Here is a 922,746-nt window from a genome sequence, read left to right on the forward strand (position 1 = left end):
GATAAATATCAGCACCAACCTATTTTCTTCGACATTTCCACTTCATGGCTGATGCCACATTTGGAAGATTTAAAGGAGTGACAGTCTGTGGACAGCCATACTTCCGAATTATGGCAGCAAATTTTATCGATTATTCAAACCAAATTAAGCAAGCCGAGCTTTGATACCTGGTTTAAGGCTACTAAAGCGATAACCTTCAACTCCCAGGTTCTCATTATCTCGGCACCTACAACGTTTGCTGTAGAATGGCTGGAAAGTCGTTACACCAAACTGGTAGGAGCAACCGTCTACGAAGTCACAGGGAAACAAGTGGATGTAAAATTCGTGATTGAAGAAAGCAAGCCGCCTGAGCTTGTGGTTCAGCAATCCGCTCCGACTCCCGTAGTATCAAGAGAAGAAGCACAAACGCATCTGCTTAATCCAAAGTACACTTTTGACACCTTTGTAATCGGCTCTGGGAACCGCTTTGCGCATGCAGCCTCACTGGCAGTGGCCGAAGCACCAGCCAAAGCATACAATCCCTTGTTTTTATACGGTGGTGTAGGTCTGGGCAAAACCCATTTGATGCACGCAATTGGGCACTATGTCCTGGAACATAACCCAAATAACAAGGTAATTTACATCTCGTCTGAGAAATTCACGAATGAATTTATCAATTCGATCCGTGATAACCGCGGTGAAAGCTTCCGTAACAAGTATCGTAATGTTGACATTTTGCTTATCGACGACATTCAATTCCTCGCTGGAAAAGAGTCTACACAGGAGGAGTTTTTCCATACTTTCAATGCGCTCCACGAAGAACGCAAGCAAATTATCATCTCCAGCGACCGACCACCAAAGGAAATTCCCACACTGGAAGAACGGCTGCGTTCCCGGTTCGAATGGGGCTTGATTACGGATATTCAACCACCAGATCTGGAGACCCGGATTGCGATTTTACGCAAAAAGGCTAAGGCAGAGAACCTTGATATCCCTAATGAGGCCATGATGTATATTGCCAACCAGATTGACACCAATATTCGTGAGCTTGAGGGTGCATTAATCCGGGTAGTTGCTTATTCTTCGCTTACCAACCAGGATGTTACCACTCATTTGGCAGCTGAAGCGCTCAAGGATATTATTCCTTCCAGTCGTCCCAAGATGATCACCATCGCTGATATTCAGCAAAAAGTCGGAGAATACTACAATTTGCGCCTTGAAGACTTCAAAGCACGCAAAAGAACCAAAGCCGTAGCGTTTCCACGTCAAATCGCAATGTATCTATCCCGTGAACTAACGGATTATTCACTGCCTAAGATTGGTGAGGCTTTCGGAGGACGTGACCATACGACCGTCATTCATGCGCACGATAAAATTACACAGGCATTAAAGGTCGATCAGGAGTTGTACAAAGTGGTAAATAATCTTGCGGAGAAAATTAAAAATCCTTCCTAAGAGGAACAAAGAGCCTATACACAATCTATACACATGTGGGTAGGCTTAATTTTATGCTGTTTGGTGGGGTTATCCACATATTCGTCGCCCCTACTACTAATACTATTAAATAACTATAATAATTCATCATGTAAAGACGCGTAATTAACAGACTCAAATCCATCGAAATTCCCAATTTTTCAGCTAGGAGTGAAATCATGAAAATAAGCATTCTTAAAAATGAGCTCAACGAATCCATTCAACACGTATCCAAAGCTATATCCAGCAGAACAACAATCCCTATTTTGACCGGTATTAAACTGGAAGTTAGCCATCAAGGCGTCACATTAACTGCAAGTGATACCGATATTTCTATTCAATCGTTTATTCCAGCAGAGAATGACAGCCACACCATCGTGAAGATAGATCAGCCAGGAAGTGTTGTTCTTCCCGCTAAATTTTTCGTCGAGATTATTAAGAAGCTGCCCTCCAAAGAAATCCACATGGAAGTAAAAGAAGGATTCCAAACGTACATTTCTTCCGGATCCACTGAGATTCAGATGGTAGGTTTAGACCCTGAAGAATTCCCAGTGTTGCCGAGCATTGAAGAGAATGACACGATCTCTCTACCAGGTGATTTGCTGAAAAATATGATTAAACAAACAGCCTTTTCTATTTCTACCCAAGAGACAACTCCGATATTAACGGGTATACTATGGAATCTGAGCGACAATGAGTTTAAGTTTACAGCGACTGACCGTCACCGCTTGGCAACAAGAGCTGCTAAACTTGAAGGCACGGAAAATGTCAATTTCGGAAATATTGTTATTGCCGGTAAAACCCTTAATGAGCTCAGCAAAATTATCCCTGACCAAAATATGCTGGTTGATATTGTCGTTGCGGATAATCAAGTTCTCTTCAAAATCGACAAAGTACTGTTTTATTCACGGATCCTTGATGGGATTTATCCTGATACTTCTAGAATTATTCCAACAACCTACAAAACAGAACTAACTTTAGATACAAAAAAATTAAGCGAATCGATTGATCGTGCTTATTTGCTGTCCCGGGAAGAGAAAACAAATATTGTTCGTATGCAGACGCTTGATCAAGGCGGTATTGAAATTTCTTCAAGCTCATCAGAGCTGGGTAAAGTTCGTGAGGAACTTGAAGTCATTGATTTCAAAGGTGAACCTCTCAAAATATCTTTCAACTCGAAATATATGCTTGATGTATTAAAGGTCATAGAGAGTGAGCAGCTCGTTATTGCATTTACAGGGATGATGAGTCCGATCATTTTGAAACCACTTGACCAAACCAATAGCTTGTATATTATTTTGCCTTACCGTACAACAAATTAATGCCAACATTCATGAACATGTGGATAAGTGGCTGAAAGGATAAAAACCATGAAAAAAATACTTATCCACAGTGGATACATTAAGCTGGACCAATTTCTGAAACTCGCAGATTGTGTATCCACAGGTGGAATGGCCAAAGCGTTATTGCAGGAAGGTCACGTTCTGGTCAACGGAGAGGTAGAGGAACGGCGCGGCAGAAAACTTTATCCGGGTGACAAAATCGAAGTGCAGGATAACGGGACCTTTGAGGTTGAAGGCGGAGGAGTAAAAGAGTAGTACGCTAGGGGAGGAACCATTTCGTGTTTGTTAAAAATATCGGTCTGCAGCATTATCGGAATTACGGGCTGCTGCGTCTGGAGAGCCTGGGCGATGTGAATCTGATTCTGGGTCAGAACGCCCAAGGCAAAACAAACCTCATGGAGGCATTGTTCGTCCTGGCGATGACCAAAAGCCACCGTACCTCTAAGGACCGCGAACTTATCTCCTTCGATGCCCCCGGAGATGCAGCTCAGATCGTTGCCGAGGTAGAACGAAAGTATGGCGATCTCAAGCTGGAGCTCACCCTATCTGCCAAAGGTAAAAAAGCCAAGATCAATGGCTTGGAGCAGCGGCGCCTTAGTGAGTTTGTTGGATCTCTGAATGTGGTCATGTTTGCACCGGAAGATTTAGAGATTGTAAAAGGGACCCCTGGTATCAGACGGCGTTTTCTTGATATGGAGATCGGCCAAGTCCAGCCTAGTTATCTATTTCACCTACAGCAGTATCAAAAAATTCTCTTGCAAAGAGGTAATCTCTTAAAGCAATTATGGGGAAAAGAGGCTGCAGGGAAAGAGCTTTTGGAAATCTGGGATGCTCAACTTGTAGAGCATGGTGTTAAAATCGTCAAAAAAAGGAAACAATTCATAAAGAAGCTGCAAATATGGGCTGAAAGCATTCACCGGGGGATTACGAACGGCGGAGAAGAACTGAAATTGCTCTATGTCCCCTCTTTCGGCGATCGGGATGAGGAAGATGAAGCTGTCTTATTAGACAATTTTATGTTAAAGTTATCACAAACGAGAGAACAAGAAATCAGGCGCGGCATGACGCTGACGGGTCCCCATCGGGATGACCTGTCCTTTTTTATCAACGGAAGGGAAGCTCAGGTCTACGGTTCTCAAGGACAGCAGCGTACCACGGCTTTATCGCTTAAGCTGGCGGAAATCGAGCTGATCCATGAAGAAATCGGAGAATATCCTGTGCTGCTTCTTGATGATGTTTTATCCGAGCTTGATCCTTACCGCCAGACCCAGCTTATTGAAACCTTTCAAAGCAAGGTACAGACATTCATTACCGCTACCGGAATTGAGGGTCTGAATGCCGATAAATTAAAGGGCGCCAGCCTATTTCATGTTCATGATGGAAAAGTTGAGTTATAAAAGAGCGGAGGACGATCATGTATATTCATTTGGGCGGGGAGAAGATCATTAGGTCTTCGGAGTTAATTGCTATATTTGATATTTCGATTGAGAAATCTTCCAAGGTATCTAAGCAATTCGTTATTCACTCTGAGCAGGATAAGAAGCTTGAGCGGATTGGCGAAGAGGAAGCAAAATCTATTGTCGTAACTAAAAATATCGTGTATTACTCCCCAATTTCCTCCTCCACTCTTAAAAAAAGAGCCAAAATTTTGCTCGAAATATAACTTGCATTTGGTAACAAAGAGATAATCAGAAAGAAGTAGGTGAAGGCATGTCAATGAATCAACCGACATATGATGAGAGCCAGATTCAGGTACTGGAAGGGCTGGAAGCGGTTCGGAAACGTCCGGGCATGTATATTGGTTCGACTAGTTCTAAAGGTCTCCATCACTTGGTATGGGAGGTCGTCGATAATAGTATCGATGAGGCACTCGCAGGTTATTGTGACCGGATTCAAGTGATTATACATGAGGATAACGCGATCACTGTTATCGATAATGGACGTGGCATACCTGTAGGTGAGAATGTAAAGCTTAAGAAGTCGACGCTTGAAGTCGTAATGACCGTGCTGCATGCAGGCGGTAAATTCGGCGGTGGCGGATATAAAGTTTCCGGTGGTTTGCATGGTGTGGGTATCTCTGTAGTAAATGCCTTGTCTGAAAAGGTCCTTGTTAAGGTCAAACGTGACGGTCATATCTACCAACAGGAATATAGACGCGGTGCACCGCAGTATGATATCAAAATTGTTGGCGATTCAGATGAGACAGGAACGACTACAACCTTTCATCCGGATCCTGAAATATTTACGGAAACCACAGTTTTTGAATATTCGACACTGCTTACTCGTATTCGGGAGCTAGCTTTTCTTAACAAAGGAATCGAGCTTTCGCTTCATGATGAGCGGACGGATGTCACCAACGTGTTCAAATACGAGGGTGGTATCGTTGAATATGTGAAATATTTGAATGAGAAAAAAGAAGCACTACATGAGGATCCGATCTACGTGGAAGGCTCACGCGATATGATCCAAGTTGAAGTGGCTCTCCAATATAACGATTCGTATACTGAGAACATCTACTCTTTTGCGAATAATATTAATACGCATGAGGGCGGAACGCATGAATCCGGCTTTAAAAGTGCGCTGACCCGTATCATCAACGATTATGCTCGTAAAGCGGGAGTACTGAAGGATAGCAATTCGAATCTGACTGGTGATGACGTGCGTGAAGGATTGACAGCCATTATTTCTGTCAAAATTCCAGATCCACAATTCGAAGGTCAAACGAAAACTAAGCTCGGAAATAGTGAAGTGCGGGGTATCGTAGAATCACTGTTCGGAGAGAAATTACAAGAGTTCCTGGAAGAAAATCCAGCAGTATCACGTCGCGTTCTTGAGAAATCACTTTCCGCTTCACGCGCACGAGAAGCTGCCCGTAAGGCACGTGAGTTAACCCGTCGGAAGAGTGCGCTTGAAGTCAGTGCTCTGCCTGGTAAACTCGCCGACTGTTCATCCAAGGATGCCTCGATCAGCGAACTATACATCGTCGAAGGTGACTCAGCGGGTGGATCGGCTAAGCAAGGCCGGGATCGCCATTTCCAAGCGATTCTACCGTTGCGTGGTAAGATCCTAAACGTTGAAAAAGCTCGGCTTGACCGTATTTTATCTAACGCCGAGATTCGCGCCATCATTACGGCTTTGGGCACAGGGATCAGCGATGACTTTGACTTATCGAAGGCTCGCTACCATAAAGTCGTTATTATGACCGATGCCGACGTCGATGGAGCCCATATTAGAACGCTATTACTAACGTTCTTCTATCGTTACATGCGGAAGCTAGTAGACGCGGGTTATATCTATATTGCACAGCCTCCTCTCTTTAAGATTGAGCGCAATAAGGTTATCCGCTACGCAGGCAGCGAGAAGGAACGTGATGATATTATCGCTTCTTTTGGAGAAAATGCGAAGGTTAACGTCCAACGTTACAAAGGTTTGGGAGAGATGAATGCAACCCAACTTTGGGACACAACGATGGACCCAGAGACCCGTATGATGCTCCAGGTTACGATTGAAGATGCGATGCTGGCAGATAGTATTTTTGATACACTTATGGGTGACAATGTTGAACCAAGACGTGACTTTATCCATGAGCATGCCAAGAACGTTAGATACCTTGATGTGTAAGAAAAATATTTAATACAACCTCCGGCTTCTATTCCTAACGGAATGAGAACGCTGGAGGTTCTTTGATTTCAAGCTTCTTTTTAGGCTCTTGTAGATTGTTTATTGCGGGTCGAATAAGGGGATTTTCTTGCTTTTACACGTCCATAGGCTACGGCATAGCGATGTATTTTACGATAGATTGATTTATCAGGAAATAATTTGAATACAGCAATGGACGGAAGAGTGTTGACTTCCAGCAGCCACATATCCAGATGTTGATCCATGGCAATATCCAGACCAATCTCTTTGATTCCTGGATAGGCAGATTGAAGCTGTGTCGCAATTTGTATACCCAAAGCTTTTAAGTGATTGATCGTAACTAGGACTTGGGAGGGCGGCATATAGTTTTTTAGTAGAGTACTTACGGAAAGGATACTGCCTCCACTGTGATAATTGGTGACGATTTTTTGAGGGGCAGCTACTCTTCCAAGCATTCCTGTTGTTTCCCATACTCCTGATGGAGTCTTTTGGGTAAGAACCCGAAGATCAAAAGGGCGGTCTTGATGACGCAGAAGGTCAATCCCTTTTTGAATCAAATAGGTTCGATTCTGAATTCGTTTCTGTAAGTTCTCATACAGCTCTTCTGGTGAGAAAAACACTTCCGCAGTCTTCCCATATCTTAAAATATACAAGATCTGTTCTTCGGGCTCTTCTTTATTAACGTTATCGAGGTCGGTACCGTGTTCAGCTTTCTGTTTGCTAGTGCTAAGAGTTACAGTACGCTGCTCAGCTCTCATTACACCGATACCATAACTTCCCCGATCAGGCTTAATATAGACCATTGTATATAACGCAAGCATTTCCTTAAGAGCATTGACATCGAATTTACGGGTATCAGGCACATATTGCAATAGAGAGTGATTTTGAAGGATGACTTTCGTTTTAGCCCATTTGCTTGGGACGCGTTGAATCTTCATTATCTTCCTCCTTATGAGTTTTGTGCAGGAATAGGTCCTTTGGGTTCCTTGTTGTAAAAAATGCAGTGGCAGCATAATCTTTGACAGCTGAAAATCAGGACAAGCTACCTAAACAATGGTATAATATAAGGATATGGGGTTATGCCTTATCGAACGATATTAGGATAATAAAACCGTGTTTCTTGTCTTTACAGTCTATGTAGTAAAGATATTTGCGGAAAGGGCAAATACCCTGATAAGCGCAAAAAGAAATCAATATTAGAAGATAAAAGGCTATCATGTTTAATTGTGCTACTTTTGTGAAAGTAATATAATTAAGGGTAGCGGTTTTTTAACTGAAGGAGGTCCAGCAACTCATGGCTGAACAAAATAACCCACAAGTCAAAGATCGGGACATTGGCGTGGAAATGCGTGAATCCTTTATGGATTATGCAATGAGCATCATTGTTAGCCGGGCTTTGCCAGATGTGCGGGACGGACTCAAGCCGGTTCACCGACGCATTTTGTTTGCGATGTCGGAGCTTGGAATGTCTGCGGATAAGCCTCATAAGAAATCTGCAAGAATCGTTGGTGAGGTTATCGGTAAGTACCACCCTCACGGTGACTCAGCTGTCTATGAAACAATGGTACGGATGGCTCAGGATTTCTCGATGCGCTATATGCTTGTAGACGGTCACGGGAACTTTGGTTCGATTGATGGTGATATGGCCGCGGCGATGCGGTACACAGAAGCCCGTCTTTCCAAGATTGCAGGCGAAATGCTTCGTGATTTGAACAAAGAGACAGTTGACTTCGCACCCAACTATGATGGTGAAGAGAATGAGCCGGTTGTATTGCCAGCCCGTTATCCGAATCTGCTCGTAAATGGGGTATCTGGTATTGCTGTAGGTATGGCTACTAATATTCCACCGCATAACCTTGGTGAAGTTATCGATGGTGTGCAGGCGATGATTAAGAATCCTGATATCACGCCAATGGAATTGATGGAGTTTATCCAAGGTCCGGATTTCCCTACGGCTGGATATATTTTGGGTCGTGAGGGCATTCGTCAGGCTTATCGTACGGGTCGTGGTTCAGTAACCATGCGTGCGAAGGCAACGATCGAAGAGAACAACGGCAAGGCTCGCATCATTGTGCATGAGCTTCCATACCAGGTTAACAAAGCAAGATTGGTTGAAAAAATCGCAGAATTAGTACGTGAGAAACGGATCGAAGGTATAACGGATCTTCGAGATGAGTCCGACCGTAATGGTATGCGTGTAGTTGTTGAGATGAGACGCGATGTTAATCCAAATGTAGTATTAAACAATCTATATAAACATACTTCTATGCAATCCACATTTGGGATCAACATGCTTGCCATCGTAAATAACGAGCCGAAAATTCTTAATCTGCGTGATGTACTTTATCATTATTTGCAGCACCAGATTGAAGTTATTCGTCGTCGTACTATATTTGATCTTAAAAAAGCTGAAGCACGCGCTCATATCTTAGAAGGTCTGCGCATTGCGCTTGATCATCTGGATGAAGTGATTGCGTTAATCCGTGCTTCGCGGACAACTGATATAGCCCGCGAAGGATTAATGAGCACCTTTAGCCTCAGTTTAGAGCAGGCTCAGGCTATCCTCGATATGCGGATGCAACGTCTGACCGGTCTGGAACGGGAAAAGATCGAGAACGAATATAACGAATTGATCGTTAAAATTGCAGAGTACCGTGAAATTCTGGCTAACGAGCATCTTGTACTGGAAATCATCAGCAACGAGCTGCAGGATATCCGTGATAGATATTCTGATGAACGCCGGACAGAGATTACGGTTGGTGAAGAAAGTATCCTGGATGAAGACCTTATTCCACGTGAAGAGGTTGTTATCACTATTACACATACAGGATATATCAAACGTCTACCTGTCAGCACCTACCGCAGTCAGAAGCGTGGTGGTCGCGGAGTCATGGGGATGGACACCAAGGACCAGGATTTTGTGGAGCATCTCTTCGTGAGTAACTCTCATAACTATCTGATGTTCTTTACCGATAAGGGTAAAGTATACCGGATTAAAGCTTATGAGATCCCAGAATTGGGCCGTACAGCCCGGGGGACACCAATCATCAACCTGATTCAAATCGAACAAGGTGAGAAGATTAGTGCGGTAATCCAAGTGGAAGATGGCGATAGCGACAAATATTTGTTCTTTGCTACCCGCGAGGGTATCGTGAAGAAGACGCCTCTTGGGGATTATAACAACATCCGTAAAGGCGGTCTTATTGCTATTAATCTTCGTGAAGAAGATTCCCTGATCGAGGTTAAGCTGACTGATGGACAGCAAAATCTCATTATCGGTACAGCTCGCGGAATGTCGATTACGTTCTCAGAGAATGATGTGCGTTCTATGGGACGTAGCGCGACTGGCGTTAAGGGCATTACGCTTGACGGTAATGACCATGTCATTGGTATGGACTGTGTCGATAAAGAGCTTGAGGTTCTGATTGTTACTACCAAGGGTTATGGTAAACGGACACCAGCCGGTGATTATCGTTCCCAGACTCGTGGTGGTAAAGGGATCAAGACCATTAATCTCACAGATAAGAATGGTCCTGTAGTGGGTCTTAAGGTCGTTAAGAAGGATGAAGACTTAATGATCATTACGACTAGCGGTACCCTGATTCGTACCAGCATGGATGGAATCTCTACTATGGGCCGTTATGCTCAAGGGGTTAAGCTGATTAACATCCGTGAGGATGACGCAGTAGCTACCCTGTGTAGAGCTGACAAGAATGAAGAGGATGAATCTGAGGAAGTGGAAGGTCTGGAAGGCTTGGAAGGGCAAGAAGGCCTGGATGGGCAAGATACAGTCGAGGAATCTGGCGATATTGATCAGCCTGAGATCCTGACTGAGGACGAAGACACTGACTTAGAATAGGTTGAATTCAAAAAAGAGCAAGGGCTTCTATTCCAGAAGTTCTTGCTCTTTTTGCTGCTTTTTGAATGACCGATGCTTCATAAAATAAAATAAATATTTTGAAAGAATAGTTTTCACTGCACTAGTGTCTTCCATTTTTCCGTACTATAATTAGCCAATAGAATCCTATAAAGTACTAATTTCTCAGAAATTATCTGTCTTATCAATGTGAGGTAATGCTGGGTGTACGGCTTATAGAAATTAAGGGGCTGAGTATATGCCAAATATATTGGTTGGAGAAGTTAAAGCAGGCTCAAAGATAATAAAGGATGTAATTACACCTTTAGGGGGGACTTTATTCACTAAGGGAAAAATATTGCTCCCTCGTGATCTAGATATTTTACAGGCTTTTTTGATTGGGCAAGTGGAAATCGAAGGTGACCAAGGTGAGGCGAGTTCGGATGGAGCCAAAACAACAGCTAAGCAAGCTTCCCCTAAAGCTGGAGCCATTATCAACGAATCGATGTTGGCCAAGACTAATTCTCCTCTACATGATGAATACGATAAACTGCTCACTCTTATTAAGAACAGCTATCGATCGGTAACGGCAGCTTCACTTCCTATTTTTGAGCTGCGCAGTCAGTTAGAGACACTAATAGGTTATTTGAAGGATTATCATGTCTTGAAGTTTACACCGCGCACTTTAAAATATGAGGATTACAACTATCACAATGCTGTGTTGTCCGCGTTGACCTCCTATAAAATCGCTCAGTGGTGTGGGTACCCACAAAAGGATTGGATGCAGATTGCTTTTGCAGGATTATTACATGATATCGGCAATGCAAAAGTAGACAGCTCACTTTTACAGAAACCGGAGTCGCTTAACAATAGTGAAATAGAAGAGGTTCGCCGACACACTACATATGGTTATCAATTATTACGCAATGTTACAGCGATTAATGAAGGGGTAAGACTTGCCGCCTTGCAGCATCATGAGAAGGTTGATGGCTCTGGTTATCCATTGAAGCTGGATGGCAGTCAGATTCATTTCTACGCTAAAGTAGTCGCAGTAGCAGATATATTCCATGCTATGACCTTAGAAAGAGCCTACAGAAGAGCACAGTCTCCTTATTTGGTACTAGAGCAGATTCTGACAGAAAGCTTCGGTAAGCTTGACCCAGTGATTGTGCAGACGTTTATACAGAAGAGCACTGATCTCTTTAATGGCACTAGAATCAAATTAAGTGATGGCCGTCATGGGGAGATTATCTTCACTGATCGCGCAAACCCTACACGTCCGATGGTTAAAATTGAAGATACGATAGTTAACTTGATGTTGGAACGTGAATTGTATATTCAAGAGATCATTGCTTAGGGTGTAGTTACAAGGGAATAAGGCTGTGCTAGCCATTATATATCGCAGTATTGAGGCTTATGGCAGCACAGTCTCTCATTTATCTATTATATTTCAAAAAAAGACTTGCAATGAATCTCTATACATGATATATTCTAAGTCCGGCCAAGAAATACACATGCCGAGTTCGAAAAAGAAGTTGAAAAAAGAGCTTGACATTAAATAGCCGAACATGATATAGTATAAGAGTTGCTGCTGAGACATTAAACAGCGCCAACGAGAACTTGATCTTTGAAAACTGAACAACGAGTGAGTGGGAAATCACGTAAGTGATATCCAAAATTAGAGAATTAATTTTCTCGTCAGATGTTTCAAAATGAGCATATCGCTCTTTTCAATACTAATTGGAGAGTTTGATCCTGGCTCAGGACGAACGCTGGCGGCGTGCCTAATACATGCAAGTCGAGCGGAGTCATTTTGAAAGCTTGCTTTCGAAATGACTTAGCGGCGGACGGGTGAGTAACACGTAGGCAACCTGCCCTTCAGACTGGGATAACTACCGGAAACGGTAGCTAATACCGGATAATTTCTTTTTTCTCCTGAGAGAAGAATGAAAGACGGAGCAATCTGTCACTGAGGGATGGGCCTGCGGCGCATTAGCTAGTTGGTGGGGTAACGGCCCACCAAGGCGACGATGCGTAGCCGACCTGAGAGGGTGAACGGCCACACTGGGACTGAGACACGGCCCAGACTCCTACGGGAGGCAGCAGTAGGGAATCTTCCGCAATGGGCGAAAGCCTGACGGAGCAACGCCGCGTGAGTGATGAAGGTTTTCGGATCGTAAAGCTCTGTTGCCAGGGAAGAACGTCCGGTAGAGTAACTGCTATCGGAGTGACGGTACCTGAGAAGAAAGCCCCGGCTAACTACGTGCCAGCAGCCGCGGTAATACGTAGGGGGCAAGCGTTGTCCGGAATTATTGGGCGTAAAGCGCGCGCAGGCGGCTATTTAAGTCTGGTGTTTAAACCTTGGGCTCAACCTGAGGTCGCACTGGAAACTGGGTGGCTTGAGTACAGAAGAGGAAAGTGGAATTCCACGTGTAGCGGTGAAATGCGTAGATATGTGGAGGAACACCAGTGGCGAAGGCGACTTTCTGGGCTGTAACTGACGCTGAGGCGCGAAAGCGTGGGGAGCAAACAGGATTAGATACCCTGGTAGTCCACGCCGTAAACGATGAGTGCTAGGTGTTAGGGGTTTCGATACCCTTGGTGCCGAAGTTAACACAGTAAGCACTCCGCCTGGGGAGTACGGTCGCAAGACTGAAACTCAAAGGAATTGACGGGGACCCGCACAAGCAGTGGAGTATGTGGTTTAATTCGAAGCAACGCGAAGAACCTTACCAGGTCTTGACATCCCTCTGAATCTGCTAGAGATAGCAGCGGCCTTCGGGACAGAGGAGACAGGTGGTGCATGGTTGTCGTCAGCTCGTGTCGTGAGATGTTGGGTTAAGTCCCGCAACGAGCGCAACCCTTAACTTTAGTTGCCAGCAGGTAATGCTGGGCACTCTAGAGTGACTGCCGGTGACAAACCGGAGGAAGGTGGGGATGACGTCAAATCATCATGCCCCTTATGACCTGGGCTACACACGTACTACAATGGCCGGTACAACGGGAAGCGAAGCCGCGAGGTGGAGCCAATCCCATCAAAGCCGGTCTCAGTTCGGATTGCAGGCTGCAACTCGCCTGCATGAAGTCGGAATTGCTAGTAATCGCGGATCAGCATGCCGCGGTGAATACGTTCCCGGGTCTTGTACACACCGCCCGTCACACCACGAGAGTTTACAACACCCGAAGTCGGTGGGGTAACCCGCAAGGGAGCCAGCCGCCGAAGGTGGGGTAGATGATTGGGGTGAAGTCGTAACAAGGTAGCCGTATCGGAAGGTGCGGCTGGATCACCTCCTTTCTATGGAGAATCGTTCTCTGCAATGAGGACATTCAAATCGGAAGCTCAGCTTCCAAAACTCAGGTTTAGGCCTGTTACTCACTCGTTGCTCAGTTTTGAGAGTTTAAGCTCTCAAGTAAGACTTGATCCTTGAAAACTGGATACCGAAACGAATTTGCGTTTTAGAACATCTTTTAGCAACTTGTGCAAACAAGTAAATGTTATTAGTGAGATGATTCCAAAGAGAATATCATCGTATGATATTTTCCTACGGAAGAATCAAGGTTAAGCTAATAAGAGCACACGGAGGATGCCTAGGCGCCAGGAGCCGACGAAGGACGTGGCGAACAACGAAACTGCCTCGGGGAGCTGTAAGCAAGCTTTGATCCGGGGGTGTCCGAATGGGGAAACCCAGCTGTGGTAATTCGCAGTTACTCATTTCTGAATACATAGGAAATGTAGAGGCAGACCAGGGGAACTGAAACATCTAAGTACCCTGAGGAAGAGAAAACAATAGTGATTCCGTCAGTAGCGGCGAGCGAACGCGGAACAGCCTAAACCTAAGAGCTTGCTCTTAGGGGTTGTGGGACGTCTCACATGGAGTTACAAAGGAATATGGTAGGTGAAGAGGTCTGGAAAGGCCCGCGATAGAGGTAAAAGCCCTGTAACCTAAACTGTGTTCTCTCCGAGACGGATCCCGAGTAGTGCGGGGCACGTGAAACCCCGTATGAATCCAGCAGGACCATCTGCTAAGGCTAAATACTACCTGGCGACCGATAGTGAAACAGTACCGTGAGGGAAAGGTGAAAAGCACCCCGGAAGGGGAGTGAAATAGAACCTGAAACCGTGTGCTTACAAAAAGTCAGAGCCCGATCTATGGGTGATGGCGTGCCTTTTGTAGAATGAACCGGCGAGTTACGTTTAACATGCAAGGTTAAGCCGAGAAGGTGGAGCCGCAGCGAAAGCGAGTCTGAATAGGGCGAATGAGTATGTGGACGTAGACCCGAAACCGTGTGATCTACCCCTGTCCAGGGTGAAGGTGCGGTAACACGCACTGGAGGCCCGAACCCACGTACGTTGAAAAGTGCGGGGATGAGGTGGGGGTAGCGGAGAAATTCCAATCGAACTCGGAGATAGCTGGTTCTCCCCGAAATAGCTTTAGGGCTAGCCTCGGTATAAGAGTAGTGGAGGTAGAGCACTGATTGGGTGCGGGGTCCGCAAGGATTACCAAGCTCAGTCAAACTCCGAATGCCATATACTTATTGCCGGGAGTCAGACAGTGAGTGCTAAGATCCATTGTCAAAAGGGAAACAGCCCAGACCATCAGCTAAGGTCCCCAAGTGTGTGTTAAGTGGGAAAGGATGTGGAGTTGCACAGACAACCAGGATGTTGGCTTAGAAGCAGCCACCATTGAAAGAGTGCGTAATAGCTCACTGGTCGAGTGACTCTGCGCCGAAAATGTAACGGGGCTAAACACACCACCGAAGCTATGGCTAGATACGTATGTATCTGGGGTAGGGGAGCGTTGTGTAGGGGTTGAAGGTGTACTGAAAAGAGCGCTGGACACTACACAAGTGAGAATGCCGGTATGAGTAACGAAAAGATCAGTGAGAATCTGATCCGCCGAAAGCCCAAGGTTTCCTGAGGAAGGCTCGTCCGCTCAGGGTAAGTCGGGACCTAAGGCGAGGCCGAAAGGCGTAGTCGAAGGACAACAGTTTGAAATTACTGTACCACCGTAATCCGCTATGAGCGATGGGGTGACGCAGGAGGGTAGTGACGCGGACTGATGGATGTCCGTCTAAGCAGTGAGGCTGATGTGTAGGCAAATCCGCACATCGATAAGGCTGGGCTGTGATGGGGAGCGAAAATTATAGTAGCGAAGGTCATGATCTCACACTGCCAAGAAAAGCCTCTAGCCAGGAGAAGGTGCCCGTACCGCAAACCGACACAGGTAGGCGAGAAGAGAATTCTAAGGCGCGCGGAAGAACTCTCGTTAAGGAACTCGGCAAAATGACCCCGTAACTTCGGGAGAAGGGGTGCCCCGGTAGTGTGAATAGCACGAGGGGGCCGCAGTGAAAAGGCCCAAGCGACTGTTTAGCAAAAACACAGGTCTGTGCGAAGCCGCAAGGCGAAGTATACGGGCTGACGCCTGCCCGGTGCTGGAAGGTTAAGGGGAGTGGTTAGGGGTAACCCGAAGCTATGAACCGAAGCCCCAGTAAACGGCGGCCGTAACTATAACGGTCCTAAGGTAGCGAAATTCCTTGTCAGGTAAATTCTGACCCGCACGAATGGCGTAACGACTTGGGCGCTGTCTCAACGAGAGATCCGGTGAAATTTTAATACCTGTGAAGATGCAGGTTACCCGCGACAAGACGGAAAGACCCCATGGAGCTTTACTGCAGCTTGATATTGAATTTGGGTACGATCTGTACAGGATAGGTGGGAGCCGTAGAAATCGGAGCGCAAGCTTCGGTGGAGGCGCCGTTGGGATACCACCCTGATCGTATCTAGGTTCTAACCTAGTACCCTTACCGGGTACGGGGACCGTGTCAGGCGGGCAGTTTGACTGGGGCGGTCGCCTCCTAAAGAGTAACGGAGGCGTTCCAAGGTTCCCTCAGAATGGTTGGAAATCATTCGCAGAGTGCAAAGGCATAAGGGAGCTTGACTGCGAGACCTACAAGTCGAGCAGGGACGAAAGTCGGACTTAGTGATCCGGTGGTACCGCATGGAAGGGCCATCGCTCAACGGATAAAAGCTACCCTGGGGATAACAGGCTTATCTCCCCCAAGAGTCCACATCGACGGGGAGGTTTGGCACCTCGATGTCGGCTCATCGCATCCTGGGGCTGAAGTAGGTCCCAAGGGTTGGGCTGTTCGCCCATTAAAGCGGTACGCGAGCTGGGTTCAGAACGTCGTGAGACAGTTCGGTCCCTATCTGTCGTGGGCGCAGGAAATTTGAGAGGAGCTGTCCTTAGTACGAGAGGACCGGGATGGACGTACCGCTGGTGCACCAGTTGTTCCGCCAGGAGCATGGCTGGGTAGCTACGTACGGACGGGATAAGCGCTGAAAGCATCTAAGCGTGAAGCCCCCCTCAAGATGAGATTTCCCAATTAGTAAGACCCCTTGAAGACGACGAGGTAGATAGGTTGGAGGTGGAAGTGCAGCAATGCATGGAGCTGACCAATACTAATCGGTCGAGGGCTTATCCTATACTTAGAATGCAGATTCGTTTCGGATTCAGTTTTCAGGCATCAAGCCTGTAACACGCTTAGAAATTCATTGTCACTTCTGGTGATGAACCGAATTTCACGCGGCAGCGTCTGTTTCACAGACGCATGTTTGGTGGCGATAGCGGAGGGGTTCCACGCGTACCCATCCCGAACACGACCGTTAAGCCCTCCAGCGCCGATGGTACTTGGACCGAAGGGTCCTGGGAGAGTAGGACGTTGCCAAGCACACAAGACCACTGTTGAGTAATCGACAGTGGTCTTTTTGTTATGTATATTTACTTAAGGATTGTTGCAAATTAAATTATGTTTGACAGACTACAGTGTTTAACCCATAATACAATTCATACTAAACATATAAGAATTATAGGGGGAGCGAATTATGTCATACTTTAGTGTATCTATTAAGAAACCGATTCTGTTGGGGGCAATAGCAGTTTTGCTATTGATGTTAATTGCAGGGTGCTCGGGGTCTAATAATAAGGCTGATTCAAATAAAGAGGCACAGGAAAGTGCGAGTCCGGCAACTCAAAGTCCTCAAACTGCAGAACCTGCAACGGGAGGGACTTTCGTCTATGGACGACCTGCTTCTGTAACTTCGCTGGATTTGCATAATCAGATTACGTCCAACAATGCTTTTGCAATCGACAAAGTCTTTGAATCATTAGTCGCTTTTGACAGCGAAGGTGAAATTGTAGATTGGCTTGCTAAGTCACATAATATCAGTGAAGATGGTCTGACGTATACATTCGAGCTTCGTGATGGTTTGAAGTTTTCAAATGGTACGGATGTGACTGCAGAAGATGCTGTTTTCTCTCTTGAGCGGCACTTGAAGGTAGGCGGCCCGCTGGCAATATCTGCAAAGGTGGACACAATCAAAGCGCAAGATAACAAAACGCTTGTTATTACACTTAAAGAGCCTTATACACCATTTATCTCGGAGCTATCTAATTTCTCAAATGGTATCCTTCCTAACAATTTCGGTGGAGTATCCGAAGAAGAATTCTTCAAGAAACCAATCGGTACGGGACCTTTTGTTGTTGAAACATGGGACACTGCAGGTGATCTGACCTTCACTAAGAATACATTCTACTGGCAAGAAGGTAAACCCTATATTGATAAGCTTGTTTATAAGCTGATTGAAGATGACAGCCAAGCGATTAACCAGCTGAAGGCTGGAGAAGTTAATGCTATTGAATCTTTGGCTCTGCAAAATGCCAATGAGATTAAAGATGGGGCTGACACTAAAGTAGTTACTAACGGTAGTTGGGTGACAGAGCAATTGTTCTTTAATACGTTGGATGAACATTTTTCTGATGTGCATGTCCGTCGCGCTCTGGCGCTGGCGCTTGATCGTGAGGGCTTGACCAAGGCGCTAACCTTTGGTTATGCACAAACAGCAAACTCATTGCTGCCAACAACGATTCCTTATAACGCAAATGATACAATCAAAGCACTGAACTTTAATATCGAAGCAGCCAAGGAGGAGCTTGCAAAATCTGCCTTCCCTAATGGCTTCACTACCAAATTACTTGTAGCATCCGGTAATAGCACAAGAGCTCAAGAGGCACAAATTATTCAGGCAGCGGGTCAAACGATCGGGATTAAGATTGAGATTGAATCGATTGAACTTGCCACTTTCCGTGAACGTTTCTTCGCATATGATTTTGCGGCAATGCTGAACAGCGGTCAGGCGGATTCCCCTGAAGCGAACTCAATTATTGCTTTCCAAACTGATCCGGAAGGCTTCAGCAAATCATATTGGACGCATTATACAAATAATGAAGTTACGAAGCTTCTATATGAGGGACAAAAAACTGCGGATGGCGATGAACGTGCACAAATCTATACTAAGCTGCTGCAGACCCTTGCTGATGAAGTTCCGTATATTCCGCTTTACTATCCAGATGTTTTAAAAGGTATTCGTTCTTCAGTTGACGGTCTCGTTGTTCTACCGAACGGCAGTGCCCGTTTCGAAGATGTCCGCATCAGCCAATGATGAATCTTAAGCAGGCGTTAAATCAACCGAAAGGAAGCAAGGGTTCTTATAACTGGCTTGTGATATCTCTTATAAAAGCATTGGCAGTGATCTTCTGTGTAATGATAGCAGTCTTTTTCATCATTCGAATCGTGCCGGGAGATCCAGCAAAAATGATTTTGGGAGAATACAGCACCCCTGAGGCGCTCAAGAGTATGCATCATACTCTTGGGCTGGACCTCCCTTTATGGGAGCAATTCATCCGATTTGTGAAGACGCTGTTTACTCGAGGAGATACTGGAAACTCCATTATTATGGGGACATCAACAAGAGAGTTGATTACACAACGGGCCCCTGTTACTTTGCTGCTCATCGTGATGGCTTGTGTGTTGGCGATTTTTGTATCTCTTCTGCTCGCTACGGTAGCCGCTACGCATAAGGATAAACTGCTGGACCATTTGATACGTATTTTTCCTACAATTACTCTAGGTATGCCAATCTTCTGGGTTGGCTTACTTTTAATTTTGCTCTTTAGTGTCCGGCTTGGCTGGTTCCCTGTTGGGGGAGTAAGTGAAGGGTGGGTCGGAACCTTGCATAGTCTTGCACTTCCAGCAATCACTGTTGCTTTTTCACAGGTTCCTACGCTTGTTCGTTCATTAAGAGCGCAGATGCTTGAAGTGTTAGAATCGGATTTTGTAGTCACCCTTAAGGCTGCGGGCATACCAAACAGGGTTATTTTATTTAAACATGTGCTGCGCAACTCTGCTCTTCCTACGCTAATGCTGCTGGGTGTGAATATTTCTTATTTAATCGGAGGCACCTTGGTCGTTGAGCAGGTATTTGGAATTAAGGGAATTGGCAGCTTATTGTTCACTTCAATTTCGAAACGGGACTTTCCGGTTATTCAAGGAATAGCACTTTACTGTGCGCTATCTGTTGTGATCATCAGTCTCTTGATTGAAATCATTTCCTGGTGGCTTGATCCCAGAACGAAAGGAAAACAATGAAAACTATAAGACTAGACTCGCGATTGTATGAAGACGGTAAGATAACAAGCGGCTTAAAGCGAATATGGAATACCCCTTCACTTCTAGTGGGAATTATTATGTTTGCAGCTCTTATTCTCTTGACTGTGTTTATACCTTATATAAGTCCTTATGACCCTTCTGAGCAAAATTTGAGTGCCTTTTTACAGCCTCCGTCAGGCGAACATTGGTTGGGAACTGATCAATTAGGGCGTGATCTGTTTACCAGACTGATTTATGCAGCGAGGACTGATTTGAAAATCATGGTCTTGGCAGAAATCATTCCCTTTTGCACAGGTGTATTTCTAGGAATGCTGGCAGGATATTACGGCAAATGGATCGATACAGTTATTACGCTGTTGTCAGATACATTCATCGCCTTTCCTTTTTATCTGATCGTTATTATCGTTGCTTTTGCTAGTGGAGCAGGAGAACGGGGCATTTATATTACTTTTATCTTTGTAGGATGGATTGTCTTTGCCCGTGTCGTCAGAGGTCTTAGTGCTTCTTTTCGCAATCAGGAATGGGTGGCATCCGCTCAAACCTTAGGGCTACCTGGAGTGAAAATTATTTTACGTCATCTCCTGCCTAATGTACTACCGCAAGCCGTGGTCGTCCTTATGACAGATATGATTGGATTGCTTGTTGCCATTGTTACGCTCGGGTATCTTGGTATCGGCATTACACCGCCAACTCCTGACTGGGGGACAATGATTTCAGATGGGCAGCCCTTCATCACTACAGCTTGGTGGCTCTCGGCCGTGCCGGGATTTGCAGTGGTGTATACGGGGATAGCTTTGTCGCTCCTAGGTGATGGTTTGGCAGACATATGGAGGAAAAAATAATGTCTATACAACCCATTTTAGAAATAGAGGCGCTATCGCTGGCAGCTAAGTCAAATGACAGATTGGTCAATAATGTTAGTTTTTCGCTGGGTAAAGGGGAGAGTCTGGGATTAGTAGGTGAATCGGGATCAGGAAAATCGCTTACGCTGCGTGCAATTTTAGGCTTGCTTCCAAATGGTGTTGAACAGACTGGTGGCACCATTAAAAGTGACGTAAGCAGTGCGATGGTCTTTCAAGATCCAAGAGGAGCGCTTGATCCGCTCTGTACGGTTGTCAAACAACTGGCTGAAGTTGTGTATTACAGACAGAGAGTAAGCCGTAAGACCTCGCGGGTAATTGCACTGGAACTGCTCGAAAGGCTTGGTCTCCCCGATTCATTGAAGAAAAAGGACCGGTATCCGAGTCAGCTGTCAGGCGGTCAGTGTCAACGGGTAGTCATCGCTCTGGCACTGGCGTGCAAGCCAGGCATACTTCTCTGTGATGAACCGACAACGGCGCTGGACGTCACGGTTCAACGGCAAATTATTGAGACGATCACGAGCCTCCAGCATGAGCTCAGTTTTGCCATGGTATTTGTTACGCATAACCTAGCGATTGCAGCAAACTTGTGTTCACGGCTATGTGTAATGAAACAGGGACAGATTGTTGAGCAGGGCAATACCCTTGATATTTTGCAAAATCCAAAAGACCCTTACACACAGATGCTGATTGATTCGGTGCTTCCTTTACCAGAGCTTGAAGGGAGTAGAGACTCATGGAATTAGCCTTGCAAATAAAAGATTTAACTGTTCATTATGGCGGCTTTACTGCACTGGATCGTATCAATCTGAATCTTGAGCAACACACCACCCTTGGGCTTGTTGGAGAATCGGGATCAGGGAAATCTACGCTGGCGCGAGTAATTGCTGGACTGATTGCCCCAAATGAGGGGCAGATTCTGTTAGGTATCCAAGAATTAAAAAAGAAAAGAAGCCGTGAGCAGCACAAAACAATCCAGATGATATTCCAAAATCCAGATGCTTCGCTAAATCCTAAACATTCGATTAGGCAAATTCTTTCCGAGCCCTTATTGTTTCATAAAATAGTGGGGCGTACAGGTGTTGAACAAAGATGCAAAGAGCTTTTGAATCAAGTTCATTTAGAACAGAAGGCCTTAGACAAATTCCCACATGAATTTTCCGGCGGCCAGCGTCAACGGATAGCGATCGCTCGTGCATTAAGTGTTGAGCCAAGCATCCTGATCGCGGATGAACCTACAAGTGCGTTGGATGTATCTGTGCAGCTTAGTGTGCTCGAACTGTTTAATACGCTGAAGGCTGAGCTTAATCTCACCATGCTTTTTATTTCTCATGATCTAGGTGTAATCAATGCAATTAGTGATACGGTAGCAGTTATGCGGCAAGGAAAGCTCGTGGAGCAGAGTCCGCGGGACCAATTCTTCATCCGTCCTAAACATGAATACAGTTATGAGCTGTTGTCAGCGGTTCCGAAAATGCCAAAATAAAGTACATCAGGAGGTTTTCTTATGAACCGAGAACATAAAGGATACGTGCCACTTTCACTGGCTGAGTACAATAAGCTAACACATTTAATTTCCAAAGTTTTGTTTACTGAGCACCCTCCAGTTATCATCCCGGCTGAGGCAATCCTTGGAATCGAGGCGGTAGCCGCCGGAATAGCTGCACCTGGTCGAACCATTGTAAATATAGTAACAGGTCCCTATGGAAGTTTATTTGGAAAATGGCTTGAGCGGGGTGGAGCAACGGTTGTTGAAGTGAAGGTTCCTTTTGATGAAGTGGTCACTAGCGACCAAGTTGCTTCCGCGATTAAGGAGTTTAAACCCTGTGCCCTTTCTTTTGTTCAAGCTGAAGTGGTTACTGGAGGCTCTAATCCTGCTAAAGAAATATTTAAAATTGCAAAAGAGTTCAATCTTATTACTGTGTCGGACTCCGTATCTGCGGTTGGGGGAGAGGCCCTGCTGGTGGATGAATGGTCCGTTGATTTTGCAGTTATAGGTGCGCAAAAAGCCTTAGCTGGACCCAACGGTGTTAGTGCCGTAAGTATTTCTCCACGTGGCTGGGAATTTCTTGAGTCGAATGAAAATGCTCCACGCAATTCTATTTTATCCTTGCTGGATCTGAAACCATCACTGGGAGACGCCGCGCCACTGCGGGTTGCCCCAAACATTCCTACGCTGGAGGCTAGAGCCTTGATTCAAGCTTTGACACGAATTGAAGAAGAAGGATTGGATCAAGTAATCAAACGCCATGAGCGAGCCGCAGCAGCTGCTGTAGCTGGTATTAAATCCTTGGGGCTTGAGCCTTGGCAAAAGGACAGCAGACATTATTCTACGCTGACTACAACGGTGCGGATTTCTGGAAAGCAAGAGTTGCGGATTGAGCAGCCTATAGGCATTGTGGCTCCCGGAGACGGAGAATTATTTGGCCATCTTCTACGGATCAACCATTTTGGAACGAATGCTGAGCGGCAAAGTGTGGAGAAGGCTATATCCACGCTTGCCGAACTGTTGAAACAAGACCCTGTTCAGGCATTAGCAGCTGTTCGGCTGGCATGGGGGGAATGAAGATGATCCTTAAGCATCCAGAGCTGCAAACGTTCAATGATATTTTTATAGCAGGTATCGAAGGCAGACGTTTTGATGTCGTGATAAAGGATGGTCGTTTTTCATCCATTACTGAAGCGGAGCCGCATCAAGTGGAGTCAAATCTTGCAGGAACAGATCTGTGGCTAAGTCCGGGTATTATTGATCTTCATACGCATTTAGCTTGGACAGATTTTGACCACTCTGATCAATTGAAGCGCGATGCCAACCAAATCGAAATTATGCAGGCACAAGCTTTTGAAGCTACTCTTAGGACGGGTGTAACGACTGCCCGTGATGCAGGTGGGATTCTGCCGAGCACTGTGCAGCATCTTGTTCAGCAATATCAGCATCCATTAAGAGTGCAGACCAGTAGCGATATGATTGGAGCAGCAGATGCCCGTGGTCTCAAGCATTTAGAACAACGCATGGCGGAAATCTTTGCTACAGGAGCGGGTTGGATAAAAATCATGGCCACAGGCGGGCTTGGAGCACCTACCGAGAAAGTCGTTGACCCGATCTTTTCCGAAGAAGAGTTCGCGTTCATTGTTCGTAATGCACATGTCCATGATAAGAAGGTACTGGTTCATACCTGGGGTGGAGTGACGATAGACTGGTCCATCCAGGCCGGCGTGGAATCAATAGAGCATGGGATGTTTTTAACTGAGGATCAGGCAGGAAGACTTGCTAACTCGGGGGTAGCGTTTGTGCCCACCACATCAATTTATCGTATTGCTGCAGACCCAAAAGGCGTTCTAGCGTTAAACCCGATCATTTGCGACCGAGCTGCCCGCGCTGCCGAATGTCATTCCAAGGCCATTCATTATGCAAAAAGAGAAGGCGTTCGTATTGGATTCGGTACAGATTATGCCACACCTGCACTACATGGCTATAACCTTCAAGAACTGGATACATTGATTGATTATGGCTTAACTCGGAGAGAAGCGTGGCAGGCTGCGACTAAAAGTGCTGCTGATATTCTGGGGAGCGGTAACGAGCTGGGGCAAATTGCAGAAGGCTTTATTGCAGATGCTGTTGTTTTCAAAGTGGATCCATACGAAGCGCACGATGCAGATGCCCTTCGAAACAATATCGTTGCCGTAATTACTGAAGCGAAGGAAGCGGAATTAATCTAGAATCGTCTAAGCTTCTTCTAAAAAAACAACTGTTATCTTCTGCAGTTGTTTTTTACTTTCTAGATAATTAGATGATAAGTGGAGGTAGTTATTATAATACGATAATACATAGATGATGCTTTATGCTTTTGATTTTATATAAAAAAACTCTTGCAATGAATCTCTATACATGATATATTCTAAGTCCGGCCAAGAAATACACATGCCGAGCTCGAAAAAGAAGTTAAAAAAAGAGCTTGACATTAAATAGCCGAACATGATATAGTATAAGAGTTGCTGCTGAGACATTAAACGGCGCCAACGAGAACTTGATCTTTGAAAACTGAACAACGAGTGAGTAGGAAATCACGCAAGTGAAATCCAAAATTAGAGAATTAATTTTCTCGTCAGATGTTTCAAAATGAGCATATCGCTCTTTTCAATACTAATTGGAGAGTTTGATCCTGGCTCAGGACGAACGCTGGCGGCGTGCCTAATACATGCAAGTCGAGCGGAGTCATTTTGAAAGCTTGCTTTCAAAATGACTTAGCGGCGGACGGGTGAGTAACACGTAGGCAACCTGCCCTTCAGACTGGGATAACTACCGGAAACGGTAGCTAATACCGGATAATTTCTTTTTTCTCCTGAGAGAAGAATGAAAGACGGAGCAATCTGTCACTGAGGGATGGGCCTGCGGCGCATTAGCTAGTTGGTGGGGTAACGGCCCACCAAGGCGACGATGCGTAGCCGACCTGAGAGGGTGAACGGCCACACTGGGACTGAGACACGGCCCAGACTCCTACGGGAGGCAGCAGTAGGGAATCTTCCGCAATGGGCGAAAGCCTGACGGAGCAACGCCGCGTGAGTGATGAAGGTTTTCGGATCGTAAAGCTCTGTTGCCAGGGAAGAACGTCCGGTAGAGTAACTGCTATCGGAGTGACGGTACCTGAGAAGAAAGCCCCGGCTAACTACGTGCCAGCAGCCGCGGTAATACGTAGGGGGCAAGCGTTGTCCGGAATTATTGGGCGTAAAGCGCGCGCAGGCGGCTATTTAAGTCTGGTGTTTAAACCTTGGGCTCAACCTGAGGTCGCACTGGAAACTGGGTGGCTTGAGTACAGAAGAGGAAAGTGGAATTCCACGTGTAGCGGTGAAATGCGTAGATATGTGGAGGAACACCAGTGGCGAAGGCGACTTTCTGGGCTGTAACTGACGCTGAGGCGCGAAAGCGTGGGGAGCAAACAGGATTAGATACCCTGGTAGTCCACGCCGTAAACGATGAGTGCTAGGTGTTAGGGGTTTCGATACCCTTGGTGCCGAAGTTAACACAGTAAGCACTCCGCCTGGGGAGTACGGTCGCAAGACTGAAACTCAAAGGAATTGACGGGGACCCGCACAAGCAGTGGAGTATGTGGTTTAATTCGAAGCAACGCGAAGAACCTTACCAGGTCTTGACATCCCTCTGAATCTGCTAGAGATAGCAGCGGCCTTCGGGACAGAGGAGACAGGTGGTGCATGGTTGTCGTCAGCTCGTGTCGTGAGATGTTGGGTTAAGTCCCGCAACGAGCGCAACCCTTAACTTTAGTTGCCAGCAGGTAATGCTGGGCACTCTAGAGTGACTGCCGGTGACAAACCGGAGGAAGGTGGGGATGACGTCAAATCATCATGCCCCTTATGACCTGGGCTACACACGTACTACAATGGCCGGTACAACGGGAAGCGAAGCCGCGAGGTGGAGCCAATCCCATCAAAGCCGGTCTCAGTTCGGATTGCAGGCTGCAACTCGCCTGCATGAAGTCGGAATTGCTAGTAATCGCGGATCAGCATGCCGCGGTGAATACGTTCCCGGGTCTTGTACACACCGCCCGTCACACCACGAGAGTTTACAACACCCGAAGTCGGTGGGGTAACCCGCAAGGGAGCCAGCCGCCGAAGGTGGGGTAGATGATTGGGGTGAAGTCGTAACAAGGTAGCCGTATCGGAAGGTGCGGCTGGATCACCTCCTTTCTATGGAGAATCGTTCTCTGCAATGAGAACATTCAAATCGGAAGCTTAGCTTCCAAAACTCAGGTTTAGGCCTGTTACTCACTCGTTGCTCAGTTTTGAGAGTTTAAGCTCTCAAGTAAGACTTGATCCTTGAAAACTGGATACCGAAACGAATTTGCGTTTTAGAACATCTTTTAGCAACTTGTGCAAACAAGTAAATGTTATTAGTGAGATTTTTCTTCGGAAGAATCAAGGTTAAGCTAATAAGAGCACACGGAGGATGCCTAGGCGCCAGGAGCCGACGAAGGACGTGGCGAACAACGAAACTGCCTCGGGGAGCTGTAAGCAAGCTTTGATCCGGGGGTGTCCGAATGGGGAAACCCAGCTGTGGTAATTCGCAGTTACTCATTTCTGAATACATAGGAAATGTAGAGGCAGACCAGGGGAACTGAAACATCTAAGTACCCTGAGGAAGAGAAAACAATAGTGATTCCGTCAGTAGCGGCGAGCGAACGCGGAACAGCCTAAACCAAGGGGCTTGCCTCTTGGGGTTGTGGGACGTCTCACATGGAGTTACAAAGGAATATGGTAGGTGAAGAGGTCTGGAAAGGCCCGCGATAGAGGTAAAAGCCCTGTAACCTAAACTGTGTTCTCTCCGAGACGGATCCCGAGTAGTGCGGGGCACGTGAAACCCCGTATGAATCCAGCAGGACCATCTGCTAAGGCTAAATACTACCTGGCGACCGATAGTGAAACAGTACCGTGAGGGAAAGGTGAAAAGCACCCCGGAAGGGGAGTGAAATAGAACCTGAAACCGTGTGCTTACAAAAAGTCAGAGCCCTATTAATGGGTGATGGCGTGCCTTTTGTAGAATGAACCGGCGAGTTACGTTTAACATGCAAGGTTAAGCCGAGAAGGTGGAGCCGCAGCGAAAGCGAGTCTGAATAGGGCGAATGAGTATGTGGACGTAGACCCGAAACCGTGTGATCTACCCCTGTCCAGGGTGAAGGTGCGGTAACACGCACTGGAGGCCCGAACCCACGTACGTTGAAAAGTGCGGGGATGAGGTGGGGGTAGCGGAGAAATTCCAATCGAACTCGGAGATAGCTGGTTCTCCCCGAAATAGCTTTAGGGCTAGCCTCGGTATAAGAGTAGTGGAGGTAGAGCACTGATTGGGTGCGGGGTCCGCAAGGATTACCAAGCTCAGTCAAACTCCGAATGCCATATACTTATTGCCGGGAGTCAGACAGTGAGTGCTAAGATCCATTGTCAAAAGGGAAACAGCCCAGACCATCAGCTAAGGTCCCCAAGTGTGTGTTAAGTGGGAAAGGATGTGGAGTTGCACAGACAACCAGGATGTTGGCTTAGAAGCAGCCACCATTGAAAGAGTGCGTAATAGCTCACTGGTCGAGTGACTCTGCGCCGAAAATGTAACGGGGCTAAACACACCACCGAAGCTATGGCTAGATACGTATGTATCTGGGGTAGGGGAGCGTTGTGTAGGGGTTGAAGGTGTACTGAAAAGAGCGCTGGACACTACACAAGTGAGAATGCCGGTATGAGTAACGAAAAGATCAGTGAGAATCTGATCCGCCGAAAGCCCAAGGTTTCCTGAGGAAGGCTCGTCCGCTCAGGGTAAGTCGGGACCTAAGGCGAGGCCGAAAGGCGTAGTCGAAGGACAACAGTTTGAAATTACTGTACCACCGTAATCCGCTATGAGCGATGGGGTGACGCAGGAGGGTAGTGACGCGGACTGATGGATGTCCGTCTAAGCAGTGAGGCTGATGTGTAGGCAAATCCGCACATCGATAAGGCTGGGCTGTGATGGGGAGCGAAAATTATAGTAGCGAAGGTCATGATCTCACACTGCCAAGAAAAGCCTCTAGCCAGGAGAAGGTGCCCGTACCGCAAACCGACACAGGTAGGCGAGAAGAGAATTCTAAGGCGCGCGGAAGAACTCTCGTTAAGGAACTCGGCAAAATGACCCCGTAACTTCGGGAGAAGGGGTGCCCCGGTAGTGTGAATAGCACGAGGGGGCCGCAGTGAAAAGGCCCAAGCGACTGTTTAGCAAAAACACAGGTCTGTGCGAAGCCGCAAGGCGAAGTATACGGGCTGACGCCTGCCCGGTGCTGGAAGGTTAAGGGGAGTGGTTAGGGGTAACCCGAAGCTATGAACCGAAGCCCCAGTAAACGGCGGCCGTAACTATAACGGTCCTAAGGTAGCGAAATTCCTTGTCAGGTAAATTCTGACCCGCACGAATGGCGTAACGACTTGGGCGCTGTCTCAACGAGAGATCCGGTGAAATTTTAATACCTGTGAAGATGCAGGTTACCCGCGACAAGACGGAAAGACCCCATGGAGCTTTACTGCAGCTTGATATTGAATTTGGGTACGATCTGTACAGGATAGGTGGGAGCCGTAGAAATCGGAGCGCAAGCTTCGGTGGAGGCGCCGTTGGGATACCACCCTGATCGTATCTAGGTTCTAACCTAGTACCCTTACCGGGTACGGGGACCGTGTCAGGCGGGCAGTTTGACTGGGGCGGTCGCCTCCTAAAGAGTAACGGAGGCGTTCCAAGGTTCCCTCAGAATGGTTGGAAATCATTCGCAGAGTGCAAAGGCATAAGGGAGCTTGACTGCGAGACCTACAAGTCGAGCAGGGACGAAAGTCGGACTTAGTGATCCGGTGGTACCGCATGGAAGGGCCATCGCTCAACGGATAAAAGCTACCCTGGGGATAACAGGCTTATCTCCCCCAAGAGTCCACATCGACGGGGAGGTTTGGCACCTCGATGTCGGCTCATCGCATCCTGGGGCTGAAGTAGGTCCCAAGGGTTGGGCTGTTCGCCCATTAAAGCGGTACGCGAGCTGGGTTCAGAACGTCGTGAGACAGTTCGGTCCCTATCTGTCGTGGGCGCAGGAAATTTGAGAGGAGCTGTCCTTAGTACGAGAGGACCGGGATGGACGTACCGCTGGTGCACCAGTTGTTCCGCCAGGAGCATGGCTGGGTAGCTACGTACGGACGGGATAAGCGCTGAAAGCATCTAAGCGTGAAGCCCCCCTCAAGATGAGATTTCCCAATTAGTAAGACCCCTTGAAGACGACGAGGTAGATAGGTTGGAGGTGGAAGTGCAGCAATGCATGGAGCTGACCAATACTAATCGGTCGAGGGCTTATCCTATACGTAGAATGCAAATTCGTTTCGGATTCAGTTTTCAGGCGATTAAGCCTGTAACACGCTTAGAAATTCATTGTCACTTCTGGTGATGAACCGAATTTCACGCGGCAGCGTCTGTTTCACAGACGCATGTTTGGTGGCGATAGCGGAGGGGTTCCACGCGTACCCATCCCGAACACGACCGTTAAGCCCTCCAGCGCCGATGGTACTTGGACCGAAGGGTCCTGGGAGAGTAGGACGTTGCCAAGCACACAAAGCCATTGTTGATTTATCAGCAGTGGCTTTTTTGTTTTTTTTGGACAAGAGTGATATTTGAAGGGGAGTACAACATCTGAAGGGGCTGTAATTGAGTGACATTTTTGTTACCGACGCTGAGGTCGATACAAGTATAATAGATAAGTGCAAATAATAAGCAACATCTCTAATACGAAGGAACTACTCATAAATTCTAACTTTGAATTTTCTTGTGTCTTTAGATGCATTGTGGAGGTAAGGAGGATTTAAGGCATGAAACAAACAAGAATTATTAAGATATTAATTTTTTTGTGTATAGTAGCTTTAATACTGGCAGGCTGCGGTACGAAAGCGCCCAGCTGGGATGCTTTTGAGGGTGCGCTAAATGAGAAGAATTTCCCTGTACCCCAAGAGGCATACTCACCAGACCAGACTACGACAAACGTTGCTATGGATTATGTGCGTTATTCTTTACCTGGATTAAAGGAGAAGAATGGTATCCCAGAGGAGTATATGGATACTATTAAGGCCTGGGGATGGGTTGAACAGGAAGAGGAGAATACCGATTCATCTGGTGTTTTTCAGAAGGATGGAGTAACGGTTCATTTAACAGTACATGATGATTATTTTATAGTTATGATTCCTAAAGAAAAGAAGGCCTTAATTAAAGGTCTTAAGACAAAATAAATAATCGCCGTCCTTTATGGATGGCGATTTATTTATATGCGAATACAGGTTAACCGTACTCTATTGAGAGTAATAGGAGGCATCGGTTGGATTAAACTTCAGCATGCCTTCCTTGTTGCGTTGATTTATTTTGAACAGTGTATAGAGACGGGGTAGTAAAAGCCACAAGTGGCAAATAATCAGGGATACTGTAAATGCCGGTGGTGACCAAAAAATAAAGAGAGCTGCAATACAAAGACCAATATAAAAATTATGTAACTGTACTTTACGGAAAATGCGGTAACTAATGTGTTGATCTGGCATGAAGCCAAGCCACGGGATTTTAAATGAGATGGACCATCTTTTTGAAATAGGATGCCCGGAGATTAGAAGTACTGAGCGTGAAATAACATATTGAACCCAGAACATAACCGGAGCAGCTATAATTAAGTAGAGAATACTCCACCAAGAAAGAAAGACTGTCTCGAGCACAAGGACCAAAAAAGGGAGCAAAATATAAACACGCAGCAGAGGTGCCGTTAGATTAATTTTTTTGATTAATTTATATTGATAGAATGTAGCAGCGCCTTTGGTGTTGGATTCCATATAAAATAGACTAACCTCCTCACAGATTCATATGTTCTTAATATCGGCGAATGAAAGCATTTTATTAAACTATGGGCGAATATTCACCGATATGGGGGCAGCGGAATATATATAATACACGAAACGAAGGATATGAAAAAACTATGAAAAGGTTTAAAATGATAGAAGGTGTATCATACTGTTCTTAAAAGAGTCAAGGTGGGATGGTTATGGAACAGCAAACCGGGCAAGCTTGTATCATTTGTGGACAGGAAAAAGAAGAAGGTATTGTGATTGTCTCGCATTTTATTTGTGAGGATTGTGAGGCAGAAATGATCCGTACCGAGGCAGAAGATGCTAAGTACCGTTTTTTTATTGGCCAGATGAAGAAGATCGGATTGCAAAAGAACGCTTAAGTAAGTAGAGTAACTCTGTTAATTGATGCGGATAAGAGAACGGTCTGGATGAAAGATATAAGGACTGCATTAGAGATATTCATATACGGCTTCCTCGTTGTTTAAGCGGGGGGAGCCGTTTTGCTGTTCAGTCAGATGCTTTTATGAGGAAACATAGGAGTTTTTGAATATTTACGTTAAAATAGAAGGAACCCTATGGGAAGGAATTTAATATGAATAAATTACAACGATGTAGGGCGCCTGTATACGAAATGCTGGAGCAATATAGAATTGTGGGTAATATATCTTATCATGTGCCGGGACATAAAAATGGAGCGGCATATGACGGCGTAGAAGGCGCTGGGTATCTAGATGAGGTTATGAAGTACGATGTTACGGAGATTACCGGCACGGATGATCTTCATCATCCTGAGGGAGTCATTAAGGAAGCACAGGAGTTGGCTGCTGATTGCTTTGGAGCAGAGGAGAGCTTTTTTCTAGTTGGCGGAAGTACGGCGGGCAACCTGGCGCTGATTCTAACGGCTTGCCCCGAGCCTGGAATGATTCTGATCCTTCAACGAAATGTGCATAAATCAGTGATTCATGGTCTTATGTTAGCTGGAGTGCGGGCTGTTTTCGTCGAGCCGCTGATTGATCCACTCAGCGGCTTGGCAGTAGCGCCGGCGGCAGAAGCTGTTGAGGCTGCACTTGCAGCCTATCCTGAAGCCGCCGCTGTATTTGTCACCATGCCCAATTACTACGGCATGGGCAGTGACCTCGCGCCCCTCGCGCGTATCTGCCACGACAGCGGAGTACCGCTGCTTGTCGATGAAGCGCATGGGGCGCATTACGGGCAGCACCCGGCACTGCCTGCCGGGGCGCTTGCTTGTGGCGCGGATGGCGTAGTGCAGTCCACGCACAAGATGCTCACAGCAATGACCATGGGCGCTATGCTGCATGTTCAAGGGCAGCGGCTCGACCGCGCCCTGCTCTCGCAGCGGCTCGCCATGGTGCAGAGCTCCAGCCCATCATATCCTATGATGGCGTCGCTTGATCTTGCCCGGCGGCTGCTGCACAGCCGGGGCAGCGATGCTTTCACGGCGGGGCTGGCCGCCGTGGATGTCCTGCGGCGCGGCCTTGCCGAGCTGCCGCGCTATGGATTGGTGCAGCCGGCAGAGCAGCTGCACGACGGTACGCCGCTGCATAAGGCGGCGTACGAGATGCAGGACCCCTTCAAAGTCGTCATTTATGACGCCACCGGGGTCCTAGGCGGTTTCGAGCTGCAGCGCAGGCTCGAAGCTAAGGGCTGTGTGCCGGAGATGAGTGACGACCGGCACGTAGTGCTGCTGTTCAGCCTCGGTTCGAAGGCTGAAGATGCAGCAAGGTTATTGCAGGCGCTGCGGGAAATAGAGTCGGAGGATACATCCGAATCACCGCACACCGCTGCCATTTCAGAATCTCGAAATATTTCCACGTGGAACAATTTGAATGTTTTACAAATCTCAGCACCCGTTCCCTTCTCTTTGAAGCCGGTGACAGCCAATGAGGTAGAAAGTATTAATCTTGAACACAGCGTGGGGAGAGTAGCTGCAGAGATGGTAATTCCCTATCCACCAGGCATTCCATTATTATATCCGGGTGAGGTCATCACAGATCAGATACAGCAAAGACTGACTGGTTTAGCTTATGGAGGCGCGAAGTTCCAGGCTTGTGCTGATCCGGTCTTGCAGCGTATTAAGGTATACAACAATCAGAAGGGCGGAGAAGTATAAGTGGGCAAAGAAGGTTTCTTCATAACATTAGAAGGGGGCGAAGGCTCCGGAAAAACAACGGTACTGGGCAGAGTAGCAGCATATTTGCAGAATCGGTCCATGCCCTATCGAATTACACGTGAACCTGGAGGCATTGAAATCGCCGAAAAAATTCGCTCTATTATTCTGGATCCTGCCCATACTGCAATGGATGCACGTACAGAGGCATTGCTGTACGCTGCATCAAGAAGCCAACATCTCGCTGAAGTAGTAGAGCCAGCTCTTAGAGAAGGGCTTACAGTCCTCTGTGACCGCTTTGTAGACAGTAGTCTCGTTTATCAAGGACATGCAAGAGGATTAGGTATGGAAGAGGTGTGGAGTATTAACCGCTTTGCTATTGGAAATCGCATGCCGGATCTAACCTTTTATCTGGATGTAGACCCTGAGATTGGATTATCACGGATTGCGGCCAATCAAGATCGCGAAGTCAATCGTCTGGATATGGAGAGTCTTGCCTTTCATCAGAAGGTTCGTGAAGGTTATCATTTATTAATTAAGGCGAATCCGGAGAGAATAGTAGTTCTTGATGCAAACCGCCCTATTCATCTGGTAGAACAAGATATCGTGAGAACTCTTGAAGAGAGAGTATTAAAGGGTTTTTAGGGTGTTTTGTCTAATATAATAAGAGAAGTGGCATATAACTAAGCGTTTGCTTATGAAGTGAGGTTACTACTAAGAACACATTAAGTAGTAATACTCCATAAAACTTTTTTGGGAGGGAATGTCGAAGATGAAGTTGATCATTGCAATTATCCAGGATAAAGACAGTAACCGGTTATCCAGTGAGCTAGTAAAAGCCAATTTCCGTGCTACCAAACTCGCAAGTACAGGTGGATTTCTGCGGGCGGGAAATACGACATTTATGATTGGGGTAGAAGACAGTCAGATCGAAGCTGTATTGAACGTTATCCGTAACAGCTGTAAAGTGCGTGAACAACTAGTCACTCCAGTAACTCCGATGAGTGGCACGACGGATTCCTATTTACCGCTCCCTGTTGAAGTACAGGTCGGTGGCGCTACTGTATTCGTGCTTCCTGTAGATCGTTTCGAACATTATTAAGTATAATATAAATGAGCAAGTCATTTACAAAAAAAGGGGCGGTAGATAACCTTTGAAGATCAATCCGGGATATAGGCCCTTAAAGAGTGAGCTTCCAAATGCAGAAGGGGCTAATAAGCCTGTTCAGCAGAAATCGTTCTCTGACGTTTTTCAGCAGCAAGGTGAACAGAAAACCAAAGATGAACTAAACCGCCAGATCAAAGAAATACAGTCACAAGGCGACCGTTTATCTAAGTCTATGACCATTCGTGAACTCACCATTTACCGGATGATGATCAAAAGGTTTCTGGAAGAAACCGCTCGTAGAGGCGTTATACTGAAAGAGACACGTGGATGGGATAGACGTGGGCGGGGCAAGCGTTACAAGCTGCTTGAGGAAATTGATGCGGCTTTGCTATCTATGGCAGACGATCTGCTGAATAGTGAGCAGGGCCGAATAGATCTGTTGGGACGTGTTGGAGAAATTCGCGGGTTGTTAATCAACCTTTCTTTTTAAAGTTTTGGGAGGAAATTATGCCTTTTCATGATATAGTAGGCCAGGAGCATGCTAAACGGCTACTCCAAAATGCCTTGCGCAAGGACGCTGTGAGCCATGCTTATTTATTTACAGGACCAGCAGGCAGTGGACAAATGAAGACGGCGCTGATGTTTGCCCAAGCAATTTTTTGCACTGAAAGCAAGGATGACGCCTGTGGCGAATGTCTAGAGTGCCGAAAGGTTGAGCATGGAAACCATCCTGATTTGTCATTGCTGCAGCCCGACGGTGCAAGCATAAAAATAGATCAGATCCGTGAGCTGCAGCGTGTCTTTTCCTATCGATCTGAGGGTGTGAATCCAAAGATTTATATTATAGATGGGGCAGACAAAATGACGGTACAAGCTGCCAATAGTTTGTTGAAGTTTCTGGAAGAACCGCCAGCTCCGGCAGTAGGAATCCTAATATCTGATAATAGTCGTTCTTTATTGCCGACGATTCAGTCACGGACTCAGCGGATTCCATTTAGTCCGTTAAATCCGGATATTATGCTTCAAGCGCTAGCAAGTGAGGGTGTGCCGATCCCCTTAGCTCGATGTGCAGTATCACTCAGTTCGGGACTTGATGGTTGCAGGGAACTTTTGGAACAGAATTGGTTTGCAGAAATGAGAAATCTAGTGTTACAATTAGCTAAGGAGTCCTTAAGCAAGGGCAGCTCCACGGTAGCAACTGCCGGGCAGAAGCTGTTCAAGACTGGGCTCGCTGAACATTTGGATATCCTTTTCAGCATGTTCCATCTATGGTTTAAAGATATGCTCTACTTCCTGTACCGCAAGCATGAAAGTATCGTTTTTATAGATCAGTTAGACTTTATTTCCAGGCATGCCCGTGGGCGCAGTGCGGAACAATGGGTGGCTTATATGGGATATGCAGCAGAAAGTACTAAGAAGCTGCGTTCCAATGCCAATGCCCAGTTGTGTCTGGAGCAGTTCTTAATCCGACTGGAAAGTTAAAGGATTAGCAATGATATATCCTCCGGATGTCGCTTTACCTGGAAGTATCGTTTTAACAGACGAGGAAGGACAAGCATGGATCATCAGGGAGCGGACATGCCCATAGGTTCCTTTTACCGGCAAACAAGGGGGTTAATTTTTGTACAGCGTAGTAGGTGTCCGTTTTAAAAAAGCGGGTAAAATATATTATTTTGATCCACTTGATTTTCCGATTGAACGAGATCAATGTGTTATTGTTGAGACAGCACGTGGGGTGGAATACGGTAAGGTTGTCGTAGGCAAAAAAGAGGTGGAGGAGTCCGATGTTGTACTACCCCTCAAAAAAGTGATGCGTATTGCCGGAGAAACCGACGCACGCGTAGTTGAGGAGAACAAAAGCGCCGCTAAGGAGGCTTTTACCACCTGTTTAAATAAAATACGCGACCACGGTCTCAAAATGAAGCTCGTAGATGTAGAGTTTACTTTTGACCGTAATAAGATTATATTTTACTTTACGGCCGAAGGACGCGTTGATTTTAGAGAATTGGTTAAGGATCTGGCAAGTATTTTTCGGACCCGCATTGAGCTTCGGCAAATTGGGGTACGTGATGAAGCAAAGATGCTAGGTGGACTTGGACCTTGTGGACGAGTGCTTTGTTGCTCCTCTTGGTTAGGGGATTTTGAACCCGTATCCATAAAAATGGCCAAGGATCAGAACCTTTCACTTAATCCGACCAAGATTTCCGGACTTTGTGGACGTCTGATGTGTTGTTTGAAATTTGAGCATGACAATTATGAGAGTGTAAAGGAAGAAATGCCAGCGGTCGGCAAGATTGTCGTGACCTCATTGGGGGATGGCAAAGTAGTAGGAATCAATGCCGGAAACCGTACGGTTCATGTACAGTTGTTTGAAGTGGGCAAAGTTAAGGAACTTCCAATGGATGATGTTGTCGTCAAGTAAACCATATAAGGTTACTTTCGGGGTGGAAACTTGGAGAAGAAAAATATATTTGCACACATGCAGGATATGGAAGCGCAGATGGAAACGATGCGCGCCAATCTTGGAGAATGGAAACAGACGGTAAAAGAACTGATGGAAGCTAACCAGAGGTTAACTCTGGAGAATGAACAGCTTCGCAAAATTTTAAAGCGGGATGCACCTTTGGATCCTACCGTAGATTCTGCGGAGGCGGAAGCTCTTTTAGCTACCGGAGAGGGAACAGAAGAGGTTGTCGGGGAAGGTTATGACAACTTGGCTCGACTTTACCACGAAGGCTTTCACATCTGTAATGTTTATTTTGGACATTTACGCACGGAAGGTGACTGTCTGTTCTGTCTTTCTTTTCTTAATAAATGAGGATATCCAGCCGTAGGAGATTAATCCTACGGTTTTTTTTGAATTTTGGCCAATAGACATATGCATTTGAAGCAAGTTTTTTTCAACAAAACCTTTAGGAGATTATTACATGACGAATTCTTTTAATGATATATCTGTCCCCTTGTTACCGACGGAGCGGGTGGATGATTTACTAACGCATGACCTGCGCATTATTCAAAGTGATGAAGTATTTAGCTTTTCTATGGATGCTGTATTGCTTGCTCGTTTCGCCAGTGTTCCGCCACGTGGAAGAGTTCTAGATCTTTGTACGGGAAATGGTGTAATACCGATTTTAATGACTACCCGGACAAAAGCTTCTATAGAAGGTATTGAAATACAACCTCGTTTAGCTGATATGGCTCGTCGTAGTGTGGCTCTCAATGGCCTTCAGGATCAGGTTGTAATTCATGAAGGTGATTTACGCGAGTTATATACTACCGCAGGACATGGTGTGTATGATGCAATAACGGTGAACCCTCCTTATATGCCGCTTAATGGCAGTGATCTGAAGCTGAACAACCATCAGGCTATGGCTCGTCATGAGATAGGCTGTACTCTGGAGGAGGTTATTCAGGCTTGTGTGCGATTGGTTCGGACGGGCGGAAAGGTAAGTATGGTTCATAAACCACAACGGTTGGTTGATATTATCAGTCTTATGAGACAATATAGACTCGAGCCAAAGATTATTCGGTTTGTACATCCACGTGCCCATCTAGAGGCTAATATGGTATTAATCGAAGCTGCACGTGATGGAAAGCCTGAGGTTCGTTTACAACCACCGCTCATCGTATATAATGAGGACAATCAATACTGTCCAGAGATTATGGACATCTACTATGGTGCTAAAGAGGGTAAATCATGACGATATCATGCCAAAGCAGTTTTCAAAATAAGACTAATACCAGTACTCAGGAGACAACAGGGTCGCTTTTTCTGGTGGCTACACCTATCGGTAATCTGGAGGATATGACCTATCGTGCAGTCCGCACTTTACAGGAATGTGATATTATTGCCGCGGAAGATACGAGACAGACCCGGAAATTACTCAGCCACTTTGAGATTTCACCTTCGATGTTGTTTAGTTATCATGAGCATAATAAGGCCGCCAGTGGACCTGAGCTTGTACGCTATATAATAGAAGGAAAAAATTTGGCACTCGTCAGCGATGCCGGTTTACCAGCGATTTCTGACCCTGGAGCGGATCTTGTAGCCCTTGCTATAAGTCATGGAATTCCGGTGATTCCTATCCCTGGAGCTAACGCAGCGTTGTCAGCTTTGATCGCTTCTGGTCTATCTACGAATACGTTCACTTTTATCGGCTTTCTTCCCCGAGAGCGTAAGGACATCCGAGCAGTATTAAGTCCACTTCGTTCGGCTCAAGGAACTTTGTTGTTCTACGAATCTCCCCATCGCGTAGTTAAGACACTTGCTCATCTTCAAGAAGCATTCGGCAATCGCCAGATTGTGTTGGCACGTGAATTAACGAAAAGATATGAGGAATTTCTACGCGGTTCGATTGAGGAATGTACACTTTGGCTTGCTGAACATCCTCCGCTAGGCGAATATGTTATTGTCGTAGAAGGGGAGAGCAAGGAAGATGCAGAAATCGCAGAATCGGCGTGGTGGCGTCAGTTAAGCATTGAAGAACATGTAGCTCATTACGAAGCACAGGATGTGCCACGTAAAGAGGCTATGAAAAAAGCGGCATCAGACCGGGGTGTAGCCAAACGGGATATTTATAATGCGTTGCTTGATAGAGCAGAAGAGTAAGTGTTGTAGACGAACTCTTAGAATAACTAAGGATTCTTGGAAACGGCCCGAGCTTGAATGATTTATCTGTGGGTTAAATGTACTTTGTACAGTTATTTTTGAATTTTTTTATGTATTTGTTCGTTTAGTTGTACTTCATACAGTTATAAAGGTGGAAAGGATTGATTTCTCGGAGATATAGGAAATATAAGTGTACAAAATACAATTAATTCGTTTAATGGTAAAAAGCATTTAAAATAACTGTAAGAAATACAACTAAGTATTACTAGTTCCCTCTTGAAGCACATTGCCCTTAGGGAGGGGATAACCGGGAGGGCAAACCCAGACATAAAAAATACCTCCCGCGGTCACGGGAGGTCAAGGAGATATGAAAAGGTTAGAATTAACAATTTGATTAGTTCTATTATATACTATTTAATTTAGTTTGTCACAGGGGTAGGGATGGAAGAAATGCATTCATGACAAACTATTTTTCCTTTAAAGTAAGTTACGTTCTCAGCGTTGCCACAGAAAATGCAGGCAGGCTCATACTTTTTAAGCATAATCCGTTCGCCATCAACGTAAATTTCCAGTGCGTCCTTTTCGCCAATGCCAAGTGTACGGCGTAATTCAATAGGAATAACAACCCGTCCAAGTTCGTCTACTTTTCTTACAATTCCTGTTGATTTCATCATAACAATCGTTACTCCTCTCAATGTTCCAAAAACGTCATTATTCGACATTGTTCACTGTTTTATGATACTTATAATACCAACGATTCCCAAATCAGTCAACCTTTTTTCATAGGCTGAATAAGAAAATTTCCATAAGAACTTTGAATGTCCCTATAAAAATTAAGAATTGCCCTGAAAGCATTTTGTCGATTTACCAAGACCAAAAATGATACTTTTCGACAAAGTACGACATAATTACTTATTATATACTGATATTAGTTAAAATCATATTAAATTATTAGAAGGAGTTGATCTCATGAAGCAGCCGCTCACGGAAGAAAAGGTTTTCAAGGATCCCGTTCATAATTATATTCATGTACAGGACACGATTATTTGGCGACTAATTAATACAAAAGAATTTCAGCGTTTACGCCGGATTCGCCAGTTAGGTACCTCATATCTCACTTTTCATGGTGCAGAGCATAGTCGATTTTCTCATTCTTTAGGAGTATATGAAATTACACGAAGAATCATTTCGCAATTTGAGCGCAGCGGATATAAGGATTGGATTCCTGAAGAAAGTTTGCTTACTTTGTGTGCGGCTTTGCTGCATGATTTAGGGCATGGCCCATTTTCCCATTCTATAGAAGAAGCTTTTGAAATGAACCATGAGGATTGGACCTGCCGGATTATTTTGGAGGACACGGAGATTACCGAAATATTGCGTGATGTGGAGGAGGATTTTCCTCGTAAAGTAGCTTCAGTTATCTCTAAGACTTATGAGCATGAAATTGTTGTCAATTTGGTTTCCAGTCCGCTGGATGCTGATCGTATGGATTATTTGCTGCGTGATGCGTACTATACAGGTGTAAACTATGGAACCATCGACATTGATCGGATTTTGAGAATGCTTCGTCCTTATAATGGGCGGATTGTAGTAAAAGAATCAGGTATGCATGCCATTGAAGATTATTTAATGTCACGTTATCAAATGTACTGGCAGGTATATTTTCATCCGGTGACGCGCAGCTCTGAAATTATTTTGCGTCAAATCTTCCGTAGAGCTAAAGAATTGTTTCAAGAGGGGTACAAATTTCGCTTTATGATCGCTCCGCTGGAAGATCTCTTTCGAGGAGAAGTAACAGTGAAGCAATATTTAATGCTTGATGAGGCACTGGTACAGACTGCTTTTATGCAATGGACACTTGAAGAAGATGAGTTATTAAGCGACTTGTGTACCCGTTTTATTCATCGTAAACTGTATAAATATGTAGAGATTGAGAATTTGGATACAGATATGATTACGGAAATCCGCAGCAGTTTTGCGGGAGTGGGACTTAACCCAGAATATGACCTAGAGATTGATTATCCGACAGATTTGCCTTATGATGTGTTCCGTCCAGGAGCAGCCTTCGACAATAATCAAATTTTACTGCTTGATCGGAATGAGCAATTGCGGGAAATTTCAGAGGTATCGGATATTGTGCGCTCAATAAGCGGAATTCATCGTGGCAGATATCATCTATATTTCCCACAGGATAAGCTGAAAAAAGCCCTTACACGCTTGCCCTCTTCTGTAGCAGAGATTTTTGCAAAATAATACAAATATTTATGGAACTATTGATAAAAACAACAAGGAGTGAGCTTTAAAATGTATCTGTTCGACACACATACACATCTAGATGCGCCTCAATTCGACGAGGATCGCGAGGAAGTTATTGCTCGTGCAGTAGAGGCCGGAGTTAGCAAGATGATCAATATTGGATTTAATCGGGAAACGATCCCTTCAACGATGAAGCTGGCTGAATCTTATGATTATATTTATGCAGCGGTGGGCTGGCATCCACAGGATGCGATTGATATGAAAGAGGGAGACCTCGATTGGATCGCCTCTCTTTGCAGCCATGAAAAAGTGGTGGCCATCGGAGAGATTGGATTGGATTATTATTGGGATACCTCTCCCAAGGATGTGCAGCAGGAGGTCTTCCGCAAACAAATCGGACTAGCCCGTGAACTAAAAATGCCAATCTGTATACATGACCGTGATGCTCATGAAGATGTTGTACGGATTTTACGGGAGGAAAAAGCAAATGAAATTGGTGGCGTGATGCATTCGTTCTCAGGCAGCTGGGAAACAGCAAAAATGTGTCTAGACCTTGGATTTCATTTGTCATTTGGAGGACCGATAACGTTCAAAAATGCCAGAGTGCCTAAAGAGGTGCTTGCACAGACGCCATTGGACCGATTATTGATCGAAACAGACGCTCCATATTTGACTCCACACCCCTTCCGTGGCAAGCGAAATGAGAGTGCTCATGTGAAGTTAGTAGCAGAGGCTGCGGCTGAAATTAAAGGGTTAACATGGGAAGAATTGGCTAAAATTACGTATGCGAACGCACTGGAACGATTTGGGATTGTCTGAAAACAGGAGTAAAACGGGTGAAAAATAGAGAATAGCCGATATATTAAACTTTTTTAATATAAAAACGGCTGATTATTACAATATTTTAACCATATATTTGCTTAAACGTGGTTGAATCGTCCTTTACAACATGCATCAAAACAGGATATCATCTTTTCAGTGATGTGAGCTGTTGTTATTGTGACAGCCATTGATTCATGGATCGTCTCGCTGAGTCTCCGTATGGAGAACGGGGGAACCAATATTGAACTGCCGCATGCCTGTATCTTGAATACGACTAGGAATTGCCGCAGAACAATATTTGATTTCTTCACGTGGTCTTTGGGGTGAATTTAAGGGCAACCGCCGTGAGCGGGTGACCTGAAATAGGGCGTCTCTCTTTCGTCCGAACCCGACAGCTAACCCCGTAAGCGCAAGTAAGAGAGGCAACCTCGTGCACAAACATTCCCGCGTATTCTGACATCGGAGAAGCCACGAAAGAGTCCTCAAGAGAACTCTTTTTAGGCTTCTTTATTTTTGAATAAACTGAATGTTGCCCGCATACTGTTATATAACAGGTGTGGGAGTAGCTGTGCCGAGCAGGCGATCCATGAGCAGGAGACGCTAAGTTAATACGTGCGTATCCTGTGACAATCTCAAATAGTTTCGTCAAAGAAATTCAGTCCTCATGATATACAAATTGACGACGAGGCTATGTAAGGAGGATGGAGAGAATGGGCTTATTCCAACCAGAGGTATCCCATGATTCGCAGTCATCCAGCAGGTCTTTCGCATTACGGTGGGAGCAAGTAAATACTCGCGTACTTTTACTTGCAGGTGTGATTTCAATCGCAATCGCGCTGTTAATTCTGCTGTACGTACACGGTCAAAGTAACAAACAATTTGTTTTAGTAATAGACGGGCAAACACAGACACTTGAAACGCGAGAAGCACTTCTTGGTGATGTGTTGGAGAAAGAGCAAATTTCGCTGCAGCCGCATGATGAATTATCTTTAGGTCTGAGTGATGAAATAAAAGACGGTGACCGTGTCGTTATCAATCGTGCGCAGAAATTTAGCCTTACTGCGGACGGAGCAACAAAAACGTTATATACGACCGAAGACACCATCGGTCAGGCGATTGACAAACTGGGTATCAACCTAGAAGGCTATGATAAGATTTTTCCTTCGTTAGACACCACCATCTCTGCTGACATGGAGATTAAGATCGTTCGTATCAACAAGCAAACGGTACAGCGAACAACTAACTTACCTTTCCGTGTTATTAAGACAGCAGATCCCTCCCTTACTGTGGGAACAGTTAGAGTGGCACAGGCAGGCAAACCAGGCGTCATGGTTCAGCATATTGAAAAGATCTATCAAGACGGAGAACTGGCCTCTATGCGCATGATCGGCAAGGAAGTACAAACGGTAACAAAAGATAAGATCATTGCCGTTGGTACTAAAGCACTTCCTAAGCCTACTGTAGTTGCTAAAGCTACAACAACTTCCAAATCAAGCACTACCTCCAAAACGACTAAAGTTAGCGCTAAGACTAAGAACGTCACAAGCAAGGCTGGCGTAGACTTTGAGTACAAGAAGATGATTAAGAACGTCTCCATGACAGCTTATTCGTCAGAAGAGCCAGGAATAGGTACTAAAACTGCCTCCGGAACACGCGTAACGGAAGGTCGTACAATTGCAGTAGATCCGAATGTAATTCCTATTGGCTGGTGGGTTTATATCGATGGGCTTGGATTCCGCCGTGCAGAGGATACTGGCGGTGCCATTAAAGGCAATAAAGTGGATGTCTATTATGATTCCCTGAGCCATGCTCGTAATTTCGGCCGTAAATCACGTACCGTATATGTGATTGGACCTGTGAAACCAGAGCTTAACTAGAACTGAAGCTTTTGCAAAAAATCCTTTGATAAGCTATAGTGATGATAACCGTTAAGGAACGCTGGATGATCATTTCGTTGATCGCAGAGCAACCGCTCATCACTTATACATTCTTTAACCAAAAGAAGAGGAGCGAATCCTCTTCTTTTTGCTTTTTTTGGAAGGAGTCAAGAAATATGATTAAGGAATTAATCGTCGTTGAAGGCAAAAGCGATACCGTAGCCATTAAGCGTGCTGTGGAAGCAGATACGATTGAGACAGGCGGCTCTGCTGTAAACCGGACTGTAATTGCGAAGATTGCGCTAGCTATGGAACGCAGAGGGGTTATTATTCTTACGGACCCGGACCATGCTGGGGAGCGAATTCGTAAAATCGTTTCAGCGAAGGTGCCGGGCTGCAAGCATGCTTTTATTCCGGAGAAGGACGCAACTCGAAAAGGGGATATCGGTGTAGAGAATGCATCGCCAGAGGCGATTCGTCATGCGCTGCGTAATGTACATACCTCTTTTGAAGGAGCACCTGCTTTGATTGGTATTGATGACCTTATGGCCGCTGGAATGCTTGTACACCCTCGGGCTGCTGAAAGACGTATGGCGCTTGGTAATTTGCTTGGAATCGGATATTGTAACGGCAAACAGCTGTACAAGCGGCTGGCGATGTTTGGGATTACGCGGGAGGAATTTGCCGGGGCTCTCGCCCAAATTGATCAGGGAGGCATTACTTCATGAGTGGTAGAGAGGAAATTTCGACTCCAAAACGGACCAAAGAGATTATTCAACGTTATGGATTCAAGTTTAAGAAAAGCCTGGGACAGAATTTTTTGATTGATCAAAATATTTTGGACAAGATTGTAGACGCTGCTGGACTAGATAGCGATTCTGGGGCGCTGGAGATCGGGCCGGGAATTGGAGCGCTGACGGAACGTCTGGCACTAACAGCCGGTGCTGTAACTGCCGTAGAGATTGACCGTAGACTGATTCCAATATTAAAAGACGTACTTTCCCCTTATCCCCATGTTAAGGTTCGTAACGATGATGTCCTCAATGTGAACTTGCAGGAAATGTTCAAGGAAGATTTCACCACTGTGAACAAGGTCAGTGTGGTTGCTAACCTGCCTTATTATGTGACTACTCCGATTCTGATGAAGCTGCTTGAAGAGAAGCTTCCCCTTGATAACATCGTTGTAATGATTCAGAAGGAGGTTGCGGAGCGTATGGCTGCATCTCCAGGTGGAAAGGAATACGGAAGTCTTAGCATTGCCGTGCAGTACTACAGCGAGCCTGAGCTCGTCTGTATCGTGCCGCGTACGGTATTCATCCCTCAACCTAATGTGGAGTCTGCTGTTATCCGTCTGAAGGTTAGAGAGCATCCTCCGGTAAAGGTGGAGAGTGAGAAGCATTTCTTTGAAGTGGTTCACGCTTCTTTCACACAGCGCCGCAAGACGATTGCTAACAATCTGAAGGCTCGTTACTTCCCTGAACAAGGACGTGAGCAGCTGGAGGCTTTACTCGCAGAAGCGGGTATTGAACCGACCCGTCGCGGAGAAACACTCAGTCTTGAAGAATACGCCCGCTTAAGCGGTGTTTTGCTAGCCGCTGGAATTGAATAAGCAATAAGAAACGGTTGTTGTCTTAAAGGACGACAACCGTTTCTCGTAGAAATATAAGGATGTTATTCTGGTGGAGCATTATACATTCTTATATTTTAAAAATATGGCGAGTTATGAACCAACTGAGGCCTTTGCCCATACGATGGGGTAGAGGTGGTGGTTGTAATGAATTTAGGAGACTTGGTCGTTCGCAAATCTTATGGCGGTGATTTAACATTTCGTGTAGATAATATTGTGCAGGATAGAGCCGTCATTAAAGGCACAGATTTCCGCCTGTTGGCGGATTCTCCTCTGGATGACCTGGTTCAAGTGCCTCCTACCCGAATAACGGAACGGGGACAGCAAGCACAGATCAAAGCGAAGGAATCACTGACACAGCTGCGGAAGGACCGTCAGGAGCAAAGTCAGCGGAGCGGGGGAACCCTAACAGAGGGGACATGGGCTCCACCGTCCAAGGAAGCTCCTTATTTTGAAGTGCCGGGTAAAGTACTGCATCTGGATGGCGATCCGGCATATTTGAATAAGAGCCTTAGCTTATACGAGCAGCTGCGGATTCCCGCTGAAGGGCATCATGTTCATGAATCTGCAATGGCTGATACGTTATACCGGCTGTTGCCCCGTGTACGCCCAGACATTGTAGTGATCACTGGTCATGATGGGGTATTGAAGCAACAGCATACTTACGATCTGTATAGTCTGAATAGCTATAAAAATTCGCAAAACTTTATAGCTGCTATTAGGGTAGCTAGGGAGTATGAGCGGAATTTTGATGCGTTGACTATTGTTGCCGGTGCTTGCCAATCTCATTTCGAGGCATTACTTGGAGCTGGGGCTAATTTTGCCAGTTCACCTGGTCGAATTTTGATCCATGCTCTGGATCCCGTTTATGTAGCAGCAAAATCATCCTTTACTTCCATCAGGGATACTGTAAATCTTAGTGATGTTCTGAATAATACCATCAGCGGTAATCAGGGTATTGGTGGTGTTGAGACCCGTGGCAGCTTCCGTATCGGAATGCCGCGGCTGCAGAATCTGTCGGCGCTAAAAGTGACACCATCAGCCATTTAAGCGGCAGAGATAGGTCTATGGTTTCAGGAATATAGGTAATTTGAATGGGCTGAATAGAATATCCGAAAGAAAGGGTGAGCGCTGAGCTTAACCCTTTCTTTTTTTCTTTGTGATGCCTATATTACAGATAACAAGGATATTAGTCCGGCGCTGATTTCCCGCAAAAAAATTCCGTTGACAACGAAATATGCATCAACTATAATTAATTATTTATTTGCTTTGACATTGTCCTGAAAAAGTTGTATAATGGACAAGAAAAGAGGTGGTCGTCAGGTAATGGCTAATAACGCGCTGTTGGAAATCAAACGCAGTCTTGAAGCTCACGTCGGTCATAAGATCACATTGCGTGCAAACGGAGGTCGTCGTAAAACCGTTGAACGCACAGGTGTCCTGGAAGAAACGTACCCTTCTGTATTTATTGTCAAACTGGATCAGGAGCAGCAAACTTTTAAGCGAGTCTCCTATAGCTATGCCGATATACTTACTGAATCTGTGGAAATCACAGTTTGTGAAGACGATGGGCAGATGCGGATTATGTATATTAAAGCTTAATGTTTCACGAACAGTCTCCTTTGGAGGCTGTTTTTTGTTTGCGTTTTTTGGGACAAATATTTGGTGCATGATCCGTGTTCTAAGCAAGCATACTAATTGGGCAACGGGTTAATCATTTATTTTCATAAGGGAGGAATTCCGTAATGAGCCGCAGAAAACGAGGCATGATGTCGGAGGAACTGAAGACAGAGTTAGCCAAGGAGCTGGGTTTTTATGAAACCGTAGAACGTGAGGGCTGGGGTGGAATTACAACTCAAGACGCTGGCAACATGGTGAAAAAAGCGATACAGCTTGCTGAACAGGCCGCGCGGAAATCTTAAATTTTAGGCTATAAAGTGAATATTACTGAAAAAGGGTGCGTCTAAAAGGCGACACCCTTTTAATATTGGACTTCATTAGAAGTTTCTCATATAATATGTTAAGTTGTTTTTACGGGAAAAGCTGAAGGTGGGTGAACGCCTTGAAAATGTATGAAAAGGCACCAGCTAAAATTAATTTGATGCTGGATGTGCTGCACAAACGTGCTGACGGTTTTCATGAGGTGGAAATGATTATGACCATGGTAGATTTAGCAGACCGCTTAGAGCTGTCTGAGCTGCCAAGGGATACTATTATAATATCAAGTCAGGCTGGTTATATTCCCCTGGACGAGAAAAATTTAGCTTTCCAGGCGGCAAGGCTTATTAAAGACCGTTATAACGTGAAGAGTGGGGTACATATCCATCTGGATAAAAGAATTCCGGTTGCGGCTGGCCTAGCTGGCGGCAGCAGTGATGCCGCAGCTACGCTACGCGGTCTAAACCGTCTGTGGCGTCTCGGTATTCCTGCGCAGGAGCTACAGGAGCTTGGCGCTGAGCTGGGTTCAGATGTGCCTTTCTGCGTCACAGGCGGCACAGCCTTAGCTACAGGACGAGGCGAAAAGCTTACGCCAATCAACAACCCGCCACAATGTTGGGTTGTGTTGGCGAAACCACCGATCAATGTATCGACTGCAGAAGTGTATGGACGCGTTCGGAGCAATAATATAGCTGTGCATCCTTCTGCTCGAAAGATGCAGCAAGCGATTGAAGCAGGAGACTTTGGGGGCGTATGCAACCATCTAGGCAACGTGCTTGAAGATGTTACCCTAAGGCTGCATCCAGAGGTTCAGCAGCTCAAGGAAGCGATGATAAAGCTCGGAGCAGATGGGGTGTTGATGTCAGGCAGCGGACCTACCGTATTCGGTTTAGTGTCCAAGCAGTCTAAAGTAGCAAGGATTTACAACGGACTGCGAGGGTTCTGCAAGGAAGTCTACGCAGTGAGATCACTGAATTAGTCTGCTTCTCTTGTATAAACCCGTACAAAAGTGATATATTTTTCTAAAATATTCGGTTTTGGCGAGGAGCATTCCGTGAAGAAATTAAAAAGAAGCCAACGTTTGGTAGACATGACTCAGTTTTTACTTGAGCGGCCGCATGAACTACTGCCGCTGTCTATATTTGCCGATCGCTATGGAGCGGCTAAGTCCTCCATCAGTGAAGATTTGGCAATCATAAAAGAAGTATTTGAAGGTGAAGGCATCGGAGAGCTGCAGACTTTAGCTGGTGCAGCGGGTGGAGTTCGTTATATCCCAGTTATGCCTAAAGATATGGCGCTAACCTTTGTGCAGCGCTTATGTGTGCAGCTAGAGCAGACTGACCGGATATTGCCTGGCGGTTATTTGTATATGTCGGATCTACTTGGGTTGCCGTCTTTGATGGAACAGGCGGGTAAGATCATCGCAACGGCCTTTTACGGATCGGAAATCGATGTGGTGATGACCGTTGAAACGAAAGGCATTCCACTAGCCTATGCAACAGCAGCACAGCTAGGCTTGCCGGTAGTGCTTGTGCGACGTGACCATCAGGTTACAGAGGGATCAGCAGTAAGTATTAACTACGTATCAGGATCTCATAAAAGCATACACACAATGTCTCTCTCCAGACGGGCACTCAAGGAGAAATCGCGAGTACTTATCGTAGATGACTTCATGAAGGCGGGAGGGACTGTACGTGGTATGGTCGATCTGCTCGGTGAATTTAATGCCGAGGTTGCTGGGGTAGGCGTTTTAGTGGAATCAGGCGCTGTAGAGACGGAAGAGCGTCTGTTGCACGATTACGTGTCCTTGGTAAAACTAAGTGAAGTAGACTCAAAAGAGCGGAGAATTTCGGCGCATCCGGGCAACTACTTTTCCTCTTGATTAGCCATTCTCTTACATTTTCAAAAAGCGTGGAAATTGTCGAAAACGTAAGGAATATTAAGAAAACTACTCGATGTATGTCGAAAACAACATATCCCAAAAAATATATTTCTTTTTTAGGTATTTTATGGAATGAAAAAGAAGGAATTCGCTTTGCTGTGTGGAATTATACACCAAGTCTCTGATGGAAAAAGGTGGTGAACACACACATGCAAATTACGGATGTCAGACTCCGCCGCGTTAACTCTGAGGGGAGAATGAAAGCAATCGCATCCATTACCATCGATAACGAGTTTGTTGTTCATGACATTCGCGTCATCGATGGCAATAATGGGATGTTTGTTGCAATGCCCAGCAAGCGTACACCGGACGGCGAATTCCGCGATATCGCGCACCCGATCTCTTCGGGAACACGCGAGAAGATTCAATCCGCGGTTCTGGCCGAGTACGATCGCGCCGCTACGGAAGAAGAAGAAGTTATTGAAGAGGGAGCTTAGGCTTCCTCGGAAGACTGCTACCTTTTGGGTGGCGTAGGATCCGCCGTTTTTGATAAGATCACACCGACATACACTTCATGAATTAGCAGCCTGATCTTGCAAGAAAAGCTATTGCTGGTGAAGGATTTGACGACATCTTCGAAAGGCAGCGATAAATGCTTTTCTAACTTGGGGTTTATAGAAAAGAGAACCATGACTTCATGGTTCTCTTTTCTTTTTGCCCGGAATGAGATATATTCAGTAGTGAGTTCAAGAGTAGGAGGTTGGCATTCTTGAAAAGAATGGCTGTAGTACTTGCCGCAGGTCAAGGCAAGCGAATGAAATCTAAATTATATAAGGTGCTGCACCCCGTTTGCGGTAAGCCGATGGTAGGGCACGTGCTTGATACAGTAAAAGCGACCGGATGCCAGCGCACCGTTGTTGTTGTTGGGCATGGCGCAGAGAAAGTTAAGGCCTATGTAGGTGATGGAGCGGAATACGTTCTGCAGGAAACTCAGCTCGGCACTGGCCATGCTGTCAAACAAGCAAAGGATTTACTTGCTGGCGAAGAAGGAACAACTATAGTTATTTGTGGAGACACACCACTCGTAACCACGGAGACCCTGGAAGGACTCATGGCGCTTCATGAACAGCGTAATGCGGCTGCAACCGTATTGACAGCAGTTATGGAAAAGCCTACAGGCTACGGAAGAATTATTCGTGGTGAAGATGGCGGCGTTCTGAAGATTGTAGAGCAGAAGGATTGCACTACGGAAGAAGATGCGGTTCAGGAAATCAATACAGGCACTTATTGTTTTGATAATGCTAAATTATTTGCTGCACTCGAAAAGGTAACGAACAGTAATAACCAGCAGGAGTATTATTTGACTGATGTGATTGGGATTCTTCGTTCACAAGGGGATACCGTACTAGGATATCAGACCCATGACGCAGCTGAGTCTATCGGCGTTAATGATCGTTTAGCTTTGTCTGAAGCGGAAGCCTTTATGCGTCAACGTATTAATCGTAAACACATGCTGGGCGGTGTGACCATCATTGATCCGGCCTCCACTTATATCGGAGCAGATGTAGTTATCGGATCAGATACAACGCTTTATCCAGGAACCATCCTGAAAGGGAAGACTGTAATCGGCGACAATTGTGTGATCGGACCGGCTAGTGAAATCGAAGACTGTCAGATCATGGATGAAGCAACGATTAAGCAGTCCGTATTGAATCAAGCTCAAGTCGGCGCACGGACAACCGTTGGGCCTTTTGCCTATTTGCGTCCAGGCTCTGTGCTTGGAGAAGAAGTTAAGGTTGGAGATTTCGTCGAGATCAAGAATGCTACTATTGGTGACGGTTCAAAGGTGTCACATCTTAGTTATGTCGGCGACGCATCTGTAGGTAAGAATGTAAACGTCGGGTGCGGTGCGATTACCGTTAACTACGACGGGTATAATAAATTCAAGACAACAATCGCAGACGATGCCTTTATTGGCAGTAATGTTAATCTTATTGCTCCAGTCACTGTGGGCAAAGGGGCTTTTGTTGTAGCAGGTTCGACAATTACACGTTCCGTTTCCGAGAACGATCTGGCTGTAGCTAGAGTAAGACAAGAGAACAAACCGGGATATGCAGAGAAGATCCGTTCCCGTGCTAAAGCGAAGAAAGACCACTCGAGTCCATCGTAAAGCGTTGCTAAGAAGCGCCGGACGGACTTATATTTCCGCGCCGGCGCCTTTGGAAAGCTAAATTCCGTCACGGAGGGTTTATATTTTATGACTTATTGTGATTCCAAGTTAAAGATTTTCACCTGTAACTCCAATCCTAAGCTAGCTAGTCAAATTGCTGATTACATCGGGATTCCGATGGGTGAATCACACACCACAAGTTTCAGCGATGGAGAAATTCAGGTCAAGCTGTCAGAAAGCGTTCGGGGATGTCATGTTTATATTGTTCAATCCACTTGTGGCCCTGTAAATGATAACCTGATGGAGCTTTTGGTTATGGTAGATGCGCTTAAACGTGCCTCTGCAAAAAGCATCAACGTGGTTATCCCTTACTACGGATATGCCCGTCAAGATCGTAAAGCCCGTTCCCGTGACCCCATTACCGCTAAGCTGGTAGCCAATCTAATTGAAAAGGCTGGCGCTCACCGTGTAATTACGATGGATCTTCATGCCATGCAGATTCAAGGATTCTTCGATATTCCAGTGGATCATTTGCTTGGTGTACCGATTCTGGCTCAGTATTTCCGTTCCAAACAAATCGAGAACCCAGTTGTCGTATCGCCGGATCATGGCGGTGTAGTACGTGCAAGAAAGCTTGCTGATTTCCTGAACGCTCCGCTGGCTATTATAGACAAGCGTCGTCCAGAACCTAACGTCAGCGAAGTTATGAACATCATCGGTAATATCGAAGGCAAAACAGCCATCCTGATTGATGATATCATCGATACCGCTGGAACTATCGTACTTGGTGCTAATGCTTTGATGGAAGGCGGCGTGAAGGAAGTATACGCATGCTGTACACACCCAGTATTGTCTGGTCCTGCACACGAGCGTCTGGAGAATTCTCCAATCAAAGAAATTATCGTGACGGATACCATTCCAATTCGCAGCGCGAATCCAACCTCTAAGCTCAAGGTGTTGTCCGTGGCTCCACTTATGGGTGAGGCAATTATCCGCGTTCATGAAGAGTTGTCGATTAGTAAATTGTTCGAGATTGAATAAATATAACGAATGAATAGTACAAAAGGGTTACACCTCCGTTCTCGGAGATGTAACCCTTATCGGCGTGCTACAGGTAGAACTACTGGATTCAATATCCGGGGCGGGAGACAAAGGTGAATAAACTGCGGTTATAGAGTGTCCCTTGTAGCTCCACGAAAGCTTCGTCTACCGCTGTTAATACACCGATATCAATATGCACGTCGCCCTTATATATTTCCACGGGCACAGCATATTGGATGTGGTACTGAAAATGGCGTTGATGTGTCAATAATTCGCCTTTGTGCGGCATGGGTTATCACCTGTCTTCGGAGTATAATTTCGCTCTGGTTGCACAGAGATATGTAGATTAGATCTATTGTACCAAAAACGGACTCCTCTTGCCGGAGAGCCCGAATGGAAAGGAAAGGTTCGATAATGAAATGGATTGTCGGATTGGGAAATCCCGGAACACAGTACGCGAAAACAAGGCATAATGTTGGCTTTATGGCTTTGGATGAGCTTGCCGCCCAGAACGGAATTGCCTTCAACCAGAGCAAATGTAAATCCGTCATCGGTGAAGGGGTCATTGGTGGCGTCAAAACCGTATTGATTAAGCCCATGACCTTTATGAACTTGTCCGGTGAGGCCGTTCGCGCTTATATGGATTATTACAAAGTTCAACTAGAAGATATGATCGTCGTTTATGATGATTTGGATACAGAAATCGGAAAAATCCGTTTGCGTTATCAAGGAAGCGCTGGTGGACATAATGGAATTAAATCCATCATCCAGCATGTAGGAACACAGAATTTCAATCGGGTACGAATGGGTATTTCTCGTCCTGAGCCAGGTTTTGCTATTGTCGATTATGTACTTTCTACTTTTCCAAAGAAGGAAAGCGATCCGCTTAAGCAAATGATCCTTAATACTTGTGATGCACTGGAATACAGCTTACAGCATTCATTCGAGCAGACGATGGCTAAGTTCAATGGTTAATCTGTAAACCCTGTTGTTTGTTTTTAAGGCTAAAGATGAAGCTGCCCGGACATACTGAAGGTATATAGTACCTTCAGGAGGCATATAGATGGCAATAAACTATGTTTGTAGGCACTGTAAGACATCTCTAGGCAGTATTAATAGAAGTGATGTTACAGAAATGCAGTTGGGCCTTCATTCCTTGACCCCTGCGGAGCGCAGAGATATAATAGCGTATAATTCAGAAGGTGAAATCACGGTAAAGGTTACTTGCGACTATTGCAAGGAGGCTTTAGAGAACAATCCGGAGCTTAGCCTGCTGACAAGTCCGCTTCAGTAAGGTGGAAGCGCCTGTCTCTATCGTCATCCGCAAGCCTTGGCGTTACAGCTGAGGCTTCTTTTCGATTCCAATCATAATAGGTGACGGTGGCTACGCCACCGTTAGCCTGTTTAGTAAGAGAGGTGCGCCTGTTGTTACAAGGTCTTATAGAAGCTTTTTCCAAGGATCCCGATTTCCAGTCTATCACCCATGGTGTTGCTGCAGGTATGAAAGAGCAGCTCATTTCGGGGCTTACAGGTTCTGCTAGACAGATTATGCTTGCAGCATTACATGAAGAGACAACTCGTCCCTTACTTGTAGTGACTCATAATATGTTTTCGGCCCAGAAGATGGCCGATGATTTGCAGGAAGCGCTTTCTCCTGACCGGGTTCTGCTCTATCCCGCCAATGAACTAGTGGCTGCAGAAGCGGCTGTATCAAGCCCAGAGACACTGGCTCAGCGTATAGATGTGCTGACCAAATGTGCTCAGGGCTTCCGTGGTATTGTTGTAGTTCCTTACTCAGGAGTGCGTAGATTGCTGCCAGCCCCAGAGGTTATGGCAGAGGCACAAGTCACCGTTTCCCAAGATGGAACGCTTGCTCTGGATGAATTTTTGATGTCCATGATCGAAATGGGCTATGAAAGAGTAGAGCGGGTTGAAAATCGTGGTGAACTGAGCGTACGGGGTGGAATAATTGATTTTTATCCAATGACATCTCCTTTGGCTTATCGGGTTGAGTTATTTGATGATGAGGTTGACTCCATAAGAACCTTTGATCCAGTGGATCAGCGTTCTATTGATAAGGTACGTAGTGTGAAGATTACACCGGCTAAAGAGATTATAGCTAGTAGATTACGCCAGGAATCTGCTTCTGCTGAAGCCTCAGCTATGATGGAGCGACAGTTGGAGAAGATGGCGGATCGCCAGGCGAAGCTCAGACTGCGGGAAGAGATTGGCCGTGAGCTGGAAATGCTGCGGGAAGGTACTTATTTCCCGGAGATCTATAAATATATCAGTCTTTTATATCCTGAACGCTCTCATTTATTTGATTACATGGCCCAGGATACCATTCTTATTCTAGATGAGCCGACAAGACTGCTCGAAACGGCGAGACAGCTTGAAAGAGATGAATCGGAATGGAACCTGCATTTGCTGCAAAACGGCAAATCTTTACCGGATCTAGATCTCTCTGTCGATACGGATGTTGTTATGTATCAGCGCCCGTTCCAAAGTCTGTTTATGTCAATCTTTTTACGTCAGGTTCCGCATATTCAGCCTCAGAACATTCTTGGATTTATCAGTCGTGGAATGCAGGATTTCCATGGCCAGATGAATGTGCTGAAATCGGAGATGGAGCGTTGGCAGAAGTCCGGTGTTAAGGTAATGATGCTTGCGAGCAGTGAGGAACGGATTGAACGAGTGCGCAGAGTTCTTTATGATTACGGCATTAACGAGCCGATGATTGTACAAGGAAATCTGGGTTCTGGTTTTGAGCTGCCCTCTATTCATCTAGCAGTTATAACTGAGGGGGAAATGTTCTCTCAGAAGCAGCGGAAGGCACGGAAGATTTCCAAAGGAATAGATAATGCTGAACGGATCAAGAGTTACACAGAGCTGAAAATCGGTGATTATGTCGTCCACCAGAACCATGGTATCGGAAAATATATGGGAATCGGCACGCTTGAGGTCAGCGGTATTCACCGTGATTACATGCATATTCTGTATGCTGGCGGCGATAAGCTCTCGGTTCCGATTGAGCAGATTGACCTGATTCAGAAATATGTCGGTTCCGAAGATAAAGAGCCGAAAGTATATAAGCTAGGCGGCAATGAATGGACACGAGTGACCAATAAGGTTCGTTCCTCCGTTCAGAATATTGCTGATGATTTGATAAAGCTATATGCTGAGCGCCAAAGTGCCGCAGGATATGGTTTTGAAAAGGATACACAGGAACAGCATGAATTTGAAGAAATGTTCCCTTACGAAGAGACCCGCGATCAGCTTCGGGCTATCGAAGAGATTAAGAAGGATATGGAACAAAACCGGCCAATGGACCGATTGCTTTGCGGTGATGTTGGATATGGTAAGACTGAAGTGGCTATTCGGGCGGCTTTTAAATCAGCGATTGAAGGTAAACAGGTGGCGGTGCTAGTCCCGACAACGATTTTGGCTCAACAGCATTATGAGACCTTCCGCGAACGTTTCGCTAATTACCCGCTTAATATTCAGGTCTTAAGTCGTTTCCGCAGCCGTAAAGAGCAGAACGAGACGATTAAAGGCGTTAGGGCAGGAACTGTCGACGTAGTTATCGGTACACATCGTCTGTTATCTCAGGACCTTGTATTCAAGGATCTGGGGCTATTAATTGTGGATGAAGAACAGCGTTTCGGCGTAACTCATAAAGAAAAGCTGAAAAAACTGAAAACGAATGTAGACGTTCTTACGCTGACTGCAACTCCAATTCCTCGTACGCTACATATGTCGATGCTCGGAGTGCGGGATTTGTCTGTCATTGAGACCCCGCCAGAGAACAGATTCCCTGTACAGACGTATGTAGTGGAGCATAGCCAGACCCTTACGCGGGAAGCTGTAGAGCGGGAATTAGCCCGCGGTGGTCAAGTCTATTATCTCTATAATCGTGTGCAGGGCATTCAAGAAATGGCTGCTCAAATCTCTATGCTTGTTCCTGAGGCTAGAGTTGGCATCGGACATGGTCAAATGTCGGAATCTGAGCTGGAGAAGACCATTCTCGATTTCCTTGACGGAGAATACGATGTGCTCGTCAGCACAAGTATTATTGAGACGGGCGTAGATATTCCGAACGTTAATACACTTATTGTGCATGATGCGGATAAAATGGGCTTGTCTCAGCTCTATCAGCTGCGTGGACGTGTAGGCCGGTCCAATCGGATCGCTTACGCTTATTTCACGTATCAACGGGACAAGGTTCTGACAGAGGTTGCAGAGAAACGTCTGCAGTCTATTAAGGAATTTACGGAGCTGGGCTCTGGTTTCAAAATAGCGATGCGAGATCTGTCTATTCGCGGTGCAGGCAACTTGCTGGGTGCAGAGCAGCATGGCTTTATCGCATCCGTGGGGTTTGATCTGTACTCACAAATGCTGGCGGAGGAAATTCGTAAGCGTAAGGTTACTGTGCTTGGGGAGGAAGATACATCCCTGAAAGAAGGCAATACAGTCATTGATTTGTCGATTGACGCGTATCTGCCGTCAGAGTATATTTACGACAGTATCCAAAAAATTGAAATTTATAAAAAAGTTGCGGCAGTAACCTCCTTCGATGATGCTTCCGAGCTTGAAGATGAGCTCTTGGATCGGTTCGGTGAGTTACCTGAAGCCGTGGTGAATCTACTATCGGTTGCTCGTTTGAAAGTGTATGGAAAAATGTATGGCATTGATTCCATGATTAGACGCGGAGATGATGTTACCTTGAATTTCTATGAGGGAAGTCTCGGCGCTTTAGACACAGCGAAACTCGCCAAAGTTGGAAATAGCTTCGAAAGACGTGTACAATTTGATAGGGATGCGAAAGCCAGTATCCGGGTCAAATCGAAAGATTTAAGTGATAAACAGCTGCTTGACTTGCTTGAACAGTTTCTTAAGGAAGCTAAACAGTCTTTTAAATCGAAGGGAGAACTACACAATGTCGTTAAATAAAACAAAATCATGGAAAGTGCTGCTCGTTTCATTGGCAGCGGCAGTTTCCTTTTCTATGCTAGCAGCATGTGGAAATAGTGCTGATGATAATCAAGCTGTAGCCACTTATAAAGGTGGAACGATTACACAAAAGGAATTTGCAATGGATCAAAAAATCATGAAATTCCTATCTCCACAACAAGCGCAATATTTAGAGATTGATGCGTTTAAGGAGTCCATTCTGAAGCAAGAAGTGGGCTTTGAATATTTGGCTTCCCAAGCAACGGATGAAGCGAAAAAGCAAGCGGAGAAAGAAGCCGATACTCAAATTGCAAGCATTAAGGAACAATTGGGCGATACCTATAAGAAGACACTGAAAGATGCTGACGTTACAGAGAAAGATATTCGTACTTATATGGAGCGTGTGCTGTCAGTTTATCAGGATATGCTGCTTAAAGTGACTGATGATCAAGTTGTCAAAGAATTCGAAGCGACTAAAGGCGACTTTACGGTTGCCACACTGCGTCATGTGCTAATTGGTCTGACAGATGCAGACAACAAAGAGCGTACCAGCGAAGAAGCGCTTAAAATAGCGAAAGAAGTTAAGGCGAAGCTGGATGGCGGTGCTGATTTCGCAGCCATCGCTAAGGAATATTCTGACGATACTGGCTCTAAAGAGGCAGGCGGAGAATATAAAGATAAAGCTGTAGGCACTTATGTGGATGAATTTAAGAAGGCTGCACAGACCTTGCCTCTAAATACCATCAGTGATCCTGTAGAAACTTCTTACGGTTACCATATCATCAAGGTGGAGTCCCGTACAGACAAGACTTTCGACCAGTTAACGGATGAGCAAAAAGAAGGCATTAAGAGCTCAATTGTATCCAAGAACCTAGAAACGTTCATGGAAAAGGATCTGGAAGGCATTATTGAGAACATCAATCTGCCAAAAAGCTCTGCTTCCGCAGATGAAACCGGAACAAATAGTGGAACAGAAGCCACTACAGCTCCAAGCGCATCCCCAAGTGCTACAGATGCCGCTGAATAAACATCGGTAAATATGGACAAGCTTACCTTAGAAAAGCCATCTTCACTTAAAGTGAAGATGGCTTTTTATTTCGCAGAAACGGTTGTAGAACTACCTTTATCTTGATGCAGATATTAATACATGTCAGCTTATGTATAAGGATCTGGGAAGAGATGAATACTATGGTCAGATATTACGATAAATCACTGGGATTATCCTTTCCCATAATGGACAGTAGTAAGACCATACTTCTTAAGAAAGCGGGGCACATGTGAAATGAAAGCTACTGGAATTGTTCGCCGTATTGATGACCTCGGACGCGTGGTTATTCCCAAAGAAATTAGACGTACTCTTCGTATTAGAGAAGGAGACCCACTGGAAATATTCGTCGATCGGGACGGTGAAGTCATTCTCAAGAAATATTCTCCGATTGGTGAGTTGGGTGACTTTGCAAAAGAGTACGCGGAGTCATTGTTCGAAGGTACTGGGCACATTACGATGATTGCTGATCGTGACACCTTCATTGCCCTTGCAGGCGGCTCCAAAAAAGATTATTTGGAGAAACAGGTGGGAGTGCTGTTGGAGAAAGTCATGGACAGCCGTAAGACTGTGTTAGAAACCAATGAAGGCAGTTATGAAATCGCTAAAGATCATCCGGATTTGGTGTCCTCATATGTAGCCTCACCGATCATTTCCGGTGGAGATCCTATTGGTTGTGTAGTGATGGTGAGCAAGGATGATTCGGCGAAGATGGCGCAAATGGAAATAAAAATGGCCGAAACGGCTGCCGCTTTCCTGGGCAAACAAATGGAGCAGTAATCTTAATTTAGACCCCGGTTTCCTTTTGGTAAGATATACAAAGGGCAAACGGGGTTTTGTTGTTTACACAAACCGTTTCTACTTGTGGGCATACATAAGTTATAATATAGAAATTCATCCCATCAAAGTTGTAGAAGCAGGTATTATATGAAATCCAATACACAAACATCACGATTGCTGCAAGGCGCATTTATTCTTAGTGCCGCGGCCATTATCTCAAAGCTTATTGGCACACTCCAAAAAATTCCGCTGCAAAATCTAGGCGGAGATGCTGTATTTGGTATATACAACACAGTGTATCCCTTGTATACAATGCTGTTAACGGTAGCTATGCTAGGTCTGCCTGCGGCGATCTCCAAATTTGTCGCCGAAGCTTCGGCTGGGAGACGCGATGAAGAAGGCCGGCGGATTCTACTATTATCCGCGCTAATTACAGGCATCAGCGGCTTGATTATCGGCGCCATCACCTATGCAGGTGCACCCATCATTGCCGAATGGGTAGGTAACTCACATGTAATGCCTGCCTTGCGGACAAGCGCCTGGGGTTTGGCAGTTGTCCCTGTCATGTCGGCCATACGCGGGTATTTTCAGGGGCTGCATAATATGGTTCCTACTGCCGTGTCACAGATTGTAGAGCAGTCTGTACGGGTTACAGTGATGATTGTTCTTCTTTTATATCTCACTTCGCAGGGAGCAGGAGCTGAGAGCATCGCTGCTGGCGCGCTGCTTGGTTCTGCCGGAGGGGGAGCCGCAGGGCTTGTAATTATGCTGCTGTACTTGAGACGTCACCGCCGGAGGGTAAAACAGGAAGCTGCTGCTGAAGTAGCTGCTGCTGTCGAAAGTCAGCGTGTAAGAGCGCTGGATGCAGGACATGGACTAGGTTCCAAGCAAGGGTTCATGGGCATTAAAGCAGGTACACTGCTGGCTTATGGAATTCCCGTAATGCTAGGTGCACTGGCTATGCCTCTTATCGGTCTTGTAGATGTATTCACTGTGCCTCGACTGCTGTCGTCTGACGGAAGTGAAGTAGCTGCGATGGCCCAGTTTGGTGTGTACAATCGGGGTTTGCCACTTGTGCAGATTATAACGATGATTGCCACCTCACTGTCGGTTGTGTTCATTCCAGCTTTGGCAGAGGCGAAGTACAAGGGAGATATGAAGCTGATTGAGACCCGCTGCAGCTTGTCGCTGCGTTGGTTCTGGCTGTTAGGTCTAGCGGCCTCAGCGGGCCTTGCAGTGCTTGCTGAGCCGATTAATATGGCTCTTTACGGCGATACCGCTGGCAGCAGCACAATGACTTGGCTGGCTTTTACCGCTGTGGGCGGTACAGTCAGCATCATCTCTGCTGCGCTCCTGCAGGGCCTCGGCTACGTGCGCGCCCCAGCCCTGCACCTTTTGGCCGCCGCGCTGCTCAAGGCGGCCCTGAACCTGCTGCTGGTTCCGCAGCAGGGCATTACCGGCGCGGCCATCGCTGGCGTGGCCGCGCATTCGTTGGCAGCAGCGCTTAACGTGCTGCTGCTGTACCGCCAGGGCCATCTGCGGCTTCGCCTCGCAGATGCCCTGGCACGGCCCGCGCTGCTCACAGCGGGCCTGGCTCTTGCCGCCGCAGCTGCCAGCTGGGGCACTGGCGCCGCGGCTACGGCCGCTGGCATCGGCGGCGGACGCACCGCCAGCTTGGCGCAGAGCCTGCTCGGGGTACTCGCAGGCTGCGTTGTCTTTGCCGTAGGCGCGGTGGTGCTGCGGCTGCTCAGCGAAAGCGAGCTTCGCCAGCTTCCGGGCATCGGCCCGTCTCTGGCGGACAAGTTCAAAAAGCTGCGGTTATTTCCATAATTAACTCGCTTAAAAGGAGGAACAGATATGAGTGCAACATTAACAGTTGTTGGTCTCGGGTCAGGTAATCCCGATCGCCTGACACTAGGAATTATAAAAAAACTGAAGGCAGCATCCGTTGTCTACGTTCGTACCCAAGAGCATCCAGTCATGGCTGCTCTCACCGAGCTTGAAATCGCCACGCAATCCTTTGATGGACTGTATGAAACATTATCTTCGTTTCCTGAGGTCTATACGGCAATTACTTCAAAATTGATTGAAGAGGCTCGCTCTGCCGCAGACGGTACAGATATTGTCTATGCGGTTCCGGGGCATCCCATGGTTGCAGAGTCAGCTGTTTCACAGCTGCGTCAGCGTTGCCCGGAAGAAGGAATAGAACTGCAAATATTAGGCGGGGAGAGTTTTCTGGACGAGGCGTTTGTACGACTGGGATTTGACCCTATTGAAGGGTTCCAGTTATTAGATGCTTCAGGCATTCGCAGCGCTCAGCTTCAACCTGAATTGCATACTCTGATTGGCCAGGTTTATGACAGCTTTACAGCTTCGGAGACAAAGTTATGTCTGATGGAGCTGTATCCGCCGGAATATGAAGTGGTGGTGGGTCATGCCCTTGGCGTGGAGAACGAAGAAAGCATTGTGACTGTTCCTCTATACGAATTGGACCGGCTTGAGGGTTATGGCAATTTGTCTCTGGTCTATGTACCTGCGAATCGTGATGAGAAGCTAAGAAGTCGTACTTTCGCTCGCTTGCATGAGATTGTCGATATTTTGCGCAGTCCGGACGGTTGTCCGTGGGATCGGGAGCAGACTCATGAATCTTTACGTAAAAATCTAATCGAAGAAACCTATGAAGTGCTTGAGACGATTGATGAGGATGACCCAGACCATATGAAAGAGGAGCTGGGCGACCTTTTGCTGCAGATCATGCTGCACTCCCAAATGGAAGAGGAGCTAGGCACGTTTAACGTATTTGACGTCATAGAAGGACTGAATGATAAGCTTATCTTCCGCCATCCTCATGTATTTGGTGACAAGAATGCGAATGACGCTGAAGAAGCTCTGATCAATTGGGAGGGCATGAAGGCAGAGGAGAAGCGGCGGAAAGGCGTAAAGCCCGAGGAACTATCCGTACTCAGTGGAGTTCCGCGTGATTTGCCTGCTCTTATGAAGGCGTACAAGCTTCAGAAAAAAGCATCCAAGGTGGGCTTTGATTGGGACAACGCTACGGATTGCTTAGCTAAGGTTCGTGAAGAAATAGAAGAGCTGCAAGAAGCCATCGATACTGACGCAGCCGCGGAGGATCAAATCCTGGAGCTGGGCGATCTATTATTTGCTGTTACCAATGTTGCCCGATTTATTGGTGCAGATCCGGAAGAAGCTTTAACCCGGACCAACCGCAAATTTGTGCGTCGGTTTCAGTATATCGAGCAAAGTTTGCGAGCCAAGGGTGTGAGTGTAGAGGATAGCAGCTTGGAAGAGATGGAAGAGTTGTGGCAGGAGGCAAAGACTGAGGAACGAAAAGTATAGTGATTTTCTCAGACTATGTACGGTATACGGACCTTAAGATGAGGCAATGCTGTGAAAGTAGCATTCATCTCTGATTTAGATTATGGCGAGTAGTTTAATAGTGCTATAGAATAGATTCTGCGACGATTTCTGAGAAATAACTGTTTCTTTTTTTAAAAAACGACGATTCGTGGCAGGATTTTAAGATGACATCAAGAATATCATAAAGACGAAATGACGACTTGCCCCATAATATGGCGGTGAATCTCGTTTCATTTATTTTTTCGTATCCTAGGAGGAACTTTAAATTATGAACAAGACAGATTTGGTAAACAACATTTCCGAGAAAAACGGATTGGCAAAAAAAGATGTAGAAGCAGTATTGAACGGATTCTTGGGTGAGATCACAGAAGCTTTGGCAAAAGGCGATAAAGTCCAACTGATCGGTTTCGGTACATTCGAAACTCGCAAACGTGCAGGACGTACTGGTCGCAACCCGCAAACGGGCACAACGATTGAAATTCCAGAATCAACTGTACCGGCATTCAAAGCTGGTAACAAGCTTAAAGAAGCCGTTAACTAATGCGTCTTGACAAATTCCTGAAAGTGTCCCGATTAATCAAGCGCCGGACAGTGGCCAAGGATGTGTCCGAACAAGGCCGGGTGCTGATTAACGGGCGGGAATCTAAACCAAGTAGCGCAGTTAAGATCGGTGACGAGATTACTGTGCAATTTGGACAAAAGCTTGTAACGGTCAAAGTCGAAAAGCTAGTCGAAACGACGCGCAAGGACGAAGCCGCTGGTATGTATACTCTACTTCGGGAAGAGCCTGTTGCCAAAAGCAGCGGATTGGACTGGTAGGAGTAACATAATGAATAGTAAATAAGAAGGTGCAACTTTACATATTGTAGAGTTGCACCTTCTTTTTTTCTTTTTGTCTCTCTTATTTTAGTGGATTGGAATGTTCTATAACTTCTTCTACTGCCATAGATTAGAGGTAAGAAGGAGGGGTACATGCTATGATCGAGCCAGGAAAGGTAAATAAACAGCATGATCTGCACATGCGCAGTCGTAAACAGCTAGAGTTGACGGGCGTGCAAAATGTGGAGAGCTTTGATAGCGAGGAATTTTTGCTTCGTACAGAACTCGGCCATCTCACCATTCGCGGGAATCATTTACATATCAAAAATTTAAGTCTGGAGAATGGACTGTTGTCCTTGGAGGGCAATGTACATTCCCTGATTTATCTAGATCCCGGATCGCAGGGCAAAAATAAAGGTCTACTCGGTAAGCTATTTAAATGAATCCTGCAGTTCAGTGGCTGACGCTGTTCTACATGATATTGGCCGGGGTGACAATGGGACTGGCCTATGACAGCTACCGGGTGCTGTCGCTCAAGTTCAATTTTCCCAAATGGCTGAATGCCATGCTTGACCTGCTGTATTGGCTTTGTGCTGCTTTGTTTGTTTTTAGAATGCTCTATGCCGGAAATCAGGGGCAATTGCGATTTTATGTCTTTTTAGGTTTATTTCTAGGAATATGGATCTATTTTTTGATCTTCAGTGTTACGGTGCGGCGTTTTGTGTTAATGTTAATTCAATCGGTTCAGTATATGTGCAGATTGCTATGGAGACTTATGGAGATTATGATAGGTAAACCTCTTCGCTGGCTTTGGCGCCTTATTATAGGGTTGCTAGTGCTGCTAGGTCGTATTCTATTATTCATCCTTAAGCTTCTGCTGCGTCTAACGAAGCCAATTTGGGTATTACCTGTAAGGTGGATTTCTCCATGGTTATCACGGCTTAAGCATAGCGCCTGGATCGTGAAGATCACTGGATGGATTACCAAATGGCGGAAACGCTGACCTTTGAATTAGGGGGTACGCTGCATGAACAGATTCACTGCGGAAGAGAAAAGTAATCCTAGCAAAAATTCGGCCGCAGGCGCGAAGAGAAGAAGATTCATGTGGATTCTCTTTGTGGCAGTATTTTTTGGCTGGGCGGGTTATACTTACTTCAATCAAAGTGCAGTTATTGCGGACAAGGGCGAGCAACTCGCCAAGAAACAAAAGACTAGCGAGAGTGTCACGTCATCTTTGAATCAACTGAAATATGAAGTGTCCAGACTTAATGATGATGAGTATATTGGCCAATTAGCGCGTAAATGGTACAATATCTATCCTCAAGGGGAAACTCCTATTCGAACAGAGCAATCAGAGCAATAATACTGGCTAAAAGAGGCTTTTACTCTGTTGCCTTGCTTTGCTCTTTACTGTATAATCAAATCACCGCAGACAGGATGACCTTAATATTCGTCTGTATATTTTTAAGGGAGGATCATTTTATTCTATGGCAATTGAAGTGGGCACCAAGTTAGAAGGCAAAGTGACAGGCATCACGCATTTCGGAGCATTTGTGGATCTGTCAGGAGGTGTCACAGGTCTCGTTCACATCTCGGAAATCGCCGATAATTACGTCAAGGATGTTAACGATCATCTGAAGATTAGTGATGTAGTAACCGTCAAGGTGATCAACGTCGATAAGGACGGCAAGATCGGACTTTCCATTAAGCAGGCTGTTGACAAGCCAGCATCGGAAGTACGTCCGCCTAGAGCTCCAAGACCAGAACGTCCTAGCGGCGGAGACCGTTTCGGCGGCGGTGGCGGCAGTGGTGGAGGCGGCGGTGGATTCAATCGTGAACGGGGTGGGCGTCCATTTAAGCCTGCAGCCGGTAAACCTTCATTCGAGGATAAAATGTCGCGATTCCTGAAAGACAGCGAAGAACGGATATCTTCGATTAAGAAGAACACAGAAGGAAAGCGCGGAGGCCGTGGAGCCAAACGCGTATAATCCAATACCTGTACATCATAAATAACCGCAAGGGCATTTCGCCCTTGCGGTTTTTTTGTCGTGTCATATAAACTTGCCGACAGCATCCATGTCATTTTCACATAACTCTAGGGCAATCGCTGGCGAATGACCGCCAGGCTTGCGCCTAAAACTGCACTGGAATCAAGCTTGAGGAGAAGCAAACTACTGCGCCGCAAGGGATCGCTCTATTTTTTTAGGAATAATGAACAAAGGCTTTTTTGTCGGAAATTTCTTATGACTGTCCCTCCATTTCTGACAAACTTTCTCAAATGACCCGCTATATAATGAGAACCATAAATTCTTAAACGGGTGGTGTAGGGTAATGAGTAAAAGCAATGTGGTGAATTTGCCAGAGTGGACAAGAGTGGGAAGCGAAGATAAGAAGCAGAGACAAGCCTTAGGCACGCGTATTATAGCTTGGGGTCAGAAGCAGCGTTATATTCAGCTTATAACAGCGAAGAAGTGGATGCTTCTGTTAAGTTTTATGGGGTTTCTGCTAGGTAGAGCTATGATCCTGGACGAGCTGTCCCCTTTTGCTGTCGCATATTTTGCCGTCATTGTGTTTATGCGTCGAGACTCTATTTTACCTGTAGCGGGTGCTATTATAGCTGGAAGTCTCTTCACTCCGTTTCCGGGTGCCTTGGTTACTACGGCTGAACTGATTATCTTCTTTCTTGTTTATAGAGGGCTTGAAAGTTTCGAACGAATAGATTTGTCCTATGCACCCCTTATGGTATTCGTATCCTCGTTTATGGTTGGCCTGTTCAAGATTGTTCTCGGACCTTCTCTTTCCTGGTACCCCTTTATGATGACAACTCTGGATGCTTTACTTGGGTTTGTACTTACTCTTGTGTTCATTCAGGCACTTCCTCTACTAACTTACAAACAAAAGAGCAGATCGCTGAGGAACGAGGAGGTTTTATGCCTTATTATTCTGTTAGCCTCCGTAATGACAGGCCTTGTGGGATGGACCCTTAATGGTTTGTCATTAGAGCATATATTGTCTCGTTATTTAATTCTGCTCTTTGCCATGGCAGGGGGCGCTCCCCTCGGTGCAGCTGTTGGGGTGGTGACGGGGTTGATCCTTAGTCTGGCCGATATCAGTGCTATCTATCAGATGAGTCTGCTTGCTTTTTCCGGAATGCTAGCGGGAATGATGCAAGGTGGGCGAAAGGGTGCGGTATCTATTGGTATGCTGCTAGGATCAACGATCCTTTCCGTCTATTTTACGGGTCCGGGTGATATGATGGCCTCAACATGGGAGACCTGCGCAGCAGTAGTGCTGTTTCTAATAACACCTAAGGCGATGATATCAGCGATTGCAAAATATGTACCGGGCACGTCAGATCATAGCCGATCTCAACATGAATATGCCCGCAGGGTCAGGGATCTGACTGCAGAACGGGTCACTCAATTCTCACAGGTATTCCAACAGCTCTCCAGTAGCTTTGGTCAGATTCCACGTGCCGGAGAAGTGGGCAAATCGGATCGTGAAATGGAAGATTTTATGAATACGGTCACAGAAGGAGCCTGCGCTGGCTGCATTCGCCGTACTCACTGCTGGGATGCAAAATTCTATCAGACATATAGATACATGACAGATATGATGACAACTGTTGAGGAAAGCCCTGATATTACGGCTGCTCAGCTGCCACCGGAATGGAGCCGTATTTGTGGCAAAACCGGTGAAGTGCTTGAGGTCATGAAGGGACAATATGATCTCTACCAACATGATATGCGGTGGAAAAGACAAATATACGATAGTCGGCAATTTGTTGCCGAGCAGCTGTCCGGCGTGTCACAGGTTATGGAAGACTTGGCCAAGGAAATTAAGCGTGAGGGGCAGGCCATGTATCGGCAGGAAGCGCAAATCCGCGAGGCTCTTGAGAAATTGGGACTGTCTATTCATGGCATTGAAATTTTAAGTCTGGACCCCGGACGCGTAGAAATAGAAGTAGTGCACGCTTATAATCGCGGTTTTGATGAATGCCGTAAAATGATTGCCCCACTCCTCTCCGACATTCTGGATGAGAATATTGCTGTCATGAGTGAGACGGCGGTTCATCCCCGGGAAGGACTCTCGATGGTTACCTTTGGTTCAGCCAAAGCCTTTGAGGTAAATACGGGTGTGGCAGTTGTTTCTAAAGGTGGAGATATGCTATCTGGCGATAGCTTCAGCACCGTAGAGCTTGGAAATGGCACCTTTGCAGTTTCCATCAGTGATGGAATGGGGAATGGTGAACGGGCAAGGATGGAGAGCAGTGCCGCACTCGGCATGTTAGAAAAGCTGCTGCAATCCGGAATGGATGAGAAGCTGGCTGTAAAGTCGGTCAACTCAATTCTTTTATTACGCTCCCCTGATGAATTCTATGCTACTGTCGACATGGCTTTAATCGATCAATATTCTGCGCAGACAACGTTTATGAAGATTGCTTCTGCACCAAGCTTTATCCGGAGGGGGAGTGAGGTCATTCCAATAACCTCTAGTAATCTGCCGATAGGAATCATTAAAGATATTGATGTGGATTTAATCAGTATGCAGCTTCGCCCCGGCGATATTTTAATTATGATGACCGATGGTATTTATGATGCGCCTGGATATGCCGTTAATAAGGAGATATGGATGAAACGGATGATCCAAGAGCTTGAGGGTGATGATCCTCAGGATTTAGCGGACAGCCTGTTGGAGAAAGTGATCCGTTACCAGGGCAATGAGATCCTTGATGACATGACTATTGTCGTCAGCCGTCTTGATCATTTCCATCCGGAATGGTCCAGCCTGCATATGCCGGGCATCGGCCGTATGGAGCGCCCGCGTACGGTAAGTTAGTTATTTTAGGTTTAGGTTTAGTAGGTTTTAATGTTGGGTGCGCGCGAAGCGTCGTACTGCTTGTATAGTTTAAGGCACGCGTAAGATATCGTGCTGCTTGGGGCACGCGCGAAGCGTCGTGTTGCTTGTAAGCTTGTAGCACGCGTAAGGTGTCGTGCTGAATATAGGTTTAAGCACGCGCGAAGCCGTCGTGCTGATGGAGGTATTCGAGGCGAGTCCGTGACATGTAACTCGCCGGCTTCTACTATTCTCGTTTCAATGGTCGGCTGACTTGGGACGGAATCTGTAGATCTAAACTGTTTACTAGTGAAGGTATGGAACGGAGAGAAAGTTTGGAGCTGTAGAAGCGGAGCGTTCGCCTTTGTCCTCGGATTCCAACCGCGAGAGGCGGTTCTAATCAAGGAATCTGAGGACAACAGCGATCGAAAGCCCAAACATTTCTCGTAGTTCCCCTATTCACTAACCCCCTCTGTTTTGATCTAGACTCCTCACTTAACATCGACCGTTTGAAATCTCTCATTTCTGGATATGCTAGAAACAGAGGTTCAAACAAAGGGGGAGTTGAGGGTTATGAAGCAAATTATGCTCATTACTGACGGTTGTTCGAATGTAGGAGAAAGTCCGGTGTTGGCAGCGGCGCATGCCCTGCAGGAGGGAATCACCGTAAATGTGGTCGGTGTAGTTGATTATGGTACGATCGGTGAAATCGGCAGCCGGGAGATTGCCGACATTGCCAAGGCCGGGGGAGGCCTTAGCCGAATAGTCGGAACACCACAACTGGCGCAGACGATTCAGATGATGACACGCAAGACCGTGGTTCAGACGATCCAGCAGGCGGTTAATAAAGAGGTAAAAAAGATACTAGGCGACGGCTCACTGGATCAGCTGCCTCCTGTTCAACGTTCACAGGTTGTTACAGTTGTAGATGAACTGACAGAAACAACGCCGCTGCGCATTGCACTCCTTATCGATGCCAGTGCCAGTATGAAGCCTAAACTGGGTGCTGTGGAAGATGCAATCCGCGATTTGGCACTCAGTTTAGAAGCACGGGAAGGCAAGAGTGAGATCGCTGTGTTTCATTTTCCCGGAAATAACAGCAGTGAAGATGCCAAGCTTGATCTAGATTGGACGCATGACATGTCAGGTATTCGTACGCTATTCTCTAAATTACACATGAGAGGCGCAACGCCGACTGGCCCAGCTATTTTCAAGGTGCTTGAACATTATCGTTATGATACACTGGATGAACATCGTGGACGCCGACTAAGCGATGACCACGACGAAAGAGAAGGGATGATTGGTGGGTATGTCGTCTAATCCGTCCTATCCTACTGGTACCTTAATTAACGGCAAATGGCGGGGTAACCGTTATGTCGTTGAGCGGATGCTGGGAAGGGGCGCGAACGGAACCGTATATCTTGTGCAAAGAGAAGGCAGACGGGAAAGGTACGCGCTAAAAATCGGATACGATACACTTGAACTTCAATCGGAGATCAATGTGCTGACCTCGCTGCAATCGCGACGAAAGCGGAATGAACATCGGGCTCGTCGTGAGAATCCATTGTCTTCTTATTTTTTGGAAGCGGATGATTTTGCGAATGGGGATAATATCCCCTTCTATGTGATGAGGTATGTTGAAGGCAAACCGCTGCATCATTTTTTATCGAAAAACGGTCCCGATTGGTTAGGCCTGGTAGGTCTTGGTCTGCTTGAAAAGCTGCGCACACTGCATGAATGTGGATTTGTGTTCGGTGATTTGAAGCCCGAGAACGTCATGGTATCGAAATACGGTGAAGTGGAACTGATCGACTTTGGGGGCACAAGCCCTATTGGTCGTAGTGTGAAGCAGTTTACCGAATGGCATGATCGTGGTTTCTGGAATGCGGGCAGTCGAATCAGCGATGAGGGTTACGATCTTTTCGCATTTGCTGTGCTGTGTCTTCGTTTGCTCAATGAAGAAGGGCTCAAAAAGGCAGCCTTACAGCTGCCGCAGACGAGAAGTGTGGACGAATTATTTAAGCTGGCTAGAAATTTACCCAATAAGAAACTATCCTCCTGGATTTGTATGGCGTTAAAAGGGGGGTTCTCAGGCTCTGCGGATGCTACTGAGGTCTGGCGAAACCATATTTATAACTCGCGCAGAAAGCGCCCGGATAGTATGGACACCCCCCGGTGGTTAAAAAATGCATTCGCATTGTCTTTGTTTTTGCTCGCCTTTACGATTTATTGGGTATTCCGTTTTTGAACTCATACATATAGTTGGAGAGAGAGGGGGGCGCATATGGAGCAAATGAATGGACTGGTGGAGTCTGTATTGGAGTCAGCAGCCGAGCATGAGCTGTGGGCGCCCCATGACACCATTGTAGTCGCAGTTTCCGGCGGCCCGGATTCTGTGGCTCTTTTGCATGTTTTACATGAAATATCTTTAAAATTTATACCGCTTACCTTAATATGTGCTCATGTGAATCATGGATTTAGGCCGGAGTCGAAGGAAGAGGCAGAGCTCGTACGTGGTATGGCTGAAGAACTGGGACTGCCCTTTGAGTTTGCGGAATTCGATATTCCCTCCTTGGCTAAAGAGAGTGGACTTGGTCCTGAGGGTACTGCACGTGAGAAGCGGTACGAATTTCTGATTGATACGGCACACCGATATGGGGCGCGTTCTGTTGCTCTGGCTCATCATGCTGATGATCAGGCAGAAACTGTAATTATGCGTCTATTACGCGGAAGTGGCTTATCTGGACTGTCGGGTATCAAGTGGAAAAGAACAGAAAAAAAGGTGGAACTCATTCGCCCATTCCTACGTATTAACAAAACAGCACTTTTAGGGTTATGCCAAAATGAAGGTTTCACTTATGCTGAGGATGCCACCAATCTGCTGACGAAATACAAGCGGAATGCCATTCGTTTGGAAGTTCTTCCTTTTCTGGAAAAGTATAATGGCAGAGTGAAGCAATCCCTCGTACAGCTTGCGGAAATTGCGGGAGCTGAAGATGAGTATATGGAGACGTCTGCGGCAAAATGCTTTGAAGAGCTAGTTTCGGAAGGGGATGGGAAATACACCTTTAACAGAGCTTCATTTGCTGCCATACCCTCCGCTTTACAACGGCGTTTGATTAAACTAATATTAAATTATCTGTCGGCGGATTTATCTGCCCTTGATTTCCCCAAGATCGAAACTGTACGTCGGGGAACGCTGCAGAGCTATCCCACCACCTGGAGCTTGGATTTGGGTGGAGGCCTGACTTGTGTGCGGCAATATGATAGTATCTTGTTCTCGTCCAAGCCCACGACGCCACAGGCAAGCTATACATATCGTCTGTTTTTACCGGACTCTAAGCTTAAATTGGAGGAAATAGGTAAGGTGATGTCGATGGCGGTACTGGAGAGAGAAAACTTTTTTGTACAGGGGGAGGATTATGGGAAGATGTCGGCTTGGTTTGACCGTGATGAACTGGTCTTTCCACTGACGATACGATCCCGATTGCCTGGAGATACCATAAGGATCATGGGATTAAACGGAAGCAAAAAGGTAAAAGATATTTATATTGATGATAAAATACCTGCTTCCGAACGGTCATTGATTCCCCTCGTTTGTGATGGTTTGGGCAATATCGTCTGGATTCCGGGCGTAAGACGCTCGATGCATGCCGCAGTAGGGCGGCACACGACCTCCGTACTTCTATTGTCTCTGGCAGAGCTGGATGACCGCGAAGAAACGTAATGGTCGAAGTAAGTCTTTCATAGTATAACTTAGGAGGTTTCGCAAGTTGCAAAACGATATTCAAGAAGTATTGATCACCGAAGAGGAACTTCAGCAGAAAATTAAGGAGCTCGGTCGAACACTGAGCGAAGAATACGCAGGTCGTACCCCTTTAGTCATTTGTGTACTAAAAGGTGCGTTTATATTTATGGCAGATTTGGTTAAAGCCATTACAGTACCTGTTGAGATGGATTTCATGGCAGTGTCCAGCTATGGAGCATCCACCAAGTCCTCTGGAGTAGTCAAAATTATTAAGGATTTGGATGTATCGGTAGAAGGCCGCGATATCTTGATCGTTGAAGATATTATTGACAGTGGTCTTACACTCAGCTATTTAATTGAGTTGCTCCGCAACCGGAATGCTGCTACTATCTCTGTGGTTACCTTGTTTGATAAACCATCAGGCCGCACTGTTAATCTTGAAGCCAGCTACACAGGCTTCGTGTTACCTGACGAATTTGTAGTAGGCTACGGATTGGATTATGCCGAGCGGTATCGGAACCTCCCATATGTTGGAGTACTGAAACCTGAGATTTATTCCAATTGAACTAAGGACTGCCTCGATCATACGGATCGGATACCCACAACTTCCTTTATTTGAGGTGTCCCAAGAGGCTATGGTACAATAACTTGAGTGTTGTGAGAGGAGGTAGGGGATGAATCGGTTCATCCGGAATTCTGGTTTTTATTTGATTTTATTTTTAGTCGTGGTGGGTATTGTCCAGTTTGTGAGCAATGGAAATGAAGCCGCCGATTTCCCTAGATACGACGAGTTACGGCAGGAGATCAAGAACAACAATGTGAAGGATTTGACGGTTCAGTTTGAGGGTAATGCCTTTCTGGTCACAGGCGAGTATAGAGAGCTGCCTGCCGATACTAAATCGAAAAGCTTCTCCACATATATTCCTCCTACAGATGCCGCTATCAATGAACTGATTCAAGCCAGTGATGTTAATGGGATTGAATTAACTCAGAAGAAAATGGAAGGTACCAGCATTTGGCTGACATTCCTTTCTTCAATTATCCCACTGGTAATTATGTTCATCTTGTTCTTCTTCCTGTTTAATCAGGCGCAAGGTGGCGGCGGTAAAGTCATGAATTTCGGCAAGAGCAAGGCTCGGTTATATAATGAAGAGAAGAAGAAAATCAGCTTTGAGGATGTTGCAGGGGCGGACGAAGAGAAGCAAGAGCTTGTCGAAGTCGTTGAGTTCCTGAAAGATCCACGCAAATTTGCAGCTGTCGGCGCACGTATTCCTAAGGGCGTATTGCTTGTAGGTCCTCCGGGAACAGGTAAAACATTGCTTGCCCGTGCGGTAGCAGGTGAAGCTGGCGTTCCTTTCTTTAGTATTTCCGGTTCTGACTTTGTGGAAATGTTCGTGGGTGTCGGTGCTTCTCGGGTACGTGATTTGTTCGAGAATGCTAAGAAGAATGCTCCATGTATTATCTTCATTGATGAAATTGATGCTGTGGGTCGTCAGCGTGGTGCCGGTCTTGGTGGCGGACATGACGAGCGTGAGCAGACGCTTAACCAATTGCTGGTTGAGATGGATGGATTCGGTGGTAACGAAGGCATTATTATTGTAGCGGCGACTAACCGCGCTGATATACTTGATCCGGCATTGCTTCGTCCAGGACGTTTTGACCGTCAAATTACGGTTGACCGTCCTGATGTGAAAGGCCGTGAAGCTGTACTTAAGGTGCACGCTCGTAACAAACCGCTTACGAAAGATGTAAGACTGGATGTTGTTGCTAAACGCACAACCGGATTCACAGGTGCTGATTTGGAGAATCTGCTGAATGAGGCAGCTTTGCTAGCTGCACGCCGTAACCGTAAAGATATTTCCATGATTGAAGTGGATGAAGCTATTGACCGTGTTATCGTAGGAACTGAGAAACGCAGCCGTGTGATCAGTGACCGCGAGAAACGTATTGTAGCTTATCATGAAGCAGGCCATACTATTGCTGGTTACTTCCTTGAGCACGCCGATATGGTGCATAAAGTTACTATTATCCCACGCGGACGTGCAGGCGGATACGTTATTATGCTTCCGAAGGAAGATCGGATGATCGTTACCAAGCAGGAGCTTTTAGATAAGGTTACTGGATTACTTGGTGGACGTGTTGCCGAAGAATTGTTTATTGGTGAGATCGGTACGGGTGCATACAGTGACTTCCAACAGGCTACGCGCATCGTGCGTGCCATGATTATGGAGTACGGTATGAGCGATAAGCTTGGACCTATGCAGTTCGGATCTTCTCAAGGTCAAGTATTCTTAGGTCGTGATATTGGGCATGAACAGAATTACAGTGACTCCATTGCTTATGAGATTGATCAGGAAATGCAGAACTTTATTACTTCGAGTTACGAACGTTGTAAAGATCTGTTGATCAAACACTCCAAAGAAATGCACTTGATTGCCAATACATTACTTGAGAAAGAAACACTTGAGCTTGATCAGATCACACAACTGATTGAACAAGGATTCCTTTCCGAGGATGGTAAACCAGAGGGTGGCGAAGGTGTTGCCCATGAAGTTGGCGAGCCTGTCATCGACAATATCGGTGATGTGCGAGTTCGCATTCAAGGCAAGCCTGAGGACGAACAGTCCACACTTCCTGACTTATCAAAGGATATCCCGAATAACCCTGATTCTGAGGGTAATGACGGTTCCGATGATGACAACAAAGGTGGGGGCACTAGCCTTACCTAATTGGGTCCACCATTCATATGATGTAAATTTATCCGGAGAACGTAACTGTTCTCCGGATTTTTTATTTTAATTTTTAAGGGATTCTATGCCTTAAAGCCTGTCCAGTTACATTGACAGGGGCTGGAACGTTGTGTACATTAGTGATTAATATTACTTACTATTTATATCAGCATGTTCATTTTTTCACCATGATGGCGCATGCCATTTGATAACATCATGTCGGCGAAAAGCCGCGAGGATTTAAGGGGGAGAACAATCGGTGGAAGCTCTGGCGCTTGAGCGCAAGCAGGAACAGAATCGAGAACTTCGTATACGTCTTGAACAGCTTAAAAAGGAACGAAACGCAATCATTTTAGCTCATTATTATCAGCGTGATGAAATTCAGGAGGTTGCCGATTTCCGGGGCGACTCTTTTTTACTCGCTCAGAAGGCTGCAGAGACAGATGCGGAAGTTATTGTATTCTGCGGTGTTCATTTCATGGGGGAAAGTGCAAAAATTTTAGCCCCGAACAAAACCGTCCTAATTCCTGATGAACGTGCAGGCTGTCCAATGGCAGATATGGTCAATGTAGACGGTTTACGTAAGCTAAAAGCTCAACATCCAAATGCTAAAGTAGTCACTTATATCAACTCGTCCGCCGAGATTAAAGCAGAAACCGATATTTGTTGTACCTCTGCTAATGCTGTGAAAGTAATCGAATCCCTTGACGCCGAAGAGATTATTTGGGTCCCAGATAAGAATCTTGGTCAATATGTACAAGATCAGACGGGCAAGAAGCTGATTATCTGGGAAGGTTATTGCAACACTCACGACATGTTGACCGTCAAAGATGTAGTAGAGATGAGAGCAAAATATCCAGATGCGGAATTTGTAGTTCATCCAGAGTGTCGTCCTGAAGTAGTGGCCATGGGTGACTATGTAGGCAGCACTACATCAATTCTGGAGTATTGCCGGAAATCGGATCGTAAGCAATTTATCGTTGGAACGGAAGATGGTACCGGATATCAGCTTCGTAAGGATAGTCCAGATAAAGAATTCCATTTTGCTACCAAATTTCTTGTTTGTCCTAATATGAAAGTTAATAATCTAAAAAAACTGGTGAAATGCCTGGAGACGATGAAGCCACAAATCTATGTACCGCCTGCTGTCGCCGACAAAGCCAGAACATCCCTAGAGCGCATGCTACAAGTCCGGTAGCATGCGCTACTCTTTCGTTGAAACAGGTGAAAAGCGGTCATGATTCCACAATATTTGGTTGATTTTGATCTTCGGGATATTCCTACGGTAAAGACAGATTGTATTGTTATTGGTTCAGGGATTGCCGGATTATTCACGGCTATTAAAGCCAGTGAAGATCGGCGTGTCATAATGATCACAAAGAAATCAGTAATGGAAAGTAATACTCGCTATGCACAGGGGGGGATCGCAGCTGTTATAGCTGAGGATGATTCCCCTGCATACCACCGGCAGGATACCTTAATGGCCGGTGCAGGTCTTTGCTCCTCAACAGCTGTCGATGCACTTGTTAATGAAGGGCCGGAAGGCGTTCATGAGTTAATTCGCTTAGGAACCCTGTTTGATAAGGAAGATGGGGTACTGGCTTTGACTCAGGAAGGAGCGCACAGCCACCGCCGTATTTTGCATGCAAATGGGGATGCTACTGGTTATGAGATTGTTCGTGCATTGGCGGAACAGGTAGCGGAACATGAGAATATTGAGGTCTGGGATGATCATTATGTTATCGATCTCATCACTGAAGGTGGCGAATGTGTAGGCGCATTATTGCAGCGGCCCGGTGGTGGACGGTTGTTCCTGCAAGGGGATGCGACCATTTTGTGCTCTGGTGGAGCAGGACAATTATATCGATACACTACCAACCCTGAGGTAGCTACAGGAGATGGTGTAGCGATCGCCTATCGCGCTGGTGCTCATATACGAGATATGGAATTTATTCAATTTCATCCTACAGCACTTAGTTACCCAGGAGCTCCTAGATTTTTAATCTCCGAAGCTGTGCGTGGGGAAGGAGCAGTCTTGCGCAATATTAATGGAGAGCGGTTCATGGAGCGTTATCATAACCTGCTTGAACTAGCCCCGCGGGATATTGTAGCGCGAGCTATTGTAAGTGAAATGGAACTTACTAAATCAACGTTCGTTTATTTGGATATTACACATGAATCTCCAGAGATGGTGAAGCATCGGTTTCCCACAATATATGAGACATGTATGGGCTATGGACTGGATATTACAAGTGATTGGATTCCAGTGGCTCCTGCTGCGCATTATATGATGGGGGGGATTAAGACCGATCTGAATGGAGAGAGTACCGTCCCGCGTCTGTTTGCTTGCGGAGAGGTTTCCTCCACAGGCCTGCATGGCGCTAACCGTTTAGCTAGTAATTCTTTATCTGAGGCCATTGTATTTGGACAGCGTATTATTGATCGGATTCATGAGCTTTCCCCGCTGGACCGTGATATTTTATCGGTTATCAGTAACGAGGGCCGTGTAGATTCGCCAACTCAAGCTATTGTGGAACGTCGTTTGAAGCTACAGAAGGTAATGGTTCGATATGCCGGACTACGTCGTAACGAAGAGATGTTACTTAAAGGATTAGATGAATTAAAACGACAGCTGCCAATCTTTGGATCAGCTTTGTCCAAACGTGAGGAATATGAATTTGCTAATATGCTGACCTGCTGTTTGCTTGTGACAGAGTCTGCTCTGGCACGGGAAGAGAGCCGTGGGGCGCATTACCGTGAGGATTATCCGCAGCGGGATGATGATCAGTGGCGTAAGCACCTGCTTCAAATTCGCGAACTGGGAATAGTGGAGGAATTAAGCGATGATGTTTAATGGTTACAATGAAGAACTAGTACAATCTATCAAGGCTTGGTTGCGGGAAGATGTTGGTTCCGGAGATGTAACCACGCAGATGACGATTCCAGTGGGCCATGAGTCCAAAGGGATTATTCATGCCAAGGAAGATGGGATAATTTGTGGCATCCCAATTGCAGAGCTGGTCTTTGAAATTGTGGATCCGGCGCTTAGTTTTACAGCCCTTGTCGAAGAAGGTCAAGCTGTAACCAAAGGGACTGTAATTATTGAGGTTGAGGGCAGCACACATGCGATTCTAACAGGTGAGCGGCTTGCGCTTAACTTGATGCAGCGTCTTTCGGGTGTGGCATCACGTACAGCTTCTTTCGTGCAGGTGCTGGAGGGATTACCGACTCGCTTAGTGGATACACGTAAGACAACACCAGGTCACCGGATGCTGGAGAAATATGCTGTTCGTATTGGTGGAGGCTTTAATCACCGTTTTGGCTTATATGATGCAGTTATGATCAAGGATAATCATATCAAAGGCGCGGGTGGTATTCGGCAGGCTGTAGGTCGTGCTCGGAAGAACATCCCGCATACGATGAGCATCGAAGTGGAGACCGAAAATTTAGAGCAAGTCGAAGAGGCGCTGGCAGCAGGTGCCGACATTATAATGCTCGATAACATGTCTAACGATATGATGAAGCAAGCCGTGGCTAGGATTAAATCCCAAGCTCCGCATGTTAAGACAGAGGCTTCTGGAAATGTATCGTTAGAAACCGTACGCGGGATTGCTGAAACGGGTGTGGATGTGATTTCTGTCGGGCGCCTTACGTACTCCTTCTCCAGTCTGGATATCAGTCTAGACCTTAATGCTAAGAAGGAAGGGCCTTTGTCATGATGCTTGCTGTCGATATCGGTAATACCAATATTGTTCTCGGTGTATATAGAAAACGCGAATTGCTGCATCATTTTCGGCTAAGCACTGCGCGCCAATCGACCGTGGATGAATATGGAGTAATGATACACAATCTTTTTCACATGTCAGGTATATCTGTCAAAGACGTTGAAGGTGTAATTATATCTTCGGTTGTTCCACCACTGGTTAAGACTATTGAGGATATGTGTATTAAATATATAGGGAAAGACCCATTGATTGTTGGACCAGGGATTAAGACGGGGCTTAACTTACGTTATGAGAATCCGCGTGAAATTGGCGCAGACCGGATTGTTAATGCAGTTGCTGCGATTGAACAATACAAATGTCCACTTGTGGTTGTTGATTTTGGTACGGCTACGACTTTTGATTGCATTGATGCAGGTGCTAATTATCTTGGTGGCGCGATAGTTCCTGGTCTAGGCATTTCAACAGAGGCATTATACCAGCGGGCATCTAAGCTGCCGCGAATTGAATTGGAGAAGCCTAAAAAGGTCATCGGGCGTAATACGGTGCATGCGATGCAGGCCGGAATTATTTTTGGCTATGCGGGTCAGGTTGAGGGCATCGTTAAACGAATTAAAGTCGAGATGAACGCTCCCGAACTGAAGGTTATTTCGACCGGAGGCCTCGCCTCGCTAATTGCGGGTGAAACGGACTGTATTGATGAAGTAAATCCTATGTTAACGCTAGAAGGATTAAGAATTATTTACGATCGTAACCAATAAAGATAAAGAAGCCTAAAAGGCGAAGAGATAGGAGGGCTATGCACCCAATGGAAAAAAAGAAGGATCGACTAATCCGTGGCACGGCTCTTAATGGTAAAGTGAGAGCGTTTGCTGTCCGCACAACTGAATTGGTTGAAGAACTGAGACGCAGACACGATACGTATCCAACGGCTACAGCCGCAATGGGACGTACAGTTACCGCTGCAGCCATGATGGGCGCTATGCTCAAGGGTAGTGAGAAGCTGAGTATTATGGTTAAAGGGAATGGACCGATCGGACAAATCGTTGCAGAATCCAATGCATTGGGAGAAGTGCGTGGTTATGTGCATAATCCGCACATTCATTTACCGAGCAATAGCATGGGGAAACTGGATGTAGCTGGAGCGGTGGGAACTGAAGGGTTCATTGATGTTATAAAAGATTTAGGCATGAAAGAGCCATACCGAGGTAGTATACCTATTATCTCCGGGGAGCTTGGCGATGATTTTACTTATTATTTTGCGGTTTCTGAGCAAACTCCAGCTGCGGTTGGCCTAGGTGTACTGGTAGATACCGATGAGTCGGTAATTGTGGCTGGAGGGTTTATTGTTCAGCTTCTTCCTGGTCTGACTGATGCGGAGATCACAGAGATTGAAAAAGCTGTAGGGGCGATGCCTTCTGTAACAGCGCTTCTCGATCAGGGGCTGGAGCCAGAAGAAATGCTGCGCTACCTGTTGCCGGATGCAGTGGTTATGGATGAACTGGATATTAACTTTGCTTGTCAGTGTTCGCGTGAGCGGGTAGAGCAGACATTGGTTAGCTTAGGGCGGGATGAACTGGAGAGATTAATTGCAGAAGATGAACAGGCTGAAGTCGTATGCCATTTTTGCAATGAGGCTTATGTTTTCAATAAGGACGATTTACAGGTCATTTTAGAACAAGCGAATTCGTAGGGCATTGGGATGATGACGAGACAGGAACGCGCACTTCGCAATACGGTTATTATTCTAGCTGTTGCAACTTTAATGCTCGGGGGTCTATTATTCTGGAGTTTACGCGCCATGGCTCTTCTTAAAGGAGATACAACAGACAATGAATCACCGGATGTAGCGACTGCAGGCGGACAACCGATAACGGATCAGCAGTGGATGGATGAGCTCAAAAAAAAGCATGGAGAAGAAGTGTTAATCAGTATGCTTAACCATATTGTCGTGGACATGGAAGCTAAGGCTTTAGGAATTACCGTGACAGACGATGAGGTTAAGCAGGAACTGGCACGCACTATAGTTGGATACGAATCAGAAGCGCAATATTATGCTCAAATGCAATCTCAGCTGGGATTATCTCGTCAGGAAGTGTTCACAGAGACAGCTTATCGTCTGTCCTTACAAGCGATAGCCACGGTGGGCATTACAATCAGTGATGCCGATATAGATGCTTATTTAGAGCAAAATGCCGAGCGCTTCGTTCCAAAAAAGGAAATGCAGCTTTCTATGATCAAGGTTTCATCCTATGAGGAAGGTCAGCAGGTAATGGATCGCTTGGAACAGGGTGAGGATTTCGCTGATTTGGCTAGGGAAGTGTCTATTGATGAAGAGAGTCGGCAGCATGGAGGCAGTTTAGGCAAAGTAGAGGAAGACGACCCTTTTTGGCCAGAGGGAATGTTAAAGACTGCGGCTGGATTGGATGTGGGTGATATAGCCGGTCCGATCGAGACAGGGGAAGACTTCGCCATTATTCGCTTGGAGAGTATTCACTCTCCAGAAATGCCAGATCAGAAAGAAATTCGGGCGCTTGTACGTCAAGAGCTGGCTTTGGAGCAAGCCCCTCCCTTGCAGCAGGTGGAAAGCAATTTACGCAATAAATATGAGGTGTCAATAAATATTGACAACAGCCTGCAAGATTGATAATATGATATTAACGTAAACCCTACCGTTTTAGTCGGAAATAACTGACGGTGGTCAACAATTTAAACTCCACACACAGAAGCATAAAGTCACAATTTACGTTCTTATATCGCATTTATCATTCTAAGGAGGTTTTTGCTCATGGCTAAAGTCGTTAACAACGTAACAGAATTGATCGGAGGTACTCCGCTCGTTCGTTTGAATCGTCTGGCACAGGAAGGCTCCGCAGATATTTATTTGAAATTGGAATATCAGAACCCGGGATCAAGCGTAAAAGACCGGATTGCAATCAGCATCGTGGAAGAAGCTGAGCGTGAAGGTCTACTGAAACCAGGAGGTACGATTGTAGAAGCTACTAGTGGTAACACTGGTATCGGCCTGGCACTTGTAGCTGCTGCTAAAGGTTATAAGGCAGTTATCGTAATGCCGGAAACAATGAGCTTGGAGCGCCGTAATCTCCTTCGCGCATATGGAGCGGAATTGGTGCTGACCCCAGGATCGGAAGGTATGAATGGTGCGGTTAAGAAAGCAGACGAAATTCTGAAGGAGAACCCAAGCTATTTCCCATCCGAGCAATTCAAGAATAAAGCGAACGTGAAGATTCACCGTGAGACTACTGGACCTGAAATCATTGACGCTATTGAATCCATCGGCGGTCCTTTGGATGCTTTTATTGCAGGTATCGGAACAGGCGGAACGATCACTGGTGCGGGTGAAGTGCTGAAAAGCCAATATCCTGATATTAAGATTTATGCTGTGGAGCCTGCTGCTTCCCCAATCTTGGCTGGAGGCAAACCAGGCCCTCACAAAATCCAGGGTATCGGAGCTAACTTCATCCCTGAGATTCTGAACCAAGATATCTATGATGAAATCATCCACGTTGAGAATGATGAAGCTTTCGAAACTGCACGTCGTGTAGCTAAAGAAGAAGGCGTCTTGTCTGGTATTTCTTCAGGTGCTGCTGTATTTGCCGCACTTAAAGTAGCTAAAGATTTAGGCCCTGGCAAAAAAGTAGTAGTCATTATCCCAAGTAACGGCGAACGTTACCTGAGCACACCACTTTACAATTTCGAAGCGTAATTGTTTGCAATAACGTAAATCTATAAGAGTCTTCATACCACTTTTTTGGTGGTGATGGAGACTCTTTTCGTTGATTTAAAAGGAATTAGGTACTGTGCATATATGCCGGGGTAGACGTGGTGATTTTATTATTGTTGAAAAAAGCTCTGGTTTTTGCAGAAAACGCAAAAATCATAATAATTTCCTATCGCTGAGGGCTTTTCAATAATGCCTTAAGTACAGTATACTGACAGGCAATATACTACTGATGAATGGACAAAACTAAGCAAATGCTTACGAAGCAAGTTTTATTGCGAAGTGATGTCTACGAAGTAATGGCTTCATAAAACTAAGCATATGCTTACGAAGCGAGTTTTGTCTCGAAGATTAAACTGTAAGATGATGCTAGACAAAACTTTTAGGAGGATGGCTTTGGAAATCATAACAACCTGGAACGAGTGGGAACAATGGGCTGCTGAAGACTGGAGCATGTTTCCCTTGATTATAAAATCTCCCCGGTGCACAAACGAATTACCCGCGTCCTGGGAGAAAGCCTGGGAGTTAGCTTCCCAGTATTCTGTAGTTTTAGAAAGTGGTAAGGGTGGCCGTTATACGTACTTGGGCTTGAACCCTGTTTCGATATTGAAGGGCAAGGAGGATAATGCGGAAGTATTTAGCTTCCCTACTGAATCTTTGGAATTAGCATCAGTGGACGAGGAGAGGATACCTGAGGCAACAACACTACATGGACAACCGCTGGAGCTACTGCAGCAATGGATGTCGGATTTTACGTCACCTAAGCTAAAGGATGAAGATGTTCCTCCTTTTTCTGGTGGATGTATTGGTTTCCTTGGTTATGATGTGGTTCGTTCTTTGGAACGATTGCCGTCTCTTGCCCAAGATGATCCTGGTTTTCCTGATTATCTTTTTATGAGGTTTGACGAGATATGGATTTATGATCACGAAGAGCATGTGCTGTATTGTGCTGTTCACGTTCCAGTTCCAGCAGACTGTGGGATGGAAGAGCTGCAAAATCTTTATCTTGGCAGTATAGAACAGGCTGGACAAATGGTAGAGCAGTGGCAGCTGATATCTTCAGCTGCAGGATTGGATGATGAGGCTGTGGGCAGCATTGAGGCCCTTACAGTTTCATCAGGAGAGTGGCCGGGCATGGCTTCCGCTTTTTCGCCTGAGAAGTTTCAGCAGGCAGTGCTGGACGTTCAGGAATACATCCGCCAAGGTGATGTCTTCCAAGTGAACCTCTCGCTGCGCCAGGAGGCGCAGCTGAAGTCCCCGCCGGAGGATGTTTACGAGTGGCTGCGCAAGCTCAACCCGTCCCCGTACATGGGGCTCTTGCGGTCGCCCGGCTTCGCGCTGTCCAGCGCTTCACCGGAGCTGCTCGTCAAGCTGCACGGGGACAAAGTGAGCGCCCGGCCAATCGCTGGCACCCGGCGCCGGGGACTCACTCCCGCGGAGGATGCCGCCATGGAGGCGGAGCTTCGCGGGAGCGAAAAAGAGATCGCCGAGCATATCATGCTTGTCGATCTGGAACGCAACGACATCGGGCGTGTCGCTGCATACGGTTCCGTCAGCGTGCCGGAGCTGATGACGGTGGAGCGCTACTCTCATGTGATGCATCTCGTTTCGCAGGTAGAGGGCCAGATTGCGCCGGATAAAGACGCGTATGCGGTTATTGCAGCTTTATTCCCCGGGGGGACTATTACAGGGGCTCCCAAGGTAAGGACAATGGAGATTATTGAAGAATTGGAGCCGGTTCGACGTGGACCCTATACAGGATCGATGGGTTTTATTGACTATAACGGCAATATGGAATTAAATATTATTATAAGAACGCTGGCTGTAAAAGACGGGGTCGGATATATTCAGACAGGTGCCGGCATAGTGATCGATTCCGATCCCTACCGTGAATACCGTGAATGCCATAATAAAGCCAAAGCGGTAGTGAAGGCAGTACTCTGTAGTGAACTGCAGCAGGAATTGCCAGCTACCAGCGGAGCCGAAGGGGGAGTAGCACTGTGATCTTGGTCATCGATAATTATGATTCCTTTACGTATAACCTCGTACAGTATTTAGGTGAGCTTGGGGAAGAGGTTAAAGTGCACCGCAATGATGAAATTACCATCGAAGAGATTGAAAAGCTGGCACCTGACCATATTCTAATTTCACCAGGCCCATGTACGCCAAATGAAGCGGGAATTAGTCTGGAATTGTTGCATCATTTCAAGGGGATCATTCCGATCTTCGGCGTATGCCTTGGACATCAAGCGATTGGACAAGCATTTGGTGGCAATGTCATCCGTGCTGAGCGTTTGATGCATGGGAAGACATCGCCTATTTACCATAACGGGACCTCAGTTTTTGAAGGTCTGGAGTCTCCATTTACAGCTACCCGATATCATTCACTGATTGTAGAGCGGGAGAGTCTCCCAGATTGCTTGGAGATTACGGCTGAGACTGAAGAAGGGGAGATTATGGCATTGCGCCATAAAGAATACCCTATTGAAGGTGTGCAGTTCCACCCGGAATCTATTATTACGGATCATGGTCATACGATGCTGCGTAATTTCTTGAAACGGAGAGCCGGAGAAACGGCATGAAATATATAGGATTTAACAATGGTGTCATTGACGCCCGAGAAACCGTGGTTTCTACCTTGGATCACGGCTTTTTGTACGGCATTGGCTTGTTCGAAACCTTTAGGACCTATGGGGGAGTTCCCTTTTTGCTGGAGCGTCATTTGAAGCGTATGGCAGAGGGTTGCAAGGCACTGGGCATTCCATTTGAAGCAGAAGCGGCACATCTACTTGACTGGATTAAGCGCGTTATGGACAAAAATGAATTAAAAGAAGCTTATATACGCTATACCGTAACAGCCGGTGAGGATATTCTCGGATTACCTGCTGGTGATTATCAAAAGCCTAATCATTTGTTGTACATCAAAGCGCTGCCGAAAGTACCAGATAAACTCTATAGTGAAGGCAAAGAGCTGCAGCTGTTGTCCTTGCGGCGTAATACTCCTGAGGGAACAGTGCGATTCAAGTCGCTGCATTATATGAATAACATTCTGGCTAAGCGAGAGCTTAGAGGGTATACTTCTGCGGCAAATGGTGCTGAAGGACTAATGCTGACGGCAGAAGAATTTATTGCCGAGGGCATTGTCAGCAACATCTTTTTTGTAAAAAACAACAGGCTCTATACCCCAGATCTTACAACAGGGATACTTCCGGGAATTACCCGGGAAATGGTAATGGAGCTGGCTCTTAGTGCAGGCCTTAGTGTTGAAGAAGGAACATATCACTGGGAGCAGTTAAAAGCTGCTGATGAAGTGTTTCTTACCAATTCCGTACAAGAAATCGTTCCTGTTACTGGGGTGTGGCACGGAGATGCAAGATTTACTATAGGTACTGGCCAGTGTGGAACAATTACTGCTGGCTTGATTTCATTATATAGAGATAGGACGGCGATTTCGAAATGAGACCAGTCCTCTTTAAGCGGACATACCGTTGTGGAAATACAGACTTGGAGTTAGGAAATCGAACATTGATTATGGGCATCCTTAATGTGACCCCGGATTCTTTTTCGGATGGAGGACTTTGGGATCATCCGGACAAAGCAGTTGAGCATGCGCTGCGTATGGCTGCAGAGGGTGCTGATATTATTGATATCGGCGGTGAATCTACTCGTCCTGGTCATCAACCGGTGGGACTTGAAGAGGAGTTAGCCCGTGTATTGCCTGTGATTGAGAGTATTCATAAGGCGGCACCTCACCTTCCGTTATCTATCGATACCTATAAAGCTGAAGTAGCCCACCAAGCTATAGCTGCGGGTGCCCATATCATTAATGACATATGGGGTTGTAAGGCCGATCCGGAAATGGCGGCAGTGGCCGCTGCTGCTGACTGTCCTATTATTTTGATGCATAACCGGCAGGACCGTAATTATACGAATCTGAGTGCGGATATGTCGGCTGACCTTAAGGAAAGTATTGATCTTGCGGTAGCCGCAGGCGTTAAGCCGGCCAATATCATATTGGATCCAGGTATCGGCTTTGCTAAGGATTATAATGAAAACCTGCAGGCAATGACGCTTTTAGACGGGTTGACTGAGTTAGGTTATCCGTTGTTACTGGCGACTTCCCGCAAAAAATTCATCCGCACGGTACTTGATTTGCCGTCTGATGATGTTGTGGAAGGCACCGCAGCTACAGTAGCTTTTGGGATAGCTCAGGGTTGCCAGATCGTACGTGTACATGATGTATCTCTGATTAAACGAACGGTTAAGATGTGTGATGCGATGTTGTATGCTGCACCTCCATTGGTGCGTGAATAGCTATATTTTACGAAAAAGGGCGGATTAATCATGGATAAAATGACAATGCATCGCATGGAATATTACGGATACCACGGTGTATTTGAGGAAGAACGTAAGCTGGGACAACGTTTTTACATTGATTTAGAGCTGGAGCTTGATTTGCAGGGTGCGGGCTTAAATGATGATTTGAGTCAAACCGTGAATTATGCTGAAGTTCATGAATTAGTCAAAAACATTGTCGAAATAAAGTCTTTTAAGTTGATCGAAGCTTTGGCAGAATATATTGCATCCTCCGTACTGGACACTTATACTGTTATCAATGCAGTAACGGTTAAGGTAACTAAACCCCATCCGCCTTTCGACATTCATTTTCAGGGAGTGACTGTAGAGCTGCGCAGAACTAGAAAGTGAGAACAAGGTCCATGAATATACATTCCACCTCTGAAGAATCAGAGGCTTATATTGCTTTAGGGGCTAATTTGGGTGACCGCGAGGGTACACTGTCAGAGGCTTTGAACAGACTGGACGCTCATGATGAAATATCTGTGGTCCGCTGCTCCAAAGTTTACGAGACAGAGCCAGTAGGTTATTTAGATCAGCCGCAGTTTCTCAATATGGCAGCAGCTTTGCGAACGACACTTGCGCCCGAGTCCTTGCTGGAAGTGATGTTGGGGATTGAAACGCAGTTGGGTCGTATCCGGGATATCCGCTATGGACCGAGAACGGTAGATTTGGATTTGTTGTGGGTTGAGGGTCAGGTGCTCGATACACCACATTTAACGTTACCGCATCCACGCATGTTAGAGCGTGCTTTTGTATTGTTTCCGCTCAGTGACATCGTTCCACAGAATGAACAATCTTCCGGACTTCGCAAGCTGATTACAGCAGCGCTTCAAGACATAGACGGGAAGGAAGGAATTCGGTTGTGGACAACAAGCGTTTGGGACGGAGGGTCAGGGCATTCCGTAAGCTAAAAGGGTATACTCAACAGGATCTTGCGGATCTTGCCGGAATTTCCTTGGCTGTGCTTGGTGCAGTCGAGAGGGGTAACAGACGATTAGAAGATCAAATTTTAGATAAAATTGCGAATGTCCTAGGGGTTACAACAGAAGAGCTTGTGGATCCCAACTCATAATTTTTAAGAATTAAAAGGCAGGAAGTGATACGAATGCTGAAGATTGGCGATATCGAGATGAAAAATCAGGTTGTTCTGGCACCTATGGCTGGCGTGTGCAATCCGGCTTTTCGTCTGATCGCTAAGGAATTTGGTACAGGTCTGGTCTGTGCGGAAATGGTAAGCGATAAGGCCATTATTCACGGAAATACACGTACTCGCGAAATGTTGTTTGTAGATGAACGGGAGAAACCGCTTAGTTTGCAGATTTTTGGCGGGGATAGAGAATCACTGGTGCAAGCAGCAAAAGTGGTTGATAAAGAAACCAATGCTGATATTATCGATATCAATATGGGATGCCCAGTGCCTAAAGTAACTAAATGTGATGCGGGAGCCCGCTGGCTTTTGAATCCCGACAAAATCTATGAAATGGTCTCTGCGGTTGTCGATGTTGTCGATAAACCCGTAACCGTGAAAATGCGGATTGGCTGGGATAGCGAGCATATTTTTGTCGAAGATAATGCGCGTGCGGTTGAACGTGCCGGGGGTAAGGCTGTCAGCGTACACGGTCGTACCCGGGAGCAGCTTTACACAGGCCATGCGGACTGGAACTATATCAAGATGGCAAAAGAAGCAGTTTCTATTCCTGTTATTGGCAACGGGGATGTTAATACACCTGAAGATGCTCGGGCTATGTTGGATCAGACTGGCTGCGATGGCGTAATGATCGGGCGTGGAGCACTCGGCAATCCTTGGATGTTGTATCGTACGATTCAATATTTGAGCACCGGCGAGCTTATGCCTGAACCTGGCTTGGATGAGAAGATTAAGGTTGCTATTCTTCATATGGATCGACTGGTAGCTCTTAAGGGAGAAGCTGTAGCTGTCCGTGAGATGCGTAAGCATATGGCCTGGTACTTAAAAGGCTTGAAGGCTGCCGCTAGAGTGAAGGATGTTCTCATGACAGAAACAAAACGCGATGGAATGGTGAGGATATTGAATGATTTTGTCGTTCAATTAAAGCATGAAGAAGAGAGCAAGGGCATTGAAATGTCTTCTTCTGCTGTATAATCACCTTTTTTCTGCTGATATTTGAACACATCTGACTTTATATGTGGTGTCATTGACATTTTGTAGCGGTTCCAATATAATTTCACAGTATAAAATCGCCGTTACAGTAAGAGCAATGCAGCAGGGAGGGTTCTTATCCTTCTAGATTAGCATATAGTATGGTGTTTTCAATAATTGTATACGACAGGAGAATCGGTTGAGATGAGCGATAAAGAAGTCATCCTTACGCCGGACGGGCTAAAACGTCTGGAAGATGAGCTGGAGACCCTCAAATCCGTAAAACGCCGTGAGGTTGCTGAACGGATTAAGGTAGCGATTGGCTACGGAGATATCAGTGAGAACTCGGAGTATGAAGACGCGAAGAATGAGCAAGCTTTTATCGAAGGACGCGTTCTAACTTTGGAGAAGATGCTTCGCAACGCGCGTATCATCAATAGCGACGAGATCGTTACTGACGTAGTAAGTATTGGTGTTACTGTAAGTGTCGAGGATTTGGAATATGGGGACACTATGGAGTATACGATCGTAGGTACAGCAGAGTCTGATCCACTGAATAACAAGATTTCCAATGAAAGTCCGGTAGGCAAAGCTATTATCGGGAAAAAAATAGGTACGGTTGTTGATGTTTCTACACCTGCAGGAGTTATTCAATATAAAATTCTCGATATCAGAATGAAGTAATATACAGACCTTAATGTCTGTAAATAGATGTGCTGCCGTATGTATTAGTCATTTCACTGTACATAGGTAGATAAGGGAACATGTTTGGGAAAGCTTCCTTAGGGAAGCTTTTTTCAAATCATCCAGAAACGATAGGTAAAACAAACTGCTTATATTTTGAGCTGGAACGGGACTGTCCTCTAACTATGGAGACGGAGCCGTTTCTTCTTGTGTATATGATATTACTGAGTTATAAGGGGATGAATCGCATGACCGAGGAAATGAACAATGTGGACAATGCAGAGAACGAACTTAGTGAGCTTTTGCAGATCCGCCGTGCCAAACTGGACGAGCTAAGAGGACTTGGTATTGATCCTTTTGGCAAAAAATACGAGCGCACAGCTAACGCTGGCGATATCGTAGCTAAGTATGATGGACTTTCCAAAGAGGAATTGGACGAGCTTTCTGTTGAAGTGAGCATTGCTGGACGTATTATGGCAAAACGCGTTATGGGTAAAGCCAGCTTTGCGCATATCCAGGACCTTAGTGGAAGAATTCAGCTTTATGTTCGTCAAGACAGCATTCCTGAAACTCAATACGCGGCGTTTAATGTTCTCGATCTGGGAGATATTATTGGCGTTCGTGGAACAGTATTCAAAACCAAAACAGGCGAGACCTCCATCAAAGTGCATAATCTCGAAGTCTTGTCCAAATCCCTGCTGCCACTTCCTGAGAAATATCATGGTCTTAAAGATGTAGAACTGCGTTATCGCCAGCGCTATGTTGATTTGATTATTAATCCGGAAGTTCAACAGACCTTTATTGCGCGTTCAAGAATTATTCAATCGATGCGTCGCTATTTGGATTCACTTGGTTATCTTGAAGTTGAAACACCTACACTTCATACGATCGCCGGCGGAGCAGCTGCGCGTCCGTTTATTACTTACCACAACACACTTGAAATGCAGCTGTATATGCGGATTGCTATCGAGCTTCACTTGAAACGCCTTATTGTTGGCGGTTTGGAAAAAGTGTACGAAATCGGCCGTGTATACCGTAACGAGGGAATGTCGACTCGTCATAATCCAGAGTTTACTATGATTGAGTTGTACGAAGCATATGCTGACTACAAGGACATCATGAATCTCACGGAGAATATGATTGCACATATTGCCCAAGAGGTATTAGGTACACAACTGCTGGATTACCAAGGCAAAGAGGTAAATCTGTCTCCAGGATGGCGTCGTGTAACTATGGTTGATGCTGTTAAAGAAGTAACCGGTGTTGATTTCAGTGTTCACATGACAGATGACGAAGCACAAGCTTTGGCAAAAGAACATCGTGTGCCTGTTGAGAAACATATGACGTTCGGTCATATCCTTAACGCTTTCTTCGAGCAATTTGTAGAGGAAACTCTAATTCAGCCAACCTTTGTAATGGGACACCCTGTTGAAATTTCACCACTTGCGAAGAAAAACGATGAGGATCCACGCTTTACCGATCGTTTTGAGCTGTTTATTGTGGGTCGTGAGCACGCTAATGCATTTAGTGAATTGAATGATCCGATTGACCAACGTCAACGCTTTGAGGCACAGATCCAGGAGAAAGAGCAAGGTAATGACGAAGCTCATGAGATGGACGATGATTTCATCCGCGCCCTGGAATATGGTATGCCACCTACTGGCGGACTGGGAATCGGCGTAGACCGTCTGATCATGCTGCTTACCAATTCTGCATCGATTCGCGATGTATTGCTGTTTCCACATATGCGTAACCGTACTGAATAGTATCTATACAACACAGGGCTTAAGGGAGCTGTCTAAGGACAGTTCTCTTGGCTACTGTTGATTAGAAGCGGTGCTTTCACTTCATTGCTCCTATAGAATGTAGAGATTTAATATTAGTTTCAAAAAAACTCTTGCAATGAATCTCTATACATGATATATTCTAAGTCCGGCCAAGAAATACACATGCCGAGCTCGAAAATGAGGTTAAAAAAAGAGCTTGACATTAAATAGCCGAACATGATATAGTATAAGAGTTGCTGCTGAGACATTAAGCGGCGCCAACGAGAACTTGATCTTTGAAAACTGAACAACGAGTGAGTAGGAAATCACGTAAGTGAAATCCAAAATTAGAGAATTAATTTTCTCGTCAGATGTTTCAAAATGAGCATATCGCTCTTTTCAATACTAATTGGAGAGTTTGATCCTGGCTCAGGACGAACGCTGGCGGCGTGCCTAATACATGCAAGTCGAGCGGAGTTATTTTGAAAGCTTGCTTTCAAAATAACTTAGCGGCGGACGGGTGAGTAACACGTAGGCAACCTGCCCTTCAGGCTGGGATAACTACCGGAAACGGTAGCTAATACCGGATAATTTCTTTTTTCTCCTGAGAGAAGAATGAAAGACGGAGCAATCTGTCACTGAGGGATGGGCCTGCGGCGCATTAGCTAGTTGGTGGGGTAACGGCCCACCAAGGCGACGATGCGTAGCCGACCTGAGAGGGTGAACGGCCACACTGGGACTGAGACACGGCCCAGACTCCTACGGGAGGCAGCAGTAGGGAATCTTCCGCAATGGGCGAAAGCCTGACGGAGCAACGCCGCGTGAGTGATGAAGGTTTTCGGATCGTAAAGCTCTGTTGCCAGGGAAGAACGTCCGGTAGAGTAACTGCTATCGGAGTGACGGTACCTGAGAAGAAAGCCCCGGCTAACTACGTGCCAGCAGCCGCGGTAATACGTAGGGGGCAAGCGTTGTCCGGAATTATTGGGCGTAAAGCGCGCGCAGGCGGCTATTTAAGTCTGGTGTTTAAACCTTGGGCTCAACCTGAGGTCGCACTGGAAACTGGGTGGCTTGAGTACAGAAGAGGAAAGTGGAATTCCACGTGTAGCGGTGAAATGCGTAGATATGTGGAGGAACACCAGTGGCGAAGGCGACTTTCTGGGCTGTAACTGACGCTGAGGCGCGAAAGCGTGGGGAGCAAACAGGATTAGATACCCTGGTAGTCCACGCCGTAAACGATGAGTGCTAGGTGTTAGGGGTTTCGATACCCTTGGTGCCGAAGTTAACACAGTAAGCACTCCGCCTGGGGAGTACGGTCGCAAGACTGAAACTCAAAGGAATTGACGGGGACCCGCACAAGCAGTGGAGTATGTGGTTTAATTCGAAGCAACGCGAAGAACCTTACCAGGTCTTGACATCCCTCTGAATCTGCTAGAGATAGCAGCGGCCTTCGGGACAGAGGAGACAGGTGGTGCATGGTTGTCGTCAGCTCGTGTCGTGAGATGTTGGGTTAAGTCCCGCAACGAGCGCAACCCTTAACTTTAGTTGCCAGCAGGTAATGCTGGGCACTCTAGAGTGACTGCCGGTGACAAACCGGAGGAAGGTGGGGATGACGTCAAATCATCATGCCCCTTATGACCTGGGCTACACACGTACTACAATGGCCGGTACAACGGGAAGCGAAGCCGCGAGGTGGAGCCAATCCCATCAAAGCCGGTCTCAGTTCGGATTGCAGGCTGCAACTCGCCTGCATGAAGTCGGAATTGCTAGTAATCGCGGATCAGCATGCCGCGGTGAATACGTTCCCGGGTCTTGTACACACCGCCCGTCACACCACGAGAGTTTACAACACCCGAAGTCGGTGGGGTAACCCGCAAGGGAGCCAGCCGCCGAAGGTGGGGTAGATGATTGGGGTGAAGTCGTAACAAGGTAGCCGTATCGGAAGGTGCGGCTGGATCACCTCCTTTCTATGGAGAATCGTTCTCTGCAATGAGGACATTCAAATCGGAAGCTAAGCTTCCGAAACTCAGGTTTAGGCCTGTTACTCACTCGTTGCTCAGTTTTGAGAGTTTAAGCTCTCAAGTAAGACTTGATCCTTGAAAACTGGATACCGAAACGAATTTGCGTTTTAGAACATCTTTTAGCAACTTGTGTAAACAAGTAAATGTTATTAGTGAGATTTTTCTTCGGAAAAATCAAGGTTAAGCTAATAAGAGCACACGGAGGATGCCTAGGCGCCAGGAGCCGACGAAGGACGTGGCGAACAACGAAACTGCCTCGGGGAGCTGTAAGCAAGCTTTGATCCGGGGGTGTCCGAATGGGGAAACCCAGCTGTGGTAATTCGCAGTTACTCATACCTGAATACATAGGGTGTGTAGAGGCAGACCAGGGGAACTGAAACATCTAAGTACCCTGAGGAAGAGAAAACAATAGTGATTCCGTCAGTAGCGGCGAGCGAACGCGGAACAGCCTAAACCAAGGGGCTTGCCTCTTGGGGTTGTGGGACGTCTCACATGGAGTTACAAAGGAATGTGGTAGGTGAAGAGGTCTGGAAAGGCCCGCGATAGAGGTAAAAGCCCTGTAACCTAAACTGTGTTCTCTCCGAGACGGATCCCGAGTAGTGCGGGGCACGTGAAACCCCGTATGAATCCAGCAGGACCATCTGCTAAGGCTAAATACTACCTGGCGACCGATAGTGAAACAGTACCGTGAGGGAAAGGTGAAAAGCACCCCGGAAGGGGAGTGAAATAGAACCTGAAACCGTGTGCTTACAAAAAGTCAGAGCCCGATCTATGGGTGATGGCGTGCCTTTTGTAGAATGAACCGGCGAGTTACGTTTAACATGCAAGGTTAAGCCGAGAAGGTGGAGCCGCAGCGAAAGCGAGTCTGAATAGGGCGATTGAGTATGTGGACGTAGACCCGAAACCGTGTGATCTACCCCTGTCCAGGGTGAAGGTGCGGTAACACGCACTGGAGGCCCGAACCCACGTACGTTGAAAAGTGCGGGGATGAGGTGGGGGTAGCGGAGAAATTCCAATCGAACTCGGAGATAGCTGGTTCTCCCCGAAATAGCTTTAGGGCTAGCCTCGGTATAAGAGTAGTGGAGGTAGAGCACTGATTGGGTGCGGGGTCCGCAAGGATTACCAAGCTCAGTCAAACTCCGAATGCCATATACTTATTGCCGGGAGTCAGACAGTGAGTGCTAAGATCCATTGTCAAAAGGGAAACAGCCCAGACCATCAGCTAAGGTCCCCAAGTGTGTGTTAAGTGGGAAAGGATGTGGAGTTGCACAGACAACCAGGATGTTGGCTTAGAAGCAGCCACCATTGAAAGAGTGCGTAATAGCTCACTGGTCGAGTGACTCTGCGCCGAAAATGTAACGGGGCTAAACACACCACCGAAGCTATGGCTAGATGCTTTGCATCTGGGGTAGGGGAGCGTTGTGTAGGGGTTGAAGGTGTACTGAAAAGAGCGCTGGACACTACACAAGTGAGAATGCCGGTATGAGTAACGAAAAGATCAGTGAGAATCTGATCCGCCGAAAGCCCAAGGTTTCCTGAGGAAGGCTCGTCCGCTCAGGGTAAGTCGGGACCTAAGGCGAGGCCGAAAGGCGTAGTCGAAGGACAACAGTTTGAAATTACTGTACCACCGTAATCCGCTATGAGCGATGGGGTGACGCAGGAGGGTAGTGACGCGGACTGATGGATGTCCGTCTAAGCAGTGAGGCTGATGTGTAGGCAAATCCGCACATCGTTAAGGCTAGGCTGTGATGGGGAGCGAAAATTATAGTAGCGAAGGTCATGATCTCACACTGCCAAGAAAAGCCTCTAGCCAGGAGAAGGTGCCCGTACCGCAAACCGACACAGGTAGGCGAGAAGAGAATTCTAAGGCGCGCGGAAGAACTCTCGTTAAGGAACTCGGCAAAATGACCCCGTAACTTCGGGAGAAGGGGTGCCCCGGTAGTGTGAATAGCACGAGGGGGCCGCAGTGAAAAGGCCCAAGCGACTGTTTAGCAAAAACACAGGTCTGTGCGAAGCCGCAAGGCGAAGTATACGGGCTGACGCCTGCCCGGTGCTGGAAGGTTAAGGGGAGTGGTTAGGGGTAACCCGAAGCTATGAACCGAAGCCCCAGTAAACGGCGGCCGTAACTATAACGGTCCTAAGGTAGCGAAATTCCTTGTCAGGTAAATTCTGACCCGCACGAATGGCGTAACGACTTGGGCGCTGTCTCAACGAGAGATCCGGTGAAATTTTAATACCTGTGAAGATGCAGGTTACCCGCGACAAGACGGAAAGACCCCATGGAGCTTTACTGCAGCTTGATATTGAATTTGGGTACGATCTGTACAGGATAGGTGGGAGCCGTAGAAATCGGAGCGCAAGCTTCGGTGGAGGCGCCGTTGGGATACCACCCTGATCGTATCTAGGTTCTAACCTAGTACCCTAATCGGGTACGGGGACCGTGTCAGGCGGGCAGTTTGACTGGGGCGGTCGCCTCCTAAAGAGTAACGGAGGCGTTCCAAGGTTCCCTCAGAATGGTTGGAAATCATTCGCAGAGTGCAAAGGCATAAGGGAGCTTGACTGCGAGACCTACAAGTCGAGCAGGGACGAAAGTCGGACTTAGTGATCCGGTGGTACCGCATGGAAGGGCCATCGCTCAACGGATAAAAGCTACCCTGGGGATAACAGGCTTATCTCCCCCAAGAGTCCACATCGACGGGGAGGTTTGGCACCTCGATGTCGGCTCATCGCATCCTGGGGCTGAAGTAGGTCCCAAGGGTTGGGCTGTTCGCCCATTAAAGCGGTACGCGAGCTGGGTTCAGAACGTCGTGAGACAGTTCGGTCCCTATCTGTCGTGGGCGCAGGAAATTTGAGAGGAGCTGTCCTTAGTACGAGAGGACCGGGATGGACGTACCGCTGGTGCACCAGTTGTTCCGCCAGGAGCATGGCTGGGTAGCTACGTACGGACGGGATAAGCGCTGAAAGCATCTAAGCGTGAAGCCCCCCTCAAGATGAGATTTCCCAATTAGTAAGACCCCTTGAAGACGACGAGGTAGATAGGTTGGAGGTGGAAGTGCAGCAATGCATGGAGCTGACCAATACTAATCGGTCGAGGGCTTATCCTATACTTAGAATGCAGATTCGTTTCGGATTCAGTTTTCAGGCATCAAGCCTGTAACACGCTTAGAAATTCATTGTCACTTCTGGTGATGAACCGAATTTCACGCGGCAGCGTCTGTTTCACAGACGCATGTTTGGTGGCGATAGCGGAGGGGTTCCACGCGTACCCATCCCGAACACGACCGTTAAGCCCTCCAGCGCCGATGGTACTTGGACCGAAGGGTCCTGGGAGAGTAGGACGTTGCCAAGCACACAAGACCACTGTTGAGTAATCGACAGTGGTCTTTTTGTTATGTAAATAGAGAATTCATTAGGCTATATTTTGAAATACTATGATGGAGATAAGCGTGGGTAATAAGATGAGCAGAAATGCATTGTGGATTTTTTATACACTATATGTCCACTGAGCACGGACTAACGTCCAATAATTCGCTTACTCGGGGGCCGTTTTTTGAATACCTACTCTGATGATGTAATGTTCTTGACAGTCCAAATGCCCTTTGCTAAGATGGCAATAATATATTTTTGGATAAGCATCTCAAACCTTAATTGAAGATCTACACTTGTTCAGCCCCCAGATGTACAGAATTGTCTGTCGTGAATGGACTGGAGTCAAAGGTTCTTCTTTCATAAAGTTTGTAGGCGGGTATAATTTAAAACAACCGAGGAGGAATGACCCAGGTGTGGAAAGATAAGTTTGGTAAAGAAGGTCTAACTTTTGATGATGTGCTGCTGGTTCCGCGTAAATCTGAGGTACTGCCTAAAGAAGTGGATTTGACCACAGTTCTAAGTAAGAATGTGAAGTTGAATATTCCACTTATGAGTGCAGGGATGGACACAGTCACAGAAGCAGCCATGGCCATTGCAATTGCTCGTGAGGGTGGCATCGGGATTATACACAAGAATATGCCTGTAGAGCAGCAAGCGGAAGAAGTAGATCGTGTGAAGCGTTCCGAGAGCGGAGTTATTACGAATCCATTCTCACTTACGGCAGAACACATGGTATCTGATGCAGAGCTTTTAATGGGTAAATATCGCATTTCCGGAGTGCCGATTGTAGACAGTGACAATAAACTTGTCGGTATTCTAACTAATAGAGACTTACGCTTTATTCATGATTTCAATATTCAGATTAAAGAAGTTATGACACATGAGAATCTTGTAACAGCTGCTGTGGGTACAACCCTTCAGGAAGCAGAAGGTATCCTGCAACGTCATAAGATCGAGAAGCTTCCCCTTGTGGACGAGAATAATATTCTTAAGGGTCTCATCACCATTAAGGATATTGAAAAAGCTATTCAATTCCCTAACGGAGCCAAAGATGCACATGGCCGTCTACTTGTTGGAGCAGCTGTTGGTATCTCTAAAGACACGTTCGAACGTACTGCAGCATTAGTAAAAGCTGGTGTGGATCTGATCGTCGTCGATTCTGCACATGGTCACCACATTAATATTATTGAAGCGGTTCGCCAAATTCGTGAGTTGTATCCTGATCTTACGATTGTTGCTGGTAACGTAGCTACAGGCGAAGCAACCCGTGAACTTATTGAAGCTGGTGCATCTGTAGTTAAAGTAGGTATTGGACCAGGATCGATCTGTACAACACGCGTTATCGCTGGTATCGGCGTACCTCAGGTTACAGCCATTTATGATTGTGCGACAGTTGCTCGTGAGTATGGAATTCCTATTATCGCTGATGGCGGTATTAAGTATTCTGGGGAGATCACAAAGGCTATCGCAGCTGGTGCTCATGCTGTAATGATGGGAAGTATGTTTGCGGGTACAGAAGAAAGCCCAGGGGAATCTGAGCTCTATCAAGGCCGTAAATTTAAAGTATATCGTGGTATGGGCAGCATGAGTGCCATGAAACAAGGCAGTAAAGACCGTTATTTCCAAGATGATGATAAAAAGCTCGTTCCTGAAGGAATTGAGGGACGTATTGCTTTTAAAGGGCCTCTTTCTGACACTGTTCATCAATTGATCGGCGGATTGCGCTCAGGTATGGGCTATTGCGGTACGAAGTCATTGGAAGAACTGCGTAACGATACTTCTTTCATTCGCATCACAAGTGCTGGACTTCGTGAGAGCCACCCGCATGATGTGCAAATTACAAAAGAAGCACCAAACTATTCCGTATAATGGACTAACCGTATTATTTTTTGGACAGACAGGACTATTTCGTCCTGTCTGTCTTTTTTTGCGGGTACCCCTGTGTTAGAATAGAACAAGCTATTGATATGAGATTTAAAGGAGAGTCGTAATCATTGAAGCACAAACGAAAATTTAATGGTAAGCAAATTGTAATTAAGACAGCGACTGTAGGTCTGCTTTTAAATATGTTAATGAACCCAGTAATTCCAGCATTGGCTGAAGCGGGCAAAACTCCGGTTACAACCGAAGGTGCCGCAACTACTACTGAAACTGCACCCAAGACCAACGCAGTTAAGATCCCTTCTGTGGAATCTCTTAACTTGGAATTGAGTTCTGCTATTCTAATAGAACCAACTACAGGCCAAGTACTTATGGCTCTAAATCCAGATACACCACTCCCACCTGCGAGTATGACCAAGATGATGACTGAATATCTTGTATCTGATGCCGTGAAAAAAGGAGACATCTCTTGGGATCAGAAAGTTATCATTCAAGAGAATGCTTCCAAACAGGTCGGATCACGAATTTTTTTGGCAGCTGGAGATGAACATACGGTTAAAGAGCTATACATAGCGATGGCCGTAGGATCGGCGAATGATGCCACAGTTGCTTTGGCAGAATTGGTATCGGGTTCAGAAGAACAATTCGTAGAACTAATGAATCAGACTGCACAGAAGATGGGCATGAAAAATACCTATTTTATTAACTCAACTGGACTTGATCGGGCAGACATGCCGAAGAAATTCCGTCCTGATCTTGATAAAGAGACTGTAATGTCAGCTAGAGATGCAGCTACTCTTGCTAAATTTATAGTTACTGACCACCCGGACTTCACTGAATTTACAACGATTCAGTCTTATAAATTCCGTGATCGGGATACAGCGCCGATCATTAACTACAACTGGATGCTGGAAGCTAACAAAAGTATTCCCAACTTTAAGGCATATGCTTATCCAGGTCTAGATGGACTGAAGACTGGGCATACCACAAATGCAGGTAACTGCTTTACCGGTACTGCTGTGCGTGATGGAATGCGTCTAATCAGTGTTGTTATGGGTGCTAATTCAGAGGCACATCGATTCACAGAAACTAAAAAAGTGCTCGACTACGGGTTTAACAACTTTGAAATCAAACAGGTTGTAGCTCCGAAGGCTGTTATTGCTGGCACGGAAACAGTTCCGGTACTGAAAGGCAAGAATAAAGATGTTTCTATAGTTACTGATGAAGGAGTTTCTTTCATTGTTCCTAAGGGAACTGTTTCTCCTGAAGTTACTACAACTGTTGTAACAAATGACCCTGCAACTTTGGTTGCTCCTATAGCCCAATCCTCTAAAGTAGGTAAAGTTACCTATTCCTACAAGGCTGAAGGCATGCAAGCAGCACAGGAGAAAACAGTTAATCTGATCACTGTAGAGGAAGCTGAGAAAGCTGGCTGGTTCAAGTTGTTCCTTAGAGCGATTGGCGATTTCTTCGGTGATTTATTTTCAGGGATCAAGAACTTGTTCTAATGCAGTTCGGTGTCGAAATCAGCAGTAAATCCGAGTAAATGGGTTGTAGATTTCCCTTCATTGGGGTAAAATTACAAGTTAGATTAAGATAGATCATTCGGGGGGTTAGGACATGGAAACAGGTACATCGCGAGTTAAAAGAGGCATGGCAGAAATGCAAAAAGGCGGCGTCATTATGGACGTCATGAATGCAGAGCAAGCAAAAATTGCTGAGGCTGCTGGTGCAGTTGCTGTTATGGCTCTGGAACGCGTACCTTCTGACATTCGTGCAGCTGGCGGTGTAGCACGGATGGCCGATCCTACAATTGTAGAAGAGGTTCTCAAAGTGGTAAGTATCCCTGTTATGGCTAAGGCTCGTATCGGCCATTATGTAGAAGCGAAAGTTCTAGAATCTTTGGGTGTTGATTACTTGGATGAGAGTGAAGTTCTTACTCCTGCTGATGAAGTATTCCATATTGATAAACATGAGTTCACCGTTCCTTTTGTATGTGGAGCGAAGGATCTGGGAGAAGCACTGAGACGTATTAACGAAGGTGCCTCCATGATCCGTACAAAAGGTGAACCAGGAACAGGCAACATTGTTGAGGCCGTGCGTCACATGCGCTTTATCAACAGTCAAATCCGTAAAGTAACGAATTTGTCCAAGGACGAGCTATATAATGAAGCAAAGAACCTGGGAGTTTCCTACGAGCTGTTGCTCGAAGTGCATGAGCTTGGCAAACTGCCGGTTGTTAACTTTGCCGCTGGGGGTGTAGCTACACCTGCCGATGCTGCTCTTATGATGCATTTGGGTGCTGATGGTGTATTCGTAGGCTCGGGTATTTTTAAATCGGACAATCCTGAGAAATTTGCGCGTGCGATTGTTGAAGCCACTACACACTATACTGATTACAAACTGATTGCTGAAGTATCCAAGAACCTTGGTGCACCAATGAAGGGGATTGATATTGCAACTCTCACCCCGGCTGAACGTATGTCGGAGCGTGGCCGTTAATAGAGAGAAGGTTGTAGGATGAAGATAGGAGTATTGGCGCTTCAAGGCGCTGTTACGGAGCATATTGTTAGTATAGAGAAGACCGGTGCAGAAGGCGTGCCTATCAAGCGTGTGGAGCAGCTAGAAGAAGTTGAAGGCCTGATTATCCCCGGCGGAGAAAGTACAACGATTGGAAAGCTAATGCGGAAATATGGTTTCATAGAAGCCATCCGTGATTTTTCTGATCAGGGCAAGCCTATTTTTGGCACATGTGCGGGTATGATCGTGCTGGCCAAAAAAATTGCCGGTGGTGAACCGGGGCATTTGGAGCTGATGGATATTACCGTAGCCCGGAATGCATTCGGCCGCCAACGGGAAAGCTTTGAATGTGATCTGGAGGTTAAAGGCATTGATGAGCCGGTTCGTGCTGTATTTATACGTGCACCGCTTATCAACGAGGTAGGACCGGGAGTTGATGTGCTTACAGTCTATAATGATGAGATTGTAACCGCGCGCGAAGGGAACTTGCTGGTGTCTTCTTTTCATCCAGAACTGACCGATGATTTCAGACTGCACCAATATTTTGCCGATATGGTAGAGGTGAATAGGGAAGTCCAACAACAAAATCGCATATAAAGAACATCCTGACTCTTTCAAAGCTGTAATCAGCATTTTGAAAGAGTTTAGGCTGTTTTCAGGAGGGAAACTTTGTGTTAGATGTAAAAATACTACGTAGTGATTACGCAAGAGTGGAAGAGGCTTTAGAAAAACGGGGCAAATCACTGGATTTAATTGCTGATTTTCCACAACTTGATTTGCGTCGACGTGAATTACTGCAAGAAACCGAAGGGCTTAAGAACCGTCGTAATACAGTTTCGGGTGAAGTAGCGAAAAAGAAAAAGAACGGCGAGCCAGCGGATGACCTAATTACAGAAATGCGTACGGTATCTGACCGTATTAAAGAGCTTGATGATGAAGTACGTGAACTGGAAGCTCAGATTGCTGATCTTACTATGAATATCCCTAATATTCCTCATGATTCAGTTCCAGTAGGGAAGTCTGAGGATGATAACGTTGAATTACGCCGCTGGTCGGAGCCCAAAGAGTTCGGATTCACTCCGAAATCACATTGGGAGCTTGCGCAGCAGCTTGATATTATTGATTTCGAAGCTGCAGCAAAGGTTACAGGATCCCGGTTTGTTTTCTATAAAGGACTTGGAGCACGTCTAGAACGGGCGCTGATTAACTTTATGATGGATCTTCACAGTGGTGAGCATAACTATGAGGAAATGCTGCCGCCTTACATTGTGAACAAAGATAGCTTGTATGGTACAGGACAACTGCCTAAATTCGAAGAGGATCTGTTCAAGCTGCGGGATACCGAATACTATTTGATTCCTACAGCTGAAGTACCGGTAACGAACTACTATCGCGAAGAGATTTTGACGGCAGCTGACCTGCCTAAATACCATGTAGCTTACAGCTCTTGTTTCCGTTCTGAGGCGGGCTCGGCGGGCCGTGATACTCGCGGTTTGATTCGCCAGCATCAATTCAACAAGGTAGAGTTGGTGAAGCTCACCACCCCTGAATCCTCTTATGAGGAATTAGAAAAAATGACAGCAGACGCTGAAAGTGTGCTGCAGCTGTTAGGACTGCCTTATCGTGTACTTGGGTTATGTACGGCTGATATGGGCTTTACATCGGCTAAGACGTACGATCTGGAAGTGTGGTTGCCTGAGAGTGGGATGTACCGTGAGATCTCCTCTTGCTCAAATACAGAAGATTTCCAAGCGCGCCGGGCAAATATTCGTTTCCGTAAGGATCCAAAATCGAAGCCTGAATTTGTTCATACGCTGAACGGCTCTGCTTTGGCGGTTGGACGTACAGTTGCTGCAATTCTTGAGAATTATCAGCAAGAGGATGGCAGTGTTCTGATTCCAGAATGCCTACAACCTTATATGCGCAATGTAAAATCGATACAACCAAAAACTATTTAAAGATATAGTTGCTTTTTCTTTGCATTGTATGGTACAATCCTAATGCATGTGAAATTTAAATGCATTTGGAGAGGTACCGAAGCGGTCATAACGGGGCGGTCTTGAAAACCGTTAGGGTGCAAGCCCACATGGGTTCGAATCCCATCCTCTCCGCCATTCCTTTATGAACTTAAAGAATAATTAGATAGAAACCGTTCCCTCTGGGGGACGGTTTTTTGTTTTGTTTGGTAGACCGAGTTCTATTGAGAATAAAAAGCTTCATTTCTCCGCAATGTATTAGAGAAGGAGGATGATCATAATCATGGATAGATCATTAGAAGTTGATCAGCATAAGCTTGTTTCAGCCTGGCAGGAGCGTTTGCCGGCGTTGATGGATGATGGGGATAGTTTCAGTGTGCTGGCGGATAATGGGGATCCGAATAGCTTGCTGATTCATTTTAATGCGGCAGGTCATCAAGGCTATTCGCTGGATTTTCGCTGCAAGTATGTAGATAGCAGAGAAGTGGCAGTGGATCTGCTGGATGTGGAACAGAGCGGTCTCCATATTGATGAGCGTAGTGATGCCGTACAGCAGCTGGCACAGCAATACTCACGGCAAATTCACGAATGTGCTCAGGCTCTTCAGAACTTGACCAATCCTTAGGAGGAATGAAAATGTCGAAACCAAAAAGTATCCCTGTTCCTGGGGCAGAGCCAACAAGTGGTGAGCGGAGAAAAGACCATGCTCCTTCAGGTCCAGAACCGCTTTCAGGTTCTAAAAAGGTGAAACAAGCGAACCATGTTGACCACCATAATCCACAAGGTTAACAAATAAAAACGTTAAGAATTTTAAAGAAGTGTTTCTTGATTTTTACAAATGGTTTATCATAGGAGGGGGAGAGATTTCTTTTACAATGGGAGAGGAGAACAATAATGAACAAAAAGTGGGGTTTGTCGGCCGCTGCATTGCTGCTTACAGCAGCAGTAATTCTGCCGGGATGTGCAAGTAAACAGGAGGCGCCAAAAGAGGCCTTAAAATCAGCCGCTACTAAAGCGACTACAATGTCATCTTATGAGATGAAGAGTAAATTCACGATCAACGATCTTACGATCGAGACTTCTGACGCTGAATCTGCTGCAATGACTACACAGGTACTTAGTATGCTTAAGAATGCTGATATTACCATTGATGGGGTATATCAAGCAGAGCCAATGCAGACAGAACTAACTATGGTTCTGAATCTGAAAGGCGATATGAGCATGAGCTTTAATGTTCCTATGGTAATGACTGCCGAGAAGTTGTATGTTAAGATTCCATCTATTCCTTTCGTACCGATTCCTGAGACGATCCTCAATAAGTTTGTAGAGGTTGATCTGAAGGCGTTGGCAGAGCAGGAGGGTGCAGAATTTAACCCAAGTACGATGGATACTCAAAAAATGCAGAAGCTGTCTAATGAAGTGGTGGACACTGTCCTAGCTGAATATGACGAAGAAAAATATTTTAACGAGATTGATCCCAAAGATGCTAATTTACCAGAAGGTGTGGAAGCTAAACAAGTTGTTCAGTTCCAAGTGACTAACGATAATGTTAAAGAAGCAATCACTATCTTGGTGAATAATGCCCTGCCTAAAATTATTGATATCGTAAGCAAGGAAGAATACAAGGATATGCTGCAGATTAAAGATGCAGATCTAGCTAAGGCTAAAGAAGAACTGACATCAGGTGAAGCTAGAACTGAATTGGATAAGGGCTTAGCTGATCTTGATAAGTACCTTACCATCAACCAGTTCCACTATAATACTGCGATCGATAAAGATGGATACGCTGTGTATCAGGATTTATTGATGGATGTTAAAGTAAATGATCCGGAAGATGGCACAAAAGTGGCCTTCTCAGTAAATGGAACGGGCCAATACAGTAAGATCAACGAGAAGCCGGTATTCAAGATTGGTATCCCTCAAGGTGATGATGTAATTACAATGGATCAACTTGGAGAAGAATTCGGTGGTATGGGAACTTATTAATCCCAGCTCGCAAGATTAAGACCCGCATGATGCGTATATTATACGCCCATGCGGGTCTTTTTTTAGGAAAAAAAGTAGCACTCATTCCTGCGACAATGCAGAATCTTATTTCCGTTCCTCAGTCAGCACATCTTCGGTTAAGATTGCGTAGGTTTGGTGATCCTGCCACTGTCCATTTATTTTAAGATACTGACGGGCGATCCCTTCAGGTTTGAACCCACTCTTCTCCAGGACTCTTCGGGAAGCTTCATTATGCAATAAAATAGCTGCTTGAACTCTATGTAGACCTAAGGCCCGGAACGCATAGCCGAGGACTAATCCGACTGCTGCTGTCATATAACCTTGTCCTTGCATCCGATGATCCATTAAATATCCTAAATCAGCATATTGTGCTATACCTCGTGAGACGTTGGACAATGTGATCTGACCGATTATCTGTCCATCCAGCAGATAAATGCCGAACATATAAGCTCTGTCCTGTAGGGCGTCCTCAATACGCTGATTGATGATCTGTTGTTGACTCTCCAGGGTAAAGAAGTGCTCATCACGTTTTGGCTCAAACGGTTCATGGGTTACCCGGTTATTTAAACGAAGCTCCAGCAGGCTCTGTGCATCCTTAAGCTCAAGTGGAGAAATATAGATGCCTTGAGAGGTATGATATAGAGTAAGGGTCATTTAGGAGTCCTCCTTTTGTTTTATTGGCTTTTTACGTAAACGGCGAAAGAAGGAGGTGAGTAGATCTGCACATTCTTCTTGTAAAACACCCTGTATTACCTCAGTTCTATGATTAAATCGCGGCTCTTCAAGCAAGTTCATGAGGGTCCCGGCACATCCAGCTTTAGGGTCAGGCGTTCCATATACCGTGAGAGGCACTCTGGACTGCACTATTGCTCCTGCACACATCGGACAAGGTTCTAGGGTGACGTACAGCCGGCAATCCAGCAGACGCCAAGAATTCATGACATTGCTGGCCTCACGAATGGCTACCATCTCTGCATGGGCTGTCGAATCCATTGTCGTTTCTCGTAAATTGTATCCACGTCCTATAATTTCACCATGTCGAACAATGACAGCGCCAATAGGAACCTCACCTAATGCCTCAGCTTTACGTGCTTCTGCGATCGCCTGCCTCATCCAATATTCATGAACCGCTTGTATATCTTCTGGCGATTCACTGGCTTTAATATTCAAGATCATCTTCCCTTCTTCTATAACCATTGTACAACGAACAAATATTCGTTCTTAACAAAATGTGCATAACTCTGTGGATAACAGCCTACTTATACACATTTTTGTACACACCGGACTTTAATAATTTGTTTATATGTGCATAAGATGTGGATGGTTTCTTATATATTGTAGAGAAACACCTTTTGAATTTCAATATTTGGTGAATTAATAGGCTTGTTTTAAATGTCCTTTTCAAATGAGGGGGCAAAAGGTATGATGTTTATTATAGGCTCCGCAAGGATTTACCAGTGGATAAGAGGTGAATAACAGTTTGTCCATAAAGACAAAACTATCTGCTATTATTTTTGGAGCGGTACTGCTAATTTTAGCATTGAATCTGACATTTAACCTTTATGCCGCTCAGAATAATCTAAGAAATGAAAACGTAAATAATATGCAGATCACCGCTATGCAAATGGCTGTTTCTGTAGAACAAAGTAACTATAGCTCTAACTATGTAGAATATCAAATTGCGCATAACTTAAGAATGGCTGCCATCTTTGCCTCTAAGGAATTGGGTCCGGATTATAAGAATATAACCAATGCTCAACTTAAGGCCCTAACTTCCAAGTTGGGCGTGTCTAATATTTCAATTCTGGTAAAGACTGATAATGATATCGTGGTGACAAAGGCATCTAATCCTATTGATATAGGAATGTCCACTCAAGGTTGGGGTTACTGGTACCTTGCCCTTTTGGAGTTATTTGATAATCAGGAAGTCACTGTGGGACAAGGTCAGGCATTGGATCATTTTTGGTCAGGCCCATTTGAATATTCAACCTACAATCCCGATTTCATTGAGAAGTGGGGTTATTATCATGATGAAGCAAGTAACTACATCATTAATCCTGTTATTCTCAATACTGCGGCTAGTGAATATGTCAAAATCACCAATCCCGATCAAATTGTAGAGCGAACCAAAGAAGTTAATCCAGGGATTTTAGAGCTTACAGGATTTAATCCAACAACATTTGGTTTAGCGAGTATGGCGGGTGATGGAAGCGATGCATTTAAAAAGAAACTTGGCAACCGCCCAATTAAGTTCGGTACCTATACTTATGGTAATGTGGAGCAAGATAAAGCGGCCATTCTATTAGCTCAGCAGAAGCAGAAGCCAGTTACACTGGAGACGAGGGTACATGGGAAAAGAGTGCTTAAAAGCTTCATCCCTATTCAGAATCCTAAAATGGAGCCCTACGTAATCGGTGTAGTTTTGGATTATTCTGTGATTTCATCCGTAGTTCATGAACAATTAGCCAATTATTTGACTACGTCTCTGTTGTTGCTGGCATTATTTTTGCTATGTAGTTACATACTTTCAGGTTTTGTTACTCGTCCAATTCAGGCTATACTTGCCAAAGTCAATGATGTAGCGCGAGGTAAGTTCGAACCTCCATTAAAGGTAACCTCTCGTGATGAGTTAGGTCAATTAGCCTTGCGGATTAACGCTATGACTTCTCATCTTATGCAACGCACCAATCGTCTTAAGCAGACGCTGGAAGAGAACCGGGCGGTTAAGGAGCATTTGGAATCCGTAATTAACGGGACGTCTGATGCGATTCATACGTTGGATATGGAGGGACGAATCACTAGCACTAACAGGGCCTTTGAGGAGCTGTATGGATGGAGTGCAACAGAAGTGATCGGCAATATGCCATATCTTGTACCCGCGACAGCGCTTAAGCAAGAGGAAGAGCGGCTGGACGCGTTAAGAAATGGTGCAGTTCTGCCGCCGATTGAGACAGTGAGACTTAAACGGGACGGATCATTAGTTGAGGTTAGCGTTAGTACCTCGATAATTCGAGATGAAGAGGGTTATCCCCATTCCTTTATTCACGTTTCTCGTGATATGACGGAACGCAATCGAATGGAGGAGCTGCTTAGACGCTCTGAGAAACTAACTACAGTCGGCCAATTGGCCGCAGGAGTAGCTCATGAGATTCGTAACCCTCTTACCACATTAAAAGGATTTTTACAGCTTCAACAGGAGAAGGAGCTCTTGGTTCCGCTTCATGTAGAGCTGATGTTATCCGAGCTGGAGCGGATTAATCTTATCGTCAGTGAATTCTTAATCCTGGCTAAGCCGCAAGCCGTTCATTTTCAGGAAAAAGATCTTCGCTACATATTAGGTGATGTAGTTTCTCTATTGGATAGTCTCGCTCATCTACATGATATTCAATTTAGTACGAAATTCTCTGAACAACCTGCTACTGTACATTGTGAAGAGAACCAGCTGAAGCAGGTATTCATTAATATTGTTAAAAATGCAATTGAGGCTATGCCTGAGGGTGGCGTCATTTCAATGGAACTGTGGAACTCTGTGGATTGCGTCTTTATAGTAATCAAAGATCAGGGTGAAGGGATTCCAGAGGACGTGCTGCCTAAGCTGGGTGAACCGTTCTTCACGAATAAGGAATCGGGGACTGGTCTTGGGTTAATGATTAGCCAGCGTATTATTCAGGCTCATAAGGGTCATTTGGAAATACAAAGTGAAGTTGGCCGGGGGACAACCGTTATGATTAAGCTGCCTGCAGCTGGAGGGGGTACACCTTGGCTTAACATTAAGGATGAACGGAGTGAAGAACAACGTGAGAATTAATAAATTCATCAGTGAGACAGGGTACTGTTCACGCCGAGAAGCAGACAAGCTTGTGGATGCCGGCAGAGTTACGATCAACGGAGAGCCTGCTGTGCTGGGCAGTCAGGCTGTTCCGGGCGATGATGTGCGAATAGATGGTATAGCGCTTGAAACCTCAAGCCAGACGGTCTACATTGCTCTAAACAAGCCGGTAGGGATTACATCAACCACAGAACAGCATATCAAGGGGAATATTGTCGATTTTGTAGGTCATCATGAACGTATATTCCCGATTGGTCGTCTCGATAAGGATTCGGAAGGATTAATCTTGCTTACTAATGATGGCGACATCGTTAATAAAATTTTGCGGGCGGAAGGCCGGCATGAAAAAGAATATGTGGTTACCGTGGACAGACCCATTACGCCTTCGTTTATTACCGGCATGTCCAGCGGTGTGAAAATATTAGGTGAGAAGACGCTGCCCTGTGAGGTCACGCGTATTACGGAGCGTGTCTTCCGTATTATTTTGACAGAGGGCAAAAATCGCCAGATTCGTCGTATGTGTAGCGCTTTTGGCTATGAGGTTCGAAAGCTGCAACGCATTCGGATTATGAATATTCGCCTGGGGGCATTGCAAACGGGAGAATGGCGGGAACTGTCTGCTGATGAGAAGAAAGAGCTTGGAGCTACGCTGAACTACGAGTTACTGTAGGAGTGTCATTACAATAATACAGTTCCATATAGAATGTAGTACTGCAACAAAAAAAGAGCTGTCCGGGGTCTAAGACCTTTGGACAGCTCTTTTTATTACCTTACGAAATCACTTATTCAGCAGAGGGAACAATCCCTGTAAACTCTTTGGTTTCTTGATATTTTCGAATAATGGAAACCTCTACCCGGCGATTCTTGCTTCGACCGGTAGCTGTGTCATTATCGGAAATAGGATGATACTCGCCGTATCCAATCGCACTAAATTTGCGTGGATTTAGATTTGTGTTCTGCAGCAAAATCTTCATGAACTGAAGTGCCCGATCCGCACTCAGATCCCAGTTGGATGAATAGTTGCTATTAGAAATCGGAATATCGTCGGTGTGCCCTTGCACTACTACATCATAATCCGGGAATTGCTGCAGCATCGTTGAGATGGATTTAGCTAATTGCCGCGAATCATCCTTAACAATGGCTTGGCCAGAAGCGAACAATGCGTTATCACTGATCGTAATCATTAGCTGAGATTGATTAAGCTTCGTACTGAGCAGATCCGTTAGACCGTTGCTCTTAATATATTGATCGAATTGTTTCTTAAGCTTCTCTAAATCCTCTTGTTCCTTTTGTCGTAGCTTTGCCATTTCTGCTTCTTCAGCTTTCTTGGAAGTAGAGCTACCCATCTTATCATTTTTCCCTAGATCTTCTTGAGTCTTACTAGGCATTGCTGCCCGCTCTTCAAGAATACCTGTACCGCCATTAAGTGCGGAACTGAAGGCCTGACTCATCTCTTCAAATTTCTTGGCATCCGTTGCACTCATAGAATACATAACGATGAACAGAGCCACCAGAAGAGTCATGAGGTCGGAGTAAGGTAACAGCCACGATTCATCGGCATGTTCTTCATGCTCTTCGTGTCTAGTCTTTTTGCTCACCTGATCCACCGTCCTTCTCATTTAACTTAACGCGTTGCGAAGGTGTTAGGAATACAGCAAGCTTCTGATTGATGGCAATAGTAGATACACCGGACTGTATGGACAAAAGACCTTCGACCATCATCATTCGAACTTCGATTTCTTGTTTGGAGAGACGTTTCAGCTTATTAGCAATAGGATGCCATAATACGTAACCTGTAAAGATACCAAGCAATGTGGCGATGAAGGCAGCCCCGATTGCCGCAGCCAGTTTGTTCATATCACTCATATCAGCCAGAGCGGCGATGAGACCGATAACCGCCCCGAGCACCCCGAGGGTAGGAGCATACATACCTGCCTGTGAGAAAATGAGGGCTCCTGCTTTATGTCTATCCTCTGTGGCGTGGATATCCTCCATGAGGACATCGCGGACAAAATCCTGATCATTTCCATCAATAATCATCCGCATGCCGTTTCTGAGGAAGTTATCTTCTATTTCATCGACCTTTGATTCTAGAGCCAACAGACCTTCACGCCGTGTGATAGAAGCCCATTCCATGAACATAGTGATTAATTCGGGTTTACTGATTAATTTCTTTTTGATAAAAATCATTTTGAACAGACTTGGAATCTTTTTGACCTCGTTGAAAGGAAAGGCCATGAAAATAGAAGCTGCCGTACCCACCAAGATAATAACGTAAGCAGCGGGTGTGGCCAAAGCATGAAGTGGAGCGTGCTTGAGGATCATGCCCCAGATTACAGCAACCAAACCAAAAATTAAACCAATTATTGTTGAAATTTCCATTTTGCACCTCGTCCGTGAGATTTAAGATGTGTTCCGACAATGCCGCGTATATCATCCTTGAAACAGCGGCAGGGCACTCTGTGCGAAACCGAATTAACGTATATTCTTATTTATCGACATCATTCGGTTTTTTGTGAAGTCATTTTTTCGGCTATAATGGATAAGGTAAGTAATTATTCATCTGTGAAGAAAACGGAGTGATATACGTGGGTGTAAAGCATGGTAGAGATTACGGTGAAATTCTAACCGATTTGACCGAAGCCGTCGGACGAATTTCCGATGGATATTTATTTTTTGAGATGGATCCGGACGAGTGGCAGGAACTACCCCAAGAATCAAAGCTGGAGGTATGGGAAGCATTGGCTGAGGATCTTTTCTTCGCGCTGGGTAATGAACCTATGATTGAAGTGGGGAGCGGCGTAATTATTTACGATAAGGACACTCACCGCATTAATATTCTAGTTGGCGAAGAGGATTTGGCTTCAGTAGTTTTGATTTAGGCAGAGGAGACGTCTGGACGTAATTTGCCCGTAGTTAGTAGCCCGTGTTAAAATTGATAAAGCCGAGTTATAATCGCTGGGATTTGTGAATACATTTAATCGAAAATATCGCCTTTATCCTGGCACATCCCTTGGACCTCAGAAGCTAAGGGATGTTTTGTTTAACGCCTAAGACAAGTAAAGGGAACTACGCACTTTACTGCAATTTTTTGTAAGGGAGGAAACGAATTGTTATTTACGGAAGAGGAACTGCGTGAGGAGATCACCAAGCTGGAGGGCTGGAAACTGGAAGATAATGTTATGGTGCGAAAATATATGTTCAGCCAATATATGAAGGGCATTGCGTTCGTTGATGAAGTAGCCACGATTTCAGAAGCCTTCGATCACCATCCACATATTACGATTGATTATAAAACAGTTACCCTGCGCCTGAAATCTAATGAAGAAGATGGGATTACAGCACTAGATCTTCGAGAGGCGCATGAATTTAATGAAGCCTTTGAAAAAAATCATTAGTTTAGCCAAAATCATAAAATAAACGCCCGTGCACAGATAGTCACCTATCTCATACACGGGCGTTTTTGGTTGCTTGGCTGGTTACTTTTTCTCTGAGAGCCAGAGTGCGACGTTGGCGATCTCTTCAGGAGCTAGCTTCTCCTTAAAGGAAGGCATTTGGCCACGTCCTTTGGTGACGATGCTGTAGATTTCCTCAGCGTCATGCTGACCGCCTTCATTCTGAAGACTTGGTCCAACTCCACCTTGAAGCTGATCGCCGTGACAGGTGATACAGCTGGCTTTCACGGTTGCTTCTGCCTTTGCCGCGTCCAGTTGAACTACCGGCATCGTGGGCTTATTTTCTTCTGCTACCTCTTCTTTACCCGGAAGTGTAAACATGAGTACTACCGCAAAGGCACAGGCGGCAAAAAACAAACCGCTCATGATCCATTTCTGCATCCCAATTCGTCCCTTCTATGTAAGCTGCTCCCTACATTATAGCTTATGGTGAAGCGTTATCATAGGGTTTGTGACAAAAAAATGAACGAGAATACAATCATTCTTATGAAATATCTGGTATTTAATATCATTTGTCATAGACCATGCAATAAAAAGGTTTGTCTCCTGTAGGTGTGCGGCGTTCATACGTATCTGTAATCGTAAATCCACATTTTTGATAAGTTCGAATGGCGCGTTGGTTCCAGGTCAGGACTTCCAGATCTATCTCACGATCAGGATAACGATTCAAGGCTGTCTGGACGATGGCATCTACGAATAGTTTGCCTAAACCATGGCCGCATAGATCGGGGCGCATCCCAACTCCTAAACGGACGACTCCTTCCATCGGGAACAACTGTGCGAATCCGCACAAAACCTCATTTTCATTTAATATGGAGATATATTGTTCCTCCCGGAGCTGCGGATCACCAAACTCGATGCCAAGAGCCTGCATCTGCTCCCACGGCATCCAGCCATAAATATTATATGGGGGCGTATAGCTCCACTTACAAATAGCTTCTCCGTGAATTGCCTCCATAGGAACAACATGAAAAGTTACCGAGGGATTTATCATAAGGTCAACGATCTCCTTTCACGAGGACATTGCTATATTATTAATTATATACAAAATGGGGGAGGTTCGACTCAGAAACTTTATATGAGGGGAATGTTTTACAAATTATGAGAGGGGTAAATAAGTAATAAGACAAAAAAACAAGCTCTCCTCCAAGAGTACCTTGGAAAAGAGCCTATGTACGTTATTTATTGCACATCATCATTGTCTTCCGATTCAGCAGCAACCGATTGGTAAGCGTCTGTGCTCATAATGCGCTTGGCACCAACGTAGCGTTTCACGTAGTAGCTATCACTCAGAGAGCTAATCGTAACACCGCGTGAGGTAGAAGCGTGTGCGAACTTACCTTCACCGACATAAATGCCGACATGGGAGACACCTTTGCCACTTGTATTGAAGAATACAAGATCTCCGGCTCTTATATCATCACGGGAGATTGCTGTGCCCATTTGATATTGGGAACCTGATTGGTGTGGAAGGTTAATGCCAATCTTATCAAACACATACATTGTAAATCCGGAGCAATCAAATCCGTTAGTGGATATACCGCCGGATACGTATTTAGTACCGATGGCCTTGTCAATCACTTTATCCATTTTGGAATCTGCGAAAGCGCTTCCTGCTCCGATGGTGAGGATGATGGAAAAGCTTAGTACTGCTGCTGCTAACTTCTTCTTCAAAAGTGTATACCCCTTCCAAATGCCTACGAGGTTAGCTTAAGGGTTCGGTTGAAGGTCCCCTATGACCTCTCTATATAATGGAGGTCAATTCACCCAAAGTTGGTTCCCCCGTTTTCCTAATAGTTAGGAAACTCGGCTCATACTGTTGATTAGGATTAGCTTGTAATCAATACATGACAAAACCTTTGTAAATAACAACTTAATGATTACAAAAATGTTACTAAAATCTCACTGCGCTAATTGTAACAAACAGAAAGCCGCTTGGCAATCGTTTTTAACATATTAATGCAGAAAAATTGGCATTTTTACGGTAGAAAGGCATATGTAAGCGTTAATAATGACCTAATTTTTAATATAATTGCAATTTTTATCAAATAAACGTGTTTCAATTGGGCTCTAATAGTGTAAAAATATATTATGGAATAAAGAAAAACCCGAATTTGATTACGGGCATAATCAGATTCAGGTTCATATAGTTGTAATTGTGAGGTTATAGTTGTGAGGAAGGTTTCAATCGAAGGCTACAGCTTGATAAGCTGAAGTACTCATTACTCTTTTAGCGCCAACATAACGATTGGCCCAGTAGGCCTGACTGAGTGAAGTGATGGTCACTCCACGCGAAGAGGACGATTGTGCGAATTTTCCGTTTCCAACATAAATGCCGACATGGGATACTCCATTGCCAAGTGTGTTAAAGAACACTAGATCACCAGAACGCAGATTGCTTTTGGATACAGCAGTTCCAACGCTATATTGAGCTTTTGATGTACGAGGTAAAGTAAGACCCACATTCTTGAATACATACTTTGTAAATCCAGAGCAATCAAATCCGGCAGTGCTTGTACCTCCGGTTTTATAGGCAACTCCAATAGTCTTTGAGATTACAGAGTCCATTTTAGAGTCGGCAAAGGCGCTTCCTCCACCAATAGATAATGCCATTACAAGTCCTAGCGCCGCAGCGACGCATTTTTTTCTTAAATTATGTCTTTTCAAAAGATGTACTCCTTCCAAGGCCTGCGAGGTTAGCTTAAGGGTTCGGTAGAAGATTCCCTATGATCCCTGTAAAGCGAGATCAATTCACCCAAAATATGGTTCCCCCACTTCCCGGTGCAAAGGAATTAGGCGTGTTAAGCACCAGAGAATGACGTTTCGACAGTTACACTTACGATAAATACATTTAGTTATGTAGGAATCGTTTCAATTGATTACAAAATTGTTACTAATAGCACAGGACTTATTGTAACAGAGCTTTTACGATTTTGCAAATACTCTTAAGTTATCCGTATTGAGAAAAAGTCCCAGCTCCTAAATACAGGAATTGGGACCTTTTTATTATGTCAAATAAGGTTGATTTATTGTGGAAATGCTTTGCTACGCCATAGATGATATTGTGCAGAGATTCCCCACATTTTTAAGAGCGTAGAAGGTAGTGGTGAGATTTGCCGTATTATAAGTGCCGGTAGGCCGGGACAGAACAGACCCGTCAGTCCGCACACTAGCAGTAAGAGCAAGCCTCCCGCACCAAGTACAATGGAAACACCTATAGCAGGAATCAGTGACCGCAAGCAGATGAACAGTGAGGAGAACATTCCTGTACCGCCGGTGTAACCAAACTGCATATATAGAAGAAACAGGCGCACGATAAAAATATATATAAGCCATGCCAATACGTATGGTACTAAATGAAGTAACAAAGCGTAGTTAAACAAAGAGGATAAGAACAGCCCGTACATTTTTGGAGCAAGCCAGTAAAGCGGCAGCAGGGTCAGCACCCATTCGATTAGGCTAAAGACTAAGACAGGTAGTCCATAGATCTTCATGCCAGGGAAAAAGAACAGTCCACGCTCGCCCTTTCGCTCCTGGTGGAGCTCATGCAGCAATCCTGCCCTTATGAAAGGGGAAAGCAGAAGTCGCAAGACAACAAGCGCCAGAAGCATCCATAACCAAGTGCGTATCGCAGGGTCCGTATTCAAGCTGAACTGTCCCTCGATATAATATAACAGTCTGCCCATACCGCTGCCTCCGGCGTCTTTATCCGGATAGCGCAGTAGAATCGGAATAATAGCAGATCGGATGAAACCATACATAAAGTAGCCCCAGAGCAGTCGGTAGATGAAGAGCAGAATTAAAATATAAAATTGCTCCTTCATGCTTTGCCAGCCGCGGGTTATCGATGTTCTCACAATCATTCACCTCACCAGACAAGAGTTCCGAGCACGGTTTCAAGTAGTTTAGTTACACTTAATGTCCAGCGAGAGAGCGTCTTGGGCTCTATTTCCGCCAGCCTAAAGTTGTTTAGATGTTTGCTCTCCAATAAGATGGAATGTTCAGGGTCAATCTCAGCAGAGAGAAGAGGCTTATCGCTTAACAATTGCAACGTAGTCTCTGCTCCTTCACCGTTCCAGACCCGCTGCACCGAAGAGCTGTCGGCGAATGTGAATTTCACGGGAACATCAACGTAATGGCTCCCTTTGTTTGAAATCTTCACTAATGATTCGTAGCTTGGAGCATCGCCGCTGTTATTTTTTTTAAAAGTAATCGTATCTACTGAGAAGTCAGGCGCTCCATCACCATAAATGTAATCATCGAAATAGGTCTGCCATGATTTTTTGGTTACCTTCTCAACGACTTTCTGAAAATCTGACGTAGCAGGATGCTCGAAACGGAACTTACGAGCGTAGGAGGACATGATGTTGTTCATTGCTTTGGTACCTACCTGGCGTTCGATATCTTTAAGTACAAGCTTGCCGCGGATATAAACATTTCGGCTATAGGAATCCGCCCCTGCATATTTCCACGTTTCCAGATTTAACGGCTCAGGTATAGTTACCAGGCTGGCCTGTAAAGGCAAATTAGACTTGATACCGTATTCTTGCTCCATAAGTCTGTCTTCGGCATAGGAAGTGAAGCTTTCATCCAGCCAGGCCTCCTCGAATTCATTACTGGCTACCATACCGTAGAAGTATTGATGGCCGATTTCATGAATGACGGTTCTTTCAAGTGAGGTATCTGGAGAAGAATCCGCGGCCCCAAAGGCTGTAATAAGGGTAGGGTATTCCATTCCTCCAGCACCGTTGCCCTCCTTAGGTGGGACGACAATAGACAGCGTAGAGTAGGGATAAGGACCATACCATTTGCTGAAGTAGGTCAGGGCAGCCTTGGCAGCCTGAAGGTAACGCTCTTTTAAATCTTTGTGTAGTGGGTCGAGATACACCTTAATTCGTACTCCAGGCACCTCCGGCGTAGAGAAGGCTTCCTCAGCTACTGTAAAATCAGGGGAAGCGGCCCAAGCGAAATCGTGGACATCATCGGCGTAGAACTGATATATTTTCTGATCTTGTTTGAGCTTGGCATTTTTTACAGGAAATCCGGTCGCAGCCACCGTATAGTTGGAAGGGACGGCAATCGTTACATTAAAGATGCCAAAATCACTGTAAAACTCAGAGGTTCCGTGATACTGATGCAGGTCCCAGCCTTCTTCCTTAACTCCGCGTGTGCCCCTCGGCTCGTATACACTAAGCTTAGGGAACCATTGCCCAGCCATAACGAAGTTACCTGAAGCACCCATGCGAGCAAAGATTTTGGGCAGCTGGACTTCATACTGAAGCTTAAGTGTTACGCTTTCCCCACCATTAACAGGCTGAGGAAGATGTACCTTTAGGAGCGTCTTATCGTTGATATTGCCGTCATCAGGTTGGACATATTGCACTCTTTGCATTAGCGAAGTTCCTTCTGTCGTGCGCAGATCGGTCAGCGTCATATTTCCGAAGCCGTTCTCAGGCATGCTGTCGCCTCTGAGCGTCCCCCCGGATTCCTTCATAAAGGTGGTATCTGATGAGGCAAATGCATTTGGATACATGTGAAAATATAAATCACTTACTGGCTTTACTCCGGGGTGTGTCCAGGTTACTGTCTCAGAAGCTTTTAAGGTTTCTGTGTCAGGAACAAGCTGGACATCAATGTGATACTCGACTACCCGCTGGCTTAAAGCCTCCTCTGCCGGGACGGGCGCGCTCTCAGGCAATACCTGCTGTGGTACGGCTGCAGGCGCTGTGCCGCTGGAGGACTTGGCCTCTTTTGAAGCGAAGCTAGTAACAGAAGCCGTAGAGCTATCCCCTGAAAAGGCCCATATTCCTCCTCCCAGCAGCGCGAGGATGGCCAGGGTCGCAAAGATGATGTACTTTAATGACAGTGACTTCATAGTGTGATTCCTCCCGTGACAAGCATCTACGGGATGTATATGTTTGCAATCGCCGCATTATTAGCTAAAATTAAATTATTCGTAAGAGGAAGGGTGTGCACTCGTGGACAACATACAACCGGAGGGCAAGAAACAGATTGCCTTAAATATTGTGAACGCTAAAAGTAAACATAAAGGCTTTGGAGCAGGCTCTATAGATCTCAACAACGTTTCACCTGTCATTATTGATGGTGATGTGGCGGTTATTGATATCGGTGCCATGCATGCCAAGAGTAAGGTGGAAAAAGGAATTAAATTTTCCATGAATCGTGAAGACGTACCGAATGGAAGACAGGTTTGGGTGGTATGGGTAGCGGTAGACCGTACATTGGAAGCTCAATTTTATGGTGGAATCACAGCCTGTGAAATGTGGATTGATACAGAAGCGCGCCGCGGATGGAAAATTCTTGCTGAGCATGTCAATAAGCTGGATGCAGCTCTCAAACGCAAGATCGATGTGGCAGGGCTTGGAGCCGTTGAGAAATCGGCCCTCAAATCCCTTTTGATCTCTCATAATGAAACATGGTGGAATGCATCCTCAGATGAGCTTAAAGCTGCACTGACTGAATAGTATAGGAGCCTCCAGAAGGGTTATCCGATATAGAAAAAGCTTCGACCTCCGGAAATAGGAGCGTCGAAGCTTTTTTAATTTATGATTTGCTTGTGCTGCTAAGCTTGCGTTTGAGCTGACTCACTCTGGCTTGGCTAATCCCGAGGATTTCTGCAAGTTCTTTTTGGTTGGCATAGGGATGATCTTCAATAGCTTGTTCCAGACGTTGGCACATTTCCTCTGTCTTCGACTTTCGGATGCTGGTGTTGTGCTCTGGTGCCTCAACAACAAAATCCTCACGTGACTCTGGCAATTGAGACATGCGTTCAGGATCGACAATTTCTTTTAGACAGCTGCTACAAATAAACTGCTCTTTATAGTAGGTGACATGGTCGTGGCTTCTGCAAAATGTACACTCTGTCGAGGTGTACTTCCTAAGGACGATGATTTTTTCGTCTAAAACAAAAAATTCGATAGGATCACCAATGTCGATATTACGCGTCATACGGATTTCTGCGGGAACCACAATTCTCCCAAGACTGTCTAAACTCCGGATCATGCCTGTATCCTTCATCCCATGTCCCTCATTTACATCATTATATTTTGGTTTCTAATAACTATTATAGCAGTAATTGTGAGTTAAGAGAATGGGGTAAGCATAATAAATAAAACGGTTACATCCCTTATGCGATAAGTGATATTTGAATTTAGAAATCCTGTTGTTACTACAATATATAAATTATAAAAAAAAGAAAAACCCCTTCAATATAAATGAAGAGGCTAATTCAACCACCAGCGTTTAATGTTCTTCCATAGGGAACGATTCTCTTCAGCAGGATTTACCTTGCTTTGTGTGTCATCGACAGCAGGAGCGGCGCCAGTTCCATGCAATTCGCAGTATTCGGTGGGCTCAGTTCCACTAATAAAGGTTTCCAGTTCTTTGTCGGGACATGCTGCTGTAGCAAGTTTACCGGATTGCGGATTGACGTATACGCTGACCACTCCATCTGGAATGGGAAAAATTTTTGGGGGAACATTTTCCAGCGCCTTTTCAGTAAATTGGGCGAAAATGGGAGCTGCACGCCGTCCGTCGGTAGTTGCGATGTCGCGCCCCTTGTCGTATCCAACCCAGACTGCCGTTGATAGCTCCGGGGTGAATCCTACCATCCAGCCATCTGTATCCGTAGTGCCGGTCTTGCCGGCTACCGGACGTTTGATTATGGAAGCCACCCGATTGCCCGTCCCCCCAGTCTCGAATACCCCTTCCATTAAACGAGTCAGTACATAGGCAGCTGCAGGTTCTACGACGGTTACTCCTTTGGGTTGAGGTGCTTCATACAGGACCATGCCATTTGAATCGGTTATTTTTAGAATGGCTGTGGTCGGCATTTTCTGACCGCTGTTTCCAATTACAGCGAAAGCTGCAGCCATTTCAAGCGGACTGATCGGTGAAGTGCCCAGTGCCAGTGAAGGTACGCTTTGAAGTGGACTGTCAATGCCCATCTTCGCAGCCATTTCGCTTACTTTATCCGCGCCGATCTTCATAATTGTATTAACAGCATAGATATTGTCGGATGCTGCGATAGCTTGCCGCATATTAATTTCACCCAGATACTTATCCCCAAAGTTTCGGGGCTGATACGTTTTGCGGTTGTTATCATAATGAAACATCGTTGGCTGACTATTAAAGACCGAAAGTCCTGTCATCTCTTTGGATGAGAGTGCGGCCAAATACATAATCGGCTTAAAGGAAGAACCCGGCTGGCGTGTGGTGGCCAAAGCATGATTGTACTGGTTGGTACGATAATTTTTTCCGCCGACCATTGCTTTGATGTAACCGGTGCGAGGATCGATGGATACAAGTGCAGTCTCCAGATCACTAGTTTGATCCATCTCTTTGTCAACGGCATTTTCTGCGGCATGCTGCATGTCAGGGTCAAGGGTGGTATAGACATTTAATCCGCCTTGCTCCAGCTCATCATTACTGATGTGGAGAGACTCTATGGCCAAATTGCGGATATAATCCCGGAAATAAGGCGCAGCTACAAGCGTATCCTTTTGTCCTTGCGGCTTGAAGTTTAAGTTCTCCTGGACGGCTTGTCCCGCTTCTTCCTGAGTGATATTGCCTAAATTGGCCATGACGGTCAGGATGATTCTCTGGCGCTTTTTAGCATTGTCCATGTGGTTGTAAGGTGAATAATAGGTAGGTCCCTTTGGAATTCCAGCCAGCATGGTACTCTCTGCCAGGTCTAAATCCGCTGCAGATTTACCAAAATACATCCGTGAGGCTGCTTCAATGCCGTAAGCACCGTGGCCATAGTAGATATTATTTAAATACATGTTCAGGATTTCATCTTTGCTGTATTTCATCTCCAGCTGCATCGTATAGACAGCTTCTTTAGCCTTGCGCGTCCATGTTTTTTCATGGGATAGGTAGAGGTTACGTGCGAGCTGCTGAGTTAGCGTACTAGCACCCTGCGACCGGTTTCCCTCTTCCAGATTGACTAGAACAGCTCGCGCCATCCCCTTCAGATCAAATCCGGAATGTTCATAAAATTTACGATCCTCGACTGCTAGTGTAGCTTCAATGAGCAGGGGAGAAATTTGACTTAATTTGACGGGTTCGCGGCTGCGGCCGTCTGAGGTAAAGGTGGCAAGAATATTGCCCCGGGAGTCAAACAGCTTGGAGCGCACATCATCGCTAATCGGTGGAAGATCTTTTTGATATAGATAACCGAGCAGAGCTCCGGTGGTTAATACAAATAATATGATCAAGGCTGCCAGCAGCCGAAATAAACGCCGGAAGCGGCTTTTTCGTTTCGGTGGATTCGTTGATTCGCGTGTCATGGCACCAGACTCCTTTCTCTCATATTATGGGGAAGGATCTGGAAGGATATTCATTAGGGATATGGAGGGTAACAAATTGTTTCTATTTTGTGATTGTTTAAGGTAGATAGGCCATCATCTCTGGAGGTATAACAGAGTAGGGATTGTAAGTAAGGGTATATACATATTAGGAGGTGTCATCATGAAATGGACGAAAAAGATTCATAAGACGACAATAACCGCCCTCTCGGCGACGCTTATTATGGTATCAGGCTGGAGTGCACCAGTAAGTTCTGTACATGCTGCGGCTGCACCAGCACCAGCGACTTGCGGCACAGGAGATCACGGCTTGCTACAGGCCCTGCAAAACAAGCACTCAGGTGATATATCCACACCGCTTAGCTTTTCTGATGTTCAGTTTTTGAAAGGGAATACCGGACGGGCAGCAGGTAATGGATTTATGATTGGTACCTCTGACGGAGGCTGCCATTTTCAAGAGATCTATCAAGGCCAATGGAGCTTCAAACAATTCGATTTTCCCGATAATGTACATGGCTTTGCTCTTGCTTCTGTAGAGGAGGGGCAGGCTCAATATTTAATCGGTACCTCTAACGGTGGCTCGGAGTGGAAGAGACTTTCGAACAAAGCCGTCAGCTTTGAAAGAATAAATTTTATCGATAGTAAGAAAGGTTTTGCTTATGAGAGAGCCGCAACGTATCACACCAAAGACGGGGGGCTGAGCTGGAGTAAGATTTCCACCCCACCCAATACAAGAGGTGCTTATTTTAGTGACCGGAATACCGGCTGGGCGGTTGTAATCGTGCCGGGAAGCGGGTATCGGGTAATGAAGACCACAGATGGAGGGGCAACTTGGAGCCTTTCACTTAAGGCGGCTTTTGCCGAGCCCGAGTTTGGACAAATCTCCGCTAAGGGAGATCAGGTCGCTGTAGTGCTCTATGGCGGTACGGGGATGAGTCAGACCTCCTACTCGCTGTATGAAAGTGCGAACAGGGGGAAAAGTTGGAATCGTGTGATCGCTCAGGAAACTGCGGGCGGCGGACCTGCGCCAGGAAGTGGCAAGGCTGAATTCAATAAAGGGCCAGCTGCTGGCAAACCTGGGAACCTGCAGCTTGTGGGAAACAGCACCTCCTTTTTAGTGGGGTTTTCCCCAGCAGCAGAGAAAGTGGCGGTTGGACGCTCTTATAACGGCGGTAAGCAATGGACTAATCTTCCGGCGCTCGCTGGTTATGAGGGGGTAATCTCCTTCACTAGTAATAAAGAGGGCTGGCTCGCCATCCGTGAGCTTGATTACTCTTCCTTGTATGTGACCAAAGACGGCGGAGCTTCATGGGAACGCAGGTTTTCTTTGAAAGTGATGACCCAATAATTCTTTACAGTGCAAGAATATAAGTTCCGATGTATTGTGAAAATCGCAAATAGACAGCAGAGCAGCGATTCTCCGGATACTTGGAGAATCGCTGCTCTGTATTTTTGTCGTTGGTATCTTTGCTTGCTTCAATAGTACCCTTATCAGTGCCCTAATCAGATCCCTCATCCTCGGAGGGTTACGGACCCAGATGACGTTATTTGCAAATTTTCGGCCTTTGGGATAGAGTTTCGGACTCCAGTAACACTATTCTCTAGAAAGAGGTTCACATGGGTTGTTTTTTAGGCTAATAGCGACTATGAAGTCCGTTATCGCACCAAATATGGAATCATACTGCTTATAGGGTCATTTATGTCCGATAGGTGCTTGGTAAGTGCAAATATTATCTAAGTAAATGATATACATAGAGAATGGACGTTCAAAGTGTGCTTTTAATCATCAATATGGTAATATTTTATGTGCTTATGAAGATATGCTTGATTCTGTATTGAAATGCTTCTTTGAACTGGATTATAGTGTACAATGGGAAAGCGAAATAGGCCTTTGATTAATATAAAAATGTTTAAGCTTTGCCATTAGACGTTTTTCTTATGCAGAATGCAGAGGCTTGCAGAATGGAGGAACGTGTGATGCCTGAAATACAGTCTGACAAATATGATGTCTCTATTACGCTCGTGAGCCTTCAAGATGGTCAGCGAAATGTTATGGAAGCGAATGGAGAAGTAACATCCAAAGGACCGCATCTATATATTCAATATGAAGAATTAGAGCAGGGTCCTCGCGGGGAGGAAGTTTCTGTTCGTACAACGATAAAGATTGCAGGTAATCAACTGAAGCTAATCCGCCATGGCGGGATTCAGTCAGAGCAGAGCTTTGAAGCTGGACGGCGTCTGCCAGGATTCTACCGCTCGCCATATACGCAGTTCAATCTTTCTACGGAAACGAACAAGCTGGAAGTTGTGCGCGAAGGGCGCTCTTTAACGGTTGCCTGGGAATATGATTTGTACGTTTACGAGGAATTGACAGGAAAGTTCGCTATTAGTTTGCATATACAGGAGGAACCGAAATTATGACACATAGTAAGAATCCGTTAGAGCTTGTAAATGAACGGGTAAAAGAAGCCATCGCCGATGCGATTGTGAATGCTGGGCTGGTTGCACCGGAAGAGGTTCCGGATATTGTACTAGAAGTACCAAGAGATAAGGCGCACGGTGATTTGGCTACGAACGCTGCTATGCAGCTGACCAAAATTGCTAAACGTAATCCACGCCAGATTGCTGAAGCTATTATTGAGCATTTGGATACGAGCAGAGCTTCTATTGAGAAAGCGGAAATTGCAGGACCAGGCTTTATTAACTTTACCCTGTCTAAGAACTACTTGTACCCAATCATCAGCCTTGTTGCTGAGCAGGGGGATGACTATGGCCGTATTAATCTGGGTCAAGGTCAGAAGGTTGAAATGGAGTTCGTCAGTGCCAATCCAACAGGTAGCCTACATTTAGGGCATGCCCGTGGTGCTGCTGTCGGTGATGCGCTGTGTAATGTGCTTGATTATGCAGGTTATGAGGTGACCCGGGAATATTATATTAATGATGCCGGTAACCAAGTGGCTAATCTTTGTAAATCCATTGAAACCAGATACCTGCAGGAGCTGGGTCAAGAGGCAGAAATGCCGGAAGATGGTTACCATGGTGAGGATATTAAGGGTTTTGCGAAGGAGCTTGTGGCAGAAAAGGGCGATACCTTGCTCGAGATGAGCCCTAGTGAGCGCGCTGCTTTTTTCCGGACCTATGGACTTAATAAAGAGTTGGATAAAATCAAACGTGATCTAGGTCTTTTCCGTGTAAACTTCGATATCTGGTTCAGTGAAACCTCGCTGTATGAGAACGGAGAAGTACTGCGCTCGCTGGACGAGCTCCGTGATCGTGGAGAAGTGTACGAGCAAGATGGGGCAACCTGGCTGCAAACGACAAAATACGGCGATGATAAAGACCGAGTCTTGATCAAAAATGATGGCACATATACCTACCTTACCCCGGATATTGCTTATCACAGCGATAAGTATGGCCGCGGTTACGATAAAATGATTAACATTTGGGGCGCTGATCACCATGGTTATATTCCGCGGATGAAGGCGGCAATGTCAGCCCTTGGCAATGATCCTGAGAAGCTAGTGGTTCTGATTGCTCAGATGGTCAGCCTGTTCCAGAATGGTGAAAAGGTCAAAATGTCCAAACGTACCGGCAAAGCGGTTACGATGGAAGATTTGATGGAGGAAGTAGGAATCGATGCGATTCGTTATTTCTTCACCATGCGCAGCATGGATTCTCATCTTGATTTCGATATGGATTTGGCGATCTCTACTTCTAATGAAAATCCTGTATTCTATGTTCAATATGCGCATGCCCGTATTTGCAGTATTTTCCGTCAGGCAGAGGAGCAAGGGATTTCTATCCCTGATTACGCTGAAATTGACTTCTCCAAGCTGACAGCAGTGCATGAATATGACCTGCTGCGCAAAATTGGTGAGCTCCCGGCAGAAATCGCTGTTGCGGCTGAAGGTTATGCTCCACATCGCCTCATCCGTTATGTATATGATCTGGCTGCGATGTTCCACAGTTATTACAAAGCTGAACGTGTAATTACTGAGGATGCTGCTCAAACCGTGGCGCGTCTTACATTGCTTGGCGCAACGCGTACTACTATTGCCAATGTACTGCGTCTTGTCGGAGTTTCTGCACCGGATCGCATGTAAATCAACAGCAAACGACAAAAAATCCGCCTTCCGGTTTCCTGGGGGCGGATTTTTCTTGGCTGCCGTTCTTCGCACCGGCATCAGCTGCGCTCACGTCAGAGTGACCCACCCGGTGCCCGGGCGGGGTCTACACGTTCGCGGAGACCGAACGCTTCGCCCTTACTCCTGCTCTCAGCAGTCGCAGGGCATCGGCAGAGCCGCCGCCTAGGGATGCGCGGCGTTGCCCCTTGCGTAGCCGCACCGGGGACGCGGTGCGGCGCAAGAGCAGCTTCAGCTCCCTTGGCGTGAGGCCCGGTCGCAGTGCGAGCAGCAATGCGGCGGCTCCCGTGACATGCGAGGTCGCCATGGAGGTGCCGCTCATTTCTTTGTAGCCCTCCTTCAGCCAGCAGGAGGGCACGCCTTCGCCGGGCGCGTATACATCGATATATGAACCGCGATTGCTGAAGCCGGCAACCCGGTGTCTTTTATCGATGGCGCCCACGGCTATCGTCTCGGGATAACGTGCGGGATAGTCCCCGCCACGTTTGCCGTCATTCCCAGAGGAGGCAATGACGGCGATTCCGGCCCGATATGCTTTTATAACCACATTGTGGAGCGCCTTGCTTCTAGTCTTCATTCCAAAGCTCATATTAATGACGTCGATTCGGTTCTGCACACACCAATCAATACCTAGCACAATATCGGACACATAGGCTGATCCACTATGATCAAAGGCCTTGACTGGATATAGCAGCGCTCGCGGCGCCACTCCCATCATTCCGCGATTTCCCCCTGCTGCCGCTAAGGTTCCGGCGATATGAGTTCCGTGCCCGTTATCATCCAGCGGCAGCATCCCGCGGTGTAGTAGGTTGACTCCAGAGGCTAATGAATGCTTCAGATCGGGATGACGGTAATCCGCGCCGGTGTCAATGACGCCGATTTTGACGTGAACTCCGGTTGATTTAGACCATGCCTGAGGAGCATGAATCGCTTTCACCCCCCAAGGGAGCGCGGCGATTCCGCTTTTTTCGTTAGCTATGGAATGAATTTGAATTTGCAGATCGTCTTCGACGTTTAGAAGGTCTGCAAATCGGTTCATCAGCTTTCCGGCGGCAGCGGGCACGAAGAAGGCCCGAATCAGCGGAGATACCTGTACTTGACGCAGCTCGGGCTGCTTTGCTTTTAGAGCCTTCCATTGGGAGAAAGCTCCGGCATACTGGCGGGGATCGTTGAAGGTAAGAATACGCCGCTCACCATTTTTTGGGGCAACCGATATTTCTTCAAGAAGCATGTTCCAAAATTTGTAATAGTCCATAGGTTTCGCTGTCCCCCCTCGGTGCCCTGCTGCCATATTGTATGAGCGGAGGGAGGGGTCCGAATGGGAACTTGCCCTTTTTTAAGGAAATGGGCTGCCCAGCGTGTCAAAAGACGGCGCTTTACATAAAATAAACAGAAGAGATTAAAACTCTCTTTGTAACATCCCGTAAGGAGCCGATCCTTGGCGTGGATACAGTCATGCGCGGAGGTCTTCCTCCGCCTTTTTAAATCCCATTTCTGAAAACTTTGGGTGCGGCGACCCTTGCTACAATTACATATCAACTCTTCTTGATGAAGACAGGTTTCCTGTATGGATAATAAGCAGGAGGCTTTTTCTGTTGGGAGGTTCTTGCATTTGACTTGCATTTTGTTGTTAAATAGGTTTTACTTAGTTTTGTTAATGGATATTATTGAAATAAACCGTAATGTGAACAATGCGTGAGAGGAAGTGTCCTTTAGTGAGTACGCCACTCAATTTAAAGCTAGACCCTGAGAAAGTTAAAGAAATGCCAATGGTGGATCTTGCCTTTCTGGTGCTTAAAGCAGCCAATACACCGTATTATTACCGTGATCTGATGGTCGAGGTAGCCAAGTTACGCGGTATGACCGATCAAGAAAGCCAAGATACTATTGCCCAGTTATATACCGAGATTAACATTGACGGGCGTTTTGCCTGTGTCGGAACCAACCTTTGGGGACTGAAACGCTGGTATCCTCTAGAGCGCTCCGATGATCCGGTTGGTAACACTAAACGAGTGCGCATCATCAACGATGAAGACGATGATTTGGAAGATGACGATTTTGCTGATGAAGAAGAAAACTACACAGCTGAAGAAGAGGATTTCGACGCTATCGATGAAGATCGCGACGACCTCTATTCTGACGACGACAGCGAAGAAGAAGTCGACGAAGATGTCGTGATCGATGAAGATGACATAGACGAAGACGATACGGACGAAGACGATGCAGAAGATAGCGACGATGAAGATTCCGAGGATGACAAGTAAGATCAATAATCAGAAGAGTCTTGTCTGTGGCATAATTCCTCCCTTGACAGTGGGGGATCGTCAGAGTAAACTATTGCATGGGCTTATCATGTAAGTTAATAAACGTGTTTTCTAAAATAAAAAGTGCCCCGGTTCTACGGGTGTCACTTTTTTGTTTTTTTAGATGCAAAGTAGCTGTAGATTAATGGAATTTGCGGGATGACGTTTTATGTTTTCCCCGGTGAATTAAACTTTTGATTTCCCCTGTTTTGATGATAGTAAAACGGGTTACGATAAACACCATGTGCCGCTTTTATGTTTGGACTTTATTTAGGAGGGTTTTACAGTGACAAAGTATATTTTTGTAACGGGTGGCGTTGTGTCTTCCCTGGGTAAAGGCATTACCGCCGCTTCGCTGGGCAGGCTGCTCAAGAACAGAGGTCTAAAGGTAACGATTCAGAAATTTGATCCGTATCTTAACGTAGACCCTGGAACAATGAGCCCTTACCAGCACGGAGAAGTCTTCGTAACGGATGACGGTGCAGAGACTGACCTTGACCTTGGGCACTATGAACGGTTTATTGATATCAATCTGTCGAAGAACAGCAATGTGACGACAGGTAAGATCTATTCATCCGTAATCAGCAAGGAACGTCGTGGAGAGTACTTGGGTGGAACTGTACAAGTTATCCCGCATATTACGAATGAGATCAAAGAACGCGTGTTCCGCGCGGGCCGCGAGACTAACTCTGATGTTGTTATCACAGAGATCGGCGGTACTGTAGGGGATATTGAAAGTCTTCCGTTCCTGGAAGCGATTCGTCAAATCAAGAGTGATATTGGCCGGGAAAATGTGATGTATATCCACGTAACCTTGATTCCTTATATCAAGGCTGCTGGAGAAGTGAAGACGAAGCCGACACAGCATAGCGTTAAAGAGCTGCGCAGTATCGGTATTCAACCGAATGTCATCGTGTGCCGTACGGAATATGAGCTTTCCGCAGATATGAAAGCCAAAATCGCACTCTTTTGCGATATTGATGCTAATGCTGTTGTGGAATGCCGCGATGCTTCGACGTTATATGAAGTTCCATTGAACCTTCGTGATGAAGGATTGGACGAGATTGTTGTTAATCATTTGAAGCTTACAACACCTGCGCCAGATATGCGCGAATGGGAAAGTATGCTTAGCCGGATTCAGAAATTAGAGAAGACAGTAGAAATAGCAATTGTAGGTAAGTACGTAGCACTGCATGATGCTTATTTGAGCGTTGTTGAATCACTTTCACACGCAGGTTTTGCTGCGAATGCAGAGGTTAAGATCCGCTGGGTGAACGCAGAGGAAATTACAGATGAGAACGTGGACGAAATGCTGCGTGGCATTGGCGGTATTCTTGTTCCTGGTGGTTTCGGTGATCGGGGAATCGAAGGTAAAATCTCCGCTATTCGTTATGCCCGTGAGCAATTGATACCTTTCTTTGGGATTTGCCTTGGAATGCAGGTTTCTGTAATTGAATATGGCCGTTCTGTTCTTGGACTACAAGGTGCAAACAGCTCCGAAATCGATCCAAATACACAATATCCATTGATTGATTTGCTTCCTGAGCAAAAAGATATTGAAGATATGGGTGGCACTATGCGTCTTGGGTTGTATCCTTGTAAGATTATTCCGGACTCTCTGGCAATGTCTTGCTATGATGATGAACTGGTATATGAGCGTCATCGTCACCGGTATGAGTTCAACAATACTTACCGTGATGAAATTGAAAAAGCGGGACTGGTTATCTCCGGAACTTCTCCGGATGGCCGTTTAGTTGAGATCGTAGAGCTTCCAGAGCATCCGTGGTTCCTCTCGGTTCAATTCCACCCGGAATTCACTTCACGTCCGAACCGTCCGCAACCGCTATTCCGTGAATTTGTCAAAGCCTCTTTGACGCATTCCGAGCAGCAGTAATTTATACACAGACAGAAAGAACCCATCGGTTCTTAAATAGTCTAAGAGAGCCTTCATCCGAAGGCTCTCTTTTTGTATTACCCTTTAATAGAAATATTGTAACTGACATTTATTTCATTTTAGACTCTTTATTTACCCATTTTATCCAATTAGCAGGATTTGGACAGTAAAGCACGAATAATAGGTTTCGTATGGAGTAGTTTCTAAAGGGGCCGGTCGCTGTGGAGAGCGCGGTATAGTCAATCTGCCTTAATTTCTGGGAGGGTATCGTATGGAAAAGAAGAAAGTATTAATTGTCGATGATCAGAACGGGATCCGGATTCTTCTTATGGAAGTGTTCAATAGTGAGGGATATACAACATTTCAAGCGGCTAACGGAAAATTGGCATTAGACATTGTTCGCAGCGAGTCACCCGATTTGGTCTTACTCGATATGAAAATACCGGGAATGGATGGACTCGAGATCCTGAAGCATCTAAAGGAGATCAATCCGTCCATTAAGGTCATTATGATGACGGCATATGGTGAACTGGACATGATTAAGGAGGCGACCAAGCTAGGGGCGTTAATGCATTTTACAAAGCCGTTCGACATAGACGAAATGCGCGTAGCGGTAAACATGCATCTTCATAACAAGTCTGTGGATCAATGCAGTTAGAACGGTGATTTCTGTATCGGTCCTATTTCGCGTGGTGACTCCGAAGAGGATGAGTCTAATTGCTATATGGGCTGGATAAAAATCGTCCCACCGGGACATTTTTTTGTTTACCCTATTTAGTATTTGACACAGGATGTGCTATAATAAGCCTGTATGTGATGTCGGTTTAAAAACATAGCCAACCAACATTCTTAGGAGGATGAAACCATGCCATTAGTATCTATGACAGACATGTTGAACAAAGCACTTGAAGGAAAATATGCAGTAGGTCAGTACAACATTAACAACTTGGAGTGGACTCAAGCTATTCTTGGTGCCGCTGAACAAGAAAAATCACCAGTAATCCTTGGTGTATCTGAAGGCGCAGCACGCCACATGGGCGGCTTCACTACTGTTGTTAAAATGGTTGAAGGTCTAATTATTGACATGAATATCACTGTTCCTGTAGCTATCCACCTTGACCATGGATCTAGCTTTGATAAATGTAAAGCAGCAATTGATGCTGGATTTACATCCGTAATGATCGACGGTTCCCATCACCCAATCGATGAGAACATCGATATGACTAAAAAAGTCGTTGAATATGCTCACGCTAAAGGCGTTTCTGTAGAAGCTGAAGTAGGTACTGTTGGTGGACAAGAAGACGACGTTATCGGCGGCATCATGTATGCTAAGCTTGATGAGTGCGTACGTATTGTGAAAGAAACAGGTATCGACACCCTGGCTCCTGCACTTGGTTCCGTTCATGGACCTTACCATGGCGAGCCTAACCTCGGATTCAAAGAAATGGAAGAAATCCGTGACGCTACTAACATCCCAATGGTTCTTCATGGTGGTACAGGTATTCCTGAACATGACATCAAGAAAGCCATCTCCCTGGGTACTTCCAAAATCAACGTGAACACTGAGAACCAAATCGTGTTCGCAAAAGTGGTTCGCGAAGTTCTAGCTGCTAAACCTGATGCTTACGATCCACGTACATTCATCGCACCAGGTCGCGATGCAATCAAAGAAACCGTTATTGGTAAAATTCGCGAATTTGGATCCAACAACAAAGCCTAATCATTGTAGCTTCCGCCTCAGGTGGACAAGCAATTTGTTAAAGGATAGGGCTATTACTCTGTCCAGTTGAATAGTTTGATGAGGAAAGCACACCGCTTAGCCGGTGTCTTTCCATTTTCATCACTAAAAGTCCACAGCACGTATTGCCCACCCAGCTGCAATACACGTAGGGGGAAATTGATAAATCTATGGAAAAATTAATGATTGGCGGTGGACGTCCGCTAGAGGGCGTTGTAACCATCAGTGGAGCAAAGAATAGTGCCATTGCGCTTATTCCTGCGGCAATTTTGGCCGAATCTGAAGTTGTTCTGGATAATTTACCGTCCCTTAGTGATGTAGCCGTTTACTCCGAAATCTTGCAAGAGCTTGGCGCTAATGTATCCTGGTCAGGCAATCAGATGAGAATTGACCCTTCACGTATTGTATCTATTCCAATGCCCAATGGGCCGGTTAAGAAACTTAGAGCTTCGTATTATATGATGGGAGCTCTGCTTGGAAGATTCAAAGAAGCGACAATAGGTCTTCCTGGTGGCTGTAATTTTGAACCTCGTCCAATTGATCAACATATCAAGGGTTTCGAGGCTTTAGGAGCAACAGTTACCAACGAACATGGTTCTATCCATTTATATGCAAAAGAGCTACGCGGTGCGAAGATTTATCTGGACGTATCAAGCGTAGGTGCCACTATAAACATCATGCTGGCGGCTTCACGAGCCAAAGGCTCTACAATTATTGAAAATGCGGCTAAAGAGCCTGAGATTATAGATGTAGCTACCCTATTGAACTCTATGGGCGCTGTTATTAAAGGCGCTGGTACAGAAACCATCCGGATCGAAGGGGTCTCGGAAATGCACGGTTGCCGTCATTCCATTATTCCCGATCGGATTCAAGCAGGAACTTATATGATTGCCGCTGCGGCTACGCGTGGTAATGTGTTGATAGATAATGTTATTCCTAAGCACTTGGAAGCCTTAACAGCCAAGCTTTTAGAGATGGGCGTGGATATTGAAGAGCTTGATGAAAGTATCCGAGTTATAGGTAGAGCTAATTATGAACATGCAGATGTTAAAGCACTGACCTATCCTGGATTTCCTACAGATTTACAATCTCCTATGACAAGTATGCTGACACAGGCAGAAGGGGTTAGTGTGCTTAGCGATTTCGTTTACAGCAACCGCTTCAAGCATGTGCCAGAGTTGGTAAGAATGGGCGCAAAGATTCGTGTTGAGGGCCGATCTGCAATTATTGAGGGCAGTAAACTTAATGCTGCAAAAGTAAAGGCAGCTGATCTGCGTGCGGGTGCAGCCCTTGTCATTGCCGGGTTAACAGTAGAGGATGGTATTACTGAAGTGACCGGCGTAGAGTATATTGATCGTGGTTATGATAATTTAGTGAGCAACCTTCGGCAACTTGGTGCTCATGTTTGGCGTGAGAATGAATAATATTAGGATATCCCGCTTGGAAGGAGTATTAATTTGCGGCCAAACCGCATATTTCCTTCCATTTGGGGTAATACTAACCTAATGAGCATTTTAATAGAATCATATTTTTGCCTAGTAGATAGACTAGGAAGAACTCATTTAAAAATTGAATAGGTGGTTATTACATGGATCTTCAAATTTCCGATCTGGAAGAAATGAAGCTGACCGAGTTATATAAGCTGGCCAAGAAATACCAGATCCCTTATTACGGACAGCTGAAGAAACGGGAACTGATCTTTGCGATCCTTCGGGCACAGGCAGAGCAGAGCGGTCTCATGTTTATGGAAGGCGTGCTAGAAATTTTGCCTGAGGGCTATGGATTTCTTAGGCCAATTAACTATTTGCCCAGTGCTGAAGATATTTACATCTCAGCTTCACAAATTCGTAAGTTTGATCTCAGAAGCGGAGATCTTGTGTCTGGTAAATGTCGGACACCAAAAGAAAATGAACGATATTTTGGCCTGCTTCAAGTCAATGCCGTTAATGGCGAGAACCCTGCTAGTGCAGCGGAGCGTCTTCATTTTCCAGCATTAACACCACTTTATCCGCAAGACAAGCTACCGCTTGAAACATCCCCTACTCATTTGTCTACCCGAATAATGGATTTGCTCGCTCCTGTAGGTTTGGGGCAGCGGGGTTTGATTGTAGCACCTCCAAAAGCAGGAAAAACGCTCCTCTTAAAAGAAATTGCCAATAGTATTTCCACTAATAATCCTGAGATTGAGCTCTTTGTATTGCTGATTGATGAACGTCCTGAAGAAGTAACCGATATGCAGCGTTCTGTAAAAGGCGAAGTGGTTGCATCGACGTTTGATGAGCTTCCAGAGAATCATATTAAAGTGGCTGAGCTTGTGTTGCAAAGGGCACTTCGTTTAGTTGAGCACAAGAAGGATGTAGTTATTCTTTTGGATAGCATTACGCGTCTGGCGCGTGCTTATAATCTGGTGGTTCCACCATCTGGACGTACACTAAGCGGGGGGGATTGACCCGGCGGCTTTTCACCGGCCGAAGCGGTTTTTTGGTTCTGCACGGAATGTGGAAGAAGGCGGCTCATTAACTATTTTGGCAACAGCATTAATAGATACTGGCTCGCGTATGGATGATATTATATATGAAGAATTTAAGGGTACCGGTAATATGGAGCTTCATTTGGACCGCAAATTGGCGGAACGCCGGATATTCCCAGCTATCGATATTCGTCGTTCAGGTACACGTCGCGAAGAAGTGCTCTTGAGCAAAGAAGAACTGGATACGATTTGGGCGATTCGCAAAAATATGAACGAATCCTACGATTTTGTGGAGGGATTCATCAAAAAGCTGCGTGATACGAAGACTAATGCTGAGTTCTTGGCATCCTTTGACGTTGCCGGGGCAAAAACAACACCAAACGGGACTGCAAGTAACGGGGGCACCTCCAACAGTGGTACAGCTGCTCGTCGTACCACGCGGGCGAAGACACCTTCAGTACCTACAACTTGAGAATTGATAATAAGAGGAGACTAACATGTATTTGGTATATGCCGACGGGCAAGGAAACGTATATGATCATCCCGAACTGTACGGGCTAGCTCGTAGCGGGGATATGATTGTTGAAATGCTGGAGGAAGAATTAATTCCATTACCAGAAGGTGCTACGCTCGTGGGCTTGCCTAGTACACGTGCTGTGGGTATGAATCCTGAGACGGGTGAAATGATGTCTTTGCCGGAAGGCTCGCAGGCTGTCGGAGCGCTGCTGCCGCAAGGCTATACTCGTCTATGTCTTCCTGGTTATGTGAAGACAGATAAGTCTTATAAGCTTCCTCTGTTTGGGTATTCGGCTGTAGTGTGGAAGGATGGCGGGTTCTATGTTGCGGCAGACCCTACCGATAATCCAGAGAAATGGAATCCACTTAATTGTGACAAAGAAGATCTTGAAGTCAGCGTTGGTGAGATGACAGCCAAATATCCTGATAACCGTCTCTATGAGCATCTTTCTAACTGTGCGCTTGGCTATGAATGCCTGACTTCCTCCAATACCTTTTTAGGGCGTTGGGAGGGCGGTGTACCCGTCTCTTATTCATGTAATGCTGGATGTTTTGGCTGTATTTCTGAGCAACCTGATGATAGCGGCTTTGTATCTCCGCAGACTCGGATGAATTTCCGGCCTACGGTCAACGAAATTTCACAAGTTATGTTGGAGCATTTAAAGACGCCTGAATCGATTATCAGCTTTGGACAAGGCTGTGAAGGGGAACCTTCCACGCAAGCAAAACTTATTATAGAAGCTATTCGTGAAGTGCGCTCGATTACTGATATGGGCTATATCAATATCAACACCAATGCGGGATTAAGCGATCATATGCGAGGAATCGTTGATGCTGGGCTCGATTTGATGCGTGTCAGCACAATCAGTGCCCTTGATGACCATTATAATGCTTATTACAAACCACGCGGTTATACATTGGCCAATGTAGAGAAATCTTTGAAATACGCTGCTTCGCAGGGCGTTTACACATCGATCAATTATCTGATCTTCCCTGGAGTGACTGATCGCGAAGAAGAGATTGAAGCGATGCTGGAGTTTGTAAGACGTACTGATCTGAAGCTTATTCAGATGCGTAATCTAAACATTGACCCGGAGAGCTATTTAGAGTTGATTCCTCCTGCCCAGGGTGAAATCCTTGGGATGAAGACGATGCTTGATATTTTCCGCGATGAACTTCCGGATGTAGTTATAGGCTCTTATACACATGTGCCACCAGCAGATATGGCGCGGGCTAAGCGGCGGGGAATCAATATTTAAGCAGCTAAAATGTAAAAATGAAACATATTGCCCAATTCGATATTTCGTGCTAAAATACCACAGTGTAATCATATAACTCTGGGTCCGCATGAGGCTTAGGGCATGAGAGGTGAAATTCAAAATGCAAGAAGCAATTCAACCAAAGTATAATGTAACTAAGGTAACCTGCGCATGTGGCAACACTTTCGAAGCTGGCTCTGTTAAACAAGAGCTTCGTGTCGAAATTTGCTCCAACTGCCATCCGTTCTTCACTGGCAAGCAGAAGTTCCTGGATGCCGGCGGTCGCGTAGATAAATTTAAGAAGAAATATGGTATCTAATTTGAACAGTCGCTTTGCGGCTTAACGGTTAGATTGAGCCCCCAGCTGTATAGCTGAGGGGCTCATTTTATGTCTTGGAGTTGATTTTTGTCCGAGCGTGAGCTATACTTATCTTCGCCGTGCTAGACGGGGAGGTAGCGGTGCCCTGTAACTCGCAATCCGCTGTAGCGAGGTTGAATTCCTGTTAGAGGTGCTATCGATGTGAGGCCTTGGTTCCTATGGGCTGTGTTGACAGTTGGGTCCTCCGCAATGAGTGCTTATGAACCTGGTCAGGTCCGGAAGGAAGCAGCCATAAGTAAGATTACTCTTGTGCCGGAGGGTGGCCTAACTCGAGCAGTCATGTAGGGTTGCCGCTTGGATCGTAGCCATCAATAACAGGTGCACGGTTTATAATTCTGTTTATCATAGCATCTTTGCCACAAGCAAAGATGCTTTTTGTTTTTGGTCAATAGCCGATGAATATAGTATAATAAATTTGCGACAAATGCCGGGAAAGCGGCAGCTTAAGAGAGGGTAATGCATAGTGGAACATATCGCGCTGTACCGTGCTTGGCGGCCGCAGTCGTTTCAAGACATGGTTGGACAACAGCACATTATCCAAACGCTGCAGAACGCAATTCGTGAACAGCGGGTTTCGCATGCCTATCTGTTCAGCGGTCCGCGGGGAACTGGTAAGACAAGTGCTGCTAAAGTCTTAGCTAAAGCGGTTAACTGTGAACGTGGGCCAGGTCCGGAACCTTGTAACGAATGTCCATCCTGCCTGCGAATCGCTGCGGGTAATGTAATGGATGTGCAGGAAATAGATGCGGCATCAAACCGGGGCGTAGAGGAGATCCGTGATCTGCGTGAAAAGGTGAAGTATGCACCTACCGAGGTACGCCGTAAAGTGTATATCATTGATGAAGTGCATATGCTGACTACAGAAGCTTTTAATGCTCTATTAAAGACGTTGGAGGAACCTCCGTCACATGCGATGTTTATTCTTGCGACAACGGAACCTCACAAATTGCCAGCGACAATAATTTCCCGTTGTCAGCGTTTTGACTTCCGTAGAGTGGCGTTAGAAGAACAGACCGCCCATCTGACTGCTATTTGTGAGAAGGAAGGGATTACAGCGGATAACAACGCATTGCAGTATATTGCCCGTCTATCTGATGGCGGTATGCGTGATGCATTGAGCTTGCTGGATCAGATTTCATCCTTTACAGATGGTAATGTTACGTACGAACAAGTGTTAGGAATGACAGGAGGAATTCCCTCCGAGCAATTTGCACGTCTTGCCACTGCCATATTGGAAGGTGATATGGGTCTTCTTCTGGAGCTCGTTGAGCAGCTTATGCATGAAGGTAAAAGTGCAGATAAATGCCTAGAGAATCTCATGTATTATTTCCGAGATTTATTGATGATTAAGATGGTACCCGAGGCCGATCAATTAACAGAGCGGGTGCTGAATCCTGCTGAATTTAAAGATATGGCCACCGCATTTTCTCGGGAGCGTCTATTTCAGATTGTAGATACAATCAATAAATACCTAGGTGAAATGAAATACGCAACACATCCTCAGACACTGTTTGAAGTGGCGCTGATGAAGCTTTGCAGCTTGCAGCAAGAGGTAAGTCAGAGCGCCGCATTTGCTCCGTTAGGTGAAACAAATGCCGGAGTAGGCGCGAATAATTCGAGCGTTGACTCTGGTGAACTGGATCTTCTCAAAAGACAGATCGCAGCACTGGAGAAGAAGCTGGAACAGGCTATGCAATCCGGTGGTATTTCCGGAGGAGGGCGTGATGGTGCTCCTGCACCGAAATCGCATGCGGTTCCAACACCGCGGGTTTCTTCAGCCTCAAAAATGCCTCCTAACGTAGATAAGTTTATTGCTGGTAAAGATAGTCCCGATTTTGCAGCAATCTATAAACAGTGGAGCCTTGTCCTGCAGGGAGTAAAAGAGGAAAAGGTAACGGTTCATGCATGGTTTGTAGACGGTGAGCCAGTATCGATTATGGAGGATGCGGTGCTTGTTGCATTCAAGAACACGATTCACCGCGATACTACTGAGAAGCCGGCAAACAGACAGGTTATTGAGAGTGTGCTTGCAGCGCGTCTAGGCAAACCTTATAGACTTGTAACCATGATGCTTCGTGACTGGAATGAAGCTGCCCAGAAGTCTGTGGGACAGACTGGCAAAGAAGAACTGCAGCTGGAGCATGAACACGATACTGCAGAAGCTAAACCTGAACCTTGGATTGATGAGGCTATCCAGCTTTTTGGAGAAGACCTTGTTGTCATAAAAGAGTAATATAAACATACTAGCGCTAATTGCGCATTCCAAAGGAGAGACGAAGTATGAATAATATGAACCAAATGATGAAGCAAGTTAAGAAAATGCAGGAGCAAATGCTCAAAGCTCAAGAGGAACTCGGAGGCAAGGTTATTGAGGGTTCATCAGGTGGCGGCGTAGTTACTGTCCAAGTAAACGGCCACAAAAAATTGCTGTCTATTCAAATTAAACCGGAAGCCGTTGATCCGGAAGATGTTGAAATGCTGCAAGATCTTGTAATCACTGCTGTAAATGATGCATTGACTCAAGCTGAAGAGCTTGCTAACAATGACATGGGTAAATTCACTGGTGGAATGAAGATCCCAGGCTTGTTCTAATAGCCCACTCCACTTCAGTCTAAAGGAGAATTATTAATTTGTATTATCCCGAACCGCTAGCTAAGCTGATCGATGCTTTTACGCGTTTGCCCGGGATTGGACCGAAGACAGCCGCCCGGTTAGCTTTTCATGTGCTTAACATGAAAGAGGATGAAGTCATTGATTTTGCAAAAGCGCTAGTAAGCGTCAAACGCAATCTTCACTATTGCTCGGTCTGCTGTAATATTACGGATACGGACCCTTGTAAGATATGTCAGGACAAAACTAGAGATCCTTCAGTGATATGTGTGATACAAGACTCTAAGGATTTGGTGGCTATAGAACGAACCAAGGAGTTTAATGGATATTACCATGTTCTTCAGGGCGCAATTTCACCTATGGAAGGTATCGGCCCTGATGATATTCGCTTGAAAGAATTATTGACCCGTCTGAGTGATGAGAGAGTAAGCGAGCTTATTATGGCGACCAACCCCAACATCGAGGGAGAAGCAACGGCGATGTACATTTCTCGTCTTGTTCGGCCGTTTGAGATTAAAATCACCAGGATAGCTCATGGCTTGCCTGTAGGTGGCGATCTTGAATACGCTGATGAAGTTACCTTGTCCAAAGCGTTGGAAGGTCGTCGCGAGCTATTCTAGCAGCTCTATAGTGGTATTTTTCAAAAAGGAAGCCCTCGGGTTTCCTTTTTTTTGTTCTAAGTTTGTCCCTATCCCGATATGAATGAGAATAACGAGATGTGTATTTTGCATCAAAATTATTCTGAGGAGGAATTGAAATGGGATGGTGGAGAGAGCTGTGGCGGGGAGTGGATAAGGAACAAGGCAAAAAGGAAAGTGAGGGATGGGAAACCCTCTTAGAGGTCCGTAAGGCGCATTCAGAGTGGGAGAGGGCGTATCTGATGTTCGACGAGGCATTGGGACAGGATCAGATAGATTACGCGATATATATTCTGGAGGCTGCAGAACGTAAATATCAGATACATCTCAAACATGCAAAAAGCTTGGGGTTGAACAGTAGTCAAATATAAGGGCTTATAAATAAATGTATAAGGGGGATCTACATGCTTAGAATGATAGCTATGGGCGTATTGATATTATCTGTTATCTTATTAGGTTTAGTTGTATTTAGAAAAAAGCTGGGTTTTGGGTGGCTAAGTTTATTTGGGGTTCATTTGGTATTGGCTGCACTCGGGATATATGTAGTGAACTTCTCAGGTTTGCTCACGCAGGTGTATATCCCTTTGAACCCTGCAACTATAGGCGCAGTAACGGTTCTTGGGCTTCCTGGCGTGGTTATGTTGCTCGGATTAAGAATAATTTTATTTTAATGCTTGACGTGGCTTTGAAAAATATGATACATTAAGTCTCGCCCGTTTGGACAAGCTGTTGATTAACAACTTGCTGAAACGGTCAAGCAAAAAAAGAAATTAAAAAAATGCTTGACGAAAACAAAGGCGCTGTGATATATTATAAAGGTCGCTGCTGACAAGCAACGACGACGAAAGATGAGACATTGATCTTTGAAAACTGAACAACGAGTGAGTGGGAAATCACGCAAGTGAAATCCAAATTAGAGAATTAATTTTCTCGTCAGATGTTTCAAAATGAGCATATCGCTCTTTTCAATACTAATTGGAGAGTTTGATCCTGGCTCAGGACGAACGCTGGCGGCGTGCCTAATACATGCAAGTCGAGCGGAGTTACTTTGAAAGCTTGCTTTCAAAGTAACTTAGCGGCGGACGGGTGAGTAACACGTAGGCAACCTGCCCTTCAGACTGGGATAACTACCGGAAACGGTAGCTAATACCGGATAATTTCTTTTTTCTCCTGAGAGAAGAATGAAAGACGGAGCAATCTGTCACTGAGGGATGGGCCTGCGGCGCATTAGCTAGTTGGTGGGGTAACGGCCCACCAAGGCGACGATGCGTAGCCGACCTGAGAGGGTGAACGGCCACACTGGGACTGAGACACGGCCCAGACTCCTACGGGAGGCAGCAGTAGGGAATCTTCCGCAATGGGCGAAAGCCTGACGGAGCAACGCCGCGTGAGTGATGAAGGTTTTCGGATCGTAAAGCTCTGTTGCCAGGGAAGAACGTCCGGTAGAGTAACTGCTACCGGAGTGACGGTACCTGAGAAGAAAGCCCCGGCTAACTACGTGCCAGCAGCCGCGGTAATACGTAGGGGGCAAGCGTTGTCCGGAATTATTGGGCGTAAAGCGCGCGCAGGCGGCTATTTAAGTCTGGTGTTTAAACCTTGGGCTCAACCTGAGGTCGCACTGGAAACTGGGTGGCTTGAGTACAGAAGAGGAAAGTGGAATTCCACGTGTAGCGGTGAAATGCGTAGATATGTGGAGGAACACCAGTGGCGAAGGCGACTTTCTGGGCTGTAACTGACGCTGAGGCGCGAAAGCGTGGGGAGCAAACAGGATTAGATACCCTGGTAGTCCACGCCGTAAACGATGAGTGCTAGGTGTTAGGGGTTTCGATACCCTTGGTGCCGAAGTTAACACAGTAAGCACTCCGCCTGGGGAGTACGGTCGCAAGACTGAAACTCAAAGGAATTGACGGGGACCCGCACAAGCAGTGGAGTATGTGGTTTAATTCGAAGCAACGCGAAGAACCTTACCAGGTCTTGACATCCCTCTGAATCTGCTAGAGATAGCAGCGGCCTTCGGGACAGAGGAGACAGGTGGTGCATGGTTGTCGTCAGCTCGTGTCGTGAGATGTTGGGTTAAGTCCCGCAACGAGCGCAACCCTTAACTTTAGTTGCCAGCAGGTAATGCTGGGCACTCTAGAGTGACTGCCGGTGACAAACCGGAGGAAGGTGGGGATGACGTCAAATCATCATGCCCCTTATGACCTGGGCTACACACGTACTACAATGGCCGGTACAACGGGAAGCGAAGCCGCGAGGTGGAGCCAATCCCATCAAAGCCGGTCTCAGTTCGGATTGCAGGCTGCAACTCGCCTGCATGAAGTCGGAATTGCTAGTAATCGCGGATCAGCATGCCGCGGTGAATACGTTCCCGGGTCTTGTACACACCGCCCGTCACACCACGAGAGTTTACAACACCCGAAGTCGGTGGGGTAACCCGCAAGGGAGCCAGCCGCCGAAGGTGGGGTAGATGATTGGGGTGAAGTCGTAACAAGGTAGCCGTATCGGAAGGTGCGGCTGGATCACCTCCTTTCTATGGAGAATCGTTCTCTGCAATGAGGACATTCAAATCGGAAGTTTAACTTCCATAATAGAACCTTCGGGTTCGAACACTCACTCGTGTTCAGTTTTGAAAGAGCAAGTCTCTTTCACATGCGTTTGGTGGCGATAGCGGAGGGGTTCCACACGTACCCATCCCGAACACGACCGTTAAGCCCTCCAGCGCCGATGGTACTTGGACCGAAGGGTCCTGGGAGAGTAGGACGTTGCCAAGCGGACAACCAATTCATTGGTTGATTCACAATGTTATATATGTTATATGGGCTTTTAGCTCAGTTGGTTAGAGCGCACCTCTGATAAGGGTGAGGTCGGTGGTTCGAGTCCACCAAGGCCCACCATATAACATTATAGAGTAATTTTATGGGGCCATAGCTCAGCTGGGAGAGCGCCTGCCTTGCAAGCAGGAGGTCAGCGGTTCGATCCCGCTTGGCTCCACCATAAATTTTTAAATGAATAACTTTTTTAACTTGATCCTTGAAAACTGGATACCGAAACGAATTTGCGTTTTAGAACATCTTTTAGCAACTTGTGCAAACAAGTAAATGTTATTAGTGAGATTTTTCAAAGAAGATATCGTTCGATATTTTCCTACGGAAAAATCAAGGTTAAGCTAATAAGAGCACACGGAGGATGCCTAGGCGCCAGGAGCCGACGAAGGACGTGGCGAACAACGAAACTGCCTCGGGGAGCTGTAAGCAAGCTTTGATCCGGGGGTGTCCGAATGGGGAAACCCAGCTGTGGTAATTCGCAGTTACTCATACCTGAATACATAGGGTGTGTAGAGGCAGACCAGGGGAACTGAAACATCTAAGTACCCTGAGGAAGAGAAAACAATAGTGATTCCGTCAGTAGCGGCGAGCGAACGCGGAACAGCCTAAACCAAGGGGCTTGCCTCTTGGGGTTGTGGGACGTCTCACATGGAGTTACAAAGGAATGTGGTAGGTGAAGAGGTCTGGAAAGGCCCGCGATAGAGGTAAAAGCCCTGTAACCTAAACTGTATTCTCTCCGAGACGGATCCCGAGTAGTGCGGGGCACGTGAAACCCCGTATGAATCCAGCAGGACCATCTGCTAAGGCTAAATACTACCTGGCGACCGATAGTGAAACAGTACCGTGAGGGAAAGGTGAAAAGCACCCCGGAAGGGGAGTGAAATAGAACCTGAAACCGTGTGCTTACAAAAAGTCAGAGCCCGATCTATGGGTGATGGCGTGCCTTTTGTAGAATGAACCGGCGAGTTACGTTTAACATGCAAGGTTAAGCCGAGAAGGTGGAGCCGCAGCGAAAGCGAGTCTGAATAGGGCGATTTAGTATGTGGACGTAGACCCGAAACCGTGTGATCTACCCCTGTCCAGGGTGAAGGTGCGGTAACACGCACTGGAGGCCCGAACCCACGTACGTTGAAAAGTGCGGGGATGAGGTGGGGGTAGCGGAGAAATTCCAATCGAACTCGGAGATAGCTGGTTCTCCCCGAAATAGCTTTAGGGCTAGCCTCGGTATAAGAGTAGTGGAGGTAGAGCACTGATTGGGTGCGGGGTCCGCAAGGATTACCAAGCTCAGTCAAACTCCGAATGCCATATACTTATTGCCGGGAGTCAGACAGTGAGTGCTAAGATCCATTGTCAAAAGGGAAACAGCCCAGACCATCAGCTAAGGTCCCCAAGTGTGTGTTAAGTGGGAAAGGATGTGGAGTTGCACAGACAACCAGGATGTTGGCTTAGAAGCAGCCATCATTGAAAGAGTGCGTAATAGCTCACTGGTCGAGTGACTCTGCGCCGAAAATGTAACGGGGCTAAACACACCACCGAAGCTATGGCTAGATACGTATGTATCTGGGGTAGGGGAGCGTTGTGTAGGGGTTGAAGGTGTACTGAAAAGAGCGCTGGACACTACACAAGTGAGAATGCCGGTATGAGTAACGAAAAGATCAGTGAGAATCTGATCCGCCGAAAGCCCAAGGTTTCCTGAGGAAGGCTCGTCCGCTCAGGGTAAGTCGGGACCTAAGGCGAGGCCGAAAGGCGTAGTCGAAGGACAACAGTTTGAAATTACTGTACCACCGTAATCCGCTATGAGCGATGGGGTGACGCAGGAGGGTAGTGACGCGGACTGATGGATGTCCGTCTAAGCAGTGAGGCTGATGTGTAGGCAAATCCGCACATCGTTAAGGCTGGGCTGTGATGGGGAGCGAAAATTATAGTAGCGAAGGTCATGATCTCACACTGCCAAGAAAAGCCTCTAGCCAGGAGAAGGTGCCCGTACCGCAAACCGACACAGGTAGGCGAGAAGAGAATTCTAAGGCGCGCGGAAGAACTCTCGTTAAGGAACTCGGCAAAATGACCCCGTAACTTCGGGAGAAGGGGTGCCCCGGTAGTGTGAATAGCACGAGGGGGCCGCAGTGAAAAGGCCCAAGCGACTGTTTAGCAAAAACACAGGTCTGTGCGAAGCCGCAAGGCGAAGTATACGGGCTGACGCCTGCCCGGTGCTGGAAGGTTAAGGGGAGTGGTTAGGGGTAACCCGAAGCTATGAACCGAAGCCCCAGTAAACGGCGGCCGTAACTATAACGGTCCTAAGGTAGCGAAATTCCTTGTCAGGTAAATTCTGACCCGCACGAATGGCGTAACGACTTGGGCGCTGTCTCAACGAGAGATCCGGTGAAATTTTAATACCTGTGAAGATGCAGGTTACCCGCGACAAGACGGAAAGACCCCATGGAGCTTTACTGCAGCTTGATATTGAATTTGGGTACGATCTGTACAGGATAGGTGGGAGCCGTAGAAATCGGAGCGCAAGCTTCGGTGGAGGCGCCGTTGGGATACCACCCTGATCGTATCTAGGTTCTAACCTAGTACCCTAATCGGGTACGGGGACCGTGTCAGGCGGGCAGTTTGACTGGGGCGGTCGCCTCCTAAAGAGTAACGGAGGCGTTCCAAGGTTCCCTCAGAATGGTTGGAAATCATTCGCAGAGTGCAAAGGCATAAGGGAGCTTGACTGCGAGACCTACAAGTCGAGCAGGGACGAAAGTCGGACTTAGTGATCCGGTGGTACCGCATGGAAGGGCCATCGCTCAACGGATAAAAGCTACCCTGGGGATAACAGGCTTATCTCCCCCAAGAGTCCACATCGACGGGGAGGTTTGGCACCTCGATGTCGGCTCATCGCATCCTGGGGCTGAAGTAGGTCCCAAGGGTTGGGCTGTTCGCCCATTAAAGCGGTACGCGAGCTGGGTTCAGAACGTCGTGAGACAGTTCGGTCCCTATCTGTCGTGGGCGCAGGAAATTTGAGAGGAGCTGTCCTTAGTACGAGAGGACCGGGATGGACGTACCGCTGGTGCACCAGTTGTTCCGCCAGGAGCATGGCTGGGTAGCTACGTACGGACGGGATAAGCGCTGAAAGCATCTAAGCGTGAAGCCCCCCTCAAGATGAGATTTCCCAATTAGTAAGACCCCTTGAAGACGACGAGGTAGATAGGTTGGAGGTGGAAGTGCAGCAATGCATGGAGCTGACCAATACTAATCGGTCGAGGGCTTATCCTATACTTAGAATGCAGATTCGTTTCGGATTCAGTTTTCAGGGAGTCAAATTCCTGTTTGGATTGCTGTGGTACTGATATCGTTTGGAGAGATACCCAAGTGGCTATAAGGGGACCCTCTGCTAAGGGGTTAGACTGCGTAAGCGGTGCGTGGGTTCGAATCCCACTCTCTCCGCCATTTTCAATCCATAGCAATACTAATTATTGTGGCGGTGTAGCTCAGCTGGCTAGAGCGTACGGTTCATACCCGTGAGGTCGGGGGTTCGATCCCCTTCGCCGCTACCATAATACCTGGAGGCTTAGCTCAGCTGGGAGAGCATCTGCCTTACAAGCAGAGGGTCGGGGGTTCGATCCCCTCAGCCTCCACCATTTTCATCTTTTTAGAATTGCTTTTACACCGTGCCGGTGTAGCTCAACTGGTAGAGCAACTGACTTGTAATCAGTAGGTTGGGGGTTCAAGTCCTCTCGCCGGCACCATTTTTAATTAATGCGGAACCGTGGTGTAGTTGGCCTAACATGCCTGCCTGTCACGCAGGAGACCGCGGGTTCGAATCCCGTCGGTTCCGCCATTTTTTCCACAAAATGAGTGGGAAGTGTAAGACTTTTCCGCTTAATTGTCATGTAATCTTATGGCTCGGTAGCTCAGTCGGTAGAGCAGAGGACTGAAAATCCTCGTGTCGGCGGTTCGATTCCGTCCCGAGCCACCTTTTTTGGGGGATTAGCGAAGTGGCCAAACGCATCAGACTGTAAATCTGCTCACGTACGTGTTCGGTGGTTCGAATCCATCATCCCCCACCATTTATGAGCCATTAGCTCAGTTGGTAGAGCACCTGACTTTTAATCAGGGTGTCGAAGGTTCGAGTCCTTCATGGCTCATCCCAAACAGAAAGTCATCACCTTAGGGTGGTGGCTTTTTTTGTGTTTTTATGTCGTATTATAGTAGTGCGCTGCTGTAGTGATTAACATAATATTAGAGAATATGCTAAAATAGGCGAAAAGAGCAAAAGTGGTGGAGTATGGTGACTATGGATAGCGAAACATTGCGGAAAAAGTTAGAGCAGCTCACCGGAAAGAAAACCGGAATCAAGCAGTTAGGTAGGCAACATTCAGCTTCTCTTTTTAGCATGGGATTGGAAGCACAGGAACAGCCGGTAATCCATGAGGGTCATCTTTGGGCACCATTATATGAGACTGATGGACGTGTAACCGCTGTCTGGGTGGAATTGGATGGACTTAACTCTTTGGAAATTCAATTAGTGAATTATGCGGTTCGAAACTTTGCAATTGCACTAAAAGCTACTGGGGTTAGAGAAGAAGGGGAAGCGGAGGCTCGGCAGCTGGGTACCTGGTTGAACACCGAACTGGAGCAAGAGAAAAATGACTCTGAGATACCCGATGAGATGGCTCTAAAGGGACGTTTATTCGGAGATATGGTTCCATTCCTACTTAGCAGTGAGAATGCACATAGCCCGCAGATCACTTATCGTTCCTTAATGAAGCTGTTGCGCAGCTATTTTGAGAATGAAATTCTGCTTATACCTCTTCAAGAAAAAGAATGGTTAATATTGGCCCGGAAGGAACTACTCACGGGCGGAGATGATAAGGATGAGGAAGAAGAGAGTGTAGATGAAATTCTGGCTCAGACCAGCATGGGCTTACACGAACTGATAGCCAGCGAATGGGTAGGTGTATTCCATTTGGCTGTAGCTCCGGCTATTGTTCCTGTTAAGGGATTGACGGGATCCGTGGCCTTGCTGAGGGAGACTATTGTACTCGGACGTATTTTCCAAGTGGGTGAATATATTCATTTACCTTGGGAGCTGCATCTGGAACGTTTGGTTAACAGCATTCCTGATGCACGGCGTAAACAGTTACTTGGACAGATTGGCGACTATTCCTCCGTATTATCGGATAAAGAGATGCTGATGACCCTGGAGACGTTTTTTGAGATGGATTGTAATGTAAGTGAAACAGCCAAGAAGCTATATATTCATCGCAACACGCTTTTATACCGTCTGGACAAGATCAAACAGGAGACTGGCGCGGATGTGCGTAGCTTTGGGGACGCTGCTATTGTGAAGCTTACTATGCTTTTGTATAAAGTGACGAAAAGGAAATAGGTTTTTTGTGAACGTTACAAATAGCCACCGTGTCCCGTCTAGGGTAATATAAATGTACAAGGAAAAAAGAATTTTTCAATTAATCAATAATTAACTCGAGGGGGAAATACAATGGCAGGCGTACGTTTAGAGCATATTTTCAAAAAATACCCGGGTTCAGATAAAGCAACAGTAATGGATATCAATCTTGATATTAAAGATAAGGAATTTCTAGTATTGGTTGGACCATCCGGTTGCGGTAAATCCACAACTTTGCGTATGATCGCTGGTCTGGAAGAAATCTCCGAAGGTAAAATGTACATTGGCGATCGTGTAGTCAACGACGTTGCACCTAAAGACCGCGATATCGCGATGGTATTCCAATCCTACGCCCTGTATCCGCATATGAGCGTATACCAAAACATGGCTTTCGGTTTGAAACTTCGTAAAGTGAAGAAAGATGAAATCGACAAGAAAGTACGTGAAGCTGCTAGAATTCTCGATATCGAGCATTTGCTAGATCGTAAACCAAAAGCACTTTCCGGTGGTCAACGCCAACGTGTAGCTTTGGGACGCGCTATCGTACGTGATCCACAAGTCTTCTTGATGGATGAGCCTCTTTCCAACTTGGATGCTAAACTTCGTGGTCAAATGCGCGCTGAAATCACTAAACTGGTTAAACGCCTTGAAACCACTTGTATCTACGTAACGCATGACCAAACAGAAGCTATGACAATGGGTGACCGTATCGTAGTTATGTATGATGGTATCATTCAACAAGCAGCTTCCCCTGAAGAGTTGTACAATGAACCAACTAACCTGTTCGTAGCTGGATTTATCGGATCCCCTACAATGAACTTTATCAATGGTACTTTGTCCGAAGCAAACGGTTCTGTCCGTTTCCGTGCTGAGAACCTTGATGTTGAAGTACCAGGCGGAAAAGCTCAAATCATCCGCAGCAAAGGCTACATTGGCAAAGAAGTAATTATGGGCGTTCGTCCAGAAGATATCCATGAAGAGCCAGTATTCTTGGAAGCTTCCCCGAACACAATCTTTACTTCATTGGTTGATGTAACTGAAAACCTTGGTCACGAAATGCTCCTTTACTTGAGCGGCCTTGGTAAATCTACTGTAATCGCTCGTGTAGATGGACGTTCCACTACTCGCGAAGGCAGCAAGCCAAAATTGGCTATCGATATGAACAAAGTTCACTTCTTCGATAAAGAATCCGAAGTTAACATTCTGTTGGGATAAGATCGCAGGATCTTTTCTCTCTTGATAAAGCCACCCGAAAGGGTGGCTTTATTGTTTAATTAGGGTCGTAATGGATAGGCGTTAAGATTGCATTCACAAGCGTTATCAATTAAGATAGCAGGAGAATTACCTCCGGAATTGTAATGAGATCGCTGTCAACCGGACGCAGTAAGCGGACATATACCGCAGGTGACGAAAGGACGAATTTACATGGCTAAGAAAGTAAAAGTATCTGAATTGGTACAACATTTTCAATTAGAGGTTATTTCCGGCCAGGAAGGTCTAAAGCGACCTATTACGGTAGATGACCTGAATCGCCCTGGACTAGAGATTGCTGGTTATTTCGAATATTATCCGGAAGAACGTGTTCAACTATTAGGTAAGACAGAACTCGCATTCTTCTCCATGCTGCCTGAAGCTGAACGTAAAAGTAGGCTTCGTGGAATCTGTAATGACAATACCCCTTGTATCGTAATTACCCGTAGTTTGGATGTACCACAGGAGTTAATTGATATAAGTAATGAAAAGGGACTTCCTGTGCTTCGTAGCTCGATGGCTACGACTATTTTCTCCAGCCGTTTGACGAGCTTCTTAGAAGGGAGATTAGCCCCTACAGCAACGATTCATGGTGTACTCTGTGATGTATATGGTGTAGGTATGCTGATTACTGGTAGTAGTGGTATTGGTAAGAGTGAGACAGCCCTTGAACTTGTAAAACGTGGACATAGACTGATCGCTGATGATGCCGTGGAAATCCGCCAGACTTCAGATAACCAGCTGCATGGTACAGCCCCTGAGTTGATCCGTCACTTGTTGGAAATTCGCGGAGTAGGTATCATTAACGTAATGACACTTTTTGGTGCGGGTGCTATCCGTAATCATAAACGGATTACACTTGTCGTTAGATTAGAGGCTTGGCAGCAAGACAAGCAGTATGACCGGCTTGGACTTGATGAGGAAACGACGCGGATTATTGATACCGATGTTCCACTTGTAACCATTCCTGTACGTCCAGGACGTAACCTTGCCGTTATTATTGAGGTTGCTGCGATGAACTATCGCCTGAAGCAAATGGGCTTTAATGCAGCCCTGCAGTTTACGAATAAGTTAACTGCGACCATATCTGAGGATATGGACGATCTCGATTAGGAGTGTGAGACAATGTTCCCATTAGCAATAGATCCTATTGTATTCTCAATTGGATCACTGCCTGTACACTGGTACGGGTTAATACTAGGGGTCGGTGCACTCGCGGGATTATTTCTTGCGATCCGCGAGGGCAAACGGTTCGGAATCCCGCAAGAATTCTTTATGGATATGCTGCTACTGGGTGTACCCTCGGCAATTATAGGGGCACGGATTTATTTTGTAGCTTTTAAATGGGACGATTATAAGCATAATCTGATAGACGTCTTTAAGATCTGGAATGGCGGCATCGCCATTTACGGCGCATTAATAGGAGCGATTATTTGCGGAATTATTTATTTCCGTTATAAGGGTTACCCTTTCTGGCGTATTGTTGATATTTGCGCACCTGGACTACTGGCGGGTCAAATGATTGGCCGCTGGGGAAACTTTGTCAACCAAGAGGCATACGGCAGCGTAGTTGAGGAATCTTTTTTACGGGATAAACTGCATTTACCTGACTTCATCGTTAATCAAATGTACATAGGGGATGCTTTTCATCATCCGACTTTCCTGTATGAATCTCTTTGGAGCTTACTAGGGATTGCGTTATTGATGGTTCTCCGTCGTCAGAAGTTTGTACGTGCTGGAGAAATCTTCATGTCTTACTTTATATGGTATTCCATCGGTCGGTTCTTCATCGAGGCTGTGCGTACTGACAGTTTAGCTTTTAACGGAAGTGCAGGACTGGCTTCGTTTATAAATGGCTTATGGAGTCCGATGGAATGGTTAGGTTTTGAACAAGGATATCTGGATCCTGCCTATGGTAATATTCGTATTTCTCAGCTGCTTTCTCTACTGATTATTGTGGCAGCTATATTATTAATCGTTATTCGCAGAGTAACCGGAGAGCCTAAAGCACATTATTCTGACCCTATCGTATGTACTAAACTGATCCAAGCAGATACTGTAGTGCCAGAAAGCGCAGTAAATACACCGCAGAAAACTCGTCAAGGAACACAACCTGAGCAAGGACAGCCAGCGGATGGAGATAAGAAGGAGCAGTAAAACTTATGATAGAATGCGTTCTTTTTGATCTGGATGGAACGATTGTCGATACGAATGAGCTAATCATTAGTTCATTTATGTACGCGCTGAAGGACAATGGTCTGGCTCCACTGACCAGAGAAGAGATAATTCCGCATATGGGAACAACCCTTCAGCAACAGATGAGAGTATTCTCTGGACTAGAGGATGTAAATGGTACGTTAGAAAAGTCCTATCGTTCTTATAATAATGAGCATCATGATGAGTTAGTGCGGTCCTTCCCGCTTGTAAAGGAGACCATTGAGGAGCTCTCGAGTCGTGGGATCAAACTTGGGATTGTAACTACTAAGATCCGTCCAACAACGATCAAGACTCTGGAAAGGTTCGATTTGCTTAAGTACATGGATACGATTGTGACTGTGAACGATGTTACTGAACCAAAGCCACATCCGGAGCCCGTTCTGACAGCGGTCAAAAACCTTGGCGTTGATCCTCGTAAAACCTTAATGATAGGTGACAGTGCGGTTGATATTCAATCAGCCAAAGCTGCCGGTGTATACGCTGTTGGAGTATCTTGGTCTTTGAAGGGCGAGGATACGCTCCGCAAGTATGATCCGGACTTTATCATCCATAACATGAAGGATATTATAGAAATTATGGAGCGAGGAACGAATGAATCGTGAGAAACGTAACCCGTTATCCAGTAGAAGGTCATAACTCACTTTGGTATATTTACCGTACGGTCAGCCCTTGGAAGGGTGTCCGCAACTTTATTTTTATTCAGATTGCCCGCTATTGTCCGATTCTACCGTTAAAGAATTGGATCTATCGACGGATGCTGGGGATGAAAGTTGGTAAACACACGGCTTTTGGTCTTATGGCAATGGTGGATGTGTTTTTTCCGGAGAAAATAACGGTAGGTGAGAATTCTATTATTGGTTATAACACGACGATTCTAGCGCATGAGTATCTGATCAAGGAATATCGCCTGGGCGAAGTGGTGATCGGTGAAAATGTATTGATCGGCGCGAATACAACGATTCTTCCCGGTGTAACCATTGGAGATTGGGCAGTTATAGCTGCTGGCTCCGTGGTGCACAAAAATGTGGCAGCTGGCTCTTTTGTCGGGGGCAATCCACTGCGAGAGCTGCGCCCCTCTTCAACGGAAGAACATGCGGAACAAGTGTAAACGATGCTTTTTTAACCCTGCAGTTACATATTGCGTTTTTTTAGCGCAGGTTCTGCAGGGTTTCTTGCGTCTTAGAGAAGATTATTAAGGAAACTTTAAGTTCTTCTTAAGTTTTTAGAACAGATACATTCGATATAATTAGCGTTAGTGATAAGGCGAATCCCACGCTAGGCATTCAGCTTCAAATATCAGAATGTAAAATCAGCAGGTGCAGGCTTCCTGGTATTTTCAGTTTCCACATTCCGCTTAGCGTCTCTATGAACAACCATCATAGTAGAGAAGAGGAATATAATATGAACACTGCGAGACAGGAAAGGCTGCCCCAGCTGGATATCTTCAGAGCATTAGCGATCTTAGGCGTATTGCATGTGCATTCCTCATCTTTTGCCGCTGGAGAGCAGGCACTGCATTCACCTTATTATTACTGGCTGAACTGGATCAACATTTTCTTTAAATTCGGTACGCCCTCATTTATTTTTCTGAGCAGCTTTGTATTGTTTTATAATTATTATGGGCGCCCTGTGACACGCAGCTTGATTATTAATTTCTACCGTCGTCGATTAAAGTATATTTTATTGCCTTATCTGCTAGCCTCTATGGGCTATTACGCACTAACCTTATATGTGAACGGACGATTGACCCAGAACCTCGGTGGCAACCTGTACAGCTTTATTAGAGCGTTATTCTCAGGTTCCGCATATGCGCATTTGTATTTTGTATTTATCAGCATTCAGTTTTATTTGCTTTTTCCAGTACTGCTTAAGCTACTCCAGAGTTCCCGCTTTTTAATAAAATGGGCGATTCCACTCGGATTGGCACTTCAGTGGGGGTTTATTTTCTGGAATAAATACGAACTGCACATTGTTGAAAAAGGGAGCTTGGCGATCTCTTATCTGGCTTATTATATGATGGGCGCTTATATCGCGATTCACTTTGAGAAGGTGAAGACGTGGCTGATGAAGCCATGGAGGCAGCTAACTGCCAAGCAAAAAGGATGGACTGCCCTGTTAGTGAGCGGGTGGTTAATTGCAGCCTTTATCCATGTGCAGCTATGGTATGTGGCCCGCCATTTTGGGGTGTGGACGGATTCGTTGTGGTACGAGCTATTATGGAATGTCCATACGATGTTATCAGCATTGGTTCTGTTGTATGCTACATTTCTGATCTATCGTAAGGCTCCTCGCGGGATTGTTGCTTTTTTTACTCGTTTGGGTGAACTCTCCTTTGCGATATATTTGATTCATCCGCTATTGCTGGCGGTATATCGCAGGTTCAGATATCATATTCCCCTAGAGTCGCTAACATATGTTTTGTTCATCTACGGAGGGCTTGTGGTCGCACTGGGAGGGAGCTGGCTTATTGTGCAGTTTGCTTTCCGGCGAGTTCCGGGTTCATGGATTATTTTTGGAAGCGTGCCTCGCTCTTTGGAGTCCAGTCCGCAGGAAAAGTCAGGTTATATCCCTGAGGAACGGGCAAAGGGGTTCGTGCAGCAGGAGAAATAACGTTAAAAGAAGGTCTCATACACGCACACGCTTAAACGTGGGGAGGTAGCCTTCATAATACTTGGTTAAAAAGGCATCACTTCGATGCGGAGCTTAACAGGAGGAAAGATTATGAGACAAAAAGAAAGAATTCCGCAGCTGGATATTTTTCGGGCGATTGCTATTTTTGCAGTGCTGGCTATTCATGCTACTTCACGAACGTTGGCGGAGACACTAGGCACAAACATGTTTCATCCGTTCTTATTTATTAATAAATTCAGCCAGTTCGCCGTACCTTCATTCATATTTTTGAGTGGGTTCGTGCTCTTCTATAACTATATTGACCGTCCGCTGGGTGGCAAAACGCTAGGAAAGTTCTACTCTAGAAGGCTGCTTTATATTATTGTGCCTTATGTAGTGTTTTCGCTGCTGTATTTTGCGTTAAAAATGAATGCCGGAAATACTTGGGGCTTACCTCCGGGGGAGATGGCTTCTAAGCTATGGAAGTATTTATGGACAGGAACGGCATATACGCATCTGTATTATATTATTATCATTATTCAGTTTTACGTGTTATTTCCGCTTATTTTGTGGTGCTTGCAAAAGGTTCGTCATCTGGCGGCTTGGGCGCCGCTGATCGGGTTATTACTACAGTGGGGTTTTGTGCTGCTGAATAAATACATGACCAATCACGGGTATTGGCAGTTATCCAAGGGGAGTCTGGCGATTACTTATTTCTCGTATTTCCTGCTGGGTGCTGGGATTGCGGTGTATTATTCTTCTTTGAAAAAATGGCTAGTGCCTTCACGTGAAGGCTGGCGCGCCGGTAAAGGTCCGGTTTGGATTACGTTGTGGTTGTTATGGATTGTATCAGGGGTTGTTCATGTTGAGCTATGGTTTAACAACTACACGAAAAAAACTGTCATCAACAGCTTATGGTATGAGGGTTTCTCTAATCTACATGCGCTACTCTCTTGTGTGGTGCTGTTGCAAATCTCCTTCTTGCTCTATGGAGCGGGTCGAAGCTTGCTGACAAGACTCTTGGTATCCGTGGGAGCATGCTCCTTCGGGATTTATCTATTACACCCTATGTTGCTGTATTTCTATAGAAAATTACCGTTTCACGGGGGTTCTCTTGCGTACATCGCAGCGATTGCAGGAGGATGGCTTGTTGCGCTGCTGGTCTCATGGCTGGCAGTGGCTCTCGTCTTCCGGTATGTGCCTGCGTCTTGGATTATTTTCGGATCAGGCGCACCAAAGAAAGCTAAAACAGGTTCCCAAAGCGCATAGTTTACTGCTAGGTAATATAAAAGCGTCGGTCTCCCGTATGTGCGGGTTGACCGGCGCTTTTTATTTTTTGCTCTATTCTCCAGCTTGTTCCCGCTGAAACTCCGCAATAGCTTGATACTGGCTTTCCAGACTACGGTAGACGGAAATATAAATCGGCAGCAGCTGCTTGTACACTTTGGTATGTTCATCAATCGGATCATGCTGGTAAGTTGAGCCGATCATGTCGAATACAACATCGAAGGAGTCCACGCGGCCCGTTGCGTAAAGTCCAAGCACTACTGCTCCGAGGCAGGAGCTTTCGATACTCTCCGGAATGATGACCTCTTGATCAAAAATATCAGACATCATCTGCCGCCATACTGAGGAGCGGGCAAAGCCCCCTGTAGCCAGAATTTTGCTAGGACGCCCGATTTGCTCTTCCATAGCTAGCAGAACCATATACATATTGAAAATTACGCCTTCTAGTACCGAGCGAATCATATGCTCCTTATGGTGATTCATCGAAAGGCCGAAGAAGGAGCCACGAGCATCAGGATTCCACAGCGGTGCCCGTTCACCAGTTAAGTAAGGATGGAACAAAAGACCACCGCTACCTGCCGGAACTTGTTCCGCGATGCGCGTTAGAACCTCGTAAGGGTCAATGCCAAGACGTTTGGCGGTTTCGACTTCAGAAGCAGCGAACTCATCCCGTACCCAGCGGAACAACATACCGCCGTTATTAACGGGTCCTCCGATCACCCAATGTTTTGGGGTTAAGTTATAACAGAAGGTCCGTCCTTTAGGGTCGGTAAGCGGGTGATCGACTACGGTACGAATCGCTCCGCTTGTTCCAATCGTAGCGGCCACTACACCGGGCTTAATCGCGCCTACGCCAAGGTTGGACAAGACGCCATCACTGGCTCCTACGACAAAAGGTGTGGCCGGGAGCAGTAACAGCTCCTCTGCTAGACCGGGAAGCAGGCCTTGCATGATCTCTGTGGTGGGAACAAGCCGTGAGAGTTGATCTGGTGAAATATGGGCTATCTCCAGGGCCTCTTTATCCCACTCCAAAAGTTTAAGGTTGAGCATGCCTGTAGAAGAGGCAATGGAATGATCGATGATGTATTCGCCGAACAGCCGAGCGAATATGTATTCTTTTATAGAAATGAATTTATAGGCTTGTTGGAACAACTCAGGCTGCTCATCCCGAAGCCACATTAGCTTGGTAATCGGTGACATAGGATGAATAGGTGTTCCTGTGCGCAAATACAACTCATGTCCGTTAAACTCGTTCTTCAGGCGAAGTGCAGACCCGGCACTACGGTTGTCAGCCCAAGTGATGCAGGCAGTAAGTGGTTTACCTAGCTGATCAATTGCAATGACACTGTGCATGGCTGAACTGAAAGAGACGAATAGGATCTTATCTGGAGTTACGGCGCTTTGCCGCATGACATTAGAGATGGTATGAAAGACTGCACCTAGGATTTGCTCTGGGTCCTGCTCCGCTATAGAAGGGGAGGGTTGATGCAAGGGATAACCCATATTCGCTTGTGCAACTATGGCTCCATTCTCCTCGAAGAGAACTGCCTTTGTACTTGTAGTACCAATATCAACGCCAATCATATAGGATTTAGTCAAGCGTTAGCCCTTCTTTCTAGGTGAAAGTATATTTTTAGAACACCAATTACAAAATTATGAAGTACAATCGTATTAGCTCATTATAGTATTCGATAAGCGGGGAGGCAAAAATAAAGAAAATGCCAAACGCTCGACTAAGGGTTTGATTGACGAAAAAGCAGTGAACATGATACGATATTGAAAATACTTTAATTTGCTACCACTTTACCATAGTAAAGTAAACATAAACAGTATCTAATGATAACTGACGAGGTGAACAATGAAGATGTCCAAACCAAAGGGATTTGAGAAGCCGTCTGGCGTTCGGGACTATCTGCCCCGGGCCGTAACGAAATTGCGCAAAATTGAGAACGATGTACTGCATTGCATGAGTCGCTGGGGATATCAGCAAATGATGACTCCAACGTTGGAATATTACGATACAGTTGGCGTGGCTAGCTCTACGTCCGACCAGAAGCTCTATAAATTACTTAACAATCGTGGTCAGGCTTTGGTGCTTCGATCAGAAATGACTGCCCCGGTTGCCCGTGTTGTTGCCTCTCTATTGAAGGATGAGCCACTGCCATTGCGTCTGTCATATCACGCGAATGTATTCCGTGCTATTGAGGAAGAAGCGGGGCGGGAAGCGGAGTTCTTCCAGACAGGTGTAGAGCTGGTAGGTGATGATTCACCAGAGGCCGATGCGGAGGTAGTGGCGCTTGCTATTTCTTCGCTGCAAGCCGCGGGTGTGAAGTCTTTTAAGATCGCTATGGGGCATGTAGGCTTTCTGAATGGGTTATTTCAAGAGGCACTTCCTGAATTACCCGAGGCTCAAGAGGAGCTGAAAAGTCATTTGCTGGGCCGTGACTATGTTTCTTTCCGGGAGACTTTACGGCGGCTGGATCTTACAGAAGCGCAGAAGAACGAACTGGATGGGCTGCTGCGTCTGCGCGGAGGCAAGGAGATTTGTGGACAGGCGCTAGAGCTGAGCAATCATCCGCTCGCCCGTCATTCGATTGATCATTTGTGCAAGGTGTGGGAGGTGCTGGTCTCTTACGGCGTATCACAGCATGTACTGATTGATCTGACGATGATCGGGGACTTTTCCTATTATACAGGCATGACTTTTGAAGGTTATGCAGCGGAATTAGGATTTCCGGTATGCAGCGGTGGTAGATACGACAATCTGCTGCAACAGTTTGGGCGTCCGATCCCATCCACAGGATTTTCCTTAAAAACGAATCGCATCCTGGATGGTGTAACTGGAGTGGTCGAAGAGGAAGAGCTGCCTATTTTGATCCAATATGATGCGATTCGCAGAAAAGAAGGCTTGGAAGAGGCAACACGCCTGCGGTCAGAGGGTCATGCAGTCGTTACTAGACTTGCTGCAGGTCCAGAAGAGCTTGAAACGGTGAAGCGTTTGGATACGGACACGGTTGAAGCAGAGGGTGTACGGTACGGTGAAATCTATACATTCGTATCTTTTGTAAGTGAGCATGGCTGAGGATATCGCTAGTACAAAAAGCGATTAACATAAATTTTGCATGGAGATGGAAAAGGAGGCAACTTAACAATGGCACAGATATTGAAGGTGGCTATGCCAAAAGGCCGGATTTACGAAAAGGCTGCTGAGCTGTTCCGCCAGGCAGGTCTTCCGATTCCACCGGACGGTGAGGCATCACGCAAGCTTGTTATTCCGCTGCCTGAGGCAGGGATGGAGTTTATATTGGCGAAACCAGTAGATGTACCTACATATGTAGAATATGGCGTGGCGGATATTGGGATCGTGGGCAAGGATGTTTTGCTGGAGGAAGATCGTGATGTATACGAGCTGCTTGATCTTGGCATTGCCCGCTGCCGGATGTCTATCATCGGATTGCCGAACTGGCAGCCGGGGATTCAGCAGCGTGTAGCGACGAAATATCCGAATGTAGCTTCAAGGTATTTTAGGGAGCAGGGCCAACAGGTCGAGGTCGTGAAGCTGAATGGATCCATCGAGCTTGCACCACTGATTGGTCTGGCCGATCGTATCGTGGATATGGTAGAGACCGGGCAAACGCTGCGGGACAACGGATTAATCGAAATGAAGAGTATATTCGAAATTACAAGCCGCCTGGTGGCGAATCGTGTGAGCTATCGGATGAAAAATGAAGAGATACAGCAACTGTGTGACCGACTACAGGCAGTTATAGGGCAACCTAATTTGCGGTAGGCGGCAACAGATGTTAGGGGTAAAGGGAGGAACCAGCGATGAAGGTTGTGTCGAGCAAGGACTTTAAGCTAGAGCGGGAAGTGGAGTATGGTACGCCAGAGCAAAATCAGGCGGTAAAGGAAATTGTGGCCGCCATTAAAAAAGAAGGAGACACGGCGCTTCTTCGCTATACGGAGCAATTTGACCGGGTCGTACTTACGCCGAATCAGCTGCGGGTAACCCCGGAAGAGCTTCAGGCAGCATATGGCCGAGTAGAGCAATCTTTCGTATCCGCTATTCAAGCGGCTGCAGCCAATATCCGGGCGTTCCATGCCAGACAGAAACGGAATTCATGGATGGACTTGCAGCCGGATGGCACGATCTTGGGGCAGATTATTCGTCCGCTGAAGCGGGTAGGGGTATATGTACCTGGTGGCAAAGCAGCTTATCCCTCCTCGGTGCTGATGAACGTGATCCCAGCACAGATCGCGGGTGTGCCGGAGATCGTCATGGTGACTCCGCCATCCACCGGCGGCAAAGAAGGGATTGACCCTTATATCCTGGTTGCTGCCGCAGAAGCAGGTGTGAATGAAATCTACCGTGTGGGCGGAGCACAGGCGGTAGCTGCTTTGGCTTTTGGTACGGAGAGCATAGCGCCGGTAGATAAAATATGTGGACCCGGCAACATATACGTTGCGCTGGCTAAACGCGAGGTATATGGCGCCGTGGATATCGACAGTATCGCGGGTCCAAGCGAAATTGTCGTGCTGGCAGATGAGACCGCTGAGCCGGCCTATGTCGCAGCGGATCTGCTCTCGCAGGCCGAGCATGACGAGATGGCCTCGGCGATTCTGGTCACGCCATCGCAGAGCCTGGCGGATAGCGTGGCGGCCGAAGTGGAGCGTCAGCTGCAAGAACTGCCGCGTCAGGCGATCGCCCGTTCTTCCGTAGAGAATTACGGCGCGATCATTGTTGTGGAATCTATGGAGGAAGGGATCTCCGTAGTGAATAGACTGGCACCAGAACATCTGGAGATTGTTGTCGAAGATCCTATGGGCCTCGTAGGCAGCATTGAGAATGCTGGAGCCATCTTCCTGGGAGCGTATAGCTCTGAGCCCGTGGGTGATTATTTTGCCGGGCCAAATCATATTATCCCAACCAATGGGACCGCACGTTTCTCGTCACCAGTGGATGTGGATGATTTTATTAAAAAATCAAGTCTGATCTATTACAGTAAGGAAGCACTCTTGCGTGATGGGAAGACCATTATAGAGCTGGCACGCCGCGAAGGGTTAGAAGGCCACGCACGAGCCATTGAGATTCGACTCAAGAACGAAGGAAAAGGTGGAGACGGATATGGAGAACAATAACGAACAGGCCTTGCGCCAAGCTGGATTAAGCCGCAAAACAAACGAGACGGATATAAAGTTGTCTCTTAATGTAGATGGAAGTGGAGTTTCAGAGCTGGAGACGGATGTTCCTTTTCTGAATCATATGTTGGATCTGTTCACGAAGCACGGACAATTTGACCTGTCTGTACAGGCGCGTGGAGACATCGAGATTGATGACCACCACACGGTTGAAGACATTGGGATCTGCCTAGGGCAGGCGCTGCACGAAGCACTGGGTGATAAAAAAGGAATCAAACGTTATGCGAGTGTTTTTGTACCGATGGATGAAGCTTTGGCGCAGGTTGTGATCGATATCAGCAATCGCCCGCACTTTGAATATCGTGCAACCTATCCTTCACAGCAGGTAGGCAGCTTTTCGACGGAGCTTGTTCAGGAGTTCCTGTGGAAGTTCGCGCTCGAAGCACGGATTACGTTGCATGTTATCGTACACTACGGTTCTAACACTCATCACATGATTGAGGCTGTATTCAAAGCGCTTGGACGGGCGCTGGATGAGGCAACTTTGATTGATCCACGTGTGAAGGGTGTGCCTTCTACGAAGGGAGTGCTGTAGGATGACTGTTGCAATCGTCGATTATGGCATGGGCAACCTGCACAGTGTGAGCAAGGCGGTAGAACGTCTCGGTTATGAGTGTGTAGTGACGGGTGATGCCGAGCAAATTCTCGCTGCTGATAGTGTCATTCTGCCAGGTGTCGGTGCATTTGGCGATGCGATGGGGCATCTGCGGGAGAATGGTTTGGATCTTGTCGTCAAACAGGTAGCCGCTGGAGAGCAGCCTCTGCTTGGGATCTGTCTTGGCATGCAGCTGTTGTTTAGCACCGGTGAAGAGCATGGCAGCCATGAGGGGCTAGATATTCTCTCGGGTTCAGTGGTGCGGTTCGCTCCTAGAGATGGCTATAAGGTGCCGCATATGGGGTGGAACAAGCTCAGCTTTAGACAGCCGGAGAATCCGCTTTTTGTTGGCCTTGAGGAGGGGCATGTGTATTTTGTCCACTCTTATCACGCGCTTGTAGCAAAAGAGAGTGATCTGCTGGCTGTCACAGATTATGGTTACCCAGTCACGGCTATTGTCGGGCAAGATAATGTGTTCGGTATGCAGTTCCATCCGGAAAAAAGCGGAGAGCTGGGAATCAAGCTGTTGGGTAATTTTTTGAAATATAAGAAAGTATAAGTTTCACAATACACTTTATCCTTATATTTCTCGCTTAAACGCTTACGGTCCTTATAAGGACGACGAAGGCGTTTATACTTGAAGATTAAGAGAGAGCGGGCGTAAGCCACGCTATAAATATAATGTAACGAAAGTGGGGAGCGCCAAATGTCTTCTTTTATTGTATATCCGGCGATTGATATCCGGGATGGAAAATGCGTCAGGCTGCAGCAGGGGGATTACAATCAGGAAACGATATACAATGATAGTCCACTAAAGGTGGCAAAATCATGGGAAGAGCAAGGTGGAAAGTTCATTCATTTGGTGGACTTAGATGGTGCGAAAGCAGGTCATCCTGTGAACGATGCGATCATCGGGGCTATTGCTGCTAATGCTAACGTTCCTGTGCAGGTGGGCGGCGGTCTTCGCAATCTTGCGGACGTAGAGAAATTGCTCGGACTTGGCGTTAGCCGCGTCATTATCGGTACTGCTGCGATTAACGATCATGCTTTTACCGAAGAGGTATTGGCAAAATACGGCGATAAAGTAGCGATTGGCATTGATGCGCGCAACGGTTATGTTGCTACACACGGCTGGCTGAACACTTCCGAAGTTCGTGCTGAAGCTCTTGCCAAAGAATTGGCGGCAAAAGGAGCCGAGACGTTCATTTACACCGACATCTCCCGTGACGGGATGATGCAGGGGCCGAACGTGGACGGTATCCTGTCCATGGCGCAAGCCAGCGGTAAAACAGTGATCGCCTCCGGCGGAGTCACCAGTCTTGATGATCTGTTGCGTCTGAACGTGCACAACGGCAGCGGTGTGGGTGGAGCTATTGTTGGCAAGGCGTTATACACGGGCAATATTGATCTTTCTGAAGCTTTGCGAGCGCTTAGGCAGAAGTAGCGTTGGGCGAACGCGCTAATTGATGAGCGGATGAACAAAAAGACGACATGGGTTAGCCAAGGAATAGTGGATCAATGAAACAGACAGAACCAACAGTGGGTTAAAGAAATAGACTTAACAGTAACGTAGTGAACACATATCACCAAATCACCAAACTAAATTAATAGACGAGCGAATGAACAAAAAGACAACAGTTGAGCAATCCAATGAGCAGTGGATAAAAGAAATAGACGTAACAGTAAATGAGTAACTAATAATAATTAAATGAACGCCCAGAGAAGCAAACTAGCAAAAGTTAAACGAACAAACTAGTAAACCAGCAAAAGGGCTAAACAACAAAGCAACAAAAGAGCTAAAACAAACCAGCTGACCAATAAAGCAACAAACCCAACTAGCTAATGTGTTTCACTTTGTACAATCAAAACTGGTTAAAAATCTCCTTTTCGTGGATTCTACAGGAAACTATTGCACGAAATGCAACACACTGCTCAACTAGAGGGTATGAGTTCGATTCTATTGCACTGAGTGCAATAGAATGTTGAACTAAGCTGATTATCGGCTAAAACCCGCTGCACAATCTGCTACAATAGGCGTAATTAGGCGGCGGGAAGGGTATTTTTCCTCGGATGATGATTTAAGTGTACTTTATACAGCTATTTTTCACATTTAGAGCTGATTAGCTAATTTAGTTGTATTTCGTGCAGCTATAACTCAGAGATGAGTTGATTTATAAGCTCATCCTCAGATTTAGTTGTACGAAATGCAGTTAAAAGAGTGGCTTGCAAAAAGGCTGATAAAATAACTGCACGTTGTGCAACTAAATACTCGTGGGCTTGCAGGTGGCGCGAGCCCTTCCGACCACATAAGGGCCAAAACCGCGGAACATGAAGGTGTTATGGATCTAGGAAGCGGCCCCGAAGGGGTTAGCGATCATAGCACATGTTCAGTAGTGTGGGCTATGGTTCAGCCGGGTGGGCTATGATCCGCCATGCCAACAATCAAGGTTTCCAAAGGGCAGGGGCCCTTGGGCTCCCCTTGGGCTAAGAGGGCTTTAGGGGGACCGACACACTTTAGGCGCTTGAAACGCTTTTTAAAGAAAGGGGGATTTCATAATGTTAGCAAAACGTATCATCCCCTGTCTTGACGTTAAGGATGGACGGGTAGTCAAAGGCGTTAACTTTGTGAATCTGCGTGATGCTGGAGATCCGGTAGAGCTAGCGGCGCTGTATGACCGCGAGGGCGCAGATGAGCTTGTGTTTCTCGATATATCGGCTTCCGTGGAAGGTAGAGCAACGATGATCGAGGTTGTGCGGCAGACCGCCGGTGAGATTGCCATTCCTTTTACAGTGGGTGGAGGGATCTCTACAACTGATGATATGAAAAGGATTCTTCGTGCAGGCGCAGATAAAATCGGCATTAATACGGCAGCCATCACTAATCCTCAGTTAATTTTGGACGGCGCTCGCCGATTTGGCTCCCAGTGTATTGTAGTAGCGATAGATGCTAAATATAATGAGGCTTTTGGTGAATGGGAAGTGTACACTCATGGCGGGCGTAAGCCCACGGGCATCCGTGCTCTGGCTTGGGCTAAAGAAGCTGAGAAGCTGGGCGCAGGCGAGATTTTGCTCACTAGTATGGATGCAGATGGCACAAAAGACGGCTTCGATCTGAAGCTAACCTCGGCAGTATGCGATTTGCTCAGCATTCCTGTGATTGCTTCTGGCGGCGCTGGGAAGAAGGAGCATTTTTACGATGTATTTACGGAAGGGAAAGCCGATGCGGGACTTGCGGCGACCATTTTTCACTATAAAGAGATTGCAATTAATGATTTAAAGGCAGATTTGAAGCAAAAAGGGGTAGAAATCCGATGAGCGAAACACAAAAGAATACAACAATAAGCCAAAAAGAAGCTCTGGCAGGCATTCGCTGGAATGAAGCCGGTCTGGTGCCTACGGTTGTTCAGGATGCTAGCAGTTTAGAGGTACTGATGGTTGCTTATATGAACTCCGAATCGTTACAGCTATCACTGGAGAGTGGTCAGACTTGGTTTTGGAGCCGCTCACGCAGCGAACTTTGGCATAAAGGCGGAACCTCAGGCAACACACAAGCTATTACCTCCATATCCTATGATTGTGATAGCGACACACTACTCGTGAAGGTTGTGCCTGAAGGACCAGCTTGCCATACTGGAGCTACGTCATGCTTTTTCCGTGAGATTCCTTTGAATAACCCAACAACAGATGCTTCGAAACCAGTGTCTAGTTTGACAGATGGTGAGCGTTTTGCTGTTCTTGGTGAGCTGGAGCGTGTGATTGCTGAGCGGGAAGTGGAACGCCCGGAAGGCGCGTATACCACTTATTTGTTTGATAAAGGCGTGGATAAGATCCTCAAAAAGGTAGGCGAGGAAGCTTCCGAGACCATTATTGCCGCCAAAAATAAAGATAACGCCGAGCTGCGCCTTGAAGTCAGCGATCTGATCTATCATCTGTTGGTATTGCTGCAAGAACGTAAGCTTCCACTGGATGAGATTATGGAAGAGTTGAGTACCCGTCACGAACGCCCACGCCGGGATCAGTACTAAGGGGGACTGAGTGATGCATATTGATTACCACACGCATCATGAACGCTGTGGCCATGCCGTGGGTAAGCTTGAGGAGTACGTGCAGCGCGGGATAGAGCTTGGACTTCAGCAGCTGGGGTTATCTGACCACTTGCCGCTTATCCACGTAGATCCCGCCAGCTATTATCCTGAAATGGCTATGCCAATGGCTGAGCTGCCTCGTTACGTGGAGGAATGTCTAACCCTAAAGGAGCGTTACCGTGGAGTCATAGATCTGCGGGTGGGGCTGGAAGCCGATTATATCGAAGGCTACGAAGAGCAAATCCGCGAGGTTTTGTCACCGTATCCATGGGATTATCTTATAGGTTCTGTGCATTTTCTTGGGGAGTGGGATATAACGGATCATCGCCAGGTTCATGGTTGGGAAGGCAAAGATGCGCTAGAGGTATATCGTCTTTATTACGATGCGGTAAAGAAGTCGGCGTTATCGGGATTATATGATATTATAGGACATATGGATGTTATTAAACGGTTCGGTTATGGTCCACAAACACCGGAGGGCAAGGCTGAGGTGAAGGCGCTGGAGCTAGAGACCTTAAAGGTTATAGCGGATAGTGGAATCGCCATGGAGCTGAATGCTTCCGGACTTACGAAGCCTTGCGCTGAGATGTTCCCGGCAGAGCATCTGCTACAGGAGGCCCTAAGGCTCGGCATACCGCTGACATTAGGCTCCGATGCACATGATCCTGCCAAGCTGGGGGACGGGCTGCAAGAGGCGCGTAGCATGCTTTGGCACACTGGTTTTCGTGAGCTGGCTGTATTTGAGGGACGCCGCCGTACCACTGTTCAGTTCAAACTATAATAATTTATAATCCGCAGGAGGGTATTATGCATCATCAACAATTACGTATTTTTTCCGGTTCGTCGAATCCAAAGTTAGCGGCTGATATTGCGGAGCGACTTGGTGTTGAATTGGGGCAGATAAAGCTGACCCGCTTCATGAGCGGCGAGATTTACGTTCATTACGAAGAAAGCATCCGGAACTGCGACGTATTTTTGGTGCAATCCCTTTCGCATCCCATTAATGAGATGTTCGTGGAACTGCTGGTGATGATAGATGCTGCCAAACGGGCTTCAGCTCGCACAGTGAACATTATTGTGCCGTATTATGGATATGCTCGGCAGGAGCGGAAGTCCGCACCTCGTGAGCCGATCTCGGCTAAGATGGTGGCTGATGTGCTGACGACCGCTGGAGCAACCCGCGTGATCACTATCGATTTACACGCAGCGGCGATTCAAGGCTTTTTCAACATTCCGGTCGATCATCTGACTGCACTCGATTTGATCAGCAGCCATTTGAAAGCCAAGGCAATGTCTGATCTGGTCATTGTTTCCCCGGATGCAGGGCGTGCGTCTATGGCTGAGAAGCTGGCGAATAAGCTGGATTCACCTTTTGCCATTATGATCAAGAAGCGTCCAGCCCATAATGAATCGGTAATCACTCATGTGATTGGTGATGTCGAGGGACGGACACCAATCATTATTGAGGATCTGATCGATACTGGGACGACCATTGTGAATGTGGTAGAAGGTCTGAAGGAGAGAGGTGCGAAGGACAGTATTGTCTGCGCGACGCACGGATTATTCTCAGGGCCCGCGCTACAGCGGCTTGACCATCCTTCTATTCAGGAAGTGGTTACGACAGATTCTATTGCACTGCCTGATGACCATTCAAGTCGGTTTACGGTATTATCTGTTGCACCGATGCTTGCCCAGGCTACGCACATCATCCTTGAGGGTGGTTCAATCGATAAGCTATTTAGAGACGCGGGAATTTAATTCCCCGTCTTTTTTATTTTTTGTCAAAAAAGATGTTGTAAGCAGAGTGGTAGAGTCTTTCTCAACTTGAGATTCTCGCTGTCACATGTGGTATACTGTGTGGAGATACCCGCGCCCAATAAGGGAACGGAATAGCGATTAAGGATGGAGCTCCGGCATACCCCATAGGGCGCCGCCCTCCTATTTTTCGTTAGTATAAGGAAGCTTCTTATAAGGGAGGTGCCTTGCTTCCATGATTGAGAGAACTTCAGAGTATGAACTGGGGAATGATAATGTGATTCCTGTAACTCTGAATGCCAATTTTTTCTTTGAAAGAGCCGTTCGGTCCTTGGATCGCTTTCAATATGATAAGGCATTAAAGAATTTTCGCAAAGCTGTAGAGTACGAGCCGGAGAATCCGGTCAATCATTGCAACGTGGCTGGCGTATTATCAGAAATGGGTAATTATGAAGCATCCAACGACATTTTAACCCATGTACTGGAGAATATTGATCCGGCAATGACGGAATGTTATTTCTATATGGCTAACAACTTCGCCAATATGGAAAGCTATGAGGAGGCAGAACGCTCACTCGTCACTTATCTCGAAGAAGATGTGAACGGTGAATTTCTGGCCGAATCGGAAGAATTGATGGAGCTGCTGCAATATGAGCTGGACCGTCCTGCTCCACTTATCCGGATTAGAAGCCGGGAAGGTGTAATAGAGCATGAGCGAGCCCGAGCACTGTTGGAGGAGGGCAAGTTTACACAAGCCGTCACTTTGCTTGAAGAGATTGTGAGCAATACGCCTGACTTCCTGGCGGCACATAACAACCTAGCCCTAGCGTATTTTTACATGGGTCGTTTTACCAAAGCTAAGGAATGTATTATGCGGGTGCTGGAGCAGGACTCCGGGAATCTGCATGCACTCTGTAACTTAGCGATCTTCCTTCAGTATGAAGGTGACCGCGGACAACTGGATGGATTGTTACGCCTTCTGGAGACCACTATTCCGTTTCATCAGGAGCATCTGTTCAAAATGGCCACCACCATGGGGATTCTGGGACGCCATAGAACCGCCTATGGCCATTTTAGACGTCTGTTGAAGGATGAAGAGGTCGGTGGCGACGCCAGTCTCTATCATTATTGTGCGGCTGCTGCCAGCAATAGTGGCCTGTATACAGAAGCCCAGCGCTGCTGGCAGAAGGCGGCTAAGCTCGATCCGGAATCGGCTGTGCCGAGATTTTTTCTAGCTCAGCTGCAGCAGGCGCAGGGGGAAGGCAAAACGCTGTCGCTGGTCAGCTACAACTATCAGCTTCCTTTTCAGGAGCAGCTGAAGCTGTGGAAGGACAACAAGGGCAGCTTTACCGAAGAGGTACGGAACAATCCGCTGCTTCGCTCTTCCTTCTTCTGGGCGCTCCGCTACGGGGATGCCAATACGAAGCTTCAGGTTACAGAAGCTCTGCGGTGGATTGAAGATGAAGAGATGTCCGAAATTCTGCAAGGACTTCTGAAGCAGCAGCCCTTGCAGGAAGAAAAGCTGCAAGAAGCGGCACTTCTTAGTCTGCAGCGGCTGATTGGAAGTGTTCCTGAAGAGAATGTGCTTCAGGAAGTCAAAGAAACCTCTTCCCCGCGTCTGAAGGGACTGCCGGAATGGAGAGAGGATTGGCAGAAAGTTATCGATCAGACCCTTAGTATGATGGATCGAAGATATGATGCAATCCACAAAAAAGATGCTGAATTACTTTGGAAGCAATTTCTGAGCAGCCTTTATCCGGATATTCCGTTTATCCGTCATGCGAATGGCTGGTGTGCTGCCTTAGAATATCTAATTGCTAAAACGCATAACCTGCCGGTCACCTATCGTGAAGTAGCTCAGCGTTACAATGTTTCTGTATCTATGGTCAGTCGTTATGCTCGGCGCATAGATGAGGAATGTAGTTTCGAGGGAAGTGTGAGCGACAGTCTTCCGCCATTTACCGAGAATATCTAAATCGATCATGTAGTATTTCGTAGAAACGGAGCCCTTTTTATATGTCTTGCGTAAACGCTAATGTTCCTTATAGGGGCACCGAAGGCGGCTATGCATGCCAAAAAAGGGCCCGTTTCTTCTAAATAAACCCTATTGTGAGGAGGCCACTGTTATGTACAAAACGATTGTAATCGGAACAGGCCCAGCCGGGCTTACTGCTGCAATTTATTTGGCACGTGCCAACCTAAACCCACTTGTGATTGAAGGTATGCAACCAGGTGGACAACTGACAACGACAACAGAAGTCGAGAACTTCCCAGGCTTTCCTGAAGGAATTCTAGGCCCGGATTTAATGGACAACATGCGCAAGCAGGCTGAACGTTTTGGAGCTGAATTTAAGAATGGCTGGGTGGATTCAGTTGATTTTTCACAGCGTCCATTTAAAGTGACTGTAGATGGATTGGGAGTATTAGAAGCGGAGTCAGTGATCATCTCAACCGGCGCATCTGCCAGATATTTAGGAATCCCCGGGGAGCAGGAGAATGTGGGCCGTGGGGTCAGCACTTGTGCTACTTGTGACGGATTCTTTTTCCGTGGCAAAAAGATTATTGTCGTCGGTGGTGGAGATTCAGCGATGGAGGAAGCCAGCTTTTTAACCCGATTCGCTTCCAATGTAACATTGGTTCACCGTCGTGATGAGCTTAGAGCTTCGAAGATTATGCAGGCTCGCGCACGGGATAACAGTAAGGTATCGTGGGCTCTTAACCGTACACCGCTTGAGGTTACAACCGACGAGTCTGGCGTTAAAGGGCTGACGGTTCGCAACAATGAGACGGGAATTGATGAACTCATCGAAGCGGACGGAGTGTTTGTCGCGATCGGGCACACGCCGAACACCGGATTTTTAGGGGGACAAATTACGACCGATACCAACGGCTACATTGTGGTCAACCCTGGAACGACAGAAACGAACATCCCGGGCGTATTCGCTTGTGGCGACGTGCAGGATACCCGTTATCGTCAGGCAATTTCTGCAGCCGGATCTGGCTGTATGGCAGCAATGGATGCCGAGAAGTACCTAGAGGGCACGATGGTGCATGACTGGAGCGAAACACTGGATAGTTAATTTTGCGAGAAATCGTAGTCCGATGACATATAAGCAGGTTATCCTTTTTCTAAAAGGTTGCCTGCTTTTTTTATAATGGTGGGGCCGTGTCCGGAAATTAAATATGTTGTTTATTTATTACCGCTCAGAAGTTAAAATAACTGTAACAATGTCCTTATAAAAAGACTTGCGCATTTTAAAAATACGTTTACAATGAAGATATAATGTTAACGTGAACAATTTATATTAATACCTATTACAAGCAATGATTTTAAGTTTAAAATATTTATTGGGAAATCAACTGATTAAATTAATGTTCACGTTAAACTTTGTGTAACTCCCATTCGAACTTAAAGGAGAGCAGCAAACCTCATGAGTAAAAAATTCATGGATGAGAACTTTCTATTGTCGAGCGAGACCGCAATTAAGCTATTTCATAATCATGCGAAAGACATGCCCATTATCGATTATCATTGCCACCTCAGTCCAAAAGAAATTTATGAGAACAAAACGTTCAACAATATTACCGAAGCTTGGCTGTATGGCGACCATTATAAATGGAGAGTGATGCGCGCTAACGGTATAGAAGAGAAATTCATTACTGGCGATGCCAGTGATTATGATAAATTTATGGCCTGGGCTAGAACGGTTCCGATGATTATCGGGAATCCGCTATACCATTGGACGCATCTGGAGCTGCAACGTTTCTTCGGTGTATATGAGTTGCTGAATGAAGCTAACGCACCAAAAATTTGGGATGAAGTGAATAGACAGCTACAAAGTGAAGGATTCGGAGCAAGAGATTTGATCATTAAATCGAAGGTGACTACGGTTTGTACTACCGATGATCCTGTAGATAATCTAGAATATCATGAGAAAATCAGTAATGTGAGTGGGTTCAATGCTAGCGTTGTGCCGGGATTCCGGCCAGATAAAGCGCTTGAAATCAACCGTCCTACCTTCCAGCCGTGGGTAGCCCAGCTAAGCGAAGTTTCGGGAATGGCTGTTGAGAATTACGGACAGTTTCTTGCAGCATTGGAGAGCAGAGTTAGATTCTTCCATGCCAGAAGCGGCCGTGTATCTGACCATGCTTTGGATGCGGTAATGTTTGAGCCTACTACCTTGGAGGAAGCTACAGCTATATTTGCTAAAGCACTTCATGAAGGCACTGTAAGTGAGAGTGAAGAAAAGAAATATAAAGGATTCACGCTAGTATTCCTCGGCAAATTGTATAACGAGCTGGGTTGGGCGATGCAATTCCATATTCATGCGCTTCGGAATAACAACAGCGTAATGTTCGGACGTCTCGGACCTGACACGGGTTATGATTCCATCAATGACGGCGTGATTGCTAAGCCTTTGGCGGGTCTGCTCGATGCGCTGGATCGTGAGAATGCATTGCCTAAGACCATTTTGTACTCACTGAACCCTAATGATAATCATGTTATTGCCAGTTTAATGGGCAGCTTCCAGGGCGGTGGTATTCCAGGCAAGATTCAATTCGGAACCGCATGGTGGTACAACGACAATAAAGACGGCATGCTGGAACAGATGAAGACACTTGCTAATCTAGGCGTACTTAGCCAATTTGTTGGGATGCTAACAGACTCCAGAAGCTTTTTATCGTATACCAGACATGAGTACTTTAGAAGAATCTTGTGTGATCTGGTAGGCTCTTGGGTAGAGGCTGGAGAAGCCCCGGATGATATGGAGTTACTGGGCAGTATGATTGAGAACATCTGTTACAATAACGCTGATCATTATTTTAATTTCTCGAAACAGGCATTGGTGACTAGGTAATCGTTATGATATCCTTACATGGAAGAGCCAAACCCGTTTGATAAGGAAGGTTGACCCATGGCACCTACAATCAAGGATATCGCCAAATTGGCGAATGTATCGCATACAACTGTATCGAGAGCACTTAACAATAGTCCACTAATTAAAGAGGTCACACGTAAAAAAATTGCCGAGATCGCTGCGCAAGTGGGCTACGTCCCTAATTACAATGCCAAAAGCCTTGTGATGCAGCGATCCTATACCATTGGTCTGTTCTTCACGAGTATTGCCAACGGCACAACTTCGGGTTTCTTCTCTGACACGATTCGTGGTGTAAATAGTGTCATAGATGTAGAGTACAATCTGTTCATCCGTGGGATCGACGATTATGCGGAATATTCCTCTATTCATCGCAAACGTTTTGATGGAATTATTCTAATGAGCCAGAGTGAAGCAGATAATAAATTCATTTACCATGTTGTCCAGCAAGGCATTCCAATCGTTGTGCTGAACCGGGAAATTGATGACCGCTCCATTATCAACATCATCTCGAACGACCGGGAAGGTGCTTATAATGCAGGCAAATACCTGATCGAAAACGGGCATCAAGACATTGCAATTATTGAAGGTGTCGAGGGCTTTAAATCCACACAGGAACGCAGAGATGGCTTTATAAAAGCTTTGATTGACCATAATATCCCTGTTCGTAATGACTACATGATAAGTGGTAATTATGATATGCAAAGTGGATATGAGGCGATGGGCAAGCTACTGGATCTCGAGAAACCACCAACTGCTGTATTTTGCTCCAATGATGATATGGCGATTGGGGCTATGAAAGGTGTGTTTGAGCGAGGGCTGCAGGTGCCAAATGATATCTCTGTTGTTGGTTTTGACGACATTGGGTTTTCACTTTTTGCCAATCCTTCACTCACCACGGTCAAACGTCCTATTGAGAAGATTAGTGAGCAAGGCGCTCGCCAGCTGTTAAGCTTGGTCAAGGAGCCCTCAGAAAAAGACGGGCGGATCTCGATCGAGACAGAGCTTATTGCCAGAGAATCAGTCAGGAAGTTGCAGAAGTAGAGGCTGCGTATAGCAGCCTAATCCTTTACTATCGTAAAGGGTTGCTATCTAAAATTTTCACGTGTGCATATATTTAATTAATTATCAATATAAATATGATTTTATATAGTTTGTTTAATTAGTTTATCGTGTGCATTTACTATTAGGAGGCGTTTATATGAAAAGATTAAATAGCGATAATTGGACAGCTTACAAGCAGTATCCTGAGAAGGTCCTACAATTTGGCGAAGGCAATTTCATGCGCGCTTTTGTAGATTGGCAGATTCATACCATGAATCAAAAAACGGATTTCAATGGTGGAGTGGTTGTTGTACAGCCGCTGGCTAACGGACTGGCGGAAATGCTAAATGATCAGAATGGGCTGTATACCCTTTATCTGCAAGGCATTAAAGACGGAGCGGCTGTAAAAGAGCACGAGGTAATTAATTGTATTACGCGGACGCTTAATCCCTATTCACAGCATGAGGAGTATATGAAGCTGGCTGAGAACCCTGAGCTGCGCTTTATCGTGTCTAATACTACTGAAGCGGGAATTGCTTTTGAAGCCGGCGACAAGTTAACCGATACGCCGCAGAGTAGTTTCCCGGGCAAGCTGACGGCCTTATTGTACAAACGTTATCAAATTTTTAATGGGGATGCTTCTAAAGGTTTTATCATCATTCCATGTGAGCTGATTGACCGGAATGGTGATGAGCTCAAAAAGGTTATTTTGAAATATGCTGAGCTGTGGAATCTTGGAGAAGGTTTTGTGAACTGGTTGAATGAAGCTAATACCTTCTGCTGCAGTCTGGTGGACCGCATTGTTCCCGGTTATCCAAGAGACAGCATTGCCGAGATTACAGAAGAGTTGGGTTATGAGGATAAGCTGGTCGTTGTCGGCGAGCAATTCCATCTTTGGGTAATTGAAGGACCACAGTGGATTAAAAAGGAGTTCCCGGCTGAACTAGCAGGTCTTAATGTGTTGGTGGTGGATGATATGGCCCCTTATCGGACTCGTAAAGTGAGGATTTTAAACGGAGCTCATACAGCTATGACACCAGTAGCGTATTTGTACGGTATTGATACGGTTGCTGAGGCCATTGAGCACGAAGAGGTTGGGGCGTACGTGAAGTCCTTAATCTACGATGAGATTATACCAACGCTGGATCTGCCGGCAGAGGAATTGAATTCTTTTGCAGACGCGGTATTAGAAAGATTCCTGAACCCTTATGTGCAGCATTACTTGATGAGCATTTCCCTCAATTCTATATCGAAGTTTAAGACAAGAGATCTGCCTTCTTTACTGCGATATGTAGAGGCCAAAGGACAATTGCCTGAAAAGCTTGTCTTCTCATTGAGCGCATTAATTGCCTTCTATAGAGGACGCAGAGGGGAAGAAGACATTCAACTGGCTGATGATGCGGATATTTTGGAATGGTTCGCCTCCTTATGGGGAGGGTGGGATGGCACAGACACCGGGCTGCGCGCACTGGCCGTCGAAGTACTTGCCGCAACCAATCGCTGGGGCTGTGATCTGAATGAAGTGGCTGGACTTACTGACAAGGTGACAGAAGGACTGATTGCGATTGAGAAAAATGGCATGAAGCAAGCGTTAAAAGCGTACGTGAAGAGACCGGCACACAACTAATACCCTGGAGGTGACAATGATATGATCAAGACGATGAAAGAAGTATTGCAGATTAATGAGGCTGATAATGTCGCTGTTGCACTTAAAGACTATAAAGCAGGCGACACCATTGTGATTGGTTCAAAAGAGATTAAAATTACTGAAGATATCGCTAGAGGCCATAAAATTGCACTATCCAGCATTAGCGAAGGTGAAAACGTATTGAAATATGGTTACCCCATTGGTCATGCTATAGCGTCTATCGCGCCGGGGCAGTGGGTGCATACCCATAACACTAAGACAAACCTAACAGGGGTAGAGGAATATACCTTTGAGCAGAAGCTGACGCCGAATCCTTTTACAGCGGAGAATTTGACCTTTAAGGGGTATCGCCGCTTTGATGGATCCGTAGGTATCCGCAATGAGCTGTGGATCGTCCCTACTGTTGGTTGTGTGAATGGAGTGGCGGAGCAGATCATCAATATTTTCAAAGCAGAGGTTGGGGATATCGCACCTTTCGATAACGTGCTCGTGCTTAAGCATAATTACGGTTGCTCCCAGCTGGGCGATGATCATGACAATACGCGAACGATTCTGGCTAACGCGGTTAAACACCCGAATGCGGGCGGCGTGCTTGTGCTCGGATTGGGCTGTGAGAATAACAATTTGCATATTTTTAAAGATATGCTTGGCAGCTATGATGAGGATCGTGTGCGTTTCCTTGTCTCCCAAGAGGTTGGGAATGAGATTGAAGAAGGCGTGAAGCTGCTGAAGGAAATCTACAATAATGTACAAGGCGATCAACGGGAAGAAGTATCACTCTCCGAGCTGAAGATCGGTCTGAAATGTGGAGGCTCCGACGGGTTATCCGGTATTACTGCGAATCCGCTCCTTGGACGTCTGTCTGATTATATGGCTGCTCAAGGCGGGACCACTGTACTGACTGAAGTGCCTGAAATGTTTGGTGCCGAAAAAATTCTAATGGAACGTGCTGCGGACGAAACTATTTTCCACAAAATTGTCGATCTCATTAATGACTTTAAGCAGTATTTTATGGACTATAAACAGCCGGTATATGAAAATCCTTCTCCAGGGAATAAAGCCGGAGGGATTACTACGCTTGAGGATAAATCATTGGGTTGTACTCAAAAATCCGGGAACGCTACAGTGATGGATGTACTCAAGTATGGAGAGCTTATCACTAACAAAGGCTTAAATCTCCTTAACGCACCTGGCAATGATCTAGTGGCTTCCTCTGCACTGGCTGCTGCTGGCTGCCAATTGGTGATCTTTACGACCGGGCGGGGAACACCATTTGGTACATTCGTGCCAACGATGAAGGTATCTACCAATACCCCATTGTATGAAGGCAAACGTCACTGGATCGATTTTAATGCAGGTGTATTGGTGGAAGATGGTTCTCCAGATGAGGTCCTGCGCAGCTTCATAAACTATATTATTTCGGTGGCCAGCGGTGAATGGGTTAATAATGAAAAGAATAATTTCCGTGAGATCTCCATATTCAAAACAGGAGTAACGCTATAATAAATAATTAATTAATGACAGATCAGGCTGTCTCTTATGCTTTTTAAGCGTAGGGGACAGTTTTTTGTAGGTTCAAAGCATACATAATTCGTCTTTAAAAGAACGATAATTGCATTCTTGGAAATTAGTGATTGCAATCACAATGGTCCTGTACGGCCTGTGCTAATCTTTTATTGAGAATAGTTCTCACATAAAGGAGAAGAGTCAAATGGAAAAAGTGCTGAGTTTGGATGAATCTATATTCGAGATGGTATCACGGCATCCGGAGGTCATCGAGATTATGGTAGAGCTGGGCTTTAAGGATATTGCCAAGCCTGGCATGCTGCAGACCGCTGGCCGTTTCATGACCTTATCCAAAGGAATTAAGCTGAAGAAAATGGATCTCGAGCACGTGAAGCTAACTTTTGAACGTCATGGTTTCGAGATTATTTAATAAAGGAGTGTTAATATGAGCGAACTAATTAACAACCGTGAAGTTGATGTGCCGGAACAGACTCGTCGCCAGGCTATGCTTAAGGAAATTATTAAAGAGCTGCATGCAGGCAAAAGTGTAGAAGAGGTTAAGGCGCGGTTCGCCGAAGCTGTGGGTGATGTTACCGTAGCGGAGATTTCCGCGATGGAGCATTCATTAATGACCGAAGAAGGAATTCCGGTATCCGAGGTCCAACGTCTTTGTTCGGTGCATACAGCCATCTTTAAAGGCTCTATTGAGCAGATTCACCGCTCGTCTAAGCCCGAGGAGCAGCCAGGCCATCCAGTACACACCTTCAAATTGGAGAATCGTGAGATCGAAAGACTTGTTAACTTCCGCATGGATCTGCACGCAACAAAGTTTCAAAAGAACGATAGTGAGGAATTGATCTTCAAGTTGTTGGAGGATCTTAGCTTGCTGCTGGATCTTGATAAGCACTATAGCCGAAAAGAAAATCTGCTGTTCCCATACCTCGAAAAATACGGCATTTATGGCCCAACCAAGGTAATGTGGGGAGTGGATGATAATATCCGCCGTATGATTAAAGAGGCAAAAGCAGCGCTCAGCACTTATAGCGGAAATGCAGCAGAAATAGGCGTTCAGCTTGAGGAGATCATCAAGGAAGTTAATGAAATGATCTTTAAGGAAGAAAATATTCTACTGCCCATGGCCCTGGACAAACTGACGGAAGATGAATGGGTCAAAATCGCCCGGGAGAGCGATGAGATCGGGTTCTGCCTAACCGCACCGGAGCAGGAGTGGATCCCTGAGCGGGCTGCAGAGCCGGAAGGCGCAGTGCCGGAAGAAACAGAAGGAGCGACGCCGCAAGGCGGGTTCATCCGTTTTGAGACAGGGTTGTTGTCACTGCATCAGCTCGAGACCGTACTCAACCATCTGCCTGTAGATCTAACCTTCATTGACGAGAATGATGTCGTTCGATATTTTTCACACGGGAAGGAACGTATCTTTGCTCGAGCTAAAGCGGTTATCGGCCGTACAGTACAGAACTGTCATCCCCCGCAAAGTGTTCATGTGGTAGAGAAGCTTTTGGAAGACTTTAAGGCAGGTCGTAAGGATGCTGAAGACTTCTGGATCAACATCAAGGATAAGTTTATCTACATCCGTTACTTCGCTGTACGAGACGAGTCAGGCCAATATATGGGCACGCTAGAGTTCACACAGAATATCGCTCCTATCCGAGCACTAGAGGGACAAAAGCGCATTTTATCAGAATAAATCGGTACGTTGGGTTATTTTCCAGATAATAATATAGGTACAAGACTCTCTTACTTAGGCGTAAGGGGGTCTTTTTAGAATATAATAGAGTATACTCTTAAAATAAGGAATTCCCGGGTGTGTTGTCTTTCCTTGACCACAGAGAGGGCTTCTATTATAGTTGGTACTTAGGATTAACTATTTTAGTATAAAAAAAGGTGGCTTGTTACATGTCTGAGAATATCTACGTTGGCGTGGATTTGGGTGGAACTGCAATTAAGGTTGGAATCTGTAATGCTGAAGGTACCCTGCTACATACTTATGAGGGACCTACAGGAACTGCAGAGGGTGTCGATACTGTTATCGATAATATCGAGAAGTATGTACGCCAAATTGTGGAGGATTCCCCGTACTCTTGGGATCAGCTTGCAGGTGTAGGAGCGGGTGTAGCCGGGTTCACAAATATTCGTGAAGGAATCATCATCCTTGCGCCTAACATAGGATTTAGAGATGTGCCGATCCGTTCCATTTTGGAAGATCGTTGGAACAAGCCTGTCAAAATAGACAATGATGCGAATGTGGCTGCACTGGGGGAAGCTTGGAGTGGTGCGGGACGTGGCGTTGATAACTGTGTCTGCTATACGCTTGGAACAGGTGTCGGTGGCGGAATCATTATTAATGGAAAGATTTATCAAGGTTTTGCGGGATTAGCTGGTGAGCTTGGACATATCACAGTAGTGCCGGATCTGGAAGCTATTCAATGCGGCTGTGGCAACATGGGCTGTCTGGAAACCGTTTCCTCCGCTACAGGTATTATCCGCATGGCTAATGATGCAGTAGCTCGTGGCGATCGTACTTCCCTCTCTATGGTAGAGAAGATTGCTGCGAAAGAAGTCTTTGATGCGGCTAAGGCTGGCGATGAAGTAGCTATCCGTATAGTAAATCGTGCAGCGTACTATCTGGGTAAATCCATGGCTTCTGTTGCGGCTGTGCTTAACCCTGAAGTATTTATCGTTGGCGGCGGCGTGTCTAAGGCTGGAGATATTCTATTTGATGAGGTTCGTCGTGTGTTTGCGAAATTGACACCGGCTCCGCTTCAAACTGGTGTTTCGATTATTCCAGCTGAGCTTGGCAATGACGCAGGTATTGTTGGGGCTGCCGGCCTTTTGCTGCGTTCTTAAAAGACGGGAAGTATTCATATACTAAATCTAGGGAGGGGACGCTTTTATGACCGAATTGGACAATACCCCAACGGCTGGAGCCACCCTGATTATTATTACGGGAATGTCAGGTGCGGGGAAGACAATTGCTGTACAGAGTCTGGAAGACCTAGGGTTCTTCTGTGTCGATAATTTACCACCGGTGCTGATTCCCAAGTTCGCAGAGCTAATTGAACAGTCGAAGGGTAAGATTGCCAAGGTAGCCCTTGTAATTGACCTGCGTGGTCGAGAATTCTTCACTGCTTTGTCTGAGTCTCTTGCCTATATCAAGGATGAGTCAACCATTGGCTGTGAGATCTTGTTTTTGGATGCTACAGATTCAGTACTTGTTCAGCGTTACAAGGAAAGTCGACGTCATCATCCATTAGCACCTAAGGGGCTGCCGCTTGATGGTATCAAGCTAGAACGTAAGATGCTTGAAGAATTGAAAAATTCAGCTACGTTATGTTTAGATACCAGCAGTATGAAGCCTGTGCAGCTTAAGGAGAAGATCATTTCACGGTTTTCGCATCTAGGAAAAAGTACGCTTTCCGTCAATATTACATCCTTCGGATTTAAGTACGGTATCCCTATTGATGCAGATCTTGTCTTCGATGTCCGCTTCTTGCCTAACCCACATTATGTGGACCATCTGCGGCCTAAAACCGGCCAGGATAGTGAAGTCTACGATTATGTAATGAAGTGGCCTGAAACACAGGTGTTCCTGACCAAACTGCTCGATATGCTTCATTTTCTAATTCCGCAATATCGTAAGGAAGGTAAGTCCCAGATTATCATTGGCATTGGCTGTACGGGAGGTAAACACCGTTCTGTAGCCATATCCGAGTATTTGGGTAAAATGCTGGGCGTTAGCGAGACGGAATCCGTAACCGTTAGTCATCGGGATTCCGAGCGTGATCGGCACTAGAGAGAAGGGGTCATAGTGGCTGAAGAACAAAGACAGCGTCCGCGTATCGTCGTTATGGGCGGTGGCACGGGGTTATCTGTCATGCTTCGTGGTTTAAAAGAGAAGCCATTAGATATTACTGCTATTGTTACCGTTGCCGATGATGGGGGAAGCTCTGGTATTTTACGCAGTGAACTGCAAATGCCTCCTCCTGGGGACATCCGCAACGTATTGACAGCTATGGCTGATGTTGAGCCGCTCATGGCAGAGATTATGAGATACCGTTTCAACACGGGTGAGGGACTAGCTGGTCATAGTCTCGGCAACTTGATTCTTGCTGCGCTCACGGATATATCCGGCGATTTCGTTACGGCTGTTCGGGAGCTTAGTCGATTATTCGCTGTTCGCGGGCGGGTATTGCCTGCGGCCGGTGAGGCTGTAATCCTGCATGCAGAAATGTCGGACGGCACGATTATCACAGGGGAGTCCAAAATCCCTGAAGCTGGCGGGATCATCAGACGAGTGTCCTTGGAGCCGCCAGATGTAGAACCGTTGCCCGAAGCGCTTGAGGCGATTCGGAATGCAGATGCGATCCTGCTGGGTCCTGGCAGTCTGTATACGAGCATTCTTCCCAACCTGCTTGTTCCGAAACTGGCAGAAGCGGTTGTATCTTCGAATGCTATCAAAATTTTCGTCTGCAACGTAATGACTCAGCCGGGTGAAACGGATAACTATACCGTCAGCGATCATCTTCAAGCTGTATATGATCATATCGGGATTGATTTATTCGATTATGTTATTGTTAATGACGGTGAGATTCCGGAACAGGTCCAGACGAAGTACGCCGAGAAGGGCGCGCGCCCGGTGCAGCTTGATAAAGAAGCGCTGGATGGCAATGGATACAAGGTTATAGCCGATAAACTGGTTTTATTCCGAACTTATTTGAGACATGATACCGATAAGCTTAGCCATCACATTTATCAGCTTGTGCAGGATTGGATAAACAGAAACCCTAGGGTATAACTTATAGATGAGAATGAAGTACTTATCAAGAAAGAGGTGAGACCCTTGTCTTTTGCGGCCCTTACCAAAAAAGAGCTGACGATGGTGGAGAGTGAACCCTGCTGCGAGAAGGCGGAAATGTCAGCGCTTATCCGTATGAATGGATCTGTGCAGCTTTCAAGCAAAAAGGTTATTCTCGACATTTCGACGGAGAACGCCGCGATTGCAAGGCGGGTATATTCTTTACTTAAGAAATATTACCAGGTCCATATTGAGCTACTCGTGCGTAAAAAAATGCGTTTGAAGAAAAATAACGTCTATATCGTCAGAATTCCAAACCGTGTACAAGAGATCCTAAAGGATCTTAGAATTGTGTCGGAAGGATTTATTTTTACCGATGGTATTGATGATGAGATTGTTGGGAATAACTGCTGCAAGCGTGCTTATTTGCGTGGTGCCTTTCTGGCTGGCGGATCGGTTAATAATCCGGAAGGCTCCTCCTACCATTTGGAGATTTCCTCGATGTATGAGGAACATTGTAAAGCATTAGTGGATCTGGCTGGGGAATTCCACTTAAATGCACGCTGCATTGAACGTAAAAAAGGATTCATTCTTTACATTAAAGAAGGCGAGAAGATCATTGAATTCTTAAGTTTGATTGGAGCGCATCAGGCGTTGTTCAAATTTGAGGATGTAAGAATTATGCGCGATATGCGTAATTCCGTGAATCGGATCGTGAACTGCGAGACCGCAAATCTCAACAAAACAATAAGTGCTGCGGTGCGGCAGATTGAGAATATCAAGCTGTTGCAGCGAGAAATGGGACTGGAGAATTTGCCGGATAAACTGCGTGAAGTAGCAGAAATTCGAATGGCGCATCCAGATATCAACCTCAAGGAGGTTGGTGAAATGCTCAAAGGTACAGTCAGTAAGTCGGGAGTAAATCATCGGCTTCGTAAGATTGATGAGCTGGCGGACAAGGTTCGAGGCGGCTAATTACTTTTTTTCTAGTGTGGTTTACGTTATAATGATATAATAATATAAAATTAATGTGAAACTTTTGGGGAGAACTCAATTAGGGGGTAAGCGTTTCATGACAAAGCACCCGGTAGTTGTTCGGTTGAAGACAGGGCTTCATGCCCGACCGGCAGCATTGTTTGTGCAAGAAGCTAACAAGTTTTCGTCGGAGATTTTCGTGGAAAAAGATGATAAAAAAGTAAATGCTAAAAGTATTATGGGGATTATGAGCCTCGCTATCAGTTCCGGCACGGAGATTTACATTAGCGCGGACGGTGCGGATGCCGATCAAGCTGTAAACGCTTTGACAAGTCTGGTCAGCAAAGAAGAGCTTGAGAACCAATAATAGGAAGACAACGTCGTTTCTGCTAGGAAGACTTTATTTATCGCATGACCAAAAGCCCTTCGGGGCTTTTTTTAATACCAAAAAATAGATTGAGACGTGCAACATTTACCAAAATGACTCGTCTAGAGGATAATAACAAATCACAAGAAATGAAAGGGGCTGGCAAATATGAAAGGTTTATTGAAGAAAATTGGTTCAGTGATGATCGTAGGGAGCTTGTTAATTGGAGGGATCAGCATGAGTGGTGTTTTCCAAGGTCCTGCAAAGGCTTACGCAGATGAAGTGCAGAAAAATGTCGTTAGTGTAGTAGGTAAAGGCGAATTGTCCCTCAAGCCGGATATCGTATACTTGACCATCGGTGTGGATACTACGGCCACAACTGCGCAAGAAGCGCAGAAGACCAATGCCGCTAAAATTCAGAAGATTATGACTTTACTGAAGAATACTTGGAAAATTGCAGATAAAGATATTCAAAGCACGCAGTTTTATGTGCAACCCAATTATAGTTACAGCGAAAAAGAAGGACAGCAAGTGAAGGGGTACAACGCCAATCATACGCTGTTAGTGTCTTATAGAGATCTGACTAAGGTTGGTGAATTGCTGGACGCTGCATCTGCGGCAGGGGCGAATAATATCGGAAATGCACGTTTTTCTGTGGAAGATACTTCTGCATTTGAAGCTCAGGTGATTGAAAAGGCGATGGCGAACGCAGATGTTAAAGCAGGGGCTATAGCTAAGGCAGCTAAACGCAGCTTGGGTCAAGTGATCACGGTCAGCCAAAATGATGGCGATGTCACTCCGGTTTATTTTGAACAGAATCTAAAAATGAATATGGCTGCAGCAGATGCTGGTGCAAGCACATCCGTGCAACCCGGAGTAGTTAAAGTTACAACTCAGCTAAGCGTAATGTATGAATTGAAATAGTATCAGAACAAGGTGAATGCAGAGAGGAGAGGTGATCTTCCACTAGTAATAGTGGGGGCGCCTCTTTTTTTGTGTAAGTTCTCTACGATTCTGTTTAATAAATTGGAAAGGAGAGGAAAAATAAGATGATGAATATTATTTCAAAAGAATCAGTACGCAAATGGGGCATAGGTCTGATGTCGGCAGGTTTATTGTTTGGTGGAGGTCTGCTGCCCAGCGAAACGGGTTATGCAGCAGCTAGTAAAACGGAGAATAAAGCTATTGATTCGCGTATCGTTTTAAAGGCAAACGGGATAAATTCGTTACAGGAAGGTATTTTGAAGGAAGGACAGGCCTGGATTCCCATAACTTTTATGCGAGATGTGTTGAGATTACCGCTTGCGTATGATAAGAAGGAAAATGCGTACATGATTGGAAAAGGATCGGCCACGGCGAAGTTGATGTTATCTAGTTACGGTACTTCTGTGTGGGTGAATAACTATTTCATTCGAGAGTATGAAGGGAAGTTAATTAATAATCGCCTCTACGTTCCATCAGGATTGTTAAATGATTATATGGGTTATAAGGTAGATTGGAGTCGGGCCGCCAGTAAGCTGAATGTGGTGAACAGACCGCAGAACGCGCTGACGGTAACCACGGAAACTTATGCTAAAGATCGGACAGAAGCTTTTATTCAGCTTGATTATCCGAAGATCAGTGGATTGGGCAATTCCAGTGCGCAACAAGCTATTAATAATACTTTGAAGGAAAGTGTTATGAAATTCGCGGCGGGTGCAGAACAGGATATCTCCGATCGAGATGGAGCAGAGCCCAAATACACCTATGATTCAGGTTATGTAGTGACCTACAATCAGAATGGTGTGATCAGCATAGTGATGCATCAGTATAGTGATACGGGCGGCGCTCATGGAATGACTAACCGTGAGGCATTCACCTTCTCGCTTAAAGATGGTAAACGTCTATTGTTGGGCGACCTGTTTGGAGCTAATCCAAACTACAAAAAACAGCTGAATGCTAAGCTGAGCAAGCTGCTGAAGGCAGAGGATAGTTATTTGGGAGGATTCAACGGATTGAATACGGAGAAATATTTCTATCTGAAGGATGACAAGGTTGTTCTGTTCTTCCAATTATATGAGTACACAGCGTATGCTGCAGGCTTCCCTGAGTATACCTTTAGTTTCAAAGAGCTTTTGCCGGATGACAGCAGCCCGTTTGCTGGCATGAAATAAATGGAGATACCTCGTCTCCGCTAATGTCAGCACAAGGCATCTCCCCCTTACCGGAGTTGTCTCTAGTTCATATGCTAAAGGGAGTAACTAGTTTATGAACGGGGGAGAGCTATGGGCTACCAATATACTGCAATTGGCGATTCCTTGACGACTGGATTTGGTGCTCTGCCAGGTAACGGTTTTGTTCCGGTGTACCGTAGAATGGCAGAAGGGAGACTGCGGACTACTGTAGCCTCTACGAATTTAGGCGTGAACGGAATGACTACTTCAGAGCTGGAGCAGCGGCTGCGCGGAAATTCCATGATGCGTGAGGCCGTTCGAGAAGCCGATATCATCACTGTGTCTATCGGTGGTAATGATTTGATTCACGCGGCCAAATCAGCAGCAAGACAGCAAGGGAACTTATCCGCAGAACTGCGCAGATCGCTTCAGGAATGCAAACAAAATTTCTCTGCAATTATGAATATCCTTATACAATTGAAGGCGAGGACGCGTAGACCTTTTATCATTAGAATTGTGGGATTATATAATCCCTATCCTCAGGTGGTTGGTGCGACAGAGTGGGTCAGACAGTTTAATCAATACGCAGCACAGTACAGCAGCCGAGTCTGTGGATTTGCTTCGATTTACAGTGAGTTCGCAGGAAATGAGAGAGGGCTGTTATCCATTGATCATTTGCATCCGAATGGCCGGGGTTATCGCGTAATTGCCGAGAAGCTGGATGCACTAGGTTATGGCGGGCTGAATTGATTGGATTTAGGTCTTCTATAAAATATAAAGAGGCTGTGCCCTATCCTTTATGGTTAGAGCACAGCCTCTTTATATTTTTACTTTATAGCTTACACACCGCTAGGCAATGTCTTCTCGATTACTTTATCTACGATACCGTATTCAGCCGCGTCTGCAGCAGTCATGAAGTAGTCGCGATCTGTATCCTTCTCAATACGTTCTAGAGGTTGACCCGTACGTTCTGCTAGAATACGGTTCAGCTTATCGCGCAATTTGAGGATGCGGCGGGCACGGATTTCAATGTCCGTAGCTTGACCTTGAGCACCACCCAGAGGCTGGTGGATCATGATCTCGCTGTTAGGCAGTGCGAAGCGTTTGCCTTTGGCGCCAGCGTTTAGCAGGAAAGCTCCCATGGAAGCTGCCATACCCACACAGATGGTGGAAACGTCTGGTTTAATGTACTGCATTGTATCAAAAATAGCCATACCTGCAGTAATGGAACCGCCTGGGCTATTCACGTAAAGGTGAATGTCCTTGTCAGGATCTTCGGCAGCCAAGAACAGCATTTGTGCGATGATAGAATTGGCTACCACGTCATTAACCTCCGTTCCAAGGAAAATGATGCGGTCCTTCAGCAGGCGGGAATAGATGTCATAAGCGCGCTCGCCGCGGTTGCTCTGTTCTACTACCATAGGAATATAACTCACGTGGAAAACCTCCTTGATATTGGTTCTTCAAATGTATTCATTTTTACTCTTGCCGTATTACCCACATGATAAACAAATTCAAACAAAAAGTCAAAGAAAGTCAAACTTATATTCAAAAAAAAGAGCCGACAAGCGGCTCTTTGGTTAAGTAGTAGTATAGGCACTACTAAATTATGTACAAAAATCAAATTAATGGCGCGCCCGCCAAGAATCGAACTTGGATCTCAGGCTTCGGAGGCCTACGTCATATCCATTGGACCACGGGCGCAACAAAAATGATTATAATACAATTTTTACACAATTGCAATGTAATATTAATACTGGACAAGCGCTCTAGGGGCAGGCATCGGGCGCTATATCTTTTTCTGACCTTATTAATGTATAAGAAGACAAGCGCTTGAGAATTCTACTCTCGGAAGACTTGCGCTTCGAGCAATATTTGGTTAGAATATGGGTGGGACTTAAAAAGTTTACCCGGGACGTTTTGAGACCATGAACAAGGGAATAGAGGAAGACGAAGTTGCAGGAGTGAAAGTATGCGTAATTTATTAGATATCCAAAAGCAGCTTCTGCCTGATCTCATGGAAACCCTTAAGAGACGGTACACGATTCTTCATCAGATCATGCTGTCCGATATTATTGGGCGCAGAACGCTAGCCGCTTCGCTAGATATGACTGAGCGGGTACTGCGTGCCGAGACGGATCTTCTGAAATCGCAAGGGCTTATTGAGATCGAGAGTGTTGGCATGCGCATTAGCGCTGCTGGACGTAGACTGCTTGATTTGCTAGAGCCGGTTGTTAAGAGCCTATTTGGTCTGGATGAGCTGGAAGAGAAAATTCGAGCAACGTATGGTCTGGATAAAGTTATTGTAGTACCGGGTGATTGTGAGTCATCGCCGTTCACCAAACGAGAGCTTGGCCGGGCGGGTGCGAAAGCACTGCTGAGTATACTTCGCGCAGATGATACAGTTGCCGTCACAGGTGGATCGACGCTTGCCGATATGGCTGATCAACTGACACCGCCGTTGTCCCTTTCCTATAAGAACGCTTGGTTTGTTCCGGCGCGTGGAGGATTAGGAGAGAGTATGGAGATTCAAGCCAACACGATTGCCTCAACAATGGCAAAGCGGGTTGGAGCCAACTACCGGTTGTTGCATGTCCCTGATTTGCTTAGTGGGGATGCATACCAATCGCTGGCACTTGACTCTAATATTGGAGAGATTGTACAAACCATCCGCAGTTCGCGTATTATTGTACATGGGATTGGGGATGCCATTGAAATGACCCGCCGCCGCAAACTGGACGAGGCTACAGTCTCGGAAATCCAGGGTGAAGGGGCAGTGGCCGAATCTTTTGGCTATTATTTCAATGAAGAGGGTCAGGTTGTCCATACCATGCTTACGATGGGTCTACGTCTAGAAGATATTATTCGGACAGAGAAAGTCATCGGTATTGCAGGAGGCAAACCCAAGGCCAAAGCCATTCATGCCATGCTGCGTTTCGGGCAGGAGAATATTCTCGTCACGGACGAGGCTGCCGCAGTAGAAATAGGCAAGGAAATTGACAATCAACTACAGCTATCTTCGTAGTTTTTAGATTGCAGGCAATACAACATACTTCTTGCATCATACTTAACATTGTTGTCATGACAGACCTCACCGTCTGTTTTGAATAAATAAAACGAATTCTAGGAGGAACTATTCAATGAGTGTAAAAGTTGGAATTAACGGTTTTGGACGTATTGGACGCCTTGCTTTCCGCCGTATTCAAAATGTAGAAGGTATCGAAGTGGTAGCAATCAACGACTTGACTGACGCTAAGATGCTTGCTCATTTGCTTAAATATGATACAACTCAAGGTAAATTCCAAGGTGATGTTGAAGTGCATGATGGCTTCTTCAAAGTCAATGGTAAAGAAGTTAAGGTTCTTGCTAACCGCAACCCTGAAGAATTGCCATGGGGCGACCTAGGCGTTGATATCGTACTTGAGTGCACAGGTTTCTTCACAACTAAAGAAGCAGCTGAAAAACACTTGAAAGGTGGAGCTAAGAAAGTAGTTATCTCCGCTCCAGCTACTGGCGACATGAAAACTGTCGTTTACAACGTTAACGATGACATTCTTGATGGTACTGAGACTGTTATTTCCGGCGCATCTTGCACAACTAACTGCCTAGCTCCAATGGCAAAAGTACTGAACGACAAGTTCGGTATCGTTGAAGGCTTGATGACTACAATTCATGCTTACACTGGCGACCAAAACACTTTGGATGCTCCACATGCTAAAGGTGACTTCAGACGCGCTCGTGCAGCAGCTGAGAACATCATTCCTAACACTACTGGTGCTGCTAAAGCAATCGGTCTGGTTATTCCAGAACTTAAAGGTAAATTGGATGGTGCAGCTCAACGTGTTCCAGTTGCAACTGGTTCCCTGACTGAGCTTGTAACTGTTCTTGATAAGAGCGTTACTGTTGAAGAAATCAACGCAGCAATGAAAGCAGCTTCCGATCCAGACACTTATGGTTACACTGAAGATGAAATCGTATCTTCTGACATCAAAGGTATGACTTTCGGATCCCTGTTCGATGCTACACAAACTAAAGTATTGACTGTTGGCGACAAACAACTGGTTAAAACTGTTGCTTGGTATGACAATGAAATGTCCTACACTGCACAATTGGTTCGTACTTTGGAGAAATTCGCTAAAATCGCTAAGTAATTGACTTGATATAAGCAACATCTATAGAGCGGAAACAGAAATTCCTTGTTTCCGCTCTTTCTAAATGTATTTCTTGTTTCCTGCTAGAAACAATTTTGGGTGTGGAGGAATTAATCATGAACAAAAAAAGCGTCCGTGATGTAGAAGTAAAGGGTAAGCGCGTATTTGTACGCGTGGATTTCAACGTACCTGTAGAAGACGGTAAAATTACTGATGATACTCGTATTCGCGAAACACTTCCAACCATTAAATATTTGATCGAGAACGGTGCAAAGATCATTCTTGCGAGTCATATGGGTCGTCCTAAAGGCGAATTCGTAGATTCCATGCGTTTGACTACTGCTGCTGAACGTCTGTCCGAGCTTCTTGGCAAACCAGTAGCTAAAGCTGACGAAGCAATTGGCGAAGCTGTAAAAGCAAAAATCGCTGAGCTAGGCGAAGGCGACGTACTTGTACTTGAGAATGTTCGCTTCTACCCAGGTGAAGAGAAAAACGATCCTGAACTGGCTAAACAATTCGCTGAACTGGCTGATTTGTTTGTTAATGATGCGTTTGGCGCGGCTCACCGTGCACATGCATCGACAGAAGGTATCGCTCATTTCCTACCGGCTGTATCCGGTCTTTTGATGGAGAAAGAATTGTCCGTTCTTGGTAAAGCTCTTTCTAACCCAGAACGTCCTTTCACTGCGATCATCGGTGGTTCGAAAGTTAAAGACAAGATTGATGTTATTGATAACTTGTTGTCTTTGGCTGATAACGTCCTGATCGGCGGTGGATTGTCTTATACATTCACTAAAGCACAAGGCTTTGAAATCGGTAAATCACTAGTAGACAACGACAAACTTGACGTTGCTCTTGGATTCATCGAAAAAGCAAAAGCACTTGGTAAAAACTTCATGCTTCCTGTTGATGTTGTTGTTGCTGATAAATTTGGTGCTGACGCTAACACTAAGATCGTTGATTACAATGAAATCCCAGAAGGTTGGGAAGGACTTGATATCGGACCTAAGACTCGTGAACTTTATGCCGATATTATCAAGAACTCCAAGCTGGTTGTCTGGAATGGACCTATGGGCGTATTCGAAATCGATAAATTCGCTGAAGGTACACTTGCAGTAGCAAAAGCTTGTGCAACTACTGAAGGTTACACTGTTATTGGTGGCGGAGATTCCGCAGCAGCAGCAGAGAAATTCCACCTGGCTGATCAAATGGATCATATCTCCACTGGTGGCGGTGCATCCCTTGAGTTCATGGAAGGCAAGGCGCTTCCTGGCGTAGAAGCACTGAACGATAAGTAAGACCTAAGAAGGAGGCAACATAAGTCATGAGAACACCTATTATTGCAGGTAACTGGAAAATGTTCAAAACAGTTCCTGAAGCAGAAAGCTTTATTGCTGAAATTAAAGGCAAAGCAGAAGTAGAAGGCGTTGAGACTGTAATCTGCGCTCCATTTACTAACCTGCCTGCACTTGTAGCAGCTGCAAAAGGTACTAACATCAAGATTGGTGCACAAAACCTACACTTTGAAGATAACGGTGCTTACACAGGCGAGATCAGTGGTGTAATGCTAAGTGATCTTGGTGTGGACTATGTTATCATTGGCCACTCTGAGCGTCGTGCTTATTTTGGCGAAACGGATGAAATCGTGAATAAGAAAATGCATGCTGCATTCCGTCACGGAATTACTCCTATCGTATGTGTTGGCGAAAAGCTCGAAGAGCGTGAAGCTGATCAAACTAAAGCAGTATGTAAAGTACAAACTGAAGCTGCATTCCAAGGTCTTAGTGCCGAGCAAGCAGCAAAAGTTGTTATTGCATACGAACCTATCTGGGCTATTGGCACAGGTAAATCTTCCACTTCCCAAGATGCTAACGAAGTTATTGCTTACATCCGCAGCCTTGTAAAAGATCTGTATGATGCAGCAACAGCTGAAGCTGTTCGTATTCAATACGGCGGCAGCGTGAAGCCTGAGAATGTAACTGAGTACATGGGCCAAAGCGACATCGATGGTGCGCTTGTTGGCGGTGCCAGCTTACAACCGGATTCCTTCGTTCAATTGGTTGAGGGGGCGAAGTAAGATGTCAGCTCCAAAACCCGTAGCTTTGATCATCATGGATGGTTTTGGTTTGCGTGGAACGACAGAAGGTAATGCCGTTGCTCAAGCCAACAAACCTAACTATGACCGTTACCTGAAACAATATCCTAACACTACACTCACTGCTTGCGGTGAAGCTGTAGGCCTTCCGGAAGGGCAAATGGGCAACTCCGAAGTAGGGCATTTGAATATTGGTGCAGGCCGGATCGTTTATCAGGATTTGACTCGTATCGATAAATCGATCCGCGAGGGCGAGTTCTTCGATAACGAAACTCTGGTTAGCGCAGTTAGAAATGCTAAGAACACTGGCAAAAAGCTTCACCTTTATGCGCTTGTATCCGACGGAGGGGTACATAGCCATATTAACCACCTGTTTGCTATGCTTGACCTAGCTAAAAAAGAAGATATGCATGAAGTGTATATCCATGCTTTTATGGACGGTCGTGACGTAGCTCCTGATAGTGGGAAGAAGTTTGTCCAAGATCTAGTAGCTAAAATCGAAGAGGTTGGCGTGGGTACGATTGCAACGGTGTCCGGACGTTATTACGCAATGGATCGTGATAAACGTTGGGAACGTGTAGAGAAAGCCTATCGTGCTATGGTTTATGGTGAAGGCCCTAAATACACGGATGCTGTGCAAGCCATCACTTCATCTTATGAAAACTCGGTATTTGATGAATTCGTTGAACCTAGTGTAATTGTAGACAGTGAAGGCAAACCTGTAACGGCAGTAGAGAGCGGCGATTCCGTCGTGTTCCTCAACTTCCGTCCTGACCGTGCTATTCAATTGTCACAAGTGTTCACGAATCAAGATTTCCGCGGTTTCGACCGTGGTCCTTTGTTCCCGCAAAACCTGCACTTCGTATGCCTAACTACTTTCAGCGAAACGGTACAAGGTTATGTAGCCTACTCACCGAAGAACCTGGATAACACATTGGGTGAAGTGCTTGTTCAACAAAACAAGAAGCAACTGCGCATCGCGGAAACTGAAAAATATCCGCATGTAACCTTCTTCTTCAGCGGTGGACGTGACGAGGAGCTTCCTGGTGAAACCCGGATCTTAATCAACTCTCCTAAAGTGGCAACCTATGATCTTCAACCTGAGATGAGCGCATACGAAGTGGCTGCAGCCTGCGTAGCGGAAATCGAAGCGGAAAGACAGGATGCTATCATTCTTAACTTTGCCAATCCTGATATGGTTGGACATTCCGGCATGCTGGAACCAACAATCAAGGCTGTAGAAGTGACGGATGAGTGTGTGGGTAAAGTAGTGGATGCGGTTGTTGCCAAAGGTGGCGTTGCCATTATTATCGCTGACCATGGTAATGCAGATATGGTATTTGACGAGAACGGTCGCCCGTTCACAGCTCATACAACCAATCCTGTTCCGTTCATCGTGACTACTGAGAATGTTGTATTGCGTGTATCCGGTATTCTTGCAGACGTAGCACCAACAATCCTAGATTTGATGGGACTTCCGCAACCTGCGGAAATGACCGGACAATCCATGATTGCTAGCCGTAAGTAAGGTAAGGTATAACGCCTTTGATTTTAAGCTATACAAGTAAGACCAAAACAATGTTAAAAGGAGATTAACTTACATGACTATTATTTCTGATGTATATGCTCGCGAAGTCCTTGACTCCCGTGGTAACCCTACAGTAGAGGTTGACGTTTATCTGGAATCCGGTGCTAAAGGCCGCGCTATCGTTCCTTCCGGCGCTTCCACTGGTGCTCACGAAGCTGTAGAACTTCGTGATGGCGACAAATCCCGTTACATGGGTAAAGGCGTTCTGAAAGCTGTTGAGAACGTAAATGAAATCATCGCTCCAGAAGTTATCGGTATGGACGCTCTTGACCAAGTGGGCATCGACAAATTGATGATTACTTTGGACGGAACTCCTAACAAAGGTAAATTGGGCGCTAACGCAATCCTAGCTGTATCCATGGCAGTAGCTCGTGCAGCTGCAGCAGCTTTGGATATTCCTTTGTACGTATACCTGGGCGGATTCAACGCTAAAACTCTTCCAGTACCAATGATGAACATCATCAATGGTGGTGAGCATGCGGATAACAACATCGACGTTCAAGAGTTCATGGTTCTTCCTGTAGGAGCTCCAAGCTTCAAAGAAGCTCTTCGCACAGGTGCTGAAATCTTCCACAACTTGAAATCCGTACTTCAATCCAAAGGCCTGAACACAGCTGTTGGTGACGAAGGTGGTTTCGCACCGAACCTTGGTTCGAATGAAGAAGCAATCACTACAATCATCGAAGCTATTGAAAAAGCTGGTTACAAACCAGGTGTTGACGTATTCTTGGGTATGGACGTTGCTTCCACTGAGTTCTACAAAGACGGTAAATACACCCTTGCTGGCGAAGGTAAATCTTACACTTCCGCTGAGTATGTTGACCTTCTTGCTTCATGGGTTGAAAAATATCCTATCATCACAATCGAAGACGGTATGTCCGAAGACGACTGGGATGGCTGGAAATTGCTTACTGAAAAATTGGGCGACAAAGTCCAATTGGTTGGTGACGACTTGTTCGTAACTAACACTGAGCGTCTTGCAACAGGTATCGAAAAAGGTATCGGTAACTCCATCTTGGTTAAGGTTAACCAAATTGGTACATTGACTGAAACTTTTGATGCTATCGAAATGGCTAAACGTGCTGGTTACACAGCAGTTATCTCCCACCGTTCCGGTGAATCCGAAGATAGCACAATCGCTGACATCGCTGTTGCGACTAATGCTGGTCAAATCAAAACAGGTGCTCCTTCCCGTACAGACCGTGTTGCTAAATACAACCAATTGCTTCGCATCGAAGATGAGTTGGGTGAATTGGCTCAATACAACGGCCTGAAATCCTTCTACAACCTCAAAAGATAATCTGCTTTTATAGCAGACTTCTAAGACCCGCCGTTATGGCGGGTCTTTTTTATGATTTGAAGAAGATAGACTTCAATAGGTTTATCCTTATCTTGCAAGAAAAGCTACGACTTAACAGTCTAAGCTGTTGTATTACCGACAGCGCTATGATAAAATAAGAATACTGTTTATGTATCGTGATAACCTAAATTACCATAGATAGTGATGCTTAGGCGTAGGAGGTGGAAGTGAATGGATATCTTTTTGAAAGTTGTGCTCCTGATTTTTTCCGTCGGTCTTATTGCGGTCGTTCTTCTGCAAAAGGGGAAAAGCGCGGGTCTTTCCGGTGCCATCTCTGGCGGTGCTGAGCATCTCTTTGGTAAAACAAAAGCTCGTGGTATGGAGCTCGTACTACAACGTGTAACTGTTGGACTTGCTGCTGGTTTCTTTATCATGGCGATTCTAGCTGCAGTTCTAATCGACTAAAAGATCTACCGTAAGCCCTCGCTCTGTTCTAAATGGAATAGAGCGGAGGCTTTTTTGTTATATTAAAAGGAGTTAAAAAGCACCTAAGGGTGCTTTTCTTTTCATATTCGCAAAGAAAAAGGCTGGATCGATAGGAAGTAAACCTGAAGGCGGCATGGATGTATTTCAGCATTTAAAGGAAATTTTGTACTGTGTTAACCTTTGGATGACAGTAACAGGGATGCGCAGGATTGATTTCGTGTATACTAGGGTATGAAGTAGTAAAGGTAAAATTTACTTGGCATTACTGCAGGGCAGGACAAGATATACATATTTGCCAGCGGCTTGAAGCCGCGGAGGGCTGGGGTGACGAACATGATAACACAAGAAATATTACTCGATTTCATGCGGGAAACTGCATATAAACCAATGACTTATGAAGAGCTGGTGAGTCATTTTGCTCTAGAGGATAGCGAGGGGTTTAAAAAGTTCGAGGAACTGCTGATTGAATTAGAGCAGGATGGAAGAATTGTATTAACCCGTACTGCACGTTATGGCGTGCCAGAACGGATGGATTTGCTGCGTGGACGTTTACAAGCACATGCGAAGGGTTTTGCTTTTCTAATCCCGGATGATCGTGATCATCCTGACGTATATATCCATGCAAATGATCTTAAGGGAGCTATGAATGGCGATATCGTTCTGATTCGTATTACCTCTAAAAGTCCGTCCGGCGGACGTATGGAAGGCGAAGTAGTACGTATTGTAAAACGTGGCGTGTTGCAGACGGTAGGTGTATTTCAGAACCTGGAGACCTATGGTTTTGTGCTGCCTGATGATAAGCGGATTAATCGTGATATTTTTATTCCGAAACAATCCTTTAAAGGTGCTGTTGATGGTCAAAAGGTCGTTGTGCGAATTGTGAGTTATCCGGAAGGCCGAGCAGCGGCAGAAGGTGAAATTATTGAGATTCTCGGACATAAGGATGATCCGGGTGTTGATATTCTTTCCATTATCCGCAAACATCAATTGCCTGAGGCATTTCCAGCTGAAGTGATGGATGAAGCCGATAGCGCTCCTGATTCAATTACAGAAGAGGAGATTGCGGAGCAAGGAAGACGCGACCTGCGCGGACTGAACATTGTTACGATTGATGGCGAAGATGCTAAGGATTTGGATGATGCGGTAAACGTACAGCGCTTGGAGAATGGACATTACAAGCTGGGCGTCCATATAGCAGACGTAGGTTATTATGTGCGTGAAGGCTCTGAGCTGGATAAAGAAGCCTATGACCGCGGTTGTAGTGTGTATTTAGTAGACCGGGTTATTCCGATGCTGCCGCACCGTCTATCGAACGGAATTTGCAGCTTGAATCCACAGGTAGACCGGTTAACAATGTCCTGTGAAATGGAGTTTAACGAGCAAATGAAGGTTGTGAAGCACGATGTCTTTACGAGCGTGATTCGCACCAAAGAGAGAATGACTTACTCCAATGTTCGTAAAATTCTCGAAGACGAAGATCCAGAGCTGCTGGAACGTTATAGTCCACTAATTGACGATTTCCGCCTCATGAAAGAATTGGCGATGAAGCTACGCGATGCGCGGATGCGCCGGGGTGCGGTTGATTTTGATTTTGAAGAGAGCAAAATCATCGTGGATGAGAACGGCAAGGCTGTAGATATCGTGAAGCGTGAACGTTCTGTAGCTGAACAGATTATCGAGGAGTTCATGCTGGCGGCAAATGAAACAGTAGCTGAACATTTCCACTGGTTGAAGGTTCCGTTCCTTTACCGGATTCACGAAGATCCAGACCCAGAGAAGCTGCAAAATTTCATGGCTTTTGCGGCCAATTTCGGATATCACGTCAAGGGTCGTGGCAATTCGGTTCATCCACGTGCTTTGCAGGATTTGTTGGAGCAAATCCAAGGCACAAAGGAGCAGACGGTCATCAGTACGATGATGCTGCGTTCTATGAAGCAGGCAAAGTATGATGCGGAGAGCACGGGCCATTTCGGACTGGCTGCGGAATACTATTCTCACTTCACTTCTCCGATTCGCCGGTACCCCGATTTGGTCATTCACCGCGTAATGCGTGAAGTGATTGAGAATGGAGGGGCATTGACCCAGAAACGGCATGATTATTTGTCTAGCCGGATGCCTGACATTGCTCAGCAGTCTTCGGAACGCGAGCGTGTGGCGGTAGAAGCTGAACGCGATACGGAGCAACTGAAGAAAGCAGAATACATGCAGGATAAAGTAGGCGAGGAATTCGAGGCTATGGTCAGCAGTGTGACCAGCTTCGGAATGTTCATCGAGCTGGATAATACCGTCGAAGGTCTTATTCGTCTCAGTGCAATGAGCGACGATTATTATCATTTCGACGAAGGTCATATGGCGCTCATTGGCGAGCGCACATCGCGTGTGTTCCGTATTGGTGACGAGGTGAAGATCCGAGTCGCCAAAGTAAATATGGATGACCACACGATCGATTTCGAGTTGGTCGACATGAAGCCACGCGCGCCAGGCGAGCACCGCGGTGGTGGCTTTGCGGGCGGCCGCGGAGGCAAGGGCGGCCGCTCGGGCGGCGGCTTCATTAAGCCGGCCGGGGGCAAAGGCGCCGCGGGCAAGGGACGCGGCGGTAAAGGCAAGCCCGGCGGCGCTGCTGCAGGCGTGGGCAAGGGCAAGCCGGGCGCAGGTGTGCGCGCCGGTGATGGGCCGCGCGAAGCGGCCGGTGTTGGCGCAGCGGGCGGACGCGGTAAGCGGAAGCGCGGGCGCGAGGCCGGCGAGGATGCGAGCCGGGTAGTTGCTGCGCCGGGCGCAGAGCGCGGAGGCGAAGCCGGCGGCAACGCAGGCGCGCCGCGTGAGCGCAGCAGCGGGCGAGGCCGCGGCGGAGACACCGGCGGTGCCGGTGGTGGACGCGGCATCAGCTTCGGCTTTGGCTCCGGCAAAGGCGGATACGGCGCTCCTGCGTCCGACTCCTCCGGCGGCGAAGCGCGGGGCGTGGACGGCAGCACGAAGTTCCGCAGCCGCGAGGATCGCGGGGGTAACTTTGGCGGTGGAGAAGGCCGTAACGGCGCTCCTACAGGCAAAGGCCGCCGCAAAAAGAAAACCAAGGGCGGGGTGTTCATCGGCCAGTCCGTGACACCAGGCAACGTAGAGACATCTGAGCAAGTCACTTCTAAACGAAGTGACAATAATGGCGGCGCTCCAGAAGGAGCACCACGTAAGCGTAAAAAGAAATAAATGACGGTTATGCGCTGCATAACTCTATAACGATACTAAGCACCGTCCCTCCTGTGGCGGTGCTTTTTAACTAATAATCAACTTGGTTAATTGCATTATGTGCAGTTAAATTTGGGTTATGTAGTAAAAGTGGTGGCTAATTGCATTTTGTACATCTAAATCTGATCAGTTACCCATAATTGGTCTGATTTCGCTTTTTTAGCTGCAGAAAGTGCAACTAATTAGTTTTTTGGCGGTGATAAGGCTTAAATAGTTGCACGAAATACATTTATATAGAAAAACGTAGGTGATAGCAAGTGAATAGTTAGAGGATAGGATAGGTACAGTATAGGATTGCACAGTATAGGTAAAAGCAGCGCTATTTGAATAGGCGTCGAATAGATGTATATCCAAGAAGAGGGAAGCGGATAATTGAGAACAAATAGGTAATAAGTAAATAGGGTAGATGGATATAGATATGTGGAGATTAGTGGAAAAACTCCAGATCAACTCAGCTTAATGCTTTTTTGTAACAAATGCTAGATATTGGGTAATGTTACTGACAACTCTATGACAAATTAGGTGAAGTATATTTGGTTGAAGGTTCCTTGCGCTCACTTGATTCCATTTGTTACAATATAGATCAGACGTTCGATGGCTGTGTCGTTTAAGATTAGACAGACATGGTTACTTTAACTTATGAATATGATTCAAGGAGTGATTCTCATGGGTAAAAAAGCAGACGGGAAAGTACTTGCCCAGAACAAGAAAGCTTCCCATGATTATTTTATCGAGGATACTTATGAAGCTGGCTTGGTGCTGACGGGTACAGAGATCAAGTCGCTGCGTAATGGCCGCGCTAATATTGGAGATGCTTTTGCTACGATCCGTAATGGCGAGATTCAGATTCACAACATGCATATCAGCCCTTTTGAACAAGGTAACCGTGCCAATCCTACCGATCCCACACGCACACGTAAATTGTTAATGCATAAGGAGCAAATTCATAAACTGCTGGGCTTGTCCAAGCGAGATGGGTTTACGATTGTGCCACTTAAGATTTATGTGCGGAATGGCTATGCAAAGCTGCTGATTGGTCTTGGTAAAGGTAAAAAAGAGTATGACAAACGTGACTCGGCTGCCAAGCGAGATGCTCAACGTGATATCCAGCGTGTACTGCGTGATAAGCAAAAGATCGCCAGATAATCTGGGAGAACTAGACGATTCAAATGAGTTCCAGTTTCAACCTTCAATTCCTTTAACCCACGTGTTAAAGTGTTGATAAATGTGCTATACTGAGTAAGTAAGTTAGTTATTGCTTCGTTACAGTTTTCTTGAATAAGAAGCTGTAGATTGGATCTCTCTTGCTTGGAAGATCCGCTTGATCCGAAGCGCCCTTTTTAATGAGGGGCCGTTCTTGGATTCGACGGGGGTAGTTCGAGCATGAGTAGCGAGTAGTGGGGACGCGTCCGCTTCATCAACGCTAAAGCCTATTAAACGGCAAACAACAAAACAACTACGCTTTCGCAGCCTAAGAAACTGTGTGCGTGCTTCTACTCTGCATCGCCCATGTGACAGGGATAGGGGCTAACAAATAGTGGGATACGCTGTCTCATCTCCGCCTGCGGTGAGCTGAAGAAGACAATCAGGCTGACCCAACGTATAGCCGGTTACGGGGCGATACTCGGGTGACATCAAAACTGTGACTACACTCGTAGAAGCTTATGTGCCGTTATCTTCGGACAGGGGTTCGACTCCCCTCGGCTCCATATGGAGTTTTAGAAAAAGCGACCTTTAGGGGTCGCTTTTTTGTATCCTCATAATTAAAGTTAGGCAATGCCTTTTAATGATTTCAGCCAATTCCTCAAATGTGTACTTGTGGTTTATCATGTCTACTATGTGGTCTCGGAATGTTTGGTATGCATATTTTTAAACTGCAAAAGATTTCTCTACCACCACGAATACCATCCGCATGAGGATGGTTCCCATACTATGGTTAACGGTACCCTTTTGCAAAGTTTCTTTGTTATAATTATTATAATAAATCTCTTCATTGGCTGGTGATTATGAATGAGTGAGAAATTTTGGTTAGTAGTACAGTATCCTCTAAAAAGTGAAAAAGGAAGCCAACGTGATAACTGGTTAAGAGATAAAGTCATGGAATACCTGGACATATCTCTAGTAGATACTAACTTAGGTTGTGTTGATGGCTTTGATATGGGTAAATGCATTTCCGACCCGAAAAAATATGCTCTTAATATATTTTGTATCATTACGGAAGAAGAACGGAGTATAGCCTTGATAAAGAGAGTGTTAAGAGATAGCAGGCTTGATTATACTCGTATAAAAATTGCTACAATGCCCTATGGAAAAGAAGAAACATATAGTCTTAAATTTTCCTATAAAAAGGGTGTTACCGATTTTTCGCTATAGCACAGTTTTGAGTTTAGAATTACAACTACACCGTAAACAATTTTCTGGCGGGAGTCATGAATTTTGTGACATCAAAACTGTAACTACATTCGTAGAAGCTTATGTGCTGTTATCTTCGGACAGGGGTTCGGCTTCCCTTGCTCCATAAACAAAAACCCGCTGAGATAGCGGTTTTTTGCTGTTTAGAACTCGAATTGTAGATCAAATGCAGACAAGGAATTATGGGAACTAATATATTGATTTTTGTAGACATGTTGTCTACATCTAAAATTAGATCATTCACTTTGAAGTTAATAATTAGTGGCATATTTTCCGAAACTACATCTATAAGAGCTCGAACTGATATAAGATTAAATTATGGCATTATGCATCCAAAAGCAAAAATATTCGGAGGAATTACTATTATGAGTTTTACTATTGATTATGTTAAAAACAAAAACAGAATTATTGTAACATCGGACGGTATGGAAGTTGAGGATGCCTTTGCGTACGCAGAACAATTTCCGAAGGTACTGAAGAAAACTAAGCGAGGGTTTACAGGTATGACTGTAATCACTGGTGGCCTGGTATTTAAGCAAGAAGTGATGGCGATTCTTGCTCCAACTGGTGAAGATGCTGTGAAAGCTGGAATCTCTACAAAACACAAATGGGTGTATGTTGCGCCTACAGCTTTCTACAAAACGCAAATGAATCGTATGTTTAAAGATATTGCAAACTTGTACGAATCGATAGAAGAAGCTGAAGCGTATCTTGATTCTGCAGGGAATTAGCAACTATAAAAAAACTTTAGTAAACCTTCTGGTAGTATACATAAGGTTCATCGTTCTTCATTCAACGTCGTGGTTGGTGGTCATAATTGTTGCTTGGATCCAGCCATCATCTGTAGCGCCAAGGGTACTTTCTGAATATTGAAGAAACGCTGTTAAAAAACGATATATTCAGGATTAACTTATATAATTGCATCACTATACTAAGGAGTTATCTTTGATCAGTCTCCTTAATCAGAATGACTTATCAAATATTGGTTAGAATGCTTCTAGGGGAATTCAAAACTGTAACTACACTCGTAGAAGCTTATGTGCCGTTATCTTCGGAGAGGGGTTCGACTCTCCTAGGCTCTATTCGAAAGACCCGCTGATAAAGCGGTTTTTTTCTTGTTTATGGACTAAATTGCAGTCAAGGGATAAAAGGCTAACCTAAGATGTGAAGAGTACATAAGGAGATAAATGAAAACCAGTACACTTATGCTATAATTTAATAAAGTGCTTCTGTGCTTTTAGAAAAATTGGAATAAAGGATGCATTGATCAACCATGTATGAGAATCAGACTTCTATGCACCACAAGCTGTTTATTATCGGCGCAGGTGCTGCCGGACTAATGGCCGCTGTTACTGCGTGTGATATGGGTATCGATACTGCCATTCTGGAGAGTAACGACCGGATTGGAAAGAAAATATTAATGACAGGTGATGGGCGCTGCAACATTACGAATGAATCCACTGCGACAGGTACGGATGAAGCAGTCGCTTTATCGCGTAAGTATCACAGTAATCAGCCCGGATTTCCACTTAAGGTAGTACAGCAATTTGGCATCCGTCAGACCATTGATTTTTTCTCCTTTCTCGGGCTTCCGCTTACAAGATTGAAGGATGGCTTGATGTACCCGATGTCGCTGCAGGCAGCAGCGGTGCTGGATATTTTCCAGCTTGCGCTGGAGGATCGGAATGTTCCGGTGTACCTCAATAACAAAGTGTTGGATGTTACTGTTTCGAAGAATCATCCGCGCTTCAAGATAAAATGCCAAACGGAGACAGAGGAGGAGGTTGTTTATACTAGCGACTATCTACTTCTATCTGCAGGTGGCCTTGCCGGTCCAAATGCGGGAAAAGAACCTCCTGGGTATACACTTGCTGAACGTCTGGGACACACCCTGATTGAGCCTTTACCGGCCATTGTGCAACTGAAGCTGCAATATCCGAATATGAGAGCACTGTCCACTATCAAATCTCAGGGACAAGCTCATATTATTGTAAACGGTAAAGTCATCGGCAGTGAACAGGGCGAAATTGCCTTTACGGACTATGGTATTACTGGTCCGCCAATTCTCCAGCTAAGCAGGAAGGCTGCGTATCATCTTGCAAGAGGAGAACAGGTGAAATTATCGGTGGATCTGATGCCTGACCGCACGGAGGAAGAGTTAGTTGAGTTTTTAGAAAGGCTCTGGGAGACTTTTGGACACCGGACGGTTGCAGATTCTCTCGTTGGCATCTTTAACAAGAAGCTTGTTACGGTCCTACTCAAGGAGACCGGCTTAGATCAGCAGCCACAGCTGCTTTGCCAGGCTCTGTCGTTGAAAACTAAGGAGAAATTTTATCGAATCTTGAAGCGCTGGGAATTTAAGGTGACGGATACTAATGGCTTTACGAATGCACAAGTGACAGCTGGCGGCATCGATACGTCGGAAATAATCGAAGGAACGCTGGAATCCAAGCTAGTACCTGGGCTTTATTTGGCTGGCGAAGTGATGGATGTGGACGGAGACTTCGGCGGCTATAACCTACAATGGGCTTGGAGTTCCGGATATGTGGCCGCCATGGCGCTAGCTAAGTCAATTCAATAAATTTATTAGGAAAAGGGATGCATCAATTAACATGTATAAGGATCAGACTTCTAAGCACCACGAGCTGTTCATTATCGGTGGGGGTGCTGCAGGTCTAATGGCTGCAGTTACAGCGAGGGATCAAGGTATTGATACAGCAATTATTGAAAGCAATGACCGGCTGGGGAAGAAAATAATAACGACGGGTAACGGGCGTTGCAACATTACGAACCAATCCACCGCCACCGGTACGGATGAAGCGGCCGCTTTATCACGCAAGTATCACAGTAATCAGGAAGGATTCCCAATACATGTATTGCGGCAATTCGGTGTCCGCCAAACGATCGAATTTTTCTCCTCGCTCGGGCTTCCTTTTGTAAGCTTGGAGAATGGCCGGATGTATCCGATGTCGCTGCAGGCGGCTTCGGTGCCGGGTGTATTTAAGCTGGCGCTGGAGGATCGGAATGTTCCCGTATATTATAAACATAAAGTGTTGGATGTTACCGTTTCGGCGGGACATCCGCGGTTCGCGATAACCTGCCAGGCGGAGACAGAGGAACAGGTTGTGTATACCAGCGACTATCTTTTTCTATGTGCAGGCGGCCTTACCGCTCCCAAAACGGGAACGGACGGCTCCGGTTATACGCTTGTCCAACGTCTGGGGCACACCTTGATCAACCCGGTGCCAGGCATTGTACAATTGAAGCTGGATTATCCGTATTTGAAGGAACTATCGGGCATCAAATTTGAGGGAGAGGCCCATGTTATCGTAAACAATGAAGTCATCCGCACTGAGTCTGGTGAGATTCTTTTTACGGACTATGGTATCTCGGGCCCGCCCATACTTCAGCTCAGCAGAAAGGCTGCGTATAATCTCGGAATAGGAGAATCGGTGACATTGTCGGTTGATTTAATGCCGGAGCGCACGGAGGAAGAGTTAATTGATTTTCTGGAGATCCACTGGGGGATCTTCGGACACCGGACGGTTGCCGATTCCCTTATAGGTATCGTCAGCAAGAAACTGATTCCAGTTCTGCTGAAGGAGGCTGGAATTGATCAACAGTTGCACCTGCTTTGTCAGGATCTTTCGTGGAAAACAAAAAAAATATTTTATAAAATCTTGAAGCGTTGGGAATTTAAAGTGACCGATACCAATAGCTTTACTAATGCACAAACAACAGCTGGTGGCATCGATACGACGGAGCTAACCGAAGGAACGTTGGAATCTAAGTTAGTCCCTGGACTGTATTTGGCAGGTGAGGTGATGGATGTCGATGGAGATTGCGGCGGCTATAACCTGCAATGGGCCTGGAGCTCCGGCTATGCCGCCGCGATGGCGCTTGCTGATCGACGTGCTAGCACCACGTAAGGGGGGCAGATGGTTGCTGACTCTTAAACGATCACCTATCACTAGGCAGAGGTTTGCTGTAACAAGTCTGGTTTTAGTAATGTGAAAGCGATGAGGGTTGTTTCTCATCGCTTTTTTGTGATTTTTTAAAGTTTGGTGCTCATTTAAAAATGATTGTTGGGGTTTAGCGAAATATCAATATTCGTTGCTTAACTCTGATGTCTTCATTTTACCTCAACTTTATTGTCGTCCCTTTATTAATCCTTAAGTTTATCAAGTAGAGCTAGTATTCGTCTATTTTTTGTATCTTCCTTTTTAGCAAGCTCAATATAATTAATCTGCTCTCGTTTAATGTAATCAGGCTGGTTTAGAAATGTATTCAGCATGTGGTACTCTTCAAGGTTTGTAGTAATGTAATCTGGCACAATCAGTTTACGATTTTCCTCGCATTTCTTAAGTATTATATGTAATGTATCACCGAGCTCTTTTTGTAATGCTCTTCGAATAAATTCGTTATAAACAAAATAATGCCCATTCTTTGACGGCAATAAAGTATGGTCAAATTCGTACCCGTCAACAGAGATTTGAATAGGTACTTTACCATTAGTATTGAATATCTCCCTTACTGAATAGGGGAAATAGACTACTTTCCATTTCATTTTACCTTCCAGCAGCTTTATCTCACTATCAAATTCATAAACCATATTAAATAACACTCCTCGTGGTAAAGAAGCTGATTTCGGTCACTCATTTTATCATAGCCACTTTGCTGTTTCTAGGTGATTCGAATTCAATATGCTGTTGCAATAACCTATATGATGTTGAACATGCCTTATCTGCATGAGGATAACATCAGTTTTAGTTATTTCTTCGTATAGTACACATGGTTCCAATAATCTGCAGTCAGTAAGTTCATCAAAAAAATTACGAGCCACACTCAATATCTCCTCTAGGTACGTCGTCATTTCCTCCTTAGTAGGGTAGTCAGAGCACTCCTTATCTAAGTCTTCTGTTATATCTTTACCGAAGTCAGGTATTTTGAATTCTTCATCCTTCTGCTGCCTAAACCAAAATTTCATGCTGGTTGTAGCGTGGAATATATGCTTCCAGTATTTATGCTTGGCATTCTTCCAAAAATGATCAGGACATACTTCGATAAGATTCTTCAACATTTCTACGGTTGGATCAAACTGTCTTCTTAAAACAGCCACCATCTTATCACTCATGTTCATCAACTCACTTCTTGAATTTTAGAATCTTAACTTTATTCTTGTTCTCAGCAACCAAAACCTTCCATTTTACGATGGTGCATTTGGAAAATTTGTGTCACATAATAATTTAATGAAGCTGTCGCTATTTATCTTGAATTAAAAGTATTGCAATATAGGATAGGTTCGCGATTCAATCATAAAAAAATTATTACTTATACTGGAGGAACCTCTAGAAGATGAACCCACAACTGTTACAGGATTTTCCGTTCTTTGAACATCTTGATGATGAATATTTAGCTGAAATTACTAAGGTATGTGGCGAGCGTACTTATATAAAAGGAGAGTCCATCTTTTTGAGGGTGAAGAGGGAGAGGAGCTCTATCTGGTTCTATCTGGAGTTGTTCAAATCTATCAAGATAACCACTCTAGGGATGTAGTACTCTCTATTTTTAGAGTAGGTGATTTCTTTGGAGAGATGGCTTTGTTGCAAAATGAAAGAGCGCGCTCTGCTTCTGCAAGGACCATTGAGAAGTCTACCTTATGTATTTTGAAAAAACGCGATTCATTACTTTACTAAAAAGTAATCCGGAAATACTAATCGGCATTTTGGAAACAGCATTAGATCGTCTGCGTGATGCCAATAAATTAATAACAAACTTAACCGTTATCGACGTGCGTACGCGTATTGCTCGCGTGTTGTTGCGTCTAACAGAACAGCACGGAGTGCCCTCTGATGAAGGTGTTCTAATCGATTTGAAATTAACGCATCAACACCTGGCGGATATGACAGGAACGGCGCGTGAGACCGTGAAAAAATCATTGCTTGGATTACAGGATGAGCAGTTGATACGTATTGATTAAAGGAAATACATTATGATGCGGCTCCATAGGTAGTAAAAGAAAAGACACCTTGAAGGGTGTCTTTTTACGTTATTGCAGCTTAAAAAGAAGATTCCAACAGTATTCCCGACTTTAATGAAAGTTCCCGGTTTCATTTTCCGTGAATTTGCCGTCGCTGTCATGCTGAGATTGCTTGCGGCGATCATTACGGGCTTGTTGCTGCTGTTGGGCTTCCAGGCTGTTTACGGGCGTGGCTTCCAAATCTTTTACAGTGTTGATCAGATTCTTGTCTGGTTTATTTGCGCTCAATTGAAAATTCCTCCTTGTTTACCTAATGGTTGTGAATTTTATTATGTGCTGGCTACTGTGTGGCTATTCGTGTTGTATGATCACAATCCATTCGCTGTCCTATAATCATTAGCTCAGAACACGGTTAGATATGGGAGATATGAGTAAATGATTGTTTCGGAACCTTTTTTAGTTTTGATATGTTGAACGTGTTCTGGTTCCAGAATTTGTATTATTTTCGAAGGGATACAGGGGCTAGATGCAGGATCTCTTTCTAAATATTTAGGAGGTGAAAAGAGAAACTTCATTTTTTGCAAGCGGTTACAATAATATCTGCAACAAATTAAATCGGGAGGAAATAAAATGAAAAAAAGAGTTGCAAAGGTAACCAGTATTGTTGTGTTGTTTTCTCTTGCTCTTTCTTTAATAGTAGGTGGATGGACAAATACGGTGGTGCATGCTGCTGGTCTTGCGGTAACAGGCAGTGGAGGCTGGAATGAAACGGCATATGTGGAATGGTCACCTGTAAGCAATGCGACAGGGTATAACGTTTATGTTAAATTGGCAAGTGCAGCGGATTCTGGGTATCAACAAATTAATAATGAGTTAATCCGCAAATATTCTTCCTACTGGAGAGCAGATGCTGTTGGGCTTGCAGCCGGTAATTATGTGATGAAAGTTGAAGCTACCTTGTCAGGGGGTGGGACGGTAAGTGCGGTTTCAAATCCACTATCCGTAACGTCATATGACCGCTCAGGATTTGCTTTTTCGACTAGTTCGCAATATGGTACAGGATCAGGGGCTTATAATGAGAATGGAACCCTCAAGAATGGTGCTCAAGTGCTGTATATAACATCTCAGAATGCGCAAACCGTAACCCTTGGTGTGAAAATCAACAGCTCCGGCGCTGTACAAACAGGGGTTGGTCTGGGTGGTATTCTGACACTGAGACAAAAAGGTTATGATACAACTCCACTTGCGATCCGAATTATCGGAAAAGTTACAGCTGCTGATCTGAGTGGACAGCTTAACAGCAGTGGGTATCTTGAAGTCAAAGGTAAAAACAATTATTCGGAAATGAATATTACTATTGAAGGTATCGGGAATGATGCTTACGCGTACGGTTGGGGAATGCTTCTAAGATATGTAGGTAATGTGGAAGTAAGAAACCTGGGTGTAATGTTATTCCCTGACGATGGCATTTCAATGGATTCCGGCAATATGAATGTCTGGGTGCATAATAATGATATTTTTTATGGAGCTGCTGGAGGCGATGCAGACCAAGCCAAGGGCGACGGTTCCACAGACCTTAAAAATGGATCCAACTATATTACAATCTCTTACAACCATTACTGGGATTCCGGAAAATCCTCGCTAGTTGGTTTGAGTGAGCCGGCTGAATTTTTTGTTACCTTCCACCACAACTGGTTTGACCATTCGGACTCCCGTCATCCGCGGATTAGAGTGGCTTCCGTCCATATCTATAACAACTTTTTCGATGGTATCTCCAAATACGGTGTGGGTGTAACTACAGGTGCTTCAGCTTTTGTAGAATCTAATTATTTTAGACATGCTAAATTTCCAATGATGATCTCCTTACAAGGTACAGATGCTTTAGGGGAGGGTACGTTCTCAGGCGAAAATGGAGGTGTGATTAAAGCCTATAACAATCTTATTGTAGAGGCTTCAAGTCTCATCTATGCGAATTCAAACACAGGGACAGCTCCTGCTAATGCTACCTCATTTGATGCTTACTTAGCTTCGTCAAGAAATGAAACCGTCCCAAGCTCATACAAAGCACTAAAAGGCGGAACAGCCTATAATAACTTCGACACGAGCGTAAATACAGGAGTGAACGTATCTAATATTGATAACGTAAGCAATGTTGAACAGATTGTTATGGCAAAAGCCGGACGTCTGAATGGCGGAGACTTCACATGGGAATTTAATGATTCAGTGGATGACGTTTCGTATGCGCTGAATACAGCGCTGATGTCTGCAATCAGAGGCTACACAACGGGACTTGTCTCTGTAGGGGGGAATTCAAACCCAACGAACCCGACTCCGACTCCATCAGTAACACCTACGCCAACAGTAACTCCTGTGCCAACAGCGACCCCAGCTCCAACAGCAACTCCTGTACCAACGGCGACTCCAGCACCGACGACAACGCCAGTGCCGACAGCGGGAGCAACCGTTCACAACTTTACTACGGATGGAACAACAAGCAGCTTCTTCAATATCCAAGGCAATCTCTCAACAAGTAAGGGAACTGTGGCATATCAGGGTTTAACCCTATCCCAATGTCTAAAAATCGAGAGTGCAACCAGCATTCAATTCACTTCTGCTAAAGCTTCAACGCTAACCCTAGTGTTCAACACAGAGGGAACGAAAATCAAAGTGGATGGAACAAGTTACCCTATAACCAATGGCATTGCCACTGTCTCTCTGGCCGCAGGTGCGCATACCATTACAAAAGATAGTACGGCGAATCTGTATTATATGAAGCTGGAATAGGGAACTGACCGCCTCTACTTTAATATGGAGTATCAGAAAAGCGACCTGTAGGGGTCGCTTTTCTTTGCTTTTTCTTATGGTCTTATTACTTGAGTTATTGTCGATTGAAAAACTATCAATTTTGTGTTTATTTGATTAATCTTTATCATCAACCAAATCAATAATCTCACGAATATCCTCAATATTTAAAGCTTCTGCAATTTTGCTTATATGACTAAAGTTAATATTCTCCCTTTTTCCATTAGCTAACTCACTTAATGCAGCATGTCGGACATCGGATATTCTGGACAATTCTCGTAGGGAAATCTTATGTTTTTTGGTCAATTCTGATATTTTTACTATAACTCTCTTTCCCACTTCTAATCCCCTCACTAACTCTGAGTTTTCATCTTGACTATACGCATAAGACGGATTTTCTTTTCATGAGAATAAACCTCTCAGTTTTTAAGAAAGCTGCTGTAAGTAAAGTAAAAGACATCTTAACCGTGTCTTTTACTTTACTATATAAGCACGTTTCAGCGCTTCAGGATAGTTGACCAGCCTATACTAATTCTCGGTTATTCCCCATACCGGTCAATCGCCATAGCTGCGGATTTCAGCATGCGCCGCTTAAGATGCTCACCCTCGACGATTTTTACGCGCAGGCCAAGAAAACGGATTTTGGACAATAGGAATTCGCTGCCGTCTCTCATGTAGATGACTTTGATTCGATAGATGCCCGAATTTTCATCAAAGGACACGGATTTATCAAAACAGGAAAAGGCGTACAGAATTCGGGACAGCTCAGCATTAAAGGTGGGAATGACTTGAATACATGCACATTCTTTCTGATCCTCTAATAATCGCGTTATTCTTGCTTTTAAGTCATCAATCCGTTTGGCAGGGAAGGGAGCTACTTCAACAGAAACAATGTTTTTTAGTTTAGTGGACATAAGAGAACGTTGCCGGGTGCTGTACCATTGCAAATACCACTCCCGCTTATACATGTTGTATTCCAGCTTATGAGGGAACCCGGCTTGGTCAGTTCGTTGGCCTCCATGCTTAATATGGAAAGTAATAAGGATCGCTTGATTCTGCATGATTATACGGCGGAGTGTACGAAGCATTGGGTGATAGACCTGCCGCTCTTTGCTTTTAGCTTTCTCCATAATAATTCCCTGCACTTCTGTGGACGCTTCTGCCTCCAATATGGAGTTCAATTCACTTAAGGTATCCAGTGTAAAAGCTGCTTCTGAGGCCGGGTGCATTAACATGGTTTTCAGCCAGGAACGTTCCTGGGAGGTCAGCGCTAATGAACCCACTTCGTCGAGGCGTGAAATGATTTGGAAGTTAAATATTTTCTCAAATGGATTCATAATAGCTGTGAATCTCCTTCCACTCCGCGATAAATTGCTTACGCAGCCAAGGGGGTTCTAATACCTCGCAGCTCGAACCAAAGCTTCGTAACCACGGCTTAATTTCATAAATACCATTCACTGTGATCTCATAAAGGAATGTAGAATCGGACTCTTCCGTAATTACTCCCCACTGTCCCTGCGCTTCAACCCGCTCCCGAATAAAATTAACACCAGAGCGATTGGGGTTATAAAATCTCGCAGCCACTTTAATTGCACTGGTGGTATCTATAACCCAGCTGTTTGTCATCTGCTCTTCCAGATTGCTGAGTTTCTGAGCAAACTCTGATTCTTCCACAGTGTCGCCCTCCTCAATTTGAGTAAGGCCCTCCATTCGGAATTTCATGATGCCCATACGTGAATTATGTCCGATTAAATACCAGCGCCCATATTGATGGTCATAGATGACGCGGAGCGGAAGAACGGTTTCTGTGACGCCCCTTGTTTCCCGCTCAAAGAGAGGATTGGTATTCTGAGAGGCGTAGTTTTTGCCCTTTTTAGGGGATAGATATAGAAACTTAATTTTTTTTCGCTGCTGAATCGCTGCAAAAATTGTGTATAGGTGTGCCTCGTCAAGAATACGTGAATGATAATTATATTTGTATCTATGGGTTTCCGTAGCTTCGGGGTTATAACCCCGCTTCCGCAGGACCTTTTTTAAGGTGTCGCGCAGCAGGTAACCTTGCACCGACGGAGTCTGCGTGTTGGCGATGACATCAACATAGTCGTAAAGATCCAAGAGCTGATCGCCCGATAATTGATCAATCAGATCGTTAGCAGCCTTGTATCGATAAGGACGGCCCTCATTTACACGAAGAATAACGCCAACTTCCTCAAGATATTTCAGATCTCCACGGATGGTCTTCTCATCGGGCATTGGACAATCGGTTGGCATTTGCTCACTGCAGACATCCTGTAGATCTTTAGCCGTTAGCTCCTGAGTCTGAAGCGCAGTTAATAGTAGAGTAAGCCGGATGCTCTCCGTTTCCTTAAGCGACTTCGCCCGGAACAAGAACAGGAGCAGCGGGTCGGCAGATTCATAATAGTTATAGCGGAGCCACTCAGAGAGTTCCGTTCCTTGTTCTGTAGGCAGGTCTTGTTGTAAGACGGTTACCATGCCCTTCAGGTTGCGCAGCGTTTTGTCATAGGTATGTACAGAAATGCCGAGACGATCGGCGAATTGTTGTCTGCTGTAAGCTCCCCCCGCTAAAGAGAGCATGCGAAGAAATTGAATCTCCTTGTCAAAACTTTCCCGGGCCATTTGTATCCCTCCAGCCTGTAGCGAATCCATTAGAAATAGTAGTACTTATTATATTAAGCACCAGAGTTGAATAAAATGGAAGTATTTTTGGCCGCCGCCATACTTCCGCCCTGTTCGTTACAGGGAAGATGAGCGAAGATAGATCCATGAAGCCGAAGCAATTCTGAAGAGGCGTTCGAATAGTATCAATGGTAGAGAATAGGGAAGTAACCGATCTGGAGGGATGAAGATGGATCCTATAAACAAGCTTATCTGTGAGCAGCTGGAACAGATTGAATATGAGGAGCAAGTTACAATATTGTATGCCTGCGAATCAGGCAGCCGGGCCTGGGGATTCCCATCGCAGGATAGTGATTATGATGTGAGATTTATTTATCTGCATAAACCGGAATGGTATCTATCTATTTTTGATAAGCGGGATGTGATCGAGCGTCCTATTAACAATATGCTTGATATCAATGGCTGGGATTTGCGTAAAGCACTGAATTTATTCCGGAAGTCAAATCCACCGCTGCTGGAGTGGCTGCAATCACCCATTCAATATGCCGAAAAGTACAGTATAGCAGAGAAGCTTAGAAGCATCTCCCCGTACACATTTTCGCCGAAGTCTTGTATGTACCATTATTTAAACATGGCAAGAGGGAACTACCGTGATTATCTGCAAGGCGAACAGGTCAAGATCAAAAAGTACTTTTATGTGCTTCGTCCCGTTCTAGCTTGTGAGTGGACTCACCGATATGGAGAGATGCCGCCGATGGGGTTCGATGTACTGGTAGAGCGGCTTATTCCGAAGGATGAAGAGCTGTGGCAGGTGATTCAGCAATTGCTGGCACGAAAAAAATCCGGTGAAGAACTAGACTACGGACCGCAGCTAACCGTGATTAACGATTATTTAGAAGAACAGTTCCAAGTGTTGGATAAGGTGGCGGCGTCCTTGAATGCTAAGGAGAACAACAGAGATCATCAGCTGGATGCTCTATTTCGAGAAGCTTTACAGGAAGTATGGGGACGGGCTCTATAGAAAGATTGATAGGAGGAAGAGGTAGTGGCTATTGTACAACTGAAATCTACGAATCCAAAATTCACTTTTTTAATTAAAAAAAATCCAGTGACAGGTATGCAGCTTCGTCCGGTTCGTCAGGGAGTGGCTTATGGATGGTATTCTGATGAGGCAACTTATAACGTTTATTTTAAGGATGCAGATAACGATATATCCTACAAGCAGAACGGAAGCGAGAGCTTTGAGTATTTAAATGTCTCCCGGTTTAATACACCTCTATTTCCGCTTAATGCGGTCAATGAGTTTTTCTCTACACCCTTCAAAGCCCAGGATGAACGGGATGCGGAAGGATATGAGCATTCTTTTTTCATTAATATGGTTCAGGTTGAGCGGATACACTATATTGAATTTTTCCAAAAGCATTTAAAGGGATATACCTTCTCCTTGCAGCATCAGGCACATAAGAGCTATTCACTGACGATTACCACACATAAAAGCTTGTATCACCTCTTGCATGTTGTTGGTGTGCTGTCCTTGTTCTTATCCATATTTGGGGATGAGTACATAGATATTTCGGATGCTATTTTGGATAAATATATCCGCAGCCTTAACGTCATTGATGCACCCTTTTATATAAGAAGTCTATTTGCAAGGAATTTCCTTACCTCAAAGGAACGGTTCAAGCGATATAAAGCCTCCATCGAACAAACGGACCAGTATTCTATTGGGCTGGAGTATGGCGGTACTGCGATGCAGCGGCGTACTTTTATTTCGAGTGTGCTTCCATTCAATAAGCCGATTCTGGACATCGGTTGCGGAGAAGGTTTCTATGCAATTCCGTTTGCCGGGAAAATAGAGAGTACCTATTATGCGGTAGATATAGCTGAGGAGCTGCTGGAGGTTGTGAATCGGAAAGCGAAAGCTAAGGACATTGATAACATTGCAACCTTTGGCTCACTGGACCATTTTCTGGAGTCGTACAACGGGGAGCAGGTTGATGTGATTCTAACAGAAGTTGTAGAGCACATGAGTGAGGGTGAGGCAGCAGAGCTTATTCAGCAAATAATCGGTAATGTGAATTTTCAACAGCTTATTGTGACCACACCGAATGCTGATTTCAATCGTTATTATGAGCTGGAAGGATTCCGGCATGAGGATCACAAGTGGGAAATGGGACAGCAAGCGTTCGGGCAATGGGTTTTGGATACGATTCAAGGTTTAGCAGTCGAGGTCGAATATTTGATGGTTGGTGACCGGGTTGGCGAGATCCGTACGACGCAATGCGCTATTGTGCGAAGAAAGGAGGAATAGACAGTGGAAATTCAAACACGTGTACATACCATATTTCTGCTTGTAGGAGCAACGGAATGTGGGAAATCGACCTTTGCTAAAGAAGTTCTGATCCCGCAGTTAAAACTAGAGGATGCTTCTAAAGGGTTACGTACGAATGTGCAGTACTTATCCTCGGATAGTATCCGTCAGGAGATATTGGGCTATGACTATGATAAGTATGATCAGGTTATGCTGGAGGCGAGTTCGCATACCTTTCAATTATTGTTTGAGAGATTGAAGTTAGTCACTTCTTTTCCGATTAATGCGGAGTTTGTGGTGATGGATACCATTGGGCTATCCGAAGATTATCGTAGTAAAGTCCGTGAGATCGCCGGGCAAAATAATTACAATCTGGAGGTTATTCTGTTTGATTACCGCAAACGGGAGGATTACTACGCCTCAGAGCGCTCGAAGAAGCTGATCTCCAATCATTTAAACCGGCTCAGAAAAGAAGTCTTGCCTGTTCTGTCACGGGAAGGTTACAACAAGATTCATAAAGTGCGTGCTAAAGATTTTATTCTCGAGGGTGAAGGGATACCTAATCCGGACTACCGGGTGATTATACAGGATTGGGATACTTACGCATCTACGGTACTTCTACAAGCACAAGAGTATATTGTGGTTGGGGATGTTCATGAGTGCGTCGAAGAGCTTCAGGGACTATTACGTAATTACGGCTACCGGGAGCACGAAGGTAAGTTAAGTGCAACAGATAAGCTCAGTAACACACGAGTCATTCTTGCTGGTGACTGGATTGATAAGGGTAAAAAGACGCGGGAGACGATTGAGTTCTTATTTGATAACCGCGAGCATTTCCTATTTGTTATGGGCAATCACGAGAACTTTGTATACAAGTACGTAAAGGGGGAGATTCAAGGAACCGATCCGGAACTGCTAAGAACGTACTTTGATTCCACCCAAGTGCTTAAGGAGGATACCGCGCTTTTTAGTAAATTTTCGGATTTAGTGGAGCAATCCCAGCCCTTTTACCGCTATATCGGTATGCAAGGTCCTTCTTTTTATGTTACCCATGCTCCTTGCCGTAATAAGTACATTGGTAAGCTGGATACGAATTCACTACGCCATCAGCGTAACTTTCGGCTGGATCGTGAGGTTTCCTTTGAGGAACAGCTTGATTTCCTAAAGCAAGAGGCTGTGAGTAATCACCCCTTTCATCTCTTCGGACATATTGCAGCCAAGCAGACTTTTCGGATCAAAAACAAACTCCACCTTGACACAGGGAGTGCGCAGGGTAATGAACTAACTTCTGTTCGCATGTCGTTTAAACCTTTCTATAAAAGTCAAAAATCGCATGTGACTACGGTGCACGAAGAGCTACCTATCCTGTTCCGGGAAAAGCAAACCGTATCCTTGCTGGAGCTTGATTACGAGTCTGTGCGCAGACTGCAGTATTCCTCGCAGAACCGGGTCAACTTCATCTCCGGGACGATGTCACCTGCGGATAAGGATGTGGCTGCCGGTGAGCTTGAGTCTCTGCGAAAAGGGTTGGATTATTTTGCCGAACGTCGTATTTCAGAAGTCGTTCTGCAGCCTAAATATATGGGATCACGCTGTAGTTTGTACCTTTATCGGAACTTAGAGCAGTGTTATGCAATTAGCCGGAACGGCTATAAGGTTCAGGCGGTCGATCTGACGCCTATCTACGAACAGCTGCTTCATAAATTCGGAACCTATATGGCTGAGCAGGGGATCCGTGTGCTTTTACTGGATGGCGAGTTGCTGCCTTGGAAAGCGCTTGGGGATGGGTTAATTGAGCGTCAGTTCCGGCCAATTGGCAAAGCGCTGGAGACAGAGCTGGATTTCTTAAGACAATATGGATTTGAGGAGTCACTGGGTAAACTGATACAGGATTTTGAAGTAAGCGGGTTTGAACAAGACCAGCACCATATGTCGAAAGAGACGCTTAACAATAACTATGGGTCTCATGTTTACCAGACTTTTAAGCATGTCCGTGACATAAGAGAATCGTATGTAGATCTTGACCAGCGTGACGAAGCCTACCGAGTATACAAGCAGCAACTGGAGCTGTATGCGGGTGATGCGGAATTAGCATACAAACCTTTTGCAATCCTGAAGGAAGTGCTGGAGAATGGCGCTGAACGGTTACCTGACGGCAAAACCTCCGAACTATACAGTTTTTTAAATGATGATGAATTTCTGGTTCTGGACTTGAAAGAGCCTGATGCTTACATCAGAGCAGAGGAGTATTTCGCAAAGATAACGGTAGAGAAACATATGGAGGGAATTGTAATCAAACCGGAGCAAGAACAGCAGGGGGTAGTCCCATACATGAAGGTCCGCAATCCGGGCTACCTGTCGATCATCTACGGGTACGACTACAAGTTTCCACATAAGTATGCCAAGCTGATGAAGCAGAAGAATATCGCTCCTAAGCTTCGTACGTCCTTAATCGAACACCGACTGGGCAGACAAATGCTAGAAGTGAAGCTGGATGAGATCTCGTCTGACAACGAGGACTACAAGCAAATTGCAGCAAACTTGTTATTCGAGGTAACGAAAGAGAAAGAGATCGACCCGAGGTTGTAGAGGATTGTTACAGGCGAAGAAACTTGGTTTGCCAATTATGAGAATGAGTTCAGGCTGTCGGGAAGGTCACGGCAGTCTTTTTTTCGTTCGGGGAGGAAGCGGAAACAGCTATCTTGCAACAAACAGACAAATTAATGCAAGAAAACGTAAGATAGTGGTCATAGGCCTTTTTTGATAATAATATGAAACCTGAGAGGAGGCAGCACAACTTGGAAATCATTTTTGAAGAGGACATAGAAATGGACCGGGGTACTACGAAAGTAACAACCCACCCGGCTGAAAAGGAACATTGGGCAAATATCGAAGTAGCCATTCAAACATCGGAGAAACGGATCATGGTCATCAACGCCAAAAATGATCGCAATGTCTCGATTGTATCCAGCTCAATCGCGGTCATAGAGCCGGAAGGCCGTATGTGCAGTGTACGTGTAATTACGGGAGAAATGTTTCTTCTTAATACACGATTGAAATTTGTTGAAGAAGTTCTGAATTCACCTCAGTTTATAAAAATTAATAATCAGACCATAATCAACACCAGCTACATAAAAGAGTTCTCAGCAACGGATAATGCGAGAATAAAAGTGATTCTGACGAATGGTTCTTGTTATTTTGTCAGCCGCTATTATATTAAAAATTTCAGGAGGAACTATCATGGTTAATCAATTAAAAAATTCATTTTTTCAGGTGTTTACTTTAACTTCTTTATGGATAACGCTACTGTTAACTGTGTTTTTCAAGGATCAATCTATTGATATGTTATATCTATGGCGTATTGCAGGTATCGCCATTATTTCCGCGGGGATATTCGGAGTGATGTACAATGTGTTGTGGAACTATTTCACGTTAAGACCGCTTTGGAATATTCTGATTTCTTCGACCTTCAGTATATTTGGCGGAATGGGAATGGTGTGGTTATTCTCAAAAGAAATGTTCAACTTCATAAGCCCCTGGTTGCCTGGAATGTTGTTGTTATCGGTTATACTGCACACTATAGCTTTCTATTTCTACGCCAGAATTAATAGCAGGAAACAAGCTGAGGAGTTAAATAAAATTTTGAAATAACCTCGTTCTAATTGTAAAAACAGGAGGACGCACCTTATCGGTCCGTCCTCCTATCTATTCCTCATAAATACGCTTTAACCCATAATAACGAGCACGTTGTTTTCTGGCGCCATTTTGGCGACGGGGATCAGGTTGCCTTGAATTTCTTCACCGTTAATAACGATATGGGTAACCCCTTTTTGTACACCTTTCTTGTTCTCCACCTGGATGTTCAGCTTCTTCCCACGGAATTCCCGGACCATGGAAAAGTCTGTCCAGTCGGAAGGAACACACGGGTTGAGGCGAAGGCCATCAAATTGCGGTTGAACCCCCATAATACCTTCCACCAAGGAGACCATTACGGTTGAAGCGGTGCCGGTCAGCCAGTGGACATGGGCCCGGCCTTGATATGGGCTGTCCTTGGACTCGACAAACTGGCCATGTACATAAGGCTCGAGTTTGCGGATTTCGGCCTTATCGTTCATGCTGGCCGGACTGCAATTCAGGAAGTATTCGAACGCGCGCCCACCGTTGCCAATCATGGTTTCCGCCAGAATGAGCCATCCCTGCGGCTGGCTGAAGATGCCGCCGTTTTCCTTAGTTGAGGCGTTGAAAAGAGCCATCAACGCTACTGGCAAACCGTATTCACGGAACGGTGGGTAGAATAACATAGTGCCGTAATCGGTCCGCAGATTCTCATACACTTTGTCCATGGAGAGCTTCGCCTGATCCGGGCGGGCTGCACCGCTTAATACGGCCCAGCTTTGCGGATTAAGCCAAATTTTGGCCTCATCATTCTCCCAGGAGCCGATGGTATAGTTGTCTTCTGTAAATCCGCGGACGAATTGATCGTTCTCCCAAGCGTGCTTTTGAATGTTATCGTCCAGCTCATCAAGCAGGCCCTGCGCCCATTGAATGTCTTCAGGCTTGTTCTTATTTTGTGCAATTTCCATGAACACCTTGAATGCCATATACAGCTGGAATGCGACGAACAACGACTCGCCCTTCGCTCCAAGCCGTAGACAATCGTTCCAGTCGGCATGAAGCCCAACCGGCATGCCGTGTGCGCCCATACGATCCAGACTGAACTGAAGCGCCTGGCGCAAATGCTCGTACACAGTGCCCTCACCTTTATCCGAATAAGGGATTATTTCATCTGTAAAATCCCAGTTGCCACTTTCATTCAAGTATTTAATGACGGTTGGGAACAGCCATAAAGCGTCATCGGCCCGATAATGGGGATGACCAGTTTCCCGTACATATTCCGGATCATCCGGTGTGCCCTCATGCCCAGGATTGTGGTCAAATTTCACCAACGGAAGTCCACCGCCGTTGGAAACCTGGGCGGATATCATCAGTCTAAGACGTTCAAGGGCCATCTCATGATCCAGATGAATGATGCCTTGAATATCCTGCACCGTATCCCGATAGCCCAGTCCATTACGAAGACCGGAGTATTGGAAAGAGGCTGCTCGTGACCAGATGAAAGTGATAAAGCATTGATATGCATTCCAAGTGTTGATCATGTTGTTCAGGTTATCGCTTGGTGTCTGGACCTGGAAGCGGTTAAGCTTGCTGTGCCAGAATGCTTTTAACTCTTCGAGTTCTTTATCTACCACGGACAAGTCTTTATAATGGCTGAGAATCTCGGAAGCGCCTTTCTCATCATACTGTCCCAGTAGAAATGCGATTTCTTTCTCTTCTCCCGGCTGCAAATCTACGTTAATCTGCAGGGCACCGCAGGAGTTAGTATTGTAGTTTAATGAATTGGAGCATTGGCCGTTCTCCACAGAGGCTGGATTGCCATAACTGCGGTAATCGCCTAGGAACGTATCCCGGTCACCGTCATAAGCGGTAACTTCTGCACCTGCAGCGCCGAAGAATCTCCAGGTCTGTTCTTCGGGGGTGTTTTCATTGATGACTTGAAGGATCATATTATTTTTATAGTAGGTCCGTGAAATAAACAAAGTGTACTGAAGGTTGACGGTATCCTGCTCGTAGTTGTTATTGTTGGTTAATTCAACAAATCCGAAGAGAGCCAGCTTGCGTGCTTTGGAGTCATCATTGCGCACCTTCATGCGCCACACCTCGTAGGTTTTGTTCAGTGGCACATAATATAATGATTCTGTATGGATGTTATCGTAATCCGAGACGAGGTTCGTGTATCCGGTTCCATGATGGCATACGGACTTATATTGCTCCAGATCTTTACCCACAGGCTGCCAGGAGCCGGACCAATAATCCCCGTTCTCCAAATCTCTCACGTAAATATAGCGTCCGGGCTCGTCCTTAGAGTTGAAGTGGTAACGGATATGCCGCCCATTTGCGCCAGATTTTACAAAGCTATAACCGCCTGCGTTACCTGAGATGATCGCGCCATATTCCGGCGAGCCGAGGTAATTCGCCCAAGGGGCAGGCGTATTCGGCTTGGTAATGAGGTATTCCTTGTTTTTTTCATCAAAACAACCATATTGCATAACCATTCCTCCTATTAAGTGGTTAATGGGTCAATCTATAAACGCGCGTTCACAAAGGGGTGAAATATCCATGTGTAATTTTATTATAAGATACTTTTAGTAAATCGATAACCCTATATTTTAGCGAAAAAACGAACAAAAATGCTAACTTTTTTGGTAGGTGTAAAGCGAAAGACACCTTGAAAGGTGTCTTTTTTTATTTTTGCGGCATGTCTACTCCACTAAAACACCATTAACAAACGTCATAGTTTTATCTTTGAATTCAAGAATAAACTTGTTTGGAAAATCCAGATCGGTATGAATCTCCGTCCCCAACATAACTTTTTTTCCTACATCATCAAAGGGATTATGAAGTAAACCTCTAGGCGTATACCTAGTTTCAGAACCGATTACATTATTATTCTCATCGCGGATAAATTTAGTTTTTCCTGAGAACACGAGGTCCTTGCCATTTTCCAAAGTTAGATGAACCTCCAAACGATCCTTTGTCTTCTGATAATCTATGACTACATCTTTAGAGGATACAGGGAAACCGATAACAAAAAAACCAATAAGGGCCGTAGCCAGTATAAGTACCGATAAGACGGAAAAAATGAGAGTTTTTATATTCTTTTTTTTCACTTTTTTAAAATAATTGAGTTTGTTAACTTCCTCTTTATCAATAATAGGCACACTTAGATTTGCTGTGGCGGTCATTTCATTATAGGATTGAAGGCAGCTTTCACAGGATTTCAGGTGTTTTTCGATTTCTTCGTTACTATGTACAGAGGTTAGCTTTTCAATATAGGAAGGTAATAAATCCTGAATAATCTCGCATTTCATGAAGATCTTCCTTTCATCAATTTTTGTTTTCCACGGTAAAAGGTAACTCTTGCCCAGGTTTCATCTCTTCCAAGAATTTCGCCAATTTCCCGAAAACTGAATTCTCCGGTTAAACGCAGATATAATACTTCTTTGGTATTTGGATCAAGTAAATGAAGTTGTTTAAATAAATCCATTTTGTCCTGAGCAAAAATGAACTGGGATTCTGTTGAATTTGCGTTAGCCAAAGAAGCGTCTTCTAATTCCTCAGACTTCCGCTTGCGCTGCTTGTCCAGCTCCTGATACCACACATGTTTAGCAATTTGACAGAGCCATACGTATACTTTGCAGGTCCCATCGTATTTGTCTATCGATTTTATAGCTCTATAAAAAGTTTCTTGGGTAATTTCTTCTGCCAGCAAGTGATTATGACAAAGGCTAAATACGAATTTATATACTTGGGTTGAATATTCCCTGTATAATTGCTCGTTGTCCTGCATCCATTCACCTCCTCAAGTTATATATCCGTAAAAAGCTATAAACGTTACAAGTTTTTTTTAAAAAATTTGATTTATACAATTATCGCTTTCATCCCCGGTATGTGAGGGAATTAAGGAGGTTCAGCGTTAAGGCTGGTTTCACAGTAGGGTTACCCTTTATAATTACATGAGATCTTATTGTACAAGTTACAAGGGGGTTCATATATGATAACAAAGGTAAACCGGCAGTTAAATGAGGGTCCTAAAATTCAAAAAGAACAAGAGCTTGTTACCAAAATGATTCGTATATATTGTAAGAAAAAACATCATCATAAGGGGTTTTGTGAGGAATGTCAGGAATTAAATGAGTATGCGCTGAAGAGGCTAGCCTATTGTAAATTTGGTGAAGAGAAAACAGCTTGTGCCAAATGTCCTGTTCATTGTTACAAACCGGATTATCGCCAAAGAATTAAAGGGGTTATGCGTTTTTCTGGTCCGTGGATGCTGCTCTATCATCCCATTGAGTCGATTAGGCATATTCCGCTACCCAATAAATTGAGAAAATAAGTGAAAACCGGACATCATTTGATGCCCGGCTTAATGTGTTTTTAGATATCATTCTCCCAGTTTTTCAGCCTTCACCAAAATCTCTCGCAAAACCCGGGCAACCCGGCTTTTTCTTCTCTTTACTTTTACACTTATCCGTCTTAACGACTCTTGGTATACGGCGGTATCCTTGGGTTCATAGAGCTGTTTGGCGGCAATCCGTAACGTTCTTCTCATTAATATTGCTGATGAACGGGTTAACTTCGTTCGGTATCCTCTGCGCAAGACCCGTAAAGTATGTTTATACTTCTCTAAGTCTTCGTTTGGGGGAACAAGGGCGAACAGATTTAGGGAGGAGTCATTGAACCCGTAGCTTTTGAACATGATTTTTAGATTCTCAATATTTATGAGGTTTCCTCTGAAGTGGGTTGGATGTTCTTGGTGAACGCCGACAACTTCTTTGATGCTGTGAAAAGGGATTTTTAATCGATGCAGTCGATACCCAAGGTCCCAATCTTCGAGTCCATAGAGGATAAACTGTTCATTAAAACCTCCAGCACGAGTTAATTGGCTGCGTCTTATGGACACACAACGTGTGACGAGTAACATCCAAGGGGCTACATCTGTGCTGGCAAATTGTTTTTTAGTATTTGGAGGAACTCTTGAGGGAAAGGTGACTTTTGATAACGTCTCCGTCTGCTGAAGGATATCATTGGGTGTGATTAATGGGATGATTTCAGTCGCTGATTCGAAGTCGGGATTCCATAAGTTAGAAGGCGAAAGTGTATTGCGGCAATGCTCTTTTTCTTCAGGAGAAAAGTCTGGGTAGTAGTGGGTATAAGCGTCATCCCATGAGTGTGGAATACCTGAAATTATGGACTTAGGATATTTACGGTGATACTGGTTTACGATCCTAATGAAGTCAGGGAATACTAGAAAATCCGCATCGCAGAAGATGACGTATTTCCCTTTTGCCTGACTCAGCCCCAGATTTCTCACGGCAGAACGGCCGCGTTGTTCCTGCTGAGCGACATAAATAAGCGGATAAGAAGTTTGAAAGCTTTCGACCATTTCCTTGGTACCATCTGTAGAACCGTCATCTGCGACGATCACCTCGAATCGATCCTTGGGATAGGTCTGTGTCTCGAATGAAGTGAGTGTAAGTAGCAGCTGCTGAAGTCGGTTATAGGTTGGAATTATGATGCTGTAACGGATAGCCAGAATGATCACCCCCACCATTTAATAAAAGCCCTTGAATAGGATAAATAATAACAATATATTCAGGGACTTTAGCCTGGTCTAGTCAAACGCCTTTAAGGATCGAAATAGGCAGTGGACAGGGGCCAATATGGGATGATCTTTAAAAAAGACAGCCCCTAAAGGAGATCTATCGATTCCTTTAGGGGCTGCTCCTTTTTATTTTCTATTTTCCACTAGGTAATAATTTATTCAATAAGATCGCTGCCAATGAAGCAGCTAGGATAGGTGAGCCTAATAAATACTGCACGAATGTAGGTAAAGAGTTCAAGTAGTCACCAGGAATGAGTACCAACGCCAAGGTGATGATCATAGGTAAGGCAATAATGTACATTTCTTTTTCGCCGATAGTTACATTCTTCATTACTTGCACACCATTAATTGCGATGATGCCGCAGATGATGGCGAAGACGCCGCCGATTACAGCGGATGGAATGGAAGAGATCAAAGCGGCGAGTTTACCAGAACAACCAAAGAGGACAAACCATCCTCCTACAGCGAGAAAGACCCGGCGGCTGGCAACACCTGTAATGGAGATGATCCCTGCATTAGTTGAATAACCTGTAACAGGAGTCGAACCGAGCACAGAGGCAATAAGACAGCCAATTCCTTCTCCAATTACGCCGCGGTTAATATTTTTGTCTGTCAAAGGTTTATTGATTACATTGCTGACCGCAAACCAGGTGCCTGTTGTTTCAGCCAGCAGCACGATATAAATAATAACCATGGTGATAATAGCTGAAAAGTTGAAGGAAAAGCCGAAATCAACAAAAGCGATCCGCGGCATGCTAAACCATTTAGCGTTGCTTATCGCTGAGAAATCTAAAACGCCCATAATATTAGCGGAAATACATCCGACTACTAACGCCATCATTACGGAAAGAATTCGGAAGATAGATCCTTTATTACGGAACAAAGTACCGAGAATCACAAAAATAAGCAGTGTAGCGCCTGAAATAAGGGCTAATAATACGTTTTGATTAATTGAAGCGCCGGAGGCTCCGTAGATATTATCTCTGATCGCAACAGGCAATAAAGATAGACCTACAATGAAAATGATTGTGCCTCCTACGATAGGTGGGATAAAGTTTTTGACGATTTTATTAAAAATTCCAGCATAGCCCAAAATAATAACCAGGATGGCCCCGATTAAGCTGGCACCTAACACGGAGCTCCAACCGAGCTCCCCGCCACCACTAGCCGCATAAATACTGACGATCGCACCAAGCGGAACATAAGAAGGACCTTGAGCGATAGGCAGCTTCATACAGAAATAGGTTTGCACAATCGTTGCAAGTCCTGCGGCAATAAAGGTGGATTGGATTAACGCGCTGGACTGATTGGGTTGTAAGCCGATTAACATCGCAATAAGGAATGGCACTACATAGACATCCATAGCCAATACATGTTGAAAACCGAGAATGACGGATTTACTAAATGAAACTTTTTCATCGGGTAGGACAGTTAATAGCTGTGATTCCAAATGTGCTTGCTCTTGTACGTTTGCTTGTGTTTTCACTCCGATGCCCACCTTAAGTTTTTTAGTTTAATTAATCTTTAACGCGAATGAACTTTTTCACCCTGTACCCAGACTTCACGGATATTTTCAGGCCGGGCCAGATACATTATCTTTTGAAAAATATCTTGCAAATCCTCATTCTCATCAAAGATGGGCAATTTCGCCGACGGTAATTTCGTATCAATAATTTGAACATCCCAGGTATAACCTTCTAGTAACCGGCCGATAGGTAAGCTTAAGCTTTCCCCGCCGCCAGCGGTAGCAAGATAAAAGGATTCATGGATCGTAATCCGTGATCCGGGTACTCCGCGATTTGGTGCAGACAGGGAAGGATTCACACCATCCTCCAGCATTCTTGAAGACATTACGGCTTGTCTAATGTTATCGAAGAGACTAGGTGAAAAACCTCCGGAAATATCAGAGCCTAAACCAATCTCCACGCCTTTGGCATGGAAGTCAGCGATCGGAATAACACTATTGGCAAAATACGCGTTGGATATCGGACAATGAGCAATAGCTGTTCCTGTCTCTGCAAACAAATTCACATCATCTTCATCTAAAAAATTACAATGTGCCATTACAGATTTATCACTGAGCAGACCAAAATCATGCAAGGCAAAAGCATCGTTTTTCTGGAACCGTTCTTGCACATAACCGTGCGCCCAATCACTTTCACTACAGTGCGATTGAACATACGTATCATATTTAGCGGCTAGTTCTCCCAAGCCTTGTAAAGCCTCATTAGTGCAGCTTGGAATGAACCTTGGTGTCACTACTGGATATACGCCTTGTTTAGTAGATTTAGCGAGTTCTTGTACAGCTAGTATAAATTCTTCCGTATCCACTAGTGCGGTATGGGTGTCGGAGTCGCGGTAATTCTCAGGATTTCCCTGCGGATCGTCCATAACCACTTTTCCAACGAGTCCACGTTGCCCTTTTTCCGCACATATTTTAGCCAATAATAAACTGGCCTCTTTATGCACCGTTGCAAAATAAAGTGCTGTAGTTGTTCCGTTTGCGAGCAAAGTGCCAACCACGTCATCGTAGACTTTTTTTGCAAAAGCCAGGTCCGAGAATTTAGACTCCAGTGGGAAGGTATAAGTATTTAGCCAATCATAGAGTGGAATATCTAATGCAGTTCCAGATTGAGCCCATTGTGGCGCGTGAACATGCAGGTCGATAAAGCCGGGCAAAAAATACTGGCCTTCAGCTAATACATGAAAATTGTCCTGACCTTGATAAGCATCAAGCAAGGGTTGATAGTCGGGGTGCTTCGGTGCAACAATCATTTCTATCATCCCATCCGTGTTGATACAGAAGAGATGGTCCTTTAAAATTTGAATTTCTTTTGGGGATAGGCTAGAAAATGAAGTGCCTAGGAATATTTGCATATATTTTCTCATGATTTCCGCCTTAATGTTCGTCTTTTGGTGTGCATTCGTTATTATAATCCGTGAAAAAGGATAAGTCCAGACCAAAAGTCGAATAAAGGCGTAATTGACGGATAGGAGGAGCGGAGGAATTGAAACCGAATATGACGCATAGACGTCATGTTCGCTATGCTAGAATACAGAAAAAGATAGGGGGAAGCAAAATGCCAAAACATGAATATAGAAAGCATGAAAAGGAGTTATATCAACCCAAAGCTAAGCCGCAATTATTAGAAGTTGGGAAACAGAAATTCATCTGTATAAAAGGTAAAGGTAATCCTAATCATGAGGATTTTTTAGAAAGAGTCGGGGTTCTATACTCTCTGTCCTATGCGGTGAAAATGATGCCTAAAAATGGATTTACTCCGGAGGGTTATTTTGATTATACGGTATATCCACTCGAAGGATTATGGGATTTGACAGAGGAAGGTAGAAATCACAAGGATTTAATAAAAGATGAATTACTATATACAATAATGATAAGACAACCGGATTTTGTAACAAGAGAGACGGTAGAAAGAGCTTTTGAGATAGTAAATAAAAAGAAACCTCACCCCCTATTGAAAGAGGCATATTTTGATGAATTAGAAGATGGCTTATCGGTGCAAATCTTGCATATTGGTTCATATGATAGTGAACCTGAATCATTCCAACAATTAAAAATGTTTATAGATGAAAACAATTATGTGCTAAAAACGCTTGTTCATAGAGAAATTTATCTGTCGGATGCTAGAAAAGTAGAACACGATAAGTTGAAAACCATTTTAAGATATAGAATTAATAAAAAATAGCAGGTCGGCTTCGATTCCTTTACGGTTATAGGAAATGAATGCGGTTACCATCTTGTGATATAATAGATGAAATCGATCGATAGTTTGAGAAAATTGGATTAGGAGTGTTGCCTGGATGAGAAGATACAACATTTGGCGCCCGTTGATGTTAATTATTGTTGCTGTACTTACAAAAAGCTTGGTCACTAACCTGTGTATTTTGTTTGGTATGCAGGCTGAATCAGCAAGTAGTATGGGGACGCTGGGCATGGTCATTGCCGGTTTAGTGATGTACAATCGCATGACAAATCGCCGACGTAAATAAGCTGGCCGGATAGATTATAAACGTCTGGTTATTATGTTATAGTAAAGATTGAAATAAAACTTGTATCGACCTGAAAAGGAGTACTTCATGACACAGTTTGTCTACAAACAAATTATTGATGACTTAAAAATGAAAATTTTTGCTGGGCAGTTTCCCGACATGAAATTACCGGATGAACGAACGCTTAGTGAAACTTATCAAGTGAGTCGTAGTTCTATTAAAAGTGCTCTGACTAAAATGGCAAATGCCGGCATTATTTTTAAAAAGCGTGGCTCAGGGACATTTATAAATCCTTTATACATAAAAAATGAATCTATTTTTAACTACGAAGGCTCTAATTTAGGTGTCACCGACAATTTTCAAATGAATGGGAAGAAGCCAAAGATTAAAGTTCTGAAATTCGAGGTCATTCCACCAACGGAAGAACTGCAACGGGATCTGTTTTTAGGACCACATGATTTTGTATACAAAATCGTTCGCTTGCGTCTTTTTGATGATGAACCCTTTATGATTGAAACGGGTTATATCCCAATCAAAATCGTGCAGAACTTAAATCAGACTATTATTGAAGGATCTATCTTTAATTATTTGGAGGATTCACGGAACCTGGCGGTAACCAAATCCTTTTTATCGATATCCGCAGAACCCTCTGAGGCTACGGATCAAGAGCTGCTGCATTTGCAGGCGAATGAACCAGTAAGCATTATGGAAGGGATTTTCTTTTTAGATAATGGCACACCCTTTGAATTCTCCCATATGCGCTTCCACTATAAATACTTAAAATTTAATACCTTTGTGTCCGTTCATTAAAAGTAAGACTGGGGAATTTTTCTCGGTCTTATTTTTTTTATTTTGCGCAAAATAGATGAAGGACGAGTAGCAAATATCCCCGCAAACTACAGCCCATATTTTTACATATATATTAATATTGACGTATTTTTACAGACAATTGACACCGTTTTTCATACTATGTTCATATTTTCACAAAATTGGACCGTATCATTTGTTGAAAAGGTTGAATTAATTTTTGGCGGCGGTATGATGTACTTGTGGAAGAAATTACGGCAATGTAGACACAGAAAAAATTTTGGGGAGTGGAAGAAATGGTATTATCCATGGATGTTGATTACTCATCAAAAACTTATTTAGAGAAGCTTGATGCATACTGGCGCGCAACTAACTACATCTCTGTAGGTCAACTGTATTTGAAAGATAATCCGTTGTTAAGAGAACCGCTGAAAGAAGCAGACGTAAAGATTAAGCCAATTGGACACTGGGGAACTATTCCCGGCCAGAACTTTATTTATGCCCATTTGAATCGGGTCATTACTAAATATGATTTGAATATGTTCTATATCGAGGGTCCTGGTCATGGCGGTCAGGTCATGGTTTCGAACTCCTATCTCGATGGTAGCTATACTGAAATTTATCCGGAAATTACACAAGATATCTCAGGTCTGAAGAAATTGTTCAAACAATTCTCTTTCCCAGGTGGAGTTGCTTCCCATGCTGCCCCTGAAACACCTGGATCGATCCACGAAGGTGGCGAATTAGGTTATTCTCTATCCCACGGTGTAGGTGCAATTCTGGATAATCCAGATTTAATCTCCGCTGTTGTTATTGGCGATGGAGAGGCTGAAACTGGCCCATTAGCGGCTTCATGGTTCTCCAACCGGTTCATCAATCCAGTTACTGATGGTGCAGTTCTGCCGATCTTGCACTTAAATGGTTTCAAAATCAGTAACCCGACGATTCTGTCTCGTCAATCCAAAGAAGAAATTACTGCATACTTTAAAGGTATGGGTTGGGAACCGTTCTTCGTTGAAGGCGAAAATCCTGATCTAATGCATCCAGAAATGGCTAAGGTGCTTGATACCATCGTAGAAAGAATTGAAGCGATTCAAAAGAATGCACGTGACAACAATGACCTTACGCGTCCGGTTTGGCCAATGTTGGTCTTCCGTTCTCCTAAGGGCTGGACGGGTCCAAAGCAATGGGATGGTGTTCCGAATGAGAACTCGTTCCGTGCCCATCAGGTGCCGATTCCAGTGGATCAAAAGAATATGAAACATGCTCCAGCGTTATTGGAGTGGATGAACAGCTATAGACCAGAAGAATTATTTGATGACAATGGTCGTCTGAACGCTGAACTTGCTGAGATTCTGCCAACTGGCGACAGACGTATGGGAATGAACCCAGTTACTAATGCTGGCAACCAGATTAAAGATCTAAACTTACCCAATTTCCGTAAGTTCGCACTTGATAATTCCAAACCAGGTGAAGTAATAGCACAAGATATGGCCGTTCTGGGTAAATACATGAAAGATGTTATCTCTCTGAACGAAGAGAACCGCAATTTCAGAATTTTCGGACCGGATGAAACAATGTCCAACCGTCTGGGACCTGTCTTTGAAGTGACGAAACGTCAATGGTTGGATCAAGTGATTGAGCCGAATGATGAATTCCTAGCTTCTTATGGCCGTGTTATCGATTCCCAATTGTCTGAACATCAGGCAGAAGGTTTGCTTGAAGGTTACGTATTGACAGGTCGCCATGGTTTCTTTGCAAGCTATGAAGCTTTCTTGCGTGTCGTGGATTCGATGATTACTCAGCATTTCAAATGGCTGCGTAAAGCAACAGATCAAAGCTGGCGTGCGGATATTCCATCATTGAATGTGGTAGCAACTTCAACTGTATTCCAACAAGACCACAATGGTTACACTCACCAAGATCCAGGTTTGCTAGGTCACTTGGCTGATAAAAAACCAGAATTTATCCGTGAGTATTTGCCGGCTGATGCGAACTCCTTGCTGGCTGTCTTTGACACCGTCTTAAATGACCGTCAAAAAATTAACTTGATCGTTTCTTCCAAACATCCTCGTCCACAATGGTTCAGTGCGGATGAAGCACAAGAGCTGGTGGATAAAGGACTGAAGATTATTGACTGGGCAAGCACCGATCAAGGTGGAGAGCCTGATGTTGTCTTTGCTTCTGCAGGTACAGAACCAACTATCGAAAGCTTGGCTGCAATCTCTATCCTGCATGAAAAACTGCCGAACCTTAAGATTAGATATATCAACGTGGTAGACTTGTTGAAACTGAGAAGTCAAAAATTAGATCCGCGTGGCTTATCTGACGAAGAGTTTGATCAATTTTTCACAAAAGATAAACCAGTTATCTTCGCTTTCCACGGATATGAAGGTCTGATTAAAGACTTGTTCTTTGATCGCCATAACCATAACCTGCACGTACACGGATACCGCGAGAATGGCGATATCACAACACCATTCGATATGCGCGTATTGAATCAAATGGACCGCTTTGACTTGGCGAAGGAAGCTGTTCTGAGCTTGCCTAATGCTAACGACTATAAAGCGATCGCAGATGAAATGGATGCTATCGTTAAGAAACATCACCAATTCATTCGTGAAGAGGGTATTGATTTGCCAGAAGTAGAGAACTGGGTATGGAAAGCTTTGAAATAAACGTATAGCCAGTACCATAGGAAGTAATACAAAAAGACACCTTTAGAGGTGTCTTTTTATTTGTTTAAATAACCATACAAAACAATTATAATCATTTTTTCATCTTTACCACTGTAAATATATGTGAGTAAATAGGTGGGTAAAGAAAGGGGAGAAATGTATGACATCTATTGATAAACTTCCCAAGTCTATAGAAATACAGCTTGCAGAACAACCTTTATTTCACTCTGTATCTGATTTAATGAAAGATGGGCAATTCGGTGAGCAGTGGCTTGTATTGACTGAGAAGGAGGTTTCCGTTTGGGGGACGGACGGGAAACTGGTCTCAAAGCTTCTAGTCTCGAATATTACCGATGCCCGGGTAGTAGGCGGGGTAGGCGGCGGTTCGTTGCTTGTGGATACCCAAGCGGGGCCGATTATACTTATACGTTATACAGCATCACTTACCTCTATATTTGGTTTTGCTGCTAAATTAATTGGCGCTGTAGCTAAAGGCGAGGAACGGCCAACCGCTTCTGAAAAAGAGTTTCCAAGAAATTGTCCAAAATGCCGCAATCCGCTGCCGGAAGATTCACAAGCTTGTCCGGTGTGCAAGAGTAACGGCAAGGTTCTATTTCGGATGTTGAGTTACGCTAAGCCTTATAAGATCCAAATGATCGCTGCGGCGATTATGTTGATTTTTACTACATTGGTAGAGCTTGTTCCACCATTTTTGACGAAGATGATCGTTGATAATGTGTTGACAGAAAAGGATATGGGCTCGACGCTTCTATGGATTGTGATCGGGCTAGCAGCCACGTCCTTAGTAATAACTTTAATGCAGACTGTACGTGGACTTATAGGGGTATGGATTGGTTCCAAAATCATGGGTGATCTTCGTCATGATGTGTATCATTCCTTGATGAAATTATCTTTATCTTTTTTCGACCGAAGACAATCTTCGCAATTTATTGGACGGGTGAATAATGATTCAGAGGCGATGCGGCAATTTATGACTGACGGTGTAATCTGGGTCTCGGGTGAATCGCTGCGGGTAATCGCTATTTTCACTATTATGTTCAGTATGGATTGGAAGCTAACGCTGCTTGCTATGCTGCCTATGCCGCTTATGGTGGTGCTGTCGACCGTGTTATGGCCGATGATTGGCAGACGTTGGTACCAGCAGTGGAGATCTATTTTTAGATTAAACGCTTTGGTTGGCGATTCTTTGCAGGGGATTCGTGTAGTCAAAGCATTCGGCCAGGAAACAACAGAGATGTCACGTTATACGGTCGCCAATAAGGAGTTGGTGCGGCATAATATTCGGATCGAAGGCTTATGGCAGGGGATGTTTCCTGCTTTTGCGTTGGTTGCTGGTGTGGGTACGTTATTAATTTGGTTTTATGGCGGAAAAACGGTGCTGGAGGGTCAATTATCCATCGGTACGCTAATTGCTTTGGTGACCTACCTTGGGATGCTTCTCGGACCTTTGCAGTGGGTGAGCCAAATGATCAACTGGGCCAGCCATGCGATTTCAGCAGCAGATCGGGTCTTTGAGATTATGGATACTCCGTCAGATGTGCCTGATACAGTAAATCCAGCAGCCATCGGCCGCGTAAATGGTGAGGTTGAGTTTAAGCGGGTTACTTATGGATACGAAAAACATCATCCTGTGCTCAAGAACGTGGATTTAAAAGTGGGTGCGGGCGAGATGATTGGTCTGGTCGGACATTCAGGTGCCGGTAAGTCGACGTTCATTAATATGATCTGTCGCTTCTATGACACAGATGAGGGAACCATTACCATCGATGGTGTGGACATCCGAAATATCAGCCAGTCAGATCTGCGTAGTCAGATCGGTGTAGTGCTGCAGGAGACGTTTCTATTCGACGGAACGATTGCTGAGAATATTGCCTATTCTAAACCGGACGCTACGGAATTAGAAATCATGCGCGCTGCAAAAATCGCCAACGCCCATGATTTTATTGTTCAATTGCCGGATGGCTATGATACAAGAGTTGGGGAACGTGGACATAAATTGTCTGGTGGAGAGAAGCAGCGAGTGTCTATTGCCCGAGCAATAATTCACGATCCACGAATTCTAATCCTAGATGAAGCAACAGCTTCTGTAGATACAGTGACCGAGCGGCAAATTCAAGAAGCGATCTCGCGACTGGTAAAAGGCAGAACGACATTCGCGATTGCCCATCGATTATCCACGCTAAGAAATGCGAACCGGCTTGTAGTGCTTGAACGCGGGAAGATCATTGAAGTGGGTACACATGAGGAATTGCTTGCTGCAGAAGGTGCTTACTTCAAGCTAGTTGAGGCACAGAAGGAAATGTCGCAGATTAAGGGGGTTGAGATGCATGAGTGATCCGAATCTTGCTAACGGGGAATTGAATCCTAAAGATCCCTATGAGATTAACATTCTTGAACCGGGTGCAATCTCTTTTAGCCGCAGTCAAGGTGGCGTGTTTCAAGGAGTAGTGGAGGGTCAGGTCTATGAGGAATTAATTCTTTTTCGTATATTTCCATTCCAATATACCACGGAGTATATTTCAGTTCGTAACTCCAAGAGTGAGGAGATCGGGGTCATACGTGACATTGATCAGCTCGATGAAGAAAGTCGGGTGGAAGTGGATACAGAGCTCCGGCTGCGGTATTTTCTCCCGGTTGTAACCCGCATTGATTCTATTAAGCAAAAAGCGGATATGTGGATTTGGGAGCTGCAAACGAATCTGGGCCAGACCCGGATCGTTATGCGGAACCTGCACGAGCATATGCAGTATCCAAGTCATAAGCGAATCATTCTTACAGATATCAATGGGAAAAGATGCGAAATCCGTGATTATCTAGCCCTGGATGTTCAGAGCCGGAGCAAGCTGAAGGATGTTTTATAGTCTAGTTGTGAAAAAGCTCCGCAGCCATTTGTTGATGGTCTGCGGAGCCTCTTTTTTTTTATCCGTAGATTCTACGAAGGAAAAAATTGATGGCGTTCTCTCATTGGTATGGTAATATATTACAACCGGATCTTTTCCATATGGGAGGTATGTGAGTGAAGCGTAAATGGATCAATTCGCCGTACACCTTTGCTTTAGGGATGTTTGCGATGATGGTTCCAAGTCAGGCATTTAGTTCATTTTACAGTTACTTTTATGTAGAAAAATTAGGATTGGGCATTGGACTTGCTACATTAGCCAGAACAATCTTTCTGATCTGGGATGCGGTAAACAATCCGTTATTTGGTTATTGGTCAGATCGCACAGATACTCGTTTAGGTCGACGCAGACCATGGGTATTTGGCTCAATTCCGTTATTTATGCTGGCATTTGTACTGGTTTTCTCCCCTCCCGGCGGATTATCTGAGAATGGATTGTTCACTTGGTTTTTAGTCACACTTATTTTCTATGAGGCAGTCGCTACTGTGTTGTGGGTGAACTATGGAGCGTTACTCCCGGAGCTCTTCCGAGGAGACCGTATTCGGGCAAAAGCTTCCGCGATTCAGCAAGGCTATCAGGTCGTTGCTTTGTTAATCGGTACTGCCTTAACGCCAATTATTTTTGCAGCTATTAATTTCTCTAATATGGCTATAGTGTATGCCTGTCTCTTTGGAGTGTTTATGTTTTTATGTATGATGAATGTCCAAGAAAAGAAGGAGCCCACCGAGCAGGAACCCTTGAAGTTGATTCCGGCCTTTCGGGAGACCATTCGGAATAAAAAGTTTTGGGTGTTTAATATTTCGAACTCTTTTGCTCAAACGGTGAATGGACTTGTAAGCTCGATGATCCCTTTTTATGCAAAATATGTACTTCATATCTCAGAGGCTCAGGTATCGATTTTACTCGCAGCTGTGTTTGTTTCGGTCATTCCATTAGTATTCGTGTGGTACTGGATGATTCGTAAGATGGACGGGGTCAAGGCGTGGCGGTTATCGCTGATTTTATATGCATTATCGGTAATTCCGTTATGGTTTGGTTATGACCTCTTAAGTGGCGTGGCTGCTGGCGTAGTTGTCGGTTTCGGATTAGCCGGATTTCTAGTGACCCCAGCAATAGTAGGTGGCAAGATTATTGATGAGGATGCGGAAAAAACAGGTCTGAGAAGAGAAGGAATCTATACGGCTGTAAGCGGATTCATCACTCGTTCAAGCGGGTTAATCTCAGCGTTGGCTTTTTTCATTGTAGGTATGATTTTTGGCTATCAAGGCGGCGATGACCCAGGGTCCAATCCTGAAGCGACATTTAGGTATTTAATAAGTGTGGTGCCATTATGTCTGTTGGCCATAGCTGTTGTCATATCCTTCACAATGAAATTTACATTTATGGACTCTTTGAGAGGTGAAGCTGACTATGAACAAAAAATTAATCATCAACTGTGATGATTTTGGGCAAAGTCCCCCCATGAATCAGGCGATTAAACATCTGCTGGAAGAGGAAAAAGTATCCTCCGCAACGATTATGGCGGTGGCCCCTGGGTTTGAGGAGGCAGCTGCATGGTGTAGTCGCAGGCAACAACGAAATGTGGGACTGCACTTGACGATGACTAGTGAATTTGAGGCTTTGCGCTGGGGAAGCCTGACGGGAGAGGTTTCTCTTCACGACGAGAGCGGACATCAATATAGGACGGTAAAAGAGTTCGAACTGGGGGCGCAGACGAAAGCTGTACTAAAGGAGATAGATGCGCAGTACGAGCGAGTAAAACAGTCGGGAATAGTGATTAGCCATGTAGACAACCACATGGGTAGTTTATACGGAATGGAAACAGGACGCAGCTTGCTTCCGCAGACGCTGTGGAAAATTTCGCGCTGGGGATTGCCCTCACGATTCTTCAGATACATCCATGCTGAGGATCCGCTTTTGGCATCGCTGAAAAATATTGAACGACCAGTTGCCCTTGGAGCAGGGCTGGCGGATACGTTTGGGGTGCCGATTCCCGACTATTTGCTGTCGCATCCTTTTGGTGTAGAGGAAGGCGAGACGTATGAAAGTTTTAAAAGATCTATTATTGCTAAGCTGTATTCGTTGCCGGATGGCGTTAGTGAGACCTATATTCATCCCGGGATAGACGATCCATGGATGCAAGCAAATATTCCGCACTGGAGTAAGCGCGTTTGGGAGTATAAGTTACCCTTTGATGATGATTTTACCTATGCCCTCTGTGATGCTAAGGTTGAAATGACGAATTATCGTTATGTACAGGAGCAACTAAAGCGTCCACGGTTAAGATCTGCAGGCAGATTGTTAAAGAAACTGATAAGCTCATGAGCAAAAATAAAAGACACCTTGAGGGGTGTCTTTTGATTATCCCATTAATCCTTTTAGCCCATTAAGGAAGGGGGAAATAGATTTAATCATATTGTAGCCCATCTTCATAACCGGCATAGTTTTTTGTACCATTCCAATAAAGTTGCCGATTCCTCCGAACCCCCCGAATCCGCCAAATCCACCGCCTCCGGAACTGGCAGCCCCTGCTCCTGCGGAGCCTAGAGCGCCTCCACCCATTCCGAAAAGTGAGCCGAATAAGGGCATTAATCCTGATACGTTTGCTTTCCGAGAGCGGGAAGAAGAGTGTTTTTTTGATTTTTTGTGTTTATTTTTACGCGGTTTGGAAAGGGTCAGTCCATTCTTATCGAGGCCGGTTATCCATCCTACATACGTACGTCCATCATGTAGCGTAATGCATACGGGTCTACCTTTCAGCTGTTCAGCACGTTTGCGAATCTTCGTTGTATTTGCCATTTGCGGATCACCTCATTGGTCTATTTACTTCTATATTACTCAGATATTTTTGTGTTGCTTGTGCTGGTTCATCATAAAAAAATATTTGGGAGCAGTGATTCTTTATGTACTGCTGTCTCTGGGACTGCCTTATGGGGAATTTGCAATGGGAGGAAGGCATAGAATTATGCCTCCACAAATGAGAGTCGCGTGTGGAGTTTCAGTAGTGATACAGCTAATTGCCATCCTGTACTTATTGCAGGCAGGTAATGTGATCTCTATTGGATTACCTTTTGATAGAAGGGTATGTTATTTTTTTGCCGTCTATTTAATTCTTAATACTATAATGAACTTATTGTCGAGGAGCATGAAAGAAAAACTTGTGATGACACCCTTATCTCTAATAACTGCAATCTGTTTTGGGATTACTGCTATGAATGGGTAAAAAGTAGTGCCGGATATAGATTCGACTTTTCTAGACTTTATATAGGATTGTTTTTAGGACACATCTGGTGAAGATGTGTTCTTTTTGCATCTATTGACTCTTGACCTATAAAAACGGATTCATAAGTCTAGGTCTTTCTTCTTATGTTATTATATTTAACATAGTTTTATATTATTTTTACAATTATATGATAATTGGTTATGTTTGTGTGATATAATATCACAGAAATTATGTGAAAATGATAGGGAGGACTAATATTATTATGGGATGGAAGACACGATGGAATAAGCCGATTGCTTCTGTATTAGCAACTGCAGTGCTTTCTTTGCAGGTGTTTGGAGGTATTGGTTTGGGTGCAGCTTGGGGTACAGATAAAGCTGAAGCAGCATCCGCAGCCACAGCCAAACTCCGGCTGATGAGCACGACGGACGTGCACACCAATGTCTACGGCTGGGACTATTTTAAGAATGCAGCTTCAGTAACTGTCGGTCTTGACCGCACAGCAAGCTTGGTGAAACAAGCCAAAAGTGAAGAACCCAACACCCTCCTACTCGACAATGGGGACTTGATTCAAGGAACTCCGCTAGGTACTTATGTGGCGAAGGAATCGGATCTGAAGGACCCTACTAATGTTACTGATATCCATCCGATGATTGCAGCCATGAACGCTATGGGATATGATGCTGCGACTTTTGGTAATCATGAATTCAATTATGGATTACAATTTTTAGATCGTACGATAAACGGTAGCACTGGTAATGAGATGACTACTGGAGCCAATTTTGATTATGTGAATGCGAATATATATAAAATGGATGGCGTTACAAATGCTTATCAGCCTTATGTTATTCTTCCTAAGAAAGTTACGGATAGTAACGGCGATGAGCAGACGATTCAAGTTGGTCTAATCGGCCTAGTTACTCCTCAAATCATGGAGTGGGACAAGGTTAATCTGGAAGGCAAAGTTGTCGTTGAAGATATTGCTAAAACGGCAGAAAAATTTGTTCCTGAAATGAAAGCTAAGGGAGCAGATGTTATTGTTGCTATGGCCCATACGGGGTTTGATGTTAACGCCGTTACAGGAGACGGTTCTGAGAATGATATTAACGCTTTGAGTAAGGTTCCTGATATTGATGCGATTACGTTCTCTCATACGCATAAGGTATTCCCAACAGGGAATAACGATACGTTGGACGCGTCGTTCAAAGATCCTGTTACTAAACAACCGTATGCAAACGAAAAGGCTGTGATCGATAATGTGAATGGTCACATTAACGGTACGCCTGCTGTACAAGCTGGTTACGGCGGAGCTTATTTGGGTCTAATCGATCTGAACATTGTATACGATGGTAATGACTGGACGGTAGACAAGCAAAGTTCAAAAGCTTCTGCTCGTTCTATTTATAAGACAGAGAATAAAGTGAATATACCACTGGTTGAGCCTGATGCGGCTGTAGATGCAGCTGTTGCAGCAGCACATGAGGCTACTATTGCTTATACTGGACAAAAGCTGGGTGTTACAACAGCTCCGATGAACAGCTATTTCGCAATGGTTCAGGATGATCCTACGGTTCAACTTGTTACGTATGCACAAAAGTGGTACGTTCAGAATTATATTGATATCAATGTTCCTCAATATAAGGACCTTGCCATTCTTAGTGTTGGTGCTCCTTTTAAAGCAGGACGCAACGGACCTGATGAGTACACCAGTATTGATAAGGGTGACTTGACTATTCGTAGCGCAAGTGACCTGTATTTATATGATAATACCCTTAAAGCAATCAAAGTTAAGGGTTCTGTTGTGAAAGAATGGTTGGAAATGAGTGCGGGCGCATTTAACCGCATCAAACCAGGGATCTCGACTCCGCAGTCTCTGTTGAATACGAAATTTTCGGTTTTTAACTTCGATGTAATCGATGGGGTTCAATATAAAATTGATGTGACGAAAAACGCGAAGTACAATCCGGATGGTACGATTAATGATGCTTCTTCGAGTCGTGTAACGGATGTCACTTACAATGATCAACCTTTAGATCTAGATCAGGATTTCATTGTTGTTACTAACAATTACCGCGCAAGTGGTGGCGGGAACTTCCCGGGTGTTAAAGGTGCAGAGCTGGTTGTAGACTCTCAAGATGAGAATCGTCAGGTTCTGATGGACTACATCAGTGAAGCTGGTACGATTGATCCAACTGCTGATGGTAACTGGTCCTTGGCACCTATCAAAGGCAATGTTGATGTTACATTTACAACAACACCTAAAGCGGCAAATGTACTCCCAGCGAACATTTCCGATACTGGACAGCAAGATAATAAGGGCTTTGGAATTTTCAAGCTAGATCTAAGTGTGAAGACACCTGCACCGACGGAAGATGTGGAGGTTCACCTTCTTGGAATTAATGACTTCCACGGTCAACTCGACACTGTTTCTACAGTGAACAATAAGTCTGTAGGCACAGCAGCCTATCTCGCGACTTATTTGAAAGCAACTCGTGCAAAGTATGAGAACTCATTACTCTTCCATAATGGTGACTCCGTTGGAGCATCCGCTCCAGTATCATCCCTTGAGCGCGATGAGCCGACTCATGCTTGGATGAACATGATGAAATTTGATGTGGGTTCTCTTGGTAATCACGAATTTGACCAAGGTGTTGATGCACTGATGACACAGCTTTATGGTGGTATCGACCCTAAGGATAATAAAGTTAACCATGCTGGATCTGATTTTGATTATGTTAATGCGAATGCAGTGGATGCCAAAACTGGCGAGCCAATTATTAATCCTTATGTAATCAAAGAAGTAGGCGGTGTGAAAATTGGCTTTATTGGTCTTGTAACAAAATCCACACCAAGCAAGGTAGCGCCTTCCGGTACGGCCGGCGTGCATTTCCTCACGCCTGAGGAGGAAGTGGCGGCTGTGGAGAAATACGCTAAGGAGCTTCAATCTAAAGGTGTTGAGACGATTATCGTGCTTGCACATGATCCTGCAACGACCAAAGATGGTGTGACTACAGGTGAAGCGGCTGATCTGGCCAATGCGCTTCCTGCGGAATCCCCTGTTGATGTTATCGTTGCTGGTGATAACCATGCACTTGCAAATGGAACAGTAAACGGCAAGCTGATTGTACAAGCTTATTCTTACGGTACAGCATTTGAGGATATCAAGTTGATCATTGATCCTAAAACAGGTGATGTGAAGGATAAGTCTGCTGTGGTAACTTCCACCTTCCATGAGGGTGTAACACCAGATCCGGAAAGTGTGGCACTGGTTAATGCTTACCTTGAGAAGCATCCTGAGCTTACCCAACCAGTAGGTACAACGGACGGAACTATCACTCGTACCGATGCTTACAATAATGAGGCTGCACTTGGGAATCTGATTGCTGACTCTATGCGTAATGCTGACTTCGGCGATGGTGCAAAAGCTGCCGATTTCGCCTTTATGAATCCAGGCGGTATCCGTGCGGACCTTCCGAAAGGTCCTGTAACCTTCGGCGATCTGGCTAAAATTCAGCCATTCGGCAACACGCTTGTGAAGCTGACACTAACCGGAGCGCAAATCAAAACATTGCTGCAACAGCAATGGAATGTAAAAGCTGATGGAACACCAGATATCAAAACGCTGCAAATTTCCGGACTGAAATATACAGCGAATATGTATCTGCCAGTAGCTGATCGTATTGCGAGCCTCACACTAACTGATGGAACACCAATTAATCCTACGCAGAAATATACAGCAGTAGTAAATAACTTTATGGCTGCGGGTGGAGATAACTACAAGGTTCTGACTCAAGCTAGTGATTCATTGGCTGGACCTATTGATTTGGACGTATTCTACGACTACATTGTAAAAACGTTTAATGGCAAAGAGATTAAAGCGGCCATTGAAGGACGTATTATTAATAAATTAAAGGCTGATTCGGGATCGGGCAATGGCAGTGGAGGCGGTTCTACCGGTGTAACTCCAACGCCTACTCCAACCGCGAAACCAACAGCAACAGCAACACCAGCACCATCAACAGCACCAACGGTAACACCTGCACCAACTACTGCGCCAGCAGCAAACTTCAAGGATCTGGGTAAGGTAGCTTGGGCGCAAGAAGCTATTGAAGCATTGGCTGCTAAGGGCATTCTGAAAGGTCTGGATGCAAATACTTTTGCGCCAACCAAAACAGTGACTAGAGCAGAGTTCGTTACGATGCTGGTACGCGCACTGAATCTTACGGGTTCAGCAACAACCAGTTCGTTCAACGATGTTAAACAAGGAGTTTGGTACACGGATTCTATCGCCCTTGCGGTGAAGGCTGGACTTGTACAAGGCTCTGGAAATGGCAAATTTGAACCGGGTCGTGAAGTGACTCGTGAAGAAATGGCCATTATGGTTGCTAACGCACTGAAAGACAAACTACAGCCGATTGATAAAAATGCAGCATTGGGTAAGTTTGCAGACAAATCCAGTATTGCTCCTTATGCACAAGAGGCTATCGCACAGCTAACTCAATTGGGAATCGTCAACGGTGTTGATGGTGGGAAATTTGCACCTAAGGGTATAGCTAATCGCGCTCAAGCAGCGGTTATCATCTATCGCATGCTTGGACAAGTATCATAATTCTATTGTTCTAACTAAAAGTGTATCGATGATCCTCGTGAGGGCATCGATACACTTTTTTTAAATATAAGAAAGTATAAGTGGCACCAATACTCTTATGGTCTTCCCTTAAACGCTTACTGTCCTTACAAGGACGCCGATGGCGCTTTTACTTGTTAAATTTGTTGTTGCTCTTTCTGTGAAATCATGTTAACTTATATTCTGCACTGTATTTTTTAATATTTTGTGCGGTCGTGGCGGAATTGGCAGACGCGCACGGTTCAGGTCCGTGTGGGCTAACCCCCGTGGAGGTTCGAGTCCTCTCGACCGCATACCTAAGTGCATATAAACAGGCAATACTTTTGAATCGCTCTTCAACCTGAAGAGCCTTTTTCTATTTATACGCATAATTCAATTTGACAAACTCTATGTAAAAGAAGTGAAGCAAAGATGGAGCCTAATGTAGGTGTAAATACGAAGCAAAGTGTGCGGTTTCTGGAAAAGTATTTCTCTGGTGAATCGATAGATTATCGTCAGATGATTGCTTTATTCATCCCTATCCTAGTGGATCAGGCCTTTGTGGTGGGTCTTAATCTAGTGAATACAGCTATGATAAGCTCGTCTGGTGTGGCAGCTATCAGTGCGGTCAATATGATAGATTCTCTTAATATTTTTCTCATTAGTGTGTTTATTGCCGTCTCAACAGGTGGGACGGTTGTTGTTGCGCAGTATAAAGGGAGCGGCAATGACCTCATGGTGTCAAAAGCTACGGCAGGTGCTACGTCATCTGTTTCGCTGATGGCATTTGCTATTGGGATGTTCGGAATTCTTTTTCACAATCCGCTGTTAAATTTACTATTTGGAGCGGCCTCACCAGAGGTTATGGAGAACGCCCGAATATATTTGATTGGGAGCTGTATCTCTTATCTTGGTATAGCTGTTGTGGAGGCGGTATGTGGTGCTCTTCGTGGAATTGGTAGAACGAGGGCCTCGCTTGTGCTTTCGCTAATTATGAATTTAACTTATGTCTTATTGAATCTCGTCTTTATTAACCTGTTGCATATGGGTGTTCTGGGGATGACCATTTCTATAAATATAGCTAGATACCTGGGGGCGTTCTGCGCACTTTATTATCTATTCCGATTGGACAACGATCTGCATATCCGTATTCGCGATCTTGTAGTGGTTAAGCTGTCTATGCTGAAAAAAATAATGTTCATCGGGATGCCGTTTGCGGCGGAGCAGATGTTCTTTAATGGTGGTAAAATTCTGACTCAGATCTTTATCGTTAGTCTGGGTACGTATGCACTTGCGACTAATGCGATTGCCTCCTCCTTTGCAGGGATTATGCAAATCCCCGGGAATGCGTTGTCCTTAACGATTATTACAGTGGTGGGACAATGTATGGGAAGCAATAATGTTAAGGATGCTCGAAAATTTATTAAATCATTCCTTGTCACCTCTTCTCTTTCCCTGGTGGTAATGGGGTTGCTGATTATGCCTTTTTTCAATCCATTAGTGTCGATGTTCCATCCTCCTGCTGAGATTGTGGGAGATATCTTCCTGATTGTGCTCATCAATACGATTGCGCAAATTCCGCTATGGTCCATTAGCTTTATTACGCCTTCGGCGCTTAGAGCGGCAGGGGATTCCAAGTTTACCTCCATGGTTTCGATGCTTACGATGTGGCTGTTCCGTGTAGTGCTCGGATACATCTTAGGTATTGTTCTGAACTTTGGTATACTCGGCGTTTGGCTGGCGATGAATTGTGAGTGGGGGATCAGAGGTCTGATTTTCCTGCGGCGATTTATGGGCAAAAAATGGGTTCAGCATCGTGTTATATAATAGATATAAAAAAATCAAAGGACACCCTGAGGGGTGTCTTTTTTGCATGCTCTGATGAGTGCCTTTGGAGAATACAACTTGAGTATTTCTTGGGTAGCGGGGTAATAATATGTAGGAATTGCGTCTTTATGCTTACTAAAACACACAACAAGGAGTCTTGCACAATGTCACATTTCGTTAGATCCGTTACTTCACCAAAGAAATTTATCTCCGGCCATAACTTACTTTCAGATCTGAATGAGTATATTAAGGCGTTTGGCGATCATGCCTATGTGATCTGTGATGAGTTCATTTTGGAACGTGCTAAGAAAGAGGCGGGAAGTTCCATCGAAGGTGCGGGCAATAAGGCTACTTTTGAAAAATTCAATTATGAATGTACTCAGGAAGAGATTAATCGTAATCGGGAACTTGCCCGTAAAGCTGGGGCGAATATCATCGTCGGTATCGGCGGAGGTAAAACACTGGACACCGCCAAAGCTACTGCTTATTATGAGAAGCTGCCTGTAGTTATTTTTCCGACGATCGCTTCTACTGATGCACCATGTACAGCGCTGGCTGTCATTTATAATAAAGATGGTTCATTTGATCAATACTTATTCCTCCCAAGTAATCCGGATGTAGTCTTGGCTGATACAGCGATTTTAGCTTCAGCGCCTTCCCGCTTTTTCGCAGCTGGAATTGGCGATGCACTGGCTACTTATTTTGAAGCCCGTGCTTGTTATGCCTCTAATGGCGACAATCTCGTAGTCATGAAACCTTCTACAACGGGTCTAGGTATATCAAGACTTTGTTATGAAGCTCTACTTAAGAATGCGGTAAAAGCAAAACGTGCGGTTGATCAGAAGCTCTATACACGCGCGGTGGAGGAAACTATTGAAGCGACAATTTATCTAAGTGGTGTGGGTGCTGAATCTGGTGGTCTGGCTGCCGCGCATGCTATCCATAATGGGATGACAGCCGTTCCTTCACTACACAAAGCTCAGCATGGTGAAAAGGTTACGTTTGGTCTTTTAGCCCAGCTAGTACTGGAAAATGCCTCAAATGAGGAGCTGGAAACTGTCATTAAGCTTATCAAGGATGTAGATCTTCCGCTAACCCTCGCCGATCTGGGGTGTACGGAATTTATCGAATCCGAATGGCGCCAAGTTGCTGAAGCTGCTTGTGCAGAAGGAGACACAATGGGCAATATGCCGTTCCCGGTTACTTCGGAAGATGTGTACAATGCGATAGTGGTAGCGAACTCGCTGGCAGAGTCTTATAAATAACTAGCACAACTAATATGCAGTGATAATGAAGGCACCCTTGGGGGTGCCTTTTGTTTTTATATAGGGTAAGCTTTTGAAATACTGTAGTGGTAAAATTTTTCATATAGCTATTGGCTTTGGCACTTAATCGCGGGATAGGGTGCCTACAGAAACGAGATTATTGCTAATCGCCCCGCTGCTGTGCCAATTGTACTCTATGTAATAAGGAGGAAGGAAAGATGAGAAAAAACCAATTGGGTTATCTAATCCTTATTATCATAATTATTGGAGCGGTAATAATAGCAGTAATTCACGGAAGCTCGGAGCGTCAGAACAAGCGGGCAGCAGGAAGTCTTGGAATGGATTATGTGCGTAAAGAGTACACGGAAAGTGCATCGCTGAGAGTTGCAACGATTTGCAAACCCTTATTTGGAGGGTCAGGTTATCAGGTAGTGCTCGAGGATTCAAGTGGGCAATCGTATTATGTCATTATCGTTCTCGGAACTACACATAATCTTGTCACTATGGACGATCTGACGAAAGAGGTGCGGGAAGGAACATCTGTGTTTCCGTGCCACCAATAAAACATGATAAATGAATTGGATCTCATCTATATGATTATTGGGAGGCACTCCTGCGGGGTGTCTATTTTTGTTATATTGTATTGAATTTTGTTATTTATTTACGGAATAGCTAACATATATGCTAACGTAAAATATAAAATAATTATAACAAGAGGCAATATTTTGATTGTTTTATGCCAATGTAACCGCTATAATCTTGCATATACCGGAATATGTAACGAAATAAGAAGTTTTTGTTAGCGTTTGTTATCAATAACAAAGTTGGAGATGTGGAGGTGAATAGTTAGCGAGTAGGTCTGTAATTGTCTTCTATAAGGACAGATAGTTATTGGGTTCATAACAGCTGGTTGGCTATTCTTATTATCAAATCCATTTATTTTCGAAGGAGAATTAGGAATGAAAAAAGCGAAAAAGTGGCTGGGGAGTATACTTGCCTGTGCAATGATAATGTCTCCTATCCCTTCTGTAATTTCTGCAGCAGCACCATCCACTGTTGGATTCGGTGATACACAGGGTCACTGGGCACAACAAAATATTGCGAAGTGGGTAGAAAATGGCGTTTTAAACGGGTATCAGGATGGTTCTTTTCATCCCAATGAAGGAATTACAAGAGCTGAGTTTGCTACGATCTTGAATAAGGTATTTGGTTTCTATATGAAGTCAGATCAATCTTTTTCCGATGTAAAAGCGACCGATTGGTATGCAGATCAGCTTTCGTTGGCACGATATGCTGGGTATTATGAAGGATACTCAGAGAATAAAGCACAAGCTACTGATTATATAACGCGTCAGGATGCGGTGACGATGTTGGCTCGGATATTTACTCTTCAAGCTACTGAAAGCGCTTCATCATTGAGTGGATTTAATGATTCCTCTCAGATTCAAGCTTATGCTAAGGATGCAGTTGATGCGCTCTCAGGATTGATCACAGGTTATGAGGATGGAACCTTTAAGCCGCTTGGAAGGATCACCCGTGCCGAAGTTATAACGTTAATTAATAAAATAGTGAAGAGTTATTACTCGCAATCTGGAAGTTTTGAAGGAGGAATAGTTTCTGGAAATGTAGTCGTTAATCAGGATGGTGTTGTGTTAAAAAATGCAACGATAAACGGAAACCTGTATCTAACCGCTGGGATCGGTAACGGCGAAGTGACCCTTGAGGGCATTAAGGTTACGGGCACCACATTTATTGCAGGTGGCGGGGTAAACTCCATTCTTATTAAGAATAGCTCATTAGGCAAAGTAAATATAAATCGTAAAGAGGGTGAGGTTCGTGTCCTCACGAGTGGTACAACCCAAATCTCTCAGCTAACGGTAGATAGTCTAGCAAGGCTGGAGTTTGGAATTGGGACGATGATCACCACGGGAATTCTAAATAGAACTGTGGGACTGATCCTAGGTGAAGGCGCATCGATTGCAAATCTAAACGTTGCTGATAAAGCGACTGGAACCACCATTTCCGGTCAGGGCGACATTGCAAAAGCGGACGTTAAGGCAACAGGAGTAACGTTGAACGGTAAGCCCATTGCTCCTGGCACAATTGTCATTATCAAAGGCAATCAAGGTCCTGTAGCAACGGCTACCCCAGCGCCTACCTCGGCATCAGGCTCATCAATAACGCCGGCAGGTCCGACTAATCCAACCGCGGCACCTACAGCGACAGCAACACCAACAGCAACGGAAATACCGACACCAACGGCAACACCAACAGCAACAGCAACACCGACACCGACCGACCCGACGGGTCCTGTGGGACGTATCGAGAATTTAGCGGATGTTGATGCAAGTAGTGAGACTAAATCACTATTCGCCTACTTACAGGATATCCGCGGCAGTGAGATCTTGTTTGGACATCAGCATGCTACTACAGAAGGACTTTCTATTACTGAAAAGGACGGAACGCAGTCTGAGGTCGAGAATGCAGTAGGCGACCTTCCGGGGCTGTTCGGCTGGGATACACTTAGTCTTGAAGGTTTTGAGAAACCGGGAGATTTAGGCGCAACCAAGCTGGAGAATCGTGATAAATTAATCGGCGTGATGAAGTCTGCTTATGAAAAAGGCGGCGTGCTTACATTAAGCTCGCATATGCCGAACTTCGTCACAGGAAAGGACTTTTATGACACCAAAGGAAATGTGCTTACGCATATATTACCCGGCGGTGACAAGCATGCAGAATTTAATGCATTCCTGGATATGATTGCGGACTTTGCGAATAACTTAAAAGATGATGATGGTAAAGTTATTCCAGTCATTTTCCGTCCATTCCACGAGCAAAATGGTGGCTGGTTCTGGTGGGGTGCGCCTTACCGTACGAAGGAGCAGTATGCTGAAATCTATCGTTATACCGTTGAATACTTAAGGGACAAAAAAGATGTGCATAACTTCTTATATGCATTCTCACCGGGAAGTCCATTTAACGGCACAGATGCGACCTTCCTTGAGACGTATCCGGGAGATGACTATGTTGATATCCTTGGCTTCGATAATTATTATGACGGAACCACTGAGGGTTGGTTTGATTCAGTTGTGAAGGATGCTAAGCTGATTTCGAAGCTGGCGGATGATAAGGGAAAAATTGCAGCATTTACTGAGTTCGGTTATTCGGGTGTGAAGCCAACTGGAACGAAGGACCTGAAATTCTTTACCAAGCTAATCGCTGCGCTGCAGTCTGATCCGGATGCTAAACGGATGGCGTACATGCAGACTTGGGCGAATTTCAATACAGATTCTATCTTTGTCCCTTATAGAAATGCTCCAAACGGACTAGGAGATCATGAACTGCTCCCTGATTTCGTAGACTATTATAAGGATCCGTATACAAGCTTCAGCTATGAAGTGGCTGTTGCGGATGCGTATTCGAAACAGGTAACTACAGAAACCGAGCAACCTTTTTTACACATTGCCTCACCAACCGCAAACCAAACAGTGCCCACGACAAAAGCATCGACCCTTCGTGTTCGTGTGTTGAATCAGGACGTGGATAAAGTAACCTATCTGATTGGGGATGACACAACAGAGTACAGTATGGCAGCTGACACAGAAGGTTTCTATTACTTGGCAGATTGGACACCAGGTGTAGCCTTCGACGAATCAGGCGTGATGCTTACTGTTAAGTCCTATGCAAAGGATGGTTCTGTACTTTCACAAACGATCCAAATCTTTGTAAGTGACGTGCAGGGCATTGGGGACCCATTGATTGTAGATACTTTTGAGAATTACAAAGGCAATGATGAATTACTTCGTGCGGCATTAAGTCCTGCGGGTGATCTAAATAAGATCTCACTTGATGCGGACCATAAAAATGATGGCAAGTATGGCCTTAGATTCGATTATAATGTGGACGGCCAGGGTTATACAGGTCGTACCAAAAACATGAATAATGCCGACTGGTCGGACGCCAACAAATTGAAGCTCTGGATTGCACCTGATGGCAGCGACCACAAACTTGTTATTCAGGTCAATGCAAGCGGCATCTCTTTTGAAGCTTATCCTTCACTGGCAGGTACGACACCTGGCATGGTGGAAATTCCATTCAGCCAGTTCGCTCCAGCGCCATGGGATACAGGAAATGCCGGTAAAGTAATCACTAAAGAGAACCTTAAGGACATTCGGGCAGTGTCTATCTACGTAAATAAAAAGGACACAGTAGCAAGTACGTCTGGTACGCTGTACTTTGACGATATTACAGCGTTTAATGATGGAACGGGTGGCGTCCCTAACGGGGGCGAAGGTCCTGGCAGCACGCCAGAACAGGCGAAGCTGTTGTATGGCTTCGAAAAAGATACTCAGGACTGGACAGTAGAGCAGAATAATGCCAGTGCAACCGCGGCAGTGATCTCGACTGATGAGGCTGCTGAAGGAACTCATTCGTTAAGCTCCTTGTTCTCACTCGATTCAGGTGGAGCTTTTGAGCTCAGCAAAAATGGCAGTTTGGATCTGAGCGCGGTAGATAAATTAAGCGCACAAATTAAACTGTCGAACGGAACAGCGGATGCACGTTTGTATATTAAGACGGGATCGACCTGGTCTTGGGCTGACAGTGGAGCTGTGAAAGTAGATTCGAGCGGATTTACTACGGTTTCGCTCAACTTGGCAGGTATTGCTGATCTTAATAGTGTAAAAGCCATAGGTATCAAGCTCGAGGGATTCAGTGGCACGGGAACTTCTACGCTGTATCTGGATGATGTTCGGACCCTGAAGAATGGTACCGCACCTGAAGCTGTCGTCTATGGCTTCGAGGACAATACACTGCAAGGCTTCAGCATCAATGTGGATGAAAATAATAAATATAATACAGCACTGGCCCAGAATCTATCGGTGAGCAATGCTGTGTATGCTGAGGGAACTCATTCGATGCAAGCGGACTTAACATTAAATGGAGGGCAGTTCCAGCTGCGTCGTATGGTGGTTACCAATTTAGCGAATGCATCAACAATTACGCTTAAAATCAAGGTTGTACCTATTGATGCAAGCGATGTTAGCGGTGTAATGGCTCAGCTGTTCACCCAAAGTGGCTCAAGCTGGGGAACATGGACTGCTTCTACGGCTGCACCAGTAGATACCAATGGATTTACTACAATAACATTGGATATCAGCAAGGTAGCGGATCGTAATTTGACCCAAGCGATTGGCGTTCAAGTCATGACCACAGCAACCGATCCGGTGGGTAGTGCTACCGTATATGTGGACGAAATCACGATTAAATAGAAAGTAGTAAAGCCGGAAGCGAACATTTTACGATGTTCACTTCCGGCTTATTTATTTAGCATCAAATTTATTCATTTTAAGGTCTACGAGAATCTGCTTGAAATTAACGAAGCTTAATAGATCCGCCATCTACCATGATAGTCTGGCCCGTAATATAATCGGAATCTTCACTCGCTAGGAATACCGCAACACGCCCGATATCACTTTCCAGTTCACCCAATCTTCTCAAAGGAATTTTTGAAATCATGTTTTGGTAATACTCAGGGTTTGCTTCTGCCCATTCAATCATACCAGGGGAATTAGCAATTGGAGCAATGATGTTTACGTTGATTCCAAATGGACCAAATTCATTAGCGGCTACCCGGGTAATTCCACGGATGGCTTCTTTTGCAGCAGCATATGTTCCTTGATTGGTGTCACCGTTGAGACCGGCGCCCGATGCAAAGTTAATAATTTTACCTTGAGTTTCTTTTAAATAGGGTAGTGCTGCTTGCATGAAATAGAAGGTTGGATAGAAGCCTGTATCAAAAGATAAATCGAAATCAGCCTGTGTAGTTTCTTCGATAGATTTCATTCTGGATGCGTGGGCATTGTTTACTAAAATATCTATTTTTCCGAATTTATCAGCTACTTGTTTAACAAGGTGAGCTATTTTATCGTGTTCCTTGAGGTTCGCTTGAATAAAGATAGATTCAGGTTGATATTCTTGTAATTCTTTAATTGTTTCTTTGCCGGTTTCTTCATTGAGGTCAATAATAGCTACCTTAGCGCCTTCTTTAACAAAAGCCAGGGCCATCCCTTTACCAATGCCGCCTGCTCCACCAGTAATAATAGCTACTTTTCCTGCAAGTCTGCTCATGTTGTGATCTCCTTTTTGTGAAAAAATGTAGTATCTAACTCTTATTCGAGGTAAGGTGTAATTGTTACTTCGACTATATATTACCCAAAATAGTAGCTATATTTACCATGAAGTAGAAACGGCATCATTTCCCAAGATGAATATAGAGGGGGATGATGAATGTTTCAGCAGCTGATGAGGCCTATTCCGGCTCTTATGTAGATGTTGAGCGATTGAATTAAGCGGCGCACCAAGTGATGAGCAATTGATGATTCATGTGTCGCACCAAGTGATGCTGCAAGTGATGCAATAAGTGAAATATTTATAGAGTAATTAGGGAATTTCTCCCTGAAATTCAGAGATTTCTGTTCATCAGACTTATAATTAGGGAAAACTTACCTGATTTTCGGCCGATTTAGTAACTAATTAAGAAATCCCCCTAATTATTAGGGAGGAATTCCCTGATTTCGTTCATTTAGAGCGAATACCGGCTATTTTCAGGGAGTTTTTCCCTAATTAGTTTAAACCCTACCGCAAGCCGTACGAAAATCACACCTAGCAAGTCGCCCACCGGCCACTGCCTACGCCCACCGGCCACTGCCTACGCCCACCGGCCACTGCCTACGCCCACCGGCCACTGCCTACGCCCACCGCCTACACCCACCGCCTACACCCACGCCTACGCCCACCGCCTACGCTCACCGCCGCTCACCGCCCCACCGCCTATCGCCCACCGCCCAACCGCCCAACCCAATATCATAGAACACTACGCGTGGTGTCATATGGCACAGTAAAATCCATTACTTTTCTTTTCAATTCCATTCCATAAAAAAGAAGCTGCCCCCAAGTAGAGTTCACTACTTTTGAGACAGCCTCTTACGAATAATTATAAAGGAAACCCCATCGAGATTACCGCACCGCCATTTCTTCGGTTGCCTGCGCTGATCTGACCTCCACAACGCTCGATGATTGCGCGGGAAATAGCCAGTCCAAGTCCGGATTCTCCGTCTTTTCCTTTTACAAACCGATGGAAGAGATAGGGGAGCAGATCGTCCGAAATTCCAGGACCATCGTCACTTACGGATAACAGGGACCGGCCCTCCTTGACCGAAACATGGATATAGATATGTTGGTTAGCGTAACGTGTGGCATTCGATACTACATTAAGAAGCGCCTGTAGCAGCTTATCCCTATCCGCGCGGATCGTAAGAGAATCTTGATGATCGTGGGAGATATGGAGGGTTAATTCTTTTTTCATCAATAGAGGGTTCATTCTTTCGATGGTTTCTGTCAGTAGATCTTTTAAACAAATTTCCGTAGGCTTGAATATATCTTCCTCGCTGTCCAGCTTCGCAAGTAAAGTCATTTCGGACACGAGCTTCTTCAAGCGGCTGCTTTCGCTCATGATAATGTCTAGCCCTTTTACTACATTCTCACCTTCAAAAACACCATCCTTAATCCCTTCAGCGTAGCCGGAAATGGACATTAAGGGGGTTTTTAATTCATGAGACGCATTCTGGAAAAATTGTTTCTGCACATGGTTGAAACGATTTAATTCATCTGCCATGTCATATACCGATTGAGCGACGGATCCAAGCTCTCCACCAGCTTTAATTAATTTAACATCTGAGAAGCGGCGTTCTTTGACTTTGCGGAGTTCTTGTTGCAGCCTCATTAGAGGTTGAATCAGCTTCTTGGTGATAAATAGGCCAAATAGGAACATAAATGCTCCCGCTGCACTGAAAACGATCAGCAGTCTTCTGAGCAAAGCTTGTTCAATAGCAGTGACTGTGCTCATAGGGGTTAGTAGAGTTAGCGTGCCTATAGGTGTAGCCTTCACTTCAGTAATATACCGTGTATCTGTTCCATTCCAAATGTTCTGGAGCTCAGTGGCTTGGCCTGTGACACTCTTGGCATCGTAGTTTATTGCAATTGAACTCATCTCTGATGATGTGGACAAGACTTTTCCTGTCTCATCGCTAAGAATGGCTTCGACGCCTGGAGTGCTTAGAGAAGGTATGGTCACGGGCAGAGCTTCCAGCTGAGTGCCAATCTCCCCGATGTATTTACTTTCTTCAGTCAATGTAGCTGACATCGCCGCACCAATGGTTCTTAAATCCTCTTTTTGTGTTCCGACAAAATGGTTGAGCAGTACAAAATGGATCACGACAGCAGTAATAGATAGTAGCAATACCAATGCAATACTAAAGGCTAAATTAATCTGATGTGCTAGTTTCATTCGTATGCTCACCCCCATCTGTTCTCATGCGGTATCCGTGCCCCCATACTGCCTCAATGGGCAAATGCTCCAGTTTTTTGCGCATCCGTTTAATTAGATGATCCACGGCGCGATCACTTCCAAAATAATCGTCTCCCCACACATAGCTCAGCAGCTCATCTCTTGTAAATGCCCGGTTAGGGGCATCCGCGAATACTTTTAGCATGGTGAATTCCTTGCTGGTCAAGTCCACCTCTTCACCACACCAGAATACACGTCTTTCTTCCGGCAATAGTAGAAGCTGGTCGATTTCAAGACGGGTGGAAGTGGCCTGACTGTGCAACTTTTCGGCCTGATTACTCAGTTTGTACCAGCGTTGAAGCTGCCGTTTGATCCGGGCGACTAACTCACGAGGACTGAACGGCTTGACTAGATAATCGTCACTGCCAAGCTCCAATCCTAATATTTTATCCACTTCATTATCTCTTGCGGAGATCATAATAATCGGTACTTCGGCTTCGTTACGAATCCTTTTACAGAACTCATAACCATCCATGCCGGGGAGCATAACATCAAGTACCCACATATCCGGGGGGCTTGTCTGCCACAAGGTCCATGCTTCCTCAGCGCTGCCAAGGCCGATGGTGTGGTAATTTTCTTTTTGTAAATAAGCTTCAACAAGATTGCGTATATGTTCATCATCGTCGACTACGGCAATGAGGTATGGATTATTCATTTCGGGTTACCTCCAAATTATTCTCCTACAAGTATATCAATCCAGAGGTGGGTAGGGGCGGCTGCCATCGTTTTTCCACAAATTAACCAATGTTCTGCCACACCCATTTTGTAAGCTTGGTCTTGTAAGATCATTCGAATCGACGAGGAGTGTTGTATTTATGAATCAACAGATGTTATTTAAAAAGTTAGCGCTGTCCACCCTGCTAGTGTCCGCCGTTGCTGCACCGTCTGCAACGAACGCAGCAAGTGGAGCACAAGACGGAAACACGAAAACAACGGCCGCAGCCGTGGTTACTGCTGCCTCTAAAGGAACAATTGCCACTAAAGTAACCACTATTGATTGGGTAGATCCCCTGGAGTTGGCTAAGACCTACGCACCTAATACCCAAGAAGACTGGAAGAACACCTTGGATCAGTATTATAAGGTTGCTGGATTTAGTGTAACCGCACTTGCCGAGCTTGTGCCTGCGGAACTGGTGGAGGGAGTTCAATTATCAAAAGAAATACTATCCACCGAAGCTCTACCTGCGGGATATATTGAAGCTGGTCGTAACCTTGAAGTAGTACCTGTAGTCGATGATATGCAGGTAGATAGCAATATCACTACTTCAATTAAAGCTGTAGATGCGACTTCAATTGCTATTTCCATTCCAGATCTTAGCGACGCGGATAAAGCTTTTTTCAAAGCTCAAGATGATCTGAATAGTGCCGTTAAATCCAAAGATGCGACTGTGATCAAGGAAGCTTTAGCTAATCTGTTGGACCAATATAAAGAGAAGATCAAGGAGCTTGAAACAGCCAAATAACGGTGATTAGCGAGGCTTGATACAGAATAGAGATACTGAAAAGGGTAAAGATAAAAGACACCTCGCGGGGTGTCTTTTTTGTATGCATATCAATCTTCACGCTTTGCCTTTGGCCCTTACTTGCTTCCGCCAGTTCACACCGATCACCCCGGCGATGATCATCACTGTACCAGTCCAATGGTACCATTCCAGTTGCTCATTCAGCAGAAGTACACCACCGAGAATAGAGACAACTGTTGAAAGACTGCCGAAAATGCTCACGCGTGAAGCCTCCATCCGTGATAAAGCATAGTTGGAGAGGAAGGAGGTCACGAGGGAGGAGAGTACGCCGAGATAGAGCATGGAGAATATAAATTTGGGCTCTTGAAAAGGTGTGAAATACTGATCCAAGGTTCCTGCCGAACCATGCTTAATGATCGCCAGTCCATTAAAAAATATAAATCCGAACAAAGTAATCATATAGGTAAGTTCTTTGGGACTCCAGGTACGTGTCAGCTTCCGAGCCGCAACATTATAACCGGCAAGGGATAAAGCTGAGATTAGGATGAGCAAGACGCCCCAAAGACTAGAAGAAGAGATACTCAAACCTGGAATGGCAAAGATAAGAATAATGCCTGCAACTGAGATTAATGTAGAGATCTTTTGGAAGCTGCTCGTGTTTTCCTTCAAGAACATCGCCGCCAAAAGGATGGTGAAGATGGGCATTGTTGCCTGAATAATACCCGCTACAGCGGAGGTTGTATACAGAAGTCCATACGCTTGAAGGGTGAAATACAACGCTGGATACATTAAAGCCAGTGGGATGATCACTGCGGCCTTGGATATTCCAAACTTCACCCGCCCCCACCCTGGAAAAGTAAATAAAGAAGCGGCAAGGAAAGATAACGTGAAGCGATGAGCTAGCGTATCAAAAGGATCCGAGACGGTTAGGGCCATTTTTACAAATATAAAGGAAAACCCGACAATAATAGCATTCAAGACAGCTGCTGCTATCGCTTTTTGAGTAGAAGATGTATTCATTAGTAAAGACCTCCAAAGTGTTGCGCGCATTTAGGTACCGGTCCTGTTCTGCTCTTTATTCTAAGGCTAGAGTAGCTGTGCTACAATGTAATTATTATTCATCTGTACCGGTACAGAATAAGCTTGGAGGAAGGTGAAAGGGATGTATAAGTATTCGGAGTTAATCAACGCGCTGGAATTGCAAATTGCCGAGGATACGTATCGTGAGGGAGATAAATTACCGTCTATCCGGGAGTTGTCCTTACGTTATGGATGTAGTAAAAGTACGGTTATTCGCGCGTTGCAGGATCTTCAGGACAAACATTTAATCTATGCCGCCTCAAAAAGTGGTTATTATGTCATGAAACGAAGCGGACAGCGAAAAGACGAAGGTGCACATTGGATCGATTTTACGGTGTCTGCACCCGACCCGGATATTTTTCCGTATCTGGATTTCCAACATTGTATTAATAAAGCGATTGATATGTACCGCAATGACTTGTTCATCTATGGAACGCCGCAGGGGCTTCCTTCTCTTATTCGTGAAATGCAGCGCCATCTGGCTTCTTATCAGGTATTTGCCAATCCGGATCAGATTTTTATTACCTCAGGTGTGCAGCAGGCGCTTGGCGTATTGACCCGAATTCCTTTTCCGAATGGCAGGCAGCGAGTGCTGATTGAGCAGCCGGGTTACCCGTTGTTTATGGAATATCTGAAGACGTATGGCATTGAGACAGAGGGGATAAAGCGTTCGGATGCTGGGGTGGACTTGAATGAATTAGAGCGGTTATTTAAGACAGGCCAGTTCAAGTTCTTTTATACCGTCCCGCGATTTCATAATCCGCTTGGCGTCTCCTATACCCGTCCCCAGAAGAAGGCGATTGCTCAGCTAGCAGCTAAATACGATGTATACATCGTTGAGGATGACTACATGGCGGACTTGGAGCAGGATGCAAAAGAGGATCCGATCTACGCTTATGACGATGCTTCCCATGTGATCTATTTGAAAAGCTTTTCCAAAATTATATTTCCGGGCCTGCGTGTCGGTGTCGCTGTACTGCCAGAGGTCCTGTGTGACTCTTTTAACCGATTCAAAAGACTGATGGATATAGATAGCTCTATGCTGTCTCAGGCTGCCCTGGAGTTGTATCTGAAAAGCGGAATGTTCGAGCGCCACCGAAAAAAGATGCGTTCCTGCTACGAAAAAAGATCCGCGCTGCTCCATGAATCGATTATGAGAGAGTTAGATACAGCGACAGCACAGCATTATTCCTACCATCCAACCGGCCAGCTTGGTGTGCATACGTATCTGAAGCTTAGTGACAGCGTAAAGACAGAACAGATGATCAAACGTCTGCAAAAAAAGTTCATTCGCATCGAAATGGCGGACAGCGGGTATCTGCCCTCTTTTAATAAAGAGAAGATTCTAAAGCTCAATGTATCCAGTGTAAAAGAGCCGGATATTCGCTCTGGCATTGAACAGGTAATGCAAGAAATACGCTGAGAGCGCAGCAATAAATGAGTGGATAATAATGGTCGAAATGCTGGGAGTCCATTGGAGTAGAAATAAAAAAGCGTTCCTCCAGTAACAGGGATCGTTTTTTGGCGTTGTGGGTCGTTGGCAAATCTGGCAGCAGTGAACTGATGGACAGCAGATCTCATTATCGGTACAACTCGCAGTAATCTCTGGTTCTTCTATAAATATCCGAACACATTTTCTGTGCAATCTTCGGCCGAGTCATGCGGACCCAGATGACGTTATTTGCTATTTTTTAGCCTTTGGAGCAGAGTTTCGGACCCCAGCGCCGCTATTCAAGTAGAAAGTGGTCATATTGAGTGGTGTTCACGCTAACAACGGCTATGGGGTCCGATAGCACTCTAAAAGTGGGAAAAAGCCGCTTTTAAGGTCAGCTGTGTCCGATATCGAATTGGCTAAGTGCAAATTACCAAGATGCTTTATCCATCTTTGCTTGGGTAGCGAGTATCAGCAACAAGCAAATTGAAAGCTGTCGTTCCTTTCGGTACAATCCATTCCAACATCGTATGATTCCATCAAAAAGGGTGATCACTTGCGTAAAGATACCAAAACCATCGGCGAGGTGGCTAAGCTGCTGGGCACAACTATTAAAACCGTTCGTTATTATGACGATATCGATCTATTGAAACCATCCAGCCACAGCGAAGGCGGACACCGTTTATATACTCCTGAAGATATTTCCCGCCTGCGGCTGATCACAACGTTACGTTATTTGGATTTCGGCATTGACGAGATTCGCCAAGTTATCGCTGGAGAAATCCAGCTCACTACAGCACTCAACTGGCAGATTGAAGCTTTGGAGACCCAGGTCAGTACGCTGACCAATATGATTTCGATTCTGCGCCAAGCCCAAGAGCATGTCTCAACAGGTGATTCCATGGATTACATGAATGAGCTGGTGGACTCTTTGTCCATGAATGCTGATAAGCGAACCCGGTTCATCTCCAGTAAAATAGAAGAAATACAGCCGCTCGGTCAATTGCCGTCCGAATGGCGGGATACCTTTTTATATTTGTTCAATAAATATATTATGAATGAAGTCAAAGTGACAGCCGGACAAACCGTAGCTTGGAACGAACTGCAAGCACTTATGAACGATACACAGTACATGGAGGAGCTTGTCCGATTTGAGCTGCCTTTTTTCAATATGGTTAGACATCCCCGCGTTCCCGCTGCGGTTTGGATTCGAACGCTGGAGAATATCCGAATTCGGGTGGAAGCAGCCTTGCAACAAAAACTATCAGCAGACAGCGCTGTTGTACAGGCAATTGTTGAAGATTTTGTGATGATGTATGCAGGTCCAGAGCAGTTCCGCGATAAAGCCGCCTTTTTCCGCCAATATGCTCATTTGATGCAAACTGCTCCTACCGAACGGATAGAACGCTTTAATAAACTATGCTTGCTCCTCAATCCCAAATGGGATGTTATTGTGAGAGGCAACGCCTTGCTGATGGAAGGGCTAGAATGGAAGCTTGCGCAGGAGAATTCTCATTCCGCACCTTGTTGAAGTGTATACTTCGGATGGTCTCCCAGGTTGTTATTCAAATATTGCAAGGGCTGTCCTTTTAAATAATGGTCAAAAAAATCCAGCGTATACTCATTAATCAGCTCATGTGTTCCGCGCACATCTACATCTTCCATCCATTCAAACAAGGGGGTAAGCAGATATAGATCTGAGAAGCTCATGTGCTTGCTGTGTTTGAAGGTCAGCCAATAGTTCCCGCCTGCAGTTACTGGCTCATACCGGGCGAATAGCTCATTATAGTAGGCTGTAATCTCTTTCCTATCCGTCCGTAGTGCGGCGATTTCAGCATCGCTGGTTTGGTCTACTCCTTTTAAGGTGTCATCGGCACTCATGAGCAGAAAAGGTTTCTTCAAGCCGTCTGCAGGAATCCGCTTTTCACCGTAAAGCACCCCATCCATATCAATGCCTGCTTGAATTCTTTGATCCTCTATCAGCATCTGCACCGTTGTGGCTCCCCCAAAGGAATGACCGAACATGCCCATATGTTCAAGATCAATCCGGCCTGTAAACAGACCACTAGGATCGTCCGCAGATAAGGCCTCCATTTGATCCAGCACATACTTAGCATCTTCTACCCAGACTTCATTACGCCGATCCATAAAAGAATACTTCATTTGCTCATAGCCTGTTTTTCCTTCTGAATCAAACTTCACCACAGACTTGTCTGGAAATACCGAAGCTACGCTGCTATAAGCATGTTCAATCCCTACGACAATATAGCCGTGGCTTACCAATTGCTCGACTTGAAAGGTGTTCTGATTCTTGTAGCCCATAAATCCATGCGAGAAAAGAAGCACCGGATATTTAGTTTCCGTATCTGCCAAACCGGCATTCGCAATAGCGTGGGTGTTGGCCAGTTTTAATCCTGAGAATAAAAACTCCGGCAATTGTAAAAATTCATGCAGCCCTTCTATATACGGAGTAGGATCAGATAAATATGGCGCCGGGCTCCCTGTAGCCTCTGAACTTGCTGGATACCAGATTTGCACCATTAATTCGCGGGAGTCACCAGATGTTTCCGTGAACTTTTCTTCCCGTGCAGAATCGGTCCAATGGTAGGTGACGGTTCCTATCTTGTAAGGACCTGTGGGCTCCGCAAAAGAAAATACAGGGAACAGGAGGGGCAGAGCAATGGAAACGGTAGCATAAACCGCCCCAACTCCAGTCAGCACTAGTGTTTTCCAACGCCGTTGCGGTTTTCTTGCTGCCTTTGCTGCGGATCGGAAGAAAAGTCTTGTTCCGCCCACGATTGCCCACAGTGTGATCAGATACACTGGAATCATCGGCCACCGCAACCCTTCCACGAATGCATGGATAAGCAGTAAAGCAGTAGAAATCCCGCCGCCGATCAGCCACCCGCGCTGTGTTTTGGGCCGTCCTAAGGTTAGCCAACCCAACAACAATACATTAAATAAGACAAGTGTGATTTCAAGTAATCTCATAATCTATAATCCTCCTTGGTTTTCTTTTCTGGCTGCTGTACTGAATCCAAGTATAAAACCTCCTGTTAGGGGAGAATCAATGCTCGCTGTGACTTCACTATATTTAGAGGATTATTTAAGATTTATAACAAGAAAAAAAAGAGACCGGGTTCGGTCTCTTTTAGTTATTTCTCGATAGGAGGTATGAATTAATTCGCAAAAAAGTTCGGCAGGAACTCTTTATTAGCTTCCAGCATTTCGTCCAGCATCCGAATCGCTACGTCCACGGACGGAACAAGCGGGTGATGTGCGAGCGCCTGAAGGGCAAGGGCGCGGTCTCCGGTTACAGCGGCGTCAATCGCCAGCTGTTCATAGGTTTTGACAGCATGAATGAGTCCTTTAGCCATGGTTGGAATTTTGGTCAGTGGCAGAGGTAACGGGCCGTTTTTGGTGACCACGCAGTTCACCTCAATGCTGGCGTCATCTGGCAGGAAGTCCAATATGCCACGGTTAGCGACATTTAGGGTCTGAATGTCGTTTGATCCGTTATGAAGCGATCTCATGAGATTAACAGCTGCTTCTGAGTAAAAAGCACCGCCGCGCTGTTCCAACTGCTTCGGCTTCTCGCTTAGCTCTAGATTGCCATAAAGCTCGAAGAGCTCTTCTTCTACACGTTTAACGACTTCAGCACGGTTAATGCCTTGTTTATGGGATTCTATCTGCTCTTCGAGCATGGCATCGGTCATATAGAAATATTTTAAATAGTATGAGGGCAGTGCATGAAGGGATTGCAGGAATTCCGGGTTCCATTCTCTTGCTGGTACGTTCTTAGCGCTGTAGCTGGTTGTATCTGCAAGCATATCGTCCAGCTTGTCTTCACCTTCAACATCGATACGAGTAATCCAGTGCAAGTGGTTGAGGCCCACAAATTCGGCATATACACGGTCTGCTGCTACATTATATTTGGCAGAGACTTGCTTGATCAGGCCGATAGGTGCGTTGCACAGGCCAATACTTTTTACCTTAGAATATTTCAGAACGGCTTCGGTGACCATCCCAGCAGGGTTAGTGAAATTGAGCAGCCATGCGTTGGGAGCCAGTTCCTCGATATCACGGCATACATCCAGAATAACAGGGATGGTGCGCAGTGCTTTCATCATTCCCCCAGGACCTGTTGTTTCTTGGCCAATAACGCCATATTTGAGCGGAATCGACTCATCACGAGCACGGGCATCAAGCATGCCGACACGCATCTGAGTGCTGACGAAGTCGGCGCCTTCGATCGCTTTACGGCGGTCTGTTGTCAGATGAACCTCAATCGGAAGGCCGGATTTCTCCACCATACGTTTTGCCAAGTTACCTACAATATTCAGCTTGCGAAGACCAGGCTCAATATCTACAAGCCATAATTCGCGCACGGGAAGTTCTTTATAGTGAAGAATGAATCCCTCTACTAATTCTGGGGTATACGAAGAACCTCCACCGATAACTGCAATCTTTAATCCTTGGTTAGCTGCCAAGATTAATCACTCCTGTCTTGTAGTTTGTTTGATCGATTCATAATCCTGAAATTTCCGCATTTTCTCATATACTTCACTACTAATGGTCAACCCATCTTGATCCATAGCTGACCATACTGCACCGACTACAGGCTCTGTGGCAAGGGTAACCACGGTTGCCTGAGGGGCTGCAGCGTGTACAGCTTTCTCGATAGGCTGGCGAATCCAACCGCGATCCCCTCGGGTTAGCAGACTTCCTGCCAGCACCACATCGAAGGTCTCCTGCTCCATGCCTAGCTTGTGAATGATAGCTGCCGCAGACTTACCTAGTTCAACCCCTTGCCGATGTAAAATCTCCAATGCTACGGCATCTCCTTCAGCTGCTGCTTCAAAGAGCAGGCGGGCAACATTTACAGGTACTTTTTTCCAATGATCGAGGAAATCGTGAAACATATGCCCAACTTCCTCATAACCTAGCATTTTTAGCAGTAAGCCTGTTAATAGGGTGGGCTGTTCCCGGCCGTCCCAAGCTCGGATAACGGAACGAAACACCTCAATATTGAGTGCGCCACCCCCGCCAAAATCACCGTACATATAGTCAAAGCCGCCGCATTGATAATGCTCTCCCTGCAGGTTTCTGCCTGCTGAATTGGTGCCGGTGCCGCAGATGAGCGCGACACCATAAGGGCGATTCGTTCCGGCGCGTAGACCGATCATAGTGTCACAGTTAATGGTGTATTTGGTGAATCCTATCTGGCGTATCATCGGATGGAGAATAGCATAGTCGGCCTCGCGATCAGCACCGGCAAGTCCGAGATAGGTATGCTGGATGTCTTCCAACCGGAGTCCGGCTTCAGCCAGCGCCCCGAATGTGGCCTCTTGAATACTGTTGGCGGCCTCAAGGGCGCCTGTCTGGTGGTTGCCGTTACCACTCTTGCCTTTGCCAAGAACATTGCCATGTTCATCGCTTAGCAGAGCATAGGTTTTCGTGCCTCCCCCATCGATCCCCAAGTAGTAAGTCAATGGTCGTCACTCCTAGTGTATAAATTTAATCTACTCAGCTCCGGTAGATTCACGTACGATAAGTTCAGGATCAATCCGCATCCCGGCCCCACGTTTCATCTTTCCAGAGATGCGTTTGAGCAGCATATCCGCGGCTGCCAGCCCGATTTTGTCCGCAGGCTGACGTATTGTTGTCAGATGTGGATGAAGCTGTGAAGCAATATAATGATCGTCATAGCCGACCACTGCCACCTCTTCGGGTACCTGAATGCCCGCTTCCATCAGGGCATTGATGACTCCAAGCGCGATATTGTCATCCCCGGCGAAGACGGCGGTGGGCAGCTTTCCTTCCTTCAGCCAACGTTTGCAGGTATCGTATCCCATCCCAATATCGAAATCACCAGGCACGATCTCAAAGGGGGCCAGCCCTTGTTCCTGAAGCGCCTGTAGAAATCCACTGCGCCGCTCCCGCGTACTCCGGAACATTTCCTGACCGCAGAGATGAGCGATTGAAGTGTGTCCCAGCTCCAGTAGATGACGCGTAGCTGCGTATCCCCCCTTGAAGTTGTCGATCGTGATGGAGTAGGTATCATTTTCGGGCTTCTGATTATCTATCAGCACATAAGGGATACCCCGCCGTTTTAACTCCACAATATAATTGTCCTCTTCCATCGGAGAGAGCAAAATTAAACCGTCTACACGATCCTCCTGAATTAAATAATGGCTATCATCCGATTCGATGCCTGTTGAGATGGATATGGCTAAAAAATAACCATGCATCGCTAATATTTCATTCAGCTCTTTGACCACTGCGTCAAAAAAGGAATCTTGCAGGGTAGTGACAATAATGCCGATAATTCCCGTCTTACCGCTTGCCAGACTGCGTGCCGCAGCATTAGGGCGGTAATCCAGCTCTTTAATTGCCTCCAGCACCTTTTGGCGATTATTCTCGCGTACCGATTCGGCCCCATTTAACACCCGGGATACGGTTACAACGGATAATCCGGATTTTTTGGCTACATCAAAAATACTAACTTTCATCTTTAATTCTCCTCACGGCAGATTTTCCGATCCTGTTTTCTACTTTCAGTATACAGGGTTGGCAGACTGTCCGCTAAACGTATGATTTCACGCAGGTATACCGTCCCTAAAGGGGGCGGTATACCTGCCAAACAGTTATCGCTGAATGATCTCTGTAACCTTCTTCTGAATCGTCGCCATCACCTCTTCAACCGTCTTATGTCCAGTTTCTACTGGCTGCAATTCATTAATGAACATGTCATTAATTTGCGAGTAGTTGGTGATTAAGTGGTTATAGGATTCGAAGCCGTAGTTAACAGCACCCTCGTAGACATTTTTGATATCCTGTGGATCGATACCTTCAAAATGTTTATAGTAAGCTTCTGCAGCTTCGGTGTTGACTGGTGGGTTACCGCCACTAAGCTCAATGGATTTCTCTTGCACTTCGCTTGTGATCAGGTATTTGATCCATTCAAAAGCTTCCTTCGGATGTTTGGAGTCCTTCAAGATCAGCAGCGGATCGACATAAAGGGTGCTGCGTACCTTTTCGTTTCCTCCCCATGGTACAGCGGCTACGCCAATTTTGAAGGGGAAGTCATTTGCACCTGCAAGGTTCCATGAGCCTCCGATAGACATGCCGATTTTACCAGCAACAAAGGGATCGCCGTTCTGTCCAGCTACACTTTTGCTCCATTCGGAAGAAGGAGAGACTTTATCCTTAAAGACAAGATCAAAAAGCTTGTTGTAGGCAGCGATCACTTCAGGGGAGTCAAAATAAGTCTCGGAAGGCACGCCGCCATTAGTCCATGTATCTTCTGAGTAAGGCTCCGCTCCAAAATATAACGGCCGCATATCGCGTTCGGACCAAGTGAAGTCTACGCCATATTGAGTTTTGGCGATATCATCGGATACAAGCGTCATTTGTTTAGCTTCGTCGACCATTTTTTCAAACGTCCAGCTCTTATCTTCATAATCGCTTGTTGGATAAGTCAGTTTGGCAGCATCAAACATGTCTTTGTTATAGAGCATTAAGGTGACATACATATTGACCGGGATGCCGTAAGTGTGATCTTTAACCTTGTAGATACCCATTAGATTCTCTGGGATACTATAATCCTCTGCCTTGAAACCATCCTCTTTCATAAGGTCGGTCATATCGAACAACATACCCTTATTGTAGTATTCTGCGAAACCTCCATACCCCCAGTGACTTGTCACGTCGGGCGATTTGCCGCCGGCAATTAGCGTTTGCAGCTTGCTGTCGAACTGCTCATAAGGCGCTTTTTCCACTTTCACTTTAATATTCGGATGCAGCTTCTCGAAATCAGGGATTAATTTTTCGACAAATGTGCGGTCTTCTGAATCTATTGTGTAATGGGTAATTGTTACCGTTTCTGCTTTGCCTCCAGAATTAGTAGAGTCACCGTTTCCTCCAGATAGGGCGTTACCCGCCGATTTGCCGCCGCTACAGCCTGATAAGGCTAGAACAACGAGCATGGTAGCTGCAAGTAAAAGCGCAATACTTTTCCTGTTCTTGTTCATTAGCTAAACCCTCCATGATTTCAAGTATATTTGGCCGCCGGATGGCGGATTATTACTTAATCCCTGTAAGTACAATCCCTTCGACGAACTGTTTCTGGGCTACAGCAAACAGCGTAACGATTGGGACCATAGCTAGAACCGAAGCAACCATTAGCAGATGCCAAGGTGGAATGCGGAACCTCGATGAGGTAAGAGAAGCCATCCCGACGGGTAGCGTGAACTTATCTGATGAGCTTAAGTAAAGCACTGGCGTAAGCAGATCATTCCAGTTGTAGATAAAAGCAAAGATAGCTACGGTCGCAAGTGCAGGTTTGGAGAGTGGGATTGCTATGGTAGCCCACATCCGTATTTCACCACAGCCATCAATGCGTCCGGCATCAAACAGCTCTTCAGGCAATGTGGAGAAGAATTGGCGCAGCAGAAAAATATTATAGGCTGAGCCGAAGAAAGCAGGCACGATCAGGGGTAAAAAGGTATCTATCCAGTTCATTTGCGAAAAGAGTACAAATTGCGGAATCATAATGGCCGGATAGGGTAACATCATGGTGCTCAGCAGCAGGATGAACCACACCTGATTACCTGTACCTCTGAATCTGGCGAATCCATAGGCAACCAGCGCCGAAGAAATCAAGGTTCCCACAACACTAAAGCCGGCGATAATCAGACTGTTTTTATAAAGAGTACCGAACTGCAGGGTATCAAATATTTCTGTGTAATTGCTCCACTGCCAGCTCTCCGGAAGAAAGGTGGGTGGGAACTTCAGCATCTCGCGTTTGGACTTAAGTGAAGTGGAGACCATGAAGAACAAAGGAAGCAGCATCAGAAATGTTGTAACTACTAGAGTAATAAAGCTGAAAATCTTAACAGGCTCCGCTTTCCGGCGGCGTTTTGTTCCTTTAGTCCGGGGGCTTAGCGCTCTGACTGTACTCATTTGCGTCCGCCTCCTTCATAGTGAACATAACGGTTAGACAATTTCATAATTAGTGCGGTGCAGAGCATAACTACGATAAGGAGCACCCATGCCAAGGCTGAGGAATAACCGGCACGATATTCTTTGAAAGCGCTGGTGTAGAGATTATAGACATAGAACCAGGTAGAGTAATTCGGCCCCCCTTGAGTCATGACAAAAGCTTGGGTAAAGACTTGGAAGGAATCAATCAGTCCCATAATCAGTTGGAAGAGCAGCACGGGAGAGATCATCGGTAAGGTAATGTTCAGGAAGATTCTGAAGCGCCCGGCACCGTCAAGGTTAGCGGCTTCGATCAAGCTAGCCGGTACGCCTTGCAGACCTGCGAGGAATAAAATCATTCCTGAGCCTGCTGTCCAGAAAGTCATGATGATCAAGGCATATAGTGCAGTGTCTGGGTTCATCAGCCAAGCCGGTCCATGAATGCCGAACCAGGAAAGGATGTAATTGAAGAGCCCGATCTGCGGGTTAAAGATCCAGTACCACAGCAGGGACATGGCCACGCCGGATACCATGCTTGGAAAATACATTGCTGTTCTGAAAAAGCCGCGCAAAGGAATGGTCTGGTGGAGCAATAGCGCAAAGCCAAGACCGAGTGCAAGCTGGATAGGTACACCGATGAAGGTATATCTCAGCGTGACAACCACTGATTTCCAGAACAGGTCATTGTGAAACATCTCTGTGTAGTTAGCGAGCCCGATAAATTTAGGTGGGTGTATGATGTCATAATCAGTAAAGCTGAAGTAAAGCGATGATAAGATAGGATAAAGGGCGAATACTAGGAAGCCGATAATCCAAGGGGAAATGAACAGATACATGTAGAACGTCTGCCGCCTGTTCTCGCGATTGATCATGACACACCAACCTCTCGTTTTAAAAGTATAAGCGCTTTAACTTTTAATCAAACTAACACTATTAATTAGCAATAATACTAGGCGCCTAGAGATTAAAGTTTAACCGCTTTAACTTTTTGATTCGCTTTAATAAGCTTATCATAGAGGATGATCACTAAATAATCAACACTTATTTTATCTATAAAAGCGCTATCAGTCATTAAACGTAACATATATTCTGCGATTTTTGTGAAAAACGGACCTAAAACAAGATTCAAGGGATGAATGTGTTAACTATTATAACGTAATGTTATTATTTTTTATTGATATTTCTCATGCTATGATTAGGTTTGGTCATATTTTGTTAGAAATGAGGAAACTGAATGACGACTAGACCTTACTTAAAAATGATCCAGCATTCTGTTACAGCCTCAGGGATTAGCTTTGAGGAAATTACACCAAATTTCGTATATAGAGCGACAGATGGAGTGAAATCATTTGTGATGGTAGACGCTGAGATCGGACTAAACAACAGTGCTTCTACGATTATTGCCATGAGTAAATCTCTAACTTATGATGTTTTGCATAAGGCGAATATCCCAGCCGTAGAACATATTTATTTGCCGCATCCTGACTCCAAATTTAGCAATTTGAATCCTTATCCATTGGCTGAGCGTTATTTCCAAGCGTGCAATGGGGAGGTAGTTATGAAGCAGGATAACGGGGCGCAGGGAAAGCATGTGTACAAAATCAATGAGATAGCCGATCTGCACGAAAAGCTCGATTTATTATTTTCTTTACAGCTTAATGGGGCAATAGGTCCTTATTATGAAGCGGAGATTGAGTATAGAATTGTAACCTTTAATCATCAGGCGCGTGTATTCCTTGGCAAAAAAAGAGTTCTTTCGTGGAAGCATAATTTGATTAACGGGGCTGTTACGATTGAGGTGAAAGATCAGGCCAAACAAGAGGCGCTGGCGGAGCTTGCCTCCCGGACCTCTAAAGCGCTGGGCCTTGATTTCTGCTCAGTAGATATCTTAGAGACAAATCAAGGCTTGATGGTGATTGAGGTTAACCATAAGGTGATGTTAGATGAATATTGCAAGCAAAATCCAAGTGAAGTACCTGGCCTCTCAGACCTTTACAGGGAAGTTATTCTTCAGCGTATGAATCAGTTATAAGCCGATATTCAGCAGCGATTGCCCGAATAATCTTTTGGCATTTCCGATTAGAGTTTGCGTACCCACGATTACAATAATCTCCGAAGGTGATTGTTCTTTAAGATACGTAAGAGCATCCTCTAAACAAGGGAATTCGGAACTTTTTTTGAGAAAACTTTTGGCGATTAGCAGGGCATCCGTAGGGAAAATTAGATGGCTTATATCGGGTTTGGTTACGATTAGTTGATCCGAGACTGTGCTCATGACTTCAAGGACCCCTGTGTAATCTTTATCCTTAGGGACACCGATGATGGATGTGACGGTACGGCTGCGCTCAGGATTCACTAATTGAATAAGTTCAGCCAGATAGCTTGCAGAATCTCTATGAATAGCTCCGTCAATAATCGTCAGTGGATCATGATAGATAACTTCACAACGCCCCGGCCATTGTAATTGTTCAAAACAGTGATGTACGATCTCCTGATCAAGGGGTCCCCCTGTAATCTCTTCACAAAGTGACACTGCACTGGCAGCATTGACCGCTTGAAACTGTCCCAATAGCGGGAGGGTCAAGGATGGATAAATGGCTTGCTTCGTCCGGACATCAAAAGTAGTCCCGATAGAAGTGGTTGTGATAGATTCAGCTAAAAACTGTTCTTCATAATATTGCACAGGGTTGGAGGAGAGGTTGTCCTTCATGATCGCAAGAACTCCCGATTTCTGTTTGCTAACATAGACATTTGTTGTGTTGTTTTTGACAATCCCCAGCTTATGCAGTGTAATGCTGTTCAGATCAGGTCCCAAATGGGCTACATGCTCTTCCATAATTGGGGTAATGACAGCCCAGTCATTGCTCAGGACATTGGTGTCATCAAACCTTCCCCCTCTACCGCATTCAATCACATTGATATCTGTACCCTTCTCCTTAAAGTACAAAGCCGCAATAGCCAAAGCAACCCCAACCGGACCTTGATATTCGTCAGCAGCAAGCTGCTCCTCAATCTGGTGGAAGCCCCCGCGAATTACATTACCTAATCGTACAAAGTCTTCGGTGGCTATTGCCTGCCCATTGACCCGGATTCTTTCGTTGAAATCCACCAGGTGAGGGGAGGTGAATAACCCCACTTTATATCCCAAGTGACTTAACAGAGAGGAGATAAATCTAGAGGTGGAGCCTTTACCTTTACTGCCTGTGACCAGTATGTATTTTTGATTACGATCCGGACTTCCAACTGCATCCAGTAATACTCTGGTTAACTCCGGTTTTCTAACTTCTTCATCCAAAGTTTGTGTAATGTTGTTAATGGCTCTTAGATAAGAGCTGTAGATCATATCTTCAACTTGGGATTGTGAAGTGAATTCCACGGAAATCCCTCCATTTAATTAATTTTGGCGCGTTCCTCAGATAGTGTTGTGTAGATGATAATCGGAAGTAACACAAGAGAAATGATGACGGTCAGAGCGATGCTCCAGTTCAAATCTTTATATAGCTGTACTATGGTGAACAACAAAGCGATAACAGGTAAGACCAGTTTGTTTAAGTGCTTTAGGAATAAGGAGTACATACTTCTTTTTACGGTAACTGATGTGCCGATGCTTGGAATTTCTAACTCGTTACGCGATAAGGCGGTGATTCCGATAAATAAGTGGCTGTCGATAAATTTAAGCTGCTCATTATCCGCATGAAGCTTGACCGACTGGGCAATATGCTCCGTATCGATGTCTAAGATGGGGATGGTGATTTGTTTTGAATTATAGGAGATCACGATCTGATCTGTTTCTTCCATGCCTAGCAGTTTTCTAACATTCGGATGAATTCTGCATAAATTCTGGTGCTCATCAAAAGGGTAAGGATGGCCCACTCTGAGGGTGAGCTCTCTTTTGCCAATAAAAAAGTTCCCTAATGCACTTAAGGGCCGTCGGATCAGTTGATTGATAAGTTTATGTATACCTGGCTTGGGTTGGGAACGCGTCCTAGCGCGAGTAATGATTAATGGGTCATGCCCCTCGGAATGGGTTTCAAGCAATAACATGATGTATCTGTTGAAGTAAAGGGTATTTGGTTTGGCTGTGCTATCTTCTCGTAAAGTTAGGTTTACCCGGAAGCCGTTTGTGGGATTGATTAGTTCCACTTGATTCGTATATTTACGGACGAGTGCTGGACAGGCTTTTACATAGGGTTTGGCAATCTCGTCCACTTTAGGAATTCCCCGAAGAACTGTGTCGTATTCTGGCTTCGTTATAGTTAATCCTGTAGTGAGGCAGTCCCCAAGCTTGTCCTTTGCCCGCTTGGATAATTGGATTGAACCTCTTGGCACCTCATCTGCCGATAAAATTAAACAGCTGACTTTCACACCATTCTCTGCTGTAAGATCAACGAAGATATGCTGGACTAAACCTAATTCCTTTAACTCTTCAGAGTTCATTGTGATTTCTTCACGAGGTTGAAGGCTTTGTTTGTCTAGAATAGTAAAGGTTTGCTCGATAATAATGTCAGACACCGCCCAATAGTTTAATGATTTGTTCAAGGGAATGAATGGTTTTTTGGAATAAATCAAACGCATTCGGGTTACGATAATTTCGATTAATTTCAATTTGAATACTTTGAACTAACAATTCTTTAGCGCAATATGAAGTAATCGTTCCAGGATGGGATGCGGAAAATGTATGATTTTGTCGAACTTTGGTAATACCATTATTGTTAAAGATGCCTACGACGTCATTTAAATTATTTTCTCGTATAGAGGTTCCGTACAGAGTCCCTAGATCAATATCAAACTCCCGAAGTTTGGAAGCCCCGTGCAGATCGATCACAAACTGAATGCGATGTTCTTTGACAAGCGCTCGTAGCGCAGCCTTATATTCTCCGCCTAAGATGTAATTTGGGTCTTCTTTGGAGAAGCTCTTTGAATAAATACAGTAGCAATTAGTGAGCTTTTGTAACAAGAGGGCAAGGGAGCCTGTATACATGTCAGCTGGTTTTACAGCATGTTCTCGAAAATGGTTAATGGCATGTGGAGCTGAGACAAGTACAGGAAGGGAGCCTTCTACAATCGAGTAGGAGGGATCTACCCCGATATCGCCAAAATAATTATTATTGGAGAATTGTAGCTCATACTGTTCGATCAGAGATAAAATATGCAATCACCTATTCATAGTTATTTAATGGGTCGTTAACCATTAGTATGTCCTAAGCATTCACCATTCATGAATAAGGATGAATCTATTATAACGCTTGCAAGGTTTGCCGTGGGCAGTTTTTCCATAAAATGATTCTAAAAGATTAGCTATTGAAAAGTTCAAAATGGTGTGCTAATATTTCAATTGAAAACGTTACCGATAAGGATACCGATAAGGATACCAAAAAGTAGGCTGGGGATTACTTAAGCAAATGAAAACGCTGACATAATTTTCACTGAGAGCATCGGAACGTCTTCATGCGAAGTAATCTAATAAAAAGTACGAGGGGGAAGAAGAATGAAGAATATCAAAAAATATTTAGGGCTCATGTTAGTAATGTCTATGGTTGTTGTCTTAGCGGCAGGATGTGGGAATAAAGAAAATAATTCTGCATCCAATGATGGAAACGCTACATCTGGTAAAAAAGGGTCAGTTTATTTCTTGAACTTCAAACCTGAGATTGCAGAAATATATGAAAAGATCGCTAAGGATTACGAAGCAGAAACAGGAGTTAAGGTAAAAGTCGTAACGGCTGCTGCGGGTACTTACGAAACTAAATTGAAATCCGAAATCTCCAAGTCTGAAGCGCCAACTATTTTCCAAATTAACGGACCTGTTGGTTTTCAATCCTGGAAAGATTACACCTTGGATTTGAAAGATACTAAGCTTTACAGCTATCTGTCCGACAAAAGCTTGGCTGTAACTGAAGGTGAAGGCGTGTATGGTATCCCTTACGTAGTTGAAGGATACGGCATCATCTACAACGACGCAATTATGAAGAAATACTTCGCTTTGGCTGATAAAGCGGTATCGATCTCCACCACAACTGAGATCAATAACTTCGATACTTTGAAGGCAGTAGTAGAAGATATGACGGCTAAAAAAGACCAACTGGGCATTAAAGGTGTATTCGCCTCCACTTCCCTCGCTGCTGGCGAGCAATGGAGATGGCAGACTCACCTTGCAAACTTGCCGCTGTACTATGAATTCAAAGACAATACTGAGTTTGACAACACCGTTCTTGCGGGTCTAGCTTCTAAAGAAGTTGAATTCAAATACAACGATAAATTTAAAAATATTTTCGATCTGTACATCAAGAACTCTGTAACTAAAGAATCCTTGCTGGGTAGTAAATCCGTAGCTGACTCCATGGCTGAATTTGCACTAGGTAACGCAGCAATGGTTCAAAACGGTAACTGGGCTTGGTCACAAATCAACGATGTTGACGGTAACGTAGTTAAAGCTGAAGAAATCAAATTCTTGCCTGTTTACACCGGTATGGAAGGCGAAGAAAAACAAGGTCTGGCTGTAGGTACAGAAAACTATTTCGCAATCAACAGCAAAGTATCTGCTGAGAACCAACAAGCTTCTATCGCTTTCTTGGAATGGTTGTTCTCCAGTGAAAAAGGTAAAGCTTATGTAACTAACGATCTAGGTTTCATCGCTCCATTCAATACCTTTGAAGACAGCGAAAAACCAGCAGATCCACTTGCTAAAGAAGTATCTGCTTGGATGGAAAAAGATCTTACTTCTGTAGCTTGGACATTCGCAGCATTCCCAAGTGAAGAATTCAAAAACGTCTTTGGTGATGCCCTCTTGCAATACGCTCAAGGAAACAAAACTTGGGATGAAGTTGTAACCATCTTCAAGGACACTTGGAAGGCTGAAAAAGCAAAATAATAAATGCATGGAAAGATGCTTGAATAACTCTCAGTTGTCATACAGATAAAAGCTTAGTGCCACTGGGCTCCCTCGGGATTCAGTGGCACTAAGCAACAATTTGAGTGGATCTTGCTACGTTTCATCATTTTCCATACTGAGATAGGAGAAGACTCCATGGAAAAATCGATAAAAAAATATTTTGCTCTTTTTGCATTACCGACCATAATAGCCTTTGGAATTGCATTTGTGATCCCTTTTCTTTTGGGTATATATTTGTCTTTTACAGAGTTTACTACAGTCAATGATGCAACATGGATAGGGTTTGGCAATTACGCTAAAGCTTTTTCGAATCAAGAGTTTCTAAATGCATTAGGTTTTACCGTTAAATTCACAGTTTTATCTGTTCTTACTATTAATGTGTTCGCCTTCATCTTGGCGATGTTGTTAACTAGAAAGCTAAAAGGTACCAACGTATTTAGAACGATCTTCTTTATGCCTAACTTGATAGGCGGTATCGTATTAGGATACATCTGGCAGTTGATTTTTAATGGGATTTTGTACAAATTTGGTGTCACTTTGACCTCTGATGCAACGTACGGATTTTGGGGACTAATCGTTCTTATGAATTGGCAATTGATAGGGTACATGATGATTATCTATGTTGCAGGTATTCAGAATGTTCCTAAAGATATAGTAGAAGCCGCAAGAATTGATGGAGCTTCACGTTCTAAGATTTTGCGTAATGTGACTATTCCACTCGTAATGCCGTCCATTACTATTTGTTTATTCTTAACCTTATCCAATTCATTTAAATTGTTTGACCAGAACTTAGCATTAACCGCTGGTGCTCCGTCTAAGCAGACCTCCATGTTAGCACTGGACATCTACAATACATTCTACGGAAAATCAGGATGGGAAGGTGTCGGTCAAGCGAAAGCCGTCGTATTCTTTGCTTTAGTAGCCTTAATCGCCTTAATACAACTTGTCATTACTAGAAGAAAGGAGGTTGAGAACTAATGCAAAAGACTAGAGCAAAAGATTATTCCATATTCACCATTTTGTTGGTCTTGGCCATTGCGTTCTTATCTCCTATTTTTATTGTTCTGATGAACTCCTTCAAGGGTAAGTTCTACATTAGTGATACGCCGTTCTTATTCCCTAATGAGACTACATTTGTTGGTTTAAAGAACTATACTAGTGGTGTAGCAAAGATTGATTTTTTCAGTGCCTTCGGAATGTCCTTGTTTATCACGGTATGCTCGGTGGCTGTGATCGTGTTATTTACTTCCATGACTGCATGGTACATTACCCGGGTGAAGTCCAAATTCACAGGTATGATGTATTATGCGTTTGTATTCTCGATGATCGTGCCTTTCCAAATGGTTATGTTCACAATGACTAAGACTGCAAACGTGCTGCATCTCGACAATCCGATTGGGATTATCTTAATCTATTTAGGGTTTGGATCAGGGCTGTCTGTGTTTATGTTTAGCGGATTTGTGAAGTCTATCCCGCTTGAAGTTGAAGAAGCGGTAATGATTGATGGCTGTAATCCACCTCAGGCCTTCTTTAAAGTGGTATTGCCCATCCTGAAACCTATTGCTGTAACTGTAGCTATCCTTAATGTAATGTGGGTATGGAACGACTTCCTATTGCCAGACCTGCTGATTGGTACAGAATATAAAACGATTCCTATTGCGATCCAGTACCTAAAAGGTGGATACGGATCGATTGACATGGGAGCTATGATGGCGATGCTGGTCTTAGCTATTGTGCCAATCATCATTTTCTACCTGACTTGTCAAAAGTACATCATCGAAGGTGTCGTTGCAGGTGCGGTTAAGGGTTAAGCTTGATCTACCTCGTTAAATAAATTAATATTCATGTAAGAAGCGAGTAGGGTGTTTTTCTTGATGGGTGACCATCAGGAATCCCCTGCTTTCTTATTTTGACTATGAAGTTGAATAAGGATTAAGGAGTTTGATAGATACTAACAAGTAAAGGATAGATAGAAATGGAGAGACTGACTATTATAGACATCGCCAAATTATGCGGTGTTGGCGTGACTACTGTATCAAGGGCTATTAACAATCATCCGGATATTAATGAAGAAACAAAAGCGATGGTTATGAGGGTTATCAAAGAAAATCATTATGTTCCGAACAACAGTGCAAGAAATTTAAAACGTTCTGATTCGAAAACGATTGCAGTATTGATTAAAGGGATATCCAATCCATTTTTTAGCCCGATGATCAAAGTGTTCGAAAAAGAGATTCAACGCAAGAAATACTCCTTCATCCTACAACGAGTTGATGAGAATCAAGATGAGATCGAAGTGGCGATTGAGCTGGAGAAAGAAAAACGGTTGAAGGGAATTGTCTTCTTAGGGGGGTTATTCTCACACTCTCAAGAGAAATTACAGCAATTAACGGTTCCATTTGTCCTTAGTACGATTGGGATGACGGAAGAGTTTGATTTGAGCGACTATTCCTCTGTATCTGTAGATGACTTTAATGAGAGTTATAAAATTGTCGACTATCTATGTAATCTAGGGCATGAGAAAATCGCGGTCATTACTGCACCAGAAGAAGATGTAAGTATCGGTAAGTTGAGATATGAAGGGTATAAAAAGGCTTTAGCTGATCATGGAATCGCTTATAATGAACGGCTAGTGCGGCGGATGAAAGAAGATATCGACAGTTACAGTATGGAAAATGGGTATGCGGTTACAAAAGAATTGCTAGAGTTAGGAGAAGAGTTCACCGCTATTTTCACCTTATCAGATAGTATGGCTATCGGCGCCTGTAAGGCGATATTTGAAGCGGGCAAGCGAGTCCCGGAAGATTACTCGGTTGCTGGTTATGACGGATTGGATATTTCCTTCTATTATAATCCTTCTATTACTACCATCAAACAGCCGGTAGTAGAGATTGCGGAAGCGACGATTAAGATTCTCTTTGATCTCATCAATAAGAAGGTTAATCATGCGCATCAGATTTTCCCGGCAGAATTAATAGTTAGAGAATCTACGAGGTCTTTATTGTAGTTTCAACAAGTGAGTATGTTTAAGTTTATTTACGAATCGGGGTGGGGAGATAGAACCGCAAGAGATTAAACCTAACGATATCAACAGCATCACACGGTTTCTCACCGCATTTGGTGATCCTACTCGGATTCGGATTGTTACGTTATTAGGGAATAAAGGTCGGCTGAATGTTGGGGAAATTGCAGGTGAATTCGAAATAAGCAGGCCAGCGATTTCACATCATCTCAAAATCCTACGGGATGCCCGCATTGTTGACCATAAAAAGAGAGGCCAGGAAGTTTATTACTGGCTGGCGCGTGAACGGCTAGCAACAAACTTTAGGGCGCTTGCTGATTTGGCAACGTCGTTTAATCATGGGGACTAAGCCATCTCAAGGGAATGGTTCAGTCCCATTTTAGGATAACCAGGCATTTACCATATCCGAGACGGGTTTATAGATAAATATCATCCATCCCAGTGGGTTAGAGAACGAAATATGTAACGCATTAATAAGACTGAAGAAAGTTCCCAGCAACAGAAGAAATGAGAAAATCCACATCTCCTTGATTAATTTTTTCCTCCACATCAGGGGAACTTCAATGGCTGCTATAATGGCTACAACTATGAGAATCACTACTATACCCAATATTCACAACCTCCCAAACCATCTAGTTTCGTGATATTAAGTCTTTGCTCAGTGCTCTTCTGAACATTACTGCGCTTAACAAAACCAAGTGTAGTAATAGGTTAACACTCGATACTCAAAGATTCCACCTACAGATATGCGCCTTGCGATGTTATACATGGTTTTGTTCACTCCAATTTATCACTTCATAGGTCAAGGTTTCAGGGGCTATTCCTCTGTGAGATCTCCCGGTTTTTCCGGTGGTGTGCTCTTTTCCCGAACGATATTTTTTTTATTGATTAGCTTAGGGCGGGTAAAAATAGCCCAATGCGGCATTCGGAAAAAGGTGTCCTTTTGATCGGCGAGATTATAGGGAGCAAACGGGCTCAAATAAGGAACGCCAAAGGAACGTAAGCTGCACATGTGAAGAACTATCGCAATAACCCCGATGATGATTCCGAACAAACCAAAAGATGCAGCAAGGAACATCATCGGGAAACGGAGCATTCTGATGGTCAGGGCAAGATCGAAGGATGGCAGCACAAAGCTGGAGATAGCAGTAATAGCGACGACAATAAGCATGGCAGCAGAAACAATGCCGGCATCAACTGCCGCAGTCCCAATCACCAGGGTGCCTACAATGGATACAGATTGGGCTATGGTTTGAGGCATTCGTACACTCGCTTCCCTTATAATCTCGAAGGCAAGCTCCATTAAGAGTGCTTCAATAAATGCTGGAAGCGGTACGCCCTCCCGTTGTGCAGCTAGACTGATCAGCAGGGTTGTGGGCAGCATCTCCTGATGAAAGGTAGTAATAGCTACATACAAAGATGGGGCTAGTAGTGAAATGAAAATACTGAAGTATCTAAGCATCCGTACTAAGGTGCTGACATCGGCACGTTGATAATAATCTTCCGCTGTCTGCATGAAGGAAACGAATAAGGTAGGCACCGTCATTACTATAGGAGTCCCATCTACTAATATGGCTACTTTTCCTTCCATAAGAGCAGCAGCTATAACGTCAGGACGTTCCGTATGATGGATGGTTGGAAATGGGGTATAGGTTTCATCCTCGATTAATTCTTCGATATAGCCACTTTCCAGGATACCGTCAATGTCGATCCGATCTAAACGTGAGTGTACTTCTTGCAGAATCTCATCACTAACAATGCCATTGATGTACATGAGGGCTACGTCTGTCTGTGTTACACGTCCAATTTGCTGTGTTTCTAACCAAAGATTGGGGTCTTTTATTTTCCGCCGGATTAATGCGGTATTCGTGCGTAAGCTTTCTGTGAAGGCTTCCTTTGGTCCACGAATCACCGTTTCAGTGGCACTTTCCGTTACGCCACGGTCTTTCCAGTCACGCATGCCTATGGTGAACCCTTTGGTATATCCATTGAGTAAGAGGATCACATCTCCGGATAATAGAGAGGTGAATAAAGAATTGAACTCCGTCGCATCTTTAATATCCCCTACAGTGAGCATGTGATCTTTTAATAATTGATAGTTGGCTGTTTGTGTATCAAGACTTGGATCTGGAAGTTCTAAGATTAGTGATTCCAGAATGAAATCCTGAATAGCTTTACTATCCGCCAATCCATCTGTATAGAAAATAGCTGCTTTAATCTGGTGTTTGGAACCAATAAAGAATTCTCTAATCACAAGATCTGTACTATTGCCGAGTGTTGTTTTTATATATTGAATATTATCTTGAAGTTTTTCTTTAATAGGTTCCTTAGGTAATTCTTTAGTGGGGTTGGGGTGCCCTAATGAAGGGTTCTTAAAAACTTTTGTTATTGTTCTGTTCAGAAATCCCATAGTTGTTATCCCTCTTCCGCTGGTGCTGTAAATATAGCTATTACCATAATGAGGTGGGATTATTCTGAACCATAGATGGGTTCATACACACCAAAAAAGCCGCAGAGAGATTCTCTGCAGCTAGCTAGAAGCGCTTAATTAAGACTTTAAGACGTCCAATCGTTATATAAATGCTTCTCCGTTAGGATGGACAACAACTGAATACCAACCTCATTATGGCCACCTTCAGGGATGATCAGGTCAGCGTATTTTTTGGATGGTTCGATAAACGCTTCATGCATAGGTTTAACTGTACTCAAATATTGATGATGGATCGACTGGATGCTCCGTCCACGTTCTTCAATATCTCTAAGGACCCGGCGGAGAATACGCACATCAGGATCGGCATCCACGAATACCTTGATGTCGAGCATTTCACGGAGATTCTCGTCAGAAAGGACGTGGAGTCCCTCAATGATTACAATATTGTTTGGCTTCAGTTCTACCGTCTCTGTAGTGGAGCGGGCATGGACTGTAAAGTCATACACGGGAGCGAATGCGGTCTGTTCTTCACGCAGAGATTTAAGATGCTCAATGAGCAGCTCGTTATCGAAAGCGAAAGGATGATCGTAATTAATGGATTCACGTTCAGCAAAGCTGAGATGTGAGTGATCCTTATAGTAGTTATCTTGAGATATGAAAGTTACCTTTCCCGTTCCAAGACGGTCAATGACGGAGCGGGCTACGGTTGTTTTTCCCGAGCCGGTGCCGCCGGCGATACCAATAATGAGCATGTGATTCAATAACCCTCCCTAAGATTGCCGTTGCAATTCCAATATTGTAGCACAGCGCTCATGTTTTTTCACCTTAGATCGGGTAAAATTAAGATGGGATTTTTGGAAATTCGTCTATATTAGGGACAAGGCAAATCCGGAAGGGGTTATTCAACGAATGAACGGAAAAAAATCAGTACAAGAGGCTTTTAATGAAACGGCCTATCGAATCGCAGGGAATGGGAATAGAGATGTGCAAGTGTTGAAGGAAGCCTTGGCAGCCGTAGAGAACAGTATGGCATCTGATATCTATGGAACGGGCGAAGTGATTGAAGATTTCCAGACGAAAATGGCGAATATCCTGGGCAAAGAAACCGCAGTTTTCTTTCCGAGCGGAACGATGGCGCAGCAAATCGCTTTAAGAATCTGGTGCGATGAAAAAGAGGTGAAAAAAGTAGCCTATCATCCCTTATGCCACTTGGAGATTCATGAGCAGGATGGCATGAAGGAATTACATCATATTGAGCCTATCTTGCTTGCGGATAAGGACCGATTAATCACTTTGGAGGATGTGGCGAATCTAAAGGACGATATCGCTTGTCTGTTGCTGGAATTACCCCAGCGCGAGATTGGTGGTCAGCTGCCAGAGTACACGGAGCTTGAAGCTATTTCTGCTCATTGCCGTGCACGCGGCATTAAATTGCATTTGGATGGGGCGAGATTATTTGAGATTCTTCCGTATTACGGGAAGTCAGCAGCTGAAATCTCTGCACTCTTTGATAGTGTGTATATATCCTTTTATAAAGGAATTGGAGGAATCGCCGGGGCAATTCTTGCAGGCAGCGAAGACTTTACGAAGCAATCAAAGATATGGAAACGGCGGCATGGTGGAGACTTAATCAGCTTATATCCGTACATCATTTCTTCTGATTATTATTTCCGGCAAAGAGAGGGCAGGATGCAGCAGTATTATGAAGGCGCGAAGGAGCTTGCTGCTTGGGTTAATCAATGTCACGACGTAACCACTCTGCCCGCTCAACCTGTCTCCAATATGTTTCACATGCATTTTCACATGTCTAAGGAACAAATTGAACCGATTCTGTCAGCGGTGTATGAGGCGACAGGAATCGGTTTAAGCGCGGGAATAAGAGCTACCGGGGAACATACTTCTTATTGTGAGATCAGCATTGGAGACAAGTATGCCGACATCCCAAAAGAAAAGCTTAGAGAGTTTTTTCTGCTGCTCGATAAGCTAATGAGCGAATCATCTGCCGAGTAACGTACGGAGTAAGGAGATTCGTAATAATTGTTTTTTAATAAGCTTCATGCGAAACTCATTTTTTAATTGATTGTAGATCAGCGGGCAATGGTTAAGCGCCCAATGGTACATGAATTTAAAGTCTGTAGCATCTTTTGCAGAATTTAATAAATAGTATGAGATCGTATCGTAAGCATTATGGTTGAACCATTCCGTCATTTCCTGTGCGTTATATCCATATTTCTGCACGGCCATATTCTTAATGAGTTTCTTTTCTTCCAGATTCTCAATTAAGAATCCCTGGCTCAGATTAAAGGTGATATTATTCCCGTGTATTCTGTACACGCCGGCAATCACATCAATGAAGCCCGCATCACCTACCAGCAGGGAACGCAAATAGATGGAAGCATCGTTGACCATATTCATATCTAGGATATCCATAGCCATTAAGGCCTCTCGTTTAAAGACAGTAGTTAAAGTAGAGGCGGGTTTTGGATATCCTTTTTTCTCAAAATTCATGAAATAATCGCGTTTCTTAATAATGCTGCTAAGCTGCAGATTGGAGATTTTTAGTTGTTTGGCTTTGGAATACTCCAGGAACACATTCGCAGCTACAAATGAAATTTCGGGATGAAGGAGATGGAAGCGGACCGCTTTACTGAAATAATTCATGTCGATCAGATAATCATCATCATCGAGAAAAAGAACATATTCCCCATCACCATGTGCAGCGAAAGCTTTTCGGCGATTATTTCCAGGTCCGCTATTGGTAGCATTGCGCATGTAAATGACCCGTGGCTCCGCCCCAAAGTGTTGCTGCATTAACTCTTCCGTGCCATCTGTAGAACAATCATCAATCACTGTAATCTCTTTATTGGGATAGTCCTGCATTAAGATACTTTGGATCGCTTGGTATAGGAATGCTTTTCTATTATAGGTAGTGATAATGACACTGATCTTGGGGGAATCGGCTAAGGACTGGACCGTTGGATAGGAAATTTCCGTATCCGAAATGCGGCTTTCCATTTTAACCAACCCCTGAATTAAACCTGCGATATCGCTGGCAACAATGCTGAATTGTTCAGATAAATAGAATTTCAAGGTATCCTCTGAAGCCCTCCCCGTGAGATAAGCATGAATAACCTCAGATAAGGTTTCCAGATAAGGTTTGATTTGTACATTTTGTTCTTGATCTATGATCTGGCGGCATCTTTGCAATAGTTCTGTATCATCTATTTGGATGGTGGGTGAATGGTTTATTTCATCATTTAGGTCATTTAAAAAGACGTAACAGGCTTGCTGCAAAACCTCGCTATGATCCATTTCCAGTCCTCCTGTTGTGTTATTTGGATAAACCACTTACCTCAGGCTGAGCGTTAATTTTATTTTTGAGTTTATATCGATACTTTTTGAGATGTTCCCATGTATAGAGGAAGACTTCCCGTTCCATTAAAGAGCCGATTACGAAATATACAGGCAAGATCACAAATCCTAGAAGTACACCCCAGATCATAAGCCCCAGATAGGAATGGATCGGGATGTCGATGGCGGTGGTGATTAGAATAATGCCTACAAAAACTACTGCATTCGTGAGCCATCTTCTAAAAGTGACCCAAGGACTGCGGTCCAGTAAATGTTTGCTGGCATAGATTACAATATCTATGGAGCGGTATAAGAGGGCAGCTATCGTTCCCATTAGTACACCGTAAATTCCCATGAAGATTACGAAGACAATAGAAGCCACCAGATTAATGGCGGATTCCAGAATGGAACGGTTTTGTGTTTTTTTGAAATGTCCAGCGATGGTAATCACATTATTGGAAGACGTTCTGGCATTGGTTAATAATTTGATGACTACGAACAGGATCGGCAGCCACATATCAATGTAATTCACGTCGTTTACCCCAGCCGTATACAATTTCATAAAGGGTAAAATCAAAATGTAAGCCACCGTTAGAATCGAGAAGATAAGCCCCATGAAATACACTTCGTAAGCATCATAAAATTTAATAAATGCTTCTTTGCTCTCATGGTAGCTTTGCCCGAGGGCAGCCTTCACACTTCCGTTTATGGTCTGGACGATATTATCCACGATCGTAAAAATCATATTGTACATAACATAGATACTGACGATTTTTAGATTCGTAAAGATGGTTAATATGAGTACGTCCGTATTTCTAAACACCAAGTAGGAGATTTCATGGACTAATACGGAATTCTTTTGACCAATGGCTTCATAGTCTGGTTTGAGATTCAGGTTGATCCACTTGTAATTCTTATTCATATAAATATAGAAAGCGATAATTTGAAGTAAGGTTAAGATAAAATAGGAAGCTTGAACGGCAATAATGTCCACACCTTGCAGTAATAACAGAATCCGGATCAGGCTGTTCATAATATTAGCCACAGTGACAATAGAAGTCTCTACATAGCTTTTTCCCTCCGCAGCGAGCAGGACCTTGAATTTTCCCTGAAAATAATAATTGATCGCTCCGCCCATCCCTGTAAGCAAAATAATGACCATAATCGATAATTTATCGATCTCAGAAGAGATCACCAGCGGGTACACGATGGCGAGTAGCAGTACGGCGAAGAAATAGTAAATGCCTGTTTTTTTATAATAGCTGGAGGTGGCAGCCAGAATAGAGTTAATATTGTTTTTATTATTCGAAGCTACCGGCTTATAAAGCGCTTGGATCGAGGCCGCTCCAACACCTGCTTCCAGCAGCGCCAAATAACTAATAATCTGCACAATCGAAGCGATCAACCCATTGGCCTCAGAGCCATAGTTGACCATTATCAGTCTGGGTATAAAAAAACCGAGGATGATCGTGATGAGTTGACTTCCCAGTCCAAAGGATAAGTTAAGAATGCTCCGTTTGGCTTTCATAACGAATCCCCCTTTCGTAAAGCGATAAATACGTATCTAGGTGCTCGAAATGCCTTTCGGCTTGTTTTGCTTGCAGTGTGACATCCATAGAGCAGGTGATCATACTTTCAAAAATCTGTGCAGGCTGGACCTGTTCCAGCGTATTGAAATCGGCATACAGACCTGTGAACCCAACATCTTTCATTACATTGATCATTTTTTTGCTGTAGGCTACGGGGAATACCGGTTTATTAAATACCCAGCCCAGAATCATTGCATGGAATCTTGAAGCCACAATAGATCTGGCATTAGCTAACACGGACAATACTTCTTCCATGTTCGTTTTATATAAATGCACTTGCATAGCATCCTTGTAGGAGGGACCGATAAGGCGCTGAATCTCTTCAATTGCCAGTTGATCGCCTTCGTGTTCGCAAAATGACATGAAATGAACCGCGTAACCTTTTTCAATGAAATAAATTGCGAGTTCTTTCATTTTTTCATAATAGAGGTTGTCAAAACCGTTCAGACCTTTCGCAGAAGGTTTAATAACGGATAAGACGATGTAATCCTCCGGTTCGTTTGGAATATCTGGCGGGTCTAGCTGAAAAATAATATCTGGGGCTAAGCGGACATTATCCAGATCCTTAAATAAATCATAAGAGTACTGTTCTCTGAAACATATATCTGTATAATCCTTGAAAATCCGCTTGTGCTCATCATAGTATTCTTGATTTGTAAAAGGGCCAAAATTAGATCCTAACAGATAGTAAGGCTTATTTTGATTACGAATGACTTCTGCATTCTTGAAATGCTCTGCCCAGTGGTCTGCCTCCATGAAAATCGAGCCGCCGATATGAACGACGCCATCTGAGTGATCTGCCAGATATTTGTGAGCCACATTATGTATCTTTAGCTTCCTGCAAATATAGCCAATGCCTCTTAGAAGAAGGGAATCGGAAGGATACACTTTGAGGTTAGGGAGCTCTTTGAAACATTGTTTATAGAGGCGTGGTGCGCAAATTCTGAATCTGGTATCCGGATATCTTTCGCATAGCACCTTAATGAATAGATCATCACCCAGATTAAATTCGGTATAGGCGTATATCAGCATCTTTTTCATATTCTAGATTCCTTTCGGGTTCCGTTCCCTTTAAGTAGGTTGCGCTTGAACCTGGATAAGCTTCTCTCCACAGAGATGAATCTGTGATATAGAAGCGGGGAGATTAAAAATGTTCTGATATAAAGGGTTAATCTGCGATTATCTCCTCTATAACGTCTTATGAGTTCATCCATTTCTTGATTGAGCTTGGGATAGGTATGGTTGATGTCACGAAGTAATTCCTGAATGCTTACCCCTTCCGTACCATTTAGACAGGTTTTGAGGTTGAAAAAGTAGTTCTCAATCAGCTCCCGGTTCATTAACAATGGGGAGATCGTATCTAGTTCAGCAAAGGGATAGGTTTTGAAATATTCATCCACCCTTTTAAAAGCATCCACTACATCAAATTTATTCACGTTATAGCTGTTGGAGATGGAGGAGTTTCTCTGTAAATAAAATGATAGTATATCCGGGATTGAGATGACTCTGGCCGCTCTGGACAAGGCTTTGTAGATGAACTCTTGATCCTCTCCATTCACACAGCGTTCTGTATAACCTAGCTCGTGGAGAAGTAGGAATTCTCGCTTATAAGCGATACTCCCTGTCCATATTCGCAAGCTCTTGTTCACGAAAATCCGCGCCAGTGCTTCACTTCCCGTCACGTCGCTGAAATCAGAGGTACAGCTCAATAGAGTTTCTCTGCCTTCGGAGACATGATTATAACCCCAGCAAATAATCTCGGGTTGTTCATCTTGGGTATAAGACTGAAGGGTTGAGACCAAGTCTGCGGAGACATAATCGTCTCCATCTACAAAAAGAACATAATTACCTGTGGCTTCAGCTAAACCCCTATTTCTAGCCGCGCTTACTCCATGATTCTCCGTTCGAATGACTTTACAGAAAAGGCCGGGATTACGCGAAAGAATCTTTTCTATAACGTTGTAAGTGTTATCCGTAGAACCATCATCTACGATGATGACCTCGAAATGCGGATCGCTTTGGTCAAGGAGTGAATTGAACATAGGGGTTATATACTGCTCTATATTGTATACCGGGATCACAAGGCTTAGATTCATGGGCTCGCTCCTTTCCTGTGTAAAACGGGATGATAAGCTATCTTAAGCTTACCCCTCGTATGAAAAGATTGTATATACTACTTTAGTTTACTTATTGCTGGCTCTACTCGTTGTAGCATCATGTGAATAATAATTATTACAATATGTAAAATGAAAATATTATGGTTTGGTTTAACATAGATAGAAAGCCAACAAAACGTTCGAAGCGGAGGGATCTGGGATGCAGCTGCAAAAAATATTCGTGAACGGTGAGAGACTGAAGAATACAATCGAGGCATTTGCCGATTATGGGCGTACAGATAAAAATGGCGTGACCCGATTATCGCTGACCGAAGAGGATATTAAAGTTCGGGAGTATTTTCGTGCCTGTTGTGAAGAGCTCGGAATGTCTGTGAAGATGGATGATATGGGGACGATGTATGCCACATTGGCAGGCGAAACTTCCGGGCCTCCGATTGTGATTGGCTCGCATATGGATACTGTGAAAAAAGGGGGCAGATTCGATGGCGTCCTAGGGGTTATCGCGGGTCTAGAGGTTGTGCGGACGCTTGTAGATCACGGGATTAAGCCGAAGGTTCCGGTGACGATTATGAATTTTACGAATGAAGAGGGGGCACGTTTTGAGCCATCGATGATGGCCTCTGGTGTGCTATCCGGAAAGTTTGATAAAAGTGTTATGTTGAACAAAAAGGATCCAGCGGGCATTAGCTTTGGTGAAGCGCTGGAGAAGAGTGGATATAAGGGAGAAATGAGCAATCGTATCACCGAAGCCACCGCTTATTTGGAGCTTCATATCGAGCAAGGACCTGTTCTTGAAAAAGAGGAGCTGGCGATTGGGCTGGTTAACTGTGTAGTTGGTATGGCCTGTTACGAGATTGAGGTGACGGGAGAATCTGATCATGCGGGCACAACCCCCATGGCGATGCGCAAAGATGCTTTGTTTGCTGCCACAGACCTGATTATTGAGCTGCGGAGCAAGCTGGGGGCGCTCGATTCCGAGCTTGTGTATACCATGGGCAGAATGAATGTGCTTCCTAATATCCATACCGTCATTCCCAATAAAGTGATTTTCACCATTGAAGCCAGACATAAAGATATGGAGATTGTGCGTGAAGTGGAAGCCATTATTAACGGTTTGCCAGAGCAACTGCTGGATTGTGAAGTAAGCAAAACTAAGCTTTGGGGCCGAGATACGGTGTGGTTTGATCAGAATGTGTGTGATTTGGTGGAGCAAGCGGCTCAAACCTTAGGTTATTCCAGTCGAAAGATCGCAAGTGGTGCAGGGCATGATGCACAGTTCGTAGCCAGCTTTCTGCCATCCGCAATGGTGTTCGTGCCTAGCGTGAATGGTAAAAGCCATTGTGAAGAGGAACTAACCTCTTATGAAGACTGCGAAAAAGGGGTAAATGTAGTGTTAGAAACAGTGATGTTGTTATTATCAAGATAGTCCATGTAACTTAATATAACATTATGCGATATGGTAGTCGCTTTAATTTCATACAAAATCGTCAAAAAGGCACTCTATAGGGTGTCTTTTTTTATGAGATAATAAAGATGGTTGTGTTGAGTACCAAAGTGGTTAAAGATTAATGGGCAGTTAAGTCAGATCCTTTGTGTAAAAACACAATCATGGTAGATAATATTTTAATTTTTTAACAAAATGGGAATGCTAATCATATGTTATCATTCTTTACATAAGGGATCTACATTAGATGGGAGAGATGAATGATGATTATCGGAGTACCTAAAGAAATTAAAAACAATGAAAATCGTGTTGCCATAACCCCTGCGGGTGTAGTTAGTTTAATTACTGAAGGTCATCAAGTGCTCGTAGAAGCTGGAGCCGGTGTTGGCAGCGGATTTCCTAACGAAGAGTATGTCTCTGCCGGAGCACAACTGATTGAGGATGCAGCAAAAGTCTGGAGCTCCGCTGAAATGGTGATGAAGGTAAAAGAACCATTGGCAACGGAGTACCCCTATTTCCGTCCAGGCCTTATTCTATTTACGTATCTTCATCTTGCTCCAGAGCCTGCCTTGGCTGCTGCGCTTAAAGACAAAGGTGTCTTTGCGATCGGATATGAGACGGTTGTTCATGGACGCACCTTGCCGCTGTTAACACCGATGAGCGAAGTAGCTGGCCGGATGTCCGTCCAATTGGGAGCGCAGTTCCTGCAAAAGAACTACGGCGGACAAGGTATTCTTCTTTCCGGTGTTCCTGGCGTTAGCCGAGGTAAAGTGAGTATTATTGGCGGCGGTGTAGTAGGTACTAATGCAGCTAAAATGGCTATTGGCTTAGGTGCAGATGTTACGATAGTTGACCTCAGTGCGGAGAGACTACGTCAATTAGATGACATTTTTGGAGCACAGATCAATACGTTGATCTCTAACCCTTATAATATTGCCAAAGCAGTGGCTGAAGCGGATCTGCTGGTAGGTGCCGTGTTAATTCCGGGTGCCAAAGCACCGAAGCTGGTTACTGAAGAAATGGTTAAGACTATGAAGCCGGGATCAGTGATCGTTGACGTGGCCATTGACCAAGGTGGCATTGTAGAAACCATCGACAGAGTGACGACACATGATAATCCCGTGTTTGTGAAACACGGCGTGCTGCATTATTCCGTGGCTAATATGCCGGGCGCTGTTCCTAAGACCTCAACTATTGCCTTAACAAATGTTACAGTTCCATATGCCCTGCAAATTGCCAATAAAGGTGTGATCAAGGCGATTCAGGATAATGACGGCCTAAGAAGCGGCGTGAATGTAGCCAATGGCAGAATCACCTGCCAAGCTGTTGCCGAAGCGTTGGGTGAGACACCTTATTCGGTTGAGCAAGCCATGGAGCAGACATTCACATTGATCTAAAATAAACACGTTCCATAATGGAATGAGCCAAACAGCAAGCTCTCTGCGGGGAGCTTGCTGTTTGGCGTTTCTTGCGGAGGAGATCGGGTGGAAGTTTGTCAGTACGGTGTTAAAGTAAATAGATTGCGTTTCAGTGTGATTAGATACATTAGATATTTGCTCGTGTGGTGTGATGGTGGATAGATTACGTAGTGAAGTTGGCTAGATCAAGCTAATTTTGATTAGCTTTTTGCTTCTGCGACGGTGAAAGCTTTGATGAAAGATGTTTTAGGGAAATTCTCCCTAAAAAAACGAAAAAATAGCTTTAAAATGCTGTTATTAGGGAATTCCTCCCTAAAAAACGAGGAATACGCCTGTTTATACGCAAAACGGAAGAAAATCAGGGAGGATTTCCCCAATTATGATCGTGTGATGCTTAAAGTGCAGAATATTAGGGAGGATTTCCCTAATTATGATCGTGTGATGATTAAAACACAGAATTTCCGGGCGCTGTTCCCTAAAAACCATCTATAACATTCGGTAAACACCAACAACTATTAAACCTTCCCAAACACCCCGACAATACTCCCCACCAAACATCCCACACCACCCCCAACAAAACCCCCACCAAACATCCCCGTCCCAAACACCTTCCTCAACTAGCCGATCTCGTCCCTCACCTAAACCAGCTATTTATCTTATAGTCAGTTAGGGGGATGCATACTATAATGAAATCACTCTAGAGTACAGGATTTGGTTATTCTTCAGGTGGGAGTGAAGCTAGTGAAAGATAAAGATCCATTATTTGATCGTTTTTTCGACAGTATGGAATCATTGGCAGATGCGATAAGTGAATCGCTACAGTCTCAAGTTACCATCGAGGACAGCAATCATCATGTGATTGGCTACAGCTCGCATGAATTTGAGAGTGACTCCGCGCGGATTTCAACGATTATCGGGAAGCGTGTACCTAACGCTGTGATTATTGGCTTGCGCAAAAAAGGGATTATGCAGCAGCTGGAGAGCGCGGCACATCCCATTCGAATTCCTGCGGTGCTGGAGGTGGGACTTGGCCCCCGGCTGGCCATTTGTATTAAACATCAGAAGGAAATTCTCGGGTACATATGGGTAGTAGATACAGGCAACCTGGTAGAAGGGCATGCCGAAAATATCGTTGAGAAAGCGGCAGGTATCGTAGGTCGTTATTTACTTAAGCAGCGAGGCTGGAAAACGAAGCAGGACAAAACGCATGAGGATTTTTTCTGGAAGCTGATTACCTCCCACTACGACAACGAAGCAAATATTAAAAAGGATGCGGAATTTTGGTCCATTCTTTTGCCGGAAAAATATTATATTAGCGTGTTTGAGAGTGACAAGGTAATCGATGATCATTTAATACTCCGGTTTCGGCAGGTTATGGCTTCTTATTCTGGCCTGCAATTATTATTTCTGACGGCTGAGCACAATCGGCTGATTATTTTGTTTTCCTTCAGCTTTGTGATCGAGGGGGCGGGTGGATTATCTTCATTCCTGCATAAAACAATGGAGGATATGTATAAGAGTGAAGGCTGCACACTGGCTGCTGGCTGTAGTCTCGATTACACTGAATATATGTCCGCGGCTATTGCCTATTGGGAAGCGGTATCCATTGTGGAGATCAAAAAGCTGCTGCCTTTTCATGGGCGGGAGCTGCTATTGTACGAGGAGATTGGATTTTGGGCATATATACCGGCTATTATGGAGCAAAAGCGCAGTCGAATTCGTAAAAGCCCGTTGCTATATCCGCTAAAAGAACATGATCGCGAGCATAAAAGTGATTTTCTCAAAACCATCGCTGTCTATTTATCATTAAGCGGCAATTTAAAGGAATCCGCGGCTTTTTTACATATACACACTAATACATTGCTTTATAGATTAAACCGAATCGCAGAGATTACGGGCAAAAGCTTGAAGGATACGGGTTATCGGACTTCTATTTTCCTCGATATTTTGACGGAAGAAACACGGCAGCTTAACCAATGGTTTGTCGATGCCTGGGAATCATGAGAATTAAGCACCAACCCGGTGACGAACACGTACAATAACCTATATTTAGAACCTATAACATTGGAGGGACTAAGCATGGTGAAGGAAGTTCGTTCACCCGATGCCCTTGACTTTGAGCGCAAAATGAGAGAAAGCATCGTGGAATCGGCTGAAGCTTTAAATGAAAGTGGAGTGGATTTTGCAACATTTGATGATTCCCGCTGTAATCCGCTGTTTTGGACACGTACAGAGATTGGTGGACTTCAGCTGAACGCTGGCGTGGAACCCACAGTGGGGATTAAAGATATTTTTCGGAATGGACATTTATATGCCTTCGAATGTGCGACAGCCATGGTTATTGTTTTGTATAGGGCGACAATTGAAGCTATAGGTGAAGGAGCCTTTAATAAGTATTTTAAGGACTTGTTCTTATGGGACTGGAATTATGACGAGAATTTACGCTTAATCACAAACTACAACAAGGACCACACGCAGCTGGGAGACGTTGTATATTTCAAGAATCCCGATCATGCTCCGAGCAAGCCAGAATGGCAGGGCGAGAATGCAATTAAGCTTGAAAATGATCTGTTCTACGGCCATGGCATAGGGATTACTACTGGAGAGATCATCATAGACTCTCTGAATCAGGAAAGAGTATATGGGAGTGATATCTCGGCCTATTTAACGGATGAATCGGTGCATCCAGACTTTAATTACTTACAGCGGTTATCTGCAGGAACGGTTTTACCGGCAGCCAACAATAGAAGCTTCCGATACACTGTATGTTCAAGAATAGGGTCTAGAAACTATATTTATAAGATCTAGCGTCTGCCTATTGTATACTTACTGAGCAATGCAAAGAGAGGGCACTTTTGTATTGTTCATTTTTTTATTCACAAAAGAAAGGGATAGAGCTTCAGATAACTCTGAAAACTCTATCCCTCTTTTTTAATTAAGGACTACCACGTCGTTTCTAATTTGTTATAGCTCAATAAAATCGTTGCGGAATTTCTCGAAATCAGATTTTCTGCATTCCAGCTCAAGGCGTGTGCCTGTTTCTTCATAGCTAGTAGATTGAACATGGGCATGTTCGTTGAAATATGAGACTACATTACCCCGATCAAATGGAACCAGAATCTCACACTGGACATAGTCCGTAAAAACATGGCTGCGGATCAGAGCGGTAAGTTCAGCCATTCCACTATTTTGCTTGGCGGAAAGGTAGACATTGTCACCTTCAATTTGCGGGTAAGGCAAATCAGTCAGATCAGCCTTATTATAGGCATAGATCGTTGGAATCTGGTCAGCGCCGAGTGCTTTAAGCGTCTCATCCGTAACCGCCATATGCTGTTGATGCTGCGGATCGGAAATATCGACTACGTGAATCAATAAGTCCGCTTCGGTAACCTCTTCAAGAGTGGAGCGGAACGCTTTGACCAGATGATGGGGAAGCTGGCTGACGAATCCGACAGTATCTGTTAATAAAAAGGTTTTGTGATCAGGCAGCTCAATGCTGCGAACCGATGTCTCTAGTGTAGCGAACAGCATATCCTTGGCGAATACTTGTTTATTGGAACCTGGATGGTAAGTCTCTACCATGACATTCATTAAGCTGGACTTTCCGGTGTTCGTATAGCCTACAAGGCAGACGACGGGAACTTCATTTTTATGCCGTTGTTTCCGCTGGATTTGACGTCTTGCTACTTGTTGCTGCAGTTCAACCTGTAAAGCAGTGATCCGCTCTTCAATTCTTCTGCGGTCCAGCTCTAGCTTGGTTTCACCCGCACCTCTGTTTTTAAGTCCAGCTCCGCCACCTTGTCTGCCCAGCGACTCACGAAGACCTGTGAGGCGCGGCAGCATATATTGCAGCTTGGCTACTTCAACTTGCAACTGTGCTTCCTTGGTCTTCGCTCTTTCCGCAAAAATATTCAAGATCAGAATGGTCCGGTCAATGACCTGACGGTCCAGTGCGGACTCCAAATTGCGGATCTGTGAAGGTGACAGTTCGTCGTTAAAAATAACAATAGGAGCATCGTGTGCTTCTAAAAGTGCCGATAATTCCTCGATTTTACCTGTCCCGATATAATGGGAGGGGTTAATTCGACTTGCCTTTTGACTAAGCTCTCCTACGACTTCAAGGTCACAGGCAGCTGCCAGATTGCTCAGCTCTTCCATCGAATAGGCGAAATTCGTTTCGTTCTGAAGCTGGACACCGACTATAATTGCTTTTTCTCGTATTTGTTCCATATATTTATTCATCCTCCAATAGTAAATAATAAACGCAAAAAAACACAGGCAATCTGCCTGTGCTTACGGTTCGTTAGAGGACGTCAGAGTTAGGGCCTTCCATAGGTAGAATGAATTAAACAACAGTCCAGTCGCAGGGAAGAGGCACTTTGATCCCTTGCGAGCAGCAGTTGGCTAATCGGCTTCTATGGATGTTCAATTCTTAAAGGAATGGAGGTGAAGAGAATCCTCCCTACACGCTGTTGTTAAATTATCGGGTTACCTTTAAAAATGGGTAGACCAATCCTGAGTCCTCTGCACATGGGCAGAGCTTTAGCGCTATTCAATTAGCCGCGCAAAGTTCTAACTCGGATAAAGTCTATCACACGTAACCCTCCGTTCATAAAAAGTTAAGTCGAGTTTACCACATTCGTTATTTAGTGGCAAATCTCTATTTAGGCTCTGGAACATCTCTTGTATTTTAATTACATCCAATAATTCTAAACAATGTTTACATATCATATATGAATTGATATATAGGAGGTGTGATGACATTGCCTGTTCTGTCCACAAACACCATTATTAATTTACCTGTCGACGGTACTCGGCCAATAGATCAAGTAGTGATCAAAGTTGTTAACAATGGATCGGCTGGCGCGTTTTGTTATATTACGGGCTTATCCAATAGTGTCAGTCCCCAGGCCATTTTTGTTGAAGAGTTATTTGAGCTGCAATATCAGGAGACCTTAAGCAAGACCTATGTCATGGTAGAGGATTTATTCCAATTTAATTTTGTATATTCGCAGGAGCAGATGAAGATTCAGGTTTTTCTTGTTGATGTGGACGGTGTATGGACCGCCGTTGATCTTGAAGTGTTTCAAGTGAGCCGGATAACTTCGGAAATACGTGATAACGTGTCCGTTACATCGACTGACTTCGCAGCAATCAGCTTTATGAGGCGTCCCGGCTTTGCTATTCCACAAGGTCTTGCGGCTGAGATTCGACCGGCGGCTTTAGATGTTATGTCCAAAAGACCAGTGCGCTATATGATCCTTGCAGGCGGGACACTTGATGGGACCTTCGAGAATTATCCTACACCGACTACGAATATTCCTGCCACGGACACGGCACTGCTAGTGAACTATACCTGCACTACGGTCACGGGTGGAAAAGTTATTATGCAAGGTACAGGATCAGGGATTTCTGGTGCGTATGCGAATCTGGCGGTCAATTTGCTTAATGAGCGACTCTCATACGAGTTCCATGATGAACCTGTCACATTGGTGGTAAACTCCCTCTCGGGCGGGGATGATCTCGCAGTCACCTTTAAAATGTCCGAGCAATGGTAATTATTCTTGTGAAAAAGGAACATTCGCATCTACGCGAATGTTCCTTTTGCTAGTCATTTAAGTCTCTACGCAAGGTAAAGAGATCTTTCAGAGCCTCAGTGGACAGCTCGGTAATCCAGCCTTCTGAGCTGGAGATCACATTGTCGCTGAGCTGCTGCTTATTCTCCAGCATTTCATCAATCCGTTCTTCGAGTGTACCCAGGGCGATGAACTTATGCACCTGGACATCACGAGTCTGGCCCATGCGGTAAGCGCGGTCAGTTGCCTGATTCTCCACCGCTGGATTCCACCAGCGGTCGAAGTGGAATACGTGATTAGCTGCAGTTAAGTTAAGGCCAACACCCCCAGCTTTGAGTGAAAGGATGAATACATTCGGCTGATCAGACGGCGGTGCGTCTGGGCGTGTAGACCCATCTTCCGCAGCAGGGGCTGGTGTCTGAAACCGCTCGATCATACGGTCGCGCGCCTGTTTGGAGGTGCTTCCGTTCAAATAAAGGACAGGTTCGCTCAGCTCCTGCTGGAGAACCGCCTGAAGCATTTTTCCCATACCCACATATTGAGTAAAAATCAGGCAGCGCTCGTCTTCCGCGCGCAGCTCCTTGACCATATCCAGCAGTCTTTCGAGTTTGGAGGAACGGTTAATAAGAAAGCTGGTATCCAGCTTGTTGTCCGTATCCAGTTCAGGGATAGCCTCTTTTGTTACAAGCATCGGGTGATCGCATAGCTGCTTAAGCCCGGTCAGAGCTCCAAGAATTGCCCCTTTGCGCTCAATGCCTTCCAGCTTCTTCATCCGTTCCAAGAGTCCGTTTACGGTCTGATCGTAAAGCGCTGCTTGCTCGGCAGTCAGATGAACATAGGTTTTCATTTCGTTTTTATCAGGTAGATCGAGCTGTATATTAGGGTCTTTTTTCTTGCGGCGCAGCATGAAAGGTTTCACTAGATTTTGTAGGTCCGCTGTACGTTTCGCGTCGTGTTCCTTCTCAATAGCATTCGTGAATCGGTCATTAAAAGACTTGGCGCTGCCCAGATAACCTGGGGTTATAAAATCATAAATGGACCACAGCTCGGATAATCTGTTCTCTATAGGCGTCCCTGTTAAGGCAACCCGGTGTAGTGCTGGAAAACTACGTACAGCAGCGGATTGTTTGGTTTGGGCATTTTTAATATTTTGAGCTTCATCCAGGCAGATCGTCGCCCAAGTGAATTCCTTCAACAGCTCCTGGTCAAGCGCGGCAGTCGCATAAGAGGTGAGTACCACATCGGCTTGCGAAGCTGCGCCATAGAAGAATCCTGCGTCCAGACGGCGGCTTCCGTAATGAAGCATAACATTCAACGAAGGCGCGAAGCGTTGCAGCTCCTTCTGCCAATTGCCTAACACGGAGGTCGGGCAGATGATCAATGAAGGCCAACCTGGTGGGTCGGTCTGCCGCCGGGCTGAGCTTGCATCCGTGTTCTCTTGGATGTGTAGCAGATAGGCGATGAGCTGTACTGTTTTGCCTAGTCCCATATCATCGGCTAGGCAGGCCCCCAGCCCAAAGCGGCGCAGAAAGGTCAGCCAAGCGAATCCTTCATGCTGATAGGTGCGCAGCTCCGCCTTAAGGCTTGCAGGTACGGGCGGCTTAGGCCATTCTGAGCGCTGGCCCAGCTGACCGATAAGGCTGTTCAAATGCTCGTTCAGCTCTACCTCCAGACGCAGACGCGCGGCATCCTCTTGCAGCTGCTCTTCCGTAGCTTCAGCGTCTGCCTCTTCACCTGCTCCTAGCAAATGGAGCTGAAGCACGTCTTGGAAGGACAAGCCTTGCGACTTGTCCATTCCCGCCATGGCTCTTTGGATCTGCGCCAGCAGAGCCGGATCGAGTGAGACCCATTTGCCCTTGAAGCGGACGAGCCGCTCCCCTCTTGCGACCAGCTCGGCAAATTCGGCTTCAGTGAGATCCGCGTCGCCGATGGAGATGCGCCAATCGAAATCGATGATCGAATCGAGACCGAACAGCGACTCACCGCCGCTGCGTTTGTCTTCGCCGGAGCTGATCTTTGCGCGCAGGCGCGGCTTTTTCCGGCTGGCGGCTTCCCACCACGCTGGCAGCAGCACTTGCCAGCCTGCTTCCAGCAGCCGCTGGCTCTCGGCCGTCAAGAACCGCCAAGCGATGGCATCGCTGAGCGGTTCGGCCAGCACATCGCCGCCCGCCGCGAAGCGCTCGGGCGGCAGACTGCCGCGGAGGCGCTCCAGCCATCCCGCGGCCCGTTCATGCACGTGAGCCGACCACGCGGCCGGCCACAAGCCGTACGGCTCGCCGTTATCGGCGAGCCTGATGGGAACAAGCGCGGATTCATCGCGCTTGTCCTGAAGGATCAGCTGCAGCCGCCAATAGGATTCATCCTCATCGGGCTCCAGCAGCTGTAGAGCGGGCCGGAAAGGCGCGGTGTCCGCCTTCCAGCCAATGGCGATAAGCCACGCGGCGGTATCCATGCCCGCTGCAAGTGCTCCGCTTCTATCGAAGAGAAGCGGGAATTCGCTGCGGAGGTCGCCAGCCGCGGCCTCCGTGCTGTAATAGCGCTGCGATACGGCGGCAGAGAACGCCGCACGTAATCCGCGGCTAAATTCGCTGCCGCCATTTAGCGCCTCAAGGGCTCCCTTAGCAGTGTCACTGTCCACTGCCACCTGCGCAAGAGCCCCTTCGTCCCAAGTCCATTGCAGCCTCCCGGCGCGGTAGGCTGAGATGTCGGGAATATACTGTTTGTGCTCCAGACATATTGCCAAAAGTGGCGCCAGTTCTGTGAGCTGGGCGGCATCGCCCTCCCAGCTCCATTCGATATGCGCAAGAAGCTTCTGCTCGGCAAAGAAGGGGATGACCTGCTCAGCAGGAAGAATCACTAGCTCCACGCCTTCGCCAGCTGGCTGCACGGTTAACTCCGTACCATAAAAAGACGCTTCATGCCAGGCGAAAAGCCGCTGCTTAAGCTGCAAGCCCGGCACGAGATCTTCGCGCTCATTCATTCCAAATATTAAAGCATCGCCATACTGGCTTAATGCAAGCCGGATGGTCAGCGTGCGTAAATGCATGTTCATGGTATTAGCTTTCCTTTCCGAAGCTCCTCTTGCAGCGCACGGAGCCTGCTATGCCTAATGGCGAAGGCAGTGAGGAACTCTTCCCAGCGTTCTTCTTGTTTCAGCTTTTTATACAGCTTGGATAATCGTTTCAATAATTTCACAGCCGCTTTGTAGCTATGTCTGTTCTTATCCAGCACAAATCTTTCGGCGGCCTGATGGTAAAAGGGCAGCAGAACCTCAGGCGCATTCTTTTCCACCGGTTGGAGGTCTTTGACACGAAATTCGGAGGGCTGTTTACCGATGGACAGCTGATAATCCATCCAGGTCTGCCATTTCTCATAGGTGATTAGCTTCTCTTCATAGACTTCGCCAGAGATAGGTAACATGGTGGCTAGTGTATCCCACATTTGCGGCTCAGCTTCAGGCAGGTGACGAACAGCTTCTTCCCAACTGGTTGAATAGCTATTGAGATTATAGAGTCTGCTGCTCAGCAGTGGACCGATTTGAGCAAGCCAACCCACCAAACGGGACCAGTCCCCTGCATCCAGCAGCGGAGAGGTGAAGCTTATGAGCTCATCGGGATGGAGACCCGGGCGCTCGGCCGCTTTATTCAATAAGTCCCAAGCCTTCTGGTCATCCATCAGATAGTAATACATACGGCTCTGAGCTAACAGCCACGCATGTTGTGAAAGGGAAGCACCTAATTCACCCTCTGCTTGCTGCAGCTGTTCGATTTCATTCAGGTAAAGCTTAGTTCCACCTATATTCGGATAAATCCAGTTTCTCCACAGCAGATCATAGCTAAGAGAAAAAGAGGGTTGATCCCGTGAGCGATCCCGCGACTCCGTCAACATCTCGCGCCGCAGATAAGATAAAGTATCGATGACATACGGCCATAGATCCTGCTCTTGCTCGGGAGATAGCGGGAGTGTCTTTTTTAATAGACCTGTGATTACTTCCTGTAGCTCTGAGACCGCTACCTGTGTGTAATAACCAAGAGAAGGGGCGTAAGCGGCCTGACCGACGGATTGCGCAGAAGGCTTAGCAAGCTTTTCCAAAAGGAAAAGATGAGCATGCAGAGTGAACAGCTTCTCCGTTTCCGGAAGCATTTTCGGTTTGAATTTATTGATTGCAGACAAGGCCCGACTCACATATTCAGGATTTCGGGTGGTATGGGCTAAAGGGGAGACACAGAATTCAAAATACTCCCGCCACTCCGTGATTTTTCCGCCAGCAATGCGGTTGGCCATCTCTTTCATTTGCTGCTGACGAGTTGCATCGGCTCCAATAGAGGCATTTGTTGCTGTGCTTGATATTTTGGGCAAAAAGGATGCAGCTTTAGCGTTGGCCAGAACCTGTACAGATCTATTCTGTTGTTCGGCATAATTCAGCAGCACAGCAGCCATATGTTTGCAATGACCTGATACTGGACAATTACAATGACAATTGGTGAAGCCGTCGAGATCAATGGTGACGCGGTAATCCTCTCTACCTTCAACTAGAGCGTTAATCTTACGAGGCTCCGTCATGGTAAACGGCTGCACTCGATTTTGTTTATAATATTGGAACCCTCGCTTGAGGGTAAGATCATCGAAATAATAGGCGACATTTTGGATGAGCTTACTCCACTGCGTATCATCCATAGCATAGGTTGGTTGCATACAATTGGTCTCCTGTAACGAAAATGGTCTTTATTTGTCTTTCATTATATCACTTCTGCAGGCTTCATCTTTAAATCGTTAAATTTTGATAGCTCGTAAGGAAACTCCGTTTAAAAGCTGGCGTGGAGATGATTAGAAGCTAATGGCTTGTATTGAACGGAAGGTCTGAACATATAATAATCGTACTGCAAGTTGGGTCATGATTATATAGGTGTCATTTACGAAAGATCAAACAAAGGTCAAAATTGGTCAAATAAATAAAAAGAACTAATTTTCTCGTGTGAAATCAGTTAATTCGCCTGAATTTGAGCGATAATCGGCTTAAATCGGTTTTGTTATTCCTCAGTTAGGGGACTATAATAAGGTCATAGGTCAAATAAAGTCAAAGTCAATGAGAGGAGAATGGATAATGTTTGATATGGTTCCTTTTGGTAAACGTAGAGATGATGCTTTTGGTATGCTGGCTAAGTCTTTGAATGATGTTTTTAATGATGATTTTTTTGCACCGATTAAGAGTTCCACGATGTCCTTCAGAACAGATATTCATGAGAGTGAGCAGGCTTACCTGATTGAAGCTGAACTTCCTGGTTTGAAAAAAGAAGAAATCGACATTGATTATGCCAGTCCTTATTTGACGATAAAAGCGGTACGTAAGGAAGAAAATGCCGAGGAGAACAATGAACATCAGATTTTACGCAGAGAACGCCGATATGGTGAATATGTGCGCAGATTCTATGTTCAAGATATTGCAGAGGAAGAAATTCGCGCGTCTTTGAAAGATGGAGTGCTGAAGCTGGAAGTTCCCAAACGGCAAAAAATGCAAGGTAAACGCATCGAGATTCAAGACGGAGATTCTAATTCTACCGGTTCGCAGTCTGAATAAGCATAAATTAAGCGGAATGGACTTCCGCTCAGCCTTTTAGAGATGGCAGCGAGCTTTTAACATAGTGTTATGAATAGAAGGCGCATTGTAGTGGAGGATTCCGGCTATGGTGCGTCTTTTCTCGGAGTGCAATGGTGGTCGGTATGAGATTAGGGATGGAAAGGAGGAAGCGCGAGTGGCTAGTAAAAGCTATTATGATGCTTTGGGCGTGAGCAAAAAAGCTACTAAACAAGAAATTAAAAAGGCTTATCAGAAGCTTGCCAAGAAGTGGCATCCCGATGTTAACAAAGCCCCTGAGGCTGAGGCGAAATTCAAAGAAGCAGCTGAAGCTTATGAAGTACTTGGTAATGAGGATAAACGGAAACTCTATGATGAAGAGCTGCTTTATGGAGCTCAACGTGGCAGAGCTAGTGGAGGGGCGGCGAGTGGAGCCTCTTCTTGGGATTCAAGATTTGGTGGAAGTGGAAGCTGGAACGGTGGGACTTATTCAACGGGAGGTTCTGGTATTTCGGAGGAAGATTTATTCGGGATGTTTTTTGGAAATCGGGGCTCGGCGGATCGGGCTGGCTTTGATTTTTTCTCGGGAAGTGGAACGGGGCGTGCGAATGGCAATCCGTGGGGCGAGGCCCGCAGTACTATGCAGGCGCAGCTGGATATTACCTTGGAGCAGGCTTATAAGGGCGCCACTGTAAGAGTACAGGTCAGCGACAAAACGGTGGATGTGAACATTCCGCCCAGATCCCATGAGGGTACAATTATTAAAATCGCGGGAAACACTCCGGGTGGCGATGTGCTGCTGGCACTTCATATTCTTCCTCATGATATTTATGAGATTCGCGATGGTGACTTATATGGCATGGTTGAAATTGCTCCTTGGCAAGCGGTATTGGGCGGAGAAGTGAAGGTTCCATTACCGGGTGGCGGCGCCGTCAAATTGAAGATTCCAGCAGGAATTCAGAGCGGTAAAACGCTACGCATCCCCGGCAAGGGCTTAAAACGTGAGAATGGTGCGAACGGCGATATTTTATTTGGTATTGAGATTGTTATCCCTGAACCCACCAGCGAAGCGGAGAAAAATCTGTACCGAAAGCTGGCAGACTCCAGCCCTTTCGAAGCCAGAGCTAAACGTCAAAACACTGGCACCCAGCGGCAAAAGGCGAAAGTGGGTAATTAATAGATAGGTAGAAGAGGTAGAGGTGAGGTGATTTCACCCGTTTGTGATCAACTCTGGTTGGTGAATAAGGTGATTTGAATGCTAGTTGCAGAACAGTAACTTATTTAGCCACTAACTATAAAAGAACTTTTCGCTCAAACGGTGAAAGTCGGCACTATGGTGGGAAAAGAGAGTCAAAAGTGTACTAGAAAGCGCTAGATGAGGCTCGTTGGTCGAAAAGAAAGGCAAAAGTGCCTTAGAAAGTGCCGAATGGGGCTCGATGTGCGAAAAGAGAAGCAAAAGTGCCTTAGAAAGCGCTGAATTAGGCTCGTTGTTCGAAAAGAAAGTCAAAAGTGCCTTTAGAATGTGACGAATGGGGCTCGTTGGGCGAAAAGAGAGGCAAAAGTGCCTTAGAGTACGTCGAATGGGGCTCGATGTGCGAAAAGAACGGTAAAGATCCCGTAGAATGAGAGCAAACCAGCCAGTTACTCGAAAAGAACGGTAAAAATCCCGTAGAATGAGAGCAAAACTGCTAGTTACTCGAAAAGAACGGTAAAAGTCCCGTAGAACGAGCGTAAACCAGCTAGTTACTCGAAAAGAACGGTAAAAATCCCGTAGAATGAGCACAAACCAGCCAGTTACTCGAAAAGAACGGTAAAAGTCCCGTAGAATGAGCGCAAATCGGCTAGTTACTCGAAAAGAACGGTAAAAATCCCGTAGAATGAGAGCAAACCAGCCAGTTACTCGAAAAGAGCGGTATAAATCCCGTAGAATGAGCACAAAACGGTCAGTTACTCGAAAAGAGCGGTAAAAATCCCGCAGAATGAGAGCAAACCAGCTAGTTACTCGAAAAGAGCGGCAAAAATCCCGTAGATTGAGCACAAAACGGCTAGTTACTCGAAAAGAGCGGTAAAAATCCCGTAGATTGAGCACAAAACGGCTAGTTACTCGAAAAGAGCGGTAAAAATCCCGCAGAATGAGAGCAAATCAGCTAGTTACTCGAAAAGAGCGGTAAAAATCCCGCTGATTGAGCGTAAACCAGCCAGTTACTCGAAAAGAGCGGCAAAAATCCCCCAGATTGAGCACAAACCAGCCAGTTACTCGAAAAGAGCGGTAAAAATCTCGCAGAATGAGAGCAAACCAGCTAGTTACTCGAAAAGAACGGTATAAATCCCGTAGAACGAGCGTAAACCAGCTAGTTACTCGAAAAGAGCGGTAAAAATCCCGCTGATTGAGCGTAAACCAGCCAGTTACTCGAAAGGAACGGTAAAAGTCCCGTAGAACGAGCGTAAACCAGCTAGTTACTCGAAAAGAGCGGTAAAAATCCCGCTGATTGAGCGTAAACCAGCCAGTTACTCGAAATAAGCGGGATAAATCCCGCTAAATTAACCTATCCCCGGCCAAAAAGGCCGATTTAATATAATCACTCTTAAATAGAAAGGTGAGAGAGCTATGGATTTCAATAAATTAACTCAAAAGCTGCAGGAAGCAGTGGCTGCGGCGCAGTCGCTGGCATCAGACAGCGGTCATCAGGAGATCGATAATCTCCATCTGTTAAAAGCGTTGCTTCAGCAGCAAGAAGGATTGCTGCCAAGATTGCTGCAAAAGATGAATATCCCTGTGGCTGAGCTGATGCGCAGCACGGATGAATTGCTTCAACGCAAGCCGAGCATCAGCGGGTCAGGAGCAAGCACGGTACGGCGTTACGCCTCGCAATCGCTGATTCATCTGCTGGAGCAGGCGGAGAAGGAAGCGGCGAAGATGCAGGATGAGTTTGTTTCTGTGGAGCATGCTGTGCTGGCCATGGTGTCAGATTCGAGCGGGGAGAATCGTGAGCTAAGGGATCTTTTTGTCCGCCGTGGGCTGACCCGTGAGAAGCTGATGTCGGTGCTTGCTGAGATTCGTGGACATCAGCGGGTAACCAGCCGGGAGCCAGAAGCTACTTATGAGGTGCTGGAGAAATACGGCCGTGATCTTGTAGCTGAGGTTCGCGCGGGCAAGATTGATCCAGTCATTGGTCGTGATGGCGAGATCCGCCGAGTAATCCGGATTTTGTCCCGTAAAACGAAAAATAACCCTGTGCTGATCGGTGAACCAGGTGTAGGGAAAACAGCCATTGTGGAAGGCTTGGCACACCGGATTGTACGCAAAGACGTACCGGAGGGTCTGAAGGATAAGACGATTTTTTCACTGGATATGAGTTCACTTGTGGCAGGCGCGAAGTTTCGTGGTGAATTCGAAGAACGCCTGCAGGCGGTATTGAGAGAGGTTCGCGAAAGCAACGGCCGCATTATTCTTTTTATTGATGAGCTGCATACGATTGTGGGCGCAGGTAAAACCGAAGGCTCGATGGATGCGGGCAATATGCTGAAGCCGATGTTGGCCCGGGGTGAGCTGCATTGTATCGGTGCCACAACGCTCGATGAATATCGCAAATATATAGAGAAGGACCCTGCGCTGGAACGCCGTTTCCAACAGGTGCTCGTGAGCGAACCCGATGTAGAGGATACGATCTCCATTTTGCGTGGTCTGAAGGAGCGGTTTGAAGTCCACCACGGGGTCAAAATCCATGACAGCGCCCTGGTAGCCGCAGGGGTATTGTCCAATCGTTATATTACGGATCGATTTTTACCGGATAAGGCGATTGACCTAGTGGACGAGGCTTGCGCCATGATCCGCACAGAGATAGACTCCATGCCGGGTGAGATGGATGAAGTGACCCGCCGCCTGATGCAGATGGAGATTGAAGAAGCGGCGCTTAAAAAAGAAACTGATGACGCCAGCAAACGCCGACTCGAAATATTGCAGCGCGAGCTCGCTGACCTGAAGGAGAAGCAGCTAGGGATGACGGCGCGCTGGGAGAAAGAGAAGTCGGCCATCCAAGGGATTCGCGACCTCAAAAAACGGCTGGAGCAAGTACGTAAGGATCTGGTCGATGCACAGGAGGAATATGATCTTAATAAGTCAGCCGAACTGAGCTACGGCATTATTCCTGATCTGGAGCGTCAGTTGAAAGCAGCGGAAGAAGCGGCACAGCAGGATCAGGATACAAGATTGCTACGTGAGGCTGTTACTGAAGAGGAAATCGCAGATATTGTCTCCCGCTGGACCGGCGTTCCGGTTAGCCGACTGGTAGAAGGCGAACGGGATAAGCTGCTGCGTCTGGAGGATACGCTGCATGAACGGGTAGTGGGCCAAGACGAAGCCGTCAGCTTGGTGGCCGATGCGGTGCTTCGGGCAAGAGCAGGAATCAAAGATCCGAATCGCCCGATTGGTTCATTCCTGTTCCTTGGCCCGACGGGTGTAGGGAAGACTGAGCTGGCTAAGTCGCTTGCGGTATCTCTTTTTGACCGCGAAGATGGCATGATCCGTATAGATATGTCGGAGTATATGGAAAAGCATAGTGTCTCCCGTCTCGTCGGCGCACCTCCAGGATATGTTGGATATGAGGAAGGCGGGCAGCTCACGGAAGCTGTGCGGCGTCAGCCTTATACTGTAGTGCTGCTCGATGAAGTGGAGAAGGCGCATCCCGATGTGTTTAACATTCTGCTGCAGCTGCTTGATGATGGACGGCTGACTGATTCACAAGGCCGAATGGTTGACTTCAAGAATACAATCATCATTATGACTTCCAATATCGGTTCACCTCATCTGATTCAAGGCACCGATGAAAAAGGTCAGCTCACGGAAGCTGCCAAGGATAGAGTGATGAAGGAACTGAGTGGTCATTTCCGTCCAGAGTTCCTGAACCGGGTGGATGACATTGTAATGTTCAAGCCGCTGACACTGGGTGAGATCGAGAAAATTGTGGACAAACTGGTGGATGGATTGCGTCTACGTCTGGCAGAACGGGAGATCGGGCTGGTATTAACTGAATCGGCGGTGCGTTTTATCGCTAAGGAAGGTTTTGATCCTGTGTATGGGGCAAGACCGTTGAAAAGATTCATCCAGCGCAGCTTGGAGACACGTGTGGCACGTGCGATTATTGCTGGTGAAGCCGCAGAGGGATCAGTTATTCAGGTGGATGAATCCGGCAACGAGCTGACGGTAAGCATTCTGAAGCCAGAAGTCGATGGGCCACAGAGTTCTGAATAAAAAAAGCGTCCACAAAACCGTAACGGCTTTGTGGACGTCCTTTTTATGGTAAGCCTCACTCCACCCAAGGGATTAGATGAGGCTGTTCATCCAAGATGGACATATATTGCTCTTTCCAGCCGTATTTGCCGTCGGGGTCGAGGAGCATATAACGCAGATATTTTTCGAGCCGGAACTCGGCTTTGGACCAACCGAGATGCTTGAGCCGCAGGTTGCTTAGCTGATGAGACAGCTCGAAGATATTTTCCGGGAATCGCCCACAGTGCTGTGGGGATTCATTCCATACATAGTTGAAGTCTTCTTTATAGCGAAGCAAAAAAGGGCGGTAGTTCAGATGAGAGCGCCAGTAGGTATCCTCCCTGTAATGGTTCGCGTTCCATAAATCGTAAAGGCGGAAGCAGAACAGATCGACCCCATCTGCATACAGCAAGGTATCTATATTTTCCGCAAAGCTGGCTTCAAAGATCTCATCCGCGTCCAGACTCAGAATCCACTCGGGATTTGTCTTTAGGACTTCCTCCCACTGCTGTTTTCGCAGCTCAATTTCATTGCTGAACTTGGATTCGGTATTATGCACGAGATGAACGGGAATGCCGTCAAGTGCTTCCAGACAGACAGCTGCTGTATTGTCGGTGCTGCCGTCATCAATAATGACAGCCTCATCGATATATTTGCGGTGTTCCTCCAGAACCTGTTGCAGGAAGCGCCCGCTTTCATTTTTTACAACCATGGTAAGGGTTAGCTTGGGGCGCTTTTTGGTTATAGGAGCAGCTGCAGCCTCATTGGAATTTTCCTCGATGGGTGTGGGTGCCGATTCAGCTTTTACCCCTGTTGTTTCTCTGATGAAATCTTCAACCTTGTTCAAATCACTATCTCTGTACAAATGAAGGGCAGGATAATGGGTGTCAACAAATAGCGGAATGCCAAGGGCCGCGGCACGAATGCAGAAATGGCGATCCTCGCCCCAGTATGAAATGTTCCGGATCTGATTGTAGCTTACCCCGGCTTTTAACGCATGCTGGCTAATCAATGTACAAGCGCCGAGACCCCCCACTTCATAGATTCCAGGATTGCGGAGTTTGGCTATGAATTCATGAAATCTGCGGTTGATCTCCTCGGGTTGCAGTTTTTCGCCGGGAAGTATCTCCCACTGATTGTATTCGTCATGCATCCAGACCTGCGGCTGAAACATGGTATCTGGCTGCCACTGTGTCCAAAATACTTCTGAAATAATATCTTTGTTCGTCCCTATTAAATGTCTTAGCGTATCTGGGTGGAGGATGAGGTCAGAGTCGATCAGGAAGAGGTAGTCATAGTTCAGGGTTTGCGCTCGGTTAATCATGAGGTTTTTGAAGTTGGCGACTTTCCAGACTAAATCAGAATTCCAAAAGTGGGTCGTATCATTGCGAATGTACGCATCGTGAAAGCCGGAGCTTTGAATAAAAATATGCTCACCCTTGCTTTTGAATTCCTGGAGCAACCGGCTGGACGCTTCATCATCATTGTCATCAATCAGATGGAAATCCAGTTCGATTTGCTCGATATTCAGGCGCAGCAGGGAATTCAGAAATTCTCGCAACACATTGGGCTTTTGATGGATCGGGCTGCCGATTAATACGCGTGTCTTATTCATTGCGGCCTCCTTGGGGGACTCTCCCTTTCTTCCGAGAGGTATAGGTATGTTCTCAATATATTTACAGTTAGATAGTAATAATCCTTATTTCGCAAAGTTCTTATAGTAAATGAGAAATGAGAGTTGGATAAATTGAACTTTTTAGATATATTAATTTTTATGGATCTGCTGTACAATTACCGGATAATTAGATAAGAATGCCAGCCAGATGAGCACAGGAATGAGACTATGGATAAATCACCACAAAAAGCTCAGTAGTTAATCGATCTGTTACTGGCCATGAATCCTCGTGCGGATGTGTTCTGGTATGATGCAAAGGTAAATACCGACCTCTGCTGGATGGGGATGTTGAGGAAATATACGTACCGGAAGAGACAGCGAAGACTGAAGCTCATATTGGTGGCTGAACAGAGTTTAGGAGAGTAGTCACGATGAAGCTGGTCCATCAAGGTTTTTATAACGGTCTGACTTTCCAACGTGTGGTTCGTGGATTTATTGTCCAAGGGGGTATTGCGACCCTTGGCATACTGTATTCGGAAGAGTCATTTCAGGTATGGACCATGTGGATACTTTAAAGCGTGGGGATGAGTCATGAAAAAGGTCGGAATTTTCAGTTCCCTCAATATTACATTAATGTGAAATGCTATCCATTGTAATTCCTAGTATCCCGATATACAATATAAAAAACAAACAAAGACAATATAGACACGGGGGAGAAACTTATGCGTAAAGGATTATCTGGAGTTATTACTTTGGTTTTGTTAACATTTTTGATTAGCGCGTGCTCCGGGGGAAATAACGCCGCTTCCACAAATACAAATCAGACGCCTACGGCTACTGAAGGATCGACAGCAAGCACTGAACCAAAAGATGGTGGCAACTTAATTATTGGGGTCGCTGCAGATCCTGTCATTCTAAATCCGAACTATGCTGGTGATCGTGTCAGTCTGACGATTGACCAAGCGCTCTACGCGCCATTGTTCCAAGTGAATAACGGAGAGAAGACCTTCTACTTGGCAGACAGCCTGACACTTTCCGAAGATAACCTGACTTATACATTGAAACTGAAAAGTGGACTAACTTGGCATGACGGAGAAAAGCTTACAGCTGACGATGTCGTGTTCACGATTGATAGCATCCTCGATGAGAAGCAAAACAGCATGTTGAGAGCGAACTTATTCATCGGTGATAAACCCGTTAAGGCGGTTAAGGTGGATGATCTGACTGTAGAGTTCAAGCTTCCGCAGGTCAGCCCAGCTTTTGAAGCTACACTAGTGCAAGTATTTCCGATTCCAAAGCATATTTTTGAGAATGAGACGGATCTAGAGAAAAGCACCAAGAATGCTGCTCCGGTTGGATCTGGCCCATTTAAATTTAAAGAATACAAAGCAGGCGAATATGTTACGCTCGAGAGATTTGATAACTACTTTGGCGGCAAACCACATCTTGATTCTATAACGTACCGGATTGCTAAAGATACGAATGCTGCGAATCTCGCACTTCAGAATGGTGAGATCAACATTAAGTATCTAGATCCACAGGATGTTGGAACGATTGAGGCTTCGAACAATTTCGAAATCCTGCCTTATAGTGAAGGCCGATTGTCCTACCTGTTGTTCAATGCAAACAGTGATAGAGGTGCTCTTGCTAAAAAAGAAGTTCGTCAAGCCTTGTCTCTAGCCCTAAATCGTGATGAAATCATTCAGGCTGCTTATACCTCTAACGAGTATGCAGACCCGGCGAAGTCCTTTTTGACTCCGGATGCATTGTTCTATACTAATGACGTACCTTCTTTTGATAATGATGTAGAAAAAGCCAAAGAGCTTCTGCAATCGGCAGGGGTTAGCGATCTGAAATTGAGATTGATTGTATCGAGCGGTAATAAAGCTCAGGAAGCCATTTCACTATACGTGCAGCAAAAGCTAAAGGCCATTGGCGCTGAAGTTGAACTGCAAAATATGGATGCCTCGGCATATGGTCAGAAATTCAGTGATATGAATTCAACAGATTTTGAACTTGCGATTGCAGGCTATATTATGGGTTACGATCCTGATGCTTACAGAATTTTGTATACATCTACTGCAGACTCTAACTACTCGCATTATAATAATGCTGAAGTCGATAAGTTGTTCAATGATGGTGCAGGAGAAGCAGATGTGACTAAACGTGGTGAGATCTATAAGAAGATCCAAGAGATCATTGCTGACGATGCACCGATTTATCCAATTGCTAATACTAAGACTATTGTAGCTGTCTCCAAGAACTACGGCGGTCTAGAAGAAGCAGTCTTGAAGCCTGTCGTTATTTTTGAAGATTTATCGAAAATCTACCTTAAATAAGAACGGGAAAAAATAAGCTGGTCAATCCAGCTTATTTTTTTACCGATATAGAACTGGGAGAATATACGTATGAGACAACTTATCGTCCGAAGATTACTGCAAACCCTGCCGATGCTGTTTTTTGTCTCGGTTGTGTGCTTTGCGATGATTAAGCTGGCTCCGGGGGATCCGGTACTATCCTTCGTTACGCCGAATATGCACGCGGATGATATTGAGCGCATCCGGCATAACCTTGGGCTGGATAAGCCAGCCTACATTCAATATTTTATATGGATCAAAGAAGTACTGCAGGGCAATTTCGGTTATTCCCTTGTGAATCATCAGCCTGTATTGGAGCAAATTCTAGAACGTTTACCTGCAACAGCAGGTTTGATGGGCAGTGCAATCGGCTTAGCCGTTCTGTTGGCGATCCCGATGGGGCTGCTTGCTGGAGCTAACCGGAACCGCTGGGTGGATAAACTAATTAACTTTTTATCCTATATCGGAATTTCAGTACCTTTATTTTGGCTGGCCATATTACTTATGTACTTATTTGCAATTAAGCTGCACCTGCTGCCTATTATGGGGATGCGAACCATTGGTGTGGAATCAGCGGTTGATGTATTGAAGCATGGTATTCTGCCTTGCGCCGTATTGGCTTTTGGATTTCTGGCCGGTTACGTACGATACATCCGCTCTAGTACGATTGGACAGCTAAAAGAAGAGTATGTGCAGATTCAATATGCTTTTGGATCCAGCAAGACAACGATTCTGTTCCGTCACGTGCTTAAGCATGTACTGTTGCCAGTAATTACATTGCTCGGGATGTCGATGGGTGATCTGGTGGCGGGTGCAATTGTAACGGAGACGGTATTTTCATGGCCGGGTATTGGCTCTTTAGGAATGACTGCGGTTAAAGGGATGGATTATCCCGTAATTATGGGAATAACTTTGTTCTCTTCTTTAATGCTGATTATCGGCAATCTGGTCGCGGATATTCTATATAGCTTCGTGGACCCACGAATTAAATTAACGAGGTGACCTCATGAATCGCAGTAAATGGAAAAGTGTTGGAGATGAGCTATTTACGAATAAATTGGGTGTCGCAGCCCTCATTACTTTAATCGTCTTCACACTAGGCTCTATATTTGCTTTTTTGTCCGGACATGATCCGAATGCAATGGATGTTTTGGCACGTTTGAAAGCGCCCGGAGCGGATCATTGGTTTGGTACGGATGATTACGGCCGGGACTATTTTGCCCGAGCTTTGTATGGTGGCCGGGTATCTTTGCTAGTTGGTTTTGCTTCAATGATCATTGCCACGGGTATAGGTGTGACGGTGGGCGTAATCAGTGGATATTTTGGCGGATGGATTGATAATCTATTGATGCGGATGCTTGATGTAGTGATGTCCATTCCATCTTTCCTTGTGCTGCTGCTGCTCAGCGTATTTCTGAAGCCGAGTGTAGGAAACATCATTTTAATTATTGCTCTATTAATGTGGATGAACATTGCCCGTGTGATTCGTGCGGAGACGATGACGATTAAAGAACGGGAATATGTACTATATGCAAAAGCTTCCGGCCAGAGCAACTTCGGAATTATCTGGCGTCATATTCTTCCGGGGCTAGTACCTGTTGTGATTGTAGGTGCGACGAATAATATCGCTTCCGCGATTATGATGGAGTCGTCCCTAAGCTTCCTTGGGTTCGGGGTACAACCTCCGAATGCCACTTGGGGCAGTATGCTTAACAATGCACAGGGATATATCGCTCAGGCACCTTATTTGGCATTGTTCCCGGGGTTATTGATACTATTAACGGTTCTGAGCTTTAATGTTCTGGGCGATATTTTGCGGGTTGGCTTTGAACCGAAGCTGATCCGAAGATAGGAGTGTGAAGACATCATGACGGAACGGCTATTGTCTGTTGAGAATTTGAAGGTTTCCTTCCAAACTCGAGATGGGGAGAATCAGGCAGTTCGTGGCGTTAGCTTTCATATAGATGCTGGAGAAACGGTAGGGATTGTTGGTGAATCCGGAAGCGGGAAAAGTGTAACTGCGAAGGCGATTATGTCGTTGATTACACCTCCGGGTAAAATTATCGCTGGAAATATTAATTTTCGTGGTGAGAATTTATCTAACCTTTCGGAAAAAGAGTGGAGAAAACTACGCGGCAACCGCATAGCGATGGTGTTTCAGGATCCCATGACTTCTCTTAATCCTGTGAAAAAAATCGGCCAGCAGCTTACGGAGGTCATCCGGCGGCATCGCGGCTTAAATAAGGAAGAAGCGCTCAAAGAAGCAGCAAGTATCCTGCGGCAGGTGGGTATAAATAATCCTGAGCAGCGGCTGCAGCAGTATCCGCATGAATTCAGCGGCGGGATGCGGCAGCGGGTCATGATCGCCATGGCTCTTTCCTGCCAGCCAGAGCTATTGATTGCGGATGAGCCGACAACTGCGCTTGATGTAACGATACAGGCCCAAATTCTTGATCTTTTTAAAGAGCTAAAAAATAATACCAGTACAGCTATAGCACTGATCACCCATGATTTGGGTGTGGTGGCTCAGGTATGTACACGGGTTATCGTAATGTATGGTGGACTAGTGATGGAGGAAGGTACGGTGGAGGATATTTTTTACCGCCCACAGCATCCTTACACGAAAGGTCTGCTTCGCTCGATCCCGAAACGTGACGGCAAATCGCGTGAACGTCTAATTCCAATCGAAGGCACACCTCCGGATTTGTTGAATCCTCCTTCTGGCTGTCCCTTTATGGAGCGTTGCCCTAATGCTTTTGCCCGTTGCAGCGAACGTCCTCCGGTAATCGAATTATCGCCCGGTCACCGTTCGATGTGCTGGTTAGCAGATGGTGTGCAGGAGACTTCAGCCGTAGCTGGCGTTGAAGGGAGCGGTTCGGTTGAGTGACAATAAGATTCTAGTGGACGTAAATAATCTCAAAAAACATTTCTCCAAAGGCAAGGATATGTGGGGACGCGATACATCGGTGCTTAAGGCAGTAGATGGCGTAAGCTTTCAGATTCGTCAGGGAGAGACCTTTGGGCTGGTTGGAGAGTCAGGAAGCGGCAAGTCCACGGTTGGACGCTGCTTGCTGCGCTTATATGATTACACAGACGGTGAAGTGTCTTTTGACGGGCAGCCGCTGAGCAAGCTTGGAGAGAAGCAGTTAAAACCTTTTCGCAGACGCATTCAGTCGATCTTCCAAGATCCCTATTCTTCACTTAATCCAAGCTTAAATGTGCTTGATCTGATCAGTGAGCCTATGAAAATCCACGGCATCCACGAAGGTGAAGAACGCAAAGAAGCTGTTGCGGCATTGCTGGAAAAGGTAGGTTTAAAAAGAGAACATCTCTACCGCTTCCCGCATGAATTCAGCGGTGGACAACGCCAGCGGATTTCGATTGCCAGAGCATTGTCCGTAAGACCTGAGTTTGTCGTGTGTGATGAGCCGATCTCAGCGCTGGACGTGTCTGTCCAGGCCCAGGTAGTGAACATGCTGGAGGATTTGCAGTCCGAATTTGGCTTGACCTATCTCTTTGTCGCACATGATCTGTCGATGGTACGGCATATTTCTGACCGGATCGGCGTGATGTATGGCGGTCGACTAGTAGAGGTAGCCGAAAGTGATGAGCTGTACGATAATCCTATTCATCCTTATACAAAGGCGCTGCTGTCTTCCATCTTGGAGACGGATCCCCGGCGGGCCAATCAGAGAATTATTTTAGACGGATACTCGCAAGAGTACGGCAGAGCTGAGACTTCTACACTACAGGAAGTAAGCCCGGGCCATTATGTTGCTTATGATTTTACGGTATGATTAGACTCTATATATAGATTGGGAGGGATCAGAATGTCAGAGAACTTAAACCGGGTAAAGTTATCCCAGTGGGATGCGTTATTGGTGGAATCACTCCGCTCCTTGGGGTGGTCTGATGAGGATATTCTTCGTAAAGTGGCAGAGGGCGATTTGCCCGTTGACGAGAGCGAATACCAATTTGATTATAAGCAGCTGACCGCGTTGCAGTCAGAGCAGCCGGAGTTGTTCGGGCAAGCGGTGAAGACAGGCTATCAGATCAAATACAATACGATTCGTGGGATTCGCAGCTGGATATGGGTAGCTCTGGGCAAAGAAGCGGCTCTGGAGCTTGAGGAAGGTAAGGAAGCCGCTGAGGTGGCTTTAACCTTGGCTGAGAAGGAACGTTTGGCCTCTGTGTTGTCCTTCGGTTGGCAGATCGAGAGCGATACGAAGGCAGCGGATGGAGATACAGCTGTCTACCGGATTGCGCCCATTGGACGATAAGCTGAATAGCTACAGTAAAAAACGATTGTTGCGGGGAAGGACTCCCTGTGCACAATCGTTTTTTTTGTTATATTTCTCGCTTAAATGCTTATCATTAATATACGCTTACCGCTGGGTAAGCTACCTCATATTGTGCAGCCTCAATCCAGCTTCCTGTCTTAAAATCTCTGCCCCGGATAAGCACTTTATCGCTATACACTTCCACATAGAAGCCTTGGCTGCCCGTCTTATGTTTATCTTCATTAGTCCAAAGATAGGCGACAGAAGCAGCATTAAACATCGTTGCGATCTCTCCATGGCCAGGGAACATAGTGTTGTTTACCTCCAGCTCCCAATGGGTATGTCCAGTGAATAACAAGGTCTGGGGATATCTCGACAGAATTTCTTTTAATTCCTTATCTTGTGTGACACCATACCAATCTTGCGATTCCAGTGATCCGGCTACGGTGTCTTTAAGCGGTTGATGCAGGAAGAGAAAGATAGGCTGCTCTGGTGAAGCTTGCTCTCCAAGCTTATGCTCCAGCCAATCAAGCTGCTCAGAGGAGAGATCACAGAACTTGGGCAATCCTTGCTCCGTCCCTAGCAAAATAAAATGATAACCATTGATCCAGTGATCATGATAGGGTCCGGACATTCCGGTCTGTGACGTATACATTCCTAAACGTGATTCCCAATTTCCGAGCCCCACATCATGATTGCCTAAGGTAAAGGTAATCTCGGGCAGGTCGTTTTTATATTGTTTGAGGATACGAAGCATTTCTTCGTATTCAGCAGGGAAGCCGTGGTCTGTGACATCACCGATATGCATAATCCCGCTGCTGCCTTCCCCATGCGCTGCTATATCACGGAGTGCCAGCTCGAAGTTAAGATTGTACTCATGATTGCGGTCAGCAGTGACATGGGTATCCGTAATGATCTGAAAGGTGATAACTGGTTTATCTTCAGGTGATGTGTTCGTACTCATGTTTGGGCATCCTCCTTCATCTATGAACCTATCCAATACTGTTGCTGTTCGCTAATGCGTCTTGCCGCTAATGTTCAGTCCTATGATCCCGACAATGATGACGGCTATCCATAGTAGTGAGGATAGGGTTAGCTTTTCTTCAAAAAACAGGGTTCCTATGAAGGAAATCAGAATGATTCCCGCTCCTGACCATATCGCATAAGCTACGCCTACCTTAATCGAGGTGAGAGCATAATTCAGGGAGGTGAAGCTGGCTCCATAGAACAGGAACATAAGCACGGAAGGCCAGAGCTGGGTGAACCCCTGAGATATTTTCATTGAGATGGTCCCTGAGAGTTCGAACACAATAGCCAGCGTCAGAAACATCCATGCCCACATTCCTTCTATTCTCACAGGGAAGTAACCTCAATTCTGAGCTCAGCATAAGATTGTACAATGAGATCTGCATCCGGGAGAATATGTGTTGAAGCACTAGTACCTTCGCTTTCTGCTAGGCCGATAGCTACCTGTACACCCGCTGCTTTAGCCATTCGCATATCCCCGTTAGTATCGCCGATAACCGCTGTGTACGCGGGTTCCACGGCTAACCTTTTGCAGGCCAGCTGCACCATGTCGGGGAAAGGTTTACCCTGATCCACAAGATCTGTTCCAATTACTTCGGAGAAATAATGCCGTATGCCCAGCCATTGGAGATGTTTGTCTGCGGCCTCTGTTTCATCTGCGGTCACCACGGCGAGAGGGATGCCTGCACTCACGCACTCATCAAGAAAACGATGAAGTCCCGGAAGGGAGTGAACAGGGCGTTTCTCTTCTAACATAACATCCGCTTCGAGACGGCATTGATGGACAAGCTCCATGGACTCCGCCCAAGATAAACCTTGCAGATAACCCTGCCATGACAGAATGGCATAAAGATCACTCATAGTCCCCATAGCCAGCGGTCCGTTGCGATCATAATCGGTAATGCTCCCCTGGGCATTGTGTATAGTTCCCATTAATGCAGGGAGCTGCTCTTCTGCAATCTGTAGTCCTTTTTCCTTCATATACTTCGTGAATCTCTCTAAAAAACATTCGCCCCAGCTGCCCCAGAGGGATACGAACTGGAGCAGCGTACCATCCTTATCGAATAGAATAGCTGCTACAGTGTATCTGCCTTGCGGAGTGATGAGCTCAGACATGAAGTCCACCGCCCTTTATTTTAATTTATCAAGCGCTGCTTGTGCCGTTTCTTGTGCTTCCTTAAGTGCTTGTGCTGCTGGGATATTCTCAATTTGCACCTTATCTGCGGCGATTGTCAACGCATCGTTAATTTTGCCGCCAGTTGGGTCTTGGAAAGGTGCAGAACCATGAGAAGCTTGCATCAATGGGACCTTAATCTGTGGATTGCTTTCGCTGAATGACACAAATGCCGGGTCTTGCAATGCGGATTGGCGCACCGAAATATATCCCGTATTAATGGACCAGGACGCAGTATTCTCAGCATTTGTGAAGTAGGTTAGCCATTTCATAGCTGCTTCCTTTTCACTGTCGTTAGCTTTGGATAGAATGCCGGCCATAAGTGCTTGGGCTACGGGTTTGCCCTCACCGATCCCTGCCCAGCCTGGCTGCTCCATAGCCGAAACAATGCTGAAGTCCAAGTCTCCCTGATCGCCGCTGGAGCCGGTGTAGCCTGCGGATTGACCCTTTATTACATCGTCAATCGTCTTGTACCAATACTCCCAGCCTTGACCGCCGGAATGAATTCGCATGATCTTATCCTCGTGAATCCACTTGCGGAACAAATCCCAGGTTTCAATCCACTCTTTAGAGTCGACCATAACTTGTTTTCCATCCTCACTAAGGATAGTGCCTCCTTTGCTGAGTACAGCATCAATCATGTTCCCTGAACCCCACATAGGCTCCCAACCATAAAGGGTGGTTTTGCCGCCGTCCTTCACTGTCATTTTCGCAGCTGCGGCAGCTAGATCTTCCCAAGTCTTTAGTGTGCTCGCATCAATCCCATTCTTCTCAAAAACATCTTTGCGATAGTACATGACCTGCGTTGTTCCATACATCGGCAGGAAGTATTGCTTACCATCAACCTGGCCCTGATTTAGAAAGGTTTGGACAAAATCCTCTTTATTAAAATCTGGCTGCAGTGCCATAAACTCGTCTATCGGAGCGAAATATCCTTTACGGGCCCAATCTACATTGGAGGAGAGAGCAGCCGCAGGCACTTTTCCTGTAGCGATAGCTGCTTGCAGCTTCTGTTCGGTTTCAGTGTAGTCTGCCTGCGCGATACCTTTGACGATGACCTCTTGCTGAGAGGTATTAAATTTCTGAATCAGTGCCTCCATATTCTCACCAAGCTTGCCGCCGAGACCATACCAGAATTCAATCGTTACCGGCGCATTTTGTGTGGGTGCAGCCTCTGTGGAGGGGGAGGAAGAAGCTCCATTTGCCGCTGTAACATTGCCTGTATTCGCATTTCCTCCGCAAGCTGTTAACATTGTAAATCCGGCAACCAAAGACAGGGTGGACAGTCTCTTCAATACGTTCATCATCATTCTCCTCTTATTAAAATAGAATTGTTAGCTTATCCTTTGCTGGAACCAGCGGTCATGTTGACACTTTGCATGATCGTTTTCTGAGCTAGTAGAAATACTAGCAGCAACGGGGCGATGGTGAATGCGCTAGCGGCCATGATCAGCGGCCATTTTAATCCGTAAGCACCTCCTTGAGTAAAGAAACTACGCAGACCCGCCGAGACTAGCTGGAGATTAGGGTCTTTGGTGATCAGCATCGGCCAGAAATAGTTATTGTACTGATCAATGAAGGTGATCAGGGCTAGCACAGCAAAGGAAGAACGTGTAATGGGGACAAGAATGGTCCACAGAATCCGCATGTGTGAGGAACCGTCGACTTCTCCAGCCTCCACCAGCTCATGGGGAACCTGAAGGAAGGCCTGGCGAATTAGAAAAATGGAGAAGACACTTACACAGTTGGATAGAATTAATCCGGCATATGAATCCAGTAGATGGAGCTGGGACAATACCAAATATCCGGGAAGATAAACAGCGGTGGCTGGAACCATGTAGCCGAAAAGAATAACGCCTGAGAACAGCCCTCTGAAGCGGAATTTCATATGCGTAAGCGCATAGGCCATCATCCCGGAATTTATTACCTGCAAAATAACAATCGACACAGCGACAAATATGCTATTGCCCATATATCTGAAGAAAGGGGCTTCGTGCCAGGCGGCTGAAAAATTACTCCACAGCGGATCCTTAGGCCAGATTGTGGGCGGAGACTGCCAGATTTCATCATTGGTTTTTAAGGCGCTGGTGACCATCCAATAGAAGGGGAAGGCCATGATCAGTGCAATAGCTGTAAAAAATAGATGGCGGGTCAGCTTGCCCACGCGTACGATCGTTGCATTCATCAGTCGTTCTCCTTTACAGCAGTTGTTATTGATAATGGGTTGTCCGTTTACTAACCTCTAGCGAGACTACGGATAGCAGCATACATATAAATACCAGAACCATTGCGACACTAGAGGCTTCTCCAATCTGGAAGGCTTCAAAAGCAGACTGATAATACATATAGAGCAAGGTGCGTGTTGATCCTGAGGGTCCACCTTGTGTAAGTACGTTAATCTGGTCGTAAGCCTGTAACGCCCCGATGATCTGTACGATGAACAGAAACAGTGTCGTTGGTGAGATAAGCGGTAAGGTAATGCGGATGAACTTTTGAACAGCATTTGCTCCATCCAGTTGAGCAGCTTCCAGCAGATCCGTAGGGACATTGCGTAGTGCTACCAAGTAAAAAATCATCGCCCAGCCTACCGATTTCCATATCGTCACGAGCAGAACGCCGAGCAGCGCCCATTTAGGATCTTGAAGCCAGCCGATTTTTTCTAGACCTAATAGATCAAGTACAGTATTGGCAAGGCCGATTTCGGGTTCATAGATCCAGGACCACACAATGGATACAGCCACGGTCGGCGTGACCCAAGGGGAGAACAGCAATACCTGATAGAGGGTGGAGCCTTTCAGCTTCCCGTTCATCAGGAGTGCTAGTCCAAGTCCGATCAGAATAACTGGCAGCACACTTCCGGCACAGAATAACAGAGTCACTCTAAGTGCTTTATAGAAGGCAGGATTGCTGAACAGATCCAGATAGTTGGTTAGTCCGACAAAGGTTTTCTCGGGGCTCATGAAGTCCCATTCGGTAAAGCTGAGATAAAATACATAAAGTAATGGCGCTAGCCAAAATACAACGAATGGAATCATTGCCGGCAAGGTGAAGAGCACCGGTTTCAACTCCCCTATAAATCTCGAACGTTTCATTATTCTGTCGATACCCCATTCCATCTTCTGTTTTTTGCGGTATAATTCTGAGGAAAGCTCTTCCGTTCAAAAAAAATTGTACACTCATCGAGCAGCTGCGTGGTCAAGTGGACGTAAAGATCGATGCGAGATTATGTAAAAATTTAAGAGATTAGCGCAGGTAGTTGCTATTTTGTGTAAAATAGAAGGGTAGATTATAAGTGGAATGAAGGTGCAGCTATGAAACAGGTAGCCTTTGGTGAAGAGAATAAAGACTTATCTCCACGCGAGCAGCTGCTGCGTCCAATGATCGATGCGATTGCTCAGACGATGGACCTATATGGTGCGAATTATTCATTCGGGCAGCTGTATGGAATTATGTTCTTTGAAGACCGTCCGATGACGCTTGAAGAGATGAAGAATGTGATGAATATGAGCAAGAGTAATATGAGCTATGGGGTCCGTTCTTTGATGGCTTCCAAGATGGTCACTAAGCTGGAGGAGAAGCGGGACCGAAAGGATCTGTATGCAGTGGAGACAGATTTCTTTCAGACCTTTAAGAACTTTTTTGGGATGAAGCTGCAGCGGGAGATTGATGTCATGAAGCAAGCCTTGGACGTTGTCATTCCTGAGCTGGAGGGACTGGTTCAAGCCGTAGATACATCTGAGGAGGAGCGGCAATTCTGCCTGAAGGATCTGGAGAAGCTGGAGCATGCCGTCCAATATTATCATTGGCTGCAGCAGTTCGTGGACGAGCTTGGTGAAGAGAATTACTTCGCAGATAAGAGAAGGTCCTAGACCGTCTACAATCACATATAGATGTACATAATTGTATATAGATCTCCATTTTTGCGGGGTGTTCCTTAAGCCGGTTCAGGCTTGAGGTTCGCCCTCTTTTTTATGATAAAGAAACAAAAATAAGAAGAAAATGTAACCAATAGCAGGTGGAACTTCCATAAAATATATAGTTACATAGGGACAAGAAATGTTGTTAAGGAGATTCTGAGATTGAAAACGAAAAAAAATATGCTGCTTGTTATCATAGTTCTACTGTTAAGCCTTGCTGCTATTTTGAATACACAACGTGAACCTTCAACAATTACTATTAACGTAAATGGTCAAATGATAAAGACGATAGCTGCCAACCCAGCCTCGTCTGATGATCTTATGATCCCGAAGGCAGTAGCTGAACAGGCACTAAATACACAAATCGGCTGGCAGAAATCCGGACCGCTTCCGAAAGGCATTTACTACAGAGATCAGGTGGCTGTGCTGATGTATCATCATCTTTCCGAGAAGCCCATGCCACAGTTTCCTTGGGTGTTATCGGTTGATCGGTTTGACGATCAAATGAATCTGCTGAAGCAGGAAGGTTTTCATGTGATCACCATGGCGGAATACCGCGAATTTATGCTGAATAACGGCGCAGTTCCGGACAATGCAGTGCTGCTGACCTTTGATGATGGATATGAAAGTTTTTATGAATTGGCGTTCCCCGTTTTGCAAAAATACGGATATACAGCCGTCAATTTTGTTATCGTATCTACAATTGATCACCCAGATCCGAATAGCGTGCCGAAGCTCACTTGGGAGCAAATGCGGGAAATGAAGCATGCTGGGATGGGATTTTATAGTCATACCTATGATTTGCATCATTATGGGATTGTGGATGCCGAGGGCGGGCAGCGGCCAGCTGCAAGTGCCCTGTTATATGTTGATGATGAGAACAGGAATGAGATGAATGTTGAATACTACAGCAGAGTTACACGTGATCTGGCCAAGGCGGAGCAAAGGCTGAAGGAAGAATTGGGCAATACGGATTCGGCAATTGCTTTTCCTTACGGCTCCTACAATGACAGATTGCTGGCTGTTTGTGATTCGCTGGGGATTTCACTGACCTTCAAAATTGAGGATGGGATTAACACCAGAGCGGATCGGAATGCCGCACGAATTAACGGGGGAAGTGAGACACTTACCGCTGCATTAACACTTGACCAGATGAAGCATATCGATTTGCCAATGGAATTGACCTTGAACAACCAAAAGGTGAATATGGTAAGGAATTCTCCTGAAATGAGGAAGGGAACCTTGATGGTTCCGTTTCATCAATTATGCAAAGATCTGCATATAAATATGAAATATGATCCGAAACGCCGAATCGTTGAATTGACTCATATGGATGCAGGAGCATGAAAAGTGTCACTTTTATCGATGATGAGATTACAAAAAGTGAGTAATTTCGTCATTTTAGGCGAATCACTAGTTGCTATAAGTGAATTCCTTACTGTAGACTATAAACAGAGTACTAATTGGTAGGCGAATGGAGAGAACTGATGGAATTGTTTAAGCGTTATTACGCAAATTTAACGGTCCGGCGTTTTTTGATTTTAGGATTGGTTGCTCTACTGCTATTCAGTATTAGAGATATGCTTAATTTGGTACTGTTGACGTTTTTGATTGCGTATGTAATGAATAGCTTTCAAGTGCTGCTCACGAAGCGCATTAACAAATATGTAGCAGTTAACAGCAAAGTGATTATTGTTATTCTATACCTTGCCTTAATCGCTGTAATTGTCATAACCCTCGTTAATTATCTGCCTAAGGTTTTCATACAGATTAAACAGTTAACGAATTTTTTGACCAATTTGACCCCTGAGAACATCCCGCAGAATGATATTGTGCAGTATATATTCGCCCAGCTTAAGGATTTGAACTATCAGTCGTACATGAAAGACGGTATTGAATATGTCTTGAAAATAAGCAATTGGGGCACCAGCTTTGTTTTATCAACCATTTTGAGCTTTGTATTTATACTTGAGAAAAACAGGATCGTTAGCTTCACTTCCCGCCTTAAAGAGAGCAAAATCTCTTGGTTCTATGTAGAGCTTGAGTATTTTGGCAGAAAATTTATCTCCTCTTTCGGAAAAGTGATCGAAGCACAAATTCTGATCGCGTTGTTTAATACATGCTTTACGGTGATCGGACTCTGGATTTTAGGTTTTCCTTACCTTTTCGCATTATCCATTATGATCTTCTTGCTTAGTTTAATTCCGGTTGTAGGTTTTGTTATCTCGCTAATCCCACTTTGTATTATTGGTTACAATATTGGTGGCCTAGTCATGACGATATACGTACTGGCAATGATTGCCGTACTGCATTTTGTAGAAGGCTACTTCCTAAATCCTAAACTGATGTCATCCAAAATGAATTTGCCTATGTTCTATACGTTTATCGTGTTGTTATTCTCTGAGCATTATCTCGGGGTATGGGGTCTGATTCTGGGGATTCCGATCTTTGTATTCTTCCTTGATATTCTGGAAATTAACAGAGAGAACAAGATAGGAACTTAGGGATTCTGTTATAAAATAAGTATTAAACATACAAAACCCGGCTAAATGGAAGGTCCATCTAGCCGGGTTTTTTGTGTATGTTACAGCGTCGCTGTATGTATTCCCTTAACCGAAGGAAGTATGGACACTATCTGAAACGATGTCCCTCAGCTCCGCTTTATATGCCGCATACTGCTCGGTTGTTATGCTTCCAGCGGCTAACCGTGAATCCAGTTGATCCGTTAGCTGGGCAACTTGTAGATCGATTACAGCTTCAATATCTTGGCCTTGTTCTGATGCAATATCTTGAAGTGACTTACCGTCATATATGGCCTCGTATAGATCCTCGTCCGTTGGCTGGTTAAGTACCTCCAATAATTCGTCTTGATCCGCGACCTCTGCGGTGGACCATTTTACAGGCGAACTTGCATTAGCGGTAAGACTAGTCCAAGCATTTCCGAAAGACATCACTACAACTACCGTTCCGACTATGATCACTCTTTTTATATCCATTAGAGTCCTCTTTTCTTGTTCTGCAATAACTTATCTTGCTTAAGCATCCGTCTAAAGTATCGTTTAAAATGGGTTCTAACTAGTTATATTGTAACCCGTGAAGCTGAACTGAAGCTTAAGCAATATTAAAAATAACCTAAAGATTTAACACGGCTATGATATAGCGATAATACACTACAGGTATACTTTCCAGATGAGATTCAATGCATATTTATGCATTGAATCACAATCAAACAAATGGGGAGTGTTCGGAGTTTTGAGAATAACAGCAAAAGCTAAACGTTTTCTATCCAGCGTAATTGCCAGCAGTCTGATGTTTGGAATCATGGTTCCAGCAGGATATGCCGAGGAGCAGCAGCTGGAGATGGAGCAGACATCTTCCGAATTAGAGGCGCATTTTGATGAACAGGTTGAGCTCGACACGCTTTTAAGTCAACCGACTGTAATGGCAGATGTGTACGCGGTACCTAACCATCCAGGAGCATTACTGATTACAGAAGTTGTTCCGGATACTAAAAATGTAAAAGGGACAGATGGAACCTCTGTAGATGGTTACGAGTTCGTTGAGGTCTACAATAATACGGACAAGCCGGTTAATTTTAAGGATTATTATTTCTTTTATAATGACAAAGATACATGGGCACCTAATGGTGATGCTGTAATACCGGCGCATGGAAATATTGTTTTCTGGATTATGAACGGCAATAATCTGAATGTTCCTACGGAGGATTTCATCAAAAACTTTAGTCCTACTGCAGCTTTGCAGGAAGGAGTGAATCTGTTCCGGATCAACGGTGGCGGGGGGATGGCTAATACTTCTGCGCGTAATTTACAAATTAAAAGCAATGCAGGAGATACGCTAATTGTTTCTGCTTCCTATGGAAAAGAACAGGTGAAGGAGAATAACGGGATCTTCTATCAATATTTGCAGGCAGATAGCTCCGTTATGAACCTCATGGCGAATTCGGGAACGGTTGTGGCTACGCCTGGAACCGTAGAGGCAGAACAAGTGCCTGAGCTAGTTCCTGGGGACAAGCAGCCAGTGATTGAACATATCGCACAGAGTAGTGTTGATCCAGCCGATCTTCCTATCAGTGCGAAGATTACTAATCTGGAAAGCGGGGCAGATGGATCACTACCCGTAGTGAAGCTACAGTATGGCTCTCCTTCTCAGGTGAAAGATACGGTAATCACCATGACCTCAAAAGGTGGGGACGATTATGCGGCAATGATTCCTGCAGCTGCGCTGGAAGAGCCGGAGCTGCATTACAGCATCCGCGTTAACAATGTGACAGAGAGTTATTCTGTTCATGTGAATCTGCCGGCGTTCGATCCGAACAATGTGCCACCATTGTTAATCACAGAGCTGCTGCCAAACTCGACGAATGTAAAAGGAACGAGCAGCGACGCTTTTGAATTCATTGAGGTCTATAACAATACCGATGCACCAGTTAATTTCAAGGAATACAAGGTCTATTATCGTTATCCCGATAAAGGTAACGCTTCTGATGTGAAGTGGCCTTCGACACCAGAGAACTTTCTGATTCCTGCACAGCAGTCCGTGGTGTTTTGGGTTATTAATAGTGCAAATAGCACTTACACTGCTAATGATTTCAATACAGAATTCAACACAAACTTAATTGAAGGCACCAATCTCTTTTTGATCAAAAGCGATGGTATGGCGAACTCAGGCCGCCGGGCAGTCGTAATCAAAAGTAACACGGAGAAAGAAATTTCCTCCGCGTATTATGATGCAGACCTCACCTACGATGGTGGAGCTAAAGGTGACGATACTAAAGAAAATAAAGCCCTTCTATACAAGTATCCTGTCAATGGACTAAGCAAAATGCTCAAGATCAGTACGGGCTCAGCCGTTCCGTCACCAGGCCATACGGATGTAACACAACTTCCAAACACGCCGATCCATGTGGAGCCGGATACAGAGAAACCATCAGTAGAAGATCTGACGGGCGTAACGGAGATTGACCAGTCGATGGGTCTCGATTTGAAGGCTTTTGCTGATGACAATAAAGCTGTTACTTCTGTGGAGGTTAGAGTATCTTCGGACAAGCAGCCGGAGGCTGTTAGCCACAATCTATCCCAAGACTTCAACGACAGCTTGTATCACTTTAAATTGACCTCTGCTGATTTGATTGGCAGAAATGAAATTCAATATTACTTTGTCGTTTCTGATGGAACGAATGAAACACAATCTCCAGTAATAAAAGTAAAAGTTACAGGAGGACAGGATCAATCCCCACTTCGTTTGAACGTGAAGGAGGGGCAATTGATCAATGGTTCTGTGACCGTAAAAGGAACCTCTGCCACCGCTAAGGCTGATGATTTAGGCTTGAGCATCGACAGTAAGCTACTGGGCAATAACGAGGCATATACTGCACTTGAGAATGATGCCTACTTTGTATTTGAAGCCAAAAATGTGGATTATTATTTTAAAAATGCCATCACGATGGGACCGGAAGAACTAGGAGATGCCAGTATTCTGTATACCTTTCTGGACCCGATTACTACGTATACTACATTGACTTTTCCTATTTCTTCTGCCGCTTTACAAGTGGGTGCGGATAATGTGATTTACATTCGGGCGGGCTCTAAATCTTCCCCCTTTGATCCTCGTCCTGAGGAGAATAAGGATGATTTTGAAGTGAAAAATGTTCGTCTCCTGCTGGCAGATGGTACCGAAATTTGGGATCCGGCTTATGCAGAACGTGATAAGGAAATCAAGATGGGGGACAGCGCAGGTAAGCACGAATCCCTCGGCTTCCAGTTCGATCTGAAAGCGGATTTGTTCCGTTCAACGGCGTATAACTGGAATACTAAAGAAGTACCTGACGGAGAACATAAAGTAACGCTTACCGAAGGTGGAACGAAAGTATCATCAAACGTGATTGTCGATAACACGCCACCATCCATTAAAGCATCGATAGAAGAAGGACAAACTTACCGTGGCAATTTTGAAATTGCTGCTGAAGTTAAGGATACTTATGCGGGCGTAGTTAAGGTCAGTGTGAAGCTGGACGGTAATGTTATTGAACTGCCCTATGCTACTTCATCCGGGAAGTTATCTGCTGGGGATCATACGCTTTCTATCACAGCCTTGGATAAGATCGGCAATCAGGCAGAAAAGGTAATTGCATTCCATGTGCCGAATGAGAATCCATTTGCACCTCTGCTTATTTCTCCTACGAACTGGGAGACTGCTGTAGGTACTAATCCGACTTTAAAGGTTAAGGTTGAAGATCCTAATCAGGATAAGATAAACGTTACCTTCTTTAGAGGATTCAAGTACGATGCTAACCATCCAGAGCACGGCTTTGCTGGGTTTATAAACGCATCCGATACAGAGCCGCCGAAACAATCCGAACCTGCGGGCGAACAAGCGCTTAGCGGTGACGACTACAGTAAAATAAGTGCGGTGGACGGACAATATTTAATTAATGATGCTGTTGATCAATTCCCTTATCAGCGTTATGAAATTAAGCTGGATGAGTCGGTTAAGGCGTCAGATCGTGTAGATATTAAATGGAAAGGGAATTCGTTGCCGGGACGTAAAGTAAGTCTCTACGCTTGGAGCCCTGCTCAACAAAAATGGGTACAGCTGGATCATTTAATCGCTGGAACAGAGGATTTTGAGCTGAAATCCACGGTTACAGCTGGAGCATATGCTAATGGAAATAGCATTGCCGTAATGGTTCAGGACGAAATTGCTTCTGTGGCTAAGACAGCACCTACAGTAACACAAGATACGTATGATTTCTCTTTTGTATGGATGTCTGATACACAATATTATTCACAGAGCTACCCTTACATTTACCGTAAAAATGTAGAATGGATAGCTGACAACAAAGAGAGCTTGAACCTGAAATATGTAATCCATACAGGAGATGTCGTGGATAAATCCTATCAGGAGTATGAGTGGAAGGAAGCTGACCGGAACATGAAGGTTCTGGAGGAAGCTAACATTCCTTATGGTGTTCTTGCGGGTAATCATGACGTAGGCCATCAAACCGGGGATTACACGAAGTTCTGGGAGTATTTTGGGGAGTGGAGATTCAAGAATATGCCGACCTTCGGTGGCTCTTATGACAACAACAGGGGCCATTACGATTTAGTGTCTGCGAACGGAAATGATTTTGTTATTGTATACATGGGCTGGGGATTGGCTGAGGAAGAAATCGAATGGATGAATGAGATCGTTGCCCGTTATCCAGAGCGTAAAGCGATTCTTTGTCTCCATGAATATTTGCTGGTTTCTAATAACCGTGCACCTATTGCGGATAAAATTTTTGAGATGGTTGTGAAACCTAACAAAAATGTAATCGCAGCACTGTCCGGCCATTATCATGATGCTGAGCTTAAGGTGGACGAGCTGGATGATAACGGTGACGGTATTCCAGACCGCAGTGTCTATCAAATGCTGGCAGATTATCAAGGTGCTGAAGAAGGAGGCCTTGGCTATATCCGTCTGCTTCAGTTCGATGTTGCTAATAACAAACTTCGCGTGAAGACTTATTCGCCTTATTTGGATGATTATAACTACTATGATGAAGACGAATATCCAGGCAAAGATGAGTTCGTTCTGGATCTGGATCTACAGCCTGTGACTAAACGTGTGGCTACCGACTATATCGGAGTCAAGGTTTACAGCGATCAGGAAATTTCGGCCAATCAACAAGTAGAGAGTGGCGCGGAGACTCAGGTCATTTGGAGTAAGCTAAATCCGGATAGCTACTACCAATGGTACACAAAGGTCGAGGATGATCACTCCGGCAGTGTGCTTTCAGATATCTGGGGCTTTTACACTGGAAAAGAGGAGGTAACGCCGACACCAGAGGTGACACCGACGCCGACGCCGTCGCCGTCGCCAGAGGTAACGCCGACACCTGAGGTATCGCCATCGCCAGAAGTGACGCCGACACCAACACCAGAGGCGACAACGGCACCTCCAGTAGTTTCACCAGTGCCAATAGTGACTCCAACGCCTACAGCCACACCTGGAGCGGGAAAAGGAAACATTGAACTGACATTAGGAAGTAATGGAACGTATACAGCTGATCCGTCAGCCTTGAAGAAGCGGATAGAGGAAGCTGCTACAGGGGGAAGCCTAAAGATTAGCGTAGGCGGAGCCGCCTCGGCTCAAGATCAGATTAGAATTGCTCTTGATGCAGCGAGTATACAACAGGCTATCGATAAGAAGCTGAACCTGAATATTGTGTCTTCTAACGTTACATTGAGCGTACCGACAAGCTCCTTACCAGCCATCCCGGCAGGCAGTGATATGCTGCTACTAAGCATTGATATGAGTATGATTTCTGTACAGGCCAATGTCGCTGGAATGGGTCCAGCTAGAGCTACCGTTACGATGAACCTCAGTACATCAGCAGGCGGCAAAGAAACAGCTATCCATCAGCTTAAAGGTGCTGTTACGGTTACCTTGACGCTGACTATGGAACAGCTTGCTAAGCTCGATACGGATTTTGCGGGTGTCTATTATGTAAATGGCAGCACGTTGGAATATTTGGGTGGAGTGTTTAAGGATAATACCGTTACCTTCACAACAAATCACTTTTCCTCCTTTGCGGTGCTGGAATACCATAAGCAATTTAGGGATACTGCTGGCCACTGGGCAGAGTCGTATATTTCCAAGCTGACGGCTAAGCATGTGATTAAAGGGATTGACGATACGCATTATGGACCACAGGCGAATGTAACCCGCGCAGACTTTGTTACACTGGCCATTCGTTCTCTCGGATTGGATGAGGCAAGTGGAGCTATCGCCCAGAGTGCTTTCGCAGATGTATCTAAAGATGCTTATTATGCACAGTCGATAGACAAAGCTGTCCAGCTTGGATTGATCCAAGGCAGTGATGGCAAGTTCCGCCCTAAAGATGCAATTACCCGTGAGGAAGCGGCAGTTGTCTTGCAGAAACTGATGCAGTATAAAGCTGGATCGCAAGCTTCCGTTGCTGCTACTGCAAGCTTCAAGGATATGAATAGCGTATCTGAGTGGGCGAAGCAAGCAGTCATTGATTTACAGGCTAAGGGAATCCTTGACGGCAAGGGCAACAATAACTTTGACCCTCGTGGTAAAGTAACCCGCGCTGAAATCGCAAAACTGTTATATGGAATAATTAATTTATAAGATTGGATGGCAAAGGCAGGCAGAGGTGACTCTGGCCTGCTTTTTGTCATTTTTGGCGTGTAGTCTTCATGTTCTTCTATGAAAAAAGGAAATTCTCACTACTCATATGATTTTTCATATATAATATTTTGGATTAATTTTTAAAATTAAATATCTCCAATCTGCCACTTCAGGAATCGGGTGAAATATATTTACCGGTTAGAGCGTTATTTACCGGTCGTATCATCTTTTATGCAGGTTTATGATGAAGACAGTCATGCGCTTGTACTGGAAAGTGGTCAATAAGCTTACAAGTTGGAGGGCACCTTTGTGAGTGCTCTTTTTTTGAATTCTTAAAAATACGCACTTGACAGGTAGGAATAAAGGGGTATATGATATCACCAATACTTAAACAGTAATTAAATGAACAGTGAAATAATTCAACCGAGCTGATTGGACCACCAAAGGCTCCCGTACTTTTCCCTTGTCAGGGGTAGGTGCTGGGAGTCTTTTTTTATGGGCTGATTGGGAGAAAGCAGAGGTAAGCATGAGCGAACAGTATTGGAGACAGCTGGAGGAGACAGATTGGGCATTTCGCAAGGCGGTTCGCAGATTCGTGAAAGAGCGGGATAAGGTCGCCGTAGCAGGCATCTCCTTACCAGGCATGCTGATTCTGCACAAAATCATTCGCGATGGTGAGCAAAGGCTAGGAGACTTAGCGGATGAACTAGACTTCACCTCAGGTGCGATTACCGCATTGAGCGATAAGCTTGAGGCGGGTGGATATACCGTACGCAGACGTAAAGAAGGTGACCGTAGAACGGTAATGCTGGATATTACGGATAAAGGCCGCAAGCTGGCGGAGCAGAACAGCAACATCGGAGAACGATGTATTTCGCTTTTGTTTGAGGGGTTTACGGAGGAGGAATTGGCGCAGCAAAATGACTTTTATCAGCGGATCATTAGCAATTTAGAAGGATTCTCGGATATCCTGCTGAAGCTCGCCAAGGAGAATGCAGAGACCTCTCCAACCCTTGAACAGAAGCCACGAACAACCACCAAAAAAAGTAATTATCTTAGCTACTAAAAATTGAAAATAGGAGAGATGAACGATGGGACATTCAACCATTTATCCAACTGGAGCAACCGTATATAACTCTGACAAAGCCTGGAGTGGCTATACTGTATTTCAAGCTGGTGAAGAAGGTGTTGTACTGATAGATATGAACGGTAAAGAGGTGCATTTGTGGAAGGGGCTGCTTGGATTTCCGGCTAAAATCTTCCCGGGTGGTTATGTGCTGGGCAGCACAGGAAGAAGAGATCCCAAATTCGGCATACAGGATAATGTAGATCTGGTACAGGTGGACTGGGATGGGAACATCGTGTGGAAATATAACAGCTATGAACATATAGAAGATCCGGGTTATGAACCCCTCTGGTATGCCCGCCAGCATCATGACTATCAGCGCGAAGGCAATCCGGTCGGATATTTTGCACCAGGGCTTGAACCCAAGGTAGACAGTGGCAAAACGCTAATTCTTGCTCACAAAAATATCTACAATCCTCAGATCTCCGACAAACAATTGCTTGATGACACGATCCTTGAGGTGGACTGGGAGGGGAATATCGTCTGGGAGTGGGCTCCAAATGAACATTTTGATGAGCTAGGCTTTGATGAAGCTGCCAAAAATGTACTATTCCGTGATCCTAACTCACGCTCTTTCGGAAATCTAGGTGGCGGTGTTGGGGACTGGCTGCATATCAATTCGGCTTCTTATGTAGGACCCAATAAGTTTTACGATGCAGGTGACGAGCGTTTCCATCCGGATAACGTGATCTGGGATGCGCGGGAAGCAAATATTATTGCGATAACGGATAAGCGTACCGGAGCCATCGTTTGGAGAATCGGTCCGGATTACTCGCTGCCAGAAGTGAAGCATATCGACTGGATCATTGGCCAGCATCATGCGCACATCATTCCGAAAGGTTTGCCGGGAGAAGGTAACTTACTTGTATTCGATAACGGGGGCTGGGGCGGTTATGGTCTTCCAAATCCATCTTCTCCTTTTGGGCAAAAAAATGCACTCCGCGACCACTCGCGAATTCTGGAGATTAATCCCGTGACCCTTGAGATTGAGTGGCAATATACAGCGGCAGAAGCTGGTTTCTCTGTCCCAACCGATTCTTATAAATTCTACAGTCCATATATCAGCTCAGCTCAACGGCTTCCGAATGGCAACACCTTAATTACAGAAGGTTCTAACGGCAGACTCTTTGAGGTTACGCCAGAACATGAACTGGTATGGGAATATATCTCGCCATTTACGGACTCCAGAAATACCAACATGGTCTATCGTTCCTACCGTGTGCCTTATGCCTGGGTACCACAGCTGGAAACGCCAGTTGAACAAGCGATTGAGCCAATAGACGTAACGCAGTTCAGAGTCCCGGGGTCTGCACCTAAAGGATCGGATTCTGTGGTAAGTGTGGCGACAACCCTGCCCTTTGTTGAAGGAGCTGCTTGTGTGGCGACGACGGATGAAGGCAGCAGCCGCAAGGTAAATTAACAAATTTGAGGAGATGTGTCGGTTGAAAAAATCATGGATCAGCTCAAGCTTTCTGCTCTTATCTTTATCAGTGGTTATCCTTTTATCGGGCTGCAGCTCCAAGGGCGATGCGGCTGCCTCTAATGCCTCTAAAGAGGGAGCGGCGAACAGCAAAGATGAGATATTAAAGATAAAAATTGCTGACATCAATACGAATCCCACTTTTCGGGTGGCATTAGATAAAGGCATCTTTGCCAAACACGGGATTGACGCTGAACTAGTCAACTTTGGTTCCCCTGCGGAAGGTGTAAATGCCCTTTTTATTAAACAGGTGGATGTGGCTTTCGGGGCAGACTTCCCCTTGCTGAACGCAGTGGCGAAGGGCGATTATGCTATTATCGCCTCGGCGGGATTAGCGACTGATGAAGCGTCCACTGAATGGAAATTGTTCGTACAGGACGATATTCAGAAGGCTGAAGACTTGAAGGGAAAGAAGCTGAGTTTCATACGCGGCACCTTCATTCCGTATCTTTGGGATGAATATTTGAAAGAGCATAATGCCGCTCTCAGTGATGTGGAGTTAATAGGACAGGGTGCCTTTGATGAAGCTTATATCGCTTTGAAGCAAGGTGCTGTGGATGGAGCATGGTTTTATGGTTCGGTTCTGAATGATAAGCTCTATGCGCTTAAAGGTGTTCATGAACTGACGGATATGTCTAAAACCACGGTTCGATTGGGGATGGGGATTGTAACGGGAAATGATTTTGCGGCTAAGAATCCGCAAGGTATAGCGAATTTCCTAGCAGCGGTGGATGAAGCTGGAGCCTATGCTCAGGCTCACCCAGATGAGGTTGCTGATCTGATGTATAAGGAAGTGAAGCAGCCTAAGGAATCTACGATAAAAGACCTGCCGAATAATCCGTGGGCACTAGGATTTACTCAAGCAGCGTATGACAGTTTGACCAAGCAGAAGAAATATATGGTCGACAACGGAATCATCGAGAAGGATTTCGATCTGGATAGCAAGCTGAATCTTGAGCCGCTGGCGAAGGCATTGCCAGAAGAGGTTACGTACAAGAAATAGGGGGAGTTCAGAATGTCATTACCTGCTAAGCAGCATACCATTCATATTGAGCAGCTCCGTAAAAGCTACAGCGAACCAACTGCTGGGGACATTCACTACATTATAAAAGATGTAGATCTCGTAATTAAAGGTGGGGAATTCTTCGTTCTGCTTGGGCCGAGTGGTTGCGGGAAATCAACACTGCTGAATATGATCGCCGGGTTTGTCTCCAAATCCGGTGGGCATCTACGGGTGGATAATGTAGAGGTGAATAAGCCCGGCAGAGATCGGGCGGTTGTGTTCCAGCAGGCGGATTCCTCCTTATTCCCTTGGTTAACCGTCCGGCAGAATGTGGAGTTCGGATTGCGGATGAAGAAAATCGCAAAGGCGGAACGGCACACAATATCGGATAGGTTCATCGGGCTTGTTGGGCTGAACGGGCATGAGGAGAAGTTCCCGAAGGAGCTGTCTGGGGGTATGAAGCAGCGTGTTCAGCTGGCTCGGGTGCTGGCGAATGATCCAGCGATTCTGCTAATGGATGAGCCATTTGGTGCGCTGGATGCGATGACGCGCCGAACGATGCAGAAGGAATTGGTCAACATTTGGCGCCAGACACATAAGACGGTGATTTTTGTAACTCATGATATTCAGGAGGCGTTATTGCTGGGAGAACGAATTGGCATTATGTCAGTAGGACCGTCCTCTAATATTACAGATATTTATGACAATACACTGCCGTATCCGCGGGACGTAACCTCACCGGAATTCTACTCGTTATACAATCAAATTCAAGGTCATTTCGAAGAATAGGATAGGGTGAGACAGATGAGGAAATGGGTGGAGAAGAAGTGGGTTTCCGTAACCCTTCTATGGATTACCGCGCTCTGCGTCTGGCAGCTTGGAGCTGTAATCTATGGCCCCGATGTGATCCCCGGACCATGGAGTACACTTAAGGGCGGACGGGAGCTGCTGGAAGACGGAACCTTGCTGCAATATATAGGGATTAGCTTTTATCGGGTGCTCATTGGTTGGGTACTCGGCAGTTTACTGGCGATTCCAGTAGGACTAATCATTGGGAAGGTGAACTTGATCCGTATTTTTGCGGAGCCTTTCCTGAACTTTATCCGTTTTATCCCGCCGATTGCATTCATTACTTTGTTCCTAGTATGGTTTGGTATTGGGGAGCAGTCGAAGATTGCGTTAATTATGTACGCTACCTTTTTTATCGTGGTGCTGAATACTTTAACCGGTGTGATGTCCGTGGAAGAGGACAAAATCCGCTCAGCCCGCAGTATGGGCGCCAGTGAGTGGCAAATTCTGATTCATGTGGTCGTTCCGGCGACGATTCCTTATATTTTTACGGGTATCCGCTTAGCGATGGGCACCTCATATATGGCGATTATCGGCGCGGAAATGATTGCTTCGAACGAAGGCGTAGGTTATCTGATCTGGAATTCCCGGTTGTTTTTCCGTACGGATTGGATCTTTGTCGGGTTGTTCTGCCTTGGCTTTATGGGCTTCTTTACGGATCGGCTTTTTGGCTGGTTCGGTAAGAAGGTGCTTTACAGATACGGTGTTGTCAGTGTGGCAGCGCGTAGACGGTAGTTATATTCATACATGTAAAACTGCCTGGAAATGTCGGGCAGTTTTTTACTTGGACTGAAGTTTATACGAATATTTCTTGTCATTGTAAGTAAATTGGATGGAATCCAGTGATGAGGGATTAAGAGAATAATCATTTATTTTTTCTTTGTTGCCAGTCAGAAGATTATAAATATAAACTTCGTAACTATAGCTACCATCTGCGTTTCCAGGAAGTATGGAAACCGATAGATAAAGTTTTTCTTTTTCATCAACTGCATAACTATAAAATTTACCTCCAGATGAATGGAATTGAGCAATTTCTTTATTAGATGTTGGATCGTCTACTTTCATCACCCAAGCTTGTTCTCGTATCGGCTGAGCTCCATCAGTGAAAATGGAAAAGGTATGATAGAGGATATAATCATCTAATCCAAAAACGCCGCTAACCACCAGAACAGCATCGCCATCATTTAAAGGTAACGTCAATAGCTTCTTGGACTTTTCTACAGCTAGTGATTTTTCATTAGGAGAACTTAAATAGAAAGTGAATGGCTCTGTTGGAAAATAAAATGGATTTGCTTCTGTTCCAGGGGCAATGCTCATTTTTGGAGCTGGCAACCATGCGATACCGGCAGAGGTTTTGACAGCGTAGTTGTATTGTTCTGTATTCTGATCACGTAATGGGAGGGTGTAAAGATCACTGTTTATTTGAATGATTTTATTACTTGTATCTGGCGTGTTATTTTTAGGAGGAGTAGCTGCATTGTTGCAAGCTGAGATAAGCAAAGTACATAGAAATAAACCTGTTACCATCTGAATTTTTGTAAACGGCATTTTTCAAGCTCCTCTGAGGGTCATTTCTTATTATGAATAAATACTACTATACATCAGTAAAGTTCTATTTTAGTGTAATTAATGTAATTATTTTCATAAAAATATTTCTAAGGGAAACGGCGGTCATCTAAAAAAGACGACAGGTCGTTTCTTTTTATTTACAAATATTCCTATTCTCCTTAATGCCGCGAAAATAGTACACGCCTATACTGCAATTGGGTGCCTAACAGTTGGAGCATAAAGAAGCCCGCAAATAAGAAATAGGAGTGAAGGGGAAATCATGAAAAAAGGGATCAAAAATCAATTATCAATGGGTCTAATGTTATCCTTGCTCGTCCTGTTGCTTGCTGCTTGTGGAAATTCAGCCAAGGCTGAAGAAACAACGAATGGAAAGGCTGGCACCAAAGAATTAAGTCTGACTGAGATCGAGAGTAAAGCTAAAGAAGAGGGCAGTATCGTCAGTGTAGGAATGCCGGATTCTTGGGCGAACTGGAAAGATACATGGAGTGATATGGACAGTAAGTATGGTCTTACACATTCGGATACCGATATGTCGAGCGCGGAGGAAATTGCCAAGTTTGATGCGGAAAAAGACAAACCAACGGCCGACATCGGAGATGTGGGGATTGCGTTTGGATCGGTTGCCGTGGAGAAAGGGGTAACACAGCCTTATAAAACATCCTACTGGGATGAAATCCCTGATTGGGCTAAGGACAAGGACGGAAATTGGATCGTAGGCTATCAAGGCACCATCTCTTTTCTGACTAACACTAAGCTCGTGGCGAATCCGCCGAAGAGCTGGGAAGATCTGAAGAACGGCAATTACAAAATCATCGTTGGTGATGTAACCAAAGCTGCTCAAGCACAGATGGCTGTATTGGCCGCAGCGATTGCCTTTGGTGGCGACGAGTCGAACATTGAACCAGGGATTGCTTTTTTCGAGGATTTAGCTAAAAAAGGACGTCTCTCCAATGCAGAGGCTTCCCTTGCCAACATTGAAAAAGGTGAAGTGGAAGTTACCCTGCTGTGGGATTTCAACGCTTTGAACTATAGAGACCAGATCAACAAAGATGGCTTCGCTGTAGCCATTCCACAAGAAGGTAGTGTCGTGAGCGGGTATGCCACGATCATCAACAAATATGCGCCGCATCCTAACGCGGCGAAGCTTACACGCCAATACATCCTTAGTGATGAAGGACAGATTAATCTTGCCAAAGGTTACGCTCGTCCGATCCGTGACAGTGTAACGTTGCCGGATGATGTTGCAGCTAAGCTGCTACCAAAAGAAGAATATGTCAACGCTAAGCCTGTTGGTGATTACAAGGTATGGGAAGAGACGGCAAAAACCATTCCTCAATTGTGGCAGGAACGTGTGCTTGTACATTTGAATTAGTATTCATTTCTCCCCAAAAAAGAAGCAGGGCGCCTTCGTCATGATGCCGTAAGGCGCCTTTGTTCTATTCCCGCGACAAGGAGCGAGTAAGATGAAACAAAGAAGCCGCGGTGTGATCCTGGCACTTATTCCATTTGCACTAATGGTGTTAGCCTTTCAACTGGTACCTATAATATCCATGCTGACGGGAAGCTTACGCACAGCGGACGGAACGGGATTTACGTTAGGCAATTATCTGCATGCGTTGCAAAGTGCCTATTACATGCAGGCGATTAAGAACAGTCTGCTAATCTCCATAACCTCAAGTCTGATAGGGATCATTATCGGACTTTTTTGTGCTTATTGCATTACCCGGTTTACCCCGAGAGTACGCGATAGACTTCTAATGCTGTCGAATATGACCTCTAATTTCGCAGGTGTTCCGCTGGCGTTTGCTTATATCATTTTGCTCGGAAATAATGGGGTGTTTACACTCTTATTTAAACAGTGGGGCTGGAGTGTTTTTGCCGATTTTGATCTATATAGCTGGTCAGGTCTAATACTGGTGTATGTATACTTTCAGGTTCCGTTAGCCTTATTGCTTTTGTACCCGTCCTTTTACGGAATCCGTGAGCAGTGGAGAGAGGCAGCGTCTTTACTGGGGGCTGGGCCTTGGCAGTTCTGGAAGACGATTGGCCTGCCTATTCTAACTCCAGCGATCTTTGGCACACTTGGAATTCTTTTTGCTAATGCAATGGGTGCTTATGCCACGGCTTACGCATTGGTTGGCGGAAATTACAATCTGTTGGCGGTACGTATCGGTTCACTGGTTGCCGGAGATGTGGTTACACAGCCACAAATGGGGAGTACGCTTGCTGTTCTTCTTGGTCTGACTACGATTTTGGCGGTTTATCTGAACCATTTAATGGTGCGGCGCGCGGAGAGGTTCGGAACGAAAGCGCTCAGTAAACCGGATGTGAAAACCACAGCTCCCCGGCGTTTATGGACAGCTCGTGAGGAGGTAGGGCAATGAATATACGCAAAGCAGGCTTCGCTCCACGCACCTTCATGCTGCTGCTCATGGTGTATTTGCTGCTTCCTCTTTTGGCGACGGGTATTTATGCTTTTGCACAAGACTGGCAGAATACCCTGCTGCCCCGAGCTTGGACCTTGAATTGGTTTGGGGAAATGTTTGAGGATATTCGCTTTCTGGAGGCGCTTTGGACCTCGCTTTATTTATGCCTGATCAGCGTGGTGCTGAGTCTGGCCGTGATGCTGCCAGCTGTTTTTGTCATCACCCTCTATTTTCCGCGCTGGGAGAGCTTTATGAAAGGTATTGTTGTTTTGCCTTATGCGGTGCCTGGTGTTGTGGCTGCGGTAGGTCTTATTCGTACCTATTCCTCTGGTCCTTTTGATATCGCTGGAACAGCGTATTTATTGGTGGGCGCATATTTTGTGGTCATCCTTCCCTATATGTATCAGGGCATTCGCAATAGTCTGTTAACGGTTAATGCCGTAGAACTGCTGCATGCTGCGGAGCTGCTTGGTGCCCGCCGAAGAACGGCCTTCTTGAATGTGATTTTGCCTAATATATGGCCTGGGGTTATCGTCTCTACACTGTTATCATTTTCAGTTCTATTCGGCGAATTTGTTCTTACGAACATGTTAGTTGGCGGACATATTCAGACGATTCAGGTATATCTATATCAAAGGGTTGGTGAAAGTGGACATTTGGCCAGTGCGATTGCGATCTCTTATTTTCTGTTTATTCTAATTCTTTCGATGGTACTAATGAAGCTCGGTAAAAAGATGGGGGGAGGTATTAAGGGATGAATGATTATCTAAAGCTGCAGGGTGTACGCAAAATGTTTGGGAATACCTGTGTGTTAGACAATGTTGATTTGGAGATCCGTGAAGGTGAGCTTGTGACACTGCTAGGCCCCTCCGGTTGTGGAAAAAGCACATTGCTACGCTGCATAGCCGGTCTTTCAGAGCTGGATGGCGGCAGAATTCTTTTGGAAAATAAAGATCTGGGAAGTTTGCCGCCCCGTAAGCGCGAGGTAGGAATGGTGTTTCAGTCTTATGCCTTGTTCCCCAATCTGACGGTGAGCCAAAATATCGAGTATGGAATGAAAATGCGGGGACTATCGAAATCAGCCCGCCATCATCGCTGCGCGGAATTGCTGGCATTGGTCGATCTGGAGGATAAACGGGATGTATATCCGCAGTCCCTCTCTGGTGGACAGCAGCAGCGGGTAGCGCTGGCTCGTTCTCTAGCGGTGCAGCCCAAAGTATTGCTGCTGGATGAACCCTTAAGCGCACTAGATGCTAAGATACGCAAGAATTTACGTGCTGAAATCCGTGATATTCAAAAAAGGTTTAACATGACGACACTATTCGTGACGCATGATCAGGAGGAAGCACTGATTCTTTCTGACCGCATCTGTATTATGAATGGTGGCCGGATTGTGCAGGATGGCACACCTGAGGGGTTGTACTCCGCACCACGAACAGAGTTCGTTGCCCGGTTTATGGGCAGTTACAATGTATTGACCCGATCAGAAGTGATGACGTTGTTCCGGGGGATAGATAGCACGAAGGACCGATTTGCTATTCGGCCTGAGGCGGTTACGCTGCTGCATGAGGGCGCGGGACTTCACGAGGTTGCTGCCGGACTGCAACTGGTGGATGGCATCATTAAATCTGTCTCCGTATTGGGCAATATTGTTAGGTGTACGGTAGAGGTGGAAGACATTTCTTTAACGGTTGATCTTTTAAATGACGGACGCTGGCTGAGGCTGGTGGAAGGGGCTAACGTCACCTTGGCTCTGAACCCTTCTGAGCTGCTGCATCTGGAACGAGAGGGAGCGTAATAAGATGACTGAAATGAACAATAAACTTATTGTGGTAGTGTTGGACGGACTTAGATATGAGGCCGCACGTGAATATATGGGGTATATGGAGCATCTGGTGGAGCAGGGGAAAATATCATGTCACCGAGTGAAATCGGAATTACCCAGTCTGTCACGCCCGCTTTATGAAGTGCTCTTGACGGGTACACCCGTGTCCAAAAATGGAATTACGGCTAACCATATTGTGAGACCAAGCCATGAAGAGAGCGTATTCCATCTGGCAGTGGGCGCTAATTTGCGCACAGCTGCTGTCGCCTATCATTGGGTCAGTGAGCTTTATAATTCGGCCCCTTTTGATCCGCTTGCTGATCGCCATCAGCACAATGTGATGAAGCCCATTCAGCATGGCAGTTTTTATTTCGAGGATCACTATCCCGACAGTCATGTGTTTGCCGACGCTGTGTATTTACGGAGTGCCTATGATCCGCATTTCCTATACATTCACTCCATGAATATAGATGACGCCGGGCATCGTTATGGCGGAGAGAGCAAGGAATATGAGTTTTCAGTGCGTAATGCTGACGGTCTGTTGGCCACTGTTTTGCCCATTTGGATGGAACAGGGCTATAAGATTATGATTACGGCAGATCATGGAATGAACGCAAATGGGTACCACGGCGGGATAACCCCTTCCGAGCGAGATGTGCCATTATATACGTTTGGGGTAGATGTATTATCTTCGGAAAAAGAGGAAGAAGTACTGCCACAGCTGCGACTGGCTCCTTTAATGTGCCACTGTTTGGGGCTGGCCCCTTCGGCAGCAATGAGTAAGGAGGGCTTGCCTCCACTTGTGCAGAAGCAATCCCATGACAAAGTGGAAGAACCTTTGCCGTTGGTATGAAATAAAATAATTAGCACGAGAAAAATCATATATTTCAACCAATTAGGAGGTTGTCTATTGAGCGCTTCTAAAGCTATGAAATGGATTACGGGTTCCTGTGAAATTATTTTGGCAATTCCAATCCTGGGTGCTGCTATTGTTATTGGCACGGGGTATTCCGTTCTGGGGTTGATGTTTATTCTACATGTGATTACATTGATTTTATCTTCAAGAGACCGTGAGTCTATCTACGGTTCAGTGCTAGGAATTATAACTTCTTTATTGGCATGGATTCCTTTTGTGGGCTGGTTCTTGCACTTAATTACTGGGATTCTGTTGATGGTGAGTGGAGGACAGAAGTCCCGTTATCCTTCGAACCATATCTATCCACAGTGATGTAAAATGACTTCAATACAGCCCAATTCGGACGTTTGTCCGGTTGGGCTGTATTCATGTTATAATGAGGGCACATTTTAGCAGTAAGCACAGAGAGGAGGCGCATCCATATGGAAATAACCGCACAAGAAGTAGCAGAATGGATGGTGAAGGAGATTCGTTTTACGGGTACCTTGCATCAGACGGCGGCGATTGAATATGTGAAAGAGAATTTTGGAGAACAATTTGTATTTGTGAATGAGAACGGCAATGCCTCACTCTCCAAAGAAGTGAAGAAAGCTTTCCGGAAACTCCATGGCGGGAGAATTGCTTGGGATCGAGACGGGTTCTTGTGGGCTTGGACCTAAGTTTGGCGCTTACAAAACATGTACAAACTGTTCAACTTATATAATTAGTTAAAAAACGGACCATGCATGTACTGCAATGGCCCGTCTTTTTGCATTCTTTTTAGTTAGATATATTCTGTCATTCCCTGTTCCTTTAGAAGCTCCACGATATCTTTGACTGACTGCGCTTTATCCTTGGGACAGATTAACAGTGCATCCCCAGTATCCGCAATGATGAACCCGTCTACACCAATGGTCGTGATAAGTCTGCCATTTCCATAAATGATTGAGTTATGGGTATCTATTCCCACATGATTTGCTTTTATAATGTTGCCTGCATCATCCGGAGGGAAGATTGAACCCAGTGCATCCCAGCTACCGATATCATTCCAGCCAAATTGTCCGGAAAGCACGACAACTTCATCAGAGCGTTCTAAAATGCCGTAATCAATCGAAATATTCTGAAGCGTTGGGTAGATGGCATTAATAACTTCCTCTTCCTGATCTGTACCCAAACAATCACTGATGGGCAGCATGGTTTTGTAGAGTCGAGGTAGATAACGTTTGAAATTATCAATAATGACAGAGGTCTGCCAAATAAAAATCCCACTATTCCATAGATAATTACCGGATGCCAGATAACTCTGTGCATTCTGAAAGTTTGGTTTCTCTACAAATTCATCTACATCATATACAGCCACTGGGCTTGTCGCAATCGGCGTCTTATCAAAGGCAATATAGCCGTAGCCAGTAGATGGGAAAGTAGGCTTGATTCCGATGGTTACTATTTTGTCTGACTCCATGGCAACAGTACAGGCTTCGTCTAGTGTAAGACGGAATTGTTCCTCATCCGTTATATAGTGATCGGAAGGAAGGACGACCATTAAAGAATTGCCATGAGACTTCTCTATAGATAATGCTGCAAAAAGAATGCTAGCGGCTGTATTTCGCGCCACAGGTTCAATTAGAATATTAGCTTTGAGAACGCTGCTGTGCATAATACTCTCCAACAATACTGCTTGGGTACGATTAGTAACGATAACTGTATTCTCCTGAGGAATAATCCCTTTGAAGCGTTCAATCGTATCGTTTAACATAATGTCGTTGCCACTAATGTTCAGCAGCTGCTTTGGGATTTCTTGTCTGGACAGGGGCCAAAACCGTGTTCCGCCCCCGCCGGCTAGGATCGTAGCATATTTATTCATGATGCATCACCAACCGGGCAATTGTGAAGGATATAATGCTCTCCGAGCCTTGGTTCAGGTTGAGCCCCGCGGCATGGATGCCGTCATAACAAGCACCAGTCTGCGGATCGATCAGAGGGATTCCCAAGGAATTATGCCCTAGATACCAGTTGTAGCATAATTCTGCTTGCGTAAGATAGGCGGGGTCCTCAAGAACAACAGCTGCTTCCCGGCAGGCCAGCAGCATCTCGCAGGCTTCAATGGGCTGTTCATCATAGGGTGCAGCCAGCCCATCACGCAGCAGCCAGCCATGGCTGCCGATCGGTTTATAGTAGCCTTTGCTGGAGAAGGTGGTTGAAGCTAGGAAATCCAGGCTTTCCTTGGCGGTCTCCCGCAGGTTTTTATTCCCGGAGATTAGGTAGGCCCGAAGCAGAGCCCAGGGCAGCATGGAATTGCCATAAGTGATGCTGTCCTCGAACCAATTCCAGCCGTGCCCCTTATAGCGGGTATATTGATTATGCAGCCGAACCGCAATATTTTCGATCAGACTCTCAATGGTTGCCCTTGGCAGAAAGGCGGCTTCTTCGGTCGTGTTTTCAGTATGCGGGTATGGAAAAGCATAACCTAATGGGCCGGGTGCTTCGGTAAGATAACTTAAGCCGATGATGGCATAGGCTCCGGCCCGAGGTGAGCCCAAGGCTTCCAGATGCGGCAGTGCCTGATTGATCAAATACCGGCAGGTATTCATCAGGTTGTCAGGCAGGGAAGCTGCATGCGACAAGGCGAACCCTAGTGCCCACAAGGTACGTCCCTGGCAATCTTCAGAACCTTTATCCTCTATAAAGGAGCGGTTATAATCCATGAAATTGCGAAAATTGCCGTCCGCTGTCTGGGAATGATAGATAAAAGAGATATACGTATGAATGAGATCGAGTGCCACGGCATCCCGGGAATTCTCGTACATTAAGACCGCAGCAATCAGGGCGCGGGCATTATCATCGGTAGTGTAGCCCTTTGAACGGTCCGGAACCCCAAACTTGGTATGCTGAAAGATTCCTGTATCGTCCGTGATTCTGCGCATATAGCCTGGTTTAGACTGTACTGTGGTGGAGGTTTCCATTAAATCACGCTCCGATCAGCTGACGCCGAGCTCTGGATATGGCTGTGGAACAAGGCGGCATAGATTTTGGCGATTTCGTTCCAGCGCATAGTGAGCCCGAGCTTCAACGTGCGGTCTTCCATCGTTTGCACCAGAGCAGGGCTGTTCAGCAAGCGCAAAATGCAGGCTTCCAAGGAAGCAGAATCATGAAAATCAGCCAGTAGACCGCGGCCTTCTGCCAGCATTTCCTGGGCGTAGCGGTAAGGGGTCGACACGATGACCCGGCCATAACCGACTCCGTAGGCCAGGGTGCCGCTGACGGCCTGATCCTTACCCAGATAAGGAGTCACATAGATATCTGACATGACCAAGGACTCTATTACTTCTTCTTGGGTCAGCAACTTATCGACGAATTGGACATTGTCCTGCAAGTCAAACATTTCTACGAGGTCCGTCAGTTTCTGGCGGTAAACTTCCCCGGATTCCAGCTTGACGACCGGATGGGTCTTGCCCCAGACAATGTAAAGTGCTTCGGGATGGCGCTTGACCACGCCGCGCATGGCTTCGATGCTGTATTCAATCCCTTTGCCGGGACTGAGGAAGCCGAAGGTGGAGAGGATCTTGCGGTCTGGATAACCGTATTGTGCTTTAAGGCTGGTGCGTGAGGCTGTGCTAACTTGAGGGACACCGTGATGGATGAATGTGATTTTGGAAACTGGGATCTCATAAATAGTAGATAAATCGGTAAGGGTTGATTCTGCCATCGTCACGACCTGCACGCTACGCTCGGCCAGACATCGGATGATCTGATGCTGCTTAGGGGAGGGCTTGGTCAACACTGTGTGAAAAACAACAACATACGGAATGTTCAAACGTTCGACAAAGGGGAGCAGGTATTCACCGCTTTCTCCGCCGTAGATGCCAAATTCATGTTGGATGACCAACAAATCGGTATCAGAATTGTTGAGGAAATCGGCCGTATCTATATAATCTGCGTAATTATGCTGGTCGATCTGCCGTATTACCTGCTGATCGTAAGCGTAGGTTTCATTGTTGTTTATGGCAATAATCCGGGGCGGGTTAAAGCCGGGAAGGTGGATAAGTTCATCTAGCAGATCCTGTGTGAACGTGGCGATACCGCACTCTCGCGGCAGACTGGTTCCCAGGAACACGATGTTGTGATTACGGACTGTATTTTTCATTCAAAGAGCCTCCCTAATGGTCTTGCGATTGGTCTGGATACAAAAAAAGAAAATAAAGAAGACTCTATTTTCTGAATAGGGAAAGGTATTTGGTTTTCTAAAATTAGAAATGTTGCAAATTATTTCCTAATCCAACTGTAACATGACCGTTTTATCTTGTCAATTCGATTGACGCCTTGGGGTTAGTACGGATATATTATTGGAGGAGGTGTATGAATGCCAGTCATACGCAGTAAACTGAGTGAGGTCATGGAGAGGCATGATCCGAAATTATCGATCCGCAAGCTTGCTAAAGAGATCAATTACCATTTTGATTCGGTACGCCGAATGTATAAGAATGAGATGGTGCAGTATCCAAGGGATCTGTTGCTAAAATTATGTGTATACTTTAATGTCCAGCCCGGCGAGCTGATTGCCATGGATGCGGAAGACAACGATTGGGTGATCGATCGTTCAAATGATTATGAGGAGGACGGCGATGACAAGGAACCCGGCACAGACAGCCACCTGTAAGCAGCTTCTGGATACATATCATGCCGGACGCGGTACAACCACTGTAAATAAATTGACGTTCACCGGTGTTGGGCACCGGGATGTCTATAATATAACCGCCCCGTTTATGTATAACGGGGAAGAGGTACTAATGGGAAGAGTTGAGGAACGGGACAGTGAGTTCTCTCAAGTCTTCTTTTTTACATGCCATGATGGGGTTTGGAGACCTCGTGCGCATACGCATACGTACAATTTACAGGACCCGTGCTGGACCCGGATCAGGGGGGAACTTATTGTGGGCGGGGTGGAAGTGATTACGGCAGCGGATGATCCGCATCGGATTATCTCCTGGGTGACCCAGTTCTACCGGGGTTATCACATCGATTCTTTGACCCACTTTTCTTCAGGCCCCGGCACGATGAAGGATATCCGGCTTATCGAGCTTGATAATGGCAGTGTAGGCGTATTTACCCGGCCGCAGGGCGAACGGGGTGGGCGAGGGCAGATTGGGTTCACAGTGATTCCTTCGCTGGACGAACTGAATGAGCAGACCTTCATTGATGCCGAGGTGCTACAGGATCAATTCGTGCCCGAAGAGTGGGGTGGAGCCAATGAAGCTCATCTGCTGCGGGGTGGGAAGGTGGGCGTGTTGGGCCACATTGCTTGCTTCGATAGCGCCGGAAACAAACACTATTATGCCATGGCTTTTTCGCTGAATCCTGAGACTTATAAGGCAACTCCGGTCAAAATAATAGCAGTCCGCAGTGATTTTCCGGCGGGCCCGGGCAAGCGCAAAGAACTGGAGGATGTCATCTTCAGCGGTGGCTTGAAACGTCTTGGAGGAGGCCGGGCGGTATTGTCTGTAGGGGTGAGTGACGCAGAAGCGTATCAGATTGAGATCGCGGACCCGTTTGACGAATATGAATCCTAGCGTTCTTTCAGTTGGTTTGACTAGATTATATGGTCATGTTACACTTAGTGTGACAAGAATTTATGGTCAAAGAGAGCGGGAAACCCAATGAATAAGTTTATTCAATTCAACACACGTAAGACTGACACCAAGTCCAACATCAATCAGGCGCGTAAGCAAGGACGTATTCCGGCTGTATTATATGGTATTGGTAAAGAGACTCTGACGTTGGAAGTGAATGAAAAAGAACTTCTGGACATTCTCAAAAAGAATCCGCGCGCAATTCTGCAAGGTAAGGTATCGGAAGATCTAGAGGTTCCGGTCGTGGTTCAGAACATTCAGAAGGATACCCTGTCCGGCAAAATTCTGCATATTGATTTTCAACATGTAAATATGAAAAAGAGCATGGACAGCAAGGTGACTATTCATTTTGCAGGTGAAGCCGTAGGTATTAAAGCAGGCGGTACGCTTCAGGTTGAAATTTATGAAGTGGAAGTTCGCTGTATGCCTGAAGATCTTCCTACCTCCATGGAAGTGGATATTAGCGGATTGGATATTGGCGACCAATTGCTTGTCTCTGACCTGATCTTTAAGGACGGGATTGAAGTGTTGACCGAACCGTCAACCGTAATGATCCAGATCAAGACCGTGCATGAAGAAGAGGAAGAAGAAGCGGTAGTAACTCCAGCCTAAACCTATATTTTTATTAAAAAAGCAAGTTTCCAGGGAAGAGGAAACTTGCTTTTTTTGCGTTGAATCATACAGGAACTTCTCGTTGGTCCTTTGCCATAGGGGAACTACATAACGGGCAGGGCTTTGAGGTTAAATGATCCTCAGCTCCGCCCGCTTTCATGCGTGTCCAGCCAGGACAGGTATTGCTGGTACAATTCCATACCGGAACGACATGAGTTCTTGTCGCAGTTGTGCGACTGGTAGGTAAGGGTCTTGTTGTCACTGTTCTGCTCACCGTAGTCGTTGCTGTGGAGGAAACGGCAGAGCGGAAGGCTGATAACATGAAGCGGGAGACCTCTGCTTTTTTGCCTCGATGCCTCGCAGGTGAACTGATAAATAGCTCTTCCCGGGCTCTAGTAACAGCTACGTAAGCCAGTCTTCGCTCCTCTTCCAGTGCAGCCAAGCTTGAACTACCACTATTTGCAGCGGCCAGCTTGCGGTCCTTGAGCCGGTCGCCCTCCAGTGCGGAGCTATGCGGAAGAATTCCTTCAGAGGCTCCAATCAAAAAGACCACAGGAAACTCTAAGCCCTTGGATTTGTGAATGGTCATAAGCGCGATCCGATTCCCTTGTTCTTTGGTGCTTGGCTGACGATTATGTTCATTACGTTCCGTAACATTATCTATGAAATCTAGAAAGGCAGGGATACTATCAAATCGCTCTGCAGACGATTCTAGTTCATCTAGCATTTCTTTTAACGTTTCGCGATGCAAGGTTGCTTGATGCCGCTCATTCGCTTCGATGAAATAATCATAGAATTGCGTGCGGATCTGGCGGATCGCTTGGACTGGGGTTAACTCGCGCATATTGCGAATTAGATCCAGCCGCTCTCTAAGCTTAGTGCCCTTGAAATCCTCCATGCCGGGCATGGACAACAGATGGATTAGTGGGCCTTGCTTTGGTTGTCTAGCTTCCATTTGCCGGATGTGATTCATACCTTTTTCACGGTTCATATATAGAGTAGGCAGGATGTTCTCCATAGCCGCAAAATTCCGCCGATTCACGGAGAGACGCATATGATCCACGACCGGGGAAATTAGCCAGTGTTCGTACAGTAATTGGCCTTCTCCATAATCAATATAGGGAATATCGCGTAAAAGAAGTAATTCCAGAACGGCCCGGTTGCTGCTGGACGCTCTATATAACATGGCGAAGTCGCTATATTCTCTTTTGCCGCTCGAAACCTCGTTTAAAATATGCTCAACCATCTGCTCAGCTTCCTCGTCTGCTGTCTGCGGACGCATATACCGGGGCTGACTCCCGCTGCCTTTGGCAGCTTGCAGGGTTTTGGAACGCCGGCGCGTATTGTGCCGGATAATACCGTTGCCGAGTCCGACTATAGCTGGACCAGAGCGGTAATTAATATCAAGTGTAATAACCCTTGCTCCCGGGTACAGCTTCTCGAATTCCAGAATGAATTCACTGCGTGCCCCGTTGAAGGAATAAATCGTCTGGTCATCGTCGCCAACTACCATCAGATTATGCTGCGGGTGAGCAATCATTTTGACTAACTCGTACTGCAAGGCATTTGTATCCTGGAACTCATCCACCATCACGTATAGATATCTCATCTGCAATTCCTGCAAAAGCGTTGGACGCTCCTTCAGCATCCGATAGGCGATTAAGAGGACATCATCGAAGTCGATTTTGAAATTGTCTAGTTTCCATTGTTCGTAGATTTCCAGAATGGATTTCATTTCTTTTTCAGCGGTGGTTCCTTCAGGCAAGCCTTCTACGGTACCCATGTTCATCTTGCAGGAAGAGAGCAGGGAGAGTAGCGTTTCCGGTGGATAGGCATCTTTAGGTAGCCCTAGCTCACGCATGATCTGTTTCAACAGGATGTGCTGGCGCCGCGTCTCACTGAAAATTTCTTGCTGCAATCCTTGTCTGCGCAAGAAAAATAAGAAAAAGGAATGAAAAGTACGGGCTTGCAGCCGCGCGACGTCCGCTGGGCCTACTCCCGGTAATAGGGCGATCCGCTCGCGCATTTCCGCCGCAGCTTTACTCGAAAAAGTCAGCAATAGCAGCTGACTTGGCGAGACGCCGCGCACGGACAACAAATAACCGGTTCTGCAGATCAGAACCGAGGTTTTGCCGGAGCCTGCGCCGGCCAGTGTTAGAAGCGGCCCTTTATGATGCCGTACCGCAGAAATCTGCGGACGGTTGAGCAGGATGCCGCCTTCTTCCAGCCTGCGGAAATAAGCGGAGTCCTCATCCTCTCGCTTCACCAGTTCTTGGCTTGTCTGCGCTGAGGCCACAGCCGCTTGCGGGATCCGCTCACCAGTAGCTCCCAGCGGGATAGTATGAAATAAAAGCTTATTCAATAGATTCACCTTCATTATTTCTGTATAGAGTAGTGATCTCAACAAACCTAGTTCTATGATGTTTGAGTTCATCTTAAAATGTGCCGAAAATTTAGCCAATCTACAATATACCATCCCAAGCTTTTTGCTGCACAGGAAAAGTGTTGGATATTGAGCCAGTAAAAATCTGGGGATTGTTGTGGGAGTGGGACACAACGGTGGTATAAATACCGTAGATAGGTAGGGTTGTAGCTGCGCGGGCGAAATGTACAGTATAAATCCCGTAGATTGGGTGGAATGTGGCTGCGCGGGTGAAATGTACGGTATAAATCCCGTAGATAGGCTGGAAAGTGGCTGCGTGGGCGGAATGTACGGTATAAATCCCGTAGATTGGGTGGAATGTGGCTGCGCGGGTGAAATGTACGGTATAAATCCCGCAGATTAGCTGGAATGTGGCTGCGTAGACGGAATGTGCGGTATAAATCCCGTAGATTAGTTGGAATGTGGCTGCGTGGGCGGAATGTACGGTATAAATCCCGCAGATTAGCTGGATCGTAGCTGCGCGGGCGAAATGTACAGTATAAATCCCGTAGATTAGCTGGATCGTGGCTGCGCGGGTGAAATGTACGGTATAAATCCTGCAGATTAGCTGGATCGTGGCTGTGCGGGCGGAATGTACGGTATAAATCCCGTAGATAGGCTGGAATGTGGCTGCGTGGACGGAATGTGCGGTATAAATCCCGTAGATAGGTAGGATTGTGGCTGCGTGGGCGGAATGTACGGTATAAATCCCGCAGATTAGCTGGAATGTGGCTGCGTGGGTGAAATGTACGGTAAAAATCCCGCAGATTAGCTGGATCGTGGCTGCGTGGGTGAAATGTACGGTAAAAATCCCGTAGATTAGCTGGAATGTGGCTGCGCGGGCGAAATGTACGGTAAAAATCCCGCAGATTAGCTGGATCGTGGCTGCGCGGACGGAATGTGCGGTATAAATCCCGTAGATAGGTAGGATTGTGGCTGCGTGGGCGGAATGTACGGTATAAATCCCTTAGATAGGCTGAATTGTGGCTGCGTGGGCGAAATGTACAGTAAAAATCCCGTAGATTGGGTGGAAAGTGGCAGTGTCGGCGGAATGTGAGGCATAAATCCCGCAGATTAGCTGGATCGTGGCTGCGCGGGTGAAATGTACGGTATAAATCCCGTAGATAGGCAAGAATGTGGCTGCGTGGGCGGAATGTGCGGTATAAATCCCGCAGATTAGCTGGAATGTGGCTGCGTGGGCGGAATGTACGGTAAAAATCCCGCAGATAGGCAGGAATGTGGCTACGTGGGCGGAATGTGCGGTATAAATCCCGCAGATTAGCTGGAATGTGGCTGCGTGGGCGGAATGTGCGGTATAAATCCCGTAGATTGGCTGGAATGTGGCAGTGTCGGCGAAATGAGAGGCATATTCGCCCTACTAAAGGGCGCTGGGTGCAGGTCTGTTTCTATTTTTATAATATAAAAATTTCCGCCCCGCGCATCGCAGAATTGTCCAGCGCACGTTTGCCACTCCCCTGAACAATTCTGTGATGCCCATTCCCTTTTCCTATCATGCTCATATCCTAAAGCAAAAACATGATATGGAGATGACCCTATGCCCTCGCCCAGTAAGGTCCGCATCAGACATGCCGTTACTATAGACGTACTGATTCCCGCGATTGAAAAAGATTTACAGACCCTTCCCCATGTGATTGACGCTGTTAGAAAGCATGTTAAGCATCCCATCGGCCGGATATTAATTGTTGCTCCCAAAAAGAAACGGATGATTGAGTTCTGTCGCACAAAAGGCTGTACCTTTATTGATGAGAATACGGTGCTGCCGATTACGAAAAAAGACATTCATTACCGCTCACGCACCTGGGAACGTTCCGGCTGGCTATTCCAACAGCTGCTGAAGCTGAATGGCGACAAGCTCTGCACGGCGGATTATTTTCTGGTTATTGATGCCGATACCGTTCTGATCACCCCCCACCGTTTTCGGGCGGACGGCAAGACACTCTTTTACAGCCGGAACTGGAGCCAACCACAGTATTTTGTAACCTATAGGAAACTCATGGGCCGCAAGGTGACCGCAAAATCGTCATTTGTGACCCATTATATGCTGTTTGAACGCAGTCAATTGACTCAAATGAAAAGAGAGATAGAAGCAAAACACCAAATGCCTTGGTATCGAGCTATTTTACACAGTATGAACCGTTCCAAGCAATTTGCCTTTTCTGAATTCGAAACCTATGCCAATTACCTGTATTCGAAGAATCGCGAGGGAATGAAGATTCAAAAAGCGCGTAATAAAGGTCTCCATATGAATGCAGGACAGCTATCCAAGCAGAGAGTGAATCAGCTGGCTGAGAAGTATAGATCATTGTCTTTTCATAAACGAAAGGGGTATGTGAGAACACCGGGGGCTAAATCCAGCGCAGGGGGGCGATAGGGTTGCAGATCGTACTCCTTTCAGGGGGATCGGGGAAGCGGTTATGGCCGCTATCAAATGAGATCAGGTCTAAAGCTTTTTTAAGGCTGCTTCCAACAGAAGCTGGCGGTGTGGAGTCGATGATCGAGCGGGTATGCAGAGGGCTGGAAGAAGTAGGCTTGTTGGATTCAAGCTGCATTGTGACTCATCGCAGTCAGGTGGAGATTACTCGCAAATCCGTTGGTGCTCAAGTCCCTTTATTAGCGGAGCCGCAGAAACGGGGGACTTTTACTGCAGTAGCTCTGGCGGCAAGTTATCTGCATTCTGTGAAGGGTATGGACTCAAAAGAGATCGTAGTGGTCATTCCGGTGGATTCGTATGTGGAGACTTCTTTTTTTAAGCAGCTTCATCAATTTCCTAGTGTACTTGCCGAATCACAAGCAGATATTGCTTTGATTGGTGTTTTACCTGAATTTCCTTCTACACAGTTCGGTTATATTCTGCCTGGTGAAGGGTCAGGGGTAGGAGGGACGTCTTTTTTAAATGTTGAGCAGTTTGCAGAGAAACCGAACGAATCGACAGCGGCTGAGTTCATTTCTCAGGGAGGACTGTGGAATTGCGGCGTGTTTTCCTGCTCATTAGGATATTTGCTATCAAGTATGAAGGAACGGAATCTTCCAGTAGATTACATGGAGTTTTTGGGGCATTATGATCAATTGCCAGAACGAAGCTTTGACTATGAGGTGCTGGAACACACACGGTGTGCGGTAGTGATCCCCTATATTGGGGTATGGGCGGATATTGGCAGCTGGGATGCGCTTGTTCCCCATTTGCAAGGAACGGTGATTGGCGAGGGGAGTATCTCAGAGGATTCAAAAGGTACCCATTTGATCAACGAACTCTCTTGTCCTGTGCATATCATCGGCGCTCCTGGTTTAATCGTGGCGGCAGGGCCAGATGGTATATTGGTAGCTGGGATAGAGCAGGCAAAACGAATTAAGCAGAAGCTGGAGGGCCATGCGGCGAAGCCGATGATTGAAGAAAAACGCTGGGGCACCTCACGCATTTTGGACTTCTCTCGCACGGCAGCAGGTATTGAGGTTACGACCTCCAAAATAACCATTTTGGCAGGTGAGCACACCAGTTACCATTTTCATCAACATACTAAAGAAGTTTGGTCTTTTCTTTCTGGAAATGGAGAATACCGGATGAATGGTCATCTTCATACGGTTGCCGCCGGGGACACGGTCACGGTTCCTGCTGGTACGAAGCATGGGCTGCGGGCAATTACAGCGCTCGAATTGATTATCATTGAACTGTTGGAATTTCCTGAGGTGGATGACTATGTACGAGTGTCTGCCGAATGGGAGGGGGAGGACAGCTTCCTTGATGATTTAGGATGAATGGAAAGGTAGTTCGCTTTAACCCGGAGGCTGTTATAGATATGGATAGATTGCGCGGCTGAAATGAAATAGATGTATCCAGTGCAACTATTTCGTGGAGTAGCGAATGCCTTGCGATATAGATGTAGTTTGTACAGTTAAAAATAGCGAATTTTTGCGTTTTGAATAAATTTGCTGAATATAAATGTACAGAGTGCAATTAAATCCGAATTAGCTCTTAAAAGAGAGCATTTAACTGTACGAAGTACAACAAATTCTTGAGAGGGACGGGGGATGCAATAGGCAAGCCACAGTAAGCTGCAGGAAAGCGATAAGTAAGCTATAGGTAAGCCACAAGTAAGCTATAGGCACTCCACGAGCTAAACCTAAAGTGTAAATGAGAGACCCCTGCCTAACAAAAATAAACCCACAAATAGCACCGTGAGCAGAACTGCCCACGATGCTATTTGTGCATTCACTGCTTTATACAGAAATTATTCTTTAGAATTTCTATTCAAAAGATGCTCAATTCCTGCCGCGACTCCGTTTTCCTCATTGCTGGTGGTAATGAATTCCGCCATTTCCTTAAGGATTGGCGCAGCGTTAGCCATAGCAATCCGGTAGCCGGCCTTCTCGAACATCGGCTGATCGTTATAACTGTCGCCCATGACAGCTACATCCGCTAGCGAGATACCATAATGGTCAGCAAGCATGGTTACACCGGAGCCTTTGTTGGCCTCTTCATGGTTAATCTCGATATTATTCACATGGGAGGCGGTGATAATTAAGCCCGGAATAGCCGCGAAGCGGGTGGAGGCTTCCTTGAGCAGCTCTCGGTTTAGAGAAAAAGCCAATGTTTTATAAATAACATTTTCCTCCTTGCTCCACACCTCTTCCATACTCTCCACATAGGTTACCGCTGCTTGTTGAAACTGTTGATCGATCATTGCTTTCAGCAGCCAGCTGACTTCTTCAGGAACTTCTTCATCGCTTAGTGCAGATAATTTCTCTAACCGTACACGTTTGTTCAGCTCTACATAAACGTTATCCTCAGTGTAAACCTCGTAATACAAGTCCGGAATTTCGTTCATCCAGCGCAGAGCGGGAATGATGTCCGCTTTATTCAGCGGCGTGCTTGCCGCGAGGGTGCGATCAGATAATGTGACGACTGCGCCATTTAGACTGACTACAGGACATTCCAGATCCGCTAGCCGAAGCTGACGTTCTGCATCCATAAAAGAGCGCCCTGTAGCAATGATAACAATGTGACCTAGTTTCTGAGCTTTTATAATAGCTTCGCGGTTTTTTGGACTGATGTTTCCTTCTTCGTTCAGTAATGTTCCATCCATATCTAAAGCAATCAGCATATTGTATGAGCTCCTTTTCCAGGTAAAGTGGTACTTTTTAAGGGGTATTGAAACGTTACTTGTATCTTATCATTAATATTCTGAAAACCAAAAACCATTTTCATGCAACTGTACAATAATGAACGTCCAACAGGAGATAAAAGGTTTTTACAGTATATTTTTAGAAAATAGTTCAGTCGTGGTACAATAGTTGTCAAACTAACCGACTAGCCGAATCTATCGTCAGCTTATGTTCGAGGAACGTGACCGACGGTATTTTTCCTGCGTAAGGACATCGGCAGCTGCTTATGTAAAGGGGACTATTTATGAGATCCAAAAACTTAGCCACCATGTCACTCGCCTTTATGGCATGTGGGTTTCTGATTACACTGTTTCTACCTGAAAACCTTGCCGTGATTCTACTGAGAGGTGGTTTCGAGGCCGGTTTGGTGGGGGGGATTGCCGACTGGTTCGCGGTAACGGCGTTGTTCCGCCATCCGATGGGATTACGTATTCCACATACCTCACTACTGCTCAAGAATCGCGATAAGATCATCCAATCACTAATCACCGCGATGGAGACTGAGCTTCTTAACAAGGAAAGCATTGAGAACAAGCTGCGTAAGTTTGGCTTTATATCAATGGGCTCCAAGCTGCTGACAAAGTTTTTTAGTAAAAAGAAGGCAAGAGTACAAATATTGGAGCAGCTTGGCGAATTCGTGTCTCGTCTTCCGGTAGAGAAGGCAGTACCGTTTCTGCAAAAGGCAGCCTCCGAATATGTTCGTGAAGCTGAGCTTGGCGCTGCGGCTGATAAAATAGTTACTAAGTTAATGAATGACGGTAAAGATGTAGCTGCTCTGGACTATGCGCTGGAAGGGGTATCTAATTGGAGCGGACGTCCTGAAACGAAAGCTATGCTGGGCAAGATCGCCAGCGAGAAATTGGCTGAAGTGAAGCTTGGCGGACTTAAAGGCATGGCCTTTCAGGCTTTTGTCGGGTTTATGGATGCAGATATGCTTGGTGAAATGCTGCAAGGTATGTTGCAGTCCGGTATCCGCGATTTTCGGGAAGAGGATAGCCCATACCGTGAAGAGATTATCCGTGAGATTCGAGTGGCCCTGTTCCAGATTGTTAATGATGAGGCTAGACTGGCTTCATTAAAAGAATGGGCACTGAATGAGCTTGAAGGCGAAGCAGCAACCGCATTTCTGCATACGCAATTGGAGAACATTCGCAGCAAAGCAATTTCCCTACTGGAAGAAGATCGGGCGGCTGGCGGACGCAAGCTGTTCACGTTATATACCCTGCTTGTACGTCGTATTGGTAAGGAACAAGAATGGATCAGTAGCTGGGAAGAGCGGATTCGCGCTTCATTAATTGCTTTTGTAGAGGCTAACCACTACAGAATAGGTCTTTTGGTAAAAGAGAATCTGGACAGCATGGATGACGCTAGTCTAGTGAATATGTTGGAAGATAAAGTGGGTAAAGATCTGCAATGGATTCGTGTGAACGGAGCCTTATGCGGGTTTGTCGTAGGGCTTGTGCTTACAGTTATTCAATTGATTTGAATTGAAGGAAATTACCTATTTAATGTAAAATTCACAAAAAAAGCAGAGCAGCGATTCTCCCGTGTTGGAGGATCGCTGCTTTTTGTTGTTGCTTATGGCCTGTCTGCATCGTGGAGTAATAATCCTTCTCTGAGGCTTACGGACCCATATGACGTTATTTGTTAGTTTTTGGCCTTTGGAACATGTTTGCGGACTCCACCGACGTTATTCCTATGGATGCGTTCATATTGGGCATTTTTCATGCCAATAGTGGTTATAGGGTCCTTTAGCATTGCAAATGTGGGATAAAGCTGCGTTTGGGGTCAGCTGTGTCCGATAGCTACCTTTTATACGCATATATGACCTAATTCAATCGGAGATTGGTGTTTGTTTAGCTCAAGCAAACACCAAAAAGAAGGGAACCCAGCAGCCAGTTGATGGCTTATGGGCCCCCCTACTTTTCTTGAGTCTACAATTGCATTCCGCCTGCAAGAGTTCTGTACCCCTGCTGTGGTGATGTAGAAGCTTGGTACAGCTGTTCTAAATGGTTCGCTGTACGCAACCAATTGAAGGCTTCAAGCGCATCTGTTCTCCCTTGTGATCCGATGGTAACTGCCAATTGTGGATTGCGGGCTATCCGCAGCAAATGTCGGGCAAAGGGTAAAGCCTCGCGATATCGTTCTACCAGATAACCGTTATGGCCAGAGGCGACAATCTCTCGGATTCCCCCATTATTAGAAGCGATAACAGGTAGACCGGAGGCCATAGCTTCTACATTAACAAGCCCGAAGGATTCATGATTCTGGGAAGGGCATACAAAGCAGTCTGCTGCCTGATAAAGGGTGTGAATATTCTCATGAGCTACATTTCCTAGAAAAGTAACTGACACTCTCAGCCGCCGTGCAAGTAGCTTTAACTGCCGTATGTACGACGGTTTGCCCTTGCCTGCGATGACGAGATGAGCGGGGAGGTGTTTGTTTAAATGCGACATAGCACGTATTAATATAGGCACTCCTTTGCGGGGTATAACCCGACCAACGAACAAAACGGTAAAGGTCTGCGGAAGTCTGTAAAAACTACGAAGCTGTTGTTTTTCAGATGTCTGCACAGGGGTAAACCGATCAAGATCGGCTCCCAATAAGACAATGTGAATCCCTGTGGTCAGTTGAGGGAAGCGGCGATCCAATCTTCGCTGTAAGGAGTGGCTGTTGGCAATGATCAGATCTGCTTTTGCCAAGGCATTTGCCACTTTATCTGTACCCGGTGTGAAGGTAAGAGAGTGCAGGAACAGAAATACCGGGATATGAGGAAGCTGTTTCTTTACAGCAGACATAAGATGGGGGCGATTATCAACCTGAATGATATCAAAGGATTCTTTCTGAATGTATTCTAATACCGAAGTAAGATAATGGGCTGGGGTGCTTGCGGGCAACCGGATAATTCTGACCTGCTCCAATATAGTGGCAGCAGGTAGTCCAGGTAACTTCCGACTTACAATGGTTACCTTATGTCTCTCCGCGAGCCTTCTGGCAATGGCCCAAATGCAGATTTCTACTGAACCGTCTCCCGGAACTGGGAACTGCTCCGGTGCAATGATACAAATGTGCATGGTTCACGCCTCCTTTTATCCGCTAATGGATATCCTCTTCCACCATATGCAACACAGTAAACAGTAGATACATCCGAAAGCGGAGAGGGCGTTTCACTCATGCCATTTGTACAGTTGCAGCATAAAATACTAAGGCTTACTAAGGCCGTGATTATTTTCTGAGGGACAGGGGAGAGGACAGTTGGGAAAGAAGTTAAAGTCTGCATTGACCAGCAAATGGATTAAAACCAAGGTGCTCATGCGAAGCACTGAAATTTCACCGTTGATTCCCGAAACAGTAAAATTCAGTAAAGTCAATCTGAAAGCTATGCTGCTGAAATATGGAATGGTTTATGTCAAACCAGAATACGGTACCTATGGCAATGGTGTGATGAAGGTTGAACAGAGTAGAGAGACTTATGGAACAGAATACAAGTACCAAAGTGGAACAAGACTTAAGACTTTTAGAACCTTCGACGCCTTCCATTTATCCTTAAAGAAAGCGACGCGTGGACGTAGTTACCTGATCCAGAGAGGAATAGTATTGCTAAAGCACGGGAAACACCGCTTTGATATCCGTGTGATGGTCCAGCTCAGCCCGCAGGGCAAATGGGAAACTACCGGTCTGATTGGTCGGGTAGCTGAGAAAGGTAAGATTGTTACCAACTATCATAGCGGCGGCAAACTAACTGCTATGGAAAAGCTGCTGTCTCCTTATCTGAACGAAGCTCAGCAAGCGCAAATGCTTAGGATACTGAGAAAGCTAGGAGAAGATACCGGACGTTTCTACCATAAGAAATATCCTGGGTTTAGACAGATTGGTGTCGATGTAGGATTGGATAGATCCATGACGCCTTGGATTATTGAAGTGAATACTAGTCCGGACCCATATATTTTTAAACATCTTTCTGATAAAAGCATGTACCGCAAAGTAATGGCTTACCGCAGAGCGAATGAGAAGAAAAAAAATACTAAATGATCTGTTTCCTCGTATTAGCAATGACAACAGAAATCTTTTGTTCTAATTCTATGATTTTTTGCTTGTGCGTTGCGATTTGGCGGTAACCCGAGACGAGTGAGGACAGAGACTGAGTGGTTAATGTAAGGTTTTGCTTGCGAATTGCTGCTTTGAAGTCACTCCAATCTGCGGAAATCCGTTTATTCAATGAGGTGACTACGCTTTTGTTAGATTTAATTGAGACTTGTGGGCTATCAATGCCAGACAAGGTTTTGCGGGCATAGGTTATCTTTCGGGTACGTGTCTGTTTGGCTGCATTCAACTGATTCTGTTTGTCGCTAATCTCTTTGCGAGCCAACTGAACCAGGACCTTCATAGCATCGCCTTGGGCTTGTAGTACGGTATTCAAAGTCTTATTTTTAAGACCCTTGGCGATCTTGATACGTTTATGAAGCGCATTGTATTGGTCGAATAAGGGCTGATAGTGCTGTTTACAGCTCTTAACGGTGACCTCCAGCTGAGCTACGGCTTCTAAATCAATCTCTTTAATTTGCTTACGTACCGCAATCAGTGTTTGCTCATTGTTATAGTGAAGGGTTCGGATCTGCTCCTCACGGTTATTGTATTGCATCTTTAAAGTAGATAATTCATTGTACAGATTAGTCATCTTCATCCTTGCAGGAGCCTCGGCAGTGGCAGCTGTTAGATCAAAAGCCGCTTGAATAGAAGGTGTTAATTCAGTCGTTGCTGCAGCAAAAGCTCCTGTTGATGTGCTTAACGATAGCAGGATCACCAGTAGTAGTAAGGGGAATGACTTTAGTGCGTTCATTGATTCGCTCCTCCTTTTGTCCGTATTCCTGAAGACAACAAAAAAGCACCCGTAGCAAAGGCAAAAGCCTTTATTACGGGTGCTTCCATCGTAATAGGTCACGAACGATATATTTATTGTTAAATATAAGTTGTTTATTTGCTTGCGTCAATAATTTAAATTTAAATATTTCCAATTTAAAATAATGCGCTAGACATTTCTTTCCCCAGTTCTCTTATCGTATACTGACATAAGAAGGTATGAGAGCTTTAGCGCTAGCAACAAAGGAGGTCTGGCTTAAATGGGCAGCTCGGTAGAATTTAACGCAATTCTGGATCATGCATTTATGAGGTCTCCAGAAGGAATGGCCGTACTGTTTTCGAATAACGGCAATTTCAACTGGATAAAAGTCAATCCGGCTTTTTGCAATCTACTTGGCTTTACGGAAGCCGAGTTTCTTGCCGGGGCTCTTTTTACAGAATCGGAAAATAGAGAGGCACATTCAAAAGAGCTCTCCTATAGAGTGGTAATGGATGAGCTTCAGAAATCGCCAGCGGGCAGCTGGAAGAAGGAGCATTGTTTTTTAAACAAAGAAGGTCAACCCGTCTGCCTGTCTCTCATGTTCTCTGGGTTAGGAGCAGAAGAAGGACAAGCGCCTTCGTATATTATAGTATATGCCGAGGATATTACGGAACTAAAGATCGCAGCTCAGGAAACGGTGGATCATCTGGATCAGCAGCAGCAAATGGAAGAACAAATTCGTCAAAGTGAACGCAATTATAGATTAATGTCCGAGAATTCACTGGATTTAATCTCGCGTCATGCGGTCAAAGACAGTATTTTCTTATATTGTTCTTCGGCTAGTCGTACCCTGCTTGGTTATGAACCTGAAGAGATGGTTGGGACAAGCGCCTATAATTATCTCCATCCGGATGATCTAGTTATGATGCAAGGTTTAATGGAGCAGAGCCGCAGCTCTGGCGTTATTCCGGCTGTAGCTTACCGCTACCGCCATAAGAATGGCACCTATGTCTGGTTCGAGTCGAGCAGTCGTTATACCTATGATGATGAGGGGAATGTCATGGAGATTATAGCGATTGGACGTGAAATTACGGAGCGCAAGCAGTTCGAGTTCAAGCTTAAGGAGAGCGAGCAACGGTATAAATCTTTGTTCGAATATAATCCATCTGCCGTGTACTCTATGAATTTGCATGGAGATTATTTGACCGCCAATGCGAATTTGGAGAAGTTGACCGGGTATTCGCTGGATGAACTGATCGGAATGTACTTTGGCCCCATTGTCCATGAGAAGGACATAGAGAAGACGTTGTATCATTTTAACTTAGCCGCCCAGGGTTATCCTCAAAGCTATGATCTAACGCTTATTCATAAAGACGGACACTTTGTAGAGATTAATACTACCAATATTCCGATTATTGTAGATGATCAAGTAGTAGGTGTGTATGGGATTTCCCGTGATATTACAGAGCGCATCCGTTATACAGAACAAATTGAGAAGCTTAGCAATGAGTACACTCTTATTTTAAATGCAGTTTCGGAAGGCATCTTTGGACTCGACATGGAGGAGAAGGTGACGTTCATTAACCCTGCAGGTTTGCAAATGCTGGACTATGAACATGATGAAATTATGGGCCATCCTTATTTGGATCAAATTCAGCAGATAGCACTCGATGGGAGCCATTATCGGCCGCAGGAATCTCCACTAATGAAGGCTATTAAGTCAGGTGTATCTTATCAGAGTAATGATGCGGTCTTGTGGCGTAAGGACGGTTCTAGCTTTCTTGCGGAATATCAGGTAACCCCTCTGTTTGATAAGGGGGAGCCGAAGGGTGTTGTTGTAGTGTTCCGGGACATCACGGATGAGAAGGAAATCATTCGGGCGAAGGAATCTGCGGAAAAAGCAGACCAGGCTAAGTCTGAGTTCTTAGCTATTATGAGCCATGAAATCCGTACTCCGATGAACGGAATTGTAGGGATGACGGATCTCCTGGCGGAGACGGAGCTTGATGAAGAACAGCTTGGATATACTGACATTATTAAGGAGAGCAGCAGCTCGCTCCTATCTATTTTGAATGAAATACTGGATTACAGCAAAATTGAAGCCGGAAAAATGATGATTGTAAATGAGCCCGTGCAGCTTCAAGCCGTATTGGACAGCGTAATCGATCTATTTACAGCGAAGGCTTTGGAGAAAAATATTCAGTTATCATGCAGCATGGCACCTGGAGTGCCGCCACTGATTATGGGCGATGCCGGGCGGTTGCGTCAGGTATTGGTCAATCTGGTCAGCAATGCAATCAAGTTTACAGATCGGGGCAGTATCAGTATTTACGTAGAGCAGAAGCTGTCCGCAGATCAAAAGAAATTAACTTTGAAATTTAATGTTAGGGATACGGGAATCGGCATTCCTCTAGAGAAGCAGCATCGGCTGTTTCAGTCTTTTTATCAGCTGCATTCCTCGTTTAACCGCAAATATGGCGGGACCGGATTGGGGCTGGCGATTTGTAAAAAGCTCGTTGAGCTGATGGGCGGAGCCATCGCTGTAGAGAGCAGTGAAGGAGAGGGCTCTAATTTCTATTTCACGCTGCAGATCAATCCTGATAGTAAAGCTGAGATAGATGTGGAAGATACAGTGCAGACAGAAGAACGGGAGACAACAATGGAAGGGGCAACAGCTGTAGAAGGAGAATTGGATGCCGGTACAAATGTGATTTTACTTCCGGAGGCGACTCCACATATTACTCCTAAGTCTAGCCCTTTAAGAGGGGATCTATCTGAATGAAGCATAGACAGCCTCGGATTAGCAACAAACTGCCTGCGGAGCCATATACACAGTGGGAGGTTGGGGTCGAATCCCCGTCCTCTGCGTGTGGCCCAGCTACGATGGCAGCGTTAACGGAGTATTGGAACACCCATTTCGGAGCGGACTTTATTCGGGGGAAAGGTCATTTTCCTTCCAAAGCCGCTCATATTAATTACATATACAGCCATCACGGCGGAAGACCTTGGGGGATGAGTGTGCGCTGTTTTACCAAAGAACTGAAGAACTATATCCATTCATCGACTTTACCTAAGGATCAGCAAAAGTTACTCATTACTACGTTTAATGATTTTGAAGTATATAAAACAGAAATTGATGCCGGCCGGCCTGTGGCTGTTAAATTTGATAAGTGGTTTCGTCTGCGGTGGAGAGGCAAGTTTACTTACGATTACCATTGGGTACTAGGTATAGGATATGAGGTATTTGATGACGGAGAGCGTCCTACCCTGATTGTTCACGATAATGGTGTGCGGTACAAGGATGGTAGAGTTACTCTAGGTAAAGAACGGCGTATTCCGTATTTTGCAAATAAAGACATTATTACGATGGTCGGGTTAGATATTGCAGATGCATCGAGGTAGAGGGGTTGTCCTGACAAAATAGCTTGAAAAATTTGAGTCCAAACGTTTGCACTACTTAGACGATCATACTATAATCCAGTTAATAACTGGAAAAGGGGATAGGTGCTTTGTCCGTACAAAGGGAAATGAAGGAACCCATTTATTATGGGGACCCTGCGGCTACTAGAGGGATTTCCGTGTTTGCTCAGGAGTTTGATCAGTTATTCAGCTATGATGGGGACGATCTTGGCCTAACGTACTCACCGGGTAGTTCAGCTTTTTGTTTGTGGGCGCCCACCGCTCAAGAAGCGGAGCTGGTACTTTATAATTCATGGCAGGGAGCAGCCGAGTGTAAGTATTCTATGATCCGTGATATCCGGGGCACGTGGAGAATTACAGTTGACGGTGATTTAGATGGCAAGTTCTATACCTACCGAGTACGTCTTGGAGAACAGTGGAATGAGGCGGCTGATCCTTATGCACGTGCTGTAGGAGTGAACGGTGATAGGGGAGCTATTTTAGATTTACGCAAAACAGATCCTGAGCGGTGGACGGAAGATAAACCACTCCTGGATGATCCTGTAGATGCCATCATTTATGAGCTTCATTTGCGTGACTTATCTATCCATCCAGCAAGTGGTATGACCCATAAAGGACAATATCTTGCTTTGGCGGAAGAAGGGACCCGCGGACCGGAGGGTATTCTCACTGGACTCGATCATATCGCGAACCTCGGTGTAACCCATGTGCAGCTATTGCCTGTTTATGATTATTCTACAGAGAGTGTAGATGAGACGAGGTTGGATGAACCGCATTATAACTGGGGTTATGATCCGAAGAATTATAATGTGCCAGAAGGTTCCTATGCTACAGATCCTTATGTGCCTGGAGTGCGTATCCGTGAACTAAAAACAATGATTCAAGCACTTCATGATCGGGGCCTCCGCGTCATTATGGATGTGGTTTACAACCATGTGTACGATGGCTACCGCGTGAATTTTACCAAGCTGGTTCCCGGCTATTATTTGCGTTACAAGCAAGACGGAAGCCTGTCGGATGGCTCTGGCTGCGGGAATGACGTGGCTTCGGAACGATTGATGATGTCCAGCTTCATTGTGGAATCCGTAGTTTATTGGGCCAAAGAATACCATATCGATGGTTTTCGTTTTGATCTGATGGGCTTGATTGATCTCGACACGATGGAGGAAATCCGGCGTCGTCTGGATGGGATTGACCCGTCCATCATGACGATTGGTGAAGGTTGGATGATGGGGACAGAGTTGCCGATGGAGCGGCTTGCCCATCAGAAGAATGCGGCGCTTTTGCCGGGAATCGGACATTTTAATGATGATTTCCGGGATGCAATTAAAGGGAATATCTTTCTGCATGATCAACCGGGCTTCATCAGCGGAATGATGGGTCTGGAGCTTGCGATAAAGGCCGGGGTCGCGGGAGGCATTGCTTTTGCCCCAGGCATTGGACAATTTGCCGTGGAGCCTCAGCAAACCGTCAATTATGTGGAATGTCATGATAATCATACGTTATGGGATAAAATATTACTGTCCACACAAGGGGAGACGGACAAACAGCGCCAATCTATGCATAGATTAGCTTCTGCGATAGTGTTCATGAGTCAGGGAATCCCCTTTGTCCATGCGGGTCAGGAATTTATGCGCACGAAAAACGGGGTGGAGAACAGCTATAAATCCTCGGTGAAGATCAACCAATTGGATTGGGAACTGTGCGCTGCTCATCAAGACGATGTGGTTTATCTGAAGCAGCTAATTGCCTTGCGAAAAGCGCATCCGGCTTTCCGTATGCGAACGGCAGATGACATTCGGAATCATCTAGTATTTGAAAAAGCACCGGTAAGCTCGGTAGCTTATACGCTGCGTGGCCATGCTGGAGGAGATGCGGCGAAGCATATCTATGTGCTTTTTAATGCTAATGTTGAACAGACGACTTTGGTTCTGCCACAGCTCGGGGCATGGAAAACGGTTTTTGGAGCCGATCTTGTGCAGAATCTGACGGGTAATAAGCTAAATGTAAGTGGGATTGGAATGGTAGTGCTGACGGTGAACTAGATGGTTTGTTATAGATAATTCGTCAAAAGCATACGGAGTATTGTGCTCAATGAGTACAGTGCGCTGTGTGCTTTTTTGCGCGGAACTTTCTTTTGAAAGGATGCTTTTATTTTACATAAAAAGGTGACATTACTCATTTTCGTTAAAGATCTAGGATGCTAATATTAAGGCATTTACTTTGGCGCTTTAGAGTGGCATAACAGCAGAAAGTGACAGAGAGTACTTTTCTTTGGTAGAGAGGATGAAAGAGATGGGGAAAGCAACCGGATTTTTAGAGTTTGAACGACAGACACCCTCCGAGTGTGAGGCATTGGAGCGAATTAAGAATTGGAATGAATTTTCGATTCCTATGGATGAAGAAAAGCTGCGCGAGCAAGGGGCACGTTGTATGGATTGCGGTACGCCATTCTGTCATGTAGGACGTCTGTTGTCTGGTATGGCTTCCGGCTGCCCTTTGCACAACTTGATTCCTGAATGGAACGATATGGTCTATCGTGGAAATTGGGAGATAGCGCTAAAACGTCTGCATAAGACAAACAACTTCCCTGAATTTACAGGCCGTGTCTGTCCTGCTCCTTGTGAAGGCTCTTGTACGGTAGGGATGAACGGCAAACCTGTCACCATTAAATCTATTGAGAAGTCAATTGTAGATAGAGGTTTTGCAGAAGGCTGGATTGTGCCTGAGCCGCCACTTCATCGCACGGGTAAGAAGGTTGCTGTAGTGGGTTCAGGTCCGGCAGGCCTTGCCTGTGCGGCACAGCTTAATAAGGCTGGACATACGGTGACTGTGTATGAACGGGCGGACCGGATTGGCGGTCTGCTTACCTATGGTATTCCCAACATGAAGCTGGATAAAAAGACTGTGCAGCGCCGGGTGGATCTGCTTGCGGCTGAGGGTATTACCTTCGTAACTCGAACAGAGATCGGCCGAGATCTCCCAGCTTCACAGCTCAAGGCAGAGCATGATGCTGTGGTACTGTGCGGTGGATCTACACAGGCACGTGATCTTCCGATAGAAGGACGTGATCTGCGTGGGATTCATCAAGCTATGGAGTTTTTAACGCTGAATACAAAGAGCCTACTGGATTCAGGGCTTGCAGATGGCGAGTATTTATCTGCAGCAGGTAAGGATGTAGTTGTAATCGGCGGTGGGGATACTGGAACAGACTGTGTGGCCACCTCAATCCGCCACGGCTGCCGCAGTGTAACTCAGCTCGAGATTATGCCACAGGCGCCGCTGACTCGTCAGCCTAACAATCCTTGGCCGGAATGGCCAAAGGTGCTTAAAGTGGACTATGGTCAGCATGAGGCCGCTTCACTGTATAAAGAAGATCCACGCCGTTATCTGGTTTCGACGAAACGGTTTGTCGGCGATGAGGGCGGGCAAGTGCAGGTGCTGCGTACAGTGCGCATTGAATGGAGAAGTAATGAACAGGGACGAATGGTACCGGTCGAAGTGCCGGGCAGTGAGGAGACCCTGCAAGCGCAGCTGGTATTGCTGGCTTTGGGATTCACAGGGCCTGAAGAAACTGTACTGGGCGAGCTTGGGGTGGAACGCGATGAGCGGGGGAACGCCAAAGCAGAGTTCGGAGCACAAGCAACCAATGTAGAAGGTGTGTTCACAGCAGGTGATATGCGGCGCGGGCAAAGCCTTGTAGTATGGGCTATTGACGAAGGGCGTCAGACTGCGCGCGAAGTAGACCGCTTTTTGATGGGATCCTCGAATTTGCCGTGAGTGTTAAGATATAGCGAGCAGGGCGTTCCTTTGGGAACGTCTGCTTTGCGTTGTGGTATGTTCAAGGTTAAGATTATTGTCTAAGCGCATATTTACTTAAGTTAAGTTGAAAAGGAGAATACATGATGAAGTTAATGTTTATTTCCGACATTCACGGATCTTTATTTTGGCTGGAACGGGCTTTGGAAAAGGTAGAAGAAGAGCAGCCGGACAGTCTTATTATTCTAGGAGACTTCCTATATCATGGTCCAAGAAATCCGCTGCCGAAGGACTATAACCCACAAGAGGTTGCTAATAAGCTTAACGTATATAACAAAAACAAGCCGATAACCGCAGTGCGTGGAAACTGTGACGCCGAGGTAGATCAAATGCTGCTGGAATTCCCGATGATGGGCGATTATGTAATGCTTTTGCACGAAGGCAAACGGATTTACGCTACACATGGTCATGGCTTTAGCATTGAGCATTTGCCGGCGCTTTCCGAGAAGGATATTTTTATTCAGGGACATACCCATATACCAGTTGCCGATGTAAAGGAGGGAGTGTACGTGCTGAACCCCGGCTCCATATCGCTGCCTAAAGAGAATAATCCTAATTCCTATGCTGTTCTAGAGGGCGGGGAATTTATCGTTAAGGATTTTGAAGGCAATGTGGTAAAAAAGATTACCGTATAGTGAGAGGGATCGTTTAAAGGAACTCCTGAAGATTGAGAGATTGAATAAGGGCGACAATGCCGAAAGACAACATTACCAATCCGGATAGTTTGTTGAACAAGAGCTGTTTCGAACGTCCTGACATTATGTTGTTTCTGAACAAAGCGGTGCTCCCTGTCAAACCCATCCACCATAATGCGGAACCCAGAAAGACGCCGCTAACTAGAAACGGCATATTGGAGCTGCTATGAGACAGAAGGACGCCAGATGCGCTGAATACGCCAAGGAAAAAATAATTGTCATGGGATTGGACAACGTCAGCAACAGCGTTACCGTGTATGAATTCAGTGAGCTTTTTGGGGAATTGGGTTCTGTTAGCTTCGTTGTAACGGATGAAACTTAAACTTTTTAACTGTAAAATGGGGGCTGCGAACAAAAAAATTCCTTCCAACATTATTAATGTCCCAGGGAATTGAGCACTAGAACATATTATTGTATGATGAGGAAGGAGTTTTAAGGGCAGGAATGGCTCCAAATATATTAGTAAAGGTAGTTAACACATGAATCCTAAAGATTTGAACTATACAATGCCACCGGAATGGGGCAAGCATGAACGTACTTTTATCTCCTGGCCGGTGCAGGAATCTATGTGTTTCCCGGACAACCACGAGTCAGTGTGTCAAGGTTATGCTGACATTATCACAGCCATCGCCGAGTTTGAACCGATCACGGTCATTGTGAACCCGGAGGACGTGGAGCGGGTAGAACATCTGGTCGGCGGACCGAATGTAACGCTGCTGCCTATTGCGCATAGCGATGCTTGGCTGCGTGATAACGGACCTACCTTTATTGTTAATAAAGAAGGACAAATGGCAGGTGTGAACTGGAAGTTTAATGCTTGGGGCGGTAAATATTCACCTTGGGATCTGGATGACGAAGTGGCTCCGCAGATTCTGGAGCATGCACAGATCACCCGTTTTGATGCACCGCTTGTGATGGAGGGTGGCTCGATTCATACGGATGGAGAAGGCACTTTGCTTACTACAGAAGAGTGTCTGCTTAACCTAAACCGCAACCCGGAGCTGAAGCGCGAAGAGATCGAAGAGTACGTGCGGAACTATACAGGTACAGAAGCTATTATCTGGCTGAGACGTGGCCTTAGCGGCGATGAAACCGATGGTCACGTTGATAATATTGCTTGTTTTGCTGCACCAGGCAAAGTTATTATCCAGGTCTGTGAGGACCCGCAGGATGAGAACTATGAGATTACGCAAGAAAATCTGCGTATTCTGGAGAACGCTACAGATGCCAAAGGGCGTAAGCTGGAGATTATCAAGATTCAGCAGCCACCACGGGTCGATCATGACGGCAGTCGTCTGACGCTCAGTTATTTGAACTTTTATTTCGTGAACGGCGGAATTATCTTGCCTGTGTTTGGCGGCACCGCAACAGAAACGGATACACTTGCTGAGAAAGTGCTCGCTGGTTTGTTCCCGGATCGCAAGATTCGTACAGTTAACGGAATGGCCGTTATCACCGAAGGCGGGAATGTACATTGCACTACGCAGCAAATGCCTGCACAGCAATAATTTGAAGGAAACTAAACGTCCAAAGGGACATTTATATACAAGGAGGACAGATTCTTGAGAAATGTAAAAGTAGCTGCGACACAAATGAGTTGTTCCAGCAATATTGATGAGAATATCAGCAAAGCCGAGACATTGGTCAGAGAAGCGGCAGCACAGGGTGCGCAAATAATTTTGCTGCAGGAGCTGTTTGAGACTCCGTATTTCTGTCAAAAAGAGAAAGCTGATTATTACGCATACGCAACAGAGCTTGAGCATAACAAGGCGATTAATCATTTCAAAGCAGTAGCCAAGGAGCTGCAAGTGGTGCTGCCAATTAGTTTTTATGAGAAAAAGAATTACGCGCGTTACAATTCACTTGCTGTAATCGATGCTGATGGAACGGTGCTTGGTAAATACCGCAAGAGTCATATTCCAGATGGCCCAGGTTATGAAGAGAAGTTCTACTTTAATCCGGGAGATACTGGCTTTAAGGTATGGAACACTCGTTATGCCAAGATTGGCGTAGGTATCTGCTGGGATCAATGGTATCCAGAAGCGGCTAGAGTAATGAGCCTGATGGGAGCAGAAATTCTGTTCTATCCAACGGCTATTGGTTCTGAACCGCAGGATGGATCGATCGATTCCAAGGATCATTGGCAGACCTGTATGCTTGGACATGCAGCTGCTAATCTTATTCCAGTCGTGGCTTCCAACCGTATTGGTGAAGAAATTGATGAGGATTCGAGCATTAATTTCTACGGTTCATCATTCATTGCAGGTCCTCAGGGCAATAAAATCGTTGAGGCTGGACGTGATGAGCAAACCGTGCTGGTAAGCGAATTCGATCTGGATGCTTTGGAAGTTGGACGGATCGAGTGGGGAATCTTCCGTGACCGCCGGCCGGATTTGTATAAATTGATCGGTTCTTATGATGGAGATATCACACTTTAATAGGTTTAAGGTTAAATCTAAAGGCATTGCTAGGGAGAATACAATCTCTGGCAGTGCCTTTTTGTGTTTGATGGTAATTTTTTGAGAGTGATGTACGTATAAAACTTATAAAATAATAATATTATGTTATATAACCTTACATAAAATAGAAAAGTTAATTGTCATGAATCCTTTAATCTGTTAAAATCTCTTTAAGTTATTTCCAAAAATAGGGGGTATGGAGATATGACAATAAAAAGTCGCGCTTTAATGTCAGTTTTTATCGCATTGGTGGTGGTTGGATTGGTAGGTTGTGGAGCAAATAACAGTAAAGCTGGTAACGAATCCCCGGCAGAGAAAATTAAGTTTGCCAGTGATGCCAGCTACGCTCCTATGGAGTACATGGACACGGATAAAATCAAAGGATTCGACATCGATTTTATTAAGGCAGTTATGGAAGAAGCGGGAATAGACTATGACGTAACGAACACAGGCTGGGAAACGATGCTTCAAAGTGTGAAGCAGGGAACGGAGTATCAAGCAGGGCTGTCTTCAGTATCCATTACGGATGAACGTAAAGAAACCTATGACTACTCCATCCCTTATTTCGAATCTACCAATATGATCATGGTTAAAGAAGGCAGCGACATCAAAAATGCACTTGATCTTAAAGATAAAGTAGTTGCAATACAAGGGGCCACAACTGCAGACGACCTGATGAGCGGAATAATGGGCGTCGACAACCCTAACTTGAAACGTTTTGACAGCAATGCGGTGGCATTGATGGAACTGAATGGCGGCGGAGCCGATGCGGTCGTAGCGGATATTGCCATTGTACGTGAATACATGAAAAACAATCCTAAGCAGAAGCTGGTGGGGATTGTAGATACGGAGAACTTCGGAGCGGAATATTACGGCATTCTTTACCCTAAGGGCAGTGAGTTAAAAGCGAAACTGGATCCGGCTATTAAGAAGGTATTGGAAAACGGAAAGTACACGGAAATCTACAAAACTTGGTTCGGCGAAGAACCTAACCTGGATAGCTTATTGAACGCAAAATAAGGAAAGAACCTAATAAGCATGCGTAATGATAGCTATTGCGCATGCTTATTTTTTTAAAGAGAGATGACATAAAGAAGAGAAGGGGAGAGTCCTATGGATTTTAGAATGGACATTATTATTCATTATTTGCCCGTCCTTTTAAAAGGGACATTGCTGACTATCGGTATTTCTGTAGTTTCTATTTTATTTGGTTCTATTTTGGGACTGGGGATCGGATTTGGCAAAATGGCTCCTAAATGGTATTTGCGCTGGCCTTTTCATTCATATATCAACTTTTTTCGGGGAACACCACTGTATGTGCAGATTCTGATTGTTCACTTTGGAGTGATTCCCCCGCTTTACGGCAAAACCAACGCCCTAATCACTGCGTTTGTCGCTCTGTCGCTTAATTCGGCTGCTTATTCGGCTGAGATTTTTCGGGCGGGCATTCAGTCGGTTGATCGTGGGCAACGGGAAGCCGCTATTTCACTGGGGATGACTAATCGGCAAGCGATGAGATTTATTATTTTACCGCAAGCGATCAAACGGATGGTTCCGGCTTTTGGTAACGAGTTTATTGTGCTTGTGAAAGACTCCTCTCTTCTGGCTTTGGTGGCTGCACCGGAAATAATGTATTGGACCAACACGATGAAAGGGCAATATTTGCGGATATGGGAGCCTTATTTGACAGCGGCACTTATTTATTTCATTCTTACCTATTCTCTTAGCAAGCTGCTGAATTACGTTGAACGGAGGCTGAAATAGGATGGAGCCTATGATTTCAGTACGGAACTTACATAAATCATTTGGAACAAATACGGTGCTGGCCGACATAAGTATCGATATTTTCAGTCAGGAGGTAGTGGTGGTTATTGGGCCGTCCGGATCGGGTAAATCCACCTTTTTGCGTTGCCTTAATTTACTGGAGCAGCCGCAGGGGGGCGAGATTGTAATTGAAGGCACTTCTTTGATGGCGGCGAGTACGAAGATTAACGATATCCGTACAGAGCTTGGGATGGTGTTTCAGCAGTTTAATTTATTTCCTCATATGAAGGTTATAGAGAACGTTATGCTGGCACCGGTTCAGGTGCGTAAATGGTCTCCGGATAAAGCGCGGCAAAAAGCGCTGGAGCTGCTGCAAAAAGTAGGTCTAAGTGAAAAAGCAGAGATGTATCCAGCCTCATTGTCTGGGGGGCAGGCTCAGCGGGTAGCAATTGCAAGGGCGCTGGCTATGGAGCCCCAAATTATGCTCTTTGACGAACCAACCTCAGCGCTTGACCCGGAGATGGTGGGGGAAGTGCTGGCGGTGATGAAGGAGCTGGCCCGTGAGGGGATGACGATGGTCGTGGTGACGCATGAAATGGGCTTTGCACGTGAGGTGGGAGATCGTGTGCTGTTTATGGAACAAGGTGAGATTGTGGAGGAAGGAAGTCCGGAGCAGCTGTTCGGAAATCCTGTGCAAGAACGGACACGCTCCTTTCTATCAAAGGTGCTGTAATTTTGTGGAAAGTAGAATCTTGTTATTTTATCAGGTATATTAGAAGAGTAACGGTTATTTCAGGGATTTATATGCAAAATCTGTCGGAACGTGGAGAGGAGGCTCTGGGGATATCTTTTGTTATCATAATCTTGCAGTGATAGAGGGAGAATACGATGAGCACATTTAAAAACTGGTTAAACACAACCAAAAGCGGACTAACAGATCAAGTGAAAAAATTCAAAAATAAAGATTTTATGAATGCTGTAGTTGCGGGCTGCGCTTTGGTGGCTGCGGCTGACGGTAAAATAGAAGAAGCAGAGAAAAATAAAATGGCCGGCTATATGAATATGAGTAATGAATTGAAGGTATTTGACATGAGAGATGTCATTGCTCAATTTAACTATTATGTAAGCAACTTCGAATTCTCACCGGAAATAGGGAAACAAGAGGCTTTGAAGGCCATCGCAAAGTTTAGCGGCAAACCAGATGCAGGACGTTTAATCGTGGGCGTATGCTCGGCAATTGGATCGGCCGATGGCGATTTTGATGACTATGAAAAAGCAGTTGTGCGGAATATTTGTAGCGTCTTGGGATTAAACCCTAGCGAATTCAGTTTATAAATTAGGTGGAGTCATAGATGAAAGTTCGTTGAAACGTAATTTAATCTTTATCGTATCACTGATATAACACCTAAAAGCTAGACTAACAGATAATGATTTTTATCGGAAACGGAGGTACGTTGATTTGGCTGGAATTAATCTGGTAAAAGGTCAAAAGATTGATTTGACTAAAGGTAATGCGGGCTTGTCCAATGTAATTGTGGGCTTAGGCTGGGATCCGATTGAAGCCTCGCGGGGATTCTTTGGAGTCAAGAAACAGGCGAATGTCGACTGTGATGCCTCAGCACTGCTATTAAATGAGGAAGGTAAGCTAACTAAGAAGGGTAACCTGATCTGCTTCCACAACAAGCAAAGTCCTTGCAACTCGGTTATTCATTCCGGAGATAATCTGACGGGTGAAGGCGACGGAGATGACGAGCAAATCATGGTTAATTTGAAAGCCATTCCTGCCGATGTTCACAAGGTTCTGGTTGTCGTTAACATTTACGATGCAGTGAATCGCAAACAGGATTTTGGAATGATCAAATCAGCGTATATTCGGGTAATGAATGCTGCCGGGAATAATGAGTTGATTAAATTTAACTTATCAGACAACTACACAGGTTTTACGGCACTTATTTGTGGAGAGCTTTACCGCCAAGGTGGGGAATGGAAATTCGCTGCAATTGGTGAAGGCAGCCACGCCGCTCATATCAATCAACTTGCAGAACGCTACGTATAATCCAAATATAAGAAAAGAGGTATGTAATCATGGCAATTAATCTATCCAAAGGTCAAAAGATCGATTTAACGAAAACAAACCCAGGTCTATCCAAAATCACAGTAGGTCTTGGTTGGGACACTAATAAATATGACGGCGGAAAAGATTTCGATTTGGACGTATCCGTCTTTTTGACCAATGCTAGTGGTAAAGTTGATAAAGAAACAAACTTTATTTTTTTCAATAACAAGCAAAATGAAAATGCTTCTGTTGTTCATACCGGCGATAACCGTACAGGTGAAGGCGATGGTGATGATGAGCAGGTTCAAGTGGATCTTCAGAACATCCCTGCTGATGTAGACAAAGTAGCTTTTACTATTACAATTTATGATGCTGAAGCAAGAAGTCAAAACTTCGGACAAGTTTCCCGTTCTTATGTACGTATCGTAAACGATCTGAACAATGAAGAGCTGATTCGTTTCGACCTCGGTGAGGATTTCTCTATTGAAACTGGTGTTGTTGTAGGCGAACTGTATCGTAATGGTGCAGAGTGGAAGTTCAATGCCATCGGCAGCGGCTATAAAGACGGCTTGAGCGGTTTGACTCGCGACTACGGCCTGCAATAAATTTCGTTGTATATGCCAAAGATGAACCAAATGAATAATGAAGGAAGGTTTTGTCAGTGACGATCAGTCTCTCTAAAGGACAACGGATTGATCTTACCAAGACTAATCCGGGTTTGACTAAGGTAGTAGTAGGATTGGGCTGGGATACTAATAAGTATAGCGGCGGCCAAGATTTTGACCTTGATGCTTCAGCCTTTCTACTGCATGAAGATGGTAAAGCCAAGGGCTCCGATGATTTTGTATTCTACAATAATCCCTCGGGTGGCGCAGGTTCTTTGACTCATACGGGGGATAACCGTACGGGTGAGGGGGACGGAGATGATGAGCAGATTGTTGTTGACTTCAGCAAAATCCCTGCTCATATTCAGCGCATCGGAATAACGGTAACGATCTATGATTACGAAACTCGGGCACAAAACTTTGGACAAGTCTCCAATGCCTTTGTACGTGTGGTAGATGCTTCTAATGATCGTGAAGTGCTTCGCTTTGATCTGGGTGAAGACTTCTCAACTGAAACAGCTGTTGTATTCTGTGAGTTCTACCGCAATGGTGCGGATTGGAAGTTCCAGGCGATTGGAAGTGGCTTTGCCGGCGGTCTAAGCGCTTTATGCAGAAACTATGGACTGGACGCGCAATAGCATCCAAGTGGGCGGGGTCATTACCGATCCTGCCCTTTTTCTAAATATTTAGAGCAGTACAGACTCCACTTTGTGGGGTTCTTTTTTACAAAATTATGGGTTGGTTTACTCCATTTATAAAGGTGGCGTAAGAATGAGTGTTAACGTAGTCAAAGGGCAAAAAGCTGATCTGACCAAAGGCAATGCTGGACTTCATTCTATAATCGTAGAAATCGGCTGGAATGCTCCGGCTGCTCTGGAGATTGATAGCTCTGCTTTCCTGCTTGGATCAGAGGGTAAGGTAAGTAAAGACGAGGATTTAATATTTTATAATAATCCAGCCACTTCTTATATTAGGTATAAGGATGTGCCAGGATTCAATGACCGCAAGCAATTCGAAGTTCAATTGGATAAGATTCCTTCCGATGTGATGAAGATTGCCTTTACACTTACCATCTATGATGGGGAGAAAAGGGGTCAAAGTTTTGGGCAAGTAAGTCAGGCCTATTTTCGGATTCTGAATCAAGTAACAGGTGCGGAACTGCTCCGATGTGATCTCGACAATCTTTTCTCCGTGGAAACGGCCATTGTGGTAGGGGAATTATATAGATATAACAGTGAATGGAAGTTCAGTGCCATTGCAGCGGGGTTTGCCGGAGGTTTGAAAGAGATATGCAGCAACTTTGGTATTGAAGCGAATGAGGAGCCTGCTCCTGCTGCTCCACAGCCGGAGGTTAAGCCGCAGATTCCACCACAAATCTTCGCAACGCCGCCTGCGCAGCCAGTGAAACGTGAAGAGAGCCCTCCACCCACACCTCCGCCTTCGCCAATAAATCTCAACTTGAAGAAAATCGAGCTGAAGAAAAAAGGCGATTCCATCAATTTGAAAAAATCAGCCAGTGGTGATTTAGGGGAAGTGTTGATTAATCTCAACTGGAACCAGAAACAGGGCGGACTCTTTAGTCGTAAAAATGGCGTAGATCTAGATCTTGCTTGTCTGTATGAACTGAAGAATGGCAGTAAAGGAGTGGTACAAGCGTTAGGCAATGCCTTTGGCTCCTTAAATCAACCTCCTTATGTCATGCTTGATGGGGATGATCGTACAGGCTCCGTAACTACTGGTGAGAATTTGCGTATAAATGGTATCAAAATTTCCGAGATTGAACGCATTCTAGTGTTTTCCTTTATTTATAAAGGGGTAACCAACTGGTCGGAGGCCGATGGGGTTGTCACCATCAAACAAGGCGGAGGACCTGATATCATTGTAAATTTGGACGAGCATAACAACCGAAAAGGGATGTGTGCCATTGCGTTATTCCGGAATGTAAGCAATGAAACATTTAGTGTTGAACGGCTGGTGCAATATTACAGTGGTCATCGTGAGATGGATGAAGCCTATGGATGGGGGCTGCGCTGGGTTGCGGGCAGCAAATAATCGATTTTACCGGAGGCGCAAAGTGTAATGGATTGGTTCGCAGATTTTTTTAGAAATATTAGTGAGAATTACGGGCATTTTTTCTCATGGAGTGATGTAGTAGGCACGCTCTCTGATCCTGTGAGCTGGGGGATTATCGGAAGCTTAATTCTACTAGAAGGTTTGCTCTCTGCAGATAATGCGCTTGTGCTTGCCGTTATGGTTAAGCATCTACCTAAGGAGCAGCAGAAAAAGGCACTTTTCTACGGTATCTTAGGGGCTTATTTGTTCAGATTCCTGGCCATTGGACTAGGGACATTTCTTATTAAGTTTACTTTGGTTAAGGTTCTTGGTGCACTGTATCTCTTTTATATCGCATATAAAGGTTTATTTAAGGGCAGTGGCGAAGAGCATACGGAGAATAAAGGCACTTCTTTTTGGAAGACGGTTCTCCTTGTTGAATTAATGGATATTGCTTTCAGTATTGACAGTGTCATTGCTGCATTTGGACTTAGCGATCAGGTTTGGGTTCTCTTTATGGGTGGTATATTAGGAGTTCTGATGATGCGCGGAGTGGCGCAGGTATTCTTGAAGCTTATTGATAAATTCCCTGAATTGGAACAGGCAGCGTTCCTGCTTATCGCCATTATTGCGGGTAAGATGCTAGCGGGTGCTTTTGGCTTTGAATTGCCGCATGTCGTATTCTTTACAATCCTTATAGCGGTATTCGTGGGTACGATCCTCTACAGTGCTAGACGTAAGAAAAAAGATGCCCACAAAAGTGCATGATTAAAAAAGTAATTGCACCATAGAGAAGTCGGAGCCGATCATGCAAGAATAGAAACGCCTGCTTCTTTCAGGTAATCGTATATGTTATAGCGTAGGCCTTCACTTATATTTGAGAGAGCCAAGATGCCATCCCAAGGGACAGTATTGCCGGTTCTGACACTCTCTATGAGGAGAGGTCTACGCTTGTTTTGCTTGGCTTCGCAAAACTATAAGGGGGAACCGATTTGAGATACTTCGATTACCTGACGAAAGAACAAGAAAACTCTTTGTTTTACACTCCGCCTATCTCATTTGATCATACCACGAACAAGGAACTGCTAGCCTACGCTGTCGGCGCTGCCCTCTATATGCCGGCTACCCGTGCAAGTGTTGCAGAAGACATCATTAAGCTCAAGAATGCAGGTCTGGTGACGGTTATTATAGATCTGGAGGACGCAATCGGAGATGACCAGGTTGACAATGCAGAGGAGTCTATTATCCAGCATCTTATTTATCTAGCTGCTTACGCAGAAAATGAGCTGGATTCGGCAAACAGCCTCCCGCTTCTTTTTATACGAGTACGTAACCCGGACCAACTCCGGCAAATGATTTTCCGCTTGGGATCCTTGGTAACGATGTTAACAGGGTTTGTTTTTCCTAAGTTCTCTGTGGACAATGGAATTCAATATTTTGAAACGTTAGCTGAGTACAACAATACGCGTGGTTATAATGATCCTGTGCTTTACGGGATGCCAATCTTGGAAACTGCACCTATTATTTATCGGGAAAGTCGAGTGGACAGTCTGCTATCTATCCGTGATTTACTCCGTAATTACCGTGAACTTGTCCTAAACGTTAGAATTGGGGCAACGGATTTCTCCAGTCTGTTCGGACTGCGTCGCAGTCCTGATGTTAGTATTTATGATCTTACTCCTATTCGTGACTGTATCTCGGACATTATCAATGTGTTTGGGCGGGTTGAAGAGGGATATGTGATCTCAGGACCCGTCTGGGAGTATTTTGCGAATAAAGGCCATCGAGTTCTCCGGCCGCAGCTACGGCAGACGCCATTTGAGGATACTTACGGCAAAAACGGCCGTGATATGCGGAATAGCTATATTTCGAGCAGTGTAGACGGGCTAATTCGTGAGGTTATTTTAGATAAAGAGAATGGAATTGTAGGCAAGACGATTATCCATCCTTCTCACCTCAGACCTGTTCAGGCGATGTATACGGTTATGCATGAGGAATACGTTGATGCTTTAAGCATTGTAGAAAGTAATGATGGCAGTTTGGGCGTGTTTAAGAGTCAATATTTTAATAAAATGAATGAAATTAAGCCCCATCTCAATTGGGCAAGACGAACTTTACTACGATCTCAAATATACGGGGTGTTACATGAACAACAGCATTTTGTCGGATTATTACCCGAAAACGAATTTACGCACGTATAACATAGTCGAGAACCTGCAAGTGAATGTAACCGAAACCTTTAACCCCTTTCATATGCCTCTGGATTCTTTATTCTCTATGGCGGCGCGAATTAATAAAAAGCGGACTTTTCTGTTTGTCAGTAAGGTGCTTGGCAAGCATATCCCCGTCGATCCGTATACTTCACTTCTAAGCGGAGCAGCGTTGGCGCTGCTGTTATATCAGGAGATGAACGGTGATTCCGTGGACAGTGATCGTATGACAGAGTTATTGGATATGGCGGTTCATGGGCTGATTCATCCTGAATTTGCTAAGGAAGCCTATCAACATTTGCTAGCGGCCCAGCTGGTTTTGCCCAAGCCTGTGGTTTTTATTGGATTCGCAGAAACGGCAACTGCACTGGGTCACAGTGTGTACAACATCTTTGCTGAGCAGGCATCATATATTCATACTACGCGTGAGCATATTCCTGATTTGGAGTCTGTTGTAAGTTTTGTAGAAGAACATTCTCATGCGGTTGATCATCTATGTTATGCCTTGGATACCGAACTATTATCTGGGACAGAGCCTATTATATTGGTAGATGACGAGATTACGACTGGGAAAACCGCGATCAATACGATTCGGGATATTCAGTCAAAGTTCCCGCGAGAGGAATATGTGGTAGTCTCCCTTTTGGACTGGAGAAGCGGCAGCAATCTTCAACACTATAGTGATCTTGAGCAGGAGCTGGGGATTCGCATTAAGTCGTTATGTCTGCTGCAAGGGAATATTGAAGTGATAGGTTCACCAGTATTTAATAAGGATACAGAGCAGCTGGATAGAGAGGCTGCTTTAGAGTGTGAGGTTGTAACCACTTATGCTCCAGATGGAATGGAACGACTGGAGGTATCCTCTATCGATTCATATGGTGAGATTAACACAGCGCCGTATATGAAATATAGTGGACGTTTCGGAATTGTGTCGCAGGATAATCCGGGGCTTGATCAGGGTGTGAAGCGAATAGCTGAACAGCTGCGGCAATTGCGTAGAGGACCGAAAGCCTTGGTAATGGGCGTAGGGGAATTTATGTATCTTCCGATGAGAGTGGCGGCGGAAATGGGGGAAGGGATTGCTTATCAGTCTTCCACTAGAAGTCCAATCCACCCTGAGCGTCGACCGGATTATGGGGTGCATAGTGCTGCTGCCTATCCTTCAGCCGGCGACCCGGAGATCACAAACTTTATCTATAATGTAGCTCCTGATCAATACGATGATATATTTGTGCTGATTGAGCGTGATGTACCGCATGAACGTATGAAACCTATGCTTGATATACTGAAGAAACTGGCCCGCCATAAAGTGCATCTTATTGTACTGACCTCGGAAAGAAGAAGTGGAGGCCCTACCAATGAAGGGAACAGTAACTGAAGAAATTCTAAACAGAAGTATAGCCGAACCGGTTCCGCTAGGCAGCTATTCTCCATCAGATGTTATATTTTTGCTTAAGGATCTGAGTGATGTTTCACTGGAGCGGGCGACTGACGAAAGAGAGGCCGCCATTCAATCAGGTGTACATTACTCTGAGATGCTGCCCGTGGAATATCAGCCTACTGAGCAGTATATTGAGTTATTTCACGAGACGCTGGAGCAATCTGCGGAGAAGGTCGCTCTAGCAGTAGCGGTAGTCTCTGAGATGATTGTCGCTCAACGGGGACTTGATACGGTGTTAGTCTCTTTGGCAAGAGCGGGAACACCAATTGGTGTACTGATTAAGCGTTATATCCAAGAGCGATATGATGCTGATTTGCCGCATTATAGTATCTCTATCATTCGGGGCAAGGGGATTGATGAGAACGCAATCCTCTATATTCTGCAAAAGCACGGGCTTGACGCTGATTTGCAGTTTGTCGATGGATGGACGGGGAAAGGAGCTATTCGCCAGGTATTGATTGAAGCGTGCAACAGCCTGTATGAGAAATATGGCATTCGGCTAAATGATGACCTGGCCGTATTGGCTGATCCCGGGAATTGTTCAGGCACGTTCGGTACTAGAGAGGATTATCTTATTCCTAGTGCATGCCTCAATTCTACGGTGTCAGGGCTGATGAGCCGGACAGTGCTGCGCGATGATTTAATCGGTCCGGAAGAATTCCATGGGGCTAAATTCTACAAGGAATGGCTCGATACGGATGTATCTAATGTATTCATTGCGGCGATCTGCCCGTATTTCTCCTCCGTTGCGGAAGAAGCACAAGGGATTGCTGAACAGATGCAGCAATCCCCGCCAGAAATTACATGGCAGGGGCTGCGTGATATTCAGAGTATTCAAGAAGTGTTCGGCATAGATAACATCAATTTGGTCAAGCCCGGAGTCGGAGAAACAACCCGAGTGCTGCTGCGCAGAGTACCGTGGAAGATTCTTGTCGATACTATGGATAATCCAAATCTCCGTCATATTATTCTCTTAGCAGAGGATAGGGGGGTTCCAGTAGAAGTATTCCCTGGACTCACCTATTCCTGTTGCGGGATTATTAAACCGCTGAGAGGTGAGACGGAATGATCTATGCCAGTGATTTGGACCGAACGTTAATCTATTCCCTAAATGCAATCGGTGTCCCGGAGAATACTCCGGGCCTGGTTCCTGCGGAGGTTGTGGATGGCAAGACGGTTTCATACATTTCCCAAAAAGCATTGGCTGATCTGATGGAGCTTACTTCCCGTATTATCTTTATGCCCGTTACAACACGTACAATCGCGCAGTATAAGCGTATTAATCTGTTTCAAGACACGATTATTCCAGACTACGCGATTACTAGTAATGGCGGGAATATTCTGATTGGTGGCGAAGTGGATAAGAGCTGGAGAGCTTCTGTGGGCAGGCTTGTTCAAAATGAATCGGCTGCGGCAGAAGAAGTTAGAATGCACGTTAGGTCTGTAGTGCACGAGGAATGGATCATTAGTGAGCGGTATTGTGATGATTTATTCTATACCTTTGTGGTAGTGCGTGATTTATTACCTATGGATGAGATTACGAATCTGGCAGAGCGATTATACGATTTGGGCTGGCGGGTATCCTTACAAGGGCGCAAGCTATATGTCGTTCCTGCCGCTGTAAATAAAAGTGATGCGATTGTTTATGTACGCCGGACGGTTCGGTCAGAACCGATGGTAGCATCGGGAGATTCCTTGTTGGATAAGAGTTTACTAGAAAGTGCGGACTATGCGATTGCTCCTTGTCATGGAGAAATATTTGCAGAGCAGCAGAGTGGTCTTGTAAAATCAAGGTATCCCTTTACGAAGCAAGCGGGTGTTTTTGCTGGTGATGAAATTCTACAGTATGTAAACATGATCTATAATAACTTAACCGTATTGGGAGTTGGGCCACTATGAAAAAGGTAAACATTTATTTCAATCGCTGGTTTTCCGTCGCTTACCATTATATGAATCTCATCCGCAATAATGAGGATGGCGTTCCTGTACAAATCTTCGCCACGCACCCAGATATTCACCATATGTCACTTCAAGGGGCTGATGTTGCTGGGACTGAACCGGCACTGACTGGAATAGAATATGTTCAATTTTGTGTGGATTTCTGTCGCCGCAATGAGATCGATATCTTTATTCCACGGTTACATATGCTGGATATAGCTTTGCATGCTGCTATGTTTGATGCGATTGGTACCAAGGTTCTGGTCTGTAGAGATTTGGACTTGTTGGAGACCATCATGGATAAGGGTAAGTTCTACGAAAGTGTTAAGGAAACCGGGATTATGACAATTCCTGATTATCATGTGGTCAGTACAGCAGAGCAGTTCAAAGAGGCTTATCATGATCTTGTAGCCAAAGGGCATCGCGTATGCTTTAAACCTACGGAGACAGAGGGGGGCCTCGGCTTCCGTATCATTGATAACACACGTAGTCCTCTGCAGGAGCTGTTTGGTCATGTAACACCGCTGATATCCTTCGAAGAGGCTTATCGTATTCTGGGAAGTGAAGCTACATTCCCTGAACTTATGGTGATGGAATTGCTGGAAGGTTATGAATACAGTATAGATTGCTTGTCAGATGAGAACGGCAGACTGTTAGCGGCTGTGCCCCGTCGTAAAGCTGGCGGCCGTCTGCGGCTGATGGAGCATATTCCGGAGCTGGAGGAGATCGCTTCTCGGGTAGCAGAGGTATATAAAATACCTTTCAATTTCAATATTCAAATGAAGTATAGTGGTGGAATTCCTAAACTGCTGGAGATTAACCCCCGGATGTCTGGAGGTCTTCATATTTCTTGTCTGTCTGGAATTAACTTTCCATACCTGGCTGTCAAAAGTGCACTCGGCGGAGAGGTACAGCCTGCGGAGTTCGGCGATAATGTGCTTGCCAGCCATGTAGAGCAGCCGCTAATTATGAAAATAAACGGCGAATCCGTAATTTCGGATCCCGTGAATTGAGCGTTCGCAATCTCGCTCACAAGAGGTGAGAAAAATTAAATTTAAATCGAAAATATTGCTGTATGCCGGTATTGGCTATGTTGTCGCTGTATTAACGAGCTCTTTTCTGCCTGAGTTACTCTCCTTGCTGTTGCCTGTAGCAGGTGCTGCTGTAGGGGTTCTTGCAACGAGAAGTCCGAGAACCAACCTTCCGGCTGAGGTGCTGCCAGCAGGTCCAGAGACGGTACCTATTGCTCCAGCTCCCTCTGCAAATGCTCCGCAATTAAATAGTGCGGCAAATAATGCTGCACCATTTAATCCGGGCAATAGTGGTAGAACTGAGGCCGAACCGACGAAGATTGGACCGGAATTTGCTCCGGTAGTTGAGTATCTTAGCATTCTGGAAGATATGATTATCTCCGAAGGGCAGAAGGATACACTGGACAATGAAATTGTCGAGAAATCACTGGCGCTTTTTGCGAGACTTCAACGTGTAATTCCGCTGCTGCAGGAGCTCAATAATGGCGATATTAATCACACGGTCCGCAGATTGATTCTGAAGGATTTGAATGGTGTGATTAACCCATTTTTGCGCCTAAGTGGTGAAGCAAAGACGAAGAATCGGAGAACGCTGCTGAACGGTCTAAGAGATGTTGATTCCAAAATATCGGATATTGCTTCGACGATCGAACATAAAGACCTGATGGAACTTCAGACGAAGGCGGAACTGATTCATCAGCGGTATAGCAGTTCCGAATTATAGGAGGGAAACCCATGTCCACGCAGTTGATCCAATTAAAAAAAGAAGATGAACAAAAGGTAGTCGAAGAAGCGGCACAATTGATCGAGAAGGTATCCCAAACAGATACAGTCACGTTGGATTCTTTAATGGATGATATCGGGAAGCTTGGGGTGAAGACGCAGGAGAAAGCAGGCCAAACCCTCAAACTTCTGGATCGTCCGGTAAATGACCTGATGTCCGGTAAGCGTGTTGAAGTGCCTAACATGATTATGAAGCTGCGGAATGAGTGTGAAAATCTGCAACAGAGTAAGAATGTTAGCTTTTTCGGCAAAATGCTGCGGAAGAGTCCGATGAAGAACTATGTGTACAAATATCAGTCTGTCCGCACGAATATTGATGCGATTGTTACCGGTCTACGCGACGGCAGGGATACCCTCGAAGAGAGTATTGTAAATATGCGCCAGCTGAAACGTACCTCTATGGAGGAGATCTATAACCTGCAGACCAAAATTGCCTTCGGCAATAAGCTAAAAGAGCTGTTCGAGGTGGAGATTGCGAAGCCTGAGAATGAGTTCCGTAAAGCTTATCTGGAGCGTGGTCTACGTAAAGTGATGGTTCGTATTCAGTCCATGACAGAGATGATTCTATTGTACAATCAAGCGATCGCTGCTACAGATATCATCAATGACAATAATGATAAACTGATCGATTCCGTGAATAATGCGATTGATAAGACCTCTAATCTGATCACAGTGTCGGCAATGATTGCGATGTCGCTGGCCGATCAGGAGAATGTTATCAATGCTGTAGAAGCAACAAATAAGACGATTGAAGATCAGTTTAAAGAAAATGCACGCTTGCTGCGTACGACTACAGAAAAAACGACCGAGCTTCTATCCAAACCTTCCATGTCTATGGAAGCCGTGAATCAAGCGATCGGCGATCTGCTTAGCGCATTAGACACTTCGGAACAGTCAAACCGTCGTATTATCGAGAGCTGCCAGGATTATACATCCAAAATGACGACGATCAATACCCAATTGGGCAATCGTCTAGGTCTCAATGAAGCGGACAAGCCTGAGGCGCTGAAACAAGGTGTAGCAGAGAGCCAACTGAGCAGTTTCTTGAACTAATTAGTTAAAAAAAGACCGTAAAAATATAGCAGAGCAGTGAGCCTTCGTTTCTGGGGGCTCGCTGCTCTGCTTTTTTTGGTCTAATCAAATGAAGTTTGCTGTAGCCAAACATAAAGCCCTATCCACATACATAAGTTGTCACAAGACTACATGTGGAGGAAGTGGGGATAGGCTATGGTTTTAGGCTGTTTGATACTCGTGCTTATCATCGTCGCCAGCAGTGAAAAAGCAGAAGCCATTGCTAAAATGAATGAAGACAATTAGCAAGAGGTAGCTTCGCTTCCCCGTAAGTATTCAGGGATTTTTTGGCGTGAATTGGTTCAAGTAATTTCCAGCGGGTTATTGGGTATAATAACGCAAGGCTGTACGATTAGCCCATAATCAGCTGGAAATACCAAAATCCCTAAGGAGGTCACATGGAGAACGAGGCGCTGCTTCAGGTTGAACATTTAGCACTTAAGAAACAGAAGATATTCCGGCAAAGCGTAATGCGCTATATTGCCAGAGCCATGCTGGCCAGTATGTTTATCGGATTCGGTGTAATTGTAGCCTTTAAGACAGGCAACTATTTCTTTATGGAGCAATCCCCCTTTGCATATCCAATGGCTGCGATAACTTTCGGAGCGGCTATTATTCTAATTTCTTTTGGTGGTGGGGATTTATTCACCGGAGATACTTTTTATTACACATACACGGCACTAAGACGGAAAATGAAATGGTCTGAGGTTGTCCGCATGTGGATCATGAGTTATATCGGTAATATTCTTGGAGCTGCCGTTTTTGCCTTGCTGATTTTTTTGACAGGACTGTTCTATAGCTCAGATGTAAACGGATTTTTGTTATATGTAGTGGAGCATAAGATGGAAGCCCCGGCAGGTCAGCTTTTCTTTCGGGCCATTCTTTGTAACTGGCTCGTTTGTATGGCTTTTTTTATACCCATGAATATGAAAGGCGATGGGGCCAAAATGTTCGCAATGGTCTTATTCGTATTCTGTTTTTTCATCTCCGGCTATGAGCATAGTATTGCCAATATGTGTACCTTTGCGATTGCGCTTGTACTTGATCATCCCGGAACGGTATCGTGGTATGGAGTGTTCCATAACCTTGTCCCCGTTACGATCGGTAATTTAATTGGCGGTGGCGTACTGATGGGGGTAATGTATTATTATGTGAATAAACCTTTTTTGGATGACACTAAGCATTAACAGAAAAACAGAAAATAATAATCCTCCAAAACTTCGCTCTTTTACAGGGGTGGAGTTTTTTTGTGCAGAAAGTTATTTTTTAACATTGGGATTATTTGATTTTTAAGGATTGAAAAGGATTAGAGGGAGAGAGGTAGAATACATAATTATGCAATGCAAAATTGAAGATTCATACAGAATGGGGTAAGGGCTTTGGATGAGACAACAGGGATACTGACGGATGAGACCATTATTAAGGCTTCCAATCAGCATTGTATAGACCAAGGAATTGATCCTGAGCAACCGCCTGTCTTTGCAAAGGGATATTCTGCTGATGAATTGGGAGCGCAGCTTAGCGTATATAGTGAAGTGATTGAGGTTATCGAATTTTTTGTCAAAAAATTTCTGTCCTCAGTAAAGGGGAACCCGATCCTAATTACGATTTCGGATGATGCAGGTTATCTATTGGCGTTCCAGGGAGATGCGACGATTATTGATCTCGTAGGACAGGTAGGCATCAAAGAAGGCGTGCAGATGAACAAAGAGGTGGGTACCAATTCAATCGCTTTAGCCCTTGAATATCAGAGGCCATTCCAGCTGACAGGACGAGACCATTTCCATCATATTTTGCATCATTTAGTATGCTGTACGGCTCCATTTTATAAAGAAAATGGGCAGGAAATCTTAGGTACAATTTCATTTATGGCAGATATAGATGTAGCCCATCCCCATTTGCTGCCTCTGCTCTGTACGATGGCTGACTCGATTGAACGTGAGATTTTGTTGCGGAGAGGAAATTCTCAGCTGCAATTATTAAATCGGATTTTGCTAGAGACCAATTACTTAGGGGTAATCATAACAGATCAATTCGGAACAGTCGTGAATATAAATGAGAACGGTTTAGCCATGCTTCATTTGGGTGGTGAGCATCAAGAGTCTGTTGTTGGAACTAGTGTCTTTGAAATTAGGAATGTGGGCGCATACTTTCAACATGTCATCATACATCATGTCGCATGTGCCGGGTTAGAAGTGATTCAGGAGAAAAACGGGTTGTTCGAGCATTATATGTTAGATGTACTACCCGTTTACGATGCGAATGGTTACTTAGCGCGTGTGATTGGAAGTTTGCGCAACATCACGGAGATGAAAAGAACGGAAGAAGTGCTGCGCAATACAGAAAAGCTAGTGGTCGCAGGACAACTGGCCATGAGCATTGCACATGAGATCCGCAATCCCCTGACTACGGTGAAAGGGATGCTTCAACTGGCTAATAAAGATTCACGTCTGCTGCATTATGATCTCATTATGTCAGAAGTGGAAAGAATGAATCTCATTGTGAGCGAGTTTCTTATTCTGGGTAAGCCGCAGGCTGCGCATTATATGACTGAACAATGTAGTACGATCCTTCTGGAAGTATTGAATATCTTCGCGATTCAGGTGGAGATGAATAATATAGCGTTGAATACAAAGATCCATTATGATGCTGAGATCGAATGTGACCGCAATCAGATTAAGCAGATTTTCCTGAATATCCTAAGAAATTCAATGGAAGCTTTGCCTTTTGGCGGGAGCATTACAGTAACTCTTGATGTGAAGGATGAATTCCAGGTGATTACCTTTACCGATAATGGAGAGGGTATGAACAAGGAAGTTCTGGAGAAATTAGGGGAGCCCTTTCACACGACCAGAGGCGATGGGAATGGACTTGGCTTCATGATTGTCAAAAAAATCGTGACTGCCCACAGAGGATATGTGGCAATAGCTAGTGAAAAGGGAGTGGGCACAGCCGTTACAATTTATCTTCCAATGGCACATTCATACCACAAATGAAACAGCAATAATTCATAATTAAAAAGACTCTTCCGCCCGGTATAGGCGAAAGAGTCTTTTTGTATATCCATTTGCATCTAATGGTGAGGAATCACCACTTTGAGCCACCCGATGAATTTCCACCGGATTTGCCGCCGCCACCGCCCCAAGAAGAACCGCCGGAGGATTTGCCGCCACTGCCGCCTCCGCCCCAGGAAGAGCCGCCGGAGGAACGTCCCCCACCGAATCCGCCTGAAGAAGGAGGACCAGAGGACATTCGTTTACGGGCTTGTGCACGCCGCTGTTGCTCTCTCATCATGGCTAGCTGGGCCAGCCGTTCTTCCTCTTCCTTTTGGCGAATGATTCGGTTCGCTTCATTCACAAAGGAAGTGATCTGAGCGTCATAAGCGCGGCCAATCGATTCCAGTTCCTCTAGGTTGTAAGGTCGGGATGACAGCCGTTGCTCCAACTGGCTATATTCCGGCAATAAGGACAACTCAAAGCGGATTCTGGAAGACAAGCCTCTGCTGTGCAGCATTCGCTGGGTCGTCTCTACCCGGCTTTGTCCTTCGGAGAAGAGACGTTGTACTTTATCAAGTCTTTCATTTAATGCATTTAGACTTTCAGAGACACCGTCATATTGCCGGCCAGCTTCATCCTGCAATGACAGCAAGCGCTCCAGCGCATCGTGGGCCTTGTCATATTCGCCCCGTTCATCACTGGTCCAGTTCTCAATTTGCGCCACTTCACCTGCGCCTTCCCGAAGACGTGTGCTACACTCCGTCAGAATATTCTCTATAGTAACTACATGCTGTTCTTCGAAATGTACACGTGCTTCTGTAATTCGTGCCTGCAGCTCGTCTCGCCGCTGTTTCAAATGGCTCCATGTGGTGCGGAATGTCTCTAGATCTCTACGGTTATTCTGCCGCAGCAGTGCTTGTTGCTCTGTCATAGCAATAGCTTCATCCAGAAGAAGGTCTAGACTGGCGCCGATTCTGCGCACCTCATCCATATCTCCTATACGCAGTGGCGCTTCAAGAGTCAACGATTCTGCGCGGGCCTGCTCCAGGTGATCATATGGCTTAACCTTCATGTTGTGCAGTGAATTCTGTTCAATGATCCCGGTGATTTTGGCACGTGCCGCAGCTAATACCGTAGGAAATTTATTTAGCTTATCATCGTAGAGATCAACATCCTTCAGATCCTGTTCGATTTTTTCCTGACGTTCCTGTGCATCCTCGGTAACCTCTTGTGCAGCAATGGGATCAAAAAGCTCTAATTGGTCTGCCTTAGCTGTCTCCTCCGCAAGCTCCTTAAGTTCTTCTACAATTTCTTGAAGTTCATATCCGGTTTCTTTAACTGCACCTTGCAGTTGCTCTTCAAGCTCCGGCGTATCCTCTTTCAGCTCTGTAATACGCTGTTTGACATTGCGGTCAGCTTCGCTGATGACAGCAATGTGTTTCTCTTCCTCTTCAAGCGCTGCGCGGAAGGAAGCTTCGGTCTGCTGTAATTGTTTCACAGCTGTCTTGAGGGCAGCCAAGCGATAAAATGCCGGCTGAACGCCTTGACCTTCGCTTTGTAGTGCAGAGATTTCAACGAGCTTGGCAGACAGCCGCTTAGAAATACCCTCGACTAGCTCTCCCGTCTTGCCTTGAACGATCCCTTGAAAAGGATTTAGCGATTCCAGTGCCCGATTTGCCTGGACCATTAAATTAGATAACTGTTTCTGTTGCTCGCTAAGCTGCTTGCGGCGACGCAGGCCCGTAACCACTACAAAGAGTAGAAGGAGGATTAGAAGGGCTCCGATAAGAATCGCTGCAATCATAAACATGGAGCTGCTGGAGCGGTTTACACCATTCCCGGCGCCGACTGCGCTCCCGCTTCCTGCGGTTCCTCCAGTATTGCCGGCACGATCTCCAATAGAATGGATGGCATTAATCAAAGTCTTTGTCCCGCCAGCGAAGTCCCCTTTTTTGGCATAAGGAATGAAATAAGTGTCGAGCAGTTTTTGGATGGCTGAACTTCCCGAGGACCCTCCCTGATTCTTAGACCAAGTATTTAACGAGCTTTGAAAGTCTGGATTTAAGAAATTTAGCTCAATGGACTGGTCACCAGCGGAGATCAGCAGTAGAAGATCCCGCGTGGACAGTTTCCACGAGTCGTAAACCTTGTCTGCATACTTATCAGCTGGAGTACCGTCTGTGGAATCTACAGTGAGTACGTGGATGGTCAGGAGTTCTCCAGTAGCGGTAGCAGAAATAGACGCGGCTTCTGCGGAACTGAACATTTCAGCGTTATCGGTAACGAATCCCTGCTGTGCAGGAATTCCAGCGGCATATGCACCGGGTATCCATAACAGGCTGAGCATTAAGAATAAAGCTATATACTTTTTCAAGCTGACACGCTCCGATCTGAAGGGCTTTTTATTCTATATATTATGCTGATAATTATACTATATCATTAACCATCAGGTGACCTGGAGATACTCCTATTATTATATAGTATGTCGGCATACCAACAAAAAAAGCCATGCTCCCAATAAGGGAACACGGCGTATATTCAGAAGCATTATCTTGTCGGCAGACAGAGAATGTATTGCAGTCTGGATTTAATTTCTTTTTGCCATTTCAAATCTCCAACTTTAACGGCAAGATTGAGCAGATCCAGATAATCGTCAACCTGTAATGTTGTTCGGGTAGAGGTAACGTTCATGGGTGATCAGTCTCCTTTTAACTTAAATATAGTAAATTGAAATTATTAACGCTTATAATAATGATAATCATTATCATCGTTTTGTCGTTATTGCTATTATCCACATTTTCTATGTAAAAAGCAATATAAAAATCAAGACTTCGTAACTTTTATCATTTACAAATAAAAGAGTCCATCGAAAGATGGGGATTTGCGTATAATGTGTGGTTTTAGGAAAGAATTAGCAGGAATCTTACCATATTTTGTCGAATACTTTTTAGAATAATGCTTTAAATTCTAAATTTTTGCAAAAAGGGGAATTGGGCAATGAAGCGGTGCACAATGTTGCTTCTGATTATTTTTCTGCTTTTGCTCGTACCTCCTACAGCCGCTCACGCCGAAAGAGAGGATATAAGGTACCAAGTAGAACTGGAATATCCACCGTATAAATATGTAGAAAATGGGTATTTGACCGGGTTTGATATTAATTTGAGCACGATGATTTTTGAGAAGCAGGATTATCTTATTCACTACAGTACTGGGCAATGGGATGAAGTTTACAGTCGGCTGATTCAAGGAGATATTGAGATAGCAGGTCTTATGGCAATTACGGAGTCGCGTAACCAAGAGGTGTTATTTTCAGATCCGGTTATTAAAAACTATATTTCCATCTATGCAAGGCGAGAGCTTGAGGATGAGATCGATTTAAAGACGTTGGGAAGTTATAAGATTGGGTTAGGGAATGGACAGTATTCTGCAACCGTGCTGAACAGCAAGGTGGGGATTACAAATTACATAGAGTATGCAACGACTCCTGAAGCTTTAAAGGCTCTTGAAAAAGGGGAAATCGACCTTCTATTTGAGAATCAGGAAGTGATCGATTATCTGATTGCTGAACAGAAATTGAAGGGGAGTATTATCAAAAAAATGAGCAATCTCTACCCTAGGGATGTTGCTTTTGCAATAAGTAAATCCGCTCCGGAGCTAGTAACTTATGTTAACGAGAGATTGGATCGCCTGCATCGTTCCGGTGCTTTTGAAGAGCTGTATCAGCACTATTTCTACGTTCATTCAGATTATTATAAAGTTATGATGCGCAATAGATTTATTGTGGGAGCCATTATTCTGCTTGGTCTTCTAATCATTAGTGCGGTTTTGCTAAAAATGTATATTAATCACTTACGGCGTGCGGTTTATTCGGAACAGCAATTTTTTGAGGATGTAATAGAGCATAGCGGTATGGTGGTTTGGGCTGTGCAGGCGGATAAAAAGGTAGTTCGGTTTAACAATTACGCTGAGCGAATGACGGGCCTATGCGAGAATGAAGTAGTGGGCAAAAACATTGCGGATATGGAGGGTCTGACAGGCAGTACGGCGGCTATTCGGAATCTGCTGGAAAGAGCCGTACAGCTTGACTATGTTGATAATATCGAGCATAAACTTCCGGACAATTCGCCAGCAGCGCGGTATTTTTCATTTCGGACCACCTTGTTAAAAGGATTGGATAAGCAGGCAGCTGATATTTTTGTGCTTGTAGGAGTGGATATCGATGAGCGCAAACAAAATGAGCTAAGGCTTCAGCAAAGTTATGAGGAACTGGAAGCTACTTACGAAGAGCTGTCAGCGACAGAGGTCGAGCTACAGGAGCAATTTGCTAAGCTGCAGGTAGGTGAACGACGGTTCAGTCTCGCGACAGAGGGTTCTGGTGCTTACATGTGGGAGCTTGATTGGGAGACAGGACTGTATAATCTATCGGATCGCTGGTACAAGCTCATGGGCTATACGGAGGATGAAATCAATTCATTCGAAAATGGGGTGCTTAGTATTATTCATCCCGATGACCAGCCATCATCCCAAAAGGCAAGACATGATCATCTGGCAGGTTTAACACCTATCTACGAGACGGAATACCGCATGCGGACCAAAGATAATCAATTCGTCTGGTTTGAGGTAAGTGGTAAAGCTATCGTTGATCCAAAGGATGAAGTTGTGTTATTTATCGGTTCACTGATTGATATTAGTAAGCGGAAGCAGGTAGAGCTAAAGCTGAGCAACAGTTATCAGGAGCTTGAGGCAACCTATGAACAGCTAACAGCCACACAGCAGGAGCTTGTAGAGCAATACGATATGCTGGTGGAGAATCAAAAACACATGCATCGTTTAGCTTATGTGGATGAGCTTAGTAATTTACCCAACCGTGTATGTCTACTGGAATCTATGGAGAAATATCTGCAATGTTCAGGAGGCAAGGCGGCGCTGTTGTTCGTAGATACCGATAATTTTAAATACATCAATGATACCTTAGGGCATAAATCCGGTGATGTTCTCATTCAGAAGGCTAGCAAAAGGCTGCAGTCGTTGGTGCGTGAAGGGGATATGCTCTCTCGGCTCGGTGGGGATGAATTCGTGATTTTTATTAAGGATATAGAAAACCACGAGGATGTGTTAGACCTGGCGGAGCGTATCATGAGAGCATTCAGGCAGTCCTTTTTAATCGGAGAGAGTTATTTGTACGTTTCCGTAAGCATCGGAATTTCCTTTTATCCGGAAGATGGGGAGACCACCGAGCAAATCTTAAAAAATGCGGATGTCGCTATGTACCGGGCGAAAGAGGATGGCAAGGGGACTTATGTGGTATATGACAAATCCATGCATACTGCGTTTAATGAACGGATGAATATAGAGAAGCATTTGCGCAGTGCCATGAATAATAATGAGTTTGAGCTATATTATCAACCGCAGGTGGATATCCAGTCTGGATTAATCTCTGGTTTTGAGGCTTTAATTCGCTGGAATAGTCCAACGCTGGGCTTTGTATCTCCACTTTCCTTTATCAAAATCGCCGAGGATTCCAGGCTGATTATTTATATTGGAGAATGGGTGCTTAGGGAATCGTGCATCTTTATGAAGGGCATTCAAGATCGTATGGGCATTCCTTACAAGATATCAGTTAATATTTCCATTATTCAACTATTGCAGGATGATTTCGTCGAGATGGTGCAGGAAAGTCTGGCTGAAAGCGGGCTAAAGCCTAGTTGTCTTGAACTGGAAATCACCGAGTCTATTTTTATGGAATCGTTTGAGAGTATCGTGAATAAGCTTCAATTCCTCAAATCCCAAGGCATTCGTATTGCGCTGGATGATTTCGGAACGGGGTACTCATCTCTTAGTTATTTGCAGCAATTGCCGATTTCTACGCTTAAAATGGATAAAACCTTTATCGATTCGCTTTCGGAAAAAGCTTACAGCCAGTCTTTTGTGCAGACCATTATACAGCTGGGACACAATATGGGGCTGGAGGTCGTTGCGGAGGGAGTGGAAGAGATCAGCCAGATGGATTTCCTCAGAAAATCGGGCTGCGATAAGGTACAGGGGTATCTGGTTAGCAGACCTGTTCCGAAGCAGGAAGTGGTGGAGCTTTTGGAACCGCAGAAGCGTTACGGAATATAGCAGTTGATACACAGCCCTCATCTACAAGGTGGGGGTTTTTGGTGTGTAATGCTTCTGAGATTAAGTCTTTGCAAAAAAACAAGCTCCGACAGATAAACAGTGTCTGTGGAGCTTGTCACTAGCTGATGACAATTTTATTCTTCCCGGTGTTTTTAGCTTCGTAAAGTGCATCATCAGCCTGCTGAAAAGTGGAATTTTTGGAGTCTGCGCCTGTGTAATCATGCATCCCGATACTGACGGTTATGCTTTTACCTTCCATTTCGGCAAAAGGGGTATCGGCTACTTTGGCTAGAATTTGTTGCATGATTTCATAGGATCGCTCAAAGGTTTTGGTAGTCAAAATGACAATGAATTCCTCGCCACCGTACCGCGCGGCGAAATCATCAGGACCGATATACTCGAGCAGAATCGCTGCGACTTTTTGTAATACGATATCTCCAACGGAGTGTCCATAGCAATCATTTACTTTTTTGAAATTATCGATATCCATAACGGCAAGCTGCATGGAGAATGGATTACTCTGCTGATGCTCAATTAGCCAACCTAAATATTCGTGAAAAGTCTTGTGATTATACAGATCAGTCAGGGGGTCTATCTTAGATAGACGATCCATAATTATATTCTGAATGCGTAATTCCTGTTCTGACTTAACGGAGTTCTGCAGGGATTGCATCAAATCACGTCCACGAACGATTACTGCAAAACCTGCCAAAGCAGTGCCTGCAAAAATAAGAGCGATAATGATAGTTTGGGTGATCGGTAAGTACTCGTGAATGGGTGTCCTGATGAATAAAATGATCGTGTACAGTAGAGAAATAGCAGAAGTGGCTATCATATAACTGCTCTTCAGATAGATCATCGAGACTAGTAGCGGGAACAGCATAATTAATGATTTAACATGCAACTCATCGCTGAGATTGACGATAATCAAAACCGCAAATAGATGGCTTGCAACCGTAATGGCGAGTTGGGCCCACAGAGGCCTCCATCTATAGATTACTTCTAGAATAATGATCAAACTCACTATGATGGAATCAGAAATCAACGAGTGCTCAATATAATCGTTCCTGGTTGGGGTTTCCGGACGCTGGCTCCATAAGGATAGAGAAACAATGAACTGAATACTTAAATACACAATCAGGATGATCCAGAATGAATTGAGAAGCACACGATTCCAATAGGTCTGACGAGGAGTTTGAGGTGTGGCGCGCATAATGTGATCCTCTTTTCCAGTGGCAATATGCTTATATATTCGACAATAAGCTCAGGTTTCCTCTTGATGGCTTTCTTGGAAGCGGGAGTTCAACAAGCATCTTTATAAGGGGAGATTGCCTGGCCCGGGGAATGATTGAACGAAAAGGAATACTATAGAAAGTATTTCCTTTAATTAACTCTGCTGATATAATGTTAGAATACATAACATCAATCGAGTGGAGTGGAATTGAAGATGCAGATCCGTCCAAACCAGATTTTTGTAGTCGTCCTGTTGCTTCTTGTCAGTGTGTACAGCTTATTGATTGACATGCTCTGGATTCATAAGCTGGTGATTATTCTGTTTATGGGTTCTCTAGGATGGTTCTCGCTGAATACATCCCGCTACGGTTATCGCAAAGAAGCGCTGCTGAAGGAGTCACAGAACAAAGTGGAGCTTCTTGGCAATGAGATTGTAGTTACCTCGGATCGGCTGCATGGTGCACTTGAAGAAATCAGCCGCCATACAGAGCAGCTGCAGCAGACAGCGGATTATTCACACGCGTATGAAACGGATTTAAGGATTCGCAGCAACGAAGCTAAAGCCAATATTGAAGGGGCCTATCAGACGATGGGCGGTGTAGCTTCAGTTACAGCACATATCGAAGAATTGACGGAAAAACTAGGCTCGAATATGCAATATGCCCGGCAAGGAATGACAGCAATGGTAGATTCCCTGAGCATTGCAGATGGGGTGATGAAGGATCTGCAAACACAGAGTGGGGACATGTTAGCTAAGTTTACTACCCTGAGTAATCATATTGCGATGGTAGAGGAGATCAATACATTGATTAACTCCATTGTGAATGAGACCTCATTGCTCGCGCTGAATGCTTCTATTGAAGCGGCCCGGGCCGGTGAACAGGGCCGCGGATTTGCAGTAGTGGCCAGCCGGATTCGGCAGCTGGCTGATCAAAGCAAGAGCTCGGTAGAACGCTCCTCAGGCATCTTGCTTGACATTAATAATGGAGTACAGCAGGTGCTGGAATCCGTTACGAAAGAGCAAGTCTCAGTGGAGCGTGGGGTGAACGAGGTCGGCACGGTGAAGCTTCGACTCGATGATATCGCGTCGAGAGTAGATGAAGTAGGCAGCGCCGTGACGGAAACAATCGATGCTGCCGCGAAGCAGGGCAAGCTGATTGTAGAAGTGACAACGGAGCTGAGCGGTGCGGTGGCGATCGTGAATGAGACGATTGCCAATGTAGACCTTACGCTGGAGCAGGTGACACGGCAGCGGGATCAAATTGGGCAGCTGAACGAAGTCAGCGCCAATCTGTTAGCGGAGTCGCAATCCTTGCAGCAATCGGTTACTAGCATTGCGGGCAGAGCGGAAATTGAGATGAGCCAATATGCAGCCCGGCTTCAGGAAATGCAGAGTCTCTTGGAGACGATTTCCGCCAAGGAAGAACTTTACGCTCCAGATACTGAAGTTCATCAAGGTGTTTTGAACGCTTACATTAAGAAAATTCCAGATGTACAAGCCATTTGGTCTAATCGGACGGATGGAACCTTTATCTACTCCGAGCCAGCGGCTGGCTTGTTGAATGCTAAGCGGCGTGATTGGTGGAATGGGGCCATGAATGAAGGTGAATATGTCTCTAAACCTTACGTATCTGCGATTACGAAACGTTCTTGTATTACATTATCTAGAGCAATCCGGAATCGTCAGGGAGATGTAGTAGGCGTGGTGGGTATTGATTTAGCGGTGTAATAAAGCAACAGCAGCAAGCCCTTCTGTAGCAGAGGCTTGCTGTTTTTTTTATTCCGATGCTAACACAACTTAGCTTTAGGTAGCGCTGACCTGCAATTGCTTCCACGTTGCCTGCCAGTTTTTTTGTGCAATTCGTTTTTCATAAATAGGGAGTAAGCTTGGATTATTGTTGAAATGAGGGGTAGCCCGCAACACTACATTAATAACATCCGCAATCCCATGCGGAGCGGTTAGGATAACCTTACCGTATTCATCTAAGGAAAGCCCAAGCGCTGTAGCTGTTTCCGGAAACTTGGAGATGGCATCTACAGATGACGTATAGGGTGCAAGGTTGTTAATGGTATGCATTCTTGCTTCATTCTTAACGGACCATGGCACATGGGGATTTAAATCTCTTAGTTTTGCCTCCCATTGCTTTTCCACTTCCTCATGAAGATTGCTGCCGTCATAATAAATAACATCAATATCTGGCAAAGGGGTCCGTTCTTCAAATCCATGTAAGGTATCCCAGATTTTTGAACGTACAAACCCCGCACAAACCCACCAGTCAGGTAACTGTAGCGATCTGGCATTTTCTAAAATATCCATCATCCAGGGATCATTATGTACAAGCTGAATGATATCTGCCTCGTGTTCTATCTTGCGCAAACTGCCACCTCCTAATATTCATGCTTCCAATCTGTTAATATCATACAACAAGAGTTTCAATAGAGGTATAAAGGGACAGGCTGAATGGACAGAGGCATGAACTATCTTTATAATGAATCGACATCGAGACCTTTGGAGGCGGTGACCGTGCAATATACGTTTACTATATTACTGCAATTGTTGGAAAGAGCTGCGTTATTGCTGATGTGTCTATTTGTATTGACTCGTCTGCCGCGGTTTAAAGAGGTTTTTCAAAAAGGGAGTTACGCTCCGCAAGAGCTTGCTATTGCAACGATGATCTTCAGCTTATTTGCCATTTTCGGCACTTATAGCGGAATTAATGTGGAAGGTTCGCTTGTGAATGTACGAATTATCGCCATCGTATCTGGCGGGATTTTGTTCGGGCCATGGGTTGGACTTATAACAGGCATCATCTCAGGGGTTCACCGTTTTCTGATTGATATCGGAGGGGTAACCTCTCTTCCTTGTCTGATTACGAGTATCACCGCGGGCATAGTGTCTGGGATAATCTATCGCCGCACCTCTGGTGAGCGTCGCTGGATAGCAGGCATCTTGGCGGGAATGGCCTGTGAGGCACTGACGATGCTGCTCATTCTAGCGATGGCTCAGCCGATGTCGCTGGGTGTGGATATCGTGTCCAAGATCGCTTTTCCGATGATTATGAGCCAGATTAGTGTCGGCCTGATTGTCGTGTTAGTGCAGAGCGTGGAAGGTGAGAAGGAACGGATTGCGGCTAAGCAGTCCAAGCTGGCGCTTGATATTGCCAATAAGACCTTGCCGTATTTTCGCAATATTAACCAGGAGTCGCTGCACACCATCTGCCAGATCATCAAAGAGGATATCGGTGCAGACGCTGTAGCGATTACTGATACTCGGTTTATTCGTGCCTATGTTGGTGTGGGTGAGGAGGATTATGAGACAACTAACGATATTATCAGTGAGGAAACTAAAGTAACGTTGTCCAGTGGTGAAATTACCATCCGTAATGATGATAGTGATTACGTGAATCCGCAGATCAAGTCGCTGATCATTATTCCTTTAAAGGAAAAGGGTGAGGTGACGGGAGCGCTCAAAATCTATTACACCAAAGCCCACAAGATTACCTACTCACTTCAAGCTATGGCCGTGGGTCTGTCGCAAATGATCTCTACCTTGATGGAAGTGTCGCGGGTGGAAGGCATTAAGGAAATGGCGAACAAAGCGGAGCTGAAGGCACTGCAGACCAGCATTAACCCGCATTTTTTATTCAATGCACTGAATGCGATTGCGTCCTCGATTCGAATTAATCCGGATAAGGCGCGTGAGCTGATTGTGAATCTGTCCGGTTATATGAGATACAATCTGGAGCTTACCGATGAATTCATTGATATCAAACGAGAGCTACAGCAGGTCCAGCAATACGTAGAGATCGAAAAGGCGCGTTTTGGAAGCCGGCTTAACGTGCTTTATGATATTGATGAGGTTCAGGTTCGGATTCCGAGTCTGATCATTCAGCCGCTTGTAGAAAATGCGATTATACATGGCATACTGAAGGTAAGAGGGACAGGAACAGTAACGATTTCTGTAAAAGACCACGGGGATACCGTACGGGTGGGCATTCGCGATACCGGAGCTGGCATCAGCGAGGAAACGATAGAGAAAGTCTATACTGGCGATATGCCGGAGAATAAAATCGGGCTGTTTAATGTACACCAACGGGTAAAGCTGATCTATGGGACTGGACTTACCATTCAGAGATTGGATAAAGGGACGAACATCTTTTTTGATGTTAAAAAGGAGGACCAATGAGAGCGATCATCGTAGAGGATGAAGAGCTGGCAAGACAGGAGCTGGCTTATTTAATAGAGACGCACAGCGGGATCGATATAACGGCACAGTTTGAAGATGGGCTGGACGCACTTAAATTTTTGCAGAGTGATACGGTAGATGTGATTTTTCTGGATATTAATATTCCCTCTATCGATGGGGTGCTGTTGGCACAGAATATCAGTAGATTCTCGGTAAAACCCTACATAGTGTTCATCACTGCGTATAAGGAGCATGCCGCTGAGGCGTTTGAGATTGAAGCTTTTGACTATATTCTTAAGCCGTATAGCGAGGTTCGCATTAAAGCCATGCTGCACAAGCTGGAAAATGCGGTTGCCAGCCGTGGACGACAGGGGGAAGAGGAGCGTAATCCGGTGAGTGACAAGGTCAATCTGTGGAAAAATGAAAAGATTATCGTAGTGAATGCCGACGATATTTATTACGCCTCCGCGCAGGAAAAAAGTACAAGTGTGATGACTAAAGGTGAGGAATACAGCATGGCACTTAGTATTAGCGATTTCTTTCAGCGGCTGCCGCAGGATCGTTTTTTTCGCTGCCATCGTTCCTATATTGTTAACCTGTCCAAGATCAAGGAAATCATCCCGTGGTTCAACAATACGTATTTGCTGCGCCTGCATGATTTAGATTTTGAAGTGCCGGTAAGTCGTAGTAAGGTAAAAGAATTCAGGCAGATTATGCGCTTATAAATGCAATTCATTCTTCATTTCCGTCATCTCATGCCGGATTTCTCTCAACATCGGCTGGTTTAGCTACAATAAAGAGGCGATAGAAGCTCTTGTAGCAGACAACGAGAGAGAAAGAAGGAAAAGACCATGACTACGACAATGGACAGCAAAAGCACCAAACGGTGGCTAATCGTATTAGGTACAGTAATTATGCAAATGGGTCTAGGTACCATCTATACATGGAGTTTATTTAATGCGCATCTGGTAACAAAATTTGGCTGGGAGCTTAACTCCGTTTCGATTACTTTTTCTATAACGAGCTTTGCACTCGCTTTCGCGACCTTGTTCGCAGGGAAGCTGCAGGATCGTTTCGGGCTTCGCCGTTTGACTGCTACTGCTGGGATTGTGCTCGGACTAGGATTGATCCTTAGCTCGCAGGCCAATTCACTCTTCATGTTCTATTTATTGGTTGGGGTGATCGTTGGTTTTGCGGATGGGACAGCTTATATCACTTCATTATCTAATTTAATTAAATGGTTTCCGAATAATAAAGGTTTAATCTCCGGCGTATCCGTTGGTGCTTATGGAACAGGGAGTTTGATCTTTAAATATATTAACGGCGGGTTGATTGACTCAGTGGGTGTGTCTAATACATTTATGTATTGGGGTTTGATTGTTATGGGCATGATTGTAATCGGTTCCTTGCTCGTAAGAGAAGCCCCGGTTCAAGCGGCCCCAGCACCAGCGGGTTCAACGACAGCTGCAGTAATGAGTTCACCGAAAGACTATACGGTCAAAGAAATGCTGCGGACAAAAGAAGCGTATCTGCTATTTATCATCTTTTTCACCGCCTGTATGTGTGGTCTGTATTTGATCGGTATTGTAAAAGATATCGGCGTGCAGCTGGCTGGACTTGATGTACAGACTGCAGCTAGTGCGGTGGCTATGATTGCGATCTTTAATACAGCGGGACGTTTAATTCTGGGTGCTTTATCTGACAAAATGAGTCGCTTGAAGCTGGTAGGCGCATCACTTGCTGTAACTGCGGCGGCTATGCTGACCCTCAGCTACGCGACCCTGAATTTCGGACTTTTCTTCACTTGTGTAGCAGCCATTGCGTTCTGCTTTGGCGGGAATATCACGGTGTTCCCGGCCATTGTCAGCGACTTCTTCGGACTGAAAAATCACAGTAAGAACTACGGAATCGTCTACCAAGGTTTTGGTATTGGTGCCCTTTCCGGTTCGTTTATCGCCGTCTTCCTAGGCGGGTTCAAACCAACCTTTGTTATCTTTGGCCTCTTGTGCCTGCTGGCCTGCATCATCGCGATTTCTCTGAAACCGCCAGTGGCGAAGTCGAAAGAGAAAAAAGCGCTGCGTCTCAAAGCAACGGAACGTACAGCTTAAGGTGTAATTGAAGTTAGAGCCAGGCAGCGATTCTCCGGTTAGTGGAGAATCGCTGCCTGTTTTTTTGATTTGCGGTGGCTTGCTGAGCTGAGACTTGTTTGGGCGGATTATCTTCAATTGGGAGAAGGAGTTTTGCTGGGATCTGAGAAGTAACTGCATTCTGTGCAACTATTCCGTATGAAATAGTGAATCTTCGGATTTTAGCTGTATTCTGTACAACTAAAACCTCGAGATGTTGCTTAGAGGCGAAAAAACCAAGGAAATAGTTGCACCAAATACAGCTATATCTAATGGTGGCGTGATGCGTGAAAAAATAGTTGTATGAAATACAGTTAAACGTGACTACCCTTGCACCAGCACCAGCACCAGCACCAGCACCAGCACCAGCACCAGCACCAGCACCAGCACCAGCACCAGCACCAGCACCAGCACCAGCACCAGCACCAGCACCAGCACCAGCACCAGCACCAGCACCAGCACCAGCACCAGCACCAGCACCAGCACCAGCACCAGCACCAGCACCAGCACCAGCACCAGCACCAGCACCAGCTACATCACTAGGAGCACCTAGCACCTATATCACTACAGGCACCTACACCAGCACCTACATCAGTACCAGCATCTGTACCAACGTCTGTGGGCCTGCACCATCACTTTTGCCATTCCTTTCCCTTCGTCTCTCTTTTGCGTCTAAACATTGCCTCCGTTACTGCTCAATATGTTTATTTAGAGGGTGGATAGATTTGTCGGACGCACAGCGGATTTTTTGTAACTAGGTAAGCAAGTACATCAATAGGACAGTGTGGTCGAAGCAGTGTTGGATGTGATCTGATTCTTGCGGAACTCGGATGGGGAGACCCCGCTAAGTTTATTGAATATGCGGTTGAACTGGGAGAAACTGTTGAATCCGCATTGCCCGGCGATCTCGGAAATCTTCAGGCGGGTGTAAATCAGCAATTGCTGGGCATTACGGACCCGGGTCATCTGAATATATTCTGTCAGCGTGGAGCCGGTAATTAACTTAAATTGGTGTGATAAATAATAGGAGCTGATAAAGAACTCTTTAGCGAGGAAATCAAGGGATAACTCGCTGTTGTAATGGCTATGGATGTATGCGGTGATCGAGTAGATTTTTTGCATAATGGCATTTCCGATCTCCTCTGGGACATAGCTGTTCTGATCCCTGCGCTGGTATAAAGCACATAGAAACTGTTGGAAAAGGCTGTGAATCAGTACTGGATTTAATGGTGAAGTGCTGTGTGATAAGGTGAAGATAGCGTTAAGAGGATCAAACACGGCTTTGCGCAACTCTTTTGGCAAACGGTAGATCGGTATTTCTTCCCAAAATGAGAGAAACATACTTTTGTAAGCGTTCTCTAAACCGGGTATATCCTTGGGCATGGCGAAGTTTATGATCAGCCGCTTAAACGGCGGCCCTTCCGGATATTGTGTCTTATGCATCCGATAAGGACGCAGGAGCACGATGTCATACTGCTGGAGGGCGCAGACATTCCCATCGATAATATGAGTGGCTCGGGAATCCATTAAGATATGAATCTCGTAAAAATCATGAAAATGCTGAAACTCCATATTGATATCGTGAGAACGCTGGTCATAATCAAAATAGTAAAAAAGGGGATCAACGGGCGTGTTGATACGTACGCTATATCCTTGTTCGTACAGTAAGTCGCTTTCAAGCAAATGCTCTCACCGCCTTATTCTGTAATATGCACTTATTATATGTTCAGAAAAGCAAGATTTGCAATATATGAGGGTTATTACAGCAAATATAAAGTAGTTTTTGTATGGAATGGTTTGATATATTACGGGTGAATGGAACTAGCCAACATGAGGGAAGACCCAAAATGGCAGGCGAAGGGGCGGAAAACAGATGAACAACAGCCGGATTAGTAAAGTTGAGATCATTGAAAAGCTGAACCGCGTGACGGATAAGCTGCTGAAGCTGGAGCGGCCGGAAAACGAAGCCGAACTGCAAAATTTAGGGGAGGATGCGGGACGACGGGGGTATTTTGCTCGTGATTTTGGCATGGAGGAATGGGATTGGCCGCAGGGAGTGGGGCTTTACGGACTTCAAAAACTTGAGCAGCATTTCAAGGATGAGCGTTATCAAGAATATGCCAAGCTTTGGATGAGCAAGCAGCTGGGCAAGGGGCTGCCGAGCCGGAATATCAATACAACAGCGCCGTTGCTGTCATTGATGGAACTGAAGGAATCGGAGGAATTAAGCCTGGAATGGGTACAGTGGTTGATGCATGGCCTGCCGCGGACGAAGGAGTCTGGTTATCAGCATGTCACAACAGGAGCGAGCAAGGATGAAGTTACGCTCAACGATAATGAAATCTGGATTGATACGTTATTTATGGCTATTTTGTTCACGGCAAAAATGGGTGTGAAATACGATAATTCCGCATGGCGGCAAGCGTCGCTTTACCAACTGCTGCTGCATATCAAATACCTGTATGATAAAAAGACAGGGCTGTTTTTTCATGGCTGGCATTTTGGCGGCCGGCATAATTTCAGCGAAGCCTTCTGGTGCCGGGGTAATAGCTGGTTTACACTCGGCCTGCCTGAATACCTGGATTTGATGGGGCCGTATCTGGACAGTGGAGTGTTTGAATATCTTCAACAGATCCTGAACGCACAGGCAACAGCTTTATTAGCCTGCCAGAGCGGAGATGGATTGTGGCATACGCTGCTGGACGACTCTAGCAGTTATACTGAAACGTCAGGCTCAGCAGCTATCGCAGCGGGTATTTTGCATAGCGTACGCAGGGGGTTGTTGCCGGAATCGTATGCAGGTCATGCCCTGAAAGCGATCCGGGCGGTGCTGGACAGAATTGACGATGAAGGCACGGTGCTTGGTGTATCCGGCGGTACTCCGATTGGTGCTGCAAAAGAAGATTATAAGCAAATCATTATTGCCCCTATGGCCTACGGGCAGGCCATGGTTTTAGTCGCACTAGGTGAAGCGTTACATTACTGTTGAGGTTGAGTAAATAGCTAAGGCGAGAGTCAAAAAAGCTGGAGAAATATTTGCTTGTAACTTCGCTGGTGCTTGGAGTATACTATTTTCGGGATGGTTAAGCGCTTACCTCGAAGGAGGATAAGCAAACATGGTAAATCCGATCGTAGTTGGCATTATTGGGGCAGGCAGAATTGGCCGGCTTCATGCAGATAATCTGCGTGTGATGCCGTCGTTTAAGTTGAAATCCATTGCGGAGGCTGTGGTAAGTGAGGAATTGCTGGTCTGGGCAGAGAGCCGGAATCTTGGCTCTGCATTTGTGAATGGGCAAGACCTTCTGAATGACCCTGAGATCGAGGCTGTGTTTATCTGCACACCTACGGATACCCACGCCTCATGGATTGAGCTAGCAGCCCGGGCTGGGAAACATATTTTCTGTGAAAAGCCGATCAGCCTGTCGTCAGAGTTTACCCACCAGGCACTGAAGATAGTGGAGGATGAGGGTGTATTGCTACAGGTCGGCTTCAACCGGCGAATGGACCCTAGCTTCCGCAAACTTAAGCAACTGGTTCAGTCAGGAGAGCTAGGCAGTCCACATGTTGTGAAGATCACATCACGTGATCCGCAGCCTCCGGGTGAGGCTTATGTGCGGTCTTCCGGCGGGATGTTTATGGATATGACGATTCACGATTTTGATATGGCCCGTTATCTGATGGGTGAGGAAGTAACAGAAGTTTATACCCGAGGTGCCAATCTCGTTGATCCGATGTTTGGGCGCTGCGATGATGTGGATACAGCTGTCATCACGCTGACCTTTGCCAGTGGCGCAATCTGCGTCATTGATAACAGCCGTAAGGCTGTATATGGTTATGATCAACGTGTGGAGGTGTTCGGTTCCTGCGGCTCAGCCACCGCCGACAACTGCCGTCCAACAACTGTAGAGGTTTCAACCGCTGCTTCGGTCACACGCGATCAGCCGCTTCATTTCTTTCTCGAGCGGTATAACCAGGCTTTCGTGGAAGAGGTTGCCGCATTTGCCCGGGCAATCCGCTTGCAGGAGCCTATCATTTGCAGCGGGCTTGATGGGCAACAGGCGGAACGGATTGCCGAAGCCGCTAAAGAATCCTATCTTACCGGGCTTCCGGTCAAGTTGTCTTCTTGTGCCGGAGAGGGAATATCGGCGACACATGCTTTGTAAGCGGATGCAGATGCTGAAGATGGGGGAGGTCTGTGAAGATGTCCAATCTAATCATAAAAGCCGGAGCACCCGGCAAAGATGGACTTGTAGCGGCAGTTAGCAAGGAGAGCGCTGGATGGGAGTATGTAGGTTTTGAAGTGTACCAGCTGCAGGTTGGGGATACGCTGAGCCGCAGCGCGGAAGGGAATGAAATCTGTCTGGTGCTGCTGGCGGGCAAGGCGGATGTGAGAGCAGGCGCCCAGTTGTTCGCCGGGATCGGTGAACGTATGTCTGTATTTGAGGATTTGCCGCCGTATGCGGTGTATATTCCGGCGGGAGGGCATTATGAAGTTACGGCCTTGACGGAGCTGGAACTTGCGGTTTGCCTTGCACCAGGAACGGGCAAATATGCGCCACGTTTGATCACTCCGTGCGATACTGTAGCCGAAGCCCGCGGTTCTGGCAGCATGTCACGGCGAGTGGTCAACATTTTGCCTGAGCAGAGTGAAGCCGAGAGCCTGCTGGTCGTGGAAGTGCGTACGGGTGGCGGCAATTGGTCCAGCTATCCTCCGCACAAGCATGACTGTGACAATCTACCTGCTGAGTCTTATCTGGAAGAGACATACTACCACCGGGTTAACCCGGCTCATGGTTTTGTAGTGCAGCGGGTGTATAATGATGACCGCAGCCTCGATGAGACGATGGCGGTGTCTGACCGCAGTATTGTATTGGTTCCGGAGGGCTATCATCCTGTATCGGCACCGCCGGGTTATGATTCTTATTATCTCAATGTGATGGCAGGTCCGGTCCGCACATGGGTTTTTCATAATGATCCGGAACATGAATGGCTGTTCGAGATGCAGCAACACCAGAAGGATAAGAAGGAATAGTGTAGCAGCACGCACGAAAAGGGGGCTTCCGCAAGGCGGAGGCTCCTTCTTTGTGTCGATGTATTGACCAAATGTTCGCCACAGTAACAGAGTCCCTTGCACCGCTTAATAGACACTGTCAGAAGAGTTCCTTATAATCTAGGTATAGGATTGATTGTACGAACGTAAAGGCGGGCTCACTAACGATGAAACCTACGATATATGATGTGGCACGGGAAGCGGGAGTCTCCATCGCTACGGTGTCCAAGGTGTTGAACAAGAACGGGAGAATTAGCGATAAGACACGGGAGAAGGTTCATCGGATCATGGAGGAGCTGAATTACCAGCCGAGTCTGGTGGCCTCTGCGCTGACGAGTCGCCGAACGGGAACAATCGGGCTGATGATTCCCGATATTTCTAACCCCTTTTTTGCTGAGGCGGCCCGAGGTATTGAGGATTATGCTCAGGAGCAGGGAAGCGACTTAATTGTATGCAGTACAGACCGGGATGATGAGAAGGCGGCCCGGTATATCTCACTGCTCCTGCGCAAACGGGTGGACGGTATAATCATTGCTTCTCATACAGGGAATCCGGATATGGTCCGCCGCCTGCTGGCTGATCACGTGCCGCTTGTGTTATTTTCGGCTGATATCCGGACGATGGAGAGTAACAGCGTCACGGTGGATGACTATAAGGGAGGCTATCAGGCGACAGAATATCTGTTGTCCTTGGGCCATCGCAGGCTCGGCGTTATCTCTGACAATTTACCGGGGAGTAAGCTGCGCGTGGAAGGCTTTATGGATGCGCTCAAGGCAGCAGGTGTTGGCTTTGACAATCCGGCTAATCTCACGCATACCTCAGCCACGCTGGAGAACGGCCGCAAAGCGGCTGCCGCGATGCTGGCTCAGGCGCAGGAAGACCGGCCGACCGCGATATTCGCTTGCAACGATCTGCTCGCGATTGGGATATTGAAGGAGGCGCGCAGCGCAGGCTTGTCAATTCCCCGTGATCTGTCCGTAGTGGGTTTTGACAATACAATGCTGGCTGAAATTTGCCATCCTACCTTGACCAGCATTGCTCAGCCTCTGCGTGAGATGACGGAACAGGCGATGATTCTGCTGAACGAATCTATCGACAATCCCGATAGTCCTAAGCGCAAGATCATGCTGATGCCGGAACTGATAGTCCGCCATTCCACTGGACCGGCACCGCATTAGGAAGACACAAACTCTACAAACGGAGTAAGAACGCCGACTCCTATCTGAAGACCTGTACTTCGCTTAGCGGCGAGGAACAGGTCTTTTCTTTGTTTTTTTCTGGTACATGAGTTCAGATCCCAACTTCGTTTAAGTTCAGGATTGCCAAACTCCAATTTCTAAACTATACTAATGGAAATTAGGTTAAGCGCTTAACCCACCCCCGATGATTGTTGTATCTCATTAATCCATTTCACTGAAGTTTTCTCAAGGAGGCGTCATAATGAACGGTTTACAGTTCGATCCTGCACGACCGCTGGATTTAATCGCTGTCGGTCGGCTCTGTATTGACTTGAACGCTAATGAAACCGGAAGACCAATGGAAGAGACACTGACCTTTACCAAATATGTTGGCGGCTCTCCTGCCAATATCATAATTGGAGCAGCACGGCTAGGGATGCGCACTGGCTTTATCGGTAAGATATCCGATGATCAGATGGGCCGTTTTATCCGAACTTATCTGCAAAGGAATGGCATTGACGATAGCCAGGTGAGTGTTGACCAGACTGGTGCAGTGACTGGGCTTGCTTTTACTGAAATAAAGAGCCCTCAGGAGTGCAGCATTCTGATGTACCGGGATCATGTGGCTGATTTGCTGCTGAGTACGGAGGAGATCTCGGAAGAGTATATTCGGAAGTCCAAGGCACTGCTGATCTCAGGTACTGCACTGGCACAAAGTCCGTCCCGTGAGGCTGTGTTTGTCGCTTTGGAGTTCGCCCGCAAGCACAATGTCACTGTATTTTTTGATCTCGATTACCGCCCCTATACGTGGAAGTCAGCCGCAGAAACAGCGGTTTATTATAATCTGGCAGCTGAGAAATGCGATTGTATCATCGGTACCCGTGAGGAATTTAATATGATGGAGAGCCTGTACAATGTAACAGATGCAGATGACGAAGCAACAGTTAACCGCTGGTTCTCGCACCAAGCAAAGCTGGTCGTTATCAAGCATGGCGGGAGTGGTTCAATCTCCTACACGGCGGATGGGCAGAAGCATCGGAGTGGTATTTTTCCCGCTAAAGTATTGAAGACATTTGGAGCCGGAGATTCTTACGCCTCAGCCTTTATTCACAGTCTAATGCGGGGGGAAAGCGTGGGTGAGGCCATGCGCCGCGGCAGCGCGTCGGCATCCATTGTCATCTCCCGCCACAGCTGTTCGGATGCCATGCCAACCTTGGATGAATTGGAAGCGTTTTTATTGTCTAACGAGGAAATCACTTCAGGTGCAGAGTAAGTAGGCGGAGGTTGGAGAGGACACAACTCAAACAACCCCAGATCGAATAGCTATGCAAGATTAGATTACATTCGCGGGATCGCATTAATAGAGATGAAGGAGTGAGTAGAATGGCACAGCAAACCGTGCAAGTGCTGAACAACTATATTGACGGGCAGTGGGTAGAGGCGGCTGCGGAGCAGACAGAAACGGTATACAATCCAGCGTCTGGTGAGGAGATGGCAAGTGTTCCGCTGTCCAGCAGAGTCGATGTTGATCGGGCAGTGGCGGCGGCAAAGGCGGCTTTTGCAGGCTGGTCCAAGACACCGGTGCCGCGCAGAGCGCGGATCTTGTTCAAATATCAGCAGCTGCTGATGGACCATTGGGATGAACTGGCGAAGACGATCACGCTGGAGAATGGAAAAAGCTTCAAAGAGGCCTACGGAGAGGTGCAGCGCGGCATTGAGTGTGTGGAATTTGCGGCAGGTGCGCCGACGCTGATGATGGGTCGGCAGCTGCCCGACATCGCGACAGGCATCGAGTCTGGGATGTATCGCTATCCCATCGGTGTAGTCGGCGGGATCACACCGTTTAATTTTCCGATGATGGTGCCTTGCTGGATGTTCCCGTTGGCCATCGCCTGTGGAAATACCTTTGTGCTGAAGCCCTCCGAACGCACACCGCTGCTGGCAGCGCGTTTGGTCGAATTGCTAGAGGAAGCCGGGCTTCCGAAAGGCGTGCTCAATCTGGTTAACGGTGCGCATGAGGTGGTAAACGGCCTGCTGGAGCATCCTGATGTGAAGGCGATTTCCTTCGTTGGCTCACAGCCAGTGGCCGAATATGTCTACAAGAAGGGTACGGCGTGTTTGAAGCGGGTTCAGGCGTTGGCAGGGGCGAAAAATCACTCTATCGTGTTGGCAGACGCGAATCTTGAGGCTTCGGCAACACAGATTGTCAACGCAGCCTTCGGCTCGGCGGGAGAGCGCTGTATGGCTTGCTCCGTGGTAACGGTGCAGGAAGAGGTTGCTGATGAGCTGATCTCCATCCTCCTGAGGGAATGTGAGCAGATGAACATCGGCAATGGTTTAGACGACGACACGTTTCTTGGGCCGGTTATCCGCCAAAGTCACAAAGACAAAACGGTCGCTTATATTGAACAAGGCGTGGCTGAGGGTGCTAAGTTGCTAAGGGACGGCCGGGCGGATGCCGCGGTGCAGGGACAGGGTTATTTTATCGGCCCAACCTTGTTTGATGGAGTGACCCGGGAAATGAAAATCTGGCAGGAGGAAATCTTCGCGCCTGTCCTGGCAGTGATCCGTGTCAAGGATGTAGAAGAGGCGATTGAAATTGCCAATACCTCTCGTTTTGCCAACGGGGCATGTATTTTTACGAATGACGGCGGGAAAGTGCGCTATTTCCGGGAAAATATCGAGTCAGGCATGTTGGGTGTCAATGTCGGAGTGCCAGCACCGATGGCCTTTTTCCCTTTCTCCGGCTGGAAGGATTCCTTCTATGGCGATCTGCATGCGAATGGAAGCGACGGGGTTGAATTTTATACACGCAAAAAAGTCGTCACTGCCCGCTGGCAGTAACAAAAACGGCGAAAGGGAGGCTTCATGTGGATACGATTAGATTAACGACGGCGCAGGCGCTGGTGAAATTTCTGAACCAGCAATATGTGGACTTTGGCAATGGACCGGAGCGTTTTGTACACGGTATATTCACCGTTTTCGGCCACGGCAATGTACTTGGTTTGGGGCAGGCACTTCAGGAGGCGCCGGGTGAGTTGACGGTCTATCAGGGGAGAAATGAGCAAGGAATGGTTCATACGGCGACTGCCTTCGCGAAGCAGAGCCGCAGACGGCGAATCATGGCCTGCACCGCTTCGGTAGGGCCGGGTTCAGCCAATATGCTGACAGCCGCTGCCACTGCGACGGCGAATCAGATTCCCGTGCTGCTGCTCCCCGGCGATACCTTTGCCACCCGTCAACCGGACCCGGTACTTCAGCAAATGGAGCACACCTACAATCTGTCGATAACGGTCAACGATGCCTTCAAAGCGGTGAGCAAATATTGGGACCGGATTTATCGGCCAGAGCAACTGATGACAGCATTGCTGAACGCGATGCGTGTGCTGACTGATCAGGCAGATACCGGGGCAGTCACGATTGCGCTGCCGCAGGATGTGCAAGGGGAGGCCTGGGACTATCCACTTGAGTTCTTCCGCAAGCGCATCCATCGGATCGTTTCCCGTACTCCGCATCCGGATGAGCTTGCTGCGGCAGCTGATCTTATTGCCAGCAAACAGCGACCTCTGCTGGTCTGTGGGGGTGGAGTCCGGTATGCAGATGCAGGGATGGAATTACGTGCATTTGCAGAGAAATTCGCCATCCCATTCGGTGAGACGCAAGCCGGAAAAAGTGCCGTGGCAAGCGACTGTGCCTACAATCTCGGTGGCATAGGAGTTACCGGGAATGGCTGTGCTAATACGTTGGCCGCAGAAGCGGATCTGGTGATCGGTGTGGGTACCCGGTTTACGGACTTCACGACAGGTTCGAAGAGTTTGTTCGCCCATCCCGAGGTGGAGTTCCTGACAATTAACGCTTCCCTTTACCATGCCTCCAAGCTGGATGCGCTGGCTGTGGTCTGTGATGCTGCCGAAGGTCTTAGAGCGCTGTCTGCCACGTTAGAGGAGCGCGGTTACCGCACCGCTTATACAGATGAAATTGTAGTGGCAAAAAGGGCATGGGAAGTGGAAAGAAAGCGTCTATCTGACGTGGAGTATACGGTGAATCAGAAGGCAGATCGTTCAGATCGTCCAGATCGTTCTTCAGTTTCCTTCGTGCCGGAAGTTGCCGGACATCTTGACGAGAAGCTATCTGAATATGCGGCGAAGTTGAACACTTCGCTGGCGCAAACACAGGTACTCGGGATTCTCAATGAATATCTTCCGAAAGACGCCATTGTGATAGGAGCCGCAGGCAGCTTACCGGGCGACATGCAGCGGATGTGGAATTCCACTGTGCCGGATACTTACCATATGGAATATGGCTTTTCGTGTATGGGGTATGAAATCTCCGGTGCACTCGGTGTGAAATTGGCGGAGCCGGACCGGGAGGTATATGCATTGGTGGGCGATGGCAGCTATCAAATGCTGCATTCAGAACTAGTGACGAGCCTTCAGGAGAACAAGAAGATCAACGTCATTCTGCTAGATAACATGGGGTTTGGCTGCATTAACAACCTGCAGATGGAGCAAGGACTGGATAGCATGGCGACTGAATTCCGCTACCGGGGCCCGGAAGGTCAGCTGAGCGGCGAACTGATAGGCATAGATTATGCAGCAAGTGCCGCGGGATATGGAGTGAAGACCTTCCGTGCGTCAACGGCTGAGCAGCTGCGTGACGCTTTGAGGGAGGCTCAGCTGCAGGATCGTTCCACCCTAATCGACATTAAGGTGCTGCCCAAGACAATGACACATGGTTACGGAGCCTGGTGGAATGTTGGTGTTCCAGAAGTGTCCGGCAGTGAGGCCGTTCGGGCTGCCCACGAGCAGAAGCTTGAACAGCTTGGAAAGGCCCGCAGTTATTAGTATTAGTAATACTGTGAAACGGAAGGGGTAGAATCGATGATGTTCAAAGAACATGCGGTCAAGCTGGCGATTGCTCCTATCGCTTGGACTAATGATGATATGCCTGAACTGGGAAAAGACAATACCTTTGAACAGTGCATTAGCGAAATGGCGCTTGCCGGGTTTCAGGGAAGCGAGGTGGGCAACAAGTATCCACGCTCTCCGGAACGGCTGCGCCGGGCACTGGAGCTTCGTGGACTTGAGATTGCCAGCGCTTGGTTCAGCGCGTATCTGACTGTGCGGCCATATGAGGAGACAGCGGAGGCTTTTTGCGCGCATCGTGATTTTTTATATGAGATGGGTGCGAAGGTGATTGTCGTCTCAGAGCAAGGGCGGAGTATTCAGGGACAAATGGATACGCCGCTATTTGCTAATAAACCTGTATTCACAGAAGCGGAGTGGGCCGCACTTGCCGATGGACTGGGTGGGCTTGGCCGGCTGGCTGCTGAAAAAGGTATGGCGCTTGTATACCATCATCATATGGGGACAGGGGTGCAGACTGGGGGCGAAATTGCTAAGCTAATGGAGCTCACGGAACCGGAAGAGGTGTCCCTGCTGTTCGATACCGGTCATCTAGCTTTTGCCGGTGAGAATCCCTTAGAGGTGCTGCGCATCCATCTACCTCGGATTAAACATGTCCATTTGAAGGATATACGTCCGGAGGTTGTTCAGCGTGTGCTGCGGGATCAGCTCAGTTTTCTCCAGGCTGTAAAAGCGGGCGCATTCACCGTACCTGGCGATGGATGTATATCCTTTGCGGAGATTTTCACCGAATTGGCAAGTTACTCTTATACGGGATGGTTTGTAGTGGAAGCGGAGCAGGATCCGGCACTTGCCGATCCACTGGAATATGCGATCAAGGCGCGCCGTTATATCAGAGATCTGAGTGGTTTATAGGCCGAGGAGGGCTACCACTTGGTGCTTGGCGGCTGCTCGGACAGATTTATATGCGGGGGTTCACGGCTATGGCTGTGCGCACCTCGCCTTTTTAATGAGCGGGTGTAAAATACGAATGGCTTCGTTGGTCGGGTTCATGTTGTATGTGTTATAATGGCAGCAAATTAGGCGGAAGAGTTTCCATTTCCATGATGGTGCAGCCAAATATCTATGAACTACTCGTGCATTAACGGCTAAACCGTGGCCGGGTATCCTAACGGTTGTACAGAGGGGGTTATCTATTGTTCCGTTCCTGGTATCGCCGATTACTGCTGTCCTACTTTCCTATTTTTTTGCTTACTGTGACGATACTGATTTTTGCCTCTTTTGTATTTATTAATGATATTTCACGAATGGAAACCAAAAAAGCGGACCGTATCACCGCCAGCTATCTTATGGATAATGTGGACCGAACGATCAAGGAAGCTGAATTGTCAGTGCTGGAGGCTGCTGAACGCAGCGATGCTTATAAACGTTATTTTAACAATCAAGGCCAGATTGATATGGCGACCGTCTACGCTGTTGCCCAGAATCTACGCAGCTTGACGCGTGAATCGCCCTATATTCAGTCCATCTATCTTTATGACAAGAGAAATGAAAGCGTTTTAACAGAAACTGGATTAAAGGACCTTTCAGGATTTGTAGACGAGGATTGGATTGGCCGCATCACCTCCGGCTCTTTATCGGAAGGCTGGCAGCCTGTTAGGGAATACAAAGATGAATTTCAGCGTACGTCTATACGTGTGCTTACCATAAATAAAGGAATGCCGCTGCCCTTCGGCTCGGAGGGAGTGCTCGTAATCAATCTCAAGATGAGCGGAATGGAACAGATCGTCGACGGTATGGTCAACGAACAGTTGTCCTTTCTGACCATCTTTGGCGCAGATGGACAGGTGGTCTATCAGGCCCATTCGGACAGTGAAGGTGCCAAGAATGGGAAGCAGTTGAACACTTTATATATGGAAAGGCTTGGCTGGACGTTTTCCAGCGGGATCAAAACGGGCAGTCTATTCAGCTGGGTGTCGGTGATTTCTTACCTTTGGGTAGCTATTGCCTTAGGTACGGTTGTGTGCGCGATTTTTTACCTGATCTATGTTACGCGGCGGAACTATAAACCAATTCAGGTGATTATGAACCGGATTGAAGGCCATCAAATTCGCAAGCTGGACCAATCCAACGACAGACCGGACGAAATGATGCTCATTGACGGGGTGCTGGAAGATCTAATCAACCATATGACGGATTATGATAAGAAAAGCAGAGAGAATCTGCTGTTACAGCGCAGCAAGCTTTTCAACGATCTCTTGCAAAGCGAACGGTTGGACAATGTCGTCCAGCGGATGGAAGAGCTGTCGCCGCTCTCCGGAGCTCATTCCACATCCCGCTTTATGGTTGTGCTAAGCGAAATCAACCGCTACGACAAGGTTTTTCAAGATCGGTATACAAGGGGCGATCAGAACACGCTTAAATTTGCCCTGATGAATGTCTTTCAAGAATTGGCGCGGAGTGCGGAATTGCAGGCTTGGGCGGAGTGGATTGGGACTGACCGGGCGGCAATTCTCTTCCTGACCACAGGAAGTGATGAAGAGATGGCAGAGAAAATCCGTGTATTCGCTGAGGACTGCCGCACCTGGGTGGAGCAGAATTTGCGCCTCTCCCTAAGCTTCGCTATCGGGCCAGTGGCGGCTGGGCCAGGGGAGATTCGCGATTCCTATGCGGCAGCGGAGAATGTGATGCAGCACAAGCTTTTAATGTACGAAGACATCGCTTTAACGGAATTTGGAGAAACGCGCCAGCCGCTTCTTGAGACATTCAAGTATCTACAAATGATTGCTGAGTTTGTTAAGCAGTTCCGGATGTCGAGCGGCCAATGGCGGGAACTGCTGGAAGGTGTTTTTGATGGTTTTAAACAGGATTATTTACAAGATGATGATATTCGCTCTCTAATTCAGGCCATGCTACAGATGCTGAGCCGGGAAGTGGCTGTCATGTCTGAGCAGCTGCAGGATGAGCTGTCAGCGGAAAATGCGGAGAAGCAGCTGAAGCGGCTGGAAGAGGCAGAATCCATAGATGAAATGAAGGGGATTTTGTTTGAGTATTTGACTGATTTATTCCGCACTTATGTTTCTGTCAGTGAGACTAAAAGCTACCGGGCGATGGTAACCGAGATGAAGAACTATATAGAAGAGAATTTTACAAATCCCGATCTCTCCTTAAAGCATTTGAGCGACCGGTTTCAGGTATCCGGCAAATATGCCAGCTATCTATTTAAAACAGAATTTAAAATGAAATTTGTTGATTTTCTAACAGAGCTACGCATGAAGGAAGCCGAAAAGCTTTTAGTGGAAACGGAATGTTCGCTGCAGGATATTGCACTCCAGGTGGGGTATGCGAATGCAATTACATTCGGCAGGGTATTCAAACGAGTATTAGGAATCACGCCGGGTGACTACCGTTCTTTAAAGCGCGGGCGCGGGACCTCCAGACTATAGGCTGCCGACTTTATTAATCCAATAGCAAGTGAACAATAGTTTTTTATAACCGCATCTGTGCACGCCAACCTCTATGATGGGGGCGCGAACACCGATGCGGTCTTTATTTTCACACTTTTGAAAGCGGTTTATTCTACGAAAATGGTTTGTATAGATAAACCGGAAGTCCGATTTTGCTGGGATATGAGCATCCGAAAGAGGTTTATTGTCAGACTGCCGAAATTCGTGAAATACTGTGGGCATCCAGAACAACAAGCGACCCAGTAGCACGGCAGTAAAAAGCATCACGAGCTATGGATTCCGCTGGGGATGGATAGAGTTAAGGCTAGGGGATCATAAATACACCATTAAAGCCTGCAAGGGCGAAGGGGATGGAAAAATGACAGTGAACGTACATCAAGGAGTTCTGAAGAAAGCAATCGGGATCGGATTAACCGCAATAATGGGCGTTTCTCTGCTAGCAGGCTGTTCCAATGATTCTAAAAACAACACAGCATCCGAGGGTGCCGCAGCCGGCGAAAGTGCCAAGCGCGTTACATTAAAGGTGGAAGTGTTTGATCGCGGCAACAGCCCAGCCCCTCATACCATTACCAATAACTACTTAACTAAACTAGTGCAGGAAAAGTTCGGAGATCCGAATAACATTGATGTGGAATTTGTACCTATCCAACGTTCTGAGGAAGTTACCAAGCTGAATGTTTTGATGGCGAGCAATACGGATGTGCCCGATATCGTATTTACGTATGATTCCAGTGTGTTTTATCGGTATGCCCAGCAAGGTGGCTTGACTGATGTCGGAGAAATTCTCGATGAATATGGCCCGAATCTGAAAAAGTTTATTGGCGAGGATACGCTGGCGTTCGGCCAGCTTGAAGGCCAACAGTATGCGATCCCTGGTAAACGGGCGATCACAGGCCGTTATAGCTCCTACATCCGTCAGGATTGGTTAGATAAATTAGGATTGCCTGTGCCAACGACGACCGATGAGCTGTACACCACTTTGAAAGCGTTTAAAGAAAAGGATCCGGGCAATCTCGGCAGCAAAAACATCCCGATGGGCATGGCACTGGCACCAGCCCAATTCGAGACGTTGATTTTCTCTTTCATGAAGCCGATCAGCGGCGATCTGACCTACAGCCAACGTTATGAGCTGCCGCTGCATGAGGGCTTTAAGGATGCCCTGCAATTTCTTAATAAGCTCTACAATGAAGGGATGATCAGTAAGGACTTCAGTCTGGACGAGGATAAAACACAGTTGGCCAAGGATATCCAGAACGGCAATGTAGGCTACTGGTCGGAGGATGTGGATGTCTTGTTCTATGCCGATGGTACCCTAGATAATCTCTACAAAAATGTAGAGGGAAGCAAGGTGCTGCCGGTAGACGTCTTAACCAACGCCAACGTTGATAACAAGCACATTAAATCCCGGTATGCCTCCAACGGCATGTACATCATGATTCCGAAGAGTAGTAAACGCGCCGTGGAAGCCGTTAAGTATCTCGATTGGATGGCTTCGGATAATAATCTGATTGATATCCAAAATGGCGTTGAAGGTGAAAACTACGATCTGGTAGACGGTATTCCAGTGGCTAAAACAGATGTTTCCCAGGAGTTCGCCGATCGTCTGTTTAACGCGGGTGACATGGCCATTATCTCCAACGGCAAAAACATTGGTGATCAGGCCACTAATGAAAAAGCATGGGCGCTGGGCTTCCCGGAACGTAACCGGGAGATGCTGACTCAATCAATCGCTATCGCCAACGCTGACACGGTGGGTCCGCTCGTCTTCGGCAAGCCGATAGAAGCGGAATCCCAATATGGCACAACGCTTAAAGATAAGCTCAACGTAATTATTGTAAAGACAGCAATGGCCAAACCGGAGCAATTTGAAGCGGTTTACGAGCAGGAAATGAAAGATTATATGACTTTGGGCGGAACCAAGCTGAAAGAGGAACTGGAGAAGTCGTTTAAGGAACTTTCAGCTCAATAAACAAATATATAGTGAAAACCGGGGGGAGATGGTGCTGCGCTCCACCCGGTTTTTCTCCTTAGGAGGAAAACGACTTGAGCAAAGCGACATACTTTAGACGGTATTGGCAATTGTACGCGCTGCTTTCGCTGCCTATTATTTATTTCCTGATCTTCCGCTATGGTCCGATGTATGGTGTGCAGATTGCTTTTAAGGATTTCAATTTGTTTCAAGGGATTGGAGGCAGCGAGTGGATCGGCTTTGATGCGTTCCGCGAGGTTTTTGGAATGAGAGAGTTCTATACCACCTTGCGCAATACCTTTATGCTGAATTTTCTGGATTTGCTGGTCTCTTTTCCGGCTCCGATTATCCTGGCGATTATGCTGTTCGAAATTCGTTCGGTGTGGTTCAAGAAAATATCGCAGACGATTTTGTATATCCCCCACTTTATTTCCTGGGTGATCATCGGGGGGATTGTGTATCAATTATTCGGCAACCAGTCCGGTATGGTGAACGGTGTGCTGGAGAGCTTAGGCCTTACTCCCATTCCGTTTCTGACTGAAAAAAATCCCTGGCTGATCACTTACTTATTCACAGGCGTCTGGCAAAGTGCTGGTTGGGGGACTATCCTTTATCTGGCGGCGTTAACCGGTGTCAACCGAGAGCTGTTTGAAGCTGCTGAAGTGGATGGAGCGACAAGGCTGAAGAAAATCCGTTACATTACGCTTCCCAGTATAAAACCAACTATCGTGACGCTGCTTATCCTCAATCTGGGGAAGATGGTCAGCATCGGTTTTGACCGTCCTTACATTATCGGTAACACTGCTGTGCGTGAGTATTCTGATGTGCTTAGTACCTTTGTGTACCGGGTGGGTCTAGAATCCGGACAATATACGTTGGCTACCGTAGTCGGATTGTTCCAGGCTGTGGTGGGACTGGTGTTTATTTTTGGCTCCAACTATATTTCGAAAAAAGTGACCGGAGACGGTATTTTATGATAAAGAAAGAAGGAGGCGGAGTGCTATGAGTGAACGTACCTCAAACCGGATATTCGATATCGTCAATATAACGTTTGTTGCCTTGTTCGTGTTGTTCTGCTTGGCTCCGTTTTTGCATGTGATTGCCGTGTCGCTTAGTTCCAACCGGGCAATTACTTCTGGAGAAGTAACGATTTTCCCCATTGAATTGAACTGGAATGCATACATTAATGTTTTTTCCAATAATGCGATGATCCGCTCTCTTGTCTTTACGGTTATTCTGACGTTTGCCACAACGGTGCTATGTATGCTTTTCACTGTCGCAGCAGCTTATCCGCTGACCAAAAGAAAATTGAAGGGCCGCAAATTTTTTATGTATCTGATCGTTATCACCATGTTTTTCAGCGGTGGTATTATTCCTGAATATTTGTTGATCCGTGATTTACATTTGATTAATTCGGTCTGGTCGCTTATTCTGCCAGGTCTGGTCAGCCCCTTTAACCTGATTATCCTGATCTCCTTTTTCAATAACATTCCTGCCAGCCTGGAGGAATCCGCCGAGATCGATGGCAGTTCCCATCTTCGTACACTGATGAGTATTATATTGCCGCTATCCATGCCGGTTATGGCCACGTTGGCTCTTTTCTACGCAGTGGGAAGGTGGAACGGCTTTCAGGATTCTCTGATGTATATCAATAATCCTGATTTGTATCCGCTCCAGCTTAAGCTGTTCCAGATGGTGCAGAACAACATGGTATCCGAACTGACACAAATGGAAGGTGCTAACCGGACCCCACTGACACCAGAGAGCCTAAAAGCGGCCACTGTTATCTTTGCAACAGTACCGATCCTTGCCGTATATCCATGGCTGCAGAAATATTTTGTCAGCGGGGTAATGCTTGGTGCCGTAAAAGGTTGAACCGTAAGCTGTAACAAGGGAGGAAAACATAATTATGGAGAACAAAGGCATATTTTCGTTCTCAACTTGCTGGAACATTAAACGCCACACTGCCGGTGACGCCATGCTGCGGGAAATCCGCGATCTCGGCTTTCAGCGGGTGGAGCTGAACTATAATGTGACTAAGGAAATGCTGGAAACGATCGAGCCGATGCTTGAGCGGGGGGAGATGGGGATCTCCAGTGTCCACAACACCTTCCCGCATGTGCATGACTCCGATTATGGCACAGATTCCGTGCTGCTAGGTTTTGAGGATGAGGAGAAGCGGCAGCGGGCGATTGAGCTGCTGATTGGCTCGGCTAAGTACGCTCAGCGTTACGGAGGAGAAGCCGTTGTTGTGCATCCCGGTGAGGTACCCTTTCCAAATGATATCAGCAAAGAGCTGGAGCAAATTTATAACGGAGAGGGTAGAGATTCTAACGCTTATCGCAGCAAATGGGCGGAACTGATGGAGCGGCGGGAAGCTTACAGCGCCGGCTATGTGCAGAAAATTATTGAAAGCCTAGATGAAGTATGTAACCGGGCAGTTTCTGAGGGGCTAAACGTCCGCTTTGGTATCGAAACACGTTCCAAACCGCAGCAGATTCCGACGCTTGCGGAAGCCAAAACGATTATTAAGGCGCTAAAGGGAGCGCCTGTGGGCATATGGTATGACACCGGGCATGCCATTATGATGGACCGTTTGGGTTTGTACGACAGTGTGGGGGAAATGGAAGGTCTGATGGATGATATTGTAGGTGTTCACATTCATGAGACCATCGGTCTGTCTGACCACTGGTGCCCTTATGTAAACAGCGGGAATATGGAATTCTATGATGCGTATCTGCCGATGATTGAACGGGCGCAGGTCAAAGTGTATGAGCTGAAGGCAGCTTGCCAGCCGGAAGAAATTGATGAAAGTCATCGGCTGCTTATGGCCAAATTGGCGCGTAGAGGGCAGGTCTGATGTTGAACGATGAAGACCGTAGGTTAGCTATGAAGTATGCTCCGCGCTTATTTTTCGATCAGAACGAGCCGTTTTTTCCGGTACGTCTCGGTATAACGGTGATGCGGCAGGAGGAGGAGTCTCCTTCCTTCCGGCGCCGTCTAGCTGTGAAGCATCCGGATGTGCAGTTCGTTGTGGAATACGCGATTTATTACGATTATGATATTCAGCATTTATATGATCTGGAGCATGTGTGGGTTTACATCGGTAGAAACGGGGAAGTGGTGGATGCCGAAGCGAGCTTTCACGGGAAATTTCTTAAAGCGCTGCTGCGCGGGGGCAGCAATCTAAGCGGAACACGGGTGGACCTCTATGTCCAACCCGGCAAGCATGCCCTCGCCCCGTTCCCTGAAGTCTTTGAGCTGTTACCAGGATTCGCATCCAGTACACAGGATGGGGCAGGTGCGGAGGGTCTGATTTATGGTGACTTTTTCCGCGATATACTGGCATCGGATGAAGAAACTGACCGTCTTGTCCACCGTTATCTGCAAACCTGCCGGTTCACGCCTTCCCTGTCCTATTCGATCTGGGAATATGCGGACCGGGAGGAATTGTTCGTTTCTTGGATTCAACTGTTCACGGAAATTCCTGAACGTATCCGACAAGAGCTGGTGCGGCTTCAGCTCCTGTTACCACCCAGACATTGAGCAGATTGTTAACATGGAGGGAAGTATAATGTACAAGCAACTGGTAGCCAGTAATGATAGAGCGTCAGTGGAGGGATTATCCCGGCAGGTACTTGATCCGACGAGCCGCTATTACGGAGGGACAATAGATCCGGGTACTGGCGTTGCCTGGGTTAATCATACGACCGGCACACCAACCGATATGTGTTATTGGGGAGCGGCTCTGGTTAACCCGGGTTCCGCATTCTACCGTGATGAGCTGCTTCTGGCCCGCCTGCTGCTGGCGACGGAGTTCGTGCTGCGTGCACAACATGAGGATGGCTCGATCTCTCCGGGCTGGACGAACTATCATTCTCCCCCGGACACAGCCTTTGTCATCGTCGGCTACGCTCAGCTATACCAACTGTTGGCGTCGCAGGATTGGGCACCACTGCAACAGGTGCTTGATAATATGCTTCTGTTTCTTAAGCGAACTATTCCCGTCATGCTTACAGGGGGCTGTCACACGCCGAATCACCGTTGGGTATTGTGTGCAGCACTGGGATTTCTGCATGAACTGTTCGGACTGGAGGAGGCTGTCCAGCGGGCGGATCAGTGGTTGGCGGAAGGGATGGATATTACACCTGATGGAGAATGGACGGAACGCAGCAACGGTATTTATAGTGCGGTCAGCGACATCATGCTGATTCATGCCGCTCGTCTGCTGGATCGGCCCCAGTTGCTGGAGCCAGTTCGTCTGAATTTACACATGATGGTCTATTTGGTGCATCCTAAGGGCGAAGTTGTGACCGATTATTCTGGGCGCCAGGATCTGGGGAGCTTTCACGACCTGTCTCCATATTATTTACCGTACGCTATTCTGGCCCGTTTCGATAAGGAGCCATTGTTTGCGGGGATGGCCGAATGGGCAGGCAGTGCACTGGAAAATCCGGGGGTCTGCTCTGTCAACGTACTTGTACGGATGCTGCTGGAGCCGGAGCTTCAGCAACCTTTTGAAGATTCGGCAGCTCTGCCTGTAAAATATGAGAAAATACTGAACGGCGATTTTCCGCGACACGGCTATCTGCAGGGTATGGAGAAGTCCGGCCATCAAGGGCGAATTTACCACAGCCGGCTGCATACTGATTTCGGAGCACCGGTTGCGCGCTACAGGGACGGGAACACTAGCGTGACCTTAATTACGGAGACGCCGTCTTTTTTTGCACTCCGTCACGGTGCCGTCAGGCTGCTTGCAGTGCAGCTGGCTTCTTACTTTTCTCCGGGATATGTACCGATGCAAAAAATGATCAAATTGCCGGAAGGATACCACCTGTCAGGAGAACAAAAGAAGGGGTATTACGGTCCTGTCGAAGGCGAACTGCTCCCGCAAACATCTGCGGAGCCGGTAAGCCCTTGGTATCTGCTCCCGCACCAGAGCCGCGCACTTACGCATGAACAGACATTCCGTGTGGAGACGGAGGTTCAGCGTACGGACAGAGGGTGGACCCTCCGGTTGCATGCTGAGGAGCCTAGAGAGGTTATGACACAGTTGTCTTTCGTTTTTGGACGGGAAGGATGTTTCACTTCGGGCGAATTGCAGGCTGTCGGAGAGGACCATTATCTCTGGAACGGCGGTAACCTCCGCTATAGTTGTGAAGAGGACTGGATTGAACTGACAGGGGGCGAGCTTGGCCATCTGGCGGCTACGGTGCGTGAGGCGAAGCTGCAGGATAACTGCAAGGCGGTGTTGGTCAATTTTATGACCCCGTTCGATAAGACGATTACGATCACTCTATCTCCTTCCATGATAAGAGAGTAGCCTTTGTACAATTTACAATCTAGTAGGCTTTGAAGTTACACCTCAGTCTTAGAATAATGAAGCCTTATTAAAAAACCTTCCATTAGAAGCAAACCTGGAGTTATCAGGTCTAATGGGAGGTTTTGTTATGCATCTGCTAAGCATAGACTCACCAGATTTTAACCGTGCATAATGGTATAAGTAAGAAATCCGGGCACACCAGCCGTCAGAAATTCAAATATTCTCCGAAGCTGTGATTATCACCTTTTATAAAATTTCCTTTAGTTTGGTTTACATAGGCACTTTTTTCGGCAGTCAAGTGTTATAGAGATATAAAGGTTAAGGAGGTGCTTACATCGCCACAGGATTCGCTAGACTCGACAGAGTTGGAAGAGCTAATCGTTAGGATTCAGGAGGGGGATTCCGAGCAGTATGCTTTAATTGTCAGAGCATTCCAAAAGCCGATCTATCGCTATTGCTATCGTTTGTTAGAAAACAAGCAGGATGCGGAGGACGCGGTTCAGGATATTTTGGTAAAGGGTTATCAATCTATCCAGCAATACAAATCGCAAATGCATTTCTCGGCTTGGCTCTATCGTATCGCATATCATCATTGCTTAAATCTGCTGCGCAGGCGTCGTCTGCACAAGCAAGTCATGCGTATTTTTCGTCCGGAAGTACTGTCTGCAAGCCCTGAACAGGAGCTGGATGCTCGGTTGTATAGTCCTTCATTGTCTGCAGCTTTAGCGCGATTGTCGCTTGAGGAGAGAAACATGCTTATTCTGCGGGTGTTTGAGGAACAAACTTATGCAGAGATAAGTGAGATTCTAGGGGTCAGTCCCAATGCGCTAACTAAAAGAATGAATCGGATCAAGCTAAAGGTTCAGGAAGCTATGAAGTCGGAGGAGGAGATCACATGGAAAGAAACAAAATCAGCAATGAATACCAAGATATAATTTATGCCTCGGCTGGCAATGAACTTTTGGATGAGGTAGATGTAGAAGATAAGGTCATGGGGCGTATTACTGGCATAACAGGTCGAAAGCGATCGTTCTCGCTGCGGGTGATGAATAAAACAACGGCAGTGGCTAGCATGTTAACGCTGTTTCTGCTGATCTCTGTGACTGCGTATGCTGCATCTGAATATATCCAAATCCGCAATAGTGAAGGAGTAGTGAAGGTTCAACATGTTGCGCCGACCGAATCTGCAGAGAGGTCTTCTTATGATAAATATGCGCAGCAAGCAGAACAGTTCGCTAAACCGGGTGAATTGATCGGCTATCTTGTGAAAAATAAAGCAGGTGCAGCAGGCTTGGCGACAGAATTGCAGTTTAAGTATAAAGAGCAGCGGATAGATGCGTATTCTGACTTTATAAAAGAAATCAAAAGAACAGGGGCGCCAATGCTTCCCGAAGCGGCAGCGGGGTACGCTTTTAAATATGGTGTAATCCATCCTAATTCTCCGACTACGGATACAGCTAAGCTAGGTTCTCTGTATAAGGAAACATTAAATGATCTTACCGCTCAGGCAAATAAGGACAAGGGGACGCGCAATTTGTTTATGAAGGCTATACCGTGGTCCGAGCCAGGGGGGCTAAGTGTAACTTATTCGAAGAACAATGCTTTTATAGGGATCTCAGCAACGCTCATGCATGGCGGCAAGGTTTTCGTGGAACAAACATCTGAGAATCAAGCTAATAAGCTCACAGTCGCAGGCACAGAAGTTATCTATAACAAGGTAGTAAGGGAAGAAGTCAGCTATGATTATCTGAATTGGTATAACGAGAAGCAGGACGCGTATTATACACTCACCAGCTATGGAGATGAGATTTTGACCATGGAGCAATTTTTACAGCTGGCTGAGGAGCTATTGAAGTAGAGTTTTGAAGTTTGAAGTTTGAAGTTTGAAGTTTGAAGTTTGAAGTTTGAAGTTTGAAGTTTGAAGTTTGAGGTTTGAGGTTTGAGGTTTGAAGTTAGTAGTTAGTAGTTAGTAGTTAGTAGTTAGTAGTTAGTAGATGCATGCGCTAAGTTAGTTGTATTATGTGCAATTAAAGTTCACCAATAGCTGTATATAGGTCGTTTAGTTGTATTTGATACAGTTATTACTGGTTAGATTAGTGGAAATAGACGTTTTTACGGATTTTAGTTGTAGAGAATGCAATTAGAGAAGAGGATATGAGCGGATCAGAAAGATATAAGTGTATAAAATACAGTTAAATCGTATGCAGGGAAGGCAGCAAGTCGATCCAGATATAAAAGAAGGTATCCCCAAAGCGAGAGCTGTAGGGATACCTTCTTTATATTCTTATGTCGTCGAAAAGTCGAAGAGCGTTAGCCTTCTAACAACAGTGCTTCTGGATCTTCCAGCAATTCCTTCACTTTGACGAGGAAGCTTACCGCTTCAGAGCCGTCAACGATCCGGTGATCATAGGAAAGGGCGATGTACATCATTGGACGGTTTACGGTTCTTTCTTCGTCCAGCGCGATCGGACGCAGTTGGATCTTATGCATCCCTAGAATACCCACCTGTGGTGTATTCAGAATCGGTGTGGATAACAAGGAGCCGAATACGCCACCGTTGGTGATGGTGAATGTTCCGCCTTGCAGCTCGGAGAGGCTGAGCGTATTGGCGCGTGCTTTGGAAGCGAGCTCGCCAATTTGGCGCTCGATTTCCGGGAAGCTGAGCCGATCCGCATCACGGACTACTGGAACTACAAGTCCTTCTTTCGCTGCAACAGCAATACCGATGTCGTAGAATTTCTTAACGACCAGATCTTCACCGTCGATCTCGGCGTTCAGCAGTGGATAGGTTTTAAGCGCACCGATCACGGCTTTGGTGAAGAAGGACATGAAGCCTAGTCCAACTTCATGTTTCTCTTTAAATGCATCCTTGCGACGCTTGCGGATGTCGAGGATCGCTGTCATGTCCACCTCGTTGAAGGTGGTAAGCATGGCCGCGGTCTGCTGCGCTTCGACCAAGCGGCTGGCAATCGTGAGCCGTCTGCGCGACATGCGCTTGCGCTCCACGTTTTTGCCCTCGTCCGGCGTGGCTTTGCTCGCTGCCGGCTTCGCTGGCTCCGGCTTGCCTTGCGGCGCCGGAGCTACCGGTGCAGCGGCCTGCGGCGCTGCTGCACCATGACCGGACACATCGGCCTGACCAATCCGGCCGATAGGATCACGGGCGCTAACCTCGCCGAGGTCGATGCCGCGCTCCCGTGCCAGCTTGCGTGCGCCCGGCGATGCCAATGCAGCGTGGCTGTCGCCACCTGCTGCAGGCACTTCGGGCGCGGCTACAGGCGCGGCGGCTGCTACTGCGTTGCCGCCTGCCGGAGCCGCTTTAGGCGCTTCGGCTTCGCTTTCAGCGGCCTGCGGCGTACTGCCGCTTGCGGCTCCAATGATGCCGATGGCTTCGCCAACGGCTACGTTCTCGCCCGCTTGACGCAGGATGGTGGAGATGACACCCTCCACCTCTGCACTAATTTCCAGATTGACTTTATCCGTTTCCAGCTCAGCGAGCACATCGCCTTGACCTACCGTGTCGCCTTCTTTAACCAGCCATTTGTAGATGGTTCCTTCGGATATGGATTCTCCCAGATCGGGTACTAAGATTTCTGACACAGGCCGTTTCCTCCCCAAACATAATGGTTTACGCTATTGTGATACCGTCCTCTTAAGAGGACGGTACAGCCGCTTGTACGTTCGAATTTGATTTTAGGGCTTCTGTTACAATTCTACGTTGTTCGAAGCTATGCACATCTGCATAACCACTGGCCGGGCTGGAACGTTCCGGACGGCCGATATATCTTACGCCGGCATTCTTTGGTGCGATGGCGCGTAACCGAGGCTCACTATAGCTCCAGCCGCCCATATTTTTCGGCTCTTCTTGCACCCAGACAATTTCCTGAAGGGAGCTGAAGGAGTTTAAATGTTCGCTTAACTCTTGTTCCGGGAACGGATAAAGCTGCTCTAGGCGAAGAACATGCAGCCATGACCAATCCTTATCCTGTGCTGCTTCCAGTTCTGTTTGGATGTCGATAGCGACTTTACCGCTGCAGACTACGAGCCGTTTAACTTCACTTGGTTTCTGGCCAAGCAAAGATTCAGCTAATACAGGCTTGAATTGTCCTGAAGCCAGCTCGGTTCCGGCAGAAGTGCTGCGCGTATTCCGAATGAGACTTTTCGGCGTCATAATGACTAGCGGTCTAGCATCTTCCTGCCCGCATAACGCTGCTTGGCGCCGCAGCAGATGGAAATATTGCGAAGCGGTAGTCAGATTAGCGACTGTCCAGTTCTCCTCAGCGGATAGCTGCAAGAACCGTTCCAGCCTACCGCTGGAGTGCTCAGGTCCCTGTCCTTCGTAGCCATGCGGCAGCATGATGACGAGATTGCTGCGCTGTGTCCATTTGGCGCGTCCAGCCGCAATGAACTGGTCAAAAATAACCTGACCCGCATTGGCGAAATCACCATACTGTGCTTCCCAGATTACGAAGGTTTCCGGTGCGAACACATTATAACCATATTCAAAGCCTAATACTGATGCCTCTGACAATGGACTGTTGTATACGCCAAAGGAGGCACGGGAATCGCTTAGCTGATGTAGCGGAGAGAATAAATCTCCTGTTTTACTGTCGTGCAGCACCAGATGGCGATGTGCGAAGGTTCCGCGTTGGGCATCTTGACCGCTCAGTCGGATGGGCGTCCCATTTTTCAAAATGGTAGCGAAGGCTAACGTTTCAGCCAGTGCCCAGTCGACCTTTTCACCCTCATTCAGTGCATCTTTACGACGTTGTAAAATGCGCTCCAGCTTCGGATAAACCTGGAATCCAGCTGGAACCGTCAACAGTTCACGATTGATCTCCTGCAGGCTGGAGATGGATACCGCTGTAGTGTTTGCCGCTGCGCGGTCCGTTTGTAGAGGAATGAAGGCTTTGGGTTCTTTTTTCTTATGATTGCCTTCCTTCATATTATCGTACGCACGCTGCAATACGCTTTCTGCTTCAGCATTCATCTTTTGCACGTCTTCGGCGGTAAGAACCTTTTCGTTTTTCAGTCTCTCTGCATAAACCTTGTAGACGGTCGGATGATTGCGAACCTTGCCGTAGACAATAGGTTGTGTGGTTTCAGGATCATCCATTTCGTTGTGACCATGACGGCGGTAGCCGATGAGATCAATTACGAAATCTTTTTTGAATTGATGGCGGTATGCGCTAGCTAAACGTACGGCTGCTACGCAGGCCTCTGGGTCATCAGCGTTGACATGGACTATCGGGATTTCATACCCTTTGGCGATGTCACTCGCATAATGCGTAGAACGGGAATCTTCACTTTCAGTCGTAAAACCAATTCGGTTATTAACAATGATATGGATCGTCCCACCATTTTGATAACCTTGAAGTTTGCCGATATTAAGCGTTTCTGCAACAATTCCTTCACCTGGAAAAGCAGCATCACCATGCATCAGCACCGCCATAGCTTTACTGGTATCAATCTTCGGCAGTCCTGCAGTGCTCCGATCTTCTTGTGCGGCACGAGTGAAACCTTCCACGACAGGATTGACGAATTCCAAGTGACTTGGGTTATTCGCTAGTGTTATTCTTGTGCGTACGGTTTCTCCTTCACGGACAGCACGGTCTGCACCGAGATGGTATTTCACATCACCTGTCCAGCCATAGTTAATGCCTGTGGAGCCTTCGGAAGGGAAAAGCTCCTTGTTCGGAGAATGATGAAACTCTGAAAATATGATATCATAAGGTTTGCCCAAAATATGTGCAAGAACGTTGAGGCGACCGCGATGCGCCATGCCCATCAAAATATGCTCTGCACCGTCATGTGCAGCAGCGCGTACGATTTCGTCTAACATCGGCACAAGAGCATCATTGCCTTCAAGACTGAAACGCTTCTGACCTACAAAAGTCTTGTGGAGGAAGGTTTCAAATTGCTCTACCTGAATCAGGCGGTTCAGGAGCTCTTTGCGTTCTGTATTATTCAGGGGTGCTGGTGAGCTGGTGGATTCTGCCTGTCTATTTAGCCATTGCAGTTCTTTTTCTTCATGCACATGCCCGAATTCATAGGCGATAGTCTTGGTGTATGCCTGACGCATACGTTGCACGGCATCCCACCCGGTATGCACATCATTCGGCGCATTTTCCCATATAAGCGTGGCAGGCAGTGCAATCAGGTCTTCGCGGGTCAGCCCATAGGTTTCAGGCTCAAGATATTTTGCCATGGGATTCTGATCGCGTACCAGCGGATCAATTTCAGCGGCCATATGGCCATATATACGAATATTGGCGATTAGCTTGGAAGCTCTTACTGCTTTTCTAAGCCATTCGGTGTCTCCCGAGATGCGCGGCTGAGGAGCCGGTTCGCTATCCGGAGTTAGGGGAGGGGGTCCCGAATTTGTAAAAAGCTCGCGATAATTATTTTCTACGGTGGAGGGATCTTTCACAAACTGTTCATATCTTTCTTGAATGTAGCCTAAATTGGGTCCGTAATACTTACTCCAAATGGATTCGTTATAGGGCTCTTTGGCTGCCATGAATACATCCTCCTTAACGGATGAACTCCATACGTGACATTTTGTGTCAACGCTTACTGGAGCTGTGATGATTGCGGTTTCATTTCTCATCTTATTGTGCTACTTTCAGCCACTGTAATCAATTCATTCTTTCGTCCAATACGTTCGCAAAATGGTATAGGTTAGCTTGTTCTAATGAAAAGAAGGGTGTTTCTTCTCATTACCCATTCTAAAGGCCTATTAAAATGATTCTATTATCCTTATTTTTAACTATTAGGTCAGTAAATATTTATTTTGCTAGTACAATTTATTTTATGTAACGGACGAGTATCGTGATAATCGGACAAGATCTTTGAAAAAAAATCTTTTATTTTTCGTTTTTAAAATAGAAAGTAACCAGGAATCGACACACTTTTCCGCTTTCTTTTTGTATAATGTTATTGCAGATAGTAATTTTATAGTTTTTTAAGCAGATCCTTTCGTGAAAAGGGTCCAGTAAAAGGTAAACTTGCCGAAAGGCAGGGGCACAAAGTCGCGGGTCTAAGGTAGAGATACTATGACAGCCGGATTGCCTGGGGACGTAAAATCTTAGGGGGAGATTTTTTGGAAAAGTCCAACCAGGGTAGCAACAGAGAACAGCAGTTTATTGATCTGGATCAAGAGTGGGTACATTTATTATTAGCAGCTAAGAAGGCTGGCATTAAGGCAGATGAAATCCGCCAGTTCTTTCATGAGAAAACTGTGCAGATCGTGCAGTAATACATTAGAGGGGTTACATATCGAAAAAGGGCACAGCGGTTCTTCGCTGTGTCCTTTTTCGATATGATTTAGTAGAAGAGAGGATCGTACCAGATTAGTAGGAAGTATTAATCCTTTTGATCGAGCTTCCATTTCTGATAGTCCAGAAATTCTTTGAATTCGCGTTTGCTAATGCCTGAGTCCATAGCTTCCTGCACCAATCGGAACCATTCCGAATCTAAATGTGATTCCTCTGCATCATTTGGTTCTCCATAGAGTAGGGCATGAATGGATACCTGAAGCGCGTCAGCGATCTTTTCGATAAACTGGATGGATGGATTGGATTGGATGTTTCTCTCCACGTTGCTAAGATACGACTTAGCCACATCTGCTCTGTCCGCAAGCTCAGATAGGGAGAAACCCTTGTCTAGGCGGAGCTGCTGGATACGTTGGCCCATATTCTGTGGCACTATGCTGACGCCCCTCCGTAATTTTTGTTATTAGTATAGCAAATATCAATAAATCGGACAAAGTTTATTGTAAAGAGAAGAGCAGCAATCTGCTTATCCGTGGCCGGATTCAGGATCTGCTGCTCTTCGAGTATTTTATTAAATTACTTTATTGATCTTAGTAGTCTTTTTTCGCACCTTGTTTAGCTACGAAATCCCAAGTCAGTGTTAAGCTATCGCCTTGGAAAATATTTTGATCTTGGTTATTTTCCACAAATTCGAATTGGACGGAGAAGCTGTCATTGGTACCGGCTTTAATACCGGATGCTTCGGTAAAGAGTTGATCCCAACCTGTATTTTTTACGAGATCCGGATGCTGACTTTTTAAAGCAGCAAGTGTAGTCTCATAAACTACATTTTCAGGAGAGACGATAGGTACCCCTTTATCATTATTTCTAAGGAATTTAACTTTAATGAACTCGGCTAAATCCAAGTAGTTATCTCCTTTAGCATCCGTGATTTGAGTCGATGTATTCAGAATGATAGATCCGATATCGAGCGAACCATCGTTTTTCAATTTGAAGGATTTAGTTACAGTATCACCTGGTTTCAGGTTAGGAATATTAACGATGACAGAAGGGTCGGAGTTCAGATCGAGTGTACCCGCTGCGAATGTAGCTGTGCTTTGCGCAGTGTCGCTAAAGTATGCGAAGGTTCCTCCGCCGATTAATGATAAACCCAGTGCTGCAGATGCTACGCCAAGACCCAATGTTTTCTTGATACCCATAATAAAATTCCTCCTCAAATTTGTGTTTGAATTTTTTATAAAATTTATATATTGTATCTTCCGGTTCGTAAGCGGAAGTGGACAATCAACTTAGGGCTGTGTTTCTGTTGGGGACGGTGAGGCTGGCAGTAGGGCAGTATTTTTCTTTTCTAATGCAGCTACAGCCTTCCAAGAGGTATACAGAGCATAGAGCAGAAGCATCAAGCCAGGCACGATCATGAGGACTACACTTCCAGCTTTGGAAACCGCGAAATTCATAGCGTAACCGACATAGGGTACAGTGACCCCGGTATACTGAGCTACAACATTCGCAGAACTGGTTGGGTTCATGTCGGGTGCGTCGTTGTTATCGCCTTTAGTGCGATAAACAGCTTCACCAGTAGCGTTATTGACGGTCGCTTCTACAATCCGGTGAGTAATGAGCAGATTATCTTCGTTCCTAAAGGTGATGACATCGCCTGGTTTGAAACGATTCATATCCCCTCCGGGTTTTAATGCGACAATTGAGCCTGTCTGAATTCCTGGTTCCATCGATCCTGAGAGTACGGTTTTGATCTCATATCCGAAGAAAGCAGGTTCACCACCGGAGGCCTTGGATAACACTACGGCTGCCACCAGCAGAATAAAGATCACAAGCATTAAGCTCGATAAGGTATTATTGATAATTTTTTTAATTCGCATCTTATTCTCCACCTTTCTCAGGTTGAGGGTCCGAAGGAGCTTGGGTTGCTACCGGCGGGGTAGTCGTACTGTCTTCCGCCTTTGGCGTCTCTTGTGGAGCCTCTTGCTGAGGAACATCTTTTGGAATTGTGAGCTCTTCACCAATTTCCGGCTTAACCGGGTCAGTGGCTGGGGCTTCAGGTTGTTCTTTATTTGGGGCTTCCGGAGCAGCTTCACCTGACGTTGGAGGGGTTGCCTCAGCTTTCGCTTTATCCTCGGCTTCTTGTTGCTTTTTCTCCTCAGCCAAACGTTCTTCTTCCTTCTTCGCTTCTTCTTCTTTCTTTGCTTGCTCTTCTTCTAGCCGAGCTTTTTCAAGCTCTTCTAGTTTTTGCTCGCGAGTCTGACTGATCATTTGGAGTTTATCTTGAAGGGTAGTGATACCTGAGGTTGCCGATTCTTTAAGGTTAGTCAATTCGGTATTTAGAGCTTCATAAGTGGAGGTGAGGTCGCTAGAGATCACGCCATCTGGTTGAGTGAAGGTAATCAGGAATGGCAGCGGCTGTGGGAACTCTCCTTCGCGTAATTCAAGTTGTCCATAAACATCACTGGTAACTACCGAAGCGAATGGAAGACCGACATCGTGTATGGAGGTTAGGTAACTAATAACTCCATTTAAGGAAGCATTCAAGGATTCCGAGATCACACCGCTTTGATTCAGGCTGCTTTGTAAATCTCTGAAAAATTGCTCATCCTTGATTTCTAGACAGTTTGAATCTAGAGAAGTCATATATCCTCCTATCTGGAAGAGTAAGGCTGCTGCTGCACTTAGCTCATTGTGGATTTGATTCCAAATTTGGCTGTTAGCCGCCAGTTGCTCGTTAACGCTATCTATTTGGGATTGAAGCGCCGCTATTTGCGAAGAAATCTCTTGTGCAGCGACATCAAGCTCTTCCAGCGACATCCCTTCTATTCCCGAAACGTCCGAGTAGTTAGCTGATGAGGAAAAGGGTTGTAGTGATTCTTTTAAAGTGAGCGCTCGATTAACATGCTCTTTGAACTCTGTAAGCAGTGCCTTGATCGAATTCGGAAATACTTCGCAAAAGCTAATCGTGCTAGTGGTTTGCGCAGCAGCTCCAAAGCCTCCATAGGTACCACCAACTTGCTGCGAGGTATATAGAAATAAGACGGAGACAGCCATTCCTGATTGCAGTATACGTAAACCAATTTTCCTGTTTCTTCTAGGTCTTCTCCTTGCTGATCTGGGTCTCAGAGGAATACCTCCCCTCAATGTCTGTTTCTTTGGTTCGTTATTATCGTTCTTTATTAAGAACAACTTCTGTAATGAATCATACATGGAATAAAACAAAAAGAAAACTGCCAATAACGCGCATTTGTACTCTATAAAGAACAAAAATGATAATTTATCTCTGAATAACTCTATTTATCGCTCGATTACTAAATATATTCGCAATAAAGAACGATCTTTTAGGGTGATTCGCAAAAAAATACCCGGCTCGCAGTAAAAACGCGAGCCGGGTATAAGTGGAGTAATGAAGTTGAGAATATAAATGTATATGTTACGGAAGTTTTGAACCACGTGAACTAACATACAGGTCGTACCATTCCTTACGGCTAAGCTCCAGCTTGTCCGCATCGGCACAGGCAGTAATACGCTTCGGATTCACAGTTCCAATAACAGGCTGAATGGCAGCTGGATGTGTCATTAGCCAAGCCAATACAATGGCTTCGGGTGTTGTTCCTTTTTCATCTGCAAGCTGTTGGACCATAGCTGCTGTTTGGACGATATTCTCCGGTTGATCCTCTAATGAACGCCCGCTAAATAGACCTTGGGCGAGTGGCCCCCAGGCTTGAAGCTGAATGTTCTCCATTCGACAATGTTCAAGGGTTCCCTCAGGAAAGATGATATCCTTCCAGGGTTCACGATTTACACTGATTCCAGCATCCACCCAGCTGATCTTAGCCAAGCTCATATGCAGCTGGTTTACGATAAAAGGTTCATCGCAATAAGTCTGCAGCAGCTTGATCTGAGCGGCGCTCATATTGGAAACCCCGAAATGGCGAACCTTACCAGCGGCCTTCAGTTGATGTAATGCGGAGGCTACTTCCTCAGGATCCATTAAGGGATCGGGTCTATGCAATAGAAGAATATCAATGTATTCGGTCCCAAGTCGTGACAATATTCCATCCACGCTGTTCAGAATATGTTGGCCAGAGAAATCAAACGTATTAGTGCTGTCCCCAGGCTCCATTAGCTTAATTCCACATTTAGATTGAATTATAATTTCTTCACGTAGTCCTGGACGATCCTTAAAAATCTGACCGAATACCTTCTCCGCCTTGCCACGAGTGTAAATATCTGCATGATCAAACATGTTGATGCCGATGGAAAGTGCGGCATCGACCGCTTCATGCCCTTGTTTAACATTCTCCGCAGTAATCGGCTCATGGTCCCAGTCACCGCCTAGTCCCATGCAGCCTAAAGCAATGCGGCTTGCGGGAATCCCGCGCTTGTTTAAAGGTAACGCTTTCAACAATGTGATTCCTCCTTGGAAAATATGATTGCGTACTTGTAGTTATTGTACACTCTCAGAAGCCCGTATGGTATTTTTTGTCGCTGGAAGAGCGGTGTTTGGTCTCCTCTTTATTCTTTTCCTCTTGCTTTTCCAGTGTCAAATCTTCCATCGGAATCGGGTCTACATTCTGCTCACTTTCATGAAGATCAAATAGACTTTCTTTCTCTGTTGGATATTGTTCCGGGTGATCCCGTTTGCCACTATTCAGCTGATGTTTTTCTTGGGTCATTTTTACCGCCTCGTCTTCCTTTGAGATTTAATGGATATTGTGCTCGTTAATAAACGTATTTTGACTCCCTTAAACAGAAAAAGAGGCCATTAGGCCTCTAAATTCAACGGTGTCCCTATGTCTTTTAGCTTGCGTGCTACAACATCATCGTATAGGCGCTGCAGCCATTTTAGCTCAGTCAGGGTGTGCTCATATGTACCGTACATTAGATGCAGGGCAGAACGAGGCACGATGGAGATGTGTTCCTCGTATACCTGATAAGCCAGATTAACCTGATGTTCTGTTTCCCGTAGGCGTTCCTCGAGCAGCTTCTCAACCTTGCTCTGATCGATATGACGGGACATAGCAAGCGCCATATACATCGGATGATAGAAGGGTTCGTTTTTCTTAATTTGTTGCAGGATAAGCTGTTCGAATAAAGCTTTACCTTGCTCTGTTATGGCATAGATCGTTTTGTCCGGCCGATCACTGCTGCGGATGACCTCTAAAGCTTCTATATAACCATCTTGTGCAAGCTTATCCACAGCATAATAGAGTGATCCCATCTGCAGCTTGGTGATCCGGTCCATGGAACGTTCCTTCATCACTAATGTGATTTCATAGGGATGCATGTTCCGCTCCAGCAGTAAACCTAAAATGGCTAATTTCATGGACATAATGGTTACCTTTTGCCCTCTGACGCCTGAACAGCTTTAGCAGGAATGGTAAGACGGTCTTTTGGCATGAGCAGTACAAAGACTAGACCGAGCACTGCAGGAATCAAAGCCCACATAAAGGTTTGTGCAATAGAGGTGGATAACGCACTTGATATTTTCTCTAATATTTCAGCAGGGATCTTCGCTCTTGCTTCAGGTGTTAACGCAGCGCGTGGATCTCCGAAGGCTGCTGACTGTTCACTACCGCCAAAAGCATCGCTTAGACTGTTAGTAAAGCTATTCCGCTGAATAATCCCGAAGATCGTAATTCCCAGCGTCATTCCAAGGGAGCGCATGAAGGTACTGGTTGATGTTGCCGACCCCCGTTGGCGCATATCGAAATTATGGATAGCTGCCATGCTCAGCACGGAGAAGGAAAAGCCTACGCCGAACCCAGTCAGAGCCATAAATACATTAAGCATGAGGCGGGAGGTATCTGGTGATAAAGTGCTTAGGCTGTAGACCCCTGCGACAAAGCAGACTGCGGATAGGATCATAATGTTGCGGAAGCTGGTTTTTGTTGTAAGCAGCCCCCCGGTCTGACTGCCAACGACCGTACCGATCATCATCGGCATAAGGATCAGCCCTGAGTTCGTAGCTGAGCCGCCAAATACACCCTGCACAAAGATAGGGATATAAATAGTAGCTACAATAAAAGCAGAACCATAAAATAAGCTGGTCACGCTGCTTGTTGCAAACAACCGTTTGCGGAACATAGCGAACGAGATCACAGGTTCAGCAGCTACTCTCTCAATAAGGATAAACGCCAGCAAGAGAACAGCAAAACCTACGAATAAGCCAAGGATGGCACTGGAATCCCAAGCATATTGATTACCACCAAGTTCCAGAGCGAACATTAGGCAGATAATCGCGCCAACCAGAGTGAAGGCTCCGCCCCAGTCAATGCGCTGTTTAGCGTGGGAGATCGACTCCTTATAAGAAGTTGCAATCAGGAACAGTGCAATAATTCCTAGCGGCAGGTTAATGTAGAATACCCACTGCCAACCAACATAGTCGGTAATATAGGCACCGAGTAAAGGTCCAAGTACACTGGAAATTCCGAAGACGGCTCCAAAGAGACCGGTCAATTTCCCTCTTTTTTCAGGCGGGTAAATGTCGAAAACGATGGTGAAGGCGATTGGCATTAGTGCACCGCCGCCGATCCCTTGAATGGCACGGTAAATGCTGAGCTGTGTGATACTGGTGGCAGTACCGCACAGAGCCGAGCCAATCAGGAATACAATCAATCCGAAAATGAAAAAACGTTTACGTCCGTACATATCAGAGAGCTTGCCGAAGATAGGGGTTCCGGCCATTACCATTACCATGTAAGCCGAGGTGACCCATACGATTTTATCCAGACCGCCGAGATCTGAGACTATCGTTCCCATAGCTGAAGCTACAATGGTATTGTCCATTGCGGACATAAGAATACCAAGCAGCAGGCCAACTACTACGAGTTTAAGATTACTTTCTTTAGTATGCATGCTTCGCAGCTCCTTCTTCTAAATAGTGATAGTTCTGTTCGAAAAATGTTCATAATTGGAAGCAAAATTTATTATATTCAAATTTGAATAGGGAGGCAATAGTTTTTTTGGAAAATAGAGATGTATAGCCAACCATAGAAGAATACGGCGGTAATAAAGGGACAAACTACCGGTGGAGATCATCTGTGGATGAATTAGGAATGCCTCTTGACATACCCTACGGGGGTATATTATATTATAACCAAGGAGGCTGATTCTTATGTCTACTGCCAAGAAAGAGCAAGCTGCAGAATCCTGCGACATAAATTGTCATTCTTCATCATCAGGAGAACGAAAAAGTCATCATTCGGCAGAATTCAAGAATAACTTGAATACGCGCCTCAACCGGATTGAAGGCCAGATCCGCGGGGTAAAGGGTATGATTGAGCGGGATACCTATTGTGATGATGTGCTCAACCAGCTCGCAGCGGTACAGGCGGCGTTAAATGGTGTCGGTAAGTTGCTGCTAGAAGGGCATATGAAAAGTTGCATTGTTGAGCGAATCGAAGCTGGCGAACATGAGGTTATCGACGAGCTCCTAATTACGGTTAACAAATTAATGAAATAATAAGCTAATGCTTCTAGAGCATAGCTTCACAACATTTATTGGAGGTTATATTAATGTCAAACGCTACATTAAACGTTGAAGGAATGTCTTGTGGTCACTGTGTTAACTCCGTAGAGAAAGCCGTAGGCAATCTTGGAGCAACAGCTAAAGTTGATCTTGCTGCTAAGAAAGTTTCCGTCGAGTATGATGAGAACAAAGTAAGCCTTGGCGCGATTAAAGAAGCGATTGAAGATCAAGGGTATGACGTAGTTTAGTTTGAAGCACAGTAATAAGGCTTGGAGTGATATGGGGAAGCAACCCGAAGCTCCAATGCCTTTTCTTTTAGAAATTATCATACCCTATAGGGGTATGTGGAGGCGTGGAAATCATGGATAAAACCAAAACAACAGCTTCACCAAACGAACAGCAGGCAACTGTACAGATTACAGGGATGACTTGTTCCGCTTGTGCAACCCGGATTGAGAAAGGTTTGTCCCGAATGGACGGCGTATCTCGTGCGAATGTGAATCTAGCCTTGGAACAGGCTACTGTTGGATTTGATCCGACAGTATCAGGGTTGCCACAAATTGAAGATAAAATCCGTTCTCTTGGTTATGACACTATTAAAGAATCTGCGGATTTTGATATATCGGGGATGACCTGTGCTGCTTGTTCCTCACGGATTGAAAAAGTGTTGAGCCGTACACCGGGCATAGCAGCAGTTAATGTGAATTTGGCGCTGGAAACAGCACATGTAGAATATACACCCGGTAATATCAGTCCAAGGGAGATCATGGAGAAGGTAAGCAGTATCGGCTATAAAGCTTCTCTTAAAGAAGACCGCAAGGATCATGTGGATCGTCGTGGAAAAGAAATTCAGCATAAAAAGTGGAAATGGATCATTTCTGCAATTCTTTCGTTCCCATTGTTATGGGCGATGGCGGGTCATTTCTCCTTCACCGGCTGGATTCCAACACCGGATATATTTATGAATCCTTGGTTCCAGCTTGTTCTGGCTACCCCTGTGCAATTTATCATCGGTTGGCAGTTCTACGTCGGTGCTTATAAAGCCCTTCGTAACCGGAGTGCCAATATGGATGTGTTGGTCGTATTAGGGACGTCGGCAGCTTATTTCTACAGTCTTTATCTGACCATTGATTCCTTAAGCATGAAGGGAATGAATCATACTGTAGAAATGTATTATGAGACGAGTGCTGTACTCATTACCCTTATCCTCGTCGGTAAATGGTTTGAGGCGCTGGCGAAAGGCCGTTCCTCTGACGCAATCAAAAGCTTAATGGGGCTTCAGGCAAAAACCGCCCTCGTAATTCGGGATGGGCAAGAAATGAATATCCCGACAGATGAAGTCATTCCTGGCGATATTGTATTGGTGAAGCCCGGTACTAAGGTGCCTGTGGATGGAGAAGTTGTCGAGGGATCTTCTTCTGTGGATGAGTCGATGTTGACCGGAGAAAGTATTCCTGTGGAGAAAAAACCAGGGGATACCGTGATCGGTGCCACTATGAATAAGAATGGTATCTTGAGAATCAAAGCAAATAAAGTGGGTCGCGACACTGCGCTGGCTCAAATTATCCGAGTAGTGGAGGAAGCTCAAGGCTCCAAAGCTCCGATTCAACGGATTGCCGATGTAATCTCAGGGATTTTTGTGCCGATTGTTGTGGGTATTGCTGTGATAACGTTTCTGATCTGGTATTTCTGGGCAGCCCCTGGCCAGTTCGCTGATGCCCTCGAAAAAGCTATTGCAGTGCTCGTAATTGCTTGTCCATGTGCGCTAGGTCTGGCAACGCCAACCTCCATTATGGCAGGATCGGGCCGGGCAGCAGAGCTTGGAATCCTCTTCAAGGGTGGGGAGCATTTAGAAGGAGCGCAAGGGATCCAGACCGTTGTGCTAGATAAAACAGGTACAGTGACGAATGGTAAACCCGTGCTTACCGATGTTGTGACTACTACTGGAATTGCAGCTTATGGAAAAGAAAACGCGGAAAACCGTTTGTTAGCTTTAACTGCAGCCGCCGAAAAGCTATCAGAGCATCCACTTGCGGAGGCTATTGTTGCTGGCGCCGCTGATAGAGGCTTGGCTTTGCCTACTGCTGAGCAGTTTGATAATGTGCCCGGACGTGGAATTATGGCGGTTATCTCTGATCAGCAGGTTATGGTAGGCACACGGCGAATGATGGAAGATCATCAGCTCGATATCACAGAATGGACTCCAATTATGAAGAAGCTGGAGGAGTCGGGAAAGACAGCTATGCTAGTAGCGGTAGAGGGAGAAATCGCTGGAATTGTGGCCGTTGCTGATACGATTAAACCGACCTCAAAAGCGGCTGTAGCCGCGCTTCATGATATGGGTATTGAAGTCGTTATGATCACTGGTGACAATAAAATTACAGCTGAGGCTATTGCGAAGCAGGCAGGGATCGAAAAAGTGTTAGCGGAGGTTCTGCCAGAGGGCAAAGCTGAAGAGGTTCGCAAGCTCCAGCAAAATGGGACTAAGGTTGCCATGGTTGGGGATGGGATCAACGATGCTCCGGCACTGGCTACTGCCGATACGGGTATGGCGATTGGGACAGGAACGGATGTAGCTATGGAAGCAGCAGATATTACGCTGATGCGCGGGGATTTGAAGAGTATTCCTGATGCGATTATGATGAGCCGCAAAACGATGAGAAATATTAAACAAAATTTGTTCTGGGCGCTTGCTTACAATACAATAGGAATACCGATTGCTGCACTTGGGTTTCTAGCCCCATGGCTGGCAGGAGCTGCGATGGCATTTAGCTCCGTGTCTGTTGTCTTGAATGCACTTCGGCTACAGCGGGTAAAGCTGTAATATCACCATCACTATTTAGGGAGTGGCCACAGTGCAAGTAAATAACGATACAATTTCTCTGTTAATGAAACATGCATCTGTCCGCAAGTTTCGGGATAAGCCAGTAAGTGAAGATCAGCTTAGCGCTATTATTGGAGCAGCTCAGATGGCTTCAACCTCAAGCAATGTTCAGGCCTATAGTGTTATTGCAGTTACTGACCCGGCACTAAAGACGGAGCTTGCGGGATTAGCGGGCAATCAGGCTTATATAGAACAATGCCCAGTGTTTTTGGTCTGGTGCGCTGATCTGTATCGGCTGCGCGAGGTGACGAAACCTCATTTGCAGGGAGAGACTTCTTATGAAGATTCTGCTGAGAACCTGATTGTAGCTACCGTTGATGTTGCGCTTGCTGCACAGAATGCTGCAGTGGCTGCGGAATCATTAGGACTTGGAATTGTATATATCGGTGGAATCCGTAACCGGATCGCTGAGGTATCGGAATTGCTGGGACTGCCTGAATTGGTCTACCCGATATTTGGGATGTGTGTGGGTTATCCTGACGGAGCTTCGGGCCTGCGTCCGCGGCTTCCACTAGAGGCTGTTCTGCATCGTAATCGCTACAATGCGGAAACCACTGTGGAGCAGGTCAAAACTTACGATAAAGTCTCCTCAGACTATATGCGTGAGCGGACCCACGGCGCCAAAGACACCCCTTGGTCGGCCATTATGGCAGAGCGATTGGCACAGCCAGCACGGCTGCATATGAAGGAGTTCCTGCTGGAAAAAGGATTCCTTCGAAGATAACTAAACTTTCTTCACCTAAAGAGGCTGCCTTATTAGTAGTTCATTCTACTGATAGGGCAGCCTCTCTTTTTTATTCGGAGCCAGGAAGGTGACAGTTGTCATCTTAAAGAAATGACAGTCCATACTAATGTCATTTCTTCTTTTTCCATATGATTGAAATAGATCAAACGCATTCGGAAGCGGAGGGATTACGTTATGGATAATATTATAGAAATGCACGGGGTCAGCAAAATATATAAGGATAAAAAGGCCGTAGATAATATCACCTTTAACATTGCTAAAGGTTCGATTACAGCTATTCTAGGACCGAACGGAGCGGGTAAAACAACGGCATTAGGCATGCTGCTGGGGCTAATAGAGCCTACCGAGGGTACAGTGGAGTTGTTCGGGCGTCATCCGAAGGATAAAGCAGTACGTGAAAAGACTGGAGCGATGCTGCAGGAAGTAAGTGTAATGGATCGGCTAAAGGTGCGGGAGATCATTGATCTGATCCGCAGCTATTATCCAAAGTCTATGGATATGGAGTTTCTAATTAAGGCTACTGGACTTGCGCCAGCCGATTTGAATAGATACGCCGAGAAGCTCTCGGGCGGTCAAAAGCGTAGTTTGGGTTTTGCGCTAGCCCTCGCGGGTAATCCGGAGCTGATCTTTTTCGATGAACCTACAGTCGGACTTGATATTACTTCCCGGCGGCGGTTCTGGGAAACGGTTCGTGGACTTGCGGAGCAAGGAAAAACGATTGTGTTCACGACCCATTATTTGCAGGAAGCAGAAGATATCGCGGATCGTATTCTGTTATTCAGTAAAGGCCACTTAGTTGCGGACGGAAGTCCAGATGAGATTAAATCGCGGATTGTGAAGCGTTCCGTGTCCTTCCTGCCTGTGGGTGATCGCTCGCAATTGCGCAGAAACCTGCTAGAACTAGCTGCTATAGAGGATTGTTATGAAAAAGATGGCCGCATTCATGTGACCACAGAGGATACAGATGAAGCGCTTAAAGCGATTTTTGTGGCTGGACTTCCCGTGAAGGATGTTCGAATTGATCAGGGACGTTTGGATGAGGCTTTTGAACAATTGACCATGAACCAAGAGGAGGCTGTCTAACCATGAGACTAATTACTGTACAGTGTAAAGCAGAAATGCTGCGGATCATCCGTAATCCCTATTATGTGTTCTGGTCTTTGCTCATGCCCATCATGTTCTATTTCATCTTCACCCGGGTGGTCAATACAGGCAGCGATGACCTAACGTGGCGTGCTCATTATTTAATGTCTATGGCGACCTTCAGTGTAATGGGCTCAGCCATTATGACGCTTGGCATCCGGTTGGTGCAAGAGCGAACACAAGGCTGGACCACCTTTATTCGGATTACACCGCTGCCGGGTTCGATCTATTTTTTCGGAAAAATGTTCGGACAGACGATGATGCATCTGTTTTCGGTCATTTGTATTTTTATCGCAGGCTATTTAATCAATGGCGTCTCTTTATCCGCGGGTCAATGGGTGCTTAGCGGGCTGTGGATCCTGATCGGTTCTCTACCATTTTTAGCGATTGGTACGCTTGTAGGTGCTATGAAACGGGTGGATACAGCCAGTGGAGTCAGCAACGTGATTTATATGGCTCTTGCTGTAGCAGGGGGCATGTGGATGCCGATTGAGATTCTTCCACGATTAATGCAGCGGATTGGTCATTGGTTGCCTTCCTATAACTATGGGAATGGAGCCTGGGAGATCGTTCGTGGATCAGCTCCGACGTGGAGTAATGTCTTGATTTTGCTCGGATATTTGGTAGTTTTTATGTTACTATCGGTCTATATTCGAAAAAAACAGGAAGCGGTGTGAATGAATGGCTGAGCGTGCGAAGTTCCGGTTATTTCCACAAAAACAGGGTTTTTTCCCTTTTGTATGGGCTGTTTATCTGGTTTTGCCCATCCTGAATTTGCGCGGGGAGACTGGAATGAAGCTCATTCTGGGCGGGATTATGATAGCGGTATTTGCCCTCAGCTATCGCCAGCTGTATTGGGTGCGGGGTGGAGTGTTTAATGTTTGGTTAATTATTCAAATGTTGATCATCGTGGTGCTTAGTGTGTTCTATACCCCCTATAATCTGTACATGGGCTTTTTCACCGCAAATTTTATCGCATATTATACGGAGAATAAAGGTTTCAAAATTGCATTTACTTCTTTTGTGATCATGATCCTTTCGGTGCTGGTCTTAGTGGGTCGTGGGATGGAGTGGGGAAGTGTGATATTTTTAGCTCCGTTTATTGTTATTATGTTGATTAGTCCGTTCGGAGTGAGGTCCATGAATCGGAATCAGAAGCTGGAGAAAGAGCTGGATCAAGCGAATGAGGTAATTAAAGAGCTGGTGAAGCGTGAGGAACGAATGCGAATCGCCCGTGACCTGCATGATACCCTTGGCCATACCTTGTCCTTGATTACGTTAAAGAGCCAACTCGTAGAGAAGCTGGTGACGAAAAATACGGAGCGAGCCCAAGAGGAAGCGCGGGAAATCCAGCGCACTTCACGGGCTGCGCTCCGTCAAGTGCGTGAGCTAGTGTCGGAAATGCGTGCGGTCTCAGTAGCAGAGGAACTGGCTGAAGCTGGAGAGATGCTGCGGACGGCAGAGATCGCCTTAGAAGTGGAAGGGGATATCTCTCTGGAGGGGGTATCCGACCTGACGCAAAATATCCTCAGCCTCTGTATCAAAGAAGCGGTGACTAATATCGTGAAGCATAGCAGAGCGGATAAATGCTTCATAGGAGTGGCAAAGCTGGCTGGAGAAGTGCGAATTACCGTTAAAGATAACGGCATTGGCCTACAGCACGGGGAGAAAGGGAACGGCGGGCTTAGCGATGGAAATGGCATGAAGGGGATGGCGGAGCGCCTATCCCTGATTGATGGCTCCCTGTCGCTAAGCTCAGCTGAGGGTCAGGGAGCTAAGCTGATCGTTGCCATCCCGCTAATCGTAAAAGATGCACAAGGGGGTGAGACTGCATGATAAGCATTGTTATAGCGGAGGATCAACGTCTGCTTCGGGGAGCGATGGCTTCTTTGCTGGATCTTGAAGACGATATCGAAGTAGTCGGAGAAGCTTGTGATGGGGCGGAGGCGTTAGCTTTAATCGACAAGCTTCAGCCGGATGTCTGTCTCATGGACATTGAAATGCCGTTCAAGAGCGGGCTGGAGGTTGCAGAAATATTGCGGAGTAAGGGTTGTCCGACCCGTATTATTATTTTGACTACCTTTGCCCGTCCGGGATATTTTGAGCGTGGAGTAAAGGCTGGTATTCAAGGGTATTTGTTGAAGGACGAGCCTGTAGATAAGCTAGCTGAATCTATTCGTCGTGTCATGGCTGGACATCGGGAGGTATCTCCGGAGTTAGTCTTTGGCAGTTTGCGGGAGGAGAATCCATTAACAGCACGGGAGCGAGAGATTTTAAAACTGGCTGGAGAAGGGCAAACCGCGAGCGAGATAGCCTTTTCGCTGCATCTGTCTTACGGCACTGTCCGCAATTACATCTCTGAAATACTCAACAAGCTGGAAGTGAAAAGCCGGATTGAGGCGGTACGGCTGGCGGAAGAAAAAGGCTGGATTTGAGGGGAGAAGGGTATTGTTATGCAAATATTTCTGATTCGTCATGGTGATCCGGACTATTCCATAGATAATCTAACGGAATTCGGGCATCAGGAAGCAGCAGCGGCATTGGGAAAACGCATGGCATCTATCGGTCTGGTTGAATTATATGCTTCACCATTGGGGTATGAACTATCGCCCAAGGGGATTAATGGGTAATCATGTTTAAGGTGACTGATTAAGAGCGAGCTAGGATATTGTCTATGAAGTGAAAGGCCATCCCGCAGAGGATGGCCTTTTTTTTAAATACAACAAGAACGTATAAGTTCGGCACGATACATTACCTTCTATTTCTCGCATAAGCGCTTACCGTTCTTTAGGGACATCGAAGGCATTTTTGCTTGCATATAAGAATCGTGCCCCTTGCCCAGTTCCTGATTTCCACTTGCTATTGTACTAACGGACTTAGATGCAGCTATTTGTACATTTTAAGCCTTTTGGAGGAAGTTGTGGACTCGAGAGATCTTATTTTCCATAAATGGAGGGAATATCGTGCTATTTTAGTGATATAAAGTCTCTGAAGTCCGTTAGCATCCCAGAACAGCGAAATAGTTACGAATAAGGGCTGTGGTGTCCGAACGCAATTCTGAATTCTGCTCGCAATAAAGCTACATTGGCAGATAGCAGCAGCTTTTCATGAAATGGTCGACTCATTTTAGTTTTGAGCCTACTCTATCTGAAATTCCACTCTTCACCGTGGATTTAATTTCACCTGTGAACCTTTGCCGCCTGTCTGTATGCCCGTTTCCTTCGTTCCAACGTCCTTCAAGTCAGTCACTAGTCGCTCCAATACGGCCTTGGAGGCAGCCGCTTCTTTGGCGCCGGATGCCTTCACGACTAATTGCACCGGCTTGCCGGAGCGGAGATGCTTATCAGCCTGACGGAGCTTAGTATCGTAGTCGTGCTCTTCAATATGAGCAGTAAAGCGGAGTTCTTTGACCTTCTCCTTGCTGCCGCCCTTTGCAGCTGAACCCCCACTGGCCTTGCGTGCTGAGGCTGCTTCTTTCTGCGCGGCCGCTTTTGCTTTGCCTTTTGCAGTTAGGCTGCAGGGCGGTGGGCTGCTCATTAGCGAGGTGCATACCAGATCAGCACCTGCTGATCTGGCCATGGCCAGCGCCTCTTCCCGGGAGACGATACCCAGCTTCTCACCCCTAAGTCCTGTAAGGACTACTTCGGATGCTCTGATTTGTTCATTGATTAATACTGCCACTTCTATGAATCCTCCCCTGATAACGATGATAAAGCTATCATATATGGAACTAGCTTGAGGTTCAAATGTGGAGCGTAGGATTAGCGTTACTAATCCTCTCAATTTCTTCTTTTATGATTTTTAGGATTAGTTTTTTAGATGATGTTGCTAGATATTCTCGGTTGCGCCGCTGCAATATACCTACTTGTATGAACGGTTCGCTTAGTGCAACATCTATTTTTACGATATCTGTCATTAAAGCTGTCGAATCAAGCACTACCCCTACCCCAGGGTTCTTTCTTACAAAATGAGGAATAGCAGAAATTTGGCTTATGGTGGATAAAGTGGGCTTTGATTCGAATCTCGAAAATTGCTTAGCTAACCGAAGGTAATATAAGCAAGTGCGCCCTCCAGCTATAATTGGATATTCAAGAATTTCTCGAAATGAAATATCGTCTCGTCCGCTTAAAGGATGATTTTCATCTACTATAAAAGCGATTTTCTCGTGATAGAGCGGTTCGAAATAAAAGAAAGACAGGTCGGACGGCTCACCGCAGATGGCGAAATCCAGCTCACTTTGGAGGACAAGCTGTGAGAGGGAATCAGTGTTACCCTGAATGAAGTTACATGCCATCTTTGGTTTTTGCTCCTGAAACTTTCGCAAGGCGTTCGGTAGGACGGATTCCATCATGGATTCAATGCCTCCGATATGAAGTGTGCCAATTTCGTCATGCTGTAAAGCCTTGGTGAGTTCTGATACATAGTTCCAATGTTGAATAAGGTTATCGATTTCCCCTGCAAAAACTTGCCCAGCACTTGTCAGTTCTACTTCCCAGCCTCTGTGAAAGAGTTGTATGCCCAGTTCTTTTTCAAGTCGTTGAATTTGGTTGGTAATGGTAGACTGCGCATAATTCAACTTCTCGGCAGCGCGTGAGAAAGTGCCTTCTTGAAGAATGGTCTTAAAAGCCATCAGTTCTTTTAGATCCATCGATTGTCACCTCTATCGGTATAATTGATTAAGATTATTATCTTATTCAATTATATAAATCAAAATACTGAGAGTACAATAAAAGAATTCCAAAGAAGGAGTGAATTAAAATGCCTTTCATTAGAGTCAGTTATCTGGAGCAACAATACGACATTCATCAGCTAGAAGGAATATGCAGAGCGATTATGAGCGCGTTAATTCAGCATTTCCATGTACCGGAGGATGATATGTTTCAGGTTTTTCATGCGCATAAAGCGGGGGAATATTTTTATAGTAAAGATTATTTAAATATTGAACGAAGCGACGGACTGATATATATCCAAGTTACGCTAAAATCCGGAAGATCAACGGAACAGAAGAAAAGCTTTTACGCGAGGCTAGCCGAGGAATTATCGATGACGCTAAACATCAGAAAAGAAGATATATTCATTGTGCTCGTCGATACGGAATTCGAAGATTGGTCGTTTGGTAACGGTGTTGCTCAAATGCTACAACCTCCGGTTAGGGAGGCGTAATATGGCGCATCAGAAAATCGCCACAAATGTACGGGAATCGTTAGGCGAGTTCGCTCCGGCATTCGTCGAATACTCGGAAAATGTGTTGTTTGGGGACTTATGGAGACGTGAGCAATTATCACTTCGGGATCGTAGCATGATTACGATTTCTGCCTTGGTGATGGGGGGCATGACGGAACAACTCCCCTATCATCTGCGCTTGGCTTTAGAGAACGGCTTACAACTTGAAGAAATCGTGGAGGCTATCACCCACCTTTCTTTTTATGTAGGTTGGCCGCGAGCCTCTTCAGCTCTAGAGGTTGCAAAGGATGTAATAGGAAAAAATAAATAACGTCTAACTTTTCAATCCCATCCGTAACCTTTAGGAACTTCATTGGCACTTGTATATAATACGGAAGAAGGGAGCGGGGGAGAAAATGCTTCAGTATATCGAAGAGGCTAAACAAGGAGACCGACAAGCTTTTGAACAGATTGTTAGGCACTTTACACCGATGGCCAATGCAGTTGCGTTCGAAAAGCTGCGTGACTATCAATTAGCGGAAGATGCTGTGCAGGAAGCTTTCACAGAAGCCTTTTTGCATTTGAATAAATTACGAGCAGTAGAGGCATTCCCGGGCTGGTTTAAAGCTATTGTGGTGCGGCAATGTTATCGCATCTTGCGAAGAAAGCAGCATCCTGCATTACCCTACGATGAAGCTGCGCAAGCGACAGAATCTTCATTTTCTATAGCAGATATTATTGAGAAAAAGGAAACCCAGCGGCTGGTTCACGAGTCTATAGCTGCATTAACGTCCAATATGCGAATTGCTGTTCAATTATATTATTTTCAAGGCTACTCACTACAAGAGATTGCTGACTTTCTGGGGACTTCGGTTTCGATATTGAAGAAGCGACTTTTTGATGCCCGCCGCAAACTGAAAGGTGCATTGCCTGTGGCAGATGTTCTTTCCGTATTCAACCATTTGTACGAAGGGGGAAAAGATGTGCTTCACATTGTAAATGGAGTTGTAGTGGGAGAGAAGTTGCGGCAAGGAATCGTTAAAGGTGATGTACTGGTGTGGAGAGAGGTATATTCGCATGGGCCCGTATTTTTGGATCCTGCCGATGGAGATAACCGTGCAGTTCGAGCGCAATATTTGGAACAAACGATGGGAATTCCGCAGAGGGAATTTATTGAAAATAGTGAGAGGCAAGAGAAGATTTTAGCTGATTTTCATAAATATGAAGAAGTGGTGTTATGGTTCGAGCATGATCTTTTCGATCAGACGATGCTCAGTTATTTACTCCATTGGTTCTCGAAGCAGAAAATGTTAACCACCAAGCTAAGCTTACTATGCATTGGAGAGTATCCGGGAATAAAGTTATTTCGAGGACTTGGACAACTTTCTATAGAGCAGATGGAAACATTATCAGGCACATGGAAGCTAATCGGAGCCAAAGAACTAGAAGCAGGTCAAGCACTCTGGGAAGCCTATGTATCACCGAATCCAGAATTGCTGTCACAACGATTAACTACAGATACGTCGGCTTTACCCTTTGCACATGACGCCTTCCGGGCGCATTTATCACGCTTTCCTTCTACTACAAACGGACTTGGCATCGTAGAACAAATCACGCTGGAGATGATCCATGAGGGAATAAAATCACCCTATGAGCTGTTCAAAAATGTGGGTGATCAGCTTCATATCTTAGGAATGGGCGACTTGCAATATTGGCATATCCTAAGAAAGCTGGTACAAGGCCCGTACCCTTTGCTACAAACCCATGGATGCAATGAGTTCCCTGTTTATAACGATTCAGTAATACAATTTAAAGTCTGTGAGCTTGTATTAACAGAGCTAGGTAAGAGTGTAATAGCTGGAAACGAAGACTGGGTGCAGAAGAATGACAGCGATGAGTGGTTTGGAGGTGTACATCTGCAAGGATTGACTCCGCGCTGGCGGTGGAATCCGTTGGTCGGTGCGCTTCAGGATAGAAGTGCCGAGGCGTAATTTATTAATCTAAATGTTTGCTACACAAGGCATATTGAGCATAAAAAGACTTCCACTAACTTGGAGATACTCAAGCGCTCCAGAGGGGGAAGTCTTTTTGTGTTGTATCCATATATTATATGAATAGTAAATATAGTATATATCATCTATTTAAAGGGTGATTGATCTTTGTTGGAGAATATTATCTATAGAATAAATAGTGAAAGTATTCACTTGTTGATGTAAAGGGAGGAATATTCGTTACACGATAGGAGGATGATGTATCAATGTCCATACAGAATAAAACAGTAATGATAAGAATTGCAAAAGCGAATTTAAAAGCGGAAAAAACCAAAAATTATTTTGTAGGGAGTGTAATGGCTTTAGCTGCATTTTTATTAACTGTTGTAATGACCTTTGGTTATAATTCTTTTACTAACCTACAAAATGAGTCGAATTTCCAAGCTTTATTCTATAACCTCAATAACAATGAAATCTCACGATTGAAAGAAATAGAGGAAATTAATAAAATCGGACTCTATAAGGAAATAGGCAGAGAGAAAAAAGAAGAACGTTTATTGTCCATTCTCTACACGGATCCAGCCATGATGGATTTATCAAATGCCAATATCGTTCTGGGGAAATTTCCTACAAAAGAAAATGAAATTGCAATAGAAAAAGACTTTCAGTTATCCGATGATCGAAGCCTGGGGCTTGGCGATTCTATTTCTTTGCAATTTAGAAACAATGCCAGCAAAGAATTTCAAACCAGCCAATTTGTGATTACTGGAATTCTGCAAACAACCGCATCAGGTAACGAGAATCGAATCGGTTACAATGCTCTGGTATCAAGCGCGTTCGTTGAGGCGGATCCGTTTCTTTCCAAAGAAGATTACTCCGCGGCAATTAGCATCAACAATAGCAGCAGTTATTCCAACGAGGAACTGAAGTCAAAAATCAAAGAAATAGGGCAGCGAATGGGTATCCCTGAGAGAAATATTCAGATCAATAATGTGAATGTGGATAGTAATAATCTGTCAGGAAGCACTGTGATAACCATCCTGTCTATCATGCTGATTATCGTACTGGCTTGTTGGCTTGTCATCTACAATATCTTTTATATTTCAATTACTAAGCGAATTAAACAATACGGACAACTTAGAGCAATCGGTGCAACAAAAAAGCAGATAAAACAGCTTGTTCTATATGAAGGGAAAAATCTTTCAAGAAAATATATCCCTATTGGAGTTATCTTTGGATGTTTAATGAGCTGGATTTTAAGTGGCTTTCACTGGAATGCAGCTCCAAGTTTTTCACTTGCTTTTTTAGCAGGTTTGCTCACCAAAGTAACAGTTAGAGCTTCATTAAACGCACCATCTAAATTCGCATCAAGAATCTCCCCTATAACAGCGATTAGACATGTAGATGCCGATGTTAATACAAAAAAGGAGAAAAGAAACTCTAAAAGACTAACACCATTTTCTTTAGCTGCATTGAACTTATCAAGAAGCAGGAAAAAGACGGTGTTAACTTTGCTGTCTCTTTTTTTAAGCGGAACGCTATTTGTTTCCTTGGGGACATTGTTAAACTCGGTCGACCCAATCTCAAAAGCAGAGAAATATTTTCCAAATCATGGTCAGTTTGATATTCAAATTAATAATGATTTGTATTCTGAAACAACCTCATTAAGTGATCTTCAGACGGAAGGGCAACTATCTACTTCTTTAAAAAATAAAATCCTAGCTATAAATGAAGTTGAGGACGTAATCGAACATCAGTATATTGAAGCTGCTATCGAAGGAATAAAAACGGATGACGGGGCCGCGATAGTCAGTATTGAGAATATCCCTACGTTAAACAACGAAAGATGGAGTAGTCATTTGGCTGAGGGGAAGATCCCGGATGTTGATTCATCGGATGCATCCTACATTCTCTTGAACAGCGCCAGTAGTGACTTAGATTATTACGGGGCTCATTACGCTGTCGGTGATCATATTTCATTCATAATTGCTAATGATCAGGAGAAGGCCAAACATGATTTTGAGATCATTGGAGATATTCCGGATAAGAATTCAGGAACTTCATTTTATCTTCCACCCAAAGTAATGCAAACTACAGCCCCTTTTAATAGCAATAAGAGCTACGAAGTTATTACTATGGATAAAGCGAATGAAGAGTTAATAAAGAGTGAGTTAGAGGGTATGATTCTCAATGAGGATACACTCAAATTATTGTCTTTTTCCGAAGTTGTGGAATCCAATAGAATTGCTTTTAGAACTATCACTATTTCAGTGTATAGTTTTATGGTTTTTATAGCAGTATTCAGTATGATCAATCTCTTGAACACCATAATCACCACTATTTCTGCAAGAAAAGGGGAGCTAGGCCTTATGCAAGCCATAGGAATGGGCCGAAAACAATTAATGGCTATGTTAACCTATGAAACAGGATTTTTAGTTGTCGGAAGCTTTACGATGGCTCTTGTTACGGGCAATCTAATGGGATACATGATAAGTAAGAGTGCGGGGAATATGGGGGGGCTTTCCTACATTCAATACCAATTCCCTTGGAGTGCTATTTTCCTGTATTTCTTGGTTATTTTACTTGTCCAGACTGGTATGGTTCAGTTTGTTAGACGAACAATATCGAAGCAGAGCATTATAGAGCAATTAAATTAACGATGCGGAAAGTTTAGCTATATTTAATAAATCCCTCGCCTTTATACGGGCCAAACGTGAAAATAAATAGTGAGTAGCAATTAACGTTGAAGGGTGATTTATATGCTGAAACTACCGGTGTATCATTCCGTTATTTCTTCCCATGCCTTAGTACCCGTAATTAATGATCTTTATGAAATCGGGGATGTTTTGGAGTGTAGTTTTTATGAGAACGGACTTAATGATACCTATTTACTAAAGACCTCTATTGATAAATACATTCTTAGGATCTATAAAGCTCATTGGCGAAATAAACATGAGATTGATTTTGAAGTGGAGGTATTGAATCACTTAAATAAGAAGAATATCCCTGTATCGGCTCCGGTAATCAGCAGGGATGGTGGTTACCTAATTGAGCTGGAGGCTCCTGAAGGAACACGTTACGCAGTACTGTTTACTTTTGCAAAAGGCAATTATTCCGATGAAAAAACTAGCTGTGAATTATACGGTGAACAAGTGGCTAAGATGCATCTGGCTATGGATGATTTCGAATGTGGGCAGCAAAGATTTACGCTTAATCTGGATCATCTGCTTAAAGAACCGCTTCAATCGATTCGCAAGCCTTTATCCCACAGGCAAGAGGATATCGATTATCTAGAATCTTTGTCGGAAGTATTGGCAAATAGCATAGCTGAAATCTCATCAGAGCTGGATTGGGGGGCATGTCATGGTGATCTTCATGGAGCGAACGTACATTTCTACGAGGATACCCTGACTCATTTCGACTTTGATTGCGGAGGTTTTGGCTGGAGGGCCTATGATGTTTCCGTGTTTTTGTGGTCAAGGGTTAGAGGGAAAGAACGAGAGCATTTTGACAATGAACAATGGACTGTTTTCCTGGAGTCATACCAAAAGCATAAAGTATTATCTGAGAACGATCTAAAGGCAATCCCTATATTTGTTGCTATCCGGGAGATATGGTTGATGGGTCTGCACACAGGGAACGCACAGGTTTGGAGTTGTGGGTGGCAAAACGATCATTACTTCAATACTAATCTGCAATTCCTACGTAATTGGTGTGAAGTTCATTCTATCCAATAGACAATACCCAAACAAGAAGCCACTCCATATTTAGGGGTGGCTTTACTTCAGTCATTATTCATAAACGTCTTATGATAAGCGTTACGATATTGGGTGGGCGTCATGTTTTCGTATTTTCGGAAGAGGCGCATGAAATATTTATCGTCGGTGAACCCCGTCTCTGTCGCGATTTCCCTCACGCTTAATGCGGTTCTGGTTAGTAGCTCCTTCGCTTTAGTCACACGTGCTGAATGGATATATTCCAATGGCCCCATGGAGGTATGCTGTTTAAATAGCCGAGCTAAATAGTCCTTGTTGTAATTGAATTTATCCGCGATGATGGCCACGGTAAGCGGTTCGCTTGCATGTATCCTTGTCCACTCAGCTATTTTGACGAAGGTGACATCTTGCTGTGCGCGGATCAGCTTACTGGCGAACGGCTGAAGTGCATGCTCAGATAGCTCAATTAAAAGCGAGGTCAGCAAATAATTAACGCTGGAATAGGTTAAATACCCCGAATTGGCCACATGAAGGATTTGATTCGCCAGAATATGAATCCGGTCACTATGTTCGATTTTTATGATTTGGGGCAGATATAGATCATGTACGGACCATAAGCGCTGTGTGCGCGAAAAGATTTCTTCTGCCTCAGGCTTCATTTCCTCCTCACTCAGCAATAGCCCCTCGTTTGTCAGTTCGAAATGAAACCAATAAAACTTAACCCCGGGTCGTGACTCTCTATAGCCGACATGTGTGCGATTAGGCATGAGCAGAAGAGCTTCGTCAGGGCCTACTTCAAATTGTTTGTTTTCCTCACTCAAATATACTGTTTCGTTCACGCCAATGATTAGTTCGTAGTTCCCCATAACACGCTCCACATGCTTCCATGGTGTTTCTGAGATAAATTCACCTGCCGCTGTAAAATGAACAGGTACATCTGCATTTATTTTTAAATAGCTCATGCGGTCCTCCTAGCAATCAATAAGTCGGGTTTGTCCACTATTTGTACGACTGATCTACCGACAAATCAACGTTCCGGTGTTATCTTATGGATACAAATATACACTTGTCATCTAACCCTGACAAGATTGCGAGGGAGCGATTTCATTGAAGACGCAAGCTTTTGATCTACAGAACGTACGAATTGATTCAGGTCCACTTCTCCATGCGATGGAGTTAAATACTGATTATTTACTCAAGCTTGAGGCAGATCGGCTTCTGTCGCGTTTTCGCGAATATGCTGGCTTAGAGCCTAAGGCTGCTCACTACGAGGGCTGGGAATCTCAGGGCATTAGCGGCCATACGTTAGGCCATTATATTTCTGGATGTGCGTTAATGTATGCCTCTACGGGAAATGAAGAGCTGCTACAACGCGTGAATTATGTAGTAGATGAATTAGAGCAATGTCAGGATGCGCATGGCAATGGCTTTATTTCCGGCATTCCTCGTGGCAAGGAGTTATTTGAGGAAGTGAAGGCAGGCGACATTCGCTCACAGGGCTTTGACCTCAACGGAGGTTGGGTGCCACTTTACACGATGCATAAGCTGTTTGCAGGTCTTCGCGATGCTTATCGACTGGCCGGCAATCAGAAGGCGCTCGTTATTGAAACGAAGCTGGGCCTGTGGCTTGAGGATATTTTTGCAGGGCTGAGTAAAGATCAGATCCAAGAGGTGCTGCGTTGTGAGTTTGGCGGCATGAATGAAGCGCTGACGGATTTGGCAGAGGATTCCGGGGAAGAGCGTTTCCTCGCGTTAGCGGAAAGCTTTTATCATGGGGAAGTGCTTAATGATCTTGCTATAGAAAAAGATACCCTAGCTGGAAGACATGCTAATACACAGATTCCAAAAATCATCGGAGCTGCTAGACAATATGAGGTAACAGGGCAGGAGCATTATGCAGGTATTTCCCGCTTCTTCTGGGATCGGGTCGTGAATCATCATTCTTATGTGATCGGCGGCAACAGCTATAATGAGCATTTTGGTGAACCGGATAAGTTAAATGACCGATTGGGCGAAGGCTCCTGTGAGACATGCAACACGTACAACATGCTGAAGCTGACCAAGCATATGTTCCAATGGGATGCGTATGCAGCGTATGCGGATTACTACGAACGTGCGATGTATAACCACATCTTAGCCTCTCAGGAGCCGGTAGATGGCCGGGTATGTTACTTTGTATCTCTCGAGATGGGTGGACATAAATCATTTAATTCGCAGTTCGAAAGCTTTACGTGTTGTGTAGGCTCGGGAATGGAAAGCCATTCTATGTATGGCTCGGCGATATACTTCCATAGTGCAGATGAGCTTTATGTCAATCAGTACGTACCTTCTACAGTGGCTTGGAAAGAGCAAGGCATTAGCTTGCAGCAAGAGACCAAGTTCCCGGCAGAGGGACAAGGTGTACTGCGGATCAGTGCAGCACAGCCAACGAAATTCACATTAAAGCTAAGACATCCTTACTGGGCTGAGCAAGGGATGAGTGTTAGCGTAAATGGTGAAGATGTTCAAGTAAATGTAGGCAAATCTAACTACTTTACTTTGGATAGAGAGTGGCAGGATGGAGACGTTGTCGAATACGATATTCCGATGTCGGTGAGAATCGAGACGATGCCGGATAATCCCAACCGAGTTGCCTTCCTTTACGGGCCACTTGTGCTCGCAGGTGATTTTGGGCCTATAAATGCAGAGGCCAATAGCGATCGCGCCCTTGCTTCCGTATTAATCGGAGATCGGGACACACTGACGGACAACCTCATCCAATCTAATGTGAGCAAAAATGTGTTCCGGATGAAAGGTTTAGGGTATACAGGGGATCATGAGCTTCGTCCGTTCTACCCTATGCATGATCATCGTTATTCCGTGTATTGGGATTTGTTCACACCGGAAGAGTGGAAGCTGGCAGAGGCTGAATATCGCGAAGCCGTGGAGAATAACTTGCTGCTTGAGCAGTTAACTGTCGATTCGGTACAACCTGCTGAAATGCAGCCTGAACGCGATCATAATTTCACAGGTGAATTTGTAGGCTTAGGCAAAATCCACAATCGCAAGTATCGGGACAGCTGGATCAATGGCTGGTTCTCCTTCACGATGGAAGTTTTGCCGGATGAGCAAGTGGATCTGGTGGTCACGTATCTGAAGTCGAACGATACTTCGCTAGCATTCGATATTTTGGCGGATGGGGAGCAACTTGGTGTAGGCACTCTTGAGTCTGAGGAGATGAATAAGCTGGAGACGATTCGCTATGAACTCCCGCAACCGATCACGAGCGGCAAATCAGCGGTTAGGATCAAGTTTGCTTCTCATGAAGGACATAAGGTTGGCCAAGTGGCCGGACTACGTATCGTTAAACGTAATTCTTGAATAAAAAGGCTTACAGAATTATAATAGGAACAATTCTTTTAATTGAGGTGAAATGGATGTCTTTCCGTACCGTTACAAGGAACTAGTTATCGGGCTGGGTGAAACGCGTACCAGCTATCAAGGGGGGAGTCTACCCTTTTGATTACAACTAACTAGAGCTTTGTACGGTGCCATAGGCAGCTGTTTTTGTAGAGCCAGGCACTTAACCTATTTAACTTAGAGAACCGTTTATTTGTGGATGGTTTTTTACAGTGAGATAGGGGTGCCTGGCTTTTTTGCATTCAATTAAAAGAGGGGATAAACGATATGTTAAAAAAGAGTCTAGCTCACCTAAAGTGTTGGGTAGGTGGTTATATTTTATTGGGTTTTGCCATTCAGCTGTTAAGTAGTTTAGGTGTTGTTGTCTTTCAAAAAATATTAGATAAGGCCACGGTAATCAACAGTTTTGATGAAATAGCAACATTAATTATGGTGTATGGGGCTCTGCTGGCTGGGGTGGCGATCCTGAATTATATAGACGAATACCCGAGTGTGTTTTTATCGAACAGCATCACGGAGAGGTTAAAGATCATTGCACTGTCCAAAATATCAAAAATGGATTATCAAGCGTATCAGGATATGGGGACAGGGCAAATGATTAAGGTGATCGAGAACGGGGCAGCGGCTGGAAACAGTATTATTTTTTCTTTTTTTCTCAAAACACTACATGAGCTATTACCTACTCTTCTATTCAGTCTAGTCTTTATCAGCTTCTACGATCTAAGGATCATGTTAGTGATTGCAGCTGGCTACGTGGTCGTCTTTCTGATAACAAATCTGCTGTTGAAATTTCTGTATGCCATGAAGGCAACCATTCTCCAAGAGCAAGAAAAGATGTCCAGATTCTCTATCCGCGGGTTTATGGAATTGGTCGTCTTTAGAACCAACAAGAGATATGAGAAAGAGATCGAGAAATTAAGCCAGACCGCACGCACTATCATTCATAAAAATGCTCAGCTAAAAATGATCCATGAAGCTTTTTTTACTATATTCGAGTTATTTGTCACGATCATTAAAGTTGTTGTCCTGATTTATGGTGTGAAAAGCATTGTCGCAGGCGAGACCTCACTTGGTATTGTGGTCGCATTGTTTATGTTCATCGATAAAATTTATACCCCAATTGCCATCTTCAATGTTTTATTTGTAGATTACAGACTGAATAAAGTGACTTACAGAAGATTCGAGGAATTTATTGCTGCCCCAGAAGATAAGAACTTGGAATCCGGAGAAGCCATCACTGAGCTCCAAGGTAATATTGACTTTAGGGAGGTGTCCTTTACTTATGGGAATGTGCAGATTCTGAATAACCTGTCATTTTCGCTTGCGCGAGGAACTTCCGTTGCTATTGTCGGATTAAGTGGAGGCGGGAAATCTACGCTGATTAAATTGATTGTGGGGTTATTAAAAAAGGGCGAAGGTGAACTCTTACTGGACGGTAAGGATATCGATGAGATTCGTTTGAATAGCTACTATGATCATATTTCCTATCTATCCCAAGACACGCCGATTTTCGATGCTACGATAAGAGATAATATTGTATTCGATGAGGATACTCTGTCCGATGAAGAGCTATATGAGATTTTGGAAAAAGTTCATTTGCAGGAAAAAGTAAGCCATTTGCCGGATCGCTTAGATACTTTGGTGGGCGAAAAAGGTCTAAAAATATCAGGAGGCGAAAGACAGCGATTAGCCTTTGCCAGAATCATTGCCCAAAAAAGAAATATTCTAATTCTGGATGAGCCTGTGTCAGCGCTTGATAATATCACTGAGCAGAGTCTTATGGAGACGATTTTGAATGAATTTAAGGACAAAACTATCATCATTGTGGCCCACAGGCTTAATTTTATAAAAGACGTTGATAAGATATTGGTAGTGGATCAAGGGTCAATTGTTGGGGAAGGGAAGTTTGATGATTTAATAGAACAGTGCGAAGCTTTTAAAGCGTTATGGAATAGAAAAATATCGTTTACAGATTATCGATAAATTGCTAGACTCTTCTAAAAAAAGAGGTGCTATCTATGGCTTGGCCAACACATATTGTAGCGGTGGGTGGAATTGCAATAAATGAAGAGGGAGATATTCTTTTAGTAAAAACACATCATGGTGGGTGGGTATTTCCTGGAGGACAAGTGGAAGTTGGAGAAAACCTAATAGATGCACTAATTCGCGAGATTAAAGAGGAAAGTGGAATCGATGTCGTTGTTTCTCAATTGATTGGCGTGTATTCGAATACAGGTATGCATAAATGGTATGACGGTGAGACGGATGTTCCTACCAAGGTGATGTTAGACTTTATCTGCAAGCCTGTGGGTGGAGAATTAAGTACTTCGGAGGAAACATCTGAAGTGATGTGGGTAGCCAAGGAGAAGGTGCTGGATCTGATTTCTGCAGCGGCTATTCGTACCCGCTATCAAGCTTATTTGGATTTCGATGGAAATACTAGGTACATGGATTATGTAACTGGAGGTGCGTTTGAAGTTAAATTGGATCGGACGGTGTAAAAAAGAAACTTTGAGGCTTTCCCGAAAGGGAAGGCCTCTTTTGTTGGGTATGAGCGATCATTCCGCTATATCGTATAAGGATTGTGACGAATCATCTCAATTAAATTCACTGCGGCTGCTGATAAGGGCTCATTTTTACGTGTACAGATCGCAATGGTATTCTTCAGATGGATTCCTTCTACATATACTCGGCACAATTCTCCACGCTCTACATATTTGCGTACGACTAATGAAGAAACGAAGTTTGCGCCATATCCGGCGATAACGGCTTTGATGGCTTCATGTAGTCCATTAAATTGCAAAGAGATGATAGGAGCGGGTGTGTTGTATGTGCGGCATAAAGATAATAATCGCTCCCGCGTTGAACTTCCTTCTTCACGCATAACAAAGGGTTCCTTCATCATTTCGGATAGAGAAACTTGCTGATTGGCATAACGATGATCGGGTGCGACTACAAACCATAACTCGTCCTGAAATAACTCTTCTGTCTGGATTGTATCTGGATAAGCCTCGGCGATTCCTCCATAAATAGCTATATCCACGTCTACATTTAACAGCTGCTTGAGGGCATCACTTGAGTTGGTAGTGGTGATCATCATCTCCACTTGTTCATATTGTTGCTTAAACTTTGCAATCCAGGTAGGAATGAGAAAGTGAGCAGGCAAATACGTTGCGGCTAGACGGATACTTCCGTTAGTGCCGTTAACATAATCTTGAGTGAATTGCTCAATTTGTTGTTCTACGGCGAACAGTCGCTTGGCGAGTAGAGTAAGCTCTTCCCCAGCATCCGTTAAAGCGATTCCTCTGCCTTGAGGTTTAAATAGGGTAAAGGACAGTTCTTTTTCGAACTTCTTAATCTGCGCAGTGATGGCAGGCTGACTTATATTTAAAATTTCTGAAGCGCGTGTCACACTGCCTGTCGATGCGATTACATGGAATAAGCGTAAGGCATGTAGGTTCATGGTTAAACTCCCATTCTTCGATTCATATACTAAATGTATAAATTATACTTAAAGATATATTATATTTATGATTATAACTGATTTACAATACAGATATAAAGATGAACTTGGAAAAATGAGATTAGGGAAAGGAGTAATGGAGAGGAGGTTTGGAACTGTAGGAGCGTAGCGATCGCCTTTGTCTCCGGATTTCAACCATGAACAAATACTAAAGGAGAAGTGATAAATATGAATCAAACGACTACTTGGGATAAAGTCGATCAGTATATTACAGAGCGCCTGATTCCACAGGACTCTGTGTTGGAAGAAGTGTTGGTCACCAATCAACAGGCAGGGCTGCCGCCCTTTGATGTTTCGCCTAGTCAGGGGAAATTCCTGAATCTACTGGTGCAAATGAAAGGTGCACGCCGGATTTTGGAGATTGGCACCTTGGGCGGGTACAGTACGATTTGGATGGCAAGAGCCCTGCCGTCTGACGGACAGATAGTTACTTTGGAGCTGGATCCCATTCATGCGCAGGTAGCTAAAGCTAATCTTTCGCTTGCCGAGGTGGATCATCTGGTAGAGCTTCGTGTAGGGGATGCATTAGAGCAACTGTCTCAGATGAAACAAGAGGGCGTTGAACCCTTCGACTTTATTTTTATAGATGCCGATAAACCGAATAATCCTAACTATTTAAAGTGGGCGCTGCAATTCTCCCAGCCCGGATCGGTGATCCTTGGAGATAATGTGATTCGTGAAGGTGAGGTCATTAATGAGAATAGCGAAGACGCTCGTGTAGTAGGCGTACGGGAATTCTATGATCTGTTGGCTGAAGAGTCTAGAATTTCGGCTACTGCCATTCAGACGGTGGGAAGCAAAGGTTATGATGGATTTGTGTTGGGGGTTGTGAATAGCTGAGGGATTTCACAGGTCCTCTGAGCGTTACGGACCCCAGTGACGCTATTGCTTAGAAAGAGGTTCATCTGTGTCCGATAGATGCCGGTGCCTCCTACCTGTAAATGATATCAAATCAAACAAAGGTGTCCCTAAGCCATGATGGCTTTAGGAACACCTTCGTTATTTTAAAGCGCCTCTTTAATCACCTTTTTGTAATAGAAGACGGACAATATTGCAAAGATCGAATACAAAGCAGTGTATAACAGCATCACCAGAATCATCGGTGTCCAAAGCTCTGTACCGAATAAGAACCAGCCGGATTTAACGGCGAAGTAGCTGTGAAGCAGACCTATGACTAATGGAATACCGAAGTTGAACAATTGTTTCATCTGTATACCTCTGAGCAGATCACCTTGCGTGAATCCAAGCTTTCTCAGAATGGTGTAGTTAGGTTTTTCATTTTCACTTTCATCCATTTGTTTAAAGTATAGAATACATCCGGAGGTAATCAAGAAGGTTAACCCCAGAAAAGCAACGATAAACATAATGAGTCCCATATTTTGTTTTTGACCTTTTATCGACTCTAATTGAGAGTCTTGTTTGTTATTCTCATCAAATTTTAAGGTCTTGAAAAGTTCATTTGCCTGTTCAACGCTGGCCCGGACTTTCATATCAATCCCGATATTAAGGGAGGATCCTCTTTGAAGGGCAGGATCTAAATCCTTCTTTAAGCGCTTAAAGATCGATTCGTCTACAACCGCAACCGGTAAGCCACCACCTGTGTAATACCCTGAAATGGGACTTTCGATATCTAATCTTTTATAATCCTGCGGAAAAACCTCATGTAACCCTTTGAGTTCAATCGCACCTTTATCTTTCATAGTAACAAAATTATCCAATGTACTGCTTGATTTCGTGAAATAAGCTTTATCTGGAGTTAGATCAACGTCTTCAAGTGCATTTTCACTTATGACCGCCAGGGTCATAATATTTGAAAACATATTGTCTCCGTCCGGTTTTTTAACAAGAATCTCTTCAACATCTACATCGACCTGAAGGACTTGGGTCCTTCTTTCTGTAAATACTAAATCATTTGCCGTTAGGATCTTTGTAAATTGTTCAGCCTCTTGGGCATTCGTGAATACAAAATCCGTTGGGACATATTGCTTGGAAGTTTTCTCGGCAGAGTAAAAGGAAATGTAGCTAAGGGATAATAAACCCAGGGCTAGTGCCGATACCGTTGTAATGATGGTTAATAATACTGCATTGGATTTCATGCGAAACATAATGGAGGAAAGAGATAGAACCTCTCTAATGTTCAGATAGCCGTTTTTCCGCTTACGAATGATATGAAAAATAAAACTTACCGAGCCTTTATAAAATAGATAGGTCCCAATAATGACGGATCCCAAAATAGTAATCATGGATATAGCCAATTGATTCATTGAGGTTACGTCTTCGGTAAGTAATTTAGAGGAGAGCACATAGCCCAGTAGGATTAGGCCAATTCCGACAATCCCTATGATCATTTCAAAGAAGGATAACTTTTTCACTGTACCTTCTGTTGTTGAGGTCACCCGGAACAAGGATAAAATACTTTGTCTTTTAATAAATCCATAATTCATCAGCATGATCAAAAGATAAATCACACAGAATACGATTAACGTCTGAATCAAAGCTTCGATAGAGAAATGAAGGGAGGCTATAGCATCGACCCCCATTATCTTAAATAAGATCATGAGGATTAATTTTGAGATAGAAAAGCCAACCAATATCCCCAGGACCAAGGAACCGAAATACAGAATAAAGTTCTCTGCCGAAAGAATGCGGAAGATTTTATTTTTGGTCATTCCAATTAACTGAAATAAGCCAATTTCTTTACCGCGTCGTTTGATGAAGATCGTATTAGCATATAACAGGAAAATAGAGACAATTACGACTAGTAAAATCGAGGCAGCCATGATTGCTGCGCCCCCTTTGATAGAGCTTTCCAGCTCATCCATCGAGGGATCATATTGCAAGGTGACAAAGGCGAAATATAAGGCCACACTAAAAACTAGCGCAAACACGTATAGGTAGTAATTTCGAATGTTTTTTCGCAGATTTCGAATCATTAATACATTAATGCTCATTCTGCACACCGCCTAATACACCCTGTGTTTTTATAATGTCGTTGAAGAAAACTTGTCTTGATTGTTCTCCTTTATTTAGCTGCGTATAGATTTTTCCATCTTTTATAAAAATAACTCTACTGCAATAACTGGCAGCCACTGGATCATGTGTAACCATAACGATGGTTGCTTTTCGTTTTTGATTGAGTTCACTTAGCTTATTTAATAAATCAGAAGCGGATTTAGAATCCAGCGCCCCGGTAGGCTCATCAGCAAAAATAATACTTGGATCATGAATGAAGGCACGAGCTGCTGAGGTACGTTGTTTTTGACCGCCAGAGATTTCATTGGGGTACTTATTTTTTAATTCCAAAATCCCCAATTCCTTTGCGAGACTTTCGAATTTCTGATTGGCGGCTTTCTTGGGTGTATTGGTAATGGATAGTGGCAGCAGGATATTCTCCTTTACCGTCAGTGTGTCCAAGAGATTATATTCTTGAAAAATAAAACCTAAATGATTTTTGCGAAATTCCGCGAGCTGCTTCTCTTTCATATTGGAGATTTCATTGCCCTCAATGGTAATAGATCCGTTGCTGATTTTGTCGATCGACGAGAGTACGTTGAGTAGGGTTGTTTTACCTGAACCGGAAGGCCCCATGATGCCAACGAATTCGCCTTCTTCTATACGAATATCGAGTCCGCTTAACACGGATTGTTTGTTTAATTTATTGCCATAGCTTTTATGAATTTTAGTAGCTTCTAGAATTGCCATAATGATTCACTCCTTCGTTTCTTCTTGTATAGCCTTATTATAAAAAAGTTTATTGTTCTTATCCTGCGATTGCCCGAACAAAATATAAAAGCATGTGACATTGTTGTCACATGCTTGAGATTTTAACGAATTCATTTTTGAGTGGGAAGGTTAGAGTAAATGTTGATCCCGCTCCAAGCTTGGATTGAACTCCGATGCTGATGAGTAAGGATTGAGCTGCTTTCTGAGCTAAATATAAGCCCATGCCTGTGGCTGCATTGTCGCGATGTACAGTAGTGGAAGTAAACCCTCTATCGAAGATGCGCGGCAGGTCCTTCGGATCTATCCCGCGCCCGGAATCCTTCACCTCAAGAACGATATGTTCAGCTTGCTGGTAGCTATTCACTGTAATATCAGAAGCTTCACTATATTTTACGGCGTTGGTTAGTAGTTGTCTGAGGATAAAAGCCAGCCATTTAGCATCACTAAGCACTTCAGCAGCTTCTAAGTGCAACTCAAAGCCGATTCCCTTCTGAATACACCAAGACTGTAACGTCTTAATCTCACTAAAAATAAGCGTTTCTATATCGATTTGCTCCATATACAGATCGTTTTCAATAAAGGGTATCCGTCTTTGGTGGAGCTGCTGATCCAGCAGCAGATGAATACGCAGCCACTCATAGGTCAAGTGCCTCTTCATAACATCATCTTCTATACGTTCAATCATTAGATGCATTGCGGTCAGTGGAGTCTTTACTTCATGAATCCAGGATAACAGCTCATCCTTCTCTTGCTCCAAGTTCATTAGATTGTCTGAAGCAGTCCTCTTTAACAGTTTCACTTGGTTGGTGATGCTCTCTTCGATGATTTTCTCAAAAGGACTTTCGGCAAGAGCGATACTTGTCAGATCGAGATCATCGTCCCGCTCATTTAAGCTTTTATAAAATCTGGTTTCCTTAGGATAGCGAATGACTAGAAAAATTACGAAAAAAATCATTGATAAAGAGACCAGATAGAGCACTGAAGACAGGGGGATGGTCGGGTCCATAAAGGTGATAAAGAGCATAAATAGATGTACAAAGAGAAAGAGCAGAATCCAACCGAGTCTTTCGAGCAGGTACTTTTTTATCATACACAATCCTCTTCAATGGCTACGTACCCTTGTCCAACCTTCGTCTCAATAAACGCCCCTAATTCAAGCTCGTCCAGCTTTTTGCGCAGCCGATTTACGTTGACGGTGAGGGTGTTATCACTAATAAAGCGCTTATCGTCCCATAAGCTATTAATTAATTCCTCGCGGGTGACAATTTTATTCTTTTTCTCAATGAGTAATTTCAATATGAAAATCTCATTTTTGGTAAGCTCAATCGATCCCGTGTCGTTGGTCACTGAATTCCGCTCATAATCGACGGTAGCTCCGCACCACGTTTTGAGTTCAATGTTATCCGAATTGTAATTGTACACACGTCGGAGAATGGCTTGCACCTTGGCAATGAGTACATCGAAATGGAAGGGCTTTTGGATATAATCATCGGCTCCCAGCTGCATGGACATCACCATATCTGTCGGATGATCCCGGGAGGATAAGAAGATAATCGGCAGGTTAGAGTGAGAGCGAATCATTCTGCACCAATGAAATCCATCGAATTTGGGTAATTGGATATCAATTATCACTAAATCAGGTTTGATTTCCGTGAATTCCTGTGTAACATTGTTGAAATCTTGAATGCCATATACATCATAAGACCACTGCGTAAGCCGCTCTTTGATCTCATTAAACAGCGTTGTATCATCTTCGATTAATAAAAGCTTGAACAAATCGGTCACCACACTTTTAGTTTCGTACCTTGCGTTTAGAATACGCTTAAACGATTGAAGCCATACTTTGATTGTGCTTAGAGCATTGCAGATAACACTGTCTGATAATGCGCAAATTCCTTCGTTTCATTAAATTGAGGGCACATTTTCAAGGAGAGCAGGGCGCTTTCGATTAAGAACTCTCTTGGTTCCTTGTTGTTCATGATCTCTTCTTGGATAAAATATAACAGCTTTAGTGCATTGGACAGGTTAGGATCATCAGCGGCGAATGATTTATCTATGATTTTTTTTAAGCTCACGGTCGCAAACGATAAATCATTATTAAAAAAATCAGTGTATTCAGCAACAGGCAATAGTTTCCCTACATGATCGGGGGAGATAAGTTGGATTCCCTTTTCGCTTACATCCTCAACAATCGTCTGGATAAGAGTAGTGCAATAATTAATGATTTGTTGAGAGGTAATGACTTCATTCATGGCACTGTTAATTTGCAGCATATGTTGCAAGATGCCTGTGAAAATGATGGCTCCATCCAGTAGATAGGGCTTCTTATCTTCAGAAAATATATGCAGGAAACGTTCATGCACCCAGGTTAATAAGGTGAATTTAGTTTTTTTGATGAACGTAATTAAGTCCGGATCATTGGAGACCAGGGCATCTTCAACCAGCTGCAACAATTTATTTTTCTTATTGATTTTCATAACCAGTTGAACTTGTTTAGCGAATATATCAATGTCAGAGGGGTCCTGGCCAATGAGCAGGCCATTTCTGCCTTCTTCCAGCTGGTCATGAATAGAGGTGAATACAGCTTTAAAGAGATCCCCTTTGGAAGGGAAATAATTATAAAAAGATCCTTTGGAGATCCGGCTGTGATTCAGAATGTCCTGTATGGATGTGGCGTGGTAGCCTTTTTCAATAAATAATTCATGTGCTTTTTGAATCACTTGCTCTTTCCGTTTATTTATCATCTTAGGTGCCCCTTTAAGCTGGACTCTTTTGTGCAAAAAAAACACTTCACGTAGAATAGACTAGCTTATATTTCCACTTAATACAATTTAGTTTTTAAATGAATTCTGACTTGCCAAGCAGTAAATATAAGAGTAATATATTCTACATTGTAACATAAGTTCAAATTTGAACCGACGGTATGATTATAGAATGGAGGATTCCAAAATGAAAACGAAAGAAAGTAAAGCGTCCTATGGGATTTTGGCAATCCTTATGATTGGTGCATTTGTTGCTTTACTAAGTAATACACTACTCAATATAGCTTTACCATCGATTATGAAGGATTTTGATGTCAGTGCCTCAACGGTACAGTGGCTATCGACGGGTTATATGCTAGTGAACGGGATCATGATTCCTTCAACGGCCTTTTTAATTCAAAAGTATACAGCGAGACGATTATTCTTAATCGCCATTGGATTATTTGCAATAGGGACCTTTATTGGAGGCTTTGCTCCAAGTTTCCCTGTATTATTGATTGCGAGAATGGTCCAAGCCTCAGGGGCCGCAATTATGATGCCATTATTAATGAATGTATTGTTTACCACATTTCCACCTGAAAAACGCGGCTCGGCCATGGGGATGTTTGGTTTGGTTATGATTTTTGCACCAGCCATTGGTCCTACACTGTCAGGATGGATTATTCAGCATTATGAATGGCCTGTGCTGTTCTTTATGATTGCACCTATCGCCGTATTGGTGTTCATTCTTGCCTTCTTCAAACTGCATGATCCTAAAAAAGATGTGGCTATTAAAATCGATATTCTATCTGTAGTTCTATCAGCGATTGGGTTCGGGGGTCTTCTATACGGCTTCAGTTCCGCTGGGAATAAAGGATGGGATGATCCAATGGTCTACTCCACCCTTTCTATCGGGGTAATTGGTTTAGTGATATTCATAATGCGCCAGATGAGAATGAAGGAGCCTATGCTTAACTTCAGAGTGTACAAATATCCGATGTTCGCTTTATCCTCAGCGATTTCGATTACACTGAATATGGCGATGTTCTCAGCGATGATGTTAATGCCGATTTACCTGCAAAATATTAGAGGCATTTCACCTCTGGATTCGGGACTCCTAATGTTGCCTGGTGCGTTGATTATGGGGGTTATGTCTCCAATCACAGGTAAATTGTTCGATAAATTCGGCGGCAAAGTCTTGGCGTTAATGGGTCTGGCTATCGTAGTGATCAGTACGTATTTCTTTAGTGATCTAACTGAAACAACGAAATATTCGACACTTATGATTTTGTATTCTGTGAGAATGTTCGGGATTTCAATGGTTATGATGCCTGTGATGACCAATGGTCTGAACTCCATCCCGGCTAAATATATACCGCATGGTACAGCCATGAACAGTACGATTCAGCAAGTCTCCGGAGCGATTGGCGGGGCGCTGCTTGTAACGATTATGTCTAACAGTACCACTTCACATGTCAAAGATATGGTAGCAGAAGCTGTGAGTAAATTAACGGCTAAACCTTCTGCAGAGCAATTGCTTGGTATTCAAAACCAAGTCATCGCAAAAGCAACGATCGAAGGAATTAACGATGCGTTCTTAGTGTCAGTAGGCGTAGCCATCATTGCCTTTATCCTAGCTTTCTTCATAAAAAGAGGGATACAGCCTAAGGATACAGAAACAGTCGAAGAAAAAGTGGCTGTTAAACAAGTTTCATCCGCTAGATCGATGTAATTTGCTATGCAGAAAGACGCTCACCTGTGGTGGGCGTCTTTTTTGTCTTAATTAAAAATAGAGCTCTGAGTGAGTCTTGGTCCATCCTGAATGACCGTTATGGAGTCGTTTCCACCTACATAAATTCTATTTGTGAGCGGGTTTAGCACAGTACTGCCTGATACAGAGGGGAATCTTGCGAGCCGTTTAAACGTGGTGGCGTTATAAACGGACATATGATTTTTATCGAAATTACCAACAAATAAATGATTTGTATTCGGATTAATGGTTATGTTGGAGGAAGTAGGAAGAACCTTTGTTGTAATGATTTTGTTGTTATTTCCATTGATGACGAATAGCTTTCCTTTACCTTCAACTTGTGCACTTGAAACAAAAATACGGTTCGTCAGGGGATTTATAACGACCTCGCTTTGCAGACGTCCCAGCTGTACATTACGCAACAATTTGTTGGTTCGGCCATTGATCACAGAAAGAAACCGGCTTAAGTTATTAGCGACATAAATACGATTGGTAATTTTATTAAGTGCTGGCGCTATCACGGGGTTACTTCCGACTTTTATTGTCGCAATGATAGCCTGTGTAGTTCCGTTAATGACGGTGACGCTATCATTTGCTGTATTGGTCACATAGACACGGTTTGTAAGCTCATTGATAACGATTCTGGAAGGGCGTCCACCGATTTCAATCTTTTTGCGGACCTGATTTGTTTTCCCGTCTATGACGAATAGGGTTCCGAATGCGCTAGTTACATAAATCAGATTGGTTAGAACATTCACTCCGATATTGTCTGGGAATCGGCCTACTTTGACAGTTTTGATTACCTGGTTTGTCCGCCCGTTTATGACAGAGACATTTTCGTCACGGAAGTTAGGTACATAAATCCGGTTGGTTTGGGGGTTGATTCCGAGCTGAGACGGCAGTCTTCCTACAGGGATCCGAGCGATAATGCGATTAGTTCTGCCCTCCAATACCCCGATAGTTCCAGCCTCGGTGTCTGGGTTTACAAAGTATACTCGATTCGTGACGACATTTACTTTTATATCTCCGATCGGTCCGGCAGAGCGGACTGTAGCAATCACTTTTGGCTGCGCCATGCTTTTACCCCTTTCCAAGTAAATAGATACTTCATTATATTTAGGCTTAGGCAAAAGGGTACTTCATTTATCCTTGCAAGATATATATTAGGAGTGTAGAATGGTACTCCATTATCCAAATATTAGGTTAGGTGTAAGCGTTTTATTTTTTGAAAAATTGAGATTGATTGGAGGTTGGGGTTGAGATGGTGAAATCAGTGTTGTCGGATATTTTATTAACACCTGATAAGACGCAGCTTCATAGTGAATTGTTAGAGGAAATTGGGCAGTATATCACGCAAGAAATTCTAAATCATCCGTTAATGAAAGAGGAGAGTCAGCGGGTAAGTATTCTCCTTGATGGATCGACCGCACTTGGTGTGGTGGATGAGCAGTCGGATGTGGATGTAATCATTATTTGTCAGGACGAGTATTATAGCAGCATTAATCATCGGTTCGAGCAAGCGGGGTTGATCCCGGAGCAAAGTAGTTTTTTTATGGATTTACGACTTCCCAGCGGCAAGTCCGGACATTACACACTGCATAAAATATCAGAAATCAAAGCGGCGTTAATGAGCGGAAGTATGGAATGGCTGTGGAATGCTTCTGTTTCTTATATCTACTATGACCGATTGGATGTAAAGTCACTTTTTGATGCCTATGTGCCCCTCCAACCTGAAGTTCTAATGAGATTTCGTAAGAATTCATACATACAGTTAAGAAGTTATGCCAAAAGCTTAGATAATCCTGTAGTGCGTGGCGATGCCTTTCCTATTTTATTTTTAGCGGTTTCTCTTTATAAAGAAGCATTACGCTGTGCCATTACTATTGAAGGTTATCCCTACCCCTACGACAAATGGCTGGTACCTGTAGCCAAACAAACGACTGTCGGACGAAAGATTACGGAGTGTGCGGGCGATTTTTGGAGTTTTATTAGAGATGATGAATCCTTTGCCCCTATGTACCAAGAGGATAATAACTTTGTCAAAATGGAAAAACGTTTCCGGAAGATACTTGTAAAGGAATTCCGCATGCGGGGGATCGATGAACCTTGGTTAGTAGAGTGGTGGAAGTTTATGGAGGAGTGAATGGAGCTATAGGGTGAGTTAGTGGTTGAGTGTAGTGGTTAGTGGCTGGGGTGGTTGGAGAGGTGGCGGAGGGAGTGAAGTGGTTATTGTGAGGTGAAGTGGCTATGGTGGATTGTAGTGGCTGCAGTAGCGTAGTAGCTGTGGTGGCTGGAGAGGTGGCGGAGGGAGTGAAATGGTTATTATGAGGTGAAGCTATGGTGGACTATAGTGGCTGTAGTAGCGTAGTGGCTGTAGTAGCGTAGTAGCTGTGGTGGCTAGGGTGGTGGAATGGTCGGGTGGTTGAAGTGGCTATAGTGTTTGGGTGAGTGGCTGTAGTGATTAAGTAACTTAAATGCCCCCCCTTCCTCCTCTTGATTATGGTAAGGTATATTGAAGTGAAATTTTAGTGAGAGGTGATTATATGGACGGGACAGTTTCAATATTAGGAGTTCCCTTTTCAAAACTAACACTACATGAGACAACACTTCATCTAACAAAACATATTCAATCCGGAGAACCGAAACTTTTCCATTTGATCACGGCTAACCCGGAAATTACGATAACAAGTCAATCGGACGAGTTGCTACGAACCATACTTCAAGAAGCGGATTTAATCACTCCTGACGGGATTGGCATTGTGATGGCTTCAAAAAGAAAAGGCGATCCTATTGCTGAGAGGGTAACTGGATATGAGCTGCTTCTTGAGCTTTTGGAGCAAGGAAATAGCTTGGGATGGAGTTTTTATTTCTTGGGAACAGATGAGCTTACCAGTTGTAAAGCGGTCGAAAAGATCACGGAGTTATATTCGAATGTGAAGATTGCAGGAAGACATAATGGTTTTCTTACCAAGGAAGAGGAGCCTGCCATTGTAGCAGAGATTCAGCGTGCACAGCCGGATTTTCTGATCGTTGCGATGGGGGCGCCATACTCTGACAAATGGGTATATAAGCACAAACAGGAGCTTACGCAGGTAAAAGTTGTTTTTGGCGTGGGGGGCAGCTTGGATGTAATAGCGGGAAAAGTTACTCCTGCACCAGCGCTATGGAAAAAACTCAATCTGGAGTGGTTGCATCGACTTTTGTTCGCTCCAGTTGCGAAGGGACAAAAGTCGCGATGGCGCAGACAGGCAGTTCTGCCCAAATTCGTGTTCCGAGCTATGATTAAGAAATGAAGAAAAGGCCTCGTTTATGGGGGCCTTTTTTGGTTCGGTTGGTGTGAGAGGAAGAGGAGGCAGGTGTGAGAGTAGGAAGTAAGGAGTAAGGGGAAGAGTAATAGTGGTTAGTGGGAGTGAGGTGAGGAGTAGGGGGAAGAGTAATAGTGGTTAGTGGGAGTGAGGTAAGGAGTAGGGGCAAGAGTAAGTAGTGGGATTGAGGTAAGGAGTAGGGGCAAGAGTAAGTAGTGGGATTGAGGTAAGGAGTAGGAGTAAAAGTGAGTAGTAGGATTGAGGTAAGGAGTAGGGGCAAGAGTAAGTAGTGGGATTGAGGTAAGGAGTAGGAGTAAAAGTGAGTAGTAGGATTGAGGTAAGGAGTAGGAGTAAAAGTGAGTAGTGGGATTGAGGTAGGGAGTAGGAGTAAAAGTGAGTAGTGGGATTGAGGTAAGGAGTAGGAGTAAAAGTGAGTAGTGGGAGTAAGTGTAAGAGTAGCGAGTAGAATGTAAGTGCGACTATAGTTGTGACCTTTAAACAAATTAATAATAATAAACAACACCGATTCTGGTTGATGCCATAGCCTCGTATTTAATTCAAGCTAAAAGCTAAAGGGGTACAATAAGGGGATAAATTCCCTTGAGTCACTGGAATTCCGCCCGAAGAGGCAAAAGAAAGGCAAAAATGCCTTAGAATTACTGGGATCCAGCCCGACGCAGCAAATCAACGGTATAAATCCCGTAGAATGAGCCGAATCCGGTCCGACGAAACAAATCAACGGTATAAATCCCGCAGAATGAGCCGAATCCGGCCCGAAGCAGCAAATCAACGGTATAAATCCCGTAGAATGAGCCGAATCTGGCCCGAAGCAGCAAATCAACGGTATAAATCCCGTAGAATGAGTCGAATCCGGCCCGACGCAGCAAATCAACGGTATAAATCCCGTAGAATGAGCTGAGTCCGGCCCGAAGCAGCAAATCAACGGTATAAATCCCGTAGAATTTGCTAAGTCCGGCCCGACGAAGCAAATCAGCGGTAAAAAACCCGTAGAATGAGCCGAATCCGGCCCGACGCAGCAAATCAACGGTATAAATCCCGTAGAATGAGCCGAGTCCGGCCCGACGAAGCAAATCAACGGTATAAATCCCGCAGAATGAGCCGTATCCGGCCCGAAGCAGCAAATCAACGGTATAAATCCCGTAGAATGAGCCGAATCTGGCCCGACGAAACAAATCAACGGTATAAATCCCGCAGAATGAGCCGAGTCCGGCCCGACGAAACAAATCAACGGTATAAATCCCGTAGAATGAGCCGAGTCCGGCCCGACGCAGCAAATTAACGGTAAAAATCCCGTAGAATGAGCCGAATCTGGCCCAAAGCAGCAAATCAACGGTATATATCCCGTAGAATGAGCCGTATCCGGTCCGACGAAGCAAATCAACGGTATAAATCCCGTAGAATGAGCCGAACCTGGCCCGAAGCAGCAAATCAACGGTATAAATCCCGCAGAATGAGCCGAATCCGGTCCGACGAAGCAAATCAACGGTATAAATCCCGTAGAATGAGCCGAATCCGGCCCAACGAAACAAATCAACGGTATAAATCCCGTAAATGTCCCCAGCCCAACCCGGTTACTATCCATTACCAACACGGAGGCCGTTTTCGCCACACATTTAATGTGATCCCTACTATGATGAGTGAAATTTGTTAAATGAGCAGATACATCCGCACCAATTGTAAATATGTTAGGGAATTTATCGCTGCAAATAAATAACTGACACCGCTATACCAGCGATATCAGTTTACAGTGCTTAGCGATTAAGCTAGCGGCTGCCTATTTTTAGCTTGTTCCTCTCGCATCCACTGTGACAACTGGCGTTTGAGCTTAAGGAACTCGGGAGAGTCCGTAATCTCATCACGGCGTGGCCGCGGAAACGGCACATCGACTGTATGCAGGATGGAGCCGGGGCGGCCGGAAAATACATAGATACGATTAGAGAGCAGCAACGCTTCTTCGATGTTGTGAGTAATGAACAGCACAGAGCGGCGATTCTCTTCCCACAGCTCAAGCAGCCAGCGCTGCATTTCACTGCGAGTTAGTGCATCGAGTGCGCTGAAAGGTTCATCCAGCAACATTAGCTCCTGCGGAGCGAGTAATGCTCTGAGAAAAGCTGCACGCTGCTGCATCCCGCCAGACAGCATATGCGGATAAGCATGTTCGAACCCGCTTAACCCAACCTTGGCAAGCCACTGGCGTGCTTCCTCGCGGGCTCCATCCCGCAGTGCGCCCTTGATCTCCCCAGCAAGCAGCACATTATCCTCAATCGTACGCCAAGGAAAAAGAGCAGGCTGCTGCGGCATATAACTAATTTCACCGCGTTGACCTGTAACGACCTTACCGTTCATGCGGATCGTGCCTGCATCGGGTTTCACAAGGCCGCCAATCATATGGAATAAGGTGCTTTTTCCGCAGCCGGAAGGACCAACGATCGAAACGAATTCTTGTTGCTCTACCTTGAGAGAGACATTATTCAGAACTTTTGTCTCACGGCGACGATGGAAAAAAGATTTGGAGATGCCGCTCACTTCAAGGGCGGGTGCCGCGGTATGAGCTTCAGGAGAGCTGGTGACTTCTGTTGTTCTGTGTTGCATTTGCATCGCTTGAGACATACAGGCATCTTCCTTTCTATGAGTTACGGCGCGGCTTCCAGCGAACCAGCCATTTTTCCAGCAATGCAATAATAGCAAAGAGTACAAGACTTAAAAGTACAATAATAACAATAGCGACAAACATCCGATCCGTACGATAAGCGGATTTCTGCAGAAGCATATAATAGCCAATACCCTTATCCGCGCCAATCCATTCAGCGACCACGGCGCCCATAACCGCATAAGTAGCAGATATTTTTACACCGGAAAATAGTGCCGGGATAGAAGAGGGCAGCTCCAGCTTGGTAAAGATTTGCCACTTGCTTGCGCCAGCCATTTTCATATAATTCATCATGACCTGATCACTTTGGGCCAGGCCGCCCATCGCAGCGACAGCTACAGGGAAGAAACATACTAGTGTAATCAGCACGATTTTGGGCAAAAGACCAAAGCCGAACCAGATAATGAGCAGGGGGCCGAGCGCGATGGAGGGAACATTTTGACTCAGAATAATGAGTGGATAAAAAGCCCGTCTAGCCCAAGGCAAAAGATGCAAAAGCAAAGCGACGATCAGACCTACCCCCGTACCGATGGGAAAACCAATTAAAGTGAGCCGCAGCGTAGCCATCGTATGAGCCCAAAGACCAGAAGCGTTACTGGTGGATTCACGGGCAATATCAGCAGGACTCGGCAGAATCCAGGATTCAATATGAAATACAGATACAGATAGCTGCCATACGGTTAAAAAGAAGACGACCGCCACAAGGGGCGGCCATATTAGCTTCCAGGTCGATCTCACGGCCGATATTTCTCCGTCAATTTATCCATGCTGATTCCGTTAGGATTATGAGCGATTTTGATCTGCGAAATTACGCTTGGACTGCCTGCTTCGATCAACGCCTCTTGCATCTGACGCACAACCTCCAGCAGCTCGCTAAGCTCACCTTCCATTGTGGTTTCCAGCGGATTCACCTGATGTTTAACACCGGATTTTTGAATGACCTCAATCGCTTTATCTACGTATGGGATGGAATCCTCATTGTTCGGAGTTTTTGGAATTACTTGAATGCTTAGTAGGGTGTTAGCCACAATAATCAATCCTCTCATTTTATATGGTAAGTTCAAAAAGCCAACTTTGATAACGAAGTAATTCAGGAAGCAAACTCGACATCGAATCTTGAACGAACTTGGGAAGTCCGGTACTCACGTAGCACATCACTACGCTCCGTTCCTCCTTCCTCAAGTAACGTCCAACCTTCTTGGTTCTGAAAGCTGACTTTTTGAACTCTTAAATTATAAGGTAAGTTCAAAAAGCCAACTTTGATAACGAAGTAATTCAGGAAGCAAACTCGACGTCGAATCTTGAACGAACTTGGGAAGTCCGGTACTCACGTAGCACATCACTACGCTCCGTTCCTCCTTCCTCAAGTAACGTCCAACCTTCTTGGTTCTGAAAGCCGTCTTTTTGAACTCTTAAATTATAAGGTAAGTTCAAAAAGCCAACTTTGATAACGAAGTAACTCAGGAAGCAAACTCGACATCGAATCTTGAACGAACTTGGGAAGTCCGGTACTCACGTAGCACATCACTACGCTCCGTTCCTCCTTCCTCAAGTAACGTCCAACCTTCTTGGTTCTGAAAGCCGTCTTTTTGAACTCTTAAATTATAAGGTAAGTTCAAAAAGCCAACTTTGATAACGAAGTAATTCAGGAAGCAAACTCGACGTCGAATCTTGAACGAACTTGGGAAGTCCGGTACTCACGTAGCACATCACTACGCTCCGTTCCTCCTTCCTCAAGTAACGTCCAACCTTCTTGGTTCTGAAGTCCGCTCTCTACTCCGCCGGTAAAAAATCATTACTGAATGCACTAGCAGCATCCAGCGGTTTATCCAGCAACTTCAGATCGTACATCCAGTCGCCATAATTCTGCCAGACCTCGGTTTTTTGCTCGCCCCAGCGGGCAGCATCGTCCTTGTATTTTGGGCTAAGCCATTTTTGACTAGCTAGGACAAGGTCGGCGTCCAGGTCAGGAACGGCCTTTGATAACATACCGGCAGCCTCTTCCGGATGATCAATGGCATATTGATAACCTTTTGATGTGGCTTTCATGAAGGCCTTCACCAGATCAGGATGATCTGCAATTTGCTTCTCACTCGTCGTCAGCACAGGCGTGTAATAATCGAGCTGCGGCGCATAATCCTTTAAGTACAGCATATCCAATGGCTCGCCACGCAACTCAGCCTCAACACCAGTCCAAGCGTAGAAAATCCAGGCGAAATCAATGTCACGTTTGACGGCGGTAAAATAATCAGCTTCACCGATACTGATCAGCTTCACCTTTTTCACATCGCCACCTTCAGGATCCATGATAGCTTTCATGGCTGCTTCTTCCGCCGGTGAGCCCCAGCCTCCGTAGGTTTTACCTTCGAAATCCTTTGGTGATTTAATATTGCGATCTACTGGAGCAGCGAATCCCGACGTATTATGCTGAATAATAGCTGCTATCGAGACAAGGGGTACGCCTTGTAGACGGGCTAGTGTTAATCCTTCTTGGGCGCTGATGCCAAATGCGGCTTCGCCAGAAGTAACCATAGTATCAGAACCCGCTGCGCCTGGCTGAACGATCTCGACGTCCAGACCTTCTTCAGCGTAGTAACCAAGATCCTTAGCTACGTATAGACCGGTATGATTTGTGTTCGGTGTCCAGTCGAGTGCGACTTTAACTTTGGTGAGCTCTTTTGGAGCATCCGTCCCAGCCGCAGCAGTTGGATCAGTAGCATTTGCTTTGTTTCCGGCTGTATTCCCAGTGTTGCTGCCGCATCCGGCAATGGCAAGAATGAGTACACAGGTGAGGCACAACGTATGTGCTTTTTTAAGGTGCATGTCTTCTTCTCTCCTTTAAGGTTACAAGAATCCCGTCTTCACAACATGAACCGTAAAGTGTAGTATGTACGTTTTTCTACATCTTTTAGTGATCTTACAAAAAAAGCGCCCCGAGTGATCGGGACGCTGGCTTGGCGCAAGGTTAGTTAAGGTCACAGGGACCAGAACCAATTGGCGATTCCTACGCTGGCATTATCCAGATCAGGTATAAGGGTCAGTATCTTGTGGGATACAATCTCAGCCGGCCAATTCCAGCACCCCTGGTTCTATGAAGTTAACGGGTATTTCTATGTGCAATATAAGTAAGCATAAGTTTTGTACCCATACTTTATATCTTATATTTCTCGCATACGGTGTATTATAGACGGCTGTACTCGGAATGTCTAGTAGTGCACTCCTGAATTTTTCCAATCCAGTAGTTTCTTTTTTGCTAGTCTAGATCTTTATATTTCTTGCGGTGACGCCGTTTAAGCTCACTAACCAGCGCCCCTAGCGTGAGGACAACGCTGATCAGAATCCCGCTCATGATCACGAAGAGGGCAAGAAATTCAAAGGGAGAATAACCAATCATTTTACTCCATTGAATCTTTCCATCCAGATCGTCAATGACCTGATTCATGCCGTAAATCCCGCTTACTACCGTAAATACAGTGAGAATCATCAGCAGATTATCCCGTCGCTTGGACTGAAACTTATCCTGATACTGAAACAGGTCATTTAAGGTTTCTTTCACTTCCTCGAACAAAGCATCGTTTCCGTATACTTTACGCAGCTGAAGAAATATCTCCCGGCCCTGCGACTGGGAAATCAACTCCAAGAAGTAGAACTTTGCCGAGAACTTATTGATGGAGTAGATTAGATTGTCTATTTCCTCATAATCATGATTAATCCGAAGTCGGGAGTGCATATTGGCGAGCTTTAGCAGAACGATTTTATGGAAAATATTGAGTAAAAATCCGTAATAATATTGCCCGTACATCTGGTTGGCTAGACTAACAGCAATCTCCTGTTCAGCGCGGGTCATGCAGCAAAAGGTCTGCTCATTCATCATATAATACGTGTCTGGACCCCAGCGATTATAGGAGTGTTCATGACAATAGTTCGCAATATACGCTGGATCGCTGGCACTGGCATAGGGCTTTCCGTTGAGATCAATTCCATCAAGCTGTGAGGCGCGATAGCGCAGATTTACACTAATCTCATCAGAGCTTTCTTCATTCTGAAAGCCATAAAAAGCTTGCACCTGCATTCTTTCATCTACGAAAAAAGGAAGGGTCTCGAAATAAGCCCCATTGATATCCGATTGATCCAGATATGGCTCCAGTCCATCCACCAAATTTCGGAAGACAAAATCCTCTACCATCTCATAGGTCTGTTCCCCGCAATGAATATAAGTGTAATCATCCTGTATGAAGGTATTCTCTAGCGCACGGAAACGATCCGCGAATTCTAGGGCAATACTAAAGGGAATTGAATCCCCCTCCAGCTGGACACGTATCGTCACGAATCCAAGCTGAAAAGGACATATGAATATATCCGTCGAGAGAATTTTGAAAAATATAGATTGCTGCGGAATCTCCAGAATGCAGTCGAGATTATTTACTCTGGAAAAACGGCGAAACGAGTCGGCATCCTTCCTGCGTGGAAAAAGGACATGTGCAGCAAACGGTAAATAGGTGCGCTCCATACGTTCATGGGAAACACAGTAGCCATCTCCGTAATAGGCAGCTTCAAGCTCTTTATTATCCAGAAAAAAACGTGTGAAGCCGTCGTCCTGTAATTGCTGGATAAGCTGCTTAGAATCGCCCTTTTTTATAGAAAAGGGAAATATAAACTGCATGAGCGCAGTATGTAACAAAGGCTCAGTTGAAGACTCATTCATTCATCGTCCATCCTTGTGCTCAGAATATGCTTATAGATCACATTACCCTAAAAGGATAACGTTGATACTGTTCTAAATACGGGAACTCTTTCCTTTCAACGCTTGCATGGACTGGAACCTCCATGCGGCAATGCTTAGCAGAAACAAGAAGGCGGCAAAAGCGGCCAGTAATCCGGCTGTTTGTGCCACTTCTAAATGGTCCATAGACCAGCCCATAAACAGAGGTAGCAAAGCACCGCCAACACCTCCGGAAGCAATCATAATGCTGGGTGTTGACTCTTCGGTGCAAGGCAGCATTTTGCTGGAGTAGACTAAAGCAATGGAGAAAATACCGGACATAAACAGCCCCAGCAGCAGAATTACAATGAAAGCAGCCATTCGATTGTCAGTGAACGGAAAGAGTGCCAGCAGTAACAAGGTTAGTAAACAGCTGCTGAGAATGTACACGCGATAAGATATTTTTTCGGCAATTACACCCGCAAACAATCTTCCTGTAGACATCGCCAGCCAAAAGAAAGTGACTGTCAGTGCTGCGGCAGACTCCGTCATCCCTAGCTTGGCAATAAAGATAGCCGGCATAAAGTTGACTAAACTCATCTCTGTGCCTACATAAAGAAAAAAGAAAACGATGAAGATCCCTAACAGAATCCATTGCTTACCTTTATACGGAAATTTTTTGTTAGAACGTGAGCTTGAGGATTGCGAATTGTCTGCTCCTTGGACAGAGGCGCGTTCATCCAGCATTCGTTGTAGATTACCGAAATGCCCTCTTGTCCAGAGGATAAGAGAAATTAAGGAGAAGGCAGCGACGATTAGAAAGGCCAATCTCCACGCTCCGGCAGCAATGAGCGGACTGGCGATAAGCGGCATCACGAGTGCGCCTATCCCGAATAGCACTTCAAGCCGGCTCATTGCAATAGCAGTTCCTTCGGTTACAGCACCAATAATAATGGTGCCGATAACCGCTTCGATCATCCCGAAACCAAAACCTGCGGCAACAGCGATAACATACATCCAGCCCCAAGGCGGTAGAAAGGCGTAGGCAATTTCTGCAACTAGTAGAAGACTGGTGGCAATGAGGATGCCTCCACGTTTTCCGAAGCGGCGATTAAGCAGGGGAGAGACCAACACACCTGCTAAAAAACCAGCGAATTGACTAAAGATTAATTCACCGCCAGCACTATAATTTTGATCATAATGTTGCAGTAGAACGGGCAGAATAGATCCCAGCACAACATGTGCCAGACCGATAACGAAGTAGGAAAGACAGCCGATCCAAATCAGTTTTTTCACGAAGTAAGCTCCTTATCTTGAAGTAGTTTATGAGGTAAGGTCGGATTCAATGTGAACCTGAAGGGTACATTATAATAAGCACCATTGTTATGATAAATCCAAACGGTGAGCTTGGATATATAAACTTTTGTTTACATGCTTGAAGGGAGAGATTTACGTAATGGATAACAAACAACTGGAGCAACTCATTATTAAGGCATTGGATGACAACAAGTTCGGTTCCTTTGGTACGATCGAAGAAGGAAATAAGCCGAAAGTACGTTATATGGCCATTTTCCATGAGGGTTTGAGAATTTATTTGGCTACAAATCGCAAAACTCATAAAGTGGAGGAGTTATCCGATAATCCGAATGCTTTTGTACTGCTTGGCTATGAGGCAGGCGGAAGCAAAGATGTGCTGGAGATTGAAGCAACTGCTACCGTCTCTAAGGATGAAGGCTTGCGCTCCAAGGTATGGAATAAAGAGCTGGAGCCATGGTTTACAGGACCTGATGATCCTAATTATGTAATTTTGGAGCTTACTCCAACACGTATTGAGTATGTAGGCAGCAATAAAGAGCATGGAGTATGGCAGCCGTAAGCTATAGCTTTGAATTGATCAAACAGCCCTCCTATCCCATATGGGGTAGGAGGGCTGTTTGATGTGTTATAATGACTTCAACTTTTTAGGTATTCATATCGGGGAGGAGCTAAAGCTACATGAGCGTTACTCTGTTATATATTGAAGATGATCGTGAAATTGGCAGTGTAGTGTCTGCTGATTTAAGCGAAAGAGGATATAGTGTCCGCTGGTTACGGAGCGGCGAAGGAGCAATGGAAGAAGCCGGCGCCTGCCAACTGGCTATTCTCGATGTTATGCTACCAGGTCTGGACGGGTTTACGATCGGGCAACGTTTGAAACGTTCTTACCCTAAGCTGCCCATTTTGATGCTTTCCGCCCGGACCTCTATTGATGATAAGCTGCAAGGTTTGGAGTTCGCAGATGATTATTTGACCAAGCCTTTTCATCCGGATGAATTGGCCGCTCGAATTGAGGTGCTGCTCCGAAGGAATGGGGCATCTGTTCAGGATTCGCTCACACTTAAACATCTAGTCGTATATGAAGGGGATAACCGCGTAATGAATGCTCAGACTCAGGAAGAAATCATGCTTACAGGTAAGCAATTTCAGATTTTTTCCTATTTGCTGCGTCATCTTAACCAAATTATGACGAAGGAGCAGATCTACGAGGCCGTGTGGGGTGAGGCTTATATCGAAGGGGATAAAACTCTGATGGTACATATTCGTTATTTGCGCGAAAAGCTGGAGCTTGATCCGGGTAATCCGGAAATTATCGAAACTGTCCGTGGGATCGGCTACCGGGTAAGAGCATGAGAGGATTAGAGCGCATTCGCAAGAAACGTAATTCCTCCTTGTTATCAGGGTATTTGCTAATTATCGTATCTGCACTGCTATTTATCCCTGTGGTCCTTCCGTTGTCTTTTGTTGGCTACAATATTCTTAACGAAGTGACCAAAGGTGCCCCGCCTGTAGATACATCCCTGTATTCGAATATTGCACCGCTGGAGACTATGTGGCATAAAGAGGCACTTCACTTAGAAAATGCTTCTTCGGAAGCCATAAATCAGCGGCTGATTGAATTGAGTCGAAAATACACCGAGGCTACTATGTTTTGGGTAGACGCGCAGGGAAAAACCCAGTTGATTCTCACGCCTGAAGAAGGGGATAAGGATAAGATTTACCCTGAAGTTCCTGATCAGTGGACTGCGGCTGAGGCTATTTCATTTATGAAAGAAAGTACGAATCGTGATCCTTTAGCCATCGTTGCTTTCGTGGGGGACAAAGTGGAGGCAGACAAGGGATTTATGGTGATGCAAATTCCAAGCAAGCTGCTGAACAAAGGGGCTTATGGGGGATTAGGGGCTTGGGCTTGGTATAACTTTGTGTTATTTACCCTTTTTGGAGGGTTCGCTCTGGTTTCGTGGATGTTCTTTAGAAAAATTCGCAAACGGCTGCTGCAACTGCAAACCGCGATGACGATTACAGGCCCGGATAGAATGCCTAAGTCTATAGTGACAGGCAAACTGGACGAGATCGGTCGCCTGGAGGAAGCTTTTAATACGATGGTAACCAAACTGGATGAAAGCCGACGCAGGGAAATAGAAGAGGAAGAGTTGCGTAAGCGTCTAGTCTCGAATTTATCTCACGATTTACGCACACCTCTAACCGTCATTCGCAGCCATATCCATGTTATGACCAAAGAGGATCTGACCTCAAAAGGTAAGCAGTCCTTACAGCTTATGGATGAGCGTATTGCGGATCTTAGCGTCCTGATCGAGAATCTTTTATCTTACAATCTGCTCAATAGTGGACGGGTAACCTTAAAGCTGGAACGTAAAGATGTTCTACGCTTGTTACGGGAGAGTGCGGCTGCTTGGTACCCCGTATGGGAAAAAGAGGGCTTCGACATTGATATTAACCTGGAAGCCGAACCGCTATTCTGGAGGGTGGATGAGGTCTGGTTCCGCCGTATTCTCGATAATTTGTATCAAAACATTGTACGACATGCCAGCAGCGGGCATTATGTCGGGATCTCAACGGAGCAACGTAATGAACAACGTGCCATAATTATTGCGGATCATGGTCGAGGCATTCAGAGTCCATCCGATTACAAGGGGGCAGGTTTGGGATTGTCTATCGTCGATCTTTTGATGAAGCATATGGAGCTGGAATGGGTTGTGGAGAGCACAGGCAAAGGCACTTCTATTGTAATCTTTGATCCGCATCGTGAAATTTAAACAAAACTTAAACTTGGCACTTCCTTGTTCTTAACCTTGGGACGTTATGCTGTATACCGAGGTGAAGAACATGGAAGAAACAGTGATTAAAACTAAGGATTTATTGAAAAAATATCGTGGCCGGGCTGCGGTAGAAAATTTGAATTTAAATATCCGTAAGGGAGAGATTTATGGTTTTCTGGGTCCCAACGGAGCTGGGAAAACTACAACAATCCGTATGCTGCTTGGCCTAATTACACCGACATCTGGAAAAATTGAAGTGTTCGGCCAGGATCTTCGGAAGAATAAGCTGCAAATTTTACGGAAGGTAGGGTCGCTTGTCGAATCCCCCTCGTATTATGGGCATCTGAGTGCTGTGGACAATCTCGAAGCGATCCGCCGCATTCTGGATGTTCCGAAGTCACGAATCGCTGAGGTGCTAGATATTGTTTCTCTAACCGGGGAAGAGAGACGTCCGGTCAAAGGGTTCTCCCTCGGGATGAAGCAGAGACTTGGTATCGCAGCTGCCTTGCTAGGGAATCCAGAGCTGCTTATTCTGGACGAGCCAACGAACGGACTCGACCCGTCAGGGATTCAGGAAATTCGTGGGCTTATCAAACGTTTGCCACAGGAGCAAGGAATTACGGTTGTAGTATCCAGTCACCTGCTTAGTGAAATTGAACAAATGGCAGATACCGTGGGTATTATTCGCCAAGGGCAAATGGTATACCAAGATACAATAGCTAATCTGCAACAACAGGCTGCTGGCGAGATACGCCTTGCGGTTTCGGAACCAGAGTCTGCGTTACGTCTCGCTGGAGGCCGGGGGTATGAAGGGACACTACAAGAGCAAAAACTGATTTTTTCAAGAATGAACGATGCAAGAGTAGCGCTGCTAGTCAAGGCTTTGGTAGAGAATGGGCACGCTGTCTATCGTGTAGAGGAGCGGAGACAATCGCTTGAGGACTTCTTCCTACAGGTTGTGGGAGGCGGGGAATCATGATGTGGCGGGCGTTGTCAGCGGATTGGCTTAAAATCCGCGGCAAAGGAATTTGGTTTCTAGTGTTTCTAGGACCGATTGGTCTAGTATCCATGCAGGGCCTTAACTTTGGCCTTCGTTATGATTATCTGCGTCAGCAGTATAGCGCGGATTTATGGGGAGGACTTCTGGATAATGTGTCCGGGTTTGTGCCCACAGCTCTTTTTCTGGGCGGCACTTTAGTATGCTCGCTGATTGCAAATGTCGAACATCAGATGAGTTCATGGAAGCAGCTCTTGGCACTGCCTATCTCTCGTACCTCAGTGTTTATGGCTAAGTTAATGCTCTGTCTGCTGCTAGTGGCAGTTTCCTGCTTGTTGCTCTCAGTGGGGATAGTTGTTTTAGGGCTTATTTTGGGCTTCAAAGCTGATCTTATTCCTTATGTGGATGTACTCAGAATTGGCTTTATGTCCTATATTGCGGCTCTGCCGGTCATCGCGCTACAGCTGTGGCTTTCCCTGGCTAATCGTAATCAGACACTGCCGGTTGCCCTGGGGATCACATTATCCTTGACGTCATTTTTCTCCATGTTCCTTTCGGAGTGGGTGCCTTTAACATGGCCATATTTGGCGTGGGACTCCTCTAATCGCCTCTTGTTCAGCGGTGCGGGTCTGCTGCTGGGAATGCTGGTGTTTTTGCCGGGTGCAGTGCATTTCGCTCGAAAGGATGTGGATTAAGATGAAGTCATTTTGGAGAGTATTATCCTCAGAGCGATTAAAAATGTCTAAATCATATGTTTGGCTTTTAGTCATAGGAAGTCCGGTTTTATCACTGGTTCCCGGATTGTTATCGGATAATCAAGGCGAGAAGATAACTTGGGAGCTGCTGTTAAGTGTGATGTCAATGATGCATGCTTTGCTGTTTCTGCCTGTGCTTTCAGGCATTTTTGCGGCCCTGATCTGTCGTTATGAGCATCATGACGGTGGCTGGAAGCTATTGTTGTCTCTGCCTGTAACCCGGTTGTCGGTGTATCTCTCAAAATATGTGATGATCATCGGATTGCTGGCTGCTGTGCAAATAACGTTCCTCGTTATGGTGCTGGGAATGGGCTTGTTCCGTGGGGCTCCAGATCCAATCCCTTGGGCGCTGCTGCTAAAATCAGTATTTGGCGGCTTTGTAGCCTGCCTACCACTCGCCGCATTGCAGCTGGCGATCTCGCAAAGCTGGAGCAGCTTCGGCGCACCGCTGGCGCTGAATGTGAGTCTGACTATTCCCAATATACTGATCGCTAATTCTTCAACCTACGGCCCCTACTATCCTTGGGTACAGCCGATGTTGGCCATGAGTCCTTATGGTGATGACGGATTTGGTGCCTTTAATCTGCCTTTAGAGACACTGATGATGATAGTGGGAGGGAGCTTGATTGTCTTTTTTGCCGCAGGACTAATCTCCTTTTATCGTAAAGCAGTCTGATTCACAATCAGAGGTTATAAACTCCTCCTCAATGGACATCCCGTGCTGTTTTTCTTATAATTAAAGAATATAATTAGCTAAGATGGAGGAGGGCGAGAGCATGGAGCCAACGGCATTAGAGGACTGCGACAATACATGCAAGGGTTCAGAGCTTGAACCGGAATCCATTGCATTGATCCTGCCAGACCGTGGGATTACTGATAAAATGGCAGAAATGTTCAAAGCGTTGGGTGATCCAACACGAGTGCGGCTCATTTACGCTTTGTCACAGCAAGAATTATGTGTACATGATTTGTCCGTGATCCTTGATATGGGCCAATCTGCGATATCCCATCAGCTCCGTTATTTACGGAATCTACGGATCGTGAAGCGTCGTAAAGAGGGGAAAACGGTATTCTATTCGCTGAACGATGCGCATGTGGAGCAGATCTTTTTGCAGACCCACGAGCATGTCCGACACGAATAGCTAGTTGCAAAAAAAGAGGGACTCCCAGCAGCCATTGGATGGTTTGTTGGGAGTCCCTCTTTTTATTATGCCGACGAGTCTAACCATCCACTACGGCTTACGGACCCAGCTGACGTTATTTGCACAATAATCGCTTTTTGAGCAGAGTTGCGGACCTCAGTGCAGTTATTCTTTAGAAAGAGGTCTTATTTTGCTCTTTTTCATGCCAATAGCGCCTATGGGGTCCGATAATATGCTAAACCGGGGATAATACTGCTTTTAGTGTCAACTGGGTCCGTTAGCTGTGTGGGTTGCGACAAATATTGCTCTAATGAAACCAAGTTGAATCCACTGAAGCCTTGTATTTCGAAGTAAGGATTTAGCTTATTAGCTGGCTTGATTTAGGTTCTTCGTTAGGTTTGGTTTTCTAAAGGACAACACTAGCCAGACACATTGCACAGCAAGCACTAGCAGGATAAACAGATCGATTCCCATGTATTCACTCGTATTATCGTTGCCCACAAACTGAATTAAATTATGTATAAAGTGAAAGGATATCAGCGGAAGAATATTATTATTTTTTAGCATTAGCAAGGCTAGCGCAAAACCGATCAGAAGCGCATATACGAGTTGTAGAAGAATTTGTGTGACATCTGTGCCGGATAATGCATTAAGTAAGTGGGTAATAGAGAAGAGAATACTTGAAGTGATCACTGCTGTTTTAGCCCCTTTAGGAAGCAAGGTCTTAAAAATCAAACCGCGATAGATGCTTTCCTCCACAAAAGCGACCAGCAGGGTGAAGAAAATAAAGAACAGTACCTCGGATGCGCTGATCTCACGAAAACCCTTAAAGGATATGGTAATCAGGACCACTACTAGTGGGGCATAATAGATCCAGTTGCCCGAGGATATGGTGTTTAGAGGTCGGAAGCCGAGCGTGCTCCATTTGCGCTTAACTGTAAAGTAGATGATGAGTACAAGCGCGATTGGGATGAAGGAGATAAGTACAGGGGCGTTGTACGCAAGTTCCTTAATGGTTGCGTAAGCCCCGGCGGCAGTTACGGCTACAAGTAATAACACCTCGATAATAACTACGCTCCAAATGGGGTGTTTCTGTGAAAAAGAAGACGTTTTGGCTAGCTTTGACATGTTCTAAATTCATCCCTTCTGTGTAAATCATTTGCCCATCGAGCTTCATTGATAATGGGGTCATTCGTATGTAAGAAACTTACTTTCGGTCATACATGATTTTACATATTTTCACGTAAAGGTCAATTGATTTAATTTTTAAGATAATGTAGAAAAATGGTGTATATCGCGTATTGACCTTGAAATATAAAGGGAATATAATAGGGCTAAGATAACATATGAACAAGTGCTCATATATGGTTTTTATTTGAGGAGATGTGCCGTATGGATACAATGCAAGGAAAATTAAAACGTCAGTGGGAATTAGAAGGTTTGGATTGCGCCAATTGCGCGATGAAAATTGAAGATAAGGTGAAGAAGATTGAAGGTGTATCGTCTTGTTCCGTTAACTTTGTAACAAAAACAATGACGTTGGAAACCGCCGCAGGGTATGAGGAATCAGCGATTGTAGAAGCGAAGAAAACGGTGAAGGCACTCGAGCCCCACGTAAATGTGAAAGAGAAGGTTGGGGGAAATCACAAGGCGCGCAATAGCGGTGCTCATGAACATACGCATGCTCACGAGCATGGTCATGAGCACGGCCATCAAGCTGATGGACATCATCATGATCATGAGGATGCTGAAGGTCATGGTCATACACATGAGCATGGGGAAGGCGACACACGCAAAATATTGCTGCGGTTAGGCGCTGGTGGAATTCTTGCTCTAGCTGGGATATTCCTGCCCGTGGATGGAGTAGTTGAATTGCTGATCTTTTTGGCAGCCTATCTTATCGTGGGTGGTGAAGTTGTCTGGCAGGCGGTTAAGAACATCATCCGTGGCCAGGTGTTTGATGAGAATTTCCTGATGGCTCTGGCAACTATCGGTGCATTTGCGATTGGTGAGTATCCAGAGGGCGTGGCAGTAATGCTGTTTTACCAGATTGGAGAGCTGTTCCAAGGTCTGGCTGTGAATCGTTCACGCCGATCTATTACGGCACTTATGGATATTCGCCCCGAGTTTGCCTATCTCAAGCTTGGAAATGATCTGAAGAAGGTCTCACCTGAGGAAGTAGCCATCGGAGATTTGATTGTTGTTAAACCCGGTGAGAAAGTACCCCTTGACGGAACTATATTTGAAGGTAACGCCATGATGGACACATCTGCACTTACTGGAGAGTCGGTGCCACGATCAGCTGGTCCAGGAAGTGCGGTGTTAAGTGGTTTTATTAACCGGAACGGCGTAATTACTGTGCAAGTTACTCAGACCTTTGGAGAATCGGCCGTATCCAAAATACTGGAGCTAGTGCAGAATGCATCAAGCAACAAAGCTAAAACCGAGAACTTTATTACTAAATTTGCACGTGCCTACACGCCTGTAGTAGTGATCACAGCAGTCCTGCTGGCCGTCGTTCCTCCACTGCTGATCAGTGGTGCGACTTTTTCGGATTGGATTTACCGAGCACTTGTATTCCTCGTAATCTCTTGTCCTTGTGCGCTTGTGGTCTCGATTCCACTGGGATTCTTCGGAGGGATTGGTGCAGCTTCACGCAGCGGTATTCTGATTAAGGGAAGCAACTACCTGGAAGCCCTAAATGATGTGAAGGTAGTTGTCTTTGATAAAACGGGAACGTTGACCAAGGGACAGTTTAAGGTGACGGGGATTTATCCGTCGGGTGGCAAATCTAAGGATGAATTACTGCGGACAGCCGCTTATGCGGAGAGCCATTCCAATCACCCGATCGCTGAGTCGATTCGGACGGCTTATGGTGAACAGATTTCTAAGGAAGCTATCACGAATTACAATGAAATCTCTGGTCATGGTATCGAAGTAACTATCGAAGGCAAGACCGTATTTGCAGGTAACGCACGTCTGATGGAGCGTGAGGGAATTGCTTATGAGGTCCCAGAGCAGAGCGGTACCGTTGTTCACATTGCGGTAGATCATCAATACGAGGGTTATCTGGTGATCGCCGATGAAGTGAAGGAGGACTCACTGCAGGCCATTCAGCGCCTCAAAAAGCTTGGTATACGCAAGACGGTGATGCTGACAGGTGATGCTTCCGCCGTAGCTGAAGATGTAGGGAAGCAGTTAGGGGTAGATGAGGTACACGCAGAGCTTTTACCACAGCATAAGGTAGAGGCCATCGAGAAGCTGGATCGTGAAAAGTCTCCACGCGAGAAGATTATTTTTGTCGGAGACGGAATTAATGATACTCCTGTACTGGCTAGAGCCGATGTCGGGATCGCTATGGGGGGACTCGGTTCCGACGCTGCCATTGAAGCAGCGGATATTGTAATTATGACCGATGAACCTTCGAAGATTGCTGTAGCTATCGGAATTGCCAAGCGTACTCGGACCATCGTATGGCAAAATATTATTTTTGCTTTAGGTGTAAAAGCTATATTCCTTCTGCTCGGTGCATTCGGGATTGCCACGATGTGGGAGGCTGTATTCTCAGATGTAGGGGTAACCGTACTAGCCGTACTGAACAGTATTCGAGCTTTAAAAGTGCAAGACGAGGGTTAAGTATCTTTGGTGTTTAAATAAATGATTTCAACAAAAGTAAGCTTTAGGATTCCAGTTTTAGGGGTCTTAGGGCTTATTTTTTTTATTTGCCAGCAAAGAATTTGTCTTTTTTTGCCGATATAGAAGATATATCCACATCAGGAGACATTATAACAAATGGAGTCAGGAGGCTATTTCATCGTGAATGAAAATGAAATGAAAGGAAACAAGATGAAAAAAATGAGAAAAAATGTAACGAAGAGAAAAGCGACGTCAATTCAACTTAAGTGGTCATCTGTTATATTAGCTATTGCAATCGTGCCGCTCATGGTAGCGACCATATTTTTACTTGATTATTTCGGCAATGTCACACGCACAGACAGTGAGCAAATGGCGCAGGACACCATTAATACGAACACATTCCGGATGGATGAGTGGCTATCCAACAAAACCTCGTCCGTAAAGGATCTGGTGTCCCAGCATCCTGAGTTCGATTTTACGAATCCAGCGAGTATCTTCCCTGTGATAGAAGTGCTGGAGGAAAGTGACAGTGAGACAGAAGGTTACAGTGTCATCAGTAAAGACGGCCAGTTAACTAATATGATGAACATGACCGCAAGTGTAGCAGATGCGAGCTATTTCTTGAAAGCGAAAGAAACACATGCGCCTGTGTTGGGGGAAATGTCCTATCTGGAGCAGCTTGATAAATATATCATTCCGATCGTAGTTCCTGTCATGGATAAGGATAAGCAATTTATGGGAGGTATTGTCTTCTCGATTACTCCTGAAGTTCTTGCCGAAATGAGTAATGAAATTACTATGGCGGATACCGGATTTGGATACGTGATCTCAAATGATGGCATGTATTATACTTATCCAGACGTCAGTCGTATGGGCAAAAAAATTACCGATTACGCTAAAGAACCGGCTCTTCAGAAGGTCGTTGACAAGATTTTGAGCAACAAAGAGGGGTCCGAAACTTATAAGGGCGAAGATGGTAAGAAAGTCATTACATACTTTAAGACCATTCCAGATACTGACCTGAAGCTTCTTGTAACAGTACCGGAGAAAGAGGTTTTTGCCAAAGTGACCTCTGCACAAAGAACAGCAATGTTCATCTTATTGGCAGTTATACTCGTCATAATTTTTGTTTCTCTCTACCTTACTCGCCTTATCGTTAGACCCATTAAAGCTATTTCCTCCACTATGAAAAAGGTGGCAGAGGGTCATCTGAATGAGAGGGTTAAAGTGCAATCCGGAGATGAAATCGGCGAGATGAGTCAAAATATCAATGATATGATTGAGACACTCTCCGGTATTGTCAACAAGATTGATACAACGGTAGTGGAGGTTTCTTATTCCTCAGAAGGAATGCTGAAATCGGCTCAACGGTCGTCTTATACTTCAGCAGAGGTAGCAACAGTTATCCAAGAAGTGGCTCAAGGAATGGAAGAGCAATTCAGAGGCTCGGAGCAATCGGCAAGAGCAACGGAAGAGATGGCCGTAGGTTTGCAACGTATTGCTGAGTCCTCTGCAGCGGTATCAGATCAGGCTGAGACGGTCAACTCAGAAGTAGAGAGTGGCTATTTGGAAATCCAATCTACACTGCAACAGATGGCTGTTATCAGTTCCACAGCTAATCAGACAGCCGAGATGATTGGTAAATTAAGTGAGCAATCGGAACAGATCGGACAAATTGTGGATGTAATTTCTGAGATATCCAATCAGACAAGCTTATTATCTTTAAATGCTTCTATTGAGGCTGCCAGAGCTGGGGAACATGGCCGTGGCTTCGGTGTAGTTGCGAATGAGGTGAAGAAGTTAGCGGAGCGGACGAACAGTTCCATCATTAGTATAGTGGAGCTGATCGGCGGCATTCAGTCTTCGACAACAAGTGCAGCGGATTCCATGAAGAAGAGTATTGAGGAAATTGGCGATGGAATGGGAAAAATGCAAAACGTCGGTGTTTCCTTTGATCATATCCGTTCTTCGATCCGTGAAGTATCGTCGCAAATACAGGATGTGTCAGCAATTAATGAAGAGATGTCAGCTGGCACAGAAGAAATAACGGCTTCTATATCCGATATGCTCGGAATAGCTAAAGAATCTGCTGAGAATGCTCAGGCGGTCTCATTAGCTTCAGCGGAGCAGACGGAGATTATGAAGGATGTCGTGTCCTCGGCGGAATCACTTAATGAAGTGATGTCTGTGCTGAAAGAAGAAATCGAGAAGTTTAAAAAGTAGGAGATAAACTGAGATTCATCTCCTTATAATACAAAAAATCGCTCTTTGGGAGCTGGTGGGCTTATTTCACCAATTCCCAAAGTAGCGATTTTTTTTGTTCTTTATGAGATTAAATGCTTTCTTCCAGCTGTAGACTCTCGATGCCTGCACGTACAATATTGCAGGAGTTGTTCAATTTCTGGGTTTCCTCTGTATTTAAATTAAGCTCCAGCAGCTCTTGAATCCCAGTGTTGCCTATAATGGCGGGCACACCCGTGCATACACCACTATGTCCGTATTCTCCATCCAGAATGGCGGATACGGCGATAATTTTGTGCTCATCATTCAGGATCGAACGGGTAATGTAGGCAAGTGCGCTGCCAATCCCGAAATGTGTGGAGCCTTTACGGGTGAAAATTTCCCAGCCGGCATCTTTTGTCTTGCGGGAGATATCCTCCAGATCCAGATGCGGGAACCGCTCGCGATGCTGATCCAAAATTTGTAGAATAGGCTTGCCGCCAATTGTCACATGGGACCAAGCTACAAATTGAGATTCGCCATGTTCACCTAACGCGTAGCCATTAACACTACGCGGGTCAATGGAGAACACATCGGAGAGCAGTGTTTTTAGGCGCGACGAGTCAATGGAGGTTCCGGTACCGATAATTCTGTGGCGAGGCAGACCTGATATTTTCCAGACCATATAAGTGACAATATCGACCGGATTAGCGGCGACTACGAATATTCCATCAAATCCCCCAGCCATGATGTTGGTAATGATTTCTCTAGTAATAACCGCAGAGGCTTCCAATACGTCAAGTCGGGTCTGCCCGGCTGTTGGATTAGCACCAGCGGTTAAGATAACTACATCCATCTTTGCACAATCGCTATAGGTTCCGGCATATACCTTTGTGCGTGTGCTTGTGAAATCCATACAGTGCGAGAGATCAAGTGCTTGTGCCATAGCCCGATCATAGGTGCGGTCGATCATCATTATCTCGTCACAAATAGCCTGATTAACCATGGAGTAAGCACAGCTTGAACCCACCATTCCGGCCCCGACGATGGCTACTTTTCTCGATTTACTTTTCAATTGCCTTGTCCTCACTCTCTAAAAGTTATACGCAGTATAGGTTTCCAAATGATATTTATTTCAGCATTAAGGTCTTTTGGAAGCTTATCGTTAGGTATGCTTATAGTTTAACGTATCCCTTCGCAGGTTACCTGACATCGGACTTACAAAGATTATATTTTTTCTTTTTAATGCTGAATAGGTGACATAACGAGTTAGATATTTTAGGTGATCTATCCCTATAGTGTATGTAAAGTACTAAAAGAGGATGTAATAAGAGGATGGCTAATTGATGTCAGAAAAGGGTGAAAAGTAGAAAAAAGCAGAGGATATAACATAAGCTTGAGTTACAAGAGGTAAGAAGTCATCTCAAGGATATCGGGTAAGCACCCTGAGATGGCTTCTTAGGATCATTGTTGACAATCATGGCTGGGGCAGCAGACTCCCCGAGGAAGTCATAGCCTTATAACGCTTGAACATAAAAAATCTCCAATGAACAATCATGCCGAAGGCTAAAATAAAGAACAAACCACCGGACTGTGGGATAGACACATAACGGTTAATAAATTCATGGAGTAAAGTGCGGACTAGAAGAAGTCCGAGCAGGATAAACGCAAAGCTCTTGGAGCGTTGAGCATAAATTTGTCCATCACGTTGTTCAAAATGGGTGCTGCGTATAAGAGGATACGCGAAGATGAACCAGCCAATCAGAAAGGCGACTGCCGCCCACCATAATGGGAACCTGACCGCAGGTGCCACAAACATGGCAAAACCCGTCGACATACCGAGAGGTGGAATCCATATTTTTCGAATGGTAACCGGACGTGCGCTTGCTTTTAGACGAATGAAAATAACCATCAGCGCCATGAACAAAGCCCCTAATGTAGAGCCAATATGTAGAAGCGAGGGGTTTATGTTACCCATGATACACGACCTCTCTATGATTTCAGTCACTTGTATCTTCATTATAACAGAAAAACGATGGCAAAACATTGAAGTGTATTGGCTCCATACCCGCTACAATTCCAGCTTAGGAATTATTTCTTAAAGGAGCGATACATACAAAAATCCCCGCCAGAGCATACTCTGACGAGGATTTATTGATGTGAATATTATTATCTCAGCCCAGACTTACGAACGGCTGCGTCCACTTGTCGAGCGAAGAATAAGGCTCACGATAAAGATCAGCACAACCGCACCGATCAAAGAAGGGAAGAAGTAGAAATCACTTACTTTAGGTCCCCAGCTTCCCAGAAGCACGCCACCGAGCCATGAACCGATAATACCAGCGATGATATTACCGATAACACCACCAGGAATATCTCTGCCCATAATCAGACCAGCCAACCAACCAATAACCCCACCAACGATTAACATCCATAGAAAACTCATGTTACTTCAACTCCTTCGTTTTGTTGTTTGCGATGTCTACTATTAACCTTTGTGACCATCTTTAAACCACATGGAAAAACTTACTTCTTCCGGAATAGTTAGGGAGTAGGCTCTAAATGCAGTTTCGATAATGTATTACAACTATAAACATGCTATAGTGAAAAAATATTATAAAATTATGAGTAAACCCCTATTAGTAAAGGGTAAGTAAGAAGTAATACAATACATAAAGATAAAGGAGCCACTATTATGGAACGGGCTAATGAGGCATTGTTTTATGTAGGAACGTATAACTCTGAGAATGAGAAGGCGATTCAGTTATGTGCGCTTAGTCTTTTATCGGGGGAAATGAGAATTCTTGAGGGTACCGAGGGAATTGAGAACCCATCGTTTTTAGCTGTGAATAGTGCAGGCAGCGTGTTGTATGCAGTTAGTGAGAAAGATCAAGGTGAGGTTTACGCATATGCAATTGATCCCGCAACTAAAGCGTTGCAATCACTTGGAAGTCGTTCTACGGAAGGCGGCGCTCCTTGTTATGTCTCCATTAGTCCTAAGGAAGATTACATATTCGTCTCCAATTACTCGGGAGGCAATGTTAATGCTTTTCCTGTAAATGAAGATGGTTCGCTTCAAGAAATGTCCGACCAAGTAAAACATGTGGGTTCAGGCATTCGTGAAGACCGTCAGGAGGCTCCGCATCCGCACTCTGTCATTCCGGACGCAAGTGGTAGACATGTGCTGGTGTGCGATTTGGGACTGGATCAAATTGTGATCTATCGCCCTGAAGAGGGCAAACTGGTAAAACATCGTGAGCTTAATCTGCCACCTGGTTCAGGTCCGCGTCATCTGGCGGTGCATCCCTCTGGACAATGGATCTACCTGGCGAATGAACTGAATTGTACAGTAACGGCATTTGCTAATGATGAACAGGATGCAAATCTAAATATTTTACAGCATCTTAGCACGCTTCCTGATAATTATACTGCTGGTAGTGACGATACAGCTTCCGATATTCATGTCTCCCCTTGTGGCAGATTCCTGTATGTCTCCAATCGCGGACAAGACAGTATCGCCCTGTTCCATATCGATGAATTAACGGGTCTGCTTGAAGCGGTGGATTGGCAGGTTACCGGCGGGCGTACTCCGCGTAACTTTGCAATTATTGGGGATAAGCTGCTTGCTGCTAATCAGAATAGTGATAATATTACCTCGTTCTCCATCGATAGTGAGAGTGGCAGATTAATCCCTACAGGAAATGAATTGGAAATGAAGTCACCTGTTTGTGTGCAAGCGTTGTAGGCTGAGACTAGGTTATTGTATGTCGTAAAAATAAGGGCTATTCCCGTAATCCATTCATTTTTTCGTGAGTGGAGGTTGGGAATAGCCCTATTTTGCAAATGAAGACCTAAGGATAATAGCAAGTGATTGTTAAAATGTATTTCTGATACCTAAATCGTAAAAACCGATGTCATCAAGCATGATCCGGTCGCCTTCTTCTTCAAGATAGAAGGTGATTTCCGTCAGGTTGTCAGGATCCAGCTCTGGTTCTTCCTCCTGAAATTGTTCGAACGGCATCTCGTAGGTTTGAAATACAGCTTCGGAAAGGTCGCCGTATTTGCCATCGTTTATCCGCTCTTCAAGCCATGGGAATAACGTGAACTGAGTTTGTGGAAGTGGCAGTATGTCCATTACTTCATCCAGCGTCAAGCGTGCTGAGGTATCGTTATGGTCAGTTAACTCCACCTCAACCTTTGGAGGTTGTGGAACATCCATTTCTTCATTCATGTCGTCATTCAGATTTGCCATGGAGAACGTAAGGCCATCTGCCCCTAAAAGAGCAGTTTCAGTACGGACACTGTCGTTAAGCTTAATGTTGTAATAAGCTTCTTCGTTTTTGCTGGCTGTGCGTTCAAGGACAACACCATAGGTGGCTTTGCTTTTCGACTCCCGGTCTTTAGCTAACTCTTCTGACCAAGAAATACCCGATGCTGCTGCTGTTCCCAGTTCTACAGTGTTTTTGTTACGGTCATCGTCAAATGTGGCTACAGGACGATATCCCCCGCTTTGGAATCTATTGTAGTAGGCGGTATCTGGTAACCACTTCAGCCCGCTGCGATAATCCCGGAACAAGCTTTGGTATTCCTCTTTTTTATGCAAGGTGGTCTCTAAGAAAGCTGATACATAGACCTTGGCGATTTGCCGTTGTTTGTCTGCATCCATGATTTGTGTCCGATTTAAAAAGAGTCCAGCTGGCAAGGTCTGATCATACCCGCCCCAATCGCTGTTGAATTGACTGTGATTGGCATCCGCAATATACAGCGAGCTTTTGAAAGCAGATGATCCTTGGGAATAGGAAGTGCGTATATACTGCCGATCACCATAGAAATCATGTACATCTCCATCGCGGGCTCCCTGCAAGGTCAAATAATTGATGTCTTTGAGACGGGCTTGCTGGTCATCTATTGTTTTGTCCGTCGGTGCAAGCGCGATTACAGAGGTTATATTAAAGCGATTAACTGCCGCCATCACCGGATCATCCTTAAACCAACGAGTGGCATCCGCGGCCATAGCTACGGCTTGTCCTCCGCGGCTATGGCCGAGCAGGGCGGTTTTTGTGAAATCTATTTTCTGATAAAAAGGACTGCCCGGATCATCTGAAAAATCTGCTAGCTGCTCTAAATGTTTCAGTAGGATCCAAGTACGTACTTTAAAATCATTGTCCGGAATGCCGGACCAAGCAGAATAATTCAGGAAATTCTCATCGAGCGAGATCGCGATAAATCCCCGGCTTGCCAATAGTTCGCCGAGATAAGCGTACCCGCCATCAGAGTAATCTTCCATCATATGATTGCCGTGCACCATCAGCACTACTGGATATGGACCTTCACCTTCTGGCATCCATACGCGACCATTCAGGGGAAGTGCCTTATAATCGAAACCCCAGAATAAAGTGCGCAGCTTTGACCAATCCTTAATATAAGCAGAAGCATCGGCCGTAGAGGATATCAAGCTTGTATCCTTGCCGTATTCGGCACGATGAAGATCGGTACCACTGGCATAGGTGAAGGTCTGATAAGCTAGATTGCCTGGTATTCCCGGATCGGAGGCTGTCAGTGGAACGACTTCCGTATCGTTGATATCGACCGACTCTGAAATAGGAAGTTCTTGTACTCCGCTTGCCAGCGCAAGTGGGGAAAAAGTCACCGCCACTGTTAGCAGAAGCCCTAGTGTTATTCTTTTGCTGCGGAGCAGGCCGATGGCTAGTCCGCCTAATGCCCCTAGCAGTGCAAGCACGACCGCGATGACAACCGCGGCTTCAATCTCAAAATCTGCGTAATATAAGATTAGTAGAATAGCTCCAAAATCACTCAATACACAGCCTGCAAATAATCTTGGGATACGCAGTCCGGTCAACGCTAGCAGAACAGCTAAGATATTGCCGGAAATCGCCAGCAGGACAGTGCCTGCACCTGCAGCAAGAGCGATATCGGTAGGTTTACCTAATCCAGTAGGAATGCCTAACACGGCTGTACTAAAGGCTAAAAAGCATACTATCCAAAGACCGGCTATAGCTGTTCTCCAAACTGCTGTATCGTAACGGTAGGTTCCCCTAATTCTTCGTCCAATTTCTTGAGCCATACGTCTGTGGAGCCGTGGTTTCAACGGCGCAGGGACGTACTCTAACTCCATACCCATGACTCTCTCCCCTGACATAAAGCGGTATTTTCTCTTAACCCATAAGCTGTAGCAATAATATTACTTTATAGCATCAATAACAAGTGGATCTTACAGGAACCGACCCCATAGCTTGTACGGTGTGATGTGTGGGAGTTTTCTTTGACATAGGCTGGAAAAAAAGGTTTGACACAGTTAAAGGGTTTCAGTATTATATCCATATAAACCAACTAAGTAGATAGGAATAATTGAAGAAAGTTCTTACCGTACGAACGGAGGAACGCCTGCATTAGGCTCGCAGACACGGTCTTAGGACCGGTTTGACCTGCCATACGTAGGCTTTCCTCCGTTCTTTTTGTGTTACCCAAGGGTTTGTCTGGTACGAAAAAACATGGGGGAGTGGAAGAGATGAAGAAAAAGATGAATAAAGGGCTTCTTGTAGGGTTTAGCTTGTTGCTGACGGCAGGGCTTACTGCTGCTTGCGGCAGCAATAACAATAACGGCAATAGTGCTAGTCCGGCAACAGACGCACCAGCAACAACCAATTCAGCGGAGGCCACAAATGCGGCTGAAGCAACAAAAACTCCATCTAAAGATCCAGTAGAACTACTGAACGTCTCATATGACCCTACTCGCGAATTGTACGAGAATTATAATAAAGCTTTTGCTGCCTATTGGGAGAAAGAAACAGGACAGAAGGTCACCATTAAACAATCCCACGGTGGATCAGGGAAACAAAGCCGTGCTGTGCTTGATGGTCTGGAAGCGGATGTTGTGACATTAGCACTTGGTTATGATATTGATGCCTTGCAGGAAAAGGGACTGATCAATGAGGGCTGGCAAAGTAAATTCGATCATAATAGCTCGCCTTACACCTCGACTATCGTGTTCCTTGTACGCAAAGGGAATCCGAAAGGAATCAAGGATTGGCCAGATCTGCTCAAAGAGGGCGTAGAGGTTATTACACCAAACCCGAAAACATCAGGTGGAGCACGCTGGAACTACTTGGCAGCTTGGGGCTACGCACTAGACCAGAACAATAACGATGAGGCTAAGGCTGAGGAATTTGTAAAAGAACTGTTCAAGCATGTGCCAGTGCTGGATACCGGCGCGCGTGGATCTACGACAACGTTTGTGGAGCGTGGAATTGGTGATGTGCTGATCGCATGGGAGAATGAAGCCTATTTATCTGTGGAAGAGCTGGGACCGGACAAATTTGATATCGTGAATCCTTCGGAGAGTATTTTGGCTGAACCGCCAGTAGCTATAGTAGATAAGGTTGTGGATAAAAGAGACACGCGTGAGGTATCCGAGGCGTACTTGAAGTACCTCTATAGTGAAGAGGGACAAAAAATCGCGGCTGAAAACTACTACCGTCCTACATTAGATAGCGTGAAAGAAGAATACAAAGATAAGTTCCCGGAAATCAAGCTGTTCACATTGGCTGACAAATTCGGAACCTGGAAAGAAACGCAAGAGAAGCATTTTAATGATGGCGGGATCTTTGACAAGATTTATGTGCCAGGTGCCAAATAACAGATGAATGAAACGCAGGATGTAATCATTGAGATTTGTCCCGGTAGGGGCTGATCGGCTAAAAGGCCGAAGGCGAGAAAGGATGAATAGGGGATGAATGTCACCACTACGGCTGCACCAGCAGCAACACGGCGCAAAATACTGCCCGGCTTCGGGCTGACGATGGGCTACAGTGTACTATACCTGAGTCTAGTGGTTCTACTGCCACTTTCGGCGCTGCTGTTCAATTCTACAGGTCTGAGCTGGGCGAAATTCTGGGATGTAGCTACGGACCCGCGGGTATTAGCCTCGTATCGTGTGAGCCTGTCGACAGCTGCTGCGGCCGCTTTTGTAGATGCAATTCTAGGACTTTTGCTGGCGTGGGTACTGGTACGTTATGAATTTCCGGGCAAAAGAATATTTGATGCGCTGATCGATCTCCCGTTTGCCTTGCCGACAGCTGTAGCCGGTGTCTCTTTGACGGCGCTCTATGCAGGCAATGGCTGGATTGGGTCTTGGCTTGAGCCGCTGGGATTAAAGGTGGCATTCACTCCGCTCGGGATTACCTTGGCTTTGATGTTCATCGGCATACCGTTCGTTGTCCGGACGGTGCAGCCGGTGCTGGAGGATTTGGACAGAGATATGGAGGAAGCTTCGGCAACCCTTGGCGCAGGCCGCTGGAGAACCTTTCGCTCAGTAGTACTGCCTGAGCTGTTCCCGCCACTGCTAACAGGTTTTGCTCTAGCTTTTGCCCGGGGCATCGGTGAATTCGGCTCCGTCGTATTCATCTCCGGTAACATGCCGATGAGGACGGAGATTGCTCCGCTGCTTATCATGTCTAAACTGGAGCAATATGATTATGCCGGAGCTACCGCCGTAGCCCTGCTATTGCTCTTCATTTCCTTCCTTATGCTGCTTGTTATTAACACACTTCAGCGCTGGGTTCGTAAGACTTCTCGTTGAGGGTAATCTCCGTGACAGCTGACATCCGATCATGTTCAAACTTACTCGGAGACAATTCGTATCTGTTGTCGATACTGCATACTCGAGGTATCTTGTCTTCGTAAAACCCTTAAAGGAGGAATAATTTTGGCCGGTACCGTCCCCCTCTACACCCCCCGGCTACAAAAGAATGCGTCCTCGTCCGCGACAACAGAAACCCCAATTGTAAAATGGGTGTTGATCGGAGCGGCTGGGCTAGTCCTTTTTTGGCTGATTGCTCTGCCATTAGTTGTTGTGTTAACCGAGGCGCTGAAGAAGGGCTGGGATGTATATATAGCTGCCCTGACTGATCCGGATGCCCGCTCAGCGCTGCGATTGACGCTGCTTGTTGCAGCGGTAACGGTGCCTCTGAATACCTTTTTTGGTGTAACAGCGGCGTGGGCTGTAACCAAGTTTCGTTTCCGCGGCAAAGGGTTTCTAATTACCTTGATTGATCTCCCTTTTGCAGTTTCGCCTGTCATCGGCGGTCTAATCTTTGTGCTCGTCTTCGGTGCTAACGGATGGTTTGGTCCTTGGCTAAGCGCACATGATATCAAGATTGTATTTGCGCTTCCGGGTATCGTGCTAGCCACGTTGTTTGTGACGTTTCCTTTTGTAGCGCGTGAGTTAATCCCGCTGATGGAGGATCAGGGTACACAGGAGGAAGAAGCCGCAATTACACTCGGAGCACATGGGTGGCAAATCTTTTTCAGAGTCACACTGCCTAATATTAAATGGGGATTACTATACGGCATTATTTTGTGTAATGCGCGGGCCATGGGTGAGTTTGGTGCGGTTTCTGTGGTGTCCGGGCACATACGTGGGGAGACGAATACGCTGCCGCTGCATGTTGAGATTTTGTATAACGAATATCAATTTTCAGCATCTTTTGCAGTAGCTTCTTTGCTCCTGTTATTGGCTTTGGTAACGATGATTATTAAAAGCTGGTTGTCGCGAAAAAATGCCCATTGACATGACTTTTAGTTCCATGCTAAGTTAATTCATAGTATACTGGTTGGTAATAACGGAATTGAAGAAATAAGGAATTTAGGCGGATACAATCCTTTGGTGAGAAAGGGAGGCTAGAGAATGGCTAAACCGCTGAAAGTGGACGATTTATGGCTTACGCGGATTGCAGGACTTCTGGATGATATGGAATTTGGCTCATTGCATATTGTGGTGCATGAAGGTCAGATTGTTCAGATGGAGCGTACGGAACGCAAACGGTTTGAGAATAGCAGTGGCAACGCAAATGGACGTTATATTGGTGAAAACGGCGGGCGGCGGGCCGATTCTCAATCCGCGGGACGTTGATTCAATCTCTGGGCAATCATAAAGATATATCTCATCTTTTTGGATAAAAGATTATGGAGTTGTCACATAAGCCACGTAATGGCTGCTGGGGCAACTCCTTTTCTTTGTATGCTTGGATATTCTGGCACGTATGACGCATCCCATCGGACTCAGTTGACGCTAAACGCAGTATTATGCCACATTTGCCACGCTAACGGACCGCATAGCTGCTATTGGCATAAAAAACACCACATATGGACCTGATTCTAAGCAATAACGTCCCTGGAGTCCGAAACCACGCTCCAAAAGCTGAAAAGGCGCAAATAACGTCATCTGGGTCCGTAGGTCGCAAGGAATGATGAGTGTTGAAGCAGACCGCTCATGAGTAAGAACAAAGCAATATGTCATCTGGGTCCGTAGGTCGCAAGGAATGATGAGTGTTGAAGCAGACCGCTCATGAGTAAGAACAAAGCAATATGTCATCTGGGTCCGTAGGTCGCAGGAATGATGAGTGTTGAAGCAGACCGCTCATGAGTAAGAACACAGTAATATGTCATCTGGGTCCGTAGGTCGCCGGGAATGATCTGTCTTTTTACGACTTTTACAAATGATTCGGCCCGTGGGACAGTTACATATTTTGATGACGCAGTAAGTTTGTTAATAACGAGGGGCTTGGCGTGAGGCGGATACGCCCTCCATTAACAGGATGAACGCAGTGATGGCGTGCATAATCCAACCAACGATCGGAATAAAAGCTAAAATCGAGGTGATAATGCCCAGAACGTTACCCATGAATGGTTTATGCTCTCTCTGCAGCACAACAATGGCTACAGCGTGGAGCAAAAAGGCAATGGCCAAAGGGACCCAACCATTTGCAATGATAAAGAGTCCGCCGATCAACGGCAGAGCCAGAAAAGCTTCATAAAGGCATGTTCCCCATTTGAACAGCTTGGCTACAGGAGACATAATGCTTCACCCACCCTTTTATAAATATTGTTACAGATACTATTCCACACAGTCAGTAAAGGAATTCAAGAATATAAAACTTATCCCTCAGTTTCAAAAACATCCCTAGCAGTGAGCCTTGCCTGTGAACCATGCAGTCGTATATAGTGGGAACAGCAATGCTGAACGGAGGAGTGCGGGTGGAAACAACAAGTAAGCTTGATATACGCCATGAACAGCCTTCAGTGGAACAGTATTTGGCGCTGAGAAAAGAAGCTGGGCTGAGTGAAATGAGTGTGGAAGGTGCAGCGATCGGTTTGCCTCGTTCTATTTTTGCTGTAACCTTGTATGAGGAGAATAACCTAATCGGGATGGGGCGGGTGATTGGCGATGGGGGATGTTTTTTTCAGGTCACGGATATCGCGGTCAAGCCTTCACATCAAGGACAAGGTTTGGGAAAGCTGATCATGCGGGAAATCAGAGAATTCCTTAATACTGTACCAGACAAGGCGTATGTAAGTCTGATTGCAGATGGAGAAGCCTCGAAGCTCTACGCACAATATGGTTTTGAATCGGTTATGCCACGTTCTCAGGGAATGTTTTTGCGTCGCTAAGCTAAGGCGAATACATGCTGCTTTTTTTAGTAGAGAGTGCCCCTTGTATTGGTTAAGGGGTTTTTGGTCTGAAAGCGGGTTAGTAGGTGCGATCTGGTTTCGATTGGATCTCAGGGGATAAATAATGTTTAAAGGCTGTAAGGGAAAAGCTATTCAGATGAGCATCAAAAAAATAATTGAGCAGAAGGCTGCACGATAATGGCTTTGCTCGTAGAATGTGAGGAACAACAAGATGGATGTTGTAATATTGGGCGCTTCAGGAACGATTGGAAAGGCAATTGTACAGGAGGCATTAAAAAGAAAACACGAAGTAACAGCTGCGGTACGCAATCCAGAGTCAATAACTCTCGAACACGAGCGTTTACATGTAACAACGGTGGATATTCTTGATCCGGCTTCAGTAACAGCTGCAGTCCGTGGCCATGAAGAGGTAATCAGTGCTTATGGACCAGGAGCGGGGCAAGAGCAGGATCTGATTACGGCGGCAAAAGCGTTGGTGGAGGGTATGCAGACGGCAGGGTTAAATCGGCTTTTGGTTGTTGGAGGTGCAGGTAGCTTAAAGACTGAAACTGGAGAGCTGCTGATGAATACACCGGATTTTCCGGAAGAGTTTAAACCAGTTGCAGAGGCGCATGCGCAGGCTTATGAGATTTACAAAAATACAGAATTGGATTATACGTATCTCAGTCCTGCTGCGGTAGTTCATCCAGGTCGTCGTACAGGTCATTTCCGCATCGGATTGGACCGTCTTATTCTAGATGATAATGGTGAAAGCAAGATTAGTGTGGAGGATTTCGCTGTAGCTATGGTGGACGAGCTGGAGGAAGGGAATTTTAGTCGGGCCAGATTTACTGTCGCTTACTGATATCAGACTTGCGCCGGACTTGCGCTCGGACTTGTACTTGGAATTGCGTGTGAAGCTTTGGAACGGTAGATAGCGGAAAGGGGCTAAATCATGTATCTGGTAACTGCTGAGCAAATGAGGCAGCTGGACAGCGAAACGATCCAGCAGCTGGGGATTCCAGCGATTGCGCTGATGGAGAATGCGGGAAGAGTTATCGCCGAGGAGATCATCACGCTTTGCCGGGAGAGAGGCGGGGCAGGCTGCAGGAATGCAGCCGAAAGGAACGATACCGGGCTAAGGGAGGCCGCGCTGGGTGGCACAGGCAAGGCATTTAAGGTCAGCGCAGATCATGCGCTGACGCTTGCCTCTGCCGCAGCCGAGCGATGGTTCATCCTCGTCGGCAAAGGCAACAACGGCGGCGATGGCCTCGCCGCCGCACGGTACCTTCGCGAGACCGGCATCGCCGTCACGCTCGTCTATGCGGTGCCGCCGGAGTCGCTCTCCGGCGAGGCCGCCCTGCAGCGCGATGCGGCTGCAGCCATGGGCCTGCCTGCCGTAGTATACGGCAGGGATCGGCTGGACCTTGCCGAGTGCAGCGGCATCTTGGATGCGCTGCTCGGCACCGGCGGCGCGGGAGCCCCGCGCGGCGCCTATGCGGAGCTGATTGCCGCAGCGAACAGCAGCGGCAAGGTCATTGTGTCCGCGGACATCCCCAGTGGTCTGAACGCGGACACAGGAGAGACGCATGAGCCTTGCATTCATGCGTCAGTGACGGTATGCCTCGCGTTTCTCAAGCGAGGCCTCCTGCAATACCCCGGTGCAGGCGCGGCGGGGCATGTCAAGGTACGGGCCATCGGCATTCCGACTGCTCTGGCTCTTAACAGCGGTGTGCAGGCACACCTGCTGACACCGGAAGTGCTGCATGCCCATCTGGGTGTCGATCTGGCCCGGCGGCGGTCGCCTGAAGGCCATAAGGGTACTTATGGGCATGTACTCCTTGCCGCCGGCACCCTACGGATGAGCGGTGCTGGACTACTCGCAGCCCGTGCTGCGCTACGCACGGGCTGCGGACTGGTGACCTGGGCGCTTCCTAAGAAGCTGTTACCTTCCGTCATCGGTGTTGTTCCTGAATTGATGCTGGCTGATGTAGGTGGCAGTGAAGAAGGAAACTGGGTGGCTGGGACCGTGTCAGAGCTACTGAAGTTAAGCGAAGAGCGAGATGTAATAGCTGTGGGCCCTGGTCTTGGACGGTTCCCGGGAGATACAGATTGGCTTCGCAGTCTTTGGGAAGGCAGTGATTGCCCGCTGGTTATCGATGCGGATGCCTTAAATATTCTGGCTGACTCCGATTATAAGAGTTGGGTGCGGCGTCATTCTGTAATTCTGACCCCTCACCCAGGTGAGATGGCTCGTCTAGCCAACCTAACTACGGCTGAGGTCCAGCGTGACCGGATCGGTCTGGCTATGGACTATGCCAAGGAGCATGGGGTTACACTTGCGTTAAAAGGAGCGCATACCGTGATAGCAACTCCTGAAGGGCAAGCTTATGTAAATACCACAGGCCATCCCGGCATGGGCACTGGTGGAGCCGGTGATGTGCTAACGGGCATGATTTCCAGTCTGCTGGCTCAGGGACTTCATGCTACGCAGGCAGCAGCTTTTGGGGTATACCTGCACGGATTAGCAGGAGAGAGAGCAGCCCGTCAGCGGAATAATCCGGCGGCTATCATTGCCGGAGATATCATTGAAGCGCTTTGAATACACCTAATAAGGCTTATGACAACAGTAAACAGAGCAGTGGCAGAAACAGCGCGAATACTGGCAGCAACAGAGGGAATCTTTCCACACCAAGCTGGGTCACTCGAAGAATGAGCAGTCCCAGAATTCCACCCAGACCCCATAGCAGATACTCTGCACCTTGTTCCGCTGCCAGCCATAAACCTGCGCCGAAACCCGTGACGACGTATACAGCCAGAGGCAGGATTTGCGATTTCGAACGCAGAATATGCAGCAGTATATCCGCTACTAACGCCGCAGGCAATCCATAAGCATAAATGGCATAAGGAATCGATAGTGGCCAGCCTTCAGGGATTCCGTCGGATTGTGGAAATCCAAGCATAAGTAAGGTAACAAGGACGTAGGTTAACCCTGCACAGGCTAATTTGGTTAATGCGTACATGCCACTGCTCAGGCGGACAGAAGAGATATCATAATCGTTTATCTTATTCATTTGATATACATTCCTCTCGTGGTGTAATGCATCAGCTGGTGACCATGTCTCCACCATTGACATGAATACATGTCCCGGTAACATACGAAGAATCCGGTCCCGCTAAATAAAGATAGGCTCCTGCTAACTCATATGGCTGTGCGGCACGTTTAAAGGGTGTATCCGTCCCAAATACACTAACCTCATCTGCGGAGTAGCTGGAGGGAATTAGTGGTGTCCATACGGGTCCGGGAGCTACACTATTGACACGAATGCCAGAGTCTACGAGTGATAAGGCTAAAGAGCGGGTAAAGGATACGATCGCACCTTTAGTTGAGGAATAATCTATAAGCTCCTTATTTCCTTGATAGGCAGTAATGGACGCAGTATTGATGATGGCTGCGCCTTTTTTTAGATGTGGAAGTGCGGCTTGCGTCAGGTAAAAGAATGGAAATATATTCGTCTGAAACGTTTGGTAGAGCTGTGCTTCCGTGATATCCAAAATACTTTTTTGTGGATACTGGACGCCATGATTGTTGACGAGGATGTCCAGCTTGCCAAAAGTGCGAAGGGTATGCTCCACAGCCTTGAAGCAGTTTTCCTTATGGCGTAAATCAACTTCGATCCGCAAACAACGTTGCCCTAATTCTTCAATTCGCCGCTGAGTGACCTCTGCATCTGAAGCTTCGTATAAATAAGCTATAGCGACATCTGCGCCTTCCTTTGCAAAAGCAATGGCCGCCGCTTTACCAATCCCGCTGTCGCCTCCGGTGATGAGTGCAATTTTTCCTTTCAGCTTTCCACTGCCGGCAATCTCCGGATCTTCACTGATGGGGCGAGGATTCATTAGACTCTCTAGACCTGGCTGACGGTCTTGGTGCTGCGGGGGAAAAGCAATAGGCTGTTCCTTACATATCGTTTGTTCCCCATAGTAGGGGTAGGTGGGATTCATTTTTACATACACTCCTCCTTGCCTTCTATCTTCCGTATATTTCTATGCATGCGCCTAGAAAAGCGTGCGCTGTTATCCAGTTATACCTGTGTTTATATCCTAGTCGGAGGGGCGTTTGTCCGAGATGAATGATTGGCGAAATATAGATTATTTGAATCACGGAACTCCAGTGCAAAAAGAGGTCTATGCCCTGTTAAGAAAATTAAATATTATGAGTTTGCTGGCCGACTATAACCCGGTGCTGGTTGGCACAGTGCCGCTTGGAATTCAGGTGAAGGGCAGCGACCTGGATATTATTTGTGAGGTTCATGATTCCGTAATGTTTACGGACATTGTTAGTCGATATTTCGGAACCATGGATGATTTTACTAGTGTATCGCGTGTGGTTGATGGGGTCCCTCGAACGAAAATTAACTTTATGGCCGGGGGCTGGCCTATAGAACTGTTTGGGCAGCCGCGACCCACAGCTCTGCAGAATGGTTACTTACATATGATCATTGAAGCGGAAATTCTAGCTCAGCTGGATAATGATTTTCGCCAGCAGATCATTACAATGAAAACAAACGGGTGGAAGACCGAACCTGCCTTCGCGCAAGTGCTGGGTTTGGAAGGTGACCCTTATGAAGCGCTGCTGATGCTGGAAAAGCTTCCGCGGAGTGCTCTTTATGCTTTTTGTCATTCTATACAAGCGAGGGGATAGACATGAATTATTGAGAGATGATTTCGGATGATTATGAAGCTGCCTACCAGCTATGGGAAAATACAGAGGGAATGGGACTCAGCGAAGCAGATTCGAGGCTGGAGGTTGCGCGTTATCTGGAGCGTAATGCTGGCTTCAGCCAGATCTGCGAGAATGAAGACGGCCGGATTGTAGGAACTGCATTGTGTGGACATGATGGGCGAAGAGGTTATATGTATCATGTGGCGGTTAGTAATGACTGCCGAGGCATGGGCATCGGGCGTGAGCTTGTAAAGCGTTGTCTCGGTAATTTACATGCAGCTGGTATTGCAAAATGCCATCTGATGGTTATAGGAACCAATGAACAAGGAAGAGGATTCTGGGAAGGGATAGACTGGCAGTATAGAGGTGGAATTATGTTATACTCCCAGGATATCTTGTGATACATAAGATGCGAAATGAAGATACTATCTAAGTAAAATATCATTAGATTAGAAGTGGATATATCACAGCAAATGTAACGGTGAACTCCGACTGCCAGTGCAGTATACTATATATGAGTTTGATAATTGCCTATTTGCAGGCAGGAGGTCTTTTATGCGTTTTAAAGATGTGTTTTCAATTATTGGTCCCGCCATGGTCGGGCCTTCAAGCTCGCATACAGCCGGTGCAGCACGGATCGGAAGGGCTGCAAGGCAGGTGCTGGGTGAAGTGCCGCGTGTGGCAGAAGTGACGTTTTTTGGTTCTTTTGCAGCTACTTATCAGGGACATGGTACAGACCGGGCTATTGTCGGAGGACTTATGGATTACGCTACCGATGATCATCGGTTACCCGACTCTCTGGAGTTGGCGGCTGAAGCTGGGATGGAAGTATCTTTTGAGCAAGGAACGGGATTGTTTCCTCATCCTAACACGGTTAAACTGCATCTTATCGGACAAGAGACAGGAAGTGAGCTGACTTTAACGGGGACATCCATCGGTGGTGGAAACATTGAGATCGTCGATGTGGATGGTTTTGGAGTAAAGCTTACGGGAATGTATCCGACGGTATTGATTCATCATATGGATTATTTAGGTGTTCTGGCGAGTGTTACAGAAGTGATGCGTAACGGACAATTTAATATAGGGCATATGTCTCTTGATCGGAAGAATCGCAGCGGTGCAGCCTTAACGGTACTGGAGCTGGATGAAGCTGCTACTCCTGAGCTTATTGAAGCGCTTAAAGCGCTCACTGCGGTGAAATCGGTGAAATTGGTTAATTTAAACGAAGGTAAGCAAGATGAGAAGGGGAAGGAAAGCTTAACATGAATTTTCAAACACTTAGCCAACTGGCTGTATTATGTGAGGAACGTGGCCTCACCATTGGAGCTCTTATGCTCGAAGAGCAAAGCGCGGAATCTGGACGTTCCAGTGAACAGGAATTTGCCACTATGCGTGAGTATTATGGGGTCATGAAAGAAGCTGTTCATCGTGGGATGCATGAAGATACCACTTCGCGCAGCGGCCTTACGGGAATGGATGCCCAGCGTGTAGGAGCCTATAACGCAGCAGATGAACCATGCCTAGGTGGACCCGCTGGTCAAGCAATGGCCTATGCTTTGGCTGTATCCGAGGTTAATGCCTCAATGGGCCGAATAATTGCTACACCTACCGCAGGTTCATGCGGAATTATTCCGGGTGTATTTCTCAGCTGCCAGGAACGGTTTGGCTGGGATGATGATTATATGGTTTCCGGTTTGTTCGCTGCGGGAGCAATCGGTTATGTCATTGCCAACAATTCGTTTGTATCTGGCGCAGAGGGTGGCTGTCAGGCCGAGGTCGGATCGGCCATCGGGATGGCGGCAGGAGCTTTAACCGAACTGCGTGGAGGGACGCCTGCACAAGCAGTGCATGCTGTTGGACTGGCGCTTAAGAACACATTAGGACTGATTTGCGATCCGGTGGGAGGACTTGTAGAGATTCCTTGTATCGTTAGAAACGGATTCGGTGCAGTGACCGCGCTCGCCGCCGCCGATATGGCACTGGCTGGTGTACGTAGCGTGATCCCTTCAGATGAAGTAATCAAGGTCATGCTTGAGGTAGGCTCAGCTATGCCAGAAAAACACCGCGAGACCGCAGGTGGCGGATTAGCACAGACACCTACCGGCCGCAAGATCATGCAGGATTTACGTAAAAAGAAATAATTTTAGAGCATTTTGAAACGTTCCAACTGTTCCCATAAGCCTTCCTTCCGAAGGATTTCTGCTTGTTTGGGTCCCATAAGGTCAAAGTGGGGGAATGGGGAACGATTATGAATATATTTAGCCGGCAGTCCATTTTCCTCACACCAATAGGTTAATCTGGTTAGGTCACTACAGCCTACCTTGGTGACAGTAGTCATGCCGGGAAAACGCGGGTCTAGCCAGTAATGGGTTAAGAAGGCGATTTCTCCTGCGGAGACTGCTTTTTTCCAGCGGGTTAATTCTTCTCTGTTGATGCCGAAGGCCATTACGTCTCCTCCTTATCTAGTATAGTTGACAACATTATAACCCATTGAAAGGGGATTACATCATGAACGGACAGGTAAGAGCCGATATTCGTCCTGGGCTTGAAGTGGATATTGTGCTTAAGCAGGATCAGCCGACGGGTAAGCTAACACATGGAACGGTGAAGGATATTCTCACCAACTCACCTCGACATCCGCATGGCATCAAGGTGCGTTTAACCAGTGGACAGGTAGGACGAGTTAAAAATATTGTTGCTAACTAATAATAAAATTCACCTTTAATTTAAAAAGCGCCCCTAATCAACTGAGATTGGGGCGTTTTTCTATTTTATCTGCTCATAAAATCCTCAACGGACTGATCGGCCTTGGTCTGATTACATAACGTACAAGCGCAAACGCAATTATCCGGAGTAGTATGACCACCTTTAGCACGGGGGAGTAAATGATCTATAGTGTCTCCATAGGAGCCACAGAAGTAGCAGGTATAGTTGTCTCTGGTCAATATATAAGCACGGAAATCCTTATTGCTGTATATCCTGCGGATGGTTCGGCGATTCACTACGATAGCGGCATGTTCTCTGACTAGAGTAACCGCAAGCTCGTAGTCAATTTCCTGATGCCAGCGCCGTCCTTTATCACTGTGGCCACGCATTAGAATTTTCCCTTTGGCAGAGGGAATCAATTGCGTTGGATCTTCGGGACTCAGTTTCGCGCCTTGAGAATGAGAATGTTTCCTTCGTTGTTCCAAGCCCCGTATGCGCTGATTTGGGTTGGATTGCGGTGAAGAAGCAACCGTGGAAGAAGGCTTTCCTTGTTTGGAGCGTTCCTTGACAGCCGAAGAAGGGGTTTCAATAGTAACAGGTTGTACTGGAATGGGGCCTGCTGCAAGGGTCAGATCTATGTTTTGTCGTTGTTTGCGGCACTCCCGACAAGCACCACGGCGAGACTGGCCTTTGGAACGTTTGCCGGTACGTTTACGAAATTCAGAGAGCGGCTTCTGTTGCTGGCAATAGGTACATTGTTTGGTGGATAAAAGATGGGTATCGTTCATAGATATGTTAGGTTCAGCGCGTCTTTGCGCCCGTCCTGTCTCCTTGTTTTTTAGGATCCAATGTATTTTATTTATTAGATTCAGTCGGCAGGGTTAACATTTCGTTCTAATCTTAGTATAGCGTAAAATACAATCGTTCACATCGCACTCAAAAAAAGCTTAAATACGGCTTTTTGTGTGATATCTATCTTGGTGACGTTCAGGAAAAACATGTAAAATTGAAAAGAGCAGTAAGGAATGCTCTACTTTTTTAACATGGGAAGGGGTATTGAAATGGAACCAACCAAAAGAAGGCCGTTTACGGTAACATTGCTTTATATTCTTCATATATTTTTGGGGGTTGGAGCGTTAGCAGGAGGCGGGTCAATGGTCATAGATCCTAGTGGTGATCTGATACACATGCCCACATCTATGCTGGAAAGATCGCCATTTTCAGATTTTTTAATTCCGGGTATTTTGCTATTCATCGTATTTGGTATCCTGCCCTTGTTTGTGTTTTATGGGTTGATCAAGAGACCAGAATTGCGCTGGGTGAATACTTTGAATCCCTTTAAGAAATTATATAGCTTCTGGGCATTGTCCCTATATATCGGATTTGGGTTAATTATTTGGATTATGGTGCAGACGTATATGTTGAACAGTGTGGCAATCATACATCTGATCTATATGAGTCTAGGGCTTTTGATCCAAGTCTTTACGCTGCTTCCTTCCGTACAAAGTTACTTTTTGCTGGACGGCGGTACCGAAAGACGTTAAAATTGCAGTGAACAGAAGGTATCAGAAGGTATTTCATTAGTCTGGGCAAGGAGTGAACCGGATTGACAACTATATATGATATTGCCAAAAGAACCGGTTACTCTCCTACAACGGTATCCAAGGCGTTTAATAATTATTCCGATGTACGGGAGAAGACTCGCCAGGAAATATTCCGGGTTGCCCAAGAAATGGGATATTTGCCGAATTCCCATGCCCGTACACTGACTACTAAGAAATCATGGACCATCGGTGTATTGTTTGTAGAGAATACGGGATTTGGTATTCGCCATCCCTTTTTTAGCGCTGTGATTGAGAGCTTTAAGAAGGTTGCTGTGGATAAGGGGTATGCCCTCATGTTTATTTCCAAGGATGTTGGAGGTAAACAAAGTGGTTATTTGGAGAATTGCCGAATTCGTGGTGTAGATGGTGTTGTCGTATTCTTGTCTGATTACGAGGACCCTTATTTCCGTGAGCTGCTAGAGAGTGATATTCCTACTGTGATTCTGGATTTTGAGACTACGCAGTCGCATACGGTATGTTCGGATAATACGGCTGGAGCTCAGCTTGCGATAGAGTATTTAGTTTCTTTGGGTCATCGCAAGATTGCTCATATTTCCGGAGGTATGAACACTTTCCCTGGTAAAACCCGGGAGTTAGGATATAAGAACGCTATGAAGCAGCAGGGGCTTGAAGTGCCGGAGTCCTATGTTGTGAATGGAGCTTTTTATTCTCGTGAAAGTGGTTATCAAGCGATGCTGGAGCTTCTTAAGCTGCCTGATCGGCCAACCGCTGTTTTTGCTTCGGGTGACATGTTAGCTTTAGGGGCTATTATGGCGGTAAAAGATAGTGGACTTTCCGTACCGCTGGACATTTCAGTTGTGGGGTACGATGATATTGATCTAGCTGAGTATGTTACACCTGCATTGACAACCATTCGTCAGGATACGGAACTTTTAGGAAGCCGAGCAGCGGACATTCTTTTAGCATCGATTGAAGGGAAACAGTTGGATAAGGAAGCGGTTCTAGTTCCGGTAGAAGTGATCGAACGGGAATCCTGTGCGCCTCCGAGTGGAAATTAGGGCTGTATCAAATTCCATAAGTACAAAGAGTAGGCTGCTGCCCACAGGATAAATCTTGACGAAAAGAAAAGAGTCCTGATAAAGTAGAGGACATCATAGCTCGAATTCTTCCTATGTGGTATTTGCTACAGCTTATTCAGAGGAATGGGGCTATAATGGGCATATTGTTATGCCGCTTTTTTTTCCTGCTCTTCGTTAGATCATTTTTTTTCGCAACAATCGAAACCGGTTTCGTTTTTAGGTTTCGAATGAGCTGAAATCAAAGTTTACCGAAGGCTTCCTTGAATTTTCTCAAACGTTTCAGTGGCCCATCGCTCCGAACCCTAACATCGGATGGTGATCCAGTAAAGACAGTGCTTGTTGTTAGTAACAAAACAATTAGAGGAGATGGATGAAATGGCAAAAGTTCAAACTGTAGTAACTGCAAAAGATACAGGGGAACGCTTAACTCCGAAAGAGGCAATTGTTTTTAGCACAAGAGTAGATTCTGGATCTGCCGATGTAGAGCTTAAGCCAGAGCAGGAGTTCCAAAAGATGATAGGATTTGGCGGCGCTTTCACAGAAGCTGCGGCATATACGTTGTCACGGCTCAGTCCTGAGAAACGGGCAGAGGTTATTCATCGCTACTTTCATCCGGTAGAGGGATTAGGCTATAACATGGGTCGTGTTCATATTCATAGCTGTGATTTTGCGCTTGGAAATTATACTTATGTCGCTGATCATGATACGGAGCTGGCTACCTTTGATATCTCCCATGATCATAAGTGGGTGCTTCCGCTGATTAAGGATGCAATGCAGGTAAAAGGTGGACCGTTCACGATGTTGGCCTCTCCTTGGAGCCCTCCGGCATGGATGAAAACAAATGGTGAAATGAATAATGGAGGATCGCTCAAGCCAGAATACGCTGAAGTTTGGGCACGCTACTATACCAAATTTATTGAAGCTTATGGGAAGGAAGGCGTACCTATTTGGGCGGTTTCCGTGCAGAATGAGCCGGCTGCTGTTCAAGTCTGGGATTCTTGCATTTATAGTGCGGAAGAGGAACGCGATTTTGTTAAAAATCATCTCGGTCCAGTGATGCAGCAGGCAGGCCATTCCGATGTGAACATTGTTATCTGGGATCATAACCGCGATATTATGGTCGAACGTGCTTCGGTCGTGTTGTCTGATCCTGAAGCTGCACAATATGTGTGGGGTACAGGCATCCACTGGTATGGTGGTGAGGAGTTCGACAAGGTAGAGAAGGTACATGATCTATTTCCTGACAAACATCTATTGTTCACTGAGGGCTGTCAAGAGGGCGGCGTCAAGCTTGGCGAATGGTTTACAGGTGAACGTTACGGCAGAAATATGATTGGGGATCTCAATGCATGGACAGAAGGGTATCTGGACTGGAACCTGGTACTGGATGAGACCGGCGGGCCCAATCATGTAGGGAATCTCTGTGATGCTCCAATTATTGCAGATACAACAACAGACGAATTGCACTATAACAGCTCTTATTATTATATCGGGCATTTCAGTAAATTTATCGCGCCAGGTGCGGTACGGATTGGCTTTACTTCTGAAGCGGAAGGAATCCTATCCACAGCATTCCGTAATCCGGACGGCAGCCTTGCTGTCATATTGATGAATGAGAGCGAAGAAGCTCGCACGGTAACCTTGGGGCTTGGCGAAGAGATTGCCAACTGCGAGCTATCCTCTCATTCTATCGTAACGCATCTGATTTCATAAATAAGTAACAGTTTAGGAGGACATTAACGTGAGTAATTATTATTTCGAATCAGGTAATTTTGTAATGGAGCAGTTTGATACAGGAAAGCCTTTCTCTAGTTTCCTGCCAGGTCTTGCAGGTCTTAAGGGAATTCCAATGTGGACTTTTTATGTGAACCGGGGGCAAGCGATTTGCAGCTTTGGAGTACGCGACAAGAACTCGCCAATCATGGAATTTTCTCCAGCAAATATCTCTTATAAAGACGTAGGAACCACCGGCTTCCGAACCTTTATTAAAATAAAAGGCGAGCAAGAGATTTATGAGCCATTTCAATCGGCACGTCCAGATCCTGCCGCCAAGCGGATCATGACCATTTTGCCTAACGGACTGACCCTTGAAGAAAGCCATGCCGGGCATGGGCTGAAGACGACCGTACACTATTTCAATCTGCCTAATGACGATTATGCTGCGTTGGTACGTCGGGTGGAGATTGAGAATATCGGGGGCAAAGAGATTGAACTGGAGCTGATGGATGGTCTGCCTGAGATCTTGCCTTACGGAGTAGAAAACAGCGGCTACAAGGAGATTGGTAACCTGCTGCGCAGCTGGATGGACGTATACAATCTGGAGAACGGTATTCCGTTCTATAAGCTGCGTTCCAGCACCAACGATAGCGCGCAGGTTAGCGAAATCACAAATGGGCATTTCTATCTGTCGTTTACTGGAGAAGGAGAAAAAGTCGCGCCAATCGTTGATTTCGAGCTTATTTTCGGCGGCAATACCTCTCTTACTTACCCAGACCGCTTTGCGGGATTAACGCTTTCGGAGCTGAGTGAGCTTCCACAATATCCAGTCAATAAGGTTCCTTGCGGCTTCAGTGGTGTGGCTAGACGTTTGGCACCCGGCAGCAGCTTGACCCTGAATACTTTGGTTGGGCATGTAAATGACATCGATAAAATCAATAAAAAGGCAGAGCATTTATGCCGAGATGAATATATTCTGTCCAAATCCCAAGAAGCCGCAGGTCTGACAGAGGAATTAACAGAAGACATTGCCACGCAAACTTCATCGGCTGTGTTTGATGCTTATTGCCGTCAGTCCTATCTCGATAACTTCCTGCGTGGAGGCTATCCTTTTATTTTTGACAATGGCGGAGATGGCTTTGTGGTTCATTTATATTCCCGTAAACATGGCGATTTGGAGCGCGACTATAACTTCTTCTCGCTTGCCCCAGAATACTATTCACAGGGGAACGGAAACTTCCGCGATATGAATCAGAACCGCCGGAATGATGTGTTTTTTAATCCGAAGGTGGGCAGCTTCAACATCAAAATGTTCTATAGCTTAATTCAAGCAGATGGCTACAACCCACTTAGTGTTCAAGGAACAACCTTTGAAGTGAAGTCAGACAGCAGAGCGAAGGCTGCGGAATGGATCGGAGAAGCGGCTGCGGATCATCAAGCTGAGCTTGTTAAGCTATGCAACAGTCGGTTCACCCCAGGCAGCCTGATCAATTACATTGCGGATCATAACGTTACGTTGAAGGTTAGTGAGCAGGAGTTTCTGTCGGGTCTGCTAGCCCTGTCACAGCAAAACATTGAGGCTGCTTTTGGCGAAGGCTTCTGGTCTGATCACTGGACGTATAATTTGGATCTCGTAGTAGGTTATTTGGACATCTTCCCTGACAAGAAGCAGGAGCTTTTATTTGGGGATAACACTTATGCGTTCTATGACAGCCCAGCATATGTGCTGCCACGTAGTGAGAAGTATGTAATTAGTGACGGAAAAGCCCGGCAATATGGCGCCCTCCTGGAGGATGAGGAGAAGCTGCATAAGCTGAAATGGAAAGCAGGAGATACCCATTGGCTGCGTGCCGAAGGTGGGCAAGGTGCTATTTACCACACCAATCTGTTCGTGAAGATGTTGTCTCTTGCTTTGAATAAATTTGCTACGCTTGACCCTTACGGTATGGGTGTGGAGATGGAAGGCAACAAGCCGGGCTGGAACGATGCCATGAACGGTCTGCCAGGATTGTTTGGCTCCGGAATGAGTGAGACTTTTGAGCTGAAGCGTACTGTAGTCTTTTTGCTGGATGTGCTGAACGGTGCTGAGAATGTACAGGGAGCTGTAAAGCTGCCAGAAGAAATCGCGGAGCTGCTTGAAGCGGTATATCACGCGGTAACTGCTGTCCTAGCAGGAGAAGTGGAACAATTCAACTATTGGGATACAGTAGCTTCAGCCCGTGAAGCTTATAGAGCAAGTATCCGGTTTGGCATTACTGGTGTTGAGTCCGCAGTAACGCTGGAGCACATCCGCGAAGCCCTTTCCAAGTTCCTAGTTAAAATTGATGAGGGGATCAACAAGGCGGTAGAAATGGGCAATGGACTTACCCCCACCTATTTCCGTTTTGAAGCGGAGAAATTCCATCAGGTAACAGATGCTGAGGGTCAGCCAGTAATTAGCGGATACGGACTGCCAAAAGCTGTGGTTGAGGAGTTTAAGGCTTATGCCTTGCCTTATTTCCTGGAAGGACCTACCCGCTGGTTGAAGACGATGAAGAACCCGGTGCAGGCAAAAGAAATCTATAACCTGATTAAGCAAACAGAGCTGTATGATCGGGCAACATCTATGTATCAGACCTCTGTTAGTCTAGAAGGTGAATCGCATGAAATCGGACGAATGAGAGCCTTTACACCAGGCTGGCTAGAACGGGAGTCTAACTTCCTGCACATGTCCTATAAGTATCTGCTTGAGCTGCTGAAGGGCGGGCTGTACGAGGAATTCTACGGTGAGCTGAAGACGTCGCTGGTGCCATTCCTTGATCCTGCTGTTTATGGACGCAGTACACTGGAGAATTCATCTTTTATCGCAACTGGAGGCAATCCTGATCCAAATAACCACGGTAGAGGGTTCGTAGCGAGACTTAGTGGATCGACCGCGGAATTCTTAAGCATGTGGAGAACAATGATGGCTGGAAGCCATGTTTTCAGAATGGAGGATGGAGCGCTTACGCTGTCTCTTGATCCGGTATTGCCAGGATGGCTATTTGATGAAGAGGGCAATCTGTCCTTCACTTTCCTTGGGAATACGGAGGTAATCTATTCTAACCCAAAACGTGAAAATACCTTTGGCGAGAAGAAGGTTAGTATTCAATCTTTGATGCTTGTATACCGTAATGGAACTATGACTAAAATATCTGGAGCGTTCGTGCGCGGTGAAGAGGCAGAGGCTCTGCGGCGTGGAGAAATCGCGCAAATTCAAGCAGTATTAGCATAAAAATAGAGGGGCGAGCTGCGGCTCGCCCTTAAATTTTCAATGAATCCGAAAAATGGAACCTATAATCCGAAATTCAAAGCCTTACGGAGACAGGCAAAAGCAAATACAATGGATACATAAACATTGTAAGCGCTTTAGATTAAATACAGATATAGAGCCTGGAGGTCCAAAGGATGGAGAACAAAAAAAGCATGGAAGTAAGATCAGCGATGAAGCCGTTAATTCCTGGCAATTTCGAAACCGGTAAAGTAAATCGCAGTCCGCTTTGGAAGAGGTTCATTGCCCAGCGTCATTTGCAGACAATGGCTCTACTCGGCATTGCGTGGATGATAATCTTTAACTACATTCCCATGTATGGAATTATCATTGCTTTTAAAGATTACAACATCGTTAAAACGATTGCAGAAGCCCCATGGGTGGGACTTACACATTTCAAAGAGTTCATGGATGATGACAATCTCTCGAATGTAATTAAAAATACACTCGGCATTAGCTTGTTTAAGCTAATTATCGGATTTCCCTTGCCGATAATCTTCGCTCTATTTCTGAACGAAGTTCGTTCAATGAAATTCAAGAAGACCATACAGACGATTTCGTATTTGCCCCACTTTCTCTCATGGGTGGTACTCGGAGGGATTTTGGCTACATGGCTTGCTGATGTAGGAATTATCAATAACATTTTGCTAGCGCTTCATCTTATTGATCAGCCAATTACATACTTGGCTGAGCCGGGTTACTTCTGGACAATTATTATCTCCTCTGATATCTGGAAAGAACTTGGATGGTCAGCGATTATCTATTTAGCAGCAATTTCCGGTGTATCTCCTGAAATGTACGAGGCGGCGACAATCGACGGCGCGGGCAGATTTCAGAAGATGTGGTATGTTACCTTGCCGGCGATTAAATCGACAATCAGCATTCTCTTCATTCTCGCGGTCAGCGGAGTGCTGAACTCCAACTTTGATCAGATTCTGGTCCTGCGCAACTCACTGAATGATAGTGCAAGTAATGTAATTGATTACTATGTGTACTATACAGGGATTCTCTCAGGCCGCTTCTCTTACTCAACTGCAGTTGGATTGTTAAAATCGGTTATCGCTCTAATCTTGCTGCTGATTGCCAACCAAGTATCTAAAAAAATCAACGATACATCGTTGTTCTAGGATAAGGAGGACCATATATGTTTGCACTTAAGCGTAAAACGAAGGGCGAGGCCCTGTTCGATATCATCAATAACCTCATCATGTTATGTATCTGCTTCATAACGCTTTACCCGATCTGGTACGTATTGGTTAACGCCTTCAATAACGGTAATGACGCCATGCGGGGAGGAATCTACTGGTGGCCGCGGATGTTCAGCTTTGAGAATTTCGAGGCCGTGTTTGCCAGCCCCGGCATCATGCAGGCGATGTGGGTTACTGTCGCCAAAACACTTTTGGGTACTGTACTGCATGTATTTTTCACAGCGATGGTAGCTTATGCATTCTCCAGAAAAAATCTCATTGGCGGTAAGTTCTACATGCTTATGGGTACAGTGACTCTCTTTTTTGGCGGGGGACTCATTCCTACCTTCCTGCTGATGAAGGACCTTCACCTATTGGAGAATTTCCTAGTCTATATTATTCCGGTTATGTTTAGCTTCTTTGATCTTATTATCTTCATGACCTTTTTCCGGGAGATTCCCGATGGGCTGGAAGAAGCGGCACGGATTGACGGTGCTAATGATTGGTCCATCTTTTTAAGAATCGTACTTCCAGTATCCATGCCTGTAATTGCTACCATTGCGCTGTTCCATGGCGTGTATCAGTGGAATGATTACTTCACGGGTATGATCTATATCAATAATACTGATCTGCAGCCGATTCAGACGTATTTGTTCCGGGTCGTCGCACAATCGAGCTCTAGTCAAATGATGGTCGCTGTACAAGGCAGCAGCGTTACGAGAAGCGTAACGTCACAGTCCATTAAGCTGGCGACGATGGTAGTGACCACATTGCCGATAGTATTCGTGTATCCGTTCCTGCAGCGTTATTTCGTTAAAGGGATGATGATCGGCTCCATTAAGGGCTGATGTCTAGCAGTGATAACTCCTCTGGTTGCCTACAGCTGTAGGCACTAGGGTTGAGCTTATAATTAACATTCATAGAAAAGGGGTAAACAAGCATGGGCATGAAACGTAAGCCAAAAGCAATGGGAGTTCTGCTTCTCGCAATAATGATGTCATTGTCAGCGGCAGGCTGCTCCAGCGGGAATAATGCTGGCAAGAATGCCGAAGGTAATGCTAACAGCGCTAAAGCTACTAATACGGAGGCAAGTGCTGAACCGACTGCTGCTGCATTATCAGCAGATGAACCGGGATGGAAGATTGATACTTCACCCATTACATTTGACTGGTACCTGAACTTCTCATGGTTCCCTAATAAATGGGGCGTGGACCCAACCTCCCAATATGTAACTAAGAAGACCGGAGTTGATATTAATTTTATCGTTCCGGCTGGTAACGAGAATGAGAAGCTTAATACGCTGATTGCATCCGGTAAATTGCCTGATTTCATCACTTTGGGTTTCTGGGAAGATGCGATTAAGAAAATGGTCGAAGGTGAACTTGTTCTTCCATTGAACAAACTTGCTGATGAATATGATCCGTACTTCTTTAAAGTATCCGATGCTGATAAGCTGGGCTGGTATACACAAGAAGACGGCAATGTGTATGGCTATCCTAACTCTTCTTCCTCTCCTGCCGACTATGAGAAGTATGGAGAAAATTACGTATCCAACCAAGTATTCGCTGTCCGCAAGGATATGTATGAAGCTATTGGAAGTCCAGATATGCGCACACCAGAAGGTTTCTTGAATGCGCTTAAATTAGCGAAAGAGAAATTCCCTGACGTAAATGGACAGCCGCTTATTCCACTTGGTTTGCATGAATTTACCGAGAACGGTAACGATTCTTTGGAAGGTTACCTGCAGAACTTCTTGGCAATCCCAAGAGAAAAAGATGGCAAGGTATATGCTCGTGAAACCGATCCTGAATATATCCGCTGGATGAAGGCACTTCGTCAAGCGAATCAAGACGGTCTGCTGGCTAAAGATATCTTTATCGACAAACGCCCACAAATGGAAGAAAAAATTGCCCAAGGCCGTTATTTCGCAATGCTGTATCAACGTACAGACTTTGCAGCACAGCTAGGAACGATTTACCAACAGGATCCAACCAAAACGTATATTGCTGTTGACGGACCTTCCAATACGAACTTGGATAAACCAACTCTTGATGGCCCTGGTATCTCCGGTTGGACGGTAACGCTGATCTCCAAAGATGTTAAGGATAAAGCACGTGCTATCCGCTTCCTCAGCTACTTGAACAGTGAAGAAGGCAACAAAGACTTGTTCTTAGGCGAAAAAGGTGTCAGCTACGATACGATTGATGGAAAAGATCAATTTAAACCAGAAGTGTTTGATTTGATGAATAAAGACCGTTCGACGTTTGATAAGCAAATTGGATCTTCCTTTACATTCTGGATGCTGCAAAATACGAACATCACAGACCAATGGGCTCCTAAATCGGTAGAACCATTTAAGCAATTGGAAGATTGGACTAGAGGTAAATCCATAGGCTCCTCTGAGTTCCAACAAATCGAACCAACAGGAAACTCTCCTGAAGGCATCATCGCTTCGAAGCTGAAACAGTTGCGCGGTAAAACTATGCCGAAATTGCTCATGGCTTCTTCCGATGCGGAATTCGATAAGATTTGGAATGAGTATTTAGAGAAGAGAAAGAAGGAAGGCGAAGATGTATTTGATGCCTACCAACAAAAGAAATATGAAGAGAATAAAGTGAAGCTGTCCATAAAATAAAAAGCATGACCCAAAATGCCCGCTAACTGCGGGCTTTTGGGTTATTTTCGAATTATAATAAGGAATAGTTATTAAGTATTTGAATATTCACTATTTTAGCGAGGTGGACAGGACAGAAGTGTATAAAGTGAATAGGCGAGATCGAATCAGAGCATTATGGCATTCTTTTAGTTATTGGTGGGGGCGGAGATCTCTTCAGAGCCGTTTAATTGCAGCTTATGTTTTTATTGTTTTAGGCCCGTGTATGCTGGTTTCTGTCTATTCCTATAAAGCCATTAATAATACCTATCTCCGCGATGCCGTCGAGAAAAATGATTATTTGTCGCAAATGGAGAAGCTGCACATTCATAATCAGATTGAGGCGATGGAACGGGCGGCACAAATGGCTTATTCTGATGCTGAAGTAGAAAAATTCTTAGCGAATGAAACCGAGCCGCAGCTAGTAGATTTGGTTGATTTTAATACAAATGCCTATGTGAATATGACTCGTATTCAATTTAATAATCCGAATATTGAGCATTTACGGCTGTATTCGAGAAGCAATAAGGTGCATGAAATTTGGCCGATTATCTTTCGCGAAGAGCGAGTTTCTTCCACCCCATGGTTTCAGAAAGCGCTTCAATTGAAAGGGCAGGAATACTGGTCTTTTCAGAAAAGTGATCCGGATTTGATGCAGAGATACTTGGGAGCACCGACGGAGAGTCTGCCAAAGGTTTCTTTGCTGCGTGAGAAGAGTCGGCCAGCAGACAATCATATCGGCATGGTGCAGGTGGATATGCTGCTGAGTCGGTTTACACCCAAGACGTATACAGATGTACGGGATAATCAGACCCAGATGTTCCTTGTGGATAGTGAGCTGCAGCTTTTCACCAGGCCGGACAACTCTTTTTTGCAGGATAATCTAGAGATGGCTGATATGATTGCAGAACGGTATAAGCAGTTCCGGGAAACTGGCGAATGGGACAGTAATTACTCGGAGAATGGTAAATCGTTTTTGTTAATTAACACTCCGCTAGAACGAATTGATGCTTATTTGCTAAATGTAGTGTCAATGGAGGGAGTGATGAAGGATATCTCCCGCACGCGCAACTTAATCATTGGAGCCAATGTTGGTTTTATTACTTTACTAACGCTGATCGCTTATGTGACAAATGCCTTTATTCTAAAAAATCTACGTAGATTGACCGAAACGATGAAAAAAGTGCGCAGAGGTGAAGCGTACACTGGAATAATGATTCGTGGTGGAGGGGAAGTCGGGGAGCTTGCCCATCATTTCTCCAAGCTGATGAATACCATCAATACGTTGGTGGCTCAGGCAGTGAGCAAGCAGGCGTTGTCTAAAGAGGCTGAGCTGCGTACGCTGCATAACCAGATTGACGCACATTTTTTGTATAATACGCTGGAAAATATAAAAATGCTGGCTGAAATTGAGAACCAGCGAACGATCTCGGACGCACTGACCTCGCTGGGTGGGATGATGCGCTATAATTTTAAATGGTCCGGAGAGTATGTGAAGCTGCGGGATGAAGTCCGCCACATTGAAAATTACATTGAAGTGATGAATATTCGTTTTGAATATCCGGTTAAGTTAGTGCTTCATATTGAACCTCGATATTTGGAGCTGGAGGTGCTGAAAATGTCACTGCAGCCTATTGTAGAGAACAGTGTTAAGCATGCTTGGTGCGACGAGAAAGAGAATTTACAGGACCCGAACATTCATATTCATATTTCGGAAACGGAAGGTGATATTTGCATAGAGCTTCGTGATAATGGCATCGGCTTAACTCCAGAGCGTTTGGTTGCTTTGAACGAGGCGATTTATGCGAAAGATGAGCGCTGTGAGAGTGCCTCAGAACAGAGAGATGTTGACCGCCGAACAGGTGGTATTGGACTGAGAAATGTACATCAGCGACTGCAAATCTTTTATGGTGATGAATATGGGCTTGTAGTACAGAGTGAAGCAGGGAGTTGGACGATGGTACGTCTGACCTTGCCGAAAGTTCTTTTGACAGGAGAAAAACAACTATGAAGAAGCTACTGATCATTGATGATGAAAAGAATATCCGTTACGGTCTCAAGACTATGATAGAAAGAGAATTTCCGTCCGTGTATACCATCACAATGGCGAGTAATGGCGCAGAGGGTTTCGAGATATTTAAGACCGAAGGTGCAGATATTATTATTACAGATATACGTATGCCAGTGATGGATGGAATTACGCTGTTGGAGCAGATATCTAAGGTAACAAGTGGTGAGAAAAGCCCAGCAGTGCTGATCTTAAGCGGGTATGATGATTTCGAATATGCCAAAAGCGCGATTCGTTATCGCGTAAAGGATTACTTGCTGAAGCCGATTCGCCGAGATGAGTTGTTCGAAATTTTGAAGAATATCGATAAGGAACAGGAAGAACAGGATCTCAGCGCAAGGCAGCTGGAACAGGAAACGGAACACTTCCGCAGGGAACTGCGGTCCAGTCGTTTACGGGGACTGCTAATGCAGCAGGAGGTTCCGCTGGAGCGTGAGCAGCAAGAGTGGCTAAGTGATCTGCAAGCACCTTTTACAGTTGGTGTGTTGAATTACTATTACAATGACGGAACAAGAATGAAGTCGGGGGATGTTCAGGGACTGGCGGAACGATTGATCGGACCGCTTGAAAAGTTTTTCTCGGAAATCACAACGGATTGGGATGGCAAATTAGTCTTGATCGGGAGTAGAAAACAGGATTTTATGGAGCTGTCCAGACAAGCTGAAGCTAAGGAAATAAAGGGATTATCGATTGGGATTAGCAGCGAAGGAGGAAGTCTTGAGGACCTCCGTTCCTGTTATAAGGAAGCATGCCGGGCACTGCAATATACTTTTTTATATCCGCAAGTGAGTTTATTGGATTATGGGGATGTTGGCCAGGGACGGTCTAACTTTCCGTTACCTAAGGAGGAGCTTCGCAAGCTGCTCAATATGCTGGGAACAGAACGCGAGAAGGAGATGAAGCATCTTCTATCTGTGATTTTTCAAACTGAGCATTTGAAGGAACTGGACCTAGCTTATCTGGAGTCCGTGGGACAGAATGTAAACGAGCTGGTGTTGGATGAAGTGTTTCGGGTGCATGGCGAAGCCTCGGTAGAGGTATTGAAGCTGTATCGTACGGTAGGCAATATGTACAACTATCGTCATTTCCACGAATATTATCGTGCGCTGGAGAACTTACTCTTGAGTGTGAATGAATACATTGTAGGCGTAAGGTCCGCGCATACCGAGCATGCGGATATGGAAGAGGCACTGAGCTATATTGAAGCCAACTACGCCCGTCCACTGAATATGGCTATGGTCAGCAATCATGTATCCTTGAATTATTCTTATTTTAGCGAAGCCTTTAAGGCATATACCGGTGAGAATTTTGTTATCTATTTAAAAAAGGTCCGCATCCGTCATGCTAAAGAGCTATTGGCAAAAGGCTGCGGTAAGCTCGCAACAGTCTCAGAAGAGGTAGGCTTCGAGAACAGTAAACAATTTGCCCGTGTTTTTAAAGAGCTGGAGGGGATTTCCCCAGGTGATTATAGAGCGAAAATAGTATCCGAAGAGTGTTGAGGCTTTTGAAGATGCATTTAGAAGCGGCCCTCCTATATAATGGATTTGAGAAGATTCATTGGAGGAATGAAGGGTGGAAGAAATACAAGGCAATTTGATTACGGTTCAGACATTAGCAGCGGATTTTCGTCGACTGGGCGTTAAGGCGGGCATGACGATTTTATTGCATTCTTCTTTTAAATCGTTAGGCCAATGGGTAGCCGGGGGCCCGGTCGCTGTTATTTTGGCATTGGAGGAGGTCCTCGGAGAATCTGGCACGCTGGTAATGCCTACTCATTCAAGTGACCTAACTGATCCCGCAGGCTGGAGCAACCCACCGGTGCCGGAGGCGTGGTGGCAGAGTATCCGCGAGCAGATGCCGCCTTATGATCCAGACCTGACCCAGCTTAGAGGAATGGGGGTTATTCCGGACTGCTTCCGTAAACAAAACGGAGTAAAACGCAGTGACCATCCGATACATTCGTTTGCCGCTTGGGGCAAGCATAGAGATGAAATTATGTATGGTCATGCGCTTGAAATGGGCCTGGGGGAAGATTCTCCGCTGGCTCGTATTTACGATCTGGGCGGACATGTACTGTTGCTGGGTGTAGGCAATCTTAATAATACTTCCCTGCATCTTGCCGAATGCCGCGCATCTTATGCTGGCAAGAAGGAAACCCTTGGCGGGGCGCCCATCATGGTGGATGGAGTTAGACAGTGGGTTGAATTTAAGGAACTGGATTGGGATTCTGACGATTTCGTTCAGCTGGCAGATCAGTTTGGACAAGAGACGGGACTTATTACATATGGACAGGTTGCTTCCGCAACCGCTCAATTGATTCCGCAACGGGAAATCGTAGATTATGCAGTGAACTGGATGGAACAGAACAGGAAGTAAAACTCATTGGATAGGGGAAACGGAAGGAGAAGCTGGCATGAGTACAACAACGATATTTTTAACCCGGCATGGTCAAACGGAATGGAACGTGCAGCATCGGATGCAGGGACATATGGATTCTGAACTGACGGCTCTTGGTGTGCAACAGGCAGAATGGCTGAGCCGGGGAATGCGCACTGAACAGCTGGATGTCATCTATGCAAGCCCCAGCCCAAGGGCGCTGCGCACAGCTGAGATTATTCGTGGAGAGCGGAGTACTCCGCTTAAGACCTCTGAGGCGTTCAAAGAGATTGGCATGGGTGTGTGGGAAGGCCGTGATTCTACTGAGCTGGAGAGCGAGTATTCGGAGCAGCATCGCAATTTCTGGCAAGACCCTGAGCAGTTTAAAGTGGAGGGCAGTGAGACCTTCGCAGAGGTGCAGGGACGGGCGCTGGGTAAGCTTCAGGAAATTCTCGTTAACCATCAAGGTGAGACCATTCTTATTGTCACACATACAGTAGTGATTAAGCTGTTAATGGCCTATTTTGAGGGCAGAGCGCTGCCTAAGCTCTGGGATCTGCCTTACATTTATCCGACCTGCTTATGCAGGGTTGATTTTACGGATGGTGTGCCGGAAATCCTGCTGCACGGGGATACGAGCCATTACGAAGAGAGTGAAGCTGGGATGGAATCATAACACTTCCTACAGATCAGGTTGGTTTATTAAAAAAGGCGGTTCCTCGGGTGCATTACGCACTCGGGAAACCGCCTTTTTGTCTTCAGAGCTGGAGATCAGCTTTTGCTAGTTGATAAATTGGAGAGATTTCAATGTCTTCTCCAGCATCGTAACCGCTTCGGCACGAGTTGCCAGCTTCTGTGGAGCAAAGGAACCGTCTGTTGCTCCTTGGATAATTCCCTCAGCAGCGATTTCTGCTACTGCTGCTTGAGACCAAGCAGGAATGCTTGCTGCGTCACTGAATTTAGCCAGTGCCGCAGGATCGGCATTTAAGGTTTTACCTGTGTACTTGATGGCTTTCGCTAATACCGAGGCCATTTCCTGACGAGTGATTGGGCTACCCGGCTTAAAGCTGCCATCGGTATAACCGGAAATCAAACCGGCTTCTGCTGCGGTGCGTATAGCATCAGCATACCAAGCACTTGAGTTTACATCTTTAAATGTGGTCTCACCATTACCTGTCGCAAGTCCCAGAGAACGCGTAATTAATGCGGCGAACTCAGCACGTGTGATCGACTGTGAAGGAGAGAACGTATCGTTGCTTGTTCCGCTGACAATTAGTTTGGTAGCTAATAGATCAATGGATGATTTAGCCCAGTGTCCGTTAATATCTGCGAACGTTTTGGAAGACTTAACAACGGTGTAGTAGCTGTTGCTGTTCCGTTTAATCGTAACGTCCGTTGTTCCATCTGTTTTAGGAACAAAGATAGCAGGCACGAAGGAGATCTTACCTGAAGCAGGATCGAAGACCACTGCCGTTGCGTTATTTGAATTTAAGGAAGTAGGTACATTGATCGTCCGATTAACATAAGTACTGCCGAAATTGTTCAGCGGCACACTCTTACTTCCGGCTTGCGCTGAAACGCTGAATTCGATTACTGGAGCAGCTAAAGTAGCATTACCTAGCTGTGATGCGATAGCTTGGTTTGTGCTGCTTAGTGTTCCCGAATTCGCTAGTAGAATAGATACCGTAATTGTAAAGTCGCTGGTGCCTAATTGAGCGGCAAGCGCTGCGCTGTTTACAACACGGAGTGGCAAGGAATAAGAAGCGCCATCAGTAGTAAAGGTAAGAACTGTGTTAGGCTGTGCTGCTGCTTGTTTTACAAGCACACTGCCTGGAAGCACTACTTGAGCGCCACCTGTAGTAGCTTTAACCGGAATAACCAGCTCTTGGCTACCCGCTGGCAGTTCAGCAAGTTGTTTGGTTAGATCAGCAGCATTAATTGTTGTTACTTGTGCTGAAGCAATTGGTGCCGCAGTTGGAGCAACAGTTGGTGATGGTGTAGCTGTAGCGGTTGGTACTGTTGGAGCCGATGTTGGTACTGATGTAGGCACTGAAGTTGGATCTGGTGTTGGTACTGGTGTTGGGTCTGGTGTCGGAGTTGGATTTGTCTCCGGCAGTGGTGCACCTTTTAGATCAACAATCCGGCCCTCAACGGCGGAAGTGTTCGCAGTGACCGTTCCAACCTTCTGCAGATACTTCGTAAATACATCAAAGTCCGGTAGGTACAGCAGATTCACGCGACCTTCTTTATAGGCCTTTTCAAGTGAAGTATAGAAATCTCCACCCTTAGCTGTGAAAGCATTCGTAGCTACTTCGTAGGATGCGTTCAGATCCAGAGGGACGTATTTATCCCCGTTTTTCACTTCAATACGCAGTACACGTTCGTTCACAGGTTTCGTAGAGTCGTAATAGAATTTCAACCCTGCAACGTGTGGGAAACGTCCGTCTGCTGCCGGCGTTTTGGAAACCCCGTTCTCCATGGCATCCTTAATTTCTTGTCCAGTCAAAGTGATCGTAACCAGATCGTTGTTGAATGGAAGTACGCCGAGTACTTCGCCTTGTGTGATCGGTCCTTCGTTGATGGATTCGCGAATACCGCCGCCGTTTTGCAGGGCGATTACGGCATTAGTGCCCGCTTTTTGAGCTGCATAAAGCATGCCATCGGCAATCAGGTTACCAAGATTAGTTTCCTTTGTGCGCACATTATCGCGAACGCCGTTTAGAACAACCTCTGAATTTCCTACTACCTCATTGGTTAGTTCTTGAATACCCGGCTTATACTCCGTATCCAGGATCTTTTTGGCTTCTGGGTCCTCGGCGATAACGTAGTTAGTGCCGTTTTTAGCATCGATGGAGATTAATTGATCTTTCCAATCGGTCAGTACGCCATCTTGGTTAAATTTAACTTCAAGTTGTCCAAGGAAAAGACCTTTTTCACCGGTCTGTACAATAAGCTTCGGTGCGTTAGGATCGCTGTTATCAACAACGGCTTGATTCAGTTGCGTGTGGCTGTGCCCCCCAACGATAATATCAATGCCGTTAACAGCTTTGGCTAACTTGAGATCTTCTTCGTAGCCAAGGTGTGAGAGAACAATGATCTTGTTAACATTCTCTTTTTCAAGCATAGCGACCGTTGCTTCCGCTTTAGCGAAGGCATTCTCAAAGGTCACTTTACCTGGTGAAGCAATGTTCGCCGTGTCTTCTGTCGTCAGACCCATGATGCCGACCTGTTGGCCGTCTACTTCTTTGATCAGCGCAGGGTAGATGGTTCCAGCATTACCTGACCGGCCGATTTCATTGGTGAACATTTTGCTAAGAATATCATCCGCTGAGAAGTTCACGTTGGAGGAGACGAATGGGAACTTAGCGTTGCCGATGAATTTGGACAGTACATCTGAATCTTTATCAAACTCATGATTACCGAAAGTCATAGCATCATATTTGACCAGATTCATAAAGGCCAGATCTGCTTGACCCAGATACTTATTGAAGTAAAGCGTTCCGGAGAACACATCACCTGCGTCTACAAGAATAGGATTCTCTGTAGTCGCCTTGGCATCTTGGATTGCTGTTACACGGCGTAAGATGTTGTTTGGCGAGCTGACAGTATCTAATCCTGCATGTGTATCATTGGTGTGCAGAATGGTTAGTGGGAAGTCTTCAGCAGTATTAAAATCAATCTGTGCCAAAACCGCATCATGATCGGATACCCGGCCATTCGATGGTGAGAAGTCGGCATTTAGATGAACGACATCTACTTTAGAAGAAGCCGTTAGATTTTTACTGACAAGAATATGATCTAGCACTTGAGAGTTTCCGTCATAGGTGTACGTATACTGCTCATTTAAAGGCAATGTATCGATCAAATTGTCTAGTTCTGTACCTTTTAAGAGGGTTGCAGTTTTAGTGAATTGGAAGTCATTCAAATCACCAAGAGCTACGATGTTGGCTTTAGGATTTGCAGTCAGAACCTCTTTGACAAATCCGTTTACGACCGCCGCGATTTTATGGCGCTGTGTTTCACTGGACAATACAGGGGGCTGAACGTTTCCGAAAGGACCGGTATCGCCGCCTTTTGAATTGAAATGGTTAGCGATCACAATTACTGTTTCGCCACCGAATACGAACTGTGCAGCAAGGGGTTTACGTGAACTTGCAAAGGCAGAGTTTGTTGGATCAATTCGGCCCGGATTGTAGGTCAATTGATCTGCCGCTGCATTATATCCAACGGGTTGTGTAGCTGTACCTTTTTGTCCGCTCACACTGTCTGCAAGCTGTACTCTTGCTGGATTGTACAGGAATCCTACGCGAATGTTTCCGCCTGGGGCACCGCCATCCATATTGTTCTCCGGAGCGATGTCTGTGTATTTATATACAGGACCGCCAGCGGTTTCAATGGCTTTAATCAGTTCGGCTGCACTTGCTTCAGTGATTCCATTATTGGTTTCACCATTGCTGTCCTGCATTTCGACAACGCCGATAATGTCAGGTTTTTTCATATTGTTTGTGATGGAGTCGGCTAGTTTCTGGATTTTTGTTGCTCCGACACCGGGGTAGAAGTTTTCAATGTTATACGATGCAATCAACAACTTACTATCATTGACTTCAAGAGTAGTTGTTTCTTGCTTAAAGGTACTTGGAGTGATGGCTGGAAGCTTACCGTTTTCCGGAATCACTTTGAAGTTACCGTTGTTGTATCCGATGACACCAGTAACATCTCCAGCGAACTTATCTCCGGTGATGACTTCTTGCCCCGGATTTCCGTAAGCGATGATGAGGCGCTGAGGATTGTATTGGTTGTATTCTTTGAGAACTAATCCACCAGCTGGTGTGATGACATCAGGTGTATCATTTTCTACTCTTGTAGGGATGTTATAGAGCATAGAATTTCCGCTACCACTTGTCCAATAAGGACTGATAATCGTAGGGGTAGGGAGCTTGACTAGCATACCTTCTAACGATTCGTAGAAATCAATTGCATCTTCATTAGGCTCAAAATTAGCCATGCCGTCATTGTCAATTATGGTAGACGGAATTGCTCTCCCGCCTTTACCAAGTACAACAGGCACCGGCACAGTATAACTTGAAGAGGAGTCCACTTTTATTGAAGTCATAGTAATTTGAGTAGAGGTTAAATTACTTGCGTTACCTTCGTTGTATTCGGAAATAGCTCCACTAACTTGGACTAACTCTCCAATTTGAGGTTTAAGGGATGAATTAGTGCTGTATACAAAAATACCTTCCGAAGTGTTTACATTATCGTCTGGTTGAGGATCTTGCATAAAGAAACCTCTATAAGCGCCAGTTGCAAAGGTGTACCCGTATTGGGTAACGATGCCTTCTACATCAGAAACGTTCTGACCTGTATACTCAGAAGCATGAGATTCTCCTTGAATATCATGTATACGAGGGAGTTCAGACGCTTTATAAGCAAAGGTATAAACCTTACTTGTCTTGCCATCTGCTACGACAATTGCATTGACGGTAAGATCTTGATTAACTGTAATCGGATCTGAATAAAGTTTACTTGCTGTTGTTGGTTCAGTTCCGTTGGTCGTGTAGTAAATCTGTGCTCCAAGAGTAGGGCTGGAAAGGGTCACAGAACTTCCTTTGATGATGCGACCTGCGCCAGGGCTGGCCATAACGGAAAAATTTTCTTCCACCAAAGCATTTTCGTTAAGTGGAATGAATTGATAAATCGTATTATATTGCTCGATAACCCCAGTGATATTGTCAAAGGTTTTACCCTTAACTAGTTTAGGCAGGGTTGAAAAAATTGTGAATTGTTGTCCACCTTGGCTAGCAGTCACCGTGCTGCCATTTACATTGTCTATGGTCACATTATTCATAGTTACCAGCTGAGCTTCGTGGCTTTCGCCGTTCGCGGCAGACAAGTCGGTTGCGGTGATCAATTTTGGTGCAGGCACCCCAACATTTTGTGCAGCTACATTGTATTGAAGTCCACTTTGGAATTTGATTTCTTGCAGATTGCTGTAGATATCCATTGTGCCGATTACTTCAACACGATCTCCAACGTTTGCGAACTCTGGAAATCCATAAAGTACGATCCCGCCAGATTCATCCTGAATATACATTTTTGCTGCATTAATGTGAGTTACGATACCTTCTGTTAAAATATTCTGACCTTTACTAGCAAGGCGTGCTGTTGCAACATCTGTTTTGGCCAGAATCGTGTAATCAAAAGTCGATACAGGGCTGTCTGGCATATTTGGTTCTGAAGCATACGCTTTAATCGTAGTGTCCTCAGTTAAGGTAATAGGTCCTGTGTAAGGTTGAAAATTAGTTGAACCACCTGATCCATAAACAGCTGCGTAGACGGATGCTCCAACCGTTGGAGAATTTAAAGATATTTCTGTGCCTACCGGCCAGGCATTAGAGGCTGGTGAAGCTAATACGGAACTAGCAGTCTCCGGTAATTCAGGTAATGTACCGTAGCTGCTGTTTCGTGGACTTGGTGCTTGGACAACAAAATCCGTAGAGTTGTTATCCATATCTAGACCGCGGCTGTCTGCCGGTGCATTAGCCGCAGCTTTACGGATAGCGGCTGTCGTATTGGAGAGAGCAGCGGTCGCACTTCCCTCGACATTTGTGGCTGTTCCGTAGCCAACTAAATCAATCGTTGTACCTGATTTATCAACGAGGTCGACTTTGCCGTTTGTTCCACTCATAGCAAGGATTCCCTTGCTAACATCAGGAGTAGGCAAGTCGGTAGTTCCTCCAGCTCCAGCGGCCTCCTCAATAAGGAAGTATCCATTTGCCGGGATAGTTCCATTTAAGTCTGTTCCACTACTAAAGGTTCCGGCCGCTGAGGTATACCGAACTTTCCATCCAGTCAAATCTACTGGATGATTCGTAGGATTGTATAATTCAATAAAATCATTTTTAAACTCCGCTCCGCCGTTTCCACCACCACCATAGACCTGCGAGATAACAATGTTGCTATTATCCGGTGCTGCCTCGGCAGTCTGGACAGCTGGTAACACACTGCCGGCAACCATTAACATTGCCAGTCCAGTAGCGAACCATTTTCTTACTCTTGAAGAAATAATCATTTGGATAAGTCATTCTCCCCTCGAATCTTTTATTTACAACCTATTAAATCTTAGCATTCAAATGTAAAATGAAAGGTTGTCTTACATGAATATAAATTAAAGTTTGCATCAATTAAATCTAAAAATTGAAATGTTGTGATTTTAGTATAAAAACAGTGCATAAATACAATATTAATAATAAATCTAGTATTTTTATGGTTAATAGAGCACCAACATGTTAATTGCATGTTATGTATATTGTTGAATTCAGTATGGATTACGACAAATTTATTCTAGAGTTTTGTTAATTTTTACATAGGGAAAACAATAGAGATTAAAATTATATTGAATGTATCGGAACAAAAATAATGCCCCTCCAGCTTCTTATCGAGAAGTGGAAGGGCATTATTAATTTAAAATCTATTTGGACAACACAGTATTACTGGTGCGGAAGCTCAAGCCGTTCAATTCCATCCATATATTTATGCAGTGCCTGCGGAATGTAAATGGATCCATCCTCCAGTTGATGATTCTCCAGCAGCGGAATTAGGATCCTTGGTGTAGCCACTGCGGTGTTATTTAAGGTGTGGCAGTATTGCAGCTTACCGTCTGTATCCCGGTAACGAATGCCCGAGCGACGAGCCTGGAAATCGAGCAGGTTGGAAGCCGAGTGTGTCTCTCCGTAGGCATCTCTGCTTGGCATCCAAGTCTCGATGTCATACTGCTTATGTGTCTTCAGGGACATATCTCCTGTGCAGACAGCCATGATCCGATAGGGGAGTTCCAAGAGCTGTAGAATATGCTCTGCATTCGCAAGAATTTCCTGCAGCATGCCCTCCGATACGCCCTCATCATTCCGACATACGATAACTTGTTCAATTTTTGAGAATTGATGAACACGGTACAGGCCACGCACGTCCCGTCCCGCCGATCCTACCTCACGGCGGAAGCAGGCCGACATTCCGGCGAGCCGCATTGGCGAATCCAGTTCGACAATCTCATCGCTATACAGCGAAACAAGCGACACCTCCGATGTGCCTACCAGCCAGCGATTGTCTCCATTTAGCTCATAGGTCTGATCCATCCCGCCGGGGAAGAAGCCCGTACGTTCCAGCGCTTCCGGACGGACAATCACGGGAACATCCATCACCGTGAAGCCGCGGGCCGTAAGTACATCAATGGCCAGCCGCTGTACAGCGAGATGTAACAACAAGCCTGCACCCTTCAGCACATAGCTGCGTGGGCCGCCTGCTTTGACACCACGGGGGATATCGATGATATCGTGGAGCTCGCCTAGCTCCACATGATCACGCGGTGTAAAGCCGAATTCCGGCAACGTTCCAGTCCGTCGCAGCTCTACATTATCTTTATCATCATGGCCGATCGGTGTATCCTGCGATACAGGGTTTGGTGCGAGCAGCATGAGTTCTCCACAGCGCCGGTCTGCTTCAGTTAGATCTGCCTCATAGAGATTCAGGCGGTTGTTCAGTTCTCTTACTTGTTCTTTAACTGCTTCTCCTGCCACGCTGTCACCCTGTCGTAAAAGTCGTTCAACCTCTTTGGTCAGGCCGTTACGCTGGGCTCTCAACTGTTCCGTATCTTGGCGCAATTCGCGCCGTTTCTCATCCCATTCCAGCAGTTCATCCAGTGGGAAGTCGACTCTTTTCCAAGCCGTAATGTTTCTTACAAGTTCCTGATTGTCTTTGATCCAGTTCATATCCAGCATACCGTTTCGCTCCTTTTTGGTTAAAAAAACGCAAAAAACGCCCTCATCCATGGGACGAGGAGCGTCAGCTCGCGGTGCCACCCAGGTTGATCGAATCTCCTTAACTGCAGGAACAATCCGACCCTCTTTGGTCTTCGCGGTAACGGGCGAAACCCGGTGAACTTAGGGAGTTGTTGTAGACTCCGGTCGCAGACGCCTCACGGTTGGATGCCGATCATTGGCCTGATTGTTGGATTTAATATTGTTGCTTAGTATAACTTAAGAGCGGGAGGAGCGCAAGTGGTTATGGTTTGACAAAAATATCAATTCTACGTTAGGATTAGTATTAATTTAAAGTAATTTTGTCGGGATAATAAATAAAGCAGTGCGAGCTGCTTAAGTGGGATGGAAGAGGTGGAAAAGTGGCTAAAATTGTTGTGATTAACGGAACGCCTTCCCTGGTATCGCGTATCAATGCAGCTATAGAATATGCGGAGGCCAGCTTAACCAATCAGGGCTTCGAGGTTGAGCGTATTAACGTAGCAGAACTACCCGCGGAGGATTTGATTCACACTAAGTTTGAAAGTGAGTCTATCGTCAAAGCCAATGGCCTTGTAGCGGAAGCTGATGCGGTAATCGTGGTTAGCCCGGTTTATAAAGCTTCTTATACAGGCGTGCTGAAGACCTTTTTAGATCTGGTTCCACAAAAGGGATTGGCCGGAAAAGTTGTACTCCCGCTGTTCATGGGCGGCAGTCTTGCACATCTGCTCACAATTGATTACGCATTGAAACCTGTGTTGTCCGTACTGGGCGCACGTTACATTCTTGGCGGCGTTTATGCCGTGGATTCTCAAGTGGTTCGTAATGATCACGGAGTGGTAGAGCTTGCTGAGGAGCTGAAGCTACGCCTGAACGATGCATTAGATGAGCTTGCAGAAGAAACTACACATCGTGTGGAACGCAAGGCATAAGACTAAGTAGCAAGCCTTCTGTGCTTAGTGCTAATAACAAATGTATAAGCGTCTCTTTCATACCTGATACCAGGGGAGAGGGGCGCTTTTTGCATTATATAAGCTATAGCAAAAAGGCCATCTCACTAAGAAAGTAGAGAATGGCCTCTTTTTTATATAGGGATTGTATATATCCGGTCTTACAAATCGTCGAATCCGTTATCGTCGCCAACCTTACCATAGTTGCGGGACTTGGCTTCGAAGAAGTCAGTTTTGGTAGCATTAAGCGCATCATCGGAGAAAGGTTTGATCCAAGGCATACAGTTAACGTCAACACCTTGATAAGCTTTTTCCATACCCATCAAAGTCAGACGTTTGTTCGCTGTATATTTGATGTAGTCGCTAAGCTCGTTAAGATCAATGCCACGCACGTTAGTAAGTGTGTAGTAAGCCCAGTTGGTTTCGAGCTCTACCGCGCGGTCGATGGTACGGTATACGTAATCCATGTTTTCTTTGGTGTTCAGCTCAGGGAAGTCTACGAGCAGCTGCTTAAATACTTCTGCGAAGAAGTAGCAGTGCTGATTCTCGTCACGTTGAATATAAGAGATCATTTGGCTGGTCGCCATCATCTTCTGGTCACGGGCCAGATTGTAGAAGAAGGCGAAAGTGCTGTAGAAGAAAATCCCTTCCAAGATGAGATCTGCTACCAGCGCATGGAAAAAGGTCTGTCTCGTAGGGTTATCACGGAACTCTTGATAAATATCAGAGATAAACTGATTGCGTTCCAGCAGGACAGGGTCTTTTTTCCAATATTCAAAAATTTCCTTCTGCTCACTCTCCGACACGATAGAGGATAGAACATAGGAATAGGATTGGTTATGCACCACTTCTTGCTGCCCGATAATAGCGGAGATAGCTTCCAAAGAGGAATCGGTGAAATAACGCTTCACGTCGCTCACGAACATCGTCTGCATCGAATCCAGCACAGCGAGTAGGGAGATATTAATCTTAAATACGCGTTGTTCCTCGGCATCCAGCATCGGGAATTGTTGCGCATCCTTGGACATTGGAATTTCATCCGCGATCCAGTGATTAAGCAGCAGCACCTTATACAGCTTGTACATATGAGGCATGCGAATATCGTTCCAGTTCAGAATACCTGAGCATTCACCGTCGATAATGCGTGTGGATTGATTAGGTGCTTCAGTATTAAAAATCTTTTGTAATTGCATTTCTTATCCCTCCATTTTTTGCGCGGGTAATCTTTCTTTGGTGTCTTGTTCATAGAAAGACGGTGATGGAGTAACGGAGAGGAAGTTTGGAGCTGTAGGAGCGTCAGCGACCGCCCGAAAGCTTTCCGTAGGAAAGCTCGCATCGAAAGCATATGCTGTCATCGGATGTCATCCGCTAATAGCGGTAAAGATCAAGACATCTGATGACAATAGCGGCCGGAAGCCCAAACATTCCTCGCAGTTACGAAATTCATCATCGTTTTTCTATTCAGGGCACTAAGATAATTAGCTAGCGCAAGATTCACACTCTTCTATAGTCAAAGCACGGCTACGCACATAATAAGTTGATTTCAAGCCGCCCTTCCAGGCATTCAGATGCAGTTCCAGGAACTCGGTAGCCTTGATGTCAGGACGAACATACAGGTTAAAGCTTTGGCCTTGATCGACGTGACGCTGGCGAGCAGAAGCCATGCGGATCGACCAGTTTTGGTCAATTGTAAATGCTGTCTTATAGTACCAGATCGTTTTGTCGGACAGATCCGGTGCTGGGTTAGCGATCTTATAAGTTGTTTTCTCTTCATAGGATAGCAGTTCATACAGCGGATCAATGCTGGCGGTGGAGCCGGCAATAATCGATGTAGATCCATTTGGCGCAATGGCGAACATCCAAGCGTTACGCACGCCGTCCTTAGCTACTTCTTCTTGCAGCTCGCGCCATTGCTCAGTCGTTACATATTTACCTTCTTGCTCACCGCTAACATACCCGCGGGAAGTGAAGTATGCGCCAGTCTCCCAATCGGAGCCAGCAAATTTCGGATAACGGCCTTTTTCACGGGCAAGCTCCATGCTCGAACGAACCAACAGGTAGTTGATATGTTCATATAAATGATTGTTATATTCTACGGCTTCATCGGATTCCCAACGAATGCCCTTGAGTGCCAATAGATGATGCAGGCCGAATGTGCCAAGACCTACTGCGCGGTACTGGCTGTTCGTGTATTGTGCCTGCAGAACTTCAATATTATTAATGTCGATTACGTTATCAAGCATACGGACTTGGATCGGAACAAGTCTTTCTAATACGCCAGCTGGAATCGCCCGTGCCAAGTGAATTGAATTCAGGTTGCAGACTACGAAGTCGCCAGGGATTTTGGAAATAACGATCCGGGTCTGGCCATCTTTAGTTACTAATTCTTCTTGTTCAATTACTGTTGCAGACTGATTCTGCATAATTTCTGTGCACAGGTTGGAGGAGAAAACCATACCTTGATGACGGTTTGGGTTGGTCCGGTTCACGGTATCACGGTAGAACATGTACGGTGTACCCGTCTCTAGCTGTGATTTCATAATCCGTTTCATGATGTCGATCGCAGGAACAGTGATCCGGGATAATTCCAGGTTCGCTGTAGCTTCAGCATATTTTTCACGGAAAGTACCTTTGCCAAGCTCTTCATCGTAGAAATCTTCCAATCCTAGTGGACGGCCATTTTTATCAGTCCAGCCCATGACCTTTTTCACTTCATGAGGGCAGAAGAGGTTCCAGTGGCTGCGCGATTCTACAGCTTCCATGAACAGGTCAGGCAGGGAGACCCCGTGGAACACGTCATGTGCACGCATACGCTCGTCACCGTTGTTCAGCTTAAGATCAAGGAAAGCGAGAATATCTTTATGGAATACATCAAGATAAACAGCTACAGCACCCTTACGTGTGCCCAGCTGGTCTACGCTGACTGCTGTATTGTTCAACTGGCGAATCCAAGGGATTACGCCGGAGCTTGTGTTCTTGTGGCCACGGATATCCGAACCACGTGCCCGTACTTTTCCAAGGTAAACGCCGATGCCGCCACCCATTTTGCTTAGACGTGCTACGTCTGTATTGGAGTCAAAGATACCCTCTAGGGAATCGTCTACAGTATCAATAAAGCAGCTGGATAGCTGTCCAGCGACCTTTTTGCCGGCATTAGACATTGTAGGTGTAGCAGCAGTCATGTAGATGTTGCTCATAGCCCAATAAGCTTCTTTTACAAGCTCAAGACGTTTCTCAGCTGGCTCACGGTGCATCAGGTACATGGCAATAATCATATAACGTTCTTGTGGAAGCTCCATCACACGGCCGTCAAAATCATGCGCCAAATAACGGTCGGATAGCGTAAGCAGACCGATATAGTCAAACAAAAGGTCGCGTGTATAATCGATACACCCACCTAGTTCGATAATTTGTTCTTTGGTGTAATGACTTAGAAGTTCTTCGCGATAGATTCCTTTTTTCACGAGATCCGTAATTAGTGGATACAATTCACCGTAAGGCTCTTCTGGATAAGCTTTGTAGCGGCGATGAACAGCAGCTTTTTTATAAAGGGTTGTCAGAAGGGCGCGGGCAGCTGCGAACTTCCAGGTAGGCTCTTCTTTTGTTACAAGCTCTAGAGCGCTCATGGTGAAGGCGTTGCTGATTTCTTCTCCGCTTACCGAGTCACGACGCAGTTTGGAATTCACTCCACGCAGCAAAGTTTCTTTATTTAGTTGATCGAGACCTTCCAGAATACGGTCAGCGTAGACGGAAAGACGGTTCTCATCAAAAGCCAGTTGGCGATTATCCGGTTTTACTACGAATTGCGGCATGGTTAGTTCATCCCTTCTTATTTCAAATTAATTTTCAATATCAAAAATTGATATATTATAGCGCAGCAGGCTGCCACAGAAAGACCTCCGAGCCGTTCATGCTGGCCGGAATGTCGATAATGCGTTGGTTGGAGCTTCCCCGGTAGAGAAGCGTAGTATCTTTCAGTTCTTCTACAAATCTTCCATCTATTAACACCTGACACTGCTTAAGTAGATCCCATTCCGGCGTACCGGGAAGGGCTGTAAGTTCTTCGTACGTATAACCACTGTAAATCCAGATTGAGAAGCCTGGCAGTACAGCGCGAAGCTCATGAATGAACCCCAGCAACTCTTCTGCTGAGAAAAAAGGATCGCCGCCTGCCAGTGTCAGACCATCCAGCAAAGGGTTAGCGGCGATTTCTGCAATAATTTCATGTTGTCGTTCTAAGGTGAAGACTTCTCCATATTTAAAGTTCCATGTCTCGGGATTAAAACATCCCGGGCAACGATGGCGGCAGCCGCTGAGAAAGAGGACGGCCCGCATGCCCTCTCCCTCGTTAATCGACTCCGGATAGTAACCGCAAATATTCATAGATGCTTAACGCGATCCCGTACTTCAGCTTGTTTGGCGGCATTAAAGCGGGTCTGATAGTCGCCGGTTAAATAACCTGTAACTCTGCGCAAACGGCGGATGTGCACGTCATTCTCATGTGCGTTGCAGGAAGGACAGTTTGTCCCAATTACGCCTTCGTATCCACAGCTGGAGCAGCGGTCAATCGGATGGTTAATGCTGAAATAGCTGACCTGTTGTTCGAGCGCATATTTAATGATTTTGATAAAAGCCGATGGGTTGTTGCGGGCATTGCCGTTTAATTCGACATAAGAAATAGCCCCGGCATTGCAATATTCATGGAAAGGAGCTTCCAAGCTGATCTTCTGAGCAGCACCCAGATCGAAGTATACAGGGATGTGAAAAGAGTTCGTATAATATTCACGGTCGGTTACGCCCGGAATGGAACCCAGTACCTTGCGATCAACTTTTGTGAATTTACCGGACAAACCTTCTGCTGGAGTTGCGAACAGAGTGATGTTGAGATCCAGTTCCTCACTTTTCCGATCGCAATAGTCCCGCATATGACGCACAATAGCCAGCGCCTTGGCATGAACTTCCATATCCTCGCCATGGTGTTTGCCGTACATAGCTTTCATACATTCCGCCATACCGATGAAGCCAAGAGACAGACTGCCATGCTTTAGCAGATCGCCTACAGTGTCATCAGGTGCAAGATGCTCGCCGCCTTCCCAGACGCCTTCTCGCATCATGAAATCGGAAGCTTTAGCTTTTTGTGCGGTTTGAATGTGGAACCGATGAAGAAGTCCTTCCAGCGCAATATCCATATAATGATTTAGATCTTCATAGAAGCCAGCTTCGTCTGCGATGGTACGTCTGCCTGTTACTGTGCCGTGTGCCAGACCTAGCCGAACCAGATTCAGTGTATTAAAGGAAAGGTTGCCCTTTCCAGAGCAATGATTACGACCAAAACGGTCACCGAGCACTCGGGTTCGGCAGCCCATTGTAGCGAACTCCGTATCAGGATCACTTGGATCATAATACTGCAAGTTGAGCGGAGCGTCCAGATTAGCGAAGTTTGGATATAGTCTGCGCGCAGAACATTCAGCCGCTTTTAGGAACAGTTCATAGTTAGGATCGCCTTGTTGTTGATTGATTCCTTGCTTGCATTTGAAGATTTGAATCGGGAACACTGGTGTTTCTCCGCTGCCAAGTCCGTTCATAGTTGCTGTTAGCAGAGAACTGATCACAAGCTGACCTTCTGGTGAAGTACAAGTACCGTAGTTGATGCTGGTAAACGGTATTTGTCCACCGGATCGGCTGGACATGGTATTCAGATTATGTACCATACTTTCAGCCGCTTGCAGGGTTTCGATTTCGGTTTCCTTTAGTGCAAAACGGAACGCTCTTGGATATAACTCCGCCAGATCGGTCCGGCTCATCGTAATCTCGCCCAAAGATTCATCAGCTTGTCCTTCTTCAAAATAATCCAGACCCTTGCGGAACAGCTTGGCGAAGGATTTGGTTACATAAGGTGCCAGATCATAGTCGAGTTTATTGGCGGATACACCACCATATTGAGCATTTTGCTGGGATTGGAAAATAATCGCTACCAGAGACATAGCAGTCATTATTGAGTTCGGAGGACGAACGCTGCCGTTGCCGGTATTGAAACCTTCACGGAGAAGTTTATCAAACGGGATAAAAATACAGTTCGTCGTTCCAATCGCGTATTGATCCAGATCATGCACATAGACGACATTGTCATCAATAGCCTGCACTAGCTGCGGCGGCATCGTAAAATTGCGGGCGTACCATTTTGAATATTCACTGCCGAACTTGCTCATTTTACCGGAGAAACTCTCTCCATTCAAATTGGCATTCTCGCGCAATAGGTCCATATCCCGACTGTCGATAATATCCCGGCCTAAATCAATGAGCTCTTCTAAAAGAACTTCCCGTGCATTTTCTACTCCATTAAATTGTCTCTCCAACAACGTCATTGTACAGCTCTCCTCTCAGTATAAAAGAAAAACATCTATCATCAAATCCATATATCCATAGGAAGTTGGACTGCCATAAGCAGTCGTATATTTGTTCTGATTACATAAAAAAAGCATCCCCTACCCGAGGATGGCAGAAAATGCCCGATGCGTTATGTAAATATCCACACGGATATTTGCAGAGGTCTCTACGTAGATGACCGCATGCGGACACCATCCCTGTTCCTCGCAGGCATCAATAGTTGGTGTCGTCGAAACAGGTAGGTCTCCTGGCTTCCGTGGGATCTCTCGGCGCCTTCCCAAGGGTGTTCCTAACCCTCAGTGGCATCTGCCGGGAGATGTGGATTCTCAAGCTTCCCAGAAGCTTAAGAAGGCCATCCGGTTACAGTGGCGGGACCGCAGCGGATTCTCACCGCGCTTCCCTATTAAGCTCTAAATCCGGTTAAGGATCAAAGCGCCTGTCTCCACTATATTTTGTTGTCGTTAGATAAAAATAACCCAAGATGTTGTGTTTGTAAACAGTTTTTTAGAAAACCCGCGCGGGGAGCGGGTTCTTTAAAAGTACTCCACAAATGATCCACAGGCTGTCCATAAGTAATCCACAATTGATCCACAGGGAGATGCGAAATGATTCATAAATTGTCCGAAAAGATGCCACAAAGAGTCCATAAATATAGTGCAGATGACCCTAGAATTTGCGCATGAGAAAATACTCTTAGCCCAAAGTCATATTTTGGAGTAATCAGAAGAAATAGAAGAGATAAGGGAGGATAATCTTGCTTAGTTTGTGACAGAGCGGTGGAATTGTTACAATGGAAGAAGATAGGTTCTATAAAATTTCGAGGAGGTATTCTCATGCCTATTGCTGAAGTTACAGTTATTCCAATTGGAACAGGCAGTACCAGTCTTAGCAGCTATGTTGCGGATATGCAGCGGGTGCTGAAGACAGTAGAAGGGATTACATATGAACTTACGTCCATGGGGACGATCATCGAAGGGCCTCTGCAACGCATTTTTGCGGCGGTAGAAGCTTTGCATGAGTCTCCTTTTGCCGCAGGTGCAGAACGTGTCTCTACCTCACTTAAAATAGACGACCGCCGCGATAAACCCTCCACTAGCCGTGGAAAGTTAGAGTCTGTGGAGCGTAAGCTACAGGTGGATTAGCAGTTTAGGAGGGCGGAAAACAGGGAGAAATAGGCTTGCGTTTCTGGCTGAAAGTTGTATAATATTTTTTGTTTGACAGAAAAATCAGCTTTAAGCTGGTGTAGCTCAGGGGTAGAGCAACGCACTCGTAATGCGTAGGCCGGGGGTTCAATTCCCTTCACCAGCATCCTCAAGTATTCGACAACGGCGCGGTTTCCCGGGATTTCGGGATCGTGCCGTTTTTCGTTAAATCCCCCTGACTTCTACCATTCTTCTAAAAGATAAGACATGGCGAAATCGCTAATGAAAACGGTATGACTAGTGGTCACTGTCGAGCAGATGGAAGGTGTGTCGCAAGCTGACAGCAGTCAGAATGAAGGATGGTGGAGGAGGAGCAGCATAAGCTGCTTTTCTCTTGCGGGGGCAGATTGGTTAGATGGTAATTACTATAAAAATAAAAAAGACACCACAAGGTGTCTTAGTACAGATACTTTTCGCTCGAATTTCACGAGCTCGTCAGTGAACTGAGTTCATAAGCAAGACTGGCTACGGCTAACAGATGAAGAGATAAAGTAATATCAATGTTAAAATGTGCGGTAATATTAATTTTCATAGATAACCACGCTCCTAAAGTATAAATACACATAAAGAAAACTTTATAAAGCGCTTGGCCTGCCATCATCAGTGCCAGGTAGCCATCCTGTACAGACGCCTTAGCGTTTCGACAGTAACATTATACTTAATATTTTGTGTTTTGCAAACCAAAGCCCCCTTAAGACTGAAATAATGAGCAATGTGACAATTATGTCATTCTGAATTGAATATTGTTAGGTTAATCGATGGGGAAGTTTACGTTTCTCCCTTATACTGGAAATTAAATGATTTTATTTCCGAAAGGGGACAATCCACTGATGACTGACGTAATTAAAGCAATAATACTTGGCATAATAGAGGGCTTAACTGAATTTTTACCAGTATCATCTACTGGACACCTTATTTTAGCAGGCGATTTGCTTAGCTTTGAGGGAGATGCTGCAATAACTTTTAAAATTGTTATTCAGTTGGGTGCAGTGATGGCAGTTCTAATTCTTTATTGGAAAAGGTATTTGGAAATTGGGGTTAATATGATTAGAATGGATTTTTCCAAAAGCAAAGGATTAAATGTCATTCATATGATTTTGGCTATGTTACCAGCATTAATCCTATATCTTCTCTTCAAGGACACAATAAAAAGCCAATTATTTGGCCCAACCCCTGTTTTGATCGGTCTAGTTGTTGGTGGGGTGTTGATGATCATTGCAGCGCGGAATAGGCGGACTGAAACCGCTGATACTATCGATGGGATTAATTATAAACAGGCTTTCGGAATTGGTCTGTTCCAATGCTTGGCGTTATGGCCGGGATTTTCGAGATCAGGTTCGACAATTTCAGGTGGCCTGTTGCTTGGCACTAGCCAAAAAGCCGCCGCAGATTTTACATTCCTTATTTCCGTGCCAGTTATGTTTGGTGCAAGCTTGTTGGATTTGTACGATAGTCGTGATTTGCTGAGTTCTGACGATTTACTTCTAATGTTAATTGGCTTTGCGACATCCTTTCTTGTGGCAATGATTGCAGTAGTGACGTTCATCAAACTGATTAAGCGACTTCGATTGGAGTGGTTTGCTCTATACCGGTTTGTTTTAGCAGCTCTCTTCTATTTAATTGTCATACAGTAATTGGATTAATCAATATGAACATCATGGGAAAGAAGCTTTTAAAAAGGGCTATACATCATATCCTGTACAGATTAAACTAGAGGTTCAAAACAAGGGGAAATCACCAAACAAGACAAAGCTCAAGTAGTCTATGAACTAAGGAATGAATTTTCGGTGAAAGCACTTCTACAGCTAGCCATTATCCCTCGTTTGTTTCTTCTACCATTAATATCACAAAGTGATTTTACAAGTGTTTGGGAATATGAAAAACCCCACCAGTTTAAGGTGGGGCTTTTGCTTACCAAGTATTATAGTTCGATTGATACTTAACTTGTTTATTCTCATAGCTCTCATTGGGGTAATCACGTCTGACAGACTGCAAGTAGCCTGAAATTGCAAATGCTGCAATAAGCCCTCCTATAATTCCTGTGATTAAGCTGAATGTTGAAAATCCGAATGTGGCAACTACTCCAATGGAAGACAATGCTACAAGCAATAGACTCAATATTTTCATCTTTATACACACCTCCATTTTGTATATGTAGTAATTTGAAAATTAAGATTGATACGTTACTATATTTGATCGGTTTCGATAAAAATAATAATATTTCAGCAAATCTTTAGACGGGCTTCATACTTATTTAAGCTAAGAGGATTATAGTAATCACATAACCCCCTTATAAAATAGATCTAGACCCTGCCGAAAGTGGTGGGGTCACTTTTTTGCACAGAGTGCATTTATAAATATGGATTTCTCCTTAAATCTACACAAAGAAGCGCCGCCCCTTTTGGAGACGTCGCTTCTTTATAGTAGATTCTATTCTTTTTGCTCAATTCTTGATTTTGGTGATTTTTTTGGCGGTAACTTGTGCAGGGAATGAATCATCACTTACTTCAAAAAATACTTTAATCTCATCGCCTTTTTTATATTTAGAAGGTGCAACTTTATTTACCCAAATGGCTTGAGAGTACTCATTAGATTCGAGCACCTCCTTGTATTCCTTGTTCAAGTCTTCTTCTTTTAATTCGGAAATTACTAAAATTCTTTTATTTTCTACATCTATTGTATGTACAATTCCTTTCAAAACTTCATCATTCTTACTACAGGCGGTGACTAATAACAAAAAAAAAATAAGAGTCCATTTAATAGTAGTACGTGGTTTTTGAATCATGGACCTTCCCCTCTAGTGGTTACGACATTAGTTTAAAATCGGTTGCACAGGCATAGCGTTTAGTACATTACCAATATAAGAATAAACAGCAGCATATCCATTATGACGACCTTTATTGATTCCCCTCGCACGCGGCAGGAACAATGTATCCTGAAATGCTTCCTGATGGTTTAGCCAAAAAACCACCATGATTAAACTAATTCGTACTTATAGTCATGTGCAAATTCTTTGAATGTAATGGGTCTTTTACCAAGTAATATTTGTAAATCGGGCGTGATTTTTTTGGCTAATCCAATTTTTGCAGTGAAGTAAATTCCAATCATAACAGTCACAAATTCTTTTTGAATTCCTTTTGTTAACATTTTATCTCTAAACTGAAGAACTGATGGATTAACATATTTGATTGTTTCTCCTAGCTCTTCAGATAAAATTTCAGCTACTTCATAGTAATCTAGCGCTTCAGTTCCCGTTAACGAGTAACCTTTATTTTCATGACCATTCTCAGTTAGGATTCTAGCTGTTACAGTACCGATATCACGAACATCGATAAAGCTAGTCTTGCCTTTTCCTGCGGGTACATAGATCTCCTTTTCTTTACGTAGCTCTTCCCCATGTTGAGAAATTAAGTTTTGCATGAAGAAACTTGGGCGTAAAAAAGTATATGGAATTCCTGATTTTTTAATGATTTTTTCAATTTTATGGTGTGGAACAATTGGGTTTTTCTCTACGCCCAATAGAGATAGAAACACAATGTGTTCAACTCCGACTTCCTTTGCGATATCTATGAGGGGTTGGAAATATTTTTTTGCGTCAGCTATATGAGGAGGGCGCAGTAAAAATAATTTTTTCACTCCTGTTAACACTGGACGAAAAGAATCAGCATTTTCAAAATCAAAATAAACATACTCACTGTCTTTTCGATGGGAGGCAATTTTAAAAGGTGTTTCACTTTTCCTTAGTTCGTTAACCACTTCACGTCCTACATTACCGGTTGCCCCTGTGATTAGAATCATAAGTCTCACTTCCCTAACTAATATTTAAATAGATCGTTTTAAGCACGTTCATAAACGTGGACATTTCTTGTTCAGAAATATTTTTAAGTGCGTTATCCATGATTTCGTCACTAAGAACTTCTATTTGACTCTTAATTATCATTCCCGAATCTGTAATGAATACAAGATTTGATCGTTTATCATTTGGATTATCTCTAATGTCCAGAAGTCCTTTTGCTTTAAGTCGCTCGAGTATACCCGTTATTGTAGGGCGATCCGAGTAAGTTCGCTCTGCAATCATAGCTGGAGTTGTTCCTTCTAAATGAATAGATATATCTTTTAATACTGCCCATTGAGGAGCTGTTACATTATAAAGTAAAAGTTTTTTTGTTAAGCTTTTTTTCATTTCAAGACTTACTCTTATTAATAACTGTCCTGGGTTGTCCATAAATTAATTCCCCTCTTTAAATAGTTTGCACACTAACTACTTGATTAGTATACAAACTATATTCTCCTTTATCAATTTTAATTATTTTATTTGTTTAAATTGTGGGGAGTTACAGGTGAATGTCAATAATATTGATATTTAGAACTTTTGTTTGTATATAATAAAAATGAATGTTCTTATTTTTAGAGGCGATCAATCATGGAAATGAGTATCGACCAAACGGTTGGGATTATTTATCAAGTCAAGGAGAGCAAGATTACACAACGCGAGATCGAGATCCGTGGCATCCGTGACAAACGTCCAACATAAACAAAGGGGATAAATATCATGCGGTGTATAACAATACGGCAGCCTTGGGCGACCTTAATTGCTCTTGGTGAAAAAGAGTTTGAAACTCGTTCATGGAGAACAGCCTACCGCGGCGAGTTAGGCATCCATGCCGGAATGAGGATTGACAAAAAGATTTGTGAACAGGAACCGTACAAAGCAGTATTGGCGAAACATGGCTATACAGCGAATAATTTGCCTACAGGAGCTATTATTGCTACAGGTCAGCTCGCGGGATGTTATGTGGTTACTCCAGAGGTGGATTTAAGGGAATGGATCAATGGGAACGAATATGATTTTGGCGACTATAGCGAAGGACGTTTTGCCTGGAAGCTTGAAGAGGTTCACTCACTGCGCCATCCAATTCCAGCCAAAGGTCGGCTAAGCTTGTGGGAGCATTCGGATCACTTCTGAACGGCGAATGATATTTTTAATGTAATTTTTATGTGCCTATCAGCTTTTTTTCAGGTTCGAGGTATATATTGAAGACACCAAACACCCCCCAGTGTTTTGTGGTATATCTCTCTCAGGTCTTGCCAACTCCCATGGTAAGGCCTATTTTTTTGTTCACTAATTGATTGGGGGGAGAGTAGAGCGGCTTCTATACAGCTTTATTTAATCTGATACTGTTCTTCGTAACTCTTAAAAGAGGAAATATCCAGCCCTAGGTATCTGCGCATATGGATGGCAGCCTGAGCCGCAACAATGTCATTCAACAGCAGCATTCGTTCGTGATAGCCACGACATATATACTTGGCTTCAATTCCCGTATTAAGTCTGTTTTGCTCATACACCTTGATTCCCCGTCTTCTCATTTCTGCACGAACATCCCTTAGATCTGTTGTAGCTACTGCAGCAGCTGTTCCAAGCACCTCCAGATAAGGGGCGGGTGTTCGTAAGTGTGTAGATAAAATGGCGGAGTCCCGTTCGAAAGCTGATAAAATCATCGGAAGCAATAAATAAGATTTCACCAGCATGTTGTCCCTGCTTTCTGCTCTATGCATGAATCTCATCACCTCTAATAGGAACGTATATTCGTATTCTACCCCGATATTCCAAAAATAATCAATGGTATTTCTAAACAGCTTATCCAATGTGATTAAATTCACAACTAAATAACGAAGAATAAATTATATTAAAATTGTAATAATAAAAATTAATGTATCGGACGTACATAAAGGAGAATTTATGATGGAAAAAGAGGGCAGCCTCCAGCGTGGATTGTTTTTTGGTTTAATTCTGAGTGTTCCCTTATGGATATCCATATTGGGCTATATACAGTTACTTTAAAATTTAATGAAAAACCTTATGCGAAGCGCCTTTAGGCGCTTTTTTTTGTATGGTAATAATGAGCGGAATCATCGAAAGGAATTGATTGACAATTGTGGGTGTCGGGCGCTAAACTGTTATTAATTCAAAAAGTATTAAAAGTCATAGACGGTTATTGGAGAGAATGCTTCGGCTACCAGTTCTGGACTTGCAGTGTAATACATATATATAGTCATGATAATAGCAAACCGTCTGAAAGGGCGGGACGCAAAGTCCAGGAGTCTAAAGTGTCTTAAAGGCACAATGACCGTCCGACTGCCATGAGAAGGGAATTCCACTTCTTTTTGGCGGTCTTTTTTGTTGTTAGGTCCTTTAGAGTTTCTGGTAATTATTCTGATTAATATAAATCATAGTTTTAGGAGGTGTGCCATTTGAAAAGAAGAATAAGACCGTTACTCTCGCTTGTATTAGCTGGGATTTTGACGGTAGGTAGTGGGCTTTCCTCATTAGGAGCTGGAGTTGCTGGAGCTAGTAGTTCTTCTACATTGGGAATTGCAGGGGTCTACAACGTGTTTATTCTAGGGGATATAACAACGGTTTCGGATACGGAAGGAAGGTTTGCTGCTGGAGGTAACGTTAACTTAACCAACTATAGTGTTGGAGATAGGTTGACCGCTGCTGAGGTTTCCTTGACTGACACACTTGTTGTTGGAGGGAATCTTACTTTCAACGGAGGTACTGTTTATGGGAATATCGTGCACGGGGGAGATTTTTCAGGGAATGTAACGCTCCTCAAGGGAGGTACAAAAAGACAGGGGAGTACGATTGACTTTTCAGCCGTAGGTCAGTCTTTGAAGGACAAATCAGCAGAACTTGCAGCATTGCCGGCGAATGGAACAACAGTGTACCAATATGGCAGTCTTACCCTGACAGGTACAGATCCTGCGGTCAATGTTTTTAATGTTCCAGGAGATAACGTCTCTAATACCTATGGAATTACAATAAATGTTCCTTCAGGATCTACAGCAATTATTAATATTGATGGTTCTAACGTAAAAATGAAAAACTTCGGATTTCTACCTAATAACGTGTTGAACAGCAAGAAAATTTTGCTTAACTTTAGCCAAGCTGCGTATCTGGATATGGCAGGCATAGGTGTAATGGGAAGCATACTTGCCCCCTATGCTCATGTTGATTTTATTAATGGTCAGATTAACGGTACTTTAGTGGCGGCTTCACTCAAAGGGACTGGTGGTGGTGAATTTCACCACTATCCATACGATGGTGATGAACCTGGACCAACGCCGACACCAACGCCAACAGTGACACCAACGCCAACGCCAACAGTGACACCAACGCCAACGCCAACAGTGACACCAACGCCAACGCCGACAGTGACACCAACGCCAACGCCGACAGTGACACCAACGCCAACGCCAACAGTGACACCAACGCCAACGCCGACAGTGACGCCAACACCAACACCATGTCCGACACCAACGCCGACAGTGACGCCAACACCGACGCCAACGCCTACGTCAACACCAACAGTGACGCCGACACCGACGCCAACACCAACACCGACACCGACGCCGACAGTGACACCGACGCCGACACCAACACCGACGCCAATACCAACGCCGACGCCAACAGTGACACCGACGCCGACAGTGACACCAACACCGACGCCGACAGTGACACCAACGCCGACGCCAACACCAACACCAACGCCGACGCCAACAGTGACGCCGACGCCGACACCGACACCGACACCGACACCAACACCGACGCCAATACCAACGCCGACGCCAACAGTGACACCGACGCCGACAGTGACACCAACACCGACGCCGACAGTGACACCAACGCCGACGCCAACACCAACACCAACGCCGACGCCAACAGTGACGCCGACGCCGACACCGACACCGACACCAACACCGACGCCAACAGTGACACCGACGCCGACAGTGACACCAACGCCGACGCCAACACCGACGCCAACGCCGACAGTGACGCCAACGCCGACACCAACGCCAACACCAGAAGCAACACCGACACCGACGGTAACGCCAGAGGTAACACCAACTCCAGAGGTAACACCAACGTCGACACCAGAGACTTCGGTGTTCCCGACACCAACGCCATCATCCGTAATTGGCACTATAGTTCTTGCAGAAGATCCTGTGCCGCTTGGGCCTGTAGCTTCGCCGACACCAGCGCCAGTACCAACACCGTCGAATAGCACAGAAGTACTTGTTGATGATGATGAGATCCCATTAGGTCCGGTACCGGCAGTGACACCAACGCCAACACCAACACCTGATGAAATCATCGTAGTGGACGATACGATCCCATTAGGTAAGCCGCCTGTGAAGGAATTGCCAAAAACGGGTGAATCAAGTCCTGCACCTTACTATGTAGCAGGTTTAGGTTTTGCACTTATCGGATTATTAATGAGAACCAAGTTCTCCAAAAAGAATAAATAATAAACGGTAGAGCAACATAGAGTCGCTTTCGGGGGGTGTCCTGATGGCGGCTCTATTTGTATGTCATGATTGCGATAGTTTGGTGCATTCTAAGTAGATGGTATACTCTTGTTGCAAAAGAAATGAAGAGGGGATGGCGAAGGTGAATTGATATGGTTCATTATTAGCGCTGTAATCATCATAGGGATTCTAATCTATGTGGGATTTTTCTTCTATGGTATTGCTATTAAACGAGCGCCAAAGGTATTTCTAAGTAATAATCCTAATCTGAAGGCTGATCCTCCGGTTGCCGGAGCTTCTTGGGGGGAGGGGAAGGATTGGGTCTCTCGCCAGAGCTTCGAGAATATTGAGATCGTATCTGCAGATGGACTTAAACTAAGAGGTTTCTTACTCCAATCTAATCGTGCTGCGGGACGCACAGCCATTCTAGCCCACGGTTATTCAGGTAAAGCAAAGGATATGGGGGCGTACGCCAAAATCTACTACGAGAACTTAGGCTTTAACATCCTAATTCCCGATGCAAGGGGGCATGGAGATAGCGCAGGGGATTACATTGGTTTTGGTTGGCCGGAACGAAAAGATTATTTGCAATGGATTGAATACATGATTAAAAAGACTGGGTCTAGTGCTCAAATTGTGCTTCACGGTGTTTCTATGGGCGGTGCTACAGTGCTAATGACCTCAGGGGAAGATCTTCCGCCGCAGGTAAAAGCTATTGTTGCGGACTGCGCTTATACCTCAGTAAAAGCACAATTATCTTACCAACTACGGCGCATGTATCGTTTGCCAAGTTTCCCTTTCGTTCAAAGTGCAAGTCTAATCACCCGCTTGAAGGCGGGGTATGGTTTTGGTGAAGCCTCTGCATTAAAACAAGTGCGGAAAGCGAAGGTTCCGATTCTTTTTATTCACGGGGATGCGGATAACTTTGTACCTTTTGCTATGATGAATGAATTGTATGAGGCATGCCAGAGTCCAAAGGAGAGGCTCATAGTGCCGCAAGCGGGGCATGGATTGTCTTATGATACGGATAAGGCGGGGTATATAGATGTAGTAACAGCTTTTGTAAGCCGATATGTAAAATAAGTCCTGAACGTAGACAGCGCCCGATATCCGCTAGGTAGCGGTTATCGGGCGCCTATATTTTTCCACACATGACGTAGTCCTTGAATAAGGATCGTACCGTCATGCTTTCTCGTTATATTCATCCCCCGCCGTTCGTGAGTAACGGGTGTCTTGATTCCTTGTTATTTCCAGCAGCCGTGTGGCGAGAATAATCCTTCCAATACGACAAAAGCCCTACCTCTCTTTTGCCCTTGCGGCTCCATTGACCGCGCCAGTGTGAATCGGAATGCTATATTTCGAATTTAATCTCATAAAAAGGAAGAGTACTGCAAGAAAACATAAAGCCTCTTTGTCCAAAATGCCGATGTGTATAATAGTCGGCCTGACATCTTCTTGGTGGGGATATTCAATATATCGAAAAACAAATACCATATAAATATAACACACTATTGTTTAAAAGGCAAATATAATAATGAATTCCAAGATAAGGTTTATTTGATTCTAGAGAGGAACAAACCTCGATAAGGAGCGCTTAGATTTTGAAAGTAACTTAAATTGGGTTAATTGTGAATTATTCCGGAAAAGCTAGTAAACCAGAGGAGATGGGCGATCTCGGTGCAAATGGGCTAAAATGTAAGTTGGATATTTTTGCAAACGCTACAAACTACAACTGAAAATGCCAGAGACGAAGGGCTTGTGTCTGCTGGGGTTATTTTGCGTGCCTATTTTGTGAACAGCTCTCTAAAACTGACAATAAACTCCAACATTGATTGAAGGATTGAGGGTAGACCGTTATAATTAATAAGTCTGGATTTTAATTAAAAAATAAGGGAGATTTTTATGAAACGCGCAGATGTGTGGCTGATTTCCATCGTATTGATTGCTGCGCTCGCTTTTCTCGTACCGAGATGGTTTTCGGACAATGATGACAAAGGTGGGGCCGGTAAAAATCTCATAGCCAATGTAACGGTGGACGGTGAGTTATTTAAAACGGTAAAGCTTACAAAAGAAGAACAAACCATTGAGGTCCGCACGGAACGCGGCTATAACATTTTGAAGGTGCATGATTACGGGATTGAAATGTACGATGCCGATTGCGCTGATAAAGTTTGCCTAGGTTTTGGTTTTATTACCCTGCCCAAACAGACGATTGTCTGTCTACCGCATAGAGTATTAGTCGAAATCACCAGTGCGTCGGGGGAGGATGATATAGATGCCTATGTCCAGTAGTGAATCTGCAACAGCTTTAAAAAGAACAGTGATTATTGCGATTTTCGCCGCAGTGGCAGTAGTGTTAAGTTTAATAGAGGCACAGATTCCGTTATCCGGGATGGGACTGGTGCCGGGTGCTAAGCTCGGACTGGCCAACATTATGATTTTGACTTGTATTTACTTTTTACGTGGACGGGATGCTTTCCTGCTTGTCATCCTCAAAACACTGCTTACTGCATTTCTGCTAGGTACCTTCTCAAGCTTGCTGTTTAGTTTATTTGGTTCACTTTTTAGCTTTGTTGTTATGTTTGTGCTGATGCTGATTAGTGGCAAAGGTAAGAGTATAAGCTTGATCGGAATTAGTATAGCTGGTGGGATTGCACATAATATCGGTCAGCTGCTGGCAGCTTCTATGGTATTTGCATCACTTAGTATTTTTTATTATCTTCCCATGCTGCTGATCACTGGGGTAGTAACAGGAATTGCCGTGGGCTATGCAGTCCGTTATTTGGTGGCGTCATTGTCAAAAATATCGCTGTTTGAAGAATTTTTGGACTGATTAGTCACATCAGCGGAAGGATGACTAACATGAATGAATCATACGAAGGTCAAGACTTAGAGGGAGAAGGACAAGCGGTCATCTCTCTGGATGGGGTATCGTTTGGCTATGATCCCGAGCATCCGATTCTTCAAAATATAACGTTATCTATCTCACAAGGACAATGGGTCAGCTTGGTTGGTCCTAATGGCTGCGGGAAGTCTACGTTGGTCAAGCTGCTTAATGCTCTGCTGCCTAAGGGGGCTGGTGAGATTGAGGTTAGTGGCATGCTGCTTAGTGAGGAAACGATCGGAAGCATTCGGCAATGTATCGGAATGGTGTTCCAAAATCCAGATAATCAGTTTATTGGAGCCACTGTAGAGGAAGATATCCTATTCGGCCTGGAAGGGCTTTGTTTGCCGTACGAAGAGATGGCTGAACGTTTGCACTCCTATACGACAAGACTAGGAATAAATCATCTGTTGTCCAAGCATCCGGGTGAGCTGTCGGGAGGCCAAAAGCAGCGTGTTGCTATCGCTTCCATTCTTGCTATGGAACCAGGCATCGTCATTTTTGACGAGGCCTCTTCTATGTTGGATGAAGGAAGCAGAAATGACCTTCTCGGCATTCTGCAGGATATGCGGGCAGAAGGGAAGTACACGATCCTCATGATTACGCATGATGCAGATGAGATTTTGGCATCGGATCGGGTGCTTGCGCTGCATGGAGGTAGTTTGGCTGCAGATGTTACACCGGCGGAGTTGTTCCGGAACGAGGAGCTTCTGGAAAAATGCCATCTGCGTGAACCTTATCCTTGGCGCCTTGCACGCGAGCTGCAGAACCAGGGTATTCATGTGGATGTTCCGATCAGTGAAAAGGAGCTTATAGACACGTTATGGCCATAGAATTACAGCAAGTAAGTTACACCTACGCTGACCGAAGCCTCTGGAAGCTGACGGCGCTCCGGGACATTAACCTCAGTGTACCCATTGGCTCGATGGTTGGTATTGCGGGGGCGACGGGCTCAGGTAAATCGACGCTGCTGCAAATGTTTAACGGGATACTGAAACCAACCGAGGGTACGGTAAAAGTGCTTGATGTAACCATTCAGGCTGGTGAGAAGTCACCTAAGCTAATGCCACTGCGCCGCCGAGTCGGATTGGTATTTCAATTTCCGGAGCAGCAGATGTTCGAAGATACGGTCGAAAAGGATCTCATTTTCGGTCCCCTTAATTTCGGTATGAGTCTCGAAGAGGCAAAGTCACGTGCACGTCAGGCCATGTCAGATATGGGGCTGGATCTCGCGTTGCTGGAGCGGAATCCTTTTCAATTGAGCGGTGGACAAATGCGTAAGGCGGCTATCGCTTCCGTGCTAGCTATGGACCCGGAGGTCATCGTTCTGGATGAGCCCACGGCAACGCTTGATCCCATTAGCCGTGCAGAGCTAATCAGCTTGCTGGAGCGATTATGCCGTGAGCAGGGCAGAACGATCATTATCGTTACGCATCGGATGGATGAGTTATTGCCCTATGCGGACAGCTGGGTTGTACTTAAAGAGGGCAGCACGGCGTTTCAGGGCAGTGTAAAGGCACTTGCAGATGATCCTTCGATTCTGGAACAGTGTGGTTTGACGGTTCCGCAGTCCCTTCGTTACTGGCGTGCAGTTGCTGATCATTTAGGTCTTGTGGATGAAGTCCCCCGCTTGACGGCTGAGAGTCTGGCAGAGCTTATAGCTTCGCTGCCAGCGGAATCAATAAGCACTGGTAAGCCCGATGGAAAGAGGGATGACCATGAATGAGAAACTGATCTTAGGTCGGAGTATTGAGACCGGTTCGTGGGTGCACAAGCTGGATGCTCGTGCCAAAATCACTGGCATGCTATTATACGTAGCTGTTATCTTGCTCTCACGTTCGTGGATGGCCATGGCTGTGTTGGCTATTTTTTCGATAGCCGTTATGGCTTCCACGCGGATTCCGCTTAAATACTTCCTGAAAGCAGCTAAGCCTTTACGTTATTTAATGTTATTTATCTTTATTGTGCAGGTGGTGTCTGTGAAGACAGGGGAGGTAGTGCTGACTCTTGGTTCCTGGTCTATCTATGAGGGAGGGCTAAGATTAGGGGCATTTTCGGTCATCCGCATGTTCTTTCTTATCACCTTTACAGCGCTTCTGACCTTCACAACAACGCCGGGGAAGCTGAATCAAGGGTTGGAGGGGATCTTGACACCCTTCAAAAAGCTTGGCTTATCCCCTGACCGTATCACGCTGATGATCAGCATTTCACTTCGTTTCATTCCTACGATTCTAGATGAATCGCAGATCATAATGAAAGCGCAGGCCTCAAGGGGAGCCGATCTAAAAGAGCTGCCTTTGAAGGAAAAGGGACGGATGTTAGTCTCCCTGCTGGTCCCGATTATCGCCAGTGCTTTTAGGCGTGCTCAGGATCTGGTGTATTCCATGGAAGCCCGCGGTTTTCGCATGGATGCTCCCCGCAGTCGGTATCACCGCCTAAGGTGGGGCAAATTCGATACTGTTTTTATTGGGATGTTTGTGGTCATGGGAATTGCAGTAGCTTTGTTATAATACTCATTCCCTATTAGTAGTATCAACTTGGGAGGGAACTTGAATGGCACGTTATTTTAACGGTAGAGAAGTTGAATTACTCGCACCCGCAGGAACGTTTGAGATTTTCAAGGAAGTGATCCAATCACGGTGTGATGCAGTTTATTTTGGTGGACCTGTATTGAATATGAGAATGATGCGTAAAGGTTATAATCTTACTCATGAAGAGATTGTAGAGGCACTTGATATCGCTCACCGTCTAGACAAAAAAGTGTATATCACTGTGAATAATCTTTTTAGTGAGGAAGATGTGGAAGAAGCTAGAGAATACCTGCGTTTTCTTGATAGTGCTCGGCCGGATGCCTTGATTGTTCAGGATATGGCAGTGTTGGAGCTTATTCGGGAGATGGAGCTTAACCTTCCTATTCACTCTTCAGTAATGATGAATGTTCACAACCTGGAGATGATCTATGCGCTGCGTGATCTGGGTGTAACTCGTGTAGTTACCTCGCGGGAAATGGACCTGCAGACAGCTAAGCTGCTTGGTCAGCGGAGTGGCATGGAGCTGGAATATTTTATTCATGGAGATATGTGCTCTGTGCATGGTGCAAATTGTTACTTTAGTTCCCATGTTTTTGGTATGAGCAGCAACCGGGGGAAATGTATGAAGCCTTGCCGCTGGGATTATCGGGTTAAAAAAGACGGATATGTATATCCTGCTGAATATCCACTGGCTGTCAAAGATATGTTTATGTATGAGCATCTTCCGGAATTGATTGAATCAGGCATTACTTCTTTTAAAATTGAGGGCCGTATGCGTGATAAGGAATTTATGGTGATGCTGGCGAATAGCTACGGCGAAGCCATTGACCGATATATCGATGATCCGATTGGTTTTGATCGTACGGTTGATACCAAAGAACTGTACAACAACCGCAAGCGCGACTTTTCGACAGCCTATGCTTTTGGTAAACCAGGGTTAGCTAATATCAACCGTCGTTATGAAGGTACGGGCAAATTCTATAGCACTGGAAAAGTATTTAGCACACCAACCGCAGAACGTGAGCTATCTGAAAAACGTGTAGAGGAATTGCGGGAACGTTTGGCGCAAGAAAAGAAGCCTAAGACAACAAAAGCGAAGCTGGCTGTACGTGTGAATAATATGGAACAGGCGCGCGTAGTATTGGAACTGGGTGTGGATAGTCTGTATTTGCCGGGCGATGTATTTGAACCGGATAGACCTTTTACAAAACGTGATATTAAGGAACTTGGTGAACTAAAAGGCGATAGCAAAATATATTTAGGGTTGCCACGCATGATGACCGAGCTGCATTTCGATCAATATGATCAATTGCTTGGTGGAGAACGCTTGCCGATCGACGGTATAATCGTTACTAATTTGGGAGCGATTCGCAGATACAGCTCTACAGGTTATCCGTTAATTGGAGATGGTAGTTTAAATGTCTACAATCATCTTTCCGCCCAATTATATGCAAAATTAGGTTTGACTCAGCTTTCGGTTTCACCGGAAATGACGCTGGAGCACTTTGCTACCTTTGCCTCACGTTGTGACACGCCTTTGGAAGTTGTTGTACATGGTACACCTGCACTAATGTATATGGAACATGATCTTTATGAGAATACTGAAGTAATGGAACCTATCGCTGAAGAGGATAATCAATATGTGCACAATAATGTATTGGTTCTAAAAACAGACAAAGGTGAAAATCCGGTATATCGTGATCAGCACGGCCGTTGCCATCTTTTGTTCGCAAAAGAGCTCTGCTATTTACCGTTACTTGGTGAGATGATTGATCTAGGCATATCTAGCTTCCGTATTGAAGGAGCGACGTATAGTGCTCAGCAGTTGCGTGAAATTATAATTTCTTATCAACAAGCTATGAATCGTACTGAAGTGAAAGATGACATGCTAGGTGGTCTTGAGCCCATTTATGCGGGTTATACTCTAGGTTCGCTGCAATTTAACTAATTCTATTTTTTGGGACAAAATATCGTCTGCTAGTAAGAAGAATGCACAGTACTCTATCAATAAGTTACTATTTTCACAAGAAGAGAGGGAATCAATCATGGAACAGCAAGAATTCATCGGAAGAGAAGCCGTAGCGGCGAAGCGTAAGCAATATTTCTATCCGTGTACACAGCATTTTTACCGCGATGCGCCTCAGCTTGTGCGAGGTTCGATGCAGTTTGTGTATGATGAAAATGGCAAACAATATACAGATTTCTTCGCAGGTGTATCTGTAGTCGCTTGTGGGCACTGCAATCCAGCCATAACTGGACGTACGATTGAGCAATTGCAGCAGCTGCAGCATACGTCTACGATCTATTTAACTCAGCCAAATGTGGATTTGGCTGAACGTCTGGAAGAGGTTATGCCAGGCGGTCTACGCCGAACCTTCTTCGTGAACAGCGGCTCAGAGGCTAATGAAGGTGCATTGCTGCTCGCCCGGATGTATACAGGACGTAAGGGGTTCATTGCATTGGAGAGTGGTCTACACGGCCGTACCAATCTAACTATGAGTGTGACAGGACTGCCGATGTGGCGTACCGATAAATACTTGGATCATGACGTTGAGTTTATTCCTCGCCCATATCATCCAGAACTATCTCTGGAGGAAGCCGCTGCACTCTCCCTGGAATCTCTGGAGCGAGTGCTTGAGGAGAAGGGGAATACTATCGCCGCAATGATCGTAGAGCCAATCCAAGGCAATGGTGGTATGATTATGCCAACGCCAACCTACTTCAGTGAGGTCAAAATGTTGCTGGAGAGATACGGCGTACTTCTGATCGCTGATGAAATTCAAACTGGATTTGGTCGTACAGGCAAAATATTCGCTATGGAGCATTTTGACGTAGTGCCCGATATTATAAGTATGGCTAAGGCGCTGGGGAATGGAATTCCGGTTGCGGCTTTTGCGACAACGGATGAGATTGCACTTGCGCTGAACCGTCCGTCGGCTTCAACCTTTGGAGGCAATCCGGTATCTGCTGCAACGGCGCTGGCTGTGCTTGATTATATTCGCGATGAACGGCTTCCTGAACGCTCAGTGCTGCTCGGAGAACAATTGAAAGCAGGGCTAAAGACCCTTCAAGAGCGTTATCCTTCGCTTATTGTGGATGTCCGTGGAATTGGGCTTATGTTGGGAGCGGAGCTTGCCGGTGAGAATACTGAAGGCTCTGCGGCGCTTACAGATCAAGTACTGGAAGAGATGAAAGACAGAGGATACCTGATCGGCAAAAATGGCATAGGACGCAACGTACTAGCCTTTCAACCGCCGATGATTATTACGGAAGAGGATATCGACGGGCTGCTTAACAACCTGAATGAAGTCCTTGCGGAGCTTAATGTCTAATACAATGAATTTCAAGTAGCGAAGAAAGAGGAAAACGAATGGCTATTCTAAACATTTTTAAAACTGCAGGCCTAAAGCTGAAAATGTTCAGTGAACTGGTGATGTTCTCTCATACACTTTTTTCGCTGCCGTTTGCCATTATCTCTATGGTGTGGGCCGCTGGGGGCTGGCCATCAGGGCATGTAATGATCTGGGGTCTGATTGCATTGATCGGTGCCCGTAATGGCGCTAATGCATTCAATCGGCTGGCAGACCGTACGTTTGATGAACAGAATCCTCGTACGGCACATCGGCATTTGCCACAACGGTTACTGGCAGAAAAAGAAGTGGTTGTCTTTGTTATTGTCAATTATGCCATCTTTATTGTGGCTTCAGGCATGCTGAACTTGCTCTGCCTGCTCTTATCGCCGGTAGCAATCGTATTGATATCGACTTATTCTTATACAAAACGTTTTACCTTTCTCAGCCATTTATATTTAGGTTTTGTCATTGCTTCCGCGCCGATTGGTGCATGGTTTGCCGTAACTGGAAATATCGCATTTACACCGTTTGTGATCGGGACGGTAGTTATGCTCTGGATTGCCGGATTTGATATTATCTACGGCACTCAGGACATTGAATTTGACCGGCGGCATGGGTTATGGTCTATTCCGAGCTTCTTTGGATTAGAGAATGCGCTGCGTATCGCCAAAGGTCTACATTTCATTATGATTATGCTGTTATTATTTCTATACGTATGGCAGGATCTCGGATGGATGTATCTGGTTGGGATTGGCATCGCTACATTGCTCCTGATGACCGAGCATAAGATTATAAAACCTTCGAATCGTAAGCTGATGAAGGTGGCTTCTTATAATCTAAATCAGGTAATCAGCATAGTGATATTATTGTGTACGCTGATTGATTTTTTCTATGTTAGTTAGAGAGCTGGCTTTGGTGAGCCGGCTGGCTGAGCATTGGCGCATTGCCCGCAAACTAACAATAAAAGACAATAGCCTACCCAAAAGGGGTAGGCAAAGGAATCGGAAAGCTGGCTACGCTAGCTTTCCTTTTTTGTGTTGACTCGCTCCCCGCTCTGTAAGGGGGAAGCTAAATGCAAAGATTAGGGAAAACCTCCCTAATCTTATTGCGTTTATTATCTTTAAACTCTGTTTTAGGGAATTTCTCCCTGAAATATAGCTGGTTACTCTTAAAAGCATGCTAAAGTGGACTTTATTAGGGAGGTTTTCCCTAATATCGTAGTTTTCGAGCGATTAGTAGCTAATTTTAGGGAGGTTTTCCCTAATTATATCCGATGGAGTAGAATGACTAAATTAGCTCATGTGCGCTACGCTGCGTTTGCGTGTTTAGCTTGTCTTGTTGAAGCGGAAAAATATCGGTTTGAATTTGCGACAAGATCAATGAAATGATGTGTTTAAATCAAAAAAACGGATACCCCCAAGTGAATGGGAGGTATCCGTTTTTATTAGTATTAGAACGTACGCTTTAGCGATCACGGTCCGCAAAATATTGCAGCAACGTTTCCAGATCAGCATGTGCCGGGTAGGAGGAGAGCTGCTGCACAATAGCTGCAGCTTTATCCAGATAGTTCTGGCTGACCCGTTCAGCGCGAGCGAGGGCATCGCTATTGTTAATTAGGGTGAGCACATGCGCTACTTCAGCGTCGGAAGAATCCGGGCCGATTGCACGGATCACAGGCGAGAGCTTAGGGTCCTGCAAGGCGTACAGCACTGGCAGGGTGACCTGACCATGTCGCAGGTCGCTACCGGCAGGTTTGCCTAGGACATCGGCGGACTGTGTGAAATCTAGCAAGTCATCTTGTATCTGAAAGGACATCCCTAAGGCTTCTCCAAAATTATAAAGGAGATTGGCAACTTCTTCGGTGCTTTCAGTGGACAAAGCACCAACCCGTAAGCAGGTTGCCATAAGAAGAGCGGTTTTGTTTAAGGATTTCTCCAAATACTGATCCATTGTAATTTCATAATCAAAAGCATGTTCCATTTGCTGATATTCACCCAGACACAGCTGAGCGGTGGCTACAGAGGATAAGTCATGAACGTATCTGTTTTTATCTCCTGTATATTTGCTCAGCAGCTCGATGACCCGAGCGGACATGTAATTACCAACATGTACTGCTGACAATGTCCCCGTCTTAATATGTAAGGCGGGTACGCCCCGCCGTAACTCTGAACGGTCAATGATATCATCATGAATTAATGAGGCGGCATGAATAAATTCAGCAGCAGCAGCTAATTGAAGCGCTCTGCGGCCGGTATCCTTACGGCCAAACCGACTGCCAACAATGACCATGAGGGGACGAAGGCGTTTACCACCGGAATTTATAAGCTCTAGAACACTTTGCGCGAGCTGAGATTTCTTAGGTACATCTTTATCACGCGCCACAAGGTTTACGATTTCGCGGTTGATTTCATTTATGTCTATATTTAAGGCCTCATGCAGCTTCATTTATGGATCCCACCTGTCAAATGGCTTTGCTTGTGCGATTACGCTGTCTGCACTCTTGGATCAAGAACTCTTCGATTCCAGTAGCTGGATCATGTTCCGCGAAGTCTCCATTTGACCGTCTAATCTGCATTTTTTTGATCGAAGGAGCTAGATAAGCAACTAAGTCGAGCTCACGGCATTTCACCGCAAACTGCAGGTAAAAGCTATACAAATAATCTCCATCCAAAATGTTGCGTGTAAGGTCGGGATGATGTGGGATACATTCCATATGGCGCTCTGCTGCCAAAGTGAGAATAGTGTAAATACCCAGCAAATTGACTTTGCGGCTGTATTCCAGATCATGGCGTTCCAGTACCGAGATTAACTGTTCACATGCAGCCGGAGAGGGCTGAAGCTCAATTCCAGCAATAGGTGACATTTCAGTATGCAACAACCGGAGGGTATCTTCTATGAGTTGTTTGTTCACAAGATTCTCTCCTTCTTGTCGGTTTTGCCGGAAGAAACCATACCCCGATCATCCCTACAAAACCATTCATTCAAGAAAAAACCACCATTTCCTAGGATTAGGAAGGTTATTTTCTTCTTGTAAATAAGGAGAGTAATGTGTCCTAGGGACACATTACTCTGAAGTATATCCATATTTAACCCTAATAAAATACAATTTGCACATATGTTCTATATGATAAATTACACTAATTCAGGGTTTTATTATCAGTCGGTGTATAGATACCATCGTCTGACGAGCGGAATTCTCTTCCACTGTTTCTTAAGCCAAGGAAGTACATAATAGTCTAGACCAAGTGTGCTTCCTGATCCGCCGATGCAGGCAATACCAGCAGCAACGTACCATAACATTTCTGTCGATGCCATTTTGGTTGACCAAATCATGACCGACATGGCGACAGTCGCTATAGAAGCGAGTGCAGTGAAGAGACCAACGATGAGCATAATACCGAAGACGATTTCTGCACATACCATACCGATTTGGAACCATTTCGCGAGGAAAGTGTAACTTCCGTCGTTGTTGTAGAACATCAAATCCATGAACCAGTTTGTAATGTTGTATACGAAGTTAGGTACAGGCAACGCTTCAACAGCTTCTTTTGCAGTGGATACTGCTGAAGCTGCAGATTGTGCATCTACGGTGTCTTTAACTGCATCTACTGCAACACTGGCTGCTGATGAAGCATCCGTTGCAAAAGGAGCAGCTGGAATCAAGAAAATCTTATCTGGATCTTTCCAAATCTTTTGGATCTTCTCAATACCTTCGTATAACCACATACCACCAAGTAGAACACGAAGTGGTACGAGCCAGAAATTAGGTGAACGTTTGGAGAAGTGACCACCCAAGAAGCTCTTGCGGTTCTCAACATGGAAGAACTCATGCATCATATATGTCCATACTTTATTGAATCCGACAACCTGAGACAGGTAGAACATATTAATAAAGTGTTTGGATAGCATTGCCATGAATCCAGTAAGCATAAAGAACTTACCTGGCAGACCAACATTTGCTACACCGTAGCGGCTACCAATGGAGACCATTGTACCGTGGAAACCTGGTTTGTAAGCTTTTTTAGCAGTGTTCTGAATGTCAGCGGCAATGTTGCCAGCAACAATCGGAGCTGCTTGTTCAGCGTTCTCAACCATTTGTGGTACAGGACGAGTTTCACCTTCAGGAATGTAGAAAATGTTGTCCCCTACTACGTAAACGTTCTTATGATCTACACTTTCCAGGTTCTCATTCGTAACAATCCGTTTGCGGCCTTGTTGTTGTACTTCAAGTCCACCAACGATTTCGGAGCCTTCAACACCAGCAGTCCAAACAATTGTTTGGGAATCGACAACGTTTTTCTCACCAAGTGCAACACTACCATTGCCTACTTCGGTGATTTTAGCGCCAGTCACGATTTCTACGTTCAGCTTACGAAGGCGAGCTTCAGCTTTTTGAATCAGCTTATCTGGAAGGATAGGCAGAATCTTCGGAGCCATATCAGCCACAATCAGTCTTACTTCGGATGGGTCGATAAAGAACTCCTTGCATAATTCCTCGCGTTGTTCAGCCATTTCACCAACTAGCTCGACACCAGTAAAGCCGGCACCGATAATAACGAAGGTTAGCATAGCACGACGTACAGCTGGATTTTTCTCCATAGCCGCTTTGGTATACATATCGCGGATTTGACGTTTCAATGCTACCGCATCATCGTAAGACCAGAAGGAGAAGGTGTTTTCTTCTGCGCCTGGAATGCCGAAGAAGGTTGGTTTGCTACCTGTGCCGATTACAAGGTAATCGTAAGCGTAGGTAGCTTTATCGGATTTAAGTTTTCTGCTTTTGAAATCGATATTGCTGATCTCATCAAGAACAACATCTACTTTAAGGCCCGCAAAAATCTTCTTAAGATCGATCTTGATTGAATCCTCTGGAGCACGGTTCGCGGCAACCTCATGCAGCTCAGTCAATAGAGTGTGATATGGATTCCGGTCGATCAGTGTAATTTCAACATCTTTGTTTTTCTTAAATTTCTTTGCCAGTTTTTTAGCCGTGAGTACGCCGCCGTAGCCGCCGCCCAAAATGACTATCTTCTTCAAGAGAAATTCACCTCATTCGTCTGATTAGCTGCAGAAGGTCCTGCGAAATTATTTCGCGCCTTCGAGTGCTTTTTCTGCAAGTGTAAAATATTCACCAACATGAATACTCACGCCGGAAATTGCATCAGTTTTGCCTTCAGCATCAAGCGTTGGAGCAACACCTTTGTTTTCAAGGAAGTATTTTTCAGCCAAAGCGATTTCTTCATGCCATTCAGCAGAAGCGCCGCCAGCTTTCATACCATATTTACCATCAACGGAGAATTGCTTCTTGTCATCGCCAGCAGCATTCAAACCACTGAATTTAACAGCTACAACATTACCGTTAGCAACAGTCAGGTCAACAGTGGATTTCCAACCGGATTCAGCGTCCATTTCGCCTTCAGCATGGTAGCCTCCGTCTTTATATTGACCAGCTTCTACTGGACCAGCAGCAAGAGCAGCTTGAGCAGCTTTTACAAAGTCAGATACGTGTACGGATACACCAGAGATGGCATCAGTTTTCCCTTCAGCATCAAAAGTTATAGCTGCTGGATCTTGTTTTTCGATCAGGAATTCTTCAGCTTTAGCTGCTTGCTCGTGCCATTCAGAAGAAGCACCGCCAGCTTTCATGCCATATTTACCATCTTCGGAAACTTTTTTCTTCAGGTCGCCTGCAGTGTTAACGTTAAAGGCATCCCAGTCAGCTTTAGTGATCTTTCCACCTTCTACAGTTAAGAGTGCGAAATATTGCCAGCCAGTTTTAGCATCAACGTCAGCAGTACCGTAGTAAACTCCGTCTTTGTACTGTCCAGCTTCAGTTCCAGCGTTACCGGAATTTGTTGCAGGAGCAGTTGTTTCAGCTGGTGCGTTAGTAGGGGCTGCGGCGTTGTCTGTGTTGTTACCACAACCTGCGAGCAATCCAAGGATAAGTGCGCTCGACAAGATAACAGAAGCTTTTTTCATTTCAAATGACCTCCAAAAATATAGTTTAAAATATATATATTAAAATGTAAAACATTTTAATAGTCGAGCGAAGTGATAAAAATCACTTTATAAATGATATTTGTCACTTTAATCTCATGCGTTATTACCCATTTGTAACAGTATCTTGACTTATATCGGCATACATTAGGAAAAAATTTAATGATGTTGTTTTATCTCCGATGGCATTCTAGCACATGGACTAGGAAAACCATTGTGAAATAAATCACTTAAAAAATTAAATATTTAATTTATATCTGGATTATATCAAATTTTAAAAGATTTGAATACATATATTTAAAAATATATGTGACAGAATACGACTTAATTTGCGAATGTCTTGAAATGTGGAAAGATTCATAGCGAATGGGGAAGGGTAAGTAAAGGTAACACGGGATAACAATCCTACCCTAATTAATTCAGCTAAGGAGATGAGCTTATAATGGACAACAATGTATTTAAAGGAAAATGGAAACAGCTCAAAGGCGAGGCCAAGAAGCAATGGGGCAAGCTTACAGATGATGATCTTGACGTAATTGACGGTGAAAAGGATAAATTAGTAGGTAAACTACAAGAACGTTATGGACATACGAAAGAAGACGCGGAGAAAGAGTACCAAACCTGGGGACGTTCCTACCGCGATTAATTCATTACTAATGACGTTAATATAAAATTCCAGAAGAAGAGCGCAAATCGCATCTGATTTGCGCTCTTCTTCTGCGTCCATGGGCGTTAGTTATCGAATGGGGCTTTAGTATGGTAGTATTATGAGATGAAAGTTGTATTTTATTTTGCCGAGGTGGGAGTGAATCTATGGGTTATCTTAAAATATTTTTTGGAAACACCGCAATGCTAATAGCTGTAGCCTATTTGGCTAATCTTATATATAAAAACACCATTTCAAATGCAAGTGTAGGAATAAAAAAGGTAAGCTGGGTATTACTGGCCATTTTTGCCGGGTGGATTAGTACTCTTTTTGGATATAGGCTGGGTGAGCATGTGATTTTTGATTTACGTTTTGTGCCACTTATTATATCAACGCTGGCTTATCCGCATCCTTTCATTCTTGTTTTGATCGGTATAGGAACAGGTCTTACACGGTTAACTTTTGGAGTAAATGAGGCGGCGATGGCCGGAACCATTAATCTGTCCATTCTAGGATTTGTTTGTGCTGCGCTTAGCTACTGGGTCAGACGATCTAACTTATGTATGGTGAACAAAGGTTTGATCGTGATTCTAGTCATAAATGTAATGAACGCAATCAACATTATGGTGTTTGGTGTGATCCCCGCCCCAGAGTACATAAAAGAGATTATGCCGATTACTTTCCCTGCCGGATTGATTCTAAGTGTTCTATTCTCCTTAATTATCCGTGACTTTCAATTGGGTCTCTTGCGGAATGGACAGATTGAGCGTGCTAATGAACAGCTGTCTGCCCAGACGGAGGAGCTGCATAAGAATAAGATCGAGCTTGAAGAGCGTGCCGATCAGTTAATGATGGCTTCGCAATTTAAATCGGAATTTCTGGCAAATATGTCTCATGAGCTTAGAACGCCACTGAATAGCATTATTAATTTATCGCAATTAATTGAAGACAATGATAATTCTCTTACGGAAGCAGAAATGAGGGAGTATGCAGCTATTATCCGCCGTTCTGGTGAAGAATTATTGATGATTATTGGCGATATATTAGATCTGTCCAAAGTGGAAGCAGGTCGATTAGATATTATTAATGAAGATTTAAGTGTTAGTGAGATTCCAGAGATTCTGGCTATGCAGTTCGCTGTGACAGCGAAACAAAAAGAACTGGAATTTAATATTGATATGGAAAAAAATGTTCCACAAATGATTCATTCCGACCCGCAGCGGATTCAGCAAATCCTGCGCAATTTGCTTTCTAATGCTTTTAAATTTACAAAGTCTGGCCATGTCGCACTCCGTATTCGTCAAGAGGAACGTGGGGAAAGAGCTATTGTGAAGCATTGGATTGTATTTGAGGTAGAAGATAGCGGTATTGGTATTGCACCAGAGAAGCATGCCATGATCTTTGAAGCCTTCCAACAGGCGGATCGAACAATTAGTCGAAAATATGGCGGAACAGGATTAGGGCTTTCTATTAGTAATGATTTGGCCAGACTGCTCGGAGGTTTCATTACTTTAGAAAGTGAGGAAGGTAAAGGGAGCCGTTTTTCGCTTTATTTACCCCTCGAAATCATAGAAGAGTAAGCTCCAATATTATTTGTTAATTTGGCGTATTGACAGTAGATTGATGCGGAGTAGAATGAAGCAAATGCCGCATCAAAGGAGTGTTACCCCTCTCTATGAACAACATGGAAACTAAGCACACAGTTACTAGTTCAAAGCGTGTCCGTAAAACCTCAGTACATCGCAGAAATTTGCGCATTGCTACCTGGGAAGGTGTGCCATCGACCATTTTCCAGGTACTGCTGCAAGGGCAGTTTCTAACAGGATTCCTACTATATTTAGGAGCCACTTCAAGTCAAATTGGATTTGTGCTAGCGCTTACCACCTTGGTTAATGTGATGCAGATCGGGGTAGCTTTTTTGATTCAGAAGCTGCCAAGCCGCAAATGGGCTATGGTTACTTTTATCGGCCTGCATAGGATACTTTGGAGTTCTACGGGGCTAATTCCGTTTATTTTTCCTAAAGAGTATTGGGTCATGGCTTTTATAGCCTTATATACTACTGCATTTATTGCCAATACGGCGGGTGGTGTGCTGTGGAGCTCTGTGATCAGCGATCTTGTTCCAGCACGTGTGCGCGGACGTTATTTTGGGATTCGTAATACGTTCCTGAATGCACTCGGTAGTCTGGTAATGTATGGTGGGGGTATCGTTTTGGATCGTTATCCCGGGAGCCATGGCTTTCTGATTCTTTATATTGTTGTGTGGATCTTCGCGATCTCTAACGTCGTTGTATTCTTTTTTTATCCCGACGTGCCTTTCGAGAAATCGGAAGAACATAAATTTTTGCCGATGTTTAAGAAACCGCTTAAAGATACTTTATTTATGAAGTCTACTTTGTTTCTGGCCGCCTGGTTGCTGCTGCAGAATCTAACTGTTCCGCTATATTCGTATGTCATGTTGCAGTTACTTCATATAAATTATGAAACGTTATCACTGCTTAATGTGTCCCAGACTCTTTTTATGATGGCCAGTTTCTACGTTTGGGGCAATCTAAATGCAAAATATAGCAATAAACGTCTGTTGTTCTTTACGTTGCCGATTATTGCCTTGTCCTCTTTAATGTGGGGACTCTTGTCTGTGCTGCCGATGCTGTTGGTGTTGTTTGCCGCTCATATTGTTTTTGGTGTAGGTGTAGGCGGTTTCAACCAGCTGGCCTTTAATTTTATTATTGGGGACACGCCGAAAAAAGAACGGCCTATGTATATGGCGACCTATGCGGCGCTTACGGGTTTATCATCCTTTTTTGGCCCGCTTATCGGGGGACAGTTGTATGAAAAAATTGCCCACTGGCCGCAATGGACCCAAGTATACGGTATGCAGTTGGTAGTGGGAACGCTTATGATTGCTCTTGCCTTCCTGCTGGGCCGTCGTATTCTAAAGGACGAATAGAAGTAAAGGGGACTATTCCATGTTAAGGATTGCGTTGGTATTAGGGGCTACTGGGTTAGTAGGGAAAGCGGTTACGGAGGAATTGCTGAATCGTGAAGGTTGGGGTGAGGTGAGAGTGCTTGTACGGACTCCATTAGCTTTAGAACATCCCAAGCTTAAGCAAATCGTTGTGGATTGGGAGAACCTGGCGGAGTATAGCGATTCGTTCGAAGGCGTTCATTCCATCTTCTGTTGCCTCGGGACTACGATCAAGAAGGCAGGTTCACAAGAGAAGTTCGAACGTGTTGATCTGGATTATCCGCTTGCAGCTGCTACTATTGCGAGAGATCACGGTGTTAAACAGTTTTTGGTTGTTTCATCCATGGGGGCAGATGCCAAATCGCGCAATTTCTACAGTCGGACTAAGGGTAGAGCAGAGGAAGCGTTAAGCAAAATCGGTTTTCAAGGGCTGCATTTGTTTCGGCCATCCTTGCTGCTGGGTCATCGTGAGGAATTCAGACTGGGAGAACGCGTCGCGGCTAGATTGATGAAAGCGCTGGAGTTTGTAATGGTTGGCAAAGCAGCTAAATATCGTGCCATTCCTGGTGTAACTGTGGCGAGAGCTATGGTTAACATTGCCTCTGCTGACACGCATGGTTTGCATATCTACACGAATGAAGTAATACATGTGATTGGAAAACGATAAGTTTTTCGGGCTGCTAATAAATTTGCATTACGGTGAGAACAGGACTTACAATGGACAATAAATGATCAGCGTTTAATGGAGAGGGGTAACAAGATGAGTAAAAAACAAGTAGCTACTACAAAAGCACCTGGAGCCATTGGTCCTTATAGTCAAGCCATTACCACCGGTAGTTGGGTATACACTTCAGGACAGCTGGGCCTTAATCCAGAGACAGGGAATTTGGCTGAAGGCGTTCAGGAACAAGCTCGTCAAGCACTTAGCAATGTACAAGCTATTCTTGAGGAGGCTGGTGCATCACTGGATCATGTAGTGAAGACCACTGTATTCCTAAAGGATATGAATGATTTTGCAGCAGTTAATGAGGTTTACAGCACCTTCTTTAAAGAACCTTATCCTGCCCGCAGTGCCATTGAGGTTGCCCGTCTGCCAAAAGATGGCCTTGTTGAGATCGAAGCGGTAGCGCGTAAAAAATAAATATGATTTCGCACTTCTAAATTAATCTACAAAAAAGGCAGGCTCAGAAGGATCACCTTCTGAGCCTGCCTTTTTATAATATCAAAAGGACAATCAGTATCTGCTGTATCTTCTGCGGGGTGTGAGCAATAGCCAAATGCTGTAGAGCAGCAGAAGACCTGCCGTTATTGTGCCCGTCACAAAGACTGCATTAGCCTCTCTATGTTCCAGGGCAATCGCGATGAAAGCCCATACGAAGACCAGAGGATAGATGCTGTCTCGGTTAGGATAGCTGACTAACACCGCAAGCAGTGTCCCCACGCAGAGCATGATCACAGCCCAGGTTATCCCGCTAAGTCCAAATCCATCCCAATGATTTTTCTCTAGAACAACGCTAACATTCACGATAGTAGCCACAGAGATCCAGCCAAGGTATATAATAAAGGGTAGCTTGATCAACCATTTCTCACCTGAAGTAGGATTTGCGATCTGGCGCGATTTGCGATAGATAACAATGATTGAAATTAACATTAACACCATGGCAATCAATGAAAGCTCGATGTATAGATACTGCCAGAGGAAAAGCCAGCTCATATTAAAAACACAGCTCAGGATAAACCAGAACGAAATAACTCGTACAGAATCCCTAGAGCTTGTATAGGAGCGGAATTGATAAATAACGAAACCGGCTAACAATAAATAAATCAGCGACCAAATGGAGAAGGCATAGCCAGCAGGAGTCATGTAAGTCTTATATTTGTCAGAGATCTCTCCTGTACTGTTTCCGCCCAAAGGCAAGGTTACCGCCAGCACATTTACGATAATTACACCCACAAAGAATACGAGGTTCCACCATTTATAAGGATTATAACGTCTCAAATTATTCACTCCCTAGCTTTTTTAATAGGGTGTTGCTTATTTAGAATATACCCCTTTTTGGCACAATTAAGACTATAAAAAGAAAAGAAGTGACTAGTGAGTCATAACATTCTTGGATAGCAGGGCAGTAGTGCGGGGTATTTTAAATGAATCAAATTACTGGGTGTTTCTATATCCTTCAACTTTATTTCATAAAAATCTACAGAAAATATGCAGAAATGTTTTTAAATCAGCGCTTTTTCGTATAAGATGAAGAGATGAAGATTCAAGAAAATATAAGTTTTGTCCTAGTTCTTTATCCTTATATTTACCGCAGGAGTGCATCCCCTCTCTAAAAGAGGAAGAGGCGGCTTCTACTTGTATAGCTTCAAAATTTATTTCTCGCGGAAAAGGTTGCAGTTACCCTTCCTGATGGTGGGGGGCTGGTTCTTTTTTTGCTTGCTTAAAAGACAGGAGATCACCGATGACTAAGCATCTGTATGCAATATGGTTAGGGGACGTTTTATTTTGCTTCTCTGGCGAAACTTCGGAGCCGAAGGTTGACGCTTGGACTCGCGTAGTGAAGCGGATGGAGCTACAGGGAGGAGTGCGTCCTTTTGCAACTGCTGCTCTGCGTCTGGCAGAAGTGAAATATCCGGCTCCCCCTGTAGAGGGGAAGCCAGCCCGGCGCGGATTGCCCGGACGAACGTTCGAAGGGCTCGCCTTGGTTCCTAGCGATGCATTTCAACTGCTTCTGGCATGGGATGAGACGTTATGCCGAGATCAGGGAGTGGAGCCAGGCGGCGAACTGCGTTACTGGGCAGCAGCGGCACGTTTTGCGCTGGAGCTGATGGGTACAGGCGGGATTACGCCGGGAGCCTTGCCACCACGCCCCGTGGGCTCACGTCGCCGCGGCGGAGAACAGGCGGCGACAGTCTGCTGGTCGCCAGCTTTCCGAAAGCAGGAGGACAAAGAGATCTTTTTGCAGCTGGCAGCATCCATGCCTGTTCTTGCACTAGGAACGCATATCGCAGAGGCAGGGGATCTATCCTCTCGCGATGAGGCTGGAGCTTATGTGCTTTACTCCTTTATGCAGGCTGTAATGACTGCTGAGATAAAAAAGGTAATTGCGGGCATTGAAAGTGAGTTAACCCCTTATAAAGCAAATTATCGCCGGGGTTATTCTCCTTTAACTGAACTGTGGTGGAATAGCCTTCTCACTGGAAGCCGAGATATACCCGTGCAAGGAACTCCAGCAGAGGTGACGGACCTTTTGGTCACTGTGAACGAGACCGCTGGCAGCGATGTGCCACATTCAGAGCCAGAGGAAGCGCGGAGCGGGCAGCTGGGTCTTGGGCTACGGCTGGAGCCGCCAGAAGACAATAATGAAGTCTGGCGGTTAACCTTCTGGGCGGAGAATAAGGAAGAAGGGGAATTCTGGTTTCCCGCCAAATCGATCTGGAGCAGTAAGGAACGAGAGTTTACGTTATGGGGGAAACGCTATCGCAATATCCAGCAGCAGCTGCTTATAGCGCTGGGCCGGGCTGCGAAGATATCGCCGGATATCCAGCGCGCTCTTGCTAAGCCTGCGCCTACGGGGGCAGATTTGGAACCAGAACGTCTTTATTTCTTTTTGAAGGAGACGGTGCAGCAGCTGCGCGATCGGGGAATAACGGTGCAGATGCCTTCGCGCTGGAGCCGTGAAGGACGCCGCCGCATTGGCATGAAGATGAAAATGCAGCCAGGCGTGAACGGGGGCGATAGTCCTGCGCCCGCGGCTCTGGGTATGGAAGAGCTGATCTCGTTCCGTATTGAGGCCTCGCTTGGAGAAAGTGCGATTAGTGAGGAAGAACTAAACGCATTAGTAGAGGCTGGCGTACCTTTTGTACGTTTCCGCGGGGAATGGATCGAGATAGATCCTAAAGAAATCCGCCAGGTTCTTAGATATATGAAACGCCATGAAAACGGAGAAATGACTGCCGCGGATTGGATGCGCCTAGAAGCCGAGGATGGTGAAGATCGGCTCTGGAAAGGAATGTCCGTCACTGGGATGGAGACATCCGGGCTGTTGGCATCGCTTATGCGCGGAGATGTATTACGTAATCTTCCGGTGCGTCCCGTACCTGAAGGTCTGCATGGAACTTTAAGACCTTATCAAGAGCGGGGTTATCAGTGGCTGGCCGAGCTCAGTGGTCTGGGTTTTGGGGTATGTCTCGCCGATGATATGGGTCTAGGTAAAACGGTGCAGGTTATCACCTGCCTGCTGGACCGGGCGTTAAGTGCTCCCCCTGAAGAGAAGCAGGAGCCTGTGCTGATTCTCTGCCCAACTTCGCTTCTTGGCAACTGGCAGCGGGAGCTGCAGCGCTTTGCTCCTTCGCTTAATGTACACATACATCATGGTGGACGCCGTGTTCGGGGAGATAGCTTCTTAGAACTGGCAACCAGTCATGATATCGTACTGACGACCTATCACTTGGCAGGGCGTGACAGCGAGGATTTAGCTAATGTTCAGTGGTCAACAGTGGTGCTGGATGAAGCTCAATATATTAAAAATCACCGTACGAAGCAGGCGCAGAGTGTGATGAAGTTATCAGCGCCGCATCGCATAGCTATGACGGGTACTCCGGTAGAGAACAGACTTGGCGAGTTATGGTCTATTTTCCACTTTTTAAACCCGGGCTATTTAGGAACCTATCATTCCTTCCGGCAGCGTTATGTGTCTGGGGAGGGTGGGGAGCGTCTGCGGGAGCTGCATCGCTTGGTATCACCCTTCCTGTTGCGGCGTCTGAAGAGTGATCCGGATATTTCTAAGGATTTACCGGAGAAGCTGGAGTTGAAGTCTTATTGCCCGCTGACCGAGACCCAAGCTGCCCTGTATCAGGGTGTTGTGGATGAAATGCTCGGCGTGATCGGGGAGAGCAGTGGTATGGCTCGCCGTGGACTGGTGTTATCCTCTCTGACGAAGCTGAAGCAGATTTGCGATCATCCTCAGCTATTCCGGAAAGAAGAAGGTCGCAGTCCGCGTAATGAACATTCCGGTAAAATGGAGGTTATGTTCGAGGTGTTGGACAGTATTGCTGAAGTTGGCGAATCTGTGTTGATCTTTACGCAATACGTAGCGATGGGTGAGCTGCTGGTGAGCAAGCTTACTAAGCGTTATGGTACATCGCCATTGTTCCTTCACGGAGGGATTCCAAAACGAGAGCGTGACGAGATGGTGCATGATTTTCAAGAGGGCAAGGGTCCATCCTTCTTCGTGTTATCTCTTAAAGCGGGCGGAGTAGGTTTGAACTTAACCCGGGCCAATCATGTTATTCATTACGATCGCTGGTGGAATCCGGCAGTGGAGAATCAGGCGACAGACCGGGCTTTCCGAATTGGACAGGATAAGAATGTTCAAGTTCATAAGCTGATTTGCCAAGGAACACTGGAGGAACGTATTGACGAATTAATTGAGCGGAAGAAAAGCCTTTCGGAGCAGGTTGTTGGTTCTGGTGAAACATGGTTGACCGAGATGTCTAATCATGAACTGAAGGAGCTTATTGAACTGCAGGATCAGGATTGGATGTAAGGAAAGACATGAGCAATACGGAGGGATCAAACAATGAGTGAACTGTTAGAGATGCGGCTGGAAGTTGTGCCTGGATTAGTAAAAGCAGCATGGACGACTTCGCCCGGGAGAGTGACGGGAGGGTCGCGGGCAAAGGGTGAATGGAATGTCGGTACTTCTGCTGTTCCTCAGGGACAAAGACCGGAGCGACCTCTCTCTCTGAAGGTTCCAGTATGGCATGCTGCCCGTAGAAAAGAAATATTGCGGCGTCTGGCGCTAAGTCCGGATGAGGTATTTGCATTGTTGCAGGGGAGATTAACGGGTGGGCTGGCGGAACTGGATCTTCTGCCTACAGATACAGAGCTGGAGCAGGCCCTCTTTGAGGGTGAAGGGTTAGAGGATCAGGCGGAGATTCTGCAGCTTATAAAAGAACGACTTGCTGAAGAACCGCTGCTGGCGCTTTCTCTGAGAGGATTTACTAAGGGAGAACTCCTGGATGGAATATTTGCCCTTTGGGCTGAAAGTGATATAGCTGCCGATGATTCTGAGACAGAGGCAGCCCCAGTTAGTGAGCTTGCAACGGAATTAGCACGGCTAGAGCGCAAGGGCCCCGCAATTTCCTCTGGAGAATGGCTTGCAGAAGCGGCTGCTGAAGGTTCGCTTCACCAGCCGGGACCGCAGTTCCATGAGATTACGGCTAGGCCATTTCCTTCATCGCCGGTAGTAGCAGCGGTAACGGAAGACTGGGGAGCTTTGCTGCCTCAGACACCTAAGGCGCTAGAAGGCCTAACTTTGATTATGAATCGAGTAGCAGAAGCTGCTGCCCGTCGAGCAAGTAAGGCGTAATTAAACAGCAGTGGAGTTTAGAGAAGCCGCATCCTATCTGAGGAGGCGGCTTCTTTGTGTAAAGCTTCTGTAACCTTTTACTATTAAACTCTGTCTATGATTATAGAATAGAAGGAAATGGAAAAAGGAGGATTTCATTTGAGACTATATGCCGTTTTTGCCCCGATAATCATTGCTGGGTTATTTCTGCAATCCTGCATGGTAAACGATAAGCTTGGTTTAGATTCGAGTATTGGGACAAATACCGCTGAGCTGAAGACGGATATGAATTCTTTGCAGGGGTATCCTGCTAAATTTAGCATGAATGACATAAAGCATGGGTGGGGAATAGACGAGACTGGATTATGGACTACGAACGATGGAGGGAGTAGTTGGTACCATCCGGACAGCAATATCGTTCCTATTCCACAAGAAACAGGCATCTTTGCCGCAGCAAGCTTTTTCCTGAATGCCACAAATGGCTGGATTATAAGTAGTCATGGTATGGGTCAACCTGTCCTGATCTATCATACCTCTGATCAGGGCCAGACCTGGAAGGAGACAAAACTTCCCGTCACGGAGGATTGGGAGCAAGGATACAGTGGCGGATTTATTCATTTTATCGATGTGAATAACGGGTATGTGCTGCTGGATTCAGAACCTGGTCTCGGGATGATGGAGAAATCCTTGTATCGCACGACAGATGGCGGGAACAGCTGGAAGCGAATCGGAAATCTAACGGGGAGTATTAAAGCCTATCCAACAGGGATGACCTTTCAGGATTCCCGGAATGGCTGGATCACCTCCAGCAACCATGGGCAAGAATACATTTTAACGTTCAGAACTTCGGATGGCGGGAAGAGCTGGAAGCCGGAACAATTAAAGAAGCCGGCTGCTATGGCAGCATTTACTTACAGTAATAGTTATCCACCTAAATTCTCAGGCAAAGACAATATGAAAGGCATCCTGCCGCTGGAGATTGTTGACGATGGGATTCGAAGTATGGTGTTTTACACAAGTGATAACGGAGGTAGGACATGGAAGCCGGGCCCTCAATTGCTCGGTACTGAGGCGGTGAGAACAACATGGCTGAACGCTCGGGAAGGTTGGGCCTTGCAGGAGGGTGGTAAACTGGTGGCGACTGTCAACGGGGGTGTAAGCTGGAGGATAATTGCTACTTCGCAGCTATTCACAAAGGCAGAGAATATTCAGTTTGTTACGCCGAAAAACGGTTGGCTGGCGGGTCCTGAATTTCTACAGACCACTACAGATGGTGGCGTTACATGGAAGCCTTTGGTTGGCAAGCCTTGAGGCTGAATACAGCGGAATGCCGGATGTAATGATTAGCCGTTGAGGCTTAGGGACCCAGGGGGCGTTATTTACACATTTACCGCCTATCCAGCATGTTTTCGGACTCCAGTGCAGCTATTTCATATAAAAGGGCACAAATCTGGTGTTTTTTATGTCCATAGCGACTTTGGGGTCCGTTATTATGCAAAATGGAGGATTATTCTGTGAATAAGATCGGCTGTGTCCGATAACACCTTGCTTCGGCGGCGAAGGGTATCGATCAAACGGCCTAATCGATTAAAAAGAAGGGGGTGTCCCAGCAGCCATTGTCATGGCTTATGAGACATCCCCTTAATTTTTGAGAAATGTAGAAATATGAAAGCTTAAACCTGCCCGCCGGCAGGGGATTCCCCTTCTGCAAGTTCCAGAATCTCACGGCGCAGGCGCAACATTTTTTGATCCAGTTCATCGGCGGCGCGTGCGGCATCCTTCAATTCCTCAGCAACATGCGAAGGGAGCTGTTTATCGAATTTATAATACAGAATATGTTCCATACTTGCCCAGAAGTCCATGGCTAGGGTTCGCAGCTGTATTTCTGCTTTGACCCAGCGTGTTCCTTCCAGCAGGACGAGCGGAATAGCGACGATAAGATGCAGGCTTTGATACCCATTCGGCTTGGGATGGGCTATATAATCTTTGATCTCCAATACGCGTATGTCTTCGCGTGTGCTGAGGTGATCAACCAGACGGTAAATATCTTTAACAAAAGCACATACAATCCGCATACCTGCAATATCGTGAATGTGCTGCTCCATATTTTCCAAGTTGAACTCGAAACCTTTGCGCTCCATCTTTTGCAGGATGCTCTTGGGTTCTTTAATTCGGCATTTAACATGTTCGATGGGACTGAAGCCGTCACGGACCTGCCATTCCGTTTTGATCACATCGATTTTATTCTCAAGATCATTTAGTGCATGGCGATAGAGTGCTGGCAGAGACTTAAACTCATTGATAAGATTTGTGAAATCCTCGTTATCCTGCCAATGTTGCAGATCCTTAACGTGTACCTGCATCTGTTTTAGCGTAAGCTGTGTGCTGTCATGTTCTTCCACTGAAACTCTCCCAATTTCGTTATTTGTGATTAATTCTATTTTAACCGATGTAGAACCCCTGACGCAAAATAACGTCTGAAATCAGTGAAAATAAGAATTTATAGGAACATTCTCCGCTAAATCGCGTATTAAAGCACATTAATGAATCTGTTCGATACATTTGGTATGATAGAATCACGTATCGCTGGAGAGGGAGGAACTGTAATGAGTTTTATGAAACGAATCAAAGATAGTGCGAGCCGGGTTACTGAAAAAGCACAAAGCTCTGTTGAGATTGGCAAGCTGAACGGGCTTATTTCCGATATTGAACGTGAGATGGAAGTGGAATTCACGAAAATGGGCAGGCTTTTTTATGAAGGGTATCGCACTAAGGATATGTCGGTAGCTGAAGGCAAAATGGTAGAACTGGCACGGACCTGTTCCAAACTTCAGGAAAAAATCGAAGTCCAACGCGCAAGGATTGCTGAACTGAAAAATGAACGGTTATGTTCTTGCGGCAATGTTGTGGCGCTCGATGCAAACTTTTGTCCAAAGTGTGGAAGTAAGCTGGAGGAGCTAACCACTTCAAGAAAGATTCCTTCACCGCCCGTATTCGTCAAAACTGTGGATGAGGACGAAGAGGATGAGGATCAATACTATGGTGCAGATGAGCTAACGGATGAAGAGAAGGAGATTGCAATGAAGCTCCATCCGCAAAGTATGGTGTATTCTGAGATTCTGCCTTCAGAGGATGATGAGCTGCCATTGGAGGAATATGCGGCGAACGAACATGACATTGAACGGGATCGCAGACATGCTGATCAGCTGGAACGGGAAAGACAAAGACAGCTTGAGCTGGATCGTCGCATCCGCGATTGGAATGCGAATGAACATCAGGAGGAGTCCGCAGTCACCCAGGACAGTGGTGTACGTGATATGATTAAGTGTCAAATCTGTCGGAATGAATTGCCAAAGGGCTCCTTATGGTGCCCGCGTTGTGGATCGGAGCAAATATAGTACAGATATCAGTCAGCTTAGGGCTTAGGGGGACAACAAGATGGAACAGCTGCTGCTGCATCTGCGCAATCTGGGCTTCACGGAGATGGAGTCCAAAATCATGGTCGAGCTTGCGACTAAAGGTCAGGCTTCTGGCTATGAGGTTGCCAAACAGCTCGGAGTTTCAAGATCAAATGTGTATGCGGCGCTTCAGCGCCTAACACAGCAGGGATATGTACGATGTGGTGAAGGAGAGCCTGCGCGGTATAGTGTTCTCAATCCGGAGGAGCTGGCGACGATGATCTCGGGAAGAGTTCAAGCTTCGCTGGCTTATATGGAAAGTGAGATGCCTCGCGGGGGGCCTGTTAGTCCTTCTTTTTATAATGTAGAGGGCGACCGCAATGTAATGGGGGCGCTGATTCGCCAGCTTAACATGGCAGAGCAGGAGATTGTAGTGGATATGTGGCGCGAGGAAGCGTCGCTTCTGCGGAGCGAACTTGAACAGGCCGAACTGCGTGGCGTTAGGCTTTTATGGGCTTTTGACGGTGGCAATGCTGCTGCTGCCTCTTACCCGGTATGGCCGTCATTCGGAAAAGATTCGCAGCGGGCGGATGGACGGAAGTTCTCATTTGTGATCGACCGGAGCTGGTGTATGCTGGGGATGCGTTATGATGATGGATCCGCACAAGCAGTGGTAACAGAGCACCCGGTGTTAGTGGAGCTGTTGTTGAATCATTTTACACAGGAAATGGTCTTATTCGAGCTGGAGCAGGATATGGGCGCAGAATTAGTAGAGCGTTATGGAGAACGTTACAGCAAAATTCATAGCAAATATGTTATGTATGATCAAGGCGATGATGGGGAAGAACAGGCGCAGTAGTTATTATCATAGGGAGGTGAGAAGCATGGAATGTATCGTTCATTTTGAAGTGGTGCACAATGATGGTCCTAAGAAATTGCGTGGACTATTGTTTCTGGATAAGGGAGCATCTCCTGGAGAAGCAGAACTGGTCGAAATGTTTAAGGATATGAATTTTAACGTGAGACTGGAAGACCGCGAGAAATTGATTTTTAAACCGGTAAATCCGGGAGATTTCTTGGAGATTCGAATTACGGGTTATGATAACGGTCAGGAAAAGAGCAAGGATGATCATAATTTAAAATCGATCGTTGGAAATTTATTGCCTCAGAAGCCGACAGGCCTGTAATGTGGGGAGAATGGATTCAATGATGGGAGAAGGAGGAGCACTATGGAGCTGTTGAGACAAAAGGTATTGAAAGAAGGTATTGTACTCGGGCAAGGAGTGCTCAAGGTGGATTCTTTTCTGAATCATCAGATGGACCCCTTCCTGATGCGCGAGGTTGGCCGTGAGTTTATCCGCCGGTTCGCTGGCGAAGAAATTACGAAGGTGCTGACTATAGAATCCTCGGGAATCGCTCCGGGGATTATGACAGCATTAGAGCTGGAGGTTCCGTTGATTTTTGCCCGTAAGCAGAAATCGCTGACGCTGATAGAAGACATTTACGTGGAGAAGGTATACTCCTTCACGAAGAAAGAAACGAATGAAATTACCGTTTCGAAGAAATTCATTGCTCCCGGAGAACGGGTGCTGATTGTTGATGATTTCTTGGCGAATGGTGAAGCCGCCTTCGGACTTGCCCGTATTGTTGAGCAGGCGGGCGGAAGTGTGGTTGGAATTGGCATTGTGATCGAAAAAGCGTTCCAGCCAGGGAATCGGCTGCTGCAGGAAGCGGGATATCGCGTAGAATCACTTGTGCGTATTGCTTCACTGGAGGACGGAAGAGTCACTTTCGTGGAAGACGAGGAAGAGCCTCTTGTTTGAGGCTTTAGGAATGAATGCTCAAACAAAAGCTATAGGATATACAAAACAGCAAGCGAACTGGTAATGAACCAGTCGCTTGCTGTTTTTTGTGTGTATGGTATGCACGGGTCAGGTTACCCGTTGCTGCCGCATGCCGCTGCAGTGTCGACGGGCAGCTGTACGCTGTCCGCCGCCAGCGGCGATAGCACCCGCAGCGCCCCCGGCTCGCAGCGAACGGCCAGCGGCCCTTTGCCCAGACTCTCGCCGTCGCCGATCGCAGGCCGGGCCTCGGCAAAGCCTACGGCTACGCTACGTCCGCGCAGCATAGACACGAAGGGCAACGCCACATGCTTGCCCTTCAGTACCGTAGGGAACAGCCGCAGCAGCTGCCCGCGGCTGCACCCGTGCACGACGCAGACGTCGAGCTGGCCGTCATCGGCCTTTGCCTGCGGGCAGATCAAAAGCCCGCCGCCGTAGCTGGGCAGGTTGCAGATCGAGACCAGCCATGCCTTCTCGAAGGCATGCTCCGTGCCGTCGCAGACTACGCTTACCCGGCAGGGCTTGAACGTCATCAGCGTATGCAATATGCCGATGATATACGCCAGCTGGCCTGCTCCAATGGCATTGCACAGCCGTTTGTAACGGCTGGCATTCACATTCTCAGCCACCTGAGCATCAAAGCCGTTGGCAACGGCTGTTACGGTCAGTCCGTTTGCTCCTGAAAGCAGGTCTGCTTCGATATACCGCTCACTAAGGGCGGCCTCCAGCGCGGCTTCTATCGAAAGCGGGATGCCGAACCCCCGGGCGGTGTCGTTGCCGGAGCCGGCAGGAATCACGCCCATGGGGATATCTTTACCGCAAAGTGCACCCAAAATGCTATGGAGCGTGCCGTCACCACCGATTACAATCACAGCTTTCCAATCCTCGCGATGCTTTAGTGTATTTAAAACAAGGGCTTCTGCACCCTCTACGCTGTGCGTAAACAAGGACATGAAAGGCAGCGAACGCTCCTTCATGAGCGCCTCTACAGTATGCCAGGTCCGGCCGCCTGCTCCCCCGCCGGAACGTGGGTTTATGATAAATAGATACATATAATTTCCTCCAGCCTGTAGAATTCCATTGATGCCCTTTCTACATTGTAAGGAGTGGATGGGCAAAAGGGAATACTTTTCAGCGATCAGAGGGACTGCTTTTTGGGGGGGGATTACAGATGGCGAATCTGACTTTCTGCGATATCACCTGCCCAAGGGAGTTTGTACCACCTGCCACTTAAGGCATGGTAGATCATTAGCAGCCACACTCCAAAGCTGCAGAGAGAGACGAGTGCACTCATCAAGGGACCGAGGAAAGGGACCAATCCGGTTAGAACGTGGAGGATCATCAGCACTCCGAAGGTAATCAGTGATTGCAGCGAATGGAACAGCACAAAGCGGCTGCGTTTCTCCAATGCGAGAAAGACGACGCCGCCGAGAAAAGGGAAAAAGTAACACAACGCGCCCGCTATATTATCGGGCAATCCGGTAGATGATTTAAAAGGGGACAATAGGCTCACTCTCCTTCTGCTTGGAGAAGAAGGGGCTTGATTGTTCGAATCCTTCTTCCTTACAAGCCTATGACTTGTCAGGAAAAAGTATGTTTAGCTCATTGAAGGGAGAACATACTTTTCAAGCAGCTTGCGTGGGTTCTTCCAGTTGTTTGTCTTGCTCTCTGCTGTAAAGACCACGACAGTATCCAGATTGGGGAAGAGCAGAATCTGCTGCCCGCCATGCCCGTGGGCGAGTTTGTAGGGCTGCCCGCTCATCGTACCGATCCAAAACTGATATCCGTAATCACCAAACGCTGGATATCCCTTAGTTTGAGCGGTAAGTGCATCCTGCAACCAATGCTCTGGGATGATTTGCTGCTCTGCAAACACTCCATTATTCAGCAGGCAGATTCCGAATTTAGCCATATCCCGAGAGGTTAAGTGCAAGCCGATATGGCCCATGCTATGTCCTTCGGGACTAGGTAACCAAGCGGTATTAGCCATTCGGAGTGGAGTAAATAAATGCTGTGCTGCATAGGAAAATGCATCAAGACCTGTAGATTCACTAATCATCATCGAGATTAGATGTGAGTCGATGCTTCGATATTGGAACTGGCCGATATGTTCTGGAATAATGTTCAAGCTAAGGCCAAAGGAACCCCAGCGGCGGCTGCGATGGAGGTTCCGGACGAGAGGTTCACCGAGCTTCTTCCCTGTGATCCAGCTAAAGCCGGAAGTCATGGTAAGAAGATGACGGAGTGTGATTTTTGAGAGATGTGGGGAGTGAAGGTATGGAATATGCTTGTGAAGTACCTCAGATACAGAAATATGGAGATCAGGCATCTCGCCACGGTCGATAGCGATTCCCGTAAGGACACTGACAAAACTTTTGGTAGCAGAACGGAGATCATTTAATGCTCCAGCATGATGGTCGTTATAATAACGTTCGAAGATAAGGTTGCCATGGCGCACAATAAGTATGCTATGCATCTTGGGATATTCTTTTAGGATAGCTTGATGGGCTTGTTCAAGACCCTCCCGGCGTGTAGCTGTGTCCTCTGGCGTTGCGGTAGTCATTACGGGAATTACAGGCTGGACCATAACGATCTCCTTCTCATTTGTTGATAAATGCAGTTTCACTTGCTGTATTGGTTATTATATTTTAACCAGTTTGGAGACATATGACTTACGAAGAGAGTTGTAAAAAAATAATATTTTCCAAATAGTACATTTTACAAGGAAAGGTGGAAGTTAATCCGGAATATGATACAATATAACGATAAGGCCCGAAAGGAGTGATTCAGTAAGTGGCTCTTCGGGTAATAAAAGTGTCAAGGAGCTATCGTTCATCAGGCGTCCTTACTCTCAGCCCAAATCACGACGAACCTGCTTCACCGGCAAGGCGGTGTTTCAAAGGCTAGACATAGCTTTAGATTCCACGTTTTGACGGATAGTGCAAGCCACGTATGTGTAATGGATACTTCACTTGCATTCGAGGTTACGGCGTACTTTTCATCATGCATTCTCTACAACGGAGCATTCATTTTCAATGTTTTGGGAGGGAACTGATCATGGCAAGTAAAGGTCATAACGAAGTCAAGGAAAGTCTACGGGAAATGACACGCATTTTCCGGCCCAAAGATCCCAAGAAATTCGTAAAGGAGTACGTCCGAAAGTATCGGATTACAGGAGGCTATGAAGAGGAACTGACCATGGTCGTGGAACACGAGTTGGTACGGATGAATTCATCCGTCTCCTAGCTAACAGATACGTTTGTCACTTGCTTAACTTTAGACATCATTTTGAGTAATAACATCCACGAGGATTCTTATAAACCGTGCCCGAGCAACTTTTGTTGCTGGAATCGGTTTTTTTTGTATGCCCATTTACGAATAAGGAAAAGTCTTCCTCATAGAATAGTCAAATGAATTAATAGACACATTTTAAAGTGTATGCGCTTTCTTTATTATTTTTTATTTGTTTGCGTTTTCATAAAATGCCATCAAATCCAGATGGGACAAGGGTTTATTGTGTCGAAAATTACAATGTGAACTAGTTGTGAACGATTGACAAAACTTTCCCTTAAACTTATATTAATAGTGATTGTTATAATTGACAGAAAAAAACAGGAATCTACGAAATCGGGAAAAGCGGGGTAGATCAATGATGAAAACGTGGCAGGCTGTAAAGCGACTCCTTCCCATGACCGCTATGTTTGGACTCTTTCTTGCCGGGTGCGGTCGTGAGGACTTGTCAGTACTCAGACCACAGGGACCTGCAGCAGACAGATCTTACGGATTAATGGAGCTGTCGATCAGCATTATGATCGTGGTGCTGCTGATTGTCTTTACGATTGCAGCTTATGTACTGATCCGCTTCCGCAGAAGACCGGGTCAGAATGAAATCCCTGAGCAGGTTGAGGGCAGCATTAAACTTGAGATTCTCTGGACAGTTATTCCGCTTATCCTTGTTGTAGTACTGGCCGTGCCAACGGTGAAAGCAGTGTTTGCCGCTGGAGATGATCATTCCAATGACAAGAATGCGATCAAGGTTAAAGTAACCGGCCACCAATACTGGTGGGAGTTTGAGTATACCGATTATAAGGTAACTACAGCACAGGATCTGATTATTCCGGTGGGCAAAGATATCGCCTTTGAACTGGAAACTAAAGATGTGCTGCACTCCTTCTGGGTCCCTTCTCTTTCCGGTAAAATCGATACCAACCCAGCTGGAACGATTAACCGCTTTAGCTTTAGTGCGCCTAATGAAGGCGTTTACCGTGGGAAATGTGCGGAGCTATGTGGGCCTTCTCATGGATTGATGGAATTTAAGGTGAAATCAGTTAGTGAACAGGAATTTCAGAAGTGGATTGATTCGATGAAAACGCCTGTCGCTGTGCTGCCGGAGGATCCTGCTTTAGCTGAGAAGTTCAAAGCGGCATGTCTGACTTGCCACGCTGTAGGCGATCAAGGGATTAATAATGCGCCGAACTTGACCGGAATTGGTTCTCGGGAGTCGATTGCTGGAATTCTGCTCAACGACGACACGAGGGAAGATGGTGCGCCGATTGAAGAGAATCTCAAAACCTGGCTGCACGACCCGCAATCCGTAAAACCAGGCAATCTGATGCCTAACCCCAAAGATCTGGGCCTGAGTGATGCTGAGATTGATGGCATTGCAGAGTATCTGGCCAACTATAAGCTGGACTAATGCCTTAGCCTAAAGGCGGGCGGAACTTTCGAAAAGGGGGGACGAACTTTGGCTCAAGCAGCGCATACCTTGAATTCATCCAAGCCTCTGGGGCACGGCCACAGTGTGAAGCGCCATACAGGACTTATGGATTGGCTTACTACCGTCGATCACAAAAAAATCGCGATTTTGTACCTATGGGCCGGAGGATTGTTTTTTGGCATCGGGGGAATTGAAGCGCTTCTGATTCGCTGGCAGCTCATCAAGCCGATGAATAACTTTTTGGATGCACAAACGTTTAATGAACTCATAACCATGCATGGTACGACGATGATCTTCCTCGGCGTCATGCCAGTCATCTTCGCACTCATGAATGCCGTCATTCCGCTACAGATCGGTGCACGTGACGTAGCCTTTCCTTTTCTAAATGCACTTGGTTTCTGGACCTTCCTGTTCGGCGGGATTCTACTGAATCTTAGCTGGGTTATGGGTGGCGCTCCTGACGCCGGGTGGACCGCCTACACCCCACTATCTACGAGTACATACAGCACTACACACGGTGTAGACTTCTATACGATCGGCTTACAAATTGCCGGATTAGGGACCCTCATCGGGGGGATTAACTTTCTAGCCACGATCATTACGATGCGTGCACCGGGAATGACCTATATGCGGATGCCGATGTTCGCCTGGACCACATTTATCACTTCCGCCATTATTTTGTTTGCTTTTCCAGCAATAACAGTAGGTTTAGTACTGTTGACATTCGACCGGATTCTCGGAGCCAATTTCTTCGAAGTTGGAGCCGGAGGAAGTCCAGTGCTATGGCAGCATATCTTCTGGATATTTGGTCATCCGGAAGTTTACATTCTCATTCTGCCTGCCTTCGGGATTATTTCCGAGGTCATCCCAACCTTTTCGCGTAAAAGACTGTTCGGATATAGCTCCATGGTGTTTGCAACCATCTTGATCGCCTTTTTAGGCTTCATGGTCTGGGCTCACCACATGTTCACAACTGGACTTGGACCTGTAGCTAACGCGTTGTTCTCCGTATCAACGATGTTAATTGCGGTTCCTACCGGGATTAAAATTTTTAACTGGTTGTTCACGATGTGGGGCGGGCAAGTACGTTTCACAACCCCTAACCTGTTCGCTGTTGGATTTATTCCTACCTTCACTATGGGGGGAGTAACTGGAGTGATGCTGGCGTCCGCACCTGCTGACTTTCAGTTCCATGATACGTATTTTGTCGTAGCGCATTTCCACTATGTTATTGTTGGTGGCTTGGTGCTTGGCCTGTTCGCAGGTCTGCACTACTGGTGGCCGAAGATGTTCGGACGGATGCTGAGTGAGAAGCTGGGCAAGTGGACTTTCTGGACGTTTATCATCGGATTCCATCTGACCTTCTTTGTACAGCATTTCCTTGGGCTTATGGGGATGCAGCGCCGCGTATTTACTTATTTACCTAATCAGCAATTTGATTTCCTGAATCTAGTCAGTACCATCGGTGCAGGACTTATGGGTGTCGGTATGATTATTTTCTTGGTGAACATCCTCCTGACTTCCAGAAAACCAGCGGATGCAAGCAATGATCCGTGGGAGGATGGACGTACATTGGAATGGACCATTCCTTCACCGCCGCCAGAATATAACTTCAAGCAAACACCTCTTATTCGGGGGATTGATGCCTTCTGGAAAGAAAAAGTAGCAGGGAATAAAGGCATGACACCAGCAGAGCCGGTGGGCTCAATTCATATGCCGTCAGCAACGATTTTACCGTTTACGATGTCTATCGGAATTTTTATTGCTGGGCTTGGCTTTATGTTTAGCCGTGATGAATTCGGCAATGCTTTTATGAGCTTCCTGTTTAATAATTATATCGTTACAGCCATCGGTCTTATTATTACATTTGGATCCATGCTGATGCGTTCACTGTATGATGATCACGGATGGCATATTGAACCTGAAGAGCTGGAAGGAAGTGAGCGGACATGACAACGGCACATGCAGAAGCTTCTAAGGATACCTTTCCGCACGAGCCGGAAAAAGCTACGCTCGAAGGACGCAACAAGGTACTTGCCTTTTGGTTGTTTCTAGGCGGCGAAGCGGTATTGTTCGGCACGTTGTTCGCTACTTTCCTCGCACTGCGTAATCAGACGAATGAGGGGCCTTCGGCGAATGAACTGTTTCACCTGCCGCTTGTAGCCGCTGCAACATTCATCCTGCTGGTAAGCAGTCTGACGAGTGTATTCGCTATTCAAGCAATGCACAGAAATCGGCCGGCACTGCTACGGAATTGGCTTTTAGTTACTGTAGGTTTAGGTTTAGGTTTCCTGGTTTTGGAGATCTATGAGTTTACTCAATATGTAAGACACGAAGAATTCGGAATGACCACAAGTGCATTCAGCTCGGCATTCTACACACTGGTAGGATTTCATGGTGCGCACGTAGCCTTCGGGATCGCTTGGATCTCCATCTTGATCGGGCAGCTCGCCCGCAAGGGGTTAACGGTTGTTACTGCACCAAAAGTGTATGTGTCAGCCATGTACTGGCATTTTATCGATGTAGTATGGGTCTTCATCTTTACGGTTGTATACCTACTCGGAAAGGTGGGCTAGGCACTATGACGACGGATCAGCATATGCCAGATAGCGGCGGGTATAAGCAACGTCATCGGCATGAAGGACCACAGAAACATATTGTTGTCTTTATTTTCTCCATTGTCTTAACATTGATTGCTTTCGCTGCTGTTGCGGCTGGGGGCGTAAATGCAACCTTTGCGATTATTTTGCTGCTGGTAATGGCTGTTCTTCAGGTGATTGTACAGATGGGCTTCTGGATGCACCTAAAAGATAAAGGGCATCTTCTGCCGATTCTCTTCATGCTGGGCGGCTTCTTTATCGCTGGGACCTGTATTGTTATGTCGCTGTATTGGGTTTGGTGGAACTAACGGACAATAATGAAAGAGGTGGGCTGCGATGCCCCCTCTTTTTGATGTTTAGATATAAGAATTCCTGCGCTAGGAGGTTGGGATTATGCTGGGATTAGAATACTTTAGCTTTGCTGAACTATGGAGTCCGCTTTTTCTAGCGGTAATGCTGCTGCTGACAGCAGGTTATTTTGTGTGGATTGGTCCGATTGCTGGGCGTTATGCCGATTCAGTTACGGTGCCATTTTGGCGTAGAGCGTTATTTGTCTGTGGGATGCTTGCCCTTTATCTGGCACAAGGAGGACCCATTAGCCTCTTAGGGCATATGATGTTTTCCTTCCACATGGTCAGTATGGCCTTGTCTTATCTGGTAGCGGTGCCGCTGATTATGCTTGGAATTCCAGATTTTATCTGGCGCAGGATACTAAAGGTGAATCCGCTTCGGCGGTTATCTTTTTTAGCTCATCCGGTAGTAGCTGCTCTATTGTTTAACGGACTTTTTTCCTTGTACCATATTCCTGTTATTCATGATTATGTGATGCTGCATTTTACTGTTCATCGTATTTATTACATTGTTTTGTTCCTGACCTCTGCTTTAATGTGGTGGACACTGATTAATCCGCTGCCGGAACATCGTATGGCGAGTGGGCTTGGGAAGATTGGGTTTATTTTTCTGAACATGGTATTGCTGACGCCAGCTTGCGGGCTGATTATATTTGCCGATCATCCGCTCTACGCCACTTACAGTGATCCAGAGACTTGGGCGCGTGCTATGGGCTATTGTATCTCGGGTGACCCCACTGTTTTACTTCAGAATTTTGGAGGTCCTGCATTCTTTGAAGTGATGTCGCCGAAGGTGGATCAACAGGTGGGAGGCATCGCGATGAAGTTCATTCAGGAATTTATTTTTGCCTCTATGCTTGCTTATGTGTTCTATCATTGGTATAAAAAAGAGAACGGACAAGACGACGATGAATTGTCGACGCCATCCTCAACACTTCAGGAGAGCAACTTGAACCGTGCATAACTGGTAGACTGCCGAGGGGGAGAATCATGGATATTTTCACAGTGTTCCCGACCATTAGTACGTCATTCATCGTGCTCAGCGCGGTGCTGGTGGCTATAGGTTGGTGGCTCATTATCAAGGGCAAACGCGAGGCGCATAAGAAAACGATGATTGCTGCCGCTATCGCTGCGCTGCTGTTTTTTATTGTTTACGTATCGAGAACGTTGTTTGTGGGGAATACCTCATGGGGCGGTCCGGATGAACTGAAGACGATTTATCAAGTGTTTCTGATCTTCCATATCGTCCTGGCAACCGTAGCTGCGGTATTCGGACTTACTACGTTAACTCTTGGTTTCAAGGCGAAGTATTCCAAGCACCGTAAGTGGGGCAGAGTGACATCGATAATTTGGTTTATCACAGCGATTACAGGCGTTATGGTGTACGTGCTGTTGTATGTTTTGTATCCAGGTGGACACACCAAGCCGGTGTGGGAAGTTATTTTGGGTGCGTAAAATAAGTGCTTGAATAGAGCACAGAGTTTAGTGCGTTGAGCGAATGAACAGCACTAGAGTAGCAGAGTCGTAAATAGTTATGAAATAAGCCTATATATCTGCATGTTCCTGAGTAGGGATTGCGGGTGATGGGCTTATTTTGGTTTGTAGAGCTTCGGGATCTGTCCTGAAATTGAACGAAGCTAGCTCGAAAAAGACGTAATCAGGGAAAACCTCCCTGAAAATGAACGAAATTAGCTAAAAAAGGCCATAATTAGGGAAATCCTCCCTAAAATTGAATGGAATTAACCCAATAACAGAGTAATAGCTGAATTTTTAGGGAGGAATTCCCTAAAAGCTCGTAATCTAAGCTCTATTTGGCTGATTTTAGGGAGTTTTTCCCTAATGTTTCTATTCCGTCCGGCAGTCGCCCATATCCCACACCTGAAACTGCACTAGCAGCCGAAACGGTATCCCGCACCCAAACCGCACCATCCGCCATACCCGCATCACACAATCGGAACTGCACCATTCGCCGCGCACGCATCATACCCCCGAACTAGCATCCCACATCCGAAACCCCCGCCCTCACTCGAACCCGAACCTGAACCACTATCCGCCCCGATACTCACCACCCGCCTCCTTCAACGCACATCACACCAACACGTTGCATAGAAGCAGAGAGTGAGCTCTTACTAATTCATTCCACTGAATGAATTATCTAATAAACTCAATTATCCCAGTTACATTCGCCCCGTAGCATTCTGCCTCAATTCCCCCTCATTGTAGTTAATCTCAATAAATAAGCGGTACCTAACGTCTGAGAGTATCTCCATAAACTTGAAGTATGAGGTTGCCCAAACCTCCTATTTCTTTTGAATAATTTCCAGTTACAGGATTGACAATGTAAAATTAAGGTCATATACTGTGTATATAGATATATACAGTAAGCACAGGGATATGAACACCTGCTTCTGCTAGACGCTGAAGACATTGTAAAGCGAGGTTAGCATTGATGAAAACATTAAAAGATTCATGGTTTATGTTGCGCTCTGATTTTCGCGGAGACAAATTAAAAATATTAGGGACCCTCGTAATAACAGTTGTTTTTATGAGTTATCTTGGTGGACTGACTAGCCTGATAGCAAATGATGTACTAGGTGAGCAGGATCGGACGATGCTAGCGGATTTCTTATTTCTCTCCTTTATCCCCTTATTGGGATTAACATTCTCTCGCCGCTCCATGAAATATTGGAGTGAAGACTCTTACACAAAAATGTTGGTTTACTTACGGACTTTACCGATTCCAGCTGCAGTAATATTATCGCGGAGGAAACTTCAGGGTGTGGGCTCCTTTACACTAAATGGTACGTTATTCTTCGGTATTATTTACTTGTTAGGAGAGAATTTCCGGACAGAACTGGCGGTTCCTTCGTATATAGCTTTTGCGATTACTTGGCTCGGCTTCGGATTCATGGTCTCGGGTCTATATATTTTTATTGAATATCTTTTTAGCGGCAAAGCTTATCTATGGCTAACATTGCTTATCGTAGTTTTATCGTGGGCAACATCGTTCTTAGTTACACTGGGCGGAGGCAGTTTGTTCTTATACAGTATCTCCTATTCAAAGGAGTGGGGGTTGTTATCTCCGATCATGTGGGGGTCACTTCTGCTGGGGACAATATCTGTGCAATTATTCTCTAAATGGACTATACATCGGCTGAAAAGTCGCAATCTCGTATAAAAAATCGGAAATGGCAAGGACTGCGCTCTAGCACGCTAGAGTGGAAGGCGAGGTGTAAATAATGTGGATACCGGTACAAATCAACGAAAATAGTGCAGAGCCCCTCTATCATCAAATAGAGACTCAGCTTAGATCATTAATCATTAGCGGAGTCATTACAGAAGGTACGCTGCTGCCCTCAATTCGTGAGTTCGCAGGAGATCTGAAATGCAGTGTAATTACCGTGCGGCGGGTATATCAGGATCTGGAGAACGAAGGTTTGCTGCGAACGCGACAAGGAACAGGTACCTTTGTATCCCATGTAGGTGACGGAGCAATGGAAGAATATAAACGGGAAACGGTTGGCAAAGCACTTGAAAGTGCAGTGGATATCGGCCGATCGGTACATTGCAGCAAGGATGAACTTGAACAGATTTTTATGGAGATTGTAGAACGCAAGTATAGAGAAAAGGATTGAGAGGGGGGCGCTTACTCATATGGTACAGATGGCTATAGAATTGCGGAATGTACTTAAACGGCGGCGAAACAAGACGATAGGGCCGCTGACCCTGAATATGCCTAAAGGATATATTACAGCTTTGGTAGGTCAGAATGGTTCCGGCAAAAGCACACTGCTGAATCTGCTGATACAGCTGACTAATCCAGAGGAAGGCGAGATATATTGGTTTGAGAACAGGTATGATAGCGGGTTGTCTCTGGAGCTTCGCCAGACCATTGCCTATGTTCCTGAAACGTCAATTACTGAGGAGAACCACTGGAATGCAGAGGAGGCAGCTCGATTTCGGAAGTATTGGTATCCAAATTGGGACGATCAATATTTTCAGGAGCTGATGGATCGCTTGGAGGTTCCGTATCATATGAGACTTTCGAAGATGTCTAAAGGGGAGCGCCGGAAATTCGAAATTGCTGCAGCACTTGCGGCGCGGCCAAGTCTGCTGCTATTGGATGAACCTTCATCAGGTCTTGATCCTTTTGCTTGGAAGATTATGATCGAGACACTTCGTAAATATATGGATGAGAACAACGCAACGATCATCATCTCCACACACATTGTGGATGAGGTGCGGCGGCTGGCGGATTATATCGTCCTTATGCATCGGGGAGAACTGCTGGGCATGGCTGAAAAAGACAGTCTGTTCGGTGCTTGGACCGAGGTTTGGGTGAATGCTGCGGATGAAGAGGAGCTTGCGGAGTTATCGGCTGAGTTGCCAGGAGGCTTGCACTTTACAATGGATACACCGGGTGTAGCTTCTTTTATCATAGAACAATTTTCTGAAAACGAGAAACGCATTCATAACTTGGGCGTAAAGGTTATCAAGAGCCGCAGTTTGGAACTGGACGAAATATTAAGTTTATGGACACAGGGTCATCGTCCTATTCTAATTGACCACAAGAGAGGGGACTAGAGAAATGGAAGCCTTAAAGCTGGAAAGTGTAGTTAAGCAATATGGAGAAAAAACCGCAGTAAACGGAATTAACCTAACTGTAGGTAAAGGGGAAATTTACGGATTACTGGGGGCGAACGGCGCGGGAAAAACAACCACGATGCGTATGGTACTCGGCCTAATCTACCCTGATGAGGGCAAAATTTTGTATAACGGGAAGCCTTTCAACAGTGAACTGCAGCAACTTATGGGTTATCTGCCCGAAGAACGCGGACTATATCCTAAGGTGAAGATCAGCGATCAAATCGTTTACTTAGCCCGCCTGCGTGGGATGTCAGCTAGTGATGCAGATAAGAGCTTGCGCTATTGGCTGGATCGATTTGAGGTTCCGGATTATTACAATAAAAAGATAGAAGAGCTTTCCAAAGGAAATCAGCAAAAAATGGGCTTTATCGCCGCTGTCGTTCATAAACCGCAGATTCTGATTCTAGATGAAGCTTTCAGCGGGCTGGACCCAGTAAACGTGGAGCTGCTGAAAGATACGGTCAAAGAATTGCGTGATTCGGGAACAAGTATCCTTTTCTCTACGCACCGGATGGAGCATGTAGAAGAGCTGTGCCGTAACATTACGATTCTCGATCGTTCCAATACGGTCGTTCAAGGGGATATCCGCACGATTAAGAATGGCTACCCGCGGGAAGAAGTATTGCTGCGTACAGCTAATGAGGTAAAAGGTCTGGAGTCCATCGCAGGCGTTACAGCAGTGAAACGGCTGGAGCGTGGGTATCTGTTATCGATCAGTGAGATCGGTGCAGCACAGCGTATTTTACAGCAGGCGATAGCACAGGGTGAAGTGGAGCATTTTGAAATCAAGGAACCTACGTTAAACCAAATCTTTATCAGAGCGGTGGGTGAATCTAATGAATAAGATGGGGACAATTATCGGCTTTACCTTTAAAAATAAAGTTAGAACGAAATCATTTATGATTACTACTTTGATTCTAGTATTATTGCTCAGCATAGGGATGAATCTTCCCTATATCATCGATCAGTTTAAGGGTGATTCGGCCAAAAGTGAAGTTACTCAAATTGCTGTGATTGCTGAAGAGGGAAATCAGGTTGCAGAATTGTTGAAGGCTTATACTGCGCCAGAGGGCATGCCACAGGCTAAGATAGTACAATATGCTTCTGCGGATGATGCCGAGTTAAAGAAAGCATTAGATGAAGAGACAGTAGAAGGTTATGTTACTTTTGCAGAACCTACTGGTGAAGGGCTTCCACCCGTTACTTATCACAGTAATGATGGAGAACTAAACGGAGATGTTCAAGTTTATCTTCAAAATGCACTTCAGCAAGCAAACACACAATTCATCGTTGGCGACAAGCTGACCTCTGAACAGATTGCTGCAATGTCAACACCAGTGCAGATTACTACACAACAGCTTAACGCAGGCGGTGGCAGTGAAAGCTCTCAGGAGGACACTCCGGCCATTAACTACATTATCGTATATGCCATGCTTATGTTGTTCTTTATGTCCATTATGATGACAGGCAACATGATTGCCGCTGAGATAACCTCTGAGAAAAGCTCGCGGATTATGGAGATTCTCATTACAAGTGCCTCACCTTTAGCGCAAATGTTCGGTAAAGTTATCGGTGTTTTCCTAGTAGGAATATTGCAAATTTGGATCTTTGTCGCAGCGATCGTCGTCAATTTGACGCTCCCGCATAACGCAACCGTATTGGCTGATTTTGATCTCGATTTAGGCCAGCTCAATATTAACTTGCTGCTCTATGGATTTGTCTTGTACGTATTAGGTTACTTCCTCTATGCCTTGATGTATGCGGCTGTAGGTTCGATTGTCAGCCGTACGGAGGATCTCGGTCAGGCGGTAATGCCAATCATGATGTTAGGCTTCGTAGCGTTCTATGTTCCACTGTTCAGTATCTCCAATGCCGATACTCTAGTGGTTAAGATAGCGAGTTATGTACCTTTCACTTCACCATTGACGATGCTGCTCCGAATTGGTGTCGGTGAGGTGGCGATCTGGCAAGTCATTGTATCGCTGCTGATCCTGCTTGTGACTACCTTCATCTTCGGATGGCTGGCAGCCAAGATCTATCGTACCGGCGTACTGATGTACGGCAAACGCCCAAGTATTAAAGAAATCAGAAAAGCAATGAAAGCATACAAGATCTAAGAAGGCCTCATATAACTTTTAAGGAGTGCTAATGATGTCTACAAGCGAACAATATACCATTATGCTTTTAATGAGTTCGGTATCACTGGCTTCGGTTAGTAGAATGCTTCCGGATGGCTCCACTTTTATGGATTTCGTTCAAGGCGTATTGACCGGTGTTGCTATAGTGGGGATGTTGGCAGGATTGTGGATGTACAGTAAGGCGCGTAAGAGTAAGGCACAATAGTAGGTACTGAATTTTCGGGGGGATCCTAACAGCCATTTATGGTTGCTGGGATATCCCCGTTTTTGAGTTGGCAATCTCTTTGTATACGAGCTGATATAGCTAACGGACCCAGCAACACTTAAATGCAACAATCATCGAGATTTGGCAAGATATCGGACACAATAGTCGCTATTGGCATGAAAAACAGTGAATTAGTAGCTCTTTTAACCAAATAGTTGCACTGGAGTCCGATACTATGCTCAAAAGGCGATAAACGTGCAAATAACGATATCTGGGTCCGTAAGCCTTGCCTTGGTGGAAGATGATTAGGGCCTGCTTGAAGACGATCCGAGACGCTCATCGCTCGGGATTTCTACTGGAGTCCGAACGCCGGCCAAATTTGAGGAAAAGCTTCAATTAAAGGCTCCTGAGTCCGTTAGATGCTTCATGCGCTTAAAGATCGTCTGAATTCTAGTCAGTGACTAAATTATAGAAAGATTTGCGCTCGTTCGTATATCCGCTTGGTCGGTCATCTGCTCCCGTACAGCTCTAAGCTGTGCTTTCAGTGCAGGAACACTTTTTTGCAGAATAATGCTTATTTGAGAAAGAGGCAGCTTTAAGCCGTACCACAATACCTTCACAAGCTGTTCCTCCCAAGGTAATCCCTTAGCCGATAGAAGAGAGCGCCGGGCAAAAGAATCAGCACACTGGCGAATACAAGTGCGGTAAGCGTGGATAGAGAATAACTGAGGGTCGAAGTTATCCTGACGATATATTTTATGAAGCTCTGTGAAGGTGCGGATAGTAACCTTGTCTGCCTCATTAGATTGTTCTAATAACATGGAACTGAGTACGTAGACTTCATTAGTATACTTTTGAACACACTCTGCAAATTTAGCACTGTAGGTGGACACGGGAGGTAAGGGGTCAGGCATGGTGAACACGATCCTTTCAGAATGAGAGATTTGCTTGAATCTATAATATAGAAAAGTAAGAGATGGATTTATTGATAAGATCGGCGGTGTCTGGTTCCGGGCAACTGTGTTTCTGCTGGGAGGCAGTGGAAAAAGCTTTGGAAGGTTTGTAGTAGAGCCGTTCACTTCTGGAATTGCTCCCCCCAGCTGCAACACTGTACAGACGCCCTTGCTGAATATGCCCTGCCAAGGATTTACCCTGGAGCTTGGCCTTTAAATCCTGCAAAGCACCCTGAACTAGCTCAAGCTTAACCTGCTCCCAATCTGAACCTTCGCGGCGGACCTTATCCAGCGCTTCCTCAAGACGGCAATGACAGATAGCCCGTAAAAAAGAACTCCATTTAATGAGATCGAAATTTTTGGTGTTGGCAGAGATTAGACAAGCCCCCCAACTGCAACCTCCCTTACAGGTGAGCTTCAGAATACCATAACGGCAGCCTTCAGCCCCTTCCATTCCATAGTGAATAGGCTCGGGTTCATCCAATACAAATACTTCAATGCGGGATAGTCTGCGCTGGTCCATAGTAGGGTTCCTCCTTAGATTTCCAAAAGCTTTAAGTCTACATGATGAGTGACACTAGCCTTTTCTACACAAGCGAGCATTTCCATTTTATTCTCACAGACTGCGGTATGCTCTAGCCATAGTCGGAACTTCTCTTTCCGTATAACAGATAGATGTAAGGGAAAGGTGCTGCGGGATCTCAAGACATACCAACCGGCGCTTACATCTTTCCAAGGCTCCTTGAAGGCTGTAAACCACGGGAGTTTTTGATGCGATGACCAATCCTGCTGCTGTTGTTGTTCTCGAATTTTTTTATATATTTCATATACAATCTTAGAGTCTAAACAGTCTTTACAAGAAGAAGGTGTACTGAATTGGCGAAGGGCTTGGATCTGGTTCTGGCCAAATGCATAACCTACAATGTATCTGTGATTATTTTCTTCGAACCACAAGGCCCCGAAACAAACGTAATTTAGACTTATCGGCTCAAGCAGCCCTTGATGTATCCCTAAATAATAGTGCTTCAAAACATTCACCCCATCCAGCGTGCTATCACCTAACAGGCTCAGGTAACGCAAAAACCGCAGCAAGAGGAGGACCTCTGCTGCGGTTTTGGATTACAGGCAGATATACCTGGGCCAAAGCGTGGCGGATCAAGGGTCTCTCTCTTTACGCTTACGAGGTTAGCTGTCGGATTCGGACGGTGAGAGTCGCCCTACCTATTGAGACTTACGCAGTCTCCTTTGGATTCACCCCAAGTAGGCCAGGTGGCCTGATGGTTCCCCCGTTCCCTGCGAATGCAGGAACTCAGCGTTGATTGTTTTTCATGAATTAGATTCAACCCGAATCATACTCTTTTCAAGATTTTCTGTAAAAAACGGAAAATGTTCTTTTAGAGCGATTTTAACCATATCCTGCCGACTACGACTGAAAAACGAGGTAAATAGGTATTTATGGCGTGTTATCGCGCCTCTTTCTCGCTCAACCTCAGCTTCTTGCGTTTCAACCTATAAAGGGAATTTGCAGTATTTTCACCCTAAAAAGGTGAATAAAATCACATGGGTTATAGATAGCGATTAAACGCTTGAAACTCGAGTAAACAAGAGATATAGAGAGATTAGATATCAAGTAAGCGCTATCTAATGGGAAAATAGTTTTTAATTTGCATTATTTTGGCATCATTCAGGTTTTACAAGTCTTCGTGCATAAGAGTATGATTACTCCTGTTTCAACGACAATCGAATATTTGATCCGCTTAATTTCCGATAAGGAAAGCGGGGGAACCAACAATCGGCAGCCGATGTGAGAGTCGGAAGCTGATTATGGGGTGAATCCTGTAGAGGGTGCGAGTGAGCTCGCATCTATACAGGTAGGGCGACTCTCACCGCCCGAATCCGACAGCTAACCTCGTAAGCGTATGGAGAGAGGATGAGTGCAATGTGACCGCTAGCGAGCCACAGAGGAGATCCTTTGTGGCTTTTTGCTGTGCTCTTAGAAGCAAAGCATTTATGGAGGCCTCCCCCAAGAGGTCGCTAAATTCATCATTAGCGGTATTTGTAAGGCAGCGTCTAATGACGTGACACAACCGAGCTTTAGGTTGTGCCCGAAAATGACGATAGGTCAACATCCTTTCGGAGATTTTCGTTGCCTCCTTGTTGTAAATGAGCAGGAGGAGAAAAAAGAGATGACGGATCAGAATGAATATGTGCTTGTATGTGCGCCTACAAAGGCGGGAGAACATTTCATTAAACTTCTGAAGTTCAGGGGTATTAAGATGGCGGGATTAACCAACAATCTGGCTGAGAAAGCTTTACTAGAGGAGCTCGGAATCGAGCAGGTTATTCTAGTGGATACCCGCCATCAGAGCACTTGGTTTCGCCCATCGTTCCCGGTAGGCAGGGTATATCTGTTTGAGAGCAGCTTTCCGCTTTGCTGCCGCTATATTCAGATGTGCCGTACCTGGACGACACAGCCAATTTTTGTGATTACAAGTTCTATAAATCCTAGATTGGTCTATAAAAGACTTGGTGCGAGCTATGTAATCTATTCCCATAGTGGTGATGCTGATTTTCTAATCGATAGATCACCTCATCAAGGATAATGGAAGGAGTGCGGAAGATATGATGGATCTGTATATGGTGGCTTCGTTAGCTGTAATTTACGGGTTATTTTATGGCTTTATGCGCTGGTGCGCAGGTGTAGTTGAGGATACGGGGAGGGATAAGCTGTGATTCTAGTAATCGCTGTTACCCTACTGTTGTTTATATATCTGGTTTACGCGTTGATTCATCCTGAGAAATTTTAAGGAGGGGCATTCATGGGCATTTTGCAAATAGTCGTCGTAATTGTAATTCTCATCTTGTTGGTCAAGCCGATGGGGACGTATTTATATCATGTATTTTCTAACGAACCAAATCGTACGGATCGCTGGTTTGCAGGCACAGAGAAAGGTATTTATAAGCTGATCGGCCTGAAAAAACGGGACGGAATGTCCTGGAAGAAGTATGCACTCAGCTTTGTTTTAACTAATATCGTACTGGTTGCTTTCAGTTATATTTTTCTAAGATTACAGCGGGGATTGCCGCTGAACCCGAATGGAATTGCCGATATGGAACAGACGCTTTCATTTAATACGGTGATCAGCTTTATGACCAATACGAACCTGCAGCATTATAGCGGGGAGACGGGACTATCGTATTTTTCACAAATGGCAGTCATCACGATGATGATGTTCACGTCTGCAGCGAGCGGATTTTCTGTTGCGGTTGCTTTTGTCAGAGGGATTACAGGACAGAAATCAGTCGGGAATTTTTTTGAGGACTTCGTAAAAGCACATATTCGTGTATTCATCCCATTAGCTCTGCTAGTTTCATTGGTGCTGGTAGGGTTGCATGTGCCACAAACGCTCAAGCCATCGCTTGAGGTCACTACACTCGAAGGGCAGACGCAACAAATCGCTATCGGTCCAGTCGCTTCTTTGGAGTCAATTAAACACTTAGGTACGAATGGTGGCGGCTTCTTCGGAGCCAATTCAGCGCATCCTTTTGAGAACCCTAATCCACTTACGAACGTTCTGGAGATTCTCTCTATGTGGATGTTGCCAGCCTCTTTGCCATATATGTACGGATTGTTCGCTAAGAACAAACGTCAGGGCTGGGTGATTTTCACAGCAATGATGACCTTGTTCGTTCTGCTGCTGGGGCTGAATTATTATGCGGAAACTAAAGGGAATCCCGCTATTAATGCGCTGGGGATCGAGTCTTCGCAAGGCAGCATGGAAGGTAAAGAGGTGCGTTTTGGTATCCCGCAATCTTCGCTGTTCACTTCGGTAACAACGGCAGCTACGACAGGTAGTGTTAACAATATGCATGATACGCTGACACCGCTGGGTGGCATTACCCCTCTGGCCCTAATGATGCTCAATAACGTCTTCGGGGGAAAAGGTGTAGGACTAATCAATATGCTGATGTATGCCATCATGGGCGTCTTCTTATGTGGACTAATGGTTGGCAGAACACCAGAGTTTCTCGGGCGAAAGATAGAAGCCAAGGAGATGAAGCTGATTGCGATTGCTATCCTTGTGCATCCGTTCATTATCCTTGTACCAACAGCAGGTGCGTTCTTAACGGACTTGGGCAACGGTTCCATCACGAATCCCGGATTCCATGGACTTAGCCAAGTGTTATATGAATATGTCTCTTCTGCCGCGAACAATGGTTCAGGATTTGAAGGGCTTGCGGACAATACCACCTTTTGGAATGTTACAACCGGGATCGTAATGCTGCTTGGCCGTTATGTCTCTATAATCGTAATGCTGGCAGTTGCAGGTTCACTGATCCAGAAGAAGCCGGTTCCTGAGACGATTGGCACATTCCGCACAGACAATGGTCTGTTCACCGGAATTCTGATTGGTACGGTAGTGATTATCGGTGCGCTGACGTTTCTGCCGGTCATTGTGCTCGGCCCGATTGCAGAATATTTGACCTTACGGTAGGAAGAGGGAGAACAAGATGAGTACTGTAAAAAGAAAAAAGCTGCTGACGGGACCCATACTCCTAAGCGCTGTAAAGGATAGCTTTATTAAGCTTAACCCGGTGACGTTAATCAAAAATCCGGTCATGTTCGTAGTCGAAATCGGCACGATTATTGTATTGCTTATGGTACTGGCCCCCGGATATTTTAATGCAGAGAAATCGGTAGGCTTCAATATCACGGTGTTGTTCATTCTGTTATTCACAGTGCTGTTTGCCAACTTCGCTGAAGCGCTGGCTGAAGGCCGCGGGAAGGCCCAGGCGGATTCGCTTAAGAAAACGAAACAGGATATCACAGCTAATAAGCTCGTTGGAGGGTCTGTGAAGACCGTTTCTTCCTCCGAGCTGCGGAAAGGAGATATCGTGATCGTCAGTCAGGGAGAACTTATCCCTGGCGATGGTGAAGTGATTGAAGGGCTGGCCTCCGTAGATGAATCGGCAATTACAGGTGAATCTGCACCTGTTATTAAGGAAGCCGGCGGAGATTTCGGCTCAGTCACAGGCGGCACCCGGGTAGTTAGTGATGAGATTAAAGTCAAAATTACCAGTGAACCCGGTGAGTCATTCTTGGATCGGATGATCTCCCTCGTTGAAGGGGCGAAACGTCAGAAGACACCCAATGAAATTGCACTAAATACACTCTTGATCAGTCTGACGTTGATTTTCCTGATTGTAGTAGTGACCTTGCGGCCAATTGCGACTTATCTGGGCGTTGATCTAGATATTCCTGTTATGATCGCCTTGCTGGTCTGTCTGATCCCGACCACAATCGGGGGACTGCTCTCCGCTATCGGGATAGCAGGGATGGACCGCGTCACACAGTTTAATGTCCTTGCTATGTCAGGGAAGGCCGTTGAAGCTGCCGGCGACATTAATACAATGATTCTAGATAAGACCGGTACGATTACTTTCGGAAACCGGATGGCGAGTGATTTTGTGCCAGTTGGAGATGAAACGGAAGCTGAGCTTACGGCTTGGGCAGCTATTAGTTCGCTAAAGGATGAGACTCCGGAAGGACGTTCTGTTATTGAGCTGGCTAAGAAGCTGGAACGCAGCTATGACAGCAAACTTGCTGAAGGCGGAGAGCTCGTAGAGTTTAAGGCTGAGACCCGGATGAGTGGTATAGATCTGCGGGATGGACGATCTGTTCGTAAAGGGGCAGTCGATTCCGTGAAGAAATGGGTACAGTCGAAGGGCGGAGTCATTCCCGCGAACCTCGACAGTAATTCCGATGCTATCGCTCGGATGGGGGGGACCCCGCTTGCTGTTGCGGTAGACAACCGGATTTATGGACTTATTTACTTAAAGGATACAGTTAAGCCAGGCATGAAAGAGCGGTTCGATGAGCTGCGAAAAATGGGAATCAAGACTATCATGTGTACAGGGGACAATCCGCTGACCGCAGCTACTATTGCCCGTGAAGCAGGGGTAGATGATTTTATTGCAGAGAGTACACCTGAGGATAAAATAGCGGTTATCCGCCGCGAGCAGAACGAAGGCAAGCTGGTGGCAATGACTGGTGATGGAACGAATGACGCACCTGCCCTTGCCCAAGCTGATGTGGGCTTAGCGATGAACAGTGGGACTACAGCCGCTAAGGAAGCAGCAAACATGGTTGATCTGGACTCCGATCCCTCGAAGATCATTGAGGTTGTAGCTATTGGTAAACAACTACTGATGACGCGGGGCGCGTTGACAACGTTCAGTATTGCGAATGATATCGCTAAATACTTCGCGATTATTCCGGCAATGTTCATGCTAGCTATTCCTGAAATGGAAGCCCTGAATGTCATGGGATTGGGTTCACCTAGCTCGGCAATTATATCTGCATTAATATTTAATGCAATTATTATTCCGCTGCTGATCCCATTGGCGATGAAAGGTGTCTCATATAAAGCGATGAGTTCTACGAAGCTGCTGGGACGTAATATTTTTATCTATGGTTTAGGTGGAGTAGTCGTTCCTTTTGCGGGCATCAAACTTATTGATTTGCTCGTAAGTGTATGGATATAACAACGGATTAACTAATCATTGAAAGGGTGAGAGCATCGTGAATAACAGAAAATCGATTGCGGACGCTGAAGAACACTTGTCACCATCGAAGGGTGCTAATTTCTTTATCATATTACGGCTATGTCTAGTGTTTGTTGTTCTCTGCGGAGTGATTTATCCTCTGACTACTACAGCGATTGCTCAAGTTCTGATGCCATCGCAAGCGAACGGCAGTCAGCTGAAGAATGACGCTGGAGTAGTAGTGGGTTCAGAACTCATCGGGCAGAGCTTTACGGACCCGGCATTATTCCATGGACGTGTATCCAGCATTGATTATAAAGCGGAAGCTTCAGGCTCCAACAACTATGGCCCATCCAACCCCGATATGCTGCAGCGGACGAAGGATTCCATCACACAGTGGCAGCTGGATAATCCGGATGTGCCTGTAAACAAGCTGCCGGTTGATTTAGTAACCAACTCAGGTTCAGGTCTTGATCCGCATATCACTCCTGCATCGGCAATTGTGCAGATTCCCCGGATCAGTAATTTGACCGGGATTCCAGCCACGCAGCTGGAAGAGCTAGTGAATAAGCAGACCGAAGGTCGTGATCTAGGGCTGTTTGGTGAAGAACGGGTAAATGTTCTGAAGCTGAATATGGAGCTCCAGAAATTAACGAACAAATAAATATAGCTAATATCCCTGCCCGATTGTTCAAACTGGGTCAGGGATATCTTGCTTTTGGCATAGAAGAGTGAATGGATGAACGGGTTATTAAGGAGTGGTCTTGATGGGAACATATCGGAGGAAGACGCCGGAGGAACTGCTGCTCTCTATCTATGAGCTGCATCGTGGACGCCTGAAGATCTATATAGGTCCGGTCAGTGGATCAGGCAAGACCTATCAGATGCTGCGTGAGGGGCAGGCGCTGAAAGCACAGGGCATCGATGTTGTAATCTGTGCGGTTTCAACCAACCAGAGTCCAGAAACAAGGGATCAGCTGGGTGACTTGGAACGGATTCCAAGTATTCATTGGTTTCAGAAGGAGATCGAGAAGAAGGATCTGGACGTGGAGGCCATTGTGGCGCGTAATCCAGAGGTTGTACTGACCGATGGATTGGCTCATCATAATCGCGAGGGTGCGGAGAGATCAACTAGGCTGGAGGATATCAAATATTTATTGGGTTGTGGAATTAGTGTCATCACAACTGTAAACGTATACGAGCTGGAGGGCGCAGCAGATCTAGCGCGAAAGTGGACGGGGATTGAGGTGGAGTATTCCTTGCCTGCGGAAGTGCTCACCCTTGCAGATGATATCGTTCTAATTGATGTGACTCCGGAAAAGATACTTCAACGTTTGTCCGAAGGACATTTGGGCAAGAAGCAGCGGACATCGCTTTTTAACAAAGGGAATCTAAGCAAGCTGCGGGAGCTGGCGCTGAGAATGGTAGCGGAGGATGTTAATGGTTCGCTGGAGAAGCATCGGGAGGAGCAAGGGTTGCTGGGAGCTTCGGGGATTGCCGAAAAAGTGTTGGTGTCCGCACAGTATTATTGGAATGGCTCGATTCATATCCGCCGTGGACAGCAAATCGCTAAACGGTTAAACGGAGATCTGGCGGTGGTATCCTTCTGGAAGCAGGGCCTGACGCCCTCTAAGGAAGCAGCAACCTTCAAGCGATCCCTATGGAAGCTGACTGAGAAGATTGGGGCCTCGATGGAGGAGATTTCTTTTCGCTCGAAGAGGGAGATTCCAGGACTACTAGTGAAATACGCCATCCAGCATAATATTACCCGTATCGTTATGGGACACTCCAAGCAAACGGCGTGGCAGGAGCTGTGGAAGGGTTCGATTGCTAACTCATTGTTAAAGCAAATCCGCGGAGTAGATGTGTTTTTCGTGGCTGATCGTGCTGAGCGTGAGGGAGAACGCGTTCTTCCTACCCGGCAGAGCCGAAATGAGCGGAAAGCCGATGCCTATCACAGATTAAGCAGTCAGGAAGTAAAGGATAAAATCGATGCCATTCGTGGGGGCACATTTAAAGTGTACATTGGTGCTGCTCCCGGAGTGGGCAAGACTTATAAGATGCTGCGAGAAGGAAATGATCTCTTAAAGAGAGGGATCGATGTTGTTATTGGATTACTAGAAACGCATGGACGTAAAGAAACCCTTGAACAGATCGGTGAGCTGGAGATCCTTCCGCGACTGAGTATTGACTATCGGGGGACTGTCCTTGAGGAAATGGATACGGCAGCTATCATTAAGCGTAATCCGGAGGTCGTACTGGTAGATGAACTGGCACATACCAATATGCCGGGCAGCAAACATAAGAAGCGGTATATGGATGTTATGGAGTTATTGGATGCAGGGATCTCTGTAATCTCCACAGTGAATGTTCAGCACTTAGAAAGCTTGAATGATGCTGTAGAACAAATTACCGGAGTTAGAGTTAGAGAGACTTTCCCAGACAGCATTCTGCAACGGGCCGACGAGGTTGAACTTATCGATGTATCTCCTAAAACACTGCAAGAGCGGATGAAGGATGGGAAAATATATGCGATGACCAAAGTGGATCAGGCGCTGGGGGCTTTTTTCAAAATCGGCAATCTAATCGCCCTCCGTGAACTGGCGCTGCGGGAAATTGCTGATGATGTGGATGAACGTCTGGAGGCCTGGGAACGTGTCGGGTCGCTGCGGGGACCTTGGCGGCGGCAGGAAGTGATCTATGTGTGCATCACCTTAGGAGATCATGCGGAACGTCTGATTCGGCGAGGTTTTCGGATTGCCTATCGTCTAAAAGCTTGCTGGTATGTTACGTACGTACAGGAATATAAGCAGAGCGGGCCTTCTTACGATAAACGAATTAATGATTTGAAAGAATTGACGGAACGACTGGGTGGAACGTTTAAGATGATTCCTAACGTGCTCCCGGCACGAGTGTCTTCCTTGCTGCTTGAAAGGTCTCAAGCCTTACAGAGCACACAGATTATTATCGGTCAATCTCAACGCTCCTGGGTACGTAAATGGCTGCGTGGGGATGTCACTAAGCAGATTCTGCGTTCGGCCAGAAATGTAGATGTACTGGTCGTGGCAAATCTTATGCGTGAGGAACCTTAAGCTTTAGAACAATGAAAAAAGGGGATTCCTAGCCAAGTGGCTGTTGGAATACCCTTTTTTGGTATGCATATATCAAGTGCTAAATAATTAACCGGATGAATTACTGGGCCGCTTCGATGAGTGCTTTCAGCTCGGGAAGATTGAATCCTTTGGTGGCATGATCCCCTGCTACAGTAACAGGAACACCCATGAAACCAAGCTTTTCGACTTCCTCTTGATAGACTGTGCTAGTCATAACATCTCTTACTTCAAAAGGGATACCTTGCTCCGTAAGATATTGTTTGACCAGATTACAATCGCTGCAGCCTGCTGTTGAATAAACAATCACTTGCTGGCTCATTGGTTCACAGCCTCTTTGATAGCATCTCTTGTGATCTTCCAGTGGGAAGTGTTCCAGCGAACCTCATTATCCTCAAGCAGGAAGAGCTGTGGAGATTCATGCTTAATCCCGAAATCCTCGGCAATTTGATTGGAAACTGGACGATCCTCGATGACTAGAACTACTGCTGCTGCAGTATCCGCATCCTTTAGATAAGCCTGGAATTCTTCATTAGCTTTGGCGCTAATCGGGCAGGTAGTGCTGTGTTTGAACAGCAGTTTTTTGCCAGGTTTAGCCACATACTGCTTAAGATCTTCCAATGTATGAAGTTGTTGAATAGACATAGATATCACCCTCCTGGGATCGTTATTTTACTAACCATTGTGTTGTTAACAACCTGTAATCATGATTGTAACATATATTAAATTTAAAACAAAAAGGATTCTGGAGCAGCTAATCCAAGGATGACCAAACCCTCATTTTAGCGCGTTGAAAAAAAGGGGACGGCATGCTAAGGTGAAAGCAAGACAACTTGCTTCAATAATCCTTACTAGGTAGGAGTGTTGATAAGAATGAACAGAGTCGCATGTGTGACTGGAGCTGATCGGGGTCTTGGATTGTCTCTTGTACACTCTCTTTTAGAGAAACAGTTCTCAGTATTTGCTGGACAATACATGAGAGACGCAGATGAATTGAAAGCGCTTCAAGAAGAGTATCCGGAACAGCTGGAACTTATTCCACTCGATATTGGTAGTAAGGATAGTGTAAAGCAGGCAGCAAGGGCTATCGCCAGCAGAACTGGGCATGTTGATATTCTTATTAATAATGCCGGAATTATTCATTCCGCAGATGATGCTACGATGCTGGTGGATATGGATGATGAGGGCATGGCAGAGATTTATAATGTGAATACGCTAGGCGCGTTGAGAGTCAGCAATGCACTTATGGGCCTATTATTGCAAAGTAAGGATAAATTAATTGTTAATATTTCTTCGGAAGCGGGCAGCATTGGCAGAAATAAGCGTATTAATATGTACGGCTACTGCATGTCTAAAGCGGCACTGAATATGCAGTCCTCCCTGATGCACAATCATCTAAAGACGCTTGGGGGTCAAGTGATGGTGTTTCACCCCGGCTGGATGAAGACTTATATGCATGGCGAAAAAAATGAGCAAGCGGATATTTCACCTGATGTGTCCGCAGATCAGATTATAAGTCAGGTTATGGAGTATAAAAAATATCTAGGGGATGAGCCGGCCTATCTTGATGTGGATGGCAATACATGGCCTTGGTAGAGGGGTTTCCCGTAATCAAAAAAAGTACACGAAGAAAGGCGATGATAGGATGTCTACACTAAAAGCACTGGCACTCGGAAGTTATTCGGAGGTTAAATATCACCCATTTGCGGGAGTAGACCGGGAGATTGAGCAGATATTTGCCAATGATCTACAGGTAATCTCCTCGGAAGATTACGGGCTGCTTAATAAAGAAACATTATCTGACTACAAGCTGGTAATCTCCTATACCGAATTCTCCGATGATAAAATACCGGCGGAACAAAGCAGCGCATTGCTCTCCTATGTGGCTAATGGTGGCGGATTACTAGTGGTACATAACGGAATCTCCTTACAGCGTAATCAGGAGCTAGGCGCCATGCTGGGAGCTCATTTCACTCATCATCCAGAATTCACTTCGCTCCAGATGTCCATACCGGCAGGGGAGCATCCCATTATGCAGGGAATCGAAGAATTTGTGATCGATGATGAGCCTTATTATTTTGAGCAGCATCCCTATTTCGAAACAACTGTGCTTATGGAATATCCTCATGATGGGGCAATGAGGCAGGCGGCTTGGTGCCATGAATTTGGTCTAGGCCGGGTTGTTTATTTAATGCCTGGTCATCATTTGCCGTCATTTTCCGTAGAGCCTTTTCGCCAGATGATTCGTAGAGGTGGACTTTGGGCGGCGGGATTATTGTAGGATATAAGCGGATATACCTGTTGTAACATAAAACACGAGTCCAACTGCGGGTTAACTGCGGTTGGATTTTTTTGTTGACTCTAACATTGGTGTCAGGGTTTATACTGGTGTAGAACAATTCTCATGAACCCCGGGGAGAATGCTATGAAAATAGGTGAGCTTGCTAAACTGACGGGCGTAAGCGTCCGTTCACTTCGTTACTATGAGAGTCAGGGATTAATCTCGCCGATCCGTCAGGCCAATGGATATCGGGAGTACTCTTTACTTGCTGTAGAGACGGTAGAAACGATTAAACTATATTTGAACCTGGGTCTGTCGACAGAGCAGATCGCGGGCTTTCTACATTGTGTGTTGAAGAACAAAGAAGCCTTCTGCGCAGAAGTGATGCCACTATACCGCAGTAAACTGGAGGATATTGAACGTCAGCTTGTAGAGCTAAATCAGATCAAGAGGAATTTGGAAGAACGAATGGCATCTATCTTGCAGGAGCAGGATGAGAGCAAGTTGGGCGCGTGTACACTGGAGAACTTGGAATAGGTACTGCTGGTGCTGGAAAATATGAGGAGGAATGGCAAATGTCAATTATAAATGCCGATAGCGCGGATTGGGTGCGGGAAGAAATACGTGGTGGAGGAACCGTGCTGGTGGATTATGGTGCGCCATGGTGCCCCCCTTGTAAGGTGCTGTTGCCTCTTCTGGAAGATCTTCACCAGGAATATGGAGACGATGTTTCTATTGTAAAGGTGAATTGTGATGAACTTCCGGATCTTGCTGGGGAAGCTGGTGTTATGGGGATGCCTACTGTCATTGTATATAAAGAGGGACAGCCTATAGAAAAGCTGGTCGGTCTGCGTCCGAAAGCAGCCTACCAAGGCATACTGAACAAGGTTCTCCAAGCATAAGGCAATAAATATAAAGATGAAATTAGGGAGACTCCATATTGTGGGGTCTTCTTTTTGTGCATGAATTAACCATCTTCGGTAAAAAATACGAACACAGCTATAAAGGAGGTGATGAGGGTGTGGGGTAGTATTTTAGAGCTAATTCCTAAATGGAGCGTAATTTTCCAAGGTTTTATGATCTTTTTCGTTCCGTTTATTCTAATTCGTACGACGAGTTGGGCTAGGGCAAAGGAAGATACGATAAGTACTAGAGCAAAAAAAGCTGCCGGCAGCATAGGCGGGGGTGTTCCTTACGGAGAAACATCTATAGGGACTAACGGCACGAAAAAGGTTGCTAAGCCAGATGGATCGGCTGATCTAAGTGAAGGTCCTACAGGAGCAAGCTATAGCGGTCAATTTCGGGAGGATTTGCAACGATTTAAAGAGATGAGCACAGATATGCATGATGTGAGTTTTCGGGAGTTGCGTATCGGAGGTATAAAGCTGCAAGCGGCCCTTATATTTGTAGATGGATTGACGGATAAAGATAAAATGGATCGGAATATTCTGAAGCCTTTAATGGATGCTTATCAGGTCTTTAAGGATCCCCATACGATACCGGAAGCAAAGGATCTAAAAGATATTCTCATTCATGAAATTGTGCTTATTTCGGAAGTTGAGTTTACGGATAATGTGAAGCTCTCGCTTCAAAAGGTGTTGTTCGGCTCTGTAGTGCTGCTAGTGGAAGGGATACCGGAGGCTATTGTGCTCAGCACCCCGAAGGGGAACACAAGAGGGATAGAGGAGCCTGAATCAGAGGCAGTCTTGCGGGGATCACGAAGCGGATTTAATGAGACGTTAAGTGACAACACAGCATTACTGCGCAGGCACGGGCAAAGCACAGAGCTAGCGATGATTTCGTTTACTGTAGGAAAGAGAATGAAGAAGGATTTGGTTCTAACTTATATCAAAGATATCGCGAATGATGAACTTGTCGAAGAAGTCAAACGAAGAATTAGGACGATTGATATAGATGATGTGCAAGAATCTGGTTATGTGGAGCAATTAATCGAAGATAATAGCTTCACGCCATTCCAGCAGATTCAGAATACGGAAAGACCTGACCGCGTAATGGCAGCGCTACTGGAAGGGAGAGTAGCTATTTTACTGGATGGCACTCCCTTTGCTCTGATTATGCCAGTTTCCTTCGGGATGCTGCTGCAATCACCTGAGGATTATTACGATCGGTGGATGGTGGGTTCGTTGGTGCGCTTACTGCGTTTTCTCGCGGCATTGATATCAATGTTTGCACCGGCACTATATATTTCCTTCCTCTCCTTTCAGCCAGGATTGATTCCGACAAAGTTGGCTATTTCAATCATCAGCTCCCGCCAAGGTGTACCTTTTTCGGTATTAATCGAAGCATTGATTATGGAGACCTCAATCGAAATATTACGGGAGGCTGGACTCCGGCTGCCTAAACCTATCGGTCCTGCAATGGGGATTGTTGGCGGTCTAATCATCGGTCAAGCCGCGGTAGAAGCCGGAATTGTGAGTCCAATTCTAGTCATCGTTGTTTCAGTTACAGCAATTTCTTCCTTCACCATCCCTATGTATAGTGCTGGAATGACACTTCGCACGCTCCGTTTTGTAGCTATGTTTTCTGCAGCAGTCTTTGGATTATATGGAGTTGTGTTATTTTTCCTTTTCCTGAGTGCCCATTTAATCAAGCTAAGAAGCTTTGGCATGCCTTATCTTGGCATGTTCATACCGTATAAGATTAAGGATTGGAAAGATTTTATATTCCGTATGCCACTGCAATTTCTAACAGGCCGCCCTACGCTGTTGAAGCCGAAGGACCCCCGACGCAAAGGGTGAGGGGTCTAGGTAAAGGAGGAAGAAATTATGAGTACCGAGGTTAAGGACCGAATTACTGCTGTTCAAGCAACGATCATATTAGCCAATTATACTATTGCGGCAGGGATACTTACACTTCCTCGGACGATTGTAGAGGCTAGTGAGACTCCAGACGTATGGATCTCCGTTTTTTTAGGGGGAGTGATTACCCTTTTTACAGGTTTAATTATAGTGAAGCTTAGTCAACGGTTTCCAGGTCAAACCATCTTTCAATTTAGCGGGAAAATCATTGGCAAGCCACTTGGAGTGATTCTCTCTATATTAGTGATTGTTTATTTTCTGTGCATAGCCAGTTTTGAAGCACGTTCCGTGCAGGAAGTGACCTCTTTTTTTCTGCTGGAGGGAACCCCTCCTTGGGCTATTGTTGCCGTGTTTATTTGGATAGCCTTCTATTTGTGCAGAGGAGGGCTTAATGCCATAACTAGCATGTGTAGGTTGATTGTTCCGATTGCATGGACAGTTTTTGTTGGGGTATGTTTGCTTAGTGTTGAAGTTTTTGATATCGATAATCTGCGGCCTTTTCTTGGAGATGGGTTAGGACCGGTATGGAAGGGCATCAGGCCAACCATTCTGACTTTTACTGCTGGTGAAGCGATGCTGTTCATTGTTGCTTTTATGGATAAGCCACAAAAAGCAGTAAAGGTAATTATTGCTGGATCATGTATATCAACGTTCTTTTATCTTTTAGCCGTTGTAATGACTATTGGTGCGTTTTCTATAGATGGAGTGGTCACAAGAACTTGGCCATTTCTTGATCTAGTGAGAAGCTTTGAGGTGAATTATCTTATTTTTGAGAGGTTTGAATCGCTGCTGCTGGTAATCTGGATTATGCAAATTTTCTGCACCTTCTGCATCACTATTTATGCTGCTGCTTTGGGAGTTTCTCAAATATTTCATAAACGATTTAATAGCTGCTTATTGGCTATACTTCCAGTAGCCTATGTAGTTTCCAGAACGCCTCCAAATGTGAATGCTCTGTTTGCATTAGGGACAGTTGTGGGGAATTGGATGATCGTTTTATTTGGATTAATTCCATTGCCGCTGTTAATCATCGCACATTTCCGGAGGGCGGCTTCATGAAAAAGTGGAGAGTGTCGATTACATTTCTTATATTATGTATTCTGTTGACCGGTTGCTGGAGCAGCACACCTGTTGAGGAGTTGAGTATGGAGATTGGTGTTGCCCTGGACAGTGCGGAGGAGACAGGGGATGAGGAGGCAACTCAGCAAGGAGGTGGGGGGAATCCCATGCCTGCCCAAATAATGAGTACCTATCAGTTTACGATTCCTCAAGGCTCAGGAGGGTCAGGTATGAAGTCTGGGGCTTCCCCATCCTCAACCAGAAATTACTATAACATGAGTGAAGTAAGTGATTCGATGTTTGAAGCATTACGGGCACTTTCACTGCGTACTAGACGTACTCCGATCGGACATCACCTTAAGGTCATTGTGATCGGTGAGAAGCTTGCACGCTCTACTAAGTTTTCTGAGTTAATTGATTTCTTTAGCAGGGATAACGATATTCGTCCCAGTGTTCTACTATATGTCAGCAAGGGAAAAGCCAGAGATGTATTGGAAAATGCGCTGCCGGGCCAAACCCCTTCATTTGTATTAGAGGGGATTTTTGTGAATAGAAGTCGGAGCACGAGGATATGGGAGCCAGTTTCAATAGCTAAAGTAGCGGGTCCTTTGCATGGTAAAAGAAGTTTCATGTTGCAGAATGTAATATCTTTAGAAAAAGAGAAGGAGACAAAGCTGGATGGAGCAGGCGTAATTAAAGGGAAAACGGGAAAACTCGTTGGTTTTTTTGATGCATCGGAGCTGGAAGGAATGGTCTGGCTGACTGGAAAGGGAGAGGGGGGTGCTCTCAAAGCATACGACCCGTCTAACAATAAGCTCATTACCTATGAAATCAAATCCCTGGGTAGCAAGTATAAGGCTATTGTGAAGGATGGGAAGATCTCCTTTCATGTGAAAATAGAATCTACGGGGAGATATGGTGAGGCTTTTGCTAAGAGTGCGAAGAAGTTACATGACGGCATTGTAAAGGAGGATAAAGCAGTGCTAGAGAAGCATGTCGTAGACATGCTTCAGGTCACTGTGAAAAAAATGCAGAAGGAGCTGCATACAGAGGTTGCAGGTTTCGGCAACGCTTTGCGTATTCAACATCCAGCCGTATGGCGGAGCGTAGAGGATAACTGGGATGAAACCTTTAGCGAGATTCCGATTACCTATGAAGTGAAACTGAATATTGAAGAGTATGGTGCATCAGATACATCGGCTGAATAGAAAGGGCTATTTGCAATGTTGCATGGAGCTACTTCGTTTGTGTCTGGATAGGAATGACATCATTCTGATGCAGTGCATCGAGCACTTCATCCTTTAATTGAGATGTGAAGGCATTCCATGTTTTTTTACCGATGTCCAGTTCTTCACGTCCAATAGCATTCAGTGTTTCTAGCCACAGACGTTTGTCGTTAATCAGCCCAAGTTGATCTTGAATCTCCTTATAGATCTCCTCATGCGCATGAAATTTCTGATTTAACGCAAAATCGGCTGCACTCGCGGTATAGCGCAGTTCCTTAGCGGCAATTCTTAGCTGGTGCAAAGCGTCGAAGGCTTCTTTAGATTCGGCATTGTCTTCATGAAAAATAGCTTTACAGGTTTTTTTCTTCTGCTCATAAGCGATCTCAAGCTCACGCATAACAACGTTAACATTCTTTTTTGCGACTAGGGCTTCAAGCTGCTCGCTTAGGAAGGTCTTCCACTTTTCCTCGAGGCCTTCATTGATTAGTTCAGGCAGCTCATTAGTGAGCTTCTTGCGGTAAGTTTTGCGCTTGTCCTTTTGGTAAGCAATCACTGCCTTTAACAGGTCTGCAGTTTTAGAATCTCCGTTCTCCTTCGCTTGCTTGCGCTTGTTCTTAAAAGATTCTATTAGAACATCTGCATCTCTCACTTTACCTAATCTCTTTTGCGCTTTTTTGAAAATAGGGTACAGGCCTGAAGTGTGCCGCGGATCAAGAATGGATAATAGACTTAGCAGCTTACGGCAGTTCACTCTTGCCTGGTGGATATCTTCATCAGCGAATTTATTTAATGCGTCATGGCTGTAATCCCAAAAGTTGATATAAAGGTGGTTAAGGGCTTGTTCCCATTGCTTTGTTTTGGTTAGCTGTCGTTCTTTGGTCAGCTTGTCTCCTGTCATGCAGCATCACTCCTTAACGTTTGGGATAGCATGAATTTAGGGCTTCCCCTATTATGCTCTGGGGCAAGTCCATTTACTATAAGAATAGCGTTATCATAACCTCATTTCAATTCTCTACTCACAGCATAGAGACAGATCGGTTACAATATTACTATCATTATTTATACGGATAGGCTTGGATCTTTAGCTGGTAGAGAATAGCAGGTCTCGTGGCTCATATTCGGGAAAGAGGGGCTTTGGTGGATACTCGTGAGTATGATTCAATAATTAGTAAACTTCCTTCAGAAATGGGGCTCTTTCAACATCTGAGTGCAAAGGATGAGAGCAAAGATACAGAAGCAGGGAGCCTAGAAGATATGTTGGTTCCATTCGCTTTTGAGGAAACCTTATGCAGGGATGTTGGAGCGGGCATTATACCTCCTAGCTTACATCTGTGGAGTCATTCTGGTGGTGTGGCGCTTGGACTTCGGGACAGTAAGCTACCGTGTGCAGCTCAGGCGATGCTTATGCTTGAGGAGCAAGGGATTAGAACGGCGGTTAGGCATTCAGGCGGGGCTGCGGTGCCTCTGGATTCAGGGATCGTTAATTTTTCTCTAGTTCTGCCCAAAGGACGTGGAAAGCTGGACTTTCATGATGACTTTAAGCTCTTGGCTGCTTTGATCACGGAAGCGGTTGCTATAAGTCATCCACAGGCTGCGGCGCAAATTGAGGCTGGTGAGATTGTTGGTTCTTACTGCCCGGGTGATTTCGATCTGGCCATTAATGGTCGGAAGTTTTGTGGGATCGCTCAGCGTAGGCAGAATAATGCTTATTTTGTACATGCATTTGTTGTAGTTTCTGGCTCGGGACAAGAACGCGGTGAACAAATCCGCGATTTCTATGCGCAAGCCTCCGGAGGAGACTCCTCATTAGCTTATCCACGGGTTCGTCCAGAGACGATTGCTGGACTTGGTGAACTCGGTGGACCTGAAGTGGCGACAGTGTTTGTGGAGGGAATTATTCAGGCTTTAATTCACCGGGGAGTGTCTCTTAGACCATCCGGGATTTTGCAGCAAGAGACAGGATACAGCTTGGACTATGATGATCCACGTGTGCTCGATGCAACGCGGGTGCTTCGCGAGCGGTATTCCTGAGGGCTAAGCATGGGTTGGAGTCTGTTAAAAAAGGACGTAATGGAAAGCTGGCTAGAGCCAGCCTACGAAACGTCTTTTTTTAATATTCAATCACGCTCTTTTAATTATACAACTCAGGACGTCTGTCCGAAAAAATAGGAATTTGTTTCCTAATCTCACGCACCTGATGTAAATCGATATCTCCAGTTAGAATTTCTTCCTCTTCAGAAGCTTCACACACAATATCTCCCCAAGGATCAATAATCATAGAATGCCCAGCAAAGATATTGGCTGGATCGCTGCCTGCACGGTTGCAGGCTACAACATAACATTGATTCTCGATGGCCCGGCTGATCAACAGCGCCCGCCAGTGGGACAACCTGGGCAGTGGCCATTCAGCGCAGACGAACAGGATTTCCGCCCCTTGTGCGGTATGGGCGCGAACCCACTCCGGAAAACGGATATCGTAACAGATTAGCCCTGCACATAAGATGCCGTCCAATGTGAAGAGTCCTTTAGTTTCTCCCGGTTGGAGATACAAATGCTCCTCCATCAGCTGGAACAAATGCAGCTTGCTGTATTGTCCAACAAGCTCACCTGATCGATTAAATACATACATACGATTGGTGACCCCAGCATCATTACGGCTAGCCACTGAACCGGCGATGATATTGATGCTGTATTGTTTAGCCAAGCTGGAGATGAATTCCTTGGTAATTTCTCCTTCTAGATCGCCAATATCTTCTAAGCGAGTCAGATCATAGCCAGTGGTCCATAGCTCAGGGAGAATCAGACAATCAGGGGCTGCGGAAGCAGCTTCATTTATTTTCTGGGCAACAGCAGCATAATTCATAGCGGGATTGCCAAATGCTATATCCAGCTGAATCAGGGATATTCTCATAGGTATCCTCCTCTTTTGTTCAAGCGTATAGCACCGGATAAGGATAAGCAATGTTGATTTTTTAAAAATGATTTGATATATTAGTTGACGGGTCAATGATTATGCGTTAGTATAATTTTGTACAAAACAATTGCATGCAATTAAATTTAGAAAGGAGGCATATTTTGACGGAGCACTGTCCTGAGGAAGAGCATATATTTGAACTGCTGCAGGCTTTAAACAAAGGAATCTCTCCAAAATTCGAACGTTGTGCCGGGATTAGTCCCACACGGCTTCGCCTCCTGCACGAACTGTTTCGGGTAGACGAAGTCAGCCAAATCAGTCTGCAAAAGGAAATGGAGATTGATGGGGCAGCCGTCACACGTCATCTGAAGGGATTGGAAGAGAGTGGCATGATCGCCCGCCGCAATAACCCAGCCGATAACAGGGTCACATTGGTCTCATTAACCGATCAAGGTCGGGAAAGAATGGTTAAATATAGCGAAGAGAAAAGGCGGTTTATCGCTACTTTGCTAACAGGTTTTAACGATCAGGAGCGAGCAGTGCTCATTGATATGCTTAATCGTCTGCAATCTAATATCATTCTGTTGTAACTTACAAATCACACACTCAAAGGAGAATTACACATATGAACGCTACAAAAACAAATGACTTTCAAGAAATTATTACAGGACGCCGCTCTATCCGCAAATATGATCCATCCGTTAAAATCAGCAAAGAAGAAATGACACAGATCCTTACCGAAGCTACACTTGCTCCATCTTCAGTGAACATGCAGCCTTGGCGTTTTCTGGTCATTGAAAGTGACGAAGCTAAAGCTACTTTAGCGCCTCTCGCTCGTTTTAATAACGTACAAGTAGAGACTTCTGCAGCTATGATTGCCATCTTTGGTGATCTGAACAACTTCGATTATGCTGAAGAAATTTACGGTACTGCTGTTGAACGTGGACTTATGCCTGCTGAAGTAAAAGAAAATCAATTAACCAGATTATCCGCTCATTTCGCTAACCTGCCACGGGAAATTAACAGAGACACCGTGCTTATCGATGGCGCACTTGTTGCTATGCAGCTGATGCTGGTTGCTCGTGCACATGGTTACGATACAAACCCAATTGGTGGATTTGAAAAAGACCAAATCGCTGCAGCGTTTGGTATGGAAAAAGATCGTTATGTTCCTGTAATGCTACTCTCCATTGGTAAAGCTGTTGATGCAGGTTACCCATCTGTTCGTCTGCCTATCGATAAAGTTGCTGAGTGGAAATAATTATAAAGTTAGTAAGCCAACGCGCTACCATAAACACTAATCTTAGGAGGAATATACAATGATCATTATTCATGCTGTACTTAAAGTTAATCCAGAGCGTCGTGAACAGTTTTTGACGGAGTCTAAAGCATTACTGGCTGCTACTCATGCTGAAGAGGGTAACCTTTCTTATGAGCTATATGAGAATGCTGGAGAAGCCAACTCATTTATTATGATTGAGCAATGGCATGATGCTGAAGCAGTATCCAGCCACAATACGAGCGCTCATTTCACTGCTTTCTCAGCTAAAGCTGGCGAATTCTTGGCTGCTCCTCTAGATGTTAAAGTATTTAGCGCAGAACAGGTAAAATAAGCTGTCTCCATTCTTAGCGAATTCTGTTTAAACCTAAACAGGGATGATCCATAGCCATAAAGGCTGTGGGGCATCCCTGTTTTGCATTTCACCCCGTTTATAAAAAGGAGATCTAGGGTATCTATCCTTACCTTGATTCAAAGGCATGCAATATAAACGATGGGGGACTTTACATATGAAGACACAGAGAAATATGATTGATTTCTTGAATTATTATCTATCCGGCGGATCGCTTGCCCGTATTATGGGTGTAGCAGGAGAAGAGGTGGAGCGTAAGCTTGAGGGGATAGACCTAGAGGCTGCCAGAGCCTATCGTCAGACGCTTGGCGGGGTCATTACGACAAGTCAGCAGCTATTCCAACTTCCTGGATTTAGTCCAAGCTTACTGGAACAACTTACTGAAGTATTGGGCAGACTAGACTCAGGTAAGCTAAAGGTTCTGGCTCCGCAGACTACGTGGAATAATCAAGTAACACCTTACGTGAATGGTCCAGAGTGTCTAGGAATGATATTAGAGGAGATCAGAAAAGCGCAGCATTATATCCACCTGTCTGTCATGCTTTTTTTTAATGATCGTTCGGGGAATCTGGTTGCAGATGAACTGTTTTATGCTCTTAAGCGTGGCGTTAAGGTAAGGGTTATGGTCAATTACACATTGACGGCTTTGGGGTACGGAAATAATCTGGAGTACGGCCAGTTCTCCAAGATTGCTGATCAGCTTGAGAATGCAGGCGCCAAGCTGCTGAATACCTTCAATTCGTATTATACAGCCATTGAATGGCGGGTGAAACGAAAGGCGCTGGAGCAAGAGGGAGTGCCGGAAAGTATCCTGTTTCTGCAGGATAAAGTGCAAGAGGATGTTGAGGTTACAGGACTGAATGTCATCGATCATCGGAAGTTTATGGTCATAGATGGGGTAACCTCGATTATAGGCAGTGTAAACATTGGTGACCAATATACGTATGAGACCCCAGTTCAGGCGTCCTCTGCAATGAGTATAGACGGACATCCACAGGGGATTCCTAGTAAAGAGGCTGAGTGGCATGATGGCTGCTTCCGGATTCGCGGCGCTGCAGCGCAGCCTTTGAATGCGATGTTCTATTCTCGCTGGCTGCTACTAGGCGGAGATCATTTTGATGTGAATGATGTCTTTTATTATCCTGATGTAGATTATCATTTTGGTGAGGAAGAATGTACGCTGTTAGCAAGCTTTCCAGGTAACCCGGTTAACCTGATTCAACAATATTATCTGGATTTAATTACTTACGCGGCTGAGGAGACGATTATCGTGAATCCTTATTTGATTGATCAGGATTTTTGGGATCGGCTTGGGCTGCTTGGTCCGGAATGCTCGTGTAATTTGAACATTTGCAACCCGCTGGAGGTCAATGATCATCCTACAAATCGCGCGGCGGTAAGAGGCAATATGTATATGCCGTTTATTAACGGTGTTTCCTTCTATGACTACAGTGCCACCGGTCGATTTTCCCATTGGAAAATTACCTATGATCATAGATCACAAGCCGTTTTTCATGGTTCATATAATATCAACGAAAGAAGTGCCTGCCACGATTTTGAGCTGGGAATGCTGGTAAAAGGGGAGGCCTTTGCAGAGCAGATAAAGTCTATGATCGATTATGACCTGAGTGTCTCGCGGAAGATTACCAGTAAAAGTGAGTTCTTTAAGCATCCTTGGCTACACCCTAGTACTTATCTGAATAAGGCAACCCAGAATTATACTTGATAAATGGGGCTAATTCTCATGATATAATGATCGTTATAAATCATTAGGGTGGAGTATTGGCTATGCAAATCAAAATTACAAAAAGTGGTTTGAAAAAGGACGAGGTATTCTTTCTCACAGAATTTGGGGAGGGGCGGGGAATCTGGTGTGGTGCTCCTGTGAATCCAGGGGTAGAAATGGATGTGGAATTCGAGCTTTCGGAGCTGCTTATGAGGTGGGTGGATATCCATCCTGTACCTGCAGGTGAGTTCAACATCAGGCTCGAACAGGATAGGGTTATTTTTACGGGCGTGTTGGAGAATATTGAAGAAGATGGCACAGGATTTTTACGAATAGGTGAAGGGTTAGTGATGTTCGAGTGTCTCGGTGAACCTATGGCACTGGGTGTGTTCGTAGAATTGCAGGTCCGTGATGTGCGAATCTATCCCTTCAGTATTTGACGCTTCTTAGGGACTAAGATAACATACAAAGATAACATTAGATTCAGAAAGTTAAGCATGAGGAGTAGAAAGCTATGAACACCGAAATTCAGCAATTTAAGACCGAATTCTTCAAGGCGCTGGCTCATCCGATGCGTATTCGTATTCTGGAGCTGCTCAGCGAAGGTGAGAAGAATGTGAATGAACTGCAGGCTATTCTCGGCTCGGAAGGTTCTGCTGTATCCCAGCAGCTAGCTGTTTTACGCGCCAAAAATGTAGTAACCAGTGTGAAAGAAGGCACCACAGTCATTTATGCCTTACGTGATCCTCTGATCAAGGACCTTCTGGTTGTGGCCAAACAAATATTTGATAACCATCTCGTGAATACCATTTCATTGCTGGAAGGCATGCGCGGCGAGTGAAAATGGAATAGATTAACGTTATTTTGGCGTTGACAACAGTCGCGTCCTAGAGTAATGTTCTTCTTATATTCAAATAATCAGATATTTAAAGAAAAGAAGGTTTGAACATGACAGGGCGGGGTCGTTATAAAGGCTACAACATGAACGCTTTTCGCAAGGATTTGATATCGGGGACAATCGTCGGAGTTATTGCCATTCCTTTAGGGATGGCATTTGCTATTGCTTCTGGTGTAAAGCCGGAATATGGCATTTATACGACAATCGTTGCCGGCATATGTATTTCATTGTTCGGGGGATCAAAATTTCAGATTGGTGGACCGACAGGTGCATTTATTCCTATCTTGTTCGCCATTGGGATGCAGTATGGTTATGAGAACCTGCTGTTAGCAGGGATGATGGCGGGGGTTATTTTAGTCCTCATGGGATTGTTAAGGCTGGGTGTACTGATTAAATTTATTCCGAAGCCGGTCACGATTGGTTTCACAGCAGGAATAGCGGTTATTATCTTTACCGGACAGATAGCCAACTTCCTTGGGTTAAGCAATATTGAACGGCACGAGAGCTTTGTAGATAACATGAAAGAAATTGGACTTCATCTATCGACGATCAATGGATATAGTATCCTGACCGCTGCGATTTGTCTGGCCGTTGTTATCCTAGCGATTCGCTTCGCTCCGAAGGTGCCGGGCTCATTGGTCGGTCTTCTTTGTGCGACTGTCATAGCAGCGTTATTTTTTAGCGGTAAGGTGACTACGATTGGTTTGGCCTATGGGAATATCCCTAACACACTGCCAAGCTTCCGTTTTCCGACCATTACCTGGGAGCGGATTACACTGCTGATTCGTCCGGCCTTTATCATCGCGATGTTGGGTGCTATTGAATCCTTATTGTCAGCTGTCGTAGCTGATGGGATGACGGGCAGCCGCCATAACAGCAACCGTGAACTGATTGGTCAGGGAATCGCCAATATTGCAGCTCCATTGTTTGGAGGAATTCCAGCTACAGGTGCCATTGCCAGAACCGCCACAAATATCAAAAGCGGTGCAGTTTCTCCGATCTCAGGGATCGTTCACGGGGTAGTGGTATTCCTAATTCTTTTGTTGTTTGCACCCTATGCTTCTAGTATTCCGTTGGCAGCGATGGCTCCTATCTTGATGGTAGTAGCTTGGAATATGAGTGAACGCAAACAATTTCTTCATTTGCTTAAAATCAAAACAGGCGATTCTTTGGTATTATTCATCACCTTCTTGTTGACGATATTTGCAGATTTAACGCTGGCCGTAGAGGTGGGATTGATTCTTGCGGTGATTTTGTTTGTGAAACGGATGGGAGAGGTTCATCTGGTATCCAAAGTATTGCCTGATCCTAATTCCGTCAAGGTAGGGGCACATATGGTAACGGAGAGTCATGATTGTCCGCAGATTGGGATTTATACCGTGGAAGGGCCGCTGTTTTTTGGCGCTGCGTATAGATTTGATGACACCATGCCCGGTTATGGCTCCGACCAGCCGAAAATTATATTAATGCGGATGGGAAAAGTGCCATTCATGGATACTACGGGCGAATCCAATCTGGCGGAGCTGGTGCGGCATTTACATGCTGTTGGAGGGAAACTGATGATCTCCGGTGTTCAGCCGCAGCCGCTTGAGCTACTTAAGAGAACCGGGCTATATGATAAAATAGGAAAAGCACAGTTTTATCACCATACCGGTGAAGCGATCAATGAAGCTCTTAGCAGTATTAATCACAACAAATGTATCGGATGCAGTCATGCGGCGTTTAGGGAGTGTACGGCATTATCCTGTCAGGAGGATGCAGGTGGACTACGGGGTCTGACAGGACGCAAGAAGCCAGCATTGCCTCTGAACTAATCAGCGGTACTTGAGCTTAATAAATAAAGTCGGCCTGGGCGCTATTCTTGCGTCTGGGCTTTTGTATTAAAATTGGACTTCGGAATTCTGAATTTGTACAATTGGGTATAAGTTTAATGTAATCAATATCGATAAGGAGAATATAAGCTCATGAAGGAATTGAATTATCCGAAGGTGTTTATGCTCTTGGCGGGATTGTCTGTCGCTACATTGGCGGTATATCGTGTAGTGTCACTTCAGACGGATTCGTTTTACGGTTTTTTAATTTGGAATTTGTTCTTAGCTTGGATTCCGTTTTTATTCTCCATGGCTGCTTATGAGCTAGACAAAAGGAAGATAGGCGGTTTATTACTTCTTCCTTTGGGTGTCGCGTGGCTGCTGTTCTTTCCAAACGCGCCTTATCTCATGACTGACCTGGTGCATTTAACGGTAAGAAAAAGTAGATATATCGTGGAGGGAGCCATTCAGAATCGCTACTGGTATGACTTGGTCACTCTTTTATTGTTCACCTGGAGTGGATGGTTGACCGGGTTCTTCTCATTGTATCAGTTCCAGACGGTCATTTATCGTAAAAGCAACCTGCTGTGGTCATGGGTATTCGTGCTTGCGGCATGTATGCTCGGGGGATATGGTGTACTGCTTGGCCGAGTCTACAGACTCAATAGCTGGGACGTCCTGACGGACAGGCATCAGTTGTATCAACTTGTTCTGGATAGCCTGAATCTCCAGTCCGTATTTTTCAGCTTGTTCATTGCCTTTGTCCTGCTGGTCATTTACGCGACGATGTATTGTCTACTCAATGCTCTTGGCACCGGAGAAAGACGAAGAGTTACCAGAGGGTACTAATCGGTACACTCCGGCTCAAACTGGAATTGCTTCAGATCTACCACACCTTTTTCATTAAAACTAACTCCCTCTCCCTGTAGATAGAGCCTCTGGAGGGAGTTAGACTCATCCTCAGTTAGTGCGATCATTCCTTTAGCATTAATGACCCGATGCCAGGGCAGCTTATATTTTTTGCTCATGGAGTGAAGGATGCGAACGACCTGCCTCGCTCCTCTTGGGCTACCTGCCGCGCGGGCAACTCCTCCGTAAGTCATCACTTTACCTTCTGGTATAGACTGTATGATATGAATAACTCTCTCAGTAAATGGTGTCATAGCAAGCTCAAGCTCCTATATCTTATTTTTATCCATTGCTCCTCAACAGATAAATCAATTCTAAACGAAACGGGGGACGAACAGGAGGATTTTTTGAGGATAGCAAAAAAAGGGTTGCAAAGCAATAAATACGCGTGGTATATTCTAACTGTAAAAATAATCTAAACGTTTAACAACGTGATTGAAAGAGTTCCATAATAAGATAGGAGAAGGTGTAATGAGGAAAACCAGCATTAAAGACATAGCCGCAAAGGCTAATGTTTCGATTGCTACAGTCTCCTATGTGCTTAATGGTACCCGCAATGTACGTTCTGATACAAGGGAACGAGTTGTTGCCGCCATTGAGGAGTTGAATTATAAGCCGAATGCTATTGCGAAGAGTCTCAAACTCAACCGTACGAATACAATAGGTGTTATTGCAGAAGATGTGACGGTATTTAACACGCCCGATATTATCGATGGAATTAATGATTTTGGAGATCGAAACGATTTGCATATTTTACTGGTGAATCTTCGTTTAGACAAGCGTATCGGCCGTAACTTCTCGAATACGGAAGACTACCGAAAGTATGCCGCTAATGCGGTTGCCGAACTGCTCAGCAATCAAGTGGATGGGATTATTTATATCGGTGTTCATCCCCGTGATTTAACGGGTCTAATCGATACGGAGGGTAAGCCGATTGTGTATACCTACTCTTACACACAGGACGATATCTCTATCCAGTATAACGATGAGCAAGCTGCTTACCAAGCAATGTCCTACTTGGTTAACCAAGGACATAGCAGAATTGCAGTAATCAGTGGTTTGATGGATTCTATCCCTTCCAGATTAAGACTGAACGGTTATTACAAGGCAGTTACTGAATATCAATTACCGTTCGATCCACTGCTAATCAAGATGGGAGACTGGGAGAGGGAATCGGGGTATCGCCTTACCTCAGAGTTGCTCTCTTTGCCGGAGCCCCCAACCGCGATTCTTTCTATGAATGATGTAATGGTTGTAGGTATTTTGCAGGCAGCAGAGGAAAAAGGGGTTAAAATACCGGATGATCTGTCGGTTGTCGGTTTTGATAATCGTGAATTCAGTGATTACTTACGCCCGCGTATAACAACAATGGGACTTCCGCTACATGAGATGGGCTATCAAGCTATTGAGGTTTTGTTCAATTTAATCAAGGGGACGAAGATGGATTCACTGACCATGCCGGAGTGCCGGTTGATCGAACGTGATTCCGTGGCTACGTTAAAAAATGCTGTGAAACAAAAATAAGTTTCACAGCTCCTTTTTCCTCATAAATCTAAACGTTTAACTTAAAATATCGAAGAGGTGCTAGGCAATGACGATTCTAGGCAATGAAAACTTCACGATGGAGCTAAGCGACCGCGGAGCACTTCAGTCTCTGATATTACAGGGCGACCCTAGTGAAATGAATTGGGTAGTTGATCCGTCTTATTTGAAAGAGGCAGGTTATGCGGATACAGATAAGCTATTCGGAGAATGGACAATAGAGCTGGACGGGAATATCATAAAAAGCACTGATCTGTTGCCCAAAATTACGCCAGAAGGAAAACACCGTGTAATTGTGGATTTTGAAGGCGCACCGATTGCAATCAGACTTACATATTCTCTGGAAGATGAGCGACTAAGATGGACTATTGAAGCTACAAACCGCTCACCACAATCTGTAAGAATTAATGGACTTCATGTGTGGCTTTCGCTCGCGTATATCATGTACAGAGATGAAAATGTGCAGCGCAATATGAGCCAGTCCTGTGCAGTGTTCCCCCATCTTGGTGGGGATTTCGCTAAAATCGCTGCTATTCGACGGAGCAACAAAGCACCACATCTGGGTGTTTATGGGGTTCAGGGCAGAACAGTAAGCGTAGGTACTTATTGTAGTTATAAGAATCGTTTTCTTGAGCAGGTCTCCCCTTCTTTGGATGGTCTGCTGTATCATCGGCTATCGTTGGTGGAGGACGGATCATCTATGACCGAATCTGCAGCTGCCGACTGGATATATGGTGGCGCTTACAGTTCGCTGGATCTTGGCGCTGGGGAGACCTACAGCTGGGAATACATATTCCATCCCTGTCAGAATCGAGATGATTTCTATAGGCAGGGCATGGCCTATGGACATCCGCGCTGGAGCTATACGCCTGTATTAACCCGAGGAGGAAGGTTCGAAGCTGTTGTTGATCTGCCGCAGGGCCAGGTTCTACGTGAGCTGCGTTTGTATAGCACTTTACCGGGGACGGAGCTGATCCGCCAGGAGAATATTACGAACGAAGCTGTACGGTTGGAGTCAGGCAGTAGCTATGCTATATCTTTACAGCGTTTGGAGCCGGGAGAACATAAGCTGGAGCTGGTGCTAGAAGATGGACGGAGCGATATCCTGGTCTGGAATGTACTGGAGTCGATTGACTGGATTCTGGAAAAGAGAGCCGAGTGGTTGGTAAATAATAACTTTGGAGGGACAGGGGAGGTCGAAAGGCCATATGCCTTCCGTCCGCTATCGAATCAGGGAGAATCGCTGGGTAAGGTTGCTTTTCTACTGATGAAGAATAGCATGGCCAAGGCTGTCCCAGAACAAGTAGCTAAGGCCGAGATTGCCGCAGTATTGGATGTGAAGGAGCATTGGTTTGAAGGCGGGGATTTTAATCATCCGCGTCCCTTGTACGGAGAATTCTACCGCATTTATGATCTGGATTATATTGGGCATGTCTTTTATCTATTGTCACGAATGGATGGTTCATTACTTAAAATTCATTCTCCTAGAGAATATCTACAATGGGCTGCCGAAATCATGTGTCTTCGCCTAGACCCTGATCGGCACAGTGGCCAGCGTGAGAAGGATGAGAGCCGTCTAAATGGGATATTTGTGCTCTATATTCTTGATTTATTAGAAGCACTGAAGCAGTGCGGTCTTTCAGAAGAGTATAAACGTCTACTTACCTTATGGGAGCGCTTTGGTAGAAATCTGGAGACAGGAATACAGCAGTATGAGGGAGCTATAACGGAGCATTTTTACGATAATGCAGGATTTGGCCCTACCTGTGAAACGTTGTGTCACCTTGGAAATAAAGAGGAGGCCCAGCGTTATGGACAACTAATTCTGGCAAATATCGGATTCAGCAATGATTACAGAGTGCAGAATCCGGATCGCTGGTGGGAAGCTTTGTCTTATATGATTCATTCCCTTTGGGGTGGATTGGTAGCAGGAGCATCCCGGGTTGCCTATGAATTCCTTGGAGACCCTGAATATTTGGAAGCCGCTTACCGTTCTACGATGGCAGTATTCAATTGTTACGATTGGAATGTACGCTCTACTCCACGCCGTTTGTTGCCTGGAGAGGCAGCTTCTACATATAGTGTGGCAGCTCCTAACCTGAATATGCCAGAATTGTCGCGAAACCGTTTTGGGCAATCCGTATTTGTGGGGGCAAGTGATTCCCTGTTTGCTTCGCTGTTCTCGGGTGTGACAGGAGATGATTGGGATATGGGGGAGGAGCTAGTGGCCTATCTAATGGGCTTCGGGACAACCACATATTTGTACAGGGATCCACGCGGAAAGATGCGCTGTATTAACGGTTATATTGAAGAAGACTCGGAGGGCTGGATCGTAACAAGTTACGCTGCATATCCGTCAAGATATGTGCTGCTTGAGGACAAGCTCGAATATCGCACAACTGAGGGGATGCTAGAGCCTCACGTAAGACTGGCAGGCGGAATGTTCAGCCCTTGTCTGTAATCGCTAAGAATGACAAACCATGATGATTTTAGGCTAAAGCTTTAAATGCTTGGCTTGAAATAAATAGATATGAAAAAAGGGAGGCAACAAACATGAAGTTTGGAAAACGTACTCTAGTTCTATCTTTAGCATCAATGATGGTTTTTTCCGCACTGGCAGGCTGTTCGGGCAATTCCAACAATGCGGCTCCAAAGGCATCTGAAGGGTCTGGAGCAGCCAACAAAGAAACTATGCCTGATAAAGATGTAACCTTGGAATTATTGTATTGGGGTGATGATGTACAGAAAAAGCTGGTAGAAGCGGCAGCAGAAAAATATACAGCCGACACCGGAGTAAAAATCAATGCACAAGTGCTTCCAGCGGATGGCTCCTTTGATACATTTATTCAGACCCGGCTCGAATCCGGCGAACTTCCAGATATCAGTTATATGGGCGAAGGCGATATCCAAAAGTACAATGAAATGGGAATTATCGAAGATATCAGCGATTTATTAGCGGACGGAAGTATTCCTGAAAAACTATCAGCGATAACAATCCATTCACCTGAGCAAAAAGTGATCGGAGTCGGTCTATCCAACCAGCTGGAGCTGCTTTACTATAGCAAGTCCAAATTTGATGCAGCAGGTCTTGAATATCCACCCTCCAAAGTTGAAAATGCGTGGGATTGGGATACATTCGTAACAAACGCGAAAAAGCTAACGACAGATACTAAAGGAAAAACAGCGGCAGATGAAGGCTTTGATGCTGCTCTGACCGAGAACTACGGGCTTGGTATTACAGCGGGACGGGAGTTCCACCATTTCTGGGCAGCTTATGCCAACGGTGGCGGAATTGTTTCCCCGGATGGAAAGGAGTTTCAATGGGATTCTCCCAAAACGGTTGATGCCATCCAGAAGCTAGCTGATCTCGTTAACAAAGATAAGGTTGCATCCGCTTTCAATTACACTTGGAATTCCGGAATTGGTTCTGCGGTAGACGCTTTGAGTGGTGGTTATGCCATGGCGATCAGCGGCTCTTGGGATCTAGCTAATATCAAAGGAAATGAAGATATCGGCGTTGGGGTTCTGCCTAAGATGGAAAAGGCAGTAACGATGAACTGTGGTGCTCCACTTGTTGTGTACAATACATCGAAGCACATTGAGGAAGCCAAGAAATTCTATGCCTACATGGTCAACCCTGAGAACAGTCTGGAGCTGCTGAAGAGTGGTGCGTGGTTGCCGAACCAGGCAGATTGGTATACCGATCCTACCTTGGTTGAAAAGTGGACCTCCGATCTTCCTGAAAGCGCAAAAGAAACTATCCTTAGTTATTCGACAACGAAAGATTCTATCGCACAATGGCCTGCATATTACGTTCCTGCCTACCTCAAGATGAATACTGAATATGAGAAATCTATTGACCAGGCATTGGCAGGTAAGAAAAGTGTTAAAGAAGTCTATGACGCGATCATGCCAGCGATCAAGCAGTTGTTCGAGAGCGGCAAGGTTTCCTAATTAGAGCTTATATTTGAAAAGAGGGCTATTGCTTATGAACCCAGAGAGCAAAACCGAAACGGCTGCGGTCTATGTTAAAAAGCATGCCAGAGGTGTCACCAAAGAGGCGGTGGCTGGATATTTGTTTGCAGCACCGGCCATTATTGGATTTTTGGTATTGACGCTTTATCCGATGCTGGCCAGTTTGTTTTACAGCTTTCATAAAATAACGATTATGAGCGGAAGCCAAGTAATGGAGTGGATTGGGCTGGATAATTTCCGGTACATATTCACCAATACCAGCTCCGAATTCAAGAAATCCATAACGGTAACCTTGATTTATGCCTTCATTAACGTGGCGCTTGTAATCACCTTTTGTCTGATTGTTGCACTCTTATTAAACCGTAAATTTATCGGCAGAAACTTAATGCGGGCTATATTCTTTCTGCCGTCTGTAGTTCCGATGCTGGCGACAACGATTGTGTGGCAGATGCTTCTACAGAACCAAGCCAAGGGTGGACTGCTTAACTGGATTTTATTGCAGATAGGAATAGCCCCTGTTGATTTCCTGACTGATCCCATCCGTATTTTTGAGACAATGTTTATCATGAGCTTGTGGACCTGTGGTGGGACGATTGTTGTGTTCATCGCTACGCTGCAGGATGTTCCGGGAGAATTGCTGGAAGCCATCGAGATGGACGGGGGAAATGCTTGGCACAAGTTCCTCAAAGTAACCTATCCGACGATCAAACCTGTCCTCTTTTTCCAATTGATTATGTGCATGATGACCTCTATCCAGATTTATACGCAAAGTGTGGTGTTGTCCAGAAATGGTGCACCCGATCGGATGACTTATTTTATCAACGTTATGATCTATGACCATTCATTTGTTCAGGTAGGGATGCGCGGTTTGGCGTCTGCTGAGGCATGGGTCGTCTTCCTAATCACTATGGCCATTACTGGTGTGCTGTTCTACTTCCAGGGCGCATTTAAAAGGGACGATTCGATGGGCAAAAGAAAGAAGGTGAGATAATGGCGGCAACCGCAATTATGAATTATACAAGTATCCAGAAAAAAAAGAAAAGAGCTAAAGCCATCAATACCGGGCTGATTCTGCTCTCCTGTCTGCTAGCAGTGGTGTTTGCTTTTCCGCTTTATTGGCTGCTGCGAGGTGCCTTCGTGAGCCATACAGAAATACTGGCGCGGCCGCCTGTGTTTTTCCCTGAGTCACTAAATGTCGATAATTTTCGGCTTGGGTTGGAACGTATTCAGTTCCTGCGGCAGCTCTGGAATTCAGTTTCGATTGTAGTTCCTTATGTGATCGGGACGGTGCTGACGACAAGCTTTGCGGGGTATGCCTTTGCTAAGCTGAACTTTCCGCTGCGCGGGATGTGGTTCGTGCTGGTCATCAGTACGATGATGCTGCCTAGTGCCGTAACCCTGCTGCCACAATATTCTCTGTACACTTCTTTGGGACTGGCTGGCAAACCTGCTCTTATTATTCCGGCATTTTTCTGTGCAGGCGGCAACGCGTATTTTGTCTTTTTGCTCCGGCAATTTTTTATGACGATTCCGATAGAACTCAGTGAAGCTGCCAAGATTGACGGCGCGGGTTACTTCCGTATCTACTCCCGCATCATGCTGCCGCTTATACGTCCCGCAATGATTGTTGTGGCGTTGTTCAGCTTTATTAACTGTTGGAATGAATTTTTCTATACCATGATTTATTTGAAGACTGAAGCAGATTATACGCTGCCTATGGGCTTGTATATTGTGAACGGGATGCGCATTCCGAACTATGAACAGGTCATGGCACTGGCGCTCGTCGTTACAGCTCCTTGTCTAGTATTTTTCTTGATCGGCAACAAATATTTTGTTGAGGGCATTACATTAACGGGAATCAAGGGATAAAAAGGAGGAATTCATCCAAATGACAAGTCATAAATGGCCCAGAAGAGCTTCTGTAGCGGCATTATGTGCGGCTGTTGTATTAAATGCAGGGATTGTTCCCGTATCGGCTAACTACACGACTGATTTCTATCATGAAGGCGTAGGCACCGATTACGGGCAGGCGAAGTGGAAGGATAATTCTATTGTTAAGGAAGGCGTTAATTTCAGCGATGTCACCGTCGGAGAAATGATGCAGGCGATTGAAGCTTTTGATTTTGAGGCTTTTGCAAAAGATAATTCCGATTTGCCTTGGCTTGATGCCTTGCTTGTTAACGAAGGTGTCATTCCGGATGATGTCAACGATGAAGTTAGCGCCAATACTCTGTTCAGCCGGGGAAGCGCTTTGTACATGAAGACTCAGGATAATACCAAGCTGGGTTTTGTGGGAACGGTGCATTACGCGGATACTTTGAACAAGGACACGATGTATAACATCACCCTTTCTACAGGAGACTTGGCGGAACAGAAAAATGTGCGGAAGAACTACCCGAGTCATGAGAATCAGACCTACACAAGCGGAGGCCTGGAGATTAACCAGCGGAAATTTATTTCCAGCTATAACAGTGCTGTAACGCTGCTTCAATTGAAGAATCCTACGGCCAGTGATATAACGTTGACGATGAAGGTTAAATCACCTTTCGTCTCAGCGGCTGAGGGTGATGAGCTGGTGGGTTACAGAGTGGCTGCTCCGCTAATGATAGGCAAAGCCGGGCAAAAGGTAGTTGAAGCGATGTCCTACGTGGATGTTCATCTGAGCGGAAACGGCATGAGTCCTTCCGGAAATGAACTGGTTAGAGAGATTACAGTGCCCGCTGGTGGCTCCGTTGACCAAAAGGTAGTCATGGGTTGGCTCGCGGATGAAATACCGGGCTCAAAGCTGCATTATGAGAGCTTTAAGGCTGCTGACAGCAATGACACAGCCTTCTCTGCACAGGTGCGGGAGTACAACGAGTGGTGGGCAGAGAACATTCCATATATCGATGTTCCCGATGAGAATGTGAAGAAGGTACTTTATTATCGTTGGTGGTGTAACCGCTTTAATTTGCTGGATGCCAACATTCCGGGCAATGACTGGCAGTTCCCAATGAACATGGAGGGCGTTCTCGGCTACAACAACGGGATTACGGTCAGTGTACCTTGGGCGATGCAGGATCTGAAATGGCTGCGTGATCCTTCCTACTTGTATGGAACCTGGCTGGCTCAAGGGGAATATTCCGAGAATAAGAATTATAAAAATAATCCCGGACGTCCTAACATCTGGACCTGGGATATGATGCAGAACACGTCGCAAGTAGGCTGGGACGCTTACAAGATTTACGGTGGTGGTCAGGAAATATTGAAGAAGTTTGCTGATTTTTCTGCGACTGATGTTACCGGCACACTTGAACATTTTAAAGGCACTAATCCAAATCTTGTTTATTATAACCATGGTCCGATTACAGGTAATGACGGAGATACCGTATCCATGCACTGGAATGGCAGTGGTAACTATGCCCGCCTGGATGGTTCTTCTACTACCTACGCCAATGCAGTGGCAACAGCGAAGATGTACGAGCAGCTTGGAGATACTGCGGGTGCAGCTAAAATGAACACTGTGGCGCAGAATATTAAGAATTCAATTCTGAATGAGATGTGGTACGACAAGGCTGACTTTGATGGTGACGGTGTGGCGGATACGAATGGTACCGGCAGCTTTTTGCACAAAAAAGTTGTGGGCGGTACCGATGTATTCAACCCTTGGCGGGATAATAACATGTTTGTCTTTAACTTTGGTGTAGTACCAACTGAAGGTGAAGAAGGATATGAGGCGAAATATTTATCTCAGTTGTCTGATTACGCAGATCCGAATTATTATCCGATCTTTCCTTTCTTTACAGCGGATCAGAACAGCATTATGAAGCGGGTAGAAGATTTCAAGAATGGCAAGACGGATGCCTTCGGTACAGACCAGTTCGCATGGTGTAACTTCGGCAACTATATTAATACCGTTCGTGCCTCTCTGCGCTATTATCCTATAGATAACATCAATAGTGACGTTTACAAAACACTGTTTGATTGGGGCGCTTGGTTGCATACAGTGGAACCGGGCAATACGGACCACCTGGACTCTAATGAATTTTTCTGGCTGGAGGATTACTTCTTCGGCACACCATGGACAAAAGACAATCCTCCTAACCCTAGCGGAGATATGGTACGGGCATGGATTCACCACGATACGCTTGGCATGATGAATTACACTGTAGTTGAAGATATGGCGGGTATTCAGCCACGGACAGATGACAAGATCGAGCTATGGCCGATTAATGTCGATTATGACTATTTTGCTGTAGATAACGTGCGTTACCATGATGCTAACTTATCTATCGTATGGCAGGATCCTGCTAAGTATAGTGACAATCCTCATTATCAAGGTATTCCAGTAGGTTATTCGCTCTTCATTAATGACGAACTCGTAATGACAACTAACGAAATGTCCCATCTGATTTATGATACAGCTACTGGCAAGGTGGAAAAACCTTCAGGGGATGTAACTGGGGCCGTTGGCGACAACTCGAAGACACAGGTGTTATATGAAAAAGGCAGTGCTACGACGCTTGCTGCGGCAGATCAAACATCCTTAGCCAGCAATGAGAAGACTGTCGACATGTTTAATAAAGCAGGCGTTGATATTGTTAATAACGGTACGAATCTGGCTGTTGCTTCAGGCACTACTGTTGAATCGACTTATATCAAGAGCGGTTCGAATATCCGCAACCTGGCGGACAATTCGACAATCGCATCAATTAATCATACGTCAAACACAGCTTTATTCGGCGGTTCTCCGAATTCTGTCGATACGGTTACGTTCAAATTTGATGGAGTCCAGGCTGTGGACAATGTAAAAGTCTATTTCTATAATGACCGGCTTCTGAACGGTTATGGTACACCACAGACATTTGGTGTCGAATATCAGGATGCTGATGGAAGCTGGAAACCAGTGGAGGGACAATTCCGCTATCCGGAATATATTGCTTCCAACTATAACAATGTGGAGTTCCAAAAGGTTAACACTGCAGCGATTCGCATTCATGTGACGCATCCGCTGGAACTTGCGACCGCCATCAAGGAGATTCAGATCTACAATAATAATCTGGAGGTTAAGGCGGCTGCCAATCAGGCACCAAAGGTTTATCTAGAAACACCATTGAAGGTTGAGCAAAATGTTCCTCTGACGATTATGCCGCAGATCGTTGATGATGGGTTGCCAAGTGGCAAGCTGACTTATACCTGGGAGAAGATTTCAGGTGAAGGAGAAGTAGAGGAGACAGGGCTTGATAAAGCCATGCTGCAAGCCACCTTTAAGACGACTGGTGAATACGAATACCGCCTGACTGTCAGCGATGGAGAACTGGAAACTGTCGTGAAGGTTCCAGTCACCGTATTTGTAGCTACTGCGGAACTGACAGAGATGATCGCGAAGTTTGCGGATCGGGATTCCGGCAGACTTGTCCGGAACAAGGATGATTTTACTGCGGCAACATGGCAAGAGCTGCAAGCTGCGCTGACTGCTGCCAAGGCATTGCTGGCTCAGGGAGAATATACGCTGGAAGAGATCAAGGTGGCAACGGATCAAATGCGGATGGCGGTGGATAACCTTAGATACAGAAATGCTGCCCTTTTGGCTGCCCCTAGTGCCTCATACACTTCGGCATGGGAGTCTGTGTATGGCATTAATGATGGTTATATCCCTTATACTTCAGCAAGTATTTACAATAGCGAAGCAGAAACTCAGTATGGGAACTGGGGCGGTCCCGGTGAAAGCCACTGGCTGCAACTGACCTGGAAAGAGCCCGTGACTTTGTCAGGCAGCTCCGTGTACTTCTATGATGATGAAGGCGGTGTGCAGGTACCGGGAGATTACAACTTCGAATATTGGGATAAGGATGCTGGAAAATATGTACCGGTAACGGGCTTGAGCGAGAAAGGCAAAGCAAGAAATGCATTTAACGAGATAACCTTTGACGAGGTGAAGACGGATAAACTCCGTTTGATTCTTAATAAGCAGTCCACCAGTATTTGGACAGGCGTTAAGGAATGGCGGGCTATTTCGTCTAAGCCAGAAGGAGAAGTTCCTGCTCCCGGCGACCATGGTGCGATTGTGAGCATTGAACAGATTGCGGTGAGTACGACAGTTAACGTCGTGCCTACGCTTCCAGCTAAGGTTACAGTAACTTACGCCGATAAAACGACAGGCTTGGCAAGTGTGGTATGGGAGGAAATTCCCCTTAACAAACTCACCATTGCTACAGACTTCACTATATTTGGTAAAGTGGCGGGCACCGATATTGCTGCCAGCTGCCGCATCAGTGTGAGGTACGATAAATCTAAACTTAAAGCAGCCATTGATACAGCGGAAGATCCTTCGGTAAATGAAGAGAATTATACCGGAACGCTTGAGCAATGGGAGGCACTACGCATTGCACTAGAGGCTGCTAAAGCCACTTATGCAAATGACGGTGCTACCGATGGTGATATTAATGTGGCATATTCCAATTTGAAAAATGCCTTTGAAGCCTTACAGCCTGTCGAAGCTCATGATGCAACGATCAGCGGAATCACAATTCCGGGCGGATCTATTGATCAGGTAGCCAAAGAAATTATTTTACCGGATACGACTACGCTTGATGAGCTGAAGGAAGGACTTACTGTTCCGGTAGGGGTTACCTTCGCTGTGTACGAACCCGATAGCATTACTATTGCGGGAGAAATCCAAACGGGTTACAAGGTCATTGTGACAGCACTGGATAAAACAACGACCAGAACGTATACCTTAACATTGGTTTCTGTAAATCCGCCTCTCATAACGGCACCTTTGGAAGAGAAGCTTAGAGCAATAGAAGCTTTGGATAAGAGCCTTTATGTAGAGGAGAGCTGGAATACTCTTGAGAAAGAAGTAGCACGAGCAGTGATATTGCTGGAGAGTGGGACTGCCACTCAGGCAGACATTGATGAGGCATTAAGTCAGCTTAATGCGGCGGTTGCGGGCCTGAAGTTGCTTTCAGAAGCTACGCCAACACCTACGCCAACATCAACACCTGTACCGACAGCGACACCAACGCCAACGTCAACACCAAAACCAACAGAGGCACCGGGTACTTATGTGCCGGTAGCTACGGCCAAACCGTCTCCTAGCGCGTCTGCGATAGCCCCTGCTGTAAGCAGTGGTAAAATCGTGGTCCAGACGGTCATCGGAGCAGATGGAAAAGCATTGGCTGAACTCACTGCCGCAGATGTTGAAAAGGCAGCTAAAGATGCAAAGGATGGTATTCTGTCCATTGTCGTGAATCCTGCCGGAAACGCGAAACAAATTGTAATTGAGCTGCCACTGCAGTCACTGGCAGCAGCGGGAAATGTTAAATCCCTCAAGATTGATACAGGAACAGCAAGCATAATGCTGCCGGAAAGTTTCTTGAAGACTTACACAGATGCTAAGAACGGCAAACTTAAGCTTATTGTGGGCACTGGAGATGTATCCGGATTGCCACTGTCTGTAAGCAGTCAGTTGAATGCTGGTACAATTAAAGACATCAGTCTTAGCGTAGACGGTGTGGTTATTCCGAGTGATGTTCTGAAGACATCGGGGGTCAAGCTGGCACTTCCTTATACGCTGAAGTCTGGTGAGAAAGCTCATAAAGTAGTGGTTTATTACTTGAACAGTAATCAGCAACTAGAGATCGTTAAGAACGGAAGATTTAATACAGGAACACAGATGCTTGAGTTAACTTTGCCGCAGCTTGGCAGTTATGTAGTGGTTCACTCGAATGTTTCATTCAAAGATATCGCTACAGCTAATTGGGCGTTAAACAGCATTGAAGCACTCGCAGCACGAGGTGCAATCGAAGGGATGGATGCTGAACACTTTAATCCAAATGGAAATGTAACCCGTGCAGAATTCATCAAAATATTGATGAACGCTTTTGATTTACTAGATGAGACGGCTGTAAGCACATTTACAGACGTTAAGGATGGGGCATGGTATGCCAGTCCGATTGCGAGCGCTCAAAAGCTCGGCATTGTTAAAGGCAAAGCGGATGACAACTTTGGTGCAAGCGAGGAGATTACTCGTCAGGAAATGGCAGTCATGATTTATCGTTTGGCTCAGACGATTAATATCCCATTGACTGCCGGAACAAAGGCTTCTGGTGAAGCATTCTCTGATGTGAATCAGTTGTCTGCGGATGCAGCCAAAGCTGTAGAAGCGATGCGTATTAGTGGAATTATTAACGGTATGACATCCAACCAATTTGGGCCAAACGGTAAGGCTACAAGAGCGCAAGCAGCGACAGTGATCTTCCGCCTGTTTGAGCAGCTTCAATAATCGTGCAGCAATAAAAAACACAGGTGTCCTAGTCATGCCAATGACTGGTGGGGTACCTGTGTTTTTTTGCTGCTGACCGTATGTCCCGAACGCCAGCTTTATTAGTTCAAAGCTGCTAGCTCAAAGGTGCCAGCCCCAAACGCCTAACTCAAAGTTGCTGGCTCAGAGATGCCAGTGCCAAACGCATAGAACAAGCTGGCAACCCCTAAGGCCTAACTCAAAGTTGCTAGCATAGAGATACCAGCCTCAAACGTCTAGATCGAAGTTGCTATCTCAGAGCTGACAACTCAAAAACACCTAATCACATGCTCGTATCCCCCATGCTCTTAAAACAAACTTTGCTTCATGGTATGTCATTTGCACGCAAGAGATCGCTAACGGACCCAGTAGCCGCTAAACACAGCATTTATCGACTTTTGGCTTGCTATCGGACTCCATAGTAGCTATTGGCATGAAAAACGCCCAATATGAGCCTCTTTTGATAAAATAGCTGCACTGGAGTCCGAAAATGTGCCAAAAAGGAGATAAATGAGCAAATAACGCCTCCTGAGTCCGTAAGTGCCTGAGGATGCAAGTGGTGTTATCGCGGCTAAGTCCGTAAGTGTCTGAGGATGTGTTCGGTGTTATTGTGCTAGGTCCGTAAGCTCCCCGGGGAGAGGGTGTTTTGGCGCTAACGGACCCAGTAGCCCCTAAACGTAGCATTTATCGACTTTTGGCGTACTATCGGACCCCATAGTCACTATTGGCATGAAAAACGCCCGGTTTGAGCCACTTTTGATGAGATAGCTGCACTGGAGTCCGAAACTGTTCGCAAAAGGCAATAAATGAGCAAATAACGCCTCCTGAGTCCTTAAGTGCCTGTGGATGTATTCGGTGTTATCGTCCTAGATCCGTAAGCGCCTGAGGATGTATTTGGTGTTATTGTGCGAGGTCCGTAAACCCCAAGGGATGAGTGTGATTCGGCGGTAACGGACCCAGTAGCCCCTAAACGTTGCATTTATGGACTTTTGGCGTGCTATCGGTCCTCAGAGTCGCTATTGGCATGAAAAACGCCCGGTTTGAGCCACTTTTGATGAGATAGCTGCACTGGAGTCCGAAACTATGCCAAAAAGGCGATAAATGAGCAAATAACGCCTCCTGAGTCCGTAAGCGCCTGAGGATGTATTTGGTGTTATCGTGCCTGAGTCCATAAGCGTCTGAGGATGTATGCGGTGTTACGTGCCTGAGCCGAAAGCGTCTGAGGATATATGCGGTGTTATCGTGCCTGAGTCCATAAGCGTCTGAGGATGTACTCGGTGTTACGTGCCTGAGCCGAAGCGCCTGAAGATGTACCCGGTGAGTCACTATTGGCATGACCCCAAGGGCTGATTGGGTTACTTACCTGCCGAACCCGGCGTATGGAGTAGTCTCGTTTCTTTCTTGTTGATCCCTTTTCAGTATAATTTTGGCGGATAGGATTTGGAGAGACGGGGGATAATTTCTAGGAAACCTAATTCTGACAGGAGTGACTACTGTGGAGGAACGGCCAGCAGGTGGAAACAGCAATACGTCTCAAAAAAACACAAAATCTGAGCAGACTCTGAGTACGTCACTGGATGAAATGATGACTTTGTTTCGAAACATATTCAAGGACGATGAAACGCTTAGAATCAGAGTGTTTAGCAACATGTTTACTGATAGTCTTCGCTTTGGGTTAGTCTATGTTGACGGAATGGTTGACAAGCATTTGATCCAGGAAGGGATTATTAAGCCTGTTATGGCTTTTGATTTTACCAAAAAGAATTGTGACAATAAAGCCGAGCTGATGGAGAACATCCGGACGCAGGTCATTAGCATTAGTGATGTGGTCGCCTCTGAAGATTTTGATGAAATGATTTATTCGATTATAGCTGGCAAGACCTTACTGCTGATAGACGGCTTTGCGGGTGTTCTGAACATTGGGGCACAGGGTTGGGAGACGAAAGCTCTTGCGGAACCGGTGACCGAAAAAAGTGTCAAAGGTCCAAGGGAAGGATTTACGGAATCACTGTTAGTGAATCTCACTCTTATTCGTCGCAGGGTGCAAGACTCCGAGTTAAAGTTTGTTTTTAGTTCACTGGGAACACGTTCCAAAACACCGATATGTATCTGTTATATGGAGAGCTTGGCATCACCGGCTATTCTCAAAGAATTACAGAATCGAATTGAACAGATTGACATAGATCTTATTCTGGACACGGCATCTCTGGCGGAATTAATTAGAGACGAACCCTATTCGCCCTTTGAGATGACAGGAAGTACAGAGCGCCCGGATGCCGTAGTCAGTAACATGATGGAGGGCAGAGTTGCCGTGCTTATAGAAGGCAGCCCGTTTGCAATGACCGTTCCCTATCTATTTGTAGAGAATTTTCAAGCCAGCTCGGATTATTACATTAACTTTTATTTTGGTTCGTTCAATCGAATGTTAAGAGTTTTTGGAGCTTTTTTGTCGATCAGTATTCCTGCTCTTTACGTAGCTTTAGTTACCTATAGCCAGGAAATGATCCCCACCATGTTGTTGCTCAGTATTTCTACAGCAAGAGTAGCAGTCCCTTTTCCTACAATAGTAGAGGCGCTATTCATGTTAACTATTTTTGAAATATTAAGAGAGGCGGGCGAGCGGATACCTACCTATATAGGGCAGGCTATCAGTATCGTAGGCGCTCTCGTGTTAGGACAAGCGGCAGTGGAGGCCAGAATAGTGAGTGCTCCAATGATTATTGTAGTCGGTTTAACAGGGATCATGACGCTACTTAATCCTAGGTTGACCGGTCCTTTAATTATCGTAAGAACATTGCTGCTGGGTGCGAGTTTTTTCCTGGGGATATACGGATATTTTCTTGGAATGCTTGGTTTAGTAGTACATTTGATGAGTTTGCGCAGCTTTGGGGTTCCATACATGCTTGAAGTAGGCTCTATCCGTCCTCAGGACATTAAAGATACAGCGATCAGGGCACCGTGGTGGCATATGTATCTGCGTCCGGCGTTGATTGGGGCACGAAATATGAGGAGAAAAGGCTCCAATAAAGTAAGGAGAAGACCATGAGCAAGCTGAAAAGGATACTTCTGATTGTTATATCCATGATGCTTCTGATCTGCAATACAGGCTGCTGGAACTACTTTGAAATTGACGATATGTCGATTGTTGCTGGGGTCGCAATTGATAAGGGAAAAAAAGACGGTCAGTTATTGGTAACGACAGAAATTGTAGATACGAAGGAAGGGTTGAAATCAAGTCAGGCTGGTTTCAAAATGATTACGCTCGCGGGCGAGACCATGTTTGATATTGTGCGGGGGATGATCTCGATTACTGGAAAAAAGTTATTTTGGAGCCATTCTAAGGCGATTATCCTCAGTGAGGAGATTGCAAGGGAGGGAGTCACCAAAGTAATTGATTGGTACAACAGGGATACGGAAACCCGATCAGATGTGTATATCTTTGTCGCTAAAGACAAACCGGCTCAAGAAATCATAAGCCTAAGTAGTTCAACTGAGAGTATTATGTCTTACGCACTTGCACAGCAGATGAGAACTGAGAAGAATGTCAGCACAGCGCCTGTTGTGGAAATCTGGGACTTCATTGACAAGCTTGAGGCTTCTGGAGAATATGCTATCGCTCCGTTAATTTATGTCCATGAACAAAATAAGATGAAGAATGCACGAGTTAGCGGAACAGCTATATTCAAAATGGATAAAATGATCGGTATGATCAGTGGCGAAGAAACGAAATACATGCTGTTTGCCAACAATCAAATCCAGGGAGGTGTGTTAATCGTAAAGGATGAAAGTGGAGAGCCTAACTTTTCGCTCGAGATTTTATCCAATCGCACAAAAATAAAACCTGTATGGGTAAATGGTAAGCTCCAAATAAAACTTAATACACTGACACATGCCGGATTGGACGAGGTCAAATCTTCGGGCGAATTCAATAGTCTGGACAGCAAGAAGACGATAGAAAGGTGGGCTGAAAAAGAACTAGAAGAGCAGATTTTCTCAGTTATTCATAAGGTTCAGAAGGATTACCATGCAGATATTTTTGGGTTTGGAGAGCTCCTTCATGAGAAAATGCCGCGGACCTGGGAGAAAATCGAGAAAAACTGGGTGAAAGAATTTTCCAACGTAGAAGTAGTAGTGAATTCCAAGGTGATTATTGAGAACAGTGCACAAACGACAAGGTCTATCAAGATTCATCAAAAATAGGTGATAATATTGGTTGTGGTGGTCATGTTTATCTATGTAGTAATTGTTTTAATTGATCCTTATGGTCTGTGGAAGCAGGGGATGAAGCGGGATTTTTATGTTTCTTCTGCATTATGTCTAATTTCATTCTGTATTGCCTTTGCATTGGCAATGAGATGGTCGATTCCTAGTCCGTCACCATTCCTTGTGTATTGGATCAAGAAGCTATTCTAGGTATTAGCCTAAAGGGAGAATAGAGTATGAATAAAGAGATCATATCAACAGGGCATGCTATTAGTATTGCTGTCTTATTTATTATGGGGACTTCAATATTTATGGGCGTACCGGGACAATCCGGTAACAGTAACTGGATCGCCGTATTGTTAGCTATGGTGCTGGTTGCCCCACTTTTGCTGATATATGCCAGACTCCACGTCCTATTACCGGGTAAGGATCTATTTGATATGTTGATTACCGTGTTTGGCGGAATCCTGGGTCGAATCATCTCCACTCTCTATATATGGTATTCCTTTCATTTGGGGGCACTAATTATTAGAAACTTTGGAGAATTCAGTCGCACAATTACCTTAACGGATACCCCTATGTTAGCACCTATGATATGTCTGGGACTATTGTGTGTTTGGGTGGTTAAGGCGGGGATTGAAGTGATGGGGAGAAGCGCTAAGCTCCTGTTGCTGTTTGCTGTATTTGTTAATTTAGTACTGATAACACTCGCCTTTTCCAGACTGGAATATCATCATTTACTTCCTCTGTTGGACAAAGGCTGGCAGCCTTTATTAAGCGACACTCTGGGTACTTTTTCTTTTCCATTTGCGGAGATTGTAATATTTCTGGGAGCATTCAGTAATTTATCGGACAAGAGCTCAATACGGAAGATATTATTTGGTAGTCTAGTAATTTCAGGGGTGATTATCATTATGGCTACTTTGCGTAACCTGTTGATGCTGGGTCCTGAAGTTCTATCCAGTTTATATTTTCCCGCTTATGTGTCTGCTGGCCGTATTAATGTAGGTGATTTTCTGACCCGAATTGAAGGTTCATCGGCAGTTGCTTTTGTAATCACTACTTTTATCAAGACAAGTTTATGTCTGTATGTAGCGAGTAGTGGGATAGCAAAAGTACTCAAGCTCAAGAGTTACCGCTCTGTTGTGCTTCAGATGGGACTACTCATGATCTATTTTGCGGATTTTGTGTACAAGGATATTATGGAAATGTACTATTTTTCTTACCATATTTATAAAATATACGCCTTTCCTTTTCAGGTGATTATTCCACTGATGTTATGGATTTGCGCTGAAATTGTTGTGAGCCGGCGTAAAAATAAACAGCTAGCGCCGCAGTTGCAGCAATAGCTCTAATAGGAGGATACAGGTGTCTCGTAAGCCTTAAAGTGGCTGGTTGCCCGTGTCTTTTTTTATTTCGTTTTATTTGATCACATTTACGCTTTTAAAGCCGCGGGAAATGTGCAAATAGCGTCCTCTGAGTCCGTAAGTTTCAGGAGAAGGCGATGATGCTATAATGATAGATACATAGATAGAGTTTACTTTTTTATTGAGAACAGGGGAGCTGATCTATCATTGAATACATATATTCTTATATATGATAGCTTTGTGCAGTTTGAGGTTACATTGGCAGCTTATTTTATGAAAACAAAGGGCGAGGTCTATACCTTAAGCTTGGAAGATAAGGCGTTAATCTCCTGCGAGGGTTTTTCTGTGAATCCATCAGTATTGGTTGAAAATGTGGACGTTAGCACCATAGATTTATTGATTATCCCTGGTGGGGAAACAGATAATTTAATAGGGCAGGAGGCTCTATTAGATTTAATCAGAAGCCTGAATCGAGCAGGAAAAGTCATCGCGGGCATTTGCGGTGGGGTATCCATTCTTAAGGCTGCCGGAGTACTGGATGGTAAGGTTTATGTGGACAATGAATCTGGGGTATCTAACGTCTTTGTCGATGGAACAATCATTACCGCTAAACCGAATGGATATGTAGACTTTGCGCTTGAAATTGGGCGAATAATGAGTATCTATAAAGATGAGGCAGATTTGCAAGAAACGATAGATTTCTTTAAACATTTTAAATCCGTCTAAGGAGTAGAAGAGGGGAAACATGTATGAACGTTAGCAATATCATTATGTCCTCTTATTGGGGTAGAGAGGTTAAACATAAATATATCACCCAAGGGTCCAAAGCGCTGGCTGTTATTTTTCCGGGTAAAAATTATTCAGCTGATCGCTCTCTGCTAGATTATGCGGCTAAAGCTGCCCGGGAGCATAATTGTGATGTTCTGCTTTTAGAATATGGTTACCAGAGTGCAAGGGTGGATTTCAAACGTGAAGAAATGAGTATTATCATTGAGGAATGTAAAGCTGTGATCGCTTCTCTTCCGGATTATAAGAGATTTCTTTTTATAAGTAAAAGCATGGGCGCTGTTATTGCAGGTAGAATAGCTGAAGAGCTAGAAATACAGAAGAAGACGTCTCATCTATATATCACCCCGTTGCCTGAGGCGGTGCCGCTGATTCAGCGGAGTCGTGGTACTGTAATCTATGGCGGCAGTGACCCCTTATTTGGTCAAGAACATTCCGGTGAAATTAGTGGGCTGAATCATTTGAAGGTGTATAGAATCGATGATGCTAATCATTCGCTGGAGGTAGGCAGTGTCAATGAGTCACTAGCTATACTGTTGGTCATCATTAATTTCTATCATGAGTTTTTCCGGGATGCTTTAAATACATAACTTTAGGAGATGATGATTGTGATTTTGGAAGCTGCGATGCTGCAAGTAAAGCCTGGTTTGACTACTGAATTTGAGCAAAGCTTCAAGGAGGCGTCAAGTTTAATCTCCTCGATAGAGGGTTATATGGGCCATGAATTACAACATTGCTTGGAGGATGATCATAAGTATCTGTTGCTGGTGAAGTGGAGAACGCTTGAAGACCACACTGTTGGTTTTAGAGAATCCAGCCAATATCAGGAATGGAAAGCACTCCTTCACCATTACTACGACCCATTTCCGGTAGTTGAGCATTTTACCCGCATTAATCTGGACTAAATGGAGGATACCGAATGAAGGCGAAGCTTGTTGGGGAAGGCAGAACAGCGGAGATCTGGCAACATGACGATCAGAGGATTCTTAAATTGTACCGGGAGGATATAGCAGAGCAACACGTCAGCCGGGAATATAAAATCAGCCGGTTTGTACATGCGCGGGGTGTTCGGACCCCTCAGCCTTTTGAGCTTATTACTGAACAGAATCGACAAGGTATCGTTTTTCAACAAATTCAGGGTCCCTCTTTACTAAAGGTGATGGGTGAGAAGCCTTGGAAAGTTACCCAATATGCCAGGCTGATGGCGGGGCTTCATTGTGATTTGCATAAGCTTGAAACTACAGAGGAAATCGGCCAGCAAAAGGATATGCTGAAAAGTCAGATCATGGTTGCCCCTATGCTGAGCGAAGAGGAAAAATCCGTCATTTTGAAGTATCTGGAGAAGCTGCCGGAAGGCACTCGTTTATGTCATGGGGATTTTCATCCCGACAATGTGCTTATGGATGAACAGCTCTGGGTGATCGACTGGATGACGGGTGTAGTGGGAGAACCTGCTGGAGATGCTGCGCGTTCCGTAGTGATGTTCAGTTTGGGAGCTATGCCTCCGGGAGCTTCTGCCTTCTCCAAATTAATGTTAGGTTTTATAAGAAAAAGATTAACTAAGGGATACATTCAAGAGTATCTCAGATTATCAGGACACACTTATGAGGACGTAGACCGCTGGATTTTGCCGATCGCGGCCGCGCGTCTGGTGGAGGGGCTTTCGCCTCCAGAGAAGGAGCTGCTGGTAAAAGAAGTTCGTAAACGTCTACACACCTTAGCCGCAGAGGTAAGCTGATCATGGCACAAAACGGAGGCGTATTCTATGACTACCTATATAGCGCTGCTGCGTGGAATTAACGTCGGCGGGAACAAAATTATTAAAATGCTGGACCTGAAGGCGATGTTTCAAGCTCTTGGATTTGCAAATGTACGAACGTATATTCAGAGCGGAAATGTCGTATTTGAGAGTGATGAAGGTTCGGTGAGCCTGCTTAGCGGAGTCATTGAACGTCAGATTCATGAGGTTTTTGGATTCGAGGTCTCTGTTATTATCCGTACTTTAGCGGAGATGGAGAACGTGATCGCTAACGATCCCTTTCAGCTCTCCGAGCCAGAGGAATTCAAAAGATGGTATGTTACTTTTTTACCAGCCGAGCCTTCAGCGGAAGCATTGGATAAACTGCGCACTTATGAGAATGGACCGGATAAGGTGCGTTTTGTCGGCAGAGAGATGTATATATTATATGAGGTCAGTGTGAGCCAATCGCCGCTTTTTAAAGTCCCTTTTGACAAAATACTCGGGATGCCCATTACCGCACGCAACTGGAACACGGTGAATAAGCTTGTTGCCATAGGCAAGATGGAATAACATAGTTTGGATTGAAAAGAGTACCGAAAGGCTCCACATTGTGGGGTCTTTTTTGCGTTCTGGCAGCCTCATTTATTCAGCAAACATTCAGCTTGCACTCATTGAGAGTTAAGGTATGGATGAAATAATACACCTACGGAAAGCTTGGGCCGGAGTTACAGAACTGCCGGCATATAGAATGATCAAGGGATAGGAGTGAAATGGAGATGAGTTTTGCTAGAAAAATAAGCTCGGATCTTATACTGTGGCTCATTTTAATACTCGCTGCTTTTTTGTACGGTTATGGAGTTTGGAATGACCACTATGTGAATACATACTACACCACTGCCGTGGGAAGTATGCTGCAAAACTTTCATAATTTCTTCTTCGCTTCACTCGACTCTGCGGGTTCAGTCACGGTGGATAAACCACCGGTCACCTTTTGGATTCAGACTCTTAGCGCGCTCATCTTCGGGCTTCATGGCTGGAGTGTAATTTTGCCTCAGGCGCTTGGGGGCGTGGGCTCCGTGTTGCTCGTATACCTTCTGGTTAAACCTACCTTTGGTAAAGCGGCAGCACGTTTAGCAGCGCTGGCCATGGCAACAACTCCAGTAGCGGCGGCTGTTAGCCGGACGAATAACATTGATGCTTTGTTAGTATTCACGTTACTGTTGGCGGTTTGGTTTTTATTTAAAGGAACGAAGAGTAATAAGCTGGGCAGTCTCCTTGCCGCATTCGCTTTAATCGGTGTTGGGTTTAATGAGAAGATGCTGCAGGCTTATATGGTTTTGCCGGCTTTTTATCTCTTTTATGTCTTGGCTGCGAAAGTGAACTGGAAGCGAAAAACTGGAGTATTAGCGGCCTCGACAGCTATATTACTCGTGGTCTCGTTATCCTGGGCAGTGATAGTGGATTCGATTCCCGCTAGTAAACGACCTTATATCGGCAGCAGCGGTACTAACTCCGTGCTCAATCTTGCCTTTGGTTATAATGGTGTCGCGCGATTGACGGGTGATCGGGGGACAGGTGGCGGAGGTGGAATGCCTTCAATGAATGGTGGTGAGATGCCGAACATGAATGGCGAGATGCCAGCTATGAACGGTGAAAGACCCGCTATGAACGGGGCAGATGCTGAAAATGGTACGGATAGCGGACGTGGAGCATTTTCGGGTCGGCAAGGCATAAATTCAACCTCAGACGGTCAAAATGGCGCCGATGATGGAGGTTCACCAGGGCAACCACCCGGCGGTGGAACAGATAATCAAAACCGGCAATTTGGTGGTGAAGGTGGGGGCCAAGGACAACGCAGCGGCATGAATGGCGGCGGAGGTGGAATGTTCAATACTGGAACCGCAGGTCCACTGCGCCTGTTCCAATCAGAGCTGTCAGGTCAGGCAAGCTGGATGCTGCCTTTTGTATTGTTTGGTTGTATTGGATTATTCGCTAATCTGCGGAGAAGGAACTTTACGCAAGGGCATAAAGAAGCTCTATTCTGGTTAGCATGGCTGGTGCCGGTGATGGGATTCTTCAGTATTGCGGGATTCTTCCATCAATATTATCTGGTGATGATGGCTCCGCCGATAGCCGCGCTGGTCGGTGCAGGCTGGTCAAAGCTCTGGAGTCTGTATCGCGAGCACTCTGGTTGGCTGTCATGGCTATTGCCAGTTGCGACGCTGGTTACAGCAGTTTTTCAATGGTACATTATTCATCCTTATGACGATACGATTGGCAGGGGCTGGTCGATTGGCATTCTGGCTGCCGGTATAGTTGTTTCTTTGGTGCTGGTCGTTCTTAAAGGCAAGCAGAAGCCATTTGTTTTCTCGGCAAGTATTGTCGCTGTACTAGTATTGTTAATTGGCCCGCTCTACTGGGCAGCTACCCCAATTACTTATGGCCTGAATAGCCAAACCCCTGAAGCAGGACCAGGGAGCAGTGAGGGCAGAGGAGGAATGGGCGGCAATTCTAGCAACTTTGGGCGTAATAGCGCCACAAGTGCGAATGAGAGTCTGCTGTCCTATCTGGAGGAAAATAATACTGGGGAGCCTTATCTGTTTGCCGTATTGGATTATGGCACAGCAGCTCCTTATATCATCGATAAGGGGGCATCGGTTGTTATTCTGAACGGATTTTCCAACTCAGACACAGTGTATACCACAGATACCCTAAAGGCGTTAGTAGAGAGTGGCAAGGTGAAATACTTCCTGCTGAGCAGCGGCGGTATGGGTGGTGGACGTGGAGGGAATTCTACGCTATCTACTTGGATTACCGACAATGGCACAGAGGTTCCAGCAGCGGATTGGGCAGGAAACGACGCTGGCAACAGCGGAACGTTATACAAAGTTACAGTTAACTAGTTCAGTGTTTTAGGATACGAAGCGTGCTAATACATTTGCAGGCACGCTTCAGCATTCAAATTAAAGGAGGAGCTGCTCATGAGTATCAACGTGCGCTATTCCATTATTATACCGATGTTTAATGAAGAGGCAGTCATTCAGGAAACGTATCGTCGTATTAAAAAAGTGATGGCAATGACGGAGGAAGTATATGAGCTGATCTTCGTGAATGACGGCAGCACAGACAACTGTGCCCAGATGATCGAGGAATATAGCTATTGGGATGAGAGTGTGAAGCTGATCGATTTGTCACGTAACTTTGGACATCAGATCGCTATTACTGCCGGAATGGACTATGCCCTTGGGGATGCAGTTGTCATTATTGATGCTGATTTGCAAGACCCGCCTGAATTGATCTTGGACATGATTGCAGAATGGAAGAAGGGGTATGAAGTTGTATATGCTAAACGGGTGAAGCGAAACGGTGAATCCTTATTCAAAAAGTGGACGGCCAGCCTGTTTTATAGAATTCTGCGTTATTCAACCGATATTTCTATCCCTGTGGATACAGGTGATTTTCGGCTCATAGATCGTAGGGTTTGCGAAGAGCTCAAACGTCTACCGGAGAAAAACCGTTTCGTACGCGGACTGGTCAGCTGGGTTGGTTTCCGTCAGAAGGCGATTGAATATGAACGGGATGAACGTCTGGCGGGGGAAACAAAATATCCACTAAAACGTATGATCAAGCTCTCTTTGGACGGAATCACCTCCTTTTCTTATAAGCCGCTGAAGCTGGCAGGATATTTGGGCGCACTGCTGTCGGCTTCTGGTTTTCTGTACCTTATGTATGTATTGTACCTGGTAATTTTTACAGACTCAGTCGTTAAGGGCTGGGCTTCGATGATTGGAATTACGCTGACCTTTAATGGCTTCGTACTCATTATGCTAGGAATACTAGGTGAGTATATCGGCCGGATTTATGATGAAACTAAGGGACGTCCGCTTTATATTGTCCAAGAGTTCTATGAAGGTAAGGGGCAGCAAAAGAATGTTCGTGAGCACCCTGTGACCCATCTCCGTAAATAAACTGCAAGGGAGGGATTCCTGATGAAGATTAGAAAAGCTGTCATTCCCGCCGCGGGCTTAGGCACTCGTTTCCTGCCTGCAACTAAGGCTCAGCCAAAAGAAATGCTGCCCATTGTGGATAAACCAGCGATTCAATATATCGTAGAGGAAGCCGTTCGGTCTGGTATTGAAAGTATTATCATCGTGACCGGCCGTAATAAGAAGTCGATTGAAGATCATTTTGATAAATCGGTGGAGCTGGAGCAGACGCTTTTGGAAAAAGGGAAAGAGGATCTACTTCGTGAAGTCCAGCTAATCAGTGAGCTAGCGAGCATCCATTACATTAGGCAAAAAGAGCCGCTGGGACTGGGCCATGCCATCCTTTGTGCGGAACAATTTATCGGTGATGAACCTTTTGCTGTTCTGCTTGGTGACGATATCATGGTCTCGGAGGACCCGGCGCTGCTGCAGATGATGAGATTGTATGAGCAAGAGGAGCAGACCATCGTCGGTGTGCAGCATGTGCCACGGCAGGAGGTTAACAAATATGGGATTATCTCCTCCAGCGGCCCACTAAATGGAGTTCATGAAGTAAAAGGATTGGTAGAGAAGCCCTCGCCTGAAACAGCTCCTTCAGAGTATGCCATTATGGGGCGATATATTTTGGAGCCTTCGATATTCACAGTGCTGGCTAACCTCGAACGTGGAGCGGGCGGTGAATATCAACTGACGGATGCTTTGCACGAGGTATGCCGGCATGAAGGATTGCTGGCGCTCGATTTAATCGGCAAGCGTTATGATATTGGTGATAAATTCGGTTACATTAAGGCCACGCTGGAGGTAGGTTTGATGCGGGAGGATTTGCGCCCATTATTGGTTCCGTATTTGCAGGAGCTGGCTGCTAGTCTTAAGGGAAGAGAAGAAGAAGTGGACTCCTTGCATCGGAGTATACACAGTTGAGGGAGAGGAACTGTTTCAAATGATCATAACATCGGCTTCGGCGGTGGCATGAGGTTTTGAAGCAGTTTTTTTGCGTGTGGTGTTCAACGGGCAGGTGAGGGACGAGCAAATAGGTGTACTTTATACAATTAAAAGTATGGGGGGACAGCTGCAAATCGATTTAGTTGCACTTGATACATCTATATCTTCACATCTTAGCTATAATGCTCATTTAGCCTGTTTTTAGTTGCATAAAATACACTTAAAACAGCCGTGTGGGTGTTATTGTTTGAAATAGCTGCATCAAGTGCAGTTATTTTTAAATCTCGTAACTTGGTTCTCCTTGGTGACGAAAAAATCCGGAAGACCGATTCCTAAGAATCATCCTCCGGATTATGATTTGAGTACTGAAGATTAAGCTTTCAACACATCATGATCAACGTAACGAGCGCCATTTAACTCGCTAATTACATTAATAGCTACCTTCGCACCATCGCCTGCGGTAATAATGGCATGTACACTTACTCCAGCAACAGTACCAGCAGCCCAAATACCTGCGATATTCGTTTTGCCTTCAGCATCAACGGCTACTACAGTTTTGATTCTTGGCTCTGTACCATCCTTAGTCTCTACGCCAGCTTTGGCAGCTAGATCTGTAAGGGCGCCTGTGGCAAGAATAACATGTTTTGCTTCATAGATAATTCCATCTTCAGTTTCAATGACAAAACCATTGCCGCTGGAGGTGAGGTTGATAGCCTGTTCGGAAACCAGCTCAGCGCCAAATTTAACGGCTTGTTTATGCCCAGTTTCGACCAGCTCAGGACCACCTACTTCGGAAATTCCATAAAAGTTCTCAAACCAACCTCTGCGGGTCATGCCCTTATCGTTGTCGATCAGCAGCGTTTTTTTGCCCGCCTTGGCGGCGAACAGGGCTGCGCTTGCACCGGCAGGACCGGCGCCAATTACGGCGATTTCGTACATGTATTTACCTCCTAAAAGTTTTGTGGAGCGATGCTCCTTAGAATGGACTACATAGCAAAACTGGCAACGAAAGCATACGCTTGGTTTTGTGGAGCAAAACTGGCAACGTAAGCATACGCTTGGTTTTGTGGAGCGATGCTCCAGTTCCTTTTAATTATAACGGTTGTTACTCTTCCTTGGCTAATCCTTCCTCGCAAGGCAGGCTAACCGTAAACGTTGTGCCCTCGCCAACGGTGCTATTTACACTAATCTTGCCGTGATGTGCCTCGACAATAGATTTTGTAATGGAGAGACCCAAACCTGATCCGCCGTATTTACGTGTGCGAGAGGAGTCACTGCGGTAGAATCGATCAAAGATATGTGGGATATGCTCTGTGGGAATTCCGCAGCCATTATCCCGCACGCTTAAGAGAGCCTGATTTCCTGCGGCTTGTAAAGAGAGATGAATGCTGCCTGCCGCGGCATCGGTATGCTGAACTGCATTGTGGAACAGATTCAGAATCACCTGCTTGAGCTTATAGGGATCATATTTACCACGGATGCCATAGGAGATATCAAAAGTAACTTTACGTTGATCTGCGAGCAAAAGCAGATGCGGCTTCATTTCGTGAATTACCTCGCTGAGAATCAGGTCAGTCATCTGCAGCTGTGGAGCTCCATCCATTCGAGCGAGCAGTAGCAGATCCTCGACCAGCTTATTGATCCGTTTCGATTCACCATGCATGCTTCGCAACGAGTTATATAACTGTTCTTTATTATCGGCGGCGCCCCGCAGCAAGACCTCAAGAAAACCGTGTATTGAGGTAAGCGGAGTTCTAAGCTCGTGAGAAGCATCGGCAGCGAACCTGCGCATCTGCTCCTTGGCCTCCCGTTCATTATGAAAGGATATTTCGAGACGTTCGAGCATACCATTGAATGAATGAGCAAGCTTGTCGATCTCGGCCTGTCCTTGGTCAACTGGAAACCGAATGTCCAAATTACCGGCATTAATGATCTCAGCCGATTCTCCCATATTAGAAAGAGGAACTAACGTCTTTCGCAGGGCCGGCAAGTATAGGAATAATCCAGTCAATAAAGCAATCACTGACAAACCTGCGTAGATCAGCAGCTGCTGCATAATCACATCCGTTAATGGCCCCGTGCTCACACTCATTTGCAGCAGCAATCTAGTATTTCCAGGCCTATAAAGATTCATGAATATGGCTAGATGTTCAGTGCCGTCTTCAGCCTGGATGAGCTTGTAATTTCCTGTTGCCCTATCTGTGGTGTGAATCAGCAGCGCATCGTATTGCTCATTGGTCAACCTGGGTGCTGCTATATCTGAGAGGGTCAATTGCTGTAAATCCCTGAAGGTGCCATCCGAGCTGTACATGGCGAGAGTTGTATGGGCATCAAGCAGAAGCGGACGCCGGTTCTCGCCAGTTCGCAGCCCACTTGGCATTTTATTCATGTCTTCTCTTTCCATCGGGAAATTGCTGTTAAACTCGTTGTTCGTGTCATTTATACCTGTGGTGTCCTCGTCATAGGAATTAAAAAAGTTGAAAAACATCTCACGGGGGACAGAACGTATTTGCGCTTCCATAGACTCCGCTCTATTGCTGTATATAAAATCTCGCATAAGGATATATTGTAAGACTCCAATTAGCAGCAGCAATCCTGATAGAATGAGCAGCGATGTGGCAAGCAGCTGTTTACGCAGGGAACGTGGTGCAGGTAGTCTGCGAAGCCATCTGAAGATGGGAGTGCTCATAGATCCACCCGGTAGCCTGCGCCCCGCAGGGTACGGATAATACGGTGCTCCTTATCTCCGAGCTTCTCACGAAGCGAACGGATATAGACCTCAACAATATTTTCCTCACCGCCAAAATCATAGCCCCACACTTTATCAAGAATCATAGGCTTGCTGAGTACAAGGCCGTGATTGATAACGAGATACTGTAATAACTCGTATTCCGTAGGGGATAGTTCAAGTACTTCCTCCCTGAAGCGAATTTCCTTTCGCCGGCTGTCAATTCGGAAAGGACCGCAGCGGACCTCGCCTAGCAGCCCCGGAAACTGATTCCGCAGCCGCGCTTGGATCCGCGCTAGTAATTCATCAAAGCTGAAGGGCTTGACCATATAGTCGTCAGCACCAATAGAAAGTCCCTTTACGCGATCATCCACTTCGTCTTTAGCAGTAAGCATGATGACAGCTACCTCTGTCTCTTCCGAGCGCAGATAGTGACATACCTCGAATCCATCCATACCCGGCATCATAACATCCAGGATAGCTACATGGGGCTTGAATTCAGCTGCAATTGAAATGGCGCTTAGCCCGTCCGACGCGGTTCGTACTTCAAAACCTTCGTTAAGGAGACCCAGCTCCAGGAACTGTAATATATGAGGCTCATCATCTACGAGCAGAAGTCGAACTCCTTGTACTGCTTTCATCATAGGTTCCTCCAAATCGGTGATAGATAGCTTCATTATGCCATATCCGGTTGAATGTTTGCTGAAGACCGGAGGATTCTTTTTCTAGAATAAATGAGTGGATTTCTTTCACATGGCTTTAAATTGGTTAATCTAGTTATAAGGAATATTAACGTGTTTAATGACAAACAGGGTTAAAAATTCCGGATTTTCGGAATTGCGATAAAGGGTTTTGACGAAGAATATAGAACACTTTACAATAAGGATAATCTCCTGATTCAGGCTCCTGATTTTGGAGAATGCTCTCCCTATTTTAGGTTAGATCATCCGAACGTGTAAAATTTCCTTCCTCGTTTTTTCAACTTTGTCATCTTCCTATCAAGGCTCATTTCTTTCTGGTGTATTTCTTTTCTAATTCACTTCTTTCTGGAATTCTGTTCATTCATCCTAGGTTTGCTGAACTTTATATTACCCATAAGTCAAGGGAGGCTTTTCCATGAAGAAAAAAGAAATGGTAGCCATGCTATTGGCTGGAGGCCAAGGCAAAAGATTGAAAGGTTTAACCAAATCGCTTGCCAAGCCCGCTGTCTATTTTGGGGGCACTTATCGGATTATCGACTTTCCTTTAAGTAACTGCTCCAATTCGGGTATTGATACTGTCGGTGTATTGACACAGTATGAGCCACTTATACTACATTCTTACATCGGAGTAGGCAGTGATTGGGATTTGAACCGTAAGAATGGTGGAGTATTCGTATTGCCACCGCATGAACGTGAGAATGGAAGCAGCTGGTATCGGGGAACAGCCGATGCGATTTATCGAAATCTTAAATTTGTAGATCAGTTCGACCCCGAGCATGTCCTTATTCTATCCGGTGATCACATTTATAAAATGGATTATCATGCTATGCTGCAATACCACAAGGAGAGAAACGCAGATTGCACGATTTCTGTGATTGACGTTCCGCTGGAGGAAGCAAGTCGATTTGGAATCTTAAATACGGAGGACGATCTGAAAATTTACGAATTTGAGGAAAAGCCTGCACAGCCAAAAAGCACGCTAGCTTCTATGGGTGTGTACATCTTTAAATGGGAAATTCTCCGCAAGCATTTACTGGAGGACGGAGAGAATATAGGATCATCTCACGATTTTGGTAAAGATATCATTCCTTTGATGCTGGAAGACGGGAACTCTTTATTTGCGTACCCTTTTGAAGGGTATTGGAGAGACGTTGGTACGGTAGCAAGCCTGTGGGAAGCGAATATGGATTTACTGAGCGATAATCCACCGCTTAATCTAAATGATCCCAGCTGGCGCATATTTACACGCAATCCGAATCAACCTGCCCAATATGTCGCACCTGGGGCGAAAGTGTCAGGATGCATTATTAATGAAGGCTGCATTGTGCATGGTGAAGTGAAGCACTCGGTTCTTTTTTATGGCGTAGAAGTAGGTGAAGGCAGTGTGATTACGGACTCCGTAATTATGCCTAAGGTTAAGATTGGTAAGAACGTACGCATTCATAAAGCGATTATTAGTGAGAATACGGTAATCGACGATTATATGGAAATAGGCATCGAGCGGGAGAACGAGAACGAAATTCTGCTGATCGACAATAAAAGCAAGAAACGTAAATCAGCTGTGGCCAAAACCATATAATCAAGCTAAAACGCCTTTGGCGTCCTTCTAGGGACGGTAAGCGTTTATGCGAGATTTATAAGGATAAAGTATATAGTGAAACTTATACTTTCTTATAAATTATAAGAGGACGGTGGATTCCGATGAAGCAACTCATGGGTGTAATTAATCTGGATCATGAACTCGATAAACTAAATGAACTCACTTATTTCCGCTGTGGTGCAGCCGTACCTTTTGCCAGTCGTTATCGGTTGATAGATTTCGTGCTTTCCAATATGATGCGTGCGGATCTGGAGAGCGTGGGCCTGTTTGTTCGCCGTAAATACCGTTCTTTAATGGACCATTTGGGTGACGGCAAATCTTGGGATATGAATCGCAAGCATGGGGGACTATTTATTTTGCCTCCGGACTGGAATGATCCCACCGATACTTCTCTTGGCGACCTTCAGCATTATCATAATAATCTGGATCTTTTTAAACGGGGATCTGCTAAATATATTGTGTTTTCCGGCAGCCAGCATATTAATACTATCGATCTCCAAGACTTGTACAGCTATCATTTGGAGAAGGGTGCCGACGTTACAGTAGTATACAAAAAAATAGAGCAATTGCAGCCAGAACATGAGTTATGCCAGCGTATTGAAGTGGACGAAGAGAATAATGTGACCAATATCCATCATGAGAAGGATCATCCCAATTTATATCTCGATATCTTCATTATGGAGAAAAAACTGTTCCTGGAGCAGGTGGAACATTGCATTGCACATGGTGAGAGTTATTTTTTCCGTGATGTGATTCAGAAAAACCGCCATAAATTCAAAATCGCTGCTTATGAATATCATGGCTATCATGCCGTAATTAATTCATTGGAAAGCTATTATAAGAATAGTCTGGAGCTGCTTCAGCAGGAGAATTACTTTAGTCTGTTCAAAGAAAGTCCCGTGCAGACGAAGATTAAATATGAGGCTCCTACCCGATATTTAGAGAGTGCAAATGTCAGCAATTCACTGGTGGCTAACGGCTGCATTATAGCTGGAACGGTGGAGAACAGCGTGATCTTTCGTGGGGTTCAGGTACGTAAAGGAGCGAAGATCATCAACTCTGTTATTATGCAGAAGTGCATTATAGAGGAAGATGCTGTTATTGAGAATGTGATCATGGATAAAGACGTACATTTAAGTAAGAATCGAATTCTCGTCGGGGATAGTAAACGTCCGTTCGTCATCGCCAAGAGCAGCAAAATATAAACCAACTGGATTAGATGAAACGAAACAGTATAACCTATCTGATCTACAGGCATAGTCTAATGCATCCCTAAAAAAAGCTTTTGTCAGGAGGAACCTGCTGTTGTTTAACGATAAAGAAACTTTCAAACAGGTGTTTCGCGAGACGCTCATCAGTAAATTGGGCAAACCTTTGGAGGAAGCCTCGAATGCTGATGTCTATAAAATATTAGGCAACATGATTCGCGAGAATGCCGGGAAAAATTGGGCGGATACCAATCAAAAGTACAAGACGGATAAGGATAAGCAGGTATACTATTTTTCTATGGAGTTTCTGATCGGAAGACTTCTGGGGAACAATCTGCTGAATATGGGCGTGCTGGAGGTCGTGCGTGAGGGATTGGCCGATCTTGGTTTCTCGCTGCAGGATATTGAGGAGGTAGAAGCCGACGCTGGGCTTGGCAATGGAGGACTTGGACGTCTAGCTGCTTGTTTCTTGGATTCACTGGCCTCCCTGCAATATGCGGGGCATGGTTGCGGTATACGTTATAAATACGGCTTGTTCGAGCAGAAAATCGTTGACGGGTATCAGGTGGAACTGCCCGATTACTGGCTGCAAAATGATAATGTATGGGAAGTGCGTCGTGAAGACAAGCAGGTAGAAGTAAGGTTCTGGGGCGTGATTGAGACTCGCGAGGAGAACGGGCGGCTTATCTTTGAGCATAGTCAATATGAGGCCGTTCGTGCAGTTCCGTATGATGTGCCTATCATTGGTGCAGATCGGCGGCATGTGAATACACTGCGCAACTGGAGTGCGGAGTCCATCACTCAGCCAGCGAGAACATTTGGCTCTTTTGCGGGTTCAGACTATCATAAATTCCTGGAATATAAGCGTTCCGTAGAATCCATCTCGGAGTTTCTGTATCCGGATGATTCACAATACGAAGGCAAGCTGTTGCGGTTGAAGCAGCAATACTTCCTCTGCAGTGCTGGCCTGCAAAGTATTCTGCGAACCTTTGGAAAGCTTGGACTCCCTATACAATCGTTGCCCGACAAGGTTGCACTTCATATCAATGATACACATCCGACGCTTGTAATCCCTGAATTGCTGCGGATTCTGATGGATGTACATGGATTAGGATGGGATGAGGCGTGGAGTATTACAACTCGTATGGTGTCCTATACTAATCATACGATCTTGAGCGAAGCGCTGGAGAAATGGCCTATTCAAATGGTCAGGGACTTGCTTCCACGTATTTTTCTTATTATTGAAGAGATCAATGCCCGCTTCTGCGGCGAGCTGATGAGCCGTTATCCCGGTGATCAGGACCGGATTTCACAGATGGCGATTATTCATGACGATCAGGTTCGCATGGCCCATCTGGCGATTGTGGCGAGCCATAGTGTCAATGGGGTAGCGGCGCTGCATACAGAAATATTGATGAAACGCGAAATGCGGCTCTTTAATGAAATGTACCCGCACCGCTTCAATAATAAGACGAATGGGATTACTCACCGGCGCTGGCTGATGCATGCCAATCCGGATCTGGCTAACCTAATCAATCAATCGATAGGAACCCGCTGGATGAGCCATCCGCAAGAGATGATTGGCTTGATTAAATATTGTGAGGATGCTTCCTTCCAAGAACAAGTGGCCAGCATTAAACGGCGGAATAAGCTCAAGTTGGCTGAATACATCTACAGCAAGCATTCGGTACATGTAGACCCCGACTCTATTTTTGATGTTCAGGTGAAGCGCCTGCATGCTTATAAGCGGCAGCTGCTTAATATTTTGCATATTCTGCATATGTACAACCAAATCAAAGATAATCCTTCGATGGATATGGTACCGCGCACGTTTATATTCGGAGCAAAGGCGGCACCAAGCTATCATTTGGCGAAGCGAATTATCAAGCTGATCAATACTGTGGCAGAGGCTGTCAACAAAGATCCGGATGTTAGAGGCAAGATTCGTATCTTTTTCCTTGAGAATTATTCGGTATCTTTGGCCGAGAAGATCATTCCTGCTGCGGATATTAGTGAACAGATCTCTACAGCGAGTAAAGAGGCCTCCGGTACGGGGAATATGAAGTTTATGATGAACGGTGCATTGACCGTAGGTACGATGGACGGCGCTAACGTGGAAATGCATGAGATGGTAGGGGACAACAATATGTTCCTGTTCGGTCTTCGCGCTGAGCAGGTAATGGATTATTATCAGCATGGCGGCTATCACGCACGTGATATCTACAATGGGGATAGTCGTGTGAAGGAAGTATTGGATCAGTTGGTTAATCCGGGACCTATATGCTGTCATGGTGCGGAGTTTGAGACCATTTTCCATTCTCTTTTGGATAATAACGATGAATTCTTTGTACTTAAGGATTTCGCAAGTTATGTCGAGACTCATGTCGAGATTGACCGGGCATACCGCAACCGTCAGGAATGGCTGAAGAAGTCTATTATAAATATTGGTCATTCCGGTAAATTCTCTAGCGATAATACGATTAGCCGCTACGCCGCGGAGATTTGGAATATCAGTCCGGTACGGCTATAGGCTCAACAAGATTAGGCTGTCTTATAAGTAGGAGATTCCTACAAATGAGACAGCCTATTTCTTATGCTTTATAAGGCAGAGCTGCTTTAGATAACTTCCGATACCAGGGCAGCGAACCGCTCCAGGAACCGGCGTTCCTCATCATCAAAACGATCTTTCAGCGGACTGTCGATATCGAGTACGCCAAGCAAACGATCATCCTTGATCAGCGGGACAACAATTTCGCTGTTTGAAGCTGCGTCACAGGCGATATGTCCCGGGAATGCATGGACATCTCCAACTACTAACGTGCGTCGTTCCGCAGCAGCCGTTCCGCAGACTCCACGAGACAACGGGATGCGGATGCAGGCAGGAAGACCTTGGAAAGGTCCGAGCACAAGCTCCTTGCCATCAAATAAATAAAAACCGGCCCAATTCGTATCCGGCATAGCGTGTTTAAGCAGTGCCGAAGCATTGGCCAGGTTGGCCGTAGCACTTGGTTCGTCCTTTACTAATGCTTCTAGTTGGATTAGAACCGCTTCAAACTGCTCGTTGCGTGTTCCATCGTAAGGCATAGCTTGAAACATGAAGCATCACCTTCCTGTACTTTAAATTCAAATATGAACTCATAACTGTAATTATCAACATAGTACAGCTAGACATGATACGTCAAGCGACAATACCAATCTGTAACAATATGGAATGTTCCTTGAAGTCCATGAAATGCGCAACAGCCACAATAATGTTTCCGAGGATCGGTCAGAGGGTAATGCTAGTATAAATACCGAAGGCTATATAGCCGGAAGAGGTGGAATATGCGCGCTGATGTACAGAACTTGTTCATAGGAATTCATATGCTTTATTGTGCACGGGATAAAGATGTGACGATCTCAGAGATGCTGCTCGGACTTGAAGATCTGGGGTATCGTGTAGGAGAACGCGAAGTGAAACAGGAATTGGAAAAGCTGACACTGGACAACTTTCTGACTGCCCATACCGAAGGGTACAGTATTACGGGGACTGGAATTGAAGAGTTCAAGGATATTCGAGCCAAACTTCAGGTGTTATGCAGTGAAGTTATTCATGAAGCGGAATGAAATCATTGTAGTTAAGTTGAATAAAAAGCGTCTGTATTTAGGGAGTGTATGCCCCCTGATGCAGACGTCTTTTTATGTTAACGCGTAGAATTTGTTCTTTTCAATGTTAAAGAATTTAGAACTTTTATCTTAAGGATATACTCTTGAATGATGTATAATTGATAAGTTGAAGGGGGGCAGAGATTTGTATATCTGCAATGGAGTGATACCCACACTGGTCGGCAGTAGATTGAAGCTGTGCGCTATGACTACTGAGCATGCTTCAGCATTATATCAGATCTGGTCTCATCCAGAGGTCACCCGCTGGCTGGGGGCTCCAGCATTATCCTCTATAGAAGAGACTAAGCAACTGATTGCTTTTTTATTACAGATGGCTCAGGAAGAGGAGAGCTTGCGCTGGAGTATTGTAGGACCCGAAGGTGAAGTTATAGGGAGCTGCGGTTATAACTATTGGCAGTTTCAGGGAGCTTACCGCGGGGAAATTGGCTGCGATCTGGCGCCTGCCTTTTGGGGACTTGGATATATGAAAGAAGCGCTTGGTTTAGTGCTCGACTTCGGCTTTAATAGGATGGGGCTGAATCGGATAGAAGCGCTGTGTCATCCTGATAATAATCGTGCGGAGAGGCTGGTTCAAACGCTCGGCTTTCAGAAGGAAGGTATACTGCGTCAATATCGCCAGACACCTTCCGGCTTTCAGGATGTGACCCTACATGCGCTTCTACGTGGGGAATGGGAATGATTTTATTACATAAAGAGAGGGATTGGAACATTGAAGTCAACAGGGGATTTAGAACGTAAATTAATACTGATAGGGGTGCTGCTAGCTACCTTTCTAGCTGCGATTGAAGGAACGGTAACAGGACCAGCGGGTCCAGCTATCGTAGGTGAATTTCAGGGAATGCAGTGGCTTAGCTGGATATTCACTTCTTATTTGCTGGCAATGGCTATTACTACTCCTATTTTCGGCAAAATCAGTGATCTCTTTGGACGCAAGCCGGTGTTCATGTGGGGGGCAGCTGTTTTTTTATTAGGCTCGTTATTATGCGGTATTTCGCAAAGTATGGAGCAGCTGATCCTGTTCCGTGCAATACAGGGGATTGGCGCGGGTGCGCTCATTCCAATGACCTTTACCATCATCGGGGATATTTACAGTATCGAGGAGAGAGCGAAGACACAAGGATTACTTAGCTCTGTATGGGGGATTTCCTCTTTGGTAGGTCCTCTTCTTGGGGGATATGTAGTAGATTACCTAAGCTGGCGCTGGGTATTTGTTTTTAATCTGCCATTCGGTTTATTAGCAATGGTATTTATTGCCCGTTATCTGAAGGAAGAGAAGGTACGTCGGAAAGCACAAATTGATGTGGCAGGGGTGCTGCTGTTCGCTGCTGGTATGGGCGCATTGCTCTTCGGTCTCTCCACAGGAGGACAGAATCTGGAGTGGACATCCCCACTGCTAATCGCAACTCTAAGTGTGGCTGTTATCCTGCTAGTCTTATTTTTCTTTGTGGAGCGTCGTGCTCCTGAACCTATGTTGCCGCTGGGTCTATTCTCGAACCGCAACATAGCGGTATCTACTGGCGCTAACCTGCTGGTAAGCACATTAATTATTGGGCTTTCTACGTATGTGCCATTATGGGTGCAGGGTGTATCCGGAAAAAGCGCCGCCATCTCAGGTTTGCTACTGGCGCCGATGTCGGTAGGCTGGATGTTTGGTTCGATCGCCGGAGGGCGGATGATTCTAAAAGCGGGTTCGCGTCGAACCGCAATGCTTGGGTTGATTATGATCGCTGCCGGGGCTATTGGCCTGGCTTTCTTAACAGGTGAGTCTTCACAGCTGCTGCTTTTATGCTTGATGCTGGTCTGTGGAGTTGGCTTCGGGTATTCTTCTACAGTCTTTACGATTATTGCGCAGTCCTCTGTTGCGTATGAGCAACGGGGAGCATCTACAGCGCTTAATGCGTTCACGCGTTCTTTAGGACAGACTGTTGGGGTGGCTATTTTTGGTTCTTGGCTGAACTTGAATATTGATAAGCTGTTAAGAAAACAACCGGATTCGAACATCTCAGGGGATGATATTAATAAGCTGCTTGGATCGCATGCAGGAACTAACCTGTCTGGGGAAGTATCAAATAGTCTGCGTGATGCCCTTGAAGGTGGTCTTCATTCATTATTTATCGTAATGGCAGTTTTCGCTGTTTTGTCGCTGATAATATCCTGGGGTTTGCGCAAGGGTGTGCCTTCAGTAGAGGATGCTACATCGTCCTTGAAAAAGGCATAACTTATTAGGTAGATAGCGTGTTAAAGTGGTTGAACCATACGAATTGACTCTTGGAGTGGCGCATGGAATGACGCACGGAATAGCGCATGGAGTGATACATGGACTAACGGACGGAGTAGCACATGGAATCACGCACGGAATAACGGACGGTGGCACGCCAGATTGATGTAACCTCTAGAGTAGAGCGTCGATGGAAGCAGTGGATAGACGCGTTTAGTTGTATTTCGTACAACTATAATCCTGCCGGTAACTTTTTCAATGGATATAGCTGTATTTAGTACACCTATTTTCTTGATTTACTCGCCTAGGGGTGGTTTGTCTGGTTTTTAATTGTACAGAATACACTTAAAGTTAGAATGAGCCGATTTGCATACGAAATAGCTGTATAGAATGCAGTTATTCCCTAAGTTACTGCTCAGGTTCATCAAGATCCGGCGCTGAAAATATAGCGGGTTACATCAAAAGTGAATTTTACCGAGAGCGATAGTAACGGTCAGCTGAAAGGGACGCCCAATCGGAAGCGTGCTCGCCAAGTCCAATCGGAAGCATGCTTGCAAGTCCTGCCGAATAAGGATGACTATGATCCGAGGTTTGCCAAAAGCGGACCTCAAAGTCCGTCTTCGGCATCGACTTACCGATCATCTGCTCAAGTAAGCCGGCGCAGAACAAAAAAACCAATAGGCGATTCTCAAATAAATCGGAGAATCGCCTATTGGTTTTCTTTTTACCATTAACAGAAATCAAGAATAGCTTGTCTGTAACACATAAATAAGCGACTCTTACTTACGAGGAAGAGGGGACAGCTTCTCAGCTTGTAGACCCATCTTTTTGAGCAGAACAATCATTTGTTCCTTCTCATCATCATTCAGACCGCTGAAAGCAAGATGCAGGCGTTCTGAATATTTCGGATACATCTCATTCATGAGACGTTCACCTTCCGTAGTCAGCTCCGCAAAAATCACACGGCGGTCGCTCGGACAAGGCTTACGCTGCAAATAGCCGCGTTCCTCAAGCTTATCGATTACGTAAGTAACGTTGCCGCTTTGCAGCAGCAGCTTGGCGCCAATTTGTTGAATGGGTTGTGGTCCCTTATAGTACAACACTTCCATAACGGCAAAGGCAGTCGGATTAAAACCTTCAATTTTGCTGCCGGTAACAGCATGTTCATTAATGCTCTTAAAAGACTTGGCAAATACCCGGTACAAATGTAGTGTTAATTGCGTATCACGTTCGTAAGATTGTATCATGCTTCTCCACCCTCTATCGTTAATCATGTGTGAACTCATCGCACAGTTTGCAATCAATAGTCATTAGTGCACGGGTTACCTGTGCAACGAACCTTGAGATAACCTTAGAATACGTGAAAGAGCGAATGAAGAACATGTGATTTGTCACAATGAGCACACTTTTAATTATTAAAAATCAAACAATTTTTTAAATACGATAAAAACGAAGGTTTTTTTGATTTCAGTCTTTGAAAGGATAAGAATTTCAGCCTTAGGTTCAAGCGCTATTTACGCCTCCAGACGGATGATTGATGTTCTCCAATATTTTACTATTACTTCATCGAGAAATAGTAACGGGGAGTGAAGTAAGATGGAGGAACAGCTGGCTCATGATTCAAAAGAAGGAAAGCTGACGGCGAATAAGCCCTTTATGCTGCTTATTGCCGCACAGCTTGTATCGAATGTGGGAGACTGGTTGCATATACTAGCGCTACTGACAATGGTAGGTTTTAAATGGAATGCTACACCGTGGGAAATTACGGCTATATCTTTATGTATGGCTGTGCCGTTGCTCTTGGGAGGGCCGTTTGCAGGTTATTTAAGTGATCGTTTTAACCGCAAGGCGCTGATGATTGGTTCCGATCTAGCTCGTGCCGGAATCGTTGTTTGTTTGGTATTTGCAGGTTCTCTCTGGCAGGTATATGTCCTGTTGGTAGCTAAAGGGATCATGGATGTACTCTTTTCACCAGCCAAAAGCGGAAAGCTCAAGGAGCTTGTCCCTGCGGCCCAGATGGATAAAGCCATGGCGCTTAGCTCATCTATTGAACAAATAACCAAAATTGTAGGTCCTGCTCTAGGTGGACTGCTGGTTGCCGCATTTGGTATTGCCGCTTGTTATGTGATTGACTCGGCTACCTTCATTTTATCGGCGGTCATCTTAATAGGACTGCCGCGTGCGGCTGCACTGAAGAAAGATGCAGCAGAGGATAGCACAGGGGAGAATGGTGCTCGGAAGTCTTTTCGCCAAGAAATGTCGGCGGGTCTGCAGGTGATCGTGGGAATGCCTGTAGTGCTTTGCGGGATTGCTATGCTGGTGCTAGTGCTGCTAATGCTGCAAATTGGTGATTCGCAGATTGTAACGTTATTCCGGGAAATTCCGGGTGTGAACGGAGATCTGCTGGGTTGGTGTGTGGCAGCCAGTGGTCTTGGCACCTTACTGTCTGCCCTGCTTGTAAGCCGTATAGGCAGTGGTAAACATACGCTCGTCTTCATGGGATTGGGAGCTGTAATTATGGGGGTTGTTTTCTCAAGTGCAGGAATTGTAACTGCCCACGGTCAGGCTGGACTCTGGATGAACATCGCTTTGTTTGGTTCTTTTATGTTTGCTGGTGTGGGAGCAGGCCTTGCGTTTATTCCCTTCAATTCTATGCTGCAACAGCGGACCCCTGCGGAATACACGGGCCGTGTATTTGGAACTATAGGCAGTCTAACAAGTGCGGCTGTTATCTTAGGACCTGTAGCCGGTGGGGCTTTAGTTACAGCGTCAGGACCTGTCCCGGCGTTCATTCTCTCTGGTACGCTTACAGCCCTGCTTGGAGTGTTGCTGTTAATGCTGCGTGGTAAAATCGAGCGGAGAGATGAAGCGGCAATTAAACGTGAGGAAGGAATTTCAGCAACAAATAACCTAGAGCTTCTCGGACAGACCTCTCTTTAATGGGAGGTTTCTTTTTAAATATAAGAGTAGTTCTCTTAGCTGTGAAAAAATCAGTATGCTTCCTTGGAGAAAGTATATATAGTACGATTAGAGAAGCTATCTTTCTGGATTGGAATTTCGATAATAATATTTATAAGAAATATTTAGGAGTTGGCGAATATGGAGAATGTAGAAATAACAGGGGATACCGAGAGCGACGAAGAGATTGTACTCGATGTTGAGATCGATGAAGCAGGCTATGAAGCAGGTGCCCCATGCATATTCGATATTTCATTTCAGGTGCGGCGTGGACAGCTGCTCGGACTGATCGGACCAAATGGTGCGGGAAAAAGTACTACAATCAAAACATTGCTCGGTTTGCTTAAGAATACCAAAGCTAAGGTCTCCTTTAATGGAGTTAATAAGTCCTATGCTTATGTACCGGAGCAGCCAGTGTTTTATGAGGATCTGACCTTATGGGAGCACTTAGATTTGGCTGCTGCTGCTTATGGACTAAAATATGAGCAGTTTCAAGAAACGGCGGAGAGATTACTGAAGCAGTTCGGTATGAATCATGTCCGTGATGATCTTCCAGCTGGCTTCTCTAAGGGTATGAAACAGAAAATGATGCTGATGCTGGGCTTTTTGGTACAGCCGGATGTTTATATTGTGGACGAGCCTTTTATCGGCTTGGATCCTCGGGCCACTAAAGATTTCCTGCGACTGCTGGAAGCGGAGCGGCAGCGCGGAGCTGGTGTATTAATGTCTACGCATGTATTGGATACTGCTGAGAAAATTTGCGATGATTTTGTGCTGATCTCGGGTGGCAGGGTTGCCGCTGCAGGAACGCTTGAAGATATACGTGATTATGCTGGGCTGCCGGAGGCGTCGTTGTTTGATTGCTTCGACGAACTGACATGAGTAAGCAGAAGCAGCGAGGGTTTGCTTTTCCTACCTCCAAAAAGCTATTCTGGCGGCGATTATTTTCTCATTGGCGTGAGCAATCTGCTATTATTCGTACGGCAGCAGATTGGACTGTGCTGTTATATATACTGATTCCCGGAGGATTTCTGGGAGGACGGTTATATTACGGGTTCTGGAATGAGGCACTGCCAGCTTGGAGTGCAGATTTGCCGTTTATGTTGATTCCTTCATTATTAGTGCTCCTGCTCTGTAGAGGTGGACTGGTGCTATTATTGCAGGAAGGGGATCTATTATTTCTAAGACAACGGCAGCGATGGATAAATACGATCATGTTTCGCGGGTTGCTGTACAGCCTGATCGTAACATCGTTGAAGTTCTGTGTAGCTTTTGTGCTGTTATTACCTTTCCTGGTTCGGGGATATGGAATGCTGTCATCCGAGGTATGGGCGCTGTTCGCTCTAACTCTGGCATGTAGCTGGTGCGTTAAATTACTTGGGCATATTGTAAAAGTACAAAAGCAAGGCTGGCGGCGCTGGCTGTGGCTGATTCTGGCCATCTCCGTTCCCTGTGGGATTTATTTCCGTGCAGCTGCGTTTTGGAACAACCGTCCAGTTTTTATGCTGCTGATTGCAGCACTCTTTGCAGTCGTAGCGGTAATCGCTCTTCAGCGGCGTATAGTGATGCGTGGGACATTCATGAACGATGTGCGTGAAGATTATAAGCAGCGGATGAAAATAGCGGCCCTATTGCTCCGCGGCGTACTGGATAAGCCACGTCCGACCCGCCATAAGCCGTGGATTTTCCGGAAATCACAGCCTTTGCTAAAATCAAAAACTGCCGAGAGCCGTTTCTCTGCGGCAGCGATTAAGGCACTTGTACGGAATCCTGCCCATTTAAAGCTCTACTTATCGTTTACTGCTGTGTCCCTTCTAGCGATATTTATCATTCCATCAGGGTTCAAATGGCTGGGTTTTATAGTTTTAATTTCCCTCATGACCAATTGGCTGTTGTCGTTCTGGTCGTTATTCGTGGGAGATGATTACATCGGAATTCTGCCGTTTACGAAAGAACAAAAAGCCGAAGCGGGGCTGCGTGCGGTCCCTATCTTACTGCTTCCTTTTTCAATCATTTGTTCTGCGCTGATCTGTATTTCCTTATATGGATGGTTTGGGATTATCCTGTTCATCCCGCTAGGTTATATCGTTGCACTGTTTAGCTCTAGAATATTTGGAACATTTCGCTTAGCGAAATAAAGATATAAATAGAACGGAAGAGTGCCCCATAAGCCGTAAAAAGGCTGCTGGGGCACTCTTCTTTTTTTGTCTTGATTCGATCTATTGCACGCACGTACGTATGAGGTACCTAGCTAGCCTATCGGACACAGCTGCTCCTAAACATACTATTTTTCCACTTTTGGGATGCTAACGGACTCCATAGTTGCTATTGCCATGAAAAACACCATATATGAGCCTCATTATAAGGAATAGCGTCGTTGGAGTCCGAAACCCTGCCAATAAGGTGAAAAATACGTAAATAACGTCATCTGGGTCCGAAGCCGCAGTAGCTGATTAGGCAGACGCTCCACATAGCTAACGAACCCAAAACAGAGGAGCGATTCTCTAATTAATGAGAGAATCGCACGGTCCGCCATTTTCAAAGCAGTAAGCTGCTTGGAGGATATTCACGTTGCACTAGAGATTATCCCAGTCGAATGTCAGCGGCGTGTTTGCCTGCTGTATATCCTGTTGAGAAGGCCGCTGTTATATTGTAGCCTCCTGTATAGCCATGGATATCGAGTACCTCGCCGCAGAAGAATAACCCCGGCATAAGCTTCGATTCCATTCTTTTGGGATCGATCTCCTTCAGATTTACCCCACCGCCGGTAACAAAGGCCTCGGATAGGGACCGGGTGCCATGCACATAAACCGGCATGCGTTTCAAAATCCCAGCCAATAGAAGCAATCCATTCTTGGAGACGTGATGACCGGTTGTATCCCCATCTAATTCAGCTTTAGTCAGCAAGAGGGGGATGAGACGTTCTGGCAACAGTCCTTTCAGCGAATTGCGGATCGCTTTCTTTGGTTCCTGATCCAGCTTATCCTGCAACATAGATTCTACTTCCTGTGCGTTCAGATCAGGGAAGAGATCGATGGACATCTCCACCGTATCTGTGCCGGATTTACGTTGGACTTGTCTCAGAAATTGGCTGCACCGCAGTGCAATGGGTCCTGATAATCCAAAATGGGTGAATATCATATCCCCTCGATGAGAGATGACCTTCTTTCCTTTCGGATTCCACACAGTGAGGGCTACATCACGTAGCGACAGACCTTGCAGCTCGCCGGACTTAATCCATTCTTCCCGTGAAAGAATCGGCACCTCTGTCGGGAACAGCTCGGTGATCGTGTGCCCTGCGGCTTCTGCCCAAGGGTAACCATCTCCCGTGGAGCCGGTCTGTGGTACGGACTTGCCTCCGGTAGCGATGATAACAGCAGTGCAGGCGATCGTCTTGCCCGAGCTCAGTTGGACTCCCTTAACAGCCCCTTCGTTATAGATTATTCTTGAGACGGGACTGTCGGTCATAATCTGTACGCCTAGACTCCGTACTTTGCTAATTAAGGCAGAGACGACACTAGAGGCCTTATCGGAAACGGGAAACATCCGCCCGTTATCTTCTTCTTTTAATGCAATGCCTAAACCTTCAAAAAAGGCGATGATATCCTGATTATTAAAATGGTCGAAGGCACTATACAAAAAACGCCCGTTTCCTGGAATATGGGCGATTAGCTCGTCTCTTTCCTTGACGTTGGTAACATTGCAGCGTCCGCCACCAGATATTCCGAGCTTTCGGCCTAGTTTTGCTCCCTTGTCGATTAGCAGAACGGATGCCCCGTGTTCTGCAGCGGCCACGCTTGCCATTAGACCCGAAGGGCCGCCCCCAATGACGATCACATCGTAATTGCTCATGAAATTTAACTCCTTTACATGTTAAGACACGGAAGCCTATTCCGCGGGTATTCCTAACGGAATCATACCATTCTGATTCACATGTAACCAGTCTTGTCCAATCATTAGGTGATTATCGTTGTCAGGAGAGTAATCCTGTGCTTTAATCTAAGCATGTAGGGTAATTTGTCCATTTTGGGGTGTGATTGTAATTATTGGTGCGGTTAAGGATATCTTATTGCAAATATCGGCAGCATGCTCCTTTCTTTTTCTTTTTCAATGGTGGGTGGACCGTAGATTTGTGACACGGAAAAAGGGGAAGCTTCCAAATGATCAGACCTTTTTGATTTTTGCGTGTACGTTTAGTCTTATCCTGTGCTCTCTTCTTTCGACAACTTTGTTTGGTGTAGCCTATTTAAATTTAGGATTAGTCCCTGCGTATATTGGTATTTTATATGGAACTACCCGTTCGGGCATTTTGCTGTCCATTTTTTTGCTTATCTGCAATGTAATCATCGCGGAGCCTACAGGAATCAGTAATGTGATATTGAATTCAGGGATTTTATTATATCCGCTACTGTTTGGACTGGCCAAACCTTTTAAGAAAGGTACAGTAGTTGAGAAGATCGGTATGTTATGGATGATTCTTTGTCCAAGCATGCTATTTATTGCGTTAGTCCCTATTATAGGCGGGGAAAATATATATGAATCTAATTCCGTGCAAGCATTTCTGATTACGGTATATCTGTTTTTCACCATCGCTTTAGGTGGTATTTTTGTATATTATGTTGAGATGGTTAGAAGTAGATTGCAGGATAAAGTACAGATGGAGAATATCAGTGAAAGTTTCCAGTGGGAGTCCGAGAAGCTGCAGCAGATTACCAATGTAGTCCCTCTGAGTATTATGTCTCTGGATGAACACGGAGTTGTAACTGACCTTAACGATTGCATGTTAGGAATGATGCGGGCTCATTATCCCAATTTGCGAAAAGAGGATATTATTGACGAACCGGTAAAAAAGTTTTTTCACAGCTCAGTGGATACACAGGCATATATGCGGGTAAGTGATAATATCCGCTCTAAACGGCGTTCCAGTGAAAAAATGATTCATGAGTCGCGCATCTATCAGATTTATTCAGCGCCGTTAATGCATAAGAGCTCAGGGGTAACAAGTGGTGCTGTAATTATTGTGCAGGATATGACCAATGAGGAAAAACTACGTGTAGAGCTCGATCATGTGGAACGTTTGAGCTTGGTCGGGCAGATGGCTGCTGGAATTACCCATGAGATTCGTAATCCTATGGCGGTAGTTCGGGGTTTTTTGCAGCTGATGAGAGAAAAGAGTGCTCAAGAATTGGATTCTTATTATCAGATTGTGATGGAAGAGCTGGACCGCGCTAATAGTATTATTAATGATTTTTTATCCTTGGCACAGAGCCGGGTTTCTGATAAAGAGAAGGTGCTGCTGCACCATATTATAGAAGAAGTTAGTCCATTGCTGTGGGCTGATGCTAATCTTCGCGGTCAAAGTGTTGAACTGAAGCTGAGCCCATCACTGCATGAATTAGAGCTGAATGTCCGGGAAATCAAGCAGCTCATACTCAATTTAGGACGCAACGGCATGGAGGCTATGGGACCTAAGGGGGTGCTGACGCTGGAAACACGCAGTACTCATGATAAAGTGGAGTTGATTGTCACCGATAGCGGCGTTGGTATGTCAGAAAGTCAACGTGAGAAGCTGTTTCTTCCCTTTTTTACGACGAAAATCCAGGGAACAGGTCTAGGCTTATCCTTGTGCCTAAGTATTGTGGAGCGGCATAACGGTAAAATAAATGTAGAGTCTGTAGAAGGAGAGGGGACGGTATTTACGATCTCCTTCCCATTGGATAAGGAGGAACCCAGCGGGGTTCGCTCTTAGATTGAATCACCCTCTACAGCATCTCTTGCTTTCACAGAGTATGAATGTATAATAAAGTTAGTAAGTACTGCTGTAATATTATCTGACAAACAGTTGAAAAGTGAAGGAGAGTGCAGAGAAATGTCCATGTCTTTTAATCAATATATGAGAGATTCAATTCAGCCTATGCGTGATGACCTGACAAGTATCGGGTTTCAGGAGCTTATGACTCCAGAAGAGGTGGAAGCTACTCTTCCAACCGCAAAAGGAACATCGCTTGTAGTCGTAAATTCGGTCTGTGGTTGTGCTGCTGGACAATGTCGTCCAGGTGTAGCTCAGGCTTTGCAAAATGAAATCACTCCGGATCACTTGTTCACAGTGTTTGCAGGTCAAGAGAAAGAAGCTACTGCTAAAGCACGTGAATATTTTGCTCCTTATCCGCCATCCTCACCTTCCATCGCACTGATGAAGGATGGAGAACTCGTTCACTTTATTGAACGTCATGGCGTAGAAGATCGTTCGGCTGCTGAAATTGCTGCTGAATTGAAAGAGGTCTTCAATCGTTTGTGCCAGTAAAAACAGTTATTCCATATAATCTCGCATCAGCCGGCAAATTGGCTGCATGCGGGATTTTTCAAAATATAAGAGCAATAATGGGATAGAATATGCTTAGAAGCATGAGCTTCGTTTGGGTGGATATTTTGATGGATATGGAACCATTTCTGATGGAACGAGGTGTGTTTGGTGAGTTTACAGAAGGAAATTATTGCGGATCTTGGCGTGAAGCCAACGATTGATGTAGAGGTTGAGGCACGCAAACGGGTTGATTTCTTAAAGTCGTACGTGCTGAACGCAGGGGCTAAAGGATTATTGATCGCCATTAGTGGTGGAGTGGACAGTGCGGTAGCCGCGGGTCTTTGTAAACAGGCTACGGACGAGCTGTCGGCAGAAAAAGGCACAGAGTATATGACGCTTGGAGTATTCCAGCCTTATGGGGTTCAGGAAGATATCGAGCACAGCTATGATGTTGCCAAAGCTTTTAATCTGACTCATACTGTGGAGACCAACATTGAGGAAGCTGTAAATGAAATTGCCCTTGAAGTTGAGCATGGTCTGAAATCAATAGGCCAACACCGCCATATGACGCATCAAGGCAAAGGAAATGTTAAAGCCAGAACACGTATGGTTATGCAATATGCACTCGCTTTTGAGAACAATCTGATTGTAGTAGGAACGGATCATGCTTCTGAAGCAATTACCGGCTTCTACACGAAGTGGGGCGATGGCGCTGTAGATATTACACCACTATCCACACTTAATAAACGTCAGGTACGTCAGCTGGCTGCACATATTGGTGTGCCTGCGGATATTGTCACAAAAGCACCTACGGCGGGCTTATGGCCGGGTCAGACGGATGAAACCGAGCTGGGCATTACTTATGACGATAACAGTGACTATCTGGAAGGTAAACAGGTTAATCCTGAGGTAGCTGAGAAGCTTGAGAATTATTACCGGAGAACGGCACATAAGCGTAATGTTATTCCGGGGATTTAGAATAGGTTGAACTAGAAATCGCCACGGGTCTGCGTAGCAGCAGAGCTCGTGGCGGTTTTTGTGAGTTGGATAGCTGGATAGACTAAGAAGAATAATTATTCGGTAAGCGTAAGTGTCTGATCGATAAAATTAGTTGTCGCAGCAATCGCGAGCTCTAATTGCGGAGTCGTGCCAGCAAAAGGATGCACAGTGTTGAACGTATGATTACCCTCAGGAACCTGCACCCAGCTAATATCTGGCCGAAGTTTGATGAGATGCTCAGACCCTTGGCGGAGATGTACTCCATCTTGACTGCCTTGAATAAGAACAACTGGGAAGGACGCTTTCTGTATGCGTTCAAGGATGTTATAACGTTCTTTGTTGTTCTCCATATCTTCTAAAATTACAGCATCCAGCGGCATTTGTTGGCCAGTACGTCCATTAAGGACATAGGTTCTTCCTGTTTCCTTCATCTGCTGCTTTTGTTCTTCCGTCAGCAAATCGAGTTTCGTAACCCCGTTCCAGGAGATTACTCCGCTGATCTCATTGGGATGATCAAGCGTGTAGACCAAACAAATTCCCCCTCCGAGACTGTGGCCGAGAAGGAATAAGGGCAAGCTGCCGAATTTCGGGTGTTGGCTAAGATAAGACAACAGGATTTCCATGTCCTTTAAGCTACGGCGATAGGTGTTGCGGGCGAACTTCTCAAGCTCAGTGAAATGCAGCAGATCTTCTCCGATGCCAGCATGAGAGAAGTTAAAAGTGATCACTTCATGCTCCTGGCTGAGAGTTGTGGCTATGTAAGGAAACATTCCCCAATCTTTAAAACCTTTGTAGCCATGGGCTATAACTATAACGCTTTTGGCTTTGCCTTGGGCTGGGAAGTGTGAGCAGCGGAGAACAGCTCCGTCTCCGGCAGGTATTTCAAAATTACGATGATTCATAGGGTAATCCCCTCTCCATATATAAAAATGAAGTAAATCAGCAAGTTTATCGTGAAGTCGCTGGATAGACTTAGAGCGCATTTTCTTTTAAGATAGCAGAAAGAATCTTGCAGGACTATTACTTTTAATAATACTTCATATGATTGATCATACCATTATTGAAGCAAAATGGGATACACGTCCATAAGGAGCGTGAAGTGTTGATTTACGGAATTGGACATGATGTGTTAGAAATTGAACGAATCTCAGAGGTAATAAATAGAGGACTGGGCAAGAAATTTAACCAGCGCGTCTTAACAGAGCAGGAATATCAACTTGCTGAAGAGCGAAGCGGGAGGTTGGCTGAGTTCGTAGCCGGGCGTTTTGCTGCCAAGGAAGCAGTTGTGAAGGCTTTAGGCTGTGGCATCGGCAATGTAGTTGGTTTTCAGGATATTGAGATATTGCCTGATGCTAAAGGAAAGCCAGAGGTGACTTTATCGTGCGAAGCCTGGAGCAGACTAAATCTTCCAGATGGACAGAAGTACAACATTCATCTTACGATAACACATGGTCGTGATTTGGCTTCGGCTTTTGCCGTCGTGGAAGGGCTAGGTTCATAAATTGAACCCTGATTATAGAAGGGCAAGGAGCGTTATAATGACACAACAAGATATACAAGTTCAAGAGGAACAGGAGCTGCAGGAGGCTAAGCAATATTTCAGCTATCATTTGCTGGAGTGGTATCAAGGGCAGAAACGGGATTTGCCTTGGCGTCGGCACCGCAATCCTTATTATATTTGGATTTCCGAAATAATGCTGCAGCAGACAAGGGTGGATACGGTAATCCCGTATTTCAATCGGTTTATCGAAAGGTTTCCTACCGTGGAGTCGCTCGCCGATGCACCAGAAGAGGACGTGCTTAAGTGCTGGGAAGGCTTAGGTTATTATTCTCGTGCTCGCAATATACAGCATGCGGCCAAGCAAGTCAAAGAGCTGTATGGCGGGCAGGTGCCGAATGATCGCGAGGCTGTGTTCAGTTTAAAGGGAGTGGGACCTTATACGGCAGGAGCTATCCTTAGCATTGCGTTCAATCGGCCGGAGCCAGCGGTCGACGGCAATGTGATGCGGGTGTTGTCCCGATACTTCCTGATAGAGGATGATATCGCCAAGGGACCCACCCGCGTAAAAATGGAGCACCTGGCAGCTGAACTGATCCCGGAGGGAGAAGCGGCATCCTTTAATCAGGCCCTGATGGAGCTCGGGGCGCTCGTATGCACTCCTAAGTCACCGCGCTGTTTAACCTGCCCGGTGATGGAGCATTGCGCCGCGCGCCTGGCGGGCTGCGAGACCTCGCTGCCCGTCAAGACCAAGGCCAAGCCGCCGCGCCCTGAGGAGCGGCTGGCGGCCTTAATTGAGGGCCGCGGTGCCCACGCGGGCCAAGTGCTCATCCGGCAGCGGCCACAAAGCGGGCTGTTAGCCCGCATGTGGGAGCTGCCGCACTGGCCAGCGCCGCCTGTGGAAGGCGGCGCCAAAGGCGCGCGGCTGCCGGAAGCAGCGGCGCTGGACCGGCTGCGCCGGTCACTGCGGGAGGCCGGGATCTCTGCCCGGCCTGAAAAGCACTGGATGGCTGCTGAGCATATCTTCAGCCATATCGTGTGGACGCTGCAGGTGTACCGCTGCAGCGTAGAGGACGCCCTTCCGCTGCCGATAGCGGCAGAAGGACGGGGGGTGTACAACGCGGAAGCGGACTTGTTCTCAGGGATCGACAGCAGCATGCCTATCGAGAGATTTGAGGACGGGAACGCTAGTCCAGAGGACGGCGGAGCAGTGCGCTGGATCAGCCGCGAAGACATGGCTAACTATGCGTTCCCTAACGTTTTTCTGAAGCTACTGAACCTTTATTTTGATGAGCAGGAAGAGCGGGCGAAGCTAGAGAAGTAGGGGATTCGCCATGTTCTGTTGCTAAACTACTAAATGTACAAAACCTGAGTTTGATGTATGCACCTAAGCATGGTCGTATGCACCTAAGTAGGGTCGTATGCACCTAAGTAGGGTCTTATGCACCTAAGCATGGTCGTATGCACCTAAGTATGGTTGTATGCACCTAAGTATGGTTGTATGCTCTTAAGTATGGTTGTATGCACCTAAGTATGGTCGTATGCACCTAAGTAGGGTCGTATGCACCTAAGTAGGGTCTTATGCACCTAAGCATGGTCGTATGCACCTAAGTATGGTTGTATGCACCTAAGTATGGTTGTATGCTCTTAAGTATGGTTGTATGCACCTAAGCATGGTCGTATGCACCTAAGTATGGTTGTATGCACCTAAGTATGGTTGTATGCTCTTAAGTATGGTTGTATGCACCTAAGCATGGTCGTATGCACCTAAGCATGGTCGTATGCACCTAAGTACGGTCGTATGCTTCAGTCTCTTCGTAGCAAATCTTTGTTTATTTGGCTCAGACTAGTTCAGTCTTGTTCCAACTAAATTCTTCTGGTGTTCCTATGGCTACGAGAGTGAGTGAAATTTAATTAGGGAATTCTTCCCTAAAAAAAGGTCGATTTGGCTTGTAATTGATCACTTTAGGGAAAACCTCCCTAATAATTTGGCGAATATCGGTTTTATGCCCATAACGGATGATTTTTAGGGAGTATTTCCCTAATTACATGTGTTTATGGAGCCTATCGCAGATTTTCAGGGAGTTATTCCCTAATCTATTGCTCAGCGACTCCAAAAGCAGATTTTCGTAAGCCGAGTATAGATTTATTGCGATTTATTCCGATCCAGTGTATCCATTTAAGCGACGCAAGCGGCGTGAAATGCGGTGTCTGGGAGGATATCAAACAATCAATCAATCAATCAATCTCTGTCTCTGTCTCAATCTCTATCTCTATCTCTATCTCTATCTCTATCTCTATCTGTATCTCTATCTGTATCTCTATCTGTATCTCTCTATATCTCCAACCTAAACAAAAAAGGTATCCCATAGCCAATTCGGCTCTGAGATACCTTCTTTTTTAGTTCAATGGCTTAAGCCAAATGTAATTTCTTATTTTGCGCTTTCGTAACGTTTGCCAACTTCTTCCCAGTTTACTACGTTCCAGAACGCTTTGATGTAATCAGGGCGTTTGTTTTGGTAGTTCAGGTAGTAAGCGTGCTCCCATACATCAAGTCCGAGGATTGGAGTAGCGCCTTCGCTGATTGGGTTGTCTTGGTTAGGTGTGCTTGTTACTGCCAGTTTGCCATCTTTAACAACTAGCCAAGCCCAGCCGCTGCCGAAACGAGTAGTTGCTGCTGCTGCGAAATCTTCTTTGAATTTTTCGAATCCGCCCAGTTCTTTATCGATAGCTTCAGCCAATGCACCAGTTGGTGCGCCGCCGCCGTTTGGTCCGATAACTTCCCAGAACAGGGTGTGGTTAGCGTGTCCGCCACCATTGTTGCGAACAGCAGTACGGATAGCTTCAGGTACAGCGTTCAGATCTGTAAGAAGCTCTTCAATGCTTTTGCTTTGCAATTCAGGTGCTTTTTCCAAAGCTGCATTCAGATTAGTTACATATGTGTTATGGTGTCTGTCATGGTGAATTTCCATCGTCAATGCGTCGATGTGTGGTTCGAGTGCGTTGTTCGGATAAGGAAGTGCCGGTAATTGAAATGCCATGGAAAAATCCCTCCTGAGTTATATTAGAATTTTGTTATAGATAAAGAATTCTGGCGAACTAACGTCAAAATCCTTTATTGTAAATATGTACTATAGGGTATTCGCCCGATAGGATATCTTAATTAAACCGTATCTAGACCAATAATGCAACACTAAACAAACATAAATGTTTATAAAGTATAATTGGAGAGGGAAAGGGTTTTACAATTGTATTTGGAATGTTAAAATAAATAGTCCCCAATCCTATAGACATATATCCTTATAAATACCCTTTTAATGAAGAAATGAACCCAATCTAAAATGTAAACGCTTGATATTAAGCGCTTTCAAAAGAAAAATGATGATATCACGAGAAAAGTGTGCTTTAATAGATTTAAAAGCAGGTATTCCTCGGTATTTGATGCTTTTTTTTATTTTCTCTATGTTAAGGGAACCCCTTCTTTTTGTTAAATTCATAAGCCATAGACAAGGGAGATTTTAAAGAATGCACGTTCGTTCCTTTCAATTAAGCGACGTTAGCCCTGTGACTGATTTGCTGCAAACCGCATTATCGGAAGAGTGTTTCGAGAACACTATCGAGCCTTTCTCCAGGCAGCTTTCATGGGATTCAGATCTCATTGTAGTTGCGGAAGATGAAGAAGAAATTGTTGGAGCACTGATTGGTACGATTGAGAAAAACCACGGTTGTTATTTCCGGATTGCTGTACATCCTGATTATCGCCGCAGAGGAGTCGGCAGAAGTCTGGTATCGGCTATGGAATCCAGGTTTCAAGCTCGTAAAGTCAGTGGTATCTATGTAGCCGTCGATGAGCATAATTCTTTTGCTTTGCCATTGTATGAAGCTATGGGATATAGCGAGAATCAAATCTTCAAATCTGTCCGGAAGCTGAGCATTGTTGGGTAATTTTGATCGCTCAGCTGCGAAAGCGGAAACATTTTCTAGAAAAAAGAACTATAGCTGACGATATAGTCTGTTTCATTCATACTCGAGCGTATTTCCCAGAAGTCCATTGCTAATGGCTGGGAGATATGCTTTTTTATTGTTATAATATCTGCAAGTATAATCTTCAATTATTGAGAACAAGAGGTGACATATTGAATCAGGAGCCCCAAGTAGATTACACGAGAAATAGGAAACAAAGACATAGATCCTCCAGATCCAAGACTTCCCTGGGCGGTCGTTTGGTCTCGGAAATGAAGGATTGGCTGCTTACAGCTGTGATTGTTTTTGCTGTGATGTCTGTTCTTAATGTTTTTGTGTTCAATATATCAACAGTTAAAGGTCAGTCTATGCAGCCAACACTCTGGGAAGGAGAAAGGCTCTTCATTAATAAAATTTCATTGCTGTTCGTAAATCCAAAACATGGTGATGTTGTCATTCTTCATGATCCAAGTACCGGACCTAGTCATAAGGAGTATTTAGTGAAGCGGGTGATTGGCATACCTGGAGATATCATAGAGGTACGGAATCATCAGTTATACGTAAATGGAAAAATAGTGAATGAGCCCTATATTGATACTGAGATTGAAGATCCGGATTTTGCAGCGTTAACCGTGGAAAGTGGCAATTATTTTGTAATGGGCGATAACCGTCATGCTTCAGCCAGCAAGGACAGCCGTTACTTCGGCTCTATTTCACAGGATATGATTGTCGGCAGGGCTGATTATATATGGTGGCCTCTGTCAAAACTGAATAGATTATAAGAAAGTCAGCGAAGATATGAAAGGAGAAGGCGGAAATGACCAATACATTTCAGTCATCGTATGCTCCCCCGCCTTCCAAGTGGGCACAGCTTAAAGCAGAGATTCAGGAGGCTGCGATATCACTCGGTATTGATGATATCGGGTTTACAACAGCAGAACCTTTTTTATATTTAAAAAATATACTGCAAGACCATCGGGACAAAGGATATGAATCTGGCTTCGAGGAACCCGATCTGGATAAAAGGACAGTTCCAGCATTGTCTTCTGGAGACAAGCCGTTATCTATTATTTCGATTGCAGTAGCTTATCCATCTAAAATGGAGAACCCTCCTAAATCTGAGCCGGGTGCACGTAGGGGCATCCTCGCCCGGGCATCTTGGGGCAGGGATTATCACCATGTGCTGAGGGAAGCCTTAAGTAAGCTAGAGGAATTTATTCACGAGCGTGTACCGGAGGCTGTGCTGGAAAGTATGGTGGACACCGGTGTTCTAGTAGATAGAGCGGTCGCGGAAAGAGCGGGAATAGGCTTTAGCGGCAAAAACTGTTCCATCATCTCACCCAAATGGGGATCATGGATTTATCTTGGGGAAATGGTTACGAACATTCCTTTTGCTCCGGATGAACCTGTTGAAGAAGGCTGCGGGGAGTGTACCAAGTGTATTGATGCTTGTCCGACCGGAGCGCTGGTGGGTCCGGGGCAGCTTAACGCACAGGCTTGTATTTCTTTTTTGACGCAGACTAAAGGGTTCCTCAGCGAGGAGTATATGACCAAGATCGGCAACCGTCTATACGGCTGTGATACTTGCCAGATTGTATGTCCCAAGAATAGAGGTAAGAACTGGAATCATCGCCCTCAGATGCAACCTGATCCTGAAATCGTGAAGCCGCTGCTGCTGCCGATTCTGGATCTTAGCAATCGTGAGTTCAAAGAGAGATTCGGCAATAGCTCAGCAGCCTGGAGAGGCAAAAAGCCGATGCAGCGAAATGCGATCATTGCCCTAGGCAATTTCAAGGAAGCCGGGGCTGTGCCAAAGCTATCAGAAATTGTTCTGAAAGAACCGCGGCCAGAGATGCGGGGCACTGCTGCTTGGGCGCTTGGACGTATTGGCGGTGATGAGGCTCTAGCGGCTGTAGAAGCGGGTTTAGAGCGCGAGGAGGATGGCACGGTGAGGGAAATGCTAAGCCGGGCGCAGGATGTGCTCCTTACTGGGAAGAAGGCACGGGAGGACAGCGATATTAATGGAGGAAAAAGTTCATAGACAGGTTGCATATTGCCAATTGCTGTCCAGTTCCTGAAATGCTATGATAGATTCGCGTGCCATATGGCGATGCAGACAATAGAGTGTAGAGGTGGGCTTTAGATGAGTATCGCATTACCTATTATTACATTGGTCGTAGGTCTCATCGGTGGTTTTTTCATCGGTGTATATTATCTGCGCAAACAAATGACAAACATGCAGAATGATCCTGAAATGCTGCAAAAGGTTGCAAAGCAAATGGGTTATAACCTGAACGGGAAGCAAATGCAGCGTGCCCAGCAAATGATGAAGACTCAGGGACAGCCAGGTGCGCGCCCTGGAGCAGCTAAAGGGAATAAACGTAGAAGTAAGTAACCGGGTCCGGATAACATGTATACGGGTGCGGAAGGGGGAGACATCATGGGGAACATCAAGGAATATGTGAACGGTAAAGTTGCAGAGAACCGTGAGCAAATCGAGTATCACGTTGAGAAAATATTAGAATTAATCGGTGAAGATACCGGCCGCGAGGGACTGCTGGAAACACCGGCACGTGTTACGCGGATGTACGAGGAGATATTCGGCGGTTATTCGATAGATCCCCGCGAGGCGCTCGGCGTTACTTTTGATGAGTCTCATGAAGAGCTAGTGATCGTTAAGGATATCGTCTATTACAGCCAATGTGAACACCACATGGCTCCTTTCTTTGGTAAAGTGCATATAGGATACATTCCGAGCGGACGTATTGCTGGGCTCAGCAAATTAGCTCGGCTTGTTGAAGCAGTAAGCCGGCGTCTACAGGTTCAAGAGCGCATTACGGCGCAAATTGCTGATATTATGACGGAGGTGTTAGGCCCCCACGGTGTTATGGTTGTTGTGGAGGGAGAGCATCTGTGTATGTGTGCACGCGGAGTGAAGAAGCCAGGCAGCAAAACGGTAACTATGGCTACTAGAGGGGTCTTCCGTGAGGATGCCGCCGCTCGTGCGGAGTTTCTAAGCTTGATTAAGGAATAAATATCGGGGTGCATACCTCGAAATTGGAAGGACCCATCGTTCACGTAATGTGAATGATGGGTCCTTTTTGGTCAGGCTGTGGGAATAAGAGTGATGTTCACTGTGAATTGAAATAATATCAAAAGGGCTTCCAGGCCAGTTTACTGGCAGCAGCATAACGTTCTGAGACGTAAGGCCAGTTAACGACCTTCCACCAATCCTCAATATAATCGGCCCGATTATTCTGATGTTTAAGGTAATAGGCATGCTCCCATACATCCAGAGCCAGTAACGGAACAACGTCCCATTGTGACAGGTTCTGATGTTTCTCCGCAGTCAAAATCTCCAGTCTATGACTGCGTGGACTCCAGACGAGAATAGCCCAGCCGCCACCTTCAACCTTATTCGCAGCTTCTGTGAACTGTTTCTTGAAGTTGTCATAGCTGCCGAAGCTTTGTTCAATGGCTTCCAGTAAGGCTCCAGTTGGACGCCCGCCACCTTGAGGTGACATTACGTTCCAGAAGATTGTATGGAGATAGTGGCCAGCCCCATTAAAGGCTAGCTCCCGTTCCCAATGCTTAACAAGATCGAAATCTCCTTTCTTGCGAGCCTCGGCTAGCTTGTTCTCCGCTTTGTTTAGTCCATCTACATAACTTTGATGGTGTTTATCATGATGAATCCGCATGGTTTTCTCATCGATGTATGGTTCCAGCGCATTATAAGCATAAGGCAATGGAGGCAGTGTATGCCCGCCAATTGGCACAGCACTCATTTCACGAATATCAAGGATAGTATCTGTAGAAGGAATAAGTCCCTCATTCCGCGTGCCATTGTCCTCTTCTGTTCTTACGACATTGTCGGCTGCTGTATAATCTCTCATAATTTGCGTGAGCTGTCCGGGCGAGCTCAGAGTGTGCAGTACGGCAAGGAAATACTCTGATTCGCGAATAATATGCAGGATCACAGTGGTTGCAAGGGGGACGGCTTTGACGGCTGCGCTGCTTTCCATGATGGCAAAAAGCTGCCGAACAAATTCTTGGGATTGGGTACAGGAGATGTGCAGCAGCTTTTCTGTTTCCGCAGTGAGTTCAGCCTGACTTGGTGGAGAAGCAGAGAGGGCAGAATTCAATAACTGTTGAGCGGCCATCTCTGTGGCACCGAAGACCACCGCCCATTCATCCAGCAGTTTAACATAGGGTTCCTCCAGGTTAGGTACGATTGCTTTGATAACCTCGGTATGCTCTTTCTCTTGTGTTTTCCAGAATACGATTTCTTCTAAAATACGTACTGGCAGCATCGGCCCGTATACATATAACATTCCAAGAAAACCTCCCGTGATATGTCTTCATCAGTCCATTATATGTGTGCTCATGATAGCTTATGAAGAGCATAAGAACGCGATAATAATATCGTTGACAACCGTTTGATATGGTGAAATTATACAGGAAAATAAAGGCAATGATACCGAAAGGTACAACCTCGCGAAAAGGAGGGTGTACCTTTTTTTGTCGTGTGGACCGATTAATGAAATCCTTTGGGGTAGTAGAAAAACTTTGAGAAATGAGATGAGGGTATGAACAAGCTTGAGAAGAAACAATTTTATAATCAGCTGTTAAAATTAGCGGTACCGATATCCCTCCAAAGTCTAGTCATGGCGGTGCTGTATTTAGTAGATCAATTGATGGTAGGGCAGCTTGGGGGTGTAGCGATCGCATCGGTTGGTATGGCTAGTAAAATCTATAGCGTGATTTCGGTGGTGCTGGCGGGTCTTGCTACGGGTCTTGCCATATACGCGGCTCAATATTGGGGGAGTAAAGATCGAAAGAGCATCACACCACTACTGGGATTAAGTCTTGGAATTGGCCTGATATTGTCGGGTTCATTTACGATAGTTGTTTTTTTCAACCCTCGGCTATGCCTGTCTATTTTTACAACGGATAAAGAAGTGTTGGAGAAGGGGTACATTTTTCTAAAAATCGTTACCCTCAGTTATATTCCAACGATGTTGACGATGCTCTATTCGGCGGTTCTACGAAGTTCAGGACATGTAAAGTATCCAATGGGTGTGAGCATAGCTGCTGTAGGACTGAATATTATTTTAAACTATGCGCTTATTTTTGGGCATTGGGGGTTTCCAGAGCTTGGACTTGCAGGTGCGGCATATGCAACGTTAATCTCACGTATAGTCGAAAGTACCTTGATCATCGGAGCTGTGTATCGCGGGAAACTGCCGGGTGCCGGAGGAATTAAGGAGCTGAGTTCGTTTTCGAAAGCGCTGTGTATACCTTTTTTAAGAACGATAGCGCCTATTGTTTTAACGGAATTGGTTTGGGTTTTAGGTGAAGCTTGTTATTCCGTAATATATAGCCGTATGGGCACAGCAGAGATGACCGCTATGACAGTGACCTTTCCGCTGCAGGGGTTGACGATTGGACTTCTGGCTGGGCTTTCTGGTGCAGCTGGGATTATGGTCGGACATAAGCTGGGAGAGAATAATAATGCAGGTGCTTTTCAGTATGCTCGTTTTTTTGTTCGAATAGGAGTAGGGATTTCATTGCTGCTTGGTGTTCTTATTGCTGTTCTAGCCCCGCTCTACGTCTCAGCCTTTAACTTAACAGTGGAAGAACGCCGAATGGCCACTTCTGTTATCTGCTTTTTTGCTCTTTTTTTATGGATAAAGGTGGGCAATATGATGATTGCGGGAGGGATTCTGCAGAGTGGTGGCGATAGTAAGTTCGTCTTTATTATGGAAGCCTCCACAACTTGGTTGCTTGGGGTGCCTCTAGGGCTACTGTTGTCATGGGGATGGAAACAGCCTCTTCCCTGGGTATACTTCTTTCTGTCCCTAGAAGAGGCTGTTCGATTGGTTATAGGTTACGTGCGTTTTCGCCGTGGTAAATGGTTGAAGCAACTGACCCATCAGGGGACAGAGGCGGATTGTAGTGCTTAACTAGTTACTTGCCATCGCCGGCTGGTTGCCATTGTAGGTTTTGGCTAGTTGAACATTTCCTAAGAAAGCAGAGACTCGCCGCAAATACTCACGCGGGTGCTCACGGAACAGCAACTCATGATGGCTGCCCTCTACGACCCAGGAATCTGAGAACGGATTGCTTTGGTTCGCGGCCAGCTTTTCTGCAATAGGATAAGGAGCTTTATCATCTTCGGTTCCATGCATGAGTAGAATAGGGAAAGGATAATCTTCGGATTTGACCTTCGCATAAGGAATTTGATTCAGCCCGGTACCGTTCAGAACTGGGAACAGCATTTCCATAATCGCCAGGGAAGGCTGGCGGGGCAGATCAATATTTTGCTTAATATTATGATACAGCGTATCTGGCTCTAACAAAAAGGTGCTGTCCAGAATCATCGCGTCAATGTCCTCTGATACTAATCCTGTTTGCAGTGCTGTGCCTGCTCCCATGGAGAAGCCCCATACAACTAACTCCTCAGCTCCACGTTCCTTAGCAAAATCAATAGCGCCTAGAAGCTGCTGGGATTCTTTTTTACCCCCGGTTGCAATATCCTTGTTGCCTTGGGCAGCAAAGCCGTAATCAAACATCACGACATTGAAATTCAGACTGTGTGCATAGTGAGCGAGATCGTACATAGGTACCCAAGATTCTTCACGGTTGGCGCCATAGCCATGGCTGAACACGATCGTTTTGGTAGCCCCTTCGGAGGGAATATACCAGCCGCTCATCATTCGACTGCCGTCTTTAGCTGGAAACGTCACATCCTCGTATGCGAGACCTTTGGCCTGCATGGGATTGGAATACAGAGGTGCGACCGTTGGATTAGATAATACCCAGGCGATATAGCCATGAAGTGAGACAAAGCAGAAGGCTAAAAAGAAAAAAATAGATAATAGCAGTGCAACGATAATATGCTTCACACGAATCATCCGCAGCGATAGCCGGGACGAACTGCCTTGTTTAGGTAGTTTAGGTCGACGGGAGACGGTTGTGCCGGTTTGGCGAGTTGCCAGATCCATATGGTCCCCTCCTAAGAATGAAGTGAGTACTAGTGCCTAGAAGAATTTGTAAAAATGATTCTAAAGCATCAGTAGATAATTTAATATGTTAATCGTATGAAAAAGCCCTTACAAAGTCAATGAATTAGACGCTTTTGTAATGTAACTGTAAAGTGCAGCCCAACCTTTTCCGGCACATTTTTGGCACAACTCCGGAGGAGTGAATATACTGGACTTTCCATAGAGTTTTGCACTAAGATAGAGTTAGTTATAATGTAACCGAGTTTCATTTGATGAAACACGAGGGGGAGATTGTCATGGAGGACCGAAAGCTTACAGTGCGTGCGGTAGAACGTGCGCTTGATATATTGCTTTGTTTTACGCAGGACAGAGATTTAGGGTTGACGGAGATCGCTTCAAAGATTGATTTACATAAAAGTACCGTCCATCGGCTGCTGGCAACCTTGGAGGAAAAGGGCTTCCTCATTCGTAATCCGGCCACTGAGAAATACAGCCTGGGTATACGAATTTGGGAATTGTCTACGCATTTGCCTGCTTTTGATGAGTCGGCTGCGGTATTGTTGCCGTCAATGGAACGGCTGCGGGATCGGCTAGGGGAGACCGTTAGTTTATACTTACGCGACGGCATAGAACGTGTGCGGATTCAGGCGGTTCAGAGTCAGCAGGCCATACGGCGAGTGGCGCAGATCGGTGCGAGATTGCCTTTATCTGTGGGCGCATCAAGTAAAGTGCTGGCAGCCTATGCTCCTCCAGAGGTGCTGAAAGAATTGCTGGAGAGTTCGGGATGGCCGGACTACGTTGAGAAGGATGTCTATCAAGAGCAGCTTAATGACATTATCCGGCTCGGATATGCCACCAGTTTCGAGGAACGCGAGCCCGGCGCGGCCGCGGTGGCGGTGCCTGTTACGGGGCGCAGTGGAAATGTGATCGCGGCGTTATCACTGTCAGGTCCAGTAAGTCGCCTATCAAGGGATACGTTAGTGGAATATGCCGCGGTACTGAAGGAAGCGGCTAGTGAAATGGGCATGATGATTCCTTAATTCGCTGGCTGACACATATAAGAAACTAAGCAGCGATCTCTCCGTTACTGGAGGATCGCTGTTTTGATGTTTTGGGGAGGGATGCTTAGTCGATTGTGGGTAAAGTGGCAGGAAACGATGGCTTGATGGCTAACTGACGGGTAATTGATGGGATGATAGATGCGTAACTGACGGCTAATCAACAGCTAACTGATGACTAACTAACGGCTAACGGCTCCCCCACCTTGCGTTTGTATGGTGAGCTTCAGTGAATATACGTACCTTTGGGAGCCTCAGTAACTCGTAATGCTGAGGCACGAGCGTTTGAACCCAGGGCCTAGATAGGCAGAGGGACGGAGGGGAGGGAGGGTAGAGAAACCACCACGAACCCACGAGCCAACGAACCCACGAGCCAACGAACCCACGAGCCAATGAACCTACGAGCCAACGAGCCAACGAACTCACGAGCCAACGAACCCACGAACCCACGAACCCACGAACCCACGAACTCACGAACCCACGAGCCAATGAACCCACGAACTCACGAACCCACGAACCCACGAACCCAAGAGCCTATGAACTCACGAACCCACGAACCCACGAGCCCACGAGCCTATGAACTCACGAACCCACGAGTCAATGAACCCACGAACCAATGAACTCATGAACTCATGAACTCACGAACCCACGAACTCACGAACTCACGAACCCACGAACCCACGAACCCACGAGCCAACGAACTCACGAACCCACGAGCCAATGAACTCACGAACCCACGAGCCAATGAACTCACGAACCCACGAGTCAATGAACCCACGAACCAATGAACTCATGAACTCATGAACTCACGAACTCACGAACCCACGAGTCAACGAACCCACGAGCCAATGAACCAACGAACCCACGAACCCACGAACCCACGAACCCACGAACCCACGAACCCACGTATCTCATAACTCGTACACAAGTAATCTCGGGTTGTTATTTAGATCTTCCCTGAGGCTTCCGGACTCAGAAGACGCTATTTGCCCATTTAAAGCCTTTTGTGCATAGTTTCGGACCCCAGTGCAGCTATTCGACCCAAACGGGAACCTTTAGTGTGTTTTTCATGCCAATAGCGACTATGGAGTCCGATCGCACGCCAAAAGTCGGATAATCGAGCGTATAGGGTCATCTGGGTCCGATAGCGCGGAATCCTAGGCGTCTCCTGAGGCGTGCGGACTCAGGGGACGCTATTTGCGAATTTACAGCCAGTTTGGCAGAGTTTCGGACCCCAGTGCAGCTATTCGACCAAAACGGGAACCTTTAATGTGTTTTTCATGCCAATAGCGACTATGGAGTCCGATCACACGCCAAAAGTCGGATAATCGAGCGTATAGAGTCATCTGGGTCCGATAGCGCGGAATTCTAAGCGTCCCCTGAGACGTGCGGACTCAGGGGACGCTATTTGCGAATTTACAGCCAGTTTGGCATAGTTTCGGACCCCAGTGCAGCTATTCGACCAAAACGGAAACCTTTAGTATGTTTTTCATGCCAATAGCGACTATGGAGTCCGATCACACGCCAAAAGTCGGATAATCGAGCGTATAGAGTCATCTAAGTCCGACAGCACGCCAAATATCGGATAATCCAGCGTATAAGGTCAGCTAGGTCCGATAGCGCCGAATCCTACTGATGCCCGAGGCTTACAGGTCCCGAAGTCGGATATAGCTACGTTAAAGCCGGCTGATTCCGTAAGTTGTCCGTGAATTGCTTCGAGCTGCTCCTATGCGCGAATATCATCGAATCAAACGACGCTTGGAGTTTGGAACCAGCAACGCAGCAATGGTGAAGATCCAAAAGACAAGGGCACCCCACCCGCCACAAATTGGCTGCTGGAACCACCCCATAAAAAAGGGACTGCTCACAGCCACTCATGGCCGTGAAACAGTCCCTTTTTAAGTTACTTTAAATCTATTCTACTGACACCGCGGAAGAGTCTGTAGCATCTGCCAGCATCTGGCGAAGAACAGTCTGCAGGATACCACCGTTGCGATAGTAATCAATATCGACTGTGCTGTCGAGTCTTGCAATGACAGGGAAATCAAATTGTGTGCCGTCTTCACGGGTAGCCGTGACAGTTAGCTCTTGACTTGGTGCCACGTTGTTATCGAGACCAGTAATGTTGAAGGTCTCGCGTCCGGTCAGTCCCAAGCTGCTCCAGCCGTGGCCTTCTTGGAATTGAAGTGGGAGTACACCCATACCGACCAGATTGCTGCGGTGAATCCGCTCAAAGCTTTCAGCGATAACTGCTTTAACGCCAAGCAGAAGCGTACCCTTAGCTGCCCAGTCACGTGAGCTTCCTGTACCGTACTCCTTACCAGCGATGACGATCAGATTTTGTCCAGCATCCTGATAGAGCATGGAAGCATCATAGATGGACATAACCTCGTCGCTTGGCAAGAAGGTAGTAACGCCGCCTTCCGTACCAGGAGCTACTGCGTTACGAATCCGAATGTTAGCGAACGTACCGCGCATCATGACTTCGTGGTTTCCGCGGCGGGAGCCGTAGGAGTTGAAGTCTGCACGTTCTACACCATGATCGCGCAAATATTCGCCAGCAGGACCAGAGGTAGAGATATTACCCGCTGGTGAGATATGGTCGGTTGTCACGGAATCAGCAAGCAGCGCTAGAACGCGTGCATCTTTGATATCCTTGATGTCTCCCAGACCGTCTGCCAGATGTTCGAAGAATGGCGGATTCTGGATGTACGTGGAATTATCATCCCACTCATACAGCTCGCCTTGCGGAACAGGAATCGAATTCCAACGTTCGTTAGCGGTGAATACATTTTCGTATTTGCTACGGAACATCTCCGGACTAAGGGAGAGACCAATGGCTTCACGAATTTCAGCAGTGGTTGGCCAGATATCTTTCAGGAATACTGGCTCACCTTGTGGATCAAATCCAAGTGGCTCAGTCTGCAAATCGATATTTACTGTACCAGCCAGTGCGTAAGCAACTACGAGCGGCGGTGAAGCCAAGTAGTTTGCTTTTACCTGAGCATGTACGCGGCCTTCAAAGTTCCGGTTACCGGAGATGACTGCGGCTACGGTCATGTCATTGTCAGTAATGGCTTGACTAACTTCTTCAGGCAATGGACCGGAGTTACCGATACAAGTGGCACAGCCATAACCAGCCAAGTAGAATCCTAATGCTTCGAGTGGCTTCAGCAAGTCTGCTTTTTGCAGGTATTCAGTAACCACCAAGGATCCTGGAGTCAAGCTGCTCTTAACGTAAGCTGGTTTTGTCAGACCACGTTCCACAGCTTTTTTCGCCAAAAGACCTGCTCCAAGCATAACGCTAGGGTTAGAAGTATTCGTACAGCTAGTAATAGCTGCGATTACGACTGCACCTGTGCTGAGCTTGCTAGTGGTATCGTTTTTGTGCTGTACTTCTACGACTTGAGCGATTTTCTCATCGCTGAGACCATAACCGCCTTTGTCTACAGGTGTACGGATAATGCCTTCGAAATTTTCCTTCATATGCGTAAGTTCGATCCGGTCTTGCGGACGTTTTGGTCCAGCCAAGCTAGGAACGACAGAAGCTAAGTCAAGCTCAATCACATCGCTGAACTCAGGGTCTGGCGTATCCGAGGTACGGAACATCCCTTGTGCTTTGTAATAAGATTCAACCAACGCCACCAGATCATCCGGACGTCCAGTGCTGCGAAGATAAGCGAGTGTCTCGTCATCTACAGGGAAGAAACCGATAGTTGCTCCGTATTCTGGCGCCATGTTGGCAACAGTTGCCCGGTCAGCCAGACTGATGTTAGCAAGGCCGGGTCCGTAGAATTCGACGAATTTGCCGACTACGCCTTTTTTACGCAACATTTCAGTTACTGTCAGTGCCAAATCCGTTGCTGTAGCCCCTTCGATAAGGCTGCCTGTAAGCTTGAAGCCCACTACATCAGGTGTAACAAAATAGAGCGGTTGTCCAAGCATTCCTGCTTCAGCCTCAATACCGCCTACACCCCAGCCCACAACACCAAGACCATTGATCATCGTGGTATGGGAGTCCGTTCCTACAAGGGAATCTGGATAAACGACAGTTTCACCATCGATAGTTTTGGTAGTGGCAACGGAAGCTAAATACTCTAGATTTACTTGGTGCACGATACCTGTTGCTGGTGGAACTGCACGGAAGTTGTTAAAAGCTGTCTGTGCCCAACGAAGGAAACGGTAACGCTCCTCGTTGCGTTCGAACTCAACGTTCATATTGTATTCCAAGGCGTCTGCTGTACCGAAAGCATCAACCATGACAGAGTGGTCAATTACAAGGTCAACCGGGACAAGCGGATTGATCTGTTTAGGATCTCCTCCGGCTTTTTTTACAGTATCACGCATAGCTGCGAGATCCACGACTACCGGAACTCCGGTGAAATCCTGAAGCACGATACGAGCAGGGATAAATGGAATTTCTTTATTACGGTCAATGTCACCTGACCAATCGGCCAGTTGTTTCACATGTTCTTCAGTAATTGCCCGTCCGTCAAACTGACGAACAGCAGCCTCTAGTAGGACTTTGATCGAAAAAGGCAGGGAAGAAATAGAGCCCAATCCTTGTTCCTCAAGGGACTTCAGATCATAATAGCGATAAGATTTGCCGCCTGATTCCAGGGTCCGAGCCAATGAAAAATGATCCTTGCTTGGCATATATGCGCCTCCTTGTTTCGTCTAATGAAACCCAATTTCAAATTGCTTCTAGCTTAATTATAACGGTTACAAAGTGGGGAGTAAAGTTTTTTTTCCTACATCTAAAGCCCGAATTATGCCTGAGAAAATGCCAAGCTACCCTTCCATTGTTATATTGTATCGTTTCGGGATATTCTTTTTACCTCAAAAAGAGCCATTAAAAGGAGATAATACGAAGGAATTCACCGGAATCCTTGGTTTTACTTATTTATTAGGGGAAATGCAGGCAGAATTTCTCTTCCTCAGTTATTAGGTGATATGTTCCTCGTTGTCGATGTTTGATTGAGATGTCGTACTTGGGGTTAGAGTTTTTACTTGAAACATCCTTAACTATTCAACCGATCTGTATAGCGGCCTGTTTCCTTTCATATACATAGAACAGCAGTTAAAAGGGAAAGAAGGGGCGCGAGTATAATGGAACAACAGTGGAAGCAAAGTCTTTATGTATATGTTGATCAAGTGAATAAGGCCAGGGTGGAGCCTAAGTCATCATCGCATACCGTTTCCGTGTCCGTTAAGGATCCGCGTTTTCTGGTAGAACAAGGGGAGCGTTCAAGACGTCTTGCTGAGTGGTATAAAGAACGTGGGATAACTCCTTTGCGCGGAGAGACAGGGGTTAAGACTTTGCGGACCGTCCGGCAGACTCCGACCGAGGTAGTAGCAGAGGTTACACTGCATAGTGCGCTTTATTATGAAAAAGGCGGCGTTAACCACCGCGAGGATATTATCGAGCTGGAGCGGCTGACCTTTGTACGGGACGGTGGGGGCTGGGAGATTGCTGGTGTGGAACGAAGTGTCCCTGAAAGAAATACGGTTCATCGGGCAGAGGTAGAGCTATCGGGCAGACTATCCAAATGGGGAGAGGCTTTGCCGGCACCGCTGCCATCACAGCCCCTGCTTAACCGGAATGTTCTCGGAGAAATTGCCGGTTCAAGAGAGGTTCGTTATAACCGTGAAGAAGCTGTGGCGTATGCCGACCGCTGGTGGAAAGACGGCAATCCGGAGTTCGAAACCTTCGAGGTGGACTGTACAAATTATGTCTCCCAATGTCTCTTTGCAGGGGGAGCACCTATCAACTATACTGGTAAAAGAGAAACGGGCTGGTGGTACAAAGGTTACCAAGGCAAACAAGAATGGTGGAGCTATAGCTGGGCTGTATCAGACAGTCTGCAACGCTATTTGAGCGGAAGTCGGAGCAGTGGCTTGCGTGCGGAAGTCATGGAGCGGCCGGAGCAATTGATGCTGGGCGATATCATTCAATATGACTGGGATGGCAACGGGCAGTATCAGCACAGCACAATCGTCACAGCTTTTGATGCAGGAGGCATGCCGCTTGTGAATGCACGTACCGTTAGCAGCCGTCATCGCTATTGGGACTATCGTGATTCCTACGCATGGACTGATCAAACGAAATACCGTTTTTTTCATATTAACGACTACTTATAGTACAGAAAGAGGTTAAGGGAATGGGGAACGCAAAACTAACCGTAGGGCTGGTGTACGGGGGCAAATCAGGAGAACATGAGGTATCGCTACAGACGGCTTTTGCCGTGATGAACTCATTTGATTATGATAAATATGAGATTATACCTTTTTACATTTCAAAACAGGGATTGTGGAAGGTTGGAGAGAAGTTATCAGCGCCTTACAGCCAAGTGGAGCAGCTCAAGCTTGCAGAAGCGACCGAAGATATGGGCACAGCCCTGAACGTGGTATTTAGTGGGTTATCCGGTGCGGACAAAACAGTGGACGTAATGTTCCCGCTGCTGCACGGCACGTATGGTGAGGACGGAACGATTCAAGGGTTGTTCGAAATGGCGAATATTCCTTACATCGGTGCTGGTGTTCTTGCCTCTTCGGCAGGTATGGATAAGGTTGTCATGAAGAAGCTGTTCGCTGATGCCGGCCTGGATCAATGCGAGTATTGTTATTTCAACATCAGCGCTTGGAAAAGAAAACGTCATGAGTTGATTGTTGGTGTAGAGGATAAACTGGGATATCCGGTATTCGTGAAGCCTGCCAATCTAGGCTCAAGTGTAGGTATTTCTAAGGCTGCTGATAAGGATAGTCTTGTAAAAGCAATTGATTTTGCTTTCCGTTATGACACCAAAGTTATTATTGAGGAGTTTGTGGATGCGCGTGAGGTAGAGGTTGGCGTGCTTGGAAATGATGAACCAGAAGCCTCTGTTCCGGGTGAAATCGTTTCTTCTGGTGAATATTATGATTACGCAGCCAAATATACGGACGGCAAATCGCAAATGATGATTCCTGCACCAGTGGATTCTGAAGTGGCCGATCGTTTGCGGGAGTCCGCGATAGTTGCTTTTCGAGCGATTGAGGGCAGTGGAATTACCCGGGCAGACTTCTTCTTGCGAAAATCGGATGGTAAAATTCTAATTAACGAACTGAACACGATGCCTGGTTTCACTCCTTACAGCATGTATCCGCTATTGTGGCGTGAGACGGGTGTATCTTATAGAGCTCTGTTAGACCGAATGATTGAGTTAGCCTTGGAGCGCTATAATTTTAAACAAGGTCTTAAGTACGACAACGAGTAATAGAAGCTATAGCGGGAATATCCCGACTGGAAGGAGAGAAGAACATGGGTTTTCAAACAGAATTCAACTCCGTCTGCAAATTCAAGAGTGAACAAGAGCTGTACGAGCTGCTGGAATATGGGCGCACCAAAATGGTGAAACAAGGCTTTCGTGTGTATCCAACAGGTCAGAAGGTTATTGCTTACACCCCTGAGAACGTAGCTGTAGCCATTGTCAAAATTTCAGCCTCGATTGCAGAGATTAATTTTCAAGGACATGAGGTTACCGCGGTAGAGATGGAGCTTATGCGTAAGCTGAATGAAGAAGAGTCCAGAGTGCAGACGGCTTTGGCTGAGGAAATGTTTTTTGGAGCACAGGGATGATTGTCCGCTTCGGATATGTAGCGATGTCCACCGTTATCAAAGACTGCTCCCCATCTAAGACAATGACGATGGCCTCTTTTAAGAAGCTGGATGACCGTGAAGCGGCACTTCGGCGTTTGGAGAACATCGCTAGAATGAATCTGCATAATACGCTGCGGTTGATGAAGCATAATGTGGCTTCGGACATCATGGTGTACCGCCTCACTTCCAAAATCATTCCTCTGGCGACGCATCCGGATTTGCAGGACTGGAATCCGTTTGCGGCGCTCGCCGAGGAATTTGCGGAAGTGGGCCAATATGTGAAAAAGCACGGGCTGCGTGTTTCTTTTCATCCAGATCACTTTACAGTACTTAGTACACCCCGTCCGGAGGTGCTGATAAACTCCGTACGGGATTTGCAGTACCATGTGGACATGCTGGTTGCTATGGGGCTTCCTGCCATGGCGAAGAACAATATCCATATTGGCGGAGCTTATGGGGACAAGCCTGTAGCGGCGAAGCGATTCGAGGAGCATTTCCGCGCGCTGCCGGCAGCGCTGCAGGAGCGTATAACGCTGGAGAATGACGATAAGACATTTACAGCTCCGGAGACACTGGCAGTCAGTCAGAGCGTAGGATTACCGATGGTGCTGGATATTCACCACCAATGGGTGAATAATGAAGGAGAGCTCCCTTGGGAGCTGTGGCCTGACATTTTGCAGACATGGCGAAGCGAGCTAGCACAGAAGGACGTTCCTTCTGGAGAGCTTTTGCCGCCTAAGATTCATGTATCCAGTCCGCGCAGCCCGTCTGATCCGCGCAGCCATGCGGATGGCGTGGAACCTGCGCCTTTGCTGGCTTTTCTGAAACGTATTGCCGCAGATACGCCTGCTGTCGATGTTATGATTGAGGCGAAACTAAAAGATGGCGCGTTATTTGGATTGATGGAGGCTATGAAGGAGCTGGCTGAGGCTGGTAACGGAATTTCCTTATTAAATGGGGCAAGCGTGAATATTGAACCTTAAACAATGAAAATAAGGAGATAGGTCCCGAATACGGGTCCTATCATGACTTGATATGTAACTTGAAATAGGGTACGTTGAATGAAACTTTAATCGCTTATCGTCTTTATATGGACCTAGGGCATTTATGCTCGCAGGTGAGAATTGGGTCCTCTTTTGGCGGAACTTTGGGAACTTGGGGAACGTTTTGACGTATTGCACGGTATTGTGAATAGGATTGCTTTAGAATTAAAGCCATTGGCGATTATGTTCAAGAAAGTGGAGTGAAGATATGAGTCCTTTAAATCCAGAGGGTAAGAATGAACGTGAACCCTATGTAGTAACAAGCAAGGGACATACGGCGGTGGCCATTAATGCGGCTGCCAAAGCAGGAGAATGGATAAAGAGCAGACAGGGTCTCGTGAAGGAGCTGAATACAAAGACTTCAGCACAAGATCTGGTTACGGAAGTTGATAAAGGCGTTGAGCAAATGATTCGCAGGCTGATCCTGACACATTTTCCCGACCATGCCATTCTCGGGGAAGAAGGGGTTTCCCCGGGAGCAGCAGCGGCTACCGCTGCATTGGAAGAAGCTCGTGAGCATGAATATTTGTGGATTGTAGATCCTGTAGATGGTACGACTAATTTCGTACACGGATTTCCTTTTTACTGTGTCTCCATAGCATTGGTGATTCGCGGTGAACTAACAGTAGGCGTTATTTATGATCCGACTCGTGATGAAATGTTCGTCGCTGAAAAAGGAAAGGGAGCTTACATGCACGGTGTTCCTACCTCGGTCTCTACGGAGACTGATTTTGGGGACAGCCTGATCGCTATGGGCTTTCCGCCGGATCGTGAGTTTGCACAACCTGTGAATATGGCCGGACTGCAAAGTATTCTTCCGCAGATTCGTGGTATTCGTGCCGGAGGCGCGGCTGCTCTACATCTAGCTTATGTGGCGGCAGGCCGGGTAGATGGCTATTGGGAAGTGGGCTTAAGCCCTTGGGACTGTGCAGCAGGAGTACTGCTTGTACTTGAATCAGGAGGCAAGATTACGGATACCCTAGGACGTTCATATGATATTGGTACACGCCATGTAGTAGCAAGTAATGGCCACATTCACGAATATTTGGTTTCGTCACTGAAGAATGCTGAAGCAACAGGATATAAGCTTTAGGGAGGACGATACAGCATGAGTGAGAAGGATGATTTGGAACGCAAGCTGAGCGAAATGTTGGTAGATGGGGAGATGGAACAAGGCGATCGTACGGCTAAGGAAATCCGGGAAATCTCACCTAAATATGAAATTCGTATTCAGACTACGCTCGATCCTATTGTGGAAGAAACATTGCGTTATCGTAAGATTGGATATGAGCTGGATGACCGTTATGATAAATATCTGGAGCGTGCAGGGCAGAAGTTAGAGTCAGATGAAGATTCAGACAAATAATAGCCAGTGATTTGCGAGGGGCGGTTTCCTGAATATAGGAGGCCGCTCTTTTGCGTTGCTACCCTGGGATGGTAGAATGGAATTAGAACAATTTGGGAGGGATACGATGCTAGGCAATTGGAAAAAAATTTGGGCAGCTGGCATAAGCAGCCTGCTTTTGTTATCTGCGCTGATTAGCGTAGGAGCAGGCACGGCAAATGCGGCTGACACGACTGCAATACAAGACTCTGGGCAGGATGTCTTTCGCATCGTAGCTCTAGGTGATTCCATTACTGCTGGCTACGAGCCAGGAATGACGGACGTGAATACCAAGCCATACGGCTATGCGGAGAGATTGCTTGAGCAGGGCTGGTATCATGGCAGAAGTGCACTTACTAATTATGGTATCCTAGGGCTGACTACGGCCGGATTACGTAATTACACAGGAGCAATCAAGGATGGTTCAGTGATTACTGCTGACGGAGTTCAGGCAGGTCTCCCAGATCCACGAATAGAGCAGTTCGTGAAGCTAACTCCGCAGATCGCAGCAGAGCTTAAGGAAGCTGATCTGATTACCATTACGATTGGTGGGAATGATGTAAGCAGTCTGTTCTTGCAGTTCAAGGAGCTGACGGATGCGGATTTCCAAACACAGCTGGACCAGCGGTTAGCGGATTATCAAACAAATGTGAAGGCAGTGCTGGAGAATATTCGTGCGGTAAGTCCGCAAGCGACGATTATACTGGCCGATCAATATCAACCTGCCCCTAAGGTCGCGCTTGGTCAAATGTACAACAGACTAATGACGGCAGCGGGCAAATTTACGGAAGCGGCGGATAGTGTAGCTGCAAGCGTAAATCAAGAGGGAGCGAAGGTGCTTGTAGCTCATGTTGCGGCAAAGTTTGCCGGGGTAGAAGGCTCGCTGACACATATTATTGGAGCAGGGCAAACTGATTTTCACCCAACGCAGCTTGGATATGAGACTATTGCTAAGGTTTTCGCGGAGTTACAATGGGGAGAGTATCGTGTTCCTACTGTAGCTACAATGGCTACTGCATCGGTACCGATGTCGATTGTAGTGAAGGGCGTGGAGTTGAATACACCCAATAAGCCTATCCTTAAAAATGGGCAGAACTTTTTGGCGCTGAAAGATATTCTAAATGCCGTGGGCGCAAGCGGGAAGTGGGATAACAAAACCTCCAGCGCTACCATCGTGTATGGCGGAAGAACCGTTGTGATCACCATTGGCTCGAAATTTATTAAGGTGAATGGAGAGAACGTGGCTATTGATACTCCAGCTTTTCTGCAAAAGGTAGGCAAGGAGGACAAAACCTACTTACCCCTTGCCGCTTTGGCGACAGGACTTGGATTCGATGTTAATTACAGCAGCAAACTGCGAACTGCTTTCATAAATCCATAAAGCTGCATATTATACATCATAAGAAATTAAATTAAGCCCGTAAGGAAAAGGTGGATGGAATATTGTCTAGTTCAAAATATAATGCTGAATATATCATCACCATGGATGATATAGTGCGGGAGGGTCATCCCGTACTTCGTACCGTAGCACAACCAGTGGAGCTTCCATTACAGGCGGAAGATCGTGAGGCTTTGCAATGTATGCTTCAATTTCTGAAGAACAGTCAGGACCCGGAGATTTCCGAAGAATATAAGCTGCGCTCTGGCGTAGGTCTGTCGGCGAATCAAATCGGACTGGAGAAGCGTATGTTCGCGATGTATCTTACAGACGAGAGAGGGCGGGCTGTAGAGCATGCTTGGGTTAATCCTAAGATCATAAGCCACTCCTTGTCTATGGTGTACTTACCAGAAAGCGAGGGCTGTCTGTCCGTTGATCGCCCCGTGCATGGCTTTGTACCTCGGTATGAAACCGTGAAGGTGAAGGGTTATGATCTGGAAGGTAAGGAGGTTGTCCTTAAATTTAAGGGCTACCAAGCTATCATCATCCAGCATGAAATAGACCATCTCGATGGGATTATGTTCTATGACCGAATTAACAAGGAGAATCCGTTTAAGCTGCCTCAGGGTGTGGAGATCCGGAACTTATATGAGTAGGAGAGTAACTCCAAATTAAAAAGCGGGCGACCTTACAGCGTAAAGCTGATGGTCGCTTTTTTTTACCTATCGGCAAGATTATGATATTTCAAATATTTTACAAATCAATCGAAAGGATGTACCCTTACAATTAATGGATTTAAATTAGTAATAAGAGGAGGGCGTTAAATGAACTGGAGCAGAATGCCAATTAGAGGATTCGCCAACGAATATAATGATGAGGTTAAAAAGATTGATGAGCAGATTTTGAGTCTGATTCAGGAACGTAAAGCTATAACAGGCAAGAAACGATTATCCCCTGATAGTAAGCTACTTGAGGAATGGGTAACTAGATTCGAGATGAACACTACTCAGATTGTGCAGCATTTGCACCTTATGAATGAAACTGTACCCAGAAGACAATATTGGGAAGAGCCTGGTTTATTGCTGGGAGTGCTTCCGATTGTAAAGCGGACGGTCGTTGAAGAATGTGAATATATACTTACGCATGCTATGCAGTATGAAGCCTTCAGCATAGTTACTGTGGAAATCAAATATTTAAAAGAAGCTGTAGGACATATTCATCTTCGAACGGCTTTAACGCTTGAAGTGGCGGGTGAGAATGAATATGAAGTGCAGCCGCATGGTGGTCATGGAGGTGGAGCGCATACACAAATGCAATTCTTGGTCGCCCCAACGCTGCCGGAGCATCTGGAGGGTGTAGAGTTTTCACTGGTACCTGGGAGCGAGCAAATGTTAAGACCATTAATGACTGAGATTACGTTGGACAAGCAGGTGGATTTTACATGAGAGCAGTAGAATATTTGGACTTCCGAACGCTGTTAGCGGATGAAATCCGTAGATAAAGTGTATTTGAGCTTTTTGCGGTGTGAGCTACAGAGTTATTAGGAAAAACTCCCTGAAAATAACCTATATTCTCTGAAAATGAACAGAATTAGGAATTTTCTCCCTAAAAACCGGGGTAAGTTTTTTATTTTCCACTAAATTAGCTAAATTATAGGGAGGATTTCCCCAATTATTAGTTTAATGACCAGAAATCCCTGAATTTAAGGTGCAATTTCCCTAATTATCTATCGAAGCTCCCTAACCCTTGTACTTAACACAGAGAAGGTCCGGCGATACCTGTTACGTAGCATAGAGAAATTGACGCTTGAGATCGGCTGGCTTAAGCTTGCCACAAGCTACAGATGCAGACCGTGGATGAGTAAAAATGCAGAGCAGCGATCCTCCAATACAGGAGAAACGCTGCTCTTTTAACATTTGCGGTTTATGGGACTGGGACAGCCCGTTAATCTATTCAGCTTTTTTTTAGCTTATAGAGCACTGCGTTTCAAAACAATCTTATTTCTCAGCCACCATAGCGCGGAAGGATTCTTCAGCTGCGATAAGTGTAGCATCGATATCTGCATCAGTATGTGCTGTGGTCAGGAACCAAGCTTCGTATTTCGAAGGGGCAAGGTTAATGCCACGGTTCAGCATATGACGGAAGAAGCTGGCGAACAATTCGCCGTCTGTATCCTGAGCCTCGTCATAATTCGTAACCGGATGGTTACAGAAATGAGTGGAAAACGAACCACGGATGCGGTTGATTGTCAGTGGAATGCCATGACGGTCGGCAGATGCTTGAAGTCCATCGGCGAGGCGGATTGCAAGCCGATCCATTTCTTCGTATACACCCTCTGCACTCAGAACCTCTAAACAAGCAATCCCTGCAGAGATAGACGCAGGATTACCTGCCATTGTGCCAGCTTGATATGCCGGTCCAAGTGGAGCTACCTGTTCCATAACATGCTTGCGGCCGCCGTAAGCGCCGATAGGCAGGCCGCCACCGATGATTTTGCCAAGTGCAGTAAGGTCAGGAGTGATGTCCTCATGGTTATCCAGCCCTGCATAGGTTTGTGTAGAACCATAGTGGAAGCGGAAGGCAGTAATGACTTCGTCATAAATAACAAGGGAGCCATTATCGTGAGCCAGCTTGCAAAGTCCTTCGAGAAAACCAGGCTTAGGCATCACCATGCCGAAATTTCCTACAATCGGTTCAACCATAACAGCTGCGACATCTTCGCCCCATTTCTCCAGCGCCTCTTTCAGGCTGTCCAGATCATTAAAAGGAACGGTGATTACTTCCTGGGCGATACTGCTTGGAACACCGGCACTGTCTGGAATGCCAAGTGTAGAAGGTCCGGATCCTGCTGCTACGAGCACCAGATCGGAGTGGCCGTGGTAACAGCCGGCGAATTTTACGATTTTGCTGCGTTTTGTATAGGCACGGGCTACACGAATCGTTGTCATAACCGCTTCGGTTCCGGAATTGACGAAACGTACTTTATCCATAGATGGAATGGCTTCTTTTAGCATTTTAGCAAGTTTGATTTCGAGCTGGGTTGGGGTTCCGTAAAGAACACCATTTTCTGCTGCTGTAGTAATTGCTTTGGTAATATGAGGGTGGGCATGGCCGGTAATGATCGGTCCATAGGCTTGGAGATAATCGATATATTCATTGCCGTCTTCATCCCAGAAGTGAGATCCACTGGCGCGTTTCATAAATACGGGTGCTCCGCCGCCAACGGCTTTGAAGGAGCGGGAAGGGCTATTTACACCTCCAACGATATGCTGGAGGGCTTCGTGATAAAGTTGTTCAGATGTGGAACGATTCATAATGTGATCATCCTTTCGATTGTTGGTGCTCAAGGGAACGGGCGAACAACGGTGTTTTCCGTTGTCCGCCCGTATTATACCAAGTCACTGCTTTGTGTACATGTGAACTTTGCTTGTCAGACCCTTAATTGGTCCCGCCAGAACTGCTATTGGAGGTGTTCTCCGATGTAGGGGTTGGTGTTGGCTCAGGACCATTTATGGTATCCTGTATAAATTCTTTTAGCTTCTTTTCGCTACGAATTCCAATAACCTGTGATCCGTCACTTGTAGTTTCCTCGGTGAGCAGATCCATTGGCGGAATTTGCTCGCTGCCACCCATACTGCTATTATACCCTACGCTTGCCAGCTTCCACATATCATTAACTGACATATTGGTTTCAATATAAGGCGTAACCTGCGACAGGATATTTGGCAGTTTGACGATGGAGGTGGTGCTGATCAGCTTATCAGCCACAGCCTTGAGAAAACCGCGTTGGCGCTCGGTTCGAGTGAAATCGGAGGTAGCGTCATGCCGAAAGCGAACATATTGTAGCGCCATGTTGCCGTCAAGATGCTGGTATCCTTTTTTCAGATCAATATCATATTCCGGACCGTCTGCAACGGTTTTGTAGACCATATCTTTTTCGACTTCATAATCCACACCCCCAACGGCATCAACCAGCTTGATGAATCCTTGGAAGTCCGTGTAGACATAATATTGAATTGGGATACCGAGCAGATCGCTGACGGTCTGCATCGCAGTATTAGGTCCATAAATAATCGCTGTATTAATACGCTTCTCGCCATGATCCGGAATCGGAACGTACGTATCTCTCAGTATTGAAAATACACTGATTTTCTTCTTCACAGGGTCAAGAGAAGCGACGAGCATTGTATCTGAACGGGGGATTTCCCCTTTCTTCACACCTCGGGCATCCACACCCATTAATAGGATATTGACCGGCTCTGTACCTTCCCATTTAGGAGGCTCAGGGGTGTCAACATCAACGGTCTCTGCATTTTGAAAAGGTGAATCTTCAGTATTCGACATGCTACCAAGCTCATTGTAAATGGTTGTAATGTAGAAAATGGCCCCACCGATAATAAGGAGGAGTATAATGGCCAACGTCCAAAGCAGCGGTTTCTTTTTTGACTTACCAGTCTTTGCGTGCCTTTTCTTTCTAGGTGGCATTTCTCGTTCTTCCTTTCGCATTCACGTTGACTACATTATAATTTCTTTTGGGGATACGTGCAATTTAGGAATAATTCCCCAATCTTAAGAAGGAGTGGATCTATCTTGAACGAAGTAGCTATTGGACAAAAAGTACCCAATTTCACCCTTCCCTCTTCCAATGGGCATGAGGTTAGTTTGAGTGATTACTTGGGCCGAAAGGTCATCTTATATTTTTATCCTAAAAATATGACACCAGCCTGCACGCAGGAGGCCTGCGAATTCCGTGACGCTTTTGATCAAATCACGGCGGTGGGTGCGGTTGTTCTGGGCATTAGTCCGGACTCTTTGACATCGCACGCTAAATTTACAGAGAAGCATAGTCTGCCCTTTCCACTGCTGTCTGATGAGGATCATAAGGTAAGTGAAATGTTCGGCGTATGGCAGCTTAAGAAACTTTACGGCAAAGAGTTTATGGGGATTGTGCGATCTACTTTTCTGATTGATGAGCAGGGGATATTAGTGGAAGAATGGCGGAAGGTACGGGTAAAAGGGCATGTCGCAAACACGATAGCAGGAATAAGCGAATCATAAATTTTACTAATTACTTTTTATAGATGTCTATTACATTTTTAACAGCTTATATAAGGTGTTGTCATGATATAGTTTCCTCATAATTGCTTCAAATTTGGAGCAAGAAGAGGTGGTGGAGTGATAATGCTGCATATTGGGCTTGATATCGGATCAACTACTGCTAAATTAGTTGTCATAGAGCGGGACATCATTGTTTATCAAGACTATGTAAGACATTATAGCGATATTAAAAAAGCGGCCCTCTCTCTTCTGTCTGATGTACGCGACAGATTCCCAGAGAGGGGAGCTAGGCTTACTGTAAGCGGTTCCTCGGGTTTGTCTTTATCCAAATTAGGTGGAGTTCCCTTTATTCAGGAGGTGATAGCCTGCACGAAGGCGATCAGTGCGCTGATTCCGGAATGTGACACGGCGATTGAACTGGGTGGAGAGGACGCTAAGATAATATATCTTCGGGGCGGCATTGAGCAGCGTATGAATACAGCCTGCGCGGGCGGAACGGGAGCGTTCATCGATCAGATGGCAGCGCTGCTGCAGACCGATCCGGCAGGCTTAAATGTTTTGGCAGAGAAGCATGAGCGAATCTATCCCATAGCTTCACGCTGTGGTGTATTTGCCAAAAGCGATGTGCAGCCGATGCTTAATGAAGGAGCACGCCGGGAGGATGTGGCGGCCTCGATCTTCCAGAGTATCGTTAATCAGACGATTAGCGGTCTTGCTTGTGGACGTCCGATTCGAGGACGGGTGGCTTTTCTTGGCGGCCCGCTGACCTTCCTGCCTGCCTTGCGGCAGCGTTTTGCGGAAACGCTGGAGCTGGCGGAGGAGGATATCCTGTTCCCGGAACGCTCACAGTATTTCGTGGCGATTGGAGCTGCACTCTCCGAAGCTGATCCAGTCGTGTTGCCACTTTCAAGCTGGATCACGCGAATTGCGGCAGTTGATTTTACTGCGGATCGAGCTGCGGATGCTGAATTGCCGCCGCTTTTTGAGAATGCCGCTGAGCTTGCAGAATTTCGGCTTCGTCACGGTAAAGCCTCTGCAGCAAGATCAAATTTAGCTTTATATCGTGGGCCCTGTTATCTAGGAATTGATGCCGGCTCAACTACAACTAAACTCGTGTTAACCGGTTCCGCTGACGAAATTCTCTATACCTTTTATGGCAGCAACAAAGGCAACCCGCTGCATTCGGTCAGCGATGCACTGAAGGAGATCTACCGGGTTCTGCCTGAAGGCTGCCACATTGCAGGCTCATATGTGACAGGGTACGGTGAGGGGTTAATCAAGGCCGCTCTGCGGACGGATGGCGGAGAAGTAGAGACTGTTGCACACTACAAGGCAGCTTCCAAGTTCATGCCAGAAGTAGATTTCATACTGGATATCGGTGGTCAGGACATGAAGTGCATCAAGATCCGTGGCGGTGCTATCGACAGCCTTATGCTCAATGAAGCCTGTTCAGCGGGGTGTGGCTCTTTTCTGGAGAGCTTTGCCTCTGCCCTGGGACTTGGCATCGAGGAATTTGCTAAGACTGCACTCGAAGCGACTCAGCCTGTTAATTTGGGCTCGCGCTGCACGGTATTTATGAACTCTAAGGTTAAGCAGGTTCAGAAGGAGGGCGCGTCATTAGCGGATTTATCGGCGGGTCTTGCCTACTCTGTGATCAAGAATGCTCTGCAAAAGGTAATTAAAATCCGCAATCCGGAGGACTTAGGGCGAAATATCATCGTTCAGGGCGGTACCTTCTATAATGAAGCTGTATTGCGTGCCTTTGAGTCCTTGACGGGGCGAACGGTGATTAGACCGGATATAGCTGGCGTAATGGGGGCTTACGGCTGTGCACTGATTGCGCGTGAGCAAGCCGGGGTTAACGGATCCAGTACGCTGCTTGGACCAGAGGAGCTTGCCAGCTTTAAATATGAGGTTTCTTCAGGCCGCTGTGGCCGCTGTGGGAATAACTGTGCGCTGACGATCAGTCGTTTTCCGGATAAGAGCTTTTATGTGACCGGCAATCGCTGCGAACGTGGCGCAGGAGTCAAAAAAGAGAAAAATGTCCTGCCGAATCTGATGCAGTATAAATATGAACGGTTTTTTGAGTACGAGAGTTTACCGGAAACAGGGGCATGGCGGGGGACCGTCGGGATTCCGCGTACCATGAATATGTTTGAGAATTACCCGTTCTGGCACACCTTTTTCACCAAACTTGGCTATCGGGTGATTCTCTCCCCTAAATCCAGCAAGAAGCTTTTCGAAAGCGGAATGGATACAATTCCTTCAGAATCGATATGTTATCCTGCGAAGATGGCACATGGACATGTGCAAAGCCTGATCGGTAAAGGTGTCGATTTTATTTTTTATCCAGCGGTGGTGTATGAGAAAAAAGAAGATGAAGCCGCGGATAATCACTTCAATTGTCCAGTGGTCGCCTCGTACCCCGAAGTCATTCGCAACAATATGGATGGGTTAAAGGACAATGGAATCAAGCTTGTCAGTCCATTCCTGACCTTTGATGATATTTCTGCGCTGACCAAAGGACTGGTGAAGACATTTACCAGCATTCCGCGAGATGAGATTACGTCCGCGGTGCAGGCGGGACTTACAGAGGCTGATAACGCCAAAAGTGATGTGCGTACTAAAGGTGAGGAGACCCTTGTGTATCTAGCTGATACTGGAACCAAAGGAATCCTGCTCTGCGGGCACCCTTATCATGCCGATCCTGAGATTAATCACGGGATAGCGGATATGATAACCGGGATGGGACTCGCCGTGCTGACAGAAGATTCTGTCTGCCATCTGGACCACAGCGAAGGAGATGTGGCTGTTGTGAATCAGTGGACCTACCATGCCCGGATGTACCGTGCAGCCCGCCTTGCTGCAGTCCGCTCGGATCTGGAGCTTGTTCAATTGACTTCCTTCGGCTGTGGGATCGATGCGATCACTTGTGATGCCGTACAGGATATTATGGAAAGACATAACAAGGTATATACATTGATCAAAATCGATGAGATCAGCAATCTTGGTGCAGCGCGCATTCGGCTTCGTTCATTGCTGGCGGCAATGCGTGAGCGTGAAAAAGGTAAGGTAGTGCCGCAAAAGCCGCCAAAAGTGCAGGCTAATGTGTTATTTACGAAGGAAATGAAAGAGACCTATACCATCCTTGCACCACAGATGTCGCCTATTCATTTTGAATTGTTTGAGCAGGTTTTTCGCGATGCCGGGTACCGTCTGAAGATACTTGAAACTACCGGACCCGAAGAGACAGAAGAAGGTCTGAGATATGTTAATAATGATGCGTGTTATCCGGCAATTGTGACGATTGGCCAGATTCTGTCGGCGCTGAAGAGTGGGGAATATGATCCGGATCGTACTGCTGTGATTATGTCACAAACGGGTGGCGGCTGCCGGGCTACGAATTATATTTCTTTGCTCCGCAAAGCCTTAAAGGATTCAGACCTTGAACAAATTCCGGTGATTTCACTCAATGCTTCGGGGATGGAGAATCAGCCGGGTTTCCGCATCAGTCTTAAGCTGGCGAATCGGTTGATAGCTGCCGCTTGTTATGGTGATCTTATGATGCGGATGTTAAATCACTTTAGGCCGCATGAGGTTGTTCCAGGAAGTGCGGAAGTTCTATTCCGCAAAGGGATGGAGCGTTGCAAGGCAAGCTTATCCAACTTTTCATTCCGAGAATACAAACGCCTGATTCGTGAGATTGTTGCAGAGTTCTGCAAGCTGCCCGTTACGGGTATTGCTAAACCAAGAGTGGGCATTGTCGGTGAGATCCTGATCAAATTCCATCCGGATGCCAATAACCGCATTATAGAGATGATCGAGGCAGAGGGCGGGGAGGCGGTAATGCCGGACTTCCTGGATTTCATTTTCTATTGTGTATATAATCCGATCTACAAAGCTGAGCAATTCGGCAAAAGCAAACGGCTCGGCTATATCAATCCCATGCTGATCTCTTATCTGGAAATTTACCGTAAGCCGATTAAGGTTGCCCTTGAGGATGCGGGGTTAGCTAAAGGACGGGAGAATATTTATGGTCTTGCCGAGAAGGCCAGCCGACTGGTGTCCGTAGGAAATCAGATGGGTGAGGGCTGGTTTTTAACCGCAGAAATGATGGATTTGTTGGATAATGGAGTGAACAACATCGCCTGTATTCAACCGTTCGCGTGCCTGCCCAACCATATCACCGGGCGTGGGATGATTAAAGGTCTTAAGGAATTATATCCGGGTGCAAATATCGTGGCGATTGACTATGATGCTGGAGTCAGCGTAGTCAACCAAGCGAATCGGATCAAGCTGATGATGTCAATTGCCAGCAGCCAGGAAGAGACTAAGCCATCTAATTTAAAACTGCCGGATAAGCCTCAGCAGCAGACTTTACCTGAAAGTTCATACAGCTTAACCTGAGCATTGTTCAGACGAAAAAGCGGACCAAGGATCTACCTTGGTTCGCTTTTTTATGCTTTGTGCACTTATGTATGATTTTCATGTTTTTCCTGCAATATAAAATTACCTTTCAGAAAGTTACAGCAAATTATTGACCGAAATTTAGTTAAGGTGTAAAATAGTACGCATGCGAACTATTAGATGATCTAACTAATTAATTCTTTGGAGGTGAAGATTTGGAAGATAAGGAGCAGCAATTAGATGATATTTTCTCCTCTTTTCGCCGGATTAGCCATGCATTCCAGCAGTTGCTGTGGAAGGATGCCGAAGAGCTGGACATCACACCAACACAGTTAATGGTTCTCCGCAAAATATCTGCAAATCCCGATATTGGCATTACAGATCTTGCCGAGCTATTACATTTGGGGAACAGTGCAGCGAGCGGCGTAGTGGACCGGATGGTGAAAGCCGATTTGATCACAAGACAGCGCTCTGAGGTAGATCGGCGTATATACAACTTGGCGATTACTGAAAAGGGCAGAGAGATCAGGGAAAGAAGTAAGCAATCGCTCAGAAGACACTTACTTCCACTATCCAATATACCTGCCAAGGATGCAGGTGAATTACTTAGGATTCATAACGAAATCATTCAGATCTTAGAGCAGGGGAGAGACAAATAGAATTTATGAGTACAATTACAGGTAACGCTGCAGCGGCAACTAAGGGAATACGTAGAGGACCGATTATTGCAGCGCTCTTAATAGGTGCGTTTGTCGCACTTTTGAACCAAACACTTCTTAATGTGGCATTGCCGAGCATAATGGACGATCTAAAAATCGCTACGAATACGGCACAGTGGCTAACAACGGGATTTATGCTCGTGAACGGTGTGCTGATACCGATTAGTGCATTTCTGGTGGAAAAGTTTACGACCCGCCAGCTATTCATCACCGCGATGTCACTTTTTTCGTTAGGTACACTTGTCTGTGGAATCGGAACAGGCTTTGAAATGATCATGGTCGGCAGAGTCATTCAGGCGGTTGGCGCAGGGATTTTGATGCCGTTAATGAATATTGTGTTTCTTCGCATCTTCCCACTTGAAGAGCGGGGGAAAGCGATGGGGCTAATGGCGGTAGCCATGATTTTTGCTCCAGCTGTTGGTCCAACGTTGTCAGGCTGGGTAGTTCAGAACTATTCTTGGCGTGTATTGTTCTTTATCGTTCTTCCGCTGGCCATTCTTTCTACCTTGCTAGGTATGAAAACAATGCAAAACGTAGGGCAAACAACCTCTCCGAAACTGGATAAAACGGGTGTTATCCTGTCTACAATTGGTTTTGGGGGATTGTTGTACGGCTTCAGTGATGCTGGAACCGATGGTTGGGGAAGTGCAACAGTCATTACCTGCCTCATTGTGGGTGTGATTGCACTGGCTTTATTCGTATGGAGAGAGCTCAAGGCTGAGACACCACTGCTTGAGTTCCGGATTTTCAGATACAATATGTATTCACTCACGACATTAATCAATATCATCATTACGATGGCTTTATATTCGGGTATGATTTTGCTGCCGATTTATTTGCAGACGATCCGTGGCTTTACGCCAATGGAGTCCGGTCTTATGCTTTTGCCGGGAGCCATTCTAATGGGAATTATGTCTCCAATCACGGGGATTATATTTGATAAAATCGGGGCAAGATGGCTGTCTGTGGTAGGCCTGATTATTACAGTAATTACGACTTGGCAATTCAGCCAGCTTACAGACAGTACGACGTATACGCATATGATTATTACTTACACGGTTCGGATGTTAGGCATGTCGATGTTATCGATGCCGATTGTAACGGCTGGACTTAACCAGCTGCCACAGCGTTTAAGCTCGCATGGTACAGCAATGTCGAATACGTTGCGGACGGTCGGGGGCGCGCTGGGAATGGCGTTGTTCGTCAGTCTAATGACCAATAAGACGAAGAGCACAATCACTGATACGCTTATGAGCGGAACGGTTTCGTTAAACGATAAAGCAGCCATGCTTAAGCTTACGCAAGAGGCTACAATTAGCGGGGTTACGCATGCCTTTAACATTGCTACCTGGATCACTGTAATTGCTTTGGTATTGGCTTTCTTTATTAAAAAGACTTCACCGCAGCCAGACTTCCTGAAGACGGAGGAAGTGCAGCCACAGCAGGACAATCAATAAAAAACTGGGCTAAAAAAGAATGGAAAAAGGAGCGTCCTACGAACCGTTATGGTTCCTAGGGCGCTTCTTTTTGTTGTGCTGCTATTAGTTAGCTGGAGACACAGCTGCAGGATCGCTCCAGCGTTTCAAATGTGGCAGCTGCTCCGCGAGAAGTTTACGGGCAACATTCTCATCCATTCCTTCTTCGACCATATAGCCTGTACAAATGTCAGCCATTTCTTGCAACGTGATATTAGGCTGTTTGAATGCGCCATTCTCATAGCAGTACACACAGTAATCTTCGATCTTGTTGCCATTCTGGTCCGTTCCAAGCAATTCCGCCGTAGGCATTGGCATCCCACAGCTTTGACAAATTTTAAGATCTCCTTGCTCTACATGTTCATGTCCCATATTTAACACTCCTTTAAAGGTATGCAAGCTCTCGAGCGCCCGCTTTAAGTTCAGTATAGAACAATAAACCTGACGGCATTCCGTCAGGTTTATTGTTAGGTTGTATATTTTGCTGCTATGCCTGCTGCAAGCTGCCCCAGCTTTTGCCGAATATGCGGTGGCTCTAAGACCTCTACATGCATCCCGAAGCTTAGCAGGAAACCATACAGCCATCCATCCTCAGGATAGTTGATGGTAACCTTGTAACCTCCATTACCGTCGGGCAGTAGCTCGGTAGAATCAAACCGCTCTTCCGCTAGATGTTTGCTTTCAGCCTTAAACTGCAAAACGATGGGTGTTGCTGTTGTTACGGTTGATCTCTGATACTCGTTGCTCCAAGGCAGCTCGCTTGCATCTACATCTTTTGCAATAAAAACTTGGGTATTCTTAACGAGCTCTTTCATGCGCAACAGCTTAAACAGACGGAAATCCTGACGATTCAGACAAAATCCATATAAGTACCAGGCTTGCCCCTTCAGCACTAAAGTATAGGGCTCTACCGAACGCTGGCTTGTCTGACCCGCAGCATCTACATAATCAAAGTTTACGGTCACGCTTTCCTCAAGTGCTTCTTTTAGAGTGGCAAGCTTCTCTTCCAAAATACGTTGAAGACCCCATGGGGAGAAGTCGATGATGAGCTGAGTCGTTTTGCTGCGGAAGGCGGCGGATTGGGAGGGCGGGATTACGCTGCTGATCTTTTCCATGAGCAGCGTATGTTCATTTCCTCCATAAGACGAGACGCTCTGCAGAGCCGTGAAAATATCCGCCAGCTCACGATCCGTCAAGACATTGCGGTCCAGCCGGTATCCTTCCATAAGCCCGATCCCACCGTTAGCTCCCTGATAGGTGACGATAGGAATTCCGGCTCCATTAATGCTTTCAATATCACGATAAATCGTGCGCACAGATACCTCGAACATATCGGCTAGCTCCTTCGCCTGAATTAGGCGGCGGTTCATTAGCAGGATAACGATAGAGAGCAATCGATCTATTTTCAAAAGACAATTCCTTCTTTCCCGGAGATTTCCGTGAAGTAATGCTGTATTTCATCTTAGCAAATCCTTGAAAATAAAGCATTGTCATAAATAAATGATTCGATTAATATCTAATTAGATATATGTATAAATAGATGAAATGAGGTTTATTTTATGAATAATCACTCAGCTGTTGCGATGTTTAGGAGTCATAAGGGATATTCACGATTGTTCACAGCCGGCTTGATCAATGGAATTGGTGATCGTTTTACTAGCGTTGCAGTACTGGCGCTGGTTCTGCAGTTGACGGGATCAGGCATGGCGGTGGGGATTTCGTTAGGTGTGAGACTGCTTCCTTATTTATTCCTGGCCCCGCTTGGAGGCATACTTGGCAGTAAAATTCCACGCAAATATATCATGATAGCTACAGATATGCTGAGGGTCCCAGTAGCCTTAGCCTTTTTATGGGTGGATGGGGAGGAGAACCTGTGGTTGTTATATATGGCAAGTTTTTTACTGGCAGCGGGCGAAGCCATTTACAGCCCTGTTCGTAAGTCCACAATCCCCTTGCTCGTCACCAAAGATTCTCTGCTGACCGTCAACGGACTAGAGCAGTTAATGAGCGGCTGCGTGCTGATCCTTGGGGCGTTTTGTGGAGGGGTGGTGTCGATGTGGTTTGGTCCGGAGGCAGCGTTCATTATGAATGCAGTGTCTTTTTTAATTGCGGCGATATTAATTTACGGTATCGAGTTTCCACAACATACGGAAATGGCGACGGTGGCTAAGAAGGCTACATATTCTCCTGAGGGGGACTTAGAAAAATCTGCTGAAGAAGCAAAATACGGTCGGCTGCGTGCTCTGGGAATGGTAATTGGCGGGAGCCTAACGCTGCAGGTCATTTTCGGTTATGAGCTGTTGGTGCCGTTGTTAAATGGTCTGGATAATGTACTGATCAGTGTATATGCGATACAGGTATTTCACACGGGCGATATTGGAGTAGGGGCATTTTATGCGGCGCTTGGCGTCGGTCTTAGCCTTAGTTTTTTTATCTCACGTTATTTAAAAAAGGGACTGCTGATTGTAGCCATCGGAGGGCTTTTGCTCGAAGGTGTATTATTGATGGGCATCAGTGTCAGCAATCATTTTGCGGCAGCATTAATGTTATACATTCTGCTGTCATTTGCCGGGGGGACGGGGAATGCCTGTCTGGATACGCTTGTTATGCGGAAAACGCCATCTGCTATACAGCCCTTTGTGTTTGGACTTCTGTCTGCAGTAGGAAATACGCTGCTGGGGTTATCTATGCTGTTCGCCGGGTGGCTATTAGAAGGGGTGGAGCCAAGAATGGTAGGGTTTGTTGGGGGAGCGGGATTTGCCGCAGTTGCGCTTTTGCTTGCAGGATATCGGGGGTACGCAGCAAGAAAAAACGTACTTAAAAAGGGCGGTGGCTTCACCGTCCCTTGGAAGTTTTTTTGACCTGAGTCTGTAGCTTTATGGCAGCTTTGCGCGGGAACAGGCGGATGCTTATCTTTTTGCGGTAGCGATACAGGATTACAAGGGCAGCTATAGCTACACAGCCGGAGATAATCCATAGTGCATATAACTCGAATAAATGGAAAATACCCATCCACTGCGGACCAAATACCCGTCCTATGCCAAGAAACAGCACTACCCAGAATAATGCTCCACTATAAGCGTAGAGGGCGAATTTACGAAAGGGCAGCGCAACTATACCAGCAAAATAGCCGGTGAAGTGACGAACGCCTGGAATAAAATATCCGATGGAAATAAGGATACTGCCGTATTTCTCGAACCATTTTTGCGTTTTATCCAGCTTGGCAGGGGAGAACAGCAACCACTTGCCGTATCGCTGGATGAAGGGCATTCCGGCTTTTAATCCGACAAAATAGGTGAGGGTCATCCCGGCGGTGGTCCCTGCAAACGCCACTAGAATCAGCGTTATGAAATCAAGTCTTCCCGTATAGGAAAGGAAACCTGCAAAAGCCATGGTAGTTTCTCCGGGAAACGGCAAGGCAACGAATTCGAGCAGCAATCCAAAAAACAATACGCTATATCCATATTTGCTGAATAATTCTTGTATAAAGTTCAGCATTTCCATAAGATTCTCACTCTCCAAGGGGCAGTTGCCTTATTCTATTTTGAAGCTTGTCTTCATACAATCTACCAAATGGCTTTTGAGCCAATAGAATGCTGGAGGTAGAGAAGATGAAAGGTAACAAAAACACTCACGGCCGCCGAAACTTCATACGCGGATTGCTTGTTATGGTTGTAATCGTCATCGTAATGCTGGGATGGAACGCAGGGGAGAGTGTAGATTCTTGGATGAATCGTTCATTACAGTCCGCAAGTGCGGAGTCTGTCTCTGTTAAGAATAATCTCCCGTTAGTGGCGATGCAAGAATTGCCTCCTAAAGCAGAGTCCATTGTGACTGCTTCTCCAGAAGTTAAATTGAATTCCAGTACGGCACAAGTATCCAAGGTGTCAACAACATATTCGGCAATCACAGCCGCAAAGAAAGCTTCAAAAACAGTCTATATTACATTTGACGACGGACCGAGTGACAATACCTTCAACGTTCTTGAAATTTTACAGCAGCAAGGTGTGAAGGCGACCTTTTTTGTCCTTGGTAATCAAGCGAAAAGCCATCCAGAGCTAATTAATGCCATATGGGAACAAGGACATGCTATTGGCAATCATACCTATAATCATAATTACCATGATTTATATAGTGGATTCACTGAATTTTGGAGCCAGATTAAAAAGACCGAAGAAATTATTCGGGGCATTACAGGGGTTCGCCCACAACTTATCCGCGCCCCGGGCGGAACCTTTGATCACTTTGATAATACCTACTTCAATTTGTTGAAGCAAGCCGGTTATATCGTTACGGATTGGACGGTGGACAGCGGGGATTCCAAACGCAAAGGGGTACCGGCGTCAGAAATCTTAAAAGAGTCAACCGCGGATCTGAAGTCCTCTCGGGTTATTCTGCTGCTGCATGATGGCGGCGGCCATCAGGAGAGTGTTAAAGCACTGCCTGATATTATTGCGCGTTATAAGGCTGCTGGATACAGCTTTGGCCTTTTAGATGAGACGGTGGAGCCTGTACAATTCAGAGTCTCCTCAAAAGCCAATAGCTTGGGCAGAGTGAAACCTTCGGAAGCTTGGATCACCTCGAATATCATACCGAATGCAGAGCTGTTTGCGCCCGGCAAACCTTTGGTGCTGGAGGTTGGAAAGCTGGAGACGAAGCTGGCGCCAGGTGAATATACTCTGCAAAAAGGAAAATATATGGTGCCACTTCGCGCTGTGATCGAACGGCTGGGAGGGCAGATTAGCTGGGATGCGGGCAGTCGCAGTGGAAGGATTGCCTGGAACGGCAAAGATATCATCGCGGATGTGGCGAACAAGGAACTCCTTTTAAATCTTCCTGATCATGTTCAAAAGATAAACGGTGCCAGTGTGGAGATGATTGGCGGTTCTATCTGGGTATCGCTGCGTGAGCTGCTGGAGACAGCCGATCACCCTCCTTTAAATATAAGCGTGACGGAAGGTGAGCGCCGGGTAATAGCCTTCTGAGATTTAGCGCTCGGGCAGTTTTTCTAAAAGAAAAAAACAATGTCTGGGCACCCTTTTTCATGGGAAGAATAGATAGTAATAAGTTCCTCAGCTGGGAACAAGTCTAGACCCAAAGGAAGGGTGTTCGTTCCATTGTCCTCTTCAAAAAAAGTAGAGCACAAATTAAATAACAAGACTGAAAGAGTTAGAAGCTTCTCCTATCCGCGTAGCCGTAGTGCATTGGCTGAATGGTTGCGGGTGCTGACTGTGGCTGGAATTATAGGTGTTTTATATGCATGGCGCGGAGGCGCATCACTCTTATTTCTGCTGATCGCTGTAGGCGTTATCATGGTTGGCGGACTTATCGTTCAACTTTCAGGTCCACGGGCGATAAAGATTGAACGTACAATCACTCCTGTAAGACCGATAGCTGGAAATACACTGCTTGTGAAGGTGCGGGTGAATTTCTCTGCCCGGCTTCCACTGCCATGGCTGACTATCGCTGATTTTTGGGGGGACAGAGGACATCACAAGCTACTGTTTCCGGGATTCAGACGCTCTTTTGAATACACCTACATTCTTGAGAATATGCCACGCGGACATCATCATTTGCAGGGCTGTAGAGTAACCTGGGGAGATTTGCCCGGCTGGTTCACAGGCCGATCTGAGCCTGCTGAAGAGCATAGCATTAAAGTGCTGCCAGCCCCCCTATATTATGGCGGAGCAGTCCCGGACAGCGGCTTTATTAGCGGTGATTCGCTCTATTCCAGAAGGGGAAGAAGCAGCAATGATGAGACCATGGAATCGCGGGAATATGAGCCCGGTGATCCACTTAGCCGAATCCATTGGAAGAACAGTGCCCGGCTAGGGAATCTGCAGAGCAAAGTTCCAGAGCGTGAAAAGGCAAAAATGAGCTGTATCGTGTTGGCTAATGATCCAAAAAGCTATGAGATTCCAGCCAATGCACTTACACCTCGTGGCAGTCGGGAAGAGCAGCCACCGGTATTTGAGAAGGCGGTGTCAACGGCGATGGGGCTGATGCTCTTTGCTGAGCAGTCAGGTGCTTATGTCCAGTTATTCAGCGGAGGCTGGCCAGAAGGAATGGCTAGGCATGAAGGACTGGGCAAAATCCCAGGGAGAGTGCTGGATATTCTAACTGATATTTCTCCGAATGGAACAAGAACCCTGTCCGAGCTGTTGGAGGATGCTTCTAGAGGCTGGATTCCGGGAATGACCGTTGCTATAGTGACCGGAAGATTAGAGGAACAATCCGCTAAGGTTATCGCTAAATTCTTAGTGCAAGGTGTAAAAGTTGAGCTCTATTATGCTTGGGATCAGCCAGCTCCGGTGCCTGCGGAGGTAACGCTGCAGGAGATCCGCCAGCCTGTGCGGGGAACGGTTGGGGATAGTCTGGGTCGTCTGGGAGCACGGATGTTTTGTCTGGATGATGCATTGCCAGCTTACAGGCTCAGGGAGGTAGAGTACCATGAATCATCCGGAAAACCAACGCTACGGTAAGCGGATACCGGGTGACACAAGCTTCTCTATGAATGGGCAAAGTGGGAAGGAACCAAAGCAGCTCCATTTGGAAAAACTAGAGAGCAGTCATGCCGGTAAACAGAGAAAGATACCTCTGTATTATCGCATGCTGTTCTCTTTGGCTATTTTGGGGCTGTTTTTAGAATGGCTGCTCCCTTTATATAGAACGACTTCATTGGAAGATACTGCTAGATTGCTGCAGATTCTGATGATTTCTGCTGCCGTGCTGTTGATGTGGGGAATCCTTCAGATTCCCGGATGGCTATTGCTAAGTATCCAATGTTTGATGATCGGCACGGCTTGGCTATATCTATGCAGTGAGAGCGTAGGGACAGGATGGTTGGGCATTTATGCAGTAGAAATTCCAAATGATCTGATTTTGCTCTTTTCAGGGCATGTTTCTCAGCTTAGCGAGATCAGCAGACTTTTGATTTTGATTGTTGGCTGGGGGCTGCTGGTATCTTCGGTGCAGCAGCTTGCACTTTTCAGAGGAAGCACGCTGCTGTTTACAGCGGTGACCCTCATTTATCTATTGGTTCTGGATATTGGCTTTGGCGTTAATACGACAACGGATGTTGTAATATCAGTGGGGCTTATTGTATGGATGCAAGCAATGAGTGGTTTGCTCCGTCTGCGGGAACGGGTGGGCAGCATTCACCTGCCGTATGCCCGATGGGGAGTTTTGGCATTAGCGGCTGCCATATTCGTAATGATGACAGCATGGTTCGGTGGGCAGGTATATGAAGTACGACCGCCTAACCAAACTACACTCCAGTCAACCTTTGAAAAGCTGCAGGAATGGGCTTCGGGCCATATGCCGGAAGATAATGAGGCTATACCTGCAGGAACAACAGGGTATAGTACAAATGATGGAGAACTGGGTGCTCCATTGTCACGCAATACCGAGCCAGTCTTCACAGCATTGACCAGCCTGCGTACCTATTGGCGCGGGGAGAGCATTGCCTATTATGACGGACGCCGTTGGATCAGAGGTGGTGAGGAATTTACTCCGCTTAACTTGTCCAGCCTGCCTCAGATTCCGGCGACGGTAACTACTACTAATGGTGGACGGACTTTACAACAGCGGATACAATTTGCCAGCCCTTCTTCCGGAGGAATTCCTGTATTCAATGCGGGCACCATAACGGATGTTGAGACAGTTCAACTATCTAATGGCAGCCAGCTTGGTTATGTTCTGGCGAATAAGGACAGGGATACCTTTCGTCTGCCAGATTCGGCGGGTTCAACTCGGATCACTGAGTATAGAGTTGATTCTATACTTCCCGAGAGTAATCCAGTACTGCTGCGCGGGTTGGGTGATGCTGATCCTCAAGAAATAAAGAACAAATATTTGCAGCTGCCTGATTTATTACCTGAGCGAGTGAAAGCTCTGGCAGAGAAGCTCACAGCTTCCTCGGATAACCGATATGACTCCGCAACCGCCATTCGGGATTATTTGCAAAACGGGTATTCTTACACGCTGGATACCATGGTTCCGCCAGCTGGCGCTGATTTTGTGGATCATTTCCTGTTTGAGACCAAGCAAGGTTATTGTGTGCATTTTGCAACAGCGATGACCGTATTGCTGCGAAGCACAGGCATTCCAGCGCGGTATGTTCAAGGGTACGGACCTGGAACCCAGCAGGAGGAAGCCATGCCGGCGAAGTATTTAGTCACCCAAGGGGATGCGCATGCTTGGGTAGAGGTTTATTTTGCCGGCGCAGGTTGGGTTCCTTTCGATCCGACGCCGGGGCCTGCGCTTGCGGCTGGCTTCCCCGCGCCGGCACGGCCTGCGGCAGCGGCGCTCGCGCCGCAAGCAACGCGCAGCGCGGAACTACCCGTCCTGCCGCTGGCGGGCGGACCCTTTTCAGCGCCGCTGACTGCCGCGGCGCTGCTTCCCGCCGCCGCTTGGCGCTGGCGGCGCAGTCTGGCTCTGCTGCTGGCCGCGTGTCGCGGCAGCAGCTTGAGCCGTGAGAGGCAGCTGCGCGCGGCCTCTCTGGCTTGGCACGGGCTGGCGGAGCGGTTTGGACCGCCGCCGCCCGGCGTTACTGGCAGGGAGTATGTGGACTCCCTGCGGATTTACGATGCCGGACTATACGTGGCCGTCCGGCAGTTCGTCCGCCAGTGGGAGACCCTGGCGTACGCGCCAGCTTTGGCATCCACAGCCGTGATCTCTGCCCGCGGCAATTCCTTAAAATCCGCTCCCGACCTTGGCGGCGAACCTGCGGCTTCTGATGCGAACGCGTTTATTCGCGAATGTCTGATCATTACCTTCCGTTTAACATAAACGGGCAAGAACGCTTAGATCCGCTATCTAATTTATGCCATAGCAAGGAAGGTTCTGCATGAAGTTTTATCACTCTCTGATTATGAGAGGCGTGTCCTCCTTTCCTTGACGATGAGAATTAACCATGAGTATAATGAATCCAATAATCAAGGGAGGCACGTAATGAACAAGCCAAATGAAATTATCGTCGTTCTCGATTTTGGAGGACAATACAACCAACTTATCGCGCGCAGAATTCGGGACCTGGGAGTATACAGCGAACTTTTGCCGTACAATACGCCAGTTGACAAGATTAAAGCACTTTCGCCTAAAGGAATTGTCTTCTCCGGCGGACCTAGCAGTGTATACGCTGAAGATGCACCACACGTAGATCCGGCTATTTATGATCTAGGAGTGCCGATCTTCGGTATTTGTTATGGTATGCAGCTGATGGCTCATCAGCTTGATGGTAAAGTAGAACGTTCAGCTAAACGGGAATATGGTAAAGCTGATGTTGACTTTGCAGAAGGAACTGCTTTAGTTGCAGGATTGGAGAACCGCCAGACTGTATGGATGAGCCACGGTGACCATGTAGTTGAGCTTCCAACAGGCTTCAAGCTGGATGCAGGTACAGAAAGTGCTCCAATTGCAGCAATGAGCAATGCGGAGCGCAAATTGTTCGCTGTGCAATTCCACCCAGAAGTACGTCACTCCGTTCAAGGTAACGAGATGATCTCGAACTTCTTATACCAAGTTTGTGGTTGCGACGGCAAATGGACAATGGAATCGTTTATCGATGAAGCCGTTCAAGATATTCGCAATCAAGTCGGAGATAAAAAAGTACTCTGCGCTCTTAGTGGCGGAGTGGATTCTTCCGTTGTGGCTATGCTTATCCACCGTGCAATTGGAGATCAATTGACTTGTATGTTTATTGACCACGGTCTTCTGCGTAAAGGTGAAGCAGAAAGCGTTATGGAGACTTTCGTAGGCAAATTCGATATTCATGTAGTGAAAATCGATGCACGCGATCGCTTCATGAGCAAACTTGCAGGTGTTGAAGACCCTGAGCAAAAACGTAAAATCATTGGTAACGAGTTTATCTACTGCTTCGACGAAGAGTCAGCTAAGCTCGGAGATTTTTCATTCCTTGCACAAGGTACGCTTTATACGGATATCGTTGAGAGTGGAACAGCTACAGCGCAAACCATTAAATCCCACCACAATGTGGGCGGTCTGCCAGAAGATATGAAATTCAGCTTGATCGAGCCGCTAAACACCTTGTTTAAGGATGAAGTTCGTAAACTCGGTGAAGAGCTGGGCATGCCACGTGCGATCGTATGGCGTCAGCCTTTCCCAGGTCCAGGTCTTGCTATTCGTGTCTTGGGTGAAGTAACAGAGGACAAGCTTACCATCGTTCGTGATTCTGACTACATTCTGCAAGAAGAAATTGCTAAAGCAGGATTAGACCGTGAAATTTGGCAATACTTCACTGCACTTCCTAACATGAAGAGTGTCGGAGTTATGGGTGATGCTCGTACGTATTCCTACACAGTAGGTGTCCGCGCAGTAACTTCCATCGATGGCATGACCGCTGACTGGGCACGTATCCCATGGGATGTTCTTGAAAAAATCTCTGTACGTATTGTCAACGAAGTTGAGAACGTAAACCGTGTAGTGTATGACATTACTTCGAAACCACCTGCAACGATTGAGTGGGAATAGCATATAGCAATAAGAAACCTGCAGCTCCTTATTTATTAAGGGACTGCAGGTTTTTTTATTAACCGTGAAGCTTGTGACGGACCCTATATAGCAACTATAGAGAATGTGATAAACTGGAAAAAATAAACTTACAGGAGCCAGTAGAATGGGATTCTCACTTATTGGAACACTAATAGCTATGGTTATTCTTGCCCCAAGTTTGCTGATAATTAAGTTTCCGCCCGATCATGTTCCCAGCGGTTTAAAAGATGCCGGTATCGTCTATACCCTTTTGGAGAGAGTAGGGCAGTTGGGGGGTATAGCCATTCTTGTGATTTCAAAGGATAACTTCGAAAATGTAGAATTCGGGATCTGGGCTGGACTTATCTTTGTGTTTATCACGATTTATTACGGTTTATGGATTCGTTATATGGTTAAGGGACAGCAATTCAGATTATTATGGGCTCCATTATTGTTTCTTCCGATTCCCATGGCAGTTCTCCCTGTTTGTGCATTTGGATTTGCGGCTATATGGGGCAGATCTTTTTGGTTAGGTATTGCAGTGATTTGTTTAGCTATAGGGCATTTTGCTAATTCTTGGCATAGCTATCAGTATTCCAAAGACCAATAAGCTAGGGCATGTTGAAACTGTTTTATAGGGAAAAATACCCATTTAATAAGGCTTTTGATAGTTAATAAGCTGCATGATTTAATGGATTTTGGGGTTGGAGTTAAAGATAAAAATGTATGAATTACGAACAATAGAAAAAATAAAGTCGAAAATGTTCGCTTTTTTCATTGACAACTTATGTGATGTCCCCCTAAAATGATAAAGCACAACAACATAATTCTTTCGTATATTTCCGGGAATAGGCCTGGAAGTTTCTACGAGGTCACCGTAATGACCTGGCTACGATTAAGAAGAGCTGAGCAACCCGTATTAGCCTGAATCTAGGGCTATAGTCATGGGTGCTACTCTTTTTTTCGAGCCGGTGTCGATCAGATACCGGCTTTTTGTTGCTGTCAGCCACAACATACCTTAGGGGGAGAACAATTTGAATCGGTTTTTCAAGTTGAAAGAGAACGGCACTACAGTACGTACAGAGATAATGGCCGGCTTGACTACGTTCATGGCTATGGCTTACATCCTGTCGGTTAATCCGAGCACATTAACAGCATTTGGCCGCATCGATATGGGCTGGTACTCTGTATTTCTAGCGACTGCGCTGGCAGCAGGTATTTTCACCATTGCAATGGGCGTGTTTATAAACTTTCCAGTAGCATTGGCACCAGGTATGGGACTTAATGCATACTTTGCTTCCGTAATTTTGTCTTCTGCAACCTCAGAACATCCATTCACTTGGCAAATGGGTCTGACTGCAGTATTTATTTCCGGTTTGATCTTCATCCTGCTCACGGTTACCCGAGTGCGGCAGATCTTACTGACAGCCATTCCTGACAGCTTGAAGCATGCCATTACCGTAGGTATCGGGATGTTCATTACAATCCTTGGGCTTAAGAACAGTGGTTTGATGACGATTGGTGTCGAAGCTGGTAAAGATATTTCCGCCAATACATTCACAGACGTCCTATCCTTTGAAACAATTATTCATATGGGTAGTCTAGAGAACACTGATGTACAATTGGTAATTATCGGATTGCTTCTTATTTCCATCCTGATGGTACTGCAAGTTAAAGGTGCGATTTTATTCGGTATCTTGGGTACAACCCTCGCGGGTATACTGATGGGTGTAGTTGATTTTGGCTCATTGTCCAGTCCGACAACCCCTTGGGTGCCTGACCTGACGCAATTGAACTTTTTCGAATTTGACTGGGATGGTATCCTGCACACCGGTATTGTTTCAGCAATCGCAACATTCACTTTTGTAGAATTGTTCGATACATTTGGTACACTTGTAGGTACTGCTCAACGCGCTGGTATTATGGACAACCCTGAAGAAGGTAACAAACGTGTAGGTAATGCAATGTTTGTCGATGCCATTGCTGTAGCTGGTGGTGCGGCATTGGGTACTTCCACTACTACTGCTTTTGTAGAAAGCGCGGCAGGTGTTGCTGAAGGTGGACGTACAGGTCTTACAGCTGTAACAACGGGTGTGTGCTTCTTGCTTGCGTTATTCCTTGCACCAATAGTGGCTCTGATCCCTGGATCTGCTACAGCCGCAGCATTGATTGTCGTAGGCGTGCTCATGGCACAATCGATTCGCGAAATTGATTTTCAAGATATGGTTGTTGCGATTCCAGCGTTCCTTACTCTAGTAATCATGCCTTTCACTTATAATATTGCTAATGGTATTTCCTTTGGTATCGTAACTTATGTAATCCTTGCTTGTGTAGCTAACCTTGCTGGCAAGAAAAAATACGATATTCACTGGATGATGTGGGTACTTGCTATTCTGATTATTCTCCGTTATGTATTTCTTGGTAGTGCGGGCTAACTCATATATAGCATACAGATGTGCATTCAAAGGCTCCTTCATAACTGAGGGGGCCCTTTTTTTTATATTTTTGTTGGCACTTAACCGTTCAGGTTAGTCTATGTTTCTAGCTTTTCATCATCTATGATTTAGATTATATTGTTGAAGAGGTGATGTTCAGGACGAGGCAGCCTTGGTGTTAGAGTCCAATTTGTTACCCACCTTGATCCTGATCTCTGTTTATTTTGTACTGAAAATACTTCAAACCCCTAGGTGGTCCTATGGTCTTACCATTTTGTTAGTTCTCTCGCTTTATGCATATAGAATGGCCTGTTTTTTTTGCTCCGGCATTTGCTTTAGCCACTACGATTCTTCTATTCTATATAAGAGTCTATATAAGAGCCTTGAAGCTTAGGCGATCCTATGGAATGGAGTATTGTGGATGGAAGGGTTTGCGATCCAGATAAGGTAAACATGCCCTATATTTATATGCTCTTTTATGAGAAAATCAATCCAAATGATTTCTTAGCAACGGTGAAACACACTAATTCGGGAGCTGTTTTTCAGAAGGTATATGCTTTTGGCTGGACTAAGATGAATATAGGACGAGGTGAGGTTGGGACGATGATCAAGAGTACACGTGCGGCCGTAATGACTGTATTGATGCTGTTATTGTTTGTGCTTCCTGTAACAAGCATTTATGCAGAGGGGAATCTATTGCAGAACCCTGGCTTTGAGGAGGGGGGAGATGATGCGCCTTCTAACTGGACTAAGGATATGTGGATTTCAGGAGACAACTCAGGCCTACTTTCAATCCAATCGGAGGAAGTTCATTCCGGCAGCAAGGCGGCAGTCATTGAGAATATCGAACCCAATCATTTGAAATGGGTGCAGACGATTGAGGCTACGCCGAATAGTTATTATAGAATCTCTGGATGGATCAAAGTAGTAAGTACAGCAGGCGAGGGAATAGGCGCCAACATTCTTGCCGTTGGAGTAGGCGGGGGGTATCCCAGCGTAACTGATACGGCAGGTAAATGGCAGTATCTTGAATATATCGGCCAGACAGGACCGGAGCAGAAGTCATTTGGCATAGGCGCAAGTCTGGGCGGCTACTCTAGCTTAATTCAAGGTAAGGCTTATTTTGATGATTTTGCTGTAGAAAAATTAGACGCGGCTCCCGAAGGGGCTAACGTCATTTCGCTGGATAGTGCAGCGGTTAGTCCAGATGCAGGCGACAAAAAGGCAGACACTCCACATAAAGTATCTCCAACTAAGATGTTGCTGATCTCAGCGCTGTTTAGTGTGTTTTTTGCAGTGCTTTATACTAAAGCATTCCGTAGTGAGAAGCTTATGAAGCAGCCTGAGAATATTTATTCCAAATGGCTGAGTATTGCCATCGGAGTTGCTTTTATCCTGAGGGTGTGGATTGGTCTTACCGCGCAAGGATATCAGAATGATATGAATACCTTTATTTCTTGGGGACAGCGTATGGTGGATTTAGGTCCAGGCAAATTTTATGAAGAAGGTTATTTTGCCGATTATCCTCCAGGCTATTTGTACATATTGTACGTGCTTAGCGCCATACGTGGCGTTTTAGGATTCACTCAGGGCTCAGGTGGAGAGAATTTACTCTTCAAGCTCCCTGCGATTCTTTCTGATTTGGTGCTCGGCTACTTCATTTATCAAATGTCACGCAAAAAACTCGGCACAGGAATTGCTTTCGGCTTGATGTTGTTGTTTCTGTTTAATCCTGCGGTACTTATTAATTCAGCGGCTTGGGGACAAGCAGATTCGTTCTTTTTGATCTTCCTGCTGCTCAGTATCCACGGCGCTGCGAACAAAAAGTTTGTTCGCTCCGCAATTTTGTTTGCCTTAGCGACGCTAATTAAACCGCAAGCGTTGATATTCACGCCGGTATTGTTGTTTGCTTTTTATCATCACCGCGCTTGGAAGCAGCTTGGATTCGGAGCTTTGTATGGATTAGGGATCTTCGGATTGCTTGCGGCACCATTTTTCTGGAATAACGGAGGTCTGGTAGGGATTATTGATCTTTACAAGAGTACGTTATCTTCCTATCCGTATTCTTCAGTGAATGCATTTAATCTGTATGCACTGACTGATCCGATGTGGTCATCCCTTGATCTAACCTGGCTTGGCATTCCATACCGTGTATGGGGCTTCATATTTATTTTAGTGGCTGTAGCTGTTGCGGCATTTTATTCCTTTAAAAAGGATCGCTTGGACCTGACCAAATCCTATTTTATCGGCATGGTGCTTATAGTAGTGGTCTTTGTGCTTGGCACCAAAATGCATGAACGTTATATGTTCCCTGCTCTTATTCTTTGTTTGTTTACTTATATAGAAAGTCGGGACCGCCGCTTTTTATCGCTATTTCTCGGATTCAGCTTAACGCAATACATCAATGTGGCGTACACCTTATCCCACCTGAATGCAGATGTTAGCCCGGGTGCAGACGGAATCGTATTAGTGACTGCTATAGCTAATCTAGCATTACTGCTTTATATGCTGAATATCGGTTACGATGTGTATGTCCGCAAGGGTATAAAACCTCTTCCAGCACCAATTACACTGGAAGAACAATATGAAGAAGATTTGAGAGTTGTCGGGCAAGTTAAACCGCATCAGAAGGGAGGGCGATCTAACGATGAAGTTTAAGCGTATAGATTGGATATGCCTAATAGCTATTACGGCCGTTTACGCAGCGCTTGCTTTATATAATCTTGGCTCTACTAAATCTCCAGAGACCTTATGGGAGCCTGCTGCCAGTGGTGAAAGCTTCTATGTAGATTTGGGGCAGAGTAAACCATTGGAACGGGTCAATATCTTTGGTGGCGTAGGCACGGGGAAGTTCAAGCTGGAATTCAGCGACAATCCTGAGGTCTGGAGCAGTCCGATGGATGTCAGTGAGGATGTCGGGAATGTCTTCATCTGGAAAAGCCAACCCCTGAACGTTACTGCGAGATATGTGAAGTTTACAGTTACCTCTCCAGGGTTCACTTTGAACGAAATGGCTTTTTATGAGCAGGGGGGGGGAAGAAAACCTCTTCCTATTGCCGGTGTGACACCGGATGCTAACGCAGTTCCTAAAAGAGGAGCAGCGGCCAATCTTTTTGACGAGCAGTCGCTCATTCCGGAATATTCTAACTTTATGAATAGCACTTATTTTGACGAGATCTATCATGCGCGAACAGCTTATGAATATACACACGGGATTGTGCCTTACGAGAATACGCATCCACCGCTTGGTAAGTTGTTAATTGCCATAGGGATGGAGCTGTTCGGGGTCAATCCATTCGGCTGGCGTATTATCGGAACCTTGTTCGGAGTTGCCATGTTACCTCTCATATATGTAATGGCGCTGCGTTTGTTTAAGAAAAGCAAATACGCCGCCCTCGCGGCAGGATTGTTTGCACTGGATTTCATGCATTTCACACAGACAAGAATCTCCACGATTGACGTATACGGAGTATTCTTCATTATGTTGATGTTCTATTTCATGCAGCGGTATTACACAATGAATTTCTACAAGCAGCCTTTGAGAAAAACATTAATTCCGTTATTCTGGTCTGGCTTATTCTTCGGAATCGGCGTAGCTTCGAAATGGATTGTGCTCTATGGAGGAGCAGGGCTGGCCATTATGCTGGCTATCTCCCTTTTTGAACGCTACAGAGAATACCAAGCCTCCGGACGCCTGCTGGCCGAGGGGAAGATTAAAGACAAGGAATTGCTGGGCACCTGTCGTGAAGCGGTAGATTCTTTTTGGAAAAAGACTATTATTACGTTGGCTAGTTGTATCGGGTTCTTTGTAATTATTCCAGTAATTATTTATAGCTTATCTTTTGTGCCAGGGTTATCTGCATCAGCAGAGGGCTTCACTATAAAAGGTTTGATTGATTCCCAAAAGAATATGTACAACTACCACAGTCAGCTTGTAGCTACACATCCCTTTGCTTCCTCATGGTGGCAATGGCCGTTTATGAAGAGACCGGTCTGGTTCTTTAGCGGCGGTGAAGGTTTGCCGGAAGGTCAGGTCAGCAGTATAGTGACTATGGGGAATCCTCTTATCTGGTGGACGGGTATTTTTGCGATGCTGGCAACGCTGTGGATTACGCTGAAACGTAAAGATAAGAACCTCTACATGATCTGGATCGCCTTCTTCTCGCAATATGTTCCGTGGATGCTTGTCCCAAGAGAAACATTTATTTACCATTATTTTGCTATGGTACCATTTATGATTCTTGGTATTGTATATATAATGAAGTTGCTGGATAGTAAATTCCCTGAGGCCCGTTACGTACAGTATGTCTATGTAGCCGTTGCTTTGCTGCTCTTTATCGCTTTCTACCCGGTACTGTCAGGGATGCAGGTGAGTGGAGATTACGTAAAGGATATGCTGCGTTGGTTCCCTACTTGGGTTTTCTAGGATTTAATAAAAATCTATAAAATAAGTTTATGCATGCAGCGTTATTATGAAGTGTAGATGGATGTAACGCTCCAAAAAGCTTGTAGGAGGAATAAAGGTGAAAGCCAGATATAGTGTGATTGTACCCATGTTCAATGAGGAGCAAGTAATTAGCCATACTTATGAACGTTTGAAAAAAGTAATGGACGAGTGCGGCGATACTTATGAGCTGGTCTTCGTCAATGACGGCAGTCGTGATCGTTCCGCCCAGATGATTCGGGAGATCTGTGAACGAGACGAGCATGTCAAGCTGATTGACTTCTCGCGTAATTTCGGACATCAGGTAGCGATTACAGCTGGCATGGACTATGCCGAAGGTCAAGCGGTTGTTGTTATTGACGCTGATCTTCAGGATCCTCCGGAGGTCATTTTGCAAATGATCGAGAAGTGGAAAGAGGGCTACGACGTTGTATATGCGAAACGCCTGAAGCGCCACGGAGAAACGATGTTCAAAAAGGTCACCGCGAAGCTTTTTTACCGCCTGCTCAGCAGTATGACAAGTGTGGATATTCCTACGGATACAGGCGATTTCCGTCTTATTGACCGTAAGGTATGTGATGTCCTGCGGGGACTTAAAGAAAAGAACCGCTATGTCCGAGGTTTGGTGAGCTGGGTTGGCTTCAAGCAGACTATGGTGGAATATGAACGGGAAGAACGTTTTGCCGGAGAAACCAAATATCCGCTGAAGAAAATGATTCGTTTTGCGTTAGATGGCATCACCTCTTTTTCACATAAGCCGCTTAAGATTGCTACGTATATTGGATTCTTCCTTTCATTCTCTAGCTTTCTCTATTTATTTTTCGTCTTGTTTCAAAAGATATTTTTCACCTCCTGGACGGTTCCGGGCTGGGCTTCCATTGTAGGCGTCAATCTGCTCTTTAACGGTATCGTTCTGATGCTGTTAGGTGTGATTGGGGAGTATATCGGACGGATTTATGACGAGTCTAAAGATAGACCGCTATACATTGTTAGTGAGACTAAAGGCTACCAGAACGAAGAACAACTGGACCGCCGGAAGGACCACAATGATGTCAGATAAGAACTTGCGTGCTGCATTCATACAGTTCCTTAAATTTAATGCCGTAGGTTTGCTCAATACGCTTATTGATTTTGTGATTTTCACATTGTTGAATTCACTAGGGATGGTATACGCATTGGCGCAGGTGATCTCCTATAGTGCAGGTACGGCGAATAGCTTTATTTTGAATAAAAAAGTAACCTTTCGTGATCGCAACCGGGGGAATAAAGAAGGCTTCGACCGCGTGCAGCTGGTCAAGTTTATCGTGCTGAATCTGGTAGTGCTCGGAATATCACTGCTGCTAATGCATCTGTTGACAGACAGACTAGGTATTCAAGTCTTGATCTCAAAGGTGCTGGTTACATTTATCACGGTGATCATCAATTTCTTTGGAAGTCGTAAATGGGTATTTTAAACATTAATTTCAGGCAGAAGGAGTTGCTATGCTTAAAGGCAAGTAGCTGTTTCTGCTTGATTTGTATATAACCATAGAAACAATATACGGAGGTGAATAACATTGCGTAAATTCTCCTATCTACTCATACTGGCTGGGATACTTATCATGTTATATCCGACAGCTAACGAATGGTACAACGACAGGCAGCAGGAGAAGTTATTAGAAACGGCTGAACTAAGCACTGCCGATAGTACTCCCCAGCCAGATTTGAAGAGCAGGTATGCTGAAGTTACTCAGCTGTTAGCAGAGGAATCGGTTCTGGATGCTCAGGCACAGCCCCAACCCCAAGAGACAGAAAAGCCTGAACCGGAGATTGAGGTCGGTGGCAAAGTAATCGCACTAATTGAAATCGGTAAGATTGATTTGAAGCTGCCTGTATTAGAAGGGGCTACAAAAGCTAATATGAAACATGCTGCAGCCCATATGAAAGAAACGGCACCCCTTGGAGAGATCGGAAATGCTGCAATCGCGGCGCATCGGGCTAGAACTACGGGTCGTTTGTTTAACAGATTGAATGAGGTTGTTGTGGGGGATGTTATCACGGTAAAGACTAGTGATCAGGTGTTTAACTATGAGGTATACGATATTTCTGTTGTAGATCCGAGTGATGTCTCCGTTCTTGACGGGAATGACAAGGATAAGATTCTTACTCTGATTACATGTGATCCGCTAGTGAATCCAACGCATCGGCTGATTGTTCATGCCAAATTAACAAAAGGAGAATAGTGAATGACAAGAAAACACAAATACCGGGAGATATTTATAAAATAATGGGTAATCTAGTAAATTAGGTCTTGTTCACAACTATAAATATGATAGTATTATACTATGAAAGCTAAACACGATAACGGCAAACCTTCCGAAAGGTAGGGACGCAAAGCTAAAGGGCCTTTTCCCGAAAGGATGGCAGCCAGCTACCGAATGAAGAGGCTTTTTTTGTTTGTTTCAAATGGATTCTATCAACTATATCTAGTAAAGCTAGAACAGATAGAGCTTATACGATAACGGCAAACCTATCGAAAGGTAGGGACGCAAAGCTAAAGGGCCTTCCCGAAAGGATGGCAGCCAGCTACCGAAAGGAGTTTTATCCGTGAAAAAGGTTTATTTTATGCTGGTGGCGCTGTTCGTCCTAATGACTTCAGTTCCGGTAAGTACAGCTCAAGCTGCAAGTGCAGATGCCAGCTGGTTGATTACATCCAAAGTGGCTCAAGGTGTTATTGGTATTAACTATGATATTCCGAAAGATAAAAGAATCAAACTCATGATCACCAAAGATAACAGCAGCTATACTTATAACTTGTATGCTTCTGGACAAGCTGAGGACTTCCCTTTGCAACAAGGAAATGGGACTTATAAGGTTTCGGTTCTGGAGAACACAACCGGTAATAAATACAAAGCGTTATATTCCGAAGTAGTAGACGTAACCATGAGTGACTCGAATTCCGTATATTTGGGCTCCGTACAGAATGTGAAATGGAGTTCTTCTGATAAAGCGATTGTCAAAGCTAAACAATTAGTACAAGGCAAAACAACAGACGAAGAGAAAGTTAAAGCGATCTATAACTATGTAGTTGCGAATGTACAATATGACTACTCTCTTGCTAATAGTGTAACTACTGATTATATTCCAAGCATCGATAAGACATTGACTACTAAAAAAGGGATTTGCTATGATTACGCTTCTCTTTTTGCCGCAATGCTGCGGAGTGTAGATGTTCCTGCTAAGTTGGTAATGGGGAATACAAGCTACGTTACGCAATATCATGCCTGGAACGAAGTATTGCTTAATGGGAAGTGGGTTACCATTGATACTACAGTGGATGCAGGACTTGCAAAGAGTGATAAGAAAACCGATTTAATTAAAGCCTCAAGCAAATATACTGCGGCAAAATACTATTAAATTCGCCGCTAGAAACATAACTCTATTAAATAAACAACTAGCTTAATTATTAAGCTAGTTGTTTATTTTTATATTAGGGGTTGCTTTTCTATTAATAGTTGGGGTATTATAGGTAAGCGTTGTTAGACAGCGTACAGGCGATACAGACGAGGCTGATAAAAAGCTTCGAAAAATAAAGCTTGCATTTCTGAAAACAACATGATATATTATAAGAGTTGCTGCTGAGACATTAAACGGCGCCAACGAGAACTTGATCTTTGAAAACTGAACAACGAGTGAGTAGGAAATCACGCAAGTGATATCCAAAATTAGAGAATTAATTTTCTCGTCAGATGTTTCAAAATGAGCATATGGCTCTTTTCAATACTAATTGGAGAGTTTGATCCTGGCTCAGGACGAACGCTGGCGGCGTGCCTAATACATGCAAGTCGAGCGGAGTTACTTTGAAAGCTTGCTTTCGAAATGACTTAGCGGCGGACGGGTGAGTAACACGTAGGCAACCTGCCCTTCAGACTGGGATAACTACCGGAAACGGTAGCTAATACCGGATAATTTCTTTTTTCTCCTGAGAGAAGAATGAAAGACGGAGCAATCTGTCACTGAGGGATGGGCCTGCGGCGCATTAGCTAGTTGGTGGGGTAACGGCCCACCAAGGCGACGATGCGTAGCCGACCTGAGAGGGTGAACGGCCACACTGGGACTGAGACACGGCCCAGACTCCTACGGGAGGCAGCAGTAGGGAATCTTCCGCAATGGGCGAAAGCCTGACGGAGCAACGCCGCGTGAGTGATGAAGGTTTTCGGATCGTAAAGCTCTGTTGCCAGGGAAGAACGTCCGGTAGAGTAACTGCTACCGGAGTGACGGTACCTGAGAAGAAAGCCCCGGCTAACTACGTGCCAGCAGCCGCGGTAATACGTAGGGGGCAAGCGTTGTCCGGAATTATTGGGCGTAAAGCGCGCGCAGGCGGCTATTTAAGTCTGGTGTTTAAACCTTGGGCTCAACCTGAGGTCGCACTGGAAACTGGGTGGCTTGAGTACAGAAGAGGAAAGTGGAATTCCACGTGTAGCGGTGAAATGCGTAGATATGTGGAGGAACACCAGTGGCGAAGGCGACTTTCTGGGCTGTAACTGACGCTGAGGCGCGAAAGCGTGGGGAGCAAACAGGATTAGATACCCTGGTAGTCCACGCCGTAAACGATGAGTGCTAGGTGTTAGGGGTTTCGATACCCTTGGTGCCGAAGTTAACACAGTAAGCACTCCGCCTGGGGAGTACGGTCGCAAGACTGAAACTCAAAGGAATTGACGGGGACCCGCACAAGCAGTGGAGTATGTGGTTTAATTCGAAGCAACGCGAAGAACCTTACCAGGTCTTGACATCCCTCTGAATCTGCTAGAGATAGCAGCGGCCTTCGGGACAGAGGAGACAGGTGGTGCATGGTTGTCGTCAGCTCGTGTCGTGAGATGTTGGGTTAAGTCCCGCAACGAGCGCAACCCTTAACTTTAGTTGCCAGCAGGTAATGCTGGGCACTCTAGAGTGACTGCCGGTGACAAACCGGAGGAAGGTGGGGATGACGTCAAATCATCATGCCCCTTATGACCTGGGCTACACACGTACTACAATGGCCGGTACAACGGGAAGCGAAGCCGCGAGGTGGAGCCAATCCCATCAAAGCCGGTCTCAGTTCGGATTGCAGGCTGCAACTCGCCTGCATGAAGTCGGAATTGCTAGTAATCGCGGATCAGCATGCCGCGGTGAATACGTTCCCGGGTCTTGTACACACCGCCCGTCACACCACGAGAGTTTACAACACCCGAAGTCGGTGGGGTAACCCGCAAGGGAGCCAGCCGCCGAAGGTGGGGTAGATGATTGGGGTGAAGTCGTAACAAGGTAGCCGTATCGGAAGGTGCGGCTGGATCACCTCCTTTCTATGGAGAATCGTTCTCTGCAATGAGAACATTCAAATCGGAAGCTCAGCTTCCAAAACTCAGGTTTAGGCCTGTTACTCACTCGTTGCTCAGTTTTGAGAGTTTAAGCTCTCAAGTAAGACTTGATCCTTGAAAACTGGATACCGAAACGAATTTGCGTTTTAGAACATCTTTTAGCAACTTGTGCAAACAAGTAAATGTTATTAGTGAGATTTTTCTTCGGAAAAATCAAGGTTAAGCTAATAAGAGCACACGGAGGATGCCTAGGCGCCAGGAGCCGACGAAGGACGTGGCGAACAACGAAACTGCCTCGGGGAGCTGTAAGCAAGCTTTGATCCGGGGGTGTCCGAATGGGGAAACCCAGCTGTGGTAATTCGCAGTTACTCATACCTGAATACATAGGGTGTGTAGAGGCAGACCAGGGGAACTGAAACATCTAAGTACCCTGAGGAAGAGAAAACAATAGTGATTCCGTCAGTAGCGGCGAGCGAACGCGGAACAGCCTAAACCAAGGGGCTTGCCTCTTGGGGTTGTGGGACGTCTCACATGGAGTTACAAAGGAATATGGTAGGTGAAGAGGTCTGGAAAGGCCCGCGATAGAGGTAAAAGCCCTGTAACCTAAACTGTATTCTCTCCGAGACGGATCCCGAGTAGTGCGGGGCACGTGAAACCCCGTATGAATCCAGCAGGACCATCTGCTAAGGCTAAATACTACCTGGCGACCGATAGTGAAACAGTACCGTGAGGGAAAGGTGAAAAGCACCCCGGAAGGGGAGTGAAATAGAACCTGAAACCGTGTGCTTACAAAAAGTCAGAGCCCGATCTATGGGTGATGGCGTGCCTTTTGTAGAATGAACCGGCGAGTTACGTTTAACATGCAAGGTTAAGCCGAGAAGGTGGAGCCGCAGCGAAAGCGAGTCTGAATAGGGCGATTGAGTATGTGGACGTAGACCCGAAACCGTGTGATCTACCCCTGTCCAGGGTGAAGGTGCGGTAACACGCACTGGAGGCCCGAACCCACGTACGTTGAAAAGTGCGGGGATGAGGTGGGGGTAGCGGAGAAATTCCAATCGAACTCGGAGATAGCTGGTTCTCCCCGAAATAGCTTTAGGGCTAGCCTCGGTATAAGAGTAGTGGAGGTAGAGCACTGATTGGGTGCGGGGTCCGCAAGGATTACCAAGCTCAGTCAAACTCCGAATGCCATATACTTATTGCCGGGAGTCAGACAGTGAGTGCTAAGATCCATTGTCAAAAGGGAAACAGCCCAGACCATCAGCTAAGGTCCCCAAGTGTGTGTTAAGTGGGAAAGGATGTGGAGTTGCACAGACAACCAGGATGTTGGCTTAGAAGCAGCCACCATTGAAAGAGTGCGTAATAGCTCACTGGTCGAGTGACTCTGCGCCGAAAATGTAACGGGGCTAAACACACCACCGAAGCTATGGCTAGATACGTATGTATCTGGGGTAGGGGAGCGTTGTGTAGGGGTTGAAGGTGTACTGAAAAGAGCGCTGGACACTACACAAGTGAGAATGCCGGTATGAGTAACGAAAAGATCAGTGAGAATCTGATCCGCCGAAAGCCCAAGGTTTCCTGAGGAAGGCTCGTCCGCTCAGGGTAAGTCGGGACCTAAGGCGAGGCCGAAAGGCGTAGTCGAAGGACAACAGTTTGAAATTACTGTACCACCGTAATCCGCTATGAGCGATGGGGTGACGCAGGAGGGTAGTGACGCGGACTGATGGATGTCCGTCTAAGCAGTGAGGCTGATGTGTAGGCAAATCCGCACATCGTTAAGGCTGGGCTGTGATGGGGAGCGAAAATTATAGTAGCGAAGGTCATGATCTCACACTGCCAAGAAAAGCCTCTAGCCAGGAGAAGGTGCCCGTACCGCAAACCGACACAGGTAGGCGAGAAGAGAATTCTAAGGCGCGCGGAAGAACTCTCGTTAAGGAACTCGGCAAAATGACCCCGTAACTTCGGGAGAAGGGGTGCCCCGGTAGTGTGAATAGCACGAGGGGGCCGCAGTGAAAAGGCCCAAGCGACTGTTTAGCAAAAACACAGGTCTGTGCGAAGCCGCAAGGCGAAGTATACGGGCTGACGCCTGCCCGGTGCTGGAAGGTTAAGGGGAGTGGTTAGGGGTAACCCGAAGCTATGAACCGAAGCCCCAGTAAACGGCGGCCGTAACTATAACGGTCCTAAGGTAGCGAAATTCCTTGTCAGGTAAATTCTGACCCGCACGAATGGCGTAACGACTTGGGCGCTGTCTCAACGAGAGATCCGGTGAAATTTTAATACCTGTGAAGATGCAGGTTACCCGCGACAAGACGGAAAGACCCCATGGAGCTTTACTGCAGCTTGATATTGAATTTGGGTACGATCTGTACAGGATAGGTGGGAGCCGTAGAAATCGGAGCGCAAGCTTCGGTGGAGGCGCCGTTGGGATACCACCCTGATCGTATCTAGGTTCTAACCTAGTGCCCTAATCGGGTACGGGGACCGTGTCAGGCGGGCAGTTTGACTGGGGCGGTCGCCTCCTAAAGAGTAACGGAGGCGTTCCAAGGTTCCCTCAGAATGGTTGGAAATCATTCGCAGAGTGCAAAGGCATAAGGGAGCTTGACTGCGAGACCTACAAGTCGAGCAGGGACGAAAGTCGGACTTAGTGATCCGGTGGTACCGCATGGAAGGGCCATCGCTCAACGGATAAAAGCTACCCTGGGGATAACAGGCTTATCTCCCCCAAGAGTCCACATCGACGGGGAGGTTTGGCACCTCGATGTCGGCTCATCGCATCCTGGGGCTGAAGTAGGTCCCAAGGGTTGGGCTGTTCGCCCATTAAAGCGGTACGCGAGCTGGGTTCAGAACGTCGTGAGACAGTTCGGTCCCTATCTGTCGTGGGCGCAGGAAATTTGAGAGGAGCTGTCCTTAGTACGAGAGGACCGGGATGGACGTACCGCTGGTGCACCAGTTGTTCCGCCAGGAGCATGGCTGGGTAGCTACGTACGGACGGGATAAGCGCTGAAAGCATCTAAGCGTGAAGCCCCCCTCAAGATGAGATTTCCCAATTAGTAAGACCCCTTGAAGACGACGAGGTAGATAGGTTGGAGGTGGAAGTGCAGCAATGCATGGAGCTGACCAATACTAATCGGTCGAGGGCTTATCCTATACGTAGAATGCAGATTTGTTTCGGATTCAGTTTTCAGGCATCAAGCCTGAAATACGCTTAGAAATTCATTCTCACTTCTGGTGAAGAACCGAATTTCACGCGGCAGCGTCTGTTTCACAGACGCATGTTTGGTGGCGATAGCGGAGGGGTTCCACGCGTACCCATCCCGAACACGACCGTTAAGCCCTCCAGCGCCGATGGTACTTGGACCGAAGGGTCCTGGGAGAGTAGGACGTTGCCAAGCACACGAAGCCATTGTTGATTTATCAACAATGGCTTTTTTGTTCCCTTTATCGCTTAATTTAAATAATGTGGATAAGTTATGGGGAATTAACGAAATTATAAAAGTTACTAACATGTGGATGAAATAATAAAATATATTCAAAAATGAAAGTAGTCCCCAATTTATGTGGATAGAGCAGTGGTATATGTGGATACTTCAAGTAAATGCAAGGATATTTTGCATGGCAGGAGGATAAACAATGAACAACAGTAGCAATCTTGTGTGGATAGAAGATTTTTCTGTACATGCGAGCGACACGGATTATCGTTCGCAGGGTAAGTTATCCTTTATTCTGGATATCATGCAATGTGCGGCAGACTTCGCAGTGGGTAATTTGGGGATAAGTGTGGAAGAGATTCTGAATGCAGGAATGGGCTGGATGATGATTACGTTAGATCTTGATTTTAAGCGTATTCCCCGCCCAAATGATGTGCTTAGCGTACATACCTGGAGTAAAGGTACTAAAGGGGCTTTATGGCAACGGGATTATCGTATTTTCGATGCAGATCATATAGAAATCGCCACAGCACGATCCATATGGGCTTTAGTAGATATTGAGAAGAGAAAGATACTCAGACCGAATGCCCTTCCAGTTCAGGTTAAGCACTATAATGGCGATTCAGTAGGCGATATGCCTGTTAAGGTAACGATCCCTTCTGATATTACTATGGAAGAAGCTTATCGGTATCAGGTAAGATATAGTGGGCTGGATAGCAACGGACATTTGAATAATGCCCGATACGGGGATTTATGTTGTGATGCGCTCACTTTAGCGGAATGGGATAATGCAGAGTTCACACGCTTCCGGATTACTTATCTACAAGAAGCTAAGTTTGGGGATGAACTGACTATTTTACGTTCAGCTGTAACGGATGATGGTATATATGTACGCGGTCAGAATAGTGATACTGTGTATTTTGAAGCATGTATAGCGTTAAAAGTGTCAAATAGTACGAATGAGTAATTAATTTATAAATATGGAATATTATTATAAAAGCGATTTCTCCGAACTTCAATCGGGGCAGTCGCTTTTTTTATTGAAAAACGGATAATGTTTCTAACATATTTGGAAAAATTTTTTGAGCCTGTCACAATTAAAGGGATCACATTCGTTATATAGTTGTAGTCAATAACAAGGAGGTGATTCTTTGGAACGTCGCAGCCCCGGGGTCCAAGTGAATCAAACAATAATTGAAGAGGCTATCGATCAGGTTCTTGCGGGTAACCGCGAAGCCTATAGAACTATAATACAAGCCTATGAAAGAAAGATTTATACGTATTGCTATTATATTTTGAGAAGTCATGAAGAAGCAGAGGATGCTGTGCAAGATATATTTGTAAAAGTGTATCAGGAACTCAGACGTTATGAGAAACGAGTCTCTTTTAGTGCATGGCTGTATAAAGTGGCCTATCATCATTGTCTGGATCAGGTTCGCAAACGCAAGCGAAGAAAGCGTCTGTTGTCGCTATATAAAGAGCAGCAGCCCAAAGCCTATTATAATCCTAACGATGAGGAGCCATTGCAGAAGTTATTTATGGATGACCTGACAGCCGAAGAGAGCAATCTTTTGATTCTTAAGGTGGTTGAGCAATACAGTTTTGAAGAAATGGGTCAGATTATGGATTGTAATTCAGCTACTTTACGCAAAAAATTTGAACGTCTACGCAAAAAGTTAGTCCGGCAAAGAATGAATGAAGGAGGCAGCCCTCATGGAGAAATGGCAAGATCCAACTGAAAGTCAGAAGATGGAGCACATTCGTCAAACATTCCAAAATTATGAAATGCCGGTAGACAGTTTCAGCGATTCAATTATGAAGCGAATAGGAGACGAGGGAATGGAAAAACGAGCGTCAAGAAAGAATGGAAATAAGTTCCTGAAAAAATCATTGGTGGCTGCCTCGGCAGCAGCAGTGTTGGGTGCGGGCATAATCGGTAGCGGATTTGTATCCCCGGTCATGGCTGAAACGTTGAAGCAGATTCCTGTTGTAGGAAGTATTTTCAAGGGAATTGACGATAAAGGTCTAAATGCTGCTGAGGAAAAAGGATTATCTACTGCCCCTAACCAAAGCGTTACTCATGATGGAGTGACCTTAAAGGTTACCGATGCCTATTATGACGGCTCGCGGTTGGCATTTGCGATTGAACGGGAAGGCATTGATAATGATAAGATGATGGCTGAGATGATTATTGAACCGATTGAGTTCGATCCATCGCTAACAGAACAACATGCGAAAGTGACAATGAACCAGTCCGAAAAAGGGTTGTTGGGTTCAGCAGAAGTGAAATTGCCGAATGGGAAAAAACTGGAGAGCCAAATGTCATCTTTTGGTGATGTTGAGGGAAAAAAGAATGCTATTTTATACGATTACAGAAATCTAAATAATATAGAGGCTTTGGGGGATGAATTTGAATTAAGCATCAGTGTGCCGGTTACACAAATTGCAGAGCCTTTTGTAATCAAGGTGCCGGTGAAAAAAGTAACGGAAGGAATTATCAAGCTTGATCTGAACCAAACAAAAGAGGCAGAAGAATTCAGTTATACGATTACCAAGCTGGAATTAACTCCAGCCACAAGCAGATTACAGCTCAGCGAAGAAGGTAAAGCGCCAACTGTGAAAGAAAAGGATGGATACACAACCTCTGAAATGTTCTATGAAATTGTTGATGAACTAGGCAATGCGTTCTCATCGGGTGGGTCATTTAACTTGCCAGCTATAGTCTATCCTTTGGTAGACAAAGATTTCATACCGTTCGCGCAAACACCAAAGACAATTACAGTTAAGCCGTTTACTTACTCCATCGATGAAAATCATAAAGCATTAAGGGATGAAGAGGGAAAACAAGTTAAACATTATTATCCGGAGCTTGAACAAACGATTCAGGTGGAGCTAAAGTAACTGTTAATCCCATAAGCAAAAAAAGTCCGTGTCTGCATAGCAGATACGGACTTTTTATTAAAAGAGAAGAATTTATAAGCTACACAACTATAACATCTTTATATTTCTAAAAGAACCGGTTGTCATCTATAAAAGACGACAACGTGGTCTCTTCTTGTAAAAATTCTAATGGAATATAAATTTCACTCACCGAGTTTTCGTTATCTGGTCCAAGGTACAATTCGCCATAATATTCCAATTCAAATGGAATGGACATCCTGTATTCTGTTTTCGGCAGCCAGATTCCGTAGATATATTTATAGGTAGAAGGGATATCACAAGACCGGCCTTTATGGATGAATTTCAGATAACGTATGGGTGGTATGATCTGAAGGGGGAAAGTCTGATTGTGGTCTGCTTTTATAGGACTAATTTCGCAGGCACACATGATCGAAAACCCATTACTCTCATAGTCATCTGGCCAGAAGCCAAGCTGATAATATTTTTCAGGCTGTATTCTATCCGATATAGTGGCTACCTTATTGAAAAGCAAAGGCCAAGTATCAGAAATGACGGAGAAATCATGGTCTACTTTAACTACGGGTCCTTGAAGTATAATTTCTCCGAAATCAACGAGCTGGGGGGAGAGATCACTATCAGAAAGGACTTGAAGTAGATCTTGTTCATTTAGTCTAGGGAGCAAAGGGAGTTTCGTTTCAGTAAGTCTTTTTCGAACAAGAGAGGGAGTCGTGTGCAGCATTCTTTTGAAGGCACGGGTAAAGGTCTCATAGTTACTAAAGTTATAGTCTAATGAGATGTCCTGGAGTGAGCGCTCTGGCATTCGATGAATGTCCAAGGCTGCTTCAGAGATTTTGCGTCTGGCTATATAGTCGCCGGGTGCTATCCCAGTGACTGCTTGAAATAGACGGGTGAAATGATAAAGGGAGTATCCCATTTCTTTGGAGAGGACAGCTACAGGAAGAAACGTGGTTAAGCGATCCTCAATGAGATCTAAGGCTTGAATGATTAGTTGGCGATTGTTCAAGAGATGTCCTCCCATAACAGTTAATAGAAATGGTGTCTAGCACGATTACTTCAATTATTTGCTGTCCAGTCGCCCCAAGCAGCAGCCCAATCGGGAACGGTCACTTCCATTACGCGATCTGCACTAGGAAAATAGGCTTTGATGTCGAGAACCGGTGTACCCGGATAGGCATCAAGCCCGGCCACCTCTACTATTCCAGAGTCTACATCGACGGACAGGATTGCTGCTACACTAAGCCCAATTGGATTAGGGCGAATAGGGGAACGGGAAGCAAATACTCCAGTTAAGGCCGCATCATAAGGAGGCTGAATCTGTGTAGTCTGCCGGAAATGATCATCTGCAAACTCATGCAGCCACCAAAGTACTTGGCAATGACTAAACTGAGATAAACCTTTAAGCGCCGGCCTAAATTCTGGGTTGATTTCAAGCTGCAAATTTTGTGCTGTACCTCTAACCCATCCTATAGGTACTATATTATAGCTTTCTTGTTCATTCATTGACTATGACTCCTTTCGGGTATCAGATATGATCTAGTGTATAACAGAGGCATACGGTAAAGCCTGACGATATTTGCTAACATTCATTTAATGCTATAATGAAATTTGATGTGGAAAGGGGAGCATTATGAAGACACTAGTATTGGCGGAGAAGCCGTCTGTTGCACGCGAGATTGCACGGGTCATGGGATGTAATAATAAACAGAAGAGTTATATTGAAGGTCCAAAATATGTGGTTACCTGGGCGCTTGGTCATTTGGTCGGCCTGGCAGAGCCTGAGGATTATAATAAAAAGTTTGCAACTTGGGCCTTGGAGGATCTGCCGATTTTGCCGGAGAAGACCAAGCTGAAGGTGCTGCGGGAGACCAACCAGCAATACAAGGCTGTCCAGCATCTAATGAAACGTCAGGACATTGAGGAGCTTATTGTTGCTACAGATGCTGCCCGTGAAGGGGAGCTGCTGGCTCGCTGGATTATGAATATGGCAGGGTGGAAAAAGCCATTCCGGCGGTTATGGATATCCTCGCAGACTGATAAGGCAATTAAAGAGGGATTTGCAAAACTCCGTCCGGGTCGGGAATTTGATCGGTTGTATGAATCTGCACGTTGCCGCGCAGAGGCGGATTGGATGATTGGACTGAATGTCACGAGAGCTTTGACCTGTAAGTTCGGTTCGCCGCTCTCAGCGGGACGGGTACAAACGCCGACATTAGGGATGATCATGGATCGTGAACAGGAGATTACGGGTTTCCGTTCCGTCGATTTTGAGACGCTGACTGCTGATTTTGGGGATTTCCAAGCGGCATGGCGGGCCAGTAACGGTGATGGTCGGATATTCGAAAAGGATAAGACAGCCAGCTTAAAGGATAAGCTTACAGGACGCAGCGGCCGTATTATTAAGGTACAGAAGAGTGAGAAAAGTGAACCTCATCCACTGGCTTATGATCTGACTGAACTGCAGCGTGATGCGAACCGGAAGTTCGGCTTCTCCGCGAAGCAGACCTCCAGTGTGCTGCAGCGGTTATATGAGCAGCATAAACTTGTCACATACCCGCGTACGGACAGTCGTTACTTAACTTCAGATATGACGGGCACACTCAAGGAAAGACTGGATAGTGTTGCGGTCGGTCCATATGCAGCGTTAGCACGTCCATTGCTGCGCAAGCAGCTGCCGATTACGAAACGAATCGTGGATGATAGTAAAGTCAATGATCACCATGCTATTATTCCTACAGAACAGACCGTATTGTTAAATGGTCTGAGTACTGAGGAACGTAAGTTGTATGATCTGATTGTGCGGCGTTTTATAAGCTTGTTCTATCCGCCAGCTCGTTATGATGCGGTAGCTGTAACCGTCAATGTAGAAGGCGAAAATTTTCATGTCAAAGGGACGACGGTTAAAGATGCCGGTTGGCGCGAAGTATACGGCGGAGATATGAGTAGTGATGACGAGGAGGAATCTGCGGACGAGCCGGCAGCGGGCAGTGTAAAGCTGCCTGAGCTGCGCGAAGGGGCTGCTGTCACGATTAGCCGCTGTATGGTGCGTGCTGGCCGAACGCAGCCACCGAAGCGTTATAATGAAGCTTCGCTGTTGACGCAAATGGAGAAACACGGCCTCGGAACCCCGGCTACCCGCGCGGATATTATTGAGAAGCTGGTAAGCTCCGATACGATTGAGCGGCAAGGTAATCTCCTGCATCCGACAGGAAAAGGTAAGCAGTTAATCGAGCTGGTATCCACTCAGCTACGTACCCCGGATCTAACCGCACGTTGGGAAGCTGAGCTGGAGAAAATAGCGCGTGGTCAAGGCAAACCGGAGCTCTTTTTACAAGGTATCCGCAGTATGGCACAGGAATTGGTAACAGGTGTGAAAACTAGCGGAGCAGAATATAAGCCGCATAATGTCTCTAACAGCCATTGTCCGGAATGCGGTACAAGACTACTCGAGAAGAAGAGCAAACGAGGGAAGCTGCTGGTATGTCCTGCAGATAACTGTGGTTACACCCGTGCAGGTGAGAAAAGACTATCGAATCGCCGCTGCCCACAGTGCCATAAGAAAATGGAGCTTAAAGAGGGTAAAGCAGGCATGTTCGTACAATGTCTAGGCTGTGGAATCACAGAGATCTTAGATAAGGATCACAAGCATGTTAATAAACGTGAACAGCAAAAGCTGGTGCAGCAATACAGTAAGCAGGAAAGCATTGGTTCTAACCTTGGGGAACTGCTGAAAGCAGCGCTTGAAGGACAAAAGAAGGATAAGTAGTAGGAATCATCGGATGGTTAGCTTCAATTAAAACGAATGATTAGAATAATGAAGGCTGCTGAGTGTGCTCAGTAGTCTTTTTTCTATCCTAGTAAGTTTATGTGGTCTACGGATAGGCTTTGAATTAGAATGGTAAGCAAATGAGTGGAGCAGGTGATTAGGTGGCAGCTGAGCAGCAGGCGAATCCGTTGAAAGCGGCAGATCGCCCACAGGGGCAAGGAAGCAGCAGGTTTTTCTTTTTGGTTATTGTATTTATGTTTTGGTTCTCTTCTTATATTTATGTGCCGGTGCTTTCACCATATGTTGAGCATTTGGGATCATCGTATTTTATGGTGGGTATGGTGCTTGGGATATATGGGTTAATGCAGATCCTATTCCGTATACCCATTGGCATCGGTTCAGATTATTTAAATAGGCGGCGGCCGTTTATCTATCTGGGATTGATTGCGAGTGGAGTCAGCTGTTTTCTTTTTATGTGGGGAGCACAGCCGGGTTGGGCGTTGGCAGCACGTGCGGTATCCGGGATAGCAGCATCGGCATGGGTTGTGTACTCTGTGATGTTCGCAGGATATTTTCCAAAAGAGGAAGCTGGAAAAGCGATGGGCATGCTGCAATTTACTACAGTAATCGCCCAATTGACCAGCATGATGATCAGCGGCTATATGGTAGAGCATTGGGGCTGGAATGCCCCCTTCCTGATTGGTGGAATTGTAGCTATTGCGGCACTAATTCTTGCGCTTCGGTTACCGGAACAAAAGCAGGAAAAACGGCAAAATGCCATACAGATCAAGGAGCTGGCTGGTGTCGTAAAGGAACCTCTGCTGGTAAAAGTCTCGCTGTTGTCTGTGCTGGCGCACTGTGTGCTATTTATAACGATGTTCGGATATACTCCGAACCAGGCGCTGAATATCGGAGCAAGCAAAGAAAGCTTGGGCTGGCTAACACTCGCTTTTATGATTCCGCATGCCATCGCAACGCTCTACGGCTCACGTCTGTTTGGAGGGCTGCTGGGTGATAGAGGGAAGCTTATGCTAGGCTTCGCGGGAAGCGCACTGTTTACGCTGCTCATTCCTTCTATGCCGACGTTAGCGGCGCTTTGTCTGACTCAGGTGGGGAATGGTTTTATGCAGGGACTTATTTTTCCGCTGCTGTTGAGTAAATCGGTATCAGAAATAGATCCCTTTAAACGGGCTACAGCTATGGGTTTCTATCAGGCCGTTTATGCGATAGGGATGTCAGCAGGACCATTCGTAGCAGGTTGGATGAGCTCTGTATATGGCTTGACCGGAGGATTCTGGTTAGGTGGGATTGCGGCGGCGTTGGCTACAATTTTATCCTGGGTATGGATGAAGGATACGAAGCAGAAGCAGCTAAAAGAAACTTAACAGACTTGGCAGAGCGTGTAAGGATGATTGGTTTTTTGTGCAAAAGGGGAATATAATAGAGAGAGGAAGCAAGGAGGAGGAGCCCGGGAGAATGGTCAAGGTTGTAATGTTGTGGTTTGTGGTAATTAATATTATCGGGTATGTAGTGATGTCCGAGGACAAGAACAAAGCCCGCAAAAGGCGGGAACGTGTACCTGAGAAAACACTTTTTCTGCTGGCAGCCATGGGCGGTGCACTAGGTGTGCTGATTGCCATGTACCGTAAGCGCCACAAGACGCGTCATACATCCTTCAGGATCGGAATTCCGCTTCTGCTGCTGCTGAATATCTTTTTGTACAGCTATTTTTTAAGATAATAGTCTTTAGGATTACAAACTAGAAAAAGAGGTGGCGTACATGTTATTCTCTAAAATTTTGCTAGCCTATGACGGTTCAAAGGCTTCTAATCAAGCATTGGAGCGCGCAATTGAACTCGCTAAAGTCACACCAGGTTCTATATTGCATGTCGTACACGCATTTGAATTCCCAAGATTTTTTATCGGAGAAGCTCTTGCACCTCTACCAGCTTCAGTAAATAAAGAATATTATGATTTGGCAGTGCAGACTACCGAAGAAGTGAAGGGACGCCTTGAGGCTGAAGGCCTGAATGCTGAGGTTGAGCTTTTACAAGGATCTCCTGCGGAAGTGATTTTGAAATATGCTAAGGAAAATGCTATAGACATCATAGTTATCGGCAGCCGTGGGCTTGGCGGTATACGTGAATTTGTTCTGGGCAGTGTCAGCCATAATGTAGTACAAAGCGCTCGTATTCCAGTGCTGGTTGTAAAATAATATAGAGTTCAAAGGGACGCTGATAGCGTTCCTTTTTTTCAATTTAAGGAAGTATAGGTCGTATTCTGGAGCTTAAACAACATAGAGTGTTAGAGCTAGGAGTGTACGGAAAGAAGTCTTTCTTGACAAAATAAAAGGTTGTTGAGAATTTAAATTCGTCCAAAAGCGAACATTTATTATGGTGTTTTTACCAATGTTCGTGTTTGAGTTGACATCATGTGTAGGGGATTGTTAAACTGATGTCATGAAGAGCTCGTATAAAACCGGGAATATGGCCCGGAAGTTTCTACCCGGGAACCGTAAATTACCGGACTACGAGGAAATAGGATGCTAGAATGCGATAGTTCAGTCCAGATAATGGAGTGATGCATTGTGCAGCTTTCCGCGCTTAATGCCAGTTTGGTGAGAGGCAAACGGGAGTGTTTTTTCCTAATTCCTTTACTAGTCCGATCCTCCCGCAGCAAAATGCGTCTGGACATCGGGCTTTTTTAATATAAGGAATAAGTTACACGTAATATATCAACCTTATATTATTAAGGAAAACGATAGTCATCCCTGAAGGACGAGAATGTAGTCTCTGCTTGTTCGGATTTACAAGATAAAGATATCTCATACTAGTGATTGGAAGGTAGGTCGAATCATGTCTGTGCAGGTAGCTGTCATCATGGGTAGTAAGTCGGATTGGGATACGATGGAGCACGCTTGTAGGGTGCTGGAAGAGCTGGGATTGTCTTATGAGAAGAAGGTAGTATCCGCGCACCGTACACCGGACTTGATGTTCCGCTATGCGGAGGAAGCCGCAGGCCGCGGCATTCGCGTGATTATTGCAGGAGCAGGCGGCGCCGCGCATTTGCCGGGTATGGTGGCTGCAAAGACAATCCTGCCAGTGATTGGAGTGCCAGTGCAGTCGAAAGCACTTAATGGGCTGGACTCGCTGCTCTCCATCGTGCAGATGCCTGGGGGCATACCGGTAGCAACGGTAGCTATTGGTAAAGCAGGCGCTGTAAATGCAGGCCTGCTGGCCGCACAGATCATCGGAGCGTTCGACCCTGAAGTGCAGCAGCGTGTGCAGCTGCGGCGGGATGCGATCCGCGATGAAGTATTGGAAAGCAGCGACAGCTTATGAGACCGGAGGAGCTGAAGCTGCAGGAGGCTGGCGGCGCAGCTTCGCCAGCCGCACAAGCGTCCGGTGCGGACACCGTCCGGACGCTGCTGCCCGGCTCGACCGTCGGCGTGCTCGGCGGCGGGCAGCTCGGGCGCATGATGGCGCTGGCCGGCAGCGCCATGGGGTACCGCTTCGTGGCGCTGGATCCTGCGCCGGATGCGCCTAGCGGTCAAGTTACGCCGCAGATCACGGCGGCGTATAACGACCGGGACGCGGCGCGGGAGCTGGCCCGCCGCGCGGACGTCATCACGTACGAGTTCGAGAACGTCGACGCGGGCGTAGCCGCGCTGCTGGCGGAGGAATCGTACGTGCCGCAGGGCAGCGCGCTGCTGTATACCACGCAGCATCGGCTGCGCGAAAAAGCCGCCATCGAGGCGGCGGGCGTTCCGGTCGCCCCGTACCGGAAGGTGGACAGCCTTGCGGAGCTAAAACAGGCGGCGGCTGAACTTGGACTACCTTGTGTGCTCAAGACAGCCACAGGCGGTTATGACGGCAAGGGTCAAGCTGTGATTCGTCAGGAAGAAGAGCTGGAAGAAGCTTTCCGGCAGGTTGCACCTGGTGAGGTGATTCCGGAGCTGGTGCTTGAGAAGTTTGTAGCTTTTCAATGCGAAATATCCGTTGTTGCTGCACGCAGTGCATCTGGGGAGGTCAAAAGCTTCCCGCCTTCTGAGAACATTCATGTAAATAATATTTTGCATCTGTCCATTGTACCTGCAAGAGTGTCAGCGGACATTCAGCGCAGAGCTGGCGAGCTGGCTGAGACTTTAATCGCAGGGCTGAATGCGGTTGGACTGCTTGCCGTGGAAATGTTCGTCACAGCGGACGGTGAATTGTTCGTCAATGAGCTGGCACCAAGGCCGCATAATTCCGGCCATTACACCATGGATGCTTGCGTGACCTCACAGTTCGAGCAGCATGTCCGGGCGATTTGTAATCTGCCGCTGGGCGATACAACGCTTTTGACACCTGTAGTTATGGTAAATGTATTAGGTCAGCATTTGGATGGTGCTATTAAAGCGACCTGTACACATGAGGAAAAAGATAATAAGCTGGGTATTGTACCTAAGCTTCATATATATGGCAAGACTGAGAGTAAGACTGGTCGTAAGATGGGTCATATCAATCTGCTGTGCAAGGATACCGGAGACGGCTTATCCTGGGTGGAGCAATCTAAACTTTGGAGGAACTAAAGAATATGATCGAACGTTACAGCAGACCCGAGATGCGGGCCATTTGGACTGAGGAGAATAAATTCAAAGCGTGGTTGGAAGTGGAAATTTGCGCTTGTGAAGCATGGGCGGAACTGGGAGTCATCCCACATGAAGACGCTGCTAAGCTGCGTAAGGATGCTAAATTCGACATCGCACGTATTGATGAAATCGAACAGGAAACACGTCATGACGTAATCGCATTTACTCGTGCGGTTTCCGAAAGCCTTGGCGCAGAACGCAAATGGGTACACTACGGCCTTACTTCCACAGATGTGGTGGATACAGCACTGGGTTACTTGCTGCGTCAAGCGAATGAGATTCTAGAGAAGGATATTATTAACTTTATTGAGATCCTTAAAGATAAAGCTATTGCTTATAAAGATACACCGATGATGGGCCGTACACATGGGGTTCATGCTGAGCCAACTACTTTTGGTCTGAAAATGGCATTGTGGTACGAAGAAATGAAACGTAACCTGGAGCGTTTCCGCCATGCTGCGAACGGTGTGCAATTTGGCAAAATCTCCGGAGCCGTTGGTACGTATGCCAACATTGATCCATTCGTAGAAGAATTTGTCTGCCGTAAGCTGGGTACAAGCCCTGCACCGATCTCGACACAAACTCTACAGCGCGACCGTCACGCTGAGTATATGGCAGCTCTTGCTCTGGTAGCAACCTCGCTAGACAAATTCGCTACCGAAATCCGCGCTCTGCAAAAGAGTGAGATTCGCGAAGTAGAAGAAGCTTTTGCCAAAGGTCAAAAGGGTTCATCTGCTATGCCGCATAAACGGAATCCTATTGGCTGCGAGAATATTTCCGGTCTGTCCCGCGTGATTCGCGGACATATGGTTACAGCTTACGAGAACGTGCCGCTCTGGCATGAACGCGATATCTCGCACTCTTCAGTGGAACGTATCATCCTTCCGGATGCAACGATGCTGCTGAACTACATGCTGAACCGTTTCGGAAACATCGTGAAGAACCTGACTGTATTCCCAGAGAATATGAAGCGTAACATGAACCGTACCTTCGGCGTTCCTTTCTCTGGCCGGATCTTAACCAAGCTGATTGATAAAGGCTTCAGCCGCGAGCAAGCGTACGATACCGTTCAACCACGTGCGATGCAAGCTTGGGAAGAGCAAAAGCAGTTCCGTGATATCGTGGAAGCCACACCTGAAATCACTAATGTCCTCACCCCAGAAGAGATTGAAGATGCATTTAACCCTTCTTGGCACCTTAAGCATGTGGATACCATCTTCCGCAAGCTAGAACTTATCTAAAAAAGATAAGTTAGTGGTGAACTAAGGAGCTAGGAATAGTACGAGCGGTTAATGTTGTGCATAATTGAAATGCAACTGGTCGATAAGGAACGGAGAGAAATTTTGGAACTGTAGAAGCGTTAGCGTTCGCCTTTATTCTCGGATTTCTACCACTGGCAGTGGTTCAATCAGGAAATCTGAGGATAACAGCGATCGGAAGTCCAAACATTTCTTGTAGTGGCCCGATTGACCCAACAGATATTTCCGATTTTGCAAGAGACGTTTTCGCTCAAGTAATAATTAATGATCATTAGTTCAAGGGAGGAAAGGTCATGACATCATCGGCCGTATCCACAGCCGTGGAACTCATCAATGCGCCGCTGCTCTACAAAGGGAAGGTTCGCGAGCTATACGATTTAGGGGAAAATGTACTGATCGTAGTTACGGATCGGATATCTGCTTTTGACTATGTGCTGGACCCGGCGGTCCCTGAAAAGGGTAATGTGCTTAACCGTCTGAGCGCGTTCTGGTTCGGACAGACTAAAGAGCTGATGGAGAATCATGTCGTTCATATCGATGTGGATCTGCTTGGCGACGTAGTTAAGGACAAAGAGGCCCTCAGAAACCGTGTCATGGTGGTACGCAAAGCGGAGCGCATTGATATCGAATGCGTAGTGCGTGGATGCATCACTGGCGGCGGCTGGAGACAGTATCAAGAAACCGGCAAGGTAAATGGTATTGAGCTTCCTGCTAACCTCCGCAAAAACGCGCTGCTGGCAGAGCCGATTTTTACCCCTGCGGCTAAAAATGATGTAGGTCACGATGAGGATATTCCGTTTGAGAAAATGCAGGAATTAATCGGAGCTGATCTGGCGCTTGAGCTGCAGGAAAAGAGCTTAAAGCTGTTCGCTTTTGCTAGAGAGTATTGTGCTGAGCGGGGGATCATTCTTGCGGACTGCAAATTCGAATTCGGCTTGTTGGACGGCAAGGTGATTCTGATCGATGAGATTTTTACACCGGATGCTTCCCGCTTCTGGGCTAAGGATAAATACGCGCTTGATATTGAAATTGATAGTATGGATAAAGAGCCTGTTCGTACGTATCTATCTGCATCTGCCTGGGATAAGAATAGTAAACCTGATCCGCTCCCAACTGAAGTAGTAGAAGAAACTACACGGCGTTATCTGGACATTTATCATCGTCTTACTGGCAAGTCTTTATAGTTCAACATAGTGTGTGCACTCATGGGAATAAATTCAGTATATATTTTTGAAGCTAAATGTACTCATTGTAGAATTTCAGTTTCAGAGGGTATGCTCATTAAAATTTAGGAGGAACTACAAGCATATGTTAAAAGCGACGGTATATGTCACCATAAAGAAAAGCGTTCTTGATCCACAAGGGGTAGCAGTACAAGGAGCACTTCATTCGGTAGGCTTCCAAGAAGTTGAAAGCTTGCGTATCGGGAAATATATGGAGCTGACTTTGGATACGGATAACCGTGCTGAAGCGGAAGTGCGTCTCAAGGAAATGTGCGAAAAGCTACTTGCCAACACGGTGATCGAGGATTACCGCTACGAATTGGAGGACTAAACGACATGAAATTTGCTGTACTTGTCTTCCCAGGCTCCAACTGTGATATTGATTGCTACAAGGCGGTAGAGGACAGTCTCGGCGAACCAGTCGACTATGTGTGGCATACAGCGACGGATTTGTCGGCGTATGATTGCATTTTGGTTCCAGGCGGATTCTCATATGGTGATTACCTGCGCTGTGGCGCGATTTCGAGATTTGCTCCTGTTATGGCGGAAGTTGCTAAAGCAGCAGAGCAAGGGAAATACGTGCTAGGCATTTGCAATGGGTTCCAAATTCTTACTGAGGCTGGTTTGCTGCCAGGTGCGCTTCGCCGCAACATGTCGATGAAGTTCCGCTGTCACGATACAGTGCTTAAGGTTGTTAATAATGAAACCCCATTTACTATTGACTATGCTAAAGATGAAGAAATCATCATCCCAATCGCACACGGTGAAGGAAACTACTATTGTGATGACGAGACTTTGGCAGAGCTGAAAGCTAACAATCAGATCGTGTTTACCTATAGCGATAATCCTAACGGCTCCGTAGCCGATATTGCGGGTGTTAGTAACGTACAAGGGAATGTGGTTGGCATGATGCCTCACCCTGAGCGCGCGGCTAATAGTTTACTTGGTTCAGAAGACGGCAAAAGAATGTTTACATCCATACTGAAGACTTGGAGGGATCGTCATGACGCAGCAAGTATCCGTTAAGGAACCGACCGCAGAACAGATTGCGGAGCAGAAAATTTACAGCCAGTTCGGTGTGTCGGACAGCGAATATGAGCTGATCAAGTCTTTTATGGGACGTTTGCCGAACTACACTGAAATCGGCGTATTCAGCGTAATGTGGTCCGAGCACTGTGCCTATAAGAACTCCAAACCACTCCTGAAACGTTTCCCAATTTCCGGACCACGTGTCCTGATGGGACCTGGCGAGGGCGCAGGGATTGTAGATATCGGTGACAACCAAGCGGTTGTTTTCAAAATCGAAAGTCATAACCACCCTTCAGCGGTAGAACCTTTCCAAGGTGCGGCAACGGGTGTGGGCGGGATTATCCGTGATATTTTCTCCATGGGCTCCAGACCTATCGCAATCCTCAATTCACTACGTTTCGGGAAGCTGGAAAGTGATCGAGTAAAATATTTGTTCGAACATGTTGTGTCTGGTATTGCTGGTTATGGTAACTGTATCGGGATTCCAACGGTTGGCGGCGAAATCATGTTTGATGATAGCTATGATGGCAATCCGCTAGTTAATGCAATGTGTGTGGGTCTGATCGATCATGACAAAATCCAACGTGGTGTAGCTAAGGGTGTAGGCAACCCAGTCTTCTATGTAGGCCCTCCTACAGGACGTGATGGAATTCATGGTGCTACTTTTGCATCGGTAGAGCTTAGTGAGGAATCAGAAGCTAAACGTACCGCTGTACAGGTCGGCGATCCATTTATGGAAAAGCTCGTAATGGAATCTTGTCTAGAACTGATCGACAGCGGCATCGTTATCGGGATTCAGGATATGGGTGCAGCGGGTCTTACATGCTCTAGTGCGGAGATGGCAAGTAAAGCAGGCAACGGTCTGGAGCTATATCTTGATCAGGTGCCACAACGTGAAGAGGGCATGACGCCTTACGAAATGATGCTTTCAGAATCACAAGAACGGATGTTGTTCGTCGTTGAGCCGAAGGATGAGGCCCAGGCACAAGAGATTTTTGACCGCTGGGGTGTTATCTGCTGTAAAGTCGGTAAAGTTACGGATGATGGCCGCTTGAAATTGTATCATCACGGCGAGGTTGTTGGTGACATGCCAGTAACGGCGCTCGTGGATGAGTGCCCAGTATATAATAAACCCTCTGAGGTTCCTGCTTATTATATTGCGAATGAAAAGGTAGATACCCTTCGTTACGAGGAAGTTACAGATCTGGGCGGTGCATTGCGTACAGTACTTGGATCACCAACCGTAGCAAGTAAAGCATGGGTATACAATCAATACGATTACATGGTGCGGACGAGCACAGCTGTACGCCCTGGATCTGACGCGGCTGTAGTTACCATTCATGGTACTCGTAAAGGACTTGCGATGACTACAGACTGTAATGGCCGTTATGTTCATCTTGATCCTGAAGTGGGCGGACGTATTGCAGTCAGCGAAGCGGCACGCAACATCGTTTGTTCCGGTGCTGAACCGCTGGCTATTACGGATAACCTGAACTTCGGAAATCCTGAGAAGCCTGATGTGTTCTGGCAAATGGAGCGTGCGGTTGATGGTATGGCTGAAGCCTGTCGTGTGCTGGATACTCCGGTTATCGGTGGTAATGTCAGTCTTTATAACGAAAATACTACGGGTTCCATCTATCCAACGCCGGTTGTCGGCATGGTTGGTTTAGTAGCGGACACGGATCATATTACGACTCAAGGGTTCAAGCAAGAAGGAGATTCTATTCTTCTGCTGGGAGTGACCAAGGCTGAGCTGGGCGGCAGTGAATTCCAATATGCTGTTCATGGTGTGACCGAAGGTCGTCCTCCGGCTTTGGATTTGGCTACTGAGAAAAAACTGCTGAACGCAGTCCTTACCTCAATTCGTGGCGGTCTGGTGCGTTCCGCGCATGACTTGTCCGAAGGTGGACTTGCCGTAGCGCTTGCAGAGAGCTGTATCAGCGGCGGAATCGGAGCGAACGTTGAGCTTTCAGCTAACGGTCTTAGATCTGATGTAGCATTGTTCAGCGAAAGCCAATCACGCATTGTGCTGACAGCAGCTCCTGAACGTGCGGAAGAGCTGAAAGCAGCGATTGCAGCCAGCGGTGTTCCAGTGGAGATCATCGGAACTGTAGGTGGAGACAGACTGCGCGTAAATCTGGACGGCGTGTCCGCACTAGATGAAGCTGTAGCAGAATTGAAATTCGTTTGGGAGGATGCTATTCCATGTCTTATGAAATAAAGACCGGGAAAGAGCAGGAGACTCCTATCCTGTGGACTGGTGACTTTTACAATGAAGGAACGGGCTCGGGAGATATTTTTGACACATTAAAAGAAGAATGCGGCGTTTTCGGGGTCTTCGGACACCCGGAAGCGGCGTCCATGTCTTATTACGGCTTACACGCCTTACAACACCGTGGGGAAGAAAGTGCGGGAATCTGCGTAGCAGACGGTCGCGATTTCAACTATCACCGCGGGATGGGGTTAGTAAAAGAAGTATTCGACAAGGACAAAATTGCCTCATTGGTTGGAGACATGTCCATTGGGCATGTACGTTATTCCACTAGTGGAGACAGCCGTTTAACCAATGCGCAGCCGCTGGTATTTAAATATCGTGACGGCGATTTGGCGATTGCTACGAACGGCAACATAGTAAATGAACCGTTGATCCGCAAACAGCTGGAGCAAAGCGGATCGATCTTTCAAACTACGAGTGATACAGAAGTGCTGGCGCATCTGATTGCCCGTTCGCCAAAGGATTTTGTTGAAGCGGCAAAAGATGCGCTGCAGCAGCTCGTTGGCGGGTTTGCTTTTCTGCTTATGACAAATGACAAGCTGATTGTCGCTTCAGATTCCCATGGCTTGCGTCCGCTAGTGATGGGACGGATTGGTGAAGCTTATATTTTTGCTTCCGAGTCCTGCGCATTAGAGGTCATAGGGGCACAGCTGGTTCGTGATATTGAGCCGGGCGAGCTGCTAGTCCTCGACAAAAACGGCCTCTTGGAGGACCGTTTTACCGAACCCAAACGTAAAGCGCTGTGCGCGATGGAGTATATTTACTTCTCACGCCCAGACAGTGATATGAACGGCTCTAACCTGCACTCCGCCCGTAAGCGGATGGGTAGCCGCATGGCACTGGAAGCTTTTGTCGATGCTGATCTCGTAACCGGTGTGCCGGATTCCAGTATTTCAGCAGCCATCGGGTATGCCGAGCAAACGGGAATTCCTTATGAGCTTGGGCTCATTAAGAATAAGTACACTGGACGGACCTTCATCCAGCCGAGCCAAGAACTGCGTGAGCAAGGTGTGAAGATGAAGCTGAGCGCCGTGCGCAGCGTAGTTGATGGCAAACGTGTCGTTATGATCGATGATTCTATCGTTCGTGGCACGACCTCACGCCGAATCGTCAATCTGCTTCGGGAAGCGGGAGCTGTTGAAGTGCATGTGCGGATTACTTCGCCACCGTTCAAGAATCCTTGCTTCTACGGCATTGATACACCAGACCGCCGCGACCTCATCGCGTCCTACAAGACCATTGAGGAAATGTGCGAAGAGATCAACGCCGATTCCTTGGCATTTTTGTCGCCGGAAGGCTTAATCTCTTCCATTGGTGGACACAACAAAGATGACTATAAAGGCGGACTTTGTCTTTCTTGCTTTGATAATGATTACCCGACGCAGGTTGATTTTGGCGGGGCAGAGAAAGATGGCTGCTCGTGTTGACATCCCCCTAAGCCCCCCTTTCAAAGGGGGATTCCGAAGGGCTCTGCCCTCCGGCCACCCGAAAGCTCGGCGGTAGGAGTTGGGTTATAACTTGCTAAGAAGACTTGGGTACGAGTGCTCGCTTTGTCCCTGTGTGCTGCGCACGGACGGGACACGCTTTACGACGCTCCGCCCCCCGGCTGCATCCGCCGCCGGGACTGGCTCGCCAAGCTTCCCTCTGTTTGCTTCGCAAATACGAGGGCCGCTTGTCTCGCTTAAGGAGGTGTATGGCGCAGCTCATGCACCGAGGTCTTGAGGTCCGTATGCAAGGCGCGCACTGCGGCTTGCAGTAGGGACAAACCGGTGGTTGGAGGGAGTTATGGAGAGGAAGTTTGGAACTGTAGAAGCGTTAGCGTTCGCCTTTATGCTCGAATTTCTACCGCTCAGCGGTAAAAAATTCAAAGGAATTCGAGCATAACAGCGATCGGAAGTCCAAACATTCCTCGCAGTAACTCCCCTACAACCACCCAAAAGCCGAATGCGCCCAAACGCGCTCTAAACTATTAAAAGATGAGGTGTCCAATAGTGTCGGAAGCTTATAAAAACGCCGGAGTGGATATTGCGGCTGGTAATGAAGCGGTAGAACGCATGAAAAAGCACGTAAAACGTACTTACCGTCCAGAAGTAATGACGGAACTTGGTGGGTTCGGAGCACTGTTTGGCCTCAATAAAGATAAATATGAAGAGCCAGTGCTTGTATCGGGAACTGATGGTGTAGGCACAAAGCTCAAAATCGCATTCGCGGCGGATCGTCATGACACGATTGGCATCGACGCTGTAGCTATGTGCGTGAACGACATTGTAGTGCAAGGTGCAGAGCCACTCTTTTTCCTCGACTATCTGGCTTGCGACAAAGTGGTGCCGGAGAAAATCGAGGCTATCGTAGCTGGAATCGCTGAAGGCTGTCACCAAGCGGGTTGTGCACTGATTGGCGGCGAAACGGCTGAGATGCCGGGTATGTATTCAGCAGGTGAATATGATATCGCTGGATTCACAGTTGGCGTAGCTGATAAAGCGAAGCTGGTAACAGGCGCTAACATCGCTGCTGGAGACACAGTGATTGGTCTGGCTTCCAGTGGTGTGCACAGCAATGGCTTCTCGCTGGTGCGTAAGCTTTTGCTTGAGCAAGAGGGTTATGGCCTGAATGACGTGCTTCCTGAGCTTGGCGCTCCGCTCGCGGATGTGCTCCTTGCACCAACTAAGATTTATGTGAAGCCTTTGCTGGCACTGCTGGAGCAGCTTCCGGTAAAAGGTATGGCTCACATTACGGGTGGCGGATTCATCGAGAATATCCCACGCGTATTGCCTGATAATGTAGATGTGGAGATCAATTACGGATCGTGGCCGATTCTGCCAATCTTCGGTTTGATGCAGAACAAAGGTAACGTAAGCAACCGTGATATGTTCACTACTTTTAATATGGGAATTGGTCTTGTTCTGGTAGTTAGCGCTGCTGATGGAGAACGCGCTCTTGAACTGCTTAAGGCTAGCGGAGAAGAGGCGTATATCATTGGGAAAGTAACAGAAGGGGAACGCAAAGTAACCTTTACTGGAGCTGAAGTGTGATGCAATCAAGTCGAATCGCTGTTTTTGCTTCGGGGCAGGGCAGCAATTTTGCAGCACTGATCGAGGCACAGAAAGCAGGTTTGCTTGGAGACGGCAGGATTGAATTGCTTGTCTCGGACAAGCCGGAAGCGCCTGTAGCACAACGTGCGGAGGATGCGGGAATTCCCGCCCTCCTGCTGCGGCCAAAAGACTTCGCCAGCCGTGAGCTCTACGAAGCAGAGATTGTAGCAGAGCTTCAGCGGCGGGATATCGGGCTGGTTGTGCTGGCAGGGTATATGCGCCTCATTACACCAGTGCTTTTAACGCCGTATGCGGGTCGGATTATTAACATTCACCCATCGCTGCTGCCTGCTTTTGCTGGAAAGGATGCGATCGGACAAGCGCTGAATTATGGCGTGAAGCTGACGGGTGTCACTGTGCATTTTGTCGATGGAGGTATGGATACCGGGCCAGTTATTGCTCAGCGTAGCGTAGTTGTGTTGGATAACGACACGGCGGATTCATTGGCGGAACGGATTCATAAGGTTGAGTATGAGTTATATCCTGAAGTGGTTGGCGCTTTTGCCAGCGGGAAAGTGGAACTGAGTGGAAGAAAGACGATTATCCGCGAAAAGTAAGCCACACTGTAGTCATTCAAAGTTTTGGATCGACATTTGGTGACAGGCGGAGAGATTTCAGGGTATTTCTCGGGAAATATTGCATAAGCGGCATTATGTGTCGTGTAGTAGGTAATAGAGTCAGATTCTTTCTTATAGTTTCCCAAGCTTTTAGATGTCATCACATTAAATCGCACGTACAACCCGAAGGAGGACTATTCAAAGTGAGTATCAAAAGAGCGCTAGTTAGCGTATCGGATAAACAAGGTATCGTGGATTTTTGCCGCGAGTTGTCTGCATTAGGCGTAGAGATTATTTCCACAGGTGGAACAAGCACGCTTTTGGCTAAGGAAGGTGTTCCAGTCATCGGTATTTCCGATGTTACAGGATTCCCGGAAATCATGGATGGACGTGTCAAAACCTTGCACCCGGCTGTACACAGCGGATTGCTAGCGGTTCGTGACAATGAGGAACACACGCGTCAAATGAAAGAGCTTGGTCTGGACTACATTGATCTGGTAGTAGTAAATCTGTATCCGTTCGCGGAAACCATTGCTAAACCGGATGTATCGTATGAAGAAGCCATCGAGAATATCGATATCGGCGGACCGACGATGCTGCGTTCTGCGGCGAAGAACCATGCTTTTGTAAGTGTAGTGGTAGATGCTAACGACTATGCTACAGTGCTTGAAGAGGTTCGCGCAGATGGAGATACAACGCTGGAAACACGCAAACGTCTTGCGGCAAAAGTGTTCCGTCATACGGCGGCTTACGATGCCTTAATTTCCGATTATTTGGCTAATGTTACTGGCGAACCGCTTCCTGAGCGCTACACCGTGACTTATGAGAAAATTCAGGATCTGCGCTACGGCGAGAATCCGCATCAAAAAGCAGCTTTCTATCGCAAGCCTTTGGCTGCGGGGGATACTCTTACAGCAGCTGAGCAATTGCATGGCAAAGAATTATCCTACAACAATATCAACGATGCTAACGCAGCGCTGCAAATCGTGAAAGAATTTGAAGAACCTGCTGTCGTAGCCATTAAACATATGAATCCTTGTGGTGTAGGTGTCGGTGAAAGTGTATACGAAGCTTATCAAAAAGCTTACAACGCAGACCCAACCTCTATCTTTGGGGGTATCGTGGCAGCTAACCGGATTATCGATGCAGACACTGCTACTCTGCTGAAAGAGATTTTCCTCGAAATCGTATTGGCGCCAGGCTTTACGGAAGAAGCACTGGAAATCCTTACAAAGAAAAAGAACCTGCGTCTGCTCAAAATCGGCAATCTCAGCACGGCTAGCGCGCGTAAGAGCAGCTTCGTAGTTACCTCTATTGATGGAGGAATGGTTGTACAGGAGAGCGATGTGCATTCTGTGAACCCGGATGATCTACAAGTTGTTACGGACCGTAAGCCAACCGAAGAAGAATTGAAACAGCTGTTGTTCGGCTGGAAGGTAGTTAAGCATGTGAAATCTAATGCGATTGTATTAGCTGCGGATGATATGACAGTTGGCGTAGGTGCAGGGCAAATGAACCGCGTTGGCGCAGCTAAAATTGCGATTGAACAAGCTGGCGAGAAGTCCAAAGGATCAGTCCTTGCCTCTGACGCCTTCTTCCCAATGGGAGATACGCTTGAAATGGCAGCCAAAGCAGGCATTACCGCAGTTATTCAGCCAGGCGGCTCCATTAAAGACGAAGAATCGATCAAGGTCGCGAATGAGTATGGAATTGCTATGGTCTTCACAGGCGTCCGTCATTTCAAACACTAGAACGCTGGGAGGATTTTATTCTAATGGATATTTTAGTGGTTGGCGGCGGCGGCCGGGAGCATGCGATTATTTGGAGCCTGTCCCAAAGCCCCAAGGTTGGTAAAATCTATTGCGCACCCGGTAACGCCGGGATTGCGCAGCTAGCAGAATGTGTGCCTATCGGTGTGTTTGAGTTCGACCGTCTGACGGCTTTTGCAAAAGAGAAGGAAGTAGGTCTTGTTGTAATCGGACCGGATGATCCGTTAGCAGGGGGCATTGTGGATGCTTTTGAAGCACAGGCTATTCCTGTGTTTGGTCCGCGCAAGAATGCAGCTGAGATCGAAGGCAGCAAAACCTTTATGAAGGATCTTTTGCACAAATATAATATTCCGACAGCAGCCTATGAAAAATTTGATGGCTATGAAGCTGCACTGGCTTACTTACGCGAGCAACCGCTGCCGATCGTAATCAAGGCAGATGGGCTTGCCGCAGGAAAAGGCGTGACCGTTGCCTATTCACGGGAAGAGGCAGAGCAGGCACTAGCTGATATTATGGTAACCAAAGTGTTTGGTGAAGCTGGCGCTCAGGTTGTCATTGAAGAGTTCCTAGCGGGTCAAGAAATGTCGATTTTGGCTTTTGTTGATGGAGAGACAGTTCGTCCGATGGCTGCCGCTCAGGATCATAAGCCTGCTTACGATGGAGATAAAGGTCCTAATACCGGTGGAATGGGCACCTATTCGCCTCTACCGCATATCGACGAGGCGATTATCCAAGAAGCGATTGAGACCATCATTAAGCCAACAGCTAAGGCTATGGTAGCTGAAGGCCGTTCATTTAGCGGCGTTTTGTTCGCAGGGCTGATGATTTCTCCAGAAGGTAAACCAAAGACCATTGAATTTAATGCCCGGTTTGGGGATCCGGAGACACAGGTCGTGCTGCCTAGATTGAAGAGCGACTTGTTAGAAATCTTTTTGGCAGTAACCGAGGGCAAACTTGCGGATATCGACATTGAATGGAGCGATGAAGCAGCGGTGTGCGTGGTTCTCGCTTCTGGAGGATATCCAGGCTCTTATCCTAAAGGAGTGCCGATTGAAGGGCTTGAGGACAGCCAAGGAGGGCTGATCTTTCATGCCGGTACAGCACGGGGGGCAGCTGGCAGCTGGGTAACGAACGGCGGACGGGTCTTAGGCGTGGTAGGTCTGGGTGCTACGATTGCCGAAGCTCGTTCAGCGGCCTATGCTAGGGCTGAAGGAATCTCTTTTTCCGGGAAACAGAATCGCAGCGACATCGCTATGAAGGCTCTGGTATAAGGATAAAGCACTGTATCTAGCAATTTTTTGCGCTTTAAGTCCTAAAAAAGGACTGACAAGTGATAGAAGAAGTGCTATAATACTACACGTACGGGGGAAAATGTGCGGATATATACAGATAAGGGCCTTTCCGATCATGGGAAGGCCCTTTTAAATCGGAGTCCTTCAGACTTTGTGCAGTAACCTTATAAAGGATGCCTCGTGCCTGAAAATGTTGATACTTATAGTGCATACTAGCGATACGCTTATGGCGAATGGCTACTCACAGATTTAAGGGGGAATTCGTTTTGAGTAAGATTGGAAGAAATGATATGTGTCCTTGCGGAAGCGGGAAAAAATATAAGAAATGCTGCCTAGGGAAAGAAACTTCTGCAGTGGAATCCATCATGCGACTGGTAACAACGGAAGAATCCGCTGCTACTGTGGCTGTGGCCGACAAACCAGAAGCGGCAGCCATTTCTGAAGCTAAACTTACCCTAACTACGCTCAAAAAAAAGGTGTCACGTGATCTGAAATGGGAGCATCCAGCACATGAACAATTGGCTATGCACCTTATTGAGACCATGAGAGACAGCTATGACCGGGAGCTAATCTGGGAAGGTCTGGTTTTATGGAATGGTTATTCCCGTCACATCAAGCCTGCAGTGAAGAAAATGGGCTCCTTCTGCGCGGCTATCGAATTTATCTTGTCTGAGGAATATGGTTTCCTTCAAACTCAAGCTGATCTAGCGATCAAACATGAGGTTACTGCACCTACCATCTCCAGAAAAGTTAAAGAGATGCTTAATTATATCGAACAGTATGGCATGGGCGGGGCAGAGGAAGAATTACTTTTGCTCAACGTTTCAGGCACTCCGAAGGATCAGGAACAGGCTTTGCTGCAAAAAGCAATGGAAACTAAAGCATCCAATCGTCGGATCCAGCTAGCAGAAGCAGCATTGGAAGTTTATCCGGACAGTCCGGACGCCTATCTCATTTTGGCTGAGGAAGCCGAGAATGAAGCAGATGCCCGTGCTTATCTGAAAGCAGGGATGGAAGCGGGTGCGCGTGAGCTTGGAGAAGCCTTTTTCATTGAGAACAAAGGACATTTCTGGGGTCTTTACGAGACGCGTTCGTACATTCGAATCTGCAAAAGCTACGCTGACTCCTGCTGGTTTAGCGGAAATGCAGAAGAAGCACAAAAGACGTTGGAGCACATTCTAGAATTGAACCCAGAAGATAACACAGGTGCGCGTTACCTTCTAACGGCAACGTACCTTTACACTAATAAGCTTAAGAAGACCGAGAAGGTACTGGAGAAGTTCGGCAAGGATGCAGCAGCAACAGTAGCATATGACCGTATGGTTTTAGAATATAAGAAGAACGGAATTACTTCCCAGCTCAAAATGCTCTACCGCGTGGCGAAGAATGTGAACAAGCATGTGCCGGATTATCTGTTAGGTATCAAAAGATTGCCGCATAACCTGCCTGATTTTGTAGGCGTGGGTGACGCTAACGAGGCTATCGAATATGTTATTGTACATTCACGTTTGTGGACAAGCTTACCAGACCTGGTGAAGTGGATGCTGAAGCAACAGGATTAGTAGGTTTCATAGCGTAGAGACAGCAAATATTAGTAAGAGACTATAGGGTTCCTTTAGTCTCTTTTTCTTTATCACTGATTAGGATGCTTGAAAAAATGTCCTCGGGAGAGTATGTTACAAGAAGTAGAATAACAGATAGATAGTGAGGCGAGAGGGTTATGAGAGAAGAGGAAGACCGAATCGTAGGAATGGAAGATATTGTGCGGGCTCATCACGTACTGCGTGAAGTCATAATCCGGACACCTCTACAACGTGATGCTGTATTATCAGCCAAGTATGATTGTGATGTGTATTTGAAGCGCGAGGATTTGCAGATTGTACGTTCTTTTAAAATCCGCGGAGCTTATAATATGATTCGTAGTTTGTCAGCAGAAGATAGAGCGAAAGGGATTGTCTGTGCGAGTGCGGGCAACCATGCACAAGGCGTAGCCTATTCCTGTAAGGCGCTTGGAATTAAAGGCAAGGTCTATATGCCAAGCACTACGCCTAACCAGAAGGTTAAGCAGGTGCGGCGGTTTGGCGGTGAGTTTGTTGAGGTCATTCTAAAGGGGGATACCTTTGATGACGCTTATGATGAAGCACTGCAAGCTTGTATAGATCATGGGATGACGCTGATCCACCCCTTTGATGAGCCACGAATCATTGCGGGCAACGGCACCATTGCAATGGAAGTGATGGAGAGTCTGGATAACCCTGCAGATTTTATGTTCGTAACCATTGGTGGAGGCGGCCTAGCAGCGGGTATAGCCACCTATGTGAAGACAGTTAGTCCTTCTACCAAGTTGATTGGTGTGGAGCCACTCGGAGCCGCTTCTATGACGGAAGCGATCAAGCTTGGAGAAGTGGTGACTCTTAATGAAATTAATAAATTCGTGGACGGAGCGGCTGTAAAACGTGTTGGCGGCCTGACATATGATATTTGCTCCCGACATCTGGATGACATCGTGATGGTGCCTGAAGGTAAAGCTTGTACCACGATTCTGGAACTATATAACGAGAATGCCATAGTGGTTGAGCCAGCAGGTTCGTTGCCTATCGCAGCGCTTGATCAATATCGTGATCAAATCCGCGGCAAAACAGTTGTCTGTATCATAAGCGGTGGGAACAACGATATTGACCGGATGCAGGAGATCAAGGAGCGTTCATTGATTTACGAAGGCTTAAAACACTATTTCATGGTGAACTTCCCGCAACGGGCAGGCGCGCTGCGTGAGTTCTTGGGTGAAATCCTTGGACCTCACGATGATATTACCCGTTTCGAGTATATTAAGAAGCATGATAAAGAAAATGGTCCCGCGCTTGTTGGCATTGAATTATTGTCAACGGATGCCTACGAACCTCTCATCGAACGGATGCAGCAGAAGGGCGTCGATTATGTAGAGATCAATAAGGATTCTAATCTCTTTAACATCCTTATTTAATGCTCGCATCCACTTCATAATCTCGTTAACGAATATAAAAAAGCCCGTCCCTATTCATTTCAGGGACGGGCTTTTGTGATTTCTTTATTAGAGAGGTAACGAAGTTTTACGATACTGCTCGACCTCATCGGTCAATTTGTAGCTATTGTCTTTCATTAATTTCATGAAGCTATCCAGCTTTTGTAGAAATGGGCTGCTGTCATTATTTTTGGTCAGAATACTGGAGTAAGCCTTTTGCGCCTCCAAATCCATTTCCAGATTGTCATAATGGAAGAGAGGAGTGTTATTCTGGCCGTAAAACGTATTATTCACATACATAGTGTACAAGGCTTTTACAGCAGAAATTCGGTTTGACTTCGGATGATTTTGAATGAATTGCTCTTGAGATAAAGCTCTGGCTGCAACCTCAGTCCAGGCGATAACTAGCCCGTTGTCCTTGGAAGAGGGCAGGTCCGATTCGGTGGCCATAATGGTAATATAAGCGCTGATATCATTGGTAACGTATAGCTTGTACTTGCGGTAAGCCCCATAATCGATCACCGGGAAAAAAGTACCCTCTGCTGTCTCCAGCTTATATCCGTTTTCGCTGGCACTTTTCAGCAGTGTACGCAGCTGGAGATCATCAGTAATAGCGGCAAGAGACGACATGCTGGCGCCTGCTTTATAAATGGCGGTGAGCTTCCGCTGGACAGTGCTGGTACTGAATTTACTTTCCCAGGCTTGCAGCGCAGCTTTATGCAGATTCTCAAGCTTCAGGGTCATCATTGTTGCACGATATGACCCTACCGCATACATATTGGAGTTCAAATATTTTATGGCTTCGGGTAACTTGTCAGAGGTAGATAACAGCGGTAATGCAGCTTTATAGACAGCCTCTGCATGATTATTACTAGCTGCTTGAGGAATTGCCTTAGCGCCTTCCCCAGGAGGGCTGGTAGCACCTTCGGCGTGAATAGCACTGGGTACTATGCCTAGCCCTAAGGCTATAGCTAGAACGGAGTAGAGAATATAATGTTTCTTAATCATGGAAGTTTCCCCCTATCTATCGGATGGAATAAAGTTTTCAGCCTAGATATTTATTTTTTGAAAAATATAAATTTCAGTCCCAACCCCCCAATGATGCACAGAATTAAGCTTACCCACGGGGATATTGTAATGACCGGAAATAATCGATCGAGGAACATGCCGATAAATACAGCAGCTACTGCGATGCCAATATAGATTCCAAGGCTTTTTATATCAAAAGGCTTGGCACTTGGTGCATCGCTTTCCGACAAGGAAGACATCCATTTCATAATCAGTTCAATTAAGATAATGGAGCCTACTCCCACAGCGAGCAGGGTGAAAAGGCTGATCTGTCCGAATTTTCCAGGTGAATCGTCAGTCCATTGGAAGAAGAGTCCACCGATTGCCAATATCCCAAAAAGACAGGTCAGAGCTGCGCAGGGAATCATCAAGTAATAGTTCCATTTACTGCGCACCGGGCGCCCGGGAACACTGTCTATGATTTCTTTAAAATAATCGTGCGGATTCTCGCCGAATACTTGCTTGGCATTTTTCCCTTTACGTTGTTCCTTCAACAGCAGCTTGGCCGCATCCAGCAAAAGTTCTTCTCCGCGCAGGGTGTCAATTCGACTGGCCCGCATTGCAAGGATCATATCTTCTAAATAGGAGCGATTGAAGGGCGTCAACTGCTCACGCAGGGCGTTATTTTCCTTAATCATATCTTTCACTTTCATAATTTGGATGTAAACCTCCAGTGTTGTTAATCGGTATAGTCTTTAACCTAGAGTATACGTTTGCATGACAGGTCTACGCAAGGACAACCATTTCTATGGCGATATGCATAATCCTTTTAGAAGAGTGAACACTGATAATGTTGTTGCTTGATCAATATAGCATTGGGAAAGGTTGGGAGCTTTATGGAACATGAGAACAAGAAAGAACAGGGAAGATCCATGGGCAACGGTTTCGAGCCTACGCCCAATAATTCAATGGGGGATTGGGGCGGCTCCGATGGATTCAGCATGTGGGATTCCGCAGAAGATGCTCCCGAGGGCTTGCTTAAGGATTGGGAAGGCAGCCATGAAACCCATGAGATGTTTAACGACAGCTACGATTGATTAACAACCCTGGCCATTCATCTTGAAAAAACAACAGAGCAGCGATCCTCCGATACTGGGGATCGCTGCTCTTTGTTTTTTGGTGGGGTTCTCAAACCCAAACCCAAACCCAAACCCAAACCCAAACCCAAACCTCAAGCCCCCCAGACCCCCGGTTGTCGTAGCATCCACCATCTATCGGACTCAGATGACCTTATTAGCCAAATTATCACCTTTTCAGCACAGTTTCGGACTCCAGTGACGCTATTGCTCGAAAAGAAGCTCGTATTTGCTGTTTTACAGGGTGATAGCGACTATGGGGTCCGATAGAATTCAAAAAGTGTGCTAAATCTGCGAATAGGGTCTTCTGAGTCCGCTGGAGCTACTGAGTCCGCTGGAGCTGCTGAGCCGAAGGAGCCGTCGAGTCCGAAGGAGCCGCTGAGTCCAATGAAGCTATTTAGTCCGAAGGAGCTGCTGAGTCCAATGAAGCTATTTAGTCCGAAGGAGCTGCTGAATCCGATGAAGCTACTGTGTTTGAAGGAGCAGGTGAGTCCGATAGAGCTACTGAATCCGATAGAGCTGCTGAATCCCGCACGATTGGCGGTTCCAATCGACTCGAGGTGGGCGCCCCAGAGTCATGTTCATATCTACAGGACGCCCTGTTTGTCGTGCAGACTCTAATGCCCAATACTCCCCGCAGATTATTAAGAATTGTCCCTTGCTGTTGACAATATGAACGAAATCTTTATAATTAGATTATAATTCATACTAAGTTAATCGGAATTCTAATAAATTAAAATGAATTAAATTATTAATATAATTATAGGAGGATGCGGCAATGGAACGGAATATTGTAATCCGGCATAACGGAGAAGAATTGACTGCGAGCATACATTACCCGAACAAAGAGAAGGGAACCTCTTCGCGTTGCAAGGATAGACTGCCATTAGCCGTGATCTGTCACGGATTTGTGGGGAATCGGATTGGTGTAGACCGGATTTTTGTGAAGGCGGCTCGTGAGCTGGCACAAGAGGGATATATGGTTATTCGTTTTGATTATGCGGGCTGCGGCGAGAGCAGCGGGAATTATGGCGGTGAAGACATGGAATCGATGATCGCTCAGACTAGAGCAGTGCTGGATTACGGAATTAGCTCTGCTGATGTGGACCCACAGCGGGTGACGCTGATTGGCCATAGCCTCGGTGGCGCGGTGGCGCTGCTGACAAGTATTCGCGATCGCCGCGTGAAGAATCTCGTGTTATGGGCCTCTGTGGGTTATCCTTTCAATGATATTGTGAAAATTGTAGGGCGGGAGGCGTATGATCGCGCTGTGAAGAATGGATCAGCCGATTATGTGGGCTACTCGTTTACGCCGGTATATTTTAATTCTTTGGCGGCATTTCAGCCCTTTCAAGAAGCGAGCAAATTTAGCGGCGATGTACTCGTTATCCATGGCACCTCTGATGATGTCATTCCGGTGGATTACGCTTTTCTTTACCAGAAACTGTTCTGGACACGTCCCGAAGGACGTTGCGATAAAGAGATCATTTTTCAAGGGGATCACACCTTTTCTTCTGGACCGGCACAGCAGCAGCTGCTTAAGCGGACTATAGAATGGATGAATGAACAAGAGCATCTGCAGACAGAGTGGCAGAATTGGATGATTTAGGAGAAGGTTTTTATTCGCATTAACTTGCAATAAGCGGTAAAATAAAGATGCACACCATATACTGGGTTATGGAGGTTGGCATCCTATGAAATTACCGTCATTTTTTATTGCGCACGGTTCTCCGCTCCTCGCACTGGAGGATAACGAGTATACCCGTTTTCTGGAGCGGCTTGGTCAAGAACTTGAAGCGCCACGCGGTATAGTAGTTTTCTCAGCGCACTGGGATAGCCCTGAACAGCTACTTACCGTTGATGAACTGCACGAGACACAGCATGACTTCTACGGATTCCCTGAAGAAGTTTACACGCTGACCTATCCGGCCCCGGGCGATCCGGCCCTAACAAGACGGATTTCTGAGCTCTTCAAGGATAACAATCTTTCACATCAGCCCGTTCTGGGGCGAGGACTCGATCATGGAGTCTGGGTGATACTGAAAAAAATGTTCCCGAACGCCGACATTCCGGTAGTTGCTTTATCCGTCGATTCCCTGCGCTCTCCCAAGGAGCAATACAATATCGGGCGGATGTTAGCGCCGCTTCGTGACGAAGGCATACTGCTGATTGGAAGCGGTGGACTTGTTCACAATTTGCGGATGCTAAGTGAAAGTGAGCAGCCTGAGGATTGGGCACTTGAATTCGATGCCTGGATTGCCAAGGGACTAGAAGCCTGGGATTTGCCTTCACTTTTTGCGTATGAGAAAAAAGCTCCACATGTACGCGATGCGGTTCCTTCTTATGGAAGAGAGCATTTTGCACCTCTCTTTTACGCGATGGGAACAGCGGATGGCAGCAGGAAGGCAGAGCGTATTTTTCAGGCTTATCAGTATGGGACATTAAGTCTGAATTGCTGGAAGCTAGACTAACTGAATGAATAAGAGACCCGCAGGGTGCAGCCGCAATGGCTGTACCCTTTTTTTAATATAAGAATTTATCTATTCCATGCTATAAAATTTCCTTATGCTTGCTATGAAAAAGGGAGTAGGTAATCAAGACAAATGGGACTGACTGTGATTAAATGGAAGGAATCAGTGAGTTTCATAAAACGTTTAGGAGGAACTACAAGCTTATGAAAGTAAATTGCTCTTCTTCCCGTCTGTTATCTGCCATTGTATTGACCACCCTATTGCTCTCCGCTTGCGGAACACAGAGTGCAAATAATGAGATCACCCCGACACAGCAGCCTACCGCAGAGCCCACGCCTATCGAAACGATTCAACCCTCACCTACTATTGATCCCGCTGCTGAGCTCGTATCCGGATTAACAGGTCTTCCAGTTTCTGAAGACAGTCTTCCACGTCCCTTAGCCGTAATGATAAATAATGCTCCTGCCGCCCGGCCGCAATCGGGGGTTAGTGAAGCAGATATTTTGTATGAGATTCTTGCCGAAGGTGGCATTACGCGTTTGATTGGTATTTTTCAGAGCCATACAGGTGTGGTGAAAATCGGACCGATTCGCAGCATCCGCCCCTATCTGCTTGATATTGGCGAGAGCTATGGTGGTGTGACGGTGCATGCCGGAGGGAGTCCGGCGGCTTATGCCATTTTGCAAAAAGAGAAAAAAGAAGATATGGACGAGATCGGCCGTGCCGGAGCTTATTTTTGGCGGGATAAAGCGCGAAAAGCACCACATAACCTGTACAGCAACGCAGCCAAACTGCGGGAAGGTGCCGAGAAGCTTGGGTTTGCGCAAAGTGTGAAGGTGCCCGGGTATCTTTTTAATAATCCAGATTACATACCGGCGGATGGAGAGAAAGCCGCTGAATTTAGCATAAACTATCTGCTCAAAAGTTATAAAGTTGACTATAAATATGATCCTAAACGTCAGACCTATCAGCGTTATGTGAATGACAAACCTCATTTGGATCTAAATAACGATAATCCGGTGGAAGCGGCCAATGTTATGGTTATAGGAGCGGATCATAAAGTGCTTGATGATGTCGGAAGACTTCAGATTGATGTGGAGCTTGGCGGGGAAGCGTTGCTTTTTCAGCGGGGACAGGTCACCCAAGGCAGATGGTCGCGTGAACCAGGGGATGTGATCCGCTTTGTGAGGGATGGAAAAGAAGAGCTGATGTATCCAGGAATTACCCATATTTTGGTGGTCCCTAATGCGCCTTCATTTAGCAGTCATGTGGTATATGGCGGGGCGGATGGTACAACATAAGAAAGTCGGAATATCCAGTGTTATACAGATTTGTGTTCGGAATAATGGGTATGTGTTAATAGAGTGTAAAAAAGTTCATTTCTATAGCTTCTATACCTTGTACGGATATGATAAGATAACAAGGGTTGTCATTCATTTTCATGCTTTTTACATATGAATGGCTCTGTATTCACGGTAATTTTATGTAAAGGGGTTTAAAACAATGAAGTTGAGAAAAAAGGACATATTCTTTGAGACGCTGGAAAATATGGCCGATACTATTGTCCAAGCTGCAGATTATTTTGCTCAGAATATCACTGATCTCCGGAATAATGTTGATAATTTCGCTGCAGAGATGAAAAAGTACGAATCCCAATGTGATACTTACACTCACACCGTTATCAAAGAATTGAACAAGACGTTTATTACGCCGCTTGAACGTGACGACATTATGGACTTGATCACAAGCATGGATGATGTCATCGATGGTCTGGAGGCATCCGCCTCACGTTTCTATATGTACAACCTTCTTGACCCGGATGAATACATTGTACAATTCGCCGAAATCCTTCGTCAGTGTGCTTATGAAATCCAAAAAGCGGTTCATTTGCTCTCCCAGAAGAAATTGTTGGCGATCCGTGAATATACAATCCGTCTGAATGACCTTGAGAATCAAGGGGACGAAGTGCTGCGTATTTGTACTAAGGTCCTGTTCGAAACTGTAAAAGACCCGATTGAGCTGATTAAACGCAAGGAACTGTATGAGCGGCTCGAGACCACTACAGACAAATGTGAAGATGTAGCCAACATGTTGGAATCGATCATCATGCGCAACTCATAAGGGGTACTAGAATATGGAAACATCTATATGGATTCTTGGAATTGTTATATTTCTCGCGCTTGCGTTTGACTTTATCAATGGATTCCATGATACGGCCAACGCAATTGCTACCTCTGTCTCGACACGTGCCTTAAAACCGCGAACAGCAATTATTATGGCAGCACTGATGAACTTTGTTGGGGCCTTGATGTTTACAGGTGTGGCCAAAAAAATCGGCGGAAGTATCACCGACCCGACCTTGCTTGAAAATGGGTTGGATATCATAATAGCCACGCTGATTGCTTCGATTATTTGGAATTTGATTACTTGGTGGCTCGGGATTCCATCCTCATCGTCTCATGCACTGATCGGCGCTTTAGCGGGTGCAGTATACGTGGGGGCAGGCTCAGCACACATCAATTGGGGCGGGTTTGTGGAAATTGTCGAAGGACTGATTTTCTCCCCAATCATTGCGTTTGTTATCGGTTATATTATCATGACCATCCTGAAATGGATCTTTGCTAAGCGTAGTCCACATACGGTCAACAAGGGCTTCCGCTCTATGCAAGTCCTTACGGCAGCGTTACAGTCGTTCACACATGGTACAAATGATGCGCAAAAAGCGATGGGGATCATTACTTTTGCACTCGTTACCTCAGGACGTCAAGAAACTATGGATGTTATCCCTTTGTGGGTTAAGATAGCTGCAGCTACGGCTATGGCGCTCGGTACCTCCATTGGCGGTTGGAAGATTATTAAGACTATGGGTACGAAGATTTTTAAAATCGAACCTATTAACGGTTTCGCGGCTGATATTTCCGCGGCATCTGTTATTTTCTCAGCAACGCTGCTGCATTTGCCAGTAAGCTCAACGCATGCGATCACATCAGCGATCCTTGGGGTTGGCTCTGCCAAACGTTTCTCTGCAGTGAAATGGGGAGTAGCCGGACGTATTGTGGTCACTTGGTTCATCACGATTCCAATCAGTGCGGTATTAGCAGGTCTGATTTTCAAAATCATTTTTTAAACACCCTTTAATAAAGATGTCAGTTAGCCATTGGGCTGCGGACATCTTTTTTTGTTGTGTGGACATGAGGAGAGTGAAGAATATACGGTATAAATCCCGTAGAAATGGCGGAAATCGGCGTTGGAGGGAGAATGTACGGTATAAATCCCGTAGAAATGACGGAGTTAGGCGTTGGAGGGAGAATGTACGGTATATATCCCGTAGAAATGGCGGAGTTTGGCGTTGGAGGGAGAATGTACGGTATAAATCCCGTAGAAATGATGGAGTTTGGCGATGGAGGGGGAATGTACGGTATAAATCCCGTAGAAATGACGAAGTCTGGAGTTGGAGGGGGAATGTACGGTATAAATCCCGTAGAAATATGGAGTTTGGTGATGGAGGGGGAATGTACGGTATAAATCCCGTAGAAATGACGGAGTTTGGCGTTGGAGGGGGAATGTACGGTATAAATCCCGCAGAAATGATGGAGTTTGGCGATGGAGGGGGAATGTACGGTATAAATCCCGTAGAAATGACGAAGTCTGGAGTTGGAGGGGGAATGTACGGTATAAATCCCGTAGAAGTGATGAAGTTTGGCGTCGGACGGGGAATGTACGGTATAAATCCCGTAGAAATGATGGAGTTTGGCGTCGGAGGGAGAATGTACGGTATAAATCCCGTAGAAATGACGGAGTTTGGCGTCGGAGGGAGAATGTACGGTATAAATCCCGTAGAAATGATGGAGTTTGGCGATGGAGGGGGAATGTACGGTATAACTCCCGTAGAAATGGCGGAGTTTGGCGATGGAGGGAGAATGTACGGTATAAATCCCGTAGAAATGATGGAGTTTGGCGATGGAGGGGGAATGTACGGTATAAATCCCGCTGAATTTACGAAATTCGAGGGTGGTGACAAAAAGAAGAGCATAACTGCCCTAGAATTGGAGACACTTCGTCGAAGAAGCAGAAAGAAAGGCATAAATGCCTTAGAATGACGGCACCTGACTTGTATGAAGGTGGACCAGCCTAACTAAACACATTTCAAGGGAACCCAACGCATCTTAATCCAGCCCATCGTAACGTAACCTTGCACAAACTAACTCAGCCCAGTCCAACTTACCTCATTTCAGCAGAATCCAGCGCACCGAAGTTCAGCCCTGCACAAAGTAACCTAGCCAAAGTTAACTCAGTATAGTCCCACGTAACACATTTCAAGGGAACCCAGCGCACCTTAATCCAGCCCATCGTAACGTAACCTTGCACAAGCTAACTCAGCCCAGTCCAAATTACCTTATTTCAGCAAAATCCAGCGCACCGAAGTCCAGCCCTGCGCAAAGTAACCTAGTACAAACTAACTCAGCCCAGTCCCGCGTAACACATTTCAACGGAACCCAGTGCACCTTAATCCAGTCCATCGTAAAGTAACCTAGATCCAACTAACTCAACGCAGCCCAACTTACCTCATTTCAGCAGAATCCAGCGCACCGAAGTCCAGCCCTGTACAAAGTAACCTAGCCAAAGTTAACTCAGCATAGTCCCACGTAACACATTTCAAGGAAACCCAGCGCACCTTAATCCAGTCCATCGCAAAGTAACCTAGTACAAACTAACTCAGCCCAATCCATCGTAACGCAACCTAGCTCAAATTAACTCAACATAGCCTAACCCAACCCAACCCAACCCAACCCAACCCAACCCAACCCAACCCAACCCTCTTCCTTTCTCCCTGCTTTTCTGCCGTCCATGAGCATCGCTATATTCACAGTATCCTGCCCGGAACTTTACATGTACGATGCAAGGATTGCATCCCAATCCCACAAATCACTACCAGCCCAAAGTAAAACATATGTTACTTACGTTAAATGAACGCTAGGCGATGGACTCAATCTTTTGCGAATTCAAGTCCAGCTTGCTTACGATCGAAGGGTTGTTTACCATCCCCAAAGGAGCACTTTTTCACCAACTAATTAGTAAAAATAGCGATAGTAATTCACAGCTATGAATTCATCTCACTCATAAACCCGATACCGACAGCGAGAATAAAGACAGCTCGCCCCTGCGCAACCAACCAAGCACAGATGAATCGAGCATTAACGAACGACGAAGCACCAAATGTTTCTTAGTCTAGCTTAAGAGGTGCTGCTGGTTATGTTTTTTGCTTTTTGGAAGACTTGTCTTCTTGCTGTACAATAGAGGCGTGGAAGAAGATGAAGCGGAGGAACATTTATGATACGTACACTTGTTGTCACACATAAAGGTGAGGTGCTGACAGAGATCCCTCTGCAAAATATCCGGCTGGAGGATTATGCTTGGATATGGGCAGATTTTGCTACGCCTACGCCAGAAGAGACGCTTTTGCTGGATCAATATTTTCATTTTCACCCCTTGGCGATAGAGGACTGTATGCATGTGTTGCAGCGGCCGAAGCTGGATCATTATGAGAATGTGCAGTTTTTTGTTCTGCATGCGTTAAATGAGCGGACGTTGGATGCTGAGGAGGTTGACCTATTTTTAAGCGCGAACTTTCTTGTCTCCTATCACCATCAGGAAAAAGCAGAGATGAATGAAGCGTGGGAACAAGTGAAAAGCGAAATACATAGTCGAAAAGGCTGGTCGGGTGGGCCGATGGCAGCTGCCTATACGGTGATGGACAAGCTGGTGGACAAGTATTTTCCATGTCTCTACAGTTTAGAGGACGAGCTTGCGGATCTAGAAAGTAGCGGCAGCAGTGAGTCGGTGGAGGAATTGATGAGCCAGGTGTTTGGCGTGCGCGGAAGACTCCTCAAAATGCGGCGGACGATTGTGCCAATGCGCGATTTGATGTACCGGATCGTGAATTCACAGCATGTCCAGAGCAACGGCGAGGAACGGATTTATTTTGGCGACATTTATGACCATCTGCTAAAGCTCTCGGATATGATTGAGGCTGATCGAGAAATGACCGCGGATTTGCGTGACAGCTACATTTCACTCAATTCCAACCGGATGAATTCGATTATGAAAACACTAACGGTAATCACGACCGTATTCATGCCGCTGACGCTTATCGCCGGGATCTACGGGATGAATTTTGTGAAGATGCCTGAACTAGAGTGGGAATATGGTTATTTTGGTGTGCTGCTGTTTATGCTGGTGGTTGGTTTTGGGATGTTCCGATGGTTTCGACGGAGTGGCTGGTTTAAGTAAAAATAGAGCAGAAGCGCCAACAGCAAATCTCTTTCCCGCGAGAATTGCTGTTTTTCTGGTGCATAGCTAGAAAACGTCACCGCTATTTGCGGCGACGTTTTCCGGTAGAAGAAGTAGAGCGCCGGCGAGTAGTTGTAGTAGATTTGCGACGGGGTGAGGTGGAACGCTTTTTTTTGCGGCGATTAGGACTGTACAGGGCGGCATCCTCTTCGGCGGCTAGTGCGCCTGCTGCGCCTTTGTTTTTACCGAAGCTACCCATGAACAGCTTAACCATTGGAGCCATCTGCTGGAAGCCGGACATCACCTTTTGTACTTTACCCATAGAGTTTACGATCCCGTCAATGCCGCCCATTCGATCGATGATGCCTTTGATTTGCTCCATATTCCCACCAATTCCGCCACCGCCGCCTAAGCCGCTGAGCAGTCCGGCAAGCCCGCCGCTTGCCTTTGTTGCAGCTTCAGCTGCAGGGAGCGCTAGCGCAGTTTCGGTGGCAGCTTCTGCTCCTAAAGCAGGAAGGATTCCGGTCTCACCTGGGAGAGCTGAGGGCGCATATGAGCTGAGGCCGGGGTAGGCAGAGGCATTATACGAATCGCTCAGTGAACGCTGATTCCGGCGGGAATGATTATAGTAATGATCAGGCATAATATCACATTCCTTTGTTAGTGGTCTGCTATACTGTATGTCATGGGCGAACATACGGTATAGACGAATGCCCGGGTAATAGGGATAGGAGCGGAAAAGGGCGTATGCCTATAAACAGGTTAAAGTAGTGAAGAAACCGTGTACGAGCTTGATTTTCGGCGCTTTTGTAGTACTATAGTGTAGGCGATAATTCTTATGTAGAGAAAAATACTTGTATTGGGGTACATAAGTGGTGTGCGCGTGGGGTGGACGTTTGTCCATCATTTTCGTTCTTTACAGCGTGAAATCGTTAATGCTTGAAAAATGCGCTCCAGTGCAATATAGTAAAGGCAGGATAGTGACATTAGGTTGATGTTTCCGGAGCTAGTTTTGTACGGAGCTTAATCAGAGAAACTAATGCTGATAGAACTTTTAGGGGATGAAAAATTGATGCAACTTAAGAAGTTAAATGATAAAAGTATAGACCAATTATTTGAAGCCATTTTAACATTGAAGAATATGGAAGAATGTTATGTTTTCTTTGATGACTTGTGCACCGTGAACGAGATTCAATCGCTGTCGCAACGACTGGAAGTAGCGCGTATGCTTGGCAAAGGTTCGACCTACAATCAGATCGAAGCAGAGACAGGAGCAAGTACAGCTACTATTTCCCGTGTAAAACGTTGCTTGAACTACGGAAATGATGGTTATAAATTAACGCTGGAACGTTTGGGACGCTAATTTATGGTACCGGGCGTACTTATTATCAGTCACGGCTCCCGCGACGAGGTTTGGGTGTCGATTGTGGAAGAGGCCGTAAGCGAATTATCGCTAGATGAAGAGATGCCAGTGGTGGTCTCTTTTTTAGAGCTGGTAGAGGGCCGTCTGATTCAAGATGGAATAAATGAACTGGAACATGCAGGGGTCACAGATATAATTGTGATCCCATTGTTCGTTTCCTCGGGAAGCACACATGTCGATGAAATAGAATATGCACTAGGGGCTAAACCTGCACCTGAACGTGAGACCGATTTAGAGCCGTTCCACGTGAAGGCTAAGGTTCACTATGGTTATCCTGTCGACGATGACCCGGACATCGCTGTGATGATCTGGGACAAGCTCCGTAAGCTGTCTACGGAACCTGAACGTGAGACGATTCTGTTGGTAGGTCACGGCAGCATTTATGATGGCTTCCGCCAGCGTTGGCAGCAGGGCATCTCTTCACTGGCAGGACGTGTACGTGAGGTGAGTGGCGTAGCGGCGGCCGATTACGGTCTGCTGAATCCGGACAGTGTAAGAAGCAAAGTGGAGTATTGGCAGGAGCAGGGTCACGAGGTATTGGTGGCGCCGCTTTTTTTGAGTGAAGGTTATTTCACTAAACATGTGGTTCCGAACAGACTTAAAGGGTTAACCTATAAGTATTCTGGCCAGACGCTTTTGCCGCACCCGCTTCTTCCGCATTGGATTGAGAGACAGGTAGAGACACTCCTCGAACAGATTCGAAAAAAGAGTTAAAAAGCTTCCTTTTTAGCCCACTTAATCATGAAAAATAGTGCCCATTTCCGTGGATAATACGGGATTTGCTGCATAGACATATATATAGTTGTTTTTGCCTAATAAGGTGTCGTGAATTGTTGTATAATGGAATATTTACGATAAATGTCCTCTGACATTGATTGTAGTGGTCCGAATTAGGTATAATCAATTAGGTTATTCTATTATAAAAAACAGGTGGCGTTCCGGTAATGAAAACTGCGAGATTGATTTATAATCCCACTTCTGGACGGGAAGAAATGAAGAAGCGGCTCGCCGACATTTTGGACCGGCTGGATACGGGTGGCATTGAAGCCTCCTGCCATGCAACGACCGGAGAAGGCGATGCTATGTTAGCTGCTGCGGATGCAGTAGAGCGCGGTTATGATCTAATCATAGCAGCCGGTGGGGATGGCACTTTAAATGAGGTTATCAATGGTATGGCGGAGAAACCTAATCTCCCCCCGCTTGGCGTATTGCCACTTGGGACTACCAATGATTTTGCACGTGCGATGGGGATCCCGAAGAATTGGGAAGATTCCGTTGATTTGATCCTTCGTCAAGAGTCGCGTCCGATTGATATCGGTAAAGCCAATGATCGTTATTTCATTAATATAGCAGGCGGTGGCAGTCTAACCGAACTGACCTATGAAGTTCCCAGTAAGCTGAAGACCATGATAGGGCAGCTTGCGTACTATTTAAAAGGTATTGAAAAAATGGTCAGCCTATCTCCTCAGGAACTAATCATTCGTGCCAATGGGCAGGAGGTTATTCATGATGAGTTCATGCTGTTCCTGATTGCAAATACGAATTCTGTCGGCGGCTTTGAAAAGCTTGCTCCCGGCGCTCGAATCGATGACGGTCTGTTAGATGTTATTGCGGTCAAAAAATGCAACCTGGCAGAGTTTGTCCGTTTGGTTAGATTGGCCCTTCGTGGCGAGCATTTGCAGGATAAAAAGGTTGTGTATTTCCGTACGGATGCAATGGATGTAATCTCTCCAGGGCATGTCCAATTGAACTTGGATGGAGAACTTGGCGGAGAGCTGCCGGGTCGTTTTCGGATTTTGCCGCAGCATCTGCGGATTTTTGCTCAGAATAATTAGGGTTGTTTGAAAGTAAGAGTGTGGGATTATACAGCGATGATAATGAAAGAAGTGAACTATAAATAATGAGTAAACACCGCAGTGGACGCAGCACCAGCCGCCCAGCCGGCAAGGCGCCTGTCGCCGGACTGCCTGTGAATAAAAATGATGAGGTTATGCTCGATATTATCGGCATGACCCATGAAGGTGAAGGGGTAGGCCGCGTAGAAGGCTTTACCCTTTTTGTGCAGGGAGCCCTTCCCGGAGAGAAAGTCCGGGCAAAGGTGCTCAAGACCAAAAAGCAGTATGGCTACGCCAAACTGCTGAATATAGTAGAAGCAAGCAGCGCCCGCATCGCGGCGCCTTGCGAGATCTATGACCAATGCGGCGGCTGCCAGCTGCAGCATATGGACTATACTGCTCAGCTGGCGTGGAAACGGCAGCTGGTGGTGGACAACCTGGAGCGGATTGGGAAGCTTCGGGTGAGTGGTGGCGGGGATAGCGGAAAGAGCAAAGAGAATGAAGCTGTTGAGAGTCAGACGGACAGTGCCAACTATGGCGGCATTGCAGATGGTACGACTGATGGCGCTGGAGTAGCTCATACAGATGGCATTCTTGTCCGCCCGACACTCGGCATGGACGAGCCTTGGCGTTACCGCAACAAGGCTCAGGTACCAATTGGTGTAACCGAAGGCGGTCTTGTAGGAGGCTTCTATGCACGCGGAAGTCACCGTATCATCGATATGGAAACCTGCTTAATCCAGCATGAGGATAATGATGACGTTGTGCGCAAGGTGAAAGACATCGGCAGAGAACTTGGCATCTCTGCTTATAGTGAAGAAACCGGTCGTGGCCTGCTGCGCCATGTCGTCGTGAAGAAAGCTTTCCGTACCGGTGAAATGATGGTTGTCCTCGTAACCAACGGCCGCGACATCCCACACCTGGACGCCTGGCTCGGCAGCATCCGCGAACAGCTGCCAGATGTAGTCAGCATCTGCCAGAACGTCAACACTCAGCGCACGAATGTCATCTTCGGTGGCGAAACCCGCGTCCTGTGGGGCAGAGACGTCATCTATGACTACATCGGCGATGTACAGTTCGCTATCTCAGCGCGTTCGTTCTATCAAGTGAACCCGGCACAGACTGAGGTGTTGTACGGTAAAACCGTTGAATATGCCGGACTGACTGGCAATGAAACGGTTATTGATGCCTATTGCGGGATCGGTACGATCTCCCTCTTTTTGGCGCAGCATGCGGCTAAGGTATACGGTGTCGAAATTGTACCGGAAGCTATTGAGGATGCCCGGGCGAATGCGAAGTTGAATGAGATGAAGAATGTAGTGTTCGAGGTTGGTGCCTCTGAAGATGTCATTCCGAATTGGAAAGAGCAAGGGATTACGGTGGATGTTATCGTGGTCGATCCACCGCGTAAGGGTTGCGATCCGCGGTTGTTAGAGACGATTCTGGCTATGAAGCCGGAGCGTGTGGTGTATGTGTCGTGTAATCCATCGACATTAGCAAGGGACTTGCGTGTGTTGGAGGATGGCGGGTACAAGACAGTGGAGGTAACTCCGGTGGATATGTTCCCGCATACGGTGCATGTGGAGTGCTGTGTGTCGCTTATTAAAAAGTAATATCTCTGAGCCACATTTACCTATATTAAAAGCCCAATCCTTTGTGAGAGGCCGCTGAAGAACTAGCAATTTTTCGGGGAGACCAAGAATCAAGCGAATAAAAAAGCGGTACCTGATCCGGATTTTTCGGAAGGTGCCGCTTTTTTCAAGGCGTTTTTTCCTTGTTCTTAGTCTGCCAGGTTCATTATTCGCTTCAAGTTCCGCGAATATCGCCATTGCCCCTTGTATTTGCATCCCTATTAGACCCGAGGACGACGCTACGTCGTACCCGTGCCGATGCCTGAGTTCGCAGTTCTTCGCTTCGATTTTGCAACTTTCTTTTGCCTTCTCCTTGAAATACTCCGTTTCTTGAAATGCCATTTGCTCGTCGGCTGGTCGAATTCGAACCTGTTGTCGTTTGCAATTGAAAGATTAATTTGTAATATTTTGCAGGACTTTGTACTGGGTCTATAGAAGTAATTCTAGCGTCATGGGTGTTTTATCATTCTAAATAAATAATTGAATAAACGGAAGGACGGCCGGGATGCTTGCATTCGCTTGGTGACCAGCTATCTCATCGAATAGAGTGAAGATGGGGCTACAGGTTACTCCTACATCCATCCTAGGATTATTGAACAGATTAACCAAAGACCTGCATAAGTCTCTTGGGAAGGCTGATGGTTTTTCCAAACTTAGCAGGTCACAAAATATAAAACAAAGAAGTATAGTTCAAAGAAATAAATAAAACTAAGTGAGGGAAATATGGGGAAAATCCAAAAAAATATTAATCAAAATAATTTTAATGAAAAGACAAATTTTAATGGACCAACACAAATTGCTGCAGGAGATATCATTAACAACATACAAAACACTAATCATCAAGAGGCAAAATATACGCCTGAACCAACATGGCGGAGCCCATTTACTATGGCTGTTTTAACGTGGATTAGCTTTGCCATTGCAATTGGAGGGGTCCTTCCTATTGGCATTAAAATAGTAAAAAGTGGTCTGAATGTTTTTAATGGAACTCTGAAGGCATCAGTAGGTTTTGAAAGCCAGACTTATTTAATAATATTTGTAATACTGATTATCTTATTTGTGGTTTTTCTTAGTCTTAGGAGAATTGCCAAAAGTCAAACGAGGTACCCTCTGTTTTTTAATTTTGCAATCAGTGGTTATGGTAAAAGATTGACATTAGAGAAAATACATATTGATAAATGTCCTCAATGTGGGGGAAAGATGAAATATTATAATAAACCAGTGGAATGGAGAGAGGTACAGTACAGTGATGGTAGAAGAAAGCGTGAAACTACAAAAAGGGTTCCTGCATTAGAGTGTAAGCGAAATTCAGAGCATTGTTATAGAGTTGACCCTGCCGAAGATATGTTATTATAGTTTTTCGATAAGTGAATCATTTTCAAAATGCATTGACTTGAAAAATTACAGACGACTCCAATGTCATCGTATTACACTTTTATTTTTATGCTGTTTGCATGTCTTGTTATTTGCTAACACGATCTACGATGAGCTTCATGCTGTTGTAAACTAAGGTGACGAGGTTAAAATGTAGTTGAGATACACATTTACGTGTTCTACTGTGGGTCTCCGCTTTTGTTCAAGGTAGACTTGGGCCTGAAGGGGAGGAGGAATCGTATATCTTGTTTCCACACATGTGGAGTCAGTGCCTTTGTTGGTGAGGGATGTAACAGTGATTCAACCCCCTTTACTTACTTAAGTTTTCCAGTGTCTAGGAAATTTGAAGGAACCCTTGTCAATTAGTCACTAAATAATTGGGGAATTTTAATTCCACGAACGGAGAACGATAAAAGAGCCGCGAGTTAGACGAGCGTAGCCCCTAGACTCCACCATAATAAACCGCCCTGTTCGCAATGTTGCTAACAGGGCGGTTTGCTATGTCATAGAGGGCAGCTTGAAAGTTAGCAGTCAACCGGCACTCTACAAGTTATCTTGCACGTTTTTAAGTCTACCTTATTAATAGAGCAGTTACACAAAAAATAAGATTACTCTGCTACAACTTGTTTGCCTGCAATCCGGCCGAATGTGAAGATATCAGCGATGGCATTACCGCCAAGACGGTTTGCACCATGAATGACCCCTGTTACTTCACCTGCAGCGAACAACCCAGGGATGACTTCGCCTTTTTCATTCAATACGCGAGTCTTCTCGTCGATCACCAAGCCGCCCATTGTATGGTGAACGGAGGGTACAGCTTTTTCGATGTAGTAAGGGCCTTTTTCAAGAGATTTCAATCCACCGCGATGTTTGAAATCAAGGTCTTTACCTGTTTTCGCATAATCATTTACTTTATTAATCGTTTCTTTCAAAGTGTTCACGTCGATTTTGAAGAAATCAGCTGCCTCCTCAATCGTATCGGCTTTAAAGAGCAAGCCTTGTTTAACGAGTTGATCGTATTCGTCTTGATGAACTTCTATCGTTTTACCGATATCCTCAATACCTTGGTTCCATAATTGATACGTATATCCGCCCGTTTGGGCAAGAATTGCTTTAGAAATAACGTCTCGACGTTCTAATTCCTCAACGAAGCGCTTGCCTTCTTGGTTAATCAGGATCGCACCATCGAAGCGGGAATCTGCAACAAGGGAAATAACACCTGTCTCAGGATTACAGATTGGATACGTTTGAATACTCTCCATGTTTGTCAGTTTGGCGCCAATCGTTTCTGCCATAACGATACCGTCACCTGTAGATCCTGGTGTATCGGTAGACATATATTTTTCATCCATTTTAGGGTTATACTTTTTACGCATCTCTACATTGGATCCAAAACCACCGGTAGCGATGATGACGCCTTTGTTCGCATGGAATGTGATCTTGTCGCCAGTACCCGAAGTCGCAGTTACACCTGTTATTTTGCCGCTTTCGTCCTTCAGCAAGGTTTCGGCTTTCATATTCGTTTTGATCGTGATTTGATCAGCGTCTGTTTTGGCTTTTAACTTAGTAATCAATTCAACACCTGTATGACCTACAGGAATCAACGCACGTTTTCTGGAATGGCCTCCAAATTGGAACAGATGATCAGGTAAGAACTCTACCTTGATATCATCGCGCAGCCATTCGGCAGATGCTAGAGCATTGTCGGCAAGAATACGAACCATCTTTGGATCCCCGAGGTTGTCTCCGCCTTTCATCGTATCATCATAGAACAAGTCAGCCGTGTCATCAGTGATGCCAAGAGCACGTTCAACCCAGTTGTCCGGCGCATTCATCTCACCACCGGAGATCAATGTGTTGCCGCCAACAGCTGGCATTTTCTCGAGCAGAACTACATTAGCTCCAGCGCTCTTCGCTTCGATAGCCGCACTAAAGCCAGCACCCCCGGCACCGATGACGACAACATCATAGGTTTGCTCGACTTCTTCTTTGTCTTTGCTTCCACTGACTGCAGCGCCAGCGACAAGGGTAAGTCCAGACTTCGTAATGGCATCTTGAATGGCTTCGAGATATCCTTTGCTTGTAACTGTAGATCCGCTAATGGCATCAACTTTTGCGCTGTTAGTTGCCATGACATCTTGCTTGAGCTGCGTATAAACAGGTTCTGCAAGTACTTCATTTTCCTTATGCTCTGTCACTTTAATGTCAGTGATCTTGTTATCTAATAAGGAGACTTGTACTTTAATATCGCCATGTTTACCTTGCCCAACTCCTTCAAAGACTTGAACTCCGTTTGCATCTGCAGCGGGCTCTGCATCTTTACTGCCGCAAGCAGCAAGCGTGAACATAAGACTGAGGACTAGTAGAATAGATAACAGCTTTTTCGTGTGAGTTCGCATAATATCTCCTTCATTCTGTTGTGAATTGGTTACATACCCTAGGGAGAGGAGGATTTGCTAGGCAAATCCTTTATCTCTAGCCTAGACATGAATGTTATTTCATGTGAAAATATGCACAAGACCTATTATAGATTTAGTACAGCATTATGTATTTGCACAGATTAGTGTTTTTTTGTCTTTTTCGGGCATGTAAGAGACGGATATTGTGAAGGGCTATGATTACAATGAAATCAATTCACTTAAAAATCACGTTAATCGCAGGAGGCTGCTTCTTGCTGCTGTTCGTTGCATTGCTTGTAACAATATATTTGGAGATGAACCATACGGTTGTCCCTTTGAATAAGAACTTAACGCAGCAAGTGGTTACTGCACGCAGCGACCAGATTGATTATTGGTTTAATCAGCGCATTGGAGAGATAGACATGCTTGCTTCTCTAGCTTCGGACCATCAGTGGACACGAGATGAATTGCTGCAAGAGTTCGATAAGTTCGAGGCGAAGAAGCAAGTAGAGTACGAATCCATACGTGTGGTGGATATTCACGGAAATTCCTGGTCAGCAAGGGACAAGCCTTTTTCGATACTAAACCGACCCTACTATCGAAAACTGCTGAATTCAGATTCCAATTATGTGGTGAGCAATCCGATCGTATCCAAAGCGAATGCAGCCGAAATCGTCGTCATTCTTTATCGCGTGAATCCATCGGTGAATGATGAGGTAGCTTATATTGCCGCAGCCGTCTCCGTCAAGAAGATGAAGGAGATTGCTCAAGATGTAATGCTATATGACCAGTCAGGCCAGCTTATCGTCGATTGCAGAGAGCTGGGTGAAGAAGATGGAGCGGAGGAGGCAGCAGATAAGAAGAACATGAGTGTATTTGAGGCTCCAATTCAAAATGTGGAAGGCTGGAAGCTAGTACTCGAAGTACCGAATTCAAGTCTATCGCTAGCGGTGATCAAAACCCAGCGGACTGCATTGCTGGTAGGCGTTCTTATCGGTAGTGCGTTTATCGTCTTTCTGATGCTGCTTGCTTCTTCCATTATTCGTCCAATTCAGTCGCTTCGCCAGGTAATGGAAAATGTGCAGAACGGCAACCAAACCATACGAGCAGATGTTACGCGCTCGGATGAGATCGGCGATCTTGGACGAAGCTTCAATGACATGCTTGTTCAATTATACGCTGTGGAGCAGGACCGAAAGGAGATGGAACTCAGACTGATTCATGAGCAGATCAAGCCGCACTTTTTATACAACACATTGGATACGATCCAGTGGATGGCAACGGAACATGGAGCAGACAATGTGGTGGAGATGGTGGAAGCGCTTAGCGCGTATTTCCGATTAGGGCTTGGCACAGGCAGTCCCTACATTCTGCTTGATCAGGAGTTGTACCATGTCGAGAGTTATCTTCATATTCAAGGTGTGCGATATGAGGAGATTCTGGACTACGAGCTACGATATGATGAAAAGCTTGCTCAGTGCCAAGTCGTTCGCTTCATGCTGCAGCCGTTGGTGGAAAATGCGATTTATCACGGGATTAAGCCACTTGGGGATCAAAAGTGTAAAATTTCGATTACAGCATATAAAAAGGCCAATTATATGGTCATTAAGGTTGAAAATAATGGGGTTATGATTCCGAAAGAAAAGCTTGAACAGATGAATCAAGCCCTTCTTGATGATACATATGATCGTTCTGCCACAGGCTTTGGGCTATACAGTGTAAACCATCGCATTCGACTAACTTACGGGGTGCCATATGGCCTTGCAGTGAAGAGCGAAGATGGCATTACCGTTATGGTCATTCGAATACCTTTGGACGGGGAGTGGAATGAAGATGTGGAAGATTGTCATCGTCGATGATGAAACGATCATTCGCAAAGGCTTGCGACAATACATTGAGGAGAGTCCGTATCTTTTTGAGGTTGCAGGAGAAGCGAAAAGTGCAAACGAAGCATTGAATATGGTGGAGGAAGCCCCACCACATGTATGTCTTGTGGACATCAACATGCCGAATATAAATGGGCTCGATCTGATGAATATATTGCGCGAACGCTGCCCGTCGGTTCTGGTTGTCATCATCAGCGGGTACGATAACTTTGAATATGCGCGTCAAGCCGTGCAACTGCAAGCATTCGATTATGTATTGAAACCTGTGCCGAAGAGTGATCTGAACAAGCTGCTTCATCGGATCGATGAGCATCTTCAGGTAAAATATCCTTTGCATTCACATGAAGGCAGGGTGGATAAGGAGCGGGAGCTTCCCGGGTATACAGGGGATGGAACAGTGCTTATCCAAAAAGTGACGGAGTATATTGACAGTCATTATCAGGATCCGGAGCTGTCTATTACTCGAGTAGCAGCGCTATTTCATATCAACCAAACCTATCTTAGCAAGCGTATGAAGCAAGAAATCGGTGCTTCATTCCTTGACTATGTCACCGAGCTTCGGATATCGAAGGCGAAGGAGATTCTAGATGACGTAATGCCGAATATCAAAATCGGGGATCTGGCCGTGAAGGTAGGGTATAAGAGCCAGTACTATTTTAGTCGTGTGTTTAAAAATAGAGTCGGCTCAAGCCCGATAGAGTACAAAAAGCATCCGTTCGGTTATGGATAGGAGGGCCATTCTCGTCCCTCTGCAGCACGCCATAGATGCTATGCTCAGAGCCGCCTTCTATCAAAACGGTTGGATTTTAAACATGAGCGAGAAGATGAAGTTAAAGCATCCGATTGTGCAATATTTTTATGAACTAAGGCGTAGTACATTATAAAAATAAATAAATTCATTGAATATTCAAGAGCAGATAAAATGTCCGGAAGTGTCTTAGGGCTCCTAATATAAGTTTGTTCACACTGTCCACCCACGCATGTGGAGAGTGTCGCTCTACCGGTAAGGAGGGATACAGTGCAATGAGATCCTTATATTTATTGGACTTTAAGGACAAGTATGAGAAAAAATGTTGTTAAAGGAGATGGCATCATTGCCGTCTCTTTTTTGTTTCACTTTTTTAGTATTGCTCTGACTCTGGTTCCCGCTACGGCATCCTACGATCACAAGCATGAAAGACTGAACGGGAATTAGCATTGATGCTACTTTGTTTATATGTTTAATGCCTCTCTACTCTGCTAGGTGACAGGCATCATAGACGTACTTGCGTGATGTTGCTACGATGTTCCATGGAAATTAAGTGAAAGTGATCACAAGAAATTACAGAAGGAGTCATTTATCGTGAAAAGAATCGTAACCCTAAGCACCCGCAAACTGATGGATACCGCAAAACACGGCGGATGCGGCGCATGCCAGACATCTTGCCAGTCCGCTTGTAAAACTTCCTGCGGCGTTGCAAACCAGAAGTGTGAAAATGCAATGAACAGATAGGATTAGGAATTTTACCGCCCATTGCTCTGATGATGGGCGGCTATTTTTAAGAAATGGACGCTTCCTCTAAAGGATGGCAAAGCCGTTTCTACTTGTGTGCAAAAGGAGCTTGATTAGCAAGTATGATTCATCAATATAAACTAAACGGATACAATATCGTGCTCGACACCTACAGTGGCTCGGTACATGTTGTTGATGACCTAGCATATGAAATTATAGCGGATTATGAGAAAACTTCTGTCGACCAAATCGTGACAATGATGTTAGAAAAATATAAGCATGATTCCAGCATTTCTGAGAGTGACATTCGAGAAACCATCGTGGATATCGAGGAGCTTATAAATGATGGACAGCTTTTTACAAAAGATGAGTATGAGAACCTCTCGCTCGATTTAAAAAAACGAAAAACTTATGTCAAGGCACTCTGCCTCAATGTTGCGCATACCTGTAATCTATCATGCGACTATTGCTTCGCTAGCCAGGGGAAATACAACGGAGACCGAGCGATCATGAGCTATGAGGTTGGACAAAAATCCATCGATTACCTGCTTGAAAATTCGGGCCATCATCGCAACCTGGACATCGACTTTTTCGGCGGGGAGCCGCTTTTGGCCTGGAAAGTGGTTAAACAGATCGTAGCTTATGCAAGAAGCAAAGAACAAGAATACAAAAAGAAGTTCCGCTTCACCTTCACGACGAACGGGATGCTGCTGAACGATGAGGTCACCGAGTTTTTAAATCAGGAAATGTACAATGTCGTATTAAGCCTGGATGGAAGGAAAGAGGTTCATGACCGGCTTCGCCAAACGGTTAACGGAAAAGGCAGCTACGATCATATTCTTCCGAAGTTCCAGGAATTCGTTCGAAAGCGCGGAGACCAAGAGTACTATGTACGGGGAACTTACACTCGTAACAATGTCGATTTTACCAATGATATATTTCATATCGCAGACCTTGGTTTTGACAAAATCTCGATGGAACCAGTCATCTGTGATCCAAAGGAACCCTATGCACTTACTGAGGAGGACCTGCCGGAGATATACAACCAGTACGAAATTCTCGCGAAGGAAATGATCGGGCGTGGTGAACAAGGCAAGGGGTTTACCTTTTATCATTACATGCTTGATCTCTCAGAAGGACCATGCATCCAGAAGAGAATTACTGGCTGTGGTTCGGGAACTGAATATCTTGCTGTCACCCCTTGGGGAGAGCTTTTTCCTTGCCACCAGTTCGTAGGGGATGAAGAGTATAGCATGGGGAACCTCTGGGATGGCATCACAAAGCCAGAGCTGCAATGTCAATTTAAAGAGAGCAACTGCTACTCGAAGCCGGAATGCAAAGACTGCTGGGCTAAACTCTACTGCAGCGGTGGTTGTCCTGCCAATGCACTGCACGCGACGGGTTCCTTAATTGGTACCTATGACTTCAGCTGTGACGTCTTCCGCAAAAGAGTCGAATGTTCCATGATGGTGAAGGTGGATGAATCCATTAGAGCGATGGAAGAGCAACCTAACTAATTAAATAACGAATAAATACACGATAACCGAGAAATAGACACTTTTAAATAAAGTGCTCTTTCTCGGTTTTTTTGTACGGAGAAGAAGGACTGTAAGACAAGAGAGACGATCAGTTTCTGCAAAGGGCAGGTCACTGATCGTCTTTTAGTTTGAATCTATGGAATGAATTCTGTGCGATAGGTTTGTATATCGTTTCATTTTCATCTCGTTCTCAAATACTTCTGGGAATTGTATAACTTCAATGCTTCCCCCAAATCGATCCTCCCGAAGCAGTCGATTTCATTTATGAGCAGTTCACAATGCAGTCATTTCTTTTCAAACAGCTCATATTAACTATACTAAAACACGGCTAGTAAACCTCTCAACTGCTAAAAGGGCAAAACGTTATTGGTGATGAAATTATAATCAATAAAGATTCCTTTTCATCAGAAGGGTTTGAACACTATACTGTTTATCAATATGAACTAGAAACACCACTCTATAACATTACAGAAATACATTATAATAATGACTCTTTTTATAGAGTTTATAAAATGGATATGCCGAGTTTAAGCATGAATGATGAAGTAAAAGTATTAAGTATCTCCGACTCTTCTACAGGGCTTGCTATACCCGTAAGTTTTTTGGATGTAAATAATAACAGATTTATTTTGATATTAGAGGCAACACAATTTGAACTGAAAAGAGTCACGGAGTAAAGGTTATTAAATTAATTTTGTGAGAATATTTCCGATTGGTACAAAATAAGTTGCTTCTGCATTTCTTATTTTCTTTTTAAATTACTGTCACGTGAAAATAATGTTATTAGAAAGGCGATTGGTTGACCAATGAATATGAAAAATTTAACCAAATGATTATGAAACAATCAAACAATCAAAGAGTATTCAATAAATAGATATGCCAATGCAATTGTCACCATATCATCTGAGATGAGAGAGTATGGGATAAATGAGGGAAATCTCTTTGAAATCTCAGATCAAGCGATAATTAGTAGGATTCTTCAGCATTCTGATTTTCAATTTAAGGATAAAAAGGAAATTGAATGTACAGCACAGCATTAAAACTTTTCTAAGACTTCTATTGTGCCTTTAGTAGAGAAAATAAAAATTACAGACGATGACACGTAAGCTTTACAGTATAGCTGAGACAGTAAATGCATCGAATATTTCCTTTGTAACAATAAGTGGCGGAAAGACCTATGAAAATGAAATTGATATCTTGTTTATGGTGTTATCCTTTTAATTTTGAGGTTGAAGGGGGTTGTGAAGATGAGGCGGTGGAGGACACGCACTCTTTTCTATATCAAACATTCGTATGTAGTCACTTGTTAGATAATTGAATAGCCATTCCTGTGATATTTAGGAATGGCTAGTATATATCAGTTTAGTCCCAGGGTTCATAATGCCTATATAATGTAGGGGGGACGCCATTCAGTTGAATATCGAATTTTAAACTTGGCTCAACAGCTCTACTTGCATTATGAATTCTTGCAGATAAGTTCCAACCCTCATCACATACAATGAAAATTGTTGTTTTTGAATTAGGCTTGAAATCTATATCATAAAACCTAGATGGTAGTCGCAACCTTGGTAATCGGATTTGAGGTGCAACGTTACCTGATTGTCTGTTCAAAGTACCGTACATTGAATATCCTTGTATTTCAGTAACTCTATTTCTGCCTTGTGCAATCACCTTATAAAAGTCATGGCGACCAAGAAGATAACTTAACAAACGAGAAGGAATATCCGTATACATTTGGCTAAGCCTTTGTAACTCTCGTATAAATGCGTTCAAAACTGGGACATAGAAACGGTCTGCTTTATGATCAAGATCTTTCCAGAGATAGTTTCTGTGCCGCAATTCTTCAAGTTCATCAAATATGGGTCTGATTTCCCTAAAGTAATTTTCTGAAACAGGATAATTTAACCACTCTCTACCGAAATCAATTCTTTGCGAAAGTCTTGAATGTTTTACGGCAGAATGATTATATTTAGCTGATAATCCTATTTCCCATTGGTTTTGATTACGAACAGTCAGGACGTCTCTGACATCACCCTGTTGTCCTCTAGCATCTTGCTGAATTGTAAGTATCAATGGTTGATTATTTTGATGATTTTCTAATTGAGGTTCGAGTCGTCTCAATACCCTTATTGCAGCATCTGCTGCAAAATTAAATTTTTGTTGTAATATAGGATCTAAACAATGAAATGATAACTGAGCATTTAGATAAGTCGGTGTTGTCAAAATCACTATTTGCTGAGTTTCCGATAACTGATGTTGCATTGATTGAAGGCATGCATATTCAAATCCCTTTCCATTTAATACTTGTGCCACCCTTTTCCGCCTACTTTCATTAAAGACTATTATTAGTAAGGCATTGCCGAAACACTATTCTAAGATAATTAATTTTTGATTTGAGTATACAAATATTCTGATGACAGTTTAATAGATGACCAACCATGCGATTCTCCACTGCTGAATTTTACCCTCAATGAAATTTGTTCCTTACCATTATTCCATAGAAGAGTATTTTGTATTTTGCTAGGAGTATTACAAAGAACTCTTACATCGCTAGTTATATCATGATGTTCTATATAAAATGCCTTGTTCTGTTCATACGCAGTAATAATCATAAGAGCTTCTCCTAATAAATGCTCAATGCCTCTTTTTAAATTATCCTGAGGTGCTGTCTCTAACGCTGTTCCAATTTCTTGGGATATTTTCATTAAGCAATCTTGACGTGACAGACCATGATTATATTCTTCTTTTATTTCTGTTACTAGCGATTTTAAGTCTGTTCTGATATTAAAATAAGTTTTATCGAGTATAGTACCGATTCCAGGATTTTTTGTTGTGATTTTTTGACCGATTTTTCGTATGGCTTTTAAGGAAATGTATAACTCTTCAACGTGACTATTAGCAAATCGAATTGATATTTTTAAGTCTCCAGTATTTAAACGGTCACTTGTATAAATGTCAGCAACAATCTGAATTCCTTCAACTAAAACTGCCCCTTTTTTTTCATAAATATAATTTGCAATAGTTTCTGCTGTCTTCTCAGAACTTTTTTGGATAGCGTTAGCTGTTGCACTATCAATCTTTGGTAAATAATTAGATAAAAATGCGGCGCATTCAAGATCATCAGCTTGAATAACATTTGGGTGTTTTTTTAGCATCCAATAATATGCGAATGCTTCATGGCATTTACCGACCGCGTTACTTGTATTTTTGTTAGGTGAATGAAAAGTTTTAGATATAATATCATCAACTTTTTGTATTGTGCCTTTATTTTTATTAATGATATGGGATGAAAAATCAGCGATTTTATCATATTCTTCAAAACCGGTTGCTAGCTTTATGGAAGAGTCAGGTTTGTTTTCAAACTTAAAGCGAAGTGTTAATGCTACTGTTCCACATTGTATTCCGATGGTATTTCTGCCCTTTTTATATACAACAATTTCATGATAATTAGAAATTTCAGGTTTGAATTCTTCTATTATTATTTTTCCTTTAGTAATTCGAGTTATAATATTTGTTTGATCCACCATTAATAGAGAATTAAAGGCATTCATGAATCCATCGTGATTGCTATTATAGGTTTCTTGTAGTAAATTGAAGCAATAATCGCGGATGCTTAATAAAAAGCGATCTCTGCAAACATTACTGTCATCGTCAAAGCTGGTAAATAAGCTCCTTACTTTTGCTTTTAAAAGCTTGATTTCTTTTATATAGCTATAGTCAACTTCTTTTAGATCTAAAAGCTCTTTTAGATATTGAATATACTCCTGTTCAACAAAAAAATTGAATCTATCTTGTATATCGACAGAGAGGAAATGTTTCGAAAGGAAACTTTTGGCACCTAAATTTTTAGGTTGAATGGACCCTTTTCCTTGTACAAAAAATAGATTAATGGGATACTTAATACCGTCTTTAGTAATCATTAGATCATTGTGTTTATCAGGATTTTTCTTGTCTAACTTACAAGTAATCTTTGTTGGTAAATCGAATTTATTTAAGATAAATGTAGCTGTCTCCCTAGAGGATTCTGAGATGTTGGCTGACCAGTCAGCATCGTCACCCACTGATGTTTTTTTGAGGAGAGCCATGTGAACTTCCTGAACATGTTGGTCTCCAATGAGTCTTGATTTAGCCATATTGAGTCTCCTAGCTTCAAATAATATTATGTATTGATCGTTTTTAATAATACGAATATAATAAATACAAACAAATGTTCTAGGTGCTGCACTACTACAGCATGGAAGGGTCGAATTAAATGAAAATTGATAAACGTGGTCGCGCAAAATATAAACCATCTCTGGACCTCAATATAGAAGAAATCAAGAAATTTTTAAATGAAAAAATAGAAGAGGAAATGGTTCTTCACGATCTGAAATATGATCTTGAAGGTACACTTCATTATAATATAGGAAAGCTTAATCTTGTGTCACTATTTTGTGGCGCTGGTGGTTTGGATTTAGGCTTTGAGTTAGCAGGGTTACAAGCTACTATAGGTGATGATGAAGCATTGGAAGCTTTTAAAGATAAAAAAACTTATGATATAGTACGAAATCAAAGCGTTTTTCATACCGTGTTTGCCAACGATTTCTTTAAGGAAGCATTAGATACTTATAAAGTTAACCATCAAGATCATGTGAATGTTCTGAATGGTGATATCAGAAAAATGAAAGAATTTCCGGATGCAGATATTGTATTGGGAGGGTTTCCATGTCCAGGATTTTCGGAAGCTGGTCCAAGGTTAATAGATGATAAACGGAATTTTTTATATCTCCAATTTATTAGATGCCTCATACAATCAAAGCCTGCAATATTTGTTGCAGAGAATGTAAAAGGTATGTTGACTCTTGGAAAAGGAGAGGTGTTTAAACAGATTAAAGAGGATTTTGAATCTGTTGGTTATAAAGTTACTCACAAATTATTGAATGCTAGAGAATATGGTGTACCACAGTTAAGAGATCGAGTATTTTTAGTAGGTGTTAGAAATGATATTGATTTTAATTATGAATTTCCTTCTCCTACACATGGTATTGGAGAAGGAAAAGCCCCTTTTATAACTCTAGAAGATGCAATTGGAGACTTAAGGGAATCACCAGGTCGATCTTATGAAGGTTCATTTTCTTCGATCTATATGTCGCGAAATCGGAAGAAGGCCTGGCATGAGCAAAGTTTTACAATACAAGCCTCAGGTAGACAAGCACCAATCCATCCTGATGGTGTACCTATGAGAAAAAAAGGAGTAGACTCCTGGGAATTTCCCGATGGCGAAGAGAATAATCGTAGACTATCCGTAAAAGAGATTCAGAGAATACAAACCTTCCCTGATTGGTATGAGTTTTGCTCCGGAGCGGAAGAAGGTAATATGAGAAATGCTCATGTGGATAAAGTATATAAACAGATTGGAAATGCCGTCCCTGTTATGTTGGCGAGAGCAGTAGCTAGACCTATTGCTGAATGGGCTAAGACATATGTAGCGAATAACAATAAAGTATTGCAATAGGAAGTTATTGCACTTAAAGTATTAGAAATTAAATCAAATTTATGATTTTATGACTGTGTTAATTACAGATGATATTTAGCAATACTATTTCCTTTGAAGCCGAGTATAATTCAGGTACTTATACTGAGTTACGCTCGGCTTCTTCTATGCTTCCTGCTAGAGAATATTCAGGACGGATATAAAGATTATTAAAATATCCTTACAACTCACACTCTCCGTTTATCGTATGAGATCTTCCAAAAGAAAATGTTTTTGCTTTTAAAAAAGAGATAACGTCAGGCAATTGTGATAAGGATATTTTTCAAGACTAAATGCAAAGTTGAAGTCATGCGAGAAGTATTAATAGTCAAAGTTAAATAACATCCCCGATTAAAGTTAATCTGAGCACATAGCTATTAATGGGCATAATGGTAACAGACCAACACATCTAAATTATCTGTAAGGCGTTTCGTCTTTATGTTCAGCTAGGTCTATAACTTCGCCAGCGTATTTCAGAGCCTATAGACCAATACATCTCATGAACTAAAGACACCGGTAGATGGCATATTAAACCTCTTCAATTTAATGCTAGGAGGACGTACGTTGTGGTGCAGTACTACACAACGATATGGTAATGTATTTTTTCTTATACAGAATTTTAAATTTAAATATATTTGTAATGAAGTTAATATTTAAAATTCCTACTTTTCTCTCTTATCTAATCCCGTAGCAGCAATCACTTCCCGGGTTACTCGAGTGAGTGCTGCTATTTCCTCTGCACTTTTACTGCTTAGCAAAGCCATATGCTCATCCAGCGCCTTGCGACGCTGTGTCTCATCCTCGAAGCGAAAGAATTCTATAGCTGGAACATCAAACGCCGCAATAATTTTTTCTAGTGTCTCTAATGAGATATTTCGATCTCCTCGTTCGACACCACCTATGTAACTGTAGTGAAGCGAAGCAGCTTCGGCAAGTTGTTCTTGTGTCCATCCTTTTGCTTTTCTAAGCTCGCGAATGCGATTGCCGACGCTTTCTGGTAAATTCATAGGATCACCTCTACATTAAGGTTAGAAGAGGAATGCTAACCGTAACAGACTATTAAAGGCAACTTGATAATAATTAAAACTGTACTTATTAGTACTTTTTATATTGACCCTCTAGATTACAAAATATACAATGAAGGTATAAATGGATAAAAAAGGGGGATTTACGGTTGCATCTCTCTATTCTTAAAGCCTTCAACCCGGATGTTCTTGTCGAAATGTTGGAAACTGCACATTACTTTGAAAAGTGGGATAAGCTGCTATACACTGCTGATATTTTGCATAGCTATGCCCAGCGTATATATGAAGAGCGACTGTACTATAAGGCGATGGGGACGACAATACCTCTAATTAAGATGCAGCATCCACTTGTTTATTATTTTGGGTTCAGTCAACAGATGCGTGGAGTTGCATATCAACATCTGGGGGATTACGAGCAAGCCAGGGATAGCATTTACAGATACGTAGAACTTGGATGGTTGGAGGATTTAGGACCGGACGGGCAAGAGATTGCTCGTGAATTTCGATATTTGGCAAAAATGAATTTATATGCCGTAGAGATTTTATCTGGAAAAGTAGAACTTCTGCATGATTATGCTTGCTTTCTACAGACCTATCCCAATGGACTACTTGATGGGCTGGTTGTAATTATGCAAACTGCGCTTTGTTTTGGATTGAATGTGGATGAGCAGTTGAGTCACTTAAATGATGATGTAAGTGAAATCAAGTTAGAACAAGATAAAACCGCACAGTCGAAGTACAGAAGATTTTGTTATCTGGTGGATTTATATAATATGTGGAAGTACTAAATATAATGGTTTAATCACCAAATTATACATACTTAGTGGAGGAATTCTCATATAAAAAAATATTACTAATGATCCACTCGTCCGCGCGGCACGAAAGAATACTATGCCAACCAGCTTGCGGGCAAAAATGTGCTTGTTGGTTCTGTCCGGGGACCCGAACAAGTGGAGGTGGCGCTGCAGAAAGCTTTTTATCATATGCCGTTAAGGAATCTTGCAAATCAGAAGATACTAACGCAAATTGAATACGTAGCGATGTGCCAATCCCGCAAAAAGTTCATTGATCCTGCAAAAACGGGGATTCACTGGATAGGGAAAGTAGCGGATTGGAAGGTGCTGCGGCGTAATGAGATTAAAGAGGTTCCTTGTCGCCCGGGTACTGAAGAAGATCTGTATGTACGATTTACGGTTGAGGAATGGAAGAGTTTAAACGCGCCTATCACACTAGGAGGACAAGGGATCTATACGGTGCTTTACACGAGCAAGTACATCCTGGATCGGGCCTTGGAGATTGCTGAGCTCCGTCTAGAAACGGAGGAAGAGCTTCGTGAATGGCGGGAGAAGCGCCGAAAGGGCAGAGTGAAGGTGAAGCTGGATCATGAGCAGTATGTGGACTTAGGGAAGGTTGTTGAAGTTCGGAATATTTAGGTTAGTGAAAATGAAGTAAGGTGAACGGAACGAAAACATCATCGAACTCAAGCTGAATCATACAAAAGTGGATTTGGCTATAGTGTAGCTAGCGCGGATACTTTAAGTATTCGTGCTAGCTTCTGGTTTTGAAGTGATGGTGTATAATTCGGAAAATGTGCTAAAAGAGGTATACTCCGGCGAATTATTGTTTTTTTTGGTTCGTGAGAGATTAAATTGGAAGATTAGTACTGTGGAAATTATTAATGAAATGAAAGGAAATTTCACTTGAACAATTGAAGTACATAAATTATGAAATTAATTGTAACGCAGAGATTCTCCCCTTTTTCACCTCCCTATATCCACCCCGCAACTCTAGTATCAACGCTTTCGCGGATAACACTCTTTTACCGCCATTGTTTCGTCCACTTGCCTATAAGCTCGCCGAAACATCGGCTGACCTTGTTCATAATAGAATTTCCCTTATCCCACAAATTCGGCTCGAAGTTGCTGTATGTTCTATTGAATGAATGTTGAAAAAAGCCGCTGGCTTCCGCGTTTTTTCTCACTATCCACAATTATCAAAACATTTTGTTAATGCTCCGCCCTTTTCTCCGTATTAACATATGTAAGTTTCTTCACAACAAATTGCGCAATTTGTTTAGCTTTTCGATGAAGGTGAGGTGGAAGGAGGGTGGAGATGGAGGTTATCCAAGGTAAAGTGGAGCGTTACATGAATACCGAAAGATCACGTGAAGCTATCATGTCCAAAGAGGAATTTACCCGGATGTATGATACGTACTACCAACGTGTTTACAAATATATCTGTTATCGGATTAATAACCACCACGCGGCAGAGGACATATGCAGTCAGGTGTTTGAGACTGTGATGTGTAAGTATTATAGTTTTTCACAAGAAAAATCGAATTTTGAGGTGTGGCTGTTTGCCATTGTAAGAAATGCTGTGACGGACTACTTTCGGGCGCAGAAGAAAAGAAGCTATACCTCACTGGATTCGTTGCTGGAGCTTATATTTCCCAAGCCGTCTCCTGAGGAGCTGGCGATCCGTGAGGATAATAATCAGGCACTATTCAAGGCGCTCTCCAAGCTGCGTGAGAAGGAACGCAATATCATTGCAATGAAATATGGGGCTGGGCTGAAAAATTCCGAAATTGCACAGATCTTGGGAGTTAGTGAGTCCAATATCGGTGTCGTAGTATATAGAAGCTTGAAAAAACTGCATATTTCCTTAAAGGCAGGAGGGTTCAAAAATGAATAAGAAAGATGATCTCACCAAATTCAGCAAGACCATAGAACGGCTTGAGAATGCCGAACAGGGCAGCACTACCGCCAAAGAAAGAATCTATAACCGCTTGATATACAAATTGGACCATGGGGCTCTTAGCCCCCAATCAGAGATAAAGGACGGGATAACGATGAAAAAAAGCAGCTGGAGAAATGCAATAGTGATTGGCAGTGCAGTAATCTGTCTGGGTGGAGCATTCTCTGCAACCTCCTATGCACAGGACATGTTCCAATCGATAATGGCAAAGTTTGAAGTAGGAAATCTCGAAATCACGCAATACGATAAGGAAATTCCTTCGGCTGCACAGTCAATGACTCCATCTGAAGATGCCCAAGGCGGGGAGAATGCGGTCATTGAATTGCCGGTTGCAGCTAAGTTAAATCTGGATGAAGCCCGTGCAGCACTTGGTATGAACTTCCCGGCACCCGACTGGATGGGAGACTATGAGTTTGTGAATTGTGTTCTTCAGGGGACCAGCATGGTTGAAGTGCAGTATAATTCCGGAGAGAATGCTGTGGATTTTCTAATCTCCAAGGGCGGGGACAATGGGATCAGCACTACGGAAGAAGTGAAGACAGAAGTAATCAACGGGACTAAAGTTTATTTTGCAAATGGAATTGTGATTTGGGAAGAGGATGGCTATACAGTAGAGTTGTATTCCCAAGTAGATTTTGACCAAGCTACACTAGGGAAAATCATTGATAGCTTTAACATTGGTGCGCCTGTTCAGCCTTTAGAGCAAGGTCAAGTGAAGGAGAACTTGCAAAAGAATGGAGCAGCGGTTGCAGCTCCGGCTCCGGCTGTAGATTCAAAATAAAAGACTTACTCCGGGCAGCAGCAGCCTATAGTTACACACAGAAGACGCGAGGGGATTAGTCCCCTGAGCGTCTTCTTTTTTGAGCACACTTTTATAGAACGTTCCCCAACCATTGCCACCCCCCAAAAACAAAAGTATAATTGATAATGATTATCAATTAATGAATGAATAAAGAGTTAAGTGCATTTATATAAGCAGTAAAGAGGTGACAGAATGCAAAAACAATCGCAAAAGACGGATTTAACTGAGGTTAGAAGATATATTGAAGAGAATTTCACGAAGCACTTGTCTTTAGCACATTTAGCTAATCTTTCTGGTCTTAGCTCCAGTTATTTTTCCTCGGCGTTTAAACAGGAATATATACAAAGTCCAATGGAGTTCGTTACGCAGCTGCGGATTCAAAAGGCTAAACAATTATTGCAAAAGGAAGACGTGCGCTTGAAGTTTATAGCAGAAGCGGTTGGATATAGTGATGAGTTTTATTTTAGTAGAGTGTTCAAAAAGGTCGAAGGGATATCCCCAACGATGTATTCCAGCCAGCAAAAATCTAATATCGGAGTTGTAACTGGGAATATGATGGGGTATCTACATGCGGCAGGAATCATCCCGTTTGCTGCACCTTTAAGTGCAAAGTGGACACCGTACTACTATAATTTGTGGGCGCAAGAAATCGAGCATAAGGTAACCTTGACGCAAAATAAAAATTATTGCAGCCCAAATGAGCTATTGCATTTGCCAATTGATCTTCTTATTTCTCCAAAAGATTTGTCGTCAGAGCTGGTAAAACAGATAGAGGATCATTTTCCAATCTATTGGCTGGATGATAAGCAAGATTGTTTAGTAGCCTTAACTGAACTTGCTGCCCGACTAAATAAACAAGAAGAAGCGAAACAGTGGATCACGCAGTATAGGGCAAGATTGGAAGACGTTCGGCGCAGGTTAGACTGGACCACTAATCCACCTAAAGTTCTAGTTATACGTATCTATCAGCAGCAAATCTTTGCTTATTGTAATACAGGCATTCAGCATCTTTTATTTCAGGATTTGGGTGCAGAATCTAGTTATGAGCAGCCTGGTCTATATAATGCCGAGATTACTTTTGAAGAGTTAAGTAGATTGAAGGTAGATAAGCTATTTACGATTATATGCCCCGATGATGAGTCCCGCGCAACATGGCATCATTTGCAGAGAGAGGTTGGGTTCAGACAGTTAGAGGCTATTAAGCAGCAACAAATCTATGTTATTCATTCTGATCCTTGGTTTGAATACTCTCCTGTGGCTTTAAAACGAATGCTAGAGGAAGTTGCAGTAATGATGATACCTTGAAAATGTACATGTCTAATCATAAGATGTTACATGGTCAATGCTTCCTATCTCTTATACACTCAATACTGAGAATGATTATTATTGAGAATATAGGAAAGAGGGAAGGTCTATCATGAAGGGGTTTAATACAAAAATAATAAGTTATGTTGTAATGGTTAGTTTATTATCCATTCTACTAACAGCTTGCGGCGGCAATAATACAGCGAATCAGCAAGCAACAGATACTCCAGTAACAACCAGTGAAACGAGTGCAACTGCAACGGATGAACCAACTGTACAAGAAACGGAAGTAGCGGCTAGAGAAGCGTTTGTAGTAACTGATCAAGTAGGCAATACAGTAAACATTCCGGGGACTGTACAAAAGGTGTATGCCCCTGGTTTAGAGGATTATTTAGTTACCCTTGGTGTAACCCCAGTAGCCCAATGGTCCACGGGTGAAAGACCGCAGCAGTATCTACAGGATACGTTAAGTGGTGTACAAGAAATCAGCTTCGCTAATGGTGTTCCCTCTCCAGAATCTGTAGTAGATTTGGAGCCGGAATTAATTATATTCCCCACTGCTTTTTATGCACAAAATGGTGTTTATGAAAACTACTCGCAAATTGCTCCAACTTACGTGTTTAAGAATGCACTCGGCAATGTAGTGGAAGCCACAGAAACGATTGCGAAATTGCTAGGTTTAGAGGATAAAGCAACAGAAGCTATTGCTGCTTACAATACAAAGCTGGAAGCAACTAAAGCACATTTAGCCAGCGTTTCTGCCGGTAAAAAAGCAATTTATATTAATGCGAATGCTCGTGCGATCTTTTTAGTGGGTAACTTCCATTACGGGGGTTATGTGCTGAGTGAGCTAGGCTTTGCTCAAAGTGCTCTTGTAGAAGGTGAAATGTCCGCTGATATTTCGCTGGAAATGCTGTCTGATTTAGATGCTGATTATATTTTCATTAACGATAATGATGGTCTGGGAGATGCCTTCCTGGCAGACATTAAAGCTAGTCCTTTATGGAAGGCGCTGCCTGCAGTTCAAGCAGGTAAAGTGTTCGAGGTGGATGGCGATCACTGGAGATCTAGCGGATTAATTGCTTATCAAAAAACGATGGACGATATTGTAGCGTTCCTGCTGCCATGATTATCAAACCGTATGTAAAACCAAACTATGAAACGATGCTGATCACGAGTAAAGCTAACAATAAGGACTATGAAATTTTTATTGCCAAGCCTTTGGATGAGCCTGCAAAAGATGGCTACGGTGTCATTTATGTTCTTGACGGTAATGGACTTTTTGAAACCGCTGCTGAAATCACCCGATTGCTGACGCGTAAGCCTAAAGGCTATCCACCCGCGATTGTTGTTGGCATTGGTTATCCTGGAGGTGAGGCGTTTGATACCGTGCGTCGAACCTATGATTTAACCATGCCAGCCGAGCTCGCGAATTTACCGAAACGTCCCAACGGCGAGCCTTGGCCTGAATTTGGCGGGGCAGATGAGCTGCTAGCTTTTTTTGAAAAAGAGTTAATGCCAGCCATTGCCCAGCGGTTCGTTATCAATAAGCAGAAGCAAGCATTGTTTGGTCATTCCTTTGGCGGATTATTTGTTCTGCATGCCTTATTTACACAACCTACCTTGTTTTCGCATTATATTGCAAGCAGTGCTTCCATCTGGTGGAATGACTACGCACTTTTAAAGGAATATGAGAGTTTTAAAGCTGATTTACACAGCAATACGTTAAGTCAGTTACCTAAAACACTTATGATTGCCGGTGGAGAAGAGCTGGATTATATGGTCAAGGATAGCTTGGATTTATGTAACAGCATGATGGCCTTACACCTTCCAAGCTTTGAAGTAAACTGGGCATTGCTTGAGCAAGAGGAGCATGTAAGTGTAATCTCGGGTGCGATTAGTCGGGCCGTCAAATTTTTGCTTACCACATCCTCTGACTTGCGTTAGAAATCATATTCGTTTGCATCTGAGCTGGCCCTTGGCTGGCTCTTTTTGTAAAGTGAAGGGAAAGGGTTGGAAACATTGGCCGCAAATGTTCAGAAATCACCACTAGCAGGAGAAAAAAAGTTCTCCTTTTTAGTATTGCTAATCTTCATGCTCCTCCTATTAATAGGCGTATTAGTGCTTGCTATGGCCCTTGGCGCGAAAAAAATACCCTTCGCAGATGTATTCATGTCGATCATTGCTTTTGATGATAAGTCTTCTACTCATCAGGTGATCCAGTCGATTCGTTTACCCCGGGTACTTGCCGCTATGGCAACAGGCGCTGGATTTGCAGTAAGTGGAGCGATTATTCAAGGGATTAGTCGCAATCCTTTAGCCGATTCGGGGATTCTTGGTTTAAATGCTGGGGCCGGGGTCACGTTAGTTATTGCCATGGTTTTCCTGCCAACGATTTCATTCACAGGTACACTTTGGCTCTGTATTCTAGGTGCGGGATTAGGAGCGGGTTTAGTTTTTAGTGTTGACCTATTAAGTAAACGAGGCATGACGCCTATTCGGCTTGTACTGGCGGGTGCTGCCATCTCTGCTATGCTAACTGCCCTAAGTGAAGGAATAAGTATCTTTTTTTCAGTGGCTCAGCAGGTGGCTTTTTGGTATGGAGGAGGTTTAAGTGGCATTAGCATGACCCATCTACAGCAAATGTTGCCTTGGATGCTTCTTGCGCTATTACTTGCCATCGTAATTTCAAAGTCGATTACTATACTATCTGTAGGGGATGAGACAGCGGAAGGGTTAGGCGTTAATATTAAACTTATCAAAAATCTTTCGCTTTTAGCCGCATTCATGTTAGCTGGGATTTCATGTGCTTTAGCTGGATCTGTAAGCTTTGTGGGCTTAATTGCTCCGCATTTGGTACGTTACATAGTGGGTGTGGATTATCGTTATATTATTCCATTATCCGCAATTCTGGGAGCCACCCTTGTTGTGCTTGCTGATTTAGTGGCACGTATCGTAAATGCCCCTTATGAAATCCCTGTAGGTGCTGTAATTGCGGTTATTGGTGTTCCGTTCTTTCTATATTTGGCACGTAAAGAAAGGCGGGAACTATAGTGAAGCTAAGATGGAAATTTATAATTATAGCAATCATTTTACTGCTAGGCTTTATATATAGTGTATCTACTGGTCAAAGCAGCTTAAACTTACAAGAGTTATGGCAAACCGTATTAGGAAAGGGAACACCGAGGCAGGAGCTTGTACTTTTTCAGTTCCGTATTCCTCGAATGATCTTGGGTTTTCTAGTAGGTGGCGCGTTGGCAATAGCAGGAATGCTGCTGCAAGCCATAAGCCGAAATGCTTTAGCAGACCCGGGCATACTGGGGATAAATGCTGGTGCTGGATTATCCATGATGTTATTTTTACTCTTACAAAATAGTTCTACCGGCTTACATACTTATGTTCAGCCCTTGTACGCCCTATTGGGCGGATTTATCGTTGTGGCGCTCTTATTTATGCTTTCCTATGATCGCAATCAAGGCATTATTCCCATTCGATTAATTTATACAGGTATTGCTGTTGCGGCTGCGATTAGTGCATTTATGATTGTGTTAACCTTCGTACTAGATCCTTCGCAATATCAGATGATTAAGGTGTGGTTGGCAGGGAACATAGGGAATAGTAATTGGAGTCACGTGTATGCTATGCTGCCTTGGTTACTTCTTATTGTGCCTTTATTAATTCGGAATCATCTTATATTGGATGTGCTAAGGCTTAACGATCCTGTAGTTATTAGTTTAGGGGTATCTTTAAATAAATATCGCGTTTGGTTTTTAGTATGTAGTGTATTATTGGCGGCACCAGCGGTTGCCGTTAGTGGAAGTATTGGATTCGTAGGTTTAGTAGTTCCACATTTAGTTAGACGACTCTTTCGTGGTCATAAAATAATGATTCCCGCATGCCTACTAATAGGTGGCGGATTAGTTGTTATTGCAGATGCGCTTGGTAAAATGGTAGTAGCCAATACTGAAATACCAGCAGGAGTAATCGTGGCTTTAATCGGTGCTCCATACTTTTTATATAAATTGATTAAAAGTGAATAACTGAAAAAAGCTATTGTGTGATTGATGCTGGAAATAAAAAAAGAATGCCTTGATTATGCAATAATCCAAGGCATTCTTTTTTATATAGTTTTCGTTTTCAGCTTTTCTAAAAGAACTTTCCACCAGTGTATAGATTGCTCAAGTTGAGAAGCGTAGTAGCTTTCCATGAAATCTACGACGTCACGGGTGGAGCTATCTACATCTATTTGCTGGTAAATTTGATTTAATTGATCTTTTTTTATAAGTGACTGTTCAATTTTCTTCTCGATAATCGGGATCACTTTATCAGTCTCTACAAAACGAAGATTCACAAGAGCAACAATCATATCTGAAATAGATTCTGCATCTTCTATTACCTTATAAATTTTGAGCGGGAGTTGCTTGCGCCCTTTATCGGTAATGGAAAACACCTGTTTGTCTGGGCGATGTTCTTCTTTGATAATCTCTACCTGTTCAACTAAGCCCTGTTTCGTAAGGGATTCAAAATGATAATATAGTTTGCTTTCAGATAGATTTAGCAATGTATCAAATGGAATAGGGGTGGATAGTTCTTTTTTTAATTTATAAGGATAATTATTTTCATCCATTAACTTACTTAAGATATAAATTTGAATTGACATCACAGAACCCACTCCTAATTGTTGGCTAAACTCTATCTTACCAAACCTAGGCGGTTATTTCAGCTGTATTTTTAACTTCAACGGGCAGTATAGTTTCTTTAGTCACAGGTACAGGTTTATGAACAAACCGGACGATAACAATGTTAATCATCATAGCCCCGGCAAATACGCCTGCTAATCCCCATAAGAAGGGTGCTGGACTAATAGAACCAAACATTTGTGCCAAATAAGCTTGCACAGAATAATACATTGGGGTGATGCGGCCGAACCAATCGTATGGTGTATACATCATATCACGAGGCATGGTAGCACCATTGGCGATGGTTTGCATGAGCAGGATTGGAATATTTAAGACCATACCGCCTTCGCCAACTAGGAAGACCATAATCGCACACACGTTAAATGCAGCCATATACATTAGAATTTGCTGAGCAGCAACTGGTAACAGTAAGGATAGGTCTACATCTGCAACAGAGAAGGCAATGGTTAAAGCAACGACAGTTGATAATACAGCGATTAATAAAGCTGTGAGTTGAACGAACATAAACAGTTTTGTCTTGCTTGCTTTCCCGCGGTTCGCTTTAAAAGAAGCAACTAATTGCATGGAGGCAATCATTGCCCCAACATAACCAGCCATAGTTAAGAACATAGGTAGCATGTTGTTGTGCATGCCGTCCGGAACATCATTGATGACAACATAATTCCCGACATAACTATTTTCAATTTGTGTAGCCATTGCGGTGGCTTGTTCTTCTGGTACGTTAAAGTTCATTAACACACCTTTTGCGGTTTGCTCTGAGAAGTTCGTGCTTAATTGTTTGTTAATTTCTCCTACAACGGAAGACATGGCTGAAGATACCATGGTGGCAGAAGCTTCGTTGACTGTGAAATCAATACTTGCGGATACCTTACCGCTTTGAACGTTGGCGGAAAATTCTTCTGGAATATGGACAACTAGAGCTAACTTATTATGTTCTAATTCATCCATCGCCTTTTTATTCGATACATCGGTTTTTATCGTTTTGAATGGTAAGCTCTCCGAGAACTGACTCGAAATCTGAGCCCCATATTGACCGGCATCATCATTGACGATAGCAATTTTTAAATCATCCATGTTCCCTGGAAGTGCTGTATACCCTGGTAAGAAAATACCAAGCATCGCAATGGCATAGAACACACCCATAAAAATAGAACCAATGGCCCCTTTGGACTTCAAAAACTGTGAAAACTTCAACGGTATACCTTCTTTCTTCTGAATAACACTTTTATTTTAGTACTCCAATTAAAGTACTTTTAACTGAGTGAGATTTATAGTACGATAATTCATTATAAATGTCAAATTTAAGATATAATGGGTAAGTAGTGAATGATTAAAAAATGAATAACTGAAGGGACTTCGAATATGAACAAGGTTATTGTAATTGGTGCAGGCATATTAGGGGCTTCAGCAGCTTATCAGCTAAGTAAGTTAGGTGCTGAGGTCATCATTATAGATCGTAAGGATGTTGGACAAGCAACGGATGCAGCAGCAGGGATTATTTGTCCATGGTTGTCTCAACGCAGAAACAAAGCATGGTATCGTCTTGCTAAAGCGGGAGCAAGCTTTTATCCGGTACTTATTCAAGAGTTGGAAGAGGCTGGAGAAACCGAGACTGGATATGCAAAAGTTGGAGCGATATGTATTCATGAGGATTTGAAAAAGTTACTCGCGATGAAAGAAAGAGCGGAGCTGCGCAGAGAGGACGCCCCTGAAATAGGGGAACTTACGATGCTGACGGATCTTGAAGCACAAGAGAAGTTTCCCTTATTGTCGGAAGGTTACCATGCGCTTCATGTATCCGGTGCAGCAAGAGTGGACGGTCGTGAATTACGTGATGCTTTGCTAAGAGCGGCACAGCGTAACGGTGCGCAAATGATTGAGGGCGATGCTATTTTAGAGTATGCTGATCATGAAATTAAAGGGGTTAGTGTAGGAGAACAGACATTCACAGTCGATGAAGTGATTGTGTGCGCAGGGGCTTGGTCTAACGCTTTGCTTCATCCGCTTGGGATCATGCTCCAGGTGCGTTATCAAAAAGCTCAAATTATGCATTTGAAGCTTGCTCAACAAGCGAGTACAGAGCAATGGCCTGTGGTAATGCCGCCTACAGATCAATATATCCTTGCGTTTGCGGATCAAAATATCGTGGTAGGTGCTACTCACGAAAATGATGTCGTAGGTTATGATACTGCTGTAACCGCAGGAGGAATGCAAGAAATATTAAATAAAGGTCTGCAAACGGCTTCCGGTCTTGCGGATTGTAGCCTAAATGAGATAAGAGTAGGGTTCCGTCCATTTACAGCAGATTTTCTTCCCGTGTTGGGCAGGGTTCAAGGATGGAATAAACTAATTGTTGCTAATGGACTAGGGTCATCCGGATTAACGATGGGGCCCTTTCTTGGTGAGCAGCTAGCCAAGCTGGCCATGAATCAACAGGTAGATATTCCGCTTGAAGACTATGCATTAGAGCATGCGATAAATTGATGAGTACGAGCACGAATGGAGGGGAAGTCCAAACATTCACCTCAGTCACGCACTTACCTTAATAGAAAAATCTTAACTTCAACTAATATAGCGAAGGTTTTTTTTATCCTTTATACTGAAAAGACCAATTAATCTTCCTAGGAGTTGTCTAACGAATCATGATAAAGAAAGAAGTCGCGCATATACGCAAGCAATTTAAGCTGGATCACGATTTAATGAGTATTTACGATATTCTCAACGTGTATATTATGAAGGAAAGCAACGAGATCTATCATTGGGAGCGCCAGCCGTTTGGAATGGTGGACAGAGAGAAGCAGGAGCTGTATATGGGCAATTTCAAAAAACTCCTGACCGGTGAACTGGATCAGAAATTGTTCGAGTTGAAGTTTCAAGCGGAAGCGGAGGAGCCAGCGCAGGTGATGCTTCATCAAGCTTTGGTGACAGGGGATCCGGATGAATGGCAGGACCTGATGCTGCTGTTGGTGGACAGAATGATGGCGGATACTCATTATGAACGGGATACGGTGATCACTTTCGTTCGCGGACAGTATTTCCGCCCGACTAAAGATAGAAACGATGAAGCCGAGGAAAGTGAGAAAAACGAACTATTCGCGCATCCTTTTATCCTATGCAGCGTGAATTCCACGGAGAAACAACGGAAAGCTCTCTTGTTTGATTACGTGGAGCGGGAGTTCAAGTACAATGTCATTGTAGATCCGATTGTCAAGTTAAGTACGCCGGAGCAAGGTTTCTTTTACCCAAGCGTGACGGACAATTATTCCGATGTGAACCGCATTCTGTATTGTACGGGGAAATCGAACTTTCCGGATCCGCATTTTGTCGGAGAGGTCTTGAATGCCGAAAGATCCAATACGGCTCTGGAAGAGAGAGCTATATTCGAAGACATCGTGAAGGAAGTGGCGGGCGAACAGCTTGATGCAACCACTCTCGCACAGGTGTACGAGGAGATCCATCAGGTCATCGAAACCAACGACGATAAGGAAGAACCTCCAATGCTCGATTATAGAGATCTGGAACGTGTACTGACGGTAAGTGGCGTAGAGAACGTGACAATGGAAAAAGTGGAACGGGCGTTTGAAACGATCGTTGACGATAAGCATTATGAGATGAAGGCGAGCAGCGTAATGCCGAAATTCACTACCAAATCGATTAAGATCGATACAAAGGTAGCTACGATTTCGGTCAGCCCGCAGGATTTAAAATATGTGAAGCAAGTGAATTATCATGGGAGACGCTGCATTTTGATTGAGGTTGACGAAGATGCCGTGATCGAAGGATTCACACTTACTACAGAGAATCTTTAGACCGCTTCAACAATGTTATGGGCTATCCTTAAAGTCTTTGAACAAGACTAAGGATAGCCCAATTTGTTTTGTGTCAAATACGGTGATTAAAGATATATTCGATATATTCTTTTGCGCTAGTATTAATTTCTTCATCGCTGGCTTGAAATGAAGCTCCAAAAACAGCAAAGTACGGTAGGACTTCTGCGCCTACATGTTTGGCACCGGCGTTAAAGGGTGCGATCACTTCGTCTACGGTAAAAGAAACAGAGCCCTCTGGCTGATAATTTTCTTTTTTATCACCAATGGACAGGGCCAGCCCTAACTTTTTCCCGTTAAGCTTGTTCCCGTTTGATCCATAAGCCCATCCGTAAGCTAACACATCGTCAAACCATTTTTTTAATAGCGGCGGATAACTGTACCAATACAACGGGAATTGAAAGATCACATGGTCATATGCTTCCATTAGATTCTGCTCTCTAGGAACATTAATATTCCAGTCAGGGTACTCCTTATAAATCTCATGAAGGGTAATGTCGTTGGGATATAATAGCAGTTCTTCTTTCCAGCGCTGGTTGACCCTCGAATTCTCAAGGCCCGGATGCGCCAAAATCACTAGTGTTTTCATGATGAATCTCCATTCTCAGGCCTATATTATTTATGAATATTATTATTATCTTGCAGGTTGTAAAAAAAGAAAATACACACAATAAAGTAAGATGGTTACTTCGAGGTGTGTACTGGACCCAGAAAAAAATATATGCAACAATGAAGTTTTGAGTAAGCTTAATTTGATCATTTGAATTACAGCGTAATATTCAGGGCATCTCACAAAAGGTTCTGATCCAGCAGCTTCGTGAACTTGAGAGGGATGGGCTTGTCAAAAGATTCGTGTACCAGCAGATGCCGCCAAAAGTTGAATACAGCCTCACGGAATATGGCGTTACAGCCAATAAGATCGTGGATGTTATGTGTTCTTGGGGAAAAGAAAATATAAAAATAAGACAAAGACGAGGAGAAGAGATCGTCTTGTTGGAGGATACATGTCCTGGAGCAAATTAAAGCAACAACTGGAGAGTTTTCTATGTCCTGCGTTATCCGGCAAGGTTGAATATCGTGCAAGCAGTTACCGTTATTTACCTGATAAATCAGGGAGCTGTTATATTTCGGTAGATAAAAAGAACGTACTCAATATGAATGATAGAACTAGCTCAATCAGATGGTATCAGACGGAGCAGGAGATTAAGAATGATTCAGAACTCCAAATTCCAATCCGCCCTGAAGACATCGAAGCGGTTAGAAAAGATAGTAAAGGGATCATCCCGGAGGATCGTCTAATAGTCATTGCAAGAAGCAGAAAGATATCAGAAGTTGCAAAGGAGCTTTTGTCAGCACAGACCTCATTAAGTAAATCGAATTTTATCGTTATAGCTAATAAGTTTCTATCTACTTCTATAGAGGAAAGCATAGAGAGTGATGATATCTTATTGAATATTCTGGCTTTAGTGGACAGACGGGTTGGGAAAAAGCGGATTTTAAACATGAGCGAGAAGATGCAGTTGAAGCATCCGATTGTGCAATATTTTTATGAACTACGGCGTAGTACATTGTGAATACAGGAGAGGAACCCATAGGATGAAACTGAAACAAATAAATGACTCTATTTATTATTTAGAAAATGTCAGAGAAACAGACAGACCTGTTTTGGGATATGTTTTAGGTGACAGCTTTTCAATAATGATTGATTGTGGCAATTCAAAATCGCATTTAGATGCCTTTATAAAGTGTTTAGATGATAACAATCTGCCACGTCCCAAATATGCTTTGATCACGCACGTTTGATAAGATGCACATAGCGGGGATTATTATCATGGAGAAGGTAAAATTGATCCAATAAAAATGAAAGAATATATTGAGCTTTTATCGACTCTTTCATTTACTACGTATATCCCAGGGCACGACGCCCCTATGAGCAAGGAACAAATCATTCCCTTGTTAAATAGATTTTGTGAGGTAAAGTAAAGGGGAACCGTATCATTAGGGCGAAATTTTGTGAACTGTTAATTAAGCAGGTTTAGCAACAGGGAGTATTTTTAACTCATCGATAGAATTAGGTAATACATGATATAATTGTCATAATGTTATCTAATAGGTGGTGAATATACTTTTGAAAAGAGCATCAACAAAAGAGTTATTGAAGTTTAAACAATCTTTAAGTCCACTTAAAAGAATAGAGGCTAAAGATGAAGTTGCAGCTACGGTAGAAGATTTACTGATTTTGAGCAAAGAACCTGTTTTGAATTTGGTAGAAAAGACGAAATTAAAAGAGAAGTTATCAGTAGAAGAGCAAATCGAGTATTTAAAATTTAAAGGCATTACTTTCAATTCCTATAATGAGTCATTAGCTAAAGAAATATTAACGGATCGAACTTACTATTATAAAGTTACTGCTTTCAGAAAGAATTTTAATAAAGATAGAGATAACAAATACACAAATGTTGATTTTTCAATTTTAAATGATTTAGCTACAATAGATATGCATTTTAGGTATTTATTTTTAAAGTTGTCTTTAGATATCGAACATAATATAAAATCTTTAATTATTCGCTTGATAACTGAGAGTGATGAAGATGGTTTTGAAATTATTGATGAGTATAAATTATTTGAGTTAGAAAGTTATAGACGAAAACTTATAACAAAAGAACTAACGCTTGAAGTAATCGAAAATAAAATGAAAAAATATGAAACTATAGATAAAAAGTTATTGGAGGCATTTAAGTCTCAAAGAGATTATAGCTATGATTTGATTGTTAAAAGGAAAAACAAACCTTCCATATGGGTACTCATTGAATTAATGTCTTATGGTCAATTATGTTTCTTTATTAATTTTTATGTTCAAAAAAAGAAATATAAATATAAAGAATTAAAACTGGCGAATAGCCTATTATTTGATTCGAAAAATATTAGAGATTCCTCTGCACATAGTAGACCTATTATTTTTAATATTGTAGGGCCTAATCAATTTTTAATATCTAATGAAAAGCATATAAAATTGCAAGTTCGAAATTATATAACTCAAAATTGTAATATGAGTGATTCAAGTACTAATATTCTACTTAGAAATCTTAAAACACATGATATTACTGCCCTACTGTATTTACATGATTATTATGTTAAAGGAAGAATTTCAAGAGTTGAACGTAAAAAAGAATTAGTAAGTCTCATTAAAAGATGTAGATTGAAGAAATCCTTTTATGAAGAACATTCAGAGTTTGGAGAGATAATGTACATTTTATTCAAACTGGTCAGAAATTATAAAGTGAAACCTTAAGATGTTATTGACTTGACTATTTTACAGTGGTAAAATTCAGTTTAGATGAAAGACCCTTCCGCAAGGTCGTCTGGAAAATAGGGTAACAGCTATTTCTAGATTAAAGGAATCAAAATCCTTGAAACAATTATTACTTGTGTAATTGTTTCAGGGATTTTTTAGTATCTAAATTATTTATAGAACTTAACTTATCACTATCACGGAGAACCTTATCATAAGTAAGTGAGGTTTTGATTTGAAGGTAAAGAAGCTTACTCAAAATAATTAAATCTTGGGTAGGCTTTCTTTTGAGCTATCAGTAATTCAACTTAGTCCTACTGTGCTTGTAAAGTCTGAGCTCGCCATGTGGACATACTTGCTGAAGTAAGGGACTATCTTAGTACCTTTTAAACTTCGCCCTCGGATGATATGGGGAGCCTTATCACATAACAGCTTATTTTATTAGGTGAATTGTTAGGTATGAATTCGGTAGTGTACCGGACGCATGCCTTTTTGTTGTGCCTGATGGGGCAGTTCATAGGGGGTGGCTTATTTGCGTTTATTGGGAAGCAGCGTTACGATTAATCATAAGCAGCCTTGCTTCAAACCCCTCCTGAGCTATTAGAAATCTTAGACGAATTATACATCGATGGCTGGGGACATGTACAGAAAGGGAAACAGAAATGGATAAGAAAATAAGCGTAGAGAATCTAAAACTGACACCACAAAATGATACTTATTATATTGCTTGGAGTATCGGAGTCGATAAGAGGTATAAAAAGCATATGAAAAAAGAAATAAAGAGCCAACTCACAGACGTTCTAGGATCCATGACTCAAAATAATGCTGTGGAGGATATTTCAGTTTACAGTCATAACAAAACAGCCGAAAAACATGGAGAATTCATTATATGGGATTATCTTATCCTAATGCAGATCAAGGAAAAAGAAGATGCCGAAATCATTTTACCTAACTTAAAAAATGTGAATATACCTTTCGTGCTCGAAACAATCCGTATGGAGTTACTTGTAACTACACCAAACAGTACGTACCCTACACCAGGGGAAGGCGCGAGAAAACGGCATGTAAAGCCATTTTATGCAATTGAATATGTCGATGTTCAGCCTAATCATTTAGATGAATTCCGGGACATAATGATTAACAATAACGGACCGGCAATGAAGTACATAATGGAGGAAGCGAGATGGTGTCATAATTTTTATGCATTAGAAACGCTGACTGTCTTCTATCATAATTCAAGTTATCCTACTTGGAATCAGATTCATGTCATAGGTTTGTATTTGGAATCAATTTTTCTATATAAAAAAGATTTCTCAAAAGGGCTGGCACTGACCCACAGCATTTCATTTGAAGAAAACTTTGCGCAGTTAAAGAAGATAAGAACCATGTTATATAAAACGATCGGGAGAAAGATGATCTAGAATAGACCAATGGATCAATGGATCAAACCCACCCCGTAAACTCCAATATAGACGCTTTAGCGGATTGTGCTTCGGATTGTGCGCCTTTACGCCATTGTTTAGGTGACTCACCCATAAGCTTGGAGAAACATCGGTTGAAGCTGGATATGGACTGAAAACCGACTTGCTCAGAGATGGAGAGAATGGAATCGTCCGTACTTTTTAACTGCTTGCAGGCCTCTTCAATACGGGTACTGTTTAGGAAGTCGAGAGGTGCGGACCCCATAATCTCATGGAATTTCCTGCGGAAATGAGTGGTACTTAGGTGGCACAGATCAGCTAAAAAATCGATGGTAATCGGCATCATGTAGTTTTTAGTGATGTATTCCAGAACGGGTGAGATGACAAAATCGCCCTTCAGGCTATGCTCTGTGTCTTGATTAATCAAGGGTTCATTCCGGGAATGAATTCTAAGAAGCTCTATATAAAGCGATAACAATAAGCCGTAGGCACTTTCTTGATAGTAAGGATTTTTTTGCTTCAATTCCTCTAAGACCGATGTCGCAAGGGTATAAACCTTGGGATGTTCCTCTTTGTTCAAAATACAGTTTGTTCCCTTAATTGCCCACAGATTCGGCTCAAAGTTGCTGTAAGCGCTCTTGAAGGATTGCTGAAAAAGATCCTCAGGCGAAAAAAAGATATAAGACCACAGACTGGCTTCATTCGGCGAACTATAAGTTGTATGAGGGAGATACCTAGGGATGAAGGTCACATCTCCGGCTTTAAAAGGCACAGATTCTCCTTTGATCTCCATGATGCCGCTATCCGAATGGCAAATGCCAATCTCCAAATGATTATGGAAATGCAGATGTTCACTTTTAATATCAGAAATCTTCCAACGTTCACCGCTTAACAGCAGGATAGGAAAGTTTATCGGTAAGCTGTAGTGGCGGTATTCAATGACGGGCTTCTTTTTTCTGGGCATATTCTCAATACTCCCATTCTTATTACGTAGGTTGAGTAGATTATAGGTTAACGTTATATCAAATTCAACTATATAAAGAGAACTTGATATTATACAATTTTGGAAAAAAAGTGGCGGAGGAGAAGTTTGGAACTGTAGGAGCGTTAGCGTCCGCCTTTGTCAGCAGATTTCCACCGCGAAGAGCGGTATAAAATCAAGAAATCTGCAGACAACAGCGGCCGGAAGTCCAAACATTCTCTGTAGTCACGGCCAATCCCGAAATATAAGAACTACTAGTTAATGGTTGAAATTGCACAGTTTAGTTATGAATATGCTTAGAATCAGACCATTTTACTACTTACAATAGAGTTAGTAAAGCGTTTACAATGTGGACGGACAGCTCTCAAGCGCCTTTGGGGGCGTGTGCGAAAGAGAGGAGAAACAAGATGCTTCAATTAAATTATGACAGAGAAGAGATTTTAAGGGTCATCGACAAAGTGGTCAGAAAAACAATGGCGATGGATTTAACATGGGACTGGCCTTGTGGTGTGGCTTATTATGGGGCAACCAGAGCTTATGAAACTACAGGAAATAAAGAGTATTTGGATATGCTTGTCCAGTGGGCAGATGAATATATCGAGCTGGGTCTGCCGGATTGGACAGTTAACACCTGTGCCATGGGCCATATGCTGATCACCTTGTATGAAGAAACAGGCAACCAGAAATATTGGGATATTGTGATGAGCAAGGTGGATTATCTGCAGAACAATGCGCTTAGATTCGGAGATCATGTGTTGCAGCATACCGTCTCTATTTCTAATGATTTTCCAGAACAGGCATGGGCGGATACCTTGTTTATGGCGGCATTTTTCCTGCTCCGTGTAGGAAGCAAGTTAAAGGATCAGGAAATGATCCAAGATGCCTTGAATCAATATTATTGGCATATCAAATACCTGCAAGATCCTAGCAGCGGGTTTTGGTACCACGGCTACAATAATGTGAAGCAGGATCACATGTCTGGACTTTTCTGGGGCAGAGCGAATGCTTGGGGCGCATACACTATGTCGCAAGTTAAAAAGCTTTTGAAAGAATGGTATTTGTATCCGCAGTGTATGGACGTGGAGTGTTCGCTGCGCGATCAGCTGGCCGCACTCAAGCTGGTGCAAACGGAGAACGGCCTGTGGCGGACTGTACTAGATGACGAGGAGTCTTATGAAGAAGTATCCGCGTCTTGCGGCATTGCGGCTGCTATGATCGATAACGGCAATCCGCTGCATACCAAATATGTGCAAAAGGCCCTGAAAGGTATTTTGAACAATATCAGTGATGATGGACGGGTACTAGGTGTTTCTGGCGGAACAGCGGTTATGAAGGATCGGGAAGGATACCGCAATATTCCAAAAGACTGGATTCAAGGCTGGGGTCAAGGCTTAGCATTAGCTTTTCTATCCGATATGCTTAAATAGGAGGGATCCAAGTTGTCCCAAAAAACAACGGGGGCCTTTACACTGCCGGGAGAATCCGGTTATGAGGCATTGACCCTGAAATTAGCTGAACGTTGGGGTGCCGATGTCATCCGTGACAGTGACGGCACACAGTTGTCCGATGAGATTATCAACGCAGGATACGGCATTTATTCTACAATCTGCATCATCAGAGATCATAACGAATGGGCGTCCCAGAATTCAGACAAGCTGCAGCAGAGCTTTTTAATAACAAATCCGAAGGTAGCGGTACAAGATTATTTATCCATCTATCTGATGGAGGATTTTTTTGCTGAACAATTCCGAGTGAATGATTCCAAAGAGGCGTTTAAGTACTGGCAGGTTTTTGACCGAACGACGGGCGAAGAGGTTCCAAGAGAACAGTGGAATTATGAGCGGGAATCGGGAAATGTAGTCATTACTGGAATTGCACCTTGGCATAAATACACAGTCAGCTTCATGGTCTATCGGATTTGGGAAGAGATCTCCATGTACAATCACACCACGAATCACTGGGAAAAAGAGCATCTGATGCAGATTGATCCCATCTATGTAGAAACGCAAAAATATTTACTCCATTGGATAGAAGATTGGTGTCATAAGCATAAGGAAACAACAGTGGTTCGATTTACCTCCCTCTTTTATAATTTCGCCTGGATCTGGGGCAGTGATGAGCGCAATCGCCATTTGTTCTCGGACTGGGGTTCATATGATTTTACGGTAAGCTCAAGAGCGCTTGATCTGTTTGCCAAAAAATATGGGTATTCGCTCACGGCCGAGGATTTTGTGAATGGTGGGAAATATCGGGTCAGTCATATCCCGGCGCAGCAGCGGAAGCTGGACTATATGGCATTTATCAATGATTTTGTCATCGAATTTGGTAAGCAATTAATTGATATTGTGCATAAGCACGATAAGCTGGCGTATGTCTTCTATGATGATAGTTGGGTTGGCATGGAGCCTTACAATGACCGTTTTGAAGAATTTGGTTTTGACGGGATGATTAAATGTGTGTTCTCAGGATATGAGGCAAGGCTTTGTTCTGGTGTAAAAGTAGATACCCATGAGATTCGGCTGCATCCCTATTTATTTCCGGTTGGATTGGGAGGGCTTCCTACGTTTATGGAGGGAGGTAACCCTACGCTCGATGCCAAAAAGTATTGGATTAATATCCGGCGCGCCTTGCTCAGAGAGCCTATAGATCGGATTGGACTGGGCGGATATTTGCATCTTGTAGAGCCTTATCCGGATTTTTGTGATTATATCGAAAAGATCGCGGATGAATTCAGAGAAATTAAAGAGCTGCATCATAAAGGCAAACCGTATCACATTAAGACGAAGGTAGCCATTTTACACGCTTGGGGTAAATTGAGATCGTGGACTTTGTCCGGGCATTTCCATGAAACGTATATCCATGATCTGATTCATATCAATGAGGCTTTGTCCGGATTGCCGATTGAAGTCCAGTTCATTGATTTTGAAGATATCCGTAAGGGAGTATTACAAGAGTGTGATGTAGTGATTAATGCCGGCTCGGCAGGTTCAGCATGGAGTGGCGGAGAATACTGGAGTGACCATAAGTGCGTGGACTTACTGACAGCGTGGGTTTATGAGGGCGGTACTTTTATAGGTGTCAATCAGCCTTCGGCGCTTGAAGGTTATGACAGCTTTTTCAGAATGGCCCATGTGCTTGGTCTCGATGAGGATACAGGCTCCAAGGTAGCTCATGGAAGATGGACATTTGAGGCTAGAGATGAGCAAGGTTTAGTGCCTGAAGGAGCCAGTATAACACCTAAAAATAACATTTATCTTACGGATGGCTCGGCAGCGGTATTGTGTGAAAAGAGTGGGATGATAACATTGTCTGCCCATACCTTTGGTAAAGGAAAGGGGATCTACCTGCCTTCTTTCACCTTAAGCTTTGAAAATACAAGATTGCTGTTAAATGTGATTCGTTATGCCGGGAATGAGTTAAAGGACACAAAGTATATTACGGATAATTTATATACAGAGTGTGCGTATTATCCAGAAAGTAAAATACTCGTCGTGATTAACAATAGCGACCAGCTTCAAAAAACTACGATTGATACAGAATATGGACAACAAACGTTGGAATTAGATCCGTTTGATACTATTATCCGGACTATTGGCGATTAATTACATTAAAAAAGCTCAAGCCAGCGGCTAACTTGCCGATGCTTGAGCTTTTTGCTGTGAGGCTTATAGTATCTATTATCTACTTATTTTGCTTTTATGAATTCAGCAGATTTGATCCCAGCTTGACGGCCGAAAATAATGATTTCTGCAACAGAGTTGCCGCCGATCCGGTTTTGTCCGTGTAAGCCGCCTGTAACTTCACCAGCCGCAAACAGACCAGGAATAGCTTCACCATCTTTATTTAGAACTTCTGTGTTCGTATTGATCTTCACGCCACCCATGGTGTAGTGAATCCCAGGAGCAATTTTAATAGCGTAGAAAGGACCAGTGGACAGGTCATTGTCCATTCCTGTAGTTCTGCCAAATTCGGCATCCTTTTTATTCTTAACGGCGCTGTTCCAAGTATCAAGCGTTGTTGCCAGCTTATCCTCTGGAACACCGATTTCTTTGGCCAAAGCTTCGATGGAATCCGCCTGAATCACGAAACCCATTTTGTCATATTGTTCAATAGCCTTCACACGGGATTTAACACCGGAATCAAAGACCAGCGTAGCTGCTTTTTCAGGCAGTGTATTAATGGAAGCCGTTACTTTATCACGGGTATCCAATTCGTTGGTGAAGCGTGTACCTTCACTGGAAACAAGGATAGCGCCTTCCCCACGAACAGCTTCGCCAATGAGGTAGGATTTTTCTTGCTGCACAGTCGGGTGAACTTGGATTTGATCCATATCGACGGTTGTGCCTCCGAGTTTCTCAATCATCTTGATGCCGTCTCCGGTACTGCCGATTTGGTTAGTAGTAACGTAGCCTTCCAAGTCAGGTCTTACTTCGGAGATCAAATCCATATTGGCACCGAACCCGCCAGTGGTTACAACGACAGCATCTGCCGTAATTGTTTTTTCCTCTGTTTGGTTAAAGAGGACTTTAACGCCATTAACCTTGCCGTCTTTTTCGGTAATTTCTTTGACATCAGCATTCACGAAAAGTGGAATTTCTTTCTCTTGTACGTTTTTCACTAAACCTTTGACAAGGTATTGACCCACAGCAGAGCCATCTTCAGGACGGTGTGTACGTTTTTCGTTCATGCCGCCTGTAATGGTGATATTGTTCAAGCGGATTCCGATGGAATCCAGCCAATCGATCGCACTCGCGGAATTATCAACGAAGAAACGAAGCATTTCTTTGTCGTTAGTGTCATGGCCACCTTTTAATGACTCTTCATAAAATAAATCATTGCTGTCTTCAATGTTTTGTTCTTTTTGGAATTTTGTTTCAGAAGCGTTCATTCCCGAAGAGGATTTGGTTGTGTTCCCGCCGGCAACCGGCATTTTTTCCAAAATAACAGGGTTCATGCCTTTCTCTTTGGCCTCAAGCGCCGCGGACATTCCCGCACCACCCGCACCGACAATGATGATATCATATTTATCTTTTAATTGATCGAATGGTGTGTAGCTTGCTTCAGATGCCCCGGAGACGGCTTCAACTTCTTTTTTCTCGTTGTTATTACTCTTGCTCTCGTTCACCTTGTCGTTTCCATTACCGCAACCTGCGGTAACGAGCATGACAGAGAGGACGAGACTCAGAGCACCAGCTGCTTTCTTTTTCATTGTTAACCCTCCACTTTTATATTTCTCTATTAAGATGTACCAAAAGAACCCGACAAAAAAGAAAGGAAGTATCAGAGGGAGTTGGAAGTGGAGAAGCGCGCGCGTCGCTGTTATTCTCCTAACTTCAAATCTTCTACGGTTACGTCCACAGTTTCCATCGTTATTCTCTTTAGTTCATCTTCTTATTAAGTATACCATCAATCATGACTATTAGTGAAAGTTTTCACAAATTATACAAGTCGTCTATTCTAACATAGGGTAACGAAATATTGAGCAGATTAGCTGAAAAATGGACCATAAACCTTGCAATTAGAAGATTTTGACGTAAGATTTTCTCACTGTAGAAGTGGTAACTGTCACGGATTAGTAAAGCGATTTTTGTTCTTCTGGATTTTTAAATGGTAAAATGGGAGTATTGCCTACTAGGCATACTGGAAAGACTAATAAGAGTCGTGGAAATAATTTCTAATAAACAGGTGAGGATATGGAATCTAATAGAGTAATAAAAGAAAAGGTAAAAGAAGATAACTATAAAGTGTTTGCTTTACTAAGTCATTATTTGAATAATACCCCCGACTTTATTAGCAAAGAAGAAATTGAAGAAATTGTTAACTTTGGAGTGTCTTATGAATACGCTTTTGGTTTAATGTTGGCTTCTGCCTTTGGGATGGATACGGTTGATAATGTTGATGATAAGGAATTGTTCAACCAATATTTTAGCAATATGCTTCATAAGCTTGATGCAAATGAATATTATGACAATCCATATTATAAAAATATCAAGATACCAACTATAAAGATTAATAATAGTGAATTAAAATATGAAAAATATAAACCTTTTGAAGGTTTTGTTTGCAATGATATCATCCGGACAGAAGAGGGAAGACAAATTCCTCAGGTTGGTTTTTTTCAAACTGAATTCATGTTCCCGGCCGTATTAGAGAATGATAGAATCTGGATGACGATCACGCCAAATGAAATAGAAACAATGAAAGAAGCTGTAGATAAAGCGTGTGGGAATGTTCTTACGTTTGGACTTGGGCTTGGCTATTATGCTTATATGGTTTCTGAAAAAGATAATGTTGAAAGCATAACGGTTGTTGAAAAAAATCAAGATGTCATTGATCTATTTAATAAATACGTACTGCCACAATTCAGTAATGCTCACAAGATCAGGCTTATCCAAGCAGATGCTTTCGAATATGCAGAACAACATATGTCTAAGGAAAAATATGATTTTGTATTTACGGATTTATGGCATGATGTTTCTGATGGAATGGACATGTATTTAAAAATGAAAAAGTTTGAAAAGAAAAGCCCGGATACTGTATTTATGTACTGGATAGAACAATCTATTTTATGTTATTTGTAGTTTTGGGTTGCGTAAATCTGTTGTAGCTGACTCCGAAAGGAAGAACCATTTTTGAAAACTCCTATATCTCTCATAAATTGGCTAGAGCACAACGAAATCATAAACGACTTATTAAATCAGGAAGACAGCTTAACTGCGCATACAATGGATCAAGGATTTGAAGCTGAGGTCATAAGGATTAATTCTGATCAAGAGAGCTATGTACTGAAAACATGGAATAAGGAATCCAGACCGGATGTCCAGTTTCAATATCGTTTATTGGATGTTCTATCCGAACGAGGAGTAGCCGTCTCTAAACCAGTGGGCTGGGGAATCAATTTGGATGGAGATAAGGTGTTGTTAACAGGTTTTGACGGAACCCCTATTCATAAAATGAATACCAGGAAAATGAAGGAACTCGCAAGCCTATTAGCAAAAATACATAAAATTCGCGTTGAAGAGATTGGAAATATACAACTGCCAAAATACAATTTCATCGGCTACTTTTTCCCTGAAGCCAAAGAACAATCTGATATTTCTAATGTGTTGACTATTCTTGTTGAGCAAACTCCAATGAAGCAAGACTGTATCATTCATGGGGATTTTCATATCGGAAATATAGTGGAGGATAAAGAGCGATATACCATAATTGATTGGACGAACGGCCAGTTGGGAGACTCTAGATATGATTTTGCCTGGTCACTTATTCTGCTGAAAATATATATCTCCGAGCGTTATGCTGATGTGTTCCGAACTGCTTATCTATTGGAAAATGATATGGATCAGGAAGAACTTGAGATCTTTGAAGCTTGGGCATGTCTACGGTGGATTTTGCTGAATAGAAGAGGTAGCACACCGAAAGGGCCTAATACAACGAAGAGAGTGAAAAGTTTAATCGCTGATAATCGGTTTTTAAAAAAGATGGATAGTAAATTCTTCTGATGTACGCAAGGATGGATGGATTTTCTGGGAGATTGGAAATGTAATGTAACACCGTACATTATTACGTTATTAAATTATTTGTGGTATATTAAAGGCAGAAAAGACGTAAAATGCAAAGAGAGCCGTGCTGTAACACGACTCCCAAGGCAATAGCCGCTTTTAAGGGCGGTAGGCTTCAGCAAATAGGACACGACAGATAGACCGCATGCCTTTGTGAGTGGGCGGTCTATTTGCGTTTATTGGACAGCAGCGCTACGATAAGCGAACCAAAGGTTAGCATAAGCATCATTGCTTCAAACACTGTCACAAGGCATCCCTCCCTTCGGTGAGAGGTAGCCGACCGACCCTTTAAGCCTATTCTATTTGCTCCACCAGTATAGCATAATCGTTTGAAAGAGAATTAAGACTCTTGTCATAATACTCCCTAGGATTGGAGTAGTTTTCCATTTTCTCTCTTTGTCTCCGCAACTTTCTCCATTTTGAAACTTCCGTATCACATTTGCGATTTTTTGATTCCCAATTGTAGGACGTACCCCTCTTTCTAAATCTCTTCCTTGCGAATTCCCAAACATCCGATTTTCATTGGATTTTCAGTTTGGGTGTTTATAATGCTTTTTATGAATCGGGGCAGCGGATTGTAAAGGGCTTTCGATTGCGCAAAGGAGGTTTTCCATGATAAGAGGAATTCAAAAAACATTGTATCTCATACTTGCATTCTTTATCGGTCTTTTTATCGCATCCTCCTTTTTTATTAGGGCGAAATATAATTATTTCGTATATGGGGATACGCCAATTTTGGAGAGACAACAGCTGGGTCTTTTTATTCTAGTGATCGCAGGGGTGCTGGCATTAAGCGTTATTTTGTATAAAATGTGCCTGAAGCTTAATAAGTACAGTTGGAAAATAGTCATTCCAGCCACACTGCTATTTTCTTTTGCAATCCAGATGGTGATTATCTTTCTGTTTCCACGCTTGCCGACGGATGATTCGCAGACAGTGCTTTCATTGGCACTCGACATGCTGTACAGGAATGATTATTCGTCGTTTGACACGAACGGCTATCTGCATATGTTTCCGTTTAATTTTTCGATCGTTTTATATTTAAAGACGTTGTTGTTGATCTTTCCGGATAATTATCTGGTAATCAAAATATTTAATATTCTGTTTACACTCTTAACCTCATTAATGATTTATATGCTGTATAAAGAGCTCAATTATAAGTCCAAGGATAAGGATTATGGCATCCTCGTGTTTGCCGCAACCTATATCCCTTCATTGTTTATGAGTAATTTTATCTATAACGATGTGATCGCTACCGCTTTTCTGACAAGTGCTTTATATTTTGCCATAAGATTTATCAAAAGAAGGTCCATTAAGGATATTTTCTTCGCAGCTCTCTTACTGGCAATAGGCAACTATTTCCGCAGTATCGGTGTTATTTTTCTGATTACCGTGGTGGCGGGTCTTTTATTTAACATACGTTCTATCGGAGTGAAAAAGGTTCTTAGCGCTTTGTTTATCACGGCCATATTGTTTAATGTTCCCGGCTGGACGCAAAATGCTGTGCTGCAGGCGACGAATGTTGTAGATGAACCGATGAACGAAAATTCCGCACCTGTCTACATGTGGCTGAATATGGGGATCAATCTGGAGACGTTTGGGTTCTGGGACAACCGGGAGAGCTACGCTATCTATCAGCAGGATGCAAATTATAATAAGGCAGAAAGTACGGAGTTATTTAAAGAAGAAATCCGTAATAAACTCTCCGAGGCGGGCCTAAGTGACTTAGTGAAGATGTATTATAAAAAAATCGTTTGGACCTGGACGGAAGGAACCTACCAGATGGAACGATATGGGCTCGGAAATGACGGATCATCCAGTAACGGGGGAAGAATGGGCTTTGTCATGGACCGTTATAGCTACACTAATGCTGCTACGGATTTGTTTAAGGCAGACTCCAATTATAGAAGTGGAATGTTGTGGCTGCTGTATGTTCTGAATTTTCTGATGTATGTGTTTATACTCGTTCGCTTAATCGGTGGAATAAGAGCCAAAAGATTTGAAGAGACCTCTTTGATTCTTGTGGTGCTGGGCTTTATCGGATTCTATCTTTTATGGGAGATCAAGTCCCGGTATATATACCCGGTGTATCCGCTGCTGATCGTATTATCCTACATGGGTTTTAAGGACGTATACGATTATATGTTAAAAAGATATTTTCCACGTTAACTATGTTCGCTCGGAAAGAGGGGATTCAAAGATGCGGATCAAGCGATATTTCGCTTTGCTCATAGCAGTGCTAAGTTGTTCCATGGTGCTCGTCTCCTGCGATGCTATTACCGCACAGAAGATAACGAGTACTGACTCCGGGTCAAGAGCGAACGGGGGACAGGGCTTCACCGGCGGGCGGGGGAAAGATGGGGGCGGATCTCCCGGCATGAATGGTGGGACAAGGAGAAACGGCAACCCAGGTACAGATGGCGGTGGCGCACAAGGTGGGCGGCAGTGAACAAATTTCATGAACTTGCCCCAAGCCTACGAAGATTAAGTGTGATAGGATAAGGTTACATTTAAATTCCCCGCGGGGGTAAGAAAAGGGAGCACCATGAGAATCATTATATCGCCTGCCAAGAAGATGAAGATGGATACAGATTTCTTGGATTGCCGCCAGATGCCGCAATTCATAAGCGAGTCGCAGACTCTTCTGGCCTTATTACAAAAGTTGAATTATGAAGAAGCCAAATCGTTATGGAAATGCAATGATGCCATCGCCACGCTGAATGTGGAACGGATTCGGGATATGGATGTAACACGGAATCTTACACCGGCTATCTTTTCTTATGAGGGAATCCAGTACCAGTACATGGCACCCGGGGTACTTCAAATGGAGGAGCTGGAATATCTTCAGCAGCATTTACGGATATTGTCCGGATTCTATGGAATCGTCCGGCCATTTGACGGCGTTGTTCCGTACAGGCTGGAGATGCAGGCTAAGCTTAGCGGACCTGGTTTCAAGTCTATCTACGAGTTCTGGAACAGGAAGCTGGCAGATCAGCTATTTTCGGAGACTGACATCATTCTGAATCTGGCCTCTAAGGAATACAGCAAGTGCATCTCCCCTTATATTGGCGGGAACGTTCGCATGGTTAGTTGTATATTCGGGCAGGAGATCGGTGGTAAGGTAGTGGAGAGAGCGACCCTGGTCAAGATGGCCAGAGGTGAAATGGTACGCTTCATGGCTGAGCGGCAAATCAGCTGTGTGGAGGATATCAAAGGCTTCGACGGATTTGATTTCAGCTTTGCTGATGAGCTGTCGGATGAGAGTACGTATGTGTTTATTCAGAAAAAGAATGACTAGAGCAAGCAGTACATGAAGGTAATTCTGAAGGAGGTTGAATAACCGGCTTCAGGGTTACCTTTATTTTTTGGTCAACGAAACCAGATGCTGAATTCTAGTTTTTTAAAGGGGATAGATTAGGGTATAGAGAATAAAGTTCGGGTGGAATAAGAACAGGTTAACGAGGAGGACTTATGATTTTCAAAAGAGATCCATTGGATAAACAGAGCTTACTTAAAGAATTGGATTCGCTAGGCTATTCCGACAGAATCAAAAAAGTAGCAATCTTAGGCCGTGATCATCTCGGATCTGTCCAGTACTCCCAATTACTAGCCTCTTTGCTGGAGGATGGCGTTTATGAAGCGCGACTTGCCTTAATCGGCGCCATTGCAACACAAGATGCTGCTATTATTCTATCAGCACTGCGGCATCCCAAGGCAAGTATCAGAAATACGGCTGCGGGTCTTTTGGCAAGGGTGGCTTCGGATGCTGATATTGAACGTGAGCTCCCCCATTTATCCCATGATTGCCGCCGCAAGCTGCTGCACAGTATTTCACAGATTAACCGTCAGGAATTAGCGGAACGCTTATTGCCTGTAGTGTATGCCCGGTGGGGAGCAGAGGAAGCCGCGATTATATTGCAGGCCTGTTATTCGGCAACGGTAAGTAAATGGCTAGCTGATATCGGGTATGCCATAAAAGACTGGAAGAAATTATCCAGCCGGCATCTTGACGTAGTGGCGGAATACTTTGCAACAACACTGGAAAGCACACCACTCAGGGAAAAAGGCTATGTCTGGTGGAGATTCTCATCAGCTCTGGAGATCCTATGCAATCTGAAGGCAGATTTGGTGCTGGAGTGTGCGCTGAATCATGGACCCATGGACATCATACATCCTGCTTTAAAAGAACAGCTTGGCACGCTTGTACGCCAAAATCCTAATAAGGTATATCAGCTGTTAACACGAACGGAGTCGCGGAGCGATCTGATTTCTTATGGTGTTCCTGAAGCTGTTCTTAAAAGGAAAAAATATTTATCCATTGATCAATGGATTGAGATAGCGAAACTACTCGCAGATCACCCTATGCACATAGCAAAGCTGCTTAATAATATTGCACCCTCTAAGCGCAAGGTCATTTTCGATGCTGTGTATGAAGAAGATAAACGCAATGAACGCATTTTTCCGGAAAGATTACTGTATGTATTACCACATGCCTTGCGTGACAAGGAAGCCACCCGGATGCTTGCCCTTCGTGAAATCAATGATGACCGGGAGAGAACAATCAGATTTACAGCTTGCCGTTCTATTCTTCATTCAAGAGCGGGACTTGAACAAGCAGCAAAGGTATCCAGTGCAGACGAACGTGCCACGGCGCTTATGCAGCTGATCAGAAGTACCGTTCTGTCGAGACAGGGCATGAATGAAACTTTGGTGTACCTGGGCCGGATTAAAAATGATCAGGATCCTGTCCGGGGCGCTGTGTTTAAAGAGCTATCGGAAAGTCCTGCGTCTGTGTTCACGGATACCCATGTACAAGAGCTTACTTTGCTTGTTGATAGTGTTATAGAGGCCAGAGATACTTCATATGGTACAAAATTTTCCGTTCAACAACTGGCATTTGCTATTCTCCGGCATAACGCATTACTTCCTCACGGTGAGCTGTTTAAGTTTTCTTTAAAGACGATTCAGAAATTGGCCAAGCAGAATGGGCAGCTTTCCCTTCCATCATTGGAGAAGAATTTACCCCGGGGAGTAGAAGAGATTATCTTCGACGAAATTTATACATTAGCTGTACAGGCCAACAAAAGAGAAGACTACAATCTGGTGTTAAGTCTAGCTAGCTCATTCGGTAAAAGAGGTTACGGCATCATAAAACTTCAAAATCTGTTAAAGGAAGCAACGAGGGCAAAGGCAGATTCTACAGCCATACAAGCGGCCAGATACTGGCTTGCGCCTCATACAACGCGTGATGCCAGAGTTAAGGAATTATTAGCTATAGATAAATCGTATATTACGATCCATGAAGTGTTCCAGCATCTGCATCTGAAGCGACAGGAATGGCTCGATCCTTTTATTTCAGGGGCTGTCATTAAGGGCAAGTTCCTATCAGGCAAAACTATCTATCTTGTGCCGGCCGCGGATGGATTCCACAGATGGCTGCCACGTCAGCAACAAGCTTTAAGTGCCTTATTAGAAAAAGTTGCATACGATGCCAAACGTAATCTTTGGGAGCGTGCAAGCGTTATTAAGATCATGGCAAGCATGCCTGATCTCGGTTCGGATAGGTTACTGGGGCTTATGCAGGATAAGGAAGTAACTGTAGTAGAAGCTGCACTTCATGCCTTTTCACTTATGGAAGAACCGGAGAAGGCACTTCCCGTTCTGCTGGAGAATCTGGATGGGGACCGGGCCCGTGTAGCCATGTACTCGATACCCAGATGCATCCGCAGGGTGAATCCGGTGTTACTGGTTACCATGCTGAAAGAGCTGCTGAATCGGGATAAGCTGAAGATCACTGTCAGAAAAGAAGCCATCCGCTTACTGGGCGCTTATAGAAGCGATGACAGTCTTCCGCTATTGATGAACGAGTTCGAGAAACTCAATGCACACAAGGATGTAATCATAGCCATAGGGCATGCTGCGAAACAGCTTTTAGATGATGAACGCGCTTGGGATATTTTAAGTACAATGGCTTCTTCATCAGAAAGTGACATCGCAGGGAGTTTATTATCTCAACAGCCTAATGCTCTTCCGCTAGACTATAGACCACGTTATCTAGGATTAATCCTTGAAATTGCAAGGCACCAGGATGCGTATATTGGCAGATATGCTTTCATTTCTATGATGCGGTGGACAAATGGAAATGAAGGGATTGTTGCAGCTGCCACCGCTCAGTCTATTACGGATTTGGAAGACAGCACTAGATGGGAAACTGCTATGGACACGCTGGTAGAAACCTGTCGCGATGGTAAGATCAATGAGGTTGTAGTTGGTGTATGTCAGAGACTGGTTAGTGCAGCGATAAGTGATGAATGGAACGCTACTGCCAAAAGAGATTTGCCTCATCGGCAACGTCTACTGAAATTAGTCAACCAGCTGATAGCTTTGCCAAAAATCACCCGGATGCACCTTATCCCTTTGTATACGGATCTGATTGACTGTCTGGCATCTGATGAGACCTTACAGCAAGCTGTGATGAAATTGTATATAGCAGCAACAGACTGGAATAACGTGGAGGAATCCGCCAATTATCTGAATCGGATCGTTGCCACTATTTCAAATCAGCCCCAGCTATTAAGCGATGTTTATAAGCAGGTCGCGTATAATTTAGAAGAGAGCACGGGATACTGGAGTCCGGAAACTTTATTGGAAATTGTAGATGTTCTAGGGTTTGAGAGCCGTTACGAATCTCAGTATATTGGACTTTCGTTGCTTGAAGTTGCCGGAAGTGCTCTATTGTGGAGTCCAGAGCCTGCAGAGCGTCTGCGGTTGTACAGAAATCACACGAACCTTGCGGTTCGCTCACTTGCGCTAAATATTTGGACGGCGATAGATTAGTTTTTGATATTTTTTGAAAATAATAAAGCATCAAAAAGCTCAGGCTGCAAATCGGCCTGAGCTCTTTTGGTATTTCTTCAATTAAGCTTCCATCTTCTGTGCTGTGTAGAGGCGGTAATAAAGGCCCCGCTGTGCGATAAGCTCATCATGTGAGCCGCTTTCCGCGATGCCTTTGTTAGATACGTACATAATACGATCGCAGTTTTTTACGGTGGAGAGGCGATGCGCGATAATGAAAGAGGTGCGTCCCTTAAGCAGTTCATTCAGCCCTTTTTGCAATAAGCGCTCAGTCTTCGCATCAATGGAAGAAGTGGCTTCATCCAAGATGAGAATGCGCGGATCTGCCAAAAGTGTTCTTGCGAACGAAATGAGCTGCCGCTGTCCTTGAGACAGCTTGGAGCCACGTTCATTGACCTCTGTCATGTAGCCTTGATCGAATTCACGGATGAATTCGTCGGCGCAAACGGCCTTTGCAGCGGCGATTACTTCTTCTTCGGTCGCATCCAGTCGGCCGTACCGAATATTGTCCAGAATGGTACCGGAGAAGATGAAGCTATCCTGTAACATAATCCCCATCTGGCTGCGAAGAGATTTTAACGTCACCTGCGAGATATCCTGGCCGTCGATCAGAATCTGACCACTGGAAATGTTATAAAAGCGTGAGATCAGATTGACGACGGTTGTTTTGCCCGCACCTGTGGGTCCTACCAGCGCGATGCTTTCTCCCGCTTTGACCTTGAAGGAGATATTCTCCAGAATATTAAGCCCCGGGTCATAGGCGAAAGTTACATCGTCGAAGGTGACATGGCCCTGAACAGATGGCAGTGTTTTTGCATCCGGGATATCACTGACGGTAACCGGTTCATCCAGCGTTTCGAAGATACGCTCAAGATAGGCAACGGCGTTGATGAAGTTATTGTACAGGTTCGAAAGATTCAGAATCGGCTGCCAGAAGCGGGCAGCGTAGCTGCTCATCGCCAGAATGACACCGAGGGTCATGTCTTGAGGACTCAGTGTTAGTAGGCCTACAAGGAAAATCAATGATGTAACAATCGTAGACAAGTTGTCTACAGAGAACGGAATAAGTAAGTTGTAACGTTGAGCCTTCATCCATTCTTTACGGAAATTACCTGCGAGACGTGTGAAGATTCCTTCGTTACGTTGTTCCCGGGAGAACATTTGTGTCACACCAATACCGCTGATGCTCTCTTGCAGATAGGCGTTCAGGTTAGAGCTTTTGTTGGACACTGCTTGCCATGCCCGGCGTTGCCGGGTTTTGATCAGCAGCATGATGCCAAGGAAGACTGGCAGTCCGGCAAGGATGACAAATGAGAGTCGTACATCGACAGCGAACATGAAGGCTGCGATAAAGAGTAAATTCACGATTTCTAGAATAAAGTTGATAATCCCGTTGGACAGCACATCTGAAACGGCGTTGACGTAGTTTACGACCCGGATAAGGATCTTGCCCTGTGGGCGGTCGTCATAATATTTGAAAGGCAATTCTTGCAGATGCTTAAACAAATCCGTTCGGATGTCAAAAATAATATCCTGCCCAACACTCGTCATGATGCGCGAGCGTATCGTAGCCAGATAAACACTGACCACGATGGTCACAAGCATCAGTGCAGCCCAACCCAGCAGTGCAAGCTTCTCTTTTGCCGGAATGGTCACGTCGATGACATGTTGCATGATCAGCGGAGCCGACAGTGAAATGGCTGCTGAAAGTGCACTGAGCACGAACGCAACAATCATTGGCGTTTTCTTTCGTTTGATATATACCATCGCACGCCGGAAGTGTTTTATATTAAACGGCGATTCAAGATTTTCATCGACGTCAAATTTATTCCTTGCCACTTGCGGTCACCTGCCTTCCAATACCCTCGTTCTGCAGTTTAAACACTTCGTAATAGTAACCACGTTTCGCTAGCAGTTCAGCGTGAGTCCCTTCCTCAACTAGCTTCCCGCCATCCAGAATGAGAATACGGTCGGCTTGCGAGGTAGTAGATACACGCTGCGCAATAATAATTTTCGTACAAGGATAGTCCAGTTCACGTAGACTTTTTTGGATATGCTCCTCCGTCTCAAGGTCGACTGCAGAGGTCGTATCATCGAGAATCAGGATAGGACGGTGTACCGCCAAAGCACGCGCTAAGGCAATACGCTGCTTTTGCCCCCCCGACAGTCCGACTCCGCGTTCCCCGACAACGGTATCATAACCTTCAGGCATTTTGGTAATGAAGTCGTGTGCGGCTGCGAGCTCTGCATAACCCATTGCATCTTCTTCCGGAAGATCAGGATCGCCATAGGCGATGTTTCCATCAATGGTATCAGAGAACAAGAGTACATCTTGGGTCGCCATGCCGATATTTCCACGAAGTTCATCAAGCTCCAGCTGCCGAACATCAACACCGTCTACGAGTACGCGCCCTTCAGCTACATCGTAGAAGCGAGGGATGAGGTTGATGATTGTTGTTTTGCCTGATCCTGTCGCGCCCATGATTGCTACAGTTTCACCGGGTTCAACGGTAAAGCTAATATCGTCCAGTACGATAGCGCTATCATATTTGAAGCGGACATGATCGAATTCAATACGGCCTTCATAACGGCGTTTGTCAGTGACAGTATGCTCGTTAACAATATTTGGCCGGGCATAATAGATATCTACGATTTTGGACAAGCTCGCAAAAAAGCGCTGAATGTCGTTGATAATGATACCAATGTTGCGCATAGGGTTGGATATAGCCCAAATAAGCGAAGAGAAGGCCATAAATTCACCGAAGGTGATCCGGCCGTTCATAAGGAACAAACCACCAACCAACATAAGAATTACGTTGAAGCCCTGAGCGAAGGATTCCAGATAAGGAAAATAATCAAGCCATACAAGGGCGGCCTTTTTGTTCGCCGTAGAATAGTTGACATTCTTCTCTGTGAATTTTTCGACCTCGAATTCCTCGCGGGCAAAAGCCTTGACCACACGGTTGCCTGAGATATTCTCCTGTGTAGTCGTGTTAAGCTGGGACAGCCGTTCACGCAGGTCAATATACATAGGACGGACGCGTTTAGCAAATATGTAAGCCACGATAAAAATGGGCGGTGACAGGATAAGCATCCACAGCGTCAGTTCCGCATCTATGGTGAAAAAATAGATAACGGCGGCAAGGAAGATCGTTAGCGATTCAATGATCGTCTTAAAAATCCAGGCCATAGAGTGACGGACCATGTCCAGATCGCCTGTCATCTTGGTCATGAGATCGCCGGTACGATTATGATCGTAGTATTTTCTGTCCTGTCCCTGAATTTTGTTGTACAAATAAATGCGGACATTGTACATCATATTTTGCGAGGATATCTCGTACTGCATGGTCGTGAAATATGCGAGACCTGTGCGCAGTAGAGAAAATCCGATCATGCCCAGACAGAGCATAATCAATAATTGCCGTTCTTGTGTAAGATTCTGCAGGGCGTTGTCACCGGCTATAAACGTATCGACAATGCGCTGACTGATGTACGGATTCACGATTGTAAGACTTGAGCCCACCACCGAAAGGCAGAGTGCCAGAATGTATCGCGTCCGGTTTCCCTCTAGGTTCTGCCATAGCCATTTCAGTTCGAACATCTGATCACCTGTTTCTGATTGTTCTTGTTCTTTCACTCTTGCCTGAAAAGAGTAAATAAAACAAAGTGATTATAACATTATCAAATGACTAAGTATCGTTTACGGTAAAATTTCCTTGTTACATTATTGTTACAAAAAAATGAACTTATTAATGATGTGAATTTCACCTTGTGTAATGAGGGTTTGCCATTCGGGCTTGAGCGTTCTAATTATGATAAACTGAGACAATGTAGAGTAATTAGACTTAGTTCGGATAGGGATAGGAGGAAGAGGAATGAGTTTTGTTGCTGTAAAAGGGGAGTACAAGCGTTACAAGATGGGCGAGAATGTAATTGTCGCGAATGACGGGATTGATTTTGAGATAAAAAAAGGTGAATTTGCCGTGATCGTCGGCCCAAGTGGTGCGGGTAAATCTACAGTGCTTAATATTCTGGGTGGAATGGATTCCGCCGATGAAGGTCAGGTCATTGTGGATGGCATTGATATCGCTAAGTTTAGTGCCAAGGAGCTGACAGGCTACCGCCGAAATGACGTAGGTTTTGTATTTCAGTTCTATAATCTAGTGCCTAATCTGACCACACTGGAAAATGTTGAGCTTGCTTCGCAGATTTCCCCGCGTGCACTAGATGCACGTAAGGTGCTGGAGGATGTGGGTCTGGGCGCGCGGTTAGATAATTTCCCGGCTCAGTTGTCCGGTGGTGAGCAACAACGTGTCGCTATCGCCAGAGCGTTGGCTAAACAGCCGAAGCTGCTGCTCTGCGACGAGCCGACAGGAGCGCTTGATTATAACACCGGCAAGCAGGTGCTGAAGCTGCTGCAGGATACTTGTCGTAACACCGGGACAACGGTCATCGTAATTACACATAATCTGGCGATCGCTCCGATGGCTGACAGGGTTATAGAGATTAACAACGCTAAGGTACGGAAGATGGTGATCAATCCTTCGCCGGTATCCGTTGACGATATTGAATGGTAAGGAGAAGGCATCTATGAAAAAGCGTGCATTGTGGAAAGATATTTTTCGTGAAATTGGGCATACCAAAGCCCGGTTTATTTCGATTTTTGCAATTATTATGTTAGGCGTCAGCTTTTTTGCCGGAATCAAGGCTACAGGGCCAGATATGCTGAATACAGCTGGAATCTTTTACAAAGAGCAGCGCTTGATGGATCTGAAGGTGCAGACTAACTACGGCCTGACTGAAGACAACATCGAGTTACTCATAAATGTACAGGGGATCGATGAGATTCAGCCGAGCTATAGCGCAGATGTATTCATGGGTGATAATGCCTTAATACTTAAAGTCAATTCTTACAACACGGATAAACCACTTAATCAATACCGTATAATTGAAGGCCATCTACCGGAGCATTCCGGTGAAATCGTGCTGGACGATAAGCTAGCGGAAGAATATGCGTTGGGTGACAAGGTATCTTTCAGTGGAAACGGTACGGATACGGAGCTGTCGAACAGCTTCGAGACACTGGAGTATACCGTAGTTGGCTTTGTTAGAAGTCCACAGTTTATTGAGCAAAGTACCCGGGGCACCAGTGGGATCGGCAAAGGTACGGCGGATGCGTTCGCCGCGATCCCGGAGTCGGATTTCAAGCTTCCGGTGTATACGGAAGCCTATCTGTCCTTTAAGGATACAGCCGGGGTGAAGGCTTATTCGCCGGAGTATGAAGATCTGATCGAACAGCATACCCATGCTGTAGAGCAGGCGATGTCCGGCGTGCCGGAAGCACGGCTTGCTGAGCTGCGGGCGGAAGGCGAGAAAGAGCTGTCCGGAGGCCGCGCCAAGGTGGCCGCCGCCGAGCAGCAGCTTGCGGATTTGCAGCGCCAGCCGGAGGAAGTGCAGCAGGAACAGGCTGCAAGCATGAAGGCAATTGCTGCCGGACTTGCTTCTGCCAAGGAGGAATTGGCGGCAGGGGAGCAAAAGCTTGCAGAGCTGGAGCAGCTTAAGGTCTACGTTACTGACCGAAGCGCTAATCCGGGATATGCCGAATATAAAGATAACGCTGATCGGTTGTCGGCGATTGCGAGTGCGTTTCCTGTGTTCTTTTTCCTGATTGCTGCGCTGGTCAGCTTGACGACCATGACACGGATGGTTGAGGAGCATCGCCTGCAGATCGGGACCCTGAAAGCACTTGGTTATGCTAACCGCGACATCATGGCCAAATTCCTGGTCTATGGTACGCTTGCCAGTCTGGCGGCTTCAATTGCGGGTCTTGCGGTTGGTTTTACCCTGTTTCCGGGTATTATCTACGATGCGTATAGTGCAATCTATAACTTGCCGGATATCACGAAGAATTTCTATCTTTCGTATTCGATCATATCCGTTATCGTAGCGTTAATATGTACTACGTTGACGGCGTGGATTGCTTCACGGGTAGAATTACGCAGCAATGCTTCCGTATTGATGCGTCCGAAGGCACCAAAGAGTGGCCAGCGTATTTTACTGGAGCGGATCACTTTTGTATGGAAGCGATTGAGCTTTGTCCAAAAGGTTACCGCACGGAATCTATTCCGCTATAAGCAGCGGATGTTCATGACTGTATTCGGCGTGGCTGGCTGTACAGCGCTGATCCTGACGGGATTTGGTCTCAAGGATTCAATTGGCAGCATCGCCGGGTCGCAATTCGGCACGATTATGAAATATGATGCACTTGTGGCACTGCATGAAGATGTATCTACCGATGTGCTAAAAGCCTACGACCAACTAATCACTGGTGAATCTGCAGTAACTGGGACGCTGAGTGTGGCGCAAGAACGGATGACCGCACATGCTAGTGGTGTAAATGATCAAGAGGTTCATCTGTTCGTTCCTACCTCCGTTGACTCTTTATCCGATTTCGTGGAGTTGCGTGATCGAAAAAGTGGAGAAGGGCGGATGCTTACGGATGAGGGGGCTATTATCTCAGAGAAGCTGGCTAAGCTGTATGGGCTGGAGTCTGGTGATAAATTGACCGTGGTGGACAAAGATAATGAGACGTTCGAGATTGAGGTCGCAGCGATTACAGAGAATTATGTAATGCACTATGTTTATATGACACCGGCGTATTATGCTTCTGTGTTCGGAGAAAAACCGCTATTCAACACAGAACTGCTGAACTACGCCGCACATGATAAGACATGGGAAGATAAATTTGGTGAAAAGCTGACGGCTAATGAGGGCGTCGCTGCCATCAGCTTTTCCAGCAGTGTAGGCTCCGCCTTCGATGAGACTATGAAGAGTATGGACGTTGTAACCTTGGTGCTCATTGTTTCAGCGGCGGCGTTGGCTTTTGTCGTCCTCTACAATTTGACCAATATCAATGTGTCCGAGCGGATCCGGGAGCTGTCAACCATTAAGGTACTGGGCTTCTACGACAAGGAAGTAACCATGTATATTTACCGCGAAAATATGCTGCTTAGCCTACTCGGTATTGTGGCGGGATCGGGTCTCGGCATAGTGCTGCATAGCTTCGTCCTGAAGACGGCTGAGCTGGATGCGACGATGTTCGCTCCGATCATCAAGTGGCCAAGTTATATTTATGCGGCGCTCCTAACACTGTTGTTTTCCGGTATTGTCATGGCGTTCATGCATATTAAGCTCAAACGAATCCATATGATTGAGGCTTTGAAGTCGGTGGAATAGCATCTAAAAACGCCATAGCTGCGGCTTTTTCTATGGATAGCTTCACTGGAGTCCGAAACTATACCTCAAAGGCTATAAATGAGCAAATAGAGTCATCTGGCTCTGTAAGGAACAGGGGATGGTTAGGAATCGACGCTATCGTTCGCTATCGGATGCCATCCGACGATTTCTGACGATATAGTTTGCTATCTGAATCTATGCCCGACGCTATCGGACCTAGATGACCTTAAACGCCGGATTATCCGCCATTTGGGATGTTATCGGACTCCATAGCAGCTATTGGCATAAAAAACGTCAGAAATGCGGCTCTTTCTATGTAATAGCGACACTGGAGTCCGAAACTATGCTTCAAGGGCAATAAATGAGCAAATAGCTTCATCTGAGTCCGCAAGTAACTGGGGATGGTTAGGAACTGACGCTATCGGACGCTATTGGATGCCATCCGACGATTTCTGACGATATTGTTTGCTATCTGAATCTATGCCCGACGCTAACGGACCCTATCGGACCTAGAGGACCTTAAACGCCGGATTATCCGCCATTTGGAATGATATCGGACTCCATAGCAGCTATTGGCATAAAAAACGCCAGAAATGATGCTCTTTCTATAGAATAGCGACACTGGAGTCCGAAACTATGCTTCAAGGGCGATAAATGAGCAAATAGCGTCATCTGAGTCCGCAAGCAACAGAGAGCTTTGATTGGGTGATGTGCATGAGGGGATATGCGTAGATTTAGAAGTAGTTGCAGAAGTAGATGTAAAGGTAGAAGTAGAAGTAGAAGCAGAAGTAGAAGTAGAAGTAGAAGTAGAAGTAGAAGTAGAAGTAGAAGTAGAAGTAGAAGTAGAAGTAGTTGCAGATGCAGATGCAGATATTAGTTATAGGTGAACCGAATACTCGAAGCCGCTTCGCCTAGCTCCTCATATCTACTCCTATCCGCTCCTAGCTTCGCCAACCTAAACTGCAGACAACTAAAACACAGAGCAGCGATTCTCTCGTTTGAGAATCGCTGCTCTGTTGTTTTTTTACGATAATAAAATGCATCGAACTGTCTCCTACATAGGAAAAGGCTACTTACGCGACATGTGCAGGATAGGAAAAGGATTACCTTGTTCGTCGAGTGCTGAACGCTCAAAAACCTGAAATCCCATATGCTCATAGAAACCTAAAGCTTGGGGATTTTGCTCATTCACATCTACGAGGTGTACGTCGAGTTCCTGCATGACATAAGCTACAAGTGCTTTTCCAACCCCTTTTCCCATTACAGCAGGTTCTACGAACAGCATTTCAATCTTATTATTCTGAACCCCTATGAAGCCAATCAACTGTTCCTCATCATCTGTAAAAGCAAACAAATCGCTTATGCCCTCAAGCGCCTGCATAACCAGCGGCCGCAAAGCATCAATATCCTGCTCGGATAGAAAAAGATGAGTATGCCGCACGGATGATTCCCAAATGTTCAGTAGACGGTTTAATAATTCTTCATTTCTAGTTGTGAAGATTTTTATTGAGTCCATATCTTTCCCTCACGATTCAATCTAATTCGAAGAAGAAGCTGCAGCCGCAGCTGACGCAGCCGCTGCCCCGGCAAGAGCAGCCTGCTGAGCAATTATAATATTGGTAATGTTGGTGGAAAGCATCGTAGTTAATACGCCGTTTTGTACATCCTCCACAGATCTGAAGGCTACCAGCGCAGAAGACAAGAGCAGTAATTCCTGCTTGCCAATAGACCAGTTACCGAAGCCCTTTTTTGTACGCAAAAATTCGTAAGTCTCCGAGACATCAGTAACGATGTCCTCCTTGTTGCAAGGGAGCAGGGATAACACGCCCAGCGAGGAGAGGGTATATTCCTTGTCTAGCCGGATACCCTGTGCACGAAATGCATCTCTTAATGCCAATACACGGTCCGCTGCTTGAGGGGCTTCTTCCCCAAGAACCAATACCTGGGTCAGGGCTTGCACACTGTTGCCTGACATAAATTCGGGCTTAAGTGTTACATAGAGCTGCTCCATGCGGTCCACGCCACTCTCAACATCGATATCGGAAAGACCAAGCATAGCGGAGAAGATATAATCGTCCTGTCCGGTAAGGAAACGATGTTTTGCTTTCATACTATCGTAAAATAGCTTTGCCCGTTCTACCGTACGCTGATATCGATCCGATGTTGCATTAGCAGCGATTTGATAGGCAGCAACGACGAGATAATCAGAGGCTCTGAATTTGGCTTCCTTCATTAAATCATACACGGCAAATGTGTTTGCAAGCAGAGTTTCCTTTTCGTCAGAAAGTGAAAGCAGGGCAGCAATGCTGATCACCGAAGCCCCTCTAAATTGAGAGAAAATCCCGGTACTCTCCTTAATTAGCTCGTAGCTAGCACGAATGGCTTCGTCATCTGCAACTTTGTCCTCTACAGCATACAATAGTGCCGCTAACCGATTCACCATTGCATTTTGCCATGGAAAAGCTTTTTTGATCCTCTGAGCGTTGTCTGCGAACAATTCAAGCCTAGCTGGATATTGCTCCTTCATTGGGTACACCTCTTATCTCTACTTTTAATTCATAACATTACGAAAATCCAGTGCTGTAGATTCATTTTACTATAAAAAATAAATCGGATGCCCACGAAAGCGGCTTACCAATAAGCTAGAGGTTGTTCAGGTAACCCAATGATTGAGTTTACAATGAAGATGTTATAATAATTATAAGATGGATCGGCAGGGGCTTAAATGACAACAAAGGAGAAGTGCGACGATGACTGAGAGAATACCTGAAATCATATTGAACGATGGAGTGAAGGTGCCTGCTATTGGTTTTGGTACCTACGCCTTAAATGGTACTGAGGGAGCACAAAACATCACTAAGGCGATTGATGTTGGCTATCGTCTGATCGACACTGCGTTTAATTATGAGAACGAAGGTGCTGTAGGCCAGGCTGTTCGGCAAACTTCTGTGACTAGGGAAGAACTGCTCATTACTTCCAAGCTGCCAGGTCGCCATCACTCTTATAAAGAAGCATTAGCCACCATACAGGAGTCTTTATTCAGAGCCGGATTGGATTATTATGATTTCTATCTCATCCACTGGCCTAACCCTAGAGTGAATTTATATGTTGAAGCCTGGCAGGCGATGATCGAGGCACGGAAGCAAGGTTTGATCCGCTCCATCGGTGTATGTAACTTTTTGCCGGAGCATATCGAGCGTTTGATACAAGAAACTGGCGTAGCGCCGAGCATGAATCAGATTGAGCTGCATCCTCATTTTAATCAGGAAGAGCAACGTGCATGGAACAAAGAGCATGGGGTAGTGATTGAATCGTGGAGTCCATTGGGACGAGCTAGCAGCGTACTGGAAAATGAGAAAATAGCGGAAATAGGTAAGGTTCATAATAAATCGATATCGCAAGTTATCTTACGTTGGCATATACAGCTTGGGGCTATTCCCATTCCAAAGGCTTCTTCTCTAGAGCATCAGCGCGATAATCTGAATATTTTTGATTTTCAATTATCGGAAGCTGAGATGACCGTTATTTCCGCATTAACCTCGCCAACAGGTCGCATAGCTGATCAAGATCCCGCATCGTATGAAGAATTTTAATAAATTTAACTAAAACACGCCAGTTATTGGCGTGTTTTTTTATATTAGGCTAGCCTCAGAATCAGTCAGCGCTTGAGTAATTTAATCTAGTCTAGTTTAGTACAGTCGTGCAAACCGTTGTTCTGTTTTATCGAGATGCTTCACCCGCTCTTCTAAGCTGCGATCTGACATCCCGGAATAATTATACCAACGGAGGTTCTTCCGTATTCCCATTTTGCGGAAGGTGCCTCTAAATAGAATTTTGGTGATGGGGTTGCCAAAAATCCAGCGATAAAAGAATTCGGGTGTGTTCATTACGGTCAGCAAGGACACTCCTTTAATATTTGGGAGTAAGCATTTGAAGGGCCGCCCAGGTTTAGTTTCTTCGTAGACAATGCCTTTTGCGAATACCTTATCAAGAAAACCTTTGGTAAGAGCGGGCATGGCTTCCCACCATATAGGGAAAATGAAGACGATATGATCCGCTGCTATAAGACGCTGCTGATAATTGGCGACTAGCCGGTCGGTGGTTTTCTTTTGTCGCCAAGCAGTGAGTTCTTCGCGTGACATGACCGGATCAAATCCATCGGCATGCAGGTCGATAAGATCAATCGTATGGCCTTTGGTGGTGAGACCTCGCATAACGGAGGCTAATAAAGCTGCGGAATAGCTTCGCTGATGGGGGATATTCTCGGACGCTGATGCACCGTAGGGATGATCAAAAATAATTAAGACATTCATATAAACACCTTCTTTATGATTTATTGTTTCCTAGAAATTAAATATTAACTATGGAAACAATAATACGTTTTAAGTTTCCTTGTTGTCAATATTATTTCTAGGAAACTTTATTTATGAGCTGTATCTTGTTAAAATGAGCATAAGATGAATTTACGAGGAGACGTAACAGTGACACATTCTTTCGAGAACTTACCTAATAAGGATATTTTGATTAAAAAATTAATAGAGAAGATTCCCCAATTACAAAAGCGATTTCAATCGGAGGATGACGAAGAGAAGGAATGGTTGATTCAGAACTGCAGTAATCCCCTTATCATTGATTTCCTCCAAGACTCCACAGTCATGATGCTGCATGTAATAGATGCGATTGGACAGCTTGAGCCGGTGAATGGTACTACCATTTCGAAGCAATTCGGAATTCCAAAAGGCAGCGTGTCCAAAATCACTAGAAAATTAGTACAACAGGAGATTATTCGCACGGAGTTTCTCCCCGATAATAAAAAAGAAGTGCTTTTTCTTACAACATCTCTAGGGAAAGAAATATTCGATTTGCATTTAGCCCTACATAAGCAGATGAATAAAGGGATAAACCGGTTTCTACAGAGATATAACACGGATGAATTGTTATTTATAATCCAAGCCTTCGAGGATACTTTGGAAGCGTCATGGGTTCATTCGGAATCTGTTGCTGAAAAAGAACTATTAACTACCGGAGCATCTCTTGAGCCAGTGGAAAACGATGAAATGAGTCAAATCGTAGACATGCTTAACCAACTGGATACGCGCAACCTCAAAAAGGCTAAGGCAGTTCTCCAAGCTATGTTTTTTACCCCTTTTGATTAGCTTTATATTTTTTGATAGTGATTTACCAGTTGCTCTAACTTATCTTTGATTATTTGTTTTAAGGCTTCAGGTTTCACGGATGTAACAGCATGACCATATCGGATAAAATAATTAGCCAAGAAATCCTCTTCACCTGGATTATAGAATCCCTTAATGACTGTTTTCGGACCAGCCTCTATTTCCATAGAAGGATAATGTTCTTTATAAAAAATATCCTTTGCTTGTTCCGCAATCTCAACTTCAAAGTCAATACTTTTCGCAGACTGATAGATTTCTAATGAACGACTAAGAAGTTCTTCTATAGAATAACGAGCCTTGCTTTCCTCTTCTTCAATGAAGGTTATTCGATCACATCTAAAAACTCTATATGTATTCGTCGCAAGCTCTATTCCAGTGGCATACCATTGACCAAACTTAGCGGAAATCCTAAAGAATTGAACAGGGTAGCTTTTTGTTTGGTTTTCTTTGGTATATTCAATGTTACAGGCACTCTCATTTAGAATACTTGCTAGGATTTTATCTAAAAAACGGCTGACATGCTTATGCTGATACATTTCGAATTGCAGGACCTTTTTCATTTTGTGAATCTGGTTGATTTGTGTACTCGATAGACAGTGCTCGAACTTTTCGTTTAGCTTGTTAACACTTAGATGAAAGGGTGTGGATTGATAAGATTCTAACGTCAGCATGGCAAAATACAGCGCATAGACTTCATCTATCGTGAAAATAATAGGGGATAACAATCTGTTTTTTAGAATACCATAACGTCCGTGTCTTCCATGTTCCGCGAAAATAGGCATACCCAATTGTTCTAATGAAGTAACATCACGTAGCGCTGTGCTTTTTGAAATATTGTATTTCTCCATAAGGTTACTTAGATTAAAAAACTCTCGCCCGTTTAAGTATCTCATCATGTCATTTAATCGTTCTGATTTCTTCATATAAAAAGCTCCTTATTAAGGTGTCATGTTTTGATACCTTTATATATCATAATAAGTTTAAGATCACATATCAAATATACGAAGGAGACTTACACTATGAGTACAACACTAGAAGTAGCTATTTTCTTATCGATGAAGGGAAGAGCCAAGGAAGCTATAGAATTTTACAAAAAACATTTTAACGCAGAGGAATTGTTACGTGTCACCTATCAACAACTTGCAGAGCGTGACAGCTCCCTACAGCTTACGGATGAAAATAAGGATTATATTACTCACTCTGTCCTGTTAATCGGAAAAACAAAAATAATGATAGCAGAAGATACAATGAATACGAATGAGAAATATACAGTGGGCAATAACACTTCATTATGTATTCAAAGTGCTGATTTAGAGGGGATTGAAGGTTTTTATAAAAGCTTAATCACAGACGAGCGCGTGAAAATTATTTCTCCGTTATCCAGCAATGTGTTTAGTAAAGCCTACGGTATCATTGAGGATCCCTTTGGTATTCAAATTCAACTTATGTTTGATGAAAGATTACATTAACAACTTTGCTTCTAAAGTAAACCCAGCTCACCGTTCAGCTGATCATAATTCAGGGATTATCCTGATGTTGGTCGGCTTTTTTTGTATGTATTGAGGGCTATTTTTTTTATGAAAAACATTGAATTATTATGCATAAAGATGTATAGTGTTTTTTAATTAACGTTAATTAAGTAAGTAAGGGATGTGGAATGTCTTGACCAAAAACAAGTTGAAAGAAGTAGCGATGCGACTATTCGGAGAGAAGGGTTACGAGGGTACGGCTCTCTCTGAAATTGCGAAGGAAGTTGGCGTGAAGACTCCGGCGATCTATGCCTTTTTTGAGAATAAAGAGGATTTGTTTATGACGGTCTTTCGTGAGGCTATGCAGTCCTATAACACTTATATTCAAGAGCTATCGGAAGAGCAGAAAGTATTGAGTGCGCAGGAAAGTCTACGAGGCATATTGTCTAGACAGTATGAGTTCTATCAGAAGAGCCCTGAAGCAAGCAAAATTGTACTGAGGTATGTGGTCTTCCCACCGGCATTCTTAAAGGAAACGATTGAGGAAGCATTTCTAGAGTCCGACGCGATGCTGACGAAGATCATTGAACAATTCATCTCGAAAGGAATGGAAGAGGGCGTAATTCGCGATCAATCCGTGCAGCTTCTCGCAGATGCTTTTCTCAACTTGATGGATGGATTAAGCATGCAGTATTTCTATTACACTTCTAAGGGAATTTATGAGCGTAAGCTAAACCATGCGTTTGAAATGTATTGGAAAGGTGCGTCCTCATAGCGCTACAGAAGAAGATAACAACAAGGGGATGGGGAGAATGGCAGAAGTAAGTGAAGTAAAGGGGAACGAGCTTAGCTCGGGGGATTTTGAGAGAGAGCCGGTTCCAGCGCATTTGCGTAAAAAATGGCTATCTATGTCGCTCGTCTGGATCGCCATCGGGATTGACCTATCAGCGATGTTCTTGGGTGCTCAGCTTGGCAATGGAATGAATCTGACGGATTCACTCACAGCAACAATAATCGGTTCGTTAATCCTAGGGGTGATCGGAGCGTTATGTGCGTATGTAGGGGCTAAAACAGGGTTATCGACATCGATGATCTCTCGGTTTCTATTCGGAAATGTGGGTGCACGTGTCGTAGCAGTTATCCTCGGTATTTTCTCACTCGGTTGGTTTGGGGTGCAGGTCGGGTTCTTCGCTTCGAATATGCAGACTGCTTTTAGTCAATTATGGGATATTCATCTGTCCTTAGGGGTGCTTTCATTCATAGGTGGGCTTTTGATGATGTCGACAGCTATTTGGGGATATCAATCTATTGAACGACTAAGCACCTGGTCCGTACCATTGCTTATTTTGTTTATCGGAGTGGCTATTTATTCCGCGTTCCATACCAAAGGAGCTTCAGCCGTGTGGGAACCGATTAGCGGAGCAGCGATCCCGATGGGGACAGCGATCTCGCTTGTTATTGGTATATTTATTGTCGGTACGGTGCTTTCACCGGATATCGCTCGTTGGGCGCGCACACCGAAGCATGCTATAACCGCGGCCTTTATCGGCTTCTTTGTGGGTAACAGCTTCATGACGATTGTAGCTATTTTCCTATCTCGAATTATGGACACAGATGATCTGACGAATATTTTCATTGCGCTAGGACTTGGGCTTCCAGCCATTATCGTCTTAACCCTTGCCCAATGGACGACAAACACGAACAATTTATATTCTGCTTCGTTAGGGTTCTCTGTCGTGTTCCAAAAGGTTCCGAAAAAGCTAATTACTATTGTGGCGGGTATCTTTGCTACGTTGCTTGCCGTATTTGGCATCTATGATAAGTTTTTATCTTTCCTAAATATTATTACGGTGTTTGTCGCTCCAATCGGGGGGATCTACACGTCCGAATTTTTGTTTGTAGATCGAAAGAAATTCACTTTTGAAGGTCTGGATCGCAATAAGAACTGGGTGATTCGCTCCTTAGCGGTGTGGGTTGCAGCTACGTTGTTCGCTTTTATGACAACCGCAGCGCCAGATGGATTTGGATGGTTCCAAATCACGAGCGTACCGGCATTAGATGCGTTTATGTTCGCCTTTATCGTGCAGTGGATTGTCGGCAAAATCATGACAAAGAAGGGATAACAACATGAGAAATCACAAACTAACAGAATTAAATGAACAAGCGGTGCAATACATTGCTGTTGGTGCAGCCGTTCTTGGAACAGGCGGGGGCGGTGACCCGCATATTGGTAAATTGATGGCGATGGAAGCCATTCGCAAATATGGTCCTGTTCGTTTAGTAAGTCCTGAGGATCTGGAGGACGATGCATTGGTTGTTCCTATATCCATGATTGGCGCACCTACGGTTATGAATGAGAAGATTCCTTCGATTCAGCAAATGATCAAGCCTTTGGATATGATTGAGAAAGAGCTGGGCCGCAAGGTGAGCGCCATTATGCCGATTGAGGTCGGTGGCGGTAACTCTCTGGTTCCCGTAATTACGGCTGCGGAACGCAATATTCCTATCGTAGATGCGGATGCCATGGGACGGGCTTTTCCAGAATCGCAAATGGTGACATTCTACTTGGACGGTATTGACTGCAGTCCGATTACGATGGCAGATGAACGCGGCAATGGTGTGCTTATGCATGCGATCGACGGTGTTTGGGAAGAGCGGATGGCGCGTGCGGTTACGATTCAAATGGGCGGATCAGCTTCGATTTGTGATTATCCGGTAACTGGAGCGCAGGTAAAGCAAAGTGCAATTCCACATACCTTGACGCTTGCGTATGAAATTGGAAAAACATTGTTTGAGTCCAAGGAATTGAAGCAGAATCCAATTGAAATGCTGCTGAAGCAGCTGAATGGATATGCGTTGTTCCAGGGTAAGGCAGTAGACATTCGCCGTCGTACAGAAGGCGGATTTACACGCGGTGAAGCGATCTTCGAAGGTACAGATGCTAAAAAGGGACGTACGATGACTTTGTTCTTCCAGAATGAGTTCCTTCTTGCCACAGAAGATGGACATTCAATTGCTATTACTCCTGATCTGATCTCTGTGCTTGACCAGGATACCGGTATGCCAATCACGACTGAGAATTTGAAATACGGTGCTCGGGTTAGTGTGGTTGGTTTCCCTTGTGATCCGAAATGGCGTTCACCAAAGGGCCTCGAGACGGTAGGTCCACAATATTTTGGCTATGACGCACCTTATGTTCCAATTGAACAATTGGCAGCAGAGAAAGGGGGAGCAGAGTAATGTCTCATACGAATGTAGACAACATGGAAGAAATATACCGCATTGGGATTGATGTCGGCGGGACAAATACAGATGCAGCCTTGCTCGACTCCAAGCTAAACACCATTCATACGATAAAAGTGCATACCACAAGTGATGTGAATGAAGGCATTACTGAATCCATCCGTCGTTTGTTAGCAGAGAGTAGTGTGAATCCGGCGCAGATTCGTTATGCAATGCTCGGAACTACGCACTGTACGAATGCTATTGTAGAGCGCAAGCACTTGGGGAAAGTCGGCTTGATTCGAATCGGGGCACCGGCAACAACTGCGGTTCCTCCACTTGCGGATTGGGACGATACACTTAAGGCAACGGTTTGCCCACATGCTTATGTTGTTCATGGTGGATATGAATATGATGGCCGCACGATTGTTGAAATGGATGAAGAAGAGATTCTAGACTGCTTTTTGAAAATGAAGGGTGAAGTCGAAGCGGTTGCGATCTGTGGTGTGTTCTCCCCAGTGAATACCTCGCAGGAGAAACGTGTCGAAGAACTAGCGAAGCAAGTACTTGGCGCAGATATGCCTGTGACGTTGTCTCATGAGATTGGAAGTATTGGATTGCTCGAGCGTGAGAACGCGTCGTTGCTGAACGGCGCATTACTTAACGTCATTGCTGGAGTCGTAAAGGGCTTCGAAGAGGCGCTTCACACTTATGGAATTGACGCGAGCCTATACATCTGTCAGAACGATGGAACACTGATGTACAGTGAATATGCGCTTCGTTACCCGATTCTGACGATTGCTTGCGGTCCGACGAATTCCATTCGGGGCGCGGCACACTTGTCAGGTCTGAATGATGCACTTGTTGTTGATATCGGTGGCACCACGACAGATATCGGCGTCCTGATGCAAGGCTTCCCGCGTCAATCCTCCGCTGCGGTTGAGATTGGCGGGATTCGCACGAACTTCCGCATGCCGGATATCTTATCGATCGGGATCGGCGGCGGTACAATCGTTCGCTTGGATGAAACGCAGGATCAGGTAACAGTGGGTCCGGATAGCGTGGGGTACGAGCTATTGAAGCGCGGTCTCATCTTTGGTGGTGATACGCTCACAGCAACCGATGTGGCGGTGAAGCTTAATCGATACGAGTGGAAAGATGCGCAGACTGAGGCACTTGATGAATCGATCTGCAAGAGAGCAGATGAGATCATTACGCGGGATATCGAGGAAGCGATTGATCGGATGAAGACAAGCTCAGATCCTGTTGACGTCATTTTGGTCGGTGGCGGAAGTATTCTTGTGGCAGACAAGCTTGAAGGTGTATCACGGATTGTAAGACCGGATCACTATGATGCTGCAAATGCGATTGGCGCTGCGTTAGGTGAGGTGAGCGGGGAGACAGAGCGGATTTATTCCCTGGACGAAATGTCTTATGATGAAGCTAAGGAAGATGCCCGCAGCCATGCAATAGAGCAAGCTGTTCTAGCCGGTGCAGATCGCGATACCGTTCAGATCGTATTGTCTGAGGATATTCCGATTGCATACTTGCCGGGTAATGCCTTGCTGGTAAAAGTAAAAGCGGCTGGACGTTTATAAGATGATTATGGATCTGCCTTGAGGAGTGAACTCTTCGAGGCGGATCTTTTTGTCTTTATAATTGTATTACCAAGAAAGAAAGGGGATTTAGAATAGCTGTCGAAGTGGGTTATGTACATATTTTAACGATGGGAGAGAGGACAATGAAAGTGATTAGCACATTAGAAATCGTAGATGTACAGACTAGGGAGCGTACTGCCCTCCGCTCATTTGATTATTTAATCGAGGCACCCAATTGGACTAGCGATGGTAAGCGTCTTATTTATAATAGTCGAGGTTGTCTCTATTCGTTCGACATCGCAACCTGTGAGCTTGTTCAAATTGACTCGGGGTTTGCTGCGGAATGTAATAACGATCATGTTCTGTCTTTTGACAACACTAAGATCGCAATTAGTCACCATACGAAAGAAGATGGTAAATCTCGTATATATATTCTTCCCATGGAGGGTGGCGAACCGGTTCTAGTTACACCGAATGCTCCAAGTTATTTACATGGTTGGTCTCCAAACGGTGCTGAGTTAGCTTACTGTGCAGAGCGCAATGGTCAATATGATATTTATACCATTCCAGTAGACGGGGGAGTAGAGGTACAACTGACGGATTCGCCTGGGCTGGATGATGGGCCTGAATATTCACCAGATGGGGGAAATATATGGTTCAACTCGGTGCGTACAGGGCTGATGCAGATATGGCGAATGAATGCCGATGGCACTGAGCAAACACAGATGACTTTTGATGAGAGTAATAACTGGTTCCCGCATGTATCGCCAGATGGGCAGACGATTGCTTACTTGAGTTACCGCAAAGGAGATGTAGATCCTGGCGATCACCCTGCGAATAAGGATGTTGAGATTCGATTGATGGCAAGCACGGGAGGAGATTATCGCACACTAGTACAATTGATTGGAGGACAAGGTACGATTAACGTGAATTCGTGGTCTCCGGATAGTAAGCGCTTGGCGTTTGTAAGTTATGTGGTGGAGGAATACGAATAAAATACCGATAAAAATTATAGTATTGTTATTTATATATAAATGGAGGAAAGACGGATGAAGAGGATTTTTAGTATATTGCTGATGTTATTACTGGTTACACCAGCACTCGGCACTACAACCTTTGCGGGCAATACGGTGAAGGCTAAGGTGACAGAGAGCAGTACATATTTTGATGGAGAACAGCGGAACCTGAATGGGTTCAACATATCGAATAACAATTATTTCAGACTACGCGATTTGGCAGAGTATTTCTCGGGAACGAGCAGCCAGTTTGATATCACTTGGAATAAAGCGAACAATGCGATTGAGATCATAACTGGGCAAGCATATACGCCCGAAAAGAAAACTACGAGTAACTATTATAGCCGCAATAAAAATTATGCAGCTACGCTTTCCAACTCTAAGGTGCTGGTAAATGGACAGTTGCAGTCTATTACGGCGTACAATATTGATGATAACAATTATTTTCAGTTGAGAGATTTGGCGGGCAAAATCCCGTTCGATATTGAATTTGACGTTCAGTCTGATCGCATATCGTTATTCTCCAAGATCCCAGATCATGCTTACCGGGTAAAGACGGCAGCTGTAGCTGAGAGTAATGCAGAATCTTCTTATTTTCCTAGATGGAAAAGTACGGCCACTTCCTATCTCGTGAATAATAAGGACGGGACTGTAAGTGTCCTTGAGGCGAATAAGGAGGTTACGATTGAATCATATAATGAGAAGTTTGAACTAACTGGAAATAAGAGTATCCCTTTTGAGCTTCCGATATTTGGTGGTTTCTACTGTGGGGAGAAGTATAACTATATTGCTTTTGGCCAAGAGAACCGCGAAGAGAATGATAGCAAAGAAGTCATTCGTATTGTCCGTTATGATAAAAGCTTCAATAGAGTAGACAGTGTCTCCATAAAGGGTGGGGAGAGCTATACCGTTAGCCCGTTTGATTCAGGCTCCGGTAGTATGGCTGAGGCTGGAGATACGCTTGTATTTCACACCTCACGTACAAGATACACGACAGAAGATAAATTAAATCATCAATCCCAGCTTACCATTATCGTAAATACTAAATCCATGACCGTGACCAATGATCTGGGAAGATTCCAGAAGAATCATGTCAGTCACTCTTTTGACCAATATGTATTGTTTGATGGTGCAGCGCATGTTCTAGTCGATCATGGAGACGCTTATCCCCGTTCGATTGTTCTGAATAAAGGAGACGGAGCCAGTTATAACGAAGTAGACTTATTTAATATTCCCGGCAAAATCGGAGCTAACGCGACGGGTGTTTCTATAGGCGGATTTGAGCTGTCCCCGGCGAACTATATAGTCGCTATGAATTCGGTAGATCATTCCCTAGTCAAAGAGTATACATCTTATGAGATGGTGGGTTTAGAAACGGACCAAAGGGATGTCATGCTTAGTGTGTTGCCCAAGTCCAACCTGAGCAGTACTTCGGTGAATCACATTACCTTGGCTAAATATGTAGGCACGAACCTGATCGCTTCCATCCCTAAACTAGTAAAAATCACAGACGACAAAATGATGGTGCTGTGGCAGGAGTTTGATAAAGAGAATCATCCGGGTGATCTGAAATATGTTCTTATAGATGGAGCGGGGAAAGCTACTAGCGACATCCAAACGGTCAAGCATTTTGCCTTATCAGAGTGCAGTCCTATTATTAGTGGTGATAAAATTATTTGGTATACTAACAATAAGGGGTCCCGAGTGTTCTATTCGATCCCGTTAAATTAACGGATTCAATTAATAACAAAGTGGGTAAATTAGACTATAAGCTATAAATAGGACCTTCTAATTAGAAGGTCTATTTTTTCACGCAAAAATTACATCATCCATGGAGGTCGCTATGCATCGCGTAAATCTAAACCAGGAACAGTTCAACCAACAGGTGATTAATCACGCCTCCTTTGGGATCGCTCTTTTAGCGCCAAATGGTTTGATTCTGACCGTAAACCCAGCCTTTGAACAGACTTTTGGTTATTCCACTGAAGAGTTTGAGGGTATGCGGTTAGAAGACCTTTCTCACCCCGAAGATTTCGGCAACCTTCATGATCTAAAGGCACTCTTGGGTGAGAAAACAAGATTGCAGATGGAAAAGCAGTTTATCACAAAAAATGGAGATTATATTTGGGGACAGCTTACTCTCCACTTATTCAGCGACGAGTCGAACCAGCCAGCATATTTCATTTGCCAAATCGTTAACATTACAAAGCAAAAGGAATCTGAGCAACGCCTTCAGGAGTCTGTTGAACGGTATACGTCGCTTAAAAAATACAACCATGACGCCGTCATTTCCTTTGACCTTGACGGTCGAATCATTAACACCAATAGTATGGCTGAAAAGATAACGGGCTACGCCATCGAGTCCGAGTTGATCGGGATGAAGCTTGCGAGTCTGATTGGAGAAGAGAATGTCCAGCGCATTCTGGAAAGAGCCCTTTACGATAATACGGTTGAGCAGTATATCAATAAGCTTGTCACTAAGGAAAGCGAAGTAGTTGAAGTGCTCACCAGTATTGCACCCATTTATGTGAACAATCATAATATCGGATTTTACCTTATATGCAAGGACATTTCCGAGCAAAGGCAATTGTCGCTAGCTAAGGAAGCCGCAGAGTCCACGAATAGAGCTAAAAGTGAGTTCCTGGCTATGATGAGTCATGAAATTCGCACTCCCATGAACGGGGTGATCGGCATGACTGATATTTTGCTTGAAACAGAGCTTAATGAAGAACAACGTGAATATGTAGAAATCATTCGCAAAAGCGGAGGAATCCTGCTCAATATAATCAATGATATCCTTGATCTTTCAAAAATTGAGGCAGGCCGTAGCGAGCTGCAAGAGGATACATTCGATCTGCGGACTTGCCTCAAGGACAGCTTTTCTGTTATCGCAATAAAAGCTGAACAAAAAAATCTGGAGCTCACCAGCATCATAAATCATGATGTTCCTGACTTTATTTACGGTGACGAGGAACGCTTGAAGCAGGTGTTTTTGAACCTGCTAGGGAATGCTGTGAAATTCACACCCGCGGGCAGCATATCGGTAAAAGTGAGGCTTGTAAAGGAAGATCCCTTCCTGCTGGCCTTTACGGTAACCGATACTGGCATTGGAATTGATCCTGATCGACTTACTGATATTTTTGAACCATTTGAGCAGGTGGATAGCTTTATGATGCGGAGACACGAAGGCACGGGTCTTGGCCTTGCCATCAGCCGCAGAATTGTCGAAATGATGGGTGGTGAGATCTATGCGGAGAGTGACGGCAAGAGCGGTACGTCGGTTACCTTCACAATCAGGCCCAAGAAATCAGTGGTAATCCCTAGCCAAGAGGCTAACATTAACAAGCTTCATACCGCACGTGAGGCAAGGATTTTACTTGCTGAAGACAACTCTATCAATGCGCTAGTGCTGACCAAAATACTCGAAAAAATGGGTCACAGCGTTATCGCCGTCACAAATGGCATAGATGCGGTTGAAGCAGCACGGAAAGAACCCTTTGATCTTATTTTATTGGATCTTCACATGCCCATTATGAACGGTATAGAGGCTATGAAGATGTTAAGAGATGAGCATCAAGAGAAATGTCCGCCGATCATCGCGGTCACGGCTAATGCTTTGAAGGGTGATCGTGAAAATTGTCTAGCTGCCGGGATGGACGAGTATATCAGCAAGCCTGTAAAACGTGAAGTCATCATAAAGATGTTAGATCAGTTTGTGATCTAATATAAACTGCATCAACCTCTTAGTGATATTATCCCCTTCAGGTGAATAGTAAAAAGCCAGTCCATTACTGTTACACTTGGAGGGGATCGCTCTATCCATTGAATTACATAGCATTGCACGTTATACTTTGAAAAGAAATACGGACCCGCTTATCATATAACAGATCCGTCCTTCTATAAGGTATGGATCTTATTTTTTGTATGTATATATTCAGTCAGAGACGGAGGCGCAACATTGCAGCTAATCAATCAATCGGAAGTACAAGATAGGATCGACCTGCTTAAAGATCAGGATCTATATATCCATCTTGAGATGACAACGGGAGCCTACGCTGCCCATTTAGATAGTTCGAAGCATCCAGCCGCTACTTTTATTACCAATGCTATTATTCGATATTCCCATGGTTCGATTTCCGGCAACGGTCCTTATCGGGTCGGCTTAAAAATGTCGCAGGGCTGGGTTTACTCGGAAGGGCTAACTCACTATGAAGAGAGTGAGACAGGCAGATTGATTATGGCTGGACATGATGCTCAAGGCAAACTGATCGTATCGTTACAATTAAGCCGAGAGCCGTTCTAATGGAAGAGGAGATGAAGAGTTCTGTGGAAAAACATATTCTTGTTATTTTGCCACATCCGGATGATGAGGCCTTCGGTATATCAGGTACCCTTGCCAAACATATACAAAATGGGACCCAAGTTACCTACGCATGCCTAACGCTTGGAGAAATGGGCCGAAATATGGGCATCCCGCCCTTTGCGAATCGGGTAACCCTCCCGGAAATACGTAAGAAGGAGCTGGAGGAATCCTGCGAGGCTATTGGCATACAGGATTTAAGAATGCTTGGTTTTCACGACAAGACGATAGAATTCGAAGATCAAGTCTTGCTCGATGGGCAGATTGATGCGCTCTTGAAAGAGCTTAAACCTTCGCTGATCATCACTTTCTATCCAGGGTACAGCGTTCATCCTGATCACGATGCTACTGGAGCTGCAGTGATCCGAACCGTTGCAAGATTGCCGAAGGAAGAAAGACCTCCTGTTCACTGTATAGCTTTTGCTAATAATATTGTAGAGATTGGGGAGCCAAAGGTTATCAATGATGTGAGAGATTTCCTCAAGCACAAGATGGCGTCCATTCAGGCGCATCGTTCCCAATTCCAGGCTGCTGAGCTGTTGGGCAGCAAACCTTTAAATGATAAAGAGATCCAAGCTCGGTTTGGAACAGAACATTTCTGGATTTATCCGTTTGAATGATAATGATCTAGTCAGAATTTTAGCGGTGATCTGTTGTCGGTGCTTAACCGGGGATAGATCGCCGTTTTTGTATGTGAATATTCAACTTTTCAGCGGGGGACGGTGGGAATTTAAGGCGAGGCCTTAAGACACGGGTAATTTGACCTAAAAAATTACTAAGGACTATCCGATATAGAAGATACTAACAATTGAAAGGTGATTAAATGCGAATCGGTCACAACATCACGTCTTTAAATAGTTTGAACAGATTAAATAAAAATAATAAATCTATTACAAGTTCACAAGAGAGGTTATCTTCTGGACTTCGGATAAATATAGCGGCAGATGATGCTGCAGGATTAGCAATTTCTGAGAAAATGAGAGCACAGATTCGTGGATTATCTCAGGCAGCAAGGAATACACAGGATGGTATTTCACTAATTCAGACTGCTGAGGGTGGACTTGGAACTATACAAGATCCTAATCTGCTAAGACTTCGGGAGCTTGCAATACAGGCTTCAAATGATACCTTAACAAATTTTGATCGAACATTGATTCAAAAAGAAGTTGAGCAGATAAAGCTTGGGATAAATGATATTGCTAATAACACTCAATTTAATGGAATTCATTTATTGAATAATGACCTCGAAGTAAACACGAATATTACCCCAGTACAGGGCAATATAAGTACGAACTGGACAGCTAACATACCTGCCAGAGATTTATCTAAGACTTCAGATGGAGGTTACGTCGGAATAAGAATTCCCGGTAATAATCCCTTCAAATTAGATAGTATGGGTAATCTGGTTTGGTCACAAGCAATTCCTAATATGGATGTGTATAGTATTAAGGAATCTAGTGATGGTGGTTATATTTTATTAGGAAATGATTTCTCAGCAGGGGCAATTTCCGATCAAAGGATAAATATAATTAAATGGGATGGGAATTTGAATGAGCAGTGGAGTACAGGGGTATCTGGCGTCTACTCCATTATGGGGAATGAAGTAATTGAGACTAGTGACGGTTCCTTTATTGTGGCAGGGACGGGTTCCGGTATTCAAAATTGGGATGGCCTTATGGCTAAATTTAATAGTAGTGGTGTGCAACAATCCACCTCGATAGTGGGTTCTTCACAATCCAATCCTGTTGGCTATGGAAGCGAAGAATTTAATTCTATTATTGAAACTGCTGACGGCGGTTATTTGGCTATTGGTTCATCAAGTCTCAAACTAAACAGTTCTTATACCGATAAGTCAAGCTGGGTTGTGAAATATGATAGTAACTTAAATCCGTTATGGGACACACGAGTCGGTGCTGCTGGGGATGATGAAGGTTACCGCGCCATCGCAACCAGTGATGGAGGGGCCATAATTGTTGGTTCTTATAACGACTCTACTAAAACTAGTGGATTAATCTATAAACTAGACAGTAGTGGAAACGTATTGTGGGAGAAGAATATCTCAAATGAAACTTCCAACTCCAGTCAACTTACTAGCATTACAGAAATGAAAGATGGGAATTACATCGTTGGAGGAATAGTAGATAATAATTATCGTCTTTCCATTTTTGATCCACAGGGAAATGAATTGGCTAATGTTAATCTAAATGGTGGGGGCTCTACGGATAGATTAAATAACATTATTAGTAATGATGACGGAAGTTACACTTTTTCAACTACAACTGGGATAACCAATTTCAATGTATCTTACGGATCAAACCCTGGTACCACATATGATTACAAAACAGTAAATCTTCAGGTGGGAGCAAACTCTGGGAATAACTTCGCTGTTAAATTAACAGATGCTAGAACTACTGCTCTGGGAATTGCGGATATAGATCTTTCAACTAGACAAGGTGCCGAATTAGCGATTTCAAAAATAGACAAAGCTATAAATACCGTTTCATCCAAGCGTTCAATGTACGGCGCGTATCAAAATGCATTAGAACATATCCATAATAACCTAACCAATTACGAAGTGAACTTAACAGCAGCTGAATCACGAATAAGAGATGTGGATATGGCAAAGGAAATGATGAAGCTTACCAAATACAATGTCTTATCTCAAGCATCACAAGCGATGTTGGCTCAAGCTAATCAACAGCCTCAAGGCGTGTTAGAGTTGTTAAAATAGTGCTATACATACAGTCTATGCATTTTCAGTGCATAGGCTTTTTTTAGAATCTATGATGATCTAAGAAATGATTTACAAAAAAATTTCCAGAGACTATTATATTTCTATGCGTAATATTTTCCTTTTTTAACTAGATTATTGTAAGAATTTATCTCTGGAGGTTCAAATGAAAAAGCACGACAAAATCATTTCCTTCATCTTCATGTTCATTATGATGGTGACGGCTATTTTCTGGGTAAACTCGACCACTAGTTGGACTATGATGGGTACCCTTGCTTCCGTGGCCTGTTTCGTACTTTTTATATTATTGGGACTCCGCACTATACCTGTTTTGACAGATTTTGTTCTGACAAATCCAGCACCTGAAGTAACTCTGGAAAATAAAACACGGGACAGAAAGCAGGCTTGGCTATATATTATCGGCTGGGTAGTGGCTAGTCGGGTCTTGCTTATGTTTATCGGTTATATATTTTTGATCATACAGAATGGCTATTCCGGTGGTTTGTTTAGCAAAATAGCTGAGACCTGGCATATATCAGGGATCGACGCTTCACATTATTTGGGCATCGCGGAGAATTGGTATGTGACGGAGGGAGATCCGAAATACCATATTGTGTTTTTTCCTTTTTTTCCAAATCTAATTAAAGTAGTTCAGGTATTCGTAGGGAATTATCTCGTCGCTGGATTTATCGTTTCTAATATTTGCTCGCTTGTTGCTGCCTTGGTCGCCTATGAGCTTGCCTCACTAGACATGCATCGAAAGAGTGCTATGCGAGTAGTGAAGTATATTTTTATATTTCCGGCTGCGTTCTTTTTCTTCATCCCAATGACCGAATCTCTATTTCTGGCCTTATCGCTGCTGTGTTTATATTTTGTGAGAAAAAAAGAATGGCTCATCGGATGTTTATGCGGTGCACTCGCAGCGTATACGCGTTCTCCAGGGGTGCTGTTGATTGTACCGGTTGCGATTGAATTAGCACGGGATCTTATAGGGAATTATAAATTACTAGATAAAAAAGCGTTTATACATAAGCTGATCACCGCCATTGGTTGTCTTGCTATCATATCGATGGGTTTGCTGGCTTATCTTTACATCAACTACTATGTTACGGGAAATGCTTTTCAGTTCAGTATTTACCAGAGGGAGCATTGGTCACAGAAGTTCTATCTCTTTTTCGATACCGTAAGATATCAGATGGAATATGCGGTGGGCACCTTTAAAAGTGGAGATAGCCGTTCTTTTCTCGGCATGTGGCTGCCCAATTTAATCGCTATATTCTCAGCACTAATTATCATGTTTATGGGAGCAAGAAAACTACGGCCATCCTACACTGCTTATTTTATCGTGTATTTTGCTTTCGTAGTGGGAGCTACCTGGCTGCTGTCAGCCCCGCGTTATTTGCTTGTTGCCTTTCCGCTAGCTTTTGCTGCCGTTGCGCTCACTAATGAAAAGCCGAAGGATGTTGCACTCACTGTTATATCTGTTGTGGGTAGTATACTTTACTTGGCAATGTTTGTAGCGGGATATCCGGTGTATTGAGGAATCGTGTTAAAATAGGAGAACGCCTAGGTGCGTTCTTCTTTTTTATTGCGAATAATCTTATAGAAACGATGGTGGGTATGAAGATTGATTACGACAATCAGGTGATCGAGTTTAATGTTCAATATGGAAACGGGAAAAAAATCTCCATTCATATAGATTCGTCAGGGCGCATAACACTCAAGGTACCTAAGAAAACATCTGAAGAGACGATTAAAAGTGTGGTTGAGCGTAATGGCAAAATGATTGTGGAGAAGCTGCAAAGTCTCGAAGCGGCTCGTGAAACGCCAAAGATGATCAGAGCGTACGAAGATGAAGGAAAGTTCCTGTATCTAGGCAAATATTATTCTCTGCATGAGCTTATAGAGACAGCGGAGCTAAGTGAAGAACAACTTCAGTTAAAGCTGAAAAAGTTCTATTTCTCTAGCTGCAAGAAGCTTATAGGAGAGCGGATCACTAGGTACCAGACGCAGCTTAGAGTAAAACCTAAGAGTATCGAGATTGTAGAGTCCAGGACCAAATGGGGAAGCTGCAGCTCCGATAAAAAACTAACCTTTAACTATCGTCTGGCCATGGCTCCCGTGGAGGTTATCGATTATGTGATCATCCATGAGTTATGTCATTTGCTGCATATGAACCATGATCGCTCCTTTTGGCGACGGGTTGGAAGCCTAATGCCGGATTATAAGGAGAAGGAAGAATATTTAGCAAGATATGGACGGGCTATGACGTTATGAAAAAAAGGGTATTCCAGTGCAACTAGAGTAATGGTTGCCGGGAATACCCTTCGTTATTTTAACCCCTTTGCAGCAATCGATAGAGGTTAAGTGCCAGTTGAATCTCGAATAACTCATCAGAGTTTTTCAGATCTATATTTAGCAAATCTTTGATTTTATCAATCCGGTAAATAAAGGTGTTGCGGTGAATAAACATCGCTTTGGCGGCTTCGGTTACATTCTGATTGTACATAAAATAATACTCCAAGGTAGACATGAATCTCGTGTTCATCGTCTGGTCATGTTCATGAATGCCTCCCAGAACTTTGTTAAAGAATGTCTCCATTTCCGTAGGCTTAATGTTGGAATCCAGAAAATGATAGACAGAATAATCCTCGAAGTGAGCAATGCTCCGGCTGTCTTTATTAAACCGCTGCATGAGCCGCATAGCTTCCTGGGCCTCGAAGAAGCTTCGATGGAGCGAAGCAAGTGTCTTATACTGACTGCCAATGCCGATGAGAAAATGATTTTTAGTCATTTCCTGAGCCAGCAACTGCAGCACCTCTTGAGCAAAGGCTTTCGTATCGCTTACGGAAATTGGCGGTTTATTTTCATTTTTGCCGATCAAGATGATGATTTGCTGATTGCGATAGTAACAGATTAGCTCTCCACCTGCATTACTGGACAAGCCATAGATCAAATTGACACATTTTTTGACCATATGCTCCATTTCATATTTTCTATAAACCATGTCCGTGTAGTTTTCCAGCTGTGTAGCTTCAACATGGATAACTGTACAGTAATACGCATAGTTAACTTTAAGCCCATGCATAGCAGATAGGGAATGCAGTGTTTCTGTTGAAGTAATATTGCCAGCTAATAAGTCGTCGAAGAAGTCCTGCCTAATTTTATGCTTTACCTCTTCGATTTCCTTGGCTTTGATCCGGTCCAGTGCAAGCATCGTGGATACATGCTCTAACGCGGTGTAGTCAAATTCAACCAGCTTGCGTACCGTTTGCAGAACGACGATATACGCGTAAGCATTACTGGATACAGAAACCGGCATAATGCAGCACTTGTACGGCTGTCCCTGAGAATAGTAGGTGCGTTTGATGGATTTTTTGATTTCAGTAATATACTTTGGGAAAGCTACCGTGAACTCTGTTGGAAAAACAGGCCTGTTCTTCACCAGTGGCAGGAATTCCTGAAGTGGAGATGGGTTGTCCTTATGATCTGTATAGCAGAGTAGGTTCCAGTCTCTATCTAATATAAGAACAGGGTTATGGATCGTGTCGGACAATTCCGCCGATATTTGCTCAATACCGCCGCCTTCGAGCGCGATTTTGAACAGCGCATTATGAAGGTCGAGCGAACGTCGGTTCACTGCATCGTAATCCGCGTTGGTCTTTTCGTTAATGATCGCAATGACTCTGGACAAGGTGTATTCAAAAGGGAGCTCCAGTAGCGGAAGTCCATGCTTATCAGCAAGCTCGATCATGTTCTGCGGGATAGCATCGAAATATCGCTTCATTTTGATGCAGAGTCCTGCACAGTTATTCTCCACCAGCTCATGAATGAATTTGTTCTGCAGCTCCGTGCTGTCTTTGAAGATATAGCCGGTGGATAAAAGCAGCTCGTTCGAGGTCAGCCAGTCAAATACGTCCGGATTCTCGATGATATTAACTACGGAGATTTGATTGTTTAGGCCAGAATGCCCCGCAACGATCTTTATGCCTTCGATGGATTTGATTTGTAAGATATCTTTTATCGTTAGCATCAATTCACACCTCTCATCATCACCCATTGTGCAATGTGCATAGTGATTACTTGTTGTTTTTAGTGTTCTTGTATGATGACCCCCAGTGTACGGAGGACTACAATAAGGGTGTCAGGTAACGTTTATCCGTTAAACTGTGATATATTTCACAAAAATATCCTTTTTCACACAGAAAGCAGCTCAATCTTCATCATTCTTGGAATTTTATGAACTGAGTGTAACATCTTCTATCATTCATCATCAACCGTTACGGTTTTTTTATGAGAACGCTTTCTATATAGGATAACCTGACAATAAGTGACCAAACCATTATCTACTTCCTTCTCAAGGGGGCGATCAAACGGAGTATTCTCAGAGCAAGTGTACCTCTTATTTAAAAGCTGGGATATCCAGTGATAGCGCGTTCTTTCATCGGATTCGAGAATCAAGATTTTTCGGAAATATACACAGCATATTTGAGCGGACGATAAATGTAAGGTGCAAGGCAACTGATGAATTATATACCATTGCGAGTAGTAGGGTAGATAATGCGCCTAATACTTTGATTACAGAGGTTAGTAGTTTTTCGGTTCTTGGACTGGTTGTGGGAGAAGAAGTTTTTGCGGAGAATGATCAATTATATATTGGCACTAAGCTTTCAATATCGATCAAGGAACTGACAGTTTGGCAGAGCTCTCTATCTATTTTTCCAAAAGAAGTAAAGACGCTAAGAGATAATTTGGCTGTGGCAAAAGCTTATATCAATAGCTATGGAAAACCAGGCGGTATGAAGCAGTTTGCGGGTTCTAGCTGCTTTGAGAGAGAAACGATGCGGCTGCTGGAAGAGCGATCTTCAGGTCTTCTGAATGCCTTGGCGAATGACAGCATGGAAGATGCTGCTCATTATGCAATTCGACTAATGGGATTAGGCCCAGGTCTGACTCCGTCGGGAGATGATTTTTTAGTTGGGTTGTTTGCTGTGATCCATCTGCCTCAGAGTCCTATTAATAAATATCAGCCGTGGTGCAGGAAAGTCGTGAACGAAGCAGCTGAATTAACGAATGAAATAAGCTATATGGCTCTGAAAAAAGCGGCTTGGGGTCAGGTGAGAGAGTCAATGGGTCAGATGCTGCATTCGCTCATGTATGAGAGTAAGGAAAATATGCTTCTTGGCTTATCGGCAGTGCTGGATATAGGTTCTTCTTCCGGAACAGATATTGCCTTGGGGATCATTAGCGGTTTGGATCTTAATCTAGAACAACGTTGGAGGTAAGATATGTCGACTAAAATAGTAATTAAAAGAAACACATACTTTGATTCCGTCTCGCTCATGTCGTTGTCGACCAAAGCGAATCAAATAGAGGGTGTCGAACAAGCTTTTATCGCAATGGCTACTCAAATGAATAAAGAGGTATTAGCGAATGTAGGGCTGATAACCCCTGAGCTAGAGGAAGCTAAGAATAGTGACCTGATGATCGTAATCAAAGCAGCATCCCCTGAGCTGGCTGAAGTTGCCTTGGAAGCAATCGAAGAGCTGTTTATTAAAAAAGATAGTGCAGTTGGCGGTACAGAGCTTAAATATCCAACAATTGAGTCGGCAGTGAAGAATATGACAGCAGCTAATCTTGCAGTGATTTCAGTCAACGGATCGTTTGCAGCCAGAGAAGCAAGAAAAGCGCTGGAGAATAATCTCCATGTCATGATGTTCAGTGACAACGTAAGCGTAGAAGACGAAATTGAATTAAAAAAAATAGCACATGAGCGTGGATTACTGATGATGGGGCCGGATTGCGGAACCGCGATCATTGGAAATATGGCCTTATGTTTTGCCAATAAAGTTCGTAAAGGCAATATCGGCATCGTGGGTGCATCTGGCACAGGAAGTCAGGAAATCAGCGTGCGGATTCACGATTTTGGCGGAGGCATCTCACAGTTGATTGGCACAGGCGGCAGAGACCTAAGTGAACGTGTCGGCGGAGTAATGATGCTTGATGTGATGAAAGCGCTTAACGAAGACGAAGCCACAAAGGTCATTGTGTTGATTTCCAAACCACCAGCCAAAAGTGTGGAACAAAAAGTGCTGAATGAAATCAAAAATATGCATAAGCCTGTCGTGGTCTGCTTTATCGGAGGAACGGAGGAAGCTGTTCTGGAGGCAGGTGGACATTTTGCCAAAACAACCAAAGAGGCCGCGCTGAAGGCGGTAATTCTATCCGGCATCGATGAGAGTCAAATTGACAAGCATTCGCTAAACCTTCCGCTGATTGAGGAGATTAAGGTCAAGCTGAAGCCAGAACAGAAGTATATTCGTGGGTTATTCTGCGGCGGTACTTTATGTGATGAAGCAATGTATCTAGCGATGGAGAAATACGACGATGTCTATAGCAACATTCCAAAAGATCCGGAATATCAGCTGGGTGATATCCATATCAGCCAAGCACATACGTTTATTGACTTTGGGGATGATGGGTTCACTAACGGCAAACCACATCCGATGATTGATCCTTCTTCACGGATTGCCAGATTCAAGCAGGAAGCGAAGGACCCGGCGGTGGGCGTGATCATTATGGATTTTGTATTAGGCTATGGATCACATGAGGATCCAGTAGGTGTTATGGTGCCTGCAATTATTGAGGCTAAGCAAGCAGCGGAACAAGAAGGCAGACATTTGGAGATTGTCGGCTATGTACTTGGAACCGATCTGGATACACCTTCCGTCCAAGAACAGCTTGATAAGCTGGTATCCGCGGGCGTTACCTATGCAAGCAGTAATACGAATGCAGGACTTCTTGCCAGAGGTTTTGTAGAGAAGGGAGTATAACATGAGCAGAATCAATGAGTTATTTAAGAGTGAACTTCACGTTATCAATGTCGGCCTAGAAATGTTCAAGGATGATATCCTGAAGCAAAAAGGCAACGTAACCCATCTGGAATGGAAGCCACCTGGTGGAGGTAAGCCCGAATTAATTGCCGCACTGGATGCGTTAGAGCAAGAGGAAATTGCTGCAAAGATTGAGGCTGCCAACAAGCTGGCTGTAGAGCGAATCGTGAATTCACAACCGGTATTGGTTGGTTTTGACCAAGCGATCAACGTCGTACCAGGGATGACTAAGACTACGATATTACATGCAGGACCTCCGATTACTTGGGATAAGATGAGTGGTCCCATGAAAGGTGCAGTTACCGGCGCTTTGGTCTTTGAGGGCTTGGCGAAGGATCTCGATGAAGCTGCCGAACTAGCGGCATCAGGTGAGATTACGTTCTCCCCTTGTCACGAGCATAATTGTGTGGGTTCCATGGCAGGAGTAACCTCAGCCTCTATGTTTATGCACATTGTAGAGAATAAAACGTATGGCAACATCGCTTATACGAACCTTAGTGAGCAACTGTCGAAAATCTTGCGGATGGGTGCAAACGATGAAACGGTCGTTGCCCGTTTGATCTGGATGAGAGATGTGCTTGGACCGATGCTGCGTGAGGCGATGAAGTTCTCTGAGAACGGCATTGATCTGCGGCTCATGTTATCACAGGCGCTTCATATGGGAGATGAATGCCATAACCGCAACAACGCTGGAACGACTCTTTTGATTCAGGCATTAACGCCGCTTATCCTGAGAACGGATTATACCAATGAGCAGAAAATCGAAGTGTTCGATTTTGTGGCAATGAGTGATTATTTCTCCGGACCAACCTGGATGGCTCTTTGTAAATGTGCACTTGATGCTGCCCATGGCATCGAGCATAGCACCATCGTAACAACGATGGCCCGCAATGGCGTGGAATTTGGTATTCGTGTCAGTGGAATGCCAGGCAATACCTGGTTTATCGGTCCTGCGCAAAAGGTTGTCGGACCGATGTTTGCAGGGTATAAGCCGGAAGACTCGGGACTCGATATCGGAGACAGTGCGATTACCGAAACGTATGGTATAGGTGGCTTCGCCATGGCAACCGCGCCGGCGATTGTAGCATTAGTTGGGGGAACCGTAGATGATGCCATGAACTATTCTGTGAAAATGAAGGAAATCACTACGACGGAGAATCCAAATGTGACGATTCCTTTGTTGAACTTCCGCGGAATTCCTACTGGAATCGATATTCGTAAAGTGGGTCAAACCAGCATTATGCCAGTGATCAACACGGCTATTGCCCATAAGGATCCAGGCATCGGAATGATTGGAGCCGGAATCACTCATCCTCCAATCGAGTGTTTCGAGCAAGCCATTCTCGCTTTTAGCCAGAGCATGCATTCATAGAACCACCCGCCCTTCAGGCCTATTCAAGGGTCTGAGGGCTTCATAAGCCATTGGTATGTAAGCGCTAACGATCTAGGGGGAGATTTATTATGGATCAAGTATTTATGAAGATGTTCTGGAAAAAGGGAGATTGGGCCGCGTTTTTCGGGCTGCTTGCTAACAATTTAACCAATCTGCTTACGATGATTTCATTGTTAATTTTTGTAGTAGGATTTCCGGAAGGTATGGTTTACGGCAGAGTCGTTCCTGCGTTTGGACTCGCGATTTTTATCGCAAGTATTGCTTATGGCTGGTTTGGATATCAGCTAGCCAAAAAAACAGGCCGAACGGATATAACCGCATTACCTTCAGGACCTAGTGCTCCATCGATTTTTACGGTAACTTTTCTAGTGTTAATTCCCGTATTTAGAGAAACCAATGATGCATCATTTGCGCTGCAAATTGGTCTCGTATGGTGTCTGTTCGAAGCCTTGATCCTTATTGTCGGCTCATTTCTGGGAGATGTGCTGCGTAAGGTTATTCCAAGAACCGTACTTTTATCTTGTTTATCTGGACTTGGATTGTTATTGCTGGCCATGAACCCGATGCTACAATCCTTCGAAACACCAGTGGTTGCTTTTGTTGTACTTGTGATCATCTTTATTAACTGGTTTGGCAAATCGCCGATATTCAAAAAAATTCCTACAGGATTTCTGCTGCTGATTGCTGGAACCGCGCTGGCTTGGATATTCGGCTTGCAGAATCCAGAAGCGATCACAACGGCTCTTTCAACACTTGGGTTTAATCCACCTGAGGTGCATATTACCAGCTTAATTCAAGGGATTCCGCATGCCTTGCCATACCTGGCTTCTGCAATTCCATTGGGACTGGCGAATTATATTTTTGACCTTGAAAATATTGAGAGCGCACATGCTGCCGGAGACCCTTATAACACTCGTAACGTTATGCTAACGAATGGGGTTGCTTCAAGTATTGGTGCTTTCACAGGTAATCCGTTCCCGGTAACTGTGTATATTGGTCATGCAGGCTGGAAATCTATTGGGGCTGGACTTGGTTATACCATAGCTTCTGGTTTCTCCATGTTAATTATTTGTCTCTTTGGCATAGGAGCACTGCTGTTGTCTATCATACCTGTTGTGGCGATTGTTCCGATTCTGGTCTATGTCGGGGTCGTTACGGCGAATCAGGTGGTTCGAGAGACACCTAAAAATGAAGTGCCCGTTATCTTTATCACCTTGTTCCCATGGATCGCCAACTGGGCTTTAACGCTTGCGAACAACATTTTTAATGCGGCTGAAACTTCGGCTTCCAAGGTGGGGATTGATCTCTTATTAAGCAAAGGGGTTTATTACAACGGCCTGATGCATTTAGGAAATGGTGCACCGCTTAGCAGCTTGATTTGGGGCTCCATCACTATTTTCTCTATCCTGAATAAACCACTGCGGGCTGCTGTCTTTGCTGTAATCGCGTCTGGCCTATCTTTATTTGGAATCATTCACGCGCCGACTGTTGGATTTGCTCAAGCTTCACTTATGCCGTTCGTATACGCCTACTTGATGGTGGCAGGATTATTTGTTTATAAGCATTTTTCAGACCTTCGTGACCCAGCGAACAAGCTGCAATCCGAATAAATAATTGATAAAAAGAAATAGGAGAGCTAAGCCATGACTAATCAAACTCTGTCAGAAGATTTAATTCAAGCAGCGGATCGCGGGGATTTAGCTGCCGTAGAACAGCTTTTGGCTCGTGGTGCCGATGTTCATCATAAGGATGCCAGTGGCCGAACTGCGCTGATGGCGGCAACGCAAAAAAATCATATTCCTCTCGCTCAAAAGCTGATTGAAGCAGGCAGTGATGTGAATGCAAGAGATATCACTATGTTATCACCCTACCTGTGTGCCGGTGCCAATGGATTTCATGAGATTCTGTCTTTAACTCTTGCCGCAGGTGCGGATACAACCAGTGTAAATCGTTTTGGAGGAACTACACTGCTGCCCTCCAGCGAGAAGGGGTATCTAAGAACTGTTCAGAAATGCTTGGAAGCAGGTGTTGCAGTTAACCATATGAACAATCTGGGATGGTCTGCCTTGCTGGAGGCAGTAATTCTCGGGAATGGTGGCCGTTTATACTCCGATATTATTCAGTTGTTGGTGGATGCTGGAGCGGATGTTCATTTGCCGGATCGTGACGGGAAATCATCGTTGCAGCATGCAGAAGAGCTGGGTCAGGAGAGGGTCATTCGTATTCTCAATAAAGAAAAGCTAACGCTTCATCCAAGTATTCAAAGCGCTCAAGAGCTAGCTCGGGCAGAGGATTTCCGGAAAGCAAGTTTGGTTATGGAACATGCAATGCAAGTGGACAGTAATAATTCAGATTTCTATTACTATAAAGGATACTTCTTAGGGGAACTCGGGAGATATGACGAAGCTCTGGCAGCTTATCAACAGGCACTTACTATTGATCCGGATGACCTTGATTTCTATTTCTATACCGCAAATGCCTACCGAATGATGAAGCGATCCGAGCAAGCATTAGCAGAGTATGACAAAGCGATAGAACGCGATCCTGGCGAAAGGTTCTTCCGCTATCATAAATCCAATTATTTAAGAGAGTTGGGCAGGCATGAGGAAGCGGTCAAAGTTATGGATCAGCTTCTGGAACAGCAGCCTGCCCGGTATGATTTCTCGTTCCATAAGGCGAACAGCTTGAGATCACTTGGCCGGGATCAAGAGGCAGTTGAGGCGATTGAGAACGCAATTGCTAACGATCCGAGCAATCCTTTATATCATCATCATAAGGCTCAGTCACTTGGTTTACTTGGTGATCATGAAATGGCCATTCAAGAAATAGATATTGCTATCAGCTATAATCCTGCCAATCCGGATTTTCACTCCGCGAAGGAACAATTTCAGCTGGCCCTTAAACGCTAATCAATGAGGATCAACTGATCCGTCAGGAGGAATGGAATGAGTAAATTTATAGTTGTAGCCATTGGCGGTAATTCATTGGTGAAAGACAATGGCCGCGATTCTATAGAGGATCAATCTGAGGCAGTACGTGAAATTGCTGTCAATATCGCTGATCTGGTGCAAGCAGGCAACGATGTGGTGGTTACTCACGGCAACGGTCCACAGGTTGGATTCGAGCTGAGACGAAGCGAGGTGGCTTCGGAAGTTACTGGAATGGATGTTACTCCGCTGGTCAATTGCGTGGCGGGCACGCAAGGGGGCATAGGTTATTTAATTCAGCAGGCCTTAACAAATGAATTCATTCACCGCAGATTAGACAAGAAGGTTGCCACAGTTATTACTCAGGTCGAGGTTAGCAAAAATGATCCGAATTTTCAGTCTCCCTCGAAACCAGTGGGCTCCTTCTTCACGCTTGAGCAAGCAGAGGAGATGAAGCGTGCCAAGCCAGATTGGGTCATCATTGAGGATTCAGGTCGTGGTTACCGCCGTGTTGTTCCATCGCCTAAGCCGATTGATATCGTTGAAAAAGACGTCATTAAATCACTCATTGAGACGGGTTATGTGGTGATCGCTGTTGGCGGAGGCGGGATTCCTGTGATCAAAACCGAAAATAATACCTACGAAGGTATCGATGCGGTCATTGACAAAGATTTTGCTACAAGTCTGTTGGCCGAACAGATCGATGCAGAATCGCTGATTATTACAACAGGAGTTCCTCAGGTATGTGTAAATTTCGGTACGCCTGAGCAGAAGGCTCTTGAAGAAGTTACAGCGGCAGAAATGATGGTATATGCGGAGCAGGGTCATTTTCCTGCTGGAAGTATGCAGCCTAAAATTGAAGCAAGTCTTAGCTTTTTGAAAAAGGAGGGACGTAGAGTTATCATTACTAATCCGGAAAATATGAAAGCTGCGATGAGCCAACAGGCTGGCACACATATTGTAAATTAATATGATCTTATTTATCTCATCATTTCATGGAGACCGCCACTGATCTAAATCAGGGCGGTTTTTTGACATGTTCATGAATTGTTACTCAACTGCTGCTTTCAGATGGCCTTATTCTGGTGAATAAAAGGAAGATAAGAGGTAAAACTATGTCCACTATATAAAAAAGAATACATTAAAATGCGGGGGTAAAAGATGAGATCGAATAAAGGAACAACACAACGTTTTACCAGGGCTACAATTCTTTGTTGTATTTGTGCATGTACGGTATTGTTAAGTGGATGCACTAAAGCAGCGGATGAGACTCAAGTGGCTACTCCAACGGCTCAAGTAGAAACCACAGCACCTTCTGCAGAAGCTACTACACCTGCGCCTACGAATAACGCAACAGAACAACCCATGACATCTGCGTCACCCGGTTCAAATACTGGGGAACTTCCAGAGGGAGTGAGCATTCAGAGAGTTATCAAGGATGTTTCGTTAAAAGATAGCTATCATAAAAAGGTTGAACTGTTAAGCGACGGTGGCAAGCGGGTTACCATTACAGATCAGAATCAAAAGATTGTTTTGCAGCAGATTGAATATGACGGAAGGATCACTGCGGTTAAGGATAAACAGATTACCGTTCAAGTGGAGGGCGGTAAAGAGCAAACCTTAACGATTCCTGATCATATAGTCATTGAAGATGAAGACAAGCTCGGATTAAATAATGGCGTTGAAATCGAGTGGACGGTAAATGCAGACGGACAAATCGAAAGCGTGGAACTGGACGATTAAAAATTTACCGAGGTGACTGGATGAAATTTCTAATCGTACTTGGTAGTATTATTGTTCCCATTGTCATGCTGATGTTACAAGGTAAATCGATAAAGTGGCGTATGGTATTCAATGTTGCTTCGGTCTTAAGTGCGATTATCTTTGGAAATATTTCCGCTTTGGCGATTTACGAAATATTAAGGGATCATGCTGTATTTATGACCTCGATCCATGCGATATTTTTAAATCCAATGTTTCTTATTACCGGAGCCTATCTTGGCGTTTATTTAATTTATCGGTTGATGATAATTTCGTATGACGAGGTTAATATGTGATGGGTACAATACAAATAGGGGTGTTCCCGCGTAGGGACACCCCTATTTGTGTTGTTAACAGGACGGATGCTTAAGAGGACTTTCCTACAACGTTTGCTCCGCTCTTCGTGATCTTGTAGGTGATGATATCCCCATTCCAGAAGTGGAATTTTAGGATAACCTCGCCGTCTTTAACATCTTTAAAGAACGCGGGAAGCAGCTTGATTTCTTTAGTGTTATAAGAAGGTGAGAAGGTATTGCCGAATTCCTTAAATGGAGTCCAGTCCTGCGGACCTGCATTGCCACCAGCGGTATATACAGCTTCCATTGTGGCAAGCTGGTTACCATTAAAGGTGGTCGGAATGGCAAAGGATTCAGTCGTGCCTTTTGCATCGCTTAATTTAGCTGTGTCATACACAATCACCTTAAGTCTCCACGCAACACCCTTGTTGAATTTCAGAGTCAGCACGGCATTTTCACCGTATTTTTGGGAAGCTGTGAGCTTTTTGAGTTGGCTGGCTTTGAGGATGAGCTCCTCACCATTTAATGTGTAATCTTTACCTTTGGTCAGATATTTTCCGTTGGCACTAATGGTGGTTAGCTTATTGCCGTTCAGGTTTAGCTTAACCTTGGTATCTTTGATTTGTGCACCTTTTTTTAGGTAGACCAAATCGCTTTCGGTGCTGGAGGAACGCTCCTTCAGACCAGACATTAATACATTGTGGAGTTCAGGATCAGACCACTTATAAGTTTTACGATTGAAATGCTGCCCGTTATCCCAGAGCATGGAAGTCATTTTCTTTTCTTTCAAATAATAAGTCAGATACTCGAAGAATTTAAGCTTCTCGCCCTGTTCAATCACACCCGTGTCTTTATCGAAACCTAATAAACCAAATTCGCCGACGATGACAGGGATGCCTTTAGCTACAAATGTATTGTAAACGTTATCAAAAGTTTGAGTGATATCGTTTTTTGTATCTTTTTCAAATGTGGTGTAGCCGGCAATGTTCACACTAAAAGGCCAGAAGCCATAGAAGTGAACGGTCGCAATAATATTCGGATCGTTTAGAGCCGTAATCGTCTTATAGAGATGATCCATTCTTGTTTGTGTAGGTGAAGACTCTAATGAAGGCAATACAAGTGGGCGGAGGTCGTTTTTCCCACCGGATTTCCGCACGATCTGATAGAAGGAGTTATTGAGTTCAGTAAGCATTTGCTCCATTTTTGCTTCGTCTGTGCTTCCACCATCGGTGAACCGAGGCTCATTTATGCTCTCGAACATCAGCTTATCGGATTTGTCCTTAAAGCGATCGGCAATTTGAGTCCAGGCTGCATTATAACGCGCCAGCGTTTCATCGTGTTTTTCTTCCATATGGCTTACCCATAGCCAGGAATCATGATGGACATTAATCATGACATAAAGCTTGGCGTCCAGTGCCCAGCCGACAACTTCTTCCACACGGTCGAGGTAGGCTTTTTCTAGGGTATAGTCTGGTGCCGCACCCATGTGAGTATCCCAGGTCACAGGAATCCGAATACTTTTATAGCCTTGAGCGGCGATCTTTTTAATAAGTTCTTGGGTCACACGAGGATTGCCCCAGGAGGTTTCGTCCTCACCTGTAGCATCTAAAGTATTACCGAGGTTCCATCCGGGCTGCATTTCGTCTACATAGGATTGGATCTTACTCTTTGGCGCTGCCTTAGCTTGTTGCTCATCCTTAGTTGCAGCTGCAGCCATGGATGAGAACAGAGAGAGCAGAAGAGCGGTGACAAGTGTCAATGATAAGAAGGATTTCTGGATTCGCGTAGTCATTGAATTCTCCTTTGTGAGATAAATTTAGGATGCTTGGACCTGGCTTTGACGCTGTACTTGGTGGTTAGATGAACACGAACACCTCCAATGTTATTTTTGTAAACGCTTTCTGAATATACCCTAACATAGAATTCACTCAGCGAGTACCTTACTAATTTGTGGCAAATTCATATAAGAATTAGTGATTTAAATTAATTTTCCCCACAGTTGGATAAAGAAATTATTTAAATATCCCTACTCGTAGAAATTGGTTATTCAATAGGATTATCTCTAGCTGCCCGTTATACAAAAAAGAAATATAACATGACAAAAGCATATATATTAGATATGATGAAGCATGAAAATTTAAAATTAGAAATAGGTGCCAACTATGAATGTTGCGGAAGTACAATCATAGATTGGTTAAATGGAAAGCGGGTGTGAATCCCGCGCGGTCCCGCCGCTGTAAAAGAGGAGTCCTTGCAAAATGCCACTGGGAAACTGGGAAGGCAGCAAGGGTGATGATACTTGAGCCAGAATATCTGCCTTTTTCTGTTACACCATCAAACTCTACGATCGATAGAGAGGTGCTTGAATAGTGTTTGCCAGCTAGTATTGTGGTTCACTATCTTAACCTCTTGACGTTTATGTTGAGTGGTTTTTTTTGTGGTTATAAGAAAGTTTATTCTGTTTTTTATCATAGGTATGAAGGGAAGGGTTATGGAAAAATGAAGAAAAATAAGTTTTTAGCGTGGTTACTCATTGTAGCTGTATTTATCACGACATTCTCTACAAGTGTTATCCCAGCTCAAGCAAATGGAGCAAGCTCTACCCTTAAAGGGTATGTATCTGTATCCGTAGAGAAATTCACCTTAGGCCAAGGGTATATTAAGGAACCTATTAAAGTTCCGATTTATGAAGGCGATAATGGCGCATCTTTAATAACACGTGCGCTAGGAGATGGGAATTATAGACATTTAGGAAATATAGATAGTGGTTTTTATTTATCAGAAGTTAAAGATAGTGGCAGAAGCGAAGTCAATATTCCACAATATATTTTAGATATGATTTCAGCCGATGGGAATACAGTCGGCACTAAAGCAGACCCAGAGTGGTTAAGTCAGTTTGACTACACCTCCATGTCGGGTTGGATGTATGCAGTAAATAATGTGTTTCCTCCGTTTGGGATGACCGATTATAAGCCTCAAGACGGTGACATCATTCGAACTCAGTTCACCACTTATGGCTATGGTTCTGATCTTGGTGGCTGGGGAGAAATCCCCGTTCAACTTGCCAATAAGGATGCTTTAACTGCGGAAATCGCCGAGATTAACAGTGACCCTAATAAAGAAACTATTTTGGACAGACCAGTAGTACAATCGGCAGTTTATCAAGCCTATTCCGTGCTCGAAAATATGGCAAGCTCTCAAATAAGTGTAGATCATGCACTTGTAGGGCTTAACCATGCATTAGACATAGAACCCCCTGTTATTACAGTAAGTGGCATACAAGATAAACAGGAAGTATCCAATAAAGAAATAAGCTTCAAAGTAGCTGTCACAGACAATGTATATAGTGACATCATTCCAGAAGTGAAGCTGAATGGTGTTACTTTATCACCTGCGAATGGGGAGTACAAAGCTTCTCTGAATTCAGGCAGTAATGCAATTACTGTAACGGCTCTTGACGGAGCTGGAAACAAAACAAATGTAACTTATCAAGTTACTTACAAACTGGAAACTACAGTTGCCGTCAAACAACAGTTAGATAAAAGCCTTGCCTATATTCTAAACACTGTAAAGAATCCGTCGTTTGGTACAGGTAGTGGAGAATGGTCGATCCTTTCTCTGGCACGGGCGAACTATACAGTACCTAACGGTTATTACGATCTTTATTACAACAATGTAGCGACGAAAATAGCATCGATCATTAAAGAGGATGGAAAACTCGACGCCAATAAAAGCACAGAGAATTCCAGAGCGATTCTAGGGCTTACCTCTATCGGAAAAGATATCACAAATGTTGCGGGATATGATCTGAGAAAAGCACTCGCTGATTATCAATATATCCAAAAGCAAGGCAATAATGGTCCGATTTTTGCTCTGATTGCGCTAGATAGCCATAACTATGAGATCCCTGTAGTTGATGGAGTTACAGAACAGACCACAAGAGAAAAACTAGTTCAGTATATTTTAGATAAAGAGGTTAAAAAAGGTACAGAAGAAGCTGGTGGCTGGGCATTAGGCGTAACCAAAGCAGATGTCGATATGACTGCGATGGCGATGCAAGCTCTTGCACCTTATTATGCAACCCGAGATGATGTAAAAGCCGCCGTGGATCGGGCCATCCAATGGCTGTCCGATAACCAAAACAATCAAGGCGGATTTACAAGCTGGGGAAGCACTAGCAGCGAAAGTATCTCACAGGTAATTGTAGCCTTAACTGGTGTGGGCGTAGATCCGCACACGGACGCTAGATTTGTTAAAAGTGGAAATTCGCTTATTGATGCACTGCTTAGCTTTGCTGCACCTGAGGGTGGATTTAAGCATATCCTCACAGGCAAAGTGGACAATATGGCAACGGACCAAGGTACGTATGCACTTGTGTCTTATGATCGTCTGATCAATCATAGCAACCGTCTCTTTGATATGAATGATGTGAAAGTGGAACAACCAGAAGAACCGGGGCCTGGGCAACCAGAGGGTCCGAAAGAATTTCCGTTACCTTCTGGGGAGAACCCGAAAGTTGAAATCCCAAATGACGCTAATGATTATATCGTTCCGATCAGCACTGGAGATAGCAACAAAGAAATCACAGTAGCTATTCCGGAGGGAAATCAATCGAAGGTTAGTGTCAATTTACCAAGTAACAGCGACCTTCCTCAGATAGAGGCCATAAAAGGTAACGTATCTGTAGTCATTCCTAAGGGTGCAAAAGTTACAAGTGGGGATGCCTCTGCAATTGAACTGATTTCAGCTTTAACCGGTGGAGAATCTGCACTAAAAGATAGCGTGAATCAGATTATTCCCGGGGACAAGAAGCTTGATAACATTCTTCAAACATTTTCCATGGGTGGTAGTGCAAGAGTAGAATTCAGTCAATTTATTACGTTAACCTTTAAGGACCTTAAAGGAAAAGATGCAGCTTATATTCAAAATGGCACTCCTCATGCCATTCAAAAATTTGCAAGTGATGACTTAGGTTTTGCAAGCGGTAAGTCTGAGTATGCCTATGATAGTGGAAATGATTTAATTGTAAAAACCAATCACTTCACTGACTACATTGCTTATGCTTCCAGTGCAGTACAAACACCTGGCGGCGACGGTGGTAACGGTAATGGCGGAGGTAATGGTAGTGGAAATGGTGAAGGAAATGGCGGCAACAATGGTGGCGGAACCACTCCATCGAAACCATATGTAATCCTGTCCGTGGATAAGCTTACGATTAATAAGGGATATGTTGTTCCATCTGTACAGGTAGAGCTACAATCTGGTGACACAGTGTGGTCTGTACTAAAAAGAGTGCTGGATAGCCGCGGTATCGACTATAGAGATTCCTGGAACAGTGACTTTGGAAGTGTATATGTTGAATCCATAGCTGGTGATGGGGAATTTGACCATGGCAGCGGCAGTGGATGGATGTATAATGTGAATGGGAAATATCCTAATTATGGTGCATCTTCATATGACCTAAGTGCCGGGGACAGAATTCAGTGGCGTTATACTACGAATTTGGGTGTGGATCTAAATGCACCGATACCAACGATGAGCCCAACCCCAACGCCTAAGCCTGGTGCTACTCCGGCTCCTGGTGGGGGAGCTACTCCGGAAGGCAGTGGTGATCCAAATGTGAGTCCATCTCCAACAGTGACTCCTAAGGATCCTACCCAGAATACGAATGATATTAAACAACTGTATACAGATGCTGATAAGATCTCTTCCTGGGCCTATTCAGCGATTGAAACAGCTACAGTAAAAGGATATATCCAAGGGAACAATGGTCAGGTGAATCCGAAGGCTTATATCACAAGAGCGGAGTTCACTAAGATTCTCGTTTCTGCATTAGAACTTGATATTAAGAGTGATAAAGGCATTACCTATAAGGATGTCGCTCTAGGCGATTGGTTCTATCCATATGTGAATGCTGCGCATAAGGCAGGTCTAATCACAGGCTTTAATAATGAATTTAAGCCGAATGACAAGATTACTCGTGAGCAGATGGCCGCAATTATCGTCAGAGCATTGGCCATCCCGGCGACGAAGCCTGGAACAGCGATTAAAGATATCAACACAGTATCGGCATGGGCCAAAGCAGATGTAGAGACCGTTGTTGCGACTGGTTTGATGTTAGGTGATGATAATCAATTTAAGCCTAAAGAGCTAGTAACCAGAGAAATGGCGGCTGTTGTAGCTACTAGAACCCATGATTATAAGAGTGGGAACAAAGTGGTTAGTCCAACTATTCAGAATACAGCAGTTAGTTCTTACATTCAGAACACAGCTGCCTTTTTGCAAAAAACAGTAACAAACCCGGTCATCTCCTCGGTTGGCGGGGACTGGACAGTCTTCGGGCTGGCACGTTCAGGTGTGAAGGTTCCAGATAGTTATTACACTAAGTACTATGCAAATGTAGAAGCGACTCTTAAAGAAAAATCAGGGAAGCTGCATAGCGTAAAATATACGGAATATGATAGAGTTATTTTGGCATTAACTTCAATCAACAAAAATATTGATAAAGTGGCGGGTTATAACCTACTGGAACCGCTCGCGGATTTTGATACTGTAATTAAGCAAGGTATTAATGGACCTGTGTTTGCTCTCATTGCACTGGACAGTAATCATTACGACATTCCAGTGGTTAAGGATGTAAAGACGCAGACGACTAGAGAGATGCTCATTGATTATATTTTGGGCAGAGAGATCAGCGGCGGTGGATGGGCACTAGGCAGTAATGCTACAGCGGCTGATCCAGATATCACGGGGATGGTCATTCAAGGCTTAACGCCTTATTACAAAACCAACGCCAAAGTAATAGCTGCTGTGGACCGGGGGATTGCTTGGTTATCCAAAACACAGACAGCAGACGGTGGTTTTGCAAGCTGGGAATCTACAAATTCCGAAAGCATCGCTCAGGTGATTGTAGCTTTAACTGGCCTTGGTATTGACCCGCATAAGGATTCCAGATTTATTAAAAATGGACATTCCGCAGTAGACGCATTGCTTAGTTTTGCTGCACCTGAAGGTGGCTTTTATCACGTGAAGCAGGGTGGAGTAGGCAATGGAGGCGCGCAACCAGGAGAAGTAGATCTTATGGCTACGGATCAGGCGATGTATGCACTGGTTTCCTATGATCGGCTCGTTAATGGCCAGACACGTCTTTATGATATGACAGACGTCAAATAGAATTTTATTTAGAGAGATAAGCAAGGGTAGCGTGTATACCCTTGCTTATTATTTAAGGTGGGACTAGAGAAATGAACAAGAAGAAATGGTTAACAGCGATACTAATCATAGGTGTATTGGCTATCGCCTTCTTTTGGGGCGGGGATTACCAGAAGAGCCCAAACAAGGTCGCTAATAGTAGCGTTGAGACACAGGTTATAGAGCCAGAGAACACTGCTTCCGCAACAAATGTTGATGTTGAACCCACTGAGGCAATCGCTACTGAGACAACAGAGATAACACCGTCAGCTACGCCAAGTGAAACAGCTAAGCCTATTGAAACCCTAAAACCAAATGAATCGGCAACACCAACGGAAGCTGTAACACCAACAGGAACTGCAGCACCAACAGAAGTTGTAACACCGGTCGTAACAACAAAACCTGCTGCAACGAAGCAACCGACCGCAACGCCGAAAGCGGCTAAAACGCCCGTGCCGGAAACGAAAGCGACGGCAAAACCCGTAACAAAACCTGATTCAAAAGTAGCGACAACAGAAACCAAGCAGGAACCGAAAAAGGATAAATTTCTTACCGATCCAGTGCCGAGCGGGAAACCTAAACCAGTGGAATGGCAAGATGCAACAGTAGATAAGAAGAAGCAATTAACGGCTACCTTGTCCGTCTCAGCGGCAACAATTTTAGATAACATGGATATTTTTAATGAGGATAAGCTTGAAGTATTGCCGGCAGATGGTATCATTTATAAAGCGCAGAAGGTAACCTTTTATGAAGGTGAGTCTGTGTTTGATGTTCTACTAAGAGAAATGAAGAAGAATAAAATCCATATGGAATTTAGCATGACGCCGATCTATAACAGTAATTATATTGAAGGCATAAATAATCTGTATGAATTTGATGCTGGAGAGCTCAGTGGATGGATGTACAAAGTAAATGGCTGGTTCCCTAACTACGGCAGTAGCCGTTATGTTCTCAAAGATGGCGATGTCATTGATTGGGTATACACTTGTGATCTAGGTCGAGATGTAGGTGGGTATGTAGCCACAGGAGGAGCTCAGAAATAATGAAGGATAGCTTTTCTACCTTTCATCCGTTTGTGAATTTTCTATATTTTGTTGTTGTATTGCTGTTTAGCATGGTGTTTATGCATCCTATATTTCAGGTGATCGCCCTTAGTAGTGCTGTAGCCTACTCAATTATGTTAAAAGGAAAAAAGGGCATCCGATTTAATCTGCTTTACATGATTCCTTTTCTGCTATTTATGGCAGTGATGAATCCTGTTTTTAATCATCAAGGGGTAACGATCTTGTTCTATTTAAACAACGGGAACCCCATTACGAAGGAATCGATTCTTTATGGCGTGGCAGCGGCGTGTATGTTTGTGACGGTAATTATTTGGTTCTCCTGTTATAACGTCGTGATGACCTCGGATAAGTTTATTTATATATTCGGAAAAATACTGCCGGCACTGTCGTTGATTTTTTCGATGGTGCTTCGTTTTGTTCCTAGATATTTAGCGCAAATCAAGGTGATTTCTAATGCTCAAAAATGTATAGGCCGGGATGTCTCACAGGGAAATCTCCTCGCGCGTGCGCGGAATGGGATTACGATTCTCTCCATTATGACCACCTGGGCTTTGGAAAATGCGATTGAGACAGCGGATTCCATGAGATCGAGAGGGTATGGATTGCCGGGCCGTACAAGCTTTTCTATCTTTCGGTTAGATGCCCGAGACAAAGTAGTTCTCTTGATCATGACAGGCTTAATTGCGCTGGTAGCCGTAGGGGCAGTGTTGGGTGAGAACACCATGAGATTCTATCCGTCGATTAAAGCGAGCACAATTACACCTTTTAGTATTCTTATATATATCGCTTATTTTGCGTTATGTATGATCCCAGTGCTCATCAATATGGTGGAGGAAATGAAATGGAAATCTATCGAATCGAAGAACTAAGCTTTACTTTTCCTGAACAAGAGCAAGCGGCTCTTTCGAATATTAATCTTACGATTGAAAGTGGAGACTTCATTACCATTTGTGGAAAGTCAGGCTGTGGCAAAAGCACTCTGCTTAGACAACTGAAAACAATCCTAACCCCACATGGCAATCGCCAAGGGGCAATTTATTATAAGGGTCAACCTGTAGAGGAGATCGATCAACGCACACAGGCAGCGGAAATTGGTTATGTACTCCAAAGTCCGGACAATCAAATTGTGACAGATAAAGTATGGCATGAGCTTGCTTTTGGGCTTGAGAGCTTAGGGTACGATAATTCTACGATTCGCCTGCGTGTGGCGGAAATGGCTAGTTTTTTTGGGATCCAGACCTGGTTTCATAAAAGTGTGACCGAGCTATCAGGCGGCCAGAAGCAGCTGCTTAACTTAGCATCCATAATGGCTATGCATCCCTCGGTTCTAATCCTCGATGAGCCTACCTCCCAGCTAGATCCTATTGCGGCTTCCGATTTTCTGGAGACGGTCAAAAAAATAAATCGTGAGCTGGGAACAACCGTGATCATGACCGAGCATCGTCTAGAGGATGTTCTTCCGCTTACAGATCGGTTGATTGTGCTGAATGAGGGAGCTGTGATAGCTGATGATCCCCCGCAAAAGGTGGGCGAGGTTTTATGTAAGCTGAACCATCCGATGTTTCTGTCCATGCCCTCACCGATGCAGATTGTTGCAGGAGTAGATCATGACTTAGTGTGGCCTGTTACTGTAAAGGAAGGACGCCAATGGTTGGATGCTTTTCTAAAGGGTAAGACTCCTGCAACGATGGCAGAAACTCAGCCTAGCACGAAAGAAGCCGGCCCTGTAGTCATAAAGTTTAAGGACGTATGGTTTAAATATGATAAAAATGGGCCGAATGTCATTAAAGATTTGTCGTTTGAAGTGAAGCAAGGGCAATTTTATTGTATTGTTGGCGGGAATGGAACAGGGAAGACATCGACGCTGTCGCTGATGAGCGGAATCCTTCAGCCTTATAGAGGGAAAGTTCTTATCGGCGGGAGCAACCCTGCGAAGATGAATGCCAAAGCGTTGTTTACTAACAATCTGGGTATCCTCCCGCAAAATCCGCAAACCTTATTTGTGAAAAAAACAGTCGAGCTAGATTTATATGAAATGTTATCCCAGCTCTCTTTGACGAAGGAAGAAAAAAACGCCAGAGTTGAAGCTGTGGTTAAGTTCGCAGAACTGGAACATCTCCTCTCCATGCATCCGTATGATCTCAGCGGGGGAGAACAACAGCGTGCAGCGTTGGCGAAGGTCCTTTTGTTAGAACCAAAGATTCTGCTGTTGGATGAACCGACCAAAGGACTGGATGGACCCTTCAAAGAGAAGCTAGCCGTATTCCTGCAAAAGCTCAATGCCGAAGGCGTTACTATTGTAATGGTCTCGCATGACGTTGAATTTTGTGCTAAGTATGCTGAGGTCTGCGCCATGTTTTTTGATGGAAGTATCATCACTACGAATGAAGCACAGAAGTTTTTTGCGGGAAACAGCTTCTATACAACGGCCGCCAACCGTATGGCGCGTCATGTATGGAATGAGGGAGTAACGATAGAGGGTGTGATTGATTTATGTCAAAGAAGCAGATAACGGATCGTCGTTTGAGTCGTCGAACTTTATTAGCGGCACTACTAATCCTCATAGTCATTCCAGCTACGATTTTATTAGGCATCTTTGTGCTAAATGATCGGAAGTATTATTTTATCAGTCTATTAATAGTTATCTATACGATGATTCCTTTTGCGATGGTGTTCGAGAACCGGAAGCCGCAGGCGAGGGAGCTGATTGTTATAGCAGTGTTAGCAGCCATTGCCGTGGCGGGACGCGCAGCCTTTTTTATGTTGCCGCAGTTTAAGCCAGTGGTTGCTATTGTCATCATCGCAGGGGTAAGCTTGGGTGCGGAGGCAGGGTTTCTGGTTGGCGCTGTTGCAGGTTTTGTCTCGAATTTCTTCTTTGGGCAGGGTCCTTGGACGCCTTGGCAAATGTTTTGTTTTGGCATCATTGGCTTCCTGGCGGGCATTTTCTTCAAGAAGGGTCTGCTTAAAAAGAATAAGCTTTCGCTATGTATATTCGGAGGCTTAGCGACGTTTTTCGTATACGGAGGCATTATCAATATAGGCTCGTTGATGATGTTCACTTCAGAGTTCTCCTGGCCGGCTTTAATGACCACTTATATTTCAGGTTTTTGGTTTGATATGGTGCATGCGATCTCGACGGTGGTATTTTTGTTTTTTATTGCTAATCCTATGATTGAGAAGTTGGATCGGATAAAAACGAAATATGGGTTGATTGAGCCTTAGGTTCTTGGTGTTAGCTTTTGGACGTTGTGCGCTGTGGGCTTTTTACGCTGGCGGACGCTCCGAGAACGGACTATTGTTCCAATCGCTGTTGTGTCCAGATTTTTTTGAATTTTTAACCTCAACGGTAAAATCCGGACACAGCATATGCTTACGAAGTGAGCTTTCCTTCGGAAAGCTTTCGGGCGAACGATCACGCTTTTCCACAATCAGTCCGTTCTCTCCGCTGCTATCAGCGCGAATTCCAAAACAGAAACACACAAACACACAAACTAAAGGCTCAGCGCCTCCCGCTTCAGTTTTTAGCGGAAGGGGGAGGGGAACTAGTGGCTACGAATCAAGCCACTGTGACAAGCCACTGAAAAGAGAATATACCTAGTAGCGATGCTCCTAGGTGAAAACTTATAAAAACAGGCGATGTTCCGGTATCCGGCATCGCCTGTTTTTTTGATTCACTTAACGTTCAGCAACAACTTTGTGCGGGGGAACCCCAGCATCGGGCTGCTTATGAGTGGCTTCAAGTGTGGAGAGGTCGCCGTCCAGTGTTTTGAGTCCGGGGAGCAGCAAGGCAGCGCTGGCACAGAGCAGTGGAAGCAATCCGGCGATGACAAAAAGCGCAGGCACGCCATAGAGTTCAGCAATCGCGGCGCCGGCAAAAGCACCAAAAGGCTGCAAGCCGCCACCGATTAAAAAACGGATGGAGTTGACTCTTCCTTGCAGATTACCCGGAACCAGACGTCCATGGAGTGAAGAGCTTAAGGAACCGAAGAAGGGAGCTATCGTTCCGGTGGCGAATACGGCGGCGAGAGCAAAAGAAAAACTAGGAAATAACCCCCATAATGTTGTTACTAAACCGATGGTCCCCAGACTGCCGAGCATGACAAACCGCCTCTTTTTAATTTCCCCTATCATGGAAATGATGCTTAGCCCGACTAAGGTTCCAAGTGCGAAAACTGTACTAAGTGTGCCCATCGTCGCCGCATCACGGTGGAGCACTTCGCGTACAAAAGGAACCATCATGGTCCAGACGGCAATGGAGCTTAGATTACTAATAGAGGCCATCATCATTATCGTAAGCATGGCGGGGAATTGTTTATAGAAGGTAAAACCCTCAGCTATTTCGCGAACATAGACGGTAATGGAGAAACGGCCTGGAGCTGGAGAGGGCTTGGGTAGCTTCTGCAGGCACAGCAAGGTAGTGATGGCCGCAACGTAACATAACATGTTGATGCTAAGGGCTGGCAGTGCTCCACTGGCAGCGGTCAACGCCCCAGCCAGGGCGGGGCCTAGCAAGACTGCTGCACTTTTGCTGCCATCGATGATAGCAAAAGCCCGCACCAGCTTCCGGCTATCGGCAACGCCGGGAATAACAGCCATGGCTGTTGGCATGAACAGAGCGGCGCAGGCCCCGCTGAGACCAGCAGCGACAAACAGATGCCACAGCTGCAGTTGGCCAGCCAGACCCATGCCTAGCGGCAGTGCTATAGCTAACAGGCGAATGGCTGCCAAGCAGGCCATAAAGCGTACCCGGTGGAGTCGGTCGGACAGCGGCGAGCCCAGCAAGCGCAGCAGCAGCTCAGGTATGCCGGAGCTGAGCGCGAGTGCTCCCATCGCTAGTTTGGAACCCGTCAGCTCATAGACGAGCCATTCCATAGCCAACAAGCCAAAAGCATCCCCAAAAGCACTTAAAGTTATGGTTGAGAGTAAACCATAATAGCTGCGTTTTATCATAGCCTGTTCACTCCTTTCTTATATTTCTCGCATATACGCTTACCGTCCTTATAAGGACGCTTAAGGCGTTTATGCTTAATTCTCCAAATACGACCCAATCTGCTGCGGTAGCCCATTTAAGGCTTCCAATCGCAGGCTGTACGATGTGCTTTTAACGTTGGTATGGACAATGACCAGCCCTGCTGCGCGCAACGCGATCAGATGGTAGTGGATTGTACTTTTAGAAAGTCCGACTTCCCGCACGATTTCCGTGAAATTCAACTGCTTGCCTGTAAGCAGACGAAGGATATACAGCCGCGTCTCATCCGAGAGTGCCCGGGTAAGTCGAAGTAGTGCTGGAGCAGGCCGGCCAGCTTCGGGAGGGAGAACATCACAAGAGTAGCTAGTGAACACGAATTCATCAAACATAGAGGTGGTGACCAGTGGGCGGGCATGATATTGCGGAATGATAATGACCTTCTTCAGACGTTCGGTTGGATAGAGGCGCATTCCGTCGGTTGCTGCTTCAAAGACTTCCATATCATTGTTCCCATTCAGTGTCGTTCGTCTTGACTCGGCTTCCTGTTCAAGCCCTTTGAGGATATTAGGGTCGATTCCATTGAAGTAACCCGCGTTCCATTCGCGCAGGATGTCAGAGGCAGTGTCTCTTAGCTCGGAAAGATTAGAGGGGACCGATTGGCCGAAACGTCCAGATATTTCATACAGTTCACCCGAAGTTAACCCATCAAACCAATCCAGAAAGCTGCTAACCGAACGTTCTACTGGACAGCACCAAATATAGGGAGCCAAACTGAAATCATCAAGTTTCTTAACGACCTCTTGCATTTTACGAAGCAACATCGGGGCAAATCTTGCTTGGACTTCACGTACCCAGAGCTTACCGGAATCCATAGCAGTATGGTTCTGCTTGCTTAGAAAAGCAGTCATACTGTTCACACATTCATACATGGGGGCAAAATCGACTTCTACTTTATATTCCATGAGCTTCTCCATTCTTTGAGTAAGTTACTGAAACAATTATTTGTTCTATAATTATAGAACTTATTATTAGTTTTATTGTAAACGAACTAAAATTCGTTTTCAATAGCCATTCGACTGAAAAACAAAAGAAATTTTAATTACGAAAAAAAGACAGTTCCGGTAGGCACATTTTGTGCACTAGGAACTGGCTTTTGATGTCTACACAATTTATATACTTTTTAGGAGTTCCACTTTCTGTCTTCAGGCTCATAATGAAGAGACTAGGTTAAGAAGTAGCCCACAGCAAAGATCAGCGCAACAATAAAGTAATGAAGCCAGTTATTCCTACCGAAGACAAACTTACCGTTGAGCCATCGGGAGATAAGACAGGTGAGAAAACCGATAATAAACCAAATGAAGTTAAGCGGTTTACATAAGGCATAAAGGGTGATGACGACTAACGTAATATGAGAAAGCAAAAACAAATAAATATAACCCACAGCAGATTTAGCGGAGCCCTTAATTAGAATCCCCACTGCCCCAAGCACACTAACCATTCCATACAAGATTATAAGGCTTGAACCTATCATTTGATGCACCCCCATTAATAAAATTAAACGTTGCGGGGTTAACCCCGTGTCAATTTATATTTGTATGGAGGAGGTTGTACTTTTGCGAATCGGTGAATTTATAGCCCTAACAGGAACTACGAAAGACACCATCAGACATTATGAGGATCTGGACTTGATTATGTCCAAGGGACCAGATGGTAAACGGATGTATACAGAGCAGCATCTGGCAGATTATTTTGTCATTCAAGAGTTGAAAAGTTATGGAGTTATACTAAGGGATATCCAGTCTATTTTTAAATTGAAAAGGAGTTATGGGTGTGGCCATGCAAAGTTGATTAAGGAAGTAGGTGAATCTCTGAATCTTCAGCTGGACGGATTGAGACAAGAAGAATTGGAACTCCGTAATCGGATACAGATGCTTGAAAGGCTGGTCCAACAGATTGCTGAAATATAATCAATTGATTATATAAGTGTTTGGTTATATAATAAATCTGAAAATCAGATGAAGAAGGTGTTATTAGATTTGAAGGAATTGCAGGGCATGAATGATTTGACTCAGGGTCCTATTATGCCTACCTTAATGAAATTAACGCTTCCCATTATTGCGACGAATTTCATCTCCACAACTTATGGCCTCGTCGATATGATTTGGGTTGGAAGATTAGGAAGTGGTCCTGTTGCCGCGATTGGCACGGCGAGTTTTTTCATTAATCTAGCGATTGCATTGTCGACTATGATTACGATCGGTACAGGGATTAAGGTTGCGTTTTGTATGGGATCTGGCCAGATAGAGAAGGCTAAATCTTATATGAAAAACGGGTTTATGATGTCTATTTTATTAGGACTTCTCTATATGAGTTTAGTTCTGTTGACCAACAATCAGTTGATTGGTTTTTTTGATCTTGGAAGTGATGAAGTTGAACGGATGGCACGACAATTTTTAATGATTTCGATCTTCGGGACGGTATTTTCCATCGTAAATACTTTGTTTGCCACACTCTTAAACTCGATGGGAAATAGTAAACAACCGTTTCAGATCTTCTCCGTTGGTCTTATGGTTAATATCGTCCTTGATCCATTTTTAATTTTTGGCTGGGGCAGTTTTGAAGGTTGGGGAGTAGCGGGGGCGGCCACGGCAACATTGACAGCGAACATTTTAGTTACGGCTCTTTTTATCATAAAGACAAGAAAGTCAGAAATCATTTCGAACACATCAGCATGGGACAGTCGTCAAATGAAAGAAGTAATCCGTATGGGACTTCCGATCACAATCCAACGGGTCACCTTTACGCTCATATCGATCGTCATTGCTAAGATCATAGTACGTTTTGGCGCGGATGCGATTGCGGTGCAAAAAGTAGGGATTCAAATTGAATCTATTTCTTATATGACTATTGGAGGACTACAGGGAGCTATTGCTGCCTTTTTTGGACAAAATTATGGAGCACGCCGATTGGACCGTATAGGGCAGGGATATCGTAAGGCTTTGATCTTAACCTCCATCTTTGGCGTGATCATATCGCTTATATTTATTGCGTTCCCGCAGCAGCTATTTTCCTTGTTTTTATCAGATCAGACAAGCCTGGAATTAGGCACTGATTATATGCGCATCATTGGCTACTCACAATTATTTATGTGTATGGAATTGATGACAGTAGGTGCTTTTAACGGCATTGGCCAAACTCATATCCCGCCGATCTTCAGTATTACATTTACTGCACTGCGAATTCCACTAGCCTTGATTTTATCCGAACCTTTTGGCCTGAATGGGGTGTGGATGTCGATTGCTCTAAGCAGTGTGTTTAAAGGGGTTATTCTTGTGTTCTGGTTTAGAAGATCTTTATTCAAAATGAACAAACAGCAGATAAACTACTAAGCAAAGGATGATCGTTGAAATGGCTTTATTAAATCGTAAACTCATACAGCTTCTAAGGGATAACCATTTGAATAAGGAGCTTTTTCACGGCGAATTTGGACTGGAAAAAGAAAATGTCAGAGTGGATCCAGAGGGAAGACTGGCGCTGACACCACATCCTAAAGCTTTTGGCAACAAAATGGAGAACCCGTATATTCAAACCGACTTCTCAGAGAGTCAAATTGAAATGGTCACCCCCTCTTTTGATTCTATTGATGAGACTTATAACTTTCTGGAGGCGCTGCAGGATATTGTGTCGCTTGAGCTCAAGGAAGAATATCTGTGGCCAAGTAGTAATCCTCCGAGGTTACCGAATGATCAGGACATCCCCATTGCCAAGATGGGTAATCCGATTGAGGATGAATACAGACATCAGCTAGCAGACAAATACGGTCGCAAAAGACAATTGCTGAGCGGAATCCATTACAATTTCTCTTTTGATGAACAATTTCTGCGACAGCTTCATGACATCGCAGATCCGCAGGTGAGCTTTAAAGAATTCAAAGACGCTACCTACTTAAAAATAGCCCGCAACCTATTGCGGTACCGTTGGCTTCTCATCTATTTAACAGGCGCCAGCCCTGTTTTTGATAAGACATATATGGAACAATGTGTAGCTCGCGGGGAATCAGATGACGACAAAAGCTTTTATTATCAGAATATGAATTCACTGCGGAATAGCGAATGTGGGTATCGAAACGAAAAACCTCTTTATGTATCTTTTGCTTCGTTAAAGGATTATGTTCATGATTTACAAGCTTTGATCGAATCGGAAGAATTATTAAGTGTAAAAGAGTTTTATAGTCCGGTTAGAGTGAAGACAGCAAGAGGCAAACATCCTTTAGAGGAACTGATGCAAGATGGGATAGCTTATTTGGAGCTTCGGTTTATTGATTTGAATCCACTCTACAAAATAGGAATCGGCAAAGAAACGATGATTTTCATTCATCTTTTTATCCTGTATATGCTGCTGAAGGAGGACGAACCGTTCGGAGTAGAGGATCAGAAGCTGGCGAATCTTAATCATGATCAACTAATCATGGAAGGAATAAAGGGATGTTTGCATGATTACGGGGATTCATGTACAACGATGGAGCAGCAGGCATTAACTTGTATTCATGAGATGCAGGATATGATCCAACTGTTGAACCCGGAGAATGAACTGTTTTTGAACGTTTTGCATGGAGCTAAGAATAAAATTGTAGAGCCAGACCGGAGCTTTGCAGCTATTGTGAAGTCGAAAGTTCAGCAATCCTCTTTTGTACAATACCATCTGAATAAAGCTAAACAATATGCTAAGGAAAGTCTTGCGAATGGATACCGTTTTGTGGGATATGAGGATCTGGAGCTATCTACACAGCTTCTTTTGAAGGCAGCGGTTAAACGTGGCATTAAGTTTCAATTGATCGATCGGGAAGAGAACTTTGTAGTGCTTACGCAAGGTGATCATAAAGAATATATTAAGCAAGCTACGAAGACCTCCCTTGATTCTTATAGTACGGTATTAATCATGGAGAATAAGATCGTTACGAAAGAAGTTCTTAAACAGCAAGGCATTCGGGTTCCCGCAGGAGAAGCTTTTCGAAATCTGGAAGAGGCAATGAATGCGCATAGCACTTACCGTAACAAGGCTATTGTGATTAAGCCCAAATCAACCAATTTTGGACTCGGCATTACTATTTTTACAGACGACTTCTCTAAAGAAGATTATCAAAAAGCTTTCGAAATCGCCTTCGAATTTGATCGAACTGTGCTACTAGAGGAGTTCATGACGGGAAAAGAATATCGTTTTCTTGTCATGGGTGATGAAGTAGTCGGAGTATTGCACCGTGTTCCTGCGAATGTGATTGGAGATGGTGTACATACGATTGAACAACTGGTGCACGAGAAGAATAAGGATCCGTTAAGAGGCCGCGGGTACAAGACACCACTTGAGAAAATTCAGATCGGTGAAGCAGAAGCGATGTTCTTGAACAACCACGCTCAGGCTTGGAGTGATATTCCTCCATTAAACGAAGTCATCTATCTTCGGGAGAACTCTAATATTAGCACGGGTGGTGACAGCCTGGATTTTACGGATGAGATCCCAGATAGTTATAAGGCTCTGGCGATTCAAGCGGCTAAAGCTGCGGGCGCCACTTTTTGTGGAGTGGATATGATGATTGATGACATCAAGGAAGAAGCCAATGCTACCAACTATAGCGTTATTGAGATTAACTTTAATCCAGCGATTCATATTCATTGTTATCCTTATAAAGGGAAGAACCGAAAGGCGGATGAACGGATTCTGGATCTATTATTTGGGGAATAAACAGAAGCTCAACCAGTACCTTTGGTTGAGCTTCTGTTTTTAAAGGAGAAATCCGCTTCCCACCCACTACATGTTCATGTTAGGAGTTGCCCGCAGCTGCAACACCACTAAAGTTTCTGGCTTGGACATTATTAAAGGGATCTGTTGCAGCTGCATTTGTGAAGATCTCTGCTGTGTACTGAATTTGACCTGTTGCGACAGCCGCTGGTGGTGGAATATCTACTGCTGTAAAACCGAAAGCTTCATTTTCTCTGCTGATCGCAACCCCAAATGTCGTGGTGAAAATGATCGTTCCGTTTCTGCGAACATTAACGGTATTGGTATTGAAAAGAGGATTGTTTTCTACTTTTAGAAATCCGGTCAAAAGTACGCGGACATTGCCTTGATTCTCAGCCGACACGCCTGCGGTCTGAATACCAATATCCCCAAAAACAAGGGGAGTCGCTGCTAGTGGAATAACTGCTGGTGTAGCATCCGAAGCAGCTTGGTTGGATAGTCTTAAATCTACAAACTGAATGGTCATATTATATTCACCTCCTAGAAATAGAATATGATAGAAGGAGAGTTAACTCTTGGATTTGCTATGTAATTCATCAGCTACCTACTTGCATGGCTTGATGATCAAGTGTTAAATGAAAGAAGGGTTAGAAGTTTAAGGAAAGGCGGGAGCTATTATCAAACATAGGAATAAGTCTAAAAGGATATTATTGATTTCATTAATGCTGTTGGCAGTGGTTATCATTGGTGCGGTGGTGCTTGGGGAACGCGGAGGAATAATGAGTAAATCCGAGAGCTCTTTCAAAAGTCCTGCTGAACCGTCGCCCCTTATCATTACACATGAGAATAGTACAGATGCTATAGAGAACTATGTCATTCTAAAGACGAGCTGGAATGGAGCGGACTATGATCGGGCCTCCTTTTACTATACGGCTTGGCATAGTGAACCTACGCTTCTAACGGGTCTGCGTCGCTTGAAACCAGGGGAGAAAATGCAGGTCGACTTTGGAGATTACGCACCGAGTGAAGTCACAATAAACATGGCCTATCTAACTGAGAGCTTTGATGAATCGCAGCTTCCAATTGTAGAAGTTCCTGTAACACTCGTGGAAGGGAAATATGAATTTGTGAACCCTCCAGCATCCACCAGTGATATTCCCACTTCGGGTCGCGTCTTTAGTGTTATAGCTAGATGGGGGGAGAACATCTGCGAATATGTCTTTGCATCAGATGGCAAGTTTGATAACTATGAATATGATTTGTGAGGTTAGTCGAAGATAAGAGATGTTCTAAAGCCGGTCCGGTTTTGGAATATCTCTTTTTTTGTCTCGATTTTAGACAAATCTAACGATGTGTCTATTTTTTAGACAATGCACCGTTATTGTCTAGATGGGGAGGACTGTTAACCTGATTAACCATTTAGAGCTAAGTTTAATTAGATCGAGAGATGGATGAGAGAATACCCGTTTTTAATATTATGAAGACAACTTTAAGACGAGGGAGGAGTGAACGTCATAGGTACAGAAACGGAAGAACTGAATTATGATGACATTCAAGGAATCGTCTTACAAGAACGCCCTACCCCTTACGTTGGGACCTATATATTGCTGTCCATCGATCATCAACAGGACGGGAAAGTGATGCTGAAGCGGCTTCTCGACGAAGTGACGTCGGCCGGACAGTGGAGTAATCCTCACGAAGGTGCTTGGGTCAACGTTGGTTTTACTTATCAAGGACTCCAGAAGCTGGGGATTCCTCAGGAGTCGCTCAACAGCTTCGACCTGGAGTTCCGGGAGGGTATGGCTGCCCGGGCAGCTAAGCTAGGGGATGTAAACGAAAGCAGCCCGGAGCACTGGGAAGACCCGCTGGGTACTGACAAAGTCGATGTGGCGCTTGCTCTGTTCGCGCCCACCAAAGAAGCGCTGCTTCAAGCAGAAGAAGCAGCCCGTCGAATCCACTGTGAACTGAATGGTGTATCCGTCGTTTACCAGCTGGATGTCGGAATGAATCCTGACGGACGTACTCATCTGGGCTTCATGGATGGAATCAGCAATCCGAGAATCGAAGGAAACCATGTACTCAACGCGGTGGGGCAGGAAGCGGAGATTAAAGCCGGTGAATTCCTGTTCGGGCATTTAAATGAATCTGGCACCATAACACAGGGACCACAGCCGGCAGAACTTGGCCACAATGGAAGTTACCTCAGTTTCCGCAAATTGCATATGAGGGTCGCGGCTTTCCGTCGTTATTTGCGGGAGCATGCGGATAATCGGGAAGAGGAAGAACTTTTGGCCGCTAAAATGGTAGGAAGATGGCCGAGCGGAGCCCCTTTAAGTCTGGCTCCTGAAGCAGATGACCCGGCACTGGGCGAAGATGTCAGCCGACGGAACGCATTTACGTACGGGGATGATCATAAAGGGTTGAAATGTCCGGTAAGCTCGCATATCCGTCGTGCATTTCCCCGTAACAGCTTGCAGGGTTCGGTTGTTAATGTGAACATCCACCGGTTGCTCCGGCGGTCAACGATGTATGGCCCTATACTGCCAAAAGGTGTAATGGAGGATGATGGTCAGGATAGAGGCCTTATTTTTGCAGGTATATGCAGCTCATTGTCCCGCCAATTCGAGTTTATCAAGACCGATTGGTTAAATGGAGGCAATTTCGCGGGTATGTCAACCGAGAAAGACCCTATTACCGGTAAGAATGAGGGGGAAGGGATGTTTACCATTCCGGACAAACCTATTCGCCACCGGATGAAAGAAATTCCAAGTTTTTCAATCACCAAAGGCGGGGAGTATTTCTTTGTTCCCAGCATGACTGCATTACGGTGGATGGCAGAGTTGGATCAACATATATCTAAGGAGGAATTAACATGTTAGAAGGACAAGATCAGACTAATCCGATTACAAGCGCTGGACGTGCCGGCCTGCGGGAAGGTGAAATATCTGAGCTTACCATCATTGCGCCGCTTAAAGATGGTGGGGCGGATCGTCTCCGTGAGAAGCTGAAAAAAAGCGCATCGAGACAAGCCGAAACGATGGCGAAGATCGCGACCGTTCACGACATGCGCTTCGTAATCTTTGATAACGACACGCGGCTGTTGTTCGCGACGGCTTATGATGGCGACTGGGATAGTTATATTGATGATTTTGGAACTGAAATTCCAGAGTTGTTGAATAACATGTTTAATGAAGTGAAGGATTTTCCGGGAATTGAATCTTCGGAAGCGAAAGATTTCATCGCCAACCATCAGATCACTGCATCTGGCTGGTACAGTGCTTATCCCGATGCCACGGTCAGAGATATTTGGCGTGGACAGCGAATTACGAAGGCCTGGAACGACCTACTTGACGCATCACAAAGCTGAAAAACTAGAAAAGGGGGCCTTGTCCCCTTTTCCTTCCTGATAAATTACAAAGAGGTGAACGAAAATGAACAATAATAAATCAGTGTCGTCTGAACTCGCAGAAGAAGCAGTAAACTCCATTGAGGAGGTAGCAGGCAAATATCCGGGTTATCGACGCGCGCACGCCAAAGGTGTTGTCTACCAGGCGGTGTTCACCCCTAACGGCCAAGCGGGTCCTTTGACAACAGCGGCACATTTGCAAAATCATGAGGTGCAAGCTCTCGTACGCTTCTCCAATAGCTCGACTAATCCGTCCATCCCTGATGTTTTTTCGCCTGCAAAAGGAATGGCGGTTCAGTTTGTATTGCCTGATGGGGGCGTGACAAGTTTGGTGACAATTACATTACCGATCTTTTTTGCCAAAACACCGCAATCCTTTATTAATATCTTACGTACAATTAAAGAAAATTCGTTTGAGGGAGCGACCATTGCAGACAAATTCAAAGCGGTCATGGAGAAGTATTCGGAAAGCCGGGCTGGGCTTCAAGCCGTGAAAATGCTGCAATCGCCACTCAGTTTTGCAACCAATCGTTATCATTCCATTCATGCCTATTACTTCATCAATGCTGCTGGCGAGCGGCGGGCTATTAAATATGAGTGGGAACCGGAAGCGGGTCTGCACTTTCTGGTCAAGGAAGAGGTGGAGAATCGATCTCCCGATTATTTGGAGGATGAACTAATCGAGAGACTTTCCAAAGGTCCTGTGACGTTTCAATTGACAGTAATTCTCGGACAGGAGGGAGATCCTACGGATGACCCGACGTCTGCTTGGCCCGAAGACCGGGAACGGATTGTCGTCGGACATTTGTCGATCACCGGCGTGGCAGACGAGAAGGCTCAAGAGTACGTCTTTGATCCGACGGTTGTACCTGCCGGCATTGAATGCTCAGAAGATCCTATTCTGAACTTCCGTCATGATGCCTATGCGGAGTCACATTCCCGTCGAAGTACTAATCAGTAAGCATTTATTTTATATTCTATTAATATGATCGGGCTGTCCTAAAATGTCTGCCGACATCCTTAGGGCAGTCTTTTTAGGTATGCCTTGTGACACTCTTGTAACAGAGATTGGCTACGATAGGTTACGAGGTGAGAGAATGAAGAAGTTTAAAGGGTTTATCGTATTGATTTTGTTGGCAGTTGTAGGATGCAGTGCAGCAACACCACAAGCAAATCTTGAACCGGATAAGGAGGTAAAGAAAGAGGTCAATGAGAAGATCGTTTTCTGGGATCAACAGCGAAAAGGAACAAATTTTATGAACTCCAAATCTATACCCGAAAATTATGATGCGGCGAAAGAAAATAATATAGAGTTCATTCGACTTGCGCCAGATAAATGGGCAAAAGATAGTGATTTCCTGTTTAACGATCAACCGGATGCCAATCCAGACAAAGACTTTTTAATAGGGAATGCAGATAAATACGAGGGGCTTGTTGAGGACGATTTCACAGCGTTAAAGGCAGACTTGGATGCAGCCGAGGCGCGGGGTTCAAAAGTAGTGCTGACAGTCCTTAGTCTGCCCGGAGATCGGTGGCGACAGTTTAATGATTATACAAATGATGATCGAATCTGGAAGGATTTCAGTTATCATGAACAAGCGGCAACGTTTTGGAAGGATCTTGCGGAAAGATTAAAAGATCATCCTGCAGTGGTCGGCTATAATCTTATTAATGAGCCACATCCTGAACAAGCTACTGGATTTAATGATTTCTGGACAGAGGATTACAACGAGTGGTATAGCTCAGTGGAGAATACTCCGGCGGATTTGAATCTTTTATATGAGACTATTGTGACAGCGATTCGAACCGTAGATACGGAAACCCCTATTATCGTTAATTCAGGTCTGTATGCCACGCCATGGGCCTTTAAATATTTGAAACCAATCGATGATGCAAATGTATTATATGCTTTTCATATGTATGAACCTTACGAACTCACCAGCCAAAATAAGAAAAAAGGCTTAACCTATGAATATCCTGGAACGGTTAAAGTGGGTGAGGAGAAGACGGAAAAAGCATTTAATAAGAAAGCTTTAAAGGATTTTCTAGAACCTATCGCACAGTGGGCAGAAAAGAATAACATCCCTGCTAATCGTATTGTCGCTGAAGAATTTGGCACGAACCGGCTTGTAAAAGGTGCAGATCAATACTTGGCTGATTTAATCTCGATTTTTGATGATTACGGCTGGCACTGGGCGTTTTATGCGTTCCGGGAGGATACTTGGGATGGCATGGATTATGAACTTGGCATTGAGCCTCCAACCTGGGAGTATTGGGAAGCGATAGAGAAGGGTGAACAGCCTGATCGAAAGACAGTCGATAACCCGATATGGAACGTACTGACGAAGGGACTAGAGAAGTTGCAATAGCGTAGCATGAAAATATATGAAAAGGTGAAACCTGTAAAGGATTTCGCCTTTTTCTTCTGATAACTACAGCAAGGAGAATCTAAACTTTGAATATCTTAATTGCGGATGATGAGAAACATATGACCACTATATTGAAGACTTATTTTGAAAAAGAAGGCTATAACGTTTGGACAGCTGCGGATGGTGAGGAGGCGCTTGAGCTCTTTTTTTCGAATAGGATCGATCTTGTGGTGCTGGATTGGATGATGCCTAAGCGAAGCGGTCTTGAGGTCTGTAATGAAATCAAGAAGGTTAGTTTGGCTAAAGTTGTAATGCTGACCGCAAGGTCTTCCCATGATGATGAATTCAGTGCCTTGGATATAGGGGCAGATGAATATATAAGAAAACCATTCGACCCACGGATTTTGATGCTTAGAATTAAAAAAATGCTAGGCACCGAAAAAGTGGCTGCGATTAGGGATTTAGAAATCGATTTTGAGCGGAAGAAAGTGTACAAGAATGGGGCAGAACTGGCGTTATATAAAAAAGAATTTGAATTGCTAACCTTCCTGTACGAGCATAAAGGGCGTATTTTATCCAGAGATGCCTTATTGTCTGCGGTTTGGGGAATGGATTATCTGGGCGAAGAAAGAACGGTAGATACGCATATTAAGAGGCTGCGCGATAAGATTGGGGCCGACCACGTGATCACGCATAGGGGAATGGGGTACAGCTTCCATGATAAAAATCCATAAAATAAGTACGAAGTTATTGATCATGGTGAGCATTATTTTGCTGATTGTTTTTGGTACGTCTTATTTCTTGCACAACTATTTCTCAGCAGATTATTACCTATACAAAATGAAAACCAAGATCAACACCATTTATGACGAAGTAAAGGATCTCCGTTTGGATCAACTCTTGGAAAATGAAAGCAGGATCGAGAACAATAATAACGTAACGATTGTTAGGGTTGAAAACAGTGGAAGTACAGCAGAAATTAACGAAAATATTCAATTTGCGTTGTTTAAAGATAAGGTGGCACTTAATAAATTTTGGATCACAGATGAGGTATTACAAAAAGTAAAACAAGGCAACACGGTTAATCTTTTATTTAATCAGGGTAAATTGAAATCGAGTCTGTTAACGAAAATATACGAGCAGGATAGCAGTCTGATCCTCATCGGAACTGTGGTTGTGCACAATACAGATGCCTTGACCCTCGTAAATCAATTCAGCTTTTACTCCATTCTACTGGGGATTATTATCAGTTTGCTGTTAGTGGCTTACTTTTCAAAAAAGATCATTACACCGTTAGAACAATTGCAGGATGTCGCAAAGGATATATCCAATCTCGATTTTAAACAAGTGACGATTCAAACGGGGGATGAAATCGAAGAGCTCTCGAAAAGCATCAATCATATGAGTCAGCGTCTAAAGAGCACCCATGCCAAATTGGAGGAGAAAAATCAAAGTTTAAATACCCTTATCTCAAGCATTTCGCATGAAGTGAAAACACCATTATCCTTAATCCAAGCATATACGATTGGCATTCAGGACGGTCTGGATGATGGCACGTATACGGATATCATTTTGGAGCAAGTGATGTATACGTCGGATATGGTGGATTATTTAATTAAATTGTCCAAGATCCAGAAGTCAGAAGTGCATAAAGAGCCTTTTGATCTTAAAGAGCTTCTGCTAAAAGTGATCTCACAATATAATATTACGTTAAAAAATAAAAACATAACCTTAATGAGCGACTTTCATTCGCTTGAATCCTCTATCGTTGAAGAAGATATCAGCCAAATCGAGATAGTATTCAACAACTTAATTAGTAATGCCATTAAGTATGGTGAAGAGGATTTTTTTGAAATAAAACTACGGAGTGACACTACGCGTACATTAAAATTTACGATCTCCAATAAAACCACTCGCCTAAAAACGGAGCATTTAGCGTATATCTGGGACCCATTCTATGTAATTGAAGAGTCTCGAAATAAAGAAATCTCCGGTACTGGACTTGGCCTGTCCATCGTCGCGGAGATTCTTGGCAAAAATGATCTGAAATACGAGTCCAGATTAGAGGACTCATATATTAGTTTTAGTATTTGGTTTGAAGTTAAGGAGGGAATTTTGGAACTGTAGGAGCGTTAGCGTTCGCCTGAAAGCTTTCCGAAGGAAAGCTCGCATCGGAAGCATAAGCTGTCTCCGGATGTTATCCGCTGATAGCGGTAAAATCAAAAACATCTGGAGACAACAGCGACCGAAAGTCCAACATTCCCGCAGTTACGCCCATCACCTTTTCCCTGAGTGCCTTTAATTTAACTTCAATAGCGCCGCATTATCAATAAAAGTAGCCGTATTAAAAAGCAGCAAGACATCCTTGATATCATTTTGAGCCATATAGTCACTGATGTTTCCATTATAATAACGGATGTCGATCACATGGATTTCAGGCACATGCTGAGTCAGGAAAGGAATAACGCTATGTGCATAGGAGTCTTTGATGACAAGCAGCTTTTCCTGTTTGACTGTTGTTGGATCAAGCTGGCTGGTGATATTCATGAGCGCATGTACGCCCCCTAAGAAATAAGAGTACTTATCTTTTTTCGCCAGATAACTTGGGTCATACATACTTGTTAAAGTCTCACCGGTATCTTGAATGTACATTTGGGTGGATACCTCATGATTAGGTTTGTACATTTGAATGGAGTCAGGTGTGACCCCGATAAATTGCCCCCGGGTATGATAGCTTCCGAGAAATGAATTACTCACAGTCTGAATCTGGTATTCGCTCCGGGACAGAGGCTGCCAGCCCATGCTTTGAGCATAGGCTACATAAGCTAAGTAGGCACCGTAGGTTGTCCAGTGATGGTCGGTCCGATAGTAAATGGGTTCTGCGGCATGTGGGCTAAGAACATCAAATCCATTTATAAAAGTAAGGCTATCTCCTACATCCTTAGCTATTGTTTGATTCACCTCAGCTTGCGAGTAGACAGGAGCTAACCAGGGTAGACGTTCCTTGTACAAGCCAACCGATGTCGGTGCGAGTAAGAAAGTGGTGTTTGCATCAGGATTGTTATCGGCAAAGCGTTTCACAGCTGCTGCATATTGCTGAACTTTAGTGTAATCAGGTGCTGCAAATTTTTCGAAAAGATAGCCGTCTTTTCCTTTATAGATTCCGTTATTCTCTTGCTGCAGCCTCATCTGTTCCACCGCCGATTTCACCCATACCCATTTGGCCCGAAATGGAAAATGATCGGTTACAAAGCTTTCGGCCTCTTCCGCATAGGTGTGGGATAATAAATTGTCCCATGTCAGATGGGGGGCTTTTTGCAAATACCGGTTCTCAAGCTCAGAGAAACGCTGAACAGGCAGTAAGAAAAAGAGGATAGCGACCAGAAATAACGTTGCAACAAATCCTCCAACCAGGATTCGATCCGTCTTCTGCTTCATAAACAATCACCCCCTAATGGTTAGAATCGGAAATATAAAAATGGATTAAAGGTTGCATCTACTAAGTAGGCAACAGATAGGAAAAATAACACGCCATACCAAACAAGAGCAGGAACCGATCTAGAATCCATCCGCTTGGAGAGTTTCACAGGTGTAGAGGCAAAGGTTAACACCACGAGTAGAATCGCGTTCGTGTAAGTGAAGTATAAAGTGGTATTATTCCATAACGGCTGTCCATTAAAGCCAAGCATCGCTTGTAAGTAGCCAATGACCAGAGGAAGTTCTTCAAAAGCGAATAAGACCCATCCGATGAGTATAAGTACTACAGCATATAAATGTCTTGTCCAACGGGGGAGGTGGCTTAATAGCTTTAATCCCCACCATTTTTCAAAGATAAGAATGACCCCGAAGTATAATCCCCAGAGCAGAAAATTCCAGCTTGCCCCGTGCCAGATACCCGTGAGCAGCCATACGATGAGGATGTTGCGCACTTGAACGCCTAACCCCCGGCGGTTGCCTCCAAGCGGGATGTAGACATAGTCACGAAACCAACTGCTAAGGGAAATATGCCATCTCCGCCAGAAGTCAGTAATACTCTGAGAGATATAAGGTTTGTTGAAGTTCTCGTTAAAGCGGAAGCCGAACATGAGACCGAGACCAATAGCCATATCCGAATACCCGCTGAAGTCAAAATAGATCTGAAAAGCAAACGCAATAATCCCAAGCCAAGCGGTTAAAGCAGGCAGGGAATCTAGGTTGGAGCTGGATATGGTGTGCCAGAGCAGACCGATGTTGTTGGCGAGCAGTACTTTTTTGGCTAATCCGATTATGAATCTCCGTACACCTTCTGCGAACATGGGGATATCGACCGAACGTTCACGTAGTTGCCCGGCAATGGTGTTATATTGAACAATCGGACCTGCTACTAACTGTGGAAACAGCGCTACGAATGTACCGAAATCAATCCAATTGCGTTGTGCTTTCGAAGTTCCTCTATAGACGTCAATAATATAGGACATGGATTGAAAAGTATAAAATGAAATCCCAATAGGTAAAGGTAAATCCGTTAAAGGAATATGTGTACCGAGGAGTCCATTTATATTTTGGATGAGAAAATCTGCGTATTTAAAATACGACAATAAGCCTAGATTAATAATGACGGAACTAACCACAATCCACTTGCGCTGCACCGCAGTCAGCTTTGGTCTGCTGAGCAGTAGACCAAAGCTGTAATCTGTAATGGTGGACAGCAACATGATTACAATGTAGACAGGTTCGCCCCAAGCATAAAAAACCAGGCTGCTTAAAAACAATATGAGGTTTTTGATTCGCCAGGGCGAAACATAATAGAGCGCTAGGACAGCCGGCAGGAATAGGAATAGGAAAAGTAGGCTGCTGAATACCATGGTTATTTATTTTTCTGTGAAGTAAGTATCGAAGTCTGCTACGAGTTTATCTTGATCCGCAGGATCAGCAATAACGAACAGGAAATAGTTACCCTTTTTAATAAGTTTATAGTTCTTGGCATTTTCGTATTGATCAGGCAGATAGGTTTCGAATTGTTTTTGAACATCTGTTGCACGCGCTTTAATGGCATCCTCAACAGTGGTCATATCTTTTACATCTTTAACTTTCAGAACGGCGATTTCGTTAGTTTTCACATTCATCATAGGCATTCTAATGCTATAATCTTCAAGCAATTCTGGGTTGAGATGATATAGCTGTTCGACAGTAGCCGCATCAAGCTCCATTAATGATGGCTGCTCAACTTTGCTCAGCATTTGATCGACCATTTCTTTTGCAGTTAGATTCGTTTCAATGGCAGCTCCATTGTTACTGTTGTTGCTGGAACAGGCGCCAAGCACCACACTTAGTACAATGGTTAACGCTAGCATGAAGGTATGCTTTTTCAACTTAGGTCACTCTCCTTGATGTATTGTCTGAATTTCTCTAGTTACTAACGTATATAGTCGATAGAATGTTGCGCTGGATACTTACTTCGGATACTTTACCCATATTTTTGCGGAAATATGATATTCACATGAATTCATGCAAAGATCTTCCTCTCTTAGCTTGCGCAATGGTTGGTTATACTGTTACTGTAAGATAGATAGTTTTTAATAGAAGGGGATTGAACGGAATGATCGAAGAACTGAACAATGAACTACCGGAGAATTATGAGGAATTAAAGAAAGCTGCCAACCGCTCTGCGGATTGGAGAGCACGTCTAGAAGCAGTTGAAGAGCTGGGACAGACCAACCACAAACAAATTATCGATATCCTGACGCGTTTAATGGAGAGCGATCCTGTATATACAGTTCAAGAAGCTGCTTACCTTAAGCTGAAGGCTTTTGGTGAAGACGTTAAGGTGCCATCGAAGAACAAGCCTGAACTAGTTAAAGGCGTATCCAAGATCCTGCTGAGAATTAAAAAGAGCCTGCCAAGAGATCATTCTTACGAGGACTTCAAAGAGAAGCTGAAGAAGATGAGAGTTGACGTGTACGACGCTTATGAAGGTGAAAAAGGCGCTGACTTCGATACGTGGCTGATGAAGATGTGGACTTCTGCGAATAAGTAAAGGATGACAATATGCACACCAATAAATTGACAGAACAATTTCAAGAATACCTTAAGCTGTCCGCAGAATTACGCCCTGATTATATTGCCAGCTTGGGCAAGGGCGGTAACGAAGCAAAGATTACGTCAGTTTTGCCGGAGACTCCTGAACTGCTGAAAGCTATTTATAGCACTGTCTCAGGGACAAGCAGTGAGGAAGAGGAACCAAGCCTTATCGAATTTATTCCAGGGTACCGCCTGATTCATATGGATGAATATGAAGAGGAGATGAAGGTATTAGCTGGGATATTGGAGGAAAAAGGTCAACATCCTGATGGAGTTATCTTGCCTATCTTAACGAACTATGGCAGTGATTTCATTTGTTATTATAAGTCTGCCGATGGTGTGGAACAGGTATGTGACCTGCTCCATGATTTCGGCGATTTAATCGTGATGTATGATTCGCCCGATAAATTCTTGGAGACCTTATGCGAGTTCTACAAGCAGGAGGTTTATTTCCTGGATGAAGAGGGCTACCTCGATTGCGATTTAGTATTAGAAGGCGAAGTTGGCGCGGCGCTGAACCCGGATGCGAAATATTGGTCCGAGTAACGACCTGATGCCAAATAAACAAGAGCAGCAGTCCATTTATGGACTAGCTGCTCTTTATTTTTTAATAAGGTGAATTCCATGGCTATGTTTATTCCTGCGCAGCTTGGTTCTCTTGCTCACGAAGCTCTACTCGCCGTATTTTACCGGAGGTCGTCTTCGGAAGATCCTGAATAAACTCGATTTTGCGCGGATATTTATAAGGGGCTGTCCACTCTTTAACATGGGATTGCAGCTCTTTTACAAGCTCTGGTGAACCAACAATCTCATCCTTGAGCACGATAAATGCTTTAACAATGTGCCCACGGATCTCGTCTGGACTGGCTACGACCGCACATTCCTTAACGGAGGCATGCTTCATCAATGCTTCTTCTACCTCGAAAGGACCGATAGTGTAACCTGAGCTAATGATAATGTCATCCCCACGGCCCTCGAACCAGAAATAACCATCTTCATCTTTTTTTGCCCGGTCGCCGGTTATGAAGAATTCGCCGTGTGTGGAGCTTTCTTTTCTACCGGGATCTTTGTAATAAGTGTGGAACAGGGCTGGCATACTCAAATGTACGGCAATATCACCAACCACTCCAGCAGGTAGTGGCTTGCCGTCTTCGTCCACAACCTCGACTAAGCCGGGTGCGATTGATTTACCCATAGAACCAATGCGTATTGGAGTATCTTTGAGTGTTCCGATAATTAGGGTGCTTTCCGTCTGGCCGTACCCATCACGGATTGTGATATCGAATTCACGCTGAAAGGTGTTAATGACCTCTTGATTTAATGGCTCTCCGGCAGATACTGCACAACGCAGGGTAGACAAGTCGTAACGACCTAAGTCTTCTGTTTTAGCCATTAGACGATATTCCGTTGGGGTGCAGCATAATACTTGAATTTTGTGATCCTGCAATAGCTGCAAATATTTTTTGGGATGAAAGGATCCACTATATACAAAACCTGTAGCTCCGTTGCCAAGAACGGTTAAGAAGGGACTCCAGATCCACTTTTGCCAGCCGGGAGCTGCTGTTGCCCAGACGGTGTCAGATCCTTGAATATCCAGCCATTGAGGTGAGGTGATCCGCAAGTGAGCATAACCCCAACCGTGACTATGAACGACCGCTTTAGGGTTGCCGGTAGTACCTGAGGTGTAGGCGAGAATAGCCATATCATCCCGGCGGCTTGCGACTGCTGTGAAGGTATCTGGTTGGCCAACCATCAGACTTTCTAGATCCAGCCAGCCTTCACCGAGTTCGACTGAGCTGCCAGATACGGAAAGACGGTAATCGAGAGCAGGAAGATCCTCTGAGATTTTATTAACTTCCCCGGTTACTTCGGACCAAGCAATAACCGCTCTGGCTTCAGAATGGCGCAGGCGGTAGGATAAATCTTTGGCACGCAGCATTTCTGAGGATGGAATGATGGCAAGTCCTTGTTTCAGACAAGCTAAATAGATGACATAAGCGATGATGCGGCGTGGAACCATAACAAGAACACGATCCCCTTGTTGCAGCCCAAGCTTCGCAAGTCCTCCGGCCAGCCGGTTAGCTTGTTTGCGTAATTCACCGTAAGTAATTTCCTCATAATCTCCTTGCTCATTTAACCACTTAAGCGCAATCTTCTCAGGAGCATGGCTTTCCATTTCCGAAGTGAGATTGTAGAACTCAGGTGCGATCCATTGCTGATTATCCAATATGAACCTCTCCTATATCAAACAAGATGTGTATAACTGTTCTATTTAGTATATCACGTTATCCTAGTACCAGGTACTAGTACCTTGAGTTCTTAATGAATTTCGGGTTAAGATAATATGTGTAAGGTATACTTATAATAGACCACAAATCCAGAAAGTGAGAACTTATGTTATGAATCACACAACTTTTGATGAAATATTCGCTATTATGGAAGCCTCATTTCCTACTTCTGAGATCAGAACCTTTGAGGGACAACAGGAGTTATTGGACGTTCCAGATTATCGTCTCATTACCGAGATGAACTCTGAGGGTAAAATTGTTGCTTTTATGGCCTGCTGGGAGTTTCCCGGCTTTCGTTTTGTAGAACATATAGCAGTCGACCCAAGCATTAGAGGCGGAGGAATTGGCAAAAAGCTGATGACTGAATACATCAGTCTATCTAACAAGCCTGTCCTTTTGGAAGTTGAGCGGCCACTGGGTGAAATGGAGCAGCGGAGAATTGGCTTTTATGAGCGGCTGGGCTTTCATTTGAATCCTTACGATTATGTGCAGCCTCCTTTGCGTGAAGGAAATGAAGACTTACCACTCTTAATTATGACTTACCCTAACCCTGTTGATGAAGAAGAATTCCAACTTTATAGAGAAATTTTATATTCAGAAGTGTATAAGGTTACAACTCCGTATCAAGGTTAAAGCTCTCAGCAATCCGTTAAATCCTTATGGGATAAGCGGGTTGCTGTTTTTTTTATACAAACCAGAGCTCCAGATGAATAGTTTCTTTACAAATTGGGTACAAGTTAAATACAACTTAGAGACATATTCTTTTAAAACTTGAGCTAAAGTAAAAACCGAGATTGATCTTCTAAGGAGGCATAACATATGAAAAGTAAAAAGTTCATTATAGCAACGATGGTATTTGGGATGGCAATCACAGGTTCAGCTGGTGTGTACGCGGGAACTAAGCTGCAAAAAATCACCGCATATCTTAATCACAGCATTGGATTTAAAGTGAATGGTGCAGCTTATACGCCTGTTGATAATAAAGGTAACACATTAGCTCCGATTACTTATAACAATACAACCTATCTTCCTGTACGTGCCTTGGCTGATGTGTTGAAGGTGCCAGTGACTTTTGATGCGGCAGCGAATCAGGTCATTCTGGGTACTGGAACTGTGGTGCCGGATAAAGATACATTAACACCAGTACAGTACAGCAACGCTCAAAAAGAACAAATTTCTAAAGCTTTTGCAAATTTCGATGGGTTTAAAACGGTTTATGCACCAGCACAAATGGTGAGTGGAGACGCTTATCAAAAGGCAGCTAGCTCTGAAGATGGAGTGTACTTTTTGTTCAACCATATGAGGGTGAACGTTTCTCCACGTGACTACTCCTATGATTACAAAGGCGATACCGTAAAGCTCTCCAATGGTACAGAAGCTAAGTGGTACAGCCCTACCAGCGATTCATTGTTTTTGACCTATAAACTGGATGATCGTTTTGTGACGATTAGTTCTCCAGACAAGGCTTTGAGCAAGGCGCAATTAGAGAAGGTAGCCGTGAATGTGGTGAAATGGAGTAAATAACTCCTTTAAAAACAAAGCTCAATTTACAAAAAGTAAAGCAGCAAGTCACTCCGATCCGGGAGGGCTTGCTGCTTTTTTTGTTTTCGTGTCCGCGTGTTCTATTTACTGTGCTGTTTATTAGGCAGCTTTTGGCTTGGTGTTCCTTTACCGTGATTCTGTTTGTTCTTTTCTGCTTTCTTCTGGGTGTCGTGTACTTTGTCTACAAAAGCTTGAGTATCATCCATGTTTGTCCTCCTTGATCATAACCTTGCCGTTACTGTAACCACTTTTGCCTGATTAAATACACAAGCCGTTTTTACAAACTAGTGGATTAATCCGTACATTGTGAAAATATTTAGTAGTTACTATGAATGGATGCAAGCATTTCATAATAACAGTAAGGGAGACTGATTATGAACAGGTTATTTAAACAAGCAGTATCCATGACACTAGCCTTCGTTATGGTACTGGGACTTACATTTACAGGAATGCCAGCTTTTGCAGAAGACAGCAATGAGGATGCTGGATTACTGCAATTACAAACGCTAGAGCCAATTACACTACTGGCGGGCAATTCTACATGGAAATATCTAGATAACGGAACGGATCAAGGTTCGGTATGGCGGTCTGTTTACGATGATTCTACATGGGCATCAGGCCAAGCGCCGCTTGGTTATAAAGATTCTGGGGCCGGAGTCAGCAGCAAGCAATTTGGTGCTCTGAATACAAATATAAGCTACGGTTCGGATAAAAAGAAGAAATATCGTACTTCCTATTTCCGTACAAATGTAACTGTGAATAAGGAAGAAATTACAAAATCGGATAAAGTATTGGGTAATTTTGCATTTGATGACGGAGTTGTGCTGTATCTGAACGGTGCAGAAATCTACCGCGAGGCTATGCCAGCTGGTGAAATCGACTATCAGACACTTAGTACAACTAATGGCAGTGATCCAAATGAGTATACAAAGGTTGACCTAACGGAAATCGTAAAAGCCAATCTGAAGGATGGAAGTAATGAGCTTTCAGCTGAAGTTCACCAGACGGGAGACACTAGCTCTGACCTTTATTGGGATATGAGCCTGATTGCTTATCCTGTAGTGGAGACAGTAGAACCTGGAGTTGGGAAGCCAGATTCTATCGCAATTACTTTTAATGGCAACCCGCAGACTAGTATGGGATTTAACTGGTATGCACCTGAAAGTGTGACTGGCACCAAACTGGAAGTGGTAGAAGCTTCTAAATTGGAGAATGGCCAGTTTCCAGCGGCAGGAGCTCAATTGTATGAAGGAACATCCGTTACAACTAGTGTGTATATGACAAAAGCGGATAAATCAGCTAAAAAACCACTTGTGCTAACCAGCCATAAGGTAATAGCGGATCATCTGCAGCCGGGCACGGAATATGCTTACCGTGCTGGAGATGGACAAGCTGATAATTGGAGCGACGTAGGAACTTTTAAGACAGAACGTTCCAGCAACCAAGCTTTTAAATTCCTATATACAACGGATTCCCAAGGAACAACTGAAGAAGATTTTGATATCTGGAATCATACCCTTCAAGAAGGATTAGCTAAATTCCCGGAAAGTGAGTTTATTCTGAATTCTGGTGATTTGGTGGATAACGGTGATATTGAGGAGCAATGGGGATGGTTTTTCAATAAGCCTAAGGATATTTTAGCGAATATTCCGTTGGTGCCTTTGGTAGGCAACCATGAAAGCAAAAATTATAGCAATTATAGCTCTCATTTTAACTTGCCGAATGTATCGAATACAGGTGCGAAACCTGATGGTTCTGTATATTCTTTTGACTACGGTTCAGCGCACTTTATGGTAATTAATACAGAATATTATGGTGCAAGCTCGAATCTTGAGAATAACGAAATTTACAATAAACAAGTGGAGTGGCTTCGGAGCGAAGCGGCAAAAAGCAATCAGAAATGGAAGGTTGTGCTTCTGCATAAATCTCCTTATTCCGTTGCCAATCACACCAATGATACAGATGTACTCTTTTACAGAGCGCAATTAACGAAGGTGTTTGATGAGCTTGGTATCGACATGGTAATTGGCGGGCATGACCACACCTTTGCTAGAAGCTATCAGATGTACAACAACAAGCCATTGACGGATATTGTTCCGGACTCAAACGGAGTAGTAACTGATCCTAAGGGTACTTTATACCTGATTACAAATGCAGCGGGCAATAAGAAATACAACGTAGCTTCAGGAACATTCCCTTTTGCAGCTAAATACGGACAGCCTGGCAAGGAAATGTTCACGGGGATGACGGTAACGAATGATGAGCTATCTTACGAAGCCTACACCACAACAACTGGTGGTTCTACAGACTTGTATGATAACTACAGCATTCATAAATCGGAAGTAGCAGTTAAACCTGTGCAAAATGCAAAGGCTACTGCAGCAGATGGTGGTAAAATAACGTTGACTTGGGATGCGCCAGCTTCCGGTGCACCAGTGTCTGGATATCGAATTTATGAGCAAAATGATCTGGTATCCGCAAATTGGATGGTCAGTGTTCCTAATGAAGAAGGTAAAACTTCTTATACTTACACTGTAGAAAATACTAATCCAAACCAAACCTATCAATTTGTTATCAAAGCTGTAAGTGAAAGAACAAATTCAGAAGCTGCTATCGCTTCAACGGATTCGATTAAAAAAGTTACAGTTACCTTTAATGGCGATCCAGTGAGTGCAAAAGGATTCACTTGGTACACAGCGTTGAAGTCTACTGGAAACGATCTGCAGGTTGTAGAAAATACGGGCGTTACTCCAGACTTTGCTAAGGCTGCTGAGTTTACAGGACGTTCGGCGGTTTCCAGAAATTCAAAGGATGAATTAGTTCATAAAGCGGAAGCTTCTGGCCTGAAAGCTGATACAAAATACTACTTCCGTGTAGGTGATAAAGCACTAGGCCTGTGGAGTGCAGTGGGAACTTTTGAAACTGCCGCTAAGACAGGAGCATTTACTTTCATCGATTTGGCTGATACACAGGCTAAGACCGAAGATGAAGCGATTCTTTCCGGTGAAACGATGGCAAAAGCACTTACGACGTTCCCGAATGCTGAGTTTGTGGCGATTAACGGAGATATCGTAGATACCGGAACTAATGAATCACAATGGAATTGGTTGCTTGGTCATTCGCAGGATACCCTGCTTAACACGACCATCGTGCCTGTTGCGGGGAATCATGAGGATAAGGCAAATGCCTTCTATGAGCACTACAATATTAAGGAAGCACCGGGCTCTGCAACAGAAACTGGAGCATATTATTCCTATGACTACAGCAATGCTCACTTTGTAGTCCTGAATACAAATGAGAATTCCGATGAATTTGCTAACTTCAGCCAAGCACAGTTGGATTGGATGAAGGCTGACGTAAAAGCAGCGAAGGCTGCTGGTGCGAAGTGGATTATCGTAGCTATGCATAAAGGTCCATACACAACCTCTAACCATGCTACTGACAAAGACATTATGGGTACAAATGGAGAAAGAGCGAAGGTTGCTCCAATGATGGCTGAACTGGGCATTGACTTGGTTCTTCAAGGACACGACCATATTTATGCCCGGACCAAGCCAATTAAAGCTGATGGAACTGCGGCAGACACAGTGAAGATCAAGGAAAGCTTCAATGGTCAAACTGTAGAGTACACAGTAAATCCAGATGGAACGATTTATCTGATCCCAGCTACAGCGGGAGCGAAGGTTTACTACAAGAACATGAAACCAGAATTGGGAGATGCGTATTATAATCTCTTCGAAGTAGCAAATGAGAATACAGCAGCAAAATACGGACCGGACCCAAGTGATGCTACGCGTCCAAAACGCGGTCAAGTTCAGACCTTTGTAGGTATTACTGTAGATGCTGGCAAATTAACAGCTGTATCTTATGAGATCGATCAGAATATTAATGATGCTAAACCGTACGTTCTGGAAGAGTTCGGTATTCTTAAAGAAGCAGATCCGGAAGTAAATCCAACACCAGAACCGACAACAACGCCGACAACGGAACCGACAACAGCGCCAACGACGGAACCGACAACGGCGCCAACGACGGAACCGACAACAGCGCCAACGACAGCACCAACAGCAGCACCAACAACAGGATCATCAACAGGTCCAGTGGCAACAACAAAACCGACAGCAACACCAACGCCAACAGTAGCACCAACAGCTACACCAGCACCAACAACGGTGCCTACACCATCTGCAACGCCAGTAGTCAAACCATCATTGACGGATACTGGCAGCCATTGGGCAGCAGCGGCTATTGAGAAAGCAGTAGCAGGGGGCTTCGTTAGCGGTTATCCGGATAATACTTTCCGCCCTAATCAGAAAGTAAATCGGGTTGAATTTATCACTATGCTGGCTCGTGCCCTGCAATTGCCGGACAGTGGTAACACTTCAAGCTTTAAGGATTCAGCGAAGATTCCGGCATGGGCTAAGTCCTTTGTAGCTCAGGCAGTAGCTTTGCAAATTATCAGCGGCTATGACGATGGTACCTTCCGTCCTACGCAGGAGCTTACTCGCACTGAATTAGCAGTTATGGTTGTTAGGGCTCTGGGCATTACAGTAGATCCAAAAGCGACCTTAACCTTCAATGATGCTAAGGATGTACCCGCATGGGCAGTACCATATATTGCGGCAGCAGCAGACGCGGGCATTGTGAATGGCATAGGACAAAACCGTTTCGCACCTAACCAGGTAGCGTCCCGGGCCGAAGCAGTAACAATCATTCTGAACTTGCTTGAGAAGCAAGGAAAGTAACTAAATCGGATGGTTTGAAAAAAGATTGCCTCAAGGTCATCGTTGATGACGGAGAGACAATCTTTTTTTCGTAGCTGGGTAGTCTGAGGGAGGGCGGCGATACGGCGGAGTGGCGTGAAAGAGGGGCAAAAGTGCCTCTGATTTGAGCGAATACGGCGGAGTGGCGGAGATAAGAGGCAAAAGAGGCCACGCTTCTTTATCCTCTTTATATTTTCAACCAACATATGTTTAACAACCCACTCATTGCCAGGATATCGATCCCTGCTGGCGCGATAATCTTTAATTTATCCAGCATATCTTTAATTTTGCGGCTATTTGTAAGGAAAGATCTGGGTTAGATTAGGGTGGACTAATCAAAGTAAGACAGGGGGGGTGCCGACAAATATGAATGCGCTTGCACATATGTGGTTGGATACAGAATGTGCAGGCAGAAGAGGGTAGGAGCGGCAGAGGGACGGGATAACAGAAGTAATCTACTTGCTGTTCGGCGATATACTGAGCACACATTACGCTTCATGGATGAGAGTAACCGAAACAACTACAGGACGAGGAGAGTGGAAAATGAACCTTCACACCGGTAAAAAGGCGCGTCGTAAGCTGACATCAGCTGTTCTGGCGGCAGCTTTGCTAGTTTCAGGACTTCCCCTAACGGCTTACGCCGGCGATACGTGGCCTTTTACAGGAGACAGTGCGCCGGGTGCCAATCAGCCTAATGTACATGGATATACGAGCAGCCATATTGCGAACTGGAGTCCGGCAACTGATCCGGATGCAGAGCTGTTGAGATCGCGGGTGCCGCTGCAGAAGCGGAATGCCCCATTTGCTGCAACCCAAGCTAACCCAGCGCTTAGCGCAGACACACAGATGATCAACGTTGCTGGCGACTACGGGAATGCTTTTATTGAGAACGCGCCGTATACGAACAAGTTTGCGCAGTATCATTTTAACTTTTGGCAATATATTGATTACTACTCCTATTGGCACGGTACAGCAACTGCGTACACCCCGCCGGAATATTATGGTGAATTGGCCCAGAAGGACTGGCAGCAAAAATGGTTCGAATTCGGCATGCTGAATATCCCGAACCCTACCTACACCGATGCAGCGCATAAGAACGGCGTGCTGTCATTGGCGGGAATCTTTTTTTCCAATAATGACCGTGGACAGCAGACGTACAAACAAATGATAGTTAAAGACGAGAATGGTAATTTTCCGGTGGCGGATAAACTGATCGAGATGGCCGGATATTTCGGGTTTGACGGTTATTTTGTAAATCAGGAAGAGATGAATCCGAATGTCGCGACCCAGGATATCCCCGATTACATCGCTTTTATGAAGGTGCTGCAAGAGGGCGGCCTATATGTACAGTGGTATGACTCTCTGAACACCAATACCGGTGCTAATGCGTTCGCCCGGACGATTAATGATACCAATATCTCCTTTTTAGTGGATAAAAGCACCAAGGAACCCGTCTCCAATTCGTTTTTCTTCGACTACGGGGCTGGCAATACACAGATTACCAACGCGGCTAATTACTTAAGCAATCTGAATGCCAGTCTGGGAACAAGCTACAACTTGTTTGACGTTGGTTTTGCAGGGCTGGAAGCAGGCCGCGACCGGTTCAAGTCCGTTAACGGAACAGCGTTGATGAACAAGCTGGACAGCAATGGCTTGCCACGGCTCAGCTTGGCTACACTCGGTGCGGACTTCGTTCATGCCGGTCTGGATGAGGACATGAACCTGTCTTACCCGGTCTCGCACAGATCCGAAAATGACTACCAATGGATGACAAAACTGCGTGAGCAGCTATGGTGGTCAGGCCCGAACGTGGACCCTAAGAATACGGTCAAATCGGCAACCAATACTGTTTCCGATGTTTATGCCGACAACCGTTACTGGCCGGGAATCTCCTCCGTCATTGCGGAGCGTTCGGTAATTAAGGACAAGAACTTTTACACCAATTTTAACACTGGACAGGGCTTGTCCTATTCCGTGAACGGTGAAGTATCGAACCCGGATGAGTGGTCTAATATGAGCCTGCAGGATATCCCGGTGACTTGGCAGTGGTGGCAGGATACTGCTGGCAATAAGCTTACTGTAGATTTTGATTATGGACCGGAGTACAACCTTGCGGGCACAAACCGGTACAACTATGAGCAGATCGGTGCGTATAACGGTGGCAGTTCACTGGTGGTGAACGGCAATCTGAATGCGAAGAACTTCTTGCGTCTGTACAAAACAGAGCTGGAGGTCAATGGCAACTCCAAGCTGTCGATCAGCTTCAATAAGCCATCTGCCACGGATGCTTCGGCGATGGCGGTAGGACTCATCCTGGCTGATGATCCGAATACCGTAGTAGAGGTCGCTATTCCAAACAGTGGTCAGCACTCGGAAGGTTGGGTGACAAAGGAGTTGGACCTGAGTGCATACGCGGGTCATAATATTGCAGCCCTTGGACTGGTCTTCGATCCCGGGCAAGGAACAGCGTCCACCTACCAGATGAACGTCGGACAGCTGCGCGTTTATGACGGGTCTGCCGTAAAGCCCGCAGCTCCTGCGGAATTAGCAGTTGCGGAAGCTTTTACAGATACAGGTGAAATGGTTGTGAAGTGGAAGCTAGATCCCGATTACACTAAGATCAAGCAATATAATGTGTACGTGAATGATGTATTTATGGGCGGCAAATACGATGAGGTGTTCTATCTGAAGCATCTCCCGGTGAAATCCGGAACCCTTAAAGTGGTTGCAGTGGGTGCGGATGGAGTGGAGGGCGAAGCGGCATCGTTGGCTTTTGATCTGGATGCGGCGGTTTCCGGAGTGAAGGTGGATTCAAGCGCGGACGGGGAGTTGACTGTGAACTGGACGAACTCCGCCCAAGCTTCCGGTGACATTACCGTTCGAGTGCAGTCCTTGAATTGGATTACGACATCCGAACCGGTGTCACAGCAAGTGGTTGTCCCGGCAGGTGCAAGCACTGCGCTGTTCACGGGGATGCCGGTAAACGGCGATGATTACATTGTCACCGTTACCGCAGGCAACACCGATCCAGTCTCGGTCAGCGGCCGGTTCATCGACACGGTCGCGGAACCTTACGCGGAAGAATGGTCCTGGACGGACGGTAAGCTGAATCTGCCGATGCCGAATACCAGGGACTGGCGGTATATGTATGTGTATGAAGATGGGAATCCGAAATCTTTTGCCACAACGTATAGCTCTGGCAATAAGCCGATGATTATCCGTGGACGGACAACTAAGGCGAGCTTAAGCTTTACCTCGACGGCAAAAGTTGTGCATGTGGTGATGGAGGATTATGCAGGCAACCGCTCCAAACCGGTCTATCTGAAAGGCAGCTATCCCGTTCTCTTTGATGCTAATGGGGGTGAACCAGCAAATACTGTGGCCGAGGCTGTGTATGGCACTTTGCTCTTGGAGCCTACGGGCATTGCCAGAGAGGGCTATGACCTGGAAGGCTGGTACGTTGGAGAAGGAGAAGGTGCGCGAAGATGGAATTTTGCCGAAGATCTAATAACCGGAGAACTGAACTTACAGGCGAAGTGGGCCTTGCAAGCTCCAAAGGTGCAGATCGTAGGGGAAGGCTCCTTCCGTGAAAATACGTCCGCGACACTAACGGCAGTTGCCACTGGCGCAGGGCAGCTGACTTATGCCTGGTATGCGGACACAGGCAGCGGTTATGGAGATGCGTTGGGAATGTCCGCCACCTATACTATCCCTGCTTTGACTACCGGGATGGATGGCAATAAGTACAAGGTCATCGTCATCAATGAATCTGGTGACAGCAGTGAAGCAGAGTACACACTTAACGTAACTCCGGCTGAAGCACCATGGGAAGCGCCTGATTTCATAACCGATCTTCCTTCTGCACTTGATGTCATTGCTGGTGAAGAAGTGAAGCTGTTCGTACAGATCCGCGGGGATGTGGAATCGGTTCGCTGGGAGACGAAGGCAGCAACCGCAGAGGAATGGACTGTAGCGGAGAGCGTGACTTCGGCGGTATACGCATTTACTGCTTCTGAAGCAGACAGCGGTACGCAGTTCCGTGTGGCTCTGACTGGAAAAGAGGGAACGGAGCCTTCAACAAGAACCGGTAATGAACTTACGGTGACAGTACATCCGGCACCGGATGCGCCAATTATCACCGCTTATAGCGTAGATAAGAATCCGGCAGCTGTAGGTGATAAGGTGTCTTTTGCCGTAGTGGCTTCTGCAGTTTATGGCGAGTTAAGCTACCAATGGTTGAAAAACGGGCAGGCCGTTGAAGGCGCTGTGGAGCGTGATTATACGATTGCTTCTGCAAAAGAAACAGACAGCGGCGAATACACGGCCGTAGTCACCAACACCAAAATACTGAATGGCCGCCCTTATACGGCTGTTCAAAAGAGCGGGATTATTGATTTGGAGGTCCACAATACTCCTGTATCTACACCGCAGCCGACATCGGCTCCAGGGACAGGTACGGGAACTGGCGGAACGACTCCGGCAGCGACAGCAACGCCGCTTCCAAGTCCGACTAGTGCAACATTGACTGTTCCAGCAAGTGCACTCAGTACATCTACTGAGAACGGAAAAGTGACGGTAAATGTGCCGGCAGGCGTTACAGCTATCGAGCTGCCTGTGAATGCAGGTGAATTGCTAGGGATCCGTCAACTTGAATTGGCCGCCTCGGGAACCACACTTGGTATTGCGCCGGAATTGCTGGTGCAATTGAAGGCTCTGCTTAATGAAGCTCAAGCTTCAGGCAGCAAGATTCAGGTGAAGCTCAGCCCGGAAACTTTGAACATGAGCACACTGAAAGCAGAGCGTGGGGTGGTCTTGCGGGGTACGGGGATGACGTTTGATCTGAGCATCATCGCGGGGAATGGTACATCTAACCGTCTTCCAAGCTTCAGCAAACCAGTAACCATACAATGGAGTGCAGCAAATACGGATTATAATACTAATTTGCTTGGTTTATATGCTATTGCTGAAGGGGGTTCGCTTACCTATCTCGGCGGAGTATACGCGAATGGCTTCCTGCTAGGAGAGTTTAGCGGAACAGGCAGGCTGGCTGTGCTGGAGTACAATAAATCCTTCGCTGACGTTCCGTCTACCCATTGGGCTGCGGACACTATCCGCCAGCTGGCGGCTAAACATCTGATACAAGGCACTTCCGAAAATGGATTTGAGCCCGCCCGCAGTATTACAAGAGCGGAATTTGTGAAGCTGCTGGCTGGCGTGCTGGGACTGCAAGCTCAGGCGGAATTGAAATTTAGTGATGTGCCATCTGGTGTATGGTATGAGCAGGACCTGGCGCGTCTGGTCCGGGCAGGTATTGTAGGCGGACGCACTGCTGAACACTTCGATCCGAGTGCGAACATCAGCCGCCAGGAGATTGTGACTATGCTAATGCGTGCCTATGTACTGGAGCATGGAGCGCTTCAGTCATCAGCCCCGGCAACATTCACCGATTCCGGTGAGGTAGCAGCCTGGGCGGCAGACAGCGTGAATGCTGCGTCATCACTGGGTCTGGTGAATGGCCGCACGGACGGAAATTTTGTGCCCGGTGGCTTGGCGACCCGTGCCGAGGCTGCGCAGTTCATCTTGAATTACATCCGGTAGATTATATAGTCCCACCCCGGTCTGCCCAAGGAGCCCTTTGCTCCATGGGCAGACTGTCTTTGCTTAGCGGAGGAATGCAAGCTTTTACCAGCCACAGGCAGGAAGCACCTCATGCTATACTTTATTCATAATGACAAGCAGCGAGGCTTAGGCTTCCCCCCTGCTGTAGGAGGTTGCTGATGTTTCCGGGGAAATTGTACAGAAAGTATCTGAAGAATAATCTGTTTATGAAAATCATCCTGCTCTTCTCAGTCATTGCCGTGGTCACCATTATCACCTTCTCTTACCTGATGTTCTTGCTCATGTCTCAGGCCGTAGTGCAGCGGCAGATGGAGATTCAGAAACGTACCGTGGAGAGCATCAACAGCTATATTGAGCAAAAATATGACTCTGTACAGTCTATGATGCGGGACGTGTACCGGGACACGGAGCTGACTGCTAATACGTCGTATTTGCTGGAGCACCCGTATGAAGATTACGTGAGGTACCGGCTGGACCGGTATTTCAACGAAAGTAATGCTACGACGGATACCGTGCAGTTTTTTCGCAATCAAGTTGAAGATGATTCTGATATCCGCAGTTTAATGCTCTACAGTGCAGCTGAGCAGCAGTTGTATGTCTATAACGACCAAGGCAAATTTCAGATTATTTCCACTAATGCAGCCCATTCTTTTGTACCGGATGCGCTGTATCTGGAGGAGGAAGGCAGTGTCACCGCTCCAAACACTTGGGTCAGTCAGGCGATCTCATCTCCGGAGGGGCCGATGTTTACGGTTCGTACCCCGGTCAATAACAAGATATCACTGCGCAACATTGGTCAGCTTCTAGTCTATTTTGATGCCAGCGAGGTCTGGGGGAGTATGGGCAATTATAAGGATGACTTCAAGGGAAAGATTCTGGTGCTGGCAGCGGATGGGGATGTGTTATTTGATACCTCGGGCACTTATTATGGAAAGCGCTATCCTTATCCCGAGCAGATGAATTCCGCCTATACAGATGGTGAAGAAGTTGGCGGGATGATCATTACTAAGCAGACTCATACCCAAGGCGGATTTACTGTGTTGAGTGCTGTGCCTAAGCAGGAATTAGCCGCCACCTATAGGGGATTGCGGAACATGATCTTCATTATCTGCTTGATCTGCCTGTTGTTTGCGATTATTACGCCCACTTTATTTATCAATAATTTTGCCAGACGGACTCATAAAATTATCAAGTTCACCCGCAAAGTGAAAAACGGTGACCTGGATGCCCGGATTACCGATGTCAGAGAAGACGAGCTGGGGCAGATCTCCAAGAGCTTCAACGACATGCTGGATGAGCTGAATCTTCATATAGACCGTGTGTTCAAGGCTGAAATCAAGCAAAAACATACCGAAATTGCCGCGCTTGAAGCCAGGGTAAACCCACATTTTCTCTACAATACCTTAGAGGTGATCCGGATGAGGGCCATCTCTCAAGGAGCTTCAGATGTCGGGGAGATGATCTACAGCTTGTCGGTGTTGTTCAAAAGCTATGTTCACCAGAAACCCAAGCATACGATGAAGGATGAACTAGAGGCCTGCCGTTTATATCTGGAGCTGTTCCGTATCCGTTATAAGGATAAATTCTCTTATACAATGGAATGCGGGAAAGAGCTTACCGGAAGAGTTGTACTCAAAATGTCGCTGCAGCCCATCATTGAAAATTACATTCTACATGGGATGCGCGTGGACAAGAATGATAATCACATCAGTGTGGTTGTGGCCAAGGATGGCAAATATTTGCGTGCGGTAGTTACAGACAATGGGCGGGGGATTGCCCCGGACAGATTGGTCCAGCTCAAAGAAGGTCTTTTGCAGCCAGATGAACAATCGGAATCATTCGGCCTGCGCAGTATTCATGAACGTTTGAAGCTGCTTTATGGCAGTGAGTATGGCATTGAATTACAAAGCGAAGCGGGTACCGGCACAACCGTGACTGTGTATTTTCCCGATCTGGGAGAGGATGATCCAAACCATGTATAAAATATTCATTGTGGACGACGAGCCTTTTATTATCGAAGGATTATATGACATTGTGGATTGGGCAGCACTGGGGATGGAGATTGTCGGCCACGCCGAGAACGGCCAGGAAGCGCTGGAGTCGTTGCGGTTTGTCCCAGCAGATATTCTGATCACGGATATTTCCATGCCGCTGATGAACGGACTGGATCTGATCCGGGCTGTGCGGGAGATTCAACCGGAGATCAAAGTTGTTATCCTCAGTGGTTATGATGAATTTGGATATCTTAAGGAAGGAATGGCGCTCGGCATTGAAAATTATCTGCTCAAGCCTATTAATTTGCAAGAGTTCCGGGCAACATTAGTAACTGCCGCCGAGAAGCTGGGTGTCTCCCGCCAAGAGAGTCAATTCAATGCGCATAGTATTTCCATTCTGCGCGATAATGTGATGTACCGTTGGCTGCGGTGCCAGATTGGGCCGAAGGAATTCAGCGAACGGACTGATTTTCTGGGACTTAGACTAGATAAGCCGCTGGTGCAGGTAGCTCTGCTTCGCCCTGAACAGGACGCTGCCGAGCTATTCCAAGCGGTGGAAGAGGTTGTAGGCAGTAACCCGTCTTTGATTGCATTCCGGGATATGGATGGAGATACCGTGCTGCTGCATCTGCTTAGTGAGTATCAGCAGGGCAAAGAAGCGGTGGAGAGGCTTCATGCGCAGCTGCTGTTATCCCTAACTGGCGGTCCGCCAATGCGTCTCTCCGTAGGAACGGTGGAGGAGATGGAGGAGGCTGCGGCTCAGAGTTATGCCCATGCAAAGATGACTCAGGAATATTTCATGCTGTTTCCAGAGCGGAATCTGCTGCATTATGAGGAAGTTCAGGACAGGCATGAGGTTGCTGTCCAAGGTATGCCGCTGAATTGGGAAGATGATTTCAAGCTGATTATGGCGAAGGATAAGGAAGCGCTGCTGGTGCGGATTCAGGATCATTTTGAGCAGCTGCGGCAAATGGAGGGGATTACACCTGTGCTGCTGCAAGGCATTGCCATGGAATGGTTGATCCGCTTCAAGATGCAGCTGCAGGAGATCCGTCATGTGGAAGAACCGGAGCTTTTCGCAGACGGTTTTGGCCTCATTCGCTCCACAGTTTCCATAAATGAACTAACTCAGATTATTCAGGAAGCCGCTACCATTACGGTAGACGCCTTAGTTCGGGACGTAAAGAGTCCAGTCGTGCAGCAGGTGCTGAATTATATCCATGAGTCCTACAATGAAGATGTGTCACTGAAGACCCTCGGTGCCCAATACCATATTCACCCGGTGTATTTGGGACAGCTGTTCCATAAAGAGGTGAATGAGTCATTCACCGAATATATCAATAAATACCGGATTGAGAAGGCGAAGGAGCTGCTGCGGAATACCTCACTTAAAGTTCATGAAATCGCTCTCAAAGTAGGCTATTGGGAGACCGGCTATTTTTACAAACAATTTAAGAAGCATGTCGGGATATCTCCTACGGAGTACAAAGGGCTTGTCTAGCGGACCCCCGCTGCAAGCTTTTTCTTTATTTTCTACATGATTTATTTAGTTTATCTTCTGTTTGAAAATGCTTTCATAAATTACAGTAAAGATAGTCCTTGAAGGAGAAAGCTGCTGGTTTAATTCCGGATTAGGCCAGCGATCTTGAGGTAAACAAAGGGGAGGTTATACAGGAATGGGCAACAACAAAAGAAAAAGGTTTTCCCTGTTACTGACATCACTTATGGCATTCTCGCTTGCGCTCAGCGCATGTGGCGGCGATTCAAACAACGCGGCAACTAACAGTTCAGGAGCGGGCGGCGACGGTGCATCATCCGAGAAACCGGTCGAACTGATCTGGTACACGATCGGCGGACCGCAGAAGGATCTGGACCGTGTCTTGGAAGAAGTCAATAAGTACACTAAAGAGAAGATAAATGTCACCCTGAAGATGAATATGATTGATTTTGGCGATTATACACAAAAAATGCAGGTCAAAGTAGCCGCTGGTGAACCCATGGATATTCTCTTTACGTGCTCCTGGGCGTTCGATTATGTGCAAAATGCCCGCAAAGGCGCTTTTATGGAATTGGACAGCCTGCTTAATGAATATGGAAAAGGCATCGTAGACACGATTGATCCGGCGTTCCTGGAAGGCTCCAAGGTAGATGGACATAATTATGCCGTTCCTGCCAACAAAGAGCTTCCGGCGCAAGAAGTTTGGCGCTTCAATAAAGAGCTGCTCGACAAATATAACCTCGACATTTCCGGGGTGAACACAATGGAAAGCATTGAACCACTGCTGAAGACGATCAAGGAGAATGAACCGGGCATCACGCCTTACGCTATGGTGAAGGATTTCATGCCAGTACTGCCGTTCGACTACATCATTGAAAAGATGCCAATGGCTGTTTATATGGACACGAAGGATTACAAGATCGTGAACATTCTGGAATCCCCAGAACTCAAAAGCACACTTGAAACCGTTCGCAAATATTACAAGGCAGGTTATATCTCGCCGGAAGTAGCAACTACAACTTCGGTGGATGATCTATATAAATCTTCGAACTGGTTCATGGATCGCGCGGCTACCCAGCCGATGGCGGACAATCTGTGGTCGGCAAGCTACGGCTATCCTGTAGTTTCCACGCCAGCTGGCAAACCTTACATCTACAACTGGTCTGTTATGGGTTCGATGCAAGCCATCTCGGCTAACTCTGCATATCCGGAGAAAGCGATGGAGTTCCTGAACCTGCTCAACACCGATCCGGTGCTACGCAACATGATTGACTCCGGAATCGAAGGCGTGCACTACGAGAAGACTGGTGAGAATTCCATGAAGAACCTGGATGAATCCAAGAACTATGACATGCCAACCTTCTCGCTGGGCAATATCATGATCAACTATTTGAACGAGGGTGACCCTGAGAACAAATGGGAAGAGTTCAAAAAGTTTAATGAATCCGGTGTAAATGCACCGCTGCTTGGTTTTAACTTCGACACTTCCAAGGTGACCACTGAAATCGCTGCGGTTCAGAACGTAAAAGAAGAATACTGGTCACCACTAATGACTGGAACCGTTGATCCTGACGAGTATCTACCGAAAGCTATTGAGAAATTCAAGGCAGCTGGTTTGGACAAAATTATCGCTGAAGCGCAATCGCAAATTGATGCCTGGAAAGCGTCCAACAACAAGTAAAACATCAACGTAAGAGAAGATCGGGGCAGGGGCGTGGCCTCTGGACCCGGTCTTTTTTTGAAATATAAGGACATACAGGAGGGATCTAAGTGTGAAGACAATCAGCGGATTTATAAAAAATATTATGAATAACAAGATTATGCTGCTCATGGTTTTACCAGGTGCGCTTTGGTTTCTCTTTTTCTCTTACCTGCCGATGATAGGGACGATTATTGCTTTCAAGGAATACCGCTTTAGCCGCGACGGCTTCTGGGCGAGTATTATCAACAGCAAATGGGTGGGGCTAGACAACTTCAAGTTTTTGTTCACCACCAATGACGCGTACATCATTACCCGCAACACCTTGCTCTACAATGGAGCGTTTATCCTGCTTGGCTTGATCTTGTCGGTTCTGATGGCGATTGTGCTGTCCGAGATTGTGAACAAGAAGCTGGCCAAAGTGTATCAGACCGGCATGTTCCTGCCCTACTTCCTGTCATGGGTCGTTGTCGGCTATTTTGCATTTAGTTTCCTGAGCTCCGAACGCGGGATGCTGAACCAGATCATGGGCTTTTTTGGCGCAGAGTCAATTCAGTGGTATTCGGAAAAAGCCTACTGGCCGTTCATCCTGATCTTAGTCTATCTGTGGAAAGCGGTTGGTTACAACAGCGTAGTTTATCTCGCAGCTATTATGGGGATCGACAAGTCGCTGTATGAAGCGGCGATGATCGACGGAGCTAGTAAGTTCCAACAGATTCGCAATATTACACTGCCGTTGCTGAGTCCGATTATTACGATCATGACCCTGCTGGCCATCGGTAAAATCTTCTACGCCGACTTCGGTCTCTTTTACCAGGTGCCTCGTAATTCCGGTACGCTCTACAGTGTCACGAATGTTATTGATACCTATGTCTATCAAGGCCTCAAAACAACAGGTGAGATTGGTATGAGCACTGCCGCAGGTCTGTATCAATCGGTTGTCGGCTTTACGCTAGTCATGACCTCCAACTATATTGTCCGCAAATACAACAAGGATAGCGCTTTGTTCTAGAACCTCATGAAAGGAGTGGGCCATATGTCTTCCATTACTAAGACTAAAAAAGAACGTGATTTCCACCATCTCTCAACGCCCTGGAATATCACTTTTAATCTGATAGCCGGCATCTTTGCGTTTCTGTGCGTGTTTCCGTTTCTGTTCGTCGTGATCATCTCCTTCACCGATGAGGTGGCGCTGGCGCGGGATGGCTATAAGCTGATTCCGGCAAAATGGAGTCTCGGCGCATACCGTTATGTGTTTGAATCCGGAGATATGCTGCTGCGTTCCTATGGTGTGACGATTTTTGTAACGGTGATCGGGACGATCATCAGCCTTTTGTTTATCGCTTTTTATGCGTATGCCATTTCCCGGAAAAGCTTCCGTTACCGCAATTTTTTCTCGTTCTTCGCGTTTTTTACCATGCTGTTCAACGGTGGACTTGTGCCGACTTATATTATCGTTACGCAGTTTCTAAGCCTGAAGGATACGATCTGGGCGCTGATTTTGCCGCTGGCGGTGAATGCTTTTTACATTATGATTCTGCGCACCTTCTACAGCACGAGTGTGCCTGATGCCATAATCGAATCCGGCAAAATCGACGGGGCGGGCGAGTTCCGTATCTTCCTGAAATTGGTACTGCCTTTATCACTGCCCGGTCTGGCTACGATTGCCTTGTTCAGCACCCTCGGCTATTGGAATGACTGGTTCAATGCGCTGCTGTACATCGACAACCCGAATTTAGTCCCGCTGCAATCGATGCTGATGCGGATCGAGACCAGTATGCAGTTTATTTTACAGAACTCCCAGAACAGTTCGCTAAGTCTGGAAGCTCTTCGCTCCATGCCGCAGGATACATCGCGGATGGCGATGGTCGTGCTGGCGACAGGGCCGATTATTTTTGCTTATCCGTTCTTCCAGCGTTATTTCATTCAAGGTCTTACTGTAGGGGCTGTTAAAGAATGAGTTATACAAACCCGAATTTACCTGCTGAAGAACGGGCGGAGCATCTGCTCGGACTGATGACTTTGGAAGAGAAGGCCGGCCAGCTGATTCAGCCTTTCGGCTGGCAGGCCTATGAACATAGAGACGGTAAGATGACCTTGACAGAAAGCTTCAAGGAGAAGGTTGCGGGGGGCGGCGTGGGCTCGCTTTACGGGATGTTGCGCGCTGACCCGTGGACCGGTGTGACGCTGGCCACTGGCCTGTCTCCGCGTGAAGGTGCGGAAGCGGTGAATACGCTCCAGCGGTATGTGCTGGAGCATTCGCGGCTGGGCATTCCGGTATTGATCGGCGAGGAGTGCTCGCATGGCCACATGGCGATCGGGGCCACCGTATTCCCGGTGCCCCTGTCGCTGGGCAGCTCATGGAATGTGGAGCTGTATCGTGAGGTCTGCCGCGCCGTAGCGCTGGAGACACGCAGTCAGGGCGGCGCGGTTACGTACTCGCCGGTGCTGGATGTGGTGCGCGATCCCCGCTGGGGCCGCACCGAGGAGTGCTTCGGCGAGGACGCTTACCTGATCAGCGAGATGGCGGTTGCGGCCGTTGAAGGTCTGCAGGGGGAATTCTTGCAGAGCGGCGGCAGCGTGGGGGCTACGCTGAAGCATTTTGTGGGATACGGCAGCTCAGAAGGCGGCCGGAATGCCGGACCTGTGCACATGGGCTGGCGTGAACTGCTGGAAGTGGATCTGCTGCCTTTCAAAAAAGCGGTCGAAGCGGGTGCAGTCTCCATTATGCCTGCTTATAACGAAATAGACGGCGTGCCTTGCACGACAAATACAGAGCTACTAGAGGATATACTCCGCGAAGCATGGGGGTTTGAGGGTCTAATCATTACCGACTGCGGAGCTATCGAGATGCTGGCCTCTGGGCATGATGTGGCTGAAGATGGCATGGATGCAGCTGTGCAGTCACTGGAAGCCGGCATCGACATGGAGATGTCCGGGGAAATGTACGGCAAATACCTGGTGGCCGCCGTTCGTGAAGGCAAGCTGGACCTGGCACTGCTAGATCGTGCGGTCCGCCGCGTGCTGACGCTCAAGTTCAGGCTGGGCCTGTTCGAGCAGCCATACGCTGATCCTGATGCGGCTGAACGCGTCATCGGCAGCAAAGCGCATCAAGATCTGGCCCGGCAAGTGGCGGGCGAGAGCATCATCCTGCTGAAAAATGAAGCAGGTGTGCTGCCATTGTCCAAGACCGCCGGCACGATCGCCGTCATTGGCCCTAACGCCGATGCCGGGTATAACCAGCTCGGCGATTATACCTCACCGCAGCCTCCGGCTAAGGTAGCGACCGTGCTCAGCGGCATCCGCAGCAAGCTGGCTGCAGAGCCGGAGCGGGTGCTCTATGCACCGGGCTGCCGGATCAAAGGCGATTCGCGCGAAGGTTTTGAAGCCGCGCTCGCTTGTGCAGAGCAGGCCGATACCGTTGTTATGGTCGTCGGCGGCTCCAGTGCACGCGATTTCGGGGAAGGCAGTATTGATCTCAAGACAGGCGCGTCCAAGGTGACGGAGAATGCCTGGAATGATATGGACTGCGGCGAAGGCATTGACCGGGTGACATTGACCCTGTCGGGAGTGCAGCTGGAACTGATCCAGCGGGTTCATCAGCTCGGCAAACCTGTGATCGTCGTTTATATTAACGGCCGTCCGGTGAGTGAGCCATGGATTGACGAGCATGCACATGCCATTCTGGAAGCCTGGTATCCAGGCCAAGAAGGCGGGCACGCTGTTGCGGATATCCTGTTCGGCGATGTGAACCCGTCCGGGAAGCTGACTGTATCCGTGCCGAAGCATGTGGGCCAGCTCCCGGTCTATTACAACGGCAAACGTTCCCGTGGCAAAAGATATCTGGAGGCCGATTCCCAGCCTCAATATCCGTTCGGCTTCGGGCTTAGCTACACTGAATTTGCGTACTCCGGGTTGAAGGTGGAGCCGGAAGTAATTGCGGCTGGGGAGACGGCTACAGTTTCCGTGGACGTTCAGAATACAGGAGACCGTGAGGGCGCAGAGGTGGTGCAACTGTACATTTCCGATGTCGCCAGTAAGGTCACCCGTCCCGCGAGGGAATTGAAGGCTTTTGACAAAATTAAGTTGGCTCCGGGTGAGAAGCAAACCGTGTTGTTCACGGTAGGACCGGAGCAATTGCAATATATCGGACCGGATTTAAGACCTGTTGTAGAGCCAGGAGCCTTTAAAGTGCTAGTGGGTAAGCATGTGAATGATACACTGAGCACCGATTTGACGGTGAGGGGGTAAAGACATGGAACGCATTAAACGCTTCATCCGCGAGCTCTCCGAGCAGCAATGGTTAGAGGTGGAGGAATTGCGCGATTGGGAGATTATGTCCTCGGTGTATCAATTGCCGGGACAGTATGACAAGCTGCAGCCTTACAAGGACGGCAGCAATTATGATCTGTTCCCGAGTGTGCAAGGAACGACCTATTTCTTCCGCCGTACTTTGGAGATTCCGGCTAACTGGCTGCCGGGCCACATCGGACTGATTTTTGCTTCAGGTGGGGAAGGGCTGCTGCGGGTGAACGGTGAATCGCGGCAAGGACTCGACCGCAATCATACCTTTGTGACCCTGACAGGCGATCCTTCTGGCCGTCCGTTGGAACTGGAAATCGAACTCTTCGATCCGGTCCCCGAGCCGGTGGACCCATTAAATCAACAGGCGGTGATCCAGCCGCCGATTCGGCTGATCCACAGCCAGCTGGTGCTGGTGAACAGACCTGTGCAGAGTCTAATGTACACGGCAGTAGTGATTCGCGATTCGGCAATTCTGCTGCCTGAGCAGGACCAGCGCCGTAACCGGATGCTGGAAGCTTTGTATGTGGCGATGGATGAATTCGTTGGCCTTACCACGCAGGAGATCCGCGATGGTGGTGAGATTACGCGAATCGAGCAGAAGCTGCGGGGCAGAGTCGGGGAGATCGGCGGTCATGCCGAAGGAACAATCCACATGGTGGGCCAGTCCCATATCGATATTGCTTGGCTGTGGCCTGCGCGCGAGACCGTGCGCAAGACTAGCCGGACGTTCTCGACGGTGAATGCCCTGATGGACGAATATCCTGACTATCAATATGCGCAGAGCCAGCCGCTGCTGTTCGAATATTTGAAAGACAATGACCCGGTACTCTATGAGAAGGTCAAGACGCGCATCCGTGAAGGACGCTGGGAACTGGTCGGTGGAATGTGGATCGAACCGGATCTGAACATTCCGAGCGGAGAATCGCTGATGCGGCAAATGCTGTATGGCCAACGCTTTTATCTGAAAGAGTTCGGGCGCACCTCGCAGATTGAGTGGCTGCCGGATACCTTCGGCTACTGCGCCTCTCTGCCGCAGATTCTGCAGCATGGTGGAATCAAATATTTTATGACCACCAAGCTGGGCTGGAATGACACTAATGTCTTCCCTTACGATCTGTTCCATTGGGTCGGCATTGACGGCACACCAATGTTGTCTTATCTGAATCACGGGGTTAATGAGAATACGCTGCCCAAAGATGTGCATGAACACTATCAGTCCTTCCGCGAAAAAGATAAACATAACGAGCAGATGCTGCTCTATGGGCATGGTGACGGCGGCGGCGGGGTCACGCGCGAGATGCTGGAATATATCCAGCGTGCCGAGCTAATGGTCGGCCAGCCGGAAAGCAAATACAGTAATGCCGCGGATTTTTTCGCGGGCATTACGCACAGTCAGCCGCAGCTGCCGCAGTGGCGGGGCGATCTGTATCTGGAGCTGCACCGCGGCACCTACACTACGCACGGCCGCAACAAGCGGAACAACCGCAAGGCGGAAGTGTTGTACCGTGAAGCGGAGCTGTGGCAGACACTAGCTTCGCCGCAGCTGGACACAGAGCAACGTGCCGTAGTTGCCGGGCAGCTGCATCAGGGCTGGAAGCTGATTTTGTTGAACCAGTTCCATGATATTATTCCGGGCTCGGCGATTACCGAAGCTTACGAGACCTCGGAGAAGGAATACGCAGAGGTGTTTGAGCTTGGTCGTGTTGCGCTTCAGCCGGGGCTTGCGGCATTGGCGGGGAACATTAACACATCAGGCGAGGGCACACCTTACATTGTTTTTAATAGTTTGGGTTGGACGCGTGATGCCGTGGTCGAACTTGCTCTCAGCGAAGAAGGAGCCGCCTGCGGAAACTTTGCGGTGTATGGCGAGGATAACG

Annotated in this window: 765 protein-coding genes, 14 tRNA genes, 15 rRNA genes, 2 other RNA genes, 6 pseudogenes and 14 riboswitches (1 of these 816 only partly in view); of the genes and pseudogenes, 604 read left to right on the forward strand and 198 right to left on the reverse strand. The window is 45.4% G+C overall.

Annotated elements, in window-relative coordinates:
* The first annotated feature begins 87 nt into the window (after positions 1 to 87).
* From dnaA to gyrB, 6 genes are all read left to right on the forward strand, one after another.
* Positions 88 to 1,434, forward strand: coding sequence for a chromosomal replication initiator protein DnaA (gene dnaA, locus PODO_RS00005; RefSeq protein ID WP_036677741.1), 1,347 nt, complete (start codon positions 88 to 90; stop codon positions 1,432 to 1,434).
* A gap of 197 nt (positions 1,435 to 1,631) precedes the next feature.
* Positions 1,632 to 2,774, forward strand: coding sequence for a DNA polymerase III subunit beta (gene dnaN, locus PODO_RS00010; protein WP_036677739.1), 1,143 nt, complete (start codon positions 1,632 to 1,634; stop codon positions 2,772 to 2,774).
* 48 nt (positions 2,775 to 2,822) lie between these two features.
* The gene (gene yaaA / locus PODO_RS00015) at positions 2,823 to 3,050 is read left to right on the forward strand and encodes a S4 domain-containing protein YaaA (protein WP_036677736.1); all 228 of its coding nucleotides are present in this window, start codon (positions 2,823 to 2,825) and stop codon (positions 3,048 to 3,050) included.
* A gap of 23 nt (positions 3,051 to 3,073) precedes the next feature.
* Positions 3,074 to 4,192, forward strand: a complete 1,119-nt coding sequence (gene recF / locus PODO_RS00020) for a DNA replication/repair protein RecF (protein WP_036677733.1) — start codon at positions 3,074 to 3,076, stop codon at positions 4,190 to 4,192.
* 17 nt (positions 4,193 to 4,209) lie between these two features.
* Positions 4,210 to 4,458: an extracellular matrix regulator RemB gene (gene remB, locus PODO_RS00025; RefSeq protein WP_036677731.1), complete on the forward strand. Its 249-nt coding sequence runs from the start codon at positions 4,210 to 4,212 to the stop codon at positions 4,456 to 4,458.
* A gap of 47 nt (positions 4,459 to 4,505) precedes the next feature.
* Positions 4,506 to 6,416, forward strand: coding sequence for a DNA topoisomerase (ATP-hydrolyzing) subunit B (gene gyrB / locus PODO_RS00030; RefSeq protein WP_036677726.1), 1,911 nt, complete (start codon positions 4,506 to 4,508; stop codon positions 6,414 to 6,416).
* 80 nt (positions 6,417 to 6,496) lie between these two features.
* On the opposite strand, the gene PODO_RS00035 is transcribed toward gyrB, so the two are convergent.
* On the reverse strand, positions 6,497 to 7,372 hold the full coding sequence (locus PODO_RS00035) for a YheC/YheD family protein (RefSeq protein WP_052096700.1): 876 nt from the start codon (positions 7,370 to 7,372) through the stop codon (positions 6,497 to 6,499).
* 356 nt (positions 7,373 to 7,728) lie between these two features.
* On the opposite strand from PODO_RS00035, the gene gyrA reads away from it, so the two are divergent.
* The 16 genes from gyrA to PODO_RS00115 all read left to right on the forward strand — a co-directional run bounded on the left by gyrA (position 7,729) and on the right by PODO_RS00115 (position 30,437).
* Positions 7,729 to 10,293, forward strand: a complete 2,565-nt coding sequence (gene gyrA / locus PODO_RS00040) for a DNA gyrase subunit A (protein WP_036677722.1) — start codon at positions 7,729 to 7,731, stop codon at positions 10,291 to 10,293.
* Positions 10,294 to 10,549: 256 nt separating this feature from the next.
* Entirely contained in the window at positions 10,550 to 11,647 is a 1,098-nt protein-coding gene (locus tag PODO_RS00045) for an HD-GYP domain-containing protein (RefSeq protein WP_038567989.1), read from the forward strand.
* Between the two features lie 380 nt (positions 11,648 to 12,027).
* Positions 12,028 to 13,585, forward strand: a 16S ribosomal RNA gene (locus PODO_RS00050).
* Between the two features lie 262 nt (positions 13,586 to 13,847).
* A 23S ribosomal RNA gene (locus tag PODO_RS00055) occupies positions 13,848 to 16,774 on the forward strand.
* 128 nt (positions 16,775 to 16,902) lie between these two features.
* Positions 16,903 to 17,019 (forward strand): 5S ribosomal RNA (gene rrf / locus PODO_RS00060).
* The 16S, 23S and 5S rRNA genes sit together here, the layout of an rRNA operon.
* Before the next feature lie 154 nt (positions 17,020 to 17,173).
* Complete coding sequence (locus PODO_RS00065; RefSeq protein WP_036682548.1) at positions 17,174 to 18,790, forward strand: ABC transporter substrate-binding protein; 1,617 nt, start codon at positions 17,174 to 17,176, stop codon at positions 18,788 to 18,790.
* Positions 18,787 to 19,776 (forward strand): ABC transporter permease, encoded by a 990-nt coding sequence (locus PODO_RS00070; RefSeq protein ID WP_063829812.1) that lies wholly within the window; start codon positions 18,787 to 18,789, stop codon positions 19,774 to 19,776. The genes PODO_RS00065 and PODO_RS00070 overlap by 4 nt, the downstream gene beginning before the upstream one ends.
* Entirely contained in the window at positions 19,773 to 20,639 is an 867-nt protein-coding gene (locus PODO_RS00075; protein WP_094903843.1) for an ABC transporter permease, read from the forward strand. The genes PODO_RS00070 and PODO_RS00075 overlap by 4 nt, the downstream gene beginning before the upstream one ends.
* A complete protein-coding gene (locus PODO_RS00080; protein WP_036682551.1) occupies positions 20,639 to 21,403 on the forward strand; it encodes an ABC transporter ATP-binding protein in 765 nt (254 codons plus the stop codon). The genes PODO_RS00075 and PODO_RS00080 overlap by 1 nt, the downstream gene beginning before the upstream one ends.
* Positions 21,394 to 22,143 carry an ABC transporter ATP-binding protein gene (locus PODO_RS00085; protein ID WP_036682553.1) on the forward strand — a complete coding sequence of 250 codons (750 nt, stop codon included), beginning with the start codon at positions 21,394 to 21,396 and terminating at the stop codon, positions 22,141 to 22,143. Before PODO_RS00080 ends, PODO_RS00085 begins: the two co-directional genes overlap by 10 nt.
* 21 nt (positions 22,144 to 22,164) lie before the next feature.
* The gene (locus PODO_RS00090; protein ID WP_036682555.1) at positions 22,165 to 23,223 is read left to right on the forward strand and encodes a pyridoxal-phosphate-dependent aminotransferase family protein; all 1,059 of its coding nucleotides are present in this window, start codon (positions 22,165 to 22,167) and stop codon (positions 23,221 to 23,223) included.
* A gap of 2 nt (positions 23,224 to 23,225) precedes the next feature.
* Complete coding sequence (locus tag PODO_RS00095) at positions 23,226 to 24,377, forward strand: amidohydrolase family protein (RefSeq protein ID WP_036682557.1); 1,152 nt, start codon at positions 23,226 to 23,228, stop codon at positions 24,375 to 24,377.
* A 425-nt stretch (positions 24,378 to 24,802) separates the two neighbouring features.
* Positions 24,803 to 26,360, forward strand: a 16S ribosomal RNA gene (locus tag PODO_RS00100).
* A 232-nt stretch (positions 26,361 to 26,592) separates the two neighbouring features.
* Positions 26,593 to 29,519 (forward strand): 23S ribosomal RNA (locus tag PODO_RS00105).
* Positions 29,520 to 29,648: 129 nt separating this feature from the next.
* A 5S ribosomal RNA gene (gene rrf, locus PODO_RS00110) occupies positions 29,649 to 29,765 on the forward strand.
* Between the two features lie 258 nt (positions 29,766 to 30,023).
* Positions 30,024 to 30,437: a hypothetical protein gene (locus PODO_RS00115; protein WP_038567994.1), complete on the forward strand. Its 414-nt coding sequence runs from the start codon at positions 30,024 to 30,026 to the stop codon at positions 30,435 to 30,437.
* A gap of 60 nt (positions 30,438 to 30,497) precedes the next feature.
* Here the strand turns inward: PODO_RS00115 and PODO_RS00120 are convergent, their stop codons facing one another.
* Positions 30,498 to 31,022 carry a hypothetical protein gene (locus PODO_RS00120; RefSeq protein ID WP_036678854.1) on the reverse strand — a complete coding sequence of 175 codons (525 nt, stop codon included), beginning with the start codon at positions 31,020 to 31,022 and terminating at the stop codon, positions 30,498 to 30,500.
* Positions 31,023 to 31,231: 209 nt separating this feature from the next.
* Between PODO_RS00120 and PODO_RS00125 the strand changes: the two genes are divergently transcribed.
* The 10 genes from PODO_RS00125 (at position 31,232) to rsmI (ending at position 38,882) form a co-directional block, all read left to right on the forward strand.
* Positions 31,232 to 31,417 carry a sigma factor G inhibitor Gin gene (locus PODO_RS00125; protein ID WP_036678851.1) on the forward strand — a complete coding sequence of 62 codons (186 nt, stop codon included), beginning with the start codon at positions 31,232 to 31,234 and terminating at the stop codon, positions 31,415 to 31,417.
* A gap of 212 nt (positions 31,418 to 31,629) precedes the next feature.
* A complete protein-coding gene (locus PODO_RS00130) occupies positions 31,630 to 33,168 on the forward strand; it encodes an aminotransferase class I/II-fold pyridoxal phosphate-dependent enzyme (RefSeq protein WP_038567999.1) in 1,539 nt (512 codons plus the stop codon).
* Positions 33,169 to 33,810, forward strand: coding sequence for a dTMP kinase (gene tmk / locus PODO_RS00135; RefSeq protein WP_036678846.1), 642 nt, complete (start codon positions 33,169 to 33,171; stop codon positions 33,808 to 33,810).
* A 127-nt stretch (positions 33,811 to 33,937) separates the two neighbouring features.
* On the forward strand, positions 33,938 to 34,267 hold the full coding sequence (locus PODO_RS00140; RefSeq protein WP_036678844.1) for a cyclic di-AMP receptor DarA: 330 nt from the start codon (positions 33,938 to 33,940) through the stop codon (positions 34,265 to 34,267).
* 52 nt (positions 34,268 to 34,319) lie between these two features.
* Complete coding sequence (locus PODO_RS00145) at positions 34,320 to 34,763, forward strand: YaaR family protein (RefSeq protein ID WP_036678842.1); 444 nt, start codon at positions 34,320 to 34,322, stop codon at positions 34,761 to 34,763.
* A 17-nt stretch (positions 34,764 to 34,780) separates the two neighbouring features.
* On the forward strand, positions 34,781 to 35,755 hold the full coding sequence (holB, locus tag PODO_RS00150) for a DNA polymerase III subunit delta' (protein ID WP_036678839.1): 975 nt from the start codon (positions 34,781 to 34,783) through the stop codon (positions 35,753 to 35,755).
* Between the two features lie 139 nt (positions 35,756 to 35,894).
* Positions 35,895 to 36,695 (forward strand): PSP1 domain-containing protein, encoded by an 801-nt coding sequence (locus PODO_RS00155; RefSeq protein WP_036678838.1) that lies wholly within the window; start codon positions 35,895 to 35,897, stop codon positions 36,693 to 36,695.
* Between the two features lie 30 nt (positions 36,696 to 36,725).
* Positions 36,726 to 37,091: a DNA replication initiation control protein YabA gene (yabA, locus tag PODO_RS00160; protein ID WP_036678835.1), complete on the forward strand. Its 366-nt coding sequence runs from the start codon at positions 36,726 to 36,728 to the stop codon at positions 37,089 to 37,091.
* A 109-nt stretch (positions 37,092 to 37,200) separates the two neighbouring features.
* Positions 37,201 to 37,974, forward strand: coding sequence for a tRNA1(Val) (adenine(37)-N6)-methyltransferase (locus PODO_RS00165; RefSeq protein ID WP_036678833.1), 774 nt, complete (start codon positions 37,201 to 37,203; stop codon positions 37,972 to 37,974).
* Positions 37,971 to 38,882: a 16S rRNA (cytidine(1402)-2'-O)-methyltransferase gene (gene rsmI / locus PODO_RS00170; protein WP_038568004.1), complete on the forward strand. Its 912-nt coding sequence runs from the start codon at positions 37,971 to 37,973 to the stop codon at positions 38,880 to 38,882. Before PODO_RS00165 ends, rsmI begins: the two co-directional genes overlap by 4 nt.
* A 419-nt stretch (positions 38,883 to 39,301) precedes the next feature.
* Here the strand turns inward: rsmI and PODO_RS00175 are convergent, their stop codons facing one another.
* Positions 39,302 to 39,556, reverse strand: a complete 255-nt coding sequence (locus tag PODO_RS00175) for an AbrB/MazE/SpoVT family DNA-binding domain-containing protein (protein ID WP_036678829.1) — start codon at positions 39,554 to 39,556, stop codon at positions 39,302 to 39,304.
* A 295-nt stretch (positions 39,557 to 39,851) separates the two neighbouring features.
* Here PODO_RS00175 and PODO_RS00180 point away from each other — a divergent pair, with 295 nt between their 5' ends.
* The 13 genes from PODO_RS00180 (at position 39,852) to PODO_RS00240 (ending at position 52,495) form a co-directional block, all read left to right on the forward strand.
* Positions 39,852 to 41,135, forward strand: a complete 1,284-nt coding sequence (locus PODO_RS00180) for an HD domain-containing protein (RefSeq protein WP_038568006.1) — start codon at positions 39,852 to 39,854, stop codon at positions 41,133 to 41,135.
* Between the two features lie 51 nt (positions 41,136 to 41,186).
* Positions 41,187 to 41,957 (forward strand): TatD family hydrolase, encoded by a 771-nt coding sequence (locus tag PODO_RS00185; protein WP_036678823.1) that lies wholly within the window; start codon positions 41,187 to 41,189, stop codon positions 41,955 to 41,957.
* 198 nt (positions 41,958 to 42,155) lie between these two features.
* Positions 42,156 to 42,385: riboswitch (cyclic di-AMP (ydaO/yuaA leader) on the forward strand.
* Positions 42,386 to 42,670: 285 nt separating this feature from the next.
* The gene (locus PODO_RS00190) at positions 42,671 to 43,837 is read left to right on the forward strand and encodes a resuscitation-promoting factor (protein WP_036678820.1); all 1,167 of its coding nucleotides are present in this window, start codon (positions 42,671 to 42,673) and stop codon (positions 43,835 to 43,837) included.
* Positions 43,838 to 44,013: 176 nt separating this feature from the next.
* Entirely contained in the window at positions 44,014 to 44,565 is a 552-nt protein-coding gene (rnmV, locus tag PODO_RS00195; RefSeq protein ID WP_036678817.1) for a ribonuclease M5, read from the forward strand.
* The gene (gene rsmA, locus PODO_RS00200; RefSeq protein WP_036678815.1) at positions 44,562 to 45,446 is read left to right on the forward strand and encodes a 16S rRNA (adenine(1518)-N(6)/adenine(1519)-N(6))-dimethyltransferase RsmA; all 885 of its coding nucleotides are present in this window, start codon (positions 44,562 to 44,564) and stop codon (positions 45,444 to 45,446) included. Before rnmV ends, rsmA begins: the two co-directional genes overlap by 4 nt.
* 165 nt (positions 45,447 to 45,611) lie before the next feature.
* Entirely contained in the window at positions 45,612 to 46,514 is a 903-nt protein-coding gene (gene yabG / locus PODO_RS00205; RefSeq protein ID WP_036678813.1) for a sporulation peptidase YabG, read from the forward strand.
* A 276-nt stretch (positions 46,515 to 46,790) separates the two neighbouring features.
* Entirely contained in the window at positions 46,791 to 47,066 is a 276-nt protein-coding gene (gene veg / locus PODO_RS00210; protein ID WP_019914493.1) for a biofilm formation stimulator Veg, read from the forward strand.
* A gap of 143 nt (positions 47,067 to 47,209) precedes the next feature.
* Complete coding sequence (locus PODO_RS00215; protein ID WP_036678812.1) at positions 47,210 to 47,386, forward strand: small, acid-soluble spore protein, alpha/beta type; 177 nt, start codon at positions 47,210 to 47,212, stop codon at positions 47,384 to 47,386.
* Between the two features lie 140 nt (positions 47,387 to 47,526).
* On the forward strand, positions 47,527 to 48,381 hold the full coding sequence (gene ispE / locus PODO_RS00220; RefSeq protein ID WP_036678809.1) for a 4-(cytidine 5'-diphospho)-2-C-methyl-D-erythritol kinase: 855 nt from the start codon (positions 47,527 to 47,529) through the stop codon (positions 48,379 to 48,381).
* Between the two features lie 75 nt (positions 48,382 to 48,456).
* A complete protein-coding gene (gene purR, locus PODO_RS00225; RefSeq protein ID WP_036678807.1) occupies positions 48,457 to 49,284 on the forward strand; it encodes a pur operon repressor in 828 nt (275 codons plus the stop codon).
* Between the two features lie 209 nt (positions 49,285 to 49,493).
* The gene (gene spoVG / locus PODO_RS00230; protein ID WP_020425826.1) at positions 49,494 to 49,781 is read left to right on the forward strand and encodes a septation regulator SpoVG; all 288 of its coding nucleotides are present in this window, start codon (positions 49,494 to 49,496) and stop codon (positions 49,779 to 49,781) included.
* Between the two features lie 272 nt (positions 49,782 to 50,053).
* Positions 50,054 to 51,454 carry a bifunctional UDP-N-acetylglucosamine diphosphorylase/glucosamine-1-phosphate N-acetyltransferase GlmU gene (gene glmU, locus PODO_RS00235; RefSeq protein WP_038568015.1) on the forward strand — a complete coding sequence of 467 codons (1,401 nt, stop codon included), beginning with the start codon at positions 50,054 to 50,056 and terminating at the stop codon, positions 51,452 to 51,454.
* Positions 51,455 to 51,541: 87 nt separating this feature from the next.
* Positions 51,542 to 52,495: a ribose-phosphate diphosphokinase gene (locus PODO_RS00240; protein ID WP_036678796.1), complete on the forward strand. Its 954-nt coding sequence runs from the start codon at positions 51,542 to 51,544 to the stop codon at positions 52,493 to 52,495.
* Between the two features lie 88 nt (positions 52,496 to 52,583).
* Here PODO_RS00240 and PODO_RS00245 read toward each other — a convergent pair whose 3' ends face one another.
* Entirely contained in the window at positions 52,584 to 52,784 is a 201-nt protein-coding gene (locus PODO_RS00245; protein WP_036678792.1) for a hypothetical protein, read from the reverse strand.
* Between the two features lie 125 nt (positions 52,785 to 52,909).
* Here PODO_RS00245 and pth point away from each other — a divergent pair, with 125 nt between their 5' ends.
* The 48 genes from pth (at position 52,910) to PODO_RS00480 (ending at position 104,922) form a co-directional block, all read left to right on the forward strand.
* The gene (gene pth / locus PODO_RS00250) at positions 52,910 to 53,470 is read left to right on the forward strand and encodes an aminoacyl-tRNA hydrolase (RefSeq protein WP_036678864.1); all 561 of its coding nucleotides are present in this window, start codon (positions 52,910 to 52,912) and stop codon (positions 53,468 to 53,470) included.
* An 88-nt stretch (positions 53,471 to 53,558) separates the two neighbouring features.
* Positions 53,559 to 53,789: an anti-sigma-F factor Fin gene (gene fin / locus PODO_RS00255; RefSeq protein ID WP_036678789.1), complete on the forward strand. Its 231-nt coding sequence runs from the start codon at positions 53,559 to 53,561 to the stop codon at positions 53,787 to 53,789.
* Positions 53,790 to 53,920: 131 nt separating this feature from the next.
* Positions 53,921 to 57,445 carry a transcription-repair coupling factor gene (mfd, locus tag PODO_RS00260; RefSeq protein ID WP_038568019.1) on the forward strand — a complete coding sequence of 1,175 codons (3,525 nt, stop codon included), beginning with the start codon at positions 53,921 to 53,923 and terminating at the stop codon, positions 57,443 to 57,445.
* Positions 57,432 to 58,472: a peptidylprolyl isomerase gene (locus PODO_RS00265; protein WP_036678785.1), complete on the forward strand. Its 1,041-nt coding sequence runs from the start codon at positions 57,432 to 57,434 to the stop codon at positions 58,470 to 58,472. Before mfd ends, PODO_RS00265 begins: the two co-directional genes overlap by 14 nt.
* Before the next feature lie 255 nt (positions 58,473 to 58,727).
* Entirely contained in the window at positions 58,728 to 59,270 is a 543-nt protein-coding gene (spoVT, locus tag PODO_RS00270; RefSeq protein ID WP_036678783.1) for a stage V sporulation protein T, read from the forward strand.
* Between the two features lie 147 nt (positions 59,271 to 59,417).
* Complete coding sequence (locus tag PODO_RS00275) at positions 59,418 to 61,100, forward strand: putative polysaccharide biosynthesis protein (protein WP_036678782.1); 1,683 nt, start codon at positions 59,418 to 59,420, stop codon at positions 61,098 to 61,100.
* A gap of 27 nt (positions 61,101 to 61,127) precedes the next feature.
* On the forward strand, positions 61,128 to 62,627 hold the full coding sequence (gene yabN / locus PODO_RS00280) for a bifunctional methyltransferase/pyrophosphohydrolase YabN (protein ID WP_038568022.1): 1,500 nt from the start codon (positions 61,128 to 61,130) through the stop codon (positions 62,625 to 62,627).
* 289 nt (positions 62,628 to 62,916) lie between these two features.
* Positions 62,917 to 63,189 carry an HU family DNA-binding protein gene (locus tag PODO_RS00285; protein ID WP_036678778.1) on the forward strand — a complete coding sequence of 91 codons (273 nt, stop codon included), beginning with the start codon at positions 62,917 to 62,919 and terminating at the stop codon, positions 63,187 to 63,189.
* On the forward strand, positions 63,189 to 63,467 hold the full coding sequence (locus PODO_RS00290; protein ID WP_036678775.1) for an RNA-binding S4 domain-containing protein: 279 nt from the start codon (positions 63,189 to 63,191) through the stop codon (positions 63,465 to 63,467). The genes PODO_RS00285 and PODO_RS00290 overlap by 1 nt, the downstream gene beginning before the upstream one ends.
* Before the next feature lie 158 nt (positions 63,468 to 63,625).
* Positions 63,626 to 63,910 (forward strand): sporulation protein YabP, encoded by a 285-nt coding sequence (gene yabP, locus PODO_RS00295; protein ID WP_036678773.1) that lies wholly within the window; start codon positions 63,626 to 63,628, stop codon positions 63,908 to 63,910.
* Positions 63,907 to 64,470: a spore cortex biosynthesis protein YabQ gene (yabQ, locus tag PODO_RS00300; protein ID WP_036678771.1), complete on the forward strand. Its 564-nt coding sequence runs from the start codon at positions 63,907 to 63,909 to the stop codon at positions 64,468 to 64,470. The genes yabP and yabQ overlap by 4 nt, the downstream gene beginning before the upstream one ends.
* A gap of 24 nt (positions 64,471 to 64,494) precedes the next feature.
* A complete protein-coding gene (locus PODO_RS00305; RefSeq protein ID WP_036678769.1) occupies positions 64,495 to 64,830 on the forward strand; it encodes an FtsB family cell division protein in 336 nt (111 codons plus the stop codon).
* 124 nt (positions 64,831 to 64,954) lie between these two features.
* The gene (locus PODO_RS00310; RefSeq protein ID WP_036678766.1) at positions 64,955 to 65,455 is read left to right on the forward strand and encodes a S1 domain-containing RNA-binding protein; all 501 of its coding nucleotides are present in this window, start codon (positions 64,955 to 64,957) and stop codon (positions 65,453 to 65,455) included.
* A 343-nt stretch (positions 65,456 to 65,798) separates the two neighbouring features.
* Positions 65,799 to 68,306: a stage II sporulation protein E gene (gene spoIIE, locus PODO_RS00315; protein ID WP_038568028.1), complete on the forward strand. Its 2,508-nt coding sequence runs from the start codon at positions 65,799 to 65,801 to the stop codon at positions 68,304 to 68,306.
* A gap of 570 nt (positions 68,307 to 68,876) precedes the next feature.
* Positions 68,877 to 69,623 (forward strand): vWA domain-containing protein, encoded by a 747-nt coding sequence (locus PODO_RS00320; RefSeq protein ID WP_038568031.1) that lies wholly within the window; start codon positions 68,877 to 68,879, stop codon positions 69,621 to 69,623.
* Positions 69,613 to 70,551: a serine/threonine protein kinase gene (locus PODO_RS00325; RefSeq protein ID WP_036678862.1), complete on the forward strand. Its 939-nt coding sequence runs from the start codon at positions 69,613 to 69,615 to the stop codon at positions 70,549 to 70,551. Before PODO_RS00320 ends, PODO_RS00325 begins: the two co-directional genes overlap by 11 nt.
* A 36-nt stretch (positions 70,552 to 70,587) precedes the next feature.
* Positions 70,588 to 72,030, forward strand: coding sequence for a tRNA lysidine(34) synthetase TilS (gene tilS / locus PODO_RS00330; protein ID WP_038568032.1), 1,443 nt, complete (start codon positions 70,588 to 70,590; stop codon positions 72,028 to 72,030).
* A 46-nt stretch (positions 72,031 to 72,076) separates the two neighbouring features.
* Positions 72,077 to 72,616, forward strand: a complete 540-nt coding sequence (gene hpt, locus PODO_RS00335; protein WP_036678757.1) for a hypoxanthine phosphoribosyltransferase — start codon at positions 72,077 to 72,079, stop codon at positions 72,614 to 72,616.
* Positions 72,617 to 72,725: 109 nt separating this feature from the next.
* Positions 72,726 to 74,780: an ATP-dependent zinc metalloprotease FtsH gene (gene ftsH / locus PODO_RS00340; protein ID WP_038568034.1), complete on the forward strand. Its 2,055-nt coding sequence runs from the start codon at positions 72,726 to 72,728 to the stop codon at positions 74,778 to 74,780.
* A 259-nt stretch (positions 74,781 to 75,039) separates the two neighbouring features.
* Entirely contained in the window at positions 75,040 to 75,978 is a 939-nt protein-coding gene (nadA, locus tag PODO_RS00345) for a quinolinate synthase NadA (protein WP_036678753.1), read from the forward strand.
* Positions 75,979 to 76,017: 39 nt separating this feature from the next.
* Positions 76,018 to 77,634: an L-aspartate oxidase gene (nadB, locus tag PODO_RS00350; protein ID WP_036678750.1), complete on the forward strand. Its 1,617-nt coding sequence runs from the start codon at positions 76,018 to 76,020 to the stop codon at positions 77,632 to 77,634.
* A complete protein-coding gene (nadC, locus tag PODO_RS00355) occupies positions 77,624 to 78,499 on the forward strand; it encodes a carboxylating nicotinate-nucleotide diphosphorylase (RefSeq protein ID WP_036678747.1) in 876 nt (291 codons plus the stop codon). Before nadB ends, nadC begins: the two co-directional genes overlap by 11 nt.
* On the forward strand, positions 78,496 to 79,263 hold the full coding sequence (locus PODO_RS00360) for a type III pantothenate kinase (RefSeq protein WP_036678745.1): 768 nt from the start codon (positions 78,496 to 78,498) through the stop codon (positions 79,261 to 79,263). Before nadC ends, PODO_RS00360 begins: the two co-directional genes overlap by 4 nt.
* 47 nt (positions 79,264 to 79,310) lie before the next feature.
* The gene (gene hslO, locus PODO_RS00365) at positions 79,311 to 80,195 is read left to right on the forward strand and encodes an Hsp33 family molecular chaperone HslO (protein ID WP_036678742.1); all 885 of its coding nucleotides are present in this window, start codon (positions 79,311 to 79,313) and stop codon (positions 80,193 to 80,195) included.
* A gap of 9 nt (positions 80,196 to 80,204) precedes the next feature.
* On the forward strand, positions 80,205 to 81,149 hold the full coding sequence (locus PODO_RS00370) for a peptidylprolyl isomerase (protein WP_080742371.1): 945 nt from the start codon (positions 80,205 to 80,207) through the stop codon (positions 81,147 to 81,149).
* A 141-nt stretch (positions 81,150 to 81,290) separates the two neighbouring features.
* A complete protein-coding gene (gene cysK, locus PODO_RS00375) occupies positions 81,291 to 82,229 on the forward strand; it encodes a cysteine synthase A (protein ID WP_036678737.1) in 939 nt (312 codons plus the stop codon).
* Positions 82,230 to 82,634: 405 nt separating this feature from the next.
* A complete protein-coding gene (locus PODO_RS00380; protein ID WP_038568037.1) occupies positions 82,635 to 84,248 on the forward strand; it encodes an anthranilate synthase component I family protein in 1,614 nt (537 codons plus the stop codon).
* Entirely contained in the window at positions 84,245 to 84,826 is a 582-nt protein-coding gene (gene pabA, locus PODO_RS00385) for an aminodeoxychorismate/anthranilate synthase component II (protein WP_036678733.1), read from the forward strand. Before PODO_RS00380 ends, pabA begins: the two co-directional genes overlap by 4 nt.
* Complete coding sequence (locus PODO_RS00390) at positions 84,823 to 85,704, forward strand: aminotransferase class IV (RefSeq protein WP_036678731.1); 882 nt, start codon at positions 84,823 to 84,825, stop codon at positions 85,702 to 85,704. The genes pabA and PODO_RS00390 overlap by 4 nt, the downstream gene beginning before the upstream one ends.
* A complete protein-coding gene (gene folP / locus PODO_RS00395) occupies positions 85,701 to 86,558 on the forward strand; it encodes a dihydropteroate synthase (protein ID WP_036678729.1) in 858 nt (285 codons plus the stop codon). Before PODO_RS00390 ends, folP begins: the two co-directional genes overlap by 4 nt.
* Before the next feature lie 30 nt (positions 86,559 to 86,588).
* Positions 86,589 to 86,951: a dihydroneopterin aldolase gene (gene folB, locus PODO_RS00400; protein ID WP_036678726.1), complete on the forward strand. Its 363-nt coding sequence runs from the start codon at positions 86,589 to 86,591 to the stop codon at positions 86,949 to 86,951.
* An 11-nt stretch (positions 86,952 to 86,962) separates the two neighbouring features.
* Positions 86,963 to 87,514, forward strand: coding sequence for a 2-amino-4-hydroxy-6-hydroxymethyldihydropteridine diphosphokinase (folK, locus tag PODO_RS00405; RefSeq protein WP_036678725.1), 552 nt, complete (start codon positions 86,963 to 86,965; stop codon positions 87,512 to 87,514).
* On the forward strand, positions 87,466 to 87,675 hold the full coding sequence (locus tag PODO_RS30285) for a helix-turn-helix domain-containing protein (protein WP_076099929.1): 210 nt from the start codon (positions 87,466 to 87,468) through the stop codon (positions 87,673 to 87,675). Before folK ends, PODO_RS30285 begins: the two co-directional genes overlap by 49 nt.
* A 33-nt stretch (positions 87,676 to 87,708) precedes the next feature.
* Positions 87,709 to 88,725 carry a tRNA dihydrouridine synthase DusB gene (gene dusB, locus PODO_RS00410; protein WP_036678722.1) on the forward strand — a complete coding sequence of 339 codons (1,017 nt, stop codon included), beginning with the start codon at positions 87,709 to 87,711 and terminating at the stop codon, positions 88,723 to 88,725.
* A 201-nt stretch (positions 88,726 to 88,926) separates the two neighbouring features.
* Positions 88,927 to 89,406 (forward strand): transcription elongation factor GreA, encoded by a 480-nt coding sequence (gene greA / locus PODO_RS00415; protein WP_036678719.1) that lies wholly within the window; start codon positions 88,927 to 88,929, stop codon positions 89,404 to 89,406.
* Between the two features lie 248 nt (positions 89,407 to 89,654).
* Positions 89,655 to 91,172 (forward strand): lysine--tRNA ligase, encoded by a 1,518-nt coding sequence (gene lysS / locus PODO_RS00420; RefSeq protein WP_038573979.1) that lies wholly within the window; start codon positions 89,655 to 89,657, stop codon positions 91,170 to 91,172.
* Between the two features lie 406 nt (positions 91,173 to 91,578).
* A 16S ribosomal RNA gene (locus PODO_RS00425) occupies positions 91,579 to 93,136 on the forward strand.
* A 232-nt stretch (positions 93,137 to 93,368) separates the two neighbouring features.
* Positions 93,369 to 96,294, forward strand: a 23S ribosomal RNA gene (locus tag PODO_RS00430).
* A gap of 128 nt (positions 96,295 to 96,422) precedes the next feature.
* Positions 96,423 to 96,539: ribosomal RNA gene (rrf, locus tag PODO_RS00435) — 5S ribosomal RNA — on the forward strand.
* A 431-nt stretch (positions 96,540 to 96,970) separates the two neighbouring features.
* Positions 96,971 to 98,428 carry an IMP dehydrogenase gene (gene guaB / locus PODO_RS00440; RefSeq protein ID WP_036679982.1) on the forward strand — a complete coding sequence of 486 codons (1,458 nt, stop codon included), beginning with the start codon at positions 96,971 to 96,973 and terminating at the stop codon, positions 98,426 to 98,428.
* 125 nt (positions 98,429 to 98,553) lie between these two features.
* Entirely contained in the window at positions 98,554 to 99,948 is a 1,395-nt protein-coding gene (locus tag PODO_RS00445; RefSeq protein WP_036679981.1) for a D-alanyl-D-alanine carboxypeptidase family protein, read from the forward strand.
* Between the two features lie 112 nt (positions 99,949 to 100,060).
* On the forward strand, positions 100,061 to 100,942 hold the full coding sequence (gene pdxS, locus PODO_RS00450) for a pyridoxal 5'-phosphate synthase lyase subunit PdxS (protein WP_036679980.1): 882 nt from the start codon (positions 100,061 to 100,063) through the stop codon (positions 100,940 to 100,942).
* An 18-nt stretch (positions 100,943 to 100,960) separates the two neighbouring features.
* A complete protein-coding gene (gene pdxT / locus PODO_RS00455) occupies positions 100,961 to 101,557 on the forward strand; it encodes a pyridoxal 5'-phosphate synthase glutaminase subunit PdxT (protein ID WP_038568040.1) in 597 nt (198 codons plus the stop codon).
* A 74-nt stretch (positions 101,558 to 101,631) separates the two neighbouring features.
* Positions 101,632 to 102,918, forward strand: coding sequence for a serine--tRNA ligase (gene serS, locus PODO_RS00460; protein ID WP_038568043.1), 1,287 nt, complete (start codon positions 101,632 to 101,634; stop codon positions 102,916 to 102,918).
* Positions 102,919 to 102,985: 67 nt separating this feature from the next.
* Positions 102,986 to 103,074 (forward strand) — tRNA-Ser (locus PODO_RS00465).
* A 145-nt stretch (positions 103,075 to 103,219) separates the two neighbouring features.
* Positions 103,220 to 103,561: a hypothetical protein gene (locus tag PODO_RS00470; protein ID WP_036679977.1), complete on the forward strand. Its 342-nt coding sequence runs from the start codon at positions 103,220 to 103,222 to the stop codon at positions 103,559 to 103,561.
* Between the two features lie 11 nt (positions 103,562 to 103,572).
* Positions 103,573 to 103,725: a small acid-soluble spore protein P gene (locus tag PODO_RS00475; RefSeq protein ID WP_036679976.1), complete on the forward strand. Its 153-nt coding sequence runs from the start codon at positions 103,573 to 103,575 to the stop codon at positions 103,723 to 103,725.
* A 105-nt stretch (positions 103,726 to 103,830) separates the two neighbouring features.
* Positions 103,831 to 104,922, forward strand: a complete 1,092-nt coding sequence (locus PODO_RS00480) for a hypothetical protein (RefSeq protein WP_038568046.1) — start codon at positions 103,831 to 103,833, stop codon at positions 104,920 to 104,922.
* Between the two features lie 105 nt (positions 104,923 to 105,027).
* On the opposite strand, the gene PODO_RS00485 is transcribed toward PODO_RS00480, so the two are convergent.
* Together PODO_RS00485 and tadA are read right to left on the reverse strand one after the other, a co-directional pair.
* Positions 105,028 to 105,597, reverse strand: coding sequence for a GNAT family N-acetyltransferase (locus PODO_RS00485; RefSeq protein ID WP_038568049.1), 570 nt, complete (start codon positions 105,595 to 105,597; stop codon positions 105,028 to 105,030).
* A complete protein-coding gene (gene tadA, locus PODO_RS00490; protein WP_052096704.1) occupies positions 105,598 to 106,119 on the reverse strand; it encodes a tRNA adenosine(34) deaminase TadA in 522 nt (173 codons plus the stop codon).
* Between the two features lie 304 nt (positions 106,120 to 106,423).
* Here tadA and PODO_RS00495 point away from each other — a divergent pair, with 304 nt between their 5' ends.
* A complete protein-coding gene (locus tag PODO_RS00495; RefSeq protein ID WP_036679971.1) occupies positions 106,424 to 108,751 on the forward strand; it encodes a sensor histidine kinase in 2,328 nt (775 codons plus the stop codon).
* The gene (gene rluF / locus PODO_RS00500; RefSeq protein ID WP_036679985.1) at positions 108,741 to 109,442 is read left to right on the forward strand and encodes a 23S rRNA pseudouridine(2604) synthase RluF; all 702 of its coding nucleotides are present in this window, start codon (positions 108,741 to 108,743) and stop codon (positions 109,440 to 109,442) included. The genes PODO_RS00495 and rluF overlap by 11 nt, the downstream gene beginning before the upstream one ends.
* A 112-nt stretch (positions 109,443 to 109,554) precedes the next feature.
* Here rluF and motB read toward each other — a convergent pair whose 3' ends face one another.
* Together motB and motA are read right to left on the reverse strand one after the other, a co-directional pair.
* On the reverse strand, positions 109,555 to 110,370 hold the full coding sequence (gene motB, locus PODO_RS00505; RefSeq protein WP_036679969.1) for a flagellar motor protein MotB: 816 nt from the start codon (positions 110,368 to 110,370) through the stop codon (positions 109,555 to 109,557).
* Positions 110,354 to 111,154: a flagellar motor stator protein MotA gene (gene motA, locus PODO_RS00510; protein ID WP_036679967.1), complete on the reverse strand. Its 801-nt coding sequence runs from the start codon at positions 111,152 to 111,154 to the stop codon at positions 110,354 to 110,356. Before motA ends, motB begins: the two co-directional genes overlap by 17 nt.
* A 206-nt stretch (positions 111,155 to 111,360) precedes the next feature.
* On the opposite strand from motA, the gene PODO_RS00515 reads away from it, so the two are divergent.
* Both PODO_RS00515 and PODO_RS00520 read left to right on the forward strand, forming a co-directional pair.
* Positions 111,361 to 111,654 (forward strand): hypothetical protein, encoded by a 294-nt coding sequence (locus tag PODO_RS00515; protein WP_036679966.1) that lies wholly within the window; start codon positions 111,361 to 111,363, stop codon positions 111,652 to 111,654.
* Positions 111,655 to 111,882: 228 nt separating this feature from the next.
* The gene (locus PODO_RS00520; RefSeq protein ID WP_036679964.1) at positions 111,883 to 112,170 is read left to right on the forward strand and encodes a 4a-hydroxytetrahydrobiopterin dehydratase; all 288 of its coding nucleotides are present in this window, start codon (positions 111,883 to 111,885) and stop codon (positions 112,168 to 112,170) included.
* An 81-nt stretch (positions 112,171 to 112,251) separates the two neighbouring features.
* Here PODO_RS00520 and PODO_RS00525 read toward each other — a convergent pair whose 3' ends face one another.
* The 6 genes from PODO_RS00525 to PODO_RS00550 all read right to left on the reverse strand — a co-directional run bounded on the left by PODO_RS00525 (position 112,252) and on the right by PODO_RS00550 (position 118,102).
* Positions 112,252 to 112,608, reverse strand: a complete 357-nt coding sequence (locus PODO_RS00525) for a c-type cytochrome (RefSeq protein WP_036679962.1) — start codon at positions 112,606 to 112,608, stop codon at positions 112,252 to 112,254.
* Between the two features lie 127 nt (positions 112,609 to 112,735).
* Complete coding sequence (locus tag PODO_RS00530; protein ID WP_036679960.1) at positions 112,736 to 113,221, reverse strand: GNAT family N-acetyltransferase; 486 nt, start codon at positions 113,219 to 113,221, stop codon at positions 112,736 to 112,738.
* 188 nt (positions 113,222 to 113,409) lie between these two features.
* The gene (locus tag PODO_RS00535) at positions 113,410 to 113,901 is read right to left on the reverse strand and encodes a C40 family peptidase (RefSeq protein WP_036679958.1); all 492 of its coding nucleotides are present in this window, start codon (positions 113,899 to 113,901) and stop codon (positions 113,410 to 113,412) included.
* 5 nt (positions 113,902 to 113,906) lie between these two features.
* A riboswitch (cyclic di-AMP (ydaO/yuaA leader) is annotated at positions 113,907 to 114,049 on the reverse strand.
* A gap of 362 nt (positions 114,050 to 114,411) precedes the next feature.
* Entirely contained in the window at positions 114,412 to 114,840 is a 429-nt protein-coding gene (locus PODO_RS00540; protein ID WP_052097401.1) for a C40 family peptidase, read from the reverse strand.
* A 57-nt stretch (positions 114,841 to 114,897) separates the two neighbouring features.
* Positions 114,898 to 115,036, reverse strand: a riboswitch (cyclic di-AMP (ydaO/yuaA leader).
* 217 nt (positions 115,037 to 115,253) lie between these two features.
* The gene (locus tag PODO_RS00545) at positions 115,254 to 116,090 is read right to left on the reverse strand and encodes a hypothetical protein (protein ID WP_052096706.1); all 837 of its coding nucleotides are present in this window, start codon (positions 116,088 to 116,090) and stop codon (positions 115,254 to 115,256) included.
* Positions 116,091 to 116,095: 5 nt separating this feature from the next.
* Entirely contained in the window at positions 116,096 to 118,102 is a 2,007-nt protein-coding gene (locus tag PODO_RS00550; RefSeq protein ID WP_038568057.1) for a M1 family metallopeptidase, read from the reverse strand.
* A 103-nt stretch (positions 118,103 to 118,205) separates the two neighbouring features.
* On the opposite strand from PODO_RS00550, the gene PODO_RS00555 reads away from it, so the two are divergent.
* Positions 118,206 to 118,712, forward strand: coding sequence for a YwhD family protein (locus tag PODO_RS00555; protein ID WP_038568060.1), 507 nt, complete (start codon positions 118,206 to 118,208; stop codon positions 118,710 to 118,712).
* A gap of 79 nt (positions 118,713 to 118,791) precedes the next feature.
* On the opposite strand, the gene PODO_RS00560 is transcribed toward PODO_RS00555, so the two are convergent.
* Together PODO_RS00560 and PODO_RS00565 are read right to left on the reverse strand one after the other, a co-directional pair.
* Positions 118,792 to 119,265: an AbrB/MazE/SpoVT family DNA-binding domain-containing protein gene (locus PODO_RS00560; protein ID WP_038568063.1), complete on the reverse strand. Its 474-nt coding sequence runs from the start codon at positions 119,263 to 119,265 to the stop codon at positions 118,792 to 118,794.
* A gap of 206 nt (positions 119,266 to 119,471) precedes the next feature.
* Positions 119,472 to 121,538 (reverse strand): transglycosylase domain-containing protein, encoded by a 2,067-nt coding sequence (locus tag PODO_RS00565; RefSeq protein ID WP_038568066.1) that lies wholly within the window; start codon positions 121,536 to 121,538, stop codon positions 119,472 to 119,474.
* 181 nt (positions 121,539 to 121,719) lie between these two features.
* Between PODO_RS00565 and PODO_RS00570 the strand changes: the two genes are divergently transcribed.
* From PODO_RS00570 to argS, 3 genes are all read left to right on the forward strand, one after another.
* Positions 121,720 to 122,904: a beta propeller repeat protein gene (locus PODO_RS00570; RefSeq protein ID WP_052096708.1), complete on the forward strand. Its 1,185-nt coding sequence runs from the start codon at positions 121,720 to 121,722 to the stop codon at positions 122,902 to 122,904.
* A 629-nt stretch (positions 122,905 to 123,533) separates the two neighbouring features.
* Positions 123,534 to 123,977 carry a YwiB family protein gene (locus PODO_RS00575; protein WP_036679946.1) on the forward strand — a complete coding sequence of 148 codons (444 nt, stop codon included), beginning with the start codon at positions 123,534 to 123,536 and terminating at the stop codon, positions 123,975 to 123,977.
* Positions 123,974 to 125,659, forward strand: a complete 1,686-nt coding sequence (argS, locus tag PODO_RS00580) for an arginine--tRNA ligase (RefSeq protein WP_038568068.1) — start codon at positions 123,974 to 123,976, stop codon at positions 125,657 to 125,659. Before PODO_RS00575 ends, argS begins: the two co-directional genes overlap by 4 nt.
* 127 nt (positions 125,660 to 125,786) lie before the next feature.
* Here argS and PODO_RS00585 read toward each other — a convergent pair whose 3' ends face one another.
* Positions 125,787 to 126,953 (reverse strand): S8 family peptidase, encoded by a 1,167-nt coding sequence (locus PODO_RS00585; protein WP_038568071.1) that lies wholly within the window; start codon positions 126,951 to 126,953, stop codon positions 125,787 to 125,789.
* Positions 126,954 to 127,413: 460 nt separating this feature from the next.
* Between PODO_RS00585 and rpoE the strand changes: the two genes are divergently transcribed.
* The 35 genes and pseudogenes from rpoE (at position 127,414) to PODO_RS00755 (ending at position 155,072) form a co-directional block, all read left to right on the forward strand.
* Positions 127,414 to 127,962, forward strand: a complete 549-nt coding sequence (gene rpoE / locus PODO_RS00590; protein WP_038568074.1) for a DNA-directed RNA polymerase subunit delta — start codon at positions 127,414 to 127,416, stop codon at positions 127,960 to 127,962.
* A gap of 325 nt (positions 127,963 to 128,287) precedes the next feature.
* Positions 128,288 to 129,895 (forward strand): CTP synthase, encoded by a 1,608-nt coding sequence (locus PODO_RS00595; protein WP_036679937.1) that lies wholly within the window; start codon positions 128,288 to 128,290, stop codon positions 129,893 to 129,895.
* 271 nt (positions 129,896 to 130,166) lie between these two features.
* Positions 130,167 to 130,553 (forward strand): response regulator, encoded by a 387-nt coding sequence (locus PODO_RS00600; protein WP_036679935.1) that lies wholly within the window; start codon positions 130,167 to 130,169, stop codon positions 130,551 to 130,553.
* Positions 130,554 to 130,760: 207 nt separating this feature from the next.
* Positions 130,761 to 131,615, forward strand: a complete 855-nt coding sequence (gene fba / locus PODO_RS00605; protein WP_036679934.1) for a class II fructose-1,6-bisphosphate aldolase — start codon at positions 130,761 to 130,763, stop codon at positions 131,613 to 131,615.
* Positions 131,616 to 131,803: 188 nt separating this feature from the next.
* Positions 131,804 to 133,057, forward strand: a complete 1,254-nt coding sequence (locus tag PODO_RS00610; protein WP_036679932.1) for a UDP-N-acetylglucosamine 1-carboxyvinyltransferase — start codon at positions 131,804 to 131,806, stop codon at positions 133,055 to 133,057.
* A 164-nt stretch (positions 133,058 to 133,221) separates the two neighbouring features.
* Positions 133,222 to 134,575, forward strand: a pseudogene (gene rho, locus PODO_RS00615) (transcription termination factor Rho).
* A 25-nt stretch (positions 134,576 to 134,600) separates the two neighbouring features.
* On the forward strand, positions 134,601 to 135,878 hold the full coding sequence (locus tag PODO_RS00620; RefSeq protein WP_038568079.1) for a radical SAM family protein: 1,278 nt from the start codon (positions 134,601 to 134,603) through the stop codon (positions 135,876 to 135,878).
* 121 nt (positions 135,879 to 135,999) lie between these two features.
* Positions 136,000 to 136,197 carry a 50S ribosomal protein L31 gene (rpmE, locus tag PODO_RS00625; RefSeq protein WP_036679927.1) on the forward strand — a complete coding sequence of 66 codons (198 nt, stop codon included), beginning with the start codon at positions 136,000 to 136,002 and terminating at the stop codon, positions 136,195 to 136,197.
* Positions 136,198 to 136,314: 117 nt separating this feature from the next.
* An RNA gene (gene ffs, locus PODO_RS30290) (signal recognition particle sRNA large type) lies at positions 136,315 to 136,583 on the forward strand.
* A 137-nt stretch (positions 136,584 to 136,720) separates the two neighbouring features.
* Positions 136,721 to 138,490 (forward strand): DNA polymerase III subunit gamma/tau, encoded by a 1,770-nt coding sequence (gene dnaX, locus PODO_RS00630; protein WP_036679925.1) that lies wholly within the window; start codon positions 136,721 to 136,723, stop codon positions 138,488 to 138,490.
* A 47-nt stretch (positions 138,491 to 138,537) separates the two neighbouring features.
* Positions 138,538 to 138,849: a YbaB/EbfC family nucleoid-associated protein gene (locus tag PODO_RS00635; RefSeq protein WP_036679924.1), complete on the forward strand. Its 312-nt coding sequence runs from the start codon at positions 138,538 to 138,540 to the stop codon at positions 138,847 to 138,849.
* A gap of 38 nt (positions 138,850 to 138,887) precedes the next feature.
* A complete protein-coding gene (recR, locus tag PODO_RS00640; RefSeq protein WP_036679922.1) occupies positions 138,888 to 139,487 on the forward strand; it encodes a recombination mediator RecR in 600 nt (199 codons plus the stop codon).
* A 137-nt stretch (positions 139,488 to 139,624) separates the two neighbouring features.
* Positions 139,625 to 139,876, forward strand: coding sequence for a DUF2508 family protein (locus PODO_RS00645; RefSeq protein WP_036679920.1), 252 nt, complete (start codon positions 139,625 to 139,627; stop codon positions 139,874 to 139,876).
* A gap of 42 nt (positions 139,877 to 139,918) precedes the next feature.
* Entirely contained in the window at positions 139,919 to 140,176 is a 258-nt protein-coding gene (locus tag PODO_RS00650) for a pro-sigmaK processing inhibitor BofA family protein (protein WP_370510561.1), read from the forward strand.
* 301 nt (positions 140,177 to 140,477) lie between these two features.
* Positions 140,478 to 142,035, forward strand: a 16S ribosomal RNA gene (locus PODO_RS00655).
* Between the two features lie 124 nt (positions 142,036 to 142,159).
* Positions 142,160 to 142,276: ribosomal RNA gene (gene rrf, locus PODO_RS00660) — 5S ribosomal RNA — on the forward strand.
* 46 nt (positions 142,277 to 142,322) lie between these two features.
* A tRNA-Ile gene (locus tag PODO_RS00665) sits at positions 142,323 to 142,399 on the forward strand.
* Between the two features lie 24 nt (positions 142,400 to 142,423).
* Positions 142,424 to 142,499: transfer RNA gene (locus tag PODO_RS00670), tRNA-Ala, on the forward strand.
* Between the two features lie 165 nt (positions 142,500 to 142,664).
* Positions 142,665 to 145,591, forward strand: a 23S ribosomal RNA gene (locus tag PODO_RS00675).
* An 82-nt stretch (positions 145,592 to 145,673) separates the two neighbouring features.
* Positions 145,674 to 145,765, forward strand: a tRNA-Ser gene (locus PODO_RS00680).
* A gap of 30 nt (positions 145,766 to 145,795) precedes the next feature.
* Positions 145,796 to 145,872 (forward strand) — tRNA-Met (locus PODO_RS00685).
* Positions 145,873 to 145,880: 8 nt separating this feature from the next.
* Positions 145,881 to 145,956, forward strand: a tRNA-Val gene (locus PODO_RS00690).
* Positions 145,957 to 145,988: 32 nt separating this feature from the next.
* A tRNA-Thr gene (locus tag PODO_RS00695) sits at positions 145,989 to 146,064 on the forward strand.
* 14 nt (positions 146,065 to 146,078) lie between these two features.
* Positions 146,079 to 146,156 (forward strand) — tRNA-Asp (locus PODO_RS00700).
* Positions 146,157 to 146,218: 62 nt separating this feature from the next.
* Positions 146,219 to 146,291, forward strand: a tRNA-Phe gene (locus PODO_RS00705).
* Positions 146,292 to 146,299: 8 nt separating this feature from the next.
* A tRNA-Tyr gene (locus PODO_RS00710) sits at positions 146,300 to 146,385 on the forward strand.
* A 5-nt stretch (positions 146,386 to 146,390) separates the two neighbouring features.
* Positions 146,391 to 146,463, forward strand: a tRNA-Lys gene (locus PODO_RS00715).
* 149 nt (positions 146,464 to 146,612) lie between these two features.
* Positions 146,613 to 147,707 (forward strand): PucR family transcriptional regulator, encoded by a 1,095-nt coding sequence (locus PODO_RS00720; protein ID WP_038568087.1) that lies wholly within the window; start codon positions 146,613 to 146,615, stop codon positions 147,705 to 147,707.
* Positions 147,708 to 147,818: 111 nt separating this feature from the next.
* Positions 147,819 to 148,940, forward strand: a complete 1,122-nt coding sequence (locus tag PODO_RS00725) for an ABC transporter ATP-binding protein (RefSeq protein ID WP_036687044.1) — start codon at positions 147,819 to 147,821, stop codon at positions 148,938 to 148,940.
* Positions 148,941 to 149,150: 210 nt separating this feature from the next.
* Positions 149,151 to 150,089, forward strand: a complete 939-nt coding sequence (gene hprK, locus PODO_RS00730) for an HPr(Ser) kinase/phosphatase (RefSeq protein WP_036687047.1) — start codon at positions 149,151 to 149,153, stop codon at positions 150,087 to 150,089.
* A 12-nt stretch (positions 150,090 to 150,101) separates the two neighbouring features.
* Positions 150,102 to 151,133: a prolipoprotein diacylglyceryl transferase gene (gene lgt / locus PODO_RS00735; RefSeq protein WP_038568089.1), complete on the forward strand. Its 1,032-nt coding sequence runs from the start codon at positions 150,102 to 150,104 to the stop codon at positions 151,131 to 151,133.
* A gap of 5 nt (positions 151,134 to 151,138) precedes the next feature.
* Positions 151,139 to 151,795 (forward strand): pyrophosphatase PpaX, encoded by a 657-nt coding sequence (gene ppaX, locus PODO_RS00740; RefSeq protein ID WP_038568092.1) that lies wholly within the window; start codon positions 151,139 to 151,141, stop codon positions 151,793 to 151,795.
* A complete protein-coding gene (locus tag PODO_RS00745; protein ID WP_170914218.1) occupies positions 151,792 to 152,301 on the forward strand; it encodes an acyltransferase in 510 nt (169 codons plus the stop codon). Before ppaX ends, PODO_RS00745 begins: the two co-directional genes overlap by 4 nt.
* Before the next feature lie 293 nt (positions 152,302 to 152,594).
* Positions 152,595 to 153,803, forward strand: a complete 1,209-nt coding sequence (locus PODO_RS00750; protein ID WP_038568095.1) for an acyltransferase — start codon at positions 152,595 to 152,597, stop codon at positions 153,801 to 153,803.
* A gap of 111 nt (positions 153,804 to 153,914) precedes the next feature.
* Complete coding sequence (locus PODO_RS00755) at positions 153,915 to 155,072, forward strand: acyltransferase (RefSeq protein WP_038568098.1); 1,158 nt, start codon at positions 153,915 to 153,917, stop codon at positions 155,070 to 155,072.
* A gap of 72 nt (positions 155,073 to 155,144) precedes the next feature.
* Here the strand turns inward: PODO_RS00755 and gntK are convergent, their stop codons facing one another.
* A complete protein-coding gene (gene gntK / locus PODO_RS00760; RefSeq protein ID WP_038573985.1) occupies positions 155,145 to 156,674 on the reverse strand; it encodes a gluconokinase in 1,530 nt (509 codons plus the stop codon).
* Positions 156,675 to 156,954: 280 nt separating this feature from the next.
* Here gntK and PODO_RS00765 point away from each other — a divergent pair, with 280 nt between their 5' ends.
* The 26 genes from PODO_RS00765 to PODO_RS00890 all read left to right on the forward strand — a co-directional run bounded on the left by PODO_RS00765 (position 156,955) and on the right by PODO_RS00890 (position 184,857).
* The gene (locus PODO_RS00765) at positions 156,955 to 158,172 is read left to right on the forward strand and encodes an ATP phosphoribosyltransferase regulatory subunit (protein ID WP_036687060.1); all 1,218 of its coding nucleotides are present in this window, start codon (positions 156,955 to 156,957) and stop codon (positions 158,170 to 158,172) included.
* A gap of 69 nt (positions 158,173 to 158,241) precedes the next feature.
* Entirely contained in the window at positions 158,242 to 158,880 is a 639-nt protein-coding gene (gene hisG / locus PODO_RS00770; protein ID WP_036687062.1) for an ATP phosphoribosyltransferase, read from the forward strand.
* A gap of 38 nt (positions 158,881 to 158,918) precedes the next feature.
* Positions 158,919 to 160,229 (forward strand): histidinol dehydrogenase, encoded by a 1,311-nt coding sequence (gene hisD, locus PODO_RS00775; protein WP_036687064.1) that lies wholly within the window; start codon positions 158,919 to 158,921, stop codon positions 160,227 to 160,229.
* The gene (gene hisB / locus PODO_RS00780) at positions 160,216 to 160,824 is read left to right on the forward strand and encodes an imidazoleglycerol-phosphate dehydratase HisB (protein WP_036687073.1); all 609 of its coding nucleotides are present in this window, start codon (positions 160,216 to 160,218) and stop codon (positions 160,822 to 160,824) included. Before hisD ends, hisB begins: the two co-directional genes overlap by 14 nt.
* 1 nt (position 160,825) lies before the next feature.
* The gene (hisH, locus tag PODO_RS00785) at positions 160,826 to 161,443 is read left to right on the forward strand and encodes an imidazole glycerol phosphate synthase subunit HisH (protein ID WP_038568103.1); all 618 of its coding nucleotides are present in this window, start codon (positions 160,826 to 160,828) and stop codon (positions 161,441 to 161,443) included.
* A gap of 147 nt (positions 161,444 to 161,590) precedes the next feature.
* The gene (hisA, locus tag PODO_RS00790) at positions 161,591 to 162,328 is read left to right on the forward strand and encodes a 1-(5-phosphoribosyl)-5-[(5-phosphoribosylamino)methylideneamino]imidazole-4-carboxamide isomerase (protein WP_038568106.1); all 738 of its coding nucleotides are present in this window, start codon (positions 161,591 to 161,593) and stop codon (positions 162,326 to 162,328) included.
* Between the two features lie 1,112 nt (positions 162,329 to 163,440).
* Complete coding sequence (hisF, locus tag PODO_RS00795; protein ID WP_036687077.1) at positions 163,441 to 164,199, forward strand: imidazole glycerol phosphate synthase subunit HisF; 759 nt, start codon at positions 163,441 to 163,443, stop codon at positions 164,197 to 164,199.
* Positions 164,196 to 164,909, forward strand: a complete 714-nt coding sequence (gene hisIE, locus PODO_RS00800; RefSeq protein ID WP_036687080.1) for a bifunctional phosphoribosyl-AMP cyclohydrolase/phosphoribosyl-ATP diphosphatase HisIE — start codon at positions 164,196 to 164,198, stop codon at positions 164,907 to 164,909. Before hisF ends, hisIE begins: the two co-directional genes overlap by 4 nt.
* 13 nt (positions 164,910 to 164,922) lie before the next feature.
* Positions 164,923 to 165,750, forward strand: a complete 828-nt coding sequence (gene hisJ, locus PODO_RS00805) for a histidinol-phosphatase HisJ (protein WP_038568109.1) — start codon at positions 164,923 to 164,925, stop codon at positions 165,748 to 165,750.
* Positions 165,751 to 165,776: 26 nt separating this feature from the next.
* Positions 165,777 to 166,727: a ribose-phosphate diphosphokinase gene (locus PODO_RS00810; protein ID WP_036687083.1), complete on the forward strand. Its 951-nt coding sequence runs from the start codon at positions 165,777 to 165,779 to the stop codon at positions 166,725 to 166,727.
* 232 nt (positions 166,728 to 166,959) lie between these two features.
* A complete protein-coding gene (locus tag PODO_RS00815; protein ID WP_051491491.1) occupies positions 166,960 to 168,699 on the forward strand; it encodes a tetratricopeptide repeat protein in 1,740 nt (579 codons plus the stop codon).
* 151 nt (positions 168,700 to 168,850) lie between these two features.
* The gene (trxB, locus tag PODO_RS00820) at positions 168,851 to 169,804 is read left to right on the forward strand and encodes a thioredoxin-disulfide reductase (protein ID WP_036687084.1); all 954 of its coding nucleotides are present in this window, start codon (positions 168,851 to 168,853) and stop codon (positions 169,802 to 169,804) included.
* 351 nt (positions 169,805 to 170,155) lie between these two features.
* On the forward strand, positions 170,156 to 171,583 hold the full coding sequence (uxaC, locus tag PODO_RS00825; RefSeq protein ID WP_038568112.1) for a glucuronate isomerase: 1,428 nt from the start codon (positions 170,156 to 170,158) through the stop codon (positions 171,581 to 171,583).
* A gap of 57 nt (positions 171,584 to 171,640) precedes the next feature.
* Positions 171,641 to 172,645 carry a LacI family DNA-binding transcriptional regulator gene (locus tag PODO_RS00830; protein ID WP_038568114.1) on the forward strand — a complete coding sequence of 335 codons (1,005 nt, stop codon included), beginning with the start codon at positions 171,641 to 171,643 and terminating at the stop codon, positions 172,643 to 172,645.
* A 157-nt stretch (positions 172,646 to 172,802) separates the two neighbouring features.
* The gene (locus PODO_RS00835; RefSeq protein ID WP_038568116.1) at positions 172,803 to 174,272 is read left to right on the forward strand and encodes a tagaturonate reductase; all 1,470 of its coding nucleotides are present in this window, start codon (positions 172,803 to 172,805) and stop codon (positions 174,270 to 174,272) included.
* 33 nt (positions 174,273 to 174,305) lie between these two features.
* Positions 174,306 to 175,796, forward strand: a complete 1,491-nt coding sequence (locus PODO_RS00840; RefSeq protein ID WP_038573987.1) for a UxaA family hydrolase — start codon at positions 174,306 to 174,308, stop codon at positions 175,794 to 175,796.
* Positions 175,797 to 176,004: 208 nt separating this feature from the next.
* Positions 176,005 to 176,229 carry a DUF1858 domain-containing protein gene (locus tag PODO_RS00845; RefSeq protein ID WP_036687092.1) on the forward strand — a complete coding sequence of 75 codons (225 nt, stop codon included), beginning with the start codon at positions 176,005 to 176,007 and terminating at the stop codon, positions 176,227 to 176,229.
* A 15-nt stretch (positions 176,230 to 176,244) separates the two neighbouring features.
* On the forward strand, positions 176,245 to 177,504 hold the full coding sequence (locus tag PODO_RS00850) for a DUF438 domain-containing protein (RefSeq protein ID WP_038568120.1): 1,260 nt from the start codon (positions 176,245 to 176,247) through the stop codon (positions 177,502 to 177,504).
* Between the two features lie 209 nt (positions 177,505 to 177,713).
* Entirely contained in the window at positions 177,714 to 178,664 is a 951-nt protein-coding gene (locus PODO_RS00855; protein WP_036687097.1) for an ROK family glucokinase, read from the forward strand.
* A 46-nt stretch (positions 178,665 to 178,710) separates the two neighbouring features.
* Positions 178,711 to 179,610: an RNase adapter RapZ gene (gene rapZ / locus PODO_RS00860; protein WP_036687099.1), complete on the forward strand. Its 900-nt coding sequence runs from the start codon at positions 178,711 to 178,713 to the stop codon at positions 179,608 to 179,610.
* A gap of 54 nt (positions 179,611 to 179,664) precedes the next feature.
* Positions 179,665 to 180,612, forward strand: coding sequence for a gluconeogenesis factor YvcK family protein (locus PODO_RS00865; protein WP_169744815.1), 948 nt, complete (start codon positions 179,665 to 179,667; stop codon positions 180,610 to 180,612).
* A gap of 45 nt (positions 180,613 to 180,657) precedes the next feature.
* Positions 180,658 to 181,587 carry a DNA-binding protein WhiA gene (gene whiA / locus PODO_RS00870; RefSeq protein ID WP_036687104.1) on the forward strand — a complete coding sequence of 310 codons (930 nt, stop codon included), beginning with the start codon at positions 180,658 to 180,660 and terminating at the stop codon, positions 181,585 to 181,587.
* A gap of 97 nt (positions 181,588 to 181,684) precedes the next feature.
* Positions 181,685 to 181,954: an HPr family phosphocarrier protein gene (locus PODO_RS00875; protein WP_036687106.1), complete on the forward strand. Its 270-nt coding sequence runs from the start codon at positions 181,685 to 181,687 to the stop codon at positions 181,952 to 181,954.
* A 168-nt stretch (positions 181,955 to 182,122) separates the two neighbouring features.
* Positions 182,123 to 182,878, forward strand: a complete 756-nt coding sequence (locus tag PODO_RS00880; protein ID WP_036687108.1) for an SIMPL domain-containing protein — start codon at positions 182,123 to 182,125, stop codon at positions 182,876 to 182,878.
* Positions 182,879 to 183,003: 125 nt separating this feature from the next.
* Positions 183,004 to 184,107: a PdaC/SigV domain-containing protein gene (locus PODO_RS00885; protein ID WP_051491492.1), complete on the forward strand. Its 1,104-nt coding sequence runs from the start codon at positions 183,004 to 183,006 to the stop codon at positions 184,105 to 184,107.
* 111 nt (positions 184,108 to 184,218) lie between these two features.
* On the forward strand, positions 184,219 to 184,857 hold the full coding sequence (locus tag PODO_RS00890) for a GDSL-type esterase/lipase family protein (RefSeq protein ID WP_036687110.1): 639 nt from the start codon (positions 184,219 to 184,221) through the stop codon (positions 184,855 to 184,857).
* 89 nt (positions 184,858 to 184,946) lie between these two features.
* Here the strand turns inward: PODO_RS00890 and clpP are convergent, their stop codons facing one another.
* Together clpP and PODO_RS00905 are read right to left on the reverse strand one after the other, a co-directional pair.
* A complete protein-coding gene (gene clpP / locus PODO_RS00895; protein WP_036687113.1) occupies positions 184,947 to 185,543 on the reverse strand; it encodes an ATP-dependent Clp endopeptidase proteolytic subunit ClpP in 597 nt (198 codons plus the stop codon).
* Positions 185,544 to 185,736: 193 nt separating this feature from the next.
* Positions 185,737 to 185,811: transfer RNA gene (locus tag PODO_RS00905), tRNA-Arg, on the reverse strand.
* Between the two features lie 268 nt (positions 185,812 to 186,079).
* Between PODO_RS00905 and PODO_RS00910 the strand changes: the two genes are divergently transcribed.
* The 15 genes from PODO_RS00910 to PODO_RS00970 all read left to right on the forward strand — a co-directional run bounded on the left by PODO_RS00910 (position 186,080) and on the right by PODO_RS00970 (position 203,308).
* Complete coding sequence (locus PODO_RS00910; protein ID WP_036687118.1) at positions 186,080 to 187,132, forward strand: sugar-binding transcriptional regulator; 1,053 nt, start codon at positions 186,080 to 186,082, stop codon at positions 187,130 to 187,132.
* A gap of 115 nt (positions 187,133 to 187,247) precedes the next feature.
* Positions 187,248 to 188,258 carry a type I glyceraldehyde-3-phosphate dehydrogenase gene (gene gap, locus PODO_RS00915; RefSeq protein ID WP_036687120.1) on the forward strand — a complete coding sequence of 337 codons (1,011 nt, stop codon included), beginning with the start codon at positions 187,248 to 187,250 and terminating at the stop codon, positions 188,256 to 188,258.
* 116 nt (positions 188,259 to 188,374) lie between these two features.
* The gene (locus tag PODO_RS00920) at positions 188,375 to 189,556 is read left to right on the forward strand and encodes a phosphoglycerate kinase (RefSeq protein ID WP_036687122.1); all 1,182 of its coding nucleotides are present in this window, start codon (positions 188,375 to 188,377) and stop codon (positions 189,554 to 189,556) included.
* Positions 189,557 to 189,582: 26 nt separating this feature from the next.
* A complete protein-coding gene (gene tpiA / locus PODO_RS00925; RefSeq protein ID WP_036687124.1) occupies positions 189,583 to 190,335 on the forward strand; it encodes a triose-phosphate isomerase in 753 nt (250 codons plus the stop codon).
* A 1-nt stretch (position 190,336) separates the two neighbouring features.
* A complete protein-coding gene (gene gpmI / locus PODO_RS00930; protein ID WP_038568130.1) occupies positions 190,337 to 191,881 on the forward strand; it encodes a 2,3-bisphosphoglycerate-independent phosphoglycerate mutase in 1,545 nt (514 codons plus the stop codon).
* Positions 191,882 to 191,954: 73 nt separating this feature from the next.
* Positions 191,955 to 193,241 (forward strand): phosphopyruvate hydratase, encoded by a 1,287-nt coding sequence (eno, locus tag PODO_RS00935; RefSeq protein WP_036687130.1) that lies wholly within the window; start codon positions 191,955 to 191,957, stop codon positions 193,239 to 193,241.
* Between the two features lie 231 nt (positions 193,242 to 193,472).
* Positions 193,473 to 193,706 (forward strand): preprotein translocase subunit SecG, encoded by a 234-nt coding sequence (gene secG / locus PODO_RS00940; RefSeq protein WP_036687153.1) that lies wholly within the window; start codon positions 193,473 to 193,475, stop codon positions 193,704 to 193,706.
* A 354-nt stretch (positions 193,707 to 194,060) separates the two neighbouring features.
* Entirely contained in the window at positions 194,061 to 196,928 is a 2,868-nt protein-coding gene (gene rnr / locus PODO_RS00945; protein WP_038573989.1) for a ribonuclease R, read from the forward strand.
* Positions 196,929 to 197,633: 705 nt separating this feature from the next.
* A complete protein-coding gene (smpB, locus tag PODO_RS00950) occupies positions 197,634 to 198,113 on the forward strand; it encodes an SsrA-binding protein SmpB (RefSeq protein WP_036687155.1) in 480 nt (159 codons plus the stop codon).
* 201 nt (positions 198,114 to 198,314) lie between these two features.
* Positions 198,315 to 198,679, forward strand: a transfer-messenger RNA (tmRNA) gene (ssrA, locus tag PODO_RS30295).
* 298 nt (positions 198,680 to 198,977) lie between these two features.
* The gene (locus PODO_RS00955) at positions 198,978 to 199,340 is read left to right on the forward strand and encodes a hypothetical protein (RefSeq protein ID WP_036687156.1); all 363 of its coding nucleotides are present in this window, start codon (positions 198,978 to 198,980) and stop codon (positions 199,338 to 199,340) included.
* A gap of 7 nt (positions 199,341 to 199,347) precedes the next feature.
* Complete coding sequence (locus PODO_RS31395) at positions 199,348 to 199,488, forward strand: hypothetical protein (RefSeq protein ID WP_169744730.1); 141 nt, start codon at positions 199,348 to 199,350, stop codon at positions 199,486 to 199,488.
* A gap of 256 nt (positions 199,489 to 199,744) precedes the next feature.
* Positions 199,745 to 200,110, forward strand: a complete 366-nt coding sequence (locus tag PODO_RS00960) for a hypothetical protein (protein ID WP_036687158.1) — start codon at positions 199,745 to 199,747, stop codon at positions 200,108 to 200,110.
* Positions 200,111 to 200,652: 542 nt separating this feature from the next.
* Positions 200,653 to 201,960, forward strand: coding sequence for a BaiN/RdsA family NAD(P)/FAD-dependent oxidoreductase (locus tag PODO_RS00965; RefSeq protein ID WP_080742372.1), 1,308 nt, complete (start codon positions 200,653 to 200,655; stop codon positions 201,958 to 201,960).
* 31 nt (positions 201,961 to 201,991) lie between these two features.
* Positions 201,992 to 203,308 (forward strand): BaiN/RdsA family NAD(P)/FAD-dependent oxidoreductase, encoded by a 1,317-nt coding sequence (locus PODO_RS00970; RefSeq protein WP_038568135.1) that lies wholly within the window; start codon positions 201,992 to 201,994, stop codon positions 203,306 to 203,308.
* Between the two features lie 236 nt (positions 203,309 to 203,544).
* Here PODO_RS00970 and PODO_RS00975 read toward each other — a convergent pair whose 3' ends face one another.
* Positions 203,545 to 203,991: a YdeI/OmpD-associated family protein gene (locus tag PODO_RS00975; protein WP_038568137.1), complete on the reverse strand. Its 447-nt coding sequence runs from the start codon at positions 203,989 to 203,991 to the stop codon at positions 203,545 to 203,547.
* Positions 203,992 to 204,042: 51 nt separating this feature from the next.
* Positions 204,043 to 204,513 carry a DinB family protein gene (locus PODO_RS00980; protein WP_162164288.1) on the reverse strand — a complete coding sequence of 157 codons (471 nt, stop codon included), beginning with the start codon at positions 204,511 to 204,513 and terminating at the stop codon, positions 204,043 to 204,045.
* A gap of 221 nt (positions 204,514 to 204,734) precedes the next feature.
* Here PODO_RS00980 and PODO_RS31775 point away from each other — a divergent pair, with 221 nt between their 5' ends.
* Genes PODO_RS31775 through PODO_RS30305 form a run of 3 tightly spaced genes read left to right on the forward strand, consistent with a single transcriptional unit; the run spans position 204,735 to position 205,359 of the window.
* Positions 204,735 to 204,935, forward strand: coding sequence for a hypothetical protein (locus PODO_RS31775; protein ID WP_244886414.1), 201 nt, complete (start codon positions 204,735 to 204,737; stop codon positions 204,933 to 204,935).
* Positions 204,881 to 205,075 carry a cyclic nucleotide-binding domain-containing protein gene (locus PODO_RS32245; protein WP_370510621.1) on the forward strand — a complete coding sequence of 65 codons (195 nt, stop codon included), beginning with the start codon at positions 204,881 to 204,883 and terminating at the stop codon, positions 205,073 to 205,075. Before PODO_RS31775 ends, PODO_RS32245 begins: the two co-directional genes overlap by 55 nt.
* Positions 205,039 to 205,359 (forward strand): Crp/Fnr family transcriptional regulator, encoded by a 321-nt coding sequence (locus PODO_RS30305; protein ID WP_080742373.1) that lies wholly within the window; start codon positions 205,039 to 205,041, stop codon positions 205,357 to 205,359. The genes PODO_RS32245 and PODO_RS30305 overlap by 37 nt, the downstream gene beginning before the upstream one ends.
* A gap of 111 nt (positions 205,360 to 205,470) precedes the next feature.
* On the opposite strand, the gene PODO_RS31400 is transcribed toward PODO_RS30305, so the two are convergent.
* Entirely contained in the window at positions 205,471 to 205,647 is a 177-nt protein-coding gene (locus PODO_RS31400; protein WP_169744731.1) for a hypothetical protein, read from the reverse strand.
* A gap of 342 nt (positions 205,648 to 205,989) precedes the next feature.
* Between PODO_RS31400 and PODO_RS00990 the strand changes: the two genes are divergently transcribed.
* Positions 205,990 to 208,143: a pectate lyase family protein gene (locus PODO_RS00990; protein ID WP_038568140.1), complete on the forward strand. Its 2,154-nt coding sequence runs from the start codon at positions 205,990 to 205,992 to the stop codon at positions 208,141 to 208,143.
* 135 nt (positions 208,144 to 208,278) lie between these two features.
* On the opposite strand, the gene PODO_RS00995 is transcribed toward PODO_RS00990, so the two are convergent.
* From PODO_RS00995 to PODO_RS01005, 3 genes are all read right to left on the reverse strand, one after another.
* On the reverse strand, positions 208,279 to 208,500 hold the full coding sequence (locus PODO_RS00995; RefSeq protein ID WP_036687168.1) for a helix-turn-helix domain-containing protein: 222 nt from the start codon (positions 208,498 to 208,500) through the stop codon (positions 208,279 to 208,281).
* Positions 208,501 to 208,700: 200 nt separating this feature from the next.
* Positions 208,701 to 209,498: a WYL domain-containing protein gene (locus tag PODO_RS01000; protein ID WP_036687170.1), complete on the reverse strand. Its 798-nt coding sequence runs from the start codon at positions 209,496 to 209,498 to the stop codon at positions 208,701 to 208,703.
* A complete protein-coding gene (locus tag PODO_RS01005; protein ID WP_038568144.1) occupies positions 209,485 to 210,798 on the reverse strand; it encodes a helix-turn-helix transcriptional regulator in 1,314 nt (437 codons plus the stop codon). The genes PODO_RS01000 and PODO_RS01005 overlap by 14 nt, the downstream gene beginning before the upstream one ends.
* A 229-nt stretch (positions 210,799 to 211,027) precedes the next feature.
* Between PODO_RS01005 and PODO_RS01010 the strand changes: the two genes are divergently transcribed.
* The 5 genes from PODO_RS01010 (at position 211,028) to PODO_RS01030 (ending at position 216,760) form a co-directional block, all read left to right on the forward strand.
* Positions 211,028 to 211,819: a nucleotidyltransferase domain-containing protein gene (locus PODO_RS01010; protein WP_038568146.1), complete on the forward strand. Its 792-nt coding sequence runs from the start codon at positions 211,028 to 211,030 to the stop codon at positions 211,817 to 211,819.
* 24 nt (positions 211,820 to 211,843) lie between these two features.
* Positions 211,844 to 213,109, forward strand: a complete 1,266-nt coding sequence (locus PODO_RS01015) for a class I SAM-dependent methyltransferase (protein WP_036687179.1) — start codon at positions 211,844 to 211,846, stop codon at positions 213,107 to 213,109.
* A gap of 3 nt (positions 213,110 to 213,112) precedes the next feature.
* A complete protein-coding gene (locus tag PODO_RS01020; protein ID WP_038568149.1) occupies positions 213,113 to 215,698 on the forward strand; it encodes a metallophosphoesterase in 2,586 nt (861 codons plus the stop codon).
* A 209-nt stretch (positions 215,699 to 215,907) separates the two neighbouring features.
* Entirely contained in the window at positions 215,908 to 216,357 is a 450-nt protein-coding gene (locus tag PODO_RS01025) for a LytTR family DNA-binding domain-containing protein (protein ID WP_038568151.1), read from the forward strand.
* Positions 216,350 to 216,760, forward strand: a complete 411-nt coding sequence (locus PODO_RS01030) for a hypothetical protein (RefSeq protein WP_036687183.1) — start codon at positions 216,350 to 216,352, stop codon at positions 216,758 to 216,760. Before PODO_RS01025 ends, PODO_RS01030 begins: the two co-directional genes overlap by 8 nt.
* Positions 216,761 to 216,834: 74 nt before the next feature.
* Here the strand turns inward: PODO_RS01030 and PODO_RS01035 are convergent, their stop codons facing one another.
* The 3 genes from PODO_RS01035 to PODO_RS01045 all read right to left on the reverse strand — a co-directional run bounded on the left by PODO_RS01035 (position 216,835) and on the right by PODO_RS01045 (position 220,517).
* The gene (locus PODO_RS01035; protein ID WP_038568153.1) at positions 216,835 to 219,216 is read right to left on the reverse strand and encodes a glycoside hydrolase family 94 protein; all 2,382 of its coding nucleotides are present in this window, start codon (positions 219,214 to 219,216) and stop codon (positions 216,835 to 216,837) included.
* A gap of 213 nt (positions 219,217 to 219,429) precedes the next feature.
* Entirely contained in the window at positions 219,430 to 220,038 is a 609-nt protein-coding gene (locus PODO_RS01040) for a zf-HC2 domain-containing protein (RefSeq protein WP_038568155.1), read from the reverse strand.
* On the reverse strand, positions 220,035 to 220,517 hold the full coding sequence (locus tag PODO_RS01045; protein ID WP_038568157.1) for an RNA polymerase sigma factor: 483 nt from the start codon (positions 220,515 to 220,517) through the stop codon (positions 220,035 to 220,037). Before PODO_RS01045 ends, PODO_RS01040 begins: the two co-directional genes overlap by 4 nt.
* Before the next feature lie 204 nt (positions 220,518 to 220,721).
* On the opposite strand from PODO_RS01045, the gene PODO_RS01050 reads away from it, so the two are divergent.
* A complete protein-coding gene (locus PODO_RS01050) occupies positions 220,722 to 221,063 on the forward strand; it encodes a nitrous oxide-stimulated promoter family protein (RefSeq protein ID WP_036687189.1) in 342 nt (113 codons plus the stop codon).
* A 48-nt stretch (positions 221,064 to 221,111) separates the two neighbouring features.
* Here PODO_RS01050 and PODO_RS01055 read toward each other — a convergent pair whose 3' ends face one another.
* The 3 genes from PODO_RS01055 to guaD form a co-directional block, all read right to left on the reverse strand.
* A complete protein-coding gene (locus tag PODO_RS01055; protein WP_038573993.1) occupies positions 221,112 to 222,263 on the reverse strand; it encodes a glycosyltransferase in 1,152 nt (383 codons plus the stop codon).
* Between the two features lie 202 nt (positions 222,264 to 222,465).
* Complete coding sequence (locus PODO_RS01060; protein WP_036687191.1) at positions 222,466 to 223,818, reverse strand: uracil-xanthine permease family protein; 1,353 nt, start codon at positions 223,816 to 223,818, stop codon at positions 222,466 to 222,468.
* A 38-nt stretch (positions 223,819 to 223,856) separates the two neighbouring features.
* Positions 223,857 to 225,221: a guanine deaminase gene (gene guaD, locus PODO_RS01065; RefSeq protein ID WP_038568158.1), complete on the reverse strand. Its 1,365-nt coding sequence runs from the start codon at positions 225,219 to 225,221 to the stop codon at positions 223,857 to 223,859.
* Positions 225,222 to 225,340: 119 nt separating this feature from the next.
* Between guaD and PODO_RS01070 the strand changes: the two genes are divergently transcribed.
* The 8 genes from PODO_RS01070 to PODO_RS01105 all read left to right on the forward strand — a co-directional run bounded on the left by PODO_RS01070 (position 225,341) and on the right by PODO_RS01105 (position 235,074).
* On the forward strand, positions 225,341 to 226,039 hold the full coding sequence (locus PODO_RS01070) for a GyrI-like domain-containing protein (RefSeq protein ID WP_235219546.1): 699 nt from the start codon (positions 225,341 to 225,343) through the stop codon (positions 226,037 to 226,039).
* Positions 226,040 to 226,154: 115 nt separating this feature from the next.
* Positions 226,155 to 226,343: a hypothetical protein gene (locus PODO_RS01075; RefSeq protein WP_036687195.1), complete on the forward strand. Its 189-nt coding sequence runs from the start codon at positions 226,155 to 226,157 to the stop codon at positions 226,341 to 226,343.
* A gap of 87 nt (positions 226,344 to 226,430) precedes the next feature.
* Positions 226,431 to 227,153, forward strand: a complete 723-nt coding sequence (locus PODO_RS01080; protein ID WP_036687196.1) for a GntR family transcriptional regulator — start codon at positions 226,431 to 226,433, stop codon at positions 227,151 to 227,153.
* A 293-nt stretch (positions 227,154 to 227,446) separates the two neighbouring features.
* The gene (locus tag PODO_RS01085; RefSeq protein ID WP_174890031.1) at positions 227,447 to 229,828 is read left to right on the forward strand and encodes a phosphoketolase family protein; all 2,382 of its coding nucleotides are present in this window, start codon (positions 227,447 to 227,449) and stop codon (positions 229,826 to 229,828) included.
* Between the two features lie 160 nt (positions 229,829 to 229,988).
* On the forward strand, positions 229,989 to 232,184 hold the full coding sequence (locus PODO_RS01090) for an ABC transporter ATP-binding protein (protein ID WP_038568160.1): 2,196 nt from the start codon (positions 229,989 to 229,991) through the stop codon (positions 232,182 to 232,184).
* Positions 232,177 to 232,710: a DUF1854 domain-containing protein gene (locus PODO_RS01095; protein ID WP_052096710.1), complete on the forward strand. Its 534-nt coding sequence runs from the start codon at positions 232,177 to 232,179 to the stop codon at positions 232,708 to 232,710. Before PODO_RS01090 ends, PODO_RS01095 begins: the two co-directional genes overlap by 8 nt.
* A 155-nt stretch (positions 232,711 to 232,865) precedes the next feature.
* A complete protein-coding gene (locus PODO_RS01100) occupies positions 232,866 to 234,188 on the forward strand; it encodes an MFS transporter (RefSeq protein WP_036687199.1) in 1,323 nt (440 codons plus the stop codon).
* Entirely contained in the window at positions 234,160 to 235,074 is a 915-nt protein-coding gene (locus tag PODO_RS01105) for a polysaccharide deacetylase family protein (protein WP_036687200.1), read from the forward strand. Before PODO_RS01100 ends, PODO_RS01105 begins: the two co-directional genes overlap by 29 nt.
* 36 nt (positions 235,075 to 235,110) lie before the next feature.
* On the opposite strand, the gene PODO_RS01110 is transcribed toward PODO_RS01105, so the two are convergent.
* Complete coding sequence (locus PODO_RS01110) at positions 235,111 to 235,548, reverse strand: hypothetical protein (RefSeq protein ID WP_038568163.1); 438 nt, start codon at positions 235,546 to 235,548, stop codon at positions 235,111 to 235,113.
* A 686-nt stretch (positions 235,549 to 236,234) separates the two neighbouring features.
* Between PODO_RS01110 and PODO_RS01120 the strand changes: the two genes are divergently transcribed.
* The 6 genes from PODO_RS01120 to PODO_RS30310 all read left to right on the forward strand — a co-directional run bounded on the left by PODO_RS01120 (position 236,235) and on the right by PODO_RS30310 (position 248,940).
* The gene (locus PODO_RS01120) at positions 236,235 to 240,581 is read left to right on the forward strand and encodes a bifunctional 2',3'-cyclic-nucleotide 2'-phosphodiesterase/3'-nucleotidase (protein ID WP_038568166.1); all 4,347 of its coding nucleotides are present in this window, start codon (positions 236,235 to 236,237) and stop codon (positions 240,579 to 240,581) included.
* 227 nt (positions 240,582 to 240,808) lie between these two features.
* Positions 240,809 to 240,892 (forward strand) — tRNA-Leu (locus PODO_RS01125).
* A gap of 118 nt (positions 240,893 to 241,010) precedes the next feature.
* Complete coding sequence (locus PODO_RS01130; protein ID WP_036687203.1) at positions 241,011 to 242,405, forward strand: MATE family efflux transporter; 1,395 nt, start codon at positions 241,011 to 241,013, stop codon at positions 242,403 to 242,405.
* A gap of 164 nt (positions 242,406 to 242,569) precedes the next feature.
* Entirely contained in the window at positions 242,570 to 243,670 is a 1,101-nt protein-coding gene (locus tag PODO_RS01135; protein WP_036687204.1) for a glycerol dehydrogenase, read from the forward strand.
* 218 nt (positions 243,671 to 243,888) lie between these two features.
* A complete protein-coding gene (locus PODO_RS01140; RefSeq protein ID WP_036687205.1) occupies positions 243,889 to 244,233 on the forward strand; it encodes a hypothetical protein in 345 nt (114 codons plus the stop codon).
* Between the two features lie 396 nt (positions 244,234 to 244,629).
* A complete protein-coding gene (locus tag PODO_RS30310; protein WP_080742375.1) occupies positions 244,630 to 248,940 on the forward strand; it encodes a glycosyl hydrolase in 4,311 nt (1,436 codons plus the stop codon).
* A gap of 103 nt (positions 248,941 to 249,043) precedes the next feature.
* Here the strand turns inward: PODO_RS30310 and PODO_RS01150 are convergent, their stop codons facing one another.
* From PODO_RS01150 to PODO_RS01160, 3 genes are all read right to left on the reverse strand, one after another.
* Positions 249,044 to 249,799, reverse strand: a complete 756-nt coding sequence (locus PODO_RS01150) for an SDR family NAD(P)-dependent oxidoreductase (protein ID WP_038568170.1) — start codon at positions 249,797 to 249,799, stop codon at positions 249,044 to 249,046.
* Between the two features lie 865 nt (positions 249,800 to 250,664).
* Complete coding sequence (locus tag PODO_RS01155) at positions 250,665 to 252,017, reverse strand: sensor histidine kinase (RefSeq protein WP_038568173.1); 1,353 nt, start codon at positions 252,015 to 252,017, stop codon at positions 250,665 to 250,667.
* On the reverse strand, positions 251,995 to 252,732 hold the full coding sequence (locus PODO_RS01160; RefSeq protein ID WP_038568175.1) for a response regulator transcription factor: 738 nt from the start codon (positions 252,730 to 252,732) through the stop codon (positions 251,995 to 251,997). The genes PODO_RS01155 and PODO_RS01160 overlap by 23 nt, the downstream gene beginning before the upstream one ends.
* Before the next feature lie 160 nt (positions 252,733 to 252,892).
* Between PODO_RS01160 and PODO_RS01165 the strand changes: the two genes are divergently transcribed.
* Positions 252,893 to 253,540: a hypothetical protein gene (locus tag PODO_RS01165; RefSeq protein ID WP_038568178.1), complete on the forward strand. Its 648-nt coding sequence runs from the start codon at positions 252,893 to 252,895 to the stop codon at positions 253,538 to 253,540.
* A gap of 96 nt (positions 253,541 to 253,636) precedes the next feature.
* Here the strand turns inward: PODO_RS01165 and PODO_RS01170 are convergent, their stop codons facing one another.
* Complete coding sequence (locus PODO_RS01170) at positions 253,637 to 254,560, reverse strand: DMT family transporter (protein ID WP_038568180.1); 924 nt, start codon at positions 254,558 to 254,560, stop codon at positions 253,637 to 253,639.
* Positions 254,561 to 254,702: 142 nt separating this feature from the next.
* On the opposite strand from PODO_RS01170, the gene PODO_RS01175 reads away from it, so the two are divergent.
* Positions 254,703 to 256,043 (forward strand): aminotransferase-like domain-containing protein, encoded by a 1,341-nt coding sequence (locus tag PODO_RS01175; RefSeq protein ID WP_038568183.1) that lies wholly within the window; start codon positions 254,703 to 254,705, stop codon positions 256,041 to 256,043.
* 565 nt (positions 256,044 to 256,608) lie between these two features.
* Positions 256,609 to 257,583, forward strand: coding sequence for a MerR family transcriptional regulator (locus PODO_RS01180; RefSeq protein WP_235219547.1), 975 nt, complete (start codon positions 256,609 to 256,611; stop codon positions 257,581 to 257,583).
* On the opposite strand, the gene PODO_RS01185 is transcribed toward PODO_RS01180, so the two are convergent.
* From PODO_RS01185 to PODO_RS01215, 7 genes are all read right to left on the reverse strand, one after another.
* Positions 257,565 to 259,043: an alpha/beta hydrolase gene (locus tag PODO_RS01185; protein WP_038568186.1), complete on the reverse strand. Its 1,479-nt coding sequence runs from the start codon at positions 259,041 to 259,043 to the stop codon at positions 257,565 to 257,567. The two genes, PODO_RS01180 and PODO_RS01185, sit on opposite strands and share 19 nt — an antisense overlap.
* A 188-nt stretch (positions 259,044 to 259,231) precedes the next feature.
* Positions 259,232 to 260,542, reverse strand: a complete 1,311-nt coding sequence (locus PODO_RS01190; RefSeq protein ID WP_036687220.1) for a 6-phospho-beta-glucosidase — start codon at positions 260,540 to 260,542, stop codon at positions 259,232 to 259,234.
* A 6-nt stretch (positions 260,543 to 260,548) separates the two neighbouring features.
* Complete coding sequence (locus tag PODO_RS01195; protein WP_036687222.1) at positions 260,549 to 261,544, reverse strand: N-acetylglucosamine kinase; 996 nt, start codon at positions 261,542 to 261,544, stop codon at positions 260,549 to 260,551.
* A 30-nt stretch (positions 261,545 to 261,574) separates the two neighbouring features.
* Positions 261,575 to 262,564 carry a LacI family DNA-binding transcriptional regulator gene (locus PODO_RS01200; protein WP_036687224.1) on the reverse strand — a complete coding sequence of 330 codons (990 nt, stop codon included), beginning with the start codon at positions 262,562 to 262,564 and terminating at the stop codon, positions 261,575 to 261,577.
* Positions 262,565 to 262,699: 135 nt separating this feature from the next.
* The gene (locus PODO_RS01205; RefSeq protein ID WP_038568191.1) at positions 262,700 to 264,085 is read right to left on the reverse strand and encodes an ABC transporter substrate-binding protein; all 1,386 of its coding nucleotides are present in this window, start codon (positions 264,083 to 264,085) and stop codon (positions 262,700 to 262,702) included.
* A gap of 52 nt (positions 264,086 to 264,137) precedes the next feature.
* Positions 264,138 to 265,016: a carbohydrate ABC transporter permease gene (locus PODO_RS01210; protein WP_038568194.1), complete on the reverse strand. Its 879-nt coding sequence runs from the start codon at positions 265,014 to 265,016 to the stop codon at positions 264,138 to 264,140.
* Positions 265,013 to 265,906 (reverse strand): carbohydrate ABC transporter permease, encoded by an 894-nt coding sequence (locus PODO_RS01215; protein WP_036687229.1) that lies wholly within the window; start codon positions 265,904 to 265,906, stop codon positions 265,013 to 265,015. The genes PODO_RS01210 and PODO_RS01215 overlap by 4 nt, the downstream gene beginning before the upstream one ends.
* A 362-nt stretch (positions 265,907 to 266,268) precedes the next feature.
* Between PODO_RS01215 and PODO_RS01220 the strand changes: the two genes are divergently transcribed.
* Positions 266,269 to 267,066: an ATP-grasp domain-containing protein gene (locus PODO_RS01220; RefSeq protein WP_038568197.1), complete on the forward strand. Its 798-nt coding sequence runs from the start codon at positions 266,269 to 266,271 to the stop codon at positions 267,064 to 267,066.
* Here the strand turns inward: PODO_RS01220 and PODO_RS01225 are convergent.
* The 3 genes from PODO_RS01225 to PODO_RS01235 are packed head-to-tail and all read right to left on the reverse strand — an operon-like array spanning position 267,061 to position 270,189.
* Entirely contained in the window at positions 267,061 to 268,410 is a 1,350-nt protein-coding gene (locus PODO_RS01225) for a bifunctional folylpolyglutamate synthase/dihydrofolate synthase (RefSeq protein WP_038568200.1), read from the reverse strand. The genes PODO_RS01220 and PODO_RS01225 overlap by 6 nt on opposite strands.
* A 14-nt stretch (positions 268,411 to 268,424) precedes the next feature.
* The gene (locus PODO_RS01230; protein WP_141240316.1) at positions 268,425 to 269,573 is read right to left on the reverse strand and encodes a hypothetical protein; all 1,149 of its coding nucleotides are present in this window, start codon (positions 269,571 to 269,573) and stop codon (positions 268,425 to 268,427) included.
* A complete protein-coding gene (locus tag PODO_RS01235) occupies positions 269,539 to 270,189 on the reverse strand; it encodes an N-formylglutamate amidohydrolase (protein WP_052096712.1) in 651 nt (216 codons plus the stop codon). The genes PODO_RS01230 and PODO_RS01235 overlap by 35 nt, the downstream gene beginning before the upstream one ends.
* A gap of 333 nt (positions 270,190 to 270,522) precedes the next feature.
* On the opposite strand from PODO_RS01235, the gene PODO_RS01240 reads away from it, so the two are divergent.
* The 5 genes from PODO_RS01240 (at position 270,523) to PODO_RS32250 (ending at position 275,297) form a co-directional block, all read left to right on the forward strand.
* Positions 270,523 to 271,905: an ABC transporter substrate-binding protein gene (locus PODO_RS01240; protein ID WP_036687237.1), complete on the forward strand. Its 1,383-nt coding sequence runs from the start codon at positions 270,523 to 270,525 to the stop codon at positions 271,903 to 271,905.
* A gap of 156 nt (positions 271,906 to 272,061) precedes the next feature.
* Complete coding sequence (locus tag PODO_RS01245) at positions 272,062 to 272,904, forward strand: carbohydrate ABC transporter permease (RefSeq protein WP_036687240.1); 843 nt, start codon at positions 272,062 to 272,064, stop codon at positions 272,902 to 272,904.
* Entirely contained in the window at positions 272,904 to 273,737 is an 834-nt protein-coding gene (locus PODO_RS01250; RefSeq protein ID WP_036687243.1) for a carbohydrate ABC transporter permease, read from the forward strand. The genes PODO_RS01245 and PODO_RS01250 overlap by 1 nt, the downstream gene beginning before the upstream one ends.
* A gap of 164 nt (positions 273,738 to 273,901) precedes the next feature.
* On the forward strand, positions 273,902 to 274,933 hold the full coding sequence (locus PODO_RS01255) for a LacI family DNA-binding transcriptional regulator (protein ID WP_036687244.1): 1,032 nt from the start codon (positions 273,902 to 273,904) through the stop codon (positions 274,931 to 274,933).
* 88 nt (positions 274,934 to 275,021) lie between these two features.
* Positions 275,022 to 275,297 carry an ArsR/SmtB family transcription factor gene (locus PODO_RS32250; RefSeq protein WP_367946839.1) on the forward strand — a complete coding sequence of 92 codons (276 nt, stop codon included), beginning with the start codon at positions 275,022 to 275,024 and terminating at the stop codon, positions 275,295 to 275,297.
* 30 nt (positions 275,298 to 275,327) lie between these two features.
* Here PODO_RS32250 and PODO_RS01260 read toward each other — a convergent pair whose 3' ends face one another.
* The 3 genes from PODO_RS01260 to udk form a co-directional block, all read right to left on the reverse strand.
* The gene (locus PODO_RS01260; RefSeq protein WP_235219548.1) at positions 275,328 to 275,558 is read right to left on the reverse strand and encodes a hypothetical protein; all 231 of its coding nucleotides are present in this window, start codon (positions 275,556 to 275,558) and stop codon (positions 275,328 to 275,330) included.
* A 207-nt stretch (positions 275,559 to 275,765) separates the two neighbouring features.
* On the reverse strand, positions 275,766 to 277,358 hold the full coding sequence (locus PODO_RS01265; RefSeq protein WP_038568207.1) for a spore germination protein: 1,593 nt from the start codon (positions 277,356 to 277,358) through the stop codon (positions 275,766 to 275,768).
* A 146-nt stretch (positions 277,359 to 277,504) separates the two neighbouring features.
* Positions 277,505 to 278,131, reverse strand: a complete 627-nt coding sequence (gene udk, locus PODO_RS01270) for a uridine kinase (RefSeq protein WP_036687251.1) — start codon at positions 278,129 to 278,131, stop codon at positions 277,505 to 277,507.
* Between the two features lie 157 nt (positions 278,132 to 278,288).
* Between udk and PODO_RS01275 the strand changes: the two genes are divergently transcribed.
* Entirely contained in the window at positions 278,289 to 279,389 is a 1,101-nt protein-coding gene (locus tag PODO_RS01275) for a threonine aldolase family protein (RefSeq protein ID WP_038568211.1), read from the forward strand.
* Here the strand turns inward: PODO_RS01275 and PODO_RS29785 are convergent.
* Genes PODO_RS29785 through PODO_RS01295 form a run of 4 tightly spaced genes read right to left on the reverse strand, consistent with a single transcriptional unit; the run spans position 279,375 to position 284,415 of the window.
* Positions 279,375 to 280,691, reverse strand: a complete 1,317-nt coding sequence (locus PODO_RS29785; RefSeq protein ID WP_052096714.1) for a glycosyltransferase family 2 protein — start codon at positions 280,689 to 280,691, stop codon at positions 279,375 to 279,377. The two genes, PODO_RS01275 and PODO_RS29785, sit on opposite strands and share 15 nt — an antisense overlap.
* A gap of 19 nt (positions 280,692 to 280,710) precedes the next feature.
* Positions 280,711 to 282,258: an MATE family efflux transporter gene (locus tag PODO_RS01285; protein WP_038568214.1), complete on the reverse strand. Its 1,548-nt coding sequence runs from the start codon at positions 282,256 to 282,258 to the stop codon at positions 280,711 to 280,713.
* A complete protein-coding gene (locus tag PODO_RS01290) occupies positions 282,233 to 283,360 on the reverse strand; it encodes a polysaccharide pyruvyl transferase family protein (protein ID WP_038568217.1) in 1,128 nt (375 codons plus the stop codon). Before PODO_RS01290 ends, PODO_RS01285 begins: the two co-directional genes overlap by 26 nt.
* Positions 283,357 to 284,415, reverse strand: coding sequence for a glycosyltransferase family 2 protein (locus PODO_RS01295; protein ID WP_036687258.1), 1,059 nt, complete (start codon positions 284,413 to 284,415; stop codon positions 283,357 to 283,359). Before PODO_RS01295 ends, PODO_RS01290 begins: the two co-directional genes overlap by 4 nt.
* A gap of 220 nt (positions 284,416 to 284,635) precedes the next feature.
* Between PODO_RS01295 and PODO_RS01300 the strand changes: the two genes are divergently transcribed.
* The 5 genes from PODO_RS01300 (at position 284,636) to PODO_RS01320 (ending at position 290,106) form a co-directional block, all read left to right on the forward strand.
* Positions 284,636 to 285,862 carry a Zn-dependent hydrolase gene (locus PODO_RS01300; RefSeq protein ID WP_038568219.1) on the forward strand — a complete coding sequence of 409 codons (1,227 nt, stop codon included), beginning with the start codon at positions 284,636 to 284,638 and terminating at the stop codon, positions 285,860 to 285,862.
* Between the two features lie 281 nt (positions 285,863 to 286,143).
* The gene (gene ald, locus PODO_RS01305) at positions 286,144 to 287,277 is read left to right on the forward strand and encodes an alanine dehydrogenase (RefSeq protein ID WP_038568222.1); all 1,134 of its coding nucleotides are present in this window, start codon (positions 286,144 to 286,146) and stop codon (positions 287,275 to 287,277) included.
* Positions 287,278 to 287,520: 243 nt separating this feature from the next.
* Positions 287,521 to 287,790 (forward strand): hypothetical protein, encoded by a 270-nt coding sequence (locus PODO_RS31640; protein ID WP_155288066.1) that lies wholly within the window; start codon positions 287,521 to 287,523, stop codon positions 287,788 to 287,790.
* Positions 287,791 to 288,039: 249 nt separating this feature from the next.
* On the forward strand, positions 288,040 to 289,302 hold the full coding sequence (locus PODO_RS01315; RefSeq protein WP_038568227.1) for a PucR family transcriptional regulator: 1,263 nt from the start codon (positions 288,040 to 288,042) through the stop codon (positions 289,300 to 289,302).
* A 75-nt stretch (positions 289,303 to 289,377) separates the two neighbouring features.
* Positions 289,378 to 290,106, forward strand: coding sequence for a hypothetical protein (locus PODO_RS01320; protein WP_038568230.1), 729 nt, complete (start codon positions 289,378 to 289,380; stop codon positions 290,104 to 290,106).
* Between the two features lie 156 nt (positions 290,107 to 290,262).
* Here the strand turns inward: PODO_RS01320 and hflX are convergent, their stop codons facing one another.
* Positions 290,263 to 291,528 carry a GTPase HflX gene (gene hflX, locus PODO_RS01325; protein WP_036687269.1) on the reverse strand — a complete coding sequence of 422 codons (1,266 nt, stop codon included), beginning with the start codon at positions 291,526 to 291,528 and terminating at the stop codon, positions 290,263 to 290,265.
* Positions 291,529 to 292,055: 527 nt separating this feature from the next.
* Here hflX and PODO_RS01330 point away from each other — a divergent pair.
* On the forward strand, positions 292,056 to 292,856 hold the full coding sequence (locus PODO_RS01330) for a hypothetical protein (protein WP_038568234.1): 801 nt from the start codon (positions 292,056 to 292,058) through the stop codon (positions 292,854 to 292,856).
* A gap of 49 nt (positions 292,857 to 292,905) precedes the next feature.
* Here PODO_RS01330 and PODO_RS01335 read toward each other — a convergent pair whose 3' ends face one another.
* Positions 292,906 to 295,032: a DEAD/DEAH box helicase gene (locus PODO_RS01335; RefSeq protein WP_425311660.1), complete on the reverse strand. Its 2,127-nt coding sequence runs from the start codon at positions 295,030 to 295,032 to the stop codon at positions 292,906 to 292,908.
* 890 nt (positions 295,033 to 295,922) lie between these two features.
* Positions 295,923 to 297,569 carry an SWIM zinc finger family protein gene (locus tag PODO_RS01340; RefSeq protein WP_038568237.1) on the reverse strand — a complete coding sequence of 549 codons (1,647 nt, stop codon included), beginning with the start codon at positions 297,567 to 297,569 and terminating at the stop codon, positions 295,923 to 295,925.
* Positions 297,570 to 297,978: 409 nt separating this feature from the next.
* Between PODO_RS01340 and PODO_RS01345 the strand changes: the two genes are divergently transcribed.
* The 3 genes from PODO_RS01345 to clpB all read left to right on the forward strand — a co-directional run bounded on the left by PODO_RS01345 (position 297,979) and on the right by clpB (position 303,700).
* Entirely contained in the window at positions 297,979 to 298,452 is a 474-nt protein-coding gene (locus tag PODO_RS01345) for an Hsp20/alpha crystallin family protein (protein ID WP_038568238.1), read from the forward strand.
* A gap of 175 nt (positions 298,453 to 298,627) precedes the next feature.
* Positions 298,628 to 299,626, forward strand: a complete 999-nt coding sequence (locus PODO_RS01350) for a DnaJ C-terminal domain-containing protein (RefSeq protein WP_169744732.1) — start codon at positions 298,628 to 298,630, stop codon at positions 299,624 to 299,626.
* A gap of 1,431 nt (positions 299,627 to 301,057) precedes the next feature.
* Entirely contained in the window at positions 301,058 to 303,700 is a 2,643-nt protein-coding gene (gene clpB / locus PODO_RS01355; RefSeq protein ID WP_038568242.1) for an ATP-dependent chaperone ClpB, read from the forward strand.
* 55 nt (positions 303,701 to 303,755) lie between these two features.
* Here clpB and PODO_RS01360 read toward each other — a convergent pair whose 3' ends face one another.
* Positions 303,756 to 305,333 (reverse strand): glycosyltransferase family 2 protein, encoded by a 1,578-nt coding sequence (locus PODO_RS01360; protein ID WP_038568244.1) that lies wholly within the window; start codon positions 305,331 to 305,333, stop codon positions 303,756 to 303,758.
* Positions 305,334 to 305,767: 434 nt separating this feature from the next.
* Here PODO_RS01360 and PODO_RS30320 point away from each other — a divergent pair.
* From PODO_RS30320 to PODO_RS01390, 7 genes and pseudogenes are all read left to right on the forward strand, one after another.
* Positions 305,768 to 305,928: pseudogene (locus PODO_RS30320) on the forward strand (peptidylprolyl isomerase); the annotation flags it as partial.
* 127 nt (positions 305,929 to 306,055) lie between these two features.
* A complete protein-coding gene (locus PODO_RS01365) occupies positions 306,056 to 307,672 on the forward strand; it encodes an ABC transporter substrate-binding protein (RefSeq protein WP_036687290.1) in 1,617 nt (538 codons plus the stop codon).
* Between the two features lie 69 nt (positions 307,673 to 307,741).
* On the forward strand, positions 307,742 to 308,692 hold the full coding sequence (locus tag PODO_RS01370) for an ABC transporter permease (protein WP_036687292.1): 951 nt from the start codon (positions 307,742 to 307,744) through the stop codon (positions 308,690 to 308,692).
* A gap of 4 nt (positions 308,693 to 308,696) precedes the next feature.
* On the forward strand, positions 308,697 to 309,542 hold the full coding sequence (locus PODO_RS01375; protein WP_036687295.1) for an ABC transporter permease: 846 nt from the start codon (positions 308,697 to 308,699) through the stop codon (positions 309,540 to 309,542).
* Positions 309,543 to 309,557: 15 nt separating this feature from the next.
* Entirely contained in the window at positions 309,558 to 310,577 is a 1,020-nt protein-coding gene (locus PODO_RS01380) for an ABC transporter ATP-binding protein (RefSeq protein ID WP_038568246.1), read from the forward strand.
* Complete coding sequence (locus tag PODO_RS01385) at positions 310,570 to 311,487, forward strand: ABC transporter ATP-binding protein (protein ID WP_280513446.1); 918 nt, start codon at positions 310,570 to 310,572, stop codon at positions 311,485 to 311,487. The genes PODO_RS01380 and PODO_RS01385 overlap by 8 nt, the downstream gene beginning before the upstream one ends.
* Positions 311,488 to 311,520: 33 nt before the next feature.
* A complete protein-coding gene (locus PODO_RS01390; protein WP_036687301.1) occupies positions 311,521 to 311,970 on the forward strand; it encodes a hypothetical protein in 450 nt (149 codons plus the stop codon).
* Positions 311,971 to 312,064: 94 nt separating this feature from the next.
* Here PODO_RS01390 and PODO_RS01395 read toward each other — a convergent pair whose 3' ends face one another.
* From PODO_RS01395 to PODO_RS01420, 6 genes are read right to left on the reverse strand one after another with little or no spacing between them, the layout of a single operon-like run.
* A complete protein-coding gene (locus tag PODO_RS01395) occupies positions 312,065 to 312,934 on the reverse strand; it encodes a metallophosphoesterase family protein (protein WP_038568251.1) in 870 nt (289 codons plus the stop codon).
* Positions 312,935 to 312,985: 51 nt separating this feature from the next.
* On the reverse strand, positions 312,986 to 313,312 hold the full coding sequence (locus PODO_RS01400) for a DMT family transporter (RefSeq protein ID WP_038574002.1): 327 nt from the start codon (positions 313,310 to 313,312) through the stop codon (positions 312,986 to 312,988).
* Positions 313,313 to 313,323: 11 nt separating this feature from the next.
* Positions 313,324 to 314,112, reverse strand: coding sequence for an HAD family hydrolase (locus PODO_RS01405; protein ID WP_038568255.1), 789 nt, complete (start codon positions 314,110 to 314,112; stop codon positions 313,324 to 313,326).
* A 15-nt stretch (positions 314,113 to 314,127) separates the two neighbouring features.
* Complete coding sequence (locus tag PODO_RS01410; RefSeq protein WP_080742377.1) at positions 314,128 to 315,474, reverse strand: ABC transporter substrate-binding protein; 1,347 nt, start codon at positions 315,472 to 315,474, stop codon at positions 314,128 to 314,130.
* A gap of 35 nt (positions 315,475 to 315,509) precedes the next feature.
* The gene (locus PODO_RS01415) at positions 315,510 to 316,355 is read right to left on the reverse strand and encodes a carbohydrate ABC transporter permease (RefSeq protein ID WP_051491496.1); all 846 of its coding nucleotides are present in this window, start codon (positions 316,353 to 316,355) and stop codon (positions 315,510 to 315,512) included.
* Between the two features lie 25 nt (positions 316,356 to 316,380).
* Positions 316,381 to 317,262 carry a carbohydrate ABC transporter permease gene (locus tag PODO_RS01420; RefSeq protein WP_036687311.1) on the reverse strand — a complete coding sequence of 294 codons (882 nt, stop codon included), beginning with the start codon at positions 317,260 to 317,262 and terminating at the stop codon, positions 316,381 to 316,383.
* Positions 317,263 to 317,481: 219 nt separating this feature from the next.
* Between PODO_RS01420 and PODO_RS01425 the strand changes: the two genes are divergently transcribed.
* The 3 genes from PODO_RS01425 to PODO_RS01435 all read left to right on the forward strand — a co-directional run bounded on the left by PODO_RS01425 (position 317,482) and on the right by PODO_RS01435 (position 320,591).
* On the forward strand, positions 317,482 to 318,039 hold the full coding sequence (locus tag PODO_RS01425) for a GbsR/MarR family transcriptional regulator (RefSeq protein ID WP_036687313.1): 558 nt from the start codon (positions 317,482 to 317,484) through the stop codon (positions 318,037 to 318,039).
* Positions 318,040 to 318,249: 210 nt separating this feature from the next.
* Positions 318,250 to 319,434, forward strand: a complete 1,185-nt coding sequence (locus tag PODO_RS29790; RefSeq protein WP_052096715.1) for a polysaccharide deacetylase family protein — start codon at positions 318,250 to 318,252, stop codon at positions 319,432 to 319,434.
* Positions 319,435 to 319,574: 140 nt separating this feature from the next.
* Positions 319,575 to 320,591, forward strand: a complete 1,017-nt coding sequence (locus PODO_RS01435; RefSeq protein ID WP_036687315.1) for an AI-2E family transporter — start codon at positions 319,575 to 319,577, stop codon at positions 320,589 to 320,591.
* Between the two features lie 105 nt (positions 320,592 to 320,696).
* On the opposite strand, the gene PODO_RS01440 is transcribed toward PODO_RS01435, so the two are convergent.
* On the reverse strand, positions 320,697 to 321,083 hold the full coding sequence (locus PODO_RS01440; protein ID WP_038568262.1) for a hypothetical protein: 387 nt from the start codon (positions 321,081 to 321,083) through the stop codon (positions 320,697 to 320,699).
* A gap of 256 nt (positions 321,084 to 321,339) precedes the next feature.
* Here PODO_RS01440 and PODO_RS01445 point away from each other — a divergent pair, with 256 nt between their 5' ends.
* The 6 genes from PODO_RS01445 to PODO_RS01470 all read left to right on the forward strand — a co-directional run bounded on the left by PODO_RS01445 (position 321,340) and on the right by PODO_RS01470 (position 332,436).
* Complete coding sequence (locus PODO_RS01445) at positions 321,340 to 327,243, forward strand: S-layer homology domain-containing protein (RefSeq protein WP_052096717.1); 5,904 nt, start codon at positions 321,340 to 321,342, stop codon at positions 327,241 to 327,243.
* 526 nt (positions 327,244 to 327,769) lie between these two features.
* Positions 327,770 to 328,309, forward strand: coding sequence for a MarR family winged helix-turn-helix transcriptional regulator (locus tag PODO_RS01450; protein WP_036687318.1), 540 nt, complete (start codon positions 327,770 to 327,772; stop codon positions 328,307 to 328,309).
* Positions 328,310 to 328,334: 25 nt separating this feature from the next.
* Entirely contained in the window at positions 328,335 to 329,789 is a 1,455-nt protein-coding gene (locus PODO_RS01455) for an aryl-sulfate sulfotransferase (protein ID WP_038568266.1), read from the forward strand.
* 22 nt (positions 329,790 to 329,811) lie between these two features.
* On the forward strand, positions 329,812 to 330,852 hold the full coding sequence (locus tag PODO_RS01460) for an ABC transporter substrate-binding protein (RefSeq protein ID WP_036687322.1): 1,041 nt from the start codon (positions 329,812 to 329,814) through the stop codon (positions 330,850 to 330,852).
* Between the two features lie 12 nt (positions 330,853 to 330,864).
* Positions 330,865 to 331,641, forward strand: coding sequence for an ABC transporter ATP-binding protein (locus PODO_RS01465; RefSeq protein WP_038568268.1), 777 nt, complete (start codon positions 330,865 to 330,867; stop codon positions 331,639 to 331,641).
* Between the two features lie 15 nt (positions 331,642 to 331,656).
* Positions 331,657 to 332,436: an ABC transporter permease gene (locus tag PODO_RS01470; RefSeq protein ID WP_036687327.1), complete on the forward strand. Its 780-nt coding sequence runs from the start codon at positions 331,657 to 331,659 to the stop codon at positions 332,434 to 332,436.
* 45 nt (positions 332,437 to 332,481) lie between these two features.
* On the opposite strand, the gene PODO_RS01475 is transcribed toward PODO_RS01470, so the two are convergent.
* Complete coding sequence (locus tag PODO_RS01475; protein WP_038568271.1) at positions 332,482 to 333,249, reverse strand: hypothetical protein; 768 nt, start codon at positions 333,247 to 333,249, stop codon at positions 332,482 to 332,484.
* A 280-nt stretch (positions 333,250 to 333,529) separates the two neighbouring features.
* Here PODO_RS01475 and PODO_RS01480 point away from each other — a divergent pair, with 280 nt between their 5' ends.
* The 7 genes from PODO_RS01480 (at position 333,530) to PODO_RS01510 (ending at position 339,096) form a co-directional block, all read left to right on the forward strand.
* Positions 333,530 to 334,642 (forward strand): ABC transporter substrate-binding protein, encoded by a 1,113-nt coding sequence (locus tag PODO_RS01480; protein WP_036687329.1) that lies wholly within the window; start codon positions 333,530 to 333,532, stop codon positions 334,640 to 334,642.
* Between the two features lie 91 nt (positions 334,643 to 334,733).
* Positions 334,734 to 335,654, forward strand: a complete 921-nt coding sequence (locus tag PODO_RS01485) for an ABC transporter permease (protein WP_036687331.1) — start codon at positions 334,734 to 334,736, stop codon at positions 335,652 to 335,654.
* A complete protein-coding gene (locus PODO_RS01490) occupies positions 335,651 to 336,454 on the forward strand; it encodes an ABC transporter permease (protein ID WP_051491499.1) in 804 nt (267 codons plus the stop codon). The genes PODO_RS01485 and PODO_RS01490 overlap by 4 nt, the downstream gene beginning before the upstream one ends.
* Positions 336,451 to 337,494 (forward strand): ABC transporter ATP-binding protein, encoded by a 1,044-nt coding sequence (locus tag PODO_RS01495; RefSeq protein ID WP_038568274.1) that lies wholly within the window; start codon positions 336,451 to 336,453, stop codon positions 337,492 to 337,494. The genes PODO_RS01490 and PODO_RS01495 overlap by 4 nt, the downstream gene beginning before the upstream one ends.
* Positions 337,495 to 337,498: 4 nt before the next feature.
* Positions 337,499 to 338,374 carry an alkaline phosphatase family protein gene (locus PODO_RS01500; protein ID WP_052096718.1) on the forward strand — a complete coding sequence of 292 codons (876 nt, stop codon included), beginning with the start codon at positions 337,499 to 337,501 and terminating at the stop codon, positions 338,372 to 338,374.
* Positions 338,375 to 338,431: 57 nt separating this feature from the next.
* The gene (locus tag PODO_RS01505) at positions 338,432 to 338,749 is read left to right on the forward strand and encodes a hypothetical protein (protein WP_036687337.1); all 318 of its coding nucleotides are present in this window, start codon (positions 338,432 to 338,434) and stop codon (positions 338,747 to 338,749) included.
* 110 nt (positions 338,750 to 338,859) lie between these two features.
* Complete coding sequence (locus PODO_RS01510) at positions 338,860 to 339,096, forward strand: DUF6953 family protein (RefSeq protein ID WP_036687339.1); 237 nt, start codon at positions 338,860 to 338,862, stop codon at positions 339,094 to 339,096.
* A 104-nt stretch (positions 339,097 to 339,200) separates the two neighbouring features.
* Here the strand turns inward: PODO_RS01510 and PODO_RS01515 are convergent, their stop codons facing one another.
* Genes PODO_RS01515 through PODO_RS01525 form a run of 3 tightly spaced genes read right to left on the reverse strand, consistent with a single transcriptional unit; the run spans position 339,201 to position 342,560 of the window.
* Positions 339,201 to 340,280: a mannose-1-phosphate guanylyltransferase gene (locus PODO_RS01515; protein ID WP_036687341.1), complete on the reverse strand. Its 1,080-nt coding sequence runs from the start codon at positions 340,278 to 340,280 to the stop codon at positions 339,201 to 339,203.
* On the reverse strand, positions 340,273 to 341,379 hold the full coding sequence (locus PODO_RS01520) for a glycosyl transferase (RefSeq protein ID WP_052096719.1): 1,107 nt from the start codon (positions 341,377 to 341,379) through the stop codon (positions 340,273 to 340,275). Before PODO_RS01520 ends, PODO_RS01515 begins: the two co-directional genes overlap by 8 nt.
* A complete protein-coding gene (locus tag PODO_RS01525) occupies positions 341,379 to 342,560 on the reverse strand; it encodes a glycosyltransferase family 4 protein (protein WP_036687342.1) in 1,182 nt (393 codons plus the stop codon). The genes PODO_RS01520 and PODO_RS01525 overlap by 1 nt, the downstream gene beginning before the upstream one ends.
* A 216-nt stretch (positions 342,561 to 342,776) precedes the next feature.
* On the opposite strand from PODO_RS01525, the gene PODO_RS01530 reads away from it, so the two are divergent.
* From PODO_RS01530 to PODO_RS01540, 3 genes are all read left to right on the forward strand, one after another.
* Positions 342,777 to 343,073, forward strand: coding sequence for a helix-turn-helix domain-containing protein (locus PODO_RS01530; protein WP_051491502.1), 297 nt, complete (start codon positions 342,777 to 342,779; stop codon positions 343,071 to 343,073).
* The gene (locus PODO_RS01535) at positions 343,039 to 343,983 is read left to right on the forward strand and encodes a DUF1861 family protein (protein WP_038568279.1); all 945 of its coding nucleotides are present in this window, start codon (positions 343,039 to 343,041) and stop codon (positions 343,981 to 343,983) included. Before PODO_RS01530 ends, PODO_RS01535 begins: the two co-directional genes overlap by 35 nt.
* A gap of 87 nt (positions 343,984 to 344,070) precedes the next feature.
* Positions 344,071 to 344,655 carry a 50S ribosomal protein L25 gene (locus PODO_RS01540; protein ID WP_052096720.1) on the forward strand — a complete coding sequence of 195 codons (585 nt, stop codon included), beginning with the start codon at positions 344,071 to 344,073 and terminating at the stop codon, positions 344,653 to 344,655.
* 64 nt (positions 344,656 to 344,719) lie between these two features.
* On the opposite strand, the gene PODO_RS01545 is transcribed toward PODO_RS01540, so the two are convergent.
* Positions 344,720 to 347,017, reverse strand: a complete 2,298-nt coding sequence (locus PODO_RS01545; protein ID WP_038568282.1) for a UvrD-helicase domain-containing protein — start codon at positions 347,015 to 347,017, stop codon at positions 344,720 to 344,722.
* Between the two features lie 244 nt (positions 347,018 to 347,261).
* Between PODO_RS01545 and PODO_RS30830 the strand changes: the two genes are divergently transcribed.
* From PODO_RS30830 to PODO_RS01555, 3 genes are all read left to right on the forward strand, one after another.
* Positions 347,262 to 347,441: a hypothetical protein gene (locus PODO_RS30830; RefSeq protein ID WP_155288067.1), complete on the forward strand. Its 180-nt coding sequence runs from the start codon at positions 347,262 to 347,264 to the stop codon at positions 347,439 to 347,441.
* 1,191 nt (positions 347,442 to 348,632) lie between these two features.
* Positions 348,633 to 349,469 carry a DUF6492 family protein gene (locus PODO_RS01550; protein ID WP_036687392.1) on the forward strand — a complete coding sequence of 279 codons (837 nt, stop codon included), beginning with the start codon at positions 348,633 to 348,635 and terminating at the stop codon, positions 349,467 to 349,469.
* Positions 349,470 to 349,471: 2 nt separating this feature from the next.
* Positions 349,472 to 350,851, forward strand: coding sequence for a sugar phosphate nucleotidyltransferase (locus tag PODO_RS01555; protein WP_038568285.1), 1,380 nt, complete (start codon positions 349,472 to 349,474; stop codon positions 350,849 to 350,851).
* A gap of 473 nt (positions 350,852 to 351,324) precedes the next feature.
* On the opposite strand, the gene PODO_RS01560 is transcribed toward PODO_RS01555, so the two are convergent.
* Complete coding sequence (locus tag PODO_RS01560; RefSeq protein ID WP_038568287.1) at positions 351,325 to 352,197, reverse strand: Cof-type HAD-IIB family hydrolase; 873 nt, start codon at positions 352,195 to 352,197, stop codon at positions 351,325 to 351,327.
* A gap of 305 nt (positions 352,198 to 352,502) precedes the next feature.
* Here PODO_RS01560 and PODO_RS01565 point away from each other — a divergent pair, with 305 nt between their 5' ends.
* The gene (locus tag PODO_RS01565) at positions 352,503 to 353,744 is read left to right on the forward strand and encodes a DUF445 domain-containing protein (RefSeq protein ID WP_038568289.1); all 1,242 of its coding nucleotides are present in this window, start codon (positions 352,503 to 352,505) and stop codon (positions 353,742 to 353,744) included.
* Between the two features lie 448 nt (positions 353,745 to 354,192).
* On the opposite strand, the gene PODO_RS01570 is transcribed toward PODO_RS01565, so the two are convergent.
* Positions 354,193 to 355,332: a glycosyltransferase family 4 protein gene (locus PODO_RS01570; protein WP_052096721.1), complete on the reverse strand. Its 1,140-nt coding sequence runs from the start codon at positions 355,330 to 355,332 to the stop codon at positions 354,193 to 354,195.
* 181 nt (positions 355,333 to 355,513) lie between these two features.
* Here PODO_RS01570 and PODO_RS01575 point away from each other — a divergent pair, with 181 nt between their 5' ends.
* A complete protein-coding gene (locus PODO_RS01575; RefSeq protein WP_036687402.1) occupies positions 355,514 to 356,290 on the forward strand; it encodes a YheC/YheD family protein in 777 nt (258 codons plus the stop codon).
* On the opposite strand, the gene PODO_RS01580 is transcribed toward PODO_RS01575, so the two are convergent.
* Positions 356,283 to 357,098 carry a hypothetical protein gene (locus PODO_RS01580; protein ID WP_051491505.1) on the reverse strand — a complete coding sequence of 272 codons (816 nt, stop codon included), beginning with the start codon at positions 357,096 to 357,098 and terminating at the stop codon, positions 356,283 to 356,285. The two genes, PODO_RS01575 and PODO_RS01580, sit on opposite strands and share 8 nt — an antisense overlap.
* A gap of 280 nt (positions 357,099 to 357,378) precedes the next feature.
* Here PODO_RS01580 and PODO_RS01585 point away from each other — a divergent pair, with 280 nt between their 5' ends.
* The 5 genes from PODO_RS01585 to yfcE all read left to right on the forward strand — a co-directional run bounded on the left by PODO_RS01585 (position 357,379) and on the right by yfcE (position 364,972).
* On the forward strand, positions 357,379 to 359,880 hold the full coding sequence (locus PODO_RS01585; RefSeq protein WP_051491506.1) for a PAS domain-containing hybrid sensor histidine kinase/response regulator: 2,502 nt from the start codon (positions 357,379 to 357,381) through the stop codon (positions 359,878 to 359,880).
* Positions 359,877 to 360,500, forward strand: coding sequence for a C39 family peptidase (locus PODO_RS01590; protein WP_036687404.1), 624 nt, complete (start codon positions 359,877 to 359,879; stop codon positions 360,498 to 360,500). The genes PODO_RS01585 and PODO_RS01590 overlap by 4 nt, the downstream gene beginning before the upstream one ends.
* A gap of 107 nt (positions 360,501 to 360,607) precedes the next feature.
* Positions 360,608 to 362,563, forward strand: coding sequence for a type I pullulanase (gene pulA, locus PODO_RS01595; protein WP_038568292.1), 1,956 nt, complete (start codon positions 360,608 to 360,610; stop codon positions 362,561 to 362,563).
* 250 nt (positions 362,564 to 362,813) lie between these two features.
* Complete coding sequence (locus PODO_RS01600) at positions 362,814 to 364,298, forward strand: glutamate synthase subunit beta (protein ID WP_038568296.1); 1,485 nt, start codon at positions 362,814 to 362,816, stop codon at positions 364,296 to 364,298.
* Between the two features lie 125 nt (positions 364,299 to 364,423).
* The gene (gene yfcE / locus PODO_RS01605) at positions 364,424 to 364,972 is read left to right on the forward strand and encodes a phosphodiesterase (RefSeq protein WP_036687408.1); all 549 of its coding nucleotides are present in this window, start codon (positions 364,424 to 364,426) and stop codon (positions 364,970 to 364,972) included.
* Positions 364,973 to 364,985: 13 nt separating this feature from the next.
* On the opposite strand, the gene PODO_RS32255 is transcribed toward yfcE, so the two are convergent.
* On the reverse strand, positions 364,986 to 365,405 hold the full coding sequence (locus PODO_RS32255) for a hypothetical protein (RefSeq protein ID WP_370511394.1): 420 nt from the start codon (positions 365,403 to 365,405) through the stop codon (positions 364,986 to 364,988).
* Between the two features lie 106 nt (positions 365,406 to 365,511).
* Here PODO_RS32255 and PODO_RS01615 point away from each other — a divergent pair, with 106 nt between their 5' ends.
* The 20 genes from PODO_RS01615 to PODO_RS01710 all read left to right on the forward strand — a co-directional run bounded on the left by PODO_RS01615 (position 365,512) and on the right by PODO_RS01710 (position 385,438).
* The gene (locus PODO_RS01615) at positions 365,512 to 366,540 is read left to right on the forward strand and encodes an agmatine deiminase family protein (RefSeq protein WP_038568299.1); all 1,029 of its coding nucleotides are present in this window, start codon (positions 365,512 to 365,514) and stop codon (positions 366,538 to 366,540) included.
* Between the two features lie 54 nt (positions 366,541 to 366,594).
* A complete protein-coding gene (aguB, locus tag PODO_RS01620; protein WP_036687411.1) occupies positions 366,595 to 367,470 on the forward strand; it encodes an N-carbamoylputrescine amidase in 876 nt (291 codons plus the stop codon).
* A 231-nt stretch (positions 367,471 to 367,701) separates the two neighbouring features.
* Complete coding sequence (locus PODO_RS01625) at positions 367,702 to 368,511, forward strand: transporter substrate-binding domain-containing protein (protein WP_370510592.1); 810 nt, start codon at positions 367,702 to 367,704, stop codon at positions 368,509 to 368,511.
* A 93-nt stretch (positions 368,512 to 368,604) separates the two neighbouring features.
* Positions 368,605 to 369,255 (forward strand): amino acid ABC transporter permease, encoded by a 651-nt coding sequence (locus tag PODO_RS01630; RefSeq protein WP_036687415.1) that lies wholly within the window; start codon positions 368,605 to 368,607, stop codon positions 369,253 to 369,255.
* A gap of 10 nt (positions 369,256 to 369,265) precedes the next feature.
* Entirely contained in the window at positions 369,266 to 369,988 is a 723-nt protein-coding gene (locus PODO_RS01635) for an amino acid ABC transporter ATP-binding protein (RefSeq protein WP_038574023.1), read from the forward strand.
* A 155-nt stretch (positions 369,989 to 370,143) separates the two neighbouring features.
* Positions 370,144 to 370,590, forward strand: coding sequence for a tellurite resistance TerB family protein (locus PODO_RS01640; RefSeq protein ID WP_036687417.1), 447 nt, complete (start codon positions 370,144 to 370,146; stop codon positions 370,588 to 370,590).
* A gap of 124 nt (positions 370,591 to 370,714) precedes the next feature.
* Positions 370,715 to 371,311, forward strand: coding sequence for a TerD family protein (locus tag PODO_RS01645; protein ID WP_036687418.1), 597 nt, complete (start codon positions 370,715 to 370,717; stop codon positions 371,309 to 371,311).
* Positions 371,312 to 371,340: 29 nt separating this feature from the next.
* Positions 371,341 to 371,916, forward strand: coding sequence for a TerD family protein (locus PODO_RS01650; protein ID WP_036687420.1), 576 nt, complete (start codon positions 371,341 to 371,343; stop codon positions 371,914 to 371,916).
* A 56-nt stretch (positions 371,917 to 371,972) separates the two neighbouring features.
* Positions 371,973 to 372,554, forward strand: a complete 582-nt coding sequence (locus PODO_RS01655; protein WP_036687422.1) for a TerD family protein — start codon at positions 371,973 to 371,975, stop codon at positions 372,552 to 372,554.
* 133 nt (positions 372,555 to 372,687) lie between these two features.
* Entirely contained in the window at positions 372,688 to 373,968 is a 1,281-nt protein-coding gene (locus PODO_RS01660; protein ID WP_038568304.1) for a TerD family protein, read from the forward strand.
* A gap of 27 nt (positions 373,969 to 373,995) precedes the next feature.
* The gene (locus PODO_RS01665) at positions 373,996 to 374,736 is read left to right on the forward strand and encodes a TerC family protein (protein ID WP_036687425.1); all 741 of its coding nucleotides are present in this window, start codon (positions 373,996 to 373,998) and stop codon (positions 374,734 to 374,736) included.
* A gap of 224 nt (positions 374,737 to 374,960) precedes the next feature.
* On the forward strand, positions 374,961 to 376,169 hold the full coding sequence (locus PODO_RS01670) for an HpcH/HpaI aldolase/citrate lyase family protein (protein ID WP_235219550.1): 1,209 nt from the start codon (positions 374,961 to 374,963) through the stop codon (positions 376,167 to 376,169).
* On the forward strand, positions 376,114 to 377,556 hold the full coding sequence (locus PODO_RS01675; protein WP_080742380.1) for a phosphoribosyltransferase family protein: 1,443 nt from the start codon (positions 376,114 to 376,116) through the stop codon (positions 377,554 to 377,556). The genes PODO_RS01670 and PODO_RS01675 overlap by 56 nt, the downstream gene beginning before the upstream one ends.
* Positions 377,537 to 378,688, forward strand: coding sequence for a cysteine protease StiP family protein (locus PODO_RS01680; protein ID WP_038568308.1), 1,152 nt, complete (start codon positions 377,537 to 377,539; stop codon positions 378,686 to 378,688). Before PODO_RS01675 ends, PODO_RS01680 begins: the two co-directional genes overlap by 20 nt.
* Positions 378,685 to 379,518 carry an HAD family hydrolase gene (locus tag PODO_RS01685; protein WP_038568311.1) on the forward strand — a complete coding sequence of 278 codons (834 nt, stop codon included), beginning with the start codon at positions 378,685 to 378,687 and terminating at the stop codon, positions 379,516 to 379,518. The genes PODO_RS01680 and PODO_RS01685 overlap by 4 nt, the downstream gene beginning before the upstream one ends.
* The gene (locus tag PODO_RS01690) at positions 379,515 to 380,570 is read left to right on the forward strand and encodes an ATP-grasp domain-containing protein (RefSeq protein WP_036687430.1); all 1,056 of its coding nucleotides are present in this window, start codon (positions 379,515 to 379,517) and stop codon (positions 380,568 to 380,570) included. Before PODO_RS01685 ends, PODO_RS01690 begins: the two co-directional genes overlap by 4 nt.
* Positions 380,571 to 380,595: 25 nt before the next feature.
* Positions 380,596 to 381,312: a hypothetical protein gene (locus PODO_RS01695; protein ID WP_370510591.1), complete on the forward strand. Its 717-nt coding sequence runs from the start codon at positions 380,596 to 380,598 to the stop codon at positions 381,310 to 381,312.
* An 11-nt stretch (positions 381,313 to 381,323) separates the two neighbouring features.
* Positions 381,324 to 382,424, forward strand: coding sequence for a toxic anion resistance protein (locus PODO_RS01700; protein ID WP_038568314.1), 1,101 nt, complete (start codon positions 381,324 to 381,326; stop codon positions 382,422 to 382,424).
* Positions 382,425 to 382,840: 416 nt separating this feature from the next.
* On the forward strand, positions 382,841 to 383,629 hold the full coding sequence (locus PODO_RS01705) for a formate/nitrite transporter family protein (RefSeq protein WP_038568317.1): 789 nt from the start codon (positions 382,841 to 382,843) through the stop codon (positions 383,627 to 383,629).
* A gap of 192 nt (positions 383,630 to 383,821) precedes the next feature.
* Positions 383,822 to 385,438 (forward strand): ATP-binding protein, encoded by a 1,617-nt coding sequence (locus tag PODO_RS01710; protein WP_036687435.1) that lies wholly within the window; start codon positions 383,822 to 383,824, stop codon positions 385,436 to 385,438.
* Between the two features lie 91 nt (positions 385,439 to 385,529).
* On the opposite strand, the gene PODO_RS01715 is transcribed toward PODO_RS01710, so the two are convergent.
* The gene (locus tag PODO_RS01715; RefSeq protein WP_038568320.1) at positions 385,530 to 387,812 is read right to left on the reverse strand and encodes a TPM domain-containing protein; all 2,283 of its coding nucleotides are present in this window, start codon (positions 387,810 to 387,812) and stop codon (positions 385,530 to 385,532) included.
* Between the two features lie 173 nt (positions 387,813 to 387,985).
* On the reverse strand, positions 387,986 to 388,129 hold the full coding sequence (locus PODO_RS31410; protein WP_167348483.1) for a hypothetical protein: 144 nt from the start codon (positions 388,127 to 388,129) through the stop codon (positions 387,986 to 387,988).
* Positions 388,130 to 388,435: 306 nt separating this feature from the next.
* Here PODO_RS31410 and PODO_RS29795 point away from each other — a divergent pair, with 306 nt between their 5' ends.
* The gene (locus PODO_RS29795) at positions 388,436 to 391,558 is read left to right on the forward strand and encodes an EAL domain-containing protein (RefSeq protein ID WP_052096722.1); all 3,123 of its coding nucleotides are present in this window, start codon (positions 388,436 to 388,438) and stop codon (positions 391,556 to 391,558) included.
* A gap of 118 nt (positions 391,559 to 391,676) precedes the next feature.
* On the opposite strand, the gene PODO_RS01725 is transcribed toward PODO_RS29795, so the two are convergent.
* Positions 391,677 to 392,771, reverse strand: a complete 1,095-nt coding sequence (locus PODO_RS01725) for a GGDEF domain-containing protein (protein WP_038568323.1) — start codon at positions 392,769 to 392,771, stop codon at positions 391,677 to 391,679.
* Positions 392,772 to 393,005: 234 nt separating this feature from the next.
* Here PODO_RS01725 and PODO_RS01730 point away from each other — a divergent pair, with 234 nt between their 5' ends.
* On the forward strand, positions 393,006 to 394,520 hold the full coding sequence (locus tag PODO_RS01730; RefSeq protein ID WP_052096724.1) for a methyl-accepting chemotaxis protein: 1,515 nt from the start codon (positions 393,006 to 393,008) through the stop codon (positions 394,518 to 394,520).
* Between the two features lie 75 nt (positions 394,521 to 394,595).
* On the opposite strand, the gene PODO_RS01735 is transcribed toward PODO_RS01730, so the two are convergent.
* Positions 394,596 to 395,111 (reverse strand): nucleotidyltransferase family protein, encoded by a 516-nt coding sequence (locus PODO_RS01735; RefSeq protein ID WP_051491511.1) that lies wholly within the window; start codon positions 395,109 to 395,111, stop codon positions 394,596 to 394,598.
* Positions 395,112 to 395,372: 261 nt separating this feature from the next.
* Between PODO_RS01735 and PODO_RS01740 the strand changes: the two genes are divergently transcribed.
* From PODO_RS01740 to PODO_RS01750, 3 genes are all read left to right on the forward strand, one after another.
* Positions 395,373 to 396,977 (forward strand): sensor histidine kinase, encoded by a 1,605-nt coding sequence (locus PODO_RS01740; protein WP_280513476.1) that lies wholly within the window; start codon positions 395,373 to 395,375, stop codon positions 396,975 to 396,977.
* Complete coding sequence (locus tag PODO_RS01745) at positions 396,974 to 397,702, forward strand: LytR/AlgR family response regulator transcription factor (RefSeq protein WP_038568327.1); 729 nt, start codon at positions 396,974 to 396,976, stop codon at positions 397,700 to 397,702. The genes PODO_RS01740 and PODO_RS01745 overlap by 4 nt, the downstream gene beginning before the upstream one ends.
* A gap of 138 nt (positions 397,703 to 397,840) precedes the next feature.
* Entirely contained in the window at positions 397,841 to 399,085 is a 1,245-nt protein-coding gene (locus PODO_RS01750) for an L-lactate MFS transporter (protein ID WP_036687460.1), read from the forward strand.
* A gap of 342 nt (positions 399,086 to 399,427) precedes the next feature.
* Here PODO_RS01750 and PODO_RS31615 read toward each other — a convergent pair whose 3' ends face one another.
* Positions 399,428 to 399,631 (reverse strand): hypothetical protein, encoded by a 204-nt coding sequence (locus PODO_RS31615; RefSeq protein ID WP_052096726.1) that lies wholly within the window; start codon positions 399,629 to 399,631, stop codon positions 399,428 to 399,430.
* A gap of 243 nt (positions 399,632 to 399,874) precedes the next feature.
* Positions 399,875 to 400,786, reverse strand: coding sequence for a helix-turn-helix transcriptional regulator (locus PODO_RS01760; RefSeq protein WP_038568333.1), 912 nt, complete (start codon positions 400,784 to 400,786; stop codon positions 399,875 to 399,877).
* Between the two features lie 190 nt (positions 400,787 to 400,976).
* Here PODO_RS01760 and PODO_RS01765 point away from each other — a divergent pair, with 190 nt between their 5' ends.
* The 17 genes from PODO_RS01765 (at position 400,977) to PODO_RS01845 (ending at position 422,813) form a co-directional block, all read left to right on the forward strand.
* Complete coding sequence (locus tag PODO_RS01765) at positions 400,977 to 402,092, forward strand: glycoside hydrolase family 88/105 protein (RefSeq protein WP_038568335.1); 1,116 nt, start codon at positions 400,977 to 400,979, stop codon at positions 402,090 to 402,092.
* Between the two features lie 127 nt (positions 402,093 to 402,219).
* Positions 402,220 to 403,266 carry an inositol 2-dehydrogenase gene (gene iolG / locus PODO_RS01770; protein WP_052096728.1) on the forward strand — a complete coding sequence of 349 codons (1,047 nt, stop codon included), beginning with the start codon at positions 402,220 to 402,222 and terminating at the stop codon, positions 403,264 to 403,266.
* A 38-nt stretch (positions 403,267 to 403,304) separates the two neighbouring features.
* Entirely contained in the window at positions 403,305 to 404,135 is an 831-nt protein-coding gene (gene iolB, locus PODO_RS01775) for a 5-deoxy-glucuronate isomerase (RefSeq protein ID WP_038568337.1), read from the forward strand.
* 185 nt (positions 404,136 to 404,320) lie between these two features.
* Positions 404,321 to 405,331, forward strand: a complete 1,011-nt coding sequence (locus tag PODO_RS01780) for a LacI family DNA-binding transcriptional regulator (RefSeq protein WP_038568340.1) — start codon at positions 404,321 to 404,323, stop codon at positions 405,329 to 405,331.
* Between the two features lie 262 nt (positions 405,332 to 405,593).
* Positions 405,594 to 406,604 (forward strand): 5-dehydro-2-deoxygluconokinase, encoded by a 1,011-nt coding sequence (gene iolC / locus PODO_RS01785; RefSeq protein ID WP_038568343.1) that lies wholly within the window; start codon positions 405,594 to 405,596, stop codon positions 406,602 to 406,604.
* A gap of 110 nt (positions 406,605 to 406,714) precedes the next feature.
* Positions 406,715 to 408,175: a CoA-acylating methylmalonate-semialdehyde dehydrogenase gene (locus PODO_RS01790; protein ID WP_038568346.1), complete on the forward strand. Its 1,461-nt coding sequence runs from the start codon at positions 406,715 to 406,717 to the stop codon at positions 408,173 to 408,175.
* A 26-nt stretch (positions 408,176 to 408,201) separates the two neighbouring features.
* On the forward strand, positions 408,202 to 410,175 hold the full coding sequence (gene iolD / locus PODO_RS01795) for a 3D-(3,5/4)-trihydroxycyclohexane-1,2-dione acylhydrolase (decyclizing) (RefSeq protein WP_038568349.1): 1,974 nt from the start codon (positions 408,202 to 408,204) through the stop codon (positions 410,173 to 410,175).
* 39 nt (positions 410,176 to 410,214) lie between these two features.
* On the forward strand, positions 410,215 to 411,111 hold the full coding sequence (gene iolE / locus PODO_RS01800; protein WP_038574038.1) for a myo-inosose-2 dehydratase: 897 nt from the start codon (positions 410,215 to 410,217) through the stop codon (positions 411,109 to 411,111).
* Positions 411,112 to 411,392: 281 nt separating this feature from the next.
* Positions 411,393 to 413,642, forward strand: a complete 2,250-nt coding sequence (locus PODO_RS01805) for a helix-turn-helix domain-containing protein (RefSeq protein ID WP_038568352.1) — start codon at positions 411,393 to 411,395, stop codon at positions 413,640 to 413,642.
* 379 nt (positions 413,643 to 414,021) lie between these two features.
* Complete coding sequence (locus PODO_RS01810; RefSeq protein ID WP_038574040.1) at positions 414,022 to 415,632, forward strand: extracellular solute-binding protein; 1,611 nt, start codon at positions 414,022 to 414,024, stop codon at positions 415,630 to 415,632.
* 74 nt (positions 415,633 to 415,706) lie between these two features.
* On the forward strand, positions 415,707 to 416,609 hold the full coding sequence (locus PODO_RS01815) for an ABC transporter permease (RefSeq protein ID WP_038568353.1): 903 nt from the start codon (positions 415,707 to 415,709) through the stop codon (positions 416,607 to 416,609).
* Between the two features lie 25 nt (positions 416,610 to 416,634).
* A complete protein-coding gene (locus PODO_RS01820; RefSeq protein ID WP_038568356.1) occupies positions 416,635 to 417,507 on the forward strand; it encodes a carbohydrate ABC transporter permease in 873 nt (290 codons plus the stop codon).
* A gap of 34 nt (positions 417,508 to 417,541) precedes the next feature.
* Positions 417,542 to 418,492, forward strand: a complete 951-nt coding sequence (locus tag PODO_RS01825) for a sugar phosphate isomerase/epimerase family protein (protein WP_038568359.1) — start codon at positions 417,542 to 417,544, stop codon at positions 418,490 to 418,492.
* The gene (locus PODO_RS01830; RefSeq protein ID WP_038568362.1) at positions 418,492 to 419,178 is read left to right on the forward strand and encodes a hypothetical protein; all 687 of its coding nucleotides are present in this window, start codon (positions 418,492 to 418,494) and stop codon (positions 419,176 to 419,178) included. Before PODO_RS01825 ends, PODO_RS01830 begins: the two co-directional genes overlap by 1 nt.
* A gap of 28 nt (positions 419,179 to 419,206) precedes the next feature.
* Positions 419,207 to 420,955: a hypothetical protein gene (locus PODO_RS01835; RefSeq protein WP_038568364.1), complete on the forward strand. Its 1,749-nt coding sequence runs from the start codon at positions 419,207 to 419,209 to the stop codon at positions 420,953 to 420,955.
* Positions 420,956 to 421,281: 326 nt separating this feature from the next.
* On the forward strand, positions 421,282 to 421,890 hold the full coding sequence (locus PODO_RS01840) for an RNA polymerase sigma factor (RefSeq protein ID WP_038568366.1): 609 nt from the start codon (positions 421,282 to 421,284) through the stop codon (positions 421,888 to 421,890).
* Positions 421,851 to 422,813: a hypothetical protein gene (locus PODO_RS01845; RefSeq protein WP_038568369.1), complete on the forward strand. Its 963-nt coding sequence runs from the start codon at positions 421,851 to 421,853 to the stop codon at positions 422,811 to 422,813. Before PODO_RS01840 ends, PODO_RS01845 begins: the two co-directional genes overlap by 40 nt.
* A 452-nt stretch (positions 422,814 to 423,265) precedes the next feature.
* Here the strand turns inward: PODO_RS01845 and odhB are convergent, their stop codons facing one another.
* Both odhB and PODO_RS01855 read right to left on the reverse strand, forming a co-directional pair.
* On the reverse strand, positions 423,266 to 424,552 hold the full coding sequence (odhB, locus tag PODO_RS01850; RefSeq protein ID WP_038568372.1) for a 2-oxoglutarate dehydrogenase complex dihydrolipoyllysine-residue succinyltransferase: 1,287 nt from the start codon (positions 424,550 to 424,552) through the stop codon (positions 423,266 to 423,268).
* Between the two features lie 52 nt (positions 424,553 to 424,604).
* Positions 424,605 to 427,472 (reverse strand): 2-oxoglutarate dehydrogenase E1 component, encoded by a 2,868-nt coding sequence (locus tag PODO_RS01855; protein ID WP_036682783.1) that lies wholly within the window; start codon positions 427,470 to 427,472, stop codon positions 424,605 to 424,607.
* 470 nt (positions 427,473 to 427,942) lie between these two features.
* A riboswitch (cyclic di-GMP riboswitch) is annotated at positions 427,943 to 428,027 on the forward strand.
* Between the two features lie 27 nt (positions 428,028 to 428,054).
* Here PODO_RS01855 and PODO_RS30840 point away from each other — a divergent pair.
* Complete coding sequence (locus tag PODO_RS30840) at positions 428,055 to 428,210, forward strand: anti-repressor SinI family protein (RefSeq protein ID WP_232061118.1); 156 nt, start codon at positions 428,055 to 428,057, stop codon at positions 428,208 to 428,210.
* A gap of 107 nt (positions 428,211 to 428,317) precedes the next feature.
* Here PODO_RS30840 and PODO_RS01860 read toward each other — a convergent pair whose 3' ends face one another.
* The 8 genes from PODO_RS01860 to PODO_RS01895 form a co-directional block, all read right to left on the reverse strand.
* A complete protein-coding gene (locus PODO_RS01860) occupies positions 428,318 to 428,647 on the reverse strand; it encodes a helix-turn-helix domain-containing protein (RefSeq protein WP_036682795.1) in 330 nt (109 codons plus the stop codon).
* A gap of 169 nt (positions 428,648 to 428,816) precedes the next feature.
* A complete protein-coding gene (locus tag PODO_RS01865) occupies positions 428,817 to 429,425 on the reverse strand; it encodes a TasA family protein (protein ID WP_036682781.1) in 609 nt (202 codons plus the stop codon).
* Positions 429,426 to 429,515: 90 nt separating this feature from the next.
* Positions 429,516 to 430,106, reverse strand: a complete 591-nt coding sequence (gene sipW / locus PODO_RS01870) for a signal peptidase I SipW (RefSeq protein ID WP_038568375.1) — start codon at positions 430,104 to 430,106, stop codon at positions 429,516 to 429,518.
* 1 nt (position 430,107) lies between these two features.
* A complete protein-coding gene (locus tag PODO_RS01875; protein WP_038568378.1) occupies positions 430,108 to 431,283 on the reverse strand; it encodes a hypothetical protein in 1,176 nt (391 codons plus the stop codon).
* A gap of 379 nt (positions 431,284 to 431,662) precedes the next feature.
* On the reverse strand, positions 431,663 to 432,640 hold the full coding sequence (locus PODO_RS01880; protein ID WP_036682775.1) for an aldo/keto reductase: 978 nt from the start codon (positions 432,638 to 432,640) through the stop codon (positions 431,663 to 431,665).
* A 52-nt stretch (positions 432,641 to 432,692) separates the two neighbouring features.
* Positions 432,693 to 432,908, reverse strand: a complete 216-nt coding sequence (locus PODO_RS01885) for a hypothetical protein (RefSeq protein ID WP_052096730.1) — start codon at positions 432,906 to 432,908, stop codon at positions 432,693 to 432,695.
* 89 nt (positions 432,909 to 432,997) lie between these two features.
* Positions 432,998 to 433,564 (reverse strand): PadR family transcriptional regulator, encoded by a 567-nt coding sequence (locus PODO_RS01890; protein WP_036682773.1) that lies wholly within the window; start codon positions 433,562 to 433,564, stop codon positions 432,998 to 433,000.
* Between the two features lie 5 nt (positions 433,565 to 433,569).
* Entirely contained in the window at positions 433,570 to 435,090 is a 1,521-nt protein-coding gene (locus PODO_RS01895) for an MDR family MFS transporter (RefSeq protein WP_036682771.1), read from the reverse strand.
* Positions 435,091 to 435,349: 259 nt separating this feature from the next.
* On the opposite strand from PODO_RS01895, the gene PODO_RS01900 reads away from it, so the two are divergent.
* The 9 genes from PODO_RS01900 (at position 435,350) to PODO_RS30845 (ending at position 443,105) form a co-directional block, all read left to right on the forward strand.
* Positions 435,350 to 435,697, forward strand: coding sequence for a metal-sensitive transcriptional regulator (locus PODO_RS01900; RefSeq protein ID WP_051491259.1), 348 nt, complete (start codon positions 435,350 to 435,352; stop codon positions 435,695 to 435,697).
* 53 nt (positions 435,698 to 435,750) lie between these two features.
* Complete coding sequence (gene copZ / locus PODO_RS01905) at positions 435,751 to 435,951, forward strand: copper chaperone CopZ (RefSeq protein WP_036682768.1); 201 nt, start codon at positions 435,751 to 435,753, stop codon at positions 435,949 to 435,951.
* Between the two features lie 113 nt (positions 435,952 to 436,064).
* Positions 436,065 to 438,527 (forward strand): heavy metal translocating P-type ATPase, encoded by a 2,463-nt coding sequence (locus PODO_RS01910; RefSeq protein ID WP_036682766.1) that lies wholly within the window; start codon positions 436,065 to 436,067, stop codon positions 438,525 to 438,527.
* A 31-nt stretch (positions 438,528 to 438,558) separates the two neighbouring features.
* On the forward strand, positions 438,559 to 439,311 hold the full coding sequence (gene nfsA / locus PODO_RS01915) for an oxygen-insensitive NADPH nitroreductase (protein ID WP_076275625.1): 753 nt from the start codon (positions 438,559 to 438,561) through the stop codon (positions 439,309 to 439,311).
* Positions 439,312 to 439,506: 195 nt separating this feature from the next.
* Positions 439,507 to 440,415, forward strand: coding sequence for an ABC transporter ATP-binding protein (locus PODO_RS01920; RefSeq protein WP_038568382.1), 909 nt, complete (start codon positions 439,507 to 439,509; stop codon positions 440,413 to 440,415).
* A 2-nt stretch (positions 440,416 to 440,417) separates the two neighbouring features.
* Entirely contained in the window at positions 440,418 to 441,152 is a 735-nt protein-coding gene (locus PODO_RS01925) for an ABC transporter permease (RefSeq protein WP_036682760.1), read from the forward strand.
* Positions 441,153 to 441,156: 4 nt separating this feature from the next.
* Positions 441,157 to 442,311 (forward strand): sensor histidine kinase, encoded by a 1,155-nt coding sequence (locus tag PODO_RS01930; protein WP_038568385.1) that lies wholly within the window; start codon positions 441,157 to 441,159, stop codon positions 442,309 to 442,311.
* Complete coding sequence (locus PODO_RS01935; RefSeq protein ID WP_036682756.1) at positions 442,308 to 442,910, forward strand: response regulator transcription factor; 603 nt, start codon at positions 442,308 to 442,310, stop codon at positions 442,908 to 442,910. Before PODO_RS01930 ends, PODO_RS01935 begins: the two co-directional genes overlap by 4 nt.
* Positions 442,911 to 442,928: 18 nt before the next feature.
* On the forward strand, positions 442,929 to 443,105 hold the full coding sequence (locus tag PODO_RS30845) for a histidine phosphatase family protein (protein WP_143758693.1): 177 nt from the start codon (positions 442,929 to 442,931) through the stop codon (positions 443,103 to 443,105).
* A 532-nt stretch (positions 443,106 to 443,637) separates the two neighbouring features.
* Here PODO_RS30845 and infC read toward each other — a convergent pair.
* Both infC and PODO_RS01945 read right to left on the reverse strand, forming a co-directional pair.
* On the reverse strand, positions 443,638 to 444,156 hold the full coding sequence (gene infC / locus PODO_RS01940) for a translation initiation factor IF-3 (RefSeq protein ID WP_038568388.1): 519 nt from the start codon (positions 444,154 to 444,156) through the stop codon (positions 443,638 to 443,640).
* A 61-nt stretch (positions 444,157 to 444,217) separates the two neighbouring features.
* Positions 444,218 to 445,123: a LysR family transcriptional regulator gene (locus PODO_RS01945; protein ID WP_038568390.1), complete on the reverse strand. Its 906-nt coding sequence runs from the start codon at positions 445,121 to 445,123 to the stop codon at positions 444,218 to 444,220.
* A gap of 110 nt (positions 445,124 to 445,233) precedes the next feature.
* On the opposite strand from PODO_RS01945, the gene PODO_RS01950 reads away from it, so the two are divergent.
* The 5 genes from PODO_RS01950 (at position 445,234) to PODO_RS01970 (ending at position 451,366) form a co-directional block, all read left to right on the forward strand.
* Positions 445,234 to 445,638: a tautomerase family protein gene (locus tag PODO_RS01950; protein ID WP_038568393.1), complete on the forward strand. Its 405-nt coding sequence runs from the start codon at positions 445,234 to 445,236 to the stop codon at positions 445,636 to 445,638.
* 1 nt (position 445,639) lies between these two features.
* Positions 445,640 to 445,969 (forward strand): carboxymuconolactone decarboxylase family protein, encoded by a 330-nt coding sequence (locus PODO_RS01955; protein ID WP_036682746.1) that lies wholly within the window; start codon positions 445,640 to 445,642, stop codon positions 445,967 to 445,969.
* An 85-nt stretch (positions 445,970 to 446,054) separates the two neighbouring features.
* The gene (locus PODO_RS01960) at positions 446,055 to 447,629 is read left to right on the forward strand and encodes a sigma-70 family RNA polymerase sigma factor (protein WP_038568396.1); all 1,575 of its coding nucleotides are present in this window, start codon (positions 446,055 to 446,057) and stop codon (positions 447,627 to 447,629) included.
* Between the two features lie 266 nt (positions 447,630 to 447,895).
* Positions 447,896 to 450,286, forward strand: coding sequence for an ABC transporter permease (locus PODO_RS01965; protein ID WP_038568399.1), 2,391 nt, complete (start codon positions 447,896 to 447,898; stop codon positions 450,284 to 450,286).
* A 102-nt stretch (positions 450,287 to 450,388) separates the two neighbouring features.
* Complete coding sequence (locus PODO_RS01970) at positions 450,389 to 451,366, forward strand: phosphotransferase (RefSeq protein WP_038568402.1); 978 nt, start codon at positions 450,389 to 450,391, stop codon at positions 451,364 to 451,366.
* 47 nt (positions 451,367 to 451,413) lie between these two features.
* Here PODO_RS01970 and PODO_RS01975 read toward each other — a convergent pair whose 3' ends face one another.
* Entirely contained in the window at positions 451,414 to 452,307 is an 894-nt protein-coding gene (locus PODO_RS01975; protein ID WP_036682739.1) for a helix-turn-helix transcriptional regulator, read from the reverse strand.
* 145 nt (positions 452,308 to 452,452) lie between these two features.
* Between PODO_RS01975 and PODO_RS01980 the strand changes: the two genes are divergently transcribed.
* From PODO_RS01980 to PODO_RS01990, 3 genes are all read left to right on the forward strand, one after another.
* A complete protein-coding gene (locus tag PODO_RS01980; RefSeq protein WP_038568405.1) occupies positions 452,453 to 454,705 on the forward strand; it encodes a glycoside hydrolase family 127 protein in 2,253 nt (750 codons plus the stop codon).
* A gap of 306 nt (positions 454,706 to 455,011) precedes the next feature.
* The gene (locus tag PODO_RS01985; RefSeq protein ID WP_038568408.1) at positions 455,012 to 456,727 is read left to right on the forward strand and encodes an ABC transporter ATP-binding protein; all 1,716 of its coding nucleotides are present in this window, start codon (positions 455,012 to 455,014) and stop codon (positions 456,725 to 456,727) included.
* Positions 456,728 to 456,762: 35 nt separating this feature from the next.
* Entirely contained in the window at positions 456,763 to 457,245 is a 483-nt protein-coding gene (locus PODO_RS01990) for an NUDIX hydrolase (protein WP_038568410.1), read from the forward strand.
* Positions 457,246 to 457,310: 65 nt separating this feature from the next.
* Here PODO_RS01990 and PODO_RS01995 read toward each other — a convergent pair whose 3' ends face one another.
* Positions 457,311 to 458,207 (reverse strand): LysR family transcriptional regulator, encoded by an 897-nt coding sequence (locus tag PODO_RS01995; protein ID WP_036682727.1) that lies wholly within the window; start codon positions 458,205 to 458,207, stop codon positions 457,311 to 457,313.
* A 228-nt stretch (positions 458,208 to 458,435) separates the two neighbouring features.
* Here PODO_RS01995 and PODO_RS02000 point away from each other — a divergent pair, with 228 nt between their 5' ends.
* Complete coding sequence (locus PODO_RS02000; protein WP_038568415.1) at positions 458,436 to 459,107, forward strand: O-methyltransferase; 672 nt, start codon at positions 458,436 to 458,438, stop codon at positions 459,105 to 459,107.
* Between the two features lie 164 nt (positions 459,108 to 459,271).
* On the opposite strand, the gene PODO_RS02005 is transcribed toward PODO_RS02000, so the two are convergent.
* The 5 genes from PODO_RS02005 to PODO_RS02025 all read right to left on the reverse strand — a co-directional run bounded on the left by PODO_RS02005 (position 459,272) and on the right by PODO_RS02025 (position 464,734).
* Positions 459,272 to 461,218 (reverse strand): FtsX-like permease family protein, encoded by a 1,947-nt coding sequence (locus tag PODO_RS02005; RefSeq protein WP_038568418.1) that lies wholly within the window; start codon positions 461,216 to 461,218, stop codon positions 459,272 to 459,274.
* A complete protein-coding gene (locus PODO_RS02010) occupies positions 461,208 to 461,969 on the reverse strand; it encodes an ABC transporter ATP-binding protein (protein ID WP_038568421.1) in 762 nt (253 codons plus the stop codon). The genes PODO_RS02005 and PODO_RS02010 overlap by 11 nt, the downstream gene beginning before the upstream one ends.
* Positions 461,970 to 462,075: 106 nt before the next feature.
* Positions 462,076 to 463,080, reverse strand: coding sequence for a sensor histidine kinase (locus PODO_RS02015; protein ID WP_038568424.1), 1,005 nt, complete (start codon positions 463,078 to 463,080; stop codon positions 462,076 to 462,078).
* Entirely contained in the window at positions 463,077 to 463,766 is a 690-nt protein-coding gene (locus tag PODO_RS02020; protein ID WP_038568427.1) for a response regulator transcription factor, read from the reverse strand. The genes PODO_RS02015 and PODO_RS02020 overlap by 4 nt, the downstream gene beginning before the upstream one ends.
* Positions 463,767 to 463,843: 77 nt before the next feature.
* Positions 463,844 to 464,734: a TetR/AcrR family transcriptional regulator gene (locus PODO_RS02025; protein WP_235219480.1), complete on the reverse strand. Its 891-nt coding sequence runs from the start codon at positions 464,732 to 464,734 to the stop codon at positions 463,844 to 463,846.
* Between the two features lie 205 nt (positions 464,735 to 464,939).
* Between PODO_RS02025 and PODO_RS02030 the strand changes: the two genes are divergently transcribed.
* The gene (locus PODO_RS02030; RefSeq protein ID WP_038568430.1) at positions 464,940 to 466,463 is read left to right on the forward strand and encodes a DHA2 family efflux MFS transporter permease subunit; all 1,524 of its coding nucleotides are present in this window, start codon (positions 464,940 to 464,942) and stop codon (positions 466,461 to 466,463) included.
* Between the two features lie 47 nt (positions 466,464 to 466,510).
* Here the strand turns inward: PODO_RS02030 and PODO_RS02035 are convergent, their stop codons facing one another.
* Entirely contained in the window at positions 466,511 to 467,557 is a 1,047-nt protein-coding gene (locus tag PODO_RS02035; RefSeq protein WP_051491257.1) for a YncE family protein, read from the reverse strand.
* A gap of 185 nt (positions 467,558 to 467,742) precedes the next feature.
* Between PODO_RS02035 and PODO_RS02040 the strand changes: the two genes are divergently transcribed.
* Both PODO_RS02040 and PODO_RS02045 read left to right on the forward strand, forming a co-directional pair.
* Positions 467,743 to 468,624, forward strand: a complete 882-nt coding sequence (locus PODO_RS02040) for a nucleotidyltransferase domain-containing protein (RefSeq protein WP_038568432.1) — start codon at positions 467,743 to 467,745, stop codon at positions 468,622 to 468,624.
* Between the two features lie 400 nt (positions 468,625 to 469,024).
* Entirely contained in the window at positions 469,025 to 469,774 is a 750-nt protein-coding gene (locus PODO_RS02045) for a WecB/TagA/CpsF family glycosyltransferase (RefSeq protein WP_038568435.1), read from the forward strand.
* A 668-nt stretch (positions 469,775 to 470,442) separates the two neighbouring features.
* Here PODO_RS02045 and PODO_RS02050 read toward each other — a convergent pair.
* From PODO_RS02050 to PODO_RS02080, 7 genes are all read right to left on the reverse strand, one after another.
* Complete coding sequence (locus PODO_RS02050; RefSeq protein ID WP_038568438.1) at positions 470,443 to 471,336, reverse strand: hypothetical protein; 894 nt, start codon at positions 471,334 to 471,336, stop codon at positions 470,443 to 470,445.
* A 229-nt stretch (positions 471,337 to 471,565) separates the two neighbouring features.
* The gene (locus PODO_RS02055) at positions 471,566 to 472,399 is read right to left on the reverse strand and encodes an ABC transporter ATP-binding protein (RefSeq protein WP_038574047.1); all 834 of its coding nucleotides are present in this window, start codon (positions 472,397 to 472,399) and stop codon (positions 471,566 to 471,568) included.
* Between the two features lie 34 nt (positions 472,400 to 472,433).
* The gene (locus tag PODO_RS02060) at positions 472,434 to 473,195 is read right to left on the reverse strand and encodes an ABC transporter permease (protein WP_036682669.1); all 762 of its coding nucleotides are present in this window, start codon (positions 473,193 to 473,195) and stop codon (positions 472,434 to 472,436) included.
* Positions 473,192 to 473,485, reverse strand: coding sequence for a thiamine-binding protein (locus tag PODO_RS02065; RefSeq protein ID WP_036682688.1), 294 nt, complete (start codon positions 473,483 to 473,485; stop codon positions 473,192 to 473,194). The genes PODO_RS02060 and PODO_RS02065 overlap by 4 nt, the downstream gene beginning before the upstream one ends.
* Before the next feature lie 745 nt (positions 473,486 to 474,230).
* The gene (locus PODO_RS02070) at positions 474,231 to 475,280 is read right to left on the reverse strand and encodes an ABC transporter substrate-binding protein (protein WP_052096732.1); all 1,050 of its coding nucleotides are present in this window, start codon (positions 475,278 to 475,280) and stop codon (positions 474,231 to 474,233) included.
* Positions 475,281 to 475,441: 161 nt separating this feature from the next.
* Positions 475,442 to 475,552: riboswitch (TPP riboswitch) on the reverse strand.
* 158 nt (positions 475,553 to 475,710) lie between these two features.
* A complete protein-coding gene (locus tag PODO_RS02075) occupies positions 475,711 to 477,162 on the reverse strand; it encodes a magnesium transporter CorA family protein (protein WP_052096734.1) in 1,452 nt (483 codons plus the stop codon).
* 72 nt (positions 477,163 to 477,234) lie between these two features.
* The gene (locus tag PODO_RS02080; protein ID WP_038568441.1) at positions 477,235 to 478,455 is read right to left on the reverse strand and encodes an MFS transporter; all 1,221 of its coding nucleotides are present in this window, start codon (positions 478,453 to 478,455) and stop codon (positions 477,235 to 477,237) included.
* 160 nt (positions 478,456 to 478,615) lie between these two features.
* On the opposite strand from PODO_RS02080, the gene PODO_RS02085 reads away from it, so the two are divergent.
* From PODO_RS02085 to PODO_RS02115, 7 genes are all read left to right on the forward strand, one after another.
* The gene (locus tag PODO_RS02085; protein WP_038568443.1) at positions 478,616 to 479,035 is read left to right on the forward strand and encodes a pyridoxamine 5'-phosphate oxidase family protein; all 420 of its coding nucleotides are present in this window, start codon (positions 478,616 to 478,618) and stop codon (positions 479,033 to 479,035) included.
* Between the two features lie 119 nt (positions 479,036 to 479,154).
* On the forward strand, positions 479,155 to 479,829 hold the full coding sequence (locus tag PODO_RS02090; RefSeq protein ID WP_038568445.1) for a response regulator transcription factor: 675 nt from the start codon (positions 479,155 to 479,157) through the stop codon (positions 479,827 to 479,829).
* Positions 479,826 to 481,253, forward strand: a complete 1,428-nt coding sequence (locus PODO_RS02095) for a HAMP domain-containing sensor histidine kinase (RefSeq protein ID WP_038568448.1) — start codon at positions 479,826 to 479,828, stop codon at positions 481,251 to 481,253. The genes PODO_RS02090 and PODO_RS02095 overlap by 4 nt, the downstream gene beginning before the upstream one ends.
* A 70-nt stretch (positions 481,254 to 481,323) precedes the next feature.
* Complete coding sequence (locus PODO_RS02100; RefSeq protein ID WP_038568451.1) at positions 481,324 to 482,235, forward strand: ABC transporter ATP-binding protein; 912 nt, start codon at positions 481,324 to 481,326, stop codon at positions 482,233 to 482,235.
* A complete protein-coding gene (locus tag PODO_RS02105; protein ID WP_038568454.1) occupies positions 482,232 to 482,948 on the forward strand; it encodes an ABC transporter permease in 717 nt (238 codons plus the stop codon). Before PODO_RS02100 ends, PODO_RS02105 begins: the two co-directional genes overlap by 4 nt.
* Before the next feature lies 1 nt (position 482,949).
* The gene (locus PODO_RS02110) at positions 482,950 to 483,684 is read left to right on the forward strand and encodes an ABC transporter permease (protein ID WP_038568457.1); all 735 of its coding nucleotides are present in this window, start codon (positions 482,950 to 482,952) and stop codon (positions 483,682 to 483,684) included.
* A gap of 100 nt (positions 483,685 to 483,784) precedes the next feature.
* Positions 483,785 to 484,150 (forward strand): ArsR/SmtB family transcription factor, encoded by a 366-nt coding sequence (locus PODO_RS02115; RefSeq protein ID WP_036682656.1) that lies wholly within the window; start codon positions 483,785 to 483,787, stop codon positions 484,148 to 484,150.
* A 366-nt stretch (positions 484,151 to 484,516) separates the two neighbouring features.
* On the opposite strand, the gene PODO_RS02120 is transcribed toward PODO_RS02115, so the two are convergent.
* The gene (locus tag PODO_RS02120; RefSeq protein WP_038568459.1) at positions 484,517 to 485,278 is read right to left on the reverse strand and encodes a CPBP family intramembrane glutamic endopeptidase; all 762 of its coding nucleotides are present in this window, start codon (positions 485,276 to 485,278) and stop codon (positions 484,517 to 484,519) included.
* A gap of 264 nt (positions 485,279 to 485,542) precedes the next feature.
* Here PODO_RS02120 and PODO_RS02125 point away from each other — a divergent pair, with 264 nt between their 5' ends.
* Together PODO_RS02125 and PODO_RS02130 are read left to right on the forward strand one after the other, a co-directional pair.
* Positions 485,543 to 487,786 carry a heavy metal translocating P-type ATPase gene (locus PODO_RS02125; protein WP_038568461.1) on the forward strand — a complete coding sequence of 748 codons (2,244 nt, stop codon included), beginning with the start codon at positions 485,543 to 485,545 and terminating at the stop codon, positions 487,784 to 487,786.
* Between the two features lie 180 nt (positions 487,787 to 487,966).
* Positions 487,967 to 490,009, forward strand: coding sequence for a methyl-accepting chemotaxis protein (locus tag PODO_RS02130; protein ID WP_244886415.1), 2,043 nt, complete (start codon positions 487,967 to 487,969; stop codon positions 490,007 to 490,009).
* A 109-nt stretch (positions 490,010 to 490,118) separates the two neighbouring features.
* Here PODO_RS02130 and PODO_RS02135 read toward each other — a convergent pair whose 3' ends face one another.
* From PODO_RS02135 to PODO_RS02145, 3 genes are all read right to left on the reverse strand, one after another.
* Positions 490,119 to 491,081 carry an L-lactate dehydrogenase gene (locus PODO_RS02135; protein WP_036682652.1) on the reverse strand — a complete coding sequence of 321 codons (963 nt, stop codon included), beginning with the start codon at positions 491,079 to 491,081 and terminating at the stop codon, positions 490,119 to 490,121.
* A gap of 402 nt (positions 491,082 to 491,483) precedes the next feature.
* Positions 491,484 to 491,984, reverse strand: coding sequence for a CcdC family protein (locus tag PODO_RS02140; RefSeq protein WP_036682651.1), 501 nt, complete (start codon positions 491,982 to 491,984; stop codon positions 491,484 to 491,486).
* Between the two features lie 207 nt (positions 491,985 to 492,191).
* Entirely contained in the window at positions 492,192 to 492,452 is a 261-nt protein-coding gene (locus PODO_RS02145) for a GlsB/YeaQ/YmgE family stress response membrane protein (RefSeq protein ID WP_036682650.1), read from the reverse strand.
* Positions 492,453 to 492,701: 249 nt separating this feature from the next.
* Between PODO_RS02145 and PODO_RS02150 the strand changes: the two genes are divergently transcribed.
* Positions 492,702 to 493,751, forward strand: coding sequence for a lactonase family protein (locus PODO_RS02150; protein ID WP_038568464.1), 1,050 nt, complete (start codon positions 492,702 to 492,704; stop codon positions 493,749 to 493,751).
* Between the two features lie 129 nt (positions 493,752 to 493,880).
* On the opposite strand, the gene PODO_RS02155 is transcribed toward PODO_RS02150, so the two are convergent.
* The gene (locus tag PODO_RS02155) at positions 493,881 to 496,148 is read right to left on the reverse strand and encodes an alpha/beta hydrolase family protein (protein ID WP_038568466.1); all 2,268 of its coding nucleotides are present in this window, start codon (positions 496,146 to 496,148) and stop codon (positions 493,881 to 493,883) included.
* A 387-nt stretch (positions 496,149 to 496,535) separates the two neighbouring features.
* Here PODO_RS02155 and PODO_RS02160 point away from each other — a divergent pair, with 387 nt between their 5' ends.
* The 4 genes from PODO_RS02160 to PODO_RS02175 all read left to right on the forward strand — a co-directional run bounded on the left by PODO_RS02160 (position 496,536) and on the right by PODO_RS02175 (position 499,937).
* Positions 496,536 to 497,663, forward strand: a complete 1,128-nt coding sequence (locus tag PODO_RS02160; protein ID WP_036682645.1) for a sulfate ABC transporter substrate-binding protein — start codon at positions 496,536 to 496,538, stop codon at positions 497,661 to 497,663.
* A 93-nt stretch (positions 497,664 to 497,756) separates the two neighbouring features.
* Entirely contained in the window at positions 497,757 to 498,605 is an 849-nt protein-coding gene (gene cysT, locus PODO_RS02165) for a sulfate ABC transporter permease subunit CysT (protein ID WP_038568467.1), read from the forward strand.
* Positions 498,606 to 498,731: 126 nt separating this feature from the next.
* The gene (gene cysW, locus PODO_RS02170) at positions 498,732 to 499,595 is read left to right on the forward strand and encodes a sulfate ABC transporter permease subunit CysW (protein WP_036682641.1); all 864 of its coding nucleotides are present in this window, start codon (positions 498,732 to 498,734) and stop codon (positions 499,593 to 499,595) included.
* A gap of 117 nt (positions 499,596 to 499,712) precedes the next feature.
* Complete coding sequence (locus PODO_RS02175) at positions 499,713 to 499,937, forward strand: YezD family protein (protein ID WP_036682638.1); 225 nt, start codon at positions 499,713 to 499,715, stop codon at positions 499,935 to 499,937.
* A gap of 636 nt (positions 499,938 to 500,573) precedes the next feature.
* Here PODO_RS02175 and PODO_RS02180 read toward each other — a convergent pair.
* Positions 500,574 to 500,882, reverse strand: coding sequence for a hypothetical protein (locus PODO_RS02180; protein ID WP_038568468.1), 309 nt, complete (start codon positions 500,880 to 500,882; stop codon positions 500,574 to 500,576).
* A gap of 179 nt (positions 500,883 to 501,061) precedes the next feature.
* On the opposite strand from PODO_RS02180, the gene PODO_RS02185 reads away from it, so the two are divergent.
* The 3 genes from PODO_RS02185 to PODO_RS02195 all read left to right on the forward strand — a co-directional run bounded on the left by PODO_RS02185 (position 501,062) and on the right by PODO_RS02195 (position 504,077).
* Complete coding sequence (locus PODO_RS02185) at positions 501,062 to 501,475, forward strand: GNAT family N-acetyltransferase (RefSeq protein WP_244886416.1); 414 nt, start codon at positions 501,062 to 501,064, stop codon at positions 501,473 to 501,475.
* A gap of 232 nt (positions 501,476 to 501,707) precedes the next feature.
* Positions 501,708 to 502,340: an NAD(P)-dependent oxidoreductase gene (locus tag PODO_RS02190; protein WP_038568472.1), complete on the forward strand. Its 633-nt coding sequence runs from the start codon at positions 501,708 to 501,710 to the stop codon at positions 502,338 to 502,340.
* A gap of 90 nt (positions 502,341 to 502,430) precedes the next feature.
* The gene (locus tag PODO_RS02195) at positions 502,431 to 504,077 is read left to right on the forward strand and encodes a bifunctional ADP-dependent NAD(P)H-hydrate dehydratase/NAD(P)H-hydrate epimerase (RefSeq protein WP_038568474.1); all 1,647 of its coding nucleotides are present in this window, start codon (positions 502,431 to 502,433) and stop codon (positions 504,075 to 504,077) included.
* A 16-nt stretch (positions 504,078 to 504,093) separates the two neighbouring features.
* Here the strand turns inward: PODO_RS02195 and PODO_RS29800 are convergent, their stop codons facing one another.
* Together PODO_RS29800 and PODO_RS02205 are read right to left on the reverse strand one after the other, a co-directional pair.
* Positions 504,094 to 504,549 (reverse strand): hypothetical protein, encoded by a 456-nt coding sequence (locus PODO_RS29800; RefSeq protein ID WP_051491252.1) that lies wholly within the window; start codon positions 504,547 to 504,549, stop codon positions 504,094 to 504,096.
* Between the two features lie 31 nt (positions 504,550 to 504,580).
* Positions 504,581 to 505,480 carry an SDR family oxidoreductase gene (locus tag PODO_RS02205; RefSeq protein ID WP_038568476.1) on the reverse strand — a complete coding sequence of 300 codons (900 nt, stop codon included), beginning with the start codon at positions 505,478 to 505,480 and terminating at the stop codon, positions 504,581 to 504,583.
* A gap of 124 nt (positions 505,481 to 505,604) precedes the next feature.
* Here PODO_RS02205 and PODO_RS02210 point away from each other — a divergent pair, with 124 nt between their 5' ends.
* The 4 genes from PODO_RS02210 (at position 505,605) to sdaAA (ending at position 508,342) form a co-directional block, all read left to right on the forward strand.
* Entirely contained in the window at positions 505,605 to 506,180 is a 576-nt protein-coding gene (locus PODO_RS02210; RefSeq protein ID WP_038574055.1) for a DUF4269 domain-containing protein, read from the forward strand.
* A gap of 17 nt (positions 506,181 to 506,197) precedes the next feature.
* Positions 506,198 to 506,602, forward strand: coding sequence for a GNAT family N-acetyltransferase (locus PODO_RS02215; RefSeq protein ID WP_038568478.1), 405 nt, complete (start codon positions 506,198 to 506,200; stop codon positions 506,600 to 506,602).
* A gap of 154 nt (positions 506,603 to 506,756) precedes the next feature.
* Entirely contained in the window at positions 506,757 to 507,467 is a 711-nt protein-coding gene (sdaAB, locus tag PODO_RS02220; protein ID WP_036682623.1) for an L-serine ammonia-lyase, iron-sulfur-dependent subunit beta, read from the forward strand.
* Positions 507,464 to 508,342, forward strand: coding sequence for an L-serine ammonia-lyase, iron-sulfur-dependent, subunit alpha (sdaAA, locus tag PODO_RS02225; protein ID WP_036682621.1), 879 nt, complete (start codon positions 507,464 to 507,466; stop codon positions 508,340 to 508,342). Before sdaAB ends, sdaAA begins: the two co-directional genes overlap by 4 nt.
* Before the next feature lie 2 nt (positions 508,343 to 508,344).
* Here sdaAA and PODO_RS02230 read toward each other — a convergent pair whose 3' ends face one another.
* Positions 508,345 to 508,647 (reverse strand): hypothetical protein, encoded by a 303-nt coding sequence (locus PODO_RS02230; protein WP_036682619.1) that lies wholly within the window; start codon positions 508,645 to 508,647, stop codon positions 508,345 to 508,347.
* A 62-nt stretch (positions 508,648 to 508,709) separates the two neighbouring features.
* Between PODO_RS02230 and PODO_RS02235 the strand changes: the two genes are divergently transcribed.
* Positions 508,710 to 508,907, forward strand: coding sequence for a YwbE family protein (locus PODO_RS02235; RefSeq protein ID WP_036682616.1), 198 nt, complete (start codon positions 508,710 to 508,712; stop codon positions 508,905 to 508,907).
* 65 nt (positions 508,908 to 508,972) lie between these two features.
* On the opposite strand, the gene PODO_RS29805 is transcribed toward PODO_RS02235, so the two are convergent.
* Complete coding sequence (locus tag PODO_RS29805; RefSeq protein ID WP_052096736.1) at positions 508,973 to 509,695, reverse strand: HNH endonuclease; 723 nt, start codon at positions 509,693 to 509,695, stop codon at positions 508,973 to 508,975.
* A 366-nt stretch (positions 509,696 to 510,061) separates the two neighbouring features.
* On the opposite strand from PODO_RS29805, the gene PODO_RS02245 reads away from it, so the two are divergent.
* The 11 genes from PODO_RS02245 (at position 510,062) to PODO_RS02295 (ending at position 525,516) form a co-directional block, all read left to right on the forward strand.
* Complete coding sequence (locus PODO_RS02245) at positions 510,062 to 510,451, forward strand: hypothetical protein (RefSeq protein ID WP_235219475.1); 390 nt, start codon at positions 510,062 to 510,064, stop codon at positions 510,449 to 510,451.
* 62 nt (positions 510,452 to 510,513) lie between these two features.
* A complete protein-coding gene (locus tag PODO_RS02250) occupies positions 510,514 to 511,530 on the forward strand; it encodes a LacI family DNA-binding transcriptional regulator (RefSeq protein ID WP_036682614.1) in 1,017 nt (338 codons plus the stop codon).
* Between the two features lie 396 nt (positions 511,531 to 511,926).
* Positions 511,927 to 513,264, forward strand: a complete 1,338-nt coding sequence (locus tag PODO_RS02255) for a glycoside hydrolase family 30 protein (protein ID WP_038568480.1) — start codon at positions 511,927 to 511,929, stop codon at positions 513,262 to 513,264.
* Between the two features lie 28 nt (positions 513,265 to 513,292).
* Positions 513,293 to 516,520, forward strand: coding sequence for a cellobiose phosphorylase (locus PODO_RS02260; protein WP_038568482.1), 3,228 nt, complete (start codon positions 513,293 to 513,295; stop codon positions 516,518 to 516,520).
* 173 nt (positions 516,521 to 516,693) lie between these two features.
* Positions 516,694 to 517,683: an ABC transporter permease gene (locus tag PODO_RS02265; RefSeq protein WP_038568484.1), complete on the forward strand. Its 990-nt coding sequence runs from the start codon at positions 516,694 to 516,696 to the stop codon at positions 517,681 to 517,683.
* 17 nt (positions 517,684 to 517,700) lie between these two features.
* A complete protein-coding gene (locus PODO_RS02270; RefSeq protein ID WP_036682603.1) occupies positions 517,701 to 518,591 on the forward strand; it encodes a carbohydrate ABC transporter permease in 891 nt (296 codons plus the stop codon).
* 92 nt (positions 518,592 to 518,683) lie between these two features.
* Positions 518,684 to 520,378, forward strand: a complete 1,695-nt coding sequence (locus PODO_RS02275) for a type 2 periplasmic-binding domain-containing protein (protein WP_036682600.1) — start codon at positions 518,684 to 518,686, stop codon at positions 520,376 to 520,378.
* Between the two features lie 118 nt (positions 520,379 to 520,496).
* Positions 520,497 to 522,407, forward strand: a complete 1,911-nt coding sequence (locus PODO_RS02280) for a cache domain-containing sensor histidine kinase (protein WP_080742381.1) — start codon at positions 520,497 to 520,499, stop codon at positions 522,405 to 522,407.
* The gene (locus PODO_RS02285) at positions 522,404 to 523,963 is read left to right on the forward strand and encodes a response regulator (protein WP_038568486.1); all 1,560 of its coding nucleotides are present in this window, start codon (positions 522,404 to 522,406) and stop codon (positions 523,961 to 523,963) included. Before PODO_RS02280 ends, PODO_RS02285 begins: the two co-directional genes overlap by 4 nt.
* Positions 523,964 to 524,036: 73 nt before the next feature.
* Positions 524,037 to 524,840: an AAC(3) family N-acetyltransferase gene (locus PODO_RS02290; RefSeq protein ID WP_038568488.1), complete on the forward strand. Its 804-nt coding sequence runs from the start codon at positions 524,037 to 524,039 to the stop codon at positions 524,838 to 524,840.
* Positions 524,841 to 524,877: 37 nt separating this feature from the next.
* Positions 524,878 to 525,516, forward strand: a complete 639-nt coding sequence (locus PODO_RS02295) for a histidine phosphatase family protein (protein WP_038568490.1) — start codon at positions 524,878 to 524,880, stop codon at positions 525,514 to 525,516.
* Between the two features lie 105 nt (positions 525,517 to 525,621).
* Here PODO_RS02295 and PODO_RS02300 read toward each other — a convergent pair whose 3' ends face one another.
* A complete protein-coding gene (locus tag PODO_RS02300) occupies positions 525,622 to 531,912 on the reverse strand; it encodes a 5'-nucleotidase C-terminal domain-containing protein (protein ID WP_038568492.1) in 6,291 nt (2,096 codons plus the stop codon).
* Between the two features lie 418 nt (positions 531,913 to 532,330).
* Entirely contained in the window at positions 532,331 to 533,617 is a 1,287-nt protein-coding gene (serS, locus tag PODO_RS02305) for a serine--tRNA ligase (RefSeq protein ID WP_038568495.1), read from the reverse strand.
* 401 nt (positions 533,618 to 534,018) lie between these two features.
* Here serS (PODO_RS02305) and ssuE point away from each other — a divergent pair, with 401 nt between their 5' ends.
* Positions 534,019 to 534,567 carry an NADPH-dependent FMN reductase gene (gene ssuE / locus PODO_RS02310; protein WP_036682586.1) on the forward strand — a complete coding sequence of 183 codons (549 nt, stop codon included), beginning with the start codon at positions 534,019 to 534,021 and terminating at the stop codon, positions 534,565 to 534,567.
* A 179-nt stretch (positions 534,568 to 534,746) separates the two neighbouring features.
* Here the strand turns inward: ssuE and PODO_RS02315 are convergent, their stop codons facing one another.
* The 5 genes from PODO_RS02315 to PODO_RS02330 form a co-directional block, all read right to left on the reverse strand.
* The gene (locus tag PODO_RS02315) at positions 534,747 to 535,778 is read right to left on the reverse strand and encodes a ribonucleotide-diphosphate reductase subunit beta (protein WP_036682584.1); all 1,032 of its coding nucleotides are present in this window, start codon (positions 535,776 to 535,778) and stop codon (positions 534,747 to 534,749) included.
* A 3-nt stretch (positions 535,779 to 535,781) separates the two neighbouring features.
* Positions 535,782 to 535,940, reverse strand: coding sequence for a hypothetical protein (locus PODO_RS31645; protein WP_155288071.1), 159 nt, complete (start codon positions 535,938 to 535,940; stop codon positions 535,782 to 535,784).
* Between the two features lie 123 nt (positions 535,941 to 536,063).
* Positions 536,064 to 538,397 carry a ribonucleoside-diphosphate reductase subunit alpha gene (locus PODO_RS02320; RefSeq protein ID WP_036682582.1) on the reverse strand — a complete coding sequence of 778 codons (2,334 nt, stop codon included), beginning with the start codon at positions 538,395 to 538,397 and terminating at the stop codon, positions 536,064 to 536,066.
* 55 nt (positions 538,398 to 538,452) lie between these two features.
* Positions 538,453 to 538,968 (reverse strand): anaerobic ribonucleoside-triphosphate reductase activating protein, encoded by a 516-nt coding sequence (gene nrdG, locus PODO_RS02325; protein WP_036682580.1) that lies wholly within the window; start codon positions 538,966 to 538,968, stop codon positions 538,453 to 538,455.
* Entirely contained in the window at positions 538,965 to 540,950 is a 1,986-nt protein-coding gene (locus tag PODO_RS02330) for an anaerobic ribonucleoside triphosphate reductase (RefSeq protein ID WP_036682578.1), read from the reverse strand. The genes nrdG and PODO_RS02330 overlap by 4 nt, the downstream gene beginning before the upstream one ends.
* A gap of 242 nt (positions 540,951 to 541,192) precedes the next feature.
* Positions 541,193 to 541,427, reverse strand: a riboswitch (cobalamin riboswitch).
* Positions 541,428 to 541,805: 378 nt separating this feature from the next.
* On the opposite strand from PODO_RS02330, the gene PODO_RS02335 reads away from it, so the two are divergent.
* The 3 genes from PODO_RS02335 to PODO_RS02345 all read left to right on the forward strand — a co-directional run bounded on the left by PODO_RS02335 (position 541,806) and on the right by PODO_RS02345 (position 543,808).
* The gene (locus PODO_RS02335) at positions 541,806 to 542,114 is read left to right on the forward strand and encodes an MTH1187 family thiamine-binding protein (RefSeq protein ID WP_036682575.1); all 309 of its coding nucleotides are present in this window, start codon (positions 541,806 to 541,808) and stop codon (positions 542,112 to 542,114) included.
* Positions 542,115 to 542,208: 94 nt separating this feature from the next.
* A tRNA-Thr gene (locus PODO_RS02340) sits at positions 542,209 to 542,280 on the forward strand.
* A gap of 724 nt (positions 542,281 to 543,004) precedes the next feature.
* The gene (locus PODO_RS02345) at positions 543,005 to 543,808 is read left to right on the forward strand and encodes an undecaprenyl-diphosphate phosphatase (RefSeq protein WP_038568497.1); all 804 of its coding nucleotides are present in this window, start codon (positions 543,005 to 543,007) and stop codon (positions 543,806 to 543,808) included.
* Positions 543,809 to 544,085: 277 nt separating this feature from the next.
* Here PODO_RS02345 and PODO_RS30855 read toward each other — a convergent pair whose 3' ends face one another.
* The 4 genes from PODO_RS30855 to PODO_RS02365 all read right to left on the reverse strand — a co-directional run bounded on the left by PODO_RS30855 (position 544,086) and on the right by PODO_RS02365 (position 546,399).
* Positions 544,086 to 544,301 carry a hypothetical protein gene (locus tag PODO_RS30855; protein ID WP_038568499.1) on the reverse strand — a complete coding sequence of 72 codons (216 nt, stop codon included), beginning with the start codon at positions 544,299 to 544,301 and terminating at the stop codon, positions 544,086 to 544,088.
* A gap of 316 nt (positions 544,302 to 544,617) precedes the next feature.
* Entirely contained in the window at positions 544,618 to 544,959 is a 342-nt protein-coding gene (locus PODO_RS02355; RefSeq protein WP_038568500.1) for a DUF3221 domain-containing protein, read from the reverse strand.
* 191 nt (positions 544,960 to 545,150) lie between these two features.
* Positions 545,151 to 545,972 carry an SDR family oxidoreductase gene (locus PODO_RS02360; protein ID WP_038568503.1) on the reverse strand — a complete coding sequence of 274 codons (822 nt, stop codon included), beginning with the start codon at positions 545,970 to 545,972 and terminating at the stop codon, positions 545,151 to 545,153.
* A 13-nt stretch (positions 545,973 to 545,985) separates the two neighbouring features.
* Positions 545,986 to 546,399 carry a MarR family winged helix-turn-helix transcriptional regulator gene (locus PODO_RS02365; RefSeq protein ID WP_036682564.1) on the reverse strand — a complete coding sequence of 138 codons (414 nt, stop codon included), beginning with the start codon at positions 546,397 to 546,399 and terminating at the stop codon, positions 545,986 to 545,988.
* Between the two features lie 327 nt (positions 546,400 to 546,726).
* Here PODO_RS02365 and PODO_RS02370 point away from each other — a divergent pair, with 327 nt between their 5' ends.
* Positions 546,727 to 547,140, forward strand: coding sequence for an ASCH domain-containing protein (locus PODO_RS02370; protein ID WP_036682563.1), 414 nt, complete (start codon positions 546,727 to 546,729; stop codon positions 547,138 to 547,140).
* A 197-nt stretch (positions 547,141 to 547,337) separates the two neighbouring features.
* On the opposite strand, the gene PODO_RS02375 is transcribed toward PODO_RS02370, so the two are convergent.
* Positions 547,338 to 547,835: a YhjD family protein gene (locus PODO_RS02375; RefSeq protein ID WP_141118591.1), complete on the reverse strand. Its 498-nt coding sequence runs from the start codon at positions 547,833 to 547,835 to the stop codon at positions 547,338 to 547,340.
* 392 nt (positions 547,836 to 548,227) lie between these two features.
* Positions 548,228 to 548,318, forward strand: a riboswitch (cyclic di-GMP riboswitch).
* A 108-nt stretch (positions 548,319 to 548,426) separates the two neighbouring features.
* Here PODO_RS02375 and PODO_RS30860 point away from each other — a divergent pair.
* From PODO_RS30860 to PODO_RS02430, 10 genes are all read left to right on the forward strand, one after another.
* Positions 548,427 to 550,484, forward strand: coding sequence for a choice-of-anchor A family protein (locus PODO_RS30860; RefSeq protein ID WP_169744733.1), 2,058 nt, complete (start codon positions 548,427 to 548,429; stop codon positions 550,482 to 550,484).
* A 147-nt stretch (positions 550,485 to 550,631) separates the two neighbouring features.
* Positions 550,632 to 551,567 carry an alpha/beta hydrolase gene (locus tag PODO_RS02390; RefSeq protein ID WP_305953821.1) on the forward strand — a complete coding sequence of 312 codons (936 nt, stop codon included), beginning with the start codon at positions 550,632 to 550,634 and terminating at the stop codon, positions 551,565 to 551,567.
* 819 nt (positions 551,568 to 552,386) lie between these two features.
* Positions 552,387 to 552,776, forward strand: coding sequence for a NusG domain II-containing protein (locus PODO_RS02395; RefSeq protein ID WP_036681022.1), 390 nt, complete (start codon positions 552,387 to 552,389; stop codon positions 552,774 to 552,776).
* On the forward strand, positions 552,760 to 553,317 hold the full coding sequence (locus tag PODO_RS02400) for a Gx transporter family protein (RefSeq protein WP_036681020.1): 558 nt from the start codon (positions 552,760 to 552,762) through the stop codon (positions 553,315 to 553,317). The genes PODO_RS02395 and PODO_RS02400 overlap by 17 nt, the downstream gene beginning before the upstream one ends.
* Before the next feature lie 29 nt (positions 553,318 to 553,346).
* Positions 553,347 to 554,201: an ATP-binding cassette domain-containing protein gene (locus PODO_RS02405; protein WP_051491165.1), complete on the forward strand. Its 855-nt coding sequence runs from the start codon at positions 553,347 to 553,349 to the stop codon at positions 554,199 to 554,201.
* Complete coding sequence (locus tag PODO_RS02410; protein WP_038568506.1) at positions 554,192 to 555,094, forward strand: ATP-binding cassette domain-containing protein; 903 nt, start codon at positions 554,192 to 554,194, stop codon at positions 555,092 to 555,094. Before PODO_RS02405 ends, PODO_RS02410 begins: the two co-directional genes overlap by 10 nt.
* Entirely contained in the window at positions 555,087 to 555,878 is a 792-nt protein-coding gene (locus PODO_RS02415; protein ID WP_036681014.1) for an energy-coupling factor transporter transmembrane component T family protein, read from the forward strand. Before PODO_RS02410 ends, PODO_RS02415 begins: the two co-directional genes overlap by 8 nt.
* Positions 555,879 to 555,921: 43 nt before the next feature.
* Positions 555,922 to 557,847 (forward strand): peptidase U32 family protein, encoded by a 1,926-nt coding sequence (locus PODO_RS02420; RefSeq protein WP_038568508.1) that lies wholly within the window; start codon positions 555,922 to 555,924, stop codon positions 557,845 to 557,847.
* Positions 557,848 to 557,944: 97 nt separating this feature from the next.
* On the forward strand, positions 557,945 to 559,231 hold the full coding sequence (locus PODO_RS02425; protein WP_038568510.1) for an aspartate aminotransferase family protein: 1,287 nt from the start codon (positions 557,945 to 557,947) through the stop codon (positions 559,229 to 559,231).
* A gap of 38 nt (positions 559,232 to 559,269) precedes the next feature.
* The gene (locus PODO_RS02430) at positions 559,270 to 560,154 is read left to right on the forward strand and encodes a UbiA-like polyprenyltransferase (RefSeq protein ID WP_036681005.1); all 885 of its coding nucleotides are present in this window, start codon (positions 559,270 to 559,272) and stop codon (positions 560,152 to 560,154) included.
* Between the two features lie 562 nt (positions 560,155 to 560,716).
* Here the strand turns inward: PODO_RS02430 and PODO_RS02435 are convergent.
* The 4 genes from PODO_RS02435 to PODO_RS02450 form a co-directional block, all read right to left on the reverse strand.
* The gene (locus PODO_RS02435) at positions 560,717 to 561,697 is read right to left on the reverse strand and encodes a polyprenyl synthetase family protein (RefSeq protein ID WP_036682537.1); all 981 of its coding nucleotides are present in this window, start codon (positions 561,695 to 561,697) and stop codon (positions 560,717 to 560,719) included.
* A 16-nt stretch (positions 561,698 to 561,713) separates the two neighbouring features.
* Entirely contained in the window at positions 561,714 to 562,163 is a 450-nt protein-coding gene (locus tag PODO_RS02440) for a hypothetical protein (protein ID WP_036682535.1), read from the reverse strand.
* Positions 562,164 to 562,408: 245 nt separating this feature from the next.
* Entirely contained in the window at positions 562,409 to 564,289 is a 1,881-nt protein-coding gene (locus PODO_RS02445; RefSeq protein WP_036682533.1) for an FAD-dependent oxidoreductase, read from the reverse strand.
* A gap of 48 nt (positions 564,290 to 564,337) precedes the next feature.
* Positions 564,338 to 565,231, reverse strand: a complete 894-nt coding sequence (locus tag PODO_RS02450; RefSeq protein ID WP_036682532.1) for a hypothetical protein — start codon at positions 565,229 to 565,231, stop codon at positions 564,338 to 564,340.
* Positions 565,232 to 565,691: 460 nt separating this feature from the next.
* On the opposite strand from PODO_RS02450, the gene PODO_RS02455 reads away from it, so the two are divergent.
* The 5 genes from PODO_RS02455 (at position 565,692) to PODO_RS02475 (ending at position 570,004) form a co-directional block, all read left to right on the forward strand.
* Positions 565,692 to 565,895, forward strand: a complete 204-nt coding sequence (locus tag PODO_RS02455) for a CsbD family protein (RefSeq protein ID WP_036682530.1) — start codon at positions 565,692 to 565,694, stop codon at positions 565,893 to 565,895.
* Between the two features lie 167 nt (positions 565,896 to 566,062).
* On the forward strand, positions 566,063 to 567,475 hold the full coding sequence (locus PODO_RS02460) for an ATP-binding protein (protein ID WP_038568513.1): 1,413 nt from the start codon (positions 566,063 to 566,065) through the stop codon (positions 567,473 to 567,475).
* Between the two features lie 95 nt (positions 567,476 to 567,570).
* Complete coding sequence (locus PODO_RS02465) at positions 567,571 to 568,845, forward strand: MFS transporter (protein ID WP_051491245.1); 1,275 nt, start codon at positions 567,571 to 567,573, stop codon at positions 568,843 to 568,845.
* Between the two features lie 19 nt (positions 568,846 to 568,864).
* Entirely contained in the window at positions 568,865 to 569,530 is a 666-nt protein-coding gene (locus PODO_RS02470; protein ID WP_038568515.1) for an oxidoreductase, read from the forward strand.
* A 93-nt stretch (positions 569,531 to 569,623) separates the two neighbouring features.
* Positions 569,624 to 570,004, forward strand: coding sequence for a RidA family protein (locus tag PODO_RS02475; protein ID WP_036682524.1), 381 nt, complete (start codon positions 569,624 to 569,626; stop codon positions 570,002 to 570,004).
* 93 nt (positions 570,005 to 570,097) lie between these two features.
* On the opposite strand, the gene PODO_RS02480 is transcribed toward PODO_RS02475, so the two are convergent.
* A complete protein-coding gene (locus PODO_RS02480) occupies positions 570,098 to 570,862 on the reverse strand; it encodes a TspO/MBR family protein (protein WP_038568517.1) in 765 nt (254 codons plus the stop codon).
* Between the two features lie 463 nt (positions 570,863 to 571,325).
* Here PODO_RS02480 and PODO_RS02485 point away from each other — a divergent pair, with 463 nt between their 5' ends.
* The 3 genes from PODO_RS02485 (at position 571,326) to PODO_RS02495 (ending at position 576,527) form a co-directional block, all read left to right on the forward strand.
* Entirely contained in the window at positions 571,326 to 574,412 is a 3,087-nt protein-coding gene (locus PODO_RS02485) for a DEAD/DEAH box helicase (protein WP_036682521.1), read from the forward strand.
* A gap of 33 nt (positions 574,413 to 574,445) precedes the next feature.
* On the forward strand, positions 574,446 to 575,237 hold the full coding sequence (locus tag PODO_RS29810) for a hypothetical protein (protein WP_052096738.1): 792 nt from the start codon (positions 574,446 to 574,448) through the stop codon (positions 575,235 to 575,237).
* 138 nt (positions 575,238 to 575,375) lie between these two features.
* Positions 575,376 to 576,527 carry a WD40/YVTN/BNR-like repeat-containing protein gene (locus tag PODO_RS02495; protein ID WP_038568519.1) on the forward strand — a complete coding sequence of 384 codons (1,152 nt, stop codon included), beginning with the start codon at positions 575,376 to 575,378 and terminating at the stop codon, positions 576,525 to 576,527.
* 362 nt (positions 576,528 to 576,889) lie between these two features.
* On the opposite strand, the gene PODO_RS02500 is transcribed toward PODO_RS02495, so the two are convergent.
* Entirely contained in the window at positions 576,890 to 577,579 is a 690-nt protein-coding gene (locus PODO_RS02500) for a GTP pyrophosphokinase (RefSeq protein WP_051491247.1), read from the reverse strand.
* A 243-nt stretch (positions 577,580 to 577,822) separates the two neighbouring features.
* Between PODO_RS02500 and PODO_RS02505 the strand changes: the two genes are divergently transcribed.
* From PODO_RS02505 to PODO_RS02520, 4 genes are read left to right on the forward strand one after another with little or no spacing between them, the layout of a single operon-like run.
* On the forward strand, positions 577,823 to 578,614 hold the full coding sequence (locus tag PODO_RS02505; protein WP_036682517.1) for a zinc ribbon domain-containing protein: 792 nt from the start codon (positions 577,823 to 577,825) through the stop codon (positions 578,612 to 578,614).
* Between the two features lie 40 nt (positions 578,615 to 578,654).
* Positions 578,655 to 579,473 (forward strand): TrmB family transcriptional regulator, encoded by an 819-nt coding sequence (locus PODO_RS02510; protein WP_036682516.1) that lies wholly within the window; start codon positions 578,655 to 578,657, stop codon positions 579,471 to 579,473.
* A gap of 25 nt (positions 579,474 to 579,498) precedes the next feature.
* A complete protein-coding gene (locus PODO_RS02515; RefSeq protein WP_038568522.1) occupies positions 579,499 to 579,801 on the forward strand; it encodes a hypothetical protein in 303 nt (100 codons plus the stop codon).
* 42 nt (positions 579,802 to 579,843) lie between these two features.
* Positions 579,844 to 580,437 (forward strand): xanthine phosphoribosyltransferase, encoded by a 594-nt coding sequence (locus tag PODO_RS02520; protein WP_038568524.1) that lies wholly within the window; start codon positions 579,844 to 579,846, stop codon positions 580,435 to 580,437.
* A gap of 113 nt (positions 580,438 to 580,550) precedes the next feature.
* Here PODO_RS02520 and PODO_RS02525 read toward each other — a convergent pair whose 3' ends face one another.
* The 3 genes from PODO_RS02525 to PODO_RS02535 form a co-directional block, all read right to left on the reverse strand.
* Positions 580,551 to 581,507 carry a diacylglycerol/lipid kinase family protein gene (locus PODO_RS02525; protein WP_052096739.1) on the reverse strand — a complete coding sequence of 319 codons (957 nt, stop codon included), beginning with the start codon at positions 581,505 to 581,507 and terminating at the stop codon, positions 580,551 to 580,553.
* A gap of 113 nt (positions 581,508 to 581,620) precedes the next feature.
* On the reverse strand, positions 581,621 to 581,959 hold the full coding sequence (locus tag PODO_RS02530; RefSeq protein WP_036682511.1) for a DUF4870 domain-containing protein: 339 nt from the start codon (positions 581,957 to 581,959) through the stop codon (positions 581,621 to 581,623).
* Between the two features lie 93 nt (positions 581,960 to 582,052).
* Positions 582,053 to 583,081 (reverse strand): serine hydrolase domain-containing protein, encoded by a 1,029-nt coding sequence (locus PODO_RS02535; RefSeq protein ID WP_244886417.1) that lies wholly within the window; start codon positions 583,079 to 583,081, stop codon positions 582,053 to 582,055.
* 431 nt (positions 583,082 to 583,512) lie between these two features.
* On the opposite strand from PODO_RS02535, the gene PODO_RS02540 reads away from it, so the two are divergent.
* From PODO_RS02540 to PODO_RS02570, 7 genes are all read left to right on the forward strand, one after another.
* Positions 583,513 to 583,701, forward strand: coding sequence for a hypothetical protein (locus PODO_RS02540; RefSeq protein WP_019913840.1), 189 nt, complete (start codon positions 583,513 to 583,515; stop codon positions 583,699 to 583,701).
* Positions 583,702 to 584,104: 403 nt separating this feature from the next.
* Positions 584,105 to 585,151: a cytochrome c oxidase subunit II gene (gene coxB, locus PODO_RS02545; protein WP_038568530.1), complete on the forward strand. Its 1,047-nt coding sequence runs from the start codon at positions 584,105 to 584,107 to the stop codon at positions 585,149 to 585,151.
* Between the two features lie 126 nt (positions 585,152 to 585,277).
* Positions 585,278 to 587,125, forward strand: coding sequence for a cytochrome c oxidase subunit I (gene ctaD, locus PODO_RS02550; protein WP_052097403.1), 1,848 nt, complete (start codon positions 585,278 to 585,280; stop codon positions 587,123 to 587,125).
* Positions 587,122 to 587,748: a cytochrome (ubi)quinol oxidase subunit III gene (locus tag PODO_RS02555; protein WP_038568531.1), complete on the forward strand. Its 627-nt coding sequence runs from the start codon at positions 587,122 to 587,124 to the stop codon at positions 587,746 to 587,748. The genes ctaD and PODO_RS02555 overlap by 4 nt, the downstream gene beginning before the upstream one ends.
* Before the next feature lie 5 nt (positions 587,749 to 587,753).
* Positions 587,754 to 588,080 carry a cytochrome C oxidase subunit IV family protein gene (locus PODO_RS02560; RefSeq protein ID WP_036682505.1) on the forward strand — a complete coding sequence of 109 codons (327 nt, stop codon included), beginning with the start codon at positions 587,754 to 587,756 and terminating at the stop codon, positions 588,078 to 588,080.
* A gap of 85 nt (positions 588,081 to 588,165) precedes the next feature.
* The gene (gene ctaG / locus PODO_RS02565; RefSeq protein WP_038568534.1) at positions 588,166 to 589,086 is read left to right on the forward strand and encodes a cytochrome c oxidase assembly factor CtaG; all 921 of its coding nucleotides are present in this window, start codon (positions 588,166 to 588,168) and stop codon (positions 589,084 to 589,086) included.
* Between the two features lie 26 nt (positions 589,087 to 589,112).
* Positions 589,113 to 589,577, forward strand: coding sequence for a DUF420 domain-containing protein (locus PODO_RS02570; RefSeq protein ID WP_036682502.1), 465 nt, complete (start codon positions 589,113 to 589,115; stop codon positions 589,575 to 589,577).
* A 352-nt stretch (positions 589,578 to 589,929) separates the two neighbouring features.
* On the opposite strand, the gene PODO_RS30865 is transcribed toward PODO_RS02570, so the two are convergent.
* Both PODO_RS30865 and PODO_RS32105 read right to left on the reverse strand, forming a co-directional pair.
* Entirely contained in the window at positions 589,930 to 590,088 is a 159-nt protein-coding gene (locus tag PODO_RS30865) for a hypothetical protein (RefSeq protein ID WP_218918666.1), read from the reverse strand.
* A complete protein-coding gene (locus PODO_RS32105; protein WP_254924601.1) occupies positions 590,066 to 590,188 on the reverse strand; it encodes a hypothetical protein in 123 nt (40 codons plus the stop codon). The genes PODO_RS30865 and PODO_RS32105 overlap by 23 nt, the downstream gene beginning before the upstream one ends.
* Before the next feature lie 383 nt (positions 590,189 to 590,571).
* Here PODO_RS32105 and PODO_RS02575 point away from each other — a divergent pair, with 383 nt between their 5' ends.
* The 6 genes from PODO_RS02575 (at position 590,572) to PODO_RS02600 (ending at position 595,112) form a co-directional block, all read left to right on the forward strand.
* Positions 590,572 to 591,300, forward strand: a complete 729-nt coding sequence (locus PODO_RS02575; protein WP_052096740.1) for a hypothetical protein — start codon at positions 590,572 to 590,574, stop codon at positions 591,298 to 591,300.
* Between the two features lie 61 nt (positions 591,301 to 591,361).
* Complete coding sequence (locus PODO_RS02580; protein ID WP_036676688.1) at positions 591,362 to 591,757, forward strand: GntR family transcriptional regulator; 396 nt, start codon at positions 591,362 to 591,364, stop codon at positions 591,755 to 591,757.
* Positions 591,758 to 591,776: 19 nt separating this feature from the next.
* Positions 591,777 to 592,706, forward strand: a complete 930-nt coding sequence (locus PODO_RS02585; protein ID WP_038568538.1) for an ATP-binding cassette domain-containing protein — start codon at positions 591,777 to 591,779, stop codon at positions 592,704 to 592,706.
* A 4-nt stretch (positions 592,707 to 592,710) separates the two neighbouring features.
* Positions 592,711 to 593,613: an ABC transporter ATP-binding protein gene (locus PODO_RS02590; protein WP_036676693.1), complete on the forward strand. Its 903-nt coding sequence runs from the start codon at positions 592,711 to 592,713 to the stop codon at positions 593,611 to 593,613.
* Positions 593,606 to 594,886 carry an ABC transporter permease gene (locus PODO_RS02595; RefSeq protein WP_038568541.1) on the forward strand — a complete coding sequence of 427 codons (1,281 nt, stop codon included), beginning with the start codon at positions 593,606 to 593,608 and terminating at the stop codon, positions 594,884 to 594,886. The genes PODO_RS02590 and PODO_RS02595 overlap by 8 nt, the downstream gene beginning before the upstream one ends.
* A 31-nt stretch (positions 594,887 to 594,917) precedes the next feature.
* Positions 594,918 to 595,112, forward strand: a complete 195-nt coding sequence (locus PODO_RS02600; RefSeq protein WP_143761263.1) for a hypothetical protein — start codon at positions 594,918 to 594,920, stop codon at positions 595,110 to 595,112.
* Positions 595,113 to 595,573: 461 nt separating this feature from the next.
* On the opposite strand, the gene PODO_RS02605 is transcribed toward PODO_RS02600, so the two are convergent.
* The 3 genes from PODO_RS02605 to PODO_RS02615 form a co-directional block, all read right to left on the reverse strand.
* Positions 595,574 to 596,005 carry a hypothetical protein gene (locus PODO_RS02605; protein WP_143760485.1) on the reverse strand — a complete coding sequence of 144 codons (432 nt, stop codon included), beginning with the start codon at positions 596,003 to 596,005 and terminating at the stop codon, positions 595,574 to 595,576.
* A 61-nt stretch (positions 596,006 to 596,066) separates the two neighbouring features.
* Positions 596,067 to 596,588, reverse strand: a complete 522-nt coding sequence (locus PODO_RS29815) for a hypothetical protein (protein WP_052096743.1) — start codon at positions 596,586 to 596,588, stop codon at positions 596,067 to 596,069.
* A 14-nt stretch (positions 596,589 to 596,602) separates the two neighbouring features.
* Entirely contained in the window at positions 596,603 to 597,157 is a 555-nt protein-coding gene (locus tag PODO_RS02615) for a hypothetical protein (RefSeq protein WP_036676704.1), read from the reverse strand.
* 68 nt (positions 597,158 to 597,225) lie between these two features.
* Positions 597,226 to 597,390, reverse strand: a riboswitch (cyclic di-AMP (ydaO/yuaA leader).
* A 419-nt stretch (positions 597,391 to 597,809) separates the two neighbouring features.
* A riboswitch (cyclic di-AMP (ydaO/yuaA leader) is annotated at positions 597,810 to 597,999 on the forward strand.
* Between the two features lie 252 nt (positions 598,000 to 598,251).
* On the opposite strand from PODO_RS02615, the gene PODO_RS02620 reads away from it, so the two are divergent.
* From PODO_RS02620 to PODO_RS02640, 6 genes are all read left to right on the forward strand, one after another.
* Positions 598,252 to 598,668, forward strand: a complete 417-nt coding sequence (locus tag PODO_RS02620; RefSeq protein ID WP_036676842.1) for a hypothetical protein — start codon at positions 598,252 to 598,254, stop codon at positions 598,666 to 598,668.
* Positions 598,669 to 598,794: 126 nt separating this feature from the next.
* A complete protein-coding gene (kdpF, locus tag PODO_RS32260; RefSeq protein ID WP_076101420.1) occupies positions 598,795 to 598,872 on the forward strand; it encodes a K(+)-transporting ATPase subunit F in 78 nt (25 codons plus the stop codon).
* Positions 598,873 to 598,884: 12 nt separating this feature from the next.
* Complete coding sequence (gene kdpA, locus PODO_RS02625; RefSeq protein ID WP_038568545.1) at positions 598,885 to 600,561, forward strand: potassium-transporting ATPase subunit KdpA; 1,677 nt, start codon at positions 598,885 to 598,887, stop codon at positions 600,559 to 600,561.
* Between the two features lie 16 nt (positions 600,562 to 600,577).
* Entirely contained in the window at positions 600,578 to 602,611 is a 2,034-nt protein-coding gene (gene kdpB / locus PODO_RS02630) for a potassium-transporting ATPase subunit KdpB (RefSeq protein ID WP_038568547.1), read from the forward strand.
* Positions 602,612 to 602,666: 55 nt separating this feature from the next.
* Complete coding sequence (kdpC, locus tag PODO_RS02635; RefSeq protein ID WP_052097405.1) at positions 602,667 to 603,275, forward strand: potassium-transporting ATPase subunit KdpC; 609 nt, start codon at positions 602,667 to 602,669, stop codon at positions 603,273 to 603,275.
* A 103-nt stretch (positions 603,276 to 603,378) separates the two neighbouring features.
* Positions 603,379 to 605,703, forward strand: a complete 2,325-nt coding sequence (locus PODO_RS02640) for a histidine kinase (RefSeq protein WP_038568549.1) — start codon at positions 603,379 to 603,381, stop codon at positions 605,701 to 605,703.
* 100 nt (positions 605,704 to 605,803) lie between these two features.
* Here PODO_RS02640 and PODO_RS02645 read toward each other — a convergent pair whose 3' ends face one another.
* A complete protein-coding gene (locus PODO_RS02645) occupies positions 605,804 to 606,043 on the reverse strand; it encodes a glutaredoxin family protein (protein WP_036676715.1) in 240 nt (79 codons plus the stop codon).
* Positions 606,040 to 606,366 (reverse strand): bacillithiol system redox-active protein YtxJ, encoded by a 327-nt coding sequence (gene ytxJ / locus PODO_RS02650; RefSeq protein WP_038568551.1) that lies wholly within the window; start codon positions 606,364 to 606,366, stop codon positions 606,040 to 606,042. Before ytxJ ends, PODO_RS02645 begins: the two co-directional genes overlap by 4 nt.
* Positions 606,367 to 606,594: 228 nt before the next feature.
* On the opposite strand from ytxJ, the gene PODO_RS02655 reads away from it, so the two are divergent.
* The 7 genes from PODO_RS02655 (at position 606,595) to PODO_RS02685 (ending at position 613,088) form a co-directional block, all read left to right on the forward strand.
* Complete coding sequence (locus PODO_RS02655) at positions 606,595 to 607,317, forward strand: SDR family NAD(P)-dependent oxidoreductase (RefSeq protein ID WP_036676722.1); 723 nt, start codon at positions 606,595 to 606,597, stop codon at positions 607,315 to 607,317.
* A gap of 49 nt (positions 607,318 to 607,366) precedes the next feature.
* On the forward strand, positions 607,367 to 608,002 hold the full coding sequence (locus PODO_RS02660) for a ThuA domain-containing protein (protein ID WP_038568553.1): 636 nt from the start codon (positions 607,367 to 607,369) through the stop codon (positions 608,000 to 608,002).
* A 144-nt stretch (positions 608,003 to 608,146) separates the two neighbouring features.
* Positions 608,147 to 608,539 (forward strand): MerR family transcriptional regulator, encoded by a 393-nt coding sequence (locus PODO_RS02665; protein WP_036676727.1) that lies wholly within the window; start codon positions 608,147 to 608,149, stop codon positions 608,537 to 608,539.
* 38 nt (positions 608,540 to 608,577) lie between these two features.
* A complete protein-coding gene (locus tag PODO_RS02670) occupies positions 608,578 to 608,904 on the forward strand; it encodes a thioredoxin family protein (protein WP_038568555.1) in 327 nt (108 codons plus the stop codon).
* Between the two features lie 117 nt (positions 608,905 to 609,021).
* Positions 609,022 to 610,761 (forward strand): spore germination protein, encoded by a 1,740-nt coding sequence (locus PODO_RS02675; protein ID WP_038568557.1) that lies wholly within the window; start codon positions 609,022 to 609,024, stop codon positions 610,759 to 610,761.
* A 27-nt stretch (positions 610,762 to 610,788) separates the two neighbouring features.
* The gene (locus tag PODO_RS02680; protein ID WP_038568559.1) at positions 610,789 to 611,880 is read left to right on the forward strand and encodes a GerAB/ArcD/ProY family transporter; all 1,092 of its coding nucleotides are present in this window, start codon (positions 610,789 to 610,791) and stop codon (positions 611,878 to 611,880) included.
* Positions 611,877 to 613,088 carry a Ger(x)C family spore germination protein gene (locus PODO_RS02685; protein WP_036676729.1) on the forward strand — a complete coding sequence of 404 codons (1,212 nt, stop codon included), beginning with the start codon at positions 611,877 to 611,879 and terminating at the stop codon, positions 613,086 to 613,088. The genes PODO_RS02680 and PODO_RS02685 overlap by 4 nt, the downstream gene beginning before the upstream one ends.
* Positions 613,089 to 613,116: 28 nt before the next feature.
* Here PODO_RS02685 and PODO_RS02690 read toward each other — a convergent pair whose 3' ends face one another.
* Positions 613,117 to 614,004, reverse strand: coding sequence for a CHAD domain-containing protein (locus PODO_RS02690; RefSeq protein ID WP_036676731.1), 888 nt, complete (start codon positions 614,002 to 614,004; stop codon positions 613,117 to 613,119).
* A gap of 239 nt (positions 614,005 to 614,243) precedes the next feature.
* On the opposite strand from PODO_RS02690, the gene PODO_RS02695 reads away from it, so the two are divergent.
* Positions 614,244 to 615,137: a lipoate--protein ligase family protein gene (locus tag PODO_RS02695; protein ID WP_051490931.1), complete on the forward strand. Its 894-nt coding sequence runs from the start codon at positions 614,244 to 614,246 to the stop codon at positions 615,135 to 615,137.
* Between the two features lie 100 nt (positions 615,138 to 615,237).
* On the opposite strand, the gene PODO_RS02700 is transcribed toward PODO_RS02695, so the two are convergent.
* Positions 615,238 to 616,023, reverse strand: coding sequence for a carbon-nitrogen family hydrolase (locus tag PODO_RS02700; RefSeq protein ID WP_036676852.1), 786 nt, complete (start codon positions 616,021 to 616,023; stop codon positions 615,238 to 615,240).
* 158 nt (positions 616,024 to 616,181) lie between these two features.
* Between PODO_RS02700 and PODO_RS02705 the strand changes: the two genes are divergently transcribed.
* The 8 genes from PODO_RS02705 (at position 616,182) to PODO_RS02740 (ending at position 622,935) form a co-directional block, all read left to right on the forward strand.
* Positions 616,182 to 616,610 carry a MarR family winged helix-turn-helix transcriptional regulator gene (locus tag PODO_RS02705; RefSeq protein WP_036676732.1) on the forward strand — a complete coding sequence of 143 codons (429 nt, stop codon included), beginning with the start codon at positions 616,182 to 616,184 and terminating at the stop codon, positions 616,608 to 616,610.
* Between the two features lie 35 nt (positions 616,611 to 616,645).
* Positions 616,646 to 617,281: a nitroreductase family protein gene (locus PODO_RS02710; protein ID WP_038568561.1), complete on the forward strand. Its 636-nt coding sequence runs from the start codon at positions 616,646 to 616,648 to the stop codon at positions 617,279 to 617,281.
* Positions 617,282 to 617,339: 58 nt separating this feature from the next.
* Positions 617,340 to 617,633: a putative quinol monooxygenase gene (locus tag PODO_RS02715; protein WP_038568563.1), complete on the forward strand. Its 294-nt coding sequence runs from the start codon at positions 617,340 to 617,342 to the stop codon at positions 617,631 to 617,633.
* Positions 617,634 to 617,808: 175 nt separating this feature from the next.
* Entirely contained in the window at positions 617,809 to 619,377 is a 1,569-nt protein-coding gene (locus tag PODO_RS02720; protein ID WP_052096745.1) for a phospholipase D-like domain-containing protein, read from the forward strand.
* A 62-nt stretch (positions 619,378 to 619,439) separates the two neighbouring features.
* Positions 619,440 to 619,817, forward strand: coding sequence for a hypothetical protein (locus PODO_RS02725; RefSeq protein ID WP_038568565.1), 378 nt, complete (start codon positions 619,440 to 619,442; stop codon positions 619,815 to 619,817).
* Between the two features lie 74 nt (positions 619,818 to 619,891).
* Positions 619,892 to 620,218, forward strand: coding sequence for an ArsR/SmtB family transcription factor (locus tag PODO_RS02730; RefSeq protein ID WP_036676741.1), 327 nt, complete (start codon positions 619,892 to 619,894; stop codon positions 620,216 to 620,218).
* A gap of 107 nt (positions 620,219 to 620,325) precedes the next feature.
* A complete protein-coding gene (locus PODO_RS02735; protein ID WP_038568567.1) occupies positions 620,326 to 622,089 on the forward strand; it encodes a SulP family inorganic anion transporter in 1,764 nt (587 codons plus the stop codon).
* A 150-nt stretch (positions 622,090 to 622,239) separates the two neighbouring features.
* Entirely contained in the window at positions 622,240 to 622,935 is a 696-nt protein-coding gene (locus PODO_RS02740; protein ID WP_038568569.1) for a DUF1361 domain-containing protein, read from the forward strand.
* On the opposite strand, the gene PODO_RS02745 is transcribed toward PODO_RS02740, so the two are convergent.
* On the reverse strand, positions 622,932 to 623,249 hold the full coding sequence (locus PODO_RS02745) for an MGMT family protein (RefSeq protein WP_036676747.1): 318 nt from the start codon (positions 623,247 to 623,249) through the stop codon (positions 622,932 to 622,934). The two genes, PODO_RS02740 and PODO_RS02745, sit on opposite strands and share 4 nt — an antisense overlap.
* A gap of 217 nt (positions 623,250 to 623,466) precedes the next feature.
* On the opposite strand from PODO_RS02745, the gene PODO_RS02750 reads away from it, so the two are divergent.
* From PODO_RS02750 to galU, 18 genes are all read left to right on the forward strand, one after another.
* Positions 623,467 to 624,519: a LacI family DNA-binding transcriptional regulator gene (locus tag PODO_RS02750; RefSeq protein ID WP_038568571.1), complete on the forward strand. Its 1,053-nt coding sequence runs from the start codon at positions 623,467 to 623,469 to the stop codon at positions 624,517 to 624,519.
* Between the two features lie 67 nt (positions 624,520 to 624,586).
* Positions 624,587 to 626,998 carry a hypothetical protein gene (locus PODO_RS02755; protein WP_038568573.1) on the forward strand — a complete coding sequence of 804 codons (2,412 nt, stop codon included), beginning with the start codon at positions 624,587 to 624,589 and terminating at the stop codon, positions 626,996 to 626,998.
* Between the two features lie 92 nt (positions 626,999 to 627,090).
* Complete coding sequence (locus tag PODO_RS02760; RefSeq protein WP_036676753.1) at positions 627,091 to 628,491, forward strand: extracellular solute-binding protein; 1,401 nt, start codon at positions 627,091 to 627,093, stop codon at positions 628,489 to 628,491.
* 34 nt (positions 628,492 to 628,525) lie between these two features.
* On the forward strand, positions 628,526 to 629,503 hold the full coding sequence (locus PODO_RS02765; RefSeq protein ID WP_052096747.1) for a carbohydrate ABC transporter permease: 978 nt from the start codon (positions 628,526 to 628,528) through the stop codon (positions 629,501 to 629,503).
* Positions 629,503 to 630,381: a carbohydrate ABC transporter permease gene (locus tag PODO_RS02770; RefSeq protein ID WP_052096749.1), complete on the forward strand. Its 879-nt coding sequence runs from the start codon at positions 629,503 to 629,505 to the stop codon at positions 630,379 to 630,381. The genes PODO_RS02765 and PODO_RS02770 overlap by 1 nt, the downstream gene beginning before the upstream one ends.
* A gap of 19 nt (positions 630,382 to 630,400) precedes the next feature.
* Complete coding sequence (locus tag PODO_RS02775; protein WP_038568575.1) at positions 630,401 to 636,778, forward strand: S-layer homology domain-containing protein; 6,378 nt, start codon at positions 630,401 to 630,403, stop codon at positions 636,776 to 636,778.
* Positions 636,779 to 638,291: 1,513 nt separating this feature from the next.
* A complete protein-coding gene (locus tag PODO_RS02780) occupies positions 638,292 to 639,842 on the forward strand; it encodes a spore germination protein (RefSeq protein ID WP_218641692.1) in 1,551 nt (516 codons plus the stop codon).
* Positions 639,839 to 640,996, forward strand: coding sequence for a Ger(x)C family spore germination protein (locus PODO_RS02785; protein WP_036676759.1), 1,158 nt, complete (start codon positions 639,839 to 639,841; stop codon positions 640,994 to 640,996). The genes PODO_RS02780 and PODO_RS02785 overlap by 4 nt, the downstream gene beginning before the upstream one ends.
* Positions 640,997 to 641,209, forward strand: a complete 213-nt coding sequence (locus PODO_RS31650; RefSeq protein WP_141118560.1) for a hypothetical protein — start codon at positions 640,997 to 640,999, stop codon at positions 641,207 to 641,209.
* A 26-nt stretch (positions 641,210 to 641,235) separates the two neighbouring features.
* A complete protein-coding gene (locus PODO_RS02790) occupies positions 641,236 to 642,348 on the forward strand; it encodes a GerAB/ArcD/ProY family transporter (protein WP_038568579.1) in 1,113 nt (370 codons plus the stop codon).
* Positions 642,349 to 642,573: 225 nt separating this feature from the next.
* Entirely contained in the window at positions 642,574 to 643,092 is a 519-nt protein-coding gene (locus PODO_RS02795) for a DJ-1/PfpI family protein (protein WP_038568581.1), read from the forward strand.
* Positions 643,093 to 643,115: 23 nt separating this feature from the next.
* Positions 643,116 to 643,742 (forward strand): BTB/POZ domain-containing protein, encoded by a 627-nt coding sequence (locus PODO_RS02800; RefSeq protein ID WP_036676765.1) that lies wholly within the window; start codon positions 643,116 to 643,118, stop codon positions 643,740 to 643,742.
* 18 nt (positions 643,743 to 643,760) lie between these two features.
* Positions 643,761 to 644,057, forward strand: coding sequence for an antibiotic biosynthesis monooxygenase family protein (locus tag PODO_RS02805; protein WP_036676767.1), 297 nt, complete (start codon positions 643,761 to 643,763; stop codon positions 644,055 to 644,057).
* 14 nt (positions 644,058 to 644,071) lie between these two features.
* Positions 644,072 to 644,890 carry a phosphotransferase family protein gene (locus tag PODO_RS02810; RefSeq protein WP_038568584.1) on the forward strand — a complete coding sequence of 273 codons (819 nt, stop codon included), beginning with the start codon at positions 644,072 to 644,074 and terminating at the stop codon, positions 644,888 to 644,890.
* A 27-nt stretch (positions 644,891 to 644,917) separates the two neighbouring features.
* Positions 644,918 to 645,463 (forward strand): DUF1697 domain-containing protein, encoded by a 546-nt coding sequence (locus PODO_RS02815; RefSeq protein WP_036676770.1) that lies wholly within the window; start codon positions 644,918 to 644,920, stop codon positions 645,461 to 645,463.
* A 206-nt stretch (positions 645,464 to 645,669) separates the two neighbouring features.
* Entirely contained in the window at positions 645,670 to 647,796 is a 2,127-nt protein-coding gene (locus PODO_RS02820) for a glycosyltransferase family 39 protein (RefSeq protein WP_038568586.1), read from the forward strand.
* A gap of 78 nt (positions 647,797 to 647,874) precedes the next feature.
* A complete protein-coding gene (locus PODO_RS02825; protein WP_036676773.1) occupies positions 647,875 to 648,861 on the forward strand; it encodes a glycosyltransferase family 2 protein in 987 nt (328 codons plus the stop codon).
* 18 nt (positions 648,862 to 648,879) lie between these two features.
* A complete protein-coding gene (gene galU / locus PODO_RS02830) occupies positions 648,880 to 649,800 on the forward strand; it encodes a UTP--glucose-1-phosphate uridylyltransferase GalU (RefSeq protein WP_218641946.1) in 921 nt (306 codons plus the stop codon).
* A 393-nt stretch (positions 649,801 to 650,193) separates the two neighbouring features.
* Here galU and PODO_RS02835 read toward each other — a convergent pair whose 3' ends face one another.
* From PODO_RS02835 to PODO_RS02845, 3 genes are all read right to left on the reverse strand, one after another.
* Positions 650,194 to 650,760, reverse strand: coding sequence for an FAD-dependent oxidoreductase (locus tag PODO_RS02835; RefSeq protein ID WP_036676776.1), 567 nt, complete (start codon positions 650,758 to 650,760; stop codon positions 650,194 to 650,196).
* A 166-nt stretch (positions 650,761 to 650,926) separates the two neighbouring features.
* Positions 650,927 to 652,510, reverse strand: coding sequence for a sensor histidine kinase (locus PODO_RS02840; RefSeq protein ID WP_038568591.1), 1,584 nt, complete (start codon positions 652,508 to 652,510; stop codon positions 650,927 to 650,929).
* On the reverse strand, positions 652,507 to 653,190 hold the full coding sequence (locus PODO_RS02845) for a response regulator transcription factor (protein ID WP_038568592.1): 684 nt from the start codon (positions 653,188 to 653,190) through the stop codon (positions 652,507 to 652,509). The genes PODO_RS02840 and PODO_RS02845 overlap by 4 nt, the downstream gene beginning before the upstream one ends.
* Before the next feature lie 475 nt (positions 653,191 to 653,665).
* On the opposite strand from PODO_RS02845, the gene PODO_RS02850 reads away from it, so the two are divergent.
* The 3 genes from PODO_RS02850 (at position 653,666) to PODO_RS02860 (ending at position 658,588) form a co-directional block, all read left to right on the forward strand.
* On the forward strand, positions 653,666 to 654,829 hold the full coding sequence (locus PODO_RS02850; protein ID WP_038568594.1) for a glucose-1-phosphate adenylyltransferase: 1,164 nt from the start codon (positions 653,666 to 653,668) through the stop codon (positions 654,827 to 654,829).
* 122 nt (positions 654,830 to 654,951) lie between these two features.
* Complete coding sequence (gene glgD, locus PODO_RS02855; protein ID WP_036676786.1) at positions 654,952 to 656,055, forward strand: glucose-1-phosphate adenylyltransferase subunit GlgD; 1,104 nt, start codon at positions 654,952 to 654,954, stop codon at positions 656,053 to 656,055.
* A gap of 100 nt (positions 656,056 to 656,155) precedes the next feature.
* Positions 656,156 to 658,588, forward strand: a complete 2,433-nt coding sequence (locus PODO_RS02860) for a glycogen/starch/alpha-glucan phosphorylase (RefSeq protein ID WP_038568597.1) — start codon at positions 656,156 to 656,158, stop codon at positions 658,586 to 658,588.
* Between the two features lie 86 nt (positions 658,589 to 658,674).
* Here PODO_RS02860 and PODO_RS02865 read toward each other — a convergent pair whose 3' ends face one another.
* Positions 658,675 to 659,154, reverse strand: a complete 480-nt coding sequence (locus tag PODO_RS02865; RefSeq protein WP_036676791.1) for a GAF domain-containing protein — start codon at positions 659,152 to 659,154, stop codon at positions 658,675 to 658,677.
* 228 nt (positions 659,155 to 659,382) lie between these two features.
* Between PODO_RS02865 and PODO_RS02870 the strand changes: the two genes are divergently transcribed.
* From PODO_RS02870 to PODO_RS30870, 4 genes are all read left to right on the forward strand, one after another.
* Positions 659,383 to 659,664 (forward strand): hypothetical protein, encoded by a 282-nt coding sequence (locus tag PODO_RS02870; RefSeq protein ID WP_036676794.1) that lies wholly within the window; start codon positions 659,383 to 659,385, stop codon positions 659,662 to 659,664.
* A gap of 184 nt (positions 659,665 to 659,848) precedes the next feature.
* Positions 659,849 to 660,403, forward strand: coding sequence for a GNAT family N-acetyltransferase (locus tag PODO_RS02875; protein ID WP_038568599.1), 555 nt, complete (start codon positions 659,849 to 659,851; stop codon positions 660,401 to 660,403).
* Between the two features lie 21 nt (positions 660,404 to 660,424).
* On the forward strand, positions 660,425 to 661,942 hold the full coding sequence (locus PODO_RS02880) for an MDR family MFS transporter (protein ID WP_038568601.1): 1,518 nt from the start codon (positions 660,425 to 660,427) through the stop codon (positions 661,940 to 661,942).
* A gap of 25 nt (positions 661,943 to 661,967) precedes the next feature.
* Positions 661,968 to 662,108, forward strand: a complete 141-nt coding sequence (locus PODO_RS30870) for a hypothetical protein (protein ID WP_155288074.1) — start codon at positions 661,968 to 661,970, stop codon at positions 662,106 to 662,108.
* A gap of 305 nt (positions 662,109 to 662,413) precedes the next feature.
* On the opposite strand, the gene PODO_RS02885 is transcribed toward PODO_RS30870, so the two are convergent.
* Together PODO_RS02885 and PODO_RS02890 are read right to left on the reverse strand one after the other, a co-directional pair.
* Positions 662,414 to 662,686, reverse strand: coding sequence for a hypothetical protein (locus tag PODO_RS02885; RefSeq protein WP_155288075.1), 273 nt, complete (start codon positions 662,684 to 662,686; stop codon positions 662,414 to 662,416).
* A 35-nt stretch (positions 662,687 to 662,721) separates the two neighbouring features.
* Entirely contained in the window at positions 662,722 to 663,189 is a 468-nt protein-coding gene (locus PODO_RS02890) for a MarR family winged helix-turn-helix transcriptional regulator (RefSeq protein WP_036676802.1), read from the reverse strand.
* Positions 663,190 to 663,538: 349 nt separating this feature from the next.
* On the opposite strand from PODO_RS02890, the gene PODO_RS02895 reads away from it, so the two are divergent.
* The 3 genes from PODO_RS02895 to PODO_RS02905 all read left to right on the forward strand — a co-directional run bounded on the left by PODO_RS02895 (position 663,539) and on the right by PODO_RS02905 (position 667,038).
* Positions 663,539 to 664,882: an MFS transporter gene (locus tag PODO_RS02895; RefSeq protein WP_051490936.1), complete on the forward strand. Its 1,344-nt coding sequence runs from the start codon at positions 663,539 to 663,541 to the stop codon at positions 664,880 to 664,882.
* A 159-nt stretch (positions 664,883 to 665,041) separates the two neighbouring features.
* The gene (locus PODO_RS02900) at positions 665,042 to 665,782 is read left to right on the forward strand and encodes an ABC transporter ATP-binding protein (RefSeq protein ID WP_036676805.1); all 741 of its coding nucleotides are present in this window, start codon (positions 665,042 to 665,044) and stop codon (positions 665,780 to 665,782) included.
* A complete protein-coding gene (locus tag PODO_RS02905) occupies positions 665,779 to 667,038 on the forward strand; it encodes an ABC transporter permease (protein WP_038568606.1) in 1,260 nt (419 codons plus the stop codon). Before PODO_RS02900 ends, PODO_RS02905 begins: the two co-directional genes overlap by 4 nt.
* A gap of 445 nt (positions 667,039 to 667,483) precedes the next feature.
* Here the strand turns inward: PODO_RS02905 and PODO_RS02910 are convergent, their stop codons facing one another.
* On the reverse strand, positions 667,484 to 668,752 hold the full coding sequence (locus PODO_RS02910; RefSeq protein WP_038568608.1) for a BaiN/RdsA family NAD(P)/FAD-dependent oxidoreductase: 1,269 nt from the start codon (positions 668,750 to 668,752) through the stop codon (positions 667,484 to 667,486).
* A 280-nt stretch (positions 668,753 to 669,032) separates the two neighbouring features.
* On the opposite strand from PODO_RS02910, the gene PODO_RS02915 reads away from it, so the two are divergent.
* The 3 genes from PODO_RS02915 to nadE all read left to right on the forward strand — a co-directional run bounded on the left by PODO_RS02915 (position 669,033) and on the right by nadE (position 672,182).
* Positions 669,033 to 670,649: an ATP-binding protein gene (locus PODO_RS02915; protein ID WP_080742386.1), complete on the forward strand. Its 1,617-nt coding sequence runs from the start codon at positions 669,033 to 669,035 to the stop codon at positions 670,647 to 670,649.
* Between the two features lie 120 nt (positions 670,650 to 670,769).
* Positions 670,770 to 671,204 (forward strand): BrxA/BrxB family bacilliredoxin, encoded by a 435-nt coding sequence (locus tag PODO_RS02920; protein ID WP_036676813.1) that lies wholly within the window; start codon positions 670,770 to 670,772, stop codon positions 671,202 to 671,204.
* Positions 671,205 to 671,372: 168 nt separating this feature from the next.
* Positions 671,373 to 672,182: an NAD(+) synthase gene (gene nadE, locus PODO_RS02925; RefSeq protein ID WP_036676815.1), complete on the forward strand. Its 810-nt coding sequence runs from the start codon at positions 671,373 to 671,375 to the stop codon at positions 672,180 to 672,182.
* A gap of 95 nt (positions 672,183 to 672,277) precedes the next feature.
* Here nadE and PODO_RS02930 read toward each other — a convergent pair whose 3' ends face one another.
* Entirely contained in the window at positions 672,278 to 673,105 is an 828-nt protein-coding gene (locus PODO_RS02930; protein WP_036676817.1) for an alpha/beta hydrolase, read from the reverse strand.
* Positions 673,106 to 673,305: 200 nt separating this feature from the next.
* Between PODO_RS02930 and acpS the strand changes: the two genes are divergently transcribed.
* Both acpS and mutY read left to right on the forward strand, forming a co-directional pair.
* Positions 673,306 to 673,704: a holo-ACP synthase gene (gene acpS, locus PODO_RS02935; RefSeq protein WP_036676819.1), complete on the forward strand. Its 399-nt coding sequence runs from the start codon at positions 673,306 to 673,308 to the stop codon at positions 673,702 to 673,704.
* Between the two features lie 37 nt (positions 673,705 to 673,741).
* Positions 673,742 to 675,025: an A/G-specific adenine glycosylase gene (gene mutY, locus PODO_RS02940; protein WP_052096750.1), complete on the forward strand. Its 1,284-nt coding sequence runs from the start codon at positions 673,742 to 673,744 to the stop codon at positions 675,023 to 675,025.
* Positions 675,026 to 676,133: 1,108 nt separating this feature from the next.
* Here the strand turns inward: mutY and PODO_RS02945 are convergent.
* Positions 676,134 to 676,742 carry a superoxide dismutase gene (locus PODO_RS02945; protein WP_036676820.1) on the reverse strand — a complete coding sequence of 203 codons (609 nt, stop codon included), beginning with the start codon at positions 676,740 to 676,742 and terminating at the stop codon, positions 676,134 to 676,136.
* Between the two features lie 484 nt (positions 676,743 to 677,226).
* Here PODO_RS02945 and PODO_RS02950 point away from each other — a divergent pair, with 484 nt between their 5' ends.
* The 5 genes and pseudogenes from PODO_RS02950 (at position 677,227) to folE (ending at position 680,698) form a co-directional block, all read left to right on the forward strand.
* Positions 677,227 to 677,646: a GNAT family N-acetyltransferase gene (locus PODO_RS02950; protein ID WP_036676822.1), complete on the forward strand. Its 420-nt coding sequence runs from the start codon at positions 677,227 to 677,229 to the stop codon at positions 677,644 to 677,646.
* 191 nt (positions 677,647 to 677,837) lie between these two features.
* The gene (lepB, locus tag PODO_RS02955; protein ID WP_038568612.1) at positions 677,838 to 678,446 is read left to right on the forward strand and encodes a signal peptidase I; all 609 of its coding nucleotides are present in this window, start codon (positions 677,838 to 677,840) and stop codon (positions 678,444 to 678,446) included.
* Positions 678,447 to 678,481: 35 nt separating this feature from the next.
* A pseudogene (gene queG / locus PODO_RS02960) lies at positions 678,482 to 679,678 on the forward strand (tRNA epoxyqueuosine(34) reductase QueG); the annotation flags it as partial.
* Positions 679,679 to 679,807: 129 nt separating this feature from the next.
* Entirely contained in the window at positions 679,808 to 680,059 is a 252-nt protein-coding gene (locus PODO_RS02965; RefSeq protein ID WP_036676828.1) for a YneF family protein, read from the forward strand.
* A gap of 45 nt (positions 680,060 to 680,104) precedes the next feature.
* The gene (folE, locus tag PODO_RS02970) at positions 680,105 to 680,698 is read left to right on the forward strand and encodes a GTP cyclohydrolase I FolE (RefSeq protein WP_036676830.1); all 594 of its coding nucleotides are present in this window, start codon (positions 680,105 to 680,107) and stop codon (positions 680,696 to 680,698) included.
* Positions 680,699 to 680,816: 118 nt separating this feature from the next.
* Here folE and PODO_RS02975 read toward each other — a convergent pair whose 3' ends face one another.
* On the reverse strand, positions 680,817 to 681,995 hold the full coding sequence (locus tag PODO_RS02975; protein WP_036676833.1) for a Fe-Mn family superoxide dismutase: 1,179 nt from the start codon (positions 681,993 to 681,995) through the stop codon (positions 680,817 to 680,819).
* A gap of 255 nt (positions 681,996 to 682,250) precedes the next feature.
* On the opposite strand from PODO_RS02975, the gene PODO_RS02980 reads away from it, so the two are divergent.
* On the forward strand, positions 682,251 to 683,627 hold the full coding sequence (locus PODO_RS02980) for an MATE family efflux transporter (RefSeq protein ID WP_038568615.1): 1,377 nt from the start codon (positions 682,251 to 682,253) through the stop codon (positions 683,625 to 683,627).
* On the opposite strand, the gene PODO_RS02985 is transcribed toward PODO_RS02980, so the two are convergent.
* Complete coding sequence (locus PODO_RS02985; RefSeq protein ID WP_139329954.1) at positions 683,628 to 684,668, reverse strand: alpha/beta hydrolase; 1,041 nt, start codon at positions 684,666 to 684,668, stop codon at positions 683,628 to 683,630. It lies immediately after the preceding gene.
* A gap of 296 nt (positions 684,669 to 684,964) precedes the next feature.
* Between PODO_RS02985 and PODO_RS02990 the strand changes: the two genes are divergently transcribed.
* Positions 684,965 to 685,708: an IclR family transcriptional regulator gene (locus PODO_RS02990; protein WP_036676839.1), complete on the forward strand. Its 744-nt coding sequence runs from the start codon at positions 684,965 to 684,967 to the stop codon at positions 685,706 to 685,708.
* A 1,932-nt stretch (positions 685,709 to 687,640) separates the two neighbouring features.
* Here PODO_RS02990 and acnA read toward each other — a convergent pair.
* Positions 687,641 to 690,382: an aconitate hydratase AcnA gene (gene acnA, locus PODO_RS02995; protein WP_038568617.1), complete on the reverse strand. Its 2,742-nt coding sequence runs from the start codon at positions 690,380 to 690,382 to the stop codon at positions 687,641 to 687,643.
* A 115-nt stretch (positions 690,383 to 690,497) separates the two neighbouring features.
* Between acnA and PODO_RS31655 the strand changes: the two genes are divergently transcribed.
* The 10 genes from PODO_RS31655 (at position 690,498) to PODO_RS03040 (ending at position 698,612) form a co-directional block, all read left to right on the forward strand.
* On the forward strand, positions 690,498 to 690,674 hold the full coding sequence (locus tag PODO_RS31655; protein ID WP_218918667.1) for a hypothetical protein: 177 nt from the start codon (positions 690,498 to 690,500) through the stop codon (positions 690,672 to 690,674).
* Positions 690,675 to 690,835: 161 nt separating this feature from the next.
* The gene (locus PODO_RS03000; RefSeq protein WP_080742388.1) at positions 690,836 to 691,867 is read left to right on the forward strand and encodes an amidase domain-containing protein; all 1,032 of its coding nucleotides are present in this window, start codon (positions 690,836 to 690,838) and stop codon (positions 691,865 to 691,867) included.
* Positions 691,868 to 691,887: 20 nt separating this feature from the next.
* Positions 691,888 to 692,979, forward strand: coding sequence for a D-alanine--D-alanine ligase (locus PODO_RS03005; protein WP_038568619.1), 1,092 nt, complete (start codon positions 691,888 to 691,890; stop codon positions 692,977 to 692,979).
* A gap of 44 nt (positions 692,980 to 693,023) precedes the next feature.
* Positions 693,024 to 693,341, forward strand: coding sequence for a hypothetical protein (locus PODO_RS03010; RefSeq protein WP_038568621.1), 318 nt, complete (start codon positions 693,024 to 693,026; stop codon positions 693,339 to 693,341).
* On the forward strand, positions 693,338 to 694,345 hold the full coding sequence (gene uvsE, locus PODO_RS03015; protein ID WP_036679855.1) for a UV DNA damage repair endonuclease UvsE: 1,008 nt from the start codon (positions 693,338 to 693,340) through the stop codon (positions 694,343 to 694,345). Before PODO_RS03010 ends, uvsE begins: the two co-directional genes overlap by 4 nt.
* 268 nt (positions 694,346 to 694,613) lie before the next feature.
* Positions 694,614 to 695,498, forward strand: a complete 885-nt coding sequence (locus PODO_RS03020; protein ID WP_036679857.1) for an inositol monophosphatase family protein — start codon at positions 694,614 to 694,616, stop codon at positions 695,496 to 695,498.
* 15 nt (positions 695,499 to 695,513) lie between these two features.
* Entirely contained in the window at positions 695,514 to 695,771 is a 258-nt protein-coding gene (locus PODO_RS03025; protein ID WP_036679858.1) for a hypothetical protein, read from the forward strand.
* A 106-nt stretch (positions 695,772 to 695,877) separates the two neighbouring features.
* Positions 695,878 to 697,170, forward strand: coding sequence for a stalk domain-containing protein (locus tag PODO_RS03030; protein WP_036679904.1), 1,293 nt, complete (start codon positions 695,878 to 695,880; stop codon positions 697,168 to 697,170).
* 101 nt (positions 697,171 to 697,271) lie between these two features.
* Positions 697,272 to 697,823, forward strand: coding sequence for a peptide deformylase (gene def / locus PODO_RS03035; protein WP_036679906.1), 552 nt, complete (start codon positions 697,272 to 697,274; stop codon positions 697,821 to 697,823).
* Between the two features lie 168 nt (positions 697,824 to 697,991).
* The gene (locus PODO_RS03040) at positions 697,992 to 698,612 is read left to right on the forward strand and encodes a hypothetical protein (protein ID WP_038568624.1); all 621 of its coding nucleotides are present in this window, start codon (positions 697,992 to 697,994) and stop codon (positions 698,610 to 698,612) included.
* Between the two features lie 552 nt (positions 698,613 to 699,164).
* On the opposite strand, the gene PODO_RS03045 is transcribed toward PODO_RS03040, so the two are convergent.
* Both PODO_RS03045 and PODO_RS03050 read right to left on the reverse strand, forming a co-directional pair.
* Positions 699,165 to 700,481, reverse strand: a complete 1,317-nt coding sequence (locus tag PODO_RS03045; protein WP_038568626.1) for a glutamate-1-semialdehyde 2,1-aminomutase — start codon at positions 700,479 to 700,481, stop codon at positions 699,165 to 699,167.
* Positions 700,482 to 700,605: 124 nt separating this feature from the next.
* A complete protein-coding gene (locus PODO_RS03050) occupies positions 700,606 to 701,652 on the reverse strand; it encodes an LCP family protein (protein ID WP_038568628.1) in 1,047 nt (348 codons plus the stop codon).
* A 105-nt stretch (positions 701,653 to 701,757) separates the two neighbouring features.
* Here PODO_RS03050 and bcp point away from each other — a divergent pair, with 105 nt between their 5' ends.
* From bcp to PODO_RS03070, 4 genes are all read left to right on the forward strand, one after another.
* Positions 701,758 to 702,225, forward strand: coding sequence for a thioredoxin-dependent thiol peroxidase (gene bcp, locus PODO_RS03055; RefSeq protein WP_080742389.1), 468 nt, complete (start codon positions 701,758 to 701,760; stop codon positions 702,223 to 702,225).
* 123 nt (positions 702,226 to 702,348) lie between these two features.
* Complete coding sequence (locus tag PODO_RS03060) at positions 702,349 to 706,632, forward strand: 2-hydroxyacyl-CoA dehydratase (RefSeq protein WP_080742390.1); 4,284 nt, start codon at positions 702,349 to 702,351, stop codon at positions 706,630 to 706,632.
* A 215-nt stretch (positions 706,633 to 706,847) separates the two neighbouring features.
* On the forward strand, positions 706,848 to 707,291 hold the full coding sequence (locus tag PODO_RS03065) for a MarR family winged helix-turn-helix transcriptional regulator (RefSeq protein ID WP_036679864.1): 444 nt from the start codon (positions 706,848 to 706,850) through the stop codon (positions 707,289 to 707,291).
* 5 nt (positions 707,292 to 707,296) lie between these two features.
* Positions 707,297 to 708,808, forward strand: coding sequence for a DHA2 family efflux MFS transporter permease subunit (locus tag PODO_RS03070; protein WP_038568630.1), 1,512 nt, complete (start codon positions 707,297 to 707,299; stop codon positions 708,806 to 708,808).
* 84 nt (positions 708,809 to 708,892) lie between these two features.
* Here PODO_RS03070 and PODO_RS03075 read toward each other — a convergent pair whose 3' ends face one another.
* The gene (locus PODO_RS03075; protein ID WP_052096752.1) at positions 708,893 to 709,198 is read right to left on the reverse strand and encodes a zinc ribbon domain-containing protein; all 306 of its coding nucleotides are present in this window, start codon (positions 709,196 to 709,198) and stop codon (positions 708,893 to 708,895) included.
* 95 nt (positions 709,199 to 709,293) lie between these two features.
* On the reverse strand, positions 709,294 to 710,235 hold the full coding sequence (locus PODO_RS03080; protein WP_036679868.1) for a helix-turn-helix transcriptional regulator: 942 nt from the start codon (positions 710,233 to 710,235) through the stop codon (positions 709,294 to 709,296).
* Between the two features lie 150 nt (positions 710,236 to 710,385).
* Here PODO_RS03080 and PODO_RS03085 point away from each other — a divergent pair, with 150 nt between their 5' ends.
* Positions 710,386 to 711,687 carry an MFS transporter gene (locus tag PODO_RS03085; RefSeq protein WP_052096754.1) on the forward strand — a complete coding sequence of 434 codons (1,302 nt, stop codon included), beginning with the start codon at positions 710,386 to 710,388 and terminating at the stop codon, positions 711,685 to 711,687.
* On the opposite strand, the gene PODO_RS03090 is transcribed toward PODO_RS03085, so the two are convergent.
* The gene (locus tag PODO_RS03090) at positions 711,662 to 712,330 is read right to left on the reverse strand and encodes a DedA family protein (RefSeq protein WP_036679870.1); all 669 of its coding nucleotides are present in this window, start codon (positions 712,328 to 712,330) and stop codon (positions 711,662 to 711,664) included. The genes PODO_RS03085 and PODO_RS03090 overlap by 26 nt on opposite strands.
* 107 nt (positions 712,331 to 712,437) lie before the next feature.
* On the opposite strand from PODO_RS03090, the gene PODO_RS03095 reads away from it, so the two are divergent.
* The 18 genes from PODO_RS03095 to PODO_RS03180 all read left to right on the forward strand — a co-directional run bounded on the left by PODO_RS03095 (position 712,438) and on the right by PODO_RS03180 (position 737,858).
* Positions 712,438 to 713,811, forward strand: coding sequence for a polysaccharide deacetylase family protein (locus PODO_RS03095; protein ID WP_038568632.1), 1,374 nt, complete (start codon positions 712,438 to 712,440; stop codon positions 713,809 to 713,811).
* A 132-nt stretch (positions 713,812 to 713,943) separates the two neighbouring features.
* Positions 713,944 to 715,308, forward strand: a complete 1,365-nt coding sequence (locus PODO_RS29820) for a DUF58 domain-containing protein (RefSeq protein ID WP_052096755.1) — start codon at positions 713,944 to 713,946, stop codon at positions 715,306 to 715,308.
* Positions 715,277 to 717,616 carry a transglutaminase TgpA family protein gene (locus tag PODO_RS03105; RefSeq protein WP_038568634.1) on the forward strand — a complete coding sequence of 780 codons (2,340 nt, stop codon included), beginning with the start codon at positions 715,277 to 715,279 and terminating at the stop codon, positions 717,614 to 717,616. Before PODO_RS29820 ends, PODO_RS03105 begins: the two co-directional genes overlap by 32 nt.
* A gap of 162 nt (positions 717,617 to 717,778) precedes the next feature.
* The gene (gene guaA, locus PODO_RS03110; RefSeq protein ID WP_036679874.1) at positions 717,779 to 719,317 is read left to right on the forward strand and encodes a glutamine-hydrolyzing GMP synthase; all 1,539 of its coding nucleotides are present in this window, start codon (positions 717,779 to 717,781) and stop codon (positions 719,315 to 719,317) included.
* Positions 719,318 to 719,462: 145 nt separating this feature from the next.
* Positions 719,463 to 719,927, forward strand: a complete 465-nt coding sequence (locus tag PODO_RS03115) for a hypothetical protein (RefSeq protein ID WP_038568636.1) — start codon at positions 719,463 to 719,465, stop codon at positions 719,925 to 719,927.
* Between the two features lie 202 nt (positions 719,928 to 720,129).
* A riboswitch (purine riboswitch) is annotated at positions 720,130 to 720,229 on the forward strand.
* Between the two features lie 122 nt (positions 720,230 to 720,351).
* Positions 720,352 to 721,752 (forward strand): NCS2 family permease, encoded by a 1,401-nt coding sequence (locus PODO_RS03120; RefSeq protein WP_036679893.1) that lies wholly within the window; start codon positions 720,352 to 720,354, stop codon positions 721,750 to 721,752.
* Between the two features lie 402 nt (positions 721,753 to 722,154).
* Positions 722,155 to 724,410, forward strand: coding sequence for a glycosyltransferase 87 family protein (locus PODO_RS31780; RefSeq protein WP_038568639.1), 2,256 nt, complete (start codon positions 722,155 to 722,157; stop codon positions 724,408 to 724,410).
* A complete protein-coding gene (locus tag PODO_RS31785) occupies positions 724,400 to 726,178 on the forward strand; it encodes a phospholipid carrier-dependent glycosyltransferase (protein WP_038568641.1) in 1,779 nt (592 codons plus the stop codon). Before PODO_RS31780 ends, PODO_RS31785 begins: the two co-directional genes overlap by 11 nt.
* A 97-nt stretch (positions 726,179 to 726,275) precedes the next feature.
* Positions 726,276 to 727,256: a glycosyltransferase family 2 protein gene (locus tag PODO_RS03135; protein ID WP_038568643.1), complete on the forward strand. Its 981-nt coding sequence runs from the start codon at positions 726,276 to 726,278 to the stop codon at positions 727,254 to 727,256.
* A complete protein-coding gene (locus tag PODO_RS03140; RefSeq protein WP_036679899.1) occupies positions 727,243 to 727,650 on the forward strand; it encodes a GtrA family protein in 408 nt (135 codons plus the stop codon). The genes PODO_RS03135 and PODO_RS03140 overlap by 14 nt, the downstream gene beginning before the upstream one ends.
* A 102-nt stretch (positions 727,651 to 727,752) precedes the next feature.
* A complete protein-coding gene (locus PODO_RS03145; protein ID WP_244886418.1) occupies positions 727,753 to 728,418 on the forward strand; it encodes a class D sortase in 666 nt (221 codons plus the stop codon).
* A gap of 113 nt (positions 728,419 to 728,531) precedes the next feature.
* Positions 728,532 to 728,614, forward strand: a riboswitch (cyclic di-GMP riboswitch).
* 74 nt (positions 728,615 to 728,688) lie between these two features.
* Positions 728,689 to 728,769, forward strand: a riboswitch (cyclic di-GMP riboswitch).
* A gap of 13 nt (positions 728,770 to 728,782) precedes the next feature.
* Positions 728,783 to 729,592 carry a transglutaminase-like domain-containing protein gene (locus PODO_RS03150; RefSeq protein WP_038568647.1) on the forward strand — a complete coding sequence of 270 codons (810 nt, stop codon included), beginning with the start codon at positions 728,783 to 728,785 and terminating at the stop codon, positions 729,590 to 729,592.
* 367 nt (positions 729,593 to 729,959) lie between these two features.
* Positions 729,960 to 731,517: ribosomal RNA gene (locus PODO_RS03155) — 16S ribosomal RNA — on the forward strand.
* Positions 731,518 to 731,749: 232 nt separating this feature from the next.
* Positions 731,750 to 734,676: ribosomal RNA gene (locus PODO_RS03160) — 23S ribosomal RNA — on the forward strand.
* A 128-nt stretch (positions 734,677 to 734,804) separates the two neighbouring features.
* Positions 734,805 to 734,921: ribosomal RNA gene (rrf, locus tag PODO_RS03165) — 5S ribosomal RNA — on the forward strand.
* A gap of 238 nt (positions 734,922 to 735,159) precedes the next feature.
* The gene (locus tag PODO_RS03170; protein WP_038568649.1) at positions 735,160 to 735,924 is read left to right on the forward strand and encodes an acyl-[acyl-carrier-protein] thioesterase; all 765 of its coding nucleotides are present in this window, start codon (positions 735,160 to 735,162) and stop codon (positions 735,922 to 735,924) included.
* A 184-nt stretch (positions 735,925 to 736,108) separates the two neighbouring features.
* The gene (locus PODO_RS03175; RefSeq protein ID WP_036680935.1) at positions 736,109 to 736,696 is read left to right on the forward strand and encodes an RNA polymerase sigma factor; all 588 of its coding nucleotides are present in this window, start codon (positions 736,109 to 736,111) and stop codon (positions 736,694 to 736,696) included.
* Positions 736,671 to 737,858 carry a DUF4179 domain-containing protein gene (locus PODO_RS03180; protein WP_038568651.1) on the forward strand — a complete coding sequence of 396 codons (1,188 nt, stop codon included), beginning with the start codon at positions 736,671 to 736,673 and terminating at the stop codon, positions 737,856 to 737,858. The genes PODO_RS03175 and PODO_RS03180 overlap by 26 nt, the downstream gene beginning before the upstream one ends.
* A gap of 106 nt (positions 737,859 to 737,964) precedes the next feature.
* Here the strand turns inward: PODO_RS03180 and PODO_RS03185 are convergent, their stop codons facing one another.
* A complete protein-coding gene (locus PODO_RS03185) occupies positions 737,965 to 738,882 on the reverse strand; it encodes an AraC family transcriptional regulator (RefSeq protein WP_038568653.1) in 918 nt (305 codons plus the stop codon).
* A 50-nt stretch (positions 738,883 to 738,932) separates the two neighbouring features.
* Positions 738,933 to 739,379: a tRNA (N6-threonylcarbamoyladenosine(37)-N6)-methyltransferase TrmO gene (tsaA, locus tag PODO_RS03190; RefSeq protein ID WP_038568655.1), complete on the reverse strand. Its 447-nt coding sequence runs from the start codon at positions 739,377 to 739,379 to the stop codon at positions 738,933 to 738,935.
* Between the two features lie 127 nt (positions 739,380 to 739,506).
* On the opposite strand from tsaA, the gene PODO_RS03195 reads away from it, so the two are divergent.
* From PODO_RS03195 to ilvA, 18 genes are all read left to right on the forward strand, one after another.
* The gene (locus tag PODO_RS03195; RefSeq protein ID WP_038568657.1) at positions 739,507 to 741,642 is read left to right on the forward strand and encodes a DNA topoisomerase III; all 2,136 of its coding nucleotides are present in this window, start codon (positions 739,507 to 739,509) and stop codon (positions 741,640 to 741,642) included.
* Positions 741,643 to 741,803: 161 nt separating this feature from the next.
* Positions 741,804 to 743,027 (forward strand): MFS transporter, encoded by a 1,224-nt coding sequence (locus PODO_RS03200; protein ID WP_052096757.1) that lies wholly within the window; start codon positions 741,804 to 741,806, stop codon positions 743,025 to 743,027.
* 91 nt (positions 743,028 to 743,118) lie between these two features.
* Positions 743,119 to 743,382, forward strand: coding sequence for a DUF1294 domain-containing protein (locus PODO_RS03205; RefSeq protein WP_036680925.1), 264 nt, complete (start codon positions 743,119 to 743,121; stop codon positions 743,380 to 743,382).
* A 40-nt stretch (positions 743,383 to 743,422) separates the two neighbouring features.
* Positions 743,423 to 743,857 carry a universal stress protein gene (locus PODO_RS03210; protein WP_036680923.1) on the forward strand — a complete coding sequence of 145 codons (435 nt, stop codon included), beginning with the start codon at positions 743,423 to 743,425 and terminating at the stop codon, positions 743,855 to 743,857.
* Positions 743,858 to 744,090: 233 nt separating this feature from the next.
* Positions 744,091 to 744,192, forward strand: a riboswitch (purine riboswitch).
* A gap of 305 nt (positions 744,193 to 744,497) precedes the next feature.
* Positions 744,498 to 744,983: a 5-(carboxyamino)imidazole ribonucleotide mutase gene (purE, locus tag PODO_RS03215; protein ID WP_038568659.1), complete on the forward strand. Its 486-nt coding sequence runs from the start codon at positions 744,498 to 744,500 to the stop codon at positions 744,981 to 744,983.
* On the forward strand, positions 744,980 to 746,212 hold the full coding sequence (gene purK / locus PODO_RS03220) for a 5-(carboxyamino)imidazole ribonucleotide synthase (protein WP_052096759.1): 1,233 nt from the start codon (positions 744,980 to 744,982) through the stop codon (positions 746,210 to 746,212). The genes purE and purK overlap by 4 nt, the downstream gene beginning before the upstream one ends.
* Before the next feature lie 5 nt (positions 746,213 to 746,217).
* Positions 746,218 to 747,513 (forward strand): adenylosuccinate lyase, encoded by a 1,296-nt coding sequence (gene purB / locus PODO_RS03225; RefSeq protein WP_036680917.1) that lies wholly within the window; start codon positions 746,218 to 746,220, stop codon positions 747,511 to 747,513.
* Between the two features lie 311 nt (positions 747,514 to 747,824).
* Complete coding sequence (locus PODO_RS03230) at positions 747,825 to 748,715, forward strand: phosphoribosylaminoimidazolesuccinocarboxamide synthase (RefSeq protein WP_036680914.1); 891 nt, start codon at positions 747,825 to 747,827, stop codon at positions 748,713 to 748,715.
* A gap of 124 nt (positions 748,716 to 748,839) precedes the next feature.
* Positions 748,840 to 749,085: a phosphoribosylformylglycinamidine synthase subunit PurS gene (gene purS, locus PODO_RS03235; RefSeq protein WP_036680912.1), complete on the forward strand. Its 246-nt coding sequence runs from the start codon at positions 748,840 to 748,842 to the stop codon at positions 749,083 to 749,085.
* 5 nt (positions 749,086 to 749,090) lie between these two features.
* Positions 749,091 to 749,780: a phosphoribosylformylglycinamidine synthase subunit PurQ gene (gene purQ, locus PODO_RS03240; protein ID WP_036680909.1), complete on the forward strand. Its 690-nt coding sequence runs from the start codon at positions 749,091 to 749,093 to the stop codon at positions 749,778 to 749,780.
* Positions 749,758 to 752,004: a phosphoribosylformylglycinamidine synthase subunit PurL gene (gene purL, locus PODO_RS03245; protein ID WP_038568661.1), complete on the forward strand. Its 2,247-nt coding sequence runs from the start codon at positions 749,758 to 749,760 to the stop codon at positions 752,002 to 752,004. The genes purQ and purL overlap by 23 nt, the downstream gene beginning before the upstream one ends.
* Positions 751,989 to 753,485 carry an amidophosphoribosyltransferase gene (purF, locus tag PODO_RS03250; protein WP_036680905.1) on the forward strand — a complete coding sequence of 499 codons (1,497 nt, stop codon included), beginning with the start codon at positions 751,989 to 751,991 and terminating at the stop codon, positions 753,483 to 753,485. Before purL ends, purF begins: the two co-directional genes overlap by 16 nt.
* Before the next feature lie 564 nt (positions 753,486 to 754,049).
* The gene (purM, locus tag PODO_RS03255; RefSeq protein ID WP_036680904.1) at positions 754,050 to 755,090 is read left to right on the forward strand and encodes a phosphoribosylformylglycinamidine cyclo-ligase; all 1,041 of its coding nucleotides are present in this window, start codon (positions 754,050 to 754,052) and stop codon (positions 755,088 to 755,090) included.
* On the forward strand, positions 755,090 to 755,707 hold the full coding sequence (gene purN, locus PODO_RS03260; RefSeq protein WP_038568663.1) for a phosphoribosylglycinamide formyltransferase: 618 nt from the start codon (positions 755,090 to 755,092) through the stop codon (positions 755,705 to 755,707). The genes purM and purN overlap by 1 nt, the downstream gene beginning before the upstream one ends.
* 203 nt (positions 755,708 to 755,910) lie before the next feature.
* Complete coding sequence (purH, locus tag PODO_RS03265; RefSeq protein ID WP_038568665.1) at positions 755,911 to 757,458, forward strand: bifunctional phosphoribosylaminoimidazolecarboxamide formyltransferase/IMP cyclohydrolase; 1,548 nt, start codon at positions 755,911 to 755,913, stop codon at positions 757,456 to 757,458.
* A 23-nt stretch (positions 757,459 to 757,481) separates the two neighbouring features.
* Positions 757,482 to 758,747: a phosphoribosylamine--glycine ligase gene (gene purD / locus PODO_RS03270; protein ID WP_038568667.1), complete on the forward strand. Its 1,266-nt coding sequence runs from the start codon at positions 757,482 to 757,484 to the stop codon at positions 758,745 to 758,747.
* Positions 758,748 to 759,034: 287 nt separating this feature from the next.
* Positions 759,035 to 760,330 carry an SEC-C metal-binding domain-containing protein gene (locus tag PODO_RS03275; protein WP_038568669.1) on the forward strand — a complete coding sequence of 432 codons (1,296 nt, stop codon included), beginning with the start codon at positions 759,035 to 759,037 and terminating at the stop codon, positions 760,328 to 760,330.
* 158 nt (positions 760,331 to 760,488) lie between these two features.
* Complete coding sequence (ilvA, locus tag PODO_RS03280) at positions 760,489 to 761,751, forward strand: threonine ammonia-lyase IlvA (protein ID WP_036680889.1); 1,263 nt, start codon at positions 760,489 to 760,491, stop codon at positions 761,749 to 761,751.
* A gap of 87 nt (positions 761,752 to 761,838) precedes the next feature.
* Here the strand turns inward: ilvA and PODO_RS29825 are convergent, their stop codons facing one another.
* Both PODO_RS29825 and PODO_RS03290 read right to left on the reverse strand, forming a co-directional pair.
* Positions 761,839 to 762,777: a hypothetical protein gene (locus PODO_RS29825; protein ID WP_052096760.1), complete on the reverse strand. Its 939-nt coding sequence runs from the start codon at positions 762,775 to 762,777 to the stop codon at positions 761,839 to 761,841.
* Between the two features lie 50 nt (positions 762,778 to 762,827).
* Positions 762,828 to 763,490, reverse strand: a complete 663-nt coding sequence (locus tag PODO_RS03290) for a DUF1129 family protein (protein WP_038568671.1) — start codon at positions 763,488 to 763,490, stop codon at positions 762,828 to 762,830.
* Positions 763,491 to 763,673: 183 nt separating this feature from the next.
* Here PODO_RS03290 and PODO_RS03295 point away from each other — a divergent pair, with 183 nt between their 5' ends.
* The 9 genes from PODO_RS03295 to corA all read left to right on the forward strand — a co-directional run bounded on the left by PODO_RS03295 (position 763,674) and on the right by corA (position 772,675).
* Positions 763,674 to 763,874, forward strand: coding sequence for a hypothetical protein (locus PODO_RS03295; RefSeq protein WP_036680885.1), 201 nt, complete (start codon positions 763,674 to 763,676; stop codon positions 763,872 to 763,874).
* A gap of 817 nt (positions 763,875 to 764,691) precedes the next feature.
* Positions 764,692 to 765,522, forward strand: coding sequence for an alpha/beta hydrolase family protein (locus PODO_RS03310; protein ID WP_036686864.1), 831 nt, complete (start codon positions 764,692 to 764,694; stop codon positions 765,520 to 765,522).
* 85 nt (positions 765,523 to 765,607) lie between these two features.
* Positions 765,608 to 766,384 (forward strand): DODA-type extradiol aromatic ring-opening family dioxygenase, encoded by a 777-nt coding sequence (locus PODO_RS03315; protein ID WP_038568677.1) that lies wholly within the window; start codon positions 765,608 to 765,610, stop codon positions 766,382 to 766,384.
* 203 nt (positions 766,385 to 766,587) lie between these two features.
* A complete protein-coding gene (locus tag PODO_RS03320; protein WP_036686869.1) occupies positions 766,588 to 767,685 on the forward strand; it encodes a DUF3048 domain-containing protein in 1,098 nt (365 codons plus the stop codon).
* Between the two features lie 202 nt (positions 767,686 to 767,887).
* A complete protein-coding gene (locus PODO_RS03325; RefSeq protein ID WP_036686871.1) occupies positions 767,888 to 768,505 on the forward strand; it encodes a DUF47 domain-containing protein in 618 nt (205 codons plus the stop codon).
* A 13-nt stretch (positions 768,506 to 768,518) separates the two neighbouring features.
* Entirely contained in the window at positions 768,519 to 769,511 is a 993-nt protein-coding gene (locus tag PODO_RS03330) for an inorganic phosphate transporter (RefSeq protein WP_036686873.1), read from the forward strand.
* A gap of 104 nt (positions 769,512 to 769,615) precedes the next feature.
* Positions 769,616 to 769,909 (forward strand): hypothetical protein, encoded by a 294-nt coding sequence (locus tag PODO_RS03335; RefSeq protein ID WP_038568680.1) that lies wholly within the window; start codon positions 769,616 to 769,618, stop codon positions 769,907 to 769,909.
* Positions 769,873 to 770,484, forward strand: a complete 612-nt coding sequence (locus PODO_RS03340; protein WP_155288076.1) for a hypothetical protein — start codon at positions 769,873 to 769,875, stop codon at positions 770,482 to 770,484. The genes PODO_RS03335 and PODO_RS03340 overlap by 37 nt, the downstream gene beginning before the upstream one ends.
* 1,231 nt (positions 770,485 to 771,715) lie before the next feature.
* Positions 771,716 to 772,675 (forward strand): magnesium/cobalt transporter CorA, encoded by a 960-nt coding sequence (gene corA, locus PODO_RS03345; RefSeq protein ID WP_038568684.1) that lies wholly within the window; start codon positions 771,716 to 771,718, stop codon positions 772,673 to 772,675.
* An 82-nt stretch (positions 772,676 to 772,757) separates the two neighbouring features.
* On the opposite strand, the gene PODO_RS03350 is transcribed toward corA, so the two are convergent.
* On the reverse strand, positions 772,758 to 773,318 hold the full coding sequence (locus tag PODO_RS03350; RefSeq protein ID WP_038568686.1) for a hypothetical protein: 561 nt from the start codon (positions 773,316 to 773,318) through the stop codon (positions 772,758 to 772,760).
* A gap of 429 nt (positions 773,319 to 773,747) precedes the next feature.
* On the opposite strand from PODO_RS03350, the gene PODO_RS03355 reads away from it, so the two are divergent.
* From PODO_RS03355 to rlmD, 4 genes are all read left to right on the forward strand, one after another.
* Complete coding sequence (locus PODO_RS03355; protein WP_019913624.1) at positions 773,748 to 774,038, forward strand: YerC/YecD family TrpR-related protein; 291 nt, start codon at positions 773,748 to 773,750, stop codon at positions 774,036 to 774,038.
* A gap of 3 nt (positions 774,039 to 774,041) precedes the next feature.
* The gene (locus PODO_RS03360) at positions 774,042 to 774,812 is read left to right on the forward strand and encodes a sirohydrochlorin chelatase (RefSeq protein WP_036680721.1); all 771 of its coding nucleotides are present in this window, start codon (positions 774,042 to 774,044) and stop codon (positions 774,810 to 774,812) included.
* A gap of 230 nt (positions 774,813 to 775,042) precedes the next feature.
* The gene (locus PODO_RS03365; protein ID WP_036680719.1) at positions 775,043 to 775,933 is read left to right on the forward strand and encodes a diacylglycerol kinase; all 891 of its coding nucleotides are present in this window, start codon (positions 775,043 to 775,045) and stop codon (positions 775,931 to 775,933) included.
* A 65-nt stretch (positions 775,934 to 775,998) separates the two neighbouring features.
* Entirely contained in the window at positions 775,999 to 777,546 is a 1,548-nt protein-coding gene (gene rlmD, locus PODO_RS03370; protein ID WP_038568689.1) for a 23S rRNA (uracil(1939)-C(5))-methyltransferase RlmD, read from the forward strand.
* Positions 777,547 to 777,713: 167 nt separating this feature from the next.
* On the opposite strand, the pseudogene PODO_RS30375 reads toward rlmD, so the two are convergent.
* Positions 777,714 to 777,912 (reverse strand): annotated as a pseudogene (locus tag PODO_RS30375) (IS5/IS1182 family transposase); the annotation flags it as partial.
* A 375-nt stretch (positions 777,913 to 778,287) separates the two neighbouring features.
* Here PODO_RS30375 and PODO_RS03375 point away from each other — a divergent pair.
* Positions 778,288 to 778,920, forward strand: a complete 633-nt coding sequence (locus PODO_RS03375) for a hypothetical protein (RefSeq protein ID WP_036684787.1) — start codon at positions 778,288 to 778,290, stop codon at positions 778,918 to 778,920.
* Between the two features lie 626 nt (positions 778,921 to 779,546).
* Here PODO_RS03375 and PODO_RS03380 read toward each other — a convergent pair.
* Positions 779,547 to 781,337 (reverse strand): flavocytochrome c, encoded by a 1,791-nt coding sequence (locus PODO_RS03380; protein WP_038568691.1) that lies wholly within the window; start codon positions 781,335 to 781,337, stop codon positions 779,547 to 779,549.
* 224 nt (positions 781,338 to 781,561) lie between these two features.
* Here PODO_RS03380 and PODO_RS29830 point away from each other — a divergent pair, with 224 nt between their 5' ends.
* From PODO_RS29830 to scfB, 5 genes and pseudogenes are all read left to right on the forward strand, one after another.
* On the forward strand, positions 781,562 to 783,196 hold the full coding sequence (locus PODO_RS29830) for a histidine kinase (protein WP_169744736.1): 1,635 nt from the start codon (positions 781,562 to 781,564) through the stop codon (positions 783,194 to 783,196).
* The gene (locus tag PODO_RS03390; protein ID WP_038568693.1) at positions 783,171 to 783,953 is read left to right on the forward strand and encodes a response regulator transcription factor; all 783 of its coding nucleotides are present in this window, start codon (positions 783,171 to 783,173) and stop codon (positions 783,951 to 783,953) included. Before PODO_RS29830 ends, PODO_RS03390 begins: the two co-directional genes overlap by 26 nt.
* A 73-nt stretch (positions 783,954 to 784,026) precedes the next feature.
* Positions 784,027 to 784,107, forward strand: a pseudogene (locus PODO_RS32265) (SF0329 family protein); the annotation flags it as partial.
* 458 nt (positions 784,108 to 784,565) lie between these two features.
* Positions 784,566 to 784,715, forward strand: coding sequence for a six-cysteine ranthipeptide SCIFF (scfA, locus tag PODO_RS30380; protein WP_076098734.1), 150 nt, complete (start codon positions 784,566 to 784,568; stop codon positions 784,713 to 784,715).
* Positions 784,716 to 784,837: 122 nt separating this feature from the next.
* Positions 784,838 to 786,232, forward strand: coding sequence for a thioether cross-link-forming SCIFF peptide maturase (scfB, locus tag PODO_RS03395; protein ID WP_038568695.1), 1,395 nt, complete (start codon positions 784,838 to 784,840; stop codon positions 786,230 to 786,232).
* A gap of 1,383 nt (positions 786,233 to 787,615) precedes the next feature.
* Here scfB and PODO_RS03405 read toward each other — a convergent pair.
* Positions 787,616 to 788,566 carry a HaeIII family restriction endonuclease gene (locus PODO_RS03405; RefSeq protein WP_038568699.1) on the reverse strand — a complete coding sequence of 317 codons (951 nt, stop codon included), beginning with the start codon at positions 788,564 to 788,566 and terminating at the stop codon, positions 787,616 to 787,618.
* 68 nt (positions 788,567 to 788,634) lie between these two features.
* Positions 788,635 to 790,386: a hypothetical protein gene (locus PODO_RS03410; RefSeq protein ID WP_038568701.1), complete on the reverse strand. Its 1,752-nt coding sequence runs from the start codon at positions 790,384 to 790,386 to the stop codon at positions 788,635 to 788,637.
* 119 nt (positions 790,387 to 790,505) lie between these two features.
* Here PODO_RS03410 and PODO_RS03415 point away from each other — a divergent pair, with 119 nt between their 5' ends.
* Positions 790,506 to 791,747 carry a DNA cytosine methyltransferase gene (locus PODO_RS03415; protein WP_038568703.1) on the forward strand — a complete coding sequence of 414 codons (1,242 nt, stop codon included), beginning with the start codon at positions 790,506 to 790,508 and terminating at the stop codon, positions 791,745 to 791,747.
* Positions 791,748 to 792,427: 680 nt separating this feature from the next.
* Here the strand turns inward: PODO_RS03415 and PODO_RS03420 are convergent.
* Positions 792,428 to 792,772 carry a helix-turn-helix domain-containing protein gene (locus tag PODO_RS03420; protein WP_038568705.1) on the reverse strand — a complete coding sequence of 115 codons (345 nt, stop codon included), beginning with the start codon at positions 792,770 to 792,772 and terminating at the stop codon, positions 792,428 to 792,430.
* 167 nt (positions 792,773 to 792,939) lie between these two features.
* Here PODO_RS03420 and PODO_RS03425 point away from each other — a divergent pair, with 167 nt between their 5' ends.
* The 9 genes from PODO_RS03425 to PODO_RS03465 all read left to right on the forward strand — a co-directional run bounded on the left by PODO_RS03425 (position 792,940) and on the right by PODO_RS03465 (position 801,691).
* A complete protein-coding gene (locus PODO_RS03425) occupies positions 792,940 to 793,578 on the forward strand; it encodes a hypothetical protein (RefSeq protein ID WP_052096764.1) in 639 nt (212 codons plus the stop codon).
* Positions 793,579 to 793,773: 195 nt separating this feature from the next.
* Positions 793,774 to 794,223, forward strand: a complete 450-nt coding sequence (locus PODO_RS03430; RefSeq protein ID WP_155288078.1) for a DUF8743 domain-containing protein — start codon at positions 793,774 to 793,776, stop codon at positions 794,221 to 794,223.
* Positions 794,224 to 794,902: 679 nt separating this feature from the next.
* Positions 794,903 to 795,481, forward strand: a complete 579-nt coding sequence (locus tag PODO_RS03435; protein ID WP_052096766.1) for a sigma-70 family RNA polymerase sigma factor — start codon at positions 794,903 to 794,905, stop codon at positions 795,479 to 795,481.
* Entirely contained in the window at positions 795,474 to 796,325 is an 852-nt protein-coding gene (locus PODO_RS03440) for a hypothetical protein (RefSeq protein WP_038568709.1), read from the forward strand. Before PODO_RS03435 ends, PODO_RS03440 begins: the two co-directional genes overlap by 8 nt.
* A gap of 213 nt (positions 796,326 to 796,538) precedes the next feature.
* A complete protein-coding gene (locus tag PODO_RS03445) occupies positions 796,539 to 797,651 on the forward strand; it encodes a helix-turn-helix domain-containing protein (RefSeq protein WP_038568711.1) in 1,113 nt (370 codons plus the stop codon).
* A 112-nt stretch (positions 797,652 to 797,763) separates the two neighbouring features.
* Positions 797,764 to 798,780 (forward strand): ABC transporter substrate-binding protein, encoded by a 1,017-nt coding sequence (locus tag PODO_RS03450; protein ID WP_038568713.1) that lies wholly within the window; start codon positions 797,764 to 797,766, stop codon positions 798,778 to 798,780.
* Complete coding sequence (locus tag PODO_RS03455; RefSeq protein ID WP_038568715.1) at positions 798,777 to 799,598, forward strand: alpha/beta hydrolase; 822 nt, start codon at positions 798,777 to 798,779, stop codon at positions 799,596 to 799,598. Before PODO_RS03450 ends, PODO_RS03455 begins: the two co-directional genes overlap by 4 nt.
* A 66-nt stretch (positions 799,599 to 799,664) precedes the next feature.
* Entirely contained in the window at positions 799,665 to 800,705 is a 1,041-nt protein-coding gene (locus tag PODO_RS03460) for a FecCD family ABC transporter permease (protein WP_038568716.1), read from the forward strand.
* Positions 800,705 to 801,691: a FecCD family ABC transporter permease gene (locus PODO_RS03465; protein ID WP_169744737.1), complete on the forward strand. Its 987-nt coding sequence runs from the start codon at positions 800,705 to 800,707 to the stop codon at positions 801,689 to 801,691. Before PODO_RS03460 ends, PODO_RS03465 begins: the two co-directional genes overlap by 1 nt.
* Positions 801,692 to 801,771: 80 nt before the next feature.
* Here the strand turns inward: PODO_RS03465 and PODO_RS03470 are convergent, their stop codons facing one another.
* Positions 801,772 to 802,311 carry a PadR family transcriptional regulator gene (locus PODO_RS03470; protein ID WP_038568720.1) on the reverse strand — a complete coding sequence of 180 codons (540 nt, stop codon included), beginning with the start codon at positions 802,309 to 802,311 and terminating at the stop codon, positions 801,772 to 801,774.
* Positions 802,312 to 802,357: 46 nt separating this feature from the next.
* Positions 802,358 to 803,545 carry a YhgE/Pip domain-containing protein gene (locus tag PODO_RS03475; protein WP_038568722.1) on the reverse strand — a complete coding sequence of 396 codons (1,188 nt, stop codon included), beginning with the start codon at positions 803,543 to 803,545 and terminating at the stop codon, positions 802,358 to 802,360.
* Between the two features lie 168 nt (positions 803,546 to 803,713).
* Between PODO_RS03475 and PODO_RS03480 the strand changes: the two genes are divergently transcribed.
* Both PODO_RS03480 and PODO_RS03485 read left to right on the forward strand, forming a co-directional pair.
* Positions 803,714 to 804,835 carry an NAD(P)/FAD-dependent oxidoreductase gene (locus PODO_RS03480; RefSeq protein WP_038568724.1) on the forward strand — a complete coding sequence of 374 codons (1,122 nt, stop codon included), beginning with the start codon at positions 803,714 to 803,716 and terminating at the stop codon, positions 804,833 to 804,835.
* A 158-nt stretch (positions 804,836 to 804,993) separates the two neighbouring features.
* Positions 804,994 to 806,160, forward strand: coding sequence for a DUF4317 domain-containing protein (locus PODO_RS03485; RefSeq protein WP_036684821.1), 1,167 nt, complete (start codon positions 804,994 to 804,996; stop codon positions 806,158 to 806,160).
* Between the two features lie 73 nt (positions 806,161 to 806,233).
* Here PODO_RS03485 and PODO_RS03490 read toward each other — a convergent pair whose 3' ends face one another.
* On the reverse strand, positions 806,234 to 806,767 hold the full coding sequence (locus PODO_RS03490) for an NAD(P)H-dependent oxidoreductase (RefSeq protein WP_038568726.1): 534 nt from the start codon (positions 806,765 to 806,767) through the stop codon (positions 806,234 to 806,236).
* A 185-nt stretch (positions 806,768 to 806,952) separates the two neighbouring features.
* Here PODO_RS03490 and PODO_RS30385 point away from each other — a divergent pair.
* The 5 genes and pseudogenes from PODO_RS30385 to PODO_RS03510 form a co-directional block, all read left to right on the forward strand.
* Positions 806,953 to 807,201 (forward strand): annotated as a pseudogene (locus PODO_RS30385) (winged helix-turn-helix transcriptional regulator); the annotation flags it as partial.
* On the forward strand, positions 807,183 to 807,752 hold the full coding sequence (locus PODO_RS03495; RefSeq protein WP_038568728.1) for an SF0329 family protein: 570 nt from the start codon (positions 807,183 to 807,185) through the stop codon (positions 807,750 to 807,752). The pseudogene PODO_RS30385 and the gene PODO_RS03495, both read left to right, overlap by 19 nt.
* 22 nt (positions 807,753 to 807,774) lie before the next feature.
* Positions 807,775 to 807,981: an MBL fold metallo-hydrolase gene (locus PODO_RS03500; protein WP_036684827.1), complete on the forward strand. Its 207-nt coding sequence runs from the start codon at positions 807,775 to 807,777 to the stop codon at positions 807,979 to 807,981.
* 325 nt (positions 807,982 to 808,306) lie between these two features.
* Entirely contained in the window at positions 808,307 to 809,470 is a 1,164-nt protein-coding gene (locus tag PODO_RS03505; protein ID WP_052096768.1) for an Abi family protein, read from the forward strand.
* A 662-nt stretch (positions 809,471 to 810,132) separates the two neighbouring features.
* On the forward strand, positions 810,133 to 810,891 hold the full coding sequence (locus tag PODO_RS03510; protein WP_052096770.1) for a hypothetical protein: 759 nt from the start codon (positions 810,133 to 810,135) through the stop codon (positions 810,889 to 810,891).
* Between the two features lie 22 nt (positions 810,892 to 810,913).
* On the opposite strand, the gene PODO_RS03515 is transcribed toward PODO_RS03510, so the two are convergent.
* Positions 810,914 to 811,855 carry an AraC family transcriptional regulator gene (locus PODO_RS03515; protein ID WP_038568730.1) on the reverse strand — a complete coding sequence of 314 codons (942 nt, stop codon included), beginning with the start codon at positions 811,853 to 811,855 and terminating at the stop codon, positions 810,914 to 810,916.
* A gap of 425 nt (positions 811,856 to 812,280) precedes the next feature.
* On the opposite strand from PODO_RS03515, the gene PODO_RS03520 reads away from it, so the two are divergent.
* Both PODO_RS03520 and gnpA read left to right on the forward strand, forming a co-directional pair.
* On the forward strand, positions 812,281 to 813,300 hold the full coding sequence (locus tag PODO_RS03520; RefSeq protein ID WP_038568732.1) for a glycoside hydrolase family 88/105 protein: 1,020 nt from the start codon (positions 812,281 to 812,283) through the stop codon (positions 813,298 to 813,300).
* A gap of 12 nt (positions 813,301 to 813,312) precedes the next feature.
* On the forward strand, positions 813,313 to 815,475 hold the full coding sequence (gene gnpA / locus PODO_RS03525) for a 1,3-beta-galactosyl-N-acetylhexosamine phosphorylase (RefSeq protein WP_038568734.1): 2,163 nt from the start codon (positions 813,313 to 813,315) through the stop codon (positions 815,473 to 815,475).
* 83 nt (positions 815,476 to 815,558) lie between these two features.
* On the opposite strand, the gene PODO_RS03530 is transcribed toward gnpA, so the two are convergent.
* Entirely contained in the window at positions 815,559 to 817,082 is a 1,524-nt protein-coding gene (locus PODO_RS03530; protein WP_036684833.1) for a flavocytochrome c, read from the reverse strand.
* Positions 817,083 to 817,566: 484 nt separating this feature from the next.
* Between PODO_RS03530 and PODO_RS03535 the strand changes: the two genes are divergently transcribed.
* Together PODO_RS03535 and PODO_RS03540 are read left to right on the forward strand one after the other, a co-directional pair.
* Positions 817,567 to 818,454: a spermine/spermidine synthase domain-containing protein gene (locus PODO_RS03535; protein WP_036684835.1), complete on the forward strand. Its 888-nt coding sequence runs from the start codon at positions 817,567 to 817,569 to the stop codon at positions 818,452 to 818,454.
* 144 nt (positions 818,455 to 818,598) lie between these two features.
* Positions 818,599 to 819,375 carry an aminoglycoside phosphotransferase family protein gene (locus PODO_RS03540; RefSeq protein ID WP_080742670.1) on the forward strand — a complete coding sequence of 259 codons (777 nt, stop codon included), beginning with the start codon at positions 818,599 to 818,601 and terminating at the stop codon, positions 819,373 to 819,375.
* A 226-nt stretch (positions 819,376 to 819,601) separates the two neighbouring features.
* Here PODO_RS03540 and PODO_RS32270 read toward each other — a convergent pair whose 3' ends face one another.
* Positions 819,602 to 819,682 carry a putative holin-like toxin gene (locus tag PODO_RS32270; RefSeq protein WP_367946913.1) on the reverse strand — a complete coding sequence of 27 codons (81 nt, stop codon included), beginning with the start codon at positions 819,680 to 819,682 and terminating at the stop codon, positions 819,602 to 819,604.
* 365 nt (positions 819,683 to 820,047) lie between these two features.
* Here PODO_RS32270 and PODO_RS03545 point away from each other — a divergent pair, with 365 nt between their 5' ends.
* The 4 genes from PODO_RS03545 to PODO_RS03560 all read left to right on the forward strand — a co-directional run bounded on the left by PODO_RS03545 (position 820,048) and on the right by PODO_RS03560 (position 826,272).
* Entirely contained in the window at positions 820,048 to 821,604 is a 1,557-nt protein-coding gene (locus PODO_RS03545; RefSeq protein ID WP_036684838.1) for a glycosyltransferase family 39 protein, read from the forward strand.
* Positions 821,605 to 821,635: 31 nt separating this feature from the next.
* The gene (locus PODO_RS03550; RefSeq protein ID WP_036684840.1) at positions 821,636 to 821,884 is read left to right on the forward strand and encodes a hypothetical protein; all 249 of its coding nucleotides are present in this window, start codon (positions 821,636 to 821,638) and stop codon (positions 821,882 to 821,884) included.
* A 96-nt stretch (positions 821,885 to 821,980) separates the two neighbouring features.
* On the forward strand, positions 821,981 to 822,733 hold the full coding sequence (yaaA, locus tag PODO_RS03555) for a peroxide stress protein YaaA (RefSeq protein ID WP_036684841.1): 753 nt from the start codon (positions 821,981 to 821,983) through the stop codon (positions 822,731 to 822,733).
* A 173-nt stretch (positions 822,734 to 822,906) separates the two neighbouring features.
* A complete protein-coding gene (locus PODO_RS03560) occupies positions 822,907 to 826,272 on the forward strand; it encodes a hypothetical protein (protein ID WP_036684843.1) in 3,366 nt (1,121 codons plus the stop codon).
* 81 nt (positions 826,273 to 826,353) lie between these two features.
* Here PODO_RS03560 and PODO_RS03565 read toward each other — a convergent pair whose 3' ends face one another.
* The gene (locus tag PODO_RS03565) at positions 826,354 to 828,129 is read right to left on the reverse strand and encodes an ABC transporter ATP-binding protein (protein ID WP_036684845.1); all 1,776 of its coding nucleotides are present in this window, start codon (positions 828,127 to 828,129) and stop codon (positions 826,354 to 826,356) included.
* A complete protein-coding gene (locus tag PODO_RS03570; RefSeq protein WP_036684847.1) occupies positions 828,116 to 829,891 on the reverse strand; it encodes an ABC transporter ATP-binding protein in 1,776 nt (591 codons plus the stop codon). The genes PODO_RS03565 and PODO_RS03570 overlap by 14 nt, the downstream gene beginning before the upstream one ends.
* A 274-nt stretch (positions 829,892 to 830,165) precedes the next feature.
* Between PODO_RS03570 and PODO_RS03575 the strand changes: the two genes are divergently transcribed.
* From PODO_RS03575 to PODO_RS03585, 3 genes are all read left to right on the forward strand, one after another.
* On the forward strand, positions 830,166 to 830,867 hold the full coding sequence (locus PODO_RS03575; protein WP_036684849.1) for an ABC transporter ATP-binding protein: 702 nt from the start codon (positions 830,166 to 830,168) through the stop codon (positions 830,865 to 830,867).
* 13 nt (positions 830,868 to 830,880) lie between these two features.
* Positions 830,881 to 833,526, forward strand: a complete 2,646-nt coding sequence (locus PODO_RS03580) for an ABC transporter permease (protein ID WP_038568737.1) — start codon at positions 830,881 to 830,883, stop codon at positions 833,524 to 833,526.
* Between the two features lie 701 nt (positions 833,527 to 834,227).
* Positions 834,228 to 834,413 carry a hypothetical protein gene (locus tag PODO_RS03585; RefSeq protein WP_038568739.1) on the forward strand — a complete coding sequence of 62 codons (186 nt, stop codon included), beginning with the start codon at positions 834,228 to 834,230 and terminating at the stop codon, positions 834,411 to 834,413.
* A 182-nt stretch (positions 834,414 to 834,595) separates the two neighbouring features.
* Here PODO_RS03585 and PODO_RS03590 read toward each other — a convergent pair whose 3' ends face one another.
* The gene (locus tag PODO_RS03590; RefSeq protein WP_038568741.1) at positions 834,596 to 835,042 is read right to left on the reverse strand and encodes a GNAT family N-acetyltransferase; all 447 of its coding nucleotides are present in this window, start codon (positions 835,040 to 835,042) and stop codon (positions 834,596 to 834,598) included.
* A 21-nt stretch (positions 835,043 to 835,063) separates the two neighbouring features.
* The gene (locus PODO_RS03595) at positions 835,064 to 836,053 is read right to left on the reverse strand and encodes a DUF4003 family protein (protein WP_038568743.1); all 990 of its coding nucleotides are present in this window, start codon (positions 836,051 to 836,053) and stop codon (positions 835,064 to 835,066) included.
* A gap of 223 nt (positions 836,054 to 836,276) precedes the next feature.
* Here PODO_RS03595 and PODO_RS03600 point away from each other — a divergent pair, with 223 nt between their 5' ends.
* A complete protein-coding gene (locus tag PODO_RS03600) occupies positions 836,277 to 837,119 on the forward strand; it encodes an aldo/keto reductase (RefSeq protein WP_038568745.1) in 843 nt (280 codons plus the stop codon).
* Between the two features lie 96 nt (positions 837,120 to 837,215).
* On the opposite strand, the gene PODO_RS03605 is transcribed toward PODO_RS03600, so the two are convergent.
* Positions 837,216 to 837,839, reverse strand: a complete 624-nt coding sequence (locus PODO_RS03605) for an NAD(P)H-dependent oxidoreductase (RefSeq protein ID WP_038568747.1) — start codon at positions 837,837 to 837,839, stop codon at positions 837,216 to 837,218.
* A gap of 168 nt (positions 837,840 to 838,007) precedes the next feature.
* Here PODO_RS03605 and PODO_RS03610 point away from each other — a divergent pair, with 168 nt between their 5' ends.
* Entirely contained in the window at positions 838,008 to 838,682 is a 675-nt protein-coding gene (locus PODO_RS03610) for a MarR family transcriptional regulator (protein ID WP_080742398.1), read from the forward strand.
* A gap of 2 nt (positions 838,683 to 838,684) precedes the next feature.
* Here the strand turns inward: PODO_RS03610 and PODO_RS03615 are convergent, their stop codons facing one another.
* Positions 838,685 to 839,623, reverse strand: coding sequence for a helix-turn-helix transcriptional regulator (locus PODO_RS03615; RefSeq protein WP_038568750.1), 939 nt, complete (start codon positions 839,621 to 839,623; stop codon positions 838,685 to 838,687).
* Between the two features lie 96 nt (positions 839,624 to 839,719).
* Between PODO_RS03615 and PODO_RS03620 the strand changes: the two genes are divergently transcribed.
* The 13 genes from PODO_RS03620 to PODO_RS03680 all read left to right on the forward strand — a co-directional run bounded on the left by PODO_RS03620 (position 839,720) and on the right by PODO_RS03680 (position 855,373).
* Positions 839,720 to 840,169, forward strand: coding sequence for a VOC family protein (locus PODO_RS03620; RefSeq protein ID WP_038568752.1), 450 nt, complete (start codon positions 839,720 to 839,722; stop codon positions 840,167 to 840,169).
* A gap of 193 nt (positions 840,170 to 840,362) precedes the next feature.
* A complete protein-coding gene (locus tag PODO_RS03625) occupies positions 840,363 to 840,944 on the forward strand; it encodes a TetR/AcrR family transcriptional regulator (RefSeq protein WP_038568754.1) in 582 nt (193 codons plus the stop codon).
* 37 nt (positions 840,945 to 840,981) lie between these two features.
* Positions 840,982 to 842,292: a cytosine permease gene (locus PODO_RS03630; RefSeq protein WP_052096772.1), complete on the forward strand. Its 1,311-nt coding sequence runs from the start codon at positions 840,982 to 840,984 to the stop codon at positions 842,290 to 842,292.
* 4 nt (positions 842,293 to 842,296) lie between these two features.
* Positions 842,297 to 843,409: an S-methyl thiohydantoin desulfurase family protein gene (locus tag PODO_RS03635; RefSeq protein ID WP_038568756.1), complete on the forward strand. Its 1,113-nt coding sequence runs from the start codon at positions 842,297 to 842,299 to the stop codon at positions 843,407 to 843,409.
* On the forward strand, positions 843,409 to 844,989 hold the full coding sequence (locus PODO_RS03640) for a hydantoinase/oxoprolinase N-terminal domain-containing protein (protein WP_038568758.1): 1,581 nt from the start codon (positions 843,409 to 843,411) through the stop codon (positions 844,987 to 844,989). Before PODO_RS03635 ends, PODO_RS03640 begins: the two co-directional genes overlap by 1 nt.
* Positions 844,990 to 845,132: 143 nt before the next feature.
* The gene (locus PODO_RS03645) at positions 845,133 to 845,984 is read left to right on the forward strand and encodes a TolB family protein (RefSeq protein ID WP_244886420.1); all 852 of its coding nucleotides are present in this window, start codon (positions 845,133 to 845,135) and stop codon (positions 845,982 to 845,984) included.
* Between the two features lie 54 nt (positions 845,985 to 846,038).
* Positions 846,039 to 847,736, forward strand: a complete 1,698-nt coding sequence (locus PODO_RS29835; RefSeq protein WP_052096774.1) for a hypothetical protein — start codon at positions 846,039 to 846,041, stop codon at positions 847,734 to 847,736.
* Between the two features lie 112 nt (positions 847,737 to 847,848).
* Positions 847,849 to 849,729, forward strand: coding sequence for a PAS domain S-box protein (locus tag PODO_RS03655; protein ID WP_038568761.1), 1,881 nt, complete (start codon positions 847,849 to 847,851; stop codon positions 849,727 to 849,729).
* A 234-nt stretch (positions 849,730 to 849,963) separates the two neighbouring features.
* Positions 849,964 to 850,308 (forward strand): YojF family protein, encoded by a 345-nt coding sequence (locus PODO_RS03660; RefSeq protein ID WP_036684865.1) that lies wholly within the window; start codon positions 849,964 to 849,966, stop codon positions 850,306 to 850,308.
* A 23-nt stretch (positions 850,309 to 850,331) separates the two neighbouring features.
* The gene (gene bshB2 / locus PODO_RS03665) at positions 850,332 to 850,985 is read left to right on the forward strand and encodes a bacillithiol biosynthesis deacetylase BshB2 (protein WP_038574105.1); all 654 of its coding nucleotides are present in this window, start codon (positions 850,332 to 850,334) and stop codon (positions 850,983 to 850,985) included.
* Positions 850,986 to 851,224: 239 nt separating this feature from the next.
* Complete coding sequence (locus tag PODO_RS32110) at positions 851,225 to 853,096, forward strand: flagellin N-terminal helical domain-containing protein (RefSeq protein ID WP_178124492.1); 1,872 nt, start codon at positions 851,225 to 851,227, stop codon at positions 853,094 to 853,096.
* A gap of 166 nt (positions 853,097 to 853,262) precedes the next feature.
* On the forward strand, positions 853,263 to 854,636 hold the full coding sequence (locus tag PODO_RS03675) for a hypothetical protein (RefSeq protein ID WP_038568765.1): 1,374 nt from the start codon (positions 853,263 to 853,265) through the stop codon (positions 854,634 to 854,636).
* A gap of 80 nt (positions 854,637 to 854,716) precedes the next feature.
* Positions 854,717 to 855,373 (forward strand): M48 family metallopeptidase, encoded by a 657-nt coding sequence (locus PODO_RS03680; RefSeq protein ID WP_038574107.1) that lies wholly within the window; start codon positions 854,717 to 854,719, stop codon positions 855,371 to 855,373.
* Between the two features lie 58 nt (positions 855,374 to 855,431).
* Here PODO_RS03680 and PODO_RS03685 read toward each other — a convergent pair whose 3' ends face one another.
* Positions 855,432 to 857,129 carry a PucR family transcriptional regulator gene (locus PODO_RS03685; RefSeq protein ID WP_038568767.1) on the reverse strand — a complete coding sequence of 566 codons (1,698 nt, stop codon included), beginning with the start codon at positions 857,127 to 857,129 and terminating at the stop codon, positions 855,432 to 855,434.
* 541 nt (positions 857,130 to 857,670) lie between these two features.
* Between PODO_RS03685 and PODO_RS03690 the strand changes: the two genes are divergently transcribed.
* The 8 genes from PODO_RS03690 (at position 857,671) to PODO_RS03725 (ending at position 866,366) form a co-directional block, all read left to right on the forward strand.
* Positions 857,671 to 858,381 carry an oxamate carbamoyltransferase subunit AllH family protein gene (locus PODO_RS03690; protein ID WP_080742399.1) on the forward strand — a complete coding sequence of 237 codons (711 nt, stop codon included), beginning with the start codon at positions 857,671 to 857,673 and terminating at the stop codon, positions 858,379 to 858,381.
* Between the two features lie 3 nt (positions 858,382 to 858,384).
* Positions 858,385 to 859,929: an acyl-CoA synthetase FdrA gene (gene fdrA / locus PODO_RS03695; RefSeq protein ID WP_038568769.1), complete on the forward strand. Its 1,545-nt coding sequence runs from the start codon at positions 858,385 to 858,387 to the stop codon at positions 859,927 to 859,929.
* Between the two features lies 1 nt (position 859,930).
* Positions 859,931 to 861,361 (forward strand): YlbE family protein, encoded by a 1,431-nt coding sequence (locus tag PODO_RS03700; RefSeq protein WP_038568770.1) that lies wholly within the window; start codon positions 859,931 to 859,933, stop codon positions 861,359 to 861,361.
* Positions 861,362 to 861,450: 89 nt separating this feature from the next.
* Positions 861,451 to 862,992, forward strand: coding sequence for a hypothetical protein (locus PODO_RS31795; protein ID WP_036684876.1), 1,542 nt, complete (start codon positions 861,451 to 861,453; stop codon positions 862,990 to 862,992).
* A 33-nt stretch (positions 862,993 to 863,025) separates the two neighbouring features.
* A complete protein-coding gene (locus PODO_RS03710; RefSeq protein ID WP_076317212.1) occupies positions 863,026 to 864,291 on the forward strand; it encodes a tetratricopeptide repeat protein in 1,266 nt (421 codons plus the stop codon).
* Between the two features lie 36 nt (positions 864,292 to 864,327).
* The gene (gene arcC / locus PODO_RS03715; RefSeq protein ID WP_036684877.1) at positions 864,328 to 865,278 is read left to right on the forward strand and encodes a carbamate kinase; all 951 of its coding nucleotides are present in this window, start codon (positions 864,328 to 864,330) and stop codon (positions 865,276 to 865,278) included.
* Positions 865,279 to 865,470: 192 nt separating this feature from the next.
* Positions 865,471 to 866,052 (forward strand): hypothetical protein, encoded by a 582-nt coding sequence (locus PODO_RS03720; protein ID WP_038568773.1) that lies wholly within the window; start codon positions 865,471 to 865,473, stop codon positions 866,050 to 866,052.
* A 20-nt stretch (positions 866,053 to 866,072) separates the two neighbouring features.
* The gene (locus PODO_RS03725; protein ID WP_038568774.1) at positions 866,073 to 866,366 is read left to right on the forward strand and encodes a hypothetical protein; all 294 of its coding nucleotides are present in this window, start codon (positions 866,073 to 866,075) and stop codon (positions 866,364 to 866,366) included.
* A 70-nt stretch (positions 866,367 to 866,436) separates the two neighbouring features.
* Here the strand turns inward: PODO_RS03725 and PODO_RS03730 are convergent, their stop codons facing one another.
* Positions 866,437 to 868,158, reverse strand: coding sequence for a cellulase family glycosylhydrolase (locus PODO_RS03730; RefSeq protein ID WP_038568775.1), 1,722 nt, complete (start codon positions 868,156 to 868,158; stop codon positions 866,437 to 866,439).
* 342 nt (positions 868,159 to 868,500) lie between these two features.
* Positions 868,501 to 868,701: riboswitch (cobalamin riboswitch) on the forward strand.
* Between the two features lie 164 nt (positions 868,702 to 868,865).
* Between PODO_RS03730 and PODO_RS03735 the strand changes: the two genes are divergently transcribed.
* The 5 genes from PODO_RS03735 (at position 868,866) to PODO_RS03755 (ending at position 877,843) form a co-directional block, all read left to right on the forward strand.
* A complete protein-coding gene (locus PODO_RS03735; protein ID WP_038568776.1) occupies positions 868,866 to 873,539 on the forward strand; it encodes an S-layer homology domain-containing protein in 4,674 nt (1,557 codons plus the stop codon).
* Positions 873,540 to 873,610: 71 nt separating this feature from the next.
* A complete protein-coding gene (locus tag PODO_RS03740) occupies positions 873,611 to 874,600 on the forward strand; it encodes a DUF4430 domain-containing protein (protein WP_038568777.1) in 990 nt (329 codons plus the stop codon).
* On the forward strand, positions 874,600 to 875,490 hold the full coding sequence (locus PODO_RS03745) for an energy-coupling factor transporter transmembrane component T (RefSeq protein ID WP_076098685.1): 891 nt from the start codon (positions 874,600 to 874,602) through the stop codon (positions 875,488 to 875,490). Before PODO_RS03740 ends, PODO_RS03745 begins: the two co-directional genes overlap by 1 nt.
* Positions 875,463 to 877,133, forward strand: a complete 1,671-nt coding sequence (locus PODO_RS03750; RefSeq protein ID WP_038568779.1) for an ABC transporter ATP-binding protein — start codon at positions 875,463 to 875,465, stop codon at positions 877,131 to 877,133. The genes PODO_RS03745 and PODO_RS03750 overlap by 28 nt, the downstream gene beginning before the upstream one ends.
* Positions 877,115 to 877,843 carry an ECF transporter S component gene (locus PODO_RS03755; protein WP_036684891.1) on the forward strand — a complete coding sequence of 243 codons (729 nt, stop codon included), beginning with the start codon at positions 877,115 to 877,117 and terminating at the stop codon, positions 877,841 to 877,843. The genes PODO_RS03750 and PODO_RS03755 overlap by 19 nt, the downstream gene beginning before the upstream one ends.
* A 453-nt stretch (positions 877,844 to 878,296) precedes the next feature.
* Here PODO_RS03755 and PODO_RS03765 read toward each other — a convergent pair whose 3' ends face one another.
* The 3 genes from PODO_RS03765 to PODO_RS03775 all read right to left on the reverse strand — a co-directional run bounded on the left by PODO_RS03765 (position 878,297) and on the right by PODO_RS03775 (position 881,121).
* Positions 878,297 to 879,571 (reverse strand): MFS transporter, encoded by a 1,275-nt coding sequence (locus PODO_RS03765; RefSeq protein ID WP_038568782.1) that lies wholly within the window; start codon positions 879,569 to 879,571, stop codon positions 878,297 to 878,299.
* Positions 879,572 to 879,646: 75 nt separating this feature from the next.
* Positions 879,647 to 880,552: an ArsR/SmtB family transcription factor gene (locus PODO_RS03770; RefSeq protein WP_038568783.1), complete on the reverse strand. Its 906-nt coding sequence runs from the start codon at positions 880,550 to 880,552 to the stop codon at positions 879,647 to 879,649.
* 260 nt (positions 880,553 to 880,812) lie between these two features.
* Positions 880,813 to 881,121 carry a hypothetical protein gene (locus PODO_RS03775; RefSeq protein ID WP_036684896.1) on the reverse strand — a complete coding sequence of 103 codons (309 nt, stop codon included), beginning with the start codon at positions 881,119 to 881,121 and terminating at the stop codon, positions 880,813 to 880,815.
* Between the two features lie 82 nt (positions 881,122 to 881,203).
* On the opposite strand from PODO_RS03775, the gene PODO_RS03780 reads away from it, so the two are divergent.
* From PODO_RS03780 to gshAB, 3 genes are read left to right on the forward strand one after another with little or no spacing between them, the layout of a single operon-like run.
* Positions 881,204 to 881,557 carry a MerR family transcriptional regulator gene (locus tag PODO_RS03780; protein ID WP_038568784.1) on the forward strand — a complete coding sequence of 118 codons (354 nt, stop codon included), beginning with the start codon at positions 881,204 to 881,206 and terminating at the stop codon, positions 881,555 to 881,557.
* A gap of 48 nt (positions 881,558 to 881,605) precedes the next feature.
* Complete coding sequence (locus tag PODO_RS03785) at positions 881,606 to 882,979, forward strand: MATE family efflux transporter (protein WP_244886421.1); 1,374 nt, start codon at positions 881,606 to 881,608, stop codon at positions 882,977 to 882,979.
* Positions 882,980 to 882,998: 19 nt separating this feature from the next.
* A complete protein-coding gene (gene gshAB / locus PODO_RS03790) occupies positions 882,999 to 885,329 on the forward strand; it encodes a bifunctional glutamate--cysteine ligase GshA/glutathione synthetase GshB (protein ID WP_038568785.1) in 2,331 nt (776 codons plus the stop codon).
* Positions 885,330 to 885,408: 79 nt separating this feature from the next.
* On the opposite strand, the gene PODO_RS03795 is transcribed toward gshAB, so the two are convergent.
* Entirely contained in the window at positions 885,409 to 885,852 is a 444-nt protein-coding gene (locus PODO_RS03795) for a hypothetical protein (RefSeq protein WP_036684901.1), read from the reverse strand.
* A 184-nt stretch (positions 885,853 to 886,036) separates the two neighbouring features.
* On the opposite strand from PODO_RS03795, the gene PODO_RS03800 reads away from it, so the two are divergent.
* The 7 genes from PODO_RS03800 (at position 886,037) to PODO_RS03830 (ending at position 893,228) form a co-directional block, all read left to right on the forward strand.
* Positions 886,037 to 886,591: a hypothetical protein gene (locus tag PODO_RS03800; protein WP_038568787.1), complete on the forward strand. Its 555-nt coding sequence runs from the start codon at positions 886,037 to 886,039 to the stop codon at positions 886,589 to 886,591.
* A 240-nt stretch (positions 886,592 to 886,831) separates the two neighbouring features.
* Positions 886,832 to 888,205, forward strand: a complete 1,374-nt coding sequence (locus PODO_RS03805) for a Dyp-type peroxidase (protein ID WP_080742402.1) — start codon at positions 886,832 to 886,834, stop codon at positions 888,203 to 888,205.
* On the forward strand, positions 888,199 to 888,693 hold the full coding sequence (locus PODO_RS03810; RefSeq protein ID WP_052096778.1) for a hypothetical protein: 495 nt from the start codon (positions 888,199 to 888,201) through the stop codon (positions 888,691 to 888,693). The genes PODO_RS03805 and PODO_RS03810 overlap by 7 nt, the downstream gene beginning before the upstream one ends.
* Positions 888,694 to 888,757: 64 nt before the next feature.
* Entirely contained in the window at positions 888,758 to 889,693 is a 936-nt protein-coding gene (locus PODO_RS03815) for a catalase family peroxidase (protein ID WP_038568789.1), read from the forward strand.
* A gap of 136 nt (positions 889,694 to 889,829) precedes the next feature.
* On the forward strand, positions 889,830 to 891,101 hold the full coding sequence (locus tag PODO_RS03820; protein WP_052096780.1) for a glycoside hydrolase family 5 protein: 1,272 nt from the start codon (positions 889,830 to 889,832) through the stop codon (positions 891,099 to 891,101).
* Positions 891,102 to 891,187: 86 nt separating this feature from the next.
* A complete protein-coding gene (locus PODO_RS03825; protein ID WP_038568790.1) occupies positions 891,188 to 891,835 on the forward strand; it encodes a response regulator transcription factor in 648 nt (215 codons plus the stop codon).
* Positions 891,819 to 893,228, forward strand: a complete 1,410-nt coding sequence (locus PODO_RS03830; protein ID WP_052096782.1) for a HAMP domain-containing sensor histidine kinase — start codon at positions 891,819 to 891,821, stop codon at positions 893,226 to 893,228. Before PODO_RS03825 ends, PODO_RS03830 begins: the two co-directional genes overlap by 17 nt.
* 171 nt (positions 893,229 to 893,399) lie before the next feature.
* On the opposite strand, the gene PODO_RS03835 is transcribed toward PODO_RS03830, so the two are convergent.
* From PODO_RS03835 to PODO_RS03845, 3 genes are read right to left on the reverse strand one after another with little or no spacing between them, the layout of a single operon-like run.
* Positions 893,400 to 894,539 carry a DHHW family protein gene (locus PODO_RS03835; protein WP_038568792.1) on the reverse strand — a complete coding sequence of 380 codons (1,140 nt, stop codon included), beginning with the start codon at positions 894,537 to 894,539 and terminating at the stop codon, positions 893,400 to 893,402.
* Between the two features lie 20 nt (positions 894,540 to 894,559).
* The gene (locus PODO_RS03840) at positions 894,560 to 895,945 is read right to left on the reverse strand and encodes an MBOAT family O-acyltransferase (RefSeq protein WP_036684909.1); all 1,386 of its coding nucleotides are present in this window, start codon (positions 895,943 to 895,945) and stop codon (positions 894,560 to 894,562) included.
* Positions 895,946 to 895,951: 6 nt separating this feature from the next.
* Entirely contained in the window at positions 895,952 to 896,452 is a 501-nt protein-coding gene (locus PODO_RS03845) for a DUF4358 domain-containing protein (protein ID WP_036684911.1), read from the reverse strand.
* Positions 896,453 to 896,679: 227 nt separating this feature from the next.
* On the opposite strand from PODO_RS03845, the gene PODO_RS03850 reads away from it, so the two are divergent.
* Both PODO_RS03850 and PODO_RS03855 read left to right on the forward strand, forming a co-directional pair.
* Positions 896,680 to 897,117 carry a HEAT repeat domain-containing protein gene (locus PODO_RS03850; RefSeq protein ID WP_036684913.1) on the forward strand — a complete coding sequence of 146 codons (438 nt, stop codon included), beginning with the start codon at positions 896,680 to 896,682 and terminating at the stop codon, positions 897,115 to 897,117.
* A gap of 11 nt (positions 897,118 to 897,128) precedes the next feature.
* Positions 897,129 to 897,707, forward strand: coding sequence for an SMI1/KNR4 family protein (locus tag PODO_RS03855; protein ID WP_038568794.1), 579 nt, complete (start codon positions 897,129 to 897,131; stop codon positions 897,705 to 897,707).
* A gap of 88 nt (positions 897,708 to 897,795) precedes the next feature.
* Here the strand turns inward: PODO_RS03855 and PODO_RS03860 are convergent, their stop codons facing one another.
* On the reverse strand, positions 897,796 to 899,391 hold the full coding sequence (locus tag PODO_RS03860) for an acetate--CoA ligase (protein WP_038568795.1): 1,596 nt from the start codon (positions 899,389 to 899,391) through the stop codon (positions 897,796 to 897,798).
* 169 nt (positions 899,392 to 899,560) lie between these two features.
* On the opposite strand from PODO_RS03860, the gene PODO_RS03865 reads away from it, so the two are divergent.
* Together PODO_RS03865 and PODO_RS03870 are read left to right on the forward strand one after the other, a co-directional pair.
* On the forward strand, positions 899,561 to 900,082 hold the full coding sequence (locus PODO_RS03865) for a GNAT family N-acetyltransferase (protein ID WP_036684918.1): 522 nt from the start codon (positions 899,561 to 899,563) through the stop codon (positions 900,080 to 900,082).
* A 186-nt stretch (positions 900,083 to 900,268) separates the two neighbouring features.
* The gene (locus tag PODO_RS03870; RefSeq protein ID WP_038568796.1) at positions 900,269 to 900,973 is read left to right on the forward strand and encodes a stalk domain-containing protein; all 705 of its coding nucleotides are present in this window, start codon (positions 900,269 to 900,271) and stop codon (positions 900,971 to 900,973) included.
* Positions 900,974 to 901,071: 98 nt separating this feature from the next.
* Here the strand turns inward: PODO_RS03870 and PODO_RS29840 are convergent, their stop codons facing one another.
* Positions 901,072 to 901,197, reverse strand: a complete 126-nt coding sequence (locus PODO_RS29840) for a DUF4023 domain-containing protein (RefSeq protein ID WP_051491363.1) — start codon at positions 901,195 to 901,197, stop codon at positions 901,072 to 901,074.
* Between the two features lie 168 nt (positions 901,198 to 901,365).
* On the opposite strand from PODO_RS29840, the gene PODO_RS03875 reads away from it, so the two are divergent.
* From PODO_RS03875 to PODO_RS03915, 9 genes are all read left to right on the forward strand, one after another.
* Complete coding sequence (locus PODO_RS03875) at positions 901,366 to 905,736, forward strand: S-layer homology domain-containing protein (protein WP_052096784.1); 4,371 nt, start codon at positions 901,366 to 901,368, stop codon at positions 905,734 to 905,736.
* A gap of 561 nt (positions 905,737 to 906,297) precedes the next feature.
* Positions 906,298 to 911,352 (forward strand): endo-beta-N-acetylglucosaminidase, encoded by a 5,055-nt coding sequence (locus PODO_RS30390; RefSeq protein WP_080742403.1) that lies wholly within the window; start codon positions 906,298 to 906,300, stop codon positions 911,350 to 911,352.
* Between the two features lie 179 nt (positions 911,353 to 911,531).
* Complete coding sequence (locus PODO_RS03885; protein ID WP_038568798.1) at positions 911,532 to 913,355, forward strand: cache domain-containing sensor histidine kinase; 1,824 nt, start codon at positions 911,532 to 911,534, stop codon at positions 913,353 to 913,355.
* Positions 913,348 to 914,868: a response regulator transcription factor gene (locus tag PODO_RS03890; RefSeq protein WP_038568799.1), complete on the forward strand. Its 1,521-nt coding sequence runs from the start codon at positions 913,348 to 913,350 to the stop codon at positions 914,866 to 914,868. The genes PODO_RS03885 and PODO_RS03890 overlap by 8 nt, the downstream gene beginning before the upstream one ends.
* A gap of 175 nt (positions 914,869 to 915,043) precedes the next feature.
* The gene (locus tag PODO_RS03895) at positions 915,044 to 916,546 is read left to right on the forward strand and encodes an ABC transporter substrate-binding protein (RefSeq protein ID WP_038568800.1); all 1,503 of its coding nucleotides are present in this window, start codon (positions 915,044 to 915,046) and stop codon (positions 916,544 to 916,546) included.
* 124 nt (positions 916,547 to 916,670) lie between these two features.
* Entirely contained in the window at positions 916,671 to 917,576 is a 906-nt protein-coding gene (locus PODO_RS03900) for an ABC transporter permease (protein ID WP_282579979.1), read from the forward strand.
* Positions 917,577 to 917,600: 24 nt separating this feature from the next.
* Positions 917,601 to 918,524, forward strand: a complete 924-nt coding sequence (locus tag PODO_RS03905; RefSeq protein WP_036684927.1) for a carbohydrate ABC transporter permease — start codon at positions 917,601 to 917,603, stop codon at positions 918,522 to 918,524.
* The gene (locus PODO_RS03910; RefSeq protein ID WP_038568801.1) at positions 918,521 to 920,815 is read left to right on the forward strand and encodes a glycoside hydrolase family 3 N-terminal domain-containing protein; all 2,295 of its coding nucleotides are present in this window, start codon (positions 918,521 to 918,523) and stop codon (positions 920,813 to 920,815) included. The genes PODO_RS03905 and PODO_RS03910 overlap by 4 nt, the downstream gene beginning before the upstream one ends.
* A 4-nt stretch (positions 920,816 to 920,819) precedes the next feature.
* Positions 920,820 to 922,746, forward strand: partial view of an alpha-mannosidase gene (locus PODO_RS03915; RefSeq protein ID WP_038568802.1) — the 5' portion only. It continues 1,232 nt past the right edge of the window; the window shows 1,927 of its 3,159 coding nt (coding positions 1–1,927); its start codon is at positions 920,820 to 920,822; its stop codon lies off the right edge, out of view.

Origin of the sequence: Paenibacillus odorifer (assembly GCF_000758725.1) — a bacterium.
Classification (GTDB): Bacteria; Bacillota; Bacilli; order Paenibacillales; family Paenibacillaceae; genus Paenibacillus_AQ; species Paenibacillus_AQ odorifer.

Coding starts and splice junctions, on each gene's coding strand:
- dnaN (WP_036677739.1), top strand. CDS start 1,632: ATGAAAATAAGCATTCTTAAAAATGAGCTCAACGAATCCATTCAACAC.
- yaaA (WP_036677736.1), top strand. CDS start 2,823: ATGAAAAAAATACTTATCCACAGTGGATACATTAAGCTGGACCAATTT.
- remB (WP_036677731.1), top strand. CDS start 4,210: ATGTATATTCATTTGGGCGGGGAGAAGATCATTAGGTCTTCGGAGTTA.
- gyrB (WP_036677726.1), top strand. CDS start 4,506: ATGTCAATGAATCAACCGACATATGATGAGAGCCAGATTCAGGTACTG.
- PODO_RS00035 (WP_052096700.1), bottom strand. CDS start 7,372: ATGAAGATTCAACGCGTCCCAAGCAAATGGGCTAAAACGAAAGTCATC.
- gyrA (WP_036677722.1), top strand. CDS start 7,729: ATGGCTGAACAAAATAACCCACAAGTCAAAGATCGGGACATTGGCGTG.
- PODO_RS00045 (WP_038567989.1), top strand. CDS start 10,550: ATGCCAAATATATTGGTTGGAGAAGTTAAAGCAGGCTCAAAGATAATA.
- PODO_RS00065 (WP_036682548.1), top strand. CDS start 17,174: ATGTCATACTTTAGTGTATCTATTAAGAAACCGATTCTGTTGGGGGCA.
- PODO_RS00070 (WP_063829812.1), top strand. CDS start 18,787: ATGATGAATCTTAAGCAGGCGTTAAATCAACCGAAAGGAAGCAAGGGT.
- PODO_RS00075 (WP_094903843.1), top strand. CDS start 19,773: ATGAAAACTATAAGACTAGACTCGCGATTGTATGAAGACGGTAAGATA.
- PODO_RS00080 (WP_036682551.1), top strand. CDS start 20,639: ATGTCTATACAACCCATTTTAGAAATAGAGGCGCTATCGCTGGCAGCT.
- PODO_RS00085 (WP_036682553.1), top strand. CDS start 21,394: ATGGAATTAGCCTTGCAAATAAAAGATTTAACTGTTCATTATGGCGGC.
- PODO_RS00090 (WP_036682555.1), top strand. CDS start 22,165: ATGAACCGAGAACATAAAGGATACGTGCCACTTTCACTGGCTGAGTAC.
- PODO_RS00095 (WP_036682557.1), top strand. CDS start 23,226: ATGATCCTTAAGCATCCAGAGCTGCAAACGTTCAATGATATTTTTATA.
- PODO_RS00115 (WP_038567994.1), top strand. CDS start 30,024: ATGAAACAAACAAGAATTATTAAGATATTAATTTTTTTGTGTATAGTA.
- PODO_RS00120 (WP_036678854.1), bottom strand. CDS start 31,022: ATGGAATCCAACACCAAAGGCGCTGCTACATTCTATCAATATAAATTA.
- PODO_RS00125 (WP_036678851.1), top strand. CDS start 31,232: ATGGAACAGCAAACCGGGCAAGCTTGTATCATTTGTGGACAGGAAAAA.
- PODO_RS00130 (WP_038567999.1), top strand. CDS start 31,630: ATGAATAAATTACAACGATGTAGGGCGCCTGTATACGAAATGCTGGAG.
- PODO_RS00140 (WP_036678844.1), top strand. CDS start 33,938: ATGAAGTTGATCATTGCAATTATCCAGGATAAAGACAGTAACCGGTTA.
- holB (WP_036678839.1), top strand. CDS start 34,781: ATGCCTTTTCATGATATAGTAGGCCAGGAGCATGCTAAACGGCTACTC.
- PODO_RS00165 (WP_036678833.1), top strand. CDS start 37,201: ATGACGAATTCTTTTAATGATATATCTGTCCCCTTGTTACCGACGGAG.
- rsmI (WP_038568004.1), top strand. CDS start 37,971: ATGACGATATCATGCCAAAGCAGTTTTCAAAATAAGACTAATACCAGT.
- PODO_RS00175 (WP_036678829.1), bottom strand. CDS start 39,556: ATGATGAAATCAACAGGAATTGTAAGAAAAGTAGACGAACTTGGACGG.
- PODO_RS00180 (WP_038568006.1), top strand. CDS start 39,852: ATGAAGCAGCCGCTCACGGAAGAAAAGGTTTTCAAGGATCCCGTTCAT.
- PODO_RS00185 (WP_036678823.1), top strand. CDS start 41,187: ATGTATCTGTTCGACACACATACACATCTAGATGCGCCTCAATTCGAC.
- PODO_RS00190 (WP_036678820.1), top strand. CDS start 42,671: ATGGGCTTATTCCAACCAGAGGTATCCCATGATTCGCAGTCATCCAGC.
- rnmV (WP_036678817.1), top strand. CDS start 44,014: ATGATTAAGGAATTAATCGTCGTTGAAGGCAAAAGCGATACCGTAGCC.
- rsmA (WP_036678815.1), top strand. CDS start 44,562: ATGAGTGGTAGAGAGGAAATTTCGACTCCAAAACGGACCAAAGAGATT.
- yabG (WP_036678813.1), top strand. CDS start 45,612: ATGAATTTAGGAGACTTGGTCGTTCGCAAATCTTATGGCGGTGATTTA.
- veg (WP_019914493.1), top strand. CDS start 46,791: ATGGCTAATAACGCGCTGTTGGAAATCAAACGCAGTCTTGAAGCTCAC.
- PODO_RS00215 (WP_036678812.1), top strand. CDS start 47,210: ATGAGCCGCAGAAAACGAGGCATGATGTCGGAGGAACTGAAGACAGAG.
- spoVG (WP_020425826.1), top strand. CDS start 49,494: ATGCAAATTACGGATGTCAGACTCCGCCGCGTTAACTCTGAGGGGAGA.
- PODO_RS00240 (WP_036678796.1), top strand. CDS start 51,542: ATGACTTATTGTGATTCCAAGTTAAAGATTTTCACCTGTAACTCCAAT.
- PODO_RS00245 (WP_036678792.1), bottom strand. CDS start 52,784: ATGCCGCACAAAGGCGAATTATTGACACATCAACGCCATTTTCAGTAC.
- pth (WP_036678864.1), top strand. CDS start 52,910: ATGAAATGGATTGTCGGATTGGGAAATCCCGGAACACAGTACGCGAAA.
- fin (WP_036678789.1), top strand. CDS start 53,559: ATGGCAATAAACTATGTTTGTAGGCACTGTAAGACATCTCTAGGCAGT.
- PODO_RS00265 (WP_036678785.1), top strand. CDS start 57,432: ATGTCGTTAAATAAAACAAAATCATGGAAAGTGCTGCTCGTTTCATTG.
- spoVT (WP_036678783.1), top strand. CDS start 58,728: ATGAAAGCTACTGGAATTGTTCGCCGTATTGATGACCTCGGACGCGTG.
- PODO_RS00275 (WP_036678782.1), top strand. CDS start 59,418: ATGAAATCCAATACACAAACATCACGATTGCTGCAAGGCGCATTTATT.
- yabN (WP_038568022.1), top strand. CDS start 61,128: ATGAGTGCAACATTAACAGTTGTTGGTCTCGGGTCAGGTAATCCCGAT.
- PODO_RS00285 (WP_036678778.1), top strand. CDS start 62,917: ATGAACAAGACAGATTTGGTAAACAACATTTCCGAGAAAAACGGATTG.
- PODO_RS00290 (WP_036678775.1), top strand. CDS start 63,189: ATGCGTCTTGACAAATTCCTGAAAGTGTCCCGATTAATCAAGCGCCGG.
- yabP (WP_036678773.1), top strand. CDS start 63,626: ATGATCGAGCCAGGAAAGGTAAATAAACAGCATGATCTGCACATGCGC.
- yabQ (WP_036678771.1), top strand. CDS start 63,907: ATGAATCCTGCAGTTCAGTGGCTGACGCTGTTCTACATGATATTGGCC.
- PODO_RS00305 (WP_036678769.1), top strand. CDS start 64,495: ATGAACAGATTCACTGCGGAAGAGAAAAGTAATCCTAGCAAAAATTCG.
- PODO_RS00310 (WP_036678766.1), top strand. CDS start 64,955: ATGGCAATTGAAGTGGGCACCAAGTTAGAAGGCAAAGTGACAGGCATC.
- spoIIE (WP_038568028.1), top strand. CDS start 65,799: ATGAGTAAAAGCAATGTGGTGAATTTGCCAGAGTGGACAAGAGTGGGA.
- PODO_RS00320 (WP_038568031.1), top strand. CDS start 68,877: ATGAAGCAAATTATGCTCATTACTGACGGTTGTTCGAATGTAGGAGAA.
- PODO_RS00325 (WP_036678862.1), top strand. CDS start 69,613: ATGTCGTCTAATCCGTCCTATCCTACTGGTACCTTAATTAACGGCAAA.
- tilS (WP_038568032.1), top strand. CDS start 70,588: ATGGAGCAAATGAATGGACTGGTGGAGTCTGTATTGGAGTCAGCAGCC.
- ftsH (WP_038568034.1), top strand. CDS start 72,726: ATGAATCGGTTCATCCGGAATTCTGGTTTTTATTTGATTTTATTTTTA.
- nadB (WP_036678750.1), top strand. CDS start 76,018: ATGATTCCACAATATTTGGTTGATTTTGATCTTCGGGATATTCCTACG.
- nadC (WP_036678747.1), top strand. CDS start 77,624: ATGATGTTTAATGGTTACAATGAAGAACTAGTACAATCTATCAAGGCT.
- PODO_RS00360 (WP_036678745.1), top strand. CDS start 78,496: ATGATGCTTGCTGTCGATATCGGTAATACCAATATTGTTCTCGGTGTA.
- hslO (WP_036678742.1), top strand. CDS start 79,311: ATGGAAAAAAAGAAGGATCGACTAATCCGTGGCACGGCTCTTAATGGT.
- PODO_RS00370 (WP_080742371.1), top strand. CDS start 80,205: ATGATGACGAGACAGGAACGCGCACTTCGCAATACGGTTATTATTCTA.
- cysK (WP_036678737.1), top strand. CDS start 81,291: ATGGCTAAAGTCGTTAACAACGTAACAGAATTGATCGGAGGTACTCCG.
- PODO_RS00380 (WP_038568037.1), top strand. CDS start 82,635: ATGGCTTTGGAAATCATAACAACCTGGAACGAGTGGGAACAATGGGCT.
- PODO_RS00390 (WP_036678731.1), top strand. CDS start 84,823: ATGAAATATATAGGATTTAACAATGGTGTCATTGACGCCCGAGAAACC.
- folP (WP_036678729.1), top strand. CDS start 85,701: ATGAGACCAGTCCTCTTTAAGCGGACATACCGTTGTGGAAATACAGAC.
- folB (WP_036678726.1), top strand. CDS start 86,589: ATGGATAAAATGACAATGCATCGCATGGAATATTACGGATACCACGGT.
- folK (WP_036678725.1), top strand. CDS start 86,963: ATGAATATACATTCCACCTCTGAAGAATCAGAGGCTTATATTGCTTTA.
- dusB (WP_036678722.1), top strand. CDS start 87,709: ATGCTGAAGATTGGCGATATCGAGATGAAAAATCAGGTTGTTCTGGCA.
- greA (WP_036678719.1), top strand. CDS start 88,927: ATGAGCGATAAAGAAGTCATCCTTACGCCGGACGGGCTAAAACGTCTG.
- lysS (WP_038573979.1), top strand. CDS start 89,655: ATGACCGAGGAAATGAACAATGTGGACAATGCAGAGAACGAACTTAGT.
- pdxS (WP_036679980.1), top strand. CDS start 100,061: ATGGAAACAGGTACATCGCGAGTTAAAAGAGGCATGGCAGAAATGCAA.
- pdxT (WP_038568040.1), top strand. CDS start 100,961: ATGAAGATAGGAGTATTGGCGCTTCAAGGCGCTGTTACGGAGCATATT.
- PODO_RS00470 (WP_036679977.1), top strand. CDS start 103,220: ATGGATAGATCATTAGAAGTTGATCAGCATAAGCTTGTTTCAGCCTGG.
- PODO_RS00475 (WP_036679976.1), top strand. CDS start 103,573: ATGTCGAAACCAAAAAGTATCCCTGTTCCTGGGGCAGAGCCAACAAGT.
- PODO_RS00480 (WP_038568046.1), top strand. CDS start 103,831: ATGAACAAAAAGTGGGGTTTGTCGGCCGCTGCATTGCTGCTTACAGCA.
- PODO_RS00485 (WP_038568049.1), bottom strand. CDS start 105,597: ATGACCCTTACTCTATATCATACCTCTCAAGGCATCTATATTTCTCCA.
- tadA (WP_052096704.1), bottom strand. CDS start 106,119: ATGATCTTGAATATTAAAGCCAGTGAATCGCCAGAAGATATACAAGCG.
- motA (WP_036679967.1), bottom strand. CDS start 111,154: ATGGAAATTTCAACAATAATTGGTTTAATTTTTGGTTTGGTTGCTGTA.
- PODO_RS00525 (WP_036679962.1), bottom strand. CDS start 112,608: ATGCAGAAATGGATCATGAGCGGTTTGTTTTTTGCCGCCTGTGCCTTT.
- PODO_RS00530 (WP_036679960.1), bottom strand. CDS start 113,221: ATGATAAATCCCTCGGTAACTTTTCATGTTGTTCCTATGGAGGCAATT.
- PODO_RS00540 (WP_052097401.1), bottom strand. CDS start 114,840: ATGGCATTATCTATTGGTGGAGGAAGCGCCTTTGCCGACTCTAAAATG.
- PODO_RS00545 (WP_052096706.1), bottom strand. CDS start 116,090: ATGATTGTGAGAACATCGATAACCCGCGGCTGGCAAAGCATGAAGGAG.
- PODO_RS00550 (WP_038568057.1), bottom strand. CDS start 118,102: ATGAAGTCACTGTCATTAAAGTACATCATCTTTGCGACCCTGGCCATC.
- PODO_RS00560 (WP_038568063.1), bottom strand. CDS start 119,265: ATGAAGGATACAGGCATGATCCGGAGTTTAGACAGTCTTGGGAGAATT.
- PODO_RS00565 (WP_038568066.1), bottom strand. CDS start 121,538: ATGACACGCGAATCAACGAATCCACCGAAACGAAAAAGCCGCTTCCGG.
- PODO_RS00570 (WP_052096708.1), top strand. CDS start 121,720: ATGAAATGGACGAAAAAGATTCATAAGACGACAATAACCGCCCTCTCG.
- PODO_RS00575 (WP_036679946.1), top strand. CDS start 123,534: ATGCCTGAAATACAGTCTGACAAATATGATGTCTCTATTACGCTCGTG.
- argS (WP_038568068.1), top strand. CDS start 123,974: ATGACACATAGTAAGAATCCGTTAGAGCTTGTAAATGAACGGGTAAAA.
- PODO_RS00585 (WP_038568071.1), bottom strand. CDS start 126,953: ATGGACTATTACAAATTTTGGAACATGCTTCTTGAAGAAATATCGGTT.
- PODO_RS00600 (WP_036679935.1), top strand. CDS start 130,167: ATGGAAAAGAAGAAAGTATTAATTGTCGATGATCAGAACGGGATCCGG.
- fba (WP_036679934.1), top strand. CDS start 130,761: ATGCCATTAGTATCTATGACAGACATGTTGAACAAAGCACTTGAAGGA.
- PODO_RS00610 (WP_036679932.1), top strand. CDS start 131,804: ATGGAAAAATTAATGATTGGCGGTGGACGTCCGCTAGAGGGCGTTGTA.
- PODO_RS00620 (WP_038568079.1), top strand. CDS start 134,601: ATGTATTTGGTATATGCCGACGGGCAAGGAAACGTATATGATCATCCC.
- rpmE (WP_036679927.1), top strand. CDS start 136,000: ATGCAAGAAGCAATTCAACCAAAGTATAATGTAACTAAGGTAACCTGC.
- PODO_RS00635 (WP_036679924.1), top strand. CDS start 138,538: ATGAATAATATGAACCAAATGATGAAGCAAGTTAAGAAAATGCAGGAG.
- PODO_RS00645 (WP_036679920.1), top strand. CDS start 139,625: ATGGGATGGTGGAGAGAGCTGTGGCGGGGAGTGGATAAGGAACAAGGC.
- PODO_RS00650 (WP_370510561.1), top strand. CDS start 139,919: ATGATAGCTATGGGCGTATTGATATTATCTGTTATCTTATTAGGTTTA.
- PODO_RS00720 (WP_038568087.1), top strand. CDS start 146,613: ATGGATAGCGAAACATTGCGGAAAAAGTTAGAGCAGCTCACCGGAAAG.
- PODO_RS00725 (WP_036687044.1), top strand. CDS start 147,819: ATGGCAGGCGTACGTTTAGAGCATATTTTCAAAAAATACCCGGGTTCA.
- hprK (WP_036687047.1), top strand. CDS start 149,151: ATGGCTAAGAAAGTAAAAGTATCTGAATTGGTACAACATTTTCAATTA.
- lgt (WP_038568089.1), top strand. CDS start 150,102: ATGTTCCCATTAGCAATAGATCCTATTGTATTCTCAATTGGATCACTG.
- ppaX (WP_038568092.1), top strand. CDS start 151,139: ATGATAGAATGCGTTCTTTTTGATCTGGATGGAACGATTGTCGATACG.
- PODO_RS00750 (WP_038568095.1), top strand. CDS start 152,595: ATGAACACTGCGAGACAGGAAAGGCTGCCCCAGCTGGATATCTTCAGA.
- PODO_RS00755 (WP_038568098.1), top strand. CDS start 153,915: ATGAGACAAAAAGAAAGAATTCCGCAGCTGGATATTTTTCGGGCGATT.
- gntK (WP_038573985.1), bottom strand. CDS start 156,674: ATGATTGGCGTTGATATTGGTACTACAAGTACAAAGGCAGTTCTCTTC.
- PODO_RS00765 (WP_036687060.1), top strand. CDS start 156,955: ATGTCCAAACCAAAGGGATTTGAGAAGCCGTCTGGCGTTCGGGACTAT.
- hisG (WP_036687062.1), top strand. CDS start 158,242: ATGGCACAGATATTGAAGGTGGCTATGCCAAAAGGCCGGATTTACGAA.
- hisD (WP_036687064.1), top strand. CDS start 158,919: ATGAAGGTTGTGTCGAGCAAGGACTTTAAGCTAGAGCGGGAAGTGGAG.
- hisB (WP_036687073.1), top strand. CDS start 160,216: ATGGAGAACAATAACGAACAGGCCTTGCGCCAAGCTGGATTAAGCCGC.
- hisH (WP_038568103.1), top strand. CDS start 160,826: ATGACTGTTGCAATCGTCGATTATGGCATGGGCAACCTGCACAGTGTG.
- hisA (WP_038568106.1), top strand. CDS start 161,591: ATGTCTTCTTTTATTGTATATCCGGCGATTGATATCCGGGATGGAAAA.
- hisF (WP_036687077.1), top strand. CDS start 163,441: ATGTTAGCAAAACGTATCATCCCCTGTCTTGACGTTAAGGATGGACGG.
- hisIE (WP_036687080.1), top strand. CDS start 164,196: ATGAGCGAAACACAAAAGAATACAACAATAAGCCAAAAAGAAGCTCTG.
- hisJ (WP_038568109.1), top strand. CDS start 164,923: ATGCATATTGATTACCACACGCATCATGAACGCTGTGGCCATGCCGTG.
- PODO_RS00810 (WP_036687083.1), top strand. CDS start 165,777: ATGCATCATCAACAATTACGTATTTTTTCCGGTTCGTCGAATCCAAAG.
- PODO_RS00815 (WP_051491491.1), top strand. CDS start 166,960: ATGATTGAGAGAACTTCAGAGTATGAACTGGGGAATGATAATGTGATT.
- trxB (WP_036687084.1), top strand. CDS start 168,851: ATGTACAAAACGATTGTAATCGGAACAGGCCCAGCCGGGCTTACTGCT.
- uxaC (WP_038568112.1), top strand. CDS start 170,156: ATGAGTAAAAAATTCATGGATGAGAACTTTCTATTGTCGAGCGAGACC.
- PODO_RS00830 (WP_038568114.1), top strand. CDS start 171,641: ATGGCACCTACAATCAAGGATATCGCCAAATTGGCGAATGTATCGCAT.
- PODO_RS00835 (WP_038568116.1), top strand. CDS start 172,803: ATGAAAAGATTAAATAGCGATAATTGGACAGCTTACAAGCAGTATCCT.
- PODO_RS00840 (WP_038573987.1), top strand. CDS start 174,306: ATGAAAGAAGTATTGCAGATTAATGAGGCTGATAATGTCGCTGTTGCA.
- PODO_RS00845 (WP_036687092.1), top strand. CDS start 176,005: ATGGAAAAAGTGCTGAGTTTGGATGAATCTATATTCGAGATGGTATCA.
- PODO_RS00850 (WP_038568120.1), top strand. CDS start 176,245: ATGAGCGAACTAATTAACAACCGTGAAGTTGATGTGCCGGAACAGACT.
- PODO_RS00855 (WP_036687097.1), top strand. CDS start 177,714: ATGTCTGAGAATATCTACGTTGGCGTGGATTTGGGTGGAACTGCAATT.
- rapZ (WP_036687099.1), top strand. CDS start 178,711: ATGACCGAATTGGACAATACCCCAACGGCTGGAGCCACCCTGATTATT.
- PODO_RS00865 (WP_169744815.1), top strand. CDS start 179,665: ATGGGCGGTGGCACGGGGTTATCTGTCATGCTTCGTGGTTTAAAAGAG.
- PODO_RS00875 (WP_036687106.1), top strand. CDS start 181,685: ATGACAAAGCACCCGGTAGTTGTTCGGTTGAAGACAGGGCTTCATGCC.
- PODO_RS00880 (WP_036687108.1), top strand. CDS start 182,123: ATGAAAGGTTTATTGAAGAAAATTGGTTCAGTGATGATCGTAGGGAGC.
- PODO_RS00885 (WP_051491492.1), top strand. CDS start 183,004: ATGATGAATATTATTTCAAAAGAATCAGTACGCAAATGGGGCATAGGT.
- PODO_RS00890 (WP_036687110.1), top strand. CDS start 184,219: ATGGGCTACCAATATACTGCAATTGGCGATTCCTTGACGACTGGATTT.
- PODO_RS00910 (WP_036687118.1), top strand. CDS start 186,080: ATGCGTAATTTATTAGATATCCAAAAGCAGCTTCTGCCTGATCTCATG.
- gap (WP_036687120.1), top strand. CDS start 187,248: ATGAGTGTAAAAGTTGGAATTAACGGTTTTGGACGTATTGGACGCCTT.
- PODO_RS00920 (WP_036687122.1), top strand. CDS start 188,375: ATGAACAAAAAAAGCGTCCGTGATGTAGAAGTAAAGGGTAAGCGCGTA.
- tpiA (WP_036687124.1), top strand. CDS start 189,583: ATGAGAACACCTATTATTGCAGGTAACTGGAAAATGTTCAAAACAGTT.
- gpmI (WP_038568130.1), top strand. CDS start 190,337: ATGTCAGCTCCAAAACCCGTAGCTTTGATCATCATGGATGGTTTTGGT.
- eno (WP_036687130.1), top strand. CDS start 191,955: ATGACTATTATTTCTGATGTATATGCTCGCGAAGTCCTTGACTCCCGT.
- secG (WP_036687153.1), top strand. CDS start 193,473: ATGGATATCTTTTTGAAAGTTGTGCTCCTGATTTTTTCCGTCGGTCTT.
- rnr (WP_038573989.1), top strand. CDS start 194,061: ATGATAACACAAGAAATATTACTCGATTTCATGCGGGAAACTGCATAT.
- smpB (WP_036687155.1), top strand. CDS start 197,634: ATGGGTAAAAAAGCAGACGGGAAAGTACTTGCCCAGAACAAGAAAGCT.
- PODO_RS00955 (WP_036687156.1), top strand. CDS start 198,978: ATGAGTGAGAAATTTTGGTTAGTAGTACAGTATCCTCTAAAAAGTGAA.
- PODO_RS00960 (WP_036687158.1), top strand. CDS start 199,745: ATGAGTTTTACTATTGATTATGTTAAAAACAAAAACAGAATTATTGTA.
- PODO_RS00965 (WP_080742372.1), top strand. CDS start 200,653: ATGTATGAGAATCAGACTTCTATGCACCACAAGCTGTTTATTATCGGC.
- PODO_RS00970 (WP_038568135.1), top strand. CDS start 201,992: ATGTATAAGGATCAGACTTCTAAGCACCACGAGCTGTTCATTATCGGT.
- PODO_RS00975 (WP_038568137.1), bottom strand. CDS start 203,991: ATGGTTTATGAATTTGATAGTGAGATAAAGCTGCTGGAAGGTAAAATG.
- PODO_RS00980 (WP_162164288.1), bottom strand. CDS start 204,513: ATGAGTGATAAGATGGTGGCTGTTTTAAGAAGACAGTTTGATCCAACC.
- PODO_RS31775 (WP_244886414.1), top strand. CDS start 204,735: ATGAACCCACAACTGTTACAGGATTTTCCGTTCTTTGAACATCTTGAT.
- PODO_RS30305 (WP_080742373.1), top strand. CDS start 205,039: ATGTATTTTGAAAAAACGCGATTCATTACTTTACTAAAAAGTAATCCG.
- PODO_RS00990 (WP_038568140.1), top strand. CDS start 205,990: ATGAAAAAAAGAGTTGCAAAGGTAACCAGTATTGTTGTGTTGTTTTCT.
- PODO_RS01000 (WP_036687170.1), bottom strand. CDS start 209,498: ATGAATCCATTTGAGAAAATATTTAACTTCCAAATCATTTCACGCCTC.
- PODO_RS01005 (WP_038568144.1), bottom strand. CDS start 210,798: ATGGCCCGGGAAAGTTTTGACAAGGAGATTCAATTTCTTCGCATGCTC.
- PODO_RS01010 (WP_038568146.1), top strand. CDS start 211,028: ATGGATCCTATAAACAAGCTTATCTGTGAGCAGCTGGAACAGATTGAA.
- PODO_RS01030 (WP_036687183.1), top strand. CDS start 216,350: ATGGTTAATCAATTAAAAAATTCATTTTTTCAGGTGTTTACTTTAACT.
- PODO_RS01035 (WP_038568153.1), bottom strand. CDS start 219,216: ATGCAATATGGTTGTTTTGATGAAAAAAACAAGGAATACCTCATTACC.
- PODO_RS01040 (WP_038568155.1), bottom strand. CDS start 220,038: ATGAAATGCGAGATTATTCAGGATTTATTACCTTCCTATATTGAAAAG.
- PODO_RS01045 (WP_038568157.1), bottom strand. CDS start 220,517: ATGCAGGACAACGAGCAATTATACAGGGAATATTCAACCCAAGTATAT.
- PODO_RS01050 (WP_036687189.1), top strand. CDS start 220,722: ATGATAACAAAGGTAAACCGGCAGTTAAATGAGGGTCCTAAAATTCAA.
- guaD (WP_038568158.1), bottom strand. CDS start 225,221: ATGAGAAAATATATGCAAATATTCCTAGGCACTTCATTTTCTAGCCTA.
- PODO_RS01075 (WP_036687195.1), top strand. CDS start 226,155: ATGAGAAGATACAACATTTGGCGCCCGTTGATGTTAATTATTGTTGCT.
- PODO_RS01080 (WP_036687196.1), top strand. CDS start 226,431: ATGACACAGTTTGTCTACAAACAAATTATTGATGACTTAAAAATGAAA.
- PODO_RS01085 (WP_174890031.1), top strand. CDS start 227,447: ATGGTATTATCCATGGATGTTGATTACTCATCAAAAACTTATTTAGAG.
- PODO_RS01090 (WP_038568160.1), top strand. CDS start 229,989: ATGACATCTATTGATAAACTTCCCAAGTCTATAGAAATACAGCTTGCA.
- PODO_RS01095 (WP_052096710.1), top strand. CDS start 232,177: ATGAGTGATCCGAATCTTGCTAACGGGGAATTGAATCCTAAAGATCCC.
- PODO_RS01105 (WP_036687200.1), top strand. CDS start 234,160: ATGAACAAAAAATTAATCATCAACTGTGATGATTTTGGGCAAAGTCCC.
- PODO_RS01110 (WP_038568163.1), bottom strand. CDS start 235,548: ATGGCAAATACAACGAAGATTCGCAAACGTGCTGAACAGCTGAAAGGT.
- PODO_RS01120 (WP_038568166.1), top strand. CDS start 236,235: ATGGGATGGAAGACACGATGGAATAAGCCGATTGCTTCTGTATTAGCA.
- PODO_RS01130 (WP_036687203.1), top strand. CDS start 241,011: ATGGAGCCTAATGTAGGTGTAAATACGAAGCAAAGTGTGCGGTTTCTG.
- PODO_RS01135 (WP_036687204.1), top strand. CDS start 242,570: ATGTCACATTTCGTTAGATCCGTTACTTCACCAAAGAAATTTATCTCC.
- PODO_RS01140 (WP_036687205.1), top strand. CDS start 243,889: ATGAGAAAAAACCAATTGGGTTATCTAATCCTTATTATCATAATTATT.
- PODO_RS30310 (WP_080742375.1), top strand. CDS start 244,630: ATGAAAAAAGCGAAAAAGTGGCTGGGGAGTATACTTGCCTGTGCAATG.
- PODO_RS01150 (WP_038568170.1), bottom strand. CDS start 249,799: ATGAGCAGACTTGCAGGAAAAGTAGCTATTATTACTGGTGGAGCAGGC.
- PODO_RS01155 (WP_038568173.1), bottom strand. CDS start 252,017: ATGAAACTAGCACATCAGATTAATTTAGCCTTTAGTATTGCATTGGTA.
- PODO_RS01160 (WP_038568175.1), bottom strand. CDS start 252,732: ATGAATAATCCATACCTCATTGCCGTAGTCGACGATGATGAACATATA.
- PODO_RS01165 (WP_038568178.1), top strand. CDS start 252,893: ATGAATCAACAGATGTTATTTAAAAAGTTAGCGCTGTCCACCCTGCTA.
- PODO_RS01170 (WP_038568180.1), bottom strand. CDS start 254,560: ATGAATACATCTTCTACTCAAAAAGCGATAGCAGCAGCTGTCTTGAAT.
- PODO_RS01175 (WP_038568183.1), top strand. CDS start 254,703: ATGTATAAGTATTCGGAGTTAATCAACGCGCTGGAATTGCAAATTGCC.
- PODO_RS01185 (WP_038568186.1), bottom strand. CDS start 259,043: ATGAGATTACTTGAAATCACACTTGTCTTATTTAATGTATTGTTGTTG.
- PODO_RS01200 (WP_036687224.1), bottom strand. CDS start 262,564: ATGAAAGTTAGTATTTTTGATGTAGCCAAAAAATCCGGATTATCCGTT.
- PODO_RS01205 (WP_038568191.1), bottom strand. CDS start 264,085: ATGAACAAGAACAGGAAAAGTATTGCGCTTTTACTTGCAGCTACCATG.
- PODO_RS01210 (WP_038568194.1), bottom strand. CDS start 265,016: ATGAGTACAGTCAGAGCGCTAAGCCCCCGGACTAAAGGAACAAAACGC.
- PODO_RS01215 (WP_036687229.1), bottom strand. CDS start 265,906: ATGATCAATCGCGAGAACAGGCGGCAGACGTTCTACATGTATCTGTTC.
- PODO_RS01220 (WP_038568197.1), top strand. CDS start 266,269: ATGACGACTAGACCTTACTTAAAAATGATCCAGCATTCTGTTACAGCC.
- PODO_RS01240 (WP_036687237.1), top strand. CDS start 270,523: ATGAAGAATATCAAAAAATATTTAGGGCTCATGTTAGTAATGTCTATG.
- PODO_RS01245 (WP_036687240.1), top strand. CDS start 272,062: ATGGAAAAATCGATAAAAAAATATTTTGCTCTTTTTGCATTACCGACC.
- PODO_RS01250 (WP_036687243.1), top strand. CDS start 272,904: ATGCAAAAGACTAGAGCAAAAGATTATTCCATATTCACCATTTTGTTG.
- PODO_RS01255 (WP_036687244.1), top strand. CDS start 273,902: ATGGAGAGACTGACTATTATAGACATCGCCAAATTATGCGGTGTTGGC.
- PODO_RS01265 (WP_038568207.1), bottom strand. CDS start 277,358: ATGGGATTTCTGAACAGAACAATAACAAAAGTTTTTAAGAACCCTTCA.
- udk (WP_036687251.1), bottom strand. CDS start 278,131: ATGCTCATTATTGGTATCGCCGGCGGCACCGGCTCGGGAAAAACAACC.
- PODO_RS01275 (WP_038568211.1), top strand. CDS start 278,289: ATGAACGGAAAAAAATCAGTACAAGAGGCTTTTAATGAAACGGCCTAT.
- PODO_RS29785 (WP_052096714.1), bottom strand. CDS start 280,691: ATGGATCATAGCGAGGTTTTGCAGCAAGCCTGTTACGTCTTTTTAAAT.
- PODO_RS01285 (WP_038568214.1), bottom strand. CDS start 282,258: ATGAAAGCCAAACGGAGCATTCTTAACTTATCCTTTGGACTGGGAAGT.
- PODO_RS01290 (WP_038568217.1), bottom strand. CDS start 283,360: ATGAAAAAGATGCTGATATACGCCTATACCGAATTTAATCTGGGTGAT.
- PODO_RS01295 (WP_036687258.1), bottom strand. CDS start 284,415: ATGAATCTAAGCCTTGTGATCCCGGTATACAATATAGAGCAGTATATA.
- PODO_RS01300 (WP_038568219.1), top strand. CDS start 284,636: ATGCAGCTGCAAAAAATATTCGTGAACGGTGAGAGACTGAAGAATACA.
- ald (WP_038568222.1), top strand. CDS start 286,144: ATGATTATCGGAGTACCTAAAGAAATTAAAAACAATGAAAATCGTGTT.
- PODO_RS01320 (WP_038568230.1), top strand. CDS start 289,378: ATGGTGAAGGAAGTTCGTTCACCCGATGCCCTTGACTTTGAGCGCAAA.
- hflX (WP_036687269.1), bottom strand. CDS start 291,528: ATGGAACAAATACGAGAAAAAGCAATTATAGTCGGTGTCCAGCTTCAG.
- PODO_RS01330 (WP_038568234.1), top strand. CDS start 292,056: ATGACATTGCCTGTTCTGTCCACAAACACCATTATTAATTTACCTGTC.
- PODO_RS01340 (WP_038568237.1), bottom strand. CDS start 297,569: ATGCAACCAACCTATGCTATGGATGATACGCAGTGGAGTAAGCTCATC.
- PODO_RS01345 (WP_038568238.1), top strand. CDS start 297,979: ATGTTTGATATGGTTCCTTTTGGTAAACGTAGAGATGATGCTTTTGGT.
- clpB (WP_038568242.1), top strand. CDS start 301,058: ATGGATTTCAATAAATTAACTCAAAAGCTGCAGGAAGCAGTGGCTGCG.
- PODO_RS01360 (WP_038568244.1), bottom strand. CDS start 305,333: ATGAATAAGACACGCGTATTAATCGGCAGCCCGATCCATCAAAAGCCC.
- PODO_RS01365 (WP_036687290.1), top strand. CDS start 306,056: ATGCGTAAAGGATTATCTGGAGTTATTACTTTGGTTTTGTTAACATTT.
- PODO_RS01370 (WP_036687292.1), top strand. CDS start 307,742: ATGAGACAACTTATCGTCCGAAGATTACTGCAAACCCTGCCGATGCTG.
- PODO_RS01375 (WP_036687295.1), top strand. CDS start 308,697: ATGAATCGCAGTAAATGGAAAAGTGTTGGAGATGAGCTATTTACGAAT.
- PODO_RS01380 (WP_038568246.1), top strand. CDS start 309,558: ATGACGGAACGGCTATTGTCTGTTGAGAATTTGAAGGTTTCCTTCCAA.
- PODO_RS01390 (WP_036687301.1), top strand. CDS start 311,521: ATGTCAGAGAACTTAAACCGGGTAAAGTTATCCCAGTGGGATGCGTTA.
- PODO_RS01395 (WP_038568251.1), bottom strand. CDS start 312,934: ATGAGTACGAACACATCACCTGAAGATAAACCAGTTATCACCTTTCAG.
- PODO_RS01400 (WP_038574002.1), bottom strand. CDS start 313,312: ATGTGGGCATGGATGTTTCTGACGCTGGCTATTGTGTTCGAACTCTCA.
- PODO_RS01405 (WP_038568255.1), bottom strand. CDS start 314,112: ATGTCTGAGCTCATCACTCCGCAAGGCAGATACACTGTAGCAGCTATT.
- PODO_RS01410 (WP_080742377.1), bottom strand. CDS start 315,474: ATGAACGTATTGAAGAGACTGTCCACCCTGTCTTTGGTTGCCGGATTT.
- PODO_RS01415 (WP_051491496.1), bottom strand. CDS start 316,355: ATGAATGCAACGATCGTACGCGTGGGCAAGCTGACCCGCCATCTATTT.
- PODO_RS01420 (WP_036687311.1), bottom strand. CDS start 317,262: ATGAAACGTTCGAGATTTATAGGGGAGTTGAAACCGGTGCTCTTCACC.
- PODO_RS01425 (WP_036687313.1), top strand. CDS start 317,482: ATGAAACAGGTAGCCTTTGGTGAAGAGAATAAAGACTTATCTCCACGC.
- PODO_RS01435 (WP_036687315.1), top strand. CDS start 319,575: ATGGAATTGTTTAAGCGTTATTACGCAAATTTAACGGTCCGGCGTTTT.
- PODO_RS01440 (WP_038568262.1), bottom strand. CDS start 321,083: ATGGATATAAAAAGAGTGATCATAGTCGGAACGGTAGTTGTAGTGATG.
- PODO_RS01450 (WP_036687318.1), top strand. CDS start 327,770: ATGAGCGAACAGTATTGGAGACAGCTGGAGGAGACAGATTGGGCATTT.
- PODO_RS01455 (WP_038568266.1), top strand. CDS start 328,335: ATGGGACATTCAACCATTTATCCAACTGGAGCAACCGTATATAACTCT.
- PODO_RS01465 (WP_038568268.1), top strand. CDS start 330,865: ATGTCATTACCTGCTAAGCAGCATACCATTCATATTGAGCAGCTCCGT.
- PODO_RS01470 (WP_036687327.1), top strand. CDS start 331,657: ATGAGGAAATGGGTGGAGAAGAAGTGGGTTTCCGTAACCCTTCTATGG.
- PODO_RS01475 (WP_038568271.1), bottom strand. CDS start 333,249: ATGCCGTTTACAAAAATTCAGATGGTAACAGGTTTATTTCTATGTACT.
- PODO_RS01480 (WP_036687329.1), top strand. CDS start 333,530: ATGAAAAAAGGGATCAAAAATCAATTATCAATGGGTCTAATGTTATCC.
- PODO_RS01485 (WP_036687331.1), top strand. CDS start 334,734: ATGAAACAAAGAAGCCGCGGTGTGATCCTGGCACTTATTCCATTTGCA.
- PODO_RS01490 (WP_051491499.1), top strand. CDS start 335,651: ATGAATATACGCAAAGCAGGCTTCGCTCCACGCACCTTCATGCTGCTG.
- PODO_RS01495 (WP_038568274.1), top strand. CDS start 336,451: ATGAATGATTATCTAAAGCTGCAGGGTGTACGCAAAATGTTTGGGAAT.
- PODO_RS01500 (WP_052096718.1), top strand. CDS start 337,499: ATGACTGAAATGAACAATAAACTTATTGTGGTAGTGTTGGACGGACTT.
- PODO_RS01510 (WP_036687339.1), top strand. CDS start 338,860: ATGGAAATAACCGCACAAGAAGTAGCAGAATGGATGGTGAAGGAGATT.
- PODO_RS01515 (WP_036687341.1), bottom strand. CDS start 340,280: ATGAATAAATATGCTACGATCCTAGCCGGCGGGGGCGGAACACGGTTT.
- PODO_RS01520 (WP_052096719.1), bottom strand. CDS start 341,379: ATGGAAACCTCCACCACAGTACAGTCTAAACCAGGCTATATGCGCAGA.
- PODO_RS01525 (WP_036687342.1), bottom strand. CDS start 342,560: ATGAAAAATACAGTCCGTAATCACAACATCGTGTTCCTGGGAACCAGT.
- PODO_RS01530 (WP_051491502.1), top strand. CDS start 342,777: ATGCCAGTCATACGCAGTAAACTGAGTGAGGTCATGGAGAGGCATGAT.
- PODO_RS01535 (WP_038568279.1), top strand. CDS start 343,039: ATGACAAGGAACCCGGCACAGACAGCCACCTGTAAGCAGCTTCTGGAT.
- PODO_RS01540 (WP_052096720.1), top strand. CDS start 344,071: ATGAATAAGTTTATTCAATTCAACACACGTAAGACTGACACCAAGTCC.
- PODO_RS30830 (WP_155288067.1), top strand. CDS start 347,262: ATGTACAGTATAAATCCCGTAGATTGGGTGGAATGTGGCTGCGCGGGT.
- PODO_RS01550 (WP_036687392.1), top strand. CDS start 348,633: ATGCCCTCGCCCAGTAAGGTCCGCATCAGACATGCCGTTACTATAGAC.
- PODO_RS01560 (WP_038568287.1), bottom strand. CDS start 352,197: ATGCTGATTGCTTTAGATATGGATGGAACATTACTGAACGAAGAAGGA.
- PODO_RS01565 (WP_038568289.1), top strand. CDS start 352,503: ATGAGATCCAAAAACTTAGCCACCATGTCACTCGCCTTTATGGCATGT.
- PODO_RS01570 (WP_052096721.1), bottom strand. CDS start 355,332: ATGCACATTTGTATCATTGCACCGGAGCAGTTCCCAGTTCCGGGAGAC.
- PODO_RS01580 (WP_051491505.1), bottom strand. CDS start 357,098: ATGAACGCACTAAAGTCATTCCCCTTACTACTACTGGTGATCCTGCTA.
- PODO_RS01585 (WP_051491506.1), top strand. CDS start 357,379: ATGGGCAGCTCGGTAGAATTTAACGCAATTCTGGATCATGCATTTATG.
- PODO_RS01590 (WP_036687404.1), top strand. CDS start 359,877: ATGAAGCATAGACAGCCTCGGATTAGCAACAAACTGCCTGCGGAGCCA.
- PODO_RS01600 (WP_038568296.1), top strand. CDS start 362,814: ATGGGGAAAGCAACCGGATTTTTAGAGTTTGAACGACAGACACCCTCC.
- yfcE (WP_036687408.1), top strand. CDS start 364,424: ATGAAGTTAATGTTTATTTCCGACATTCACGGATCTTTATTTTGGCTG.
- PODO_RS32255 (WP_370511394.1), bottom strand. CDS start 365,405: ATGTTGGAAGGAATTTTTTTGTTCGCAGCCCCCATTTTACAGTTAAAA.
- PODO_RS01615 (WP_038568299.1), top strand. CDS start 365,512: ATGAATCCTAAAGATTTGAACTATACAATGCCACCGGAATGGGGCAAG.
- PODO_RS01630 (WP_036687415.1), top strand. CDS start 368,605: ATGGATTTTAGAATGGACATTATTATTCATTATTTGCCCGTCCTTTTA.
- PODO_RS01635 (WP_038574023.1), top strand. CDS start 369,266: ATGATTTCAGTACGGAACTTACATAAATCATTTGGAACAAATACGGTG.
- PODO_RS01640 (WP_036687417.1), top strand. CDS start 370,144: ATGAGCACATTTAAAAACTGGTTAAACACAACCAAAAGCGGACTAACA.
- PODO_RS01650 (WP_036687420.1), top strand. CDS start 371,341: ATGGCAATTAATCTATCCAAAGGTCAAAAGATCGATTTAACGAAAACA.
- PODO_RS01660 (WP_038568304.1), top strand. CDS start 372,688: ATGAGTGTTAACGTAGTCAAAGGGCAAAAAGCTGATCTGACCAAAGGC.
- PODO_RS01665 (WP_036687425.1), top strand. CDS start 373,996: ATGGATTGGTTCGCAGATTTTTTTAGAAATATTAGTGAGAATTACGGG.
- PODO_RS01675 (WP_080742380.1), top strand. CDS start 376,114: ATGAACAACAGCATTTTGTCGGATTATTACCCGAAAACGAATTTACGC.
- PODO_RS01680 (WP_038568308.1), top strand. CDS start 377,537: ATGAAGGGAACAGTAACTGAAGAAATTCTAAACAGAAGTATAGCCGAA.
- PODO_RS01685 (WP_038568311.1), top strand. CDS start 378,685: ATGATCTATGCCAGTGATTTGGACCGAACGTTAATCTATTCCCTAAAT.
- PODO_RS01690 (WP_036687430.1), top strand. CDS start 379,515: ATGAAAAAGGTAAACATTTATTTCAATCGCTGGTTTTCCGTCGCTTAC.
- PODO_RS01700 (WP_038568314.1), top strand. CDS start 381,324: ATGTCCACGCAGTTGATCCAATTAAAAAAAGAAGATGAACAAAAGGTA.
- PODO_RS01705 (WP_038568317.1), top strand. CDS start 382,841: ATGGAGAACGAGGCGCTGCTTCAGGTTGAACATTTAGCACTTAAGAAA.
- PODO_RS31410 (WP_167348483.1), bottom strand. CDS start 388,129: ATGAACGTTACCTCTACCCGAACAACATTACAGGTTGACGATTATCTG.
- PODO_RS29795 (WP_052096722.1), top strand. CDS start 388,436: ATGAAGCGGTGCACAATGTTGCTTCTGATTATTTTTCTGCTTTTGCTC.
- PODO_RS01725 (WP_038568323.1), bottom strand. CDS start 392,771: ATGCGCGCCACACCTCAAACTCCTCGTCAGACCTATTGGAATCGTGTG.
- PODO_RS01730 (WP_052096724.1), top strand. CDS start 393,006: ATGCAGATCCGTCCAAACCAGATTTTTGTAGTCGTCCTGTTGCTTCTT.
- PODO_RS01735 (WP_051491511.1), bottom strand. CDS start 395,111: ATGATGGATATTTTAGAAAATGCCAGATCGCTACAGTTACCTGACTGG.
- PODO_RS01740 (WP_280513476.1), top strand. CDS start 395,373: ATGTGTCTATTTGTATTGACTCGTCTGCCGCGGTTTAAAGAGGTTTTT.
- PODO_RS01745 (WP_038568327.1), top strand. CDS start 396,974: ATGAGAGCGATCATCGTAGAGGATGAAGAGCTGGCAAGACAGGAGCTG.
- PODO_RS01750 (WP_036687460.1), top strand. CDS start 397,841: ATGGACAGCAAAAGCACCAAACGGTGGCTAATCGTATTAGGTACAGTA.
- PODO_RS01765 (WP_038568335.1), top strand. CDS start 400,977: ATGAACAACAGCCGGATTAGTAAAGTTGAGATCATTGAAAAGCTGAAC.
- iolG (WP_052096728.1), top strand. CDS start 402,220: ATGGTAAATCCGATCGTAGTTGGCATTATTGGGGCAGGCAGAATTGGC.
- iolB (WP_038568337.1), top strand. CDS start 403,305: ATGTCCAATCTAATCATAAAAGCCGGAGCACCCGGCAAAGATGGACTT.
- PODO_RS01780 (WP_038568340.1), top strand. CDS start 404,321: ATGAAACCTACGATATATGATGTGGCACGGGAAGCGGGAGTCTCCATC.
- iolC (WP_038568343.1), top strand. CDS start 405,594: ATGAACGGTTTACAGTTCGATCCTGCACGACCGCTGGATTTAATCGCT.
- PODO_RS01790 (WP_038568346.1), top strand. CDS start 406,715: ATGGCACAGCAAACCGTGCAAGTGCTGAACAACTATATTGACGGGCAG.
- iolE (WP_038574038.1), top strand. CDS start 410,215: ATGTTCAAAGAACATGCGGTCAAGCTGGCGATTGCTCCTATCGCTTGG.
- PODO_RS01810 (WP_038574040.1), top strand. CDS start 414,022: ATGACAGTGAACGTACATCAAGGAGTTCTGAAGAAAGCAATCGGGATC.
- PODO_RS01820 (WP_038568356.1), top strand. CDS start 416,635: ATGAGTGAACGTACCTCAAACCGGATATTCGATATCGTCAATATAACG.
- PODO_RS01825 (WP_038568359.1), top strand. CDS start 417,542: ATGGAGAACAAAGGCATATTTTCGTTCTCAACTTGCTGGAACATTAAA.
- PODO_RS01830 (WP_038568362.1), top strand. CDS start 418,492: ATGTTGAACGATGAAGACCGTAGGTTAGCTATGAAGTATGCTCCGCGC.
- PODO_RS01835 (WP_038568364.1), top strand. CDS start 419,207: ATGTACAAGCAACTGGTAGCCAGTAATGATAGAGCGTCAGTGGAGGGA.
- PODO_RS01845 (WP_038568369.1), top strand. CDS start 421,851: ATGGAAAGAAACAAAATCAGCAATGAATACCAAGATATAATTTATGCC.
- PODO_RS01855 (WP_036682783.1), bottom strand. CDS start 427,472: ATGGCAGCCAAAGAGCCCTATAACGAATCCATTTGGAGTAAGTATTAC.
- PODO_RS01860 (WP_036682795.1), bottom strand. CDS start 428,647: ATGGGCCAACGTATCCAGCAGCTCCGCCTAGACAAGGGTTTCTCCCTA.
- PODO_RS01865 (WP_036682781.1), bottom strand. CDS start 429,425: ATGGGTATCAAGAAAACATTGGGTCTTGGCGTAGCATCTGCAGCACTG.
- sipW (WP_038568375.1), bottom strand. CDS start 430,106: ATGCGAATTAAAAAAATTATCAATAATACCTTATCGAGCTTAATGCTT.
- PODO_RS01875 (WP_038568378.1), bottom strand. CDS start 431,283: ATGGCTGTCTCCGTCTTATTTCTATATACCTCGCAGCAAGTTGGTGGT.
- PODO_RS01885 (WP_052096730.1), bottom strand. CDS start 432,908: ATGACCCAAGAAAAACATCAGCTGAATAGTGGCAAACGGGATCACCCG.
- PODO_RS01890 (WP_036682773.1), bottom strand. CDS start 433,564: ATGTCCATGAAATTAGCCATTTTAGGTTTACTGCTGGAGCGGAACATG.
- PODO_RS01895 (WP_036682771.1), bottom strand. CDS start 435,090: ATGCATACTAAAGAAAGTAATCTTAAACTCGTAGTAGTTGGCCTGCTG.
- PODO_RS01900 (WP_051491259.1), top strand. CDS start 435,350: ATGTCTACTGCCAAGAAAGAGCAAGCTGCAGAATCCTGCGACATAAAT.
- copZ (WP_036682768.1), top strand. CDS start 435,751: ATGTCAAACGCTACATTAAACGTTGAAGGAATGTCTTGTGGTCACTGT.
- PODO_RS01910 (WP_036682766.1), top strand. CDS start 436,065: ATGGATAAAACCAAAACAACAGCTTCACCAAACGAACAGCAGGCAACT.
- PODO_RS01920 (WP_038568382.1), top strand. CDS start 439,507: ATGGATAATATTATAGAAATGCACGGGGTCAGCAAAATATATAAGGAT.
- PODO_RS01925 (WP_036682760.1), top strand. CDS start 440,418: ATGAGACTAATTACTGTACAGTGTAAAGCAGAAATGCTGCGGATCATC.
- PODO_RS01930 (WP_038568385.1), top strand. CDS start 441,157: ATGGCTGAGCGTGCGAAGTTCCGGTTATTTCCACAAAAACAGGGTTTT.
- PODO_RS01935 (WP_036682756.1), top strand. CDS start 442,308: ATGATAAGCATTGTTATAGCGGAGGATCAACGTCTGCTTCGGGGAGCG.
- PODO_RS30845 (WP_143758693.1), top strand. CDS start 442,929: ATGCAAATATTTCTGATTCGTCATGGTGATCCGGACTATTCCATAGAT.
- PODO_RS01945 (WP_038568390.1), bottom strand. CDS start 445,123: ATGGATCTAAAAGAACTGATGGCTTTTAAGACCATTCTTCAAGAAGGC.
- PODO_RS01950 (WP_038568393.1), top strand. CDS start 445,234: ATGCCTTTCATTAGAGTCAGTTATCTGGAGCAACAATACGACATTCAT.
- PODO_RS01955 (WP_036682746.1), top strand. CDS start 445,640: ATGGCGCATCAGAAAATCGCCACAAATGTACGGGAATCGTTAGGCGAG.
- PODO_RS01960 (WP_038568396.1), top strand. CDS start 446,055: ATGCTTCAGTATATCGAAGAGGCTAAACAAGGAGACCGACAAGCTTTT.
- PODO_RS01965 (WP_038568399.1), top strand. CDS start 447,896: ATGTCCATACAGAATAAAACAGTAATGATAAGAATTGCAAAAGCGAAT.
- PODO_RS01970 (WP_038568402.1), top strand. CDS start 450,389: ATGCTGAAACTACCGGTGTATCATTCCGTTATTTCTTCCCATGCCTTA.
- PODO_RS01975 (WP_036682739.1), bottom strand. CDS start 452,307: ATGAGCTATTTAAAAATAAATGCAGATGTACCTGTTCATTTTACAGCG.
- PODO_RS01985 (WP_038568408.1), top strand. CDS start 455,012: ATGTTAAAAAAGAGTCTAGCTCACCTAAAGTGTTGGGTAGGTGGTTAT.
- PODO_RS01990 (WP_038568410.1), top strand. CDS start 456,763: ATGGCTTGGCCAACACATATTGTAGCGGTGGGTGGAATTGCAATAAAT.
- PODO_RS01995 (WP_036682727.1), bottom strand. CDS start 458,207: ATGAACCTACATGCCTTACGCTTATTCCATGTAATCGCATCGACAGGC.
- PODO_RS02000 (WP_038568415.1), top strand. CDS start 458,436: ATGAATCAAACGACTACTTGGGATAAAGTCGATCAGTATATTACAGAG.
- PODO_RS02005 (WP_038568418.1), bottom strand. CDS start 461,218: ATGAGCATTAATGTATTAATGATTCGAAATCTGCGAAAAAACATTCGA.
- PODO_RS02010 (WP_038568421.1), bottom strand. CDS start 461,969: ATGGCAATTCTAGAAGCTACTAAAATTCATAAAAGCTATGGCAATAAA.
- PODO_RS02015 (WP_038568424.1), bottom strand. CDS start 463,080: ATGATAAAAAAGTACCTGCTCGAAAGACTCGGTTGGATTCTGCTCTTT.
- PODO_RS02025 (WP_235219480.1), bottom strand. CDS start 464,734: ATGATAAATAAACGGAAAGAGCAAGTGATTCAAAAAGCACATGAATTA.
- PODO_RS02030 (WP_038568430.1), top strand. CDS start 464,940: ATGAAAACGAAAGAAAGTAAAGCGTCCTATGGGATTTTGGCAATCCTT.
- PODO_RS02035 (WP_051491257.1), bottom strand. CDS start 467,557: ATGGCGCAGCCAAAAGTGATTGCTACAGTCCGCTCTGCCGGACCGATC.
- PODO_RS02040 (WP_038568432.1), top strand. CDS start 467,743: ATGGTGAAATCAGTGTTGTCGGATATTTTATTAACACCTGATAAGACG.
- PODO_RS02045 (WP_038568435.1), top strand. CDS start 469,025: ATGGACGGGACAGTTTCAATATTAGGAGTTCCCTTTTCAAAACTAACA.
- PODO_RS02055 (WP_038574047.1), bottom strand. CDS start 472,399: ATGCAACACAGAACAACAGAAGTCACCAGCTCTCCTGAAGCTCATACC.
- PODO_RS02070 (WP_052096732.1), bottom strand. CDS start 475,280: ATGCACCTTAAAAAAGCACATACGTTGTGCCTCACCTGTGTACTCATT.
- PODO_RS02075 (WP_052096734.1), bottom strand. CDS start 477,162: ATGAATGAGTCTTCAACTGAGCCTTTGTTACATACTGCGCTCATGCAG.
- PODO_RS02085 (WP_038568443.1), top strand. CDS start 478,616: ATGGATAACAAACAACTGGAGCAACTCATTATTAAGGCATTGGATGAC.
- PODO_RS02090 (WP_038568445.1), top strand. CDS start 479,155: ATGAGCGTTACTCTGTTATATATTGAAGATGATCGTGAAATTGGCAGT.
- PODO_RS02095 (WP_038568448.1), top strand. CDS start 479,826: ATGAGAGGATTAGAGCGCATTCGCAAGAAACGTAATTCCTCCTTGTTA.
- PODO_RS02100 (WP_038568451.1), top strand. CDS start 481,324: ATGGAAGAAACAGTGATTAAAACTAAGGATTTATTGAAAAAATATCGT.
- PODO_RS02105 (WP_038568454.1), top strand. CDS start 482,232: ATGATGTGGCGGGCGTTGTCAGCGGATTGGCTTAAAATCCGCGGCAAA.
- PODO_RS02110 (WP_038568457.1), top strand. CDS start 482,950: ATGAAGTCATTTTGGAGAGTATTATCCTCAGAGCGATTAAAAATGTCT.
- PODO_RS02115 (WP_036682656.1), top strand. CDS start 483,785: ATGGAGCCAACGGCATTAGAGGACTGCGACAATACATGCAAGGGTTCA.
- PODO_RS02120 (WP_038568459.1), bottom strand. CDS start 485,278: ATGTCAAAGCTAGCCAAAACGTCTTCTTTTTCACAGAAACACCCCATT.
- PODO_RS02125 (WP_038568461.1), top strand. CDS start 485,543: ATGGATACAATGCAAGGAAAATTAAAACGTCAGTGGGAATTAGAAGGT.
- PODO_RS02140 (WP_036682651.1), bottom strand. CDS start 491,984: ATGGGTAACATAAACCCCTCGCTTCTACATATTGGCTCTACATTAGGG.
- PODO_RS02145 (WP_036682650.1), bottom strand. CDS start 492,452: ATGAGTTTTCTATGGATGTTAATCGTTGGTGGGGTTATTGGTTGGTTG.
- PODO_RS02150 (WP_038568464.1), top strand. CDS start 492,702: ATGGAACGGGCTAATGAGGCATTGTTTTATGTAGGAACGTATAACTCT.
- PODO_RS02155 (WP_038568466.1), bottom strand. CDS start 496,148: ATGGGTATGGAGTTAGAGTACGTCCCTGCGCCGTTGAAACCACGGCTC.
- PODO_RS02160 (WP_036682645.1), top strand. CDS start 496,536: ATGAAGAAAAAGATGAATAAAGGGCTTCTTGTAGGGTTTAGCTTGTTG.
- cysT (WP_038568467.1), top strand. CDS start 497,757: ATGAATGTCACCACTACGGCTGCACCAGCAGCAACACGGCGCAAAATA.
- PODO_RS02175 (WP_036682638.1), top strand. CDS start 499,713: ATGGCTAAACCGCTGAAAGTGGACGATTTATGGCTTACGCGGATTGCA.
- PODO_RS02180 (WP_038568468.1), bottom strand. CDS start 500,882: ATGTCTCCTGTAGCCAAGCTGTTCAAATGGGGAACATGCCTTTATGAA.
- PODO_RS02190 (WP_038568472.1), top strand. CDS start 501,708: ATGGATGTTGTAATATTGGGCGCTTCAGGAACGATTGGAAAGGCAATT.
- PODO_RS02195 (WP_038568474.1), top strand. CDS start 502,431: ATGTATCTGGTAACTGCTGAGCAAATGAGGCAGCTGGACAGCGAAACG.
- PODO_RS29800 (WP_051491252.1), bottom strand. CDS start 504,549: ATGAATAAGATAAACGATTATGATATCTCTTCTGTCCGCCTGAGCAGT.
- PODO_RS02205 (WP_038568476.1), bottom strand. CDS start 505,480: ATGAATCCCACCTACCCCTACTATGGGGAACAAACGATATGTAAGGAA.
- PODO_RS02210 (WP_038574055.1), top strand. CDS start 505,605: ATGAATGATTGGCGAAATATAGATTATTTGAATCACGGAACTCCAGTG.
- PODO_RS02215 (WP_038568478.1), top strand. CDS start 506,198: ATGATTTCGGATGATTATGAAGCTGCCTACCAGCTATGGGAAAATACA.
- sdaAB (WP_036682623.1), top strand. CDS start 506,757: ATGCGTTTTAAAGATGTGTTTTCAATTATTGGTCCCGCCATGGTCGGG.
- sdaAA (WP_036682621.1), top strand. CDS start 507,464: ATGAATTTTCAAACACTTAGCCAACTGGCTGTATTATGTGAGGAACGT.
- PODO_RS02230 (WP_036682619.1), bottom strand. CDS start 508,647: ATGGCCTTCGGCATCAACAGAGAAGAATTAACCCGCTGGAAAAAAGCA.
- PODO_RS02235 (WP_036682616.1), top strand. CDS start 508,710: ATGAACGGACAGGTAAGAGCCGATATTCGTCCTGGGCTTGAAGTGGAT.
- PODO_RS29805 (WP_052096736.1), bottom strand. CDS start 509,695: ATGAACGATACCCATCTTTTATCCACCAAACAATGTACCTATTGCCAG.
- PODO_RS02245 (WP_235219475.1), top strand. CDS start 510,062: ATGGTCATAGATCCTAGTGGTGATCTGATACACATGCCCACATCTATG.
- PODO_RS02255 (WP_038568480.1), top strand. CDS start 511,927: ATGGCAAAAGTTCAAACTGTAGTAACTGCAAAAGATACAGGGGAACGC.
- PODO_RS02265 (WP_038568484.1), top strand. CDS start 516,694: ATGGAGAACAAAAAAAGCATGGAAGTAAGATCAGCGATGAAGCCGTTA.
- PODO_RS02270 (WP_036682603.1), top strand. CDS start 517,701: ATGTTTGCACTTAAGCGTAAAACGAAGGGCGAGGCCCTGTTCGATATC.
- PODO_RS02275 (WP_036682600.1), top strand. CDS start 518,684: ATGGGCATGAAACGTAAGCCAAAAGCAATGGGAGTTCTGCTTCTCGCA.
- PODO_RS02285 (WP_038568486.1), top strand. CDS start 522,404: ATGAAGAAGCTACTGATCATTGATGATGAAAAGAATATCCGTTACGGT.
- PODO_RS02295 (WP_038568490.1), top strand. CDS start 524,878: ATGAGTACAACAACGATATTTTTAACCCGGCATGGTCAAACGGAATGG.
- PODO_RS02300 (WP_038568492.1), bottom strand. CDS start 531,912: ATGATTATTTCTTCAAGAGTAAGAAAATGGTTCGCTACTGGACTGGCA.
- serS (WP_038568495.1), bottom strand. CDS start 533,617: ATGCTGGATATGAACTGGATCAAAGACAATCAGGAACTTGTAAGAAAC.
- PODO_RS02315 (WP_036682584.1), bottom strand. CDS start 535,778: ATGCAATTACAAAAGATTTTTAATACTGAAGCACCTAATCAATCCACA.
- PODO_RS31645 (WP_155288071.1), bottom strand. CDS start 535,940: ATGACAGCATATGCTTTCGATGCGAGCTTTCCTACGGAAAGCTTTCGG.
- PODO_RS02320 (WP_036682582.1), bottom strand. CDS start 538,397: ATGCCGCAATTCGTAGTAAAACCGGATAATCGCCAACTGGCTTTTGAT.
- nrdG (WP_036682580.1), bottom strand. CDS start 538,968: ATGAATATTTGCGGTTACTATCCGGAGTCGATTAACGAGGGAGAGGGC.
- PODO_RS02330 (WP_036682578.1), bottom strand. CDS start 540,950: ATGACGTTGTTGGAGAGACAATTTAATGGAGTAGAAAATGCACGGGAA.
- PODO_RS02335 (WP_036682575.1), top strand. CDS start 541,806: ATGCCTATTGCTGAAGTTACAGTTATTCCAATTGGAACAGGCAGTACC.
- PODO_RS02345 (WP_038568497.1), top strand. CDS start 543,005: ATGACTGACGTAATTAAAGCAATAATACTTGGCATAATAGAGGGCTTA.
- PODO_RS30855 (WP_038568499.1), bottom strand. CDS start 544,301: ATGAAAATATTGAGTCTATTGCTTGTAGCATTGTCTTCCATTGGAGTA.
- PODO_RS02355 (WP_038568500.1), bottom strand. CDS start 544,959: ATGATTCAAAAACCACGTACTACTATTAAATGGACTCTTATTTTTTTT.
- PODO_RS02360 (WP_038568503.1), bottom strand. CDS start 545,972: ATGATTCTAATCACAGGGGCAACCGGTAATGTAGGACGTGAAGTGGTT.
- PODO_RS02365 (WP_036682564.1), bottom strand. CDS start 546,399: ATGGACAACCCAGGACAGTTATTAATAAGAGTAAGTCTTGAAATGAAA.
- PODO_RS02370 (WP_036682563.1), top strand. CDS start 546,727: ATGCGGTGTATAACAATACGGCAGCCTTGGGCGACCTTAATTGCTCTT.
- PODO_RS02395 (WP_036681022.1), top strand. CDS start 552,387: ATGAAACGCGCAGATGTGTGGCTGATTTCCATCGTATTGATTGCTGCG.
- PODO_RS02400 (WP_036681020.1), top strand. CDS start 552,760: ATGCCTATGTCCAGTAGTGAATCTGCAACAGCTTTAAAAAGAACAGTG.
- PODO_RS02405 (WP_051491165.1), top strand. CDS start 553,347: ATGAATGAATCATACGAAGGTCAAGACTTAGAGGGAGAAGGACAAGCG.
- PODO_RS02410 (WP_038568506.1), top strand. CDS start 554,192: ATGGCCATAGAATTACAGCAAGTAAGTTACACCTACGCTGACCGAAGC.
- PODO_RS02415 (WP_036681014.1), top strand. CDS start 555,087: ATGAATGAGAAACTGATCTTAGGTCGGAGTATTGAGACCGGTTCGTGG.
- PODO_RS02420 (WP_038568508.1), top strand. CDS start 555,922: ATGGCACGTTATTTTAACGGTAGAGAAGTTGAATTACTCGCACCCGCA.
- PODO_RS02425 (WP_038568510.1), top strand. CDS start 557,945: ATGGAACAGCAAGAATTCATCGGAAGAGAAGCCGTAGCGGCGAAGCGT.
- PODO_RS02430 (WP_036681005.1), top strand. CDS start 559,270: ATGGCTATTCTAAACATTTTTAAAACTGCAGGCCTAAAGCTGAAAATG.
- PODO_RS02435 (WP_036682537.1), bottom strand. CDS start 561,697: ATGAAGCTGCATGAGGCCTTAAATATAGACATAAATGAAATCAACCGC.
- PODO_RS02450 (WP_036682532.1), bottom strand. CDS start 565,231: ATGAAAAAAGCTTCTGTTATCTTGTCGAGCGCACTTATCCTTGGATTG.
- PODO_RS02455 (WP_036682530.1), top strand. CDS start 565,692: ATGGACAACAATGTATTTAAAGGAAAATGGAAACAGCTCAAAGGCGAG.
- PODO_RS02460 (WP_038568513.1), top strand. CDS start 566,063: ATGGGTTATCTTAAAATATTTTTTGGAAACACCGCAATGCTAATAGCT.
- PODO_RS02465 (WP_051491245.1), top strand. CDS start 567,571: ATGAACAACATGGAAACTAAGCACACAGTTACTAGTTCAAAGCGTGTC.
- PODO_RS02470 (WP_038568515.1), top strand. CDS start 568,865: ATGTTAAGGATTGCGTTGGTATTAGGGGCTACTGGGTTAGTAGGGAAA.
- PODO_RS02475 (WP_036682524.1), top strand. CDS start 569,624: ATGAGTAAAAAACAAGTAGCTACTACAAAAGCACCTGGAGCCATTGGT.
- PODO_RS02485 (WP_036682521.1), top strand. CDS start 571,326: ATGACTAAGCATCTGTATGCAATATGGTTAGGGGACGTTTTATTTTGC.
- PODO_RS29810 (WP_052096738.1), top strand. CDS start 574,446: ATGAGTGAACTGTTAGAGATGCGGCTGGAAGTTGTGCCTGGATTAGTA.
- PODO_RS02500 (WP_051491247.1), bottom strand. CDS start 577,579: ATGCAGGTACACGTTAAGGATCTGCAACATTGGCAGGATAACGAGGAT.
- PODO_RS02505 (WP_036682517.1), top strand. CDS start 577,823: ATGAGTTTTATGAAACGAATCAAAGATAGTGCGAGCCGGGTTACTGAA.
- PODO_RS02510 (WP_036682516.1), top strand. CDS start 578,655: ATGGAACAGCTGCTGCTGCATCTGCGCAATCTGGGCTTCACGGAGATG.
- PODO_RS02515 (WP_038568522.1), top strand. CDS start 579,499: ATGGAATGTATCGTTCATTTTGAAGTGGTGCACAATGATGGTCCTAAG.
- PODO_RS02520 (WP_038568524.1), top strand. CDS start 579,844: ATGGAGCTGTTGAGACAAAAGGTATTGAAAGAAGGTATTGTACTCGGG.
- PODO_RS02525 (WP_052096739.1), bottom strand. CDS start 581,507: ATGTATCTATTTATCATAAACCCACGTTCCGGCGGGGGAGCAGGCGGC.
- PODO_RS02540 (WP_019913840.1), top strand. CDS start 583,513: ATGGCAAGTAAAGGTCATAACGAAGTCAAGGAAAGTCTACGGGAAATG.
- coxB (WP_038568530.1), top strand. CDS start 584,105: ATGATGAAAACGTGGCAGGCTGTAAAGCGACTCCTTCCCATGACCGCT.
- ctaD (WP_052097403.1), top strand. CDS start 585,278: ATGGATTGGCTTACTACCGTCGATCACAAAAAAATCGCGATTTTGTAC.
- PODO_RS02555 (WP_038568531.1), top strand. CDS start 587,122: ATGACAACGGCACATGCAGAAGCTTCTAAGGATACCTTTCCGCACGAG.
- PODO_RS02560 (WP_036682505.1), top strand. CDS start 587,754: ATGACGACGGATCAGCATATGCCAGATAGCGGCGGGTATAAGCAACGT.
- ctaG (WP_038568534.1), top strand. CDS start 588,166: ATGCTGGGATTAGAATACTTTAGCTTTGCTGAACTATGGAGTCCGCTT.
- PODO_RS02570 (WP_036682502.1), top strand. CDS start 589,113: ATGGATATTTTCACAGTGTTCCCGACCATTAGTACGTCATTCATCGTG.
- PODO_RS30865 (WP_218918666.1), bottom strand. CDS start 590,088: ATGGTGCAGTTCCGATTGTGTGATGCGGGTATGGCGGATGGTGCGGTT.
- PODO_RS02575 (WP_052096740.1), top strand. CDS start 590,572: ATGAAAACATTAAAAGATTCATGGTTTATGTTGCGCTCTGATTTTCGC.
- PODO_RS02580 (WP_036676688.1), top strand. CDS start 591,362: ATGTGGATACCGGTACAAATCAACGAAAATAGTGCAGAGCCCCTCTAT.
- PODO_RS02585 (WP_038568538.1), top strand. CDS start 591,777: ATGGTACAGATGGCTATAGAATTGCGGAATGTACTTAAACGGCGGCGA.
- PODO_RS02590 (WP_036676693.1), top strand. CDS start 592,711: ATGGAAGCCTTAAAGCTGGAAAGTGTAGTTAAGCAATATGGAGAAAAA.
- PODO_RS02595 (WP_038568541.1), top strand. CDS start 593,606: ATGAATAAGATGGGGACAATTATCGGCTTTACCTTTAAAAATAAAGTT.
- PODO_RS02600 (WP_143761263.1), top strand. CDS start 594,918: ATGATGTCTACAAGCGAACAATATACCATTATGCTTTTAATGAGTTCG.
- PODO_RS29815 (WP_052096743.1), bottom strand. CDS start 596,588: ATGGACCAGCGCAGACTATCCCGCATTGAAGTATTTGTATTGGATGAA.
- PODO_RS02620 (WP_036676842.1), top strand. CDS start 598,252: ATGACGGATCAGAATGAATATGTGCTTGTATGTGCGCCTACAAAGGCG.
- kdpA (WP_038568545.1), top strand. CDS start 598,885: ATGGGCATTTTGCAAATAGTCGTCGTAATTGTAATTCTCATCTTGTTG.
- kdpB (WP_038568547.1), top strand. CDS start 600,578: ATGAGTACTGTAAAAAGAAAAAAGCTGCTGACGGGACCCATACTCCTA.
- PODO_RS02640 (WP_038568549.1), top strand. CDS start 603,379: ATGGGAACATATCGGAGGAAGACGCCGGAGGAACTGCTGCTCTCTATC.
- PODO_RS02645 (WP_036676715.1), bottom strand. CDS start 606,043: ATGAGCCAGCAAGTGATTGTTTATTCAACAGCAGGCTGCAGCGATTGT.
- ytxJ (WP_038568551.1), bottom strand. CDS start 606,366: ATGTCTATTCAACAACTTCATACATTGGAAGATCTTAAGCAGTATGTG.
- PODO_RS02655 (WP_036676722.1), top strand. CDS start 606,595: ATGAACAGAGTCGCATGTGTGACTGGAGCTGATCGGGGTCTTGGATTG.
- PODO_RS02660 (WP_038568553.1), top strand. CDS start 607,367: ATGTCTACACTAAAAGCACTGGCACTCGGAAGTTATTCGGAGGTTAAA.
- PODO_RS02665 (WP_036676727.1), top strand. CDS start 608,147: ATGAAAATAGGTGAGCTTGCTAAACTGACGGGCGTAAGCGTCCGTTCA.
- PODO_RS02670 (WP_038568555.1), top strand. CDS start 608,578: ATGTCAATTATAAATGCCGATAGCGCGGATTGGGTGCGGGAAGAAATA.
- PODO_RS02680 (WP_038568559.1), top strand. CDS start 610,789: ATGAGTACCGAGGTTAAGGACCGAATTACTGCTGTTCAAGCAACGATC.
- PODO_RS02685 (WP_036676729.1), top strand. CDS start 611,877: ATGAAAAAGTGGAGAGTGTCGATTACATTTCTTATATTATGTATTCTG.
- PODO_RS02690 (WP_036676731.1), bottom strand. CDS start 614,004: ATGACAGGAGACAAGCTGACCAAAGAACGACAGCTAACCAAAACAAAG.
- PODO_RS02710 (WP_038568561.1), top strand. CDS start 616,646: ATGAACGCTACAAAAACAAATGACTTTCAAGAAATTATTACAGGACGC.
- PODO_RS02715 (WP_038568563.1), top strand. CDS start 617,340: ATGATCATTATTCATGCTGTACTTAAAGTTAATCCAGAGCGTCGTGAA.
- PODO_RS02720 (WP_052096745.1), top strand. CDS start 617,809: ATGAAGACACAGAGAAATATGATTGATTTCTTGAATTATTATCTATCC.
- PODO_RS02725 (WP_038568565.1), top strand. CDS start 619,440: ATGCAAATCAAAATTACAAAAAGTGGTTTGAAAAAGGACGAGGTATTC.
- PODO_RS02730 (WP_036676741.1), top strand. CDS start 619,892: ATGAACACCGAAATTCAGCAATTTAAGACCGAATTCTTCAAGGCGCTG.
- PODO_RS02735 (WP_038568567.1), top strand. CDS start 620,326: ATGACAGGGCGGGGTCGTTATAAAGGCTACAACATGAACGCTTTTCGC.
- PODO_RS02740 (WP_038568569.1), top strand. CDS start 622,240: ATGAAGGAATTGAATTATCCGAAGGTGTTTATGCTCTTGGCGGGATTG.
- PODO_RS02745 (WP_036676747.1), bottom strand. CDS start 623,249: ATGACACCATTTACTGAGAGAGTTATTCATATCATACAGTCTATACCA.
- PODO_RS02750 (WP_038568571.1), top strand. CDS start 623,467: ATGAGGAAAACCAGCATTAAAGACATAGCCGCAAAGGCTAATGTTTCG.
- PODO_RS02755 (WP_038568573.1), top strand. CDS start 624,587: ATGACGATTCTAGGCAATGAAAACTTCACGATGGAGCTAAGCGACCGC.
- PODO_RS02760 (WP_036676753.1), top strand. CDS start 627,091: ATGAAGTTTGGAAAACGTACTCTAGTTCTATCTTTAGCATCAATGATG.
- PODO_RS02765 (WP_052096747.1), top strand. CDS start 628,526: ATGAACCCAGAGAGCAAAACCGAAACGGCTGCGGTCTATGTTAAAAAG.
- PODO_RS02770 (WP_052096749.1), top strand. CDS start 629,503: ATGGCGGCAACCGCAATTATGAATTATACAAGTATCCAGAAAAAAAAG.
- PODO_RS02775 (WP_038568575.1), top strand. CDS start 630,401: ATGACAAGTCATAAATGGCCCAGAAGAGCTTCTGTAGCGGCATTATGT.
- PODO_RS02785 (WP_036676759.1), top strand. CDS start 639,839: ATGAGCAAGCTGAAAAGGATACTTCTGATTGTTATATCCATGATGCTT.
- PODO_RS02790 (WP_038568579.1), top strand. CDS start 641,236: ATGAATAAAGAGATCATATCAACAGGGCATGCTATTAGTATTGCTGTC.
- PODO_RS02800 (WP_036676765.1), top strand. CDS start 643,116: ATGAACGTTAGCAATATCATTATGTCCTCTTATTGGGGTAGAGAGGTT.
- PODO_RS02810 (WP_038568584.1), top strand. CDS start 644,072: ATGAAGGCGAAGCTTGTTGGGGAAGGCAGAACAGCGGAGATCTGGCAA.
- PODO_RS02815 (WP_036676770.1), top strand. CDS start 644,918: ATGACTACCTATATAGCGCTGCTGCGTGGAATTAACGTCGGCGGGAAC.
- PODO_RS02820 (WP_038568586.1), top strand. CDS start 645,670: ATGAGTTTTGCTAGAAAAATAAGCTCGGATCTTATACTGTGGCTCATT.
- PODO_RS02825 (WP_036676773.1), top strand. CDS start 647,875: ATGAGTATCAACGTGCGCTATTCCATTATTATACCGATGTTTAATGAA.
- PODO_RS02835 (WP_036676776.1), bottom strand. CDS start 650,760: ATGTACGAAATCGCCGTAATTGGCGCCGGTCCTGCCGGTGCAAGCGCA.
- PODO_RS02840 (WP_038568591.1), bottom strand. CDS start 652,510: ATGAGCACTCCCATCTTCAGATGGCTTCGCAGACTACCTGCACCACGT.
- PODO_RS02845 (WP_038568592.1), bottom strand. CDS start 653,190: ATGAAAGCAGTACAAGGAGTTCGACTTCTGCTCGTAGATGATGAGCCT.
- PODO_RS02850 (WP_038568594.1), top strand. CDS start 653,666: ATGAAGAAAAAAGAAATGGTAGCCATGCTATTGGCTGGAGGCCAAGGC.
- glgD (WP_036676786.1), top strand. CDS start 654,952: ATGAAGCAACTCATGGGTGTAATTAATCTGGATCATGAACTCGATAAA.
- PODO_RS02865 (WP_036676791.1), bottom strand. CDS start 659,154: ATGTTTCAAGCTATGCCTTACGATGGAACACGCAACGAGCAGTTTGAA.
- PODO_RS02870 (WP_036676794.1), top strand. CDS start 659,383: ATGCGCGCTGATGTACAGAACTTGTTCATAGGAATTCATATGCTTTAT.
- PODO_RS02890 (WP_036676802.1), bottom strand. CDS start 663,189: ATGATACAATCTTACGAACGTGATACGCAATTAACACTACATTTGTAC.
- PODO_RS02895 (WP_051490936.1), top strand. CDS start 663,539: ATGGAGGAACAGCTGGCTCATGATTCAAAAGAAGGAAAGCTGACGGCG.
- PODO_RS02900 (WP_036676805.1), top strand. CDS start 665,042: ATGGAGAATGTAGAAATAACAGGGGATACCGAGAGCGACGAAGAGATT.
- PODO_RS02905 (WP_038568606.1), top strand. CDS start 665,779: ATGAGTAAGCAGAAGCAGCGAGGGTTTGCTTTTCCTACCTCCAAAAAG.
- PODO_RS02910 (WP_038568608.1), bottom strand. CDS start 668,752: ATGAGCAATTACGATGTGATCGTCATTGGGGGCGGCCCTTCGGGTCTA.
- PODO_RS02920 (WP_036676813.1), top strand. CDS start 670,770: ATGTCCATGTCTTTTAATCAATATATGAGAGATTCAATTCAGCCTATG.
- PODO_RS02930 (WP_036676817.1), bottom strand. CDS start 673,105: ATGAATCATCGTAATTTTGAAATACCTGCCGGAGACGGAGCTGTTCTC.
- mutY (WP_052096750.1), top strand. CDS start 673,742: ATGACACAACAAGATATACAAGTTCAAGAGGAACAGGAGCTGCAGGAG.
- PODO_RS02945 (WP_036676820.1), bottom strand. CDS start 676,742: ATGGCATTTCAATTACCGGCACTTCCTTATCCGAACAACGCACTCGAA.
- PODO_RS02950 (WP_036676822.1), top strand. CDS start 677,227: ATGCACGTTCGTTCCTTTCAATTAAGCGACGTTAGCCCTGTGACTGAT.
- PODO_RS02965 (WP_036676828.1), top strand. CDS start 679,808: ATGAGTATCGCATTACCTATTATTACATTGGTCGTAGGTCTCATCGGT.
- folE (WP_036676830.1), top strand. CDS start 680,105: ATGGGGAACATCAAGGAATATGTGAACGGTAAAGTTGCAGAGAACCGT.
- PODO_RS02975 (WP_036676833.1), bottom strand. CDS start 681,995: ATGTTATATGTATACGGGCCGATGCTGCCAGTACGTATTTTAGAAGAA.
- PODO_RS02980 (WP_038568615.1), top strand. CDS start 682,251: ATGAACAAGCTTGAGAAGAAACAATTTTATAATCAGCTGTTAAAATTA.
- PODO_RS02985 (WP_139329954.1), bottom strand. CDS start 684,668: ATGGATCTGGCAACTCGCCAAACCGGCACAACCGTCTCCCGTCGACCT.
- PODO_RS02990 (WP_036676839.1), top strand. CDS start 684,965: ATGGAGGACCGAAAGCTTACAGTGCGTGCGGTAGAACGTGCGCTTGAT.
- acnA (WP_038568617.1), bottom strand. CDS start 690,382: ATGCCAAGCAAGGATCATTTTTCATTGGCTCGGACCCTGGAATCAGGC.
- PODO_RS31655 (WP_218918667.1), top strand. CDS start 690,498: ATGCCTGAGAAAATGCCAAGCTACCCTTCCATTGTTATATTGTATCGT.
- PODO_RS03000 (WP_080742388.1), top strand. CDS start 690,836: ATGGAACAACAGTGGAAGCAAAGTCTTTATGTATATGTTGATCAAGTG.
- PODO_RS03005 (WP_038568619.1), top strand. CDS start 691,888: ATGGGGAACGCAAAACTAACCGTAGGGCTGGTGTACGGGGGCAAATCA.
- PODO_RS03010 (WP_038568621.1), top strand. CDS start 693,024: ATGGGTTTTCAAACAGAATTCAACTCCGTCTGCAAATTCAAGAGTGAA.
- uvsE (WP_036679855.1), top strand. CDS start 693,338: ATGATTGTCCGCTTCGGATATGTAGCGATGTCCACCGTTATCAAAGAC.
- PODO_RS03020 (WP_036679857.1), top strand. CDS start 694,614: ATGAGTCCTTTAAATCCAGAGGGTAAGAATGAACGTGAACCCTATGTA.
- PODO_RS03025 (WP_036679858.1), top strand. CDS start 695,514: ATGAGTGAGAAGGATGATTTGGAACGCAAGCTGAGCGAAATGTTGGTA.
- PODO_RS03030 (WP_036679904.1), top strand. CDS start 695,878: ATGCTAGGCAATTGGAAAAAAATTTGGGCAGCTGGCATAAGCAGCCTG.
- def (WP_036679906.1), top strand. CDS start 697,272: ATGGATGATATAGTGCGGGAGGGTCATCCCGTACTTCGTACCGTAGCA.
- PODO_RS03040 (WP_038568624.1), top strand. CDS start 697,992: ATGAACTGGAGCAGAATGCCAATTAGAGGATTCGCCAACGAATATAAT.
- PODO_RS03045 (WP_038568626.1), bottom strand. CDS start 700,481: ATGAATCGTTCCACATCTGAACAACTTTATCACGAAGCCCTCCAGCAT.
- PODO_RS03050 (WP_038568628.1), bottom strand. CDS start 701,652: ATGCCACCTAGAAAGAAAAGGCACGCAAAGACTGGTAAGTCAAAAAAG.
- PODO_RS03060 (WP_080742390.1), top strand. CDS start 702,349: ATGCTGCATATTGGGCTTGATATCGGATCAACTACTGCTAAATTAGTT.
- PODO_RS03070 (WP_038568630.1), top strand. CDS start 707,297: ATGAGTACAATTACAGGTAACGCTGCAGCGGCAACTAAGGGAATACGT.
- PODO_RS03075 (WP_052096752.1), bottom strand. CDS start 709,198: ATGGGACATGAACATGTAGAGCAAGGAGATCTTAAAATTTGTCAAAGC.
- PODO_RS03085 (WP_052096754.1), top strand. CDS start 710,386: ATGAATAATCACTCAGCTGTTGCGATGTTTAGGAGTCATAAGGGATAT.
- PODO_RS03090 (WP_036679870.1), bottom strand. CDS start 712,330: ATGGAAATGCTGAACTTTATACAAGAATTATTCAGCAAATATGGATAT.
- PODO_RS03095 (WP_038568632.1), top strand. CDS start 712,438: ATGAAAGGTAACAAAAACACTCACGGCCGCCGAAACTTCATACGCGGA.
- PODO_RS03105 (WP_038568634.1), top strand. CDS start 715,277: ATGAATCATCCGGAAAACCAACGCTACGGTAAGCGGATACCGGGTGAC.
- guaA (WP_036679874.1), top strand. CDS start 717,779: ATGAACAAGCCAAATGAAATTATCGTCGTTCTCGATTTTGGAGGACAA.
- PODO_RS03115 (WP_038568636.1), top strand. CDS start 719,463: ATGGGATTCTCACTTATTGGAACACTAATAGCTATGGTTATTCTTGCC.
- PODO_RS31780 (WP_038568639.1), top strand. CDS start 722,155: ATGGAATGGAGTATTGTGGATGGAAGGGTTTGCGATCCAGATAAGGTA.
- PODO_RS31785 (WP_038568641.1), top strand. CDS start 724,400: ATGAAGTTTAAGCGTATAGATTGGATATGCCTAATAGCTATTACGGCC.
- PODO_RS03140 (WP_036679899.1), top strand. CDS start 727,243: ATGATGTCAGATAAGAACTTGCGTGCTGCATTCATACAGTTCCTTAAA.
- PODO_RS03170 (WP_038568649.1), top strand. CDS start 735,160: ATGAACAACAGTAGCAATCTTGTGTGGATAGAAGATTTTTCTGTACAT.
- PODO_RS03180 (WP_038568651.1), top strand. CDS start 736,671: ATGGAGAAATGGCAAGATCCAACTGAAAGTCAGAAGATGGAGCACATT.
- tsaA (WP_038568655.1), bottom strand. CDS start 739,379: ATGAATGAACAAGAAAGCTATAATATAGTACCTATAGGATGGGTTAGA.
- PODO_RS03195 (WP_038568657.1), top strand. CDS start 739,507: ATGAAGACACTAGTATTGGCGGAGAAGCCGTCTGTTGCACGCGAGATT.
- PODO_RS03205 (WP_036680925.1), top strand. CDS start 743,119: ATGGTCAAGGTTGTAATGTTGTGGTTTGTGGTAATTAATATTATCGGG.
- PODO_RS03210 (WP_036680923.1), top strand. CDS start 743,423: ATGTTATTCTCTAAAATTTTGCTAGCCTATGACGGTTCAAAGGCTTCT.
- purE (WP_038568659.1), top strand. CDS start 744,498: ATGTCTGTGCAGGTAGCTGTCATCATGGGTAGTAAGTCGGATTGGGAT.
- purK (WP_052096759.1), top strand. CDS start 744,980: ATGAGACCGGAGGAGCTGAAGCTGCAGGAGGCTGGCGGCGCAGCTTCG.
- purB (WP_036680917.1), top strand. CDS start 746,218: ATGATCGAACGTTACAGCAGACCCGAGATGCGGGCCATTTGGACTGAG.
- PODO_RS03230 (WP_036680914.1), top strand. CDS start 747,825: ATGACATCATCGGCCGTATCCACAGCCGTGGAACTCATCAATGCGCCG.
- purS (WP_036680912.1), top strand. CDS start 748,840: ATGTTAAAAGCGACGGTATATGTCACCATAAAGAAAAGCGTTCTTGAT.
- purQ (WP_036680909.1), top strand. CDS start 749,091: ATGAAATTTGCTGTACTTGTCTTCCCAGGCTCCAACTGTGATATTGAT.
- purL (WP_038568661.1), top strand. CDS start 749,758: ATGACGCAGCAAGTATCCGTTAAGGAACCGACCGCAGAACAGATTGCG.
- purF (WP_036680905.1), top strand. CDS start 751,989: ATGTCTTATGAAATAAAGACCGGGAAAGAGCAGGAGACTCCTATCCTG.
- purN (WP_038568663.1), top strand. CDS start 755,090: ATGCAATCAAGTCGAATCGCTGTTTTTGCTTCGGGGCAGGGCAGCAAT.
- purD (WP_038568667.1), top strand. CDS start 757,482: ATGGATATTTTAGTGGTTGGCGGCGGCGGCCGGGAGCATGCGATTATT.
- ilvA (WP_036680889.1), top strand. CDS start 760,489: ATGAGAGAAGAGGAAGACCGAATCGTAGGAATGGAAGATATTGTGCGG.
- PODO_RS29825 (WP_052096760.1), bottom strand. CDS start 762,777: ATGATTAAGAAACATTATATTCTCTACTCCGTTCTAGCTATAGCCTTA.
- PODO_RS03290 (WP_038568671.1), bottom strand. CDS start 763,490: ATGAAAGTGAAAGATATGATTAAGGAAAATAACGCCCTGCGTGAGCAG.
- PODO_RS03295 (WP_036680885.1), top strand. CDS start 763,674: ATGGAACATGAGAACAAGAAAGAACAGGGAAGATCCATGGGCAACGGT.
- PODO_RS03310 (WP_036686864.1), top strand. CDS start 764,692: ATGGAACGGAATATTGTAATCCGGCATAACGGAGAAGAATTGACTGCG.
- PODO_RS03315 (WP_038568677.1), top strand. CDS start 765,608: ATGAAATTACCGTCATTTTTTATTGCGCACGGTTCTCCGCTCCTCGCA.
- PODO_RS03320 (WP_036686869.1), top strand. CDS start 766,588: ATGAAAGTAAATTGCTCTTCTTCCCGTCTGTTATCTGCCATTGTATTG.
- PODO_RS03325 (WP_036686871.1), top strand. CDS start 767,888: ATGAAGTTGAGAAAAAAGGACATATTCTTTGAGACGCTGGAAAATATG.
- PODO_RS03330 (WP_036686873.1), top strand. CDS start 768,519: ATGGAAACATCTATATGGATTCTTGGAATTGTTATATTTCTCGCGCTT.
- PODO_RS03335 (WP_038568680.1), top strand. CDS start 769,616: ATGGCGGAAATCGGCGTTGGAGGGAGAATGTACGGTATAAATCCCGTA.
- PODO_RS03340 (WP_155288076.1), top strand. CDS start 769,873: ATGGAGTTTGGTGATGGAGGGGGAATGTACGGTATAAATCCCGTAGAA.
- corA (WP_038568684.1), top strand. CDS start 771,716: ATGATACGTACACTTGTTGTCACACATAAAGGTGAGGTGCTGACAGAG.
- PODO_RS03350 (WP_038568686.1), bottom strand. CDS start 773,318: ATGCCTGATCATTACTATAATCATTCCCGCCGGAATCAGCGTTCACTG.
- PODO_RS03355 (WP_019913624.1), top strand. CDS start 773,748: ATGCAACTTAAGAAGTTAAATGATAAAAGTATAGACCAATTATTTGAA.
- PODO_RS03360 (WP_036680721.1), top strand. CDS start 774,042: ATGGTACCGGGCGTACTTATTATCAGTCACGGCTCCCGCGACGAGGTT.
- PODO_RS03365 (WP_036680719.1), top strand. CDS start 775,043: ATGAAAACTGCGAGATTGATTTATAATCCCACTTCTGGACGGGAAGAA.
- rlmD (WP_038568689.1), top strand. CDS start 775,999: ATGAGTAAACACCGCAGTGGACGCAGCACCAGCCGCCCAGCCGGCAAG.
- PODO_RS03375 (WP_036684787.1), top strand. CDS start 778,288: ATGGGGAAAATCCAAAAAAATATTAATCAAAATAATTTTAATGAAAAG.
- PODO_RS03380 (WP_038568691.1), bottom strand. CDS start 781,337: ATGCGAACTCACACGAAAAAGCTGTTATCTATTCTACTAGTCCTCAGT.
- PODO_RS29830 (WP_169744736.1), top strand. CDS start 781,562: ATGAAATCAATTCACTTAAAAATCACGTTAATCGCAGGAGGCTGCTTC.
- PODO_RS03390 (WP_038568693.1), top strand. CDS start 783,171: ATGTGGAAGATTGTCATCGTCGATGATGAAACGATCATTCGCAAAGGC.
- scfB (WP_038568695.1), top strand. CDS start 784,838: ATGATTCATCAATATAAACTAAACGGATACAATATCGTGCTCGACACC.
- PODO_RS03410 (WP_038568701.1), bottom strand. CDS start 790,386: ATGGCTAAATCAAGACTCATTGGAGACCAACATGTTCAGGAAGTTCAC.
- PODO_RS03415 (WP_038568703.1), top strand. CDS start 790,506: ATGAAAATTGATAAACGTGGTCGCGCAAAATATAAACCATCTCTGGAC.
- PODO_RS03420 (WP_038568705.1), bottom strand. CDS start 792,772: ATGAATTTACCAGAAAGCGTCGGCAATCGCATTCGCGAGCTTAGAAAA.
- PODO_RS03430 (WP_155288078.1), top strand. CDS start 793,774: ATGCCGTTAAGGAATCTTGCAAATCAGAAGATACTAACGCAAATTGAA.
- PODO_RS03435 (WP_052096766.1), top strand. CDS start 794,903: ATGGAGGTTATCCAAGGTAAAGTGGAGCGTTACATGAATACCGAAAGA.
- PODO_RS03440 (WP_038568709.1), top strand. CDS start 795,474: ATGAATAAGAAAGATGATCTCACCAAATTCAGCAAGACCATAGAACGG.
- PODO_RS03445 (WP_038568711.1), top strand. CDS start 796,539: ATGCAAAAACAATCGCAAAAGACGGATTTAACTGAGGTTAGAAGATAT.
- PODO_RS03450 (WP_038568713.1), top strand. CDS start 797,764: ATGAAGGGGTTTAATACAAAAATAATAAGTTATGTTGTAATGGTTAGT.
- PODO_RS03455 (WP_038568715.1), top strand. CDS start 798,777: ATGATTATCAAACCGTATGTAAAACCAAACTATGAAACGATGCTGATC.
- PODO_RS03470 (WP_038568720.1), bottom strand. CDS start 802,311: ATGTCAATTCAAATTTATATCTTAAGTAAGTTAATGGATGAAAATAAT.
- PODO_RS03480 (WP_038568724.1), top strand. CDS start 803,714: ATGAACAAGGTTATTGTAATTGGTGCAGGCATATTAGGGGCTTCAGCA.
- PODO_RS03485 (WP_036684821.1), top strand. CDS start 804,994: ATGATAAAGAAAGAAGTCGCGCATATACGCAAGCAATTTAAGCTGGAT.
- PODO_RS03490 (WP_038568726.1), bottom strand. CDS start 806,767: ATGAAAACACTAGTGATTTTGGCGCATCCGGGCCTTGAGAATTCGAGG.
- PODO_RS03495 (WP_038568728.1), top strand. CDS start 807,183: ATGTCCTGGAGCAAATTAAAGCAACAACTGGAGAGTTTTCTATGTCCT.
- PODO_RS03500 (WP_036684827.1), top strand. CDS start 807,775: ATGAAACTGAAACAAATAAATGACTCTATTTATTATTTAGAAAATGTC.
- PODO_RS03510 (WP_052096770.1), top strand. CDS start 810,133: ATGGATAAGAAAATAAGCGTAGAGAATCTAAAACTGACACCACAAAAT.
- PODO_RS03515 (WP_038568730.1), bottom strand. CDS start 811,855: ATGCCCAGAAAAAAGAAGCCCGTCATTGAATACCGCCACTACAGCTTA.
- PODO_RS03520 (WP_038568732.1), top strand. CDS start 812,281: ATGCTTCAATTAAATTATGACAGAGAAGAGATTTTAAGGGTCATCGAC.
- PODO_RS03530 (WP_036684833.1), bottom strand. CDS start 817,082: ATGAAAAAGAAAGCAGCTGGTGCTCTGAGTCTCGTCCTCTCTGTCATG.
- PODO_RS03535 (WP_036684835.1), top strand. CDS start 817,567: ATGGAATCTAATAGAGTAATAAAAGAAAAGGTAAAAGAAGATAACTAT.
- PODO_RS03540 (WP_080742670.1), top strand. CDS start 818,599: ATGGATCAAGGATTTGAAGCTGAGGTCATAAGGATTAATTCTGATCAA.
- PODO_RS03545 (WP_036684838.1), top strand. CDS start 820,048: ATGATAAGAGGAATTCAAAAAACATTGTATCTCATACTTGCATTCTTT.
- PODO_RS03550 (WP_036684840.1), top strand. CDS start 821,636: ATGCGGATCAAGCGATATTTCGCTTTGCTCATAGCAGTGCTAAGTTGT.
- yaaA (WP_036684841.1), top strand. CDS start 821,981: ATGAGAATCATTATATCGCCTGCCAAGAAGATGAAGATGGATACAGAT.
- PODO_RS03560 (WP_036684843.1), top strand. CDS start 822,907: ATGATTTTCAAAAGAGATCCATTGGATAAACAGAGCTTACTTAAAGAA.
- PODO_RS03570 (WP_036684847.1), bottom strand. CDS start 829,891: ATGTTCGAACTGAAATGGCTATGGCAGAACCTAGAGGGAAACCGGACG.
- PODO_RS03575 (WP_036684849.1), top strand. CDS start 830,166: ATGAGTTTTGTTGCTGTAAAAGGGGAGTACAAGCGTTACAAGATGGGC.
- PODO_RS03580 (WP_038568737.1), top strand. CDS start 830,881: ATGAAAAAGCGTGCATTGTGGAAAGATATTTTTCGTGAAATTGGGCAT.
- PODO_RS03590 (WP_038568741.1), bottom strand. CDS start 835,042: ATGGACTCAATAAAAATCTTCACAACTAGAAATGAAGAATTATTAAAC.
- PODO_RS03595 (WP_038568743.1), bottom strand. CDS start 836,053: ATGAAGGAGCAATATCCAGCTAGGCTTGAATTGTTCGCAGACAACGCT.
- PODO_RS03600 (WP_038568745.1), top strand. CDS start 836,277: ATGACTGAGAGAATACCTGAAATCATATTGAACGATGGAGTGAAGGTG.
- PODO_RS03605 (WP_038568747.1), bottom strand. CDS start 837,839: ATGAATGTCTTAATTATTTTTGATCATCCCTACGGTGCATCAGCGTCC.
- PODO_RS03615 (WP_038568750.1), bottom strand. CDS start 839,623: ATGAAGAAATCAGAACGATTAAATGACATGATGAGATACTTAAACGGG.
- PODO_RS03620 (WP_038568752.1), top strand. CDS start 839,720: ATGAGTACAACACTAGAAGTAGCTATTTTCTTATCGATGAAGGGAAGA.
- PODO_RS03630 (WP_052096772.1), top strand. CDS start 840,982: ATGGCAGAAGTAAGTGAAGTAAAGGGGAACGAGCTTAGCTCGGGGGAT.
- PODO_RS03635 (WP_038568756.1), top strand. CDS start 842,297: ATGAGAAATCACAAACTAACAGAATTAAATGAACAAGCGGTGCAATAC.
- PODO_RS03640 (WP_038568758.1), top strand. CDS start 843,409: ATGTCTCATACGAATGTAGACAACATGGAAGAAATATACCGCATTGGG.
- PODO_RS03645 (WP_244886420.1), top strand. CDS start 845,133: ATGAAAGTGATTAGCACATTAGAAATCGTAGATGTACAGACTAGGGAG.
- PODO_RS29835 (WP_052096774.1), top strand. CDS start 846,039: ATGAAGAGGATTTTTAGTATATTGCTGATGTTATTACTGGTTACACCA.
- PODO_RS03655 (WP_038568761.1), top strand. CDS start 847,849: ATGCATCGCGTAAATCTAAACCAGGAACAGTTCAACCAACAGGTGATT.
- PODO_RS03675 (WP_038568765.1), top strand. CDS start 853,263: ATGAAAAAGCACGACAAAATCATTTCCTTCATCTTCATGTTCATTATG.
- PODO_RS03680 (WP_038574107.1), top strand. CDS start 854,717: ATGAAGATTGATTACGACAATCAGGTGATCGAGTTTAATGTTCAATAT.
- PODO_RS03685 (WP_038568767.1), bottom strand. CDS start 857,129: ATGCTAACGATAAAAGATATCTTACAAATCAAATCCATCGAAGGCATA.
- fdrA (WP_038568769.1), top strand. CDS start 858,385: ATGTCGACTAAAATAGTAATTAAAAGAAACACATACTTTGATTCCGTC.
- PODO_RS03700 (WP_038568770.1), top strand. CDS start 859,931: ATGAGCAGAATCAATGAGTTATTTAAGAGTGAACTTCACGTTATCAAT.
- PODO_RS31795 (WP_036684876.1), top strand. CDS start 861,451: ATGGATCAAGTATTTATGAAGATGTTCTGGAAAAAGGGAGATTGGGCC.
- PODO_RS03710 (WP_076317212.1), top strand. CDS start 863,026: ATGACTAATCAAACTCTGTCAGAAGATTTAATTCAAGCAGCGGATCGC.
- arcC (WP_036684877.1), top strand. CDS start 864,328: ATGAGTAAATTTATAGTTGTAGCCATTGGCGGTAATTCATTGGTGAAA.
- PODO_RS03720 (WP_038568773.1), top strand. CDS start 865,471: ATGAGATCGAATAAAGGAACAACACAACGTTTTACCAGGGCTACAATT.
- PODO_RS03725 (WP_038568774.1), top strand. CDS start 866,073: ATGAAATTTCTAATCGTACTTGGTAGTATTATTGTTCCCATTGTCATG.
- PODO_RS03730 (WP_038568775.1), bottom strand. CDS start 868,158: ATGACTACGCGAATCCAGAAATCCTTCTTATCATTGACACTTGTCACC.
- PODO_RS03735 (WP_038568776.1), top strand. CDS start 868,866: ATGAAGAAAAATAAGTTTTTAGCGTGGTTACTCATTGTAGCTGTATTT.
- PODO_RS03740 (WP_038568777.1), top strand. CDS start 873,611: ATGAACAAGAAGAAATGGTTAACAGCGATACTAATCATAGGTGTATTG.
- PODO_RS03745 (WP_076098685.1), top strand. CDS start 874,600: ATGAAGGATAGCTTTTCTACCTTTCATCCGTTTGTGAATTTTCTATAT.
- PODO_RS03750 (WP_038568779.1), top strand. CDS start 875,463: ATGGAAATCTATCGAATCGAAGAACTAAGCTTTACTTTTCCTGAACAA.
- PODO_RS03755 (WP_036684891.1), top strand. CDS start 877,115: ATGTCAAAGAAGCAGATAACGGATCGTCGTTTGAGTCGTCGAACTTTA.
- PODO_RS03765 (WP_038568782.1), bottom strand. CDS start 879,571: ATGATAAAACGCAGCTATTATGGTTTACTCTCAACCATAACTTTAAGT.
- PODO_RS03770 (WP_038568783.1), bottom strand. CDS start 880,552: ATGGAATATAAAGTAGAAGTCGATTTTGCCCCCATGTATGAATGTGTG.
- PODO_RS03775 (WP_036684896.1), bottom strand. CDS start 881,121: ATGATAGGTTCAAGCCTTATAATCTTGTATGGAATGGTTAGTGTGCTT.
- PODO_RS03785 (WP_244886421.1), top strand. CDS start 881,606: ATGAAGAAGGTGTTATTAGATTTGAAGGAATTGCAGGGCATGAATGAT.
- gshAB (WP_038568785.1), top strand. CDS start 882,999: ATGGCTTTATTAAATCGTAAACTCATACAGCTTCTAAGGGATAACCAT.
- PODO_RS03795 (WP_036684901.1), bottom strand. CDS start 885,852: ATGACCATTCAGTTTGTAGATTTAAGACTATCCAACCAAGCTGCTTCG.
- PODO_RS03810 (WP_052096778.1), top strand. CDS start 888,199: ATGTTAGAAGGACAAGATCAGACTAATCCGATTACAAGCGCTGGACGT.
- PODO_RS03815 (WP_038568789.1), top strand. CDS start 888,758: ATGAACAATAATAAATCAGTGTCGTCTGAACTCGCAGAAGAAGCAGTA.
- PODO_RS03820 (WP_052096780.1), top strand. CDS start 889,830: ATGAAGAAGTTTAAAGGGTTTATCGTATTGATTTTGTTGGCAGTTGTA.
- PODO_RS03830 (WP_052096782.1), top strand. CDS start 891,819: ATGATAAAAATCCATAAAATAAGTACGAAGTTATTGATCATGGTGAGC.
- PODO_RS03835 (WP_038568792.1), bottom strand. CDS start 894,539: ATGAAGCAGAAGACGGATCGAATCCTGGTTGGAGGATTTGTTGCAACG.
- PODO_RS03840 (WP_036684909.1), bottom strand. CDS start 895,945: ATGGTATTCAGCAGCCTACTTTTCCTATTCCTATTCCTGCCGGCTGTC.
- PODO_RS03850 (WP_036684913.1), top strand. CDS start 896,680: ATGATCGAAGAACTGAACAATGAACTACCGGAGAATTATGAGGAATTA.
- PODO_RS03855 (WP_038568794.1), top strand. CDS start 897,129: ATGCACACCAATAAATTGACAGAACAATTTCAAGAATACCTTAAGCTG.
- PODO_RS03865 (WP_036684918.1), top strand. CDS start 899,561: ATGAATCACACAACTTTTGATGAAATATTCGCTATTATGGAAGCCTCA.
- PODO_RS03870 (WP_038568796.1), top strand. CDS start 900,269: ATGAAAAGTAAAAAGTTCATTATAGCAACGATGGTATTTGGGATGGCA.
- PODO_RS29840 (WP_051491363.1), bottom strand. CDS start 901,197: ATGGATGATACTCAAGCTTTTGTAGACAAAGTACACGACACCCAGAAG.
- PODO_RS03875 (WP_052096784.1), top strand. CDS start 901,366: ATGAACAGGTTATTTAAACAAGCAGTATCCATGACACTAGCCTTCGTT.
- PODO_RS30390 (WP_080742403.1), top strand. CDS start 906,298: ATGAACCTTCACACCGGTAAAAAGGCGCGTCGTAAGCTGACATCAGCT.
- PODO_RS03885 (WP_038568798.1), top strand. CDS start 911,532: ATGTTTCCGGGGAAATTGTACAGAAAGTATCTGAAGAATAATCTGTTT.
- PODO_RS03890 (WP_038568799.1), top strand. CDS start 913,348: ATGTATAAAATATTCATTGTGGACGACGAGCCTTTTATTATCGAAGGA.
- PODO_RS03895 (WP_038568800.1), top strand. CDS start 915,044: ATGGGCAACAACAAAAGAAAAAGGTTTTCCCTGTTACTGACATCACTT.
- PODO_RS03900 (WP_282579979.1), top strand. CDS start 916,671: ATGAATAACAAGATTATGCTGCTCATGGTTTTACCAGGTGCGCTTTGG.
- PODO_RS03905 (WP_036684927.1), top strand. CDS start 917,601: ATGTCTTCCATTACTAAGACTAAAAAAGAACGTGATTTCCACCATCTC.
- PODO_RS03910 (WP_038568801.1), top strand. CDS start 918,521: ATGAGTTATACAAACCCGAATTTACCTGCTGAAGAACGGGCGGAGCAT.